This window comes from Mesorhizobium sp. WSM4842, assembly GCF_055901575.1.
The window spans coordinates 5,433,991-6,352,235 of sequence record NZ_CM148372.1 but is presented as its reverse complement, the minus strand read 5'-3'; the positions used below and the strand labels follow the sequence as shown (position 1 = coordinate 6,352,235).

811 protein-coding genes, 2 tRNA genes, 22 pseudogenes and 1 riboswitch (2 of these 836 only partly in view) are annotated in these 918,245 nt (G+C 61.4%); of the genes and pseudogenes, 456 read left to right on the top strand and 379 right to left on the bottom strand.

The features are described from left to right. The 11 genes from AC0NIE_RS30760 to AC0NIE_RS30710 form a co-directional block, all read left to right on the top strand. Positions 1 to 496 carry the 3' portion of a lactonase family protein gene (locus AC0NIE_RS30760; RefSeq protein ID WP_473486121.1) on the top strand. The gene continues 602 nt to the left of window position 1, outside the view, so only the last 496 of its 1,098 coding nucleotides appear in the window; the start codon falls outside the window, past its left edge; the stop codon is at positions 494 to 496. Positions 497 to 596: 100 nt separating this feature from the next. Beyond that, complete coding sequence (locus tag AC0NIE_RS30755; RefSeq protein WP_473486120.1) at positions 597 to 2,114, top strand: S10 family peptidase; 1,518 nt, start codon at positions 597 to 599, stop codon at positions 2,112 to 2,114. Between the two features lie 100 nt (positions 2,115 to 2,214). Beyond that, positions 2,215 to 2,796, top strand: coding sequence for a DUF1349 domain-containing protein (locus AC0NIE_RS30750; protein WP_123146829.1), 582 nt, complete (start codon positions 2,215 to 2,217; stop codon positions 2,794 to 2,796). After that, complete coding sequence (locus AC0NIE_RS30745; RefSeq protein ID WP_473486119.1) at positions 2,789 to 3,085, top strand: TOBE domain-containing protein; 297 nt, start codon at positions 2,789 to 2,791, stop codon at positions 3,083 to 3,085. The genes AC0NIE_RS30750 and AC0NIE_RS30745 overlap by 8 nt, the downstream gene beginning before the upstream one ends. 58 nt (positions 3,086 to 3,143) lie before the next feature. Then, on the top strand, positions 3,144 to 5,825 hold the full coding sequence (locus AC0NIE_RS30740; protein ID WP_473486118.1) for an ATP-binding protein: 2,682 nt from the start codon (positions 3,144 to 3,146) through the stop codon (positions 5,823 to 5,825). Positions 5,826 to 5,973: 148 nt separating this feature from the next. Then, a complete protein-coding gene (locus AC0NIE_RS30735) occupies positions 5,974 to 6,354 on the top strand; it encodes a hypothetical protein (RefSeq protein WP_473486117.1) in 381 nt (126 codons plus the stop codon). 482 nt (positions 6,355 to 6,836) lie between these two features. Beyond that, positions 6,837 to 7,091, top strand: coding sequence for a hypothetical protein (locus tag AC0NIE_RS30730; RefSeq protein ID WP_473486116.1), 255 nt, complete (start codon positions 6,837 to 6,839; stop codon positions 7,089 to 7,091). Positions 7,092 to 7,136: 45 nt separating this feature from the next. Next, positions 7,137 to 7,277, top strand: coding sequence for a GFA family protein (locus AC0NIE_RS30725; protein ID WP_473486115.1), 141 nt, complete (start codon positions 7,137 to 7,139; stop codon positions 7,275 to 7,277). Between the two features lie 158 nt (positions 7,278 to 7,435). Then, entirely contained in the window at positions 7,436 to 8,146 is a 711-nt protein-coding gene (locus tag AC0NIE_RS30720) for an SDR family NAD(P)-dependent oxidoreductase (protein WP_473486114.1), read from the top strand. A 212-nt stretch (positions 8,147 to 8,358) separates the two neighbouring features. Beyond that, positions 8,359 to 9,378, top strand: a complete 1,020-nt coding sequence (locus AC0NIE_RS30715) for an isopenicillin N synthase family dioxygenase (RefSeq protein ID WP_473486113.1) — start codon at positions 8,359 to 8,361, stop codon at positions 9,376 to 9,378. Positions 9,379 to 9,730: 352 nt separating this feature from the next. Beyond that, entirely contained in the window at positions 9,731 to 10,363 is a 633-nt protein-coding gene (locus AC0NIE_RS30710) for a LysE/ArgO family amino acid transporter (protein ID WP_473486112.1), read from the top strand. Positions 10,364 to 10,423: 60 nt separating this feature from the next. On the opposite strand, the gene AC0NIE_RS30705 is transcribed toward AC0NIE_RS30710, so the two are convergent. From AC0NIE_RS30705 to AC0NIE_RS30650, 12 genes are all read right to left on the bottom strand, one after another. Further along, the gene (locus AC0NIE_RS30705; RefSeq protein ID WP_473486111.1) at positions 10,424 to 13,660 is read right to left on the bottom strand and encodes a winged helix-turn-helix domain-containing protein; all 3,237 of its coding nucleotides are present in this window, start codon (positions 13,658 to 13,660) and stop codon (positions 10,424 to 10,426) included. A 168-nt stretch (positions 13,661 to 13,828) separates the two neighbouring features. Next, positions 13,829 to 14,542 carry a phosphoadenylyl-sulfate reductase gene (locus AC0NIE_RS30700; protein WP_473486110.1) on the bottom strand — a complete coding sequence of 238 codons (714 nt, stop codon included), beginning with the start codon at positions 14,540 to 14,542 and terminating at the stop codon, positions 13,829 to 13,831. A 45-nt stretch (positions 14,543 to 14,587) separates the two neighbouring features. Next, positions 14,588 to 16,018, bottom strand: coding sequence for a YeiH family protein (locus AC0NIE_RS30695; RefSeq protein ID WP_473486109.1), 1,431 nt, complete (start codon positions 16,016 to 16,018; stop codon positions 14,588 to 14,590). Continuing rightward, entirely contained in the window at positions 16,015 to 18,099 is a 2,085-nt protein-coding gene (locus AC0NIE_RS30690; protein WP_473486108.1) for a hypothetical protein, read from the bottom strand. The genes AC0NIE_RS30695 and AC0NIE_RS30690 overlap by 4 nt, the downstream gene beginning before the upstream one ends. Positions 18,100 to 18,336: 237 nt before the next feature. Continuing rightward, positions 18,337 to 20,166, bottom strand: coding sequence for an allophanate hydrolase (gene atzF / locus AC0NIE_RS30685; protein WP_473486107.1), 1,830 nt, complete (start codon positions 20,164 to 20,166; stop codon positions 18,337 to 18,339). Continuing rightward, positions 20,163 to 20,513, bottom strand: coding sequence for a cupin domain-containing protein (locus AC0NIE_RS30680; protein WP_473486106.1), 351 nt, complete (start codon positions 20,511 to 20,513; stop codon positions 20,163 to 20,165). The genes atzF and AC0NIE_RS30680 overlap by 4 nt, the downstream gene beginning before the upstream one ends. Further along, positions 20,506 to 21,174 carry a cysteine hydrolase family protein gene (locus AC0NIE_RS30675; protein ID WP_473486105.1) on the bottom strand — a complete coding sequence of 223 codons (669 nt, stop codon included), beginning with the start codon at positions 21,172 to 21,174 and terminating at the stop codon, positions 20,506 to 20,508. The genes AC0NIE_RS30680 and AC0NIE_RS30675 overlap by 8 nt, the downstream gene beginning before the upstream one ends. Beyond that, entirely contained in the window at positions 21,174 to 22,703 is a 1,530-nt protein-coding gene (locus tag AC0NIE_RS30670) for an ABC transporter ATP-binding protein (protein WP_473486205.1), read from the bottom strand. Before AC0NIE_RS30670 ends, AC0NIE_RS30675 begins: the two co-directional genes overlap by 1 nt. 10 nt (positions 22,704 to 22,713) lie before the next feature. Continuing rightward, positions 22,714 to 23,415 (bottom strand): biuret amidohydrolase, encoded by a 702-nt coding sequence (gene biuH, locus AC0NIE_RS30665; RefSeq protein WP_473486104.1) that lies wholly within the window; start codon positions 23,413 to 23,415, stop codon positions 22,714 to 22,716. Between the two features lie 25 nt (positions 23,416 to 23,440). Beyond that, positions 23,441 to 24,367, bottom strand: a complete 927-nt coding sequence (locus tag AC0NIE_RS30660) for an ABC transporter permease (protein WP_077381542.1) — start codon at positions 24,365 to 24,367, stop codon at positions 23,441 to 23,443. Continuing rightward, the gene (locus AC0NIE_RS30655) at positions 24,367 to 25,491 is read right to left on the bottom strand and encodes an ABC transporter permease (RefSeq protein WP_473486204.1); all 1,125 of its coding nucleotides are present in this window, start codon (positions 25,489 to 25,491) and stop codon (positions 24,367 to 24,369) included. Before AC0NIE_RS30655 ends, AC0NIE_RS30660 begins: the two co-directional genes overlap by 1 nt. A gap of 58 nt (positions 25,492 to 25,549) precedes the next feature. Further along, positions 25,550 to 26,677, bottom strand: coding sequence for a BMP family ABC transporter substrate-binding protein (locus AC0NIE_RS30650; protein WP_473486103.1), 1,128 nt, complete (start codon positions 26,675 to 26,677; stop codon positions 25,550 to 25,552). 295 nt (positions 26,678 to 26,972) lie between these two features. Between AC0NIE_RS30650 and AC0NIE_RS30645 the strand changes: the two genes are divergently transcribed. Next, the gene (locus tag AC0NIE_RS30645; RefSeq protein ID WP_473486101.1) at positions 26,973 to 27,659 is read left to right on the top strand and encodes a GntR family transcriptional regulator; all 687 of its coding nucleotides are present in this window, start codon (positions 26,973 to 26,975) and stop codon (positions 27,657 to 27,659) included. A gap of 951 nt (positions 27,660 to 28,610) precedes the next feature. On the opposite strand, the gene AC0NIE_RS30640 is transcribed toward AC0NIE_RS30645, so the two are convergent. The 7 genes from AC0NIE_RS30640 to AC0NIE_RS30610 all read right to left on the bottom strand — a co-directional run bounded on the left by AC0NIE_RS30640 (position 28,611) and on the right by AC0NIE_RS30610 (position 37,053). Then, positions 28,611 to 31,820 carry a thioester reductase domain-containing protein gene (locus AC0NIE_RS30640; RefSeq protein ID WP_473613640.1) on the bottom strand — a complete coding sequence of 1,070 codons (3,210 nt, stop codon included), beginning with the start codon at positions 31,818 to 31,820 and terminating at the stop codon, positions 28,611 to 28,613. 19 nt (positions 31,821 to 31,839) lie between these two features. Further along, positions 31,840 to 32,892, bottom strand: coding sequence for a hypothetical protein (locus AC0NIE_RS30635; protein ID WP_473486099.1), 1,053 nt, complete (start codon positions 32,890 to 32,892; stop codon positions 31,840 to 31,842). A gap of 105 nt (positions 32,893 to 32,997) precedes the next feature. Further along, positions 32,998 to 33,525: a hypothetical protein gene (locus AC0NIE_RS30630; RefSeq protein ID WP_473486098.1), complete on the bottom strand. Its 528-nt coding sequence runs from the start codon at positions 33,523 to 33,525 to the stop codon at positions 32,998 to 33,000. A 2-nt stretch (positions 33,526 to 33,527) separates the two neighbouring features. Further along, entirely contained in the window at positions 33,528 to 34,598 is a 1,071-nt protein-coding gene (locus AC0NIE_RS30625; protein WP_473486097.1) for a hypothetical protein, read from the bottom strand. A 33-nt stretch (positions 34,599 to 34,631) separates the two neighbouring features. After that, entirely contained in the window at positions 34,632 to 35,033 is a 402-nt protein-coding gene (locus AC0NIE_RS30620; RefSeq protein ID WP_473486096.1) for a hypothetical protein, read from the bottom strand. A 379-nt stretch (positions 35,034 to 35,412) separates the two neighbouring features. After that, complete coding sequence (locus AC0NIE_RS30615; protein ID WP_473486095.1) at positions 35,413 to 36,087, bottom strand: class I SAM-dependent methyltransferase; 675 nt, start codon at positions 36,085 to 36,087, stop codon at positions 35,413 to 35,415. Further along, positions 36,088 to 37,053 carry a diacylglycerol/lipid kinase family protein gene (locus AC0NIE_RS30610; protein ID WP_473486094.1) on the bottom strand — a complete coding sequence of 322 codons (966 nt, stop codon included), beginning with the start codon at positions 37,051 to 37,053 and terminating at the stop codon, positions 36,088 to 36,090. Positions 37,054 to 37,313: 260 nt separating this feature from the next. Here AC0NIE_RS30610 and AC0NIE_RS30605 point away from each other — a divergent pair, with 260 nt between their 5' ends. Further along, positions 37,314 to 37,478, top strand: a complete 165-nt coding sequence (locus AC0NIE_RS30605; RefSeq protein WP_473486093.1) for a hypothetical protein — start codon at positions 37,314 to 37,316, stop codon at positions 37,476 to 37,478. Between the two features lie 903 nt (positions 37,479 to 38,381). On the opposite strand, the gene AC0NIE_RS30600 is transcribed toward AC0NIE_RS30605, so the two are convergent. Then, the gene (locus AC0NIE_RS30600) at positions 38,382 to 38,531 is read right to left on the bottom strand and encodes a hypothetical protein (protein WP_473486092.1); all 150 of its coding nucleotides are present in this window, start codon (positions 38,529 to 38,531) and stop codon (positions 38,382 to 38,384) included. 186 nt (positions 38,532 to 38,717) lie between these two features. Here AC0NIE_RS30600 and AC0NIE_RS30595 point away from each other — a divergent pair, with 186 nt between their 5' ends. Beyond that, a complete protein-coding gene (locus AC0NIE_RS30595) occupies positions 38,718 to 39,140 on the top strand; it encodes a VOC family protein (RefSeq protein ID WP_473486091.1) in 423 nt (140 codons plus the stop codon). 232 nt (positions 39,141 to 39,372) lie between these two features. On the opposite strand, the gene AC0NIE_RS30590 is transcribed toward AC0NIE_RS30595, so the two are convergent. Beyond that, complete coding sequence (locus AC0NIE_RS30590; protein WP_473486090.1) at positions 39,373 to 39,810, bottom strand: hypothetical protein; 438 nt, start codon at positions 39,808 to 39,810, stop codon at positions 39,373 to 39,375. A gap of 876 nt (positions 39,811 to 40,686) precedes the next feature. Next, positions 40,687 to 40,801: riboswitch (guanidine-I (ykkC/yxkD leader) on the top strand. A gap of 99 nt (positions 40,802 to 40,900) precedes the next feature. Between AC0NIE_RS30590 and AC0NIE_RS30585 the strand changes: the two genes are divergently transcribed. The 4 genes from AC0NIE_RS30585 (at position 40,901) to AC0NIE_RS30570 (ending at position 44,910) form a co-directional block, all read left to right on the top strand. After that, entirely contained in the window at positions 40,901 to 41,965 is a 1,065-nt protein-coding gene (locus tag AC0NIE_RS30585; protein ID WP_473486089.1) for a putative urea ABC transporter substrate-binding protein, read from the top strand. A 105-nt stretch (positions 41,966 to 42,070) separates the two neighbouring features. Next, the gene (locus AC0NIE_RS30580) at positions 42,071 to 42,883 is read left to right on the top strand and encodes an ABC transporter permease (protein ID WP_473486088.1); all 813 of its coding nucleotides are present in this window, start codon (positions 42,071 to 42,073) and stop codon (positions 42,881 to 42,883) included. Further along, positions 42,880 to 43,689: an ATP-binding cassette domain-containing protein gene (locus AC0NIE_RS30575; protein WP_473486087.1), complete on the top strand. Its 810-nt coding sequence runs from the start codon at positions 42,880 to 42,882 to the stop codon at positions 43,687 to 43,689. The genes AC0NIE_RS30580 and AC0NIE_RS30575 overlap by 4 nt, the downstream gene beginning before the upstream one ends. Before the next feature lie 12 nt (positions 43,690 to 43,701). Beyond that, on the top strand, positions 43,702 to 44,910 hold the full coding sequence (locus tag AC0NIE_RS30570) for an agmatinase family protein (RefSeq protein WP_473486086.1): 1,209 nt from the start codon (positions 43,702 to 43,704) through the stop codon (positions 44,908 to 44,910). Here the strand turns inward: AC0NIE_RS30570 and AC0NIE_RS30565 are convergent. Further along, positions 44,907 to 45,368, bottom strand: a complete 462-nt coding sequence (locus AC0NIE_RS30565) for a hypothetical protein (RefSeq protein WP_473486085.1) — start codon at positions 45,366 to 45,368, stop codon at positions 44,907 to 44,909. The two genes, AC0NIE_RS30570 and AC0NIE_RS30565, sit on opposite strands and share 4 nt — an antisense overlap. Before the next feature lie 115 nt (positions 45,369 to 45,483). Here AC0NIE_RS30565 and AC0NIE_RS30560 point away from each other — a divergent pair, with 115 nt between their 5' ends. Next, positions 45,484 to 46,068: a HupE/UreJ family protein gene (locus AC0NIE_RS30560; protein WP_473486083.1), complete on the top strand. Its 585-nt coding sequence runs from the start codon at positions 45,484 to 45,486 to the stop codon at positions 46,066 to 46,068. Between the two features lie 169 nt (positions 46,069 to 46,237). Here AC0NIE_RS30560 and AC0NIE_RS30555 read toward each other — a convergent pair whose 3' ends face one another. Further along, positions 46,238 to 46,951, bottom strand: a complete 714-nt coding sequence (locus AC0NIE_RS30555; protein ID WP_473486082.1) for a GntR family transcriptional regulator — start codon at positions 46,949 to 46,951, stop codon at positions 46,238 to 46,240. Between the two features lie 262 nt (positions 46,952 to 47,213). Here AC0NIE_RS30555 and AC0NIE_RS30550 point away from each other — a divergent pair, with 262 nt between their 5' ends. The 6 genes from AC0NIE_RS30550 (at position 47,214) to AC0NIE_RS30525 (ending at position 53,205) form a co-directional block, all read left to right on the top strand. Then, the gene (locus tag AC0NIE_RS30550; RefSeq protein ID WP_473486081.1) at positions 47,214 to 48,302 is read left to right on the top strand and encodes an ABC transporter ATP-binding protein; all 1,089 of its coding nucleotides are present in this window, start codon (positions 47,214 to 47,216) and stop codon (positions 48,300 to 48,302) included. Positions 48,303 to 48,332: 30 nt separating this feature from the next. Beyond that, positions 48,333 to 49,622, top strand: a complete 1,290-nt coding sequence (locus AC0NIE_RS30545; protein WP_473486080.1) for an ABC transporter substrate-binding protein — start codon at positions 48,333 to 48,335, stop codon at positions 49,620 to 49,622. Between the two features lie 254 nt (positions 49,623 to 49,876). Then, complete coding sequence (locus AC0NIE_RS30540) at positions 49,877 to 50,785, top strand: ABC transporter permease (RefSeq protein ID WP_473486079.1); 909 nt, start codon at positions 49,877 to 49,879, stop codon at positions 50,783 to 50,785. A 4-nt stretch (positions 50,786 to 50,789) separates the two neighbouring features. Then, positions 50,790 to 51,608: an ABC transporter permease gene (locus AC0NIE_RS30535; protein WP_473486078.1), complete on the top strand. Its 819-nt coding sequence runs from the start codon at positions 50,790 to 50,792 to the stop codon at positions 51,606 to 51,608. An 8-nt stretch (positions 51,609 to 51,616) separates the two neighbouring features. Further along, positions 51,617 to 52,363 (top strand): aspartate/glutamate racemase family protein, encoded by a 747-nt coding sequence (locus AC0NIE_RS30530; RefSeq protein WP_473486077.1) that lies wholly within the window; start codon positions 51,617 to 51,619, stop codon positions 52,361 to 52,363. Between the two features lie 5 nt (positions 52,364 to 52,368). Further along, positions 52,369 to 53,205 carry a GNAT family N-acetyltransferase gene (locus tag AC0NIE_RS30525; RefSeq protein WP_473486076.1) on the top strand — a complete coding sequence of 279 codons (837 nt, stop codon included), beginning with the start codon at positions 52,369 to 52,371 and terminating at the stop codon, positions 53,203 to 53,205. A gap of 15 nt (positions 53,206 to 53,220) precedes the next feature. Here the strand turns inward: AC0NIE_RS30525 and AC0NIE_RS30520 are convergent, their stop codons facing one another. Further along, positions 53,221 to 53,760 carry an Lrp/AsnC family transcriptional regulator gene (locus AC0NIE_RS30520; RefSeq protein WP_123146884.1) on the bottom strand — a complete coding sequence of 180 codons (540 nt, stop codon included), beginning with the start codon at positions 53,758 to 53,760 and terminating at the stop codon, positions 53,221 to 53,223. Between the two features lie 48 nt (positions 53,761 to 53,808). On the opposite strand from AC0NIE_RS30520, the gene AC0NIE_RS30515 reads away from it, so the two are divergent. Continuing rightward, positions 53,809 to 54,987: an MFS transporter gene (locus AC0NIE_RS30515; RefSeq protein WP_473486075.1), complete on the top strand. Its 1,179-nt coding sequence runs from the start codon at positions 53,809 to 53,811 to the stop codon at positions 54,985 to 54,987. A 133-nt stretch (positions 54,988 to 55,120) separates the two neighbouring features. Further along, positions 55,121 to 55,546 carry a GNAT family N-acetyltransferase gene (locus AC0NIE_RS30510; protein WP_473486074.1) on the top strand — a complete coding sequence of 142 codons (426 nt, stop codon included), beginning with the start codon at positions 55,121 to 55,123 and terminating at the stop codon, positions 55,544 to 55,546. Here AC0NIE_RS30510 and AC0NIE_RS30505 read toward each other — a convergent pair whose 3' ends face one another. The 3 genes and pseudogenes from AC0NIE_RS30505 to murQ form a co-directional block, all read right to left on the bottom strand. Beyond that, complete coding sequence (locus tag AC0NIE_RS30505) at positions 55,547 to 56,674, bottom strand: anhydro-N-acetylmuramic acid kinase (RefSeq protein ID WP_473486203.1); 1,128 nt, start codon at positions 56,672 to 56,674, stop codon at positions 55,547 to 55,549. It lies immediately after the preceding gene. A 6-nt stretch (positions 56,675 to 56,680) separates the two neighbouring features. After that, a pseudogene (locus AC0NIE_RS30500) lies at positions 56,681 to 56,798 on the bottom strand (esterase); the annotation flags it as partial. A gap of 37 nt (positions 56,799 to 56,835) precedes the next feature. Beyond that, the gene (gene murQ / locus AC0NIE_RS30495; protein WP_473486073.1) at positions 56,836 to 57,759 is read right to left on the bottom strand and encodes an N-acetylmuramic acid 6-phosphate etherase; all 924 of its coding nucleotides are present in this window, start codon (positions 57,757 to 57,759) and stop codon (positions 56,836 to 56,838) included. A gap of 173 nt (positions 57,760 to 57,932) precedes the next feature. Between murQ and AC0NIE_RS30490 the strand changes: the two genes are divergently transcribed. Further along, positions 57,933 to 59,042: a carbohydrate kinase gene (locus AC0NIE_RS30490; protein WP_473486072.1), complete on the top strand. Its 1,110-nt coding sequence runs from the start codon at positions 57,933 to 57,935 to the stop codon at positions 59,040 to 59,042. A 31-nt stretch (positions 59,043 to 59,073) separates the two neighbouring features. Next, a complete protein-coding gene (locus tag AC0NIE_RS30485; RefSeq protein ID WP_473486071.1) occupies positions 59,074 to 60,003 on the top strand; it encodes a pseudouridine-5'-phosphate glycosidase in 930 nt (309 codons plus the stop codon). A 43-nt stretch (positions 60,004 to 60,046) separates the two neighbouring features. Here the strand turns inward: AC0NIE_RS30485 and AC0NIE_RS30480 are convergent, their stop codons facing one another. From AC0NIE_RS30480 to AC0NIE_RS30425, 12 genes are all read right to left on the bottom strand, one after another. After that, on the bottom strand, positions 60,047 to 61,465 hold the full coding sequence (locus tag AC0NIE_RS30480) for an FAD-binding oxidoreductase (RefSeq protein WP_473486070.1): 1,419 nt from the start codon (positions 61,463 to 61,465) through the stop codon (positions 60,047 to 60,049). 5 nt (positions 61,466 to 61,470) lie between these two features. After that, on the bottom strand, positions 61,471 to 62,712 hold the full coding sequence (locus tag AC0NIE_RS30475; protein WP_473486069.1) for a VWA domain-containing protein: 1,242 nt from the start codon (positions 62,710 to 62,712) through the stop codon (positions 61,471 to 61,473). Further along, positions 62,705 to 64,963, bottom strand: coding sequence for a DUF5682 family protein (locus tag AC0NIE_RS30470; RefSeq protein WP_473486068.1), 2,259 nt, complete (start codon positions 64,961 to 64,963; stop codon positions 62,705 to 62,707). Before AC0NIE_RS30470 ends, AC0NIE_RS30475 begins: the two co-directional genes overlap by 8 nt. A gap of 6 nt (positions 64,964 to 64,969) precedes the next feature. Further along, positions 64,970 to 66,049, bottom strand: a complete 1,080-nt coding sequence (locus AC0NIE_RS30465; protein WP_473486067.1) for an ATP-binding protein — start codon at positions 66,047 to 66,049, stop codon at positions 64,970 to 64,972. Positions 66,050 to 66,067: 18 nt separating this feature from the next. Further along, positions 66,068 to 67,513, bottom strand: coding sequence for a DUF5691 domain-containing protein (locus AC0NIE_RS30460; RefSeq protein WP_473613641.1), 1,446 nt, complete (start codon positions 67,511 to 67,513; stop codon positions 66,068 to 66,070). Then, positions 67,510 to 68,910 (bottom strand): SWIM zinc finger family protein, encoded by a 1,401-nt coding sequence (locus AC0NIE_RS30455; protein ID WP_473486065.1) that lies wholly within the window; start codon positions 68,908 to 68,910, stop codon positions 67,510 to 67,512. The genes AC0NIE_RS30460 and AC0NIE_RS30455 overlap by 4 nt, the downstream gene beginning before the upstream one ends. A gap of 285 nt (positions 68,911 to 69,195) precedes the next feature. Continuing rightward, positions 69,196 to 70,476, bottom strand: a complete 1,281-nt coding sequence (locus AC0NIE_RS30450; RefSeq protein WP_473486064.1) for an amylo-alpha-1,6-glucosidase — start codon at positions 70,474 to 70,476, stop codon at positions 69,196 to 69,198. 60 nt (positions 70,477 to 70,536) lie between these two features. Beyond that, the gene (locus AC0NIE_RS30445; RefSeq protein ID WP_473486063.1) at positions 70,537 to 71,577 is read right to left on the bottom strand and encodes an ABC transporter ATP-binding protein; all 1,041 of its coding nucleotides are present in this window, start codon (positions 71,575 to 71,577) and stop codon (positions 70,537 to 70,539) included. A gap of 21 nt (positions 71,578 to 71,598) precedes the next feature. Beyond that, positions 71,599 to 72,441: a carbohydrate ABC transporter permease gene (locus tag AC0NIE_RS30440; protein WP_473486062.1), complete on the bottom strand. Its 843-nt coding sequence runs from the start codon at positions 72,439 to 72,441 to the stop codon at positions 71,599 to 71,601. Continuing rightward, positions 72,438 to 73,283: a carbohydrate ABC transporter permease gene (locus AC0NIE_RS30435; protein WP_473486061.1), complete on the bottom strand. Its 846-nt coding sequence runs from the start codon at positions 73,281 to 73,283 to the stop codon at positions 72,438 to 72,440. Before AC0NIE_RS30435 ends, AC0NIE_RS30440 begins: the two co-directional genes overlap by 4 nt. 70 nt (positions 73,284 to 73,353) lie before the next feature. Next, positions 73,354 to 74,619 (bottom strand): ABC transporter substrate-binding protein, encoded by a 1,266-nt coding sequence (locus tag AC0NIE_RS30430; protein ID WP_473486060.1) that lies wholly within the window; start codon positions 74,617 to 74,619, stop codon positions 73,354 to 73,356. Between the two features lie 35 nt (positions 74,620 to 74,654). Further along, entirely contained in the window at positions 74,655 to 75,713 is a 1,059-nt protein-coding gene (locus AC0NIE_RS30425) for a substrate-binding domain-containing protein (protein WP_473486059.1), read from the bottom strand. Positions 75,714 to 75,931: 218 nt separating this feature from the next. Here AC0NIE_RS30425 and AC0NIE_RS30420 point away from each other — a divergent pair, with 218 nt between their 5' ends. The 10 genes from AC0NIE_RS30420 to AC0NIE_RS30375 all read left to right on the top strand — a co-directional run bounded on the left by AC0NIE_RS30420 (position 75,932) and on the right by AC0NIE_RS30375 (position 87,750). Further along, complete coding sequence (locus AC0NIE_RS30420; protein ID WP_473486058.1) at positions 75,932 to 76,906, top strand: sugar-binding transcriptional regulator; 975 nt, start codon at positions 75,932 to 75,934, stop codon at positions 76,904 to 76,906. A gap of 44 nt (positions 76,907 to 76,950) precedes the next feature. Then, on the top strand, positions 76,951 to 78,396 hold the full coding sequence (locus AC0NIE_RS30415) for an ABC transporter substrate-binding protein (protein WP_473486057.1): 1,446 nt from the start codon (positions 76,951 to 76,953) through the stop codon (positions 78,394 to 78,396). A gap of 206 nt (positions 78,397 to 78,602) precedes the next feature. After that, entirely contained in the window at positions 78,603 to 79,526 is a 924-nt protein-coding gene (locus tag AC0NIE_RS30410; protein ID WP_077381507.1) for a carbohydrate ABC transporter permease, read from the top strand. A 9-nt stretch (positions 79,527 to 79,535) separates the two neighbouring features. Continuing rightward, positions 79,536 to 80,393 carry a carbohydrate ABC transporter permease gene (locus AC0NIE_RS30405; RefSeq protein WP_095518160.1) on the top strand — a complete coding sequence of 286 codons (858 nt, stop codon included), beginning with the start codon at positions 79,536 to 79,538 and terminating at the stop codon, positions 80,391 to 80,393. 5 nt (positions 80,394 to 80,398) lie between these two features. Beyond that, entirely contained in the window at positions 80,399 to 81,517 is a 1,119-nt protein-coding gene (locus tag AC0NIE_RS30400) for an ABC transporter ATP-binding protein (protein WP_473486056.1), read from the top strand. Next, positions 81,514 to 82,638, top strand: a complete 1,125-nt coding sequence (locus tag AC0NIE_RS30395; protein WP_473486055.1) for an ABC transporter ATP-binding protein — start codon at positions 81,514 to 81,516, stop codon at positions 82,636 to 82,638. Before AC0NIE_RS30400 ends, AC0NIE_RS30395 begins: the two co-directional genes overlap by 4 nt. Next, on the top strand, positions 82,638 to 84,191 hold the full coding sequence (locus tag AC0NIE_RS30390; RefSeq protein WP_473486054.1) for an FGGY family carbohydrate kinase: 1,554 nt from the start codon (positions 82,638 to 82,640) through the stop codon (positions 84,189 to 84,191). Before AC0NIE_RS30395 ends, AC0NIE_RS30390 begins: the two co-directional genes overlap by 1 nt. A gap of 10 nt (positions 84,192 to 84,201) precedes the next feature. Next, the gene (locus tag AC0NIE_RS30385; RefSeq protein ID WP_473486053.1) at positions 84,202 to 85,242 is read left to right on the top strand and encodes a 2-hydroxyacid dehydrogenase; all 1,041 of its coding nucleotides are present in this window, start codon (positions 84,202 to 84,204) and stop codon (positions 85,240 to 85,242) included. A gap of 49 nt (positions 85,243 to 85,291) precedes the next feature. After that, positions 85,292 to 86,809: a glycerol-3-phosphate dehydrogenase gene (locus AC0NIE_RS30380; RefSeq protein ID WP_473486052.1), complete on the top strand. Its 1,518-nt coding sequence runs from the start codon at positions 85,292 to 85,294 to the stop codon at positions 86,807 to 86,809. After that, complete coding sequence (locus AC0NIE_RS30375) at positions 86,809 to 87,750, top strand: sugar phosphate isomerase/epimerase family protein (protein ID WP_473486202.1); 942 nt, start codon at positions 86,809 to 86,811, stop codon at positions 87,748 to 87,750. Before AC0NIE_RS30380 ends, AC0NIE_RS30375 begins: the two co-directional genes overlap by 1 nt. A gap of 180 nt (positions 87,751 to 87,930) precedes the next feature. On the opposite strand, the gene fba is transcribed toward AC0NIE_RS30375, so the two are convergent. Beyond that, complete coding sequence (gene fba / locus AC0NIE_RS30370) at positions 87,931 to 88,995, bottom strand: class II fructose-bisphosphate aldolase (protein WP_473486050.1); 1,065 nt, start codon at positions 88,993 to 88,995, stop codon at positions 87,931 to 87,933. Positions 88,996 to 89,287: 292 nt separating this feature from the next. Between fba and AC0NIE_RS30365 the strand changes: the two genes are divergently transcribed. The 3 genes from AC0NIE_RS30365 (at position 89,288) to derI (ending at position 91,495) form a co-directional block, all read left to right on the top strand. Beyond that, positions 89,288 to 90,055: a DeoR/GlpR family DNA-binding transcription regulator gene (locus AC0NIE_RS30365; protein ID WP_473486049.1), complete on the top strand. Its 768-nt coding sequence runs from the start codon at positions 89,288 to 89,290 to the stop codon at positions 90,053 to 90,055. Between the two features lie 110 nt (positions 90,056 to 90,165). Then, positions 90,166 to 90,924, top strand: a complete 759-nt coding sequence (locus AC0NIE_RS30360; protein WP_473486048.1) for a triose-phosphate isomerase — start codon at positions 90,166 to 90,168, stop codon at positions 90,922 to 90,924. A gap of 127 nt (positions 90,925 to 91,051) precedes the next feature. After that, complete coding sequence (gene derI, locus AC0NIE_RS30355) at positions 91,052 to 91,495, top strand: D-erythrulose-4-phosphate isomerase (protein WP_095483850.1); 444 nt, start codon at positions 91,052 to 91,054, stop codon at positions 91,493 to 91,495. On the opposite strand, the gene dhaL is transcribed toward derI, so the two are convergent. The 8 genes from dhaL to oiaX form a co-directional block, all read right to left on the bottom strand. Next, on the bottom strand, positions 91,492 to 92,130 hold the full coding sequence (gene dhaL, locus AC0NIE_RS30350; protein WP_473486047.1) for a dihydroxyacetone kinase subunit DhaL: 639 nt from the start codon (positions 92,128 to 92,130) through the stop codon (positions 91,492 to 91,494). The two genes, derI and dhaL, sit on opposite strands and share 4 nt — an antisense overlap. 11 nt (positions 92,131 to 92,141) lie before the next feature. After that, positions 92,142 to 93,149 carry a dihydroxyacetone kinase subunit DhaK gene (locus tag AC0NIE_RS30345; protein WP_473486046.1) on the bottom strand — a complete coding sequence of 336 codons (1,008 nt, stop codon included), beginning with the start codon at positions 93,147 to 93,149 and terminating at the stop codon, positions 92,142 to 92,144. A gap of 188 nt (positions 93,150 to 93,337) precedes the next feature. Beyond that, entirely contained in the window at positions 93,338 to 95,620 is a 2,283-nt protein-coding gene (locus AC0NIE_RS30340) for a xanthine dehydrogenase family protein molybdopterin-binding subunit (protein WP_473486201.1), read from the bottom strand. 9 nt (positions 95,621 to 95,629) lie between these two features. Then, entirely contained in the window at positions 95,630 to 96,616 is a 987-nt protein-coding gene (locus tag AC0NIE_RS30335) for an FAD binding domain-containing protein (RefSeq protein WP_473486045.1), read from the bottom strand. Between the two features lie 3 nt (positions 96,617 to 96,619). After that, entirely contained in the window at positions 96,620 to 97,279 is a 660-nt protein-coding gene (locus tag AC0NIE_RS30330; protein WP_473486044.1) for a 2Fe-2S iron-sulfur cluster-binding protein, read from the bottom strand. Positions 97,280 to 97,308: 29 nt separating this feature from the next. Further along, complete coding sequence (locus tag AC0NIE_RS30325) at positions 97,309 to 98,088, bottom strand: helix-turn-helix domain-containing protein (RefSeq protein ID WP_473486043.1); 780 nt, start codon at positions 98,086 to 98,088, stop codon at positions 97,309 to 97,311. A gap of 335 nt (positions 98,089 to 98,423) precedes the next feature. Beyond that, positions 98,424 to 99,758: a four-carbon acid sugar kinase family protein gene (locus AC0NIE_RS30320; protein ID WP_473486042.1), complete on the bottom strand. Its 1,335-nt coding sequence runs from the start codon at positions 99,756 to 99,758 to the stop codon at positions 98,424 to 98,426. Positions 99,759 to 99,762: 4 nt separating this feature from the next. After that, positions 99,763 to 101,013 carry a 3-oxo-isoapionate-4-phosphate decarboxylase OiaX gene (gene oiaX / locus AC0NIE_RS30315; RefSeq protein ID WP_473486041.1) on the bottom strand — a complete coding sequence of 417 codons (1,251 nt, stop codon included), beginning with the start codon at positions 101,011 to 101,013 and terminating at the stop codon, positions 99,763 to 99,765. A gap of 141 nt (positions 101,014 to 101,154) precedes the next feature. On the opposite strand from oiaX, the gene AC0NIE_RS30310 reads away from it, so the two are divergent. After that, positions 101,155 to 101,868 (top strand): transcriptional regulator NanR, encoded by a 714-nt coding sequence (locus AC0NIE_RS30310; protein ID WP_123146913.1) that lies wholly within the window; start codon positions 101,155 to 101,157, stop codon positions 101,866 to 101,868. A 1-nt stretch (position 101,869) separates the two neighbouring features. Here AC0NIE_RS30310 and apnL read toward each other — a convergent pair whose 3' ends face one another. The 6 genes from apnL to AC0NIE_RS30280 form a co-directional block, all read right to left on the bottom strand. Then, positions 101,870 to 103,708 carry a D-apionate lactonase gene (gene apnL / locus AC0NIE_RS30305; RefSeq protein ID WP_473486040.1) on the bottom strand — a complete coding sequence of 613 codons (1,839 nt, stop codon included), beginning with the start codon at positions 103,706 to 103,708 and terminating at the stop codon, positions 101,870 to 101,872. Continuing rightward, a complete protein-coding gene (locus AC0NIE_RS30300) occupies positions 103,705 to 104,739 on the bottom strand; it encodes a Gfo/Idh/MocA family protein (protein ID WP_473486200.1) in 1,035 nt (344 codons plus the stop codon). Before AC0NIE_RS30300 ends, apnL begins: the two co-directional genes overlap by 4 nt. 2 nt (positions 104,740 to 104,741) lie before the next feature. Further along, a complete protein-coding gene (locus AC0NIE_RS30295; protein ID WP_473486039.1) occupies positions 104,742 to 105,806 on the bottom strand; it encodes an ABC transporter permease in 1,065 nt (354 codons plus the stop codon). Next, positions 105,799 to 107,355, bottom strand: coding sequence for a sugar ABC transporter ATP-binding protein (locus AC0NIE_RS30290; RefSeq protein ID WP_473486038.1), 1,557 nt, complete (start codon positions 107,353 to 107,355; stop codon positions 105,799 to 105,801). Before AC0NIE_RS30290 ends, AC0NIE_RS30295 begins: the two co-directional genes overlap by 8 nt. Then, on the bottom strand, positions 107,352 to 108,026 hold the full coding sequence (locus tag AC0NIE_RS30285; RefSeq protein ID WP_473486037.1) for a DUF2291 family protein: 675 nt from the start codon (positions 108,024 to 108,026) through the stop codon (positions 107,352 to 107,354). The genes AC0NIE_RS30290 and AC0NIE_RS30285 overlap by 4 nt, the downstream gene beginning before the upstream one ends. A gap of 94 nt (positions 108,027 to 108,120) precedes the next feature. Beyond that, positions 108,121 to 109,062, bottom strand: a complete 942-nt coding sequence (locus AC0NIE_RS30280; protein WP_095483864.1) for a D-ribose ABC transporter substrate-binding protein — start codon at positions 109,060 to 109,062, stop codon at positions 108,121 to 108,123. A gap of 583 nt (positions 109,063 to 109,645) precedes the next feature. On the opposite strand from AC0NIE_RS30280, the gene AC0NIE_RS30275 reads away from it, so the two are divergent. After that, positions 109,646 to 111,436, top strand: coding sequence for a polysaccharide biosynthesis/export family protein (locus AC0NIE_RS30275; protein ID WP_473486036.1), 1,791 nt, complete (start codon positions 109,646 to 109,648; stop codon positions 111,434 to 111,436). A 64-nt stretch (positions 111,437 to 111,500) separates the two neighbouring features. Beyond that, positions 111,501 to 112,262 carry a hypothetical protein gene (locus tag AC0NIE_RS30270; RefSeq protein WP_473486035.1) on the top strand — a complete coding sequence of 254 codons (762 nt, stop codon included), beginning with the start codon at positions 111,501 to 111,503 and terminating at the stop codon, positions 112,260 to 112,262. Positions 112,263 to 112,436: 174 nt separating this feature from the next. Here the strand turns inward: AC0NIE_RS30270 and AC0NIE_RS30265 are convergent, their stop codons facing one another. From AC0NIE_RS30265 to mtnK, 3 genes are all read right to left on the bottom strand, one after another. Next, positions 112,437 to 113,264, bottom strand: a complete 828-nt coding sequence (locus AC0NIE_RS30265) for a phosphogluconate dehydrogenase C-terminal domain-containing protein (protein WP_473486034.1) — start codon at positions 113,262 to 113,264, stop codon at positions 112,437 to 112,439. 340 nt (positions 113,265 to 113,604) lie between these two features. Further along, positions 113,605 to 114,696: an S-methyl-5-thioribose-1-phosphate isomerase gene (gene mtnA, locus AC0NIE_RS30260; protein ID WP_473486033.1), complete on the bottom strand. Its 1,092-nt coding sequence runs from the start codon at positions 114,694 to 114,696 to the stop codon at positions 113,605 to 113,607. Continuing rightward, positions 114,693 to 115,964 carry an S-methyl-5-thioribose kinase gene (mtnK, locus tag AC0NIE_RS30255; RefSeq protein ID WP_473486032.1) on the bottom strand — a complete coding sequence of 424 codons (1,272 nt, stop codon included), beginning with the start codon at positions 115,962 to 115,964 and terminating at the stop codon, positions 114,693 to 114,695. Before mtnK ends, mtnA begins: the two co-directional genes overlap by 4 nt. A 136-nt stretch (positions 115,965 to 116,100) precedes the next feature. Here mtnK and AC0NIE_RS30250 point away from each other — a divergent pair, with 136 nt between their 5' ends. The 3 genes from AC0NIE_RS30250 (at position 116,101) to AC0NIE_RS30240 (ending at position 119,816) form a co-directional block, all read left to right on the top strand. Continuing rightward, positions 116,101 to 117,642, top strand: coding sequence for a sugar ABC transporter ATP-binding protein (locus AC0NIE_RS30250; RefSeq protein WP_473486031.1), 1,542 nt, complete (start codon positions 116,101 to 116,103; stop codon positions 117,640 to 117,642). A gap of 37 nt (positions 117,643 to 117,679) precedes the next feature. Then, the gene (locus AC0NIE_RS30245; protein ID WP_292186995.1) at positions 117,680 to 118,699 is read left to right on the top strand and encodes an ABC transporter permease; all 1,020 of its coding nucleotides are present in this window, start codon (positions 117,680 to 117,682) and stop codon (positions 118,697 to 118,699) included. Between the two features lie 61 nt (positions 118,700 to 118,760). Next, the gene (locus AC0NIE_RS30240) at positions 118,761 to 119,816 is read left to right on the top strand and encodes a substrate-binding domain-containing protein (protein ID WP_123146924.1); all 1,056 of its coding nucleotides are present in this window, start codon (positions 118,761 to 118,763) and stop codon (positions 119,814 to 119,816) included. A 69-nt stretch (positions 119,817 to 119,885) separates the two neighbouring features. Here AC0NIE_RS30240 and AC0NIE_RS30235 read toward each other — a convergent pair whose 3' ends face one another. Continuing rightward, positions 119,886 to 121,940 (bottom strand): bifunctional aldolase/short-chain dehydrogenase, encoded by a 2,055-nt coding sequence (locus AC0NIE_RS30235; protein WP_473486030.1) that lies wholly within the window; start codon positions 121,938 to 121,940, stop codon positions 119,886 to 119,888. Positions 121,941 to 122,024: 84 nt separating this feature from the next. Beyond that, complete coding sequence (locus AC0NIE_RS30230) at positions 122,025 to 122,990, bottom strand: sugar-binding transcriptional regulator (RefSeq protein WP_473486028.1); 966 nt, start codon at positions 122,988 to 122,990, stop codon at positions 122,025 to 122,027. A 286-nt stretch (positions 122,991 to 123,276) separates the two neighbouring features. Between AC0NIE_RS30230 and AC0NIE_RS30225 the strand changes: the two genes are divergently transcribed. Further along, the gene (locus AC0NIE_RS30225; protein WP_473486027.1) at positions 123,277 to 124,929 is read left to right on the top strand and encodes an acyl-CoA synthetase; all 1,653 of its coding nucleotides are present in this window, start codon (positions 123,277 to 123,279) and stop codon (positions 124,927 to 124,929) included. Between the two features lie 648 nt (positions 124,930 to 125,577). Here AC0NIE_RS30225 and AC0NIE_RS30220 read toward each other — a convergent pair. Beyond that, positions 125,578 to 125,688 (bottom strand): annotated as a pseudogene (locus AC0NIE_RS30220) (IS110 family transposase); the annotation flags it as partial. 243 nt (positions 125,689 to 125,931) lie between these two features. Here AC0NIE_RS30220 and AC0NIE_RS30215 point away from each other — a divergent pair. Both AC0NIE_RS30215 and AC0NIE_RS30210 read left to right on the top strand, forming a co-directional pair. Beyond that, positions 125,932 to 126,342, top strand: a complete 411-nt coding sequence (locus AC0NIE_RS30215) for a YybH family protein (RefSeq protein WP_123146928.1) — start codon at positions 125,932 to 125,934, stop codon at positions 126,340 to 126,342. Positions 126,343 to 126,406: 64 nt separating this feature from the next. After that, positions 126,407 to 126,925, top strand: a complete 519-nt coding sequence (locus AC0NIE_RS30210; RefSeq protein ID WP_473486026.1) for a DUF417 family protein — start codon at positions 126,407 to 126,409, stop codon at positions 126,923 to 126,925. Between the two features lie 132 nt (positions 126,926 to 127,057). On the opposite strand, the gene AC0NIE_RS30205 is transcribed toward AC0NIE_RS30210, so the two are convergent. Together AC0NIE_RS30205 and AC0NIE_RS30200 are read right to left on the bottom strand one after the other, a co-directional pair. Continuing rightward, on the bottom strand, positions 127,058 to 128,041 hold the full coding sequence (locus tag AC0NIE_RS30205; RefSeq protein ID WP_473486025.1) for a PhzF family phenazine biosynthesis protein: 984 nt from the start codon (positions 128,039 to 128,041) through the stop codon (positions 127,058 to 127,060). Between the two features lie 3 nt (positions 128,042 to 128,044). Beyond that, on the bottom strand, positions 128,045 to 128,398 hold the full coding sequence (locus AC0NIE_RS30200; RefSeq protein WP_123146931.1) for a VOC family protein: 354 nt from the start codon (positions 128,396 to 128,398) through the stop codon (positions 128,045 to 128,047). 274 nt (positions 128,399 to 128,672) lie between these two features. Between AC0NIE_RS30200 and AC0NIE_RS30195 the strand changes: the two genes are divergently transcribed. The 4 genes from AC0NIE_RS30195 (at position 128,673) to AC0NIE_RS30180 (ending at position 135,648) form a co-directional block, all read left to right on the top strand. Then, positions 128,673 to 129,290 carry a TetR/AcrR family transcriptional regulator gene (locus AC0NIE_RS30195; protein ID WP_123146932.1) on the top strand — a complete coding sequence of 206 codons (618 nt, stop codon included), beginning with the start codon at positions 128,673 to 128,675 and terminating at the stop codon, positions 129,288 to 129,290. 71 nt (positions 129,291 to 129,361) lie between these two features. Then, positions 129,362 to 130,501, top strand: coding sequence for an efflux RND transporter periplasmic adaptor subunit (locus AC0NIE_RS30190; protein ID WP_473486199.1), 1,140 nt, complete (start codon positions 129,362 to 129,364; stop codon positions 130,499 to 130,501). A gap of 249 nt (positions 130,502 to 130,750) precedes the next feature. Then, positions 130,751 to 133,891: an efflux RND transporter permease subunit gene (locus AC0NIE_RS30185; RefSeq protein WP_473486024.1), complete on the top strand. Its 3,141-nt coding sequence runs from the start codon at positions 130,751 to 130,753 to the stop codon at positions 133,889 to 133,891. 263 nt (positions 133,892 to 134,154) lie between these two features. Beyond that, positions 134,155 to 135,648 (top strand): aldehyde dehydrogenase family protein, encoded by a 1,494-nt coding sequence (locus tag AC0NIE_RS30180; protein WP_473486023.1) that lies wholly within the window; start codon positions 134,155 to 134,157, stop codon positions 135,646 to 135,648. A 105-nt stretch (positions 135,649 to 135,753) separates the two neighbouring features. Here AC0NIE_RS30180 and AC0NIE_RS30175 read toward each other — a convergent pair whose 3' ends face one another. The 13 genes from AC0NIE_RS30175 to AC0NIE_RS30115 form a co-directional block, all read right to left on the bottom strand. After that, a complete protein-coding gene (locus AC0NIE_RS30175) occupies positions 135,754 to 136,068 on the bottom strand; it encodes a putative quinol monooxygenase (protein WP_473486022.1) in 315 nt (104 codons plus the stop codon). Positions 136,069 to 136,151: 83 nt separating this feature from the next. Continuing rightward, on the bottom strand, positions 136,152 to 136,358 hold the full coding sequence (locus AC0NIE_RS30170; protein ID WP_473486021.1) for a GDCCVxC domain-containing (seleno)protein: 207 nt from the start codon (positions 136,356 to 136,358) through the stop codon (positions 136,152 to 136,154). A 191-nt stretch (positions 136,359 to 136,549) separates the two neighbouring features. After that, positions 136,550 to 138,259: an APC family permease gene (locus AC0NIE_RS30165; protein ID WP_473486020.1), complete on the bottom strand. Its 1,710-nt coding sequence runs from the start codon at positions 138,257 to 138,259 to the stop codon at positions 136,550 to 136,552. 389 nt (positions 138,260 to 138,648) lie between these two features. Next, positions 138,649 to 141,018 (bottom strand): DUF1989 domain-containing protein, encoded by a 2,370-nt coding sequence (locus tag AC0NIE_RS30160; RefSeq protein WP_473486019.1) that lies wholly within the window; start codon positions 141,016 to 141,018, stop codon positions 138,649 to 138,651. Positions 141,019 to 141,154: 136 nt separating this feature from the next. Continuing rightward, positions 141,155 to 142,126 carry an IS110 family RNA-guided transposase gene (locus AC0NIE_RS30155; protein ID WP_473490043.1) on the bottom strand — a complete coding sequence of 324 codons (972 nt, stop codon included), beginning with the start codon at positions 142,124 to 142,126 and terminating at the stop codon, positions 141,155 to 141,157. A 284-nt stretch (positions 142,127 to 142,410) separates the two neighbouring features. Further along, the gene (locus AC0NIE_RS30150; RefSeq protein WP_473488303.1) at positions 142,411 to 143,040 is read right to left on the bottom strand and encodes a sarcosine oxidase subunit gamma; all 630 of its coding nucleotides are present in this window, start codon (positions 143,038 to 143,040) and stop codon (positions 142,411 to 142,413) included. Further along, positions 143,033 to 146,011: a sarcosine oxidase subunit alpha gene (locus AC0NIE_RS30145; RefSeq protein WP_473488308.1), complete on the bottom strand. Its 2,979-nt coding sequence runs from the start codon at positions 146,009 to 146,011 to the stop codon at positions 143,033 to 143,035. The genes AC0NIE_RS30150 and AC0NIE_RS30145 overlap by 8 nt, the downstream gene beginning before the upstream one ends. 229 nt (positions 146,012 to 146,240) lie before the next feature. Beyond that, on the bottom strand, positions 146,241 to 146,516 hold the full coding sequence (locus tag AC0NIE_RS30140; RefSeq protein WP_123146941.1) for a sarcosine oxidase subunit delta: 276 nt from the start codon (positions 146,514 to 146,516) through the stop codon (positions 146,241 to 146,243). 16 nt (positions 146,517 to 146,532) lie between these two features. Continuing rightward, positions 146,533 to 147,786: a sarcosine oxidase subunit beta family protein gene (locus tag AC0NIE_RS30135; protein ID WP_473488302.1), complete on the bottom strand. Its 1,254-nt coding sequence runs from the start codon at positions 147,784 to 147,786 to the stop codon at positions 146,533 to 146,535. A 92-nt stretch (positions 147,787 to 147,878) separates the two neighbouring features. Continuing rightward, positions 147,879 to 149,186 (bottom strand): type III glutamate--ammonia ligase, encoded by a 1,308-nt coding sequence (glnT, locus tag AC0NIE_RS30130; protein WP_473488301.1) that lies wholly within the window; start codon positions 149,184 to 149,186, stop codon positions 147,879 to 147,881. 37 nt (positions 149,187 to 149,223) lie between these two features. Next, a complete protein-coding gene (locus AC0NIE_RS30125; protein ID WP_473488300.1) occupies positions 149,224 to 150,552 on the bottom strand; it encodes an FMN-binding glutamate synthase family protein in 1,329 nt (442 codons plus the stop codon). A gap of 6 nt (positions 150,553 to 150,558) precedes the next feature. Beyond that, positions 150,559 to 151,290 (bottom strand): GltB/FmdC/FwdC-like GXGXG domain-containing protein, encoded by a 732-nt coding sequence (locus AC0NIE_RS30120; RefSeq protein WP_473488299.1) that lies wholly within the window; start codon positions 151,288 to 151,290, stop codon positions 150,559 to 150,561. Positions 151,291 to 151,294: 4 nt separating this feature from the next. Further along, positions 151,295 to 152,191, bottom strand: coding sequence for a class II glutamine amidotransferase (locus AC0NIE_RS30115; RefSeq protein WP_473488298.1), 897 nt, complete (start codon positions 152,189 to 152,191; stop codon positions 151,295 to 151,297). 135 nt (positions 152,192 to 152,326) lie between these two features. Here AC0NIE_RS30115 and AC0NIE_RS30110 point away from each other — a divergent pair, with 135 nt between their 5' ends. The 5 genes from AC0NIE_RS30110 (at position 152,327) to AC0NIE_RS30090 (ending at position 156,401) form a co-directional block, all read left to right on the top strand. Beyond that, positions 152,327 to 152,455 carry a hypothetical protein gene (locus AC0NIE_RS30110; protein ID WP_473488297.1) on the top strand — a complete coding sequence of 43 codons (129 nt, stop codon included), beginning with the start codon at positions 152,327 to 152,329 and terminating at the stop codon, positions 152,453 to 152,455. A gap of 188 nt (positions 152,456 to 152,643) precedes the next feature. Next, positions 152,644 to 153,777, top strand: a complete 1,134-nt coding sequence (locus AC0NIE_RS30105; RefSeq protein WP_473488296.1) for an aminomethyl transferase family protein — start codon at positions 152,644 to 152,646, stop codon at positions 153,775 to 153,777. A 14-nt stretch (positions 153,778 to 153,791) separates the two neighbouring features. After that, a complete protein-coding gene (locus AC0NIE_RS30100; protein WP_473488295.1) occupies positions 153,792 to 154,388 on the top strand; it encodes a dimethylamine monooxygenase subunit DmmA family protein in 597 nt (198 codons plus the stop codon). Further along, positions 154,385 to 155,350, top strand: coding sequence for a PDR/VanB family oxidoreductase (locus AC0NIE_RS30095; protein ID WP_473488294.1), 966 nt, complete (start codon positions 154,385 to 154,387; stop codon positions 155,348 to 155,350). The genes AC0NIE_RS30100 and AC0NIE_RS30095 overlap by 4 nt, the downstream gene beginning before the upstream one ends. Before the next feature lie 10 nt (positions 155,351 to 155,360). Beyond that, a complete protein-coding gene (locus AC0NIE_RS30090; RefSeq protein WP_473488293.1) occupies positions 155,361 to 156,401 on the top strand; it encodes a heme-dependent oxidative N-demethylase family protein in 1,041 nt (346 codons plus the stop codon). A gap of 174 nt (positions 156,402 to 156,575) precedes the next feature. Here the strand turns inward: AC0NIE_RS30090 and AC0NIE_RS30085 are convergent, their stop codons facing one another. Further along, positions 156,576 to 157,283, bottom strand: coding sequence for a helix-turn-helix domain-containing protein (locus AC0NIE_RS30085; protein ID WP_473488292.1), 708 nt, complete (start codon positions 157,281 to 157,283; stop codon positions 156,576 to 156,578). Between the two features lie 254 nt (positions 157,284 to 157,537). Here AC0NIE_RS30085 and AC0NIE_RS30080 point away from each other — a divergent pair, with 254 nt between their 5' ends. Then, positions 157,538 to 158,896 carry an NAD(P)-binding domain-containing protein gene (locus tag AC0NIE_RS30080; RefSeq protein ID WP_473488291.1) on the top strand — a complete coding sequence of 453 codons (1,359 nt, stop codon included), beginning with the start codon at positions 157,538 to 157,540 and terminating at the stop codon, positions 158,894 to 158,896. 180 nt (positions 158,897 to 159,076) lie between these two features. On the opposite strand, the pseudogene AC0NIE_RS30075 reads toward AC0NIE_RS30080, so the two are convergent. The 9 genes and pseudogenes from AC0NIE_RS30075 to AC0NIE_RS30035 form a co-directional block, all read right to left on the bottom strand. Next, a pseudogene (locus tag AC0NIE_RS30075) lies at positions 159,077 to 160,104 on the bottom strand (serine hydrolase domain-containing protein). Positions 160,105 to 160,165: 61 nt separating this feature from the next. Continuing rightward, positions 160,166 to 162,148 carry an ABC transporter permease gene (locus tag AC0NIE_RS30070; protein ID WP_473488290.1) on the bottom strand — a complete coding sequence of 661 codons (1,983 nt, stop codon included), beginning with the start codon at positions 162,146 to 162,148 and terminating at the stop codon, positions 160,166 to 160,168. Then, positions 162,145 to 163,218, bottom strand: coding sequence for a quaternary amine ABC transporter ATP-binding protein (locus tag AC0NIE_RS30065; RefSeq protein WP_473488289.1), 1,074 nt, complete (start codon positions 163,216 to 163,218; stop codon positions 162,145 to 162,147). Before AC0NIE_RS30065 ends, AC0NIE_RS30070 begins: the two co-directional genes overlap by 4 nt. 76 nt (positions 163,219 to 163,294) lie before the next feature. Further along, positions 163,295 to 164,269 carry an ABC transporter substrate-binding protein gene (locus AC0NIE_RS30060; protein ID WP_473488288.1) on the bottom strand — a complete coding sequence of 325 codons (975 nt, stop codon included), beginning with the start codon at positions 164,267 to 164,269 and terminating at the stop codon, positions 163,295 to 163,297. Between the two features lie 439 nt (positions 164,270 to 164,708). After that, positions 164,709 to 165,494: an SDR family oxidoreductase gene (locus AC0NIE_RS30055; protein WP_473488287.1), complete on the bottom strand. Its 786-nt coding sequence runs from the start codon at positions 165,492 to 165,494 to the stop codon at positions 164,709 to 164,711. An 8-nt stretch (positions 165,495 to 165,502) separates the two neighbouring features. Continuing rightward, positions 165,503 to 166,267, bottom strand: coding sequence for an SDR family oxidoreductase (locus AC0NIE_RS30050; RefSeq protein ID WP_473488286.1), 765 nt, complete (start codon positions 166,265 to 166,267; stop codon positions 165,503 to 165,505). A gap of 146 nt (positions 166,268 to 166,413) precedes the next feature. Further along, entirely contained in the window at positions 166,414 to 167,922 is a 1,509-nt protein-coding gene (locus AC0NIE_RS30045; protein ID WP_473488285.1) for a sugar ABC transporter ATP-binding protein, read from the bottom strand. Positions 167,923 to 167,988: 66 nt separating this feature from the next. Then, positions 167,989 to 168,927: a sugar ABC transporter substrate-binding protein gene (locus AC0NIE_RS30040; RefSeq protein ID WP_123146961.1), complete on the bottom strand. Its 939-nt coding sequence runs from the start codon at positions 168,925 to 168,927 to the stop codon at positions 167,989 to 167,991. A 131-nt stretch (positions 168,928 to 169,058) separates the two neighbouring features. After that, positions 169,059 to 170,069 carry an ABC transporter permease gene (locus AC0NIE_RS30035; RefSeq protein WP_473488284.1) on the bottom strand — a complete coding sequence of 337 codons (1,011 nt, stop codon included), beginning with the start codon at positions 170,067 to 170,069 and terminating at the stop codon, positions 169,059 to 169,061. 433 nt (positions 170,070 to 170,502) lie between these two features. Between AC0NIE_RS30035 and AC0NIE_RS30030 the strand changes: the two genes are divergently transcribed. Then, positions 170,503 to 171,465, top strand: coding sequence for a sugar-binding transcriptional regulator (locus tag AC0NIE_RS30030; protein WP_473488283.1), 963 nt, complete (start codon positions 170,503 to 170,505; stop codon positions 171,463 to 171,465). 27 nt (positions 171,466 to 171,492) lie between these two features. Here the strand turns inward: AC0NIE_RS30030 and AC0NIE_RS30025 are convergent, their stop codons facing one another. The 6 genes from AC0NIE_RS30025 to AC0NIE_RS30000 form a co-directional block, all read right to left on the bottom strand. After that, positions 171,493 to 171,735 (bottom strand): hypothetical protein, encoded by a 243-nt coding sequence (locus AC0NIE_RS30025; RefSeq protein WP_473488282.1) that lies wholly within the window; start codon positions 171,733 to 171,735, stop codon positions 171,493 to 171,495. A 455-nt stretch (positions 171,736 to 172,190) separates the two neighbouring features. Beyond that, entirely contained in the window at positions 172,191 to 173,684 is a 1,494-nt protein-coding gene (locus AC0NIE_RS30020) for a xylulokinase (RefSeq protein WP_473488281.1), read from the bottom strand. Between the two features lie 20 nt (positions 173,685 to 173,704). After that, the gene (locus AC0NIE_RS30015) at positions 173,705 to 175,027 is read right to left on the bottom strand and encodes an NAD(P)H-dependent oxidoreductase (protein ID WP_473488280.1); all 1,323 of its coding nucleotides are present in this window, start codon (positions 175,025 to 175,027) and stop codon (positions 173,705 to 173,707) included. Positions 175,028 to 175,383: 356 nt separating this feature from the next. Next, positions 175,384 to 176,490 (bottom strand): mandelate racemase/muconate lactonizing enzyme family protein, encoded by a 1,107-nt coding sequence (locus AC0NIE_RS30010; protein WP_473488279.1) that lies wholly within the window; start codon positions 176,488 to 176,490, stop codon positions 175,384 to 175,386. Positions 176,491 to 176,549: 59 nt separating this feature from the next. Further along, complete coding sequence (locus AC0NIE_RS30005) at positions 176,550 to 177,287, bottom strand: GntR family transcriptional regulator (RefSeq protein WP_473488278.1); 738 nt, start codon at positions 177,285 to 177,287, stop codon at positions 176,550 to 176,552. A gap of 108 nt (positions 177,288 to 177,395) precedes the next feature. After that, positions 177,396 to 178,184, bottom strand: a complete 789-nt coding sequence (locus AC0NIE_RS30000; protein ID WP_473488277.1) for a HalD/BesD family halogenase — start codon at positions 178,182 to 178,184, stop codon at positions 177,396 to 177,398. Between the two features lie 102 nt (positions 178,185 to 178,286). On the opposite strand from AC0NIE_RS30000, the gene AC0NIE_RS29995 reads away from it, so the two are divergent. Then, on the top strand, positions 178,287 to 179,222 hold the full coding sequence (locus tag AC0NIE_RS29995) for a LysR substrate-binding domain-containing protein (protein WP_473488276.1): 936 nt from the start codon (positions 178,287 to 178,289) through the stop codon (positions 179,220 to 179,222). Positions 179,223 to 179,232: 10 nt separating this feature from the next. Here AC0NIE_RS29995 and AC0NIE_RS29990 read toward each other — a convergent pair whose 3' ends face one another. Genes AC0NIE_RS29990 through AC0NIE_RS29980 form a run of 3 tightly spaced genes read right to left on the bottom strand, consistent with a single transcriptional unit; the run spans position 179,233 to position 183,834 of the window. Then, a complete protein-coding gene (locus AC0NIE_RS29990; protein ID WP_473488275.1) occupies positions 179,233 to 180,390 on the bottom strand; it encodes an efflux RND transporter periplasmic adaptor subunit in 1,158 nt (385 codons plus the stop codon). Positions 180,391 to 180,406: 16 nt separating this feature from the next. Further along, positions 180,407 to 183,583: an efflux RND transporter permease subunit gene (locus AC0NIE_RS29985; RefSeq protein ID WP_473488274.1), complete on the bottom strand. Its 3,177-nt coding sequence runs from the start codon at positions 183,581 to 183,583 to the stop codon at positions 180,407 to 180,409. Beyond that, positions 183,577 to 183,834 (bottom strand): hypothetical protein, encoded by a 258-nt coding sequence (locus AC0NIE_RS29980; RefSeq protein ID WP_287245229.1) that lies wholly within the window; start codon positions 183,832 to 183,834, stop codon positions 183,577 to 183,579. Before AC0NIE_RS29980 ends, AC0NIE_RS29985 begins: the two co-directional genes overlap by 7 nt. A gap of 259 nt (positions 183,835 to 184,093) precedes the next feature. On the opposite strand from AC0NIE_RS29980, the gene AC0NIE_RS29975 reads away from it, so the two are divergent. Next, on the top strand, positions 184,094 to 184,675 hold the full coding sequence (locus AC0NIE_RS29975; protein ID WP_123146972.1) for a TetR/AcrR family transcriptional regulator: 582 nt from the start codon (positions 184,094 to 184,096) through the stop codon (positions 184,673 to 184,675). A 339-nt stretch (positions 184,676 to 185,014) separates the two neighbouring features. Further along, the gene (locus AC0NIE_RS29970; RefSeq protein WP_473488273.1) at positions 185,015 to 185,230 is read left to right on the top strand and encodes a hypothetical protein; all 216 of its coding nucleotides are present in this window, start codon (positions 185,015 to 185,017) and stop codon (positions 185,228 to 185,230) included. A gap of 266 nt (positions 185,231 to 185,496) precedes the next feature. On the opposite strand, the gene AC0NIE_RS29965 is transcribed toward AC0NIE_RS29970, so the two are convergent. From AC0NIE_RS29965 to AC0NIE_RS29945, 5 genes are all read right to left on the bottom strand, one after another. Then, positions 185,497 to 186,519, bottom strand: a complete 1,023-nt coding sequence (locus AC0NIE_RS29965; RefSeq protein WP_473488272.1) for a LacI family DNA-binding transcriptional regulator — start codon at positions 186,517 to 186,519, stop codon at positions 185,497 to 185,499. Between the two features lie 69 nt (positions 186,520 to 186,588). Further along, positions 186,589 to 187,383 (bottom strand): ATP-binding cassette domain-containing protein, encoded by a 795-nt coding sequence (locus tag AC0NIE_RS29960; RefSeq protein ID WP_473488271.1) that lies wholly within the window; start codon positions 187,381 to 187,383, stop codon positions 186,589 to 186,591. A gap of 3 nt (positions 187,384 to 187,386) precedes the next feature. After that, the gene (locus tag AC0NIE_RS29955) at positions 187,387 to 188,373 is read right to left on the bottom strand and encodes an ABC transporter permease (protein WP_123146974.1); all 987 of its coding nucleotides are present in this window, start codon (positions 188,371 to 188,373) and stop codon (positions 187,387 to 187,389) included. Between the two features lie 119 nt (positions 188,374 to 188,492). Continuing rightward, the gene (locus AC0NIE_RS29950; RefSeq protein WP_473488270.1) at positions 188,493 to 189,425 is read right to left on the bottom strand and encodes a substrate-binding domain-containing protein; all 933 of its coding nucleotides are present in this window, start codon (positions 189,423 to 189,425) and stop codon (positions 188,493 to 188,495) included. Positions 189,426 to 189,701: 276 nt separating this feature from the next. Beyond that, positions 189,702 to 190,859 carry a fumarylacetoacetate hydrolase family protein gene (locus AC0NIE_RS29945; protein ID WP_473488269.1) on the bottom strand — a complete coding sequence of 386 codons (1,158 nt, stop codon included), beginning with the start codon at positions 190,857 to 190,859 and terminating at the stop codon, positions 189,702 to 189,704. Positions 190,860 to 191,124: 265 nt separating this feature from the next. On the opposite strand from AC0NIE_RS29945, the gene AC0NIE_RS29940 reads away from it, so the two are divergent. From AC0NIE_RS29940 to AC0NIE_RS29910, 7 genes are all read left to right on the top strand, one after another. Continuing rightward, a complete protein-coding gene (locus AC0NIE_RS29940; RefSeq protein WP_473488268.1) occupies positions 191,125 to 192,408 on the top strand; it encodes an NAD(P)/FAD-dependent oxidoreductase in 1,284 nt (427 codons plus the stop codon). A gap of 84 nt (positions 192,409 to 192,492) precedes the next feature. Beyond that, on the top strand, positions 192,493 to 193,380 hold the full coding sequence (locus AC0NIE_RS29935; protein WP_473488267.1) for an ABC transporter permease: 888 nt from the start codon (positions 192,493 to 192,495) through the stop codon (positions 193,378 to 193,380). After that, the gene (locus AC0NIE_RS29930) at positions 193,377 to 194,255 is read left to right on the top strand and encodes an ABC transporter permease (RefSeq protein WP_473488266.1); all 879 of its coding nucleotides are present in this window, start codon (positions 193,377 to 193,379) and stop codon (positions 194,253 to 194,255) included. Before AC0NIE_RS29935 ends, AC0NIE_RS29930 begins: the two co-directional genes overlap by 4 nt. Beyond that, positions 194,240 to 195,310, top strand: coding sequence for an ABC transporter substrate-binding protein (locus tag AC0NIE_RS29925; RefSeq protein ID WP_192355892.1), 1,071 nt, complete (start codon positions 194,240 to 194,242; stop codon positions 195,308 to 195,310). The genes AC0NIE_RS29930 and AC0NIE_RS29925 overlap by 16 nt, the downstream gene beginning before the upstream one ends. A 184-nt stretch (positions 195,311 to 195,494) precedes the next feature. Beyond that, positions 195,495 to 196,103 carry a cupin domain-containing protein gene (locus AC0NIE_RS29920; protein WP_473488265.1) on the top strand — a complete coding sequence of 203 codons (609 nt, stop codon included), beginning with the start codon at positions 195,495 to 195,497 and terminating at the stop codon, positions 196,101 to 196,103. Next, positions 196,093 to 197,178: an ABC transporter ATP-binding protein gene (locus tag AC0NIE_RS29915; protein ID WP_473488264.1), complete on the top strand. Its 1,086-nt coding sequence runs from the start codon at positions 196,093 to 196,095 to the stop codon at positions 197,176 to 197,178. Before AC0NIE_RS29920 ends, AC0NIE_RS29915 begins: the two co-directional genes overlap by 11 nt. Before the next feature lie 39 nt (positions 197,179 to 197,217). Next, positions 197,218 to 198,645, top strand: a complete 1,428-nt coding sequence (locus AC0NIE_RS29910; RefSeq protein WP_473488263.1) for an aldehyde dehydrogenase family protein — start codon at positions 197,218 to 197,220, stop codon at positions 198,643 to 198,645. A gap of 65 nt (positions 198,646 to 198,710) precedes the next feature. Here AC0NIE_RS29910 and AC0NIE_RS29905 read toward each other — a convergent pair whose 3' ends face one another. Continuing rightward, positions 198,711 to 199,403: a FadR/GntR family transcriptional regulator gene (locus tag AC0NIE_RS29905; RefSeq protein ID WP_352952949.1), complete on the bottom strand. Its 693-nt coding sequence runs from the start codon at positions 199,401 to 199,403 to the stop codon at positions 198,711 to 198,713. Positions 199,404 to 199,580: 177 nt separating this feature from the next. On the opposite strand from AC0NIE_RS29905, the gene AC0NIE_RS29900 reads away from it, so the two are divergent. From AC0NIE_RS29900 to AC0NIE_RS29870, 7 genes are read left to right on the top strand one after another with little or no spacing between them, the layout of a single operon-like run. Then, a complete protein-coding gene (locus tag AC0NIE_RS29900) occupies positions 199,581 to 200,576 on the top strand; it encodes an ABC transporter substrate-binding protein (RefSeq protein WP_473488262.1) in 996 nt (331 codons plus the stop codon). Between the two features lie 12 nt (positions 200,577 to 200,588). Then, the gene (locus tag AC0NIE_RS29895) at positions 200,589 to 201,416 is read left to right on the top strand and encodes an ABC transporter permease (RefSeq protein ID WP_473488261.1); all 828 of its coding nucleotides are present in this window, start codon (positions 200,589 to 200,591) and stop codon (positions 201,414 to 201,416) included. A gap of 1 nt (position 201,417) precedes the next feature. Next, positions 201,418 to 202,221, top strand: coding sequence for an ABC transporter ATP-binding protein (locus AC0NIE_RS29890; RefSeq protein ID WP_473488260.1), 804 nt, complete (start codon positions 201,418 to 201,420; stop codon positions 202,219 to 202,221). Between the two features lie 6 nt (positions 202,222 to 202,227). Beyond that, a complete protein-coding gene (locus AC0NIE_RS29885; RefSeq protein WP_473488259.1) occupies positions 202,228 to 202,983 on the top strand; it encodes an ABC transporter permease in 756 nt (251 codons plus the stop codon). 2 nt (positions 202,984 to 202,985) lie between these two features. Then, complete coding sequence (locus tag AC0NIE_RS29880) at positions 202,986 to 203,684, top strand: fumarylacetoacetate hydrolase family protein (protein ID WP_473488307.1); 699 nt, start codon at positions 202,986 to 202,988, stop codon at positions 203,682 to 203,684. Then, positions 203,650 to 205,212, top strand: coding sequence for an acyl--CoA ligase (locus tag AC0NIE_RS29875; protein ID WP_473488258.1), 1,563 nt, complete (start codon positions 203,650 to 203,652; stop codon positions 205,210 to 205,212). Before AC0NIE_RS29880 ends, AC0NIE_RS29875 begins: the two co-directional genes overlap by 35 nt. Next, the gene (locus AC0NIE_RS29870) at positions 205,212 to 206,195 is read left to right on the top strand and encodes a 2-dehydropantoate 2-reductase (RefSeq protein ID WP_473488306.1); all 984 of its coding nucleotides are present in this window, start codon (positions 205,212 to 205,214) and stop codon (positions 206,193 to 206,195) included. The genes AC0NIE_RS29875 and AC0NIE_RS29870 overlap by 1 nt, the downstream gene beginning before the upstream one ends. Positions 206,196 to 206,205: 10 nt before the next feature. Here AC0NIE_RS29870 and AC0NIE_RS29865 read toward each other — a convergent pair whose 3' ends face one another. From AC0NIE_RS29865 to AC0NIE_RS29850, 4 genes are all read right to left on the bottom strand, one after another. Beyond that, on the bottom strand, positions 206,206 to 206,613 hold the full coding sequence (locus AC0NIE_RS29865; protein ID WP_473488257.1) for a type II toxin-antitoxin system VapC family toxin: 408 nt from the start codon (positions 206,611 to 206,613) through the stop codon (positions 206,206 to 206,208). Next, a complete protein-coding gene (locus AC0NIE_RS29860) occupies positions 206,610 to 206,876 on the bottom strand; it encodes an AbrB/MazE/SpoVT family DNA-binding domain-containing protein (protein ID WP_473488256.1) in 267 nt (88 codons plus the stop codon). Before AC0NIE_RS29860 ends, AC0NIE_RS29865 begins: the two co-directional genes overlap by 4 nt. A gap of 209 nt (positions 206,877 to 207,085) precedes the next feature. After that, positions 207,086 to 207,571 (bottom strand): SRPBCC family protein, encoded by a 486-nt coding sequence (locus AC0NIE_RS29855; protein ID WP_473488255.1) that lies wholly within the window; start codon positions 207,569 to 207,571, stop codon positions 207,086 to 207,088. Continuing rightward, positions 207,568 to 207,927, bottom strand: a complete 360-nt coding sequence (locus AC0NIE_RS29850; RefSeq protein ID WP_473488254.1) for an ArsR/SmtB family transcription factor — start codon at positions 207,925 to 207,927, stop codon at positions 207,568 to 207,570. The genes AC0NIE_RS29855 and AC0NIE_RS29850 overlap by 4 nt, the downstream gene beginning before the upstream one ends. A 159-nt stretch (positions 207,928 to 208,086) precedes the next feature. On the opposite strand from AC0NIE_RS29850, the gene AC0NIE_RS29845 reads away from it, so the two are divergent. Further along, positions 208,087 to 208,443 carry an ArsC family reductase gene (locus AC0NIE_RS29845; protein ID WP_473488253.1) on the top strand — a complete coding sequence of 119 codons (357 nt, stop codon included), beginning with the start codon at positions 208,087 to 208,089 and terminating at the stop codon, positions 208,441 to 208,443. A gap of 15 nt (positions 208,444 to 208,458) precedes the next feature. Here the strand turns inward: AC0NIE_RS29845 and AC0NIE_RS29840 are convergent, their stop codons facing one another. Both AC0NIE_RS29840 and AC0NIE_RS29835 read right to left on the bottom strand, forming a co-directional pair. After that, the gene (locus AC0NIE_RS29840; RefSeq protein WP_473488252.1) at positions 208,459 to 209,961 is read right to left on the bottom strand and encodes a xylulokinase; all 1,503 of its coding nucleotides are present in this window, start codon (positions 209,959 to 209,961) and stop codon (positions 208,459 to 208,461) included. Between the two features lie 40 nt (positions 209,962 to 210,001). Next, complete coding sequence (locus AC0NIE_RS29835; protein WP_473488251.1) at positions 210,002 to 210,985, bottom strand: sugar-binding transcriptional regulator; 984 nt, start codon at positions 210,983 to 210,985, stop codon at positions 210,002 to 210,004. 121 nt (positions 210,986 to 211,106) lie between these two features. Between AC0NIE_RS29835 and AC0NIE_RS29830 the strand changes: the two genes are divergently transcribed. Together AC0NIE_RS29830 and AC0NIE_RS29825 are read left to right on the top strand one after the other, a co-directional pair. Next, the gene (locus tag AC0NIE_RS29830; RefSeq protein ID WP_473488250.1) at positions 211,107 to 212,435 is read left to right on the top strand and encodes a sn-glycerol-1-phosphate dehydrogenase; all 1,329 of its coding nucleotides are present in this window, start codon (positions 211,107 to 211,109) and stop codon (positions 212,433 to 212,435) included. Positions 212,436 to 212,439: 4 nt separating this feature from the next. After that, complete coding sequence (locus AC0NIE_RS29825) at positions 212,440 to 213,249, top strand: HAD family hydrolase (RefSeq protein WP_473488249.1); 810 nt, start codon at positions 212,440 to 212,442, stop codon at positions 213,247 to 213,249. 173 nt (positions 213,250 to 213,422) lie between these two features. On the opposite strand, the gene AC0NIE_RS29820 is transcribed toward AC0NIE_RS29825, so the two are convergent. Continuing rightward, a complete protein-coding gene (locus AC0NIE_RS29820; protein ID WP_473488248.1) occupies positions 213,423 to 214,343 on the bottom strand; it encodes a sugar-binding transcriptional regulator in 921 nt (306 codons plus the stop codon). Positions 214,344 to 214,498: 155 nt separating this feature from the next. Between AC0NIE_RS29820 and AC0NIE_RS29815 the strand changes: the two genes are divergently transcribed. From AC0NIE_RS29815 to AC0NIE_RS29760, 12 genes are all read left to right on the top strand, one after another. Further along, positions 214,499 to 215,386: a carbohydrate ABC transporter permease gene (locus tag AC0NIE_RS29815; RefSeq protein WP_473488247.1), complete on the top strand. Its 888-nt coding sequence runs from the start codon at positions 214,499 to 214,501 to the stop codon at positions 215,384 to 215,386. A gap of 1 nt (position 215,387) precedes the next feature. After that, the gene (locus AC0NIE_RS29810) at positions 215,388 to 216,260 is read left to right on the top strand and encodes a carbohydrate ABC transporter permease (protein WP_292186594.1); all 873 of its coding nucleotides are present in this window, start codon (positions 215,388 to 215,390) and stop codon (positions 216,258 to 216,260) included. 59 nt (positions 216,261 to 216,319) lie between these two features. Next, positions 216,320 to 217,825 carry an ABC transporter substrate-binding protein gene (locus tag AC0NIE_RS29805; protein ID WP_473488246.1) on the top strand — a complete coding sequence of 502 codons (1,506 nt, stop codon included), beginning with the start codon at positions 216,320 to 216,322 and terminating at the stop codon, positions 217,823 to 217,825. Between the two features lie 65 nt (positions 217,826 to 217,890). Continuing rightward, positions 217,891 to 218,616, top strand: a complete 726-nt coding sequence (locus AC0NIE_RS29800; protein ID WP_473488245.1) for an SDR family oxidoreductase — start codon at positions 217,891 to 217,893, stop codon at positions 218,614 to 218,616. A gap of 31 nt (positions 218,617 to 218,647) precedes the next feature. Continuing rightward, the gene (locus AC0NIE_RS29795) at positions 218,648 to 219,715 is read left to right on the top strand and encodes an ABC transporter ATP-binding protein (RefSeq protein WP_473488244.1); all 1,068 of its coding nucleotides are present in this window, start codon (positions 218,648 to 218,650) and stop codon (positions 219,713 to 219,715) included. Positions 219,716 to 220,048: 333 nt separating this feature from the next. Then, a complete protein-coding gene (locus AC0NIE_RS29790) occupies positions 220,049 to 220,360 on the top strand; it encodes a helix-turn-helix domain-containing protein (protein ID WP_473488243.1) in 312 nt (103 codons plus the stop codon). After that, entirely contained in the window at positions 220,360 to 222,375 is a 2,016-nt protein-coding gene (hyfB, locus tag AC0NIE_RS29785; protein ID WP_473488242.1) for a hydrogenase 4 subunit B, read from the top strand. The genes AC0NIE_RS29790 and hyfB overlap by 1 nt, the downstream gene beginning before the upstream one ends. After that, complete coding sequence (locus tag AC0NIE_RS29780; protein WP_473488241.1) at positions 222,366 to 223,322, top strand: respiratory chain complex I subunit 1 family protein; 957 nt, start codon at positions 222,366 to 222,368, stop codon at positions 223,320 to 223,322. Before hyfB ends, AC0NIE_RS29780 begins: the two co-directional genes overlap by 10 nt. After that, positions 223,322 to 223,984: a hydrogenase-4 component E gene (locus tag AC0NIE_RS29775; RefSeq protein WP_123147006.1), complete on the top strand. Its 663-nt coding sequence runs from the start codon at positions 223,322 to 223,324 to the stop codon at positions 223,982 to 223,984. Before AC0NIE_RS29780 ends, AC0NIE_RS29775 begins: the two co-directional genes overlap by 1 nt. Further along, a complete protein-coding gene (locus AC0NIE_RS29770) occupies positions 223,981 to 225,429 on the top strand; it encodes a hydrogenase 4 subunit F (RefSeq protein ID WP_123147007.1) in 1,449 nt (482 codons plus the stop codon). Before AC0NIE_RS29775 ends, AC0NIE_RS29770 begins: the two co-directional genes overlap by 4 nt. Positions 225,430 to 225,449: 20 nt before the next feature. Beyond that, positions 225,450 to 227,018 (top strand): hydrogenase large subunit, encoded by a 1,569-nt coding sequence (locus AC0NIE_RS29765; RefSeq protein WP_473488305.1) that lies wholly within the window; start codon positions 225,450 to 225,452, stop codon positions 227,016 to 227,018. 11 nt (positions 227,019 to 227,029) lie between these two features. Beyond that, on the top strand, positions 227,030 to 227,569 hold the full coding sequence (locus AC0NIE_RS29760; protein ID WP_473488240.1) for an NADH-quinone oxidoreductase subunit B family protein: 540 nt from the start codon (positions 227,030 to 227,032) through the stop codon (positions 227,567 to 227,569). Between the two features lie 52 nt (positions 227,570 to 227,621). On the opposite strand, the gene AC0NIE_RS29755 is transcribed toward AC0NIE_RS29760, so the two are convergent. The 3 genes from AC0NIE_RS29755 to AC0NIE_RS29745 form a co-directional block, all read right to left on the bottom strand. Further along, entirely contained in the window at positions 227,622 to 227,978 is a 357-nt protein-coding gene (locus tag AC0NIE_RS29755) for a DUF488 domain-containing protein (RefSeq protein ID WP_473488239.1), read from the bottom strand. A 45-nt stretch (positions 227,979 to 228,023) separates the two neighbouring features. Beyond that, positions 228,024 to 229,280 (bottom strand): aminopeptidase, encoded by a 1,257-nt coding sequence (locus AC0NIE_RS29750; RefSeq protein WP_473488238.1) that lies wholly within the window; start codon positions 229,278 to 229,280, stop codon positions 228,024 to 228,026. Between the two features lie 84 nt (positions 229,281 to 229,364). Next, complete coding sequence (locus AC0NIE_RS29745; protein WP_473488237.1) at positions 229,365 to 230,279, bottom strand: LysR substrate-binding domain-containing protein; 915 nt, start codon at positions 230,277 to 230,279, stop codon at positions 229,365 to 229,367. Positions 230,280 to 230,376: 97 nt separating this feature from the next. Here AC0NIE_RS29745 and AC0NIE_RS29740 point away from each other — a divergent pair, with 97 nt between their 5' ends. The 3 genes from AC0NIE_RS29740 to sbmA all read left to right on the top strand — a co-directional run bounded on the left by AC0NIE_RS29740 (position 230,377) and on the right by sbmA (position 233,269). Continuing rightward, a complete protein-coding gene (locus AC0NIE_RS29740) occupies positions 230,377 to 230,589 on the top strand; it encodes a hypothetical protein (RefSeq protein ID WP_473488236.1) in 213 nt (70 codons plus the stop codon). A gap of 164 nt (positions 230,590 to 230,753) precedes the next feature. Continuing rightward, a complete protein-coding gene (locus tag AC0NIE_RS29735; RefSeq protein WP_473488304.1) occupies positions 230,754 to 231,869 on the top strand; it encodes a YbfB/YjiJ family MFS transporter in 1,116 nt (371 codons plus the stop codon). 122 nt (positions 231,870 to 231,991) lie between these two features. Beyond that, on the top strand, positions 231,992 to 233,269 hold the full coding sequence (gene sbmA, locus AC0NIE_RS29730) for a peptide antibiotic transporter SbmA (RefSeq protein WP_473488235.1): 1,278 nt from the start codon (positions 231,992 to 231,994) through the stop codon (positions 233,267 to 233,269). 16 nt (positions 233,270 to 233,285) lie between these two features. Here sbmA and AC0NIE_RS29725 read toward each other — a convergent pair whose 3' ends face one another. Continuing rightward, positions 233,286 to 234,302 (bottom strand): polysaccharide deacetylase family protein, encoded by a 1,017-nt coding sequence (locus AC0NIE_RS29725; RefSeq protein WP_473488234.1) that lies wholly within the window; start codon positions 234,300 to 234,302, stop codon positions 233,286 to 233,288. Positions 234,303 to 234,585: 283 nt separating this feature from the next. On the opposite strand from AC0NIE_RS29725, the gene AC0NIE_RS29720 reads away from it, so the two are divergent. Together AC0NIE_RS29720 and der are read left to right on the top strand one after the other, a co-directional pair. Further along, on the top strand, positions 234,586 to 235,251 hold the full coding sequence (locus tag AC0NIE_RS29720) for a tetratricopeptide repeat protein (RefSeq protein WP_473488233.1): 666 nt from the start codon (positions 234,586 to 234,588) through the stop codon (positions 235,249 to 235,251). 223 nt (positions 235,252 to 235,474) lie between these two features. Next, positions 235,475 to 236,908, top strand: a complete 1,434-nt coding sequence (gene der / locus AC0NIE_RS29715; protein ID WP_473487683.1) for a ribosome biogenesis GTPase Der — start codon at positions 235,475 to 235,477, stop codon at positions 236,906 to 236,908. A gap of 257 nt (positions 236,909 to 237,165) precedes the next feature. On the opposite strand, the gene AC0NIE_RS29710 is transcribed toward der, so the two are convergent. Further along, a complete protein-coding gene (locus tag AC0NIE_RS29710) occupies positions 237,166 to 237,921 on the bottom strand; it encodes an SDR family NAD(P)-dependent oxidoreductase (protein ID WP_473487696.1) in 756 nt (251 codons plus the stop codon). 188 nt (positions 237,922 to 238,109) lie between these two features. Here AC0NIE_RS29710 and AC0NIE_RS29705 point away from each other — a divergent pair, with 188 nt between their 5' ends. The 12 genes from AC0NIE_RS29705 (at position 238,110) to AC0NIE_RS29650 (ending at position 246,593) form a co-directional block, all read left to right on the top strand. After that, on the top strand, positions 238,110 to 238,706 hold the full coding sequence (locus tag AC0NIE_RS29705) for a L,D-transpeptidase (RefSeq protein WP_473487682.1): 597 nt from the start codon (positions 238,110 to 238,112) through the stop codon (positions 238,704 to 238,706). Between the two features lie 198 nt (positions 238,707 to 238,904). Beyond that, positions 238,905 to 239,045, top strand: coding sequence for an ABC transporter (locus tag AC0NIE_RS29700; protein ID WP_082982116.1), 141 nt, complete (start codon positions 238,905 to 238,907; stop codon positions 239,043 to 239,045). Between the two features lie 142 nt (positions 239,046 to 239,187). After that, positions 239,188 to 239,787: a hypothetical protein gene (locus AC0NIE_RS29695; protein WP_473487681.1), complete on the top strand. Its 600-nt coding sequence runs from the start codon at positions 239,188 to 239,190 to the stop codon at positions 239,785 to 239,787. 157 nt (positions 239,788 to 239,944) lie between these two features. Beyond that, positions 239,945 to 240,532, top strand: a complete 588-nt coding sequence (locus AC0NIE_RS29690; protein ID WP_473487695.1) for a protein-S-isoprenylcysteine O-methyltransferase — start codon at positions 239,945 to 239,947, stop codon at positions 240,530 to 240,532. A 10-nt stretch (positions 240,533 to 240,542) separates the two neighbouring features. Then, positions 240,543 to 241,322: a hypothetical protein gene (locus AC0NIE_RS29685; RefSeq protein ID WP_473487680.1), complete on the top strand. Its 780-nt coding sequence runs from the start codon at positions 240,543 to 240,545 to the stop codon at positions 241,320 to 241,322. Next, entirely contained in the window at positions 241,322 to 242,209 is an 888-nt protein-coding gene (locus tag AC0NIE_RS29680) for an SDR family NAD(P)-dependent oxidoreductase (protein ID WP_473487694.1), read from the top strand. Before AC0NIE_RS29685 ends, AC0NIE_RS29680 begins: the two co-directional genes overlap by 1 nt. Positions 242,210 to 242,468: 259 nt before the next feature. Further along, positions 242,469 to 243,653, top strand: a complete 1,185-nt coding sequence (locus AC0NIE_RS29675) for a cell wall hydrolase (protein ID WP_473487679.1) — start codon at positions 242,469 to 242,471, stop codon at positions 243,651 to 243,653. A gap of 242 nt (positions 243,654 to 243,895) precedes the next feature. Continuing rightward, positions 243,896 to 244,294 (top strand): AtpZ/AtpI family protein, encoded by a 399-nt coding sequence (locus tag AC0NIE_RS29670; RefSeq protein ID WP_023799399.1) that lies wholly within the window; start codon positions 243,896 to 243,898, stop codon positions 244,292 to 244,294. Between the two features lie 70 nt (positions 244,295 to 244,364). Then, a complete protein-coding gene (locus AC0NIE_RS29665; protein ID WP_077381387.1) occupies positions 244,365 to 245,123 on the top strand; it encodes a F0F1 ATP synthase subunit A in 759 nt (252 codons plus the stop codon). An 83-nt stretch (positions 245,124 to 245,206) separates the two neighbouring features. Then, a complete protein-coding gene (locus AC0NIE_RS29660) occupies positions 245,207 to 245,431 on the top strand; it encodes a F0F1 ATP synthase subunit C (RefSeq protein WP_023799397.1) in 225 nt (74 codons plus the stop codon). A 60-nt stretch (positions 245,432 to 245,491) separates the two neighbouring features. Then, the gene (locus AC0NIE_RS29655; RefSeq protein WP_473487678.1) at positions 245,492 to 246,091 is read left to right on the top strand and encodes a F0F1 ATP synthase subunit B; all 600 of its coding nucleotides are present in this window, start codon (positions 245,492 to 245,494) and stop codon (positions 246,089 to 246,091) included. Between the two features lie 10 nt (positions 246,092 to 246,101). After that, positions 246,102 to 246,593 (top strand): F0F1 ATP synthase subunit B, encoded by a 492-nt coding sequence (locus AC0NIE_RS29650; protein ID WP_473487677.1) that lies wholly within the window; start codon positions 246,102 to 246,104, stop codon positions 246,591 to 246,593. Between the two features lie 264 nt (positions 246,594 to 246,857). Here the strand turns inward: AC0NIE_RS29650 and AC0NIE_RS29645 are convergent, their stop codons facing one another. Together AC0NIE_RS29645 and AC0NIE_RS29640 are read right to left on the bottom strand one after the other, a co-directional pair. Beyond that, positions 246,858 to 247,553 (bottom strand): ribonuclease HII, encoded by a 696-nt coding sequence (locus tag AC0NIE_RS29645; RefSeq protein ID WP_473487676.1) that lies wholly within the window; start codon positions 247,551 to 247,553, stop codon positions 246,858 to 246,860. A 155-nt stretch (positions 247,554 to 247,708) separates the two neighbouring features. Continuing rightward, entirely contained in the window at positions 247,709 to 248,863 is a 1,155-nt protein-coding gene (locus tag AC0NIE_RS29640; RefSeq protein ID WP_473487675.1) for a PA0069 family radical SAM protein, read from the bottom strand. 151 nt (positions 248,864 to 249,014) lie between these two features. On the opposite strand from AC0NIE_RS29640, the gene AC0NIE_RS29635 reads away from it, so the two are divergent. The 4 genes from AC0NIE_RS29635 to AC0NIE_RS29620 all read left to right on the top strand — a co-directional run bounded on the left by AC0NIE_RS29635 (position 249,015) and on the right by AC0NIE_RS29620 (position 252,843). After that, positions 249,015 to 249,542 (top strand): glycosyltransferase, encoded by a 528-nt coding sequence (locus AC0NIE_RS29635; RefSeq protein ID WP_473487674.1) that lies wholly within the window; start codon positions 249,015 to 249,017, stop codon positions 249,540 to 249,542. Between the two features lie 166 nt (positions 249,543 to 249,708). Beyond that, positions 249,709 to 250,644 carry a cyclase family protein gene (locus AC0NIE_RS29630; protein WP_473487672.1) on the top strand — a complete coding sequence of 312 codons (936 nt, stop codon included), beginning with the start codon at positions 249,709 to 249,711 and terminating at the stop codon, positions 250,642 to 250,644. Positions 250,645 to 250,783: 139 nt separating this feature from the next. Then, the gene (locus AC0NIE_RS29625; protein WP_473487671.1) at positions 250,784 to 251,611 is read left to right on the top strand and encodes an MBL fold metallo-hydrolase; all 828 of its coding nucleotides are present in this window, start codon (positions 250,784 to 250,786) and stop codon (positions 251,609 to 251,611) included. Between the two features lie 257 nt (positions 251,612 to 251,868). Next, on the top strand, positions 251,869 to 252,843 hold the full coding sequence (locus AC0NIE_RS29620; protein ID WP_473487670.1) for a phytanoyl-CoA dioxygenase family protein: 975 nt from the start codon (positions 251,869 to 251,871) through the stop codon (positions 252,841 to 252,843). 34 nt (positions 252,844 to 252,877) lie between these two features. Here AC0NIE_RS29620 and moaB read toward each other — a convergent pair whose 3' ends face one another. The 6 genes from moaB to AC0NIE_RS29590 all read right to left on the bottom strand — a co-directional run bounded on the left by moaB (position 252,878) and on the right by AC0NIE_RS29590 (position 256,591). Next, the gene (gene moaB / locus AC0NIE_RS29615) at positions 252,878 to 253,435 is read right to left on the bottom strand and encodes a molybdenum cofactor biosynthesis protein B (protein ID WP_258119209.1); all 558 of its coding nucleotides are present in this window, start codon (positions 253,433 to 253,435) and stop codon (positions 252,878 to 252,880) included. Next, a complete protein-coding gene (locus AC0NIE_RS29610) occupies positions 253,422 to 254,324 on the bottom strand; it encodes a 4-(cytidine 5'-diphospho)-2-C-methyl-D-erythritol kinase (protein WP_473487693.1) in 903 nt (300 codons plus the stop codon). Before AC0NIE_RS29610 ends, moaB begins: the two co-directional genes overlap by 14 nt. 25 nt (positions 254,325 to 254,349) lie before the next feature. Further along, positions 254,350 to 254,535 carry a hypothetical protein gene (locus tag AC0NIE_RS29605; protein WP_077381693.1) on the bottom strand — a complete coding sequence of 62 codons (186 nt, stop codon included), beginning with the start codon at positions 254,533 to 254,535 and terminating at the stop codon, positions 254,350 to 254,352. 81 nt (positions 254,536 to 254,616) lie between these two features. Next, a complete protein-coding gene (locus AC0NIE_RS29600; protein WP_473487669.1) occupies positions 254,617 to 255,483 on the bottom strand; it encodes a S49 family peptidase in 867 nt (288 codons plus the stop codon). 83 nt (positions 255,484 to 255,566) lie between these two features. Continuing rightward, positions 255,567 to 256,367 (bottom strand): tRNA1(Val) (adenine(37)-N6)-methyltransferase, encoded by an 801-nt coding sequence (locus AC0NIE_RS29595; RefSeq protein ID WP_473487668.1) that lies wholly within the window; start codon positions 256,365 to 256,367, stop codon positions 255,567 to 255,569. Next, positions 256,367 to 256,591, bottom strand: a complete 225-nt coding sequence (locus AC0NIE_RS29590; protein ID WP_023799382.1) for a putative signal transducing protein — start codon at positions 256,589 to 256,591, stop codon at positions 256,367 to 256,369. Before AC0NIE_RS29590 ends, AC0NIE_RS29595 begins: the two co-directional genes overlap by 1 nt. Before the next feature lie 162 nt (positions 256,592 to 256,753). On the opposite strand from AC0NIE_RS29590, the gene AC0NIE_RS29585 reads away from it, so the two are divergent. After that, the gene (locus AC0NIE_RS29585; RefSeq protein WP_473487667.1) at positions 256,754 to 257,770 is read left to right on the top strand and encodes a polyprenyl synthetase family protein; all 1,017 of its coding nucleotides are present in this window, start codon (positions 256,754 to 256,756) and stop codon (positions 257,768 to 257,770) included. Between the two features lie 149 nt (positions 257,771 to 257,919). Here the strand turns inward: AC0NIE_RS29585 and AC0NIE_RS29580 are convergent, their stop codons facing one another. Continuing rightward, positions 257,920 to 259,068 (bottom strand): helix-turn-helix transcriptional regulator, encoded by a 1,149-nt coding sequence (locus AC0NIE_RS29580; RefSeq protein ID WP_473487666.1) that lies wholly within the window; start codon positions 259,066 to 259,068, stop codon positions 257,920 to 257,922. 298 nt (positions 259,069 to 259,366) lie between these two features. On the opposite strand from AC0NIE_RS29580, the gene AC0NIE_RS29575 reads away from it, so the two are divergent. Further along, entirely contained in the window at positions 259,367 to 261,142 is a 1,776-nt protein-coding gene (locus AC0NIE_RS29575; protein WP_473487692.1) for a tetratricopeptide repeat protein, read from the top strand. Between the two features lie 67 nt (positions 261,143 to 261,209). Here AC0NIE_RS29575 and AC0NIE_RS29570 read toward each other — a convergent pair whose 3' ends face one another. The 3 genes from AC0NIE_RS29570 to AC0NIE_RS29560 all read right to left on the bottom strand — a co-directional run bounded on the left by AC0NIE_RS29570 (position 261,210) and on the right by AC0NIE_RS29560 (position 264,118). After that, on the bottom strand, positions 261,210 to 263,117 hold the full coding sequence (locus AC0NIE_RS29570; RefSeq protein ID WP_474045017.1) for a patatin-like phospholipase family protein: 1,908 nt from the start codon (positions 263,115 to 263,117) through the stop codon (positions 261,210 to 261,212). A gap of 168 nt (positions 263,118 to 263,285) precedes the next feature. Further along, a complete protein-coding gene (locus AC0NIE_RS29565; protein WP_473487663.1) occupies positions 263,286 to 263,801 on the bottom strand; it encodes an NmrA family NAD(P)-binding protein in 516 nt (171 codons plus the stop codon). Then, positions 263,789 to 264,118: an NmrA family NAD(P)-binding protein gene (locus AC0NIE_RS29560; protein WP_473487662.1), complete on the bottom strand. Its 330-nt coding sequence runs from the start codon at positions 264,116 to 264,118 to the stop codon at positions 263,789 to 263,791. The genes AC0NIE_RS29565 and AC0NIE_RS29560 overlap by 13 nt, the downstream gene beginning before the upstream one ends. Here AC0NIE_RS29560 and AC0NIE_RS29555 point away from each other — a divergent pair. From AC0NIE_RS29555 to AC0NIE_RS29545, 3 genes are all read left to right on the top strand, one after another. Further along, the gene (locus AC0NIE_RS29555; RefSeq protein WP_473487661.1) at positions 264,095 to 265,162 is read left to right on the top strand and encodes a glycine--tRNA ligase subunit alpha; all 1,068 of its coding nucleotides are present in this window, start codon (positions 264,095 to 264,097) and stop codon (positions 265,160 to 265,162) included. The genes AC0NIE_RS29560 and AC0NIE_RS29555 overlap by 24 nt on opposite strands. 404 nt (positions 265,163 to 265,566) lie before the next feature. Further along, a complete protein-coding gene (gene glyS / locus AC0NIE_RS29550; RefSeq protein ID WP_473487660.1) occupies positions 265,567 to 268,014 on the top strand; it encodes a glycine--tRNA ligase subunit beta in 2,448 nt (815 codons plus the stop codon). Between the two features lie 110 nt (positions 268,015 to 268,124). Then, complete coding sequence (locus AC0NIE_RS29545) at positions 268,125 to 268,382, top strand: ATPase (protein ID WP_473487659.1); 258 nt, start codon at positions 268,125 to 268,127, stop codon at positions 268,380 to 268,382. 132 nt (positions 268,383 to 268,514) lie between these two features. Here AC0NIE_RS29545 and AC0NIE_RS29540 read toward each other — a convergent pair whose 3' ends face one another. Continuing rightward, a complete protein-coding gene (locus AC0NIE_RS29540) occupies positions 268,515 to 268,967 on the bottom strand; it encodes a hypothetical protein (RefSeq protein WP_473487658.1) in 453 nt (150 codons plus the stop codon). A 176-nt stretch (positions 268,968 to 269,143) separates the two neighbouring features. Here AC0NIE_RS29540 and AC0NIE_RS29535 point away from each other — a divergent pair, with 176 nt between their 5' ends. The 3 genes from AC0NIE_RS29535 to AC0NIE_RS29525 all read left to right on the top strand — a co-directional run bounded on the left by AC0NIE_RS29535 (position 269,144) and on the right by AC0NIE_RS29525 (position 272,306). Beyond that, entirely contained in the window at positions 269,144 to 270,115 is a 972-nt protein-coding gene (locus AC0NIE_RS29535) for an L-threonylcarbamoyladenylate synthase (protein ID WP_473487657.1), read from the top strand. Positions 270,116 to 270,124: 9 nt separating this feature from the next. After that, the gene (locus AC0NIE_RS29530) at positions 270,125 to 271,555 is read left to right on the top strand and encodes an FAD-binding oxidoreductase (protein WP_473487656.1); all 1,431 of its coding nucleotides are present in this window, start codon (positions 270,125 to 270,127) and stop codon (positions 271,553 to 271,555) included. A 184-nt stretch (positions 271,556 to 271,739) separates the two neighbouring features. Continuing rightward, positions 271,740 to 272,306, top strand: coding sequence for a DUF6101 family protein (locus AC0NIE_RS29525; protein WP_473487655.1), 567 nt, complete (start codon positions 271,740 to 271,742; stop codon positions 272,304 to 272,306). On the opposite strand, the gene ubiA is transcribed toward AC0NIE_RS29525, so the two are convergent. Continuing rightward, a complete protein-coding gene (ubiA, locus tag AC0NIE_RS29520) occupies positions 272,307 to 273,290 on the bottom strand; it encodes a 4-hydroxybenzoate octaprenyltransferase (protein WP_473487653.1) in 984 nt (327 codons plus the stop codon). 206 nt (positions 273,291 to 273,496) lie between these two features. Between ubiA and purD the strand changes: the two genes are divergently transcribed. Further along, on the top strand, positions 273,497 to 274,774 hold the full coding sequence (gene purD / locus AC0NIE_RS29515; RefSeq protein ID WP_473487652.1) for a phosphoribosylamine--glycine ligase: 1,278 nt from the start codon (positions 273,497 to 273,499) through the stop codon (positions 274,772 to 274,774). Positions 274,775 to 274,794: 20 nt separating this feature from the next. Here the strand turns inward: purD and AC0NIE_RS29510 are convergent, their stop codons facing one another. Together AC0NIE_RS29510 and AC0NIE_RS29505 are read right to left on the bottom strand one after the other, a co-directional pair. After that, positions 274,795 to 275,901, bottom strand: a complete 1,107-nt coding sequence (locus AC0NIE_RS29510; protein WP_473487651.1) for a glycoside hydrolase family 25 protein — start codon at positions 275,899 to 275,901, stop codon at positions 274,795 to 274,797. A gap of 169 nt (positions 275,902 to 276,070) precedes the next feature. Further along, entirely contained in the window at positions 276,071 to 276,301 is a 231-nt protein-coding gene (locus AC0NIE_RS29505; RefSeq protein WP_473487650.1) for a hypothetical protein, read from the bottom strand. Positions 276,302 to 276,512: 211 nt separating this feature from the next. On the opposite strand from AC0NIE_RS29505, the gene AC0NIE_RS29500 reads away from it, so the two are divergent. Beyond that, positions 276,513 to 278,282 (top strand): acyl-CoA dehydrogenase, encoded by a 1,770-nt coding sequence (locus AC0NIE_RS29500; RefSeq protein WP_473487649.1) that lies wholly within the window; start codon positions 276,513 to 276,515, stop codon positions 278,280 to 278,282. A gap of 57 nt (positions 278,283 to 278,339) precedes the next feature. Next, positions 278,340 to 279,098 carry a crotonase/enoyl-CoA hydratase family protein gene (locus AC0NIE_RS29495; RefSeq protein WP_473487648.1) on the top strand — a complete coding sequence of 253 codons (759 nt, stop codon included), beginning with the start codon at positions 278,340 to 278,342 and terminating at the stop codon, positions 279,096 to 279,098. Here AC0NIE_RS29495 and pdxH read toward each other — a convergent pair. Next, entirely contained in the window at positions 279,095 to 279,712 is a 618-nt protein-coding gene (gene pdxH / locus AC0NIE_RS29490) for a pyridoxamine 5'-phosphate oxidase (protein WP_292186738.1), read from the bottom strand. The two genes, AC0NIE_RS29495 and pdxH, sit on opposite strands and share 4 nt — an antisense overlap. Before the next feature lie 40 nt (positions 279,713 to 279,752). On the opposite strand from pdxH, the gene AC0NIE_RS29485 reads away from it, so the two are divergent. From AC0NIE_RS29485 to AC0NIE_RS29470, 4 genes are all read left to right on the top strand, one after another. Further along, complete coding sequence (locus tag AC0NIE_RS29485) at positions 279,753 to 280,229, top strand: RT0821/Lpp0805 family surface protein (protein WP_473487647.1); 477 nt, start codon at positions 279,753 to 279,755, stop codon at positions 280,227 to 280,229. A gap of 99 nt (positions 280,230 to 280,328) precedes the next feature. Beyond that, positions 280,329 to 281,249 carry a DnaJ C-terminal domain-containing protein gene (locus AC0NIE_RS29480; RefSeq protein ID WP_473487646.1) on the top strand — a complete coding sequence of 307 codons (921 nt, stop codon included), beginning with the start codon at positions 280,329 to 280,331 and terminating at the stop codon, positions 281,247 to 281,249. A 139-nt stretch (positions 281,250 to 281,388) separates the two neighbouring features. Next, the gene (gene fabI / locus AC0NIE_RS29475; RefSeq protein WP_473487645.1) at positions 281,389 to 282,207 is read left to right on the top strand and encodes an enoyl-ACP reductase FabI; all 819 of its coding nucleotides are present in this window, start codon (positions 281,389 to 281,391) and stop codon (positions 282,205 to 282,207) included. A 54-nt stretch (positions 282,208 to 282,261) separates the two neighbouring features. Further along, on the top strand, positions 282,262 to 282,849 hold the full coding sequence (locus AC0NIE_RS29470) for a histidine phosphatase family protein (RefSeq protein ID WP_473487644.1): 588 nt from the start codon (positions 282,262 to 282,264) through the stop codon (positions 282,847 to 282,849). 145 nt (positions 282,850 to 282,994) lie between these two features. On the opposite strand, the gene AC0NIE_RS29465 is transcribed toward AC0NIE_RS29470, so the two are convergent. Continuing rightward, positions 282,995 to 283,783: a DUF1194 domain-containing protein gene (locus AC0NIE_RS29465; protein WP_473487642.1), complete on the bottom strand. Its 789-nt coding sequence runs from the start codon at positions 283,781 to 283,783 to the stop codon at positions 282,995 to 282,997. A gap of 475 nt (positions 283,784 to 284,258) precedes the next feature. On the opposite strand from AC0NIE_RS29465, the gene AC0NIE_RS29460 reads away from it, so the two are divergent. Then, positions 284,259 to 284,747, top strand: a complete 489-nt coding sequence (locus AC0NIE_RS29460; protein ID WP_473487641.1) for a hypothetical protein — start codon at positions 284,259 to 284,261, stop codon at positions 284,745 to 284,747. Positions 284,748 to 285,279: 532 nt separating this feature from the next. Here AC0NIE_RS29460 and AC0NIE_RS29455 read toward each other — a convergent pair. After that, on the bottom strand, positions 285,280 to 285,543 hold the full coding sequence (locus tag AC0NIE_RS29455; protein ID WP_128242504.1) for a DUF1344 domain-containing protein: 264 nt from the start codon (positions 285,541 to 285,543) through the stop codon (positions 285,280 to 285,282). A 277-nt stretch (positions 285,544 to 285,820) separates the two neighbouring features. Here AC0NIE_RS29455 and aroC point away from each other — a divergent pair, with 277 nt between their 5' ends. Both aroC and ribB read left to right on the top strand, forming a co-directional pair. Further along, on the top strand, positions 285,821 to 286,930 hold the full coding sequence (gene aroC, locus AC0NIE_RS29450) for a chorismate synthase (RefSeq protein WP_473487640.1): 1,110 nt from the start codon (positions 285,821 to 285,823) through the stop codon (positions 286,928 to 286,930). 92 nt (positions 286,931 to 287,022) lie between these two features. Then, positions 287,023 to 288,123, top strand: a complete 1,101-nt coding sequence (ribB, locus tag AC0NIE_RS29445; RefSeq protein WP_473487639.1) for a 3,4-dihydroxy-2-butanone-4-phosphate synthase — start codon at positions 287,023 to 287,025, stop codon at positions 288,121 to 288,123. A gap of 61 nt (positions 288,124 to 288,184) precedes the next feature. On the opposite strand, the gene AC0NIE_RS29440 is transcribed toward ribB, so the two are convergent. Further along, entirely contained in the window at positions 288,185 to 289,405 is a 1,221-nt protein-coding gene (locus AC0NIE_RS29440) for an MFS transporter (protein ID WP_473487638.1), read from the bottom strand. 119 nt (positions 289,406 to 289,524) lie between these two features. Between AC0NIE_RS29440 and AC0NIE_RS29435 the strand changes: the two genes are divergently transcribed. The 7 genes from AC0NIE_RS29435 to AC0NIE_RS29405 all read left to right on the top strand — a co-directional run bounded on the left by AC0NIE_RS29435 (position 289,525) and on the right by AC0NIE_RS29405 (position 297,123). Beyond that, entirely contained in the window at positions 289,525 to 290,169 is a 645-nt protein-coding gene (locus AC0NIE_RS29435; RefSeq protein ID WP_473487637.1) for a TetR/AcrR family transcriptional regulator, read from the top strand. A 182-nt stretch (positions 290,170 to 290,351) separates the two neighbouring features. Then, positions 290,352 to 291,278, top strand: coding sequence for a histone deacetylase family protein (locus tag AC0NIE_RS29430; RefSeq protein ID WP_473487690.1), 927 nt, complete (start codon positions 290,352 to 290,354; stop codon positions 291,276 to 291,278). 3 nt (positions 291,279 to 291,281) lie between these two features. Next, positions 291,282 to 291,533: an exodeoxyribonuclease VII small subunit gene (locus tag AC0NIE_RS29425; protein WP_258119043.1), complete on the top strand. Its 252-nt coding sequence runs from the start codon at positions 291,282 to 291,284 to the stop codon at positions 291,531 to 291,533. Positions 291,534 to 291,642: 109 nt separating this feature from the next. Then, entirely contained in the window at positions 291,643 to 291,909 is a 267-nt protein-coding gene (locus tag AC0NIE_RS29420; protein WP_123147057.1) for a DUF2277 domain-containing protein, read from the top strand. A gap of 40 nt (positions 291,910 to 291,949) precedes the next feature. After that, entirely contained in the window at positions 291,950 to 292,870 is a 921-nt protein-coding gene (locus AC0NIE_RS29415; RefSeq protein WP_473487636.1) for a pirin family protein, read from the top strand. A gap of 133 nt (positions 292,871 to 293,003) precedes the next feature. Beyond that, entirely contained in the window at positions 293,004 to 294,917 is a 1,914-nt protein-coding gene (gene dxs, locus AC0NIE_RS29410; RefSeq protein WP_473487635.1) for a 1-deoxy-D-xylulose-5-phosphate synthase, read from the top strand. 610 nt (positions 294,918 to 295,527) lie between these two features. After that, positions 295,528 to 297,123: an ABC transporter substrate-binding protein gene (locus tag AC0NIE_RS29405; RefSeq protein WP_473487634.1), complete on the top strand. Its 1,596-nt coding sequence runs from the start codon at positions 295,528 to 295,530 to the stop codon at positions 297,121 to 297,123. A 139-nt stretch (positions 297,124 to 297,262) separates the two neighbouring features. On the opposite strand, the gene AC0NIE_RS29400 is transcribed toward AC0NIE_RS29405, so the two are convergent. Both AC0NIE_RS29400 and AC0NIE_RS29395 read right to left on the bottom strand, forming a co-directional pair. Then, on the bottom strand, positions 297,263 to 299,452 hold the full coding sequence (locus tag AC0NIE_RS29400) for an adenylate/guanylate cyclase domain-containing protein (RefSeq protein WP_473487633.1): 2,190 nt from the start codon (positions 299,450 to 299,452) through the stop codon (positions 297,263 to 297,265). Between the two features lie 347 nt (positions 299,453 to 299,799). Next, on the bottom strand, positions 299,800 to 300,201 hold the full coding sequence (locus AC0NIE_RS29395; RefSeq protein WP_473487632.1) for a GFA family protein: 402 nt from the start codon (positions 300,199 to 300,201) through the stop codon (positions 299,800 to 299,802). A 176-nt stretch (positions 300,202 to 300,377) separates the two neighbouring features. Here AC0NIE_RS29395 and AC0NIE_RS29390 point away from each other — a divergent pair, with 176 nt between their 5' ends. The 4 genes from AC0NIE_RS29390 (at position 300,378) to AC0NIE_RS29375 (ending at position 303,367) form a co-directional block, all read left to right on the top strand. After that, complete coding sequence (locus AC0NIE_RS29390) at positions 300,378 to 301,172, top strand: TlyA family RNA methyltransferase (protein WP_473487631.1); 795 nt, start codon at positions 300,378 to 300,380, stop codon at positions 301,170 to 301,172. After that, positions 301,169 to 302,410, top strand: coding sequence for a class I SAM-dependent RNA methyltransferase (locus AC0NIE_RS29385; protein WP_473487630.1), 1,242 nt, complete (start codon positions 301,169 to 301,171; stop codon positions 302,408 to 302,410). Before AC0NIE_RS29390 ends, AC0NIE_RS29385 begins: the two co-directional genes overlap by 4 nt. 86 nt (positions 302,411 to 302,496) lie before the next feature. Beyond that, positions 302,497 to 302,868 (top strand): antitoxin Xre/MbcA/ParS toxin-binding domain-containing protein, encoded by a 372-nt coding sequence (locus AC0NIE_RS29380; protein WP_095492412.1) that lies wholly within the window; start codon positions 302,497 to 302,499, stop codon positions 302,866 to 302,868. Continuing rightward, positions 302,861 to 303,367, top strand: coding sequence for an RES family NAD+ phosphorylase (locus AC0NIE_RS29375; RefSeq protein ID WP_473487629.1), 507 nt, complete (start codon positions 302,861 to 302,863; stop codon positions 303,365 to 303,367). The genes AC0NIE_RS29380 and AC0NIE_RS29375 overlap by 8 nt, the downstream gene beginning before the upstream one ends. A 124-nt stretch (positions 303,368 to 303,491) precedes the next feature. Here the strand turns inward: AC0NIE_RS29375 and AC0NIE_RS29370 are convergent, their stop codons facing one another. From AC0NIE_RS29370 to AC0NIE_RS29355, 4 genes are all read right to left on the bottom strand, one after another. Then, positions 303,492 to 303,881 carry a type II toxin-antitoxin system VapC family toxin gene (locus AC0NIE_RS29370; protein ID WP_473487628.1) on the bottom strand — a complete coding sequence of 130 codons (390 nt, stop codon included), beginning with the start codon at positions 303,879 to 303,881 and terminating at the stop codon, positions 303,492 to 303,494. Then, positions 303,868 to 304,143: an AbrB/MazE/SpoVT family DNA-binding domain-containing protein gene (locus AC0NIE_RS29365; RefSeq protein WP_123147067.1), complete on the bottom strand. Its 276-nt coding sequence runs from the start codon at positions 304,141 to 304,143 to the stop codon at positions 303,868 to 303,870. Before AC0NIE_RS29365 ends, AC0NIE_RS29370 begins: the two co-directional genes overlap by 14 nt. 146 nt (positions 304,144 to 304,289) lie before the next feature. Then, complete coding sequence (tldD, locus tag AC0NIE_RS29360) at positions 304,290 to 305,702, bottom strand: metalloprotease TldD (protein WP_473487627.1); 1,413 nt, start codon at positions 305,700 to 305,702, stop codon at positions 304,290 to 304,292. Between the two features lie 138 nt (positions 305,703 to 305,840). Next, positions 305,841 to 306,431, bottom strand: coding sequence for an invasion associated locus B family protein (locus AC0NIE_RS29355; protein WP_473487626.1), 591 nt, complete (start codon positions 306,429 to 306,431; stop codon positions 305,841 to 305,843). 374 nt (positions 306,432 to 306,805) lie between these two features. Between AC0NIE_RS29355 and coxB the strand changes: the two genes are divergently transcribed. From coxB to AC0NIE_RS29295, 12 genes are all read left to right on the top strand, one after another. Then, positions 306,806 to 307,690 carry a cytochrome c oxidase subunit II gene (coxB, locus tag AC0NIE_RS29350; RefSeq protein WP_473487625.1) on the top strand — a complete coding sequence of 295 codons (885 nt, stop codon included), beginning with the start codon at positions 306,806 to 306,808 and terminating at the stop codon, positions 307,688 to 307,690. 37 nt (positions 307,691 to 307,727) lie between these two features. Further along, positions 307,728 to 309,377, top strand: a complete 1,650-nt coding sequence (gene ctaD, locus AC0NIE_RS29345; RefSeq protein ID WP_123147071.1) for a cytochrome c oxidase subunit I — start codon at positions 307,728 to 307,730, stop codon at positions 309,375 to 309,377. Between the two features lie 76 nt (positions 309,378 to 309,453). Continuing rightward, entirely contained in the window at positions 309,454 to 310,398 is a 945-nt protein-coding gene (locus tag AC0NIE_RS29340; protein ID WP_473487624.1) for a heme o synthase, read from the top strand. Positions 310,399 to 310,400: 2 nt separating this feature from the next. Then, entirely contained in the window at positions 310,401 to 310,562 is a 162-nt protein-coding gene (locus AC0NIE_RS29335) for a hypothetical protein (protein ID WP_077381685.1), read from the top strand. Positions 310,563 to 310,570: 8 nt separating this feature from the next. Continuing rightward, positions 310,571 to 311,212: a cytochrome c oxidase assembly protein gene (locus tag AC0NIE_RS29330; protein WP_473487623.1), complete on the top strand. Its 642-nt coding sequence runs from the start codon at positions 310,571 to 310,573 to the stop codon at positions 311,210 to 311,212. A 1-nt stretch (position 311,213) separates the two neighbouring features. Then, positions 311,214 to 312,095, top strand: coding sequence for a cytochrome c oxidase subunit 3 (locus tag AC0NIE_RS29325; protein ID WP_473487622.1), 882 nt, complete (start codon positions 311,214 to 311,216; stop codon positions 312,093 to 312,095). A gap of 82 nt (positions 312,096 to 312,177) precedes the next feature. Further along, entirely contained in the window at positions 312,178 to 312,564 is a 387-nt protein-coding gene (locus tag AC0NIE_RS29320; RefSeq protein WP_473487621.1) for a DUF983 domain-containing protein, read from the top strand. Further along, a complete protein-coding gene (locus AC0NIE_RS29315; protein ID WP_473487620.1) occupies positions 312,561 to 313,316 on the top strand; it encodes an SURF1 family protein in 756 nt (251 codons plus the stop codon). The genes AC0NIE_RS29320 and AC0NIE_RS29315 overlap by 4 nt, the downstream gene beginning before the upstream one ends. A gap of 97 nt (positions 313,317 to 313,413) precedes the next feature. After that, the gene (ispH, locus tag AC0NIE_RS29310) at positions 313,414 to 314,424 is read left to right on the top strand and encodes a 4-hydroxy-3-methylbut-2-enyl diphosphate reductase (RefSeq protein ID WP_258119018.1); all 1,011 of its coding nucleotides are present in this window, start codon (positions 313,414 to 313,416) and stop codon (positions 314,422 to 314,424) included. Between the two features lie 7 nt (positions 314,425 to 314,431). Continuing rightward, positions 314,432 to 315,394, top strand: a complete 963-nt coding sequence (locus AC0NIE_RS29305) for a homoserine kinase (RefSeq protein WP_473487619.1) — start codon at positions 314,432 to 314,434, stop codon at positions 315,392 to 315,394. Next, positions 315,391 to 315,918 carry a ribonuclease HI gene (rnhA, locus tag AC0NIE_RS29300; protein WP_258119014.1) on the top strand — a complete coding sequence of 176 codons (528 nt, stop codon included), beginning with the start codon at positions 315,391 to 315,393 and terminating at the stop codon, positions 315,916 to 315,918. Before AC0NIE_RS29305 ends, rnhA begins: the two co-directional genes overlap by 4 nt. 39 nt (positions 315,919 to 315,957) lie before the next feature. Next, positions 315,958 to 316,554 (top strand): histidine phosphatase family protein, encoded by a 597-nt coding sequence (locus AC0NIE_RS29295; RefSeq protein WP_473487689.1) that lies wholly within the window; start codon positions 315,958 to 315,960, stop codon positions 316,552 to 316,554. 5 nt (positions 316,555 to 316,559) lie between these two features. On the opposite strand, the gene AC0NIE_RS29290 is transcribed toward AC0NIE_RS29295, so the two are convergent. The 3 genes from AC0NIE_RS29290 to AC0NIE_RS29280 all read right to left on the bottom strand — a co-directional run bounded on the left by AC0NIE_RS29290 (position 316,560) and on the right by AC0NIE_RS29280 (position 318,573). Further along, positions 316,560 to 317,039, bottom strand: coding sequence for a DUF2938 domain-containing protein (locus AC0NIE_RS29290; protein ID WP_473487688.1), 480 nt, complete (start codon positions 317,037 to 317,039; stop codon positions 316,560 to 316,562). A 121-nt stretch (positions 317,040 to 317,160) separates the two neighbouring features. Next, positions 317,161 to 317,643: a redoxin family protein gene (locus tag AC0NIE_RS29285; RefSeq protein ID WP_473487687.1), complete on the bottom strand. Its 483-nt coding sequence runs from the start codon at positions 317,641 to 317,643 to the stop codon at positions 317,161 to 317,163. Between the two features lie 123 nt (positions 317,644 to 317,766). After that, positions 317,767 to 318,573 carry a protein-disulfide reductase DsbD domain-containing protein gene (locus tag AC0NIE_RS29280; RefSeq protein ID WP_473487617.1) on the bottom strand — a complete coding sequence of 269 codons (807 nt, stop codon included), beginning with the start codon at positions 318,571 to 318,573 and terminating at the stop codon, positions 317,767 to 317,769. A 191-nt stretch (positions 318,574 to 318,764) separates the two neighbouring features. On the opposite strand from AC0NIE_RS29280, the gene AC0NIE_RS29275 reads away from it, so the two are divergent. Beyond that, positions 318,765 to 319,373, top strand: coding sequence for a YqgE/AlgH family protein (locus tag AC0NIE_RS29275; protein WP_473487616.1), 609 nt, complete (start codon positions 318,765 to 318,767; stop codon positions 319,371 to 319,373). Positions 319,374 to 319,501: 128 nt separating this feature from the next. Here the strand turns inward: AC0NIE_RS29275 and AC0NIE_RS29270 are convergent, their stop codons facing one another. Both AC0NIE_RS29270 and AC0NIE_RS29265 read right to left on the bottom strand, forming a co-directional pair. Next, complete coding sequence (locus tag AC0NIE_RS29270) at positions 319,502 to 320,527, bottom strand: transglycosylase SLT domain-containing protein (protein ID WP_473487615.1); 1,026 nt, start codon at positions 320,525 to 320,527, stop codon at positions 319,502 to 319,504. A 436-nt stretch (positions 320,528 to 320,963) separates the two neighbouring features. After that, positions 320,964 to 321,773, bottom strand: coding sequence for a class I SAM-dependent methyltransferase (locus AC0NIE_RS29265; RefSeq protein ID WP_473487614.1), 810 nt, complete (start codon positions 321,771 to 321,773; stop codon positions 320,964 to 320,966). A gap of 204 nt (positions 321,774 to 321,977) precedes the next feature. Between AC0NIE_RS29265 and AC0NIE_RS29260 the strand changes: the two genes are divergently transcribed. Beyond that, a complete protein-coding gene (locus tag AC0NIE_RS29260; protein WP_473487613.1) occupies positions 321,978 to 322,229 on the top strand; it encodes a LysR family transcriptional regulator in 252 nt (83 codons plus the stop codon). Here the strand turns inward: AC0NIE_RS29260 and AC0NIE_RS29255 are convergent. Next, entirely contained in the window at positions 322,226 to 323,104 is an 879-nt protein-coding gene (locus tag AC0NIE_RS29255) for a LysR family transcriptional regulator (RefSeq protein ID WP_167391349.1), read from the bottom strand. The two genes, AC0NIE_RS29260 and AC0NIE_RS29255, sit on opposite strands and share 4 nt — an antisense overlap. 151 nt (positions 323,105 to 323,255) lie before the next feature. On the opposite strand from AC0NIE_RS29255, the gene AC0NIE_RS29250 reads away from it, so the two are divergent. After that, complete coding sequence (locus AC0NIE_RS29250) at positions 323,256 to 323,519, top strand: DUF4242 domain-containing protein (protein ID WP_292180858.1); 264 nt, start codon at positions 323,256 to 323,258, stop codon at positions 323,517 to 323,519. A 160-nt stretch (positions 323,520 to 323,679) separates the two neighbouring features. Next, the gene (locus AC0NIE_RS29245; RefSeq protein ID WP_473487612.1) at positions 323,680 to 324,606 is read left to right on the top strand and encodes an oxygenase MpaB family protein; all 927 of its coding nucleotides are present in this window, start codon (positions 323,680 to 323,682) and stop codon (positions 324,604 to 324,606) included. 163 nt (positions 324,607 to 324,769) lie between these two features. On the opposite strand, the gene AC0NIE_RS29240 is transcribed toward AC0NIE_RS29245, so the two are convergent. The 4 genes from AC0NIE_RS29240 to thrC are packed head-to-tail and all read right to left on the bottom strand — an operon-like array spanning position 324,770 to position 330,978. Then, complete coding sequence (locus AC0NIE_RS29240; RefSeq protein WP_473487611.1) at positions 324,770 to 327,658, bottom strand: EAL domain-containing protein; 2,889 nt, start codon at positions 327,656 to 327,658, stop codon at positions 324,770 to 324,772. Between the two features lie 3 nt (positions 327,659 to 327,661). Then, a complete protein-coding gene (locus AC0NIE_RS29235; protein WP_473487610.1) occupies positions 327,662 to 328,258 on the bottom strand; it encodes a GNAT family N-acetyltransferase in 597 nt (198 codons plus the stop codon). 15 nt (positions 328,259 to 328,273) lie between these two features. After that, positions 328,274 to 329,566 carry a M16 family metallopeptidase gene (locus AC0NIE_RS29230; protein WP_095492384.1) on the bottom strand — a complete coding sequence of 431 codons (1,293 nt, stop codon included), beginning with the start codon at positions 329,564 to 329,566 and terminating at the stop codon, positions 328,274 to 328,276. A 14-nt stretch (positions 329,567 to 329,580) separates the two neighbouring features. Beyond that, positions 329,581 to 330,978: a threonine synthase gene (gene thrC, locus AC0NIE_RS29225; RefSeq protein WP_473487609.1), complete on the bottom strand. Its 1,398-nt coding sequence runs from the start codon at positions 330,976 to 330,978 to the stop codon at positions 329,581 to 329,583. A 126-nt stretch (positions 330,979 to 331,104) separates the two neighbouring features. Between thrC and AC0NIE_RS29220 the strand changes: the two genes are divergently transcribed. Further along, positions 331,105 to 331,779, top strand: coding sequence for a hypothetical protein (locus AC0NIE_RS29220; protein ID WP_473487686.1), 675 nt, complete (start codon positions 331,105 to 331,107; stop codon positions 331,777 to 331,779). 39 nt (positions 331,780 to 331,818) lie between these two features. Here AC0NIE_RS29220 and AC0NIE_RS29215 read toward each other — a convergent pair whose 3' ends face one another. Continuing rightward, the gene (locus AC0NIE_RS29215) at positions 331,819 to 332,508 is read right to left on the bottom strand and encodes an HAD family hydrolase (RefSeq protein ID WP_473487608.1); all 690 of its coding nucleotides are present in this window, start codon (positions 332,506 to 332,508) and stop codon (positions 331,819 to 331,821) included. Between the two features lie 173 nt (positions 332,509 to 332,681). On the opposite strand from AC0NIE_RS29215, the gene AC0NIE_RS29210 reads away from it, so the two are divergent. Then, positions 332,682 to 333,815, top strand: a complete 1,134-nt coding sequence (locus AC0NIE_RS29210) for a DNA methyltransferase (RefSeq protein ID WP_473487607.1) — start codon at positions 332,682 to 332,684, stop codon at positions 333,813 to 333,815. A 277-nt stretch (positions 333,816 to 334,092) separates the two neighbouring features. On the opposite strand, the gene vapC is transcribed toward AC0NIE_RS29210, so the two are convergent. Together vapC and AC0NIE_RS29200 are read right to left on the bottom strand one after the other, a co-directional pair. Next, positions 334,093 to 334,482 (bottom strand): type II toxin-antitoxin system VapC family toxin, encoded by a 390-nt coding sequence (vapC, locus tag AC0NIE_RS29205; RefSeq protein ID WP_473487606.1) that lies wholly within the window; start codon positions 334,480 to 334,482, stop codon positions 334,093 to 334,095. Next, entirely contained in the window at positions 334,479 to 334,691 is a 213-nt protein-coding gene (locus AC0NIE_RS29200) for a type II toxin-antitoxin system VapB family antitoxin (RefSeq protein ID WP_135936002.1), read from the bottom strand. Before AC0NIE_RS29200 ends, vapC begins: the two co-directional genes overlap by 4 nt. Before the next feature lie 183 nt (positions 334,692 to 334,874). Between AC0NIE_RS29200 and AC0NIE_RS29195 the strand changes: the two are divergent. After that, positions 334,875 to 335,664: pseudogene (locus AC0NIE_RS29195) on the top strand (transporter substrate-binding domain-containing protein). A gap of 222 nt (positions 335,665 to 335,886) precedes the next feature. Here the strand turns inward: AC0NIE_RS29195 and AC0NIE_RS29190 are convergent. Further along, on the bottom strand, positions 335,887 to 336,498 hold the full coding sequence (locus tag AC0NIE_RS29190; RefSeq protein WP_192365402.1) for an HAD family hydrolase: 612 nt from the start codon (positions 336,496 to 336,498) through the stop codon (positions 335,887 to 335,889). Between the two features lie 45 nt (positions 336,499 to 336,543). Then, the gene (gene mutY, locus AC0NIE_RS29185; RefSeq protein ID WP_473487605.1) at positions 336,544 to 337,776 is read right to left on the bottom strand and encodes an A/G-specific adenine glycosylase; all 1,233 of its coding nucleotides are present in this window, start codon (positions 337,774 to 337,776) and stop codon (positions 336,544 to 336,546) included. 55 nt (positions 337,777 to 337,831) lie between these two features. Here mutY and AC0NIE_RS29180 point away from each other — a divergent pair, with 55 nt between their 5' ends. From AC0NIE_RS29180 to AC0NIE_RS29165, 4 genes are all read left to right on the top strand, one after another. Then, a complete protein-coding gene (locus AC0NIE_RS29180) occupies positions 337,832 to 338,332 on the top strand; it encodes a DUF721 domain-containing protein (RefSeq protein WP_473487604.1) in 501 nt (166 codons plus the stop codon). A gap of 130 nt (positions 338,333 to 338,462) precedes the next feature. Then, the gene (locus tag AC0NIE_RS29175; RefSeq protein ID WP_473487603.1) at positions 338,463 to 339,191 is read left to right on the top strand and encodes a DsbA family protein; all 729 of its coding nucleotides are present in this window, start codon (positions 338,463 to 338,465) and stop codon (positions 339,189 to 339,191) included. Positions 339,192 to 339,308: 117 nt separating this feature from the next. Then, a complete protein-coding gene (gene smc, locus AC0NIE_RS29170) occupies positions 339,309 to 342,767 on the top strand; it encodes a chromosome segregation protein SMC (protein ID WP_473487602.1) in 3,459 nt (1,152 codons plus the stop codon). 172 nt (positions 342,768 to 342,939) lie between these two features. Beyond that, the gene (locus AC0NIE_RS29165; protein ID WP_473487601.1) at positions 342,940 to 343,926 is read left to right on the top strand and encodes an NAD-dependent epimerase/dehydratase family protein; all 987 of its coding nucleotides are present in this window, start codon (positions 342,940 to 342,942) and stop codon (positions 343,924 to 343,926) included. Positions 343,927 to 344,004: 78 nt separating this feature from the next. Here AC0NIE_RS29165 and AC0NIE_RS29160 read toward each other — a convergent pair whose 3' ends face one another. The 8 genes from AC0NIE_RS29160 to AC0NIE_RS29125 all read right to left on the bottom strand — a co-directional run bounded on the left by AC0NIE_RS29160 (position 344,005) and on the right by AC0NIE_RS29125 (position 351,203). Beyond that, positions 344,005 to 344,835, bottom strand: coding sequence for a BtpA/SgcQ family protein (locus AC0NIE_RS29160; protein WP_473487600.1), 831 nt, complete (start codon positions 344,833 to 344,835; stop codon positions 344,005 to 344,007). Beyond that, a complete protein-coding gene (locus tag AC0NIE_RS29155; RefSeq protein ID WP_473487599.1) occupies positions 344,832 to 345,740 on the bottom strand; it encodes a ribokinase in 909 nt (302 codons plus the stop codon). Before AC0NIE_RS29155 ends, AC0NIE_RS29160 begins: the two co-directional genes overlap by 4 nt. Positions 345,741 to 345,743: 3 nt before the next feature. Further along, complete coding sequence (locus AC0NIE_RS29150) at positions 345,744 to 346,514, bottom strand: glutamine amidotransferase (RefSeq protein ID WP_473487598.1); 771 nt, start codon at positions 346,512 to 346,514, stop codon at positions 345,744 to 345,746. A gap of 40 nt (positions 346,515 to 346,554) precedes the next feature. After that, positions 346,555 to 347,649, bottom strand: a complete 1,095-nt coding sequence (locus AC0NIE_RS29145; RefSeq protein WP_473487597.1) for a phosphotriesterase family protein — start codon at positions 347,647 to 347,649, stop codon at positions 346,555 to 346,557. A 4-nt stretch (positions 347,650 to 347,653) separates the two neighbouring features. Continuing rightward, positions 347,654 to 348,664, bottom strand: coding sequence for an ABC transporter permease (locus tag AC0NIE_RS29140; protein ID WP_123147101.1), 1,011 nt, complete (start codon positions 348,662 to 348,664; stop codon positions 347,654 to 347,656). Further along, on the bottom strand, positions 348,661 to 349,458 hold the full coding sequence (locus tag AC0NIE_RS29135) for an ATP-binding cassette domain-containing protein (protein ID WP_473487596.1): 798 nt from the start codon (positions 349,456 to 349,458) through the stop codon (positions 348,661 to 348,663). Before AC0NIE_RS29135 ends, AC0NIE_RS29140 begins: the two co-directional genes overlap by 4 nt. 74 nt (positions 349,459 to 349,532) lie before the next feature. Beyond that, on the bottom strand, positions 349,533 to 350,471 hold the full coding sequence (locus AC0NIE_RS29130; protein ID WP_473487595.1) for an ABC transporter substrate-binding protein: 939 nt from the start codon (positions 350,469 to 350,471) through the stop codon (positions 349,533 to 349,535). A gap of 120 nt (positions 350,472 to 350,591) precedes the next feature. Next, positions 350,592 to 351,203, bottom strand: coding sequence for a cupin domain-containing protein (locus AC0NIE_RS29125; protein ID WP_123147483.1), 612 nt, complete (start codon positions 351,201 to 351,203; stop codon positions 350,592 to 350,594). Between the two features lie 330 nt (positions 351,204 to 351,533). Here AC0NIE_RS29125 and AC0NIE_RS29120 point away from each other — a divergent pair, with 330 nt between their 5' ends. The 3 genes from AC0NIE_RS29120 (at position 351,534) to AC0NIE_RS29110 (ending at position 354,749) form a co-directional block, all read left to right on the top strand. Beyond that, a complete protein-coding gene (locus AC0NIE_RS29120; RefSeq protein ID WP_473487594.1) occupies positions 351,534 to 352,466 on the top strand; it encodes a complex I NDUFA9 subunit family protein in 933 nt (310 codons plus the stop codon). 111 nt (positions 352,467 to 352,577) lie between these two features. Continuing rightward, a complete protein-coding gene (locus tag AC0NIE_RS29115) occupies positions 352,578 to 352,814 on the top strand; it encodes a hypothetical protein (RefSeq protein WP_077381301.1) in 237 nt (78 codons plus the stop codon). Between the two features lie 162 nt (positions 352,815 to 352,976). Next, the gene (locus tag AC0NIE_RS29110; RefSeq protein WP_474047323.1) at positions 352,977 to 354,749 is read left to right on the top strand and encodes an SLC13 family permease; all 1,773 of its coding nucleotides are present in this window, start codon (positions 352,977 to 352,979) and stop codon (positions 354,747 to 354,749) included. A gap of 504 nt (positions 354,750 to 355,253) precedes the next feature. Here AC0NIE_RS29110 and AC0NIE_RS29105 read toward each other — a convergent pair. Together AC0NIE_RS29105 and AC0NIE_RS29100 are read right to left on the bottom strand one after the other, a co-directional pair. Then, complete coding sequence (locus AC0NIE_RS29105; protein WP_473489954.1) at positions 355,254 to 356,393, bottom strand: helix-turn-helix domain-containing protein; 1,140 nt, start codon at positions 356,391 to 356,393, stop codon at positions 355,254 to 355,256. Between the two features lie 177 nt (positions 356,394 to 356,570). Continuing rightward, the gene (locus tag AC0NIE_RS29100; protein WP_473489953.1) at positions 356,571 to 356,783 is read right to left on the bottom strand and encodes a hypothetical protein; all 213 of its coding nucleotides are present in this window, start codon (positions 356,781 to 356,783) and stop codon (positions 356,571 to 356,573) included. 208 nt (positions 356,784 to 356,991) lie between these two features. Between AC0NIE_RS29100 and AC0NIE_RS29095 the strand changes: the two genes are divergently transcribed. The 14 genes and pseudogenes from AC0NIE_RS29095 to AC0NIE_RS29030 all read left to right on the top strand — a co-directional run bounded on the left by AC0NIE_RS29095 (position 356,992) and on the right by AC0NIE_RS29030 (position 370,779). After that, the gene (locus tag AC0NIE_RS29095) at positions 356,992 to 357,375 is read left to right on the top strand and encodes a hypothetical protein (protein ID WP_473489952.1); all 384 of its coding nucleotides are present in this window, start codon (positions 356,992 to 356,994) and stop codon (positions 357,373 to 357,375) included. Between the two features lie 143 nt (positions 357,376 to 357,518). Further along, entirely contained in the window at positions 357,519 to 358,544 is a 1,026-nt protein-coding gene (locus AC0NIE_RS29090; RefSeq protein WP_473489951.1) for a UDP-glucuronic acid decarboxylase family protein, read from the top strand. Beyond that, positions 358,544 to 359,530: a UDP-glucose 4-epimerase GalE gene (galE, locus tag AC0NIE_RS29085; RefSeq protein WP_095495269.1), complete on the top strand. Its 987-nt coding sequence runs from the start codon at positions 358,544 to 358,546 to the stop codon at positions 359,528 to 359,530. Before AC0NIE_RS29090 ends, galE begins: the two co-directional genes overlap by 1 nt. Then, on the top strand, positions 359,527 to 361,425 hold the full coding sequence (locus AC0NIE_RS29080; protein WP_473489950.1) for a glycosyltransferase family 2 protein: 1,899 nt from the start codon (positions 359,527 to 359,529) through the stop codon (positions 361,423 to 361,425). Before galE ends, AC0NIE_RS29080 begins: the two co-directional genes overlap by 4 nt. Before the next feature lie 34 nt (positions 361,426 to 361,459). Beyond that, positions 361,460 to 361,966 (top strand): DUF995 domain-containing protein, encoded by a 507-nt coding sequence (locus tag AC0NIE_RS29075; protein ID WP_077381293.1) that lies wholly within the window; start codon positions 361,460 to 361,462, stop codon positions 361,964 to 361,966. Positions 361,967 to 361,981: 15 nt separating this feature from the next. Next, positions 361,982 to 362,926 (top strand): glycoside hydrolase family 26 protein, encoded by a 945-nt coding sequence (locus tag AC0NIE_RS29070; RefSeq protein WP_473489949.1) that lies wholly within the window; start codon positions 361,982 to 361,984, stop codon positions 362,924 to 362,926. A gap of 131 nt (positions 362,927 to 363,057) precedes the next feature. Then, positions 363,058 to 363,621, top strand: coding sequence for a DUF995 domain-containing protein (locus AC0NIE_RS29065; RefSeq protein WP_473489948.1), 564 nt, complete (start codon positions 363,058 to 363,060; stop codon positions 363,619 to 363,621). Between the two features lie 806 nt (positions 363,622 to 364,427). Then, positions 364,428 to 365,087, top strand: a pseudogene (locus AC0NIE_RS29060) (SLC13 family permease); the annotation flags it as partial. A 556-nt stretch (positions 365,088 to 365,643) separates the two neighbouring features. Beyond that, a complete protein-coding gene (locus AC0NIE_RS29055) occupies positions 365,644 to 365,925 on the top strand; it encodes a lasso peptide biosynthesis B2 protein (protein WP_473484573.1) in 282 nt (93 codons plus the stop codon). Positions 365,926 to 365,940: 15 nt separating this feature from the next. Next, positions 365,941 to 367,821: an asparagine synthase (glutamine-hydrolyzing) gene (gene asnB, locus AC0NIE_RS29050; RefSeq protein WP_473484575.1), complete on the top strand. Its 1,881-nt coding sequence runs from the start codon at positions 365,941 to 365,943 to the stop codon at positions 367,819 to 367,821. Between the two features lie 264 nt (positions 367,822 to 368,085). Continuing rightward, positions 368,086 to 368,499 carry a tail fiber domain-containing protein gene (locus tag AC0NIE_RS29045; protein WP_473484577.1) on the top strand — a complete coding sequence of 138 codons (414 nt, stop codon included), beginning with the start codon at positions 368,086 to 368,088 and terminating at the stop codon, positions 368,497 to 368,499. Positions 368,500 to 368,523: 24 nt separating this feature from the next. Continuing rightward, complete coding sequence (locus tag AC0NIE_RS29040; protein WP_473484580.1) at positions 368,524 to 369,642, top strand: methyltransferase domain-containing protein; 1,119 nt, start codon at positions 368,524 to 368,526, stop codon at positions 369,640 to 369,642. Then, a complete protein-coding gene (locus AC0NIE_RS29035; protein WP_473484582.1) occupies positions 369,639 to 370,514 on the top strand; it encodes a hypothetical protein in 876 nt (291 codons plus the stop codon). The genes AC0NIE_RS29040 and AC0NIE_RS29035 overlap by 4 nt, the downstream gene beginning before the upstream one ends. Continuing rightward, positions 370,501 to 370,779 (top strand): PqqD family protein, encoded by a 279-nt coding sequence (locus AC0NIE_RS29030; RefSeq protein ID WP_473484584.1) that lies wholly within the window; start codon positions 370,501 to 370,503, stop codon positions 370,777 to 370,779. Before AC0NIE_RS29035 ends, AC0NIE_RS29030 begins: the two co-directional genes overlap by 14 nt. 96 nt (positions 370,780 to 370,875) lie before the next feature. On the opposite strand, the gene AC0NIE_RS29025 is transcribed toward AC0NIE_RS29030, so the two are convergent. The 5 genes and pseudogenes from AC0NIE_RS29025 to AC0NIE_RS29005 all read right to left on the bottom strand — a co-directional run. Further along, positions 370,876 to 372,522 carry an ABC transporter ATP-binding protein gene (locus AC0NIE_RS29025; RefSeq protein WP_473484586.1) on the bottom strand — a complete coding sequence of 549 codons (1,647 nt, stop codon included), beginning with the start codon at positions 372,520 to 372,522 and terminating at the stop codon, positions 370,876 to 370,878. 149 nt (positions 372,523 to 372,671) lie between these two features. Then, positions 372,672 to 373,823 (bottom strand): nucleotidyltransferase family protein, encoded by a 1,152-nt coding sequence (locus AC0NIE_RS29020; RefSeq protein ID WP_473484588.1) that lies wholly within the window; start codon positions 373,821 to 373,823, stop codon positions 372,672 to 372,674. Positions 373,824 to 374,049: 226 nt separating this feature from the next. Continuing rightward, a tRNA-Gln gene (locus AC0NIE_RS29015) sits at positions 374,050 to 374,124 on the bottom strand. A 137-nt stretch (positions 374,125 to 374,261) separates the two neighbouring features. Continuing rightward, a pseudogene (locus AC0NIE_RS29010) lies at positions 374,262 to 374,513 on the bottom strand (VOC family protein); the annotation flags it as partial. 103 nt (positions 374,514 to 374,616) lie between these two features. Continuing rightward, positions 374,617 to 374,709: pseudogene (locus AC0NIE_RS29005) on the bottom strand (VOC family protein); the annotation flags it as partial. A gap of 209 nt (positions 374,710 to 374,918) precedes the next feature. On the opposite strand from AC0NIE_RS29005, the gene ppdK reads away from it, so the two are divergent. Then, positions 374,919 to 377,597: a pyruvate, phosphate dikinase gene (ppdK, locus tag AC0NIE_RS29000; RefSeq protein ID WP_473484591.1), complete on the top strand. Its 2,679-nt coding sequence runs from the start codon at positions 374,919 to 374,921 to the stop codon at positions 377,595 to 377,597. 65 nt (positions 377,598 to 377,662) lie between these two features. Here the strand turns inward: ppdK and AC0NIE_RS28995 are convergent, their stop codons facing one another. Together AC0NIE_RS28995 and AC0NIE_RS28990 are read right to left on the bottom strand one after the other, a co-directional pair. Beyond that, the gene (locus AC0NIE_RS28995; protein WP_473484594.1) at positions 377,663 to 378,052 is read right to left on the bottom strand and encodes a DUF427 domain-containing protein; all 390 of its coding nucleotides are present in this window, start codon (positions 378,050 to 378,052) and stop codon (positions 377,663 to 377,665) included. A gap of 135 nt (positions 378,053 to 378,187) precedes the next feature. Beyond that, a complete protein-coding gene (locus AC0NIE_RS28990) occupies positions 378,188 to 378,544 on the bottom strand; it encodes a hypothetical protein (RefSeq protein WP_473485120.1) in 357 nt (118 codons plus the stop codon). A gap of 180 nt (positions 378,545 to 378,724) precedes the next feature. Between AC0NIE_RS28990 and AC0NIE_RS28985 the strand changes: the two genes are divergently transcribed. Together AC0NIE_RS28985 and AC0NIE_RS28980 are read left to right on the top strand one after the other, a co-directional pair. Further along, positions 378,725 to 380,353, top strand: coding sequence for a fatty-acid--CoA ligase (locus AC0NIE_RS28985; protein WP_473484597.1), 1,629 nt, complete (start codon positions 378,725 to 378,727; stop codon positions 380,351 to 380,353). 76 nt (positions 380,354 to 380,429) lie between these two features. Further along, positions 380,430 to 381,215 (top strand): DUF1499 domain-containing protein, encoded by a 786-nt coding sequence (locus AC0NIE_RS28980; protein WP_473485122.1) that lies wholly within the window; start codon positions 380,430 to 380,432, stop codon positions 381,213 to 381,215. A 247-nt stretch (positions 381,216 to 381,462) separates the two neighbouring features. Here AC0NIE_RS28980 and AC0NIE_RS28975 read toward each other — a convergent pair whose 3' ends face one another. Continuing rightward, positions 381,463 to 382,512 carry a LacI family DNA-binding transcriptional regulator gene (locus AC0NIE_RS28975; RefSeq protein ID WP_473484600.1) on the bottom strand — a complete coding sequence of 350 codons (1,050 nt, stop codon included), beginning with the start codon at positions 382,510 to 382,512 and terminating at the stop codon, positions 381,463 to 381,465. A 147-nt stretch (positions 382,513 to 382,659) separates the two neighbouring features. Between AC0NIE_RS28975 and AC0NIE_RS28970 the strand changes: the two genes are divergently transcribed. From AC0NIE_RS28970 to AC0NIE_RS28950, 5 genes are read left to right on the top strand one after another with little or no spacing between them, the layout of a single operon-like run. After that, entirely contained in the window at positions 382,660 to 383,700 is a 1,041-nt protein-coding gene (locus AC0NIE_RS28970) for an ABC transporter substrate-binding protein (protein ID WP_473484602.1), read from the top strand. Between the two features lie 27 nt (positions 383,701 to 383,727). Then, positions 383,728 to 384,765 (top strand): ABC transporter ATP-binding protein, encoded by a 1,038-nt coding sequence (locus AC0NIE_RS28965; protein ID WP_473485124.1) that lies wholly within the window; start codon positions 383,728 to 383,730, stop codon positions 384,763 to 384,765. Further along, positions 384,762 to 385,649: an ABC transporter permease gene (locus tag AC0NIE_RS28960; RefSeq protein WP_123147135.1), complete on the top strand. Its 888-nt coding sequence runs from the start codon at positions 384,762 to 384,764 to the stop codon at positions 385,647 to 385,649. Before AC0NIE_RS28965 ends, AC0NIE_RS28960 begins: the two co-directional genes overlap by 4 nt. Further along, positions 385,642 to 386,433, top strand: a complete 792-nt coding sequence (locus AC0NIE_RS28955; RefSeq protein WP_473484605.1) for an ABC transporter permease — start codon at positions 385,642 to 385,644, stop codon at positions 386,431 to 386,433. Before AC0NIE_RS28960 ends, AC0NIE_RS28955 begins: the two co-directional genes overlap by 8 nt. Before the next feature lie 14 nt (positions 386,434 to 386,447). Then, a complete protein-coding gene (locus tag AC0NIE_RS28950; RefSeq protein ID WP_473485125.1) occupies positions 386,448 to 387,356 on the top strand; it encodes a phosphorylase family protein in 909 nt (302 codons plus the stop codon). Positions 387,357 to 387,386: 30 nt separating this feature from the next. Here the strand turns inward: AC0NIE_RS28950 and AC0NIE_RS28945 are convergent, their stop codons facing one another. Continuing rightward, positions 387,387 to 388,295 (bottom strand): MBL fold metallo-hydrolase, encoded by a 909-nt coding sequence (locus AC0NIE_RS28945; RefSeq protein WP_473484609.1) that lies wholly within the window; start codon positions 388,293 to 388,295, stop codon positions 387,387 to 387,389. Positions 388,296 to 388,514: 219 nt separating this feature from the next. On the opposite strand from AC0NIE_RS28945, the gene AC0NIE_RS28940 reads away from it, so the two are divergent. From AC0NIE_RS28940 to cysQ, 27 genes are all read left to right on the top strand, one after another. Then, on the top strand, positions 388,515 to 389,099 hold the full coding sequence (locus tag AC0NIE_RS28940) for a biotin transporter BioY (protein WP_473484612.1): 585 nt from the start codon (positions 388,515 to 388,517) through the stop codon (positions 389,097 to 389,099). Between the two features lie 477 nt (positions 389,100 to 389,576). Beyond that, positions 389,577 to 390,140 carry a transcription termination/antitermination protein NusG gene (nusG, locus tag AC0NIE_RS28935; RefSeq protein WP_473484616.1) on the top strand — a complete coding sequence of 188 codons (564 nt, stop codon included), beginning with the start codon at positions 389,577 to 389,579 and terminating at the stop codon, positions 390,138 to 390,140. 266 nt (positions 390,141 to 390,406) lie between these two features. Continuing rightward, positions 390,407 to 391,687, top strand: coding sequence for a sugar transferase (locus tag AC0NIE_RS28930; RefSeq protein WP_473484618.1), 1,281 nt, complete (start codon positions 390,407 to 390,409; stop codon positions 391,685 to 391,687). A 92-nt stretch (positions 391,688 to 391,779) separates the two neighbouring features. Further along, positions 391,780 to 392,874 carry a GDP-mannose 4,6-dehydratase gene (gene gmd, locus AC0NIE_RS28925; protein WP_473484620.1) on the top strand — a complete coding sequence of 365 codons (1,095 nt, stop codon included), beginning with the start codon at positions 391,780 to 391,782 and terminating at the stop codon, positions 392,872 to 392,874. Between the two features lie 21 nt (positions 392,875 to 392,895). Next, positions 392,896 to 393,651: a glycosyltransferase family 2 protein gene (locus AC0NIE_RS28920; RefSeq protein ID WP_473484622.1), complete on the top strand. Its 756-nt coding sequence runs from the start codon at positions 392,896 to 392,898 to the stop codon at positions 393,649 to 393,651. 249 nt (positions 393,652 to 393,900) lie between these two features. Further along, positions 393,901 to 395,220 carry a lipopolysaccharide biosynthesis protein gene (locus tag AC0NIE_RS28915; protein ID WP_473484624.1) on the top strand — a complete coding sequence of 440 codons (1,320 nt, stop codon included), beginning with the start codon at positions 393,901 to 393,903 and terminating at the stop codon, positions 395,218 to 395,220. Then, the gene (locus AC0NIE_RS28910; protein WP_473484627.1) at positions 395,217 to 396,488 is read left to right on the top strand and encodes a glycosyltransferase; all 1,272 of its coding nucleotides are present in this window, start codon (positions 395,217 to 395,219) and stop codon (positions 396,486 to 396,488) included. The genes AC0NIE_RS28915 and AC0NIE_RS28910 overlap by 4 nt, the downstream gene beginning before the upstream one ends. 23 nt (positions 396,489 to 396,511) lie before the next feature. After that, positions 396,512 to 397,726: a hypothetical protein gene (locus tag AC0NIE_RS28905; protein WP_473484630.1), complete on the top strand. Its 1,215-nt coding sequence runs from the start codon at positions 396,512 to 396,514 to the stop codon at positions 397,724 to 397,726. An 85-nt stretch (positions 397,727 to 397,811) separates the two neighbouring features. Further along, a complete protein-coding gene (locus tag AC0NIE_RS28900; protein WP_473484632.1) occupies positions 397,812 to 398,468 on the top strand; it encodes a class I SAM-dependent methyltransferase in 657 nt (218 codons plus the stop codon). A gap of 34 nt (positions 398,469 to 398,502) precedes the next feature. Beyond that, on the top strand, positions 398,503 to 399,786 hold the full coding sequence (locus AC0NIE_RS28895; RefSeq protein ID WP_473484633.1) for a hypothetical protein: 1,284 nt from the start codon (positions 398,503 to 398,505) through the stop codon (positions 399,784 to 399,786). A gap of 142 nt (positions 399,787 to 399,928) precedes the next feature. Beyond that, positions 399,929 to 400,669 carry a methyltransferase domain-containing protein gene (locus AC0NIE_RS28890; RefSeq protein ID WP_473484636.1) on the top strand — a complete coding sequence of 247 codons (741 nt, stop codon included), beginning with the start codon at positions 399,929 to 399,931 and terminating at the stop codon, positions 400,667 to 400,669. A 220-nt stretch (positions 400,670 to 400,889) separates the two neighbouring features. After that, positions 400,890 to 401,555 (top strand): class I SAM-dependent methyltransferase, encoded by a 666-nt coding sequence (locus AC0NIE_RS28885; RefSeq protein WP_473484639.1) that lies wholly within the window; start codon positions 400,890 to 400,892, stop codon positions 401,553 to 401,555. Between the two features lie 22 nt (positions 401,556 to 401,577). Continuing rightward, the gene (locus AC0NIE_RS28880) at positions 401,578 to 402,705 is read left to right on the top strand and encodes a glycosyltransferase family 2 protein (protein ID WP_473484641.1); all 1,128 of its coding nucleotides are present in this window, start codon (positions 401,578 to 401,580) and stop codon (positions 402,703 to 402,705) included. Further along, positions 402,702 to 403,262 carry a CatB-related O-acetyltransferase gene (locus AC0NIE_RS28875; RefSeq protein WP_473613617.1) on the top strand — a complete coding sequence of 187 codons (561 nt, stop codon included), beginning with the start codon at positions 402,702 to 402,704 and terminating at the stop codon, positions 403,260 to 403,262. The genes AC0NIE_RS28880 and AC0NIE_RS28875 overlap by 4 nt, the downstream gene beginning before the upstream one ends. Before the next feature lie 41 nt (positions 403,263 to 403,303). Continuing rightward, complete coding sequence (locus tag AC0NIE_RS28870) at positions 403,304 to 403,777, top strand: hypothetical protein (protein WP_473484643.1); 474 nt, start codon at positions 403,304 to 403,306, stop codon at positions 403,775 to 403,777. Positions 403,778 to 403,873: 96 nt separating this feature from the next. Next, entirely contained in the window at positions 403,874 to 404,869 is a 996-nt protein-coding gene (locus AC0NIE_RS28865; RefSeq protein ID WP_473484645.1) for an acyltransferase family protein, read from the top strand. A 175-nt stretch (positions 404,870 to 405,044) separates the two neighbouring features. Beyond that, complete coding sequence (locus AC0NIE_RS28860) at positions 405,045 to 405,575, top strand: glycosyltransferase (protein ID WP_473485127.1); 531 nt, start codon at positions 405,045 to 405,047, stop codon at positions 405,573 to 405,575. Next, positions 405,572 to 407,812, top strand: a complete 2,241-nt coding sequence (locus AC0NIE_RS28855) for a mannose-1-phosphate guanylyltransferase/mannose-6-phosphate isomerase (RefSeq protein ID WP_473484648.1) — start codon at positions 405,572 to 405,574, stop codon at positions 407,810 to 407,812. Before AC0NIE_RS28860 ends, AC0NIE_RS28855 begins: the two co-directional genes overlap by 4 nt. Positions 407,813 to 408,244: 432 nt before the next feature. Beyond that, entirely contained in the window at positions 408,245 to 408,895 is a 651-nt protein-coding gene (locus AC0NIE_RS28850) for a hypothetical protein (protein ID WP_473484650.1), read from the top strand. Between the two features lie 389 nt (positions 408,896 to 409,284). Then, a complete protein-coding gene (locus AC0NIE_RS28845; RefSeq protein WP_473484652.1) occupies positions 409,285 to 410,094 on the top strand; it encodes a tyrosine-protein phosphatase in 810 nt (269 codons plus the stop codon). Further along, entirely contained in the window at positions 410,094 to 410,882 is a 789-nt protein-coding gene (locus tag AC0NIE_RS28840) for a polysaccharide biosynthesis/export family protein (RefSeq protein WP_473484655.1), read from the top strand. Before AC0NIE_RS28845 ends, AC0NIE_RS28840 begins: the two co-directional genes overlap by 1 nt. Before the next feature lie 52 nt (positions 410,883 to 410,934). Then, positions 410,935 to 413,313: a GumC family protein gene (locus tag AC0NIE_RS28835; RefSeq protein ID WP_473484658.1), complete on the top strand. Its 2,379-nt coding sequence runs from the start codon at positions 410,935 to 410,937 to the stop codon at positions 413,311 to 413,313. Then, positions 413,201 to 414,463, top strand: a complete 1,263-nt coding sequence (locus AC0NIE_RS28830) for a tetratricopeptide repeat protein (RefSeq protein WP_473484661.1) — start codon at positions 413,201 to 413,203, stop codon at positions 414,461 to 414,463. The genes AC0NIE_RS28835 and AC0NIE_RS28830 overlap by 113 nt, the downstream gene beginning before the upstream one ends. Then, on the top strand, positions 414,460 to 415,779 hold the full coding sequence (locus tag AC0NIE_RS28825; protein ID WP_473484664.1) for an O-antigen ligase family protein: 1,320 nt from the start codon (positions 414,460 to 414,462) through the stop codon (positions 415,777 to 415,779). Before AC0NIE_RS28830 ends, AC0NIE_RS28825 begins: the two co-directional genes overlap by 4 nt. A gap of 395 nt (positions 415,780 to 416,174) precedes the next feature. Continuing rightward, a complete protein-coding gene (gene cysD / locus AC0NIE_RS28820) occupies positions 416,175 to 417,080 on the top strand; it encodes a sulfate adenylyltransferase subunit CysD (protein ID WP_123147159.1) in 906 nt (301 codons plus the stop codon). A 2-nt stretch (positions 417,081 to 417,082) separates the two neighbouring features. Then, positions 417,083 to 419,020 (top strand): sulfate adenylyltransferase subunit CysN, encoded by a 1,938-nt coding sequence (cysN, locus tag AC0NIE_RS28815; protein ID WP_473484666.1) that lies wholly within the window; start codon positions 417,083 to 417,085, stop codon positions 419,018 to 419,020. Positions 419,021 to 419,030: 10 nt separating this feature from the next. After that, positions 419,031 to 419,816 carry a 3'(2'),5'-bisphosphate nucleotidase CysQ gene (cysQ, locus tag AC0NIE_RS28810; protein ID WP_473485128.1) on the top strand — a complete coding sequence of 262 codons (786 nt, stop codon included), beginning with the start codon at positions 419,031 to 419,033 and terminating at the stop codon, positions 419,814 to 419,816. 160 nt (positions 419,817 to 419,976) lie between these two features. Here cysQ and AC0NIE_RS28805 read toward each other — a convergent pair whose 3' ends face one another. From AC0NIE_RS28805 to AC0NIE_RS28790, 4 genes are all read right to left on the bottom strand, one after another. Beyond that, on the bottom strand, positions 419,977 to 421,119 hold the full coding sequence (locus tag AC0NIE_RS28805) for a DegT/DnrJ/EryC1/StrS family aminotransferase (protein WP_473484668.1): 1,143 nt from the start codon (positions 421,117 to 421,119) through the stop codon (positions 419,977 to 419,979). A 254-nt stretch (positions 421,120 to 421,373) separates the two neighbouring features. Beyond that, positions 421,374 to 422,297 carry a carbohydrate kinase family protein gene (locus AC0NIE_RS28800; RefSeq protein WP_473484671.1) on the bottom strand — a complete coding sequence of 308 codons (924 nt, stop codon included), beginning with the start codon at positions 422,295 to 422,297 and terminating at the stop codon, positions 421,374 to 421,376. Next, positions 422,294 to 422,740 (bottom strand): RbsD/FucU family protein, encoded by a 447-nt coding sequence (locus AC0NIE_RS28795; protein ID WP_473484673.1) that lies wholly within the window; start codon positions 422,738 to 422,740, stop codon positions 422,294 to 422,296. The genes AC0NIE_RS28800 and AC0NIE_RS28795 overlap by 4 nt, the downstream gene beginning before the upstream one ends. Further along, positions 422,741 to 423,967 (bottom strand): ROK family transcriptional regulator, encoded by a 1,227-nt coding sequence (locus tag AC0NIE_RS28790; protein WP_473484676.1) that lies wholly within the window; start codon positions 423,965 to 423,967, stop codon positions 422,741 to 422,743. A 270-nt stretch (positions 423,968 to 424,237) separates the two neighbouring features. Here AC0NIE_RS28790 and AC0NIE_RS28785 point away from each other — a divergent pair, with 270 nt between their 5' ends. The 10 genes from AC0NIE_RS28785 to bglA all read left to right on the top strand — a co-directional run bounded on the left by AC0NIE_RS28785 (position 424,238) and on the right by bglA (position 440,496). Then, the gene (locus AC0NIE_RS28785) at positions 424,238 to 425,215 is read left to right on the top strand and encodes a substrate-binding domain-containing protein (protein WP_473485129.1); all 978 of its coding nucleotides are present in this window, start codon (positions 424,238 to 424,240) and stop codon (positions 425,213 to 425,215) included. Positions 425,216 to 425,370: 155 nt separating this feature from the next. Then, complete coding sequence (locus AC0NIE_RS28780; RefSeq protein ID WP_473484679.1) at positions 425,371 to 426,435, top strand: ABC transporter permease; 1,065 nt, start codon at positions 425,371 to 425,373, stop codon at positions 426,433 to 426,435. Positions 426,436 to 426,437: 2 nt separating this feature from the next. Beyond that, positions 426,438 to 427,220: an ATP-binding cassette domain-containing protein gene (locus tag AC0NIE_RS28775; protein WP_292187661.1), complete on the top strand. Its 783-nt coding sequence runs from the start codon at positions 426,438 to 426,440 to the stop codon at positions 427,218 to 427,220. 317 nt (positions 427,221 to 427,537) lie between these two features. Next, the gene (locus AC0NIE_RS28770) at positions 427,538 to 430,000 is read left to right on the top strand and encodes a glycogen/starch/alpha-glucan phosphorylase (protein ID WP_473484683.1); all 2,463 of its coding nucleotides are present in this window, start codon (positions 427,538 to 427,540) and stop codon (positions 429,998 to 430,000) included. 57 nt (positions 430,001 to 430,057) lie between these two features. Continuing rightward, a complete protein-coding gene (gene glgB / locus AC0NIE_RS28765; protein WP_473484686.1) occupies positions 430,058 to 432,271 on the top strand; it encodes a 1,4-alpha-glucan branching protein GlgB in 2,214 nt (737 codons plus the stop codon). Positions 432,272 to 432,307: 36 nt separating this feature from the next. Next, the gene (gene glgC, locus AC0NIE_RS28760; RefSeq protein WP_473484689.1) at positions 432,308 to 433,576 is read left to right on the top strand and encodes a glucose-1-phosphate adenylyltransferase; all 1,269 of its coding nucleotides are present in this window, start codon (positions 432,308 to 432,310) and stop codon (positions 433,574 to 433,576) included. Beyond that, a complete protein-coding gene (gene glgA / locus AC0NIE_RS28755) occupies positions 433,577 to 435,022 on the top strand; it encodes a glycogen synthase GlgA (RefSeq protein WP_473484690.1) in 1,446 nt (481 codons plus the stop codon). A 3-nt stretch (positions 435,023 to 435,025) separates the two neighbouring features. Beyond that, a complete protein-coding gene (locus tag AC0NIE_RS28750) occupies positions 435,026 to 436,654 on the top strand; it encodes an alpha-D-glucose phosphate-specific phosphoglucomutase (RefSeq protein WP_473484692.1) in 1,629 nt (542 codons plus the stop codon). Positions 436,655 to 436,868: 214 nt separating this feature from the next. Next, on the top strand, positions 436,869 to 438,881 hold the full coding sequence (gene glgX / locus AC0NIE_RS28745) for a glycogen debranching protein GlgX (protein WP_473484694.1): 2,013 nt from the start codon (positions 436,869 to 436,871) through the stop codon (positions 438,879 to 438,881). Continuing rightward, the gene (bglA, locus tag AC0NIE_RS28740; RefSeq protein WP_473484697.1) at positions 438,871 to 440,496 is read left to right on the top strand and encodes a beta-galactosidase BglA; all 1,626 of its coding nucleotides are present in this window, start codon (positions 438,871 to 438,873) and stop codon (positions 440,494 to 440,496) included. The genes glgX and bglA overlap by 11 nt, the downstream gene beginning before the upstream one ends. 17 nt (positions 440,497 to 440,513) lie before the next feature. On the opposite strand, the gene AC0NIE_RS28735 is transcribed toward bglA, so the two are convergent. The 3 genes from AC0NIE_RS28735 to AC0NIE_RS28725 are packed head-to-tail and all read right to left on the bottom strand — an operon-like array spanning position 440,514 to position 442,725. Then, a complete protein-coding gene (locus AC0NIE_RS28735) occupies positions 440,514 to 441,542 on the bottom strand; it encodes a hypothetical protein (protein ID WP_473484698.1) in 1,029 nt (342 codons plus the stop codon). Then, positions 441,535 to 442,278 carry a pilus assembly protein TadG-related protein gene (locus AC0NIE_RS28730; protein WP_473484700.1) on the bottom strand — a complete coding sequence of 248 codons (744 nt, stop codon included), beginning with the start codon at positions 442,276 to 442,278 and terminating at the stop codon, positions 441,535 to 441,537. Before AC0NIE_RS28730 ends, AC0NIE_RS28735 begins: the two co-directional genes overlap by 8 nt. A gap of 12 nt (positions 442,279 to 442,290) precedes the next feature. Continuing rightward, entirely contained in the window at positions 442,291 to 442,725 is a 435-nt protein-coding gene (locus tag AC0NIE_RS28725) for a TadE/TadG family type IV pilus assembly protein (RefSeq protein WP_473485130.1), read from the bottom strand. A gap of 416 nt (positions 442,726 to 443,141) precedes the next feature. Between AC0NIE_RS28725 and AC0NIE_RS28720 the strand changes: the two genes are divergently transcribed. The 10 genes from AC0NIE_RS28720 (at position 443,142) to AC0NIE_RS28675 (ending at position 456,114) form a co-directional block, all read left to right on the top strand. Next, a complete protein-coding gene (locus tag AC0NIE_RS28720) occupies positions 443,142 to 444,734 on the top strand; it encodes a peptide ABC transporter substrate-binding protein (RefSeq protein WP_473484702.1) in 1,593 nt (530 codons plus the stop codon). A 265-nt stretch (positions 444,735 to 444,999) separates the two neighbouring features. Continuing rightward, positions 445,000 to 445,923 carry an ABC transporter permease subunit gene (locus AC0NIE_RS28715; RefSeq protein WP_473484705.1) on the top strand — a complete coding sequence of 308 codons (924 nt, stop codon included), beginning with the start codon at positions 445,000 to 445,002 and terminating at the stop codon, positions 445,921 to 445,923. After that, positions 445,916 to 447,037, top strand: coding sequence for an ABC transporter permease (locus tag AC0NIE_RS28710; RefSeq protein ID WP_473484708.1), 1,122 nt, complete (start codon positions 445,916 to 445,918; stop codon positions 447,035 to 447,037). The genes AC0NIE_RS28715 and AC0NIE_RS28710 overlap by 8 nt, the downstream gene beginning before the upstream one ends. 1 nt (position 447,038) lies before the next feature. Next, positions 447,039 to 448,658, top strand: coding sequence for an ABC transporter ATP-binding protein (locus AC0NIE_RS28705; protein WP_473484711.1), 1,620 nt, complete (start codon positions 447,039 to 447,041; stop codon positions 448,656 to 448,658). Between the two features lie 282 nt (positions 448,659 to 448,940). Beyond that, on the top strand, positions 448,941 to 450,224 hold the full coding sequence (locus AC0NIE_RS28700; protein ID WP_473484714.1) for a glycosyltransferase: 1,284 nt from the start codon (positions 448,941 to 448,943) through the stop codon (positions 450,222 to 450,224). Positions 450,225 to 450,793: 569 nt separating this feature from the next. Further along, positions 450,794 to 452,233 carry a DUF6600 domain-containing protein gene (locus AC0NIE_RS28695; RefSeq protein WP_473484716.1) on the top strand — a complete coding sequence of 480 codons (1,440 nt, stop codon included), beginning with the start codon at positions 450,794 to 450,796 and terminating at the stop codon, positions 452,231 to 452,233. Positions 452,234 to 452,741: 508 nt separating this feature from the next. After that, positions 452,742 to 453,422: an HAD family acid phosphatase gene (locus tag AC0NIE_RS28690; protein WP_192365727.1), complete on the top strand. Its 681-nt coding sequence runs from the start codon at positions 452,742 to 452,744 to the stop codon at positions 453,420 to 453,422. Positions 453,423 to 453,793: 371 nt separating this feature from the next. Then, entirely contained in the window at positions 453,794 to 453,994 is a 201-nt protein-coding gene (locus tag AC0NIE_RS28685; RefSeq protein ID WP_473484719.1) for a hypothetical protein, read from the top strand. A gap of 185 nt (positions 453,995 to 454,179) precedes the next feature. Beyond that, entirely contained in the window at positions 454,180 to 454,404 is a 225-nt protein-coding gene (locus AC0NIE_RS28680; protein WP_244602675.1) for a YjiS-like domain-containing protein, read from the top strand. A 3-nt stretch (positions 454,405 to 454,407) separates the two neighbouring features. Further along, entirely contained in the window at positions 454,408 to 456,114 is a 1,707-nt protein-coding gene (locus AC0NIE_RS28675; RefSeq protein WP_473484722.1) for a tetratricopeptide repeat protein, read from the top strand. A 258-nt stretch (positions 456,115 to 456,372) separates the two neighbouring features. Here the strand turns inward: AC0NIE_RS28675 and AC0NIE_RS28670 are convergent, their stop codons facing one another. From AC0NIE_RS28670 to AC0NIE_RS28655, 4 genes are all read right to left on the bottom strand, one after another. Beyond that, the gene (locus AC0NIE_RS28670; protein WP_473484724.1) at positions 456,373 to 457,083 is read right to left on the bottom strand and encodes a response regulator; all 711 of its coding nucleotides are present in this window, start codon (positions 457,081 to 457,083) and stop codon (positions 456,373 to 456,375) included. A 68-nt stretch (positions 457,084 to 457,151) separates the two neighbouring features. After that, positions 457,152 to 460,841 (bottom strand): PAS-domain containing protein, encoded by a 3,690-nt coding sequence (locus AC0NIE_RS28665; RefSeq protein WP_473484726.1) that lies wholly within the window; start codon positions 460,839 to 460,841, stop codon positions 457,152 to 457,154. Positions 460,842 to 462,057: 1,216 nt separating this feature from the next. Beyond that, a complete protein-coding gene (locus tag AC0NIE_RS28660) occupies positions 462,058 to 463,185 on the bottom strand; it encodes an NAD(P)/FAD-dependent oxidoreductase (protein ID WP_473484729.1) in 1,128 nt (375 codons plus the stop codon). Positions 463,186 to 463,249: 64 nt separating this feature from the next. Next, positions 463,250 to 464,251, bottom strand: a complete 1,002-nt coding sequence (locus tag AC0NIE_RS28655) for an SIS domain-containing protein (RefSeq protein ID WP_473484732.1) — start codon at positions 464,249 to 464,251, stop codon at positions 463,250 to 463,252. Positions 464,252 to 464,354: 103 nt separating this feature from the next. On the opposite strand from AC0NIE_RS28655, the gene AC0NIE_RS28650 reads away from it, so the two are divergent. The 13 genes from AC0NIE_RS28650 (at position 464,355) to AC0NIE_RS28590 (ending at position 480,817) form a co-directional block, all read left to right on the top strand. Next, the gene (locus AC0NIE_RS28650) at positions 464,355 to 465,221 is read left to right on the top strand and encodes a PfkB family carbohydrate kinase (protein WP_473484735.1); all 867 of its coding nucleotides are present in this window, start codon (positions 464,355 to 464,357) and stop codon (positions 465,219 to 465,221) included. 157 nt (positions 465,222 to 465,378) lie between these two features. Beyond that, positions 465,379 to 466,215 carry an ABC transporter substrate-binding protein gene (locus AC0NIE_RS28645; protein WP_473484738.1) on the top strand — a complete coding sequence of 279 codons (837 nt, stop codon included), beginning with the start codon at positions 465,379 to 465,381 and terminating at the stop codon, positions 466,213 to 466,215. A 76-nt stretch (positions 466,216 to 466,291) separates the two neighbouring features. Further along, positions 466,292 to 467,821: an amino acid ABC transporter permease/ATP-binding protein gene (locus AC0NIE_RS28640; protein ID WP_473484740.1), complete on the top strand. Its 1,530-nt coding sequence runs from the start codon at positions 466,292 to 466,294 to the stop codon at positions 467,819 to 467,821. 109 nt (positions 467,822 to 467,930) lie between these two features. Next, on the top strand, positions 467,931 to 469,025 hold the full coding sequence (locus tag AC0NIE_RS28635; RefSeq protein WP_473484743.1) for a LacI family DNA-binding transcriptional regulator: 1,095 nt from the start codon (positions 467,931 to 467,933) through the stop codon (positions 469,023 to 469,025). Positions 469,026 to 469,390: 365 nt separating this feature from the next. Beyond that, positions 469,391 to 470,422, top strand: a complete 1,032-nt coding sequence (locus AC0NIE_RS28630) for a substrate-binding domain-containing protein (protein ID WP_123147196.1) — start codon at positions 469,391 to 469,393, stop codon at positions 470,420 to 470,422. Positions 470,423 to 470,534: 112 nt separating this feature from the next. Further along, entirely contained in the window at positions 470,535 to 472,076 is a 1,542-nt protein-coding gene (locus AC0NIE_RS28625) for a sugar ABC transporter ATP-binding protein (RefSeq protein WP_473484745.1), read from the top strand. 19 nt (positions 472,077 to 472,095) lie between these two features. Continuing rightward, positions 472,096 to 473,085: an ABC transporter permease gene (locus AC0NIE_RS28620; RefSeq protein WP_123147198.1), complete on the top strand. Its 990-nt coding sequence runs from the start codon at positions 472,096 to 472,098 to the stop codon at positions 473,083 to 473,085. 29 nt (positions 473,086 to 473,114) lie between these two features. After that, positions 473,115 to 474,095: a sugar-binding transcriptional regulator gene (locus AC0NIE_RS28615; RefSeq protein ID WP_123147199.1), complete on the top strand. Its 981-nt coding sequence runs from the start codon at positions 473,115 to 473,117 to the stop codon at positions 474,093 to 474,095. Beyond that, positions 474,092 to 475,087, top strand: a complete 996-nt coding sequence (locus AC0NIE_RS28610) for an aldo/keto reductase (RefSeq protein WP_473484747.1) — start codon at positions 474,092 to 474,094, stop codon at positions 475,085 to 475,087. The genes AC0NIE_RS28615 and AC0NIE_RS28610 overlap by 4 nt, the downstream gene beginning before the upstream one ends. An 18-nt stretch (positions 475,088 to 475,105) precedes the next feature. After that, entirely contained in the window at positions 475,106 to 476,842 is a 1,737-nt protein-coding gene (locus AC0NIE_RS28605) for a glycerol-3-phosphate dehydrogenase/oxidase (protein ID WP_473484749.1), read from the top strand. Next, positions 476,815 to 477,657, top strand: coding sequence for a class I fructose-bisphosphate aldolase (locus AC0NIE_RS28600; RefSeq protein WP_473484751.1), 843 nt, complete (start codon positions 476,815 to 476,817; stop codon positions 477,655 to 477,657). Before AC0NIE_RS28605 ends, AC0NIE_RS28600 begins: the two co-directional genes overlap by 28 nt. A 26-nt stretch (positions 477,658 to 477,683) precedes the next feature. Further along, the gene (locus AC0NIE_RS28595; RefSeq protein ID WP_473484753.1) at positions 477,684 to 479,198 is read left to right on the top strand and encodes an FGGY-family carbohydrate kinase; all 1,515 of its coding nucleotides are present in this window, start codon (positions 477,684 to 477,686) and stop codon (positions 479,196 to 479,198) included. Continuing rightward, complete coding sequence (locus AC0NIE_RS28590) at positions 479,195 to 480,817, top strand: GMC family oxidoreductase (protein WP_473613614.1); 1,623 nt, start codon at positions 479,195 to 479,197, stop codon at positions 480,815 to 480,817. Before AC0NIE_RS28595 ends, AC0NIE_RS28590 begins: the two co-directional genes overlap by 4 nt. A 48-nt stretch (positions 480,818 to 480,865) precedes the next feature. Here AC0NIE_RS28590 and AC0NIE_RS28585 read toward each other — a convergent pair whose 3' ends face one another. Beyond that, complete coding sequence (locus tag AC0NIE_RS28585) at positions 480,866 to 481,654, bottom strand: class I SAM-dependent methyltransferase (RefSeq protein ID WP_473484757.1); 789 nt, start codon at positions 481,652 to 481,654, stop codon at positions 480,866 to 480,868. 115 nt (positions 481,655 to 481,769) lie between these two features. Here AC0NIE_RS28585 and AC0NIE_RS28580 point away from each other — a divergent pair, with 115 nt between their 5' ends. The 4 genes from AC0NIE_RS28580 to AC0NIE_RS28565 all read left to right on the top strand — a co-directional run bounded on the left by AC0NIE_RS28580 (position 481,770) and on the right by AC0NIE_RS28565 (position 485,504). After that, on the top strand, positions 481,770 to 482,900 hold the full coding sequence (locus tag AC0NIE_RS28580) for an ABC transporter substrate-binding protein (protein WP_473484758.1): 1,131 nt from the start codon (positions 481,770 to 481,772) through the stop codon (positions 482,898 to 482,900). Beyond that, complete coding sequence (locus tag AC0NIE_RS28575) at positions 482,890 to 483,957, top strand: FecCD family ABC transporter permease (protein WP_473484760.1); 1,068 nt, start codon at positions 482,890 to 482,892, stop codon at positions 483,955 to 483,957. Before AC0NIE_RS28580 ends, AC0NIE_RS28575 begins: the two co-directional genes overlap by 11 nt. Further along, positions 483,951 to 484,736 (top strand): ABC transporter ATP-binding protein, encoded by a 786-nt coding sequence (locus tag AC0NIE_RS28570; RefSeq protein ID WP_473484762.1) that lies wholly within the window; start codon positions 483,951 to 483,953, stop codon positions 484,734 to 484,736. The genes AC0NIE_RS28575 and AC0NIE_RS28570 overlap by 7 nt, the downstream gene beginning before the upstream one ends. A 513-nt stretch (positions 484,737 to 485,249) precedes the next feature. Continuing rightward, positions 485,250 to 485,504 carry a hypothetical protein gene (locus AC0NIE_RS28565; RefSeq protein ID WP_167391246.1) on the top strand — a complete coding sequence of 85 codons (255 nt, stop codon included), beginning with the start codon at positions 485,250 to 485,252 and terminating at the stop codon, positions 485,502 to 485,504. Positions 485,505 to 485,661: 157 nt separating this feature from the next. Here AC0NIE_RS28565 and AC0NIE_RS28560 read toward each other — a convergent pair whose 3' ends face one another. The 7 genes from AC0NIE_RS28560 to AC0NIE_RS28530 form a co-directional block, all read right to left on the bottom strand. Then, on the bottom strand, positions 485,662 to 487,275 hold the full coding sequence (locus tag AC0NIE_RS28560) for a DUF7055 domain-containing protein (protein WP_473484764.1): 1,614 nt from the start codon (positions 487,273 to 487,275) through the stop codon (positions 485,662 to 485,664). A 57-nt stretch (positions 487,276 to 487,332) separates the two neighbouring features. Beyond that, positions 487,333 to 488,487, bottom strand: coding sequence for a glycosyltransferase family 4 protein (locus tag AC0NIE_RS28555; protein ID WP_473484765.1), 1,155 nt, complete (start codon positions 488,485 to 488,487; stop codon positions 487,333 to 487,335). 12 nt (positions 488,488 to 488,499) lie between these two features. After that, complete coding sequence (locus AC0NIE_RS28550; protein WP_473484767.1) at positions 488,500 to 489,162, bottom strand: class I SAM-dependent methyltransferase; 663 nt, start codon at positions 489,160 to 489,162, stop codon at positions 488,500 to 488,502. Between the two features lie 6 nt (positions 489,163 to 489,168). After that, the gene (locus tag AC0NIE_RS28545) at positions 489,169 to 489,558 is read right to left on the bottom strand and encodes a GtrA family protein (protein ID WP_473484769.1); all 390 of its coding nucleotides are present in this window, start codon (positions 489,556 to 489,558) and stop codon (positions 489,169 to 489,171) included. After that, complete coding sequence (locus tag AC0NIE_RS28540; protein ID WP_473484771.1) at positions 489,555 to 490,244, bottom strand: class I SAM-dependent methyltransferase; 690 nt, start codon at positions 490,242 to 490,244, stop codon at positions 489,555 to 489,557. Before AC0NIE_RS28540 ends, AC0NIE_RS28545 begins: the two co-directional genes overlap by 4 nt. A 72-nt stretch (positions 490,245 to 490,316) precedes the next feature. Beyond that, positions 490,317 to 491,462 (bottom strand): glycosyltransferase family 2 protein, encoded by a 1,146-nt coding sequence (locus AC0NIE_RS28535; RefSeq protein WP_473484773.1) that lies wholly within the window; start codon positions 491,460 to 491,462, stop codon positions 490,317 to 490,319. 526 nt (positions 491,463 to 491,988) lie between these two features. Further along, positions 491,989 to 492,933 (bottom strand): lipid kinase, encoded by a 945-nt coding sequence (locus AC0NIE_RS28530; protein WP_123147209.1) that lies wholly within the window; start codon positions 492,931 to 492,933, stop codon positions 491,989 to 491,991. Between the two features lie 156 nt (positions 492,934 to 493,089). Between AC0NIE_RS28530 and AC0NIE_RS28525 the strand changes: the two genes are divergently transcribed. Then, complete coding sequence (locus AC0NIE_RS28525) at positions 493,090 to 493,323, top strand: AbrB/MazE/SpoVT family DNA-binding domain-containing protein (RefSeq protein ID WP_192355817.1); 234 nt, start codon at positions 493,090 to 493,092, stop codon at positions 493,321 to 493,323. Further along, positions 493,320 to 493,724, top strand: coding sequence for a type II toxin-antitoxin system VapC family toxin (locus AC0NIE_RS28520; protein ID WP_473484775.1), 405 nt, complete (start codon positions 493,320 to 493,322; stop codon positions 493,722 to 493,724). Before AC0NIE_RS28525 ends, AC0NIE_RS28520 begins: the two co-directional genes overlap by 4 nt. A gap of 166 nt (positions 493,725 to 493,890) precedes the next feature. Here the strand turns inward: AC0NIE_RS28520 and AC0NIE_RS28515 are convergent, their stop codons facing one another. The 5 genes from AC0NIE_RS28515 to AC0NIE_RS28495 form a co-directional block, all read right to left on the bottom strand. Further along, complete coding sequence (locus AC0NIE_RS28515; RefSeq protein WP_473485131.1) at positions 493,891 to 494,814, bottom strand: branched-chain amino acid ABC transporter permease; 924 nt, start codon at positions 494,812 to 494,814, stop codon at positions 493,891 to 493,893. 59 nt (positions 494,815 to 494,873) lie between these two features. After that, a complete protein-coding gene (locus AC0NIE_RS28510) occupies positions 494,874 to 495,761 on the bottom strand; it encodes a branched-chain amino acid ABC transporter permease (protein ID WP_473484777.1) in 888 nt (295 codons plus the stop codon). Positions 495,762 to 495,830: 69 nt separating this feature from the next. Next, on the bottom strand, positions 495,831 to 497,027 hold the full coding sequence (locus AC0NIE_RS28505) for an ABC transporter substrate-binding protein (protein ID WP_473484779.1): 1,197 nt from the start codon (positions 497,025 to 497,027) through the stop codon (positions 495,831 to 495,833). 46 nt (positions 497,028 to 497,073) lie between these two features. Then, complete coding sequence (locus tag AC0NIE_RS28500; RefSeq protein WP_473484781.1) at positions 497,074 to 497,820, bottom strand: ABC transporter ATP-binding protein; 747 nt, start codon at positions 497,818 to 497,820, stop codon at positions 497,074 to 497,076. Then, positions 497,813 to 498,568 (bottom strand): ABC transporter ATP-binding protein, encoded by a 756-nt coding sequence (locus AC0NIE_RS28495; RefSeq protein WP_473484783.1) that lies wholly within the window; start codon positions 498,566 to 498,568, stop codon positions 497,813 to 497,815. Before AC0NIE_RS28495 ends, AC0NIE_RS28500 begins: the two co-directional genes overlap by 8 nt. Positions 498,569 to 499,156: 588 nt before the next feature. Between AC0NIE_RS28495 and AC0NIE_RS28490 the strand changes: the two genes are divergently transcribed. The 6 genes and pseudogenes from AC0NIE_RS28490 to AC0NIE_RS28465 all read left to right on the top strand — a co-directional run. Beyond that, a complete protein-coding gene (locus AC0NIE_RS28490; RefSeq protein WP_473484784.1) occupies positions 499,157 to 499,408 on the top strand; it encodes a hypothetical protein in 252 nt (83 codons plus the stop codon). A 90-nt stretch (positions 499,409 to 499,498) separates the two neighbouring features. Next, positions 499,499 to 501,667 (top strand): amylo-alpha-1,6-glucosidase, encoded by a 2,169-nt coding sequence (locus tag AC0NIE_RS28485; RefSeq protein ID WP_473484786.1) that lies wholly within the window; start codon positions 499,499 to 499,501, stop codon positions 501,665 to 501,667. Between the two features lie 449 nt (positions 501,668 to 502,116). Then, the gene (locus tag AC0NIE_RS28480; RefSeq protein ID WP_473484788.1) at positions 502,117 to 502,542 is read left to right on the top strand and encodes a hypothetical protein; all 426 of its coding nucleotides are present in this window, start codon (positions 502,117 to 502,119) and stop codon (positions 502,540 to 502,542) included. A gap of 216 nt (positions 502,543 to 502,758) precedes the next feature. Then, positions 502,759 to 503,325 carry a transglutaminase-like cysteine peptidase gene (locus tag AC0NIE_RS28475; RefSeq protein ID WP_473485132.1) on the top strand — a complete coding sequence of 189 codons (567 nt, stop codon included), beginning with the start codon at positions 502,759 to 502,761 and terminating at the stop codon, positions 503,323 to 503,325. Between the two features lie 27 nt (positions 503,326 to 503,352). Beyond that, positions 503,353 to 503,511: a hypothetical protein gene (locus AC0NIE_RS28470; RefSeq protein WP_473484790.1), complete on the top strand. Its 159-nt coding sequence runs from the start codon at positions 503,353 to 503,355 to the stop codon at positions 503,509 to 503,511. After that, positions 503,486 to 503,665: pseudogene (locus AC0NIE_RS28465) on the top strand (IS110 family transposase); the annotation flags it as partial. The gene AC0NIE_RS28470 and the pseudogene AC0NIE_RS28465, both read left to right, overlap by 26 nt. 139 nt (positions 503,666 to 503,804) lie before the next feature. On the opposite strand, the gene AC0NIE_RS28460 reads toward AC0NIE_RS28465, so the two are convergent. Continuing rightward, positions 503,805 to 504,455, bottom strand: coding sequence for a GntR family transcriptional regulator (locus tag AC0NIE_RS28460; protein ID WP_473485133.1), 651 nt, complete (start codon positions 504,453 to 504,455; stop codon positions 503,805 to 503,807). 188 nt (positions 504,456 to 504,643) lie between these two features. Between AC0NIE_RS28460 and AC0NIE_RS28455 the strand changes: the two genes are divergently transcribed. The 3 genes from AC0NIE_RS28455 (at position 504,644) to AC0NIE_RS28445 (ending at position 509,043) form a co-directional block, all read left to right on the top strand. Beyond that, positions 504,644 to 506,038: a malonyl-CoA decarboxylase gene (locus AC0NIE_RS28455; protein ID WP_473484792.1), complete on the top strand. Its 1,395-nt coding sequence runs from the start codon at positions 504,644 to 504,646 to the stop codon at positions 506,036 to 506,038. Between the two features lie 22 nt (positions 506,039 to 506,060). After that, positions 506,061 to 507,581, top strand: a complete 1,521-nt coding sequence (locus AC0NIE_RS28450) for a malonate--CoA ligase (protein ID WP_473484794.1) — start codon at positions 506,061 to 506,063, stop codon at positions 507,579 to 507,581. 112 nt (positions 507,582 to 507,693) lie between these two features. Next, a complete protein-coding gene (locus AC0NIE_RS28445) occupies positions 507,694 to 509,043 on the top strand; it encodes an SLC13 family permease (protein WP_473484796.1) in 1,350 nt (449 codons plus the stop codon). 195 nt (positions 509,044 to 509,238) lie between these two features. Here AC0NIE_RS28445 and hutC read toward each other — a convergent pair whose 3' ends face one another. From hutC to AC0NIE_RS28405, 8 genes are all read right to left on the bottom strand, one after another. Beyond that, positions 509,239 to 509,970, bottom strand: a complete 732-nt coding sequence (gene hutC / locus AC0NIE_RS28440; protein ID WP_123147222.1) for a histidine utilization repressor — start codon at positions 509,968 to 509,970, stop codon at positions 509,239 to 509,241. Then, positions 509,967 to 510,971, bottom strand: coding sequence for a zinc-dependent alcohol dehydrogenase (locus tag AC0NIE_RS28435; protein WP_473485134.1), 1,005 nt, complete (start codon positions 510,969 to 510,971; stop codon positions 509,967 to 509,969). Before AC0NIE_RS28435 ends, hutC begins: the two co-directional genes overlap by 4 nt. Before the next feature lie 6 nt (positions 510,972 to 510,977). Next, entirely contained in the window at positions 510,978 to 512,300 is a 1,323-nt protein-coding gene (gene hisD, locus AC0NIE_RS28430; RefSeq protein ID WP_473484798.1) for a histidinol dehydrogenase, read from the bottom strand. A gap of 35 nt (positions 512,301 to 512,335) precedes the next feature. Next, the gene (locus AC0NIE_RS28425) at positions 512,336 to 513,136 is read right to left on the bottom strand and encodes an ABC transporter permease (RefSeq protein WP_287217312.1); all 801 of its coding nucleotides are present in this window, start codon (positions 513,134 to 513,136) and stop codon (positions 512,336 to 512,338) included. Then, entirely contained in the window at positions 513,133 to 514,077 is a 945-nt protein-coding gene (locus tag AC0NIE_RS28420) for an ABC transporter permease (protein WP_473484800.1), read from the bottom strand. The genes AC0NIE_RS28425 and AC0NIE_RS28420 overlap by 4 nt, the downstream gene beginning before the upstream one ends. A gap of 66 nt (positions 514,078 to 514,143) precedes the next feature. After that, entirely contained in the window at positions 514,144 to 515,250 is a 1,107-nt protein-coding gene (locus tag AC0NIE_RS28415) for an ABC transporter substrate-binding protein (protein WP_473484802.1), read from the bottom strand. A gap of 35 nt (positions 515,251 to 515,285) precedes the next feature. Continuing rightward, the gene (locus tag AC0NIE_RS28410; protein WP_473484804.1) at positions 515,286 to 516,431 is read right to left on the bottom strand and encodes an ABC transporter ATP-binding protein; all 1,146 of its coding nucleotides are present in this window, start codon (positions 516,429 to 516,431) and stop codon (positions 515,286 to 515,288) included. A gap of 121 nt (positions 516,432 to 516,552) precedes the next feature. Continuing rightward, positions 516,553 to 517,326, bottom strand: coding sequence for an SDR family NAD(P)-dependent oxidoreductase (locus AC0NIE_RS28405; protein ID WP_473484806.1), 774 nt, complete (start codon positions 517,324 to 517,326; stop codon positions 516,553 to 516,555). A 213-nt stretch (positions 517,327 to 517,539) separates the two neighbouring features. Between AC0NIE_RS28405 and AC0NIE_RS28400 the strand changes: the two genes are divergently transcribed. The 4 genes and pseudogenes from AC0NIE_RS28400 (at position 517,540) to AC0NIE_RS28385 (ending at position 520,848) form a co-directional block, all read left to right on the top strand. Continuing rightward, positions 517,540 to 517,788: a plasmid stabilization protein gene (locus AC0NIE_RS28400; RefSeq protein ID WP_473485135.1), complete on the top strand. Its 249-nt coding sequence runs from the start codon at positions 517,540 to 517,542 to the stop codon at positions 517,786 to 517,788. Beyond that, a pseudogene (locus tag AC0NIE_RS28395) lies at positions 517,785 to 518,199 on the top strand (PIN domain-containing protein). The gene AC0NIE_RS28400 and the pseudogene AC0NIE_RS28395 overlap by 4 nt, the downstream one beginning before the upstream one ends. 973 nt (positions 518,200 to 519,172) lie before the next feature. Then, positions 519,173 to 519,799, top strand: coding sequence for a transglutaminase-like cysteine peptidase (locus AC0NIE_RS28390; RefSeq protein ID WP_473526377.1), 627 nt, complete (start codon positions 519,173 to 519,175; stop codon positions 519,797 to 519,799). Positions 519,800 to 520,023: 224 nt separating this feature from the next. Beyond that, complete coding sequence (locus AC0NIE_RS28385; RefSeq protein WP_473484808.1) at positions 520,024 to 520,848, top strand: TylF/MycF/NovP-related O-methyltransferase; 825 nt, start codon at positions 520,024 to 520,026, stop codon at positions 520,846 to 520,848. 100 nt (positions 520,849 to 520,948) lie between these two features. On the opposite strand, the gene AC0NIE_RS28380 is transcribed toward AC0NIE_RS28385, so the two are convergent. The 3 genes and pseudogenes from AC0NIE_RS28380 to AC0NIE_RS28370 all read right to left on the bottom strand — a co-directional run bounded on the left by AC0NIE_RS28380 (position 520,949) and on the right by AC0NIE_RS28370 (position 522,036). Further along, on the bottom strand, positions 520,949 to 521,170 hold the full coding sequence (locus AC0NIE_RS28380; protein ID WP_473485137.1) for a GSCFA domain-containing protein: 222 nt from the start codon (positions 521,168 to 521,170) through the stop codon (positions 520,949 to 520,951). An 86-nt stretch (positions 521,171 to 521,256) separates the two neighbouring features. Then, positions 521,257 to 521,445 (bottom strand): annotated as a pseudogene (locus AC0NIE_RS28375) (GSCFA domain-containing protein); the annotation flags it as partial. A 141-nt stretch (positions 521,446 to 521,586) separates the two neighbouring features. After that, on the bottom strand, positions 521,587 to 522,036 hold the full coding sequence (locus AC0NIE_RS28370; protein ID WP_473484810.1) for a hypothetical protein: 450 nt from the start codon (positions 522,034 to 522,036) through the stop codon (positions 521,587 to 521,589). Between the two features lie 147 nt (positions 522,037 to 522,183). On the opposite strand from AC0NIE_RS28370, the gene AC0NIE_RS28365 reads away from it, so the two are divergent. From AC0NIE_RS28365 to AC0NIE_RS28335, 7 genes are all read left to right on the top strand, one after another. Continuing rightward, a complete protein-coding gene (locus tag AC0NIE_RS28365) occupies positions 522,184 to 523,989 on the top strand; it encodes an ABC transporter ATP-binding protein (RefSeq protein ID WP_473484812.1) in 1,806 nt (601 codons plus the stop codon). Between the two features lie 6 nt (positions 523,990 to 523,995). Next, positions 523,996 to 525,174, top strand: a complete 1,179-nt coding sequence (locus AC0NIE_RS28360; protein WP_473484814.1) for a glycosyltransferase family 9 protein — start codon at positions 523,996 to 523,998, stop codon at positions 525,172 to 525,174. 8 nt (positions 525,175 to 525,182) lie between these two features. Then, positions 525,183 to 526,370: a glycosyltransferase family 9 protein gene (locus tag AC0NIE_RS28355; RefSeq protein WP_473484816.1), complete on the top strand. Its 1,188-nt coding sequence runs from the start codon at positions 525,183 to 525,185 to the stop codon at positions 526,368 to 526,370. After that, a complete protein-coding gene (locus tag AC0NIE_RS28350; RefSeq protein ID WP_473484818.1) occupies positions 526,360 to 527,532 on the top strand; it encodes a glycosyltransferase family 9 protein in 1,173 nt (390 codons plus the stop codon). The genes AC0NIE_RS28355 and AC0NIE_RS28350 overlap by 11 nt, the downstream gene beginning before the upstream one ends. A gap of 190 nt (positions 527,533 to 527,722) precedes the next feature. Next, on the top strand, positions 527,723 to 528,757 hold the full coding sequence (locus tag AC0NIE_RS28345; protein ID WP_473484820.1) for a hypothetical protein: 1,035 nt from the start codon (positions 527,723 to 527,725) through the stop codon (positions 528,755 to 528,757). Between the two features lie 38 nt (positions 528,758 to 528,795). Next, positions 528,796 to 529,560, top strand: coding sequence for a sulfotransferase domain-containing protein (locus AC0NIE_RS28340; RefSeq protein ID WP_473484822.1), 765 nt, complete (start codon positions 528,796 to 528,798; stop codon positions 529,558 to 529,560). Positions 529,561 to 529,667: 107 nt separating this feature from the next. Further along, positions 529,668 to 530,243, top strand: coding sequence for a sulfotransferase family protein (locus AC0NIE_RS28335; protein ID WP_473484824.1), 576 nt, complete (start codon positions 529,668 to 529,670; stop codon positions 530,241 to 530,243). Between the two features lie 18 nt (positions 530,244 to 530,261). On the opposite strand, the gene AC0NIE_RS28330 is transcribed toward AC0NIE_RS28335, so the two are convergent. Next, positions 530,262 to 531,095, bottom strand: coding sequence for a sulfotransferase family 2 domain-containing protein (locus AC0NIE_RS28330; RefSeq protein ID WP_473484826.1), 834 nt, complete (start codon positions 531,093 to 531,095; stop codon positions 530,262 to 530,264). 79 nt (positions 531,096 to 531,174) lie between these two features. Between AC0NIE_RS28330 and AC0NIE_RS28325 the strand changes: the two genes are divergently transcribed. The 5 genes from AC0NIE_RS28325 to AC0NIE_RS28305 all read left to right on the top strand — a co-directional run bounded on the left by AC0NIE_RS28325 (position 531,175) and on the right by AC0NIE_RS28305 (position 535,316). Further along, positions 531,175 to 531,486, top strand: a complete 312-nt coding sequence (locus tag AC0NIE_RS28325; protein WP_473484828.1) for a hypothetical protein — start codon at positions 531,175 to 531,177, stop codon at positions 531,484 to 531,486. Positions 531,487 to 531,675: 189 nt separating this feature from the next. Then, on the top strand, positions 531,676 to 532,287 hold the full coding sequence (locus AC0NIE_RS28320) for a sulfotransferase domain-containing protein (RefSeq protein WP_473484830.1): 612 nt from the start codon (positions 531,676 to 531,678) through the stop codon (positions 532,285 to 532,287). Between the two features lie 120 nt (positions 532,288 to 532,407). After that, positions 532,408 to 533,577: a glycosyltransferase family 4 protein gene (locus tag AC0NIE_RS28315; protein WP_473484832.1), complete on the top strand. Its 1,170-nt coding sequence runs from the start codon at positions 532,408 to 532,410 to the stop codon at positions 533,575 to 533,577. A 109-nt stretch (positions 533,578 to 533,686) separates the two neighbouring features. Next, positions 533,687 to 534,502 carry a glycosyltransferase family 2 protein gene (locus tag AC0NIE_RS28310; RefSeq protein ID WP_473484834.1) on the top strand — a complete coding sequence of 272 codons (816 nt, stop codon included), beginning with the start codon at positions 533,687 to 533,689 and terminating at the stop codon, positions 534,500 to 534,502. Between the two features lie 43 nt (positions 534,503 to 534,545). Then, a complete protein-coding gene (locus AC0NIE_RS28305) occupies positions 534,546 to 535,316 on the top strand; it encodes a glycosyltransferase (RefSeq protein ID WP_425350318.1) in 771 nt (256 codons plus the stop codon). Here AC0NIE_RS28305 and AC0NIE_RS28300 read toward each other — a convergent pair. After that, positions 535,313 to 535,663, bottom strand: coding sequence for a hypothetical protein (locus AC0NIE_RS28300; RefSeq protein WP_473484836.1), 351 nt, complete (start codon positions 535,661 to 535,663; stop codon positions 535,313 to 535,315). The genes AC0NIE_RS28305 and AC0NIE_RS28300 overlap by 4 nt on opposite strands. Before the next feature lie 342 nt (positions 535,664 to 536,005). Between AC0NIE_RS28300 and AC0NIE_RS28295 the strand changes: the two genes are divergently transcribed. Further along, positions 536,006 to 536,461, top strand: a complete 456-nt coding sequence (locus AC0NIE_RS28295; protein ID WP_473484838.1) for an NUDIX hydrolase — start codon at positions 536,006 to 536,008, stop codon at positions 536,459 to 536,461. Positions 536,462 to 536,491: 30 nt separating this feature from the next. Here AC0NIE_RS28295 and AC0NIE_RS28290 read toward each other — a convergent pair whose 3' ends face one another. Continuing rightward, positions 536,492 to 537,601, bottom strand: a complete 1,110-nt coding sequence (locus AC0NIE_RS28290) for a calcium:cation antiporter (protein ID WP_473484839.1) — start codon at positions 537,599 to 537,601, stop codon at positions 536,492 to 536,494. A 394-nt stretch (positions 537,602 to 537,995) separates the two neighbouring features. Between AC0NIE_RS28290 and AC0NIE_RS28285 the strand changes: the two genes are divergently transcribed. Continuing rightward, complete coding sequence (locus tag AC0NIE_RS28285; RefSeq protein ID WP_473484841.1) at positions 537,996 to 538,652, top strand: TerC family protein; 657 nt, start codon at positions 537,996 to 537,998, stop codon at positions 538,650 to 538,652. A gap of 204 nt (positions 538,653 to 538,856) precedes the next feature. Here the strand turns inward: AC0NIE_RS28285 and AC0NIE_RS28280 are convergent, their stop codons facing one another. Then, on the bottom strand, positions 538,857 to 539,993 hold the full coding sequence (locus tag AC0NIE_RS28280) for a site-2 protease family protein (protein WP_473484843.1): 1,137 nt from the start codon (positions 539,991 to 539,993) through the stop codon (positions 538,857 to 538,859). Between the two features lie 157 nt (positions 539,994 to 540,150). On the opposite strand from AC0NIE_RS28280, the gene AC0NIE_RS28275 reads away from it, so the two are divergent. Then, complete coding sequence (locus tag AC0NIE_RS28275) at positions 540,151 to 540,363, top strand: hypothetical protein (protein ID WP_473484845.1); 213 nt, start codon at positions 540,151 to 540,153, stop codon at positions 540,361 to 540,363. Between the two features lie 27 nt (positions 540,364 to 540,390). On the opposite strand, the gene AC0NIE_RS28270 is transcribed toward AC0NIE_RS28275, so the two are convergent. After that, positions 540,391 to 540,828 carry a CBS domain-containing protein gene (locus tag AC0NIE_RS28270; RefSeq protein ID WP_473484847.1) on the bottom strand — a complete coding sequence of 146 codons (438 nt, stop codon included), beginning with the start codon at positions 540,826 to 540,828 and terminating at the stop codon, positions 540,391 to 540,393. A gap of 320 nt (positions 540,829 to 541,148) precedes the next feature. Here AC0NIE_RS28270 and AC0NIE_RS28265 point away from each other — a divergent pair, with 320 nt between their 5' ends. Further along, positions 541,149 to 541,559 (top strand): DUF427 domain-containing protein, encoded by a 411-nt coding sequence (locus AC0NIE_RS28265; protein WP_473484848.1) that lies wholly within the window; start codon positions 541,149 to 541,151, stop codon positions 541,557 to 541,559. 47 nt (positions 541,560 to 541,606) lie between these two features. Here the strand turns inward: AC0NIE_RS28265 and AC0NIE_RS28260 are convergent, their stop codons facing one another. Further along, on the bottom strand, positions 541,607 to 542,023 hold the full coding sequence (locus AC0NIE_RS28260) for an HD domain-containing protein (protein WP_473484850.1): 417 nt from the start codon (positions 542,021 to 542,023) through the stop codon (positions 541,607 to 541,609). 473 nt (positions 542,024 to 542,496) lie between these two features. Between AC0NIE_RS28260 and AC0NIE_RS28255 the strand changes: the two genes are divergently transcribed. From AC0NIE_RS28255 to AC0NIE_RS28235, 5 genes and pseudogenes are all read left to right on the top strand, one after another. Beyond that, positions 542,497 to 543,687, top strand: a complete 1,191-nt coding sequence (locus AC0NIE_RS28255) for an MFS transporter (RefSeq protein ID WP_473484851.1) — start codon at positions 542,497 to 542,499, stop codon at positions 543,685 to 543,687. A 38-nt stretch (positions 543,688 to 543,725) separates the two neighbouring features. After that, positions 543,726 to 543,827 (top strand): annotated as a pseudogene (locus tag AC0NIE_RS28250) ((R)-mandelonitrile lyase); the annotation flags it as partial. Further along, entirely contained in the window at positions 543,827 to 544,579 is a 753-nt protein-coding gene (locus tag AC0NIE_RS28245) for an SDR family oxidoreductase (protein ID WP_473484853.1), read from the top strand. The pseudogene AC0NIE_RS28250 and the gene AC0NIE_RS28245, both read left to right, overlap by 1 nt. A 329-nt stretch (positions 544,580 to 544,908) precedes the next feature. Beyond that, positions 544,909 to 545,301, top strand: a complete 393-nt coding sequence (locus tag AC0NIE_RS28240) for a (R)-mandelonitrile lyase (RefSeq protein WP_473485138.1) — start codon at positions 544,909 to 544,911, stop codon at positions 545,299 to 545,301. 29 nt (positions 545,302 to 545,330) lie between these two features. Beyond that, positions 545,331 to 546,089 (top strand): carboxymuconolactone decarboxylase family protein, encoded by a 759-nt coding sequence (locus AC0NIE_RS28235; RefSeq protein WP_473484855.1) that lies wholly within the window; start codon positions 545,331 to 545,333, stop codon positions 546,087 to 546,089. A 95-nt stretch (positions 546,090 to 546,184) separates the two neighbouring features. Here AC0NIE_RS28235 and AC0NIE_RS28230 read toward each other — a convergent pair whose 3' ends face one another. Continuing rightward, entirely contained in the window at positions 546,185 to 547,081 is an 897-nt protein-coding gene (locus AC0NIE_RS28230; RefSeq protein WP_473484857.1) for a LysR family transcriptional regulator, read from the bottom strand. 159 nt (positions 547,082 to 547,240) lie between these two features. On the opposite strand from AC0NIE_RS28230, the gene AC0NIE_RS28225 reads away from it, so the two are divergent. Genes AC0NIE_RS28225 through AC0NIE_RS28215 form a run of 3 tightly spaced genes read left to right on the top strand, consistent with a single transcriptional unit; the run spans position 547,241 to position 550,306 of the window. After that, positions 547,241 to 547,687, top strand: coding sequence for a (2Fe-2S)-binding protein (locus tag AC0NIE_RS28225; RefSeq protein WP_473484859.1), 447 nt, complete (start codon positions 547,241 to 547,243; stop codon positions 547,685 to 547,687). Between the two features lie 10 nt (positions 547,688 to 547,697). Beyond that, a complete protein-coding gene (locus AC0NIE_RS28220; RefSeq protein WP_473484860.1) occupies positions 547,698 to 549,935 on the top strand; it encodes a xanthine dehydrogenase family protein molybdopterin-binding subunit in 2,238 nt (745 codons plus the stop codon). A gap of 23 nt (positions 549,936 to 549,958) precedes the next feature. Then, positions 549,959 to 550,306 (top strand): c-type cytochrome, encoded by a 348-nt coding sequence (locus AC0NIE_RS28215; protein WP_473485139.1) that lies wholly within the window; start codon positions 549,959 to 549,961, stop codon positions 550,304 to 550,306. Between the two features lie 289 nt (positions 550,307 to 550,595). Here AC0NIE_RS28215 and AC0NIE_RS28210 read toward each other — a convergent pair whose 3' ends face one another. Then, positions 550,596 to 550,832 carry a hypothetical protein gene (locus tag AC0NIE_RS28210; RefSeq protein WP_123147252.1) on the bottom strand — a complete coding sequence of 79 codons (237 nt, stop codon included), beginning with the start codon at positions 550,830 to 550,832 and terminating at the stop codon, positions 550,596 to 550,598. A 251-nt stretch (positions 550,833 to 551,083) separates the two neighbouring features. On the opposite strand from AC0NIE_RS28210, the gene AC0NIE_RS28205 reads away from it, so the two are divergent. Beyond that, entirely contained in the window at positions 551,084 to 551,425 is a 342-nt protein-coding gene (locus AC0NIE_RS28205; protein ID WP_473484862.1) for a hypothetical protein, read from the top strand. A gap of 58 nt (positions 551,426 to 551,483) precedes the next feature. Here the strand turns inward: AC0NIE_RS28205 and AC0NIE_RS28200 are convergent, their stop codons facing one another. From AC0NIE_RS28200 to AC0NIE_RS28185, 4 genes are all read right to left on the bottom strand, one after another. Next, positions 551,484 to 552,890, bottom strand: a complete 1,407-nt coding sequence (locus tag AC0NIE_RS28200; RefSeq protein WP_473484864.1) for a PAS domain S-box protein — start codon at positions 552,888 to 552,890, stop codon at positions 551,484 to 551,486. A gap of 289 nt (positions 552,891 to 553,179) precedes the next feature. Beyond that, positions 553,180 to 553,344, bottom strand: a complete 165-nt coding sequence (locus AC0NIE_RS28195; RefSeq protein WP_077381102.1) for a DUF3309 family protein — start codon at positions 553,342 to 553,344, stop codon at positions 553,180 to 553,182. Positions 553,345 to 553,646: 302 nt separating this feature from the next. Beyond that, positions 553,647 to 553,868, bottom strand: coding sequence for a hypothetical protein (locus AC0NIE_RS28190; protein ID WP_123147253.1), 222 nt, complete (start codon positions 553,866 to 553,868; stop codon positions 553,647 to 553,649). Between the two features lie 8 nt (positions 553,869 to 553,876). Then, a complete protein-coding gene (locus AC0NIE_RS28185) occupies positions 553,877 to 554,059 on the bottom strand; it encodes a hypothetical protein (protein WP_123147254.1) in 183 nt (60 codons plus the stop codon). Positions 554,060 to 554,229: 170 nt separating this feature from the next. Between AC0NIE_RS28185 and AC0NIE_RS28180 the strand changes: the two genes are divergently transcribed. Further along, positions 554,230 to 554,661, top strand: a complete 432-nt coding sequence (locus tag AC0NIE_RS28180) for a hypothetical protein (RefSeq protein ID WP_095491718.1) — start codon at positions 554,230 to 554,232, stop codon at positions 554,659 to 554,661. Positions 554,662 to 554,776: 115 nt separating this feature from the next. Here the strand turns inward: AC0NIE_RS28180 and AC0NIE_RS28175 are convergent. Next, positions 554,777 to 554,885: pseudogene (locus AC0NIE_RS28175) on the bottom strand (DUF4396 domain-containing protein); the annotation flags it as partial. A 92-nt stretch (positions 554,886 to 554,977) separates the two neighbouring features. On the opposite strand from AC0NIE_RS28175, the gene AC0NIE_RS28170 reads away from it, so the two are divergent. Continuing rightward, positions 554,978 to 555,490, top strand: coding sequence for a YbhB/YbcL family Raf kinase inhibitor-like protein (locus AC0NIE_RS28170; protein ID WP_473484866.1), 513 nt, complete (start codon positions 554,978 to 554,980; stop codon positions 555,488 to 555,490). A 158-nt stretch (positions 555,491 to 555,648) separates the two neighbouring features. Here AC0NIE_RS28170 and AC0NIE_RS28165 read toward each other — a convergent pair whose 3' ends face one another. Further along, complete coding sequence (locus tag AC0NIE_RS28165) at positions 555,649 to 556,575, bottom strand: NADP-dependent oxidoreductase (protein ID WP_473484868.1); 927 nt, start codon at positions 556,573 to 556,575, stop codon at positions 555,649 to 555,651. A 346-nt stretch (positions 556,576 to 556,921) separates the two neighbouring features. Between AC0NIE_RS28165 and AC0NIE_RS28160 the strand changes: the two genes are divergently transcribed. The 4 genes from AC0NIE_RS28160 to AC0NIE_RS28145 all read left to right on the top strand — a co-directional run bounded on the left by AC0NIE_RS28160 (position 556,922) and on the right by AC0NIE_RS28145 (position 559,730). After that, positions 556,922 to 557,155, top strand: coding sequence for a sugar phosphorylase (locus AC0NIE_RS28160; protein WP_473484870.1), 234 nt, complete (start codon positions 556,922 to 556,924; stop codon positions 557,153 to 557,155). Positions 557,156 to 557,192: 37 nt separating this feature from the next. Further along, the gene (locus tag AC0NIE_RS28155) at positions 557,193 to 558,599 is read left to right on the top strand and encodes a Do family serine endopeptidase (RefSeq protein WP_473613612.1); all 1,407 of its coding nucleotides are present in this window, start codon (positions 557,193 to 557,195) and stop codon (positions 558,597 to 558,599) included. A gap of 175 nt (positions 558,600 to 558,774) precedes the next feature. Further along, the gene (locus AC0NIE_RS28150; RefSeq protein WP_135936133.1) at positions 558,775 to 559,212 is read left to right on the top strand and encodes a DUF2267 domain-containing protein; all 438 of its coding nucleotides are present in this window, start codon (positions 558,775 to 558,777) and stop codon (positions 559,210 to 559,212) included. Between the two features lie 53 nt (positions 559,213 to 559,265). After that, a complete protein-coding gene (locus AC0NIE_RS28145) occupies positions 559,266 to 559,730 on the top strand; it encodes a YbhB/YbcL family Raf kinase inhibitor-like protein (RefSeq protein ID WP_123147511.1) in 465 nt (154 codons plus the stop codon). A 28-nt stretch (positions 559,731 to 559,758) separates the two neighbouring features. On the opposite strand, the gene AC0NIE_RS28140 is transcribed toward AC0NIE_RS28145, so the two are convergent. After that, positions 559,759 to 561,234, bottom strand: coding sequence for an FAD-dependent oxidoreductase (locus AC0NIE_RS28140; protein WP_473484872.1), 1,476 nt, complete (start codon positions 561,232 to 561,234; stop codon positions 559,759 to 559,761). A gap of 79 nt (positions 561,235 to 561,313) precedes the next feature. Beyond that, positions 561,314 to 562,225: a hypothetical protein gene (locus AC0NIE_RS28135; protein ID WP_473484874.1), complete on the bottom strand. Its 912-nt coding sequence runs from the start codon at positions 562,223 to 562,225 to the stop codon at positions 561,314 to 561,316. 302 nt (positions 562,226 to 562,527) lie between these two features. Between AC0NIE_RS28135 and AC0NIE_RS28130 the strand changes: the two genes are divergently transcribed. Both AC0NIE_RS28130 and AC0NIE_RS28125 read left to right on the top strand, forming a co-directional pair. Beyond that, positions 562,528 to 563,427: a PfkB family carbohydrate kinase gene (locus AC0NIE_RS28130; RefSeq protein ID WP_473484876.1), complete on the top strand. Its 900-nt coding sequence runs from the start codon at positions 562,528 to 562,530 to the stop codon at positions 563,425 to 563,427. Positions 563,428 to 563,696: 269 nt separating this feature from the next. Then, positions 563,697 to 564,341 (top strand): hypothetical protein, encoded by a 645-nt coding sequence (locus AC0NIE_RS28125; RefSeq protein WP_473484878.1) that lies wholly within the window; start codon positions 563,697 to 563,699, stop codon positions 564,339 to 564,341. A 264-nt stretch (positions 564,342 to 564,605) separates the two neighbouring features. Here AC0NIE_RS28125 and AC0NIE_RS28120 read toward each other — a convergent pair whose 3' ends face one another. Continuing rightward, positions 564,606 to 565,664: a LacI family DNA-binding transcriptional regulator gene (locus AC0NIE_RS28120; protein ID WP_473484880.1), complete on the bottom strand. Its 1,059-nt coding sequence runs from the start codon at positions 565,662 to 565,664 to the stop codon at positions 564,606 to 564,608. 211 nt (positions 565,665 to 565,875) lie between these two features. Between AC0NIE_RS28120 and AC0NIE_RS28115 the strand changes: the two genes are divergently transcribed. The 7 genes from AC0NIE_RS28115 (at position 565,876) to AC0NIE_RS28085 (ending at position 573,459) form a co-directional block, all read left to right on the top strand. Then, the gene (locus AC0NIE_RS28115; protein ID WP_077381096.1) at positions 565,876 to 566,865 is read left to right on the top strand and encodes an autoinducer 2 ABC transporter substrate-binding protein; all 990 of its coding nucleotides are present in this window, start codon (positions 565,876 to 565,878) and stop codon (positions 566,863 to 566,865) included. A gap of 85 nt (positions 566,866 to 566,950) precedes the next feature. After that, on the top strand, positions 566,951 to 568,465 hold the full coding sequence (locus tag AC0NIE_RS28110) for a sugar ABC transporter ATP-binding protein (protein WP_473484882.1): 1,515 nt from the start codon (positions 566,951 to 566,953) through the stop codon (positions 568,463 to 568,465). Next, a complete protein-coding gene (locus AC0NIE_RS28105; protein ID WP_473484884.1) occupies positions 568,458 to 569,459 on the top strand; it encodes an ABC transporter permease in 1,002 nt (333 codons plus the stop codon). Before AC0NIE_RS28110 ends, AC0NIE_RS28105 begins: the two co-directional genes overlap by 8 nt. Further along, a complete protein-coding gene (locus tag AC0NIE_RS28100; RefSeq protein ID WP_473484886.1) occupies positions 569,456 to 570,451 on the top strand; it encodes an ABC transporter permease in 996 nt (331 codons plus the stop codon). Before AC0NIE_RS28105 ends, AC0NIE_RS28100 begins: the two co-directional genes overlap by 4 nt. 5 nt (positions 570,452 to 570,456) lie before the next feature. Continuing rightward, positions 570,457 to 571,305 (top strand): sugar phosphate isomerase/epimerase family protein, encoded by an 849-nt coding sequence (locus tag AC0NIE_RS28095; protein ID WP_023799537.1) that lies wholly within the window; start codon positions 570,457 to 570,459, stop codon positions 571,303 to 571,305. 4 nt (positions 571,306 to 571,309) lie between these two features. Continuing rightward, positions 571,310 to 572,770, top strand: coding sequence for an FGGY family carbohydrate kinase (locus AC0NIE_RS28090; RefSeq protein WP_473484888.1), 1,461 nt, complete (start codon positions 571,310 to 571,312; stop codon positions 572,768 to 572,770). Further along, the gene (locus tag AC0NIE_RS28085) at positions 572,767 to 573,459 is read left to right on the top strand and encodes a class II aldolase/adducin family protein (RefSeq protein ID WP_292179337.1); all 693 of its coding nucleotides are present in this window, start codon (positions 572,767 to 572,769) and stop codon (positions 573,457 to 573,459) included. The genes AC0NIE_RS28090 and AC0NIE_RS28085 overlap by 4 nt, the downstream gene beginning before the upstream one ends. A 57-nt stretch (positions 573,460 to 573,516) precedes the next feature. On the opposite strand, the gene AC0NIE_RS28080 is transcribed toward AC0NIE_RS28085, so the two are convergent. Beyond that, a complete protein-coding gene (locus AC0NIE_RS28080; protein ID WP_192356198.1) occupies positions 573,517 to 573,990 on the bottom strand; it encodes a phosphatidylglycerophosphatase A family protein in 474 nt (157 codons plus the stop codon). Positions 573,991 to 574,252: 262 nt separating this feature from the next. Between AC0NIE_RS28080 and AC0NIE_RS28075 the strand changes: the two genes are divergently transcribed. Then, entirely contained in the window at positions 574,253 to 574,879 is a 627-nt protein-coding gene (locus AC0NIE_RS28075; protein ID WP_473484890.1) for a CDP-alcohol phosphatidyltransferase family protein, read from the top strand. 150 nt (positions 574,880 to 575,029) lie between these two features. On the opposite strand, the gene AC0NIE_RS28070 is transcribed toward AC0NIE_RS28075, so the two are convergent. Then, positions 575,030 to 575,704 carry a protein-L-isoaspartate(D-aspartate) O-methyltransferase gene (locus tag AC0NIE_RS28070; protein ID WP_123147269.1) on the bottom strand — a complete coding sequence of 225 codons (675 nt, stop codon included), beginning with the start codon at positions 575,702 to 575,704 and terminating at the stop codon, positions 575,030 to 575,032. A 575-nt stretch (positions 575,705 to 576,279) separates the two neighbouring features. On the opposite strand from AC0NIE_RS28070, the gene AC0NIE_RS28065 reads away from it, so the two are divergent. Continuing rightward, a complete protein-coding gene (locus tag AC0NIE_RS28065) occupies positions 576,280 to 577,272 on the top strand; it encodes a glycosyltransferase family 2 protein (protein ID WP_473484892.1) in 993 nt (330 codons plus the stop codon). Positions 577,273 to 577,465: 193 nt separating this feature from the next. Here the strand turns inward: AC0NIE_RS28065 and AC0NIE_RS28060 are convergent, their stop codons facing one another. After that, positions 577,466 to 578,701 carry a polysaccharide biosynthesis/export family protein gene (locus tag AC0NIE_RS28060; protein WP_473485141.1) on the bottom strand — a complete coding sequence of 412 codons (1,236 nt, stop codon included), beginning with the start codon at positions 578,699 to 578,701 and terminating at the stop codon, positions 577,466 to 577,468. Positions 578,702 to 578,869: 168 nt separating this feature from the next. On the opposite strand from AC0NIE_RS28060, the pseudogene AC0NIE_RS28055 reads away from it, so the two are divergent. From AC0NIE_RS28055 to AC0NIE_RS28035, 5 genes and pseudogenes are all read left to right on the top strand, one after another. Beyond that, positions 578,870 to 579,021: pseudogene (locus tag AC0NIE_RS28055) on the top strand (molybdate ABC transporter permease subunit); the annotation flags it as partial. A 465-nt stretch (positions 579,022 to 579,486) separates the two neighbouring features. Next, the gene (locus tag AC0NIE_RS28050; protein WP_473484894.1) at positions 579,487 to 579,702 is read left to right on the top strand and encodes an exopolysaccharide production repressor protein; all 216 of its coding nucleotides are present in this window, start codon (positions 579,487 to 579,489) and stop codon (positions 579,700 to 579,702) included. Between the two features lie 568 nt (positions 579,703 to 580,270). Continuing rightward, positions 580,271 to 582,139 carry a Wzz/FepE/Etk N-terminal domain-containing protein gene (locus tag AC0NIE_RS28045; RefSeq protein WP_473484896.1) on the top strand — a complete coding sequence of 623 codons (1,869 nt, stop codon included), beginning with the start codon at positions 580,271 to 580,273 and terminating at the stop codon, positions 582,137 to 582,139. Positions 582,140 to 582,219: 80 nt separating this feature from the next. Then, a complete protein-coding gene (locus AC0NIE_RS28040; protein WP_473484898.1) occupies positions 582,220 to 583,356 on the top strand; it encodes a glycosyltransferase family 4 protein in 1,137 nt (378 codons plus the stop codon). A gap of 164 nt (positions 583,357 to 583,520) precedes the next feature. Continuing rightward, a pseudogene (locus AC0NIE_RS28035) lies at positions 583,521 to 583,643 on the top strand (IS66 family transposase); the annotation flags it as partial. A 480-nt stretch (positions 583,644 to 584,123) separates the two neighbouring features. Here the strand turns inward: AC0NIE_RS28035 and AC0NIE_RS28030 are convergent. The 4 genes from AC0NIE_RS28030 to AC0NIE_RS28015 all read right to left on the bottom strand — a co-directional run bounded on the left by AC0NIE_RS28030 (position 584,124) and on the right by AC0NIE_RS28015 (position 589,665). Further along, entirely contained in the window at positions 584,124 to 585,083 is a 960-nt protein-coding gene (locus tag AC0NIE_RS28030) for a class I SAM-dependent methyltransferase (protein WP_473484900.1), read from the bottom strand. Between the two features lie 2 nt (positions 585,084 to 585,085). Further along, entirely contained in the window at positions 585,086 to 586,054 is a 969-nt protein-coding gene (locus AC0NIE_RS28025; protein WP_473484902.1) for a glycosyltransferase family 2 protein, read from the bottom strand. Further along, positions 586,051 to 587,331, bottom strand: a complete 1,281-nt coding sequence (locus tag AC0NIE_RS28020) for an O-antigen ligase family protein (protein WP_473484904.1) — start codon at positions 587,329 to 587,331, stop codon at positions 586,051 to 586,053. Before AC0NIE_RS28020 ends, AC0NIE_RS28025 begins: the two co-directional genes overlap by 4 nt. Before the next feature lie 279 nt (positions 587,332 to 587,610). Next, the gene (locus tag AC0NIE_RS28015) at positions 587,611 to 589,665 is read right to left on the bottom strand and encodes a hypothetical protein (RefSeq protein ID WP_473484906.1); all 2,055 of its coding nucleotides are present in this window, start codon (positions 589,663 to 589,665) and stop codon (positions 587,611 to 587,613) included. Between the two features lie 169 nt (positions 589,666 to 589,834). Between AC0NIE_RS28015 and AC0NIE_RS28010 the strand changes: the two genes are divergently transcribed. Next, positions 589,835 to 590,686, top strand: coding sequence for a sulfotransferase (locus AC0NIE_RS28010; RefSeq protein ID WP_473484908.1), 852 nt, complete (start codon positions 589,835 to 589,837; stop codon positions 590,684 to 590,686). Between the two features lie 98 nt (positions 590,687 to 590,784). Here AC0NIE_RS28010 and AC0NIE_RS28005 read toward each other — a convergent pair whose 3' ends face one another. The 6 genes from AC0NIE_RS28005 to AC0NIE_RS27980 form a co-directional block, all read right to left on the bottom strand. Continuing rightward, positions 590,785 to 591,924 (bottom strand): hypothetical protein, encoded by a 1,140-nt coding sequence (locus AC0NIE_RS28005; protein ID WP_473484910.1) that lies wholly within the window; start codon positions 591,922 to 591,924, stop codon positions 590,785 to 590,787. Between the two features lie 207 nt (positions 591,925 to 592,131). Next, positions 592,132 to 593,613, bottom strand: a complete 1,482-nt coding sequence (locus AC0NIE_RS28000; RefSeq protein ID WP_473484912.1) for a lipopolysaccharide biosynthesis protein — start codon at positions 593,611 to 593,613, stop codon at positions 592,132 to 592,134. A 35-nt stretch (positions 593,614 to 593,648) separates the two neighbouring features. Continuing rightward, positions 593,649 to 593,939: a hypothetical protein gene (locus AC0NIE_RS27995; protein WP_473484914.1), complete on the bottom strand. Its 291-nt coding sequence runs from the start codon at positions 593,937 to 593,939 to the stop codon at positions 593,649 to 593,651. Positions 593,940 to 594,044: 105 nt separating this feature from the next. Further along, on the bottom strand, positions 594,045 to 595,187 hold the full coding sequence (locus AC0NIE_RS27990; RefSeq protein ID WP_473484916.1) for a hypothetical protein: 1,143 nt from the start codon (positions 595,185 to 595,187) through the stop codon (positions 594,045 to 594,047). A gap of 89 nt (positions 595,188 to 595,276) precedes the next feature. Beyond that, the gene (locus tag AC0NIE_RS27985) at positions 595,277 to 596,494 is read right to left on the bottom strand and encodes a glycosyltransferase (RefSeq protein ID WP_473484918.1); all 1,218 of its coding nucleotides are present in this window, start codon (positions 596,492 to 596,494) and stop codon (positions 595,277 to 595,279) included. Positions 596,495 to 596,713: 219 nt separating this feature from the next. Then, entirely contained in the window at positions 596,714 to 597,961 is a 1,248-nt protein-coding gene (locus AC0NIE_RS27980; protein ID WP_473484920.1) for a glycosyltransferase, read from the bottom strand. A gap of 527 nt (positions 597,962 to 598,488) precedes the next feature. Here AC0NIE_RS27980 and AC0NIE_RS27975 point away from each other — a divergent pair. The 5 genes from AC0NIE_RS27975 to AC0NIE_RS27955 all read left to right on the top strand — a co-directional run bounded on the left by AC0NIE_RS27975 (position 598,489) and on the right by AC0NIE_RS27955 (position 605,448). Beyond that, a complete protein-coding gene (locus tag AC0NIE_RS27975) occupies positions 598,489 to 601,065 on the top strand; it encodes an SGNH/GDSL hydrolase family protein (RefSeq protein ID WP_473484922.1) in 2,577 nt (858 codons plus the stop codon). Continuing rightward, positions 601,062 to 601,322, top strand: a complete 261-nt coding sequence (locus tag AC0NIE_RS27970) for an acyl carrier protein (protein WP_029356091.1) — start codon at positions 601,062 to 601,064, stop codon at positions 601,320 to 601,322. Before AC0NIE_RS27975 ends, AC0NIE_RS27970 begins: the two co-directional genes overlap by 4 nt. A gap of 8 nt (positions 601,323 to 601,330) precedes the next feature. Next, a complete protein-coding gene (locus AC0NIE_RS27965; RefSeq protein WP_473484924.1) occupies positions 601,331 to 602,893 on the top strand; it encodes an amino acid adenylation domain-containing protein in 1,563 nt (520 codons plus the stop codon). After that, positions 602,893 to 604,041 carry an acyl-CoA dehydrogenase family protein gene (locus AC0NIE_RS27960; protein WP_473484926.1) on the top strand — a complete coding sequence of 383 codons (1,149 nt, stop codon included), beginning with the start codon at positions 602,893 to 602,895 and terminating at the stop codon, positions 604,039 to 604,041. The genes AC0NIE_RS27965 and AC0NIE_RS27960 overlap by 1 nt, the downstream gene beginning before the upstream one ends. Positions 604,042 to 604,296: 255 nt before the next feature. Continuing rightward, positions 604,297 to 605,448 carry a glycosyltransferase gene (locus AC0NIE_RS27955; RefSeq protein ID WP_473484928.1) on the top strand — a complete coding sequence of 384 codons (1,152 nt, stop codon included), beginning with the start codon at positions 604,297 to 604,299 and terminating at the stop codon, positions 605,446 to 605,448. Positions 605,449 to 605,826: 378 nt separating this feature from the next. Here AC0NIE_RS27955 and AC0NIE_RS27950 read toward each other — a convergent pair whose 3' ends face one another. Next, entirely contained in the window at positions 605,827 to 607,194 is a 1,368-nt protein-coding gene (locus AC0NIE_RS27950) for an exopolysaccharide biosynthesis polyprenyl glycosylphosphotransferase (RefSeq protein WP_473484930.1), read from the bottom strand. Between the two features lie 394 nt (positions 607,195 to 607,588). Between AC0NIE_RS27950 and AC0NIE_RS27945 the strand changes: the two genes are divergently transcribed. From AC0NIE_RS27945 to AC0NIE_RS27935, 3 genes are all read left to right on the top strand, one after another. Then, positions 607,589 to 608,311 carry a Crp/Fnr family transcriptional regulator gene (locus AC0NIE_RS27945; protein WP_473484932.1) on the top strand — a complete coding sequence of 241 codons (723 nt, stop codon included), beginning with the start codon at positions 607,589 to 607,591 and terminating at the stop codon, positions 608,309 to 608,311. 525 nt (positions 608,312 to 608,836) lie between these two features. Further along, positions 608,837 to 609,130 carry a hypothetical protein gene (locus AC0NIE_RS27940; protein ID WP_473484934.1) on the top strand — a complete coding sequence of 98 codons (294 nt, stop codon included), beginning with the start codon at positions 608,837 to 608,839 and terminating at the stop codon, positions 609,128 to 609,130. Positions 609,131 to 609,381: 251 nt separating this feature from the next. Beyond that, positions 609,382 to 610,353: a Vgb family protein gene (locus AC0NIE_RS27935; protein WP_473484936.1), complete on the top strand. Its 972-nt coding sequence runs from the start codon at positions 609,382 to 609,384 to the stop codon at positions 610,351 to 610,353. A 93-nt stretch (positions 610,354 to 610,446) separates the two neighbouring features. On the opposite strand, the gene AC0NIE_RS27930 is transcribed toward AC0NIE_RS27935, so the two are convergent. Together AC0NIE_RS27930 and AC0NIE_RS27925 are read right to left on the bottom strand one after the other, a co-directional pair. Beyond that, complete coding sequence (locus tag AC0NIE_RS27930; RefSeq protein WP_473484938.1) at positions 610,447 to 612,597, bottom strand: GDSL-type esterase/lipase family protein; 2,151 nt, start codon at positions 612,595 to 612,597, stop codon at positions 610,447 to 610,449. 43 nt (positions 612,598 to 612,640) lie between these two features. Continuing rightward, complete coding sequence (locus AC0NIE_RS27925; protein ID WP_473484940.1) at positions 612,641 to 613,021, bottom strand: hypothetical protein; 381 nt, start codon at positions 613,019 to 613,021, stop codon at positions 612,641 to 612,643. A 482-nt stretch (positions 613,022 to 613,503) separates the two neighbouring features. On the opposite strand from AC0NIE_RS27925, the gene AC0NIE_RS27920 reads away from it, so the two are divergent. From AC0NIE_RS27920 to AC0NIE_RS27910, 3 genes are all read left to right on the top strand, one after another. After that, positions 613,504 to 615,225 (top strand): hypothetical protein, encoded by a 1,722-nt coding sequence (locus AC0NIE_RS27920; protein ID WP_473484942.1) that lies wholly within the window; start codon positions 613,504 to 613,506, stop codon positions 615,223 to 615,225. Beyond that, positions 615,212 to 615,490, top strand: a complete 279-nt coding sequence (locus AC0NIE_RS27915; RefSeq protein WP_473484944.1) for a DCC1-like thiol-disulfide oxidoreductase family protein — start codon at positions 615,212 to 615,214, stop codon at positions 615,488 to 615,490. The genes AC0NIE_RS27920 and AC0NIE_RS27915 overlap by 14 nt, the downstream gene beginning before the upstream one ends. Before the next feature lie 148 nt (positions 615,491 to 615,638). Next, positions 615,639 to 616,982, top strand: a complete 1,344-nt coding sequence (locus AC0NIE_RS27910; protein WP_473484946.1) for an SGNH/GDSL hydrolase family protein — start codon at positions 615,639 to 615,641, stop codon at positions 616,980 to 616,982. 59 nt (positions 616,983 to 617,041) lie between these two features. Here the strand turns inward: AC0NIE_RS27910 and AC0NIE_RS27905 are convergent, their stop codons facing one another. After that, on the bottom strand, positions 617,042 to 618,082 hold the full coding sequence (locus AC0NIE_RS27905; RefSeq protein WP_473484948.1) for an EscU/YscU/HrcU family type III secretion system export apparatus switch protein: 1,041 nt from the start codon (positions 618,080 to 618,082) through the stop codon (positions 617,042 to 617,044). A gap of 84 nt (positions 618,083 to 618,166) precedes the next feature. On the opposite strand from AC0NIE_RS27905, the gene AC0NIE_RS27900 reads away from it, so the two are divergent. Beyond that, complete coding sequence (locus AC0NIE_RS27900; protein WP_473484950.1) at positions 618,167 to 618,970, top strand: tetratricopeptide repeat protein; 804 nt, start codon at positions 618,167 to 618,169, stop codon at positions 618,968 to 618,970. Between the two features lie 94 nt (positions 618,971 to 619,064). On the opposite strand, the gene AC0NIE_RS27895 is transcribed toward AC0NIE_RS27900, so the two are convergent. From AC0NIE_RS27895 to AC0NIE_RS27865, 7 genes are all read right to left on the bottom strand, one after another. Next, positions 619,065 to 619,511, bottom strand: a complete 447-nt coding sequence (locus AC0NIE_RS27895; RefSeq protein WP_473484952.1) for a hypothetical protein — start codon at positions 619,509 to 619,511, stop codon at positions 619,065 to 619,067. Between the two features lie 13 nt (positions 619,512 to 619,524). Next, positions 619,525 to 620,874 carry a type II and III secretion system protein family protein gene (locus tag AC0NIE_RS27890; protein WP_473484954.1) on the bottom strand — a complete coding sequence of 450 codons (1,350 nt, stop codon included), beginning with the start codon at positions 620,872 to 620,874 and terminating at the stop codon, positions 619,525 to 619,527. A gap of 57 nt (positions 620,875 to 620,931) precedes the next feature. After that, positions 620,932 to 623,091, bottom strand: coding sequence for a type III secretion system export apparatus subunit SctV (sctV, locus tag AC0NIE_RS27885; RefSeq protein WP_473484956.1), 2,160 nt, complete (start codon positions 623,089 to 623,091; stop codon positions 620,932 to 620,934). Then, entirely contained in the window at positions 623,088 to 623,399 is a 312-nt protein-coding gene (locus AC0NIE_RS27880; protein WP_244602868.1) for a tetratricopeptide repeat protein, read from the bottom strand. The genes sctV and AC0NIE_RS27880 overlap by 4 nt, the downstream gene beginning before the upstream one ends. 17 nt (positions 623,400 to 623,416) lie before the next feature. Further along, a complete protein-coding gene (locus AC0NIE_RS27875; protein WP_473484958.1) occupies positions 623,417 to 623,857 on the bottom strand; it encodes a hypothetical protein in 441 nt (146 codons plus the stop codon). Next, positions 623,854 to 624,855: a SctD/MshK family protein gene (locus tag AC0NIE_RS27870; RefSeq protein ID WP_473484960.1), complete on the bottom strand. Its 1,002-nt coding sequence runs from the start codon at positions 624,853 to 624,855 to the stop codon at positions 623,854 to 623,856. The genes AC0NIE_RS27875 and AC0NIE_RS27870 overlap by 4 nt, the downstream gene beginning before the upstream one ends. Before the next feature lie 118 nt (positions 624,856 to 624,973). Continuing rightward, positions 624,974 to 625,156 carry a hypothetical protein gene (locus tag AC0NIE_RS27865; protein WP_095491776.1) on the bottom strand — a complete coding sequence of 61 codons (183 nt, stop codon included), beginning with the start codon at positions 625,154 to 625,156 and terminating at the stop codon, positions 624,974 to 624,976. Between the two features lie 199 nt (positions 625,157 to 625,355). Between AC0NIE_RS27865 and AC0NIE_RS27860 the strand changes: the two genes are divergently transcribed. Continuing rightward, positions 625,356 to 626,234: a MurR/RpiR family transcriptional regulator gene (locus AC0NIE_RS27860; protein ID WP_473613610.1), complete on the top strand. Its 879-nt coding sequence runs from the start codon at positions 625,356 to 625,358 to the stop codon at positions 626,232 to 626,234. Positions 626,235 to 626,321: 87 nt separating this feature from the next. Further along, on the top strand, positions 626,322 to 637,862 hold the full coding sequence (locus AC0NIE_RS27855) for a LysM peptidoglycan-binding domain-containing protein (RefSeq protein WP_473484964.1): 11,541 nt from the start codon (positions 626,322 to 626,324) through the stop codon (positions 637,860 to 637,862). Here the strand turns inward: AC0NIE_RS27855 and AC0NIE_RS27850 are convergent. After that, entirely contained in the window at positions 637,838 to 638,797 is a 960-nt protein-coding gene (locus tag AC0NIE_RS27850) for a LysR family transcriptional regulator (RefSeq protein ID WP_473484966.1), read from the bottom strand. The genes AC0NIE_RS27855 and AC0NIE_RS27850 overlap by 25 nt on opposite strands. A gap of 48 nt (positions 638,798 to 638,845) precedes the next feature. Continuing rightward, entirely contained in the window at positions 638,846 to 639,586 is a 741-nt protein-coding gene (locus tag AC0NIE_RS27845; protein ID WP_473485142.1) for a L,D-transpeptidase, read from the bottom strand. Positions 639,587 to 639,982: 396 nt separating this feature from the next. On the opposite strand from AC0NIE_RS27845, the gene AC0NIE_RS27840 reads away from it, so the two are divergent. From AC0NIE_RS27840 to AC0NIE_RS27755, 18 genes are all read left to right on the top strand, one after another. Further along, positions 639,983 to 640,459: a type III secretion protein gene (locus tag AC0NIE_RS27840; protein WP_473484968.1), complete on the top strand. Its 477-nt coding sequence runs from the start codon at positions 639,983 to 639,985 to the stop codon at positions 640,457 to 640,459. Positions 640,460 to 640,479: 20 nt separating this feature from the next. After that, a complete protein-coding gene (locus AC0NIE_RS27835; RefSeq protein ID WP_473484970.1) occupies positions 640,480 to 641,127 on the top strand; it encodes a hypothetical protein in 648 nt (215 codons plus the stop codon). 9 nt (positions 641,128 to 641,136) lie between these two features. Beyond that, complete coding sequence (sctJ, locus tag AC0NIE_RS27830) at positions 641,137 to 641,976, top strand: type III secretion system inner membrane ring lipoprotein SctJ (RefSeq protein WP_473613609.1); 840 nt, start codon at positions 641,137 to 641,139, stop codon at positions 641,974 to 641,976. After that, a complete protein-coding gene (locus AC0NIE_RS27825; protein ID WP_473484974.1) occupies positions 641,973 to 642,596 on the top strand; it encodes a SctK family type III secretion system sorting platform protein in 624 nt (207 codons plus the stop codon). The genes sctJ and AC0NIE_RS27825 overlap by 4 nt, the downstream gene beginning before the upstream one ends. 5 nt (positions 642,597 to 642,601) lie before the next feature. Then, entirely contained in the window at positions 642,602 to 643,222 is a 621-nt protein-coding gene (gene sctL / locus AC0NIE_RS27820) for a type III secretion system stator protein SctL (protein WP_473484976.1), read from the top strand. Continuing rightward, positions 643,219 to 644,577 carry a FliI/YscN family ATPase gene (locus AC0NIE_RS27815; RefSeq protein WP_473484978.1) on the top strand — a complete coding sequence of 453 codons (1,359 nt, stop codon included), beginning with the start codon at positions 643,219 to 643,221 and terminating at the stop codon, positions 644,575 to 644,577. The genes sctL and AC0NIE_RS27815 overlap by 4 nt, the downstream gene beginning before the upstream one ends. Before the next feature lie 13 nt (positions 644,578 to 644,590). Then, complete coding sequence (locus tag AC0NIE_RS27810; RefSeq protein WP_473484980.1) at positions 644,591 to 645,052, top strand: hypothetical protein; 462 nt, start codon at positions 644,591 to 644,593, stop codon at positions 645,050 to 645,052. A gap of 151 nt (positions 645,053 to 645,203) precedes the next feature. Then, positions 645,204 to 646,178, top strand: a complete 975-nt coding sequence (sctQ, locus tag AC0NIE_RS27805) for a type III secretion system cytoplasmic ring protein SctQ (protein WP_473484982.1) — start codon at positions 645,204 to 645,206, stop codon at positions 646,176 to 646,178. Beyond that, on the top strand, positions 646,171 to 646,824 hold the full coding sequence (sctR, locus tag AC0NIE_RS27800; protein WP_473484984.1) for a type III secretion system export apparatus subunit SctR: 654 nt from the start codon (positions 646,171 to 646,173) through the stop codon (positions 646,822 to 646,824). Before sctQ ends, sctR begins: the two co-directional genes overlap by 8 nt. An 18-nt stretch (positions 646,825 to 646,842) precedes the next feature. Beyond that, complete coding sequence (locus AC0NIE_RS27795; protein ID WP_473484986.1) at positions 646,843 to 647,112, top strand: EscS/YscS/HrcS family type III secretion system export apparatus protein; 270 nt, start codon at positions 646,843 to 646,845, stop codon at positions 647,110 to 647,112. A 9-nt stretch (positions 647,113 to 647,121) separates the two neighbouring features. Continuing rightward, the gene (sctT, locus tag AC0NIE_RS27790; RefSeq protein ID WP_123148992.1) at positions 647,122 to 647,934 is read left to right on the top strand and encodes a type III secretion system export apparatus subunit SctT; all 813 of its coding nucleotides are present in this window, start codon (positions 647,122 to 647,124) and stop codon (positions 647,932 to 647,934) included. Positions 647,935 to 648,099: 165 nt separating this feature from the next. Beyond that, positions 648,100 to 648,921, top strand: coding sequence for a D-glutamate cyclase family protein (locus tag AC0NIE_RS27785; protein ID WP_473484988.1), 822 nt, complete (start codon positions 648,100 to 648,102; stop codon positions 648,919 to 648,921). 266 nt (positions 648,922 to 649,187) lie between these two features. Then, complete coding sequence (gene eglC, locus AC0NIE_RS27780; protein WP_473484990.1) at positions 649,188 to 650,579, top strand: endo-1,3-1,4-beta-glycanase EglC; 1,392 nt, start codon at positions 649,188 to 649,190, stop codon at positions 650,577 to 650,579. A gap of 91 nt (positions 650,580 to 650,670) precedes the next feature. After that, entirely contained in the window at positions 650,671 to 652,425 is a 1,755-nt protein-coding gene (locus tag AC0NIE_RS27775; RefSeq protein WP_473484992.1) for a type I secretion system permease/ATPase, read from the top strand. Beyond that, positions 652,425 to 653,735: an HlyD family type I secretion periplasmic adaptor subunit gene (locus AC0NIE_RS27770; RefSeq protein WP_473484994.1), complete on the top strand. Its 1,311-nt coding sequence runs from the start codon at positions 652,425 to 652,427 to the stop codon at positions 653,733 to 653,735. Before AC0NIE_RS27775 ends, AC0NIE_RS27770 begins: the two co-directional genes overlap by 1 nt. A 51-nt stretch (positions 653,736 to 653,786) precedes the next feature. Further along, positions 653,787 to 654,116 carry a hypothetical protein gene (locus tag AC0NIE_RS27765; RefSeq protein WP_473484996.1) on the top strand — a complete coding sequence of 110 codons (330 nt, stop codon included), beginning with the start codon at positions 653,787 to 653,789 and terminating at the stop codon, positions 654,114 to 654,116. 327 nt (positions 654,117 to 654,443) lie between these two features. Further along, positions 654,444 to 655,109: a dienelactone hydrolase family protein gene (locus tag AC0NIE_RS27760; RefSeq protein ID WP_473484998.1), complete on the top strand. Its 666-nt coding sequence runs from the start codon at positions 654,444 to 654,446 to the stop codon at positions 655,107 to 655,109. A gap of 128 nt (positions 655,110 to 655,237) precedes the next feature. Continuing rightward, on the top strand, positions 655,238 to 657,781 hold the full coding sequence (locus tag AC0NIE_RS27755) for an NAD-dependent epimerase/dehydratase family protein (RefSeq protein ID WP_473485000.1): 2,544 nt from the start codon (positions 655,238 to 655,240) through the stop codon (positions 657,779 to 657,781). A 111-nt stretch (positions 657,782 to 657,892) separates the two neighbouring features. Here AC0NIE_RS27755 and AC0NIE_RS27750 read toward each other — a convergent pair whose 3' ends face one another. After that, entirely contained in the window at positions 657,893 to 658,147 is a 255-nt protein-coding gene (locus tag AC0NIE_RS27750) for a DUF982 domain-containing protein (RefSeq protein ID WP_473485002.1), read from the bottom strand. Positions 658,148 to 658,381: 234 nt separating this feature from the next. Between AC0NIE_RS27750 and AC0NIE_RS27745 the strand changes: the two genes are divergently transcribed. Then, a complete protein-coding gene (locus tag AC0NIE_RS27745) occupies positions 658,382 to 658,924 on the top strand; it encodes a metallophosphoesterase family protein (RefSeq protein ID WP_473485004.1) in 543 nt (180 codons plus the stop codon). Between the two features lie 27 nt (positions 658,925 to 658,951). Here AC0NIE_RS27745 and AC0NIE_RS27740 read toward each other — a convergent pair whose 3' ends face one another. Next, entirely contained in the window at positions 658,952 to 659,974 is a 1,023-nt protein-coding gene (locus AC0NIE_RS27740) for a ribonuclease Z (protein WP_473485006.1), read from the bottom strand. A 256-nt stretch (positions 659,975 to 660,230) separates the two neighbouring features. Here AC0NIE_RS27740 and AC0NIE_RS27735 point away from each other — a divergent pair, with 256 nt between their 5' ends. The 3 genes from AC0NIE_RS27735 to AC0NIE_RS27725 all read left to right on the top strand — a co-directional run bounded on the left by AC0NIE_RS27735 (position 660,231) and on the right by AC0NIE_RS27725 (position 663,030). Then, the gene (locus AC0NIE_RS27735) at positions 660,231 to 661,385 is read left to right on the top strand and encodes a DUF3182 family protein (protein ID WP_473485008.1); all 1,155 of its coding nucleotides are present in this window, start codon (positions 660,231 to 660,233) and stop codon (positions 661,383 to 661,385) included. Positions 661,386 to 661,951: 566 nt separating this feature from the next. Then, positions 661,952 to 662,170 (top strand): hypothetical protein, encoded by a 219-nt coding sequence (locus tag AC0NIE_RS27730; protein ID WP_473485010.1) that lies wholly within the window; start codon positions 661,952 to 661,954, stop codon positions 662,168 to 662,170. 332 nt (positions 662,171 to 662,502) lie between these two features. Continuing rightward, positions 662,503 to 663,030 (top strand): YciE/YciF ferroxidase family protein, encoded by a 528-nt coding sequence (locus AC0NIE_RS27725; RefSeq protein ID WP_123148981.1) that lies wholly within the window; start codon positions 662,503 to 662,505, stop codon positions 663,028 to 663,030. Positions 663,031 to 663,282: 252 nt separating this feature from the next. Here the strand turns inward: AC0NIE_RS27725 and AC0NIE_RS27720 are convergent, their stop codons facing one another. Next, positions 663,283 to 663,594: a hypothetical protein gene (locus AC0NIE_RS27720; RefSeq protein ID WP_473485012.1), complete on the bottom strand. Its 312-nt coding sequence runs from the start codon at positions 663,592 to 663,594 to the stop codon at positions 663,283 to 663,285. Positions 663,595 to 663,988: 394 nt separating this feature from the next. Between AC0NIE_RS27720 and AC0NIE_RS27715 the strand changes: the two genes are divergently transcribed. From AC0NIE_RS27715 to AC0NIE_RS27705, 3 genes are all read left to right on the top strand, one after another. Next, positions 663,989 to 664,681 carry an ABC transporter ATP-binding protein gene (locus AC0NIE_RS27715; RefSeq protein ID WP_473485014.1) on the top strand — a complete coding sequence of 231 codons (693 nt, stop codon included), beginning with the start codon at positions 663,989 to 663,991 and terminating at the stop codon, positions 664,679 to 664,681. Positions 664,682 to 664,883: 202 nt separating this feature from the next. After that, positions 664,884 to 665,384: a hypothetical protein gene (locus AC0NIE_RS27710; RefSeq protein ID WP_473485016.1), complete on the top strand. Its 501-nt coding sequence runs from the start codon at positions 664,884 to 664,886 to the stop codon at positions 665,382 to 665,384. Positions 665,385 to 665,863: 479 nt separating this feature from the next. Beyond that, entirely contained in the window at positions 665,864 to 666,433 is a 570-nt protein-coding gene (locus AC0NIE_RS27705) for a sigma-70 family RNA polymerase sigma factor (protein ID WP_473485143.1), read from the top strand. Here the strand turns inward: AC0NIE_RS27705 and AC0NIE_RS27700 are convergent. The 6 genes and pseudogenes from AC0NIE_RS27700 to AC0NIE_RS27675 form a co-directional block, all read right to left on the bottom strand. Further along, on the bottom strand, positions 666,430 to 666,606 hold the full coding sequence (locus AC0NIE_RS27700; protein WP_473485018.1) for a hypothetical protein: 177 nt from the start codon (positions 666,604 to 666,606) through the stop codon (positions 666,430 to 666,432). The genes AC0NIE_RS27705 and AC0NIE_RS27700 overlap by 4 nt on opposite strands. Before the next feature lie 259 nt (positions 666,607 to 666,865). Next, positions 666,866 to 666,946 (bottom strand): annotated as a pseudogene (locus AC0NIE_RS27695) (histidine phosphatase family protein); the annotation flags it as partial. Further along, positions 666,943 to 668,046, bottom strand: coding sequence for an inositol-3-phosphate synthase (locus AC0NIE_RS27690; protein ID WP_473485020.1), 1,104 nt, complete (start codon positions 668,044 to 668,046; stop codon positions 666,943 to 666,945). The gene AC0NIE_RS27690 and the pseudogene AC0NIE_RS27695, both read right to left, overlap by 4 nt. Before the next feature lie 173 nt (positions 668,047 to 668,219). Next, positions 668,220 to 668,435, bottom strand: a pseudogene (locus AC0NIE_RS27685) (GDP-mannose 4,6-dehydratase); the annotation flags it as partial. A gap of 63 nt (positions 668,436 to 668,498) precedes the next feature. After that, entirely contained in the window at positions 668,499 to 669,608 is a 1,110-nt protein-coding gene (locus tag AC0NIE_RS27680; protein WP_473485022.1) for a CgeB family protein, read from the bottom strand. Next, entirely contained in the window at positions 669,605 to 669,883 is a 279-nt protein-coding gene (locus AC0NIE_RS27675) for an NAD-dependent epimerase/dehydratase family protein (RefSeq protein ID WP_473485024.1), read from the bottom strand. Before AC0NIE_RS27675 ends, AC0NIE_RS27680 begins: the two co-directional genes overlap by 4 nt. Positions 669,884 to 670,173: 290 nt before the next feature. Between AC0NIE_RS27675 and AC0NIE_RS27670 the strand changes: the two are divergent. Next, positions 670,174 to 670,483: pseudogene (locus tag AC0NIE_RS27670) on the top strand (hypothetical protein). 165 nt (positions 670,484 to 670,648) lie between these two features. Here AC0NIE_RS27670 and AC0NIE_RS27665 read toward each other — a convergent pair. Then, the gene (locus AC0NIE_RS27665) at positions 670,649 to 671,245 is read right to left on the bottom strand and encodes a response regulator (protein ID WP_473485026.1); all 597 of its coding nucleotides are present in this window, start codon (positions 671,243 to 671,245) and stop codon (positions 670,649 to 670,651) included. Position 671,246: 1 nt separating this feature from the next. Further along, entirely contained in the window at positions 671,247 to 671,585 is a 339-nt protein-coding gene (locus AC0NIE_RS27660; RefSeq protein ID WP_473485028.1) for a hypothetical protein, read from the bottom strand. A gap of 26 nt (positions 671,586 to 671,611) precedes the next feature. On the opposite strand from AC0NIE_RS27660, the gene AC0NIE_RS27655 reads away from it, so the two are divergent. The 4 genes from AC0NIE_RS27655 to AC0NIE_RS27640 all read left to right on the top strand — a co-directional run bounded on the left by AC0NIE_RS27655 (position 671,612) and on the right by AC0NIE_RS27640 (position 679,414). After that, the gene (locus tag AC0NIE_RS27655; protein WP_473485029.1) at positions 671,612 to 674,701 is read left to right on the top strand and encodes a CheR family methyltransferase; all 3,090 of its coding nucleotides are present in this window, start codon (positions 671,612 to 671,614) and stop codon (positions 674,699 to 674,701) included. Then, positions 674,698 to 675,057 (top strand): response regulator, encoded by a 360-nt coding sequence (locus AC0NIE_RS27650; protein ID WP_473485031.1) that lies wholly within the window; start codon positions 674,698 to 674,700, stop codon positions 675,055 to 675,057. Before AC0NIE_RS27655 ends, AC0NIE_RS27650 begins: the two co-directional genes overlap by 4 nt. Positions 675,058 to 676,544: 1,487 nt before the next feature. Beyond that, the gene (locus AC0NIE_RS27645) at positions 676,545 to 679,097 is read left to right on the top strand and encodes a caspase family protein (RefSeq protein WP_473613607.1); all 2,553 of its coding nucleotides are present in this window, start codon (positions 676,545 to 676,547) and stop codon (positions 679,095 to 679,097) included. Positions 679,098 to 679,111: 14 nt separating this feature from the next. Continuing rightward, the gene (locus tag AC0NIE_RS27640) at positions 679,112 to 679,414 is read left to right on the top strand and encodes a hypothetical protein (RefSeq protein WP_473485035.1); all 303 of its coding nucleotides are present in this window, start codon (positions 679,112 to 679,114) and stop codon (positions 679,412 to 679,414) included. 61 nt (positions 679,415 to 679,475) lie between these two features. Here AC0NIE_RS27640 and AC0NIE_RS27635 read toward each other — a convergent pair whose 3' ends face one another. After that, positions 679,476 to 680,114: a DUF6931 family protein gene (locus tag AC0NIE_RS27635; RefSeq protein WP_473485037.1), complete on the bottom strand. Its 639-nt coding sequence runs from the start codon at positions 680,112 to 680,114 to the stop codon at positions 679,476 to 679,478. Between the two features lie 132 nt (positions 680,115 to 680,246). Between AC0NIE_RS27635 and AC0NIE_RS27630 the strand changes: the two genes are divergently transcribed. Then, on the top strand, positions 680,247 to 680,777 hold the full coding sequence (locus AC0NIE_RS27630; RefSeq protein ID WP_473485039.1) for an OmpA family protein: 531 nt from the start codon (positions 680,247 to 680,249) through the stop codon (positions 680,775 to 680,777). A gap of 110 nt (positions 680,778 to 680,887) precedes the next feature. On the opposite strand, the gene AC0NIE_RS27625 is transcribed toward AC0NIE_RS27630, so the two are convergent. The 7 genes from AC0NIE_RS27625 to tagH (AC0NIE_RS27595) all read right to left on the bottom strand — a co-directional run bounded on the left by AC0NIE_RS27625 (position 680,888) and on the right by tagH (AC0NIE_RS27595) (position 693,850). Then, positions 680,888 to 683,221, bottom strand: coding sequence for a M23 family metallopeptidase (locus AC0NIE_RS27625; protein ID WP_473485041.1), 2,334 nt, complete (start codon positions 683,219 to 683,221; stop codon positions 680,888 to 680,890). After that, a complete protein-coding gene (locus tag AC0NIE_RS27620; RefSeq protein ID WP_473485043.1) occupies positions 683,218 to 683,724 on the bottom strand; it encodes a DUF1036 domain-containing protein in 507 nt (168 codons plus the stop codon). Before AC0NIE_RS27620 ends, AC0NIE_RS27625 begins: the two co-directional genes overlap by 4 nt. An 11-nt stretch (positions 683,725 to 683,735) precedes the next feature. After that, positions 683,736 to 686,354, bottom strand: coding sequence for a serine/threonine-protein kinase (locus AC0NIE_RS27615; protein WP_473485045.1), 2,619 nt, complete (start codon positions 686,352 to 686,354; stop codon positions 683,736 to 683,738). Positions 686,355 to 686,359: 5 nt separating this feature from the next. Then, positions 686,360 to 687,127: a PP2C family protein-serine/threonine phosphatase gene (locus AC0NIE_RS27610; RefSeq protein ID WP_473485046.1), complete on the bottom strand. Its 768-nt coding sequence runs from the start codon at positions 687,125 to 687,127 to the stop codon at positions 686,360 to 686,362. 159 nt (positions 687,128 to 687,286) lie between these two features. Then, entirely contained in the window at positions 687,287 to 690,850 is a 3,564-nt protein-coding gene (gene tssM / locus AC0NIE_RS27605; protein WP_473485048.1) for a type VI secretion system membrane subunit TssM, read from the bottom strand. Between the two features lie 22 nt (positions 690,851 to 690,872). Further along, on the bottom strand, positions 690,873 to 692,387 hold the full coding sequence (tssL, locus tag AC0NIE_RS27600) for a type VI secretion system protein TssL, long form (RefSeq protein ID WP_473485144.1): 1,515 nt from the start codon (positions 692,385 to 692,387) through the stop codon (positions 690,873 to 690,875). A 404-nt stretch (positions 692,388 to 692,791) separates the two neighbouring features. Then, entirely contained in the window at positions 692,792 to 693,850 is a 1,059-nt protein-coding gene (gene tagH / locus AC0NIE_RS27595) for a type VI secretion system-associated FHA domain protein TagH (RefSeq protein ID WP_473485050.1), read from the bottom strand. A 198-nt stretch (positions 693,851 to 694,048) separates the two neighbouring features. On the opposite strand from tagH (AC0NIE_RS27595), the gene AC0NIE_RS27590 reads away from it, so the two are divergent. Genes AC0NIE_RS27590 through AC0NIE_RS27580 form a run of 3 tightly spaced genes read left to right on the top strand, consistent with a single transcriptional unit; the run spans position 694,049 to position 697,983 of the window. Next, a complete protein-coding gene (locus AC0NIE_RS27590) occupies positions 694,049 to 696,376 on the top strand; it encodes a type VI secretion system Vgr family protein (RefSeq protein ID WP_473485052.1) in 2,328 nt (775 codons plus the stop codon). A 7-nt stretch (positions 696,377 to 696,383) separates the two neighbouring features. Next, positions 696,384 to 696,809, top strand: coding sequence for a DUF6484 domain-containing protein (locus tag AC0NIE_RS27585; protein ID WP_473485145.1), 426 nt, complete (start codon positions 696,384 to 696,386; stop codon positions 696,807 to 696,809). Positions 696,810 to 696,819: 10 nt separating this feature from the next. After that, the gene (locus tag AC0NIE_RS27580) at positions 696,820 to 697,983 is read left to right on the top strand and encodes a hypothetical protein (protein ID WP_473485054.1); all 1,164 of its coding nucleotides are present in this window, start codon (positions 696,820 to 696,822) and stop codon (positions 697,981 to 697,983) included. Between the two features lie 56 nt (positions 697,984 to 698,039). Here the strand turns inward: AC0NIE_RS27580 and AC0NIE_RS27575 are convergent, their stop codons facing one another. From AC0NIE_RS27575 to tssA, 18 genes are read right to left on the bottom strand one after another with little or no spacing between them, the layout of a single operon-like run. After that, positions 698,040 to 699,092: a hypothetical protein gene (locus tag AC0NIE_RS27575; RefSeq protein WP_473485056.1), complete on the bottom strand. Its 1,053-nt coding sequence runs from the start codon at positions 699,090 to 699,092 to the stop codon at positions 698,040 to 698,042. Then, positions 699,080 to 700,168: a DUF2169 family type VI secretion system accessory protein gene (locus AC0NIE_RS27570; RefSeq protein ID WP_473485058.1), complete on the bottom strand. Its 1,089-nt coding sequence runs from the start codon at positions 700,166 to 700,168 to the stop codon at positions 699,080 to 699,082. The genes AC0NIE_RS27575 and AC0NIE_RS27570 overlap by 13 nt, the downstream gene beginning before the upstream one ends. Positions 700,169 to 700,171: 3 nt before the next feature. Further along, positions 700,172 to 700,660, bottom strand: coding sequence for a hypothetical protein (locus tag AC0NIE_RS27565; RefSeq protein WP_473485061.1), 489 nt, complete (start codon positions 700,658 to 700,660; stop codon positions 700,172 to 700,174). Beyond that, positions 700,660 to 701,061, bottom strand: coding sequence for a hypothetical protein (locus AC0NIE_RS27560; protein WP_473485063.1), 402 nt, complete (start codon positions 701,059 to 701,061; stop codon positions 700,660 to 700,662). The genes AC0NIE_RS27565 and AC0NIE_RS27560 overlap by 1 nt, the downstream gene beginning before the upstream one ends. An 11-nt stretch (positions 701,062 to 701,072) precedes the next feature. Then, positions 701,073 to 701,912, bottom strand: a complete 840-nt coding sequence (locus AC0NIE_RS27555) for a PAAR-like domain-containing protein (protein ID WP_473485065.1) — start codon at positions 701,910 to 701,912, stop codon at positions 701,073 to 701,075. A gap of 3 nt (positions 701,913 to 701,915) precedes the next feature. Continuing rightward, positions 701,916 to 702,455, bottom strand: a complete 540-nt coding sequence (gene tagF, locus AC0NIE_RS27550; RefSeq protein WP_473485067.1) for a type VI secretion system-associated protein TagF — start codon at positions 702,453 to 702,455, stop codon at positions 701,916 to 701,918. Continuing rightward, positions 702,437 to 705,973, bottom strand: coding sequence for a type VI secretion system membrane subunit TssM (tssM, locus tag AC0NIE_RS27545; protein WP_473485069.1), 3,537 nt, complete (start codon positions 705,971 to 705,973; stop codon positions 702,437 to 702,439). Before tssM (AC0NIE_RS27545) ends, tagF begins: the two co-directional genes overlap by 19 nt. A gap of 1 nt (position 705,974) precedes the next feature. Continuing rightward, a complete protein-coding gene (gene icmH / locus AC0NIE_RS27540) occupies positions 705,975 to 707,297 on the bottom strand; it encodes a type IVB secretion system protein IcmH/DotU (protein WP_473485146.1) in 1,323 nt (440 codons plus the stop codon). A 4-nt stretch (positions 707,298 to 707,301) separates the two neighbouring features. After that, positions 707,302 to 708,636: a type VI secretion system baseplate subunit TssK gene (gene tssK / locus AC0NIE_RS27535; protein WP_292488280.1), complete on the bottom strand. Its 1,335-nt coding sequence runs from the start codon at positions 708,634 to 708,636 to the stop codon at positions 707,302 to 707,304. A gap of 39 nt (positions 708,637 to 708,675) precedes the next feature. Next, complete coding sequence (tssJ, locus tag AC0NIE_RS27530) at positions 708,676 to 709,128, bottom strand: type VI secretion system lipoprotein TssJ (RefSeq protein ID WP_473485071.1); 453 nt, start codon at positions 709,126 to 709,128, stop codon at positions 708,676 to 708,678. 3 nt (positions 709,129 to 709,131) lie between these two features. Further along, complete coding sequence (gene tagH, locus AC0NIE_RS27525) at positions 709,132 to 710,598, bottom strand: type VI secretion system-associated FHA domain protein TagH (RefSeq protein WP_473485073.1); 1,467 nt, start codon at positions 710,596 to 710,598, stop codon at positions 709,132 to 709,134. Beyond that, a complete protein-coding gene (gene tssG / locus AC0NIE_RS27520; protein ID WP_473485075.1) occupies positions 710,595 to 711,662 on the bottom strand; it encodes a type VI secretion system baseplate subunit TssG in 1,068 nt (355 codons plus the stop codon). Before tssG ends, tagH (AC0NIE_RS27525) begins: the two co-directional genes overlap by 4 nt. Then, positions 711,626 to 713,500: a type VI secretion system baseplate subunit TssF gene (gene tssF, locus AC0NIE_RS27515; protein WP_473485077.1), complete on the bottom strand. Its 1,875-nt coding sequence runs from the start codon at positions 713,498 to 713,500 to the stop codon at positions 711,626 to 711,628. The genes tssG and tssF overlap by 37 nt, the downstream gene beginning before the upstream one ends. Position 713,501: 1 nt before the next feature. After that, positions 713,502 to 714,257, bottom strand: a complete 756-nt coding sequence (gene tssE, locus AC0NIE_RS27510; RefSeq protein ID WP_473485147.1) for a type VI secretion system baseplate subunit TssE — start codon at positions 714,255 to 714,257, stop codon at positions 713,502 to 713,504. Next, the gene (locus tag AC0NIE_RS27505) at positions 714,244 to 714,705 is read right to left on the bottom strand and encodes an Hcp family type VI secretion system effector (protein ID WP_473485079.1); all 462 of its coding nucleotides are present in this window, start codon (positions 714,703 to 714,705) and stop codon (positions 714,244 to 714,246) included. The genes tssE and AC0NIE_RS27505 overlap by 14 nt, the downstream gene beginning before the upstream one ends. A gap of 47 nt (positions 714,706 to 714,752) precedes the next feature. Then, positions 714,753 to 716,258: a type VI secretion system contractile sheath large subunit gene (tssC, locus tag AC0NIE_RS27500; RefSeq protein WP_473485081.1), complete on the bottom strand. Its 1,506-nt coding sequence runs from the start codon at positions 716,256 to 716,258 to the stop codon at positions 714,753 to 714,755. A gap of 3 nt (positions 716,259 to 716,261) precedes the next feature. Beyond that, entirely contained in the window at positions 716,262 to 716,801 is a 540-nt protein-coding gene (tssB, locus tag AC0NIE_RS27495; protein ID WP_123149512.1) for a type VI secretion system contractile sheath small subunit, read from the bottom strand. Between the two features lie 6 nt (positions 716,802 to 716,807). Further along, the gene (tssA, locus tag AC0NIE_RS27490) at positions 716,808 to 717,974 is read right to left on the bottom strand and encodes a type VI secretion system protein TssA (RefSeq protein ID WP_473485083.1); all 1,167 of its coding nucleotides are present in this window, start codon (positions 717,972 to 717,974) and stop codon (positions 716,808 to 716,810) included. Positions 717,975 to 718,308: 334 nt separating this feature from the next. On the opposite strand from tssA, the gene tssH reads away from it, so the two are divergent. Continuing rightward, positions 718,309 to 721,059 (top strand): type VI secretion system ATPase TssH, encoded by a 2,751-nt coding sequence (tssH, locus tag AC0NIE_RS27485; RefSeq protein WP_473485085.1) that lies wholly within the window; start codon positions 718,309 to 718,311, stop codon positions 721,057 to 721,059. A 352-nt stretch (positions 721,060 to 721,411) separates the two neighbouring features. Here the strand turns inward: tssH and AC0NIE_RS27480 are convergent, their stop codons facing one another. Further along, positions 721,412 to 722,857, bottom strand: a complete 1,446-nt coding sequence (locus AC0NIE_RS27480) for a lipopolysaccharide biosynthesis protein (protein WP_123149515.1) — start codon at positions 722,855 to 722,857, stop codon at positions 721,412 to 721,414. 560 nt (positions 722,858 to 723,417) lie between these two features. After that, positions 723,418 to 723,765, bottom strand: a complete 348-nt coding sequence (locus AC0NIE_RS27475; protein ID WP_473485087.1) for a hypothetical protein — start codon at positions 723,763 to 723,765, stop codon at positions 723,418 to 723,420. A 106-nt stretch (positions 723,766 to 723,871) separates the two neighbouring features. Here AC0NIE_RS27475 and AC0NIE_RS27470 point away from each other — a divergent pair, with 106 nt between their 5' ends. Together AC0NIE_RS27470 and AC0NIE_RS27465 are read left to right on the top strand one after the other, a co-directional pair. After that, positions 723,872 to 724,696 (top strand): PIG-L deacetylase family protein, encoded by an 825-nt coding sequence (locus tag AC0NIE_RS27470; RefSeq protein WP_473485088.1) that lies wholly within the window; start codon positions 723,872 to 723,874, stop codon positions 724,694 to 724,696. A gap of 1 nt (position 724,697) precedes the next feature. Next, a complete protein-coding gene (locus AC0NIE_RS27465; RefSeq protein WP_473485089.1) occupies positions 724,698 to 726,980 on the top strand; it encodes an FG-GAP repeat domain-containing protein in 2,283 nt (760 codons plus the stop codon). A 207-nt stretch (positions 726,981 to 727,187) separates the two neighbouring features. Here the strand turns inward: AC0NIE_RS27465 and AC0NIE_RS27460 are convergent, their stop codons facing one another. Continuing rightward, on the bottom strand, positions 727,188 to 728,531 hold the full coding sequence (locus AC0NIE_RS27460; protein ID WP_473485090.1) for a nucleotide sugar dehydrogenase: 1,344 nt from the start codon (positions 728,529 to 728,531) through the stop codon (positions 727,188 to 727,190). 325 nt (positions 728,532 to 728,856) lie between these two features. On the opposite strand from AC0NIE_RS27460, the gene AC0NIE_RS27455 reads away from it, so the two are divergent. Next, positions 728,857 to 729,819, top strand: a complete 963-nt coding sequence (locus AC0NIE_RS27455; protein WP_027153593.1) for an NAD-dependent epimerase/dehydratase family protein — start codon at positions 728,857 to 728,859, stop codon at positions 729,817 to 729,819. Positions 729,820 to 729,842: 23 nt separating this feature from the next. Next, a complete protein-coding gene (locus AC0NIE_RS27450) occupies positions 729,843 to 731,132 on the top strand; it encodes a glycosyltransferase family 4 protein (protein ID WP_473485091.1) in 1,290 nt (429 codons plus the stop codon). 799 nt (positions 731,133 to 731,931) lie between these two features. Here the strand turns inward: AC0NIE_RS27450 and AC0NIE_RS27445 are convergent. Together AC0NIE_RS27445 and AC0NIE_RS27440 are read right to left on the bottom strand one after the other, a co-directional pair. Then, positions 731,932 to 732,987: an acyltransferase family protein gene (locus AC0NIE_RS27445; protein WP_473485092.1), complete on the bottom strand. Its 1,056-nt coding sequence runs from the start codon at positions 732,985 to 732,987 to the stop codon at positions 731,932 to 731,934. 167 nt (positions 732,988 to 733,154) lie between these two features. Next, a pseudogene (locus tag AC0NIE_RS27440) lies at positions 733,155 to 733,580 on the bottom strand (transposase); the annotation flags it as partial. 97 nt (positions 733,581 to 733,677) lie between these two features. Here AC0NIE_RS27440 and AC0NIE_RS27435 point away from each other — a divergent pair. After that, complete coding sequence (locus tag AC0NIE_RS27435) at positions 733,678 to 734,307, top strand: GntR family transcriptional regulator (protein ID WP_473485093.1); 630 nt, start codon at positions 733,678 to 733,680, stop codon at positions 734,305 to 734,307. Beyond that, a complete protein-coding gene (locus AC0NIE_RS27430) occupies positions 734,304 to 734,753 on the top strand; it encodes an OsmC family protein (protein ID WP_473485094.1) in 450 nt (149 codons plus the stop codon). Before AC0NIE_RS27435 ends, AC0NIE_RS27430 begins: the two co-directional genes overlap by 4 nt. 495 nt (positions 734,754 to 735,248) lie before the next feature. Here the strand turns inward: AC0NIE_RS27430 and AC0NIE_RS27425 are convergent, their stop codons facing one another. The 6 genes from AC0NIE_RS27425 to AC0NIE_RS27400 all read right to left on the bottom strand — a co-directional run bounded on the left by AC0NIE_RS27425 (position 735,249) and on the right by AC0NIE_RS27400 (position 744,150). Continuing rightward, positions 735,249 to 737,201: an adenylate/guanylate cyclase domain-containing protein gene (locus tag AC0NIE_RS27425; RefSeq protein ID WP_473485095.1), complete on the bottom strand. Its 1,953-nt coding sequence runs from the start codon at positions 737,199 to 737,201 to the stop codon at positions 735,249 to 735,251. A 1,002-nt stretch (positions 737,202 to 738,203) separates the two neighbouring features. Continuing rightward, on the bottom strand, positions 738,204 to 739,703 hold the full coding sequence (locus tag AC0NIE_RS27420; protein ID WP_473485096.1) for an ABC transporter substrate-binding protein: 1,500 nt from the start codon (positions 739,701 to 739,703) through the stop codon (positions 738,204 to 738,206). Between the two features lie 48 nt (positions 739,704 to 739,751). Further along, entirely contained in the window at positions 739,752 to 741,428 is a 1,677-nt protein-coding gene (locus AC0NIE_RS27415) for a dipeptide ABC transporter ATP-binding protein (protein WP_473485097.1), read from the bottom strand. After that, positions 741,425 to 742,273, bottom strand: coding sequence for an ABC transporter permease (locus AC0NIE_RS27410; RefSeq protein WP_473485098.1), 849 nt, complete (start codon positions 742,271 to 742,273; stop codon positions 741,425 to 741,427). Before AC0NIE_RS27410 ends, AC0NIE_RS27415 begins: the two co-directional genes overlap by 4 nt. Further along, positions 742,270 to 743,208 (bottom strand): ABC transporter permease, encoded by a 939-nt coding sequence (locus AC0NIE_RS27405; RefSeq protein ID WP_473485099.1) that lies wholly within the window; start codon positions 743,206 to 743,208, stop codon positions 742,270 to 742,272. Before AC0NIE_RS27405 ends, AC0NIE_RS27410 begins: the two co-directional genes overlap by 4 nt. A gap of 51 nt (positions 743,209 to 743,259) precedes the next feature. Beyond that, positions 743,260 to 744,150 carry a proline iminopeptidase-family hydrolase gene (locus AC0NIE_RS27400; RefSeq protein ID WP_473485100.1) on the bottom strand — a complete coding sequence of 297 codons (891 nt, stop codon included), beginning with the start codon at positions 744,148 to 744,150 and terminating at the stop codon, positions 743,260 to 743,262. A 112-nt stretch (positions 744,151 to 744,262) separates the two neighbouring features. Between AC0NIE_RS27400 and AC0NIE_RS27395 the strand changes: the two genes are divergently transcribed. The 3 genes from AC0NIE_RS27395 to AC0NIE_RS27385 all read left to right on the top strand — a co-directional run bounded on the left by AC0NIE_RS27395 (position 744,263) and on the right by AC0NIE_RS27385 (position 750,620). Beyond that, complete coding sequence (locus AC0NIE_RS27395; protein ID WP_292213823.1) at positions 744,263 to 745,024, top strand: LuxR family transcriptional regulator; 762 nt, start codon at positions 744,263 to 744,265, stop codon at positions 745,022 to 745,024. A gap of 311 nt (positions 745,025 to 745,335) precedes the next feature. Further along, entirely contained in the window at positions 745,336 to 748,488 is a 3,153-nt protein-coding gene (locus tag AC0NIE_RS27390) for an ATP-binding protein (RefSeq protein ID WP_473485102.1), read from the top strand. Positions 748,489 to 748,775: 287 nt separating this feature from the next. Further along, positions 748,776 to 750,620, top strand: a complete 1,845-nt coding sequence (locus AC0NIE_RS27385) for a peroxidase family protein (RefSeq protein ID WP_473485104.1) — start codon at positions 748,776 to 748,778, stop codon at positions 750,618 to 750,620. Positions 750,621 to 751,035: 415 nt separating this feature from the next. Here AC0NIE_RS27385 and AC0NIE_RS27380 read toward each other — a convergent pair whose 3' ends face one another. Beyond that, positions 751,036 to 751,203 carry a hypothetical protein gene (locus AC0NIE_RS27380; protein ID WP_473485106.1) on the bottom strand — a complete coding sequence of 56 codons (168 nt, stop codon included), beginning with the start codon at positions 751,201 to 751,203 and terminating at the stop codon, positions 751,036 to 751,038. A gap of 899 nt (positions 751,204 to 752,102) precedes the next feature. On the opposite strand from AC0NIE_RS27380, the gene AC0NIE_RS27375 reads away from it, so the two are divergent. Beyond that, entirely contained in the window at positions 752,103 to 752,852 is a 750-nt protein-coding gene (locus tag AC0NIE_RS27375; protein ID WP_473485108.1) for a DUF4336 domain-containing protein, read from the top strand. Between the two features lie 337 nt (positions 752,853 to 753,189). Then, entirely contained in the window at positions 753,190 to 754,908 is a 1,719-nt protein-coding gene (locus tag AC0NIE_RS27370; protein WP_473485110.1) for an adenylate/guanylate cyclase domain-containing protein, read from the top strand. A 244-nt stretch (positions 754,909 to 755,152) separates the two neighbouring features. Here AC0NIE_RS27370 and AC0NIE_RS27365 read toward each other — a convergent pair whose 3' ends face one another. Continuing rightward, the gene (locus tag AC0NIE_RS27365) at positions 755,153 to 755,284 is read right to left on the bottom strand and encodes a hypothetical protein (protein WP_473485112.1); all 132 of its coding nucleotides are present in this window, start codon (positions 755,282 to 755,284) and stop codon (positions 755,153 to 755,155) included. A gap of 50 nt (positions 755,285 to 755,334) precedes the next feature. Then, a complete protein-coding gene (locus AC0NIE_RS27360) occupies positions 755,335 to 755,544 on the bottom strand; it encodes a DUF2934 domain-containing protein (RefSeq protein WP_473485114.1) in 210 nt (69 codons plus the stop codon). 144 nt (positions 755,545 to 755,688) lie between these two features. On the opposite strand from AC0NIE_RS27360, the gene AC0NIE_RS27355 reads away from it, so the two are divergent. The 3 genes from AC0NIE_RS27355 to AC0NIE_RS27345 all read left to right on the top strand — a co-directional run bounded on the left by AC0NIE_RS27355 (position 755,689) and on the right by AC0NIE_RS27345 (position 758,459). Then, on the top strand, positions 755,689 to 756,975 hold the full coding sequence (locus AC0NIE_RS27355; RefSeq protein WP_473485116.1) for an SDR family oxidoreductase: 1,287 nt from the start codon (positions 755,689 to 755,691) through the stop codon (positions 756,973 to 756,975). Next, positions 756,975 to 757,448, top strand: a complete 474-nt coding sequence (locus AC0NIE_RS27350) for a DUF2269 family protein (protein WP_292180975.1) — start codon at positions 756,975 to 756,977, stop codon at positions 757,446 to 757,448. Before AC0NIE_RS27355 ends, AC0NIE_RS27350 begins: the two co-directional genes overlap by 1 nt. An 87-nt stretch (positions 757,449 to 757,535) precedes the next feature. Beyond that, complete coding sequence (locus AC0NIE_RS27345) at positions 757,536 to 758,459, top strand: NAD(P)/FAD-dependent oxidoreductase (protein WP_473485118.1); 924 nt, start codon at positions 757,536 to 757,538, stop codon at positions 758,457 to 758,459. 75 nt (positions 758,460 to 758,534) lie between these two features. Here AC0NIE_RS27345 and AC0NIE_RS27340 read toward each other — a convergent pair whose 3' ends face one another. Next, positions 758,535 to 759,146 carry a TetR/AcrR family transcriptional regulator gene (locus AC0NIE_RS27340; RefSeq protein ID WP_474044625.1) on the bottom strand — a complete coding sequence of 204 codons (612 nt, stop codon included), beginning with the start codon at positions 759,144 to 759,146 and terminating at the stop codon, positions 758,535 to 758,537. 97 nt (positions 759,147 to 759,243) lie between these two features. On the opposite strand from AC0NIE_RS27340, the gene AC0NIE_RS27335 reads away from it, so the two are divergent. The 3 genes from AC0NIE_RS27335 (at position 759,244) to AC0NIE_RS27325 (ending at position 762,422) form a co-directional block, all read left to right on the top strand. After that, the gene (locus tag AC0NIE_RS27335) at positions 759,244 to 760,671 is read left to right on the top strand and encodes a coniferyl aldehyde dehydrogenase (protein WP_474044624.1); all 1,428 of its coding nucleotides are present in this window, start codon (positions 759,244 to 759,246) and stop codon (positions 760,669 to 760,671) included. Positions 760,672 to 760,676: 5 nt separating this feature from the next. Then, positions 760,677 to 761,174 carry a GFA family protein gene (locus tag AC0NIE_RS27330; protein ID WP_474047317.1) on the top strand — a complete coding sequence of 166 codons (498 nt, stop codon included), beginning with the start codon at positions 760,677 to 760,679 and terminating at the stop codon, positions 761,172 to 761,174. A 606-nt stretch (positions 761,175 to 761,780) separates the two neighbouring features. Continuing rightward, complete coding sequence (locus AC0NIE_RS27325) at positions 761,781 to 762,422, top strand: peroxiredoxin-like family protein (RefSeq protein WP_473489123.1); 642 nt, start codon at positions 761,781 to 761,783, stop codon at positions 762,420 to 762,422. A gap of 312 nt (positions 762,423 to 762,734) precedes the next feature. Here AC0NIE_RS27325 and AC0NIE_RS27320 read toward each other — a convergent pair. After that, positions 762,735 to 763,681, bottom strand: a protein-coding gene (locus tag AC0NIE_RS27320; RefSeq protein ID WP_473489122.1) for an IS630 family transposase whose coding sequence is annotated in 2 segments (ribosomal slippage) — positions 762,735 to 763,340 and positions 763,343 to 763,681 — 945 coding nt in all. Because the reading frame shifts where the segments join, the coding sequence is not laid out codon by codon here. Positions 763,682 to 763,772: 91 nt separating this feature from the next. Beyond that, the gene (locus tag AC0NIE_RS27315; RefSeq protein WP_473489127.1) at positions 763,773 to 764,096 is read right to left on the bottom strand and encodes a hypothetical protein; all 324 of its coding nucleotides are present in this window, start codon (positions 764,094 to 764,096) and stop codon (positions 763,773 to 763,775) included. Positions 764,097 to 764,264: 168 nt separating this feature from the next. Here AC0NIE_RS27315 and AC0NIE_RS27310 point away from each other — a divergent pair, with 168 nt between their 5' ends. The 3 genes from AC0NIE_RS27310 (at position 764,265) to AC0NIE_RS27300 (ending at position 765,985) form a co-directional block, all read left to right on the top strand. Then, positions 764,265 to 765,098, top strand: coding sequence for an SIR2 family NAD-dependent protein deacylase (locus AC0NIE_RS27310; protein WP_473489126.1), 834 nt, complete (start codon positions 764,265 to 764,267; stop codon positions 765,096 to 765,098). Between the two features lie 142 nt (positions 765,099 to 765,240). Then, the gene (locus tag AC0NIE_RS27305) at positions 765,241 to 765,489 is read left to right on the top strand and encodes a hypothetical protein (protein ID WP_473489125.1); all 249 of its coding nucleotides are present in this window, start codon (positions 765,241 to 765,243) and stop codon (positions 765,487 to 765,489) included. Between the two features lie 91 nt (positions 765,490 to 765,580). Beyond that, a complete protein-coding gene (locus AC0NIE_RS27300) occupies positions 765,581 to 765,985 on the top strand; it encodes a hypothetical protein (protein WP_473489121.1) in 405 nt (134 codons plus the stop codon). Positions 765,986 to 766,005: 20 nt separating this feature from the next. Here AC0NIE_RS27300 and AC0NIE_RS27295 read toward each other — a convergent pair. Next, positions 766,006 to 767,052: pseudogene (locus AC0NIE_RS27295) on the bottom strand (thiamine pyrophosphate-dependent enzyme); the annotation flags it as partial. Positions 767,053 to 767,828: 776 nt separating this feature from the next. Between AC0NIE_RS27295 and AC0NIE_RS27290 the strand changes: the two are divergent. Together AC0NIE_RS27290 and AC0NIE_RS27285 are read left to right on the top strand one after the other, a co-directional pair. After that, a complete protein-coding gene (locus AC0NIE_RS27290; protein WP_123149534.1) occupies positions 767,829 to 768,074 on the top strand; it encodes a hypothetical protein in 246 nt (81 codons plus the stop codon). 16 nt (positions 768,075 to 768,090) lie between these two features. Further along, a complete protein-coding gene (locus AC0NIE_RS27285; RefSeq protein ID WP_123149535.1) occupies positions 768,091 to 768,306 on the top strand; it encodes a hypothetical protein in 216 nt (71 codons plus the stop codon). An 80-nt stretch (positions 768,307 to 768,386) separates the two neighbouring features. Here AC0NIE_RS27285 and AC0NIE_RS27280 read toward each other — a convergent pair whose 3' ends face one another. From AC0NIE_RS27280 to AC0NIE_RS27265, 4 genes are all read right to left on the bottom strand, one after another. Continuing rightward, a complete protein-coding gene (locus AC0NIE_RS27280) occupies positions 768,387 to 769,151 on the bottom strand; it encodes a hypothetical protein (protein WP_473489120.1) in 765 nt (254 codons plus the stop codon). 29 nt (positions 769,152 to 769,180) lie between these two features. Further along, the gene (locus AC0NIE_RS27275) at positions 769,181 to 769,870 is read right to left on the bottom strand and encodes a phosphoribosyltransferase (RefSeq protein ID WP_123149537.1); all 690 of its coding nucleotides are present in this window, start codon (positions 769,868 to 769,870) and stop codon (positions 769,181 to 769,183) included. Between the two features lie 209 nt (positions 769,871 to 770,079). Next, positions 770,080 to 770,484: a hypothetical protein gene (locus AC0NIE_RS27270; RefSeq protein ID WP_473489119.1), complete on the bottom strand. Its 405-nt coding sequence runs from the start codon at positions 770,482 to 770,484 to the stop codon at positions 770,080 to 770,082. Further along, complete coding sequence (locus AC0NIE_RS27265; RefSeq protein ID WP_473489118.1) at positions 770,471 to 771,178, bottom strand: branched-chain amino acid ABC transporter substrate-binding protein; 708 nt, start codon at positions 771,176 to 771,178, stop codon at positions 770,471 to 770,473. The genes AC0NIE_RS27270 and AC0NIE_RS27265 overlap by 14 nt, the downstream gene beginning before the upstream one ends. A gap of 190 nt (positions 771,179 to 771,368) precedes the next feature. Here AC0NIE_RS27265 and ku (AC0NIE_RS27260) point away from each other — a divergent pair, with 190 nt between their 5' ends. Both ku (AC0NIE_RS27260) and AC0NIE_RS27255 read left to right on the top strand, forming a co-directional pair. Then, positions 771,369 to 772,172, top strand: coding sequence for a non-homologous end joining protein Ku (gene ku, locus AC0NIE_RS27260; protein WP_473489117.1), 804 nt, complete (start codon positions 771,369 to 771,371; stop codon positions 772,170 to 772,172). Positions 772,173 to 772,237: 65 nt separating this feature from the next. Further along, positions 772,238 to 773,236: an ATP-dependent DNA ligase gene (locus tag AC0NIE_RS27255; protein ID WP_473489116.1), complete on the top strand. Its 999-nt coding sequence runs from the start codon at positions 772,238 to 772,240 to the stop codon at positions 773,234 to 773,236. Between the two features lie 33 nt (positions 773,237 to 773,269). On the opposite strand, the gene ligD is transcribed toward AC0NIE_RS27255, so the two are convergent. The 3 genes from ligD to AC0NIE_RS27240 form a co-directional block, all read right to left on the bottom strand. After that, positions 773,270 to 775,816, bottom strand: a complete 2,547-nt coding sequence (gene ligD / locus AC0NIE_RS27250; protein ID WP_473489115.1) for a DNA ligase D — start codon at positions 775,814 to 775,816, stop codon at positions 773,270 to 773,272. Between the two features lie 3 nt (positions 775,817 to 775,819). After that, on the bottom strand, positions 775,820 to 776,689 hold the full coding sequence (ku, locus tag AC0NIE_RS27245) for a non-homologous end joining protein Ku (protein ID WP_473489114.1): 870 nt from the start codon (positions 776,687 to 776,689) through the stop codon (positions 775,820 to 775,822). A gap of 96 nt (positions 776,690 to 776,785) precedes the next feature. Continuing rightward, complete coding sequence (locus tag AC0NIE_RS27240; protein WP_473489113.1) at positions 776,786 to 777,001, bottom strand: KTSC domain-containing protein; 216 nt, start codon at positions 776,999 to 777,001, stop codon at positions 776,786 to 776,788. Between the two features lie 142 nt (positions 777,002 to 777,143). Here AC0NIE_RS27240 and AC0NIE_RS27235 point away from each other — a divergent pair, with 142 nt between their 5' ends. The 4 genes from AC0NIE_RS27235 to AC0NIE_RS27220 all read left to right on the top strand — a co-directional run bounded on the left by AC0NIE_RS27235 (position 777,144) and on the right by AC0NIE_RS27220 (position 780,437). After that, positions 777,144 to 777,776, top strand: coding sequence for an alpha-ketoglutarate-dependent dioxygenase AlkB (locus AC0NIE_RS27235; RefSeq protein ID WP_473489112.1), 633 nt, complete (start codon positions 777,144 to 777,146; stop codon positions 777,774 to 777,776). Between the two features lie 46 nt (positions 777,777 to 777,822). Beyond that, on the top strand, positions 777,823 to 778,209 hold the full coding sequence (locus AC0NIE_RS27230) for a GFA family protein (protein WP_473489111.1): 387 nt from the start codon (positions 777,823 to 777,825) through the stop codon (positions 778,207 to 778,209). A 96-nt stretch (positions 778,210 to 778,305) separates the two neighbouring features. Further along, a complete protein-coding gene (locus tag AC0NIE_RS27225) occupies positions 778,306 to 779,004 on the top strand; it encodes an MgtC/SapB family protein (protein ID WP_473489110.1) in 699 nt (232 codons plus the stop codon). Positions 779,005 to 779,162: 158 nt separating this feature from the next. Beyond that, entirely contained in the window at positions 779,163 to 780,437 is a 1,275-nt protein-coding gene (locus AC0NIE_RS27220) for a DUF763 domain-containing protein (protein WP_473489109.1), read from the top strand. Positions 780,438 to 780,485: 48 nt separating this feature from the next. Here the strand turns inward: AC0NIE_RS27220 and AC0NIE_RS27215 are convergent, their stop codons facing one another. Continuing rightward, complete coding sequence (locus tag AC0NIE_RS27215) at positions 780,486 to 780,929, bottom strand: PPC domain-containing DNA-binding protein (protein WP_123149561.1); 444 nt, start codon at positions 780,927 to 780,929, stop codon at positions 780,486 to 780,488. A gap of 101 nt (positions 780,930 to 781,030) precedes the next feature. Beyond that, positions 781,031 to 782,002 (bottom strand): SDR family oxidoreductase, encoded by a 972-nt coding sequence (locus tag AC0NIE_RS27210; protein ID WP_473489108.1) that lies wholly within the window; start codon positions 782,000 to 782,002, stop codon positions 781,031 to 781,033. 33 nt (positions 782,003 to 782,035) lie between these two features. Here AC0NIE_RS27210 and AC0NIE_RS27205 point away from each other — a divergent pair, with 33 nt between their 5' ends. After that, positions 782,036 to 782,332: a hypothetical protein gene (locus tag AC0NIE_RS27205; RefSeq protein ID WP_473489107.1), complete on the top strand. Its 297-nt coding sequence runs from the start codon at positions 782,036 to 782,038 to the stop codon at positions 782,330 to 782,332. Continuing rightward, complete coding sequence (locus tag AC0NIE_RS27200) at positions 782,325 to 783,857, top strand: FAD-dependent oxidoreductase (RefSeq protein ID WP_473489106.1); 1,533 nt, start codon at positions 782,325 to 782,327, stop codon at positions 783,855 to 783,857. The genes AC0NIE_RS27205 and AC0NIE_RS27200 overlap by 8 nt, the downstream gene beginning before the upstream one ends. Before the next feature lie 37 nt (positions 783,858 to 783,894). Here the strand turns inward: AC0NIE_RS27200 and AC0NIE_RS27195 are convergent, their stop codons facing one another. Both AC0NIE_RS27195 and AC0NIE_RS27190 read right to left on the bottom strand, forming a co-directional pair. Continuing rightward, positions 783,895 to 784,665: a TIGR01458 family HAD-type hydrolase gene (locus tag AC0NIE_RS27195; RefSeq protein WP_473489105.1), complete on the bottom strand. Its 771-nt coding sequence runs from the start codon at positions 784,663 to 784,665 to the stop codon at positions 783,895 to 783,897. 102 nt (positions 784,666 to 784,767) lie between these two features. Continuing rightward, on the bottom strand, positions 784,768 to 785,028 hold the full coding sequence (locus tag AC0NIE_RS27190; RefSeq protein ID WP_473489104.1) for a hypothetical protein: 261 nt from the start codon (positions 785,026 to 785,028) through the stop codon (positions 784,768 to 784,770). Between the two features lie 770 nt (positions 785,029 to 785,798). On the opposite strand from AC0NIE_RS27190, the gene AC0NIE_RS27185 reads away from it, so the two are divergent. The 5 genes from AC0NIE_RS27185 to AC0NIE_RS27165 all read left to right on the top strand — a co-directional run bounded on the left by AC0NIE_RS27185 (position 785,799) and on the right by AC0NIE_RS27165 (position 793,106). Then, positions 785,799 to 787,007: an acyltransferase family protein gene (locus AC0NIE_RS27185; RefSeq protein WP_473489103.1), complete on the top strand. Its 1,209-nt coding sequence runs from the start codon at positions 785,799 to 785,801 to the stop codon at positions 787,005 to 787,007. A gap of 1,030 nt (positions 787,008 to 788,037) precedes the next feature. Next, positions 788,038 to 788,757, top strand: coding sequence for a Crp/Fnr family transcriptional regulator (locus AC0NIE_RS27180; protein WP_473489102.1), 720 nt, complete (start codon positions 788,038 to 788,040; stop codon positions 788,755 to 788,757). Positions 788,758 to 789,168: 411 nt separating this feature from the next. Then, a complete protein-coding gene (locus AC0NIE_RS27175; RefSeq protein WP_473489101.1) occupies positions 789,169 to 789,939 on the top strand; it encodes a response regulator transcription factor in 771 nt (256 codons plus the stop codon). A gap of 118 nt (positions 789,940 to 790,057) precedes the next feature. Further along, positions 790,058 to 791,941, top strand: coding sequence for a GNVR domain-containing protein (locus AC0NIE_RS27170; protein ID WP_473489100.1), 1,884 nt, complete (start codon positions 790,058 to 790,060; stop codon positions 791,939 to 791,941). Positions 791,942 to 792,239: 298 nt separating this feature from the next. Next, complete coding sequence (locus tag AC0NIE_RS27165) at positions 792,240 to 793,106, top strand: sugar transferase (protein ID WP_473489099.1); 867 nt, start codon at positions 792,240 to 792,242, stop codon at positions 793,104 to 793,106. A gap of 72 nt (positions 793,107 to 793,178) precedes the next feature. Here the strand turns inward: AC0NIE_RS27165 and AC0NIE_RS27160 are convergent, their stop codons facing one another. After that, positions 793,179 to 793,421, bottom strand: coding sequence for a hypothetical protein (locus AC0NIE_RS27160; protein WP_473489098.1), 243 nt, complete (start codon positions 793,419 to 793,421; stop codon positions 793,179 to 793,181). 150 nt (positions 793,422 to 793,571) lie between these two features. Between AC0NIE_RS27160 and AC0NIE_RS27155 the strand changes: the two genes are divergently transcribed. After that, positions 793,572 to 795,047 carry a hypothetical protein gene (locus tag AC0NIE_RS27155; protein ID WP_473489097.1) on the top strand — a complete coding sequence of 492 codons (1,476 nt, stop codon included), beginning with the start codon at positions 793,572 to 793,574 and terminating at the stop codon, positions 795,045 to 795,047. A 12-nt stretch (positions 795,048 to 795,059) separates the two neighbouring features. Here the strand turns inward: AC0NIE_RS27155 and AC0NIE_RS27150 are convergent, their stop codons facing one another. From AC0NIE_RS27150 to AC0NIE_RS27140, 3 genes are all read right to left on the bottom strand, one after another. Further along, on the bottom strand, positions 795,060 to 795,833 hold the full coding sequence (locus AC0NIE_RS27150) for a TylF/MycF/NovP-related O-methyltransferase (protein WP_473489096.1): 774 nt from the start codon (positions 795,831 to 795,833) through the stop codon (positions 795,060 to 795,062). A 140-nt stretch (positions 795,834 to 795,973) separates the two neighbouring features. Continuing rightward, the gene (locus AC0NIE_RS27145) at positions 795,974 to 797,284 is read right to left on the bottom strand and encodes a polysaccharide biosynthesis/export family protein (protein WP_473489095.1); all 1,311 of its coding nucleotides are present in this window, start codon (positions 797,282 to 797,284) and stop codon (positions 795,974 to 795,976) included. Between the two features lie 140 nt (positions 797,285 to 797,424). After that, positions 797,425 to 798,291 carry a glycosyltransferase family 2 protein gene (locus tag AC0NIE_RS27140; protein ID WP_473489094.1) on the bottom strand — a complete coding sequence of 289 codons (867 nt, stop codon included), beginning with the start codon at positions 798,289 to 798,291 and terminating at the stop codon, positions 797,425 to 797,427. A gap of 343 nt (positions 798,292 to 798,634) precedes the next feature. On the opposite strand from AC0NIE_RS27140, the gene AC0NIE_RS27135 reads away from it, so the two are divergent. From AC0NIE_RS27135 to AC0NIE_RS27120, 4 genes are all read left to right on the top strand, one after another. Beyond that, positions 798,635 to 799,918 (top strand): glycosyltransferase, encoded by a 1,284-nt coding sequence (locus tag AC0NIE_RS27135; RefSeq protein WP_473489124.1) that lies wholly within the window; start codon positions 798,635 to 798,637, stop codon positions 799,916 to 799,918. A 233-nt stretch (positions 799,919 to 800,151) separates the two neighbouring features. Further along, the gene (locus tag AC0NIE_RS27130) at positions 800,152 to 801,135 is read left to right on the top strand and encodes a class I SAM-dependent methyltransferase (RefSeq protein ID WP_165848640.1); all 984 of its coding nucleotides are present in this window, start codon (positions 800,152 to 800,154) and stop codon (positions 801,133 to 801,135) included. A gap of 30 nt (positions 801,136 to 801,165) precedes the next feature. Then, complete coding sequence (locus AC0NIE_RS27125; protein ID WP_473489093.1) at positions 801,166 to 802,125, top strand: glycosyltransferase family 2 protein; 960 nt, start codon at positions 801,166 to 801,168, stop codon at positions 802,123 to 802,125. Between the two features lie 40 nt (positions 802,126 to 802,165). Continuing rightward, on the top strand, positions 802,166 to 803,221 hold the full coding sequence (locus AC0NIE_RS27120; RefSeq protein WP_473489092.1) for a DUF707 domain-containing protein: 1,056 nt from the start codon (positions 802,166 to 802,168) through the stop codon (positions 803,219 to 803,221). Here AC0NIE_RS27120 and AC0NIE_RS27115 read toward each other — a convergent pair. The 5 genes from AC0NIE_RS27115 to rfbF all read right to left on the bottom strand — a co-directional run bounded on the left by AC0NIE_RS27115 (position 803,208) and on the right by rfbF (position 808,831). Next, on the bottom strand, positions 803,208 to 804,380 hold the full coding sequence (locus AC0NIE_RS27115; protein ID WP_473489091.1) for an acyltransferase family protein: 1,173 nt from the start codon (positions 804,378 to 804,380) through the stop codon (positions 803,208 to 803,210). The genes AC0NIE_RS27120 and AC0NIE_RS27115 overlap by 14 nt on opposite strands. A gap of 145 nt (positions 804,381 to 804,525) precedes the next feature. Then, the gene (locus tag AC0NIE_RS27110; protein WP_473489090.1) at positions 804,526 to 805,698 is read right to left on the bottom strand and encodes a class I SAM-dependent methyltransferase; all 1,173 of its coding nucleotides are present in this window, start codon (positions 805,696 to 805,698) and stop codon (positions 804,526 to 804,528) included. A 41-nt stretch (positions 805,699 to 805,739) separates the two neighbouring features. Continuing rightward, on the bottom strand, positions 805,740 to 806,987 hold the full coding sequence (locus AC0NIE_RS27105; protein WP_474044576.1) for a class I SAM-dependent methyltransferase: 1,248 nt from the start codon (positions 806,985 to 806,987) through the stop codon (positions 805,740 to 805,742). A gap of 25 nt (positions 806,988 to 807,012) precedes the next feature. Beyond that, positions 807,013 to 808,056, bottom strand: coding sequence for an NAD-dependent epimerase/dehydratase family protein (locus AC0NIE_RS27100; RefSeq protein WP_123149260.1), 1,044 nt, complete (start codon positions 808,054 to 808,056; stop codon positions 807,013 to 807,015). Then, a complete protein-coding gene (gene rfbF / locus AC0NIE_RS27095; RefSeq protein WP_077381112.1) occupies positions 807,992 to 808,831 on the bottom strand; it encodes a glucose-1-phosphate cytidylyltransferase in 840 nt (279 codons plus the stop codon). The genes AC0NIE_RS27100 and rfbF overlap by 65 nt, the downstream gene beginning before the upstream one ends. An 89-nt stretch (positions 808,832 to 808,920) precedes the next feature. Here rfbF and AC0NIE_RS27090 point away from each other — a divergent pair, with 89 nt between their 5' ends. The 4 genes from AC0NIE_RS27090 (at position 808,921) to AC0NIE_RS27075 (ending at position 812,743) form a co-directional block, all read left to right on the top strand. Continuing rightward, positions 808,921 to 809,358, top strand: a complete 438-nt coding sequence (locus AC0NIE_RS27090; RefSeq protein WP_473489088.1) for a PIG-L family deacetylase — start codon at positions 808,921 to 808,923, stop codon at positions 809,356 to 809,358. Beyond that, on the top strand, positions 809,265 to 809,588 hold the full coding sequence (locus tag AC0NIE_RS27085) for a hypothetical protein (RefSeq protein ID WP_473489128.1): 324 nt from the start codon (positions 809,265 to 809,267) through the stop codon (positions 809,586 to 809,588). The genes AC0NIE_RS27090 and AC0NIE_RS27085 overlap by 94 nt, the downstream gene beginning before the upstream one ends. 144 nt (positions 809,589 to 809,732) lie before the next feature. Beyond that, positions 809,733 to 810,485 (top strand): FkbM family methyltransferase, encoded by a 753-nt coding sequence (locus AC0NIE_RS27080; RefSeq protein ID WP_473489087.1) that lies wholly within the window; start codon positions 809,733 to 809,735, stop codon positions 810,483 to 810,485. A gap of 173 nt (positions 810,486 to 810,658) precedes the next feature. Then, entirely contained in the window at positions 810,659 to 812,743 is a 2,085-nt protein-coding gene (locus tag AC0NIE_RS27075; RefSeq protein ID WP_473489086.1) for an oxidoreductase, read from the top strand. A gap of 264 nt (positions 812,744 to 813,007) precedes the next feature. On the opposite strand, the gene AC0NIE_RS27070 is transcribed toward AC0NIE_RS27075, so the two are convergent. From AC0NIE_RS27070 to AC0NIE_RS27060, 3 genes are all read right to left on the bottom strand, one after another. Beyond that, positions 813,008 to 814,207, bottom strand: a complete 1,200-nt coding sequence (locus tag AC0NIE_RS27070) for an IS256 family transposase (protein ID WP_474044558.1) — start codon at positions 814,205 to 814,207, stop codon at positions 813,008 to 813,010. A 285-nt stretch (positions 814,208 to 814,492) separates the two neighbouring features. Continuing rightward, positions 814,493 to 814,810 (bottom strand): oligosaccharide flippase family protein, encoded by a 318-nt coding sequence (locus AC0NIE_RS27065; RefSeq protein ID WP_473488762.1) that lies wholly within the window; start codon positions 814,808 to 814,810, stop codon positions 814,493 to 814,495. 139 nt (positions 814,811 to 814,949) lie between these two features. Then, on the bottom strand, positions 814,950 to 816,407 hold the full coding sequence (locus AC0NIE_RS27060; RefSeq protein ID WP_473488814.1) for a DUF4214 domain-containing protein: 1,458 nt from the start codon (positions 816,405 to 816,407) through the stop codon (positions 814,950 to 814,952). A 645-nt stretch (positions 816,408 to 817,052) separates the two neighbouring features. Here AC0NIE_RS27060 and AC0NIE_RS27055 point away from each other — a divergent pair. After that, the gene (locus AC0NIE_RS27055; protein ID WP_473488763.1) at positions 817,053 to 817,970 is read left to right on the top strand and encodes a glycosyltransferase family 4 protein; all 918 of its coding nucleotides are present in this window, start codon (positions 817,053 to 817,055) and stop codon (positions 817,968 to 817,970) included. 8 nt (positions 817,971 to 817,978) lie between these two features. On the opposite strand, the gene AC0NIE_RS27050 is transcribed toward AC0NIE_RS27055, so the two are convergent. The 3 genes from AC0NIE_RS27050 to AC0NIE_RS27040 are packed head-to-tail and all read right to left on the bottom strand — an operon-like array spanning position 817,979 to position 820,885. After that, positions 817,979 to 818,932: a dihydrodipicolinate synthase family protein gene (locus tag AC0NIE_RS27050; RefSeq protein WP_473488764.1), complete on the bottom strand. Its 954-nt coding sequence runs from the start codon at positions 818,930 to 818,932 to the stop codon at positions 817,979 to 817,981. Continuing rightward, positions 818,922 to 819,917: a Gfo/Idh/MocA family protein gene (locus AC0NIE_RS27045; RefSeq protein ID WP_473488765.1), complete on the bottom strand. Its 996-nt coding sequence runs from the start codon at positions 819,915 to 819,917 to the stop codon at positions 818,922 to 818,924. Before AC0NIE_RS27045 ends, AC0NIE_RS27050 begins: the two co-directional genes overlap by 11 nt. Beyond that, positions 819,914 to 820,885 (bottom strand): Gfo/Idh/MocA family protein, encoded by a 972-nt coding sequence (locus tag AC0NIE_RS27040; protein WP_473488766.1) that lies wholly within the window; start codon positions 820,883 to 820,885, stop codon positions 819,914 to 819,916. The genes AC0NIE_RS27045 and AC0NIE_RS27040 overlap by 4 nt, the downstream gene beginning before the upstream one ends. Before the next feature lie 112 nt (positions 820,886 to 820,997). Here AC0NIE_RS27040 and AC0NIE_RS27035 point away from each other — a divergent pair, with 112 nt between their 5' ends. The 7 genes from AC0NIE_RS27035 to AC0NIE_RS27005 all read left to right on the top strand — a co-directional run bounded on the left by AC0NIE_RS27035 (position 820,998) and on the right by AC0NIE_RS27005 (position 828,226). Then, the gene (locus AC0NIE_RS27035; RefSeq protein ID WP_473488767.1) at positions 820,998 to 821,747 is read left to right on the top strand and encodes a FadR/GntR family transcriptional regulator; all 750 of its coding nucleotides are present in this window, start codon (positions 820,998 to 821,000) and stop codon (positions 821,745 to 821,747) included. A 41-nt stretch (positions 821,748 to 821,788) separates the two neighbouring features. Next, positions 821,789 to 823,375 carry an ABC transporter substrate-binding protein gene (locus AC0NIE_RS27030; RefSeq protein WP_473488768.1) on the top strand — a complete coding sequence of 529 codons (1,587 nt, stop codon included), beginning with the start codon at positions 821,789 to 821,791 and terminating at the stop codon, positions 823,373 to 823,375. A gap of 83 nt (positions 823,376 to 823,458) precedes the next feature. After that, the gene (locus tag AC0NIE_RS27025; RefSeq protein ID WP_473488769.1) at positions 823,459 to 824,418 is read left to right on the top strand and encodes an ABC transporter permease; all 960 of its coding nucleotides are present in this window, start codon (positions 823,459 to 823,461) and stop codon (positions 824,416 to 824,418) included. After that, positions 824,418 to 825,308 carry an ABC transporter permease gene (locus AC0NIE_RS27020; RefSeq protein ID WP_473488770.1) on the top strand — a complete coding sequence of 297 codons (891 nt, stop codon included), beginning with the start codon at positions 824,418 to 824,420 and terminating at the stop codon, positions 825,306 to 825,308. The genes AC0NIE_RS27025 and AC0NIE_RS27020 overlap by 1 nt, the downstream gene beginning before the upstream one ends. Positions 825,309 to 825,327: 19 nt before the next feature. Beyond that, positions 825,328 to 826,245, top strand: coding sequence for a dihydrodipicolinate synthase family protein (locus tag AC0NIE_RS27015; protein ID WP_123149250.1), 918 nt, complete (start codon positions 825,328 to 825,330; stop codon positions 826,243 to 826,245). 2 nt (positions 826,246 to 826,247) lie between these two features. Then, positions 826,248 to 827,255: an oligopeptide/dipeptide ABC transporter ATP-binding protein gene (locus tag AC0NIE_RS27010; protein WP_192358944.1), complete on the top strand. Its 1,008-nt coding sequence runs from the start codon at positions 826,248 to 826,250 to the stop codon at positions 827,253 to 827,255. A 2-nt stretch (positions 827,256 to 827,257) separates the two neighbouring features. Next, positions 827,258 to 828,226 carry an ABC transporter ATP-binding protein gene (locus AC0NIE_RS27005; protein ID WP_473488771.1) on the top strand — a complete coding sequence of 323 codons (969 nt, stop codon included), beginning with the start codon at positions 827,258 to 827,260 and terminating at the stop codon, positions 828,224 to 828,226. Between the two features lie 28 nt (positions 828,227 to 828,254). On the opposite strand, the gene AC0NIE_RS27000 is transcribed toward AC0NIE_RS27005, so the two are convergent. From AC0NIE_RS27000 to AC0NIE_RS26960, 9 genes are all read right to left on the bottom strand, one after another. Further along, positions 828,255 to 828,743 carry a nucleoside deaminase gene (locus tag AC0NIE_RS27000; protein ID WP_473488772.1) on the bottom strand — a complete coding sequence of 163 codons (489 nt, stop codon included), beginning with the start codon at positions 828,741 to 828,743 and terminating at the stop codon, positions 828,255 to 828,257. A 268-nt stretch (positions 828,744 to 829,011) separates the two neighbouring features. Next, on the bottom strand, positions 829,012 to 830,655 hold the full coding sequence (locus AC0NIE_RS26995; protein ID WP_473488773.1) for an ABC transporter ATP-binding protein: 1,644 nt from the start codon (positions 830,653 to 830,655) through the stop codon (positions 829,012 to 829,014). Then, positions 830,652 to 831,575 (bottom strand): ABC transporter permease, encoded by a 924-nt coding sequence (locus AC0NIE_RS26990; protein WP_473488774.1) that lies wholly within the window; start codon positions 831,573 to 831,575, stop codon positions 830,652 to 830,654. The genes AC0NIE_RS26995 and AC0NIE_RS26990 overlap by 4 nt, the downstream gene beginning before the upstream one ends. A 3-nt stretch (positions 831,576 to 831,578) precedes the next feature. Next, positions 831,579 to 832,493 carry an ABC transporter permease gene (locus tag AC0NIE_RS26985; protein WP_473488775.1) on the bottom strand — a complete coding sequence of 305 codons (915 nt, stop codon included), beginning with the start codon at positions 832,491 to 832,493 and terminating at the stop codon, positions 831,579 to 831,581. Between the two features lie 82 nt (positions 832,494 to 832,575). Then, positions 832,576 to 834,087 carry an ABC transporter substrate-binding protein gene (locus AC0NIE_RS26980; RefSeq protein ID WP_473488776.1) on the bottom strand — a complete coding sequence of 504 codons (1,512 nt, stop codon included), beginning with the start codon at positions 834,085 to 834,087 and terminating at the stop codon, positions 832,576 to 832,578. Between the two features lie 107 nt (positions 834,088 to 834,194). Continuing rightward, positions 834,195 to 835,100, bottom strand: coding sequence for a 5-dehydro-4-deoxyglucarate dehydratase (gene kdgD / locus AC0NIE_RS26975; RefSeq protein WP_473488777.1), 906 nt, complete (start codon positions 835,098 to 835,100; stop codon positions 834,195 to 834,197). 62 nt (positions 835,101 to 835,162) lie between these two features. Next, on the bottom strand, positions 835,163 to 835,915 hold the full coding sequence (locus tag AC0NIE_RS26970) for a FadR/GntR family transcriptional regulator (protein WP_473488778.1): 753 nt from the start codon (positions 835,913 to 835,915) through the stop codon (positions 835,163 to 835,165). A 159-nt stretch (positions 835,916 to 836,074) separates the two neighbouring features. Then, positions 836,075 to 836,524, bottom strand: coding sequence for a thioredoxin TrxC (gene trxC / locus AC0NIE_RS26965; RefSeq protein WP_473488779.1), 450 nt, complete (start codon positions 836,522 to 836,524; stop codon positions 836,075 to 836,077). 31 nt (positions 836,525 to 836,555) lie between these two features. Continuing rightward, positions 836,556 to 838,118, bottom strand: a complete 1,563-nt coding sequence (locus AC0NIE_RS26960) for a bifunctional aminoglycoside phosphotransferase/ATP-binding protein (RefSeq protein ID WP_473488780.1) — start codon at positions 838,116 to 838,118, stop codon at positions 836,556 to 836,558. A 335-nt stretch (positions 838,119 to 838,453) separates the two neighbouring features. On the opposite strand from AC0NIE_RS26960, the gene AC0NIE_RS26955 reads away from it, so the two are divergent. Then, a complete protein-coding gene (locus AC0NIE_RS26955) occupies positions 838,454 to 839,290 on the top strand; it encodes a universal stress protein (protein WP_473488781.1) in 837 nt (278 codons plus the stop codon). Positions 839,291 to 839,517: 227 nt separating this feature from the next. Here AC0NIE_RS26955 and AC0NIE_RS26950 read toward each other — a convergent pair. Then, positions 839,518 to 839,594, bottom strand: a tRNA-Pro gene (locus AC0NIE_RS26950). Between the two features lie 203 nt (positions 839,595 to 839,797). Between AC0NIE_RS26950 and AC0NIE_RS26945 the strand changes: the two genes are divergently transcribed. After that, positions 839,798 to 841,318, top strand: a complete 1,521-nt coding sequence (locus AC0NIE_RS26945; RefSeq protein WP_473488782.1) for a phosphomannomutase/phosphoglucomutase — start codon at positions 839,798 to 839,800, stop codon at positions 841,316 to 841,318. A gap of 217 nt (positions 841,319 to 841,535) precedes the next feature. Here AC0NIE_RS26945 and AC0NIE_RS26940 read toward each other — a convergent pair whose 3' ends face one another. Continuing rightward, positions 841,536 to 842,426, bottom strand: coding sequence for an NmrA/HSCARG family protein (locus AC0NIE_RS26940; protein WP_473488783.1), 891 nt, complete (start codon positions 842,424 to 842,426; stop codon positions 841,536 to 841,538). 100 nt (positions 842,427 to 842,526) lie between these two features. On the opposite strand from AC0NIE_RS26940, the gene AC0NIE_RS26935 reads away from it, so the two are divergent. After that, on the top strand, positions 842,527 to 843,438 hold the full coding sequence (locus AC0NIE_RS26935; RefSeq protein WP_473488815.1) for a LysR family transcriptional regulator: 912 nt from the start codon (positions 842,527 to 842,529) through the stop codon (positions 843,436 to 843,438). Positions 843,439 to 843,447: 9 nt separating this feature from the next. Here the strand turns inward: AC0NIE_RS26935 and betB are convergent, their stop codons facing one another. The 5 genes from betB to betI all read right to left on the bottom strand — a co-directional run bounded on the left by betB (position 843,448) and on the right by betI (position 849,733). Further along, positions 843,448 to 844,911, bottom strand: a complete 1,464-nt coding sequence (gene betB / locus AC0NIE_RS26930; RefSeq protein WP_473488784.1) for a betaine-aldehyde dehydrogenase — start codon at positions 844,909 to 844,911, stop codon at positions 843,448 to 843,450. Positions 844,912 to 844,973: 62 nt separating this feature from the next. Then, a complete protein-coding gene (betA, locus tag AC0NIE_RS26925) occupies positions 844,974 to 846,626 on the bottom strand; it encodes a choline dehydrogenase (protein ID WP_473488785.1) in 1,653 nt (550 codons plus the stop codon). After that, positions 846,619 to 847,620: a threonine/serine dehydratase gene (locus AC0NIE_RS26920; RefSeq protein ID WP_473488786.1), complete on the bottom strand. Its 1,002-nt coding sequence runs from the start codon at positions 847,618 to 847,620 to the stop codon at positions 846,619 to 846,621. Before AC0NIE_RS26920 ends, betA begins: the two co-directional genes overlap by 8 nt. Beyond that, complete coding sequence (gene betC, locus AC0NIE_RS26915; RefSeq protein ID WP_473488787.1) at positions 847,617 to 849,146, bottom strand: choline-sulfatase; 1,530 nt, start codon at positions 849,144 to 849,146, stop codon at positions 847,617 to 847,619. Before betC ends, AC0NIE_RS26920 begins: the two co-directional genes overlap by 4 nt. Beyond that, on the bottom strand, positions 849,143 to 849,733 hold the full coding sequence (gene betI, locus AC0NIE_RS26910; protein WP_473488788.1) for a choline-binding transcriptional repressor BetI: 591 nt from the start codon (positions 849,731 to 849,733) through the stop codon (positions 849,143 to 849,145). Before betI ends, betC begins: the two co-directional genes overlap by 4 nt. Before the next feature lie 223 nt (positions 849,734 to 849,956). Between betI and AC0NIE_RS26905 the strand changes: the two genes are divergently transcribed. Both AC0NIE_RS26905 and AC0NIE_RS26900 read left to right on the top strand, forming a co-directional pair. Next, positions 849,957 to 851,123 (top strand): acetyl-CoA acetyltransferase, encoded by a 1,167-nt coding sequence (locus tag AC0NIE_RS26905; RefSeq protein ID WP_473488789.1) that lies wholly within the window; start codon positions 849,957 to 849,959, stop codon positions 851,121 to 851,123. Positions 851,124 to 851,229: 106 nt separating this feature from the next. After that, complete coding sequence (locus tag AC0NIE_RS26900) at positions 851,230 to 852,252, top strand: asparaginase (RefSeq protein WP_473488790.1); 1,023 nt, start codon at positions 851,230 to 851,232, stop codon at positions 852,250 to 852,252. Here AC0NIE_RS26900 and AC0NIE_RS26895 read toward each other — a convergent pair. Further along, on the bottom strand, positions 852,240 to 853,616 hold the full coding sequence (locus AC0NIE_RS26895) for a TIGR03808 family TAT-translocated repetitive protein (protein ID WP_473488791.1): 1,377 nt from the start codon (positions 853,614 to 853,616) through the stop codon (positions 852,240 to 852,242). The genes AC0NIE_RS26900 and AC0NIE_RS26895 overlap by 13 nt on opposite strands. 117 nt (positions 853,617 to 853,733) lie before the next feature. Here AC0NIE_RS26895 and greA point away from each other — a divergent pair, with 117 nt between their 5' ends. Continuing rightward, positions 853,734 to 854,207: a transcription elongation factor GreA gene (greA, locus tag AC0NIE_RS26890; RefSeq protein ID WP_473488792.1), complete on the top strand. Its 474-nt coding sequence runs from the start codon at positions 853,734 to 853,736 to the stop codon at positions 854,205 to 854,207. Here the strand turns inward: greA and AC0NIE_RS26885 are convergent. The 4 genes from AC0NIE_RS26885 to AC0NIE_RS26870 form a co-directional block, all read right to left on the bottom strand. Continuing rightward, on the bottom strand, positions 854,204 to 854,593 hold the full coding sequence (locus AC0NIE_RS26885; RefSeq protein ID WP_473488793.1) for a type II toxin-antitoxin system death-on-curing family toxin: 390 nt from the start codon (positions 854,591 to 854,593) through the stop codon (positions 854,204 to 854,206). The two genes, greA and AC0NIE_RS26885, sit on opposite strands and share 4 nt — an antisense overlap. Then, complete coding sequence (locus AC0NIE_RS26880; RefSeq protein ID WP_123149228.1) at positions 854,590 to 854,811, bottom strand: AbrB/MazE/SpoVT family DNA-binding domain-containing protein; 222 nt, start codon at positions 854,809 to 854,811, stop codon at positions 854,590 to 854,592. Before AC0NIE_RS26880 ends, AC0NIE_RS26885 begins: the two co-directional genes overlap by 4 nt. A 70-nt stretch (positions 854,812 to 854,881) precedes the next feature. Beyond that, complete coding sequence (gene scpA, locus AC0NIE_RS26875; protein WP_473488794.1) at positions 854,882 to 857,005, bottom strand: methylmalonyl-CoA mutase; 2,124 nt, start codon at positions 857,003 to 857,005, stop codon at positions 854,882 to 854,884. After that, positions 857,002 to 858,444, bottom strand: a complete 1,443-nt coding sequence (locus AC0NIE_RS26870) for a methylmalonyl-CoA mutase subunit beta (RefSeq protein WP_473488795.1) — start codon at positions 858,442 to 858,444, stop codon at positions 857,002 to 857,004. Before AC0NIE_RS26870 ends, scpA begins: the two co-directional genes overlap by 4 nt. Positions 858,445 to 858,704: 260 nt before the next feature. On the opposite strand from AC0NIE_RS26870, the gene AC0NIE_RS26865 reads away from it, so the two are divergent. Further along, complete coding sequence (locus AC0NIE_RS26865; protein WP_473488796.1) at positions 858,705 to 860,252, top strand: helicase HerA-like C-terminal domain-containing protein; 1,548 nt, start codon at positions 858,705 to 858,707, stop codon at positions 860,250 to 860,252. A gap of 120 nt (positions 860,253 to 860,372) precedes the next feature. Here AC0NIE_RS26865 and AC0NIE_RS26860 read toward each other — a convergent pair whose 3' ends face one another. Beyond that, positions 860,373 to 861,197: a L,D-transpeptidase gene (locus AC0NIE_RS26860; protein WP_473488797.1), complete on the bottom strand. Its 825-nt coding sequence runs from the start codon at positions 861,195 to 861,197 to the stop codon at positions 860,373 to 860,375. A 266-nt stretch (positions 861,198 to 861,463) separates the two neighbouring features. After that, a complete protein-coding gene (locus AC0NIE_RS26855; RefSeq protein ID WP_473488816.1) occupies positions 861,464 to 862,126 on the bottom strand; it encodes a haloacid dehalogenase type II in 663 nt (220 codons plus the stop codon). 154 nt (positions 862,127 to 862,280) lie between these two features. On the opposite strand from AC0NIE_RS26855, the gene AC0NIE_RS26850 reads away from it, so the two are divergent. The 4 genes from AC0NIE_RS26850 to AC0NIE_RS26835 all read left to right on the top strand — a co-directional run bounded on the left by AC0NIE_RS26850 (position 862,281) and on the right by AC0NIE_RS26835 (position 865,467). Beyond that, entirely contained in the window at positions 862,281 to 863,159 is an 879-nt protein-coding gene (locus AC0NIE_RS26850) for a branched-chain amino acid aminotransferase (RefSeq protein ID WP_123149222.1), read from the top strand. Positions 863,160 to 863,264: 105 nt separating this feature from the next. Then, positions 863,265 to 863,861 carry a superoxide dismutase gene (locus tag AC0NIE_RS26845; RefSeq protein ID WP_029354634.1) on the top strand — a complete coding sequence of 199 codons (597 nt, stop codon included), beginning with the start codon at positions 863,265 to 863,267 and terminating at the stop codon, positions 863,859 to 863,861. Between the two features lie 202 nt (positions 863,862 to 864,063). Continuing rightward, positions 864,064 to 864,507 carry a c-type cytochrome gene (locus AC0NIE_RS26840; RefSeq protein ID WP_473488798.1) on the top strand — a complete coding sequence of 148 codons (444 nt, stop codon included), beginning with the start codon at positions 864,064 to 864,066 and terminating at the stop codon, positions 864,505 to 864,507. A 9-nt stretch (positions 864,508 to 864,516) separates the two neighbouring features. Then, positions 864,517 to 865,467: a c-type cytochrome gene (locus AC0NIE_RS26835; protein WP_473488799.1), complete on the top strand. Its 951-nt coding sequence runs from the start codon at positions 864,517 to 864,519 to the stop codon at positions 865,465 to 865,467. A 28-nt stretch (positions 865,468 to 865,495) separates the two neighbouring features. Here AC0NIE_RS26835 and AC0NIE_RS26830 read toward each other — a convergent pair whose 3' ends face one another. Further along, a complete protein-coding gene (locus AC0NIE_RS26830) occupies positions 865,496 to 865,879 on the bottom strand; it encodes an SET domain-containing protein (protein ID WP_123149280.1) in 384 nt (127 codons plus the stop codon). A 161-nt stretch (positions 865,880 to 866,040) separates the two neighbouring features. Beyond that, a complete protein-coding gene (locus AC0NIE_RS26825) occupies positions 866,041 to 868,191 on the bottom strand; it encodes a S9 family peptidase (protein WP_473488800.1) in 2,151 nt (716 codons plus the stop codon). Positions 868,192 to 868,309: 118 nt separating this feature from the next. Between AC0NIE_RS26825 and AC0NIE_RS26820 the strand changes: the two genes are divergently transcribed. Continuing rightward, positions 868,310 to 868,606, top strand: coding sequence for a hypothetical protein (locus AC0NIE_RS26820; protein WP_473488801.1), 297 nt, complete (start codon positions 868,310 to 868,312; stop codon positions 868,604 to 868,606). 556 nt (positions 868,607 to 869,162) lie between these two features. Further along, positions 869,163 to 869,588 (top strand): Ros/MucR family transcriptional regulator, encoded by a 426-nt coding sequence (locus tag AC0NIE_RS26815; protein WP_023800837.1) that lies wholly within the window; start codon positions 869,163 to 869,165, stop codon positions 869,586 to 869,588. Between the two features lie 139 nt (positions 869,589 to 869,727). Here the strand turns inward: AC0NIE_RS26815 and AC0NIE_RS26810 are convergent, their stop codons facing one another. Further along, a complete protein-coding gene (locus tag AC0NIE_RS26810; RefSeq protein WP_123149279.1) occupies positions 869,728 to 870,156 on the bottom strand; it encodes a SufE family protein in 429 nt (142 codons plus the stop codon). A 113-nt stretch (positions 870,157 to 870,269) separates the two neighbouring features. Further along, the gene (locus AC0NIE_RS26805) at positions 870,270 to 870,638 is read right to left on the bottom strand and encodes a DUF5330 domain-containing protein (RefSeq protein WP_473488802.1); all 369 of its coding nucleotides are present in this window, start codon (positions 870,636 to 870,638) and stop codon (positions 870,270 to 870,272) included. A 533-nt stretch (positions 870,639 to 871,171) separates the two neighbouring features. Here AC0NIE_RS26805 and AC0NIE_RS26800 point away from each other — a divergent pair. The 3 genes from AC0NIE_RS26800 (at position 871,172) to AC0NIE_RS26790 (ending at position 874,077) form a co-directional block, all read left to right on the top strand. Next, positions 871,172 to 872,908, top strand: a complete 1,737-nt coding sequence (locus tag AC0NIE_RS26800) for a PAS domain-containing sensor histidine kinase (RefSeq protein ID WP_473488803.1) — start codon at positions 871,172 to 871,174, stop codon at positions 872,906 to 872,908. After that, positions 872,883 to 873,650 carry a peptidoglycan-binding domain-containing protein gene (locus AC0NIE_RS26795; protein WP_473488804.1) on the top strand — a complete coding sequence of 256 codons (768 nt, stop codon included), beginning with the start codon at positions 872,883 to 872,885 and terminating at the stop codon, positions 873,648 to 873,650. Before AC0NIE_RS26800 ends, AC0NIE_RS26795 begins: the two co-directional genes overlap by 26 nt. Before the next feature lie 79 nt (positions 873,651 to 873,729). Beyond that, positions 873,730 to 874,077, top strand: a complete 348-nt coding sequence (locus AC0NIE_RS26790) for a DUF1491 family protein (protein WP_473488805.1) — start codon at positions 873,730 to 873,732, stop codon at positions 874,075 to 874,077. Positions 874,078 to 874,226: 149 nt separating this feature from the next. Here the strand turns inward: AC0NIE_RS26790 and AC0NIE_RS26785 are convergent, their stop codons facing one another. The 5 genes from AC0NIE_RS26785 to AC0NIE_RS26765 form a co-directional block, all read right to left on the bottom strand. After that, on the bottom strand, positions 874,227 to 875,246 hold the full coding sequence (locus tag AC0NIE_RS26785; RefSeq protein WP_473488806.1) for a hypothetical protein: 1,020 nt from the start codon (positions 875,244 to 875,246) through the stop codon (positions 874,227 to 874,229). Between the two features lie 549 nt (positions 875,247 to 875,795). Further along, complete coding sequence (locus AC0NIE_RS26780) at positions 875,796 to 876,344, bottom strand: DUF1254 domain-containing protein (RefSeq protein ID WP_473488807.1); 549 nt, start codon at positions 876,342 to 876,344, stop codon at positions 875,796 to 875,798. Beyond that, complete coding sequence (locus tag AC0NIE_RS26775; protein WP_095496740.1) at positions 876,337 to 876,921, bottom strand: DUF1214 domain-containing protein; 585 nt, start codon at positions 876,919 to 876,921, stop codon at positions 876,337 to 876,339. The genes AC0NIE_RS26780 and AC0NIE_RS26775 overlap by 8 nt, the downstream gene beginning before the upstream one ends. Before the next feature lie 118 nt (positions 876,922 to 877,039). After that, positions 877,040 to 879,199 (bottom strand): transglycosylase domain-containing protein, encoded by a 2,160-nt coding sequence (locus tag AC0NIE_RS26770; protein ID WP_473488808.1) that lies wholly within the window; start codon positions 879,197 to 879,199, stop codon positions 877,040 to 877,042. Positions 879,200 to 879,387: 188 nt separating this feature from the next. Then, positions 879,388 to 880,026 carry a TetR/AcrR family transcriptional regulator gene (locus AC0NIE_RS26765; RefSeq protein ID WP_473488809.1) on the bottom strand — a complete coding sequence of 213 codons (639 nt, stop codon included), beginning with the start codon at positions 880,024 to 880,026 and terminating at the stop codon, positions 879,388 to 879,390. Between the two features lie 187 nt (positions 880,027 to 880,213). On the opposite strand from AC0NIE_RS26765, the gene AC0NIE_RS26760 reads away from it, so the two are divergent. Then, the gene (locus tag AC0NIE_RS26760; RefSeq protein WP_473488810.1) at positions 880,214 to 881,767 is read left to right on the top strand and encodes a trimethylamine methyltransferase family protein; all 1,554 of its coding nucleotides are present in this window, start codon (positions 880,214 to 880,216) and stop codon (positions 881,765 to 881,767) included. Positions 881,768 to 881,787: 20 nt separating this feature from the next. On the opposite strand, the gene AC0NIE_RS26755 is transcribed toward AC0NIE_RS26760, so the two are convergent. The 4 genes and pseudogenes from AC0NIE_RS26755 to AC0NIE_RS26740 form a co-directional block, all read right to left on the bottom strand. Then, complete coding sequence (locus AC0NIE_RS26755; RefSeq protein ID WP_473488811.1) at positions 881,788 to 881,949, bottom strand: hypothetical protein; 162 nt, start codon at positions 881,947 to 881,949, stop codon at positions 881,788 to 881,790. Between the two features lie 106 nt (positions 881,950 to 882,055). After that, positions 882,056 to 882,448, bottom strand: coding sequence for a hypothetical protein (locus AC0NIE_RS26750; RefSeq protein WP_473488812.1), 393 nt, complete (start codon positions 882,446 to 882,448; stop codon positions 882,056 to 882,058). Positions 882,449 to 882,528: 80 nt separating this feature from the next. Beyond that, complete coding sequence (gene groL, locus AC0NIE_RS26745; RefSeq protein WP_474044456.1) at positions 882,529 to 884,148, bottom strand: chaperonin GroEL; 1,620 nt, start codon at positions 884,146 to 884,148, stop codon at positions 882,529 to 882,531. 178 nt (positions 884,149 to 884,326) lie between these two features. Beyond that, a pseudogene (locus tag AC0NIE_RS26740) lies at positions 884,327 to 884,616 on the bottom strand (co-chaperone GroES). A gap of 245 nt (positions 884,617 to 884,861) precedes the next feature. Between AC0NIE_RS26740 and AC0NIE_RS26735 the strand changes: the two are divergent. Then, positions 884,862 to 885,134, top strand: coding sequence for a hypothetical protein (locus tag AC0NIE_RS26735; RefSeq protein WP_473489709.1), 273 nt, complete (start codon positions 884,862 to 884,864; stop codon positions 885,132 to 885,134). Further along, positions 885,131 to 885,397, top strand: coding sequence for a DUF1488 family protein (locus AC0NIE_RS26730; RefSeq protein WP_077381973.1), 267 nt, complete (start codon positions 885,131 to 885,133; stop codon positions 885,395 to 885,397). The genes AC0NIE_RS26735 and AC0NIE_RS26730 overlap by 4 nt, the downstream gene beginning before the upstream one ends. A gap of 73 nt (positions 885,398 to 885,470) precedes the next feature. On the opposite strand, the gene AC0NIE_RS26725 is transcribed toward AC0NIE_RS26730, so the two are convergent. Together AC0NIE_RS26725 and AC0NIE_RS26720 are read right to left on the bottom strand one after the other, a co-directional pair. Then, positions 885,471 to 885,662 (bottom strand): hypothetical protein, encoded by a 192-nt coding sequence (locus tag AC0NIE_RS26725; RefSeq protein WP_473489710.1) that lies wholly within the window; start codon positions 885,660 to 885,662, stop codon positions 885,471 to 885,473. A 48-nt stretch (positions 885,663 to 885,710) separates the two neighbouring features. Beyond that, positions 885,711 to 886,004: a hypothetical protein gene (locus tag AC0NIE_RS26720; protein ID WP_473489711.1), complete on the bottom strand. Its 294-nt coding sequence runs from the start codon at positions 886,002 to 886,004 to the stop codon at positions 885,711 to 885,713. A gap of 155 nt (positions 886,005 to 886,159) precedes the next feature. Between AC0NIE_RS26720 and AC0NIE_RS26715 the strand changes: the two genes are divergently transcribed. The 13 genes from AC0NIE_RS26715 (at position 886,160) to AC0NIE_RS26655 (ending at position 901,266) form a co-directional block, all read left to right on the top strand. Beyond that, complete coding sequence (locus tag AC0NIE_RS26715) at positions 886,160 to 886,570, top strand: DUF3168 domain-containing protein (RefSeq protein ID WP_473489712.1); 411 nt, start codon at positions 886,160 to 886,162, stop codon at positions 886,568 to 886,570. A gap of 177 nt (positions 886,571 to 886,747) precedes the next feature. Next, on the top strand, positions 886,748 to 887,047 hold the full coding sequence (locus AC0NIE_RS26710; protein WP_473489713.1) for a hypothetical protein: 300 nt from the start codon (positions 886,748 to 886,750) through the stop codon (positions 887,045 to 887,047). 120 nt (positions 887,048 to 887,167) lie between these two features. After that, positions 887,168 to 887,833: a response regulator transcription factor gene (locus AC0NIE_RS26705; RefSeq protein ID WP_473489714.1), complete on the top strand. Its 666-nt coding sequence runs from the start codon at positions 887,168 to 887,170 to the stop codon at positions 887,831 to 887,833. Beyond that, positions 887,817 to 889,268, top strand: a complete 1,452-nt coding sequence (locus AC0NIE_RS26700) for an ATP-binding protein (protein ID WP_473489715.1) — start codon at positions 887,817 to 887,819, stop codon at positions 889,266 to 889,268. The genes AC0NIE_RS26705 and AC0NIE_RS26700 overlap by 17 nt, the downstream gene beginning before the upstream one ends. Before the next feature lie 157 nt (positions 889,269 to 889,425). Further along, positions 889,426 to 889,866 (top strand): hypothetical protein, encoded by a 441-nt coding sequence (locus AC0NIE_RS26695; RefSeq protein WP_473489716.1) that lies wholly within the window; start codon positions 889,426 to 889,428, stop codon positions 889,864 to 889,866. A 220-nt stretch (positions 889,867 to 890,086) separates the two neighbouring features. Beyond that, the gene (gene ccmI / locus AC0NIE_RS26690; RefSeq protein ID WP_473489717.1) at positions 890,087 to 891,220 is read left to right on the top strand and encodes a c-type cytochrome biogenesis protein CcmI; all 1,134 of its coding nucleotides are present in this window, start codon (positions 890,087 to 890,089) and stop codon (positions 891,218 to 891,220) included. A gap of 3 nt (positions 891,221 to 891,223) precedes the next feature. Continuing rightward, a complete protein-coding gene (gene ccmE / locus AC0NIE_RS26685; RefSeq protein WP_473489718.1) occupies positions 891,224 to 891,667 on the top strand; it encodes a cytochrome c maturation protein CcmE in 444 nt (147 codons plus the stop codon). A 5-nt stretch (positions 891,668 to 891,672) separates the two neighbouring features. Continuing rightward, positions 891,673 to 893,664, top strand: a complete 1,992-nt coding sequence (locus AC0NIE_RS26680) for a heme lyase CcmF/NrfE family subunit (protein ID WP_473489719.1) — start codon at positions 891,673 to 891,675, stop codon at positions 893,662 to 893,664. Next, the gene (locus tag AC0NIE_RS26675; protein ID WP_473489720.1) at positions 893,661 to 894,128 is read left to right on the top strand and encodes a cytochrome c-type biogenesis protein; all 468 of its coding nucleotides are present in this window, start codon (positions 893,661 to 893,663) and stop codon (positions 894,126 to 894,128) included. Before AC0NIE_RS26680 ends, AC0NIE_RS26675 begins: the two co-directional genes overlap by 4 nt. A gap of 130 nt (positions 894,129 to 894,258) precedes the next feature. After that, entirely contained in the window at positions 894,259 to 895,788 is a 1,530-nt protein-coding gene (locus tag AC0NIE_RS26670; protein ID WP_473489721.1) for a Do family serine endopeptidase, read from the top strand. Positions 895,789 to 896,160: 372 nt separating this feature from the next. After that, positions 896,161 to 896,835, top strand: a complete 675-nt coding sequence (locus AC0NIE_RS26665) for a response regulator transcription factor (RefSeq protein ID WP_123149880.1) — start codon at positions 896,161 to 896,163, stop codon at positions 896,833 to 896,835. Between the two features lies 1 nt (position 896,836). Further along, positions 896,837 to 898,306 (top strand): sensor histidine kinase, encoded by a 1,470-nt coding sequence (locus AC0NIE_RS26660; RefSeq protein ID WP_473489722.1) that lies wholly within the window; start codon positions 896,837 to 896,839, stop codon positions 898,304 to 898,306. After that, a complete protein-coding gene (locus AC0NIE_RS26655) occupies positions 898,306 to 901,266 on the top strand; it encodes a bifunctional [glutamine synthetase] adenylyltransferase/[glutamine synthetase]-adenylyl-L-tyrosine phosphorylase (protein ID WP_473489723.1) in 2,961 nt (986 codons plus the stop codon). The genes AC0NIE_RS26660 and AC0NIE_RS26655 overlap by 1 nt, the downstream gene beginning before the upstream one ends. 91 nt (positions 901,267 to 901,357) lie before the next feature. On the opposite strand, the gene AC0NIE_RS26650 is transcribed toward AC0NIE_RS26655, so the two are convergent. Then, on the bottom strand, positions 901,358 to 903,685 hold the full coding sequence (locus AC0NIE_RS26650) for a PAS domain-containing sensor histidine kinase (protein ID WP_473489724.1): 2,328 nt from the start codon (positions 903,683 to 903,685) through the stop codon (positions 901,358 to 901,360). Positions 903,686 to 903,998: 313 nt separating this feature from the next. Then, entirely contained in the window at positions 903,999 to 906,644 is a 2,646-nt protein-coding gene (gene pepN / locus AC0NIE_RS26645) for an aminopeptidase N (RefSeq protein WP_473489725.1), read from the bottom strand. 156 nt (positions 906,645 to 906,800) lie between these two features. Here pepN and AC0NIE_RS26640 point away from each other — a divergent pair, with 156 nt between their 5' ends. Both AC0NIE_RS26640 and AC0NIE_RS26635 read left to right on the top strand, forming a co-directional pair. Continuing rightward, a complete protein-coding gene (locus tag AC0NIE_RS26640; RefSeq protein ID WP_473489726.1) occupies positions 906,801 to 909,107 on the top strand; it encodes a xanthine dehydrogenase family protein molybdopterin-binding subunit in 2,307 nt (768 codons plus the stop codon). Positions 909,108 to 909,151: 44 nt separating this feature from the next. After that, positions 909,152 to 910,054 (top strand): DMT family transporter, encoded by a 903-nt coding sequence (locus AC0NIE_RS26635; RefSeq protein WP_473489728.1) that lies wholly within the window; start codon positions 909,152 to 909,154, stop codon positions 910,052 to 910,054. Here the strand turns inward: AC0NIE_RS26635 and AC0NIE_RS26630 are convergent. From AC0NIE_RS26630 to AC0NIE_RS26610, 5 genes and pseudogenes are all read right to left on the bottom strand, one after another. Next, positions 910,055 to 910,564 (bottom strand): annotated as a pseudogene (locus AC0NIE_RS26630) (MmyB family transcriptional regulator); the annotation flags it as partial. Between the two features lie 166 nt (positions 910,565 to 910,730). Then, a complete protein-coding gene (locus tag AC0NIE_RS26625; protein WP_474044109.1) occupies positions 910,731 to 911,885 on the bottom strand; it encodes an IS4 family transposase in 1,155 nt (384 codons plus the stop codon). A gap of 46 nt (positions 911,886 to 911,931) precedes the next feature. Next, positions 911,932 to 912,255 (bottom strand): annotated as a pseudogene (locus AC0NIE_RS26620) (helix-turn-helix domain-containing protein); the annotation flags it as partial. A 265-nt stretch (positions 912,256 to 912,520) separates the two neighbouring features. Then, positions 912,521 to 913,408, bottom strand: coding sequence for a uracil-DNA glycosylase (locus tag AC0NIE_RS26615; protein ID WP_473489795.1), 888 nt, complete (start codon positions 913,406 to 913,408; stop codon positions 912,521 to 912,523). A 100-nt stretch (positions 913,409 to 913,508) separates the two neighbouring features. Next, on the bottom strand, positions 913,509 to 914,153 hold the full coding sequence (locus AC0NIE_RS26610; RefSeq protein WP_473489796.1) for a hypothetical protein: 645 nt from the start codon (positions 914,151 to 914,153) through the stop codon (positions 913,509 to 913,511). A 246-nt stretch (positions 914,154 to 914,399) separates the two neighbouring features. Here AC0NIE_RS26610 and AC0NIE_RS26605 point away from each other — a divergent pair, with 246 nt between their 5' ends. Next, positions 914,400 to 916,079: an electron transfer flavoprotein-ubiquinone oxidoreductase gene (locus tag AC0NIE_RS26605; protein ID WP_473489797.1), complete on the top strand. Its 1,680-nt coding sequence runs from the start codon at positions 914,400 to 914,402 to the stop codon at positions 916,077 to 916,079. Positions 916,080 to 916,236: 157 nt separating this feature from the next. Here AC0NIE_RS26605 and AC0NIE_RS26600 read toward each other — a convergent pair whose 3' ends face one another. Both AC0NIE_RS26600 and AC0NIE_RS26595 read right to left on the bottom strand, forming a co-directional pair. Next, on the bottom strand, positions 916,237 to 917,232 hold the full coding sequence (locus AC0NIE_RS26600) for a VOC family protein (RefSeq protein WP_473489798.1): 996 nt from the start codon (positions 917,230 to 917,232) through the stop codon (positions 916,237 to 916,239). Between the two features lie 111 nt (positions 917,233 to 917,343). Continuing rightward, entirely contained in the window at positions 917,344 to 917,673 is a 330-nt protein-coding gene (locus AC0NIE_RS26595) for a MoaF-related domain-containing protein (protein WP_133254826.1), read from the bottom strand. Between the two features lie 191 nt (positions 917,674 to 917,864). Between AC0NIE_RS26595 and AC0NIE_RS26590 the strand changes: the two genes are divergently transcribed. After that, positions 917,865 to 918,245 carry the start of a LacI family DNA-binding transcriptional regulator gene (locus AC0NIE_RS26590; protein WP_473489799.1) on the top strand. The gene runs 666 nt beyond the window's last position, so 381 of the gene's 1,047 nt are visible here — the first part of the coding sequence; the start codon lies at positions 917,865 to 917,867; the stop codon falls past the right edge of the window.

The following is a 918,245-nucleotide window of genomic DNA, read 5'->3' as shown; positions in this document are numbered from 1 at the left end:
GGCGGAGTCGGTGCTTGCGCCCGGCGCCGGCCCACGTCACGTGGCGCTGCACCCAGGCGGGCGCTTCGTATTCGTGATGAACGAACTGGATTCAACGGTGGCGTCGCTTGCGCTCGACGATACGACAGGAAGGCTCTCGGTCATCGACACGATGCCGGCGGTCCCGGAGCAGGCGCGCGGCGGCAATCATTGCGCCGACATCCAGATCTCGCCCGATGGCCGCTTCCTCTACGGTTCCAACCGCGGCCATGACAGCGTTGCGGTGTTTTCTGTCGACCAGCAGACTGGCACGCTCGCGCTCGTCGACTATGCGCCGTGCGGGGGCGCCACGCCGCGCAATCTGGCACTGACGCCCTCGGGCGGCCATCTCTTCTCGGCCAACCAGAACGCCGACCGCATCTCGATTTTCGCGCGCGACGCGGCCACGGGCGGGCTGGCCGACACCGGGCGATCCATCGATGTCGGAACGCCGATGTGCGTGAAGATCGTGCGTTGAAAGCCTCGGTCTCCTTCCAGCAGCGAGGGCGTGCACGGTCCTGTGATTTCGGCTGAGCCATCAGCGTGGTAGCTTCCAGTCGTTCCGCTGCGGAGTCGCCATGCGTACCAAGCTGCTAGAAATCACCCTTGCTATGCTGCTGCTGGCTGGCGGCCTTCCAGCCGGCCATGCGGAAGTGGCCGAGCGGCCGTCGCCTTCGGGCGGCGTTCTGTCGCTGCTTCCGCCGCCCCAGGTCTCTGATCATTCGATCGTCATCGCGGGACGCACGCTCAACTATCAGGCGAGGGCCGGCACGCTGTCGTTGCTATCGGGCAAGGGCGAGGTCACCGCGGAAATCTTTCATGTCGCCTACACGCTGCGTCCCGAGCCAAGCCGGGAACCTGATCCCCAGCGCCCGATCACGTTCGTGTTCAACGGTGGTCCCGGAGCGGCTTCCGCCTATCTGCATCTCGGCGCGCTCGGTCCGCGCGTGATGGCGACGGCGGCTAATGGAAGTTTTCTCCCATCGCCGCAGCGGCTTTTGGACAACCCGAACACCTGGCTCGACGTGACCGACCTGGTCTTTGTCGACCCGGTCGGAACGGGTTACAGCCGCGAAGCACCCGGAACCGAGGCACGCAGCTTCTGGGGCGTCAACCAGGACGCCGCCGCGATGGGCGCCTTCATCCGGCTCTATCTGGCGCAGGCGGGCCGCACGGCGTCGCCAGTGTTTCTGGCCGGCGAAAGCTATGGTGGGTTTCGGGCGGCACTGCTTGCCAAGACGCTTCAGGATGATATCGGCATCAGTCCTCGCGGCATCGTGCTCATCTCGCCGGCGCTCGAATTCACACTCGTGCGGCCCGACGAGTTCCAGCCGCTCCATTGGGCGCTTGAACTGCCGTCGCTAGCGGCGGTGCGCCTGCGCAGCGAAGGCGTCACCGGTTCCGAACTGCAGGAGCGGTTGGCCGATGTCGAACGCTATGCGCTTGGCGACTACCTCGTCGCGCTCGCCAGCGGGCTCGAACAGGGTGGGCGCCTGGCGAGCCCGCGCGTTGCCGAAATCACCGGCCTGCCGCTCGAACTCGTCAAACGAAACTTTGCGCGCATTCCCACCGCCCTCTTCGCCAAGGAGTTTGCGCGGGCAAGGGGCAATGTCCTCAGCGCCTATGACGGCACGATCGAAACCGCAGACATCGCTCCGGAAAGCCCAAGGCCTCGCGGCCCTGATCCGGTGCTCGACCGAAGTGTGCCGGCGCTCACATCCGCCTTTGTCAGCTATATCAGGGAGGAACTGAAATTCCGCACCGATCTAAGCTACCGGCTTCTCAACCGTGAAGTCAGCGGCAATTGGGATTACGGGACGAGCCCGACGCGACAGGGCTATGTCGGCGTGATGGATGACCTTCAGCAGGCTCGCGTGCTAAATCCCGGCCTCGGCATTTTGATCGTCAACGGCTACACCGACCTGGTGACACCCTATCTGGTGTCACGCTACCTGGTCGGCCAGGTTCCTTCGCTTCCCGGCGCCAAGCCCATCCGCGTCGACCTGCTGGAAGGCGGCCACATGATGTATTTCAGGCCAGACAGCCGGCGCGCGCTGAGAGAGGCCGCGTCCGAGCTTTACCAAGCGCCGAAATGAAACGGTTGAAGCCGGGTACAAATGATCTGGATGAGATCGTAGCCGCCTCTTCGCATGAGCGACGGACAAGGCAAGGCGAACTGGAGAGACGAGCAAGTCGATGACATCTCAGAATGCAGAACTGACCTGGCTCAACCCGCCACCGCATCATGCTTTCGGCGACAGCTCCGTGCATGTGCGGACCGGCAAGGAGACCGATTTCTGGCGCGAGACGTTTTATGGCTTCTGGCGCGACAATGGCCACTTCCTCTACCGGCAGGTCGAGGGCGACTTCAGCGCCGAGGTCACCGTCAAGGGGGACTACAAGGTGCTCTATGATCAGGCCGGTTTGATGGTCCGGCTGAGCGAGACGCACTGGGTCAAGGCCGGCATCGAGTTCACCGACGGGCTGGCATATTTTTCCGTCGTCGTCACCAATGATGCTTCCGACTGGTCGTTGGTCAGCATCCCGGCTGGTCCGGACGGCGTCAGGATCCGGCTGACCCGCCATGCCGGGACCATCCGTGTTCAGTATCTTGATGCCTCCGACCATCACTGGAAGCCGGTGCGGCTCGCCTACTTCCCGCCCTCGAAAACAGTCGATATCGGCATGATGTGCTGTTCGCCGCAACGTGAAGGTTTCGAAGTCACATTCAGCGATTTTTCGGTCGGCCCGGCGATCTCGAGGGAACTCCATGACTGATGCGTCGTGGCACCGGATCGGGGCGCCGCTTTCACAGCAGCATCGTTCCGACAGGCGAATAGGCGGCAAGGTGATCGTCTCAATCCGACCGGAATCCTTCCGCTTCAACCGGGACAACGACACCACGCAATCGGCGGTGGGACGGGTCGAGGATGTCATCTTCATCGGCAGCAGGTCTTTCTACACTATCTGCCTAGCCGACGGCGTTCGCGCCGTCGGCAGCCATCCACGATGCGATCGAAGACGAAATAGACGAAAGCCGTCATTCCAATCAATCCGCGTGAAATGACGTTGTTGCACTCGAGGCTTACTGCTGTACCTTCAAGGTTAAGGAGGCGTGAGCTTTTATGCTGCTTGAGCGAGAGGGGCCGCTTGGAACTTTGTTGGCTAGCGCCGAGAGAGCTGCGGCCGGACACGGCGGGACCGTGCTGGTGGACGGCGAAGCGGGCGTCGGCAAGACTTCCCTCCTGCGCGAATTCGCGGAAAACGCGGACAGGAATTACCGGATGCTGTGGGGCTGGTGCGAGGCGCTCTTCACACCGCGCCCGCTCGGTCCTCTTCAGGACATGGCGCACCTGCTAGACCCCCGCGTGGCGGAGCTGCTCGAGGAGACCGCGGCGCCGGAGCGGCTTTTTCCGGCGTTGTTGAATGCGCTTCAGCACACCAAGAGCACGACCGTGCTCGTCTTCGAGGACATGCAATGGGCCGACAATGCGACACTTGACCTGGTAAGATACCTCGGTCGCCGCGTCTCCCTGCTTCGCACGATGCTGGTGCTCAGCATGCGCAGAGACGAGATAAGTGCCGATCATCCTCTGACCCACGTGCTCGGCGACCTTCCGTCCGCCTCGGTGAGCCGCGTGACCCTGGAACCGCTGTCTTCCCAGGCGGTGACGGTGCTGGCCGAGCGGGCCGGCCGCTCCGCCGACGGGCTTTATCGCATTACCGAGGGCAATCCCTTCTTCGTCACCGAACTCCTGTCTAGCAGTGAGATCGAATCGGGGCGCGTGCCCGATTCCATACGCGATGCGGTCTGGTCGCGCTTGTCGCGCCTGACCCCAGGAGAGCGCGAGGTGCTGGAGGTCATGAGCATCATGCCGGGCAGCGTTGAGCCGTGGCTGATCCGGGCACTTCTCGGGGACGAGACCGAAGTTCTCGTGGATCAGTGCGTGGGACGGGGATTGCTGCGGCGGGATGTTCAAGGCGCGCTGACGTTTCGCCACGAGCTTGCCAGGGAAGCGACGCTCGACCGCCTCGCTCCGTCTCTCCAACGGTCGCTGCATGCGAAAGTCGAAGCGGCACTCTCCGAACTTCCGGCGGCGCAGGCAAGCGCTCTACTGTCGCGACGGGTACACCATGCCGGCGGCGCCGACAACGGCGAACGCGTCCTGGAGCTCGCGCCGCAGGCCGCCGAGCAGGCCGCGCGTCTGGGCGCGCATAGAGAGGCGGCTTCACATCTGGCGACCGCACTCCGATACGTTTCAGAGGCTCCGTCGGCGCTGGCTGCCCAGCTTTGTGAAGACTGGGCCTACGAGGCGGGCCTGTCACTGTTCGTCTACGATGAAATCATCGAGGCGCGGCATCGCGCCATTGCGATCTGGCGGGAGCTTGGGCGCATCGACAAGGTCGGGGCCAATCTGCGCTGGCTGTCGCGTCTCCACTGGCGCCGCGGAGAGGGTCAGGAGGCGGAAGACTACGCGGATCAGGCAGTGCGTGAAGTGGAGAACCTGCCGCCTGGGCCGGAACTGGCGATGGCCTACAGCACGCGCTCGCAGCTACACATGCTGCATTATCGCTTCAACGAGGCGATCGAATGGGGCGAGCGCGCGATCAGCCTGGCGGACCGGTTGGGTGAGGTCGAGACACGCGTCCACGCCCTGAACAATGTCGGCACAGCGCTGATGTTCGCCGACCGCCCGGGCGGGCGTGAGCGGTTGGAGGAAAGCCTTTCCCTGGCGCTCGATCACGGGTTTCACGACCATGCGTCGCGAGCCTATACGAACTTCGCCGAATGCGCGGTAGTGGCCAAGGACTTCGCCTTGGCCGAACGGCTGCTCGCGGAAGGGATTGCGTATTGCGCCAGGCACGACCTCGATTCGGCTGCGCAATACCTGCTCGGCCGGCAGGCACAGCTTCGTACCGAGCAGGGCCGCTTTCGCGAGGCCGAGACGATTGCCCAAGGCGTCATGAATCTGGAACGCCTGCCGATGGTGATGCACCTGCCGGCTCTGACAGAACTCGGCAGGGCGCGGATCCGGCTGGGTGAACCCAGTGGCGCGGCCCTGCTGGAGCAGGCGCTCCAGGAGGGTCTGACGACCGGCGAGGCTCAACGCGTCATACCGGTTCGCTTGGCGCTGGCCGAGGCCGCCTGGCTTGCCGAGGAGCCCGGCGCCGGTCACGAGCAGCTGACGGCCCTCACCGAAATGGACCTCGACAATTTCCGTCCCTGGGACGTCGGTGAACTGGCAGTCTGGTGGCAGCGCTGCGGAATGGCGGGATCGCTGCCGGTGCCGGCCGGCCGCATTATTCCTTTGCCGCAAGCATTGGAACTCCGCGGCGACCCGACGGCGGCCTCGGCAGAATGGTCCCGCCTGGGTCTTCCCTATGAGTCAGCGCTCGCCCTCATGCAGGTCCGCGGAACCGATGCCGGCGCGGCGCTGGCTCGCGCCGTGGCTACATTCGAGGGCGTCGAAGCGCGCCCCGCGGCAGCGCTGGCGCGAAAGCTGGCGCAGCGCATCGGAGCTGCCAATCAGCTGCCGAAGCAGCGCCGGGGGCCGTACACCGTGGCTAGGCAGCATCCACTGGGCCTGACGAGGCAAGAACAACAGGTACTCACAATGATCGCTCAAGGTTTGGGCAACAAGGAGGCGGCACGGCGTCTGTCGCGCTCGCCGCGGACAATCGAGCACCAGGTCTCCGCCGTGCTCGGCAAATTCAACGCAGCAAACCGGATGGAAATTCTGCTCCGCCTTCGCGGCGAGCCCTGGCTTTTGCCGTCGGCAGTTGCGCTGCAAGTCCGTGAAAACTAGGCAAGCCCGTGAAAAACTAGGAGATCAGCTGCCGGGAAACTAGGTGACCGTACCGATGTGCGCGAATGCCCCCGCGCATAGGTTGCGCTTGTGAGTTTGGAACAGACTGCGAAGCAGTCCATGAGCTCGCCAATCGGAGAGAATAGCAATGATCAGATATTCTACCGCATTTGCGACGGTCTTGCTCGCCACCACGATCGTGGCCGCGGCTTCGGAACTTGCGCCGGGGAACGGCCACAGCATCCATTTCGGCCACGTCAAAGGCGTCGTCTACTACACGGTCGAGCAGGACGGCTACCGGGTCATTGCGACCCTGGCTTCAGGGGCCGATGCGCAGCCGATGCGGTTCGTCTCCACGCTCGGACCGGGGCAAAACATGGTGATCTCCTTGCCTCAAGCCGTCGGCCAGCCATCTCTCGATTTCGAGATTATGCGAGACGGCGCCACGGTTCTCGTGAGCGAGCCCGCTGCCACTCCGATGGCCGATCCGATGGAACAAGCATCGATCCAGGATGCTCTCGACCGGTGAGCCGGTAATGGGCGGCCGCTCGGTGCGACTGCGGTCTCTTATTGGACCTGGAGCCTTTTCGCCGCATCGCATCTTTCCATTGTCGCCTACACCCTCGTAGCGGTGCGGGACTGGCAGATGGTGACGGCGCTCGCGATCAACGCTGTTTGCTGCATTTCCATCATCCTGCTCGGTTTCGTAAGCGCCGTGGGCATCGGAGCCACCGCGGACTGCATGGCGATACCGCTGCATACAAAAACGCGTCGTTCCCGACGGGCGCCTATCGCCTGGAACCGCACGAAAAGTAGGTAATTCCCGCAAAAGCAAGAACACGCCCGCGAAAACTGGGAAACCGGCCGCCCAAAAATGGGTGATGGCACCGATTTGCGTACCCGCCGGCACGCATAGAGTTGGGCTCGCAGCGTGGAAGACTTTCCCAAGATCATTCACGCCTTCCTGATCCGAAGGAAGAGGGCAGTGGGGTGAGGCACAGGAAGCCGCCGATGGCGTCGAAATCGCGCGCCGTCGGCGGGTGCGCGCACCGATCCTTCAAGTCGGTAGCGCCGCCCCTCTGCGATCCACGCAAGATCAGGAGGGTGCCGTTCGAATTCGCCCTAATCCCGCAGCAGATCGGACATCAGTTTGAAGAAGCGGTCCGCATCGACCTCGTGCGCGATGCGGGCATTGTCCTTTTCGCTACGCAGGGGCCATTCACCACACCAGCGGCTGTGCTGGCGCCGAAACCCTCGATGTCATAACGATCCAACCGCACTACTCGATTGCGGCGGATCACGGAGGACCGGATGGCGACGGGACGTTGTCTCTGCGGCGGCGTGCGCTACGAGATTGCAGGCGAGCTTGCTCAGCCGATCGCCTGGCATTGCTCAATGTGCGCGCACCAGCGGCAACTTTGCCGTAATGGCGGGCTGCAAGTCGACCCTTGATCGGCCGACCGGCCCTCGTCTCGGCGGACATATTTTATGTCGGCTCGAAATCCGTTTTTTACGATCTGGCGACGGTCTACCTCGGAAACACGAGTGGTAGGACCTGAATCGCCGCACTAGAATCCGTACCATACCAGAATCCGTAAAGGAGAAGCTCCATGACATCGGACGTGGCAATTATCGCTGGAGCAGGGCCGGGGCTGAGCGCCTCGCTTGCACGTCTTCTCGCCAAGGAGGGCTTCCGCGTGGTCCTGGCTGCCCGCGACGTCGGCAAGCTGAGCGCGCTGGTCGACGAGACCGGAGCGTTGGCGGTCGAGACGGACGTTGCCGATGTCGCGTCGGTCGAAAACCTGTTTGACGTCGCCGACAAGGCCGGTCCTCTGTCGCTTGTGGTTTTCAACGCCAGCGGCCGCGCCCGCGGACCGATCGCCGACCTCGAACCCGAAGCGGTCAGACAGGCATTGCTGGTCGGCGCCTATGGCGGGTTCCTGGTCGGCCAGCAGGCCGCGCGCCGGTTGCTTTCCCGCGGCTCCGGCTCGATCCTGTTCACCGGCGCCACTGCCAGCATCAAAGGGTTTCCGGGTTCGGCCGGCTTTGCCATGCCAAAGTTCGGCCTGCGCGGACTGGCCCAATCCATGGCCCGCGAACTTGCGCCGAAAAACATCCATGTCGCGCATTTCATCATCGACGGTGTGATCGCGCCGAACGAGCCCCGACAGAATAGGCCCGAACAGGCCAGCGAACCCGACCGGCAGGATCGCCGGCTGTCTCCTGACGCGATCGCCGAAACCTATCTCGCAATCCACCGGCAGCATCGCAGCGCCTGGACTTGGGAGCTCGAACTCAGGCCGTGGGTCGAAAATTTCTGAGTCTCAGCCGGACTGCAATTCGTGCATATGGTTGCCATGATGCCTTCGGGCCATGGAACACCCGTTCGGACGTTATTTGCCTGCCGGCCGCCAAACGCAGCGCTGACTTTCTCCCATTGGCATCGAGATTGGATCGACCGTTGCTTTGATCGCAACGACCTGCGTGTCACCGTAGAGGCCTGATCCAAGCCTGAGGCAGGAGGAGGTTGACCATGGCCAGGATTGTACCCGTGCTCGATCTCAGCCGTCTCGAACAGGGCGCGTCGGAGCGTCGGACCTTTCTGTTCGACCTGCGCACGGCGGCCCGCGATGTCGGCTTCTTCTATCTCAGCGGCCACGGAATTTCGGCTGTGGAGATCGACCAGGTGCTCGACGCCTCGCGCCGGTTCTTTGCCTTGCCGGAAACCGACAAGCTGGCCATCGAAATGGTCAAGTCCCCGCAATTCCGCGGCTACACGCGCACCGGTGGCGAACTGACCAAGGGCAAGGCCGATTGGCGCGAACAGCTCGACATCGGCGTCGAGCGTCGACCCATACCACAGGGGCCGCGCATTCCTGCCTGGACGCGGCTGCAAGGGCCGAACCAGTGGCCTTCGGTCCTGCCGGAACTCAAGCCGGCGCTGCTGGCATGGCAGACCAGGGCGACGGCGGTGGCGATCCGCCTGCTGAAGGCTTTCGCGCTGTCGCTCGACCAAGCCGAGGATGCTTTCGATCCGGTCTATAGCGGTGAGCCCAACCATCGCATGAAGATCGTGCGCTATCCCGGACGCGGCGCAACCGGCGGCGACCAGGGCGTCGGCGCACACAAGGACGGCGGTTTCCTGACGCTCCTGCTTCAGGACGACAACAGGGGGCTGCAGGTCGAATACGACGGAAGCTGGGTGAATGTGGATCCCATCCCCGGAACGCTGGTAGTAAACATCGGCGAGCTCCTCGAACTGGCATCGAACGGTTATCTCAGGGCGACGGTCCACCATGTCGTCACGCCGCCGGCCGGTGTCGAGCGGATTTCCGTTCCGTTCTTCTTCAGCGCCCGGCTCGATGCGACGATCCCCTTGCTCACCCTGCCTGAAGAACTGGCTGCCGAGGCGCGCGGACCGGCGAGCGATCCGGACAATCCGCTGTTTCGCGATGTCGGCACCAACGTGCTGAAAAGTCGCTTGCGCTCGCATCCTGACGTGGCGCGCCGGCACTATGCAGATCTCCTTGAGACGGGGGCGTCGCCCGTCTGAAGACGTCAGAGCAATAGAACAGGAATTTTCGTTATCCCGCCGGCTTTTGGAATTTGGTTCGTCGCCAGCGCGCCCAAACAAGCTCAAACAGGTAAGACCGTTCGACGGTTTCCTCCCATTCCGTTGAACGGCGTTCCCCTCTGAAGGTTGTAACCTTCTTTTGGCCGGGCCGTATTCGAGCCCGGCCATTTTTTTCGTGCGATTTCGGCAAATCAGCTGTGGTCGTCGAACCATGAACTGGGGCTGCCGGCTTTGCCGTAAGCGATCCATATGCGCCTGCCTTCCACACTGCGTCGCGTGGGAGGCGGCAGATGCAGAAGGGTGCGGGACCGAAAAAGCCAGGTGGCGTCACATGACAGCCGACGCCCTGTTGTCGCCGGCAGCGTCCGGCTTCGTGTTCGGCCTCGGGCTTATCTTTTCCCTCGGCCCCCAGAACCTCATGCTGATCCAGGCGGGACTGACGCGCAGCCACCCCCTTGCGGTCGCTTCCACCGGTTACGTCTCGGAAATCGCTTTGGTGACCATGGGAATCGGCGGGCTTGGAACGCTGCTGACGCACCATCCCGCAATCTCCGGTGTCCTGCAGGCGGTATGCGCCGTATTCCTCGCCTGGTGGGGCGCGCGCACCTTGCTCAACATCAGCCGCAAACGCAGGACGGCAGCTGCCACAACAGGTGGCAAGTCCCGATCTCGGGCGATCGGGTCGATGCTTGCCGTCACCTGGCTCAATCCTCTGGTTTGGCTCGAGGCGATGTTTCTCGTCGGCGTTCTCTCGTTCAGCTACGGCAGCGAGGAACAGGCGGGGTTCGCAGCCGGGTTCCTCACGGCTTCCGCAATCAAGTTCTATGGCTGGAGCCTGGCCGGGGTGAGCCTGTCGCGTCGCTTCGACCGCCCGATCTACCGCAGGCGGATGGACGCGATCGCCGGTCTCGTTCTGATCCTGGCAGCCCTTCTCCTGGCCGCAAACATCCTGAACGGAGCTTGAGTGATGACCGCCAGACCCTCGATAGCCCAGGATTTCGTGAGACAGCGCGGCATGTCGACTTCAGCGCGTGTGCCGCACAAGATAGGGGTCGACCAAGGCGCGTATTTCCACAGGCGCCGCTTCTCCGGCAGCACGCAGCGCCCGTTCGTAGCGCGCATAATCGTCGATCGCACATTCGAAATCATGGCGCGACAGCCGCTCCTTGATCAGCGCCTTGCAAACGGGTCCGGCATCCGGATAGAGGTCCAACGTCCTCAGATAAATCGAGCGCGCTTCATGGGCGTTGGTCGCCTCCAGCCGCTGGCCGATCCGCAAGGCGAGATCGATCAGATCGCGACGCACTTTTTCAGCGGCGGCGAGCGACCAGAAGCTGGCTCGCTCGTGCAGAAACAGCGGACCGGGGAATGCAAGGAAGAGCGCTTCCGCTTCCGGGCGCAGTCCCGACGGCCCGCCATTGGTTGTCGTGATGGCTTTGAGCCGTGCATCCCAGTCGGCGAGGTCGACCCAGACCTTGTCCGATGCGAGGCGAAGCTTGCCTTCGCGCTGGACGATGAGGTCGATCCGCCCGAGCAGCTTGCGCAGCCGATGCAGCGCTTGCTCGCAGGCCGCCCGCGCCTGATCGCCGTCGAGGTCGGGCCACAGCCAGTCCTGAAGGGTCTCCAGCGAGCAGGTGTTGTCCTTCGAGATCGCCAGTACCCGCAGTATATCGAGAGCCTTCGTCGGTGGCTTGGCGCCGAGAGGGAGAGGGTTTCCGTCTAGTTCGAGCCGAAAGCCTCCGAGAACGTGGACCTTGAGCGGCCATGGCCAGGCCGCGGGCCGCCGCTGCGGCACGTCCAGCCGGCGTTCCCCGATCAGCGACCGGCAAAGCTTGGGCTCGATGCCGCGCTCAAGCGCATCACCAAGCAGGTCGGCGAGCAACTCCGGAACATTGAGGAGCACCATTGGCCAGCTGATGTCGCGCAGCGCCTCCATGAAGAGCTTCAGCCGATCGCCATAGTGCGGATCGCCGTCCCACAGGCTCTCCAGCGCGGCCGCTGCCAGAATGCATATCTCGGTACGTTTGCGGGCGCCGCCGTCCAGCCGCGGCAGCAAATCGTCAAGAAACGTGGCGGCTTCGCGCGGCTTCCTGTCGGCGAGCAGCACCTGGAACTTCGTGATATAGTGTGCCCAGCGCTCGACCATCGGCTCGTTGGCCGCCTCGCTCGCCGCCATGAAACGCTCGCAATCCTGATAGGCGGCCGCGAAATCGCCTTGCCTGGCATGAAGCGTAGCGAAGCAATTGGCGACGACGGCGACTTGCGTGCTGAAACGGCTGTCAGCGATCTCGGCCAGGCGCTCAACCACCTGCTGGAACTCGGCAAAATCGTTGCGGAACTTCATCTGCATCTGAAGGTGATAGAGGCCACCGAACTCCACGCCCTTGAGCGATTCGCGCTCGCCGATGGCGATCGCCTCCCGCAACGCCGCTTCGGCCGAAGGATAGGGAAAACCCCGTCTCTTGTAGGGAAAATAACGCCCGCTCTTGGCGCCAAACTCGACCAGCCACATGCCGAGGACCCAAGGCAGCATCTCCTTGTCGCTCAAATCGTCAACGACGCTGTCGACGGCCTTCGTGAACAAATCGGCCCGCATGATCGATACCGAATGCTCGATCAGGGATTCGCTGGCAAGCAGCCGCAAGCCGCTCGGATCCTGCTCGGGATTCCGGGTCAACCGCCGCAGGAGTTCGGTTTCCAGCGCTTGTCCGGCCGGGCTGTTGCCATAGTAGTCGTCGCCGAAGTTCAGCGCCCGCACCATACCGATGCGCACCAGCATCGCTTCCTCTGAAGGCAGTTCCGGCAGGCCGCGCTCGATGATTTCGAACGCCCGGCGAGTCCAGACCGAAAGACCCTCGTAGGTGCGCCAACTGTCTGTCTTGACCAGCACCGCGCGCGACACCGTAAGACAAAGCCCGCGCTGATCGTCGGCCTCGCCAAAGGCGTGCCATGCCTTCGACAGCCAGTGCTCTGCCGCCGCGTCGTCCGGCATGTGGGCCACGCCCAGCCAATAGAAATGCCAGCCATTCATGAAAGCTTCCGGCAACCGGCCGACCCATTCGATGAAGGTTGTCCGATGTCCCTGCGCCAGCATGGCCTCCGCCCGGCCCAGCATGAGTCCGCTCGCCCGGTCCCAGTCCTCTGCCTGCAAGGCGAGGTGTATGGCTTCGTCATAACGACCGGCGTCCGCGAGGACCTTTGCCGCCCTTTGTTTGAGCGACTTCTGCTCTTCAATCGGCACACGCTGCGCGAAGCGTCGGTCGAGGAAGTCCCGCAAGAGGTCGTGCAGGTGGAAGACGCCGCGGCTGTTTTCCGTTCGCGTGACCAGCAACTGTCGCTTGTAGAGCCTGTCGAGCAGCTTTCCCGCTTCGCCCGACCCGATCATAACGTCTGCCAGCTCGGCGCTGATTTCGGGCAGCAGATTGAGTTTCAGCAGCATGTCCTGGTCGGCGGCGGGGAGGGAAAGGAAGAAATGACGGCCGAGAACGTCCGACAGCGCATTCTGCCCGCCGGGTGCTGTCCCGTTTGTGTCGTCAGGTCCGACCGCCGAGCCGTGGTCAGCGAGGAGAACCAGCCCGATCGCCCAGCCGCGCGCCGCTTCGACATCGACTGAAACGGCGCCGTTCCTCGAACGCAGCTTGACGAAATCGCGTGCTTCCGATGTCGAGAATTCGAGCGCCCGCCGGTCGACGACGGCCATTTGACCCTTGAGAACGAGGTCGCCCAATTCGTCCTGGGGCAGCGTGCGCGAGACGCAGATGCAGCGAACCGTGTCAGGAAGCTCACGGAACATCACGGAAAGCACCGCCCGGAATTCGGGCGTGTCGGCGTCCTGCAAATCGTCCAGGACCAGAATGGTACCGGGCTTCAACCGCGCGAAATAAGCCCGGAAGAAGCGCCTGGCGAACTCCTTCGGCTGCTCGGCATACTCCACGCCGAACACCGGCATGTCCGTGGCCGAGGCGAGTGACTGCGCCAGATATTGAAAGAAGCGCGCAATATCCTGGTCGCCCTCGTCGATGCGGAACCACACATGCGGTGCCTCGACGCTTTCGAGATAGTCGATGACCGCCGTCGTCTTGCCGTAGCCGGCCGGCGCCGCCACCCAGCATATGGTTGATCGCGATTTCAGGTCGATCGCTTCGAGAACGCGGTTCCGCCTCAATATCCTGGCGCTGCGCGGCGCCGCAAGCTTGGCGATCCGGCCTGTGCCCGAGAGCGGGCGCTTCGCATCGGCTTCAACTGCGTCCAGGGCGGTCATGGGGGCTCCCGCTCGACCAATCATCGAGCGTCGGTCGTGCCGCCATGACCGTCCCGCCGCCCAGATTGACCTTAGGGTAGCGCAATCATGCGACAATTCGTAGTGGGTTCGCAGATGAAGCGGCAATGGCCAATTCTAGGTGTCGACTGGATGCCTGCGATCGCGAAATCAGGAAGCGGAGGAGACCGAATTGTGTGAGGGAGCGCCGGCGGGCGACCGGTGAATCCCGCACTCCATCTTCGACAGTCCGCTCCAGCGGCCCGCGCGCGGATTGTCCGCGCTGCCGCACGCGACCGTGCAGGGTGCGCAGCCGATCGAGAGGTAGCCTTTTTCGAGGAGCGGATGCCGGGGAAGATCATGGCGATCGAGATAGGCCTCGATCTGTTGGCGGGTGAAGCGGGCAAGCGGATCGATCTTCAGACGCCCGTCAGTTTCCTCGAGCGTCGGAACATCCGCGCGAAGCCCGCCATGATATCGCTTGCGACCGGAAATCCAGGCCTTGAAGCCAGTCAGCGCATTTTCGAGCGGCAGAACCTTGCGGATCTGGCAGCACCGGTCCGGATCGCGGCGGTGCAGCGATCCAGCGCCGTCGAGCGCCCGCAAGACATCCGCTTGAGGCGTGACGACGCGCAGATCGGTGAGGCCGAGCAGAGCTGTCAGCCGAGCGCGATAGCCGATCGTTTCCGAAAACAGCTTTCCGGTGTCGAGCGTAATCACGGGGATCGAACGGTCGATCGAGGCCGCCATATGCAGCAGCACCGCGGATTCCGCGCCGAACGAGGACACCAGCGCTATGTTTCCACAAAACAGGTCGGTGACGAGCGGCGCCAGCAAATCGGGTCCGTAGAGATGGTTCAGCTCTGCGATGACGGCTTCATACATGGCGGTTCGGCCGATCAAAAACGGTGGTGGCGTGATGAAGCCGCATCATAGCTTCGCCACGAAATCGAGGATCGCCTGGCGGTCGGTGTCCTCCAGGTCGAAGAAGCGGTCGCGCACGATCTGCGCCGTGCCGCCATGGGCGAAGACGGCATCGCGCAGCGTGGTCGCGCGGCCGTCGTGCAGGTAACGTTGGCGCAGGCGGATGCCGACGAGCGGCGTGGTCCGCCATTCGGCGCCGACGGCGTCGCCCTGGACGATCTTGTCGTCGAGCGCCGGGCCCATGTCGTGCAGCAAAAGGTCGGAGTAGAGCTGGACTTCGCCGTTGATGCCCTCCAGCGCCGGCACATGGCATTTGGCGCAACCGACCGAGGCGAAAAGCCGTCCGCCATGGCTGCCGAGCATCGCACTTTGGCTCGATGAAGGTGATGCGGCCCGGAAGGTCGCCGAGAACGGGATCAATGCGCCATAGGCCAGGGCCGCCGACAGAGCCACCCCGACGAAACCCACGCCGACCAGGCGCCAGGCGCCGCCGGCCTCTCCGAGCCGGCCGACCCGGGTGGTGATGCCGAGCGCGATCATCACCATGAGGAACAGGAATTGGTCGACATCGAGGATGACGCGGCGCAGTTGCGGATTGAGGGTGATCTCCGAATTGAACATCACCACGCCGATGAACGCGACGATGAACCACGGGAACGGGATCGGTGCGGCCTCTTGCGCCTTGTTGCGGCTGCGAAACACCAGGCTGGCGGCCAGCAGAAGCGGGACGAGCATCAGCACTTTGCTGAGCTTGACCAGCGTGGCGGTGTTCAGCGCGCCATCGGAAATGGCGAAGGAGGCGCCGTAGACCTGCGCCAGTTCGAAAATGCTCGCCCCGACGAACACACCATAGAGGCGGTCGTCGAGATGCGGCAGCCAACCGCCCAGGAACATGACCGGATAGGCGAGCAACGCCACCGTGCCGCTCAGCGTGATCAAGGCGATGGCGATGCCGGCGCTCTGGTCGCGTGCACGCACGAGCGCGGCCATGGAGAGGATCGCCGCGGCGCCGCAGACGGCGCTGCCGACCGCGACAAGCAGCGCGATCTCGGCGTCGAGCCTGAACAGCTTGCGCGCGATGGCGTAGAGCAGCGTCAGCACCAGGATCAGTTCGACGGCAGCCACCGCGAGCGGCATGAACCCCAAATCCAGGAACAGCCGCGTCGTAATACGGAAGCCGACCAGCACCACGGCGAGCCGCAACAGATAGCGCTTGGTGAAGTCGAGCCCCGGGCGCAAGGCATCCGGACAGGCGAAGCTGCTGCCGATCAGCAGCCCGAAGAGCATGGCGACGAGGACCGGGTTGCGCGACAGCGGCTCGCCCAGTCCGCCGGCGATCCAGCCGGCCGCAAGGGCGAGTGCGGCAGCAACGATGACGCCAGGCAAGACCGGACGCACTTTTTCCGGCGCATGGGAGAGCGTCAGGGCGAGGCTCATGGCTTTGCCCCATCGGGCAGGCGGAGCGCTCGCAGATAGGAGGCAACCGCGTCGATCTGTGCGGGATCGCCTTCGATCGGCTGCGCGCCCGCCTCGCGGCCGACGCTCGCGCCGGTGACGCCGAGTTCGTTTGCGAAAGCGCTCGCCACCATATCTTCGAGGGTGGCCATGTCAGCCTTCCAGCCGTACCGGCCGACCCGCGATGCGCCTTGGGCGTCGACGACATGATGCGCGCGACCTTTGATGCCGTCGCCCTTGCTGACAGCCTGCGCTTCGATGACGCTGTCGGGTATCTCGTCAATCCCAGCAATCCCGTAGAGGGCGAGCGGCATGCGCAGCGAAATCACGTTGGCCTGGCGCGGCATCGCCGCCGGCACGGTCGCGTTGCCGGCGCCCCCGTCGAGTGTATAGCGCCTGGCGACCGGACTGTTGGGATGGTCGATCGGCACCGTGCGCCCAGACACCGGATCCATGTGGGCTATCCTGCGCGCAAAGAGGCTTTCATCAGTGCTCGCGCCGCCGGGGCCGGGATGGCAGGCCACGCAGGACGTTGCATTGAACAATGGGCCGAGGCCCATGCGCGGCGTGAAATCGGTCTGAAACACCTGTTTTCCGCGCGCCGCAAGATCGGCGTCGGCGGCAGCGCTCTGTGTCTCCTGCGTCGCTGCCGCCGCGCCGTGCTCATCGAAGGCCCCAACCTCGACGAGCGCCCCTTCGTGGCCCGGAAATCCCGGAACCTCGCCGCCAATCGTTATCCAGATATGCTGTGCGTCCGCCGACGTCGCGATCGCGCGTAGGCGATCGGCTCCCAAAGGGCCGAGCCCTGGAACCTCGATCGTCGCCCGGGCGAGAAGCCGGCCGTCCTGGCTCAAGCGCAGCAATGAGCCGTCGCCGCGGTTGGCGACGAACAGATCGGACCCGCCGGCCAGCGTCGTGTGGCTCGAGAACTGCGGATTGGCGATTTCGGGAATTGCGGCGGCTACATCGACCGGGCGGTCGAATTCCGGCAGCGAGATCGTGCGGGCCCTGGCGACCGTGAAATGCCGCCGGTCGTCTTCCAGTTCAAGCAGCACCAGCCGGTCGCGGCCCGGATCGGCGATGTAGAGAGCGCGGTCCGGGTTCCACTTGAAGGCGATGCCGATGACGCCGGGATCGTCGCCGATGCCGTGGCCGGCACTCACCGCGCCCTGGCCGGCGTTTACCGTGCCGGGCCCGGCCAAGCCGTCGACGCCATCCTGGACATGAATTTGAACCACGCCGCCATCGGCGGTGACCGCGGCGAATACGGCAAAGCCGCTGCCGTCCGGTGACGGACCGAGAAACGCCGTTCCGAGCGCGCCCGTCTGCATTCCGCCCGATGTCAGCTGGCCGCTTGCCTGATAGTTCAGCAGCTTGCCAAGCCAGCCGCTGGGCTGTGCTTTCGGCGTCTGTTCGCGATCGGTATGCCGGCCGGCGAACACGCCGCCGGCCTCGCGGCTTGGCGCGTTGGCGAGCGGCGCACCGTCGGGGTCGACGACCGTGACGCTGCCCTCGCCATTAATCCCGCTGGGCGCGTTAGCGATCCAGGGCCTTCCGAACGCGTTGTTGATCGAAATATATCGCGGTCCGGACGCAGCTGCGAGGCGTGCGGTTCGAGCCCCGGCATTGTACCGCTGATTGAGGAACCGTTCACTCTGTGCCGTGTAGAGCTGAACCCTCGCATCTCCATTGTTGAGCTCTTGCGGAACGATAATGGTGCCACCGGACTTGCCCGCGCGCGGATCGATGGACAGGATCGCCCCGACCTCAAATGCTGGATCGCCCGGCGGTGCGCCGAAATTGCTGCCCACGGCGACGAGAACCCTGAGCGGATCGAGCATCCGGCCTTCGCGCGTCGCCATCAGGAATTCCGGATTTCCCGGTATAGGCCCGCCGATATGAAAGCGCCCCACCTCGCGCACGCCGGCCACGTCGGGCAGCCCGACGGCGACGATTCGAGCGTTCAGGCGCCAATCGGGGGTCTGATCTCCAGCGATCACAGAAGCCGGCAGCAGGCTGAGAATTATCACCGCTGTCGTCGACAGCGTCCGGCGCGACGGCACGGACCATCGCCGGGTCTGATGAGTCCTGACGAAATCTGTTGCGGCCACTGCACTGCCTGTTCGCATCGCGAGGTCTCCGGCAGTGGCAAGCGCTTGGTGACGCCTGCCACTCACGGTGCAGCGTTTCGAACATGCTCGCTTACGGATCGCTTACGGCATTCGGCGTGACCGGCTCGCCGAGCATCGCTGCTATGATTTGAGGTCGCGCTGACGTTGCCGGCGCGACCGGCCGGTCGTTCAATCGGCCGGAACGCTTTCCAGTCGCTCTCCGCCGGCCTTTGCGATGAAGCTACGCCAACCGCCATAGGCCGAAATGTCGATAGCTCGTGACAACCCGGCGGTTTCGACCAGGAAGCCTTTGGCCGATGTCCCCTCGTCGAGCTCGATCGTGCCTATGCCGAGCGGCGGCGGGATCGCGGCCACGAAGCGTCCGAACGCGTCTGGCGAAAGCCGCCAAACCTCGACATCGATCGCCGCCCCTTCGCCATCGGCAACACGCACGAGCCCCGGCTTCGGCACAGATTGGCCCGCGAGCGCGTAAAGCTGGTAGGAGGCGACCGTCTTGGCGGCCCTGCTCATTCGGCCTCCCAGCGCGCAGAGCTGGCCGTTGAGCGGCATTCCCGACAAGTGCGCGCCGACGACCACGATCTCGATCATGTCGTCATCGAAGTCGGGGATTTTGGCGGGGGAAGCAGGCATCGCCCAGCCAGTCGCGCCAAGGCCGAGACCGCTGGCTGCATGGAACTCGCTGGCCAGCGACGCCGTCAGGGCGTCCCTGCCGGCGGCGGCAAGCAGGGTGACGCTCATCGGCAAGCCATCGTCGCGCTTGCCCGTCGGTATGGCGATGCCGCACATGTCGAGCAGATTGACGAAATTGGTGTAGGTGCCGAGCCGGCTGTTGGTGACGATCGGATCGGCCAAGACGGCGCCGATAGTGTAATGCGTCGGCGCGGTCGGCACGCAGAAAAGGTCGACCGAGGCGATGACAGGCGCGAGCCTGGCCTTGTAGGCCTGCAGGGCATAGAGGCCTTTGAAAGCATCCGCTGCGGAAAGTTTTCGCGCCGCGCCGATGATCTTGCGCGTCACCGGGTGCATGGCTGCTTCGTTCACGTCCATGAATTCCGCGATCGCCGCATAGCGCTCCGCCACCCAGGCGCCTTCGTAGAGCAGTTTGGCGGTAGCGTAGAAATCGCCGAAGGGAATTTCGATCAGTCGGCAGCCGAGCTGTTCCAGCGTCCGCAGCGCCGTTTCGAATCCCGCCTGCATGGCCGCGTCGCCAAAAAATTCCCGATCCGTCTTTGCCGGAACGCCGACGGTCAGCATAGGCGGGCGTGGCCCGAGTGACGGCGCCGCGGTGAAGCGCGAATAGGGATCGGCGTCATCTTTTGCCGCCGCCGCCCTGAAGACGCTGTAGGCGTCATCGACGGTGAGCGCGAAGACGGAGACGCAGTCGAGCGTGCGGCAGGCCGGCACCACGCCGACGGCCGACAGCGCGCCGACCGTCGGCTTTAGCCCGACGATGTTATTAAGGCCGGCGGGAATGCGGCCGGAGCCCGCAGTATCGGTGCCGAGCGCGAAAGAAACAATGCCGTGCGCCGTCGCCACGGCCGAGCCGGACGAGGAGCCGCCCGGCACCAGTTTCGGATCGACCGCATTTCTCGGGATTGGATAAGGTGTGCGTACGCCGACGAGGCCGGTGGCGAATTGGTCGAGATTGGTTTTTCCGACGACCAGCGCGCCGGCCGCCCTCAGACGCGCGACAACGGTGGCGTCTTTCGCCGGCAAGTAGGCATATTCGGCGCAGGCGGCCGTGGTCGGCATGCCGGCAACATCGATGTTGTCCTTGACCGCGAACGGCACGCCCCAGAGCGGCTTTGCCACGGGATCGAATCCGCCGAGTGCTTCGGCTTCGGCGAGCAGGTCCGCTTTGCTCGCCAGATGGATGAAGATGCCTGGATCGTCCGCTTTCGCTATGCGCTGAAACACGGTTTCAATAATGGTAGCGGCCGACATGCCGGAGGCATAGCTCGCGTGCAGGCTGCCGATATCGAAGCGGATGTCGCTCATTTCGTCTCGTCCAGAATGGCCACCGGCAGATTCCACTGGATCAGCACGACGCAGCCGTCTTTCGTCCACACCGAATGCTCGGTTCCGACCGGGTTCAGGATCACGCTTCCGGGAAGATAGTCGCCATTCTCGTCGCTCTGGGTGCCTTCCAGCACAACGATGGTTTCCAGTGCGACATGGCGATGGCGCGGCACGCCGGCGCCGGGCCGATAGTTCAGGATCGCGACGGAGGGTTCGGCCGGTCCGCCCTTGAGCAGCCAATGCACCGTTATGCCGTCGCGAAAATGCTCGAATGCCAGATCTCGCCAGCCCCCATGGACGAGAGCCGGGTATGCAATGTTAGGCATCGGCAATTCCTTTGAGCACCTGGTCCGTCATCGCCGTCCAGCCGACGATCGCGCCCTGCGCCCTGATCATGGCCAGCGCGGCCGCCTTGAATTCCGGAAAATAGCTTTCCGTCGCATCCTCGGCCAGAAGGCATTCGTAGCCGCGGTCGTTGGCCTCGCGCATCGTCGTCTGCACGCAGACTTCCGTCGTGACCCCGGCAAAGACGAGCTGCTGCACGCCGAGCCGCTCCAGGTCCTCGCCGAAACTGGTAGCGTAGAACGCGCCCTTGCCGGGTTTTTCGATGACGATTTCGCCAGGCAGCGGGGCCACCTCGTCGAGGATCGCCGTTCCCGGCTCGCCGACGATCAGCACACGGCCCATCGGGCCGGCGTCGCCAATCCGGATCGACGGATTGCCGCGATTGCGCTTGGCCGGCGGCAGGTCCGAAAGATCTGATCTGTGGCACTCCATCGTGTGGATCACCGGCAGGCCGGCTGCGCGAAATCCCTCGATCAGCCTTTTTACCGTCGGCACGATCGCCACCACCCGGCTGACGTCATTGCCGAGGCTGGCGCCGAAGCCGCCCGGCTCGGCGAAATCGCGCTGCATGTCGATGACGATCAGCGCCATCGCCTCAGGCTTGAAGGCAAACGGAAACGGCAGCGCGTCGATCTCTGCCATCAGTGATGTCCGGCCATGTGCTCGCCGATCGTCTGGACGCTCGCCTTGGCGATCGGCGTCTCGTAGACCAGCGCGCCGTCGGACATGACGAAGATGCGGTCGGAGAGCTCCAGCAATTCGTCGAGGTCCTCCGACATCAAGAGCACGGCGGCACCAGCGTTGCGTGCCCGCATGATACGGGCGCGGATTTCGGCGACGGCAGAGAAGTCGAGGCCGAAGCAGGGGTTCGACACGATGAGAAGATCGACCTCGCCGGTCAGTTCGCGGGCGAGCACAGCGCGCTGGACGTTGCCGCCGGAGAGCGACGAAATCGGCGAGGCGAGCGAGGCTGTCTTGACCTTGAACTGCTCGACCAGGCGCGTCGCATAGTCCCTGATGGCGCTCATCCGGATCCAGCTTATCGGCTTGCCGGCCTCGTTCAGGTCGAAGGTCCGGAATGCCATGTTTTCCGCCACCGTCATCCTCGGCGCGCAGGCATTGCGCAACGGTTCCTCCGGGATGAAGCGCACATTGAGCGTGCGGGCCTCGGCGCGGCTGGCGCCGTAGGGCGATCCCTTCACCAGGACGTCGCCGGCATCACGCGTACGCTGCCCGGCAAGGACTTCTAGAAATTCCTTCTGGCCGTTGCCGGAAATGCCGGCGACACCGACGATCTCGCCGGACTTCACATCGAGCTCGCCGATATTGATGGTTTTCAGGCCGGTGCGGTCGGGCGCCTTCAGTGCCTTCACCGTCAGAATTTGCCTGGCGCCGACAGGCACTGGAGCGCGGCTGTCGAGCGCGGCGATCGGCTGGTCACCGATCATCATCGCCGCCATCTGCTTGTGAGATAGGTCCGGTACTTTCCCCGTTCCTGTCAGTCTGCCCTTGCGCAACACAGTGATGTCGTCGGCAAACGCCGTCACCTCGTGGAACTTGTGCGAGATCATCAGCACGGTGAGATCGCCCGCCTTGGTCATGCCGCGCACGAGGCCCAGCACTTCCTGCGCCTCGCCGGGGGTTAGCACCGACGTCGGCTCATCCAGCACCAGAAAGCTGCGGCCGAGATAAAGCTGCTTGATGATTTCGAGCTTCTGTTTCTCGCCGGCGGCGAGTTCGGCCACTTTGACGTCGAGAGGCAGCTTGAACGGCATCCGCTCCATGAATAGGGCAAGTGCGGCGCGCTCGTTGCGCCAGTCGATAATCCCCGGCACTTTTTCGCGCGAAATGACCAGGTTCTCTGCACCCGTCAGTGACGGGACAAGCGTAAAATGCTGGTAGACCATGCCGAGGCCGAGCGCCGAGGCATCCTTCGGACTGGCGATCCCGACCTCGCGGCCGTCGATCAGAATGTCGCCGGCGGTCGGGTGATAAAAACCCATGATGCATTTGACCAGCGTCGACTTGCCCGCGCCGTTTTCGCCAAGCAACGCATGAAACGTTCCCGCCGGCACCTTGATCGAGACGTCGTCCAGCGCGGTGAAGGCACCGAAGCGCATGCTCATGCCGATCGTCTCGACGCCGACGGCCTTCATGCCGCTTTCACGCATCACGACACCCTCATGGCAACTGGGCAACAATGGACGCCGAGTTCGACACCGCGCCAAACACGCCGCCTTGCATCTTGATCATCTTGATCGCAGCGAGATGGTTGCCGTAGTCGGTCGCCCCGCAGCAATCCTCCAGCATCACGCATTCGAAGCCACGGTCGTTGGCTTCGCGCATCGTCGTGTGCACGCAGACGTCGGTGGTGATGCCGGTCAGCACGATGTTTTCGATGCCGCGCTGGTTGAGGATCAACTCCAGGTCGGTGGCGCAGAACGAGCCCTTTCCCGGCTTGTCGATGATCGGCTCGCCTTCGGCCGGATATAGATCGGGGATGATGTCCCAGCCCGGCTCGCCGCGCACCAGGATGCGCCCGCAGGGTCCGGGGTCGCCGATGCCGGCATTGATGCGGCGCGAGCGCCAGCGCTTGTTGGCCGGCAGGTCGGCGAGATCGGGCCGGTGGCCCTCTCGCGTATGAATGATGGTGTAGCCCTTCGCCCGCATGGCGGAGAGCACCGACCTGATAGGCTCGATCGGCGCCCGCACCAGCGAAAGGTCGTAGCCCATATGGTCGACATAACCGCCCGGCCCACAGAAATCGGTCTGCATGTCGATGATGATCAGCGCCGTGTTGTCGGGCCGAAGCTCGCCATTGTAGGGCCATGGATAGGGATCGGCATCGATATAGCGCTGCGTGACCTCGGCTCTGGCGTTCATTGAGCAAAACTCCAGTCTGGAAACGTCATTTGGTGATCGACAGTTCGCCCGGTGCGCCAGCCAGCGAACGGCTCGGCGACGAGGTGGCGATCATGATGACGAGGGTGAGAATGTAGGGTGCGGCGTAGAACAGGTAGTAGCCTTGCGTGACGCCGACCGATTGCAGCGCCGGCCCCAGCGCGCCGGCCCCGCCGAACAGCAGCGCGGCGGCAAAGCAGCCGAGCGGGTTCCAGCGCGCGAAGATGACCAGCGCCACCGCCATCAGCCCCTGGCCCGACGAAATGCCTTCGGTCCAGCTGCCGGGATAGTAGAGCGATAGATAAGCGCCGCCGATGCCGGCCAGCGCGCCGCCGATACCGGTGGCGATGAGGCGCACCGTATTCGGGTTGAGGCCCATGGCCCGCGCGGCGTCGGAACTGTCGCCGACCACGCGCAGGATCAGGCCGGCGCGGGTGTTGCGGAAAGCCCACCACAGGAATACGGCAAGTGCTGCGCCGATCAGGAACAGCACATTGACGTTGAGCGCAGCCTGCACCTGCGGAACGTCGGACCAGCCGCCAAACGGGATGGCCGGCAGGTCGGGCGCCGAGGGCTGGATGAACGGTTTGCCGAAGAAGAAGGCGAGACCCGAGCCGAACAGCATCAGCGCAATGCCGATGGCGATGTCGTTAACCCCACGGAATTTGCAGATCCAGCCGTGGAACAGGCCGAAACAAAGACCGGCGGCGGCGGCGGCCAGCAGACCGAGCCATGGCGAGCCGGTCATCACCGCGACGGCATAGGCGGTCATCGCGCCGAACACTAGCGTGCCTTCGAGACCGAGATTGATGCGCCCCGAACGCTCGGTGATGGCTTCGCCCAGCGACACGAAGATGAAGGGCGTCGACACGCGGATGGCGCCGCCGAGCATGGCGAGCGGAACGCCCCAGAGGCCGATCTCGGTTGCGTCCATCAGGCAGTTCCCTTCAGGAGATCGGGCCTCTTCAAGAGATCACCCCTCTGCCAGAGGTCGGGATTGAAGGCCTTGAAGCGGCCGTAGAAGGTTTCGCTGAACAGGATGACGACGAAGAGCATGCCTTGCAGCACCAGCACGGTGGCGTCGGGCAGATCCATGCGGCGCTGGATCAGCCCGCCGGAGGCGTCGATCCCGCCAAGCAGGAAGGCGACCGGGATGATGGCGAGCGGATTGTGGCGGGCGAGGAAGGCGACCAGGATACCAGTATACCCATAGCCGGCGGCGAGCGAGGCGTTTGCGCTGCCTTGCACGGCGGCGACTTCGAGCATGCCGGCAAGGCCGGCGAAGCCGCCGGCCAGCGCGGTGAAACCGACGATCAGCGGCCCGACGGCAAGTCCCTGCACCTGGGCTGCCCTGACATTGCCGCCAGCGATGCGGGCGGCGAACCCCCAGCGGGTCTTTTCGATCAGCAGCCAGGACAGAATGCAGGCGATGACGCCAACGACCAGGCCCCAATGCACGTCCATGCCCGGAATATTGCCGATGCGGTAGGCCTCAGCCAACGGCTCGGTCGACGGTTTGTTGAGCGAGGCGGGATCGCGCAGCGGTCCTTCCACCAGATGGTTCATCAGGGCGATGGCGATATAGGCCATCAAAAGGCTCGATATGGTTTCGTTGACGGCACGGTAGTGGCGTAGCGCGCCGACGGCACCGATCCAGATGCCGCCGGCGGCCAGGCCCGCCACGCCCATGGCTAGAATAACGAAAAAGGCGGGGGCACCGCTGGTGGCCACGCCCATCGCAGCCGCGGCAACGCCGCCCAGCACGATCGCGCCTTCGCCGCCGATGACGACAAGGCCGAGCCGGGCCGGCAGTGCCACACAGAGCGCCGCAAGCAGCAAGGGTGCGGCCCGCGACAGCGAGTTCTGGACCGAGAACCACGAGCCGAAGCCGCCGCGCCACATCGTTTCATAGAGCTGCGCCGGCGATTTGCCGACCAGCGCGATGAACAGGCTGAACAGGGCCATGCCGACGATCAGCGCCGCGAGCGGGATGACGAAGGCCTCCGCCCGCCGGGCGATCCATTCGAGCGCCGCCGGATAGCCTCGGGCGCCGAGCATCACTGGCACGCTCGCACTGCTCACGGTGTCTGCCATGGCCCCCGTCTCCGATCCATGCTCAAGCGGTCGAGCCGACGACACCCTCGACGAGATAGTCCATGCTTTCCAACTCGATCGCGGCTTCGACGAAGGTCTGGCCCTCGGTTGCGACGACGTCGCCCTTGTTGTTCTTCAACGGCCCCTTGATCACCGAAAAGCCGCCCTTCATCATTTCGGCGAGCGTGCCGTCGAACTGGGCGCGCGCCGCCTCGCTGACGGCGGGGCCGAGCGGGCTCATCTTGACGAAGCCGTCGGCCAGTCCGCCGCGCGTGAAATTGGGCAGCGGCTTGCCGGCCATGAGGTCGTCGACGAACATCTTGTAGACCTTCGCCCAGTTCCATTCCGCGCCGGTCAGATATTTTTCCGGCGCCAGCGGGCTCTGATTGGCATGGTAGCCGCAGATGAAGGCGCCGCGTCCCGCCGCCGTTTCGACCACCACTTTCGGGCTGTCGACATGGCAAGTGATGACGTCGGCACCCTGATCGACCAGTGCATTGGTGGCTTCCGCCTCCTTGACCGCCAGCGACCATTCGCCGGTGAAGATCACCTGGCAGGTGATGGTCGGGTCGACCGAGCGTGCGCCGAGCAGGAAGGAGTTGATGTTGAGCAGGACCTGCGGAATGGGCTTTGCGGCGACGAAGCCGATCTTCTTGGTCTTGGTGGCGTGGCCGGCGGCGACGCCGTTGAGATACTGGCCCATGCCGATATAGCCGAAATAGGAACCGGCATTCATCGGATGCTTGTCCTTGTTCCACATGCCGCCGCAATGGCGGAACTGCACGTCGGGGAATTTCGCGCACATGGCCAGCATGTGCGGATCGAAATAGCCGAACGAGGTCGGGAAGATCAGCGAGGCGCCGTCGAGGTTGATCATCGATTCCATCGTCTTCTGGACATCGACCGTCTCGGGGACGTTCTCCTCCTCGACCACGGAGATGCCCTCGATGGCCTTCAATGTGGCGGCACCCTCGGCATGCGCCTGGTTGTAGCCGTAGTCGTCCTTCGGTCCGACATAGATGAAGCCGACGGTGACGGCAGCGGCGAACGCCCTGCTGATCGGAAATGACGCCGCGGCCAGACCGAGCGCCGCTCCGGCGGCGGAGGTCTTGAGCAGCTCGCGGCGGCTAAGCATGAATCTCTCGGTCATGTGAATGCTCCCTGTTGAACCCTTTCCGGGTCGATTAATTCCCTTCTCGTAAAAGTGCATGCAATCGACGTGCCAGTTCAAAAGACGGAATTTATCCAATTAAATCAGTTGGCAGCCGAATTGCTGTGCTCAAGCGAAAGGCAATTGCATACACTTTTTGCCTTTCAATTAGCCAGTTTGACATCTAGATTAAAATAAAGGCATAGAGGGCGCGCCCGAGTCGAAACTTCCGGCGAGCCACTTGCCGCACGCCGGGAAAAAGACTGGAGGAGGAGAATTGTCGGGGAAGCGGAACTTGATCAGGTCGGGCACGACCGTCGATCAGATGGTCAGGGCGATCGGTGACCGGATCGTCACCGGCTTCCTGCGCCCTGGCGAAAAGCTCGACGAGGCCTCGCTCGCTGCCCGTTTCGATGTGTCGCGCACCCCCGTCAGGGAGGCGCTCGGCCGGCTGAGCGCCATGGGGTTGGTCGAAAGGCGGCCCAACCGTGGCGCCACCGTAGCCGTGGTGACGCAGGAGCATCTTGCCTCGATGTTCGAGAGCATGGCCGAGCTTGAAGCGATCTGCGCGCGGTTCTCGGCCGAGCGCATGACCGCCGGCGAACGCCGCGCGCTCGAAATCGAGCACCAGGCCTCGGCGCGCCTCGTGCAATTGGGTGCGGAGGAGGACTACGAGTATTTCAACACCGAGTTCCACACCCGGCTCTATCGCGGCGCGCACAGCAAGCACATCTATGAACTGACCGTCATGACACGCAGCCGGCTGGCGCCGTTCCGGCGCGCGCAATTCATGCTGCCGGGCCGCCTGGCCAAATCCTGGCAGGAGCATGACGTCATCGTTACCGCAATCATGCGCGGGGACGGCGCCGCCGCAGGACAGGCAGCCAAGGATCACGTTTCCATCGTCAGCGAGGCGAGCGCCGTCTTTGCCGCAGTTGACCCGATTAAACCGGCGGCGGATTCGATCGGGATGTCTTCCTAGTGGACAAAACCTGACGCGTGGTACCCGAAACGGAATACCGTTTTGACCCCGAGGCGACCTATGTCTTGCGTGCAGCGAATGGCCGCTTCGCGCCCACTGTCAGCCGTAAAAGATCAGTTTGCGACTTCCTGAAAGCAGACGTTCGGCTGAGGCGGCATGATGTCCGGGTTTGACCCAAAGGCGACTTACCTCTGCTGCAACGTGGACGACTGCGTTGCGCCGCTTCTTAGCCATTCGTCGGCATTTGCAGTATCGCCAAAACCTGCCGTTTCTCGGCTCGCGATGGCGGGCTGTTTCGCGCCCACTTTCGTTATGCGGCGGCTTCCACCAGTTCCTGATCATTGACTTTCGTTCATCTGGTTGGGCGTTCATTGGAGTGGCGCGGCGCCGACATCCGCTGATGCCGGTCACCTATTCGACGGTTCCGGCGAATGACGCTCCTTAAATTTAGTCCCGCGTCGCCAACTGCCCATGATTCAAGCTTTTGGATGGACCGGTTCGTACTGACTGACGCCCAATGGGCGAAGATGGAGCCGCGTTGTCTGGGCAAACCAACGGACCCCGGGCTTAGCGGCATTGTAACCGCCTGTTCATCGAGGCGGGGATCGTGTGCGCTGGCAGCCCGCGGCGTGACTTGCCTGCACATTTTGGGAATTGGAGCGCGGCGTTTCATTGTTTTAGCGACTGGCGCAAGGCCGATGTCTTCGTGAGGCTGTTCGAGGCCTGCTCGGACGAGCCGGACATAGAATACGCCATAGTCGACGCCACCATCCTCAAGGTCCGCCGTCACGGCCAGGGCGCAAGAGGGGGCTAAAAGCTAGGCCATAGGTCACTCCAAAGGCTGCATGACCACCAAGATTCTCGCGCTCACCGATGTGCTGGGCAATCTGGTGCGCTTCAGCTTGCTGCCAGGTCATCGCTTCGACACGGTCGGCGTTGATCCGAGTCTTCTCATCTGATCAGCCCCTCGCTGCGCATGTATTCGACAAGGCCGGCCACCGTCACACCCAGTTCCGGGTCGGGACGTGCGTTGCCCGCCGCTTCTAGGGCTGAGCGATAGCGCGCACTGCAGTAGCGTTTGTCCTGCATCGAAACAAACTTGTTTCGCGCCCGGGTGACGAAATCGATGAGCGGATAGGCGAGGTCGTCCTCAGTGCACAAGGTCCTCATTTCCTGGACGAACTCCTCGATCTCCACGTAGCGGAAGCCGATGCCATAATCGCGCGCGATGACTTCCGTCACGTCCATGAGGTTGTAATAGTCGTCGACAGTCACGTGAAAGGTCGCATTCTCTAAACCGGGATGCGTCACGAGCCGCGCGATGTTGTGGGCCGCGATGTCGACGGGCAGAAAGCTGATCTGGTTGACGGTGCGTGGTGCCAACGCATGGTTGATCATGAATGCCAGAATTCGGATGACGATATCGCCGCGGTCGCCGATGCCCTTGGTCGAGGCCGTCACGAACGACGGGCGATATATCCTGGCGTCGAGACCCTGCCTGCGGGCGTCCAGGACGAGTTGTTCCGCCACCCATTTGCTTTGCGCGTATCCGAAATCCAGTTCGGCCATCCGGTCGTTCGACTCGTTCTCGAGAAGGCGGTCTTTCGCGGACCAACCGAAGATGATGGTGCTGGAGACGTGATGAAATCGCTTTCTCCGGGTCGTGAAGGCAAGGCGGAGCAACTCCCGCGTACCTTCGACATTGACTGCCTTCATCGCGTCGTAGGTCAGTCCGTAGTCGACGAGTGCTCCACTGTGGACGATGCTGTCGACCTGTGCCGACAGGGATGCCCAACAGTCATTGGAGAGGCCCAGATTGGGACGGGAGAGATCGCCGCAGAGAACCTCCACACGCGAACCGATCCACCGGCGGACCTGCGCCTCCGGAAATCCTGCGTCGCGGAGGCCCTGCGCCAAGCGCTCCCGCCCGGCGGCCGGATCGGCGGCCCGGACGACGACGCGGAAGGCGATCTCGCTGTCAGCGAGCAGACTGGCGAGAAGAAATGGCCCTAGGAATCCGGTGCCTCCCGTGAGCAGAACGCTCCGCTGCCGGCCTCGCACGGCCTCCTCGCCGGCAGGGCGGTCCAGCGAAAATCTCGCATCCTCCTGCATGGCGATGCGTTCCCTGGCGACGCGCGCGCTGCCCTGTTCGATGAGCAGGTTCTCAACGTCCTGCACGCGCGCGACGTCGTCCCCGCCCAGGCGTTGGACCAGCCGGGTGAGGTCGGCGACGGCGATGCCCTGAATGAGAGGGCCATCGAGAACCGCCTTCATCGTCGGTGCCCCGGCGCTTTCGGCCGCCTGCTCCAACGCCATGACCAGTTCCACGGTGGAGAGCGAGTCGAGACCGAGTTCTCCGAACGTCTGCGTTTCGCCGCCACTGAGTGAATGAGCTTCAAGGATGCGTCGGTATAGCATCTCCAAAGACCGCCCCTCCGGCACGATCGAAATGCCGGGATCAAAACGAGTTTCGAGCGCCGGAATCTCACCGGACATCCACCTGTCGCGAAGGCGGCTCCGGACAAGCTTCCCGGAACTCGTCCTGGCGATCGCCTTGTGATGCACGAGGACGGCCCGAACTGCGCCGTCGTAGCCGAACGTCCGTAGAGCCCCGACGACGGTTGCGAGGTCAGGCAGGTCGTCGCAGGGAGCGACACCGATGACGACGGCCAGCGCGCCGTCTTGTCCCGTTTCCTGAAATGCGGCGACGCTGTCGGCTCGGATCCCGGGGCAGGCGGCTTTGATCGCACTTTCCAGATCCGTAGCGAAGTAGTTCTTCCCCCGGAGGATGATCACGTCTTTGATGCGGCCACAAACATAGACCTCGCCATCCCTCATGAAGCCGAGATCTCCGGTGCGGAGATAAAGATCTCCGTCCTCGGGATCGTTGGCGACCGTGTTTGCGAACGTGCGCCGCGAGATGTCGGGCTGATCCCAATATCCCTGGCACTTGCTGGTTCCGCTGACCCAGATTTCGCCGACCTGGCCGGCCGGAACCTCGGCCTTGCTCCCGGGGTCGACGATTCGGACCCGCACGCCCGCCACGGGACGTCCGCAGCTCATGACCTCGACCGTCCCGGCTCCGGTCGGGTCGTTTGCGACAGCTATGGTTCCTTGTTGCAGCGCTCGCGCGTCCAATGCGAGCGTCCGTCCTCCTCCGCCGATACTCACGGCGAGCGTGTTCTCCGCGAGCCCGTAGCCCACGGCGTGGGCTGTCGCCTTCAGCCCATAGGGAGCGAATCTTTCGTGAAAGCGGCGATACGTGCAGGGGTCGACCGGCTCGGCCCCGTTCATGAACATGCGAACCGAGCTCAGGTCGAGCCCTTCGAGCATGCTGTCGCGTACCCGCTTTTCGGACACGCAATATTCAAAGCCGAAGTTCGGCGACGAGGTGATCGTTCCGGCATACCTGCTAAGCGTTTCGAGCCAGAGGACCGGGCGCCGCAGGAAGTCGGCCGGAGAGAAGCCGTAGGTCGTGCCGCCGGTCACGATCAGGAAAAGATAGTATCCGATCATGCCCATGTCGTGGAACTGCGGCAGCCACGACACGCCGACCGGCTGATCGTGGGCTGTGGCGTTGCAGTTGTGGACGACGTTCGCGTGCGAGACCACCACGCCCTTCGGATCGCCGGTCGAACCGGACGTGTATTGCAGGAAGAGGATGTCGTTGTGCGCCTCCGGATGGGAGGGGTTGTCGACGCAGTGCAGCCGATCCGTCTCGACTATCGAGCATGCCTTGGGTCGCGCGCCGGGCGCGTCATGGTTCCTACCGTTCAGGAGTGTCTCGATCGGCCCATGTGACTTGCGATCTGTCAGTACGGTTCCGGCATCGCAGTCTTCGAGGATTCGGACCAGCCTCAGGCGGCTTTCTTGTGACTGCGGTTGGGGCGTCACGACCGGAATAACCCCGATCCGGGCACAGGCGACGAAGGCCGCGACCATCTCCAGCCCCGGCGCATAGACCAGAAGGGCCCGGTCGCCGGATGAAAGGCCTGCAACGCGGCTCAGATGTTCCGCGAGTGACCGACTGCGCCTGTCGAACGTCCGGTATGTATATGATTCCTGGATATTTCCGTGAACGTCGAGGAAGCTCGCAAAGCGCTTGTCCGGCTGCAAGCCTACCCACAGGTCCAAATACTCTGGAATGCTGCCAGAATTCATCATTTTTCCGGAACGACACTTATGAATCAAGACGTTCCATCTGAGTTGTGAGGCCGGCTTGCTCGAGCATTTGGGCGGCGTCGGGCCAGGCGGACAGGAGTCGGCTTCCGAGTTCGGCCCGCCGGTCGGGCGCGAAGGCGAGAAAGCCCGCTATGGTCTCGAATTCGGCGGCGAGACCCTTGATGCCGGACGGCCGGGGCAGACGCTCGAGCGGCGCGGTGGCGAGCCAGGCCGCGATCTCGTGCTCGGCGTCGAAGGGCTCCGCGCCTCCGCGCCAGATGCGGATCAGCGGGTCGAGGATTGCCCAGGGGGCGAAACGGAACTCCGCGATGCGCGGCGCGATCTCGATGAGCATCGGCGGCAGGAAGGGCGGCAGGGGCGCGCCGGACCGCAGCGCCTGCAGAAGGCCGACCACCAGGCCGCCATCGACATTGCGCGGGCGCGCCTCGGCCAGCGCCCTGGCGGCCTTGTCCCGCGCAGTCGTGTCGCCTGGGTCGAGCGCAAGGGCGCCGGCAAGCGTGTACCAGGCGAAGAGCGGGCGCACGATATGGCCGAGCACGAGGCCGCGCGCGCCTGCATCGGTTCGCAGCTTCGCCGCGATCGGCGGGCTGAAGCCCTCATACTCGTCATAGATCGCCTCGATCAGCTTCGCGCCGAGCCGTGACCTGGCCCTGACGCGTTCGCGCAGGGCACGCAGCGCCGTCACTTCCGTCGACGTCGCCGATCCCGTCGCCGCCGTCACGATGAAGCAGCCGCCGTCGAACTCCTGGCCACCGGATTCTCCCGGCACGTTCGGGTCGTGCCCGTCAGGGATGGTGGTCGGGTTCTTCAGGCAAACCGTCTGAACGGTGCCGGCATGGACCTCCTTGTCGAAGACGAAGTTGTCCGCGACATAGTCCGTCTTCGATACCTTGAAGATCGGAAGCGTGTTGAAATCGTCGAGTTCGGCGGCGAGCCGACCCGAAGCATCCGTCAGGCCGAGATCGACGATGCCCAGCTGTACCTTCGCACCGGACAGCTTCGTTCCCATTGCGCCGCAATCGACGACTTCCAGTGTGAGGTTCCAGGTCAATTGCTCACCCCCCTGGCCCGTCAGTTCGCCGTGACCAAGCCGGTCAGAATAGCCATCTCGGTCGTCCGATCCGCCGGCAATCGTCCGTCCGCCCGGAGCCCGCGGTCAGCCCACGGGCTTCGGCTCGCGGTTCGGCTTCGGGATCGTCGGGAGCTTCGGCTCCTTCACCGGCTCTGGTATGCCGCAGGATACGTACTTGCAGGGTGGCTCCGGCCTGTCAGGCGGGCAGCACCGTTCGATCTTTGCCTCGAGATCCTTGTGCCGCGCGAATTCCAGCACGGCCGCCGGATTCCCCGATTCAGCGATGTAGCGCATGATCGAGACGTCATCCGCGGTGCGCTTCTGCAACTCGGTCTGAACGCTCAATTCGTTCAGCATGCTGCAGGTGTTCCGCGAGATCTGCTCCAGCATGCAGATCATCGCATCCATCTGCTTGGTCTGGTGGAACAGGAGGTTCACGGCTTCGACATCGATCGCCGCGAGGGTGTCCAGCCGGCCGACCGAGGCAGAAAATCCTGTGTTGATGCTCGTGTTCAGGTTCGCCATGAGCGACGTGTTGACTTCAACCTGGTCGAGCTTGCCGTTGACGAGAACCAGCTGGTTGAAGACGTCGGTGACTGTAGGATCGGCCATATCTAATGCTCCCCAAGACGTTCCATCTGAGTTGTGAGGCCGGCTTGCTCGAGCATTTGGGCGGCGTCGGGCCAGGCGGACAGGAGTCGGCTTCCGAGTTCGGCCCGCCGGTCGGGCGCGAAGGCGAGAAAGCCCGCTATGGTCTCGAATTCGGCGGCGAGACCCTTGATGCCGGACGGCCGGGGCAGACGCTCGAGCGGCGCGGTGGCGAGCCAGGCCGCGATCTCGTGCTCGGCGTCGAAGGGCTCCGCGCCTCCGCGCCAGATGCGGATCAGCGGGTCGAGGATTGCCCAGGGGGCGAAACGGAACTCCGCGATGCGCGGCGCGATCTCGATGAGCATCGGCGGCAGGAAGGGCGGCAGGGGCGCGCCGGACCGCAGCGCCTGCAGAAGGCCGACCACCAGGCCGCCATCGACATTGCGCGGGCGCGCCTCGGCCAGCGCCCTGGCGGCCTTGTCCCGCGCAGTCGTGTCGCCTGGGTCGAGCGCAAGAGCGCCGGCAAGCGTGTACCAGGCGAAGAGCGGGCGCACGATATGGCCGAGCACGAGGCCGCGCGCGCCTGCATCGGTTCGCAGCTTCGCCGCGATCGGCGGGCTGAAGCCCTCATACTCGTCATAGATCGCCTCGATCAGCTTCGCGCCGAGCCGTGACCTGGCCCTGACGCGTTCGCGCAGGGCACGCAGCGCCGTCACTTCCGTCGACGTCGCCGATCCCGTCGCCGCCGTCACGATGAAGCAGCTGACGCCTGTCGATGCGTTCGGGTCCGGTATGGGCGCAGCCTCGAGACACACCGTCTGGATGGTTCCGTCCATATCCATGTGGATGACGAAATTCTTGTTCAGGTAGCCGGGGTGATACCCCGCATCCGACGGGCTGCCGCCCGTCCCCCCTTTGGAGATCGTGAGGTTGACCCATTCCCAGACGTCGTACGCATCATAGATCTGCGCCTCCCCGTTCGCGTCCGTAATCACGTATCCGGGCGAGTTCAGAAGCGGCGAACTGATCTGTGCGCCGGGGAGTTCGGTGGACAGCGCGGCGCAGTCCACGATCTTAAGAGTCACAATCCAAGCCATTGCGAGCCTCCCTCGGCGGCGCTGCGCGACTGACTATTCGGGGTAGTAGGTTCGATAGATCGCCGGCAGCTTGAGGCCTATTCGCGCCTCGACTTGAGTCAGCGTGCCGATGGCTTGTTTGAACAATTGGCTGCGCGAACCGAATGACGGAGACGCTCCCAAGGAAACGGCACGCTCCACGCCTTCGGTTATCTTGCTTCTCAAGTCGTCGGCGGTCGTCACCGGAAAGGAGCCGTGACCCACATGCGGCGCGAGCAGCTTCAGGGGTACCCGAAGCGGTCCGATCGAAATATGATCGATCTTTTTAGTCAGCTCGTCGAAGGACTTGATCGGTAAGTGGGGCTCGATTTGCTTATACAACCCGTCGACGATGTCACCGCGAATATGCCCAGGCTTCTTTTCGCGATCGCTGTTCTTGGCAGATGACTGAGGCATTTTCTACCTCCGGTAAATGATGTCCCCCGCAAAACCCGCCAAAACATACCCTACAGCGGACATGCGACACATTTTTGAAGTTGCACCTGACTTCGGCGGCAGCCAATAAATTCACCCCTGCAGGCGCTGCGTACCGACCCTCGGTCTCATTAGAAATTATAGGCGCAACTTAGACAAAGGGCCACCCAAAATCAGAAATATGAGTTAACAGAGGGTTATACGGTTATATAAATATGCGCCTTTCGCTAGTTCACGCTGGCGGTACGGAGGTTCCCCTTTAAGACTTCGAGGAAGATGTATTCAGTGTACCTCCATATTACCGTGGACTCAGAGTCAAGGTAGGCGGTTCAACCGGCGCGAACCCAAGTAAAGCATCGCGTCATGCTTTTCGAAGGCAAAGTCTCGCATCCATGCCGCGCAGCCTATCCGCCCAACTCTCGGACGCCTCCTGCCGCGCAAGCACCACCGTGAAATCATAGCTCAGATATCCCGTGATCAGCAGCACGGTCCCGGAAAGGGTCCTGCAATGCGCGGCGATCGCTGTCGGATCGTGGCCAACGATCTCTTCCCCGGGGAGTATCCTGGAGGTGTCCAGCATGTTGAAGACGAGCGACTTCCTTGCAGCGCCATAAAGCTGCGTGATGGTCTGCCGATAGCTGTCCATGTCGCGGCGTCGATAGCTCAGCGCTCCGCTCGCGACGACCAGATCGCGCCTCGGAAGCCTTGCCTGGGTGATGTCGCCCTCCAGGAAATCGCAGCGATGGTCGTTCGCATAGATTTCCCGCGCGTGTCGGATGAACTCGCCGTTCAGGTCGATGCCGGTATAGTCAAGGCGGTCACAACCGAGCCGAAGGTGCACGAAGAGATCGCCGGTTCCGCAGCCGACATCGAGAATCGAGTCTCCGCAGTCGTGGAGGCATTCGATCACGGCGAACCGCGCACGTTGCGAGGCGGCGTCCGAATAGCCGACCGTTCTGGGATCGCTCACTCCCCATTTGAGCAGTCGCCTACTGTGAAAAGCGACGATCTTCTCCCGATCCGCAGACGTCACCATCTATCTTGTCGCCCGTTTCACGGGCCGGGAAACAGAATCTGCTCCGGACAAGTCCTGCACCGAAATGTCGAAAAACCGAAGCGCCGGCCCTATGGTCAAGCTGAGGTCGAAATCTTCCGAAAGCGAAAACATCTCTCCGTCTATGACGTAGCCGTCGCGTCCATGTAATCTCGCGGTTCCGGCATTTCCGAGACGGAGGGCGGGGTGGCGGCAGCGGCCCCGGAACATCTTCCAAAGGCGCGGTGGGATCTCCGATGGCCGCATCGACGCGACGGCGATATGAAAAGCATCGTCGTCGTGACCTGTCGGCCCGAAGGGCCTGAACCAGAGGAAGGGCTGCTCCACAGTCCCCGCGACAAAAGTATGGGGTGCCGCCATCGGGCCTTCGGCATCGATCATGATCTCGAGCCCGGTCGGCTCGTAGAAGCATCCGCCGAACAATGCGGCGGAGGCGGCAATCAGTGATACACGGATCGCATCGGATACTCCCGGCTCCGCATGTCTGTAGTAGAGCTTGGCGGCCCTGGCGGGGAGACCAGCCGCGAATGTAAAGCCGAAACGGCGGGTTCCGTGCGCAATATCCTCGATTTCGAGGAGGTGCCGGCTCCGGAACCCGACCTGTCCGTTCTTGAAGGAGGCCATGGCAGTGCGGAGCACGAGGTCCGGGGATCCACCGGTTCCGAATGCACGCGGTAGGCCGTTGAGCGTTCCTCCGGCAAGCGGAAGGATGACCGGCGCGTTGTCCGGATCGAAGTGCCGCAGGACGGAGCCCAACGCGTGGTGCAAGGTTCCGTCGCCCCCAAGACAGCCGACGACCCGGGTTCCTTGCGCCTTGAACGCCGCAATCGCCTCGTCGATCTCCGGCAGGGTGTGCGTGACGAAGACGGCGATTTCCGGCATCTCTCGCTCCCAGAACCTATTGCCGGCGAGATAGCGGCGCCTGACGCGCCGGGCTGCGGCGTTCACGATCAATCCCAGCGGCGACAGTGATCGGGTCATTCCGGGTTGGGGCGCAACTGCTTGGTCCTTGCCTTCCCGTGCGACTGACGGGCTCCTTTCGCGGTGTCTGACGTCCGGCAGGGCTGCATGCAACGACAATTGCCCAACGTGAAGCCGTAGCGACCGAGCTTACCTTGAACCGACAATATGGCATCCGAAATGGTTGGCAAGCCCGCTGAAGAAGGTACTCTACTGGGCGCTCGACGACTTCCGGGTGGGCGAAAGGCATGGTGAACATGGCTACGGAGCTGAAAGCGAAGCTACCGCCGCACAGCGATCTGTTCTGGAAAGATGAGGCCAAGGAGCACCTACATAAGGACGGTTTGACACAGGCGACCATTGTGGAACGTCTTAAAGCAGCGTCCGATACGATGGAATTTGCGGGCAAGTAAGCTGCGCGTCCGTTCTCGCCATAAAGCTACCGGACAGCAAACGGCCCCAAACGCGACATCTGAAGATTAACTCTGAGGAGATTCAGGCGCACAGCGGAAGCCCAAACTACGTTTAGCGCTGTCACAACGGTTTGGATCAGCGGGCTACATCGTAGTTTGGCGTAAAACAGCGTAGATTTGGCGGGCCACGAACATAGGAGATGGGCATTACAGTTTCGTTGTTCCTCTCGACGATGACACATAAGCGCACGAACTACGAAAAACTTCGATTTGCAGGCCTCTGAGTACAAGTGGCATCTCAGTTGCAACACTCGAACGGTTGGGTAGCGTGTACTGGACTTCGTGCCCAATAGGGGATGGTTGGCTCATACGTAACGAATAGCAGCTTCGCGCCGATATTGTTGAAAAAGTCCGCGACCGAGGCCGTGAGCCCGCTCGGATAGAATTCCGTTCCACAAATTGGCCAACTGTGAATCCTGATTCCACCGCCGGGGCAAAAGGATCAAATATGCGAATAGGGCAGCGTTGTTGGTGTCACATCGGAAGACCGCTGTCTTCCTGACTTGCGGCCCAATTGCCGCTGTGACAGCGGCATGAAAATCCCTCGCAAAGTCGATGTTTGACAGCCGGCTTCTGCACTGCAGGGCAACCTCAGCTTCCCAGCCCTTCGAGACGTTCCGGTTCGATTGGGGGAATGTCCCGTTCAGGGCCAGTTTCAGACCTGGGTCCCACCGGGCTGAACGTCCGCTATCGTTATTCGGACGTCAGAAGCCGCCAGTCCGCTTTCGGCCCCGAATGAGACGTTAGCCCCTCGCGGGCTCATGGCGCAAACGAGATAGACACCGGCGAACATATTTCGCTGTTGGCAAAACGGTCATTTTCCGGACAGACACATTGTCGCTTTCAGACCCGCAGCGGTTGACTATGCCACACCTGTTGAACGACCACTTTGCGTCCCATGTCGGACATTGAGATCAGCATTGCCGCTTCCTTGAAAGCCGACATCCCAAGAACCTCGCTGAGGTCGTGGTTGCGCCACTTCCGGTCGTTCATGACGAATCTCCGAACCGGACGTTCGCGCTAGGCCCGGAATCGACCCCATAGCTGCCGTTCCCGCGATACAAAGAGCTGTTGCAAAGTGGCATCAGCTGGAGCCGACGCTGAGCCGTTGCGGAACTCGTCGCGGAACCATAATCTTGGGCACTGATGTGAGCCCGTGATACTGCGCGAGGTCCCGCAATGGCTTACGAGGCCGCCAAAAGACCGTTGTTCCGAAAACTCGACAACTATCTACTGCATGTGAGCGATCTTGACGAAGCCATATCCTTTTATCGGGATCGGCTCGGCCATGCCCTCATCTGGCGGGACGCGGAAGCTGCCGGCTTCGCGTTGCCTGAAGCAGATGCAGAACTAGTAGTTCATCTTCGTATTGGTCCAGAGACTGATATTCTGGTTGATGATGTGGACGCGGCATTTCGAGAATTTTTGGCAGCGGGCGGAACGGCAGTGGAACCGCCGTTCGACATCGCGATCGGACGATGCGCCCGTGTATGTGACCCTTTCGGCAACGTGCTTGTAATATTGGATCAATCGAAGGGAACGTTCACGACGGACGCGGAGCAGAATGTTATCGGCGTAGAGCCCGCGGGTAATCCAACCTGAACGTCGACATTCCACCCGATCGCGACGTAGAACGCTCCGTTGCGGTACAATCCGAGCCGATGCGCCGGCCGGCTCGGTCGCGCCACGAGCGGACGCTTGGCGCGTATTACCCGAGCGTCTCGATTGGGGCCGACAGTGGAATGGCCGCTTCCTAGATGGTAGCGCTGAAAGCCGACCCTTTGTATTCAGCGTAGTGGGCCGACTGCAGGGACGACGAACGGAGCGACGGCCCCTACTTCACCGTGATGGCAATACCGCTGAGATCGGCGTTGACTTGCAGGCCTACCTGCTTGCCTGAGAGTTCGAGTTGGGCGCCCTTGTCATTGGTCATGACGATCACCTGGGCCCCTTTGCCGAACGCGCCGCCACCGCCCGCCGCACCGTAGACCCCCGTCACATCTTGGACGCGGCGAATGTGGCGCACGGTACCATGGAAATAGGTCTTAGAAGCCCCGAAGGCGAGGCCGCCCGAGATGCCGCCGACAGAGATGGGATAGCGGCGACCATGGAAGGTCAGCGTGCCCTCGCCTCCAGAGCCACCCACAAAGAAGGCAGCCTTGTAGACTGAGAAGCGGATCGTACCGCTGTCGGCATGCGCGGAGCCGGCAAAGATTCCTGCTGCAGCGACAACCGCAGCCGCGACTGAACGAAATCTGAACGAAATCTTCATGATGCGAGTCTCCTCAAGATCGAGGCTTACCCAGCCAGGAGGGCACGTCAGCGTCATGCCAAAGTCACAGCTGAACAGTCTCGCCCGTCATTAGTTCCAAGCACGCGGCCTGAATCCGGCTGCGAGAAGGCCGCCACGAAACGAGGCGGATGGCAACATAGTCTCGGTGGCAGGGCCGGTGGCAGTCAACGCTCGGCTGACTCAGGATTGCCTGCACGAGATCTAGAGCCACGAAAGCGAGGTGATGCGCAAAGCTGTAAACATTTAACAACCCACAACCTTTGACCGCGTTGCTGAGATGTGCTCGGAGGCTCGTCGCGACGCCAAGTAAAGCGCGGTCAAAGGAGATGTCTGCTTCCGAGCAACGTCAAGATCGACTTCTACGGCCGACATGCGGCGCAAAGCTGCCGTCCACCTCGCGGTAGACGTCAGTCGTCTTTCGGTCATGAGCGCTGGCTGGACCGAATGTCGGGTTTCTGGAGGGAAAATAGGTCCCGAAAGGTCCGATCAGGGTCAGGCCACGACATCGGGCCTTGCAGGTTGAATGTCCGCTACTATCCCCTGCACCGCAAGCCGACCGACCGCTAACGGCCCACACACGTCGTTCCATAACAGCGGCTTGAAGGGAAGGACCGCTCCTGGCGCACACGCGCCGTCGGAGAGCTGGTGAGTTAGGTCTCCTTCCCACCCTGAGCGGGCTAACGGCCCCGGAAGCAAGCGTCAGATTTTGACCGCTAGCAATCAGGCAAACTGCCCAATCCGTCGGCGATGCGATGATTTTCGCGTCACTCGCGCGAATGCTCGAAGCCGCACAGTCCGCAAATGCCATGCATTTGGCACAATTCGGCTTGGCATGCTCCTTGCTTCGTGAATGGTGTGCAGAGCGTCTAGGGTTCCGGCCGCAACACAGCGGTGCTGGTCCAAGAGATGCGACCGCCAGGGATGCACTGAGGCATCCGGCGGAACACGGCGGGCCAAAATCCCGGGAGAACCCTGCACGGGTTTGCTGGCGCGAACCTCTCCCGGATGCGCGCTCGCAAACCCCAACATCAAGTCCGGTCGCAATCCGGATCGCGAACAGGGGTACGCAATGCTTCGCAAGCTGGCCGCAATCATCCTAGCCGCATCGCTCGGCCTTCCCATAATTTCCGCCGCCGGCGCGGCGCCCAAGAAAGACTTCAAGATATGCTGGTCGATCTATGTCGGCTGGATGCCGTGGGGCTATCTCTCCGACAGCGGCATCATGAAGAAATGGGCTGACAAAAACGGCATCAATGTCGAGATCACCCGCATCAACGACTATGTCGAAAGCATCAACCAGTACACCGCCGGCGGTTTCGACGGCTGCTCGATGACCAACATGGACGCGCTGTCGATCCCCGCCGGCGGCGGCGTCGACACCACCGCCCTCATCATCGGCGACTTCTCCAACGGCAATGATGCGGTGATCCTCAAGGACAAGGCCGCGCTCGCCGACATTGCCGGCCAGAAAGTCAATCTCGTCGAGCTCTCCGTCTCGCATTACCTGCTGGCGCGGGCGCTGGACACGGTCAAGCTCGCCGAGAAGGACATCACCGTCGTCAACACCTCCGACGCCGACATGGTCGCCGCCTATGGCACCAGCGACGTCACCTCGGTCGTTACCTGGAACCCGCTGGTCTCCGAGATCGTCGCCATGCCGGGAGCGCACAAGGTGTTCGATTCCGCGCAGATTCCCGGCGAGATCATCGACTTGATGGTCGTCAACACCGAGACGCTGAAGGACAATCCGGCATTGGGCAAGGCGCTTGTCGGCGCGTGGTACGAAGCGATGGACCTGATGACCTCGGACACGCCGGAAGGCAAGGCAGCCAAGGAGGAGATGGCCAAGGCATCTGGCACCGACCTCGCCGGCTTCGACGCGCAGCTCGCTTCGACGGCAATGTTCTTCGACCCCGCCAAGGCGGTCGAGTTCACCAACGGCACCGAATTGCCGAAGACCATGGATCTGGTCCGCAACTTCCTGTTCAGCCACGGCATTCTCGGCACCAACGCGACGAGTGTCGACATGGTCGGCATGAGCTTTCCCGACGGATCCACGCTGGGCGACGCCAACAATGTCAAGCTGCGTTTCGATCCAGCCTTCATGGCCGAGGCCGCAACCGCAACGCCCTGACCCGACATGCTGGCCAGGGGACCGAGCGAAATGAATATAGTCTCCGAAACGGGCGGGGAGGGCACCACGCGCCCTTCGCGGCCACGGCCGAAGGTGCGCCTTCGCATGATCAATGCGAAGGTCTCGCGCGGCGGCGCCTTGTTCCTCGGCGGCTTGCCGTTCTTGTTCGTGGCGATCGCCTATCTGATCGCGTCGGCGCAACGACTGGCCGTCAATCCCAGCGACAAGCTGCTGCCTTCGCCGGCACAGATGTGGTCGGCCTTTCTTGACCTGGCGACGGTTCCGGACAGGCGCTCGGGCGACCTCATCCTGTGGGTCGACACCTATGCCAGTCTCCTCAGGCTGTTCGCGGGCGTGGGCGTTGCCACCGTCGCCGCGCTTTCGCTTGGCATCGCCATCGGCTTCATCCCGCGGGTGCGGGCGTTCCTGCTGCCGTTCGTCACCGTCGTCTGCGTCATCCCACCGCTGGCGCTGCTGCCGATCCTGTTCATCGCGCTCGGCCTCGGCGAAACGGCCAAGATCACGCTGATCGCTGTCGGCGTCGCGCCGGTGATGGTGCGCGACATCGCCAACCGGGTGCTGGAATTGCCGTCCGAACTGGTGGCCAAGGCGCAAACACTTGGCGGCAACAGCTGGACCACGGTCTTGCGGCTGGTGCTGCCGCAAGTCATGCCGCGCCTTATCACCTGCGTGCGGCTGGCACTCGGGCCGGCCTGGCTTTTCCTGATCGCCGCCGAAGCCATCGCCTCGACCGAAGGGCTGGGCTACCGCATCTTCCTCGTCCGCCGCTATCTCTCGATGGACGTCATCCTGCCCTATGTCGCCTGGATCACGCTGCTTGCCGTCATCACCGATTGGCTGCTGGTGCGGCTTTCCCAAGCGGTGTTTCCTTGGGCGCACCCGGTGGAGGCAAGATGAGCCGCATCGTCGTTCACGGGCTGGAAAAGAGTTATGGCGATGCCCGCGTGCTCGAGCGGGTCAACGTCACCGCCGAGGCCGGCGAATTCCTGTCGCTGGTCGGCGCCAGCGGCTGCGGAAAATCGACATTCCTGCGCATTCTGCTCGGCCAGGAGCAGCAGAGCAGTGGCGTCGTCATCGTCGGCGATGGCCCGATCGTGCCCGAGCCGACGCCGCAGCGCGGCATCGTGTTTCAGCGCTATTCGGTGTTTCCGCATCTGACCGCCATGCAGAACCTGCTGCTGGTCGAAGACTTTCGCTCGGGCGGGCCGTTTGGCCGCGTCTTCGGCGCCAGGCGCAGAAACGCCAGGCAAGAGGCCGAGGCCATGCTGGCGCGGGTTGGCCTTGCCCATGCGCGCGACCTTTATCCGGCATCGCTTTCCGGCGGCATGCAGCAGCGGCTGGCGATCGCGCAGACCTTGCTCGGCCGTCCGCAGATCCTGCTTCTCGACGAGCCGTTCGGTGCGCTCGATCCCGGCATCCGCGTCGAGATGCACGACCTGCTGACCGAGCTCTGGACCGAGCACGGCATGACGGTGGTGATGGTCACCCACGATATCGGCGAGGCCTTCAAGCTCGGCACCCGCGTGCTGGTCTTCGACAAGGTGCGCCACGATCCGCAGTTCCCGTCCGCTTACGGCGCGACGATCACCTACGATCTGAGGCTCGATCGCAAGACCCGGGCTTCCTCTCATCACTTGGCCAAGGTGGCCGCGATGGTCGGGACGACCCGGCCGGATACAGCAATGGCGACGACGGCGTCGTAACGGAGAGTTTGAATGTCCAGAGATATCCCCGAACGCAGCCACCGCCGGGCAGGGCTCGTCGCCCGGGCGGCCCGGGAGCGTTTTCACCACCCGGATTTCGACGCCCGCGGCACGCAGGGCTGGAAATCGATCGAGGCCGAGGGCAAGCTGCCGGAAAGCGGCTGGCGCAAGGAGCAGCAATGGGCGCTCGACATGGGCCTGCCAGGGTCGGAGTCGATCGTCGACAAGTCGATCCCGACATTCGCGCGCGGCGAGCTGCCGCATTTCGCCGGCATCAACACCTTTCTCAAGGCGCCCTATGTCGAGAACGTCCGCGATGTCGGCAAATATGACGCGGCCGTCATCGGCATCCCTTTCGACAGCGGCACCACCTACCGGCCGGGAACCCGCTTCGGGCCGCAAGGCATTCGTCGCATCTCGGCGCTCTACACGCCGTACAATTACGAGCTCGGCGTCGATTTGCGCGAGCAGATGACGCTGTGCGACGCCGGCGACGTCTTCACCATTCCCGCCAATCTCGAAAAGAGCTTCGACCAGATCACCAAGGGCGTCAGCCATGTCGCCTCGTCCGGCGCGCTGCCGATCATGCTGGGCGGCGACCATTCGATCGGTTTCCCTTGCGTGCGCGGCATCGCCGACGTGACCTCGAAACGCATCGGCATCATCCATTTCGATCGCCATATCGACATCCAGGAAAAGGATCTCGACGAGCGCATGCACACCACGCCCTGGTACTGGGCGACCAACCTGCCGAACGTCTCGGCGACCAATCTCGTGCAGCTCGGCATCGGCGGCTGGCAGGTTCCCCGCTACGGCGTCGCCGAGGCGAGAAAACGCGGCACCAACGTGCTGACCATTGCCGACATCGAGCAGATGGGCCTCGAGAAGGCGGCGGAAATCGCGCTCGAACTCGCATGGAAAGACACCGACGCCGTCTACATCTCCTTCGACGTCGACAGCCTCGATTGCGGCTTCGTGCCCGGCACGGGCTGGCCTGAGCCAGGCGGCTTCCTGCCGCGCGAGGCGCTCAAGCTTCTGGGATTGGTGACGGCACCCGGCATTTGCGGACTGGAAGTGGTCGAGGTTTCGCCGCCTTACGACACGTCGGACATCACGGCGCTGTTCGGTGTGCGTGTCGTCGTCGAGGCGCTCGGCTCGATGGTCGCCCACGGTAATCTCGGCAAGCACAAATCCATTATCGACAAACCGGCGAGTTTTTAACCATGCACGATGATCACCACCACAGTCACGATCATGGCGATGGCCATCATCATCACGGGCCGAACGGCCATCACGACCATCGGCACGTCCTCGGCCACAACGGGCCCGCGGGCAAGCCGCTGCAATGGCAGACGCCGCATCTGCCGGACCAGGCTCACGAGCCGCCGGCCGATGCAGCGATGGTCGACCTCGACCTTGTTGAAACCGCCTTCCTCGAAGGCTTTGCGCGGGCGCCGGACCCATCCAGCTTTCTGCGCCTGGCCGGCATACCCTTTGTCGGCGAGACGGCAGACGGCGTGCGGCTTCATCTGCTTCGCGTCGAGACCGAGGATCTGGTCGACGTCGGCGCGGTCATGCCGCTCGTCGGCGGCACCGGCGTCGCCTATCACCCGTTGCCGGCGCGCCTGACATCGCACCGCCGCCGCATCGCTTTCATCTATCACGATGGCAATGAGCAAAAGCCGCTCGGCTTCGCCGCGGCGCGCGCTCTTGCAGACCGTTCCGCCGCTTCGCAATTTGCCGTTCCCGGGCACTGAAACCAGAACCCGTCACTCTCATCGAACAGGTACAACCATGAAAACATTAGCAAGACTTGGCACCCTTTCAGCTCTCGCTGCCCTCACGCCGTCGCTGGCGTTTGCGCATAGCGGCGGCGTTCACGTCCACGGCTTTTTCGCCGGCCTCGAACACCCGCTCTTCGGCATGGATCATCTGCTGGCCATGGTCACGGTCGGCATGATTGGCGCTCGCGCCGGCGGGCGCAGTGTTGTGCTAGTGCCGCTGGTCTTTGTCTCGGCCATGGTCGCCGGAGCCTTGCTCGGCATGGCGGGCATCGGCCTGCCTTCGCTTGAAACGGGCATCGCGCTGTCGCTGGTGGTCTTCGGCGCCATGGTCGGTCTTGCCAGGCCGCTGCCGCTGGCCGCCGCCGCGGCGCTGACCGCCCAGTTCGGCCTCTTTCACGGCAATGCCCACGGCCTCGAGATTCCCGAGAGCGCCGGCGGCATCGCCTACGCCGCTGGTTTCATGCTCGGCTCGTCGATGCTGCATGCGATCGGCATTCTGTCCGCTGTCAAGCTGGCTCGTTGGCCGACGACGATCCGCAACGCGGGGCTCGCCACCTCGCTGGTTGGAATGGCCATGGCGGCACAAAGTTTCTGAGTGAGGCGATCAAGCGCAGGCAGTCGGCAAACAGAACTGGAATGCAGATGAGCCAGAAATTGTCGATGAGGCTGCGGCGCATCCGCGATTTGCTGTACCAGATCCTGAAGATCCGTGCCGAGCGGCTTTGAAGGGCGCGGTTATCGCGTCCCTCCGGTCGAAATGAGCGTCAGAACTCGAGCGCCTGCCTGAGCGCCGGACCGCTCCTGATGCGCAGATCGAGGTCGGCCTCGATATGGTCGATGTGGTGCAGCATCAGTGCGCTGGCGCGTTCGGAATTGCCATTTTCCAGCGCCTCTAGGATATTCATGTGCTCGCTATGGCCGCAGCTCGAGACGCCCGAGCGGCCATAGAGCGCGATCACCAGCGATGAACGCGCGACCAGTTCTTCCATGAAGCGCTGGAGGATGATGTTTCCGGCGACCGACGCCAGCAGCAGGTGAAAATCGCCCGAAGCCTTGATCTCCGATCGTCTTGCATTTGGTCCGCGTTCGGCAATGAAGCGGCCCTCTTCATCGAGCTGCGCCTTGAAGGCGGCGACATGCGCCGGCGTCATCCGCCCGGCTGCGGCAATCGCTATGCCGGGCTCGATCAGCCGGCGCGAAGCGAAGACCTGACGCGCTTCCTCCGGCGACGGGTTGGCGACGAAGGCGCCACGATTGCGCTCGGTCCGCACCAGGCCTTCGAAGGAGAGCATCTGCAGCGCTGCGCGCGCCACGGTGCGGCTGACATCGAATAAAGTGCCGACCTCACCTTCCGACAGCTTGGTTCCGGGCGCCAGCCGGCGATCGACGATCGCGTCTCGCAACTGGTCGCGGATTGCCTGGGCGCGATCCTCGTTGGCACTGTCGACAGCAGGGAAAGTCTGGTCGGCTATATTCATGATGGTAGTCCCTGCACCCCTTCTACCCTGAATCGGGTCGCGTGCACGAGGGCCAAAGTGAATACGATATCAGAAAAGATTGCATACGATTTTTGCGAGAATCGCCCGCTATCGCCTATAATTTGTGCATTGCATAAGCATGCTGTTTCGGCAGGCAGCCCGATGCAATCCCGATTTCCCCAAGGTTTCAATCGCTTGCGGCCGAAGTAGGGCAATTGGCATGCATGATGCTTTGCTTAAGTTGATTTAGAGAGGAAGCCGGATGTCCAAAGCCGCCGAAATCGACATCGTGTCCGTTTCGAAAATCTATGGCGCAACGACTGCCGTCGAAGACATCAGCTTGAAAATCCCCGCGGGAACCTATTGCTGCCTGCTCGGGCCGTCCGGCTGCGGCAAGACCTCGACGCTGCGCATGATTGCCGGGCACGAGAGCATATCGAGCGGCGACGTGCGTCTCGGCAACACAGTGGTCACCGACCTGCCGCCGGCCAGGCGCGGCACCGCCATGATGTTCCAGTCCTACGCGCTGTTTCCGCATCTCGACCTGGTCGACAATGTTGCGTTCAGCCTCAAGATGAAGGGTGTCGGCAAGGAGGAGCGCCGCGCCAAAGCGCTCGATATGCTGAAGCTGATGCAGATGGAGGGCTATGCCAGCCGCCGCCCGGCGCAGCTTTCGGGCGGACAGCAGCAACGCGTCGCTCTGGCCCGCGCGCTGATCACCGACCCCGAAGCGCTGCTGCTCGACGAGCCGCTATCGGCACTCGATCCATTCCTGAAGATCCGCATGCGGGCGGAACTGAAGAAGCTGCAGACCTCGCTCGGCATCACTTTCGTCCACGTCACCCACAGCCAGGAGGAGGCGATGGCGCTCGCCGACCTGATCGTGGTCATGAATGACGGCCGCATCGAGCAGGCGGCGCATCCGCGCATCGTCTTCGAGCGGCCGGCCACCGCGTTCGTCGCCCGTTTCATGGGCGATCACAACGTCGTCTCCGGCCGCGTCAGCGGCAACCGCGACGGCATGGTTGTCTTCGATGTGCCGGGTGGCGCCTCGCTTGCGGCCAGCGGGCAGGGCAGGGCGATCGGCGAGCCGATCGATATCGCCATTCGCACCGATCACGTGCGGATCGGTGATCCGCCGGCCACCGGGCTGGGCTTCACCGGCATCGCCTCCAACGTCGAATACCGAGGCTCGACCGTGAAGCTCTCGGTCAATGGCGCCGGCATCGAGGATTTTACGGTGATCGTCGACGACACCAGCTTCTTCGCCAGGCCGGTCGCCGTCGGCGACGCGGTGCCGATCGCCTGGGACGCCGAGGACGCGATCGTCCTTGGCCGTCTCGATTCCTGAACCAACACCAATCAAAACAGGGGAACTGACATGACCAACACCACCGACAAGAAGACAGGAATTTCCCGCCGCTCGCTGCTCAAGACCGGAGCTGCCGCCGTCGGTCTTGCCGCCGGCTCGGGTGCCATATCAGGGTTCCCGACGATCTGGGCGCAGAACCCGATCACGCTGCGCCAGTTCGGCACCGGGGTGTCGAACCTCAACGCCATTGCCGACAAGTGCAAGGCTGATCTCGGCATCACGCTGGAGATGACGGCGACCGATTCCGACGCCGCCGCCCAGCGTGCTGTAACCCAGCCGGACAGTTATGACATCGCCGACATCGAATACTGGATCGCCAAGAAAGTGTATCCGTCCGGCGTGATGCAGCCGATGGATGTCAAGAAGCTGAAATATTACGACAAGATCGTACCGCTGTTCATCACCGGTAAGCTGACGCCCGACAGCGTCATCGCCCAGGGCACCGCGCCGCATACGGTCGGCTTCGTCGAGGCGCAGGACGCCAAGACCTTCGCCAAGGAGCCGACGCAGTGGATGACCATGGTTCCGACCATCTACAATGCCGATACGCTCGGCATCCGCCCCGACCTTGTCGGGCGCGAGATCACCACCTGGGCCGACATCATGGATCCGGCCTTCAAGGGCAAGGCCGCCATTCTCAACATCCCGTCGATCGGCATCATGGATGCGGCGATGATCATGGAAGCCATGGGCAACATCAAATATGCCGACAAGGGCAACATGACCAAGGAGGAGATCGACAAGACGATCGACTTCCTGATCAAGGCCAAGCAGGACGGCCAGTTCCGGGCGTTCTGGAAATCGTTCGACGAGAGCGTCAATTTGATGGCTTCAGGCGAAGTGGTCATCCAGTCGATGTGGTCTCCGGCGGTCGCGGCGGTGCGCTCCAAGGGCATCGCCTGCAAGTACCAGCCGCTCAAGGAAGGCTATCGCTCGTGGGGCGGCGGCCTTGGCCTGGCGGCGCATCTCAAGGGCGCCCAACTCGATGCCGCCTACGAATACATCAACTGGTACCTGTCCGGCTGGGTCGGCGCCTACCTCAACCGCCAGGGCTATTACTCGGCCGCCATGGACACGGCCAAGCAGTTCATGTCCGAGGACGAATGGGGCTACTGGGTCGACGGCAAGCCGGCCAAGGGCGACGTCATGGCGCCGGACGGCAAGGTCATGGAGAAGGCGGGCGCCGTGCGCGACGGCGGCTCCTTCGTCGAGCGCATGGGCAAGGTCGCCTGCTGGAACTCGGTCATGGACGAGGACCGCTACATGGTGAGGCGCTGGAACGAGTTCATCGCTGCTTGATGCAAGGCAGCAATAGCTGAGATGTTGCATTCCTTCGCGCCCCCCTCTGTCCTGCCGGACATCTCCCCCTCAAGGGGGGAGATTGCGCCGCCATCTCTGCTTTCGCCAATTGCCAATGCTGCTAGGGGAGACCAATCGGCGGAGCTGCCAATCTCCCCCCTTGAGGGGGAGATGTCCGGCAGGACAGAGGGGGGCGCGAAGGATCACAGCTTGCCACATTATCGGCCCTCCGCGACACTTCAGAGCTGTTCCGGATGACCGTGGCTCTCGACCAGCCTCTAGCCGCCGCCAAACCTGCCAGGCGCGGCCGTTTCTCGATCGGCGCGATCGTCCCCTACCTCCAGGCGACACCGCTGGCGCTGATCCTCGGCGCATTCCTTTTGCTGCCGATCCTGATGATCGCCGTGGTCTCCTTCTGGGACTACGACTTCGCGGCGATGTACCCGGATTTCCTGACCACCAACTATTCCGACACGCTCGGCTCCTGGGTCACCTGGAAAACCTATCTGAACACGCTGAAATACGCCGCCATCGTCTGGGCGCTGACGCTGTTCATCGGCTTCTGGGTCGCCTATTTCCTCGCCTTCCATATCAGGACCACAGCCATGCAGATGGTGCTGTTCCTTGTCTGCACCGTGCCGTTCCTGACCTCCAACATCATCCGCATGATTTCGTGGATTCCGGTGCTTGGCCGCAACGGGCTGGTCAACTCGACGCTGGTTGAGATCGGGCTGATCCCGAAGCCGATCGAATGGCTGCTCTATTCCGAATTCGCCGTGGTGCTGGCCATGGTGCATCTCTACACGCTGTTCATGGTGACGCCGATCTTCAACACGCTGATGCGCATCGACAAGTCGCTGATCGAGGCCGCCCGCGATGCCGGCGCGTCCGGCTGGCAGGTCCTGTGGAACGTCGTCATTCCGCTTGCCAAGCCGGGCATGGCGATCGGCACCATCTTCGTCGTGACGCTGGTGATGGCCGACTTTTCGACGGTGCAGGTGATGTCCGGCGGACAGAGCGCCTCCGTCGCGCTGATGATGAAGAACCAGATGTCGCTGCTGCAATATCCGGCGGCCGCCGCCAATGCGGTCGTGCTCCTGGTGCTGGTGCTGCTGATGGTCGCCGGCATCCTGCGCATCGTCGACATTCGCAAGGAGCTGTGAGGCGATGAGCCACGACAAGCGCCCCCTCGAATTCTACGTGCTGGCGGCCTTCTTCGCCCTTTTCGTGCTGTTTCTCTACGGCCCGCTCTCGGCGATCCTGATCCTCTCTTTCCAGGGCGAGAATGGCGGGCTGACATTCCCATTGAACGGCGTTTCGCTGCACTGGTTCGCCAATCTGTTCGAGCGCCAGGCGGTCGGCGATTTCGGCGGCAGCTTCAAACGCTCCTTCATCCTTGGCCTGATGGTGATGATCGTGACCGTCGGCGTGTCGCTGCTTGCCGGTCTTGCCTTCCGGCAAAAATTTCGCGGCGCCACCGCACTATTCTATCTGGCGGTCGCCAGCCTGGTCGTGCCGTCGATCATCATCTCGCTCGGCATCGGCGTCGTCTTCCAGCAGATCGGCTTCCGCCCCGCCTGGTACACGTCTGCCTTCGGCGCGCATCTGACGTGGACCTTGCCTTTCGGCGTGCTGATCATGTTCGCCGTCTTCAACCGGTTTTCGCCGGCCTATGAGGAGGCCGCGCGTGATCTCGGAGCGACCTCCTGGCAGACCTTCGCGCATGTCGTGCTGCCGATGATCGCGCCCAGCCTGATCGGCGTCGGCCTGTTCGGTTTCACCCTGTCCTATGACGAGTTCGCCCGCACGCTGATGACCTCGGGCACGTTCAACACGTTGCCGCTCGAAATTTACGGCATGACGACGAATGTGACGACGCCGGTGCTCTATGCACTGGGCACCGTGACATCAGTATTTTCCTTCCTGGTGATCCTGCTGACGCTTGGCGCAATCGTCTATGTCGGGCGTCGCCGAGCGCGTGCATGAGACCTTCAGTGCAAATCGTCGTTGTCAATCCGAACACCACCGCCAGCATGACCGAAACCATTGCAGCTGCGGCGCGGTTGGTCGCCGGCGCCGGTACGGACATCGTCGCCGTGACCTCGACGATGGGTCCGGTTTCGATCGAAGGCTACTATGACGAGGCGCTTGCCGTGCCGGGCCTGCTGGTCGAGATCGCCGCCGGCGAGCGCTCGGGCGCGCAGGCCGCGATCATCGCTTGTTTCGACGATACCGGCCTCGATGCCGCGCGCGCCATGGCCAACATTCCGGTCATCGGCATCTGCGAGGCAGCGCTCAGCACGGCCTCGTTCATCGCCCAGCGCTTCACCGTCGTCACCACGACCGAGCGCTCGCGCGTACCGGTCGAAGGGCTGGTGCAGCGCTATGGCATGGCGGGGCGGGCACGCGTGCGCGCCGCCGATATCCCGGTCCTTGCTCTCGGAGACCCGGCATCGGACGCGTTCCTGAAATTGCGGGGCGAGATCGCGCGCGCGCTCGACGAGGATCGCGCCGAGGCCATCGTGCTCGGCTGCGCCGGCATGGCCGATCTCGCAGCCAAGCTGCAGCGGGAATTCGGCGTTCCGGTCATCGACGGTGTCGGCGCAGCGGTCAAGCAGGCCGAGGCCTTGATCGCGCTTGGCCTGTCGACCTCCAAGCGTGGCGCCTATGCAAGCCCACTGGCAAAGCCTTATCGTGGCGCCTTGAAATCCTTCGCCCCCGGATCTGTTGCCGCCGAGTGACCGCAATGCGCCGAACGATCAGAACGCTCGCACTTGACGAAGTGGAAACCCTTGTCGACTGGGCGGCAGCGGAAGGCTGGAATCCCGGTGTTGGCGATGCCGTGGCGTTCCAGGCAGCGGATCCCGAGGGCTTCATCGGCGCCTTTGTCGATGGCGAGATGGTGGCCGGTATTTCTGCTGTGGCCTATGGCGACGATTTCGGTTTCATCGGCCTCTACATCTGTCGGCCGGACCGGCGCGGTGAGGGCCATGGCAAGGCAGTCTGGGACACCGGCATGGCGCGGCTCGGCAACCGCACGATCGGCCTCGATGGTGTCGTCGAACAGCAGGCCAACTACCGCAGCATGGGTTTTGCGCCGGTCTACCGAACGATCCGGTTCGTCGGATCGCCGGATGTTCCGGCAACCGCCGACAGTGGTATTCGCGCCATAGACCCGGAACTCATACCCAATGTCCTGGACTACGACAGCCGCTTCTTTCCCGCTCCGAGGCGATCCTTCCTGGAGCACTGGCTGCGCCCGCCGCACATGGCGCTGGCGATCGTTAGGGATGGCGCGATCGAGGGATATGGCGTCGCGCGCCGTTGCCGGGACGGTTGCAAGATCGGGCCGCTTTTTTCCAACAGCCTGGACGCGGCAAGTCGCCTTTTCGCCGCGCTCGCCGGCATCTCCGGACCCGGAAATGTCCATCTCGACGTGCCCGAGACCAGCGGGCAATTTGCAGCTCAGCTGACGTCCGCCGGCCTCGAGCCGGGCTTCGAAACGGCTCGAATGTACAGGGGAAAAGCGCCGCAGTTAGCGCAATCCGGGGTCTTTGCAATAACGACCCTGGAGCTTGGTTGATTGGACGCAGGCCGCCTAATACAGCGGTTTGGCCATGTGCCGGGGCGCCGGCCATTCCGTCGTGATCCCGGGCTGCACCGGCCGCTCCAGATAGGTCGACAGAACCACATAGCTTCGCGTCGAGGTGACGCCGGGCGTTTCGTAGAGACGCGACAGCAGGCCTTCGAGCGCCCGAGTATCCTCGGTGCGGACCTTGATCAGCATGCATGTATCGCCGGCCACCGAATGAATCTCCTCGACTTCGGGGTGCTCGGAGATCGCCATCAGTTCGGGGGTCTTTCCCCAGCCCTTGGTGTCGATGTGCACGAAAGCGAGCAACGGCTTGCGCACCGCCTTGGGATCGATGATTGCCGCGGTGTTGCGAATGGCGCCGCTGCGCCGAAGCCGCTTCACCCGTTCGTGCGCTGCCGGCGGCGACAGGCCGACGCGATCACCGAGCTCGGCATAGCTGACGGTGGCGTCGTCGACCAGAACGCCTAATATCTTTCGGTCGGTTGCGTCGACATCGCGGGCAGCGGGCCTGTTCTGCAGAATGCCATCTGTTTCTTCATCCATGGTGAAATTCCTTATTGATACAGAATTTAATACGGCGATTATCGTCGTATGACGAACAGTGATCAAGTCGCAACATTGATGGCAAGGCCGCCTATCCCGGCGCTCGCCTATCTGCTCACCGGATGCATCGCCGTGATCGGTTCGAACTCGCTGGTCCTCGGTCCGATAGCACCGGCGGTGGCGGCGTCGTTTGCGACAAGCGTGCCGGCCGTCATGATCGCGTCCGCTGCGTTCGGTCTCGGGACATCGGCAAGCGCCTTGTTCCTGGCCCGCTATATCGATCGGCTTGGCGCTCGCCGCATGCTGCAAGGGGCGTTGCTGCTGCTGGCGATAGCGCTCCTCGCCAGCGCCGCCGCGCCGAAGGTAACGGCGCTGGTTGCGGCGCAGCTTGTCGCAGGCATCGCCGCCGGCGTCGCCATGCCGGCAATCTATGCCAGCGCCGCGGCGATCGCGCCGCCTGGCCGCGAAAGCGGGACGATCGGCGTCGTGCTGACCGGATGGACCCTGAGCATGGTCGCCGGCGTCTCACTGTCGGCGGTGCTTGCCGATCTGCTGCACTGGCGCGCTGTTTTCGCGGCGGTTGCAGCGCTTGCGGCGCTCGCGTTGACCGGCCTTACGCTGACATCGCTGAGCGACGTCAGGAAAAGCGGCCCGGCGCCGACGCCGCTCGGCGCCTTGGCCGTTCCCGGCATAGTGCCGCTTCTGGTCGCCTGCGGCGCCTTCATGACCGCCTTCTACGGCGTCTATGGCTATCTTGGCGATCACCTTCACAACGGCCTGGGACGGCCGGTCAGCGCCAACGGCTTGGCCGCGCTCGCCTATGGCGCCGGCTTCGGCATGGCGGCGCTTCTTGACGGCGTGATCGATCGCCTCGGCGCGCGACGCGTCATGCCGTTCGCTTATCTGCTCGTCGCGGTCGTCTATGTCGCGCTCGCCGCGGCAAGCAGTAGTTTCCATCTGACCATCGCGATGGTCGCGGCCTGGGGCCTTGCCAATCATTTCGGCTTGAATGTCCTGGTGATGCGCCTCTCGGCGCTCGATCCGGCGCGGCGCGGCACGATCATGGGCCTGAACAGCGCAGTGACCTATCTCGCGGTGTTTGTCGGCACCACGGCCTTCGGTCCGCTTTATTCCAGCTTTGGTTTTGCGGCATCTGCAATGGTCGCAGCGCTGCTCATGCTGGTTGCCGCTTCGGCGGCGGCGTGGCGTTCGCCGCGGCCCGTGTAGTCGCGGAGCCGCGCGGCGGCAGAGCTTGCGCTCCCCTCCTGTCCTTCGACAAATGCAAATGAAAGTGCGATAGCATCCGGAAGGACGCGGCGCTGTATACCGGTATCCGGCTGTGAGCGTGTCTGGACATGCGATGAACATGACGCTTGAAACCACCGCCGACCCTTCGCCGAAAGAGCTCGCTTTTCTCGGGGAGCGACTCAGCGCGTTCAACGACAGCGATGTCGGTACGGCCAACAGGCAGGCGCTCGCCGTGTTCGTGCGCGATGAGCGCCGTGCGGTTGTCGGCGGCATCTCGGGATATACCGCCTGGGGCTGGCTCTATGTGCAATGGCTCTGGGTCGATGAGCGGCTGCGCGGCCGGCACATGGCCGGCAGGATGCTGGACGCAGCCGAACAGGAAGCCGTTGCACGCGGCTGTCATGGCGCCTTGATCGACACGTTCAATCCCCAGGCGGCCAAGGTCTATGAGCGTCAGGGATATCGGCCGTTCGGCGTGCTTCCCGATTTTCCCGTCGGCCGCGCCCGCGTCTTCCTGCAGAAGAAATTGCTGGCTTGACTAGCCGGCAAGGCGCCCGCCGCGCATCGGCTGTGGCACCCCGGTGGTGGTCGGGAAGCTGATCGGTAGGCCCCTGAGCACGCGAACCGCAAGGAAAGCAAAGCACTCCGCCTCGACCGCGTCACCCTTCCAGCCGAGCGCCTCTGCCGGCACGGCTTCGACGCCGGCGCGGCTGGCAAGCATGGCCATGATCGTCGGGTTGTGGCGGCCGCCGCCGCTGACCACCAGCCGCTTCGGCCGGTGCGGCAGGAGGTCGAGCGCCTTGCCGACGGCTGCGGCGGTGAAGGCCGTCAGCAGTGCGGCGCCATCCTCAGCGTTCATCCCATCCGCCATGGCTGCGCCGAAATCGAACCGGTCAAGCGACTTTGGATAGGGCTTGGCCAGGTAGGGATGCTGCAAGAGCTTGGCCAGCTTGGCTTCGTCGACGGTGCCGGTCCGCGCGAGCGCGCCGTCGCGGTCCATCTCACCCAAACCCTTCGACTTGATGAAATCGTTCAACGGCGCATTGGCCGGTCCGGTGTCGAAAGCGACGACATTGTCCTTGCCGTCCCACCAGGTGATGTTGGCGACGCCGCCGAGATTGAGCACCGCCGTGTCGCCGCTGGTATCGGCATCGCGCAGCAGCGCGGCGTGATAGGCGGCCGACAGCGGCGCGCCTTGCCCGCCGGCGCGCATGTCGGCCGAGCGGAAATCATAGGCGACTTTGGTTTCCAGAATAGAATGCATCAACTCGCCATCGCCGAGCTGGCGGGTCTGGCCGAGCCGGCCGGGTTGCGGGGCGCGATGCAGCACGGTCTGGCCATGGAAGCCGACGACCCCGATATCGGCCATCCTCAGCCCGTAGCTTTCGACCAGGTCCTTGACGGCCGCCGACTGGGCGCGCGTCAGCGCTTCTTCAGCTTCGCGAAAGATTGCCGGCTCCGGCCCGGTGAAACTCCAGGTCCTGGCCTGGCGCAGCGTCTCCTCCAGCAGCGTCTGGATTGATCTGGGGTAGGGCGCCAGCGTGTAGGTGCCGAAATCCGCGATCCGCTCGCCGTCGGTCTTGATCAGCGCAACATCGATATTGCCGTCCAGCACGGTGCCGGTCATCAGGCCGACGGCCCAGATTGGTTCCCCACTTTTCGCAATCACTTGTTAGGCTCCGTTGACGAGATCGCCGACCGATTGGCGAATCTCGATAATCCCGCTGTTGATGTGTCGGATGGATCCGGTTGGTGAGCAAGGTCCATGCCTTGCCTTTGTCGAAGTCGATCCGTCCTGTATACCAGTATCCCGGTATCCAGGCGGCTTCACAGTGTCTTTTCGCCTATCGCCTTTCGCAGAAACCCGCCCGCATTGTCGAGCGCCTTCCGCGCATCTTTGATGCCCATCCCGGTGATTGTCACCAGTATCGCCAGCTTGACGTCCTTGCCGGTCTGGTCGAGCGCCCGTCGTGCCTGCTGCGCTGTGCAGCCGGTGGTCTGCATCACGATCCCAACCGCCCTGGCGACGAGCTTTTTGTTGCTGGGATTAAGGTCGACCATCAGGTTCTGATAGCTCTTGCCGATCCGGATCATGCTGGCTGTCGTCAGCATGTTGAGAACCAGCTTTTGCGCGGTTCCCGACTTCAACCGGGTCGAGCCGGCGAGAACCTCGGGGCCGACAAGCGGCGAGATGGCAATATCGGCAATGCCGGCAATGACTGACCTGGGATTGCAGGAAAGCGCCACGGTCGTTGCTCCCACCTGCCTTGCATAGGTCAATCCGCCGATGACGTAGGGTGTGCGGCCGCTGACCGCGATGCCGACCACCACATCGTCGGCGGTCAACTTGATGTCCTGCAGTGCCTTCATGCCTTGTTGCGGATCATCCTCGGCGCCTTCCACAGCCCGCACCAGCGCTTTGGGGCCGCCCGCGATCAGGCCGAGCACCATGTCCTCGGGCACGCCAAATGTTGGCGGACACTCCGAGGCGTCGAGAACTCCCAACCGGCCGCTCGTGCCGGCGCCCATATAGACAAGCCGCGCGCCTTTTTGAAACGCACTAACGATCCGGTCTACCGCGGCAGCAATTTCCGGAATGACCTTCTCGACGGCGGCCGGAACGCCGCTGTCCTCGTCATTGATCTCGCGCAGGATCTCGATGGTCGGCAGCAGGTCGATATCCATCGTCCTCGGGTTCCGATCCTCAGAAACCAACCGCTCCAGTTCCGACATCAACTCCTGTTCATTCATCCGCTTACTTTCAAACTTCTCGCCATCGGCAACAAGTAATGTGATGCGGCGCCAAGCGTTGACCAGTACCAGCGGCTGGCACTGGCGGACCTCTCTTGGTCCAAACAAATGTTGACAACATCATCTGTTGTTGATCAAAGTCCAGCCATGAATTGCGCGGGCCGGGTGAGGCGATGGACGACCTTGGAGCACAGGAACAGGCAGTGCTGGATCTCATCGCGGCGAACCCTTTCGCCGGCCAGCAGGATATAGCGACCGCGCTCGGCATTGCCCGCTCGACCGTCGCGGCCCACATCGTGCAGCTCGTCAACAAGGGCTACATTCTTGGTCGCGGCTATGTGTTGCCGGCCTCCAAGCGCATGATCTGCATCGGCGGCGCGGTCCTGGACCGCAAGTACCACGCCAAGAAGGATCTGATCTTCGGGACGTCGAACCCGGTCGACGGCTATCGCAGCTTCGGCGGCGTCGCCCGCAACGTCGCCGAGAACCTTGTCCGCCTCGGCGTCGACGTAAGCTTCGTTTCGATTGTCGGCGACGACGAGACCGGCCGCTCGCTGGTGCGGCATCTGCGCGACCTCGGCGCCGACGTCAGCCAGGTGATCACCACCACGGAGCGGCCAACGGCGGAATATGCAGCGATCCTCGACCTCGATAACGATCTCGTGCTCGGCATCGCCGACATGGAGATCTTCGATCTGTTTTCGCCCTCCTATCTCGACCGCTTTTGGCCGCATCTGGCTTCGGCGACTTGGGTGTTCATCGACTGCAACCTGCCGGCCGCGACGATCGCAGCGCTGATGTCACGCAAGCAGGGCGCGCGCTTCAAGCTCACCGTCGACACGGTGTCGTCGCCGAAATCGGCGCGCCTGCCGAAGGACCTGACCGGCATCGACCTTTTGTTCACCAATCGCGACGAGGCCAACACGATGCTTGGCATCACCGATGCCGACAAGCGGCTTAAGCCGAAGGAGGCTGCTGCGGCACTGCGCGCGGCCGGCGCCAGCGAGGTGATCGTGACCATGGGCGCGCATGGATTTGCGGTCGCGACCGAAGGCGGGGTGGCAACGATGCGTTCCGTCCCGGCGCGCGCCGTCGACATCACCGGCGCCGGCGACGCAATGATTGCCGGCACCATGTACAAGGTGCTTTCGGGCGATCCCGTGCTCGACGCGGCGCGCACCGGCGCGCTGCTCGCCACACTGACCACCGAGAGCGAATCCAGCGTTCATCCTGATCTGTCGCCGCGCTTCCTCACCGCCGGCATGCACCGCATTTCCGCCTGAACGCGAGCCGAACCCTGAAAGCGAAATGACGATGAAACCTTCCCTTCTCCACCTGAACGACGAAGTCGCGGCAGCACTTCGTGAAGGCCGCGCGGTGGTGGCGCTGGAATCGACGATCATCACCCATGGCATGCCTTATCCTGCCAATCTGGAGACAGCGCGGGGCGTCGAGACCGTGGTGCGCGAGAACGGTGCGGTGCCCGCCACGATCGCGGTGGTCGCCGGCAAGATCAAAGTCGGGCTCGGAGACCGGGAGCTGGAGCAGCTGGCAGCGGCAAAAGACGTGGTCAAGGCCTCCGGGCGCGACCTCGCCGCCATCATGGTGGGCGGCGGGTCGGCCGGAACCACGGTTTCGGCGACGATGCGGATCGCCGCACTCGCCGGCATCGGCATTTTCGCGACGGGCGGCGTCGGCGGCGTGCATCGTGGCGCCGAGGCCACTTTCGATATCTCGGCCGACCTGACCGAACTCGGCCAGACCGGCACGACCGTCGTCTGCGCCGGCGTGAAATCGATCCTCGATATTGCAAAAACGCTGGAATATCTGGAGACCCAGCGCGTGCCGGTGATTGCCTATCAGAGCGACGATTTTCCGGCCTTCTATACGCGCTCCAGCGGACTGAAAGCTGATCACCGCCTCGATACGCCCGAGGACATTGCGCAGGCCATGCTGCTGCACGAGCAGATCGGCTCGGGCACCGGCATCCTCGTCGCCAATCCAATTCCGGAAGTGGACGCGCTCGATCCGGCCTTTATCGACGGCACGATCACGGCAGCGGTGGCAGAGGCCGGGACACGCGGCATCGGGCGCAAGGAACTGACGCCGTTCCTGCTCGCCCGCGTCAACGAGCTTTCGCAGGGCCGCAGCCTGAAGGCCAATATCGCGCTGGTCCGCAACAACGCCGCGCTCGCTGCCCGCATTGCCGTGGCGCATGCGGGATTGAAGCCCGTGGGCAGATAGACTCAAGCACCCGGCCAGCGCTACCGGCCTTCGATTTCCAGCCTCATTGGGGCGGCACGTCACGTATGCTAGCCGCCTGCGCGAGGTCGAAGACCCGCCCGGCATTGAGGATATTGTTCGGATCGAAAGCCGCTTTCAAGCGCCGCATGGCCGCGATCTCGGCATCGCTGCGCACGAGGTGCAACCATTCCTTCTTGTCGAGGCCGATGCCATGCTCGGCCGAGACGCCGCCGCCGGCCGCAGCCACGCTGCGATAGACGATGTCATACGCCGCCGCCGGATCCACCGTGCGGACCTGATAGTGCAGATTGCCATCGCCGAGATGGCCGAAGACGTAGATGTCGGCGTTGCGGTCAACGGCCTGGACCGCAGCTTCCGTTTCCCGCAGGAAAGTGCCCATCCTCGCCAGCGGGATGCTGATATCGACGCCGACCAGGCCTTTTATCGAAAACAGGAATCGGTTGGCGTCCTCTCGCACCGCCCAGAGCGCGCGGAATTCGCGCGGCGACTGCGAGACCACCACGTCATCGATCACGCCGTCTTCAACCGCCTGCATCAGCACAGCGGCAAAACGTTCACCGTCGCGGTCGGGCTCGCTGCCCTGTATCTCGGCGAGCACATAGACGGGCGAGCCGACGGGCAGCGGCGCCGGCGCATCCATGCCGGCGATCATGGCGCCATAGAGCGGCGCGAAATTCACTTCATAGGCCGAGAGCAAAGGTCCGAGCTTCTGCCTGAGCAGCGCAAGCAGCGCGATCGCCGCGTCGAGCGACGCAAGCGCGCAGAAGGCGTTGACCTCGGTGGCCGGCTTCGGGTGCAGTCGCAGGCAGGCGCGCGTGACGACGCCCAGCGTGCCTTCGCTGCCAATGAATAGCTGGTTGAGATCATAGCCGGAATTGTCCTTGGACAAGCCCTTGAGCGACGTCAGGATGCTGCCATCGGCAAGTACCGCTTCCAGGCCGAGCACCTGCGCGCGGTACATGCCGTAGCGCAGCACCCGGATACCGCCGGCATTGGTGGCGACATTGCCGCCGACCGTGGCCGTGCCGCGCGCGCCGATGTCGACGCCGAACAGCAAGCCGGCCGTATCGGCCGCGTCCTGCACCATCTGCAGTGGTGCGCCGGCCTCGGCAACGATCGTTGCCGCCTCGCGGTCGGGAGTCTCGATCGCCGTCATGCGCTCCAGCGACAGCACCGCTTCGCCGGGCTGGATGCGAGCCGCACCGGCAAGCCCGGTTCGGCCACCCTGGACGACAAGCCTTTGCCCCGCCTCGTTGCACAGGCGCAGTATGTCCGACACCTCGCCGGTCTTGCGCGGACGCAGCACGAACTCCGGCAGTGCGCCGGTCTTGCCGTCGGGATCTTCCCTGTAACGCGGTCCGGCCTCGTCGGCCGAAACGATCGCTGATCTGTCCAGCCGTTTTTCCAGCCGCGACAGGAGCTCGTCAACCTTCTGTGACATGGGGCTCACTCGTTCGCCCTAGGCGCTTCGGCCTCGGCGCGAACCAACTTGATGTCGGCTCCCGCCGCCCAAGCGCCGATATCTTCCCGGCGCAATGCCGCCGCCATCATGTCCGGAAACAAATCCGGCGTGCAGGCGAAGACCGGAATGCCAAGTGCGGCAACCGAACCTGCCATTGCCGGATCGTAGCCGGGCCGGCCTTGGTCGGTCAGTGCCAGAAGCACGACGACATTGACGCCGGATCGAACCAGCGCCGCCAGCCGCCGCAGCAACTCCTGGCCATTGCCGCCCTCGTAGAGGTCGGTGATCAGCACCAGATGCGACCTGGTTGGCCGCTCGATGCGGTCGGCGCAGTAGGCGACGGCCTGGTTGATATCGGTGCCGCCGCCAAGCTGCACGCCGAACAGCACTTCGACGGGATCGCTGAGTTCTTCGCTAAGGTCGACGATGGCCGTATCGAAACAGACGAGCTTGGCGCGCACGACCGGCAGCGAGGCCATTACCGCCGCGAAGATCGAGGCGTAGACGACCGAGCTTGCCATCGAGCCGGACTGGTCGACGCAGAGAACGACTTCGTCAAGATCGACCAGCCGGCGCTGCTTGCGCATGAAACCAACCAGCTTCTCCGGCACGATAGTTTTGTGCTCGGGCTGGTAGTGGCGAAGGTTCGCCGAGATGGTGCGCTGCCAGTCGATATCGCGCGCACGCGGACGGTTGGTGCGCTTCGATCGGTCGAGCGCGCCGCGTATCGCCTCGGCGGTCTTCTGCTCCAGCTTCTGCATCAGCTTGGCGACGATGTCGGCGATGATCGTGCGGGCGATGTCCTTGGACTTGGCCGGCATGACCGAGCGGAGCGAAATCAGGTCGGCGACCAGGTTGACGTCCGCCTCGATCGCCTTGAGGAACTCCGGCTCCATCAGCATCTGCTTCAGGTCCAGCCGTTCGAAAGCGTCCTTCTGGACAATCTGAACGACCTGCGCGGGAAAGAAGGAGCGAATGTCGCCCATCCATTGCGCAACGCGCGGTGCCGAGCGGCCAAGCCCGCCACGCCGCGTGCGCGGGTCACTGGCCGCCGCGCCGGCACCATCGCCGTAGAGAGCATCGAGTGCCGCCGAAAGTCGTTTGTCGTCGCTGGAAAGTGCCGCCGACGCCTCGTCATCGGCGCCGATCGCCAGGCGCCAGCGGCGCTCCCCTCCGGCATCTGCAGTGAGTGGGCCGGGCCCGTTCATTTCGCCCTCGTCATCCATTGCCGTTTCCTCCCATGAGCAATGGTCCAAGCCGTTCCAGGTGTCGGCGCCATGCCTCGCCGCCATCCGGCGTCGGCGTCAGGCCAGCCGGCAAGCGCGCGGCGCGGCCGAGAACCGCTTCGATCAGCCGCCGGCGCTCCATGCTGTCCAGATTGGAAAAGACGCGGCGCAGCAACGGCAGGTGCGCGATGAAAGCATCTTCGTCGAGAGATTTGAGCCAGGAATCGACCGCGCCGCGCAGACCTTCGTCATAGATCAGCCGTTGACCGGCTGTGCTGAAGAAGCCCTCGAAGAACCCCGCCGCCTCGGCGACCGGCGTGCCCGGCGACAGGCGTCGCCCGAGCAGCCCGGCTGCGGCTTCGGCGGACAGGCGGCCGGCCTCGTAGAGCAGGTGCGCGGCGCATCCGGCCAGCAGCGCCGTCGCTCGCGACCCCTCCAGCACGGCAGCCAGCCCGTTGCGCCATCCGTTCAGCACGTCTTCCCCGGGCTCGACCAGCCTGATCGCCTCATCGGCCTTGCGCATCGCGCTAGCTAGCGTCGCGGCGGCCTGCTCATCCAGGTCGCGTGCCGCATAGGGAAGCGCGATCGCAGCTTCGACGATCAGCCGCTCCATCAGGCCGGACAGCCGGTTCGTCTCCGTTTTGCGGGCCTCGCCGTAGCGGATGATGCCGGCGAGCGGCGGCACCGAGGCCAGAATCTCCAGGCATTCGCTGCTGCGCGCCGCGCGCGCCTCCAAGGCCGCGAGACCGGCCGTCGATGCTTCCGACAGGCCAGCCGTGATGGCGCCCTGGACCAGTGCCGCAAGAGTATCGAGGGTTGCTGCGGCTTCGATCATCTGGATCAGGCGGCCGTTGGCAGCCTTTTCGATGGTCGGCCCGTAGATCAGGTTCTCCACCAGGCGAACGGCATATTCCGGCTCCCAGGCCAGGGTCCACCGCTCGCGGAAGGTGCCACGGCTGCGACCGGCGTCCGTCAACTTGCCCCAATGCACACCAAGCACGTTCAGTCGATGCAGCAATGTCGAACGAAACAGCCCGCTGTCGCTTCGCAGGTCGACGGATAGTTCCCGCTCGAGCGCTTCAGGTTTCAGCCGCGCCGCCTTCTGGTTGCGCTGCAGATCCTCGATCAACGGCGCCAACGGCGTGTCGGTTGGAATTTCGCCGACGACCGCACCTAGAAGCAACTCGGCCTCGACCAGGGCCCACAGCAACGCTTCGCCATTGAACAGAGCCGCAATTGCGGCGTCGCGCAATTCCTCAAACCCGGGTTTCGGCCGCTCGCGAATCGCGGCGAGCGTGCGGGCGAGCCGCTCCGCTTCGATCAGCGAAGCGGTCGAGACCAGGTGACCCTTCACCCGCAGCACCGCTGCAATCATTGCAAGCCACAAGGTTGCTGCATCGCGCCGGCCGCGCGTGCGCCAGAGATGCTTGCACCAGCCGGGTGCGACGACGCCCGCACCATAGCCGTAGCCCAGCGCCAGACGCGGTCCCGTCCACGGCGCCCATGTCATCGTGCTCTTGCGCCTTGCAATCCCCTTAAGCAGGGCTTGATCGTTTTTCTGCGGGTGTGTCGCCTGCAGTGCCGGCACATGCCACGCCCCGCAGACGACGGCGATCGGTCCGTCGAATTCCTTGCGCGCCGCAGCGATTTCGAGCCGCATATGTGCTTCGCGCTGGGCCTCGAACTGCGCGATCGAGCCTTCACCATCCCTTAGCGTCGTCATCGCGTCGCAGATGGCGGCGAATATCGGGCCTGGTTCCGGATTCTGCTCGATGATGTCCGACCACCAGCTTTCGCCATCCTCATAGCCGGCGGCGCGGGCCAGCGTGCCTATCGGGTCACGCCGATGTGAAGCCACATCATCATGCTCGCTTGCTTCCTTCGCTTCGCCGGCATCGGCTTCTTCTGTGCTGTCGGCCGTCGCTGCGGTGAAGCGCGCCGACGATGGCAGGTCGATGAAGCGCAACGCCGCCTTGTTGTCCACGGCCCAAAGCACCGCCTGATACTCGGGCGAGAACTCGGCGAAGGGCCAGAAGCTTGTCGAAGCCGGATCCTCCTCCGGATAGCAAAGCAGTGCTACCGGCGGCTGCATCTCCGGGCGGGCCAGCAACGGCAGTAGCGCGGAGGCATCGATCGGCCCCTCGATCAGCACTGCGACCGGCTGCAAATCTTGCAATGCCTGCACAAGGCTGTCGGCGGAACCCGGCCCGTGATGGCGTATGCCGAAATAGGCGACATCGCTGTGCCCCATGACGCGTCAGATCGCTGCGTTCAAGGCCGCATAGTAGCCGGCATAGTCAGGCCGCTTCTTGAGCACTGTTTCCAGATATTCCTCAAGCACTGCCTTGTCCTGTACCGGGTCTTTCACGATCGCGCCGACAAGGCTGGCGGCGAGACCTTCGGCGCCGAGCTTGCCGCTGTCGAACCACGCCGCCTGGCTCAGCCCGCCAACCATCGTCGCGATCGCCTCGGCGGTCGACAGCGAGCCCGAGGGCGTCTTCAGCGTCACCTTGCCGTCGGCGGTCGCACCGGACCGCAATTCACGGAAGATGGTCAATACCCGGGCTATCTCCTCGCCGGCATTTTTCGGCACCGGCAGGTCGAGCCCGCCGGCCATCTCATCGACCCGCTTGGAGACGATCGCCACCTCTTCAGCCATGTCTTCCGGCAATGGCAGCACCACGACATTGAAGCGACGCTTGAGTGCCGAGGAGAGTTCATTCACACCTTTGTCCCGGTTGTTTGCCGTGGCGATGATGTTGAAGCCGCGCTGGGCATAGATCGATGTGTTCAATTCCGGGATCGGCATCATCTTTTCGGAAAGTACGGTGATCAGCGTGTCTTGCACATCCGAGCCCATGCGCGTCAGTTCCTCGAGCCGGCAGAGCTTGCCGGTCTGCATGGCGCGGTAGAGCGGCGTCGGCACCAATGCTTGCTGGCTCGGGCCCTTTGCCAGAAGTTGTGCATAGTTCCAGCCATAGCGGATCTGGTTCTCGTCGGTGCCGGCCGTGCACTGCACGATCAGCGTCGAGTCGCCCATGATGGCGGCGGCCAGATGTTCCGACACCCAGGACTTGGCCGTTCCGGGAACGCCGAGCAGCAACAGTGCGCGGTCGGTGGCGAGCGTTGCCACCGCGGTCTCCATCAGTCGGCGGCGACCGACATATTTTGGCGTTACCGGCGTGCCGTCACCGGCCTTCCCGCCCAGCAGATAAGTCAGCACAGCTTGTGGCGAGAGGCTCCAGCCGGCAGGCTTTTGTCTGTCGTCACTGCGGGCCAGCGCCTGCAATTCAGAGGCATAGGCCTGCTCGACCGGGAGACGGATGGCAGCGTTCATATGAATTCTCCGGATTGATCATGTGTCGGTTCTAGACTGATGTTCGGCCAGCGCCGCGTTGAGACGCAGGACACTGAGTGATGGGGCTGCGGGCGGCATGCCGGCTGCGACGACCTGGTCGATCAATTTTGCTGCTGTGGTCGCCGTGGCAAGGAAGCCGATCGTTTCCAGTATATCGTCGGCGCCCCGGCGCATGGCGTCGTCGTTTCCCGCAACGGCGGAACGCAGCGCCGCAAGAGCCGACCCATTCGAAAGATCGTCCCATTCCAGCCAGCCAGCATCAATGCCTTCCGCCAGATTGATCGCGTTGAGGTAATTCGCTTGCTTGAGGATCAGCCGGACGAGGGCTCGTTTTCTGCGACTGTCCAGGCGCGGCGTGAGGTGCAGTACGAACAGCGCTGGCTTGCCGCCATCGGCGACAAGTGCGTCCGTCATATGCGTCACCGCGGCGTCGCTCCCCGAAGCGGCGACCATTCGTGCGATCAGGATGTCAGCGTTGTTGTCGGCGCCGAATTGCCAGGCTCCTATGAACTCAGGTTCGGTAGCACTGAACCGCGCGGCCAGGTCGACCAGATTGCAGGTCTCGAACAATTCGGCGCGACGCTTTTCCTGCGCCGGCGATTTCAACTTCGCCGGCGTGTAGATGCTGCGGCGGCGGATGAAGCCGGATTTGCCTTCGCTGATGAAAGCGGCGAGTTCAGCTGCGGGATCATCCGGTCCGCCATCGTTTGAACGGCCGTGCTCCCCCAGCCTTGCCAGCAGCCGGCCAGCCAGTTCACGCACCTTGCCGGACCTGTCGGCGGAGAGGCTTTTAAGGAACGGCGCGTCCTCAGGATTCAGGCCGAAGCGCATGAGCTCAATGAGCGCAAGCCTGACCTCGGCGGGCTCGCCCGACGCCTTGACCTCGACCAGCATTCGGGCCGAAGCCGGTTCACTGCGGCGCATGTCTGCCAGCGCGATGCGACGCGCGGCGGGATAGAACTCATCCCAATTTTCCGCCGTCAGTTTCTCTTGCGGGGCATGTTTCTCCCCGTCCAGGCTTGCTTGCCAGTCGATCCAGGGAGCGTAGACGTCCGGACTGTTCTGATCCGACGCGACGGGCATCCAGTCCATCGGATGGAGGACAAAGCCGCGGCTGGCGACAAGCGTCACCACGCGCGTCTTGCGTCTCGCGTCGGCGGCGTGTTTCAGAGCGGCTCTCAACAGCGGCCGCAACCGCTCCGGCAGCATAGGGAGCGCAAGTCTGGGCAGCGGCGGCCGGCGCTTGAGCGTCTTCGGCGCCGCCGGCCGCAGGGCGACGTCGAGCGCCTGTGCTGCGATTGCCAGGAGCCGGCGCTCCTGCTCGTCGGGACTTGTACCGCCGGCGATTGTCTTCCAGGCGGTCGGAGCCAGATCGAAGGTGGCTCCGCCGGTGATCCAGCAATCGCGCATTGTCGCCAGGCCAGTTTGCTCGCTCTCATTCACGACAGGTCAAGCCTCCCGAACCCGCTTTGCGCCGCCAGGAGGTCAAGCCTGGCGCCATCCCAGAGCGCTGCCGTGGCCGCAAGGTCGAGGCCGAGCAATGTTTGATTGACAGCGCCAGCGATCGGCAACGCTATCCCTTGCGGATCATCCGCACCCTGCCACCAGCCTGTGCCGCGGTCATCGACCAGGATCGCACCAGGCGGCAGCAAGAGAGGACAATCGGTAATCCAAGGCGCTGCATCCTGATAGGAAGCATGCCCGGCGAGTGGGTCCTTTGTAGCGCTCAAGCTGAAATCAGGCCATGCGCCGGACATCACTTCACCCATGCGTTCCGCCACCAGTGCGCGCAGCGGTTTGCGGGCTGGATAGAAGACCAGCCGGGCATCGAAACGATCACCCGGAGCAAAAGCGTTGGACCGGCGTCCGGCAGAAGCCGGAAAATAATCGAGCAGCACGGCAAATTGCGGGGTAGTGCTCTTCAGATCGAGCAGCCAGGTCGAATGGCTGACGAGACCGTCACGGCGGCTCTCGATCTTCTCGCCCAGAACCTCCCAGAAGCTTTCGACCTGTCTTGCATCGGGACTGGCCAGAACCTGTTCGCGGGTTTCCGATGTCGATACGAGGCGCTTCAATTCGGGATCATCCGGCGCCGCCCGCCACGCCTTGGCCAGCAGCACAAGCTTGCCGAGCTCGCGGATCGCCGCATCCGGTTTTTCCTCGCCGCGCAGCGCCATCAGCCGCGATGGGATCTCGTCGATGCGACCGGCAAGCGCGGTCGCCTTCATGTCGACCAGCCGCGCGGCAATCCGGCGGCAACGGTCGCTGCTGCCGTCGACAAACCCGGAAAGACCAAGCCGCAACTGATCGGCGATCCATTGATCGAGTTCATCGAGCGCCGCCGACACTGCTTGTCGTGTGTCTTCCGCCCGCTTGCGCTGCGCTGCCTCGCGACGCTCCACCGCCGCAACGTCTTCGACGGCGGCGTTTTCGTCCGTCCGTGCGGCGTCATCGATGCTTTTGGCTGCCGCACCTTGTATCGACTGCGCTGGCGCTGGCGTCGTCTTCCTGCGCCTGCCAAGCCAGTCATTCACCCATTCCGGCGAGGATTCGGCCGCGGCAAAACTGGCTGGTGCGGTGGCGGCAATCCACATCAGGGCCAGCGTGTGCTTGCACGGGAATTTTCGCGACGGGCAGGTGCATTTGTAGCCGTGATCGCCCGTGTCGACCACCACCCGATATGGATTGGAGCCGGAGCCCTGGCATTCACCCCAGATGAGCGCCTGCTGCTCATTCTTTTCGAGCCGCGGCCAGTTCGATCGCTTGGTCAGCTTGGAGGCGGCGCTCAGCGACGCCTGATCGGGAGCAAGCGCCTCAATGGTCTTCAAATCGAATTCCAAGCCGCGCCCCTCGTGACTCGAACCAAACCCCTGTCGCCAGGATAGATAGCCGTTTGTGAAGAATTATTGTAGCTCTCGTGAAGCGAAGATTGATACGTCTCGGCCCCTATTCTCCTAATGTGCCCGAATCCGCCTGATCCGCAAGCGAGGTCCGCCGTCATTCGGCGGGCAGAGCATTTCCAGCAAAACGCTGCGTTTGGCGTCGGAAGCCCAGTTGTGCGCTCAGTGGACGGGGCAGGCCTTGGCGGCCCGTTCAGGTGGGGTCGCCTGAAGCAAAGAGGGGCGTCAGCCTCTGCTCTTCAGGAACTCGATCACCATTGCCGCCGTCCAGGTGAAACGGCCGCCGCCGAGCGGTTCGCCGCTGAGCGGGTCGTAATATTCGGCAAAGCCGCTATCGGCGATGAGGTCGAGGCTGGACTGGGTGATATGCCGGGCGACATCAGCATAGCCGGCAGCGCCAAGGCCGTCGGCGATCATGTAGTTGACCACCAGCCAGACCGGCCCGCGCCAATAGCGCTTGGCGTCGAAGCGCGGATCATCGAGGTCGTGCGACGGGACGATGTAGCCTGCCTTGCCGGCGATACGCTCGATGGTGGCGGCGATTGCAGCGATACGGGGTTTCGGGATGGCCGAGAAGACCGGCAGGATGCCTCCGACGGAGGCGCTGTCGACGAGCTTTCCGGCGACGCGGTCGAGGCAGAGATATTGGCCGTAGGTATCGCTCCACAGCCGCTCCATCGCCGAAAGCCCTTTTTGGGCGCGGCTGCGGTTAGCGTCGGCGATCTCCATTTCGCCAAGCGTCTCGGCGAGATCGGCAAGGTCGGCCGCTGAGCGGATCAGGATGGCGTTGAAGCCGGGATCGACGATCTGGAAGGGTGAGGCATCGTGCAGCTTTGCATTGTCCCAGCCAAGTGCGCGAAAATGCTGCAGCAGCCAGAGGTAGCGGTCATATTGCGCCTTGGTCGGCCGGTGCGCCGGGTCGGCATGCAAGGTGTCGCGGCGCGTATAGGGCTCGACGCCTTCGGTCGGCACGCGCTCGAAGGCATGGTCCCAGTCGATGGAATTGTCGCGGCCGGACTCCCATGGATGGATAATGGCGACCAGTCCTTCGTCTCTTGGATCGCGGTTTTCGTAGAACCAGCGATGCCAGGCGTCGATCTTCGGCAGCAGCGCGCGGGCGCGCTCGGCGGCCAGTTTCTTGTCCCTGGCCCGGTCGAACAGGCGGCGAACGGCAAAGCCCGCCACCGCCGGCTGGGTGATGCCGGAGGTGGCAGTCGGGCGATTGGTCCTCCAGACCTCCGGTCCGGGGAAATAGCTGTCGTTCAGGATATGGAAGACGATATGCGGCACCATGCCGTCCGGCCATTGATGGGCGAACAGCGTCTCGATCTCGGTCCAGGCGCGCGCCTCGTCATAGTGGGCAAGACCGAGCGCGGTCAGGCAGGAATCCCAGTTCCACTGGAACGGATAGAGGCCCTTGGTCGGGATGGTATAGTCGCCGTGGTCGTTTTCCCTGAGCACCTCGACGGCACGGGCGATGGTTTCGTTGACGGCAAGAGAGATCATTGAAGCGTTCGTACTTTCAGGATTGAAGGGCGTTGGCGCGATTGAAGGGCGTTGGCGGGATCAAAGGGCGTTGGTGGTTTCAGGATCGAACCAGCGGATGCGATCGGCTTTGGGCGCAAGTCGCAGGTGGTCGCCGACGGCGATCGGGGCATTCGATTCGAGGATGGCGCGAAACAGCCCACCCTCGACATCGCAGGTGACCAGCGTGTGCGGACCGAGCGGCTCGACGACGCGCACGGTGGCATGCAGCCCCTCGTCACCTGCGTCGACATCTTCGGGGCGAATGGCGAATTCAATTTTGTGCTTGTCCGATTTGGGACCGGGCAGCGTCAGGCCGGCGACGGTCCAACTGCCGTTCGCAGTCTTCGTCGCGGGGATGAAATTCATCGGCGGACTGCCGATGAAGGAACCGACGAAGCGTGCGGCCGGATTGCGATAGACCTCGACCGGCGAGGCGGCTTGGACGATGTGGCCCTGATGCATGACGGCGATGCGGTCGGCGAGGCTCATCGCCTCGACTTGATCGTGAGTGACATAGATGGTGGTGGTCTTGGACGCGGCGAGCACACCCTTGAGTTCGGCGCGCATTTCGAGCCTGAGCAGCGCGTCGAGATTGGACAGCGGCTCGTCCATCAGGATGACGTCGGGCTCCATGGCGAGTGCGCGGGCCACCGCTACGCGCTGGCGCTGGCCGCCGGAAAGCTGGCCCGAATAGCGTTTCAGCAATTGTTCGATATGCATGAGCTCGGCGGTGCGGGTGACGCGGCGTTCGACCTCTTGCTGCGGCAATTTCTTCATGCGCAAGCCGAAAGCGATGTTTTCGAACACTGTCAAATGCGGAAAGACCGCATAATTCTGGAACACCATGGCGATGCCGCGGTCGCGCGGCGGCAGATGATCGACGCGACGGCCGCCGATCCAGACCTCGCCCTGGCTCGGCGTTTCCAATCCGGCGACGATCCTGAGCAATGTCGTCTTGCCGCAGCCCGAGGCGCCGAGCAGCACCATGAACTCCTGGTCGGTGATGGTGAGGTCTATCGAATGCAGCGCGGTGAAGCCGCCGAAGCGTTTGGCCACTTGTTTTATGGCGATCTCAGCCATCGGCTTTCTCCCTATCGCGCGTCATCGGTTGGCGATTCCCCACATGGCGAACAGGTACTTGCGGACGGCGAAAATGAAGATCAGCGCCGGGATGACCAGTGCCGCCCCACCGGCGAATTTGAGGTAGAGCGGCGACTCGCCGAGGCTCTGCAGCAGGAAGGCGGTCAGCGTCCGGTTCTCTATGGTGAGCACGGCGGCGGCAAACACCTCGTTCCAGGAGATGGTGAAGGCAAAGACCGCCGAGGCCGCGATGCCGGGCAGTGCCAGCGGCAGGATGACCTTGCGAAACGCCTGCAAGCGGGTGCAGCCGAGCGTCCACGCCGCTTCCTCGAGCTCCACCGGAATGCCTGAGAACAGCGAGAAGGTGATCAGCACCGCGAAGGGCAGAGCCAGCGTGGTGTGGACCAGCGCCAGCCCGATGGCGGTATCGTCGAGGCCGGTGCGGATGAACATCACCGCAAGCGGCAGCGCCAGCAGCGGCAGCGGAAAGGCGCGGGTCATCAGCACCAGGAAGCGGAACGTGCCCTTGCCCGGAAAATCGAAGCGCGACAGCGCGTAGCCGGCGGGCGCGCCGAAGCCGATCGAGAGGATCATCGTCAGCGTGGCGATGAGGACCGAGTTCCATAGCGCTCGGCCGACGCCGGCGAAATTGATGAAGAAAGACAGGGTGCCGAAATCGAAGGAAGGGAAGAAGCGTTTCGGAAAGGCAGTGACCGCTTCCGGCGACGACAAGGCATTGACTATCAGGAGATAGATCGGCAGCAGCACCCAGACCGATAGCAGGATGACGGTGGCGACCAGCAGCCAGTTGCCGGCCTTGCGGGTCGCGGGCGCGGCGATTGGCATCTCTGCGACGGTGCTCATATGCGCGCTTCCTTCGGCACGCGCAGCACCCGCAGGAAGAACAGCGTGAGGCCGACCGAGATGGCGAGGATGAGCAGGGCGAAGGCGGCGGCAACGTTGCGATCCTGCAGCGAGAACTGCCAGTTGTAGGTCTCACCCATCAATACCGGCAAATTGGTGCCGCCGAGCGCCGCCACCACGGCGAAAACCTCGAAGGCGAGGATGACGCGCAGGATGATCGCCGTCTGCAGGCTGGGGCGCAGCAAGGGCAGCGTGATCTTGACGAAGCGGCTCCACGGGCTCGCGCCAAAGACCTCGGCCGCCTCGTGATATTCCCGGGGGATGAGCCCCATGCCGGCGACCAGGATGACCATCATGATCGCAGTCGCGCGCCAGATCTCGGCCAGTATCACTGCGACGAAGATGGTCAGCTTGCTCTGGTAGCCGAGGAACATGACGGGCCTGTCGACGAGGCCGAGGTTCGACAGCAGAGTGTTGAGGAAGCCGGACTGGTCGAAAATGGCGAGCCAGATCAGCCCAGCGGCGAGATCGGAGATGCCGAGCGGAATGGCGAAGATGTAGAGCGCCGCACCCCGCCCGGTTTCGAGCCTGGACACGACCGTAGCCATCAACAGCGCCATAACCAGCTGGATCGGCACGACGATGGCTGCGAGCAGGATGGTGTTCCAGAAGGCGACCGGGAATTTCCAGTTGCCGGTCATGGTGCGAAAATTGTCCAGCGTGAAGCCGCCGTCACGGGTGAAAGCCTCAAAGGCGACCAGCGCGAACGGGTAGAGGAAGAAGACGCAAAGGAACAGCGTCGCCGGCATCAGCAGCAGATAGGGCAGGGCCTTGCCGTGCATGGCATGTCCTTTGGCGTGGTGCGGCTGGCGCCCGGAACGCGACAGATTCCGGACGCCCCTCGGGAGGATTCTAGTCAACCGGGCAGGCACCTTCGGACGGCTTATCGGGTGCCCAGCACGGTGCCTTGGCCTGGTCGATGAGGGCCTTGAGCGCCGTCGCCTGTTCCTCGATCACGCCACGCACATCCTGGCCACCGAGCACGATACGCTCGAAACTGTCGACATAGACCTGGTTGAACTTGCCGCCGAGATCGCCGAGCCCCATCGGCAGCAATGCCGGCAGCGCATCCGGCGCACCGGTCATGGTGGCGATCACCGGGCCGAAGGCTTTCACCGAGGCCGGCATGTCGTCGGGCAGATTTACGTCGACCACGGGGAAGAAGTTGGTGGCCTTGAGCGTCGCGATCTGCGTTTCCGGCTTCAGCATATAGGCAACCAGCGCCTTGGCCTTGTCCATGTCCGGCGAGGTCTTCGGAATGGCGACGCCGGCGACCACCGGCATGTAGCCGCGACCCGCCGGGCCGGCCGGCGCCGGGAAGGCGGCGAACTCGTCGGGCCTCTGGTTGAACGCATCGGCAAGCCGCGCCACGTGGTCGAACGCCACCCACACTTCGCCGGTCAGCAGCGGCTCCTGCATGAAGGCATAATTGGTCGAATTCGGGTTGGTGTACTGCCACAATTCCTTGAACTTGTTCCATGCGGTCTCGGCCTCCGCCGAGCGGAACTTGGTCACCATCGAGCCGGTGTAGGACGGATAGAGAAAACCCTCGAAGAAACGGTGCTTCAGCCCCTTCGGTCCGGCCGGGAAGCCGAATTTCGGCGAGCCGGTCTTCTCGGCGATGTTCTTCGACCATTCGATCAGCTGGTCGTAAGTGATTTTGTTGAGATCGGCGCCGGCCGGCAGATATTGCAGCGCCTGCTTGTTGGCCGCCATCAGGAAGGTAGCCTGCATCCACGGCAGATATTTCTGTTCGTTTGTGCCGAGCATGCCGAGCTTCTTGTAGGCTTCGTTGAGCTTGACGCCGCCGACGTCGACGCCGGACAGATCGACAAGGTTCGCGCCGACCGTGGAGAAGTCGCCATGCAGGCCGCCGAGCACGCCGATGGTGCCGGAGCCGGCCTGCAGCTCGGCCTGGAGGCGGGTGAGCCAGGGCCCGTCCTCGGCGACTTGGTAGTCGACCTGGCCGTCAAACGACTTCAGCACTTCGCTGCGCATTTTCTGCGTCTCCTCCACAGGCCGCGCCTGCGTCGACCAGAACAGCACCTGGGCCTGCGCGCCGCCGATCGACATCGACAGCGCGAGTGCGGCGCCTGCCAGTGTCTTCAACGCATTCATCGTGGTCTTCCTCCCTGGTTGTGCGCCGCCCGGCTTCAGTTTTGTCCTGTGGGTGCCGGTCCTATGGGTGCCGGGCCATGGCTTGCCCGCGAAACCAATGTCGGCCGGATCAGCCGTGTCAGCGGCGCGGCGGACTTGTCGCCGATGACGGTCAACAGCATCTCGCCGATCTCGCGCGCGCATTGGCGGATCGAGGCATCGAATGTGGTGAGGCCGGGCGGCGCATAGGCCGAGGCCGCGATGTTGTCGAAGCCGATGACGGAGAGGTCGCGAGGGATGACCAGGCCGGAACGGGCAGCCTCTTCCATGACGCTGAGCGCCAACTCGTCGAACAGCGCGACGATAGCCGTCGGCCGCTCGGCGGCATGCAGCAGCCGGTTGATGGCCTGGATGCGGGCGCCGCGATCGAAGCGGGGCGCCGTCACCACATCGAGCCTGACCGACGGATCGCCTCGGCGCGTGATCGCTGCGGCGAGCCCGTCTTGCCGCAGATGGCGAAACGTCATCGGCTCGGCGATCGTCACCAGGCCGAAATGGCGGTGCCCGAGATCGTAGAGCATGTTGAAAGCTTCACCAAAGGCGTGCGCGCCATCGGTGTCGAGCCAGTTGTAGGCGAAGTCGGTGTCGAGCAGCCGGCCATGGGCGACGAATGGGAAATTGCGCTGGCGCAGATAGGCGAGCCGTTCGTCGACCTCGGCGATGCGGGTGACGACGACGCCATCGGCGCGTCCGGATTCGACAACATGGCGAAGCACGGAAAGTTCCGACTGGCCTTGCGCCGCGGCGGCGAGGATCAGATCGGTGCCATGCGAAACCAGCCCTTCGCCGAGCCCGGTGACGAATTCGCCAAGGAAGGAATCGACCAGATTGGGGCCGCGGATCGGCAGCACCATGCCGACAAAGCCGCTGCGGCCGGAGACCAGCGTGCGGGCTGCCGTGTTGGGCACGTAACCGGCCTGGCGCGCGGCTTCAGAGACGCGCTCGCGCGTCTTCAAGGCGATCTGCTGATGACCGGCAAGCGCCCGCGACACCGTGGTGATCGACAGGTCGAGCTGCGCGGCAAGTTCCTTGAGCTTGGTGACGCGAGCCGGCACCGTTCCTCCCAATCGAAGTGTTTGAAGCGTTTGTAATGGGTTCCAGTCACATTGCAAACGTTTTAAATCCTTGGCCGGGGGCAATGAGGTGTTGATCGCGCTACAGCGGGCCGAACCCTGTTTTTGGCCTTAGCGTGATTTGAACCACGCGGCGCTTGACTCCGGCGGCGGCTTGTGAAAAATTTTGCATCAACTGATAAAAATATCTTAGGGCGGAAATGGTTGGTTTTGGAAACGGCCTGCTGCGCGACGATGAAACCAGTATGGCGACGCGTGCCGCCTGGCTTCATTATGCCGGCGGCCTGACCCAGTCGGAGGTCGCCAAGCGGCTTGGCCTGACCAGCCTCAAGGCGCATCGCCTCATCACCAAGGCCAATCAGGAAGGGCTGGTCAAAGTCTATATCGACGGCGAAGTGTCGGAGTGCGTCGCGCTTGAGGACGAATTGTCCAGCCGCTACGGTCTCAACTATTGCGAGGTCGTTCCTGACTTCGATGGCGAAGACCTGCCGCTCAAGGCGCTCGGCATTGCCGGCGCGCAGTTTCTCAAGCGTGAGATCGAACGCGGCGAGGACACGCTGATTGGCGTCGGTCATGGCCGCACGCTAGCCGCCTGCGTCGAATATCTGCCGCGCATATCTGCCGAAAAGACCCGCTTCGTCTCACTGCTTGGCGGCCTGACGCGCAAGTTCTCGGCCAATCCGCACGACGTCATTCACCGCCTGGCCGAACGGACCGGCGCGGAAGCCTATGTGATGCCGGTGCCGATGTTCGCCAACACGGTCGAGGATCGAACCGTGCTGCTCGGGCAGAAGGGCATCAGTGAGGTCTTCGATCTCGGCAAGGCCGCCGACCTGCTCATTGCCGGCATCGGCACCGCCGAGCGCGAGGCGTCGCTGGTCGCCACCGGCATGATCGAAAAGGGCGAAATGGAAGAGATCCGCCGAAAGGGCGGCGTCGGCGAACTGCTCGGCCATTTCTTCGACGATGCTGGAAAGGCGGTCGAGACGACGCTTTCCAACCGGGCGCTGGCGCTGGCGCGCGAAGACATCAGCAATCGCAGGATTGTCGCCGTTGCCGGCGGCAAGGTGAAGGTTCGTGCCATTAAATCGGTGTTGGAGGGCCGCTATCTCAAGGGCTTGGTCACCGATGAGCGGACGGCGCGATCACTCGTGGAGCAGACGCCGGTCGGGTAGCCGGCAGCCATTCGATTGAAACTACCCTGTGGAGGAGAAGACACATGCATGAGAAAGAAAAAGACCTGATCGATGCGTTCCTGCGCGGACAAGTTGATCGTCGTGGGCTGATCAAGGGTCTTGGCGCGATGGGCCTTGCCGCTGGCACGGCCGGCACGCTGCTCAATCTGGGGCAGACCCGTGCGCTGGCGGCGGACTTCGACTGGCAGGCGCACAAGGGCAAGACCATCAAGCTCTTGCTCAACAAGCATCCTTACGCGGATGCGATGATCGCCAACCTTGAAAACTTCAAAAAGTTGACCGGCATGGAAGTCGTCTACGACGTCTTCCCGGAGGATGTCTATTTCGACAAGGTCACCGCTGCGCTGTCGGCCAGCTCGCCTGAATACGATGCCTTCATGACCGGCGCCTACATGACCTGGACCTATGGCCCGGCCGGCTGGATCACCGACCTTAACGAGTGGATCAAGGATCCGACCAAGACCAACGTGAACTATGCCTGGGACGACTTCCTGCCCGGTGTCAGGAAGTCCTGCGCCTGGAACGGTCAGCCTGGCGGCGTGCTCGGTTCCGACGACGCCAAGCAGTGGTGCATTCCGTGGGGCTTCGAACAGAACAACATCACCTACAACAAGGGTATGTTCGACAAGGTCGGCGTCAGCGTTCCCGGCAATATGGACGAGATGGTCGCTACGGCGGCCAAGCTCACCAAGGATGTCGGTGGCGGCGTCTACGGCATCGGCGTGCGCGGCTCGCGCTCCTGGGCGACGATCCATCCCGGCTTCCTGTCGGCTTACGCCAATTTTGACCAGAAGGACCTGAATGTCTCGGCCGACGGCAAATTGTCGGCCGCGATGAACACCGCCGAATCCAAGGCATTCCACAAACAGTGGGTCCAGATGATCCAGGAGAGCGGCCCCAAGGACTGGTCGACCTACACCTGGTATCAGGTCGGCACCGATCTCGGCGCCGGCGCCTCGGCGATGATCTACGACGCCGACATCCTCGGCTACTTCATGAATGGCGGCGACAATAAGATGGCCGGCAAGCTCGCCTTTTCAGCCTTCAAGGCCAATCCCGCCGCCAAGGCGCCGACGCCCAACATCTGGATCTGGTCGCTGTCGATGTCCAATTTCTCGAAGGACAAGGACGCCACCTGGTACTTCATGCAATGGGCATCCGGGCCCGAGCATGCACTGTTCGGTGCGACCAAGATGGACTTCGTCAATCCGGTCCGTCAGTCGGTCTGGAACGACCAGATGTTCCGCGAGAGGCTGAACAAGAGCTATCCGGGCTATGTCGAGATGTTCGACGTTTCGGCGCCCGGCGCCAGCATCAAGTTCACCCCGCAGCCGCTGTTCTTCGATCTCACCACCGAATGGGCGGCGACGCTGCAGAAGATGGTGGCCAAGGAAGTGCCGATCGACGAAGGCCTCGACATGCTGGCCACCAGCGTCGACGGCCAGCTCAAGGAAGCCGGGCTCGGCTGAGTCCTGGCGGCCGGCTGACCCGCTTCTGCGGGCCAGCCGGCCATTCCACTGCGAAGCGGCGCCTGGAGCATCAGACCCAAAAGTGGAGACCGGTTTTGGGAAAATCCGATGCTCAAACACTGGCGGTGCCGCCACTCGCCCAACCGGCCGCCTAGCTCCCTGGGCGGCCGGCAGGGCGAAGCAACAGAGATGACGGGTGAGCAACGATGACTGCGGCGACAATGCAAAGAAACAGGCCTTCCGGCTTCAGGATCAGCAAGAAAGTGCTGCCCTATGTCCTCAGCCTGCCGGCCTTGCTCGTCTGCATCGGCATCCTGATCCCGTTCTTCACATCGGTCGTCTATTCGTTCCAGCGCTACCGGCTGAGCCAGCCCTGGGCGCGGCAGTTCAACTGGGGCGACAACTATATCTCGTTTTTCACGGACCCGAGGTTCTGGAACACGCTGGAGATATCGCTGCTCTATGCCGGCATCACCGTGCTGCTCGAACTGCTTCTCGGTCTCGGCATCGCCATGCTGCTGCAGAAGCGCTCGACGCTAAACAACTTCATCTCGATCATGCTGTTGATGCCGCTGATGACGGCGCCGGCGCTTGCCGCGCTGATGTGGAAGCTGATGACCAATCCCGGCTTTGGCGTGCTGAGCTATCTCGCCAGCCTGATCGGACTGCAGGATTTCCGCTGGGCCTCGTCGCCGTCGACCGCGCTTTTCACGGTGGTCCTTGTTGATATCTGGGTCTACACGCCCTTCATCATGATCCTGCTGCTTGCCGGCCTGCGCAGCCTGCCGACGCAGCCCTTCGAGGCGGCAGCACTTGACGGCGTGCCGCGGAGTTTCGTGTTCTTCCGCATCACCTTGCCGATGCTGACACCCTACATCCTGACGGCGACGCTGTTCCGTCTGCTGGATTCCATCCAGCAGTTCGACATCATCTATGCCATGACCCAGGGCGGTCCGGGCGATACGCTGACTGTCTTCCAGGTCGAGGCCTACCTCAACTTCTTCCAGTCGACCAATGTCGGCCGCTCGGCGGCGCTGATGATCATCCTGTGGGCGATCACCTATTTCCTCTCGAACATCTTCATCAAGAACTGGCTGCGGCTGCGCGAACGCGCTCGCGGCCAGGCATAGGAGGCTGAGATGGAACACACCTCGCTTCTCGAACGCATCCTGCGCGGCATAGCGCTGACGCTGGTCGTGATCTTCTTCATGTTCCCCATCGTCTGGATCCTCATGATGTCCTTCCAGACCAACGAGACCATCCTGCGGATTCCGCCGCAGCTTGTCTTCAAGCCGACGCTGGCCAACTACACCGCACTGATCACCGGAAAGCTGACGACGGCAGCCGGCACGCTCGACATCGCCTTCATGCGCAACCTCTGGAATTCGGTGTTCCTGTCGGTCACCTCGGTCGCCGTCGCGCTGCTGCTCGGCGTTCCCGCCGCTTACGCCTTTGCCCGGCACAAGTTCCGCGGGTCGGAGGACATTGCCTTCACGCTGCTGTCGTTCCGGTTCGCGCCGGCGCTGCTGGTGCTGCTGCCGCTGACCCTCTACTTCCAGAAACTTGGACTGGCCAACACCTATATCGGGCTGATCTGGGTCTATCAGCTGATCTGCCTGCCGCTGATCCTGTGGATCGTGCGCGGCTATTTCGAGGACATCCCGGCCGATATCGAATATGCCTATCGCATTGCCGGCCATTCCTGGTTCGCCACCTTCCGCAAGATCGCGCTACCGCTCGCCGGCCCCGGCATTGCGGCGGCCGGCCTGCTCGCCTTCATCTTCGCCTGGAACAATTTCGTTTTCGCCCTCGTGCTCGCCTCGGCCGACAAGCAGCCGGTGACAGTCGGCGCGCTCGCCTTCATCACCTCCTCCGGCATCCAGTACGGCCAGATCTCGGCAGCGATCGTGCTGTCGATCACCCCGACGCTGGCGCTTGCGCTTTACGCGCAGCGCTATCTCGTCGAAGGCCTGTCGCTCGGCGCGGTGAAAGGATAGCTCCGATGGCCAGCCTTGAATTGCGAAATGTCGTCAAACGCTACAAGAGCCAGACTGTGCTCGACAATCTGTCGCTGAGCGTCGCCGATGGCGAAACCCTGGTCCTGTTCGGACCGTCCGGCGCCGGCAAGACGGTGCTGCTGCGGCTCATAGCCGGCGTCATCGACCCCGATGAAGGAAAGATACTTATCGGCGGCGAGGACATGACCGACCTTGACGCCGAGTTCCGCGGCGTCGGCATGGCGTTCCAGAATTTCGCGCTGTTTCCGCACATGACCGCCTTCGACAACATTGCGACACCGCTTCAGGCCAAGCGATCGTCGCAAAGTGCGATGAAGTCGGGCGTCGAGAGCGTTGCCAAGCTGCTGAAGATCGGCCACGTGCTCAGCCATAAGCCACGGGCGCTGTCCAACGGCCAGAAGCAGCGCACCGCACTCGCCCGCGCTCTGGTCGGCGCGCCGCCGGTGCTCCTGCTCGACGACCCCTTGCGCAACGTCGATGCCAAGCTGCGCTTCGAGATGCGGCTCGAACTACCGAGGCTGCTGGCCGACCGTGGCGCGACCGTCGTCTACGTCACCCAGGACTACAAGGAGGCCATGGCGCTCGGCGACCGCATCGCGGTGATGTCGCAAGGTGTGATCAAGCAGCTCGGCACGCCCGAGCAGATCTATCGCGAGCCGGCCAACATCGAGATCGCGCGGCTGTTCGGCGATCCGACGATCAACCTGCTCGACGTCAAGCCGTTGCGCGATGCCAAGGGCATCTATGTCGGTCTGTCGAATGTCCAGGTCCATCTGACGGGCGCCTATGACGCGACGGTCGGCCGCGATTGCGTGATCGGCTTGCGGCCCGAAGCGCTGCGCTTTGTCGGCGAAGGCACGCCCGCTGCCATTCCGGTGACGGTCGAGGCGGAGACGCCGCTCAACGAAAAGATCGTCACACTGGTGCGCACCGTGCGCGGCCGCGAAATCCTCGTCTCCCGGCCGGCCGGAACACCGGGTCAAACCGAGGACAGGGCCCACATTGCCGTCGACGGCAAAAGTGCGCTGCTGTTCGATCATGCCAGCGGCGACCGCATCGGCGCCAGCAACGTGGTCAATCTGCGCAGCGGAGAAGCGGCATGAGCCAGAGCGCACTCGCCATCTCAGGCGTCGACAAGTTCTACGGCCCGATCGACAGGGGCGTGCACGCCGTCCAGAACCTGACGATCGAAATTGACAAAGGCGAGATCGTCGCATTGCTCGGCTCGTCCGGATGCGGCAAGACCTCGACATTGCGCATGATCGCCGGTTTCGAAGAGGTCTCGCGCGGCGCCATCTCGGTTGCCGGCCGCAAGGTGCACACGCTGCCGCCGGTCAGACGCAATGTGGCGATGGCGTTCGAGGGCTACTCGCTCTATCCGCCGCTGACCGTGCGCGAGAACATGGCGTTTGCGCTGAAGGCGGCCAAGCTGCCGAAAAGCGAGGTCGATGCGAAGGTTGCCAGCATCGCCAAGCTGCTCGAGATCGAGGACATTCTGGAGCGCTATCCGAGCTCCATCTCCGGTGGCCAGCAGCAGCGCGCAAGCCTCGGCCGGGCGCTGATCCGCAAGGCCGATCTGCATCTGCTGGACGAACCGATGGGCCAGCTCGAACCGCAGCTTCGCGCGGTGCTGCGCGGCCGCATCAAGCACTTCATCAAGGAGCGCGGCTTGACCGCGATCCTGGTCACCCACGACCAGACCGAGGCGAACGCGCTTGCCGACCGGATCGCGGTCATGGAAGGCGGCGTGCTGCAGCAGTTCGACACGCCCGACATGCTCAAGCAGCGGCCGGCCAACCTGTTCACCGGCACCTTCGTCGGCGAGCCGCCGATGAATGTCTTCGAGGCCTATGTCGGCACGGCTGCAGACAAGATCAATCTGCGGCTGCCCGACGGGCTTTCGCTCGACTATGACAAGGACGCGTTCAGCGGCTCGGTTCGCGACGAATTGCTCAAACGCGAGCGGGTCGTCATCGGCATAAGGCCCTATGCTGTTCGCCGCTCGAAGGACGGCGTGCCGGCCACGGTTTCGGCCAACCAGTGGCTCGGCGACCAGACGCATATCGCGGCGGATTTCGCAGGCGGCTCGCTGGTCCTGGTCGAACATGACCGGACCCGGTTGGAGCTTGGCGCGCCGATCAATATCAGCATCGATCCGAAAAACCTGCACGTCTTCGATCAGTCCAGCGGCATGGCCATTTCGCACGGCATGGAGCTTGCCTGATGCGGGATGTGTTGATCGGCATCGACGCCGGCACGTCTGTCATCAAGTCCGTCGCCTTCGACACGGCGGGCCGACAGCTCGCGGCCACGGCGTTGCCGAACCGGTATGAGACCTTGCCGGGCGGCGGCGCCGAGCAGGATCTGGCGCGCACCTGGGCCGATACCGCGACCACCCTGCGCCAGCTTGCCGACAAGGTGCCGGACCTCGCCAGCCGCACCATTGCGATCGCCGTGACCGGGCAGGGCGACGGCACCTGGCTGATCGACAAGGAGGGTGAACCGGTCGCCAAAGGCTGGCTGTGGCTCGACGCGCGCTCTGCCGCGATCGTCGAGGAGATCCGCGCGCGGCCCGATGACCGGCTCCGCTTCGAAAAGACCGGCAGCGGGTTGGCCGCCTGCCAGCAGGGACCGCAGCTTGCCTTCATGAAGCGCAACGCGCCTGACATGCTTGCCGATGCCGCGACAGCATTCCATTGCAAGGACTGGCTTTATTTCAACCTGACCGGCGAACCCGCCACCGATCCGTCCGAGGGCACCTTCACCTTCGGCGACTTCCGCACCCGTGGCTATTGCGACGATGTGCTTGAGGTGCTCGGCGTTGCCGATCTCAGGCATCTGCTGCCGCCGATCGTCGACGGCACCAGGCATAGCGCCGGCCTGTCGGCGGCGGCCGCCGAAGCGACCGGGCTGCTTTCCGGTACGCCGGTGGTGCTGGCCTATGTCGACGTGGCCTGCACCGCGCTCGGCGCCGGCCTGCTCGACCGCGAGCGCAAGCCCGGCTGCTCCATCATCGGCTCCACCGGCATGCATATGCGGCTTGCGCAGACGCCTGACGAGGTGCTGCTCAACGAGGCGGCGACCGGCTACACGATGACGATGCCGGCCCCCGGCGTCTTTGCGCAGATGCAGTCGAACATGGCGGCGACACTCAACATCGATTGGGTTCTGGGTCTCGCCTCCGGCATTCTCACCTCGCAAGGCATCACCCGCACCAATGGCGAGATGATCGCGCTGGTCGATGAATGGATAACGTCATCGGAGCCGGCCTCGCTGCTCTATCAGCCCTACGTGTCTGAGGCCGGCGAGCGCGGGCCGTTCGTCGACGCTAATGCCAGGGCCGGTTTCGTCGGCATTTCGTCGCGGCACGGTTATGCCGACATGGTCCGCGCCGTTTTCGAGGGACTGGCATTCGCCTCGCGCGATTGCTACGCCGCCATGGGGCCGCTGCCGAGCGAGATCCGGCTGACCGGCGGTGCGGCCAGAAGCCCGGCTCTGCGCAAGATCCTGGGTGCTGTCGTCGGCGCTGCCATTCGCACCAGCCAACGCGAGGAAGCCGGTGCGGCGGGCGCCGCGATGATCGCCGCAGTCTGCGTCGGCCAATACAAGTCGATGGACGAATGCGTCGGCGAATGGGTCACGCCGCTGCTGGGTGCGGCGGAGCCGAGCGACCCAAAACTTGCCGCGATCTACGAGCGGGCGGTTCCGTCCTACACATTGGCGCATGAGGCGCTGCGGCCGGTCTGGCGGTCGATGGCCGCATCCAGGGCAAACTGAGAAGTCGAGCATGCGTAGGAAGATTGCAATTATCGGCGACCGCTTCATGCTTCCCCAGGTGTTTCGCGAGAAAATCGAGGAGGCCTGCGGCGACAATCTCGACATCCGCACGCTTGAGACCGCATGGCCCGACGAGCCGATGGAATTCGGCAATGCGGCGCTCGGCCTCGACAGGGTCAAGGAGTATTTTGGCGATCCGGACGAGGTGGTCGATTTCATTGGCGACGCCGAGATATTCGTCACCCAGCTTGCGCCGCTCTCCGAGACCATGATGCAGCGTCTGCCTACTCTGAAACTGGTTGCGGTCTCGCGCGGTGGCCCGATCAACATCGACATGGGCGCCGCCAGGGCCCACGGCATCACCGTCGTCAATGTGCCCGGCCGCAATGCAAGTGCTGTGGCCGAGTTCACCATCGGTGCCATCCTTGCCGAGACGCGGCTGATCCGGGTCGGGCACGAAGCCTTGCGCAAGGGGGAATGGCGCGGCGATCTCTACCGCGCCGACCGCACCGGCCGCGAGCTCAACGAAATGACCGTCGGCGTCATCGGCTACGGCAACATCGGCACCAAGGTTGTCCGCCTGCTGCGCGCGTTCGGCTGCCGCATCCTGGTCACCGATCCCTATGTGCAACTGAGCGCCGAAGACCGCAATGACGGCGTCGAACTGGTCGCGCTCGACGATCTCCTGTCCCGCTCCGATGTGGTCACGCTTCATCCCCGGGTGACTGAGGAAACCCGCGGCTTGATCAACAAGGACACCATCGCTCGGATGAAGCCGGGGGTGATCTTCGTCAACACCGCGCGCGGGCCGCTGGTCGACTACGACGCGCTTTACGATGCGCTGGTCTCAGGCCATATCGGCAGCGCCATGCTGGAGACGTTTGCGGTCGAGCCGGTGCCTGCCGACTGGCCGCTGCTGCAGCTGCCGAATGTCACGCTGACGCCGCATATCGCCGGCGCGTCGGTGCGCACGGTGACCTATGCGGCCGAGCAGGCGGCCGAAGAGGTGCGCCGCTTTATCGCCGGGCTCCCACCGGTCAACCGATGCTGAAGGTCGCGGCAGCCATGAAACACAGTCCAGGCATTGAGGATCCGGCGAGATGAGCGGCGCCACTGAAATCGTCGATCTCTTCGTCATCGGCGGCGGCGTCAACGGCGCTGGCATCGCGCGCGACGCAGCTGGCCGCGGGCTTTCCGTCATTCTGTGCGAAAAAGACGATCTGGCCGAAGGCACCAGTTCGCGATCGGGAAAGCTCGTCCATGGCGGCCTGCGCTATCTCGAATATTACGAGTTCCGGCTGGTGCGCGAGGCACTGATCGAGCGCGAAGTGCTGCTTGAATCGGCTCCGCACATCATCTGGCCGATGCGCTTCGTGCTGCCGCACAGCCCGGACGACCGGCCTGCCTGGCTGGTCCGGCTCGGCCTGTTCCTCTACGACCATCTCGGCGGCCGCAAGCGGCTGCCGGCCACCCGCACGCTTAACCTGCGCACCGCGCCCGAAGGCGCCCCGATCAAGGATGCGTTCAAGCGCGGTTTCGAATATTCCGATTGCTGGGTCGACGACGCTCGTCTTGTCGTCATCAATGCGCTCGACGCCGCGGAACGGGGAGCAAGGATCTTCACCCGGACTGCCTGCACTGCCGCCCACCGTGAAAACGACCTGTGGTCGGTCGAGATGCGCGACAGCCGAACCGGCGTCAGGACCACGGTTCGGGCACGGGCACTGATCAACGCTGCCGGTCCCTGGGTCAACGACATCATCAACCGCGTGGCCGGCCAGAACTCCAAGCGGAACGTGCGCCTGGTCAAGGGCAGTCACATCGTCGTGCCGAAATTCTGGGAAGGGCGGCAGGCCTATCTCGTCCAGAACAGCGATAAGCGCGTGATCTTCATCAATCCCTACCAGAACGATCTGGCCCTGATCGGCACCACCGACATTCCCTATGACGGGCGGCCGGAAGATGTGAAGGCTGATACCAGCGAGGTCGACTATCTGATCAGGGTGGTCAACCGCTACTTCAAGCGTGAGCTTGCGCGGAGCGATGTCATCTACTCGTTCTCGGGCGTCAGGCCGCTCTATGACGACAACGCCGACAATCCAAGCGCGGTGACGCGCGACTATATTTTCGAGCTCGACGCGTCGGCCGGGCAGGCGCCGCTGCTCTCCGTCTTCGGCGGCAAGATCACCACCTTCCGCAAACTGGCCGAGCACGCGCTGGACCGGATCGCCCCGTTCTTTCCGAAAATGGGCAAGCCATGGACGTCGAAAGGCTATCTGCCGGGCGGCGATATCGCCAATGCTGACTTTGAGCAGTTTCTCGGCGATCTCGGCCGCGAATATCCCTGGATGCCGGCATCGCTGGTCAAGCACTATGGCCGGCTCTACGGCACCAGGACACGCGTTCTGATTGGTGCGGCTAGGTCGCTCACCGATCTTGGGCGGTGCTTCGGCAAGGATTTTTTCGAACGCGAGGCCAATTATTTGTTCGAGCATGAATGGGCGCTGACCGCTGCCGATATTCTCGAACGGCGCACCAAGCACGGCCTGCATCTGTCCGCCGCAGAAAGAGCCGCCTTCGAGAACTGGTGCGCGAGCCGACTGGTGAAAGCAAGCTGATGGCGTTTACGCTTTCCCTCAACACCAATCCGCTGGTCAACCGTTTCGCCGAACCGGACGATCTGATCGACGCGATCGCCTATGACATCGGCATCAGGGACGTGCAGCTCACGCACGAATTCGTCAATCCCGGCTGGCCGGCGGCGACGATCTCGAAATTCGTCCGCCTGTTCCGCACCGCGCTCGACCGCACCGCTGTGCGCGTAACATCGGGGATGACCGGTCCCTATGGGCGGCTCAACCATTTCGGCCATCCGGACGCCGACGTGCGCCGCTACTACGTTGATTGGTTCAAGACCTTTGCCGACATTTCGGCCGAACTCGGCGCCAGCGGCATGGGCACGCAATTCGCGATCTTCACGCATAGGGATTTCGACGATCCGGACCGTCGCGCGCGGCTTTTCGATATCGCACTGGAATGCTGGCGCGAGGTTGCCGAGCACGCCAAGGCGGCCGGATTGACCTATCTGTTTTGGGAGCCGATGTCGGTCGGCCGCGAATTCGGCCATACGATCGAGAGTTGCTGGGCACTGCACAACCAGATCGAAGCAGCCGGCATGGCCATCCCGATGGAGATGATGGTCGATATTGACCATGGCGACGTGACCTCGAGCAACCCGGCCGACATCGATCCCTATGCCTGGGCCGAAGCCTTTCCCAGGGTATCGCCGATCATCCACATCAAACAGTCGTCGATGAACAAGGGCGGCCATTGGCCGTTCATCGCCGCCTACAACAAGGACGGCCGCATCACGCCGGAAAAGCTTCTGGAGACGGTTCGCCGCGGCGGCGGCGTCGACAACGAGATCTGCCTCGAACTGTCGTTTCGCGAACGCGAGCCGGTCGACCACCAGGTCGTCGCCATGATCCGCGAGTCGGTCGACTACTGGGCGCCGTTTATCGAGACCGGCAGGGCGGCGATTTTGCCGCGAACCGAGTAGAACCGGCGGGGCAATTGGACGAATCCCCCTCACCCGGATTGCCAACCGAATTGCGAAGGGCGATTCGGGGCAATCCGACCTCTCCCCGAGGGGAGAGCAGATCGCCAGCGTTGCCGCCAGCCTCTTCTCCCCAGCGGGGAAAAGGTGGCCGCGAAGCGGCCGGATGAGGGGGAGCCTTACTCAGCCGAATTTCGGGTCGAGACTGCTCGATTTGTAACGCTTGGCCATTTCCGAGACCGGCAGCGGCTTGATCTTGGGGGCGTTGCCGGCGGTGCCGAACTGCTCGAAGCGCTCCTTGCAGAGCTTCCTCATCGCGGCCATTGCCGGCGTCAGATACTTGCGCGGGTCGAACTCGCTGGGGTTTTCGGTCAGCACCTTGCGGATCGCGCCGGTCAGCGCCATGCGGTTATCGGTGTCGATGTTGATCTTGCGCACGCCGTGCTTGATGCCGCGCTGGATCTCCTCGACCGGCACGCCCCATGTCGGCTTCATCTGGCCGCCATATTTGTTGATGATCTCCTGCAGCTCTTCCGGCACCGAGGACGAGCCGTGCATGACGAGGTGCATGTTCGGCAGGCGGCGATGGATCTCCTCGATCACATTCATGGCCAGAACCGCGCCGTCCGGCTTGCGCGAAAACTTGTAGGCGCCGTGGCTGGTGCCCATAGCGACGGCCAGCGCATCGACATGTGTGTCCTTGACGAACTGCACCGCCTGCTCCGGATCGGTCAGCAACTGGTCGTGGCTGACGGCGCCTTCGACGCCGTGGCCGTCTTCCTGTTCGCCGCCGCCCATCTCCAGGGAGCCGAGAACGCCGATCTCGCCTTCCACCGACACGCCGCCCCAATGCGCCATATCGACGACGCGCCGCGTGATACCGGAATTATAATCGTAATCGGCCGGCGTCTTGCCGTCTTCCTTCAGCGATCCGTCCATCATCACCGAGGTGAAGCCATACTGGATCGCGGTCACGCATGTGGCTTCGTTGTTGCCGTGGTCGAGATGCATGCAGACCGGGATATCGGGATGGATTTCGACCAGCGCGTCGATCAGCTTGGCCAGCACGACGTCGTTGGCATAGGCGCGGGCGCCGCGGCTCGCCTGCAGGATAACTGGCGATTTGGTCTCCTCGGCGGCCTCCATGATGGCGAGGCCCTGTTCCATATTGTTCATGTTGAACGCAGGCACGCCATAGCCGTGTTCGGCGGCATGGTCGAGCAATTGTCTCAATGTGATGCGAGCCACCCAATAGTCTCCCGTATTTGGTTTCAAGCCTATGGTTGTGAGCTGTCCGGTCGTCGTTCAGCCCACTGATGCTTCTGGCCGGATTTCCGGAGAACCGCAACCTTTGGCCAAGGCGCCGGGAGCAATTCTTGTTACAAGACAGCAATCAAAAGCAAATAATATCCCAAAGAAATGTAACATCATCACAAAAATTTAGATGCCCATGCGATTTCCTCTGTTATAATAGCTTTGGCTCGCCGTATCCGCCACCGCGGATTCGCAGCGGACCGGAATTCAGGAAACAGGCTGGGCAATGAAGAGCGACGGCCGGCGGCAAGGCATCATGGATTTTCTGATGGACACTGGCACGGCCAGTGTCGATGAGCTTGCCACGCGCTTCGGCGTGTCGAAGATGACCGTGCATCGTGATCTCGACGAGCTTGAGGAAAGCGGCTTCCTGCGCAAGGTGCGCGGCGGTGCTTCGATCCAGCCGAGCGGCCTTTTTGAGAGCGATTTCCGCTACCGTCAGAAGCAGGCCGGTGAGGAGAAGCAGCGTTTGGCCGCTGCTGCCGTGGCGATGATCGAACCGGGCCAGACGGTGATCATCGACGACGGCTCGACGGCCGGCGGCATTGCGCGCCACCTTGCGGATCTCCGCCCGCTGACGGTGATCTCCAACAATCTGGCCGTCATCCAGGATCTGGCAGGCGTTGGCGGGATCACCTTGATCGCGCTCGGCGGCCAGTACAGCAAGAAATTCCACGGTTTCTTCGGCCTGCTTGCCGAGGACACGTTGCGATCGTTGCGCGCCGATGTCGCCTTCCTGTCGTCGTCGGCCATCCACGGCGCTTCCGCCTTTCACCAGGACCAGGAAGTGGTCCATACCAAGCGGCTGATGATGGCTGCGGCCGCCCGCAAATATCTGCTGGTCGATCACGGCAAGTTCGGCCGCACGGCCCTGCATTTCCTGACCGATCTCACGGCGTTCGACGCCGTCTTCACCGGTCGCGAACTGGAAACCCAGATGCGCGAGGCGCTGGATGGCGCCGGTGTTTCGCTAACGCTAGTCGAGAAGGACTAGACCATGATCCCGAAAAGTGGGAACCGGTTTTCGGAAAAGATCATGGTCAAAGAAGGAGATAGAGCCCCATCCCGCTTCGCGGGATGGAACAGGCTCTAGAAGGAGGACGCATGGTTTACTGGGTCGGCACAAGCTGGAAAATGAACAAGACGCTTGCCGAGTCGATTGACTTCGCCGACGCGCTGGCGGGGTTCGTCCCCGGTTTCGACGACCGTATCCAGCCCTTCGTCATCCCGCCCTTCACGGCGGTTCGCGAGGTCAAGAAGGCGTTGGCGATGACGCTGGTCAAGGTCGGTGCCCAGAACATGCATTGGGCCGACGCCGGAGCCTGGACCGGGGAGATCTCGCCGGTGATGCTGACGGATTGCGGGCTCGACCTCGTCGAGCTCGGCCATAGCGAACGGCGCGAGCATTTCGGCGAGACCGACAACGCGGTCGGCCTTAAAACCGCAGCGGCGGTGAAGCACGGGCTTGTGCCGCTCATCTGCGTCGGCGAGACATTGGCGCAACGCAACAGCGGCCAGGCCGATGCGGTGCTGGCCTTGCAGGTGCATGGCGCGCTGCAATATCTCGAAGGCCAGGCAAAGGCGGCGACGATCGTGTTTGCTTATGAGCCGGTCTGGGCGATCGGCGACAAGGGCATTCCGGCAAGTGCCGACTATGCCGACAGGCAGCAGGCGCTGATCAAGAAGATCGCCGGCGATCTTCTGCCGTCCATACCGCCGGTGCTTTATGGCGGCAGCGTCAATCCGCAAAATGCCGCCGAACTGATCGGACAGCCTCATATCGACGGGCTGTTCATCGGCCGCTCCGCCTGGCAGGCAGAAGGCTATATCGACATCCTCCAACGCGCCTCGGCGGCGATCTAGAGCATGATCCCGAAAAGTGGAATCCGGTTTTCGGAAAAGATCATGCTCAAACAAATGATAGAGCCAATCCCGATTCCATCGGGATGGAACAGGCTCTGAAGCAATCGAACAGGAAAGGACAGAAAAAATGAAAATAGCTATTGGAGCCGACAGCGCCGGCAAGCCGCTGCTCGACGTCATCGCCGCGCATCTGGCCACCAAACCCGGCCTCGCCGTCAGCGATCTCAGCCAAGCCGGTTACTATGCCGACCTGTCGCAGAAGCTCGCCCAGACCATCCTCGACGGCGAGAACGATCGCGGCATCCTGTTTTGCGGCACCGGTATCGGCGTTTCCATCTCGGCCAACAAGGTGCCCGGCATTCGCGCAGCACTCACCCACGACACCTATTCGGCGGAGCGCGCGGCCAAATCCAACAATGCCCAGATCATCACAATGGGCGCCCGTGTCATCGGCCCGGAACTGGCCAAGTCGATCGTCGACGCCTGGCTCGCATCGGAGTTCGATGAAAAGGGACCGTCGGCCGGCAATGTCCAGGCGATCGACAGGCTCGACGCGGCGAAGCTGGGCTAAGCCAGGCTTTTCCGGATCGCGCCGATGACAATAACAGCCGACGCGGCGCCGGGGTCCATGTGCCCGAGCGACCGCTCGCCGAGCCGCGATGAGCGACCCTTCGCGGCAATCATGTCCTTGGTCGCCTCGGCGCCCCGTTCGGCTGCTTCAAGGGCGGCTGCGAGGCTTTCGGACACAGTTTTGCCTGAGGCATGCGCGGCGGTGGCGGCTTGTGCAGCCGGCAGCCAGGCGTCGATCATCGTCTTTTCGCCAATCTCGGCCTTGCCGCGATCCTGGATGCCTTGCGCCATCGCCTGGAACAGGGCGACGATGTCGGCGCCCGCCAAAGTCGCCTTGCCCTTGACGGCGGCCGCGCCACGCATGAAGGCCGTTGCGTAAAGCGGGCCTGACGAGGCGCCGACGGCGTTGAGGAACGATTTCGCCGCGGTGTTGAGGAGAGCTGTCGGCTCGGTCGCTGCGAGGTCCAGCGAAGCGAGCGCATCGCGCACCGCGCCGAAGCCGAGCGCCATGGCGATGCCATGATCGGCGTCGCCGATGACGCCGTCGAGTTGGCAGAGCCGGTCCTTGTCGGCTTCGATCGCCGCCGCGATCGCATCGAACATTGTTTTCAAGCCGACTGTGTCGATGGATGTCATGGATGCTGCTTTCAGCCGGCGCGAAACATGGCGCAGTCGCAAGGATGGTCGAGCATCGTCTGCAATTCGCCGTCGAGATGCATCAGCGTCACCGAGGCGCCGGCCATTTCGAGCGAGGTGCAATAATTGCCGACCCAGGTCGCGTGAACTGACATGCCGATGTCATCGAGCCTCTGCTTGACGCGCCGGTTCATGATGTAGAGCTCCATCAGCGGCGTCGAGCCGAGCGAATTGACGAGTACGGCGACCTTGTCGCCACGTGCCGGCGCCATTTCGTCGAGGATCTTGTCCAGCATCTCATCGGTGATCTCGTCGGCGGTTTTCAGTTTTCCGCGCGAAATGCCCGGCTCACCATGAATGCCCATGCCGATCTCCATCTCGTCCGGTCCGATCTCGAAATTCGGCCGGCGGGTCTGCGGCAGCGAACAGGGCGACAGCGCCACGCCCATGGTGAAGGTGTGATCGTTGGCTTTCCGGGCGATACGCTCGCATTCGTCGGATGACAGCATCCGGTCGCACGCCGCACCGGCGGCCTTGAAGATGAAGAAATTGCCGGCAACACCACGCCGCTTTTGCCTCTGGTCAGGCGGCGCCGAGGCGACATCGTCGGTGGTCAGCACGGTGCGCACCTCGATGTCGTCCATCGCCGCCATCTCTGCGGCCATGTCGAAATTCATCACGTCGCCGGCGTAGTTGCCGTACATGAACAGCACGCCGGCGCCGCCGCTGGCCGCCTTGGCGCATTCGAGGATCGGGTCCGGCGGCGGCGAGGCAAAGACATTGCCGATTGCCGCCGCGTCGGCCAGCCCCTTGCCGACGAAACCGAGGAAGGTCGGCTCGTGGCCTGAGCCGCCGCCGATGACGAGACCGACCTTGCCCTGGCGAGGTCCATCGCGGGCAACAATCGAGCGTGGGCTGCCCTCCATGCTTTTGAGATGGCGGGGATGCGCGGCCAGAATGCCCTCCAGCATCTCGTCGACAGTGCGGTTGCCGTCGTTGATGATCTTCTTCGTCTGCACCGGCAGCCTCCCGATTTCGGTATTTTCGCAGATAGTACAGCGTGTTACCGGAATTTCCACCCGGGACGGACATTTCACGCGGCAATATGTTCCCGCGCGGCCAGGATCTGCATGCAGGCGTGGGCTGCCTCTTTTGCCCCTGAAGTGCTCGAAGAAGAAGCGGTGGGAAGAGCTGATAACTTGCCCCGTCAAATGGCGATCACCGGCAAGGCAGGCAGCAGCTTGTCCAAGGTGATGGGAAATTCACGCACCCGCACGCCGGTTGCGTTGTAAATGGCGTTGGCGACTGCAGCCCCTGCACCGCAGACGCCGAGTTCGCCGAGACCCTTCGCGCCAAGTGGATTGGCCTTGTCGTCATGCTCCTCGAGGAAGACGACCTCCATCTCGGGGACGTCGCCGTTGATCGGGACGTGATACTCGGCAAGGTCGTGATTGACGAAGTGGCCATAGCGCGGATCGAGCACCGTCTGTTCCATCAGCGCCGCACCGATCCCCCAGGTCATGCCGCCGATGATTTGCGAGCGCGCAGTCTTGGCGTTGAGGATACGGCCCGCGCCCATCACCGCCAGCATCCGGCGCATGCGGATCTCACCGGTGTCGCAATCGACTGCGATCTCGGCGAAATGCGCGCCATAGGAATGCTGCGAGTAAGCCTTGTATGACTGGGTGGTAGCGCCTGCGGCTATCGAGCCTTCGGCCTCGAACCCGTCGGGAGCGATCCGCCGGATGAGATCGGCCAGACTTGCCGACCTCTGGCCGACCCTCACCTCGCTGTTAGCAAAGCTCGCCTCGGTGGCGTTCGCACCACGCAACGGTGAGGCCTCGCTCGACTGCGCCGCCTTCAGGATCCGTTCCTTGAGGGCGTTGCAGTGCAGCGCCGACCCCGCGCTCGCCGCGCCCCAGGACCCGCCGGAGCCGGCGGTGCGCGGGAAGCGGCTGTCGCCAAGCTCCACTTTGATGGACGAGATCGGCAGACCGAGGCTGTCCGCAGCGATCTGGGTCAGGATCGTATAACTGCCGGTCCCGATATCCGTCATGTCGAGCCGCGCCGTCACCCGGCCGTCCCGGTCGATCGCAACCCGCGCCGTCGCCGCGCCGATGTAGTTGGGACGGATCGCCGCCGCCATGCCGTAGCCGATGAGCTTGCGGCCCTCTCGGGTGCTGCCGGGCGTCGGGTTTCTCCGCTGCCAACCGAAGCGGCGGGCGCCTTCCTCCATGCAGGCGACGAGGTTGCGGGTGGAGAACGGCACGCCGCGCTCGGGATCCTGTGCCGGTTCGTTACGGATCCTGAGTTCGATCGGGTCCAGGCCGAGCCGCTCGGCGAGCTCATCCATGGCGCATTCGAAAGCCAGCATGCCGGGCGCTTCGCCGGGCGAGCGCATCCATTCGCCACGGTTGATATCCAGCGGAACCAGGCGATGGCGGGTGACACGGTTCGGCGCCGCATAAAGCGAGCGGGCAAAAACTGCCGTTTGCTCGCAGTACTCCTCGAAGCTGGACGTTGCCGACCAGACGTCGTGCGCGATCCCGGTGAGCCGCCCGTCGGTGTCCGTACCGAGACGTACCTGTTGGATCATCTCTGCGCGGTGACCGGCATTGGCAAACATCTGTTGTCGCGTCAGCGCGATCTTGACGGGACGCTGCAGGACCTGCGCTGCAAGCGCGGCCAGGATTGTATCGGAATGGGCAATCAGCTTGGAGCCGAAGCCTCCGCCGATGAAGGGGCTGATGATGCGCACACGCTCGGGCGGAATGCGAAGCGTGCTGGCGACCCCCGCCCGGAAATTCGCCAAGGTCTGCGCCGATGTATGGATCGTCAGCTCGTTGCCTGACCAGGCGGCGAGCGTCGCATGGGGTTCCATCGGATTGTGATGTTCGAAGGGCGTCCGGTAAGTAACATCGACCTTGACCGGAGCCGCGGCAAAGGCGCTCTCGAAGTCGCCGACCACGCTGTCGGTCTCGAAGCCGGCATTGGTCCGTTTTGGTGCGTAGGCGTCGGCCATATGTCCCGGAAAATCGTAGAGGCCCGGCTCCTCGTCGTAACGCACTTTGATGAGGCCGGCGGCAGCGCGTGCCGCCTCGAACGTCTCCGCAACGACCAGCGCGACGGGTTCGTCATAATACCGCACCCGCTCGCTGTTGAGCGCGGGCCGGGCGCGCGTGAAGACCTCCGGCACGGTCGGCGTGACCGCTGGGCCGAAATCCGGCTGGGCCGGCGCATTCCGGTGCGTCATGACCAGCAGCACTGCCGGCGCCCGTTCCGCTTCGGCCGTGTCGATCTCGGCGATGCGCCCCTTGGCGACGGCGGCGCCGAGAATATAGCCATAGGCTGTACCATCCAGTGCATTCTCGTAGGCGTAGGTGGCACCGCCTGTCACCTTGAGCGGACCGTCGATGCGGTCGAATGGGCGCCCGATGACGCCGCTGCGTGTTTCGGAAGGACGGTTCTCGCTGGTCTTCGTCTCTGTCATCATGTCACCTCACGCACTTTCGACGGCAGCAGCGAGCGTGTGCCGCATCGTCCGTTTCGCCAGCGGGATCTTGAAATCATTGCCGCCATGTCCGACGGCTCCGGCGAGCGCGGCTTCGGCCGCATCGGTAAAGGCGCCGTCGGACGCCGCGGCTCCTGCGAGCGTGCGCTCCGCCTCCGTTGCGCGCCAGGGCTTCGCTGCCACGCCGCCCATGGCGATCCGAGCGCTTCGGATACGATCGCCGCTTTTCTCGACGATTGCCGCCACCGACAGCAGCGCGAAGGCGTAGGAAGCACGGTCGCGCACCTTGCGGTAAACCTGCCGGCCGGGCGGCGGCGGCGGCAGGGTGACCGCGGCGATCATCTCGCCGTGGCCGAGCGCGGTCTCCACATGCGGCGTCGCCTCGGGCAATCGATGGAGATCGCCGATCGGGATCGTGCGGGTCTCGCCGCCGGGCGATATGGTCTCAATCCTGGCGTCGAGCCCGGCCATGGCGACGGCCATGTCGGAGGGATGGACCGCGATGCAGGCTTCGCTCGCGCCGAGTACGGCGTGCATGCGATTGAAGCCCTGCAGCGCCGCGCAGCCCGAACCTTGCTCGCGCTTGTTGCAAGGCATGTTGCGGTCGTAGAAATAGGGGCAGCGCGTGCGCTGCAGGAGATTGCCGCTGGTCGAGGCCTTGTTGCGTATCTGGCCGGACGCTCCCGCCAGCAGCGCTTGCGTGAGCATCGGATAGCGCGATCTCACCCGCGGATCGGCGGCAAGATCGCTGTTGCGGACCTGGGCGCCGACCCGAAGCCCGCCTGCCGCCGTTTCCTCGATTCGATCGAGCGGCAGCCGGCTGATGTCGACGAGATGCGCTGGGCGCTCGATCTCGAGCTTCATCAGGTCGAGCAGATTGGTGCCGCCGCTGATGAACTTGGCGTCCGGCCGGGCCGCGACCGCGGCAGCTGCCTGCTCAGCACTTGCCGCACGTTCATAAGTGAAGGACTGCATTGCTCACGCCCCCTCTGCCGCGTCGCGGATTGCAGCGACAATGTTCGGATAAGCGGCACAACGGCAGATGTTGCCGCTCATCCGCTCGCGGATCTCGGCATCGGTGAGGGCGACGGAAGTCGCCGCCACGTCGGCGCTCGCATGGCTCGGCCAGCCGGCCCTGGCCTCGCCCAGCATACCGACGGCGGAGCAGATCTGGCCCGGCGTGCAGTAGCCGCACTGGAAACCATCGCGGGTGACGAAGGCGGCCTGCACCGGATGCAGCCGGTCGCCCTCGGCAAGGCCCTCGACCGTGGTGATCTCGTCGCCTTCATGCATTGCGGCAAGCGTCAGGCAGGAATTGATCCGGCGCCCATCAACCAGCACCGTGCATGCGCCGCACTGGCCGTGGTCGCAACCTTTCTTCGAGCCGGTGAGGCCGAGATGGTTGCGCAGCGCGTCGAGCAGCGTCGTCCGCGGGTCGAGCTCGACGGCAAAATCCTTCGCGTTGATCCGCAGGGATATCGGCATCGTCGGCGCCGACGTCGGCGATGCGGCCGCCGCAACGGCGCCGGCCGGTTCCGCGTATACCGGTATACCGGTAGCCAGGAGCACGCCGGTCGCTACGCCGCCCTCCAGCACCGTGCGACGCGTCGGCCCGCTCCTGCTGTCTGTTTTGGCCATGCATGATCTCCCAGTGCCAGTTCTGTCACTCATCGACACTGGAGGTGGGAGTGCGCCCGGCGGCTTTCTTTCAAGAAACCGGCGTCAATGTCAGGATTCCGGAGAAGAATTACCCGATAGGCCCGAGGCGTCATGCCCCTGAGGCGCCGGAACGTCGTGGTGAAGTGGCTCTGGCTTGAAAAGCCGAGCCGAAAGGCAATGCTGCCGATCGACAAACCCGTTTCGCGCAGCAGTATCTCCGCTCGCCGCACGCGTTCCTCGATCACATAGGCATAGGGTGCAAGCCCGGTCGTCGCCTTGAAGCGGCGTGCAAAACTGTCGACGGCCATGTCCGCGACAGCTGCCAGCTCGCTTAGCGAAATGTCGGAATTCATATGGGCATCGATGTAAGCCCGAACTCGACCAAGCGCGCGACGGCTGAGACAGCCGTGACGTACAGACGGCTGTTGCTCCCGGTTCAGGTTGGCCACACGGAGGCTGACGAGGGCGACCAGATGCTCGACATAGGCAGTGTCCGGCTTGTGACCGAGTGCCATCTCGTCGCGAAGCGAACTCAGCAGCGTGGCGATCACCACGTCTTTCCTGTTCACCAGGATCGGCAGCTCTCTCAGGCGCTCGCATCCAGGAAGCCTGATATCGGGATCGATCCACAAGGCTGAGTAGGAGAGGTTTACATCGCGATAGAAGCCCTGCCGCTCCGCGCCTGCGGGGACGAAGGTGAGGGCTCCGGGACGGTCCATGCCGTCGTAGAGGGATCTTGCCTCGTGCCGGATAGATGTATGGGAGGTTCCGCCTTCGTCGGTCAGCACGATCAGATGATGAGGGGCTGTCCAGCGGAGTTCCGCCTCCCGGCACGCCCATCGCCGATTGTCGAAAACGATCGAGGAGCTGCCCCATGACGCGGTTTGCAGTGGCTCCGACTTCTCCTCCTGGCTCCGAACCCGTCCGTCGCCAAGCAACGGTCTGAATGACATCGCGGCATCCCGCTGGTTCACTCGGCGGGGCCGTGGCCAGCCCCGGCCTAAGCGTTCTGCGCCGCCCCGCCGCTACGCATACGGCGGTTTATGTGGGACAGGCATCGTGCGTTGGTAACCGCGCCGTGTTCAAGAAGTCGTGAGATCAGGCAAATCCAGCGCGCCTCCTGTCAGCCGCCGAGCCCATCGCGGATGGCGCAGAAATAGCGATCGGTTCCGACCTGGCCGCCCTTGAGGGCAACCTCCAATCCTTTGATTGCTTTGATGCGCGAGTGGGCGACGCAAAGCGGCGAGCCCGGCGAGGCGGGCAGCGGCATCCGCACCGTCAGCGCATCGACGCCCATCTGGCCGAGCGCATGGCTAGACGTGTCGCCGCCGGCAATGACCACACGCCGCAATTGCTGCTCGATCGTCAGCTTGCGAAGAAGCTCGCCGAGGCAGCGGCCAAGCTTGTGGCGCGCACCTTCCTGCCGGTCGATTTCGGCGCCCTGGTCGGCTGCGGGACCAAGCGCGGTGTAGACGACGACGCTGCGCCCGGCTTCCAGGCTGGCACGACCGCTTGCTGCCGCACGCGCGATCGCTTCATCAGAAAGCTCGGAAACGAGTTCGACAGGGTCCACTTCGATCCCGTCGAAACCGTCCGTCAAAGCATGGCGGATCTGTCGTTCCGTTGTCGGCGAGCAGCTGCCCGAGACCACCGCGATCCGGTCGGCCGCACCCGGCGGCGAAAAGCCGGGCTCGGCACGTACGGTCCCGTTAGACGCCCATTCGGCCAGCAGCGCATATTCGATGCCCGAAGAGCCGACGACGAAAGTGCCACCCGGCCTGTGAACCCGCCATATCTCCTTGCCGGCAAGCGCCTGAGTTTCCAGGCTGGCGATATCCAAAAGCACGATGTTGGTGCCATCGGCCAGCAAGCGATCGAACGCTTCCGATCGGGACGCCGACTGCAGCGTCGCCAGGTCGATCAGCCCCGAGCTGAGGTCTGTCTGCCGCGACAGATGGATCAGCAAATCGGATTCATCCATCGGTGTGGTCGGGTGGCGGCTCATCACGGGATGGCGATCGATGCGGAAATATTTGTCGCGATAGGCCGCGAACAGATGGCCGAAGGCGGTGTAGCGCTTGAGCTGCGGCGCGCCGACCACCAGCGGTACGCTGTCCTGGCTGAAAACCGAGCGGCCGATCTCGATGGCCCGGCCGATGCTGCCGATCGCCGGGCTGGAATCGAAGGTCGAGCAGACCTTGTAGTGACAGATCTCGGCGTTCAGCGTCTTCAGCCAGGCGAAGGCGCCGCGCAGATGCGTGTCCATCCATTGCGGCGTCTCGCTTCGGCTGGTGCCGGCCAGGCCGATGGCACGGCAATGCCTGAACTGCGACAGCAGGGCCTCGTCCGGCTGACGCATGAACAGCACGGTCGGCACGCCGCCGAGCTCGAGCGCCTCCATGACGTCGGTCGAGCCGGTGAGATCGTCGCCATAGTAGCTCAGAAGCAGGCTTTGCATGGCGTCAGGCCGCTTTGCCGCCGCCGAATTTCTCGATCGACCGCGCCAGTTCGGGGTGGCTCAGGGCGAAGTCCGCCAACGGTACGCCATCGACGGCGGCCTGCCAGGCTTGCTGCACGGCGCGCACGCCGGCGCCCGGTCCGTCAGGGTGGCTGACGATGCCGCCGCCGCAGAGATAGAGAAGATCGATCGTTCGGCCGGTTCGCCGGTAGGTTTCGGGGGCTTGTCCACCCCACTGGCCGGAGCCGGCGACCGGCAGCGCGCAATCATCAGGCGAAAAGATCGGCGTGGTCACCGCCTCGAAGGAACTGATGAAGGACCAGTCCGGCTCCCAGTATTTCGAAGCGATGCCGTTGATCTGGAACTGATCGACGCCGAGCAGCCGCCAGAACTGCTGCCAGACCTTGAAATCCATGCCGAGGCCGGGGTGACGGGTGAGAATGTCCCAGCCGTTGCGGTGGGCATGCAGCACCAGGCTGGAGCGCTTTCTCAGGAAGGCCATGCCGCCGAAGCCGATGGAATTGATGTTGACCACGGCGCAATTGCCGCCGGCCTTCGCCACCAGATCATGGTTGCGCATCATCTCGTCCGGATCGGCATGCGAGATGCCAAAGGCATACATCACCTTTTTGCCGGTCTTCTGCTCACGGTCGAGGACGAGCGGCATGATTGCTTTGACCCGTTCCGACAGCGGCGAATAGGCCGGGCTCATCAGCTTCTCGTCGTCCTTGATGAAATCGACGCCGGCGGCGATCAGCTCACCGACAATTGCGGCCGTTTCGTGCGGTCGAAGCCCCAGCGCCGGCTTGACGATCGTTCCGATGATCGGGCGGCCCTCGACGCCGGTCAGCCGGCGGCTGCCGGCGACGCCGAATTGCGGGCCCGGATGGGCTTCCCGGTATTCGTCCGGCAACTTCATATCGACGACGCGGATGCCGGACAGGCCCTTGATCGAAAAGGCGCCGGCGATGGCGATGGTCATCAGCGCCGAAAGGTCGGTGCCGATGGCATCGAGCGGAAACGCGATATCGACATCCGCGCGCTTGAAAGGCCCGACGCCGGCTTCGGGAAGGGACGGGCGATCGGCTTCCGGCAGATGCCTAATCGCCAGGACGCGCGCCGCCACCCGCGCCTTGAGCTCTTCGGTTTCGCCTGCCAGCGCGACGAAGGTTCCGGTCGACTGGTCGCTGGCGATCTTGGCCGCCAGCGCCTCGATGCTGCCTGACGTCTCGATGCGATAGGTGAGGGTGATCATAGTCGAAAAAAGTTCCCTGATCCTCGAAATCTGGTATAATGAGTACATGAGTATTGCAAGCGATATCCTGCTCGGCCGAGCATTCCGGGATTCGTGATGGCAATGCTAAACAGACACCGGTCAAGGGAGTGATTCGCGACGATGAACCGTTCGGAGCCGATCGTCCGGCGCAAACTTTCCGACGAAGTGTTTTTGAGACTGAAGCGCTTGATCACCAGCGGCGAATTGCAGCCGGGCGACGACATGCCGTCGGAGCGCGAGCTGATGGAGCGTTTCGAGGTCGGCAGGCCGGCGATCCGCGAGGCAATGCAGGCGTTGAGCAATATGGGCCTTGTCGCAATCTCGCATGGCGAGCGGGCTAAAGTGCTGCAGCTGACCGCCAAGTCGATCATCAAACAGGTCGACGGCGCGGCCAAGATCATCCTGTCGTCATCGAAGGACACGCTGGAGCACCTCAAGAACGCCCGCATCTTCTTCGAGCGCGGCATGGTCAGGGAGGCCGCCGAAAAGGCCACAGCCGAGGACGTTCAGCGGCTGCGGGCAACCGTTGCCGAACAGCGGAGCTTTCGCGGCGATTCCGAGGCCTTCATATCCGCCGACATGAAGTTTCATACGCAGATCGCGGCGATATCCGGCAACCCGATTTATGTTGCGGTCAGCGAAGCAATGCTTGGCTGGCTGAAGGAATATCACACCGAAATGCTGATCTGGACCGGCAAGGAAAAGTTCACGCTGACCGAGCACGAAGAGATCATCGGGCGCATCGAGCAGAAGGATGCGGACGGCGCCGAAAAGGCGATGATCAAGCACCTCGAGCGCTCACGCGCGCTCTATGTGATGAATTCCGGCAGCTGATTCACCCGATCCGGGTGATCGCGTAAGGCGTCATCACAAGGTGGCGTCGTTCGAACCCGGAAATATCAACCGTCACTTCGCTCGCCGTCAGGTTCGCTAGCCACATGACGTTCTTGCCCGAGGGAGAACGGGCGGCCAGCGTGAGCAGCCGCGTCTCATCGCTCGTCCTCGCCGCCACGTGCCTGAAGCCGGCCAGTTCGCAAAGCCCCTGCACGGCCCGGAAGATCGGCCTGGCGTCACCTTCGCCGACGGGTTCCCCGAATGCCGCCAGCACGCCGAGGGATCCGGTAAAACTGGACAGCGTGAGCATCTCCAGTCCGGCCGGCGCGACGCGCGCGGCGTAGCCGATCGTCCATGCAGCCGCGAACAGGCCGGCATGGCGGGGATCCCGGTCGGCCATGGCAATGCGCTGATTGTGCGGGTTGGCCTTGGTTGCACCGCCATAGGGGTTCTGCCGCATGGCGATGGTCGACGGGCCGATCCGGTAGGGTTTTGGCCCGAAGATCGCCCGCACCGATGCGGTGATGAACGGCAGCGCCTCCAGCGATTGCATGACGCTGAGATCGTCGGCGGCGTGCACGATCGGACAGGTGCAGTGGGTGACGAAATCGAGCAGGTCGGCGGGAACACGCTTGCGGTTGAGTTCGGTGAAATAGCTGAACATGCCGCCGCCGAGGCGGATGTCAGGGAAGGCCCGCCGCGCCGCGGCGTAAACGTCTTCGAGCGGCGGACATTCAGGCCATCCGCTGCCCGGCGGCGTCGATTGCCGGTCGACCGAAGGTGAAATGGCAATGTCTGAGAGCTTCAGCCCGGCCTGTCGCACCGCGTCGGCGACGCCTGAAAGCTCGGCATCGAGGTCACCCTCACAGGAAACGACGCATTCGAGCGTCGTATTGGCCGGGCAGGCTGCGGCGAGCCGGGCATAGGACTGCAAGGCCTCGAGGCCGTGTCCGCGCGTCGGATCATAGTGGAACATCAGCTGTTGCGGGCCGAGCGCCGACAGTTTCCGCAGGTTCGCAAGCGCTGCCTCGACCTCGCCCGGATGGATGATCACGCCGATATCCGGCAGCGCCGGTCCGGCTTCGCCGAGCACGACGCGGACAGGTTCGTCGGTTGCTGCGGCAGCCGGCACTTTCCCGTCGCCGGTCACACGCAGACTGATCGTCTGGCGCACGGTCTCGCCAGCACGCAGTACATAGGGCCATGACAGCGCAAGCGGCCGGACATAGGTCTTGTAGGAGGCATCCGACCAATTGCGCTGGTCCTCCATCTCGAACGCATCGCCTTCCATCCGGCATTCGGCGATGATGCCGGGCCGGACGTCATGGGTGATCGCCCGCAGATCCTTGAAAGGCTGCCAGGGGTCGATCAGGTCGGGAAGCTTTGTTTCCACCACGCTGCCGTCGGTGTGCTCGACCGTGACAGGGCTGCCGGCCAGGCCGGCGATCGGATGCAGGATGCAGAAACCGCAGCGATTGGTTTCGAAATCGCTTTCGGGGAGTGCGCTCACGTCGAAAGCCAGATGGCCGTCGGCGGAAGCCTTGATCGTCGCGCGAAAGTCGAGCCGGCTTCGCTCTGGTCCGGCACAACTTGCCGAATAGCTGACGGAGAAAGTGTCGGCGCCCTGGTCGATGACTAAATCCGTAAGCGCCGGCTCATAGGTGCCCCAGTCGCGATCCCGGACGATGTAGGCGATGGCGCGCAGCACTTCGATGCCGCCATGGCGGATGGTGCGCAGATTGCCGTTGACGAAGTCGGCGGTGAGCGCGCCGGCGCGCAGCCCGACCGGCTCGGCCTCGACCGCATGCGTGCCATAGAGGAGGAAGGCGTCGGCGATCATCTCAGCAAAGCGTCGAGCTGCACCGGTTCCCGGCTCGCAGCACCCGCATAGGCGGCCTCCACCAGCGCCAAAGTCCTAAGATTGTCCGCTCCCGAGGTTGCCGGCTCGGTCCCGTTCGCCAGGCAGTCGACCCAGTGCTTTTGAATGGCGACGACGCTTTCCTGGATGTTGTGCCATGGGCGCGATGCCCAGGGCAGCAGCGGCGGCGAGACGTCGCTGACCATCGTTCCGTTTCTGCCGGTCACGGTAAGCTGGTAATCTTGTGCAAGCCGGATCGTGCCATCGCTGCCGTCGATCTCGACCAGCGTCTGCGGAAACGGCTCAGTAGCGAGCTTGGTCGCATAGCTGCAATCGACCACAGACGTTGCGCCGCTCTTGTGGTCCATCAGCATGGTAGCGACGTCCTCGCCGGCAATGTTGGGATTAATGCGAGCAGTTCGTGTCGTGATCGTCGCCACGTCGCCCAGCAAAAAGCGGGCAATGTCGAGACTATGGATGCCGAGGTCTTCGATAATGAAACGCTTTCCCGTCGCCAGATAGGGCTGGCCGGAAAACACGTCATAGGCCGAGCGGAACGAGACCCGTCCGAAAAAGGGCGTGCCGATGTCGCCGCCGTCGAGCACGGCACGCACCGCCTGGATCGGCGACTGCCAGCGAAAATTCTCATGCACCATCAACGGCACGCCGGCGTCGGTGCAGGCCTTCACCATGGCCTTGGCGTCGGCAAGCGTCGGCGCGAATGGTTTTTGGCAGATCGCCGGAACGCCGCGCCGTGCTGCCATCTCGACGAGCGAACGGTGGCTCGGCGCGGTGGTGACGATATCGACGAAATCCAGGCTTTCGCCGGCAAAAAGTGCTGCCGCGTCGGTGTAGCGTCGCGCGATACCGAACTGGTCACCGACAACCGTGAGCCGTTCCGGGTCACGGTCGCAGACGGCGACGATCGAGACATCGGCGATGTCGCGCCAGGCGTGCATCTGGTTGACGGCAAAGAAGCCGCAGCCGATCAGCGCTCCACGCAGTTCCGCCACCATCAGCCTGCCTTTGCCATCTGCATCAGCGTCACGCGGCTCTGCAGCCGGCGCTGCGCCTGGTCGACGACGACGGCGACGATGATGACGAGGCCCTTGATCACCATCTGCCAGAACGAGCTAACGCCCATCATCACCAGCCCGTCGGAGAGAATGCCGATGACGAAGGCGCCGACGATGGTGCCGCCGATCGTGCCGCGGCCACCCGACATCGAGGTGCCGCCGAGCACCGCCGCTGCGATGGCGTTGAGCTCGAAGCTTTCGCCGGTCGCCGGGTGCGAGGCCATCAGCTCGGACGAGATGATCAGGCCGACGATCGCCGCGCAAAAGCCGGAGAACATGTAGACGAACATCTTCACCATGTTGACCCGGACGCCCGAAATCCGCGCCGCCCGTTCGTTGCCGCCGACGGCGAAGATGTGGCGGCCGAGCGGGGTGTATTTGGCCAGATAAGCCGCCCCAAGTGCTACGACGACCAGGATCCATATCGAGACCGGCAGGCCGAGCAGCCGGCCGGCGCCGAGAAAGCCGAATCCAGTCGTGCCCAGATCGGGCTTGCCGACGAGGTTCGGGAAGGTGCGGCCATCGGACGACAGCAGCGCTAGGCCGCGCGCGACGTAGAGCACGCCGAGCGTGGCGATGAACGGCGCGACATTCAGCCTGGTGATCAGCAATCCATTGACGGCGCCGATCAATATGCCGACCGCAAGTGTGATCAGTGCGATCTCGAAGACGTTGAAATAGATCGTGTAGCCGACCTGCAGGTCGATGCCGTTGAGCACGAGATAGCCGGCGACCATACCGCACAGGCCGACGATCGAACCAACCGACAGGTCGATGCCGCCGGTGATGATGACGAAGGTCATGCCCATGGCCAGGAAGGCGTTCAGCGCCACGTGCTTCGACATCAGGATCAGATTGGCGGCCGACAGGAAATTCGGCGCTGCGATCGAGAAGAAGATCAGGACGGCGATCAGCGCGATGAACGTCCTCAGCTTCATCAGCGTCAGCAGCACGGAGCCGTTCGAGGCGGAGGCAACAGAAGCCTTGGCCGGGATATCAGTCATGGGCGTGGCTCTCCGTGTGCGGGACCGGTCCGTGACCAAGCGCCGATGCGGCGACAAGTGCCGCCTCCGTTGCCTCGGCGCGATCGAACATGCCGGTCAGTTTTCCATTGCTCATCACCGCGATCCGATCCGACAGCGCCATCACCTCGTCGAGATCGGAGGTGGCGAACAGAATGCCCAGTCCGTCGCGGGACAGTTTGCGCATGGTGCGGAAGACGTCGGCCTTGGCGCCGACGTCAATGCCGCGGCTTGGTTCGTCCATCAGCAGCACCTTCGGTCCGGTGAGCAGCGCCTTGCCGATGACCACCTTCTGCTGGTTGCCGCCCGACAGCGACGAGACCTCCTGTGCCGGATTGGCGACCTTGATCGCCAGTTCCCGCACCATCTGCGTCACCGCCTGGTTTTCCTCGGCGGCGCGAATGTGAAACAGGCGGACAAACCGCGACAGGCTGGCCAGCGTCAGATTGCTGGCGACCGAGAGGATCGACACCAGCCCTTCGCGCTGGCGGTCCTCGGGGATCAGCGCCAGCCCGCGCCGGATCCGCCGCGTCGTGTCGCGCTCTCTGACCTTCTTGCCGGCGATGAAGATCGCTCCAGTCGCATGGCCGTGCCGTCCCATGATGCAGTCGAACAACTCGCTGCGTCCGGCGCCCATCAGGCCGTATATGCCGAGGATCTCGCCGGCGCGCAGCGACAGCGAGACATGATCGACCGCAAGCCCGCCGGTTACGCGCGGCAGGCAGATGTCCTCGGCGCGGAAGATCTCTTCGCCCGGAACATGGCCGTCGGCCTTGGCGAAGTCCTTGGCGTCAGAGCCGATCATCTGCCGCACGATCCATTGCGTGTCGACGTTTTTCATCGTCTCCTGGCCGGTGATGCGGCCGTCGCGCAGCACGGTGATGTAGTCGCCGATGCGGATCAGTTCCTCGAGCCGGTGCGAGATGTAGACGATCGCCACGCCGCGCGCCTTGAGGTCGGCAATGACCTTGAACAGGATCTCGACCTCCGCCGCACTCAGCGCCGAGGTCGGTTCGTCCATGATCAGGATGCGCGCGTCGAGCGAAACCGCCTTGGCGATCTCGACCAATTGCTGCTGGCCGATGCGCAGGTCCTCGACCAGCATATCGGGCCGGATGCCGGCTTCCAGGCGCTCGAGAAATTCCGCCGCGCGGCGCTCCTGTTCGCGGCCGTCGATCTTGCGGAACCGGTTGGTGATCTCGCGCGTGGCGAAAATATTCTCGGCGACCGTGAGATTGCCGAACAGGTTCAGCTCCTGGAACACCATGCCGATGCCGCGGCTCACCGCGTCCCCCGACGATGAGAAGGAAACCTCCTCGCCCTCCAGGAGAATGCGGCCGAGCGTCGGCTGTTCGACGCCGGCGATGATCTTCATCAGCGTCGATTTGCCGGCACCGTTCTCGCCGACCAGCACGTTGACCGCGCCCTTGCGCACCTCGAAATTTGCGCGCTTGACCGCGACGGTGCCCGAGTAAACCTTCGAGACGTCTTCCAGTTTCAGGATGACATCGTGATCGATGGCGGCATTCATGGCTTCGGCCCGATCTCTGCCTCCGCCGGCGTCACCAGCGGCAGGTCCTGGCCGCTGCCCATGGCATAGGCACCGACAACCCTAACACTCCGGCCCTCCAGCGCTTCGCGCGGCAGCTTGGAAAGCACTGTCCTGTCGGCATAGATGTTGAACGCCTTGCCGAACTGGGCGAAGTCGATCTGGTTGGTGAAATCGTTGAACTGGATGAAGTCGAGACTGTCGCGCAGCGCGGTGCCACGCATCGCCGGTCCGATCTGCACCCGCGCATCCGCCTTGCCGTCGCCGTCGGCATCGATGTCCATGGTCGCCGCGCGTGACTGTGTATTCGCCGTGACCACCTTGCCTTCGAGGCGAACCGCAAAGGTCCATGGCGAGTTCGCCTGCTTCTTCGGATTGCCATACTTGGCGCCGGCAGCCGCTGCATCGGCTTTCGCCAGGGCATGAACCTCGGGAAACGGTCCGGCCTTCTGCTGGAGATATGGCACCACCTTGGCAGCCCAGATATCGCCGACCATCTTGTCCGCATTGAAGGCCGGCGCTTTGCCGTCGTTTTCTCCGGATGGTGTCGGCAGGATCTTGCAGGCGGTCAGGCTGATGCCGACGGCAACGGCAAGCATCGGCGCGGCGAGGATCGGCCAGGCAACGGTCGGCCAAGGCAGCTTGTTCAACATGTCGGCTTGTTCGGCATGGCGGTCAGGGGCACCCAGCAAATGGAAGCAAGGGACGAGCCGGGAGCTCGTCCCTTGCTATTGATGTCACGCCGGCTCAGTTGGTCAGCGCGAAGGTTTCCAGCTTAGCGGCATTGTCGCCATTGATCAGGACGCAGTCCATCAGCTGCTTTTCCTCGGCCGGAGACTTCTTGTTCTTGATGAAGTCGTTGGCCTGCTCGACCGCCATCTGCGCCTGCGCATAGGCCGGCTGCAGGACTGTGGCCTTGATGCCGCCTGAGGCGATCGAGTCGCGCACGTCGTTCGATCCGTCGAAACCGACGACAATGACGTCCTTGCGTCCGGCGGCGGCAAGGGCGGCATAGGCGCCCATCGCCATCGTATCGTTGCCGGAGATCACGCCCTTGATGTCCGGGTTGGCCTGTAGGATCGATTCCATCTTGGAATAGGCTTCGGTCTGGCTCCAGTTGGCCGATTGCTGCGCCACCATCTTCAGGTCCGGATAGTCGTCGATGACATCGTGGTAACCCTTGGAGCGGATGCCGGCATTGGTGTCGGATTCCTTGCCGACCAGCTCGACGAAATTGCCCTTCTCGCCCATCAGCTTGACGAACTCCTGCGCGCCGAGCTGAGCGCCCTGGTAGTTGTTGGAGACGATCTGCGCGACGGCGACGCCGGTAGCGTTGATCTCGCGATCGATCAGGAACGAGGGAACACCCGCATCCTTGGCTTTCTGCACGGCGGCGACGGTGGCGTCGGCGCCGGCATTGTCGAGGATGATCGCCTTTGCACCGCGGCCGATCGCCGTGTCGATCAGCTCGGACTGCTTGTTGGCGTCGTCGTCATGGACAAGCACCAGTGCTTCGTAGCCGAGTTCCTTAGCCTTGGCTTCCGCGCCGACGGCTTCGGCCTTGAAGAATGGATTGTCGTGCGAAGGCGTAATGATGGCAATGAGATCCGCCGCGTAGGCGGGTGCGGCGGTGCCCAGCGCCAGCATGCCGGCGAAGGCCGCAAGTGTCATTCTGCGAGTGAGTTTCATGATTTCCTCCCATTTGAAAAAGCCTGTGCTTCCGCGGCCCAGGCTGAAATGCATTCCAGTTTGTCAGGCGGATCGCGTCCGGTGTCGCGGATCGGTCATTTGCCGGCTCGCCTGGGCGGATCATCCTGTTCGATTCGGTCCTCAGGCTGTCCCTCCACCTGCCGCCTGCCCAACTTTCAGCCCGGCCACGGCTGGCCAAAGCCATGCCAACAGCTAAGCTAACTGGTATAATGAGTCAACCACAAATTCAGATGACATGTATCTGATGAGCAGCAATCCAGGCGTTGCCGATATCTGCCTCCGGCGTCCATCACAGAGGGTCACCCATCAAGACCGATACTTCGTTCCCCTACCATGAGCCGGCAGCTGGCCAAGCCGGCTAGCCACCATAAGGGGTATTATACGCGGGGTAAGAGCGTAATAATTAGGTAAAGAGGAGACACCCCTAAGCCTTATTCGGTGCTCAGCGGTACGCGCAGGCTTTGCTAGTATCGCGCTTTGGTTGTGGAATTTCTCCGCGGCCCAGCCTGCGCGCGGTTTTTCTTATGAATCCGTTCGCGGGCGTTGCCGGTGAGGTTCAGCTATGAATTTTGTGCAGAGTTCCAGGCCGCCATCCTGCAGCCCGGCGCTAAGCTTTGCTGACCGACGGCATTTGGCTTCATTTCGTGGCATGTGCGGCAGGACCTGCAGCGCCGTTTTGTGCCTCATTTCGTTCTGTATCATCCTGCTGCTGGAATCCGCGGCACACAGTCGGCCGAAGGCTGACGACAGACTTGCCCCGCGAGACACGATCGAACTGCACGTTTGGCGATGGACTGCCTTGCGCGATGGCGTTTTGGAGGCGTTGCAGCTCAACCATACTTTCACCATCGACTCGGCTGGCACGCTTGACCTTCCAGGGATCGGGAACATTGCCGCCGCAGGTCTGCGTGAGGAGGAGTTGGCAGAGCTGATTTCCGATCGCTTGCAAGCCAGGAGCGGCCGTCAAGAACGGGCGGATACAACCGTCAAACTGATACAAAATCTGCCCTCGGACATCACAGGTTCGGTGGAACACCCGGGCAAACGAAAAGCGCCCGAACCGCCGGCAGACGCAGCCGACGACAGCTCTTCGGCCGTGGCTTCGGAACGCGCCAGTGTCGAGAAGGGCAAGGCCGAGGCGCAACCGAGCGTGCGCGGTTCCCACACACCTTGGCAGCCTGCAGCGGAGCAACAGCAAGCTCAGGAAGGGGCATTGGTGAATGAGCTGTCCGCCGCTCGCATGGAAATTGCGGCAGCTCGCAAGGAAGCACTTGCGGCTCGCCAGACTGCTCGCAACGATGCCATACGAGACAATCAGAACCTAGCGACGGCGCGTCAACGGGCTGCCGCCTTGGTGCGGGAACTCGATGCGGTGCGGAGTGACCGCGGCGCACTGGAACAGAAGCTCCTTGCGGCGCTGAGGGAAGTCGACGCGCTCAGGAAGAGCGTGCAGCCGGCTCGCGGTGACCATGAGGGCCGCGAATTGGCGGCGGCGCGAGCGGAACTGGCCGTGATGCAGCGCGGCGCCCGCGACGCCAGCGCGCAGGCGCGTGCGGTAGCCGACACGATGGCTGAACAAGGACAAGCCCTAAAACAGCAGCGGCGAAGAGCCGAAGAGCTCGCGCTCGATCTGGAAGCGGCGCAACGCGAAGTCAAAGGCTTAAAGGCCAAAGCCATTCTCGCCGATCACGAGAAGGCCGCCAGGCTTGAAGCGCGTCACTCTATGGAGGCCTCTGTGGCAGAGGCGCCGCGAGTACTTGATGAGGAGCGGCACAAGGCTGAGCGCTTCGAACGCGAACTCACCGTGGCGCGCCAAACTATCGACGCTCTTAAGACAAGCGCAGATCTGGCTGCGGCCGCGCGGACCAACGCCATCAAGGAACGACAGGTGGCAGAGGCGGCTTTAAAGCGAGCTGGCGATGCACTCGAACTGGAACGCGAACGGGCAGATTCAGCCGCACGTGATCTCGACAGCGCTCGCCGGGAACGCGACGCGGCAAAGCAGGAAGCGAGCCGCGTCTCGATAGAGCTGAGCGTAGCGTTGGAGCAAGAACGCAACAAGGCCATCGGTCTAGCCCGCGACCTCAGCGCCGCGCGTAAGGCAATTGACCTCAGCAAGGCCCAGGGTGAGCGTCGCACTGAGCGTATGAACCGCGCTCCGAAAGCACGTGCCACCGCAACTTCACGTGCAGATGTGTCTGCACGCTCGGGGGCACAACCAGCCCGTCAACCCGGGTTGCGGGAAAACCAGAAAGTGAAGGCCAAAAGACCATCGCGACCTGTCCTGGTGGCGACCATTGCGCTTCCCGACGCATTGCTCCCGACGCGACCGCCGAAGCTCGGCTCTCGCTAGCGAGGGCTGATGGCGGAGGGCATTTCCGTGGGCCGAAATACATGCCGCAGGAAGGAATATGGTAATGAATAAATACGTCGCAGCCGCATTGACAATCGCGATCGCAATTGGCCCTGCCTCGGCTCTTGACGCGGGGCTTGGCGGTAAACTTGGCGGTGTCGGGGTCAGTGCTGGTGTGAGCGTCGGCTCGAAAGGCGCCTCTGTGGCGGGTGGCGCGAGCGTCGACGGAGTAGGGGGAGCAAGCCTTGGCGGATCGGTCAGCGCGGGCAACGGATCACTCGGCGCTGGGCTTGGCGTTGGCGGCAATCTCGGCGGCGCAAGCGGGGGCCTATCTACAGGTGTCGGGGTAGGCGACCCTTCGTCCGGATCGGGCACTGCCCCAGGAGGTAAGCCCGGCAACCCCGCCTTGGGCTCTGGGCAAGTCGCGACCGCCGGCATCACGCCAGCCACCGCCAAGGCCAAGGCCGCGAGACAATTCGTTGTACTGCCACGCGCGCTCAGGCCTTCCGGAACTGGTCGCGACGCGTTGGCGCCGATCACCAATGGCTATCCGTTGGTATTTGTGGCGCCACTGAAAGCGAAACCCGGTATCCCACAAGCTGTGGTGCGCGCCTGCCGCACGGCGATCGCGTCGGCTGCGACGCCCCTTGGCGCCGTACGTGTTGACGCGGTAAGCGCAGGTCCGTTGCGCCAGCAACGTCGGGGCGCACTCACGGCGCGGATCGAGGTGCGCATACACTACGCAAGACAAGGCGGCATCGAGGTTCGGCGGGCGCGAGTCGGCTGTCGCCTCGATGCGGCGGGTAGGGTCACCGCGGTGACATAGGACGCGCATCTTCCTTCTCCCCCTGTGGGAGAAGGTAGCCTCGCGAAGCGAGGTCGGATGAGGGGGTGTTCCAGCTTGCAAAAACCGCACTCCGTCCAGCACCCCTCAACCGTCTCGGCGCTGCGCGCCGATCCACCTTCTCCCACAAGGGGAGAAGGGATGGCGTCGACGCTTTCAAGTGATGCGCTGAATGCTGGCCGCGATCTCTTCAGGCTCGAAGACCCGCTTCCAGTCGTCGCGCATCAGCACCGGCTTGCCGAACTCGATGGCCTTGTTGCAGGCGTCGGAGAACACGCCCTTGGTCTCGCCGAAGATGACGGCGCCGAGCACGTTCATGTGGCCAAGCAGGAAGTCGAGCGCGGCCTGCTGGTCGACGCCGCGGGCGACGACCTCGTCGACCGCTTCCTTCATGACGACGAGCAGGGAGGCGCAGACGGTCTCCGAAAGGCCCGGCTCGAGCAGCGCCATCTGGTCGACGGTGACGCGATGCGACCGCATCACTGGAGCCCATATGATCTTGGCGATCGCTTCGCCCTTGGCGAAATCTTGCTCCGGTCCCTGCATCAGCGCGCTGACCATATGCTGCTTGGCCTTGACGCCGCCGAAATAGTCCTTCTTGGCCGCCATGTCGGTCTCGTCGTTGAAGATCGGCGGATGACAGGGATGGGTGACGAAATAGGTCAGGTCCGGCCGCTTCGGCAAATGGCCGGCGAAAGGTGCTGCGGCGTCGAGCACGACGACCATGGTGCCGGAAGCAAGCTTGCCTTCGATGCTGGCCGCAACCTTGCCGATATGGGTGTCGGGAACCGCGAGGATCACCACCTCGGCACCATTGAGGGCCTCGTCGGCGCTGACCGCGTCGATGCCCAGCCCCGTCTTCAGCCGCTCGCGGCCGGCGGCGCTGACCTCGACATGGCGTATGGTGTAGGGAGAGCCGCGAAAATTGGTCGACAGGCGGTAACCCATTTTGCCGCCGGCACCAAACAGCGCAATCGTTGTCATCTAGCCGTACTCCTGATCTCGAACGATGGCCCTGCCGATCGTCACCTTAGTAACTGGTATAATCACACTACCATTGATTGGCAATCCGATTTGGGACGAACGAGTTCAAGAGAGCCAATTCCATTGGCGCAGTCCCGCGCCGTTGGCTGCGCCACTTGGTGGCGGCCTTCTCGGATCATGAGGTGGATCGACATCGGAATGCCCGAGTCTTGTAGACGCAGATCTTTTGCATTGCCCGCGAGGGCGGGTCTTTTCAGGGTCCGGCGAGACCGGCAGTCTTGACGTTTAGGCGGTGGTCCGCTGCCAACCGTTTTCAGCAGTATTCGTGGGAGCAGGATCATCAGCGTCCGGGAAACATTGCCTTCAAGCCTTCGCGCGACGCCTTGGCGACGCCACGTTCCGTTATCAATCCGGTGACCAGCCGTGCCGGCGTCACGTCGAAGGCCGGGTTCGCCGCGGGGGTCGTCTCCGGCGAGATGCGGACCTTCGCAATCTCGCCATTCGCGGTCTTGCCCCAGACCAGCGAAACCTCGTCGCTGGAGCGCTGTTCGATCGGGATTTCGGCCAGCCCGTCACCCACCGTCCAGTCGATCGTCGGCGACGGCAGCGCGACATAGAACGGCACGTCGTTGTCGGCAGCGGCCAGCGCCTTCAGATAGGTGCCGATCTTGTTGCAGACATCGCCGTCGGCGGTGGTGCGGTCGGTGCCGACGATGACCATGTCGATCTGGCCGCGCTGCATCAGATGGCCGCCGGCATTGTCGACGATCAGCGTATGCGGCACGCCGTGGCCGGCCATCTCCCATGCGGTCAGCTGAGCGCCCTGGTTGCGCGGGCGGGTTTCGTCGACATAGACGTGAACGGGAATGCCGGCTTCCGTTGCCAGATAGATCGGCGCCGTGGCGGTGCCGTAGTCGACGGTGGCCAGCCAGCCGGCGTTGCAGTGGGTCAGGATGTTGACCGGTTCGCCCGGCTGCTTGCGCGCCGCGATTTCCTTGATGATTTCAAGGCCGTTGGCGCCGATGGCGCGGTTGAGGCCGACATCCTCGTCGGCGATTTCGCCGGCGCGCCGGTAGGCAGCCTCGGCGCGTTGTCCAGATGGAAGCGGCCGTAGGAAATTGCGCATCTCATCGAGCGCCCAGCGCAGATTGATCGCTGTCGGGCGCGTTTCGTGCAAGACCTCCCAGACGCCGTCGAGCGCTGCATCGGAAGGATCGTCGGCCATTTGCATTGCGACGCCATAGGCTGATGTGACGCCGATCAGCGGCGCGCCGCGCACCCACATGTCGCGGATCGCCGTGGCGATGCCGGCAACGGTGCCGACTTTTTCCACGCGGAAATCATGCGGCAGCCAGCGCTGGTCGATGATCTCCACCGAACGCCCGTCGTCGCTCAGCCAGATGGTGCGATAGTGGCGGTCGCCGACGTTCAAATTCTGTTCTCCTGCTCGATCAGCGCGGCCAGCGTGTTGACCTCGTCGATGCTGTGAATCTGGCGCCGGTTGACGGCGATGTGGCGGCCGAATTTCAGCGCCTTTGCCTCACATGTGGCGCGCAGATCCTCGTCGGCAATGGTCTCGAAATCGGCGTTGTGCGCGAGGCCCAGAATGCGCCGGTGCACCTCGACGCCGGCAAAGCCCAGCATGTCGGTCCAGACCTGATGCAGCATGTGGTCGAGCGCCTGTTCGGCGCCAAGCCTGTCGCCCTGATCCTCGAACAGGCTCTTCTGGTAGAGCATGCCCGTGCGCTCGGTTCGCCACAGATGCGAGAACTCGGTGCGGAAGACCGACCATGTGTCGACCGCCACATCGAGCAGATAGGCGCGCATGGTGTCGCGCCTTCCATTCTGCTCGTGGCCACGCTGCGAGAAGAACGCCATCCAGAAATTGGCGAGCAGCATGCCGACGTCGAAGGCGATCGGGCCGTAGAAGGCGAATTCGGGATCGATCATCCGCGTTTCCGTCTCGGTGACCATGATCGAGCCGGAATGCAGGTCGCCATGCAGCAGCGTCTCCGCATTGGCCGCAAAAATGTGCTTCAGCCGCTGCGCCTCGACCTTGAGATCGCGGTCCGCGCGCAACTCTGCGACGATGCTGTCGAGCTGCGGGCTCGTATGCCGGTTCATCTTGGCGTCGAAATACGGGTCCGAGAACACCAGGTTCTCGGTGATGTCGCAGAGCTCGGCATTGTCGGCGAACAGCGCCAGATCGGCTTTACGATCCTTGGTCGCCATATGCAGGTCGGAGCCGCGAAACAGGGTGCGAGCCATGAACAGGCCGATGTCTCTGGCGATGTTCGGCAGTTGCCGGCCCTCGATCAGCGCGCGCCGCAGGATGATGTGCGGCGACAGATATTCCATGATGATCAGCGCCTGGCTCTCATCGAAGTGATGGATCGCAGGCACCGAACCTGGCGCTCTCGCCTCCTGCCGCGTCAGCGCGTGATACTCGAAGAAGGAGCGCTTCAACGGCAGCGGCCAGCTGTCGCCGACCAGGCGGACATAGGGCAGGGCCTGCTTGACGACGGCCGCACCCGTGGCGCCCTCGACGATGAAGACCAGGTTCAGATTGCCGTCGCCGACCTCGCGGACCTTCCAGCGGATTGTATCTTTGCCGATACGCGAGCACAGGGCATCGTTGGCGCCGAGACGTGCTGCCAGGGTGTCGACCGACAGTGCTTCGAACGGCAATTTCCCAGTCATCCTCACCCTCCCGCTGATGTGCTCCCATCATAGTGGAGCCAAGGCGGTTGGTCCAAGCTAGGAAGCTCTCTGGCAATTGTCAATCGTGTTGACAATTGCCAGGGCAGCCCCTAGCGTCATGGTCAGGGAGGAACGAATGGGCAATAATGCCGTGTTCCGCGTGCACGGCCTGAGGAAGTCCTTTGGCCATATCGAGGTGCTTGGCGGCGTCTCGCTCGATTTGCATGCTGGTGAAGTGACCGTGCTGATGGGCGCCAACGGCGCCGGCAAATCCACCCTGGTCAAAATCATCAGCGGCGTCTACGAGCGCGGCGGCGGCACGATGAGCCTTGCCGGCCACGACTTCGCGCCCCAAGACTTCGCGCCCCACGATTTCGCGCCGAATACGCCGGCGGAGGCGATACGCGCCGGTGTCGTCACCGTTCATCAAAACATCAATGATGGTGTCGTAGCCGACCTCGACGTCGCCACCAATTTGACGCTCGACAGGCTGAGCGGCAGCGGCGCGCCGACCCTGTTCAATCCGGGCCGGGTGCGTCGCGAGGCAAAGGCGGTTGCCGACCGCATGGGGCTGGCCATCGACCTGAGAGCCCGGATCAGCGATCTCTCGCTGGCCGACCGCCAGATGGTGGCAATAGCCCGCGCCATGGCGCATCAGCCGAAAGTGCTGATCCTCGATGAGCCGACGTCCTCTCTGTCCAGCGCCGAGGCCGACCGGCTTTTCGCGCTGCTCGACAGGCTTCGCGAGCACGGCGTCGCAATCCTCTACATCTCGCACCGCATGTCGGACATCAGGCGGCTTGCCGACCGGATCGTCTCGATGCGCGACGGCGTCATCTCAGGCGTTTTCGACCGAAAGCCGCTCGACTATGAAGGCGCGGTCAACGCCATGCTCGGCCGCAAGATCCACCTCGACCGGATCGTCGCCAGGAATTCGGCCAGGCCTGTCCTGACGATCGACGGGTTGCGCATTGCGCAAGGCGCCAGGCCGATCTCGCTGACGCTCGGCGACGGCGAAGTCGTTGCCATCACCGGCCTCGTCGGCGTCGGCAAGACCGCACTCGCCGAGACGCTGTTTGGCGTGCGCAAGCCGCTGTCCGGCGCCATGATGCTGAACGGCAAACCCTATGCACCGGGTTCGACAGGCGAGGCGATCGCCGCCGGCGTGTTTCTCGTCGCCAAGGACCGGGGCGAAAACGGGATCGTCGGCGACTTCAACATCCAGGAAAATATCAGCCTGCCGTTCCACAGGCGGATGTCGCGTCTGGGCGTTCTCAAGCGTCGCATCGAGCGCGCCACCGCGCGCCGGCAGATCCAGGAGCTGGGCATCGTCTGCCGCTCGGAGAAGGACGAAATGTCTGCCCTTTCCGGCGGCAACCAGCAGAAGGTGATGGTCGCCCGCTGGATTTCGCAGGCCGCAAAACTGTTCATCCTGGACGAGCCGTTTCAGGGCGTCGACATTTCGGCCAGGCGCGATATCGCGGCCAAGCTGCGGGCGAGCGCGAACGGCCGTGCGACGCTGCTGTTCGTCACCGAACTCGACGAAGCGCTGGAGACCGCCGACCGCATCCTGGTGATGTCGGAGCAGACAATCGTTGGCGAACATCGCAATGCCGACATCGACCTCGAGCGCCTGCTGGCCGAAGTGGCGGGCGGGCCGTTGCACAGCGCAGCGTAAAGGGCGGGCAGATCATGGGACCTGGAATGGAGAGGGCATGAGTTCGGGTTGGGTAAGGATGGCAGCGGCGCGCGACCATGCCATCCGCTATGGCTTCATCGTTCTGCTGTTCGGGTTGATCGCCTATTTCGCCGTCGCCGCCGATGGCTTCGTCTCACCGCAGAGCGCCGTCTTCATCTTTCAGTCCGTCGCCATCACCGGCGTGCTGGCGCTCGGCGTCACCGCCACCCTGGTCGTCGGCGGCTTCGACCTGTCGATCGGCTCCGTCGCCACCAGCGCCATGATGGCGGCCGCCTATGTCATGGTGGTGCTGGAGCAGAACGCTGTCGTCGCGGTTGTCGCCTGTCTCGCGATCGGCGTCATCGTCGGGCTCATCAATGGCTGGCTGATCGTCTATATGCGTGTACCGGACCTTCTGGCGACGCTCGGCATGATGTTCCTGCTCGTCGGCTTGCAGCGAATCCCGACCGAGGGCCGCTCGATCGCCACCGGCATGACGATGCCTGATGGCTCGGTCGCCAACGGCACGTTCGGCGCTGGCTTTCTGGCGCTTGGCCGCCACCGCTTCGATTTCTTCATCCCCAACCTCATCCCGGTTTCGGTGGTCGTCCTGCTCGTGCTTGCGGTGCTGATCTGGTTCTTTCTCGAATACACCCGTTTCGGCCGTATGATGTATGCGGTCGGCAGCAACGAACGGGCTGCCGAGCTCGCCGGCGCGCCTGTCAAGGCATACAAAATCTGGGCCTACGTTATTTCAGGGGTTTTTGCCTCGATCGGCGGCATTTTGCTCGCTGCCCGGCTTGGACGCGGTGACATCGCCTCGGGTAATAATCTCCTGCTCGATGCTGTAGCGGCGGCGCTCATCGGCTACGCGGTCCTCGGCGCTGCCAAGCCGAACGCCTTCGGCACGGCCGTCGGTGCGGTGTTTGTCGGCGTGCTGCTGCAGGGCCTGACGATGATGAACGCGCCCTACTACACGCAGGATTTCATCAAGGGCTTGGTTCTCGTGGTTGCCCTTGTCTTCACCTTCGCCCTTTCCGGCAGGGGCAAGAGATAGGATTTCGACAGATAGGATTTCGACCGGCTGAAATTTGAGTTCAACAAGTGGAGGAAACAACATGAAGATCACAAGAAGACTTTTGGGGAAGGCAGCGCTTGGGCTTGCCGGCGCCGCGCTGCTGATGCAGGTCCCGGCGATGGCGCAGGACAAGCCGGCGCCGTTCGACAAACCCGGCGCCGTCAAGATCGCGCTGGTCCGCTATCTCTCGACCGGTGACTTCTTCCAGGCCTACCTTTCCGGCGTCGAAGCGCAGGCCAAGGCGCTTGGCGTTGATCTGCGCGTCCTCGATAGCCGTCAGGACGCCGCCCTTCAGGCAGACATGGTCGACCAGGCCATCGCGCTCGGCGTTCAGGGCATCATCATCCAGCACGGCTTGACGGAATCGATGAAGGAAGCCGCCCAGCGCGCGGTCGACGCCGGCATCAAGGTCGTCGCCTTCGACGTCAATGTCGAAAACCCCAAGATACCGCAGATCGAGCAGTCCGACCGCGACCTCGCGCGCCTCGCGCTCGAACAGGCGGTCAAGGACAATGGCGAGAGCTGGAAGGCCGGCTACGTCTATGTCGCCGGCATCGCGCCGCTCGACCGCCGCAACGAGACCTGGGTCGACTTCAAGAAGAAATATGCGGGCATCAACGAGGCTGCGATGTTCGGCACGCTCGACAATCCGATCGCCAATTCCGTCGCCAACCAGGCCCGCTCGGTGCTGTCGGCCAACCCCGACATCAAGGTGATGTTCGCGCCCTATGATGAATTCGCCAAGGGCGTGAAGATCGCCGTCGACGAGGCCGGTCTGTCCCAGGACATCAAGATCTATTCGGCCGACATCTCGACCTCCGACATCGCCGCAATGCGCGAGCCCGACAGCGCTTGGGCGGCAACCGCCGCCACCAATCCGGCTGTCGTCGGCCAGGTTTCGGTGCGCGCGCTGGCGCAGCTTTTGGCCGGCGAAGACCCCGGCCACAACGTCATCGTACCGCCGACGCTGATCACCCAGAAGGACCTGATCGACAAGGACATCAAGAACATGGAAGACCTCTCGGCCAAGCTGCCGCAGTTCGCCCACGCCGATGTCGCGATGCCGGCCTGGATGCCGAACCCGAACGCGAAATAACTCTTTATCGCAGGCAAAAGAAAAGAGCGGCTTTCGGCCGCTCTTTTTGCGTCTGGACTGTTCTTGAGCCTACCTCAGCGCCGCCGCGATGTTGCCGCCATCTACCGTCGTCACATCCGCGGTGGTCCGCTCGGCCAGCGCCTGATGCAGGAAGGCCTGGGCGACGTCTTCGGCCGTCACTTCCTGGCCGAGCAGGTTGCCCGCCATGTATTCCTTTTCCGACACGCCGCGCGCGCCCGAGCGGCTTGCGATCATGGCGTCGGTCAAAAGCCCGGAACGGATGCGATCGGCGTTGACGGCATTCGAGCGGATGCCGTGGGCGCCATAGTCGAGGGCATACTGCCTGGACAGGAACAGCGTCGCCGCCTTTGGGATGCCATAGGCGCCGAACTTCGGACCGGGATTGATTGCCTGCTTGGAGGTGTTGAAAAGGAGCACGCCGCCGGTGCCCTGTTCGAGCATGATCCGCACCGCGTTCTGCGCCGCCGACTGGTGGGCGAAGAAATTGAGCTCGAAGCTCTTGCGCAAAGTGGCGTCGTCGAGCTCACCGATCCTGCCCTCCCAGGCCGCACCGGCATTCGAGACCAGGATGTCGAGGCCGCCGTAGACGGCGACCGCCTTGTCGAACGCAGCGCGCATCTGCGCCGGATCGGTGATGTCGGCGCCGATGCCGATCGAACTGTTGCCGGCCTTTTTTGCTGCCTCGGCAGCCCTTGCCGCGTCGAGATCGACGACGACCGCATGGGCGCCGTTGTCGGCGAACAGCTTTGCGGTGGCGGCACCGATTGCGCCGGCGCCGCCGGTGACCAGCACAACCTGGCCGGTCAGCGGCTTCGGCTTATTGGAGGCGAGCTTGGCCTGTTCCAGCGACCAGTATTCAAGCGGGAACAGGTCGGCTTTGGACAGTGGACGGAAGTCGCCGACCGCTTCGGCGCCGCGCACCGCCTCGATCCACATTTCGCCGACGTCGGAGGCGATCTTCGCGTCCTTCAGTGTGCGGCCATGGCCGAACATGCCGAGGCCCGGCACCAGCGTCAGCCGCGGCATCTGGTCAAGCATCGTGCGCTCCACATCGTCGAGCGCGTCGTTGGTTTCGAAGTAGGCGCGATAGTTGTTGGCGAATTTTTCGACATGTTGGCGGATGACGGATTTGTAGTCGCCGATCTTGTCCGCGTCGGGCGCCGGCAGCGCCATCGGTCCGGTCTTGATGCGGATCGACAGGTCGGGTGTCGATACGCCGCGACCGGCATAGTCGGCGATCTTTGCCGAATTGATGAAATCGACGATCGCGTCCGACGTGCGGAAATCGCTGATCATGCGATCGAAGCGGCCTTCGCCGCGTGCCACCGCCACGCCGCCGCGCAGCAGCGGCGCGATATCCGCAGGCTTCGCCAGCCTGGCCGGCAAGGCGGCTTTTTCGGTGCGCGGCTTGCCGTGGCTGGCGATGAAATCCTCGGCGACGTTCACATAATGGATCATCCGGTCGTAAGCCTGTTTGGCGTCGTCGCCAAAGGTGAAAATGCCATGCTTGTCGAGAATCAGGCCTTCGACCGTCGGGTCGGCGTCGAAGACATCGGCCGCCGCCTTCGCCAGGTCAAAGCCTGGCATGATGTAAGGCACGAACCCCATCTTGCTGCCGAAGACCTTCTTGCTCAGCGCCTCGCTGTCGTCCTGGTCGACGACGGCCAGAACGGCGGTTGAATGGGTATGGTCGACAAATTTGTGCGGCAGGAAGGCGTGCAGCAGCGTCTCGACCGAAGGGTTCGGCGAAGACGGATCGATGAGGTTCACCCGTTGCAGGGCGACCATATCCTCGTCGGAGAGTTTTTTGAGCGATCGCGCCTTCAGCAGCGCGCCGAGCTTGACCGCCGGCAGGCCCTGCGGCTCGATGACTCCCATGTCCCAGCCGCTGCCCTTGACGCAAAGCACGTCCCATTCGTCGCCGACGAGATCGGTGACCTTTGTCTTGCAGGAGGTGTTGCCGCCGCCATGCAGGACAAGCCGCGGTTCGCCGCCTAGAAGCCTGGTCGTATAGACGCGCAGCGCCAGGTCGCGGGCCACACCCTTTTTTGCATAGTCGGCAACCAGCTTCTCCGCGTCGCCGTCATTCCACAGGTTCTTCATGTTCGCTTCGTCCGATTTGCTCGTTGTGAAACAGGAATGCCGCGACGCCTTGATGACAATGCGTCCGCGGTGGAGTTTGCGTGCCTAGGCGACCTTTTCCGCTGCCGGTCCGGCATGGTCGAGCAGCCGTCGCGCCATCCGAGCGCCGACCACCAGATGCGTGCACAGCCCACCTGCGATCGCCGCCACCAGCGGTCCGAATTTGCTGTCCTCCTGCACCACCACGAGGCGCTTTTCAATCTTGCGCAGCGATGACAGCTCCGCCGAAATGATCCGCCGGTTGTAGCTGCAGTCGAGCGCCTTGCCTTGCGCGTCGATGATCTGCCCGGCGACGACGCCGGCAGCCCCGGCACGGCGCAGCACCTCCATCTCGCTCGCCGTCAGCGCGCCGCATTTGACGACATGGCTGTCGGCGTCGACGGTGCCGACCGAGTAAAGCGCCAGGTTGCACGCACTGATGCCCGACAACTGCTCGCGGATCACCGGCTCGGCGCGCAGGCCGCGCGCCAGTTCTTCCGTCGTCAGCACCAGCGGTGCATAGAAATTGAGCCCCTTGGCGTTGAGCCGGCGTGCGATTTCCATGGTGCATTGGTCGGGCCGGTAGGAATAGGGGGCTCCCAGATTTCCGCAGAGCTGCACCACCGTGACATCCTGCAGATCGGCATAGGACATGATGTCGGCGATCGTATAGATGGTCCGTCCCCAGGCGACGCCGATGCGGTCGCCCTTCTTGATCAGTTCGAGAAAGACGCTGGCCGCCAGCACCGCGATGTCGGTCGACGGATCGGCGACATGGCCGTTTTCCGGCGCGATCCAGACGGCGTCGAGCTTCAACCCGTCTTCGAGTTTGCGCGCCATGACGTCGTCGGTGAAAAGCTGGGTCGAGGTCGAGATGTTGACGATGCCGGTCTCGCGCGCCTTGCGTAGGTACATGGCGACCGAGGCTCGGGAAATCTTGAGCTGGCTGGCCACCTGGTCCTGGCGCAATCCGTGGGCATAGTAGAGCCAGGCGGCCTTGTGAATAAGCTGTTCTGCAGGTCGGATCGCCATGCCATCTCCTTGCTGACATTATTCACGGCTCTCGACAAAAGTCAAACCGAGCGAGGGTAAACGATGCCCTTTCGCTTGCTTTATCTAGATCATCATTGTGCCAAATGCGCCCTATCGTGGCGTTGGTGGTGACGGGCCGGAAGCCTGTGGGGTAGAAGGTCTCGATCAGACATTACAGCGCCGCGCGTCCTTTCGGACGCGCAATGGACGCTGTAACACTTTGATCTTGCGCATGCCCCCGAAAATCGATTCCGATTTTGGGGGGCATGCGCCAGGGGAGGACGGGATGGGCAATCCCTACGAACAGGATCTCGACAGGAATCCAGCCAACCACCAGCCGCTGACGCCGCTCAGTTATCTCGAGCGGGCGGCAAAGACCTTTCCCGATCATGTTGCTATCATCCATGGTCGCCAGCGCACGACCTATCGTGATTTCTGGCGGCAGTCGCTGAAGCTTGCCTCGGCGCTGCAGAGGCGCGGCATCGGCAAGGGCGACACCGTCACCGTCATGCTGTCCAACACGCCGCCGATGCTGGAAGCGCATTTCGGCGTGCCGATGACCAAGGCGGTGGTGCATTCGCTCAACACCCGCCTCGATGCCGCGGTCATCGCCTTCCAGCTCGACCATGCCGAAACCAAGGTGCTGATCGTTGACCGCGAATTCGCGGGCGTCGTCAGCGAGGCGCTGGCGCTGGCTAAGGTAAAACCGCTGGTCATCGACTATGACGATCCCGAATACGCCACTGATGCCCCTTATCCCAAGGGCGAGCGGATCGGCACGCTCGACTACGAGAACTTCGTCGCGGGTGGCGACGAGGATTTCGCCTGGTCGATGCCGGACGACGAATGGAATGCGATCTCGCTCAACTACACGTCCGGCACCACAGGCAATCCGAAGGGCGTCGTCTATCACCATCGCGGTGCGGCACTGATGGCCTACGCCAACACCATCCATGCCGCTATGGGTAAGCATGCGGTGTATCTGTGGACGCTGCCGATGTTCCACTGCAATGGCTGGTGCTTTCCATGGACGCTGGCCGTGCAGGTCGGCACCCATGTCTGCCTGCGCTGGGTGCGGCCGAAGCCGATCTACGACGCCATTGCCGATCATGGCGTCACCCATCTGTGCGGCGCGCCGATCGTGATGTCGGTGCTGATCAATGCCAGGGACGAGGACAAGCGGCAATTTCCGCAGACGGTCACCTTCAGCACGGCCGCGGCACCGCCGCCGGAAGCAGTGCTGTCGGGCATGGCCGATGCAGGCTTTGCGGTCACTCACCTCTATGGCCTTACCGAGACCTATGGCCCGGCCGTCGTCAACGAATGGCATGGCGAGTGGGACGGGCTCGACAAGGGTCTCAGGGCGGCGAGGAAGGCCAGGCAAGGTGTGCGCTATGCCGCGCTCGAGGATCTGACAGTGATGGACCCCGAGACGATGGAGGAGACGCCGGCCGACGGCGAGACGATCGGCGAGGTCATGTTCCGCGGCAACATCGTCATGAAGGGCTATCTGAAGAACCGCAAGGCGAGCGACGAGACCTTCGCCGGCGGCTGGTTCCACTCGGGCGACCTCGGCGTCAGGCATCCCGACGGCTATATCCAGCTCAAGGACCGCTCCAAGGACATCATCATTTCCGGCGGCGAGAACATCTCCTCGATCGAGGTCGAGGAGGCGCTCTACAAGCATCCTGCCGTCGCCTCCTGCGGCGTCGTCGCCAGGCCCGACGACAAATGGGGCGAGGTGCCGGTCGCCTATGTCGAGCTGAAGCCGGGCGGGACGGCGACCGAAGCCGAGATCATCGATCACTGCCGCGCGCTGCTCGCCCGCTTCAAGGTGCCGAAGGCGGTGATCTTCGCCGAAATCCCGAAGACCTCAACCGGCAAGATCCAGAAGTTCAGGCTGAGGGAGATGGCGAAGGCCAGTGCACCACAGCTTTGAGCCAGTCGCCGCTGGCATCCAGCATGAATGAATCTTTCAGTCGTGCCCGACGACATAGCTGTGTTCCGATTACTCCGCAGTCGCGGAGGTAATCCAAAATCGGGGATAGAACACATGAAGAGCTTACTCTTGCTTGCCGGGACAGCCGCCCTCGGCCTTGTTATCGTCTCTGGATCGATTGCACCCGCTGAAGCCGCCGGATGCTATTATCGGTTGTACCATGACGGTCATGGCGTCGTGACCGGAAAACTCGCAATACAGGGATACGCCTCCGCCGCCAAACTGGACAACGCCTGCGATCGCGCGCGTCGCGAATGCAATCGCCGCTTCGAGCGAGCGCGCAAAAAGGGAAATATCCCTCGTAGCGGCCCGCGTGATGTGCGCTGCATTCGCACAGCGGCGGGATAAAACGTGTCGCTCTAATGCATGTCGCGCAAAAGTGTGCAGCGGTTTTGCGATAACGACGTGCATAAAACAATAACCTAAAGCGCGTCGCATGTGCCCGGTCAAACGCGACGCGCTTTAGGGTGCCGGCCGGCCATCGCCAAGACGCGAAGGTCGGCTGTTGCTTTCGAGTGTCGAAGGCGGGCACGGACATTGACCTCGACACGGCTCGGGCGCCAATTAATTGCAACCTCGCAAGCTCACAACCAGGCTCGGTCCCGACGGGCATTTACCGCGCCAGATCCGCATGCGATCGCGCCGCACAGAAAGTGCCGCCTCTTTCAACGGCATGTCGAGCCCGATATACTTGCTCATGGTTGTTCTCCGTTTGATGCTTGGGCCCGGCGTCCAGTCGTGAGCCCGTATCTCCATCTTATCGGGGAACAGCCACCCGCTCTTCAATGCCGTGACCTTCCGGCCTTGGCGGATCGCTCCCGCGATTGCCTCGCAGCGGCTGGATCGGCTGAACGGAGCAAACAAGATCACTCAGTGTCGGATCGAGCGCCTCCCGATCGTCCTCGATACAGAACCAAGAAGATTAGCAGGAGGAGCATTCCAATGGAGAACACGGCGCGCGACGCCGAGGCACACATCCAGGCGCTCATCGAGCGTTGGGCGAATGCCGTGCAGCAGCAAGACCTGGAGACAATCATTGCGGATCACGCGACGGACCTTGTGATGTTCGATGTCCCACCCCCGAACGAACTCAGGGGAATTGAGGCCTATCGCGATAGCTGGGGCCCGTTCTTCGAGCACTTCAAGCAGGGCGGCGTTTTCGCGATCGAGCGGCTGGATGTCACGGCGGGCGACCGGGTTGCTTTTGCTACCGCATTGCTGCGGTGCGGCACCAGGGAAGAGCTTGAAAAGGACCCGGCAACCCGCCTCCGGCTCACCGTCGGATTACGGAAGGAAGGTGACCTTTGGATCATCGCTCACGAGCATCACTCGTATCCTTACAAGCCGGACTGAGCAGCGCATCGGGGTCAAGCGATCGTGACAGCGCGAGTGGTGCAATTGGCGGAGGAGGAAACTCATGCCGGTTCTCAAAACATCAGAGCCTGAAGGTCAAGACGAGATCCTTCCTCGGCCATGGGCGCGAAAAGCCGCCGCGGTCAGGAAAGCCGGGCGGATCGTCGCCCTGACCGGGGTCATACTGCCGCTTCTCATGATCGGCGGGATGAAGTTCACGGCTGTTGAGATCGAGGCGTTGAGGCCGCTGATCGGCGGCACGCCTTGGCTCGCCTGGATGTATCCGGTATTTGGTGAAGCCGGTGCCTCTTATGTGCTTGGCGTCGTCGAGATCGCGACCGCGCTTCTCCTGATTGCCTCTCCCTGGTCGACGCGCGCCGGTGTCGCCGGCGGGGCAGTGGCCGCCCTGATTTTCCTGGTCACCTGTTCGATCATGGTTGCCCTGCCGATCTGGGAGCCTGCGTTGGGCTTTCCCGCGCTCGGTCCCGCCGGTCAGTTCCTGATCAAGGACATTGCGCTGCTCGGCATCGCGCTTGTCATACTGGGCGAAAGCCTGAACAGATTAAACAAATCGGCTACCTAAGCGAATCCAGGCCGAAGGCGAGTGGCAGACCACGCCATCCGCACAGCCGCGCCAAATGGCGGGGCGCCACCTGCTGCGACATTGTGGGACAGGCACAGGCTGCCTGCGCGCCCACCCGGACTACACCTTCGACTAGATCGAAAACGCCCCGCTCGCCACCACGATGCCGCGTCCAGAGACGCTCACTGAGCCGGCATCTACATCTACCTCGATGATGCTGGTACGTCCGAGCGCCGTGCCTTGCTCGATCTTGATTACGCCGGGCTGTGCAAGACCGTGTGCAACGAGATGTGCGGCGAGCGGACCAGCCGCCGTACCGGTTGCCGGATCCTCGGAAATGCCAACAGTCGGGTTGAAAAAGCGTGCATACGCCGTGGTTTCGGGCAGCCGTGGATCGAGTGAGAAGACGTAGCAGCCTTCCCCGCCGATCTGGTTGAGCAGGTCGAAAAGCTGTTTGGCATCCGGCGAAATCCGGTCGACGGCTTCGCGATCGCGGATCGGCACCAGGAGATGGGCAGCACCGGTCGAGACCACCTGGCAAGGCACGACCTCAGCCGCTATTTCTTCAGTATTAAGGCCGAGTGCCGTGGCAAGAGCGCCAAGGTTTGAGAGCTGCCGGCCGGCCGCTGGGGCTTCTTGCTGCATAATGATCTTTTCGAGTTTCCCTTGGCTTTGCCAGATAGCCAATGGATACACCAAGTCGCCGATCTGTTGGTGAAACCATGTTGGCCCATCGCCCAGATCGAGCCGCCCCGCTGCAGCGAGCCACCACCAAGCCCCTAGCGTGTTGTGGCCGCCAGCACCGAAAACCTCTACGCCTTTCGGCGTGAAAGAGCGCAACTTCCAGTCGGCGTCCTCCCGGGTCGCCGGTAGCACAAAGGTTGTCTCGGACTGGTTGAACTCACGTGCAATGTTCTGCATGAGCTCGAGCGCCAACTCGCCACCGCCGTCGACCACCGCAAGTGAATTGCCCGTCAGCGGCTCTACCGCGAAGACATCGACGAAATGAAATGGAATTGTTCTGCTCATGGTTTCCTCCGATGACCGCAATTGGGCCCGTTTCAGTCGTTCGGCTGAATGTTTGGACGGTTGCCAATGTCCTGCATTGCAGAACAATCTCTAGCGAAGATGCGAGAGCACGTTGAGCAGTTTGCCGGTCGGGTCGGCAATGAAGAAACGTCTTACGCCCCACGGTTCGTCGGTCAAATCATAGACCAGTCTGCAACCGATCTCGTTTGCGCGAAGATAAACCGCGTCGACATTGTCGACCTCGATCGACAGATCAGGCACCGGCGCGCCTGAGCCGCCCTCGCTGGCGATGCTGATCTGGGGGATGGTGGTTTCGCTGGACGCCAGCGTGACGAGCCACCCGTGATCCATGACGGCATCGAGCCCGAACAAGTCGGTATAGAACTTCCGAACATCCGGAATGCTGTCTGTGGCGATATTCGAGACGATGCGCAGCACGGTCATCCCAACTCTCCTTTCCGCGGCTTGGATGATAACGCATTGCTGCGCGCCGCGGAGCACGTCTTGAATAAAATAAGGCGCCCGATCACCTGAGCCTGGCGGGTGGCCCGTGCACGGCCCGCAGCAGGCTTCATTAACGCTGTTCACGCCCAAGTTGTGTCAACAGATGTCACCAGTCGCCCAAGACGGATAATGTCGCAGTTGACAGGCGGGCGATTTCGAATTACGAGTGACGAAATTCAAAATTCGTCACTCGTAATTGAGCTAATGAAACACGATGAATGATACCCTTGATACCCTCGATACGGCGGCCGACGTGGTCCGGCAGGAGAATGTCGCGCGCATCCTCGATTGCGCAGAGCGGCTGTTCCGCCACTACGGCTATGGCAAGACCAACGTCGCCGACATAGCTCGTGAACTCGGCATGTCGACGGCCAACATCTACCGTTTCTTCGCCTCCAAGGTCGAAATCCACCAGGCCGTTTGCGGCCGCATGCTCGCTACCTGCTACCAACTGACCTACGACGCCTGCCATGGTCCCGGAACAGCCAGCGAAAAGCTTCGCCGCTACGTTCAAACGCATTATCAGTGGACCCGCGACACCATGCTCGACCAGGAGAAGGTGCACGAAATGGTCGTCGTTGCCATCGAACGCGATTGGCATGTCATCGAGAAGCATATCGACAGGATCCGCGGCTTGGTGGCGGAGGTGATCAGCGACGGTATCGCAACCGGCGAGTTTGCCGATCAGGACCCGGAAGTCGCTTCGCGGTGTTTCAGCGCCGCTATCATCACCCTCTGTCATCCGCAGATGGTCGCCCAGTGCCTTGCCAAAAAGAATCGGGCGATGCCGGACGAGCTTATCGAGTTTGCGATCAGGGCCTTGAAGAAATGACCGGCGTCCGCCGGTCGTCGACAATCCATATCCAGTTCGGGAGTACGCAAGTGCCTTTGTCCAAATCCATCATGAACAGGCTGCCGGCCATTGGTCCGGCTCTGGTCGTCGTCGCGGCGCTTGGGCTCGCCGGCTGCTCGCAAGAAAAAGTGGAAGTCAAGGACATCGTCCGGCCGGTCAAGGTCGTCGAGATCGCCAAGGCGAACGATACCCGAGAGCTTTCCTACTCCGGATCGGTGCGCGCCCGCACCGAGATGAACCTTGGCTTCCGCATCAACGGCAAGATCACCGAGCGCCTGGTCGATATCGGCCAGCGCGTCAAGCCGGGCGACGTTCTGGCCCGCATCGATCCCGCCGACTACGACCTTTCGGTCAACAGCGCCGAGGCCAGCCTCGAGGCGGCCGAGCGGCAGGTCGAGACGACAGGCCTTGCCCGCCGTCGTGCCGAACAGTTGTTTGCCAAGAACTTTGCATCGAAATCGCAGCTCGAACAGGCAACGCTCAGCTATGATCAGGCGGTCGCCACCCGAAATTCCGCCCGCTCAGCGCTGGACCAGGCGAAAAACCAGGTCCTCTACACCGACCTCAAGGCGGACAGGAACGGCATCGTCACATCAGTCGCCGCCGATGTCGGTCAGGTGGTCGGCTCCGGCACGCCGGTTGTGACGGTTGCCGTCGATGGCGAAAAGGAAGTGCTGATCGCCGTTCCGGAAATGGATATCGCCCAGTTCAAGCCGGGCAAGAATGTCAAGGCAAGCTTCTGGTCCGACGACGCGTTGACGCTCGACGGCAAGGTCCGTGAAGTCGCCGGCAGCGCCGATCAGCAGTCGCGTACCTTTGCCGTTCGCGTCAGCCTGCCCAACGATCCTCGCGTGCTTCTCGGCATGACCGCGAACATCGAGGCTTCGGCGGCCAACAGCAGCCCGCAAAGCGTATCGATCCCGTTGAGCGCACTGGCGCAAAAAGATGGCCAGCAGATCGTCTGGACCGTGGACCGCAACGGCGAGACCGTCCATGCGCGTCCGATCAAGGTCGCCGAGTTCACCGCCGACGGCGTGCATGTTGCCGAAGGATTGAAACCCGGCGACGTCGTCGTTGCGGCGGGCACGCAATTCATGGCCGAAAATCTCAAGGTCAAGCTGCCCGGCGATGCGGTGCAACAGTCCGCATCGGCGGACGATGATGGCGACGTCGCCAAGCGCGTGCGCTGACGGCCAAGAATAAAACGGCTTTTCCTCGCATCGGCGCAAGCCGCGAGGTCAAGCGGTTCATGGTTTCCGGGCGGCAGGGTGCCCGATTGTCGAGACGTCAGGTCGATGTAACCCCCCACATCGATCCTTGCGTCCCACCGCGATGAGTGTCTCTCCGCTCGGAAAGCCTCGCCGCCCGGAAGCCAGCATTAGAAGCTCCGTGGGCATGCCGTGTGCGTGCGCTGACGATCAGACAAATGGACTGGCGCTATGACCACCGACACCAATGAAAAGCGGCCCTTCAATCTTTCGCGCTGGGCAATCGGGCACCCGAGCATTGCGCGGTTCCTGTTCGGCTTGATCATCGTTGCCGGTGCGCTCGGCCTGATGCGCATGGGCCAGAAGGAAGACCCGGACTTCACCTTCCGCGTCATGGTCGTCCAGGCTGTCTGGCCGGGGGCCTCGATCCAGGAGATGGAGGACCAGGTCGTCAACAAAATCGAGCGCAAGCTGCAGGAAACCCCGCATCTCGATTTCGTCCGTTCCTACACGCGCGCCGGCAGCGCCATCATCACCTTGCAGGTGGAAGGCGACACCAATCCCACGCAAGTCGCGGATGCCTTTTACCAGGTGCGCAAGAAGGTCGGCGACATCGCCAATGAGCTGCCTCAGGGGCTGCTCGGGCCCTACTTCAACGATGAGTTCGGCGACACTTTCATCACCTTGCATTCGATCAGCGGCGATGGCTACAGCTATCCCGAGCTGAAGAAATTAGCCATCCAGGCGCGTGACATGCTGCTGACGACGCCTGGCGTCGAAAAGGCCGTGATCATCGGCGACCAGCCGGAAAAACTCTACATCGACGTTTCGTCCAAGGTGCTAGCCGAGCGTGGCCTGACGCTCACCGATCTGCAGAACGCGATCAAGGGCCAGAACAATGTCGATCCGGCAGGCTCGGTCGACACCGGCCAGCGTTCGGTGCGCATCTCGGTCGAAGGCAACGTGACGGAGGCGGCCGACATTCGCGAACTTCGCCTGCGCGCCGGCAACCAGGTGACGCGCCTCGGCGACATCGCCACCGTGACCACAGGCCTCGAAGACCCCTATCAGCGCAAATACCGCTTCAACGGCCACGACAGTGTCCAGGTTGGTGTCGTCATGGCCAAGGGCTTCAACGTCACCGATGTCGGCAAGGACGTTGAGGCGACCTATCACCGCTTCGAAGAGGCGTTGCCTTACGGCGTTTCGGTCGATCAGATCGCCGACCAGCCGGAAGTCGTCAGGGAAGCGGTGACCGAGTTCATGGAAGCGCTTGGCGAGGCGCTGTTGATCGTGCTTGTCGTCTCGTTCCTGACGATCGGCTGGCGTTCGGGCCTGGTGATCGCGATCACCATTCCGCTCGTTCTGGCCGCCACCTTCGCCATCATGTACGAGATCGGCATCGATCTGCAGCGCATTTCGCTCGGCGCGCTGATCATCGCGCTCGGCCTGCTCGTCGACGACGCGATGATCGTCGTCGAAATGATGGAGCGCAAGCTCGAGGAAGGACTGGTCAAGGTCGAGGCGGCGAGCTTCGCCTATACCTCGACGGCCTTCCCGATGTTGTCCGGCACGCTGATCACCACGGCCGGCTTCATTCCGGTCGGCTTCGCGGCCTCGACGGCCGGTGAATACGTACGCACGCTGTTCTACGTCGTCGGCATCGCGCTGGTCGTCTCCTGGTTCGTGGCGGTCTACTTCACGCCGTGGCTTGGTCATATGATCCTCAAGCAGCGAAAACACGCCGGCAGCCATCACGATGTTTTTGATACGCCCTTTTACCGCCGGCTTCGCGCCACCGTCGGCTGGTCCGTGCGCCACCGCATCATCGTGCTGGTCATGACACTGGTGACCTTCGCAACCAGCCTGTGGGCGTTCCAGTTCATCCCGCAGAATTTCTTCCCGCAGTCATCGCGTCCGGAAATCCTTGTCGACCTCTGGCTGCCGGAGGGCACCAGCATCAAGGAAGTCGAGACGCAGGCCAAGGCGCTCGAAACCAGGATGATGGACGACAAGGACAAGCGCTTCATCGCCACCTATATCGGTGAGGGCACGCCGCGCTTCTTCCTGCCGCTCGACCAGCAGCTTCGTAATCCGAACTTCGCCCAGCTTCTGGTGATGGCCAATGACGAACCGGCCCGCGAACGGCTGATCGTCAAGCTGCGCACCATTCTGGCCGAGGATTTCCCGTCGGTCCGCGCCAAGGTCGACCGCCTGTTCCTCGGGCCACCCACGGGCTGGCCGGTGCAGATGCGCGTCATGGGCCCGGATCGCCAGGAGGTGCGCCGCATCGCCGACGAAGTGAAGGCGAAGTTCCAGGCAAATCCGCTGCTCGGGGCCGTTCACGACGACTGGCTGGAGCCGGTGCCGGAGATGAAGCTGGTGATCGACCAGGATCGCGCCCGGGCGCTCGGCGTCACCTCGCAGCGCATCCGCCAGGTGCTGCAGGCAAGCATGTCGGGGGCGCCGCTCGATGATTTCCGCGACGGCGAGGAGACCGTTTCGATCGTCGCCCGGGAACCGGCGGCGAGCCGCCACCTGCTGTCGGCGGTCGACTCGGTCTCTGTCCCGACGGATTTCGGTGGCTTCGTGCCGCTGTCGCAGGTCGCCAAGGTCGTCCCGGTGCTGGAGCAAGGCGTCGAATGGCGGCGCGACCGCCTGCCGACCATCAGCGTGCGTGCCACGCTGCCGGATGGCGTGCAGTCGAACGATGTCGTCATGAAGATGTACAGCGAGATGCAAGGCCTGCGCGACGGTCTGGCACCCGGCTACAACATCGAGATCCAGGGCGGCGCCGAGGATTCGGCCGAAAGCCAGGCCTCCATTGCTGCGAAAGCTCCAATCATGCTGGCCGTCATCGTCGTGCTGCTGATGATCCAGCTGCAGCACTTCGGCAAAGCGATGCTGGTGCTGGCGACCGGTCCCCTCGGCATCATCGGCGCGGCGGCGGCACTTTTGATCAGTGGCGCACCGTTCGGCTTCGTCGCCATCCTCGGCGTGATCGCGCTGCTCGGCATCATCATGCGCAACTCGATCATCCTGGTCGACCAGATCGACCAGGATATCGCGGCCGGCATGGAACGCTCGGAGGCCATCATCGGCTCGGCGGTCCGCCGTTTCCGGCCGATCATGCTGACGGCGTTGACGGCGGTCCTGGCGCTGATCCCGATTTCGCGCGGCGTCTTCTGGGGTCCGCTCGCCTATGCCATGATGGGCGGCATCCTCGTCGCCACCGTGCTCACCATCCTCGTCCTTCCGGCAGGCTATGCCTTGTTCTTCGGCAGGGAGCGCAAGAAGGCCGAAGATGCGGAGCAGGCGGCCGAGGCGGCAGAAGCAAGCGAAAGGCCGCAACTGGCCCTGGCAGCCGAATAACGGTCGAGGCAATCGCGCACGTTGGCGCCGCCCCTCATCTGCCTGCCGGCATCTTCTCCCCGTCACTATACGGGGAGAAGTGCCCGGCAGGGCGATGAGGGGCGGCGCAGAGATCGATGATTAATCTCAAGTGATTGTTGCTTGGCGCGACACTGATCTCGCCTCTTGGTCGTCGCACAAATTCGTTACAGATCACCCACGGAGTCGATACAACGATACCGCTAATGTGAACTGAGAGTGACTACCGCGCCGAGGAGGACGTCATGACCGTAGCTCAGACACCGGTAGCGCTGCGCCGGCCGATCGACGGACGCCACCGCCAGATGTTCGTCGATGGCGCCTGGGTCGACGCCCGCTCGGGCCGCACCATGGAAACCCGCAATCCAGCCACCGGCGCGGTCATTGCCACGGTGCCGCGCGGCGACCGCCAGGATGTCGAACTGGCAGTGGCCGCGGCGCGCAAGGCCTTCGACGGGCCGTGGAGCCGGTTCAAGCCCTATGAGCGGCAGGTGCTGCTGCTCAGGATCGCCGACCTCTTCGAAAAGCACTGGGAGGAGATCAGCCGCTCGGACACGACCGACATGGGCATGCCGATCGTGCGCACCCGCGCCAACCGCAACCGTGTCATCGGTATGCTGCGCTACTACGCCGGCATGGCGACGTCCCTGCATGGCGAGACGATCGAGAACTCGCTGCCGGGCGAAATCGTCTCCTTCACGCGCAAGGAGCCGGTCGGCGTCGTCGGCGCCATCATCCCGTGGAACGCACCGACGGCCGCTTCGATCTGGAAGATCGGGCCGGCGCTGGCGACCGGCTGCACGGTGGTGCTGAAACCTTCGGAAGAGGCACCGCTGACGCCGCTTCTGATCGCCGACATCATGAACGAGGCCGGCGTTCCGCCAGGCGTCGTCAACATCGTGACCGGCACTGGCGCCGAGGCAGGTGCCGCACTTGCCGAGCATATGGGCGTCGACAAGATCGTCTTCACCGGCTCGACGGCGACCGGCCAGTCGATCGTCCGCGCCTCGGCCGGCAACCTCAAGCGCGTCTCGCTGGAACTCGGCGGCAAGTCGCCGGTCATCGTCTGCGCCGACGCCGATCTCGACACAGCGGTGCCGGTGGCGGCGATGTCGGTCTTCGCCAATTCCGGCCAGATCTGCATCGCCGGCTCGCGCCTGTTCGTCGAGCGCTCCATCCATGATGAGTTCGTCGCGCGGCTGGCGGCCTACGCCAAGGGCCTCAGGGTCGGCGACGGCATTGACCCGGCAACCGAGATCGGCCCGCTCGTCTCCGAAAAGCAGCTGCAACGGGTCGCCTCGTATCTCGAGGCCGGCACGGCGGAGGGCGCGACCCTCGTCACCGGCGGCACACGCCTTGTGGAGGGTTCGCTGGCCGCCGGCAATTTCGTCGCGCCGACGGTCTTTGCCGGCGTCTCGGACGACATGAGGATCGCGCGCGAAGAAATCTTCGGGCCGGTCATTTCGGCGCTGCCGTTCGATACGCTCGATGAGGCGGTCGAGCGGGCCAACAACACGCCCTACGGTCTTGCTGCCGGGGTCTTCACCCGTAATGTCGCCACCGCGCATCAGCTTTCCAAGAAGATCCGCGCCGGCTCGGTCTGGGTGAACACCTATCACGCCATCGATCCGGCCATGCCGTTTGGTGGCTACAAGATGAGCGGCTACGGCCGCGAGGGCGGTGCCGAGCACCTCGACGAGTATCTCAACACCAAGGGCGTGTTCATCAAGATCGATTGAGCGATCCGCCTGCCAATCCTCCACCGCGGCGCTGACCGCCAAGATGCCGGCAAAGCCTGAAACAAAAAACCCGCCTCGGCGGCGGGTCGTTGCTCGGGTAGTGTCTCAGTTTGAAATCTGATTTTTCGCTTTGAGCGAGATCGGGTCCGTCTCGATTAGCCGAAGCGATCTCACCATGTCGGCAGTTTGAGTTTTGTAATTGAGAAAATGTGGCGTGGTGAGGTGCGCCTCATAGGCCGCTTGATCAGCGTAGCCTTCAATCACCAGCACCTTATCGCGGCTTCCCTTGACCGACAGCGCGTACAGGAAGATGACCCCAGGTTCTAGCCGCACCGAGGCTTCAATCCCTTCTGATAGGAGTGCGCCGTAAGCCTCGATCTGGTCGGGATCGATCTCCAGTTCTGCTATCCTGACAATCATTCGCTATTCCGCTTCTTGTACTGGTCGCAATGCGCATGACGCGGACGGCGTTGCCGATCACGTCGGCGGGGCGCTTCTGGCCTTTAGATCCGGTTGGCATGGCTACTCTCCTGAAGCGGCGGGCATGGCAGATCGGCATATGAGCAGAAAACGCAGCAATCGCCCGCTAAGGGCTTCAGGAGTACCCTGCAGTTTTTGCATTCGTAGAAGTGAACGCAGGCGTCGGTAGGCATCGTTTCCACAGACTGGTGCCCACAGTCCGGGCAAGTGATGGTGCTCTCAAGCTTCATTGCCGCTCCAATGCTTTCCGCTAAGCATATAGGAGTTCGGCCCGGATCGCGACAAGCGCGGCGTCAAATTTCAAACTGAGACACTACCCGACCTCGCGATCGCGAGCTTCCAGTGAGCGAGCTTGCGACGAGCCTCTGGAAGCAAATCGGATCGAGCGCGGCGGTCCGCACTCGATCCTTTCAGGCCGATGTCAGATGACGAACAGCCAGTTGGCTAGCAGCATCACCACGACGCCGGCGATCAACGTCAGGTAGGGCAGGATGCCCGCCTTTCTGACGGCGAGATCGGACGAATTCATGCCGAGATCAGCCAGCATGTGGTCGGGGAATTTGCCCTTGTCCTGGATGTAATGCCGGAAGCAGAACACCGGGATGATCAAGGCAGCTGTGATCAGTCCTGCCCACAGTGCCATCGGGTTCCAGACTTTGGCGCCGGCGCCCATGAAGATCATGTTGACATAGGCAAGAATGGCGCCGATGCCGAGCAGCCAGCTCGGTGCCTTCCACGGCCGCGCGATATGGCCGTTGTCAATGCGATGGATCCAGCCGGCATTGAGGTTGAGGAAGTTGAAGATGATGTATCCGCAATTCGACACGGCGAGGATGAAGAAGAAGCTGGTTGCATCTGCCGAAGCGATGGCCAGCACGGCCAGGTTGAAGATCAGGTCGGTCCACATCGCCCGGGTCGGGGCGCCATGCTCGTTGACGTGGCTGAGATAGCGCGGCAGCCAGCCATCGACGGAACCTTGGTAAAGCGTGCGCGAGGACCCCGCCATCGCCGTCATGATGCACAGCACCAGGGCCAGGATCATCAGCATCACCAGAAGGCTATGGATCAGCTGGCCGCCGCCGACCATGCCGGCCAGTGCGTCGGCAACGCCGGAGCCGTCGACGATCGGGGTCGCCAGCATGCCGTTCAAGCCGAGCACGCCCTGGAAGGTGAACGGCACCAGGATGAACAGCAGCATGCACAGCAGGCCGGAATAGAAGATCGCCTTGAAGGTGTCGGTGCCGGGATTCTTGAACTCGGAGGTGTAACAGACGGCGGTCTCGAAACCGTAGGTCGACCAGGCGGCGATGAACATGCCGCCGAGAACAAGCGTCCAGCCGGCGATGTTCCACGCCCCGGGCTCGGGCGCATAGGCGGCCGCGAGCGGCACCAGCGGCGAAAAATTCGCCCAGTCGATCTGGCCGGTGACGATCGGCACGACGCCGACGATCAGCATCGGAATGATCACGAACAGGCCGATATATTTCTGCACGTTGGCGGTGCCCAGGATGCCGCGATGCTGGATGGAGAAGATGATCAGCATCAGCACCGCACCGATGAAGAAGGTGGCGTTGAAGGTGAAGGAGACCGGGCCCAGCGTGTGACCGTAGAGCGTCCAGTTGCGGATCGCCGGTGTGGCGGCCGCGCTCACCGCCGCAATGGCGTCGGCGGCACTGGTCCCCGTATTAGCCGCGATATAGGCGGCGACTTCCGGCGAGGTGTCGGTAAACAGCGGCACCGGCGCCAGCGCGTTGAGGATGTAGGCGGCGGCGATCGAGCAGCCGAGCGACAGCACCGGCGACCAGGCGAACCAATTGCACCACACCGAAAGCGGTGCGATGAACTTGGAATAACGCAGCCAGGCGGTAGCGCCATAGATCGAGGCGCCGCCGGACTTGTTCGGAAACAGGCCGGCGATTTCGGCATAGGTGAAGGATTGCAGGAAGCCCATGATCATGGACACGGTCCAGATCAGGAAGGCCAGCTTGCCGGTCGTGCCGGCAATGCCGCCGATCGAAAACAGGACAAGGGCGGGAACGCCGCTTGCCACCCAGAAGGCGCCGCGCCAATCGATATTCCGGTGCAGCTTCCCTTCGGCAGCCGGCACCAAGGCAGAGACTATCGTGCTCATTTACGTGAATTCCCCATTTCTGATGTTCCCCATCGGCGACGGCCGACACCTCGCGGTGCGTCACTGACGCATGCGTTGAACGACCTCAGGCATTTTCCGCTCAGTAGTATTTTTTTCTTGCCAGTGAAGATTGATCCGTCACGCTTTCACGTCAAGCGTTTTGTGAAACTGTGCACATCGCAGATGTGGAACATGCTCTTACCTTCTCCCCTTGTGGTGGCCCCGCCCACGGGTCTTGCCTCCGGCAAGCCCGAGGACAGGCTCCGCGAGGTCGGATGAGCGGTGATCCAGCTTGGCACCGACAGCACTCCGTCCAACACCCCTTCCGTCTCGGCGCTGCGCGCCGATCCACCTTCTCCCACAGGGGGAGAAGGCAAGGGATGCTGCCGTCAGGAGCGCGGCTTGGTCTTTTGCGGATCGTAGTGGGCGAAGGCGACGACGCGCGCCGGCAGCCGCTTGCTGTGGCCGTCGAGCTTGCCGATCTCGACCTCGGTGCCGATCGCGGAATGGGTGACGTCGAGCCTGGCCAGCGCGATGGTCTTGTTCAGCAGCGGCGAGCGTATGCTCGAAGTGATCTCGCCGATCTGGGCGCGGCCGACATGGACGCAATCGCCATGGCCGACCGCGACATTGGCGTCGATGTCGAGGCCGACCAGTTTCTTCTGCGGGTTTTCCTTGCGCCGGATCAGCGCCTCGCGGCCGATGAAATCGTCGGTCTTGCTCTTCAGCGGCACGGTGAAGCCGATGCCGGCCTCGAACGGATCAGTCTGGTCGGAAAACTCATAGCCGGCAAAGATCAGTCCGGCCTCAATGCGCACCATGTCGAGCGCCTGCAGCCCCATCGGCTTCAAGCCATGCGGCTGGCCGGCCTCCCAGATGGCGTCGAACACCTTTTCGGCATCGCGCGGATGGCACCAGATCTCGTAGCCGAGCTCGCCGGTATAGCCGGTGCGCGAAACGACGACGGGAATGCCGTTGCCGCCACCGATGCGGGCGACGGCGAAACGGAACCACTCGAGTTCCTCGATCGACGGCTGCAACGGCGAGGTCCAGATGATCTCTTTGAGGATGTCGCGGCTCTTCGGTCCTTGTACGGCGACATTGTGCATCTGGTCGGTCGACGAGCGCACCAGCACGTTGAGGCCGAGTTTCGTCGCGGTGTCGCGCAGCCATTCGCCGGAAAGATCGTCGCCGCCGACCCAGCGGAAATTGTCCTTGCCGAGCCTGAGCAGCGTGCCGTCGTCGATCATGCCGCCATGCTCGTAGCACATGGCGGAATAGACCACCTGGCCGACCCCGAGTTTTTTCACGTCGCGGGTCAGCGTGTATTGCAGCAGTGCTTCCGAATCCGGGCCGGTGACCTCGAACTTGCGCAGCGGCGACAGGTCCATGATCACGGCAGCCCGCCGGCAGGCCCAGTATTCGTCGATCTGGCCTTGCCTGGCGAAGGAATTGGCCAGCCAATAGCCCCTGTACTCGACGAAGTTGCGGGTGTGCTTGGCAAAGCTCGAATGAAAAGCGGTCTCGCGGGTCATTTTCGGTTCCGAATCGGGCGTCATGCGTCTGGCGATCGCTCGCGAGAATTTGTGCTGGCCGGAATAGGTCCGCACATGGATGTCGGTCAGATTCCAGCCATTGGCCGGCGTCGTGTCGTCGGGACAGGCCGACGAAACGCAAACGATGTCGGTCAAGGCGCGCAGCAGCACATAGTCGCCCGGCCGCGACCACGGCTCGTCGGACACCATGACGCCATGCGCGTCGATCGCCGTGTTGAAGAAGAAGTTGATCGCCATCCAGCCGGCGCGCGGGGTGACGCCCTTGTCGGCGAGCGCGCGGTTGAAATTCTCCGAGCAGTTGGGGTGACCGGGATAGCCGATGTCGTCGTAATATTTGGCGGCGCAAGCGAGCGCGAATGCATCGTGCCGGCCGCATGTGTCCTGCACCACCTCGACCAGCGGCTCCATGTCCTGATCGTAGTATTTCGAGTGCAGGCCTGGCATCGGATAGCTCGAGCCCATCAGCGTGCGGGTCGTCGTCACGTCGAGCGGATGATCGCTGCCCTTGTCGAGCTTGCGCGCCGAAAAGCACTGGAAGTCGGTGCATTGGCGCCCGTCGACATCGATGATCTGCAGATAGTCGCCTGCCTTGACGAAGTAGGCTTCCGCGGTCGCCGAATGGACACGCAGGTCGAGCACCGGGTCGGCTAGGGGATCGCCCAATTGCGACTTCGCCACCGGACGGATCGTGGCGCGGCGGACGATGACGTTGAGCGGTGTCGCCGTGTCGTGGCCGTCGACCAGCATCGGCCCGCCCGGGGCAGCGATCAGCATCGACCCATTACGGGCGACGGTAAAACCCTGTTCGGTGCCGGCCGGGGTGGCGCCGCCGAAGACGCGAACCGCCTTTGCCTGATCAAGCTGCACCTGGCGTCGCTCGAGCCCTCGGCGCAAGGAAGCGAGGCTGTCGTCGCCATCGGCCAGCAGCGCCTTGATGCCGGCGGCGTTGCTGTGCGATTTCTCGCCTAAAATGCTGGGGTCGGTAGCGCCGCTCTTGTCCCAAGCCAGCAGTTCGCAAGCCTGGCCGCCCTCTACGTTGCGTACGCTGATGGTATCGCCGGCCTCGACATCGATGAGCACCGCGCCATTGCCGTGAACGAAATAGCGCTCCATGCCAGCCGGCAGCGCCATTTGGCCGGGCCGCAGGATGAGGCTCGGCCGGGGCGGTCCGGCGGCGACGGCGGGGTAGGGCGACTGGCTCATCTCAACCCTATGTCTTGAGAAACAAGTTTGCCTGTACGTGAAATTATTTTAGCAGCAAGAATAGGCTCGGAAGGCTGGACTTGGCAAGGCGAAGGTGGCGAGCGGAGCTCGGTCGGATGAGCATCTGTGTTTGTTGTCAAGGGGCGATTGGGCTCCAGAAGCGGTCTTGGGCGATGAGTGCGTTGGCCATGACGACGAGCTTTCGCATGACGGCGACGAGGATGACCTTTGCGGCCTTTCCGGCGTTGCGCAGGCGTGCGGCGAAGGCGGCAAGGTCCTTGTTGTAGCGGCTTGCCGACAGCGCCGCCATGTAGAGGACGTTTCTGACAGCCTTGCGTCCGCCTTTGATTGCACGGCGGCCCTGACGCGGCCCGCTGTCGTGGGCGACGGGGGCGAGGCCGGTCAGCATGGCCGCCTGTTTGGCGTTGAGCGTGCCCATCTCGGCGAGACCGACCAGCAGCGCGGTGGCCGTGATCGGGCCAATGCCCGGGATCGACACCAAGATGGCGTGGCGGCGGGCAAGGGCGGGGTCGGCCGAGATCAGGCGAGCGGTTTCGGTTTCGAGACGGACGAGGTGGCGTTCGATCATCCGCAGTCTGCGCTTGAGTTCGGCGCGCAGAAAGGGGCTTTGGAGTGTCGCCAAGCGGTTGATGAGCGCGGTGCGTTCGGCACTGGCGGCACCGCGCACGCCGACGATTTCCTGCAATGCTTCCATCGCAAGCGAAGCCGGTACCGTCTCGGCCGGTTCGAGTGCGACCCCCATCAAGGCCAGCAGCCTGGCGTCGATCCTATCGGTCTTGGCGAGCTGGCCGCAGGCTTCGGCAAAGAGCCGAGCGCGCAGCGGGTTGACGACGGCCACGGCCAATCCCGCCTCGTGCAGCGAGCGTTGCGCCGCCCGATGGTATTTGGACGTCGCCTCCAGGACCACCCGCCTCACCGCAAGCTCGCCGAGCAGGCGCTTCAGCCGCCGCAGTCCGCCACTGTCATTGGCGACGCGGAAGCTCTTGCCGGCCGGATGGACGTAGACATCCAGCCACTCTTTACACACGTCGATGCCGGCATAGACTGGCGGCGTCGCATTCGGTTCGGACAATACCTTGCCTTGCATGCGGGACTTGCTCCCCATCATCTGTTCAGGACCAATGTGAGAACGAATGGACCTTGCTCATCCGCGGCTCACACCAAGGGGCGTACGGTCCCATCCGTCCACTCCCCGGCGGACGGCCATCCGTCGGGGAGTACAGCTATCTTGCACAAATAGCCGCAATCCGAACATGCAAGGGGTGTGCTCCAGCTTGGCATCGGCCGCACTCCGTCCAACACCCCTCAACCGTCTTGGCGCTACGCGCCAATCCACCTTCTCCCACAAGGGGAGAAGAGAAGAAGCAAATGCTACCCCAACTCCTCGGAATGCCCGATATCAACGCCGTATTCGGCGGCAGCGTCGAGCATCGTGCGCCACAGGCTTTCGGCGAAGGTGGCAAACACCAGAAGATTGAACACCGCCTGCCCATCCGGCCGGTCATTTCCACGCCAGAGATTGACACTGGTATGATCGATCGATGTCGCGGCAGCGGCGCCGATCGGGAATGACGCCGGGTGCAGGTCGAGCGACGACAGCTTGGCCAGCATGGCGCGCGCCTTCGTTCCCGAGACGCTGATCAGGGCGCGCGCATGCGACTGGTCCGAGAGCGAGGCGGATCGCGAGAACGCCTGGCTCAAAATGTCGATCGCGTGCTTGCCGCCCTTGGACAGGACGAGGAACTGATCCGGTCCCGACCAGGTGAGCATCACGTCCGAAGCGCTGACGGTCTTCGGCACCTCCGGAGCCGCCATGCCGAAACGGGCCTTGGCGGCGTTTGCCAGTTCCGCCCCTTTGCCGCGCCGCGCCATGATCTGGATCAGGTCGAAATTGCGAATCTCGGTGAGCGAAATGCCCGACGCGACGTCGCGCGCGCCATAGGCGCCCACGACAAGTGCGTGCTCCAGCGGACTGCGAGAAATCCACGAAATTTCAGCCACGCTGGCGCCCTCCATCCGGATCGTAGAAGACGGGATTGCACAGCTCGACGTCATAGTCTTCGCCGCGCAGCGGGTCATGCGCATGGACGATCTCGCCGATGCGCTCGCGGCCGCGCTCGACAAGCGCGAGCCCGATCCACTGGTCAAGCGTCGGCGAGAAACAGACCGAGGTGACATAGCCCTGATCGTTGTCCGGACCCGGTTTCTCGGCCTTCGGAATGATATGCGCGCCGGAGCGCAGGCGGCGCGTCTTGTCGGGCGGTTTGATGCCGACCACGACCTGCCGATCCGGTGCGACCAGCGCCTCGCGCCCGGCCATGACGCGGCCAATAAAATCCTTCCTGGTCGACATCATCTTGCCAAGCCCGAGATCGGCGGCGGTCGTCGTGCCGTTCAGTTCCGGCCCGGCGACATGGCCCTTTTCGATGCGCATGACGCCGAGCGCCTCGGTGCCGTAGGGCGTCACGCCGAATTGTTTGCCGGCTAGCGTCAGATTGCGCACCAGCGCGTCGCCGTAGCGGGCCGGAACGGAAATCTCGAACGCCATCTCGCCGGAGAACGAAATGCGGAACAGCCGCGCCCCGATGCCGCCGCGAAGCGCTACTTCCCGCGCTCCCATGAATGGAAACCCCTCGTTCGAGAGGTCCTCGGATTCATCAACGACCTGTTTCAGCAACTCCCGCGTGCTCGGCCCGGCGATCGAGAATTGCGCCCACTGGTCGGAGACTGACGTGAGCTGCACGTCGAGTTCTGGGAACAGCACCTGCCGGCAGAATTCGAGATGCTGCATCACCGGCCCGGCCTTGGCAGTGGTGGTGGTCAGGAAATAATGATCCTCGGCCAGACGCGACGTGGTGCCGTCGTCATAGACCATGCCGTCCTCGCGCAGCATCAGCCCGTAGCGCGCTTTTCCCACAGCAAGATTGGAGAAGGTGTTGATGTAGACGCGATCGAGGAAGGCGCCGGCATCCGGGCCGTGCACGTCGATTTTGCCGAGCGTCGAGACGTCGCAGAAGCCGACGCCGCCGCGCACCGCCTTGACCTCGCGGGTGACCGATTCCAGCCAGTCCTTCTCGCCGGCGCGCGGATACCATTGCGCGCGCTTCCACAGGCCGGTGTCGACGAACACCGCGCCCTGTTCGGCCGCCCAGTGATGCGACGGCGTCAGCCGCGTCGCATGAAAATTCTCGTCGCGATGATGGCCGGCGAAGGCGCCGATGGCGACCGGCACATAGGGCGGGCGATAGATCGTCGTGCCGGTCTCGGGGATGGATTTGCCTGATACCGCCGCCATGATGGCGAGGCCTGCGGCGTTCGAGGTCTTGCCCTGGTCGGTGGCCATGCCGAGCGTCGTGTAGCGTTTCAGATGCTCGACGGATTCAAAACCTTCGCGCTGCGCCAGTTCGATGTCTGCGGCGGTGACGTCGTGCTGGTAGTCGACAAAGGCTTTCCCTTTGCCGGCAACATGCCAGAGCGGGGTCAGCGAAAAAGCCTCGTCGTCGGCGACTGGCGGAGCGCCGGCATTGCCGCTGTGTCCGGCACTCTGCGCTGCCGCCGCACCGGCGGCGAATCCCTGTCGCAGGCAGGCGCCGAGCCCAAAAGCGCCGTTGGCGGCACCGGCGGCCACCATGCCGGGAGGCGCGCCGTCCGGCACGAAGGCTGATATTTCGTCCTGCCATTTCGGCCGGCCGCGATGGCATGAGGCCAGCCCGACCGCCGGGTTCCAGCCGCCGGAAACGGCAAGCCCGTCGGCTTCGACTTCGGCGCGTGCGCCGCCGGTCAGCGATATCGAGATTTTCCTGACACCGTCCTTACCGCCTTCGACACCGACGACGGAGCCGTTCAAAACGGCAAAGCCGGCCTTGGCGGCGAGCGCGCGATGCGTGGCGGACACGTCCGGACGCGCATCGATGACCGTGGCGATCTGCAGTCCGGCGCCAAGCGCGGTTTTGACCGTGCGCCAGCCATCCTCATTGTTGGTGAACAGGGCGATCCGCTTCGCAGGGGTCGCCGCATAGCGCGCGACATAGGTCCGCATTGCCGAAGCCATTATCACGCCGGGCGTGTCGTTGCCGGCAAAGACGATCGGCCGTTCGATAGCGCCGGCGGCAACGACACAGCGTTTGGCGACGATCCGCCACAGCCGCTGGCGCACTTGGTGTTCGGGCGGGGAGGGCAGGTGATCGTTGATCCGTTCGATGGCGCCATAGGTGCCGCCGTCATAGACGCCGAACAGCGTCGTGCGGGTCATGATGCGGACATCGGGCAGCGTAGCGAGTTCGGCCAGCGTGCGGGAAATCCATTCGGCTGCCGGCATGCCGTCGATCGTGCCGCCATCGGCAAGCAGGCGGCCGCCAAGCGCAAAATCTTCCTCGCACAGGATGACGCGGGCGCCGCTGCGCCCCGCGGCGAGCGCTGCCGCCAGCCCGGCCGGGCCGGAGCCGGCGATCAGTACGTCGCAATGCGCCCAGGCCTTGTCGTAATGGTCGGGGTCGGCAACGCCCGCCGCGCGTCCGAGACCGGCGGCGCGGCGGATCGCCGGCTCGTAGATCGCCTCCCAGAATTTTGCCGGCCACATGAAGGTCTTGTAGTAGAAGCCAGCGACGAAGATCGGCGAAAACAGCTGGTTCACCGCCATCAGATCGTGGCGCAGCGACGGCCAGCGGTTCTGGCTGGCGGCTTCCAGCCCGTCATAAAGTTCTGCCGTGGTCGCCTTGGTGTTCGGCTCGCACCGCGCACCAGTGCGCAGCTCGACCAGCGCGTTGGGTTCTTCCGAGCCTGATGTCAGGATGCCGCGCGGCCGATGGTATTTGAACGAGCGGCCGACCAGCCTGACGCCATTGGCAATCAGCGCCGAGGCGAGCGTGTCGCCCTGGAAGCCGGCAAAGGTTTTGCCGTCGAAGCGAAAATTCAGCGGCGCCGAGCGGTCGATGAGACCGCCGGATGGCAGACGATTGGGTTGGCTGGAAATCACGATGCCCGGCCCCCATGCAAGAGCGTCGCGCTGCCCCTCATCGCCCTGCCGGGCACTTCTCCCCGTATAGTGACGGGGAGAAGGACGCCTTCACTGAGGGTTTCGCCAATCTCCAGCGTAGCAGGAAGGGCGCCGAGGTTGCGGCCATCTCCCTTCTCCCCGTCACTATACGGGGAGAAGGTGCCGGCAGGCGGATGAGGGGCGGCGCTGAGTTGGCTAAGAATACTCATTTTGCCACCTGCCTTGCCCCGACTCCCGCCGCCGGCTCGACCGAGGAAATCTCGTGTGTCAGCGTGTTGCGGGCGATCTTCAGCCAGGCCCGGCAGCCGCCGCCATGGTACCAATGTTCGCTGGTCTCGCCGGCAATGTTGTCGCGCAGATAGACGTAGTCGAACACCTCGTCTTCCGAGCCACCGGCTGCCGGCCGCAGCGGCTTGGCGTCGCCCAGATAGGTGAATTCACCGAGTTCGCGTTCGCCGCAGAAGGGACAGACAATACGCATGCTTTTTGGACCGTCCTCAGTGCAGGTTCGGTTGGGCGCCGACGCCCTTTTCATCGATCATCGCGCCCCGCCGGAATCGGTCGAGGCGGAATCTGGCGGCCTCCCTATGCGGTTCGTCGCGGGCCAGAAGATGGGCAAACACAAGGCCCGAGCCGGGCGTTGCCTTGAAGCCGCCATAACACCAGCCGGCATTGAGATAGAGCCCGTCCACCGGGGTCTTGTCGATGATCGGCGAGCCGTCCATCGACATGTCCATGATGCCGCCCCACTGGCGCAAGAGGCGCACGCGACCGATCATCGGCATAAGCGCCATGCCGCCCTCGCAGACGTCTTCCATCACAGGCATGTTGCCGCGCTGGGCATAGGAATTGTAGCCGTCTATGTCGCCGCCGAAGACCAGTCCGCCCTTGTCGGACTGGCTGACGTAGAAATGGCCGGCGCCGAAGGTCATGACGTTGGGGATCAGCGGCTTGATCGCTTCGGAGACGAAGGCCTGCAGCACATGGCTCTCGATCGGCAGCCGCAGTCCCGCCATCGCCGCGACCCGCGACGAACTGCCGGCAACGGCCATGCCGACCTTGCCGGCGCCGATTGTGCCGCGCGATGTCTCGACGCCGGTCACCTTGCCGTTGGCATCGCGCGCAAAACCTGTCACCTCGCAGTTCTGGATGATGTCGACACCGAGCCCGCTCGCCGCATGAGCATAGCCCCAGACCACCGCGTCGTGGCGTGCCGCGCCGCCGCGGCGCTGCAGCAGGCCGCCTTGCACGGGAAAGCGTGCATTGTCGAAGTTCAGGAACGGCATCATCTTCCTGACCGCCGCCAGGTCGAGCAGCTCGGCATCGATGCCGTTGATGCGCATGGTGTTGCCGCGCCGCGCATAGGCGTCGCGCTGCGCGTCGGAATGATAGAGGTTGATGACGCCGCGCTGGCTGACCATCGTGTTGTAGTTGAGGTCCTGCTCCATGCGCTCCCACAGCTTCATAGACAGCTCGTAGAAGCCGGTATTGCCGGGCAGCCCGTAATTGGAGCGGATGATGGTGGTGTTGCGGCCGGCATTGCCGGAGCCGATCCAGCCCTTTTCGAGCACGGCGACATTCCTGATGCCGTACTCACTGGCGAGGAACCATGCCGTCGCCAGGCCGTGACCGCCGCCGCCGATAATCACCACGTCGTAGCGGTCCTTCGGGCTGGCGTCGCGCCAGGTACGCTGCCAGGTCTTGTGGCCGGAAAATGCGGCGCGGGCGAGGGAGAAGATCGAGTATTTCATAAATCTATTCCGAGATCGCTCGCGCCACGCAGGACCTTTCTTGACGCATCGGATTTATCCGAAAACCGCTTCACACTTTTCGGTCCGATGCTTTAGATATCCAGCGTGTGGTCACGCTCCCACTGGGTGAAGTGGGAAGCATAGGAATTCCATTCCTGGTGCTTGAGCTTTAGATAAGCCGACGAGAATTCCTCACCCAGCGCCGCCTTGAGCGATTTATCATTGTCGAACTCGCGCAATGCATCGAGCAGGTTGAGCGGCAGCTTCGGCGCGCCCTCCACCGTATGTCCGAACTGGTACATGTCGATGTCGTAGCGCCTGCCGGGATCGGCCTTCGAGCGGATGCCGTCGAGGCCGGCGGCGATGATGACGGCCTGCAGCAGATAAGGGTTTGCCGCGCCGTCGGGCAGACGCAGCTCGAAACGGCCGGGTCCGGGCACGCGCACCATGTGGGTGCGGTTGTTGCCGGTCCAGGTCACCGAGTTGGGCGCCCAGGTTGCGCCCGAAATGGTGCGCGGCGCATTGATGCGCTTGTAGGAATTGACCGTCGGGTTGGTGATCGCGGCGAGTGCTGAGGCATGCTTCATGATGCCCCCAAGGAAATTCTTGCCCTTCGCCGACAGGCCGAGCTCCATGGCGTTGTCGGCAAAGACATTGGTTGTGCCTGATTTGTCCCACACAGAGATGTGGGCATGACAGCCATTGCCGGTCAGGCCGGGGAATGGCTTCGGCATGAAGGTCGCGCGCAGGCCGTGCTTTTCGGCAACGGACCTCACCATGAACTTGAAGAAGGAATGCTTGTCGGCGGTCGCCAGCGCATCGTCGAAGGCCCAGTTCATCTCGAACTGCCCGTTGGCGTCCTCATGGTCGTTCTGGTAGGCGCCCCAACCGAGCGCCAGCATATGGTCACAGATCTCGGCGATGACATCGTAGCGGCGCATCACCGCTTGCTGGTCGTAGCAGGGCTTTGACGCCGTGTCGTATTCGTCGGAAATGGTCTTGCCGTCAGGCGAGATCAGGAAGAACTCGGCCTCGACGCCGGTCTTGACATGCATGCCGTCGCCGGCCGCCTCAGTGATCAACCGCTTCAGCGTGTTGCGCGGCGCCTGGGCGACCGACTTGTCGTCCATGATGCAGTTGGCGGCGACCCAGGCGACCTCCGGCTTCCACGGCAACTGGATGACCGAATCCGGATCCGGCACCGCCAGCATGTCGGGATGCGCCGGCGTCAGGTCGAGCCATGTGGCAAAGCCGGCAAAGCCGGCACCGTCCTTCTGCATGTCGGCGATAGCCTGCGCCGGCACCAGCTTGGCGCGCTGCCCACCGAACAGGTCGGTGTAGGAAATCATGAAATATTTGACGCCGTTCTCTTTGGCGAAGGCGGCGAGATCGTTCCCCATTATAGTTCCTCGCTTATTGGTATTTGGTAGTTTGGTATCAGAAGCCGTTCTTCCCCGGTATCCAGTTGGTGCCGGCCAGCGGCACGCCGGCCATAGCGGCGGCTTCAATCGTGAGCGCGACGAGATCCTCGGGCTCGAGATTGTGCAGGCTGTTCTTGCCGCAGGCGCGGGCAATGGTCTGCGCCTCCAGCGTCATCACCTTCAGGTAATTCGCCAATCGTCGTCCGGCGGCGATCGGGTCGACCCGCTTCATCAGCTCGGGATCCTGCGTGGTGATGCCGGCCGGGTCGCGTCCCTCATGCCAGTCGTCATAGGCGCCGGCGGTGGTGCCGAGTTCGTTGTATTCCGCCTCCCAGCTCGGATCGTTATCGCCGAGCGCGACAAGTGCTGCCGTGCCGATCGACACCGCGTCGACGCCGAGCGCCAGCGCCTTGGCGACATCGGCGCCGTTGCGGATGCCGCCGGAGACGATCAGCTGCACCTTGCGGTGCATGCCGAGATCCTGCAGCGCCTGCACCGCCGGTCTTATGCAGGCAAGTGTCGGCTGGCCGACATTCTCGATGAACACTTCCTGGGTTGCGGCGGTGCCGCCCTGCATGCCGTCGACCACGACGACATCTGCGCCTGATTTCACCGCAAGTGCTGTGTCGTAATAGGGCCGCGCGCCGCCGACCTTGACGTAGATCGGCTTTTCCCAGTCGGTGATTTCGCGCAGCTCCAGGATCTTGATCTCGAGATCGTCCGGCCCGGTCCAGTCGGGGTGACGCGAGGCCGAACGCTGGTCGATACCCTTGGGCAGCGTGCGCATTTCGGCGACGCGGTCGGAGATCTTCTGGCCAAGCAGCATGCCGCCGCCACCGGGCTTGGCGCCCTGGCCGACGACGATCTCGATCGCATCTGCCCGGCGCAAGTCGCGCGGGTTCATGCCGTAGCGCGACGGCAGGTACTGATAGACCAGCGTCTTGGAATGGCCGCGCTCTTCCTCGGTCATGCCGCCGTCGCCGGTGGTCGTCGAGGTGCCGGACAGCGTCGCACCGCGGCCGAGCGCTTCCTTGGCTGGACCGGACAGCGAGCCAAAACTCATGCCGGCGATGGTGATCGGGATTTTCAGCTCGATCGGCTTTTTCGCATGGCGCGAACCCAGCACCACGCTGGTGTCGCAGCGCTCGCGATAGCCTTCCAGCGGATAGCGCGAGATCGAGGCGCCCAGCACCAGCAGGTCGTCGAAATGCGGCAGCTTGCGCTTGGCGCCGGCGCCGCGAATATCATAGATGCCGGTCGCCGCGGCGCGGCGGATCTCGGAGAGCGTGTAGTCGTCGAAGGTCGCTGATTTGCGCGGCGTCGTCGGCGGGTTGCGATAAGTCATTGAGCCTCAATACGCGTCGGCGTTGTCGATGTTGAAGTTGTAGAGCGTGCGCGCCGAGCCGTAACGCGTGAACTCCGCCGCTTTGACGCCGGTCACCCCGGCGCGGTCGAGCAGGCCTTGCAGGAGTTCCAGATGCTGGGGCCGCATCTCCTTGGCGATGCAGTCGGCGCCGAGGCTGCCGACCTTGCCGCGCACGAACAGCCGCGCCTCGTAGATGGAATCGCCGAGCGCATCGCCGGTGTCGCCCAGCACCACCAGATTGCCGGACTGCGCCATGAAGGCCGACATGTGGCCGATATTGCCATGGACGACGATGTCGATGCCCTTCATCGAAATGCCGCAGCGCGACGACGCGTTACCCTCAATGACCAGTAGCCCGCCCCTGCCGGTGGCGCCGGCATATTGGCTGGCGTCGCCTTTGACCGTTATCGAACCCGACATCATGTTTTCGCCGACGCCGGGTCCGGCCGAGCCATGCACGGTGATGGCGCTGCCGTCGTTCATGCCGCCGCAATAATAGCCGACACTGCCGCGGACATCGATGGTGACCGGCTGGTCGACGCCGACGGCGACCGAATGGCTGCCTTTCGGATTGAGCACTTCCCAGGCGGTCTCGTTCGAACCGAGGGTCAAATTATGAAGCGCCTGGTTGAGCTCGCGCAGCGGCATCTCGGCCAGGTCGAAGACCCGTGACGCATGGCTCTGGTCGAGTGCTTTGGAGACGTTGATTGCCGGCATGAACTCAATGCTCCCAGAAATAGACGGTTGCGGGCTCGGGTTCCCAGACCCTCGCATTGTCTATGCCGGGCAGTTTGGTGAGCGCGCGATATTCCGAGCCGAAGGCGACATACTGGTCGGTCTCGGCCATGACGGCAGGCTTGCAGGCGATCGGATCGCGCACCACGCCGAAGCCGTTCTTGGTGCCGACGACGAAGGTGAAGAAGCCGTCGAGGTCGCTCAGCGTGCCTTCCAGCGCCTCGCCGAGATTCTTGCCATGTGCCATCTGCGAGGAGAGATAGGCGGCCGCGACTTCCGTGTCATTCTCGGTTTCGAATTTCATGCCTTCGCGGATCAGCTCGCGACGGACATTGTTGTGATTGGACAGCGAGCCGTTGTGCACCAGGCACTGGTCGGCGCCGGTCGAGAACGGATGCGCGCCCATCGTCGTCACTGCCGATTCCGTCGCCATGCGGGTATGGCCGATGCCGTGCGTGCCGGTCATGCTGCGCACGTCGAAACGGTCGACGACCGCTTCGGGCAAGCCGACTTCCTTGTAGATTTCGACGACGTCGCCGGCACCCATGATGCGGACGTCTGGGCGCAGCGTCTGGATGGCCTCGCGCACTTCATCGATCTTGTCGGGCGGCGTCCTGACGACCGCATGCGTCGATTTCACCGCGATGTTCACCGGCGTTCCGATCGCCCTGGCGAGTTCGGCATCCAGGTTGCGGAAATCGTGCTCCGGCTTTGCCGACTGGATGGTGATCTTGGCCACGTTGCCGGATGGCGCTCCATAGATGGCGATGCCGGCGCTGTCGGGACCGCGATCGCTGAGCGAGATCAGCATCTCCGAAAGCATCGAGCCAAGCCGGGGCTCGAGCGACTTGTCCTTCAAAAACAGTCCGACGATTCCGCACATGTCAGGCTCCCGAGCTGAGGTATGATTTAGGTGCTACCAGCTTCACCAAGCGAATTCAACTCGTATGAAAGTTTTTTTCATCTTGGACAAGTCGCCTGGCGCAAATGACGCGCCAGGGCGACCGGCGGCGACTTAATGGCGATCGATCGCCTTTCTGGTTTCCTCTCCGGTGCGATCCGCAGCCATATCGGCTTCGATTTCAGCGTTCTCGTGGCGCGTCTGGAGGACGTGCCACCCGATCCAGTAGACGAGGCCGATCGTTAGCGCGTTGAGATTCCCTTCCATTGCATGTCCCCTCCGTTCAGTTGCGTTCCTTGCCTCTCAGTAAAACTTTTTGCATGTTAGTATTGCGCGCTTTTGGAGTTTTGAGTCAATATGGCGCGGACCGCCGCCGGGCCTCAGTGCCCTGAAGCGGCGAAACGTCGGCAATCGTGTTGAGGAGAAACAAGTCCATGACCGCATCCTGGAGATTTTCGACCTTGGCGGATCGCCATCGTGCGCTCGGTTCGAAGCTCGAAGACTGGAGCGGGATGGGCACCGCCTGGACCTACGACAAGGACGCCGACGAGGAATACATCGCCATCCGCACCAAGGCCGGGCTGATGGACGTGTCGGGCCTGAAGAAGGTCCACATCACCGGGCCGCATGCCTCGCATCTGATCGACCTGGCGACGACGCGCGACGTGGAAAAGATCTATCCCGGCAAGTCGGCCTATGCCTGCATGCTCAACGAGGCCGGCAAGTTCACCGACGATTGCATCCTCTACCGCACCGGCCCGAATGCCTGGATGGTCGTGCACGGTTCGGGCACCGGCCATGAGGAGTTGCAGCGCGCCGCCATGGGCCGCGATGTCTCGCTGCGTTTCGACGACAATCTGCACGACCTTTCGCTGCAGGGGCCGACATCAGTCGATTATCTGGCAAAGCATGTGCCGGGCATTCGTGACCTCGCCTATTTCCATCACATGCAGACGCGACTATTCGGTTTTCCGGTGATGATCTCGCGCACCGGCTACACCGGCGAACGCGGCTACGAGATCTTCTGCCGTGGCCAGGATGCCGACACGATCTGGGACACAATCCTCGATGAGGGCAAGAGCGCCGGCATTATCCCGTGCCGGTTCACCACGCTCGATATGCTGCGTGTCGAGAGCTACCTCTTGTTCTACCCCTACGACAATTCGCAGAAATATCCGTTCGAGAACGAAGGCCCCGGCGACACGCTGTGGGAACTCGGCCTCGACTTCACCGTCAGCCCCGGCAAGACAGGCTTTCGCGGTGCCGAGGAGCACTACCGCCTCAAGGGCAAGGAGCGGTTCAAGATCTTCGGCGTGCTGCTTGAAGGCAAGGAGCCGGCCGACGAGGGCGCGCCGATCTATCGCGACGGCAAAAAGGTCGGCGTGGTGACCTGCGCCATGTATTCGCCGCTGGTCCAGAAATCGATGGGCATTGCCCGGCTCGACGTGGACTGTGCCGTCCAGGGCACCAGGCTCGAGATCCGCAACCAGAGCGGCGCCATCAGCGCGACGGCTGAGCCGCTTCCGTTCGATGATCCGAAGAAGACCAAGCGCACGGCGAAAGGCTGAGGCATACTGGGAGAATGGCAGCGAAAAGCATCATCAGCCGGCCGGTCTACGGAACCCTGTCGCCGCAACCCGGCAAGCACCATCTTTTCGTGGCGGATGCTGAGGGAGCGCTGGCGATATCAGACCTGGCCGCCAAGGCGCCCGCCGGCTTCTTTGCCGATGCCCACATCATCTTCATCCCAGGCAATGACGGCCATCACGTCGCCGCGCTCGAAGCGCTGAGGCCGGCGCAGTTCTATCAGGGGCCTTCCTTCGCCAGCGCCTTGCCGCGGCTGAAGCAGACCTTGGCCAACGCGCATATGGGCCTGCGCCTCTATCTCGCCGGCACCGAGGGGCTGATCGGCCAGGCCATGCAGGTGGCGCTCGAAGCCGGCATCGACCACACCTCGATCCAGACCGAGCATCGCGGCTCGCTGGCGCGCCGCATCCAATGCGTCCATTGCAAGGGCATCACCGAGAACGTGACGACGCAGCCGGCGACCTGTTCGCATTGCGGCCTGCTTCTCCTGGTACGCGATCACTATTCCAGGCGCCTCGCGGCGTTCCAGGGCGTCTGCATCAATGCGGAAGACCGCAGCGAAATTCCTCCGACGGAGGAGATCTTTCGATGAGCACCGGCACCACCAAGCTTGACGTCGTGGTGAGCGATGTCGTCCCGGTCAACGAATTGGTCACGCGCTTCCATTTCCGCCGGCGCGAGGGGCAGCTTTTGCCGACATTTTCCGGCGGCGCTCATGTCGTCGTCGAAATGCGCGACGGCGAGCGGACCAGGCTGAATCCCTATTCGCTGATGGGCTCGCCGCTCGATACGCGCGAATACACGATCTCGGTGCGCCGCGACGATGTCGGCCGCGGTGGTTCGCTGTTCATGCACAGCAACGTCAGGCCGGGCATGGAGATGGTGATCAGCTATCCGGTCAATCTGTTCTCGCTCGATTTGCGCGCCAGAAAACACCTGATGCTGGCGGGAGGCATCGGCATCACGCCGTTCATGGCGCAGACCGCGCAGCTGGCGGCGCAAGGCGGCAATTTCGAGCTGCACTACACCTGCCGCACCGCATCGCTCGGCACCTATGCCGATGTGCTGAGAGAGCGCTACGACCGCCGGGTCAGGCTCTATCACGACGATCGCGACGAGCGCATCGAGCTCGACCGGCTGCTGTCGTCGCAGCCGCTCGGCACGCATCTCTATGTCTGCGGCCCGTCCGGCATGATCGGCTGGGTGTGCGATCGTGCCGCTGCGCTGGGCTGGCCGGCGGAAACTGTGCATTTCGAGCATTTCGCCGCACCGCAGCCCGGCGCGCCGTTCGACGTGACGCTGGCGGTCAGCGGCAAGACGATCCGCGTTGGCGAGCAGCAGAGCCTGCTCGAGGCCATCGAGGCCGCCGGCGTCGATCCGCCCTATCTCTGCCGCGGCGGCGTCTGCGGCCAGTGCGAAACAAATGTCATCGCGCATGACGGTAAATTCATCCACAACGACCACTGGCTGAGCGAGGAAGAGCACCGATCCTGCAAGAAGATCATGCCTTGCGTGTCGCGCTTCGAGGGCAGGTCGCTGGTGCTGGAAAGATAGGAGGCGGAGCTTGGGCATCACCTTTCGTAACGAAACGTTCCGTAACGATTTTACCTTCAGGAACAGCCCGGAGCACATCAGGCGGTTTCCGTTCCCGTTCCACGAAGACAGCTACATGTATGCGGTCAACATCGAGCCGCATGTTCTGGGGCCGAAGGGCAGCGTGCTCGAAAACCTGATCGACGTTGACGAGCACTATGTCGCCGAAATGCAGGACCGCGCTTTGGTGCTGGCGGAGGACCCGCTGCGCTGCCAGTCGCTGCCGCACATGACGCTGGCCGGCTGGGACCTGCTCGAACTTCTGATGGAACAGCAGGCGCTGGGCTATCCCGAGCATTTCACGCTGACGCGCGATGGCGACAGATGGCGCTGGATAAACCGGCCGCTCGGCATCGACGACACCTTCACCTTCGGTGACGTGTCGACGCTGCCCTATGGGCCGATGGAATACATCACGCGGCAATCACAAGGCGATTTCTGCATCCTCGACCAGCGCGACGGCAATCTGTGGATGGACGCCGGCATGGTCACCACCCAGGCCGACTGGTCGCTCGATTTCGACATCGGCATGAATTTCTTCGAGTGGCACGCGCCGGTGCCGCTGGCGCATGAGAGGGGCATATTCGTCCGGGCGCTGAAATTCCTCACCAACATCCAGCAAGGCAAGCCGGCGCGGCGGCTGAACTGGACGATGACCATCAATCCGCGCCTCGACACCAGCCCGGAAAACTATCACAAATGGGGTCCGGACCGGGCGACGGTGACGCCCGAAAACGTCGGTGACAAGGTCCATCTGCGCGTCGAATTGCAGAGCTTCTGGCGGCTGCCGCGCTCGAACGGCGTCGTCTTCCCGATCCGCTGCTATCTGATCAAGATGGACGAACTGGTGACGCAGCCGAAATGGGCGCGGCGCCTGCACCGCGTCATCCGTGACCTTCCCGAAGAACTCGCCAATTACAAGGGCTTGACGCGCTATCGGCGGACGCTGGTCGAGTGGCTGTCGAAGCTCGACGACGGCAGCCCGACAAGCCCAGGATTTGGGCCGGACTAAAGCAAGGTCCCCCTCATCCGGCCGCTTCGCGGCCACCTTCTCCCCGCTGGGGAGAAGAGAGGTAGGCGCCGGCGCTGCCGGTCTCCTCTCCCCTCGGGGAGAGGTCGGATTGCCCCGAATTGCCCTTCGCAATTCGGTTGGTAATCCGGGTGAGGGGGTCTGCTTGCGTCCCGCTCACCCCGCACTACTCTGCGGATAGCAGATGATCGAGAGATAGCGCATCGGCAGGGCTGTCAGCACTTCCGGTCCGTGCGGCGCATCGGCGTCGAAGAACAGGCTGTCGCCGGGCTTCATCGGATAGAGGTTGTTGCCGTGGCGGTAGGTAACCTCGCCTTCAAGCATGTAGAGGAACTCTATGCCTTCGTGCTGGAAGGTCGGAAACACATCGGAATCTTCGGTCAGCGTGATCAGATAAGGCTCGACGACGACGCCGCTGGTGTTGGAGCCGATATGGCCTAGCAGATTGTACTGGTGGCCGGCACGCGTGCCGCGCCGCTCGACGTCGAGGCCTTCGCCGGCCTTGACGAAGACGGCGCTGCGCTCTTCCTCGAAGCGGCGGAAGAAGGCGGTGACCGGAACGCCGAGCGCCCGCGACAACGCCTGCAAAGTGGTCAGCGACGGCGAGGTGATGCCGTTTTCGATCTTCGACAGCATGCCAAGCGAAATGTCGGTGGCAGCCGCAAGATCGGCGACGGTGATGCCGAGTTTTTTGCGAAACGCCCGCACCTCGCGGCCGATCGCCACCTCCAGGACTTTTTCGCGAGTGTCGCGAACAGCGTGCGGGTCCTGGGTCAGTGGCGTCCGGATCGTTGCCACGCCCTTCGGCGATGGCTTGGCCTTGGCGGCTGCCCCATTCCTGAAATTGGAAGCTTTTTTCGCCATGTCGCCACCCCGTTCTGCAGATTTATTTCACTCACGGTGAACATATTCAGTGCGGATACAGAGCGCAACTGCGACAGCAAGCCACTTTATGTCGAATGGCGTGCTCTCCGGGTTTCCGCCATCAGCGGTTTTGCTGAAAATCCAATCTGCTGAAACGTGGTTTCAGCAGAAGGCCTGTTGACAGCATCGAATGGGCAATTACTGTCCTGTCAGTGAAATTTGTTTCGTTAGAGAAATGAACCGGGAGGCCCGCAATGAAAAGTCGTGTTGCCGTCATCGGAGCCGGACCTTCCGGCATGGCCCAGCTTCGAGCCTTCAAGTCGGCGGCCGACAAGGGTGCTGACATTCCGGAAATCGTCTGCTTCGAAAAGCAGTCCGACTGGGGCGGCCTGTGGAATTACACCTGGCGCACCGGCCTCGACGAGCATGGCGACCCGGTGCATGGCTCGATGTACCGCTACCTTTGGTCGAACGGACCGAAGGAATGCCTCGAATTCGCCGACTACACGTTTGAGGAGCACTTTGGCCGGCCGATCGGCTCCTACCCGCCGCGCGCGGTGCTGTGGGACTATATCAAGGGCCGCGTCGAAAAATCCGACGTGCGCAAATGGGTGCGCTTCAACAGCCCGGTGCGCATGGTGACCTTCTCCGACGCGACGAAAAAGTTCACCGTCACCGCGCATGACCGCACCAACGACGTCACCTATTCCGAAGAGTTCGACAACGTCGTTGTTGCCTCGGGGCATTTTTCCGTACCCAATGTTCCCTATTTCGAGGGTTTTTCGAGCTTCAATGGCCGCATCCTGCACAGCCATGATTTCCGCGACGCAATGGAATTCAAGGACAAGGACATCCTGATCATCGGCCGCTCCTATTCGGCCGAGGATATCGGCTCGCAATGCTACAAATACGGCGCCAAATCGATCACCTCCAGCTACCGCTCGAAGCCGATGGGCTTCAAATGGCCTGACAACTGGCAGGAAGTGCCGCTGCTGCAGAAGGTCGTCGGCAAGACCGCGCATTTCAAGGACGGCAGCACCAGGGATGTCGACGCCATCATCCTGTGCACGGGCTACCTCCATTCATTCCCGTTCCTCACCGAGGATCTGAAGCTCAAGACCGCCAACCGCATGTGGCCGGACGGGCTCTATGAGGGCGTCGTCTGGGAGAAGAACCCGCAGCTGTCCTATATCGGCATGCAGGACCAATTCTACACCTTCAACATGTTCGACGCGCAGGCCTGGTTCGCGCGCGACGTCATCATGGGCCGCATCGAACTGCCCTCGGCAGAAGTGATGGCGGAACATGGCAGGAGATGGCGGGCGCGCGAGGAAACGCTGGAAGACGCCGAGCAGATGATCTGGTTCCAGGGCGACTACACCAAGGAGTTGATGGAGCAGACCGATTATCCGGGATTCGACGTCGAGGCGACAAATCAGACCTTCATGGAATGGGAGCACCACAAGGCGCACGACATCATGAGCTTCCGCGACCACGCCTACCGCTCGCTGATGACCGGCACGATGGCGCCGTTGCACCACACGGCCTGGCTGCAGGCGATGGACGATTCGATGGAATCCTATCTGGAAGTGAAAGGGGTGGCGGCGGAGTAGCGGCTTCCTCGCCGCACCGGGCTGCATGACAGCCTGCCCAGCTTGCAACCCATCGAACCCGTCAATCCTCTGTGCAGAGGGTCTAAAGCGCGTCGCGTTTGGATGGATTCATGCGACGCGCCTTAAGTTCTTTTTTATGCATGTCATTATCGCAAAACCGCTGCGCTTGCGCGACATGCATTACTTGCTGTGAGCCTCGCGCACGTCTTTCATCGCCTCAATGATCCGCTCGAGCAGGGCATGGAGATCGTCGCGGTGGCCGCTGCGGCCGGCAGGGCCGTTTTCATCGGATGTCATGACCACGGTCAACGCGCGCCCGGGCACAACGTAGACCATCTGCCCGCCATACCCCCACCCGTAGAAGACCGCTTCGCCCGCGATCTGACGCATGAACCAACCATAACCATAACCGTCACCGGTGAAACGGGAGGCGGTGCGTGGCTGCCAGGAGAGCTTGATCCAATCGGCCGGCACGAGCTGCCGTCCTCCGCGGCTCATCCCGCCGCTGCGGTAGAGCTCGCCAAAGGCGAGCAGCGAGCGCGGGCTCATGGCCATCTGGTTGCCGCCGAGATAGATGCCCTGTGGGTCGCGGTCCCAGGCGACGATGGAAAAGCCCTCCTGCGGCCCCAGCCATTCGCGCGCCAGTTCCAGCGTTGAGCGGCCGGTCCGGCGCGTCAGGATCGCCGAAAGGAGATGGGTCGAGCCGGTGGAATAGAGCATGGTACCGCCCGGTTCGTCGTCGAAGGGCAAGGCGAGCGCTGCCCGCACCCAGTTATCGCTTGCCACCCAGCGCGCCCGTAGTTTGGGCCGGAGGTCCGACCCAGCCCTGCCTGCATGGAAAGCAGATGACCGATCGTAACCTGCTGGAGCCGCGGATCCCCGTCGGCGGGCAGGTCGCCCTGAAGAAGCGGAGCGATCTTCTGGTCAGGGCCTTGGAGCACGCCCTTGTCGATGGCGATGCCGACGAGCGCGGAGATGATCGACTTGGAGGCGGATTTTATGTTGGCAGGACGTGCCGGAGAGTAGCCGCGATAGCCACGCTCCGCCACCACCGCGCCCTCATGCGCGATGGCAACCGTGCGCAGCGGCGTCAGGCGCTCGGCCTCATCAAAGAGCTTTTCAAGCCGCTCCTCCAGGCCGTCCGCAGCGTGAGCAGCGACGGAAAGCATGAGGAGAAAGGCTAGAATCACGGTGGGACGCTTCAGCATGAAGCCAGCTTGGGATGCATTTTGGGCAAGACGAAGGTGGGACGCGCGATGTATTTTCCAGCTATCCCAGCCTTGCCCGTGCCTTCGCCGTCCAGGCGTTGAACAGCCGGTCGGCGACGATGCCGATGAAGGCGATGGCCAGGCCGGCGACGATGCCGCGGCCCGAATCGGCCTTGGACAGCGCGATGAACACCTCCTGGCCGAGATCGCGGGTGCCGACCATGGCGCAGATGATGATCATCGCGAGCGCCATCAGGATCGTCTGGTTGACGCCAAGCATGATCTCGGGCAACGCCAGCGGCAGCTGCACGCGCAGGAACGTCTGGCGCTTGGTGCAGCCCGACACCTTTGCCGCCTCGATCAGCGCCGGCGGCACCTGCCTGAGGCCGTGATTGGTGTAGCGGATGGCCGGCACCACGGCGAAGGCGACGGTCGCGATCATCGCCGTCACGTCGCCGACGCGAAACAGCATCACCACCGGGATGATGAAGCAGAACGACGGCAGCACCTGCAGCGTGTCGATGACCGGCGTGACGATCTTCTCGACACGATCGCTGCGCGATGCCATCAGCCCGATCGGGATGCCGATCAGGCAGGCGATGAAGGCCGAGATGCCGCAGAGGTAGACCGTCGCCATGGTCTTTTCCCAGAGACCGGTTACCGCGCAGAAGACGGTCAGCGCGGCGACCAGGGCGGCGAGGCGCAGGCCGCCGAGCTGGTAGCCGGCAAGGCCAAGCAGAAACACCGCGCCCAGCCACGGGAAGCCCTCGCAGAAGGCGCGCACCGGGTTCAGCACATTGAGGATCAGCGCCACGCGGAACGCTTCGATCGTGTCGAAGAAGTTGATCGTGATCCAGCTCACTGCTGTCTTCCACATCGGCGCGGTGGTGAAGGTGATCGCCTTCGGCACTGCGGCGAAGGCCGGCACGAACAGACCTAGCAGTGTCGTGACGGCAAGGATGGCGATGGCCAGCGTCAGGTTGGGGTAGCGCCGCCAGAAGCTCGGACTGACCATTTGATAGACATGACCTTGCGCGTGATTGCGCGCGATCGCCTGGCTCAGCCGGTCGAGCGCGATCGCCAATGCCACGATGGCGAGGCCGGCTTCCATGGCCTCGCCGACCTTTAGCGCGCGCAGCGCCAGCAGCACGTCGTAACCGAGGCCGCCGGCGCCGATCATCGAAGCGATGATCACCATATTGAGCGCCAGCATGATGACCTGGTTGACGCCTACCATCAGCGTTGGACGCGCCGACGGCAACAGCACGCGCCACAGTTTCTGGCGTGCCGTGCAGCCGGCCATCTCGCTGAAATCGTCGATTTCGGACGGCACCCGCGACAGCCCCAGCATCGTCGCGCGCACCATCGGCGGCGTGGCGAAAATGGCCGTCGCGATCATCGCCGAAACCGGGCTGTTGCCGAAGAGCAGAAGCATCGGGATCAGATACGCGAAGGTCGGGATGGTCTGCATCAGATCGAGGGCAGGGGAGATCAAAAGCCTCTCCGCCCATGGCTTGCGCCACGCCCAGATGCCGACGAACAATCCGGTGACGATGCAGAACGGCACGGCAATCGAGATCAGCCCCAGCGTCAGCATGGCGCTGGTCCATTGGCCGAACAGTGCGATGTAGAGAAAACAGCCGCCGACCAGCGCGCCGAGCTTCCAGCCACCGGCGGCGCGTCCGGCCAGGAATGCAGCGATGCAGACGCCGACCCAGGACAGGCGCGGCAGGACGATCAAGTCCGCGCCATGGCCGATCTTGAAATTCTTGGCAAGCAGATTGAGCGCAAAATCGAGCGGCACGCTGAGTGCCACGGTGATCGACCGCGTCAGCCAGGAGAAGTTCGACTTTATCAGGTTCATCAGAGCGCTGACCCAGTCGGCGACGGGAACGATTGCGCCAGCCGGATAGTTGACGGCCCAGAGCAGCCTGTCCTGCAGCAGGAATACGGCAAGCACGGCGGCAAGGGCGCAGGCCCAAGCCACCAGCCAGATCTGAACCGGCCGCGATCTCGCCTCGCTGGTGCTTGCCGTCACCGTCATGCGCCGGCCCCGGGACGTTCGATGCCTGCCAGAAGATCGATCACGGCTTGCGGAGTGACTTCGCCGATCGGCTTGCCGCTGCCGTTGACCACCGCGAACGGCTTGCCGGCCGAGACGATGCTTGCCGAAAAACTTGATATCTTGGCATCCGGCGCGACCATGCCGCCATGTTCGGTGCCGTCGCAGGCGCGCATCAGGCTTCGCGCCGAGATCACCTTGGCGCGGTCGACGTCACGGGTGAATTCAGCGACATAGTCGGTCGCCGGATTGACCACCAGCTCTTCGGGCGTGCCGATCTGGATGACCTCGCCGTCCTTCATGATGGCGATGCGGTCGGCCAGCCGGATGGCCTCGTCGAAATCATGGGTGATGAAGACGATGGTCTTGTGCAGCATGGTCTGCAGCCGCATCAGCTCGTCCTGCATCTCGCGGCGGATCAGCGGATCGAGCGCCGAGAACGGCTCGTCGAGAAACCAGATCTCCGGCTTGGTGGCGAGGCTGCGGGCGATGCCGACACGCTGCTGCTGGCCGCCGGAAAGCTCACGCGGATAGAAATGCTCACGGCCGCGCAGGCCGACGAGCTCGATCACTTCCAGCGCGCGCTTCTCGCGCGTCGGCCGGTCCTGTCCCTGGATGCCCAAGGGAAAGGCGATGTTCTCCAGCACGTTCAGATGCGGCAGCAGGGCGAAATTCTGGAACACCATGCCCATGCGGTGGCGTCGCAGCTCGATCAGCGCGGCATCTGAGATCTTGAGGAGATCCTTGCCCTCGAACTCGACCTTGCCATGGGTCGGCTCGACCAGCCGCGACATGCAGCGCACCAGCGTCGATTTGCCGGAGCCGGACAGGCCCATGATGATGAAGATCTCGCCCTGGCGGATTTCGAGGTCGACGGCGCGCACCGCGCCGACCAGCCCGGCCGCGGCGACGTCCGCCATGCTGGCCTTGCCGTCGCGCTGGCGGATGAAATTGGCCGCGTTCGCGCCGAACAGCTTCCAGACGTTGCGGCAGGCGAGCTTTATCGGGCGGGCATCTGCCGCTTGCGGCACCTGTTCAGTCGTATCGGCCATGCAATTGTCCTTCTGGAATATGGGATAGAGACCCGGCCACAAGGGGCCGGGTCTCGCAGTTTTCCAGTTGGAACGATCACTCGGCCCAGGCTTTCCAGTCGGCTTCGTGGGCGGCGATCCAGGCGGCGGCGACGTCTTCCGGCGTCTTGCCTTCGAGATCGATCTCGCCGCTCATCTTGTTGAGCTCGTCGGTGTCGACCGTGTAATTCTTCGCGACCTTGTAGGCGACCGGCCATTTGTCCTTCATGCCGGCCCAGGAATATTTCCAGATCTCGCCATGCGGCTTGCCGCAGTCATATTTCGCTTCAGGGTTCACACCCCATTTCGGGTCGTTGTAGCACTCCGGCGTGTAATCGGGGAATTCGACCCATTCGCCCTTATATTTGGCCGGCGCCCAATGTGGCGAATAGACCCACAGCATGATCGGCGCCTTGCGCTGATAGGCCGAATCCAGTTCGGCGAACATCGCCGCATCGGTGCCGGCATGGATGACGGTGAAGGGCAGCTTCAGTGCCGTGGCACGCTCGTCGTCAAAACCTTCCCACGTCACGGGGCCGCCGAGATAGCGGCCGTTCGGCGCCGTTTCCGCCGTCGAGAAGGCTTCGGCGCATTTCGGGTCCTTCAGCGCCTCCCAGTTCGGCAGGCCCGGGCATTTCTCCTTCATGTATTCGGGATACCACCATTCTTCCTTGGCCTTGGGCCCGAGCGCACCGAGGCGTTCGGTCTGGCCGGTCGCATCCGAGGCCTTCATGGCTTCGCCGGCCGTCGTGTCCCAGAATTCCAGCGCGACAGTGAGATCGCCATTGGTAAGTCCGGTGGTCAGGCTGGAGAGATAGTCGGCGGTCGGGTACTCGACCGTGTATCCGAGCTTTTCCAGAATGCCGCCGAGGATCTTTGCGTTCAGATTGACGCTGGTCCAGTCGAACAGCGCGATCTTGATCGGGTCGTTGGATTCTGGCGCCGCAGCCTGAGCCGAAGGCGTCAGCACACTTGCCGCGGCAAGCGCAAAAGCTCCCATTGATAATCTGGATATCATACTCCGAAGTGACATGCCTGTTCTCCTGTCAAGCTCTGGTGGAAGTTATTGTTCGTTCCCTTCTTGCGTCTTTTTTGATTGTGTTGGAAAAGCTGATCGTTGCGCAAGGCCATTGGCACCAAATTGCTGTCGGCGCTAAAGTCGCCGCAGACGCAATGATGCCCAATTCGACGAAGTTGTCGTGCGGAACGGGACCGCGTCATGGCTGCCGTGCTGCCGAAGGAGTGATCTGCGGATCGATCGCCGGTCTTGCGGCGCCCTTAAGCTTGCGAGCCATCAAGTTCCCATGATGTCGGCTGCCGGCAGTCGCCGAAGCCATTTTCATGGGATGAAATTATATATACCAACGTTCATGTCGCGCAACGATTAACGCGGCGCGGTTCGCGCAATTCGGCTGCAGTTTCGCCGCCTGCCGATTATATCAGCAGATTGACGCGTGAACCTGCCCCATTGCTCACGACATGATCAGGCCGCCATCGACATTGATGGTCTGACCGGTGATGTAGGCGGCGTCGCTGCTGGCCAGAAAACTGACCAGGCCGGAAACGTCCTCGCCGCTGCCGGCGCGGCCCATCGGGATGTTCTTCACCCATTCGGCCATCAACTCGCCGGGCTTGTAATCGCCCATCAGCTTGCCCCATGCCGCGTCGTTATAGGCCCACATGTCGGTGTCGATGATGCCGGGACAGATCGCGTTGACGGTGATCTTCTCCTTAGCAACCTCCTTGGCGAGGCTCTGAGTGATGCCGACGACGCCGAATTTCGAGGCGGCATAGTGCGGCGTGTAGATGAAGCCCTGTCGCGCCTGGCCGGATGCGGTGTTGATCAGCCTGCCGCCGTCGCCATGTTTGCGGATGCGCGCGATCGCCTCCTGGCAGCACAGGAACACGCCCTTGGTGTTGACCGCCATTACCTTGTCCCATTCGGCCTCGGTCATCGCCTCGATCCTGGCGATGGTGATGACGCCGGCATTCTGTACGGAGATGTCGACGCGGCCGAACTGCTGTTCGGCCAGATCGTATAGGGCGGCGACCTCGTCCTTCTTGGTCACGTCCATGCGCAGCGATGCGACCTTGGCGCCTTCCGCCTTCAGTCCGGCGGCGATCTCGTCGACGCGCGCGTCGATGGCGCTGACGACGACAGCCGCGCCCTCAGCCGCGAAGCGCCTGGCCATGGCCGCGCCAATGCCGCCGCTGGCGCCGGTGATGACCGCCGTCTTTCCCTCGAACCGCTTCTGCATTTTTTCTCCTACCAGCAGACGAAGCCGCCATCGACGATCAGGTCGATGCCGGTGACGAAACTGGAGGCGCGGCTGGCCAGGAACACGGTCGGGCCGACCATCTCTTCCGGCGCCGCCATGCGCCCCATCGGCGTATCGCGCTCGAAGATCCTGACCTGGTCGGCGACCTCCGGCCGCTTGTTCATCGGCGTCAGCGTATAGCCGGGGCTGACGACGTTGACCCGCAAGCCGCGATCGGCCCATTCCATGGCAAGGCTCTTCGACATGTGGATGACGGCGGCCTTGGATGAATTGTAATGCGCCTGGGTCAGGCCGCGATTGACGATCGAGCCCGACATCGAGGCGATGTTGATGATCGAGCCCTTGCGCCGCGTCAGCATCGTGCGCGCTTCGGCCTGGCAGGACAGGAACACGCCGTTGACATTGACGTCGTAAAGCTTCTGCCATTTCTCCAGCGACAATGTCTCGGCCGGCTCGGCCGCGGCAACGCCGGCATTGTTGACGGCGATGGTCAGCGCGCTGAGTTCCTTCTCCGTGCGTTCGATCGCCGCCGCGAGATCGGCCTCTGAAGTCACCGTGCCGGTCAGCACCAGTGCCTTGCGGCCAAGAGCCGAGATCCTGTGCGCGGTTTCGTCCAGCCCGCCTTTCGAGGCATGGCCGAAACAGGCGATGTCGGCGCCGGCCTCGGCCAGGCCGATGGCGATTGCTTGGCCGATGCCGCTGCCGGCGCCGGTAACGAGGGCAACGTCCCCATGAAGATCGAATAGTTTCATCGAAATGTTTCCTGTTGAGCCGCCGGTGCTGCCCTGGGAAGGAAGGGGCGCCAGTCCTAGCTGGCGCCCCGCGCGGTCCGGTGCTTGGGAGGGTATCACCTGCTGCGCTTTATTCCGATTCCCCGGTTTCGCTCCGTTAAGCTGTCCTAGCTTGTGGCGAGTTCCATGACGGCGACGTTGTTCGCTTCCCTGCGGTCGAGAATGCCGCGCTGGCGGCCACGGCTCAGCACCAGCACGCGATGCGACAGGCCGAGCACTTCCTCGAGGTCGGAACTTACCACCACCACCGCCATGCCGGAGCGGGCGAGGTCGGCGATGACATCATAGATCGCGGCACGGGCGCCGACATCGATGCCGCGTGTCGGCTCGTCCAGGATGAACACCTTGGGCGGCCGTGAAATCCATTTGGCGATGATCACCTTCTGCTGATTGCCGCCGGAAAGCTTGCTGATCGCCTGGTCAGGCCGGCCCTTGACGCCAAGCCGGCCAATGCCGGCCTCGGCGAATTTCTGTACCGCCTTCGGAAACACCCAGCCATTCGGCGCGACATGGTCGAAATTGCCGATCGCCAGATTCTCGCCGATCGTCTGGTCGAGCACCACGCCTTGCGCCTTGCGGTCTTCCGGCACCAGCACGACGCCGGCCTTGATCGCCGCCGCTGGGTCATTGAGGTGCACCGGTTTGCCGGCGACACGCACCGAGCCGGACGAAATCGGATCGGCGCCGGCAATCGCCCGCACCAGCTCCGTGCGGCCGGCGCCGATCAGTCCGGCGATGCCGAGGATTTCACCGGCCCGCACCGAAAAGCTGACATTCTGGAAGCTGCGTTCCGGCGAGGACAGGTTCTCGACTTCGAGCAGCGCCTCATCGCCTGGCACCGACAACGGCGGGAACATCCGCTCGACGCTGCGGCCGACCATCTGCTCGACCACGGTGCGCACCGGAATGTCGGCGCGCTCGTGCCGGGCGACGATGCGCCCGTCGCGCATCACCACCACGCGGTCGGCGATCTCAGCGATCTCGTCCAGCCGGTGGCTGATATAGATGAAGGACATGCCTTCCGCCTTGAGCTTGCGGATCTGCTGGAACAACAGTTCCGTTTCCTCGCTGCCAAGCGCTGCTGTCGGTTCGTCGAAGATCAGAAGCTCGGCATTGAGCGTCAGCGCCTTGGCAATCTCGACCTGCTGCTGGGCGGCGATGCGCAGCGTGCGCACCTTGCGTTCCGGCGAGACATCGAGGCCTAGCCGCTTCAACTGCGCCGATGCCCGTGCATTCATTGCCGCGCGATCGATGCGGCCGCCGCGCATCGGCAGGCGTCCGACATAGACGTTCTCGGCGACCGACAGATCCGGCAGCAGCTTCAGTTCCTGATGGATCATTCCGACGCCGGCGTCGATGGCGGCGGCGGGAGAGGCGGGGGAATAGGGCTTCCCCCGCCATGTGATGGTGCCGGCATCGGATTTGGTCGACCCGGCGATGATGTTCGAAACGGTGGACTTGCCTGCGCCATTTTCGCCAAGCAGCGCCACGACCTCGCCCGGCCGCACCTCGAAGCTTGCATCGGCCAGGACCTGGACCGGTCCGTAGCTCTTGCAGAGGCCGTTGACGAAGAGCCCCAGATGCGGTGTCTGCGTGTGGCTGGGATCCAAGGACATCGTTCCGCTCGTTAACCGTCAGAAATGCTTGGGATCAGGGATGCCTGATATTATGGATGCCTGATATTAGGGATGCTTGGCGATGAACTGATCGACATTGTCCTTGGTGGTCAGCGTCGCGTCCTGCAGCTGTTCTGCGGGAACGGTTTCGCCGGCCACCAGCTTGATCGCCGCATCGACGGAAAGCCGGCCCATGCCTTGTGTCTGCTGCGTCGCGGTTACGTCAAAAACGCCGCCCTTCAGAGCCTTGAGCGCCGCCACGTCGCCGTCGAAGCCGGCAACCCAGACCTTGTGGCCGGGATTGGCGACCTTGACCGCCTGCGCAGCACCGAGCGCCAGCGCGTCGGCCTGGCCGATGACGATCGATACGTCGGGATGGGACTGCAGCAGGTCCTGCGTCAGCTTGAAACCTTCGTCCTGATGCCAGCCTTCGCTCCATAGCTCGCCGACCACCTTGATGTCGGGATAGGCGCTCAGCGCTTCGCCGCAGCCCTTCGACCGGTCGACCTCGGGCGTCGTGCCTTTCTGGCCATGGATGATGATCAGCTCGCCCTTGCCGCCGGCCTGCTTGGCGATGTAGTCGCATACCGCCTTGGCCGACGCCACGCTGTTGGTGGCGATGAAGGTGTCGCCGGGTGCGCCTTCAGCGTTGCGGTCGACATTGATGACCGGGATGCCGGCCGCCTTGGCCGTCTTGGTCGGCACGGTGGCGGCGGTGGCGCCGGCCGGGATGTAGATCAGCGCATCGATGTTCTGCGTGATCAGATCCTGCACCTGGCTGACCTGGGTCGCCGAATCGCCCTTGGCGTCGACGGTGACGATTTCGATGCCCTTTTCCTTGCCATAGGCTTCGACGGACTGCTTGATCTGGTTGAAGAAGTCGGCCTGCAGATTGGCGACGGCAAGCCCAAGCTTCTTGGCCTCCTTGGCCGACGCCATGTCGGACAATCCGAGCAGCGGAATGACGGCCGCGGCAGCAAGCAGCAATGAACGTTTGGTCAGCATGTGTTTCCTCCGTTGATGTTCAATCTGTCCCGCCGGCGCATCACGGCGCCCCTTGGCCGAACAACTCCCAGTTTCGGATCACCGATCCGTTTTCGCCCGGACATCCGGGTGAATCTCATTGCGCCCAATCTTCATTGTGCTCTGCGCCGCCATGTATCCGTGGCCACCGCCAGTGCGATCACGACGCCGATCACCACCTGCTGGACGAAGGGCGACACGCCGAGCAGGTTCAGCCCGTTGCGCAGCACGCCGATGATCAGCACGCCGATCGCGGTGCCGCCGATCGAGCCGATGCCGCCTGACAGGCTGGCGCCGCCGATCACCACCGCGGCGATCGTGTCCAGTTCGTAGCCGAAGCCGGAGCTCGGCTGGACGGAATCGAGCCGTGCCGCAAGCACGATGCCGGCGAGCCCGGCCAGCACACCGCAGATCGCGTAGACCCAGTTGGTCAGCGACTTGACCGGTATGCCGGACAGCCGCGCGACTTCGGCGCTGCCGCCGATCGCGTAGAGGCTGCGGCCGGTCGCGCGGTAGTTCAGGAAGATCGCGAAGATGATGGCCAGCACGATCATCAAGCCGACGGTGACCGACAGGAAGCCGAAATGCCGGATAATCGACAGGCTGGTGAACCAGTCGGGAAAGCCGATGATCTGCGAGCCGTCGGTGATCATGTTGGCGAGACCGCGCGCCACCGACATCATGGCCAGCGTGGCGATGAAGGGCGGCAGCTTGGTGACGGTCACGAGCAGGCCTGAAACCAGCCCGCAGAGTCCAGCAACGACAAGCGCTGTGACGATGCCGGCGGGCATGCCGAGATTGAGATGGTCAGGATGGGCGACGAACCCCATCACCATGGCGGCGAGCGCCAGCACGGAGCCGACGGAAAGATCGATGCCGCCGATCAGGATGACCAACGTCATGCCGATCGCCATGATGCCGAGCACGGTGACCTGGTCGAGCACGTTGAGGATGTTGCGGACGGTCAGGAACGTGTCGGTGGTCAGCGACAGCGCAAGGCACAGCAGTACCAGCCCGATCAGCGGTCCCAAGGTTCCGGCGAACAGGGCCGAAAGCTTCGTGCCCGCCGCGGCCTGCGCACTTGGGCCGGCCTTCAACTCGCTTGCACCGTTGCTCAGAGCCATCTTGTCTCCTCCATCAGCGATCCGGCGATGCGTCGTCGGCTCACTCTTGCTCACCAGGCACTTCCCTGTGAACAATTTATCTTTGATATGCAATTTTGTTCAGCTAAACTGTTCGTCGGAAAATTGTCAAGGCCCGCCGCATCATTCCACGCCGGTTTGCGCCGCCAGCCGGTTTGCCTTACGAAAGGGCATGAAATGCCGCGTTTCAGGTCCGCTCTCATCCTGCGACTTCGTTTCGTCTGCTTGAGCAGGCCGGGACGGCCAAGACAAAGTAAATGTTGACCATTTTGGCTTTCATCTCGCGTTGTAGACGATATCCTGTCGATGTCTTAAACCTTGAATCCTGGGCATGCAGATCGATTTCGTGGCGCTTGGTCGGATACGCCATTTGAATGGCATTTAAGGATTCGGACGACCGCGTGAGGGCAAAAAGATGGCGATGATAGAGAATGACAGGGCCTCGCGCTTCCCGGATGCCGAGCTGAAGGCCCGTGCCGCATGGCACTATTATGTCGAGGGGCTGACGCAGGAGAGGATTTCGGAGATCCTCGGCATCGGCCGCATCAAGGTGCATCGCATCCTCTCCGCCGCGCGCGAGGAGGGCGTCGTCCAGTTCCGCATCCGCGACAGCGTCGTCGAATGCTTGGTGCTGGAAGAGGCCTTGAAGCAGCGTTTCGGGCTCAGCCAGGCCATTGTGGTGCCGTCGGCCGCTGACCGAAGCAATGCGCCGCTGATGATCGGCCATGCCGCGGGCGCCTATCTGGCCGACAATGTGAATGCCGGCGATGTCATCGCACTGGGCTGGGGGCGGACGCTGAAATTCGCCATCAATGAATTGCCGCGGCGGCCGATCGCCAGGACCACGGTGGTCTCCATGCTGGGCGGCCTCACCCATGCCCAGCCGCTCAACCCGACCGAGAGCGCCTGGGAATTCGCCGAAAAGATCGGCGCCGAGTGCTTCCTGCTGCCGGTACCGGTCTATGCCGACAGGCCGGAGCAGCGCGAAGCCTTCATGAGCCAACGCAGCGTTCAGGACGTCGTCTTCCGCGCGCGCCGGGCAAACATCGCCGTGCTCAGCGTCGGATCATTTTCCAATGACAGTCCGATCGCCAATTACGGCTTCATCAAGCCCAGCGAACTCGAGGAGCTGCAGACGGCCGGCGCTGTTGGCGATATTTTGTGCCATTTCGTTGACGCCGAGGGCAGGCTCGTCGACCATGAGGTCAATCGTCGGGTCTGCGCCTATCCGCTGCAGGACCTGTCGGACATCCCGGCCATCATCCTGGTTTCGGGAGGGCAGGAAAAAATCGCGATCATGCGGGCGGCGCTCGCCAACACCAAAGTATCGGTTCTGATCACCGACGAGGATGCCGCCAAGGGCCTGCTCAACCGCTGAGTTTTGCGCGCCTAGGACAGAGGCAGCTCAAAATTCACAGGGCTTGGGGCGGCTGTCATATGACCAGTCGGCGAGAGCCACTGGCTTGAATTCTCCTTCGATCGGTCTGCCGTCATCCAGTTCTTGCGAGGCGATGCCTTTGCCGGTGAGATAGTTGATGTCGCAACTGCCCAGCGTTGTTTCCACGTCGCCATCGGACGTCTGGACGTTCCAGTCCCAGTACCGGCTATAGCCGGCGACCAGGAATTTGCCGCCGCGATGGACGACCATGAGGGTCTCCGCCCATGATTTGTTGGCTCCGCAGCCGAAACAGGAGGTGACGCTCAGCGATCCTTTGCGCTTGCTTTCGAGCTCAAGAACTCGGCCCTCCGTAAGCGCCCTCTTGATGAAAGCCGGCTTGCGCGAAGGATCGAGCTTTCATCGCCGGCAGCCAGATAGATGTAAAGGTCCGCTTGCCCACTGTCGGGATCCTGCACCATTACGGCCCGATCCATCTGCCCATCATCATCGATGTCGAGCGCAACCTCGAGCGGCGCCTCGGCCGCGGGCCCGTTCTCCGCGAGCGAGGACATTGGAATTGCCGCAACGGCGACAATCCAAGACAAGGCCGCATGATGAAACGCCGTCTTCATGAGCAATCCAATGCCCCCGGAATCGAGCATTGGAATCTAACATTGGCTGGACAAGACGCAAAATCAAAGACGCCAGACGTCTAGGTCGTGAATTCACGCCGTCGCGTTGCCGAGCCGCACGTGGATAGCGCGCGTCGCCTGATAGAGGTCGCGGTAGATCGCCTTGCGCGTGCGGTAACCGGAGACCAGATCGCCGACGGGGTCGACGTGCCTGGTCGGCGGCACGGCCATAGCCTCGGCCGCCGTTTCGGGCGAGGCAAACCATCCGACGGCCGAAGCCGCCAGCATGGCGGCGCCGAGTGCTGCGGCTTCGTTGACCGGTGAGACGGAGAGCGGCCGCTCGAGCACGCTTGCCATGATCCGCATCAGCAGCACCGAATTGGTGCCGCCGCCGGCGGCGATCATCGCCGCCGGTTTGCCGCCGGCTTGAGTTTCCATTGCCTCGCTGGCGATGGCCTGCTCGAAGGCGATGCCTTCCAGAACCGCTCGAAAAAGGTGCTTCGGCTCATGGTCGAGCGACAGGCCGACAATGGCGCCGCGCGCCGCGCCGTCCCAATAGGGGCTCATGACGCCGGCCCAATACGGCATGACAAGCAGTCCCTCGCTGCCGGCGGCAACGTCCACCGCCGCCTTCTCCAGCGCTGCGGCCGACGGCGAGCCGGTGGTGCGAACGATCCAGTCGACCAGTTGCATGCCGGAGCGCAGTACGGTCTCCAGCATGAACCCCGAGCCGGTGGGCGACACCAGCGTTCGAAACGCGTCCGACGTCGCCATCCCATGGGAATAACAGCCGCTGACGACGCCTGAACCGAGCGAAAGGTAGCTTTTGCCTTCGCCATAGACGCCCATGCCGAGTCCCATCGCCTGGCCGTCGCCGGCGCCGGCGACAACAGGCGTGCCGGGCTTCAGGCCGGTCAGCCTGGCCACGCTTTCACTAAGCCTGCCGCAGATCGCGCCGGGCGCGACCAGTTGCGGCAACTGGTCCGGCCGCAGTCCTGCGGCCTCGACGAGCTCAGGGTGCCAAGTGCCATTCTTGATGTCGAGCAGCCCGAGCGGATCCGCACTTGCCGTGCTGGTGACCAGACTTCCGGTCAGCCGGTGGACGAAGAAGCCGTGCACGTCGACAAGTGCGGCTGCGTCGTCGAGCGCTTGCGGCTGGTGTTCGGCAAGCCAGGCGATCGCATAGAGCGCGGGCGTCGGGTCCGGCGGCTTGCCGCTCCAGTCGCGGATCGCCTCGCGGCCGAGTTCAGCTGAAAGCCTGATGACTTGCGGACGGGCGCGCTCGTCCAGCCACAGGATCGCGGGAATAAGCGGCTTGCCGGCATGATCAATCAGCGTAAAGGTCTCGCGCTGGTGGGCGATGGAGATCGCCGCCACCCGCGCAGCGCCAACCGCCTCAGTGACCTGCTTCAAGGCGCCGAGCAGCGCGGTCCACCAATGTTCGGCATCCTGCTCGAAATGGCCGGGCTTGGGATTTGAAAGCGGATAGGCTTCGCGCGCCTGGAACAGCTCCTTGCCGTCGCGCGTGAAGGCAATCGCTTTCACGGCCGTGGTCGAGGCGTCGATCCCGATTACGACATCGTCCATCAGGCGGAAATCCAGCGGATTTAGGCGGCGTTCGTAACGAACCGTCCGTCCGACTGGTCGAGACGACGGCGGATCTGGGTTATCACCATCGAATCGTCGGGTACACAATTTTCATAGGTGAGGAAATCGCCTGTCTTGACCGGTTTGACCACCTTGGCGCGTTCGGCGAGGCCGAGCGGCAGGGCGCCACGGGCGCGTGCGTCTTCCCAGGTCATGGCGAAGCCGCGATAGTCGTTCTCGCCGATCATGCCCAGCGACTGGCCAAGGCCAAGGTCGCTCTTGGCAACCGCCACCGCCTCGGCGACTGGATGGTCGAGCGGCTCCATGTCGGCGCGCTTGTAGACCACGGCGCGCGCCGCCGACAGCGGCACTTCCAGGCTGGTCAGGTGGTAGGGGCGGAAGATCGTGAAATACGGCCCCTTGCCGACCTTGAGGTCGATCATGCGCTCCAGCACCCGTGGATGCCTGGTCTCGATGATGCAAAACACGCCGGGCGCCACGCCCTTGCCGATCGAATAGTCGACCACGCCCTTGCGGTGCAGCACGCCGCCATCCTCGCGCGGGCAGAGCACGCCGGCGAGCTCCTCCAGAGTCGCGGTCGGGCCGTGCATGCCGGGCACGTCGGGCACCAGGCCGGTGGCGTTGGCGATCGCCACCATCTCGATCGCCGTCTTCGAGCCGTCGACGAATTCGACCAGCATGCGCGCATTCATGTTGCGCTCGGCCGCCTCCTTCTCGTAGTCGGCCGGCATGGCGTCGATCTTCAGCGGATTGTTCTTGCCCTTGCCGGCGGCGATGATGTTGAAGCCGAGGCTCTTGGCAAAGCCGATGATCTCCAGCGTGCAGGCCGGCTCGTCGCCGGCGGCACCCGTATAGACGACGCCGGCCTTGCGCGCCTCTTCCTTGAGGAAGCGGCCGATGGTGATGTCGGCCTCGACATTGAGCATGACGATGTGCTTGCCGTTCTTCATCACTTCGAGTGCAAACAGCGTACCGATATTGGGATTGCCTGTCGCGTCGATGATGACGTCGATGCGGCCGGCGGACGCCAGCGCATGCAGGTCTTCGGTCACCGCGATCTTGCCGGCCTCGATGGCGCGGTCGATCGCCGCTGCATTGCCGGCCTGCACGATATCCGAGCGGTCGTGGCCGGCGAGCAGCGCTGCGTCGATCGCCGCCTGCGGCCTGACCTCGGAAATGGCGCCGATCCGCATGCCCGGCATCAACGCCACCTGGACGACGATGTCGGTGCCCATCTGCCCGGCACCGGCAAGCCCGATGGTGATCGGTCCCTGCTTTTCAGCGCGCTGCAAAAGTTCCGCTGCAAATTGCGGATGGGCCATGTCGCTTCCTCCAGTTCCTGACGCGCCGCAGCGTCGAAGTCATCATTTTGAACATTCCTATTTCCAAATGAAAAATATTTCAACCTGCAATTCGGCAGCCGTCCCCCAACATTCTGTGATTTCAATTTGTGCGCCCTTGGCATGCGACTTGGCTGCGCGGTCAGCTAGGGAGCAGAGAAGAAGGCGTGATCTTTAGTCTAGAATGCAGACGGCGATGACCGAGACATCGCTTCTCGCAAGCGAGCAAGTGCGGCGATAAGTTGTTCCATGGCCGTTCAGCTGCCGCTGCGCCAATCGCTAGCGACGAAGCCGCGCAACAGATAGCGCCAGCGGCATGCTCGGCGCACGCCAGTATCTCAGCTGCCGACCTCGAAGAAGGGCGCGCCAAGCAGGTCGGGAACAACGTCGATGCCGAGGCCCGGCCCGTCCGGAATGCCCATTCGGTTTCCCGAAACCGGCGGCTTGTTCGATGCGGTGCGCACCGTCACCCATTCGTGGAAGGCAATGGCGTGCAGCCGGCGCTCCTCCGGCGTCGACAGTGACAGATGCGCCATGGCTGATGTGTCGATCTCGGCGCCGCCGGTGTCCTCGACGGTGATCATGAAACCAAGATCGACGGCAAGGTCGCGGATCTGCCGCGTCTTGGTCACGCCGCCAAGCCGCGAGATTTTCAGCGTCAGCCCGTCGGCCGCGCCTTTGCGGTGGATGTCGAGCATGTCGTCCAGCGAGGCGACGGATTCGTCGAGCACCATCGGCTTGTCGAGCGAGCGGCGCACTGACATGCATTCGTCGATCGTGGTGCAGGGCTGCTCGAATGTGTAGTCGATGGCGCGCGTCGCGTCAGTGAACTGGCGCGCCTGATAGTGCGTCCAGCCGGCATTGGCGTCGCAGAAGATCACCGTGCCCTTCGGCACCGAAGCGGCGACCGCGGTGACGCGCTCGATATCGTCATGGACGTTGCCGCCGACCTTTACCTGCAGCCGGTGGAACCCGTCATTGACGATGCGCTTGGCCAGTGCGGCCATCGCATCGACCGTGCCATGGGTGACGACCTTGTAGAGCTCCGCCGTCTCGCTCTCGCGCCCGCCGAGCAGCGTGACCAGCGGCACGTCGGCGGCGCGTGCCGCGAGATCCGAGCATGCCATGTCCAGCGCCGACTTGATGTAGGGGTGGCCCTTGAACACCGTGTCCATCAGCCTGCCGATACTGGCCATCGCGCGAGGATCGTGGCCGAGCAGATGCGGTGCAATTTCGATGACGCCGGCGCGAACGCCGGCCGCGAATGCCGGCGAGTAGAAATTGCCGAGCGGCGCCATCTCGCCCCAGCCGGTGAGACCGCTGTCGGAGGTGATGGCGACGATCACCGCGTCGAACGCGTCGGCGACACGCCCTTTCGACATACGGTAGGGCCCGTCCACGAAGGGTTGCACGACATGATAGGCCTTGATGGTTTTGATCTGCACGTTCTCTGTCCGTTGTCTGTGATGTCGCGGCGAACCGCCAATTGGCGGCCTCTGTCGGCTCAGCTGCCGTCTGGTCGGTTGCGCGTCGGGCCAGCGCGATCGGCCTTGGCGCCCTTGGAGTCGCGCTGTTCGAGGCTGCGCGCATAGGCGAGCAGTTCTTCGAAATCGAGGTCGATATGCTCGCGGGCGTGGCGCTGGGCTGCGCCCATGTCGGCGCCCTTCAGCAGTTGCACATAGGTCTCGTGGATGTCTTCGGCAGGCACCGGCTCTTTGCGCGCCCGCTGGTGGAGGGCAAAATACATCTGCAGCCGGCTGGTCAGCCGCTGCCAGGTCTCGAGCAGAACCGAATTGTCGGCCCACTCATGGATCAGCCCATGCAGTTGCAGGGCCGTTTCGATCTGCCTTGTGGTGTCGCGGTCGCGCGTCGCCTGCTTTACCGCCTCGTGGCGCCGGTCGAGCTCGTCGAAGAAGCGCTGGTCGCGCAACGGCCAGGTCAGTTCGATGGCGAACTCATCCAGCACCTTGTTAAGCGAATAGGCGTCATCGATGTCCTTGGCGGTTACGTCGATGACGAAAGTTCCGGCGTAGGGAATGCTGGTCAGGATGCCTTCCTGCACCAATTCGCGCATCGCTTCGCGCAGCGGCGCGCGGCTCACCCGCATCTGCTCAGCAATCCTGAGTTCGTTGAGCTTCTGCCCGGGTTCCAGCTGGCCGGTCAGGATCGCGCGCCGAAGCAGCGCCACGATCTCGGCGCGTCTTGTCGTATCCGCGATTGGGCTGAAATCCTGCTTCCCCATTCGGTCACTCCACAAAGAACCGAAATCAAGACAAGCAGATTGTCGACAATCTAACAAGGCCCTATTTGTGAACTCGCGATTCCAGGCAGAATGTCGGCGCCTTCGGCCTCAGGCGGCCCGGCCGTAGAAGCCGATGCGCTCCTCGTCGCTGAACATCACGCCTGACTTCTCGTAGTAGGAGAACACCGCGATCATGCGGTCGTATTCGCCTTCGACAGTGGTCACGCGATGCGCGGTGTTCTTGCCGCGGAAGACGTTCAGCGTGCCCGGCATCATGCGCAGTATCCTTGCCTCGGGGTCGCGTCCTTCGAGCAGCCTGGCGACGCCGTCGTAGTTGGGATTGTCGTCCGAGCGGAGATCGGTGCGGTATTCGAGATCGCCGCCGCGTTGCGCTGCCTGCAACAACAGGGTCGTGGTGAATTCCGAGCGATCGAAATGCCAGTTCAGCGCCTCGCCGGCGCGATAGGCCATCACATTGGTGCGCGCCAGCGGGTCCTGCATGACATGCAGTCGCGTCTTGCCCATCGCCGCCGCCAGGAAGCGCAGCAGCGGTTCGTATTCGTAAATGGCGAGCACGAGGCTGTCAGGAATTTGGTCGGCGCAGACCGTATGGCTGATGGTCTCGACCTTGCGCAGCGCAGGATGGTCCGGAGCGAGCTCCGGGATATCAGGCTTGAAGTAGATGTTGTGCATCCGCTTGTGCACGTGCGAGCGCGTCGCCATGACGGGCTGGATTTCCTGCACCGCCCGTTCGGCTACGCCGGGCCGCAAAAAACCTTCGAGATTGAACATGCCGTCGGCCTCCAGCGCCGCAATCGAGGTCTTCACGAGGCGCTTCCACTCGGCGCTGCCTTCACGGTCGAGCGGGTACCGGTCCAGATCGAGAATATCTTTCATCGTCTCATGCTCCAAGGTTTGGACACAGAAGACGGCAAAAAAATCTTTCTCTCAATGGCGAAAATTATTAGTCTTCCGCAGGAAAAACTTATGGAAGACTCGATGGAACGGCTCCCCCCGCTGAACGCGATCAAGGCCTTCGGGGTCGCGGCGCGCACCGGCAGCTTCACCTTGGCCGCCACCGAACTCGGCGTCTCCTCGGCGGCGGTCAGCCAGCAGATCCGCAATCTCGAGACCTGGTTCGGCAAGCAGTTGTTCGTGCGCAGCGGCAACCGCATCGCGCTGACCGACGCCGGTCATGCGATCTATCCGCAGACGGCGCGCGCCCTGGGCGACATCGCGGCGATCGGGCGGCGCATGCTGGATGGCAGCCTAAAAACCCGTCTCGCCATCAGCGTGCCGTTCTCGCTGGCCGAATTGTGGCTGGCGCCGAGGCTGGCCGTGCTTCTCGACGCTTTCCCGCAAATGGCGATCGACGTTAGGGTCGAAGACGATCCCGTCGACCTGGTGCGCCAGAACATCGATCTTCGCATCAGCTATGGCGACTATCACTATCCCGGCCTGCGGCTCGTCCGTCTCGTCCATGACGATGTCCTGCCGGTCTGCGCGCCGGACTTTTGGCAGAGATACGGCGACGGTGCCTCCAGCCTGTCGGATGTGCACGAGAGCATGTTCATCCATACCAACTGGGGTCCGAACTATGTCTCGCATCCGACATGGGCGGACTGGTTTTCGGCGTCAGGCGGCAGCCGCTCGCCTGACCCGTCGCATGGGCGGCGCGTCGGACTGTCTAGCCTGGCGATCACCTCGGCCCGGCTGGGTCTCGGAATAGCCCTTGGCCAGAGGATCATGGCCCGCGCCGATCTGGAAGCGGGCCGGCTGATCGCGCTGTCGTCGGTCTCGGTCCGGCTCGGCCATCCCTATTGCGCCTTCATACCGCCGGCCAAGGCCGATCGCGCCGATATCGCCGGCCTTGTCGAACTGCTCAGCAAAACGGCGCCCCCGGCTATGCCGAGGGCGCCGCTGGACCGGGCCTGATGGGGGGGTATCAGGTGGCCGGTTTCTGTGGCAGCGGCGAGACAGGCATTCCCGGGCCGATCTTCTGCAGATTGCCTGTTATCACCTGGTCGCCTTCCGATACGCCGCTCGAGATGGCCACCAGATCGCCATTGGTCGGCCCGAGCGAAACGATGCGCTGGTCGACAGTGTTGTCCTTGCCGACGACGTAGAGGTACTTGCCGAGCTGGCTCGATCCCAACGCCGTCTGCGGCACCATCAGTGCATCGGGCTGCTGCTTGATGTGCAATCTCACACGAACATATTGGCCCGGCAGCAGCGTGAACTTGGCGTTGCCGATCGTCGCCCGTGCAGTGATGGTGCCGGTCGAACGATCGACCGTGTTGTCGATGAAGGTGAGCTGACCTCTCTGGCGCGGCTCGGTATCGCCGGGAAGCAGGACGTCGACATCGATGGGCCCCGCCGCGCGGGCTTCCTCGATCTGCACCAGATCCGTTTCGCTCGGATTGAAGGTGACATAGATCGGGTCGAGCTGCACCAGCGTGTTGAGCACCGTACCGGCGACGCTGACCAACGTTCCGACCGAGGCTTGGTTGCGGCCGACGCGCCCGGCGAACGGCGCCTTGATTTCCGAATAGCTCAGATTGAGCTCGGCGGTCCGCACCGCCGCCTGGTTGACGGCGAGCGAGGCCTGGGCCTCACGCAAGCTGCTGGTGCGCTGGTCGAACGCATCCTTGGCGATGTATCCGCTCTTGGCCAGCTCGGTGCCGCGACCAAGGCTGGAACGGGCATAGTCGAGCGTTGCTTCGTCGCGCTGGACCTGAGCCTTCGCCTGTTCAAGGGCAGCCTGGAAATCCTCTGGAGCGATCTTGTAGAGAAGGTCGCCCTTCTTGACATCGCTGCCGTCGGGCGCGACCTGCTCCTGCAGATACCCCGGCACGCGCGCCTGCAGCGTGATGCTGCGGATCGGCTCGGTGCGGGCGGCATAGTCGAGATAGATCGGGATCGTTTTCCTGACGACGCTCACCACCGGCACCGGCATGACAAACGCCGCCGCGGGTTCAGGTGTTGCCGCCCCTGCCGTACCGGCATTAAGGCCGAAATCGCCCATGTCGAGCAAGTGAACGCTCGCCACCGAGATCGCCCCAACGGCGACGGCTGCTCCCAACGCAATTTTCCATTTACGCATGATCAATTCTCCAATCCTATTCGGCCGCTTCGGCCAATCGCTCGAAAGCGGGTTCGGCAGTCGGTTCAGTCGGTTCGGCAACGGGTTCGCTCTTGCTGCCACGCTCGCGCAGCTGCTCGATAACCGCATAGAAGACCGGCACGAACACCAGCGACAGGATCGTCGCTGCGACCATGCCGCCAAAGACGGTGGTGCCGATCGACTGGCGGCTCGCTGCGCCAGCACCTGTCGAGAACATCAGCGGCAGCACACCGAGGATGAACGCGAAAGCGGTCATCAGAATAGGCCGCAGCCGCAGGCGCGCCGCTTCCATTGCGGCGTCGACGATGCTGAGGCCTTCCTCGCGCCGGCGCCGGGCAAACTCGACGATCAGAATGGCGTTCTTCGCCGCCAGCCCGATCAGCATGACGAAGCCGATCTGCGAATAGACGTCGATCTGCATGCCGCGCATCAACAGGGCGACAAACGCACCGAACAGGGCAAGCGGCACCGCGAGCAGGACCATGAAAGGCATGGCCCAGCTCTCATATTGGGCAGCGAGGATCAGGAAGACGAAGACCATGGCGAGACCGAAGACAATCGAGGCGATCGATCCGGCCTTGAGCTCCTGATAGGTGATCCCTGTCCATTCGTAGCCGAAATCCTTCGGCAGTGCCGTGGCAGCGGCACGTTCCATCGCCGCGACCGCCTGGCCCGAGGAGAAGCCGGGTGCGGCACCGCCGTTGATCAGGGCCGACGCATTGTTGTTGTAATGCGGAACGGTTTCCGGGCCGACGATAGGCACCAGCTTGCCGAGCGTGCTCAACGGCACCATGCCGCCTGAGGCATTGCGCACATAGAGCCGCGAGATGTCGGCGGCACCCGCACGCGCATCCTTGTCGGCCTGGATCGTCACCCTGAAGGTGCGGCCGAACAGGTTGAAGTCGTTCACATAGAGCGAGCCGAGATAGATCTGCAGCGTGTTGAACACGTCAGGCAGGCTGAGGCCGAGCAGCTTCGCCTTATTGCGGTCGAGGTCGTAGTTGAACTGCGGCGTCGAGGTCGAGAACGACGAGAACAGTTGCTGCGGGTTGAGCTCGGGCTGCTTGCGCGCTTCGGCGAGCACCGCTTGCGTCGCGTCGTTGAGCGCAGCGCTGCCGCGACCGGTCAGGTCCTCCACCTGGAACTCAAAACCGCCGGTCGTGCCGATGCCCGGGATCGAAGGCGGATCGAAGCTCAGCGCGAACGCTTCCGGAAGTTCCATGAGCTTCGAGCGCACGTCGGCGACGAGCTTCGAGGCGCTCTGGTCAGGGCCGCGTTCGTCCCATGGTTTCAGGATGGCGAATTCCACCGCCGAGTTCGACTGGGCCGCACTGGTGAGGAAGTTCAAGCCGCTGATCGAGCCGACGATGTCGACACCGGGCGTGTTCTGCAGGATATCGCGCGCCTTCCGCGCCACCGCGTCGGTGCGTTCCAGCGATGCCCCATCCGGCAACTGGATGACCACGAAGAAATAGCCCTGGTCCTCGACCGGAAGGAAGGTCGAGGGCAGGCGCTGCCAGACGAAATAGGTGGCGACAAGCCCGGCCGCGAATATGCCGAGCATGATCCAGCGCAGGCGAATGAGGAAGCGCACACCATGGGCATAGGCATGCGATATCAGGTCGAAGCCCGTGTTGAACCAGCGGAACAGCACGAACTGCGTTGCCGGGCGGTGGCGCAGGAAGGCGGCGCTGAGCGCCGGGGTGAGCGTCAGCGAGACGAAGGCGGAGATGCCGAACGAGATCGCCACCGTCAGCGCAAACTGGTTGTAGAGCCGGCCGGAAACGCCGGGTATGAAGGCGACCGGCACGAACACGGCCATCAGCACGGCGGTCGTGGCGATGATCGGGCCGGTGACCTCGGCCATCGCCGCGCGCGTGGCAGCCAGCGGTTTGAGGCCGGCCTCCAGCTGGCGCTCGACATTCTCGACGACGACGATCGCGTCATCGACGACGAGGCCGATCGCCAGCACCATGCCGAGCAGGCTGAGCATGTTCAGCGAGAAGCCGAACATGTACATGACGACGAGCGTGGCCACCAGCGACACGGGAATCGCAATCGTCGGGATGATCGTGGTGCGCCAGCTCTGCAGGAATATGAACACCACCGCGACGACCAGGACCAGCGCCTCGCCGAGCGTGACCAGCACGTCCTGCATCGACGCCGAAACGAAACGTGTCGTATCGTAGTGCATGGCGTAGCTGACGCCCTTCGGGAAGCGGGCCGACAGTTCCTGCATCTTGTCCTTGACGCGCTGCTGCAGATCGAGCGCGTTCGAGCCCGGCATCTGGTAGACCGCGAGCACCACGGTCGGGTCCTCGCCGAAGAACGCCGACGACGAATATTGCAGGGCGCCGAGTTCGATGCGCGCAACGTCGCGCAACCGCACAAGCGAACCGTTCGCGGCATCGGCGCGCACGATGATGTCGCCGAATTCCTTGGGATCGCTCAGTCGGCCGACGGCGTTGACCTGCATTTCGAAAGCGGTGCCGGCCGGCGCCGGTGACTGTCCGATCTTGCCGGCCGCGACTTGGACATTCTGCTCGGCGATGGCGTTTTGGACATCGACGGCGGTGATGCCGAGATTGGCGAGCTTGTCGGGATCGAGCCATACGCGCATCGAATAGCGCCGCTCGCCGAAGATCTGCACGTCGCCGACGCCGGGCAGGCGCTTCAGCGGGTCGACCACTTGCAGGTAGGCGAGGTTGCTGAGCGCGACCGGATCGACGGAGCCGTCGGGCGAGGTGAGATTGACGATCAGGACGAAGTTCGGGTTCTGCTTCTTGATCGTCACGCCGCCCTGGTTGACGATGGCCGGCAGCGAGGACGCCGCCTGTGAGACGCGATTCTGGACATCGACAGCGGCGGTGCTCAGGGGATAGCCGACCTCGAAGGTAACGGTGATCGTCGACGAGCCGTCATTGGAGCTCGACGACGACATATAGGTCATGCCTTGAACGCCGTTGATCTGCTGTTCAAGCGGCGTCGTGACGGTGTCGGCCACGACTTGCGCACTGGCGCCAGGATAGTTGGCGCTGACCACGACCTGAGGCGGCGTGATATCGGGAAACTGCGAGACAGGCAGCAGGAAATAGCAGATCGCCCCGGCGAGCACCATGATGATGGCGATCGACGATGCGAAGATCGGACGGTGGATGAAGAAATTTACCATGACACGCACGCCTCGCCCGATGCTCTCGCCTGGCCAAAGGCCTTGGCCAGCCTGGACAGCCGCCGGCTGCGGCTTTGCCCGGAATCCTCCAGGAAACGAGGCGGCGCCTTGCGGCTGCGGCCTTGCGCATCCGCAAGGGTACGCAGCATCGTCTCGAAAGAGCGCGGGTCGACACGGTCGGCCTGCATCAGCATCCGGATCATCGGATCCTTCACAACTTCGTCGATCGTCAAATCTTTGCGCTGCGACATCGTAGCGGCTCCTGGCTTGGCGATCTGCGACGTACGCCGCAGATCGGGTGGTCTTCCTGTTCGCGGCCAAAGTCGCCTGGGGCGCAGTTTCATGCCTGGGCCGATTCGGCGGAGGCTGTTCACAGGCGCCTGCGAGATTGACACGAGGCAATGGGGGTGTTACCAGTAAGTAACATCTAGAAGTTACAGACCGGTAACACCCTAGTCAAGAGGTGTACCGAGGGATTTTTCGGAAATCCCGGAAACCAAGGAGGTTTTGATGGAAGACGGCACTGCGGAACGCATCCGCCCCCGGGATCGCATCCTGGAGACGGCACGGGATATGTTCCACAAGCATGGCATCAAGGGCGTCGGCGTCGACGCGATCACTGAGGCCGCAGGTACCAACAAGATGACGCTCTACCGTCATTTCGAGTCCAAAGACGATCTGGTCATCGAGTGCCTGCGGGCGACCGCATGCAGCGCCAACGCGATGTGGCAAAAGTTCGAGGCCGAGCATCCGGGCGACAAGCTTGCGCAACTGCACGCCTGGGTTCGGATGGCGGCCGATTGCCTGATGATGGACGGTCGCGGTTGCGATATGGCGAACGCCGCCATCGAATTGAGCGAAACCGACCATCCGGCGAGGCGTGTGATCAAGGAACTCAAGCAGGCCCAGCGCGACCGTCTGGTCGGCCTGTGCCGGGATGCCGGCATCGGGCAGCCGGAGCTGCTCGCCGATACATTGTCGCTGCTGCTTGAAGGCGCCCGTGTCAGCCTTCAAAGCGTCGGAGCCGAAGGCCCCAGCGCGCAATTTGTCCGCATGGCGGAAGGTTTGATCAGCTCTTTCAGGGCCAGATAGTCTCGCCAGCGGCGAAACGATCGGTAGCGTGTTCATTGCGAGCCGCGCCGCCGAATGCTCTTTTGTCCGTTCGGACGTGCCGTCATCGCGCTTCTCCTTTGCCGGTCTGTCGCCGCACCATTTGCTACCTGTTGCTTGTTGGTGAGGCAGGATAGGACCGACAACGAATTGGTGAGAGTGACAAGTGTGACGGGATTCCGACGGATCCGCTGATCGCGGCTGCAACATGCCCTACCGCTCGCACCTTTGCGGGCGAACATGCTGTCGGGCAATCAACCCTGGTGACAGCTGTCATTCGTGCTCAGACTGCTGAACGGGAGCGCAGATTGAATAAACCGAATGACGAAGAACGCGGCGGTCTGCTGCAGGATCAGCCAGGGTCGGCCGGTAAGTCTTCACTGCATTGATGGCGAAAGTGACGACGATGCCGCCAGCATTCCCGACCCGACCGGGGCTGGCATTCTGGCGGTCCGTTTAGTCAACGGCCCGAACAAGCCGGTGATGATCGCCGCTAAATGGTCATTCGGCGCGCGGACCGACAATCATGTCCGGTGATAGTCATGACCCCAGCCTTTGCCCAACCGGAGCCGGAACAAAAAAAGCCCGCTGCCGGGAGGAGGTGGCAGCGGGCTTGATGTCGAATGCGGCACGGGAGGAGGTGCGCCGCACTCAGCGTCGGCATCACATCTGGGAGGAGTAGATGGCCGACACGCAACATATATGGGTTGCTTAATGATTCGGCAACAACAAAAGTTGCATAGCTGGTGTGCAGACTTGCGGCGTCGTCTCAAAATTCGCGATGTCGGTCTGGAAGCGCGGCGTCACTGGACCGGCACGTTTTCCTTGAAGATAAGGCGTGGCTCGATGAATTTCCGCGTCAGATAGGGCGCCGAGGAAGCGATCGAGCCGAGCAGGCGAATGACCGATTGCTCGGCGATCAGTCGTGCATTCTGGTCGATGACGACATCGAGCAGATCGTCGACGAGATAGCCGCGTGTCGCCCTCGTCAGGTCGTGACAAATGAACACCGGCTTCCTTTGCGGCTTGGCTTCCAGCAGCGCTTTCGCCACACCAGAACGTCCGGCGCCGACGCAATAGATGCCGAGCAGTTCCGGCTCGTTGTGCAGCGCCTTCATCGTTGCCGTATAGCTGATATCAGGCTCGTCGTTGATCTCGACGGCGCTGGTCACGGTCAAATTGGGGAACTCCTCGCTGAGCACGGAACGAAAGCCCATTTCGCGTTCCTCATGTCCGCGATAGGAGCGTGAGCCGACGACCATCGCCAGATGGCCCGTGCGCCCGCCCAGGAAACGTCCCATCAAAAGGGCTGCGGTGCGCCCGGCGACACGGTTGTCGATGCCGACATAGGCCGATCGCGGTGCGCCCGGAACGTCCGACACCAGCGTGACCAGGCGGATGCCGGCCTCGACGATCTCGCGCAGGATGTTGCGCGTTCTCGGATGATCGATCGCGATGACGCCGACGCCGTTTGCCTTGAGCGAGAGGTTTTCGACGGCCGCCTGCAACGCGCTCGGCGAGATCCCGGCGAGCTTGTGGATGCGGCAGGAGGCGACAAGCGGCAGGCGTGCCGCATAATCCTCGATATGATTTGCCAGATCCATCATGAAGGCATTGGAGCCGATCGGCAGGAAGAACTCGAGATGCGCCGGCCGCGAGGGCAACACGACCTGATCCACGACCGGCAAATAGCCAAGCTGCTTGGCCGCCTCCATCACCCGCTGCCGGTTCGCGGCGCTGGCGCCTGGCCGGTTGTTCAACACCCGGTCGACCGTTGCGGTCGACAGCCCGCAGCTTCTGGCGATGTCCGCAACGGTGGCTTTCATTGTCGCAGTCATAGGAGCCGATGTGATCCTGTACCAGAGATACGGCCAACCCGGCTTCCAACTGGCCACTCAGCCCTGCGATTGCTTCCCCTGGACGATGGCGTCGCGGATCTCCTTGTCGGACATGCCGGTGATGATCCGTTCGACCTCGGCGACACTGGTGTTCTTCGGGTCTATATCGTCGGCGACCACCTTGCCGCGGCGCATGACGACGATGCGGTCGACCACCTGGAAGACGTGATGGATGTTGTGGGCAATGAAGATGCAGGAATGGCCGGAATCGCGGGCGCTGCGCACGAAGCTCAGCACACCTTGCGTCTCGGCGACGCCGAGATTGTTGGTCGGCTCGTCGAGGATGATGAGGTCGCTGTCGAAATGCATGGCGCGTGCGATCGCCACCGCCTGCCGCTCGCCGCCTGAGAGCGAGCCGATCGGTGTGGTCGGCGGGATGTTCTTCGAGATGCCGACCTGCTTGAGCAGATCGCGGGCGACCACGTTCATCGCCTCCTGGTCCATACGGTTGAGGAAACGCGGCGGCTTGATCGGCTCGCGCCCGAGGAACAGGTTGCGCGCGATCGACAATTGCGTGACCAGTGCCGAGTCCTGGTAGATCGTCTCGATGCCTTGGGCGATGGCGTCGCTGGTGCTGCGGAAGTCCACCTTCTTGCCGCGGATGAAGATGTCGCCGCTGGTCAGCGGAACCGCACCCGACAGCACCTTGATCAGCGTCGACTTGCCGGCGCCATTGTCGCCGAGCAGGCCGACGATCTCCCTTTCATTGACGTGGAAATTGGCGTCTACCAGCGCTTGCACACGCCCGTAGGACTTGCGGATGTTTTCCATGCGGACAAGCGGTTCGGCCATGGTTCAAGTCCCCGCCTGATGCCGGCGTTCCAGCCATGAGTGGAGCGCCATCATGCCGAGGATGATCGCGCCGATGAAGATGTTGTAGGCAAGCCCTGGCACGCCGATCAGCACGATGCCGTTGCGCATCACGCGCAGGATCAGGATGCCGAGCACGGTTCCGATGATGGTGCCGCGTCCGCCGGTCAGCGCCGTGCCGCCGATCACCACCATGGCGATGACTTCGAGCTCGTAGCCGGTGCCGCTGTTCGGGTTGGCCGCCGAGGTGCGCAGCGAGCTGATGACGCCGGCAAGCGAAGCCATGATCGACGACAGGATGAACAGGCCGATCTTGACGCCGCTGACATTGACGCCGCGCGCCCTTGCCGCATTGGGGTTGCCGCCGGCCGCTTGGATCCAGTTGCCGGTCCGGCTCTGTGTCAGCACGTAACCGAGTGCGATCGCGGCTGCGATGAACCAGAACAGCGACATGTAGATGCGGAACGGCCCGATGAAGAAATCGCCGACCAGCGCCTCGGCGAGCCAGCTGCCTTCGGCGCTCCAGGTGCGTTGCGGAAATCCGCTGGTGACGAACAGAGCGGTGCCGCGCACCACCAGCAGCATGCCGAGCGTCACCAGGAAGGATGGAATCTTGAGTTGCGTCACGAACCAGCCATTGACTAGGCCGATGAAGGCGGCAACCAGCAAGGCCACGATAAAGCCGGCTTCCAGCGAGGTCAGGCCGCTGTTGAAGAGCGTCCACATCAAGACGGGCGAGAAACCGAACAGCGATCCGACCGAGAGGTCGAATTCGCCTGAAGTCATCAACAGCGTCATCGCCAGCGCAATCAGGCCAAGCTCGACCGTGAAGGCGAGTATGTTGCTGATGTTCTGCGGCGACAGGAAGTCGTGGTTGAACCCCCAGAACACCGCGAGCTCGACGACAAGCAGCACGAAGGGCCCGAATTCCGGCCTGGCGATCGAGCGTTGGATGATGGAGCTGTTTTCCACGTTGGACCCGCGACATGGTTGGGACTGGCCAAACCCGGCGCCGCATGAGGCGGTTCGAGGCTCAGCGGGATGATGGGGATGATCGTGGCAGGCGTGCCGCGACCATCCCGATCGCGGTTTTATTTTCCGGACAGGATGTCGTCGTAGACCTGTGCGGTGTCCTTTTCGTAGAGTGCGCCGGTGATCACGTCGAAGCCGGGCGGAATGCCGCTGGCGGCCATGTTGGCGATCGAAAGCGCCACATAGCTGGTCGCCTGCGGATCCTGCCATTGTGCGGCATTGACGTAGCCGGTCAGCACCTCCTGGGTGGTGTCGAGCGAGTTGCCCCAGCCGACGACCGGGATTTCACCGGGCTTGACGCCGGCTTGGTCGAACACCCGCTTGATCGAGCCGGTCACCAGGTCGCCGAGACCGATGATCGCCTTGACCTTGGCCCTGTTGGCAGTGAGGTAGTCGACCATGCGGTTGATCGCTTCGGCCTGATCGAGCGTGGCTTCGGTGATTTCATAAGTGATGCCGAGCGGCTCGAAGACGCTCTTGATGCCTTCTTCTTCCTGGACGCCATAGGTGGCGCCCGGGATTTCGACCGGCATCCAGACGAAATCGCCCTTCTTCACCAGGCCCTTGTCGACCAGATACTGCGCCCAGTTCTTGCCGAAGGTGACGTTGTCGCCGCCGACATAGGCGTTGAAGTCCGCCTTCGGATCGGGCGTGTTGAAGTTGATGATCGGGATGTTTGCCGCCCGGGCTTCCTTAGCGAGCTCGATAAGGCTGCCCGGGTCGGGGCTGGTGGTGGTGATGCCGTCGGCCTTTGCAGCGATGGCCGCGCGAACAGCCTCCTGCTGGGACGACACGTCGCCATTGTGGAACGAGGTGTTGACGGTGTTGCCGGTGTCCGTCGCCCATTGCTTGGCGCCGGCGAGGAAGTAGGTCCAAACCGGATCGGCCGGGCCGCCATGCGAAATCCAGTAGAAGGTCTTGGCCTGTGCCGCCGCTGGGATGGCCAGCGCCACGATCAAGCCGAATACAAATAGTCGTAGCCTTGTCAGCATTTGATTTCCTCCCATTTTGAAAAACTTCCTCCACCTCCGACGACGATCACGGCAAACCCTGATCGTATTTCTTGCCAGCGCCGATCTGGATGCATCAGAGCATCCGCTTTTTCGACATATGGCAAGCCTCCATTTGCCAGTGGTAGTTGGCGCGCGAGAAGGCGCCATCAGAAGTCCCATCAGATTACATCAGTTTGGCTGATATTTTCCAGGCAGGCGGATCCTCAATTCGAGCACCAGGCCGGGACATCTCTCCGTCGCAGTCGAGGCGGGAACCTAGATAAGATCGGCCCTGGCGAGGTCGCGCATCAGATGGCTGGCACCGTAGGTCCAGTGGGGACAGTCGGGTGACAGCCGCACCCGGTTGACCAAGGCGCCGAATTTCTCCGATGAGATGGTGACGATGTCGCCGACCTTGTGCGTGAAGCCCTTGCCCTTTTCGCCGCGATCCTTCGACGGCACGAACATGGTGCCGAGATAGAGCGCCAGCCCGTCCGGATATTGGTGATGCGGACCCATGGCGGCCGCGACCAGCTCTTCCGGCGAGCGGCTGATCTCGGCCATCGAGCTGGCGCCCTCCAGCGAGAAACCGTCCTCGCCCTCGACCTTCAGGCGCACGATGGCCTGCTTCACGTCATCGATGGAAAAGTTATCGTCGAACAGCCGGATGAACGGGCCGAGCGCGGCCGAGGCATTGTTGTCCTTGGCCTTGCCGAGCAACAGCGCCGAGCGCCCTTCGACGTCGCGCAGATTGACGTCGTTGCCGAGCGTCGCGCCGACGATCTTGCCGCTGCTGGCAGCGATCATGGCGATTTCCGGCTCCGGATTGTTCCAGGTGGAAACCGGATGCAGGCCGACATCGGCGCCGAAGCCGACCGATGCCATCGGTTGGCATTTGGTGAAGATCTCGGCATCGGGGCCGATGCCCACTTCCAGATATTGCGACCAGGCGCCGCGCTGGATGAGCTTGGCCTTGATCTCCATCGCCTCCGGCGAGCCGGGCTTGAGCTTCGACAGATCGTGGCCGATCAGCCCGGCAATGTCGGTGCGAATGGCGTCCGCCTTCTCGGCGGAGCCACGCGCCTGCTCCTCGATGACCCGTTCGAGCAGGCTGACGACGAAGGTGACGCCCGACGCCTTGACCGCCTGCAGATCGACCGGAGAAAGCAGGTACGGTTTTTGCGAATCGCGCGCGGCCTGGAAACTGTTGGCGGCGATCGCATCAAGTGATCCGATCGGTTCGCCCCCGGCCGCGTGGACGTACCCTGCTGGGTCTGGCACCTCGCAGACATCGCGCACGGTTGGTGCCATGCTCGACGTGATGTCGAACACCGTGCCGTCGCGCACCGTGACCACCAGCGGATGGGGCGTATCGCTTGTCCGGGCGCGGCCGATGAAGAGGCCCTCGTTGGGTAGGAGAGTGGTGTTCGTCATGGCTGCGGTCCTCTGCTGTCTTGTTCTGCTGCGACGGTCATCGCTGCCGGACCAACGGTTCATAAAAAGCCTGACCAGCGGCGGCGGCACTTTCAACAAATTCCCGCCAAAGGTCTATCCCGTTCCTCGCGGTCGAGCCCTGCGCTGCATTTCGCATCGGCGGACGCCATCCTCTTCACTCCGCTGATGCCGAGATCAAACGCTCTTTCAAAATCATGAAATCGTCACTAGGATTTTCATTTGACGAAGTACATTCAGGTGACCCTTGCCCCTACCGTTTTCCGATCCGATCTGGCAGAAGCCGCCGGCGGCCCCTGCGTTCCGGTCGCTTTTTCCCGGCGGCCAGCGTGCCGATGTCGTCATCGTTGGTGGCGGGATTCTCGGTCTGTCGACAGCCTTGCATGCAGCCCGGTTCGGTCTTGCCGTGCAGGTGCTGGAAGCCGGCGAAATCGGCCAGGGCGCATCGGGCCTGAATGGCGGTCAGGTCATCCCCGGCCTGAAATATGATCCGGAATGGTTGCTGGAGCATTTTGGCCCCGAACGCGGCGAGATCCTCGTCAATTTTGCCGCCTCGACGGCGGACGCCGTCTTCGAATTGATCCGCGACGAGAAACTGGCGGTGCCGTTCGTCCGCAACGGCTGGATCCAGGCAGCGCACACCGAGACGGCGCTGAAGGCGGCGGCGAACAGGGACCGGCAGTGGCGGAACCGTGGCGCCGATGTCCGGCTTCTGAGCCAGATCGAGATCGCCGCGTTGACTGGCGCGCAGGGCTATCTCGGCGGCTGGCTCGACCGCCGCGCCGGCGTGATTGATCCGCTTGCCTATACGTCGGAACTGGCACGGATCGCCTCGGCCACGGGCGTGAAGATCGCCGAACACCAGAAGGTGGTGCGCCTCGATAATAACGCCGGCCTTTGGCGCATCTCGACGGAGGACGGCGCCGAATTGCAGGCGAAGGCGGTCATTCTGGCGACGAACGCCTATACCGGCGACCTGCTCCCCGGTCTCGCCGAGACGATCGTTCCGCTGCACTCCTTCCAGATCGCGACAGCACTGCTGCCGCCCGATCTGGCGGCCGGGATTCTGCCGCAAGGGCAAGCGGTGTCGGATTCGCGCCGCATCCTCGTTTATTACCGCAAGAGTGCCGACGGGCGGCTGGTGCTCGGCGGGCGCGGCCCGATGGCGCTGCCGACCAGCGAAAGTGATTGGGCGCATCTCGAGCGCGCGCTGCTCCGGCTGTATCCGGCGCTATCCGGCGTCGCCATCGAAAAGCGCTGGTTTGGCAGGGTGGCGATGACGCCGGATCACCTCCCGCATATCCACGAGCCCGAGCAGGGCCTGATGGCAGTGGTCGGCTGCCAGGGCCGTGGTGTCGGCCTGATGACCGCGCTTGGCGAGCGCATTGCCGGCTATTTGGCGAGCGGCGACGCCAGGCAATTGCCGTTCCCGGTCTCGCCGATCCGGCCGATCCCATTCCACCTCTTTCGGCAGGTCGGCGTCGCCGCGACGATCGCCTGGTATCGCATGCTGGATGCATTCGAGCGCTGATTTTATGCCGATGCAGAAATCAGCTTGACAGATTCATGATTATGAAAAAATCTTGAGTGATTTCAAATTTCGATGGGCAACCCGATGTCGACCATCGTTGCAAGGCAGCCGCTGCCGGAGTCCAGGTCCTCGACGGGTTTCCGGTTGGCCATGCTGCTGCCGGGCGGGCTGGTCACCTTCTTCCTGATCCTGTTTGCCCTCGGCCTCGTGGTTTTCCTCGCCCTTCGCGGCAATGACGGTTCGCTGCTGGGCGCCGGTTTCACTTTTGCGAATTTCATCACCGTGGCATCCGACTCGCTGTACTGGACGGTAACGCTGCGCTCGCTGGCCATTGCCGGCCTGGTGACGCTGGCCACGGTCGTCACCGCCTATCCCGTCGCCTACTACCTGGCCTTCCATGCCGGACGGCGGCGCGGGCTGCTGTTGTTTCTGGTGACGCTGCCGTTCTGGACCAGCTATCTCTTGCGCGTCTTCGCCTGGAAGATCGTGCTTGCCTATAATGGCGTGCTGAACTCGGCGCTCGTCGAAAGCGGCATCTGGTCCGAACCGACACTGGCGTTTCTCAACACGCCGGCCGCCGTCGTCGTCACGCTGGCTCACGCCTATGCGCCGTTCGCCATCCTGCCCATCTATGTGGCGCTGGACACGATCCCGAAATCGCTGCTCGAAGCTGCTTCCGATCTCGGCGCCAGACCGTTCACCAGCTTCCGCCGCGTCGTGCTGCCGAACTCGATGCCGGGCGTGCTGGCGGCGGCTCTCGTCGTCTTCGTGCCGACGGTCGGCGACTATGTCACCCCCGCGCTGGTCGGCGGCCCTGCCAGCACCATGATCGGCTCGCTGATCCAGGCCCAGTTCGGCAAGGCAAATGACTGGCCGTTCGGCGCAGCACTCGCCGTTGCCGTCATGCTGGTCACCCTTGCCGTGGTGCTGGTCGTGCGTTCCGCCGACCGCAGATTTGGCAGCCGGACATGAGCGCGGCGCGGAAAGACGCTAAGAAAGGTGGGAGTTGGCTCGGCGCCTACGTCCTTGTCTACTTGGTATTCCTGTATTTGCCGGTATTGCTGATCCCGCTTTTCTCCTTCAACGATTCGATCCAGGCGGCGTTTCCGCTGCAAGGCTTCACGTTTGAGTGGTACAAGACGCTGTCCGGCAATTCGGCGCTGTCCGGCGCCCTTGCCAACAGCCTCGTCATCGGTGCAATTGCCGCCACCGGTGCCACGCTCTGCGGCATCACCGTGTCCTACATGGATCTCTTCGGCCGTTCGCCGCTTGCCTTCACGATCAGCGCCATCGCGCGGCTGCCGATCCTGATCCCCGGCGTCATCGTCGGCATCTCGCTGCTGATCCTGGTGAACCTCATTGGCTTCGGACCGTCACGCACGGCCATCGTGCTCGGCCACATATTGGTGGCGCTGCCGACGACGGTGGTGATCATGAAAAGCCGCTTCGCCGCTATCCCCAAGACCATCCACGAGGCGGCACTCGATCTCGGCGCGTCCGACTGGACGACATTCAGGCGGGTCATGCTGCCGCTCAGCCTGCCCGCCATTGTATCAGCGTTCATGCTGGCCTTCCTGACCTCCTTCGACGAGTTCATCGTCGCGTTCTTCCTCGCCGGCACCGAGCCGACCTTGCCGCTCTACATTTGGAGCCAGCTGCGTTTCCCGAAATCGCTGCCCACCGTCATGGCACTGGGCACGGCTATCCTGGCCGTGTCCTTCGTCATCGCGGCAATTGCCGAAATCCTGCGCCATCGCGGGCTCGCCGCCGCTCAGCGGCCGGTACCCGCCAACCTGTCCAAACCAGAAGAAACCGAAAGAGGAGAACTGCAATGGCATTCGACCTGAAATCGATAAATCGCAAGACAGTCCAAGCCGGATTGGCAGCCTTCGCGCTGGCGCTTTCGTCGACCGTCGCGCTTGCGGCCGACAAGTTGCAATATTTCACCTGGTCGGGCTACGAACTTCCCGACTTCAACAAGAGCTTCCTCGCCGCACACCCCGATGGCGTCGAGGCCTCGATGTTCGGCGACGACGATGACGCCTTCACCAAGGTCAAGGCCGGTTTCCGCCCGGATGTCGCGCATCCCTGCTACGACAAGGTGGCGCGCTGGAACAAGGAAGGCCTGCTGCAGCCGATCGACACCAAGCGCATCAAGAACTGGGATTCGATCTTTCCGGTCTTCAAGAACCTGCCCGACCTGCAGGCCGGCGACGGCAAGGTCTGGATGGTTCCGTGGGATTGGGGCAACACCTCGATCCTTTACCGCACCGATCTGGTGAAGAACCCGGAACCGAGCTGGAACCTGCTGTGGGACAAGCAATATGCCGGGCGCATGGCGACGATCGACGCCGTCCACGATACGCCGGTGGTGGCGGCGCTTCTCGCCGGCGTCAATCCATTCGACATGACGCCGGAACAGATGGAAAAGGTGGCTGAAAAACTGCGCGAGCAGCGCCCGCTGCTCTCCAACTACACCACCGACATGACCTCGGTCGAACAGGCGCTGGCGAGTGGCCAGTTGGTCGCCGCCATGACCTGGAACGCGTCGGCCACTTCGCTGAAGAAGCAGGGCGTGCCGGTCGAGTTCATGAAGCCTAGGGAAGGCATGCTGACCTGGGCGTGCGGCTTCGTCATGCTCAAGGACGCCAAGAATGTCGACCTCGCCTATGATTTCATCAACAGCCGGCTGGAGACGGATTCGGGAAAATACCTGATCCAAGCCTATGGTTACGGCAGCTCAAACAGCTCGGCCTTCGCCGCGGTGCCGAAGGAGGAACTGGAAAAGCTGCAACTGCCGTCCGATCCGGAAGTGATGCTGAAGACCACCGTCTTCACCGGGCCGATGAAACAGAATGACGAACTCGCCAAGATGTTCGAGAAGGTCAAGGCAGGCGGCTGAGTTCGCTCTTCCTTCTCCCCTTGTGGGAGAAGGTGGATCGGCGCGTAGCGCTGAGACGGTTGAGGGGTGCTGGACGGAGCGCTGTTGGTGCCAAGCTGGAACACCCCTCATCCGACCGAGCTTCGCTCGGCCACCTTCTCCCACAAGGGGAGAAGGGAAAGCGTTGGCAAACGAGGATGTATGCATGGACATACTGAACGAAACGGCTGAAAGGCCGAAGGACGACGCTGACGTGCGGGTCGGCCGGCGCGTGCGGGCGCTGAGGCTAGAACGCAGTCTTTCGCTGGCCGAGCTTGCCGCAAAGGCCGGCGTTTCGATCGGGGCGCTCAGCCAGATCGAGCGCGGCCTGTCCTCACTTCGCGTCAAGGTGATCTGGCCGCTCGCCGCCGCTCTCGACATCGAGCCGTCGGCGCTGATTGCTGACGGCAACGATGCCGTCAGCGATCTCTATTGCGTGCGCGCCAACAGTCGGCGCCAGATCCCGGTGAAGTCGGAAGGCATTGCCAAGGCGCTGCTGTCGCCGCCGGCCGCTACGCTCAACGGCATGCTGGTGACGGTGGAAGCCGGCGGCGGCACCGTCGAAGCCTACGCCCATCCCGGCCACGAATTCGGTTTTGTCCTGTCGGGCGAAGTCGAACTCGTGATCGATTCAACCACCTATGGGCTGAAGACCGGCGACAGCTTCGCCTTCAAGAGCACCTTGCTGCATGCTTTCCGCAATCCGGGCGCCGAGCGCTGCCAAATCCTCTGGGTCAACACGACCAAGCCGTCCGAGGTTCGCGATGGCGCCTGAACCTCTCGTCCGGCTGGATGCGGTGTCGAAGATTTTTCCTGGCGGCGTCGTCGGGCTGGACGCCGTCGATCTCGACATTTCCCGCGGCGAATTTCTGACCTTGCTCGGTCCGTCCGGCTGCGGCAAGACCACCAGCCTGCGGGTGATCGCCGGGTTCGAAAGCCCGTCAAGCGGACGGGTGCTGCTCGAAGGCCGTGACATCACTTCGCTGCGGCCGTTCGACCGTCCCGTCAACACCGTTTTCCAGGACTATGCGCTGTTTCCGCACATGAACGTCGCCGAAAATGTCGGCTTCGGCCTGTCGCTGCGCAAGCTTTCCGGGGCAGAACAGGCAAAGCGCGTCGGCGAAGCGCTCGACATGGTTGGCCTTGCCGAGAAGCTCGACGCCCGCGTGGCCGAATTGTCGGGCGGCCAGCGCCAGCGCGTGGCGCTTGCCCGTGCGATTGTCTGCGAACCGCGTGCGCTGTTGCTCGACGAGCCGCTGTCGGCGCTCGACGCGCATCTGCGCGAACAGATGCAGGTCGAATTGAAGCGGCTGCAGTCGCGGCTCGGCACGACCTTCGTCCTGGTCACCCACGACCAGACCGAGGCGCTGTCGATCTCCGACCGCATCGTCGTCATGAACAAGGGCCGCATCGAGCAGATCGCACCGCCGGCCACGCTCTACGACCGGCCCGCCACAAAATTCGTCGCCAGTTTTATCGGCACGATGAACCTGCTGCAGTCGCGCTTTGTCGGCCGTGACGGCGATCGATTGCTTTTCAGCGCCGGCGCCCTGCCGCTCGAAGCCACGTCGGAAACCGGCGAAGCGCCGGGAGAAGGCGCGGTGCGAACCATCGGTGTGCGTCCGGAGGATCTTCTGGCAGCGACCGAAGCCGCGACCGGCACCGCACCGGTGCGGGTGAGCAGCATCGTCTTTCACGGCCGCACCTTGCGCCTGCACGCCGAATTCTCGCAGGGGATACCAGTGGTGATCGATGCGCCACGCCGGGCGGAAGGTTTTCAATTCAGCGTCGGCGACGTGGCGCATATCAGCCTGCGCCGCGGCGCTAACTGCCCTATGCTACCCGGCTAATCTGATCCCCGTCCTTTCCAGAAAACCGGAGCATCACCCATGAGCAATCACCTGAACTTCTTCATCGACGGCAAATGGGTCGCGCCCGTGGTGCCGGCAACGCTGGATGTGATCGATCCGTCCACCGAAGAGGCCTATACGAAAATCTCCGTCGGCTCGAAGGCCGATGTGGATCGCGCCGTGGCAGCGGCGAAGGCAGCCTTCCCGGCCTTTTCGCAAACCAGCAAGGCCGAGCGCCTGCAGCTGCTGAAGCGCATCCTCGAAGTCTACAACGCGCGCTACGAGGACATCGCGCAGGCTGTCAGCCAGGAGATGGGCGCGCCGATCAACTGGGCGCGCGAGGCGCAGGCCTGGGCGGGCAGGGCGCATATGGAAGCCACTATTCATGCGCTGGAGGATTATGAGTTCAGCGAGAAGCGCGGCACCACCATGGTGGTCAAGGAGCCGATCGGCGTCTGCGCGCTGATTACGCCGTGGAACTGGCCGCTCAACCAGATTGTCTGCAAGGTGGCGCCGGCGATCGCCGCCGGCTGTACGGTCGTGCTGAAGCCTTCCGAGATCGCGCCGATCAGCGGCATCGTCTTTTCGGAAGTGATGGGAGCGGCCGGCACGCCGAAGGGCGTCTACAACATGGTCAATGGCACCGGTCCCGATGTCGGACAGGTCATGGCCGGCCATCCCGACGTCGACATGGTCTCGTTCACCGGTTCGACCCGGGCGGGCATCATCGTCGCCAAAACAGCGGCCGAGACGGTCAAGCGCGTGGCGCAGGAGCTCGGCGGCAAGTCGGCCAACATCGTGCTGCCCGATGCCGACTTCGAGAAGGCCGTGCGCAAGGGCGTCAACGCCTGTTTCGGCAATAGCGGCCAGTCCTGCGATGCGCCGACGCGCATGCTGGTGCCGGCCGCCCGCCACGATGAGGCGCTGGTGATCGCCAAGAAGGCGGCAGAGGCGCACAAGGTCGGCGATCCCCGCTCGGAAGACACCAAGCTCGGGCCGGTGGTCAGCAACATCCAGTTCGACAAGATCCAGCGGCTGATCGAGGCCGGCATCGCCGAGGGTGCTACGCTGGTCACCGGCGGTCCCGGCCGGCCGGAGCATCTTAATCGCGGTTATTACGTGCGGCCGACCGTCTTCGGCCACGTTAAGCCGGGCATGACCATCGAGAAGGAGGAGATTTTTGGGCCGGTGCTTTCGGTCATCTCCTATGATGACGACGACGACGCGGTGAAAATCGCCAACGACACCGTCTATGGCCTCGCCGCCAATGTGCAGTCCGGAGATATCGAGCACGCGCGAAAGATCGCCGGCCGCCTGCGCGCCGGGCAGGTCTCGATCAACTATCCGGAGTGGGACACCTTCGCGCCCTTCGGCGGCTACAAGCAATCGGGCAACGGCCGCGAATATGCCGACTGGGCAATCCACGATTTCCTCGAGATCAAGGGCATCATCGGCTACGGCGCTTAGGGCTTAACCCGAACAGCGCCGCGCATCCAAGAAGGACGCGCGGCGCTGTAGCGGGTCAATCCGAGCTATTCGGCGGCTTCGCGAACAGGGATCAGGCGCCGCTCGACCTGTTGGAGATGCAGCCGCATCGCTGCCGCCGCGCCGCCGAGGTCACGCTCGGCGATCGCTTCGACGATGCGTTCATGGTCGGCGAAGCTGTGATGGTCCGCCGGAGGGCGGGCGCCTTCTGAACGGAGACGTCCCCACACCACGGTTCGGCGCACGGCGTTCAGGACGTCGAACAGGCCGAGCAGCACATTGTTGCGGCTCGCCTGCGCAATCTGCCGGTGTAGCAGATTGTCGATGTTCTCATATTGCCGCCATGTGACGGCTTCCCGCGTCTGCACCAGCGATTGACGCATGCCTGCGATATCGGAAAGCGTGGCGTGCAGCGCCGCTTCGCGCGCAATCTCGGGTTCGATGATGAGGCGCGCGCGCATCACGTCGGCCGGATTTGTGCGTCCGGCGATTTCCGAAATGCCGATCGTCTCCTCGACCGGTCCACTGCCGACGAAGGTGCCCCTGCCGACGTGACGCCAGATGCGGCCGTCCTTCTCGAGCACTGCCAGCGCCTTGCGCAGATCGCCGCGCGATACGCCGAGGCTCTCGGACAGTTCCCGCTCGGCAGGCAGCCGTGTCTCGCCGGCATGGTCCATCTGGGCAAGATAAGCCTGAAGCTGAACCAGGGCGGCGTGGCCGCCATTGCCGGGATCGTCCATCAATTTAACCAATCCGCGTATGATTCCCTTTGTTGGTGTTAAAACGATTAGCTCAAACCGTCAACTGCCGAGTTTTCTAGGCCCGCCAGTCCGACACGGTGCAGTTTCTCCTTGACCAATCCCCTCCGTAGCCTTAACCAATTAAGGAAATGGTTACAAAAAACGGGAGGAATGACAATGGCCAGCATGACCAGACGTACCATCCTTGCCACCGCTTTTGCCGCGGCCCTGGCATGGGCACTGCCCCTGTCGGCCGCAAATGCGGGCGATATGCGCATCGCATTCGGCGACCTTCCCGGGATCGAATCCATCCAGACGCTCGCCGCGATAGAGCGCGCCAAGGAACGCGGCGTGAATGTCGAGCTCATTGTTCTCAATGACGAGGATCTGGCAGCCCAGGCCATTGTCGGCGGCCAGGCCGATGTCGGCATTGGCGCGCCCTATACTTTGATCCAGAAGGTTGGCGTGCCGATCCGGATTTTCGCGCAGATATCGACGCTGCGCTTCTTTCCTGTCGTCAACAGCGAATTCTACAAGGAATGGAAGGATCTCGACGGGCAGGAAGTCGCCGTTCAGGCGCGCGGCTCCGGCACAGAGGCTGTCATGCTCCTGATGGCGAAAAACCACGGCATCAAGCTCGGCAACATCAGCTATGTCCCGGGTTCCGAGGTTCGCCGCAATGCACTGCTCCAGGGGACCATCAAGGCGTCGATCGTCGATGCCGCCAACCGGCGCGCGCTCGAGGCCGAAGCCCCCGGCAAGTTCATCGTTCTGCCGGTCGAGGATCTCGGCGCCTCGGACGAAGCGCTTTTCGCGACCGCAGACTATCTGAAGAACAACGCCGCCGACGTCGACATCCTGGTCGAGGAACTGATGAAGACCGCGCGGGAAATAACCGCGAACCCGACTGTCGCGGTCGAGCTCCGCAACAAGTACAAACTGCTGCCGGATCTCGGCGCGGAAGCGGACAGCGAAATCACCGAATACTACAAGGAAACCGCGGAAGCCGGCAGCCTTGCGCTGAATGGCGGCGGGGCGGAAGCGGCCAAAGACGACTTTGCCTTCTTCAGCCTTGCCGGCCAGATCGAAGGCGATCCCGCGAGCCTCAAGGTCGAGGACTTCTGGGATGTCTCTGCGATCGACCGCGCCGTCGCCAAGCTCGGCAAGAAATAGGCGGCCTGCCGGATGGCCGTAAGCATCAGAACCGACGGCGAGCCCGCCGGCCTCGCTCCTCTTGCCAATCGCAGTGCGACGGGCGCATCGTGGGACCAGCCGGTCCTGCTCAGGCTTGTGTCGATCGCCCTGTTCGCGGGAATCTGGGAGGTGGCCGGGCGCATTCCCGTCAGCTTCGCCTTTCCGACTTTTTCCGACACCATCGTCGCGTTTGTCGGACTGCTCGCCGACGGCAGCTTGGCAACCGCCTATCTTTCGACACTGCAGCCGCTGGTGCTCGGCGTTGTCCTGTCGGCGTTCCTGGGTGTCGGCCTCGGCACGATCTGTGGCCTGTGGCGCACCGGCGAATGGCTGGTGATTCCCGTGTTCATCGTGCTTCAGGCAGCACCCGTCGCCGCCTTCATTCCGATGGTCACCTTCGTCTACGGAATAGGCATGACCGCCAAGACGCTCGCCGTCATGATCCTGGCGCTGCCGGTCATCGTGCTCAACACCTACAAGGCCGTGCGCAACGTCAACGAGTCGCTGCTGGTTATGTGCCGATCATTCCTGGGCACAAATTGGCAGACCGTCGCCAAGATCATTCTTCCAGACGCCAGCCCGGTGATTTTTGCCGGCTTGCGCCTCGGAGTCGCTGCCGGGTTTGTCGGCGTGGTGCTCGCCGAGCTGCTGATCACCCCGACCGGCATCGGCGACCTCATAACCTTCCACCGCTCGCGCGCAGACTACGCCGAGATGTACGCAACAATTGCCTCGATCATTGCGCTTTCCACTCTCACGCTCGTCTTTCTGCAGTGGGTGGAAGTCCGTGTTTTCAGGCCCGAGAGTAGAGGTGCTTAAGATGGGTGCGACCGCATTGCGAAATGGACCGTCGCCGGTTCCCGCACCGATCGATTCAATCGTGGAAGTGAGGGGAATTTCCAAGACCTACGGCAATGTCGAGGCGCTGCGTGGCATCGACCTCGACTTTCCCAGGGGCAAGCTGACCAGCCTTCTCGGACCCAGCGGTTGCGGAAAGACGACGCTGTTGAAGATTATAGCGGGGCTGACACGGGCCGATGGCGGAACCGTCGCGATCAACGGCAAGCACGTCACGGCACCCGGCCCCGAACGCGCTTTCGTGTTCCAGGATTTTGCGCTGATGCCTTGGGCGACCGTGATGCGCAACGTTGCCTTCGGACTGGAATTGCGCGGCACCAACAAGGCCGAACGCGAGGAGATCGCCCGCCGCTATATCGCCGAGGTGGGTCTCGCCGGCTTCGAGGACAAATATCCCCACGAGTTGTCGGGCGGCATGCGCCAGCGCGTCGGCCTGGCGCGGGCTTTGTCGGTCGATGCCGACGTCCTGCTGCTCGATGAACCGTTTTCGGCGGTCGACGAGCAGAACCGACGGAAGTTCCAGGAAGACCTGATCCGGCTGCGCACCAACCAGAACAAGACCTTCATCTTCGTCACGCACTCGATCGAGGAGGCGGTCTACATCTCCGATCGTATCGTGTTGCTGTCACCGAGACCCGGCCGGGTTTCGCAGATCATCGAACCGGAAATCGATCGCTCCGGCGACCCGGAGCGCATTCATCGCGACAGGCACTACCTCGATACCGTCGAGGAGATCTGGCAGGGGCTGAAGCAATATGTGGAATGACCGGCCATGACCTTGTTTGGCTACCGTGTACCAATGATGGCGTCCCTGCTTGTCTGGTGCGTCGTATGGGAAATCGTCGGACGGCTGGACCTCGTCTTTCTGCTGCCGCCGTTTAGCGACGTGCTGGTTGCAGCCGTCGATCTCGTGCAAACCCCGTCCTGGCAGAGCGCGACGGTTACAACCCTTCGCGCCTTCGCCATGGGCATGGCCCTGTCGATCGTTATCGGCGTGCCGTTGGGCGTCCTGATGGGACGCGTCAAGATCGCCGACGACCTGCTCGGCATGTGGGTCAACATCTTTTCAAGCGCACCGCTCTCGGCGATCGTCCCCGTGCTGATGATCCTGTTCGGCTTCGGCGAGAAGACGATCGTTGCGGCGGTGTTCCTGTTTGCGATCTGGATCATCGTTCTCGACACCCGCGCCGGGGTCCGCCACATCTCGCCGTCGCTGATCGAGATGGCGCGTTCCTATGGCGCCTCGCGCCCGGCACTCTACACCAAGATCATCCTCTGGGGGGCGCTTCCGGAAATCCTTGCCGGCATCCGCCTCGGCCTCATCCGCGGCGTCAAGGGCGTCGTCATCGGCCAGTTGCTCGTCGCCATCGTCGGCTACGGTGCGCTGTTCGAAACCTTCTCGCGAAATTTCCGCATGGCCGAATTCTGGGCCTTGACCATCATCCTTTTTGCCTTCGCCCTGCTGATCGCCGAACTGATCGAAAGGGCCGAAGCCAAAGTCGAATACTACGCAGGAGCAAGACAGTGAACATGCACGGCACGACCTCAAGCTATGTCATCGAACCGACCGCAGTCCCCAGCATTCAGGTGGCGGCAACCGACAAAATGTTTCCGGTGCACCGGGTCTATTGCGTCGGGCGGAACTATGCCGCGCATGCAGTCGAGATGGGACACGACCCCAACAAGGAGCCGCCGTTCTTCTTCCAGAAGAACCCGGATAACCTCGATACGACAGGGGAATTTCCGTATCCTCCGGCCTCCAACGATGTCCATCACGAGATCGAAATGGTCGTGGCGCTGAAAAGCGGCGGTACGGATATCCCGGTCGAAAAGGCTCTGGACTGCGTGTTCGGTTATGGCGTAGGTCTCGACATGACGCGGCGCGACCTGCAAGGTAAGGCGAAGGACATGGGCCGTCCATGGGAGGTCGGCAAGGCCTTCGAGGCATCGGCGCCATGCACGCCATTGGTTCCGGCAAGCTCGATCGGCCATCCAACCCAGGGAGCGATCTGGCTGGACGTCAATGGCCAGCGAAAACAGACCGGCGACCTCAACCAGATGATTTGGAAAGTTCCGGAAATGATCAGCTATCTCTCAGGTCTTTTCACGCTGATGCCGGGAGACATCATTCTTTCCGGCACGCCGGCGGGCGTCGGCGCGGTTGTTCGCGGTGATGTTCTTCGCGGTCATATCGATGGCGTCGGCGACCTCGAGGTTCGCGTTGTCTGAGGCGGCGTCGATCATTGAGCGGCTTGCCGCCGCCGCCGACGATGCGCCGGCGATTTCGGCGCCCGACAGGATCACGCTCAGCCATGGCGGACTGCGCCGCCTGATCTCCGAGACGGCGGCGCAACTGCATGCGCTGGGCCTCGGCCGTGGCGACCGGGTGGCCATCGTGCTGCCGAACGGGCCGGAGATGGCGACGGCCTTTGTCGCGGCGGCGGCGGCGGCGTCGACGGCGCCACTCAATCCGGCCTACCGGGCCGACGAGCTCGATTTTTACCTGACGGACATCGGCGCCAAGGCAATCCTCGTCGCCGAGGACGAAAGCGGCCCGGCGGTCGCGGTTGCCGAGCGCCTGGGCATAGCTGTGCTCAGGCTCATAGCACTCCGTGACGCGCCAGCCGGAAGCTTTGGGATCGAGGGTGAACCGATCGGCCCGCCGGCTGCGCCCGAATTGGCTGAGGACGGCGACATCGCGCTGTTGCTGCACACGTCCGGCACCACGTCACGACCCAAGCTGGTGCCGCTCAGCCATGCCAATCTCGCCGCCTCGGCCGCCCATATCGGCGCGACGCTCGGCCTGACGGCCGGTGATCGCTGCCTCAACGTCATGCCGCTGTTCCACATTCATGGGCTGATCGCGGCGGTGTTGTCCTCGCTCGCGGCCGGCGGCAGCGTCTTCTGCACGCCGGGCTTCAACGCGCTGCGCTTCTTCCATTGGCTTAGCGAGGCGCGGCCGAGCTGGTACACGGCCGTGCCGACCATGCATCAGGCCATCCTGCCGCGGGCGGCGCGCAATGCCGATGCATTGGCCGCCGCGCCTCTTCGCTTCATCCGCTCGTCCTCGGCATCGCTCCCGCCGCAAGTGATGGCGGAGCTTGAGGCGACCTTCGGCTGTCCGGTGATCGAATCCTACGGCATGACCGAGGCCGCGCACCAGATGGCCTCGAACCGGTTGCCGCCGGGCCTGCGCAAGCCGGGCAGCGTCGGCGCCGCCGCCGGACCGGAAGTGGCGGTGATGGCGCTGGACGGGCAATTGCTGCAGCCCGGTGAGACCGGCGAGATCGTCATTCGCGGGCCCAATGTCACCGCCGGCTACGAGAACAATCTGGACGCCAATGCCACCGCCTTCGCGCATGGCTGGTTTCATACCGGCGACCAGGGCATGCTCGACGATGACGGTTATCTGCGCGTCACCGGCCGGCTCAAGGAGATCATCAACCGTGGCGGCGAGAAGATCTCGCCGCTCGAGGTCGACGACGTGCTGATGGATCATCCGGCGGTGGCCCAGGTCGTCACCTTCGCCACGCCACACGACAAGCTCGGCGAGGAGGTCGCGGCTGCGATCGTGCTGCGCGAGGGCATGGCCGCCACCGAAGGCGACATCCGCAGCTTTGCCGCGCTCCGGCTTGCCGACTTCAAGGTGCCGCGCATTGTCCTGATCCTGAACGAAATCCCGAAGGGCGCGACGGGCAAGCTGCAGCGCATCGGTCTCGCGACCAAACTCGGACTTGCGAAACCCGGGCTGGGATGATGCGGATCACCATTTTTGGCGCCGGCGCGATCGGCGGCTATCTCGCGGCCAAACTTGCCATGGCCGGCCGCGTCGATCTGTCGATCGTGGCGCGGGGCGCTCATCTCGAAGCGATCAGGACGGCCGGGCTTTGCCTGATCGAAGACGGTCATGAATCCGTCGCCTCTGTCAGGGCCGCCGCGCAGGCGCAAGAGCTAGGTGTCCAGGACTACGTCGTGCTGGCCCTCAAGGCCCATTCCGTCGCACCAGCGCTCGACCAGATCGCGCCGCTGCTGGGCGAGGGGACGGCTGTCGTCACCATGCAGAATGGCGTGCCGTGGTGGTACTTCCACAAGATCGGCGGTTCGCTCGAAGGCACGCGGTTGCAAGCGGTGGATAACGGTGGAGTGATCTGGGACCGGCTTGGGCCGGATCGCGTCATCGGCTCGGTCGTTTATCCCGCGGCCGAGGTGGATGCGCCCGGCCTGGTCCGCCATATCGAGGGAAAACGCTTCTCGCTTGGTGAGCCCTCGGGCGAGAAGAGCGAACGTGTCACGCGGCTTGCCGAGGAGATGGTTGTGGCGGGGCTGCAGGTGCCGGTTCGCGACGACATCCGAAGCGAAATCTGGGTGAAGCTCTGGGGCAATCTCTCATTCAACCCAATTTCCGCGCTGACCGGCAGCACGCTTGCGGCAATCACTGCCGACGAGGCAACCCGCACGCTTGCCCGCGCCATGATGCTGGAGGCGCAGGCGATCGGCGAAAGCCTCGGCGTCCGTTTCCCGATCACGGTTGACCGCCGCATCAAGGGCGCCGGCGAGGTCGGCGAGCACAAGACGTCGATGCTGCAGGACCTGGAGCGCGGCCGGCCGATGGAGATCGACGCACTGGTGACGGCGGTCCAGGAGCTTGGCCGGCTGACCGGCCAGCCGACGCCCACCATCGACAGCGTTCTGGCGCTGGTGCGCCGCCTCGCCATCGAGCGCGGCTGCTATCTGATATGAGACACGTTGATCAGGCGCTCGCCTTAAGGAGGTGGGTGGAACGCCCTTGTGAAGAAAGAAGCTTCACAGCTTTTTTGTCAAAGGAAACGAAGACTTCCCCGCGCAGCCAACTACCATCATAGGCAATCACACCATCAGCAAAATCACCACCAGCATCAAGGACCGATAGACCAGCTTCAACTGCGGGCCGATTGACCACGACATTCTCCGTATTCAGGAGGGCACGGATCGCAGCGGAAATGTCCTCACAGGCAGTCTTATATTGGCGGGCCAAGACCCACGTGAATTCACAGAGGGATTGTAAGCTTACAGCCACGATATCCGCAGTTGCCAGCAGCTCGACAGCGGCACTCGCCTGCTTGGCATCGTCAGCCACATAGGCGCGGAGCAGAACATTCGTATCAGCCGTGATCTTCATTCGTTGCCGGCCCCGGCGGCCGCACCAGCCTCGGCAATTGCCTCATTCATTTCCTCAATAGTGAGAACTTGGCCATTCGTCTTCCCTTTCAGGAAGCCATGAAGGTCCCGAAACGATCCCTTCGGCTGCGATGCCTTTAGCTCTGCCCGGCCACCCGGTAGCAAATTCAGTTCAATTTTTTCTCCCGGCTTGATGCCGAGGTGTTGGAGCACTTCTTTCCGAAAAGTGACCTGCCCCCGTGCCGTTACGGTCAGTGTCGTCATGGCAGAATCTCCTGATTGGTAACCTGAAATATAATGCAAAAGTGCATTACGTTCAAGCGCCGGCCTTCCCCGGCCATCAGGCGGCAGCCGTTTCGGGCGGAACGCCTACATCTCATCCGGCAGGCCTCTATAAGGAGCTCGGACGCTGGCATCTCAACGGCCACGACGATTTTTTGCCGGCTATGTAAGCGCAAAGCGAGGCCGCAGCCTCAAATCGTCCTGACATACGCCGCAAGCTGGTCGGCCACTGTTCCCCAGCCGTCGAAAAAGCCCATCTCCTCGTGGTTCTTTCGTGTCGCTTCATCCCGGTGGATGGCTGTCGCGGTGTAGCGCGTCGCCTTGCCTTCCGGCTGCAATGATATGACCGCTGTGATGAATGGGTCCCCTGACGGCCGATAGCCGGGCAGCAACGCATCGGTCCACACCAGCCGCTCGTTGGACACGATGTCGAGGTAGCAGCAATGCCGGTCGTTGACCTCCTTGCCATCAGGCGACTGCATGCGGGTCCTGAACAGGCCGCCGGGCCTGAGGTCGATCTCGCAATCGGTGACGATCCACGGCTTCGGTGTGAACCATTGCCGAACATGTTCGGGCGTCGTCCAGGCTGTCCACAAAAGCTCGCGCGGCGCGTCGATGACGCGTTCGAGAACGAGGTTGAGTTTTGGGTCGGGTTTGAGCAGCAGGGTCGAACTCATTTGTCTTTCTCCTTGAGTTTTAGGACGTAGTCGTCGAATTGATCGAGGCGGCGTTCCCACAGCGCGCGTTGCTCGGCCAGCCAGTTTTCCGCGAGCTTCAGCGGCTCAGGCGCGAGTTGGTAGGTCCTGATCCGGCCAGTCTTTTGCGAGTGCACCAGCCCGCAGCCTTCCAAAACCCTGAGATGTTCAATGAAGGAGGGCAGGGCCATGTCGAATGGCTGCGCGAGCTCGCTGACCGAGGCCGGGCTTCTGTTCAGCCGCTCGACAACTCGGCGGCGCGTTGGATCGGCAAGCGCCCGGAAGATGCCGTCAATCGGCGGCTGGCTGGCGGAGTGCAGGCTTGTTGCCACGGTCATGTCGTCCTCGCGTCACTGCACATTGTTACTTAGGTAAAAACCTTAGTAATGGCAAGCGCAAAAATTCTGAGGATGCCTGCGGGGTCGCCGCGGGCAATGTCTGAAGGGTGGTTTACGGTGCGCCAGATTCGATGAGCGATTAGTCCGAGGGCCAAAAATTTGACGATCACGATGTACGGCATCACCAATTGCGACACGATCAAGAAGGCGCGTGTCTGGCTGGAGAGCCATGATGTCGCCTATCGCTTCCACGACTACAGGGTCGAAGGACTGGACGCGGACCGGCTCGATGGCTGGTCCGGCAAGGTCGGCTGGGAAATCCTGCTCAACAAGGCGAGCACGACATTTCGCGAACTGTCGGACAAGGACAAGCTGAGCCTCGACGAGAGGAAAGCCAAGGCGCTGATGCTGGCCAAACCGACGATGATCAAGCGGCCGGTCCTCGATCTTGGTGATCGTATCCTCGTCGGCTTCAAGCCTGATGTCTATCAGCAGGCGGTGGGCGGGTTGAAGTAGCCGGACGGGATGCTTTCACGCTCCAGTTCGCCAGGCGAATTGGGTCGCGGGGAAGACCTTGGCCTGCCTGGCCGAGAGCGCGTCCCATGCTGCGCGGCAGCTGGGGTCCGGTTCGATCGTCTCGGCGATGCTGGTCATGGCATCCGCCGCCTCAGAAAAACTTTCGAACCATCCGACGCCGACCGCAGCGCTGATCGCTGCGCCGAGGGAGGAGGCTTCGGCATTGTGCCCCTTATGGATCGAGATCCCGGTTGCGTCCGCGATCATCTTTGTCCAAAGCTTGCTGTTGGCGCCGCCGCCGATCGCCACCATTTGCGCCGGCGAAAGACCATGGCTGCGCATCTCTTCGAGAGCCCGGGCGGTTTGCAGCGTCATCGCCTCGAGCCCTGCACGATAGAAGTGACCGAGCGTGTGCGAGGGGTGCATGCCGATGAAGCTCGCGCGTGCGCTCGGGTCCCAATGCGGGTCCATGCAACCGACCAGGGTGGTGCCGGCGAGAAGTCCGTCGGAGCCGATCGGGACGGCCGCCGCTTCCCTTTCCAGACGGTCGAAGATCGCCGGATCGGAGCGCCCGCCGGCAAAATTGTCGACGAACCAGTTGACGAAATAGACACCCGCCCGCTGCACTGCCTCGAGGAAATAGCCATCGCCTGTCGGCGAGGTCATGGTGCGCCAGAAGGCGCCGACCACCGGTTCCCGCGACCAGATTCCCGCGATGATCGCAGTCCCGAGATTGAGATAGACGACGCCGTCGCGCATGGCATTAACGCCGAGCCCGGCGCATTGCCCATCGCCGCCGGCGGCAATCACCGGCGTTCCTTCGGAGAGGCCCGTTGCTGCGGCGGCCGCGGCATCAACCGTCCCGACCCGCGTGCCGGACCGCACCGCATTGGGAAGTTGCGACGGCTTGATGCCGAGATGATCGAGGATCGGCTGCGACCATGCCTTACGCGAGATGTCGAAGAGACCGAACGGATCGGCGCTCGTCCAACTCGCACTTGGCGTTCCCGTCAGTTTCAGCGTCAGATAGCCGTGCACGTCGAGGATTTTCTTCGCATGGTCCAACCGTTCCGGCTCGTTCTCGCGCAGCCATTTCAGGCGGTAGACGACCGGCGTCACATCGATCGGCTTGCCGGTGATCGCGTGCAGCCGCTCACGGCCGATCTCCGCCGCGAAACGGTCGACCAGCCCGGCGGCGCGTTCGTCGAGCCAGAGGCTCGCGGGTCCGATCGGCTCGCCGGCGCCGTCGATGAGGGCAACGGTCTCGCGCTGGTTGGAGATCGCGATCCCGGCGATGCGTTTCGGGTCGACCGTGCCGACAAGCTGTCGCAGCGCCGCTGTTGCGGCCCGCCACCAGTCAGTGACCTCCTGCTCGACATAATCCGGCCTCGGCCTCATCAGATCGAGCGGCGCGCGGCCTTCCGCCACGGCTTGTCCGTCCCGGCTCCACGCAATCGCCTTGCAGGATTGCGTGGAACTGTCGAGGCCGACGACAAGAGGTCCGTCGCTGCTGCCCATGATTTGTCCTCCCGAGACGATGAATTCGACCGAGTGCCGGTTATTCCAACAGACTGTTCGCGGTGGCCATGTCGGTGACAAAATGTGTCGCGTATCCGCCGCCGAGCCCGGCCCTGATCGCCCCCATCTTGCGGGCGCCGCCGGCGGCGCAGATGCGGACCGGCACCGCTTTCAGTTCGTCGAGCGTGATGCCGACGGTGCGTCCGTCGAGCGGCGTTGCGAAAGCGGCTCCCTGAGCGTCGATGAACCGCCCGATAATGACCCCGAGCGCGCCCTGCTCGATCATGCCGGCAAGTGCGGCCGCATCCGATATCCCGGCTCGGGCATAGGTGCTCTCCGGCCCGATATCGCCGATCCCGAAGATGACTTTGCCGGCGGCACGGATCATGCGGAACTGGTTGACGAGCATCGGCTCCTGCATGAGTTCGTCGTGCAGTCCCTCGGTGGAGACGATCGCCGGGGCAAGCAGGTTTATGCAGCGGGCGCCGAGCCGATTGGCCATCAGCGAGGTGCAGAATTCCGGCGAGAAATCGCTGGTGCCGATCGAGCTTCCCGAGAGCTGGACGACGGTGAGGTTTCGATCATGCCGTAGTCGTGGGATCGAGCGGGCGGCAGCGAGCACCGTTTTTCCCCAGGCAACGCCGATCGTGTCACCCGGATCGACCATCGACGCCAGCAACCGTCCTGCCGCTTCGCCGATGCGGCGGTCGGCATCGTTTGGATCAAGGTCGGGGATAACCGCCGCGCCGCGAAGCCCGTATTTTTCCATGAGACGCCGCGAGGTCAAGGTGCGGGCAAAAGCGTCGTGGTCGACCTGCACGGCGACAAGTCCGCTTTCTCGCGCCTCCTGCAGATAGTGTACCACGCTCGCCCTGGAGACGTTCATGACCTTGGCCACATCGCTCTGGTTGAGCTGGTCGACATAGTAGAGCCAGGCAGCCCACGCCACCGCGCTGTCGAATTCGGGCGGCAGTGCCGAGAGCCCAGATGGTCGGACCACGTCGATGTCGGCGTTGGCATTCATGTCCCTTTTTCCGCAGGTTTGCGGAACGAAGTCAAGCGTCGCGGGGAAATGCTTGACAAAAGACAGCGATAGGTGACTATTGTTCGATGCGCAGCGCGCCTGCCCCCAGAATGAGGACGTCATGACGAATCCGGCAGCCGGATCCTGGACGGCATTAATCGACGACATTTTGGACGGGCACTGGACCAACCCGGAGACCGGGAACAAGGCCGTCGTGCCATATGAGCGGATCGTCATCGAAGGAAGCCTCGAAGGGCGGGCGGCCGATCTCGTTTCGGAGCTCGACCTGGGTGAGCGGTTCACGGTCGTTGCGGATGCCGCGACCTATGATGCGCTTGGCGAACGCGTTGCGCGCGAACTGAGGACGCTCGGCCCCGTCGATGTCGTGATCTTGGATCACCCGCATGCCGACATGGCCAACGTCGAAAGCCTGGCCGTCAAACTCGCGGATGCGGATGCCGTGATCGCGGTCGGTTCCGGCACGATCAACGATCTCTGCAAGTTCGTCACCGGAAGGAATGGACGGCGCTACTGCGTGTTCGGGACGGCCGGTTCGATGAACGGCTACACATCGACGACCGCATCCATCACACTTGAAAGCGGCCTGAAGGTATCGCTCCCTTCCCACGCGCCATCAGGCTTTTTCGTCGATCTTGGCGTCTCCGCTGCCGCCCCGACCTATCTGTCGGCGGCGGGGTTCGGTGACTGCCTTTGCCGCTCGGTCGCCCAGATCGACTGGTGGATGTCGCACCGTCTGCTTGGCACTGCCTACCATCAGGTTCCGTTTCTGATCCAGGAAAAGGATGAGGCGGCGCTTAACGAGCGTGCGGCAAAGCTTGCCGAACGTGACATCGAGGCCAATGGCTATCTCTACCGCGTGCTGACGCTCTGCGGCCTCGGCATTTCCTTCACCGGCGTCTCCAATCACGGTTCGATGGGCGAGCATCAGATATCGCACTACATCGACTGCTTCGCCGGCGAGCGTCACCCCGGTACGCTCCACGGCACCCAGGTAGGTGTCGCTTCACTCACCATGGCGCGATTGCAGCAAGCATTGCTTGCAAGCGACAAGCCGCCGGTGGTGATGGCGACGAGGATCGATCCTGACGACATGGTCCGCCGCATGGGGCCGGCTGTCGCCGCACAATGTCTCGACGAACTGAAGAAGAAGGCCTTCGACGAGAATGCCGCCGCCGCGTTCAACGAGCGGCTGCAGGAGGTCTGGCCGACACTCAGGCAGGAGCTCAAGCAATTCATGGTGCCTGTCGACGAGATGCAGTGCCTGCTGAAATCTACCGGCGGCCCGATTTCAGCCGCCGAACTGGGCACGCCGGCCGATTTCTATCGCGAGGCCGTCGTTCATTGCCGGGAGATGCGCAATCGCTTCTCCTTCCTCGACATTGCTGCGGATGCAGGAATGCTGGAGGATTTTGCGCGCGGGGAAGCCTGACCGGATGCGCGACCTCGCCGAATTCGCACCCGAAACTGCGTCGCGCATTCGCGGCGTCTTCTGCGATATCGACGACACGTTGACGACCGAGGGTCGTCTTCCGGCTGATGCCTACCATGCGCTCGAACGCCTGCACGAGGCGGGCCTCGTCGTTGCTCCCATTACCGGGAGACCGGCAGGCTGGTGCGACATGATTGCCCGGTTCTGGCCGGTGACCGGCGTGGTCGGCGAAAATGGCGCCTTTTACTTCGCTTATGATCAGGCAACGCGAAAGATGATCCGGGTTTTCGCGGCGAGCGCTGAGGAACGCCGGGAAAACAGGCGCAGGCTCACCGAACTGGAAAAGCGCATTGTCCAGGAAGTGCCGGGGTCGGCAGTATCCGCCGACCAGCGATATCGCGAAGCCGATCTGGCCATCGACTTTTGCGAGGATGTTCCGGCGCTGCCGCTGTCCGATGCCAGGCGCATCAAGCAGCTTTTCGAGCAGGCCGGCGCTGTCGCCAAGATTTCGTCGATCCATGTGAACGGCTGGTTTGGCCGATACGACAAGCTGTCGATGACGCGCCGCTTTGCGAGCGAGAGGCTGGGAACCGATCTCGATGCTGAAAGGCAGGCCTATGCATTCGTCGGAGACAGCCCGAACGACGCCCCGATGTTCGGGTTCTTTCCGAACTCGTTCGGGGTCGCGAATGTGGTGGATTTCCAGGGAAAGATCGACGCCGAACCCGCTTTCGTCGCCAGGTGGCGAGGTGGCCGCGGCTTCGTCGAGATTGCCGATGTGATCCTGGCAAACCGGAGGTCGGGGGTGGTCTGATCAGCCGGCGCGAAATGTGCCGCCCGCAAAGACGCAAAGGATGTTCTGCAGGCGAAACAGAACCAGGGACGGAAGATTCGATGCCAGTCTGCTTTCAGATGAAAGCGAGCGCAACGCTCCAGGCAAAACCGCACAGCACCTTCGGCTGCCAGCGCGATGCCGGCCGGGGGATGTCACAGCGAGCTGCCCGTCTCCTGGTCGGTGATGAGGCCGGTGAAGAACCCTTTTTCCAGGAGCTTGGCCATGATGCCGACCTTGTTCTTTCCGCCGGAAACGAGGATGCGTTTGGGGATGTTCAGCGTGTCGAGAGGATAAACCCCGACAATGCGTTCGTTGACGGGATGGTCGACGAGTTCGGCGTTGCGGTCGAAGAAGTAGCCGAGAAAGTTCCCGATCGGCTTCAGTCTCAGGACGTCGTCGAATTCCTCGTCGGTCATATAACCGACGCTCCGAAGCGTCGAGCTGGTTGTGCCGCCGACGCTCATCAGCGCAAGATCGGCGTTCAGCGCCTTCTGGATAACCTCGCGCGCGCTCGGTTGCTGCAGGATCGTCTCGCGGCTTTCGCGGCTGTCGCAGATGATGGGTCCAGGGAGATAATAGGATTCGGCCTGAGTGCGCTGGGCAAAGACGGCGGCGGCGTCGTATTTGTCGATCGACGACCGGCGCGACAGAGAGCCGAGAAGCGGCACGACGGTAACGTTCCTGAGCGCCACCGGTTCGATGTTGGAGGCGAGCCATCTCATGGTACGGCCCCACGCCATGGCGACCGTCATGTCGTCCCTGAGCAGCGTCTCGACGGTCTGCGCGGCATAGATGCCGATCACTTCGGAGAGCCCGAGCTCCGACCCGGTGTCATCGGGCGTGATGCTGCATATGTCGAGCCGGTACTTCCGCCTGAGCTGTTCTTCCATTTCGAGCGCCTGGGACGTCCCGGCGTTGATGCGGATCGAGACGATGCCGCGCTCCTTCGCCTCGGCCAGCAGCCTGTGGATCTTGGTGCGGTTGATCTGCAGCCGCTCGGCGATGGCCTGCTGCGTTTCGCCCAGCACGAAATATTGATGGGCAACCCGTGCCAGCAGACCGATCGACGTCATGAGGGTCCTCCGCTGCAGGTGGCGCATCCGTCCGAATGCCACTGTCGCCGGCCAACAAGTGCTTGCCACAGACATGGTGACGATATAGCATTTGAACAAATGCACAAGATATGAACATTTGTGCATCGCAAAACGAAGCGGTTCGGGAGGAACGCGTGCGGGTTGCCCAAGCCAGACGTTTCGTCATTTCGGACCACCCGCTGCCCTGGCTGCTGCCGCTGGTGGCGATCCTGCTTGTCTTCACCGTCTATCCCCTGATCTACAACATCTGGCTGAGCTTCCACGAGTTTGTCCCGCGCAGGCGGGCGCTCGAATTCGTCGGAACGGAAAACTGGGTGCAGCTCTGGAACGACACGCGGTTCTGGCAGTCGCTCGTCATCACCTTCACCTATTTCGCCATCGCGCTGGTCTTTGAACTGGTGCTCGGCATGGCGATCGCGCTGCTCCTCGACAGCGACGGCTTCGGTTTCGGATTCCTGCGCGGCGTGCTGACGATGACGCTTGTCATCCCGCCGGCCATTGTCGGCATGATGTATCTGCTGATGGAGGATCCGCAGTTCGGGGTGATCAGCTACGTCCTGCAGTCGATCGGGGTGCTCAATCCGAACAACCCCATCCTCGCCACGGCGTCGACCGCGCTTGCCGGCGTTCTCGTCGCGGAGATCTGGCAGTGGACGCCGTTCATGGTGCTCATCTTCCTTGCCGGTCTCAGGGCGCTGCCGCCGGAGCCTTATGAGGCCGCGATGATCGACGGCGCGTCGTCTTTCCAGATTTTCCGGCGCATCACCTTGCCGATGATGTCGAAGGTGATCGCGATCGCCGTCCTGGTCCGCGGCATCGATCTCTTCCGGGTCTTCGACTACGTCTTCGTCATGACCTCCGGCGGACCGGGAGCGTCGACCTATTCGCTTTCCCTCTATGCATGGCAGCAGACGTTCAGCTTCGTAAAATGGGGCTATGGAGCCACGCTCAGCCTCGTCACCCTGGTGATCATCCTCGTCATTGCCAACCTCTTCATCCGTATCGCGAAGGTGAGATGGTAGAATGAACGGCTCCTTCTCGACGCGCATGCTTCGAACCATCGCCGCCTGGGTCGTGGTCGCAATCTTCTTCTTTCCGATCTACTACTGGACGTCGGTGGCGTTCAAACACGGCAATGACATCTTCAACCGCCCGCCAAAACTGTTCGCCTTCACCCCGACCTTCGACAATTTCCAGAAGGTGTTCGGGATCTCGCTCGGCAGCGGCGGCATCACCGTGACGCCGGGCGGCGGCAATTTCTACATGGCGCCCCGCGTCTGGGATTCGATCGTGATCGCGACGCTGTCGACCGTGCTCGCCGTCGTCATCGCCACGCTTGCTGCCTATGCCCTGTCGCGCATGAACTTCCGCGGCCGGCACAGTTTCGTCGGATGGGTGTTGTCGACGCGCATGATGCCGCCCGTCGCGGTCGCGGTTCCGATGTTCTTCATCTACAAGAATTTCGGGCTCATCGACACCTATACCGGCATGGTGCTGATCCACGCGCTGATGAACCTGCCGCTCGCCGTCCTCCTGATGAAGAGCTTCTTCGACGACATTCCCTCCGAGATCGACGAGAGCGCGATCGTCGATGGCGCCAGCCGCTTCATGATCTTCCGGCGGATCGTGCTGCCGATGGCCAAGGGCGGCATCGCCGCCACGGCGGTGCTCTGCTTCATCTTCAGCTGGACCGAATTCCTCTTTGCGCTGACCCTGACCACGACGTCGCTCAAGACCGTGCCTGTCGTCTCGTCGACCTTCGTCACCTCGATCGGCACCGCCTGGGGCAACATGGCCGCGCTTGGCGCCGCATCCATCATTCCCGCTTTCATCTTCATTCTGTTGGTTCAAAAGCACCTCGTGCGCGGTCTCACGATGGGGTCGTTGAAACAATAGATGGGAGGCTCGAATTCGCAGCCTTGTGAAAATCGCGAATTAAACCGGAGGAGTAGACAATGAAAGACAGCATCAGAAAGGCGCATCTTGCCTCTGTCACCGATCGCTTCGTTCGCGGACAGATGGATCGGCGCTCGTTTCTTCGCGCAGCAAGCATGCTCGGCCTCGGCGCCGGCGCGCTCGGCATGGGCTTGGGACGACGTCCGTTCTACGGCATCAGTCATGCATCGGCTCAGGAACAGGAACTAAAGCCCAGCGCCGAAGTCACCAAATGGCTCTCGGATGTCGGCAAGCCCTTTGCCGGAACGACGCTTCGTCTCGCCACCGAATCGACGCCGCCGTCGAATGCCATCGCCACGCAGCTCAAGCAGTATTTCGAGGAGGCGACCGGCATCAAGGTCGAGATCGAAGTGCTGCCGCTCGAGCAGGTGCTGCAGAAGCTGACGCTCGACGTTGCATCGAGCCTTGGCACTTACGACCTCTACTATATCGACCAGAGCTGGGCGGCGAGCTTCAGCCAGGACGTCTTCGATCCGCGCGAGCAGCTCAAGAACGCCGACCTGGCAATGCCGAACTACAACATCGACGATTTCCTGAAGCCGCTCGTCGACGGTATCGCCATGTACGAGGACCGCATGGTCGGCGTGCCCTACGACATCCCGATCTTCATCATGCAATACCGCAAGGACGTCTGGGACGAGCTCAAGCTGCCGCCTCCGGCGACGCTGGACGATCTGCTGCAGGCGTCCGCGGCGATCACCGACGCCAAGGGCCCGAACATGTACGGCACCAGCGGCCAGATGAAATCGGGCCACTACAGCCTCGAATGCGATTGGACGGCGTGGCTTTGGGGTCATGGCGGTTCGATTTTCGGCCCCGACGGCAAGTTCACCGGCAATGACGAAGCCGGCTTGGCCGCCATGGCCTACTGGGACAAGCTCAAGGCGACGATGCCGCCCGGGGTCGACGGCTGGACATGGGATGGCGAGGGCCAGTCGGTCGGCCAGGGCGTCGCCGCCTCGATGCTGTCCTGGGGCGAATTCTTCCCGTTCTTCGACGATCCCAAGGCCTCCAAGGTCTCCGGTCTGATGGAAGCGATGGTTCCGCCGAAACCTGCCGCCACGCTGCGCACCGTCGAGCAGACCGGATTCGGCGAAATTCCGGGCGTTGGTCACCAGGGCGGTTCTTCGCTCGCGGTGTCGAAATACTCGAAGAGCCCGGACGCCGCCTGGATTTTCATGCAGTGGGCGACCTCAGCCGATACCCAGGCGCTGATAACCGTTCTGGGCGGCGGTACGGGCCCAACGCGCACCAGCGTCTATGACGATCCGCGCGTGCTGGCCAATGCGCGTGTCGGCGCCGGCACGACCCGCCATTTGCCGGTCGTGCGCGACACCATCGCCAACTACATGGGATCCGAGCCCGACTTGCCGGCGTGGGCAGAACTCTCGAGCGATATGATCCCGGTTGCACTGGGCAAATACTTCGCCGGCCAGTCTGGCTCGGCCAAGGAGTCGCTCGACGCCCTGAAAACCCAGGTCGACGATCTCGTCGCCAAGGGCTGAATGTTCCCGGGGTGGCGGCCTTAGGCCGCCACCCCGGGTATCGACAATCCCCAAGAGGAAAAGCAATGGCTGGAAAACAGCTCGTAGCAGTGACAGGAGCGAGTTCTGGTATCGGCGAGGCGGTCGCCAGGGTGTTTTCGCGCGCCGGCCATCCTGTTCTGATGATGGCCCGCCGTCTGGAGCGCATGGAGGCGCTGAACCTCCCCAACAGCATGGCCCGGCAGGTCGACGTCCGCGACCGCGCCGCAATCGCAGCCGCCGTGAAGGAGGCGGAAGCAGAATACGGACCGGTCGACATGCTCTTTGCCAATGCCGGCATCGCGCGTCTTGCCGACATAGGCCGCCAGCCGCCCGAGGAATGGGACGAGATGATCGACATCAACACGAAAGGCGTGCTGAATTCGGTCCACGCCGTGATGTCGGGCATGATGGAGCGCCGTCATGGAACGCTGTTCATGATGAGTTCGATCGCCGGCCGAAAAATCTATCCGGATCATACCGTTTACTGCGGGACGAAATTCTTCGTTCACGCCGTGTCGGAATCGCTGCGCGACTATCTTTCCGACTATGACGTCCGCGTGGTCGTGCTTTCGCCCGGGGTGATCGAAACCGAAGTTCTGAGCGGCGTCCTCGATCCGCAGACGCTCGCCAACTACAAGGCCAATAAGCTCAAGATCGGCGGCGGCATCGGACCGGAGCACGTCGCTGACCTCATGCTGCACACCTACCAGATGCCGCAGAACGCTCTCGTGCAGGAAATCGTCATCACGCCGACCAGGCAGAAATACTGACGACCCGAATCCGGGCTTCTGGAGAGAGAGAATGGCTACCGTAGAATATAAGAACATCGCCAAGAGTTTCGGGCATGTCGAGGTGATGAAGGACATCTCCTTCGGCATTGCCGACCGCGAATTCGTCGTCCTTCTTGGCCCGTCGGGCTGCGGCAAGACCACGCTCCTGCGCATGACAGCAGGGCTTGAGAGCGTGACCAACGGCGACCTGTTGATCGGCGACAGGCGGGTCAATGATGTTCACCCGCGCGATCGCGACATCGCGATGGTGTTCCAGAACTACGCGCTCTATCCGACAATGAAGGTGTTCGACAATATCGGCTTCAGTCTGGAAGTGGCGAACGTGCCAAAGGCGGAGATCAGGAAGAAGGTCGAATGGGCGGCGGAAATCCTGAATCTCACGCCCTACCTCGGCCGCTACCCCAAGGAACTGTCGGGCGGCCAGCGCCAGCGCGTCGCCATGGGCCGCGCCATGGTGCGGAATGCGGCCGTTTTCCTCTTCGACGAGCCGCTCTCCAACCTCGACGCGAAGCTGCGCACACATATGCGCGTGGAAATCCGCCAACTCCACAACCGTCTCGGCACGACCACGATCTACGTCACCCATGACCAGATCGAGGCGATGACGATGGCCGACAAGATCGTGCTGATGCACGCCGGCAGGATCGTGCAGATCGGCACGCCCGACGAGGTCTACGAGCGTCCGAACTCGAAATATGTCGCTGATTTCATCGGCTCGCCTTCGATGAACTTTATCGCCGGCGCTGTCGAGACCGCCGGCGGCAGTCCTCGCTTCGTCGCCGAAGGCGTGTCGATCGGCCTGTCACCGCAGATCAAGGCGAAGCCAGGCCAAAAGGTCATCATGGGCGTGCGGCCACACGATCTCGGCATTTCGGATGCGGGTGAGATCAAGGGCGAGGTCGTGCTGTCCGAAACGACCGGCGCGGATGTTCAGATTCATTTGCGCGTGGCGGGATACGACGCTGTCGCCGTGGTGCCGCGTGACCAGCGCCGCAACGCCGGCGCCGCGATCAACCTTTCGGTACTGCCGGGCAAGGTACATCTCTTCGATGCGGCCACGGAACTGCGTGTCGCCTGAGGGGATTCGCGACCGGATGATCAATGATTAGTGGTCCGACCACGAGGCGGCCGAGGTCGTCAGCCGCTACCATGACCGGTATTACACGAGGATACATTAACTGCACGCGGGAGCAGCCGTTGCGGGTGACTGCACTCTTGCCTAAGGCGATGCTGCAGCCGCGGCATCGTCCATGTCGAGAGAATCTTCGACTGCTTCTGGATTCCGGGCGATGTGGTTCAGGGGTCGCCATCAAAATCGATGCCTCACACATCAGTAATTGACGATAGAACATTTCAATGTATGCTGCAACGCTGAGACATCATATGTCAAAGCTGAGCCGAAGGGTCTCCGGTGATAACTGCACCACAATTGCGCGCCGCCAGGGCGCTGCTCGGTATCGACCAGCGCAGGCTTGCCGAATTGTCCGGCCTTTCGGTCCCGACGATTCAGCGCATGGAAGCCAGCGAGGCGATGATCCGGGGCAATGTCGATTCCCTGATGAAATTGATTGCAGCACTTGAGGCTGCCGGCATCGAGTTGATCGGGGAAGGCGCGACCAGCCAGGCTGGCGGACGGGGCGTGCGGCTGAAGGCGGGCCTCAATCCGGCAAGGATTTCCGGCGTCGGCGAAGCGGAAGCCGAGGTAGGCGGGAGCCTGCCGTGATGTCGATCGTTGCCCTCCTTTTGTGGGGTGTCGCCGCGTTTTTGGGAACCGCCATAGTGGCCGTCGCTGTCAGTCGGCGCGGCTCGGCGACGCATCTGGCCTATGGCGCAATCCTCGGCATCTCGGCCGTCATGTTCGCGATCGCCGCAGCGGGGCTGACAGGCGATCCTGCCGGCGTATCCACTGTTACGCTGCCGCTCGGACTGCCGTGGATCGGCGCTCATTTCCGTCTCGACGCGCTGTCGGCTTTTTTTCTGGTCGTCGTCAATCTGGGCGGCGCGGTAGCTAGCCTCTATGGGCTTGGCTACGGCCATCACGAACCTGCGCCGCACCGGGTGCTGCCGTTTTTCCCGGCCTTTCTTGCCGGCATGAATCTTGTCGTGCTGGCCGACGACGCCTTCACCTTCCTGCTGTCCTGGGAGTTCATGTCGCTCGCCTCGTGGGCGCTCGTCATGGCGCACCATCGCGAACAGGACAATACACGGGCAGGCTACATCTATCTGGTGATGGCGAGCTTCGGCACATTGGCGCTGCTGCTCGCTTTCGGCCTGCTGGCTGGACCGGACGGAACCTACACATTCGACGCGATGCGAGCCGCCGAGCCAAGCCGGTTCGTCGCTGCCGCCACCCTGGTTCTCATACTACTCGGCGCCGGCTCAAAGGCCGGCCTTGTCCCGCTCCACGTCTGGCTGCCGCTTGCTCATCCGGCGGCGCCAAGCCATGTCTCGGCCCTGATGAGCGGTGTCATGACGAAAGTCGCCGTCTATGGCTTCATACGCGTCATTTTCGACCTGCTCGGTGAGCCGGCATGGTGGTCTGGCGTCGTCGTGCTTTTCCTTGGCGGCCTGACGGCGGTGCTCGGGATCCTCTACGCCTTGATGGAGAAGGACCTCAAGCGGCTCCTTGCCTACAGCACCATCGAAAACATCGGCGTCATCTTCGTTAGCCTTGGCCTCGCGCTCGCCTTCAAGGCCAACGCGATGCCGTCGGCCGCAGCATTGGCGCTCACCGCCGCGCTGTTCCACGTTCTCAACCATTCCTTTTTCAAGAGCCTGCTGTTTTTCGGCGCGGGCGCGGTGCTGACGGCGACCGGCGAGCGCAACATGGAGAAGCTGGGCGGTCTTATCCATCGCATGCCGCTAACCAGTTTTGTCTTTCTCGTCGGCTGCGTTTCGATCTCAGCACTGCCGCCCTTCAACGGCTTCGTCTCCGAATGGCTGGCCTTCCAGGCCATATTGCAGAGCCCCGATCTGCCGCAATGGGGCCTGAAGGTGATGGTGCCCGCTGTCGGTGGCCTGCTGGCGCTGTCGGCGGCGCTGGCCGCGGCCTGTTTCGTGAAGGCGTTCGGTATCACATTTCTCGGCCGGCCACGCTCCGCGGCGGTGGAGCAGGCGCAGGAGGTCGACCGCTACTCGCTGGCGGCAATGTTCGTTCTCGCGGCCCTTTGTCTGCTTGCCGGCATTCTGCCGGGCCTGATCATAGACGGTCTGTCACCGGTGACGCTTTCGCTGATCGGCAACCGCATGCCGGTGCAGATGGCGCAGCCCTGGCTGTCGATCGTGCCGATCGCCGAGAGCCGCAGCTCCTACAACGGCCTGCTGGTGTTTGTGTTCATTGCAATCTCCGCATCGCTTGCGGCGTTCGTCATTCACCGCTTCGCCTCGCATGCGCTGCGTCGCGGCCCCGCATGGGGTTGCGGCTTTCCCGACGTCACGCCGGCCGCGCAATATACGGCCGTCAGTTTCGCGCAGCCCATTCGCCGCGTCTTCGGCACATTCGCATTCCGTGCCCGGGAAAAGGTGGAAATGCCACCACCGGGCGCCACCGGGCCGGCACGCCTCACTGTGGAAATCCACGATGTGATCTGGGAGACATTTTACCAGCCGATCGCTGGCGCTGTCGGCTATGCGACCGAGAAGCTGAACCATCTGCAGTTCCTGACCATCCGGCGCTATCTGACCCTGGTCTTCCTCTACCTCGTCACCTTGCTTCTGGTGCTCGCGCTATGGCCCTGATCCTTGAACTGGCCGTCCAGGGCGCGCAGATGGTGCTGGTGCTTTTGCTGGCACCGCTGCTGACCGGCTTCGTGCGCAAGGTGAAGGCGAGACTGCAGCGCCGCCGGGGACCTTCGCTGTTCCAGCCCTACCGCGATCTCCTGCGGCTGATGCGCAAGGAGGTCGTCCTGGCGGACAACGCATCCTGGCTGTTTCGCGTCATACCCTACCTGATCTTTGCCGCCACCTGGGTCGCCGCCGCGCTCATCCCGACATTCGCAACCGGCCTCACCTTCAGTTGGACCGCCGATCTCATCGCCATTGTCGCGCTGCTCGGCAGCGCGCGGTTCTTCCTGGCATTGGCGGGCATGGATGTCGGTACGAGCTTTGGCGGCATCGGCGCGAGCCGCGAGGTGATGATCGCTTCATTGGCCGAGCCCGCCATGCTTTTGATCGTGTTCAGCCTGGCGCTCGTCGCCGGCGCGACGCAACTCTCCACCGTCGCCGCCGTCATGGCTTCGCCGGATGTCGGCCTGCGGGTCTCTCTTGGCATGTCGCTGATCGCTCTCGTCATGGTGGCGCTCGCCGAAAACGCCCGCATACCGGTCGACAATCCATCCACCCACCTGGAACTCACCATGGTTCACGAGGCGATGATCCTGGAATATTCCGGCCGCCATCTGGCGATGATCGAGTTCGCCGCCTTCCTCAAGCTGCTGCTCTATGTGTCGCTGATTTGCTGCGTCTTCATTCCGTGGGGGCTGGTGACCGCTCGGGCCGGACCAGGGTCCTATGCTCTGGGCGTCGTTATCTACATCGGCAAACTTGCCGCCTGCGGCATTCTGCTTGCCGTGTTCGAGACCGCCATCGCCAAGATGCGCGTCTTCCGCGTCCCGGACTTCCTCGGTGCCGCCCTCATGCTGGCGCTGCTCGGCACGCTCTTGCTGTTCGTCTCACGGAGCCTTTGATGAACGGTCTCACCTTCGACATCGCTCATCTGCTCGCCGGTGGGCTGGTGCTGGTCAGTTTCATGATGCTGTATCAGGATCGCCTGTTTGCGCTGATCAACGTCTTTGCGCTTCATGCGATCGTGCTCGCTTCGTCCGTGGCCTGGCAGGCCTACGTCCAGGACGCCCATCACCTTTATGTCACCGCGGCGATCGCCCTCATTTTCAAGGCGATCGTCATTCCCGTCGGGCTTCATCGCATCATCCAGCGGCTCGGCATCCACCGCGACATCGAGACCGCCGTCGGCATCGGTCCGACCATGCTTGCCGGCATCGGTCTGGTGGCTTTGTCGATGGTGCTGATGCTGCGGGTCACACCCGAAGCCGACCCGCTCGCCCGCGAGGATCTCGCATTCGCGCTGTCGATAATATTGCTGGGCCTGCTGGTGATGGTCACCCGCCGCAACGCCGTCAGCCAGGTTGTCGGCTTCATGTCGCTCGAGAACGGCCTGGTGCTGGCCGCCACCGGCGCCAAGGGCATGCCGCTGGTCGTCGAGATCAGCGTCGCCTTCTCGATCCTGATCGCCTTCATCGTCATCGGTGTCTTCCTGTTCCGCATCCGCGAGCGGTTCGACTCGGTGGATGTCGGCGCGCTCGACGACTACAGGGGAGAACGCCGTTGACCGCTCCCTTCGACGCGGTGGCCGCCATCCTGCTGATACCCGTCGGCGCGGCCGCACTTCTGGCGGCGCTGCCGAATTACCGGATGTCGGCAGGCCTGAATGTCGCCGCGAGCTTCCTGACCTTGCTCGCCGCGCTGTCGCTGTTCGTCACCGATCGGCCGCAGCCAGGCCAATACCTGCTCGTCGACGATCTCAACATCGTTTTCATCGTGCTCAACACATTCGTCGGCTTCACCACCAGCGTGTTCAGCGCCTCCTACATTGCGCACGAACTGGAGACCGGCCGGCTGACCGCGCCGAACCTGCGATTTTATCACGCGATGTACCAGGTCATGATGTTCGGCATGAACCTCGCCTTCGTGTCGAACAATATCGGTTTGATGTGGGTGGCGGTGGAGCTTGCGACGCTGACCACCGTGCTCATGGTCGGCATCTATCGCACGCATGAAGCGCTGGAGGCCGCCTGGAAATATTTCATCCTGGGAAGCGTCGGCATCGCACTTGCGCTGTTCGGCACCATCCTCGTCTACATGGCCGCACAGCCGGTCGTCGGCGAGGGCACCAACGCCATGGTCTGGACGGTGCTCATCGAACAGGCGGCGCATTTCGACCCGGCTTTGCTCAACGTCGCCTTCGTCTTTCTGCTGCTCGGCTACGGCACCAAGGTCGGCCTTGCTCCCTTGCATGCCTGGCTGCCCGACGCGCATGCCGAAGGCCCGACGCCGATCTCGGCGGTGCTCTCGGGCTTGCTGCTGAACGTCGCACTCTATGCCGTGCTGCGCTTCAAGCTGTTGCTCGCGGCAAGCCCGGAGGCGATAGCCCCGGGACCATTGATGGTCGCAATGGGGCTCACCTCGCTCATCTTCGCGGCCTTCATGCTTTACCGCCGCCGCGACATCAAACGCCTGTTCGCCTACTCCTCGATCGAGCACATGGGCATCATCGTGTTCGCGTTCGGCATGGGCGGCCCGCTCGCGAACTTCGCCGGCCTGCTGCACATGGTCATGCACAGCCTGACCAAGTCGGCGATCTTCTTCGCGGTCGGGCACATCGCGCAGGTCAAGGGAACACAAAAAATCGCCGACATCAGAGGGCTGACGGAAACGCATCCCGGACTCGGTTGGGGGCTCGTCATCGGCGTCGTTGCCATTGCCGGCCTGCCTCCGCTCGGCATCTTCATGAGCGAATTCCTGGTCGTCAGCTCGACCTTTGCGAGGCAGCCGCTTCTGGCGATCCCACTGGTGTTCGGGCTTCTCATCGCCTTCGGCGCCCTGCTGCTGCGGCTGACTGGCGTCGCCTTCGGCGAGCCGCGCGGCGGCACCGCGCCCGTCGAGGCATCCTACGTGCCGATGTATTCCCACCTGGCCCTGGTGTTTGGCGCCGGCATCTACCTGCCGGCGCCTCTGGTCACCTGGTTCCAGCACGTCGCGACCATCCTGGGATGAAACGGATGAGCAAAAGAAAGATGCCCGCGCTGACCGACCTCATCGAGGCGGGCCGTCCTGTCGAACAGCACGCTCCCTGGCGACGCGCCGTGGTTGCTCCGAAAATCTGGAACCTTGCCGTCGAGCAGCTTGCCGCGGGCCACTGGAGCCTGCTCGGTCTTTGGGCCGAACCGGACACCGTCCACATGGCGCTTCTCGACGCGGTTCGAGACATCGGTGTCATCAGCCTGAAATGCGCCGGCGGCCGCTACCCATCGGTCGGCCAGCGGCATCCGCCGGCACTGCGCCTCGAGCGCGCCGCCGCGGACCTGTTCGGGCTTCTGCCGCAAGGACTTCCGGATACACGACGCTGGCTCGATCACGGCCAATGGGGCGTCAGTCATCCCCTGGCAGCGGGGGCATTGGCGGCGGAAGCATCAGCAGCGCCGGCTCATGCGCCAGCCATGGCCTCTTACCGCTTCCTTCCCGCGGAAGGCGAAAGCCTGCACCAGATCCCGGTCGGGCCCGTGCATGCCGGCATCATCGAGCCGGGGCATTTTCGCTTCACGGCAAGCGGCGAAATAGTTGTCCGGCTGGAAGAGCGTCTCGGCTACGTGCACAAGGGCATAGAAGGCCTGATGGCAGGTTCGCCTGTCGAGCGCGCGGCCAAACTGGCGGGGAGGACGTCCGGCGACAGCACCGTGGCGTATTCGCTGGCCTTTGCTCGCGCGGTCGAAGCGGCGCTCGGCGTCGAAGTGCCCTTGCGTGCCGTCTGGCTGCGGGCGCTGATGGCGGAACTCGAGCGTCTTGCCAACCATCTCGGCGATATCGGCGCCATCTGCAATGACGCCGCCTTCGTGCTCATGCATGCCCATTGCGGCGTGCTGCGCGAACGCGTCTTGCGTGCCAGCGATGCGGCCTTCGGCCATCGCCTGATGCGCGACCGCATCGTGCCTGGCGGGGTGGCAAGCGACCTGAGCGAAGAGGGGACGGCCGCGGTCCGGTCTGTGGTCACGGAGATCAGGCAGCGGTTTCCTCATTTGGTCGAACTCTACGACAACACGGCGTCGCTGCAGGACAGGACCGTCGCGACCGGTCGGCTCAAGCCGGCCCTTGCCCGGCAATACGCAGCGGGCGGTTATGTCGGCCGCGCCTCCGGCCGAGAGTTCGATGCGCGGCGCAGCCCAGGCTTCCCGCCTTATGACGAACTCGCCTTCGACGTCCCTCTCCTCCAGGAGGGCGACGTGAATGCGCGCGTCTGGATCCGCATCCGCGAGGTCGAGCAGAGCTTATCGCTGACCGAGCAGATCCTTCAAAGGCTGCCTGGCGGCCCGATCCGCGTCGATGTCGCCGAGGCGAGCGTTGCCCAGACAGGCGTCACCAAGACAGGCGGGCCGCGTGAAGGCATGGCGCTGGTCGAGGGGTTCCGGGGCGACATTCTGGCCTGGCTGCGCATTGGCGAAGGCGGTATGGTCGAGCGCTGTCACCTGCGTGACCCGTCATGGTTTCAATGGCCGCTGCTTGAAGCGGCCGTTGAGGGCAACATCGTCGCCGACTTTCCGCTCTGCAACAAATCGTTCAACTGTTCCTACTCCGGTCACGATCTCTAAGGCATTCCGCCATGCGCAAGCACCTCTTTGAAGGCCTGACGCGGCCCCCACTCACAGAGCGTCCGCCCAAGGCGAGCCAGACGGCGATCGACGAACTCTCGCGCGCGCTAGACGGCGCTGCCCGCAAGCGACTGGGCCGCAGCCTGTCGATCCGGGCGGTCGACGCTGGTTCCTGTAACGGCTGCGAACTCGAAATGCATGCGCTCAACAACGCCTTCTATGACGTCGAACGCTTCGGAATCCGGTTCGTCGCGTCGCCGCGCCATGCCGATGTGCTGCTTGTCACAGGGCCGGTCACCAAAAACATGCGCGAGGCACTGAAACGGACTTATGACGCAACTCCCAATCCCAAATGGGTGGTCGCGCTTGGCGACTGCGGCATGAACGGTGGCTGTTTCGCCGGGAGTTATGCAGTCGTGGGCGGCGTGTCGGAGGTACTGCCTGTCGATCTGCACATTCCGGGCTGCCCGCCATCGCCAATCGAAATTCTAAAGGGATTACTAGCGTTGCTTGAGAGGGTGAACGCAAAGACTGCTGCCCCCCGAGGTTGATATCGAAAAGGCACCGCTATACCGGCGAACGGCCGGTAGCGTGCGCGCTGCCTCAGCCCCTTAGACGCAGATAGTCAGCCAAAGCCACTGCGTTGTTGTGCAGCTCGTCCTGGGCGCCGTAGAGCAGCGTCACCCGGCCGTTGTCGAGCAGGGCGCGCAACTGGCCGACCGCATCGCTGTTCCTGTCGAGCTCGCCGCGATAGCGCTGCTGGAATTCCATCCAGCGCGTTGGCTCGTGGCCGAACCATTTGCGCAATTCATCGCTTGGCGCGAGGTTCTTCAGCCATAGCGTCAGCGCGGCGTCTTCTTTGCGGACGCCGCGTGGCCATACGCGGTCTATGAGCACCCGCTGCCCATCGCCAGGCGAGGGCGGCTCGTAGATGCGCTTGACCTTGATATCGAGTTTCATCGTCAACTCCGGGGTTGACCGCCAAGACGGCTTGCTGGCGGCTCCTTACGCCCACTCGCCCTTGCGCATGACCGGTACGCGGCTGCCGTCCTTGCCGACGCCGTCGATGTCGATCTTGTCCGAACCGATCATCCAATCGATATGGATAAAGCTCTTGTTGCCGCCACGCGCCGCGATCTCGTCCTGGCTGAGCGAGGCACCGTCGACGAAGCACTTCGAATAGCACTGGCCGAGCGCGATGTGGCAGGCGGCATTCTCGTCGAACAGCGTATTGAAGAACAGCAGGCCGCTCTTCGAGATCGGTGAGGAATGCGGCACCAGCGCGACCTCGCCGAGACGGCGCGAGCCTTCATCGGTGTCGAGCACTCTTTTCAGCACACCCTCGCCGCGGCTGGCCTTGGCCTCGACGATGCCGCCTGCCTCGAAACGCACCGCAATTCCGTCGATCAGCGTGCCTTGGTAGGACAGCGGCTTGGTGCTCGTAACATGGCCTTCGACGCGCCTTGCATGCGGCGTGGTGAAAACCTCCTCGGTCGGGATGTTGGGATTGCAGGTGATGCCGTTCCTGGCGGTCGAGGCGCCGCCCATCCATTCATGGCCGTCGGCCAGACCGACGGTCAGATCGGTGCCGGGTCCGGTGAAATGCAGCGCATGGAAATTATGGCCGTTCAGCCATTCGGTGCGGCTGCGCAGAGCCGCATTGTGCGCCTTCCAGTTGCCGATCGGGTCGTCCACATCAACCCGTGAGGCGGCAAAGATGGCGTCGGCGAGCTTCGCCACGGCGACGTCGTCGGTATCGCCCGGAAACACCTGCCTGGCCCAGGCCAGGTCGGGGTAGGCAACGATGTTCCAGTTGATGTCGAAGCCGGTGATCTTCTCCAGCGCCGGTTGATAGGCGATCGAGTTCGCCTTGTTGGCGCGCGCCACTTTCGCCGGATCCTGTGCCGACAGCAGCGACGGATCCTCGCCGCGCACGGCCAGCCGCGCCGCATTGTTGGCGAAGGCCTTCGCCATGCCCTCATAGAGCCAGCCGGCGGCGTGATCGAAGCCGGCATCGGCGCCATAGCGGAAGCGCGCCAGCGTCATCTCGTCGTCGTTGAAGATCGGCGTCACGAGGCCGGCGCCGGCTCTATAGGCATGCTCGACGATCCGTCGCGTCAAAGGCAGTGCTGCGATCGACGATGTCAGCACCAGGTCCTGCCCTGGCTGCAATTGCAGCCCGACCTTGATGGCGACTTCCGCCAGCCTGTCGAGCTTCACCGGGTCGATCGTTGCGGAAACGCCGCGCGAATGTGTGGTCATGGTCCTGCCTGCCGTGATGTGGGGGTCTGGTTCTTACATAGACCCGCACTGCTCTCCTTTCCACCGCGATTGCACGCGGGGGGGTCAGTTCGCGCTGGCGAGCGACCCGAAACGCGCCATGGTCGCCGCTATCTCTTCGCGGACCCAGACCTTGAAATCCCTGACCTTACGGCTTTCGGTCTTGGTGGCGGAGGTCACCAGCCAATAGCCGAGCCCGCTCTGGGCGCGGACGCCAAAGGGGGCGACAAGGCGGCCGTCGGCCAGCGCGTCGGCAGCCAGCAATTGCCAGCCGAGCATGACGCCGTGGCCGGCGATCGCCGATTCCAGGCACAGCATCGGGTCGGTGAAGCGCGCGCCTTTGAGGAAGGTGATCGGCTTAACCCCAGCGGCCTCGAACCAGCTTTCCCAACTGATCATCGCCCGTTCGTCGGTGATCGAGCAGGTCAGGGCAAGATCTCCGATCGATTTCAGTTTGTCGGCGATCACCGGGGCGCAGACCGGGAAGACCTCCTGTGCTAGCAGCAATTCCGCCCGCGCACCCGGCCACGTCCCGTCGCCAAGCCGGATGGCGATGTCGATGTCCGAGCGGTCGAGATCGGCAATCCGCACCGAGGCGTCGATGCGCAAAAGCACGTTCGGATGCCGGGCGAAGTGACGTGACAGCCTCGGCAGCAGCCACTTCGACGCGAAAGCCGGCGCCACCGAAACCACCAGCGTGCATTCGGAGGCCTCGTCGGCGAGCGCCACGGCTTGGGCGAGCTCGCGGAACCCAGCTCCGAGCCGCGCGGTGAAGACGGTGCCGAATTCGGTCAGCAAGAGACCACTCGTCGTTCGTTCGAACAGCGCCTGGCCGAGTTGCTCTTCCGTTCGCTTGACCTGCTGGCTGACGGCGCTGGCGGACACGTTGAGTTCGCTCGCCGCAGCCGAAAGCGATCCCAGGCGGGCGACGGTTTCCACGGCGCGCAGGCCGTTGAGGTGGACACGATTCAGCATTGCCATACAGTTTTTCTAAACCGGGACGGTTGAAATCTCAATTGAAACATAAGGCGGGACGGCAGATTTTAAGGAAATAAGCAGACCTGTAGAGGAAAATCCGATGAAGATTTTATCACTGCTCAGGGGCTTTTCCGTTGCCGGCACAGAGCAAAGCCGGTCGTACGAAAGCGAGACCACCCGATGGGCGACCGATCCGCTGTCGCATCCTGTGCTCGACACCATGTCGGAGCGTGAACTCGGCGACGTGCCGTTCAGGCTGACGGCCCGGCGCACTGCCTACGAGACGGGCACCGGGCAGATCGGCTGCGGCTGATGAAACAGATTTAGCGGGCCGGCCCTCTGCGGTGGACACTGGCCAACAGCCATTGCGAGCCGTTCTGGCCCAACACAAGCGGATTGTTTGACAGGCTCGTGCACCTATTGTGCACTGCAATGAAAACCGCGTTGCCATCCCCTTTGCGTCTCGCCTTCGCCGGCATGATTGCCCTGGCCGTCGCCATGGGCATCGGCCGCTTCGTCTACACGCCGATCCTGCCCGGCATGATGGAGGAATTAGGTCTGTCGCCGGCGGATGCCGGCTGGATCGCATCCGCCAACTATCTCGGCTATCTCATTGGTGCGCTTGCGGCCGTCGGCGGCTGGGCGCACGGTCGCGAGCGCCTGCTGATGTTGACAGGTCTTGCCGCCACCGCAGTCCTCACCGGGCTGATGGGCCTGGCCGGTACTATGGCAGCCTTTCTAGTCATCCGCTTTCTTGCCGGTGTGGCCAGCGCCTTTGTCTTGGTGTTCATGTCCAGCATCGTTTTCGGCCATCTCGCCGTGGCCGGCCGAAACGACCTGCAGGCGCTGCATTTCGGCGGCGTCGGCCTCGGCATAGCGGCGTCCTCGGCGCTGATGGCAATCCTCGTCACCGAACAGGCTGGCTGGACGGCGGGCTGGTTCTGGTCCGCCGCGATCTCAGCCTGCGCCATTGCCGTCGTGGCGCTGCTGCTCGGCAGCACTGCGACCGCCAACGGCGCCGATGGTCGCGAACCGGCGCTGCCGAAGGACCGCTCGCTGATGAAAATCATCGTCGCTTACGGCCTGTTCGGCTTCGGCTACATTGTGACAGCGACGTTTCTGGTCGCCATCGTCCGGCAAGGCGGCGGCGGCCGCGTCTTCGAAGCCGTGGTCTGGATGGTCACCGGCCTTGCCGGGATTCCCTCGGTCTGGCTTTGGCAGAAGATCGCAGGAAAGATCGGGCTCTACCAGGCTTATTCCTTGGGGTGTCTTGTCGAGGTGGTCGGCGTCACCGCGAGCGTGGCCGTCGGTGGACACATTGGGCCGCTGCTTGGCGGATTTCTGCTTGGCGGGACCTTCATCGCCATCACCGCGCTCGGCCTGCAGACCGGAAGGCAGCTTGCCCCGCAAGCGCCACGCCGGATCCTGGCGTCGATGACGGCCTCGTTCGGCCTCGGTCAGATCATCGGTCCGATCGTCGCCGGGCTGCTTGCCGAAGCCTCGGGCGACTTCTTCCTCGCATCGATTGTGGCCGCCGCCGTCCTGCTTGTCTCCGGCGCAGTCATCTGGTCGGCTGCGCCAAAATCGCCATGATTGTGGTCTTGCTCGGGGCCGGGCATCACGCACCGGCCATTTTCATTCCGATCGATGTGTGACCTTATGCCCGCTGAACAGCAACGCCGCTGATTTGCGCATCGACCGAGGATTTCCCCACAGTGTTTGTATCCTTCTTCCCGCAGCCGAAGCTTTTTTTCATCTCGGCCGCCGTCTGGAGCCTTCTGCTCGTCCTCCTGTGGTTTTTCGGCGGCGAACACCTTGGCACGATGCTTGGGATGCCGCCGGTCGATCCGCGGGCCGCACCCGTCATCAGCCCAATAAGATTCCTGACGCCGGCATTCCTCTGGTTCTACGCATATTTCTTCGCCGGTATGGGCGTATTCTACCTTTTTTGGTCGCTGTATGCCCCACACCGTTGGCAGAACTGGTCGATCCTTGGCTCTGCTTTGATTATTTTCGTCACCAATTTCATCGTGCAGATCAGTGTGGCGCTCAATGACTGGCGCGGCATGTTTTACGACATGGTGCAGAAGGCGCTCACCACGCCCGGGTCCGTTGCGCCTGCCGAGCTTTACTACGGAGTATGGCAGTTTCTGTCTTTGGCCCTGGTCTATATGACCATTGCCGTTCTGAATGTTTTCTTCGTCAGGCACTATGTTTTCCGCTGGCGTACGGCGATGAACGATTATTTTACCGCTTACTGGCCGAGGCTGCGCCATATCGAAGGGGCGTCGCAGCGCGTTCAGGACGACACGATGCGCTTCTCGGGCACAATGCAGGGGCTCGGAGTGAACTTCATCGACTCCATCATGACTCTGATTGCCTTTCTACCCTTGCTGGCATCCCTTTCTCTCCATGTTCCAACTCTCCCCATAATCGGAGCAATCCCTTATCCGTTGGTTGTTGCTGCGATCGCCTGGTCGTTGTTTGGCACCGGCTTGTTGGCAGTCGTCGGCGTCAAGCTACCCGGGCTGGAATTTCGTAATCAGCGTGTTGAAGCCGCTCTGCGCAAGGAACTTGTCCTCGGTGAGGACGACACGGCGCGAGCGCAGCCACCAACGCTGGTCGAGCTTTTCAGAAATGTTCGCAAGAACTATTTCACTCTCTATGCACACTATGTCTATTTCGACATGGTCCGCTATCTATACCTTCAAGTCGACAACGTCTTCGCTACGCTTATTCTCGTTCCAACCTTGGCAATCGGCAAGATAACATTTGGCGTTTTCCAGCAAATTGTCACCGCCTTTTCACAAGTCGCCACTTCGTTCCAATATCTCGTGAATTCCTGGCCGACTATCGTCGAGCTGATATCCATCTACAAGCGCCTGCGCGCCTTCGAGGCGACGCTTGAAGGGGCGCCGCTGCCGGAAATCGACCAGCACTATCTGGAGCGAGAGCGAGCCGGCTTGCGCCCTGAGGATCAGCCGGTGAGCTAACAGTGGCGGGCGGCGGTCACTTCCGGATCCAGCCGCCCACCGACGCCTGCGTTTGGCCGCCATCGCGCCGCGAAACATAGTCGCGATAGCTGATGCACTCGACGTCGGGCCTGGTGCAGACCTCGCCGGCAAAGCGCTCCAGCGCGTGCCAGTAGGCGCCGTCATTCATCAGTGTGAAATGGAAGCCGAGTTCCAGCGGAATGCGTTTGCCCTGGTATTGAGCGTCGAAGGCTGCGCGAAAGGCGTCATAGGTCCGGTTGGCGAATTCGTCCGCCTTGCTTGGCCGCTCGAAGCCGCCGGAATGCCTGACATAGAGATTGTAGTCCATCGCGATCACCCGCCTTGTGTCAGGACCTTCCGGGATCTGCGGCAGCGAAAAGCGTGTGATGCCGTTGCTGGTCGGTGGCCGGGCAGGGCCGCGTGACACACCGCTCGCATCGAACAAATAGCCCGCGTTTGGCAGCGCCTCGTAGAGCGCCTTGTTTGCCGACAGATAGGGCGCGCGAAAGCCGACCGCCTTGCGCGCGATTTCGCGCCAACCCGCGGGTTCAGCGGTAATAGCGTTTATCGAATAGGCGTTCTCGAGAATATGCTTGAACGAACCGAACTCGCTCAGCCAGTCGGCCTTGCTCCAGTCCTTGCCGTCGAAATGGCCGCAAGCGTGGCTGCCGATATCGTGGCCTTCTGAGACGGCAAGGTTTATCTGATCGAGCCGGTCGGCGACGTCCTGTTTCGAGGCGGCAAAGCCGATGTTGGATTTGCCCGATGTCTTGCCGGGCGCCATGTACGCCTTGCGCGTTTCCGGCGAGAGCAGGAAGACGCAGGACACGAAGTAGGTGAAATGGGCGCCGGTGCGCGTGGCCAGCGCCCGGCTGCGCTTCCACTGCGAAATATCGCTTGCGCTGTCGAACGAGATGATGACCGCCTGCTTCGGCCTTGCCGGCGGTGGCGCCGCGGGCGGATCGGCGACAGCGGCGCCCGCTGCAGCGAGCGACGCGATGGAGAATGCAACAACGCGGGACGAACGAGGCATTAGCATCTGATCTGGATTGGAGGAGGGTTCGAGCACCGGCTATCGGCGAAATGTGGCGCGGGTGCGGTTGCCTCGGGCGGCCACGTGTCGGCGATTAGCCGATTTTCCTGTCCAACCCCTTCCATGCCGGCAAAATTTCGCTAAAACGCGGGCTACCGCATCGGCCTGAAAAGCAGAATTGATTTTCAGGAAGCACGATGCGCAAATTCAAAGTGTTAGAGCGTACTTTCCATGGACGCACGTCGCTCTAAACCGCCCTGGGGGCGGGCAGGATGGTTTTGAGATGTCGGACGACAGTTTTATCCGCGAAGTCAACGAAGAGATGCGTCGCGATCAGGCGCATGCGCTATGGGACCGTTTTGGTCCTGCCTTGCTTGCGCTTGCGATACTGGTGGTGGTCGGCACCGCGGCCTTCGTCGGCTATCGCTATTGGGACGAGACTCGCGCCAATCGCTCGGGCGACGCCTTCTCGCAGGCGCTGAAGCTTGCCAATGAGGGCAAGAGCGACGAAGCGCTGACTGCCCTCATTGCGTTGGAAAAGGATGGCTACGGCGCCTATCCGCTGCTCGCCCGCATGCGCGCGGCAACCGTCAAGGCGGATAAGGGCGATGTCGCCGCCGCCGTCAAGGACTTCGACGAGGTCGCCGCCGACACGGACATTCCATCAGGCCTTCGCGACATGGCGCGCATCAGGGCAGCGCTGCTGCTCGTCGACCACGGTTCGTTCGCCGATGTCTCCAGCCGCGTCGAGACGCTCACCGCCGACACCAATCCGCTGCGCCATACCGCGCGCGAGGCGCTCGGCCTTGCCGCCTGGAAGGAAGGCAAGGCGACGGACGCACTGAAACTGTTCGACCAGATCGCCTCGGATGACGGCGCCCCGCGCAACGCGCGCGAGCGGGCGACGTTGATGTCCGAGCTGATCCGTGGGTCGGGCAGCGTGTCGTAATGCATGTCGCCCAAAAGTGTGTAGCGGTTTTGGGACAACGACATGCATGGGAGATGCATGTCGCCCAAAAGTGTGCAGCGGTTTTGGGACAACGACATGCATGGCAGATGCATGTCGCCCAAAAGTGTGCAGCGGTTTTGGGACAACGACATGCATGGCAGATGCATGTCGCCCAAAAGTGTGCAGCGGTTTTGGGACGACGTGCTGGCAGATGTAGGGCCGCATGACGTTCAAAGTCGCCATCATCGGCCGGCCTAACGTCGGCAAATCAACCCTTTTCAATCGTCTGGTGGGAAGGAAGCTGGCGCTTGTCGACGACACGCCGGGCGTCACCCGCGACCGTCGCGTCCATGCCGCCAAGCTCTATGATCTGCATTTTGATGTCATCGACACCGCCGGCTTCGAGGATGCTGCTGCTTCGACGCTGCCGGGTCGCATGCGCGCCCAGACCGAGATCGCCATCCGCGAAGCCGACCTGATCTTTTTCACGATCGACGCCAAGTCCGGGCTGATGCCTGACGACAAGACCTTCGCTGAGATCGTGCGCAAGTCCGGCAAACCGGTTGTCGTCGTCGCCAACAAGGCCGAGGCGCGCGGCGCCCAGGGCGGCATGCTGGAGGCCTGGGAACTCGGCCTTGGCGAGCCGATCCCGGTCTCGGCCGAACACGGCCAGGGCCTGCCCGATCTGCGCGATGCGGTGATATCAGCACTGGGCGAGGCGCGCGCCTTCGGCGAAGAAGAAGAGGATGCCGGCGAAGAGACCGCCGCCAGCGAGGTACTGATCGGCGAGGACATCACCGATCCGGATGCCGAGCCGAGCTATGACGATACCAAACCGATGCGCATCGCCGTCGTCGGTCGCCCAAATGCCGGCAAATCGACCCTGATCAATGCGCTGATCGGCGAGGAGCGGCTCTTGACCGGACCGGAAGCCGGCATCACCCGCGATTCCATATCCGTCGACTGGGACTGGCATGGCCGCCGCCTGAAACTGTTCGACACCGCCGGCATGCGCCGCAAGGCCAGGATCCACGAAAAGCTGGAAGTCATGTCGGTGCAGGATGCCCTGCGCGCCATCCGCTTTGCCGAGATCGTCATCATCGTGCTCGACGCCACCATTCCCTTCGAGAAGCAGGATCTGCAGATCGCCGACCTGATCATCCGCGAGGGCCGCGCGCCGGTGATCGCCTTCAACAAATGGGATATGATCGACCACCCCCAGGAACTCCTGGCGGAACTGCGCGAGAAGACCGAGCGGCTGTTGCCGCAGGCGCGCGGCATGCAGGCGGTGCCGGTCTCGGCCGAGACCGGGCGTGGCCTCGACAAGCTGATGGATGCGGTCATCAGGACGCACAGAGTGTGGAACAGCCGCGTCTCGACCGGCAAGCTCAACCGCTGGCTGGAAGGCATCCTGGCGCATCATCCGCCGCCCGCCGTGGCAGGGCGGCGGCTGAAGATCAAATATGTCACCCAGGCCAAGACGCGCCCGCCGGGCTTCGTCGTGTCCTGCTCACGGCCGGACGCGATGCCGCAATCCTATGTCCGCTATCTCTCGAACAGCCTGCGCGAAGCCTTTGACATGCCCGGCGTGCCGATCCGCATCGCCTTGCGCACCTCGGAAAATCCGTTCGCCGGCAAGGCGAAGAAACGCCGCTGAGCTGCGCGTCTTCTGGGCGCCAGCATCAGGCTGCGCTCCGCAGGCGGCCCGCGGGCAGCGCCTGCACATTTTCGGGCAGGCGATTCCACCGCCACCTGCAGCAGGATGTCGGCAAGTCGCGCCGCCACCGGGGCTGGCTCGGCCTCCCTCGCGACGCGGGAACAGTGCCATCTCAGGCAGTGCAGTGCGGGCAGCTCAGCGATCTGCGGCGTCATCACCCTGACAGCAGCCAGCACGAGTGGGGACAGCCAGTGCACCTAATGGGCGGTGTAGGCTCCGTCCACCAGATGGTAGCTCCCAGTGATAAAGCTGGCCTGATCGGACAACAGGAAGCACACAAGAGCCGCTACCTCTTCCGGTTTGCCGCGTCTGCCCATCGGCTGAAGGGCTGCCATGCGCCGCGTGGCTAATGCCTCCACTTGCTCCGATAGAAGCGGCGTTTCGATCCAGCCGGGGCCGACGACATTGATCCGGATGCCCATCCTCGCATATTCAATCGCCGCAACCTTGGTCAGTCCAACGACCCCGTGTTTCGCTGCCGTGTATGCGGACGCAGTTGGCAAGCCTACGGAACCGAGAATCGAGGACATGTTCACGATGGCGCCTCCGCCTCGATCCAGCATGGCGGCGATTTCGTACTTCATGCTGTAGAAGACGCCATTCAGATTGACGTTTATAAGCTTGTGCCAGTTGTCGAGCGGATAGTCTGCCGTTGCTTTTCGAACGCCGTCGATACCTGCATTGTTTACCGCCATATCCAGTCCGCCGCATTTCTGGACAGTGAACTCGATCAGCTTTTCGACGGCTGCCGCATCCGTGACATCGACCGCAAAGTCGTAGGCCCTGCCTCCTTGCGACCTTATTTCGGCGGCTTTGCAGTGCGCGGCCTCGGCATCAAGGTCGGCAACAACAACCTCGGCTCCTTCTTGCGCGAGTTGCCGTGAAACAGCCGCTCCTATTCCGGAGCCTGCGCCGGTCACAATCGCGACTTTACCATGGAAGTCAGGCTTCATCATCTCTGTCCTATGCCCATTGTGACATAACCGAACAGAGGCAGACGGTTATCGCAAGAAGTTTCGCTCCAATTCGCTTGTCAATCCTGTGAATTCATTTTGCCACCACACAGCGAGACTTGGCCCGCAGGCCCGGGAATGGTAGAGACGAGGGCGGGGTAGATTGACCAGTTTCCTAGCAGGTAGAAATGGAAGAACACCACATTGCGCGCCGGGGGCTCGTGCTGGGTAGTCTGGCTCTGATGCTTTCCGGATGTACGTCGACGCTACGACAGGTGGCGGAGCCGATTTCATCCGCGTTCGGACCAAGGAATGGCCTCAATCCTCGTTTCCGACGGCGGCATGTGCGGTACGACGGAAACGAGCCGCCTGGAACGATCGTCGTCGATACTTCGCAACGTTTTCTCTATGCCGTCGAGACCGACGGGTGGGCGACGCGCTACGGCGTCGGCGTCGGCGAGCAGGGACTTTCGTTCAAGGGTACAGCGACCGTCGCCCGCAAGGCGGACTGGCCGTCGTGGACACCCACCGCCAGCATGATGAGGCGCAAGCCGCGCCTGGTGAAGTATGCAGGGGGGGTCCCTGGCGGACCAAACAACCCGCTTGGTGCGCGTGCCCTTTATCTCTATCGCGACGGGCGCGACACCCACTTCCGGATACATGGTACAAACGAGCCATGGACGATAGGCACAGCGGTATCGAACGGGTGCATCCGTTTGATAAATGACGACATCATTGACCTCTACGAACGTACTCCTTTGGGCACGACGGTGGTGGTTGTTTGATGGTGGGCAGGCCTGATCTCCGTTGGATGTGAGCCCTGCCGGCACGTCACCGCAAAGCTGTTGCCTGCAGCCGGGTGCCAACTGTGTCATTTCTGCACTAGGCGTTGGTGTAGATCGCAGCTAACTTGGTGGGGCTGCATATCGTTTTATTTGTGGCGATTCTATTGGCTGTTCCGCCCCTGGGGAAAGGATTGCTTGATGAGCAGGATGTTGATTGTAATGGTTGCTACCCTCGCCGTTGCCAGCCTGAGCGGCTGCGCGAACGGCTGGATCGGTAAAGGAAAGGGGAAGGCTCCTCCGCCGGAACCCGCTGCCGTAGAAGAGCCCGTGATTAAATAAGCACCGGCTTTCGGAGATTTGGGGAAGGGCCGCCAGGCCCTTCCCCATCGATATGCAGGGGCCAAGGCCGGATTCGCAGCCTACCTGAGGTTGGCGGGCATAGGCTGGCACTAGGTCTGCGGTCCTCGGAGTTCTGGATGAGATGACGCTTGTAAGTGGCCGTTCAACAATTGTGGCCCTGCTCGCGCTTGTCGCGGCGTCATGTCAGTCGCAGGACAAAAAGCCCCAGCCGACTTTCGTGTCCAATGATCGGGCACTGAGATCCGCGGCGATGATGGCGCCCGCGGCGGCATCAACTCAAGCCCAACGGCATTTCATCGAGTTCCGCTCCCGGTACGCCCTTACCTACGGCCATTCCTTCGTGATTTTTGGACGATTGAACCAGGCGGGACGGATGGTCAACCCCGAAGTCGCGGGGCTCGCTCCGAAGTCCAATGATCCCAATGTCTATGTTCTCGGCCATTTGGCGCCCGTGCCAGCCTCGACCGGGTGGACGGACGGCGACCTGGAAGATGCCTACCGGTCGGCAAGCTGGCGTGTTTTGCTTACCGAAGCCGAATATAGGAAAGTCGTCGCGAGCATACGAAGGCTGCAGGCCAACTCTCCGCTTTGGCACGCCTCGCTCTACAACTGCAACGCATTCGTAGCGGACATCGCCAGATCGATGGGGTATAAGACCCCTGGTACCTGGCTCCGGCCGCAACAATTCATAACCAAGCTTCGGGAGATGAACGGCGGTTGAAATGCGATTGGCAAACCCGCTTTCGCCTCATTCGCCCGGTCAACTCCGAAAGGAGCGCGCTCTGAATGTCTTCGGTCGACAGTTCGGACGCTGACATCGTTGCGACGGTTTATCGTGGTCCCAGATCGAGAAAAGGCTCCGGTGACCTGAAGTGACCATTTCTGTAGCTTCACTTGGCGAGATCATTTGGGTGATCGGCATCGTTGCCTGGTATGTGATCCGGTATCCCTTCGAGCGCCGGGCAAGGCGCGTGCGAATTGTAGCTGGCGGGCGCTCAAGTTCCGACACCGTCGGGCTTGCATCGGCTCTCCTTGGCCTGGCGATCCTGCCTGGCTTCTATGTCGCCACCGGCATCCCCGCAGCGGCTGACCATCCGGCCAGCGTGTGGTCGGTGGCGCTCGGAACCATCATCTTCTGCTCCGCGCTGTGGATTTTTCGCATGTCCCACAAGGAACTTGGCCGTAACTGGTCGATCACGCTCGAGATTCGCGAGCGGCATGAACTGGTCAGCGCCGGGCCATACGCCTTGGTCCGTCACCCGATGTACACCTCGTTTCTGCTTATGGGGCTCGGCCAGCTCTTTCTGCTGCCGAACTGGGTTGCGGGCATATCTGGTTTGATCGGATTCGCAGTGCTTTTCCTGCTGAGAGTGGATAAGGAAGAGCGTATGATGCTGGAGAATTTAGGCCCGCAATACCGCGCCTATATGGAAAGGACCAAGCGAATATTCCCTTATCTTTATTAGAGGTCGTTTGATGCGAGGCCGAGCCCTCAAGCTTTCGGCGCCCCGGCGCCTTGTTGGCGATCTGATGAGGTTTTCGATCGGCGTGCCACGCGTCGCGGTGCAGCGTCAGATGAACCTCGGCCCACTCGTAAGGGCTAGAATGGCGCAGCAGACCAGGCCCTCGTGGACTGCGATCTTCCTGAAAGGATATGCGCTTCTCGCCCTGGAGATGCCGGAGCTGCGGCGCGCCTATGTCAAGTTGCCCTGGCCGCAGCTTTACGAGTATCCGGCAAGCGTAGCCTCGATTGCCCACGAGCGCGAATATGACGGCGAGCCGGCCGTTCTGCTGAGCTGCATCAAGTGCCCGGAGCGCTACTCCATCACGGAACTTGAGGGGTCCATCCACGCGGCTCGATCACGGCCGATCCTGGAGGTCCCGGAGTTCCGGCGTGCCTTGCGGATGGCAGGTGCGCCTGCGCCAGTCAGGTGGCTGCTTATGTGGCTAGGGTTGAACATCGGCCGGCAAAGGGCAAATTACTTCGGTACCTTCCAACTGTCCGTCTATTCTGGTCTCGGTGCGGAATCACTCAACCCGCTGACACCACTGACCACGCTTCTAAACTACGGTCCGATCGAAAAAGACGGATCGGTGAATGTCCGCATCCACTACGATCACCGGGTCATGGATGGAGCGAACGTCGCACGAGCACTGGAGCGATTCGAAAAGATCCTGAACGGCACCGTCGCCAATGAAGTGGTGCTGCTCAGGCAAGGTGCTTCCGCTCCTGCAAGACGGAGTAACGCGACGTGATTTCGCACTATGAATTCCGGCCAGCCGTCGTCGTGATTGGCGGCTCGGGTGGAATTGGCCGGGCGATTGCGGGCGTCGCTGCACGGGAGCGCGGTGCGGTTGTGCTGGTTGCCCGCTCGCCCGAGGGTTTGGCCGCCGCGGCGTCTGAGGTTCGGGAGGCGGGCGGCGAGGCATTCACGCTCGAGCTGGATCTCGTGGCAGGCGATGCGCCAACGCGCCTGGAGGGCTTTCTGTCCGCACACGGCCTGGTCTGTGATGTCCTGGTCAACAGCGCCGGCTATGGCCTGCGGGGCGCGGCGACGGCGCTGCCCATTGATGGTCAACTCGGTATCATCGATCTCAACATACATTCCCTCACGGAACTGACCCTCCATTTTCTGCCGGGCATGGTGGCGCGCCGACGGGGCGGGGTGCTCAATCTCAGTTCCGTGGCCGGGTTCCTTCCTGGGCCTTATATGGCTCTGTACTTCGCTAGCAAAGGTTTCGTGCGCGTCTTCTCAGAGGCGCTTCACCAGGAATTGCGCCGAACCGGTGTGACGGTCACATGCGTGGCGCCAGGCCCGGTGTCGACGGAGTTTCTCGCAAGGTCAGGCGCCAATCAGACGGTGCTCTTCAACATCTTGCCCAAGGTGGGTCCGGAGTATGTGGCCGAACGGGCGTGGCGAGGGTTCAAATCCGGTCGTCGCCTCGTCGTGCCGGGAATCTCGGCCAAGTTGGCTGCCCTTGCGGCATCGCTCCTGCCTTCCGCAGCGCTGCTGCCCCTGGTCGGCCGGCTGCAACGCGGCGGCAATGATCAATGTCCTTGCGGTTCAGGTATGAAGTTCAAGAAATGCTGCGGTACCCGCCAGATCCAGCTGCGCCGGGGCCCTCGGGGAATTATCCCCTGACCGACCAGCACGCCACCGAAAAACCTCATTGAAGCAAGAGACCGCTCGCCGATGGCGGGCCGTAAAGCATGTTCGTGGCATAGAGGAGAATCCCTCCATCTCTGAACAGCGCTCTGCGGAGCGGTCATTGGGACCGTTGGAGCCGTTTCCAACAAAGCCTTTGAAATGATTGGCGCTGTCGAACTCCGTTAACGCCCCATCAAGGTTAATGCATCATCGTGCCTCTCCAGTGGGGTCCGTTGCGTTTCTGGAGAGTTCCGTGCATCGACGTGTTTTGAAGCGGCTTGTCGCTTTCGCCGGTGAGAAAAGACGTTCCTTTCTGTCTCCTCTGGTCGTTGGAATTGGCATCTGGGTCGGCTTTCCCAATGCCATTGCCTACCAGGACATGACGAGCCTGGTTTCCGGCCTCAAGGCGCCGAATGCCCGCTGGAACGCCTATGTCGAGAAATCCGTCGCCGGCTCGGTCCATGCCGCCGAAATGCCTTTCCTCGATTCCGACACCACCGGTTCGATCTCGGGTTCCGGCGTCCGGTTGCCCGGCATCGGCGCCGTGTCGTTTCGCGGCAAGGGCAGCGTGGCCAGCACGACGCCCGACGAGGACCGCATCATGCGCGCCGACAAGAAGGGCCGCATCATCATCGTCTCGCCGGTCGCGCCGCCGAAGAACTTCAATGCCGGCTCGGTGTTTGAGCGCTCCTCCTCGCTGCTTCGCCCGAGCATGGACAGTGGCCTGAAAATGGCTTTCGCCAAGCCCGAGATCAAAGGCAAGGAGATCCAGATTGCCGCCGCGTTTCATAGGCGCGTCGACAAGAAGCCGGATCCCGGCGTGCCGGCCATGCTGGCCGCACTGGTCAACAACGATCGCCCCGACGTCCTGGCGACGGCCTACGCAGCGGCCGCGCCCGACTATGCCCAGGCTTCGCCCTTCGAGGCCTTGCTTCAGGACGAGAAGCCGAATGATGGCCGCTTCATTCCGCCGGTGGCCAAGGGCGATCATTCGTGGATGCAAACTCCGCTGCCGGCGAGCGTATTCTCCAAAGCGGAACAGACTTGCCTCGCCAACGGCATCTATTTCGAGGCGCGGGGTGAAACGGTGCGCGGCCAGGCCGCCGTCGCCCAGGTCATCCTCAATCGCGTTCGCAATCCGGCCTATCCGAACTCAATCTGCGGCGTCGTCTATCAGAACGACAAATGGTTCAACCGTTGCCAGTTTTCCTTCGCTTGCGACGGCAGGAAGAAGCGCATCCAGAGTCCCGCCCACTACAAGACCGCGCAGGACATCGCCATGGCGGTCACTGCCGGCAAGATCTTCATCCCGGAAGTCGGATCGTCGACCCATTACTACGCCAACTACGTCAACCCGGGTTGGGCGCGGACGATGAAAAAAATGACCAGGATCGGCCTGCACATCTTCTATCGCACCTATGGCGGCGGCTGGAGCTGAGCGCTCCGGCAAGGCCCCGGGCGCGGCCGATCGAAGACCCGTCGCCGCAGGGATTCGGCCGCGGCACGCCAGCGGCGGTAGCGGGCACGATGTCGCACCCTGGCAAGCCATTGATATGAATGGAGAAAATACTTAAGGCGGAAGTCCCGCCCGTGGCTTGACGGGCGCGGACCCTCTAACTATGTTGCCGGCGACTTAAGAGCGGACGGACGGTGACGATCTGAACGGGCAAGGGGGTTGCGATGGCCGACAAGAATGGGCCAGACGGAACCGGAGAAACCGGCCGCGGCAAACAGCGTCAAGCCGACATCCGTGACGACGATCTTGAGCGCCGCCGGCGCGACCTTGAAGCATCGCTTGCGACAAGGCGGCCGGACCGGCTCGAGGGGAAAGACGACGCGAAAGCGGGCAGTGCGGCCGGATATGGCCAGGCGCTCAAGCTATCCAGCGAGTTCATCGCCGGGATAGTGGTTGGTGCTGGTCTTGGCTGGATCATCGACCGTGTGGCGGGGACATCGCCATGGGGTCTGATCGTTTTTTTGCTGCTCGGTTTTGGCGCCGGCGTGCTCAATGTCCTGCGCTCCGCGGGACTTATGGCGGAATTCGGACAGGGCGACAAAGCCCGCGATCCGAAAGAATGACTTGAGGCGCCGCTTGCCGGCGCAGTGAACAGGACACTAAAGCCGCGCGCGGCTTTGATGGGGATTTAAAGTGGCTGCTGACAAGGTCGATCCGATCCACCAGTTCCATATCAACAAGCTGATTCCGATCGAGATCGGCGGCTACGACCTGTCGTTCACCAACTCTGCACTCTTCATGGTCGCGACCGTCGCCGTTGCCTCGGCGTTTCTCTATCTCAGCACCTCGAGCCGCAGCCTCGTTCCTAGCCGTCTTCAGTCGGTCTCGGAAATGGCCTACGAATTCGTCGGCAACATGCTGAGGGACGCAGCCGGAACCCAAGGCATGAAGTTCTTTCCCTTGGTATTTTCGCTGTTCATGTTCGTGCTCGTTGCCAATCTGCTCGGTCTTTTTCCATATTTCTTCACCGTCACAAGCCATATCATCGTCACCTTCGGCCTTGCCGCGCTGGTGATCGGAACCGTCGTCGTCTACGGCTTCATGAAGCATGGCCTTGGTTTCCTGAAACTGTTCGTGCCGCATGGCGTGCCGGTTTACCTGCTGCCGCTGGTGGTGCTGATCGAGGTGATTTCCTTCGTTTCGCGCCCGGTCAGCCTCTCGGTTCGTCTGTTCGCCAACATGCTGGCCGGCCACATCACGCTGAAGGTGTTCTCGGGCTTCGTGGTGAGCTTGAGCGCGCTTGGCACGCTCGGCATTGCCGGATCGGTCCTGCCGCTGGCGATGGCTGTGGCGCTGACGGCGCTGGAACTGCTGGTCGCCTTCCTGCAGGCCTACGTCTTTGCCGTGCTGACCTGCATGTATCTGAACGACGCCCTGCATCCCGGGCACTGACCCAGGTTGACCCAAGAGTTTCCGGCCTTGCTGCCGGGATAGAAAATCGCAACGGAATTTTTAGATCCAAAGGAGTTGAACACATGGAAGCAGAAGCAGCAAAGTTCATCGGCGCCGGCATCGCATGCCTCGGCATGGGTGGCGCCGGTATTGGCCTTGGCAACATCTTCGGCAGCTATCTGGCGGGCGCATTGCGTAATCCGTCGGCCGCGGATGGCCAGTTCGGCCGCCTGATCTTCGGCTTCGCCGTGACTGAAGCGCTGGGCATCTTCTCCCTGCTCATCGCGCTTCTGGCCCTGTTCGGCTAACATTGGGAATTGGACGGGCCGGCCGCAATCAGCGGCAGGCCTGACATCAGGGGATAGTCCATGTTCGTGACATCTGCCTTTGCGCAAGAGTCCGCGCCCGCTGTCGAAGGCGGCCATACCGGCACGGAAGGCGATACGCATTCCGGCACCGGTGTGCCTGCCGAGGCGCACGGCGTGTTCCCGCCATTCGATCCGGCGACATTCCCGTCGCAGCTTGTGTGGCTGGCGATCACCTTCGGGCTGTTCTACCTGTTCCTGAAGAAGGTGGTGATGCCGCGTGTTGGCGGCATCATCGATGTCCGCAACGACCGCATCACCCAGGATCTCGATCATGCCGCCAGGCTGAAGGGCGAGGCCGATGCCGCCGTTGCCGCCTATGAGCAGGAACTGGCGGAGGCCAAGATCAAGGCCAATGCGATCGGCCAGCAGGCCAACGATGCCGCCAAGGCGGAAGCCGAGGCCGCCCGCAAGAAGGTCGAGGCTGCGCTCGACCAGAAGCTTGGCGAAGCCGAGGCTCGCATTTCGTCCATCAAGGCCAATGCCATGAAGGAAGTCGGCACGATCGCCGAGGACACTGCTTCGGCAATCGTCGAGGCGCTTGTCGGCGGCAAGGCCAACAAGGCCGAGATCGCGGCAGCCGTCAAATCCGTGGCCCGGTGAGGAGCGCATTATGGACGCCACATCACTCGCGACGCTTTGGGCCACTGTTGCCCTCGTCATTTTTCTGGCCATTGCCGTCTACGTCAAGGTGCCTAAGCTGATCGCCAAGGCGCTTGACGCCCGCGCCGACAAGATCAGCAACGAGCTTGAAGAAGCGCGCCGGCTGCGCGAGGAGGCCCAGCAATTGCTCGGCCAATACCAGCGCAAGCGCAAGGAAGCCGAGCAGGAGGCCGCCGCCATCGTCGCCGCCGCCAGGCGCGAGGCCGACATGCTGGCTGCCGAGGCGCACAAGAAGACCGAGGATTATGTCGCCCGGCGCACCGCACTTGCCGAACAGAAGATCGGTCAGGCCGAGCGCGAGGCGATCAGCGAGGTGCGCGCCAGCGCCGTCGATATCGCCGTCGAAGCCGCACGCACGCTGCTCGCCGGCAAGATTGACGCAAAGGCGGGCGCCGACCTGTTCAAGGCCTCGCTTCAGGATGTGAAGTCCAAGCTGAATTAAGCGACTTCATCAGGAAGTCATCGAAGCCGCCCGGGAAACCTGGCGGCTTTTTTTGTTAGGCGAAAGCGCCTGAGCGGTAATCTCCCCCCTTGAGGGGGAGATGTCGCCGAAGGCGACAGAGGGGGTCGCCTCGGCTGGCGCGACGCGATATCGGATAATACGTCGAATGAGAGAGGAGGTTGGCGCTTCACGCGCGGCTACCCCCTCTGGCCTGCCGGCCATCTCCCCCTCAAGGGGGGAGAAAGCGCGACGATGGACCATCGCTTAATCCAGACCCGAAAAACTCTCTTCGTCCTGCACCTCGGTTCCGCCAAGCCGGAACGGTGCGAAGGACGCGCGGTGCAGCCGCGCCACCGGTCCATGCACCTCGATCGCGGCACGGTGGCGGACCGTGGCGTAGCCCATATGGAGTTCGAAACCGTAATGCGCGTGATGGCCGCCGCAGCCGCACATCATGCGGTCGCGCATCACCTTGGCGACGATCGACGCGGCGGCGATCGACTGCGAGCGCTGGTCGCCCTTGATCAGCGCTCTGCCTTCGCATGGCAGTCCGGGCGGCACGTCGCGTCCGTCGACCAGGGCCAGCTTTGGCTGCACCGAGAGCCCGACCAAAGCGCGACGCATCGCCTCGAGGCTTGCCCTGAGAATATTGCTGCCATCGATGCCTTCCGCGCCGACCGAAGCCATCGACACGCCAAGAGCGGAGCCGAGGATTTTCAGGAACAGCGCCTCGCGCTGCAGATGGCTGAGGCGCTTGGAATCGTCGAGGCCGTCGGGAATGTTGGCGGGATCGAGCACCACCGCTGCCGCCACGACCGGCCCGGCGAGCGGGCCACGGCCTGCCTCGTCCATTCCCGCCACCGGCCATAGGCCTTCGGCCATCGCCTTCGCCTCGAAGGAGAAATCGGGTCTCTCAACGATTTCGAAGAGAAGCGGAGAATCAGAACGCGCGCGAGCCATGTTGCGGCGAGGTTCGCATCGGCTCCGATTCTCCGCAAGCCCCTCCGGGTCGGGTGAGGCACCGGACCCGGAGGGCACCGTCTGCAAGCCCGGGGACAAGGACAGGCCGGACGGGATTTTTCATGTGCCGCCGGCAGCGGCGGCACACGATGTCTTCACAGCAGCATCAGTTGCTCGGTTGCCTTGGCCGCCGCAACGAACTGGTCGGTCCTGAGCGACCGCCGCTCGGCGTTAAGGCCAAGCCGTTTGGCGGCGATCTCGAAGCGCCGGCCGATCTGCCAGGCATAGGGGCCGGCGCCTTTCATGCGCTTGCCCCAATCCGAATCGTAATCCTTGCCGTCACGCATCGAGCGGATCAGTGACATGACGTGACGGTAGCGGTCCGGATAATGGCGCAGCAGCCAATCCTTGAAGATCGGCGCGACCTCCAGCGGCAGGCGCAGCACGACATAGCCGGCCTCGCGCGCTCCTGCTGCACGTGCCGAATCGAGAATGCGTTCCATCTCCTGATCGGTCAGGCCGGGGATGATCGGAGCGACCATGACTGAGGCCGGAATGCCGGCGTCCGAAAGCTGCCTGATCGCCTCCAGTCGCTTGGTCGGCGTCGACGCGCGTGGCTCCATCGTTCTGGCCAGCATCCGGTCGAGCGTCGTCACCGACAGCGCCACCTTGGCCAGACCGCGTTCGGCCATGCGCGACAGAATGTCGATGTCGCGCGTCACCAGCGCGGATTTGGTGACGATGCCGACCGGATGGCCGCGCGCCTCCAGCACTTCGAGGATCTCGCGCATGATCCGGTACTGCTTCTCGATCGGCTGATAGGGATCGGTGTTGGTGCCGATGGCGATGATGCGCGGCTGGTAGCCGTCCTTCGACAGTTCCTTGTCGAGTAGCCGCGCCGCATCCGGCTTGGCGAACAGCCTCGATTCGAAATCCAGCCCCGGCGACAGGCCCATGAAGCTGTGCGTCGGCCGCGCGAAGCAATAGACGCAGCCATGCTCACAGCCGCGATAGGGGTTGATCGAGCGGTCGAAGGAAATGTCGGGCGATTCGTTACGGGTGATGATGGTGCGCGGCTTTTCGACCCGCACCTCGGTCTTGAAGGGCGGCAGCTCCTCGAGCGAGTTCCAGCCATCATCGAACACATGCCGGCTGACCGGTTCGAACCGGCCGGACGGGTTGATGCCGGCGGACCGGCCGCGATTGCGGTCCGGACGGATTCGGACGCCACTCTGCTCGAGCATTGCATTGGCCATCTCGGCCCTTCCAGCCCCGAAGGCGGCAATGTCGGCACGTACGATCTGTTCCATTTTTGCCCTCTGCCAGGGACTGTCGGCTGGCTGTCGAATCGCTCTGTTCATGAAAATAATCCTATTTTATCCAACAGAACAAATCAAGAACATTTTTGCGATGCGACGCAAAAACTGGCACTGCGCCCCGCATTCCGCTATTCGGCTAACGATGCTTAGCGTTCTCATCCAGACCCTGAATGACGAAGAGAGACTTGCCCGCACGCTTGCCTCGCTGATCGGCGGCGCGGTCGAGGGCGTGGTGCGCGATGTCATCGTCTGCGACACCGGCTCGACCGACCAGACGCACCGCGTTGCCGAACATGCCGGCTGCCTTTATGTGGCGAGCGGCGGCATTGCTGCCGGCATCAGGCAGGCCAAGGGCGACTGGCTGCTGCTGCTGGAGCCGGGGGCGCGGTTGGCGGAAGGCTGGATCGACGAGGTCGTCGCCCACACGGCCCGGCAAACCATGCCGGCGCGGTTTTCGCGGGCGCGCGGCAGTCGCGTGCCGTTCCTGTCGCGGGTGTTTTCGGGAAACCGGGCACTGGCCGAAGGGCTGGTGATCAGCAAGCGTCAGGCCGCGGCCTTATCGAAAAACGCCCGCAGCGCCGAAGCCATCGCGCGCGGCCTTGCGACCAAGAGGCTCGACGCCGAGATCTGGGTGGCGCCGGCGAAGCGACGGTCGTCACTCTCCCCATAGCGGGCGAGGGAACGTCGCGTCCTTCGCTAGGATGAGGCGGCGCGCAAGCCGTGGGCGGAAAGCGGCATGATGGAATCCGCATTGGCGCGACTCCTGGGAGGAATGCATATGCTTGTCGTCCTGCGGGAAACTCGCGATACTCGGTGACATTTCGGGGAGATCGCAGATGAATGTATCCAAATTCGTTCGTATCGCCATGCTTGGAGCCGCTTGGTCAGTGCCGGCGATCGCCTTGGCGCAGGAATCGTCCCTTTGGTCGATTTATGAGAACACGCTCAAATCGGCCAAGTACATCGATCTGACCCACGCCTTCGAGCCGGTGCAGCCTGTTTGGCCGGGCTTCGCCAATGCCAAGTTCAAACCGGCTGTCGCCGGTCGGGATATCGAGGGCTACGTCAAGGCCGGCGAAGAGTTCACCTACGACAAGCATGGGTTCGTTGCGACCGCCTACGAGTTGACGACGGACCAATATGGCACGCAGCTCGATCCACCCTCCCATTGGAATCCACTCGGTGCAACGATCAGCGACCTGCCGGCCACTTATGCGGTGCGGCCGCTCGTCGTGATCGACATCAGCGGCAAGGTGCAGACTGACGAAGGCTATCACCTCCAGGTCGCCGACATCGAAGAGTGGGAAAAGGAGCACGGCCGCGTACCGGAGGGTTCGGTCGTCTTCGTGCGTTCGGATTGGTACAAGAAATGGTCCGATGCCGCCCGCTTCAACCAGAAGCCGTTTCCAGGCGTCAGTTTGGACGCGCTGAAGTTCCTGCATCTGGAGCGGAAGATTCTGTTTCATGGTCATGAGCCGCTCGACACCGACACCACGCCCAATCTCGAAGGCGAACATTGGCTGCTTCACAACGATTTCACCCAGGCAGAAGGCGTTGCAAACCTCGACAAAGTGCCGGAGGCCGGGGCGTTGGTTACAATCGGCTTTGCCAAGCCGCTCGGCGGGTCGGGCGGATATGCGCGTTACATCGCTATTGCACCCGCCGATTGGACAGAGGGCGTTTCGGTCACCGAAGCGCCTGGTGCCCCGCTTTTCCGGCAAAAGGCGCCGCTCAAGCGCGACGAGAACGGCGTCTTCCGTCCGACGCCCTGATCGCTGGCGGTATCAACCGGGCGCCGGGCAGACGTTCAGCTCCTCCGGCGCTCGCGAAAACGTGACTGTCCCGACGATAGCCATCATAGTTGCTGGCGCTATCGTGGCATGAGCGCCAGTCCTGCCACGGGAGGCAGTCATGCTCCGCCTATCTGCCGCCGTTCTGCTAATACTGGCTTTCTGGCCGCTCGCCGCTTCGGCCCAGGCAGAGCCGCCGCCGTCGAGATGCGTTGCGATCGCCGAAGCGCTGCCGTCGGCCACCTATGCCAGCTTCACAGCGCCAAAGGCGCAGACGCCTCCGCTGGCCGAGGCTTTCGTCGACGGCGACGTTACGATCACCTATGCCGGCCATTCGACCTACATCATCGAGACGCCCGCCGGCGTCAGGATCGCCACCGACTTTTCCGGCGTTTACGGCGCTGACCCGCTGCCGCGCGTGGTGACCATGAACAAGGCGCACCGCACCCATTATTCGGACCATCCGGATCCCGCCATTGAGTATGTGCTGCGCGGCTGGAATCCGGACGGCGGTCCGGCGCGGCACGCCCTTGTCGTGGACGATGTCTACATCCGCAACGTGCCGACGGATATCCGCAATGGCGGCGACCTCGGCAAGGACGGCAATTCCATCTTCATTTTCGAAGTGGCGGGGCTCTGCATCGGCCATCTCGGCCATCTGCACCACCGGCTGGAAGACGCGCATTACGGCGCCATCGGCCGGCTCGACATCCTTATGGTGCCTATCGACGGCGGCATGACGCTGTCGCTCGACCGGATGACCGAAATCACCGCGCGGCTCTATTCCTCGATGATCCTGCCGATGCATCGCCATGCGACTCCGATCAGCGAATTCACAGGTAGGATGGGCGACGATTTCGCAGTGGAATTCCTGTCCGGCCAGTCGCTGACGGTTTCGCTGAAGACCCTGCCAGACCGGCCGACGATCGTCATTCTCGACGGGGTTTGAATCGCTTCGTCGCGATCTTCTCCACGTGCGCAACCTCTTCGTTCCACCTCGCTCGAAACACTCGCTGTCGCGAAATCAACGAGCCTTAATGCTCCGTCAAGCTTGCCGGAAAGTTTGCGACAGCTCCTTTCATTGTGCATTGCACAAAATCTAACCGGGGCTTACCATTCCTTTGATGCGGGCGGATGGGTTTGGGTAACGCCTGAGCGGTGAGCGGCCGACGCTTCGTCGACGCGCCCTTATAGCTGAGGATCCTGATGACCCTTTCAAGTCCTGACCAATCCGGTGCTGCAAGCCTCGAGTCGATCGCCCGAAACGGCAGCCTGCTGCGCCGCATTGCGGTGCGGATTCCGACCTATCTGTCGGACCTTCGCGAAAATCCGGCATGGCTGCCGATGTTTATGCTGGCGCGCACCATGCCGGCGCGGCGGTTGCATTGGCGTGGCGCAAAACCGGTTCGACCCACACAAAAAGACCAGGAGACGATGTTCGCTGGCGTCGATCGTGACGCGGTGGTCGGCGCGCTCCGCTCGGACGGCCTCTTTTCCGGGCTTGCCCTGCCGTCGTCGATCCACGAGGAAATCGCCAGCTTTGCGCAGCGCACGCCTTGCTTCGGCAATTTCGACCGTCGCCTGGAGTTCCTGCCGGCCGAACATGCCGAGGCCGAGAAGCACTTCGGCCGTCCCTTGCTCAGCGGCCATTTTTTCGAGCGGGTTCTCGACTGCAACGCTGCGCTTACGGTACAGCGCGACCCGCTGCTTCTCGACATCGCAGCCCATTATCTCGGCAGCCAGGCGAAGCTGATCACCACGCGCGTCTGGTGGAGCTTTCCGACGAGCTCCGTCTCCGACGCCGAGAAGAACCTGGCGTCGCTTGGCAAATACCACTTCGATCTCGACGATTGGCGGATGCTGAAATTCTTCTTCTATCTCAATCCGGTCGATGCCGAGACCGGTCCGCATGTCTATGTTCGCGGCAGCCATAATCGCCGCATCCTCAAGCATCAGATGACGCTTCTTGTCGGCCACCCCGCGGAAGAGGTTCTGAGTGTCTACGGCGCGCAGAGCCCGATTATGCTGACCGGCGAGGCAGGTTTGGGCTTTGTCGAGGATCCCTTCGGCTTCCACATGGGCACCGTGCCGACGCGCAAACCGCGGCTGATGATGGAAGTCGGCTTCGGCGTTTCGCCGCCCTCGCGTCGGCGGTTCCACGGCGAGCCGGTTATTCGCTGATTTTTGGCCCGAAACAGCCTTTTGGGAACCTGGCCTAACTTGTCTTGGTGCCGCCGCGCCGCAGATGCTCGTCCAGGCGCGGCATGATCTCGACGAAGTTGCAGGGCATGTGCCGGTAGTCGAGCTGCGGCTTCAGAATGCCGTCCCAGGCGTCCTTGCAGGCGCCGGGCGAACCCGGCAGCACGAAAACGAAGGTCGCGTTGACGACGCCGCCGGTCGCCCGGCTCTGGATCGTCGAAGTGCCGATCTTGTCATAGGAAATGCGGTGGAACACTTCGGAAAAGCCGTCCATGCGCTTTTCGAAGATCGGCTCCAGCGCCTCCGGCGTCACATCGCGGCCGGTAAAGCCGGTGCCGCCGGTGGTGATGACGACATCGATCGCGTCGTCCCTCGACCAGCCCAGAACCTTGTCTCGGATTTTTTCGCGGTCGTCGGTGACGATGTCGCGGGCGGCCAGGATATGGCCGGCCTCCACGATGCGGTCGGCCAGCGTTTCGCCGGATTTATCGTCGGCGAGGCTGCGCGTATCGGAAACGGCCAGCACCGCGATGCGCACGGGAATGAAGGAGCGGCTCTCGTCAATCCTGGCCATGCGTGTCAGCCTCCGATGTCATGCTTCGCGTCGCGGCGACGAACCAGTCGGGATGGCGGCTGCGGATATCGACGGCCGCGCGCTTGGCGACATTGCCGGTCTCGAACAGCCCGAAGCAGGTTGCGCCGGAACCGGACATCCGGGCGAACCCCGCTCCGGACTTGTTGAGCACCGACAGCGCCTTGCCGACGGCGGGTTGGATCGCCCGCGCCGCGGGCTCGAGATCGTTGCGGGTGATCTCCAGCCAATTGCGGATGCTGTGGAAGTCGAGGTCGCGCGGCAGCGGCGGCAGTCCCTCATTGTCGCGATCAGAAAGCGCATTGAACACCTCGGCCGTGGAGATGGCAGTGCCGGGATTGACGAGAACCAGCCCGATCGCGGGAAAGCCCGGCACGGCTGACAGTTCGTCACCGACGCCGCGCGCGATCAGCGGCTTTGCCATAAGGCACATGGGAACGTCGGCGCCCAGCGAGAGGCCGACTCGCGCCAGGTCGGCATCGCCGAGGTCCAGCCTCCATATCTCAACCAGCCCGCGCAGCGCCGTTGCGGCGTCGCTCGACCCGCCGCCGACGCCGGATGCGACCGGCAGGTTTTTTTCGAGCCTGATGGCGACCGGCGGTGTGTGCCGCTGACCGGCCTGCTCTCGCAGCGCGTCGCGCGCTTTAACGACCAGATTGCTGTCGTCGAGCGGGACTGCGGAGGCATATCGGCCCGAGACGGAAAACCCGTCGCTGTCGGCAAGCTCGATGTCAACCCGGTCGCCGAAGCGCGTGAACACCGCCAGGCTCTCGATCGTGTGATAGCCGTCGGCGCGCCTGCCGGTGACGTGCAGCGCGAGATTTAATTTGGCATGCGCATGCAATGCCCGGACCCCATTGCCGGAAGCCACTGTCTCAGTCACGAGGGGGATGATGTCAGTCCTTGGCCAGGCGGTATTCGCCGGTCTTCGGGTCTCTGACCAGCGTGCCCATTGTGCCGTTGGTAGCCTGCTTTTCGGTGCGCCGTATCTTGGCCGTCACGCGCTCGGCTTCCCTGACGAAGGAGCGATAGCCGAAATAGGCGAGCAGGCCGACTGCGATAAAGAAAATGATCTGTGGCATGTCAAACTCCTCCCTCGCAAGGCCGACTGCGGCGCCGGTCGGGCCGGTCAAGCTTTTAAGTTAAACGCTTTCGCCGGTTTTTCAAAGCCCGAAGCGCGCCCATAGCGCGCGCTCTTCCGCCGCATCGATCACGCCGCTTGCGGCAGCAGCGGCGATCTCGGGCGCCGAAAAGCCGCCTCTGCTTGAGCCGAACCAGCCGAAGCGGCCGAACAGGCCGCGCGGCGCCGTGATCAGCTTGAGCTGGGTTTTTGGCCCGAAACGGGCCCTCAGCACGCTGCGCATATCGCCAAGCGCATCGACAAGGCCGAGCTCCAGTCCCTTCTTGCCGGTCCAGAACAGGCCGGTGAACAGGTCCGGGTCGTCCTTGAGCTTGGCCCCGCGCCGGTCCTTGACGAGGTCGATGAAGGTCTCGTGGACCTCGAGCTGCAGCGCCTTCAGCCGCTCGATATCTTCCTTCTTCTCTGGCTTGAACGGATCGAGCACCGCCTTGTTCTGGCCGGCCGTGTGGACGCGGCGCTCGACGCCGATCTTCTTCAACAGCTCGGGAAAGCCGAACGAGGCCGACACCACGCCGATCGAGCCGACGATAGACGACGGATCGGCAACGATCTCGTCGCCGGCGACCGCGATCATGTAGCCGCCCGACGCCGCCACGTCCTCGACGAAGACCAGTACCTTTTTGTTCTTCTCGGTCGCCAGGTCGCGGATGCGTCTGAAGATCAGCCGCGACTGCACCGGCGAGCCGCCCGGCGAATTGATCGAGATGGCGACCACGGGCGCATCGAAGGAAAACGCCTTCTCGATAGGGCCGGCAGTGGATGCGAGCGACAGGCTGGGCCGGAACTGGCCGCCGCCGGGCATGATCGTGCCGTGCAGCCGGATGACGGGAATGACGACGATGTCGGAACGCCAGGATTTCGGCAGCAGGCGGTTCAGGAAGCGTTTCACGGGTCTCCGCTCGATTGGCTTGAAGGCATGTAGGGATTCGCCGGCCAACGGCAATGCCGCGCCGCCGGCCGGTAGAAAAAGGCTCAGTCGCCGAACAGCGAAGCCAGCCCGTTGTTGATCATCTCGGTCCGCTCGGTTGGGCCGTCGCCCGATTGTGCATGCAGCATCAGCGGCGGGCGGATCGACAGTTTTCCGCGTGCGCCGAGTATTGCCCTGACGACAATGCGGATCGCCGCTGCCTCGGGGCGAGGGTGGACGGCCAGCATCTCGGCGTCGCCGAAGCGGCCTGATATCGCATCGAGGATGGCGCCGAGCTGATCGGGCCTGGCAATCACGGCAAGACCGCCGCGCGGCCTGACCACAGCAGCCGCGCTTCGGATCCAGCTGTCGAACAGCCCGTCCTCCATCACATGCGCCGCCTTCCTGAGCGGGTCGGGCGTGGCGCGATCCTCGGCCGCGTTGAAGGGCGGGTTCATGATGACGAAATCAAAGGAATTGTCGGCAAGCCCAGTGGCGGTTCGCGCCCGGCCCGACAGCGCGACGTCGGCGGCGAGCACCGAGGCGCGGTCGTTGAGATGCGCATTGCCGGGGTGGGCAAGCGTCGTTGCGGCGAAGGCCGCCATTTCCGGAGACCGTTCGATGAGCACGGCCTCGGCATCAGGACAGCGCGACAGCACGGCCAGGCCTGCGGCGCCAGCACCGGCGCCGAAATCGGCAAGGCGCCCGGCGAAGGAGGACGGCACGGCAGCCGCCAGCATCATGGCGTCCATGCCGGCGCGATGGCCTGCCTGTTTAGGCTGCACCAGCCAGAACCGCCCGCGATGGAAAGCATCGACGGTATGGGCCGGCGTGTCCTGGACAAGGGTGGCGCGCGCCGCGGACATTACTTCTGGCGCATCTCGTTGGCGATGCCGGCATCCGTCAGGATGCGCCGCGCCGCATCGGCCTGGTCGGCTTCGACCATGATGCGCCTGGGCAAGATGCCGATCGAACCGTCGAGCACGCTCATGTTCTGGTCGGCGACGAAACAGCCGATGCCGGCATCGCGCATCAGCGATTCGACAAAGGAGATGATCACGGCGTCGTTGGTGCGGATAAGCTCTATCATAGGAAGAAACTCGCAGGTTGCAGCGTCTATGTAAACGTGGGTGGCTTCCGTCGCCACCTCGACCGCGCCAAATCGCCTCTTGCCGTGCCTGTGGGTAGCGCCCTAGAGTTTGCGGCGGTATCGGGGTGCCGTCGTGCGCGTGACATAAGACGGGAGTTTGTCGTGGGTGTCGTTCTCAACATCGAAAACGGGAAGCGGGAAGCCGCCTCCATTAAGGATCTCATCGACCTGACTTCGGCCGATATGGGGCGTGTCAACAAATTGATCCTGTCGAAGGCCGGTTCCGACGTCGAGATGATCCCGGAGATTGCCAACCACCTGATCTCTTCGGGTGGCAAACGGCTGAGGCCGATGCTGACGCTCGCCTCAGCGCAGATGTTCGGCTATTCCGGCGACGGCCATGTCAAGCTCGCCACATCAGTCGAGTTCATGCACACCGCCACGCTCCTCCACGACGATGTCGTCGACGAGAGCGGCATGCGGCGCGGCAAGAAGACCGCCCGCATGATCTGGGGCAACCAGGCGAGCGTGCTGGTCGGCGATTTCCTGCTCGGCCAGGCTTTCCGCATGATGGTCGATGTCGGTTCGCTGGAAGCGCTCGACATCCTGTCCAGCGCCGCCTCGATCATTGCCGAGGGCGAGGTGATGCAGCTCGCCGCCGCCAAGAACCTCGAAACCACAGAGGATGAGCATTTCGCGGTGATCAAGGCCAAGACCGCGGCCCTGTTCTCGGCCGCCGCCGAGGTCGGTCCGGTTATCGCCCAGGCGACGCGAAACGATCGCGCGGCGCTGCGCTCCTATGGCATGAATCTCGGCCTTGCCTTCCAGCTGATCGACGATGCGCTGGATTATGGCGGCACCAGCAAGGATCTGGGCAAGAATGTCGGCGACGACTTCCGCGAAGGCAAGGTGACGCTGCCGGTGATCCTCGCCTACCGGCGCGGCACCAAGGCCGAGCGCATCTTCTGGAAGCGCGCCATTGAGGACAATGTCACCGACGACGCCGGGCTGGAAAAGGCGATCGGATTGATGACCCGTCACGGCGCGATCGCCGACACGATCGGGCGCGCCGGCCATTTCGGCGAGATCGCCCGCGACGCGCTGGCGCCGCTCGAAGCGACACCGCAGAAATCGGCGCTGATCGACGTCATCGATTTCTGCATCAGCCGGGTGAACTGAAAGACATCGCCGGCGGCCGGCACCGCGCCGGCCCGCGATTTTGGTCTTCCCGGAATTGCGGCGGTGAAATCATGCACGTTCCGCAGCAGCATGGTTAGCAAGTAGGGCAGGGCTCTGTGACGGTCAGCGCGCCCGGCAAACTGTCGAGGTCATGAAAATGACCACGCGCTCTTCAGCAGCGCCACGAGCTCGCTCTGACGGCTGGTTTCGGTTTTCCGAAAAATTCGCTCGAGATAGGTGCAGGCCGATTTGACGGCGATGCCGATTTCCATGGCCGCCTCCTGCACCGAAAGGCCCGAGGCAAGCTCGACGGCGAGCCGGGCTTCTGCCGGCGTCAGGTCGAACAGGCCTGAAAGGATACTGGGCGATGGAACAGTCGCGCCGATGCCGACCACGGTTGCGGCAACGAGAATGTCCGCGCCCGAAAAAATATCATGCGCGGCGCGGCGCAGCGGCAACAGGTGAACGACCAGCGCGGACCGCCCCTTGATGGCAGCGACGGGGATGGACCGCACGACGCGGTTATCCCGGTTCTGCGCGATCGCCTGCTGGAACAGCGCGTTTGCAGTTTGATCGGCAATCGCGATGCCGCCATGGGCTGTGGGAAGGAAGACGTCGGCCATGTCTTCGAAAAGCGGATTGGCCGTCAGCACACGGCCCGATCCACTCATGCCCGATCCATTCATGATTGCGGCCGGCAGCCCGATTTCCCGGAGAATGGATACGGCGGTCCTGGCCCGTTCCAGGCCCAGGCGCCCGGCGACAAGGCTCGCCCGTGCGAGGTGCGGACGCAGTCCGTTCAACAGTCCGATTGCGGCCTGGTCATAACTCCCGTCCTTCAGCCAGCGCTGGAAGACAAAAAGGACAAGCTCGCGGCCAGGCATGGGGATGGCTGTGCACAGATGCGGCCCGATGCCAAACGCGGTGGCACTTTTGCGAACGGGATCGCACTCGATCTCCTCGCAGATGATGAAATTATCGACCCACACAAAGGTTGCCGGCTGCGCGGCGCACATGCGCTTCACTCTCTCGGAGAACCGCCAAGTATCCCCCTTCATGAACGCGTCGAGCAAGGGCTGGACATGCGTTTCGGTGATGGCGCGGACCGGCGAATGATCGCTGACTACAAAGATCGCGCCGTTTGCCGAGCGGGAGATCGCGCTTGCCGCCGCCAATACCTCCGGCCACAGCTCGGCCGCGAACGCCGCTTCGTAGATTCGATCGACAATGGCGAAGGCCTGCTGGTCCTGCGGCATTTCCAGCATCGGCATCTTCCTGGGCGAAGCAACGGCATCCATCTGCACAGTTCCACGCATCATTCCGCTGCGTAAACTTTCGCCGCCCGCCGCTTACGGATCGCTTACGGCATCGCGGCGCCGGTGCTGCAGCAGGACAGGCCGGCGGCGCGTCAGGCCGGCAAAGCGCGGTCGACGGTCGCAGTTGGGCGCATTTTCGCGTGGTTTTTGATAGCATGACCCGATTGTGAATTCGGGCCGGGTTGAAGCGTGACCCCAAAAAGGCCATGCTTTACCTGGAAAAGATCGAGTCTACGGCGATCCCGCTGACGCGGGCATGGCTTTGACTGAAAGGGATACGATGCGGCAAGGATGTGCGCGCTGGCTGACAGGGCTGGCAGTTGTGACGGGCATGGCGATCTCCGGTCTGCCCGCCTATGCCAAAGAGACCACCGAGCCGGTCAATATCACGTCGTTCTCGGGGGCCTATCTTGCCGCGCGGGTCGCCGAAGGCGACAATGATCTCGACAGCGCCATCGCCTACTACAAGCAGGCGCTCGCCTTCGCTCCCGGTGATACCTCGTTGCAGCAAAGCCTGATGCTGTCGCTGATCGCGCAAGGGCGCTTCGAAGAATCCCTGGTCTATGCAGACAAGCTCAAGACGGTTCCCGACGTCGAGCGGTTCTCGCGCCTGGCGCTGGCCGTCGGCTCCTTTCACAAGAAGGACTTTTCCAAGGCCGAATACTGGCTCAAGCTTTCGCTCGAATCCGATCTCGACCGGCTGATCTCCGGCGTCATGACCGGCTGGGCCAAGCAGGGCGCCGGCGACCCCGGCGAGGCCATGGCCTCGATCGACAGACTGCAGGGCCCGGACTGGTTCGGCCTCTTCAAATCCTTCCATCGCGCGCTTATCGCCGATGCCTCGGGCCTGCCCGAAAAGGCGGATGCGATTTACGCCGCGACCTTGCAGGACACCGCGACCGGCGCCGCCGCGCCCGAAACCTGGATGCGCAATGCGCAGGCCTATGCCTCCTTCCTTGCCCGCAAGGGCGACAACGACAAGGCGCTGTCCGTGCTCGATCAGGCCGAGGCATTTGCCCCCGGCAAGGTCGAGATATCAGCGCTTCGCGACAAGATCACCAAGGGCGAGAAGGTCGAACCCTTCGTTGTAGGCCCGTCCGACGGCGCCTCGGAAATTCTGCTCGATCTCGCCACCGCGCTCAATCGCGGTGGCGGCGAGCCGTTCGTTCGCCTCTATCTGCAATATGCCCTGGCACTGCGGGCCGACAGCGACGCGGCCCTTGTCCAACTCGCCGCCGTTTCCGAGCAGTTGAAGGACGGCGAGGGCGCCATCGCCTTCTATCGCCGCATCCCGGCCAGTTCGCCACTGAAGGCGCTTTCGGAACTGCAGCTCGGCCTCAACCTTGCCGATCTCGACCGCTATGACGAGGCCATCGCCCATCTGAAGGCCCTCGTCCAAGCGCATCCCGACGACATGCGTGCCTATCAGGCGCTCGGTGGCGTCTATGCCTCAAAGGAGGATTTCCGCTCCGCGGCTGGTCTCTATGACAATGCGGTAGCGATGCTGAAGTCCCCGACCCGCGCTGACTGGAATATTTTCTACCAGCGCGGCATCGCCTATGAGCGACTGAAGGAGTGGCCCAAGGCCGAGCCGAATTTTCGCAAGGCGCTGGAATTGTTCCCCGACCAGCCGCAGGTTCTGAACTATCTCGGCTATTCCTGGGTGGACATGAACGTCAACCTCGAGGAAGGCCTTCAGATGATCCAGAAGGCCGTCGACCTCAGGCCGAGCGACGGCTACATCGTCGATTCGCTGGGCTGGGCCTATTTCCGCATGGGCAGGTTTGAAGACGCTGTGCGCGAAATGGAGCGCGCCGTGTCGCTGAAGCCGGAAGATCCGGTGCTGAACGATCACCTCGGCGATGCCTATTGGCGCGTCGGCCGCAGGCTGGAAGCCACCTTCCAGTGGAACCAGGCCCGCGACCTGAAGCCGGATCCCGACGTGCTCGCCGCCTTGCAGCAGAAACTGCTAAAGGGCCTGCCGCCGATCGAATCCAACACAGCGCAGGAAACCCCGAAGGTCAAGCCCGAGCCGGCGCCCGCGCCGAAGGGCTGAATACTTCTGAATTCGATTATGCGGGGCTCGTCGCCGCTGTCGCTAAGGGTCTGGACTATAAGCCATGCTAATCGTGCTCGGTGCCGAGCACCGCTCGGAGCCCTGAGTCGTTCTGGCGGAGATGTTCCTCGATCCATCGGGTCGTACGGTCGTAGGCATCCGAAAACAACTCGGAATGCCGACTCCAATCCATGAAGCTGATCGTGTTCGGAACCTCCGGACAGACCAAGATATCCTCTTCGCCGACGGCAATGTCCTGCGGCCGGTGTGCCAGCATGCTCGAGGCAATGACCTGAAGCATGCTGGGAACCCGAGGCAAGCGGGCACGACCGAAAGGGTTCAGCAAGGCCAATGCCAGTTCGGAAGCTCCGGGGATGCGGTCATAGTCTATGTCGTATTTCTGCGGTGCACTCGTCCCGAAGGTAACGATGACATTGGGTCCGGTCTTGAGCTCCGTCATCTGCTCCAGCGGCAAATTGTTCATGATAGCGCCGTCCACCAGCATATCGCCGTCATCTGTAAAGAACGGCGGCAGGACGCCCGGGATGGAGCCCGACGCCCGAACGGCGTGCCAGAGCTTTCCACGACGGTGGACATGGGGCTGACGGCTGCTCAGATTGGTCGAAAGCGCAAAGAACGGAAGCCAAAGATCCTCGATCAGAACGTCGCCGTATTCCAGCCGAAGAGCCCGATCAAACGCTTTGTGATCCAGAAGCGCGAAATGCGGCAAGGTGGGACGGCGAAACGCCCGGCTCTTGATAAATATGTTGTGGGTGCCTCGGTCGATCTGGTCGGCATCCAAGCCTCTTGCGAAGCCGGCCATCATCGCCGCTCCGGAACTTGTCCCGCCGAGATAGTCGAAGCAAGCGCCCGCCTCAACGAAAGCCTTGTAGACGCCTAAATGAGCGCTGCCGAGGGACCCACCCCCTGCCGCCACGAAGCCCAATGCCTTGCCCGAAATAAATCGGACCAGGCGCTGGAAATCAGACCCGTCGTCCAGCGCAACATGATGATGCTGGTCAACATAGGGTCGCTCATCGAGCCATGCAGAGGTACCGGAGACCGCTGCCGAGCGATTGTCGTGAATTAGGACAAGCCGACTGGTCGATGGCGGATGGACCGCTAGCGTCAGTTCCTCAGACGGGTTCAGGCGAGGCGAGCAGGACGCGTTGGCCAGCAACAGGACGGTATCGGCCTGGCGAATGCAGACTTGGGTCCATTCATTAGGTTCCTCATCGGCAACATAGACGATGAATTGGGCTTCCGCCTCCAGTTCGTTCAACCAGTTAAGGATCGGCTGGTCGTCGATCGGAAGACCTGGGAACTTCGCTTGGATCTCAAGCCGGGAAACGAACCGAGCGCGCGTGGCCGCGCCGAACGCTTGCCGCAGGTGCTGGATGAGCACCGGTGAGATGCGACTTCCGCCGGCTGCAATGATCGCAAGCGTTCGGATCTTGGCAGGTTCCTTTAGACGCGACGAACTCGGAGATTGGGTGGCAAACCGGCGCGCCAGAAATACCGTGACCGCCTCTCTCAGGCTCGGCAATGTCTCGGCCGCCTTCTCGAAATGATTGCGACCGATTTCAAGGACAATCGAATCGCGCGCTGCAAGGACAGTGGCCGTGCGGGGTAGTCCTGCGAAGAAACCGATTTCACCGATGAGTTCACCCTGTGCGATCTCGGCGACCGAGCCAGTCGAATCTCCTTTGTGTACCGTAAAGCGTCCAGACAGCACGATGAAAAACCTGTCCGACGCATCGCCTTCGCGAACCAGAACCTCACCGCGTCTCAGGACCCGACGGTCGGATTCGGCAGCTAAAGCCTCGAGCGCCAGCAACGACGCCCGATCGAACATCAATGTCGCCGACAATAAACTCGCTGCAAGAGAATCGACGGAGGACATCTGAGCCATCCCTTGGGAATCCATGACTTTTGTCTCCTCGAGGGTGCTGGACGCCCTGCCGAATGACACCATACCACACATGAGAGCCGCCGAACGGCTGAGGCGCGGGACTGACCGCTGGGCGCTCTCTGGCTCCCAGCAAGGGCCACGATCAGGCCGCCACGCCGCTCTCGGCGTCCGTCTTTTGGGCCGGGAAATTCACTTGAGCCCACATCGCGAACCTGCTCGCTTGCCTGCCTGCTATTTTGTTTGCAAGCGCAATCTCGTCGTGCGGACCCGGGCCAAGGTAAGTGTGAACCTGGAAGTAGCTAAAAGTCCCTGCCACCTCGGCGGCCCAGGAAAAGAGGTAGCAAAAACGTCCGTTGGGACTTGTTTGAATGAAATCTTATGTCCCTGCCGTTTCAGCGTGTCGACGATTTCATTGAAGCTTATGAAATCACCGACCAAAGGCAGATGCTCGCCGTTTCCTGGCTCATCCGGGTGTCCGAATGCGCCGGCCACGATGTCGCCGAGTTCGGTGATGTCGCCCATGTGAATGCAACGTACGTCCGGATCAAGGGGAAGAGCCCAGCCCAGGTTTCCATCTTCCTGCTTTTGCGGAGCAAGTGCGCCCACAAAGTTCTGGTAGAAAAATGGCGCGATAACGAACGTATGATGCGCAAAGCTGGCCTTCTTCACGATCCAATCAATTTTGGCTTTGCCGGTGAAGTGGGGAACGTGGGGCTTGCCGCCGCTGATTGCTTCTACATTGGGCAACGTTGACTAGACAAATGCTGGACGCCGGCCTCTTTGGCGGCGCGCACCGCTGCTGTTGCCTGCTTGAACTCGTCGGTACCTTCTTCCCAAAAATTGGTGACCAGAAAGACGCCGTATGCCCCTTCAAATGCAGCTTTGAGGCTTTCCGGGCGGTCCAGATCTGCTTCGACGACTTCCTCGGCGAGTTCGCGGTTTTTGCTGGGACACGCCTCTGCGGCCGGCCCCTTGCCTTGACGCTTGCCGGTGGGCGCTCTAGGGAGGGCCGCATCCCCGCCTTTCCCGTCGAGGCCGCCGTGACTGTTGATATCCCAGCCCATATGCATCCCAGCCGCTCGTTCCAGGAGCTGATCCTGACCTTGCATAACTACTGGGCTGACTATGGCTGCGTCGTTCTCCAGCCCTACGACATGGAAGTTGGCGCCGGCACGTTCCATCCGGCGACGACGCTGCGCGCGCTCGGGCCAAAGCGCTGGAACGCGGCCTATGTGCAGCCTTCGCGCCGGCCCAAGGACGGGCGCTACGGCGAGAACCCGAACCGGCTTCAGCACTATTACCAGTACCAAGTGATCCTGAAGCCGAACCCGGCTAATCTGCAGGAGCTTTATCTCGGCTCGCTGTCGGCCATTGGCGTCGATCCACTTCTGCATGACATCCGCTTCGTCGAGGACGACTGGGAAAGCCCGACGCTCGGCGCCTGGGGGCTGGGCTGGGAGTGCTGGTGCGACGGCATGGAAGTGTCGCAGTTCACTTATTTCCAGCAGGTCTGCGGCATCGAATGCGCGCCGGTGGCGGGCGAGCTCACCTACGGGCTGGAGCGGCTGGCCATGTATGTGCAGGGCGTCGACAATGTCTACGACCTCAACTTCAACGGCCGCGAGGGCGCCGACAAGGTGACCTATGGCGACGTCTTCCTGCAGGCCGAGCAGGAATATTCGCGCCACAATTTCGAATTCGCCAACACGGCGATGCTGCTTCGGCATTTCGAGGACGCCGAAGCCGAGTGCAAGGCGCTGCTCGATGCCGGCGCGCCCTTCTCCCCCCTCGAGGGGGAGATGCCCGCGAAGCGGGCAGAGGGGGTTGCCTCAGAAGGCACCGCAAGTAGGACGTCGAGCACTGCCCGAGCGACCTCTCCCGGCCAGGCTTCGTCCGGCCACCCTCCCCCCAAAGGGGAGGGGAACCACCGCCTGGTATTCCCCGCCTACGACCAGTGCATCAAGGCCAGCCACGTCTTCAACCTGCTCGACGCGCGCGGCGTGATTTCCGTCACCGAGCGGCAGAGCTACATCTTGCGGGTACGCAATCTGGCGAAAGCCTGCGGCGAGGCGTTTTTGCTGACGCAGGCTGGCGGGCTGGCGGCTTAGCTCCAGAGGCTATTTGCGATTTCGACTGAAGCGCTGATTGGCAATACGCCTTGGCCGCTGGAGCCAGCCATCGTCCGCAGCGCTTGTCTAACGCCAGGCATCGCGAACGTCCCATGAGCCTGCGCTGCGAAACAGGCGCTGAGCGCGAGGATCTGTAGGAATGTCGATGCCGTCTTCATGGTCGTTCAGCCAATAGTTCCCTGCCTGAGCGTTGGTCGCTTCAGCGCTGCGTTCGGTTCATGGAAATCTTTGACCCAAGGACGGATAGCCCCGCTTCGACCCGACAGGCAGCGGAATTTTTTTGGAAATCGTCGGTAGACACGCCGATTGCATGGGGAAGGGTGACAGCGGCCAGCCGAGTTGCTATGCCCCGCCCGGACCATTTTGCCGCGTGAGCACAATCAATGCCCGACCTGCTTTTAGAACTCCGTTCGGAAGAGATTCCCGCGCGCATGCAGCGCAAGGCGGCGGGCGACTTGAAGAAGATGATGACGGACGGTTTGGTTGAGGCCGGGCTGACCTATGAGGCGGCGCGCGAATATTGGACGCCGCGCCGGTTGGCGCTCGACATTCGCGGCGTGACCGCGCGCTCGAAGGACATAAGCGAGGAGATCAAGGGACCCTCGACCAAGGCGCCCGAGCAGGCGGTGCAAGGTTTTCTGCGCAAGGCCGGCCTTTCCTCGGTCGCCGAGGCGCATGTCCATGCCGATCCGAAGAAGGGCGACTTCTATGTCGCCCATATCTCCAAGCCGGGCCGGGCGGCGGAAGAAATCATCGCCGAACTGGTGCCGGGCATCATCCGCGGCTTTCCATGGCCGAAATCGATGCGCTGGGGGCCGGCCTCGGCGAAACCCGGATCGTTGCGCTGGGTACGGCCGCTGCAATCCATCCTTTGCACCTTCGGCCCGGAGACCGAGGAGCCGGTGGTCGTCGACTTCGAGATCGACGGCATCCGCTCGGGCAATGTCACCTACGGCCACCGTTTTCATGCGCCGGGCGCGATCACCGTGCGCCGCTTCGACGACTATGCCGCCAAGCTGGAGGCGGCGAAGGTCGTGCTCGACGCCGACCGGCGCAAGGAGATCATCCTTTCCGACGGCAGGAATCTCGCTTTCGCCAACGGGCTCGATCTGGTCGAGGACGAGGGGCTGCTCGAGGAAGTGTCAGGCCTGGTCGAATGGCCTGTCGTGCTGATGGGCGAGTTCGAGCAGGACTTTCTCGCCATTCCGGCCGAGGTGATCCGGCTGACCATCCGCGCCAACCAGAAGTGCTTCGTTACGCGGCCACCGGGTGTCGGTGAAGCGCTTTCCAACCGCTTCATCCTGACCGCCAACATCGAAGCAAGCGACGGTGGCAAGGAGATCGCCCACGGCAACGGCAAGGTGGTGCGCGCCCGCCTGTCCGACGCGCTCTATTTCTGGAAGACCGACCAGGGCGACCTGCCTGATCTCGACCAGTTGCAGGCATCGGCGGAAAAGTTCGGGCTTGATCTCAAAAAGCCGCTCGACCAGCGCATGGCCCGTCTCGACCATCTCGGCGTCACCTTCCACGCCAAGCTCGGGACGCAGGGTGAGCGGGTTGAGCGCATTGCGCGGCTTGCCGAGGTGTTGGCGCCGATCGTGGCGAAGTCGATCTCCCCCCTTGAGGGGGAGATGGCCGGCAGGCCAGAGGGGGTTGTCTCGCGTGAAACGCCGGCATTCTCTGTCCGCGATAGGGCGTCGCGTCAGGACGTGCCGACCCCCTCTGTCGCCTTCGGCGACATCTCCCCCTCAAGGGGGGAGATTACCGCGCTCGCACGTCGTGCTGCCGTCCTGGCCAAGGCCGACCTCACCACCGAGGTAGTCGGCGAGTTCCCGGAATTGCAGGGCGCCATGGGCTGCAAATATGCGCTGCTGCAGGGAGAGCATCCCTCGGTCGCCGCCGCGATTGAGGAACATTATAAGCCGCAGGGCCCGTCCGACCGTGTTCCGACCGACCCGGTATCGGTGGCCGTAGCGCTCGCCGACAAGCTCGACACGCTGGTCGGCTTCTGGGCGATTGACGAAAAGCCGACGGGGTCAAAGGACCCGTATGCGCTGAGGAGGGCGGCGCTGGGAGTGATCAGGATTTTGGTCGAGAATCGTGTCCGGCTTGCGCTGACATCTCTCTTCGACCGCGTTTACAAGATGGCGAACTATCTCGCGTCCGGACGGCCCTTTAGCGCCGATCTCCTCGCCTTCTTCCACGACCGCCTGAAGGTCTATCTCCGCGACCAGGGCGCGCGGCACGATCTGATTGACGCGGTGTTGTCAAGTGGCGAAGCCCCCTCATCCGGCCCTTCGGGCCACCTTCTCCCCGCTGGGGAGAAGAGGTTGGCACCAGCGTTGGCGACCTCTTCTCCCCTCGGGGAGAAGGTGGCCGCAGAGCGGCCGGATGAGGGGGCTTCGCGGTCCGACGACCTGCTCCAAATCGTCCGCCGCGTCCAAGCACTTGGCACGTTCCTCGACACCGAGGACGGCAAGAACCTGCTTGCCGGCACCAAGCGTGCGGCCAATATCCTGGCTGCCGAGGAGAAGAAGAAAACGACCATCGCCGAACGTGTTGAGCCGGCTCTATTCCGGGAAGATGCCGAGAAAGCGCTGTTTGCCGCGGTGAATCAGGCCGAGAGAGAAGCCGGCCAAGCGATTCACACTGAAGACTTTTCCGCCGCCATGCTGGCGCTTAGCGCGTTGCGTGAACCGGTTGATTCATTCTTTGAACGCGTTCTCGTGAATGATGAGGACCTGGCCGTGCGCGCCAATCGTCTGGCACTGCTGGCACGCATCCGGGCAGCGACCGACAAGGTTGCGGATTTCTCGAAAATCGCCGGCTGAGGCTTGGGAAAATATTTCTTTCCCAATAGCCGGTCGAGCCGGCTTACAGTCATATGACGATCATCTCTGCTGGCACAAGGAACATGTTCGCCAACCCCGCGGAGGCTTTCATGAATTCCGCTCGCGACATCGAAGTGACAGAAGAAACCGCCGCCGAGACGCTTGAGCCCGTTTCCGAAACAACCCTCGACGAGGCCGCTGCCGCGATCGAAGCTGCCGATCTGTCGGAAGACGATGAGGACGGTGACGACGAAAGCGACGCGACGGCCGAGGAAGGCGCTGAAGACGACAAAGCCGCTACCCTCTTGGATGACGACGAGGACGAGGAAGACGGCGTGAAGGCCGAAGCGCCGGACGCTGACGAATAGGAGACACCGACGAAGAGGAAGAGTCGGACGCCACCGACGCGGACGACGAAGTCGCGGCCTGAGGTTTTTCAGGCGACGGAATTTTACTCAATGAACCAGGCGGCGCGCGAGCGTCGTCCTGGCCTCGAACGGCTATCTGGCCTGGTCGATCTCGGGAATGGGCGTCGGTTGCGGCGTTGCGGGCTCAGGCGGGCTGTTCGTTGCACTTATCTTTTTGTCGGATCTGGTGGCCGCCCCAGGTGCTGCGACAGCGGTTGTCGCGGCAGGTGCGACGCTGGGGGCCGGCTTTGCGAAGGCGTCGCCGACGATGCCGCCGCGAATGATCATCGGGCTTTGCATGAAGTCATGCTTGGGCTGGCTCGGGATCGCAGCAACTTTTTCATAGGTGACGTCGGGCACTGGTTCGCCGAGCGACACGATCGATGGCGTCGAGGAGCTCCCAGCCATCTTCACCGCTTCAGGCGCGCCGAGCCTGACGACGGATGGCGTCGAGGATGGTGCACCGAGAACAACGAATGACGAAGCCTGTGCTCCGCCCGCCGCCAGAGTGAGACCGAGCGCTGCCAGGATACGCACCCAGACCATGATAGTTCCCCTTGCCCAACAAGTCGGCACCATATCGTCCGGGAATTGATGCGGGCTTGCGAGGAAAGCTAGCATTTTAGCGATTTGATAATTCGCTAACGTCCGGACTTGCCCCGTAAACGTCACCGTATTACGCACCCACACCTGTGAGGTCCCGCATCTGTAAGGTGATGAGAGTGGCTGAGATACTTGCCGCCGGCGAGGCGATGGAGCGGGCGCTGGCGCTGCTCGACGTCGGCGATGTCGTCGCCATTCCGACGGAAACCGTCTACGGGCTGGCCGCCGACGCCACCAATGGCGTTGGCGTGGCGCGCATCTTCGAGGTCAAGGGCCGGCCGCGCTTCAACCCGCTGATCGCCCATGTCGCCGATCTGGCGATGGCCGAGCGCCTCGCGCTGTTCGATCCGCTGTCGAAAAGACTGGCGCAGTCATTCTGGCCGGGACCGCTGACGCTGGTGCTGCCGCAGCGGCCCGGCAACGGCATTCATCCGCTGGTCACCGCCGGGCTCGATACGATTGCGCTGCGCATGCCGAAGGGCTTTGGCGGCGAACTGATCGCCAGGCTCGGACGCCCGCTTGCCGCGCCCAGCGCCAATTCCTCAGGCAAGATCAGTGCAACGACGGCCGAGGCCGTGGCGGCGGATCTTGGTGCAAAAATCAAGCTGGTGGTCGATGGCGGCGCGACGTCGGTCGGGCTCGAATCGACAATCGTGAAGATCGAGGGGGGAAAGCTGCGGCTGCTGCGACCGGGAGGCATTGCCGCCGGGGAGATCGAAGCGGCCGCCGGCGTGAAGCTGTCGCGCGGTGCGGCGGGCATCGAGGCGCCGGGCATGCTCGCCTCGCATTACGCGCCTGGTGCTGCGGTGCGGGTCAACGCCGCAAAAGTCGCAATGGGCGAAGCCTTGCTGGCGTTCGGGCCCCGCCGTGCCGAAGGCTGGCAAGGCGCTGCCGCCTTGCGCAACCTGTCGGAGACCGGCGATCTGCGCGAGGCCGCGGCCAACCTCTTTGCCCATATGCGGGATCTCGATCGCAGCGGCGCCAAGACAATCGCCGTCGAGCCGATCCCCCTCGACGGGCTGGGCGAGGCGATCAACGACCGGCTTTCGCGCGCCGCCGCCCCTCGTGACAAGATCGACGCAGGGCCATAGTTTCCAGCTATGAACGACATATCCCGGGATATCGACCCCGCCATCATCGACCGCTTTGCGGCCATCGTCGGCGACAAATATGCGCTTCGCGACCGGCAGGACATCGCGCCCTACCTCACCGAAAGGCGCGGCCTGTGGCATGGCCGAACGGCGCTGGTGCTGAGGCCCGGCAGCGTCGACGAGGTCAGCCGCATTATGCGGCTGGCGACCGAGACGGGAACGCCGGTGGTGCCGCAAAGCGGCAACACCGGGCTGGTCGGCGCGCAGGTGCCGGATATGTCCGGCCGCGAGATCGTGCTGTCGCTGTCGCGGCTGAACCGCATCCGCGAGATCGACATCCTGTCCAACACGGTCACCGTCGAGGCCGGCGTCATCCTGCAGACGCTGCAGGAAGCGGCCGATGCCGCCGACCGGCTGTTTCCGCTGTCGCTTGCTGCGCAAGGCTCCTGCCAGATCGGCGGCAATCTCTCTTCCAACGCCGGCGGTACCGGTGTGCTTGCCTATGGCAATGCGCGTGAGCTCTGTCTCGGCGTCGAAGTGGTGCTGCCGACTGGCGAGGTCTTCGATGATCTGCGCAAGCTGAAGAAGGACAACACCGGCTACGATCTGAAGAACCTGTTTGTCGGCGCGGAGGGCACGCTCGGCATCATCACCGCCGCCGTGCTCAAGCTTTTCCCCAAGCCCAAGGGGCGCGAGGTGGCCTTTGCCGGCCTGTCGTCACCTGAGGCGGCACTGTCTCTGTTCAGCCTGGCGATGGATCGCGCCGGTGCCGCGCTCACCGCGTTCGAACTGATCGGCCAGAGGCCCTACGACTTTACGCTTCTGCACGCGCCAGGCGTCGTGCGGCCGCTGTCCGGGGACTGGCCGTGGTATGTGCTGATGCAGATCTCTTCGGGCCGCTCGGCGGAGGATGCGAGGGCCCTGATCGAAGAGGTGCTCTCAGCCGGCCTCGAACAGGAGATCGCCGGTGATGCGGTGATTGCGGCGAGCATCACGCAGGGCGATGCCTTCTGGAATTTCCGCGAGGTGCTGCCCGAGGCGCAGAAGCCCGAAGGCGCCTCGATCAAGCACGACATCTCGGTGCCGGTGGCGGCCATCCCGCAATTCATCGAAAAAGCGGCCGGCGCCGTGCAATCGGTCAGCCCTGGCGCGCGCGAAGTCTGTTTCGGCCACATGGGCGACGGCAATCTCCACTACAATATCTCCCGGCCGGTCGGCGGCGATGACGAAACGTTTCTCGGGCTTTATCACGCCATGAACAAGGCCGTGCATGATGTCGTGCGCAGCTTCCACGGCTCGATTTCGGCCGAGCACGGCATTGGCCAGCTGAAGCGCGATGAATTGATCGCGACGGCGCCGCCGATGGCGATCGAATTGATGCGTAGGGTGAAGACGGCCTTCGACCCGGCCGGCATCATGAATCCCGGTAAGGTTATCTGATCCTTTCGATATCCTGTGAATGGTCGCATTCCGATAACCATCCCCTTGAGATCAGCAAAATTTAACCGACTTTCTTAAGCGCTGCGATAAGAAGCCCGCGCTAACGTTTCCCCATAACGAGGCTGGAAAAACCGGCCCGGAGAACCGGAAGACCGGCTCTCAGGAGAGACAGGAAAGGCACAATATGAACACTGGACTGAAGCCAGTCTGGGCCGGGCGCAACATGCGCCTCGACCCATTCCGCCTGCCGCAGGTGGTGAGCTACGGCACGCGCGACGATTATGGCGACGTTACCTTCACCATCGACCACCGTGGCGCCGTCATTCGCCGCATGCTGGAGATGAGCGGCGTGCCGGCGTTCATCGCTCTGCCTGCCAACGCGTTTCGTGGCGTGGCCGCCCGCGCGATGGAGGATCCGGATGGCAATGTCACGGTGACGCTGGAGCTTCTGCACAATGATCCGATGCTGTCGGTGCCGCTGCTGGTGGCCGACGATCTCGAGGATGTCGCCGCCGACTGGCGCGCCTGGGCTGCTGCCTACCGCCTGCCGATGCTTCTGATCGAATCGGACGGCATCGCCCGCACGCTGGAGGAATCGCTTGGCGCCGCCATCAAGACATTGCCGGCGCAGAACCGCCGCAAGGGTCGGGTTTCGACCACGCGTCGTCCGCGCTTCCTCGCCCGTCGCAGGGCCGGCGATCTCGGCCTCAGGCTGGTGATTGGCGGCCAGGAAATTGTCTCGCGGGAATAACTACACCAGCGGCTTTAGCGCCACCCACAGCCCACCACCGATCAGGCCGAGAAAGATCAGCCAGCCGACCTGGTTGTTCGACCTGAACAAAAGCATGCACTGGTCCGGATCGTCGATGTCCAGCCTTGCTATCTGCTGCGCCATATGGGCGCCGGCGGCGATCAGCCCGGCTAGCGCCGGCACCGGCGCCTGCGCCGACGCAAAGGCGATGGCGAAGCTGACCAGCGCCCCGCCATAAAGCCCAACGAGCCAGGTCTTGGTGTTGTCGCCGAACAGGCGTGCGGTCGAACGCACGCCGACGATGGCGTCGTCCTCCTTGTCCTGATGCGCATAGATCGTGTCGTAACCGATCACCCACAGGATCGAGCCGATATAGAGCATGACGGGCGGGCCATCGAGATCGCCGAATTCGACCGCCCATCCCATCAGCGCACCCCAGGAAAAGGCAAGGCCGAGAACCAGTTGCGGCCAGTTGGTGAATCGCTTCATGAATGGGTAGATGGCGACGACGGCGAGCGAGCAGATGCCGAGTAGGATGGCAAAGCTGTTGAACTGCAGAAGCACAGCGAGTCCAATCAATGCCTGGATAACGAGAAACGCCCAGGCCTGCCGGCGCGTGACCTTTCCCGCCGGCAGCGGCCGCGAGCGCGTGCGTTCCACCTGGTTGTCGATGTCCTGGTCGACCAGATCGTTGTAGGTGCAGCCGGCGCCGCGCATGGCGATGGCGCCGATCAGGAACAGCACGAGATACCATGGCGCCGGCAGCAGCGAGAGCAGTGGATCAGTAGGGCGTGGATAGGCACTCGCGGCAAGGGCTGCCGACCACCAGCACGGCCACAATAGCAACTGCCAACCGATCGGCCGGTCCCACCGGGCAAGCTGCGCATAGGGCCACAGCCAGCGCGGCAGAATGCGGTAGACCCAGTGGCCGCTCGGCGCATCGGCGACGCGGCCCTGGGCAGCTTTCGATTGGATGGGTTCCATCGTGCTGAAGTGGCAGCAGAGGCGAACGCCGTCAAGCATCAAGCCAAATGGTCATGCCGTAAAATATCGTAGGCGGCGAACCAGCCTTTCCCCGTTGATGTCCGACGTTCCCGTGCGCAATTGGTCCCAAATCATCCAAATGTCTTGACCCATCGTCCGGGGCGCAATAGCGCAGTCCTGATCGTGGAATGGCAAGGAATCTGGGCATGCGTGTTTTGTTGATCGGCTCCGGCGGCCGCGAACATGCGCTGGCCTGGAAGATCGCGGCCTCGCCGCTGCTGACGAAGCTTTACGCGGCGCCGGGCAACCCAGGCATCGGCCAAGAAGCCGAACTGGTGACGTTGGACATTGCCGATCATGCGGCGGTGGCCCGGTTCTGCGCGGAGAAAAAGATCGACCTCGTCGTGGTCGGGCCGGAAGGGCCGCTGGTCGCCGGCATTGCAGACGACCTCCGCGCTGAAAACATTCGCGTCTTCGGCCCGTCCAAGGCGGCGGCGCGGCTGGAAGGCTCGAAGGGTTTCACCAAGGATCTTTGCGCGAAATACGACATCCCGACCGCCGCCTATGGCCGTTTCGGCGACCTTGCGTCGGCCAGGGCCTATGTCGAAAAGATGGGCGCGCCGATCGTCATCAAGGCCGACGGCCTCGCCGCCGGCAAGGGCGTCACCGTCGCCATGAATTTGGCCGATGCGCTGGCAGCACTCGATGCCTGTTTCGACGGATCCTTCGGACAGGCCGGCGCCGAGGTCGTGGTCGAGGAGTTTCTCACCGGCGAGGAGGCGAGTTTCTTTTGCCTGTGCGACGGCGCCACCGCGCTGCCGTTCGGCACCGCACAGGACCACAAGCGCGTCGGCGACGGCGACATCGGCCCGAACACCGGCGGCATGGGCGCCTATTCGCCGGCCCCGGTGATGACGCCGGAGATGATCGAGCGCACCATGCGCGAGATCGTCGAGCCGACCATGCGCGGCATGGCCGAACTTGGCGCGCCGTTTTCCGGCGTGCTGTTTGCCGGGCTGATGATATCAGGCGAGGGGCCGAAGCTGATCGAATACAACACCCGTTTCGGCGACCCGGAATGCCAGGTGCTGATGATGCGGCTGAAGGACGACCTCCTGGTCCTGCTCAACGCTTCTGCCGACGGCCAGCTTGCGCATACCTCAGTGCGCTGGCGCGACGAGGCGGCGCTCACCGTGGTGATGGCGGCAAGGGGTTACCCCGGCACGCCGGAAAAGGGCTCGATGATCCGCGGCGTCGAAGAGGCCGCGGGCGATGCTGTCGAGATCTTTCATGCCGGCACCGCCATCAACAGCGGCGCGCTGGTCGCCAATGGCGGCCGTGTGCTCGACGTCACGGCCGTCGGCGGCACAGTCGGCGAGGCGCAGAGACGAGCCTATGCGGCGCTCGACCGGATCGATTGGCCGCAAGGCTTCTGCCGCCGCGACATCGGCTGGCAGGCCGTCGCGCGCGAGCAGGCGCGCTGACGCCGAACGGCTTTCAGCTTTTAGCGCAGGCCACGGTCGAACTCGGTTGATGCGGTGCTGACCGGATCGCTGGCGGCGGGCGCGGCTTCAACGGCTGATGCGGAAGGCTTTTCTTTCCGCGTCCAGGCCACATATTCGGCAATCCCTCGCGGAAGGCGCAGCAACGTCTTCACAGCAGGCATTTGAAAGCTGCTGCGGAACTTGGCCCAGCGGGCGCTGAACATGGCGATCATTTCGGAGAAGGTCGGTGATGCCACCACGGTGGCGTAGGTGATGGCATTGCCCGCAAGGCCGGCCTCGCGCGAGAGAGGCACCGGTATCGAGGCGAGGTAATCCGGCTGCGCATCGATCAGGCCGCCGAAGGGCCATTGCGCGCGCAATGTGGCGGCATCCATCGGTGCGACATTGACGTCGATATCGTTGGGCGTGCCGGCCACCCGGTAAGGACAGCGGAACCGTCCGCAATTGGCTTTTGCCGAAAACTGCCAGAGTGCGTAGCCTTGCCAGTTGCCCATCGGAAAATGCACGCCGATGTCCGGCTTGTAGCGCGCATACCAGAGCGGCAGCCGCGACAGGAGCCGGTATTTGTACTTATTGTCGGCGATGTGCCTGGCGGTCTTGCCGTTGGTGTAGAGCACCGGAAAGCGGCCCAGTCGCCGATGTACATGGCGCACGAACTCCTCTGCATCCTCGAGCGACATCCATTTCGTGGGGTCGTCATCCTCGATGTCGAGGGCAAGCAGGTCATCCGGACCAGGTTTCGCGAAATTGATGAAATTATTGGCCTGTCCCACAGGGTTGCCGGGGCGGGCGAGATGATAGGCGCCCCATTTCAGGCCGAGCGCCTTGGCCACTACCTTGCGCGTCTGGAACAGTTCCTGTGCCACCGCATGGCGCTTCCACAGCGTCTTGCAGAGCCGCGTCTCGGTCTCGTCGCCGAAACAGAAATAGACTGGCGGCATCCCGTCGGACGCCTTGTTGATGAAGCCGACGATCCGCTTGTCGGTCGCAAGTTCAGCCCAATCAATGGGATTGTATTCGTAGGCGTCGATCACCAGCGCCCGGTCGGCATCCTTCCACGGCGCGGAGAAATCCGAGGCTTGTGTCGGCCCCAACACCATTGTCATCGCGGTCGCGACGACGAGGAGTCCTAGGCGGCGAAGAGGGTGCGCCGGCGGCTTCAAACAGCAGATCCTTGCTGGCCAAAACCTGATCCTGAACCGCCATGGTTAAGGAAATACTTTCGGCGGCCCGCGGCGAATGCCGCAATTCTGCCGGTGGTGGCTTTACTGGCCATCAACGGGGGGAGAGCGGCTGGAACGGGTCGGGCGCCGGCGCTTGCGGCAGCGTTCCCTCAGCCTGGCGCTTGCGGTGATGGGCCAGCGAGCATTGCGGCGAACACAGAATGCCGCGATCCGACCAATAGGCGGCGCCGTCCTCGATCTTGCCCCGATGGTGCCAAAAACCTGCCGCTCGATAGGGCAGGCCGCATTCGATGCAGCGAAAGGCGTCAGGTCTGGCGAGCACGGGCGGTCCGATCCAGTATTCTTGAATCTGTCGCCGGTCGACTTGTCCGGCTTTTTGCCGATTTTAGCGTGAACAGCTCCAATTGCAAAATCCGCGTGACAAAATTTGACGTTTACGTAAAAAGAAGGCGGGAGAGGCGACCCAAAAGCGAATGGTTTTGTGTCCGCACGGATATTAAGTTTCCCTGCCGGACAGAGGAGGAGCGAGCGGCATGTATCGGGCACCGGTCGAGGAGATCGCCTTCACGCTGAAGCATGTGGCCGGCCTGAAGCCGGCGCTCGACGCCGGCACCTTTGGCGAGCTTGGCGAAGACCTCGTCGACGCCATTCTGGCGGAAGCCGGCCGCTTCGCCACAGAAGAGGTCGCGCCGCTCTACAAGATCGGCGATGAACAAGGCGCGGTGCTGAGCGGCGCTGCCGTCACCATGCCGCCCGGCTGGAAGGCGCTCTATCGCCGCTGGATCGACGGCGGTTGGAACGCGCTGTCCGCACCGGAGGAATTCGGCGGCCAGGCGCTGCCGACCATGCTGGGCGTCGCCGCGCTCGAAATGTGGAACTCCGCCGCCATGGCCTTTGGCATCGGCCCGACGCTCACCATGGGCGCGGTCGAAGCACTCGACAAGCACGCCTCACAGGCGCTGAAGGCCAAATACTTGGAAAAGCTCGTCTCCGGCGACTGGATGGGCACGATGAACTTGACCGAGCCGCAGGCGGGCTCGGATCTGAACGCTTTGCGCGCCCGCGCCGAGCCGGCCGGCGACGGCACCTACCGCATCTTCGGCCAGAAGATTTTCATCACCTATGGCGAGCACGATTTCACCGACAACATCATCCATCTGGTGCTGGCGCGGCTGCCTGACGCGCCGGCCGGTACGCGTGGCCTTTCGCTGTTCCTGGTGCCGAAATTCCTTGTCGGCGACGACGGCGCGCTGGGCGCACGCAACGACGTCTTCTGCTCAGGGCTGGAGCACAAATTGGGCATCCACGCCTCGCCGACCTGCACCATGATCTATGGCGACGGTTTCGAAGGGACCACCCCCGGCGCGATCGGCTGGCTGATCGGCGAGGAAAACAAGGGCCTCGCCTGCATGTTCACCATGATGAACAATGCGCGGCTCGCCGTCGGCATGCAGGGCGTGGCGGTTGCCGAAACGGCCACGCAGAAGGCGCTCGCCTACGCCAATGACCGCCGGCAAGGCAAGGCTGCAAGCCATGACGGCAATGGCATGGCGCCGATCGTCCATCACCCGGACGTGCAGCGCAATCTCCTGACCATGAAGGCGCTGACCCAGATTGCGCGCGCCATCAGCTATTCCTGTGCGCATGCCATTGACCACGCGCGCGTATCTGTCGGCGATGAAGCCACCCATTGGCAGGAACGTGCCAATCTGTTGACGCCGCTGGCCAAGGCCTTTTCCACCGATGTCGGCGTTGAGGTCGCCTCGCTCGGGTTGCAGGTTCATGGTGGCATGGGTTTCATCGAGGAGACCGGTGCGGCAGCACTTTATCGTGACGCGCGCATCGCGCCGATCTACGAGGGCACCAACGGTATCCAGGCGATCGACCTGGTGGTGCGCAAGCTGCCGCTTGGCGGTGGCGAGCATGTGCATGGTTACATCGCCGAACTGAAAGCGGTCGCCAATCAAGTGCGGACCTCAAATCTTCAGGGTTTTGGCCGCACCGCCGATGGTCTCGACCGGGCGCTCGACGACCTCGGCCAAGCCACACGCTTCCTGCAAGGGCTGCTTGCCGACGGGCGCTCGGACGAGGCGTTGGCTGGTGCGACGCCGTATCTGAGGCTGATCTCGCTTGCGGCGGGCGGCGCCTATCTGGCACGCGGTGCGCTTGCCGACCAATGCCGCGTCGCCCTTTGCCGTTTCTTCGCCGAAAACCTGCTTGGCGAGGCTGGCGCGCTGAGGGAGCGGGTCATCGGCGGCGCCGAAAGCCTTGCCGCTGCCGGCAAGACACTGATTTCTGCCTGACATCCACAAGGTTGACGTTTTCACAAAAGCCCGGCGTCTCACAAAGGACTACCACCCGTGACAGACCATATCCTCGTCGAGCGCCAGGGCGCCATCCAGATCATCCGCATGAACCGTCCGGACAAGAAGAACGCCTTGACGCGCGCCATGTATGCGAAAATGTCCAAAACCCTTGCCGAGGGCGACGCGGATCCGGCGATCCGTGTTCACGTCTTCCTCGGTGTTTCCGGCGCTTTCTCGTCCGGCAACGATCTTGCCGATTTCATGGTCGTCGCCACCGGCGGCGAGGGCGGCGCCGAGGTTTGGGATTTCCTGATGGCGCTGGCCAGGGCGGAAAAGCCCATGGTTTCCGGCGTCGACGGCATCGCGGTCGGCATCGGCACCACGCTCAACCTGCACTGCGACCTGACCTTCGCCACACCGCGCACGATGTTCTGCACGCCTTTCGTCGATCTCGGACTGGTCCCCGAGGCGGGGTCGAGCCTGCTTGCGCCGCAGATTCTCGGCCGGCAAGGCGCCTTCGCGCTGCTTGGCCTCGGCGAAGGCTTTTCGGCCGAGCGGGCGAAAGCGGCCGGACTGATCTACGCGGTGGTCGAGGAGAACGAGCTCGAATCCGCCGTGCTTGCCGCCGCCGGGCAGATCGCGGCCAAGCCGCCCCAAGCGCTGAAGATCGCGCGTGACCTGATGCGCGGCTCGCGTGAAGAGCTCGTTGCCCGCATCGGCCAGGAAAGCGAGCATTTCCGCGAGCGGCTCAAATCCGACGAGGCCCGCGCGGCCTTGATGGCCTTCATGACCAGGAAGAGAGCTGGTAATTAGGGGTAAAGCCTTGTCTTGTCCCAGCCGCCCTTGGCGTTGCGGGAAAAGACGACGCGGTCGTGCAGCCGGAAAGGCCGGTCGTGCCAGAACTCGATCGTCTGCGGCACGATACGAAAGCCCGACCAGTGTTTCGGCCGTGGGATCTCGCCGACCGCGTGGCGCGCCGTGTATTCGGCGACGGCTTTTTCCAGTGCGAAGCGGCTCTCCAGAGGCCGCGATTGTTTCGAGGCCCAAGCGCCGATTCGGCTGCCGCGCGGACGCGTCGCGTAATAGGCGTCTGCTTCCGCCTCGGTAACGATCTCCACCGGCCCGCGCGCGCGCACCTGCCGGCGCAGCGATTTCCAGTGAAAGCACATCGCCGCCTTCATGCTGCCAAGAATCTCGCGGCCTTTGGCGCTCTCGAAATTCGTATAGAACACAAATCCGCTTTCATCGAACCCCTTGAGCAGCACCATGCGCACATTCGGCATGCCCTCGGCATCGACGGTCGCCAGCGCTACGCTGTTGGGATCGTTGATCTCACTCTTCGTCGCGTCGTCGAGCCATGCGGCAAAGAGGCGGAATGGCTCGGCAGCCTCGGTAAAGTCACCGCTTGTTAACTCAGTTTCGCTCATAGTTTTTCCAAATTCTATTGCCGGCCGGGGAGATTGCCGATTGTCGCGCATCGCGCAACCTTTTGACAGCAGGCAATGGAGCCTTATCGCTTCGGCCAGCGCCCAGGCTGCGGTCAAGGCCGCCGCGATCGTGCTGGTCGCCTTGCCGCTTGCCGCCTGCGGTGCCGGCGGCTTCAGTTTGGAGCAGGCGGAGGTCGACCGTTCGATCCTGACCAGCAGCACGCCTGCTGTTGCCTCACCGATCGATCAGGATCGCGCCTCGGACCAGGCGACGATCCGCAACGCGGTGTCTTCCGCCGATATTCAGGAGCTTGGCGGGCAGGTCGTTCCCTGGGCGAATTCCGATACCGGTTCGCGGGGCTCGATCATCGAACTGGCGGAGTCTAGGGACAACGGTCAGCTTTGCCGCCGCTTCACCGCGTCGCGCGAAAGCTTCGACGGCGTCGCCCTGTTCAAGGGCGAGGTGTGCCTGGCCGGCGCCGGCGCGTGGCGGATGCAGGACTTCAAAGCGCTCTGATTTTCCGCCATCATATGACCGCGCGCCACTGGAATTTCTTCCTATGCGAGCGCATATAGGTGGCAATCGTGGACTCACTTCTTCTCCAGGGCAGGAAGCATGCGCGACCCCTATGAGGTGCTGGGCGTTGCCAAGAACGCATCGGCCAAGGATATAAAATCGGCGTATCGCAAACTCGCCAAGGAGTATCATCCGGACCAGAATCCGGATCCCAAGGCGAAGGAGCGGTTTGCCGCAGCCAACCAGGCTTACGAGATCGTCGGCGACGAGAAGAACCGTGCGGCTTTCGATCGCGGCGAGATTGACGCCGAGGGCAAGCCGCGTTTTCAAGGCTTCGAGGGTGCCGCCGGCGGCGCCGATCCGTTCGCCGGCTTTCGTCGGCAGCAAGGACCGGGCGGCTCGCGCTTCGAGTTTCGCTCAGGCCGTCCGGGCGGCGATCCGTTCGACGGCAACAGCGACATCTTCAGCCAGATTTTCGGCGAGACCTTCTCTCGCGGTGCCGGGACGGGCGCCGGCCGGCAGGCGCCGTCCGGCGCCGACCTGAACGTGACGCTCGACGTCACCATCGAGGAAGCGGCGACTGCGGAAAAGGTAACGGCGATGTTCCCCGACGGGCGCAAGGTCGCTGTCAAACTGCCAGCCTATGTCGAGGACGGCCAGACGATCCGGCTGAAAGGCCAGGGCGAGCAAGGGCCGGGGCAGCCGGGCGACGCGCTGGTCAAGATCCGCTTCCGGCGGCACCCGCGCTATCGTGTCGAAGGCCGCGACCTCCACGCCGACCTGCCGGTTGCACTGGCGGATGCGGTGCTGGGTGCTAAGGTGGCAGTCGAAACGCCGACCGGCAGGCTTGCGGTAAATGTTCCCGCCTGGTCGAGCTCGGACAAGGTCCTGCGGCTGAAGGGCAGGGGCCTGCCGGAAAAAGTTGGCGGTCACGGTGATCTCTACGCGCACGTGCGGTTGATGCTGCCTGAAGGTGGCGACAGCGATCTCGAAGCGCTGATGCGCAGCCGAAAGCGCTAGTTTGCGCGTCCAAAAGGACGCGCGGCGCTGTAGAGCGATGCTTTTGTCCCCTGAACTGTCCGTGTTGAGCGCTTGAAGGGGCTCTGTGCCTGTGCGATAGCCACTCCACAAAGCAGAAGATCTTGCGGAGAGCGCTCACATGACGGGTGGACAAGGCATTATGGCCGGCAAGCGCGGGCTTGTCCTGGGCGTCGCGAACAATCGGTCGATCGCCTATGGCATAGCCAAGGCCTGCGTCGACAACGGCGCCGAGATTGCGCTGACCTACCAGGGCGAGGCGTTCAAGAAACGCGTCGAGCCGCTGGCGGCTGAACTCAACGCCCGTGTCGTCGGTCATTGCGATGTGACCGATCCGGCAACGCTCGATGCGGTCTTCGACGACATCGCCAAGCATTGGGGCAAGCTCGATTTCCTCGTCCACGCCATCGCCTTTTCCGACAAGGACGAGCTGACAGGCCGCTATGTCGAGACGACGCGCGACAATTTCCTGCGCACCATGGACATCTCGGTATTTTCCTTCACCACCATCGCCAAGCGCGCCGAGGCGCTGATGACCGATGGCGGTTCGCTGCTGACGCTGACCTATTACGGTGCGGAAAAAGTGATGCCGCATTACAACGTAATGGGTGTCGCCAAGGCGGCGCTTGAAGCCAGCGTGCGCTACCTGGCCGTCGACCTCGGCGCCAAGAAAATTCGCGTCAACGCCATCTCCGCCGGCCCGATCAAGACGCTGGCCGCCTCCGGCATCGGCGATTTTCGCTATATATTGAAGTGGAACGAATACAATTCACCGCTGAAGCAGACGGTAACGCAAGAGGAAGTCGGCGATTCAGCCGTCTATTTCCTGTCCAATCTTTCGCGCGGCGTCACCGGCGAGATCCACCATGTCGATTCCGGTTACCATGTCGTCGGCATGAAGGCGGTCGACGCGCCTGATATTTCGACCGTCAAGGAATAACCCCTCGAACTCTCCCGCCTCCAGCCTGCTCTCGACCGCTCTCCGGATGACCTGATGTATCCGCTCGTCTACATCGCGCGCCATGGCCAGACGGTGTGGAACGCCGAGTCCCGGCTGCAAGGACAGGCCGACACCGATCTCAACCCGCTTGGCTGCGAGCAGGCGACCCGCAACGGCCATCGGCTTGCCGAATTCGTTGATAACCCCGAGGATTTCGACTTTGTCGCCAGTCCGATGCGGCGGACGCGCCAGACCATGGAGCGCATTCGCGCTGCAATGAGGCTCGATCCGCGGGCCTACCGCACCGATCCCCGCCTTGTCGAAATGAGTTTCGGCGATTGGCAGGGTTTCACCTTTCCCGAACTCGAGGCCCGGCATCTGGGCTCGGGCAGGGAGAGGCGCCTCGACAAATGGAATTTCCTGCCGCCCGGCGAGGGCGCCGAAAGCTATCAAATGCTGCTCGAGCGGGTAAAGCCGTGGTTCGACGCGCTGGACCGCCCGACGGTCTGCGTGACCCATGGCGGCGTCGTGCGCGCCCTGTTTCGCATGGTGCTGGGAATGCCCGAGGCAGAAGCCGCAAACCTGGATGTGCCGCAGGATCGCTTGCTCAGGCTGGAGGGACGAACCCTGGAGTGGCTCTGAAGGACGCGAGTTCAGGCCTTCTCAGACATTGATTCAAAAATTGATGCCAAGTCGGGACGACGTAGAGAAGCGGGCGGCGGTTGGCGGCCAGTCCCCGTACGGCCTCTCCCAGGCGGGTGCGGTCCTGCTCTGCTATCTTTTCAAATCAAGGCCGCCAGGCAAGCTCCACTTCCTGCACATGCTCAAGCGGATTGTCGGACAAACCGGCAATCTCCGTGACGATTTTGCGGCGGAGGATAGGAAAATAATCCTCCAATGTACGAGCTGTGGTCGCGAAACTGTTGGGACCGCCGGTAACGTGGCTATAGAGATAGTCGGTTGGGTGCTGCCACACTCCTTCGTATGGGTCGAGGCTGACAGCTAAATCGTCAAGTGGTAGCACCGGCGCGGGGATGGCAAGCGCATTGATGATGTGGCCCATGGCCAAGGCGTGGTCCCGCGCAGTCTCTGGGGCAGGACCATCATTGTTGGGTCCATTCGCTGAGATGTCGATAACCGCGCGGTCGGGTGTGGCGGGGCACTGGGCCAGGCTCTGGGACGCGTAGGAAATGGCCCAGCTGAGGCTAGTGAGGCCGAGGCGGTATTGACCGGTACGGTGGCCCATATCTCGAATAACGTCAGCTGCCTCTCGCGCGCCGCGCGCATTTTCTATAATGCGCCAAGGCAATATGGTGTGGGCGGTATGATGGCTGGACCATTCGACGTAGGTCACGGCGATCCGCCCAGTGCGGGTCAGGGCTATGGCGGACACAACGTCACGGTGGCTCAACGCCTGAGCGTGACCCTCACGCTGCATATGGGCTGTGTCATTGGCGATGCTGGCCGAGATATCTGCGGCCAGGACGAGGCACACGTCAACCGCAGTGTCGGCCTTCTGCGCGCGGACGGATGCAGCTGGAATAAGGCAGCTTGTGCAGATGATGAGGGTAGGCATGAGGGCGCCCCGGTGTTTCGGTGCGACTGCGGGGGTCGCCGTAAGAGCGTGGAGAGTTCCGTTGGTAGGGGCGATGTCGCCATTGATTTGGACGGTGCGTGCGCCGTGCGTTGCAATTTTAGCCACCGATCCCCCCATTCACAAAAGACGCCTACGGCCCGCTTTACGCTCGCGCCGAGACAACTGAACACGCAAGGATGCGTCGTTCGTCTTTTGACCCCGTGACCTCGCCGGTTCCCGAAGGCTGTTTTATAGAAATTCAAATCTTGCGCATGCCCCAACTGGGTCAGACCAAGTGTACTAGCCCTACTCGTCAGGCTCCCTCGTCCGCGGCCGGCTAGAAGTTTCAACTTCGCTAATATAAGCTCGGATTGCTTCTCGGCTGCGGGACGGAGATGGGCACGGCTTTCGATCTGAATGCAGTGGGCAATGCCAACCCGAAGCGGCGGCCGACCCGGCGCTTTGGGATGCTGCAATGGATGTGGCTGCGGACGCCACTGGAAGCTTTGGCGCAATGCTGTTCGACACGAAAGGGCATTTCCCCGGCATACCGAAAAGTCGCCGAATGGGTCCGTCGCTCGAGACATACGTCAAGGATGGCTGGATCGACCGGGACGACCGGTACAACCTGTTGCCTCTGTTGATCCGGAGAGGCGCCGTCAGCGAGCTTGAAGTACTGACGCCCGAGGAAATCGCCAGGCATCCCTACTATCAGGAATTTCTCGCGCCATTCGGCCTGCGGTGGTTTGCGGGTGTGAAGGTTGCGGCAGGCGATGCCTCTGGTGCCTGTCGATCCAGAGGTCGATCCAGCAAGGCACCTTTTTCGCCATCCGAGATTCAGAGCCTTGCCGACTTCTCCAGACAGTTGGGTTCCGCGGTCGCGCTCGCGAGAATGCTGAGCTTCGCGCGTGCCGAAGGAGCGATGGGTGCATTCAGCGCAAGCGGCACGCCTGCAGATGCTTGACCGGAACGCCGCCGTGATCCTGGTGAACGAACCTGCAGAGAGCCTGTTCGGTCGAGACCTTTGGGTGACCGGCCGCCATCTGGCTTGTGCCGACAAGAACGCCACTGATGCCCTTAGGCGCATTTCACGGGCTGCTGCGAAATCCGACCCCGCCAGCAATGGTGGACCCCGTCCCGCTGCCCCGCCTCGGAGGCAGGCCTCTGCTAGCTTATCCCACGCGCCTGCCAAGAATTACCACGAACGTCTTTGCATCCTGTCAGATAGTTGTCTGCTTTATCGATCCGGACATTTATCCTCAGCCGTCGGAGGTTGCCTTGCGGACTTGCTTCGGGCTGACCCCTGCCGAGGCGAGACTGGCTCGCCGGGTTTCATCGGGCGCAGAGTTGAAGGCCGTCGCGGATGAGTTGGGAGTCACTTACGAAACCGCCAGGAATCAGCTGAAAGCCGTCTTCGCCAAAACCGAGACCCACCGCCAGCCGGAACTGGTATCGTTGCTCGCGAGAATAGCCAGCACCGCCCAAACTGAATGACTCTATTCGGTTGAATCGCTGTCCGGCAATTGCATGTCGGTGATGACATTCTCGCCGTTTGTCTCGTCGTAGGCGATCACGATATCCATGCCGGGTTTCAGCGCTTCGAGATCGGTTTCGGCGTTCAGCTTGTAGGATTTGCCGTCGTCGAGTGTCAGCGTCAACGTGTCCTTATCGACCTCTTTGATCAGGCCTTCGGTTTGGCCGGCGAAGGCGGCGGTGGAAATCAGCAAAGTCGCGGCAACGGCGCCGATCAGGATACGCATCATCGTCCTCTTATCATTGCGCCGGCACGGCGGCGGCGGGTGTTCAACAGACGGATCGAGGGAAGCAGAAACCAACCGAATGTGTCAAAACTAAATCCGCCAGATCACAGTTTGACCACTGCGGAAAACGCCAATAGAACGCAGACTGCAGCGGCGCGCGTCCCTGTTGGACGGGCGCAGGACGCTGTAGCACTTTGATTTTGCGCATGACCCCAAAAATCGCTCCGATTTTCGGGTCATGTGCTAAGCCGGCTCCGATGCCGGCAGGGCTGGTTTCATGTCTCACAATACGTTTGGCCACCTTTTCCGCGTCACCACCTGGGGCGAAAGCCATGGCGCAGCGCTCGGCTGCGTGGTCGACGGCTGTCCGCCCGGCATCCGCTTCACGCGCGCTGAGATCCAAGCCGACCTCGACAAGCGCCGCCCGGGTCAATCGCGTTTTGTGACGCAGCGTCGCGAACCCGACGAGGTCAAGATCCTGTCCGGCTTCATTCTGGATGAGGACGGCGAGACGATGATCACCACCGGCACGCCGGTGTCGATGCTGATCGAGAATGTCGACCAGCGCTCCAAGGACTATGGCGAGATCGCCCGCCAGTACCGGCCTGGTCATGCCGATTACACCTACGATGCCAAATACGGCCTGCGCGACTATCGCGGTGGCGGCCGCTCTTCGGCCCGCGAGACGGCGGCGCGGGTGGCGGCCGGAGCCTTGGCCCGCAAGGTCGTGCCCGGCATGATCGTGCGCGGTGCGCTGGTATCGATGGGCGAGAAATCGATCGACCGCGCCAACTGGAACTGGAATTTCGTTGGCGACGCCGAAAATCCGTTCTTCACGCCCGACCCGGCATCGATCGCCGTCTTCACCGCGTATCTTGACGGCATCCGCAAGGCTGGTTCCTCGATCGGCGCGGTGATCGAGATCGTCGCCGACGGCGTTCCGGCAGGCCTCGGCGCGCCGATCTATGCCAAGCTCGACCAGGACATTGCCTCAGGCCTGATGTCGATCAATGCCGTAAAGGGTGTCGAGATCGGTAACGGCTTCGAGGCCGCCCGCATCACCGGCGAAGAGAATGCCGACGAGATGCGCATGGGCCATGACGGCAAGCCGGTCTTCCTCTCCAATAATGCGGGCGGCATCCTCGGCGGCATCTCGACCGGCCAGGCGATCGTCGCGCGCTTCGCTGTCAAGCCGACCTCATCGATCCTGACCCCGCGAAAGTCGATTGACAAGGACGGCAACGACGTCGAGATCATGACCAAGGGCCGGCATGACCCGTGCGTCGGCATCCGCGCCGTGCCGATCGGCGAGGCGATGGTTGCCTGCGCGATCGCCGATCACTATCTACGTCATCGGGGACAGACGGGGAAGGCAGTAGGGCAGTAGGGGAGTAGGGGAGTATGTTACGCGACCTGCCGAGGTGACAAACTTTCTTCTTTCCCCTACTGCCCTACTCCCGCGAGCAAAGCGAGCACCTTATGCCTTACGACCAGAAGAAGATCGTCGAAGCCCTGCGCGCATTCGAACGCGGCGAAATCGTCGTCGTCATGGACGATGACGGGCGCGAGAACGAGGGCGATCTGATCGTCGCCGCCGTCCATTGCACGCCGGAAAAGATGGCGTTCATCGTCCGCAACACCTCCGGCATCGTCTGTACGCCGATGCCGCGCGAGGAAGCCAAGCGGCTGAATCTTTCGCCGATGGTCGCCGACAATGACTCGGCCCACACCACCGCCTTCACCGTCAGCGTCGATTTCAAGCACGGCACGACGACGGGCATCTCGGCCGACGACCGCACATTGACCGTGCGCAACCTTGCCAACGGCAATGTCGGGGCGTCCGATTTCGTCCGCCCCGGCCACATCTTTCCGCTGATTGCGCGCGAAGGCGGCGTGCTGATGCGCTCGGGCCATACCGAAGCCGCAGTCGACCTCTGCAAGCTTGCCGGCCTGCCGCCGGTCGGTGTTATTTCCGAGCTGGTCAATGATGACGGCACTGTGATGCGCGGCCCGCAGGTACAGGCCTTCGCCGAAAAGAACGGTTTGAAGCAGATTTCGGTCGCCGACCTCATCGCCTACCGCCAGCGCAAGGAAACCTTGGTCGAGCGTGTCGCCTGTTCGGACATCGACACGCCTGGCGGCAAGGCGCAGGTCTTCACCTACACGCTGCCCTGGGACTCGATGCACCATGTGGCGATCGTCTTCGGCGACATCCGCGACGGCGAGGAGGTGCCGGTGCGGCTGCATTCAGAGGATGTTGTGACGGACGTCTTCGGCACCAGCCACAGGCTGGACGCCATCATGAAATCGATGGGCGAGCGCCGGCGCGGCGTCATCGTCTATCTGCGCGAAGGCTCCGTCGGCGTCGCCCATCAGGAGCGCAACCGGCCGGCTGCCGGCGATCGCGAGGACCATGAAGAGGCGCGCCGCCGCGAAAGCGAATGGCGCGAGATCGGTCTTGGCGCGCAAATCTTGAAGGATCTTGGCATTTCCTCGATCAACCTGATCGCCTCGCGCGAACGCCACTATGTCGGGTTGGAAGGCTTCGGCATCCATATCGCCAAGACCGAGATTCTCTAGGGCTGGTCTAGCGGATCGCCGGCATGCGTCCGGCCCCGCTTGGGACCGGACGCATAGGAGCCTATTCGGCAGGAACCGCGGCTGCGTCGGATTGCGACACCGTATGCGCCGTGGCAAGGCTGCGCTGGCCGGCGAGCACTATGACCAGCGCGATTGCGCCCGCCGCCACCGACACCAGGAACCCGCTCTGTGCGCCGAAGGCGTCCACCACCCATCCAGCGGCGAAGGAGCCGAGCGCCATGCCGATGCCTATGCCGGTCATGACCCAAGTGACGCCCTCGGTCAGCACGGCCTCCGGCACGCGCCGCTCGATCAGGCCGAATGCCGTGATGAAGGTCGGCGAGATCGCCACGCCGCTGACGAACACGGCCAGTGCCAGAAGAGGTACCGTTTCTGCGACGAGCAGCGGCAGCGTGGTGAGCGCGATGATAGCGACCGCGATGGCAAGCTGAATTTGCAGCGGTGTTTTCAGGTTCAGGGCGCCGATGATGATGCCGACGACGAACGATCCGAGGGCATAGACGCCGATGACGAGGCTGGCGGCGCCCGGCTGGCCGAGCTCCTTGGTGATCGCCACGGTGCTCACCTCCGTGGTTGCGAAGGTCGCGCCGATGAAGATCAGGGCCAAGGTGATGATTTGGACCGGCCGCAGGCGGATTGCCGAGCCGCGCGAACCAATTTCCACCGGTCGCACTCGCGGCTCGGTCGAGCGCTGCAGGATGAAGGCTGTCGAGCCGAACGCGAGGAACAATGTGCTCGCCAACATTCCCGCTTCCGGGAAAAGGGCGACGCTCAGGCCCACCGATAGCGATGCCCCGGCGATGTAGACCAACTCGTCGGCCGCCGACTCGAAAGCGAACGCGGTGTTCATTTCGGGGCGATCCCGGAAGAGCTCTGTCCAGCGCGCGCGCACCATTGCGGGGATGCTGGGCATTGCGGCGGCCAGCAGCGCTGACACGAACAGTGTCCATATCGGCCAGTCCTGATTGGCCGCCGCAATCAGCACTACGAAAGCGAGCGCGGAAATGACGGTGGTGGGCACCACAATCCGCGATTGGCCGAGGCGGTCCACCAGCCGCGATATCTGCGGCGCGACAAAAGCATTGGCCAGCGCATATGTCGCGGAGACGGCGCCGGCCAGCCAGTACTCACCGTGCGTTTGCGACAGCATCGCGACGATCCCGATCGGAGCCATGGCCATCGGCATCCTGGCAACGAAGCCGGCTGCGGCGAAGCCCTTTGCTCCCCTTGCCTTGAAGATTTCGCGATAGGGATTGGGCATGAGAACACTCCTGGATTTTTGAGGCCGAGCCACTTATATACGTGGCGTATGCAAATCAGATAATGACATACGACGCGTATGTCAATTAATATACGAGGCGTATGTGAAGGAATGAGCGAATGGGGCACAAACCACGCAAGGAGATGATCGCGGAGACCCGCGCCAAACTGGTCGCGGCGGCGCGCCATGCCTTTGGCACTGTCGGCTATGCGGAGGCGTCGATGGACGACTTCACCGCATCGGCCGGGCTGACGCGTGGCGCGCTTTATCATCACTTCGGCGATAAGAAGGGCCTTCTCCAGGCGGTCATCGCCGAGATCGACGGGGAAATGTTGGCCCGGCTGAAGATCGTTTCGGCCAGGGCGGACACTCTCTGGCAGGGCTTTGTCGACGAATGTACCGCCTATATCGAGATGGCGCTGGAGCCGGAGATCCAGCGTATCGTCCTTCGCGATGGACCGGCGGTGCTCGGCGATCCTTCGCAATGGCCGAGCCAGAACGAATGCATCCGCTCGATGAGCGAGAACCTTCAAAGGCTGAGGGACGAGGGAACCATCGTTGCCGTTGATCCCGAAGCCGCAGCAAGGTTGGTCAGCGGCGCCTCGCTACATGCCGCGCAGTGGATCGCAAATTCGGAGGATCCCGAAGCGACGTCAAAAAAGGCGGTGAAGGCCTTCAACGTGCTTCTGGAGGGATTGCTCAAGCAAGGCCGCAGGATTGGCGGTCCGCAGGCACCGGCTGAGATTGACAAATCGCTGGCCTGAGTTTGTTCAAGACCATCAAAGGCCAGGTGCCCGACCCCGACTGGGACCGGCGGCTGGCCGAGCATCGGTCGGTAGCTCGCGCCGGACCCAACCAGCATCCAACATCTAAACCCTGTTGAACGTCTGCCTTTGGCCGTGCCAAAAACATGGTCAAAGCCGCCGGGCGCGCCTATATCGGGGGCATGGTAACAAGGCTTTATACCCACCCGATCTTTCTCGAGCACATAACGCCGCCCGGTCATCCGGAGCGGCCGGACCGCCTGCGCGCCATCGAACGCGTGCTCGACGACGAAGCCTTTGCCGCCCTTGATCGTGCCGAGGCGCCGGAAGGCGACGAGGCCACCATCCTCTACGCACATCCGCAGGAATTCGTCGAACGGGTCCGCGCTACGATACCGGACACCGGTATCGCTCGCGTCGACGCCGACACCACCGCCAGCCCGAAAAGCTGGCAGGCGGCCGTGACGGCGATCGGCGCTGCCAACGCCGCCGTCGACGATGTCTTTCGGGGCAACGTCGCCAATGTCTTTGTCGCCGCCCGCCCGCCCGGCCACCACGCCGAAAAGACGACGTCCATGGGCTTCTGTCTGTTCAACACCGCGGCGATCGCGGCGCGCTACGCGCAAAGGCAGCACCAGGCCGAGCGCGTTGCCATCGTCGACTGGGACGTGCATCACGGCAATGGCACGCAGGATATTTTCTGGGACGATCCGTCGGTGCTCTATTGCTCGACGCACCAGATGCCGCTTTATCCCGGAACCGGAGCCGTGAGCGAAACCGGCGCCGGCAATATCGTCAACGCGCCGCTGGCGCCGCAGACCGGCAGCGAGGTTTTCCGCGACGCTTTCCTGTCGCGCATCTTGCCGGCGCTCGACAATTTCGCGCCCGACCTCATCATAATTTCCGCCGGCTTCGACGCGCATCACCGCGATCCGCTGGCCGAGATCAACTTGACCGAGGACGATTTCGACTGGGCAACCGGCCAGCTGATGCAGCGCGCCGGTCGTCACAGCGACAACCGGCTCGTCAGCCTGCTCGAGGGCGGCTACGATCTGCAGGGATTGGCATTTTCGGTCGCCGCCCATGTCGGGCGACTGATGAAAGGATGAACGATGGCTGGTGAGAGCAACGAAGACGTCAAGGCGATGAGCTTCGAGCAGGCGCTCGACGCGCTGGAGAAAATCGTCGATGATCTGGAGCGCGGCGACGTGCCGCTCGATCAGTCGATCCGCATTTATGAGCGCGGTGAGGCACTGAAGGTACATTGCGATCGGCTGCTCAAGGCGGCCGAGGATAAGGTCGAGAAGATCAGGCTTTCGCGCGACGGCAAGCCTGTGGGGACAGAGCCGCTGGACGCGGAGTAATGCATGATCCCGAACCGAAGGTCCGCGTTGGCGCAAAGCGGAAACCGGTTTTCGGACAAGATCATGCTCAAACTAGGATAAAAGCGAGACGCGGAGGTCCAGAAAAGCGATGTGCAGAAACATCAAGACCCTGTTCAATTTTGATCCGCCGGCGACGAACGAGGAAATTCGCGACGCGGCGCTTCAGTTCGTCCGCAAGCTGAGCGGATCGACACGACCCTCGAAGCGAAATCAGGACGCCTTCGATCATGCCGTCGATGCTATCGCTGCGTCGGCTCGCGAGCTTCTCGATTCTCTCGAAACCACGCACCATCCGCGCAGTCGCGAGGAAGTCGCGGCCAAGGCGCGCGCAAAAGCGGCAATCCGTTTCGCCTAATTTGATGGCAACCGTGCATTGCTGCTGACAAGGAGGTTTCGTGAGCTTCTTCCCCGGAAACGACCCCCTGCCCGGTGACGCCTTCGCCAGCGACCAGATCGAACTGATGGTTATTCCGAACGCCAAGGACATTGGCGGCTTTCAGGTTCGCCGTGCCTTGCCGACCGCCAGGCGTCGGCTGGTCGGTCCCTTCATCTTCTTCGATCGCATGGGCCCGGCGATTTTGCGGGCCGGCCAGGCGCTCGACGTCCGTCCGCATCCGCATATCGGCCTGTCGACGGTGACTTACCTGTTCGACGGCAAGATCAGGCATCGCGATTCGCTCGGCACCGAAATGGTAATCCAGCCCGGCGACGTGAATTTGATGACCGCCGGCCGCGGTATCGTCCATTCCGAGCGTACGCCACAGGAGCTGCGCGGCGCGCCGATGTCGGTTTCCGGCCTGCAGACATGGCTGGCGCTGCCCGACGATAAGGAGGAGGTCGACCCGATCTTCGAGAATACGGCGGCCATGCGTCTGCCCGAGATCGACGCCGAAGGCGTCAGCGGGCGCGTTGTCATCGGCGCCTTTTCCGGGCTGCGGTCTCCGGTCGTGACCGCTTCTGAAACGCTCTATGCAGACCTCAGCCTGGCGCCCGGCGCCAGCGTGAAAATCCCTGCCAATGCCGAGGAGCGCGCCATCTATACGTTGGAGGGAGAGGTCTCGATCTCCGGCGACCGCTTTCCGGCAGAGCGGCTGCTGGTGTTTCGGCCCGGCGACGAGATTGTCGTGTCCTCGGAGGGTGGAGCGCATTTCATGCTGTTCGGCGGCGCCTCACTTGGCTCGAAGCGCTACATCTGGTGGAATTTCGTGTCATCGTCGAAGGAACGCATCGAACAGGCCAAAGAAGAGTGGAAGACAGGCCGCTTCGATATCGTTCCTGGGGATGAAGAAGAGTTCATTCCTCTGCCGGACAATTAGAGCGCCGCGTGCGGTTTTGGACACGCAAAGGAAACCTTAACACTTTGAATCTGGCCCGCGTCACTCACACGCATTTACATTCGCCGGCCAGCGGCCTATTTCGCACGTGAATAAAAAGCAGGCCCTACCACCAGTGAACGCAAAGCTCCATACGCCCCTTCTCGACAAGGTCCGCATACCCGCCGACCTCAGGACGCTTGACGAACGTGATCTGCCGCAGTTGGCATTGGAGCTTCGCACCGAGTTGATCGACGCCGTGTCCCACACCGGCGGACATCTCGGTGCTGGCCTTGGCGTGGTCGAACTGACGGTCGCATTGCACTATGTCTTCAACACGCCAGACGACCGGCTGATCTGGGATGTCGGTCACCAGGCCTATCCACACAAGATCCTGACCGGCCGCCGCGACCGTATCCGCTCGCTGCGGCAAGAGGGCGGCCTGTCCGGCTTCACCCAGCGCGCCGAGAGCGAATACGATCCGTTCGGCGCCGCCCACTCGTCGACCTCAATTTCCGCCGGCCTCGGCATGGCAATGGCACGCGATCTCTCCGGTGGCCGCAACAATGTCATTGCCGTTATCGGCGACGGCGCCATGTCGGCCGGCATGGCCTATGAGGCGATGAACAATGCCGGCGCGCTCGATGCCCGTCTGATCGTCATCCTCAACGACAACGACATGTCGATCGCTCCGCCGACCGGCGCAATGAGCGCCTATCTGGCCCGCCTTGCGTCGGGCAAGGCCTATCTGGGCTTGCGCGATTTCGGCAAGAAGCTGACTTCTTATCTGGGCGAGCGCGCCGATCGCGCCATCAAGCGGGCGGTCGAACATGCGCGCGGCTACGTCACTGGCGGCACGCTGTTCGAGGAAATGGGTTTCTATCACATCGGCCCGATCGACGGTCACAATCTCGAGCACCTGATCCCGGTGCTGAAGAACGTCCGCGACAATGCCGACGGCCCGGTGCTGATCCACGTCGTGACCCAGAAGGGCAAGGGCTATGGACCGGCCGAGGCGGCCGCCGACAAATATCACGGCGTCAACAAGTTCGACGTCATCACCGGCGCCCAGGCCAAGGCGCCGGCCAACGCGCCGAGCTACACGAAGGTCTTTGCCGAAAGCCTGGTCCAGGAGGCCCGAGAGGACGACCGCATCGTCGCCATCACCGCCGCCATGCCGAACGGCACCGGCCTCGACCTCTTCGGCGAGGCGTTCCCGTCGAGGACCTTCGACGTCGGTATCGCCGAGCAACATGCGGTGACCTTTGCCGCCGGCCTTGCCACGGAAGGCTTCAAACCTTTCGCTGCGATCTATTCGACCTTCCTGCAGCGCGCCTATGACCAGGTCGTCCATGACGTCGCCATCCAAAAACTGCCGGTCCGCTTTCCGATCGATCGCGCCGGCTTCGTCGGTGCCGACGGGGCGACCCATTGCGGCGCCTTTGACACGACTTTTTTGGCGACGCTGCCCGGTTTCGTCGTCATGGCTGCGGCGGACGAGGCGGAACTGCGCCACATGGTGCGCACGGCGGCAAGCTACGATGAAGGCCCCATCGCCTTCCGCTACCCGCGCGGCAACGGCGTCGGCGTCGACTTGCCAGAGCGTGGCTCGGTTCTCGAAATCGGCAAGGGCCGTATCGTCAAGGAGGGCACCAAGGTTGCGCTCCTTTCCTTCGGCACGCGGCTGCAGGATTGCCTGGCTGCGGCCGAGGAACTCGGCGCGGCAGGGCTTTCCACCACGGTCGCCGATGCTCGTTTCGCCAAGCCGCTCGACGAGGACCTGATCCGGCGGCTGGCGCGCTCGCATGAGGTGCTGGTAACAGTGGAAGAGGGCGCGGTCGGTGGCTTCGCCAGCCATGTGCTGCAATTCCTGGCCCATGAAGGGCTGCTGGAAAACGGCCTGAAGGTACGCCCGCTTGTGTTGCCCGACACTTTTGTCGATCACGCCAAGCCCGAAAAGATGTACGCCGACGCCGGGCTTGATGCCGCCGGTATCGTTCGCACCGTCTTCGTGGCGCTGGGACACACCGCCAGCGCGCAAAGCGCCTGAATCAAAATCTCAACGGCTTGCATCAGTTTGCCGACCGGCGGTCGTAACCGACTGTTTGCGTTGTCATTTGGCATTCGCCTACGGTGTCTCTGGGCACCGGTCTCGCGGCCAATCTTCTAGAAGCAGAGTGAAATCCTGATGCTTGCTACCGCGTGTGAAGAGCAGAACTGGGTGGTTTCGTGCCGTTCGATTGTCGACTGGAAATGAGCGACCAGCCAGAAACGGACATTAGCGAAAGCGATTCCAGGGCAGCTTTGAAAGAGCGGACATTCGACATCCTCATATCAATTCATCAGCTTCGGCTCCGGGAATACCCATTTGCGATCTAAAATTTGCGTGCGCGGGTGATAGAGGCGGACCCAGTAACTCCAGCCTGGTGTAATCGAAATACAGTTGGCAATCTTTCCGTCGCAGCCAACGAACTGAATATCGACCGATCCATCCGCCCCGGGCGAGGCCCAAGTCCGCGCGGGAGCAAGCGAGAGGACACGAGTCCGACCGTGCGCTGCCGGAGGTCCTCGTTAGCTCGGGAATGCCTGTTGTGCTATCGTCCTAAGTCTCTCGCGCCGCCGAGGGTCTCGCATGATCTTCCGTTCGAGGGTGAGCGTCTGTGACGGAATTTGAAACGAAACTGAAGTTGGCCGCCACGCTTGCCGCCAAAGGCAGGGTTTCGCGTCGTGACTTTGTTCAGCTGGCGCTCGCCTCCGGCCTTACCGCCACGGCCGCCAATGCAATGTTCGTCAGGGTCGCGCGCGCCGAGCCCAAGAAGGGCGGCACCTTGAAGATCGGCATCAGCGATGCCGCCGCCACCGATTCACTGGACCCGAGTACCTACGTCAACCGGTTCACCGGCACCGCGCTAGGGGGAACCTTGTCGAACAGCCTGACCGAGATCGATTCCAAGGGCAACGTGGTCCCCGACCTCGCCGAGAGCTTTGAGCCGTCAGACGGCGCCAAGAAGTGGGTGTTCAAACTGAGGAAAGGCGCCACCTTTCACAATGGCAAGACGGTTACCGCTGATGATGTTGTGGCCTCGGTCAGGCATCACACCATGGAGGGCACGAAATCGATGATGAAATCGCTCTTGGCTACGGTCAGGAATGTCGTCGCCGACGGTGCCTTGACGGTGGTGTTCGAACTCGACGGCGGCAATGCCGACTTCCCCTACATCATGTCGGACATCCTGGTCATGCCGGCGAAAGAGGGCGGCGTCGACTGGGAGTCGGGCACCCGCACCGGCCCCTATATGCTCGAAAAGTTCGAGCCGGGCGTCATCGCCACCTTTAATAAGAACCCGAACTACTTCAAATCCGACAAGGGCTGGTTCGACCGTGTCGAATACCTGGCGATCAATGATGTAACGGCGCGCACCAACGCGCTCAACACCGGCGAAGTCCATTACATGGATCGCTGCGATCTGAAAACGCTCGACATTTTGAAGCAGAACCCCGATCTCGTGATCTCAGAGACGACGGGCTACGGCCACTACGTCTATGTCATGAACGTCCAGAAGGCGCCCTTCGACAATCCCGATGTGCGCAATGCGTTGAAGTACTCGCTCAATCGTGACGAGATCGTGCGGAAGGTGTTTCTTGGCCACGGCGCCATCGGCAACGACAATCCGATCGCGCCGACCGTCAAGTTCGCGACTGATCCGCAGCCGAAGCACGTCTACGACCCCGACATGGTCAAGAGCCTGCTCAAGAAGGCGGGGGCCGAGAACACCCAGTTCGACCTGTCGGTCGCGGATGCCGGGTTCACGGGTGCTACCGACTCCGCTTTCCTCTGGCAGGAGCATGCCCGCGCCGCCGGCCTCAACCTGAATGTGATCCGGGAGCCCAACGACGGCTATTGGGACAATGTCTGGCTCCAGAAGCCGTTCTACGCCTCTTACTGGGCCGGCCGGCCGACGTGCGACTGGATGTTCACCACCGGCTATGCGGCGGAAGCGGTGTGGAACGAAACGTTCTGGAAAAATCCGCGCTTTAATGAGCTGCTCGTCGCCGCCCGCTCGGAGACCGACGATACCAAGCGCGCCGGCATGTATGCCGAAATGCAGCAATTGCTGCATGACGACGGCGGGCTCATCAACCTCGTCTTCAACTCCTATGTCGATGCCCACACCAAGGCTCTCGCCCATGGCGAGTTGGCGTCGAACTGGCCGATGGACGGGTCGAAGATCGCCGAACGCTGGTGGTTCGCCTAGGCCGTCTACTCGACAATTGGGATGGCGGACTGGACGCGTTTGATGTCTCCTTGTCCCCCAACAGCGGCTCCGGAGCGGACATCGCAGCAGGTCCGAGTTGGGCCACAAGCGGAAATCCCTGACGCGCGTCCAGGGTCCATCAATTGCCTCTGATTTTGGACAGCGCGTCCTTTGCGTAAATGCCAACCAGAGCTTCATTCTGGAGTGCGACAAGCGCAGGTATCGCAGCTTGTGCCGGAGGTCCGATCTTTCCCAGCGCCTCGATGGCCTCCCGGCGGAGATACTCAACCTTAAGCGCTTCAACCAGAGCCGGAACGGCTTGTAATGCCGCTGGTCCAAACCAGCCCAGTCGTTTTGCTGCATATAGCTGGGAAAAGGGATCGCCGGCGCCAAGCTCTGCTTCCAGGCTCGTAACGGTGACGTCCAGCGGCAGCGCAGCGATACGGACACCATCATTCAGGCGCTCCCCGACATTTGCGTGTTCATAATCCCATTTGAACGAGTGGTGTAAGGTGTCGGGAATGTTTTCGAGGCCTTTCTGGCCTATGCCGGGCCGGAACTTCATCAGCATTTGCCTCGCTTCTTCCCGGCGACCGAGCTGCGCCAGCACGGAACTGAGAGGTAGAAAGAGCGCAGTTGCATCTGGGTTTCGCCTGACGCCTTCTCCGAACACCTCAGCCGCTTGTTTCAGATCGCCCATTGCAAAGAGCGCCAATCCACGAGCGAGAACGTAGTGGCTTGGATAGCTCGGGTTGAGCCGCATGGCGGTCGCGACGAAATTCAGCGCGTCGGCAGGTTCGCCTGAGATCGTCAGCGCCCAAGCCGTTGCGATGTGTGCCTCGGGGTCGTTGGGATCCAATGCAATCGCTCGACCGGCATTCCTGCGTGCATCTTTGGCCAGGCCTTGATAACCGTCCCGCAATGCCTCGACCGTATAAGACAGTGACGTTGGATATTTCTTGGCCAACTCTACGTAATCGTGAGCTCCCCACCAGAAATATGGTTCGTCCCTACCGAGTTCTTTACCCCAGAGTGAGTCAACGACGCGGAAGTAGGCCAGCGCCAGGGCGGCATAAGCTCGCCCATATTCGGGATCAAGTTCGGTTGCTTTTTTCAAGGACGTGATGGCGGCAGCTGTATCCTTTGCGTTGTAACGGAGATAAAGGCTCCAACCCTTTTCGAAAGCTTCCTTGGCTGCAATGTTGTCCGGCTTGGCGCGGGCAATTTCCGTTTTTTCGGTGGTGGTGAGGTTGACCTTCAACGCTTCGACGATCTTTGCGACAAAAACGTCCTGGACCGCAAAAATATCGGCGACGTTTCCATCGAACCTGTCCGCCCACACATGCCCGCCGGTGAGGGCATCGATGAGCTGGGCGTTGACTCGCACCTGCTCGCCGGCTCGCCGTACGCTCCCCTCGAGAACGTAACGCACGCCAAGTTCTTCGGCGACCTGGCTGATTTTTACCGGCTTGCCGCGGTAAACGAATGTCGAGTTTCGCGCGATCACGAAGAGGCCGGAAACCTTGGAAAGGTCGGTGATCAAGTCATCGGTCATGCCGTCGGCGAAGTGCTCCTGGCCGGCGTCGCTCGAGATGTTGGTGAATGGCAATACAGCGACTGACGGCTTATCGGGCAGCGGCAACGCCATTCTTTCCCTGGAGGCCACCTCGACCGGCGGTCCTGAACCGTCCCCGACCACCTTCCAAAGCGCTACACCTCCGGCGATCAGGATCAGCGCCGTCGCCGCGACTGTCAGCCGGCGCCATTCGATATGACGTTTGCGTTTTGCTGGAACTGTTCCGGACGCGGCGCGTGCCCGCGGGCCTACCCGATACAGACGAACAGGTTTTTCGATGTTCTTGAGCTTTTGTTCACCCAAAAATTCGAACTCAAAATCCAGCTTTCTCTCGACCTGATCAAATGCCGTTCCTGAAATCAGGACGCCCCCGGGCTCGGCCAATCCTTCCAGTCTCGCCGCGACATTCACGCCGTCGCCATAGATGTCCTGTCCTTCGACAATCACATCACCAAGGTTTACGCCAATGCGGAATTCGAGCTGTTTTTCCTTCGGCAGTTCGGCGTTGCACTCCGCCATCGTCCGCTGGATTTCGACGGCGCAACCGACCGCGTCGACCACGCTGGAGAATTCTATCAGCGCGCCGTCGCCCATGAGCTTCACGATGCGCCCCTTATGAGCGGCGATCTTCGGATCGATCAGGTTCTCGCGGGTGCTCTTCAGGCGCGCGAGGGTATCCGCCTCATCGGCTTCCATAAGGCGGCTGTAGCCAACGATGTCAGCGGCAAGTATCGCCGCAAGCCTGCGCTCCATGGAGGTTTCCGGCGCTGGGCAACTGTTTCCATGATAATAGAGTATCGCTTCGGAGCCTAGTCCTGCTCTGGTCGGCTTTGGGTCAGGAACGCTGGTTGGGGTGAACGTCGGCCATCGGGCAGCGAAATGGGCTGATGAAGGTCAGCTCAGGGTCATGGGCGTGAATTCGGCCGGTCGCGAACGAACCACCGCCAAGGGGTCATCTTCCGCCCTTCCGCACCGGTACTGAGTGTCAGATTTCCGCTAAAGCGCGTCGCATTTGAACGGATTCATGCGACGCGCTTTAAGTTCTTGTTTTTACGCATGTCGTTGTCGCAAAACCGCTGCGCACTTCTGCGCGACATGCATTAGAACCACATATCGCGCACGCAGCGACCATCGCGCGGCAGGTCCTCGAACTTATGGAGACCATCGAAATGGTCGATTGGCAGGTCGGCGACGGCGTCAGGCGGCGCAAGCCTCACATTGACGGCGATTCGAGTGCGACCGGCGGCACTGGAGCGCAAACCACGCCAGGCCAGAACGCAGGCGCATGTCGGACAGAACAGAATCTCGAGCGACGGGTCATCCTTTCCGGAGCGCGTATAAGCACTTGTCGGTCCCGCAAGACGGATGCGTTCGTCAACATAATCGTAAGCCCACAGCGCGCCATAGCGGCGGCAAAGCGTGCAATTGCAGGCTGTGATCGAGCCGGGATCGCCCTCCAACGTCCAGTGGGCCGCGCCACAATGGCAGGTTCCGGTCAGCATCCGTCCTCCTCACGTTCTGGCAGCAACACGAGCATATCGTTCCCAACATTGTGCCGGACCTGGTGCGATATTCCAACAGATTGTGGCGCGGCCTGATGCGCTCGCCGCTTTCGCAAGATGTTCGTTGTCTTCCCCAATATCCTTGCCTTCGTGACGGGCTTTCGCCATGAAGGCCGATGAACTCCCCTTTGCCAGCCAGCACACGCCAGCGGCTCGACGAACTTCTCGTCGCGCGCGGCCTGTTCCCCAGCCGCTCTCGCGCCCGCGACGCGATCGAGCGCGGTACTGTGACGGTTGACGGCGTCATCGCCCGCAAGCCCGGCCAGACCGTCCTGGCTGATTGCCTCATAGCCGTCGATGATCCGGCGCAGGGTTACGTGTCGCGTGCTGCGCTGAAGCTGATCGTCGGGCTCGATCATTTCGGTCTCGATCCAGCCGGCAGCGAAGCGCTCGACGTCGGCGCCTCGACCGGAGGCTTCACTCAGGTCTTGCTCGAACGCGGCGCGGCACATGTCACGGCGATCGATGTCGGGCATGGCCAGATACATCAGGATATCGCTGGCGATCCGCGTGTGACGGTGATCGAGGGATTGAACGCCCGTGATCTTTCCGCCGCCGATCTTGCCGATCGCATTCCGGATTTTATCGTCTCCGATGTCAGCTTCATCTCGTTGAAGCTGGCGCTGCCGCCGGCGCTCGCCATTGCCAGGAGCGGCGCCAGAGCAATATTTCTGGTCAAGCCGCAATTCGAGGCGGGCCGCGAGGCGATCGGCAAGGGCGGCTTGCTGAAAGACCCATACGATGCCGCGCGGGTTGCCGGCCTGCTGCAGGATTGGCTCGACGGCGTCCCGGGCTGGCGCTCGCTGGGACTGCATCTGTCACCGATCGAAGGCGGCGACGGCAACCGCGAGTTCCTGCTCGCCGGGATCAAAGACGCCGGAGTCGAGAACAGGGGGATCGGAGGCCGATGAACGCGCGCTTCACGATCACAAGGCTGGGCTCCCAGGCCGACGGCGTCGCCGAGACCGAAACCGGCGAGCTTTTCATTCCGTTCACGCTGCCCGGTGAAACCGTCACCGCCGCGCGCGAAAAGGACCGTGCCACGCTGATGTCGGTGCTGGAGGCTTCGCCGCTTCGCATCGACCCTGCCTGTCGGCATTTCACCGAATGCGGCGGCTGTGCCATCCAGCATCTTGAGGCCGAAGCTTATCATCGGTGGAAGCGCGACAAGGTTGCGCATGCGCTCAACAGCAAGGGTGTCACTTGCGACATTGACGCGCTGGTGCCGTGCGCGCCGCAGACGCGTCGGCGCGTCGTGTTCACCGCCCGACGGAGCGAGGCCGGCATGCTGCTCGGATTCGTTCGGGCGCTGTCGTCCGAAATCATTTCCATCGAGGAATGCCCGATCTCGCTGCCCGAAATCGTCGCAAAGCTCGACCGTCTGAAAGCACTCGCCGAGTTGGTTTGCGCAACGACGAAATCGTTCCGCATTACGGTCACAGTGACCGGTTCCGGCCTCGATGTCGCGGTTCACGAGTCCGGCAAGCTTGGCGAAAACCAGCGCCGCGTCGCCTCCAATTTCGTCATCGCTCAGGGGCTGGCAAGGCTTTCGATCGATGGCGAGATCATAATCGAGCCCAAAAAGCCGGTTGTCATGTTCGGCGACATCGCCGTCGCGGTGCCGCCGGGCGCCTTCCTGCAGGCCACCGAAGCCGCCGAGCAGGCGATGGCCGACATCGTCGGCCGGCACTTCGCGCGCGCCAAGAAGGTCGCCGATCTCTTCGCCGGCTGCGGCAGCTTTGCGCTACGTCTCGCCGCCAAGTCGGAAGTCCATGCGGTGGAGGGTGACGCGGCAGCGCTTTCGGCGCTCGACCGGGCGTTCCGTTTCGCCAGCGGTCTGAAGCGCGTGACCAGCGAACGCCGCGACCTGTTTCGGCGGCCGCTCACATTCAAGGAGTTGAATACCTTCGATGGCATTGTGTTCGATCCGCCCCGCGCCGGCGCCGAGGACCAGTCGAAGCAGATTGCCCGTTCCGACGTGCCGCTGGTCGCCGCGGTTTCCTGCAATCCGGTGACGCTGGCGCGCGACCTGGGCAGCCTGATCGACGGCGGCTACGCTCTGAAAAGCGTAACGCCGATCGACCAGTTCCTGTGGTCTCCGCATGTCGAGGCCGTCGCGCTTTTGGAGAAGCCGAGGAGAAGGCGGTAGTAGGCTTTGCAAGCGTTGAGCTTGAATTGCGCCAGAAATGAGCCTATTTTGATCGCGTGTCGTTCAAAATGTGCTAGGAACCTGTTATGAATACCGCAGCCCTCGATATCAGAGCATCGCGCTTTGGCGAGGAACGGACGCCATTTCTTTCGGCAAGACGGGTAGCTGAACTGCTGGGCGTCAATCTGACCGAACTGGCGGGTCTGATCGGCGTCGCGCGCAACACGCTTGCCGCCAAGACCGGCGCGCGCAAGGTCGACGCCGCATTGAGTCCGATTGTCCGTATCCTGGCGATGGCAGGCGAGATGGCCGGCGATGAACAGCGTGCGGCGATCTGGTTCAAGCATCAGCCAATCCCCGGCTGGGCGGGAAAGACCGCCTACGATCTCGTTCGAGAGGGCAAAACGGACAAGGTGCTTGCCTATCTGGAGGCAGTCCGCTCCGGCATTTATGCCTGAAAACAGGCTGAGCCTATGGCGCGCCTTCGCGCCGCGTTGGGCGCATCTGCCGCTTTCCGGCGAAGGAGCGGCCCGCTTTGGCGGTCGCTGGAATCCGGTGGGGACCCCGACGATCTATGCCGCGCGGGAATTGTCCACTGCTTGGGCGGAGTACAATCAGGGCTTTGTCCAGCATCCGGCGCTGATTGCGCAGCTCGAACTTTCAGGCGCGCGGCTGGCCGACCTGACGGACGCTGATGTGCTGATCAAGCTCGGCGTCACGGCAGACATTCACCGATGTGAGTGGCGCGACATCATTGATCAAGGCCTTGTGCCTGAGACGCACACGCTGAGAGATCGCCTGATTGCCGATGGGCAGCATGGCGTGATCTACCCCTCCTTCATGTCGCCCGGCGGCACATGCGTCGCCCTCTGGCGATGGAACGAGAGCAACGCACCCCGTCTGAAGGTCATCGATCCCGACCATCGCCTGCCGAAAACGCCGGCTTCATGGCTTTAATGCATGTCGCGCAAAAGTGTGCAGCGGTTTTGCGATAACGACAAAACAACAACCTAAAGCGCATCGCATGAGCCCGGTCAAATGCGACGCGCTTTAGGGCAGTTCGAACCTGGTCGGGAGACGGCTAGGCTTCTTGCACGCCCTCATATCCGGCCGCCCTTGCGGCCTTGACGAACTTACGGTCAAAAGTCGCGAAGCCGGCGCAGCGAGCGGACTTGCCCAGATGCAACGCATCAGCGAAATCTAATCCCCTTTCCGAGAGGTCGAGCGCGGACGACACGACCGCTCCGTCTTCCACCTCCACCGTGGGGAGCCCACTAAACGCCCGTAGCGTACGGGCGATTTCGAGCGGCGCAAAACCATAGGTGCTGCGCAACACCCACTCGACCTCCAGGATCACTGTAATGGCGACAAAGACCGGCTGGCTATCGATCAGCGCCCCGGCGCGGGGAGACTGTGTCGGGTGATCGCCTGTCAGGTAGCGGACGATAAGATTGGTATCAATCGCGAGCATGGCGCCGCCGCGCTTCGGCCAGCACACCCGCATCCATTTCTTCCAACGTCTTCGGCCTGCCTCTATGGGGCAGGGATCCGAACACGTCTTCTGGCCGTGTCTCGGCGAAGACTGGCGCAGGCTTCAGTAGCACGCCCTCCGGAGTGTCTTCGACCAGAAGACGCGTGCCGGCGTCCCATTCCCTCCGTTTCCGGATTGCGCTGGGCAAAATGACCTGTCCCTTGGTCGAGACGGTGGTTATGAGCTTTTCCGTAGCAGCCACGGCACGTACGCCCCTAGATGTAAGACAAACGTAAGATAATAGGAGGTCGCGCCAAATTCAAGGCGCAAGCTACGCATTTGACGAGATGGAGCAGCAGTGGCGGCCGGGATGGTATTCGTGACCACAAAACCAGCCGGCAGCTTCTATCAAACCCGCGTTCCGCCGACCGTCATCTGGTTCATCCTGAGATGCGGCTGGCCGACGCCGACCGGCACGCCCTGGCCGGCCTTGCCGCACATGCCGATGCCGGTGTCGAGCTTTATGTCGTTGCCGATCATCGAAACGCGGTGCATGGCGTCAGGCCCATTGCCGATCAGCATGGCGCCCTTGATCGGCTGCGTCACCTTGCCGTTCTCGATCATGTAGGCCTCGGTGCAGCCGAACACGAACTTGCCCGAGGTGATGTCGACCTGGCCGCCGCCGAAGGAGACGGCATAGACGCCGTTCTTGACCGACGCGATGATTTCGTCCGGCTCCATGTCGCCCGAGGTCATGTAGGTGTTGGTCATGCGCGGCATCGGCTGGTGTGCATAGCCTTCGCGCCGCCCGTTGCCGGTGGCCTTCATGCCCATCAGCCGGGCGTTCTGGCGATCCTGCATATAGCCGACAAGCTTGCCGTCTTCGATCAGCACGTTGCGGGCCGAAGGTGTTCCTTCATCATCGACGGTCAGCGAGCCGCGCCGCTCGGGCATGGTGCCGTCGTCGACGACGGTGACACCCTTCGCGGCCACCTGCTGGCCCATCAGCCCGGCGAAAGCCGATGTTTTCTTGCGGTTGAAGTCGCCTTCCAGCCCGTGGCCGACCGCCTCGTGCAGCATGACGCCCGGCCAACCGCTGGACAGGACGATGTCGAAGGTGCCGGCGGGCGCGGGGATCGCTTCGAGATTGACCAGCGCTTGCCGCAGCGCCTCCTTGGCCGCGTGCTTCCAGCTCTCCTCGACCAGAAATTCGCCAAACGCCTTGCGCCCGCCCATGCCGTAGGAGCCGCTCTCCTGGCGGTCGCCATTGCCGACCACCACCGACACGTTGATCCTGACCAGCGGGCGGATGTCGCGCACCACCTGGCCGTCGGCGCGCACGATCTCGACATGTTGCCAGGAGGCGGCGAGCGAAGCCGTCACCTGTCGCACGCGCGGATCCTCGGCTCGCAGCCAGGCATCGATTTCCTGAAGGAGCTTGGCCTTGGCCTCGAAGGAGGGCGAGGGGATCGGGTTCTCGTCGCCATAGAGATGGCGGTTGGTGCGGGCAGGAGCCGCGGCAAACGTGCCGGAATAGCCGCTCTTGACCGTCGAGACGGCGTCGGCCGCGCGCAGCAGCGATGCTTCGGAAAGATCGCTGGAATGCGCGTAGCCACTCGCTTCGCCGGCGACGGCGCGCAGGCCAAAGCCTTGGTCTGTGTTGAAATTGGCGGTCTTCAGCCGGCCATTGTCGAACATCAGCGCTTCGCTCTCGCTGTATTCGAGGAACAGCTCGCCGTCGTCGGCGCCGTTGATAGTCTCGGCGACGATCTGCTTGATGCGATCGTCGGAAATGTCGAATTGGCCGATGAGGCTGTTCATGGCAGGTCCGTCCGTGGAAAGAGATTGTCCTCACGATGTAGGCGCGCAGGTGCGTCCAGACAATCGGCAATGACCATTGTCATCGCCAAAGGCCAGTCACAATCTCTTTTCGTTGGTAAGGCCTTTGGGATTTTGGTCTCAAGGCAGGGCGGCGAAACCGTCGGCGAAACCCTTGAGCTCGACTGGAATGCCGATGCCTTCCTCCGGCGTCTGAAAGACGATGAAGGTGGCTGACGTTCCGGTCTTCAGCGTGTCGAGCAGCGGCTTTTCGAGAATGACCTCGGCATAGCAGCCGTCCTGGAAGCAGCGCACGAAATAGGCCCGGCCGATGTCCTTGCCATCGACATTGAGACCGAGTCCGTTGGGCAGCAGCACTCCGAGCGGCGCCAGCACGCGCAGTATTTCGGCCTTGTTGTCGGCGGTGCGCAGCACGACGACGGAAAGCCCCATCTCGGGACGGTCCTCGGCGACGACGTTCTGCATCATCACGCATTGTTCTGATGTGGCTCCGGCCGGCGTGTCGCAGATGACCGACCATGCGCCATGCGTCGACCGCACCTTGCCGCTTGGCTGCGCAGCATTGGCCTGGCCGATGCCAGACAAGCCAACACCAGATAGGCCAACGCCAGACACGGCAGCGAGAAGAATGACCTTCGCCAAGCTTCTCGAAAGCCCCAATCGCGAAACCCGAAGTCTCGAAAGCCCAAGTCTCCAAAGCCAAGAGTTCATGACGGCTCCATTGCGAATCACGGCACTTTAAGCCGCGCCAAGGGCAAGTAAAGGATGAGACCACTGCCGGCCTGCCTCGACCAAGGCAATTGTGCGCTTTTCCGTGTCAAATTCGCCCGAATTGCGACAGCCCGGCGCATTTTGCCAGGACACTCCGCCGCTCGGGCTTCCGCGATCCGCCACCGCCGCGGCCGCCGCCAAAATGCGCAGCCGCGCTTGCGCGCAAAAATGCCGCACGGTTTCCTCCGCTCATTTCTTGCAGAGGCAAATAGAGTATGGTTTGAACCAGCCTCGGGACTGTCCGGGATTCCCGTCCCGGCGTTGTTCGATATTCTTGCGGTCCGATCGCGAGGAACTGGGAGATAATGACGGCAATGAGAAAATTCCTAGCAGGCGCCAAATTCCTGACAAGCGCTTGGGCTGCCGCCACACTGTTCACCGGTGCATCCGCCCATGCCGCCCAGCCTGCGCCGTGGGAGGTGACATTCCAGCCCGCCGCCACCGACATGATGCGGCAGATCGCCCTGTTCGAGCACTATACGCTGTGGTTCATCGTGCCGATCACCCTCTTCGTGCTCTTTCTTCTCGCCTATTGCATCTTGAAGTTCCGCGCGAGCGTCAACCCGATCCCGTCGCGCACCAGCCACAACACGCTGATCGAGGTGATCTGGACGGTTGGGCCGGTCGTCGTCCTGCTCATGCTCGCCATCCCCTCGTTCCAGCTTTTGACCGCGCAATACACACCGCCGGAGGAAGCCAAGTTGACCGTCAAGGCGACGGGAAACCAGTGGAACTGGGACTACGAATACCAGACCGAAAACACGCTTTCCTTCAACTCAGCGATCCTGGCGGATTCTGACCGCGCGGCGGCCGGTAAGGAGGACCGCGGCGCTTATCCGCGCCTGCTCGCCGTCGACAACGAGATGGTGGTGCCGGTCAACACCATGACCCGGGTGCTGGTGACGGCGGCGGACGTGATCCACGCCTTTGCCATGCCGTCCTTCGGCATCAAGACCGACGCGGTTCCGGGCCGCATCAACGAGGTCTGGTTCAAGGCGGAAAAGGAAGGCCTCTATTACGGCCAGTGTTCGGAGCTCTGCGGCAAGGACCACGCCTTCATGCCGATCGCGATCCGAGTCGTCTCCGACGCCCAGTACAAGACCTGGCTGGCGGCAGCCGGCACCGACCTTCCCGGCGCCAACAAGGCGCTGATGGCCGAGGTCGACGGCAAAGACAAGGTAGCGGCCGCCGGCAACTGATGCCGCGACCAGAAAAGATCAGGGAACGGAGCCGAACATGGCAGACGCTGCAGCTCACGACCACGACCACAAGCCGTATCATGGCTGGGTCCGGTGGGTGTATTCGACCAACCACAAGGATATCGGTACGCTCTATCTGATCTTCGCGATCATGGCGGGCTGCGTCGGCGGTGCCCTTTCGGTCGTCATGCGCATGGAACTGCAGGAGCCGGGGATCCAGATTTTCACCGGCCTGGCGCAGATGGTCTACGGCTTGAACGCCGACGCTGCGCTCGACGGCGGCAAGAGCATGTACAACGCCTTCACCACAGCGCATGCGCTGATCATGATCTTCTTCATGGTCATGCCGGCGCTGATCGGCGGCTTCGCCAACTGGATGGTGCCGATCATGATCGGCGCGCCCGACATGGCTTTCCCGCGCATGAACAACGTCTCGTTCTGGTTGCTGCCACCGGCTTTCATCCTGCTGATCATCTCGGCCTTCATGCCGAGCGCGCCTGGCGCCTACGGCGTCGGCGGCGGCTGGACGATCTATCCGCCGCTATCGACATCGGGCCAGCCGGGACCGGCGATGGATCTTGCGATCCTGTCGCTGCACATCGCCGGCGCGTCGTCGATCCTCGGCGCCATCAATTTCATCACCACCATTTTCAACATGCGCGCGCCTGGCATGACGCTGCACAAGATGCCGCTGTTCGCCTGGTCGGTGCTGATCACCGCTTTCCTGCTGCTGTTGTCGCTTCCGGTTCTGGCCGGCGGCATCACTATGCTTTTGACCGATCGCAACTTCGGCACGACCTTCTTCGCGCCGGACGGCGGCGGCGACCCGATCCTGTTCCAGCACCTGTTCTGGTTCTTCGGGCACCCGGAAGTCTACATCCTGATCCTCCCGGGCTTCGGCATCGTCAGCCACATCGTCTCGACCTTCTCTAGGAAGCCCATCTTCGGCTATCTCGGCATGGCCTATGCCATGGTCGCGATCGGTGCGGTCGGCTTCATCGTCTGGGCGCACCACATGTACACGACCGGCCTGTCGCTCGACACGCAGCGCTATTTCGTCTTCGCCACGATGGTTATCGCGGTGCCGACGGGCGTGAAGATATTCTCGTGGATCGCCACCATGTGGGGCGGGTCGATTTCGCTCAAGACCCCGATGCTGTGGGCGATCGGCTTCATCTTCCTGTTCACCGTCGGCGGCGTTACCGGCGTCCAGCTTGCCAATGCCGGTCTCGACCGCCCGCTGCACGACACCTATTACGTGGTCGCGCATTTCCACTATGTGCTGTCGCTGGGCGCGGTCTTTGCCATCTTCGCCGGCTGGTACTACTGGTTCCCGAAGATGACCGGCTACATGTATTCGCCTGTCATCGCCAACACCCACTTCTGGGTCACCTTCGTCGGCGTCAACCTCGTCTTCTTCCCGCAGCATTTCCTCGGTCTCTCCGGCATGCCGCGCCGCTACATCGACTATCCGGATGCGTTTGCCGGCTGGAACATGGTGTCGTCCTACGGCTCGTATATTTCGGCCGTCGGCGTGGTCATCTTCCTCTATGGCGTGTTCGAGGCGTTCCAGAAGAAGCGGGTTGCCGGCGCCAATCCATGGGGCGAGGGCGCGACGACGCTTGAATGGCAGCTGCCTTCGCCGCCGCCCTTCCACCAGTGGGAACAGCTGCCGAAGATCAAATAGGCTTCTGCCTGGGGAAATACGGAACCGCCGGTTCGCCGGCGGTTTTGGCCAACGGAATGATGGACTTTAAGTACGCATGGCCCTTGTCGACGACACCTTGACTGACGAACCGGGCTTTCGCGTGTCGGAAGCGACGGCGGGCGATTTCTTCGCCCTGTTGAAGCCGCGCGTCATGTCGCTGGTGGTGTTCACCGCCTTTGTCGGCCTGGTCGCGGCACCTGTGACCATCAATCCGCTTCTGGCGGTGATCGCTATCCTGGCCATTGCCATTGGTGCAGGGGCCTCCGGCGCGCTCAACATGTGGTATGACGCCGATATCGATGCGGTGATGACCAGGACCGCCGGCCGTCCGGTGCCGGCCGGCCGCATCCGGCCCGGCGAGGCGCTGAGTTTCGGCCTGGTGCTGTCGGTGCTGTCGGTGATGACGCTCGGCGTGCTGGTCAACTGGCTGTCGGCGACGCTGCTGGCCTTCACCATCTTCTTCTATGCGGTCGTCTACACGATGTGGCTGAAGCGCTGGACGCCGCAGAACATTGTCATCGGCGGTGCTGCCGGCGCCATTCCGCCGGTGATCGGCTGGGCCGCGGTGACCGGAACCGTCAGCCTGGAAAGCGTCGTCCTGTTCCTGATCATCTTCCTGTGGACGCCGCCGCATTTCTGGGCGCTCGCCCTCTTCAAGTCCGAGGACTATGCAAGGGCCGGCATCCCGATGATGCCGAATGTCGCCGGCCAGGCTTCGACCCGACGCCAGATCTTTGCCTACGCGCTGATCCTTGCACCGGTTGGCGTGCTGCCATGGACGCTTGGTTTCACCACGCCCGCCTATGGCGTCTTTGCGGTGCTGCTTGGCGCCGGCTTCGTCTGGTACGCGTGGAAGGTGCTGCAGATGGCGAACGACGACCATGTGATGAAGCCGGCCAAGGCATTGTTCGGCTACTCGCTGCTCTACCTCTTTGCCATTTTCGCCGTCTACCTTGCCGACTGCGTTGTCGGGCGCGTGCTAGCCATGGGTGGAGCATGACCATGGCCGACAAGAAGCTTGAACTCGTCACGCTGACGGAGCGCCAGCAGAAGGCCCGGCGCAACCGCTCGGTAGCCATCGGCCTGGCGCTGGCGGTGCTTGTCGTCATCTTCTATATCGCGACCGTCGTGAAATTCGGTCACAACCTCACCGGAACGATGTGAGGCTCAAGATGAACCGCCAAACAGTGACCCATCCTCAAAAGAAGAACACCAACCGCATTGTCGCCGGCGTCTGCATCGCCTTTTTCGGCGGCATGATCGGCATGGCCTATGCCGCGGTGCCGCTCTATGCGATGTTCTGCGAGGCGACCGGTTACGGCGGCACCGTAAAACGCACAACGCAGCAATATGCCGACCGGGTGCTCGACCGCGATATCACCATCCGTTTCGACGCCAACACAGTCGGCGTGCCCTGGCAGTTCCAGCCGGTCACCCGCTCGGTCACCATCAAGATAGGCGAGACGGCGCAGGCGCATTATAGCGCGACGAACAAATTCGTCCGCGACACCACCGGCCGCGCCACCTTCAACGTGCAGCCGGAACTTGCAGGATCCTACTTCAACAAGGTCGAGTGTTTCTGCTTTACCGACACGACGTTGAAGCCTGGAGAGACACTGGACATGCCGGTCGTGTTCTATGTAGATCCCGACATCGTCGATGCGCCGGAACTTAAGGACCTGAAGACGATTACCCTGTCCTACACGATGTTCCCGGTCGAGAAGAACGAGAACAACAAGCCGGTGGCCTCGACAGTGCCGGCCGAAGGCACAAGCAACAAAGTTTCACACACCGAAAGAAGCCTCGGGGGTTGATATGGCAGACGCGCACGCAAAACCACAACATGACTACCATCTCGTCGACCCAAGCCCGTGGCCTTTCCTCGGCTCGGTCGGCGCGTTGGTCACCGCGATCGGCGGCGTCTGTTACATGCAGTATCTCAAAGGCGGCGATTTCCCCATTTTCGGCTTCAACATCGCCAATCCGTGGCTGTTCTTCATCGGCCTTTTGATCGTCCTCTACACCATGTACGCCTGGTGGTCGGATACCATCAAGGAAGCGCATGAAGGCCACCACACGCGGGTCGTGTCGCTGCATCTGCGCTACGGCATGATCATGTTCATCGCTTCCGAGGTGATGTTCTTCGTCGCCTGGTTCTGGGCTTTCTTCGACGCCAGCCTGTTTCCCGGCGAGGCACAGCAATACGCCCGCGCCGCCTTCACCGGCGGCGTCTGGCCGCCGAAGGGCCTCGAAGTCCTCGACCCCTTCCACCTGCCGCTCTACAACACCGTCATCCTGCTTCTGTCGGCCACCACGGTGACCTGGGCGCACCACGCGCTGCTTCATGGCGATCGCAAGGGGCTGATCAACGGCCTGGTGCTGACGGTCGGTCTCGGCATGCTGTTCACCATGGTGCAGGCTTACGAATATATGCACGCGCCGTTCGGCTTCAGGGATTCGATTTACGGCGCCACCTTCTTCATGGCGACCGGCTTCCACGGCTTCCATGTCATCATCGGCACCATCTTCCTGCTGGTCTGCCTGGTCCGCGCGATGAAGGGCGATTTCACGCCCAAGCACCATTTCGGCTTCGAGGCGGCCGCCTGGTACTGGCACTTCGTCGACGTGGTCTGGCTGTTCCTGTTCGCGTCGATCTATGTCTGGGCCTCGAGCGGCGCGGTGATTGAAGGTCACTGAAATCTTTTTTGAGGAATTGCGTGGGCGGCTGCGGCGACGTGGCCGCCTTATCTTTTGGGGCGAAGGGCGCTAAAGTATCGCAATGAGCGACGACAAGGCGATCTGGCCACCAATCGATCCGATCTCGGCCGGCCTGCACGGCCGCTGCCCGCGCTGCGGCGAGGGACGACTGTTTTCCGGCTTCCTCACCGTCGGCAAACGCTGCGCCAGTTGCGGCCTCGACTATTCCTACGCCGATGCCGGCGACGGTCCGGCGGTGTTCGTCATCCTGATCATCGGCTTCATCGTCGTCGGGCTGGCGCTGTGGATGGAGGTGACGCTGAATCCGCCGCTCTGGCTGCATTTCCTGCTGTGGATACCGCTGACGCTGGTGCTTTGCCTGGGCGCGCTCAGGCTGATCAAGGGTGTGCTCCTGACGCTGCAATACCGCAACAAGGCGGCGGAGGGCAGGCTGGACCTCGGCGAATGAGCACAACATCCGCCTCGATCGCAGGCCGTTCGCGGCCGAAGACGGCATTGCTGCTTGGCCTCGGCCTCGTGCTGTTCTTCATCCTGCTGGCGCTCGGCACCTGGCAGGTCCAGCGCCTGTACTGGAAAGAGGGTCTTCTCCAGACCATCGGCCAGCGCACGCATTCCGCACCTGTGCCGTTGGCCGAGGTCGAAAATCGGTTCGCCGCAACCGGCGATGTGGATTACACGCCGGTGACGGCATCAGGCACATTCCTGCATCAAGGCGAGCGACATTTCTTCGCGACCTGGGAGGGCCAGTCCGGTTTCGATATCTTCACGCCCTTGCATCTGGAGGACGGCCGCTTCGTCCTGATCAATCGCGGCTTCGTGCCCTACGATCTCAAGGACGCGGCCAAGCGCCCGCAAAGCCAGGGTGCGGGCCAGGTGACGGTGACGGGGCTCGCCCGCAATCCGCTGCCGGCAAAGCCCTCGATGATGCTTCCCGACAATGATCCGCAAAAGAACATCTTCTACTGGAAGGATCGCGATGCCATGGCGGCCAGCGCCGGTCTGCCGGCCGGCGCGGGGTTGGTGCCATTCTTCCTCGACGCGGACGCCACGCCGAACCCGGGTGGGCTGCCGGTCGGCGGCGTTACAATCATCGACCTGCCGAACAGCCATTTGCAATACGCCGTAACCTGGTACGGCCTTGCCGCTGCCCTTGCCGGCGTCCTCATCTTCACGCTTCGCCGCCCGGCGAAAGAAGAATGATCGGCACCGGCGCCCTTGACAGGGCAGGGGTGCGCACCTCATTTCGCGCCTTGAGTTCAAGACTTGAGCTCACGTTACGACCAACCGGCCGGGAATCATGCTTCACACGACCACAAAGCCACCGCTGACCGTCAGGCTCTGCCAACCGCGGGGCTTCTGCGCCGGCGTCGATCGCGCCATCCAGATCGTCGTGCTGGCGCTGAAGAAATACGGCGCGCCGGTCTATGTCCGCCACGAGATCGTACACAATCGCTACGTCGTCGAGGGGCTGCAAAGCCTCGGTGCGGTGTTCATCGAGGAACTCTCCGAGATACCGGCGGAACATCGCCAGAGCCCGGTCGTCTTTTCGGCGCATGGCGTGCCGAAGTCGGTGCCGGCGGACGCCCAGGCGCGCAATCTCTTCTATCTCGACGCCACCTGCCCGCTGGTTTCGAAGGTCCACAAGCAGGCGATGCGTCATCAGCGGCTCGGCCGCCATGTGCTTCTGATCGGCCATGCCGGCCACCCGGAAGTGATCGGCACGATGGGGCAGTTGCCGGACGGCGCCGTCACCTTGATCGAGACCGAAGCCGACGCGGCGAATCTGGTGCCCGCCGACCCGCAGGCGCTCGGTTTCGTCACCCAGACGACGCTGTCGGTCGAGGACACCGCCGGCATCATCCGGGTGCTTAAGGATCGTTTTCCCGATCTGCATGCGGCGGCCGCGGAATCGATCTGCTACGCCACCACCAACCGTCAGGAAGCGGTCAAGGAGACCGCCGCGGGCTCCGATCTCTTCCTGATTGTCGGCGCCCCCAACTCCTCCAATTCGCGGCGTCTTGTCGAAGTGGCCGAACGCGCCGGCGCCTCGATGTCGCTTCTCGTACAGCGCGCCTCCGAAATTCCGTGGACCGACATTGCCGGAATCTCGACGCTCGGTCTGTCGGCCGGCGCGTCGGCGCCGGAAATCATCGTCGACGAGATCATCGACGCCTTCCGGCAGCGCTTCGACGTGACGATCGAGCTGGCGGTGACGGCGACGGAAACGGAGGATTTTCCGGTGATGCGGGTCCTGCGCGACGTCGAACTGACGGCGGCCGACATGGCCTTCGTCAACGGAGCCGCGTGAAGAGCCCATGGCGGTCTACACCGACGTCAACGAAGGCGAGCTCGGCGCGTTCCTGAAGGCCTATCCGGTTGGCGATCTCCTATCCTACAAGGGCATCGCCGAAGGCACCGAGAACTCGAATTTCCTGCTGCACACGACCAGCGGCTCCTACATCCTGACGCTCTACGAAAAGCGCGTCGACAAGGCCGACCTGCCGTTCTTCCTCGGCCTCATGGGCCATCTCGCCAGGAAGGGCATTTCCTGCCCGCTTCCGGTGACGGCGCATGATGGCGACGTCATCGGAACACTTGCCGGCCGGCCGGCGGTCATCATCACTTTCCTCGAAGGTCTTTCGCTGCGGCGGCCGACATCAGCGCATTGCGGCGAGGTCGGCAAGGCGCTGGCGGCACTGCATCTTGCCGGCGCCGACTTTCCGATGACCCGTCCGAACGCTCTTGCCATCGATGGCTGGCGCAAGCTGTGGAGCGCCGCTCGCCCTCGCGCCGACGAGGTCGAGCCGGGACTGGCGGCCGAGGTCGATGCCGACTTCGTAGATTTCGAGCGGAACTGGCCCAAAGGCCTGCCGGAGGGCATTATCCATGCCGATCTTTTCCCCGACAATGTCTTCTTCCTCGGCGAGAAACTGTCCGGGCTGATCGACTTCTATTTCGCCTGCAACGATCTCTACGCCTATGATGTCGCTACCTGCCTCAACGCCTGGTGCTTCGAGAAGGATTTTTCCTTCAACCTGACCAAGGGCACGGCGCTGCTTGCCGGCTACCAAAGCGTGCGGCCCTTGAGCCGCGAGGAGAAAGCTGCGCTGCCGATACTGGCGCGCGGCTCGGCGTTGCGCTTCATGCTGACCCGGCTTTACGACTGGCTGATCGTTGCCAACGGCGGGCTGGTGATAAAACGCGACCCGACCGAATACATCCGCAGGATGCGTTTCCACCGGGCGATCAAATCTCCTTCCGAGTATGGACTGACATGACAAAGCGCGTTGAAATCTTCACCGATGGTGCCTGTTCGGGCAATCCGGGGCCTGGCGGCTGGGGGGCGGTCCTGCGCTTCAACGGCGTCACGAAAGAACTGTCGGGCGGCGAGGCTGCTACCACCAACAACCGCATGGAACTGTTGGCCGCCATCTCGGCGCTCAATGCGCTGAAAGAACCCTGCGCCGTCGATCTTTATACCGACAGCAACTACGTCAAGGACGGTATTTTCAGCTGGATCGACGGCTGGAAGCGCAACGGCTGGAAGACCGCCGCCAGACAACCGGTGAAGAATGCGGAGCTGTGGCAGGCACTCGACGAGGCGCGCAACCGTCATCAGGTGATCTGGCATTGGGTCAAGGGCCACGCCGGCCATCCGGAGAACGAGCGTGCCGACGAGTTGGCGCGGCTCGGCATGGCGCCGTTCAAGAAAGGCCCCGTCAAGACCGCGGCGCCGAAGCCAGGCCCGCAGTCGAAGCAGCCGGCGGTCGCAAAGCCACGGCGCTCGACCCAGAGTTATTGAATTTCGGCTGCAGGTCCGCTCTCTGGCAGGAAGACCTCTATCACGCCGATCGCATACTACATCACGCATCCCCAGGTTCGGATCGATGCCGATGTTCCAGTGCCAGAGTGGGGGCTATCCGACATCGGGCGAGCGAGAATGTCTGCGATGCTCGATCAGCCGTGGGTTCGGTCGATCCGGCGTATCGTGTCATCGGGTGAACGCAAGGCGATAGAAACCGCCGAGATACTCGGAAGGCATCTCCGCCTTGAGGTCGAGGTGAGGGAACGGATGCATGAGAATGACCGATCGGCAACCGGTTTCCTACCGCCTGCGGAGTTCGAAGCGGTCGCGGACCAATTCTTCGCCAATCCATACAGCAGCATTCGCGGATGGGAGCGGGCTATCGATGCTCAGCATCGTATTCTGAGCGAGGTAGACACTGTGCTCGGCACAGATGACGCCGCCGACGTTGCTTTCGTGGGCCACGGAGGTGTCGGAACGCTTCTGCTGCTTTCTCTCGGCGGGCGGGAGATCAGCCGCGAGGCGGATCAGCCAGCGGGCGGCGGGAACTATTTCGCGTACGATATTCACGCGCGTCGCGTTGTCCACGGATGGCGGCCGATCGACAGGCTGGCGCAGCACCGCGACGATTAATTTGGCTAACGGATCAGCAGCGCCGTGCCGAATAGCCCGAGCGCGAACACCGTATGTGAGACGAGATTGAGGGCGCGGATCTGCATGGGGTTGGGGCGCTTTGATGCGGCCCAGCCGGCACCCATGCCGGGCGCCAGCAGGAACCAGCCGGCGCCCACGGTGACGATGCCGAGGATGAAGGCCGGCAGGAAGGTCGGCGCGGCCAGCCACGTCGCTCCCGCCAAAACGGCCAGAATGATGCCGTAGACGATGCCGACAAAATAGTGGAAGGCCCAGCCCAGCGCCGATTCATGCGCGTAGGGTGCTGCCTCGCCGATGTCGTCGTGGAAGACCTTGCCGCGCCTTAGATGCCAGACCCAGCGACCGACCAGTCCCCAGTTCGGCCGCGGCTGAGCAAACACGGTGTTCAGGAAGATCGCCCAGAGGTCCATGAGCGCCGTGGCGCCGATGCCGATCGCCACAGCGCGCCAGAAGATGTCAAACATCATTGAGATCCCCCAAAGCAAACAATCCCTAATGCATGTTGTTCAAAACTGCGCAACGGTTTTGGGATAACGAAAAACGAAGACTTAAAAGCGCGACGCGCTTTAAGAGCCAAGCCGAAATCTAAAGCTGTCCGAGAATATGAGCCGCCCCGGATTCGTCGACGCCGGGCTTTGTCTCGACATTGAGCGCGGTGACCTTGCCGTCGTCGACGATCATCGAAAACCGCTTCGAGCGCAGCCCCATGCCGCCGTTGGAAAGATCGGCGTCAAGGCCGATCGACTTGACGAAATCGCCATTGCCGTCGGCAAGATAAAGGAGCTTGCCTTCACCGCCGCTGAAGCGGGCCCAGGCGGCCATCACATGAACATCGTTGACGGCGACGACGGCGATGGTGTCGACGCCGCGCGCCAGGATGGCGTCGTAATTATCCAGATAGCCGGGCAGATGATTGTTGGAGCAGGTCGGCGTGAAAGCGCCGGGAACGGCGAACAGCACCACCTTCTTTCCCGAGAAAATCTCGGCCGTCGTGATCGCTTTTGCGCCGTCGGCAGTCATCGTCTTGAAGGTCGCATCGGGCAGGTTATCGCCAATGGCAATCGTCATCATGGTCCTCGCTTGAGAGATGGAATGGAAGTGTTCTTGCGATAGCGAACTCAGCTGTTTCCCGCAACATCGGGGAGCCGGGAACACAAAAGGATGTTCGACCTGAACATCCTTTGCTCGGGATCAAGGGAACGGCAGCAGGCCTTCGACCGCTCCGGCCGCAGTTGTCAGCGTGTAGTAAAGTCCGCCATCCGTCGGCGTCGTCGTCGGCCTGTCGAGGATAGGCACGGTAAACACCAGCTTGCCTTCCTTTTCGCTGCGGGCCGGCACGCCGAACATGTAATCCCGCTCACCGGCGACGAAGAAATCCGCTGCTTCGGGATTGCCCGGAAAGCTCGCCTCGACAATCAGTGTCTCGCGGTCGCCCGGCAGGATATTGATGCCGAAATCGGGTCCTGCGGGAGCAGGCAGGGTTGCAAGGGCCGCCTTCACCAATGCGGCATCTTCGACATTGTCCGGATCGGAGCCCGGATCGATGGTCAGCTTCGTCTGCACCGGGATGCAGATCGTCTCGCAAATGCCGAGAAAGATATCGGCATCGATGACGGCCGGCTCGTTCGGCGCCGACAGCGTGAAGGTCACCGGCAGCGAAACCGGATGGTCATAGCCGGCCCATTTGCCGTAGCCGTCGTCGTGGCGCTGGGGCGGTGGAAACGAAAACGTCGCGTTGACAATGTTGGTGCTGGCCGAGATATCGATTTGCGGCGGCACGCCCGCGTCGCCCGGATCGCGCCAGTAGGTTTTCCAGCCAGGCTTGAGCGCAATATCGAGGACGCCATGGATGCGCCCGGCTTCGTCGGGCTTGCCGCTGGTCACAAGCCGCACTTTGCCGCCTTCGCTATTGTACCAGATCGACGAGGAGGCTGCGGCGGGAAGGCCGGTTCCACATCCGACAGCGGCGCTGAGCAGCAGGACTTTCAAGCTTTGCATGGCGGTGATTTGAGCGTCCTTTCATGGCTGCGCAATGACTTCATGGGGTCGCTGCTATCATATTTGCGTGACCTCGGGCACAGCTTTTGCGTGACCTCGGGCACAGCTTGCGTGACCTTAGATGCACATCTGCGACCAAATCGCGCGCGGCGCATCTTTTCGGCGCTCCAGAAACGCGTTACGCTCCCCTCATGGACTTGTTGCGCCACAAGAAGATGGCTGCGGGACGCGGCTTTCTCGACGACCAGTTCCTGATTGCCATGCCCGGCATGAAGGACGACCGCTTCACGCGCTCCGTCATCTACATTTGCGCGCACAGCGACGAAGGCGCGATGGGCCTGGTCATCAACCAGACGCAGCAGATGCTGTTTCCGGATCTGCTCGTGCAGCTCGGCATCATGAACGAACAGGAGGCGATCCGCTTGCCCGCCCAGGCCCGCGACTTCGTCGTGCGCAACGGCGGACCCGTGGATCGCAGCCGCGGCTTCGTCCTGCATTCGGGCGACTACCGGGTGGAATCGTCGCTGGCCGTCTCCGAAGACATTTGCCTGACCGCGACCGTCGACATATTGCGCGCCATTTCGTCGGGCCGTGGGCCCCGGCATGCGCTGATGGCGCTCGGCTATTCGGGCTGGGGCGCCGGTCAGCTGGAAAGCGAAATCGCCGAGAACGGTTGGTTGACCTGCCCGGCAAATGCGGAGCTTCTGTTCGATACCGACATCGAGCGCAAATACGACCGGATTCTCGCTTCGATCGGCATCGACCTCGCGCATCTCAGCCTGGCGGCCGGGCACGCCTAATGCATGTCGCGCAAAAGTGTGCAGCGGTTTTGCGATAGCGACATGCATAAAACCACAACCTAAAGCGCGTCGCGTGAGGCCGATCAAACGCGACGCGCTTTAGTGGTGAAAACCCGATACCTGGCTGGCTACCGCTGCAGTGTCATCGCCAGCCGTTTGCCCAAATCGTAGACGAGATTCTCGATACCGGCTGTCCAGGACAGGTCAGCCTGTTTCACGCGGGTTTCGACATCGCTGTATTTGCCGATGCGGGCTTCCAGGAAGGAGCGCATGCGCTGGTGAAACTGGCCGACGGTGAGCTGATTTCCCTCGGCCTTGAAGATGGCAGTATTGAAGCGCGCCGCCTTGGGGAAGATTTTGCTGGCCGTGGCATTGGGCTTCTCTTCGGCATTCGACAGGAGTGTTGCTGTCCCGTTTGTGCCAAGGAAATGGGGGAGGTAAAGATCCCTTTCGTCCATAGCCTTCTCGAGACGGGCTTCGATGCGTTCCTTGGCCGCGAGAAGGTTCTTGGCCGCCAGTGCTGCCGACAGATAGGGATCGCGCCTGAATTCAAGGATGCGCTCTTCTTCGGCCTTGTCGTCGACGAAATGGTGTTCGCGCTTGCCCTCGGGGCGGATCCGGATCAGTTCCGCTTCGTCGCCCAGGCCGAACTCTGCACCGTACTTCTTCACCGCCTCGAGCCATGTCTGGTCGAGGAACTGCATAAGACCAAGTGCCGACCCTTTAGGCGGGCGGTTGTTGATGTCGAAGGAGGATTCCTTCTCGGCGATCGCGAAAAGGGTGTCGGCTGGAAATTGGGTGTCCTTGGCGGCACGCAGAATCTCGGTGGCAATGTACTGCGACACCTTGTATTCGCCGAACTCGTGCACCGACATCCCGATGACGATCTGTTCCGCGCCTTCGGAAAGGATGGAGACGGTGCCCTTCAACGCGTCGGCCAGTGTGCCTTCTCCCTTGCGTCGGGAGGTCGATATGGTGCCCGGATCGATGATGTCGAACTCGGACGCGGCCGAGGGGAAACTCAAAGCGGAGTACGGAACAGCAGTGGCAACTGCGGCTTCGGTCACTCCGTTGACCAAAACTCCCGAATAGACCGGCCATGGCATGGCTGCCACTGTCGCCGCCAGGCCAAGCCCCGCGATCCTTTTCGACAAAGGCCGTCCGCCCGAAAGGAGGACGCCTCCGCAAGCAAAGAATTCAATTGTCCTTTGGAGTGACGCCAGGTCCCCCTCCGTTCCTTGTCTAGCCGCCCAGATATTCAGGGGCAGATCTATTTCCAACGTTGAGCCGTCAACGTCGAAAAAGACAAGAAGAACGGTCAGTGCTTCATTTAGCTAGTCATGGATAATGGCGGCACAATGGCCACAGTGCGGCAAAATAATTCGAAATGTAAAGCAAGCTGATTTTAATCGAGGGCTGCGTAGCCGATGCGTTGCTTGTGAAGCATCTCGATTGCGAGCAGAAATTTCCCTGAGGTGGTCTGCCCTCGACCGCAGCGGGGCAATCCTTTCGGTTCTCGAACGGAAGATTGTGCATGAGCAGTCATTCTCGGCACAATACTCGATCGAATGAGTTCTCCGTTGGTGATCATTACCGTTTGGCCGTCGCAAGATTGGTGCTGAGCTCGAAGGCTAGTCCCGACCCATTGCTATACGGCAGCAGCACGGGCGCACTCTCGCTCACGATCTCCCCCAGGACGCGCTTGCGTTCCTGATCGCCCATTTCCTTGGCTAAGGAACTCATCCCGACCAGCGCCATCGTATTCAAATGCAGGAAAGGTGCACCTTCCCCGAGATGGATGGTGCACGAAACAATCCTTGATCGGACCTCGTGGAAGCCGGCGTCTCGCAGCAGCGCCTCAAGTGGAGCCGCTTCCCCAAAGCTGTACCGTTGATCGGCGATGGCGCCCAGATGGCGCTCCGCGACGCGGCGCAGTTCGCGAAAGAAGGGGATTTCGTCGTCCGGGCACCACGTGGCGACCGCCAGCCTGCCACCCTTCGCCAGCGCGCGACGCATCTGCGCCGCCGCCGCGGGTTTGTCAGGAAAGAACTGCAGTCCTTGCTGGCAGACGACCACGTCGAACATCTCACCGTTACGCAGAGGCAGCTCGCTGGCATTGCCCTGACGCCAGTCGATGGCTGGTTCTACAGCCCGCGCCACGGCAAGCATGTCGGGGCTGATGTCGACGCCGACGATGTATCCGGCTTCATCGAGCCGCTCTCTTGCAACGCGCGCCACTATTCCTGTTCCGCAAGCGATATCGAGTACGCGATCGCCCGAAGACAATTCCAGCTCGTCAAGAGCCATCTCGGCCCATGGACGGAAGAGAGTGCCGACGAGCCACCGCTCGTACATCTCCGGGAAACTTGCCTGGTTCATTGCGTAGCTGGGCAAGGTCATGATTGTCCTCCCTCAAATTTCCATCCGGCCATCGCGAGCCTTTCTCCGCGCTCCTTGGGCGAGCGCGATTCCAACGAAGCAAGAAAGTTGCAGTCGTTCCGAAGAAAAAGAAATGCTAATATTTCATCGCGCCGCTGTCATCGGGAAAGGGCGAATCCATGCAGATGCACGAAATCCGCTACTTCCTAGCAGCGTCGCTGCTGCGTGACCCAGCCGGCGCTGACCCGGGCTATCCAGAAGCTTGAGGCAGAGCTTGGAGGGCATCTCTTCCACCGCGAGCATAGCCATGTCCATCTCACCGACTTTGGGCGTCTGATACAGCCACATCTCTCAAAATGCGCAGCGATCGAGTGTCGGCAGGTCCTGAATAGGGTCGGTACCGGCCGGAGGAACACCAGGGCGGCGCAGACGCATCTCAAACCAGCAGTAGCTCAAGCCTCAGCAATAAACGCCTAGCCTGGCCAATCGAACGTCTGGGCAGCTCGGACCATTGCCGCCGTCGCCGGGCTATAGGGCCGGCCCGGAACGCTAGCCAGGGACACCGTGCGTGCCACCGCGGGTTCAATCAGCGGACGCTGCAAAAGTTCAGGCGATGTCACCGAATATTCAGGCATGAAGGCGAAGCCGATCCGCGCCAGCACCATTGATTGGATCCAATCCTCGCGCTCGGAACGAAAGCGGGCATAAAGGCTGACATTTCTTTCCCGGCACACACCCATTACCAGGTCCCGCATTTCGCAGGACAGACGATCGACATAGGGTTCTTGAGAGAGATCGACCAACTTGATTGCATTGAGGCTCGCAAGCCGGTGATCCGGCGCGAATACGACGACGTAACGCTCACTGTAGAGATCATGGACGCGGAACGCCGCTCCCAATCCCTCCAGCGGATTGAGAACGGCAAGATCGAGATCGCCTTGCTCAAGCCTGTTTTTCAGTTCCTGAACGCTCGCCTCGCTAACTTCAAGCTCGACGCCGTGATAGTCGCGCTGGAACTTTGCGAGGAACCGGGCGAGTTTCACATGGCCGATGGTCGACATGACGCCGAGGCGGATCGGCACCTGGTTGAGCAGCCTGAAATTGTCGGCAAGCGTCCTGGTTGCGTGGGCCTCCTGCATGATCTGCTGAAGATGCGGCAGAATGGAGCGCCCGAACTCACTCAGGAGGACGCGCTTTCCCTCGCGGTGGAACAAGGGCGCGCCAAGCTCATCCTCGAGCGTCTTGACCGCTTTGGTGAGCGCCGGCTGAGACACGTTGCAATCGGTGGCGGCCTTGGTGAAGTTCAGCATCTTCGCGGCGGCAAGCACGTAGCGGACCTGAAACATCTCCATGGCGAGCCCTCCCGAGGCGGTTCCACGAAACCACATTGTAATCCTTTCATCGATAACTGTCGGCTATCGATCGATAGAAAAAATGTCGTTCTCTTTCGGCCGCCACTGCATTCAACTCCTGTGGTCACTGTTCACAGGAGGAGATCTGGAAATGACTGTCTACATGGTGGAACGCGACCTCAAGGGCATCAGCATGGAAGCTCTGGGAGGTGCGCAGAAGGCGGCGATCAGCAAAGCCGCCGAGATGACCTCCAACGGCACCGACATCAGCTATCTGCGCTCGACCTTCGCACCGGAGGACGGCCGCTGCATGTGCCTGTTTGACGCTGCCTCCGATACCGACGTGAAGCGTCTAAACGACGATGCGGGGCTGCCCTATCACAGGATCGTACCAGCGCTCGATCTTACCCCATAAGGCCAGCACGACCGGGCTCGTGATCATCCGGGCCCGGTGTTCTTGCGGGTCATGCGCAGCGCGCCAGGCTGATCATTTGGAACGACGGAAAGACCAGGACGTTCTTGCTGTATCCGCTAGGGGTCTAACGCTTGCTGTTCGCAGGAGTCGGAGGCGCACCATGTTTGGCAACTCGGGCATCATTGCTCTGCCTCGCCCGCTTGAGCGCCGCGTGGATACTCTTGCGCAGTCGTACATGCGCCAGCGGCTCGGATCGCAGATGGACTTCTCGACCCCGGAAGGCGAGCCGGCGCTGTTAGCGCCCAACTCGGTATCCTGGCGTATTTTCAAGAACCCTGTTGCGCTGTTCATCGGCGGGGTTACGGCGGTGCTGCTCGAATTGGCAGAGCCGCGAGTTCGCGACGCCATTTGGCAGCACAGCACATTCCGCTCGCAGGCGCTCCGACGATTACAGCGTACCGGCCTCGCTGCCTTGGTTACGGTCTATGGCCCTCGAACCAAGGCTAAGGCCATGATTGAAGGTGTGGTCAGGATGCATGGGCGCGTTTCGGGTCGAACCAGCGAAGGTGAGCCATACCACGCCACCGACCCGGAGTTGCTGGACTGGGTGCAAGCGACGGCCGGGTTTGGTTTCATGGAGGCGTATCACGTCTATGTGCATCGTCTGTATTTTTTCGAACGGGACGCAATGTCTGCTGAGGCTCGCCCCGTCGCGCTTCTCTATGGTGCGGCCGGGGCGCCCACGTCGCAGGCCGAGCTTTACGCGCTGTTCGACGTGATGCGGCAAAGACTCGTCCCGTCGCCGATCGTCTTGGAATTCCTGCAGATCATGGAAGACGTTCCCGCCTTGCCGGGAGTGGCTCGACCGCTTCAGCGGCCATTTCTGAAGGCGGCAGTCGAGATCCTACCCCGCTGGGTGCGCACACGCTTGGCACTCGGCGACCGCTGGACGTTGAAGCCGTGGGAGCGTGCTTTTGTGAAGACGACGGCTGCAATCTGCGAGAGCATCGTCCTCCCTTCATCCCCGGCCGTTCAATCGTGCCGTCGCCTCGGCCTTTCCGAGAACTATCTCTATCGCCGACGTTAATTCAGGCTTTCCAACATTGATGGAGCCGCGCCGCGGGTAGCAAATTAGTTTTCGATACCGCGTGACCAAAAGGGGTTACTCGCAACCTCCGAGCGCCCGGAGGCGGACCCCTGGCATGTCACCCAAAGTGCGCAGCAATTTTGGGACAACGACTTGCACGAAATCAAGCCCGAGTCAGCGGATACTGTTCCTTCAGCGTCTTCAGCACCTGATCGCCGGGCATCGGCGCGCCGAACATGAAGCTCTGCACATACTCGCAGCCCATCTGGCGCAGTTCGAGCGCGTCGCTTTCATCCGAAATGCCCTCCGCCACGACCGAAAGGCCGAGTTCATGCGCCATGTTGACCATGGATTTGAGCAGCACCGCGCGTTTCGGTGTCGCGTCGTCGACGAAGCTCTTGTCGATCTTGATCGTGTCGAAGGGGAAGCGCGTCAGATAGGCCAGCGATGAGTAGCCAGTGCCGAAATCGTCCAGCGACAGGCCGATACCAAGCTTCTTCAGCTTGTTCAGCACATGGGCCGTCTGCTCGGGATTGTCCATCACCAGCGATTCGGTGAGTTCGAGCCGGAAGCAGCGCGGCTTCAGATTGGCCCGCGCGATTACCGAGCGGACGTCGCTGACCAGATCGCGGCGGATGAGCTGGCGGCTGGACAGGTTGACCGAAACCGACAGCGGCGCGTCGCCGATCTGCTTTTGCCATCCGGCCAGATCTTCGGCGGCCTGTTGCATGGCGAACAAGCCAAGCTGCACGATCAGGCCGCAGCTCTCGGCGACCGGGATGAAATCGCCCGGCGGGATCATGCCGCGGCGCGGATGGTCCCAGCGCAAAAGCGCCTCGAAGCCGGCAACGCTGCCGTCTTCGAGCCGCACGATGGGCTGGTAAGCGAGTGTGAATTCGCGCCGATCGATGGCGCGGCGCAGGTCGGACTCGAACTGCAGCCGGTCGGTGCCGACGGTGCGGAAGGCGGGGCGGAACGGCTCGATCCTGTCGCCGCCGAAACGCTTGGCCTGGTGCATGGCAAGCTCGGCATCCTTGACCATGTCCTCGGCCGAACTCTGCGCCGAGGTCCAGGTGACCAGCCCGATCGAGGCGGTCAGCACGATCTCGCGCTTGGCAAAGGTGATCGGATTGTTGATCGCATGCTTGATGGCGTCGGCAACTGCTGCGATGCGGGCCGGGTCCTGTTCGGAAAGCAGCATCAGTGCGAACTGGTCGCCGGCAAAGCGTGACAGCGAATCCTTCGGCTTGAGCAGCCGGTGCAGCCGGCGCGCAATGGTCAGCAGGATGGTATCGCCGGCCGAGATGCCGAGCCCGTCATTAACCTGCTTGAACCGGTCGATGTCGATGACGAAGACGGTCGGACGCACCTTCTCTTCGGTGCGCGCGATCGAGATGATCGCCTCCAGCCGGTTCATCAGCAATTCCCGGTTCGGCAGGCCGGTCAGATTGTCGTGCACGGCATCGTGCAGCAGCCTCTCCTCGGACTTTTTCTGCTCCGTCACGTCGACCATGGTGCCGACGCACCGGATGACCTCGCCGTCCGATCCGATCACCGGCCGGGCGCGCAGCGAAAACCAGTGATAGTGCCCATCGGCACCGCGCAGGCGGAAATTCTGCGACACCCGGCCGCGCCGGTGTTCGAGCACCACGTCGAGCGTTGTGCGGAACGTGTCGCGATCATCGGCATGCAGCACCGGCAGCCAGTTGCGGGCGGCGCCGCCCAGGCTGTCGGGCGCAAGGCCAAGCTGGATGCTGACATCCGGCTTGGTGACGACGCGGTCGCGCATCACGTCCCAGTCCCAAACCGTGTCGCCCGATCCGGCGACGGCCAGCGCCTGTCGTTCGAGATCGGAGAACAGGCCCTGATGCAGCGCGCCGCCGGCAAAGGCGTGCTGCATGACGGTGAAGCCGATCAGTAGGATGATGAGGATCAGCCCGCCGCCCAATGCCGGCTGGGCGATGTCGTTGTCGAGCATGCCGGTGATCGCCATCCACGACCCGCATAGCCACAACAGGACCATGACCCAACTGGGCACCAGCATGATGGCACGGTCGTAGCCGCGTATGCCGAGGAAGATGATCAGGCCGAGGCCGGTCAGCGCGGTGGCGGCGAAGGACAGCCTGGCGATGCCGGCGGCGACCGCCGGATCGACGATTGCAACGCCTGCGATCAGTACCAGCCCCAGAATCCAGACCAGCGCGCCGTAGCTGAAATGGCCGTGCCATCGGTTGAGGTTGAGATAGGCGAACAGGAACACCACGAAGGTCGCCGCAAGCGCCACCTCCGTTCCGGCTCGCCACATCTGCTCGTTGCCGGGCGATATTTCCAAAACCTTGTTGAGAAAGCCGAAATCAATGCAGATATAGGCGAGCACCGCCCAGGCGAGTGCTGCGGTTGCCGGGAACATCGAGGTCCCCTTGACGACGAAAAGGATGGTCAGGAACAGCGCCAGAAGGCCGGCGATGCCGATGACGATACCGCGAAACAGCGTGTAGGAGTTGACCGAGTCCTTGTAGGATTCCGGATCCCATAGATAGACCTGCGGCAGTTTGGGCGAGGCAAGTTCGGCAATGAAGGTGATCACCGTTCCGGGGTTCAGCGTCACCCGAAACACATCGGCGTCGGGGCTGGTCTGGCGGTCGAGCGCGAAGCCCTCGCTGGGTGTGATCGCGGCAATGCGGGTCGAGCCGAGATCCGGCCAGAAGATGCCGGAATTCACCAGCCGGAAATGAGGTGCGACGATCAGCCTGTCGAGCTGCTGATCGGTGGTGTTGGCAAGCGCGAACACTGCCCAGTCACCGGTCGAGCGCGCATCATTGGCCTCGACCTCGATGCGCCGCACGATGCCGTCCGGGCCCGGAGCGGTCGACACCTGAAAGTTCTCGCCCTGGTTGCGGTAGATTTCGACGGCGCCCGAAAGATCGAGCGCCACGTCGTCGCGGGCGATCTTGATCGGCTCGACGGCGAAGGCCGAGGACGCCGCGCAGAGCACGACGATTGCCGTCAGCACAAAGGCGAACAACGACCCGATTCGCAGGAAATTCGTCAAAAATCAGTCCTTCGTTCCCGCGCCCGGCGGATCGTCTTCGATCCGGGCGTAGAGGTAGTGGTCCTGCCAGATGCCATTGATCCTGAGATAGGATCGCAGAAGTCCTTCGCGCCGGAATCCGGCTTTTTCAAGCACGCGGATCGACCGGGCGTTGTCGGGAATACAGGCCGCTTCGATCCGGTGCAACCTCAGCGTATCGAAGGCGAAGCGCGTCACCACCTTGACCGCGTCGGTCATCAGGCCACGGCCGCCGTAGCGCTCGCCGATCCAGTAGCCGATATGACCGCTTTGTGCGACGCCGTGGCGGATGTTGCCGAGGGTGATTCCACCGACAAGCTTGCCGTTGCCTTTCTCGAAGATGAAGAAGGCTATGGCCGTTCCCTGCGCATAGTCTTCGCGATAGCGGCTGAGGCGATGCCGCCAGGCCGTGCGGTCGAGCTCGTCGGGGTTCCACCGCGGCTCCCACGGCTCCAGGAAGGCGCGGCTTTCCCCGCGCAGCACCGACCATTCACGATAGTCATTGGTCAGCGGCACGCGCAGCGTGACCCGGTCACCCTTCAGTGCCGGCAGGTCACGGCGAAAGAAAGGGAGCGCGAACATGACGCTTTGATGGACTTAGCCGGCGAGCTTTCGGGCCGTGGTCTGCGTGCCCGATAGCGATTCGAGGACCGCCTCATAGGGAGCGAGCGTACCCACCGGTCCGACGGCAGTCAGCGTCGGCTTGGTCGAAAACAGCCGTGACGACAGGTCCGTCAGCCGCTCGACCGTCAGCGCCGACAGCCGTTCCATCAGCTCTTCCTTTGCGATCGGCCGGCCGAACAGAAGCATTTGCCGGGCGATCTGCGAGGCACGGCTGGCCGGGCTCTCGGCGGACATGATCAGGCCTGCGCGGTACTGGGCGCGTGCCCGGTCGAGTTCCTCCTGCAGGATGCTCTCGCCGGCCTTCTGCAACTCGTCGATAACCACCGGCACCAGTTCGGCGATGTCGCTCTGCCCGGTCGCGGCATGGACGCCGAATATGCCGGTGTCGGAAAAGCCCCAGTGGAAGGCATAGACCGAATAGCAAAGCCCGCGCTTTTCGCGGACCTCCTGGAAAAGACGCGACGACATGCCGCCGCCAAGGATCATCGACAGGACCTGCGAGGCGTAGAAGTCGCGTACATGATAGGCGCGGCCCTCGAACCCCAGCACGATCTGCGCGTCCATCAGGTCGCGGTCCTCGCGGAAATCGCCGCCGACATATTGCGCAAACTGCGGCATCGTGTTGTCGGACTTGCTGCGGAAACCGCCGAGATGCTTCTCGACCTCGCGCACGAAATTGTCGTGCTTGATGTCGCCGGCGGCGACGACCACCATGCGCTCGGCGCCATATTGCCGTTCGATGAATTTGTGCAATTGCTTCGAGGTGAAGGATTTGACGGTTTCCGGCGTGCCGAGGATGGAGCGGCCGATCGTCTGGTGGCGGAAAGCCGTCTCGGTGAAGCGGTCGAAGACGATATCGTCGGGCGTATCGTGAGCGGCGCCGATCTCCTGCAGGATCACATGCTGCTCGCGCTCCAGCTCCTGCGGGTCGAACTCGGATTCCTGCAGGATGTCGGAGAGGATATCGACGGCCAGGGGCACATCGTCGCTCAGCACCCTGGCATAATAGGAGGTGGTCTCGACACTGGTGGCGGCATTGATCTCGCCGCCGACATCCTCGATTTCCGAGGCGATCTCGAAGGCGCTTCGCCTTCTGGTTCCCTTGAACGCCATATGTTCAAGCAAGTGGGCCATTCCGTGCTCTTCGCTACGCTCGTTGCGGGCCCCTGATTTGACCCAGGCACCAAGAGCGACGGATTCGAGGCTTGGAAGGGTTTCGGTGGCGACTGTCAGGCCGTTCGACAGACGGCTTACCTCAACACCCATAAAGCAAATACTCCCTAACTTGCCGCCCGCGTGTGGCGGCTAACATAATCTTCCACCATTTTCAGGTCGGATGGAAGTACCGTGTATTTTTCCTCTGATGTCATCAACCCGCCTAGCCATGCGGGCAGGGCAGGCGACACGCCGCTGGCGGCTTCGACGGCGGCCGGGAACTTTGCCGGATGGGCGGTGCCCAGCACGACCATCGGGACGGCACTGGTGGCCTTCGCAACCGCAACATGCATGGCCGCGGCCGTGTGCGGGTCGAGCAGATACTCGCTGGCTGCGAGCGTCGAGCGGATCGTAGCGGCGACTTCGTCCATGGTCGAACGACCGGCATCGAATTCGGAGCGGACCCTGGCAATCTCGCCGGCTTCGATGATGAAGGCTCCGGACTGCTTGAGACCGTTCATGTAGCGCCGCACGGTCGAGGCGTCGCGGCCGGCCGCCTCGAACAGCAAGCGCTCGAAATTCGAAGAGACCTGGATGTCCATCGACGGCGACGTGGTCGAAAAGACGCCTTTCGTGCGGTATTCGCCGCTCGACAGCGTGCGCGCCAGAATGTCGTTGTCGTTGGTCGCGATGACCAGCCGCTCGATCGGCAGCCCCATCTTCTTGGCGGCGTAGCCGGCGAAGATGTCGCCGAAATTGCCGGTCGGCACCGTGAAGGAGACCGGCCGGTCGGGCGCGCCGAGCGACAGCGCCGACGAGAAGTAATAGACGATCTGGGCCATGATGCGGGCCCAGTTGATCGAATTGACCCCTGACAGCGACACCCGGTCGCGAAAACCGTGATCGTTGAACATGTCCTTCACCAGGCCCTGGCAGTCATCGAAATTGCCTTCGACCGCCAGTGCATGGACATTTGCGGCGATGGACGTCGTCATTTGCCGCTGCTGCACCGGCGAGACCCGGCCGTGCGGGAAAAGGACGAAGATGTCGGTGCGATTGCGCCCGGCGAAGGCATCGATGGCGGCCCCGCCGGTATCGCCGGACGTGGCGCCGACAATGGTGGCGCGCTGGCCGCGTTCGGCAAGCACATGGTCCATCAGCCGGGCGAGAAGCTGCATGGCCACGTCCTTGAAGGCAAGTGTGGGGCCATGGAAGAGTTCCAGAACGAACATGTTCGAGCCGGTCTGCACCAGCGGGCAGACCGCCTCGTGACGGAACGTCGCATAAGCTTCGCGCAACAGGCGTTCGAACACCGGCATCGCGATCTCGCCGCCGAGAAACGGCGACAGCACGCGGATGGCGAGGTCGGGATAGGCAAGGCCGCGCATGGCGCGGATCTCTGCCGCTGAAAACTGCGGCCAGATATCAGGCACATAAAGACCGCCATCGCGCGCCAAGCCCGCCAGCACCGCGTCGGAAAATCCAAGCACGGGCGCTTCCCCGCGGGTACTCACATATTGCATCGTCATGTTCCATTGCTGCCGGGCGGTCCGTCCGCGGCAAAGTGGTTAATTTCCGTACTTGCTCAGTCGCATTTTTGCCGCGCGGTTGATATACGTCACCCGCTTTGCGAGAGGGAAGTGCAGTTCATGGCGTTTCATTCATCCAACGGTCGTTTCGTCGCGGGTCTGGCGCTCACCGGCTTTATGCTTACCGCCGCCGGCTGCCAATCAGGCGGCAGTAGCATGCTGGGCTTCGGAAAGAAGGACACGACACCGCCACCACCGCCGGACCCCAAGATTCTCGCCAGCCAGTTGCTGGCCTATTGTCCGAAAGTGACGCTGCGCGACGGCACCGCCTTCTTCAATACCTATGCCAAAGGCAACCAAAAGCCTAAGAAAAAAGCCGCCGCTCAGGACGCCGAAGCTGCTGCGCTTGAAGTGAGCAGCGATCAGCAGGACGATTCCGCGAAGATCATCTACCAAGCTTCGATCACCGACGTGACCCGCGACTGCAACCGTGCCAACGGCTCGCTGACGATGAAGATCGCCGTCGCCGGCAAGGTCGTTCCGGGACCGATGTTCAGCCCGGGCACCATCACCATGCCGATCCGTATCGCTGTGATGCACGGCACCGAGGTCCTTTACTCGCAGCTTCACCAACATCAGGTCCAGGTTACCAATCCCTCCAGTGCCACCCAGTTCGTCTTCACCGATTCGAACGTTGTCGTTCCCGAGCCGACCGCGAAGGATTATCAGGCGTTCGCCGGCTATGACGAAGGCCCGCCGAAGAAGACCGACAAGAAGATTGCCGCGGCCGAATAGCCGCGGCTTTGGAGCTGCGCGTCCATTTGGACGCCTGTCTCACGCATCCGCCGACCACTCCGACAGGGCGGCGATCACGCTTTTCAGTTCCGCCCAGCGGCGGATGACCGTTTCGGCGCCGGCCTCGGTCAGCGCGTCGGCATGCCCGGGATAGCTGTGCGCCGCTCCGGTGAAGCCGATCACACGCATGCCGGCTGTCCTGGCGCCGGTCACGCCATGCACGGAATCCTCGATGACGAAGGTGTTCGCCGGATCGGCCTGGAGCTTTGCCGCGGCAAAGAGAAACACGTCTGGGGCCGGCTTGGATTTTCCGCTCGGTGTTTCCAGAGAGGAAAAAATCCGGCCGCTGAAAAACGGCAGCAGATGCACCTTCTCCAGCATGAACTCGATCCGCTCGGTGCGCGAATTCGAGCAGATGCAGCGCGGCGCAGTCACCGCGGCGACCGCTTCGTGCACCCCGTCGACGGCGCGCACGTCGCTGCGCAGCCGGCGGTCGACCAGGTCTTCGGCACGATCGATCAGCGAGGCCTGGAACGGGACGCGGGATTTTTCCTCGACCCGCATCATGATGTCCTTGAAGGTCAGCCCGGCATAGGTTTCGGAAACCTCCTCGGCCGATATCTCGTAACCGGCCGACGTCAAAAGCTCGGCTTCGATGCGCGCGGCGATGATTTCGGAATCGACGAGCACGCCGTCGCAATCGAAGATGACAAGGTCTGGCTGAGGCATGGCGATCCGGAAAGCGGGAGGGAGGAGGCTGGGACGGTTCAGGCGGCGCGGCATACACCAACAGGCCGATCTTCGCAAATTACCTGGGGTCCGAACCAGGCCTTCACCGAATATTTACGCTGATCGGTAACCATAACAGGGAGTAAACAGTAACGCGTGCTTTGGGTGTAACAATGTCTGCCGTGCGTCTTCTCGACGAGCTTTCCCACGCTCCCCAGCAATCTGAATGGCTGGATACGATCCTGAAGGGCGATTGTGTCGCCGCGCTCGACCGGCTGCCGGAAAAATCCATCGACGTGATCTTTGCCGATCCGCCCTACAATCTGCAACTCGACGGCGATCTGCACCGGCCCGACCAGTCCAAGGTCGATGCCGTCGACGACGACTGGGACCAGTTCGCGAGTTTTGAGGTCTACGACGCCTTCACCCGGGCCTGGCTGCTGGCGGCGCGCCGCGTGCTGAAGCCCAACGGCACCATCTGGGTCATCGGCTCCTACCACAACATTTTCAGGGTCGGCGCCAAGATGCAGGATCTGGGGTTCTGGATCCTCAACGATGTCGTCTGGCGCAAGACCAATCCGATGCCGAATTTCCGCGGCCGCCGCTTTCAGAACGCCCATGAGACGATGATCTGGGCCTCGCGCGACCAAAAGGGCAAGGGCTACACCTTCAACTATGAAGCGCTGAAGGCGTCGAATGACGACATCCAGATGCGTTCCGACTGGCTGTTTCCGATCTGCACCGGCGGCGAGCGCCTGAAGAACGAAAATGGCGACAAGCTGCATCCGACGCAGAAGCCCGAAGCGCTGCTCGCCCGCATCATGTTGGCCTCGACGAAGCCCGGAGATATCGTGCTCGATCCCTTCTTCGGTTCCGGCACCACCGGCGCCGTGGCCAAGCGCCTCGGCCGCCATTTCGTCGGCATCGAGCGCGAGCAGGCCTATATCGACGCCGCCAACGAGCGCATCGATGCAGTTCGGCCGCTGGACGGCGCTGCTCTTACCGTGCTTACCGGCAAGCGCGCCGAGCCGCGCGTTGCTTTCGTCAGCCTCATCGACACCGGGCTGATGCTGCCGGGCGCCACGCTCTACGACGCCAAGAAGCGCTGGGCGGCCAGGGTGCGCGCCGACGGCACCGTGGCCGTCGGCGACAGCGCCGGATCGATCCACAAGATCGGCGCGGAAGTGCAGGGGCTGGATGCCTGCAACGGCTGGACCTTCTGGCACTATGAGCGCAGCGGCGGCCTGACCCCGATCGACGAGCTTCGCCGCATCGCCCGTCTCGGCATGGAGCGGGCAGGGGCCTGACGATAACCGCTATAGCGGTCTCGTTGCACATCGTTCCCGAAGGAAGCAGGGTCGCGCTTTCTCGACGAGAAGTGCCGCGACGCGCCCCGCCAATGTCGCCGTCGAGTCTTCGTCCTTCTGCTCGTCGCATCGCCTCGATCGGTTTGGTTTCGTATCGCTGTAAAGATCGATGAACGGGCTGTCAGGCATCTTGGCCTGTCTTTTCGCCGGGTTACACCTTGATGCCGCGCACACGCCTGTGGAGGGAAGACCAGCGTCGCCGGTTGGAATCTCACGATCATGCGAGTCGCAGACCGAGGTAGCGAACCATCGGGTCGAAGTCTCGGTCATCATGCAACAGCGCGTGTCCGCCCAGGATGCAGAATGTGCCGATAATCATATCGATTGTCTTGCGGATGGTGATGCCCTGCTGCCGGAGCATGCGATAGTTTCGGGCAGCTTCGACTGCCGTCGCCGGATCCAGCATCGGCACAATGGCGAATTGTCGGAGGTTCCGCTCAATCAGTTGGGCATGCGGTTCGTTGAGCGCGCCTTGTAGCACTTCCAGCAGGATCAAGTCTCCGATCAGAATCTCCTGAGTGTCATCGAGATGCCTGAGCTTGGCGACCGAGACGCTGTCCGTATTGCGGAGATGGGCGATCCACACGGAACTGTCGACGACGATCATCGATGCCGATCGGGCGAACGGCCTTCCCGCATGGCGTCAAGATCGCCCTCCCAGCCGGCGCCAGCAAGGGCGGCGATAGCCATATCCTGCCTGTGCCGGCGCACCAGAGTGCGCAGCGCCGCCTCAATCGTCGCCTTCTTGGTCTTGAGGCCGGAGGCGGCCATGGCCTCCGCGATCAATTCATCGTCGAGTTCGATGTTGGTTCGCATGGTGATGCTCGATGTGTACAGATTGGACTAAATATACACATTCTGCTGCTGACCCACAAGCCGTCACAACGAAAAGCCGCCCCGTCGGAGGGATCACGGTGAGCGATTCCCCAGGAAGAGTTATTAACCTTTGCCCACCGTTTCTCGAATGCTTGATTCCCTTATCCAACGGAGACGAATTCCATGAAAGCTCTTGCCTCGCCGTTTGTCGCCGCCGCCCTCGTCATGGCGTTGTTGGCCCCTCCGGCGATTGCGCAGAACACCGGCGCAGAAAACCAGCTTGATGCGATTATCGAGGACGGCAAGCTGCGCGTTTGTACGACCGGCGACTACAAGCCCTTCACCTTTCATGACAAGACCGCGAACAATTACCAGGGCATCGATATCGATCTCGCAAAATCTCTGGCAAGTTCACTAGGGGTCGGAATTCGTGGCGACTACCTGGAAAAAATTGCTGGCCGATTTTACAACCGGCAAGTGTGACATCGCGATGGGCGGCATTTCGGTGACCCTGGAACGCCAGAAGCAGGTGTTCTTCAGCGAACCCTATCTCGTCAACGGCAAGGCGCCGATTGCGCGCTGCGAGGACGAGGCGAAATTCCAGTCGATTGCCGACATCGACAAGCCGGATGTGACTGTGATTGTTAATCCCGGCGGGACCAACGAGAAATTCGTGCGTGAAAAACTCAGTGACGCCAAAATCGAGATCTACCCGGACAATGTCACGATCTTCCAGCAAATTCTTGACGGCAAAGCCGATATTATGATCGCCGAATCGGTCGAAACCGAGTTGCAGCAGAAACTCCACCCTGGCCTTTGCGCGATCAATCCCGAGAAGCCGCTCCAATATGGCGAAATGGGTTATATGATTCCTGAGGGTGCCGTCGTCTTCAAGGCCTATGTCGACCAGTGGCTGCATCTTGCCAAGGCGACCGGTGAGTTCGACCGCATCTACGGTTCTCACGTCAAGTAGCGCCCGACGACGCGATCCGATAGCAGCGCCGTGGAGCGCCGTCTCAGCGACTGCACCACCATCACATGCCGTCTTGTCCATCAGCTTGATAGGACAAACACAGATTCAGCCGTTGCGCGCTTTGCCACCTGTTAACTCACCCGATTGTCCTTGGGCCTGACTACGGATCCTTTTGCAATCCGCCGTGTTGAAGCGGGTTATCGGTCAGGCCCGTCGCAGTGATCACACTCTGATCCCCAGGCGATCGAGGTCCGCCTCGAGCGTCTTTGCGTCAGTGAACAGCACCGACTGCCAGCCGGCCGCCTTGGCGCCGTCGACATTCTTCTGGCTGTCGTCGATGAACAGCGTGGCCGCGGGCTCGAGGCCGAACGCGGCGACGTGATGGTCGTAAATGCCGCGATCCGGCTTGATCATGCCGATCTCGCCCGAAATGGTCACACCGCGCGGTCGGTTGAGAAAGTCGAAACGCTGCCGGGCTTCGGCAAGCGTGTCGGCGGCGAAATTGGTCAGCATGGTGACGTCGTGGCCGCTCTCGATCAGCTTGTCCATGATCTGGACGCTGTCGTCATAGGCGTGCGGCACCATCTCGTGCCAGAGGCGGCGGAAGTTGCGGATGTTTTCGGCGTGGTCCGGGTGTTCGGCGATCAGCAGCGCCTCGGCCTCTTCCCAGGTCCGGCCCCGGTCCTGCTCGATGTTCCAGTCATGCGTGCAGACATTGTCAAAGAACCATTTCCGCTCTTCGGCGTCGGGGATCAATCGGCTGAAAGGCAAGTTCGGATCGTAGTGAATCAGCACTCTGCCGATGTCGAAAACGATGTGGCGGATTTCGGTCATTCTTGTCCTCGTCAACGCAATTCAATGTGAGGCGATGTGGGCGATTCAATGTGCGCGCTGCTTCTTCGTCGCGCCCGGTATCGCCGCTTCGATTACCTTTTTCATGACAGTAGGCAGCGCTTCGCCGGAAATTTCATGGGCCAGCGACCAGAAATGCCCCGCAGGGGCGGCGCCATCGGTCATCGTTTTGAAGACGTCGAGTTCGAGCGCGAAATGGGTGAAGACATGGCCAATCCGGCCGGCTGGCCTCCAGTTGCCGGGGAAGGGCGCCGCCGCGTCCGTGGTGGCGCCGTCGATCCGTGCGGTCCAGCCGGTCGTCGGTACTTCGGTCATGCCGCCGAGCAGGCCTTTATCCGCACGTTTGCGCAAAAGAACGGCGCCGTCGTCACGCACGGCAACGAAGGCAGCCCCGCGCCGCAATGGTTTCTCACCCTTCGGCAGGCGGACAGGGAAGCGCTCGGGATCGCTTGAAACAGTGGCGCTGCAATCCTCCCGCAGCGGGCACAGCATGCAACGCGGTCGCCGTGGCGTGCAGATCGTCGCGCCGAGATCCATCATTGCCTGGGCGAAATCGCCAGGTCTGGTTGCTGGAACCATGCGCTCGACATAGGTGCGTATGTCCCCCTTGGCTTCGCTCAGCGGCGTGACGATTGAAAACAGCCGGGAAACGACCCGCTCGACGTTGCCGTCGACGACCGCGGCGGGCTGGTCGAAGGCGATCGCCGCGATCGCTGCCGCCGTGTAGGCGCCGATGCCGGGCAGTTCTCTCAAGCCAGCTTGCGTATCCGGAAACCTGCCACCTTGCCGTGCGACGAGATCGGCGCAGGCCTTGAGATTGCGGGCGCGGGAATAATAGCCGAGCCCGGCCCAGGCCTTCATCACATCTTCGGTCGGTGAGGCAGCCAAAGCCTCGACATCAGGCCATTTCTCGACAAAGGCCCGGAAATAGGATTTTACCGCTTCGACCGTGGTCTGCTGCAGCATGACTTCGGAAAGCCAGACGCGGTAGGGATCGGGCCGTATGCCGCGTGCCGATTCGCGCGGCGCAATGCGCCACGGCAAGTCGCGGTGATGCGCGTCGTACCAGCCAAGCAGGCGGGACGCGATGTAGTCGCTGTCTCCAGATGCGGCTCTGCCGCTATCTCCGGATGCGGCTTTGCTGCTATCTCCAGACGCGGCTCTGCCGCTGTCCCCAGATGCGGCTTTGCCGCTGTCTCCAGATGCGGCTTTGCCGCCAACTCCGGATGCGGTCTTGCGGGTCTGGTCGTGCAGTGCCATTGATCGAGGACTGGCCTAACCGATGCGTGGTGAAGGTCGTGACTGGAGAACGCACATGGCAGGGAAAAGGCCCTTCGGCAATCCCGTTCCGGTGAGTGATCTCGCAACCCAGATTCTCGATCCGGTGTTGCGCAAGCGGGCCGGCATGTCGATCGGGCTCGTCCAGTCATGGGAGGAGATTGCCGGGCCGCGGCTTGCCAGCCGTTCGCGCCCTGAAAAGATCCAGTGGCCGCGCCGCATGCATGAAGATGATCCGTTCGAGCCGGCGGTGCTGGTCATCGCCTGCGAAGGCATGGCCGCCCTCCATCTGCAGCACGAGACCGGCGAGATCATCAACAGGGTCAATGCCTTCCTCGGCTTCAACGCTATCGGCCGGATCAGAATCGTGCAAAAGCCGGTAACAGCGGACAAAGGGCGGCCTAAACCAAGCTCTCGGCCGCTGACCGCGGCCGAGAAGGTGAAGTTGTCGGGCACTGTCGGAATGATCGAGGATGACGGGCTGCGCGCTTCGCTGGAGCGGCTCGGCGCCACCATTCTCGGTCAAAAGAAAGTATAATCTCGCGTTTTCGTGATCGCGTACACAAGATTTGGCGATTGGAATGGGGACGGCGATGCCTTAATTCGCGCCAACTCTCGCCTTTTCTAGCCTTTGCATTGCAAAATCCAACCATTGTCAGGTGATTCGTATGACCCGTCTTTTGTCCCGCAGAAACCTCCTGTCCTCGCTGGCCGCCATTCCGGCGGTGGCTCTGCTCGCCGCCTGCAGCGACTCGGGTGAGAAAGCCGTGGCGGAGGATGTGAAACCTGCGGCCCCCGCCGATCCGATGAAGCCGGCCACTGCGGCCGCGGCCAAGGCGCCTGAGGCCCAGGGCACGGTGGACATGGCGGCCTTGCTGAAACCCGGCGCACTGCCCGACGAACAACTGGGCAAGGACGACGCGAAGGTCACCATCGTCGAATATGCCTCGATGACCTGCCCGCACTGCGCGCATTTCCACGAAACCACCCTCCCGGAGCTGAAGACGAAATATATCGATACCGGCAAGGCCCGCCTTATCCTGCGCGAATTTCCGTTCGACCCGAGTGCCGAGGCTGGTTTCATGCTGGCGCGCTGCTCCAAAGACAATTATTTCCCGATGGTGGACGTTCTGTTCAGGCAGCAGGCGAACTGGGCAGGTGTCGCCAATACCAAGGATGCCCTGCTGCAAATTTCCAAGATGGCCGGTTTTACACAGGAGTCCTTCGAGGCCTGCTTGACGGACCAGAAACTTCTGGACGATGTGAGATCGGTCCAAAAGCGCGGCGCCGATGAATTCAAGGTCGACTCGACGCCGACCTTCTTTATCAACGGAAAGACCTACAAGGGGGCGCTGTCGATTGAGGAAATCTCGGCCATTATCGACCCTCTGCTCTGACGTTTCGGCAGCGCCGAAGCGGCTGCGCTTCGGCGTGCGCGACTTTTTGTTGTGCTGCGGGTTCTGTTCGCAACACCGCGGAACACTTTTGCCGAACCCGCTTACGGGGCGGCGCGAATGAAGTTTTCGCGCCTCCGCCTGCTCGGTTTCAAGTCCTTCGTCGAACCCGGTGAGTTCGTCATCGAACGCGGCCTGACCGGCATCGTCGGGCCGAACGGCTGCGGCAAGTCTAACCTTGTCGAGGCGCTGCGCTGGGTGATGGGCGAAAGCTCGTACAAGAACATGCGCGCGTCCGGCATGGACGACGTCATCTTTTCCGGTTCTGGAACGCGTCCGGCCCGCAACACCGCTGAAGTCACGCTTTTCCTCGACAACAGCGACCGCAGCGCGCCCTCGGCCTTCAACGACGCGGACGAACTGCAGGTTTCGCGCCGCATCGAGCGCGAGGCGGGTTCGCTCTACCGCATCAACGGCAAGGAAGCCCGCGCCAAGGACGTACAGCTGCTTTTCGCAGACCAATCCACCGGCGCGCGCTCGCCCTCGATGGTTGGGCAGGGCCGCATCGGCGAGTTGATCCAGGCCAAGCCGCAGGCGCGCCGCGCCCTGCTGGAAGAGGCGGCCGGAATTTCGGGCCTGCACACACGCCGCCACGAGGCCGAACTGCGGCTGAAGGCGGCCGAACAAAATTTGGAACGGCTGGACGATGTCGTCGGCGAGCTGGAAAGCCAGATCGAAAGCCTGAAGCGCCAGGCCCGCCAGGCCTCCCGCTTCAAGAACCTGTCGGCCGATATCCGCAAGGCTGAAGCGACGCTGCTGCATCTGCGCTGGACGCTGGCCAAGACGCAGGAAGGCGAGGCGCGCTCGGCGCTGGCGATTGCCACGGCACTTGTCGGCGATCGCGCCGCCGCCCAGATGGCTGCCGCCAGGGAGCAAGGGATCGGCGCCCACCGGTTGCCGGAGCTGCGCGACGCGGAAGCCGCCGCCGCTGCCGCCTTCCAGCGCCTGTCGATCGCCAAGACGCAGATCGAGGAAGAAGCGGGCCGCATCCGCGCGCGCCAACTGGAACTCGACCGCCGGCTCCAGCAGCTCGACGGTGACATCGTTCGCGAAGAGCGGATGGTCCGCGACAATGCGGATATTCTTGAACGCCTCGCCGCCGAAGAAGCCGCGCTCAACACCGAGAACGCCGGCGCCGCCGACCGCGAGGCCAGCACCCGCGCGGCGGTCGAACAGGCGGCGTCGACGCTTGCCGCCAGTGAAGCCAAACTCGCCGGGCTGACCGCCGAACGGGCGGAGGCCGCCGCCTCCCGCAACCAGATCGAACGAACGCTGCGCGACACCGCTGAGCGCCGCGACCGTTTCGCGCGCCAGCTCGCCGATGTCGACCGGGAGTTGTCCGACATCGCCTCCAGGGTCGCCGGCCTGCCCGATCCCGCCGAGAAGCAGCTTCTGGTCGAACAGGCGCTGGCGCTGCTCGAGGAGACCGAAGCCGCGGCGATCGCCGCCGAACAGGCTGTCGCCGAGGCGCGCACGGCGGAAAGTGCCGCCCGCCCGCCGGTTCAGGATGCAAAGGCCGAGCTGGCGCGGATCGAAACCGAGGCCCGCACGCTGGCCAAGATCCTGAATGCCGCGAGCGGCGACCTCTTCCCCTCCGTCCTGGAGCAGATCAGCGTCGAACGCGGCTATGAGACGGCGCTGGGAGCAGCCCTTGGCGAGGATCTCGATGTGCCGCTCGACCGCAGCGCGCCGGTGCATTGGGGCCAAAGCGAGGTTCAGCCCGGCGACGCCGCTTTGCCCGAAGGCATCAAGAGCCTTGCCAGTGTGGTCCGCGCGCCGGCGCAACTGGCCCGCCGATTGGCGCAGATCGGCATCGTCGACGCTGCTGACGGAAGACGGCTGCAGTCGCAGCTTTCACCCGGGCAGCGGCTGGTCAGCCGCGAAGGGGCGCTGTGGCGCTGGGACGGGCTCACCGCCAGCGCCGACGCGCCGACCGCGGCGGCGCAGCGGCTGGCGCAGAAAAACAGACTGGCCGAGCTCGATGCCGAGGCGGTCCACGCGACCCGCATCCTACGCGAGGCCGAAGAAGCCCTTGCCCATGCCGAGCAGGCGCTTGCCCAGGCGAGCGAGGCCGAGCGCAACGCTCGTCAAGCCGGGCGTGATGCCCAGCATGGGTTGGACGCCGCCCGCAACGTGCTGGCCGAGGCCGAGAAGGCCGGCGGCGAGCTGTCGAGCCGACGCGCCGCACTTGACGAAGCCCGCGCGCGCATCGTCGACAGCCATGAAGAAACGGCCGCGGCTTTCATCGAGGCGGAGATGCTGCTGCAAAGCGCTCCCGATCTCGGTGATCTGCAGTTGCAGCTCGAACAGTCGGCTGCCAACGTCGCTCGCGACCGCGCCACCCTTGCCGATGCCCGCGCCGTCCATGAAGGCTTGAGGCGGGAAGCCGAGGCGCGAACGCGCCGCCTCGACGCCATCGGCTCGGAACGCCGCAACTGGTTGGAGCGCGCCGAAAACGCCTCGACGCAGATCGCCGCACTCGGCGAACGCAGGGCCGAGGCCGAGGCCGAACGCGAGAGGCTGGCCGACGCACCCGACGAGATCGACGCCAAGCGGCGCGCCTTGCTGTCGCAGCTTGCCGAGGCCGAAAGCCTGCGCCAGGCGGCGGGCGACCGGTTGCAGGAAGCGGAGAACAAGCAGTCCGAACTGGATAAGGCCGCGACATCAGCAATCCAGTCGCTGGCCGAGGCGCGCGAAACCCGCGTCCGCGCCGAAGAGCGGTTGACCGCTGCCGACGAAAGACGGCTGGAGGTCGAGGCGCGCATCCAGGAAACGCTGAACACCCCGCCGCATCTGGTCATCCGCCACACCGGCCTGGAGGCCGACAGCCCGATGCCGGAGATGACTGAGATCGAGCGTCAGCTCGACCGGCTGAAGATCGAGCGCGAGCGGCTGGGCGCCGTCAATCTGCGCGCCGAGGAAGAACAGAAGGAACTGTCGGACCGGCTGGAGACCATCGTTTCCGAACGCGAGGACATCATCGAGGCCATCCGCAAGCTGCGGCAGGCGATCCAGAGCCTGAACCGCGAAGGCCGCGAACGGCTGCTGGCTGCCTTCGACGTGGTCAATGGCCATTTCCAGCGGCTGTTTTCGCATCTGTTCGGCGGCGGCACGGCGGAACTGCAACTGATCGAGTCCGACGACCCGCTCGAGGCCGGCCTCGAAATCCTTGCGCGGCCGCCCGGCAAGAAGCCGCAGACGATGACGCTGCTTTCCGGCGGCGAGCAGGCGTTGACGGCGATGTCGCTGATCTTCGCCGTGTTCCTGACCAATCCCGCGCCGATCTGCGTGCTTGACGAAGTCGACGCACCGCTCGACGATCACAATGTCGAGCGTTTCTGCAATCTGATGGACGAAATGGCCGCCACCACCGAGACGCGCTTCGTCATCATCACGCACAACCCGATCACTATGGCGCGCATGAACCGGCTGTTCGGGGTCACCATGGCCGAGCAGGGCGTGAGCCAGCTCGTGTCGGTCGATCTGCAGGCGGCCGAGGCCCTGCGCGAGGCGAGCTGAAGCGTCGACAGTATGGCTTGTCGGTAGCGCCTGTTGGGGCTTTCGACTATAGCACGAATTGGACTAGGTCGGTTCCATTCATTCGGATGCAGCGTTTGATATTGCGCATGATCCTTTCCGAAATCGATCTCGATTTCGCGGTCATGTGCCAGCATATGCATGGAGAACCTTGTTGCCTGTACTTGTCACCGGAGCCGCGGGGTTCATCGGCAGCCATGTTTGCCATCATCTCCTGAGCAGGGGTGAAGCGGTCGTCGGCGTCGACAATATGAACGACTATTACGACCTGGCGCTTAAAAAGGGGCGTCTCGCCCGCCTTCAACCCCACAAGGACTTTTCATTTCACCAGATCGACATCGCCGAACAGGGCGCTCTTGCCGACGCTTTGGCCGGGCAAGGAATAGTCAGGATTGTCCATCTCGCCGCGCAGGCGGGCGTGCGCCATTCACTCGACAATCCGAGGCTCTATGTCCGTTCCAATGTTGTCGGCCATCTCGAGATGCTCGAATTTTGTCGCGCGCAGCCCGCATTCGAGCATCTGGTCTATGCCTCGTCGAGTTCGGTCTATGGCGGCAACCGCAAGGTTCCGTTCAGCGAGACCGATCAGGTCGACAGGCCCGTCTCTCTCTACGCCGCCACCAAGAAGTCAGATGAATTGATGAGCCATACCTACGCCCATCTCTTCGGGGTGCCGCAGACCGGCTTGCGGTTTTTCACCGTCTACGGCCCCTGGGGCCGGCCTGATATGGCCTATTGGATATTCACCAAGGCGATGCTCGAGGGCAAGCCGATCCGGGTGTTCAACAATGGCGAGATGTGGCGGGACTTCACCTACGTGGACGATGTGGTGAGGGCGGTTGTTGCCGTGCTCGACAAGCCGCCCACGGTCGAGGTCCCGCCCAGCAGGCTTTACAATGTCGGCAACAACCGGCCGGTGCGGCTGGGCGATTTCATCGACACTCTGGAAAGACTGCTCGGTGTAAAGGCGATCCGCCACAGCGAGCCGATGCAGAGCAGCGACGTCGAGCGGACCTATGCCGACATGACCGCGCTGGAGCGTGATTTCGGATTCAGGCCGGGCGTTTCGATCGAAGATGGGCTGAAGAAATTCGTCGACTGGTACCGGTCCGAATGGGCTAAGAGATCGCCGACAACGTGACTGCGGCCTGCGGGTCGTCGCCTGCGGGTCTCCGCGTTTGCGGCCCAAGGCCGCAACTTCGCTCCAGTCGCCGCTCGATCATCGCCTCAGCCCGGCCATGAACGTCTTTACGCGGGCGGGATCGACCTGGTTCCACCAGACGCCGTCGTGCTTCAGTGCGCTGGCGATGATGACGCCATCGACGATGCCGAGAATATCGTTTGCATTATCAGGCGTCACGCCGCTGCCGACCAGCGTCGGTAGGCCGGCAGCCTCTTTGATCATGCTGATATAGCTCAGATCCGCAGCGTGCCCGGTGCGCTGACCGGTCGCAATGATGGCGTCGGCGTCGAAGAAAACCAGATCCTTGACCAGTTCCTCCACGGGGCGGTCGGCGACGATCGCGTGCGCGCCATGCTTGACATGAGCATCGGCGAAAATGCGGATGCCGTTGGCGCGCAGCTTGGCACGATAGCGTGCTGCGCGACCCGACTCCCCCTCGACAAAGCCCTCGTTGGCGACATAGGCATTCGCCCATTGATTGACGCGGATGAAGCCCGCGCCAGCGGCACTGGCGATCGCAAGGGCAGGGATCGCGGCGTTTGCGAGCACATTGATGCCGACCGGCTTGGCGAGTTCGCGGCGAATACGGTCGGAGATAACAGCCATATACGCCGCTGTCTCCGGTCCGATATCGTCAGGCTTGGCAAAGGGGATGTCGCCATGATTCTCGACGATCACGCCGTCGCATCCGCCATCGAGATAGGATCTCGCATCATCCAGACCCCGCTGATAGATCGCCTCGACCGCCTCGCCGTCATAGCGCGGCGCGCCCGGAAGCGGCGCAAGATGAACGACACCGATCACCACCTTGGTGCGGCCGAAAAGTTCTACGAGCGCGTCGCCGCCTGATTGGCCGAGTTGGGTCATGAGAGCTCCGTTTCATCGATGAGCGCCGCCATTTCAGACGCGGAAGGACAGGATATCAATGTGCCCGGGCGAGTCACCGCAATTGCCGCGGCCGCGAGCGCGAATTTCAGCGCTGAGATAACCGACACGCCCTTGGCAAGCCCGCCGGCCAGACAGCCGCAAAAGACATCGCCGGCGCCGCTTGTGTCGAGCGCCTGGACGCGTGGCGCCGGCAAACGAAGCGATCCTCCCTGATCCGGGCCAAGCACGAGACAACCTTCCGCACCAAGGGTGATCACGACTGTCCCGGCGCCTTTGGCCGCCAGCGCGCCGGCTGCGGCTGCCATATCATCCTGGCCGGTCAGCGCCTTCGCCTCGGATTGATTCACCACCAAAACCTCTGCCATACCGAAATCAGGCAGAGCCGCCGCATCGACAGGGCTGACGTTCAGGACGGTGCGCGCGCCATTTTCCTGTGCTGCTCGCAGGCAGGCATCTATCGCGGCGCCCCGCAGGTTTCCTTGGCAGACAAGGATGTCGCCAAACGCAATCCGGCGCGCAAGTGCGGTTTGCGCGATTGGATTGAACGCCTCGCTGCAGGCGACACCGCTGACGATGAAGTTCTCACCGCTGGCCTCAATGACGATGGTCGAGCGGTCGCTTGGCAGGTCGAATTCAATCGCCTCGAGGTCGGACAACTCCCTGTCGAGGCGGCTCCTGATCCATGTGCCTGCGCGGTCCTTGCCGAGCGCCGTCCAAAACGTCACCGAAGCACCCGTGCGCGCGGCAGCAACCGCCTGGTTTGCTCCCTTGCCGCCGAGGCCGTCGGCGTAGCTGCTGGCGTTCAAAGTCTCGCCGGTGGCAGGGAAGCGGCCGACGCGAAACGTCGTGTCGACGCAGGCATTGCCGACGACATGGACATGCATCGCTCAGCTCTCACCGGTCGCCCAGCTCAGCATTTGTTCGAACAGGGTTTTGTAGCCTTTCCAGGCGATGAACTCCGGTGGCAGCCAATGCGGCCCGACATCGGATGTCCAGGCCACGGTGCGGCCCTTGCCATGGTGGCCGGTGACGAGCAGTGGCAGCGATCCATAATCCGACGACACGGTTGCCAGTACTTCCGCCCCGTCTTTCAGCGTCACCTCGTTGAAGCCGAGCAGGACTGGCCAATCCGAACCGAGACCCTTCAGGATCGGATGGTCCGAGGAGCCTTTCAGGACAGGCGAAAACCCTTCCGGCACCTCGACGCGGTCGTCGAACGCGAGGCAGTTCACCGGCAGCACCTCCTCGACCGGCGTCTTCCGATAGCGCGCGCCGCCATTGATGCCCTGGAAGCTATAGTAGCCGCCGAACATCAAAAGCCCGCCGCCGTCGCGCACGTAATCGCGCAGCAGCCGCAGGCGGTTCGGCGTCGGCTTCGAGTGAACCCAGGTGTCGGGATGCAGAAGCAGCGTGTTGGCGCCGATGTCGGAGAGCACCACCGCGTCATAGGCCGAAAGCGCCTCCATTGTTTGCGGAAAGCTGCGCTGTGCCTCATGCGCCGGCATGAAGGTCACGTCGAAGTCGGTCGCTTTCAGGGCCGTCAGTAATTCGTCGGCGCCGGTGTGGTAGGTGACCGTCGGAAACTGGTCGAAGCCCTTGATATGGGTGGCGGTCGACACCCAGGATTCACCGGCAAGCAGGATCTTTTTCTTGGACATTTGAACTCCGTCGTAAGTCTCACACGTAAGTCTGGGCCGCTTAGTTCTGCCGCGCGAACACGGCCTTCGGATTGGCGATCAGCATGCGGTCGATGGCTGGCTGCTCGACGCCATGCCGTTTCAGGCGCGGTATGAAATGCTTGAGGATATAGCCGTAGCCGAAACCGCCGAAGCGGGTCAGCATGATCTTGAGGAACACATCCTGCGACAGCAGCAGGCGGTCGCCGAAGCCGGCCTCGATAAGTGCCGCGATCGCTCGCGCATTCTCCTCGTCGGACGGCGATTGCGCGTCCTGATCGGCATAATAGTAATCCATGCCGATCATGTCGTATTCCAAGAAAGCGCCGCGCCGGGCGAGGCTTGTCTGGAAGTCGAGATCATTGTGGCTGGGGTTCATGTGGCAGAGCACCGTGTGGCGAAGATCGGCGCCCTCGGCCTCCACGACATCGAGCACCTCGTGCGCCAGCCGCTCCCAGCCCGGCAGATGGATCGACAGCGGCACGCCGGTGATGCGCGAGGCCCGCGCCGAAGCTCTCAACGACTTTCGCTCCTCGGCGGTAAAATCCTTGCTGACGCCGACCTCGCCGATCAGTCCGGCCACGATCGGCGGCTGCGTCTCGCCGCCGCCGACGTCGTTGACGATGAACTCGGTCACTGCGTCGACATCCATCGCTTTCAGCCATTCGGGATGGGTGTGTTCCAGATAGAAGCCGGTGCCCATGACGATCTTCAGGCCGGACATGCGGCTGATGCGGGCGAGCTTTTCCGGCTCGCGGCCGATGCCGATATTGGTCGCGTCGACGACGGTGTGGCCGCCCAGCGCGCGATAGCGTTGCAGTTCCGACAGCGCCAGGTCACTGTCGTCGAGCGAAACATTGTCGCGGTTGACGTAAGGGTTCATGCGCAATTCGCCGATGATCTCGATGTTCACCGGCTGCTCGGCGAGCGCCATGTCGTCGGGATGACAGGGACATTTCCAGCTGCGCGCGCCGTCGAGCAAGATGTGCTCGTGCATCAGCGTAATGCCCATTTCTTCGACCGGGACGGGGCCGAGCACGGTCATCACATGGCCGGTATCGACCCCGATCGCCAGCCGCTGCCTGGGAGCTGCGTCATCGAAGAGATCATCACTCATAGGCTCAACGGCTCCGTACGGCACCGCGGAACAGGCGGAAGTTCAGCCAGATGGCGATCAGGATGATCGTTCCGGTGACGATCGGCGTCAGGAAAGGCGACAGATGCGCCAGGATCAGGCCGTTGCCGATGACGGCCACGGTAAGCGCGCCGAGCACCGTGCCGACGATTGTTCCGCGGCCGCCGAACAGACTGGTGCCGCCAAGCACGACGGCAGCGATCACTTCGAGCTCAAACCCTTGCCCGGCATTCGACGATCCGGATCCGAGCCGGGCCGCAATGATGATCCCCGCAAGTGCTGCCGCGGCGGCGGAAATCACGTAGACGAAAAGTGTCGTCAGCCGTGTGTTCACACCGGCGCGTCTAACCGCTTCGGCGTTGGCGCCGATGCCGGTCACGTAGCGGCCGAACGGCGTCTCGTTGAAGGCGATATAGGCGATCGCGAGGATCGCCAGCGCGATCAGCGCCGGCGCCGGCACGCCAAGCAGCCAGGCGCGGCCCAGCACCGTGAAAGGGCTTCCCGGCTCGATGGGGATCGAGTAGCCGCCGGTGATCAGCAGCGCCACGCCACGGATCACCGAAAGCCCGGCAAGCGTGACGATGAAGGCCGGGATGCCCTCATAAGCGACGAAATAGCCCTGAACCGCGCCAAGCAAGGCGCCCAGCGCAAGCATGGCGAGGATGACCACCGGCCATGGCAGGCCCAGCTGCAGCAATGTCGCCGACAAGGTTGCCACCAGTGCCAGCACGGAGCCGACCGAAAGGTCGATGCCGCCGGTGGTGATGACGAACGTCATCGCCGCGGCGACGATCAGCAGCGGTGCCGACTGACGCAGGATGTTCAGCAGGTTGGGCGACGTCAGAAAGGCGTCCGTCGCCACCGAAAAGATGACGCTAACGATAAGAAAGAACAGCGCGATCGACACCACACTGCCATTGGCAAGCACCGCATCTCGCCAGGTGCCCGCGCGGACCCTTTGAGACTGAGCGGAGTGGGTCGAAGTCACGTCGCTCATGCTGGCGCTCCATCGCGATAGGCGCTGGTGGCCGAACGAGCGTTGAACTTGCGGCCCACGATCAGGTTGACGACATCTTCGATATTGGTTTCGCCGATCAGCCGCTCTGCGACGTTGCGCCCCTCGTACATGACCTGGATGCGGTCGCATACGAGGAACAGATCCTGAAGGCGGTGGGTGATCAGAATGACGCTGACGCCGCGCGCGCTCACGGCGCGGATCAGGTCCAGCACAGCCTCGACCTCGGCGACGGCAAGCGCTGCCGTCGGCTCATCCATAATCAGCACGGACGGCTCGAACGAGGCGGCGCGGCCGATCGCGATCGACTGCCGCTGTCCGCCGGACAGATTTTCGACCTTGAGCCGCGTGTCGGCGATAACGATGCCGAGTCGGTCGAGCATCTGACGCGTTTGCTCGTGCATGCGCTTCTTGTCGAGAAAGGAAATGCCGGCGATGCGGCGGCGCGGCTCGCGGCCGAGAAAGAGATTGCCGGCGACATCGACCGTGTCGCAGAGCGAAAGATCCTGATAGACCATTTCGACGCGCGCCGCACGCGCGTCCGCCGGCGAAGTGAAGGTCACCGGCATCCCATCGATCTCGATCGTGCCGGCATCGGGAACCACCGCCCCCGACAGTACCTTGCTCAATGTCGACTTTCCCGCGCCATTGTCGCCGACCAGCCCCAGGACCTCGCCCGGCTTCAGCACCAGCGACACGTCATCAAGCGTCTGAATGGCGTTGTAGCGCTTTGAGATGCCGCTCATCCGCACCCGATAGGTCTCGCTACTGCTCATCTTCGATCCACGGGCTTTGCGAAGCGTCCGCGGCGTAGCCCTTCGCGGCGCCGCGGACCGGTCATCGATGCAGTTTACTGGAACATCGCGCGATATTTGTCGACGTTGTCCTTGGTCACGATCGTCACCGGAATATTGATGATCGGCTCGACCGTTTCGCCCTTCTTGAGCTTGGTCAATGCTTCGACAGCGGCCTTGCCTTCACCGGCCGGATCCTGCTGGACGACCGCAACCACCCAACCATCGTCGATGCCCTGAATGACCTGCTTGGTCAGGTCCCAGCCGAACACCTTGACGTCGCCGGTACGGCCTTGGCTGGTTACGGCCGAAACAGCGCCGAGCAACGCCGGCTCGCCGGTCGCATATAGCGTCGTCATATCCGGATTGGCGGTCATCAAATTCTCCGAAGCGCTCATCGCTGTCTCCTGAACGTTCTGGCCGTCGACCGTGTCGAGGAAGGTGATCGCCAGGCCGCTGTCAGTGACCGCCTTCTTGAAACCGTCGAGCCGCTGGTTCTGGATGAACGAATTGAGCGCGCCGACAATACCGATCTTGGCAGTGCCGCCCATCTCCGACTTCACATAGTCGGCGTAGAATTTGCCGATATCCTCGCCGGCTTTGGCGTTGTCGACGCCGATGAACGCAACGTTGTCACCGTCGGGGATCTGCGCGTCGATGGCGATCACGGGGATGCCGGCCGCCTTCGCGGCGGTGATTGCAGGCTTGACGCCGTTTACGTCGATGGCGACCAGAATGATGCCGTCGACTTTCTGTGTGATGTAGTTCTCGATCGCGTCATTTTGCGCGCTCGGCACATTGTTGGCATTGAAGATGACCAGCTTGGCGCCTGCGGCGTCGGCTGCCTTCTGCGCGCCCTCATTGATCTGGTTGAAGAACAGGGCCTGCTGGTTGATGTTGACGAGAGCGAACGTATCGGCGAACGCCGATCCCATCGCTGTCGAGCAAATGGCGATGAGGGCGGCGCAACGGAAGAGAAGTGTGAACGGACGCATTTACGGTTCCCCTTGCTTGCGGGCCAAACCTGTTCGGCTGGACCCATTGGTGCTACAGGCACGAGGCAAACATTCAAGAGACTTGAATATTTGTCAACGAATTTGATCTCTGAGCGCCCGTCAGAAGGTCGCTGGCGTGTTGACCCAGAAAATGCTGGCTCTCTCCTTGCCGATGTTGCGGTAATGGTGCGGCAGCTCCGACCTGAACACGAACGCATCTCCGGTGGCGAGATCATGGCTCTTGCCATCGACGATCAGCTTGATACGGCCGGCGAGCACATAGCCGACTTCTTCGCCGACATGCTGGATGGGACCTTCGCTCTCGCCGTCCGCCTCGATATGATGGATATTGCACTGCAGCAGGTGACCGGGCGAATACGGAATAATGCGCTCAAGCGAAATGCCTTCGCCGCGCCTCAGCGCGTCGAGCGAGATCAGTGGCCGCGCGCCTGCGCGGAACACGATCGCCTCGTCGTCGTCGACCTGTTCGAACATCCAGCCGATATTGGTCTCCAGAACTTCGACCAGGCGGTGAAGCATGGGCAGGGATGGCGAAGCCTTGCCGTTCTCGATCTTGGACAAAAGGCTTTCAGAGCAGTTCGCAGCTGTCGCCAGCGCCTTCAGCGTCATGCCCCGTGTCTGCCGGGCGAGGCGCAGCCGCGTTCCAAGCCGCGCGGCATTTACGGTGGCGTCCACTTCGGACTCCGGCCGTCGCCGATCGATTTTGTTCATCCGTTCGCCAACCATTCAACAGTCATGGACAACTGTCGCGCGAGCAAAAGACAGCGGCGACCGATTTGCAAGTGATGATTTGTCAATTTCGACGCTGCAGTGCCTCGACCAGCTTTTGACAGCACGAGTAAAGCAACTCAGCGTCAAACACTTTCCCTCTATAGCGACGTCGGCCGTCCCCCGATCAACCCGGCGCAGACTGGAACAAAAAGCGTTCCTGCGTTGTTCTCCAACCGTCCCGATGTTCGAAGGGGCTGGTTCATACGCCGGCCAGGAGCAATCCTCGCGACAGGCGCTCGGCGGGCACTCGAAGAAGGGATGGCGAGGCAGATGGATCCTGACAATCTCAACACAGAACGGATCGTCACTGTGTTCGGCGGAACAGGCTTTCTCGGGCGCCGGATCGTGAAGCGGCTCCTTGAAAAGGGTTTCACGGTCCGCGCCGCATCCCGCCACCCGGCTCGTGTGGGCCCGGTCTTTTCTTCGACTGCAAGGATGCCCGAAGCCGTCGAGGCGGACATATTGGATGAGTCCTCGATCGGCTCGGCCATTGCCGGATCAAAGGCCATCGTGAATGCCGTCAGTCTCTATGTCGAGCAGGGCGCCCAGACGTTTGAGCGCGTGCATGTGGAAGCCGCAGCTGATCTTGCCGCTGCGTCGCGCGCTGGCGAGGTCGACCGGTTCGTCCAGATTTCGGGGATCGGCTCCGATCCTCAATCGGATTCGAATTATATTAGGGCACGTGGGCGCGGAGAAGAGGCGGTGGCGAGCGCATTTCCCGGCGCCATCATTGTGCGTCCCGCCGTCATGACAGGACCTGACGACGTTTTCCTCACGACGGTTGTGAGGCTGATACGCCTCCTGCCGGTCTATCCGCTGTTCGGCGATGGCGCCACACGGCTTCAGCCGGTCTATGTGGAAGACGTCGCAGACGCAGTCAGCCGGCTGATCGACGGGCGAGACCACAAGGGCTCATCCATATTCGAATTCGGTGGCCCGCGCATCTACACCTATAAGGAACTGCTGCGGGAGGTCGCCCGACAACTCGGTACCCACGTCAGGCTGATGCCGGTGCCGTTTGCGGCGTGGGACGCTTTGGCCGGCGTCGCGGAACTCCTTCCGGGAGCGCCCATAACGCGCAACCAGGTCGATCTTATGCGGCACGACAATGTGGCAGCAATCGGCGCGCCGGGCCTGAAGGAACTCGACATCGCGCCGCAGGACATCGAGGAGGTGATCCGCTTGATCGAACGGCGCGCGTGACGCTGCTCGGGCTCGTCACCTGCTTAGCAAGGCTCTACGATCCTGACGGGAACCTATCGCCATGCGGCGGGTTGGTCGAGCTTGAGCCAATGAAGAAGAAGGAAAAGGGCTATGGCCAGATGCGATCAATGCGGGAATGACTACGACAAGGCTTTCGAAGTGAAGCTGGCTGAGGAAACCTATACGTTCGACAGCTTCGAATGCGCGATCCAGAAACTTGCGCCGCTCTGTCCGCATTGCGGATGCCGGATCATCGGACATGGCGTCGAACAAGATGACATCATCTACTGCTGCGCACATTGCGCCGCGGAGGAAGGTGCAAGCGCACTGACCGATCGCGCACCTTGATGCAACGCTACCAGGATCATGGCCCCATGAGCCAGGAACACCGCTCGACACGGGCTTATTGGCAAGATGGAACCGTGCTAGCAAAGTCGTGACCAGCGAAAGCAACAAAAGGTCGGTTTGGCCGTTCTGATCAGCCGCATTTGCGGCGGGGCATTCGAAGACATGACTACGCCGCAAATTTTGTCGTTCGCCGTTATCTTCGTGATGATGGCGGCGCTCGTATGGGGCCGGTATCGATATGATCTGGTCGCAGCAGCGGCACTGTTGCTTTCACTCGCGGTTGGCATCGTGTCTTTTGACGAAGCCTTCAGCGGGTTCAGCGACGACATCGTGATCATTGTCGGCAGTGCCTTGCTGGTGAGCGCAGGCATAGCCCGCTCGGGCATCATGGAAGTTACCATCAAGCGCTTTGTTCCGAACCTATCGGGTGTTCGGTCGCAACTGGCGCTGCTGGTGATCGTGGTTACGATCCTGTCTGCCTTTGTAAAGAATATCGGTGCGCTCGCTATCATGATTCCGATCGCCTTCCAGTTCGCCCGTCGGTCGAGCGTTTCAGCCTCGATATTCCTGATGCCTATGGCGTTCGGGTCACTGCTCGGTGGACTCATGACGCAGGTGGGGACATCTCCCAATATCGTTGTGTCCCGTGTGCGGGAGGAACTGACCGGCACCGCCTTCACAATGTTCGACTTTACACCTGTTGGAGCCGCGCTGGCCGCCGCCGGAACGATCTTCCTGGTGCTTTTCTATTGGCTGTTACCGGTGCGCGAAAAGCTGGGCGGATCGGTGAATGAAGCCATCAACATCAAGAATTACCTGACCGAGGCCCGAATTGTCCGCGATTCGACGGTGCTTGGGAAAACCGTCGCGGACCTCATGAAGCTTTCCGGCGGCGATGCTATCGTGACGTCGATCCTGCGCAACCGGACCATGCGGATGACGCCACTGCCGGACGTTGTCCTCAAAGTGAACGACATTCTGCTGCTCGAGGGCGACCCAGAGGCCCTGGATCGCCTTGTCTCCCAGGGCAAACTCAGCGTTACGGGCAACAGGGCCCGCGGGGACGACACGACCAGCGAGCTGGTCGCTATCGAAGCCGTCATCGGCGAAAGCTCCCCTTTGATCGGCTGGACAGCCCAGCGCCTTGCGCTCTACCACCGCTTCAATGTCAACCTCCTGGCTGTCAGCCGTCACGGCGAGCGCCTCGACCGCAGGCTGGCCGAAGTCCAGCTGAGGCTCGGCGACGTCGTCGTGCTGCAGGGCAATGCAGCGACGATACCCGAGATACTGCGCGAACTCGGCTGCCTGCCGCTGGCAGAAAGGGCTATCCTGCTTGGTAGCGTCCGTAAGGGTATCGTGCCGGTAACCATCCTTGCTCTCGCTATGGTGGCGACTGCGTTTGGGCTGCTACCGGTCTCCGTTGCTTTCTTTGCGGCCGCGGTCGGGATGGTGCTTCTCAAGGTCATCCCGGTCCGGGAGGTCTACCAATCGCTGGATGGTTCAATCCTCGTCATGCTCGCCGTTCTCATCCCAGTGAGCGACTCGCTACGCAGTACAGGGGCGACAGAAGTGCTTGCCGGCGAGCTTGCCAAACTGGGGACCATTCTTCCGGCGCCCGGCGCACTGATGCTCATCCTTGTCGCCGCCATGGCCGTTACGCCATTCCTCAACAATGCCGCCACCGTTCTGGTCATGGCGCCTATCGCCGCCGAGTTTGCTGGCGATCTCGGCTACAGGCCGGAAGCATTTCTGATGGCGGTCGCCATTGGCGCCGGCTGCGATTTTCTCACCCCGATCGGCCACCAGTGCAACACGCTCGTCATGGGGCCGGGCGGCTACCGTTTCAGCGATTATCCACGTCTGGGACTGCCGCTATCGTTCCTCGTCGTCATTGTTGCTGTGCCGATGCTAATGATCGTATGGCCGATGAACTGATATCGATGGACGGATCAATCCGGCTCGAACTTTCGCCGGCCGGCGAAAACTGTCGCATCACTAACGTGCTCAACTGTCGCATTATTAAACGGCTGCTACACATGTGTCCGGAACGGACCCTGTGAGCGATGGCTGGGGTTCCTGGATGCTTTTCGAACTTTTTGTCTCGCACCTCCAGCCGAATTGCGAGCGTTTGTGAAAGAGATCAGGATATCTGAACACGCTATGGGACAAGCTTGATTGACGCATTAGCTCTCTAGATCCCCTCAGCGGTTCACGACAGAGAGGTCCACTTGGGCTGTCGCGTTTGCCAGCTCTCGGGGGTTCGAGCCGGAAGACCGCTACATCGCGAGGCTTACTATGGAAGAGGTGTTCTTCTACTATCGGCGACGTGCGGCTTATTCGAAAATTTTCCAATTATAGGGATAGAAGGTTGGTCGATTGCTTAGATGCCCGAAGTCGTCATCGAACGTGTGTACATCTTATATATGCTCCTCGCCATCCTCAAAAGAGGCCGAGCGTTTGCAGCAGGCTTTCGAATGTGACCTTTGGTTTCTTACCTGTTTGCCTATCCGGGTACATGTAGTCTTCGGACGACTGCTTGCGTATGTTGCTCGGGCTATACCCGAACTGCTGCGTGAAAGCTCGACTGAAATTCGCCGCTGAATCAAAGCCGATTGCTAGACCAACTTCGGCGACCTTTCGGGTGTCGGAAGGATCCGCTAACATTGCATGAGCTGCGGATAGACGTCGTCGACGAATGTAATTCGCAACGCCGCCGGACGTTTCGAAAAGCTCATAGAGCCGTGTCCTCGAGGTCGCCAGTTCCCGGGCGAGAGCATCCGGTGTCAGGTCGGGCGAGGCAAGATTGCTCGAAATGAAGCGTCTCGCCCGCGTCATCAATCCGATTTGTGAGATCTGATCGTTGCCGGCATCACGATCCACCAAAGGTGTAACCGCGTCGAATACCATTTTCCGCAAACGGTCCTTGATTCTAGGAAGGTCGTCTTGCGTGAAGCGATCGAGATTGGCTTCAACGCTTGACATAAGATCGATCAGCAGTTTGGCCCGGTGTCCACCCAAAACGGCGTTGTTGCTCGCCGCCGGCAAGCTACCTCCATCGGCAAACAGATCGACGGGAACGATCAGGCTGATCGACTCCGTTGCCAGCGCCCGCCCGCTAAACGGATGCCCGAGCGAGCGGATTTCAATCATGCCCGGTTCATTTTGCGCGACACGTCCGTCAACTCCAGTCCAGGTGCGACCGGCGCGGAGAACGGTGATCTGCCAATGGTCAATTGGACTGAACCGCACCGCGTCTGGCGAGCGTTCGTAACTGAAGGCCGGAACGGTTTGTTGCAACAAAAGCATGCCGCCCAGATTCCACACCGCCTGCTGGACGACAAATCCATCCTCGGGATCCACATTGTTCGGCAGACGCGAATCCATCAATACCGCCATATGCTCCCGCCAGGCAGCAAACTGCTGGATTGGTGGAAGGATTTCCGTCTCAAAGCGCAACGACGTCAGGACGGCCTTCTCCACCTCATCCTCACCGAGTGGATCCTGCGACATGCGCGGCCAGCGGCGACGTTCGACAGATGTCGGCTCCCTGTCGTTAGGTGGGACCGTCTTATCCGACATCACTGCCTCCAGCCACGACCCGGAAGGCCGCGACGTCGCGCTGCTTCAGGAGATATGCCACCGTCATCGCCATGGAGAGGAACTGACCGACCGCATAGGCAACATTCCGACCCTGCCAGCTTGTATGGAAAAACGACATGAAGGGGAAGCTTGCGATGGAAATGATAAGCGCCGCTCTCAAACCTCCTTCTTGCCGTAAAAATAGCGCGCGCCGATCCAGGTCAGGCAAAAGGAATAGATAATGATGGTATTGCCGATGGCGGCAGGCCAGAAGGCACCTTCATTACCCTGAATGGAAAGAACGATCCCTCCGATAAAGGTCAGAAATACTGAGGTGAGCCGAGCCCGGAAAGGCACGAAATCACGACAGGTCACGGCAACCGCAGCCAAGATTACACAGACAGTCATGGAATTCAGTAATATAACGACGATAACGTCAGAAATCCATCTGCAGCATGCCAACCTCACGTCACCTCCGAAGTGTATTGTTTATAAGATAAACAAAATCATTAGATACATTTAAGGCTCACTGTTTGTAGAGTAGTTAAGTTTATCGCACCAAGTCAACAACCCTTAGCGGCTCGATCCTGAACCGGCCATGAATGGGTTTCTTGGCTCGCTTCGAGATAAAGACCTTTGGCAGCATCGCGGCTTCATCAGAATGATCGATGAAAAGGTTTCGGCCGGCGGCGATGGTGCGGTCGAGCAGATCCGCCGCCTGTTGTCTACCAAGGATAGAGCCGAAACCTGCAAGGATCAGATCCGCGCTTTCCTGGCGTTGAATTTCTACATAGCCGACGCGGATGCTCTGGAGAGCCACACGTCCCTTCTCGACCAAGGCATCGTCGACTCGGCAGGGGTACTCGAGGTTATCGGCTTCATCGAGGAGATCTCGGCACAGTCAATCGAATCGCTTGAAGCCCACCGTCTCCATCAAAAAACAATGTCTGCGGCGGGTCAGCTGCAAAAATGGACGCTTTGAAAAGTTTCCGGATTCCCTGATATCGCAACGTAGGAACCGGGGAGGTATTGGAAATCATCAGATTCACTACAGGAAGAAAACCTGAAGTCGCAGTGCATTTAGACACCTACATGTCTTCCTTTTGGCACTGATGGTTTTTATGAATGAGGGCTCCCGTGAGTATCGCATTTCAGTCTGCAAAGTTGCAATCTGATCTTTACTCGCAACGGAGGGTACTTGTCGCAGGCGGGGCCGGCTTTCTCGGATCACATCTGTGCGAACGTCTTTTGCAAGACGGCCATTCTGTTATCTGCGTAGACAATTTTTCCACGGGGCGGCTAGAGAATTTGCGCCACCTCCTGAACTACGACACGTTCAGCTTTGTGCGCCACGATATCGTGGAACGGCTCGATCTGCCGGTCAACGAGATCTACAATCTCGCCTGCCCGGCTTCACCGCCGCACTATCAGGCCGACCCGGTCCATACGATGAAGACGAGCGTGATCGGGTCGCTCAATCTTCTGGAACTGGCAGCACATTACCAGGCGCGGATTTTCCAGGCTTCCACCTCGGAAGTCTACGGCGATCCCCATGTGCATCCGCAGCCCGAAAGCTATTGGGGCAATGTCAATTCCTTCGGTCCGCGCTCTTGTTATGACGAAGGAAAGCGCTCCGCCGAGACTCTGTTCTACGATTTTCATCAGCAATACGGCGTCGACATCCGTATCGTGCGCATCTTCAACACCTATGGTCCGCGCATGCGCCCGGATGACGGCCGGGTCGTTTCCAACTTCATCGTGCAGGCGCTCAAGGGCGAGGACATCACCGTTTACGGCGACGGGTCGCAGACCCGTTCCTTCTGTTACGTGGACGATCTGATCGAAGGCTTCTACCGGCTCATGTACAGCCCTCAGCCGATCCACACGCCTGTCAACATCGGCAATCCCGGCGAATTTACAGTCGGTGAGTTGGCCGAGCAGATCGTAGGAATGACCGGCTCGAGCTCCAAAGTCGTCTATCACCCGTTGCCCGTGGACGATCCGCGCCAGCGTCGGCCCGACATCGCAGTGGCCCAGAGAGAACTTGGATGGGAGCCGACCGTGGCGTTGGCCGATGGGCTGAAGTCGACGATCGCTTATTTCGAACGGCAGTTGAGGAAGCCCTCCGGAAAGCTGGCGGAGGCCGCCTGATGTCCGGCAAGAACGTACTTGTCGTTGGTGGCGCCGGCTTTATCGGCAGCCATACAGCCAAGCTTTTGGCCAGGCAGAGTTATGATCCGATTGTCTACGACAATCTATCCACGGGTCACCGGTCAGCCGTCCGATGGGGCGCCTTCGTTGAAGGCAACATCCTTGACTCGGAGCGGTTGACCCACGTCATGGATGAGTATCGCCCTATCGGGGTGATCCATTTTGCTGCATCGGCCTATGTCGGCGAATCCGTAGAGAAACCGGCAAAATATTATCAGAACAACGTCAACGGGACCCAATCGCTGCTGGACGCCTGCCAGAGAAGCGGAACGCGCAATATCATCTTCTCGTCAAGCTGCGCCACCTATGGCATTCCGGATCGCTTGCCGATCCGCGAAGGCGAGAGCCAGCGCCCGATCAATCCTTATGGACGCACGAAGCTCATCGCGGAGCAGATGCTTGCCGATTATTCGGCTGCCTATGCGCTGCGCTACGTGGCGCTGCGTTATTTCAATGCGTCCGGCGCGGATATCGACGGGGAAATCGGCGAAACCCACGATCCAGAAACGCATCTCATTCCGCGAGCCATGATGGCCGCTGCAGGCAGGATCGATTTTCTCGAAGTCTATGGCCAGGATTACGATACGCCCGACGGCACCTGCATTCGCGACTATATTCATGTCGCGGATCTGGCGCGCGCGCATGTGCTGGCGCTCGAACATCTGATCAACTGCGGTGGCAATCTGGCCGTCAATCTTGGCAGCGGGCGTGGTACATCCATTAAGGAAATTCTCGAAGCGATCAGCCGGCTGACAGGTCGTAACGTGCCGGTCGAGATGCGCGCTCGTCGTGCGGGCGATCCTCCGGTGCTTTATGCCGATCCGGCGCTCGCTGCCGAAAAACTTGGCTTTCAGGCGCTCTATTCCGATCTCGATACGATAATTCGCACAGCGGCTCCCTTCTTCGGGCTCGAGGTGCGCTCATGAGAACGCCGCGCATCGCGCTGTCTGTTGACAGGGAAGAACCCCTGATGGTGCCGGTCTTCACCGGCCGAAAGCGCGTCGAGTACATTATGGGTGCGGTTTTGTGGGCGATGGCCGTCGCATTCTTCTGGCAATGGTGGGTTTTCGGAGCCACCCACACCAACATGGTCGGCTCAATTCTGGTGACGGCGCTTCTGGCGTGGATAACGCTTTTGCCAGTCTACTTCATCACCATTTTCTTCAATGCACGCCGGCCGCACGGACGGCTGCGTATTTCCGCAGGAAGTCGCGTGGCCATGGTGGTCACCAAGGCTCCATCAGAACCTTTTGAGGTGGTGGCCGAAACCTTGCGGGCCATGTTAGCCCAGAACGTGCCTCACGACACGTGGCTGGCCGATGAGGATCCATCGCCCGCAACGCTCGCATGGTGCCGCGAACATGGCGTATTCGTTTCCACCCGCAAAAGTCGCGCCGATTACCATCGCCAGTCCTGGCCTCGCCGCACACAGTGCAAGGAAGGCAACCTGGCTTTCTTCTACGATCATTATGGCTACGACCGATATGATTTTGTGTCGCAGCTCGATGCCGATCATGTACCAGAACCGGACTACCTATATAACATATTGCGGCCTTTTGCCGATCCGACAATCGGTTATGTGTCCGCGCCCAGCATTTGCGACCGCAATGCACATGAAAGCTGGTCCGCGCGTGGCCGCCTCTACATCGAAGCGAGCATGCATGGGTCACTGCAAGCCGGATACAATAATGGCTTCGCGCCCGTATGCATCGGATCGCACTATGCGGTGCGCACAGCGGCGCTGAAGGAAATCGGTGGGCTCGGGCCAGAACTCGCCGAGGATCATTCCACAACGCTCTTCATGAATGCCCATGGCTGGCGAGGGGCTCACGCGCTTGATGCCATCGCCCATGGCGACGGCCCACGGACGTTTGCCGATCTTGTCACGCAGGAGTTCCAGTGGTCGCGGAGCCTGATGACGATCCTCCTGCAATATTCACCAAAACTGATCGGGAACTTGCCGCTGCGTTTGAAGGTTCAATTCCTGTTTTCGCAGTTCTGGTACCCCCTTTACGCCTTCTTTCTTGCTCTGACATTCCTGTTGCCCGTGATCGTACTGATCCAGGGCGATAATTTCATCAACGTCACTTATCCAGAGTTTCTGCTCCATTTCATGCCGCAGTCGCTTATGATCCTGCTTCTGGCGTTCTGGTGGCGGTCGAGTCGCACATTTCGGCCTATAGACGGCAAGATTTTCAGTTGGGAAGCGATGCTGTTTCTGCTGGCGCGCTGGCCGTGGGTTCTGGCTGGGACCTTTGCCGCGTTCCGTGACTGGATGACCGGATCCTTCGTTGATTTTCGCGTCACGCCAAAAGGCACTTCCGAAGTCGATCCGCTACCGTTCCGCGTGCTGGCACCGTATGCCTTCGTGGCCCTGATCTCCATTCTGCCGGTCGTGTTCGTGCAGGATGCGTATCAAACGCGCGGCTTTTTCGTCTTCGCCATCATCAATGCATGCTTTTACTTGCTGCTGATCTTCATGATCTTGCTGCAGCATGGCCGGGAGAATGACGTACGGATGAAAAGCCGCGCCTATCGCCCCGCGCTGGCAAGCAGCTTCATGGCCCTTTTGATGGTTACCAGCTTCGCCACGGTCGAGCGTGGACGCGACGGCATCGAGGCGCTCGCCTGGGGAACCAAAAGCTTTTCCCTGTTCGACGACAGCTTCTCAATTGCCGGGGCAGGCGTCGGTGGTCGCGCTGTTCACAAAACCATCTTCAATCCACGTTGGCGCACCAATGCGACCGGACACGCCCATCGAGGACAAACGGCGGGCGCCGCTCATCTCGAGATGGCAGGAGGTTCCGGTGGCACTTTCTAAATCTGAAAGGGCTCTATTGCTGTCAGGTTTCCGGATGCTGACAGCAGTCGCTTGGGCAGTGTCCTGCATTGCTGCACCGGCCTTTGCCTCTTCCTCACAGGTTTCCGTTCTGCCGGAAGGGGCACGTCGCATGACAGCAGGCGAAATCTACGATCTCTATAGAGACAAGAGCTGGCAGTGGGACAGCGGAGCCGGACGAATGGTGGGCGCGGACCGGCAATTTTCGGCATGGACCGACGGTGAGACGGGCAAATCCTGGGCGGAAGGCCGCTGGATCATCACCGAGACAGGTTGGATGTGTCTCAACGCGACATGGCATTCCGAACAGGGTGTATTTCCCGCCAAGACCTGCTTTTCGCATCGCATCGATAATGGAACGATCTATCAGAAGCGCGAGCCCGGTGGTGAGTGGTATGCGTTCCGTAACGCTGAGGTCCACCAAGACGACGAGGCCAGCAAGCTGGTGTCCACCGATCTGGTTTCCCGTCAACTCGATGCCATCAAAGCCGCGCTTGGTGCGGCACAGCAATCTGAACAGTAAGAAAGGGAGGGGGCCTTGAAAAGTCTCTTTAAACTATCAGCAGCCTTGCTTTGCGGCGCATGCATTTCCGGTGGTGTCTATGCAGCCAGCGGCGTGTCGGGAGCGAGTGTCGACAGCCGCAATCAGTTTCGGGACAAGCGTCCCATCATCACGGCTGACTCCGTAACCCCCGGCGCCTACGATCCGCACGCGGACTATACCAACGATTCCAACTCGAAAATCGAACACCTTTTTCTTCCCTGGGAAGATGTAGATCTGGCAACGCTCAGCGCCGCAGATGCCTATGCGCGTGAGCGTGGACGTTCCCTGTTGATCACGGTCGAGCCGTGGTCCTGGGCGCGGGACTGGCGTGTAGGTCCTGAGGATTTGCTCGCTGGGATTTTGGGCGGGCGCTACGATGCCAATATGTCAGCGGTCTGCTCTGCGGCGGCGCAGATGAAAAGCCCCGTCACTATCCGCTGGGCGCAGGAAATGGAAGATAATGACGGGCAATTCACTTGGGCTTTCTGGAATGCTGAAGGTTATGTGAACGCCTACAGGCATGTCATCGACATATGCCGCAAGCATCTTCCGTCGGCCCAATACATGTGGTCACCGAAAGGAGAAGAAGGACTGGAAGCCTTCTATCCTGGCGACAAGTATGTCGACATTATCGGTCTGTCCGTCTTTGGCTATCAGCCCTATGACAAGCTGGAGGTCGGTCGTGATACGACTTTTGTGGAGCGCACAAAGCCGGGTTATGACCGTGTGACGGGCTTCGGCAAACCAATCGCCATTGCGGAGCTTGGCTACGAAGGTAACGACGAATATGTTCGTGACTGGGCCGCGGAAGCAAACAAGCCGCATGCCGAGTTCCCGGACATGACAGCCGTTGTCTACTTCAACGATCTTGAAGTCTATCCATGGCCGAGAAATGTCGGCCGGCCCGATTGGCGCGTGGCCAACCATCCGCTGGACTGATCCAAGTCGTTCGACAGAGTGGTTCGGCTTTCACCAGATGGCCGAACCGCTCCATCCTTTATTTCTATGCGGTTCCAACGCAGGACTCTTACGCAGTCTTATTGGAATTGCCTTGGTGGAGAGGAAGTAAAATGTTTTCGATCCGTTCGATTATCTCAAGTGCGGTGCTGTTTGTGTTCTTGCTTGCAGGCAATGCCTACGCCGCTCCCAAACAACCGGCGGGCGACGCTATAGAAAAACGCGCCGCTGCCGCGACGCCGATGAAGGCCTCAGCGGTTGAAAAGCTCTATGCCGGCCGCACCTGGAAATGGCAAAACGGCGGGGGGTTCTATTCTGCGGAGACAACTGCTCGCGGGCTGTTCTCTGCAAATAGGAAGCCGTTCGCCGCTTGGTCGCGCAAACGGGCAGCATGGTCCTATGGGGAGGGAAACTGGTATGCGACCAATGGGGGCAAGCTCTGCATGCGCGCTCTCTGGACCAGCAAAGTAGCGAAAGGGAGTCTGGCAAGAAGCGGTGCAATCACATGTTTCCTGCACCGTGAAAAAGATGGCGTCGTTTATCAGAAGCGTTTGATCGGTGGGAAATGGTATGTCTTTCGTCACAATCCCGCTCGCCGGGACGATGAGGCGCGCAAACTGGTCAAAGGTAATCGGGTAAGCAAAGAAGTTTCGCATCTTAAGGCGAATTCTCGATAACCGCGCAAAAACGGAGCCGCCGCGGCTTCAGGCGCGGCGGCTTCTGTCAAAACCAGGCCAACATTAAACGCCTGGCTGCTTCGAGACCCTCCGAGCGTAGCAACGCGCTTTCTGACCAAAGCCGCTCGGAGTGCAGACATAGGTGTTGCTGTTCAAGTACCGGGACGCTGATATCTTAACGACTTTGCCTACCGGTTTCTTGTTGTAGCGAACATCGTTGTTAGCCCGATATTTGACAAGGTAGACGGACCGTGTCTCTTCCTTTGATTTACGCATTTCGCCTGCTTGCGCGTTTGCGCCGAGAGCCACGGAAACAGCAAGCCCGATCGCTGCAATCGCCACTCTTCTAAAACGGTTCCGATGCGCAGTAGAAAACGTCATGTGCTAGCCTCCAATGTTATTGTTCTGGAGTGCGTTGTACCCACAGGACTTTAGGTTCTGGTTTGAACTATCTTGATAAATTTAGACAAAATGTTGCATTCCTCATGCCTCAAGTGGGGCGATTTGACCAAAATGAGGCCGGCGGCGCGTCCGCCGATGGATGCGAAATTCCACTTCGTCTTCTCGTTGCATCGCGGCGCGGGAGGTCGAAGAACTCTTGGTTTGCGGCAAAGTAAACGGACAGGTTCAAAGCTTGCAACAGACTTGAAGCAGGTTGTGTGCGTCAAGTTCTGCAAAAAGGGGCGGCCATGGCGCTGGTCAAGCGGCTTGGCGTCGAGCGAGCTTGTTGTGCTCGCGCAGCTCGTCCATGTTGATGTCGCGGTTGGCCTCCATCCAGTTTTCGTTGGTCTCGACGGCCAGCGACGATACCCGAGATACTGCGCGAACTCGGCTGCCTGCCGCTGGCAGAAAGGGCTATCCTGCTTGGTAGCGTCCGTAAGGGTATCGTGCCGGTAACCATCCTTGCTCTCGCTATGGTGGCGACTGCGTTTGGGCTGCTACCGGTCTCCGTTGCTTTCTTTGCGGCCGCGGTCGGGATGGTGCTTCTCAAGGTCATCCCGGTCCGGGAGGTCTACCAATCGCTGGATGGTTCAATCCTCGTCATGCTCGCCGTTCTCATCCCAGTGAGCGACTCGCTACGCAGTACAGGGGCGACAGAAGTGCTTGCCGGCGAGCTTGCCAAACTGGGGACCATTCTTCCGGCGCCCGGCGCACTGATGCTCATCCTTGTCGCCGCCATGGCCGTTACGCCATTCCTCAACAATGCCGCCACCGTTCTGGTCATGGCGCCTATCGCCGCCGAGTTTGCTGGCGATCTCGGCTACAGGCCGGAAGCATTTCTGATGGCGGTCGCCATTGGCGCCGGCTGCGATTTTCTCACCCCGATCGGCCACCAGTGCAACACGCTCGTCATGGGGCCGGGCGGCTACCGTTTCAGCGATTATCCACGTCTGGGACTGCCGCTATCGTTCCTCGTCGTCATTGTTGCTGTGCCGATGCTAATGATCGTATGGCCGATGAACTGATATCGATGGACGGATCAATCCGGCTCGAACTTTCGCCGCCGGCGAAAAACAACCCCTCGCTGCCGATTAGAGAAAGCTTGCATATCACACAGCGAACATGGACCTCGCTTACATGATGGCCATGCTTTGATATTCCGATCGCCGGCGACGGATTATTAACCACACCGGAAGCACAACAATGCCAGAGGTGTGCTTGACCGATCAAATGGCGTGATGACCATATCTCGATAAAGGGTAGTCACCCGAGCGCAAGCGGTTACAATTAGCGATTAGATCAGTTATCAACCGAACGCAGGCGCTAGTGAGCAATCGATTAAAAAAATTTCTGGCCCTGACGGCCGCACAACGCAGGACAGTGATCGCTGCAATGTTGCTGTTACCATTCACTGCAATGGTATTGCAGATGTTTGGGTTCCGACGTGCAAGAATTATACTGATCTGGATTTGCGAGCTTCGAAGCGTGAGGTGGGGTGCAAACCAGTCACTGACGTTTTGTAAATCGTCGCCGCCTTCAAACGTTCCGGTTGCGGTTTGCAACCCCGACCGGCTTCACTCAATGGGGGACGAGACCGATTTTTATGGACAGGCACAAGAGACCGCTCGTTTGGTATCCATTGCCGCGTATCGTGGTTCATACTCCGGCAACTGCCTGAAGCGCTCCATGACGCTTTGGTTTTTGCTGCGCCGGCAAGGCATCGAAGGAGAACTGCGCATCGGCACGCGCAAGGCTGATGGCAAATTTGAAGCCCATGCTTGGGTCGAATACCGGGGCAAGGTTCTTAACGATACGGTCGATGTTGGCGAGCGCTATACCGCATTCAAGCGCAATTTTGGTTGATGCCATGGGGATGATATGAGCGGCATCGCCGGGATAATTCATTTTGACGGTAAGCCGGTGGAGCCCGGGTTAGTGGAAAAAATGACCACGGCTATGGCGCACCGGGGCCCGGATGGCATCCGCCACTGGGTGAAGGGCTCCATCGGGCTCGGTCAATGCATGCTTCGCACCACGCCAGAGTCGCTGGAAGAAACCCAGCCGCTGACCAATGAGGATGCAAGCCTTGTCCTGGTCATGGACGGGCGGGTGGACAACTGGGAGGAACTGCGGGGGGAACTGCTGGGGCGCGGCGCCGTACTTCGAGATCGCTCGGATGCTGAACTGGTGCTGAGAGCCTACCAGATTTGGGGGCGGGAATGTTTGCCGCATATCGACGGCGATTTCGCACTGGTAATCTGGGATGCGCGGCGACAAGAGGCCTTTTGCGCCCGCGACCGCATGGGCAACAGGCCTTTCAATTACCATTGGGACGGCAAAACACTGGCCTTCGCCTCAGAGTTGCAAGCGATCCTTGCGCTGCCTTGGGTGAAGCAGGAACCCAATGAAGACATGTTGGCCGAGATGCTGGCGGGGGAATGGTATTCCAGGGATGAGACTCTATGGAACGGTATCCTGCGCTTGATTGCAGCACATCGAATGGTTGCCGGGAACCAAGGGCCGCGACTCGAACAATACTGGCAACCGAATCTTTGGGCGACGTTGCCGTTTCGCAAGGACGAAGAATACATAGAGCATTATCGCGAATTATTGTTCGAGTGCGTCAGGCGTTCATCCCGGTCGCATCGGCCGGTCGCCATTGAGGTGAGCGGCGGGCTCGACTCCTCCGCGGTGTTTTGCGTGGCAGAACACTTGCGCTGCTCGAACAGACTGCTCACGCATGGCATAAATGGCTACACGTTTGGCTTCACTGAGGAGGATGGCGATGCCAGCGAACTCCCCTATGCGCGGGCCGTGGGCGAGTATTTAGGGCTCCGGATTCATGAGACTCCCCCTTCCAGGATGCCTCTTTCATGGTTTGCGGAACGCGCCCGGTCCGGCCGGCAGTTTCCGGGGTTTCCGAACGCGTCTATGTTTGCTGGCCTATGGCAGCAAACCGTTGCGCACGGGAGCCGCGTTACGTTGAACGGTCACGGAGGAGATCACTGGCTGCGAGGCTCCCGTGCGTATTACGCAGAGGCACTGGCGCAAGTGCATTTGCGTACGCTCTATGACTGCCTCAAAACCGACGCGACGGTATTCGGCACGCGGCAGGCGGTGAGTTGGCTTATAAGGCAGGGGTTTTTCCCGCTACTGCCAGTCGCTCTACAGGAGGGTCTCCGCCGCCTGGTTCGCAGGGTGCGCCGGAGCGAGGCCAGCAACGCCTGCTACTGGCTCTCGCCGCGGATGGGGGAAGTGATCCGGCTGCGTCGCGAGCGTTTTCTCCCATCACACCATCGGCGAATGCGCAGCGTCGGCCAAAGGGCGCTACTTGAGACTCTATACGATGCTTGCAATGCCCAGGCGATGGAGGATGGTGAGCGCCTGGGCGCCCATTGCGGGATCGAAATGCGATACCCGCTCCACGACCCCAAACTCGTTCAGTATGCGTTTTCGCTACCGGAAAGGCTGCGGCTGCGTGGGGATAGAACCAAATATATCCATGTCCAGGCTTTGAAGAATCTCCTGCCGAAGACGATCCTCGAACGGAAAAGCAAGGCAGAATTTTCAATAGTGCTCCGTGAGCATCTGGCCCGCATGCAAGCCATATTGACCGAGACGATTCCCCACGAGCGTAGCACCTGGGTTGATCGGGACGGGATGGCCCAGCTATTCCGGGCTTATCGAGACAATCCGCAGGCCGGCTTGCCGATATGGATTTTGTGGGGAATTTATGAATGCCATGTAACGTATCGTTGATGCCATAATGTACTGTTAATGGATGCCATATAAGGTACTGTTAATGGATGCCATGTAACGTACCGTTGAAGACATGTAACGTGCCGTTACGTGTCTTGATCGTCACATCGGTTAGATTTTCGATGAATGCTGCGCGTCAGGGTTGCGCCCGTTTTCGCTTGGTGGCAAGGTGCCAAGCTTGTTCAAAAGTCACCGAGAACGTCCAGATAGTTCATCTGACGGTTTCCTGAGAGATTACCGAGCCAGCGTAAAGGGCCGAGTGAAATGAAAAGCAATCTGAACGACCAGCAGACGCCATCCCACCTCACCGTTGAAAACAAAGCTGCCGAGCCAAACAAGGCGCCCTATTCGACTCCCACACTGCAGATCTACGGTTCCGTAAGCGCGATAACTAGAGGCGGCGGAGGAAGCATGGGAGATGGGCTCGTGATGGATATGGCGTCCGACCGGCGCGCCAAAGAGGACGTCGTCCGCATTGGCACACATTCGCTTGGAATCGGCCTCTATCTGTTCGACTACAAGCCTGAATACCGCGAACAGTGGGGCCTTGGCAGGCAGTTTGGCGTAATGGCCGACGAGGTTGAGACGGTCATGCCGGAAGCCGTAAGCGTTCATCCTGACGGTTACAAGATGGTGAACTACGGCATGCTGAGGATACGGCACCCCTCTATTCACTGAGCCGTGCGGGGAATGTCGAGTTCCGTGCTGAAGGAACACTTGGGGTATGTCGGCGATTCGGTAAGACTTGAGCAGTTCAAGTCCGCCGTCGCCCAAGTCGTCAAACATGGGGATTGCATCACGGATCTCGGTTGTGGCACCGGGATTCTGGGGCTGTTGTGCTTGCAGGCGGGCGCGTCCCGTGTGTACGCCATCGACTCAACCGCCATGATCGAGGTCGCGCGGGAATCTGTCGCTCGCGCGGGATGGGGTGGCCAAGCGATTTTCATGGGGGACTACTCTCGGCGGGCAAACCTGCCCGAACGGGTTGATGTGGTGATCTGCGATCAAGTCGGCTACTTCGGCTTTGATGCCGGCATCACCGAATATTTCGCGGACGCCAGGCGGCGTTTTCTGAAGCCAGGGGGGGCATTGATCCCCGCCAGGCTCAGGCTTCAACTCGCCGCAGTGGAATCGGAAACCAGTTACGGCTTGGCCGACGGGTGGCGGCGAGAGGGCGTACCCAGTGAATTCCATTGGCTGCGCCAATACGCTGTCAACACCAAGCATGCGGTCAATCTTCAGCGGGAAGAATTGCTTGGCGCCCCCGCTGAGTTGGGCAGCATTGATTTTCGTGAAGACAATCCGGACTTTTTCTCCTGGGATGCGGAGTTGCGCATAGAGCGCGATGGCGTCCTGCGCGGACTCGGCGGCTGGTTCGATTGTGAGTTGGCCGAAGGGGTGTGGTTGACGAACTCGCCGCTTGCCGATCGTCCAATCAAGCGCTCTCAGGCTTTCCTGCCCATCGGCGACGCCGTCGAGGTAAAATCCGGCGATCTGGTGAGGGCGAGGGTGATGGCGCGTCCGGCGGATTCGGTTATCGCCTGGGAAGTCGAAATCCCGTCCGGAGGGCGGAAATTCAGTCATTCGACCTGGCAGGGCGAATTGCGGACGCCGGCCGAGATCATGAAACGGAATCCCGCGCATGTGCCCCGACCCAATTGCCGAGGGCAGGCAAGAATGATCGTGCTAGGGCTTTGCGACGGTCAAAGGACCGTCAGGCAGGTTGAAGAAGCCGTGCTGCGCGAACACCCCGGCTTGTTCCCTTCCGTGGAAGAAACAGCGCGATTTGTCGCCCATGTGCTGGGCAAGGACACGGAATGACGGTCGACTTTCAGGTGGCGGACGCACGCCCTCAATTGCCGCTTGACGCCACCTTGTTTCACCAGTGGGTTTTCCCAGACGGGACTTTGTGGACGGACTTCTACCGCATCGGGGGAGGCTACCTGCTGCGTTTTCCCGAACTGGCGGATTTCCAGCTGAGCCAAGATGGCGGACAGATCCAAGCATGGCCGGTGCAGGGAGTCTCCCGCGCGACCATTCAGCATCTTTATCTGAATCAGGTTTTGCCCCTGGCGCTCAGCAAACGGGGGAAGCTGGTTTTGCACGGCAGCGCGGTCGAAATCAGCGGCGAGGGCATCGCATTTATCGGCGAGTCAGGCCGAGGCAAGTCCACGCTGGCGGCAAGCTTTGCAACCGACGGGTTCCGCTTCCTGACGGATGATGGGCTGCTGATAGATCCCTGCGACGGTGGGTTTCAGATTATGCCGAGCCATCCTTCGGTCCGCTTATGGGGAGACAGTGAGGTAGCCTTGGTCGGCAAGGATGGTGCACGAAAAGCGCCCCCGGTGCAGTTCACATCGAAGGCATGTTTTCTTGCGGGCGATGAGATCGTCTTCTGCGGGCAGCCCCGGCGTTTACGCCGGGTGTATTTTCTTGGCGAGGGTGTCCAGCAGGAAGCTGTATTCGAGGGTATGACTGCGCGCGAAGCTCTGATGGAACTAGTGAAGCATTCTTTCTTACTCGAAATTGAGGCACACGAACTGCTTGCAGCCCATTTCGATGAATTATCCTGCCTGGCTGGGCAACCAATTTTTTACCGCCTGGATTATCCCCGACGCTTTGAAGACCTGTCACGGGTCAGGCAGGCCATTGTGAAACACGGGTATGAGGTGAACCAGCATGAATTTGACTGACAGGGTGGCGATTCCGGCGCAAGTGATGGCGCGACAGGTGGGCCAGGAGACGGTGATCCTGGATCTCGCCAGCGGAACGTATTTTGGGCTGGACCAAGTCGGGGCACGTATCTGGATACTGCTGTCCGAAGGAAAAACCGTAGGCGAAATCTGCGGAACTATGCTCGACGAGTACGAGGTCGAGCCTGCGCCCTTGGAGAAAGACGTATTCAGCTTGTTGCAAACGCTCGAAAGCCAGGGGCTGGTCAAGATTGAAGAGGCATGAGTGTATGAATTTGTATTGTCCAGCAGCAGGCGCTCGATAGCCTGATCCGAAGCACCGGGTTCAGTTGAGCCAGCCTGGGTGACGGTGAGGCTGGACTTACTCGGCGCTTGTCATAATGCCCTCGTCCACCTTGAACACCCGATCAGCCAGCGCCAGGCTCGCGGGCCTGTGGGTTATCAAAAGCACCGTCCTCTGGCGCAGCACATCCACGCATGTCTGCAGGAACTCGCGCTCCCCCTCTGGATCGAACATAGCGGTCGCTTCATCGAGTATTAGAATCGGCGGATCTTTCAACAGCGCCCGAGCCAACGCCAACCGCTGCTGTTGCCCTCCGGACAGCCGCACGCCCCGATCGCCGATTGGCGTCTGGTAGCCCTGCGGCAGTTGCATGATGAAATCATGCGCGCGGGCCGACCGTGCTGCTGCCTCGACGCCATCCTGTGTGGGCTCAGGCCGCCCATATGCGATGTTGTCGCGGACGCTGGCGTTGAACAGTAACACGTGCTGAGGCACAACCCCTATCTGGCTGCGCAGGCTATGCAAGGAAATCGTGGCAATATCAACGCCGTCGATGAAGATGCTTCCCTTGGAAGGCTCATGCAATCGCATAAGCAAATGCGCCACCGTGCTCTTTCCTGCGCCGTTGGGACCTATGATTGCTATTGTTTCGCCCGCGGCGACGGATAGATCGAGGCACCTCAGTGCAGGCTCACGCCCCGGGTAGCTGAACGTGACACCGCGGAATTCGATATTGCCGTTTATTTTTCCCATCTGCTTGCCCGCATGCCAACTCGGCTCAGGCTCTTCGGCCAAGGCACTTGCGAGCCGGCTCAGCGCTCCGCGCGCGTGCTGGGTCTGTCCATAGACGTCTGCGAGCCCGGCCATCGGTCGAGCCATTACCTGGGCGTAGAGGAGAAAACTCACCAATTGAGGCACGGTGAGAGCCCCATCGCCAATTTGCCCTTGGGCCAACCAAAGCATAACAACGACCGCAGTCGCCGTAACAAGCTGAACCCCCGGCCCCAATGCGGCATGGATGGCGCGCTCCTTGGCGCTCAGGCTGACGACGCGCTCGATCTGGTTCCGATAACGCTGCGATTCCTGCTGTTCGCGCGTGAAGGTCTTGATGGCGGGAAGCATGCTAAGGTTTTCTTCAGCAATGGCGATGGCAACGGCATGCTCCTCCTGAAGTTGGCGCGCCAATGGCCGCATGCGTCGTCCGAAAATTTTAAGCAGTAAATAGAGCAATGGAATAATGATTGCAGCGAACATGGCGAGAAGAGAATCGATTCGGAACATTAAAGCCAATGCCCCGCTGACGGTGAAGAAGAGCGGCAAGGCAGCAAGTGCGGTGCCGCTGATGTAGTCGCTCACGACATACACATCATGAGTAAGTAACGCGAGCGTATCGCCGTGACGCCGCCGGTGGGAGAAAGCAAGCGGTAAGGCCTGAAGATGATCGTAAACTCTGATTTTCAGGTCTGCCAGTATTCGTGTGGTCGTCCCACCAAGCAGGTATATATTGCTGAATTTTAAAACAGCCTGAACCGCGAACAGCGCCAATGCACCTAGAAAAAGTACCTGGATATTGATCGTGCTGCTGCCTACTCGTTCTTGGAGAAACGTTTCAGCAAGCCTGCCACCAAGCCAAGGCATGACCAACAAAGCAGCGCTTTCGCATAGCATCAATATAAGGCCGACGGCCAACGCCAGGCGATAAGGTGCCGCTAATGTCAGCAGCATGTTTGTCTCGTTAGCTTTCGACAATCTGTTCATAGTTCCACAAGAGATCGATCGACGTGATCTGCTGGAGTGAGCACCAAGCGGCAGGCTGCATCCTCAACTGCGGTAGAATTTCTTACGATTTCGGAATCACGCGCCCGCAGAGAGACTCAACTATCCCGGCTGCGTAAATACTTCAAAGACCCGGCTAGAGCCCGGCGTAGGTAGAGCCAAGGCAGCCACGACAGGCTTGCCTGGCGATATTTTTGCCGCATATGGATTGCCGGCGGGAAGAGGAGTTCGGTCAGAAAACCGGACTTGTTTCGCACGCCTCTCGCGGCCTGGAAGTCCATCCACACTCGGTACGACCTGGATCCGCTGAGATAGCTCGACGCGGTTTCTGTCGGTCCAGGACGGGAAAGCGCGCCGGACACGGCTTCTGGTATAGTGGTATGAAAACGGGCTCGGGTCCCCTCGATGCCGTCCAGGCAGGTCGCCCGCAATCCTTTACGCTCGGCAAGTTCAACAAATTCATTGCGTTGCGACGGCGACAGCATCGAGAACAGAAGCTGAATGTCGTAAAACCAGATCAGTCGATCGCCGCCATAGTGGGCCACGTCATCGACATAATACAAAGCGTGCTTGTGGACCGCTCGATGCATGCAGGCGAGCACGAGCGCGTGCACTGGATCAGCTGCGAGGGCATTCGCGCTTAAGGCCGGCAGTGGCTGGGCCTCGGAGCGCAATTCTTCATACGAGAACAGATCTGACAGAAGCGTGGAATTGGCGATCCGCCAATGCAAATCGAGCGTGTGTTCCTGATTGGAGGCGGGGTCGGTCCAGCTGTAGCTCGTCTGACCGCTAATGACATCCGCTCTTGTTCCCAGTTCACGAAACCCCAGGGTCTCTAAAGCTTTGGCTACCCGATCACGTGTGCCCGCCGGCACAAGCAGGTCCGTGTCACCTCTTGTACGCAGGAAAGGCGCCGGATAGACATCGTAGGCTAGGGCCGTGCCTTTGAACAGAATTGGATGGATGCCAATAGCTACGAGCCGCTCCAGTACTTGATTCAGCAAGTACTTGTGGCGCATCTCCCACAATGCTTGAGCGGTGGCCTGCTGACGACAAGTAGCCAGGATAACGTCCGGCCAACCCAGGTCAACGCGCTCGCGATCTGCAATATAGTGATGAAGTAACGCCTGTACCCCGTGATAAGCACTTCGCTCGATAAAGCGGGCCACGAAATTATCGTCGCCGTATTCCGGCCAAGTCGGATTTTCGCGACGTAGGGTAGCACAAAGCAGCTCGTCAATTCCCTGCATGACTAGACCTCCGTTGCAGAGATCCAACAGCGCCCTTGGGGCCCGGCGCTCTGGCAGATTGTTGTCATTCGTTCGGGCCTGGCCAACTGTTCGCTGCTGCGTTCATCGCAAGCTTTGACATCGTCTGATGGGCATTGGGAACGAGGCTGTCAAGTTGGCAGCGGCGTAGCGTGCCGGCATTACTTAGTGGCTGCTACACATGTGCCCGGAACGGACCTGTGAGCGATGGCTGGGGCGCCAGGATTCGAACCTGGGATTGTCGGTACCAAAAACCGATGCCTTACCACTTGGCTACGCCCCAGCAACGGGAACATGCCCGTTGCGCGCGCGGCCTTATAGGACGAGCCGACGGAAAGCTCAATGCCGAGAATAGCGGCTATGCGCAACTGGCCCGTAGCCAGCGTTTCGGTCCGCAATCATAATCCTGGAGCGCTGTCGCTATTCACCCCAGACGGCCATTTCATTGCCGGCCGGATCGACGAAATGGAACCGCCTGCCGCCGGGAAATGAGAAGATCGGCTTGACGATCGTGCCGCCGGCATTTTCGACGGCGCCCAGGGTTTCTTCCAGGTGCTCGGAATAAAGCACGGGAAGCGGCTTGGCGGGCGCTTCGCCGGCATCAGCCTGGAAGCCTCCGTCAAGACCTTCTGAAAACGCCGAATAGGTCGGCCCGTAGTCGGTGAACGACTAATGCATGTCGCGCAAAAGTGTGCAGCGGTTTTGCGATAACGACATGCATAAAACAACAACGCAAAGCGCGTCGCGTGAGGTCGGTCGAACGCGACGCGCTTTAGGAAAAGGCGGCGCTGTAGAAAGCCTTGAGCCTATCCAGCGTTCCACTAGTTGCCGGCATTTCCAGATAATCGAGTTTTCCGGTCAGTCTCATGGCATTACCCCTGGTTCCTGTTATGTTCTGCTTAAATGGCCATCGAGCCGCAAGTCTCTTCGGCATCGCTTTTTCTTAATCGATTGTAGAAGCCGGCTGGCTTTGCCGACGCTTGCCTTTCGCACTGCAGCATCATATCGCTCGGATAGGGACACGGCGGAACTTCGGCTTCGTCAATCTTTTCAATCTCCTGCAACCGGAGAGCAAGCATGACCAAATGGGTCTACACCTTTGGCGACGGCGCTGCGGAAGGCCGTGCCGGCGATAGAAACCTCCTGGGCGGCAAGGGCGCCAATCTGGCCGAAATGTGCAGCCTCGGCCTGCCCGTGCCTCCAGGGTTCACCATCACCACCGAGGTCTGCAACGCCTACTACGCCAACGGCCGCACCTACCCGGCCTCGCTGGAGGCGGACGTCGCGGTTGCGCTTGACCACATCGGCCGGCTGACCGGGCGCCGTTTCGGCGATCCCTCGAAACTGCTTTTGGTGTCGGTGCGTTCCGGTGGCCGCGCCTCGATGCCCGGCATGATGGACACCGTGCTCAATCTCGGTCTGAACGACGAGACGGTCGAGGCGCTGGCCGCCGATTCAGGCGATGCCCGCTTTGCCTATGACAGCTACCGGCGTTTCATCCAGATGTATTCCGATGTCGTCATGGGCCTCGACCATGAGGTGTTCGAGGAAATCCTCGAGGACCAGAAAGGCGGGCTCGGCCATGAACTCGACACCGAACTGACGGCCATCGAATGGCAGGGCGTGATCGCACTCTACAAGGCCAAGGTCGAGGAGGAACTCGGCAGGCCGTTTCCGCAAGATCCGAACGAGCAGCTCTGGGGCGCGATCGGCGCCGTGTTTTCGAGTTGGATGAACAACCGCGCCATCACCTACCGGCGCCTGCACGACATTCCCGAAAGCTGGGGCACCGCGGTCAACGTTCAGGCCATGGTCTTCGGCAATATGGGTGAGACTTCGGCCACCGGTGTCGCTTTCACCCGCAATCCGTCGACCGGCGAAAAGATGCTCTATGGCGAGTTCCTGGTGAATGCGCAGGGCGAGGATGTCGTTGCCGGCATCCGCACGCCGCAAAACATCACCGAGGCGGCGCGCATTGCCGCCGGCTCCGACAAGCCGTCGCTGCAGAAGCTGATGCCGGATGCCTTCCAGTCTTTCGTCACCATCTCCGACCGTCTGGAAAAGCATTACCGCGATATGCAGGATCTCGAATTCACCATCGAGCGCGGCAAATTGTGGATGCTGCAGACGAGGTCCGGCAAGCGTACCGCCAAGGCGGCGCTCAAAATCGCCGTCGACATGGCGCGGGACAAGCTCATTTCAAAGGAGGAGGCCGTCGCCCGCATCGATCCGGCCTCGCTCGACCAGTTGCTGCATCCGACCATCGATCCGACGGCGGCGCGCGATGTGATCGGCATCGGCCTGCCCGCATCTCCGGGGGCTGCCACCGGCGAGATCGTCTTTTCCTCCAATGACGCCGAGGAGCTCAAGACGCAAGGCCGCAAGGCGATTCTCGTGCGCATCGAGACCAGTCCCGAGGACATCCACGGCATGCATGCGGCGGAAGGCATCCTGACCACGCGTGGCGGCATGACCAGCCACGCGGCGGTGGTGGCGCGCGGCATGGGCAAGCCCTGTGTGTCGGGCGCGGGCTCGCTGCGCGTCGACTACAGAGCCGGCACGCTGATGGCGATGGGATCGACGTTCCGCAAGGGCGACATCATCACCATCGACGGCGGTAACGGCCAGGTGCTGAAAGGCGCCGTTCCGATGCTGCAGCCGGAGCTCTCGGGCGATTTCGCCGCCATCATGGAATGGGCCGATACCGTGCGCCGCATGAAGGTGCGCACCAATGCCGAAACGCCGCTCGACGCGCGCATGGCGCGTTCCTTCGGCGCCGAAGGCATCGGGCTTTGCCGCACCGAGCACATGTTCTTCGAGGGCGACCGTATCGTTGCCATGCGCGAGATGATCCTGGCCGACACCGAAAAGGGCCGGCGAACGGCGCTCGCAAAACTCCTGCCCATGCAGCGCTCGGATTTCCTCGAACTGTTCGAGATCATGGCCGGCCTGCCGGTGACGATCCGCTTGCTCGATCCGCCGCTGCACGAATTCCTGCCCAAGACCGAAGAAGAGGTGGCCGAAGTCGCCGCCGCCATGAACGTGTCGCCCGACAAGCTCAGGCAGCGTACCGAGGCCCTGCACGAGTTCAACCCGATGCTTGGCCATCGCGGCTGCCGGCTTGCGGTTTCCTATCCCGAAATCGCCGAGATGCAGGCGCGAGCCATTTTCGAGGCGGCCGTCGAGGCCGGCAGAAAGGCCGGGGCGCTGGTGGTTCCGGAAATCATGGTGCCGCTGGTCGGTCTGGTGAAGGAACTCGACTATGTCAAGACGCGGATCGACGCCGTCGCCAAGAGCGTGATGGAGGAAACCGGCGTCGAGATCACCTATCTTACCGGCACCATGATCGAACTGCCGCGCGCCGCGATCCGTGCTCATGTCATCGCCGAGGCGGCCGAATTCTTCTCTTTCGGCACCAACGATCTGACCCAGACCACCTTCGGCATCTCACGCGACGATGCGGCCTCGTTCCTGGAGACCTATCGCCAAAAGGGCATCATCGAGCAGGATCCGTTCGTGTCGCTCGACATCGAGGGCGTCGGCGAACTGGTGCGGATGGCGACCGAAAAAGGCAGGGCAACGCGGCCGGAGATCAAGCTCGGCATTTGCGGCGAACATGGCGGCGACCCGGCCTCGATCCATTTCTGCGAGGAGGTCGGCCTCGACTACGTGTCGTGCTCGCCCTACCGCGTGCCGATCGCCAGGCTGGCTGCCGCGCAGGCGGCGGTACAGGCTGCAAAGAATGGCCGCAGGTAAGGGCACGAACCAACCATGACCGCACCACCGACTGATCGGCAGGACAGGTTTCGAGCCGTCCCTGCTCAGGCTGGTTTGGCTTCGATCGTCACCTTGTTGGGATAGAACGCGCCGTGATCGCGGATTTCGATCATCTCGTCGAAAGGCTGCTCATAGGCCCACATCGCATTCTTGCCTGATTCCGCGGCGGGCAGAACGCTCCAATAGCTCGCATCGCCCTTGTAAGGGCAGTGGGTCGACAGTTCCGTCTTGCGTAGCTGGTCGAAATCGATGTCTTCGAATGGAATGTAGAGGACCCGGGGGTAGGGGGATTCGGTCAACACCTTGGCCTTCGTGGACGAGGCAATGACCGCGTCGCCGGCCCGTACGGTCACAGTTCCGATATAGGGCTCGACAGTAATCACTTTACCCCGGTTGCGTTGAAAGCCGGGTGACGGATTGGCGATCTGGTCCATGACGGGTTCTCCTTGCACGACCTAATGTGTGTCGGGCGTGCGCGCCGCGCAAGGCCGCCGTCGAATGCGGGGCTCGAAAACCATCGCCTTTGGCGTTGCCGGGCCTCTCGTCAAATCGGCCCTGCCGATGACCAATCAGGCGGCAGCCTGAAACGCGTCCATCAGCCCGGCATAGGCGGCGGCGATACCGGCGACCGGATTGGTGCTTCTCGACGCGGTTTCGACCTTGAGCGCACCACCGCCGGTCGGCAAGGTAAGAAGCAGGAACTGGCGGTTGCCGCCATCGCCGACGCATGCCGCGGCAACGTGCTGGCCTTCGCCTTCGTTCTGAACGCACATCTTGAACAGCAGCGTGCCGCCGACCGCCTCAAGGGCGCCGCCGACAACTTCGACGAATTCGTCTTCGGAAACGGTTTTGGCGTCCGGCACCAGATCAGCCAGGCTTTCGGCGAGCGTATCTTCGAGAGTCTTGTCGTCGAGCTGCGCTTCCATGCGAACCTCTTTCATTCGCCAATCACACCCCTGCCCATTAATCAAAGTTAGCGCCGACGATGGCCGGATTGTGGCGGTTTTCCCTGTCTTTTCGATCAATGTACTGCTTCTGGCCGGTCATGGCTGGACAATCCGCTTGTTCGTCCCACAATGGAACGAAAAACCAATGGGAGGAAAAGCATGCTCGGACTGATGCAGGAATGGCCGCTGCTTTGCCACAAGCTCATCGACAACGCAGCCAGGCAGCACGGCGAACGCGAGATCGTATCGCGTTCGATCGAGGGTCCGATTTTCCGGACCACTTACGCCGAAATTCATCGCCGCGCCTTGCAGGTCGCCGAGCGGCTCGAGCGTGACGGCTTTGGCCTTGGCGACCGCATCGCCACATTGGCCTGGAATACGGCGCGCCACATCGAAGCCTGGTACGGCATCATGGGTGTCGGCGCGATCTATCACACGCTTAATCCGCGCCTGTTTCCCGAGCAGATCGCCTGGATCATGAACAATGCCGAGGACAAGGCGATCTTCGTCGATCTGACATTCATGCCGCTGCTTGAAAAGATCGCCGGCGCGGTCAAATCGCTGAGAAAGGTGATCGTGCTGACCGACAAGGCGCATATGCCGCAAACGACGCTGCCGAACGTCGTTGCCTATGAGGAGTGGCTTGACGAAGCCGACGGCGCCTTCACCTGGAAGACGTTCGATGAAAATACCGCCGCCGGCATGTGCTACACCTCGGGCACGACAGGCGATCCGAAAGGCGTCCTCTACAGCCATCGCTCGAACGTGCTGCACGCCATGATCGCGGCGATGCCCGACGCGATGGGCCTCTCGTCGCGCGACACCATACTGCCGGTCGTGCCGATGTTCCACGCCAACGCCTGGGGCCTTGGCCAGAGCGCGCCGATGATCGGCGCCAAGCTGGTCATGCCTGGCTGCAAGATGGACGGCGCCTCGATCTACGAGTTGCTCGACAACGAAAAGGTGACGTTCAGCGCCGCCGTGCCGACAGTGTGGCTGATGCTGCTCCAGCATCTGGAGGAGACTGGCAAGGAACTTCCCTATCTGAAGAAGGTCGTCATCGGCGGCTCGTCCTGCCCGCGCGCGATCACGACGAAGTTCCAGGACAATTACGATGTTGAGGTCATCCATGCATGGGGCATGACCGAAATGTCGCCGCTCGGCACCTTGTGCACCATGAAGCCGGGCTATGCCGGGCTTGAAGGCGAAGCCAGGCTCGACGTCCAGGGCAAGCAGGGCTATCCGCCTTTCGGCGTCGAAATGAAGGTGACGGACGATGACAACAAGGAGCAGCCATGGGACGGCAAGACATTCGGACGCTTGAAGGTCCGCGGACCGGCTGTCGCGCGCGCCTATTATGGCGGCATCGGATCCGAACAGTTCGATGAAGAAGGCTGGTTCGATACCGGTGATGTCGCCCATATCGACCCGAGCGGCTATATGCAGATCACCGATCGCGCCAAGGACGTCATCAAGTCGGGCGGCGAATGGATTTCGACCATCGAGCTCGAGAATATCGCGGTCGGTCATCCGGATGTGGCGGAGGCGGCGGCCATCGGCATCCAACATTCGAAATGGGGCGAACGGCCGTTGCTTGTCGTCGTCCGCAAGCCGGGCCGGGAGCCGACCAAGATGGATATCCTCGCTTTCATGGACGGCAAGGTGGCGAAGTGGTGGATGCCGGATGACGTCGCCTTCGTCGGCGAAATCCCCCATACCGCTACCGGCAAGATCCAGAAGACCACCTTGCGCCAGCAGTTCAGGGACTATCGTCTGCCGACGGATTGACGGAAATGACGTCTTTCGCCTTCAAGCCGCCGCTAAACGGCTCAAAGCGCCCGTTCGGGGTGGAGCAGTGCTGAAAATAACGGAAAATCCCGAGCGACAGACGTCGAGGGCGGCCGGCTGGTCGCGGCGGACAGGCGCTTTTTCGGCGGTCCTGCTCCTGACCGTTCTCGTCGGCCACCGATATGAGCTTGTTGAAACGCCGGCCTTCCTTTGGGTGCTCGGCATTGTCGCGCTGCTTGCCGCCTTTGCGCTGCTGTTCGCCGGATTTGCCTTTTCGAGACTGTGGAATTTTGGCGACCGTGGCGGTCGCGATCTCACCGTCGGCACGTTACTGGCACTGCTGGTGCTTGCTCCCTTTGGTATCGCTGCCTACTGGGCAGCGACTTCTCCGCCGCTCAGGGATATCTCGACGGATTTCGACGATCCGCCGATGCTCGACACCAGCACCCGGACCGGGGATATGAACGCGCTTTCGCCACCGACCCCGGGCGAGCAGCGCCTGCAGACCGAGACCTATCCGCTTGTCACCGGACGCAGCTACAATCTGCCTTTCGATCGGGTCCTGGAAGCAGTCGAAACCGTGCTCGATCGTCGGGATTGGCAGCTAACGGCGCCGTTTCCCCGTGCGATCGGGCAAAGCGAGGTGACGATCAATGCCCTGGCCAAGAGCTTCATCCTCAGCCTTCCCGCAGACGTCGCCATCCGTGTGACCGACGATGGCGATGCGGTCATTGTCGACATGCGTTCGGCCACCCGTTATGGCCGCTACGACCTTGGCGACAATGCGGCTCGCATCGTGGATTTCCTCACCGAGCTGGATAAGGAAGTCGCCGGCCAGGTCGGCAAGGCCCCGGTCGAGTGATGTCCAGAGCATTTTGCAGCCAAGCGGTATCGCCCGGCGCCACAGAAATGCGGCTAATACAATCAGGGGTTGTCGGAATCTATTCGACTTGTCTCGCCAGTCGCCTTGCGTCCATAAGCGGGCCTTTCCCTTCGCTCGAAATGTACGTGCTTCGCTCGACGGGACAGTCGCGGGATTGCGGCTATCGGTTGCGCCACGAAGCAGCCGCGCGAGGTTGGGGGTCGGTTGATTGAAGTCTGCGGGCAGACTATTCGCCAGGGTCGAATTCACCCTTTAGCAAGATTGTCTCCACCGGCCCAAGTGGATTGATGATCCGGTTCTCCAGGACTTCGACAAGTTTGCGTCCGACACCCGCCATGTCCACGGAATGAATTCCGATCTTTGCCGGCAGGAAGCGTGCCAGCCGCGTGCTGTCACGAGTGACAATGTGGACGTCGCTGCCCGGCACAAGACCTCTGCTGCCAAGAGCGTGTAACGCCCCTAGAAGGCCCAGTTCGTTGGCGCATGCCAAGCCTGTCGGCGGATCTGAACAAGCCAGCAAGCGATCGAACCAGGCTGCGCTCGACTCCATGGTGAACATGCCATGACCGATCAGCGATTGGTCGATCGGAATACCGGCCTCGGCCATTGCCCTTCCATAGCCGGAAAGACGCATGGCACTTGCCTGATCCTCCGGAACCAGAAGTTGCAGTGCAATGCGTCGACAGCCCTTATCCATGAGCCGTCGGGTTGCCTCGTAGGCAATCTGTTCATTGTCGACATCGACATAGGGATACGCGGTATCCAGGTCGGTTCTTCCAAACGCGACGAATGGCATGCGTTTATCCAGCAGCAGCTTGACGCGCGGATCACCCGACACCAAGCGCGTGATGATCAGTCCGTCGGTGCTGCGCGCCTGAAGCTGCCGCTGAACACTCTCGACGGGATCGTCGTCGGGAGTGGTGGAATAGATGGACAGACTATACCCGGCTTGCCGCGCTGCCAGCGTCATGCCTTCGATCAAAGGAAGCTTCAACAGATCGGACAGATGGTCTCGTGTCTCCATCGGGAGTACTGCCGTCAGCGTCAGCGTTCGACCGGTTTTGAGCGCACGACCATGATGATTTGGTAGATAGCCGACCCGCTTAGCCGCCTCCTTGACGCGGGCTATGGTCGAGGGCTGCACTTCCGGCCCATCCTTCAGAGCGCGGGACACCGTGGTCACCGAGAGGGAAAGTTCCGCCGCGATCTGCTTTAGGTTGGCCATTGTTCGCCCGACTTCATTTGCGAAAGCGCCGGCTGATTTGCTGACCGCCATAACGTTACCGGATTCGACATCCCGGTCAATCCAAACTCCCGTAGGAAGCAGCTTGACTCAAGCTCATTCGAATGCAATCGTAACGTTACGATTACAAATAAATGGCCATTTCGAGCAACATTTGATAAAAGTTGGGGAGGAGAACCTATGTCCTGGCTACGCATTTCCCTTGCAGCATTCGCAATCTCGGCTGCCTTGCCCGTCCATGCGCAAACAGTCACCATAACGACCGCAGGTGGCGATTATGGCAACGCCATGAAAGAGGCCATGTGGGGCCCTGCTGCAAAAGAGCTTGGCTATGATGTCCTCGAGGAGACGCTAAGCGACGGCCTGGCCGCCTTGAAGATGCAGGTCACCTCGGGTGCGGTCACCACCGACGTCATTCACCTGGGCTCACCGGAAGGCGCCCAGGCGGCCGCTCAATCGCTGCTGGAGCCGCTCGACTACAAGATCATCGATCCCAAATCCGTGCCGGAAGGCGCAAAGTCCGACTACTGCTATCCGTTCGATTCCTATGGCACCGTCATGTCGTGGAACACCAAGACCTATGGCGAGAACCCGCCGAAGACCTGGGCGGAATTCTGGGACGTTGCCAAATTCTCGGGTCGCCGCGCGTTGCGCGCCAATGCCCAAGACTCGATCGAGATCGCGCTTCTCTCCGATGGCGTAGCGCCGGCGGACGTCTATTCCGTGCTCAGCACGCCGGAAGGTCTGGAGCGCGCCATCAGGCGGCTTGAAGCGATCAAGCCAAATGTCGCCGTGTGGTGGACCTCGGGAGCTCAGTCCGCGCAGTTGCTGAAGGACGGCGAAGCGGATCTGGTCGTTACCTGGAACGGACGGGCCCAAACCGTGAAAGCAGACGGGGGTGCTGCTGACTACTCGTTCAAGGGTTCGGTTATCGGCACGGACTGCCTTGGGGTGCCGAAGGGAGCGCCGAACAAGGAAGCCGCGATGAAGCTCATCGCAGCGATGACGCAGCCCGCGCGTGTTGCGAAGCTGACCGATTTCATCGCCTATGGCCCGGTCAATCCTGCGGCATATGAGGGTGGCCTGATTCCCGAGGATCGCCTGAAGACGCTTGCGACCGCGCCCGAAAATGCCGGCACTTCGGTGTTTTCGAATTCAGAATGGTGGGTCAAGAACGGCGAGGCTGCCCAAAAAGCCTTCGATGAGATGATGGCCCGCTGAGTCTCAGCTGTAAGGCTGGAGCAGATGATGAAGTCGCTCCCGATCACCATCGACAGCGTCAGCAAGGCTTACGGCACCTACGTCGCACTGGATGATGTTTCGCTCGACATTCAAGCTGGCGAATTCCTCACGCTGCTAGGCCCATCGGGATCGGGCAAGACCACGTTACTCATGGCTCTGGCCGGTTTTGTCCGGCCGGATTCCGGTAAGCTCTTGTTGGCCGATCGGGACATCACTCGCCTGGCGCCCAACAAACGCGACATCGGCATAGTATTCCAGAATTACGCCTTGTTTCCCCACATGAATGTCCTGGCGAATGTCGCGTATCCGCTGGCGCTGCGCAAGACGCCGAGAGCGGAGGCGCGTCAGCGGGCGCTTGCCACCCTGGCCCGCGTGAAGCTGGATGGTCTGGCGGAGCGCAATGTTGCCGCACTGTCCGGCGGCCAGCGCCAACGGGTGGCACTGGCGCGGGCTATCGTCTTCGAACCACGCGTGATGCTGATGGACGAGCCGCTGTCGGCGCTCGACAAGAATCTACGCGAGACCATGCAGTACGAGATCCGGCGTCTGCACGATGATCTGGGGATCACCACAATCTACGTGACCCATGACCAGCGCGAAGCGCTGATTATGTCTGACCGGATTGCGGTGATGAACTCCGGCCGCATCCAGCAGATCGATACGCCGCAGCGGATTTATGATCGTCCATCGACCCGCTTCGTCGCGGAGTTCATGGGCGAGGCTAACATTGTGGCTCCAGGCTCGGTGCGCAGGATCGATGGCGCCGAAGCGTCACGCGAAACTCTGATGATTCGCGCCGAAAGCTTCCATCTTGATGCGAAGCTCGTCGGGGGAGACGGAGTGGCTCTCGAAGGAATACTGCGCGCCAAGGCGTTTCGCGGCGAGAACTGGCTTTTGACGCTGGCGCTTGACGATGAGCAAGAGGTTCTTGTCTGCATTCCGGCAGCGCTGGCCGGCGGCTGCGCCGAGCTTGCCGCCGGTCAGCGGATGACCGCATATGCACCAGCGGCGAAGGTTCACGCGATACCGGGAGCGACAGCGTGACCGTCACTGTGGATCCTGCGCTCGCCGCAGATGCGCGACGCGAGCGGCGATTCTTCCTTTCGCTTTCGCTCCCGGCGCTGTTCATCGTTGGACTGGCGGCGATACTGCCCATCCTTTGGATCATCCGGCAATCTTTCCTGACCACAGGGGGTGAGTACACTGTCGGCAACTACGCGAAAGTGCTTTCGAGCGGACTGACATGGTCGGCGCTCGTCACAACCCTTGAACTGTCCCTCGGCACGCTGGCGATCTGCATTCTTCTAGGCACCCCGCTTGCACTCGCTTTGGCCAGCGCCAGACCAAGGGTGGCCAACGTACTGATGGCCTTCGTCATGCTGCCATTGTGGACCGCTATTCTGGTGCGCACTTATGGTTGGCTAGTGCTCCTGCGGCGTGATGGCCTGATCAACGCGGCTTTGACCGGTTCGGGCCTGACGGCGGAGCCTTTGCCGCTGGTCTATAACTTCACCGGAACGCTGATCGGCATGGTTCACTACATGCTGCCGCTCTTTCTGCTGCCGGTTTATGCCGCGATGCGCGATATCGACCAAAACCTCATTCGCGCGGCTGCGAGCATGGGAGCCACACTCGGGCAGGTGATGCGCACAGTCATAATGCCACTTTCGGCGGGCGGCATCTTCTCGGGTTCGATCATCGTTCTCATCTATTCCATAGGTTTCTTCATCACGCCGGCGGTGCTTGGCGGTGGCAAGGTAAATCCCCTCTCTACCCGGATCGAGCGTACGCTATCGACCTTTCAGGATTGGGGGTCGGCGAGCGTCCTGGGCATTCTGCTCCTCGTTCTGATGGCGCTGATCGGTGTGATGTTGCTGGCGGCACGGCGCCTGCTTGCCCAGAACACAGTTGATGCCTCCCATGCTTGAGGCCTATCCGCACAACAGACTGGCCCGCATTGTCCTCTGGGGCTTTGCTGCTCTTGTGATGGCATTTCTGATGTTGCCGACGCTTGTGGTGGTGCCGCTTTCCTTTTCGGCGTCGAATCTCCTCGAGTTTCCGCCGCACGCCTACTCGTTGCGCTGGTACGAGAACTTCTTCGGCTCGGTGACGTGGATGGCTGCACTCAGGACGAGCCTGATCCTTGGGACATTGACGGCGCTGATCGCGGTGCCTTTTGCGCTGCTCGCCTGCATCTCAATGAATCGGCTGGGCGGGAAGACTGCTGCGGCCATCCAGAGCGTCCTGCTCACCCCCTCGATCACCCCAGGAATCCTGCTTGCGATCGGCCTCTTTTTTGTGCTGGCGGCACAACGTCTGGTCGGAACGTTGTTCGGTGTGCTGGTCGGACATGTGGTGCTGGCCGTTCCGGTGGCGTGCATTGTGTTGCTGCCTGCCCTGGCTCGCTTTGACTGGAACCAGGTTCAGGCGGCGCGTAGCCTCGGTGCGAACTGGGCCAGAGCTATTGGCGGAATAATCGTTCCGCAACTTCAGATCAGTCTGTTGTCTGCGACATTGATGGCCTTCCTGACGTCGCTCGACGAGTCTGTGATTTCGATCTTCGTCGCAAGTGGTCGCAACAGCACGATGCCGAAGCTCATGTTCGTGTCGCTGCGCGATCAGATCGATCCAACCATTGCAGCGATCTCGACATTGTGGACCGTGATCGTCGTGGTCGTCGTTCTGATCGTGGCCCTTCGCCAAAAATCCTGACCGAGACTGAAAGCATGCCTGCCAATCATCACGCAGCCGACGATATGACGGACATACCTCAGGTAGGGTTGGCCATCATCACCGGGTCGGCAAACTGGGGGCTTGCCTTCCCTGAAGATGTCGAATTCGATGGCGTGCGTACGTTGCGGCGCGACATGAGTTTTGAAACGCCTTTCGGTCGCACCGACAACTGGAAGTTGCTCGAGTTCGATGCCTCGATTACAGCCGAAGGGAGAGCGAAGCGCGCGCTGTGCATGTATTCGCACGGCAATCCCCGCGATCATATCGACCATTCCTGCCATCGCCGCGCATTCTGGGTATTGATGCGGGCGGGTGTACGGCAAGTTCTCGCCTGCTCGACCGTTGGCGCCGTCAACAAGGCGATCCAGCCTGGCGACATGGTGGTGACCGCCGATATCATCGAACTGACCCAGACCCCGTTTTCACTGCTTCCTGACCGCCAGAGTTTTGACTGTTCGGGCAAGCAGATCGTATGTCCAAGATGTGCGGCGGTTCTGGTTGAGACGGCCCGCCGTCATTGGCCAGCCGAATGCCGCGTTCATGGCATCGAACAGCAGTTGGTGGCTGCCCACTGTTACGGGCCGCGACTGACAACCCCAGCCGAGGCTTTGGCGTATCGCGGCATGGGGGCGGATGTGCTTAACCATTCCATCGCCCCCGAGGCCACCTTGGCGCGCGAGATCGGCGCTTGCTTCGTGCCCTGTGCGTTCGTCACCGCGGGCTTCAACGACTATATGGACCGCAATCGCCGGAAATTGCTGCAGGAGGACGTGCTGCCCAATCTCTCCATGACAGCCTCGCGGGTTGCGCTGGAGACCGCCGCGCGACTTCCGGCCAATCCGGAATGCTCTTGCCAGGGTCTGAAGTCGCCTCAACCGGCAGAGCGTTCCATCCGGTTCTGAGCTTTCAGGAGCGTTGTTCGTGGCTGGATCTTAGCCAGGCGGCCTGAATATGCCGTCGATCGCCGGGTCGCCGTCGGTGGTGATGAGGCCGCGGGCCACCAGATCCTCCAGATGGGCAAGCACCGACAGCCCGGCCGCGCCGTGCAGGCGCGGGTCGGTATCCCTGTAGATCGCCGCGACCATCTCCTCGATCGTCCGGTCGCCGCTTCTGATCCGCTCCAGGATCGCGCGTTCGCGCATTTGGCGATGCGTCTTCAACTCGCGCATGAAACTGCGCGGCGCGGTCACCGGCCCGCCATGGCCGGGCAGCAGCAGGCGGTCGTCGCGCTCGATCAGCCGATGCAGCGAGGCCATGTAGTCGGCCATGGCGCCGTCCGGCGGCGCAACGATGGAGGTTGACCAAGCCATGACGTGATCGGCCGAGAACAGGACACCGGTTCCTTCCAGCGCAAAGGCTGCATGATTGGCGGTATGGCCCGGCGTCAGCACCGTTCTGATCGCCCAACCGTCGCCGTCGATCACCGTATCGTCGGCAAGCGCGATATGCGGATAAAAGGCGGTATCGGCGCTGGCGTCGAGCGGATTGATTTCACCTATACGCAGTGGCCTCGCCGGCCGATGCGGGCCTTCGGCCAGGACGATTGCGCCGGTGTGCTGCTTCAGCCGCGCTGCCAACGGAGAATGGTCGCGATGCGTGTGGCTGACGAAAATATGGCTGACCGGCCTGTCTCCGATCACCTCGAGCAGCGTCTTGAGATGCGCATCGTCATCCGGTCCCGGATCGATCACCGCCAGCGTCTTGCGTCCGACGATGTAGCTGTTGGTGCCGTAAAAGGTGAACGGGCTGGGGTTTTTCGCGGTAATCCGGAGCACGTCGGGCGCAACGGTCACGCCCTGGCCGTAGGACGGGTCGAAGTCTGTGTCGAATTTCAGCGCCATAGCGAATGTCGTTCAGCTCTGTTCCAATGCATGTCGCGCAAAAGTGTGCAGCGGTTTTGCGATAACGACATGCATAAAACAACAACCTAAAGCGCGTCGCATGAGGCCGGTCAAACGCGACGCGCTTTAGAGACGGCAAAACCGATTGCCGCATAACACGGAAGCCAATATAGGAAAACGCAAGGCCGCGATCTGCGGCAGTCCGCAATGAGGAAGACCATGGCAATTGCAACGACACCGCTTGTTTCTCTCGCTCTGCCCGAAAAGGGCGCGGCCCGCCTGGCGACGCAGCTTCTGCTGGCGATCGTTGGAACGCTGGTGCTGACCTTGTCGGCCAAGACCAGAGTTCTGCTCGGGCCGGTCGACATCTCGATGCAGACCTTAGCCGTCTTTCTGATCGCCGCAGCATTCGGCATGCGCCTCGGCGTCGCCACGCTGCTTCTCTACATGGCGGAGGGCGCCATCGGCTTGCCGGTCTTCCAGGGCACGCCGGAAAAGGGCATCGGCATCGCTTACATGCTCGGCTCGACCGGCGGTTATCTTGCCGGCTTCGTGGTCATGGCGGCGATCGTCGGCTGGGCCGCCGATCGCGGTTGGGATCGCCATCCGGTCAAGCTCTTCAACACGATGCTGGTTGCCGAAATCGTCATGATGGCGATGGGCTTTGCCTGGCTGGCACTGCTCATCGGCCCGGAAAAATCATGGCAGTTCGGCGTCGTGCCCTTCATCGTCGGCGACCTGATCAAGGTCGGCTTGGCGGCGAGCCTTGTGCCAGCCGTCTGGTCGCTGCTCAAACGCTCCTGAACTCTGGTCGACAGATCGGCGGCACTGATCGAGTCCACGCAACCACAGGCGGGTGATTGCGTGGTCTGTTTCAGCGACGGCCTGTCGGACTTTCGTCAACGCACGCCGGCGTGACGACGACGAACAATGAAGGGCTACTGGACAGAAACGCCAATCGGTTCGGCTTCTGCTCCGTAACGCTTTGCTAACGATATCGTCACACTATGTTCAAATCGACCGATTAAGCACCAGAACAGCCGGCGATTCGTCGCGAGCCAGCGTAACCAGGCAGCTACATATCGGAGCAATTGCTCGATACCGCTGCTGGATAGCTAAAAAAGAAAGCGGCGCGATGACTTTTAGGCGCAGCTAAAGTAGTGGACAATTAGCAGGATTCGATCAACCGCATCGATTCTCGCGACATGGTTGCTTGCTGGTATCTTCGCGCTGTCGTAACGCTTGCCCCGACCGTGCCAAAGACCGCCGAGAAGGATACTTGTGATCACCCCGGAAAAAACAACTGTTAAGGCGACTGTATCGCCGCAACGGGCCTCAACCGGCACCGCAGCACGCTGGTATGCCGCCAGCGTATTTCCGGGAAAAGAAGACGTCGCCGAACGGCATCTCCGGATACAGGGGTTTCACTCGTTTGTACCTCGCTGCGAGAAGACCACACGTCATGCCCGGCGCATCGAGACGCGACCGGCGACCTATTTTCCAGGTTACATGTTCATCGCCCTCGATGTCGCGCTGCAGCGGTGGCGCTCGGTCAATGGAACGTTCGGTGTGCGCTCACTCATCATGCAGGGCGAACGGCCATTGCCGGTCCCGTCGGGGTTGGTGGAGCGGTTCATTGCCCTGACTGGCAGGGACGGCCTGCTTGATTTCAGTGGAGGCCTTGCTGCGGGCGCATCGGTTCGGATTCTTTCAGGTCCTTTCGCGGAGATGATCGGTCGCCTTGACCGGCTCGATCCAGCCGGAAGGGCCCGAGTGCTGGTTGCCATCATGAATGGCGAGATCCCCGTTGACATGGATTCAAGGGAACTCGTCGCGATCGCATAATTGACGTTATGCGATGCAAGCTGCTGCAAAGTCGGCTTTCGGGTTTCACCCGGGAGTGCGGTAGCCATTGTTGGAGATTGTGCCTTTTGGAAGCAGGCGAAAACAGATGGGACAGCCGAGGGCTGCTGCACCGGCTCCATCGGTATATCGGTTGACCGGTCGATGAATTTTGATTTGAAATCCTTATTGTCGGATCGAAGAATTATCGAGCCCCGAAAATTGAGAATGGTCGAATTCTTTACCGATATGCCAGTGAGTGCTTGGAATTGAATGCTCCCATCATAAAGCCGCAAAGCCAGCGGCACCTGCTGCACCGGATTAGGTTTCAGCTTCTCGGTGGATTGGCTTTTGCAATTCTAACTCCCGCGCTGGTTAGGATGCTGATCGGTCAAAATGTATTGTATTACTCAAACGTTCAGATTACGATTTTCGCAGGCATCGTCGCCCATACTGCAGGCTTTTTTTTCTTTCGCCGAATAATCAATCTGCCTGGCGTTGCGGCTGCTGGTTATATTATGCCAACATTTGCGCTTTCCTACGGACTTGTATATCTAACAATTTTCCTGTTCCGAATTGACTACAGCGCTTTCCAGGCAGCCGGCAGTTTGACACTGTCAATCTTCTGGTATTTCAGTCTGAGCATCCTGAGCCGGCGCCTGGATCCGTATAGTCTCGCCGTGGTTCCAGGCGGGGCTGTCAGTCGTCTTGAAGAGATTGGCGGCGTGAATTGGCATTGGCTCCGCTCCCCCGAAACGGTCATTGACCGCGTGAGCGGCGTTGTTGCCGACCTTCGTGCCGAGCTATCCGATGATTGGGAGCGCTACATAGCCGACCAGGCTCTCGCAGGCGTTCCTGTCTATCACGTCAAGCAGATCAGTGAATCGCTGACCGGTCGCGTCGAAATCGAGCATTTGTCCGAAAATACGTTGGGTTCGCTTAATCCCAACCAGGCCTATCTCAAGATCAAGCAGGTGATCGACTGGGTCTGCGCCCTGTTGGCCCTGATTATGCTAGCGCCATTCCTGATCCTGGTTGCGATAGTGATCAAGCTGGAATCTCCTGGGCCCGCCATATTTCGCCAGGAGCGCCTCGGTTATGGCGGAAGATCGTTTACGGTGTACAAGTTCCGAACGATGACCGTCAGCGCACCTGAGGCGGCAAGCATTCGCAGTCTTGCCGTGACGAAGCCGGGTGACAGCAGGGTAACCCGGCTCGGTCGCTTCCTTCGAAGAAGCAGAATTGATGAACTGCCGCAGTTGATAAACATCGTGCGTTCGGAGATGAGCTGGATTGGGCCACGGCCCGAGGCAACGGTGTTGTCCTCCCACTATTCCGTAGCGTTGCCGTTCTATCGCTACCGAAACATCGTTCGTCCAGGAATTTCGGGGTGGGCTCAGGTGAATCAGGGATATGTATCGGACGACGATGACGAGATCGAGAAGCTGCATTACGATTTCTACTACATCAAGAATTTCTCGCCATGGCTTGATATCGTTATTGTGCTGAGGACCCTAAAAACGATGCTAAGCGGGTTTGGGTCCCGATAATAGCCAAGTTGAATTGGTCTGCTCCATAGGTCGAACGCCGTCGTTTGACTGGAGAATATGGTTGTGTTTCTAAAGCTGCCGAAGGGAACGAAATGAGCCGAAAAACCGCACTCATCACCGGCATTACCGGCCAAGATGGCGCCTATCTGGCGGAACTTCTCTTGGCAAAGGGCTATGATGTCCATGGCATTAAGCGGCGTTCCTCGTCGTTCAACACCGGTCGAATCGATAATCTCTACCAGGATCCGCATGAGAAGGACGTAAGGCTGTCGCTGCATTATGGCGACATGACCGACGCCACCAACCTCATCCGCATCGTCCAGGAAGTGCAGCCAGACGAGATATACAATCTCGCCGCGCAATCGCATGTCCAGGTGAGCTTCGAGACCGCGGAATATACCGCGAACGCCGACGCGATCGGCACATTGCGGCTCCTCGAAGCCATCCGGCTGCTTGGCCTGACAAAAAGGACGCGTTTTTATCAGGCCTCGACTTCCGAGCTCTACGGCAAGGTGCAGGAGATCCCGCAACGGGAGACGACGCCTTTCTATCCTCGGTCGCCATATGCGGCGGCAAAGATTTATGCCTACTGGATCACCGTGAATTACCGCGAAGCTTACGATATCCATGCGTCCAACGGCATCCTGTTCAATCATGAAAGCCCGATGCGCGGCGAGACGTTCGTCACCCGCAAGATCACGCGCGCGGCGGCTGCAATCAGGCTCGGCCTCCAGGACAAGCTCTACCTCGGCAATCTGTCGGCTGAACGGGATTGGGGGCATGCCCGCGATTACGTCGAAGGCATGTGGAGAATCCTTCAGCATGAAGTGCCGGACGACTACGTCCTTGCAACCGGCGTAAAGAATTCGGTCCGCCGCTTTGTCGAGCTTGCGTTTGGCGAGGTCGGGATCGAGATCGAGTGGGTTGGTTCCGGTATTGACGAAAAAGGCGTCGATGCAAAATCAGGCGCTGTCCTGATCGAGGTGGATCCGCGCTATTTCAGGCCGACCGAGGTTGAGCTGCTGATCGGCGATCCTTCGAAAGCGGAGCGCGTTCTCGGGTGGAAGGCAACAACCTCGCTCGATGCGATGGTCCAGGAAATGGTCCGGTCCGACCTCGAAACGGTAAGACGGGAATCCGAACACCGGCGCCTGGATGAGGATCGCATTCGCGTTGCGGCACAGTAAGCGACGTTGGGCCGGGTCGACATGAAAATCTCGGTCTTGACCGTCTGTTGGAACTCCGCGGCGACAATCAGGCATACGCTTGACAGTTTTTTTGCCCAAGATCATGAGGACAAGGAACTGGTCGTTGTCGATGGAGCCTCGACCGACGAAACGCTCTCGATCGTTCGTTCCTATGCCGACGGGCGGCTGCAGATCGTCAGCGAGCCGGACCGAGGCATGTACGACGCTCTGAACAAGGGCCTCGCACTTTGCACGGGCGAGGCAATGGGGGCTCTTAACGCGGACGACGCGTTCCATGACGCTTCCGCGCTCGGCAAGATCAGCGAGGCGCTTGCCGAAAACGACATTGTCCACGGCCATCTCGACTTTGTGGACAACCACGTCAGCAAGCGGGTGGTTCGCCGCTGGCGGGCGGAGCCAAGGCCTCAAAATGGGTTCAGTACGGGCTGGATGCCTGCTCACCCAACCTTCTATGTCCGGCGCGCCGTTGCGGAAAAGGTCGGGCCGTTCGACCTGACGCTAAAAGTTTCCTCCGACTACGACTGGATGCTGAGGGCCGTCGAACTCCATGGATTCAGGATCGCGACAATCGATCAGGTCTTCGTCGACATGATGGTCGGGGGTGCCAGCACAAGGAGCTTCCGTTCGCATATCGGGCACAACCTCGAAGCGTTGCGTGCCAGGCGCCGTTGGCTCGGATCCGGTCCCGTCGATTTTGCGCTTATCGCGAAACCGGCGCGGAAAATTCGACAGTTCGTTTTCGCACGGCGAGGTTAGGCGAGGATGGTTGCTACTTTCCTGAGCGAGACGTGAGAACGTGAGCGCACGCCGCGATGCGCCGACTAGAAGCATTAGATTTGGGGGTGGCCTTTCGCGCCCGGGCATGTGGAGAAACCATGACGTTTCAGTGCGCTTTAAGTGCGAGACATCACGGCTCGTAGGGTTCAGTTGCTCGGACACGCGACACGGCTTTGTTCCCGCCGGCGCGCAGCCGAGGGATACATTCGGTAGTCGTGTGGTTTCAGCATGAACTCGAACCTGAAGCTGCTTACCAACACGCTGACACTTGGTCTGGGTGCTGCTTCGGCGCAGCTCCTCGGCGTTCTCGCAGTCCCCGTCCTGGCCCGCGTCTTCAACGCTAATGACTTTGGCGTGTTTGCCATGTTCTTTCTCGGCAGCCAATTGCTCGGCACATGCTTTGCGGCGCGCTACGAGCAGGCGATCATGGTCGCCGAGGAGAGACATGTTATCGCGCTTACGGCACTGTGCGTCAGCTTGGCAATTGTTTCGGCCCTGGCGAGCGCACTCGTGCTGACGCTGTTCGCGCGTGATCTGGACCTCATCTTCAATACGTCGCTCGGCTTGGCATGGCCACTGGCGTCCATTGCGGCCTTCTTTGTCTCTATCACCACCACCTTCACCATGGTTGCCTCACGGAGGCAGAGCTACGGGGGGATCTCCGTCAGCCGCTTTTGCAAGGCGATGGTCGCAATTCTGATACAAGCTGCCTTGGGCCTGACTATTTTGCCAAACGCATGGGGCTTGATAATTGGCGAGACCTTTGCGTCAGGCGTCGGCGCTGCCTTGCTCCTGTCCACGCGTAGATGGTCTTGTCTGTCCGATCTTCGACTCAATGTCTTCGAGCCCAGGCAGCGAAGGCCTCTTTTGTTGGTTGCTCTACGACATCAGTCCTTTCCAAAATTTAGTCTGCCGCAATTTTTAATTAATAGCCTAAGTGGCTTTGTCTTGATCGTAATTATTGTTGGCTTCTTTTCCTCGATGGAAGCAGGTCAATACTTCATGATGCAGCGCATCGTGACGATTCCTGCCGGGATTATCAGCATAGCGGTCGCCCAGATTCTTTATGTAGAGGCATACCAGCTAGCGCAAAAGACCGGCAGATTCGATGGCGCTGTCGTTAGGGTGTTGATACTTCAGACATTGCTTGGAGCGATATTGTTTTTCGTATTGCTATTGTTCGGCGTGCAAATGTTTTCGCTTGTGCTTGGATCACAATGGGCCCCGTCAGGTCATTTGGCCGAATTATTTGCGCCCTACGTTGCTGTACACTTCGTTCTATCCTCTCTTGCCCCTGTACCAGTTATCGCGCGCCAGCAGAAAATGGCCTTGATACTTTCTATTGTCCAAAATGCTATTTTTGTGGGCGGTTTTTTCATACCGACTTGGTTCGGTATGTCCCTAGAGAGATCCGTTTCAATATCAGTATACGTTTCTATGCCCTACATGATTTCGCTTATAGTTTTGTTCTTTGTTATCTCGCGAACCCCTCGACCATTTTCTGTGGCCAGGGATCACTTTTCTGGTGCCGAAGGGTCGGGGCGTTGAGAAAGCATCTTCTTCTTTTCACGATCAACTATCCGTATGGCCACTACGAACCTTTTATCGGCCTGGAGATGCCCTTTCTGAGCCAAGGTTTTGAACGCATTTCAATCTTCCCAATGAGCGGCTCCGGGCCAATGCGGGAAGTTCCGGAGAACGTCACCGTGGAACCGCCCATTTGGGACTCCCAGCGGTCGCGTTACAAATTCTACCTTTTGCAACTCGCCAAGTTTCGGACCTGGTCACTCTTTTGGCCGGAGGTGGCGTCCTTGGCCTGGCGCCAAAAGCGGCTTCATATTGGTTTGATCTACCGTGTGATTTTATGGTCCATGTATCGCGCGGCGCTCGAGCGATCTCCTGCGGTAAGAGAAGTTCTTGGTGCGCCGTCCGAGGTGGTGGCCTATAGCTATTGGGGGCACGTTCCCGATCTGGCAATCCCCTTGCTAGCCAAGGCCGATGTGCCTTGCGCGGTGCGCTATCACCGAGTGGATCTCTACGAACATGCCATGGAAAGCGGATCCTATCTATCGCGAAACTCCCAATATTTTCCCTGGCGTGAGGAAATCGCATCGGCCGCTGCCATGAATCTCTTCATTTCAGAGCATGGCCTTGCGTACTTCCAGGAGAAATGGCCTGGCGCGCTGACCTCCAATTTCGCTGTCAACCGTCTGGGCGTGCCGGATAGGGGCCAATCCCCTCCGCGGCTGGCTGGAGACACGTCGCTGACGATAGTCAGTTGCTCCAATGTATTTCCGGTGAAAAGGGTGCATCTGATCGCCGCGCTGGTTCGCTCCCTGGCAAAGCACGCGAAAATTTCGTGGCATCACTTTGGTGGCGGAGATTTTACGGAGGTCAATTCTGTCCTGGAAAAAGAGGTGCCCAACCTCGAGGTCAAGCTTTGGGGGCAGACCGACAACCTTGAGGTGATGAGCTTCTACCGACAAAACCATGTCGACATCTTCGTCAATCTAAGTTTGTCTGAGGGGGTCCCGGTGTCGATCATGGAGGCTATGTCGTTCGGGATACCAGTGATCGCGACGGCCGTCGATGGTACCCCGGAAGCGGTGATCGATGGCGAGACCGGGTTGCTTGTCTCGCTTGACGAGGCGCAGGATTCGGAACGTTTGGCGGAGCGCGTTCTGCAGGCGCTTTCACCTGGAGGTGAGCTGGCGCGCGCCGCGCCCCGCAAGATCTGGCAGGCTCGCTATCATTCAGCATCGAATTCTGGCGAGCTGATCGACATTCTCCAATCGATGCAGGCGCGCTCTTGCTAGCCGCGTCAAAATCATATCCAGCGGTGAGCGGCTACCGTAGGGACGCCAGCTCCAAGGCGATTGGCCTGCTCGATTGGCTCGTCCTCTTCCCGCTTTTCACGGTGATTGCAACGCAGCTTGAGATCAGCGACGATCCGGGTTCGGCTGGCGTTGCATTCTTCATTCGCTCGCTGGCCGCGATTGCGTTCCTTTGCGTGATGGTTATCCGGTTCGGAATTTCTATATTTCATGTTAATATTGCTATAATTTCTGCGTTTTTGCTCTATTTTTTTCTAATTAATACAGGAGAGCTTTCATATTTCTGGATAATGTCAATAGTTTTTATGACCTGGGGCTTGGCATTCGGCGTGGCCTCCCAAATTGCCTGGCGCAAACGGCTTGAAGTCTTGCTTTTGGCCTATCTTGTTTTCAACGTTGCCGGTTTGATCCTGGCTCTGGCTATCTTTATTCTGTTCGGACAGATTGTTGATTTACATGGTATTATATTTCCATTTAGCGCTTCTCGCGCTGGCGTAATGATGAACCAGGTTCGTCTTTCTGGATTTCAGATAGAGCCCGGAAATTACTCAAATACCATCTATATATTTGTCCTGCTAAGGTGTCTGGTTAGGCGACGGATCGTTAATTTTCTGGATCTTTTTGCAATGCTCAGCACAGTAGCGACCTTGGCTGCGTGGGCAATTGTTGGTGCCGCCGTCTATCTCGTCTGTTTTGCAATCGAGTTCACGATACTCAATCGTCACATCCCGAAAATTCTACGTGTGGCGATAGTTCTGTTTTCGGTGTCACTGCTCATCATTTCGATACCCTTGATTGCATCGCAGCTTTTCGGTTCTGAGTATGCCGAATACTTCGCAGATCGCTTCAGCACTGAGGAGGGAAAAGGGTCTGGCTACTATAAAGCCCAGGCATTTCGCGCGTGGCAGGACTCATTGGGGGAGGGGATGCTTTTCGGTTCGCCTCTCCCGAGGACATTTTGTGATTACTGCTTGTCGCCGCAGGACCTCGGTACCGTATTCAATATGTCTTTCTACCTTGGTATAATACCTACCGTGTTGATATTGGCTGCGTTATGTATCCAACTATTTCGGCGCTGGGGTGGGATTTTTGTTGTGCTATTTCTTCCTTTCATCGTATCAAAACTTTTCTTTTTTGATCCAGTGGTTTGGCTAACTTTCGGGATTATAATATTTGAGAATCGCCGGCATCAATATGTTGGAAGGATTAACTATGGATAAATCGGTTTCGAGGCCTAAGAACGCGTGGGTTCCTACGAAATATGAGCTTCACGATGGACGTTGGCGGGGCTCTAGGAATAGCGGCGTGATCTCTCGGCTTATGTGCGACCTTCAGGTCGCTGCGTACGAGCATGCGATTCGGAAATATGCGCGCGGGCGACTTGTCGATTTAGGCTGCGGCAACGCTCCACTAACTGGAATATATCGCGGCGTGGTCGATGAGTACTTGTGGGCAGATTGGGCCAATTCGGCGCATCAAAGATTTGACCTCGATTTTGAAGTTGATCTTAATAAGCCTCTTCCATTTGAGGATCGATCCTTCGATACGATTCTGCTGACCGATGTCCTTGAGCACCTCGCCGAACCTGATCAATTGTTTTCGGAAATCTCCAGGATGCTTAAACCGGGTGGACACATAATTGTCGGCGTTCCATTTTTGTACTATCTTCACGAGGAGCCGCACGACCATTTTCGCTACACAAAGTTCGCTTTGGCGCATTTCGGTCTCAAGCACCGCGTTCCGCCCGTGGAGATTGTCGAGGCGGGCGGTGCCTTCGATGCCTGGAGCGACCTTACGGGCAAGCTTCTGGGAGGCGTCTGGAGACCGTTGGCGCGAATCCCCTACCATGGCTGGACGATTGCAAAATTGCTCCCAATGATAAGGCGCCTTAACGAAAGAGCCGCGTGGCGCTTTCCGCTGGCTTACGTTGCGGTGTATGCGCGCCCTGCCGACCGGGATTGAGTGTGTCGGCGGCACACATGAAGGCTGGTCGCTTATGAGCAAAGTTTCCAAAGTTGGTTTGGGCGTCGCTGCGCTTTCTATATGGCTGACGGCGCTATACGCACCGCAGGCTCTATCGGCGCCACAGTGCCCGACCGCTCCCGGGTGGGACCATGTACGGGCATTTGGACTGGAAGGCGGACTGAAGGCATTCTGGAACGTTTACGACAGCGGTGGCGGTATCCATGCGGCGGCGGCACTCTGCCACGGGTTCCTGCCGGTGACGATCCAAAACACGTTCGCCGATTATCCCGGGAAGCAGCGGGAGAATATCGACACATTTCTGGGGAAACTGAATTCGAACCCCTGGCGAAAGCCTGACTTCTTCGAGCGGATCATCAGGCGAAATATCGATATTTTCCCTCCTCCCCCCGGTGGTATCTACGTTCACGACATAGAATTTGTATTTCAGCGGTCGGCCTTGAAGGCTTGGGTATTCAACGCTATCGACAGGCGTTTTTTTTCATCGTTTGTCGAGTTTGAGGACTCGTATTGGAAGGAATGGGCGACGTGGTTCGTGCTGCCGGTCAAGTGGACCCGCGAACGCTACAAAGACGCAGTCGTTGGCATCTTCGGGCCTGCGCCATTCTTCAAAGAGAGAGACACGATTAAAGATTATACCGCAAAGGATTTTGCCGAAAAGCATAGTTTTGACTTGAAACTATGGGAGAGTATAGATCCGTACGTGGACTTTATAATTACAGAAGCGTATCTCCCGGATCCAAAGCCGGATTCGGTATTTTACATAGCGACACAGATTGAGCAAAATTATTATCGATCGGAGCAAATGAGCGGTAAACCGATTTTTGCCTATCTATGGTTGCGGTACTACGGTCCGGATTGGCGGCAAGCCACGCCCTTGGTGGATCCGTTCCTTGTCGAAGCCATGACACTGGTACCCTATTTCAGCGGGGCTCGCGCCGTTGTGTTGTGGGGCCATGAGCTCACCGTTAAACCGGGCGATCCCTTGCCATATTCCCAACTGCCGTTGTTCACCCATACTCTGTCCCGGCTGTCGACCGTGTCCGGCCTGATCGGCAGAGGGCGCCTCGTGCCGGGGGAGCCTGCTAACGTACTTTGGAGGGAGAGACGGCCGTTGGTGCGTGTGTTCGACGTAGCAAAAGAGGGCTGCGTGGCGCTGGTGATCAACCCCTGGCAGGCAGATAACGACGTTTCCTCGGCAAGGGTCGACTGCCAGGGGCGCACCTATCCGCTGACGATCAATGGTCGCCACGCCACGCTGGCAAAAATTAGCGGCGACGCAATCACTTTGCACTAACGCGCATCGCGTTTAAACGGATTCAGGTGTCGCGCCTTCAGTTTTTGTTTCGATGAATGCATATCCAAACCGTTCGCACCTGTCGAAGCGCGGCGCGGGCCGCTCGAATAAGCAAGAACCTCTGGTACGAAAAAGGAGTGCGGTGATTCTCAAGAAGTTCATTGGCTGGAACAGGAACGCCGCCGCGTGGTTGGAGCGCCATTTTCCCAAGGTTTTCGGTGCCCCGTCCTACAAAGCGGAGCTCGAACGCCGTATCGCCGACGACATTACGCGCCTTAGGCCTTCTGCGATCCTCGAGGTCGGCGGGATCGATCGGCCGCTTCTGCAGCGCGGCCACGGTTTTAGCTATATTGGCCTGGATATCGAGGAGAGGCCTGACTGCTATACCATCTACGATCGATTTATCGTCCAGTCGATCGAGCAGCCGGTCAATGTCGAGGCAGATATGCTCATTTCGATCACATTGATGGAGCATGTACCGGACAACGAGGCGGCGGCGCGTTCGATGTTTTTGGTGCTAAGGCCCGGTGGCGTGACGCACCACTATATGCCCTCGAAGTGGCACCCCTATTCGATAGCGTTGCGGCTCGTCGGACCCGTTATGCAACGATGGTTGATCCCGTACCTCCGGCCCTCCGCGGTCGGCGTTACCGGCTATCCGGCCTTTTTCGATCATTGCGCTCCGTCCGAGATGGCGGAGCTGTTTCGCAGTCACGGGTTCGATCGGGTCGACGTCATGCCATTCTACCGCGCCAGCGACTATTTCGCTTTCTTCATGCCTGCCTATCTTTTCGTCGCTCTGTTCGAGAATCTTTGCGCGGCCCTGAACTGGAGCATCTTCTGTTCAGGTTTCGTCATCAGCGCAACAAGACCTGCAGACTAGATATCAGCAAGACGAGGCATGCGACTTTTTCAAAATTTCTGGGATCATCTCAGCCACCGATCTCTGCTGCAGATATTGCGTGGCGGCTATGAAAATTCCTTCCACGCGGTGAAGTTTTTGGCCGGCTGAACGCTTCCAGGAAGTTTCATTGTCATAGCCGTCCCCGAATTCCTTCGCGAGAAAATGAGCCTTTTGTCAGTTGATTGGTTGGAGAAACAAAATGTACGGAAAGATTGCCGACGAGATTGAGCGGCGCCTCGCGACATTGGGGCTTCGTGTTGCAACCTGGGATGATGCGCGATCATCCGGCAAGCTCTACGCGGGCCGGCTGACACGCAATCTTCCCCAGTTCCACACACATATAGGATTGACGCCCTACAGCCCTTCACCTCGCAATATCGGTCACGATGTAACCCAGCCGATGCCAGTGAAAGAATGTATTGATATCTACCAATCCGAGGACGTTTTTGAACATATATCCTATGAGAAACTGCCACAGATATTAACGTATATCTATGCCGTGCTGAAGCCAGGCGGGTTGCTCCGGATGAGCATGCCTGATTACCGTTTCGATATGTATCAGGATCGCTCGGTCAAGGATGGCGACCGCATCGTATTCGACCCCGGTGGCGGCGGGAAGTTTAAGAATGGTGTTGTCACTGCCGGCGGGCATTTGTGGTTTCCGACTTACGAAAGCGTTGCTGCGCTCGCAATCGGAAGCCCGTTCTCGAACTGGGAGGTGCTTGAAGGCTACAATCCGGACGGGAGCGCGATCGTTAAGCCTGTGGATGAATCATATGGGCGGGTACTGCGGGCATCATATAGAGACCCTCGTGTTGCGGCTCGTCCACGCCCGCTTTCCATTATAGTGGATTTGTGGAAATAGTCGCGCTGCTTGGAAGGAGGCGATGGCATCGACCGTATTTCTTACCAGAAATATAGATCTTGACTGGCAATTGACCGGTGGCCTGCAGCTATGCAACTTCACCCGGCTATCCAGAATCATCACTACGGTCGGGGATCGTTCAAAAACGTGCATTCGCGACGTTGAAGTAAGCCATAAAATAAGGCTGGGGTCTATTTGGGAGGGAGTTCCGATTTTGGCGCAAGTGTTTACTGCCGAATTCGCTGCGATTGTAATTTTTGCTTACAAACGGGTGGATAGACTACGGGCGTTGATTGAGTCGCTCGAGGCGTGCAGCCAGTTTCGGGCCTCTCCCGTGCGGATATATGTGGACGCTCCCAAAACTATAGAAGATGCCGCAAAGGTAGATGGAGTGATAAGATACCTTTCTGAAGTTAAGCATCCAAGCATAACAGTAATAAAGAGGGAGATTAATTATGGGCTTCGCAAATCGATTTATCTTGGTGTCGGACAGATGTTGGATGAATACGACAGGGTAATTGTTTTGGAGGACGATCTGGTCGCGTCAGAAGACATGCTAACATACTTTAACTGTGCTTTAAAGAAGTATGAGTCTTGCTCTAAGGTGTTTAGTATCTGTGCGCATATACCGCTTGCTAAGGGCGTCTCATCTCATGACCGCTCCCTGGTCTTGCCAAGTACGCACCCGTGGGGTTGGGCAACATGGCGACGTGCATGGCTGAAATTCGATATCGATCTGCCTATTCGCCCGCAGGATATTTCGTCGCGATCATTTCGTATGGCGTTTAATCTTTCAGGGTATCGGGATTATACGGCAATGCTCCGCTTTGCCGCTCAGCGGCGTATCGATAGCTGGTTCTTAGTCTGGAACTACTATGTTTTTATGCAAGGTGGTGTTTCGGTTTTCCCGCCAAGACCCTTGGTTGCGAACTCAGGATTTTTCGAAGGTACTCATTCAAGCCGCTGGAACGTATTGAGATATCTATACAAAAAAATCCCACCTGGGCGATTTGACTTCGATTTACCGTCTGATATTCGCGTGGATTATTGGGCAATTGATTGCTTATCGCGCTCGCGCGAAGCTTGGCTGAGCCTGATAACGACGAAGGCCGGAATGCTCAAACGCATAATTCGAGATCGGAGACTATGAATATACTGCTCCGTCGAATTGTTCGGCGACTATACCGCGTACTTGCTTTGAGGCGGAACGTCGAGGTTGGGCCAGGTTTTGCCGTTGGAAGAGGGAGCTATATAACTTCACCAAGGCGGCTCGTCATCGGACAGAACGTTAGCATTGGTTCGTATTGCTGGATCGCATGCGATGGTAAAATTGGGGATGGTGTACTAATCTCGAGCTTTGTTGGGATTGTGGGTCGTAAAGATCATGATATGCGACACCTTGGCAGTTTCATAGTTGATGCGCCGTGGGTGCATGCGAACGGCGGTAAGCTAGCGCGGGCCGAGGATGCGATTCAGGTGGAAGATGACGTTTGGATTGGCTTTGGCGCAACCTTGCTATCAGGCATTCGAATAGGAAGAGGGGCGGTCATCGGTGCCGCTTCGGTGGTTACAAAGGATGTGCCTTCTTACGCAATAGTTGTGGGAAACCCCGCGACCAAAGTGGGATCCAGATTTACGGAGGAGGAGGTCGTCAGACACGAAGCCTTGCTTGTTGCGAAGAGACGCGAAACGCCAGGCCGGTGGTAGGATCAACGCCCAGTTACGGCGGGGAATAGGGAAGTGGGGACTTGTCGGTCAGGACGGTTGTGATACTTGCCTTTCTAGCGCTGGCATTTGCCGTCGGCTTTCTTGTGATCGTCATCACCAAGGGAACAAATGTTCACGCGCCGGCCCCGAACCCGGTTGCGGCCCTCAGCCCGTTTGACGGCAAACTTGCCGTCCGGTCGATTGACGATTTGCGGGTCGCCAATCGCAAGATCGTGCTATGCGGTGTCGCATTTTCGAAACCCCAATTCATGCGCGCCATGGTCATCGAGGCCATGCGCCGAAATTATCAAGGGCTCGCCCTGACGTGCAAGCCCCTCGGCACGGGGACGCCTTGCGACGGCAAAATCGGGCCAAGACTTGGAGACGCCGTCGTTGTGCAGTGCCTCACATCCGATGGCACGGATCTGGCTGCGAAGCTCGCCGAGGATGGCATCCTATGCGGGCAGCCCGCTCAGGCAGGCTCGACCTACAAGACTTGTGCTCCAAGCTCTTAGGTTGACTTCTCCGCCAATAAAGAACTATCGGAACCCCCACGCCCGTGACTTCAACGATATCAGCTAAAGACAGTTCGAAGCCTTTTCGGGGGATGAATGCGGAACCGGACAATTGATGCGCTTCGAGGCATCGCGGCCCTCACGGTGTGCGTGTTCCATATCGTCGTCGCCGCTGGCGTCACCGACGGGAACGACGGGTGGGGTTACGGCCGCTTAGGCGTCCCACTCTTTTTCCTAATTTCCGGGTTTATTGTACCGTACTCAATGGACCGCGCCGGCCATGAACTCAACGGCTATTTTCGCTTTCTTGCCAGACGACTGGTTCGGCTCGAACCGCCCTACTTCGTGACCATTGCTTTCATCATTGCCAGCGGTGTGGCGCTCGCTCATTTCCCTCAACTCAACGCAACGCATGAGCCCTACACAGTCACGAACGTTCTCGTGCATATCGGCTATGTGAACGCCTTCGTCGGTCAGTCGTGGCTCTGTTCGGTGTTCTGGACGCTCGCAATCGAGTTCCAATACTACCTTGTGATCGGGCTGCTCTTTCCGCTCCTGATCAGCAGTCGGAGCACAGGGCTCGCCATGCTTTGCGGGTTCGCTACCCTATCCGTAATCGGTGCAGACTACTCCCAATTCCTGCCGGCGCATCTCAGCGTGTTTGGAGCCGGAATCATCACGTTCCTCCACGCGACGAAGCGGGTCGATCTGAACACGTTCTGCATTGGGTTGCTGGCCCTTTGCGCGGTGATCGGCTGGACGCTGAGCGTCCCAACCGCCGTCGTCTGCCTCTTGGGCGCTGGGGCAATTGCCCTTTCCAAGATTCCCGCTGCGGCTTTCTTCAGCGCGATCGGAACCATCTCCTATTCCCTCTATCTGACCCACATCCCGGTCGGGGTCAGGTTCGTGAAGCTGTCCGATCGGCTGTTCCCCGGTTCTCCATTGCTGGCGATCGCCGTTGGAATGGTGGCGTCCTTCGCTGCCGCTTTTGCCTTGTGGTATTTCGTCGAAAAGCCGGCTCAAAAGGCATCGAGGATGATCGCCTATGGCCGGCGCACGCAAACATCCCTCCACGAAGCTGTCGCCAACTAGTCCTGATAGTAGTTGGGCCGTCGATCAGGATGACACCACAGGTACCTCTGCTGACATCGCGAGATTTCATCCCTGCCCTTAAAACAAAGAAGCCGGTCGTCGTGGCCGGCAACGTCGACGCGCGCCAGGCGCATGGTCTGCCCGTGCGTTTTTTCTTCCTCTCAACCAGTTTTGAATCCATAAGAACCATAGGCTGGTGATAGAGGCGTTGAAACATATAGACCAAATCGGGGCGCTGGGCTCCTTGCCGCCGATAATCCTCACGGGGCGCACCACCGATCCGCGCGACCCGACATTGTTCAAGCGCCTGATGGAGCTTGCGGAAACGCACCGGCTCGGAAGCCATTTTCGACATCTCGGATTGATTCCCTATGACGATGTCGTCGCCCTGATCGGTGCCGCGGACTATCTCCTGAACCCTTCGCACTTCGAGGGGTGGTCAACCACGGTCGAGGAAGCGAAGTCGCTGGGCACGCCGATGCTGCTGTCCGACATTCCACTGCATCGCGAGCAGGCGCCGGAATCGCTCTTCTTCGCACCCGATAGTGCGGAAGCGCTGGCGCAGCGTCTGTTCGAAGCCGGGCAGCGCCCACGCTTGGCCCGCGACAGTGTCGCCGTGCTGCAAAGTCGGCAACAGATGCGCCGCCGGGACTACGCGGCAGCGCTCCTTGCTTTGTTCGAAAATGTCAGAGGTGTCACCCAATGACCGAGCGGATCGTCAGTTTTGTCATGAGCGGCGGCGTTGGCTCACGGCTGTGGCCGCTGTCGCGCGAGGACAATCCCAAGCAGTTTCATGATTTTTCGGGCGATGGTTCGATGCTGGTCAAGACGCTGCGCCGGCTGACGGCGCGGCCGAAGGGCGAAACGCCGGTCTTCCTGATCGCCTCGGAGCGGCACGCCGACCGCGTCCATGCCGACCTCGCCGGCCTCGACCTTTCCGGCGGCGGCCCGTTGTTCGAGCCGACCGGCCGCAACACCGCCGCCGCCGTCGCCTTGGCGACGCTGCGCACCTTGTCCGAATTTGGCGACAGCCTGGTGCTGGTGGTGCCGTCCGATCATGAGATCACGACCTCACGGCAATTCTGGCAGAGCGTGGAAAACGGCACCGGCGCGGCGCGCGCCGGCCGCCTGGTGGTGTTCGGCATCAAGCCTGGCCAGCCGGAGACCGGCTACGGCTATATCGAGGTCGCCGACGAGAAGGATGGCATCTACGATGTCTCGCGTTTCGTCGAGAAACCAGACCTCGCAACTGCGCAGAGCTATTTGGCGGCCGGCAATTTCTACTGGAACACCGGCATCTTCCTGTTTCGCGCCAGCGCCATGCGCGACGCCTTCACGGCTTTCGAGCCCGAGATCTGGAAGGCCACCGAACTTGCCTATCAGGCGGCGACGTCAGATCTTTCCGGTCTCTACATGCCTCTGGAACTCTACGCCGCCATTCCGTCGACGTCGATCGACTATGCGATCATGGAGCGCGCCAGCGACATCGCCATGGTGCCGGCCGGCTTCCGTTGGAACGATCTCGGTTCATGGCAATCACTGCTAGATGTCGGTCCGTCCGACAATGACGGCAACGTCATTGTCGGCGATGTCGTCGCCATCGACTGCGAGAACTCCTACATCCGTAGCGACAGTCGCTTGCTCTCTGCCATCGGCTTGAGGGACGTTGCCATCGTCTCGACCGCCGATGCCACCTTCGTCGCCCCGGTCAGCCGCAGCCAGAACGTCAAGAAGATCGTCGAGCAGCTCGAAAAGAGCGGCCGGCTGGAAACCAGGTTCACGCCCGCCGACGACCGTGTGATCGAAAGCGGCGCCTGGCGGCGCCGTGTTCATCACTGGCTGTTCGAAGAGACGGTGCCGCTGTGGTCCACGGTCGGGGTCGATGAGCGCCATGGCGGCTTCCACGAGGCGCTCGGTTTTGACGCCACACCGCTGAAGAAGCCCAAGCGCATGCGCACCATGGCCAGGCAAGTCTACGCCTTCGCTGTCGCCAAGGCGCGCGGCTGGGACGGGCCTGCCGACCGGTTGATCAGCCACGGCCTCGAATTCATGGCCAGGAACGGCCGCACCGACAATGGCGGCTGGGTGCGCACGCTCAATGTCGACGGCACGGTCGCCGACCCCACCGAGGATGCCTACGATCATTCCTGCGTGCTCCTGGCGCTGGCGCATGCTCATATGGTCGGCAATCCTGATGCATTACGGCTTGCCGAAGAAACGTTTTCGTTTCTCGACGCGCATCTCGAGGATCACCGCATGACCGGCTTTCTCGAAACGTCGAGCGGCGCGGGCGAACGCCGTTCTAACCCGCACATGCATCTGCTCGAGGCTTTTCTGGCCTGGCATCAAGCGACGGGCGAGCTCGCCTATCTTCGCCGCGCTGCGCGCATCGTCGATCTGTTTCGCAGCCATTTCTTCGATCCGGAAAGCTGGACGCTGGGCGAATATTTCGATGCCGAGTGGAGGCCGGCGGAGGGCGAGAAAGGTACATGGACAGAACCCGGCCACCATTTCGAATGGGCCTCGCTGCTGGTCGACTTCACCGGGCGCAGCGGCCAAAGTGACCTGACCGGCTTTGCCAGAAAGCTCTATGCCTCGGCCATCGCCAATGGCCTCAATCGCGCCACCGGCCTTGCCTATGGCGCCGTCTCGCGGCAAGGCCTGCCGCTCGACCTTGTCTCGCGCAGCTGGCCGCAGGCCGAAGCAATCAAGGCGGCGATTGCACTGGACGGTTCAGGTGGCCCCGACCTCAAGCCTGAGATCGAAGCGCGTGTCGGTCGCCTGTTCCGTTGGCACATCAATCCGGCACCACTCGGCCTGTGGATAGACCGGATCGACGAGCGGGGCCGCTCGCTGGCAACCGATGTGCCGGCAAGTATCTTCTACCATCTGGTCTGTGCTCTGACCCAATATCTCGACAGCACCGTCGGCGAGCCTCGGTAGGAGCGCCGAGCGTCCGTTTGGACACGCAAAGACGCTCTAACTTTTTGACTCTGCGCATGACCCTTTCTGGAAAACCGATTCCGATTTCCGGGCGGTAGGGCGGTAAGGCGGAATAGAAAATCGCTTGATTGAAATAGGCCGCTTGTGCGGACAGCCCGCGCAGGCGGGTTCGACCTACAAATCTTGCTTATCGGGTTCGTAGCTCACGGCTTCGCCAACGGCCCTCGCGTCCGTCATTCCCTCGAATCGCGTGTCATAAAACGAAAGGCAGGATGAGCGATAACGTCAAACAGAGCCGACCATAATCCCTGTACGAAGCACGGCGCGATGGCGGCCATCAAAGCCCACGAAATAGACTTGACTTTCCGACAATTTCCAGAGGGGCCGGCAGCGAAAATGCTAAATCCAAAATCTGCCAGTTGAGTGTGTCCAATGAAACACAGCGGAAGCCTAAAAGTCATCTCGCAAATGCGAAGCAGGTTGGAATCAAAGCAAAAAGCTGTTACGCGCTTGGTCAATACCTTGGTGCCTGGGCGGGGCCGAGGTGCGGCGGGGCAAAAAGGATCGAAACGAATGAACGTTATAGTTAAAAGTGCGTTAGCCGGATTTGTCGCCTCGATCGGTTTCGGCCCGGTTTCATCTTTCGCTCAGGCCACGTCATGCACCTGTACGACCCCTTACCAGGGAGCGGCGAATTCGATCGGTTCCATCGGGCGCGCCAATGGCGACGTAATGGTTTCGCAAGCCGCCGGCTATGGCCCGGCCAAGGCGGGAAATGCTCTGGATTTCGGCAGCCGCGTAGTGGTCGGTGCCAGGGGATCGGCTTCCGTCAATGTCGGTGGCTGCAACCTGGATGTGCCGGCGAATTCAAGCCTCGACATTTCGCGTGTCGAGAACAATATCTGCCTGAAGGTCGTGGGCTCCGAGCAGACGGCCGCCGCCGTTAGCTCTGAGCATACGGGGCAGATTGCCCCGGGCGCGGCCGCCAATTCCCGCCTTCCGCTCTTTATTTTTGGGGGCGTGGCCGGCACGGCTGGTGTTCTTTCTGCAACACAGGATGACGGCGACGCTGTCAGCCGTTAGGCGTAGTTAAGAATACGGCAGAGGCCATGTGACTGCCTCTGCCGTATTGTATTGCCGGCGCCTCTGTGCCTTGGCCTTGGCGCGCAGGCTGGAGTCGGGATATTGATGGAATTCGTCAACCATACCGCTCTATTATTTGAGTTGAAGCTGAATGCGCTTCGTCTTGGACGATTCGTCTCGTCCGACTTCGACCAGGTGGCACTGTGACAGGTGGCGCGGCAACGCTGATCATTAGCTTGCAAGATGACGATAGCGCTGTCAGCGAATAGCTTGAGTTCTACCGCACTGCATGGACTTGATGGATGCGTCATTCGCTATCGTGCGGATGGCGCATTTACCTGTTATCCGGGAGAAGTTGCTACGTTGCTTCAATGTGGCCACAAACGCCAATGATCGACCTGCATTCCCACATCTTGCCCGGTCTTGATGATGGCTCGCCCAGTCTTGCGGAATCGCTGGAAATGGCGCGGCTGGCAGTGGCCGATGGAACGACCCACATGGCGTGTACGCCGCATATCGTGCCAGGCATGTACGAAAACGGATCAGCAAATATTGGTCAAGCGGTTCAAGAGTTGGAACAAGCGCTACGTCGCGCCGCAATACCGCTTGTTCTTTACGTTGGCGCCGACGTGCATATAGCGCCGGATCTGCCGGAGCAATTGGCGCTAGGTAGCGTGCCGACCTTGAACAGATCTCGCTATTTTCTATTCGAACCGCCGCATCACGTTCTGCCGCCAAGACTGGAAGATCTTGCTCTGCGCCTCATAAACGCCGGGTTCATTCCGATTCTTACCCATCCTGAGCGGCTGACCTGGATCAAGACGAATTACGATGTTGTCGAGAGGTTGAATGCAATCGGCTGTCTTATTCAGCTTACGGCAGACTCGATTGTTGGTGCTTTTGGACGCACCGCGCTTTACTATTCGGAAAAGCTGATTGACGAAGGTAGGGTAGATATTATCGCATCGGACACCCATGGCACCACCCGCCGGCGTCCTGGGCTTTCGCAGGCAGTCGCCGCTGCCGCGAAGCGATGTGGGGAAGATGAGGCCCGCAACATGGTGTTGAAACGTCCAAGCGAAATATTGGCGAATCGGACTCTCGAGCCGGTCGGTAAGGCAGGCTCGAAGAAGGCAAGCCCCGGCAACGTCGGTCGCTTCGCAGGATTGGGTCGCTTGTTGAAGGGTGGGACCGCGTAATGGGCGTTTTTCATTTCGCAAAAAGCTATACTGGCACGATATGTGTCTTGCTCGCTTCGCTCACGATGTCCGCCTGCACGAGCACCCCGTCAACAACATCCTCTTCGCCGACTTCGGTCGATGCGCTGCAACTGACGTCATCGTCGGCGCCGCTCTCGGGCGGCGGTGCCCTGCATGTCGTAAAGGAACTGCCTGCGCTGCAAAACAGCCAGAACGGCAACGAGCAGCCTTTGTCTCCGAACGATGTGCTCGAGGTGAATGTGTTCCAGGTCGACAATCTGAACAGAACCGTTCAAGTCGACGCCGGCGGGCAAATTTCGCTTCCACTTATCGGGACAGTGACCGCGGCAGGGAAGACCGTCCGTCAGCTGGAGCAGGAAATCGAAACGGCCTACGGCGCAAACTATCTGCAGTCGCCCGATGTATCGGTCTACGTCAAAGAATCGATTGGACAGCGCATTACCGTCGACGGTGAAGTCACCAGAGCCGGTATTTTTCCGGTGTCGAGCAATTCTTCCCTCATCGATGCGATCGCCCTCGCTGGAGGGTTCAATCCCGTTGGCGATGCGGGAAAAGTCTTTGTCTATCGCAATATCGGTCAAAATACTTTGGTCGCAAATTACAATGTGGAGCAGATTCGCGCCGGAAAGAGCCGCAATCCACGCATCTATGGTGGCGACAAGATTGTCGTCTTCGCCTCGAAATCGAAAATTGCTATGAACAACCTCAAGGACGCCCTCGGCGTCGCCTCGAGTGCAGCCCGAATTGCGGTGATCCCGGGAATATAATCATTGCCTGTCAGAATTCAGGATACAGACAAACCTAGGATTGCTACGCACAATGCTCGATCGCAATAGACAGCATCAAATTGCAGGCCCAGGGCATGGCCAGGCCTTGTCTGCCGACCTGTATTATGACGGTGCGCAAAACTATAGCTCGTACGGTCGCGATCACACGGAGCAGGACGAGGGCTTCAATCCACTCAAACTGTTTTTTTACGTTGTCCAGTATCGGTGGCTGATCGTCATGCTGGCGGCTGGCGGGCTTGTCGCTGGCGTCATCGTTACCATGATGCAGACGCCAAAATACCGGGCAACAGCGCAATTGGAAGTGCTGGTTCCTTCGGCCAAGATCTTCCAGGACATTGAGGTGGTCTCTGAAACCAGCGACATGCGGGCCTTTCAAACCGCCCGGGAAAAGCTGAAAAGCCGGGCTTTGGCGCAGCGCGTAGTGTTCCAACTAGGGCTTAGCGAAAAGCCGGATTTCCTGTTTCCGACCCCGAATTTCTCGCCTAGCAATATTTTCTATCGTGCGTTCGGAATTTCCAAATCGCCCTCAATAGAGGAGAAGACCCCAGAGGAACGTGAGGAAATTGCGATCAAGCGCGTCTTAGATGATCTCAAGGTCACTCTGGTTACCAACACAAGCCTGCTGTCGATTACGTTTGCCGACCAGAAACCGAAATATGCAACTGATATAGCCAATCAAGTCGCGCAAAGTTTTATCGATCAGCGCCTCGATCAGACCAGCGAAACCTCGGACCTTGCACGGCAATTCATCCAGGAACAGGTTTTGCAGGTAAAGCAAAAGCTTCAGAAGTCAGAGGAGGAACTCGTCGCCTATGCAAAGGATGTAGGCATCACGATAACCGGCGACGAGAAATCGCTGATAGGGTCGAACATCGAGGCCTTGAACACGGCGCTCGCGACAGCAATCCAGGAACGTCTCGATGCCGGACGAATGGTGGACCAGATAGACAAAGGTCGCGGGTCGAGCCTCGGCCCGGTCTTGGAGAGCGAAGGTCTGCAGAAGATCACCGACAAACTGTCGGATTTAACCAGCCAGTATCAGCAGAAGTTGGGCATATTGAAGCCTGGCTTCCCAGAGATGCAGCAGCTTCAGGCGCAGATCAAGGAGCTGCAGCGGCTTTATAACAATGGCGTTTTGACTATAACTGATTCGCTGAGGCAGAAATACCAGGAGGCTCAGAACAAGGAGGCCGACCTTAAGTCAAAGCTTGCCGAGATGGAGATGCAGCAGGTTATCTTCAACGATAAAAACATCAAATACACGATCTTGAAACGAGAAGTCGATTCGAATCGGTCCCAGTATGACAATCTTATTGCCAAACTGAACGAAGTTGGCGTCAGCTCCGAGCTCAAGACACAAAGTGCCGCGATCGTCGATTTTGCAACACTGCCCAATGCCCCTTATTCTCCACGCTTGACCATCAATCTTGCGATCGCTCTGGTTCTTTTCATGGCTCTGAGCGCGTCAATTATCTATATCATCGAGTTGTTGAACAACACCTTCACCAATCCTGAGCAGGTCGAAAAGGAATTGGGATTGGCTATGCTCGGCATCTTGCCGCTTGTCGATGACCGGGAACTCATAGCCAGCATCGCCGATCAGAAATCAGGACTGTCCGAAGCCTACCGTTCGCTTCGAACGTCATTGCAGTTCTCCGGCGCCGAAGGTGCGCCGCGATCACTGCTGGTCACGAGTTCGGAACCCTCGGAAGGCAAGTCGACCACGTCGTTCAAGCTCGGGCAGGATTTTGCCGCGCTCGGTGCGAGGGTTCTCATTGTCGACGGCGATCTGCGAAAGCCCAATCTTCATCGGCTTTTTGGTCTCGACAACACAATCGGACTGAGCAATCTCCTGACGAACACCGTTCGCAAGGAAGATCTTGCAAGCATCTTCAGGGCGACGAAATACCCAAATGTAACTGTTCTGACCTCCGGAACGATCCCACCGAACCCCGCGGACCTGCTCTCTTCGCCGAAGATGGCGCTGATCATAACCAATCTCGGCAAGCGCTTCGATCTTGTCATAATCGATGCCCCGCCGATCGTTGGTCTTTCAGATGCCCCCATTCTCAGCCGGCTTGCCGAGGGCACATTGATGGTCATCTCTACCAATCAGGTGACACGCAAGTCGGCGAAGACGGCGTTGAAGCGCCTGCGAGCTGCCGGCGCGAATGTGGTCGGAGCTGCGATGTCGAAGTTTGCAGTGAACAAGTTCGATTACAACTATGCCTACAAATACATGAACTATCAGTATTACGACTACGGCACGAGTACCGCAAAAATTGAGGGCAAAGTCGATGATGGAGCAGACCAGCCCGCTTATGCAAAATCTCCGGCGTTCAAGCGTTTGGTTCGTCGCATCCGTTCTAGCGTTGGCGGCTTCGTCGATCGGGCTAAGTCGATTTCTTGAAACCGAAACGCCAACCGTTTCCCTCGCGCTGGACCCGTTGAACGTCAATGCCTTGATAGGCGAGATTACCGACGACCTGAACGATACGAGCAACGCTCCCGATCTCGACGCATTGCTTGCCAAGGCCGAAAGCGCGCTTCGCTTTGACCTTGCGGACGCACGTCTCTACAGCCTGATCGGCGAGATCAAGTTCCGACAGGGTGCAAAAAACCAGGCCTACGAATTTTTCGATCAAGCTCGAAAATTATCCAAGACTGAAATCCACGCGCTCCAGAGGTCGATAGGCCGCTCGATCGAAACAGGCGATCTTTCAAAGGCCGTCGGCGAGATCGACATTTTGCTGCGGCGATGGCCAGATCAATTTCCTGAAATCGCCGAGGGGCTGCCGACAATCCTCTCGAACCCCGATGGATACCAGGCTGTGCTGGCAGCCATCAGGGCCGCGGCGCCCTGGAGAGCCAATCTGTTGGCTTCGCTGGGCAGAACCCCCGCCGGGCTCGATTTCGCAAATCGGTTGCTACTCGATTTGACCGCATCAAGTGCACCACCAAACTCGAGCGAAGTGTCCGCTGTGATCAAAGGGTACATTGGTCAAAAGGAATATGAACGGGCGTATCGGTTGTTCCTTTTCAGTCTGTCAGATCAGGAACGGACGTTGGGCGGGTATATTTTCAACAGTACCTTTGAACCGGCGGTGCGGAGCGGCAAGCCTTTCGATTGGCAAATCCATGATCAGTCGGGCCTGGAAATTGCGTTTTCAACATCGAACGATTCCGTCGAAGGCGAGGGTGGGGCGACTGTCCGGTTCTTGAATACCCCGGTCAAGCATGCAGCTCTTTCGCAGTATATCGAACTGCCTCCTGGTTCGTACAAGATTTCCTTGCTTGCTTCTGCAAGAAACCTGAAGCTTCCGAAGGGATTATTTTGGTCGATCAGGTGTGTGGGGCTGGCCAGCGAAATAGCGCGGTTCAATATTCCGGAGGGTACATACAATCGTCAGGCGCTCAGTCTGGAGTTTTCGGTTGGACCGACTGGGTGCCCCATGCAACTATTGAAGCTGGAAACTGCCGCCATTGCCGAGAGTTGGCGCTTTCGATATGTCGGCACGTTGGTAATGCACAAATTGAGCATCGAGAGACTTTCATCTTGAGCGACCGGCCATCGGAATGGGATAAATATCTCCTCGGATCGGTCCTGTTTATATCGCTGCTGATCGGCGGTGGCACTGCAAGCGGCCTTTACACGGACACGCTGATTGAGGTCGCGGCAGTTGTCTCGGCAGCGGCGGTCTTTTCACAGACCTCTAGCCAAAGAATCCCCCGTTCTGTTCTGTGGCTGCTTGTGTTCGCTGTGGCGCTGGTGATTTTGCAAATTGTTCCGCTGCCTGCGGCGATATTCAGCGGATTGCGACCGGAGCCGTTGCTCGCAGATTCCGGGCTTGTTGGAGAAACCCGATTTCGGTTCGTCAGTGTCGGCGTTGGACGGACGATCGAATGTCTGTTGTATCTGGTGGCGTTGGCGGCGTTTTTTTTGAGCGTATTGCGTTTGCGCGTCGAGCAGGTCCAAGCACTTCTGCCGTTCTTTTTTTTGGGTGTTATCTGCAACGGCTTGGCAGGCGCGATTCAATATTCGCTCTCAGATGACATCGCCATAAAGGGATTGTTGCCTTTCACGATCAATGCTGGGCTTTTTGCCAACCAGAATCATTTTGCGGCATTACTTTTTGTTTCTATCCCCTTCGTCGCTTATTACGGTCTGTTCCGGGGACATCTCTTGTCCGGATCGCTCGGGCTGGTCACGCTTTTGCTGCTCCTTTTGGCCACCGGTTCGCGTGCCGGCGTTCTGATCGGATTGGCGATCACCGTACTGTCCATAGTCTTTCTTTCAGCGCGTTCCAGGGTGAGTCGGGTCAGCATCCTTGCCGTTTTCGTAGGTCTTTCGGTCTATACGATAGGCGCTTGGGCGAAGATCGATGCCGACGCGATTGATCCAGCTTTCGGGCGAGGAGAGTTTGCTCGCACCACCATTGAGGGGATCAAAGAGAATTGGGCAACCGGCGTTGGGTTTGGAAATTTTCAAAAGGCCTACCAGATATACGAAAAGGAAGAGATGATTTTTAAGCAATATGTAAATCATGCTCACAATGAGTATCTTGAAATAGCTTTCGAAGGCGGAGCTCTTGCTGTTCTGTGGATGGCGCTTTATTTCATAATGCTTTTTATGGCGCTTACTAAAGTTCGCCGCGATCCCCTTCAAAAGGCGGCGTTTCTCTCGGTGTCTTTTCTCCTCATCCATTCACTCGTCGATTATCCATTGCGGACCGAGGCGCTTGCAATGACGTTCGCCTTTATGAACGCCATTATCTTCCACAAAGGATTTGCAGGCCGTTCGGCCCAGAAGAACGAATTGATCGAGATCGACCACAACGGTGACAAGTTGTTTGTTCCGATCGGAGCTTCGTCGTAGCGCCTCTCGGCGACGGCTCCGCTCTTCCATCAGCTGCAGGGGGTAGCGTCCTGACCCGGGATATGTCGCGGAAACCAGGAAGATCATCAGGACTGTGTCCAGAAGAGGATTGCGATTGTCCCAGCGCCGCACAGGCTGATCTCGGAATAATTTTCTTGGGCAAGCCCATTAGCCCGTTGAGCAGGAATTTCCGGTTTCTGGTTCTTACGTGGAAAATTCATTCCCGAACCACTCCAGGGCAGGCCTGTCTTGCATTGTTATAAACGATAGCGATCTGCTAGAAGGCCCGCACGAAGACACATTGTCCAGAAGTGAAGCTTGAACCGGGCCGCTGAAAATTGCGCCTGATGCATCGATGCAAGGTCTGGATTGGCACGAGAGAACGCTTACAGTCCATGAACATCGCGCTTACGCACCTTCAGCGGCTTGAGGCTGAATCCATCCATGTCTTTCGCGAGGTAGCGGCGGCCTTCGCCAAGCCGGTTATGCTCTATTCGGTCGGCAAGGATTCCTCCGTGCTGATGCATCTTGCGATGAAGGCGTTTTATCCGGCCAAGCCGCCCTTTCCCTTTCTCCACGTCGACACGACCTGGAAATTCCGCGAAATGATCGCGTTTCGCGATCAGATGGCGCAAAAGCTCGGCTTCGATCTCCTGGTGCATGTCAACGAAGACGGCGTACGCGACAACATCAATCCCTTCGACCATGGCTCGAACACCCATACGCATGTGATGAAGACCGTGGCGCTGCGGCAGGCGCTCGACAAATACGGCTTCGATGCAGCCTTCGGCGGGGCGCGGCGCGACGAGGAGAAATCGCGCGCCAAGGAGCGGATATTCTCCTTCCGCAACGCCCAGCACGTCTGGGATCCGAAGAACCAGCGGCCGGAGATGTGGAAGATATTCAACACCCGCATCGCGACCGGTGAGTCGATCCGGGTGTTTCCGTTATCGAACTGGACCGAACTCGATATCTGGCAGTACATTCTCCAGGAAGACATCCCGATCGTGCCGCTCTATTTCGCCAAGGAGCGACCGGTCGTCGAACGCGACGGCATGCTCATTCTGAAGGATGACGACCGTATGGAACTGCGTCCCGGCGAGACGGTGGAGAACCGGCTGGTGCGGTTTCGCACGCTCGGCTGCTATCCGCTGACCGGCGCGATCGAATCCGACGCCGATACGCTGGAGGCCATTGTCGGCGAAATGCTGACGGCGCGCACCTCCGAACGGCAGGGCCGCCTGATCGACCGTGATGAAGCCGGCTCGATGGAAAAGAAGAAGCGCGAGGGGTATTTCTGAGCATGCGCCACATCACGGCCGAGAGCCTCGCGCCCACCGATGGCATTCGTGACTATCTGGCGGTGCAGGAACAAAAGTCGCTACTGCGCTTCCTGACCTGCGGTTCGGTGGACGACGGCAAGTCGACGCTGATCGGGCGCCTGCTTTCGGATACCAAGCAGATTTTCGAGGACCAGCTTGCCGCGCTCGAGCGTGATTCGCGCAAGCACGGGACGACGGGCGACGATGTCGATTTCGCGCTGCTGGTCGATGGCCTCGAGGCCGAGCGCGAGCAGGGCATCACCATCGATGTCGCCTATCGCTTCTTCGCCACGTCGAAACGCAAATTCATCGTTGCCGACACGCCCGGCCACGAACAATACACGCGCAACATGGCGACGGGCGCATCGACCGCCGATCTTGCCATCGTGCTGATCGACGCCCGGCAGGGCGTGCTGCGCCAGACCAGGCGCCATTCGATCATCGCCTCGCTGCTGGGCATCCGGCACATCGTCCTGGCCGTCAACAAGTTCGATCTCGTCGGCTTCGACAAGGCCGTGTTCGAACGGATCATCGAGGATTTCAGGCAGTTTTCGCACAAGCTCGGCTTCGAGACGATTGTGCCCATCCCGATGTCTGCCCGTTACGGCGACAACGTCACCAGCCGCTCGGACGAGACGACGTGGTATTCCGGCCCGACGCTGATCGAGCATCTGGAAGCCGTGTCGGTCGATGAAGCCGTTGTCGAACTGCCGTTGCGTTTTCCGGTGCAGTATGTGAACCGCCCCAATCTCGATTTTCGCGGTTTTGCCGGCACGATTGCGTCCGGCTCCGTCTCACCAGGCGACGAGGTCGTTGTCGCCAAATCCGGCAAGTCTTCTCATGTCAGGCGCATCGTCTCGCATGGCGGCGATCTGAGCCAAGCGGTGGCCGGCCAGGCCATCACTCTTGTTCTCGACGACGAGGTTGAGGTCTCGCGCGGCAATATGCTGGTGTCGCCGTCGGCGCGGCCGCAGGTCGCCGATCAGTTCGCCGCCAACATCGTCTGGTTCGACGAGCACGCGCTGCTGCCGGGCCGCTCCTATATCCTGCGGACCGAGACCGATCAGACCAGCGCCACCGTCACCGAGCTGAAATACCGCGTCAACGTCAACGACTTTGCTCATGAGGCGGCCAAGTCGCTCGAAATGAACGAGGTCGGCATTTGCAATATCTCGACGCGGGCGCCGATCGCCTTCGATACGTTCGCCGAGAACCGCACGACCGGCGCCTTCATCCTGATCGACCGCATCACCAACGCCACGGTCGGCGCCGGCATGATCCTGCATTCGCTGCGCCGCGCCGAAAACATCCACTGGCAATCGCTCGATGTCGGCAAGCACGGCCGCGCCGATCTGAAGAACCAGCGACCTGCCGTGTTCTGGTTCACCGGGCTCTCGGGCTCGGGCAAGTCGACCATCGCCAACCTTTTCGAGAAGAAGCTGTTCGCCACCGGCCGGCATACCTACATCCTGGATGGCGATAATGTCCGCCATGGCCTCAACCGCGATCTTGGCTTCACCGACGCCGACCGTGTCGAAAACATTCGTCGCGTTGCGGAAGTGGCGCGCCTGATGGCCGATGCCGGGCTGATCGTCATTGTTTCCTTCATTTCGCCCTTCAGCGCCGAGCGGCGCATGGCCAGGGAATTGATGACCAATGGTGAGTTCGTCGAGGTGTTTGTCGACACACCTTTTGAGGAATGCGCCAGACGCGATCCGAAGGGCCTTTATGCGCGGGCGTTGAATGGCGAAATCAAAAATTTCACCGGCGTCGATTCACCGTATGAAGTCCCGGAAAAGCCCGAAATCCATCTCAAGACACTCGGCAAGTCTGCCGAGGAGATGGTAGAGGCCCTGGAACTCTGGCTTAACGAGCGCGACATTGCCGAAAACCAATATGATAGCGGCGGCGGCATCTGACGACGAAGCGATGCTCGGCGTGTTCGAGCGCCTTGCCTTGGCGGCGGGGCGAGAGGTGATGCGCGTCTTCGATGCCGGCTGCGCGGTCGACCAGAAATCAGACGCCTCGCCGGTGACCGAGGCCGATCGCGAGAGCGAAAAGATCATTCTCGACGGGCTGCGCGCGGCGTTCCCCGATATCCCTTGCGTGGCTGAGGAAGAGGCATCGGCCGGCATCGTGCCTCCCGATCTCGACGACGCCTTCTTCCTGGTGGATCCACTCGACGGCACCAAGGAATTCGTCAATCGCAGGACCGACTTCACCGTCAACATCGCGCTCGTTCGCCACGGCGTGCCGGAGATCGGTGTCGTCTTCGCGCCATGCACCGGACGCTTCTTTTCCGGCCGACCGGGCAGCGCGGAAGCAATCGATGTCAATGGTGACTACCAGATCATCGGCCGTCGGCCGATCTCGGTGAGGGCGGGTGTGGCGCCACTGACCGTCGTCGCCAGCCGGTCCCACAATACGCCGGAGACCGAAGCCTATATTCGCACGGTGGGCGCTGCCGAGATCGTCTCGGTCGGCTCGTCGCTGAAATTCTGTCTTGTCGCCGGCGCCGAGGCCGACGTCTATCCGCGCTTCGGCCGCACCATGGAATGGGACACCGCGGCGGGTGACGCGGTGCTGCGCGCTGCAGGCGGGATAACGCGCACGCTGGACGGTGAGCCGCTGGCCTACGGCAAGCGCAACCAGAGCGATGACGTGGACTTCGCCAATCCGCATTTCGTCGCCAGCGGGAAGAGCGCGGGCCAGTAATCTCCCCCCTTGAGGGGGAGATGTCGCCGAAGGCGACAGAGGGGGTCGCCTCAGCAGGTGCGACGCATATGGAAACGAAAGAGGGAAAGTCGGCGCTTCACGCGTGGCGACCCCCTCTGGCCTGCCGGCCATCTCCCCCTCAAGGGGGGAGATTACGCGCTTACGCCGCGGCGATTTGCGCCGAATTCGAGCCGATATAGTTGCGGATCGTCTCGATGATCCGGTCCTGGTCGGCCTCGCTCAGATAGGGGTGCATGGGCAGGCATAGGATACGCTTCGGCAGCCCCTCCGAAACGGCCAGGCCTGTCGGCGTGCGCGGATAGTCGCGGTAGGCGATCTGGCTGTGCAGCGGCTTCACGTAATAGATCACTGACGGGATGCCTTTTTCGCCGAGATGTGCCTTCAGCCCGTCGCGCTTCGGCGTCTCGATGGCATATTGCGCCCAGGCCGAACGGCTGCCTTCCGGGTTGCGCGCCGCGTTGACGATGTCGCCGAGGCCTTCGGCATACCGATTGGCGACCGCTTGCCGGGCAACCATCTCGTCTTCGAGAATGGCCAGCTTCTCGATCAGGATCGCCGCCTGCAGCGTATCGAGCCGCGAATTGATGCCGACGCGGACATTGTCATATTGGGTTTCGCCCTTGCCGTGGAAGGCGAACGAGCGGAGCTGTTCGGCCAGCGCATCGTCATTGGTGAACATCGCGCCGCCGTCGCCATAGCAGCCGAGCGGTTTTGCCGGGTAGAAGCTGGTCGAGCCGACCGCGCCGAACGAACCTAACATCTTGCCGTCGATCGAGCCGCCGATCGCCTGCGCGGCATCTTCGATCACCATCAGCCCTTCGCGGTTGGCGATGGCCATGATCGCCTCGTAATCGGCGGCGAGCCCGAACAGGTCGACGGGAATGATCGCCCTTGGCTTCAGCCGGCCTTCCGCCTTGATCATGGCGATGGCGGCTTCGAGACTGGCGATGTCGATGTTGTAGGTCTGCGGATCGACATCGACGAAAACCGGCTCGGCCTTGGCCAGCGCCACCACTTCCGCCGTGGCGGCGAAGGTGAAGCTCGGCACGAACACCGCGTCACCTGGACCGATGCCGGCCGCAAACAGCGGTAGCAGCAGTGCGTCGGTGCCGTTGGCGCAGGCTACGACATGCTTGGTGCCGATATAGGCGGCGAGCTTGTTTTCGAATTCGGCAACCTGGGGGCCGAGAATGTAACGTCCCTCGTCGACGACGCGGTCGATGGCTGCTTTCAGCCTGTCGCGGATTCGTTCGCGCTGCGCGCCAAGATCGATGAACTGCATGTCGGCCTCAAAACGGTATTAGCTAGAGAATGGCCGCTGGTAGCAGAGTTGCGCCAGCCGAGAAAGCTGCACGAACGAAACCGCGAATTGCTCAAATGTCGCAGCCTGTTACCCCTGATTCCGACAGGTCCCCGTCGGACGCCGGAAATCCGGGGCTTTGTTGCGCACGAGACGGCCCTTGTGTCGCACGCGCTCGGCTCGGCGAAACATAAAGTGATCGATTTCCAGCGCGTCTTCAGCGCATCGCCGTCCAATCAGGCGATTTCATGCCGCCAGGGCGGATTGGCGCCGGCCCGCGACACGGTCACCGCCGCAGCCTTGGCGCCGAGCGCCAGAGCCTTGTGGATGGCGTCTTCCGGCAGATTGGCGATTGCCTCCTTCGACAGCAGGCCTTGCTCGTGCAGCGAGGCCAGGATGCCGGCGTTGAAGGTGTCGCCGGCGCCGACCGTATCGACCACCTCGACCTTGTCCGGCACGACCGTGACCTTGTGATCTCTCGTATAGCCGACGGCGCCTTCGCTGCCATGGGTGACGACGATCAGCGTCGGACCGCGATCCAGCCAGTTGCGCACGACGTCCTCGTGCGAGCCGGCTTCGCCGAACCAGTCGAGGTCCTCATCCGACAGCTTCACGATGTCGGCCATGGCCATCATCGAGCGGATGCGCCTGAGATGCTTGGCTTTGTCCGGGATGAAATTGGGCCGAATGTTGGGGTCGAGCATCATGACGCGGTGGCTGTGCTCGCGCCGCATGAATTCCTCGTAGGCCGATCCGGCCGGCTCCGAGATCAGGCTGATGGCGCCGAACAGCATGGCTTCGATCTCGCTGCCGAGTTTTGGCAGATCGTCGATGGTCAGCATGCGTCCGGCTGTGTTTTCATCGTAGAACGTGTAGGTCGCCTGGCCGTTGTCCAGCCGCACGAAGGCGAGCGTGGTCGGCCGGGGCGACGTGTGCGCATAGTTGGAACTGACCTGGCTTGCCCTCAGCGCGTCCTCGAACTGGCTGCCGAACAGATCCGTCGACAGGCCGGAAAAGAAACCGGCGGGTGCTCCCAGCCGGCCAAGCGCTATTGCCGTGTTGAAGACCGCGCCGCCGACATAGGGGGCAAAGGCCGGCTCGCCCTCTGTCGTGGTGCGTGGCAGCATGTCGATCAGGGCTTCGCCGCAACAGAGGATCATGATTTCCTGTTCTCCGGCGGATAGATCACACCCTTGCGGATGATGATGTTGGCGTAAAGCCGCGGCTCGCTTGTCGCGACGATCGCGTGCGCGGATCTAACCCGTAAATAGAAGTCGGCGCCGGCAAGCGCAACCACCTTGCGGCCCGGAGCACGCGTGGCGCAGATCGCCTCCATTTCGTGATGAACGGGATCGGCAAGCATGGGATCGCCTTTGACCGAGGCGCGAAACAGCGCCTCCGGTACTGCGTCATCGACAGGCAATAGGCTGAGAACAGCGTCGAGCATCGGAACAAGATGATGACCGTCGGCGCGGATGAGCCGGTGTGCCTGTTCCTTCGCCGGGTAGTTTCCGTCAACAAGGGCGATCTCGTCGCCATGGCCCATGGCACGCAGCATCGCCAGCAGCTCCGGGCCGAGCAGGGCCGGGATTCCGATCAGCATTCAGGCACTCCTGGAAATCGTGGTCGAGCCGATGAGGAAGCGCTCGGAAAGCGGCAGGCTGGCCCCGCCCAGGGCACGTGCATGAATGCCGACAGTCCCCTCGCGAACGTCCGGAAGCTTCAGGCCTTCACCGTCGATCTTGCCGATGGCTTCGATAACGGCATCGACGAGCCGGCGCCGCACAGCCTTCGGCATCCATCCGTCGATCACCGCTGCCTCGAAATCGATAACCGAGGACGCCGCCACGATAGCATAGGCGAGCGCCTGCGAGGCGCAGGCGATCCAGTCGTCGAGCTCGACGCCGATCTCGCCCCAATCCTCCGGTGACGTCCACAGATGTGAGGCTTCGACGCCGCGCGCGTTGAGCGCCTTTTCCAGCATGGCGATCGACGCCACGTCGATCAATTGGGTCGGCTTGCCGTCCGGTCCGGGCACCGGCATCGAACCCAGCGCGCCGGCATTGCCGGTCGGTCCGCCGAAAAGGTGACCGTTCAGCACGATGCCGCCGCCGGCGAAGGCGCCGATATAGAAATAGACGAAGTCGCGCGCCGCACCCGCCTTGCCGAACACCAGCTCGGCGCCGCAAGCCGAGGTGGCGTCATTTTGCAGGTAGACCGGGAATTCGCACTGCGCCTGGATGTCGGCGCGGATGTCTCGGTGGCGCCATTCGTCCATGACGTCGCGCGGCGCACCTGCCGTATCGGCCCAGTTCCACAATTCGAACGGCATGGCGATGCCAAGTCCGGCAATGCGCTTGTCCTGCGCCGGGGTGAGTTCGCCGCGCATCGTCTTCATGCCGGAGGTGACGAATTCGACCGTCTCGCCTGGTGCCGGATAGCGGTAGGAATGCTGCAGCATCGAGCGCACATTGCCGAGAAAGTCGATCAGCACGAGTTCGGCGCTGCGACGGCCGATCTTCAGGCCGATGAAAAAGGCGCCATCGGGATTGAGCGCCATCGGAATGGAAGGCTGGCCGATCTTGCCGCGCAGCGGCGCCTGGCGGACAAGGAGGTTGTCCTGCTCGAGCTCGCGCATGATGACGGAAACCGTCTGGGCCGAAAGCCCGGTCATGCGCGCAATGTCGGACTTGGCCAGGCTGCCGTGCTGACGCACCAGCGACAGCACCAGCCGCTCATTGTGATCCCGCATGCCGCTCTGGTTGGTGCCGCGGTGAATGCGGCTCTCGGCTGCCTCGGGCGAACCGTGCCTTGTAATGCCGGTCTCCACCCCTGTTCCTCTCGTCTTTTCCCCTCAATCCTTTTGAGCCAGAATGAGTGAACGATGCAGCGCTGTCAATAATAAATAAGAGTGATTTAATTATTGACAGGAGCCTCGGTCTGGTATTCTGTTGGGGCAGGCGTCCACGCTGGGAAAGTCGTCTGGATGCTTATGCGGACGCCGGGTGGCCGGCATCCGAAATGGTTCCACTGGGAGGAAATCGTGACCAAAACAACACTGCTAAAATCCACCGTGTTTGCCGCGGCCGGACTGGGCCTGATGGCGTTCACCTCGGCTGCGTCCGCCGCCGATGTCGGAGCTTGCCTGATCACCAAGACCGACACCAACCCGTTCTTCGTCAAGATGAAGGAAGGCGCGTCCGCCAAGGCCAAAGAACTCGGCGTCGAGCTCAAAGCCTACGCTGGCAAGATCGACGGCGACAGCGAGAGCCAGGTCGCGGCGATCGAAAGCTGCATCGCCGACGGCGCCAAGGGCATCCTGATCACCGCGTCGGATACCAAGGGCATCGTCCCGGCGGTGAAGAAGGCACGTGACGCCGGTCTGCTCGTGATCGCGCTGGACACGCCGCTTGATCCGCTCGACGCCGCCGATGCGACCTTCGCGACCGACAATCTGGAGGCCGGCAAGCTGATTGGCGCGTGGGCCGCCGCGACGCTCGGCGACAAGGCGAAGGATGCCAGGATCGGCTTCCTCGACCTGACGCCCTCGCAGCCGACGGTCGACGTGCTGCGCGACCAGGGCTTCATGATGGGCTACGGCATCGACGTGAAGGACCCCAACAAGATCGGCGATGAGGACGATCCGCGCATCGTCGGCCACGACGTCACCAACGGCAACGAGGAAGGCGGCCGCAAGGCGATGGAGAACCTTCTCCAGAAGGACCCCGGCATCAACGTCATCCACACCATCAACGAGCCGGCAGCTGTCGGCGCCTACCAGGCGCTCAAGGCCGTGGGTCTCGAAGGCAACGTGCTGATCGTGTCGGTTGACGGCGGCTGCCCCGGCGTGAAGTCGGTCGCCGAGGGCGTGATCGGTGCGACCTCACAGCAATATCCGCTGCAGATGGCGGCACTCGGCATCGAAGCGATCGCCGCTTTCGCCAAGGACGGGACGAAGCCCAAGCCGACCGAAGGCAAGGATTTCTTCGACACGGGCGTCAACCTCGTGACCGACAAGCCCGCAGAGGGCGTGAAGTCCATCGACACCAAGGAAGGCCTCGCCAAGTGCTGGGGCTGATGCCGGTCTGACAGGCAACAGAACCGATCGGCCGGGCTTGATCCCCGGCCGTTTCGGGTGGACGATGCGGTAATCGCAAGCGCGAACAATTCCGGCGGCAGATCGGAAACAGTGGACGGGCGTCGGCGCGTGGCTGAAGCCCCACGGGAGAAAACATGGCTCAGGTTCAGGAATACGAGAAAGCTCTCTCGAACAGCGACGCAAGCGTTGCTGCTTTTGACGAGCACGGCACGTCGATCGTCAAGCGCATCCAGCATTTCCTGCATTCCACTCCGGCTGCGGTGCCGCTGATCGTGCTGGTTCTGTCGATCGCTGTCTTCGGCGTCACGATCGGAGGACGGTTCTTTTCGTCCTACACGCTGACGCTGATCCTGCAGCAGATCGCCATCGTCGGTATTCTAGGCGCCGCACAGACGCTGGTCATCCTTACAGCCGGCATCGACTTGTCAATCGGCGTGATCATGGTGATTTCGGCCGTGATCATGGGCAATTGCGCCGTCACCTATGGCCTGCCGACCTTGCTTGCCGTGGTGATCGGGCTTGCCGCCGGCTCGGCCTGCGGGCTGCTCAATGGCCTGCTCGTCGCCTACATGAAGCTGCCGCCCTTCATCGTCACGCTCGGCACCTGGAACATCGTCATGGCCACCAACTTCATCTATTCGGCCAATGAGACGATCCGCGACGCCGATGTCGACGTCCAGGCGCCGCTGCTGCATCTGTTCGGTCTGAACTTCAAGGTCGGCACGGCGGTGCTGACGTTCGGCGTCATTGCCATGGTCGTGCTGGTGCTGATCCTGTGGTACGTGCTCAATCACACGGCCTGGGGGCGCCATGTCTACGCCGTCGGCGACGATCCGGAGGCGGCCAAACTGTCGGGCATCCAGACCAAGAAGGTGCTGATCTCGGTCTACACCCTTGCCGGGCTGATCGCCGCTTTCGCTGCCTGGGTCTCCATCGGCCGCAACGGCTCGATCTCGCCATCCGCCGCCGTCACCGACTACAATTTGCAGGCGATCACCGCGACGGTGATCGGCGGCATTTCCCTCTTCGGCGGGCGCGGCTCTATCCTGGGCACGCTGTTCGGCGCGATGATCGTCGGCGTCGTTTCGATGGGCCTCAACATGCTGGGCGCCGATCCGCAATGGAAAGTGCTGCTCACCGGTGTGCTGATCATCGGCGCCGTGGCGATCGACCAGTGGATCAGAAAGGTTTCGGTGTAACCATGACCCAGGAGCCCATCCTCACCGCGCGCGGCCTCGTCAAGCGCTACGGCCGCGTTACCGCACTGAACAGCTGCGACTTCGATCTCTATCCGGGAGAAATCCTGGCCGTGATCGGCGACAATGGTGCAGGCAAGTCGACGCTGATCAAGGCGATCTCGGGCGCGGTTGTCCCGGACGAGGGGGTCATCGAGTTGGACGGCAAGCAGGTGCTCTTCAAGTCGCCCATCGAGGCCCGCGAAGCCGGCATCGAGACCGTCTACCAGAACCTGGCGCTGTCGCCGGCGCTGTCGATCGCCGACAATATGTTCCTCGGTCGCGAGATCCGCAAACCGGGTTTTCTCGGCGACTGGCTGCGCATGCTCGACCGGCCGGCAATGGAAAAGCGCGCCCGCGACAAGCTCACCGAACTTGGCCTGATGACCATCCAGAACATCAGCCAGGCCGTGGAAACGCTCTCGGGCGGCCAACGCCAGGGCGTGGCGGTGGCGCGCGCTGCCGCCTTCGGCTCGAAGATGGTCATCATGGATGAGCCGACGGCGGCGTTAGGCGTCAAGGAGAGCCGCCGCGTGCTCGAACTGATCCTCGATGTGAAGAAGCGCGGCCTGCCGATCGTGCTGATCTCGCACAACATGCCGCATGTCTTCGAGGTGGCCGACCGTATTCACATCCATCGGCTGGGCCGTCGCCTCTGTGTCATCGATCCCAAGCAATATACCATGTCCGACGCCGTCGCCTTCATGACCGGGGCGAAGCTTCCGCCGGAGGCGGCACTGGCGGCCTGATGCATGTCGCCCAAAAGTGCGCAGCGGTTTTGGGATGACGACATGCATCAAACAAGAAATGCATGTCGCCCAAAAGCGTGCCTCGGGCGTGAACCGAGGGTGCGCAGTGGTTTTGGGATGACGACATGTACATAAGTAAGAACTTAAGGCGCGTCGCAGAGGCCGCCCAAACGCGATGCGCTTTGAGTTTCTAATTGCCGTTGGGTAAGCTTCCCCGCGGCAATCTAACTCGATTGAACGCTTAACAATATGCGCTAGCATGGGCTGGGAGGAATGGTGAAAGCCGGTATGATCATGGCAACCGCACGAGAGGCAGCATGACGCGCGCGATGACATCCAAAGCTCCCATTCTCGAAAACTCCGATCCCAAGGCGCTTGCCGACGAAGTCTTGAAGGCCCTCAAATACAGGCTCGGCAAGGGGACCAGCGTCGCGACGCAATACGACTGGCTCACGGCCTCGATAAAGGTCGTGCGCGACCATATCGTCGATCATTGGATGCAGGCAACGCAAGAGGCCTACGCCCATCAGGAAAAGCGCGTCTATTACTTGTCACTGGAATTCCTCATCGGCCGCCTGATGCGCGACGCCTTCTCCAATCTCGGCCTGATGGACAATATGCGCGAAGCGCTGCGGTCTCTCGGCGTCGACCTCGACCTCATCGCGGCCCTCGAACCAGATGCAGCGCTTGGCAATGGCGGCCTCGGCCGGCTCGCCGCCTGCTTCATGGAAAGCATGGCAACCGTCGACATTCCCGCGCATGGCTATGGCATTCGCTACGCCAATGGCATGTTCCGGCAGGAAATCCATGGCGGCTGGCAGGTTGAGCTGCCCGAGACCTGGCTCGATCACGGCAACCCGTGGGAGTTCGAGCGGCGCGAACGCTCATTCGAGGTCGGTTTCGGCGGCTCGGTGGAATCGATCACCTCGAAGGACGGCAGGCTTGAGCGCCACGTCTGGAAGCCGATCGAACATGTTCTGGCGGTTGCCTACGATACGCCGGTGGTTGGCTGGCGGGCCAACCGCGTCAACACGCTGCGGCTCTGGTCCGGCATGCCGATCGATCCGATCCTGCTCGACAAGTTCAACGCCGGCGACCACATCGGCGCGCTCGCCGAGAGCAACAAGGCCGATGCCTTGTCGCGCGTCCTTTACCCTGCTGATTCCCACAAGGCCGGTCAGGAGCTGCGGCTCAGGCAAGAGTATTTCTTTTCCACCGCATCGTTGCAGGACATCATTCAGCGTCATCTCAGCCAGTATGGCGACCTGCAGTCGCTGCCCGACAAGGCGGCGATCCATCTGAACGACACCCATCCGGCCATCGCAGTGCCCGAGCTGATGCGCCTGTTGATGGATGTCCACGGCATGGATTTCGACCAGGCCTGGAGCATCACCAAGCGCACTTTCGGCTATACCAACCATACGCTGCTTCCAGAGGCGCTCGAAAGCTGGCCGGTGCCGCTGTTCGAGCGGCTGTTGCCGCGCCATATGCAGATCGTCTACGCCATCAACGCAGAAGTGCTGCTGGAGGCGCGCGCCTCCGACCAGTTTTCTGACGAGCAGATCAGTCAAATCTCGCTGATACAGGAAAACGGCGAGCGCCGCGTGCGCATGGGCAATCTGGCGTTTGTCGGCTCGCACTCGATCAACGGCGTCTCTGCCCTTCACACCGAGCTGATGAAGGAAACGGTGTTTGCCGAGCTCCACCGGCTCTACCCCGACCGCATCAACAACAAGACCAACGGCATCACGCCGAGGCGCTGGCTGATCCAGTGCAATCCCGGTCTCACCGCGCTCACCCGCGAGGCGATCGGCGACCGCTTCCTCGACGATATAGACGCGATCAAAGAGCTCGATGCCTTTGCCGACGACGCCGCCTTCCGCGACAGGTTCGCGGCAGTCAAGCGGGCGAACAAGGCCAAGCTTGCCAACCTCGTGGCCGACCGCCTCGGCATCAAGGTCGATCCCTCGGCGCTGTTCGACATCCAGATCAAGCGCATCCACGAATACAAGCGCCAGCTCCTGAACATCCTCGAAACAGTCGCCCTCTACGACCAGGTCCGCTCCCATCCGGAGCGCAACTGGATGCCTCGCGTCAAGTTCTTCGGCGGCAAGGCGGCGCCCAGCTATCACAACGCCAAGCTGATCATCAAACTCGCCAACGACGTCGCCAAGGTTATCAACCGCGACCCGGCCGTTCGCGGCTTGCTCAAAGTGGTGTTCGTGCCGAACTACAATGTCAGCCTGGCCGAGATTATGATGCCGGCCGCCGATCTTTCAGAGCAGATATCGACTGCCGGCATGGAAGCCTCCGGCACCGGCAACATGAAGTTCGCGCTGAACGGTGCGCTGACCATCGGTACGCTCGACGGCGCCAATGTCGAGATCAAGGAATGTGTCGGCGACGACAACATCTTCATTTTCGGCCTGACCACCGAAGAGGTCGCCGAGCGGCGCAGCAACGGCTACGATCCGCGATCGGTGATCGAAGCCTCTCCCGAACTGGCGCAGGCAGTGGCTGCCGTTTCGTCGGGCGTCTTTTCGCCTGACGATCCGGAACGCTATCGCGACCTGATGAACGGCCTCTATCAGAGCGACTGGTTCATGGTCGCCGCGGATTTCGATGCCTACGCCGCCACCCAGCGCGATGTCGACGCCGTCTGGCGCAACAGCCCGGATTGGTATGCCAAGGCAATCCGCAATGTCGCTCGCGTCGGCTGGTTCTCGTCCGATCGCACGATCCGCCAATATGCGAAAGAAATCTGGAACGTGCCCGTCTGATATGATTGCATGAGGCCACGAACAACGTGGTCCGGGTGCCGGGAGGGTCACTGCCTGATGAGGAAGCCGCGCGCGACCGCTGCGACAAGCGGGCCGGATGGACTGGCGTCAGCCGGTGATATCGCGGCAATTGTCGCCGGCACGCATGGTGATCCTTTCGCTGTCCTCGGTGTGCACGAGGTTGACAAGGGCTTTGTCGCCCGCTGCTTCGTTCCTCATGCCGAGTTCGTCACTGCCTATACGCTGACCGGCAAGAAAGCCGGCGAACTCTCCAGGCGCGACGAAGGCGGCTTCTTCGAGGGCAGCCTGTCGCTCAAAAAGCGTCAGCCGCTGCGCTATCACGCGCGCAATGCCGGCGGTGACTGGTGGCTGACCGATCCCTATTCGTTCGGTCCGGTGCTCGGTCCGCTGGACGACTATTACATCGCCGAAGGTTCGCACCTCAGGCTGTTCGACAAGCTTGGTGCGCATCTCATCGATCACGAGGGTGCGTCCGGCGTGCATTTCGCCGTCTGGGCGCCCAATGCAAGGCGCGTTTCGGTGGTCGGCGACTTCAACGAATGGGACGGCCGCAGGCATACGATGCGCGTCCGCCGCGACACCGGCATCTGGGAGTTGTTCATTCCCGACATCGGCGCCGGCCGGCCTTACAAATACGAGATCATCGGGCCCGATGGCGTGAGGCTGCCGCTGAAGGCCGATCCGTTCGCTTTCAAGTCCGAACTGCGCCCGGCCACCGCTTCGGTGACGGCGCTTCCGCCGGTGCATCAATGGGGTGACGAGGCGCACCGCAATTTCTGGCGCAATGCCGATCCCAGGCGCGAGGCGGTGTCGATCTACGAGGTCCACGCCGGCTCCTGGCAGCTTCACGACGACGGCAGCTTCCTGTCATGGGACGAGCTTGCCGGCCGGCTGATCCCGTACGTCGTCGACACGGGCTTCACCCATATCGAATTCATGCCGATCTCCGAACATCCCTATGACCCGTCCTGGGGTTACCAGACGACGGGCCTCTACGCGCCGTCGGCCCGCTTCGGCGATCCGGACGGTTTTGCCCGGTTCGTCGACGGCGCCCACCGCGCCGGCGTCGGCGTTATCCTCGACTGGGTGCCGGCGCATTTTCCGGTGGATGCGCATGGCCTGGCCAATTTCGACGGCACCGCGCTCTATGAGCATGCCGACCCGCGCAAGGGCTTCCATCCCGACTGGAACACCGCGATCTACAATTTCGGCCGGCGGGAGGTGGTCTCATTCTTGGTCAACAATGCGCTGTTTTGGGCCGAGAAATACCATGTCGACGGTTTGCGCGTCGATGCCGTGGCTTCGATGCTCTACCTCGACTATTCGCGAAAGGCCGGCGAATGGATTCCCAACGAAAAAGGTGGGCGCGAAAACCTTGAGGCGGTCAGCTTCCTCCAGAGGATGAACAAGGAAGTCTACGGCCATCATCCGGGTGTGATGACGATCGCCGAGGAATCGACCTCATGGCCAAAAGTTTCGCAGCCGGTGCATGAGGGCGGGCTGGGTTTCGGCTTCAAGTGGAACATGGGCTTCATGCACGACACGCTGGAGTATTTCTCCAAAGAGCCGATTTTTCGCAAGCATCACCACGGCGACATCACCTTCGGCCTGGTCTACGCCTTCTCAGAGAATTTCGTGCTGCCGCTCTCCCATGACGAGGTCGTGCACGGCAAGGGGACGCTGCTTAGCAAGATGGCCGGCGACGACTGGCAGAAATTCGCAACATTGCGCGCCTACTACGCCTTCATGTGGGGCTACCCCGGCAAGAAGCTGTTGTTCATGGGGCAGGAATTCGCCCAGCGCCGCGAGTGGAGCGAGGCGCGCGCACTCGACTGGAACCTGCTCGATTTCCGGGCCCATCGCGGCGTCTGGCAGACGGTGCGCGATCTCAACTATCTCTACCGCTCACGCCCGGCGTTGCATGCGCGCGATTGCGAGCCGGAGGGCTTTTCCTGGCTGATCGTCGACGATAGCGCGAACTCTGTCTTTGCCTGGCTGCGCAGCGCGCCGGGCGGAAACCCGGTCGCCGTCATCTCCAATTTCACACCGGTGCCGCGTGATGATTATCGCGTGCCGTTGCCGACGGCTGGAAGATGGCGCGAGATCATCAACACGGACGCCACCGACTATGGCGGTTCCGGCAAGGGCAATGGCGGTGCCGTCGAGGCTCGGGCGGAAGGAGGAGGCATCTCGGCGACGATGCTGTTGCCGCCGCTGTCGACGATCATGCTCGAACTTGCTCCGGACTGAGCGATGTCTCGCAGCGCGTAACTTGGGAGGATAAAAATGGCAGAGATAAAACGGACCCAGCCGCTGGCGCGCGATGCCATGGCCTATGTTCTGGCCGGCGGCCGTGGCAGCCGCCTGAGGGAGTTGACCGACCGGCGCGCCAAGCCCGCGGTCTATTTCGGTGGCAAGACGCGCATCATCGATTTTGCGCTCTCCAATGCGCTCAATTCCGGTATTCGCCGCCTCGGCGTCGCCACCCAGTACAAGGCACACTCGCTGATCCGCCACCTGCAGCGCGGCTGGAACTTCCTGCGGCCCGAGCGCAACGAGAGCTTCGACATCCTGCCGGCCAGCCAGCGCGTATCGGAAACGCAATGGTATGAGGGGACGGCCGATGCCGTCTACCAGAACATCGACATCATCGAGGCCTACGACCCCGAATACATGGTCATCCTGGCCGGCGATCACGTCTACAAGATGGATTACGAACTGATGCTTCGCCAGCATGTCGACGCCGGCGCCGACGTCACCGTCGGCTGCCTCGAAGTGCCGCGCATGGAGGCGACCGGCTTCGGCGTCATGCATGTCGACAAGAAGGACACCATCATCTCCTTCATCGAGAAACCCGCCGATCCGCCCGGCATTCCCGACAAGCCGGATTTTGCCCTGGCCTCGATGGGCATCTACGTGTTCAAGACCAAGTTCCTGATGGAGCAACTGCGCCGCGACGCGGCCGAACCGGGCTCAAGCCGTGACTTCGGCAAGGACATCATCCCCTATGTCGTCGAGCACGGGAAGGCGATCGCCCATCGCTTCGCCAAATCCTGTGTGCGCTCGACCGCCGAGAACGAAGCCTACTGGCGCGACGTCGGGACCGTCGACGCCTATTGGGAAGCCAATATCGACCTCACCGACATCACGCCGGAGCTCGACCTCTACGACCGCGACTGGCCGATCTGGACCTATGCCGAGCTGAAGCCGCCGGCAAAGTTCGTGCATGACGAGGATGGCCGCCGTGGCTCGGCGGTATCCTCGCTCGTCTCGGGAGATTGCATTGTCTCAGGCGCTTCGCTGAAGCGAAGCCTGATCTTCACCGGCGCACGCATCAACTCCTATTCGACGCTCGAGGACGTCGTCATGCTGCCTGACTGCCACGTCGGCCGCAGCGCGAGATTGAAGCGCGTGGTGATCGATCATGGTGTCAGGATTCCCGAAGGCCTCGTGGTCGGCGAGGATCCCGTCCTCGACGCCAAGCGCTTCCGCGTTTCCGAAAAGGGCATCTGCCTCGTCACCCAGGCCATGATCGACAAACTGGGATTGTCGTGAATGCAGGTCTTGTCGGTTACGCCCGAAATATTCCCTCTGATCAAGACTGGCGGGCTTGCCGACGTGACCGGCGCGTTACCCATCGCATTGGCGGGTAAGGGCGTGACAATGCGCACGCTTGTTCCCGGCTATCCCCAGGTCATGGAGGCCTTCAAGAAGAAAAAACCCGTACACCACTATCCGCTGCTGCAAGGCGGCAAGGCTTCGGTCCATGCCGTCCAGATCGCCGGGCTCGACCTGTTCGTGCTCGACGCGCCGCATCTGTTCGACCGTCCCGGCGGCCCCTATGGCAATGCGACCGGCGCCGACTGGCCGGACAATTGGCGGCGTTTCGCGGCCTTGAGCCAGGCTGGTGGCGACATCGCCGGCGGCGCCATCTCGGGCTACCAGCCGGATATCGTCCATGCCCATGATTGGCAATCGGCGATGACGCTGGCCTACATGCGCTTCGGCAAGGCGGTCGGCACGCCGTCGATGATCACCGTCCATAACCTCGCTTTCCAAGGTCAGTTTGGCGCCGGCATCTTTGGCGAGCTTGGCTTGCCGGCGGCGGCCATGGCGCTCGACGGTGTCGAATATTACGGCGGCGTCGGTTTTCTCAAGGCTGGCCTGCAGGCTGCCTGGGCCATCACCACAGTCAGCCCGACCTATGCGCAGGAGATCCGCTCGCCGGAATTCGGCATGGGGCTCGATGGCCTCATCAACATGCGGTCCGTCGATCTCTATGGCATCGTCAATGGCATCGACACCGAGATATGGAACCCTGAAACCGACAAGCATCTGGTCTCCAACTACACGGCCAAGACATTGAAGGCGCGGCACCCCAACCGGACCGCCGTCGAGGATCGTTTCAATCTCGACCGCGACGACAGTCCGATCGTCTGCGTCATCAGCCGGCTCACTTGGCAGAAGGGCATGGACATACTGGCAGCGGCCGTCGACGGGATCGTTGCCAGGGGTGCGCGCCTGGCGATCCTGGGGTCGGGCGATGCCGGCCTCGAAGGCGCGCTGCTGGCCGCCGCCGCCCGCCATCGCGGTCGCATCGGCGTCGTCGTCGGTTACGACGAGGCGCTTTCCCACACCATGCAGGGCGGCTCTGACGCCATCGTCATCCCGTCGCGCTTCGAGCCTTGCGGGCTGACGCAGCTCTATGGCCTGCGCTATGGCTGCGTGCCGGTCGTTGCCCGCACCGGCGGTCTTGCCGACACTATCATCGACGCCAATGAAGCGGCCGTTTCGGCAGGTGTGGCGACCGGCTTCCAGTTCGCGCCCGCCGATGCCGGCGCCTTGCTGCACGCCATCCGCCGGCTGGTCGAGGCGCATGCCAACCCCACGATCTGGACGTCGATGCAGCGGCAAGGCATGAAGGCCGATGTGTCGTGGGACAAAAGCGCGGAAAAATACCTCGAACTCTATCGCTTGCTGCTATCGAAAAGGGCTGTCTGACGCATGATACGAACCGTCGCCACCAAACCCTACTTAGACCAGAAGCCCGGCACTTCCGGGCTGCGCAAGAAAGTGCCGGTGTTCCAGCAGGAGCACTATGCCGAGAACTTCATCCAGTCGATCTTCGATGCGTTGGACGGATTTAGGGGCAAGACCCTGGTGATCGGCGGCGACGGCCGCTTCTACAATCGCGAGGTAATCCAGAAGGCCATCGCCATGGCGGCGGCCAATGGCTTCGGCAAGGTGATGGTTGGGCAGGGCGGCATCCTGTCGACGCCGGCCGCTTCCAACATCATTCGCAAATACAAGACCTTCGGCGGCATCATCCTGTCGGCCAGCCACAATCCGGGCGGCCCGCACGAGGATTTTGGCATCAAATACAATGCCGGCAATGGCGGGCCGGCGTCGGAAAAGCTGACCGACGCGATCTTCGCCAAAACCAAGATGATTTCGAGCTTCAAGATCGCCGACATCGGCACGGTCGATCTCGACACGATCGGCACGGTCGAGGCGGGCGGCATGACGGTCGAGGTGGTCGACCCGGTCGCCGATTATGCCGAGCTGATGGAAAGCCTGTTCGATTTCGATGCCTTGCGCGCACTGTTCAAATCGGGTTTCCGCATGCGCTTCGACGCAATGCATGCCGTGACCGGTCCCTACGCCAAGGAGATCCTGGAGAACCGGCTCGGCGCGCCGAACGGCACCGCCCGCAACTTCATTCCCCTGCCGGATTTCGGCGGCCACCATCCAGACCCGAACCTGGTCCACGCAAAGCACCTCTATGACGAGATGATGAGACCGGACGCGCCGGATTTCGGCGCCGCTTCCGATGGCGACGGCGACCGCAACCTGATCATCGGCAAAGGCATTTTCGTCACCCCGTCGGATTCGGTGGCCATGCTCGCCGCGAACGCCCATCTGGCACCGGGCTACAAGGCCGGCCTGAAGGGCATTGCGCGTTCGATGCCGACCAGCGGTGCGGCCGATCGCGTCGCCGAAAAGCTCGGCATCGGCATCTATGAAACGCCGACCGGCTGGAAATTCTTCGGCAATCTGCTCGATGCCGGCATGGCAACGATCTGCGGCGAGGAAAGTGCCGGAACCGGTTCCAACCATGTCCGCGAAAAGGATGGGCTGTGGGCCGTGCTTTTGTGGCTCAATATCCTTGCTGCCCGCGGCGAAAGCGCCAAGCAGATCGTCACCGAGCACTGGGCCGCCTATGGCCGCAATTACTACTCGCGCCATGACTACGAGGAGATCGAGACCGACCGGGCCAATGCGCTGGTCGACGAATTGCGGCCGAAACTCGCTTCCTTGCCCGGCACCAGTGTGCGCGGTATGAAGATCGCCAGCGCCGACGATTTCGCCTACCACGACCCGGTCGACGGCTCGATAGCCAGGAACCAGGGCATCAGGGTGCTATTCGAAGGCGGATCGCGCGTCGTCTTCCGTCTCTCCGGCACCGGTACCTCGGGGGCGACGCTGCGTGTCTATATCGAGCGCTACGAGCCGGACAAGTCCAGGCACGATCTCGACACGCAGGAGGCGCTTGCCGACTTGATTGCGGCAGCCGATGATATCGCCGGGATTCGTAGCCATACCGGCCGCGTCAAGCCGAGCGTGATTACGTGAAGCTGGCGCGGCGCGCCTTTCCTTCTCCCCTTGTGGGAGAAGGTGGATTGGCGCGTAGCGCCGAGACGGTTGAGGGGTGTTGGACGGATCGTCGTAGGTGCCAGGCTGGAGCACCCCTCATCCGTCGCCTTTGGCTCCCCCTTCTCCAAGGGGAGAAGGGGGAGCCAACCTGCCAACCGCTCAAACCGTCTACGATCTGCTGTTGTGAGTGCGCGTGAGCCAGCTCGGCGCAATCATCGCCAAAGAAGGCGTTCGCTTCGCCGCATGGTCCTCGTCGGCTCGGCGCATCTGGGTCTCGATCTTCGACGATGAAGGAACCCGGGAGATCGACCGGCTCGAACTCCAGTCGGAAGGCGAGGGCGTTCACGCGGTTTTCGTTGCCGGCCTCGCCGCCGGCACCCGATACGGATTTCGCGCCGATGGCGAGTATGCGCCCGAGAATGGGCTTTGGTTCGATCCCGACAAGCTGCTGGTCGACCCCTATGCCGTCGAGGTCGACAGGCCCTATGTCTATGACGGCAGGCTCGCCGCGCGCCGGGGCGAGGGCACCGATACCGCGCCGCTGCTGCCGAAGGCGATTGCCGCCACCCTGCCGCAACCGGTGCCTGCCTTGCCGCCGCTATTCCAACCCGGTGGTCTGATCTACGAAGTGCCGGTGCGCGCCTTCACCATGCTGCATCCGGACATCCCGAAGCCCCGGCGCGGGACGATTGCAGCGCTTGCCCATCCGGCTATCGTCGAGCATCTGAAAAAGCTCGGAGTCGGGGCGGTTGAACTGATGCCGGTGACGGCATCGATCGATGAGCGGCATTTGCCGGCGCTCGGGCTGCGTAATGCCTGGGGCTACAATCCCGTGACCTTCATGGCGCTCGATCCGCGCCTCGCGCCCGGCGGTCTCGCGGAATTGCGGCAGACGGCCGCCACACTGCGTGAGGCCGGCATCGGCGTCATCCTCGATCTTGTCTTCAACCACACCGGCGAAAGCGACAGGCTTGGGCTGACGCTGTCGCTGCGCGGACTCGACAGCCGCGCCTACTACCGGCATTGGCCGGACGGCAGCTTGGCTAACGACACCGGCACCGGCAACACCGTCGCTTGCGATCATCCGGTCGTCCAGGAAATGGTCCTCGACACGCTTCGTCACTTTGTCTGCCATGCCGGCGTCGACGGTTTCCGCTTCGATCTGGCGCCCATTCTGGGTCGGGTCGATGGCGTGTTCGACGCTGCGGCACCGTTGCTGAGGGCTATTCGGAACGATCCGGTCCTCGGCGGCCGGGTGCTAATCGCCGAGCCCTGGGATATCGGCCCGGACGGCTATCAGCTTGGCAATTTTCCGCCGCCCTTCCTCGAATGGAACGACAGATATCGCGACGACATCCGCCGCTTCTGGCGCGGCGATAGCGGCATGGTCGGCGCGCTGGCGACCCGGCTTGCCGGCTCGTCCGACGTGTTTGCCAAGCCAGGCCGGCAGACAAGCCGCAGCGTTAATTTCATCGCCGCGCATGACGGCATGACGCTGGCCGACATTGTTGCCTATGAGCACAAGCACAATGAGGCCAATGGCGAGCAGAACCGCGATGGCCACAACGACAACCTGTCCTGGAACAATGGCGTCGAGGGTGAGACCGGCGACCGGGCGATCGTTACGGCCCGTTTCGATGACCAGTGTGCGCTGCTGGCCACGCTGTTTGCCTCGCGCGGCACGATCATGCTGACGGCCGGAGACGAATTCGGCCGCACCCAGAAGGGCAACAACAACGCCTATGCGCAGGACAACGAGAACACCTGGCTCGACTGGGCCGGGCGCGACCAGGCGCTGGAACAATACGCCGTTCTGCTCGCCGCGATGCGTCGTTCCGTGCCGGCGCTTTCCGACACGCGCTTCCTGACCGGAGAGCCGCCGCCGGGATCAGAAAAACCGGACGTCGTCTGGCTCACTGAAACCGGCACGCCGCTCGACGAGGCAGGCTGGCACGATCCGGGGCGGTACCGCCTGGTCATGATGCTCGGCGGCGATGATTGCCGCCTTGCCGTGGTCATCAATGGCGATCGCCGGGCGTGTATGTTCACGCTGCCGGAGCGCGACGGATTTCGCTGGGAGCCAGCCATCGAAACACCGGGCGGCGCAGCAGGAATTTCACGGCCGGTGCCAGGGCGAACGGTGATTTTCATGATCGAACACAAAGCCGCGCAACCTCAGATAAAGGAGAACGGCGGTGGCAAGTGAGAACGGCCAGTGGTGGCGCGGCTGCGTCATCTACCAGATCTACCCGCGCTCCTTCCAGGACACGACAGGGGACGGCAGCGGCGATCTGCGCGGCGTTGCCTCAAGGCTGGCTCATGTTGCATCGCTTGGCGCCGACGCCGTCTGGCTGTCGCCCTTCTTCAAGTCGCCGATGGCCGATATGGGCTACGACGTATCCGACTATACAGCCGTCGATCCGATGTTCGGCACATCAGAGGATTTCGACGCGGTGACCGTCGAGGCCCACCGTCTCGGCCTGAAAGTCATTATCGACCAGGTCCTGTCGCATTCGTCCGACCGGCACGAATGGTTCGTCGAAAGCCGCGCGAGCCGCGATAACCCCAGGGCGGACTGGTATGTCTGGGCCGATCCGAGGCCTGACGGCACCGCGTCCAACAACTGGCTGTCGGTCTTCGGCGGCCCAGCCTGGGAGTGGGACGCGACCCGCAGGCAATATTACATGCACAATTTCCTCGCCTCGCAGCCGGACCTCAATTTCCACAATCCGGAGGTTCAGGACGCCCTGCTGGAAACGGTGCGGTTCTGGCTGGAGCGCGGCGTCGACGGGTTTCGGCTCGACACGGTCAACTACTATGTCCATGACCGCTGGCTGCGCAGCAATCCGCCTTTGGCTTCGAGCGTTGCCGGCACCAACACCGAAACCAATCCCTACCTCTATCAGGAGCATCTGTTCGACAAGACACAGCCCGAAAACCTCGCTTTCCTCCGCCGATTTCGGGCCCTGCTCGACGAATATGAGGGCCGCGCCGCTGTCGGTGAGGTTGGCGACGAAACCCGTTCCTTGCAGACGCTCGCCGCCTATACCAGCGGCGGCGACAAGCTCGACATGTGCTACACATTCGACCTGCTCGGACCGCAATTCTCGGCCGCACACGTGCGCGGATGCGTCGAAGCGTTCGAGAGTGCTGTCTCCGACGGCTGGGTCTGCTGGGCGTTTTCCAACCACGATGTCGTGCGCCACGTGACGCGCTGGACAAGGCCCGGCGGCAATCCGGAGGCGGTGGCGAAATTCTCGATCGCGCTGCTGTCATGCCTGCGTGGATCGATCTGCCTCTATCAGGGCGAGGAGCTCGGGCTGGAGGAAGCCGAATTGGCGTTCGAGGATCTGCGCGATCCATACGGCATCCGCTTCTGGCCGGGGTTCAAGGGCAGGGATGGATGCCGCACGCCGATGGTATGGGAGAAAGGCGCCGAGAACGCCGGGTTTTCAACAGGCAAGCCGTGGCTTCCGATCCCAGAAAGCCATCGCGACCGCGCCGTCGATGTCCAGAACGGCGAGGCAAAGTCGGTTCTAGCCAGCTACCGGGCGATGCTGGCCTTGCGCAGGCAGCATGCCGCGCTGGTACAGGGTTCGATCCGCTTTCTCGATGCCGAGGGCGATGTGCTTGCCTTCATTCGCGAAGGCGGCGGCGAGAAGCTGCTCTGCCTTTTCAATTTCGCCGAGGAGCCGGCCAAATGGCCGTTGCCGCAGGGTATCGATGTCGCAGAGACGATCGATCTTGGCGCCGGTGCCGACTGGCAGGGAAAAATTCTGTCGCTGCCGCCTTTGGGCTGCTTCCTCGGACGAGCCGGCTGATGTCTTCATTTGTCAACTCATTGAACGAGCACGGAGCGCCCGCAAGTCGCGCCCATGACCCGGACATCTGCCTCGCCGACATGCACGCCCAGTGCCGCAAGCACGTTATAAACCAATTCGTCGACCGGCGCCGTCACGGCGTTCACAGCCACAATCACCGCCGGCTTTACCGTTCCAAGCAGGGCGGTTACGTTCAGCAGCCCTAGTCCCAGCGCATTGATCGAGAGCGACAGTTCATCGACAAGCGATGTGGTGAGGGATTGCGTCAGGTTTTTCGTAGAAGCGGTCTTTATCGTCTTGTTGGCGATTTCGGTGCTGTTGAAGGTCAATGTCGTCGGATCGTTGTTGGTGATATCAAGCGCTGCAGACCCGTTCACCGACAGCAATGGAATGAGCAAAAGCCTCACTGCCGCGATCTGTGCATTAGAGAACGACTGTGGATTGCTGAAATCGGCAAAGGCGGTGGGGCTGCTGTCGGCATCGCTGGCGGCAAGATGCAGCGAGGCAACGCCCGGGCGCGCCGCGATGGAAACCTCCAAACTGTCCGGGCGCCCCGTCGGGCAACTAATGTCGGTCAGCTTGGCCTCGGCGTAGGCCACTTCGATATGCAGCGGAAGATTGACGGCCAAGAGAGTGGTGCCGCCTCCGAGATTCGAATTGCCGATGCCGACGGAGGCAACCAGCTTAATTCGTGTCTGCGCCGTGCGCACCACGGCGCCCTTCTCGCCGATTGTCAGCCACGGCGAGAATTGCGCAGGTTCGCCGATGGCGATGGCAAGTGTGGTCGAGGTAAGCCCCGGAATGGTGGCTCCGAGATTGAGCTCGACCTGCTTCGAGCCGTTGGCCAGTGCAGCGGCGGTGGTCAGCATACCCATGACGCTAGCGTCGACCGAAAAACCGGCCGACTTTTGTCCGAGGCCCAGTTGGCCCATTGATCCAAGGTCGACAAGATGATTGAGCGGTATCTTGACCGTGCTGGTGGTCCTTGATGCGATTGTCTGCAAAGCAAGCTTGCTGGTGCTGCCAACGGGTGAAACATCAGCCATGGCGGTGGCTATCTGGCCCGCCGTCGCTTTCGAAGCCAGCACCTCCGAATAGCTGACACCTGTCAGTTTGCAACTGGACGGCAAGTGCGTCGAAGAACGAGAGAAGGTTGACGTCAGCAGCGATCAGCGCGTTGTAGTCTATGACGCTGAGCGAGATGTTGCCGCCCAGTAGCCCGCTGAGAAGCGAGTTGAGGATGCCGCCATTGACGCTGAGCAGCCTGGACCCGACAGAGAACATCGCCTGCGGCGCTACGCTGGCAACGGCTTGGGTGCCGATGACCGGCGTAGGGATAAGCGAACTTGCGAAATAGCGGGCAGGAATCTTTTTCAGCGTGACATGGACGGCGTTGTAGGGCGTCTTGCCGGCCTTGAAGCGCTTGTCGACGCCGAGCGACGACTCTGGTGAATATCGGCCGGCGGTGACCGACACGACGGTTTTTCCGAGGGCAGGGGTGATCGTCTGCCCTGCCTTCTGAACAACGATACCCGGCATTCCGTTGTCGCCGAGCGTGGTCACCACCGCGGCCTCAATGTTGTTGATGTTGGAGGCGGCGGTGATTGCCGCAAGATCGACCAGCGACTGAGCCTCCCGGCGCTCCAAATAGATCGAGCCTTCATCGATGGTGAAGGCGGCCAGCGCCAGCGCGAACGGTGCGCACAGCGCCGTCATGACGGTGAAGTTCGCCTTCAGGTCGCCAAGCATCGAGCGGGCGGCCCGGCCGATCCTCCCCGGCAAAGTTTCCGACTTTCAGATGCCACCGACCCGTATTGTCGACTCGCGTGAGATCGTGGTTCCAGGCATGGGCAGCGCCGGGAACAGATTCCAGACCGGCAAGTTACGGGCATCGTATTGGATGGACACGACGAACTGGTTTCCGTCGGCGGTGCTGTCCTTGGCCTGATAGGTCAGCTTGGTGGAATCGACGAACGGATATCCGCCGGCATTGGTGTTGACGAAACCGGTCACCAGTGCCTGGCGCTCGCCCTCATTCAGCCCGGCTATCGCCGTGCGGGCGGCGTCAGCCGCGATCTGCTGCACCGAGTTGCTTGGATCAAAATAGATTCCGTATGCAACCATTCCGAGCAAAAGTAGGATAAAAATGGGTGAAAGCAGCGCGAACTCGATCGCAGAAGTACCGAACTGATCTCTAAACTGGCGTAATTTGAGTGTTAACGGGTGCATTTCACGCTGTTGTATAGAGATTGTCTTAGTTTCTGTGCTGTTCATGTCCTTCGCCCATCGGGACATACCGAAGCCCGCGCAAGATGTAACCCGTGGTTGCTTAAAGGCGGCTTAAGACATTTCGACAAAGTGGAATCGACGACAGATTTCTTGCCGGAAACGAATGCTTGAGTGGGAGAAACGGAGCCAAGTCAATGGTTTCGACCGCTGTTCTGCCGGTCGCAAAGTGGCTGTCGCTGCGCCTTACTTAGGGTGACCTCACGAGTCTGTTGAAATAAAAAATCGCCACGTTACTGTTTGGCCACCAGCTGCCGGAAAGGGAACCGGCGGCGCGCTCAAAGGAGCCATCTAATCGGTCTCGGGGCGTCAACACTCATGAGGCGTAGCTGAAGGGCCGCCTCGACAGGGAGAACTTCATGCTGAAAAACATGCTGAAGGCGACGGTGTTCGCCACAACCATGGCCTTGGCCGCCGGCACGTTCTACACGCCGGCCTTCGCCGAGGTCGTCTATAACCGCGGCAGCGCCGCCGAATCGGAGTCGCTCGACCCGCACAAGACCTCGACAATCTACGAAGCAAATATTTTGCGTGACCTGTTCCAGGGGCTGACCATGCAGGACGCAAAGGCGAACCTCATCCCGGGCGCCGCCGAAAGCTGGACAGTATCGGACGACGGCACCGTCTACACCTTCAAGCTGCGCAAGGGCGCCGTCTGGTCGGATGGTGCTCCGGTCACAGCAGATGACTTCGTCTACGCTTTCCAACGGCTGGAAGATCCGGCCACCGGCGCCGAATACGCTTCGATGCTCTATCCCGTGAAGAATGCCGAGGAGGTGAACACCAAGAAGGCGAAGCCCGAGGAGATGGGCGTCAAGGCAATCGACGCAAATACACTGGAAGTGACGCTGAAGGCGCCCACGCCCTATTTCCTCGAAATGCTGACCCACCAGGCGGCCTATCCGGTCAGCAAGGCCTCCATGGAAAAGCTCGGCGCCGAGTGGATCAAGCCGGGCAATTTGGTCTCCAACGGCGCCTTTACACTGGTGGAGTGGGTTCCCAACGACCACATCAAACTGGTCAAGAATCCGAAATTCTGGGATGCTGCAAGCGTCAAGCTCGACGTCGTCAACTACATCCCGACCGAAGATCGTTCGTCGGCGATGAAGCGCTTCGAGGCCGGCGAACTCGACAGCTACGACGACCTCCCGACCGAGCAGCTCGCCGACCTCAAGGCCAAGTTTGGCGATCAGATTCGCGTCGGGCCTTACCTCGGCACCTACTATTTTGCGATCAAGACCGACAAGGCCCCGTGGGACAACGTCGAACTGCGCAATGCCATCTCCATGGCAGTCGACCGCGATTTCCTTGCCGAAAAGGTCTGGCAGAACTCAATGCTGCCCGGCTATTCGATGGTGCCTCCAGGCATTGAGGGCTATACGCCGGCAATGGCCAAATACGCGGAGATGTCGCAGATCGACCGCGAGGATGAGGCCAAGAAGGTACTCGAGAAGCTTGGCTATACGCCCGAGAAACCGCTGAAGATGGAAATCCGCTACAACACGTCGGAAAACCACAAGAACACTGCGGTCGCCATCCAGGAGCAGTTGAAGCCGCTCGGCGTCGAAGTCACGCTGCTCAACACCGACACCAAGACCCACTACTCCTTCCTTGAGCAGAAGGGCGACTACGACGTGGCGCGTGCCGGCTGGATTGCGGATTACAAGGATCCGGAAACCTTCCTCGGCATCTCCCGCAAGGCAAGCGGCAACAACTATTCGGGCTACAACAGCCCGGAATTCGAGAAGGCTATGGACGAGGCTGCCGCCGCCGGCGGCAAGCCCGAAGAGCGCATGAAAGAACTCGCCGAGGCCGAGCGCATCCTCGTCGACGAGGTCGGCAACATCCCGCTTCTCTACTATAGCTACAAGGATATCGTTTCTCCGAAGCTTCATGGCTTCGAGGATAACGTTATGGATGTGCATCCGTCCCGCTTCATCTCCAAGGACTGACCTCCTTGGCCGGACTGCCGCTCCTTTACAGCGCCGCGCGTCCTTTGGGACGCGCACAGGGCGCTGTAACGCCTTGATTTTGCGCATGATCCTTTCCGAACCTTCGGTTCGGGTCATGCGTTAGGGGCGGCAGCTCCGGTTTGCCATCGCATCGGCCCGAAAATCGGAATCGATTTTCGGGAAGCACGATGCGAAGATTGAAGCGCTAGAGCGTACTTTGTGCGTCCAAGTGGACGCACGTCGCTCTAGGTCAAGCGGGGAACCGATGCTGCGATACGTATTCCGGCGGCTCCTGACCGCCATCCCGACGCTGTTCGTCATCGTGACCATGGCGTTCTTCCTGATACGTGTCGCGCCTGGCGGCCCGTTCAATCAGGAGCGGGGCCTGAGTCCCGAGATCAAGGCTAATCTTGAAGCGCAGTTCGGCCTTAATGACCCGCTCTGGCTGCAATATGTCCACTATCTCGGCAATCTGCTGCGCGGCAATTTCGGTCCGAGCTACAACATGCCGGATTTCACTGTGGGCGAATTGTTCAGGGAAGGTCTGCCGATCTCGGTCCAGCTCGGCGCTTCGGCGCTCATCCTGGCGCTGTTGCTCGGCAGCGTGCTCGGCACCGTTGCCGCGCTCAACCAGAACAAGCTTGCCGATTACTCGGTGATCGCGCTGGCGACCGCCGGCAGCACCATCCCGACCTTCGTCATCGCGCCGGTGATTCAGCTCTTGTTCGGTCTGACCTGGAAACTGCTGCCGATCGGCGGCTGGGGCGACGGCGCCTTGATCAACAAGATCGGCCCGGTGCTGACGCTCGCCCTGCCGCAGATCGCTATCGTCGCCCGCCTGATGCGCGGCTCGATGATCGAATCGCTGCGTTCGCACCACATCCGCACCGCCCGCGCGCTCGGTCTGTCCGACTGGTCGGTGGTGGTGAAACATGCGCTGCGTGGCGCCATCCTGCCGATCGTCTCCTTCACCGGTCCGGCGGCGGCAGCGCTTCTCACCGGCTCGATCATCGTCGAGACCATCTTCTCCATTCCAGGCATCGGCCGCCATTTTGTCGTTGCTGCGCTCAACCGCGACTACACGTTGGTCATGGGAACGGTGGTGGTCATCGCGCTGTTCACCATCATCTTCAACCTGATCGTCGACGTCATGTATGCCGTCGTCGATCCGAGGGTGCGCTATGACTGACATCGCAGCCACCGCTCCGGCCGTCGTCGGCCGCTCCCTGTGGGGCGATGCCTGGGCGCGCCTCAAGGCCAATCGCGCGGCCATGTTCAGCATCTATTATCTTGCCTTCATCGCCGTCATCAGCGTGTTTGGGCCCTATTTCGTGCCGCACCAATACACCACCATCTATGCCGACTATGTCCGTACGCCGCCGAGCTTTTCCGCCTATCCGAAGGCCGACATGATCGAAGGCGCTCTCGATGAGGCGATCAGGCGTATGCGCGTCGACATCAAGGAGTGGCGGCAGGAGGGCAGCCGTGTGTTCGTTACCGTCAGATCGTCGAAGCCGATCGACGACCGCAACATTCGCTACCTTGATCGTTCCGATACATTTGATGACACAAAGATCGAGAGCAAATCGCCGGACGGTCTCGAAATGGTGATGAGTGCCTCGATCAAGCAGCAATATTTCCTGTTCGGCACCGACAATACGGGCCGCGATCTCCTGTCCCGAACGCTGATGGCAGGGCGCATATCGCTGGCCATCGGCCTGCTTGCCGGCATTGTGGCCGTGGTCATCGGCGTGCTCTACGGCGCCACCGCCGGCCTTGCCGGCGGCAAGATCGACGAGGTGATGATGCGTATCGTCGACGTGCTCTATTCTTTGCCGTTCATCTTCTTCGTCATCATGCTGGTGGTGTTCTTCGGCAGGAATTTCGTGCTGATGTTCCTGGCCGTCGGCGCCGTGCTGTGGCTCGACATGGCGCGCATCGTGCGCGGACAGGCGCTGTCGATCCGCCGGCAGGAATATGTCCAGGCGGCCGAAGCCATGGGCGTCGGCCAGCGCGGCATTCTGCTGCGCCATGTGATCCCCAATTTGCTCGGGCCGGTGGTGATCTACATGACGCTGCTGGTGCCGCAGGTCATCATCCTGGAGAGTTTTTTGTCGTTCCTTGGGCTTGGAGTCCAGGAGCCGATGACCAGCTGGGGCGTGCTGATCTCGGTCGGCGCCCAGAACATCGGCTCGGCCAACTGGCTGCTTTTGTTCCCGGCCTTCTTTCTCGTCTCCACGCTGTTCGCGCTGAATTTCGTCGGCGATGGGCTGCGCGACGCGCTCGACCCCAGGGATCGTTGAGATGGTCGCTTCCGAAACGATCCTCAGCGTCAAGGACCTTCGGGTCCGCTTCCGAACGCTCGACGGCGCGGTCGAAGCCGTCAAAGGCATCAACATCCACGTCAATGCAGGCGAAACCGTTGCCGTGGTCGGCGAATCCGGGTCCGGCAAGAGCCAGACGATGATGGCGGCGATGAGCCTGCTGGCCTCGAACGGCGAGGCGACAGGCGTCGTCGACTATCGCGGCCGCAATCTTTTGACCCTAAGCAAGTCCGAGCTCAATCAGATCCGCGGCCGCAAGATCAGCATGATCTTCCAGGAGCCGATGACCTCGCTCGATCCGCTCTATTCGATCGGCAATCAGCTGATCGAACCGATCCGCCGGCATCGCGGGCTTAGCGCCGCCGAGGCACGCGAAGAGGCGCTAAAGCTCTTGCGGCTGGTCCATATTCCCGATCCGGAGCGGCGGATGAAATCCTATCCGCACGAGTTGTCGGGCGGCCAACGCCAGCGCGTCATGATCGCCATGGCGCTGGCCAACGACCCCGACATACTGATCGCCGACGAGCCGACGACCGCGCTCGACGTGACGATCCAGGCGCAGATCCTCATGCTGCTCGCCGAACTGCAGCGCAAGCTCGGCATGGCGATCGTCTTCATCACCCACGATCTCGGCATCGTCAGGCGCTTTGCCGACCGGGTCTATGTCATGCGCTATGGCGAGGTGGTCGAGGAGGGCGAGGCGGAAGCGATCTTCGCCAACCCGCAGCATGCCTATACCAAGATGCTGTTGGCCGCCGAGCCGACCGGCACCAAGGCGCCGCCGCCTCCGAATGCGCCTGTCCTGCTTGAAGGCAGGAACGTCGAGGTGACCTTCAAGATCGGCGGCGGATTTCTTGGCGGCGAGCCGCTGCTGCTGCGCGCCGTCGATCGCATTTCGATCCGGCTGAAGCGCAACCAGACCATCGGCATCGTCGGCGAATCGGGTTCGGGAAAATCGACGCTCGGCCGGGCCTTGCTGCGGCTGCTGCCAAGCGATGGCCTCATCCGCTTTGGCGATCGCGATATTTCCGCCGCCGACCGTCAGGCCATGCGGCCGCTGCGGCGCGAATTGCAGCTGGTCTTCCAGGACCCGTTCGGTTCGCTGTCGCCGCGCATGACCGTCGGCCAGGTCATTACCGAAGGGCTTCTGGTGCATGAGCCGACCCTGTCGGGCAGGCAACGCGATCTGCGCGCAGTCGAGGCCTTACGCGAGGTCGGGCTCGATCCGAATGCGCGCAATCGCTACCCGCACGAATTCTCCGGCGGTCAGCGCCAGCGCATCGCCATCGCGCGGGCGATGATCCTCAAGCCCAAAGTGGTCGTCCTCGACGAGCCGACGTCGGCGCTCGACCGCTCCGTCCAGAAGCAGATCGTCGAACTGCTGCGCAAGCTGCAGGCAGATAACGAACTGTCCTACCTGTTCATCAGCCACGATCTCGCGGTCGTGCGCGCCATGGCCGACTACATCATCGTCATGAAGCAGGGCAAGATCGTCGAGGAAGGGCCGACCGAGGCGATCTTCAGCAATCCGCAAGCTACCTACACGCAGACGCTGATGGCCGCGGCCATCGACGTCACACGGTTTCGCTTGAGCGCATAGCGCGGCCGGTCAGGACTGCAGCAGGTGGCGGGTGAAAGACACGTCCCTCGGTATCCTGCATCAAGAAACACACCAGGCAGCGCGCTGAAGCGCGAGGCCGAAACGGAAGCTCAGGCTATCCGCGTTAGCGTTCAGGATGATAAGGTGGATCTTGAGGGCAAGGTCGAGGCTTGGCCTGAGTGCTACCGAGCCTGCCGCCTGGTCGTCGCCGGCCCGAGAATCTGGACACGGCGATTTCTTTGAGGCCGCGTCCCTTCGATCGACAGACGCGGCAGGCCTTGCATGAACATCGTGATGTTTACCAACACATTCACCCCGCATGTCGGCGGCGTTGCACACAGCGTTGCGTCGTTGTCGGAGATGCTGCGTGAGTTGGGGCATGCAGTCCTGATCGTCGCGCCGGACTATGCGGAAGCAGCGCGATCAGAAAGCGACATCCTCCGCGTCCCGGCGATCCAGAATTTTAACGGGAGCGATTTTTCAGTGCCGATCCCGTTCACCCGCTCCCTTGAGAAGACACTGAACGCCTTCAAACCGGATATCGTCCATTCGCACCACCCGTTTCTTCTCGGCGACACCGCCCTTCGCATCGCGGCTTCACGAGCGTTGCCGACGATATTTACCTATCACACCCGCTACGAACTCTACGGCCACTACGTTGCGCAGGATGCACCGGTCCTCCAACGCCTCGTGCTCAGCCTCGCGGCTGGCTACTGTGATCTGTGCGAGCATATCATCGCTCCAACTCGCAGCATTGCCGACCTCTTGTGCCACCACGATGTCACCAAACCGATCACCATAATCCCGACCGGGATCGACCTGGCCAGGTTCGCCGAAGGAGATCGGCTGAGATTGCGGAGCCGGTTGGGACTAGCGAAAACCGATTTCATCGTCGGGCACGTAGGCCGGCTGGCGCCGGAGAAGAACCTGACTTACCTCACTGAAGCAGTTTGCCTGTTTCTTTCGCAAAATGAGCGCGCGCATTTTGTTGCCGCCGGCGACGGTGCGTCAGCGTCCGAAATGCGCCGAATGCTGGACGAGGCAGGTCTTCAGGACAGATGCCATCTGCTAGGCGTGGTCGAAGGCGCCGAACTGGCCGACGTCTATGCCGCCATGGACGTCTTCGCCTTCTCGTCGCGCTCCGAAACCCAAGGTCTTGTGCTTGTCGAGGCGATGGCGACCGGCGTTCCCGTGGTCGGGCTCAATGAACCTGGAGTCCGTGAGGTGGTACGCAACGGAAAGAACGGCTATCTCCTGTCAGCCGATGCGTCCCCAGGCCTATTCTCCAAGGCTCTCGCCAGAGTCCGCGCGATCACTGCGCCGGGCCGAGCGGCATTGCAAGAAGAAGCCAGACAGACCGCGGCCTCCTATTCACGATCCTCAACCGCGCAGCAGACCGTCGATCTCTATTCGCAGGCTGTCGCAAGCCATGCCGGTGCCAGAGCTACCCGCACTCGTTCGTTTGAGGCGACGCTCGAAGGTCTCAAGCAGGAATGGAGAATCCTCGCTAACCTTGCCAATGCCGTCAAGGACGCGGTGGCGACGCGCAGTGATTCCGAAAGTTGACGGCTGTGGGACGCCGCGGTTGCGCCCCGTCTTCGCCTGCCCCTATCCGTTCCGCTGAATGAGGAATTTCATCGGCACGATCCGAGCGCGCCTGTTAGTCTCGACGCATCATCGATGCTTTTGGCCGAGACATCAGCTCCGCCCTAGGAGCAGACGCCCCCAAAACGGATCTGAATCTGGTCACCGATGCGATATTTGCTTCGTCAAATGGCTTGGCCGCCTGCGAAACACCTTGTTGAGGTCAGGCATGTCGCGGACAGCGCCGCCAAACTTCGAGGGTGCGGTCACTGAACCCTGTGGCACGGCTCCCGGGCGACCGTGATGGCTTCGACCGACTGGTGCGCAAAGCGCTTTCCGTAGGCATTGCTTCTTCGGTGCGCAGATTTGTGACGGCGGTCGTGATCTGGCTCGCCGAGCCCATAAAGCAACGCTGATGTTGATCCCTGGGATCATCGCCGTGTGATGCCAAGCCGGCGTGTGGCCAGATGCGGCAACATTAGCAAGTGGAACAATCCGACAGCCGGTGAGTTTTCAAGGTGAAGGGCGATCTGTTTCGGAGGAAGACCAGAATGAAACGCGTCCTTGCACAAAATGCGGTACGACTGATGCTGGGCGGCGTGACCGCCTGTCTGCTTATGGTCGTCGAGATTCCCAACCCGGTTGCACCATTGGCGCTTGTGTCCGAGGCAAGGGCAGCCACCGACGTTTCCATTTCGATCAGCACATTCTATGACGACCTGTCTTCCCATGGTGATTGGGTTTCCTACCAGGGAGCGCCCGTTTTCGTCCCGGTTGATGTCCCTGACGATTGGCGTCCGTATACCATTGGACACTGGGTCTATACCGAGCAGTATGGCTGGCTCTGGGTGTCCGACGAGCCGTTCGGCTGGGCGACCTACCATTACGGCCGGTGGGGCTATGCCGACGACATCGGCTGGTACTGGGTTCCCGGCACTCGTTGGGCGCCAGCCTGGGTGAGCTGGCGGCGTGAAAGGGAGCACATCATCTGGGCTCCGCTGCCGCCACGCCGCGATCCCGATTTGATTTCAATCGAGGTGACCTTCGACACCACGCCGGATTTTTACTGGGTCGTGGTCCCCACCCGCGAATTCCTTGCTGAGGACATTTCCGTCGTCGTTATCCGTGATGAGCCGGAGTTTGTGCGCATTGTCGAAGCGGCCGAGCCTGCCGGCGACGTGACGATCCAGAACAACGTGGTGATCAACAACGTCATTGATGTTGATGTGATCGAGAAAGAGACGAGCCAGGAGGTGACCGTCGTCGAGGTCAGCGAGACCGAGACGCCCGAGCAGGCCGGCAAATTGGAAAACAATACGGTCACGGTCTTTGAAGGTGAAGTGAAAGCCGATCCCGATGCCAAACCAGCTGAGCTCAAAGACATCGAGGAGGTGAAGCAGGTTCAGGCAGGCCGGAAATCGAAGCCGACCGAAGGCGCAGCAACGACCGAACAGGCGCCGGCGACCGGCGAAGAGGTTGAGCCGGAAGAGACCGCCAAGCCTGAGAAGCCGACGAGCGAGGAGCAACCGACCATTGAGCAGCAGCAGGCCGAACCGGACCAGGCGGCCAAACCTGAGAAGCCGAAGGCCAAGGAGCAGCCCGCAGCCGAGCAGCAGCAGGCCGAGCCGGAACAGGCGGCCAAGCCTAAGAAGCGGAAGGCCAAGGAGCAGCCCGCCGCCGAGCAGCAGCAGGCCGAGCCAGAACAGGTGGCCAAGCCTAAGAAGCGGAAGGCCAAGGAGCAGCCCGCCGCCGAGCAGCAGCAGGCCGAGCCGGAACAGGCGGCCAAGCCTAAGAAGCGGAAGGCCAAGGAGCAGCCTGCCGCCGAGCAGCAGCAGGCCGAGCCGGAGCAGGCGGCCAAGCCTAAGAAGCGGAAGGCCAAGGAGCAGCCTGCCGCCGAGCAGCAGCAGGCCGAGCCGGAACAGGCGGCCGAGCCCAAGCCACAGAAGCAAGAAAACAAGGCGTGCGACCCGCAGAACGGGGCGAACTGCTAGTGTGCGGGTACAGACTACGGCACCGCGATCGTTCCACCGCGGTGCCCGCTGAACGGCATCGCACGCCAAAGCTGCGAACCCTTGCCATGCGGACGATCGCGTCCTTGACGGCTCGGCGCGCCGGCTGAACGGCAATCGGCGGTAATTGGGCAGTCATTTCGCGGAATATCGCGCCATCCAACGTTCTCCGCCGCGCACGAGCGTGTGGAGTCCAGTCCGGAGCATCCATTGCGAGCACCTCTTCGGAACGGACTTAACCATCTCGCCGTCGGAACCGCGAACCTGTCTTCAGGAGCGTTGGTGGTAGTTCTCGCGAGGTCAACTTCTAGCGTTCACCTCAAGCACCCCGAAAGACCGCTGTTGGGGCACTTGCCGACATCGCTCAGTTTCGAGGACCTGTGCCTTGCCTCGCTTGACAGAGGACTTCTCGCGACCGCAAAGTCTCGTGATGCAGACGATTAGTTGGAATAGAATTGCGCGTGGTGCGGCCGTCGGGGCAATCGTGCTGATGATTGGCACAAATGTGCCTGGGTCGGCGCGTGCCGACGGCTCGCTCCTTCTCACAAGCCCGTCTCAGCCAGCCAATGTCGGCGACGCGATGCTGGCGGCCGCCAGTTATCATGATTCCGGCGCATATGATCGCGACCTTGCCGCCGTGGCGAAGCAGGCCGGCGATTGGGTCGTCAAGCGCGCAATGGAGGTGCCTCGCCCCGCACTGGTGCTCGATATCGACGAGACGGCTTTGGCCAACTGGGAAGTGATCACACGTGACAATTTCGGCCGCCCGATCGGCGGCGCCTGCGACATCGCAATCGACGGTCCCTGTGGCTGGGCCGCCTGGGACCAACTCGCGAAGGATCCGGCCATCGACCCCGTGCTGGAGGTTTTCCGGCAGGCGCGAACGGCGAAAGTCGCAGTATTCTTCATCACCGGACGTCCGGAGGACCAGCGTCAGGCGACCGAACAGAACCTGCAATCGGCCGGCTATGCCGGCTATGAGCAACTTTATATGGTCCAGCCGGGAGCCAAATATGGTTCCGCCGCTGATTTCAAGGCACCCGTAAGAGCCGAAATCGAAAAGGCCGGCTACACGATCATTGCCAATGTCGGTGATCAGCCATCCGACCTGTTCGGGGGACACGCCGAGAAGCTGTTCCTGCTGCCGAATCCGTTCTACAGGGTTCGCTGACGACGTGTACGGCGAAAACCCGAACGCTAGGGCCCCTGCCACACAACGGCAGGCCGTGACCCGTTGTTTAGCTTGAGCAGCAACGAACGACGGCTGTTGGGCGGGCAGACATGCCGATCATATTCATCTCCGGGTACGGCAACGTGGCGATATCAGCCCAGGCGGTCGAAGATTTGACAGCCGCATATCGGCACGACCAAGAGGGGCCCCCTGGTCGGGCCTGACCACAGACGATCGATTGCGGCTAATGTCATGGCCGGAGCAGAAGTTTCGGCTGATTGCCTGGAAAGGCAAATCATCGACCTCAAAGGGCACGGCGCCGGCGATGCCTCCTCCAGCTTCAACCTGCCTTAGACGTTCTGGCTGATGCTATGGCCGATACCGCCATCTACTCGCTTTGTACCATCCCGCACCCGGAAAGCGAGAGCGCGCTAGCTGAGTTCCGCCGCGTCCCGAAGCTCGGCGGGCGGCTGGTGTTCATCTCGCATGGCGGCGGAGAAACTCCGCTCCCCGAGCGCACTGCAAAGGCGTCTTGTCGGATTGTGGGGCTGGCTCCCGGTGCTGCCATCTGACGCGCGGGCCAGCGTGGCTGATCTCGGACGCCGGTTTCACTATCCAGCGCCAGGCAAGAAGGCGGTTTCCCGCGCGACTCCGGCAGCTCGCAGTCCACACCGCGCGGAAAGCGCTCCCCGCCGCTGAAACAAACGAAACACTTCGCGTTCGGCGCGGAAAAACGTCTGAAACAGGGATGGTTTAAATGCAATGGCATCGCTGCACCCGCGGCGCCAATCAATGGAGTGTTGCAATGTCGATAATGCGAGCAGCTTACCGCTCTTTCCGGGACTACCGGGTTCACCGTATGGCGGAACGGACGCTTGCGGCGATGGACGATGCCTTCCTGAGGGACATCGGGATCAGCCGGTCCGAGATTGGTTTGGTGGTCCGCGGCTTGAAGCGCGGCCAAGAAGACAAGGCGGGCTGAACCATGAAGCTTTCATTCAGGCTCCCGCTACTGGCCTGTGCGAGCGCGGCCGCCCTTCTGGCGGCGCCTGCCGCCAATGCCCATGAAACGGGCGTTCCGCACCGCCAGGCCAAGGCGGCGTTTGCAGAGGATTCGACAAGCGTCCCGCTGTTCGAAAACCTCGGCAGTTATTCCTACCCTGTCACCACCGCCAACCCGCTGGCGCAGGCCTATTTCAATCAGGGCCTGCGCTGGGCGTGGGCATTCAACCACGCCGAGGCGCAACGCGCTTTCAGGGCCGCCCAGAAGCTGGACCCGACCTGCGCCATGTGTTTCTGGGGCGAGGCCTACGTGCTCGGCCCCAACATCAACGCCGGCATGGGCCAAGAGGCGGCCGCGAACGCCGCCGAGGCCGTAGCGCAGGCGCGCAAGCTAGCGCACCTCGCCTCCAGCCGGGAAAAGGATCTTATCGCCGCGCTCTCCAGGCGCTACAGCGCCGATACTTCGGCCGATCAGGGCGCCCTGAACCAGGCCTATGCTGCGGCGATGGCGGAACTGGCAGACCGCCATCCGCAGGACGACGAGATCGCCACGCTCTACGCTGACGCCCTTATGAACCTGATGCCCTGGGACTACTGGCTTGACGGCGGAGCAACGCCAAAGCCGGACACGGTCAAGCTTGTGGCCTCGCTGGAGCGGGTGCTGGCGCGCAATCCGGATCATGCCGGTGCGATCCATCTCTATATCCATGCCGTCGAAGCGTCGACGACGCCGGAAAGGGCCGAAGCCCATGCCGACCGGCTTGCCGCCCTCATGCCCGGCGCCGGACACATCGTGCACATGCCAGCGCATATCTATCACCAGGTCGGCAGGTGGATCGACAGCCTGGAGATCAACCGCAAGGCGGTGGCGGCGGACGAGGCCTATTTCGAGCGCGTCGGCATAGCGCCGGAGAGCACGCCCGGTGTCTACACGGACGGCTATTATCCGCACAACCTGCATTTCCTGATGACCTCAGCACAGATGGCGGGCGACATCGAGGCAATCGCCGAGGCGGCCAAAAAGCTCGAATCCCTGGTCTCCAACACCACGGCCAGGAAGGTGGCCGGGCTGCAGCCGATCAAGGCGGCGGCCTATTTTGCGCACGCCCAGTACAGCGGTCCCGAGGTCATACTCGCGCTGCCGCTGCCGGCAAACGCCCTGCCTTATGTCGAGGCAACCTGGCGATATGCGCGGGGCATCGCCTTCGCCGCAAAAGGCGCGAGCGAGGCGGCGCGCGCCGAGACCGCGGCAATCCGCGAGCTCGCCGCCGAGACCGATTTTTCCACGGAAACGGCGGGAGGACTTCCGGCGCCGGATTTGCTGGAATTGAGCGCGCTGATCGTGGAGGCCCGCATTGCCCAGCACCAGGGCAACCTGCGGGAAGCGCGCAATAAGCTTGAGGCGGCGGTCGCGATCGAGGACGGCCTTGCCTATATGGAACCGGCCTACTGGTATTATCCGGTCCGACAGACCCTCGGCGCGGTCTACATGGCCATGGGTGAGCACGAGGCGGCCGCGGCAGCCTTCGAGCACGTGCTGGAGCAGACTCCAAACAACGCCTGGGCGTTGTGGGGCCTGCGCGAGGTTTTCCGCAGGACCGGCAGGACAGCGGACGCCGAAGAGATGGATGCGCGCTTCAAGGCCGCCTGGGTGGGAGCGCCGGATTTTCTCGGCATCGAACGGCTCTGACCCGCGCTTAAAGTGCCGGCGTCCTTGTCGGCTCAGGAAACGTGTCGCAGCCTCGCAACCCCGGCTGCGATAGACAATCCCAGGTTGAAAAAGACATGCTTTGGCCGGTACGCCTGCCTTTCAGTGCCACACGTCATAGTGGAAACGCAACGCAGCTGGATCCCGAAGATCAGAGGTTGAGCGGGGCAATCCCCTGGAGCCACAAAATCGCATAAAGCGCAAGGGACGAGGCGCTGGTCCAACCCAGCGGCGGCGCGCTCAAGCGTAGAGGTAACCCATGCCGCGGATCGTCCTGATCACCTCCGGCTTGGAGGGATCGACCTCGATTTTCTTCCGCAGGCGCGAAACGCGAATGTCGATGCTGCGATCGAAGGGATCCCACCCGCGGTCATGGGCGAGCTCGAGCAGTTGATCGCGGTTGAGTACTCGTCCACGATGTTCGCTGAATACTTTCAGAAGCCGGAACTCCATCGCGGTGATCGCTATTTCGACCCCCTCGGCGTTGTATAATTTGTGTTCGTCCGGGTCGAAGCGGCACTTGCCGAACTGGACCTGGTGAGGACCCGGAGTACTCGCTTTCTCCGCAGCTCGTTCACTCGCCGACGTCCTGCGCAGCACGGCCTTCACCCGCGCCAGCAGCTCCCGCAGGTCGACGGGCTTCGCGACATAGTCGTCGGCGCCAATCTCCAATCCGACAACGCGGTCGACGATTTCCGCCGATCCGGTCAGCATGATAATGGCAACGTCTGAGTGCTCTCGTAGATATCGCGCCAGGGAGAGGCCATCCTCACCTGGCATTCGGATATCCAAGATGACCACATCGACGTGCTGGCTATCAACAAGTTCACGCAGGGCAGGCCCCGCGTTGGCCGGCGTCACGGCATAGCCATGATGCTCCAGATATTCCGCTACCGTGTCGCGGATATCCGGTTCGTCATCGCAGACAACTACGTGTGCGTGCGTCGTCAAAATCGACCACCGAGCAACTAGCTAATGGATAAGCTGCCCCTAAAGTGACGTGCAAATCAACGGATCTGTCAAGTATTGTTGTTGACCAGATTCGAGACAAACGAACGGAGCTCGTTAGGTTTGATCGGTTTCTCAAGATAGGGCCGTTTCGCGGCGCGCAGGAACATCTGCGCGTCCGGGCTGATCGTGTCCCCTGTCAGGAAGGCTAACCTGTCGAGCTCGGCCGGATGGAGCTTGGCAATCTGGTTGAACAATCCCCGTCCATCCATGTTCGGCATTTTCAGATCGCTCAGGATCAGCGCGAAGGTGCGGTTCTGGAGATGCAGCAGCGCTTCTTCGCCGGATCTGGCAATGGTGACCTTGAAACCATCCCGCCTGAGCACCTCAGCGACCAGCTCACCCACTTCCTCTTCGTCGTCCACCACCAGACAAGCAATGCCGGTTGAATTCGGGAGCTCGTCTTCGGCCGTTTCGGCTCGTTCCTCGAGACGGTCCGAAGCAGGCAGCGAAAGTATGAAGGTCGAGCCACCCTCCTCGGGGGATTCGACCTCGATGGTTCCTCCATGGGATTGAACGATCCGATGACAGAAGGACAGCCCGATCCCGGTCCCTGACCCAATCTCTTTGGTCGTGAAGAACGGCTCGAAAATGCGGGGAAGTATCTCTTTGGGAATTCCCGGGCCGGTGTCGGCAACGCTGACGACTATGTTGCCGGTCGTGGGCTGAAGCCGCGTTGAAACCGTGATTGTCCGTCGCCCTTCCCAGCCGTGCAGCGCCTGTTCTGCATTAACCAGCAAATTGATCAGCACCTGGGCAAGCTGATCGGGATCCGCCCAGATCGGAGGAAGGCCAGGTTCAAGATGAACTGAAAGCCCGATGTCCGACGATCGAATCGAATAGCTCGCCACTTCCACCGCTTCGGAAATAATATCATCGATCGCAACGTTTGAGGTTCGCGTCGGCTGCTGTCTGGCCATAGCCAGGAAAGTCTTGACGATCCTGGCGCAGCGTTCGGCTGCCTTGCTCATCTTGTCGGCGCGTTCCACGACCTTGGCGTCGGTAGCAGTCTCCTTCAACAGCGATGACAGGCCAAGCACCACCGAGAGCGGATTGTTGAGCTCATGCGCCACCCCCGCCAGCAATCCACCGAGCGCCGACATTTTTTCGTTCTGGTGCAGTGTCTCGCGCTGCCGCTCCAATTCCTGCTGCATTTCGATACGGTCGGTGAGATCGTAGGCGTGGGAAACGATCACCTTCTCACCATGGTAATCGATCAGTCGAGACGAAATCGAGCACCAGCAGGTTCCACCGTCCTTGCGTTTGAGCTGGGTTTCGAAATCGTCGACCAACCCCGTCGCGAGCAGCCGCTCGACGTATCGGATCCGCTCTGAAGGATCGACATAATAGTCGACGGCGCTGGTGACGTCGCCGAGCAGCTCAACGGTGGCGGGGCTGCGGTAAAGCAGCTTCCCGTCATGGGCGCGGGTCATCTGGATGTTGACGGGGCAGGCTTCGAGGACTTTACGGACCAGTTCATCCGCTTCCTTGGCGGCCTCCTCGGCCCGCTTGCGCTCTGTAATGTCGACACGGGTGACCACGAATCCGCCTTCGCGGGTCGGACAGTTCGAGACGAAAAACCAACGCCCGTCCGTATGACGGAATTCCTGTTGCCGGAATTCGCGGCGGTCCCGTGCCCTCTCGGCAAGCCAGTCGTCGATCTTGTCCCGAGGAACCGGAAACTGGTTGCGCTCTGCGGTCACGCGGAGGAAATCGAACCAGTTCACCCCGGGAACGAGCACATCCGCGCTTATCGCGTGCATCTGGCGGTACCTGCTGTTAGCCAGCACCAGGCAATCATTCCTGTCGTAGAGGGCAAATCCTTCGGCCAGAGATTCGATCGCGTCGATCAGCCGCTCGTTGGCCTTGCGCGTTTCTTGCTGGGCGGCGATCATGTCGGTGATATCAGTCGTGTTCGATACGATCACCTGCCTTCCCTGGAAATCGATCAGGCGAGCGGAAATCGAAGCCCAGAAGGCCTTGTTCTCGGTGTCGTACTGCTGGACCCGAAAATCATCGATCCTGCCCTTTTCGATCAGGGTGCGCTCCAATATTGCGCTATAGTCTGGATCGACATAGTGGTCGGTTATTCGAGGACGGTCGGCGTAGAGATCTCTGGTAGCGGGATTGCGGTAGAGCGTTTCTCCCTCGAACGTGGTCATGCGTATTGGCGAAGGGCAGGCATCGAGCACCTTTTGCAGCAGTGCCGTCGCGTCGCGCTCGGCAGCCTCGGCCTTCTTTCGCCCGCTGATGTCGGCGCGCGTTACGACGAAGCCGCCAAGATCGGTGGGATGTATCGAAACCGAGTGCCATTTGCCGTCGGAGAGGGGTACCTCGAAATGGGAGTGGAACTCGATCCGGCCTTGAATCCGCTCGTCGAGCCACTCATCCTCACGCCCAACCGCATTGCGGTACACGCCGCGCTTGGCGGATTCGCGAAGGAGTTCGCCCCATTCCACACCCGGTTCAACGAGATCCCGCACCGGGTGGTTCAGATCGCGGTAAAGGCTGTTGCACATGACCAGGCGGTGATCTTCGTCGTACAGCGCGAATCCCTCGGAGAGTGATTCAATGGCGTCTGCGAGCATCTCCCGCGCCGCAGCGACTTCGCCGTCACGCTTCTTCTGCTTGGTCACATCGGCGATGCCGGCCAGAACCACTCGCCGGCCCTGGAACGCGACGATCCTGAGATTGCCCGTGGCCCAGAACTCCTGGCCGTCGGGTCTTTTAAGAAGCACCTCGCAATTTTCGACGACGCCCTTTAGCATGAGCTCCCGATTGATTTCCCGGTGTTTCTCGGGGTCGACAAAGTAGTCGCCGAGCCGCACCGTCTCACGTTGCGCCTTTTTGCTCCATCCAAGCAGCCGTTCGGCAGCATTGCTCTGATAGATGAGTTCCCCCGAACTTGCATCGTTCATCCATACCGGCAACGGATGGTGCTTGATCAGGAAACCGAACAGATCCTCGCGCTGCTTCCGTTCCGTGATGTCCAATACCCCGATGATGAGCGAGGGGCGCCCGCCATAAACGCCTCGACGGCAGTTGGTCGAGCACCAGACGGTCGATCCGCTTGTATTTCTGAGCTGGATTTCGTGATCCCGCACGATGTCGCTGTTGCTGGCGAGAGAACTGATTTCATCGAATTCGCCAGTATTCACGAAATGACCCGTCAGGAATTGCGGCTCGTTCGGGGTCCATTTTCGGCCAAGCAGGTTCGACGCATCGAGGCTTTCGTAGAGGATCTGCCCGCTTCCCGCGTCCACCACCCAAACGGGCAGCGGGTGACTGTCCGTGATGCAGCGGAATATCTCCGCGTTTTCCCGGTGCGCGATCTGCGCTCGCTTCATGTCGGTAATGTCGACGCTTACCAGGGCCACGCCGCCATCAGGCCGAGGATGTGCGGTGAGCAACTTCCACCGGCCATCCAATGTCTCAGCTTCAACTGGAGCGTCGTCGATTTGCGTCCATCGCGCCGCGGCGCTTTCAACGAACGCGTTGCCGGGCTCGATGGGGCGGCCGTCGAAACTTTTCAGATATGAGAGGGCTTCGGCGACTGCGGCAATGGCGTCCATCGGCTGCATCCCGCCGCGGTCGAGGCGCTGGCTTCCAAATATCTCCAGATTGCTCCCAACGAGGACATTGTTGGCGTCAAAGAGGGCATAGCCTGTGTGTGTGGATGTGACCGGATTATCAGGCAGCATGGTCGTTCCCCTTTATTCGCGTGATCGCCCGAGGGCGGATACTAGACCCTCTTTGTTTCAGCACACATTCAGACGCTGCGTGATTTGTTTCAACTGTTTCGGCGGGAGTCATCGCCAGCGCTGACGTGAAAACGAAACTCTATCCAATCCTTCGGAAAAAACGGCCGAAACACGAATGGCCTAGGTTGCACGGCCGATATCACGGATCGAGCAAACGACTCGGACCAGTCACAAAACGCCGCCTGTCATCCCGTCGCGCGCGCCGCTGAAACAAACGAAACACTCCCACCGCTCTACAGAAAAACGCCCGAAACGAAAGCGGTGTATGACAATAAGAACCGCAGATGCGGCAGATTCACTGGCGAGACGCAAATATCCAGCGCCCTGGACAAACATCTAGTCTTGTCGAGATGTCGACGCGTCTTGCTCCGAAACCTGAGGTTCAAAATGCATAAACCAGTTACTTCGTACGATTTCCCCGACCGGCTCCGCGCGAGCCTTATTGACCAAAACCATCCGGCCCATGAAGAGGCTCGCCGGCTCTTACAACGCCATGATCGACAAGGGGCAGACGTCAACCCCATCACGCGACGGCTGATCGGGAACAGCCGCCATTCATACAGGCCGCGTTGACGCCGCCGAATGGTGATGATCTCGGCTGCTATCAAGCAGCCCTCCGAACACCGCACGAACCTAACAAGACAACCGTGCGCTGAACAACCTGCCGCCGCAGGACAGGGGAACTGGGGGCGCTGATAACAGCGTTCGGCCGGCACCGTCGAGATTAGACAAGCGGCGACTCGTCCGCCGCTTGGAAAGCGGTGGCGGCGGCTTCGACCGGAGCACCCGATCGGGCATCAGCTTGGTTGGGGTTGCGCAGCCCGATCGGGTGCGTTTCAGTAGAACTCCCCTCGGCTTCAGCTTTGAGAGCTGCGTCGTTAGTCCGTAGCCGCGCCCAGTCGTGAGTAGGCACCGCCAAGCACCACCAGTTCATCATGCGGACCTTGTTCGACGATGCCGGTATCGGCGACCACCACGATGCGATCGGCATTGGCGCCGCGCGTGAAGGGCCAGCCTTGCTGCGGCCGCGGCTAAAACTAAACTACGATTGTCATGTTATCCTAGTCAGGTGCGCGGATCAACCTCCGAAGGCGGTCATCTGGGCAATGCCACCGCGGCTCATCTGGACAGTTCGGCCTCGGCCGCGATTGCCCTTTCAATTGAAACGGTTGGCGCGGAAGGTTGCAAGCATGGGGTGCGGATTGTCGGAGGCGATTTCTTTGGCTAGCAATTCGCCGACGATCAGTCCAAGCGTGGCGCCGCTGTGGCTAAAGGCGACGTGAAGATCGGCGACGGTCTCGACGGAGCCAAGCACCGGCTCGCCATCGCCGGGGATAGGCTTCGGGCCAACGGCGTAGGTTGCGAGTTGGAGCCGCGGATTGCCGTCGAGCACGGCGCTAGCTTCGTCGAGCAGTCCTTTGACGGTTTTGTTGTGCACGGTGTAGGTGTCGTCCGAGTTGACCACGACTTCTTCCTCCGACCATGCCGAATCCAAAACAAGTGCGCCATCCGGCGTCGGGCGCACCGCCACGCGCGGCGTATTTAGCACGGCACGGAGGTCGGCCTTGACGGGCTTGGTCTTCAAGAGAAGTGAAATCGGCGTGGCGTCGGGGACATGGACTCCGATCTCCGCAAGCATGGAAGGCGTCGCTGGCCCAACGGCAAGGACCACTGCATCCGCCTCGACCGCCGCACCGCCAGCAGTGACGACGCCACGCGCGCGACCACCTGTGGCAACTATCCGCACGCGTCCAGCGTCCTGAACAAGCTTGCCGCCGCGCGAGCGGAATTCATTGAGCAGCAGATCGATCAAAGAGGGCAGGTCAACCCATCCTTCGCCAGGATTGAAAATGGCGCCCTGCGGGGTGACTGCACTGGCATTGACCCCGGGCGTCACTGCGCCAACTTCGGCAGGGCCGAGCAGAAGCGCGTCATAACCAATATCCTGCTCCAGCTGCCAGATGGACGCGATCTGGTTCGCCTCATCATCCGCATCCCAGGTCAGGCCGCCGTCAAAGCGAAGCCAGGACGCGGTTTCCGGCCTTGTGGCGGCCAGGGTCCGATAGCGGTCGACGCCTGCAAGCCTCAAGCGGTGATAGGCAGTCTCCGCGCGTCGCGCTGAGTTCAGCCAGGAAAGTGAACGGCCGGATGCACCGTTGGATGGCGCGCCGTCATTGACAATGGTCACATCAAAGCCAAGGCGGGCAAGGTGCAGCGCGGTCGAGGTGCCAAAGATGCCTGCGCCGACAACGACGACATGGCGCGGCTTTGGGGATGCAGTCATAGAGAAATCCTTCTACGCAGAAGATGGGCTGGGAGTTGTGAGGTCGCCACAAAGCGCGGCGGAACTAGTAGTCCGACAGCTTCTTCATGTAGCGCCGGCCCTCGAGCATCGGCCGATCGCGCAGACCTGCCAGCTTGTAGGCAAAACGCCATAGAGTGTCGAAGAAGACCAAAGGCACGAGATAGGGTTTGATGTGTTCGGACATACCGCCGAGGTCGAGTTCCGCTCCATCGAGCACCAGGATGTTTTCCCGGCTGCCGTACTTGATAAGGAAATCACGGGCACGTTCGGAAAGACTCCGCGTTTCGTCCAAACCCAGCAGGACCACGAAGCAAGCATCCCTATCCACCACTTCGAATGGGCCATGAAAGAACTCGTTCGCATGTATTGCCTGCGAGTCGTACCACTGCATTTCCATGAGCACGCAGATGGCGTACGAATAGGCCGCACCGTAGCTGGCACCGCTGGCAAGTGTGTAGATTGCCTCTCGAGGTGCGAAGCGAGCGGCGAAGGTCTCGAACCGGTCAGCATAGGCCCGGTGCGCGCGCTCGATGGCCGGTTGAAGATGGCTCAGGCTGATCAGCAGGTCGTCGGTTAGCCCGCCGTCCTCCCGAGCATCGATCAAACCGGCGAGCAGCATGTAGAGCACGCCGTAATTGCTGTAGGCTGCATTGATTGCTTTGCCCGTCGTATACGAGGCCTGGTAGGCAACCGGGTGGTCGACCGCCCGCGCGAGGGGCGATGTTTGGTCGAGCGTCATGCCGATTGTCGTTGCGCCTCGGTCTTTTGCGTGATTGGCCGCCCGCACGGTCTCCTTGGTGGTTCCTGTCTGCGAGCAAAGGACAACAAGCGTGTCAGGTCCCAACCGCCGCGGATCTCGGCAGACGAACTCATCCGCGTTGTAGATGTCGCAGGCGAATGTGCCATTGTGGCGGTCGAGGAAGTATTTGCCTGCCATCATGATCGAGAGCGAGCCGCCGCACGCCACGAGAAAGAGGTGCGAAAACTGCCTGCCCGCCGCAGCGTTCAGAGCGCGTTCTAGGTCGGCGGGCAGGGCGGAAATCATGAGATTCCTCGTCTCGATTGACAGAGCTTGGGCCGGCGCACAATTGACAGATAGCAGCCATTGTGCGAACGTTATCACATCCTTTTAAGCTGAAAGTCCTGCAATGGTCAAGATTGCCGCGATGGGCGATAACGTGGTCGATTGCTATCTTGCTCGCGGCGAGATGTATCCTGGCGGAAACTGCCTCAATGTCGCGGTCTATGTGAGCCGCTTCGGCGGGCAGTCGGCCTATGTGGGAGCGATCGGCAAAGACCGGGCCGGGGACCTGATCTGCACTGCACTGGCGTCGGAGCGCGTTGACGTCACCAGATTGCGGCGCCTCGAAGGGCCGACCGCTTACTGCCTCATAGGTCACCACAACGCCGATCGGATTTTCCTGGATTTCGATCTCGGCGTTTCGATGTTCACGCCGACGCAAGAAGATCTGGATTTTCTCTCAGGCTTTCAGGCTGTCCACATCGGCCAGTCCAGCGGGTTAGACCCATGGGTTGCCGCAGTTTCGAGTAAATCACTGTTATCTTACGATTTTTCCACGCGGCGGGAACCGGAACACCGGCGCGAGGTTGGACGCTATTGCTATCTGGCTTCCGTTTCAGGGGATGGTCTTGACGACAAGGAATTGGCCGTAATCGCATCCGATCTGCTTGCGTGTGGTCCAAAGTGGGTTTTGGTGACTCGCGGTCGAGCCGGCGCGGTGCTTCACAGCGACACCGTCTCCTACCGTACGCCGGCGCGGCTGGTCGAACCCATCGACACCCTGGGCGCGGGCGACACCTTCATAGCCCGAACGCTACTCGGCCTGCTTACGGATGAGGCGCCTCAGGACATTCTCCGCCATGCCGCACAGGCGGCGGCTGCAACCTGCCAGTACTACGGCGCGATCGGCCATGCGTCAGCAATCGATATAGGCAACATGACGCCCGAGATCCTCCGCGGAGCGGGGCACGTTCAACACGGGAAAACGGTCTAGCTGCGAAATTCCTCGAAACAATTGACGCGAGAAACGGACAATGCTAGGTAAAGTGATAACGTTCTCATCCATCTAATTAAACGCCACGTAAGAGCATTTTGATGGATCAGACGTCGAGTGGGAAGGCCGGGTTCGGCCAATCGTAAGAGGAGAAGACATGCAAACGAATTCGAGCAGGCGCCAACTGGTGAAATGCGGTCTGGCGCTGACTATCGCCCTGGTGACAGGACTTAGCACGTTGGCCGCGTCAACGCAGGTAAAGGCGGCCGACAACCCTTACAACCTCATCGATCCAACAACGATCAGTGTCGGAACGATGGGCGATGCGAAACCCTACGTCTTCACCGACGCCAACGGCAACTTCACCGGCTTCGACGCTGAGCTCTTCCGCGATGTGGCGCACCGGCTCGGGTTCAAGGAGGAGCAGGTCGTCTTCACCGGCCAGGAATTCTCGGCGTTGCTGCCATCCGTCGCCAACGGCCGCTTCGACGTCGCTGTCGCCGCCATTGGCACGACCGCGGAGCGCAAGAAGACCGTGGATTTTGGCGATGGCTATCTCGCGGGTTACCTTTCGATCATTTCCGCCGATCCGGCTCTGACGAGCAATGAGAGCACCTCCGGAAAGCGCATCGGCGTGATCCAGGGGACGCTGCAGGAAATCTATGCCGAGAAGAATCTGAAGGGCGACATCGTCAAGTTCCCCGACAACAACACCGCGGTGGCGGCGCTGAACAACGGGACGATCGACGGCCATTTCACCGACTATGAGTCGGCCAAGCAGTATGTAGAACGCTATAAAAACCTGAAGATAACAATGAACGTGCCGTCCTTCGATGCGCCAGCCGGGTTCGTGGTCAAGAAAGGCAACGATGCCTTCCGCGAGGCACTGAACAAGGCACTGCGCGAGGCCATGGACGATGGCACTTGGAAACGGCTGCACGAAAAATGGTTCGCGGGCACCCCCATGCCAGATCAATATCTGCCCAAGAAGTGAATTCGAGCGACTTCGCTGTGTTTTCCGGCCGGGCCCGTGAGCAACGGTGCCCGGCCGAGTTATAGATGGACTTGATATGAGCTGGTTCGATACCTTCTCCCGCAGCTTCCTTGATTTCCAGGCGATGGCAGAAGTTCTGCCAAACATGGTGATGGTCGGCCTCAAGAACACCCTGATCCTGGCCGTCGCCTCGACGTTTTTCGGGACGCTGATCGGTATCGTTCTCGCCGTGATGGGGATTTCCGAGAACCGGCCGCTGAAGCTCCTCGCGCGGGTCTACACCGATATCTTCCGTGGGCTTCCCGCCATTGTCACTATTCTGATCATTGGCCAAGGCTTCGCACGGTTGGGCCGGGACCTGTTCGGTCCATCGCCTTATCCGCTGGGCATTCTGGCACTCAGCCTTATTGCCGGCGCCTACATCGGAGAAATTTTCCGAGCCGGCATTCAGAGCGTCGAGCGCGGTCAGATCGACGCCACCCGCACTCTCGGAATGACGTATGGCCAAGGCATGCGCCTGGTGGTGATCCCGCAAGGCATCCGCCGCGTCCTGCCGGCACTGGTCAACCAGTTCATCGGCAACGTCAAGGACTCCAGCCTGGTCTATTTCCTTGGCCTGCTCGCCTCCGAACGCGAACTGTTCCGCGTCGGCCAAGATCAGGCCGTGCTGACCGGCAACCTGTCACCGCTCTTGCTGGCCGGCGTCTTCTACCTCGTGATCACGGTGCCGCTAACCCACCTCGTCAACTACATCGACGCGCGCATGCGCGTCGGCAAGCGTATCACCGGGGTGCAGAGCGGCCTCAAGGAAGTCGCCGAGCTTGCGGAAGCCGGTGTGCCGGGCACAGAGAAGTCGGCCGCAGCCGCGCCCGCTCGCTTCAACGGCGGCAGCATCGTGGTCACGAATATCGATATGGCCTACGGCGCCGTCCAGGTGCTCCATGACGTCAGTCTGAAAGTCGAGCCGGGGACCGTCACCTGCCTGATCGGGCCATCCGGCTCGGGCAAGTCGACCTTGCTGCGTTGCCTCAACCGCCTCGTCGAGTGTCGAGCCGGAGACATCCTGCTCGATGGCGAAAGCATCTACAAGCAGACCCCTGACCAGCTCCGGCGGTGTGTCGGCATGGTTTTCCAGCAATTCAACTTGTTCCCCGACCGCAGTGCGCTCGCCAACATCACCCTGGCGCTGCGCAAGGTAAAAGGCATGTCGCGCCAGGAGGCTGAGCGCGCGGCCTTGGCGAGGCTGCATGAAGTCGGACTCTTGGAGCGCAAAGACCATCGGCCGGCAAATCTTTCGGGCGGACAGCAGCAGCGGGTGGCCATCGCGCGCGCCCTGGCCCTCGAGCCCGAAGTCATGCTGTTCGACGAAGTCACCAGTGCTCTCGATCCGGAATTGGTAAAGGGTGTCCTGAACTTGATGGCCGACCTCGGACGGGGCGGGATGACGATGGTGGTCGTTACGCACGAGATGAACTTCGCTCGCAAGGTTGCAAACCAGGTCGTATTCATGGACGAGGGGCGGATTGTCGAGGCAGGGCGACCAGAGGACCTTTTCGACAATCCGCAAAGCCCACGTCTTCGGCGCTTTCTGTCTGAGGTGCTGTGATTGCAATGGTGTGTGCAACGGCGAGTGCTGCGGTGTTCGGACTTGCGGGGTGGGCCTAACTGCCACTAGCTCGTCTTTACGACCACGAATGGGCGGCGGGGCTTGCTGAGTGATTCAAAGATCGTCGAAAAACGCAACCATCATAGAGGTTGCTCGCCGGGCCGGGGTCAGCTCCGCCACGGCGGGGCGTGTGCTTGGCGACTACGGCTACAGCAGCCCCGAGGTTCAGGAGAAAGTGCGCGCCGCCGCAGCTGCGCTGGGCTACCGCCCCAATCGCCTGGCAAAAGGTCTGATCACCGGTAAGACGCAGACTATCGGAGTTGTGGTCGGCGATATCGAAAGCCCATTCTACGCGAGCGTCTTGCGTGGAATAGGGGATGTCGCGCGCCGTGGCGGCTTCGGGGTTATCGTTACGAATAGTGACGAAAATGCCGAACTCGAGCGGGAGGCGGTGCAACTGCTGCTGGAAAAGCAGGTCGACGGTTTGATCGTCTCGTCGACCTTCGTGGACGAGCCGGATCATCTTCGTGAGGCGGTCGCGGGCCGCTGTCCCGTTGTGCAGTTCGACCGCATCGTGGCGGGCTTGGAAACCGATTCCGTGGTGGTCGACAACGTTTCTGCGACGCGCAGCAGCATCGCTGCGATGATTGAGGCCGGACACAGTCGCATCGGCATACTGGCCGAACTGGGTCCGGGCCAGCGCGATGATGTCGGCTCGTTTGTGGCAAACGTCGATCTCTCCAGCGCTGACGTTCGCTACCACCATCCAAGCTGGCAACGGCTGTTGGGTTATCTGGAAGCTCATCGTGCCGCAGGTATCGAGCCGGATCTGCAGTTGGTCCGCCGGGTGGCGGTCTATTCCAGCGAGGCAGCCCGCAAGGAGGCGCTCGATCTGCTGACAATGCGCAATGCACCGTCCGCTCTATTTACCGCCGACGGTGTGATGTCGACAGGCGTTCTGGAGGCGACTTCCGCACTGAAGCTTGCGATTCCAGGAGACGTTTCGCTGCTTTGCTTCGACGATCTCGACTGGATGCAGTTCGTGGCCCAAGGTATCACAGCCATCGCGCAGCCAGCGCACTTGATCGGAGCGGCGGCGGCGGAGCTTCTCTTGAAGAGGCTTGCGGAGGCTACGTTACCTTTCGAGCACCGTGTCCTGGCGGCCCAAATCGTGGAGCGCAATTCGATTGCCGTGCATGTCTAGCTGCAGGCTGGATGTTCTGAGGTCCCTGAGCGGAAGCGGGCGTGTCCCTGACATTCAACCCGTGGCTGCGTTGACCTAAAACGGTCGCAGGTCATGCTGGAAAACATCGGCAGGTCAGTTTGAAACCGCTGACCTGAGCTTGCCCGGCTCGTTCGTTCACCAACACTGGCGGCCCATCGGTGCTCGTCACTGCCAGCCAGTCTGTGAAATATATTTCAGCATGTGAATTTTATTGACACTCGAGCCAACTCCTGCGAATGATCAGCTGCTGGGCCTCGGGAGAAGGTTCGGTCTCATCAACCACAAGCGGCGGCACGTAAGTGTCAGGCCGCCCAATTGACCAGGCTTCGGCCGAGGGAGGACTCTTGCGCAAATTTTTGAGCATGCTCGCCATTTCGGCAGCAGCGACCACAGTGTTGGGGGCAGGCCACGCCGCGGCCCAGGCCGCTAACCCGTTCAAGTGCGAGCCGGGTGAAAAATACGTCATGAACGTCATGGTTTCCGGCGTCGAATACTGGTTCCCGGTCTACGAGATGTTCAAGCAGGCTGGACAGCAGTTCGGTTGCGAGACCGAATACACCGGAACGCCCGAATACGATGTGAACAAGCAGATAGCGACATTCGACCAGGCGCTGGCTCAGAAGCCGGCGGGCATCCTGGTGCATCCGATGAACTCCGATCCGTTCATCGAGCCAATCAACCGGGCCATCGACCAGGGAACGGCAGTAGTCACATTCGCCGCGGATTCGCCCAACTCCAAACGAGTGTCCTACATCACCTCCGACAACGTCGCCGAAGGTACCTATGCAGCCGATGCAGTCGCCAAGGCGATGGACGGCAAGGGCGAATACGCGGTCCTTGAAAACCCCGGACAGGACAATCACGACAAGCGCATCGCCGCCTTCATCGCCCGCATGGAAGCCAAATGGCCGGATATGAAGCTCGTCGGCCGCGCGGCGTCGAATCAGGATGCGACGAAGGCCTATCAGGCCGTGCTCAGCCTTGCCCAGGCGCATCCCGAACTGGGCGCGGTGTTCATGCCGGAAGCCAACTCGGCAATCGGCGCCGCGCAGGCCGCGAAGGAGGGCGGCGGCAAGATCCGGGTTATGCTGGCGGACGTCAACGCCAAGATCCTCGATATGATCAAGGCCGGCGAAATCTTCGGCTCGGTCAACCCGAACCAGGGCATGCAGGGCTATATGGGCTTCATGCTGCTGTGGCTGGCCAAGCATCCTGAGCTGATCGATCCGATGAACGACGCCCGGCGGTCGGGCTTCAACGGCATGGGCGTGCCTTTCGTCGACAACGGCTTTTCCATCGTCACTGCGGAAAACGCCGATGATTTCTATTGGGATGCCTACCTCACGCGGCGCGGCACCAAGGGCATCGAGGAATAAGTCCGACTTTATGCCTTCGGGCTCTTCGGAGATGCTCGAAGCGGGACGGGGCGCGTTCGCGCCCCGTCGACCCGGGCCATTACCGTCAACTTCAACGCTGCAGGGGGACGGAGTGACTGCCGCCGCCATTCTTGAAATCCGCGACATATCGAAATCCTTCGGTGCCATCAAAGCGCTGACCGGGGTCGATTTCACGCTGCAGCGAGGCGAAATTCACGCGCTGTGCGGCGAGAATGGCGCGGGCAAGTCCACGCTGATGAATATCATCGCCGGCATTGTGCAACCCGATGAAGGCACCATTCGTCTCGAAGGCAGGGACGTCACCATCGCATCGCCATCCGCCGCGCAGCGGCTTGGCATAGGCCTCGTCCATCAGGAAATCGCGCTCTGCCAGGATGCCACGGTCGCCGAGAATATTCTCATGGCGGCGATCAACAATCGGCGTGCGCCGCTGATGAATTTTCGCCGGCTCTACGCCGATGCGCAGAAGATAATGGACCTGCTGGCGCCGATCTCGGTCGAGACGCCGGTCGCCGAGCTTTCGATTTCCAACCAGCAGCTTGTGGAAATCGCCAAGGCGCTGACGCTCGAATGCCGGGTGCTGATGCTCGACGAGCCGACGGCCGCCCTGACCGAGACCGAGGCGCGGCGTCTTTTCGCAATCGGCCGCGATCTCAAGGCGCGCGGAATTTCAATCATCTACATCAGCCACCGCATGGCCGAGATCTTCAGCCTGTGCGACCGCGTCACGGTGTTTCGTGACGGCAGATATGTAGCGACCGATCCTATCGCTTCGGTCACTCCCAATGATGTCGTGCGCAAGATGGTCGGGCGCGAAATCACTCAGCTCTATCCGCAAAAGCTCTCGCCTGAGCGGCGTCCCGACCGCCCTGTGCTGTCGGTCGAAAATCTCTCCTATCGACAGGGTTCCACCGGCGTTGGTTTCACGCTTCGTGCAGGCGAACTTCTTGGCATCGGCGGATTGATTGGCGCTGGCCGCAGCGAGATGGTTCAGACCGTTTGCGGCTTGCGCGCGAAGCTGTCGGGATCGGTCGAACTCAATGGCGAGCCGGTCAGCATCAGGACCTACAGCGATGCAGTGCGCGCCGGCCTGGTCTACCTCTCCGAGGACCGCAAGGCGTCTGGCCTGTTCCTCGACCTATCGGTTGCCTCGAACATCTCCGCGCTGGACCTTCGGAAACTGACCACACCACTTGGGCTGCTCGATCGCCGCGCCGAGGCAAAGCAAGCCACCGACCTGGTCGAGCGCCACGGTGTGCGCATGGGCGGCATCGAGACACAGGTGTCGACGCTCAGTGGTGGCAATCAGCAGAAAGTAGCCATCGCCAGGCTTCTTTCGGTTGGCCCCAAGGTGGTCATTCTGGACGAGCCCACACGCGGGGTCGATGTCGGCGCCAAAGTGGAAATTCATCGCCTGCTTCGCGACCTCGCCGACCGGGGCGTCGGCGTCATCGTGATTTCATCCGAGCTTCCGGAATTGATCGGGCTCAGCGACCGGGTGCTTGTCATACGCGAAGGTGCCCTCGTCGGCGAACTGGAGGCGGACGAATTGACCGAAGAAGCGATCATGCTGCTGGCTTCGGGTGTCCGCCAGCAACGATCAAACGCAAGGCAGGTTCAGAATGTCGCTTAGACAGACCGGAGGAACCCTCATGGACGCCGAAATCAAGGCGAGCGCCCCCGGGCTTGGCGGGCGCAACTGGCTGCGTCTGGGGTCAATGCGCGAGGCGGGGCTGATCGCAATCATGCTGGCGCTGTGCCTCGCCATGACATTCGCCTCGCCGCATTTCCTGACTTGGGGGAATTTCCGCGCGATGCTGATGAGCTTCTCCATTGAAGGCATCGTCGTGGTCGGCATGACGATACTCCTCATTGTCGGCGGCATCGACCTTTCCGTCGGGTCGGTGGTCTGCTTCTCCATGGTCGTGTCAGGCGCTCTCTTCCTGATGGGTCTGGACCCGTGGACCGCGAGCCTCATCGGCATAGGCGCCAGCGCGCTGATCGGCGCGGTCATGGGCTTCTTCGTGACCGTCATCGGGCTCAATCACTTCATCACATCGCTGGCGGCGATGGTGATCGTGCGCGGTCTTTGCCTTGTCATCACCAAGGGAACCCCGCTGTCGCTGTTCACCCTGCCGCCCGGGTTCAAGGCGATCGGCCAGGGCAGCTTCGGCAATGTGCCTTACGTCATCGTCATCTTTGTCGTGGTCGTGGCCATCTTCGATTTCCTGCTTCGGCGTGCCACGGCCTTCCGGAAGGTCTTCTATACCGGCAGCAATGAGAAGGCGGCCCAATTTTCGGGCATCAAGACCAAGCAGGTCAAATTCTGGGTAACGGTTCTCTGCTCCACCCTCGCGGGCTTTGCCGGCGTCATCTATATGTCACGCTTTGGCGCTGCGACCCCGACCTTCGGCGCCGGCATGGAGCTCAACATCATCGCCGCGGCGGTGATTGGCGGAGCATCGCTCAATGGCGGCTCGGGCACCATCTTCGGCGCCATACTGGGCATGGCGCTGCTCTCGGTCGTCACAAGTTCGCTGATCCTGCTCGACGTTTCCGTCTATTGGCAGGACATGATCAAGGGATGCATCCTGCTCGCGGCAGTATCGATCGACCACTTCCTGCACCGCAGGAAATCCTGAGCAGCAGCGGCGAGAGTTGAGCATCCATCATGTCACCAACCAATTCGCGGGACGACGTCACGATCGTCCGCCAGATGTATCAGGCGCTTGTGCTTCATTACATGGAAGCCAAGACGCAAGCTGAAATCGCCAAGGAGCTCGGCATCTCGCATGCGACCGTCAACCGCCTGATCAAACGCGGTCATCAACTCGGGCTTGTCGAGATCAAGATCAAGTCGCCGGTCGAGCAACTGGTCGACATCGAGGCGCGACTTGTCGCGATAGGCGGACTCCAAAGGGCCGTCGTCGTTCCTTCCGTTTCGGACAATCCGCAGACTGCCCTCCAGCGCGTCGGCGAGGCAGCGGCGAGGCTGGTGCTCGAGACGATCAAGGACGGCGACACGATTTCCATTACCGGGGGCAAGGGGGTGAGTGCCGTCGTCGCCGGCCTCAAGCCGAACCGAAGCTACGACGTCGAGGTCGTTCCCGCGACCGGCCTGGTCCAGGGCAAGCATTACACCGACGTCAATCATGTCGCGTCTCTGATGGCCGACAAACTCGGCGGGCGCGCCTATCAGGTTCACGCGCCGCTGTTTGCCGACAGCCCGGCCCAACGTGACATGCTGATGGGCGTCCGGGCGGTTTCGGATGTCTTCAGCAAGGCGCGCGAAGCAACGCTTGCGGTCGTCGGCATCGGCTCCATCCTGACCGACGATTCGAGCTACTACGATCTGCACCCGTCATCGAGCGCCGACCGGCTGGCCATCGAACGCTCGGGCGCGGCGGGCGAACTGCTCGCGCATCTCATAGACAGCAACGGCAAGCTCGCCGACTACCGCCTCAACCACTCACTGGTTTCGCTGACGCTCGAGGAATTCGCGACCATTCCGCAGTCGATAGGGGTCGCAAGCGGCGCAAGCAAGGTGGTCCCGATCCTCAGTGCCATGCGCGGCTCTCACCTCGACACTCTCGTCACCGACGAAACCACCGGCTTGAAGATCCTCGAGCTCGCCGAAGGAAATGCAGCATGAATTCTCGACAAATCACCCGCTCAATCGGCAACTCCGGCGTTGTCGCTTCGGCGGTGGGACTCGGCACCTGGGCCATCGGCGGCTGGATGTGGGGTGGCACGGATGAAGCAGAATCGATCGCTGCGATCCAGGCGTCCATCGATGCCGGCGTCTCGCTGATCGACACCGCGCCGGCTTACGGTCTCGGCCGCAGCGAGGAGATCGTCGGCAAGGCCCTCAAGGGCCGGCGCGACCGCGCGGTCATCGCCACCAAATGTGGCCTGAACTGGCATTCGAAAAAGGGCAATCACTTCTTCGATCAGGACGGAGCGCCGGTGAACCGATATCTGGGTGCCGAGGGCATCGCTTATGAAGTGGAACAGAGCCTGAGGCGGCTCGGCACCGATTATATCGATCTCTACATCACCCATTGGCAGGACCCGACGACCCCCATTGCCGAAACAATGCAAGCGCTCGAACGCCTCAAATCAGCTGGCAAGATCCGCGCCATCGGCGCAAGCAATCTCAGCCCCGCCGAGCTGCAGCACTACGTGACCGCTGGCCAGCTCGATGCGATCCAGGAAAGATATTCGATGCTGGATCGCGAGATTGAGCAGACATTGCTGCCGATCGCGCGCCAGCATCAGGTCGCTGCGCTCAGTTATTCGTCGCTTGCGCTCGGCCTGCTTTCGGGCGCGATTGATCCGGCGCGTGAGTTCAGCGGCGACGACCAGCGCAAAGACAACCCGCGCTTCTCTCAGGCCAACCGGCGCAAGGTAGCCGCTTTGAAGCATGCCCTGGCCCCGGTCGCGGAGGTCCTCCAGGCAAGCATGGCGCAGATCGTCATCGCCTGGACGCTGGCGCAGCCCGGCATCACCTTCGCGTTGTGTGGAGCGCGAAACGCGACGCAGGCGCTCGACAACGCCAGGGCAGGGGAGATTTTACTGAGCGCCGCGGAACGGACCGCCATCGATGCGGCGGTGGCCGGGCATCTCGTAGCGATAGATGCGTGATCGAAAGCGCGTCCTGAGATGAATCGCATCCAGACGATCGCCGGCTTGCGCGAGAACCCCGATATTGACGTCCTCGTCATAGGCGGCGGCATTAACGGCATCAGCGTGTTTCGCGAACTCGCTTTGCAGGGCGTCAATGTGCTGCTCGCCGAAAAGGGCGATTACTGTTCCGGCGCCAGCGCAGCCCTCTCGCGCATGGTTCATGGCGGCTTGCGCTATCTTGAAAACGGCGAGTTCAAGCTGGTCCGCGAATCTCTGCTCGAACGCGATCGGCTGTTGAAGAACGCGCCGCACTACGTTGCGCCACTGCCAACCACAGTGCCTATCTTCGACCTGTTCTCAGGCATAGCAAATGGCGCATTCCGCTTCCTTGGGCTAAGCCGTCGTCCGGGCCGGCGTGGCGCCTTGGTCATCAAGACCGGTCTGGCAATGTATGACTTCTTCACCGCCGCGCGCCGTATCGTCCCGCCGCACAAATTCAGGAGTCGCGCTGAAACACTCAAGGTCTGGCCTGCAATCAATCCTGCTATCCGCAATTCGGCGACATACTATGACGCGTGGGTCAGCCACCCCGAGCGGCTGGGTACCGAGATGCTGCGCGACACCATGAAGGAAAAGCCGTCCGCCCGGGCGCTCAACTATGCACGGGTATCGCTCGGTGACGCGAGCCTGGTGCTTAACGACGGACTGTCTGGCGAAACCGTGGCCGTGAAGCCGCGGCTCGTGGTCAATGCCACAGGCGGCTGGGTCGACCTGACCAATTCGGCGATCGGAGCCGTTGCGCCGAAGCTTATGGGCGGCACCAAAGGTTCGCATCTGATCGTCGACAATCGCGAGCTTCATGACGCGCTCGACGGTCACATGATCTACTACGAGAACGAGGACGGCCGGATCTGCATCCTGTTCCCCTATCTCGGCAACGTGCTGGTCGGCTCGACGGATATCCGTGTCGACGATCCCGACCAGGCGCGCTGTGTGGATGACGAGCGGCAATACATTCTGCAGTCCCTGTCCTTCGTGTTTCCCGGGATCGAGATCGCCGATACCGACATCGTCTTTCAGTTTACCGGGGTGAGGCCGCTGCCGATAAGCCAAGACAGTTTTACCGGGCGCATTCCCCGCGATCATTTCTGCGAGCTCATCGAGGGCGCCGGTATAGTGCCGCCGACGCTCTGCATGATCGGCGGGAAATGGACAACCTTCCGGTCGTTCGGCGAACTGGCAGCGGATATGGTGCTCGAGCGATTGTGCCGACAGCGCATCGTCGGCACCCAAAACAAGCCGATCGGCGGCGGCCGGCATTTTCCCATTGCCCCGGCAAAATGGTGCGCAGAACGCGCGGCCGCAAACGGCCTGCCGCTTGACCGCATGCGTAGCCTCTTCGAGCGCTACGGTACCGCAGCGGATGCCGTCGCCGCCCATATGGCAGCGGGACATGACGAGCTCTTGCCCGGCAACGACTACTCGGCCCGGGAGATCCAATATCTCATCGCCAATGAATATGTCGAACAGCTGGAGGACCTGCTGCTTCGCCGCACGACAATCGCCATCACCGGCGCTCTCTCGGCCGATCTTCTCGATGCGGTTCTCGATATTCTGGCTGTCGAAAAGAGCTGGGACGCCGCGCGCAAGGCATTCGAGCGAACCGATTTCCTCGCCCTGTTGCAACGCCGGCACGGCATCGATCTCGACCAGCTATCCCAAGAAGACGAAGGAAGGAGCGCCGAATGCGCATCAACAAGAAAGTCCGCATGAACCGGTTGTTTGGCCGGGCGCGCTGTCTCGACGTCGCAGTCGACCATGGCGTGTGCAACGAGCCGTCGTTTCTGGAAGGGCTCGAGGATATGGCCGGCGTCGTCGCCCAACTGGTTGCCGCGGGACCGGACGCCATTCAGATGAATTATGGCCAGGCCGATCTGCTGCAGTCCTTGTCCGGCAAGGAAAAGCCGGCATTGGTCATGCGCATTGACATCGGCAATCCATATAACAAAACCCGCCATCGCTCGATGTGGGCCATCCTGCAGAACGAAGCCGAACCACTGATCGGCGCGCTGGAGATGGACGCGGCCTGCGTGGTCGTCAATCTATTCATGCTGCCCGATGAGCCGGACCTGTTCCGGCAATGCGTCCACAACATTGCCCGCGTTCGCGCCGACTGCGAAAGATACGGGCTGCCGCTGATGATCGAGCCGCTGGCGATGCTGCCCAACTCGGAGCGCGGAGGCTACATGGTCGACGGCGACCCCGAAAAGATCGTCACCCTGACCCGGCTCGCCAGCGAGATGGGCGCCGACATCATCAAGGCGGACCCGACCACCGATCCGAACGACTTCCACCGGGTGGTGGCGGCGGCGCGCTGTCCTGTCCTTGTGCGCGGTGGGGGCAGGGAGGATTTGCGCGCCGTCTTCGACAAGTCGGAGGCGCTGATGGCACAAGGCGCGGCAGGCATGGTCTATGGCCGCAACATATACCAGCATTCCAACCCTCGCGCCGTCGTGAGAGGATTGATGGCGATCATCCATGAGAATGTGGACGGCGCGGCGGCCTGGGAGCTCTACCAACAAGGATAAATTTTGGCGGCTTGGGAGGAGCTTCAATGCAGCAATACATTCTGGGTCTTGATGCGGGCAATACCGTCATCAAGGCCATCATCTTCGACACCGCGGGTCGCGAACTCGCACTTGCCGCTCGGGACGGCCGTTCCTGCATGCCAGAGCCCGGCCATGTCGAGCGGGACCTCGGCGAATTGTGGCGCGACGCCGTCGAGGTCATCCGCCAGTGCCTCGACCAATCGGGCATCGACGCTGGCGACATTGCGGTGATCGGCTGCGCCGGGCACGGCAACGGGCTCTACGCACTGGACCGCGGCGGCGACCCGCTGCTCGGCATCCAGTCGCTCGACACGCGCGGCGTCGGCATCGTCGGCGAATGGGCGGCCGCGGGCGTTGGCGACCAGACCTATGTCCACTGCCTGCAACGGCCCTGGGCGGCGCAGACGCCGACTCTGCTGGCGTGGCTCAGGCGCCATGACCCGGCGCTTTTTGCCAAAATAGGCACCGTCTTCCTGTGCAAGGATTTTATCGTCAACCGCCTCACCGGCGCGCGCTCGACCGAGACCTCGGATATGTCGGGTTGCGGGCTTTTGCACATGCCCGGCCGACGCTACGAGGGTGAGTTGCTGGCCGCCTATGGTCTCGACGATTGCATGGAACTGCTGCCGGACGTGCTGGAAGCCTCCGACATCGCCGGCCATGTCACACGCGATGTCGCCGATGCCACCGGCCTTCTTGCGGGCACGCCTGTGGTGGCGGGCCTGTTCGACGTCGTCGCCAGCGCAATCGGTTCGGGCGTCACCAGCACCGGCGCCGCCTCGATCATTGCCGGCACCTGGAGCATCAACCAGGTCATCACAGAAGAGCCGATCCGCGATCCGTCGATCTTCATGCTGTCGACGTTCGATCCGGTGCGCTACCTCGCCATCGAATCGAGCGCCACGTCGGCCGCAAATCTCGAATGGATCGTCCGTGAGTTCTTCGCGCACGCCCCGCCGGCAGGCGCATCGCCATTCGAAATCTGCAGCGAGCTTGTTGCTTCCGTCGATCCCGCAGGAGACATGCCGATCTACCACCCATTCCTTTACGGCTCGCAGCAGAATGGCAGGGCGCGTGCAGGTTTCTACGGCATCGCCGGCTGGCATACGCGGGCTCATATGCTGCGCGCACTGTTCGAGGGCGTCGTCTTCGAACACCGGCGGCATATCGAGACGCTGCGCCGAGCGGGAGCGACTGTCAGCCAGGCGGTTCTTTCGGGCGGCGGCTCGCGCAGCGCCATCTGGCCGCAGATATTTGCGGATGTGCTGGACGTGCCGGTGACCGTAGCGCGCGGCCGCGAGACTGGTGCGCTGGGCGCTGCAATCGCGGCTGGGACAGGCGTCGGCCTGTTTGCCGACTTCTCTGCGGGCGCGGCTGCGATGACCGCGCCCGGCCGTTGCTACCGGCCCAATAGCGCGATCGCACCGGTCTACGAGCGGCGCTATCGTCTGTATGGCGAGATCAACCAGGCCATGGGTCCGCTATGGGACAGGATGGCAAGCGAACGGACGTCCAATTGACACAGACCGCTGCCGATTTTGGACAATACGACTTTATCATCGTCGGCGCGGGTTCAGCCGGCTGCGTGCTGGCCAACAGACTGTCGGCCAATCCAGGCACGCGCGTGCTGCTTCTGGAGGCCGGCGGCAGTGACCGCTACCACTGGGTCAACATTCCCATCGGCTATCTCTATTGCATGGGCAACCCGCGCACCGATTGGCTGATGAAGACCGAGCCGGAGCCCGGGCTGAACGGTCGTGCGCTCGACTATCCGCGCGGCAAGCTTCTGGGCGGCTGCTCATCGATCAACGGCATGATCTACATGCGCGGCCAGGCGGCCGACTATGATGGCTGGCGGCAGGCCGGAAATCTCGGTTGGGGCTGGGATGACGTGCTTCCATATTTCCGCAAGTCCGAGGACCATTTTGGTGGCGCCAACGACCTTCATGGCGCCGGTGGCGAATGGCGCGTCGAGCGCCAGCGTCTGTCCTGGCCGATCCTGGATGCGTTCCGCGATGCTGCCGAGGAACTCGGCATCCCCCGGACCGAGGATTTCAACGGCGGGACCAACGAGGGGTCGGGCTATTTCGAGGTCAACCAGAGGAAGGGCTTGCGCTGGAATACCTCGAAGGCGTTCCTGCGGGGCGTGCTCCGGCGGCCGAATTTGCGCGTCGTGACCGGCGCCGAGACCGAGAACCTAAATTTCGACGGAGCTTGCGTCACCGGCGTCGTCTTCCGCATGGGCGGCCAGTTGCATCGTGCGCTGGCGGGCGAGACGATCCTTGCCGCCGGCGCGATCAATTCGCCGAAGCTGCTCGAGCTTTCCGGCGTCGGCCGATCCGACGTGCTTGGCGCAGCAGGAATCCCGGTTCGCCACGCGCTGGAAGGCGTCGGCGAGACGCTGCAGGATCATTTGCAGATCCGCACGGTCTTCAAGGTCGCCAATGCCTCGACGCTAAACCAGCGCTACCACAATCTGTTCAGCCGCGCGGCCATGGGCGTCGAATACGCCATCCGTCGCAGCGGACCGCTATCGATGGCGCCGAGCCAATTGGGTATCTTCGCCAGAAGCGATCCACGACTGGAGACGCCCGATCTCGAATATCATGTCCAGCCGTTGAGCACTGACCGGCTGGGCGAGCCGCTGCATCGCTTCCCCGCGGTCACGGTTTCGGTCTGCAACCTCAGACCGGAAAGCCGCGGCACCGTCCACATAGGGACGCCCGATCCGCAGACGGCCCCGAAGATCCGGCCGAACTATTTGTCTACCGAGGGAGACAGGACCGTGGCTGTAGCATCGCTCCGCCACGTCCGCCGCATGATGAAGGCGCGCGCCGTTGCCCGTTTCGCGCCTGAGGAAATGCTGCCCGGTGCACACTATGAAAGCGACGAAGATCTCGTCCGCAAGGCCGGCGATATCGGCACGACGATTTTCCACCCGGTCGGCACCTGCAAGATGGGCGCAGGCTCGATGGCAGTGGTCGACGGCCGGCTGCGGGTGCACGGCATTTCTGGCCTGCGCGTCGTCGACGCTTCGATTATGCCGACGATCGTTTCCGGCAACACCAACTCTCCAGTGGTCATGATCGCGGAGAAGGCATCGGAAATGATCTTGCAGGACGCCAGCCAGAAAAAATAATCCTCGCTGGCGCGAATGGCTGCCGGTCTGCGTTAACTCAGATGCAGTTTACTGCGGCTTTGTCGCGCAGATCGCGAAGCGATGTTGAGTGGCGCGTTCGAGCGCCTTGGGCCAACTCATCTGTCGAGCCTGAGCGCGATGGATCGCGCCCAGTTTCCAGTCGACGACAGGCTGATCGAACCCGGCTTCGGCCAGCAAGCGAACTATCTCTTCCGCCCGTGCGCCGCCCGAGAAATAGACACGAGCAAGAATGTTCTGGTGGCGTCTGGCCAGGGAGGCGCCGTCATTGTCCGAGATACGGGACTTGCCGGCCGTGAGCTTCTCCCAAACTTCCCGCAAAACCATCGCCCAGTTGCGGCTGACAAAATCGCCGTCGATGATCAGCAGCCTGCCGCCGGGCTTCAGCAGCGAGAACCATTCGGCAAAGGCCGCCTTCGGATCCAGCAGCGTCCAGACCAGGTGACGGGTGACGATGGCATCGTAGCTCGCCTTGCCCTCGAGCGTCCGTTCGGCATCCCTCACGATGAAGCGGATATCGGCGCCGCGGGTTTGTGCCTTGGCGCGTGCCTTGGCGAGCATGGCTTCCGACCAGTCGAGGCCTGTCACCGCAAAGCCTAGATCGTGCATCAGATGCGAAATAACGCCTGTCCCACAGGCGAGATCCAGAGCCGCCCGCCCGGCGCCTGGCCCAAGGTGCCTGCTTATGAGCGCATGCCAGGCAGCGCGCTCCCGCTCGGAAAAAATCTCGTGGCCGACCTGCAGGTCGAATGTCTCGGCGCGGTCGGACCAATAGTCCCGAATTTCGTCGCGAAGCGAATAGTTTGCGTGAGCCGTCATTGCCCGAAACGCTCTCCCCTAAAGCGGTACATTGGAATTGCTCTAAAAGATAATTCTTGATTACACAACTCATGTTTTCTAAAGCCGGGCCGGTAAACTGAATTGCGAGAGCCCAATGATTTTGAAATCGATATTTGCGGCCGCGGTCGCCCTCGCGGCCTTGATGCCGCTAACCCACGGCACGCGCGCCGAAACCGTCACCGACATTAGCGGCCGCAAGGTCGAGGTGAAGACGCCGGTCGAGAAGGTCATCCTTGGCGAAGGCCGGCAAATTTACCTGATCGCCGCGCTCGATACCGACAACCCCTTCAAGCGAATCGTTGGCTGGCGCGAGGATTTCTCCCAGGCTGATCCCGACAATTACGCCGTCTATCTGGGAAAATTCCCCTCGATGGCCACGATCCCGACCTTTGGCGGTTTCAAGGACGGCACCTTCGACATCGAGCAGGCGATCGCGCTTCAGCCGGACGTGATGATCATGAACATCGAGTCCAAGCAGGCAACCGAGGACGCGCAATATATCGAGAAGCTCGCCGCCGTTGGCATCCCGGTGGTCTATGTCGATTTCCGCGAGCATCCCTTCACCAACACCGAGCCGAGCATGCGCCTCATCGGCAAGCTTTTTGGCCAGGAAAAGCGGGCCGAGGCGTTCATCGCCTATCGCGCCGCGCAGATTGCTCGCGTCACCGAAGTGATCGCAGAGAAGGATCCCAAGCGCCCGACCGTGTTTATCGAGCGCGCCGGGGGCTATTCCGACGATTGCTGCATGAGCTTCGGTAATGACAATTTCGGCAAGTTCGTCGAGATGGCCGGCGGCCGCAATATCGCGGCGGATCTGATCCCGGGCACTTTTGGCGCGCTCAATCCCGAACAGATCATCGCAAGCGATCCCGACCAGGTGATTGTCACGGGCGGTAACTGGGAGGCCTACGTGCCGGGCGGCAAATGGGTCGGCGTCGGTCCCGGCGCGGACGAAGCGGCAGCACTGAAGAAACTCAAGGGCCTGACGGAGCGGCCCGCCCTCACCGGCATCAAGGCGGTGGAGAACGGTCGGGTCCACGCCATCTGGCACCAGTTCTACAACAGCCCCTATCAGTTCGTCGCCATCCAGCAGATGGCCAAGTGGCTGCACCCCGACCTGTTCGCCGATCTGGACGCCGAGGCCACCTTCAAGGAGTTGCACGAGAAGTTCCTGCCGGTCGACTACAGGCCTGGCCATTGGGTCTCGCTCTCCAATGAGCAGTGAACCAGCAGCACTATCGGCCAAAGAAGGGCGCGGCCTCTACCGCGCCCTCGTCCTGCGCAAGCAACTCATCCTCGCAGGGCTCGCCCTGGCGCTGCTCCTGAGCCTTTGCATCGACCTCGCGCTCGGCCCGGCCAGCTACAGCCTGGACCAGGTTGTGCTCGCGCTCGTTTCTCCCGGCAGCGTCCCGCTTCAGGTGCGCGTCGTGCTGTGGGAAATCCGGCTCCCCATCGCGTTGATGGCCGTGGTCGTCGGCGCGGCACTGTCGGTCGCCGGTGCACAGATGCAGACTATCCTCAACAATCCGCTCGCCAGCCCGTTCACTCTCGGCATTTCGGCGGCGGCCAGCTTTGGGGCAGCACTCGCGCTCGCCTTCGGCGTCACGCTTATCCCCGCGGCAATCGAATATGTCGTGCCGCTCAACGCCTTCGTGGTGGCGATGCTGACCGCGCTCGTCATCCACCTGCTGAGTCTCAAGCGCGGCGTGACGGTCGAAACCATCGTGCTTCTCGGCATCGCGCTCGTATTCACCTTCAATGCGCTGCTGTCGCTCGTCCAGTATCTTTCCTCAGAGCAAGCGCTCGCCGCGGTCGTGTTCTGGACCATGGGAAGCCTCACAAAGGCCACCTGGCCCAAGCTCATCATCACCAGCCTCATCCTTCTCGCAACGCTTCCGATATTCGCACGCCGCGCCTGGGCGCTGACGGCGCTGCGGCTGGGCGAAGACAAGGCCGCGAGCTTTGGCGTCAAGGTCGCGCGCCTGAGGCTCGAAACCATGATGATGGTGAGCCTGCTCGCCGCCATTCCCGTCGCCTTCGTCGGCACGATCGGCTTCATCGGGCTGGTCGGTCCGCACATCGCCCGCATGCTGATCGGGGAAGATCAACGCTTCTTCCTGCCCGCCTCGGCGCTTTCGGGGGCACTCATCCTGTCGGCGAGTTCGGTTGCCAGCAAGTCGCTCATTCCAGGCACGATCTTCCCGATCGGCATCGTCACCTCGCTTGTCGGCATTCCCTTCTTCATCTCGCTGATCCTCCCGAATGTGAGGCGCTCATGGTAACGATCAGGCTCGATGGTCTCGGAGCCTTCCACGGGACGCGGCTCGCCCTCTCGGACGTTTCAACTCCCATTTTTCGGGGTGGCGAAGTAGTCGCCGTTATCGGGCCCAACGCAGCGGGAAAGTCGACGCTGTTCAAGCGCATCGCTGGACTTCTGAAAGGCCCGGGGCGTGTCTGCCTCGAGGGGGCGGCGAAGGGACCTGAGGGCATCTGCTATATGCCGCAGGATACGGCAGCCAACGCGGTGCTGACCGTCTATGAATCGATCCTGCTCGCCCGTAAGCAGGGCTCGGCCTGGTCGGTCGGCGATGGCGACCTCGCACTCATAGACGGCATCCTGGCCGCGCTCAGCATTTCGGATATTGCCTTTCGCAATGTCGGCGAACTGAGCGGCGGACAAAGGCAGATGGTAAGCATCGCCCAGATCCTCGCCCGTGAACCTGAAATCCTGCTGATGGACGAGCCGACGTCCGCGCTTGACTTGCACCGGCAGGTCGAGGTGCTGAGCTTCGTGCGCGGGCTTGCGCGCAAGCACGGGATCGCTGTGCTGATCGCAATTCACGAGCTCAATCAGGCCCTGCGCTTCGCCGACAAATGCATCGTCCTCGCCGAGGGGCGGATGATCGCCTGCGGCACGCCGGAAGAGGTTGTCACCCCGGCGCTTTTGCGTGATGTATACCGCGTAGAGGCGAGGATCGAGCGCTGCTCGCGGGGCATCGGTCATGTCATGGTGGACGGCGTCGCGGCCGAACCGGCAGCGACTGCATCGATAGCAGCTTAAAGCGTCGGTGGTCGGAAGCCAAGAACCTAGAAAATAGATCGAAAATTCTGTCGTAAATATTTGAATTAAAAACATTTTCCGTCGCCATTGGTGGGCTACTTGGGCGACGAATGGAGGCGTTCGCTCACGACCGCTGCACGTCCTTCGACGAGCCGCTTTTGTACGAGACACCTTGGGTAGACAGAGGTCGTGAAAACGCGCGATAAGGTTAGCCTGCGCTAGATCTAGAGATGGCCGGGGCACCAGAAGATGGCACGCCGAATGTGCAACGCAATGCTTGGCTTCGCGGCGCTTGCCATAACCGCGTGCCAATCGGCTCCTGAAACGCCGCGACCCACCCTCGAACCCGCGTTAGGACCTGGTACCATTCCCGCCCAAACTGCCTCGGATCCTGCCGCTGTTCCCTCCGGCTCAGCAATTATGGATCAATCCGTGGCGGTCACTCCCCCTGACAAGGCCGTTCCGACAAAGTATGCTGTTTTTTCGGGTCTATGGGCCGGACGATTGGATGGGATGTATGACGCCAAACTTGCTGTTCAGACGATTTCTTCCAATGGGAAGGTGACGGTTACCTATGCGTGGGGAACTCTGGGCGACAACCATCCGGGCGAGGCCGCCGGCGCTGGACGAATTGTGGGGACTACGTTGAAGCTTGAGCGCCTACCGAATGGCGCAGACGTCAGTTTTGTCATGCGGCCCGACAGAACCCTGGCCGGAACCGTTAGGCTTGCCGGCCAGACCTACACGGGCGCGTTCCTCAAGCAATGATCAAAGACGCGTCTGAAGGCCATGTAGGGGCCAGGCGACTGCCAGAAGGCGGAAATTGCTGGAAGTGGATGATGACCTGCCAGGTTGGGTCTGTGAAGGGCGATAAAGCTTGGCATGCGTTCTGATACCACCACGCCCCCAGGATGCACCCGAACACTCAGTCGTAGGCATTGGCAAACATGCTCAAATTGTCACCGCCGTGTTTGAAGCGTCCGGCGTACGAACCTTGTGGCAAGAGCAATGCCTCGCCTGAACCCATCCGCAAAGTTACAGCCTTCGGCCCGCTTGAGAGGTGGACTGGCCGATCAAAGACGGTGCCGTCAATGTCAACCGCGCCCCGTAATGGCGTTCCGGTTGTGCTGTACAGGCCGTATACGCCAGGGATTGGGACATCGAAGACCTCCTGCTCACCGAGGTAAAGTCGACGGCCGGCAATCCTCAAGTTTGGCGCGACGGTGACATAGCTGTTCCGGATCAGAGGTGCGATCACTGGATAGATATATTCCGTGCGGTAAGACCACAGGATCATTTTAGGCGGAGACTTACTGAATACTTCATAGGCCTCGGATCTGTCGCCCTGTCGCAAAGTCGCGAGGACATAGTGTCTATCAAGCCATAACGTCGACGGTTCGCTCCTGTTGGGCAGCATCCCGATGCCGTCGAAGTACCGGTCACCCGGAGCGAGCAATGATTCTGCACGCGCGACCAGTTCAAGTTGCGCCGCGTTGTTGAAACGGAGGTAAACAATATTGCTGACGAAACTTAGGACCACGGCGGTCACCAACGCCACCGATGCAATTCGAAAGTGGCGTGTGTTGGCCACGATCCGATCCAATGGTGCCAGTGACCACAATGACATGAACGGCAACGCCATGATGAATACGTAAGGCCAAGGCTGATCGTGAATGAAGACCAGAACGGTGATCACGATCGAGAAGACAAGCGCGATGCGATTTCTTTCCTCAATCTGCCTGAACCGCATCAGTGACAAAGCCATTCCAGAGAAACAGAAGACGTAGAGTACTACGTTCCGCAAAAGCGTCTGCAACACGAGGTGCCTCAGTCCGCCGTACTCAACACCCCCGCGGGTCGCAACTTCAATCGGACCTAATACAAGGCTCTCGGCGATGGGGACCGGGTTGCTGCCGCCGAAAACGAAGCAGTACGCAAGGATCGAAAGAGTCCACCCCAACACCAGGCATGCCCCGCGAGCCAGCCCAGTTGAATAGCGTCTCATGATGGCTGCGTCAGTGACCAAGCCGAGCCCCAGCGCAACATTGAAGTAGACCGATTTTTGAGTGGCCAGGAAAGCCAGTCCGCTTAGGACGCCTGCAGCAAGTATATGCCGTGCACTCAACGCATGTGCACGCACCACGACCAGGAGCGCAGCCACCGCGAAGAATACCGCCAGCGGTTCGGCGATTGTTCGGAAAACACGCTCCATGAAGTTCGAAAAGCACAGTAGGACGAGAACGATGCTTAAGGCGCGCACGCGATCCTCCCCGAGCGCACGGGCGCAGGCGTATACCATGGCAACGATCGCGCAGCCCAGGAGCGCGGTTTGTATGCGCCCGACAAGCAGAATAGACGTGGCATCCCAGCCTACCAGGTGCGCCAGCTTAAAGAACGCTGTCGATCCCGCCGCTTTACTCGGCTGAATTGTATCGAAAAGTTCCCTGAACAGATATTTGGCGTATCCGAGCTGCCCGAACTCGTCCATGACGAAGAGACTATTCCACGCAAGGACGAAAAGCAGGATAATCTTCACCATGATAAGACCGAGGGCGATTGTGCCTATCTGGTATCGGTCTCCACCGTAGGCTCGCATTCAAACATCGCCCTGATTTTCAGGAGAATTGGGCTTCTCTCCTCGTGCCAACGCAAGTAGACGCTCCGCCATAGACCTCCAGTCATAATGTGCTAACGCGTAGCGAGCCATGGCGGCCCGTTCCTTAGATGTGGGTGCAAGGGAATTAATAGCTTGGGCGCAACGTCTGGCCGAGCCTTCCGCGTCGCTGAGATCGATGGTCACGCCACGGAGCCAGTCGGTTGCGTTAGGGTCGGCTCGGTTGCTGGGTTCACCGCAGACGACCGGCAGCCCAGAAGCCATCGCCTCCTGGATTACGAGCGGAAAGCCTTCGCCCACGCTCGGCAACAGCAAGAGGTCAACGCTGCGATAGAGAGCGGCTAGAGCCTGCGGGCTCTGAGTCCCAAGGTCATGGACGTTGGCTAGTCCCCACATGGCGGGGCAGATCGGTCCGCTGCCGACCATCAGAAAGGCCAGGTCTTCCCTGGACGCAGCCAGGGCGCGTAGCACCCTGAGTCCCTTCTTCTCGACATAGCGACCAACGAAGAGAATGCGGCGCGCACCCGGCGCAATTGGCACCCCGGCCAGAGCGTCCGGCTCGGGAGCCAAACCTTCGCCGGGATGAAAAACTGCACTGTCGACACCATTGAACAGTAGAGAACACGGCATGCGGGCTGGCGTACCGACAAGGTCGTGTCGCACGGTATCGCTAATGAAAACGAGTGCGTCGGCTGCCCTCAGCATGGGGCGTGTGACGAGGATGTTGGCCAGTGCAACTGCCGAGCGGAGCACGCGCGATGAAAAAGCAACGCCAGCAATATGCTGGATCAAGACAACGCGCTTGCGGTGCGCTTTCGCCATCAACAATGCGAGTATCGAGGTGACGTACAATGCGTCATGCACCACCACCGCGTCGCAGCGGCGTACTTCGCGAGCCAGGGTTCGGATCGCGCGCGCACCCGGTAGGGGCATCGGCAGGCCAGTGATCTTCTCTATTGGGTTGGCGCAGGCAAGCGGGTGCGCCTCAACTTCGGTATACGGCGCTGGATCGGCATTACTAGCCGCCCAGACTGCCTCAGCACCTAAGCGTGCGAATTGGCGGCACAGTTGTCCGGCGACACGCTCTATGCCGCCGCCATGGGCCTCATAGAAATGGCTGATCGTGAGAATGCGCAACGGGTTATTCAGTCATACTGGCTCGAAGCGCATTGTTACTTCAAGCCGATTGGGAAACAGCAGTGCACCGACGCTTTTTCGATACCGCGCTGGTGTAGCGCGACAAGCGATGCGGTAGCCACTGTTGGCGGCCAGCATCTCCCATTCTGCTCGAGTGAGGTAACGCGCCCAGATCATGCCCCCAAAGGGGATATTCCCTATGGCATCCAAGGCCATGAGCCGCAAGGTGTCCAGCGTGCCGCATCTTTCGTGATCCTTGATATAAAGTGGACCGGTTACTACCCGCCGTATTTCGCGCAAGAGATCCGAACGGGCAGTGACCGGAACGTGGTGCACCACGTTGTTGAGCGTCGCTGCTTCAAAAGTTGCGTCAGCGAAAGGTAGTGTTTTGCCGTCATATTGCCGGGTTGGTACGCTGAGCGAGGAGCAGAAGCGATCGATTAGATCAACTGCCTGGACCTCGTCGACTGGGAAAAGTTCCGCCATGGCCTGGGCAATCACGCCAGTGCCGCCGCCGACGTCGAGCAAATTCCGATGGCGCGCGGCCCATACCTCACGCAAACTATCGAGCATCGTCGCTTGATAAAATGGGACCCTGGTCCGATACACAGCGAGATGACGCGATAGGATGACTTGCAGGAGCCGCGGGTCTATCGGCGACATCGTTGTGTCCATCGTTAATCACCTGAGCGCCGTCCAGCGGGTCGGCGTGACGATGGCCCAGCGACCGAGCAGGAAATTCAGAGCTAGCATGCAGACCGAAGCGATCGGTGCGGCGAATGTCATCGGCAGGTCGACCTGCTCATGCCAGAACCAGGTGGCAACGAAAGCGAACGGTATATTAGCCGACATTGCAATGAAGTAACGAACCAGGCCAATCGGGGCTAGCGGCTGACGAAAAGTGAACAACCCATGCAGAACATACCCGGCGCAAGCAACGATCCCGAAGGACAGCAGCACGGCGAACCACAGCGGCATACCGACACTATCTGCCAAGATGATAACGGCGTTGTGTAGCGCAATGCACAGGCCGGCGACAGCAACGTAAGCGAGAGGGGTCCGCATAGTCATGCAGCAGCCTTGCGAGCTCGTACCAGGAAGACACAAGCGTTGTCATCGCGTATCTGAGCGGGCGTGATCCGGTCTTCCAACTGAGCGCGCAGGTTCATCAACACGGCCAACGAGGACGCCAAAATGCCACCGATGATAGGCACACGCCTGAGGATGAAAGAAAATCCCGTCGATCGGATCAGTGTGGTAGTCGCCAGCGGACCGACGATTGCGTGCACATCCTCCACTTCGAGGCCTCGATTGGCGAGGTCCACGATAAGCCCGGTGCGCGTCCAGCGGCGATGATCTTCGGGGTGAGGATGATAGAGCCAAGTGCCGTGAGTAGATAGCAGCAGCACGCCATCATCGCGCAACAGCCTCCGTATTTCGCCACAATAGGCGTCGAGGTCACGCACGTGCTCAAGTACCTGCACCGAAAGCACTGCACCTGCCGCACCATCGGCCAGCGGCACACGGCCCTGCTCGTCTATTTGCAAGAAACCTTCACCGCCGATGTCTGCACCGCAGTAATCGATATTCATCTGACGCATCATCTCAGCATACGGCATGTCGCCGCAGCCGAGGTCTACCATCAGCGAGCCTTGTCTGACATGCGCACTTGCTTCTTCCCGCAACAGTCGCGCAAGCGCGCGTAGGATCAGCCAGTCCGTATCCCAGACCCGTGGAACAGCCCTGCTTTGTCTCATGCGGTCCAGTCCTCAAGAACACGCACTATCTGCCCCGCGGCACGTAGGTCCGGAATGTCCGAAACCGAATGGTTAGCAGACACGTCGATTGTCCAGGTTATCCAGGAGCAATTTGAGAACAAATCCGGAAAGCACCATGGAAACGCCTGCCACGCAGGCCGTGGTAATCACAAAAGTCAGATGCACGGATTGCTCCATTGAGCCGCCAACGAAGATCCATCGCAGCGCCAGCAATATATCCGCGAGGAAACCAATCGTCGCGAGCACACCTCCGGAGAGGACTAGCCATTCCAGCGGGCGACTGCGCGTCAGCCAGGCGATCATCAGTCCTGCGCGTACAGGGTGATAGATTGCGATCGCTACCTTGGCCAGCGTCCCGAAGAGAATGGCCGAAAGACCGATCAATGTTGCCATCGACGAGAGCGCAACGAAGTGGATCCCGAAATACTGCCCACCTATGGTGACAGGCCCAGCAGCGAGGATGGCAAGCCCGATGACACCGGCGATCATCAGGATTAGTCCGGGTACAAGATACATCGTGTCCGGTGCATGAGCTACGATCAGCCGCAGGTGTCGCCACCCGTCACGGAAAGAGCGCAGGTGAGGAGGGCGGTCACGTTTGTCGGGATAGAGCTTGATCGGCACCTCACGGATGATCAATCCGGCGCGATGCGCGTTGATGACCATTTCGGAAGCGAATTCCATACCGGGCGAGCGTGCGCCCATTCTTTGGAATGCGTCACGAGTGAAACCCCGCATGCCGCAATGAAAATCGCCTATGGGAGAGTGGTGAAGCCAGCGCGCAATCGTCGAAAGCACAGGATTGCCAAGGTATCGGTGCAGAGCAGGCATGGCGCCAGGCTCTATCCCGCCAGCAAAGCGATTGCCCATGACCAACTCCGCGCCATCCTCCAGCGCGTCGATGAAGTCGTCGAGTTTGCTCCAGTCGTAGGAATCGTCTGCATCGGCCATGATCAGGTACTTGCCGTGCGCAGACCCAGCCGCTGCACTAATGGCGGCGCCGTAGCCCTTGACCGGCTGGTGCGCGACGCGCGCACCAAGCGACCGGGCAATCTCCACCGAGCGATCGCTCGATCCATTATCCCCGACCACTACCTCACCTCTGATCCCCCGCTTTGCGAACGCATCAAGCGCCTTTCGAATACAGATGCCGAGCGTGCGCTCTTCGTTCAGGCAAGGTATGATCGCCGATACCAAGGGAGCCTCCAACTCAAGGAAGCCTTGGTCAGTTTGGCCCGTCGCGACGTCAGACCAGCTATTCATCATTCCACCTGATCCAGTCGAATCGTCAGCTGCATCGAGAGTCGGGCACGTGACCAACGTGTTGCTTCTGGCCTTTATCGACCTAGAAAGAACAAGTTGCGTAATTATTCCCAAAGCCTAATTACCGTTGGGCGCGTTAATTTTTTGTGCTTATGCAACCACGACGATTGCAATCAGGAACACGATAGCTCCTGGCCAACACGACGCGCACAGCGCAAACCTAGCGGGAGAATGTCTGGAACTTTGGTGGATAGCTGTCGTTCTCGTCAATCTGCAAGCCTGCAGCCGCTTTGGGAGGCATTCGGTCAGCTCTTAGCTGACATTTAGGCCGGTCATGCCACGGTGTCGCAAATCACCTTCGCCAGGCTCTGACGAGCCGAGGGGAATCAAGCAGGCAGGCACTCCATCCGAAGATGACCGCAGGCGGTTGGGTCTATTCGACGCTCGCTTGGTCGCCGGTCTACCCGCTGTTTGCGCTGACCGCGTCACCAAGCACCTTTGTACGGGGCTGCATGCGCGCGGCGGCAGGAGCGAAGACCGAAATCGCCTTCGGGTGGACCTTGAAATGCGCCGGAGTCGAGGTGACGATCTCACCATCGGTGTTCACCGGCATCGGCCTTTTCGTCTCGATGTCGAACTCGACGCATCTGGCCGTCCGAACCTCGCTCCAGGCGCCGTGTGTGCCTGAGCGGAACGAGCGCAGCAAGAGCGCCATCTTCCAGAGGTTCGTCATTTCCAGGCTGTACAAGTCGAGATGCCCGTCATCGATCTCCGCCGTCTCCTCAACGACGTTGCCGCCGCCATAGTGCCGGCCGTTGCCGACTGCTATCTGGTAGGTTTCGACTTCGGTCGCTACGCCCTTTTCGGTAATCCTTGCTTCGAAGTGGCGGGCCTTGGTCAACACTTTCATGGCCGCCAAGGCATAGCCAAACCGGCCGAAACGTTTCTTCAGTGCCGGGTCGAGACCCTGGGCAAGGTCGGTGCTGAGGCCGATGCTCGCGACATTGAAGAAAGCGTGACCATTGACGGTCCCGACATCGATCAGACGCCTTCCGCCCTGTACGATCACGTCTGCGGCCTTCCGCAGATCCAACGGTATTTCGAGCGTTCGTGCCAGATCGTTCGCCGTCCCCATCGGAATGATGCCCATCGGCAGCCCGCTTTCCATGGCCGCGACCGCCGCCGAGGACACCGATCCATCGCCGCCGCACACGATCACAAGGTCGGCCCTATGGCGAAGGCGCACGATATCGCGTGCTATCTCGGGCAGCGCCTCAAACGTCTCGACGCTGACGCGGAGCCCGCCGGCTTCCAGCCGTTCGACGACCGGTGCGATAGATTCCTGCCCGCGTCGCGCCTTTGGATTGACGAGCAGAAGCGCGCGTCTGGTCGTGATGTCGTTCATGCGGCGTAGATAGGGTGCTTGCCTGCGGATTACGACGTCAAAAGGCGCCTGGGAAGACAAGTCACAAAATGACGGCTCCGGCAGCCGTTTGCGAAGGTTGAAATTCGGCCCACAAGGTAATACCTTATAGAAAATGGGTATTACCAGGATGCGGACATGACCAGCACAGTCACAGCCAAGGGACAGGTGACCATCCCGAAGCCGGTCCGCGACCTGCTCGGAATCGTTCCGGGCAGCAAGGTTGATTTCCGCCGCACCGATGACGGCAATGTGTTGATCGTGCGTAGCGACAAGAAGCAGCCCGCCAGCCGCTTCGCGAAATTGCGCGGCCATGCCGGCAAGGGACTCGACACCGACGCGATCATGGCACTGACGCGTGGCGACGCGTGACGCTGGTCGACACCAACGTTCTGCTCGACCTTGTCACGGACGATGCGAACTGGGCGGATTGGTCGATCGCCCAGCTTGAGACGGCAAGCCTCAATGGGTCGTTGTTGATCAACGATGCAGTCTATGCCGAGCTTGCCGTTCGCTACGACCGCATCGAGGATATCGACGCGTTTCTCGACGAAGCCGGTCTCCAAATGGCTCCGATGCCCCGGGCAGCACTGTTCCTCGCCGGAAAGGTCTTTATGCGGTATCGCAAATCGGGCGGATCGCGCACTGGTGTGCTGCCTGACTTCTTCATCGGCGCCCATGCCGCCGTCGATGGACTGCCGTTGCTCACCCGCGACGTCGGCCGCTACCGCACCTATTTTCCATTGCTGAAACTGATCGCACCGGACTACTGAACAGCCCGCCGGCCCGAGAAGCACGATTTGGCGCCAAGGCAGAGGCCCTTTTGCCTCTTAATCCGGAAGTCTTGGTGAGATGGTTCCGTGCAAGATTGTCGTCTGGCTATAGAACTGAGTGGCTGCATGGCCTAATCGGCGACCGGTCGCTGGTTTCATCACCTGTTCAGAGCGGTTTCCGGATCCATTTTGCCAGGACGCCAACGATGCCCTCCCGGAACAACAGCACCGCGACAACGAAGATGATGCCTTGGCCGATCGTGACCCAGTCGCCAAATGTCGCGAGGTAATTCTGCATCGTGACGATGACTGCCGCGCCGACGATCGGTCCGAACACCGTGCCCATGCCGCCTAAGAGCGTCATCAGCACGACCTCGCCGGACATGGTCCAGTAGACGTCGGTAAGCGACGCCAATTGGAACACGATTGCCTTGGTTGCGCCGGCGACGCCGGCGAGCGTGGCCGACAGCACGAATACGGCGAGCTTGTAGCGGTTGACCCGATAGCCCAGCGAGATCGCGCGAGGCTCGTTCTCGCGGATCGCCTTCAACACCTGTCCAAACGGCGAATGGATGATCCGATAGATCAACAATATGCCGGCGAAGAAGATGGCGAGCACGAAGAAATAGAGCACTTCGCTCGAGCGCAGGTCGATCAGCCCGAACAGATGCCCGCGCGGCACGGCCTGGATGCCGTCCTCGCCACCGGTAAACGCCGCCTGCAGCGAGAAGAAATAGATCATCTGCGCAAAAGCCAGCGTCACCATGGCGAAATAGATGCCGTGGCGGCGAATGGCGAGGGAGCCAATGGCGAGACCGAGCACGGCAGCCACCAGCGCGCCCGCGATGATGGCGAGTTCGGGCGTCAAACCCCACACCTTTGCCGCATGGGCCGAGACGTAGCTCGCCATGCCGAAATAGGCAGCGTGGCCGAACGACAAGAGCCCGCCATAGCCGAGCAACAGGTTGAAGGCGCAGGCAAACAGCGCGAAGCACAGCACCTTCATGACGAAGATCGGATAGAGCAGAAATGGCGCGGCGATGAGGAAGACGAAGAGCGCGGCGAAGATCGCAAAGTGATGACGTGGCATGCCCGCGGCGCCAACCGACGTGATGGCCACCATCGCGATCGGGTTGGTGTCGGTTGTCATCACACACTCCGCCCAAACAGACCCGCGGGCTTGACGAGTAGCACGAGCGCCATGATGACAAAGATCACCACGGCCGAGCCTTCCGGATAGAACACGCGGGTCAGACCCTCGATCAGCCCAAGCCCGAAGCCGGTGAGGATCGAGCCCAGAATCGAGCCCATGCCGCCGATGACGACGACGGCGAAGACGACAATGATCAGGTCTGCCCCCATGTTCGGATTGACTGCGTATATCGGCGCGGCGAGCACGCCGGCGAAACCCGCCAGTGCGACGCCGAAACCATATGTGAGCGTGACCAGCAGCGGCACGTTGATGCCGAACGCGCCGACCATGGTCGGGTTCTCGGTCGCTGCCCTGAGATAGGCGCCAAGGCGGGTCTTTTCGATAATGAACCAGGTCGCGAGACACACGATGAGTGAAGCCACGATCACCCAGGCGCGCGAATTTGGCAGGTACATGAAACCGAGATTATGCCCGCCGGTCAGAAGCGGCGGCGGCGGGTAAGGCAGGCCGGATACGCCGAAAAACTGGCGGAAGAAGCCGACGATGATCAGCGCCAGGCCGAAAGTGAGAAGCAGACCGTAGAGATGGTCGAGGTGATAGAGTCGTCGGATCAGCACGCGCTCGAGCACGATGCCGGTGACGCCGACGATCGGCGGCACGATGAACGCGGCCCACCAGTAGCCGACGCCGAGATAGTTGAGCAGCATCCAGGTGCCGAAGGCGCCCAGCATGTACTGCGCGCCATGCGTGAAATTGATGATGTTCAAGAGACCGAAGATGACCGCCAGCCCGAGGCTCAGAACCGCGTAAAAGGACCCATTGATCAGCCCGAGCAGCAACTGGCCGAACAGGACCTGCGGCGGAATTCCAAGCAGTTCGAACATGGTCGCTCCGGCTGACTTGTCGACGAAAGGACGCGCCGAGCGGCTCGGCGCGTCGTTGGCGAGGCTCGCTTACTTGACGAGCGGACAGCCGCCGTCGGCGAGCGGGCGGAACGCTTTGTCGGCCGGAATGGTGGCCACCGTCTCGAAATAATCCCATGGCCCCTTCGATTGGTCCGGCTTCTTGACGCGGAACAGATACATGTCGTGCAGCTTGCGCCCGTCCGCGCGGATCGTGCCCTTGCCGAACAGCGGATCATCGGTCGGCATTTCCTTCATCTTGGCCATCACCTTGGCCGCTTCCTTGTCGCCGACGGCCTCGACGGCTTTAAGGTAATGCAGGACCGAAGCGTAGACTCCGGCCTCGATCATCGAAGGCTTCTGTCCGGCATTCCGCTCCTGGAAGCGGGCAGAGAATTCCCGCGTTTGATCGTTCTTGTCCCAGTAGAACGCGCCGGTGAGCACGAGGCCCTGCGCCACTTCGAGGCCAAGCGCATGCACGTCATTGATGAACATCAGCAGGGCGGCGAGCGCCTGGCCACCCTGTGTGATGCCGAATTCCGACGCCTGCTTGACCGCGTTAATCGTGTCGCCGCCGGCATTGGCGAGGCCGACGACCTTGGCACCCGACCCTTGCGCCTGCAGCAGGAAGGACGAGAAATCCTGGCCGGGGAAAGGATGACGGACGGCGCCGAGAACCTTGCCGCCCGATGCTTCGACGACCTTCGACGTATCGCGCTCGAGCGCGTGGCCGAAGGCGTAGTCCGCCGTGACGAAGAACCAGCTATCGCCGCCTTGTGCGACCATGGCCGAGCCGGTGCCGTTGGCAAGCGCCCAGGTGTCGTAGGTCCAGTGGACGGTGTTGGGCGAACAGGCTTTGCCGGTGAGGTCCGACGAGGCCGGACCCGAGGCGAGGAAGATCTTGTTCTTCTCCTTGGTAATCTCGTTGACGGCGAGCGCCACCGACGAGGTTGGCACGTCGGCGATCACATCGACATTTTCGGTGTCGTACCACTGGCGGGCGATGTTCGAGCCAACGTCCGGCTTGTTCTGGTGGTCGGCGGAGACGATCGACACATTGATGCCCTTGTCCGCCGCCTTGAAGTCTTCCGCCGCCATCTGGGCGGCGATGACCGAGCCTTCGCCGGCGATGTCTGCATAGATGCCGGAACGGTCATTCAGAACGCCGATCTTGACATCCGTGGCGTAGGCCGCGCCTGCCATCAGCAGGCTCGCCGTTGAAGCCAGAATAAATCCCATTTTTTTCATCGCTACTTCCCTCCGATTGCGGCGCAATGCGCCGTTGATGATTGCCTCAGACACCGAGATAGGCGTGCAGCTTGTCAATGTTGGCGTCGAGTTCGTCGTTGGGGATCGTGTCGATCACGCGCCCCTGTTCCACCACGTAGTGCCGGTCCGCGACCAACGCGGCAAAATGAAAATTCTGTTCGACGAGCACGATCGTGAATCCCTTCTCCTTGAGCCGGGCAATGGTGCGGCCGATCTGCTGCACAATGACGGGTGCAAGCCCTTCGGTCGGCTCGTCGAGCAGCAAGAGCTTCGCGCCGGTCCGCAAAATCCGGCCGATGGCAAGCATCTGCTGTTCGCCGCCCGAAAGCTTGGTGCCTTGGCTCGAAAGCCGCTCCTTCAGGTTCGGGAAAAGCTCGAAAATCTGCTCGACGCTGAGCCCACCGGGGCGCACCTTCGGCGGCAGCATCAAATTCTCCTCGACCGAGAGGCTGGAAAAGATCGCGCGCTCCTCTGGGCAGTAGGCGATGCCCATCTGTGCGATCGACCGCGACGGCAGCTTGATCGTCTCACGGCCGTCATAGGTGACCGAGCCCGAGCGCCTGGAAAGGATGCCCATGACGGCCTTCAGCGTCGTCGTCTTGCCGGCGCCATTGCGGCCGAGCAGCGTCACCACTTCGCCTTCGCCAACCTCGAAGCTCACGCCGTGAAGCACATGGCTCTCGCCGTACCAGCCCTGCAGGCCATCGACGCGGAGGAGGGGTCTCGCCGAGGAGGCAACAGCCGGCCTGCTCGTCAGTTCAGCTTCAACCATGGCCGGCCCCGATATAGGCTTCGATAACGCGCGGATCTTTGGATACCGCAGCATAGTCGCCTTCGGCGAGGACTTTGCCGCGCGCGAGCACGGTGATGCGGTTCGACAGCGAGGCTACGACCGACAGATTGTGCTCAACCATCAAAATGGTGCGGTTCTTGGAGATGCGCCGGATCAGCGCCGAGATGCGCTCAATGTCTTCTTGTGCCATGCCTGCCATAGGCTCATCGAGGAGCAGCATTTCAGGGTTCAGCGCCAGTGTCGTCGCGATTTCAAGCGCGCGCTTGCGGCCGTAGGACAGATCGCTGGCGCGGATGTCCGAAAACTCGGTCAAACCGACATCGGCGAGAAGAGCCGCAGCCTCGCTATTGAAATTGGAGAGCACTTTCTCGGAGCGCCAGAAATCGAAACTGTCGCCGCGCCGGCGCTGCAGCGCGATGCGGACATTCTCGAGTGCGGTCATGTGCGGAAACACCGCCGATATCTGGAAGGAGCGCACAAGGCCCAGCCGCGCGATGTCGGCCGGCTGCATCCTGGTGATGTCCCGGCCCTGGTAGCGGATCGCGCCGCGCGTCGGCTGCAGGAATTTGGTCAGCAAGTTGAAGAGGGTCGTCTTGCCTGCGCCGTTGGGGCCGATCAGCGCGTGGATCGATCCTCGCTCCACCGTCAGGTTGACATTGTTGACAGCGACGAAACCCTTAAATTCCTTAGTCAATCCCGCTGCTTCGAGGATCGCTCCGGAATTCATGCGCGGGAACCTTCGCCCGTCATCGGCGTGAAAACGTGGAACCGCGCTGCGAGGCTGTCCGCCCCCAGGGTGACTTCCATGGTTTCCTCCCGTGGCACTCCTGCCCGCAACAAACGACCTAATGCACATCGCGTCAAGGCCGCAATTTTCAGAAGCCTCGAACTTCACGAAGCGCTGAGTCAACTGCCCTTGGCACAGGCTCGCCTCGAGAAGCTGGCGTGCGGTTGGCATCACATCCGATCGAGCGGCATTTACAGGGATCTGTTGCGGTCTTTGACTGCCGGCGCTGTGGCACGGGGCCTTCGATGAACCCCATCCCTGGCCGAGCAGTGCGAAATCCCTCGCCGCCCGACTAGATGAATGCGAAAAGCTTAGCTGCGTTAGTTCGAGTTGGGGTTGTCCTTGCCGCGGTTTGGATCCTTGCCGGCAGCCTGGCTGCTCTGTTGGGCTTGTCCTTCTTGTCCTGATTGCCGCGGTTGCTCGACGCGGCGATTGTTCCCGCGGGGAACATATCGGCCTTTCGAGAGTTCGCGCTATAGGACCGCAATGAACGCGAGGAAGGGGATTGCCGTCGAAGCTTTTTGAAGGATGACCTTCGCTTTTGAGAAGTTGTCAGGATTGATCGTGGACACACCAGACGAAGCTGTGGACGCGGCACCGCGGATAAGCGGCCTCGATCATGCACGGGTGCGACAAGCTTTTGACGTGCGATTCACGATCGAGCGCGTGTGCAGCGATTACTTGGCGATCTATCGCTCGCTCATGGAGGGCACAACGAATGCACTTGGTTCTCAAAACAAGCGCGCTAAAAATACCGCAATGATGACTATGGCTACCTGACAGAGCAAGGAGAGGGCTCGGCTGCCCGTACGGCCGGCCCGGATCAGCGCCTGAGCCGCCTTGGTCGCTTCTGAACGGGAGGGGTTGACCATGACCACTCAACTCGAAGACCGCAAGATTGATCCAGCCGTAGCGCTCCCGGCAATCGACGAAACGGCACCGCGCGAGCCGCATCGGCAATTTGCGCTGAAACACGAGGATTGCTTCGTCGTCGCAGACAGCTACGGCGACATACGCGGCACCGGCGACGGGCTTTTCCGCGACGACACGCGTGTACTGTCGCGCTTCCGCCTGTTCATCGGCGGCAGGATGCCGTCGCTGCTCGGCGCCTCGCTGTCGCAGGACAACATCCTGTTCACCGCCAATCTCACCAACCTGGCCACTATCGGGCCGAATGGCAGCGAAGCATTGCCGGGCGTCGTCCATATCGACCGGACGCGGTTCATCTGGCAGGACCGCATGTTCGAACGCATCACCTTCACCAACTATTCCGCGCGCGAGGTGGATCTGCCGGTTCGGCTCGACTTCGACGCCGATTTCCGTGACATGTTCGAGGTGCGCGGCACTACGCGTAGCCGCCGCGGCCGCGCGCATGACGCGCTGGTCGGCGAGGCGAGCGTAACGTTCCGATATGAAGGCCTCGACAATGTGGCTCGTCAATCGGTCATCGCATTCTCGATCAAGCCCGATCAGGTGCACCCCAACCACGCCGACTTCCTTATTCTCGTGGCAAGGCGTGACAGCAGAGCATTGTACCTGGAGGTCGGCCACAGCGAAGAGACCCCCTCCAGCGACCGCTTTCGCGCGGCCGCTGCGCGAGCCCGCTTTGCCATGCGCTCAAAGCGCCGGCAGGGCGCCACCGTCTTCAGCTCCGGCCGCGTGTTCAACGACTGGCTGACACGCACGCGCGCCGACATCGCGCTGCTGACGACCGATCTGGAAACCGGGCCATACCCGTATGCCGGCATCCCCTGGTTTTCGACGGCTTTCGGCCGCGATGGCGTCATTTCCGCCTTACAGATGCTCTGGCTCAATCCGGACCTTGCTCGCGGGGTGCTGGCCTTCCTTGCCCACTATCAGTCGACCGAGATCTCTGTGTTCGACGATGCCGAACCTGGCAAAATCATGCATGAAACCCGGAAGGGCGAAATGGCCGTGCTGCGCGAGCTGCCGTTCGGCCGCTACTATGGCGGCGTCGACACCACGCCACTCTATGTCTATCTGGCTTCGTCCTACGCCGATCGCACCGGAGACGAGGCATTCGTCGATCGCATGTGGAACTCGCTGGGCGCTGCCACTGCGTGGATGGAGGAGGTCGGAACCCGCAACGGGGAAGGCTTTGTAACCTACAAAAGGGCGGCCGACACGGGTCTGTTCAACCAAGGCTGGAAGGACAGCGCCGATGCCATCTTCCATGCCGACGGCACGATCCCCAAAGGGCCGATCGCATTGGTCGAGGTGCAAGGTTATGTCTTCGCCGCATATCAAGGTATGGCCGCGCTGGCCGCCAGACGCGGCGACGATGCAAAGGCGGCGCACTGGAGCGCCCTGGCAGAGAGGATCCGTGAGGCGGTGGAAACGCATTTCTGGATGCCGGACCGAGATTTCTATGCTTTGGCAATCGACGGAGAAGGCAAGCAATGCGCGGTTCGCGCGTCCAATGCCGGTCACCTGCTCTATGTCGGGCTGCCTTCAGCGGAACGGGCGCAGGCCCTTGCCACCCAGCTGCTCTCTGGTCATCTCCATAGCGGTTGGGGCGTTCGCACACTGGCCGACGACGAGGTCCCATTTAACCCGATGTCCTATCATAATGGGTCGATCTGGCCGCACGACACTGCACTCTGCGCCTCCGGGCTCGCCCGCTATCACGAGCGCGACAGCGTCGTGAAGCTGATGAGCGGTATGTTCGAGGCGGCGGTCCGTTTCAACATGCGCCTGCCGGAGCTGTTCTGCGGCTTTACGCGCGCGGCCAGCGATTCACCGGTGGCCTACCCGGTCGCATGTCTGCCGCAAGCATGGTCGGCAGGCTCCGCGTTCATGATGCTGCAGGCCTGCCTGGGTATCCGGGTCGACGGCTGGAAGCGCGAGATCACTGTGGAACGCCCGCGGCTGCCGATCGGTATCGACAACATTGTTATCCGCCATCTGGCCATCGGCGAGGCGAAAGTCGATCTCATCTTCGAGCGCATTGGCGACCGCGTTGTGTGCTATCTCGACCATCGCCATGAAGGTCTGGTGCCTCTGGTGGTGCGCTCTTAGCGCAGGCCGGCTCCCCATGTGCTCCGTGACGGACTCTGCCATCAACGACTACGGCCCAACTGATACCTGCGCCGATCGCCAGCGCACCGACTGTACGGTGGTACCTGCCCAAGCCAAACCGGACGACTATCTGCTCGCAGCGTCGCTACAAGATCGCTGAAACGTCGCCCTGGATGCTGACATGCTGGCGCAGGAGCGTGCGCGCCCGCGTCGCCGGCGAGGATTGCTTCCACGATCGCGCACCCACCGTCCTCATTGCCCTCCGCGCATGCGCCGGGCTTTCCTTCTGGCCGAACGTCGCGCCAGCCACAATGAGCCGGCGCGACTTTGGTTCTTCATCTGTCGCCGGGCGTGTCGGGCGCACTGTTATGCTCCCCAGACCTGCCGGGATCCCGATCGCCTAGCTCGCCGGCAGCACCTTCACCGCCATTGCCTGGACCTGAGTTGACGTGGCCGGAGTTGCCGTTTCCGTCGTCATCGCCGTCATCGCCGTCATCGCCGTCATCGCCGTCATCGCCGTCATCGCCGTCATCGCCATCATCGCCATCATCGCCGCCGCCGCCGCCGCCATCGCCGCCATCATCGCCCCCATCGCCATTATCGCCGCCATCGCCACCATCGCCATTGTCGCCACCGCCGCCATTATCGCCGCCGCTGTCGTCGGGAGCCAAGACACTTTGGATTTGCGCAGTGGTCATCGGCGGACATTGGTCGATTTGCGCCGCCGTGAGAATGTCAGTCCGGTTCAGCGCCACGCAGCAAAGCTCATAGTTAGCGTTCGTCAGAGGGTTGCATTGCTGAGCCGTGAGTACGGGCCGCTCGATCTCTTGGACTCGTGCTGGAACGGTCGCTGCCACTCCAAAAAAGGTGGCTGATATCAACACTATACCGGTGCTGTTGAGTAGTGACTCTAGCGTACACATATTAGCTCTCCATTATATTAATTGCTACTAAAACGCGAATACTGTTTCAAATGTTCCCGTCACCGTTACAATTTGTTAACCAAAAACGGGACGCTAAGGCGTCGCGAGGGATTGCTTTAGGTTCAGCGTCGACTATTGCGAGGCGACCACAGAGGCCCCTCGTTTATGATGCGAATTCTGACGCTGCACACATGCGCTGTCCTGCTCTCGGCCTGCACCCAGGCTTCCGGCGCTGGCACTACCATGCAGACGCAGGGCTATGCGTTTGCGCCCCCTGCCTTCAAAACCTTCTGCGCTAAGGAAAAAACGCTTTGCGACACCAGAGGCAAGACCAAAGTTGTGGACTTGACGGGACCTCGCAAGGCGGAGCTCGCAAGAGTCAACGCCGCAGTCAACCACCGCATTGCTGAACGAAGCGATGTCAGCACCACGGGCAAGGCCGACGAGTGGGACTTGCCGAAAGACCAGGGCGATTGCGAGGACTTCGCCATCCTCAAGAAAAGCGAGCTACTCAAGCTCGGCTGGCCGGCTTCTGTCCTGCTGCTGACTGTGGCGCGCAGCGGGAAAGAAGGCCACACCGTTCTGACAGTGCGCACCAGCCAGGGTGATCTGGTGCTCGACAACAAAACGTCGGCGATCAGGGACTGGTCGCGAACGTCCTACCGTTACTTTGCACGCCAGTCACAGTCGAACGGCAAGGTGTGGGAGCGGATAGGCAAGGCCGGACAACCGTAGGCGCGTCTGCGGCTCGCGCAACCGCTTGTGCTGCGGTCCCTCAAGATCGTTCGGGCACGCGTTTTTGGCGAGCGCGAACTCGCAATGCTGAAATGGGATATGCCGTCACCGCCGGAGCGCATCAAGGGCAAGGCCGACTATGACTATGACCTGATGGTCGTGGAGCCGCGAATTGACCGTCCATGATGCCCGCCTGATGCCGCCGAGCTATGTCAAGCCGTACGTGAAGCGCCAGAAGAACGATGCTGCCGATGCCGAGGCGATCACCCGGCCGACGATGCGGTCGTCGAGATCAAGGAGCGATGAGCAGCAGAGCATCATGGTGCTTCACCGGGTCCGGCTGACGTCCACACATGGCGCAACTGAGCCTATCACGAAACGCGAATCCGCAGCATGTGAGGGAAGCCGCTATAGGAATGATCGATGTTTGTTCGCCAAAAGTCGCGTAACATTGTATTCGGGAACCACTGGGCGATCCACTATCTGCTCGCCATCGTCGCTACAAGATCGCTGAAACGCTCGCCCTGGATGCTGACATGCTGGCGCAGGAGCGTGCGCGCCCGCTCCGCGTCGCCGGCTAGGATTGCTTCCACGATCGCGCCATGCTCGGCGAACGAGGTGGCAACGCGGTTGCGCACGCGAAGCTGGAGACGCCTGTAGGGTTGCAGACGGCGATGCAGTGCGACGCACTGCTCGGCCAGGAAACCGCTGTGGCTGGCAGCATAGATAGCCTTGTGAAAACGTTCGTTATCGTAATAGTAGAGGTCGCTGTCGCCGGCCGAGGACGAACGCTCGCAATCTGCATGCGCGGCCAGGATGGTTGTGCGATCGGCATCGGTGAACCGTCGCGCGGCCAGCGAACCGGCCAAACCTTCAAGTTCCGCCATCACCTCGAACATTTCGAAAACGCGGTGCGGTCCCGGATCGATCACCACGGCACCCCGGCGCGGCCGGATCTCCACCAGCCCGATCGCGTTCAACTGCATCAGCGCCTCGCGCACCGGCGTTCTCGACACGCCGAAGCGCGTTGCCAATTGCACCTCGTCTAGTCGTGCACCGGGGGCGAAGTCGTTCGAGATGATGCCGTTTTCGATCTCGTCACGTAGGCGTTGAACAACATTCCCTGACATTTTCGGACTCCAAAATGCATTACGCGCATTCTTGTATGCAAGATAGTTGACTTTGCGCACAATCGCATTTAATAACGATACCACAATAGGCAAGTCGCACACAATTGGCGGATTCAACCGAGCAGTAGCACCGCGAGCGCGCGGAGGGTCTTTTGCGCCGATTTCGACTTTGCCAGGAGGACTCCGACATGGCAGGTATCTCGTTCTTTAGCGATATGGTGCAAAGCATCACCGATCGCGGCCGCAGGCTGCTTGCGGCAGGCGCGCGCAGCGAGCCGATCCAAGCCGAGACGAATATCGACACGCTCTGCGACATGCTTTTGTCGAGCCGGGGCGAAGCCTCGGGCATGGCATTGGCCGCCGAGGTCCTTCAGCGCTGGGCCCAACTGGACGCGGTCGGTCAGCAAGACTTCGTGCGTATGCTGCACGAACAGTTCGGCCCAGACATCGCCAAGCTTGACAAAGCCATCGAGCGCTACCGCAGCGACAGGAGTTCGGACGCCGTCATCGAACTGCACCAGGCCGCCGAGCCGCGTCGCCAGGAACTGGTGCGCAGACTCAACCTGGCCCCCAAAGGCACGGCAAGACTGGTGGAGATGCGCGAGCGCCTATTAGCCATGAAGGACGCGACGGAGCCGTTTCGCGCCGTCGATGCCGACTTCGCCCACCTGTTCGGCTCATGGTTCAACCGCGGTTTTCTGACCCTGCGTCCGATCGACTGGTCGACGCCAGCCGACATCCTGGAGAAGATCATCAGATACGAGGCTGTGCATGAAATCGCCGGCTGGGAGGAACTGCGGCGGAGGCTAGCTCCAGCCGACCGCAGGTGCTTTGCGTTCTTCCACCCGCGTCTCGCAGACGATCCGCTGATCTTCGTTGAGGTTGCGCTGACCAAGGCGATTCCCTCTGCCATCGCTGATGTGCTCGATGTAAACCGTTCGCCGATCACGGCCCAGGACGCCACCACCGCTGTCTTCTATTCGATCTCCAACTGCCAGGACGGACTGCGCGGCATCTCTTTCGGGAACTTTCTGATCAAGCAGGTGGTGGAGGATTTGCGCCGCGACCTGCCGGGCTTGAAGACCTTCGTGACGCTGTCGCCGGTTCCGGGTTTCGCTGGCTGGCTAGCAAGACTGCGCAAGGCGACCGATCCGAGCCTCGATGATCAGGCCCCCAAGACGCTCGAGCTGCTGGACGATCCGAGCTGGGCGGACAATCCGCAGAAGGCACGGGTCGTTGAAGCTGTGCTCCTCCCGCTCGCCGCACGCTATTTCGTCAAGGAACGTGCCACCGGCAGACGGCCGGTCGATCCTGTGGCGCGTTTCCATTTGGGCAACGGCGCTCGCCTTGAACGGCTGAACTTCCTCGCCGATCGCTCCGCCAAGGCGATGCGGCAGTCCCACGGCTTGATGGTCAACTACTTTTACAAGTTGGACGACATCGAGGCGAACCACGAAGCCTTGGCGCAACATGGCGAGATCGCTGCTTCGCCGGAGGTGAGAAAACTGGCGGCAACCGCTTCGACCGACACCAGTATTGGCGCCCCGGTTCGTCGACGCCGCACCGAAATGCAGAAAACCTAATAAGCAAATTGGGAGGAGTTCAATGAGCAATCACCTGTTCGACGCCATGCGAGCATCCGCCAAGTCAGGCGAGTCGATTTTCATCGAGACTATTGATGGTCAGCGTTGGACCTATGCAGATGCGCTGCGGCTCTCCGGACAGATCGCCAGCGCAATTGATGTGCTCGGCGTTCGCCCAGGCGACCGCGTCGCGGTCCAGGTGGACAAGAGCCCGCTGGCTCTGATGCTCTATCTCGCATGCGTGCGCTGCGGGGCGATATATCTGCCGCTGAATACCGCCTATACGCTGGCTGAACTCGACTATTTTATCGGTGACGCCGAACCGCGGCTCGTCATCGTCTCCTCGAAGTCGCGAGCTGATGTCGAAAGGATCGCGCACGGCCACGGCGCGATTGTCGAAACGCTCGATGCGGACGGCGCCGGGTCGCTCATGGAGTTGGCCCGGGACGAGTCTGCCGATTTTCTCGACGCGGCGCGCGCGCCTGACGATCTCGCCGCGATCCTGTACACATCTGGGACCACCGGCCGTTCCAAGGGCGCAATGCTGACGCACGACAACCTTTTGTCCAATGCATTAGCACTGCGCGAATGCTGGCACGTGACCGCAGCCGACCGGCTGATCCACGCGCTGCCGATTTTTCACACGCATGGGCTCTTCGTGGCGACCAATGTCACGCTGGTTTCCGGCGCCTCGATGTTTCTGCTGCCAAAGTTCGAGCCTGGCGAAATCCTTCCTCTGATGTCGCGGGCGACGCTGATGATGGGCGTGCCGACCTTCTATGTCCGGTTGCTTCAGCATGAGGGCCTGAACCGGGAGACGGTCGCCAACATTCGGCTGTTCATCTCCGGCTCGGCGCCGCTGCTCGCTGAAACGCACGCCGCATTCAAGCAGCGCACCGGTCACGCCATTCTCGAACGCTACGGCATGACCGAAACCAACATGAACACCTCAAACCCCTATGACGGCGAGCGAAGGGCAGGGACAGTAGGTTTCCCACTCCCGTGCGTGTCGGTGAGGGTCACCGATCCGGCCACGGGCGAGACGCTCGGACCAGGCGAAACCGGCATGATCGAGATCAAGGGCCCGAACGTTTTCAAAGGTTATTGGCGGATGCCTGAAAAGACTGCGGCGGAGTTCACCAAGGACGGCTATTTCATCAGCGGCGACCTCGGCAAGATCGATGAGGCGGGCTATCTCCACATCGTTGGCCGCGACAAGGACCTGGTGATCTCCGGCGGCTATAATATCTACCCGAAGGAAGTCGAGGGTGAGATCGATCAACTCGTCGGTGTCGCCGAGAGTGCGGTCATCGGCATTGCACATCCGGATTTCGGGGAGGGGGTGACGGCCATCGTGGTGCTCAAGCCCGGTGCCACAATGGACGAAAAGGCCGTGCTCAACGCGCTGCGCGACCGCCTCGCGCGCTACAAGCAGCCGAAACGGGTGATTTTCGCCGAGGACCTTCCGCGCAACACCATGGGAAAGGTGCAGAAGAATCTTCTGCGCGACCGGTTCAGCAACCTTTACATGCCCGCCTCCTAGGAGGCGCTGACTACCCTGCGTTGGTGCTTGGGAGCGAGACCAACGCAGGCTGATCTACTAACCGATGGAAATGAGAACGGGCGCCTAAAGGCGTTTCCCGAGGGAGGAAGCTATGAACATCCAGATTCTGTCGATCGCGCTGCTGGTCGGCATGTTCGTGATCGCCACCATCCAGCCGATCAATATGGGCGCACTCGCCTTCGCATGCGCCTTTCTGGTCGGCTCGCTCATCATGGCCATGAAGCCGGCGGAAATATTTGCTGGCTTCCCGAGCGACCTCTTCCTGACACTGGTCGGCATTACCTACCTGTTCGCCATCGCCCAGATCAACGGTACTATCGATTGGCTGGTCGAGGGCGCGGTCAAACTGGTGCGCGGACATGTGGCGTGGATTCCCTGGGTCATGTTCCTGGTCGCCGCCGTCATCACCGGCTTCGGTGCGCTCGGACCTGCGGCGGTCGCCATCCTGGCCCCGGTGGCGCTGGGTTTTGCGTTCCAGTACCGCATCAATCCGGTCATGATGGGATTGATGGTTATTCACGGTGCACAGGCGGGCGGCTTTTCGCCGATCAGCGTCTATGGCGGCATCACCAACCAGATCGTCGAAAAGGCGGGGTTGCCGTTCGCGCCGACATCACTGTTTCTCTCCAGCTTCTTCTTCAACCTGGCCATCGCCGTCCTCGTATTCTTCCTCTTCGGCGGCTCGAAGGTGCTGCGTAAGTATTCGATGGCGTCGGGACCGCTGCCTGACCTCCACCCCGAGGGCGTGACGCAGTCAATCGTCGGCCACGGCGGCACGCCGGCTACTCCGATCAGCCATCACGTCTTTGAGGAGCAGACAAAAAATGTGTCGGCGCTTTCCGGCCTGACTACGGAAACGTTGACGACATTAATCGGCCTAACCGCGCTCGCGGTCGGCGCACTTGTCTTCAAGTTCAATGTCGGCCTGGTGGCGATCACTGTTGCGGTCGCGCTCGCACTCCTCTCGCCGAAGACCCAAAAGGCAGCGATCGACAAGGTCAGCTGGTCGACGGTGCTCCTGATCGCCGGCATCATCACCTATGTCGGCGTCATGGAGAAGATCGGCACGATCGACTACGTCGCCCACGGCATTTCAAGCCTGGGCATGCCGCTGCTGGTTGCGCTCCTCCTCTGCTTCACCGGCGCCATTGTATCGGCATTCGCCTCGTCCACGGCATTGCTGGGAGCCATCATTCCACTGGCCGTGCCCTTCCTCCTGCAGGGACAGATCAGTGCCATAGGTGTGGTTGCCGCGATCGCGATCTCCACCACCATCGTTGACACCAGTCCGTTTTCGACCAACGGCGCGCTGGTCGTCGCCAATGCCCGGGAAGCAGAGCGCGAGAGCGTGCTGAAGACGTTGCTGATCTACAGCGCGCTTATCGCCATCATCGGCCCTGTCATCGCCTGGCTGGTTTTCGTGGTCCCCGGGTTAGTTTGAGCGGTCGGCCGCTTCCCGGACATTCCCAATCAGTCTGGCCGCTCCGGTGCAATTTGACCGGCGGCCAGGCTTGACCCCGAACCTGATCTGGTCGGCGTCAACAAGAAAAACGCCGGCGCAGGCAGAACTGATTCCCTATCAAAGCAGCCGTTGGGCCGATAGGGTGCCCCGCCCGGTTTGGCTACGTGACCCCGCTCAGGCGGGCGAGGGCGCGTAGCGGCTGCCCAGCGAATAGCGGCTGCCGACATAGGTGAGCTTGTTGACGGTGGCGACCGCCGCGCCTGACCAGGTCCGCCGATGCAGGAGCAGGCAGGGGTCGCCTGGCCGGATCATCAAGCGGCCGGCGGCCACCTCGTCGGCGGCGACGGCCGAGATCACGTGCTCCACTTCCGTCAGCGGCGTCGCCCGCTGCAGATAGTCGTAGGTGGTGGTCGCAACAAAATTTTGCCGGTGGTAGTCCGGTGCGAGCGCCGAATTGACGAAGCGTTCCTCAAGCTGGACGGGCACATCGTCCTCGAAATGCACGATGATCGAATGGGCGACCGGCCTGCGGCGCATGAACTCGAAGGCGACAATGAGGTCCAGCGCCGGGTCGCGGATCTTCTCGAGCACGACGACCTCGGCCCTGTGGCGTCCGCCGCGCGCGGCGATCTCGCCGGCGATGTTCCTGATTTCGATGAGAGCAGATTGCGGTTTCGGCGGCGCCACGAAGGTGCCTACGCCCTGGATGCGCAGGAGGTGGCCTTCCGAGGTCAGTTCCCTCAGCGCCCGGTGCACGGTCATGCGCGAGACGCCGAGCGTGCTGACCAGCTCGTTTTCGGAAGGCAGCCTGCGGTCCTTCGGCCATTTGCCGCTGCCGATGTTGCCAAGCACGTAGTCCTTGACCTTTTCGTAGAGCGGTCCGGCAGTTTCGGGAAGCTTGATCATCGCCCTCTCTCCATTCGGACGATGGTCTTCAGGCCGCCGCTCGCACCTGCGATCAGGCGGTGGTAGGCGGCGGGAATTTCGCCGATCGCGATCTCCTCGGCCACGAAACGCGACAACGCGGGGGCGAGATCGCCAAGCATGGCTACGGCCGGCGCAAGCTCGTCGGCGAAGGCGTGGCAGCCGACAAGCGCGATCTCGCGCTCGACCAGGAAGTTGGGGTCGAGGTCGAGGCGGCCATGCGAAATGCCGACCAGCGCCAGCGTGCCGCCGCCGGCCAAACGATCGAGCAGCCGCGCCATCACCGTCACATTTCCCGTCGCGTCGATGGCATGGCGCAAGTTGGGATCGTGGGACAGGATGTCCAGGTCGACGACGGTCGCGCCGCTCACCTCGGCCACGAGATCCGCACGTGCCGCATTGCGGTCGGCGACGAGGACCGGTCTCTCGCTGCGCCGCGACAGGAGCAGCGCCGCCAGCCCGCCGATCGGGCCGCAACCGGCGATAAGCACTGGCGCCCCGGCCGGCGCCGACAGCCGCCGCACTGCGTGCAGGGTGACCGCCAGCGGCTCCGCCATGGCGGCGATTGCGGGATCGAGCGCGGGGTCATGGCGCAGGAGCAGCCGCGCCGGCAGCTCCGTCTCTTCCGCGAAGCCGCCGTCGCAGACCTCGCCTACAAAGCCCAGTGTGGCACAGACATTATGCAGGCCGGCCCGGCAAGCAGGACATTCGCCGCACCAGAAACGCGAATCGGCGACGACCCGGTCTCCGAGGGCCACCTGGGACACGCCGGCCCCCACGGCAGTCACTTCGCCGGCGAACTCATGTCCAACGACGCTCGGCGCGCGGCTGATCCACTGACCGGTGCGGAAATTGTGGAGGTCGGAGCCGCAGATGCCGGCGGCCGTCACCCTGAGCCGCACCCAGCCAGGCCCTGGTTCGCCGGGAGACGGCACATCCTCGACCCGCAAGTCGCCCGCCGCATGGAGTCTAGCCGCCTTCATCATCCGCTACCGCACCAAATATCGGTCGCGCACATCGGAAACGGCGTGTTCGTGCGAGGAAAAGCCTTCATAGCGGGCAAGCGTGCGGGCATGACGCGCGAATTCCGGATAGGCCGTCGCCGTCACGTAGCCGATGGAAGAGCGCTTGACGAAATCCGTGACCGAGAGCGGTCCACAGGTACGCGCCCAGCGGCTGGTCGGCAGCACGGCGTTGGGGCCTAGCCCGAAATTGCCGATCGAAACCGGCGTGTGCGGCCCCATCAGGATCTCGGCGGCTTCGGTGATGTGGCCAAGGTGCGCAAAGGGATCGGTGGAGAGGATCTCCAGATGCTCAGGTGCGTAGTCATTGATGAAACGGTAGCTCTCCTCGATCGATGCAGTCAGCACGATGCCGCCACAGGCACCGGTCAGCACCGCGGTGGAGAATGCTACCCGCTGATCGGTCATGCGCGCCCAGTGCTCGGGCAGCGCCGCCAGTGCCTCCTCCGCCACGCGGCGGCTGTGGGTCACCAGATAGGCCGACGAGTCCGGCCCGTGCTCCGCCTCGATGAGGAGGTCGAGCGCGGCCAGTCCGCCATGTACGCTGTCGTCGGCGAGGATAATCGCTTCCGACGGACCGGCGGGAAGGCCTGGATCGATGACTCCCGCAAGCAGCCGCTTGGCCGCAACGACCCAAGGGCTGCCTGGACCGACGATCTTGAGCGCGGGCCTGATCGTCTCTGTGCCGTAGGCGACCGCGGCGACCGCCTGCGCGCCGCCGCATTTGTAGACCGTTTCGACGCCGGCGAGGCGCGCCGCAACCAGTGTCGCTGCGTCCACCGAACCATCGGCCGCTGGCGGCGTCATGATAGCAAGCTCCGGGACGCCCGCCACGACGGCGGGCACTGCGGTCATCATTGTCACCGAAGGGAACGCCCCCTTGCCGCGCGGGACATAGAGCGCCACCGAGCGGATCGGCGTGAAGCGGTCCCCGGCATAGGCGCCGGGCCGCATTTCCTTAAGCCACATCGCTTCCGGCTTCTGCTCTTCGTGGAAATGCCGGATGTTGTCGATGCCGAAGCGAATGGCGGCGACCACGTCCTCGTCCACCATGCCGAAGGCGGCATCGAACTCGGCGGGGCTGACCTTCAGCCGCGCCGCATCGAGATCTGCCTTGTCCAAGTCGCGGGCGAAGCGGACGAGCGCGGCGTCGCCTTCTGTTCGGACCGCCTCGATGATCGGTGCGGCCTTCTCCATAAAGCCAGAGAGATCGGTCTCTGAGCGCCGCATCAGTGCCGCTCGACCGGCGGCGTCGAGTTGGCTCAAGTCGTGGAACGATACGTTTGGCATAGGATTTCCTTTTCGGCCCGGCGGGCCGGCATTCCTCATTTCGATTTCAGGAAGATGTCGAGCCCGACCAGCCTGTCGAGCAGGAAGACGGCGACAGCCGAGCAGGCGATGAAGACCACGGAGATCGCGGCAAGATCCGGCGTGATGATCGAGCGGATGGAGTTGTAGATCAGCACCGGCAGCGTCACGATGCGGGCATCGACGAGCAGCAGGCTGACCAGGAACTCGTTGAGCGCAAGGATGAACATCAGCAGCGAGCCGGTGATCACCCCCGGCATAACCGCCGGCAGGGTGACGGAGAAGAACACCTGGAGCGGCGGCGCGCCGCAATTGGCGGCGGCCAGTTCCAGGTCCGGGTCAAGCCCGGTGGCACTCGCCGTCACCGCCCAGATCATGAAGGGAAGGTTGATGACGCAGCAGGCGATGCCGACCGGCCAGAGCTGGCCGAGAATGCCGGCGTTGCCGAAAATCAGCATGAGGCCGATGCCCGATCCGATCAGCGGGATGGTAAAGGGCAGCAGCAGATAGATCTGGATCGTCTTCTCAAAACGCACCGCATATTTCGCCAGCGCGATGCCGGCCAGCGTGCCCACGGGAATCGCAACGATCGTACAGACCGTCGCAACTTGGAGCGTGCGCAGGAAAGCGTTGCGCAGGTCGGAGGCCTGCGAAATGCGCGCATACCACCGCAGCGACAGCCCGTCCGGCGGAAACGTGATGATGTTGCCGCCGGTGAAGGAAGCGCCGAGCACGACGATCGTCGGCGCCGAAAGCGTCACTAGGGCGATCGTAACCAGGGTCCACAAGACAACGGATTTGCTGCGCGAGCCGCTCACGCCCGTGACCTCCCCATCGCAAGCGTTCCGGCTCCGAACAGCGCGAACACCAAGCCGACGAGGATTGACCCGAGCGCGACCAGCATAAGCGCCAGCGTCGCACCAAGGCCCTGGTCGGACGTTCGGAAGAACTGGTCGTAGATGGCGTTGGCGATAAAGTCCTGCGAGCCGCCGCCAAGGATTGCGGGGACTGCGAAATCGGTGAGCGAAAGCGTCAGCACCACCACGCCGGCGCCGATGAAGCCCGGACGAGCGAGTGGCAACACGACATGGATGAACGTGCGAACCCAGTTCGCGCCGAGCGATCCAGCGGCCGCCTCCAGCTCTTCGGGAATGGCGGTGAGTGCCGGCGCCAGCATCAGCACGGCAAACGGCAGCATGTACTGGACGAGGCCGAACAGCACGGCGGGATAGTTGTAGATGAGCCGCATCGGGGCGACCCCGACAAGGCCGAGTGCCTCGTTCACCATGCCCTGGTTGCCTAAGATGATCAGCCAGCCATAGGCACGCACAACCTGGCCGATGAAGAAGGGCAGAAACAGCGCAATCAGCAGGAATTTGCGCAATCCTGGCGAACGCGTGCGCACCATCAGATAGGCGTAGGGAAAGGCGAAGACGAGTGTCACAGTGGTGACGATCAGGGCGGCGATGAGGCTGCGCTGCGCGACAACGAGGAACAGTGGCTCTGTCAGCGCCCGCCGGAAATTGGTGATGGAATAGTCGTCCGAGAATTGGAACGTGGTGGTGTCGAGCGTGCGCAGGCTGGCGTCCGCGATCTGGATGAGTCCGAGCGCGAGCAGTCCGACCAGCAGCACCGCCGGAAGCAGCATCAGATAGGGCGTGGCGCGCCTTAACCGAGCCGGCCAGATGGCGGCGGCAATGCTTTCCAGCGCATCCATGATCCGCCATTTCAGGGGATAGGCTGTCCTGGCTGCCCGCATGAAAAAATCCGTATCCGACGTCGTGAAGGAGCCGGTGCCGCCAGCGCAGCACCGGCCGACCCGGCGTCAGCCCTGCATGATCGCCTTGAACTTGGAAAACCACTCGCTCTCGTTCTCGACCTGGACCTTCGAGGAGATGCGGATGAGGCGCTGGAAATCCGCTTCGGTGGTCGGATAGGACGGATCGCCCACCAGATCCTTCGGCGGTGTGAGGCCCGGCACCACGCCCGGCAAGCCGAGGCCGTCCAGCCAGACCTGCTGGGCTTCCTTGGTCAGCGCATGGTTGATGTACTGCTTGGCCCAGTAGAGTTCGTTTTCCGGCAGGCCCTTGGGAATCCACAAACCGTCCGTGTCGAATTTCGCACCCTCCTCCGGCACGACCCATTCGATTTTCACGCCGTTCTTGCGGGCCTCTCGGGCGTTGGTCGAGATGGTGCAGGCGGCGTCGATCTCGCCGTTCTGGAACCAGGTGGTGAAGTCGGGATCTTCGCCCAGCAGCGGTTGCTGCGCCTTCATCTTGGTAATGAAATCCCAAGCCGGCTGCATGTTGCCGGGTATGTCCTCCAGCTTGCCGCCACCGGCGACCTGGGCTGGGAAATGGAAGCCGATGCCGTCATTGTAGAAGGCAAGCCGCCCCTTGAACTTCGGGTCGAGCAGGTCTTTCCACGACTTCGGCGGTCCGTCCGGGAATGCCGCAGGCCGATAGGCAAGCACATAGACATAGCCGTAGGTGTTGACGATCGGGAAGCCTTCCAGGCCGGCCGGCTTGGCAAGGTCCGTCACATTGGCGAGGTTCGGCAGGTCGGAGAGGTCTTCCGTCACGCCGCGCAGTGCCGATTTCGTAGCATTGGTGGTGGTGTCCCAGTTGATGTGGATCGGCGGGACCCGGTTCTGCGCTACGGCCGCCCAGACCTTGGGCTGGATCTCATTGTCTTCGGTCAGGTCGTGACGGACAGCAATCCCCGTCATTTTGGTGAAGCTGTCGGACACGCCGGCCTTCAAACTATCCACCCAACTGCCGCCCCAGGCGCGCACGATGATCTCCGCCGGCTTTTCCGGCTCCTGCGCATAGGCGCCGCGCAGGCCGAGCGCCGAGGCGCCGCCGAGCGCGGCGGTGGCCTGAAGGAAGGTTCTGCGGGAAAGATGGGATAATGTCGGCTTAAAGCGCTTCATCTGCATTCTCCTCTGGGTTTGACCGGTTTCCGGTTCTATCGAAAAACGAGCATGTCCCTGGTATTCCACCCCAGGAACACGCTTTCGCCTATGTCGAACTGCGTGTGCGCGGCGGGATCATGGTCAAAAACGCGAATGACCTCGTCGCCAATCGCGGCGCAGGCTACCTCGTAGACCATGCGCTCGCCTTCGAAGATGGTGTCGGTGACAGTCCCGGCCAGCATACAATCGAGCTTCGACAGCTGCGAAGCATCGCCGGCGAGGCGGATCTGTTCGGCGCGGATCGCTCCCGATGCCTTGTCGCCCTCCGCAGGTGGATTGACCGGATCGCCGATCTTTCCGGCAAGCATCAGATCACCTCGAAGGATGGAGACGTCGCCTGCTTCCGAGACGGCCCGTACCGTGCCGGCAATGAAGTTGGTGACGCCGATGAAATTGGCGACGAAGGCGTTGCGGGGCTGGCGGTAGGTGTGGATCGGCCGCGCCTTCTGCTGGATCTCGCCCTGATCCATGACGACGATATCGTCGGAAACCACCAGCGCCTCGCGCTGGTCATGGGTAACGTTGATCGTGGTGACGCCGAGTTCGCGCTGGATGCGGCGGAATTCGAGCTGCATTTCCTCGCGCAGCTTTCGGTCGAGCGCAGCGAGCGGCTCGTCGAGAAGTAGCAGGTCGGGCTCGAACACCAGCGCGCGCGCAATCGCGACGCGCTGCTGCTGCCCGCCGGAAAGTTCGTGAATGCGCCTGCCGCCATACCCCTCGAGCCGGACCAGCGCGAGATATCGCTCGACGCGTTCGGGAATGGTGCGTGCATCGCGCCGACGCATCTTCAGCGGGAAGGCGACATTCTCGGCCGCCGTCATATGTGGAAACAACGCAAGCCTCTGAAAGACCATGCCGATCGACCGCTTGTGCGGGGGCACCGCGCTCACCGCTTCGCCGTTGATGAAGATCTCGCCGCTGCTCGGGGTCTGGAACCCGGCGATCATGCGCAGGAGGGTTGTCTTGCCGGACCCAGAAGGCCCGAGAATGGTGAGGAACCGGCCCTTCGGCAGATCGAAGGATGCATTCTTGACGGCATGAACCCCATCGAAGTCCATCCCGACGTTGCGGACCGTGACTGCGATTTCCCTGCCGCCTTCCGCTTCGGGTGAAGCTACGGCCCGGAAAGGCTCCTGCATTGCGGTTCCCCTTGTTTGTCGCCGGTCGCATGCAAGAACGTCCGGCGTTGCGAGGTGGTATATACAACCATATACAAGCCGTCGGGTCTACACGGTTCTTGTTGCACCACACCTCAGTCGCTCAGATTGATGCGAGATAACCGCCGTCGACTGGGAGGCAATGCCCGGTGACATAGGCGGATGCCCCGCTCGCCAGGAACACGACGGCTCCGGCCAGATCCTGCATCGTGCCGAAGCGCCGCTGCGGGATCTTGGCCAGCATCGCCGTCTGCCAGTCGGGATCCTGATAAAAAGCATCCGTCATCGCCGTATGGAAATACCCCGGAGCGATGGCGTTGACGCGGATGCCGAGCGATGCCCATTCCGCGGCGAGCGCGCGCGTCATGCCCAGGAGCCCAGACTTGGATGAACCGTAAGGCACCGCGGTCGGAATGCCGACATAGGAGGTCAGCGAGCAAAGATTGATGATCGCGCCACCGCTGTTGCCGGCAGCCATCCGCCGCGCCGCGGCCTGCGCACAGAAGAAGGCGCCCTTCAGATTGGTCGATACGATGCGGTCCCACACTGCTTCGTCGACGTCGAGCGAGGGCTGGACTTGCTCATAGCCGGCGTTGTTGACCAGGATGTCGAGCCCGCCAAAGGCATCCGCCACCTCATCGACCACCACGCGGATACGATCGGTGTCGAGCACGTCGAGAGACCGGCAAAGCGACCTTCGCCCGTTAGCGCTAATTCGCTCCGCCGTTTCACGAAGGGATGTTTCGTCGCGGGCGGTCACCGCGACGTCCGCACCAGCCGCGGAGAGCGCCTCCGCCATGGCCTGGCCGATGCCGCGGCTGGCGCCGGTCACCAGCGCTTTTTTTCCCGTCAGGTCGAACAAGGGAGCGGCGTCCATCCTGTCACGGCTCCTGTATTTTTCGAAAATTGCATGCGGGAAACGAACACCAGTTGCGGCCGGTTGTCTATACATCCTGCGCTATTGCCGGGGTCGCTTCATGCGCGATCTTCGCTGGCCGACGATCACGGAGCTGTTGGATGGCAAGCCATCATCTGCCATCTTGCTGGCAGTGCGGATGGCTTATATCCACGGCAAAAAGGAGTTTCCATTATAGCCGAACCTCAGCTTTCCGTACGCAGCGCCAAGGCGCGCGATCTTGCCCATCGGCTTGCTCGACGCGAGAACCGCTCGATCGCCGACGTGGTTGAGCGCGCACTGGAACCCTGTGAGGTGCGGCAAGCAGGTCGTGAGCCGGCATTGACGTTCTACACTCGTATTGCTAGCGCTTATGGTGCCGAAATCGACCTTGAAGCAGTGATCCGGGGTAATCGGCAGGTTCATCCTGGACCTGAGCTTTGATCTTCCTTGATACCAACGTCATTTCCGAGACGCTGATGAAGTCGCCCGATCCTGCCGTGATCGCATGGTTGGTCCGCCATGACTCTGAACTTGCGCTTCCAGCCGTGACCATCGCCGAGATCGCCTTCGGCATCCAGAAAATTCGACCCGATCAGCGTGCCGAGCGTTTGGAGCAGGGACTGTCGGGATTGGCGTCGCCGGTTCGCCGATCGGATCTTCGGGCTGACTGAGGAAGCCGCGATGACCTATGGGGAAATCATGGATACTGCCGTGCGGCAGGGCCGCGGGATGTCGGCGCCCGACGGCATGATTGCTGCAATCTCAAGGGTGAATAGCGGCCGCTTGGCGACGCGGAATTTGGGTGTCTTCGGCACGACTGGTCTCAAGTCGTTCTCTCCGTGGGAGCTTTGACCCGTCGGATATGTCTCATTCAGGACTGGAGCATGGCGGCAGGATTTTCTTGCGCCCCTGTCCAACCACCCTCGTTGCATTGCGGGTGATTGGACAGTTTTGCATGGGAAGGCAAGTTCTCCGTATATTAACGGCCCGCCCATGGTGCACGACCCCTAAGAACCTTGCCGGGCTGTGGCTGTCCTTCGTTCGGGGCTACCACGGGTGGAGGCAAGGAAGCCGTGTGACTGGTGTCTAAGGTCATTCCGCTGTTGTCGACGCCAGTAACGAATCCGCGGGTCGGGTCGCGATCCGGGTTTTGATTGGCAGCGAGCGAGACTCCCGTCGACATGGCAAGGAGGGCGATAGCCGTTACAAGCTTGTTCATCGTATTTTCCTTTCTTCGAATGAGCAGACCGGCCAATCGGCGCCTTGCGCGCTATCGACTCCTGCTTGCGAAACCGCTGTCGGCCTTCTGTCTCGTCACCATGACGAGCCTTCCTGCTCACGATTGGAACTTACGCTACGCCTGTCGCAGAGGTTTGCCCGGGTGCCATCGAAATGTATCCGAATGTATGCGAAATCTACGCGAGAGCGCCGTAGCTCTTGGCCTTCGGTCGCTTCGACAAATTTGGCTACAACTTTTTCTCGGCCGTGTGCCCACGTTTGGGCAGCCAAACACGTGTCGGCGTCGTCATCTGGTCCCGTAAGCGGCGCTGCTGAAGAACCTCGGTGACGTACAGGCGCACAATCCCCCATGATTGGGCTCGTCGATAAGCGCAGGTGCGCCGATGCGGTCATGCGAGAACACGCGAGGGTCTTCCAGTGGCCATGGAAATTCCCTGGCGCTGACCGCGCGGCGTCCAGCATTCAGTCGTTGGTGATGGTTCGCGACCGTAGCTGTAAATTGTGTGTCGGATGCGTTGATGTGCCCGTGAAAAGATGGTAACGCGATATTAAATTTTGTTTCGGGTCGTTACCTTGGGCGGGGCGAATGGGATTGGTTATACCGCGGGCATGGCTGTGTGCCGGCCTACTGTTGGGCTTGATGATGTCCGCGACGCCGATGGAGAAAGCTTCGGCCGATGCGGTGTCTGGTGCCATGGCCACCGGGCAGCGGAGTTCCATCCCGGTCGGCCACGTTGAATTCTGCCGAAGGCATGCCTCAGAATGCAGGATACGAACGGGCAGGGTCCCTCCAGTCCTTTTGAGCAGAGGCATGGAAAACAAGCTCGCGTCCGTCACCAAACTCGTGAACAGATCGATCAAGCCCGTGAGCGATTTTGCCGTTCACGGCACAATGGAATTTTGGTCCTATCCTGACAGCGCGATCGGCGACTGCGAGGACTACGTCCTGCTTAAGCGCCGGATGCTCAATTTGGAGGGCATATCGCTCTCGAACCTCCTGATCACCGTCGTCAAAAAGGAGGACGGCGAGGGGCACGCAGTGCTGACGGTCAAGACCGACAAAGGCGACTATGTGCTCGACAACCTCAACGACGAGGTAAAGCTTTGGTCGAAAACTGGATATAGATTTCTAAAAAGGCAATCGTCAACAGATACCGGGCGCTGGGTCGCGATACTTGAATACCGCGACGTCCTGGTCGGTGCGGTCGACTGAACCTCTCGCCGCCGCAAGCGCGATGACGAGCCTCTGCTTTTCGACGCGCACCTGCCGCAGGGCGTTGATCCGGCTGCATGCAAACATGTGATAATGAGACGCCGGTGCCATCAACTGCGCGCGCGGCGCGAGCCTGGCAGTGAGTTAACTCCGACAGCCCGGCAGGGATCGACTATTTCCTGATTAGGCCCAGGCACGTGACCTGTGATCTTGAGTCGCACCCCATGCGAGTTCCAACCTCGACGTTGCCTTATTACGGGCACCGGAAAGTGCTTTCTTGCGGCGCTCGAGAAGCCCATGTCCTTCAGCCGGAACTCGACTTCATTCCGCGTCTGATGCCGGCAGAGCTTTCGATTCCGCCCGTTTTTATGAACATACCGAAAATGCTGGTACCGATGAAATTGAGAGACGCGGCGCTTGCTGTTATTTCGAAAAAACGCAGAGGCGTGGCTTGGTATAAGGTCTCTCAGAAGAAGGCCGACAAATACGGCTTCTATGTTTATTCCAGTCATATGGTCTGGAAGGACCAGCCGTTTTTCCGAAAGGCGCTGCAGCGGGTCAAAAACATCCGCGGGATTCCTGATCCCCGGGCTTTCGTCCTGCAAAGCTGCTTGCGATCGATCGAGCGTATCGATGGCGATGTGGCCGAATGCGGCGTAAGGCAAGGCCGGTCGACGATATTCATGCTGATGAGCGATCTTCGGCCACGGCACTACCACCTTTTCGACTCGTTCGCTGGCCTCTCCGAACCAACCGCAGAGGATCGCAAGCTAAACGGCCGAACGCCATGGAAGTCCGGCAATCTCAGCACCGACGAGAAGGTAGCCAGAGAGAATGTTTCCGACTTCAGCAACACCACTTTTCATGTGGGATGGATACCAGACACTTTTTCCATCGTATCCGACCGGCGTTTCGCCCTGGTCCATATTGACGTCGATCTATACGAGCCGACACGTGACGCGCTTGCCTTCTTCTACGATCGGGTGTGCGCGAATGGCATGATCATTTGTGACGACTACGGCTCTGCGCTCTGTCCTGGAGCCCGATAGGCCTTTGATCAATTCTTCGAAAGCCGCCCTGAAGGCATCATCGAACTCCCAACGGGGCAGGCGATTGTCGTAAAGGCAAGCTAGCGCTGAATGGCTGCGGCTACGGCGACGACGGAGCAAAGTATGCATTGAAGAACTGTTCAACGATCTCGTCGACGACCGATATCTTTACGTGCCGTAAGTCCTCTCTATAGCTACGAGCAAGGCCTCCATAGGTGACAAACTCGAACGAGGGAAGGTAATGGACATTGTCCCGTTCCCGGCAGACTTGACCAAGCACAGCCCGAAGAACGGATTTGCCTTCAGTGCTCGCGGTGACGATATCCGCGTCCTGAACGTCCGAGCCAACGCAACCGGTGAGACTGTAAGAATTATCGGTGCATCGGGTTTGTGTTGACGGACCATGTCCACGGTGGCCATCACGTTGGCGTAGTTTTCCTGAAAGCTGCTGACGTGAAGCGTCGTTTTCTGCATCCCGCCTCCGCCACGATAGAGCGGTTTCTGTGCTGCTATTTTGCCACTGGCCTTGTTGATGAAGACCTCAGTCATTCCGAAAGTGAATATGAATGCCGTGGCTGCATCGAAGCCAACCCGCATCTCTCGGTTCATGCTCTCGATCACCTCTCTGAGAACTTGCGGAGATTTGGCGAAGATGCCGCGGCGGTACGGGTCCTGAAAGCAGATTGGGCCCCAAGGAGCACGTTTCTTGACCTGCCACCATTCGTCATGGGCCTGATCCTACAACCCGAGCATTTGCTCGATCTGAAGCCGAACCGTGAAGGTGTTGTAGAAGTTCATATGCTCCTGCCGAGGCAGCTCATCTACAATGGCCTGTGCCGGGTCGAAGCTGATATTTTTATAAGACGGAACGCATGCGATCTGCCTGCTTGTCAATGCACGTCGAATTTCCTGCGCGAAGCAACTCCCCATCGTGAAGAATATGTCGTCAGAAGTGAATATTGAGGTTTTGCGGATTGTAATGGCGCCCGAACTGACAAAGTCGTCATACTTCGTGGTTGATTTGTTCGATGCCATCAAACGGATAGGTTTAATGTATCCAAGTTGGTGGCGGAGCCGAAGGTACTTTCGTCGAACTCGCTCTGGTAATGTCACAACAGCTCCATGATCTTCATAGCCGGCCGCCGACAGCAATGCCCGACATTTAGTCCGCTTCGTCGCCAGCCGCAATCAGGAGGATTCAAGATTGACTATAACTTCGAACGAAGTCAGACGTCAGGTACCAGTTTGGCGCATGTGTGACAGCGTCGAGAGAATTTCATGGATCGGCAGGAGCGAGGGTCGTCACAAAAACGATACATCGCATCGGGAAACGGAATGAGTGCAAAGAAACGAATTTCAGCGGCCCTGACGTATCCGCCGGTCAAGCGCCTGATCGTCGAAAACCTGCCACCGCATAAGACGCTGTATGTGACAGGTTTGCTGTGTTCGATCGCCGCTGCGGCGGCGACCGGCGCAACGGCTTGGATCATGAGTGTCATGGTCAATACCATTTATGTGGATCGGAACGCTGCCGCCGCATGGGGTATCAGCCTTGTGATTATCGGCATTTTCCTGATCAAAGGGATCGCTGACTACTGCCAGACTATTACGACGGGGAAGATTCGCCGGGCTATCGTTTCGGACCTTCAAAATCGGCAGTTTTCCCGAATGGTGCGTTTCGACATCGGCCGGTTCGCCAACCAGCATCCGGCGAAATTCGTCTCCAAGATCATGTTCAACGCGCGCGCCGGGGCCGCCGTTATTCTCACCCTCACGAGCAGCTCTGTCTCCGATGTGCTCAAGCTGATTGCCCTGGCAAGCGTCATGGTCAAGCAGGATCCGGTGATGTCGCTGATATCCGTGACGGTTCTACCGCTGCTGTTCCTATCGGTGGGCGCCATAACCAGGAAGCTCAAGGCGCTGGCAAGGGGTGAGACGGAGTTGGCTGCACTGGTCCAGTCGATCGGCACGGAAGCCGTCGAAGGCATCCGCACGATCAAGTCCTTCCAACTCGAAGACAAGGCAGCCGCCAGCTTCGCCAAGGCCGTCGGCAAGATGGAAAGGCGCGGCATCCAGATCAACCGGACATCGGCGTTGATGAGTCCATTGATGGAGACCGGCGGCGGTTTCATCATCGGCCTTTTCGTTATGTATGCCAGTTGGCAGACCCTCGGCAACGGCAAGACGCCGGGCGAATTCATGGGCTTCATAACCGCCTTTATGCTTGCCTATGAGCCCGTCAAGCGGCTCGCTCGGGTCAATGTCGACATCCAGAAGCAAATGGTGGCCGTCGAGCAGATGTATGATTTGATCGATACCCCCGAACAGCGACAACTCGCAACCGCGGGCGAGCATCTCACCGATGTCGAGGGCAGCATCCGTTTTGAAGATGTCGGCTTCACCTATGGCGGCAACAGCCCGGCGCTGCACGGTGTTTCCTTCGAGGTGCGACCTCGTGAGAAGCTGGCGATCGTCGGCCGCTCCGGCGCCGGCAAGACAACCATCGTCAATCTGATCCTGCGCCTGATGGAGCCGGACAGGGGCAGGATTCTTCTCGACGGAAAGGATATTTCGAAGATCAGCCTGGCCGACGTTCGCGACAATATCGCACTGGTGTCACAGGACGTCTTCCTGTTCGAAGGCTCGATCCGTGACAACATTCGTGACGGACGCCCGAACGCCAGCGATCGGGAGATCGAGTCCGCGGCGGACCTCGCCCGGGTCACCAGCTTTGCCTCTAACCTGGAAAACGGGCTCGACACGCTCGTCGGGCCGAGCGGTACCAATCTGTCGGGCGGGCAGAAACAACGCGTTGCCATCGCGCGCGCCCTGCTCAAAAATGCTCCGGTGATTGTCTACGATGAAGCAACATCCGCGCTCGACGGCGAAAACGAACGGGCGGTCATGGAGGCTGCGTTCGACGATGCATTTCAGCGCACGGTGATCTGCATTGCGCACAGGCTTTCAACCATCAAGGCGGCCGATCGTATTCTGGTATTTGACGCTGGCATGCTCGCGGAGTCCGGAACTCACGACGAGCTTGCCGAGCGCAGCGAAATCTATCGCTCGATCTTCCATCTGGAAGCGTCCGCTCCGATCGTCGAAGGCGGCAAAACGCTGCGGCAGAGCGTATCGCGCTGAAGGCCGATGACCAGTTTTTACCACGGTTCCTATATCCGGTACGTGATTGGGGGATTGGGCCTGCAGTTGCGCCGATACACAAAGGCCGTGCGCAGGCTGTTTACCGGCTCCAAACCTCGTTCCGTTCTCGAGCAGCAGGCCAAGGTCGACGCGCTGATCGCGCGCCGGGACTGGACAGGGCTTGAAGCAAGGACCAATGAAATGGCCATCATGGCCGATCGTGCCCGTGACCCGGAGCTGATGCAGAAGGCAGGCCAGGCGTTCGAACGGCTGGGCAAGTTCGCGCGGGCGGCCGAGCTTCGGCTTTCCGCTCACCGGCAACGAAAAGGGAAAGGTGCCAATGAGTGGACCGGAGAAGACCTCGGTGCGGATACACTGCTGATCGATCTTGTAGAGGATGATCCTCGCAGTCTTGGCCGGGTTATCCGCCATGCGCGACTGGCCGGCGCCGCCGCTGCATGTGCGCAAAGCGCGACAATTCGGGTCGAGCCGCGCCTCGTATCGCTTGTGCAGCGGACGTTCCCGAATGCGACCGTGGTTCCAGCGCAGCAGAATGTCGTTGGCGACAAATTTGCGACCTTCGAAAATCTCGCCTGGGTTTTCGGCCGCGATGCCGAAAGACTTGCCGCCGATTTCGTGCCGCTGCGGGCAGATCCTGAACTCGTCCAGACATTCCGCAAGCGCTATCGCTCGATGACGGATCTGCCATTGGTGGGTCTGTCCTGGGGCAGCAAATCACACACCAAGGACGTGCCTGATTTCCCCGAATGGGCACGGTTCATCGCCCGGACACACGCGACGTTCGTTTCCCTCCAGTACGGACAGATCAAGCCGGCGCTGCGGCGCCTGCGCAACGGCAATGACGCGCGCCTTATCTATGACGACAGTGTCGACCAGATGCTTGATATGGACCGTTTCGCCGCGCAGATCGCCGCGCTCGATGCCGTCGTAACGATCAGCAATACGGCGGCCCATCTGTCCGGAGCACTCGGCGTGCCGACCATTTTCCTGATCGACGACAATTTCCAGACAGCGTGGCCAGTGATTGGCGATCGAACGCCCTGGTATCCGAAGGGGCTCGTCATTCGCAAGGAAGGACGCCCGTGGCCGGTGGTGCTCGACGACGTCGGCCGGCGGCTCTCGTCAATCCTGACGGTGCGTTCGACGCCGTCTAGCGATAGTTGAGGGTCGCTGTGCCGAGCAGACGATCCATCCTTGAAAAGGCAAAAGCCGCCGACCTGCGCCCGCAAGGTGTTGACGGCAAGCGGCTGCAGAAGGTTCTCGATCGGGCGAAGAAGTTTTTCAGGCGTCCCTCGCGCCATACTGACGAAAGCGTCGAACGGCATATGAGCCAGATGGCGCAGAGTGTCGAGCGGCGTGACTGGCAGGCGGCCCGGGAACATGCGCTGGCACTCGGCCTGCTCGGTGAGCAGCTTGGCGATCCCGGGCTTGTCAAAAAAGCCGGGCGTGGACTGAGACGTCTTGGCGCTGGGAATCGTGCCTGGCAGTTGATCGCGTCGAGCAAGCAAGTGCCCGGCCGGCCCGAATGGGATGGCAGTGATCTTGCGGGTCGCAGGCTTGCCGTCGAGCGGCGCGAAGGCGATCTTGCAATCTTCTTCCAGTTCGCGTCGCTGCTTGGGCCGGTGGTCGCAGCTGCCGACCGATGCACCGTCTTCGTCGAGCCGCGACTCGCGCCACTTTATAGCAGAACATATCCTGGGCTCGATGTCAGGCTAGAAGGAGAAGGGGAGGTGGCGGCGACGGACGCCGACGTCTTCGCCTGCTTCGAGACACTGGCGAAGCACTTCTGGCCGGATGAGCCGACAGCACGCGCGCCCTTCCTCCCGTTGGAGCCGGACCGCCGACTGGTCGCCGAGCTACGCAGCACCTATCTCGCTCGTGGCCCGGGTCCTCTGATCGGCTTCGCCTGGGGAAGCCTGAACAAGGCCAAGGACCTGCCGGCTCTGGACGATTGGCGGGCGCTGCTCGGCGATCTGCCGGGACGCATCATCAGTATGCAGTATGGCGATGTCGGGCCAGCGCTCGCCGAATTCGAACGCTGGGCGCCGGGACGCATCATCCATGACGCTTCCGTCGACCAGTTGTCGGATATGGACCGCTTTGCCGCGCAAATCGCGGCGCTCGATGCGGTGGTGACGATCAGCAACACCGGCGCCAATCTGGCGGGAGCGCTTGGCGTTCCGACTGTCATCATGCTCGACGATGGGTTTCGGCTGTCGTGGCCTGCCTTCGGCGAGACCGTAGCCACATATCCAAGCGTTCGACTGGTTCGAAAGGGCGGCCAGGCATGGGCGTCCGCAATGCAGGAAGCAGGTGGACGGGTTACGCAAATCATCGGTGGAGCTGGTGATGGCCGGTAGCCAACTCCTTCGCCGGTTCCGCCGCGGTGTCGCGCTTGCAGGCTATAAGTACAAGGTCTGGTTCCGTCGCCACCGGCGGCAGCTTTTCCTGCGCTGGCGTGATGGCGACATTGCCGATCAGATGGCGGATTATCGGCGAAGCATCGAGGCGCGCGATTGGTCGGCCGCACTGCCGAAAGCCCTGGCTCTGGGGTCGATTGCGAAGTCGCGGGGCGAGGTTCGCCTGCTCGACGAGCTTAGCAAGGCGCTGATGCGTATGGGCGCCTACGGCCCGGCGGCCGAGCTCAAGATCGCCCGGCGCCACATCGTTGAGGGCGGCGTCAACGGCGAATGGCTCGGCCAGGATATCTCGAACCAGGTCCTGCTCGTCGATCTGATGGAGACCGAAAAGCAGGGTCTGGCCACCGCGATCCATCACGCGAGTTCCGTCGGCCGCGCGCTCGCCCGGGCCGCTCGTTTGATCGTCCTGGTCGAGCACCGGTTGGTTCCGCTCTTTCAGCGGACATTTCCCGCTGCCGATGTGCGAGCTGTCGGTCCAGGGAACAAGGCCGCCTATGGCGAGGCCCAGGCCTTTGCGGGCGTTCAGCATCTGACGGCCATGTTCGAGACAGATGAGACCACGATCCGGGAGCATTTCGTTCCCCTGAAGCCGGATCCGGCGCGGGTCGCTGAACTTCGCGCCCGCTATCGGAAGGATGGCCGGCCGCTGGTCGGCGTCGCATGGGGCAGCTCCAATCCTGGCAAGGACCTGCCGCCACTTACGGCATGGCGCGGGCTTATCAGCCGTCCGGACCTCCGGTTCGTTTCGCTGCAATATGGCCAGGTCGCGTCCGACCTGAAGATCCTGACCGATGGCGAGCCCGCGCGTATTCTCCATGACGGATCAATCGACCAACTTGTCGATATGGATCTTTTCGCGGCGCAGGTTGCCGCGATGGACGCTGTGGTAACCATCAGCAATACCGGGGCGCATCTGGCCGGCGCGCTCGGCATCCCGTCGGTCTTCATTCTTGGCGATGGGTTCAAACGTTCCTGGCCGGTCGAGGGCGATCGCACACCCTACTATCCTTCCGCAGTGCTGGTCTCGAAACGGGAAAGGCCCTGGGCCGCGGTGATGGAAGACGCACAAAACCACATGGGCTCACTCATCAGCGCTGGTTGAATCCATCACGCAAGCCATCGCAAGTGTGCCAGGCAGGTCACAACCGGCGAAGTAGTCAAGCGTCTTTCTTGACGGCGAGAGCATTGTAAACTACCCGGCGGGCGGCCGTTCTGAATTTCACGGATAGAGGCGATGCATATCTTTGGGTAGGTCGAGAACCAAGGCGGCTTCTCCTGTCAGCGAAGGCTTTGTGCAGCGGCTCCTCGCGGCGTACCGGCTTGTGCATCCAGGAAATCTGTTCAAGCGCGGGCGTATCTACGCTCGCGGCAGGGCAGCGACGAGGACTGTCTACTTCGTCCCACACAACCGCAACAATGTTCGGCTGCTGGCTGACGCGGCAGAAATTCTGGGTGACCGCGGCATCCGCTGCGTGTTCGCGCATCTCGATGGATTGAAACGCGGCGGCGTAGCGCAACCTGAACTCAACGCCCGGGGAATATCGCATATCGGCTTTGCCGAGCTCGAGCGGATGATCAGACCCGGCGACATTCTGGTGACTGGAAATGACTATGCGCCGCAATTCTTTAGGCGATTCATCGACTCCATCAACTTCGGCATGGTCCGTGTGGTCGGCCTGATCGGAGGTGCGCGACTGCTGCAGCCGCATCGATTTGTGAGAGCCGACTACATCCTGTCGATGGGACCAGCGGCGCTGCAGCAAAGACGACAGCCGACATACGTTGTCGGCTCCCCGGTCATTGAGCGTGCCGTCGGAAGCGCAGGCGCCAGGCACGATGAAGGGCTTTTTGTGCTGGTCAACTTCAAGGGGGATATCGAAGAGCCCGCAGATCGCCAAGCGATTGAAGCCGTGACAGCCGCATGCGCGAAACTCGGCCTTGCCTATGTCGTTAGCGTCCACCCCACGATGTTCGCAAAAGTCGATATGCCGAACAAATCGACCCTGGATTTCGCACAGTTGCTCCCGGACGCTCTGGCGCTCGTAACGCGCCCAAGCACCACTGTTTACGAAGCAATCGCCTGCGGCATTCCGGTGGTGCTGTTTCCGCTGGTTTCGCCCATGGTCGAGTTCGACAGGCCTATGGGCGCTTTCAAACCAACATTGTCGGAGCATGACCTTGTCGAGGATATCCGCGCTGCGGTCAGGTCAAGGCCGATTTATTTTGAGCAAAGCCGGGACTTCCTCAATGCCAATCTGTCGATTGATCCAAAGGTGCCGGCTTCGCAACGGATCGCCAATGCCTTAATCGATATTTACAATCGCTGATCTGCTCGATCAAAGTGCCCGCAATCGGAGTCCGCAAGTTGAGTTTGTTTTCCAACTTTTTTGCAAGAAAGCCGCCCCTGCTTGTCGTCTCGTTTCCCAAATCCGGGCGGACCTGGCTGCGAGTCATGCTTGACGATCTGGGCGTCGATGCGGCTTATACGCACGACGGTTCCGACCACAAGGATCTGCGTGACATTGCGCAGATCAGCCCCGACAAATCTCGCTACAAACGGCAGCGGCTTCTGTTCCTGACGCGAGACCCCCGCGACACTGCGGTGTCTGGATATTTTCAGGTCAACAAACGCCATGGGCTGGAAGCAGGCCCGATCGGCGATTGTATAAGAAGCCCCCAACACGGTGTCGAGAAGATTGCCCTTTTCAACCTGCAGTGGTTCGCAGCCGCAAGTCACATGCGAAAGATTGCGCTTCTGCGCTATGAAGATGTGCAGCGGGATACAAACGACGCATTGCGCAGCATCGGGAAATTTTTGGAGAAACCTTTTGAGGAGTCCCAGCTTGCCGATGTTGCCGTCAGCAGATCGTTCAAACGCATGCAGCAATCTGAAATCTCAGGAGAACTGGGTGCGCGCTATGGGGGGAGATTGCAACCGCGCAATCCTGACGACCCGGAAAGTTTCAAGGTTCGAAAAGGTAAGGTCGGCGGTTATTTGGACTACCTCAGCGCGGATGATGTAGCCTTTTGTGACAATGTGCTTGCGCGGCTCGATTACTGGAGGCGGCTCGATGAAGCCTTCCAGCGGCATGGCATATCTTATGTCGACGACAGGGCAGGTGTGAATTGATCCGATGCAAAGGCTTTGTCTGCGGATGCGGACATAGCGGCACCACGCTGATAGCGACGATTCTTGCTTCGCATGCCGATGTCTTTTTGCCATTCGAAGAAACCAACGTGTTTTTCAAATGGGCTCCACTTGCGCTGTATCGCTACTCGAAGCTGAAACGGGCGGCCATTGGGGCGGGCAAGTCGGTGCTGCTTGAAAAGACACCGCGTCATATCAGGCGTGTCGACCGGATACGACGCCTGGTGCCGGGCTCGAAGTTCGTGATGCCGGTACGCGATGGGCGCGATACCGTTGCTTCGCTGACCAGGCGGCTTGGCGATGCGACCGAGAGCCTGGATCGCTGGATTTCGGACAACACAATGGTGCTTGCCGAGCGCGGCAGCACGGACGTCCTGATTTACCGCTACGAAGATCTTGTCGATGACCCGGAAGCGACCATCGAAAAGATCTGCACCTTCCTGGGATTGTCGTTCGACCAGAGTTTGCTCGACTATCATCGGAGCCCGCAACGATGGTTCACACTTGACGCGCAACCCCAACATGCCGCGTTGCGCAACCTGCAGGTGAACCAGCCAATTTATGACGGCCGCGGCCGCTGGAAGACCGAACTGGGTCAGCAGGAATTGGTGGAGCTTACCGAGGGGCGTGGGAAACCCCTGATGCAGGCCTTCGGATACATTTAAGACCGCCGCGCGACCGCTTTACTCTGGAAGCGCGCGCGCATAGCCAAACTGATCGAAGTCGCGCTCATACGCACGATAGATGGTGTCCGCCAGTTCTGGCGTGAAATAGTCGGCAAGCCTGCGGCGCGAGGAGGTGTGCAGAGGTGGCATCGCCGCGCGTCGCACCTCGTCGCTCGCACCGACATGATCGAGAACCCGTTCGAAATCCTTTGCAAAAGTCTCGGTCTTGCCGATGAGGTCGAGCGCAACGCCTGGAAGGTCGATGATGTCGCTTTGTCTCTGCCAATGCTTGTCGATGCGCCATGTGGAAGTCGTGCAGGCAAAGGCGACGAAATCTGCAAAGGACAGGCTCTTGTCAGCACCGACAGGCAGCGCCGGATCAGCCCTTTCGCGGTGGGCTAGATAGACCTCCACCCTGCCATAACCAGGCACTAGGGGACGGTCGCGATATTGGTCGGCCCAGCACGACAACAGCCTTGTATAGGGATTGCGAACGAAGGTAAATCGCAAGGCTTCGGGACTTGTGGCCATGCGATAGAACTGCACGACGCCATGGCGAGGCGCCTGCAGGTTCGACGCCTTTCGGTTGTGCACCTTCCAGTTCTGGTCGCTGCGCCACCCCGACACGGTGTCGTTGCCGATCATGGCTGCAAGGTTGCTGCGAATGCGGCTGCTCGCCGCCTTTGGCGTAGCCAGGTACAGGATCTTGAGTTGCGGGACTACGTCGATCAGGTCGTCCGGCAGATATGCGGTTTCCATGGCCCTGCGGTAAAAAGCCAGCGCCTCGGGATTGCACCAGCTCAACACCTGCTCGACAACCCGCCACCGGAGAGACCGCAGTTTGGGCCTCAACTGGCGTTCGATTCTCCTCAATCCATGAGCCTGCTTCGATTTCGGGACGGGAATCTCATATGACAGTTGGGGGGGGCTGGTGTTCATCCGCTGCTTCCTGTTGATTTCTAAATGCCTCACCTCTGGGAAAACCGCAAGCAACAGTGGACAATCGACCCAATCTGCCTTCGCCTCGCGTTGGTACGACTTCCTGATCTACCGCTACGAGGATCTGGTGACGACCCAAAGCCGTCGAGAGATCTGTACATTCCTGGGATTGTCGTTCGATCCAGTGTTGCGGGACCTCATCAGAATTCACAACAAAGATTTACAGTTGACGCGCACCCGCCGCCACGATTGGAAAGCGCTTAGGGACGAGGCGCGACAAAACATGTGGTTGCTCATTGGCTAAGTTTGATCGAGATCACCCGTCATGTCATAAGGCCCGGAAGCCGGGTCCTTAGCAGCCGGCAACTGATAGGGTGTTTGCGAGGTGATCATGAAATTACTGCGGTGGCTCAGGCCGAAGGCACAAGAAAACTCCAGTAATTTGGGCCTTTCCATTTCCTACCCAAAGTCAGGGCGGACGTGGTTAAGAGTCATGCTTGATCAGCTCGATGTCTGCCTAGATTATAGCCACGGCGGCAGCGCGTTCCACAGCAGATCCTTCCGCCCGGCCGAAGCTTTTTTGGGAAAACGGCCCTTGCTTTTTTTGCATCGCAATCCGATCGACACAACGATTTCCGGATATTTTCACGTCACCAAACGCGAAGCATGGCGCGACTTATTCCAAGGCGATTTGTCAAGCTTTGTACGAGACCCACGGTTTGGCATCGAGAGGACCCTCCGCTTCAATGCAATGTGGCTGGCGGCAATAAGCGAAAGGGATGATGTGTTGATCACACGCTACGAAACGCTCCACAGCGATGCCGTCTCCGAGCTTAGACGAATCGCAAAATGGTTGAAAGTAGAACCAGACGAGGAGAAAATTACGAAGGCAATTGACGCCGGTCGATTTGACTCCATGAAAAGCAAAGAGTCCTCGGGGCAATACGACGAGCGCTATGGGCATCGCTTAAGAACAGCAGACACAACCGATTCCGATAGCTTTAAAGTTAGACGAGGCCTGGTTGGCGGGTATAAGGATTACCTTACCGAAGAAGAAATTTTATACTGCCAAAAGATCATGGAAAGTTACGGTGTATCTTCCTAGAAATGAATAGTCTTCACTCCAGCAGCGCGCGCGGATAGCCAAACTGGTCAAAGTCGCGCTCATCTGCGCGACTCATCAAATTCGCCAGTTCCGGAATGCAAAAGGGCGTATCGAGATCGCATGGCTTTGTCACAGCATGATCAACGGGTTCAAGCTGAACCGAAGACGCCTATTGTGTTTGTACGCCAGCGCTACGCGCCCTTTGGCGGAGGCGAGATCATGCTGGAAAACATCATGGCGGCGTTCGCCGCGCGTCAACGACCGGTGGCCGTGCTGTCAGGCGACTGGCCGCGACACGAAGGCATAGAGTTCATCCAGTGCGCCGGCCGCCGCTTTCCCCGCTACCTGCGGGCGACGTCCTTTGCTCGATCCGCCTGCCGCAAGATCGCCGAAATGCCGCCGGCCCTGGTGCAGAGCAACGATCGCCTTCCGTGCTGCGACGTCTTCCGGGCCGGGGAAGGCGTTCATGCCGCCTATCTTGCCGAGCGGCGGCGTTTCGAGACGCGGCTTGGCAGGGCAGCGATGGCGCTGAGTCCCTTTCATCGCCAGACGCTGCGTCTTGAACGCACCACCTATGCCAGCCCACGGCTTAAAGCTGTGATTGCCATTTCGAAAATGGTGGCTGAGGACATTGTCCGTCACTACGACTATCCGGCGGAACGTGTGCACCATGTTCCCAACGGGGTTGACCTGGACCGCTTCAACCTGGAGTTGCGACAACAGCATCGGGCCGCGGTCCGCGCGCAGCTCGATGTTGACGATAAAAGGTCGGTCGTTCTCTTCGTCGGCTCGGGTTTTGCGCGAAAAGGACTTCTTCCATTGATGAAGGCTGTCGCCACGCTGGACGGTGAGCCGGAGGTGTGGGTCATTGGCCACGATTCGCGCGCCAATGCCTTCAAGCAGGCCGGCGACAGACTTGGTCTTGGCGCGAGGCTCAGGATGCTGGGGCCGCAGAAAGACACGTTGCCATGGTACGGCGCGGCCGACATTGCCGTGCTGCCTTCCATTTATGATCCATTCGGCACAGTGGTGATCGAAGCTATGGCCAGCGGCCTGCCCGCCGTGGTAAGCACCGGGTGTGGGGCGCGCGAGCTTGTCGATCGGTTCGAGCCGACGCTTGTTTGCGACGCAGCCAGCGTAAACGACCTCGCCGCCGGGCTTGCCCGCGCGCTGCGGCTGTCGTCACGGCCTGAGACTGCGGCCAGGGTCAGAGCGGCGGCCGAACACTACGATTTCAACGTCATGATCAGGAGAATGATAGCGCTCTACGAAAGTCTCGACCTGAAATAATTTTTCGACATTTTTTTTGAATCCATTAGTATCACTCGGAGTGCCAACAGGCCGGGGGGCAGTTTCATTTGAACAACAGTAGCAGTTTTGATGCCGGAACCGTCTGACCGTGCCGGCGCTCTCAGTCATCATAATCAGCCGCAACGAGGAAGCGTGCATTGCACGTTGCCTTCGCTCGGTACATTTTGCCGACGAAATCGTCGTTCTCGACAATAACAGCACCGATCAAACCAGGGACATCGCCAGTGGACTCGGGGCCAAGGTCCTGATCACCCTCGATTGGCCCGGTTTCGGCGCGCAAAAAAACCGTGCCCTCGCCGCGGCGACAGGGGATTGGGTCCTTTCGCTTGATGCCGACGAATGGGTCGAGCCACCGCTGGCTGCAGAAATCAGAGCCGCTATCGCCAACCCAAAAGGCTATGACGGCTTCGAAATACCAAGAAGATCCCGCTTTTGTGGGCACATTGTCCGCCATGGCGGCTGGTCGCCCGATCTGGTGCTCAGGCTTTTTCGTCGACAGTCCGGGCGCTTCAGCAACGACACGGTGCACGAGAAAGTTGTGGTGAATGGCAAGGTCACGCGATTGTCCCACTCTATGGAGCATGACTCCATCGCCGACCTGGCAGACGCGCATGACAAGATCGGCCGATACGCAGAAGCGTCCGCGGCGCGGTTGCTTGCCGAGGGCAGAAAAAGCTCGATAAGCAAGGCGGTCTTCCGCTCGGCCTGGGCCTATATGAACAGCTATGTTTTCAAGCTGGGGTTTCTGGATGGTTCGACCGGTGCGATGGTCGCTGCTTATTCGGCCAGCTACACCTATCAGAAGTGGGCGCTTGTCGCATTGGGCAACGAGACGAAATCCGCCGAAAAAAGCCGGACCGAGGTGAAAGGCAAAACCGTGAGATTCAGAAATCGCCCCGGCTAATTTCTGCACCATTGTTGCCGAGTTGTTGCCAGACAGCTAGGGTATGACCGTTTTGAAATCAGGAGCCAAGGTACTGAATATGACTGATGCGTTTAGGGTATTCGTTGGATGGGACAGCCGTGAGCCAATCGCCTACGACGTAGCGCGGCACTCTTTGCTTAAAAACGCTTCAGTGCCTGTCTCCGTCATTCCCATCAAACAGGACGAACTGCGTGCCCGTGAGCTGTATTGGAGGGAAAAAGATCCGCTCGCGTCAACAGAGTTCACCTATACGCGGTTTCTCACGCCTTTTCTCGCCGACTACACGGGTTGGGCTTTGTTCTGCGATTGCGACTTCCTGTGGCTCGGTGACGTCGCAGGTTTGCTGGAATACACGAAGTCGAACAAGGCGGTTTATTGCGTCCAGCATGACTATACGCCGAAGGCCACCACGAAGATGGATGGCGTGGTCCAGACATCCTACCCACGAAAAAACTGGTCCTCGCTGATGCTGTTCAATTGCGCGCACCCTTCGGTTAAATCACTTACGCCAGAGGTCGTGAACCGTGAAAGTGGTGCCTACCTCCATCGAATGCAGTGGGTCGCCGATGAGGACCTGGGCTCGCTGCCAGTAGAGTGGAACTGGCTTGAAGGTTGGAACGAAAAGCCGGCGCTTGGCACACCCAAGGCGGTCCACTATACAAGCGGCGGTCCGTGGTTTGCCGAGTGGCAGAATGTCGACTATGCGGATCTGTGGATAGCCGAACGCGACGAATTCCTGGGTAATGCCGATCAGACAGAGGCGTCTCTTCGCGCTCGGCGAGCCGGCAGCTAAGCCAACCGATCGGGACCGACTATATCAGACGTTTCGTCGAGGTCGCCGGCAACGCGCGGTTCGTGCAGATCTGTGAACAGACCGCGCGTGCCTGGTCGAAATCGAACCGAGCGGTTGTCGAAAAGCCACTTTGGCGGCGTGCTTTGCAGCGCGCCAATGAATCGCCTTAGGCCAATCGCACCCGGTTCAATCCGCAGGGCCAGGGCGGCCTGCAAACGCCGATTCCACGGTGTGGAAGAGCCGACCTGGGTCGCCTTTCGCAAGGGGACTTTCTCGAGATGCTTTCTCTGCTCCGGCTGATCAGGGCCATTTAGTGCTTGGCGTTGGCACAGCGTCTGCTGCACCAAGCCAGCAACTGCTTCGTCGTTGTTGCGGCATTTGTTCGCGGATCGCTGGCCACTCCAGATCGAATGAGTTTGCACTCGCTACTGTGATTTTCTGAGGATCACGTCTGGGGCTATTGGCGCCCCGATGCCTGTTGGACCCAATCGGCCCGATGAGACGGGACGGGGCCGCAGCCCCAGACGATATCGAGATCGTCTTTGAAAAGCGGGGTGCTAGATCGTTTCGTGTCGTATTGATGGGGTGTAGCCAGTCGCATCGACATAGGGCAGGGCAGTCTATCGACAAACGGAACATCCCGTTCAGCCTACCTGCGATGATAGGCTGGATTCAGGAGGCTTGAGGCGATGGCGAAAAGAAGTGCGGGCATTCTGCCTTACCGCAGATCGACCAACGAACTGCAGGTGTTGCTTGTCCATCCGGGCGGGCCGTTCTGGCAAAACCGCGATCTTGGCGCATGGTCGATTGCAAAGGGCGAGTATGGTGATGACGAACAGCCGGAAGCTGCGGCGCGTCGCGAATTCGTGGAGGAAACCGGCTGGGAGCTCAAGGCAGCACTGCTTCCGCTGGGAGAACTGCGCCAGCGCGGCGGCAAGCTCATTACGGCGTTCGGCGTCGAAGGCGATTTCGACGCCGGCAGCCTGCGCAGCAACATGTTCGAGATGGAATGGCCGCCGCGCAGCGGCCGCATGCAATTGTTTCCAGAGATCGATCGCGCAGGGTGGTTCGGCCTCGATATGGCCCGGGAAAAGCTACTTGTCGGCCAGCGGCCTTTTCTCGACCGGCTTGTGGTGTCTGTCTAAGGATCGACCCAATGGCCGACCGACATCTTCCTAGGGCACGAAGATAAGGAACAGATAGGCGACAAACACGACGAGATGAACGAGCCCCGTCAGCATCGTTGTTCGGCCCGTCCCAAAGCTCACGATGCTGATGGCAAGCGCGAGGATGAGAAGCACGGTATCCCCCGGGCCCAGACCAAGAGTCAGGCTTCGTCCTGTGAGTAGGCTCGCCGCACCGATCGCCGGGATTGTCAGGCCGATTGTGGCGCAGGCCGAGCCGAGGGCGACATTCAGCCCTCGCTGAAGTTCGTTATTGAGTGCTGCCCGAACCGCCGATACCGCCTCCGGCATAAGCACAAGCGCAGCGACGAAGAAGCCCACGATTGCGTCCGCCTGGGTGACTTGAAGAAACGCGAGCCCATTCTCGATACTGCCGGCCACCTGCTCGGTCAGAAGAACGATCCCTGCCAGTCCGACAAATAAGAGGAGCACATTGGTGGTCACTCTCCCACCCTCAGATACATGCTCCTCATGTTCGGCGCTGGACGTCAGATCCTCGATAAAATCGCCCCGATGGCGCACCATCTGAGCAAAGACGAACGCTCCATAGAGGAGGATTGAAAGAACGCTCACGAAAGCGAGTTGCGATGCGGAGAACGCACCGGGGCTTGTTGCAAGAGTGTAGTTTGGAAGGATCAGCGTAAGAACCGTCAGCGCCATAATGACGGCAAGGGAAGCGCTGGTGCCCTGTCGTTTGATGTCCTGATATCGATGCTTCAGCCCACCCAGGGTGAGGCAGACCCCGACCACACCAGTGCACACGATCATGACCGTCGAAAACACGGACTCGCGTGCCAGCGTCGGGTTGTTCTCGCCATGCAGCATCATCGAAACGATGACCGATGCTTCGATGGCCGTCACCGAAAATGTCAACAGCAGCGTGCCATAAGGTTCACCGAGCCGCCGTGCGACGGCTTCGGCATGATGCAAAACCACAAACACGGTCGCGAAGATGAAGATAGCGACCACGATCAACGCAAGGATCTTGATCGAAAGCAGCGAAGGCTCCATCGACGCGGCGCCGAAATGCATTAGCGCGGCCAGGCCCAAGGAGCCGATTGGGAACAGATATTGGCCGATAGGTCGCCGATGAACAGCCAAGACGGATTTCCTCATCGCCATCGACGGCCGCAGATCGGGTACTCCAGAAACGGACCGAGGCCCACCGTATCAGTGTACTTGCGGCTGCCGGTCCGTTCAATGGCCGCGTGCTCAATCGACTTGGCGTAACGAAACTGCCGAGCTCGATGCCGCATGTGCCGAATCACAATTAAGCCTTGAGTTTTTGCGCTTACGGCAATAGCTAGGTGCTACCAGGCCGGGCCCCTCTGGCAGTCCATCAGGACTGTGATGTCGGACTGGAATTCAATCCGGGTGGCCTGGCTTTGAGATTTCTTCAGTGTAGCAGCATTTCTCTTGTCATACGCGGTGTCCGCGTTGCTCTACGGTTATGCTCGCAAGCCGCGTCACCCCTAGCTGAACGCAAGGGTGCCGTATGACAGAATTTTTTAGTCCTGAAGCAATGACCGCTCTCTTGCAGGTCATCATGATCGACCTGGTGCTGGCCGGTGACAACGCCATCGTTATCGGCCTTGCCGCGGCCGGACTACCCAAAGAGCAGCGCCGAAACGCAATCGTCATTGGTATAATCGCGGCGGCCGTTCTGCGCATCGGCTTTGCGGCCGCGACAACCCAACTCCTGCAGATCGTCGGCCTGTTGTTGGCTGGCGGTATATTGCTGTTGTGGGTGTGCTGGAAGATGTGGCGCGAACTCCGGCAAAACCATGCGCAGGAAACACAGGCGATCGAAGCGCTTTCGGAAAGTGATGTCGACTACGATGGCATCGTAGCTGGCAAAGCTCCACGCAAGACCCTGGCGCAGGCAACCTGGCAGATCATCATCGCCGACGTCTCGATGTCGCTCGACAATGTTCTGGCGGTAGCGGGTGCTGCTCGCGAACATCCAAACGTACTGATCTTCGGCCTTGTCCTCTCCGTCGCGCTGATGGGCATTGCCGCAAACCTCATTGCCAATCTGCTTCAGAAGCACCGTTGGATTGCCTATGTCGGCCTGGTGATCATCCTCTACGTGGCTGCCGACATGATCTATCGCGGTGCGCTTGAACTTCTGCCTCATGTCGCGGGCGCTTGAGACACAGAAATGGGCCGGAACGACCTCGTTCCGGCCGATTTCTGCTTATCGCTCCCCCTACGATTTAATGCATGTCGCGAAAAAGTGTGCAGCGGTTTTGCGATAACGACATGCATAAAACAACAACCTAAAGCGCGTCGCGTGAGGTCGGTCGAACGCGACGCGCTCTAGAGCGCACTCACCCGATCCGGCGGTAGCTCCTGCTCAGATCCGTGTGAGTCGCGGTTTGCTCCCACGCAAACGACCAAATCGGAAGGCATCCGAAACCGCCGAGCGGACCATAAGCATCTCGCCTATGGTTTCGTGTGTCATGAGCCCGACCAGCCGGTCGGAATTGTCCACGACGGCGATAGCTGGCACATCTGCCTGCTGCATGAGCCTCAGGCTTTCCTCGAGACTTTTGCGGTAGTGTATTTTCGGGATATCGTTCCGCATTGCGCTCGCGACCGGTTCAGCGGGCCCCTTTTCCTTCAATGTCCGGATCATGTCGTTGCGTGTCACCAATCCCTCAAGGCGGCTGGCGGAGTCGATGACAGGGAAATCGTGCTGCGTGGTCGCGAGCAGCATCTCGATTGCCTCGTCGAGCGTCGCCGACCGTTCCAGCCGGGCGAACTCGGTGATCATCACGTCACCGACCAGGACACTTGTGGCAACCTCGCGGATCTGTGCGTTCTGCGCTTCTGCTGCCGCGGCGAGATAGACGAAGATGCCGATGAAGATCAGCAGCGGGTTGTAGAACAGCCCAACGAAACCGAAGACGAAGGCCAATCCTTGCCCGATCGTGGCGGCGATCTGGGTCGCGCGCGACCAGGAAAGGCGGGCGGCGAGGGCGGCGCGCAGGATACGGCCGCCATCCATCGGGAAGGCCGGGATCATGTTGAAAAGGACCAGGAAGACATTGACCCCGGCAAGCCTGGCGAGAAAATTCATACGCGGATCCTCGATCCCGGCCATCTGTTCGACACCCGCCGACCCGCCGAGCAAGGCGAAGATCAGCGCGGCGATCGCGACATTGACCAGCGGCCCCGCGACCGCGATCACGAACTCCTGCCCCGGCTCTTCGGGCATGCGTTCCAGCCTGGCGACGCCGCCGATCGGGAAAAGCGTAATATCCGGCGTGCTGATGTCGAAATACCGTGCGGCGGCGATGTGGCCGAATTCATGCAGGACCACGCAGGCAAAGACGGCAATGATGAAGGCTACGCCTTCCCAGGCCGCTGGCGTGCCGCCGATCTGATAGTGCGTCAGCCAAATCCAGACGAGCAGAAGCAGGAAGGTAAAGTGAACGCGCACCGTGGTGCCGGCGATCGTCCCGAGGTTCAGCGACCAACCCAAATCCATCCACTCCGAGAGGCCCCACCTTCGCAAGAGGCTTTGGCAGGACGGTTGCAATCGTTCGAGAACATCAGGCGCTCAAGCTCATCGTCTGCGACTGATACCCCGCCTCGGTGTCGCGCGGTCCCGTCGCAGGAAGAGTTTATCACGACATGACATCCCGGTGAACGTCTTGCGCCGTCGTGATCCGATGCGTCCGAGTCTGCACGGTCATTTCGCCCTGTCGCGCTTTTTCGGCGCTGGCGGACACGGCGCTTCGGATTCGGATCGTCGTCCATGGATTGTTCCTGAACCTTTGCCGAAGAACATCGCAATGCAGAAGGCGCACGGCGGCGCGTCGGCTTTGGCCGACGCACCGCGAAACAAGATACGTTGACCTGGCGCTGACGTGTCGCCGCCTCACTCAGTGAGCAGTCTGCGAATGCTCGCCGCCCGGCTTCGAGATGTCGCTTAAAGCCTCTCCCGCTTCTGCCACTTCGCCACTCGTCGCGAGATCGCCAAGAGAGATGATGCCGACGAGCCGCTTGTCGCGGTTCAGAACCGGAAGCCGACGTACCTGCAGGTCGCCCATGTTTTCAAGCACATGTTCGACGTCTTCGTCATCGAAGCAATATTTGACCTCCGTGCTCATGACATCACGCACCTTCGTGTCAGGTCCCTTACCCAATGCTACGCCGCGGATCGCGATATCACGATCGGTGATCATCCCGACCAGCCGGTCGTGGTCGCCCACGGGCATCACTCCGGCGTCAAGCTTGCCCATGATCTGCGCTACTTCGCGGATGGACTGTTCGGGGTTCGCAACCTGGACATTCCTCGTCATGCAGTTGCCGACTTTCATGGCAATCTCCCTTTAACTTGCGAGGCCCCGCCGCCGGTTTTGGTGTTGACCTAGGAAACGAACTCTTCGGCAGTAACGTTCCCTAGAATCTGAATGCCCCGCAGTAGGTTTTTCACCTGCAGCCGGAAGGCTGAGAAAGCCCGTGTCGCGGGGACCTTGCGGTATGTCTTTGACGCGAAGTCGAACCACAACGGCCGCGCTTCACTACGCTCATCGCCGTAACTGCCGCGGCAGCGACAAACGCCAACGACCGGCCAAACTGGAACCCCGATGGGCGATACGACGTTCCGGGAGACAACTCCAGCCAACGGAGAATTCGAATGCAGCCCTTAGCAGCAAATTCCGCCCGCCATCCCGGCGCGCTTACAATCACCCCGTTCAATGGAACCGTGACGGTCAGGTTCTCCGACGCGATCGTCGCCTCAACCGAGCGGGCAAAAGTGGCTCACGAAGAAGGACATGATCCCGTTTTCTATATCCCTTTCGAGGATATCTATTTCGACCTGCTGGAGAAGACGAACACCACGACGCACTCCCCGCTGAAGGGCACGGCGAGTTACTGGCGGATCCACGCGGTCGGCGGATCGGCTGATGACTTCATGTGGGCCTACGAGACGCCCGACACGCCGGCATTGGCCATCGCCTGCCATGGCGCCTTCGATCCCGACAAAGCGCGGATCGATGCCGATCCTGCCGAGGACAAGCGACATACGCCTGACATCCCCGAATAGAGCGTCGCTTGAAGTTCCCACATCGGCCGATCACACCAATCTCTCCGTCATTCGGAGAATTCTTGGTCGATGATCCGCAGGCCGTCTTCATATTTCGATGTCGAGGTGCCAATCTGCCGTGCCTGCCACAGATTGTCGGCGAGATCTGCGCGCTTGACCGGCAGCGCCAATGGGTTGGCTGCTGCTCTGCGCACGAAAGCGAGGTCGTCCTCGTCCGGCCGGCGTGTCATGGCATCGACTGCCGACACGATGGATGTTCCAAAACCAGCCGCCTCGAGCCGATCGCGGTCCCAATTGTCGCTTTTCTCAAGAACGTCGTGAAGGTAGGCAACGGCCTTTTGGTCGAGGGTTTCGACGGCGTCAACAACCCGGCGGCAATGTTCGATATAGGGCCGTCCGGTCTTGTCCGTCTGCCCGGCATGAGCTTGTTCGGCGATTTTTGCCGCGCGGTAAAGCACGCTCATTGTGTGAATCCTTGCGTGGGCCGATGAAATCCTTTGATTTAATCGTCAATTCGCTGCCGAGTTCCATTCGACGAGACCAGGACTGGGACTCACCATTGCTCCTTTGTCCCACGGTGCGGCAGGCCAATCCCGCAGCACACCCCAGCCAAGCCGCTGCGTTGACCCTATAGTTGTATAGTGGCACCAGGCTGCCAGGCTCATCAAAGCAGCCGACACGCAATGCGATTTCTTGCGGCGAAGCATCGTAGGCAAGGCTGAGTGGAGACCGCCGCCTTGCAGAAGCCTCTGCGGGCGCGCATGACCGTTCTTCACCTATACAGAAGGGGGATGGTTCCAGTGGCCATTCATGGCCCGGATCGATAAGTCCAAGTGGATTGATCGGTCTAATGCGATCGACATAGGGACGCTATTTCCAGGGCGAGCGGTGAACTGGCGGCGTGAACGAGCCGCCTGCGCTTGTCAGGACGCCTATCATGGAAACCACCTACGACACCCGGATTTTAGATGACCGCACGGCGTGGGGCGCGGTGCTGTCGATGGCGCTGTGCGTCTCCGTCCTGATCGCGTCGGAGTTCATGCCGGTCAGCCTGCTCTCTCCGATCGCCGTGGATCTCAGCATCACAGAGGGCCGGACAGGCCAGGCCATCTCGATCTCTGGGGCTTTTGCCGTGGTTACCAGCTTGCTGGTCGCCGGCCTTACGCGCCGGATCGACCGCAAGCTTGTCGTGACCGGCTTCACGGTGCTCCTGATCGTTTCCGGTCTCGCGGTGACCTTTGCGCCTAACTTCGCGTTCCTGATGGTCGGCCGTGCGCTGCTTGGCGTGGCGATCGGTGGCTTCTGGTCGATGTCGACCTCGATCGTCATGCGCCTCGTATCGGAAGACCGCGTCCCGAAGGATCTCGCCATGCTGAACGCCGGGAACGCGATCGCAGCTACGATTGCCGCTCCGCTGGGAAGCTTCCTCGGGGCCCATGTCGGCTGGCGGGGCGCCTTCTTCCTCGTCGTGCCTCTCGGCTTGTTGGCGCTCGTCTGGCAGTGGATCAGCCTGCCGCCGCTGCCCCCGCGCGGAAGGAAGGCATCCGGCAACGCGCTGGCGCTGCTTGGCCGCCGCGCGGTCGCGCTCGGCATGGCCTCGATCCTGTTCCTCTTCATGGGCCAGTTCGCACTCTTCACCTACCTACGCCCCTTCCTTGAGGGCGTCGCTGGACTCGGCATTTCCGCGCTGTCTGCCATGCTCCTCGTCATGGGCCTGGCGGGTGTTGCAGGCACGTGGTGCATCGGACGGCTGTTGCGAACCCGATTGTTCAGCGTCTTGGTCGTCATCCCGCTCGTGATGTCGATACTTGCCATCGCGCTGATTGCCCTCGGATCAATGCCCATCCCCGTTTCGCTGCTTGTCCTCGCCTGGGGCTTCTTCGGCACCGCCGCCCCCGTGGGATGGGGGACCTGGCTGAGCCGTACGCTGCCCGACGACGCGGAGGCGGGACGCGGCCTCCAGGTCGCCACCATTCAGCTCGCCATCACGAGTGGCGCGGCGATCGGAGGAATGCTCTTCGACACGATCGGTTGGTGGGGCGCGTTCGCGTTCGGCGCGACGCTGCTATGCGGTTCCTCACTGCTCGGCCTCGCCGCATGGCGCACAACCCTGAGGTTTTTGCCATGATCAAGCCGTCCACCCTCAGTCGCCGGGCATTGCTCGGCGACGTGGCAATGACCCACATCGCAATCCAGGAAGTCCAGGACGGCAAAGTCGTGGACTGGATGGAGCACGTTACCGACGAACAATACCAAGGAGACCAGTGATGACCGATACGATCAAGAACAAGGTCGTGATTATCACCGGCGCATCATCCGGCATCGGCGAAGCGACGGCGAAGTTGCTCGCGAGCAAGGGTGCCAAGGTCGTGCTCGGCGCGCGGCGAGAGGAAAAACTGAAGCAGATCGCCGACGAGATCGGAAAGGTCGGTGGTCAGGCCGTCTACAGGGAGTTGGACGTAACCAAACCGTCCGACAACGACGCGGTCGTAAAGCTTGCCAAGGATACGTTCGGCCGCGTCGATGTCATCTTCCTGAATGCCGGGCTCATGCCGAACTCGCCGCTCTCCGCGCTGAAGACCGACGACTGGCACCAGATGGTCGACGTGAACATCAAGGGTGTTCTGAACGGCATCGCGGCAGTACTGCCAGCCTTCATCGAACAGAAGTCCGGGCATGTCATCGCGACGTCATCGGTTGCGGGGCTAAAGGCCTATCCAGGCGGTGCTGTGTATGGCGGAACAAAATGGTTCGTCCGCGACTTCATGGAGGTCCTACGCATGGAGTCCGCCATGGAGAGGACGAACATTCGCACTGCGACGATCTATCCGGCCGCGATCAACACCGAGCTGCTGAACACTATTAGCCAGAGGCAAACGCTCGACCAGATGCAGAACACGTATGACAAATACGGGATCTCGCCGGACCGGATTGCCAATGTCGTGGCCTTCGCTATCGGCCAGCCCGAGGACACGACCATCAACGAGTTCACGGTGGGGCCGGCAAACCAGCCCTGGTAAGGCGGGAATGGATCGTGTGGTTACGGGCAAGATCAAGCCAGCGTCTTCGATCCCGAACTGCCGCTAGCCCAGGTTGCGGATGCCTACCGCGCCATGGACGGGCGGCGGGCTGCCAAAATGCTTGCTTCGGGTCTGACTAGCGGCCGACGGGCGACGGTGAACGCGCCTTTATAGCAACCGGTCCGGCGCGACGCAGAGACCAAAGGACTTGCCGTGCGCTGGCCCTTGAACGTCTCATGAAATGGAGAAAAAAGACGATGACGAATGCCCTGTCTTTGATTTCCACGACGCTGGTGCTGCTCACTTCCACTGCCGCCCAGGCTCAGGCAATGCAGGTCTCGCCCAACGGGTCACGCGTTTCCGTTCCGGGTCCTGCGGAAATGTTCACCGGCACCGTCACGGTCACGCCGCTGTTCGCGCCCAACGAGCACAGCAATGCCGGCGGCGGCCTGGTCGAGTTCACACCGGGCGCTTGCTCGTACTGGCACACGCATCCGGCAGGCCAGACGCTGATCGTTACGGCGGGTGCGGGCTGGGTCCAGGAAGAAGGCGGAGAGAAGATCGCCATCAAGCCCGGCGACGTCATTTCGACCCCGCCCGGGGTGAAGCACTGGCACGGCGCAGCCGCCGAAAGCTCCATGAGCCACATCGCGATAACGCCTGCGCGCGACGGCAATGTCGTCGAGTGGTTTGAGCCCGTCACCGACGACCAGTACCGCTGATCCCGAACCCGAGACGTAAGGAGGAGATCATGAAATCCGTTGCGGCTCTTGCGCTGGCCATGACCGTTGCACCTGTCGCCGGCAATGCAGCTTCAGGCGCCAATGACGATGTCTCGTCCGTAGCGCCTGCTCTCGAGCGGTATGAACAGGAAACTCTCGAGAAGGGGCTCTGGGCGCGGCCGGGCCTGTCCGCGCGCGACCGAAGTGTCGTTACGGTCGCGGCCGTCATTACGCGCAACCAGACGGGTCTTATGCCCGAGCAAATCCGCCGCGCGCTCGACAACGGGGTCAAACCCGCCGAACTCTCGGAGATCATCACGCATCTCGCCTTCTACGCAGGCTGGGGCAATGCCATGGCGGCGGTCGATGCGGCCAGGCCCGTCTATGCCGAGCGAGGCATCGGCGCCAACCAGCTTCCGGCAGCCGCCCCGACGCTGCTTCCGCTCGATGAGGCAAAGGAGGCCCAGCGTGCCGCGAGCGTCGAGCAGACCACCGGCCCGGCCTCTCCGGGCCTGGTGCGGGACACCCGCGAGGTGCTGTTCCGCGGCCTGTGGCTGCGCCCGGACCTTGCGCCGCGTGACCGCAGCCTGGTCACGGTCAGCGCGCTGATTTCTGCCGGCCAGGTCGCTCAGGTGCCGTTCCACTTGAACCGCGCCATGGATAACGGACTGACCCGCGAGGAGGCCTCGGAGGTCATCAGCCATCTCGCATACTATGCCGGTTGGCCGAATGCATTTTCGGCAGCGCCGGTCGCGCGGGAGATTTTCGAGAAGCGTACGAACCCTTAAGGGCGGCAAGGCACGAGGTCAGCGGATGATCAGGCCGGCATATCAAATGACTCTTCCGCCATGCTGAGCGACCGCTGGAGGAGATCGCAGCGCTTTCAGGCCCCGCCATAGCGCAGGGCATCGACGATGACCTTGAAGGCCGGCAGGTTCTGCCGTCGGCTCGGGTAATAGACGTAGTAGCCCGGGAATTTCGGGCACCAGTCATCGAGCACCTGCACGAGATCGCCAGATGCGATCTGACGGTCGACGAGGTCCTCCGGCACGAAGGCGATGCCGTAACCCTTCAAAGCCGCATCGACCATGGCGTAGGAGGCGTTGAAGGTGAGTTGCCCATCCACCCGGACGCGAAGCTCATGACCGTCCTTCTCGAATTCCCAGGCATAGAGCCCGCCGCCACGAGTCTGGCGCATGTTCATACAGTTGTGCCCAATCAGCTCCTGCGGGTGGCGAAGCGGAGGATGCTCGGCGAAATAGTCGGGAGACGCGACCGCCACCATGCGCCAGTCCGGACCGATGCGGATCGCAATCATGTCCTTCTCGACGCTTTCACCCAACCGTACCCCCGCGTCGAACCCATCTTCGACGATGTTGCGCAGCCCGTTGTCGATGCTCAGTTCCAGCTTGATGTCGGGATAATCTGCGAGCGCCGGCCTGAGCTTCGGCCAGACGACGCTGTCGAACGCGTGATCCGAAAGGGTCAGCCGGATTGTTCCGGCAGGCTTGTCGCGGAACTCCATCAGCGAGGCGATCTCCGCTTCGATTTCCGCAACACGCGGTGCAAGCGACTGCCGTAGGCGCTCGCCGGCCTCGGTCGTCGCCACGCTGCGGGTCGTGCGCGTGAGCAGCCTAATGCCCATACGCGTTTCCAATCGCTTGATCGTGTGGCTGAGGGTGGACTGCGTGATGCCGAGCTTTGCGGCGGCGCGCGTGAAGCTCTTTTCCTCGGCAACGGCCAGGAACCACAAAAGGTCGTTGAAATCTTCCTTGGCCATACCGTTTCCCAAACTGATCGCTGAAGATTTATGCCTCCCATCGATCAATGCAAGCGAATTAACGCCCCTAATGCTCTTGATCGGGAGCGGCTACCCTGCAGGTCCGACAAGCCAACAGCCAGTCGTGTTGGCTTTCCCGCGAACCAAAAGGTGAAGGCCATGGAACTGACCATTAACGGCTCGACATTTCAGGTCGACGTCGAACCGGATACGCCGCTGCTCTGGGTAGTACGCGACACGCTGGGCATGACCGGCACGAAGTATGGCTGCGGCGTCGCCCAGTGCGGCGCATGCACGGTGCTGATCGACGGACAGGCCACGCGATCCTGCGTGACGACGGTGGACAGCGTCGTCGGGATGGCGATCACGACGATCGAGGCGATCGAGCAGGATACCGAGGGCCGGAAGGTGGTCGAGGCGTGGCTCGCCAATCAGGTGCCGCAATGCGGCTACTGCCAGTCCGGCCAGGTGATGGCTGCCACAGCGCTCCTCAAGCAGACTGCGCAGCCCACCGAGGACGACATCGCCGGCGCGATGGTGAACCTCTGCCGCTGCGGCACCTACAACGCGATCTCGGCTGCCGTCCGGCAGGCCGCCCAGGCGTGAGGAGGAAACCATGAACGACATGACTCCTAGTCGGAACCACTGGTCCACAGGCAGCGAGGACGGTCCGCTCAACATCTCGCGCCGCAGCTTCCTCGGTGGCGCCGCAGCGCTCGTCTTATCCGTCACGGTGCCAGTCGGAAGCGCCCGGGCGCAGGCCGCCGCATCCATCACGCCCGGAACTCGCGTCAGTGCCTTTCTGGAAATCCGCCCTGATAGCACCGTGCTGTTCCGCAGTGCCTTCATCGAGGGCGGACAGGGCATCTTCACCGCCATGGCTCAGATTGTCGGTGAGGAGTTGGATGTCGATCCCGTGAACTTCACGGTCGAGGGAGCGCCTCCCGGTCCCGATTATCTCCTGACCGGCGGCGGCCGCTTCACCGGCGGCAGTATGTCGGTGCGCATGAGCTACGAGACCATGCGCAAGCTCGGCGCCTCGGCACGCCAGATGCTGCTGCAGGCAGCGGCCGCGCGGCTCGGGCTGTCCATCTCGGAGCTATCCACCGAACCGGGCCGCGTGGTCCATGCAGCGTCCGGGCGGGCGATCCCTTACGGCGAGATCGCCGATGCGGCCGCCGATCTGTCGGTACCGACGGATGTCGTGCTGCGATCTCGCGACGATTTCCGCTGGATTGGCAAGCCCGTTCGCCGGCTCGACGGGCGCGAGAAGTCGACGGGACGCGCGCAGTATGCGATCGACCTCAAGGTGGACGGTATGCTTCACGCCGCCGTCCAGCACAGCCCGCGTCTCGGCGGGGAGCCGGGCGCCTTGACGAACGAGGCCGAAGTTCATGCCATGCCCGGCGTGCACTCGATTCACCGCTTGCCTGGGGCCGTGGCGGTCGTCGCCGACAGCTGGTGGCGAGCGCGCCGCGCGGTGGAAACTCTGCAGGTGACCTGGACGGAGCCTGCGGCTGCAACGCCTCGCGCCATGCCGGCTGATTTCTCCTCCGAGACCCACAAGGCAATGTTGAAGTCGACACGCGGAGACGGCGTCGCTTTCGAGCAGAAAGGCGACGCCGCAGGCACCCTTGCCGGCGCAGCGCGGATTGTGGAGGCGATCTATGACGCTCCCTACCTCGTGCACGGGCAGCTCGAGCCGCCCTCGGCGATCGCGCATTGGAATGCGGACGGGACTCTCGAGCTTTGGATCCCAAACCAGGCGCCCGAGATGTTCCAGGCCGAGGCTGCAAAGGTCGCGAGCATCGAGCCGGGCAAGGTGATCATCCACTCCCCTATGCTCGGCGGCTTCTTCGGGCGGCATTTCCTCTATCAGACGGCCAATCCGTTCCCGCAGGCGATCCTGCTAGCGAAGGCGGCAGGTCGTCCCGTCAAGCTCATCTGGAACCGCGAGGAGGAATTCCTGCGCGACACGTTGAGACCAATGGGGGTCGCCCGTTTCCGCGCCGGTCTCGACGGCGACGGTTTGCCGGTCGCTCTGGATGCCGTTGCGGTGGGTGAAGGTCCGACAGGACGTTGGTTCGGCCGCCAGCCGGACAAGGTGGACAGCTCCGCCGTCGAAGGCATCGCGGGTAAAGTCTATGCGATTCCGAACCGGCGCGTCGGCCAGGTTCACGTCGACGACCCGGCGATCATCGGATTCTGGCGGTCGGTTGGTCATTCGATGAACGACTTCTTCTACGAGACGTTCTTCGATGAAATGGCCGACGCAGGTCACCAGGACCCCTACGAACTGCGGCTGCGGCTTCTCGCGGACAGCCCGCGCCACAGCAATCTTCTGCAGGCAGTCGCCGATCTGTCCGGGGGCTGGAAGCGCGGTCCCTTCGCGGCAGAGGACGGCAGCCGCCGCGCGCGCGGCGTCGCGATGGCCTCGCCCTTCGGCAGCGAGGTGGCGACGATCGCCGAAGTCTCGCTGCGCGACGGCGAGGTCGTCGTGCACCAGATCTGGGTGGCCATCGATCCCGGAAGCATCGTCAATCCGGCCATCATCGAGGCGCAGGTGAAGTCGGCGGTCGCACTTGGCCTGTCCTCGGCGCTGCTGGAGGAAGTGGTCTATGTCGACGGCATGCCGCAGGCGCGCAATTTCGACGGCTATCCCATCCTGCCGCCAGACCGCATGCCGCGCGTGCATGTTCGCATCGTCGAGAGCGGAGCGCCGATGGGCGGCATCGGCGAGCCTGGCCTGCCTGGCGTGCCGCCGGCAGTGGTAAATGCCGCCTCGGTGCTCACGGGCCAGCGTATCCGCAGCCTGCCCCTCTCGAAGCTCGACCTGAAAGGCATGGAAGGATGAGGAATCTCGTACTACCTGCCTTGATGATGATTGCAGCAAGCTGGGCAACGGATCTGTCCGTTGCCCAGGAGGCGGATCCCGGTTCAGGAGAGCGCCTGTTCCGGCAGCGCTGCGGGGCCTGCCACCAGATCGCGACCACCCGGAACGGTGCCGGACCTCACCTGCAGGGCGTCGTCGGCCGCGCCGCCGCCAGCGTCGAAGGCTTCAACTACTCGCCCGCCCTGCGCGACTCCGGTATCACCTGGACGTCCGAGACGCTGGAAACCTACCTCGCGAATCCGACTGCCATGGTGGGCGGCACACGAATGGTTCAGCGCTTCAACAATGCCGAGGAGCGGCGCGCCATCATCGAATTCCTGAACAGCCCGTAGCGCGGCGCCAGAGCCTGTTCGGGCAGCGCTTGATTCCCCGGTGTCCCCCGACTTTTCGAGGCTTTAATTGATGGCCAGGCCGCCACCGACCGTGGGTAGCGCCTGTTTGTGCCGGCCAAGCATTTCATCTGCTTGCCGTCGGTTACCTTTAGTCCACTTTGAAGCCGGCCATATCTGGCGAGACGGCCAATGCATGTCGCGCAAAAGTGTGCAGCGCTTTTGCGATAACAACATGCATAAAACGACAACCTAAAGCGCGTCGCGTGAGGCCGGTCGAACGCGACGCGCTTTAGTCGCGAGACGGTCCATCAACGATCCCGGAATTGGGCAGAATTCCAAAATCCTGTGACTTTGCACCTTGTGCCGCGATCAAAAATCCGTCGGCGTGGAGACCTCGCCGCAGCAACTCTCTGACGGCCGCCGATCGGCTTGGCATGCGCCTTTCGAAGCGCCAGTTTTCCAGTGCAGCCAATTCATCAGCAGTCAGCATGATCTGCAGTCGTTCGGGTCTTTCCAGTTCGGCCATTTCTGCCTCCAACCGCTCAAAGTTAGTATTTAGCTAAGAGTTAGGGAAAGGCTGAGTGTGCGTCAAGGTCGGTCAATAAGCCGTTGGCGTGAAAGGCCCGGAATTAATGTGAGGCGTCGATTGCGTATCCTGCGTGATATGCTAACTGTTTGATTTTACAGGCAATTTTATGGATTTCAGCTTGTTATTAGAGCCGATCTGGCGCATGCTGATCCCGAGGGACAAAACCGCTCCTGAAAGGAGGGTTCTCCATGAGAGACGGTTATTCGGTTCGTTTGTGTCACGACGTCGACCGGCAAGTGTGGGCAGCCGCCCGGTGCAAGGGGATAGTCAATGTCACTGGGGTGGCTGAGACCGTTCGGCTGCGAAACCTCGCCGAAAACGTTGCGCTTGAAGACATCGAATGCCTGGTGTTGCAAGCCGCCCAGTTCTACGGGGCAGCCATGGAGTTCGACAGCCTGACCGTCTTCGAATTGGCTAACGTCCATCGGCTCTCAGTTCATCGCGATGCTTTGCCTGGGAGAGGCAACCTCGACGTTGTGGAGGACAGGGCAGTTTCGCTCTATCTTCGCCTGCCGGACCGAATGCAGTAAGTCCGGCTGAGCGTCAGCACAGTCGGTCGGCGGGAAGCGCTCAGCTTCCCGGGCGCTTTCAATCGGCCGCGTTATCCTGCATTGACGCCTGGACGAAATGCAGCGGCGCCTCGAGCCTCCAGGTGACGCCTTGCTCGTGGAACTCCAGCCGCCCGCTGCCGCTGAGAGCTTGTGGCGCCACGCGCTCGAGGACGACCGCTCCGAAACCGCGCCCCCTGACAGCGTCCAGGATCGGCCCGTCCAACTCACGCCAGACCAGTCGAAAGGTGTCGGCGCCGTCGCCGGCAGGGATCACATTCCAATCGATTTCGACGCGTCCGCCGTTGCAGGACAGCGCTCCATGTTTTGCCGAATTGGTAGCGAGTTCGTGAAAGGCTATGCCGAGATACTGCACGGCATTCGGCTGCAGAATCAGCATTGGCCCGGCCATCGATACGCGGGACTGCGCTGCAAAGGCCTTGAGCTGTGCCTGGATGAGTTCGCCGACCGTGGCGCCGCGCCACTCGGCATTGACCAGGAGATCATGGGATTCCGAAAGCGCCGTGATGCGCTCCCGGACCTGCCCGAGGAAAGCCTCAGGTGTGCTCGTCAGCTTGCTGGTCTCGCGGATCATCGAGATGATGACCGAGAACTGGTTCTTCACCCTATGGTTGACTTCGCGCATGAGCAGACGGATGCGCCGTTCGTTCTCCTTGTGGGAACTGATGTCGCGCGCGATCTTGGAGGCGCCGACGACCTTCCCGATGGCGTCGCGGATCGGCGAGACGGTGAGCGAGACGGAAACGAGCGTGCCGTCCTTGCGCAGGCGCATCGTCTCATAGGAGGGGACGCGTTCGCCGGCGCGGATGCGGCTGATGATCGAGACTTCCTCGTCGAGACGATCGGGCGGAATGAGCATCGTCACCGGCCGGCCGATCGCCTCGGCAGGCGTGTAGCCGAACAGGCGTTCTGCAGCGTCGTTCCAGCTGGTGATAATGCCATTCATGTCCTTCGAGACGATGGCGTCCATCGACGACTCGACAATGGCGGCAAGACGCATGCGGGCTTCATCGCCCAGCGTCTGCGTGCGCAGGTCGAGCAGCGTGTTGATCGCACCGACAACATTGCCCGCTTCGTCGCGAAGCAGGCGTGGGTGAGCCCTGAATGGGACGAGTTCGCCATCCGGCCGCTCCGCAATCGCCTGGTCCCAGGAGACATCCCGTCCTTCGCGCAGCGCCACGGCCATCGGACACTCGCCATGCGCCATATCCCGACCGTCCAGATGACGAAGCTTCCACGAGCCGCACCATAGGTCCCGACCGACAACAGGACGATGGCCCCAGAGCTCGGCTGCGGCTTCGTTGAAGAAGGTGATGCGTCCCTGTTCGTCGACGGTGTAAATGGCGACGGGCAGTGCCTGCATCAGATCGGCAGTCGGAATCCCCGGGACTCCGAGGCCGATATCCGCTTGTTCAACGAAGTTCACGTTGGGGCGCCATTCTCGTGGATTTCTGCAGCGGACATAATGTCCTTGAGCGATTTCGGTTCCGTCGGGACAATCACGTGCGCCCCTTTGCCCGCAGCCCGCGGCGACATTCCCGGACGAGGCCTAAAGCGCGTCGCGTTCGACCGACCTCAACCGACCTCACGCGACGGGCTTTAGGTTGTTGTTTTCATGCATGTCGTTATCGCAAAACCGCTGCGCACTTTTGCGCGACATGCATTAGAGCGACACCGGATCAACGCTGAAGTTTGTCCGCCTAATCGTGCGGGCACTAAATGCGTCCGAGAAGGACCAGGATAATCAAGATCAGCAGCACGAGACCGAGGCCGCCACCGCCATAATAGCCAGTGCCGTAGAACGGCCCGCCACCCAGACCGCTGAACCCGCCAAGCAAGATAAGGATCAAAATGATGATGAGTATGGTTCCGAGGCTCATGGTGGTTCTCCCATTCTTGCGCTGCCGCACCATACAAGGGCACGCCCATGCGCCTGTTGATGACGGTATGAACTCCCAGAGGGGCTTCCTGTTCCACCGGAAGTAGCATCGTTGTCGCTCGTCTAGCGGGAAAAGCCGGTAGGCTCACGAGAAAGCCCGCCCGGACGGGAGCCAGCGGGCCCGGACCACTGCGCCAGGCGGTGCTCAGAGTCAGACGGCCTGATGATGTTCGGCGCCTCGGATTTTCATGCGAAAATGCGAGGCGCCACGCCGCAGCCTTCAACGAAGACGTGAATAATCATTCACCTTCCTTGGCGTGCCGGTCGGGTGCCGCCGCCCTTCTTTTCGGGGTCATGAGTATGGTGGCTGTCGCGTTCGCCTCCGCCGCCTGAGATCTTGCTGCGGCTGCGCAGATCGGAATCGGCTGGCGGCTTTTCTATCACCAGCGGCTCCTTGGCATTTTCGTGCGATGCGCCAGGACCGCCATGGCGGATGCTGGCGCGGGTCTTCTTCGACGTGGACATGAAATCACCTAACGGTCCTGCTGGTGGCCCTGATGGGTCGTATTGACTTTCGTGTTGCCCTGCTGGCCCTGTTTGTCGGGATTTGGGGCGGAATGGCTGTGCTGCGTTTGGTCGACAGGAACCGACTTCCTGTCGCCCGGACCCTTAGGACTCTGGTTCTCGGCCGGAACGGGTGGTGGTTTTGTGCTCATGACGTTCTCCTTTCACTAGCAAAAACAAGCAGGCCCCCGAGAAGGTTCCTGAAACGAACCGTGCGAGGGGCAAACTTCTAACATTGCCAATTCCGGCCTTGTCGGCGCGTCGCAGCGCAATAATCTTTTGTTAGGGCGTGGGCACTTCGACCTATCGAAAGGAGCCGACCATGAAACACCAAACACTCGACCAACTGCAGACAATTGCAAAAGTTGAGCCCTCGGCGACATACCCGACCATGTCTCGGACGCAGCGGATCGAGCGTTGGGCAAAGCTTCTCGAACAAAATCCACGGCGTTGCCTTGGAGCGCTTTCAGGCACCGAATATCTCAGTCCTGAAGCCCGTGCTGTAGCGCGTGGCGCTGGCTCGCCGATCACAGTTGCCTATGAGGATCCGGTGCTGCGCGCCATGGGTCTGAAAGATGATACTTACGGTGAGGCAAAGCGCTTCTTCGAACTCAGTGACTGGCAGTTGCACAACATCGTCTGTCACTGTCACGTCGGTGCTACGATGCAAGCGCGATGGGCTGCCGCCAGAGTTCGCCGGACAATTACCGGCAACAGACTTCTGGCTTGGCTGAGGGCAAGGTTTGTGCATTGAGGCCAGCGCAGAACGGTGACGACAAGTCTTGATCGTTCTCGTTCGCGACTGGCCGCCAGGTGCTGGTGGCATTGCCTGCAACGCAGTGGATGGTGGAGCCGATGCCGTGCTTTCAGAGCGGCCGGGTGAAGACCTCATGCTCGCCCGGTCGGGGCTCATTGTCGGCGAGCATGAATTCGAGCGGACCCCATCTAAAGGGTGACCAGGATGAAGCTCGACTTCATGTGAACACGGCCCGCGCTCATACGATCCATACCACCACATATGCATCGCTCTCGGAGGAACAATAGCCGGTTGTGGTTGTTGGGATCGTCTGATGGAAGAAGGCAGCTACGAGAGCGCCCAGCGCCTCTATTTCGACGAGTCTAGCCGAGCAAGGAAGAAAGTGATGGCGTTCACTTTGACCAGTCCCGCCTTTCAGAACGGCCAGCCCATTCCGGATCGTCATGCCCGGCGCGGCGATAATCTCTCTCCGTTTCTGGAATGGAGCGATCCGCCGCCGGGCACTCGGAGCTACGTGCTCGTAATGGAAGATACGGATGCACCGTCACAGGCGTCCCGGCATTGGGTCGTCTACGACATCGGCGGAGACCGGCGTCATTTGGCCGAAGGGCGGAGTTCCAAAGCGCGAACCGAGGACCTGCCTCATGGCTTCAATGATTTCGGTAATCTTCACTACGACCCGACCAGCATCCGGGCGGTAAACCACACACCTACCGCTTCAGGCTCGCGGCCCTTGGCATTGCCAATCTTCCCATCGGCCCGGAACCCGATGCCCTGGTGGTGTGGCAGGCTGCCCGTGAAAACATGTTGGGTGAGGCGGAATTAATCGGCACTTACGGATGAATCAGCGCCAAGCAGCTTCGTTCTTATGCTCGTAATGGCTGAATGCGGTCCGCAGTCAGTCAGTTGCCCGTCGGCACGGCTTGTCCGCAGAATTGGTTCACTTTGAACTTGAACATTCCGGGGAACTTCGAGCATCCGGGCTCAGGCGGCCACCTGAAGCACGATCTTGCCGCGCGTATGCTCTCTCTCCAGCCGTTCCTCGGCCTTAGCGACCTCCTCCAGAGGATAAGTCGCCTGCACGAACGGAGTTACCTTGCCGGCGTCAATGAGGCGGCTGATCCTCGCAAGCTGCGCCGCATTTGGCTCAGCCAGATAAGAAGCGCCACGCGCCTGATGCAGGCGTGCCTGTTCGGCCGAGGGCTCAGAAACGGTGGAAACAAGTATCCCGCCGGGCTTTAGTACACTCCAGGAGCGGTCCTGTGTGTCGCCCGCGACCAGATCAAAAACCATATCGATGTCTTCGACCTCGTCCTCGAAGCGCTGGTTCTTGTAGTCGACGGCCTGGTCGGCGCCAAGCTCGCGGACGAAATCGAAATCTTCGGCAGCAACGGTCGTCACGACAAATGCGCCCGCAGCCTTGGCAAACTGAATCGCCAGATGTCCGACACCGCCGGCGCCGCCATGGATGAGAACCCGCTGCCCGGATTTGAGGTCGCCATGGTCGAAAAGGCCCTGCCATGCTGTAGTCCCCGCAAGCGGCACGGCGGCGGCTTCCACATGGCTTAGACGTTCCGGTTTTGCCGCCGCTTCCGTCGCCTTGACCACGACGTATTCGGCGTTGCCACCACGGTCGTTGCCAAGCATGGCAAACATCGGATCGCCCTTCTTCAACGTATGCGCCCGCGTGCCGCACAGCTCCACCACGCCCGATACGTCGCGGCCGAGCGTAACGGGCAGATCCCCGCCCGCCGAACCCTCGCGGGTCTTGTAGTCGACGGGATTGACGCTTGCTGCGCAGACCTTGAGCGTGACCTCGTCGTCACGGGGCTGAGGCATGGGAACCTCGTCCAGCGACAGAACCTCTGGCCCGCCAAACCTATGAATACGGACTGCTTTTATCGTCGCCATGGAGTTCCTCCTTGTTTCGCGGTCCAGCGCAGGTCTGGAAGCGGGACGAGCATCGGGTGAATGGGATACGCGGCGATCCTGGCGAGCGCGGATTTCACCAAGCACTGGGGCCATCATCTTTCACTCAATCCGCTTCAAAGCCTAACCGGATTGCGGGCTGGAAGTTCCGATGAAATTTCCGGGGTCGGGTCGTGGCATTCAAAGACCGTTCTCTCGGGCTCTACGAGAGACCTTGCGCAGAGTTCATCCCGTGACATTCCCGCAATCTCGTCAGGGAACTTTTCTGGAGGCACATGGTTGGAATGTGCGGCCGAAAGAATTCGGGCCTGTGCCAAGGAGGTTCGCCATGAAGCTTCGCGAGTTGATGGACCAAGTGAAGGATATGCCACCGGATACTCTGGTCTGTGCTGCCGAGATTGACGAGGCCTTTGCGGCCAACATTGCTGGCATAGAAACAGTAGGAAGTGCCCGGATCGAAAGCCGCAAGCCGGACGGCACCGAAGCCGTCGAACTCGCCAACGGGAAACGACAAGGTTGTCGTAATCCGCTGGTGAACCGCTGGCTCATGCTGGAGCCGTAGCATGCTTGATCACTGAGCGCTGGAGGAGTCGCAGACCATGTTTCCGGTATTGAACAAAAGACTTTGCGCCGGCCTGATCGCCGGAACTCTGATGCTCTCGGCCGGCGGGTTTGCTCCGCTCGCAGCCCAGGAAATCCCAAACGACTTCACGGCGATCGTGCGCGAGAAAATTCCAGCCGTGGTCGCAATAACGACCAAACAGATCATCCAGGGCCAGGCGACGCTGGATGAGTTTTTTAGTCCTTTCGGTAGGCCCGGCCTCGGACCGGCGCAACCGCAGGTGCGAGAGGCCCTTGGTTCCGGCTTTGTCATAAGCCCCGAGGGGTACATCGTCACCAACAACCATGTCGTTTCCGATGCAAGCGAAATCCATGTCGTATTCTCCGACAAGCAGACTTTGCCTGCGCGGCTCGTCGGCCGGGATCCGGCCACCGACCTCGCGGTGCTGAAGATCGACCCGCGGTCCAACATGACAACGACCGCCTGGGGTGACTCCGATGCAGTACAACCCGGCGCATGGACGATCGCGATCGGCAGTCCGTTCGGGCTCGGTGGGACCGTCACCGTCGGCGTGCTTTCGGCCCGTTCGCGCGACATCAATGCCGGTCCTTACGACGACTTTCTCCAGACCGACGCCTCAATCAATCGTGGCAATTCCGGCGGTCCCCTGTTCAATGCGCGCGGCGAAGTAATCGGGGTCAATACGGCCATCGTATCTCCCACAGGTGGCAGCATAGGCATTGGCTTTGCGGTACCATCTCGCACCGCCCGGAGCATCGTCGACCAGCTGATCCGCACTGGCCGGATCGAGCGCGGCTTCATCGGAGTGCGTCTCCAGGAGGTCACGCCGTCGATTGCCGAGGCGCTTGGAATACCCGGCAGCAAGGGAGCGCTCGTCGCCTCGGTCGAGCCCGGCAGTCCGGCAGAGCAGGCAGGTATACAGGCGGGAGACGTGATTACGCGCTTTAACGGCAAGGACATCCAGAACGTTCACGATCTGACGCTCGCGGCTGCGAGCCGAAAGCCGGGGACAAAGACGACGCTGACAAGGAATCGCGGGGGCTCTCAGCAGGAAGTAGCTCTGACCATCGGTCAGCGCGACGATGAGGAGGAACAAACCGGTGCCGTTCCGGGACCGGAAGCGCCGGACCAACGGCTCGGACTGTCGCTCAGTCCAATCCCGGATGAGGCGCGCCAGCAGCTCGGACTTCAGCCGGGCACCGCCGGGTTGTTCGTGCAAGAAGTGGCGCCGAACAGCCTCGCCGACCAGAATGGCCTCCGCGCGGGCGATGTGATCGTGTCAGCCAATAACCGGGATGTGGCACAGCCGTCGGATATACAAGAGGAGTGGACGAAATCCCGCCAGCAGAACAAGCCCATATTGTTCCGCATCAACAGGCAAGGGCAATCTCTTTTCGTTGCTGTGGCCACGGCCAAATCTTGACGGACCAGATCTTGACGAGAACGCGTTGAGCATAAGCTTGGCGAGCGTAAGCTTGGCCGAATAGGTCACACGCTTTCGCGAAGGCGGTCTTTACGCTGGCAACGGGAACAACAGCCGACCAAGGCCGTTTCGTCCAATGAGTCATTCGAACAGTTGGCAGAAAAAGGAGGCTTCGATGAGCGCCACCGGACTCGACGTATTCGACAAGACGCTGCAGACCACAAACATCTGGCTCGACGAGATCATGGCCGAGATGGGACCGGATCGGCAGATCGCATGGCATGTTCTTGGAGCGGTGCTCCACGCCCTGCGGGACCGCATGCAACCGGATCTTGCGGCCCACCTCGGCTCGCAGCTGCCGATCCTCGTGCGCGGTGCCTACTACGACCAATATCAGCCTTCCAAGACGCCCGAGAAGTTGCGGTCGCTCGACGAGTTCCTGGCCAAAATCAAGGCGGAGCTGGAATTCACCCGACCGGTCGATTCAAAGGATGCATTCAGGGTCGTATCCAAGGTGCTCGCTCACCATGTGGGAGAGGGGCAGATGATCAAGGTTTGGGAATCCTTGCCAGCAGAAATCAGGCGCGTCGCGGAAGCTCAGCAAGCGGCGTGAACAGCGCCAGATCTCGGCAGTCTCGGCCGTAACGCTTCTTTGAGGAAATGGAAATGCCACTTACCCTTATCAGCCCGGCGTTCCCGGCTGGCGGGAAAATCCCAGAAAGGTATACCCGTGACGGCCAGAACGTCTCGCCACCGCTGAAGTGGTCCGGTGTTCCGGATGATGCGAAGAGTCTCGTTCTTGTCGTGCAGGATCCCGACGCGCCGAGCGGGATCTTCGGGCACTGGGCGGTGTTCAACATCCCGCCCGATGCCAGCGAGCTTGCCGAGGCGCAGGATGGCAAGCCAGGTCCGTCGGCACTTCGCCAAGGCACCAACGATTTCGGCAATGCATATTACGACGGCCCGCAGCCGCCAGTTGGGCATGGCGTCCATCATTATCATTTCCGGCTGGCCGCGCTCGACGTGCCGAGCCTCAGTGTGCCGGGACAGGCGGGCGTGCAGTCTGTCTGGAAGGAAGCCCAGAAGCATGCGCTGGAGCAGACCGAGCTGGTCGGAACCTACGCACGGTAACGCCGGGCCGTGTCAGTCGTCGCCTTTTTTACAGCGCGGCCGGGGCAAGCGGTTCTCGAGCCGGGCCGTGGATGACCGAACCGTCGGCGGCGAAAATCGAGCCATGGCAAGGACAATCCCAGGTGTTGTCCGCGTTGTTCCAGGTCACGGTGCAGCCCTTGTGGGTGCATGTCGCCGAAACGGGGTGGAGTACCCCTTCAGTGTCTCTCCACGCCGCGATCTTTTCGTCACCCCTGACGATCACACCGCCCATGCCGGGAACGATGTCGTCGAGGCTTGAGACAATCGATTGGCTGCGGCCATTCTTATGAAAGTCCTCGGGATAAGACCGCGCCGGGTCATAGAGCCTTTGCCATCGGCTTGACCGAGCGCAGATCAAATCCGCGATCATCGTGCCTGCGGCCGTTCCATTGGTGATGCCCCAGGCGTTGAATCCCGTGGCGATATGAAAACCGGAGGCTTTGTCCGGATCGGGTTCGCCGGCATATGGAACTCTGTCGGCCGTATCATAGTCCTCGTTACACCAGCGCCACGCAACGTCCCCAACTGGAAGGTTCATTCTTGCCCATTGTTCCAGCCCGACGAACCGTTTCGCCACGTCGCCGTCCTGGCCCGTGTCGAACTTGGCGCCGAGCGCGACCAGCAGCGGGCCTTCGGCATCGCGGCCGGTGCGGATGGAATGCGTCGGATCGTCGATGCCGAGGAACATGCCGTCGACAGCAAGACGGTCATCGATCCGAAACGCCATGGCAGTGTGGCAGCGCGGCTGAGTGCGGTTCGCCATTCCGACGGGGCTCTTCACCGTCATGTTGGTGGCGACGACCACATGCTCGGCGTGAACGGTGCCGCTGTCGGTGACGACGCGCCAGCGACTTGCCTCGCCGATCGAGATCGCGCGGCTGTTTTCGAAAATCCGTCCGCCACGGGCCGTCACCGCTTGAGCCAGGCCAACCAGATACATCGCCGGATTGAACTGAGCCTGGTCGGAAAAACGCAGAGCGGCGGCCGTTTCGAAAGGCAGCGGCGCGCGCTCCAGAACATCGGCGTCCAGCCCAACTTGGCGCGCGGCCCCTGCCTCGGCCATGATCTCCGCGCGCCGGCTTGCATCGCAGGTGTAGGTATAGGCGTCCTTGGGCTCGAGATCGCAGGGAATTGCATAGTTGCGAACCCATTGCCGGATCTGGACGGCGCCGGCGGAATTCGCATCGGCATAGGTCTGCGCCAGGTCCCGCCCGAAAGTGTCGATGAGATGGCGATAGATCAGCGCGTGCTGCGTCGTGATCTTGGCCGTCGAGCGGCCGGTCACCTGGCCGCCTGTCCGCAGGCCTTCGATGACGATCACCGACCGACCGGCCTCGCAAAGGCGAAGCGCCGTTGTGAGCCCGACAATCCCGGCGCCCACGACAACGGCCTCGGCATGGATCGAGCCCTCGAGCGGGGGATAGTTCGTAGCGGTGGCTGCCGCCACCCAACAGCTTCCCGGTTTTCCCGAAAGAATGGCCATTTCACCGGCGTCCCATGCGCTTCGATGCATCTCCACCGACAACCCGCGCCGGCGCGAAAACGTTCCGGATTTACCGTCTTCAGTCGTTGTTTGGCCGTCCGGAAGCTACAAACGCACCGGGAAGATGCGAGGTGCAAGCCATCACCCAAGTGATCGCCTCGCGATCGTATTCGTCGCCGAAGCGCCAATTCTCGAAGAAGGTGTTCAACCTCCCGATACGCTCGGGCCAGACGCCGGCGGCCTGCAGTCCCAGCGACACGCCGTAATTGGTGAAGGCGAACTTCGTATCGGGCAGCCACGGCGCGCGGCTGAAATAGCCCGGCGGGTCGACCCACATCGTTTCCAAATTCCGCAGCGAACGTTTCGTCTGCGCTTCGGCCCATGGCTCGGCGGGAAAGAAGTGGGCGAGCCACAGCATCATGCCGAGGCCGAGATCCTGTTCGATGTCGAGGGTGCGCAAGTCGCGCTCCATCAGGTCATGCATCTGCGCGATCTCGGGCGCCAGTGCGTCTTCATCGAGCATCCGGTAGGAGACGTAACCATCGTAGGCATCCATGCTGCCGAGACCGTAACCGGGATAAGGACCGCTCAAATCCTCCTGCATTTTCCAGATCACGCCGCGGCCGGGGATCACGAAGGCCGAATGGATATCGCGCGCCAGCTCAATGCCGCGCGCGCGGTATCGCGGTTTCAGATCGCCGAGCCGCGCCAGGGCGAACAGCCACATCGCCAGGTAGTGGAAATACTGTCCGTCGCGATCTGCCGCTTCGCCGATCCTCAATCCGCGCCGCCGACCGAGCACACGCTCGACCTCCGCCACCAGCCGTTCAGCCTCACCCAGCCAACGTTCCTCGCCGAGCTCCTTGTAAAGCGAGACATAGAGCACGACCCCAAAAGCATCGGTCCAGAGATAGCGCAGGCCGTTGGGCCAGATGCCTTCGGCGCGCATCCAGTCGAGTTTTCGCAGGACATAGTCAACGTCGCGCAGCATAACGCTGGTCTAGAGCCCGAACGGATAGGTATCGGGTGCTCCGGCCCTGGCATGCTTCGGCCCGAGCGGAGTGCCGGCCGGCTATGTGCGCGTCGCAGTTGCGAGCATGCGGCATGTCGAGCATGTCTGCCTCCGTTCCGATTGGTCTGGGTCAGATCGCAAACGATCTGGTCGGCGGCGGGTTCCTTGGCCATCGCAATAAGCACCAGCCCGTTCCGCCGGCCCGACCCCGGAACCCTCCGTCTGTTCACGAGTTCCTTGGTCAGTCGCTCACTCCGCACGAAATGGTTGAGGAGGTTTCATTGCCGCGCCCGATCGTGCTCTCGCTGGGCAGCATCAATGCCGATCTGCAGTTCGACGTTCAGGGCTCCCTTGGCGATGGCGGCACCGTTAGGGCCAGTGGCTTCGCCCAACGCGCCGGCGGCAAAGCCGCCAACGTTGCGTATTTCACCCATCGCCTCGGCGTTCCGACGAGGCTTATCGGGCGCGTCGGCGACGACCGGTTCGCGGAGATCGCAGTCGGTCCGCTGAAGGCGGCGGAGCTCGACCTCGGGTCCGTCGGCGTCGCCCGCGACGTCCCGACTGGCGTTGCCATCGTGGCGGTTCCGAAGGACGGCACGAAAGCCATTCTATCCGCGTCCAATGCCAACATGTCCTGGAATGACGCGGCCGTTGACAACGTCGTGGCAGCCATCAGGAATTCTCCTGATCGATCGATACTCGTTGCTGACTTTGAAATTCCCTTGCCAGTCCTGAATGCCGCCTTCGCGACGGCGCAAGAACGTGGGTTCAGAGTCCTGGTCGACCCGACATTCGCCGACCAAATCGATCGGTCGCAACTCTGTCGCTTCTGCGCGATTACGCCAAACCAGCAGGAGGCTTCGGATCTGCTTGGCCTGCCGATCGCCACCAATGACGATGCGGCCCGAGCGGCGCTCCAACTGAATGCGCTCGGGGTGGAGATAGCATGCGTTAAGCTCGAAGACGGTGGCTGCTTTCTCGCACTGGATCACGACGCAATGCAAATTCTCGCCCTGCCGGTCGATGTGGTCGACAAGACGGGTGCAGGCGACGCGTTTATCGCGGCAATGGCCGTCGCCTTGCTCGACGGCAAGTCCGCCTACGACGCCGCTTGCTGGGGCGTCGCGGCTTCGGCGATTGCTGTCAGGAAAAAGGCGCACAGGAATCCTATCCATCAATGATGGAACTCCAGCAGATGATCGGGTCAGTCGAACGCTGCAACGGGCGTGAATTGGTATAGGCTGATGCCATTACTGTTAGGCCGGCGGCCGAAGACTGCGCCGTTACGGCCTGTGGCGAAGGTCACCTGCGCGCGCCCGCCAAAGCCTAAAGAATGGTTCGAGCCATTAGGATGTACCCGCATCCAGTATTTCGGCGATAAACCAGTTCGTACCTTGTTTTTCCCTGTGCAATTGCCAACCATGGAAATGGATTGATTCGGAGCTTGTCTATGCGTGGACTGCAGGTGGCCCTGGCTGCGGTGATCTTGAGCACTTCAGTCAGTTCTGGACTCGCCGATGACAATTCTCCCTTTATCTATTTTGCGACCCAAGATCCTTTCACAGAAGGTCTGCCGACGAAGAATGATGTCTATGTCTTTGGTGGCGTGTTTGCGAGCGGGGCCTTCGGGGATACGATCAATATTTTTGGTGCCGACTACACGGACAACTATATAATCGGGGCCGCATACGGTCGCGATCTCGTCGATATAGGCGCTGGTTTCGTTCTTGGTGGCGTCACCGGCGCAGCCATAAGATTTGGCGAAGACGATGATACATCGGGCGAACTTTGGGTCGGAGCGCGACTTCGCCACCAGGGCCTTGTCATTGGTGATTTGGCGATTGCGCCCGCACTGACCGCTGGATTCAGTGCCGTTACAGGCCCTACCGAGATCGAGCGCGATCGCGAAATCCGCTACGATGGCGATGCATCATTCCTCGGCTTCGTTGGTGCGGAGCTTTCGTTCAGAGTCAGGCAAGCTCCCAATGTCGAACTTGTCTACCAGCTCCACCATAGATCCGGCGCCGATGGTATAATTGGCGATATGAAAGAGGGTTCTAATGCGAACACTCTTGGAATCCGCTATCGCTTCTAATGCTCGCTGCTGTTGGTCTTTTCCCTGCGCCCACGTGCCCCGTATTGGGCTCACAGTGAAGACGGCGACACTTTCGTGATAGGGAAATGGCGACCGTGGCTCCAATATGGGATCACTGCGAGCGAAGCAGCCAGGAGAAGGCGGCCGGCGGCACTTTCGGAGAAGCGGTTCTGCGGCGGTTCGGCATCGGTCTCAATGCCGATCGGCATGATAAACCATTGAAATCTCGGGCGTGCAGGGTCACCCTGTCGCGCCATTTCGCACTCACGCTCTATCCTTCAAAGTGTCGAGCGGCCCTTTCAGCGCAGACCTGGGCTGGATCAACTCTGGAGCAATCAGGAAGGTCTGTGGCGTCGTCGTCGGTTCATCGATCAAGTCGAACGCCTTCGTAATCATCGCCTCAACATTCTGCCGCACCATGATTACCGGGAAGGGCAGGAAGGAGCCGAACGGATCGTAGTCGTAGCAACCGACGACGAGCTCACTAAACATCTCCGCCGGCCGGCCCGCCATGAAACGCAGCAGACCTTCCATATTGATCGACGAATTGATGAACAGCGCGCGCGGCAGCTTGCCATGGCGTTGGTAGAACGCCTCAAAGGCACGCAAAGTTATATCAGGCGAATACCCGGAGGACTGCACACCGTCTTCAGGGTCGACGCCCAGCAGTGCCTTCTTGGTCGCATGGAAAGCGGCGATGCGTTCGCGGCTGGCATGGTCGTTGCGGCCGCCAAACAGAAACAGCTCGTCCGGCCGCAGGGGATCATCATTGCCGAAGCGGCGGATGATTGCTTCCGTCAGCATCCGTGCGCCCCCATAATTGTCGCTGATCACCGAATGCGCCTTCGCTCCCGGCAGGTCGATGTTGACATGCCTCAGCCCCGCCGGTTCGCAGACCTCGTGCACGCCGTCCGGATCGGTGGCGCCGACGATGAAGAGCTGGTCGATTGAATAGGAGATCAGCGTCTCCGCGGTCCGCCGTTCCTCTTCCGGGTCGCGGCTGGCGCTAACCACGACCGGGCATTGGCCGCGGCTGCGCACATGCCCCTCAAACGTCTGCGCCATGGAGGAGAAGTAGCGATTGTCGTGGACGGGCAGCATCAGGCCGACCAGGCCCGATCGCGAGCGTCGCAAGCCTCGCGCCTGCAGATTGGTGGTGTATTGGTGGAGTTCGGCGAGGTCGAGAATTGTTTGCGCCGTACTTTCCTTGATGCGGCGCTTGCGCCAAGTGCCGTTCAGGACGGCACTCACGGTCGACGGCGAACTGCCCGATAGCACGGATAGGTCATAGATCGTCGCCTTCTTCTTGACCCGCTGATCCATCTGGCGCCTCCGGCGCGTCTATTTAGAGCAATATCCCGCTTGACGAGAGCTTCTCGATGCACAATAGTTTCTGCACCATCGATTGTGCAAGCGAAAACCGGTGGATGGCCGATGGGGAAGTGCCCCGTCTCTTTAGGGGAGGTTTCTAACGGCCGCCGTCGTTCGACGGCTCGAGTGTGTTCCCACTAGGAACGTTATGGGAGGAGTACAGATGAAAAAGCTCATGATCGCGGCGCTTGCCGCGACCCTTATGATTGGCGGGTCATTCGCTGCGATGGCACAGCAGGCCGGCAAGGTCGGCGTCGTCGTCAAGATCGGCGGCATTCCGTGGTTCAACGCAATGGAGGCGGGTATCAAGGAGCGCGGCCAGAAGCTCGGGATCGACGCATTCATGGTCGGCCCGACCAGCGCTGATCCAGCACTGCAAGTTCGCGCCATCGAGGATCTGATCGCGCAGGGCGTCAAGGTCATCGGCGTCGTGCCGAATGATGCGAAAGTGCTTGAACCAGTCCTGCAGAAGGCCAAGGACGCCGGCATCATCGTCATCACGCATGAATCGCCTGGCCAGAAGGGCGCCGACTGGGACTTCGAACTCGCGTCCGCGACCGGCTTCGGCGAGGCTCATGCCAAGCTCCTGGCGGAGAAGATGGGCGGCAAGGGTGAGTACGCAGTGTTCGTCGGCTCGCTGACGGTGCCGCTGCACAATGCCTGGGCCGATGCGGCAATCGAATATCTGAAGAAGAACAACCCGGACATGAAGCTTGTCGGCGAACGTTATGGCGTCGCCGAGGATGTAGACAAGAGCCGCAGCACTGCGCTTGACCTGATTTCCGCAAATCCAGGCTTGAAGGGTTTCCTCGCCTTCGGCAGCCAAGGTCCGATCGGCGCTGGCCGCGCAATCGAAGAGCGCCGGAAGGTGGGCGAAATTTTCGTGCTCGGACCATTCTCGCCAGGCCAGGGCCGGAAGCTCATCAAAAGCGACGCGATCTCCGGCGGCTTCATGTGGAATCCGAAGCAGGCGGGCGAGGTTTTCGTCACGCTGGCTGACCATCTCATGAAGGGCAACGAGATCAAGGACGGCGATACGATCGAAGGGCTAGGGACAGTCAAGCCGGACTTCGAAAACCGTAACATCATCGTCGATCAGCTGGTCCCCATCAACAAGGACACTGTCGACGATCTCGCGGCGATGGGCCTGTAAGGCCTCAAGCTAATGGCAGCCGGGCCGGCGTCGAGCCGGCCTGGCTGCAGGATTGCAAATGCGATTGGATCCAGGTTTCAACTCGATGGCTGATCAGGCACTCGATGGCGCCGCATCACGGCCGCTGCTGTCGCTCCGCAACGTCAATATGACGTTCGGCGGCGTGAAGGCGCTGAAGAATGTCAGCTTTGAGGTGCTGCCGGGCGAGGTGCATTGCCTGGCCGGCGAGAACGGCTCCGGCAAGAGCACGCTGATCAAGGTCATTACGGGCGTGTACAAGCCCGAGGCGGGCGCCGTGATCGTCTATGATGGCCAGAGCTACTCCCATATGTCGCCGGTTACGGCGCAGGCCGGCGGAATTCAGGTCATCTGGCAGGACCTCGCCCTGTTTCCCGAGATGACTGTCGCCGAGAATATCGCGTTCCAGACCGTCATCGGCCGCTGGCCGCGGCTGGTGAACTATGCCGAGATGCGCCGTGTGGCGATCAACGCCTTGCAACGTCTTGGTGTTACCCTCGATGTCGATCTAGCACTCCACCACTTTCCCATCGCACAGCGGCAGATCGTAGCAATCGCGCGCGCCCTCGTCGGCGAGGCGAAGCTCGTCTTCATGGACGAGCCGACGGCGTCGCTCACCCAATCCGAAACCGACTATCTGCTGGACATTGTGCGCAATCTGTCGGCGTCGGGCGTCGCCGTTGTGTTCGTCAGTCATCGCCTGGCCGAGGTTCTTGAAATCTCCAGCCGCGTGACGGTGTTGCGCGACGGCGCTTTGGTCGGCGTCTATCCGACCAAAGGCCTGACCCAATCGCGCATCACTGAGTTGATGACAGGCAAGACCTTCGACTATTCCGTCCTGCACCGCGATTTAACCACGAGCCCGGTCATGCTTGAGGTTAAGGGGCTGTCGCGGCCCGGCGAATTCGAGGACGTGTCCTTGACCGTCCGGCGCGGCGAGACGCTCGGCATCACCGGGTTGCTTGGGGCAGGGCGCACCGAACTGGCGCTGACATTGTTTGGCATGCGCAAGCCGAAATCGGGCTCTGTCGTCCTGGACGGCAAACCCGTTCATTTCGGTTCCAACCGTGACGCGATCGCCGCCGGCGTCGCCTATCTTTCGGAAGACCGGCTGTCGCTCGGTCTCATTCAGCCCCAGGCCATCGCCGACAACATGGTCATCGCCTCGCTGGACAAGATCCTTACGGGCGGTTTCATTTCGAGCGATCGCAAGCAATCTCTGGTCAATCGCTGGATAAGGGATCTTGGCGTCAGGATCGGAAAGCAGGACGACGCGATCTCGACCCTGTCAGGGGGAAATCAGCAACGTGTCGCCATTGCAAAATGGCTGGCGACCGACCCGAAGCTGCTTATCCTCGACGCACCGACGGTCGGCGTCGATGTCGGCGCGCGCGCCGGCATTTTCGACATCGTTTCCAAGCTGGCGGACAGCGGCCTGGCCATTATCCTGATCTCGGACGAGGTGCCTGAAGTCTATTTCAACGCGGACCGTGTGCTGCACATGGCTCAGGGGCGCATTGTCGGCGAATTTACGCCGGGCGCTACGACCCTCCAGGCGATCGAGGAGGCGGTCTATGCGTAGGTTTGTCCGCTCCCACGCAACGGAACTGGCTTTGCTCGCCGTTATCGCCGTCATCTGCGTCTTCCTTTCGTTCGCGACGGACCGGTTCTTCACCCTCGGCAACGCGTTTGACCTTCTGAACACCAGCTCGGTCAACATCATCTTCGCCGTCGGCCTGCTCGTCGTGCTGATTGCCGGCGGCATTGACATCTCCTTCGCGGTTGCCGCCTCCGTTGTGCAATATATGGCGGCGACCGTCCTTGGCTGGATCGGCGGCGGGAACTGGATTATCGGCCTCATCATCGCTGGCGCCTTGGGCGTCGCGTTGGGCTGCATCAACGCCTTCCTGATCCACAGGTTCAGGATCATCTCGATCGTCGCCACGATTTCGACTTTCAACATTTTCTTCGGCTTGCTGATGTTCTTCACAGGCGGCGTGTCGATTTACAATCTGCCGGACTGGCTCACCACCCGCGTCGTGCTGTTCGAGCGAGAGATGGCTGACGGCAGCTGGGCGGAGATCACCCTGCCAGTGCTCATTATGGCCATATGCGTCTTCGCGACCTGGGTGTTGATCACGCGCACCACCACTGGTCGCCAGCTCTACGCATTTGGCGACAACCCGGAGGGCGCGCGCCGCTTCGGCATCAATATCGGCGCCATGCAATTTATCGCCTTCGGCTGGCTTGGCCTGATGGCGGGTATCGCCGGTCTCGTCCAAGCGCATTACGCGCAGGAGGTTGTGCCGAATGCCCTTTATGGGCGCGAACTCGACGTCCTGGCAGCCGTAGTTCTTGGCGGTGCGCGGCTCGGCGGCGGCAAGGGCAGCGTGCTCGGCTGCATTCTGGGCGTTCTGTTGGTCTCGATTACCCAGAACGGACTTAATTTGATGGGTGTGTCGCCTTTCGCGTTCAAGATGATCGTTGGCGCCATCATTCTTGCCGCAATCACCCTGTCGAACACCAGCATCGAACGCCTGCTGCCGTTCCTGAAAAGTCGACGGGTGCCTTCATGACGGTTTTGATTGAACGCGTCCGCAATGCGCTCGGCCCCGAACTTGCAGGTCCGTTTGCCGCGTTCGTGGCGGTCATGGTCGTGTTCGGCTTTGCCGCGCCGAACTTCCTTTCCCGTGCTACCTTTGGATCGGTCGCCTTCCAGCTGCCGGAGCTCGGCCTCCTCACACTCGCCATGCTGCTGCCGATCCTGACCGGCGGCCTGAACCTGGCCATCACCTTCACGGCCAACATGGCCGGCCTGACGCTGGCTTGGGTACTGCAAAGCCAGGGAGGCGTCGACGCTGGCATCGGCGCCTTCGTCCTTGGCTCGGTCCTTGCCATCGCGGTCGGCGCACTGAGCGGGCTGATCATGGGGCTCGTCATCGCCTACACCAAGGCTCACCCGATCCTGGTCTCGCTGTCGATGATGATCTTCCTGCGCGGTCTCGGCGAATTCCTGACGCGCGGCGGCGACGTGTCCGGCATTCCCGGCTTCCTGGCGCCGATCGGCTACGGTTCGATTTTTGGCATCCCGGTGCCGTTGCTCATCTTCATCGCTTGCGTGCTGATCTGGCACGTCTTGCTGACGCGCATGAAGCTAGGCTTCAACACCTACATGATAGGCTCCAATATCGAGGCCACGCGCTATTCCGGTATCAATACGCGCAAGGTGCAGGTTCTCGTCTACACATTGTCCGGCGCCATGTGCGCGGTCGCCGGCATCATCATGCTGGCGCGCTTCAATTCGGTGCGTGTCGGCCACGGCGAGTCTTACCTGCTGATCACCGTGCTTGCCTGCTTCCTTGGCGGGGTCAATCCGTTCGGCGGCTTCGGTCGGGTGATCCCGGTCTTCGTTGCGCTGGTCGTGCTCCAGCTTCTGTCCTCGGGACTCAATCTGATGGGCGCAAACCAGCATCTTGCGACGGCGGTCTGGGGCATCCTGATGATCACGGTGATGATCCTGCGCTGGCTTGCCGGGCACATCAAATTCCTAAACACAAACAGAGGATGAGTTAGATGCATGGTTTTGGGGTCCACACCTCGATGTGGACGATGAACTGGGACCGGGCCGGCGCGGAGAAGGCGATCGCGGCTTCGGTCAAATACGGGATGGACTTTATCGAGATTGCGCTTCTGAACGCGCCGGCGGTCGATGCCGCGCACACGCGCGCCTTGCTCGAAAAGCACAATCTTCCTGCCGTTTGCTCGCTTGGCCTGCCGGAGCGCGCCTGGGCCTCGGTGCGGCCGGATGCTGCCATCGAACATCTCGAAGTGGCGATCGACAAGACAGCCGAGATGGGCGCGCTGGCGCTTTCCGGCGTGATTTTTGGCGGTATCGGCGAACGCACCGGCCTGCCACCCACCGAAAAGGAATACGACAATATCGCCCATGTGCTGACCGTCGCCGCCAAGCACGCCAAGAAGCGCGGCATAGAGCTCGGAATCGAGGCGGTGAACCGCTACGAGAACCATTTGATCAATACCGGCGCGCAGGCCGTCTGGATGGTCGAGAAAGTCGGGGCCGACAACATCTTTGTTCATCTCGACACCTACCATATGAACATCGAGGAGAAGGGGGCCGCCAACGGCATTCTGGCCGCCCGCGATCACCTGAAGTACATCCACTTGTCTGAAAGCGATCGCGGCACACCAGGCACCGGAAACTGCCCCTGGGACGAGATTTACGCGACGCTGGCGGCGATCGGTTTCAAAGGCGGACTTGCCATGGAAAGCTTCATCAACATGCCGCCGGAAGTCTCCTACGGCCTCTCGGTCTGGCGGCCGGTTGCGAAGGACGAGGCCGAAGTGATGGGCAATGGCTTGCCGTTCCTGCGCAACAAGGCTCGCCAATACGGTCTGATCTGACACGATGGATGACGGGCAGAAGGCGGACGGCGCAAGGATCGCCGTCTTCGACGTCGGCAAGACCAACATAAAGCTCTCCGCGATGACGCTCGACGGCGTGCTTGTGGAGAGCCTCTCTATCCACAACGAAGTGCGGCCCGGTCCGCCTTGGCGGCAGCACGATCTCAACGGCATCAGCGACTGGCTGTTCGGCTCGCTCGCCACTTTGTGCCGTCGTCATCCGCTGGAAAAGGTGGCCGGCACCGGACATGGCTCCGCGGGAGTTCTGGTGAACGCAGATCCCGACGAGACGTCCGCCCTGCCGATGATTGACTACGAGCAAGATCTGCCGCCCGCAATTCGCGATGGCTACGCGCCGCTTTCGGGCGATTTCTTCGATCGCGGCAGCTCGATCATGCTGAAGGCCGCCCACCAGGCGCGCCAGCTTTACTGGATGCAGCAGGTTGATCCGGAGCGCGTCGCTCAGGCTCGCTGGTATCTGGGCTTGCCTCAATATTGGGCCTGGCGGCTGTCAGGCGTGCCATCGGCCGAAACGACGATCCTCTCGGCGCAGTCACATCTATGGAACAATGTGCGCAAGCAGTGGGCGCCCATTGTGGCGGGGCAGGGGTGGCAGCGCCTCATGCCACCATTCCATCCGGCCTGGGAGAGGTTGGGGCCAATCCGGCACGATCTGGCGCGCCGCCACGGCATACCGGAAAAGCTGTCAGTCCTGACCGGTGGCCACGACAGCAGCCTGAACCTCTACCGCTACCAGGCGGCAGGCATGCGCGACGCCTGCGTGATCTCTACCGGAACCTGGATTGTCGGAATGTGCGCGGCGACACCTCTCGACCAACTCGATGAAAATCGCGGAATGGTGCTGAACAGCGACGTGACAGGACGCCCGGTCGGCGGCGTTTTGACCATGGGCGGACGTGAGTTCAGTCATGTGGCAGGGCAGGGGCAAGATGGAAATGCAGCCGACGCTGCGCTGGTCAGTTTGCTGATTGAGCGCGGCACCTTCGCATTGCCGTCGTTCGGCGACGATGACGGCCTGTTTCCAGGCAGCGCCGGGCGCGGCCGGTTTGAAGGGCTGCCTGCAGAAACCCCAGCAGAGCGCAAGGCGCTCGCGGTGCTCTATGCCGCGCTGCTGACTGTGGAATGTATCGATGCGCTGAACGAAAACGGGCTGGTTGCATTGGATGGCACGTTCCTGCGAGACCCGCTCTACGCCACACTAGTTGCCGCGCTGCGGCCAAACGCCGAAACGGTCTACAACCTCGACTCCTATGGCACCGCTTCGGGTGCGGCGCTACTTGGCGAACACGAAACTCGTGACACGCCGACTCCGATCGCGCTCAGCCCGCCAGCCGCCTTTGCCGGCGATCATGAGGCGCTCGCAGCCTATGCACAGCGGTGGCGCGAACTGATCAAGCGAAACAACTTGCAACAGGGCAAGACCAGCAAAAGGAACGATCGATGACTGATGACAGCGCTCTGCGCCGCGAAATGGTGGATGTTTGCCGCCGGATGAACTCCAGCGGTATCAACCAGGGCAATGCCGGCAACCTGTCGGTGCGCTCCAGCGACGGTTTCCTGATCACGCCCTCGTCGCTGCCCTACGAAACGATGACGCCCGAAGACATCGTCGAGATGGACTTCGACGGTACCTATGTCGGCCGACGGCCCTCCTCGGAGTGGCGCTTCCACCGTGACATTTTGAGAGAGCGGCAGGAGATCAACGTCGTACTGCATTGTCACTCGCTCTACGCCACGACGCTGGCCTGCCATCATAAGACGATCCCGAGCTTCCATTATATGACAGGCGTGGCGGGCGGTACGACCATCCGCTGCGCGGGCTACGCGACCTTTGGCACGCAGGCCTTGTCCGATAACGCCTTGGTTGCACTCAAGGGTCGCCTCGCCTGCCTGCTCGGCCAGCACGGCCAGATTTCGCTCGGCAAGACCATGGAAGCGGCGTTGTGGCTGGCGAACGAGGTCGAAACCCTGTCGCGCATGTATGTCCAGGCGCTTACCCTTGGCGAGCCGCCGGTCCTTTCCGACGAGGAGATGGCGCGGGTGATCGAGCAGATGAAGAAGATGAGCTATGGCCAAGCGCCGGATCCGGAGGGAACGAACGATTTGGCGCGGCCGCGCGACGCTGCGGTCTAGCGCTGCTGCGGCAGATTTTAGTGGAGAGAGGTCTGTTTTTCCCTCGACTGTGGCAGGTTACGGCAAACGTTGAATCAAATCGTTCAGCAAAAGCAGCAACGCGCCGGCGACCACAGCTGCAGCCGCGTCGTCCAGCATGATGCCGACCCCACCCCTTACTTTCTCATGCACGACGCCGATGGGCCAAGGCTTGACGACGTCGAAAAACCGGAAAGCAAGGAAACCTGCTGCCCACCAGACCGGGTCGAGCGGCAGCATGGAAAGCGTTGCGGCGGTGCCGAAGGTCTCGTCAATGACGACGATCTGCGGATCCTCCGTCCCGGTACGGGAGATGACATGCGACGACGCCCATACTCCCACGGCGAATACGGCCATGTAGGCAAGCACGATCAGCCAAGGCGATGCAGGTATCAGGACCGCGGCAAGAGCCACTCCGACGCCCGCGCCGACCGTGCCCGGCCATACCGGAGATAATCCTGCGCCGGCAGAGGTCGCGAGCAGGTAAGCAAACTTGGGCAGAAATTTACGCATGGAGTTTCGGACGGCTTCCCCGTGAATTGCGAATACGCGTTATAACGAAATTTTCCGTTTCGCCGCCAGCTTGGCAGCCTCTGGCTACCTTAATCCATTGGCCGCATTCGCCAAAGAAACCCTGCTGGCTTGAACTGGGAAAGACGTCTGAGCCGGTCTCGGCCCGCGTTGACCAACTCGAACGGTGCCGATGGGCTGGAACGAACCCGCAATTTGCCGGTTAAGCTCCGCGCAACGACATCATCAGAGGAGCCGAGTAATCATGATCGCCGGTCTCATGAAACGTCGTATCGACCCGCTATGGGAGCATGCCGCTTCTCCGCTGGTCGGGATCGGCATGACCCCGAACCAGGTAACATCAGGCGGGCTAGTGCTCGTCGCCCTGTCGTCGGCCGCCTATGTGTACCACCAGTCAAGCCTTGCCTTTGGCCTTTGCCTCGCGTTTGCCTTCACCTTCGACGCGCTGGACGGCGCGGTTGCCCGTCGTAGACATATGAGCACCAAGGCCGGTGGTTATTTCGACGCCATGGCCGACCGTTATCAGGAACTTGCCGTTTTCGCGGCAATAGGCTGGGTCGCCGATCTGTGGGCGATCGCAATGATCGCATTCGCCGGCGGGATCCTCACCAGCTACGCCAAGGCGCGGACGGCGATCGAAATCCCTATAGAAAACCACGCGTGGCCGGATTTCTTCGAACGGATGGAACGCCTTGTGTTCATTTGCGTGCTGCTAGTCGCCGACGGATTGGCGACCGCCAACGGCGCCGCTTCGCCCTGGATTCTGACGGGCGGGTTCGCGCTTTACGCACTGCTGGCAAACGCCACAGCTGTGCAACGGATCAATCGCGCATTTGCGATGCTCAAAGGAGCGGACGCGAAGCAGCCGTGAGCCCGCGAGAACCCATACTGGCTTTGGGCGGCGGAAAACGCGAGGCGCTGTCGCGGGCACAGTCGGATAAAAACAATCCTCGCGCGGCCTGCGTCATCTCTGGCCATAGCGAAGTTGCTGACCCTGTGGGGCCAGATGTCCGCACCGTCGTTAGACCGTTTCGAGCCGGCTGAACCGAACCGGGATGAGTTTGCGAGTCTTCAGTTGCCCTGCCGAATTCTTGTCGATGACCGTCAGCAACTGCACTTCCTCAGGTCCGACAGGCAGAACCAGGCGTCCCCCCGGCTTGAGCTGATCAAGTAAAGCCGGCGGCGCCCGCCCAGCCGCAACGGTGACCAGGATCTTGTCGAATGGGGCGTGCTCGGGCCAGCCGCGAGACCCGTCCCCGACACGAATGCTGACATTGGATAGACCGAGGCCCTGCAGGAGAGTCTCGGCGTGGCTTGCGAATTCCTCGATGATTTCGACGCTCCAAACGTGCCCGGCGAGTTCCGCGAGGATTGCGGTTTGGTATCCCAGCCCGGTGCCGATCTCGAGCACCGCCTCGTGCGGTTGGGGAGCAAGGAGATCAGTCATGAGAGCGACGATGAACGGCTGCGAGACGGTTTTATCGAAGCCGATCGGCAGCGGCATGTCCTGGTAGGCATAAGGCGCAACCGAGGCTGGCACGAAGAGATGCCGCGGCACTCGCCGCATCGCAGCCATCACGCGCTCATCGAGCGCCGCCTTGCCGAGTTCTTCGCTTGCAAGGTCGGTATGGATTGCAATCATCTCGACCATGTGCCTGCGTAGCACTGCGAGATGCTCTTCGTTCATTGGCTTCATGACCGTCGGGCTTTCTTCAACCAGGCTTGCTGCCAGATAGGCTTATATCCTGTTCGTCACAGCAACGCCCGGCATCGTTTCCAGTTGCGGGTGGCCCACGGCGACCGGAGGTAAATTTGGCGTTGCATCTTGATAGATATCGTCGGCGGCCCCGGAGATCCGGTGCCATGTCGCCATAACGGTATGTCCTGGATCGCGCTGATTGAACGATGAACGGCTGAATCGCGTGCATGCGTGGGCAGCCGGCGATCTCGACCGGGGCGTTGTCGTTGTAGTAGTGGACGCATGTTTCACCGATGCTGCGACTGCTGCATGGCTTCGGCAGCGGAATGCCGCGACGGGCGGTTCGGGAGGTTCCTCACTCACCTACACAATCGGAGTTCCTAAATATCCAGCAAAGTCTGGAGGCCGCTACTTTTATCGCTTCCAGGAGCGCTGAGTGGAACTCGCCGGGGGCCTCTGCCTTGCCGCGCGGCCGCCGTGGTTGAATCCTAATCAGCTAAAGTAGTGAAATCTGATGGAACTACCGGCCCTGATGTGCCATTTTACCACGTCGTGAGAGAAGACGAAGGCAAATGAGCCAGCACAATGCCACTGTGATAGGCGTCGTGGTGCCCATGTTCAATGCCGAGAGAACCATTCTCCCGACGCTGACCAGCATCTGCCAGCAGAGCCACCAGGCGCTGGACATTGTCGTAGTGGATGATGGGTCGACGGACCGGTCCGCGTCAATCGTGGCCGCCTATGCCGAGCAAGATCGGCGTATACGCCTTTTCAGGCAGCCGAACGCGGGTGTTGCGCACGCACGCAACAGCGGCGCCGCTGCCACCGATGCGGAGTTTCTAGCGTTCGTGGATGCGGATGATCTTTGGGCTCCATCCAAAATCGCACTGCAACTGCGCGTCCTGCAGGAAGGAGGCTCGTCAGTTGGCCTGGCATATTGCTGGTTTGCGGAGATCGACGAGGACGGTCGGATATTTTCATTCAAACAGCCCGATGCCGATGGTCGCGTGCTGCAACGCATGTGCAGAAACAACTTTGTCGGTAACGGAAGTTCGATGCTTGTACGTCGCTCCGCATTCGAGCGGGCAGGACAGTTTGATCCTTCCCTGAGGGCGAGGAACGCACAAGGCTGCGAAGATCTCCTAATGTGCCTCAGAATAGCGGAGAATTACGAGTTTCGTGTCGTGCCACAACATCTTGTGGGGTACCGGAGGACGATCGGCAACATGTCGAGCGATGTCATGCAGATGTTTCGTTCGTATGAAATTGTCCTAGCCGAGTTTCGCGAGAAATATCCGCAATTTGGGAGCGATCTCAATGCCCATCTGCTTGACACGATCAATGCGCTTGCCGTGAGGGCTTTGATTCAAGGGCGGCCTTCCGCAGCCTGGTATCTGTCGAAGAAGCTCTTTGTCCTGGAGCCGCGCACGGCTATTTCACGTCTGCCTCACACGGTCGACGTCTGCTGCCGGGGGCTGGTTCCTCGCTGGATCAAAGTTCGAGTGAAACGGATGCGAAACGCCGAGTCTCGGCCTCTTTATGAAAAGATTTATCTGGAGAGGTGAGCGCGTCCCTGTTCGGACGTACCGAGCCGGAGCTGTTGAAGCTAGATGCTTGATGCCAGGCTTTGGCGGCGCACGCGGCAATCACGTCACTGCCCGGACCCTGAGCGGCCACCAGAACGATCTTGGCCGGACCCCCATTTCCCTAGGACACGCGCAACTACGCGCCGCCTCTATACAATATTTATTTAATTGTTTAATTCGCGACCGCCGCTCCTGGTGGGGCCTCCAGCGTAATTGTGATGGTGTCACCCGGAGCAAGCAGAGTATCTTCAGTCGCCTCGGTCGTCGCTGCCTGTCCGTCAGTGGAGCGGGTTACACCGATCGTAATTCGGTCCCCTTCGCCTACAAGGTCGCTACGCATCTGCATCACGTAGGCGATTTGTTTGGTCAATGAATCCATCTCAGCGCGCATTTGCGTCATCGCCGCGCGTTCAGCCTGCAAGTTAGCCAACAGGTCAATTCGACCCTGGTCGATAAGCTTATCAAGACTGCGCTGCAAATCCCCTTGGTCGCGTTCAAGTCGAGCGATCTCAGCGTTGGTTTGCAAAGCGCGGGTCGCTGACAAGAGCACTGCGCGTTGAGCATTGTTGACGCTAGTGATCGGGATCAGACCTTTTTCGAAGAGCTTCTTGAGGCGAACAAGTTCCGTCGCATCTGCGGCTGCGCCCGCTTGATCCGCCTTCTGCTGCTCCTTCAGATAGCCCATTCGTTCCGCCATCTTGGTTGCGGCCAACTTAATTGAAGCGCGCTCTTTCTCCTGATCCGCATAGACAGCTTCAAGATGCTTCCCCTCCTGCTGCAAAGCTTCGTCGCGACGAGGTTGGAGGCTCGGGTCACGTTCTGCGTCCGGAAGCTCAATCACTCTGGCGCCGCTCAGCTGCGCCTCTATGCGAGCAGCCTTGATTTCGCTTTCCTGGTACTTGATGCGCACAATGTGGAGGCGGCCGCCAAGGTCCGCTGCTGTCATTTCAGGGTTTTGAAGTCCACCGCGACCGTAGCCGCCGCCAGTCGCCACAGCTTGTCGGACAGTCATTCCTGGTCTGAAGGTCTGAGTCCCAGGAGAGGCAATGTCCCCGTCAATATAGACGGGTCGGTATTCCTCAATATCAACTACAATCTGATCCGGATAAAAACCAGTCCAAGTCTCAGTGCCGTCGGTGGATCGTTGCGGAAGGGATTTTGGCTTTAAAACCTCAATTACCTCCTTGCGAACATCATCTATTGTCTTCCCGAGAACGTTTAGCGGGCCTAGGACCGGCAACACGATTACACCGCTTTGGTCGATCACAGCTCGCTTTTGCATCTCGGGATAGCCTATGACAGCGAAGCCGATCACGTCGCCAGTCTGCAGACGGTACTCGCCGACATTGTGCTCCTCTGCTAGGGCAAGGCCATTCGACGGAATCGCGTATGCAAACAACAAAAACATGCATGCGAGCGCAGCGCAGCTGCCTGCCCGCATCCAGCGCACCGATCTATTCAGCATTCACTTTCACCCCGCAATGCTTGAGCCTGACATCGACGCAGACCTTTCTCACAACGCCATTCCTTTGAGGCGAATTTACGCTCTGAACAACGGCAACAAGGCAGACGATATTCCGAGATCGCGCCACTCTGATCGTCATCCGGCTGGAAGAATACAACTATCCGGCGGCCACCGCGATCGCGGCGATCATGGTTTTGCTATCGTTCGCCATGCTCCTGGTCGTCAATCTGGTGCAGTCGCGGAGCCGCAAACGCTATGGCTGACGTCATCATCGTATCGCCGATCGGAAGCGACACCGCCGGCCAGCGAGCGGCCGGTCGCGCGCTACCTGCTGATGGCAGTCGCGTTCGTCTTCCTGGTGGCCTGAGCGGCATTGGCCGCCTGAGGCGCGGCCGCCATGCCCGCCGCTCCGCTAAACACGGAAGCTGTGCGGCGGACATACCAACGTCGAAGCCATCCCATTTTGCTCAGCTTGGCGCACACAACTCGACGCAGCCTCTGCCTAATCCAGATCGCATGGCATGGCCGGTCCGTGTGGGCAAACCTCTCTTGGCTGCCGAACGGGAGTTGGTCGCCTGGAAGCAAGCGTCCTGGCACAGGTTGGGGCGTATTTATTCGCACCTGCTAATATATTGGTCGCTCTGACCCGTTCCGGTATGTTATGATGGTTAACGCGCTGAGGACTGGATAGCCGAGGAGCGCATCACGCGGCTGCGAGTGGGACGGCGATGTCCTTTTTGCCTTTTTTGCGAGGCCTTATCACAGTACTGTTGGCATTCGCCATCAGTACATATTTGCTCACCGCCTCCCTCTGGAGCACGTTTGTCCAAACGTTAATTTGTGGGATCTTGATACAGATCGGGTACTTTGTTGTTGTCATGCTGCTAGTGTGGCGCTCGGTCTCCAAAAAATCGGTGACTCCGAAATCACACATCGCGCGATGAGCCGAAAGGGAGCAACTGCCGAGCCACTTAGTAAGTGAGGCGGGCCCCCCTCCGCCTTTATAGGCTTTGGCTGCTAGAGCAGGGCGATCACCAAGATGACACCCCACACTACGAAACAAAATGTGCCTGCAGCCTGTCTCATTCGGGCAGCGGAGAGGCTTTCCGCGAGGCGCCAGATGCGCGCAGGACCCTTGAGGTGATCGTTATCGCGCGTCTGTGATCGACGAGCCATTCCTGTTTCCCGCAGGACAGGCTCAACCGGAGCCCGGAATCTCTTGCTCAGATGTTTTGCCATTTGGCAATACGACTCGATTTCTTCCTTCAGTTGGAGCTTACGACATGCAGCGGTATTGCGGCAGTCGGAGCATGGGCCGCGTGAGGTTTCGTTTATTGCATCGAGATTGGGAGTTGCGCCTTTAGCGAAGAGCGGGCTGATGCCCGCCCCGAGCGGTGCGCCTGCGCTCCGCGGGCGTCGATACTGAATTTGCACATATTTAGTCAGATACTGTAGTATGGTGTTTGTCACTACCAATGCGCTGCCAGTCTCATTCCACGGGTTTGAAGGCTTATGCTCCGCGAAGTTGAAAAGCACCCGGATTCTGCCTTCACATTCGGCGATCCTCAGTGGGGAACGATTGATCTCGAAACACTCGTGGCGGCAGCGCGACGGCAGTTGAGATTCGTCCTTACATGCGCGCTCGCAGGACTTGTGCTGGGGCTGGCGTATGTTTGGGCCGAGGTGCCCTTGTACGAGTCGACGGCCAGAATCCTGATCGATAAGAACCAACCATCCATAGTGACGAAGTTAACAGAGAGCGGAAGCTCCGCACAGCTTGACCCGATGATGCTGAGTCAGGTCGAATTGTTGCTTTCCGACCGCATCGGGCTAAAGGTCGTTGACAGCCTCGGACTTGCTACCGATCGCTCTTTCTTGTCGGCGCCATATTCATTGCTCAACAGTCTCACAGGATCGGTCGCTCGGTGGCCATTCATCGACAGTTCCGAAGCAAGCGGAGCGCCGGTGAAATCGAGTGCCGCGCGAGGACCCGATCCTCGATGGCAGGCATTTGGCATTCTGGCTGAGAATATAACGGTAGCTCGTGTAGGGCTTTCTTACATTCTGGAAGTCCAATTTCGGTCGCCTAGCGCCGAAATGGCGCAAAAAATAGCCAGTAAGTATGCAGAAATCTATATTTCTGACCAAGTCGGAGCCAAAGACGAGTCGATTATCCGAGCTCGCGGCGCACTGGCGGAAGAACTCGAGACGGTGCGGAAGCGATCGGTCGATGCCGAGCTCGCAATCCACAGGTTTCGAACAGACAATACGCTGACCAAGGAAACGCTGGTTACCTTGCGCCAGCTCGAACTTGAGGCGTCCTCTCTCAAGTCGCAATATGAACAGGTCCTGCAGCAGTACCAAGAGAGCCTGCAGAACCTTTCGATGGCGTTGACGGAGGCGCGGACTATCTCGGAGGCACCAACCCCCGGCAGACCGAGTTATCCGAACAGCAGTCTTACGTTGGCGGTCTGCGTCGTGCTCGCCGGCATGGTTGGCGCCGGTGTGGGCGGAATTCGGGAGTACCGGGAGCGCTTTTTCCGCACGTCGGCTCAAGTGCGCGATGAGCTCGGACTTGAGACGCTCGGAATGATCCCTTTGCTGGACGGGAAGCCAATTCGCCGAAACAAGCACGATCGTGCGGCCGGAGAGCCGTCATTCATCGAGGTGGGGAACAGCGCTTTCAACTGGGTAGAGCAACATCCGCGTTCGGAATTCGCTGAAGCGATGCGAACTGTGAAAGTCGCTGTTGACGTCGAGTTACCAAGGAAGAGCACCAAGGCGCTCGGCATCGTTTCTTGCCTCCCGGGAGAAGGGAAGTCTCTGGTCGCTGCTAATTTAGCGATGGTTCTTGCTATGCAGCGTTGTAAGACGTTGTTGATCGATGCCGATATCCACAATCCGGGCTTGTCCCCTATGTTAGCCAACGGCTGGGAACGAGGCCTGGCCGACTTGTTGGCTGGAGAACTCAATCCGAGAGATTTGCTGGCCCATCAGTCATTGCCATTGAGGTTCCTGCCCGGCGTGAACCAGAGCCAACAAAAGCTCGCAAACACCGTGCAGCCTATCGAGAAAATGGGCGACTTTCTGCTCAAGGTAGGCCCCATGTTCAATTACGTCGTCGTTGATTTGCCCCCGTTGGCTCCAGTCGCGGACGTGAGGTCCCTTGTCCAGCACCTCGACGGCCTTGTTCTGGTTGTTGAATGGGGTGTGACCGCTCGGACATTCGTGCGCGAAATTCTCAACAACAACCCGATCCTGGCGGATAAATGCATCGGCGTTCTGCTCAACAAGGTCGATATCAAAAGAATCAAGCGGTACCAAAAGTTCGGCAGCGCCGAATTTTACAGTGAACGTTATCATCAGTATTACCAGGCCTAGTTGTGGAGCAAGCAGCCCGCCTACAGTATCCCCTCATATCGGCTAAAGGCGAGGCGGGCGGCGTTGGGAGTTCTTGACCCATGATATCTCAGCCTCCGCACGGCATCATCCTGATGACGTACGAATATCATCCATTTCCTGGTGGCATCGGAACATACGCCGGACGGTTGGTCGACATCGTTCGTGCTGGTGGCCACGCTGCGACCGTCATAGCGCCTGCCTATCCTGACCTTCCTGCCGTTCCCCAGGGGCCGGATACCCATCGCATTCTGCGGCATCATCAAATTTCTCCATTCGGGGCGCTGCGGGCGCTTTCTATTCTGCGCAACGTTCCTAAGGACCGGTTGTTTTTGGCCGCCGACATACGCAGTGTACTTGTGACATTTGTGCTACGACCGTTCCATCGCAGAGGGTATCGAGCGATGATTCATGGCAGCGAAGTCAGCAAATTCAGGACCGATTCCATCCTTTTTCGGTTTGTACGCCGCGCCTACGAAGGAGCAGAGGTCGTTTTCGCCAACTCACATGCGACGCTGCGGATATTTTCCGAAAGTTTTGGAATGCCCCGGAAGGGTGTCGTCACGTATCTCGGCGTGGATCCCATGTGGTTTCAGCCAATCCATGGGAATTTTGAACACCCGCAACTTGCAGCTGTACCACAAGCTGCAAGCGTCATTTGCGCAGTCGGACGTATCGAGCCTCGGAAGGGCCAGTTGGAAACTGTCCGGGCTATCGCGAGCGCGCGCGATGAATACGGATTAGACAATCCGATCTTTGTGATGGCTGGACGGGCCGAAGATCAGGCCTATGCCTCAAAGATATTGGATGAAGCGGCACGAGCCCGTGTTCCAGTGATCGCTACCGGTAGGCTGTCCGACGACGACTTAAAGCGCTTATACCGCCGTGCGGCGTGCCACACATTGTTCGCACGAGAGCTACAGGGAAAGATCGAGGGCTTCGGCCTAGTGTTGGTTGAGGCCGGTGCGCAAGGATGTCCTTCGATAGCGACGGCCGTCGGCGGCATACCCGAGGTCATGGGCTCCACTGGTGTGCTGGTGCCCCCGGAGGACGTGAACGCGATGGCCCGCGCGATAGCAACCTATGTGGTCAATGCAGAACTGCGTGAGCGCGACGGTGCTCTTGCCAAATCACGGGCACGCACCTTCGACTGGGCAACCTGTGCAGGCGCGACGTTTCCGGAGCTGAAATGGGGCTGAGCCCGAGGCCAAAGTAGCTGCTCAGCTTTTCGGGAGTCGGGAACCAATGAATATCGCCAAATGATGAAAGGATTGTTGAAGCAACCGCGGAAGTCCGCCCGGTATCGTCATCAACCGGAGAGCTCGGGATCCTTGAGCGATTGTTTGGCGAGAGTTTTATCAAGCTCGGCGAGCTGAACCGATACACGTTCGATCTCGTTGACGCCTTTGTTAACAATGCCGCCGAGCGCGCTCTGCGCGGTATCGCTCTGGGGCGAAAGGCATGGCTCTTCGCCGGATCGCAGCGCCCATGCTCGACGCCACCAGGATCGAATCCGTTGATGAAGTAAAGAATTCGCATGTGATAGTGAAGCGCTCCTATTCTCTTGCACCTCGTATGTATTGTCGCAACTAACTGCCCGATCTTGTATGAAATTCTCCTGCGCTTGTGGTGAGACCCAGTGGTGGGGTCTGGAGACCCTTCAAGTTCTTACCCGCGTTAAGAGAGACTTGGCGACCCCTTTAATGCCTCCCACCAGGGGGCCCATGTTTTGACCGGAGACATCGCGAACAAGTGTTCGGGGATCGCGAACAGTTTGCCATTCTATCGAGAGAAGCCATTGAAGTCGATGGTTTCCATTTTTTGATGTCTGAACCAGGCGCCGAAGACGCCGTCTGTTGCAGCCGGGCCAAGGGCGACAGACTTGCCGATGACAGCCTCGCACAGGCGTATGGAACGGCCGAGGACAGAGCTGCTGAACCGGGGGACGAGATCGCTGTTCCCGGTACTAGCGTTGAGCGCCCCGATATTCGTCGACAATGCTGCTTAATGAGATACTGGTTCCGGTGAGCCTTCCCAGGAAATAGGCTCCATTGCTGCCGTCAATCTTGTGATCCTCTCTGATCATGCCGTCCATGAGCGCGGCCAGCGCGAAGGGAAGACTAAAGACGTCACCAAGCCACCGGCTCCGGGTAAGGCCACGTACGAAATATTTCGCCGCCCAGTAGAGTGACAAGCCGGGTCCACCGAGCGCTCCGCGACTGATCGTTTCGAAATTCCGGAACAGCCATCGATGTCCGAGCTCAGTGAAGCGCGTAAAATCATATGCGCCCTCATGCACTTGCTGCATGAACGGTGTCTCGGCGTAGACGAGACCGCCGGGCTTGAGCACGCGAGATATCTCTGAAACGACCTGTTCCGGGTTAGTCACATGCTCGAGGACCGCCTGAATGCAGACGCCGTCCACCGAGCCGCTGGCAAGCGGAATCTGATGAGCGTCCGCGATGAAATGCGTGTATGCGGACGGGTAGATGTCGAATGCAATCTGTCGAACGGCTTCGGATTCATAAAGGCCATCGGTCCCCGCTCCCTTGGTTGCGGCGCCGATCATGAGCACGAGGGGGCGCTCAATCCCATGGGAGAGAACGTGATCGCGAAAGCTGACAACGTTGCGCGCGCTGAGATTCGCAGTTCCGAAGACCCACCCCTTGGTGATCCTCAGCCAGTTCGGCCGCCTCTTTATGGCTGAGATGCCACTTGCCGTCAGCACATCGGCACGCACGAGACTGCAAGAGAAATCGATCAGTGCCGGCTGACCATGCACAACCGGATACTCGGCAGCTCGCGCGCCAGAGAGCTCTGATTTCGCCTCCGTTATGGTCCTGCCGTCGCGGTACAGAATAATCGCTACGGAAGGATTCCCCGGCTGCCGCATGAGATGCTCGACCTCTCCCCATTCCGCCAGCATCTTTAAGAGCCGTCAGCAAAGTCTTTGCGCAAAGCGCGGTAGAACAATAGCTTGGCTGCACGGCGCACCTGCGGATCCATGCCCCTCGGCAGGGCGCAAAGAAAAAAAAAGTAAACGTACACCCGCCATGACAATGGATCGTGCCACATCGCGCGAATGAGTAAGCGCGCTCCGCGTTTCTTTTCGCCTTGACCCACGCAATCATTGCCGGCCTTTGCGTACAGACGCGCGTTGCGCCGACGCGCGAGGGGCGTAAGCTCCGGCCGTCGCATGATCCATTCTCGCGTGAGGCCTTCGGCTACCGGCAGAAGCGTGTCGAGTCTGCGGGTTATGTTCGAGCCATGGCGCCGTTTATAGACGAGTGCTTCGGCCACATGTTGAAATGTCCAACGCTCGGCTGCGCGCAAACAAAACTCTGTATCCTCTCCAGCCCTGAATGCCTCGTTGAATAACCCGATATCTTCGACCATCTCCCGCCGCATAACCATACTGGAAGGAATAATAGGCCCATCAAGCAGAAAATATTTCGGCAGCGTATCGCATTGGTCCGCGCGATAGCGGCGCACGGTGACGTGTAGAGCATCGGACAGATCCGGAGCGGAAAAATCGACAAAATCACCATAGACAAGACCTGCCTTGCAGCCATTGCCCAAGACGGCTAATTGACGCTCAAGCTTGTCCTCGGCCCAGAAGTCATCGCCGTCGAGAATTGCAATACAATCGCCGGCAGCATGTCTGATGGCAAGATTCCTCGCCGATGAAAGCCCGATACCCGCCGTCGTCAGGACATGTAGGCGCGGCTCCCTGCGACCCAGCGATGCAATCACTTCAGACGAGCCGTCCATCGAGCCATCATTGACAATGATGATCTCTTTGATGTGCCTCGACGCGGTCTGATTAATCACGCTTTCCACTGCCTGCACGATGAAGCGTTCTTCATTGTGGCATGTCATGATAACCGAAACACTCATCTCGTGTTCCCTGGCAAGGGGCTCCCGAGAAATCGAGGATGCCTAATGCTCCTGGGGTGGCTCCTCCGCATCCTGTGTAATGATAGGCAAAGCCCGTGCCGCGTCAATTCAGGCAGGAGCGAGACAAGGATTAGCGTGACGAAAGCTCGTGTGCCGGAGGCTTCTGTTCCAACGTAAAAGGCGCAAGGAACAAGGAGCACGAGGGGCAGAAGCCGTGCCTGGGCCGCTCCGATCAATCCGTGAGAAAGGGCCCAGCTTAGAGTACGGCTTAAGCGAAACCATGCAGCAATCCATATGAGAACATAGAGGCTGAGCCCAATGATGCCGTTCTCGGTGAGGATACGTTGAAACTCGCCATGTATCCCCAGCCGCAACTCGTCAGGAAGTCCGCTGAAATCCGTATCGATAATATTCTTGAATTGGTTCGTACCCACGCCCATCAGTGGATGTTCGGAGATGAGTTGTCTGGACAGAGTGAAAGCAAACGCGCGCTGGACATTGCTCGGGGTGTCTCCAGGGGCATATTTCCCCGTCGCGACCAGATATTCGTATTGCCCCATGCTCAGCGGATCGAGAATGGTCTGCATTTGCTTCTCGACATAGGCGTTATCCATCGTGGTCGACAGCACGAAAAGTGCCACGAAGCCGGCGGCGATCGCCGGTACCATCGCAGCGAGCCGTCCGCGCATCAGAAGCGCAGCGGTCAGAAAGAGATAGATCAAAAACGCCTTGCGTTCCCCGGATAGCACGAGCAGGGGAAGTATCCCTGCCCATGCAAACCAAAGGCCGCGCCGCTTGCCCCGTTTGGCGAAGAGGAGGAGCCCCGCGAGCGCAATTGGAAGGAAGGTGAATACGAGCCTTGGGTCGGCCAAGTGCTTCCAGCCGACCGAGTAGCCATGAGCGACATGCCAGGTGATCGTATAGGCGAGAATCAGCACCATGCCGAAAAGCAAGATGTTGACGGCCTTCTGCGTCTCGAGCCATCTAGCCTCCTGTGCGATGGCGAACGCAAAGGCGCCCACAGTGGACATCTGCAACAGCTCGCGCAGGCCGTTCTCTGCGTCCACGCTGAAGGCCGAAACCATGTGCCAGCCCAGGAAGGGCAGGAGCAGTAGAAAACCGGCTGAAAAAGCCAAATTTCGCCAACGCCCCGTCGCCATGCCAATCACGAGCATCAGCAATGCGATCAGCTCGAACGGACGCAGCAATACAAGACCCGTCTCGAGCCTGATTGGCAGGAAGAGGCTCAGTATCGCGAATGTGAGGAGATAACGCATCACAGCCCCCTCGCGGCGCGATATTCTATTAGCATGTTCTCTTTCCCGGAAACAGAACTTATTGGATGTATCAATGCCAGCCCGCGGAGAAACACTTCACCCTGCTCCAGCCGACGACCTCATCGTTCCGCCCGCTGTGGCAATCGCATATCGAAGAGGTTTCCGCCTGTTGGGAAAGCTCACCCTTTTCGCTTGCGGGGAGGACTGCTAGTGGCAGGGCTCGTCAGGCAGTCCGACGGAGAGTGATGACGCATCCTGGCGTCGCGCAGTCGATGCGTTCTAGCCGACGGTCTCGCTCTCCGGGGTCCAGGCTTCTGGCTGGTCGAGCACAGAGACCGCGCGAACATGGCAGCGAATCCTATGCCCGACATCCCGCGAGCTGAGCTCATAGCTTGTGCCGGTTTCGCCCACGATCGGAACGCCGTCACGATACCAGAGACACTCTATTTGCGACGCAATCACGTTCGGTACGACGGTCAGCGCTTGGCCTGGTGAAGCCTGGCCCGAGAAAGCCGGCAATGCGCTGAATCCCGGCGGGACCCTAGCCAGATCCTTTTCCGTCTGCCGGACCCTTATATAGTCAATGACCATGTCATACGTCTGCGACGGGTCCGGTTGAGCACGACCCTTTTTTTCATCGTAAGCGAAATCCACCATGATGTATTTTTTCGCTGCGAGTTCCGGCGTCGTTGGAACGCGCGCCACTTCATAACCGTCGATCACGAAATAAGTATAATCATCCTCGATCTGCGCGTACCACGTATGAAATTCGCCATCGTATATGTCGATCGTCCTTGGAAAGCCATTTGATGGATCGACTTGATAGCCGGCGATTTTCCGGTGCACGCCACGTGGCGCGATATGCGGATCCGCATAGCCGAGTCTGGGTTGGTGCACGTGCTGGCTGATGTTGATATAGGCCCCATTGAGACCGTCATATTCCCAAAAATCCGTCTCAAGACGATTGCGCGTCCGCCAGAATAGATGCTCCCTGCCATACGCCCAAAAAGCAGGAAAAAATCCAGGGCGGGGCGCTGCGATCTTCGGCAGTCTGGCGCGGATCTCAAATATCCCCTTTCCCCAACACCGCCCCTGGCCATTGTTGTTCACGGAAGAGAACGCACCTGTTCTCCAACGGCCCTTGTGCAAGAGCCGGAGCGCCAGCGTGTGGCTGGCGGCGTCGTGCACATATGAGGAGGGCGACGCCGAGATCCGCTGGGCATTAGCATCAACACCGACGCCCACCAGATGGGTCGGCGCATACCAGATGCTGCCTTGCGCGCCTTTGGAATCATCGACAACTGTGTTGGAATCGAAGTCATCAAGAAAGACCGTTGTGTAACCGGGGATCGGGGGCGCCGCCTCACCACGATGCGCGTATCGCTCATTCCCGACGGCGGCCCAGGACGCCCACGAGGCTGAATCGAACACATGACGTGCCGGTTTGTCGTTCGCATCCACGGCTGAAGGAGGGCTCTGGCGATAAGGATGATCGTCGGGCAGGGCGGATTGCCGGCCGAGGCGCCACATGCCCCATCCCATCAGCTTGTCGATCTGCGAGTCGTTAAGTTCGCTTTGTCCGATGATGACGCAGTCGATCGCGACATCGGCTCCCATCGGATTGTTCACATCGCCCATGAAGCTCTGCGATTTCATCCGGTTGGGTCCCAATGCATAAATCGTCTGGCCGGCCGTCTTGACCCCGTTCACCACGGCCTGCATCGCGAATCCGCGGCGGTACCCGACCATGACATTCCAGTCGCCAAAATCCGTCGAGCATTGCCCTTCCTCGCTCTTATTCTTGCCGTCATGGAGCTGCGAAACGAAGGTGCCTGCCGAGGGCTTGAAACAGACCCGCGGCTGGCGATGCACCGAGCCACCCTGCGCCCCATTGACGCAAAGAACGGAAACGTTTTTCGCGTCGGCATTGATCGCCGAATTGCATCGGGCGATCACGAGCCACCAGCGGTGAAGATACGGGGCATCGTTATCGACACGCCAAGTCAACGCATGTTTAATGCCCTTCTTGAAGAAGACGCCGCCGCTATTCGGAAGCTTTGTTGGGCGCAGGGAGGGCTCGGCTTGCACCGCAGCCACCGGCTTCATGCCGCCGGATTGCCACGAGGAGACTTCGCCTTCCGCCAGATCCTCTTGAAACCAGGATTTCACAATCATTTCTGGGAACAGACCAGGATGCCAGGAGTGACCTTTCGGCTGCGAGCCTTGCGCCGGACCGGCGGCGCGAGCATTCCGTGCTGGGCGCCCGGATGCCGCCAGCACAAGGGCGGCGCATGCGGCCCTCGCCAGGTCCCGGCGAGAAAGGCGGTTGGTCATTGTCGCGTGCCAACAATTGCTGGTTTCGGGATGAGACTGCGCATGGACACCCGGTACTTACTATCGCGCTTCCCCTCACAAGCTCCGCAGCATATCATAGGTTTCAGTTTAGCCTTTCAACGACAGCCAGGGAAGTGGGTCGCGCCTGATGCGATAACGGAGAAAGCAGATGCAGACCGCTGTCAGGATCGGTGCTTCGCCTCCCACCAGGCCGGGCAAAGCTCTTCCGCCCAATGCGCTTCTATTGAATTGCTTTGGCCGAGGTGGGTCAAACATTGTCTGGAATATCATCGGCAGCTCGCCGGATGTGTTGATGCCATACCGCGAATGGCATGAGGGAGTGTTCGGACGCTTCTACAAGCTGCGCAAGGCTGCGTGTCATATTGGCGGGGCCGTCAATTGGGCATCTGTTCCCGTCTTTTGGCGTCATATGCGCGCAGCGACTGCCGAGACCGTCCGCCCCGGGGAGCGCAGCGAAAAGTCCCAAGCACGCTTCGTCGTTTTGAAGGTGATGGATTACTACATTGCATTCGACGACGCGATTGCGCGCGGCTTTATGGAAGCGCGGAACCTTGTGCTTACGCGGCATCCATTACCGATGTGCGAAGGGCTGATACGCAGCGGTCTCAGCGAGGCGCGCGCGATCAAATGGTACAACGATGTGACTAGCCTGATGTTCAAAGCCTCGAGGAAGCGTGATGCGCTATCGCTTCGATTCGAGGACTTGGTCCGATCACCGGAGGCCTTTGTCAAAAGCCTTTACGACGCGCTCGGCATAGCAGCAGCGGAGGACGGAAGGATCCGGTTTAAGGTCAAATCATTTGGGACGGAGCGGACGACGAACACAAACGCCGCAACTGGCGAAAAGCTGCGGATAAGGTTGGATGAAGCACCCGATCACATCGCACCAGACGTCAACACCCGAGCGGTTGCCCGCCTCGATCATTCAGCACGACAGCGGATTTGGACAGGCACCCGCGCAACTGCGGAATTGTTCGATTATGGAGGTGACAATTTCTGAGTTTGCGCGGTTAACGGCGTTTGCCGATTGGCCCGGAATAGGCACGGGATAGGCGTAGACAAGTTCACGGTATCCAGTCCTTAGCGCCCGGCAGCCGGTCATTGAAATCGGTTTGTTGCCTCCAACAGCAATCTGCGTATGCCGCTGCCGCGCGCAAAGTCGAATATCAATGAGAGAAAAGGCAATCGCCTGCGAGTGAAGGAGGCCCATCGCCTCAGAATGCGCTCCAGACGGAAGCCCATCCGACCTTGAACAGCGTTGTAGTGGAATTCGATCTCCTTTCTCTTCTCGAGCGCAAGTCCCGGGTAGGGCTGCCACGTGGCCTTGGCCGCATCGAGATCGAGTTGCGGAAAGGGGGGCAGAGAAAACTCCGCCTGTAGCAACTTCACACTTGGTTCCAGCCTTGATAGGAGGTCGGCTCTCTCATCGGGTGAAAGGTATTCGTGATTATTGTCGGGATTCGTCACTCTCCGATCAACCAATGCATAGATCTTGCGTTCCAGCCGCCGCTCAGAAAATAGGATATGCTCGTTTTTGAGGCGCTTATACTCCAAGACATCTCGGCTCAGGCGTTCATTAGCCCGACGATAGGGCCGTACGAATGCGGAGAGATACTCGATACCGACGACATTCTTCATGAAATCATCGATCAGATTCGGCAGCGCCGACTCGTAGACGCGTACCAAACACGCGCTGCTTCCAAAGACTTCGCGCCAGATGGACAGGCAGTGACGATAATCCAAACTATCCTCGATCGTGTTTAGAAAGTCGATGACATCTCCGGTGAACAGAACACCGCGCTTGACGTTCTGATTATACATTGACTCAAGCCAATGATCCGGTCTTCTCACATAACACAGCACACGGCATTCCATCTTCGCCGGAATGGAAGCACGCAACCGTTCGATCAAATTGCGCTCCTGTGATAGGGCGTCGGCGCTGGATTTATTGGCCATGAAACGCGCAAGGTATCTGATCAAATAAAGGTTTTCAGAACTTGCAATGATCGTGTGCGCTCCGTCTCGTTCGGCCGCCCTCAGATGATGCAGGAAGAATGCCTGGAAGTTGTCCGTGCCGGATAGCAAATAGCTGTTGGTAACACTGTTGAAATTGAACTGGTTTGGAGGTACAGCATAGTAAATTCTTCTCTCGCGGAGCTTCCTTGCATTCGAGGAAAGGAAATATTGTAGCGCAGTTGTTCCTGTCTTGCTCGTGCCAATGTGGAGGATAAGCTTCATCTGGCGTTTCCTTGCCTGATAGCCGGCATACATGACACCGGCTTCACAAACGGTCTCGCCCCTGAGCCGGTTACAGTAAGGGGGCGTCGTGACTGAACTCCGTCGACTGTATCGTCAAGCCTCCGTACCTTCATGATGCATTCCATATCCTCTGATGGTCTGTCGCAAGACACGCCGAGAACGCAGGTATTGTGGGGCTATGCAAATCTAATGCATTCGGTTTGTTTGCTTGGATGTTAGCGTTTGCAGAACTTCCGCGCCATATTTCCCGAAGAGGAGCGACGCTCTCAGATAGACAGTGACAACGGACAATGTACCTGTAACGAAAAGCCCGGTCGCGAGCACAAGATAGTCGGGCGATCCGGCAAGCAGCATTTTGACCGCCGAGCCGGTGGCGAACACCGCAGCGGCGAATGCGACAGGCGGCACATGGACGAGCGCGAAATCCAGAGCTGATAATCCTGTCATCCGACAACCGACCGCCGCATAAAGGATGAAACTCGTCGCGATGGCGCCGGACACTGCAAAGGCCACCGCGTTCACGCCGTAGGGCGCTGAGAGCAATGCGAATGAAGCGACAAGTGACATATAAACGAACGCCATGAAGGCTGTTTGGTAACTTTGGCCTGTCGCAAGCATCACGGCTCCGGAAACTCTATAACCTAGGCGGAAATACATTACTACAGAGAACACGGTAATAGGAACGACGGCATCCATCCACTTTTCGCCGAGGACAGTCAACACAACCTCTTTTGCAAAACAGCATAGAAACGCGCTGGTCGGTATAGAGAGGGCAGCAGTCAAAGCATACGCCTTGAGCTGAGCGCTGCGTAGTCGCGCCTTGTCGTGATGAACCTTCGACAGAAGTGGGAAAACGACGCTCTTGTTCAGATTGCCGAACAGATTTGCCGGCATTGCGATCAGATAATATGCTCGCGAGTAAATGCCAAGCTCTGCAGTACCGATCAAGCGCGCGACAATAATATTGTCGATATATTTGGCGGTGAAGGTCGATATACCAGCCAGCGAATAGCCCAGGCTCTGGCTGCGGATATCGCGGTAGGACTGCATGTCGAAACTGGGCCTCACGAGATAGTCCCTGGCAATGAAGAAATAGATGCTGGCCAGGATCAATGCCTCGGCCATATACGCGACCACCAAGGCCCAATAGCTGAATCCTAAATAGGCAAGCGGAATGGCTAGGCCGACATGGGAAGCAATCCATGCGACCAGCCTCGCCATGGAGGATATTTTGAATTTCAGGTGCCGCGACAGAAGGGCCTCGGTGGTCAGATTGAACGCGTTCGCGACCATCATCACCGCAAGGACGCGCGAAATGAGGACCAATTCCGGGACATGAAGAAAATCGGCGATCTGCGGTGCAAAAGTCCATTGAAGCAAGCCGAGAATGGTGGCGATTAGCATGGACAAGGAAATGACGGTTCCGATATGCCGCTCTTCAATGTCCCGTCGCTGGATCACCACTTGCGACATGCCAAGATTGGCGATCGAATTTCCTAGGGCACCGACGATCATGGCAGCGCCGACAACACCATATTCTTGGGGCGAAAGCAGGCGAGCGAGGACAGCCGTGACCAGGACATTCAATAAGATTCGGGCCAGCAGCATGGTGCCCGACCAGGAAAGTCCCCGGGCAGCCTTGTGTGTCAAATTCCGGCTTTCGTTCACGGGCTTCGACTCGTGACTGAGAACAATGCGCTTGACTACTTGAGACGGCTTAATGCAACGAGAAGCATCCCGCGCATCCCAACGGCGCGCACCATAGCAAGCACCAACGACACAAACGGCAATCGCCTGCGCGCCATGGATACTGTCCGTTTGAAAACGCGCTCCAGCAGGAAGGCCATCCGCGCCTGGGCGACTTTATAATGGCATTCGATTTCCTGCCTTCTTTCGAATGAGAGCCCCGGATAGGGCCGCCAGGCCGCCTTGGCGGCTTCATAGTCAAACCGCGGAACGGCTGGCAAAGCAAACTCCGTTCGCAGCCGCTCCATGCTGGGCTCCAACCTGGAAAGGAGTCCGGCCCTTTCGTCAGGAGATAGATGTTCGTGATTGCTACTTGAATTTGCCATTATTCGCGCCTTCACGGCAGCATTGTTTCACTGAAACCGGCTTGTTGCATCCAGCAGCAATCTGCGTATTCCGCTGCCGCGCGCAAAATCGAGAAGCCATGCGAGAAATGGCAGCCGCCTGCGCGTCAGCGATGCCGCCCGAATGAGAAGGCGTTCCAGACGGAAGCCGATCTGGCGTTGAACGGCGTTGTAGTGGTGTTCGATCTCGCGCCTCTTTTCGAGCGAAAGTCCCGGATAAGGCTGCCAGGACGCCCTGGCCGCTTCGAGGTCGAACCGCGGAAAGGGCGGCAGAGTGAATTCCGTTCGTAGCCGCTCCATGGAGGGTTCTAGCCTCGAAAGGAGCGCGGCTCTTTCATCGGGTAAGAGATATTCGTGATTATTGTTGGGGCTTGTTATTCTCTTGTCTACCAATCCATAAATCTTGCGTTCCAGCTGCCGTTCAGAAGAAAGAATGTGCTCGTTCCTGAGGCGCTTATACTCCAAGACATCCCGGCTAAGGCGTTCATTGGCCCGAAGATAGCGCCGGGTAAATGCGGAGGTATCCTCGATCCCAACGACATTGTTCATGAAATCATCGATCACATTCGGCAGGGCCGACTCGTACACCCGTACGGAACACGCGCTGCTCCCAAAGACATCGCACCAGATGGATAAGTAGCGATGATAGTCTAGCATGTCATAAATTGTGTTGAGAAAGTCGACAACTTCGCCGGTAACCAATGAGTCCCGCTTTACATTTTGATTATACAGAGATTCAAGATAATGATCGGGCCTTCGTACGTAGCATAGTATGTGGCATTCTACATGGGCAGGGATTGCGGCGCGCAAGCGCTCGACGAGACTGCGCTCTTTTGCAAGGATCTCCGCGCTCGTTTTCTCCGCGTTGAAGCGCGTCAGATACCGCACCATAGCATAAAGATGCTCCGAGCTTGCGACGATTGTGTGAGCTCTGTTTCGCTCTGCCTTCCTCAAATTCTCGAGAAGGAAATATCGGAATTTATCTTGTCCATCTAGTAAGAATGCATTGACAATGCTGTTGAAATTGAACTTATGGCCTGGCGAGGCGTAGCATATGCCATATTCGCTCAGCCCTTTTCCGTTTGCCGACAGGAATTGCTGTAACGCCGTGCTTCCCGTTTTATGCGTGCCAATATGAAGAATGAGCCTCATGTGATCTTTTTACCCGAAGGTTTGAGCAAAACGAAGCGAGCAATGCCGGCATAAGCCCCGAGACTCCCACATTGTCCCGCAAGCAAGCTTCAGCGCGCGCATGGCAAGGCTTTCTGCATAAGCGTTGCGATGAGACTCATTTGCCGTGTTGCGACGCTTTCCATGCTGAATCGCGCAGCGACAGTTCGTATGGCGCGGCGCGCCATCGCATTGCGCTCGGCGTCCGATAGGCCGAGCGCGCGAAGCAGGAGCCGGCTATACTCCACATGCGAGCGAGCCAAAAAGCCGCTGCGCTCATGCTCCACAATATCGGACGCACCGCTGACATCGGTGACGATCGGCACCACGCCGCAGCTCATGGCCTCGAGCAGGGCGTTTGACATGCCTTCTGACACCGAGGTGGAAAGATAGAAATCTGCGTCCCACAGAAAGGGAAAGACATCTTCGACCGCGCCGGCGAATGTGACCCTGCCGGAAAGGCCCAACCGGGCCGCCTGTTCCTCGAGCGCGGCGCGGCACTGGCCATCGCCCAGGATGGTGAGTTGCGCCTTTGCGTCGGCGGGAAGTGCCGCGAACGCATCGATCATGTGCTCGAGGCATTTTTCCGGATCGAGGCGGCTAAGGCAGATAAAGCGTCGGCTGCCATCGGCGTTCGGCTCGCGACGCGGCTTGCGGGGCAGATCGATCCCATTCGGAATCATATGAATGCGATCCGCGCCGATGCCATGTCTCTTCAGATCACCAGCGATTTGGCGGCTATTGGCGATGAAGGCCGTGACGTGACGTTTAATCAAGGCGGACGCCCAGCGACCGATGATTTTCTTTTCGCGCACAACGTCGAGATCGAAACACCGTCCGCCCCGGGCCAATTTTGCGAGAACCGGTTTGCGCAGGAGGGCTCCTGCCAATGCCGCCGGAACAGCGTGAAGTCGGGCATGGATGATATGTACGACGTCGAATTCGTCGCGACGGCGCAGCATCCAGATCAAAACCTGGACACACCACGACAGGAACGACAGCATATGCCGCCCGCCCAAATACGGAGCCGCGCGCAAACGAAGGCGATGGATAGGCACCCCGTCGATGGCGGACCGTTTCGGGGTCGAGTGCGACAGTCTGGGTGCCAAAATGGTTGCGGAAACGCCGCTTTCAACCAGCGCCCGAGCAAATCGCCGCGCCTGTTGTTCGCCGCCGCCATATGACTCAGGAAAATAGGTTGGGAGCACGAGCAGAACACGTATGCTGGGAAGAGCTTCGGCTCGCGGGGTCTTCATCGGATAAGCGGGGGCAACTTCTGCTGCAATCATATCAATCCGCCGGATAGCGTTCCTGGAGCCAAGGCGGCCACCAAGTTTACTACCCGTCCCATGTGCAAAAAAAGAAGATGCCTCTTTGGCGTCTCACTACCTTTCAGCGCATCGATCCTCTTATCGTCCAGATCGACGCACCCGAAATCGGTAAAGCATGCATCGCTAACCAATCCGACAACCTGCCCGATCACTGTCAAACGCATAGGTCACACCCGTTCATCGCGGAAGCACCACATTTCGGACAGGAGGCCTTGTTGACACTCGCTTGCTTGCCCGATGCTGGTCAAGAGCCTCGCGGTAAATGGCATCGATCCGCTTGCCCATCAGCTTGACGTCCCAGTTCGAAAGATCCGTCGCCGCGGCACCTTGGGCGAGGCAAGCCAGTCTTTCACGATCCTCCAGGACGGCGGCAATGGCGTCGGCCATGGCTGCCAAATCGTCCGCGGGTGTAATCACACCGTTGATACCAGGGCGGAGCACTTCGCGAAGACCTGGCAGATCGCAAACGACGCATGGCTTGCCGCCGGCGAGATATTGCATGACGACGCGGGGCAATCCCTCCCGCATGGAACAGAGCAGGCAGAGATCCGCGAGTGCGATCAGCCGCTCGGGGTCGTCCCGATAACCGGTAAAGACCACTTGGCGCTCGAGCCCAAGCCACTTGGCGCGCGATTCGACGATCGAGTGAAACGGCCCGTCGCCCGCCAGCACAAGCACCGCGTCGGGTAAGCGGACGGCGACTTTCTTGAAAACGTCCAGAAATTCCGCGTGTCGCTTGCGCGGCTCGAATGCCGCGATCATCAAGAGCACGGGCGGGCGCGGCGCGCCCGGCGTCAAGCGCAACAAATCGCGCCAATCGTCGGGCGGACCGGCGTTGCGAAAACGATCGAGATCGAATCCGGAACGGACGACATAATGGTTGTCTGGATGTCCCACGCCTGCGCTCAGGCACAAGTCACGGATGCCCTCGCTCACGCTGATGAACGCACTGGTGACTGGCGCTGCCAGCTTTTCCAAGGCGAGATAAGCAAACCGCTCGGCGACGCCGACATTGATAAAAGGCACGATATGCACGCCATGAACGATCGCTGGAACTCCTGCCGCCCATGCCGCGAAACGCCCGAGAATGCCTGCCTTGCTGGTATGCGTATGTACGATGTCGGCATGCAAGGCGCGGAACGTCCGCGTAAGCGCCAACAATGCCTTCACGTCGGAGACAGGCGAAATGGATCGGGTCAAGCCCGGGACGCCAATGAGTTCCACCCGCGGGTCCACTTTAGCTACAATTTCCGGGTGGACGGCCTCGCCATGCAGCAGGACAACATGATGTCCTCCTTGCGCGGCCCAATTGCAGGAATGGACAGTATTCTCATCAGCACCGCCATTGATGAGACGGGTAATGACATGAGCGATGCGCAGTCGACACCCCAAGTCAATCTTACCTTCCGCATCCTGTACTTTCATATCGCCGCACCGATCGCGCTGAAGTTATCCGTTGGGTGCGTTCCCACGCCCAGCCGCGCTTTTGGTCCATGCGTCCCGATATCGGTGCTACTGCATTGGAGTGACATGCCACGCCTCGGTGGGTGCATGCCGTATGGAGATGAACCCCGAATCCTAAGTGTGCCCCTTCCTTCTTGGGCCATGACACATGCAGTCCGTAAGGAGGGTTATTCCAACGGCTTCCAGTCGATCAGATCTAACTTGTTGGCTTTAAACGTCTCGGAGAACTGCCGCTGTTACCCCGGGCACAGCGGAGTGATTATTTTGCGGTATACTTATGTGCAATATGTCTGCCTTACCGCGTTTGCGCGAAAATCGGACCCGTTGAAAGAAGTAGTCAAGGCAACGCTTTAAGGGACCGGGCAGTTTAACCTATCAGGGGGACAGGAGCCATGGCAGAGGGTCCTTCACCAGCAGCTCGCGGAACTTTCGCGTGCCCCAAAGTCGCTTATTGTCGATGTGCGCCGGCAGCCGGTTGAGGCGCGAGCGTGCATTCGATCAAGACATTGTCCCTTCCCTGGTCGGCGGATCCGACGGAGACTGACTCAAGAAGCATCCTGGCTTGGTTCGCCATAGCCGGCCAGCTAGCCCTCTTCATCGCGCTGGTCTATCTCCTCAGGCTCGAGACTACTGCGCTTGTCCGCGTCCTGCTCGTTGCTCTCGCCGGCTGGTGCGTGCACTACTTCCTGCCACAGCGTTACCGGCTGCCGTTTTTCGTGCTGCTCTCGTTCGCGGCTATCGCCGCAGTCTTCGCGAACCTTGGGCCCGACTGGCACCACTGGAGATTTGAGGGCCTCATCGATGCCGCCTGGATCGCCGCCATTGGGCTCGTATTGATCGGAATTGTCCACCTGCCCATCGCTTTTGGATGGAGAGTGCTGGCGCTGGTTGGCGCCGGCTGCGGGCTCGCCGCCGCACGAATGGACTGGATTGCGACCCCGTGGACGCGCGCCGTCTGGCCCGTGCTCGCTTCCATGTTCATGTTCCGTCTCATTGTCTATGCGTACGAAATGCGGCGTGAACAGAGGATGGCGACGGTTTCGGAACGTCTCGCGTATTTTTTCATGTTGCCGAACGTGTGCTTCCCGCTCTTTCCGGTCGTAGATTTTAGAACTTTCCGCAGCAGCTACTACAATGCTGACCGGCACTACATCTATCAAACGGGCATTCAGTGGATGTTTCGCGGCGCTGTCCATTTGATTTGCTACCGCATCGTATATCAGCGATTTGTTATCGATGCTGCGGATGTACATAATCAGATTGAGCTTTTGCAATTTATCATATGGCCATTTTTACTTTATTTGAAGGTTTCAGGAACTTTTCACATAATCACAGGGATTTTGCATTTATTTGGATTCAACCTTCCAGAAACCCACAATCTGTACTTTCTTTCCTCAAGTTTCACAGATTTCTGGCGTCGAATAAATATATATTGGAAGGACTTCATAATGAAAATTGTGTACTATCCGTTGTATTTCCGTTTTCGACGCTGGGGAGAGAGCGTAGCGCTCGTCAGCGCGACCCTCCTGGCGTTCCTCGCGACCTGGCTGCTGCACAACTATCAGTGGTTCTGGTTACGTGGCACCTGGATATTCACCTGGAACGACTTCCTCTTCTGGATGATCCTCGCCGTGCTTGTGACGATCAACGCCCTCTATGAAATGCGGCACGGTCGCACGCGGCGCCTGCGTGGCGGGGCACTAAGCTGGAACGGTGCGCTGCAAACTGCGGGCCGGACCATTGGCGTATTCGTCGTCATCTCGCTCCTTTGGTCGTTCTGGAGCGCGAGCTCGGTCCCGCAATGGTTGTCGGTCTTCGACACTGTGGGCGTGGAAGGACCTGGCAAAACGACGCCCGCCCTCGTACTGGTCGCGGTGGCAGCTATCATTGGCATTCCTGCCCTTGCGCTCGCGCGCGGCGGCGCCGACCGCCAGTACAGTTTCCAACGGTCGGTTGCGTCGGTCGGTGTCTGCGGGTTGATCGCGGTTTGCATCTCGCTCCCCGTGGTTCACGATCGCCTCGGGGAGACGGTCAGTACCGCAATGGCCGACATTAGAGTGCCGACCCTCAATAGCCGCGACAATGCGAACCTGGAGCGCGGCTACTACGAGAACCTTGTCAATGTCGGCGCATTTAACCCGGAACTGTGGATTGTCTATGGCCAACGACCACCCGACGGATGGGAAGGGTTAAACGAGTCGCCGCTGATCGAGTTCACGGGTGCGCTTCCCACGACCTATCTGCGTCCACTCTCCCAGGCAGACTTTAAGGGAACGCGGGTCCACATCAACCGCTGGGGCATGCGAGATCAGGACTACGAAAAAATTCCTTCTCCCGGCACCCTACGAATCGCAATCGTCGGCGCTTCGCACGTCTTCGGCGCGGGCGTCGCGGATGGGGAGATTTTCGAGGGCTTGTTGGAGCGGCGGCTGAATGCGCAGGCGGCCGACAGCGGGTATCGACACTACGAGGTGCTGAACTTTGCCGTCGGGGGTTATGCTTCTTTGGACATGCTCGCCATAATCGAGGATCGGGTGCTCGCATTCAAACCAAAGTACATCTTTTACTTCGAGCACAGCGCGCTTGTTCCACGAATGCTAGAGAATCTCGTGCAAGCAATCCAGAATGGCTCCGCATATCGCTACGACTTTGTGCGCGACATTGTACGCGAAAGCGGAATAGATACCAGCATCGACCCCGACGTGCTTACAAGAGAGCTCAAGCGCTATGAGGAAAGACTTCTGCGTGTGATCTATTCTCGAATCGTCGAAACCGCGAAGCGAGAAGGTGTTGGGGTCTCTTGGATCTATCTGCCCAGACCCAACGAGAAGATCAGTCCCGAGCTGGAGAGGCGCCTCGCTGCCAAGGCTGGATTCAACGTTCTCGATCTTTCCGGTGTGTATGACGGGTATGATTGGCGGACCCTTCTTGTGGCACCTTGGGACAAACACCCAAACGCCACCGGCCATAGGCTCATCGCGGAAAAGCTTTACGAGGTCCTGCAGCAACACCAGGATCTAATTCCCCTGAACCTGGCGGTTGCTCCGCCAAAGGAGGACCGATGAACGCGATCCAGATCAGGACGATGGCCAAGGATTTCATATTGAAGGAATTTCTGCCCGGTGAAAGGCCGGAGAATCTGACGGATTCAACGGAGCTGATAACTGACGGCATTCTCGACTCGTTGGCGACGCTTAAGCTCGTTGCTTACTTGGAAAAATCCTGCGGTATCGAAATCGCCCCTGACGAACTCGTGCCGGAGAACCTGAACTCCATCGCCCAAATTGCCAATTTCGTCCAGTCGAAGCAGGCGTCCACATAGAGCCCGCCATGACGGTCGCTGCCTTACACGAGTATCTGGAACAGAGCGCGAGGCGGTATCCCCAGACGTGCGCCGCTGTCGAGGCGAGCTCTGGGCGGCAGATCACCTACGGCGAGCTCGACGCGCTGTCGGACCAAGTCCGCGACCATCTGCGTCGGATCGGCGTCCGGCCGGCGGACCGCGTCGGCATTTGCCTTCCAAAATCGATCGCCTCGCTCGCTGTTCTGTTCGGCATCTTGAAGGTGGGCGCAGCCTATGTGCCCGTCGACTCTCTGGCACCGCCTGCGCGTAACGCGTTCATATTTAACGACTGCGGCGTGCGCGCGATTTTCGTGGAGGCGTCCCGAGCCGAAACTTTGCGCTGTGAGTTGGCGCGCTTGGCTGCGGAACCTTGTCTCTTACCGCTCGACTGGTCTGACGGTCCCTCGCCGCTCGCGACGTACCTGGCTCGCGTAGAGGCCGGCGGCTTGGCGGTGGAGGACGAATCGGCGCGGCCGGGGCCGGACAACCTCGCTTACGTGCTTTACACTTCGGGCTCGACCGGCCAGCCGAAGGGCGTGATGCTGACGCATCGTAATGGCTCGAGCTACGTGGACTGGTGCTCCGAGATTCTCGCCCCTGACGAGAACGACCGCTTCTCCTCCCATGCGCCTTTCCACTTCGACTTGTCTATTCTCGACATCTTCGTACCGCTGAAGCACGGCGCGACCGTATTCCTCATCGGTGAGGAGCTCGGCAAGAATCCGACCCGGATGGCGTCGGTGATCGCCGAGCGGCGGTTGACCGTCTGGTATTCCACGCCCTCCGTACTCACGCTTCTGGTCGAGCACGGCAGCCTTGATGCTCGCGACGACCACGCTCTTCGGTTCATTCTATTTGCCGGCGAGGTTTTTCCGGTCAAGCATCTGCGCAGGCTAAAGGCCGTGGTCCCACGCGCACGCTACCTGAATCTCTATGGCCCAACCGAAACCAACGTCTGTACCTACTACGAAATCCCGCAGACGATCGCCGAAGACCGCTCGGCGCCGTTTCCGATCGGGCGCGCCTGCTCGCATGTTAAGGCACGCGTGATCGATGCGAATGGTCGCAACGTGCCGCGAGGCCAGGAAGGCGAGCTCGCAATCAGCGGTGCTCCCGTGATGCTGGGCTATTGGAACATGCCTGAGCGAACAAGCGCCGCTTTTCATGTCGATTCAAGCGGTCGCTGGTACCGTACCGGCGATGTAGTGATCGAAGGCGATGGCGGGGTCTACACCTTCCGCGGTCGACGCGACCGGATGGTGAAGAGACGGGGATATCGGATCGAACTCGGCGAGATCGAGACGGCGCTCTATCGCCATCCAGCGATCTCCGAGGTGGCGGCGATCGCTCGCTCGGAGGAGTCGGGCGTCTCCATAAAGGTGTTCTATGCCTCGCGCGACGGCCATGCGCTGTCGCTCATCGAGCTGAAGCGGTTCTGCGTCCACAACTTGCCGGCCTACATGGTCCCGGACTGGTTCTGCCATCAGCAGTTACTTCCCAAGACATCGACAGATAAAATCGACTACCAGCATCTGATGAGGATGGAGTAGTGGATTTCGCGCTGAACGAGGAGCAGCGTATCCTGCGTGGCCAGATCCTTCGCTTCGCGCAAGATAAGCTCAATAAAGATGTCAGGCAGCGCGACCGAGACCAAGTATTCCAGCGCGAGTTGTGGGGGGCTTGCGCGCAGATGGGCCTGACCGGCCTGCCAGTCCCCCAAGCCTACGGGGGACCCGGTCTCGATTCCCTGTCCACGGCCATTGCAATCGATGCGCTTGGCTACGGCTGCGAGGATTCCGGCTTGGTCTTCTCGATCTGCGCCCACCTTCTGGCCTGCGTGGTGCCGATTTGGAAGTTCGGCACTGAAGAGCAGAAGAATCGATATCTCCCGGGGCTCTGTGATGGCACTTTGATCGCAGCCAATGCGATGAGCGAACCGGAGTCGGGCTCCGATGCATTTGCGATGCAAACCCGGGCGGAGCCTCATGGCGACGGCTTTCTAATCAACGGCACGAAGACCTTCGTGAGCAACGGGCCGGTGGCAGATGTTGCTGTCGTCTTTGCTGTCACTGACCGCGCCAAGGGGTATTTCGGCGGCATCACGAGCTTCCTCGTGGACCGCGGGCTGCCCGGCTATCTGGTCGCGCAAAAGTTCGAAAAAATGGGACTGCGGACGTCTCCGATCGGGGAGCTTGTCTTCGAGGACGTATTTGTTTCGAAGGACGCTGTTCTCGGTGGAGTGGGCGGCGGCTCCAGGCTGTTTGCTCATAGCATGGACTGGGAGCGGGCGTGCCTATTCGCCAGTCATGTAGGCACCATGGAGCGGCTTCTGGAAAAGGCAGTGGCCTATACGCGCACCAGACGTCAGTCCGGCCAGGCCATCTCCAAGCACCAGGCGGTCGCCCATAAGATTGCCGACATGAAGATGCAGGTGGAGGCGGCCCGACTCCTCGTCTACAAGGCGGCGTGGGGCCTTGAGCGCTCCGAGTCCGTATCCCTCGACGCCGCCGTTTCGAAGCTCTTTGTGAGCGAATCGCTAGTCCGCACTACGCTCGATGTCGTCCAGGTCTTCGGCGGCTATGGTTTCTTGAGCGAATTCGACGTCGAACGTGCCGTGCGTGATGCCATCGGCAGCAAACTCTATTCCGGAACTTCGGAGATACAGCGCAACATTATTGCTGGCTGGCTGGGGCTTTGATGACGCCTGTGGTCAGAACCTGTCCGGTGAAGGTCGGCGTGAGCTGTCGCTGGGCCTGCCCCCAGTTCGCGAAAAAGGGCGCTCGATTTTGGTGAGGAAACCGGAGAGTGGTACTATCACAACTCACGGTGCCACCACGGCGGGGCGCTTTTGTCGTTCGACTTGGGTGCGTCTGCCCGGGCCGTGGTCTCCGAATTTGCGGCTCAGAGGCGAAGAACTAGACTAGCCGCGACGCGTGAAAGAAAGGCTTTGTGGATGCGGCTTCTCTACATACATTCTGCGCGCGTCCCGGCGCCGGCCGCCAATGCGGTACAAGTCGCAAAGATGTGCCATGCATTTCGGGTTGCCGGAGCGGAGGTCCTACTAGCGCTTCCACGCGCCTCCATGAATACACGGGATCATTATGAAAAGATCGCGCGCGAATACGGATTCGGTACCGAGTTCCCATTCCGCGTTCTCCCTATACCCTTTTGGCCTGTGCCCGGCCGGGAGCTTTTTTTTGCTGTGTTGGCGCTTCTTGCTGCGGTCTGGCTGCGGCCGCATGTCGTCTTTACACGCTCGGCTACTGTAGCGCTTGTTTCTGCCGGACTTTTCGGGTTCACGACCGTTTTTGAGCTTCACGACCCGATTGGCAGTTTGAGCAGACGTCAGCGTCAGCGCCTTGCCAAACTGATAGGCCTAGATGCATTCCGTATGCTGGTCGTCACGTCGCAACGTCTGCGGGACGACAGCATCCGCCTCTTTCCTCAACATGCGGGAAAATTTCTCATCGCGCCCAATGGCGCGGATCCTGTTCCGCCGAATGTCGAGCCATGCAGCCTCAGCGGCACGTTCAAGGTTGGTTATGTCGGACATCTGTATAAGGGAAAAGGCATGGAGATAATAAGCGCTATTGCGCCTCGATGCGGCTGGGCGACTTTTCACATCGTCGGGGGAACACCAGGCGATATAGAGTATTGGACATCGAAGCTGGCCAAATGCCCGAACACAGTGTTTCACGGCTACGTTCCTCACGCCGCGACATCTGCCTACTTGGCCGAAATGGACGTTGTACTCGCGCCCTATCTTAGAGATGTAGAGGGCCAGGGCGGCGGTCGAAATATCGCTGAGGGAATGTCGCCGCTCAAGCTCTTCGAATATATGGCGCATGGCAAACCCATAGTGTCCTCCGACCTGTCAGTTATACGAGAAGTTTTGAGGGATAGCGTCAACAGCGTTCTGGTGTCGCCAGACAACCCAACCGACTGGGTCAAAGCTCTTCAGCGCCTGCGCGAAAACAAGGCGCTTCGGGATCAGATTGGTCAGCAGGCGAAGGCAGACTTTCTGGCCAGGTACAGCCGCATCGCACGCGCAACCAACATTCTAGCGGAAATCAAGAGCCGGATGCCGTCGAGCGGAAGCTCATAGGACTGCACAATTTCTCTTGTTGAAGGCGGCTGCGCCGCCAAGCAAGCCTGCTTTCCGTTCGCCGCAATGAGCCCGTGGTCCGTCCTGAACCGTTGAATGGCAAGATCCGACTGACTGCCGCCGGCTTTTTGCTGAAGTTCCGTCATGCGTTGCTCCGACCATCTCCCCGCGTCGCGTTGATTTTCGCATTTGTGCTAACTTTAGCCTGCGAGATGCGCCACTGTCCGGCGACTGAGCCGGCGCGAACCCGATTGTGAGGCTCGATGTACTCGCTGGCGGCGGGATCGCCCGAAGCATCAGAATCAAAATTATCCGTTCAATCGGTCGGAAGATGGACTACATATATCCATTTAGCTTCCTGAGAAGCTGCTATATACATCAATAGACATTACGATCCGAAAAGATCAGTAGAGCAGTTTTCCAAATTATCTTAATGTCGAGAAGCATGCTCCAGGATTTGATATACCAGAGGTCGTGCTCAACGCGTTTTTCCATTCTCCAGAGCTCCTTCGTTTCCCCTCGAAAGCCATTGATCTGAGCCCAGCCTGTCAAACCGGGTTTTACATGATGGCGATAAGCATAGCTCGCAATGATCACACTATAGGTATCGTCATGAGCGACGGCGTGAGGTCGGGGCCCAACCAGGGACATCTCCCCCCGAAGCACGTTGAATAATTGCGGCAGCTCGTCGATGTTTGACCGGCGCAATATTCGGCCAAGTCGGGTAACCCGCGCATCATTACGCTGAGCCTGGCGAATTTGTGTACCGTTCTCCTGCACCGTCATCGATCGGAATTTGTAAATATTGAACGGCTTACCACCAAAACCTCGTCGCATCTGCCGGAACAGCACAGGGCGACCGCTCTCGAGCGCTATGGCACATGCGGCCAAGGCCATCAACGGACACAGGAACAGTAGGAGCAGGGATGCAACAGCAATGTCGAACAACCGCTTCAGCAGGCGTTCGGCAGGCCTCAAAGGCACACGCTGGACTTCGAAGGCCCGCTGCCAGCCGGTGTGCAGCGGGCATCCAGCCAGAATTCTATCTATATAGGCGTCGGCGAAAAGATAGATCGGCAGGGGGAGGCGGGACATTTCCTCCAGGATGCGTTCGATCAACTTCCGCTGGTCCCAAGAGCAAAAGAGATAAACTGTCCCATACGAGCCACTACGGAATGCAGCCTGTGCAGCTGCGACGGCGGCATGCACCGATCGTGCTGCGGTCGTGCCATCATCGTTCTCGATATTCGAAACACCACAAACCGCGATGCCCTGTTGCCTGAGCTTGCCGATTATCCCCTGTTCCTTTCCAGGAACGCCAGAGTAAAACAGATAAACTGTGCGCAACACGAGTTTCTCAGCCGCCAGAAGCCGTTTCAGCCCACGCGCTAGAACCGCGTGGCCAGGCAGCAGGATTGGGAATCCGACCGCAAACGCCAGCGTCAAGGAGCCGCGCGAGAACGTCGACGTCGTCTTCGTGAGAAAGGCGAGCCAGAGAATTGAAAAGAAAACAAACAGCCAGCCGCTGAAGAGTGTTTTGATCCTGCAGTGATCGTCCAGGATGCCACTAACCGTGTAGGCGCCCCTGGCGGTCATGAATGCGACCAGCAACAGACCGGCGGTAACACTTAGGCAGATCGAATCCCAGATATCTGGCGGCCTCACGCCGAAGGCCCTATGGTAGAGCTCAATTGACGCAAGAAGTATTGTCTGTCCAAGGAGGAAATCAGCAGTTGCGAGAAACACGCAAACTGCTCCCACGGGAAGCCGTAGCGGCTCTACGCTCCGCTTCCAGAGCGCACGCGACGCCTCGGTTGGTGCATGCCGCATGAAGACGACCCCCCGAATCCTGTTGCATCCCTTCTCCTTCTTGGCTCATGGCACACGCCATCCCATAAGGAGGGGGGTTATCCCAACGGCTTCCAGTCGGTTAGATTTGATTTAAATGTCTCAGAGACATGCCGCTGTTACCCCGGGCACAGACGAGTCGCTATTTTATCGTATCCTAATGTGCTAATATTTTCTGCCTTGACGCGTTTTGCGCGAGAACGGACTGGAGGTCGGACTCGTTCAACGAGGTGGTCAAGGCAATGCTCTTGGGGGCTGGGGCGCTTACCCTATCAGGGAGGGAGAGGGAGCCATGGCAGAAAATGGCGCTGAGGTTCGGGTCAAACAGCTGAACAAAATACGCTTATTTCGGCAATTTGGGCAAGATACTCTTAGTGAAATGGCGAAAGCAGCCATCCTAAGGAGGGTTCCAAAGAATAAAGTCTTAACTCACCTTGGGGACATACCGCGTTATATTTACTACATAATTCACGGAAAAGTTCGTCTTAGTGTTCCCCTCTCAGACGGCCGAGAATTCATCTTTTCTGATCTCGGTCCCGGTGACACTTTCGACTTGACTAGATTGTTCCTCGCGCGACACAGTAACATGAACGCTGCGTCAGTCGTGGACAGCGATTTGCTCCAAATCGAAGCAGCTTTCATGGCTAGTGTCTTCGACAAGCACCCAGATCTCGCACTGAAGGTGATCCCGTACTTATGCCAAGCAACGCACGACGCGCAAGAGCGAGTGATCCACAGTGCGTCCAGTGCCCTATCCATTCGATTGGCGAGCACGCTCTTGCGATTGACTGAGACCCCGCACAGCACGGCTACCGTGAATGGAGCTCTGAGCATCCACATTTCGCAGACCGACCTCGCGGCAATGATCCCGGCGTCTCGAGCGAAAGTGAATCGTTGCCTGAGAGAATGGGAACGGCGGGATCTGACCCAATACGACCACGGCTCGCTGACAATTCTCAATCGCACCGCATTAGAGTCTGTTGCTCTTGGCTACTCGCGTTTGATCGTTCAATGATGCCTTTCCCGTGTGCTCGGGCATCTCCACGCCATCCTCCGGGAAGATAATGAACCGGAAGTGGTGCCGGTCGTGCTCGGATCGCTCGGTAAAGTCCTTTACGTCGGCGTCTTAGGTCGCCGCACCGGACACTGCCGGCGAGATGGCAACGCACTCGCGCAGCCCCGAGCATCCCCAGGACCCTCGGCTCCCGGTGGAGTTGGAGCACCGCCAGACCGGCCGGCGCAACCTCCTGGCCCAGATGCGGCTCGGCAGCTTGCGAAATGAAGCAGCTAAGGGTCGACTGTTTGCCCAAGCGGTCAGCTTGCCGCCGGAACGCGTCGGGAAAGAGTTATGGCCTAGCGTCACGGGCCGCCCAGCCAGCTACCGCGAGCGACCGGTAATCGCCGGCGCTTTTTTGTACCCCCGAGATTGGACGATGGCACGCAGAAAGAGCACCGCCTTCTTGCTGCGCGCGGTGCGACTTTGCTGTTGGGGAATCCGGGATTATTATCGGCCGCCCAATTACCTCACGTCGGGGGAAGAATGGATCTGCAAGCCTTCAGAGATTCGATCGCGAAATCACAGCCGCCCGCCGGCTTGAGTCCAGCCCTGGAGGCGCTTTGGTGGGATGCAAAGGGCGATTGGGATAAGGCGCACGAACGTGCGCAGCTGCGCGACGATACTGCGGGTATGCGCGTGCATGCCTACCTGCATCGCAAGGAAGGCGATCAATCGAATGCGGAATATTGGTATCGTCGCTGCGACGCCGCGCCGTCGACCTTGACGCTTGAACAGGAATGGCAAGAGTTGGCGCGTTCACTTTTGCGGCAAAGCTGACGCCTTCCGCATGCCAGGTCTGGTTTTGGCCGCGATCCGTCGTCGTATCCACGTTTTCCCACGATGCTACCGCCTATCGACGATTCTGGGTTTGCAGGCCTGGGCGAGGGCAGGGGCTACACTAGCTCCTGACTTTGATCAGCAAGCGGCACGGCGAGCTCGGCATCTGCGGCTCGGCCGCCGCAGCGGCGCGAAAAGGATCGTGGATCGCTCGCTGTGCAAATTGAAACTCGCGATGTGAGGAGTTCGCCATGTTTCGTACGATTGCGTCGGCGCTGTTCGCCGCGCTGCTCTGCTCGGTGGCCTCGCGTGCCGCCTCGGAGGAGGTCCGCTACTATCCCGTTCCGGAGGGCGCCGGCCCGCACGATGTCGCTCCGGCGCCGGATGGGTCCGTATGGTACACCGCCCAGGGACAAGGCGCGCTTGGGCGGCTCGATCCTGATACAGGCGCGGTCAAGCACATCGCCCTTGGCGACGGCTCGGCGCCGCACGGCGTGATCGTTGGTCCCGACGGCGCCGCCTGGGTGACCGACAGCGGCCTCAACGCCATCGTGCGCGTCGATCCTGAGACGGAAGCGGTGAAGGCCTTTCCGCTCCCCGAGGGGCACGGCTACGCGAACCTCAATACCGGTTCCTTCGACAAGGACGGGAGGCTCTGGTTCACTGGGCAGGAGGGCATTTACGGCAAGCTCGATCCGGCGAGCGGCATGGTCGAAGTTTGGAACGCGCCCCGTGGTCGCGGCCCCTACGGGATCACGACCACACCGTCCGGTGAGGTCTACTACGCCTCGCTCGCCGGCAACCACATCGCCCGGATCGATCTTTCGACCGGCGAGGCTTCCCCAATCGACCCGCCGACCGCGGATCAGGGCGCCCGCCGCGTCTGGTCGGATTCCAAAGGCCGCATCTGGGTCAGCGAATGGAGAACCGGCCAGGTTAGCGTCTTCGATCCGGCAGCGAATGATTGGCGCAGTTGGAAGCTGCCCGGAGGCGAGCCACAGGCCTATGCCGTCTATGTCGATGAATGCGACAAGGTCTGGCTCACCGATTTCAGCGCTAACGCCATCGTCCGCTTCGACCCGGAAACGCAGACCTTCGCGAGCTTCCCGTCCGACCGCGACAATGCCAACGTGCGTCAGATCAACGGTCGCTCCGGCGAGGTATGGGGCGCGGAGTCTGGTACCGACCGCCTTGTCGTGATCGAGACCGAAACGGGAAGATAAAAGCAAAGAGGTCGAGGCAACGACGAAGGGCAATTGCGCGAAGAGACCGCATGTCAGCGACTGTCTTTTGACATCGCGTAGGGAGATGCCGCTCTACACGAAGAGAAAATCGCTGTTCGAGATGCTTGCAACGAGGACACCGTTTAGTGAAAGCATGTCACTGTCGGAGAAGACGACCAGCGTGTCGCTCCCGACCTGCCGGAGTTCGCTGTAGTTTTGATATCCTGAAATCTCCAGGAGATCATCGCCAGAAAGGTCGAAGTCGGTGATGGTGTCGTGGCCATGGCCGGCGGCGAAGACGAACCTGTCGTTTCCCGTTCCACCGGTGAGGATATAGGTGCCAAGACCACCGACGAGCCGGTCCGACCCGCCTCGGCCGTCCAGCCGATCCGCGCCGCCGAGGCCTTCGAGCGTGTTCGCTGCGCCGTTGCCCACCATGGTGTTGGCGAGCCCGTTGCCTTTTCCCGCCAGATTGGCAGCCGACCTCAGGAAGAGGTTTTCGACGTTGTCGGCCAGGGTCCAATTTGTATAAGCATGCGTCTCGTCGAAGCCGCCATTGGTCTCTTCGATGGTTTTGTCACCGGCATTGTCGACATAGTAGACGTCATCACCCGCGCCGCCGACATGCGTGTCGGCGCCCGCTTTTCCGTTCAAGATGTCGCTGCCGTCCATTCCATAAATGACGTCCGCACCGGAGCCGCCGGTAAGCGTATTGTTGCCGTCGTCCCCTACGATTGACCCCGGCGGCGGCTCATCGAGTGGATCGATCCAGACGAAATCCGAACTGCTCAAGGAGGCGCCGGTTACGCCTTTCAGGAGAACAGTGTCACTGTCGGAGAAGACGACCAGCGTGTCGCTCCCGACCTGCCGGAGCTCGCTGTAGTTTTGGTATCCTGAAATCTCCAGGAGATCATCGCCGGAAAGGTCGAAGTCGGTGACGGTGTCGTGGCCATGGCCGGCGGCGAAGACGAAGCTGTCGTTTCCCGTTCCACCGGTGAGGATATCGGTGCCAAGACCACCGACGAGCCGGTCCGACCCGCCCCGGCCGTCCAGCCGATCTGCGCCGCCGAGGCCTTCGAGCGTGTTCGCTGCGCCGTTGCCCACCATGGTGTTGGCGAGCCCGTTGCCTTTTCCCGCCAGATTGGCAGCCGACCTCAGGAAGAGGTTTTCGATGTTGTCGGCCAGGGTCCAGTTTAGATAGGCGTGCGTCTCGTCAATGCCGCCATTGGTCGCCTCGATGGTTTTGTCACTGGCGTTGTCGACATAGTAGACGTCATCACCCGCGCCGCCGACAAGCGTGTCGGCGCCGACCCCGCCGATGAGCTGGTCGGAGCCGCCGCGGCCCTCCAGCAAATCATCGCCCGCCAGCCCATCCAGCACGTTGGCTCCCTCGTTTCCGCCGAGTTGGTCGGCAAAGGAAGACCCTGTAAGATTTTCAATGCCGGTGAAGGTATCGCGGTCTCTTCCGATGCCGGTCCCGTCCAGCCTGAAGTGTTCCTCCAGGGCATCTATCCAGTGCGCGGCGATTTTCGCATAGCCATCGGCAGTCGGATGCAGTCCGCTGTCAAGCGGCGGTGCTGTGATGTCATCCGGCGTCAGATCACGCATGTCGACAAAGATGACCTTATGCCCTTGGGCGGCCAGTTCAGAGATCAGGCCGGGCATTGCATCGTTATACGCATCGACACGGTCTGCACGCGCTTGTGACTGTTGGCCGACGCGAACGGGAGGCAAGGATCCGACGAAGACGGTTAAAGCGGGATCGCTGGAGGTCAGGCTGAGCAAAAGGGTGCGCAGATCCTGCAGCATCGTTGGCACGCTATCGGTCGAGCTGTCATTTGTTCCGGCGATCAGCAGCACGGCGTCGGGTTTCGTAGCTGCCACAACATCGTTGTCGATGCCGTTCAGTTGATTGAGCGTCCAGTTGCGATGGCCTTCGTGATCCCGATCGCCCATGGTGGCGGGGCCGTTGGACGAGGAACCGACGAAGTCGATCTTCACATTGAGTGCGCCCAACTGTTCCAGCATAAACTTCCGATATCCGCCGCTTTCGGTATCGGAAGAGCTCGCGATCACTCCATATGTAATGGAATCGCCCAGCGGCAGTATCGACAGCAACTTGTAAGCATGACCGGAAGCCAAATCGGCGATGACTCCACGGGACGAAGCGCCGTAAGTGACTGCGTCCGAACCGGCACCGCCGGCGAAAGCGTCTGGACGGCTGCTATCATAGAACACCGTCATAGTGTTTTCTCCACCTGGCAAAGCTTCTCGCGGGCATCACCGCCTAGGCCGCGCAGCAGAAAGGCTCGAGATCGTCACAGCTGATCGGCCAGTCGAGACCGATGCCGCAGAGGCCTTTCAGCCTGAAATCGTTAGTATGGAACGGCGGCATCTGCCCGAACCCGCAGTTGGTTCCGCCTTTCAGGCCGATCGTGTAATTCCACGGTCTGCCGGAGTAGGTGTCCTCGTCTCGGATATTGCTGTTTACGCCGCGTTCGAGCTGACAATCATGCGTGTTGTGGCGCCCCCATTCGAGGACGGGAACGCGAGCTTTCCTCCGTCTGACGAGTTGCTGCAGGAAAAACGCTGAATCGAAGCCAGCGCCGATCACGACGATATCATAGTGCTCGTCGCCGACCTGTTTGCCTCGGATATCGAGTACCATTGTTTATGGCCTCTGCAGCCACTGATACCTGCACCTGACGCCGATGCGATCGGTTTCCTGCAGGTCAGCGAGACAAATTCAATGTTGCATCGCACTCTTAGGCACTGCAACATAATATTTGCCACTACTTTGGGTAGTTATGCAACATTTTTTTGAGCCTCCAATACCCTGGCTCGACACCGGGCATGGTGACGAGGGCTGGGCGATCGCTGTTGCTGTTATTATACTAAATTGCGACAGATCGGCGATTTAACGCGGGCATTTATCGACAATTGGTGCAATTGCGCGCGCGCATTGAGCCAGGCGGCATCTTGAACTTTCGTCGTTGCCTGTGCGTTTAGGTTGTAGTAGCGTCCTGTTGCAGTGCAGCAATATCCCGACCGCAATGTGCGGCCGCGTGAGGGCTCATCCCGTCACCGGAAAGGTGAGCACCGAAACCGAATAGGTGAGGCGAAAATTCCGGAAGACGGGAGAAGCATGGTATGAGCATCGGAGCGGGCAGCGCCCGGCGTTGGCCGTCAGTCGGCATCGAGCGTTCACCCGTTGAGCGTTATGTCCTTGCAGCCTTTCTTTTTTTCCCGTTCCTGTGCGGGCTCGTTCCGATCCTGTTGTACGAGAACGCGGCATCCCGCGTGGCGTGGCACGATCCTGCCCTCGCCACGGCAAGCGCCATCGGGTTGGCTCTACTTTGCTGCCTTTTTGCATTCGTGCGCTATCCCGCCGAGGCGCGGGCTGCGCGAATTATCGTCGTTGGCCTGGCGATAACGCTGGGTCTCTTCAGCTTCGGGCTTGGAGACGAACTCGGCATTGCCGACGCAGCTCGTGCCGACGCGTTGGGCAATGTACTCATCTATTCTCGCCTGATCGCGCTAGCGGCGGCCGTTTTTTCGATCCTGCGGCCATCCTTTGCCATTTTCCCGATGGTCTATTTCGCCTTTCACAAGGATGTCACACGGGCAGTTTCCGGTGCAGCGGAACTGGGCCGCAACGACTATGCGCCCTTGATTGAGGTCGGTCTCTTCCTGGCCTGTGGCCTGTTGGCCCTTGGCCTGCTGCAGAGTTTGAGCCGGCTGAAGCTCTTCACCAGGAACCTGCCCAGCCTTAACGAACTCGGAACCAGGGAGTTCGCGGCCCAAGCTGCCGGCATATTGCTGCTTGCCGGGATCGGCGCCCATTTTGGCAACTACTTCATGTCCGGGATGGCCAAGGTCACGCTTGACGGAGGGCCGATGAGCTGGGTCCTGGAGAACCCGACCAGTTCTATAATGCTGGCCGGGTACGGGTTAGGCGCGGCCCCGTTGGGCTTTTCCGAATCCTTGCTCGCTCATGCTTATGAAGCAGTCAGGGCGGTCCAGATTCCGATGAATGTCGTTATCCTTGCTGCGCAGCTTCTATGCTTTCTCGCGTTTTTGCGCCGGCGATGGCTCATCGGCCTGACCGCGTTCTTCGATCTCATGCATATCGGGATCTTCCTTCTGAGCGGCGCTCTTTTTCTGCACTGGATCATCTTGAACAGTCTGATCGTCGCGGCCCTGACGAGAATGAAGGAAAATTCGTTTTCAACAATTGCCGTCGTAACCGGGATTGTTGTCACGATATTCGGCCACGCGGTCTTTTATAACGCGCGGCTCGGCTGGTACGATTCAAGGCAAATCCGGCAAGCACATTTCGAGGCGCTGACGAAGGAAGGTGACTGGGTGCGGGTCGCACCGAGCTTTTTCCGCGACGCCTCCTATCTGCTCTATGGCCGTCACTTCGGCTATCAGGAATATCGTCGTGAATCCGGCCACGTTCCGACCTCAGCTTGGGGCCAGATCGGGATCAGGCAGGTGCAGCCAAAGTCGTCGGACGTTGCCTCGTCCAACTATGAGGTCATGAAGCTTACCAAAGAGTGTGCCTATCCAGTCGAACTGCCAATCACGCCGCCTGACTACGATGCGACCCGCCCGGCGCCGTTTATTCTTGGGCAGCACAATCGCGCCGCGAACTTGGCGAACTCGACTGTTGCGGTCAGTTACAACTTCTATCCACACCATCATTATTCCATGCCGTTCCTGCACCGCGCTTTTGAGGCGCTGGAGCCTCGCGACATCGTGGCGTATCGATACCTGGTCGAAACCGTCTGCCTGGATGTCGCAGACGGCAAGGTTATGCGGCGGCTCATGACCCAGACACTGGGGCCCAGAATCGATGTCCGCCAGTGAATCCGGAGAGGGCGTCGCGATCGTTTATGACGGCGAATGCCCGTTCTGCAGCCAGTACGTCAAGATGGTCAGGCTTCGTCAGGCCTTCGGACATGTTCGACTGATCGATGCCCGGTCCAGTGATCCAAAGGCTCTGGAGGCGCGCGACCGTTTTGATCTCGACGACGGCATGGCCGAGATGCGTGCAACCTTGCCGTTTGAATCGGTCGGCGGCGACGAGCACAGAGCCAACAGCGGACGTTTAGTGCGCGAGTTCCGACTATAAGGCAGCACCCAGTTTCCACTCTCGCAATCCTTGCTCCTGACGCTGGTCCAAGATCGCAACGGAAGTTCAATTTCTTTCCCTGTACAGCCCGTCATAATAATAAGGGTGGGCGGCGGCATTACCAGCATGTCTCGAGGAGGAGATAAAAATGCGGCTCGATAGGTGTTTTAATTTTGCAGGTAAGGTTTCATCGGCGCTTTCTGCCGCAGCAGGAAGGAAACGGCGTCTGCGTCAGACTATCCTGATATGTGCGGCTGTGGCGGCCGGTTCAGCGATCGCAGGTTTTTCGGCACAAGGCACCGAAACGGGAGCCTGGATCACCACTTGGGCTGCCACACCGGCTCCGCGCTGGTCGGATGATCTTCCTGCGCCTTTCGGAGTGCCGGAGGTATTGGAGAATCAGACCGTCCGCCAAGTTGCCCGCATCAGCGTTGGCGGCAATAGCGTCCGGGTCGTCCTATCGAATGCTTTCGGCGACAAGCCGCTGACTATCGGCGCCGGCAGCGTGGGAATAGCAGGCAAGGACGGCGACGTCGATCAGGCGACGCTGAAGCCCATCACCTGGGGCGGCAAGAGTTCTGTGGTCGTTCCGCCGGGAGCCCCGATCCTCAGCGACCCCGTCGCCCTCCCGGCAGAAGCGCTTTCCGAAATCTCGGTCAGCATCTTCCTGCCGAAGAAGACGGCGCTCTCGTCGGTGCATTGGGACGGTGTGCAAACCGCCTATATCTCCGGCCCGGGCAATTTCACAAACGACGCAGCGTTCAAGGCTGACAGCACGCTCAAATCGCGCCTTTTTCTGAGCGATATATGGGTTGACGCCGCACCGGAATCGCAGGCGATCGTGTTTTTCGGGGATTCCATCACGGATGGAAATTGCTCGACTCCCGACGCCAACAATCGCTGGCCAGACCATATCGCCAGGCGATTGCAGGAGGCCAACCGCAAGGTCGCGGTGGTTAACGAAGCTTTTTCGGGCAATCGGGTGTTGACCGACGGTATGGGTGTCAATGCTCTGGCACGTTTCGATTCTGATATCCTGAGCCATCCCAAAGTCTCGACCGTCGTCGTAATGATGGGCATCAACGATATCGGCTGGCCCGGCGAAAATGCAATTACGCCGGACGACAAGCAACCGACCGCCGAAGAGATTATCACCGGATACAAACAGCTCATCGACCGCGCGCATGCCCATGGCGTACGCATTGTCGGCGCGACGTTGACTCCTTTCGCCGACACCTTCAAAGGGCTTCCTACCGAGGGTTACTACACACCCGAGAAGGAAAAGATACGCGTCGCTGTGAACGAATGGATCCGCACCGGCGGTGGCTTCGATGGCGTGATCGACTTCGACAAGGTGATGGAAGACCCGGCCAAGCCTGGATACCTGCGCGACGGCTACGACTGCGGCGATAACCTCCATCCCAACGACGCTGGATACAAGGCGATGGCGGACGCGGTCGATCTCGACGTCCTTTTGGGTCCAGCCAAATAGGTCGCTGCTGACCTTGCCGCCCTGCTTAGGCATTGCGGCAAGGTCGGTTCGAGCATGCCTCAAGTGAGCCCGAGCCGGACAAGATGGCGTACGACCGGTGAGAACATTTCCTGACCGATGTAAGCTCCGGTGTTCGTATTTTCGAAGAGTGGGCTGGCGACGGCCGCATCCTCGACCACGGGAATACCTGCCTGGCGTGCTTGAGCCATCATCTCGTCGGCCGCTCGGCGCTGGCCCTTGCCGACGACCGTCGGCACCGGCGTTTCACCCTTGACGTAACGCAACGCCACTGCGCGGTCGCCAGCCACGAAGACGATGACCGCGTTTTTCACGCCCAGCTTCGCAGGTTGCATCACGGTCTCACGCCGCTGTCGCTGCTGTTCATGCCGAATCAACGGGTCGCCTTCGAGGTCCTTGTGTTCGCGCTTGTATTCAGTTGTCGTCATGCGCATGTCGCGCAGGAACAGCCAGCGCTGAATGGGAACATCGATCACGCCGATGACGACAAAGGCCAGGGCGGCGGCAATTCCAAGTGGTGTCAGCACCGCCTTGATGATCGGCTCCAGGCATGACGGAGCGCATCCTGGAGCATCGAAGAGCGGCTGCAGCCACGCGATCAAAATGAATGCGAAGAGGCTGGCCAGCAATACCACCTTGGCCAGGCCTTTGGTGAACTCGATGACGTTGCGCAGCGACAGGATCTTCTGAAGGCCCTTGGCCGGGTTTATGTGATCGAATTGCGGCTTGAGCGGCTCAAACGAGAAGACCGGCCCGAACGTCCCCAGCATGCCGAAGGCCACGGCGAGAACGACAACGATTCCGACGAGCGGCAAAGTGGCAAGCATCAGCAATGACAACGAATGGCGGATGGCCCGCTGGCTGATTTCCCCGAACGAATCGCCGGGGGCGGTCACGGTCTGCACGAGTTCCGAAAGGTGCTCGACGAGCGTTGGCCAGGCAAAACAAAGATAGCCAAGTGCTGCGAAAAGCGTGAAGCCGGAGCCCAGGTCGCGGCTTTGCGAAACCTGGCCTTTCCGGCGAGCGTCGCGAAGCTTCTTGTCGGACGCCGGTAGTTTCTTTTCCTCAGCTTCTTCGGCCATGTTGCAATCTTATCGCACTGTTGTGGTTCCAGTCGGCCAAGGCCGTGTGTAAGGTGCGTCGGGCTTGAATACGGAGAGGTGGATATGCGGCTGCACGTCGTGTTCTTGCCCGTCGTCGCCATGCTGGCGGCGGCCGGTTGTCAGACGACCAAAACCGACACCGAGCAGGCAAAGGCGCAAGGCCCGTCGTCGCAATCCGAGCGTCTGATCAAGCTTGCGGACGATATACATGCGCAGGGAGACAGTGGCACCGCAATCGCGCTCTATCAGCGCGCGGCAGCGATGCCTGATGCCAAGCCGAGCGCCTTCGTCAAGGCGGGCGAGGCCTATATGCGAGCCGGCTATCCCGCCGAGGCGGCCAGAGCCTATCAGGCCGCGCTCGCAAAAGCGCCCAATGACGGAGGGGCAATGCTCGGGCTTGGCTCGGCGATGATGGAAACGGGCGATATCGATGCCGGCATGCGCGCGCTCGCGCAGGCCGCGCCGCTGGTCAATACTAGCAGCGCCTACAATCGGTTGGGCGTGGCGCAGACATTCGCCGGTCAGACGGGGGAGGCGCAGACCACTTTTGCTCAGGCGTTGAAACTTGCGCCGGGGGATCTCGACGTCGAGAGCAACATGGCGTTGGCCGCGGCGCTCGAAGGCAATTCCACCACAGCACTCCCGCTGGTCCAGAAGATCTCCGCCGCACCCAATGCGCAGTTGCACCACAAGCGCAACGTCGTGGTGGTCTACGGACTTCTTGGCCAGGCCGATCAGGTCAGGGCCTCGCCGCCGATCGGCCTGGCGACCAAGGAGGTGAATACCTTGCTTGCGCGTGCCAGAACCATCCGGTCGAAGGGCAGCACACAGGCCAGGGCGAAAGCGCTCGGCTCTATCCTCGGCTAGCGCAGCGAACCGGAACGCGCGAAGCCGATTTGGGTCGAGCCCGACGCCAAAACAACCGGATAAAGTAGTGCACCGCGGGCAAGGCCGCATCGGCTCACTCGACCGGGAGCGTTGTTTGCGGCGTCAGCGGCCCGCTATTGGCTCCACCCATGGGAGCCTCTTCGCCTTTGAGGTAGCGCCGGGCGGCATTTGCAGTCGGTGCGGCCGCCGCCGCCCCCATGCGCCGGCCCTCGACGAGGTCACGCTGGCTTTCGGCCATGCGTTGAAGGTTGTAGGCGTTGGCGCAACCGGACGGCAGGTGGGAGCCGACGCCGGAGACGATCGTCAGATCGGTCGCAGCGGCAGAACGGTCGTCATCGGCCGGTTCGTTCAGACATGCATTGGGAGCAAGCACGGAGCCGCTGACGCCCTTCTCTGAGCCGCCGGTGTCGGTCGAAACATAGCTGTAGCCGGGAGAATAGTCCTGCGACTGTTGCGGGTTCGCGCAGCCGACCAGAAGCAGCGCTGGAAGAACAGAGCACAAAGCGATGCGAAATGTCATGTTCCGTTCCCCACTACTTGATGATCAGGCCCATCGCCGATGCGTCATTGGCGCGCTTCCTGTGCCGCTTGGCTGCCGGACGATCGAGCGGCGTGGCGAGACTGTCGCGCACCGGCTCGACCAGATAAGGCGTGATCAGGATCACCAGTTCCGTCTCTTCGCGCTGGAAACGCTGTGACTGGAAAAGCGGGCCAAGGACCGGCACATCGCCGAGAACCGGAAACTTTTCCAGATTACGCGAGGTCCGCTGCTGGAAAAGACCGGCGATCGCAAAGGTCTGGCCGCTCGCCACTTCGACCGTGGTGTCGGCCCTGCGCACGACGAAACTCGGCATGGCGAAGCCATTGGCGCTTACTGAGCCTGCTTCCGACAAGGAACTGACTTCCGGCTGGACATGGAGCGCAATACGATTGCGGCCGATCAGCGTAGGGGTGAACCCGAGGGAAACGCCGAAGGGCTTGTACTCAACGGTAACGACGTCAGTTCCTTGCGGAATCGGAACCGGAATTTCGCCGCCGGCAAGAAAGCTTGCGGTCTGACCGGTCATCGCCGTCAGGTTCGGTTCGGCCAGTATCTTGACGATGCCGTTGCGTTGCAGCGCTTCGATGAGAATGTCGAAGTTGATGCCATGCGTCTGGTCCATGTTCAAACCGAAATTACCGGTGCCGGAGGGCACACCATTGTCCTGGAACATGTTGAATTCGAAACCGCCGCTCCTGTACCCGACAGACCAATCGACGCCGTACGACTGCAGTTCAGTGCGTGAGACTTCGGCGAAGCGGACCCGGATGTTGACCTGCTGCGACCCCTGCACGGTCATGTCGTTCAGCGGCGGCTGATCCGGCGGCGAGAACGTACGGGCGATGTTGTCGACATCCGTTGCCTCTTCGACGCCTCGTGCCTCGCCGGTCGCAACAATGCGGGTTCCGAAAATGGAGAGATTTGTCGCCGAGTTCGGCTGCATTGCGTCTTTCGCTTCGTTGGCAGGCGTGACATCGGGGGTGACGCGGAACTGGGCCGTTGCCTCGACCCGCTCATCGGCTGTGATTGCAATGAGGTTGGTCAGGCCGGGCTTTAGGCCGAAGACATAGACCATTCCCGGCGACACGACCTGAAGGTCCGCGATCGTGGTGTCCGCGATCAGGACGGATTCGACGGGTTCATTGAAGCGCAGCAGGCGTCCTTGCCCGACCGGCAGGTCGACCGTTGGCTTGCTCGGCAATGGCGACATGTCCTGTGCCATCGTGTCGGCAAGTGTGAACAAAAGCGCCAGCAAGACGCCAACCGTCGCGATAGCGAGCCAGCGCATCCGCCCGGCGAAACTGGCGGATCGAACGCCTGCTGCGGTATCGTGGATTGTCATGCCGTTCCCCTCTTGAGCATGTAGTTCCCCCAACTGTCCCTATCCGTCCGGCCGGCGTCATGAGGCTGCCTCTTGTCCGGCTTTCGCCGCAGCCGATGGCAGCGACTGCGAGGCATTGCGTGCCATGCTCGAGCGCCCGGCTATCGTGGCCAATGGCTGGACGTTGAATTCCTGTGCGAGTTCCTGGAAGGACAGAACCGGGAGTTCAATGGCATTGTGCGTGAGCAGGCTTCGCATGTGACGGCGTATATCCATCGCCGCAAGGACGATCGGTGAGACATCGGTGGCGTGCTGCGACAAGGCGCGTTCGATTTCGGTGACCAAAGCCTGCGCAGCGTTATCCGAAAGGTTCAGGAACGTGCCGGTCGATGTGCTTTGCACCGCGTTTCGCAGGATATCCTCGGCCGAGCGCTGCAGAACATAGGCTGCGATGATGTTGCTGCGGCCAGCGAAGCGGAAGCTGATCTGGCGTTTCAAGGACGTGCGGATGCATTCCGTAAGCAGGACGACGTCCTGTTCGCGTTGACCCCATTCGATCAGCGCTTCGAGGATCAGGCGCAGGTTGCGGATCGGCACGTTTTCGCCGACGAGTCGCCGAAGCACCTCAGCGATTTTCTGCAGCGGCACGATCTCCTGCGCCTGTCTGACCAGATCCGCATATTCCGGCTCCATCTCCGACAGGAGCCTGCGGGTCTCCTGGATCCCGACGAAATGGCCAGCATAGAGCCGAAGTGCATTTCCGGTCCATTTGGCCGCTGTATGCGCCGGTGTGGAGAAGACGAAGCCGGCTTCCTTCAATGCCGAAATGTGGCGATCATCGACCCACATGAATTTGCGCTGACCGGCAATCTGAGAACCTTTTTCGTAAGTCACATCGAGCAGATCGAGATTCGTTGGGTCCGCTTCGACAAGAACGCGGTCGGCGGGGATTTCGGCATCCAGGATGGGTGCCCCCTCCAGATCGATGCGCATGCCTCGCGCTGAAAGCATCTCGTCGACCTGCAGGCCGATAGCGGGAACGTCGACACCGAGATCGCCGAAGAGTTCGCGGCGCACGCCGTCGGCGAGCGCGGCGAATTCGGGTTCCGGGATTGAGCGTCCGAGTTCGGTTCCGAAGCGTACGACGATGCGGTACGAAGAAGGCAGTGTTTCGATGGGGTTTGCTGAAAGCGCCGGATTTCCCGGTTGTTCGGCCATGCCTGCCTGGCCGATGTCTTTGATCTCAGACTCCCGGGCGGTGCGGCGATTGATTGCATAGGCGCCCGCGCCGAAGCAGGCGCCAAGGATCAGGAATACAATGGACGGAAACCCCGGCACTATGGCAAGGCCGACCATGATCACTGCCGCGAGCGCGAGAGCGCGGGAGTCCCGCAGCAACTGGCTGGTTATTTGCCTGCCAAGGTCGCTCGTGCCGTCGGCGCTGCCGACGCGCGTCACCATCGTGCCGGCGGCCACGGCGACGAGCAGCGCCGGTATCTGCGCGACCAGCCCGTCACCCACGGTGAGCAGCGAGTAGGTCGCGGCGGCGTCTCCCAGCGACATATCGTGCTGCAGCGTTCCGATCGCGAAACCACCAATCAGGTTGACCAGAATGATGACAATGCCGGCTATGACGTCGCCTTTGACGAATTTCATGGCGCCGTCCATCGCGCCGAACAGCTGGCTCTCGCGCTCAAGCTGCTGGCGCAGACGGCGTGCCTCCGCCTGGTCGATGTCTCCGTTGCGCAACTCCGCATCGATGCTCATCTGCTTGCCCGGAAGCGCATCAAGGGTGAAGCGCGCGGCAACCTCGGCAACGCGTTCCGCACCCCGCGCAACCACGATGAACTGCGCGACGGTGATGATCAGGAAGACGACGAGGCCCACCGCAATACTGCCGCCGACGACGAAAGTACCGAAGGCGGAAACGATCTCGCCTGCTTCGGCCTGAAGCAGGATCAGTCGCGTGGTCGTGATCGTGATCGCCAGCCGGAACAGGGTAGCGATGAGGATGACCGACGGCAGCGACGAGAACTGGAGCGGATGAGAAACGTAAAACGAAGCCAGCAGGATAAGCACGCTGACGGCGATATTGGCAGTGATGAGAATGTCGACGAGGAAGGTCGGCAAGGGGATGAGCATCATCACCACTGCGACGAGCATCAGGACGGCAATGACCAGATCGCTGCGGCGGGACAGCTTGGCAAGGAAGTGCAGAAATCGCTCCGACACCGTCATTCGGCGGCTCGATGCGATAGGAAGCTTCGCAAGGCATTGTGCGCCTCGGCCCTGCGGCCGGCCACAAGCAACGCGCGGCTCTTCAGCAGCGCTAGCGTCGGGTGGTCCATTCCCTCCAGCGTCTCCAGCCTGGCAATTGTTGCAAGCGCTTTGTCCGCTTCGCCATCGAGTATGAGCAGATGCGCCAGTGTCCGCAGGACGCCGGCATTTCCCGGCGACAGCTGTGCGGCGATAAGCAGGTATGCCGCGCCCCGCTTTGCCTGCCCGTGACAGCCGTAGAGATAGCCCAGGACATGCAGCAGATGCACTGTGTCACGCGGATCGGTCAGGTTTCGATTCCTTCCTGTATCCGGGCAAGCAGATCGCGATGACGCTCGATTTCATCCTCCATCAGCGTTCTGGCAAGTGTCTTGAGTTGCTCGCCACCCTCAAGACCGGGAACCAGATGCGTTACAAAATGCTGGAGAATAGGTACGGAGCGACGCAGGATGGCTGGCTCGGGAATACCCGGCATGACGAAATTGATGAGTGCCTCGTCGAGCGATTCGCTATTTGTGCCTCGAGAGGGCTGGAATTCGGCGTTTTGTGGCTTTTCCGTACCAGCGGCCGATGTCGTCCCCTGAGCACGGCTTGCGGCTTTGTCGACGCCATTCATCCGCCGCCGGTTGATCGCCTGACCGCGCACACCTTCCGCCTGCCGCACCTCGCGGCCGGTTGTATCGATCCTTGCCGTATCGAACCGCGGCCCTTCAAGCCGGCGGTTCACGGATATTTCAGCGCGACCGTGGCGCCGCCCTTCGTCAGGAGAAGTTCCGTCTCGCCAATGTACTTGATGGTCCAGCCGTCATTCGTGAATGCACCTTCATGATAGCGTGCGCCGTCGGCGGCGATGACGTAGGGCCGCTCGCCGTACCAGATCGCCTGCAGCCTCAGGCGCGGAGCCTGTTCGGCGTTGCCGATCATAACATTGGAGACGAGGGGAATGTGCGCGCCGAACGTCTGGTCGAACCAGGATTGCGTTTCGGTCCAGGCATCATCCTTGTCATTGGGGATCATACCCGAGACCACGAGCCGTCCAGGTGATCGCTGAACAGCCAATGTGCTGATGCCAGATTGATCGAGGCGCAGCCTGAGTTGGCTTTCCGCCTCAGTGGCACTGGGTATTTGCGTTGGCGATGAATCGTTCAGGACACTTTGCCCGGCCTCGCCAGCAAAGGCCACTCTGATCGGTTCACGGTCTTGAGCGGATATGTTTTTGCCAATGTCGGGCTTGGCGAGAGAGAACCCATTCGCAGCGACGGAGACAGCGAACACGGCAAAGAGAACGCTGCCTGCAACCAGGAGGGGGCGATCAGAAACGGACCAGCGATTCGGCGGGCGTTCTGGGTTGATCAGCCGGATATGGGCATCGCCGATACCTATCGTGAGCGGCAGCTTGCCGCGGCTGCCCTGGCCCTCATGGATGATCTCGCCCGTGGCGAGTGTGACGTCGCCGCCGACGGCTTCGATTTCAATCTGGCTGCCCTTGCGCCGCAACCTTGCGTGGACCGGCGCGATGCCGGCATCCCTGAGGACAATGTCGGACTCCGTGCTGGAGCCGACAGTATACAGAGGCTCGACCAGACTAAGTTGGGCGCCCGCGTGAAATCCATGAGTTACGCTGAGCGCAATGGAATGTCCGGATCCCGGGGCGTGGGCGATAATCGAACGGAGCCGGCGCGCGGGCGCTGCATCCCAATATTTGCCGATAGAATTAGCGGTCATGCCACTTCATCTCCCGCCGATGACAACTCAGACGCAGCCTGACAGCGGCGTCGAAACATTCCTGCCGTGCAAAGTACGCCGCCGGTTGCTTGCGGCGGCGCAGGGTTCGAGAATCCCCTTAGGCCTTTTCAGCCGACTGGCCGAGCGTCCTTGCGGTGCTCATCAGCATGTCATGTTGGGATTTCGCGATCTCTTTTGTGATCTCGAGGCTGAACATGCGTTCCTGATGCTTGATCATCTTGTCCAGGTTCTGTTCCGGCGACCCGGCAGAGCCGGATGTAACGGGAGGGGTAGGCGCCATGATTGTCTCCTTGAGGGACCATTCAAGTTACAAACCCCGGAATCACGACGATGCGATCCGGCAGGTTGCGAAAGCAGCTTAAGGCAGCATGATCGAAAATGAAAGTCCACTTGGAATATATGGACCACTTCAGTTCCAACTGTTGCATTGCCGCCATTCGGGGAGTAATCTGCCATCGGGGTGAATGGGGTATTTTAGAATGGAACAAGGTCCTTTGGCGGAGCTGTTGGTCGAACGCTTCGAGAATATGCCGCCGCAGTTGCGGGTCGCCGCGCGTTTCGTGCTGGATCATCCTAAGGATGTCGCGCTGATGTCGATGCGCGAGCAGGCGCACCAGGCCGGCGTTTCGCACAGCACGATGATGCGCTTGGCGCGATGGCTTGGCCTTGAAGGCTACGAGGATATGCGCAGCCTTTATGCGCGCGCGCTGCGTGAGACAGGCGCCGGTGAGCCGGCGCGACAGGGTATGGGGCAGGACGACGGCGATCCGGGATATTCGACTGCAGGCGTCGTCGCCGACACGCTCGCGGCGCAGATTTCAAGTCTGGGTGAGTACGGCAATGCCTCGCAATTCGCCGCCGCCGCCGAGCTCCTTGCACGATCACGCAATCTGTTCGGTCTCGGCTCGCGATCCGGTTATCCGGTTGCGAACCACTTCGTTCACATCATGTCGTTTCTGGCTGGCGGTGACCGCAAGGTGACGCTTGTCGGCGAGATGGGCGGACATGGTCTGGATGCCTTGCAGGGTGCGGGACGGGACGACGTCCTCCTTGCTGTGGGCATGTCGCCTTATGAACGCACGACGATCGACGTGGCGCGCCAGTCGGCCAGGCAGGGTGTCGGCGTGGTGGCAATCACCGATAGCAGCGTGTCGCCGCTGGCCCGGATCGCGCGGGAGACCATCATCGTTACGGCAAATTCGCAGTCATTCTTCCGCAGCATGGCGCCGGCGTTCGCCGCCGTCGAGATTCTGGCGGCACTGACGGCCGCGCAGTCTGAAGTGAATGCTGCAGAACGAGTAAGACAGTCGGACGAGCAACTCGCTGCTTTCGGCATTTATTGGAAGCCGCTCCGGTAGGCACAGGGCTTCCACTGTCGGGCGCGGGGGCGTTGACGGCAGGCAGACTGCCTGAACCAGGACTGGACCGGCTCCGGAGGTTGTTTGATGATCCGCCCGATTAATACCGTCAAGCCGCCGCCGCCCAGGGTCGATCCAAAGGCCAATGCCGAGCAGACTACGCGGCTGCAGGCGGAAGCCACGAAATTGCAAAATGAAATCCGGCTCGCCAACAAGATGGGTGAGGCCGACGCGGCCGCGGGCGCCCGCCAGCGGCTGACGCAGGTCAATGCGGAACTGACGACGGCACAGCCGACTGCCCCGGCGGCGCAACCAGGACCGGTGCCGCCTGCCGCAGTCACCGCAGCAAACGGCAACGGCGGCGCCACCGCCGCGCCTGCGCTTTTCACGACGCAGAATTTCGGCGGTACGCCAAACCTCCTGCTGACCAGTGGTGAGCCCGACGACGGTGGTGTTTCGCCGGAAGTCACCAAGGCGAAGGACATTCTCAAGGAGATCGAGGGCGGCAAAAGCATCGACAACATCGCCGCCGAGCAGGGACTGGCTCCCGAGGATGTGGTGGCGGCTCTGAATGCCGGCGGCATGACGGCGGTAGCGACCGAGCACGCCAACGGCGACACCCGCACGGTGGTGATTACCGCCGGAGACCGCACGATCACCGAAAACCAGGATTATCACCACGGCGGCTACTACACCGAAGTGACCGGCCCCGACATGCAGGCGACTTCCTCGCCGATCCGGGACGATCTCGGCCGCAAGGAAACCACCAGTGTCGACGCGCAGACCGGCGCGATCACGACCACACTGGTGGACGATCTCGGCGACGGCGCGGTCACCGAACGCACGACCAATCCCCAGACCCGTGAAACCACAACCACCGAAACGAGTGGTGACGGTGCCGTCACCACCACAAGGAACCTGCCGAATGGGTCGACCGTGCAGACGGTGACGCCCGCCGGCGGCCCCGCATTGCCGGTAACCACGGTTACGGCTCCGGGCGGCGAGGTGACCACACTGGCGCAATCGCAAACGGCGGACGGCTCGGGCGTGCCGTTGATCCAGGAACAGCTTGCCGCGGGCAAAAGCATTGACGAGATCGCCGAGGAGAGCAAACTTACGCCGGAGCAGGTGATCGCCGAGCTGAACGCCGCCGGCCTCGAGGTGACGCAGGGCGGTGACCCTGGCGAGACCCTCCAGATCGTCGTCACGGATCCGAATACCGGCAGGACCGTCACCTACAACAATGACTACCATCATGGTTCGCGCTCGGTGACGACCACCGAGGGAAGCACCGAGACGACCGACATGGTCGACGGCAACGGCGTGACCACCCAGATCGAGCGCAACACCGAGACCGGCGAGCAGACCACCACCATCGTCGACCCCAGGAACAACACCGAAACGACGATCGTCTTCGACAAGGACGGCCGACGCACCGAAACAATCGTAGAGACGCTGAACGACGGCGAGCCGATCGATTACGAGGTCCAACCCGGTGACAATCTGAGCGACATCGCCGAGGCGCATGGTGTGACGCTGGACGATCTCGCCGAGAGCAATCCGGAACTGTTCACCTCTCCGCGCGATCCCGACCTTATTCATCCGGGAGAGACCGTGGTGATCGAGGGTGCCACCAGGACCACCGTCAATGTGACGTTTAACGGCTACACTCTGACCACGTCGCCAGACGGCAAGATTACGCTGACCAACGATACCACCGGCGCCGTTACAGATATCGCGGCCGGCACCGCGCAGGAAGCGTTGGCCGAGTTGTTGCTGGACATCAACCCGAACAGCAATGACCCGGAACAGGCCAAGGAAGACCAGATACTCAAGACGACGCTGGACGGCATATTCGGCGGAGCGACGCCAGAGCTGACCACGGAGGCGCTTGAAAAGCAGCAGGCTGTGGTCGCTGCAATGGAATTATATGGTCGGGGACAAGACGCAACCGGCGCGACTCTCGACGGTGGTCCCACGTCGGTTGGTCCCTACGGGAACCCACCATCAGCCACGGCTCCTTCAGGCGGGAAGTGGGTGCCGTTGCTGGTCGACGGGAGCTGGAAATGGTTCGACCCGGAGGTGGCCAAGGCGATCGCAGCCGAGAACGTGGCGATTGCGAACTTCGGTGAGGCAGAAGCAAAGGCTGCGCAGAGCGCAGCACAGCTCGACGTCTATGCACTTGACCCTGAATTCAAGAACGCCATGGAGGGTGCCGAGTCGACGCTCGACGAGGCGTTGGCGCCTTATGGACTGGATTGGAAGCCGCCCGAGCCGAAGGGCACGCTGGCAGATGCGCAAAGTCGGTTGAGCCTCGCCAACAACGCGCTTGAAAGCGCCAGCACCGCCCGGGCCGAATACGAGCAGGGCCAGACGTCACTTCTCGAAGCGATCGACAAACAGGTAGACCTGCCGACGCTCAGCGATCCCAACCAGACGGCTGTCAGCAGCCCGGATGGCCCCAGTGCCGAGGAAACCAGCCAACAAGGAAAGGCCGCGCACGCGGAGGTCGCCGAGCTCTTTACAAACGTTTCGCTACGCACCGCCAACGGCAACAAGGCCACGATCGATCAAATGATCAGCTCGACCGAGCTGGAGCTGAAGCTTACCGATGCCAAGCCTGGAAGCCCAGAATACACGGCCATCGAAGAGCGGCTTGAAGGTCTGCAAACGCTTCAGGGGGCCGCGGCCAATCAGGTGACCCTGGCCGAGGCATATCAGGAGTATGGGGTTGCACAGGCAGAGGCGGCGGATCTTGCCGTAACCATGGAGCCTCTCAAGCAGCAACTGCTTGCGCAGGCGCAGGAAAGAAACCCGCACCATTTCGATTGGGAAGGCTATACCAATGGACATGGTGACTTTACTGGCAAGATAAAATCGCAGGACATAGTCGAGGAGAACGGTCAGCTCTATGTCGTTACCGTCTATGAGAACGCCACTTTCACCGACGAGAACGGTGATGACACCAACGTACATAAATCTGCCCTGACATATGACCTCAACGACGAGGGTATCAGGGAAGATTTCCGCAACGATCCGCTCAACAAGCAGTGGCAGGAGATGCTGGCCTCGACGCAGGACATATCGTCGGCGCCGGTATGCACAGCCAGCGGCACGGGATCGCAATCGGCGCTGGACGCGGCCAAGTCGAAGATTGTCGGCGTGCAGGTCGACCAGCTTGATGCCGGGCTGAGAGATGCGAAGACGGGGCTCGTCGACGCGACAACGGCACGCGACCAGGCGATCACCGACTACGGGCCGGGAACCGTAGAGGCGCCCGCTGGCACGCTCAAGCCGGGCGAGACGGCGGTGAAGATCCCGGTGAACGGCCGCGACCTGTGGGTCGCGCCGGAAGTTGCCGCGGCCTACGAGGAGCAGGGGTCGGGCGCAATCGGCGACAGCGGCAAGTGGGTCCAGATCGAGATGGACGGCCAGAAGCTGTGGGTGCACCCCGAAGTTGCGGCCGCGGAAATCGATCGAGGCCAGGCGGAGACCGAAAAGAACCAATTGGAGGACTGGGAAGAAAACGTGCGGCCGGCGATGGTGGCTGGGCGCGACTGGTACGCTTTTTCCGCAAGCCACCCCAAGCTTCTCGAATACGGTTCCGCCGAGCATGAGGCGAAACTCAAGTACGAGTATTTTGAAGAACACAAGGACCAGGCGCTGGCTGGATATCAGGTCCAGTTCGAGAACCTCTACGAGGCCGGCTTCACCGGCGAATACGAGACATATCCGCCGGACCAACTCAGCACTGCCGTTGGTCAGACCCTCGGGCTCGACGCGCCGAGTGAAGACGTCCAAAAGGTCACCGAAGAAATCACCGACCGCGCCGGCGACGACGCCGAGGTCAAGATCGTGCCGGTTTTCTCCCTCGACGGCGGGAAGGAATCGACGACGGCTTTGTTCGCGATCAAGAGCGGCGGCGACGAAATCGGCTATGTCGACAGCTCGGGCAAATATTACAGCAGCTTTGACGAATTCCAGCACGAGAACCGCATCTTCAGCGAGAAGGGCAATCTGGTCATGGCCAAGGGCGGCGACATGTCGCTCGGCGAGGATGGTTTTTCGCTCGACGAACTGGAAGTGGCCGACGCGCGCAAGGTGGGTTTCTGGGACAAGGCTACCGACATTGGCCTTGGCATCGTCGCCGGTGTCTCCACCATCGTCTCGTTCGTGCCGGGCGGCCAATGGGCGATTCCCATCGCGATCGGCTCCGGATCAATCCTTGGCGGCAAAGCTCTGATCAAAGAGGGTGATCACCTCCTGCAGGGCGGCGACTTCGACAGCCAGTCGGCCTGGAATGTCGCCACCGGCGTAACTGCGTTCCTGCCAGTGGGCGCGGGTGCTCTGCGCACATTCGGCTTGGCCAAGACAAGCCTGTCCAGATCCCAGGCTTTCGCGGGCGGCTTCGGGATGACCCGCATGAAGGATGCCAGCTGGGGCTTCGGCAGATTCCAGGTGAACGTAGAGGAGGCCTCTTATGCTGGTAAGGTCTCGGAGTTTATGCAAAGCGGCAACAAGCTGACCACCGCTGCGTGGAGCCTCGATGCCGGCGCCGTGGTTACCGGTGTTCCGTTGCTCGGCAAATCGGTGGAAGATCTGGCGGCGCATGGCGGCGAGATGTCCCTGCTCGAGCTCGCGAACGCAGTCGTGGGCATAGGCGTCGGCACTGTCGGCACAGGCTTGGGCGGCCGCTCTCTGTTGTCCAACATGCCTGGAACCGGCGGCGCCCGGAATGAAACTCATACGTCGGAGACGGGGCCGCAACCGCGGGCCGTCTACGAAGCCGGCCCCGACGGTGTCTACAGGCCCACCGGCGAGCAGGTCATGCCGGATCCAGATGAGATCATCATCGATGGCGACGCGGCCGGCGAAACATCCGGCCAGCAGGGAGCCGGTTTCGGCGCCCGGAACGGTTTTGACAACACGGGAGGGGCTAACCGTCCAACCGGTCCGAGGGCGCTGCCGGCCGGCGAGTCCGACGGTCCGAACCCACCGCCACCCGCGGGCGGCAAGGGTGATCCATCAGGCGACGGACAATCGTCGCGGCCGATGGTCGTGCATGAGCAAGGCACCGACGGCGTCTATCGCCCGACCGACAAGCTGGTCTTCCACGATCCCAGCCACCCCGTCGTCGAGGGGACGGTTGTCAACGTCCACGATGAAGGGCCGAGCGCCCCGGGCGAGCGCGGCGATCCCGAGAATGCCAGCGACCGAGACGCCGAGGGAGCGCGTGAGCAGAATGTGCGCGTCCCCGCCGACGGCGATCCGATTGTGGTTCCGCCAGTCCGCGGCGATGGAACGACGCGCCCGGCCGAGAGCGGCTTGCGGCTCGTCTGGGACCCGGCGACCAAGACGTTCACCGGCATGCCAGGCCCCAATCCCACGGAATACGTCTACACCAGCGGCAAGGATCCGCAGCAGACGGGCTACCTCGACGGCGCACGCCCTTACGATCCGGCCGTGCTGGCCACCCCGGACGAGGTCCTGCTCCAGTCCGAAACGGAAACACGCGGGGCGGAAGGCACGCGCCCGTTGATGCGCTACACTCTCGGCAACCGCCATACCGGCGAGATGCTTGTCGATTTCAACCTGCCGGAAGGGCAGAGGGTTGTCGCCATACCCGAACCCAAGGCGATCACCGCCGCGCCGGAGCCGGTGCCGGCTCCTGTCGAGCTCGACCCTTCCTTGCCGGTGCTTTATCTCGGCGCCGACGGCCGCTGGACAACCGATCCGAACGCCCGCACGGAGCCACCGGCCGTGACGGACACCGGGCACCCCAGCCGGTTTCGGCCCGACGGCACGCCGATCATCAATCGTTTCTCGTCAAACCCGTACAGCTTCGGCCAGACGTTCAATGCAGTCAAAGCCGGCCTGCGGCGGATCGGCACGCGTTACGCGAATACCGAACCCCGCTATGACTATCCGAAGCTCGGAGAGCTGGTCGACAGCATCTATCACCGGCCGGTTCCGCAGGACGGCGTCACCGCCGGACAGGACATCTATGTCGAGGCCGGCGGCGAATACCTGCCTGCCAAGGTCGTTGTGGCCGGCCCGCAGGCGAGCATGACCCGCGACATCGTCCTGCCGGGCGAGCATGCGACGGATGCCGGCTACCTGGGTTCGGGCAAGACCGTCGAACGCGCCAAGCGCGGGTCGATAACCACGCCGAACGGCCAGATCAGGGTCAACACCCCGGCACGGGAAGTCCATACGTTCGATCCTGCCGACAATCGGGAAGTCAGCCATCGCTCGGCGCTCGGCGAAACCCTGGCCACGATCTTGCCGGCGCTTCCCGACGATGCGGCGACGCCCGCGCCGATGTGGACGCCCGAACAGCTGGAACTGGTCGGCGACTATCTCCACTCCCTCGAACGTTCCAGCGATCCTGTCGTCCGCGATGCGGTGACCATGACCAGAGTGCAGCTCGGCGGCAGGGGCCTGCCTCAGTCCGGCACGGAGATGACGCAGGCCCAGCATCATGCGCTTGGCGAAATGCTCAACGCCGACCGCAACAGCCCGTTCACCGGCTGCAAGCCGGCCGGCCAGCTTTCGATGAACGGCCTGACGACCCTCCAGGTGTTCAGCGCTCAGGGCAAGCTGCCGCATCTCTCGCCGGGAGAAGTGATCGACCAACTCGGCCTGTCGTCCGACGCCAGGCTGCCCCGCGGCGAGCAGTTCCTTACCGCCGGGGCGCTGCCAGGAGAAGCCGGCTGGACCGACGCCGGCCGCGGCATCGTCGGCGATTACCTCAAGGCTGCGTCACGCTCCACCGATCCGAACCTTGCCGCCGCGGGTAATGCCGCCTCGCCGTTTTTCAAGGGGCGCGCCACCAAGCCCGGCAAGGCGGTGACCGCCGCGCAGCAGGATGCGCTCATGCAGGTCCTGCAGGCCGACAGTGGCAGCACGTGGGTCTACGGTCCGAAGCTTCAGCCGGAGACTTCGTTCAAACCCGCCGGCAAGCTTTCGCCGGAAGGCCGCTACAATGAGAAGGTTCTGTCCGGCCACGACACCTGGACGCCGTATCTTTGGCGACAGATGCGCGGTTACGCCGCCAACCAGCAGAAATCCGCGGAACCCGCGGTCCAGTCGCTCGCGCACGCGCTGGAGAACGCGTTGCCTGCAAGCAAGCCCAGGGCCGGGACCGAGATCAACAGCGAGGTGCCCGTCCTGCTGGAGCGGTTGCTGGGTGCCGACAAGGCGAGTTCTTGGCGCGCCCCGACATTCTTCACCGATGCACAAGGGGTCTGGCGGTCCGACCGCGCCACCGTTTCCTGGTTCCTGCAGGAGCACGAAGCCAATGTCCTGGGCGGCCCCGTGCTGAACGACATGGTGACCAACGGCGCCTTGCTGGCTGCCGGGTGGATCCTCGGCCCCGACGGCCGCACCGTCACTCTCGGCGGATCGATGCTCGGCGTCGGCATCAAAGTGCCGCTGCCCAGCCGGCAGGTCTATGGCGAACTCAGCCTGAAGAACAACGGCCCGAACGGCACGGGCTTTCTGCTCCCGGTCCATCCCAACGACGCGAAGGGCCAGAAACTTTTCGTCAATGGATACCGGCCGAATTTCGCTTATGACGAGGCGGCGGCTCCCTCCGCCCGGTGGGTCGCCTCGGCGCCGATGCTGTCGAAGAACACGTTCCAGAGCGAAAGCGCCTTTGGCGCTTCGATATCCCTGGCTGGCTTCTCTCTGAGTGGGGCCTACGTCAATCGCACGCTGCGCTATCTCGGCGGCGAAGGCGGCCGGCCGGGATATACGCACAGGGAGCCTGGCCCGCTCAGCCAACGGGCAGCCTCTTTCTGGGAGGAGGCGACGAGAGGTGGCGCCAGCCACTATAGCTCCGAAGGCAAGGTGCCTGGTTTCGAGGATCGTCTCCTCTACCGCAACTACAACGTCATTGCGCCCGTCGGAGGCGGCAAGCAACCCTGGCGCGGCACCCCCGCCTTCGAGGGCGTTCCGCGCGAGACGGGCGCCGGGCCGCTCAACCGCCTGGACCGCAAGGACCACGGCGCCGGTCTCGCCGTGAACTATAGCCAATGGCCGGTAACGACGGTGGAACTCGGCTCGGTGAGGAAGGACCTTGTCCCGCATGCCCGTACCGCCCGCGCCCACCCCGGATCCTCCGAAGGCGCGCAAAAGGTTTTCTCCGCGCTGGACACTTCGGGAGGGCAACTGACGCCGGACGTTCTGCAGCATCTCGACGCCTATCTCGCCGAAGTTGCGGCATCGCCGCACGGCGATTTAAGGTTTGCTGGTCAGCGCGTGTTGGATGTGTTCCCGGAACTGGGCGTGGCGCCATATCCGGACCAACTCGCCTCCGCCGGCGGACGACCAGACGGCATGAGCAGGCCCGCCTGGAAGGCGTTGCGGCAACAGCTGGACCAGCAGGCCCGCAGCGAACTGACGCCCACGCAGGCCCATTACCTCAACCGGCTGCTCGAGCAGGATGTGCTGCACAATTCGCCGCCGACCCCGCCGGCACTTGGCTCGGGGCCGCCGGATGGCACCCCGCCGGCACTCGGTCCGGGACCGTCGCAAAAAACGCTGCGGATCGTCGACGAGAATGGCGAAACGGCCACCGTGAGGTATCTCGGGACGCCGCCCAAGAGCGCGGAGAACGTATACGTGCCGCCTGCGGATGGCCCGCAACTCCGCAGCGACGACCCGGCCTTGGCTCACAAGTCGCATATTCTGCATCGCGATCCGGAAACCGGGGAGCCGGTCGTGCTGCCCTGGATACGTGGTGCTTCCGATGACCATGTGCCGGGGAGCCTCGGGCATCCCGAGGAAGGCAATCTGCCGGTCGACGGCGCCGGCGACCCTGCAAGACCCTTGCGCGGCAATGTCGGCCCCTATGTTTTCCGCGCCGATACACGTGCGCCGAGCGAGATCAGGGACGCGGGCGGCTTCTCGCCACCGCCGCCGACAGGAATCTGGGTGGACAATCCGCAAGGCATCGTCCTGAGCAACTATGTGCTTGGCAATACCCATGGCCGTTTCGTCGGCACCAGCCAATCGATCTCGGGCGCCAAGACCTTCGTCGCGGAAGAGTCACGGGCCGCGCGGCAGCAAGGCTATACCTATCTCTATACGCTCAGTCCGAGCAGACCGCGCCTCCACGTCCCGACTGAGTTCGAGGCGATGGGCCGGCCCGTCAGCGACAGAATGGCTCGCGTCGACGAGACTGCAATCGACGGTAGCATCCCATGGAACGAGGTCCATGGCTGGCGGATGATGGATCCGGACGGGAACTTCGTCGGTGAGTTCACGCGCAATGACGATGCCGTCGCGCCCGGCGGATCAACACAAAAACGCCCGCAGGTGATCTTGCGGCCGGCCGACGAGTTCTGGGATGCGCCAGCCCAGGCCGAAGCACCGCCGCCGGTGGCCGAGGTGGTCGGCAACGAAACCCCAACCGTGGCTGGCGAAATGCCGCAGGCGGCGAATAGTGCCGCCGAAACGCCGACAGCCGCGACATGGCCGCCGGCCCCTGACCGGGGAAGGGTGGTCTTTGACTCTGCCAGCGGAAGGATCGTCAGCCTTGAGCTTCCGGTGAGTTCCGCAGCGGAGCCGGGATTTGCCGAACCCGTGCGGGCGCCGACCGGGCCGGAGGTCAGAGCGCTTGCAGCCGATCAGATTTCCGAACTCACCGGCACGCAATTGCACGCCATCAAGCCGGCGCACATCGCCAAGCTGGCGCCTCAGCAGGTGGCTGCACTCAGCCCCGAGCAGATCGGGCAACTGACGTTCGATCAACTTGCCGCACTTCGGCCGACGCAGTTGCGGGCTCTGGGTGGCGAACAGCTCCAGGCGATCAGGCCAAGCAGATTGCAGGCTGTTGCCCCTGGCCGGATCACCGGCTTGCGGCCGGATCAGGTCGCGGCCTTCTCACAGGAGCAACTCGCCGCCCTGACCACCGAGCAGGTGCGCAAGCTGACGCCCGACCAGATCGCCAAGCTCAGTGATGAGCAGCGCAATGGCCTTACGCCGGAACAGGTCGCCGCCATGAGACCTGCCCAATTCAGCCATCTCGGTGCGACGCAGATTGCGGCGCTGGACCCAGCTCTCGTCGCGGCACACGATCCCGCGACGATGGCAAAGCTGTCGCCAGGCCACATCGCAGCCCTGACGCGGGAGCAGCTTGGCGCTCTGACCATTCATCAGATCGAGGCGCTGACGAAACAACAGATAGCGGCGCTGACGCCGAAGCAGCTTGGCGAATTGAGCCCCGGCCAGTTGCGCAAGTTCACGCCCAAGCAGTTTGCCTGGATGTCGACCGAGCAAACAAATACGCTTTCGGTGCTGCAGATGACCACCTATCGGGCAACCCACAAGAAGGCCATGACGCCGGATCAAACTGCGGCCGTTGATCAGGCGCTGAGCCACGCCCGCCTCAAGGAGAACGCGCAGTTGGTCGCGACATTCGGTCCGATGGCCGGCTCCTCCTACACGGTATGGCAGATCTTGCCACCGCATTGGGCCGCGACGGCTGCGGGCGTGGCGTTCGGCGTGCGCGGCATCGTCTTCAGCGCGCAATCGGTCTTTCCGAACGCCACGGCAAATCACAAGCCGCTGGGACGCGCCCTCAATGCCGCGAGCGGGGCGTCGTTCATCTTTTCGTCTCCAGGCTCGGCCGCCGGGCTGCTGCGCGGCGACAATGTCGGGGTGAACGGCTCCTTCTCACTGGGCAATGTGGTCTACGGCACGAAATCCGCGCTGCAGTCGATCGCCGGACGCCCGGTGTTGCGGAACGTGGCCGAGCATCTGGCCGGTCCCGGTTATGTCTTTGGTTCCCTTCTCTACACGGCACAGAACCTGCACTCGCCGCTGGCCGCGACGGCGGGCGCCTTGTTCACCGTCGGCAGCGCTGAGTTCTGGGTGTCGGCCGCGCGCACGGATCTGCTCAATCGCCGGGCCGTGCCAAGGACGGACGAGCAGATCGACGCCCGCGCAAAGTCCGACGCGCGCTGGGGGATCGCCGATCGCATCGCGCTAGGCGTGACCTTCGGCGTCGGTATGCTGCTGTTTGCCTGGGATGCGCTGGACGACCAGCCATGGAACAACACCGGCAAGACGCCGGCAACCGACCCGACTGCGCCGGGCAACGACCCTTCCGGCGTCGATGGCGCGCCTCCGGACGAAAGCACAGAGCAGCCTGATCCCGGGACGCAAACCCCGCCGCAGGACTTCCCGCAGCTCGCCGTGCTGGCCGATGACGGCCTGAATTTGCGGGCGCAGCCTGACGGGGATTCGACCGTGGTGACGGTTCTGCAACCCGGCACCTTCGTCGAGCAGACCGCCGGGCCTTCGACAGACCAGTCAGGAGACGCCTGGATACCAGTCGAAGGTTTCGGGCCGGACGGTGACATGCATAGCGGCTGGGTTTCCGGCGATCATGTCGAGGCGCATGCCGACGGCAGCAGCACCCCTGCGGGCCGCACCAATCCAACGCTGGAGAAAGACGGCTATCAGTGGGTCGAGGTCAAGAACGGCGACAGCATTCGCCTGATCGCCAGGACCCATTCTGCGGATGTGGCCGAGACGGTTGTGCTCAACATGGATCATATCCTGAGCCCGGATGTGATCTTCTCAGGCGACCGCATCTACCTGCCGGCCACCTTGGGCTGAGAAACCGCGGGCCTGAGCTCGTCGGTTCTCGCAGCATAGACATGCGCAACGCAGCCGGCCAGCTTTGCCGCCCGCTCCGCTATCGGATTGGAGGGTTCGGAAGAGTAGGAGGCGGTAAACTGCAGGTCTGACGGGTGCCATTCGCATTCGACGATGCGCAGTTTTCCGCTTGCGAGATAGTCCTGGACGACTCCCTCGGGCAGCGAGGCTATGCCGATTCCGTTGAGTGTCATGGTGATGGAAGCGGCCAGCGAATTGGCCGGAAAGATGCGCGGTGTCTCTTCGAATTCGCCGGTGAGCTTGCGGTAGAGTTCGCTATAGGGTCGCGTGGTGCGCGCGTAGCTGATGATGGGAAACTGCATCAGGTCGTTCAGCGTCACCTTGCGCCGGTAGGGCAATTCCAATTGCGGCGAGCAGACCCAGACAAGCGGAAAGGACGGCATCTCGATATTCTCGATGCTGTACTCGAGGACAGGGCCCATCAGCACCGCAAGATCGAGCCGGTGTGACATGAGTTCGTTGCGAAGGGTCGTCGTCGCATCGACGACGATATCGGTATCGACAAGCGGAAAGTTTGCCTTCAGTGCCGTGAGGAAATCCGGCAGCCAGGTGTGCACGATCGTTTCGGCGACCCCAAGCCTCAGCACCCTCGTCGTCTCTGAAGTCTCTGAAAGAGAGCTGGCCATCAGTTGCAGCCGCTCCGCGACGCGCAGAACCCGTTGGGCAGGTGGTAAGAGCCGCTGTCCCTCGGCGGTCAGCCTGACTGTGCTGCTCTGCCGCTCGAACAGCTTGGTGCCAAGCGCTTCCTCCAGCCCGGCAATTCGGGTGGACACCGCCGGCTGCGTGGTGTTCAGGCGTTCAGCCGCCCTGCGAAAGCTTCCGAACGTCGCCACCAGGAGAAAGGTTTCGAGCTGCTTGATGTTGAAAGGTATCACGACGGCAGGTCACTCATTTGCGGGCTTTCGGGGAGGGGGCGTCGACCATCAATGCCGTACAATGATCTGGGCACCGATCTTCACTCGGTTATAAAGATCGATAACATCCTCGTTGGTCATGCGAATGCAACCGGAGGAGTTGGCCTGTCCGACGGTCCATGGCTGGTTGGTGCCGTGGACGCGATAAAGCGTGTTGCCGATATACAATGCGCGCGCCCCCAATGGGTTGTTCGGTCCTCCCTCGACATGCGCGGGCAGGAAGCGGCCTTTTGATGCTTCTCTGGATCGCATTTCGGCCGGCGGCCGCCAATCTGGCCAGTTCTTTTTGCTTGAAATCGTGTCGCGGCCGGACCACTCCAATCCCTCCTTTCCAACGCCTACCGCGTATCGCAGCGCCCTGCCGCCCCCCAAGATGTAGTAAAGCCGCCGCTCCGGGGTGTTGATGACGATCGATCCCTTCGGTTGAGCCTCGCTGAAATGCACGATCTCCCTAGGAATTGCTGACCAGTCGGGCCGGATTTCTTCGTCCGAAGTCTGGTCGGGAGCGGAAGGGGAGACCAGCACATTTCTTGCCGGATCGTAAGTCCAGCTTCGTGGGTCGTAACCGCTATTCGATTGGGCCTGCGCCGGCGCCATGGCGGCAATCGACGTGGCAGCAACCAGAACTGATGCACACAATCTCCGGATAAGGCACGGGCTCTGGATCAGGCGCGGCGTGACCCGTACTTTGCGTCCCGCAACCTTGACGGGAACAGGCAAGTTCGCAAGCAGGATCAAGATTGCCGCCACCAAGAACGATCCTTCTGCATCCAGGCGTTCAGCCGGCGATCACCTGATTCCAGCGCGCACCATATCGCTTTGCTGGCGGTTCGCAACATTTGGCACCAAATGCTAATGCGCAATCCAATTGGACTTCCAATTCTGCGGTGTGCACGATAGAGTGAATCGGCGGGTAAACCATGAAACCAGCGACGCGGGCCATCGCTCGTGCGTCCCTTTTCGATAGGACCGATGTTGACGGGACGCGATAGCTGCCATGCGAATCGGTGCTCGGGAGCCAGGGCTGCTTTCGTCGCCTGCGGTCTTGCGACGATCCTGGCGTTCGGTCTTGCCTCGTCGCGGGCCAACGCCGCCGAACCGCGGTGGCCTGCCGGCCCGTACAGATACATCACCGTCGATCAGTCGGTGGCCGATGCGCTGGTCGAGCTAGGCCGCAACATGCGGGCGCCCATGCGTGTCAGCAAACTCATAAAGGGGCGTTTAAGCGCCGGCATGCCGGTTGGAACCGCCCGCGACTTCCTGCAAGAGATCTGCAATCGATACGGGCTGGTCTGGCATTTCGATGGCATCGTCATGAACGTCGCGACCGAAGCTGAGGTCCGGACGGAAATGATCGCGCTTGATGCCAACACGGCTGCCGGTGCGGAAGATCGGCTTTCGCGGCTGGGGGTCATCGACCCGAAGTTTCCGATCAAGGTGTCCAGGCAAGACGATGTTGTCTCGGTATCGGGGCCACCATCCTATGTTGAACTTGTCAGGAAAACACTGGGGGTTCCTGCGGCGCCGAGCACCAAGCCGGATCCTGGCAAAGTCGTTCCGGTCCGCGTTTTCCGCGGAAGGCAGGCGGAGGCGAAGAATGTCCCCTCCGGCAAATCGAACTAAGCAAGCAGGAGGGCAGGTTCATGCAAATCGCGCCGATTGGAGCCCTGGAAGCTACACTGGCAAACTTGACCACCAGCATAGCTTCGCAGCAGCAAATCACCACCGGCACGGCAACGCAGCCGGGCAACCGGATGGTGGGTGCCAATCAGGAAAAACATGATGCCGCGAAGGTTACTATGCCTGAGCGCGGTGATGTCGCCACGCGGACAGGCCAGCAGGTGGCGCAGGCATCTTCGGGAGCCAATCCGGCAATGGCCGGACAATCCTCCAAACTGGAAAAGACCGCGCCGGTCGCCGAACACAAGCTCTTCGACTATCTGGCCGAGGTGGAGAAGGCTGGGGGCGGGGCGCTCACGGATCCGTCTGCATTGTTCGGTTCTGCGGTTCAGTCGCTGGAAGGGACCATGCAGCAGGTGCAGAAGGCGCTTGGCCAGGCAAATGCCCCCCAGGCAAATGCCTCTGTGAATGCTGAAACAGCCACCATGCAGGATGGCGCCGGCAAGACCGCCCCGTCAGGCAAGGAAGACGAAAACGCTACCGCAAAAAATGCCGAGCAACTGCTCGAACGATCCATTTCGGTGATGTGGGCAGCCGCCAATCTCGAAGTGGTCACGAGCAGCGTAACGGCCGTTACGTCGTCCACCAGCACGCTGATCAAGCAACAGTAAGCCTACGGAGTGTTCGTGCACACGATATCCTTGCCGCGGCGGTCAACGCTATTGAATCGATGCGGCGTCCGGTGCCGCGTCGCGCTCGTCGTGGTGAGCGTGCTTGTGCTCCAGGCGTGCTCGGTTGAGTTGTATTCCAACCTCAACCAGCGGCAGGCCAACGAGATCGTGGCCACGCTGATGCGTCACGGCATCCCGGCCCAGCGCGAGGCGGGCAAGGACGGCAAAATGACGGTTTCCGTACAGAAGGACCGTTTCGCCGAAGCCATGGCGATTCTCGACGAAAGCGGGTTGCCCAAACAGGAATTCCAGACGCTCGGCGACGTGTTCAAGCGAGACGGGCTTGTATCCTCGCCGGTCGAAGAGCGTGCGACGATGATTTATGGCCTGAGCCAGGAGCTGTCGCAGACGATTTCGGACATCGACGGCGTGCTTTCTGCGCGCGTTCATCTCGTCCTGCCCGAAAACGATCCGCTGAGACAGCGGCTGGTCCCATCGTCCGCCTCCGTCTTCATCCGGCACCGCGCATCCGTTCCGATGAATGAGCTGATCCCGCAGGTCAAGATGCTGGTGGCCAAAGGCATCGCCGGGCTGACTTATGACAATGTATCCGTCACGCTCATTCCGGTGACCGCGGCAGTTCCCGAGCACGCAACCGGCGAGTCAGGTTTCACAACGTTCCTCGGCCTCTGGCTGCATCCCGACAGCGTCGTCGCCGCGATGTGGCTGTTTTACAGCATGACGGCGGCACTATTGGCGCTGGCTGCCCGCCTGGCTTACGTCCAGTGGTATCGACGACCCGGCGTTTATGCGCTCGACGCGTCGGCCATGCCGGTGAAGAAGACATGATCCAGACCGGCTCGAAGCAAACTGCCAGCCCGGAATGGCAGGCATTCATGGCCAATCCCGCTGGCTATGCGGATGCGGCCCGGCTGGCGCAATGCTTTGACGGCACGATCGGCGAGGCTGCCTGCGAGCGTATGTTGCGGTCGCAGCGCCTGCAGGAGCGATTGTCGGAGCTTCTGCTCGATCGTTACGGCCTCAGCGGCGCCGTCTCCAACGAACCAGCCGATGAGATAGACCGGGCGATTGCTTTGTCGTCGGGAGAGGAGGTGGAGGACCTTGCGCTTCGCGCCGGCGCGATCTACTGGGCCGGCAGTCTGGCCGCCGTCATCGATGGACGCCAGGCCGCCGCGTTGCAGGCAGCACTCGGTGCGGAAATCTGCGCTTTCGCAGTCGCCAACCGCGATCTGGCCGGTCCTATGCAGCCGTTGGAGCCCCTTGAAGACATTCATAGTCGTGTCCATGCCGACGGCCTGCGTTGCCTTGGCGCCTGGTGTCAGGCGATGCCGGGCGAAACGAGCATGCGGGTCCGCCTCAAGCTGATGCCGCATGCGCTTGTTGACCAGCCGACAGCCGAACCATTTGCCGAAGCTGGTCCGGCGATTGTTCGACGGGCGATGGGTTAGGCGAGATGGTCGAACCGGGCAAAGCGACCACTGCCGTGCCGAGGCGCCCCGTCGCCCGCATCCTGCGCGCTGCCGAGGCACGCGCCTGGCAGGATGGGCACGCTTTTCTCGACGAGGCCAGGCGTGATGCGCAGCAGTTGCGTGACGCCGCTCGGCGAGCCTATGCGGCCGAATATGCGCAGGGCTATGAAGACGGCAAGGCGCAAGGCGACGCGGATGCCGCGCGTTTGGTGAGCGAGACGGCGGTCAAGGTCGATCGCTATCTTGGTGGGCTGGAAGCCGAAATCACTAGCCTGGCGCTCGATGTGGTCAGGCGCGTGCTGGGAGAATTCGACGTCAGCATGCTGGTCGCCAAGGCGGCCGCGCAGGCCGTCACTGAAATTCGCCGCGCCAAATATCTGAAGGTCCGACTTCATCCTGCTTCCGTCAACAGGGTTCGCGACGAACTGAACGCGGCCCTGCGCGAGAGTGACTTGGGCATGACAGTCGAGATCGACGCGGACGATACGCTGGCGACGGGCGCCTGCATCCTCTTGACCGACATTGCCGTCATCGACGCCAGCATCGAGGCACAGCTCGATGCCATTGCCGCTGCGATTTCATCAAAGGCCGAGGCGCCGGCATGACAAGTCCCGCCAGCAAGATCGAGAGCCGCCTCGCATCGATCGTTCCGAACCTGCGTTCCGGCCTGCGTGACGATGCCAGCCGACCCAGGAGAGGGCGTGTACGGCGAGTGACCGGCACGGTCATTCACGCGACGGTGGAGGAGGTTCGGATCGGCGAGATCTGCGAACTCGTCGATCCCAGGAACGGCACGGCGACCAAGGCGGAAGTCGTCGGGCTCATGGACGACATGGCAATCCTTGTTCCGCTTGGCGATCTCACCGGCCTCTCAAGCCTCACGGAGGTCATTGCGACCGGAAAGACCCAAACGGTGCCCGTCGGGCCCGGCCTGCTTGGTCGGGTGATCAGCGCGTTCGGCGAGCCATTGGATGGCAAACCGCTTGCGCCGGATGGCGTTACCGGCAGCTATCCCGTCAACGCCTATCCGCCGTCGCCGCTGGAGCGCAGTTTGATTTCCGAGCCTATCCAGCTCGGTATCCGCGCCCTCGATGGGCTTCTCACCTGCGCGCGTGGGCAGCGCGTCGGTATCTTCGGCGAGCCTGGCGTCGGCAAGTCGATCCTGCTTTCGGATATCGTCAGCGGCACCGACGCAGATGTTGCCGTGGTTGCGCTTGTCGGCGAACGCGGACGTGAGGTGCGCGAATTCATCGAGCATCAGCTTGGGCCGGAAGGGCTGGCGCGCGCAGTCATCGTCGTCGCGACGTCCGACCGGCCGGCGATCGAGCGCGTCAAGGCCGCCTATGTGGCAACCAGCATTGCCGAATATTTTCGCGACCAGGGCAAGCATGTGTTGCTGGCAATGGACAACATCACGCGCTTTGCCCGTGCGCAGCGCGAGATTGGCCTCGCTTCAGGCGAGCCGCCGACGCGTCGCGGTTTTCCGTCTTCGCTTTTTGCAGTTCTGCCCCGATTGCTCGAGCGCTCAGGGCCTGGCCGCGTCGGCTCCATTACAAGCCTCTACAGCGTTCTTCTGGAGGGCGATGGCACGCTGGATCCGGTTGCCGAAGAAATCCAGGCGCTTCTCGACGGCCACGTCTTTCTGTCGAACGAGCTTGCGCAGCGCAATCATTTCCCGGCCATCGACGTGCTGCGCAGCCGCAGTCGCCTCATGGACACGGTGGTGCCGGCTGAGCATCGGTTGGACGCCGGCCGCTTACGGGAGTTGCTCGCCCGCTACGCCGACGTCGAATTGCTGCTGCGCGTCGGCGAATACGAAAAGGGCAGCGATGCGGTGGCGGACGAGGCGGTGGCGAAGATCGACACCATCAACGCCTTCCTGCGACAGCCGTCCGCCACCCACGAAACAATCGAGCAGACACGCGAACGCATGCGGGGGATCGTCAATGAAGGATCGTGACATAATCGCACGATTGCGCGACCTCAGGCGCCACGGTGAACAGCGCGCAAACGAAGCGGTCATCAGGAGATACGCCGCTGCGCAGCGGGCCGCCGGGGAGGTTCGGGAGGCAGCCGCCGCGGTCAGCAAACACCTGCAGCACACAGCCGACGCCGAGGATGCAGCATTCGGTTCGCTTGTTGGACAGCCGGTGAAGGCCGCCAGCCTTCATCGGCTTCAGGCACAGTTCGAGCGCGCCGCCAGGCAAACCGAGCAGCTCCGGGAAAACGAGAAGCTGGCCGGCGTCACCGAACAACGACGCAAAGCCGAGTTATCGGCAGCCCGCAATGATCATCGCGCGAGCATGAAGGCCGTGACGAAGCTGGACGGGCTGTTGCAGCATCTGACCAAACGCACTGCGCGTCGCAGCCTGGCGCTTGCCGAGCTTTCCGAGGAAGACGAGCGCAGTCCACTGCGCTTGCCCACAGAACGATAGTCCAATCCGTGACCGTGAATATGGAAGTGTGATGCCTCAGGCCTTGGCGTCGGCAAAAAAGAGAGCGCGCGCAGAGCCGGTGAGACGCACACGCTCGAGCGTTGGCGAGCCGCTGACTTTGGAATCTGTTGCGGCCGTGGAGGTTGGGGCATTGAACGCCTTCTACCGCCGTCGTGCTCCCGCGCAGATCACGATTGCCGGGAAAACCATGTCGATCGCTGCCGTCTGGCCGGCACCGAACCCTGTGGACCAGCCATTGTGCACGATTTCGTTCACGGTTGGAGACACGGCGGGCAAATTGCGCCTGCCGCTTTCTGTTGTCGAACGGGGCCTTGCCAAGGCTGACGAGTTGGTCGACGTGAAACGACTGGCACCCGCTCACGCCGCACTGCTGTTGGAATCCGTATTCGAAGAAGATCTCGAATGGATCGAGAGCAAGCTGGGCGAGACGATCGCTATTACGTTGGTCGAACAAAAAGACACTGTTTTGGACGAAACCGCGTTGGCTTTCGTCCTGAGCGGCAAGGACGAAACCATAGGTTGCGCCTTGCACACCGACAGCGTCGATCTGGCGGTGCGGGCCGGGGGCTTTCTCGACGCGATCGGCAAAGCGAGACCCCCGCTTCCTGCGGAATTCCCGTTGCCGGTCTGCCTTTGGCGCTACGCACTTACAATCAGCCATGGTGATCTCAAAAGCTTGCAACCTGGCGATGTAGTGCTTTTCGATGACGAAGAGGAAGAGGCGGCATTGGTCATTGCCGAGCGCCTTTATGCCCCGGCCGTGCTGACTGCCAGCGGGCTGCAACTGCTTGCCGCCCCGACTGCAATCGCTGGATCGAAATGGGAGTGGACCATGAATCAGAACCCGCCGCCGCACGCCGACCAGACACTGGAAGAGGCAACTCTGGACCAACTGCCGGTTGCGCTTGCCTTCGAGCTCGGCCGCACGGCAATGCCTCTCGGCGAGGTAAGGCAGCTTGCGCCCGGTGCTATCGTTCCGCTCGCCAATGTGACGAAGGAGACGGTCGACATCATCGCCAATGGTAAACGCGTCGGCCGTGGCGAGATCGTGCGGATTGGGGAGAGCCTGGGCGTGCGGGTCGCCCGCATGTTCGACAATGCTTGACAATTCGCCCAACCTGCTTGGGATCCTGATTGCCGTCGGCTTCGTCGGTTTGCTGCCGCTGGCAGTCGTCACCATGACCGGGTTCCTGAAAATCTCGGTCGTGCTGTTCCTCATCCGCAATGCGCTCGGCGTCCAGCAGATGCCGCCCAATCTGGTCCTCTACGGCATAGCGCTCGTGCTTACGGTCTATGTCACGACGCCGTTGCTGAGCGAGATGACGGGCCGGCTTCAGGAAGGGCAGGTTCAGTTCCAGAGTACGGACGACCTCGCCAGGGCGGCGCAACTGGTCAGGGAACCATTACAGCAGCACCTCATCAAATTCACGCAGCCGGAAGAGCGGCAGTTCTTTCTTGACGGAACGAACCGCCTGTGGCCGGAACAGGCACGTCAAAATCTGAAAGACGACGATCTTTCGATACTAGTCCCTGCCTTTGTCGCGTCCGAGCTTACGCGCGCGTTTGAAATCGGCTTTCTGCTTTATCTTCCCTTCCTCATCATCGACATCGTTGTTGCGAACATCCTGATGACGCTCGGCATGATCATGGTCTCGCCGGTCCTCATTTCGATCCCGCTGAAACTGTTCCTTTTCGTCGCCATAGATGGCTGGTCGCGGCTGATGCACGGCCTCATCCTGAGTTACGTCTGACGCCGCTAGGAGGTTTGCATGAGCAATGACTTCATCCTGGCGAAGGTCCAAAGCGCGCTTCTGACAGTGCTTTTCGCGTCGAGCCCAGCGATCATCGCGGCGATGGCCGTCGGCATCCTTGTCGGGCTTGCCCAGGCGCTGACGCAAATTCAGGACCAGTCCCTGCCGCAGACGATTAAGCTCGTCGTGATCCTGCTGGTCATCATCGTCTTCGGCCCGCTGCTTGGCCAGCAGATCGCCGAGCAGGCCTCAACGGCGCTGGACGAATTCCCCATCGTCACGCGTTGAGGCACGCAGATGCCGGTCGAACCATTCTTCGCGTCGGTCAAAGAGCTTCAGTTCTATCTTTTGGCCGGAGCTTTCGCGCTCGCACGCATGACCGGATTCATGCTCCTGATGCCGCTCTTTTCGCGTGTGCCGCTATCGGGCCTTTTGCGCAACGGCGTTGCTCTGGCGCTGGCGGTTCCGGTCTTTCCGATGATCGTGAACAAGCTGACGAACACTGACATCGCGACGACGATGATCGTCGTGTACATGCTCAAGGAGGTCGTGGTCGGGGTAACGCTCGGGCTGGCGATGGGCATACCGTTCTGGGCGGCCGAGGCTGCCGGCGATATCCTGGACCTGCAGCGGGGCTCCACCATGGGGACTCTGATCGATCCGATGATGACCCATGAGACGAGTGCCACCGGCACCTTGCTCGCCGTCATCATGGTCACGATCTACCTGGCTGCCGGCGGCCTCGAACTTTCCTTGACCAGTCTCTACGACAGCTATGGCCTGTGGCCGATCGACCAACTTCTGCCTGTGTTCAGCAAGGATGCAGCCGGCATCTTTCTCGATCTGCTGAACCGCATTCTGATGATGGCATTGACCCTCGTTTTTCCGCTCATCATCAGCATGCTCTTGTCCGACATTGTGCTGGCCTTCTTGGCGCGCGCCTCACCGCACCTGAATGTTTTTGCGCTTTCGCTGATCGTGAAGACGCTGGTGTTTAGCCTCGTCTTTGTACTCTATGCCGCTTTCCTGCTCTTCTACATGAACCGAGACCTTGGCTTCCTGCACGAGGCAGGCCGACAGATAGAAGCGATCGGCTGCCGCAGCTGTTAATGACACCATGCAGATTTGCGCAGGCGTCGGTCCTAAATGAAGCGATCGTTGGCCGGCCAATAAATACAATTTATCGTTGAGGAAAGATTCTGACGATTTGACAAGCAGCCGAGCCGCCAACGATCTTACGCCTCCCGACTTGTCTCTGAAACGCGCTCGGAAGCAATGGCTCGCCTGACCACTTCACCGATCTTCGAGGACCTGCGACTGGTCGATGCGGACAGGCTGCGCAGGCTTGTCAGAATGGGCGCCTATGAGGGGCACACAGGGGGGCTGGCGCACGGCAAGCTCCAGGCCAATGTTGTGATTGTGCCCCGCAGCTTTGCCGGCGATTTCCACCAGTTCTGCATCCGCAACCCGAAACCCTGTCCATTGGTCGGCGTGAATCGCGCCGGCAGCCCATTGATCCCAGCGCTGGGCGACATCGACATCCGCACCGATGCCCCCCAGTACAACATCTATCATTTCGGCGAGCTGACCCGTTGGAGGACGGACATCATCGACCTGTGGCAGGATGATTTTGCCGCTTTCGCGCTCGGCAGCTCGCTGACCGTCGAAGCTGCACTTGCCGAAAAGAAACTGAGCCGCATCGGCTGCGGCAAGGCCTCACCCAAGTTTCGAACCAGGATCAAGACGTATCGCGTCGGACCATTTGGCGGCGAAATGGTCGTCTCGATGCGTCCGATAAGCCGTTGCGATGTCGACAGGGTTCGCGCCCTTACCGCACGCTTCCCGCATGCCCACGGCTCTCCCATCCATGTCGGAGATCCCACGGTCATCGGAATAGCCGACTTGATGGCTCCCGACTGGGGCGATGCAGTCAAAATCATGGACGGGGAGGTCCCTGTATTCTGGGCCAGCAGCGTAACCGCACAGGATGCACTTGCTCGTGCCGAACTCGCGACCTCGATCACGGTATCGCCGGGGCACATGCTGATCACCGATGTGGATGCACGAGCCGATGCGGGCGCTTTCAAAGTCTACTAGCAGTTCTTCTCACCGGTCAGCGGTAATGCTATTCGAGATGCGAAATGCGGTGAGGGTCGGTCTCGATCTGCCTCACCACATCTTCGATCATGTTGCAGTGGCCCAACCTTATGCACTCGAGGCAGTGAAGCTCCCCGGCAAGTGCTCCCACTACGTGATAACCATTTGGTAACCTTCCGAACTGGAAAGTGAAAAAGTACTGGCTCCTTTTGCCCTTGATTGATGTTAGGGCTGCTATCCAGCGAGACAAAGGAGAAAAGACCGCGATGGCCACGGTTCTGAACGCCAAGGGCGTTCCACTTCCCTACAGCGGCTCCTCCGTAAAGTGGTATTCGGCGACGAGTTCCAGCTCAACACTTTATGGCAGCACATACAACGACTCGATGTATGGGGACGGCAGCGTCACCGTCACAATGCGTGGCGGCAAGGGCGATGACATCTATTATCTGTATTCCTCGAAAAACAAAGCGGTCGAGCTGTCCGGCGAGGGGGTGGATACCATCTCGACTTGGATGAGCTATAAGCTCCCAACGAATTTCGAGAACCTGACGGTCACCGGCGATAAACGCTATGCTTTCGGAAACGAGCTGAACAACATCGTTAGCGGCGGCTCCGGCCAACAGACGCTCGACGGCTTAAAGGGCGATGACGTGCTCAAGGGCGGATCCGGGGCGGACATTTTCGTCGTCAACCCCGGCAACGGCAGTGATCTGATCCTGGACCTTGGCGCGACGGATACCGTTCGCGTCGGGAGCTACGGCTTCACCTCCTTCGAGGAGGTGCGCGCCAACATGGTCCAGTCGGGAGCCAACGTCCGACTTAATCTGTCCGATAGCGAGTTTCTCGTCTTCGCCAACAAGACCATCGGCGATTTCACCGCAAGCCAGTTCAAGCTGGGCGTGGACAGGTCGGCTCTGGAACTCACCTTTTCGGACGAGTTCGACACGCTGGACCTGTGGAACGGCTCGAGCGGCACCTGGGATTCGAACTACTGGTGGGGGGCCGCGAACGGCAGCACGCTCACGACCACAAACGATCTTCAATGGTACATCGATACCGACTACGCCCCGACACGGTCCGTCAATCCGTTCAGCATTGAGGACGGTGTTCTCACGATTACCGCCGCCCGGGCTCCTGAGGCGATCCGGCCCTATATAAATAATTACCAATACACGTCAGGTTTGCTGACGACCTACGAATCCTTCGCGCAGACCTACGGCTATTTTGAGATTCGGGCCGATATGCCCGAAAAACAAGGTGCATGGCCGGCCTTCTGGCTTCTCCCGGAGGACGGCTCCTGGCCACCGGAACTGGACGTCATAGAGATGTTCGGTCAGGATCCAAACAAGCTCATGTTGACAGGCCACTCGAACGCGACGGGAACTCATACAACAGTGGGCTCGACTGCCTATACCTCGGATACCGGAGGGTTCCACACATACGGCGTGCTTTGGACAGAAGACGAACTCGTCTGGTATTTCGACGACGTCGAAGTCGCTCGTGCCGCAACGCCTGCCGACATGCATGACCCGATGTATATGCTGGTGAATATGGGGATTGGTGGCCAAGCGGGAGCGCCCGCCGACGGGCTTGCGACGCCTGCGGAAATGCAGATCGACTACATCCATGCCTATGCGTTGCAAGATTGGATTATCTAACATTTGACAGATGGGCTCGGCACCGCCACGTTCGTCATCAGGCCTGATTTCGGGCGCGGTCATTGCTGCCTGAGACCGAACTGGAACTGATTTGAAGCCGACGTCGCATCCCATTCCACCTGAACCGCCGCGGACGACACTCGCGGCGGTTCTGGCCGCGTTTCGGCGAGCGTTGGCAGGAATTGCATTGATGAGCGGCGTCGTCAATGTTCTGGCGCTGACCGGCTCGTTCTTCATGCTGCAGGTCTACGATCGCGTCATACCCGGCCGCAGCGTGCCGACGCTCGTCGGGCTTGCCGTGTTTGCCGGCACGCTTTTCGTCTTTCAGGGCGTTCTCGAACTCATCCGGTCGCGTTTGCTGGTGCGCATCGGCATGGCGCTGGACGCGCGCTTGAGCGGACAGGTCTATGCCGCCCTCATGCGTTTGCCGCTGCGCACCAAGCTCGCAGGCGACGGCCTTCAATCCTTGCGTGATCTTGACCAGGTGCGATCGTTCATGTCGAGCGCCGGTCCGACCGCGCTTTTCGACCTGCCATGGATGCCGCTCTATCTCGCAATCTGCTTCCTGTTCCATTTCTGGATCGGCATGACGGCGCTGGCCGGCGTGGTCATTCTCTTCAGCCTGGCATTGCTTGCCGAAATTCGCACGAGAGAGCCCGCCAGAAAGGCAAACAGTCAAGCGGCAGCGCGCAATACACTTGCCGAAGCGACGCGCCGCAATGTCGAGGTTCTGCAGGCCATGGGCTTTGGCTCGCGCATCGCCGAGCGCTGGGCAGGGATCAATGCTGACTATCTCGACACCAATGCAACAGCGAGCGACCTTGCCGGGACACTCGGAACGATCTCGAAAATCCTGCGAATGATGCTGCAATCGGGTATCCTGGCGATCGGCGCGTATCTCGTCATCCATCAGCAAGCGACCGGCGGCATCATGATCGCCAGTTCGATCATGATGAGCAGGGCACTCGCACCAATCGAACTGGCTATCGCGCACTGGAGGGGTTTCGTCACCGCCCGCCAGGCCTGGGCCCGCTTGACCCAGCTTTTGGTCCTGCTTCCCGAAACTGCGACAAGTGTCTCGCTGCCTGCGCCGAAATCTGCTCTTTCGGTCGAAAGTATCAGTGTCACGCCGCCGGGGGAGCGTCGTATGGTCGTGCAAGACGCCAGCTTCGCATTGGAAAAGGGCGTCGGCCTCGGCATTGTGGGGCCGAGCGCTTCCGGCAAGTCATCGCTCGTGCGCGCGATTGCCGGCATATGGCTCCCAGTTCGTGGAACGGTCAGGCTGGATGGCGCAACGCTCGACCAGTGGTCGCCGGAAGAGCTGGGCAAGCATGTCGGCTATCTCCCGCAGGATGTGCAATTGTTCGACGGCACCATTGCCGAGAATATCGCGCGCTTCGAACCGCAAGCGCCATCGGACAAGATACTGGCGGCCGCGCGCGCGGCCGGCGTTCATGATCTCGTCATCCATCTGCCGGAAGGCTACGAGACGCGGGTCGGCGAGGCCGGGTCGGCACTTTCGGCCGGCCAGAGGCAGCGGGTTGCACTTGCACGGGCGCTCTATGGCGATCCGTTCCTCGTCATCCTCGACGAGCCCAATTCCAATCTCGATTCGGAGGGTGAGGCTGCACTGACCGTGGCGATCCAGGGCGTGCGCGCGCGAGGCGGTGTTGCCATCGTGGTCGCACACCGGCCGAGTGCGCTGGCGAGCCTGGATCAGATTCTTGTGATGGCGAACGGCCAGGTCCAGGCCTTTGGCCCGAAGAATGAGATCTTGAACAAGATAACTCGCCCAGCAGGCGTTCCCTTGAAGGTCGTCTCTGGCCCTGAAGAACCTGCATCCTGATGGCAGAACGCACTGCATCCGCGATTGACCGGACCATTCGGCGCTATCTGCTTGGTGGGGTCGCAGCTTGCATACTTCTGATTGGTGGGGCCGGAAGCTTGGCTGCCGTCACCGAGATTTCCGGGGCCGTGATTGCTTCGGGAAAGCTGGTCGTCGATTCCAGCGTTAAGAAGGTGCAGCATCCGACGGGTGGCGTTGTCGGTCAAATCTTCGTCCGGGAAGGCGATGCCGTGAAGGCGGGCCAGGTTTTGATCCGCCTCGATGAGACGATCACCCGGGCCAATTTGGCGATCGTCACGAAGAGCCTGGACGAATTCGAGGCGCGCCTGGCTCGCCTCGAGGCCGAGCGCGACGGCAAAGCAAGCATCAGCTTTCCAGCTTCGCTAGTGTCACGCCAGGATGCCCCCGAGATCGGTCGGGCGATGGCCGGCGAGCAATCGCTGTTCGAATTTCGCCGACAGGCACGCGCCGGCCAGAAGGCCCAGTTGGCAGAGCGCATTGCGCAGCTTGCCGAAGAAGTTTCCGGCTTGACCGAGCAAAGAGATGCCAAGAGCCAGGAAATCAAGTTGATCGGCTTTGAGCTCGAAGGCATGCGCAGACTTTGGCAACGCAAGCTGGTTTCAATCGATCGCATAACTGCGCTTGAACGCGATGCCGTGCGGCTCAAAGGTGAGCACGGGCAACTGACCGCGGCCATAGCGCAATCGAAGGGTCGTACATCCGAAATCCGTTTGCAGATCATTCAGATCGACCAGGATTTGCGCAGCGAGGTGGCGACCGAACTGCGTGACGTCCAGGCAAAGATCTCTGAATCCGTCGAGCGCAAGGTCTCGGCCGAAGATCAGCTCAAGCGGATCGATATACGCAGTCCGCAGACCGGCGTCGTTCATCAGCTTGGTGTGCACACGGTCGGTGGCGTTATTTCTCCGGGCGAGCTCATCATGCTGATAGTCCCTGTGACAGACGACCTGACCGTCGAGGCGCGCGTGGCACCCCAAGACATCGATCAATTGACGTTAGGGCAAAGCGCGACGCTGCGGCTGTCGGCATTCAATCAGCAAACAACGCCGGAGCTGAATGGTGCCGTCAGCAAGATTTCCGCCGACCTCAATGTCGATGAGAAAACAGGCGCTGGCTTTTACACCGTGCATGTTGTTTTACCGCGCACAGAGCTTACCAGGCTCAAGGGCCTGGCCCTGGCGCCTGGAATGCCTGTCGAGGTGTTCTTTTCGACCGGCAGCCGCACCATGCTGTCCTATCTCGTGAAACCTTTGGCGAACCAAATCCAACGGGCATTCAGGGAAGAATAGGCCGCGACTCGGGCGAGCCGACGAGCTGAACTCCGGAACAACGACGCGATTTTGCCGTTTCGCCTGAAACTGGAAGTGATCCACATGTCCGGGTTGACGAATGAAGAGATCGAGGGGCGGCTGAACGCCCAGCGAGAGACTCTGGCGCTGGTCGTCGCGCTGCTTGCCGGCCGCGACGCGACTTCCGAGCGAATATGGGCCGAACTGGAGGCCCGTTTTCAATTCCAGAATAATCAGGAAGACCCCGGCGCCGTGCCAAGCAGCGCGTTCGCCATTGAGAGTGCGATGATGCGGGAGTTCAAGCTGATCTTCGAGGAAGCGCGGGCACGCAAGGCGGAATGGAACGACACGGACAAGCCACCCACAAGAGGCGCTACCTGAAAATCGCGAGCCCGGCGAGTGCGACGCTGCACCAAGTTCGCTTCGCTGCGGAGTGGCCAATCGAACGCTGCATCGGGCTTGGCGACAATGGCTCTAGACCAATTGATGCCAAACAAATCTTGAGGCTCGGCCGCAGAGAGCGTTGCGCCGAGGGAGCCCACAATTCCGAATAGACGGACGGAACAGATCCGTCGCTCCCGATGGGATAGCCATATTTTTTCTGGCCTGACTCGGAAACATTTCCGGCATGCCAGTGTTTAACGCCCTGAGTGGGCGCGAGGCGCAGTTCCTCTGCCTGTGAGGCGATCCTCCCTTTGGAGTGTAAAGATGCCGGCATCCGCCATGACAGAGGTCGAGGAAGTCAGGATCGAGCCCGACGGGCTCATTGGGCTGCTGGGCGTGCCGCACGGTGCGCAAGGCATTGTCATCTTCGCTCATGGCAGCGGAAGTGGACGGCTCAGTCCGCGCAACAATCACGTGGCCGCCGCACTTCGGCAGGCTGGACTGGCGACCCTTCTCGTCGACCTTTTGACGTCGATCGAGGAAGGCGACAGGCGAAATGTCTTCGACATTGACCTGCTTGCATCGCGGCTCGCGCTGGCGACGCATTGGGCTTCTGCGGAGGCACGGACCAGAAGGCTTGCCCCACTTTATTTCGGGGCAAGCACTGGCGCGGCAGCCGCGCTGGTGGCCGCCTCACGCCCGGATGCAGGTATCGCGGCTGTCGTCTCGCGCGGCGGCCGGCCCGATCTGGCGATGGACGCGTTGCCGGCCGTGCGTGCCCCGACACTGCTTCTAGTCGGCGGCCTGGACGGGCCGGTGATCGGGATGAACGAGCGTGCCCTTGCCGCGCTGAAAGGCGAGAAACAGTTGATCATTATCGACGGTGCCGGCCACCTCTTCGAGGAGCCGGGCAAAATGGACGAAGTGGTGAGACACGCCACGCGATGGTTCCTCGAGCATCTCGCGCCTCCGGAAGGGCCGAGGCAATGATCCTGGGCAGGCTAAAACTCGATACAGACAAGGAAAACGAATCCAGTTCGAAGGTGCTGAGCGAGCCGAGGAAGGCCGAAGCGCACCACGCCATCGGGCCTCTCTTCCAACGCGAGCGGGCCTGACTTATGGCAAATCACGGCGCGCCCCTTCCGACGGTTCTTATCACCGGCAGCAGCGGCTTCCTGGGGCAGGCGATTGCGCGAGGTTTGATTGACCGCTACCGGGTTATCGGCCTCGATGTTGCAAAACCGAAGCATCCCCCCGCCGGCATGGAGACGATCGAGATCGATCTCACCTCCGATGAGAGCGTGAGTAGGGCTGTGAAAACAGCGCGGGAGCGCGGCGGTCGCATCGCCGCGGTCATCCACCTCGCGGCCTATTACGACACGACCGGCAAGGACAATCCGAAATATGACGCCGTCACCGTGCAGGGCACGCGCCGGCTCCTGCATTCGCTGACGGCGATCAAGACCGAGCAGTTCGTGTTCTCCAGCACGCTTCTCGTCCATGCCCCAAGCCCGGGGAGGGGCACGAAAATCAATGAGGACTCGCCGCTCGACCCGGCCTGGGCCTACCCAAAATCGAAAGCCGAAACCGAGGCGCTGATTTCGAGGGAGCGCGGCGAAATCAAGACGGTGATCCTGCGGCTCGCCGGCGTCTATGACGAAGACTGCCGGGCGGCCTTTATTGCCCAGCAGATCGCTCGCATTTTTGAGCGCTTGCCGACCGCCTATTTGTTCGCCGGCGATATCACCGCCGGCCAGCCCTATCTGCACAAGGACGATCTCGTCGATGCGGTGGTGCGTACCGTCGACCGGCGCGCCGAACTTCCGGCCGAGACTGTGCTTCTGATCGGCGAAGAAGACACACCGTCATACGAGGAGATGCAGAAGCGCATCGGCCGGCTCATCCATGGCGAGGACTGGCGGACCCTGGCGCTGCCGAAGCAGCTGACGAAGCTGGGCGCGTGGGTGCAGACGGAGGTACTCGATCAGGACACCGACATCAAACCGTGGATGATCGAGAATTCGGACGATCATTACGAGATCGACATCTCGCGGGCCAAAGCTCTGTTGGGCTGGGCGCCCAGACACAGACTGCTGGGTACATTGCCGGAGATGATCCGCCGGCTGAAACGGGACCCCACAGACTGGTACGAGGCCAACAAGCTCAATCCGCCCGTTGTCGCGGCTTCGGGTCCCGAGATCGAGCAGGCTGAAAGGCGGCTCAAGGGGCCGCTCGAACGAAGCAAGGAAGACGTCGAAGCGGCGATAACACGGCATCGGGCCAGGACACTTTGGGCGCCGATGACCAACGCTGCGTTCGGACTGTGGCTGGTCACATCACCGATGACGCTTGGCCTGTTCGATCCCGTCGCAGCCGCAATGCCACCCGCTCTGGGGCACGCTGTCGCGGAGCCGCAATTGCGCAACGCAAGCCTCGGCGTCAGCGAGATCGTTTCCGGCCTGCTGGTGACGGTCTTTGCGTTGATGGGCATGTCCCGACGCTGGCGCTGGGTGCAGTGGATCACGGCGTCGCTCGGAGTTTGGGTGATGCTGGCGCCGTTGCTGTTTTGGACGACCAGCGCCGCCGCCTATGCCACCGACACGCTCGTCGGCATGCTGATCGTCGCCTTTGCGGTGATGATCCCGCCGACCCCTGGCATCAGCCGCCGCGCGCTGGCGGCCGACGACGACATTCCGCTGGGCTGGACCTATTCGCCATCGACCTTCACGCAGCGGATTCCGATCGTGGCGCTGGCCTTCGTCGGCCTATTCGTCTCGCGCTATCTCGCCGCCTTCCAGATGGGCCACGCGGATGGGCTGTGGGATCCGTTCTTCGGCCCCGGCGGCGCGCCGGTGCGCAACGGCAGCGAGGCGGTGGTGACGTCATGGGTCTCGAAGGGTTTCCCGATCGCCGATGCCGGGCTCGGCGCGCTTGCCTATTGCCTCGATATCCTCGCCGGCGCGATCGGTGACCGCCGGCGCTGGCGCACCATGCCGTGGATGGTGCTCCTCTTCGGCTTGCTGATCGTTCCGCTTGGCGTGGTCAGCGTCTCCTTCATCATCATCCAGCCACCGCTGATTGGTGCGTTGTGCACGCTCTGCATCCTCCAGGCCGCCGTCACGGTGGTGCTGATCCCTTACTCGGTCGATGAGGTGCTGGCGACCATCCAGTATCTCTGGGGCGCCACGAGGGCGGGCGAGCCGTTCTGGCGTACCTTCTGGATGGGCGGACCGGCGCTGTCGGAGAACCAAACGCCTGGGGCCGACCTCGACCGTCCGGTTTTCGAGGTGCTGAAGGAATTTGTCACCGGCGGCGTGAACTTCCCATGGACGCTGGTAGCGAGCACGCTGCTCGGCGCCTTGCTGATGACGACGCCATTGATCATTGGCACGCAACCACCGCTCTACTTCAGCGATCATGTCGTCGGCTGTCTCATTATCATGGTCGCAGTCATGGCCATGGCCGAGGTTGTCCGGCCGGTGCGCTTCCTCAATGTCGTGCTCGGTGCGTGGATCGCGGTCTCACCTTTTGTGCTCGCCGGCGGTGGGACCACGGCGATCGCGGCGGACGTTACGATCGGTCTGGCGCTGATCGTGCTCAGCCTCCCGCGCGGCACGCGCAGCGACCAACATTATGGCGGTTGGGATCGAGCGATTGTCTGAGCAACTCGACTTCAGCACCTGGCGAGGCGAAGCGCGCGCGTGGCGATCTGCAGGAGCAGGTCAAGGAAGAGATCGAGTTGCCTGGACGGGGCTCTGCCTGACGGCGCCGGTCTAGATTTGTTCGCCGAGCAGGATCCTCGCATCCTTGGCCGCGACGATGAACGCTTGGCGCGCGACCCTTGGCGGCTTTTCGCCGCGGATAACCGCAAGGCAGGCTTCAATTGCGGCGAGTCGCGTCTTGGACGCTGGCGTCGGCCAGTCCCTCAGCACCACCTCAGCCGCGTCGGAGACCGAGACAACAACCCTGTCGCGATCGATCCGGCCAGGTTGAACAACAATCGGCTTTCTGAAACGTTTCGTTCGCACGACACTCTCCAAAGCGGCAATATGTTAGCCGCGTCTGATCTTTGTCGCCACCCCAAATGTTAATTGCCGTCGGACTTGCCACTGCCCTTGATCAAAGCCGCCGGGCTCTCCCAACACAAGCAGAGGTGGCCAGAGCGCGACGGCGCGCTATCTCATCCGGCTCGACAGGCTCGATGACGGCATGCCGAAATTCGGGCTCGTTGGTCGATATCGTCCGCAAGGCTGTGAACGACCATGATTTATTTCACGGCCGACACACATTTCAGCGATCCCCGCATTCTGCGTATCGATCGTCGCCCGTTCGGCTCGCTGGCAGAACACGATCGAACACTGATTTCACTCTGGAACGAAACCGTCAGTCCGGACGACGAGGTCTGGCATCTCGGCGACTTTGCGAAGGGGTCGGCCGAATTCGTTTCATCGCTCCTGTCGTCGCTTCATGGCCGGAAGCATTTGATTATCGGCAACAACGACGGCGCAGCAACCGTCGGCGCCGCTGGTTGGGCCAGCACTCAACATTATAAGGAGCTGACGATAGACGGCAGGTTGCTGATCCTTTGCCACTATCCTTTTCGCACCTGGAATCAGATCGGCAAGAAATCGATCGATCTGCATGGCCATTCCCACGGCAGACTAAGCCCGGTTACGCGCCAGTACGACACGGGCGTCGACAGCTGGGATTTTCGCCCGGTCACCCTTTCCGCCATCCTTGCACGCCGACGTCGACGAACCGCTCCACCGGGATCTTCAACACAAGTGATCGAAAAGCGCGGGTGATCCCGGCTGTTGCCTAGATGTTGGTGTTCATCGTCCCGGTTGAGAAGGGCTTCCGACCCCTAGATGTGCCGCGAACTCTGCACGCAGTTTGCCCTCGTGTCCGAGATAGCGGGGCGAAAAGTGCATCGGCACGGCATGTTCAACACCGGCAAGCCTGGCGATCGTGCCGGCTTCGGCTGCCGTGAGATGGCGCTTCGCGGCGGCCAGCTCGCGATCTTCCTGCAGGAAGCCCGCTTCGATAAACAGCTGGTTAGCGCCGTGCGCAAGCGCAACGACACGCGCAAGATTTGCCTCGTTGAATGCGAGATCGGTCGCATAGACGATCCTCTGTCCGGGGCCGGTTCTCAGGGCTCCGGCACCGAGCAGCTCGCCGACCGAGATATGTCGATCCGCGGTTGGGGCGAGCGTCGTTTCCGGATCAGCTCCGCGCCGGACCGCACGCTTGGCTTCGCTCAACCACGGTCCGACAGGCAAACCCAATGCTTCCAGCTGCGGTTTTTGCACGTTGACCCGGATCTTTTCCTGAAACGCGAATGCAAGGCATGGAACGCCGTGGTCGAGCATTGCTGCTTCGATAAGGAAATCGGGATCGTTGAGCAGGATATTTCCCTCGGCTGGATTTGAGGCCGTATCCTGCCGAGTGAAGCCCGATCGCGCCCGAAAGAGGCGGGAATGACGAAATCCGGCCGGCGTCCAGTCGCAGGCGGCTATCATGAAGTCGTGGGACTGTTCGTCGAGGAGATTCCATGTGTATGCGTTGAGCTTGGCTTGCACGGCCTCGGTCAACCCAGGCGGGCCGAAGAAATGCACTGTTTTATTCCTGTATAGAAATAACCGCAGCAGCCGATCGAAGCCGGCGAAGTGGTCCATGTGCATATGTGATACGAATACGTGGCTGACGCGCAGGATTTCGCGCGGCGAAAGTGGCGACAGATCACCAATGTCGAAGAGCATCGCCCGGTTGCCGAATCGGAAATCCAGAAGAAGCCCCGCATCCGAGAAGGGGTCGTTGACCAGGCGCGGCTGAACCAGCAACGTCACCGGATCCATCCGATACTGTTTTCGAATTTCGCCACTATGCGGTCACCTTCAGACACGAACTGGACCTTACGTCTACCCCTCTAATCGCGCGCTCCGGGTACCGGTTCCCGACGTATATCGTTCGAAAGGACGCAGAAGACGGCGAGCCGGCCAAGCCAGGCTGAACGTTTCTGCCATCTTGCGCGTTCTCTCGGTTCGGAGCGAACCGCCGGCCGAAACATCGGCAGCCCGCGGCCATAACGAGGCAGCACCAAGAACGAGCGACATGACCGAGCACAGAGGCAGTCAGCCGGGCGAAGCAAAAGGGACCGTGATCGCATTCTCCGCGCCGGGCTGCGAGCCTCTCTACGCACACGAACGGGAAGCTATGGCTGCCGTTGCCCGCACGATTGCGAGCCTCAAGGGATTTGCCTTCCAGCAGGGTCTAGTCAACAGCAGCGGCAATGACGAGGGCTTGTATTTCGTGCCGGACGACAGCTTGCTTGCCACTGATGCGGCACGGCTGGGTATCAACGGGCCGCAAGACCTCTTCGGCGGCGTGGTGCCTTGGCGCTTCGCAATGACCAAGGCCATAACCCATGAACTGGTCGACGGCTTGGCCAAGCGACCGAAAGAATGGTCAACCGGCTTCGGCAGAACTGTCAGCGCAGCAGTATTGCCTGGCTACACCGTATTTTCGCGACGCGATGCGCTGCGTGCAGCGGAACGTCTGCTGAGGCTCGGGCTGGCCCGACTTAAGCCACCGCTTTCCTCGCGAGGCCAAGACCAGCACGTCGTTCGCACGGTTGCTGACGTCGAGAGACTGCTCGAGCAATACCGCTCCCCCGACCTGGACGAGTGCGGTCTTGTGCTCGAAGCGGACCTTAGTGACATCGTCACGCTGAGCGTAGGCAGAACGGAGATCGATGAAATCATGATCGCCTACTACGGCACTCAAAGGACGACGACCGATAATGCGGGACAATCCGTTTATGGCGGATCCGATCTCATTGTAATGCGCGGCGGATGGGAAGCTCTCGAAGACCTTCGGCTTCCTCGCGCATTAGCTTTGGCAACGGTGCAGGCGAGGGCCTATGACGCGGCGATGGCTGAGTATCCTGGATTTTTCGCCTCGCGGCGCAATTACGATATCGGCCAGGGCGTCGATTCGTCGGGTATCTGGCGATCCGGTGTGCTCGAAGCCAGCTGGCGCATTGGCGGCAGCAGTACTGCCGAGCTTGCGGCAATAAAAATTATGAAGCAGGACCCCGACATCCAACTCGTCCGTGCGTCCGCAGTTAAGGAGTTCGGCAATACCAGCCGGCTACCGGTGAACGCGGACGTTCACTTTCAAGGAGAAGACCCCGATGAGGGTCCGATTACGCGCTATACCGTCGTCACGCATGCGACCCGGGAGCCGCCAAAGAAAGCGGCCGATTAACCTCTTAGGCTGATGCGATCGTCTTGCACTGTCGGATTTGTCCCGTGCTATCCTGTGCCATTTGCGCCGGCTCATGAGCGTCAAAATTAAGATCGCAAAACGCTTATGACCACGGAACATCCGTGGGCGGCTTTCCGGGCTGGATGAGATCGAAGCCGACGAAGCCATCAGAAAACTCAAGCGGGGAGAGTTGACATCCGACAACATTCCCCCAACGGCTCAGTCTGGTTGGCCTCCGACCAAAGACGGCATATAATGGGTTAAGTTGCCTTGCCCCCTTCGTCTTCGAACCGAGAGCGGACTGGTTCAGTGTTGCAAGATCGGGAACCGCGTAAGCCGTTGTCCAGAACCGCACTGGCAGCAATTGCAATTATCTGCGCGCTAATTCTTGCTGCGTTTTTCATCGGCTTTGAATATTCGGCCCCTGACGAAGGCGCGCTCGTTATTCCCGGATCGCAACAATCGCCGTGATGCCCCCTATCGCTGTACATTTCTGACCGAGCTCGTCAGACCAGCGCGAGCGAGGTTGCAGGGGCCATATTTCCAGTGCATTCTCGCCATCGTCCATGACCAAGCAGTATCTCAACCACCAGTTGGAGTGCCCTTATTGCCTGACAATAAGGCTGAGGATTCCGGCCGACGCCGGTCCTGACGACCGGATCTTTTGCGACGACTGCGGCGAATTCCTGGGTACATGGGACGATCTGCTTACCGATTTTGAGAAGCAGGGCGGGCAGGATGGAGTGTTCCGTCTCGAAAAGGGCCGTATCAGGCGGATCGATTGAGCCGATGGCTGCGACATCCGAAGCGATGCGAACAGTTCCCTCGTCGGTGATTTTGCTTAAGCGCATGGTCTGCCGAAAAGGAGCTCGCGGCTCCTGAGCGCGGGCCGACCGGGGCACGGGCCCGAAAGGCGAGCGAGCGAAGCTCGTGCGATATCGACCATTTCCTCGCGCCTCCGCTCACCAGAGTAAGCCTTGCAGCACCTGTGCGACCCAAAGCTTCGGAAAAATTTCCCAGCGGCCCGGATCGTCAGGGAACTTGTTGCCGACCGGCGGGGTTATCGGACGCCTTCATATTTTAAGGAGGCTAGCTCCAACCCCAGCGGGAGACGACCATGGCAACCACGAAGAAAGCCGCAAAAGCGGCAACCAAGGGTCTCGAGGACCTGTTCCTCGACGGACTCAAAGACCTCTACTACGCCGAAAAGAAGATACTGAGGGCGCTGCCGAAAATGGCCAAAAGCGCGGAGTCGGAAAAAGTGACTGCTGCCTTCGAAAAACATCGTATGGAAACGGAAGGTCACGTCGATCGCCTCGAGGAAGTGTTCGAGAAATTCGGCAAGGCAGCACGGGGCAAGACCTGTCCGGCGATCGACGGCATCATTGAAGAGGGCTCTGAGATACTCGAAGACTATGAAGGTGCTCCTGCGCTCGATGCCGGACTGGTAGCAGCGGCGCAAGCCGTCGAGCATTACGAGATCGCCCGGTACGGAACTCTTATCGCCTGGGCAGAACAGATGGGAAAGGCCGATGTTGCTGCCCTTCTCAAAGAGACGCTCAAGGAAGAGGTCGCGACGGACGAAGCGCTGACGGGTCTAGGCGAGGGTGGTGTCAACCAACGTGCTCTTCAAGCGGCCGCGTAATTCCCTATGCCGCCGGCTTGCGGAGCCCCGGCGAGGGATTGCCAGGGGCTCCGCTCCGAAGTGGGTCGTGAAGCAACCAAAGATGCGGCTCTGGCAGCAGCGCATCGCCGGCTGTTTTATCATTGGTCTGGGCATTCGCATGGCCGTGAGTGGCGGAGCGACCCGTTAAAATAGCCCACCCCCACGCGGCTATCCATCCTCCTGCCTCACAGTCGCTAATCAAAAGGCGGGCCGTTGCCCGCCTTCCATGGTTCAGTTACTACCACCGCCGAGCTTTTTGACACTGCTGCAGAATTCAGGGTGGGTGTTGGCGGCGTTGGCGTTTGCCGCCTCCTCATCGCAGACTTTTGTCATTGCCATGCGGTCCTCGTCCGTCAGCGCTTTCCAAGCTGCCGTGAACTCGTCGTCGGACCGCAGAGTCGTCATGCTGGAGTCCGTGTAGAACGGCTCCATCTTTGCGGGGTCATCCAAGGCAGACGTGCCTGTTTCGGTGCCTGCCGCAAGAGAAACGCCGCTTACCATAGAAAGCGCCATCGCGCCTAAACAGATCATCTTGTAACTCATGACAAGACCCTTCCGTTGTTTACTGGTCGCTAATGGAACGACCTACTGGCAAACGGCGTGTTTCAGAAAAGGTTCCTTTCTCACTTGCTGGCACGGCACTTGACCGGTGCTTTCTACAACCCGGATGCATTGCCAAGAGCGCGCTTACCTCTATCCTGAGCTGGGGCAAAATCTGCTAGCGTTCCTTAATGGCTCATCACCAGCTACCATTGGCGTCGATCGAGCCGACGCCACGCCGCGCTCTTCGGTCGGCGAGGAACATGTAAGAGAAGCAGAGCGGTGTTGTCTTGCAAGACGATGGCGGGCGGGCGACGCCGGTTCTCGGCTTCGATGTCCACATATGGCGGATCGCCCTCGATGCTCCAATTTCACAATTGGACCCGGCGGCGCTTAGATGTCGCAGCGCCGCCTCGCCACGCTGGAGGTCCGCAGCGCCAGCAAAGTCTATGAGAGCGGCGGCTCTCCGGTCACCGCGCTGGCTGAAGGTTCGCTGACCTTGAGCCCCGGCGCCGTCAGCGGCATCGTCGGCCCGAGCGGCTCGGGCAAGACGACACTGCTGATGATCGCCGGTCTGCTGGAGGCTCCGACCACTGGAGAGGTTCTGTTCGACGGCAAGGTAATTTCGCGTCCCGGTGCTAAGCTCAACGAGCTGCGGACCTTCAGGCGGACCCAAATTGGCTTTGTATTCCAGAAGGCGAATTTGATCCCTTTCCTCACGGCGGCCGAGAACGTCGCCATCGCCATGCAGGTCAACGATGTCGGCCGACAGCAGGCGCAGGTGCGAGCCGCGAGGCTGCTCGATGCGTTGGGCATGGGGCATCGCGGCTCCAACTATCCGTCCCGGCTTTCCGGCGGCGAGCAGCAGCGCGTTTCGATCGCGAGGGCCCTGGCTAACGATCCCACTGTCATTCTGGCCGACGAACCCACCGCTGCGCTGGATGGCACGCGGGCGGAGATGGTGATGAAGGTCTTCAGGCATCTGGCGGATAGTCGCAATGTCGCGATCTGCGTTGTGACCCACGATACGCGCTGGATGACCTACTTCGATTCGACGCTCGAACTCGAAGACGGCCGAGCACGAAGGTAGACACCTGCCGCTGCAAATGCGGTCGCACGCCGTTACCGCCGGTTGCCGCGTCTACAGACCAGTCTGCGTTTCAGCGATGTGGATCCATCGGGTGGCTCGGTGATAGGCGGCTCGCTGAACAAGAGCTATGCATCAGTGCCGGATGAATGGAACATCTGCCGATAATTGCCGTTGATATGCTCATCAGGCGAAAGGGCTGCATATGTCAAAACTTCAGGCGGCAACTCCAGAGGATTTGCAACGGCTCAAGCTCGAAGCGTCGGCTTACTTTGGCCCGAAAATGCTCAAAGAAGCATTATTGCGCCTTTGCCAGGCTTGCGGAGCCGATAGCCTTGACCGGTTCGAGAAAACCATGGTCGATCAGATCGAGGCAATGCGTGATGATGATAATAGGGCCAACTTCGAAACACTGAAGGAATTTGCCATCGAACAGCTTTATGCCTGTGTTCGAGAGGTTAGTTCTTCACCTGATATGAAGCAGCCGCTGGAGGAAACTGAAACCCGAAGGACACCTGGTCGGTCGCAAAAGCCGGAAACCTTGGAAGACCAGTTGCAGGCCGGCCTTGAGGATTCCTTCCCCGCAAGCGACCCGCCTGCCGTGGTGTCCACAGCGATCCCCGGCGGGTCGAAAAAGCTGGTCGGGACTGACGAAGTCCTGAAAAAGAAGCGAGAGGACGAGGCTAAGAATAAGAACCGGTCATAAGTAGCCCGTCCGAGCGAAAGGGATGCTTCCGCCCACTTTGTTGCCGCGGCTCCGGTCACCATGCGAACAGATGGCCAGCATGCACCGGCGTCAGAGCTTGACGGCCGCCTCTCGCGCCCACAGCCGCAATTTCCGGCAGGCCAGGACAAATTCCTCAGCCGCTTCTTTTGACTGCAGCCTTATCAGTCCTTCATCCGCATCGGCACCTGCCTTGCCCAGAAGCGACTCGGCTTCCGACGTGAAACCGATGAATAGGGCGGGACATTTCCCTTGGCTGCCCCGATCAAGCGGGCGGGATTCGCCGCAACAGGAGCTCAGCCGCAAAACGCACGGCCCGCGCGTATTTCACCCCATCCGAGATTTTCTAGCGACTTATTTCGATGTCCGGAACGATCCAAACCTTCATGCATTTAGCTAGGTCTGCGTTCATCAACTCTTTCTTGCTGGGAGTTGGACCATTGTCCTCCAGCGGCTACCCCTTGGCCAACCAGGAAACGGATGAAGTTTCCATCGTTGACCTGATACCTGCCTTGCGAGCCTTCGCCCGCACCTTCTGCCGTGTTCCTGACGACGCCGATGACCTGGTCCAGGAGACTTTGACCAAAGGGCTCGCCAACATCGATAAGTTCGAGCCCGGAACGCGTATGAAGTCGTGGCTCTTCACCATCATGCGCAACACCTACTATACCCACATCAAGGCAGCCGACAGGGAAAAACCCGGCCTGCTTGACTGTGCCTCTCTGATCCCGATTTCGGAAGCGACCCAGGAATGGTCCGTTCAGAGCAAGGAAGTCCATAGCGCGGTCCAGAAGCTGCCGGAACATCAGCGCGAGGTCCTGATGCTGATCGGGGTTCTTGGTGTCAGCTACGAAGAAACCGGCGAAATATGCGGTTGCGCGGTGGGAACGGTAAAAAGCCGCCTTAACCGAGCGCGCGCCAGCGTGCTGGAATACCTCGGCGAAAGTTCGTTGCAGACATTGGTGGAAAGACGCAATCATCTGTCCGAAGCACAGGGAAACTTCGCAGTCGACAGGCGTCGATATAGCTAGTCTTCTTTCTTGCACCGACGCTTCTCGACAAGCGCGTTCTGCAATTGAACCGCGAGGTTGGTCAACCGGTTGGGGATCTTTTCCTGCTCGATGGCAGTCAGCAGAGATGCAATCTTCCGGTCTATTGCCAGCCGGAGTTGCGGGCTGATTGTATCGTCGCTTGAGCGAGACATCGTGTTCTCTTAACGAAGTGGTCCCTTCACCAGTGTGGTGACGGCAATCTGAGTTTGCAAGGATTCGTGCGCCGTCCTCACAGCCAGCGCCGTCCCTTGCACAGCCCGTCCCTTGCACAGCATTATGTATCGAAGCTGCTGGTCTCGTCGGGGAAGCCTATGCTTTCCCCTCGGGTCCTCCCGGCACTATTCCCGGGCGCGCTCGACATTTCGACTCTCGCGACCTCGAAGGCTTGTGCCCTGTCGGTTTCGCCGAGGCAACTCCAGCCATGCGTCCGGCAAGATAGTCGCCGACATTGTCGTGCGCAGCATGGCGGATCAAGAGGAAGGTCGTCGTCATTCCGCGGCATCAAGCATCGGCTCGTCCCTCCCGGCGATGAAAGACAGCGTGCGCTGGCGTGCCTCGGCATCGGTGAACTGCTCGGGCGGCGACTTCATGAAATAGCTGCAGGGGCCGGTCAGCGCTCCTGCGATGCCGCGGTCAAGCGCCAGCTTGGCGCAGCGGACAGCGTCGATAACGACTCCGGCCGAGTTGGGCGAATCCCATACTTCCAGTTTGAGTTCTGCATTCAGCGGCACACCGCCAAACGTCGTGCCTTCGACGCGGATGTAGGCCCATTTCCGATCGGTAAGCCAGGGCACATGGTCGCTGGGGCCGACATGGATGTTGCCGGCCTCCAGGGGGACGTCGAACTGGCTGGCTACGGATTGTGTCTTGGAGATTTTCTTCGATTCCAGCCGCTCGCGCTCCAGCATGTTGAGGAAATCGGTGTTGCCGCCGAAATTCAGCTGATAGGTGCGGTCGATGCGAACGCCGCGCTCGCGAAACAGATTGGCGAGCAGCCGGTGTACGATTGTTGCGCCGACCTGGCTTTTGATATCGTCGCCGACCAGCGGCAGACCGCGCTGTTCGAAGCGCCGGCGCCATTCCGGCCGCGACGCGATAAAAACCGGTATGCAGTTGACGAAGGCGCAGCCGGCCTCGAGCGCGCACTCGGCGTAAAAACGCGTGGCTTCTTCCGAGCCGACCGGCAGATATGAGACCAGTACGTCTGCGCCGCTTTCCCGCAGCAGCGCGCTGACATTCGCGACCGGCTCTTCTGCCTCTTCGATCTCATCGCGCAGATATTTGCCGATGCCATCGAGCGTTGGTCCGCGCTCGACGCGAACGCCGGTTGCTGCAACGTCGGCAAAGCGGAAGGTGTTGTTGGGTGCATTGTATATGGCTTCCGCCACATCACGCCCAACTTTGCCCTTGGCGACGTCGAAAGCACAGACCACCTCGATGTCATCGACGTGATAGCCGCCGAGATCGGCATGCATCAGGCCCGGTATCGGCTCATTACCTCTGGCGTCTCGATAATATGAGAGGCCCTGGACAAGGGAAGACGCGCAATTGCCGACGCCGGCTATTCCAATCCGTACCTTTTTCGATCCCACGAAACTGCCGCCATCGCTGTTGAAGGTAAGTTCCTCGCGCCGAACTGCCAGCTGCCGGGAATGTTCCTTGCGACCTGGAAAAATCACGAACCTCTATTCGGATCAAAGCCGCGACCTGTGTTTTGCGTTGCCTGGGCCGATCGACCTCAGCGCCGCAAGCCGGCCATTTCGGTTCTCAAATAGTCGAAGCACAAGGTTTCGGCGGTTCGCTTGCCCTCGTCATAGCAGGCACGAGGACCGGTGCAGTTCACGTGACCGACATAGTCTTCCCTTTGCGGGTGCTGTTCGGGATCGCCATACACTTCGCTTGTTGATGCCTGCAGGAAGCGCGCATTGTTTCGGGCGGCGAGCTCAAGCAGAACCGAGGAAACCCGCGCCGCCGGCGACAAGCGCCGTCTTGGTCCGTTGCGTCCTTGTTGATTGCCGCATCTCTATTTTCTCCTGTCTGCCAGTCATGCTGCACTTTCGATGTCCAGATCGAGAGCTGGACGTGCCGATCTTGGCCGCGCCAGCAGCGAAACGAATTCGCGGGCTCTCGCGGCGCTCGTATGTGCCGCCAGGATCGTTTCGCGCGCTCGCTTGGACATAGCCAGCCTGACGCGGTCGGATTGGCTGGACAGGATATCGATCACGTCTTCGGCTTGGCCGGCCGTGTTGATCGTGGCTGTCGGAAAGAAGCTGTCCAGACCGGTCCAGCGATCGCTGATGATCGCCGTGCCACAGGCGGCCGCCTCGAAGAGGCGTACGCTGGGAGACCATCCAGCCGCTATCATGGAGTTGCGTGTGACGTTCAATGTGTAGCGCTGCCGGCTGTAGAAGGCGGCGTTGTCCGCTGGCGGCAAGTGCTCGATGCGATCGACATTGCCTGGCCAGACGGTCTCAGACGGGAATTGCGAGCCGGTCACGACGAAGCGACGGTCCGGCATGCGTCTTGCCGGTTCGAGCAGGAGAGCATCCAGTGTCGCCTGCCGGTCCGAGCTGTAGGTTCCGAGGTAGCCAAGATCCCAGCAGATCGGATCGGCCGTTCGGCGATGCCGCTCCGGGTCGACGGAACAGTAGAGCGGCTCGGCGCGCCGTGCACCGAAGTCCGCCGCCAAACGGGCGAGCGTCGGCCCGCCGGTGAACGAGAAATAGACGTCGAAATACGGAATCTGTCGTTGGCATATGTAGTCGCAATCATTCGCGGCGAGCTTTGCCAGCGTGACCGGCGTGTCAATGTCGTAGAAGCAGAACTGGCCAGTGCACAGGGACGCGACAATGTCGATGACGGCGCGCCCTTCCGGAACGAAGGACCCAACCACCACGACATCGGCCTGCTGCAGGCAGCCGGCATATGTCCGACGAAGATCGTTCGTCGTTTCGTAGTAGCGCAACGTGCAGAAATCCGGGTCGCGCAGATCGCGATGGTTTGCATACCACGGCACGTCGCGCTCGAGGAAGGTGACGCGATGGCCGAGTTCGTGCAGGCCCTTCAGCAGCCCGCGAAAGGTGGTGGCGTGGCCGTTTCCCCACGAAGAGGACAAAGACAGGCCAAGAAAGACGATATCCAGCCGCTTGGTCATTCCGCTGCCTCCACGGTGGGGCGCTCGAAATGACGCCTGAAGACAGCGTCGGCCACGGCTGCCCGCAATGCATAAGTGTGCTCCGCGAGAACACGCCGAAGCGCAGATGCGCCTTTGATCAGTTCGGCTCCTGCCGGCAGGCCGATCGCCTGGCTGCCGTGCACCTGTTCCAGCAGCGCATCGAGAATGCAGACAGCATAACCGTGTTCAACGAGTTCCTGGACGACGTGGCGGCCGATGAAACCGCACCCTTCTGTAACCAGTATGCGTTTCACGACAACTCCTTACGCAGATGGCCCGGCGCCCCGAACTGTTTGGCAAAAGGTTTGTTCCCTCTGCTTCAACAAAGATGGTTTTGGGGAGGCTGCAACCTGAGGTGAACGCATAGCGAACGAGCCTTGGGCCATGCGCTGGGACATTGCAGCTTCTTTGGGGTTAGGGCGCTCATCCGGCCCGTGGGCGGAAGGAGTGGATGGCAGCTGTGATCGAAGCGGTATCGCGTAGCAAGCCAGACCTGATCATGAGGCTCACACGCCTGCAAAGCCTGGATCAAAAGGAGGTTTCAATGTCTGAATCGAAGACAACCACCAATCATGACGAGATCCGCCAATGGGCCGAAGATCGTGGTGGCCGGCCTGCGGCTGTACGAACCAAGGGCGAGGGCGGCATCTTACGGATCGATTTTGGCGAGCCCGAGGAGAAGCTCGAACCCATTGAATGGGATGAGTTCTTCCGGATTTTCGACGAGAACGATCTGACTTTCCTTTACCAGGACGAAATAGGCGGCGGGGAAAAACAGCCGATTCAACAAAATCATCGACCGCAAACAGAGCGGCTGGAGGGGGGCTATGTCAGCGGTGTCGGCTGGCTCTTAAGGCGCGCCTCGCATTCTGACAGAGAACTTCACTCTAGCTCGCTGTTCTTGCTCGCTTTTTTGGAGGCATGCAATTGGAGATAGACCGGTTTTTCCAAACATTCCAGACTTGATGGAACAAATCGCCGGCTAGACGGCTTCGGCGGGTCGCCGATCGGTCACAGCCTCAGTGTAACAGGCTGGTTCCGCCCGATCTGGCAATGTTTCGCATGATGCCGTTCAGCCAGTCTTCGGTCGATACGCCGGCCCGCCTCCTGTCGATTTCGCTGATGGCTCGCTCCAGCGTTCGCTCGACCAGCCGGTCGGAAGCACCCACGTCGCCCAAAAGCAGACGCGCCGCGAGCCTGAGCTTGGGCAGAAGTGAAAAGACATTGTCGGACAAGTTCACCGCACGGCCACCCGCCAAGGCCGGTCTTTCCGGAGGGAACAAGGCATCGAAGACGGCATAGCTATCCGACGATTTTCGAAGATTGCTGGCGTGGCGCAGACGTTCGGGAACGACGATGTCCTCGTCACCGCTGAAAAAGACGAAGGGCACGCCGCGACGCATCAGTTCGTCTGCGATCGGAAACACCCGCCGACCGTTGAGATTGACGTCGAGGATCGCGGCCTCAGCCGCCGCGGTATGCATAGACGCGTGTTCGACTGTCGCCGCAGGGCCGAGGATCACGGCGCCCATGTTGCCGAAATATCTTGCAAGATCGCCGGCCAATACCCAATCGTCTTCGACGATCAGGATGTGCACCCCTCGGAGATCGCGCACCTCACCGTCCTTCCTTCGAGCGAGATTTCCAATTATCCCGACGGGCTTGTTCAGAATGTTGCTGCAAGGCTGTCTGCAATCGTTTCGCCAAAACGAGCATGCGGGGCGGAATGGATTCGTTTCCCGCTAAACCCACCAAATCCGAAGACTGCAACAACGCTTGTTTTGTCAGCTTCAGGTCAGGTGTGCGTTTTGACATTGGAGTTTCCGCAAGGATTTCAACGTTAACGCTGTCTGCACTGACTTGTTCCGGCCCTCTTGCGCGTTGTATGATGGCGTCGCGTTCAGCCCGGTCGTGGGTTTTGGGTCGATTGGCGGCCTTGTCGTCTAGGCTGTTCAACCGAAGGGCTTGCGGTGACATCCCAGATGAAGAGATTTCCCATTGTGGGTGTGGGCGCGTCCGCAGGCGGCATTCCGGCTATGGAAGGTCTGTTCAAAGGCATCACCGGCCAGCCCGGCATGGCGTTTGTCATCGTCACCCATCTCAGTCCCGGGCGCGAAAGCCTGCTTCACGAGGTTGTCGGACGTTATACGCAGATGCCGGTTGTCGTCGCCCAGGACGGCACCATCGTCCTAGCCGACCACGTCTATGTGATGCCGCAGAACGTCGTTATCACCATTGAGAAAGGGGTGCTGCGCCTGCGGCAATCCAACGTGCTCAGCCGTGAGCGCAAGCCCATCGATATTTTCCTTAGCGCGCTGGCCGAGGATCAGGGCGAATATGCGGTAGGGGTGATTTTGTCGGGCGGCGATTCCGACGGCACGCTGGGCGCAAAGGCAATCAAGGAGCGTGGCGGACTGACGGTCGCCCAGGCCCCCGATGGCTACGGTCCGCGCAATCCGGACATGCCGAAAAGTGCGATCTCCAGCGGGCTGATCGATATTGCGGCTCCGGCGGAGGACATCGGTGCGAAGCTCGAGGGGTTCGCCCGCAGCTTCGGTATGCTGAACGGGGCTGCCGGAGACGGCGAGACGGCAGAGATGGGTCGGCTCCGCGACGAGATCTATGGAATTCTAAAGGGCCAATCCGGCCACGATTTCTCCGGCTACAAGACCAAGACATTCCTGCGTCGCGTAAAGCGGCGCATGCAGATCGCACAGCTCCAGTCGATTGCAGCCTATGTCGAATGGCTGAAGAAAGACCCTCGCGAGGTGATGGACCTCTTCCGCGATCTGCTGATCAACGTCACCGATTTCTTCCGTGATCCCGATGCGTTCAAGGTGCTCGAGGAGAAGATCGTACCGCAGCTGTTCGAGGGCAAGACCGCCAGCGACGCCGTCAGGATCTGGGTCCCTGCCTGCGCCACCGGCGAGGAGGTGTTCTCCATCGGCATGCTGTTGCGCGAACACATGGAGACGCTTTCGGTCATACCACGCGTCCAGATATTTGCGACTGACATCGATGAGCCGGCGCTTGCGGTGGCGCGCGCGGCGCGTTACCCGGCGGCATTGCTGCAGGGGGTTTCGCCCGAACGCAAGCAGCGTTTTTTCAGCAGCGACGGCGAGAGCTACGTGCTCACCAACGAGGTACGGGAGCTGTGCGTCTTTTCTCCTCACAGCGTCGACCGCGACCCGCCCTTTTCGCGCATGGACATGATTTCATGCCGCAACCTGCTGATCTATTTCGGCTCGAACATTCAGAACCGGGTCATTCCGATCTTCCATTATGCGCTGAAGCCGGGCGGTTATCTTTTCCTCGGCACGTCCGAAAGCATCGGCCAGCACGACAACCTCTTCGCCACCGTCGACAAGAAACAGCGCGTTTTTCAGGCGCGGGAACATGCCTCGCCACATATAAGGCTGCCTATGCCGATCGGCGACGGCGGTTCGGGTGCCTCCCTGCCCGAAGGCTCCGGTTCGAAGGGAGCCGCCAGCTACCCGCTTCGGCAGGCGGTCGAGGCACAGGTGCTGGAGCGCTTCGCGCCGCCGCATGTCGTTGTCAACGGCGATGGCGACGTCGTTTACTATTCGGCCCGGACCGGCAGATATCTGGAAGCGCCGCAAGGCATTCCGAGCCGGCAGGTGCTGACCTTGGCCCGCCGCGGGCTGAGGCTCGACCTGCGTGCAGCGTTGCGGGAAGCTGCCGCGACGCGCCGCAGCGTCGTGCGGGAAAATGTCGTTGTCGACGAGGACGACGAACAGGTCCAGCTGATCAAACTCACTGTCGAACCCTTAGCGGAACGCGGCAAGGGCGAACGGCTCTATCTTGTCCTGTTCGAACCATCGGGGCCGGTGCAGGCACGGTCGGATGGGCGTCGCGAAAACCGTGATGGCGAAGGCGCTGCCGACCTCGAACGAGAGCTGCGCGACACCCGCGAGAGGCTGCAATCGACGATTGAGGAGTACGAAACCGCGCTGGAAGAAGTGAAATCGTCAAACGAGGAACTCGTCTCCGTCAATGAGGAGGCGCAGTCGACCAACGAGGAGCTTGAGGCCTCGAAGGAGGAGATGCAGTCGCTCAACGAGGAGCTCAACACCATCAACTCGGAACTAACCAGCAAGATAGAAGAGCTCGATCACGCCAACAGTGATTTGCGCAATCTGTTCGAGAGCACCCAGATCGCTACCATTTTCCTCGACCGCAATCTGGTGGTGCGGACCTTTACCCCGGCGGCCTCGTCTTTCTTCAGCCTGCGTCCGTCTGACGTCGGCCGGCCACTGACCGAGCTTTCGAGCCAACTCGACTATCCCGAGCTGAAACAGCACATCGATGCGGTGTTCGAAACCGGAGAGACCCTGAACCATCATCTGGCGCGCGACGACCAGGGCCGGTTTTATATGGTTCGCATCAATCCGTATCGCGACAAGGACAACAGGATCCAGGGCGTCGTGGTCACACTGGTCGACGTCACCACCTTGGCCGAGGCGGAAGAGCAAAACCAGGTGCTCATTTCGGAACTGAACCACCGCGTCAAGAACATGCTGGCGGTCGTCGCCAGCATCGCCAACCGCACCCGTGAAAGATCGGAATCGAAGGAAGAGTTCGCCGAAGCGCTGATCGGCCGCCTACACGCCATGTCGCGGGCTTACGGTCTGCTGTCGAAGGAACGCTGGAAAGAAGCTTCGATCAACGAACTGCTGCATCAGGAACTCGAACCGTTCAGCATTGACCGGTTCGAACTTGACGGCGCTGAAGTGAAGCTTAACCCGCAACAGGGCCTTTCCCTTAGCATGGCCATTCATGAACTGGCGACCAACGCCGCCAAATATGGCGCGCTGTCGAAGCCGCAAGGCAGGGTGGCGCTGAAGTGGTCGGCAGATGGCGACGTTTTCAGGCTTGCCTGGCGCGAGAGAGGTGGGCCGCCAGTCAGAAAGCCCGAAATCAACGGCTTCGGGCTTTCCCTGTTGCAGGGCGAGATCGGCTACCGGCTTGGTGGAAACGTCGAGACCGCCTTCAATCGTGAAGGTCTTGAGGTCCAGGTCACATTTCCGATGATGCGCAAGGAGACGCCGTGAGCGACCCGCTGCGCGTTCTGGTGGTTGAGGATGAATGGCTCATCGCCGAGGACATCGCTGCTTGTCTGCGCGCTTCGGGACATCAGGTGATCGGCCCCGCCCCTTCGGTGGCGGCGGCCCTTGGCCTTATCGGCGAAAATCATGTCGACGTGGCGCTGCTGGATGTTCAACTGCATGGCGAAACGAGCCTGGCGATCGCAGAGGAATTACACACCCGCCACATTCCTTTTGCGTACCTGACCGGATTTGGGCCGCGCGATGTTCCACCCGCCTTCGCCAATTTCAAATTTGTTCGCAAGCCCGCAGATCAGGCTGCAATTGAGAATGCCTTGGACGAACTGGTCGGGGCGTCCTAGCTCGTTTCATCAGCCTCGTCATGGCGCGGCGCCTCGGCTTGTTCCGTCATTCGCCCAAAAGGCGTGCGGTCCAGGACGATGTGCTACCTCAATCTCGGTGGGACCGTTTCATCGGAAACGAACGCTGGCACTCATTGATCGCCGGCCGACACCTCGCCTGCGGCGGGTATCAAGAAGAATCCCAAAGAGAATACCGAGATGCCGGATCAGCAATACCAGCGATCCTTCGGGCAGAAATACAAACCGGGGAGCGCATCGGCGACGAGTTGGATAGCCTCATCCAACGCCGGGAACCAATCGCTGCTTCGGTTTTGCTGGTGATGTCGGACTTACGTTGGCTGCTGATCCCTGCCTGCCAACGCAGCGGCCTCTTCGTCCGTCACTGAAATCTCCCCTGCGGGTATAAGCCATTTCTGACATTTGCGTATGGAAACCACGCCATGCTCAGGCTCCAGGGAGGATAACCGGCCGATCCAATTGCTCCTCACCGATGCATCTTGATTGGCTCTCGCTGCGAGCCACTCCGCCCGCTCCCGCGGCAAGCCGATAAGGCAAGTGCCAGCGAAGTCCGCAGGCACATCCACGGTGGTATCGAACACGGCCCATGTGTTGGTCGGTTCCTGAACGGGCAAAAACCTCATAACAGCACCTGCTAATATATAGAACGAACTTACGGACGGAGCATTGTTCCGGCATCAACCAAACGAAGGAGATTTTTTCGTTTTGCCACGCTGCGGCGCGCTGAGCATCGCGAATTGATCCAATTTTCTGCATCGCGGCTGCGACGTCGCCGAAATAGGGTGGCAGATCTCGACGAGCGAACGCATCCAGGAGCCCGCCAGGCGGCGGCGCTTTTGCGTGTCAGCTATCCGCCTTCAGTGCTCCCATCTCGCGGACAGTGTGGCCTCAGCGTGTCCCTCGAGGAACTGTCAACCGGCCTTGGGAGCGCTGCTCGGAACAAGGAATCCACCCTTTAGCAACTCCAGGGCGTCGAGTGCCTCGTCATCCAGCAAATTTGTCAGAGCCACCCCGTCTGCGAAGACAACCCTATTGTCGTCTATGTCGTAGACCTCCCAAAACCCTTCCTTGATTCTTCGAATGGCGTGCCGATGCTCCATAAGCAGACGCTAATTGAGTCGCGGAAATGGTGGGTAGAGAAAATCAGGGGTAGACCGATATTAGTAGTGGAAAACCTCAGGCGCCCTGACGCGTGATGCAGGTGCGCAAGTCAAGGGTATGCCGGCCGCGCGTGGCCCGAGGGGACCGTATCGACCGCGGGTCCAAATAGCCAGGTTGAGAACCCTTCGACATCATTGCGGACACTCGGCCTCTGATGTAATTTAGGGTTTGATCAAGTGAGGAATATACCGCTGTCGCGACAGCTTTTCTCTCTTTTCTGTCTCGGCAGATAGCATGCTCTCTAACGGACCTTGATACCGCAGCTGTGTTCTTGTGGTCGCTAGGTAACAGCGGTTAAGGGATTTGCCATGCTCCGACATTGCGGATTCGTTGCAGCTTTGATGCTCGCAAGCTTCACGGCTTTCGATGCTTCTGCAGTCGAACGAAGGGTCGCCTTTGTAATCGGCAACTCCGATTACCGGGAAATCTCGGCCCTGAAAAACCCGGCCAAAGATGTGGTGGACGTGTCCGACACGTTTCGAGCGGCTGGTTTCGATGTTTTTGTCGCCAGCAATCTTACAAAGCTGCAGTTTGAGGACCAGTTCCGCAACTATCTTGCCGCCGTGGACGGCGCGGATGTGGCTGTCGTCTACTATTCCGGTCACGGTTTTCAGATCGGCGGCGAAAATTTCCTGATCCCTGTCGATGCTTCGTTGAAAGATGCGGCGGACGTCGAGGTCCAGGCTATCAAGCTGAACGATGTGCTGCAGCAGATGCGTTCGAAATCGAAGATCCAGGTGATCATCCTCGACGCCTGCCGCAACAATCCATTCCCTCGCAAGGACTATTGGCTCAGGGACCAGCTTCTTACCGCCAGCGGCACCGGGCTTGCGCAAGTAAGAAGCTCGCTGAACACGCTGATTGCTTTCGCCACCGAACCCGGCGCGGTTGCCTATGACGGCGCCGGCGACCTCAGTCCTTTTTCATTGGCGTTTTCTCGTCGCGCGCTCGCCCCGAACCAGGAGATCCGCACGGTCATGTCGGCCGTCCGCCGGGATGTGGTTGAGGCTACCAAGGGCTTGCAAGTTCCCTGGGAGAACTCTTCGCTGATCGACGAAGTCGTTCTGATGCGTCGCAGCAGCCGCCCCTCTCTACCGCCCGTGTTGGAGAAAGTCGTGTTGTCGGGGGTCGGGCCCGTCGACCTGAACCTCCCGGAACCGGTCGAGGTCGACGGCGGGACAATCACCGTCAGCATCGATAGACCGCCCGCCCTGGGGCGCCTGATGCTGGACGGCAAGGTCGTCGAGGCGGGAGAACTGATCCAGGGCAAGGATTTGCCGCGTTTGCAGATGGATGTCCCCAAGGGAGTTGGCGAGCCAGAAGAGATGGATATGCTGGCCTACGCCGCACGCGACAGTTGGGGCGGCGAAGCCAAGGGCATGCTGGTGTTCCGGGTCAAGAGCGGCGAAGGAGCCCAGGGCGAGCAGGTGATGGCCTCACTCGAAGCCGAGCAGAAGCAGCAGGTGCTGCAGCGCGGCATTCATGTCACCGGTGCCGCCGAAGCGATCGAGAGCCGCGAGATCGACGTTCCGGTCGGCATCGGCGCGGTTGCTCTGAACCTGGATCTCCCGACAGACGATTCGGCGGTCAGCCTGAAAGTTGCGAACTATCCGGCAACGGGAACGCTCTCCCTGCCGGATCGAGCCCTGACGCCCGAATCGAGCTTGACGGTCGGTGAAGTCGAGGTGCTGCGCTATGAACCCCAGATCGGAGCCAGCACCCCGGTCGAGGTCGCCTTCGAAATTCGGGCGGACAGCGCAGTATCCAAACCCGCCAAAATGAAACTGTCGCCAAGCGTCGATCCATGCGACTTGGCTGCCGGCGAACCTCTCGACCTTCAAGGCGTCGTCCCCGGCCTGCTGCCAAATGAAATCGGCGCCGACGCGGTGAAGCTCTGCGAGGCTGCGGTGAAGGCGTATCCCGATGTCGCCCGCTTCCGCTATGAACTGGGTCGCGCGTTGCTTGCAGCCGGCAAGGTCGACCAGGCCAGGAAAGCCATCCAGCAGGCCGCCGACAGGGGACACGTGCGCGCTGTGTTCGAACTCGGCTACCTCTACGCGACCGGAACGGGCCTGGCCGTCGACCGCAAGCAGGCCAACACCTTCTACGCGGCGGCGGCCGACAAGGGTGATCCCTACGGGATGACGTCGTGGGGCCGTGCCTTGTTCAATGGCTACGGCGTCGAGCGCGACACCGGCAAAGGACTGGACCTGCTGCTCAAGGCGGCGGCGATGGGGCACACCTATGCCATGAACGATCTCGGCGCGATCTTCACCGAAGGCCGCAACGGCGTGCCCGCCGATCAGGCCCGTGCCGTTGCCTTCCTGGAGGCTGGCGTCCAGCGGCAGGACATGTATTCGATGAACCTGCTTGGCCGGAACTATCTGTCCGGTGCGGGCGTCGAAAAAAATCCGAATACGGCGCTGGCCCTGTTTCAGAAAGCCACCGAACTCGGCCAGCCCTACGCTCCGGGCAACCTTGCGCGCATGTATCGCGACGGCGTGGGGGTGGAGCGCAACCCGGCAGAAGCGCAAAAACTGTTCGAGATGGCTGCCATGCGGGGCGACCCGTCCGGTGCCTTCGATCGCGCGGTTCTGGAAATGGAAAAGGGCGAAAAGGCCGATCAGGCCACGGCTGTCCGTTTTCTGGCATTCGCGGCCGCACTGGACACCCGCAATCAGCTGCCGGAAGCCGAGAAGAACCTCGCGAATTTCGGCACGAAGGTGAAGACGACGGCGTTGAAGCAGCTGCGCCAGGAGCTCAGGTCGAAGGTCCCCGCATCCGGTTCGCTGGACAGTCAACTGGTCGGCGCGGCCAGGCGAGTCTGGGAAGAAGCCAATCCGCGTCGGGACGTGTTTTAATCAATCAGGAGGCAATGGTGCAGAGGACATTCAAGCAGGCAATCGTCGGAACAACCCTCTCCGGCATCCTGGCAGGGCTCACAGGCTGCACGTCCTTGATACCACCCGAACCGACGCCGCTGGTGGAGACGTCGCCGCCGAAGGTCGTTCGCAGGACACCCGTGCAGCAAAAGGTCGTCACGGCCGCTCCCAAACGGGTGGTCACGAAAAAAATCATCAAGCCGGTTGAGGAAGAGCCTGTTGCCGCACCTGTCGTGATCGTTCCTTCTTTAGGTGGGAACGGTGGGAGCGGCGGAGGCGGCGGCTGGGGCGGTTGACCCGGTGAACATTGAGTGGCAGCCGGACAGTAGGGCAAGCAATCAGAATCCAGACCGCAGTCTAGTATGCATCCACTGATTGGCGCAGCGCCTCGATCTCCGCCATCTGAATGCCCATTTCGACAAACGCGGAAAGAACTGAAAAGCGGTCCTCCAGTGCAACGCGTGCCAATCCGGCCAGAACCCCCGCACTCACAGCGCGGGCGGCAGGCACTGGTTGCAAGGCCGATACCGCTGACGCCTCCATAGCCGAACCGTTGCCACGCCATCCTGCAGCCAGGGCAATCCAGGCGGCCGGCGTTGTTGGCGGCATTGCCTCAGCCTTGCTCCCTTCTGGGCCAAAGTGAGGGCTATCCGGTTCGCTGACCCAGTCACGAACAAGCGCAAGCAACTCCTGATCCCTGCGGTCGAGCAGAACGGTGAGGTGGCCCAGGCATTCATGCGCCCACCACACTGCAGCCCGCTCGGGAAGCAGATAGGCACAGAACGTAATCGCCTCCTCGGGCACCCGCCCGGCAAGCAGGGCACGGCAAAATTCGATTGAAGGCTGTTCGGTCGGAAGCGCCACCATGTCCCTGGAAACAGCGGGGCAGGCCATGAAAAGATCCCGTGCCGTTTTGAATCGAAGCTCATTGGCCATGGCCGCCACGCTTTCCCAGGGAACAATCGACACTGAAGCCTTGGACAGGGCGCGGGTCAAGTCTCCAGTCCCTGGCAGATGCAACTGCCCTTCACCACCCGTATGCTTGACGTTTATTGACAGACAATCGATTCGGAATTTGGTATTGTCCGCAGTCGATGAAATCGGATGCTCAAGACAGGAGTAACCGTCATGCAGTTGGGCAGTTTAGCCTTCGTGTTTACGGTCGCGCTTTTTTCGACCCACGCTTTTGCTGATCCGCTTCAGAAATCAGAGGACATCGTGAAGTTTTTTGACGCGGCGAGCGAGTTCGGCCCGTCGCGTGGAATTTGCGTCGGCACCGAGGAAGAGTGCAACAGCAAGAACAAGCAAGCGCCTGCCGAAAAAACCAGCCTCGACATGCTGATCAATTTCGGCCTGGATTCTGCGGAGCTCGATGCGACTGCCCGCGCTGAACTGGACGAGTTCGCCAAGGCACTGAAGGACAGCCGACTGAGCACTCTGAACTTCGTTGTTGAGGGTCACACCGATGCAAGCGGCTCGGCTGATTACAACGAGGGACTGTCGGAACGAAGAGCCAGGTCGGTAACAACTTTCCTGACCTCTAACGGCATCGATCCTGCCCGCATCAAAGCGACAGGTTTGGGCGAAGCGAATCCGCGCAACCCCAATCCGTTCGATCCGGTAAACCGCCGGGTGGAAATGCGGATAAGGACTGAGTAGCTGGAGCGGGTACGCTGGACTAAGACCAGACCCGCGCGTCCTGTTCGACGCGAACCGAAGGTCAGCGCAGCAAACCAAACCGATTACGATTTCCGGGGCCATGCGCTGGCTTAAAGCGCATTCTGAACGGAACTCACCATAGCCGTGATCGCCTGCTTGTATTTTTCGAACTCGGGCGATGTCTGCCGGACTTCCGTCGTTGTCGTTGTCCGCTGGCTCGCTTCAACCATCGCCGGGCTCAGCTTCCGACCCATTTTCCTTTCGGCCCAGCTTACGACATAGCTGGCGGACTTGCCGGTGAGAAACGGGTTGGCTTGAATGACGGCCGACCCGAGCACGGCGCTCAATTGCGCCGAACCCGGCGACGACAACACTTGATGGGCGCCTTCCATTCCCAGGAAATGACAGAGATAAAGCCGGCCGGCTGTGATCTGGTGGCCGCGCGCCCGAAGATAGGCTTCGCCTTCGCGCGCCAGATTGCTGACCATCTCGCGCGAGATGGTGGCGTCATAACGCAGAGCAAGCAGGTCGGCGGTTGACAGCGTCCGCGCAAGTTCGGGGCGGTAGGTGTTCATCATCCTGATCCAGGTCTTCGTTATGAACTGACCGGCGCCGGTCGCCGAAGAAAGCGGATTCTTGGCGCGGGCGCTGCCGCCACTTTCGACTTGAACGATACGGGAGGTCAGCGTTTCGACAGCGGAAGCGTCCGTTGCGATTGCCGTAACCGTACCCAGCGGATCGACCGCCTCGCCATTGCGATAGAGTTCAAAATGCAGGTGCGGCCCAGTCGAAAGACCGGTAGTGCCGATGTAACCAATGATATCGCCTGCCTTCACCTTCGCGCCGACACCGCCGTTGGCCGCGAATTTCTGCATATGCGCATAGCGCGTCTCGCGCCCGTTTCCGTGCGAAATCTTCACCAGATTGCCGTAACCCCCTCCATCGCCTTGAAAAACGACTTCGCCGTCGAAGGCGGCTGCAATCGGGGTACCCAAAGGCGCCGCCCAATCCACGCCCTTGTGAATGCGAACAGTCCCGAGGATTGGGTGCTTGCGTGGGCCGAAGGTGGACGTCATGACCCCGTTGACCGGGGTTATCATGCCGTTGGTGACTGTCAGCGAGCGAACCTGATCGTCGCCGCTAACGCATGCAAACTGGCCGTCGGTCTGCTGGAACACGAAACAGTCGAGGCTTTTTTCGCTACCCTGGACGCCAACATACAGCACCCGTCCGGCCGTCTCTTCGTTGCCGCGTGGCCTTTGCGAATAGATCAGCACCAGACGCTGGTCTTCGCTGGCGAAGGCATCCAGATCCTGTCCCCGCGAAAGATACATGATCGCTTCTCCGATCACGCCGGTCGGGACTTTGTTGCGCGCTGCTGTCGAGTAGATTGCGTCGAGCAGCCGGTATTGCCTTTTGTGCGTGCCTTGCGCCTGTGCACCCGAGTAGTTGAACAGATCTTCGCGGACCCAGGGGTCCACACCAGACACAAACACACCAGCGGCATTGCGCGTCAGCGTGCCGACAAATACGTTCTTGGCATAGATCGATACCTGCATGAGGGACATGGTTGTCGTCTCGCGCGTCGGCCTGAAGCCGCGCATGGCGACGACATAACCCGGCTCAAGGCTTTCCCGATTGAAAAGCGCCTTCAGGGCTTCGCCTGCCAGCTTGGCATCCTCGGCGGAGAAACGCGCATCCAGCACAACGCTGTCCAAGCTGCGGTCGTTGAGAATCTTTACGAACGTGTCCTCGGTAGCCTCGTATCGTTGATATTCGCTGGTGACATTTGCAACGCTGGTGTTGTTTTCGATCTGGGTTTTCCGGAATGCGGGAAGGGCTGCCTCGCCTGCATCGATTGTTTCGCCCCAACCTGCTTCGGCATCATCGGTGTCCACCAGCGGGTCCGAAGCAACCGGAGCCTCGTCTAGAACGGGCGGTGGCTGAACATCGTTTTGCAGATCGTTGGAGGGCGCCGGCGCGGTCTGTCGCTGTGCCTGGAAGAATGCAAAATCTTCCTGCGTGGACGGTATCGTTGTCATGAAGTTTTCGCTGGCGCTAAGCATCACGTCAGACAGAATTTCGATCTGGGGAGAAACTCCAGCCTGATCGAGTTCTGCCGGGCGCGGGATGACTTGGCTTTTTGTTGCGGCGCCGGTGTCGGGCGCAAGGGTGATCCACATCGGGTCGCCTGCGAGATCGATGATGGCAGGCACATAGACCGATGCATCGGCTGGCACATCGTCGGTTCCCTCGACCGCGTGCAACTCCTCATCTTCATCGCCAAACGACCAATAGTCCGCGGTGAGATAGAAGCCGGCAGCGATCGACAACAGGACAACCGCAGCAAGACCGGCAAGGAGTCTGCGCCAAAGCCGGCGTCTGCGCAGGGCGGCGCGCGCCTGCTTTTTCAACCTGAAGCTTGTGTCGATACTGTGCGTCACGGATTGCTTCCTGTCAGGAAAAAGGTCCACCGCGCCTGTTCAAGCGTATCGACTTCGAGAAATCGTGCGGCGATATGGCCGCGCTGCCAGCATTCATCGATGCCGCGTATCGAAAAACGCCGCCGGTCGATGCACATTTCGGTCGACCCGGTCAGGGTTGCATGGCCAAAAACGTCCGTCGCATAGATGTAAATATAGCGGTTGGTGAGTTCCTCGCGGATCACGTTCACGCACTGATTTGCGCCGATGGTCCACCAGCCATCGGTCTGGTCCGCATTGTCGACCTTTTGGCCGACAGCGAGATTGACGACGTCGAGCGTCTGATTGCAGACGGTGAATTCGGCACGCGCTTCGTGGGACGACAGGAGAGCCAGCAACATCGCGCCCGACGTGACCTTAAGTCTGATACGGCCTCTCAGGGTAAGCCGGCCGCGAAGCCGGTCACGCAGATCTCTCGGCGGGACAGTGGTCGGGAAGGAAAAACGCGAGCGGCGGAGGTCCATCGGCGTCCATGCTACCCGCCGAGCCGGAAGTACTTTGCAGTCGCGGAGAATTCAGATCGATGGGTCTCGATCTCTTCGAGAATCTTGGGCAACAGCAGCGCGGCCGGTGTCGGCGCGGAGAACGCCGCAGCCTGAATATCCTGTGGACCCGTGATCACCATTATGATCTGCGGCACGACCTTGCCGGCCGCCTTGTCGGCTGCGCCGAGATCGATCGGAAAGTTGAACGTGGCCTTGTCGGCTTGCGACAAGATACGACCGTCGAGGTTGAATGCCACGCCCCTGTGGTCGATCAGCAGCACGCTGGATATGAGGCCGCCACGCGTCACCAGCGTGCCGGCGATCGGCGAACCGCTCGGCACCGTCGTTCGATCGAGAACAAGCTGCGGCTTGTCAGTCGCCGTCTGGTCCACAAAGCGCAGAAAGTTGGTGACTTCGCATTGAGCCGGTTCAATCAGGCGGACGCTGATGTCCGGTTCGACATGGAATCTTGCCTGGAAATCGGACAACATTCGTTCGAAAGGCTGGACCTCTGTGCCCAATCCTTCGATTGCGACGGCGGTCTCGGTTGCCGACGTCAATGACGCATAGAAACAGTCGCCACCGTTGAACTCGCGCACCCAGGACACCCGTTGCGCAGCCTTGTCGAGGGCAATTGCCGGCGGCAGCTCTAGTTCCGGTTTCGGCACGTTCAAGGTGATGGCGGGTCCGTCCGGCTGTTTGCCTGCCGCCGGTTCGTCCTGTTGCCCCTTTGCGCTCGCGTCATGGCCTGCAGCGGGTTCGGGCACCTGGGTGGCCTGCTGGCTGACCGGCTGCTCGGGCTTCTCCATCACGTCGGGCTGGACCGCTGGGGGCGGCGAGGCTTTGTCGGCCGGCGGCACCGGCGCGGCCTGGACGCGCGGCGGAACAGCTTGCTGGCTGTCGCTGGTCACGCTATCCGGCTGAATTGCCGGCGGTGGTTGTGCCTCGGCTGCCGCTGGCTCCGGGGTTTTTTCGGATGCCGCCGGCTCCGAGGTTTCCTCGGATGCCGCTGGCTCCGGGGTTTCTTCGGATGCCGCCGGCTCCGACGATTCCTCGGTTGGTGAGAGGACTTCGGCGGGCCGTGCCGGCTCCAACTTTTGCGCCTCGGCATCTGCCTGATTTTCAGCTGGCGACAGCGCCTCGGCTGGCGCCGGCTCCGAAGTTTCCTCGGATGCCGCCGGCTCCGAGGTTTCCTCGGATGCCGCCGGCTCCGGGGTTTCCTCGCTTGGTGAGAGGACTTCGGCGGGCCGTGTCGGCTCCAGCTTTTGATCCGCTGCGGCAGCTGCCTGCTTTTCAGCTGAAGGCGCAGCGGCCTCTGTTTGTGGCCGCTCAGGCGGAACTGCTTTTGCCGGCTCATCGCTCGGCGAATTTGCAGCACTGTCCGTCGGGGCCGGCTTTGATGCTTCCGGTGCCGAGAGCTTTGTCTCACTGCCGGTCGGCGTGGAAGGTGTCATCAAGCCGCTCAGATAGATGCCTGCACCGGACGCGACAGCTAATGACGCCAAGGCAGCGATCGCGATCGATCGGGTCTTGGCGGACTTTGCAGGGACCTTTGGCAAAACTGCCCGAGGACCGGCAACTGGCGAAGGCCGTGGTTCGGACAGAAGCGCCGGCCGGACATGCGGAACGAAGCGCTGTTCACCGGGAGCCGCCGGACGTTGACTTGGGAGCTTGGGGCCAGGCGCGGTCCCCCCCGCTCGCGGCGTCCGGTCGCGCGGTGTGATCGACGTTGGCGGCTTTGTCTCCTCATCCGTATCGTCACGTGTCACCTTGGCGATGTCCGCCATGCTGATCGGCCGGTCTTGTGGATCCGGCTGCAGCATGGCTTCAACAATTCCACGAAAATCGCCGTCGATGTCGGACAGGTCCGGAACGGTTCGGCGTTTTTCCACGATCTCGAACTGGGAGCCGCCCATGTCGATCGGTTTCCCGCGCAGAGCAGCGGCCAGCACCAACCCCAGGCTGTAGATGTCGGATTGCTCGCTGACTTCACCGCTGTACAGCCCGAGCTGTTCGGGAGAAACGTAGTTGTACTTTCCCGCGAACTTTCCGCCGATCAGGGTCTCTCCGCCGACGGTCGCCGACCGTGCGATGCCAAAATCGATGATCTTTGCGCGTTCGACCCGGCCTCCTGGCAGGATGATGTTATCCGGGGAGAGGTCGCGATGTATTGCTCCCGCCTGGTGCACGGCGCTCAGGCCGGAAGCCAGGCGATGGCAGAGCTTGCGCACGTCTTCCGTCGGCATCGGGCCACGTCGCATGATATCGAACAGCGACTGGCCGTCGACGAATTCCATGGCAAGATAGGGGCGACCGATGCCGGGGTCGATCGTGAAGACGTGATAACGCACGACGGCGTCGTGCGACAGGTGATTGAGGATCGACGCTTCCTTGCGGAACAGCGACAGGATCGTCTGATCGCGGGCGAACTCGGGCAAGACGATCTTGATCGCGACATGGTCGCCGGTCTGGATGTTGTGGCCCCGGTAGACTTCGCCCATGCCACCGAATGCGATCCGCTCGTCCAGTTCATAGATGCCGCTGAGTTGCGTGCCTACGGCTGTGTTGGCGACGTTAGGCGATATTCGCGTCTTGTCGTCGGCGCTCATCAGCCTCAACCTTCCGCCCGGGAAGGATCAGGACGGGCCCCATTGCGCCCATCTCCGATCTTCACGACCACGATCGTGACATTGTCCGTTCCCCCGCGCGCCAGCACCGTTTGTAGCAGGTTTTCGCATGCTGCCTGAGGCGTCGCCGACACCGCCGCCGCCTCGATCTCGGCGTCTGTGACATGCGCTGTCAGCCCGTCGGTACTCAACACGAATATGTCGCCCGGCATGATCTCGCCTTGCTGGAAGTCAATGACGATCTCGTCGCTGACGCCGACCGCATGCGTGATAACATTACGGCGCGGCCAGGTGAGCGCTTCGGCTGCGCTGATCATGCCCTTGTCGAGAAGTTCCTGAACTTCGGTATGGTCCTTCGAAATCTGGGAGATCGAGTTGTTGCGGATCAGATAGACGCGGCTGTCGCCCGCCCACAGGCAGGCAAACCGCCCATCCATCGCCAGCAGGGCGGCGACAGTGGAGCCGACGGTTATTCCGCGGGATTCCGATATCCTGCGGATTTCCGCATTGGCCCGGCTCAGCCGGTCCTCGAAGCGCGCACGAAGATCCGGTGCAGAGCTTGCAATGCCGATCGTTGCCAGATGATCGACGATGCTGGCCGAAGCGACTTCCCCAGCCTCATGTCCACCCATTCCATCGGCCACCACCCACAGGCCGGTTTCCGGCTCGACCAGATAGCTGTCTTCATTGAGCTCGCGGACACAGCCTCTGTGGCTAACGCCGAAGCTTTCAAAGGGAAGGGCGACATTGTTCACTTTGCCACCAAGCGCTTCTCAAGCGTCCTCTGCGGCGCACTGTCAGACGCTCGCTCGCACCAGTTTGCCACAGGCTCGAATATTAAAGTATCGAAATCAACGTCCGCCCATCTGTTGCCGATGGACAGCCTCACCGTAATGGAAAATTCAAAGGTCATCTCAAAACGCCTTTGGACAGCTGAACCCGGAGAGCGCAGGAAGGAAGAGCGGGTTGGGGTCCGAATTGGTCTGGACCGTATAGGCGACATCGCGTCCGCCTATCACGAAGCGGGCTTGAGTGTTGCCGCCGGTGCTGGTGATATCAGCCTTGTCCAGCAGGCGCTTCAGTGCCCACGGACCGTCGAACTTGAGCGCGGACTCACGGCCCGGCATTTCCGGAATGAGGCTCAGGCTCGCGGATGCGGAAGCCATGCCGCCCGGCCAGGTCACCGTGCTTGGCGCGTTGCCCGCCTGGTTGCTTTGGACAATCTGGCCATCGACGTCGAGTTCCGCCGTATCGGCATCGCCATGCAGTGAAAACGGCGTAAAGGTGACACTGACCGACGGCACCGAACCACCTGAAGGAAAGAAGGCGTTGCGGATTTCCGCGGCCAGCTGGAAGTTTTTCAAAGTCGACTTCGACAGGTCGCGCCCGAAACGCGCATCCTGTTTCCAGTTCCAGTCCTGGCCGGTCATGTCGATCAGCGATGCGAGATTCTGAGCGAAGAACCGGTCCATCAGTCCGCCTGGAGCGAACAGTTTCGCGAAATCCGCCATCGCAATATCCTCCGAGCCATCGCTGGCGAAAGGATAACGGCCGTCGACCACCTCCTCGCAGGCCCGCGTGACCGTCTGGTCGAGCATCTGGTTCAAATTCGCTAGCGAGGTTTCTGCGACGTTGCCGTCAAGCTCGTCGGCGGTCGCGGTGACCATTCGGGCGAGTTGCTTGGGCAGGCGCGAGACATTGGCGCGAAGGGTGGATATCTGCAGCTGCAGGTTCATGTTGACGCGTTCCGTTTGCGAAGGGACATCGGCCGCCAACTGCAGGCTTTGATAGATGTCGCGGAAATTCTGGGTCAACGCATCGATTGGGCGGCGTCCGGCGGGACCGTTCACCAAAGCCTGGAATGATCTGAATTGCGCTTCGACGTTCGCCCCTGGATTCTGGTTTTGCGCGCCAGCGAACCCGGTACCGGCCCGGCTTTGCGATTTGCCGCTGGCGACTTGAAGACCGATGCGGGCCAATCCCCTGGCGACATCTGCAGCGTCCTGCGGCTGGTTTTGAACCCTGTCGGCTTCGGCCTCGGAGCCGGAGCCTTTGCCGGAACCAGCTTCTCGCGTCAGAGCTGTTTCGTCGGCGATCGCCGTAAAAAGCTGGTCGATTGGCGAGGTTGGTGACGCGGCAGCGGACAGCGCGATATAATTCGGCTCGTCCTTCAGCATCGCCTTGAACTTCAGCTTGTCGAGAACGCCGTTCCATGCCGCGGCGAACTCCCTCCCATAGCGCTCGACAAGTTCGGGACCGAGTTTAAGCAGTTCCTGGTCGATGCCACCTTGCTCGCCGCCGCCGCCGAGAACCCACTGGTCATCGACAAGCATCTGCGCAATGCGCGAGAGTTGTCCGAGATAGAAGTTGTTGAAGCCGCTATAGGTGTAGATACCGGGTACGCGAAGGCCTGACAGATCGCCACCATCGACACGCTCGAACAACAGCTGCGCTTCCGGGCCGCCTTTCACGGCGACGGAAAAATCGTCCAGCGCTGCCGCGTATACCGCCGACTTGACCAAGGCGGAGGCACGATCGGCAAGGCTCATTCGTCCGAGCGAGCGTTGAGCGGCTTCGACAAGTGGCTGGTTGAGTTCGAAAACCGGATCGTAGGCGTCGTCCAACGCAAGCATCGCCCGCAGATGTTTTTCGAGTTGCGCCCGTCCCTCGCGGTTGTTTTCGCCCGGATACCGGTTCTGCTCCCAATCCTGCCTCATCCAGGACACGATCAGCTCGTCGTCGACCTTCGGCGCCTTGCCACCAAGCATCAGGTAGATCTTCAGCGGTTCGTAAAGCGCGGCGGGATCAGCCATCTTGGCCTGGATCGTCCGTTCGGCCTGAAGCAGCAGGCGCGAACGGAACAAGCGCTCCAGCGCCTGCCGGTAAGCTGTTTTTGATGCCGAAAGAAGTCTTTCCCGCTGACTGAGCCCGAACGTCGCCTCGATCGGGGTCGGCAAGTCACTGGTGTCGAACCCGGCCGGCAGCTCGCGCAACTGGTCGAGCGGGCCAATGACGTTTTCAAGGTCGACATCGGCGACCGTCGGGGTTTTGAGCAGCGGGTCCGCCGTCTCTCGATAGCGGCTTACAGCTTGCGTCGTAGAAGCGATCAGCGACCTGTTGGCCGTAAAGCTCAGGGCCAAGGTGCCCAGAGCCGCGGCAGCGATCAACGCTATTGCGCCAAGACCGCCATATCTGGCAATCGCTGCACGTCTTTCAGCCGATCTGTCGTATGAAACCCAGCCGGATTCCGCGAAAATGACGCCGGTCAGAAGATCGTGCAAGAAGAAGCTTTTGCCAGTGCCGGAAAGATGGGCGCGAGAAGCGCTGCCGAAACTGCGACCGATTGCGCCCAGCACCTGGTCGATCGGCGTGCCCTCCTGCGTGCCCGATGAAAAATAGAGTCCACGCAGGCTGACGTTCACCTGGCTGCGGGCCGGATCGAATACGCTTGCGATGAAACTGGCAATACGGCCCTTCAGCGCGCCAAACTGGGCTGGAAAGCCAAAGATGGATATACGAGCGACCGGATCGGTCTCTTCCTGCAGGCGGTCGGCCATCTCCTCCGCCAGGCGTTTTTCCAATGCGTCGAATTCGGCCGGTGCCTCACCGACCATGTTCTTGTTGCGATCGGCAGTCTGGAATGTCGCGCCCCATACTTTGCGGCGGCGCTGCTCGTCGAAACCGCCAAAATAATCCATGAAACCGGCGACAAGGTCGGCCTTGGTGAAGAGCAGGTACACCGGGAACTGGATTTTCAGCGTTTCGTGGATTTCGCGCAGACGGCTGCGTATTTCAATGACATGGACGTCAAGCTGCCGATCATCGAGGCTGATGAGATCGGCAAGGCTGATGGCCAGGATAACCCCGTTTATCGGTTGCCTGGTGCGGTATCTCTTAAGCAGCGACAAGAAGGCGAGCCAGCTCTTCTTGTCGCTCTGCGCGTTGGAATCCTGCGTCGTGTAGCGTCCGGCGGTGTCGATCAGCACCGCCTGGTCGGTGAACCACCAGTCGCAGGATCGTGTGCCGCCAATGCCGGCGACCGGCTGGGCGTCGCCCGAACCGGCAAGCGGAAAATTCAGACCGGAATTGACCAACGCCGTTGTCTTGCCGGCACCAGGCGGGCCGATCACGACGTACCAGGGAACTTCGTAGAGGAAATTGCGCCTGCCGCTCGACCGCTTGAGCGCAGCGATGGCTTCGTTCATACGAGCCTCGAGCACCTGCGAGTCGTCATCCCTGTCGTCATTGCGGGCGACTATCGCCTCGAGCGCCTTTTGCGCCTTTCGCTTTTGCCAGAAACGCACTCCATAAAAGAGCGTCGCGATCGCAACGAACACGCCGATGATCGTCACGCGCAGCCAGACGGGTGCCAGCGGACGAGTGTCGGCAAAGCGGATCAATGGTCCGGCAAACCAGACGGCTGCCGCGAAACCGGCCAACGCGATCGCGCTGAATATCCGCGGCAGCCAACGCGTCATAGGCGCTTCCAAATGGCCGTGCTCACAGCGTTTCCTCCTTGGGGATCATCAAGTCGACACGGCGATTTTGGGCGCGGCCTTCCGGCGTCGCATTGTCGGCGATCGGTTCGTCTTCACCCTTGCCGTCGACGGTGATCCGGGAAGGCTTGCTGAACCGTGGCGCCATCATCGCTGCGACGGCCTTAGCCCGGGCGATGGAAAGGTCGAAGTTGGATTTGAACGGGCTCGATTTTCGCGGCTTCACATTGTCTGTGTGGCCGACGATCATGATCGGTCCGGGTTCCGGTTCCAGCGCGGCGGCGATGTCCGCGGCGATCGGTCCAAACTCCGGCTTTATCTCGGCCCTTCCGGACGGGAACAGCAGGATATTGTTGATCTCCACGACGATGAACTTGCCCTGCGTGCCGACGGTCAGTCCGCCGCGCGCGATATTCTCGGCCAGTGCGGCATGGATGCGATCGATCTGAGAGGGGGTAGTGGCGACAGGCGGAGCGACTTTCACCGGCGCAGCCGACGGCACCACGCTGGCGCGTTCGATAGCGATCGGCGTCGATGGATCGAGCGCCAGCAACCTGCCGGCAAGGGCCTCGCCCTCGTTGGTGATGAAGACCCGCAATGCGAAGAATGCCGCCGTCAGCAGCGCCGACGCTGCGGCCGCAACCACCCAGAGCGGCAACCGGGGCGATGACTGTGCGCTTGACACCGCCAGGCTTTGCCAGTGGGGCGAGATGTCTTCGTCGGCGCGCGCCCTGAAGTAGCGAAGCGTCTCGTAGACGTCGCGTCGAACGCGTTCGAGATTGTTGTCCTCGCGCGCAAGGCCTCGATATTGGCCTTCGAACCCCAGCGACAGGCAGGCATGCATCAATTCAAGCAAGTCGTAGTGTGCCTCCGGCGCGGCCAGTATCTTGTTCAGCGCTTCGTAGAAGCCCGAGCCGGTGGGCACGACGTGAAAGAATCGCAACAGTATGCTGTACTGCGCCCAGGCGTCTCTCTTGGGCCAAGGCAGGTTGCCGATGAGGTCGTCAGCGGTTTCGCAGAGGGCAAATTTTGCGATCCGTGCATCTTCTTCGGGAACACCGGCTTTCTCCATTGTCCGGTCGAATTTTTCGATTGCCTCGGCGACATGTTCCGCCAGTTGCTCCGCCTGTCTTTCAACAGGCACAAGTCTGAGCTGGCCAAACAGCATCAGCAAAGGAGCGGCCGCAGCGAGGATCTGATTTGCTGCGGAATATTTGACGCTGTCCGTGGCATTCAGCAGGATTTCCTGCTGAATGCCCGGCGTCGCCGCAAAGGAGCCGGTTGCCGCCGCTTCGCCGGGGTCTGCACCTTGATAAATCACGGTTCCGGATGTCCAGCCCGGCGGTGCATGCCGATCGACACCCGGATCGAAAATCGTTGAATCCTTAACCCGCGAGGGACCGGTCTGTCCGCTGTCGCGAACAGGTCCGTGAGGAGCCGGCGCTGATTTTTCAGCGCGGCGCGGTGCGCGAATGACGGTCTTGCCCGCTGGGCCGAAAGGATCGTCCTTCGAGCTCATCGCCAAACGTCCGTCCATGCCCGGTTGCTGCGTGTGCGCCACAGCGGGGCAAAACGGTCCCTGGCCAGACGCAGGAACTGCAGGCGCTGCTGGCGAGGGCAGTGTCTGGAGGAAGGTCGGCTATATCTTTCTATCCCGCCGTAACATGACATGTGCCGCAGACCCCCAGGTCAATCAGCCTTACCCGCTGGCGAACTGTCGTAAGTGATCGTAAGCTCAGAAACAGTCGATTGGAACCAGATGCAGCGCTGCGAAAGGATTTTTCTTCGCCAACGACAGCGCCGCATCTTTGGGCTCGCAAAGGATGCTCTAATACTTTCCACCTGGTGCGTGATCCGTTCCGAAGGTCAGCGCAGCAAACCGATCCGATTTCCGGGGCATGGGCCAGGTTCAGTCTTCCCCGCCTATTTTTGCTTGTCGGCTTTGGCATAGGCTTCGCTGAAATAGGCCAGGAATATGTCCAGCATTCCGTTTTCGTGTGCTTCCTCCATGGTCCGCCATTTGGCGACAAAGGCGTCCCAAGCCAGGCTCTTCTTCGAAGTGAATGACGTGGGTGGGAGTTTTTTGCCGATCGCCTCGGGCGACAGGTCGTCAAGCAGCCGGGAGAGCGCAGCTTGCATGGCTGCATAGGTGGCAAATTCATGCGTCTTGAGATCGCGGAATGCGTCTTCGACACTGTGCCTGGCATCAAGATAGCCGGCTCTGCGCCGTGCGAACATGATTTCGAGGATGTCATCGGTCCCCGGGACGAACTTCAAGGGATTGTTGTCGGCAGCGCTGATCATCGTCCGGTGTGTGCTCTTGGCCAGTATTTTCGCAGCCGCACGTGCCTTCAGCAGTAGGGCCAGTTCCTCGACAACCGTTCGAAGCACCGCGCCGATTTCGGCAGCAACTTCATGCGGATCACGCGATTGAAGCAATTCCGGCGAGATGCCGGCTCCGATCGCGATTTCCCGCAGCACCTCGTCTCTCGTCGAAGGGAGAGCCGCGGACAGCGAAGACGTCGACACCGGTGCTCGCTGTCCAGACCGTTGCTCCACCGGGTTAAAGAAAGGCTCGCCTCCGAAGTCCAGAGGCCGACCGGTTGCGACAGGCATTTCTCGTTGCGTCGAACCGTGCCTGCTTTGAGGATGACCCATCGTGGCGCGCTCGTCATCAATCGATACCAAGATGACGTAGCGGCCGATCAGCAGCCGGTCTCCATGGTCAAGCCGATGCGGGCCGGCCATGCGATGGGTCGATCCGTTGATGAAGGTCCCATTGCGCGACACGTCGTGCAGCCAGAACGCGCCTGCCTCGTAACGAACTTCGCAGTGTCGGGCGGAGATGAACTTGTCGGGGTCGGGCAAGGTCCAGTCACAGGCCTCGCGGCCGATTTCGAAGCTGCGATCACGAGCGGAGTAACCGGTCGACATACCGGCGGGCAGCGAGACGACATTGTTGATCTGCAGCCTGATGAACATTCAAAATCGCCGTCGATCCTGTCGGGAAACTCACCCAGGACACCCCATTATACCAGCAATTTGTGAGCGGCGGCACAGAAGCGTTCAAGTCGATAATTCCAAAGGCGACCAGGCTGCAGCCGCCAAGCGTCCCCTTTGGTCGCCGGAAGACATGTGCTAGGCTGAACCAGAAACGAGCGGCGGGAGGGGGCACGACCCATGCCGAACGAACGTGCCACGGTTGTGCAGACGCCGGTTGGCGCTGACCTGTTGACTTTCACGCATCTTATCGGGCGCGATGAGATCAGTCGTTGTTTGGCCTATACGGTCGGGTTCGTGAGCAGCAGCCCCGAGATCGATCCGCTGAAGATGCTGGGCGGTGCTGTTTCGATCGAAGGTGAATCCGATCCGAAACGCTGGTTCAGCGGCCTTGTGTCCGAGTTTCGGCTCACTCGGATCGAGGACCGTCTAGCTTACTACGAAGCAGCCATCAGGCCATGGCTCTGGTTTCTCGGAAATACCACCGACTGCCGCATTTTCCAGAACATGAGCGTCATCGAAATCGTCGAAGAAGTTTTCTCGAAATACAGCACGGCGAAGTACGAGAAGCGCTTGCAAGGGTCTTATCCGCCGCGCGAGTACTGCGTCCAGTACGACGAGACCGACCTCGATTTCGTGCAACGGCTGCTCGAGCACGAAGGCATCCTGTATTTCTTCGAACATGACGAGGGCAAGCACACGCTTGTGCTGGCCGATGCCATGAACAAGCTCAAGCCGGCGCCGGGCTATGAAAAGGTGCCCTATCACTTTGAAGGGCAGGGCTCCCGGCGCGATGTCGAATACATCACGGAATGGATTCCGGGCAGCTCCGTGCGGCCAGGTGCCTATGTCCATACCGACTATGATTTCAAGAAGCCGGGCGCTGACCTGATGGCGAAATCCGCCCAGCCGTTCAGTCACAAGCTGGCGGCGGGCGAGAATTACCGTCAGCCTGGCGCGCATCTCGACGTCGGCCGCGGCGATAGCCTTGCCGCGATACGGCGCGAGGAAATCCAGGCGGTGCACCAGCGCATCGCTGCAGTCGGCACCGTGCGTGGCCTCTATTCGGGCTGCACGTTCAAGCTGGACGGCTTCCCAAGAGAAGACCAGAACCAGGAGTATCTGGTGGTCAGCGCCGAATACAGGCTGTTCGATCCAGGCTACAGAGCCCTTGCCGACGTCGAAAGCGAGAACTTCAAGGTGATCCTCGGCGTAGCGCCAACCGCCTTGGCCTATCGCCCGCCGCGGGTCACGACACGGCCGATCATGCGCGGCCCGCAGACGGCGACGGTGGTCGGCCCGTCCGGCGAGGAAATATTCACCGACAAATATGCACGGGTGAAGGTCCAGTTCCACTGGGACCGTCTCGGCAAGAAGGACCAGAACAGCTCCTGCTTCGTGCGGGTTTCGCAGACATGGGCTGGCAGCGGCTGGGGCTTCATCCAGATCCCGCGCATCGGCCAGGAGGTGATCGTCGACTTCATCGAAGGCGACCCGGATCTGCCGATCATCACCGGCCGCGTCTACAACGCCTCGCAGATGCCGCCCTACGGACTGCCGGGCAGCGCCACGCAATCCGGCTGGAAGTCGGATTCCTCCAAAGGCGGCGGCGGTTACAACGAGTTGATGTTCGAGGACAAGGCCGGTTCCGAACTGGTCAATTTCCAGGCACAGAAGGACCACAACCTTCTGATCAAGAACGACCGCACCAAGCTGGTGCAGCACGACCAGTCCGACCGCATCGACCACGACGCCAAGCACTCCGTCGGCCACAACCTCGACGAGGACGTCGGCAACAACAAAACGGTCAAGGTCGGCGTCGACCAGACAACGGATATCGGCTCGAACGATACCGAGACGGTGGGCGTCAATCGCTCCCTGACAGTGGGCGCCGACGAGACGATCGGCATCGGGGCGAATTCGACGGAGACGATCGGGTCCAATCACACGCAGACTGTCGGGTTAGTCCAGACCATCACGGTAGGCGCGGCGCGTGTCGATTCAGTGGGAGCAGCGGAAACCCGAAGCGTTGGCGCCGTCCAGACGAATCAGATCGGCGCATCGCGCTCGATGACGGTGGGGGCCGGACAGACTCACACGATCGGAGCGGCGGACAACTGGACAATCGCCGCCGCCCAGAGCGTGAAGATCGGCGCGGACCAGAGTTTCGCCATCGGCGGAGCGCAGTCGTCGCAGATCGGCAAAGGCAGGTCAGCAAAAATCGGCGCTGACGACGCAACCGATGTCGGAGGGGGGCACGCGCTCAAGGTCGGCAAAGGCAGCGGAATCCAAATCGCGGAGGACAGCTCGATCAAGGTTGGCAAGAACCTGATCATCGACGCGGGCGACTCGATCACGCTCAAATGTGGCTCGGCGTCGATCACCATGAAAAAGGACGGCACCATTGTTGCCGACGGCAAGGACATTACGCTCAAGGGCAGCGGCAAGATCACCGTCAAGGCCGACGGCGACGTGATCGTCAAGGGAAGCACTATCAACAACAATTGAGGGCGTCATCATGGAAGTGCTGGATCGTATCGACGGCGTCGTGATCGGCCTGCTCATCGGTTTCGAAGGCGGAGCGCCGCTGGTTGTCTTCGTCGGCAATCCACGCGAGACGGCGATTGCCGCGCGCAGCCTGACCGAACTGGACGTTTCGGCGATTGGTTCCGAACTGGCCCTTCTGTTCGAAGACGGCGACCCGGCCCGACCATTGGTCGTCGGACGCATCGTGGATCCGGCTCACAAGAACAGGCAACTGCAAGTCGCCCGCGAAGGCGACCGTATCGTCATCACCGGAGAAGAGCGCATAGAACTGCGCTGCGGCCTGGCGTCGATCATTCTAGAGAAGAATGGTCGCGTGACTATTCGCGGCACCCAGTTGACCAGCCAAGCCAGCGGCACCAACCGCATTCGCGGCGGAGCCGTGCACCTCAACTGAGGCGTTGCCGATGCACAGCATCGCGACCATCGCTGCCATCGTGGATCAGCACGCTGAAGACGCGGCTTTCCTCTGGCTTCGCCGCCGCCGGGAGATTGACGGCCCGCTGCTCGACGAGACCGATATCGGTCGCATCGATCAGCGCCTCGACGCGAACATCGAGGGGCTCATGGCCGCAGGCAAGGCCGGCTGGGAAGCAGCCCAAGCACGCTTCGCGGATTACCCCGAACCGGGTGAGCTTTTCGTGCTCGGCGCGCTGGCGCTGCGTTGGGGTGATGCCAAGTTGGTAGCCTCCATAATCGACGCCAGCGCAAGCGTGGGTGAGGCCGGTTTATCGAGCCTGTCCGCCGCAGTCGCGCGCACGCCGCGTGAAAAACTGCGGCCGTTCGTGGCGAAATGGCTGGACACTGGCGATGCAGTCCAGCGTTGCCTCGGGCTCTCGGCGCTCTGGCACCATCGCGTGGATCCGGGGCCGCGCCTTCATGATTTTGCTAGTCATTCCGACACCAGGGTGCGCAGCCGCGCCATCAGGCTCGCCGGCGCGCTCAAGCGGGGCGACCTTCTTCCCGCAGCGCTGGCCGGCCTGGATGGCGAGACGCCCAAGGAGCGTTTGACGGCGGCGCTGGCAGCTTGCCTGCTTGGCGAGACGCTGTCCGCCCACCCTGTGGTCGACAAGATCGTATTGTCGGAGTCAGTGCTTGCGGAGGCGGCGATCGAGATACGCTTGCTGACGACCGCGACCAAGGCCGGCAAGGCTTGGCTGCAGAAGCATCTGGAACGGCCTGCGCTCCGTGGCACGGCGACAGCATCGGTCGGTCTGTTCAGCGATCGTGCGGTGATGCCCTGGCTGATCGAGAAAATGCGTGAGCCGGAACTTGCCGCTGCGGCTGGTTCAGCGCTTCGCGACCTTTTCGAGGTTGATTTCGGCGACACTGATCTTTTTGTCACTGACCTGACTGTACTTGGCAAGGATTTCGCGGATCTGGACGAGAGTTCGCTGCCAGTGGCAGATCGGGTCGAAGCATGGTGGGACGAGGGGCGGGGCGGGCGCAATCACCGTCCTTTCCGATCGATGCGCCGATTGCGGCTCGACGCACTGCGCACGGCACTCGCCACGCCTGACACGCCGCTTGCCGATTGGCGCAGCACGCGCCGCTTTCCGGCCTGGATGTGAATTCTGAAGCATCGGATCCAAAAGCGGGAACCGGTTCAACTTGAGGGCTCGACACCCTATCGCCGGGTCATGCGGGCCATCACAGCAGCCGCGCGCAGGCCGTTTTCGGAGGCGAGTTCACATATGGCGGTCGGGCCAGGTGCATAATCCCTGAGAAAACTGTCGGCTGCCAGCATCAGCGCGAGTGCCCCACCAGCCGCTCCGACATCGCCGATCGTCATGGCGGGATAGGCGGTGGGCAGGATTTCCCGGCGCGTGCGATAGAATCGTGGCCGTGCGATCAGCTGCTCCCAGCCGCTATAGCGCTCGCCATTGCCGTTGCTGACGACGAAATCGATATCGGGTTCGGACGGACCCGATCCGTTCACTGCATCGCGCAGGGCGCCGAGCAGGGCGCGGCCTTGGCTGTAGCGTTCGGAGAGAACACTGTCTTGCTCCTGGGCCAACCCCACGCCATGGATGGCCGCATGGACATGTGCTTTCCCTTCCGGGCTGCGGGTCAGCCGGACAAAGGCTGCCGCCTCGCCTGGAACAAGGCCTTGCGCGTTGTCTGCTCCCTTGAGGCGCCCAGCCTGCCCCAGTCGAGCGAAATCCGTGTCGTTGACGAGACTGTCGACCCCACCGAGCAGAACCTGTTCGACGCCTTGCTGTTCCATCAACTCCAGCGCACGCTCCAGCAGCCCGATGCTTGCGGCAGCACCCCCGTCGACCGCCCGCGAAGCGGCATGGAATTTCTGGCCGGTCGCCCTGATCACCGCCGCGAGGAAGTCCGACGGCGCAATATCGCTGTAGGCCGGATGATTGCGAAAGCTTTCGGGCGGGGTGAGCAGAATTGCGGTCGCATCAGACGCATTGGATCTGGTTTGCGTCGCCTCACCGATAGCGCGGGCCGCCATGTTGACGAGCCATTGGCCTTGCGTGCGGCGCAACTGATAGTGGGTCGGAATGCGCGCGACGACCTGAACCGCGCCGAAAGGCTCTGGCAGGGTCCTTTCTTCAAAAGCCGAAAGGCTCGCTCGGATTGCCGCGATGGTTTGCCGAGCGTTCAGCCCGGCGGAAGTCACCGCTCCGGCGCCGGCTACATAGAGCGGCCGCTTCACGGCTGCCACACCGGCTGGCCGTGCAGAGATCCATCGCCACCGCGCGGAGAAAAATATTCTTTGCGCTTACGCCGTGCCACAAGAAGTGCAGGTGTGACATGGCCGAAAACGATCTCCCGCAACGCGGGGGCATTGCGCCGTGTCACGAAAGAAAGACGGGCTTTCAGAGTAACACGCCAGAGGTCAGGCTCGATGACTATTGTGTCTGGGCGGAAGGTGCGTTCCTCTATCCGGTCATCGAAAATAAGCCTGATGGGCGCGACCACTCTAGGCATGCGGAAATCCCAGCGGCCGTTTGGCGTAAGACCCAGCAACGTTACCTCTTCGCTGCCTGTCAATTGCGGCATTTGCTGGTCTGAAGGCGCACAGAGATGATGGCGCGGATCGAAATCCTTTGGTGGCAGCGGCCACTGCGTGTCGATCCAAGTCTGATCGTAGGTGCCGGCGTAACCGCTGCGTGGTTGCCAGCCACGGGCGATTGCGCCAAAGCCGGCGGGCGTCGGCCGGTCGGAAGGACTCAAGAAAGGCTCGCCGGGATAGGTGATGTTAGGTGCTTGGGTCTTCACCGCAGAATCCGCCGAAGCGGCATGATGAAAGCCGACGCCAACCGGGTTGCGCTGGTCTGTTCTGCCGTCCGGTGCAGTGCCGCCGTATGCGCGCTCATAGACGATCGGCATGGTCCTGAACGGATGCGGCGTGCTGTAGTTGCCTGCGTCATAGATACGATCGCCAGCGACATTGAGCACCTTTCGGACGCTGCCCACTTTGAGCCCAACCTGCATTTCGCGTGTCGGCTTGCCGTTTGGTGCGTAAGCAGTGCCGTTGGCTATTATTTCTGTTGTGGGTTTAATCGGTGCTATATCGGCGTCGTAGCGAATCGACGAGAGTCCTGGCTCGCCGAAGGGCACGTCGCCAAAAATGACCGGCAGTTGCTCTTCAGCTGGCCTTATATTCGGCGTGGCCTGCGGCGCCTCAAAGCTCGCCGAGAACATCACGACCAGAACCTCCTGCCCCTCGGCGTTCGGCTGAACGTGGGTCGCAGTGGCGAAGGGCGTTCGGTTCTCGACCCAGACAGCAAAGACCATTGTTCAGCACCAGTGGCCGTTCTCGTCGATGCCTATCGGCCAGTAAGGCATGCAGGCGATGAGCCGGACGAGTTCGGTCTCGTTGGCGTCGATCAGCCATTGCAGTAAGAATTTGTCAGGAGCGACGCGTTCGCCCGGCTGCAGCGTCTCGTTGATGGTCTCCGAGGAAAGCCAGAATTTTCTTACAACCCAAACGACGTATGGGCTTGACGCGGCGCCGGCAACTCGTCTGTTGAAAGCTTCCTGTATTGCGTCTTCGCGGCTCTCGTCGGGTGCCTGTCGGTTGTTGATAATGGCCTCCCACCAGGGAACGGCAATATCGAAAGCCTGTTGCAGATAGATGCGGTACTGCTTGAACAGTTCGGCATGAGCGGCACCGGATTGATCGAGCCCAATGGGATCGCCATAACGACCGGCAGGATAGTAATTCTTGACCTGCGCCATCAAGCGCCTGACGCCCAGATCCGTGCTGTAGAGCGTTATGAGCGGCATCAGACCACTTCTTCCTCGTCGTTTATGCCGACCGGAATGAAACATAGGCCATCGACGAGATCTTTCAGATCTGGCGCGACGGCGGCAATGTCGAAAATCAGCCAATCCAACGGACGTTCAATGAGCTGGTCCTCCCCGTGATCGTCCGTTCCCCATTGCTCGACCTCTTTCTGGGCGGGTGGGTTTTCTTCAACGGAATTATTGCTGGCTTCAATCTGGAGATAGTATTTCCGGAACACAGCCAGAACGCGCGGGTGACCAGCCGGTCCGGTTGGCCACCGCTTCCAGGCGATCTCCGGGCTAAGCTCCGTCTGCACGCCATCCCACCAGTCTTGCAACCAGGGAAGTATGCTGCGAAGCTCGTTGACATACTGGTCGCGAATTTCCTTGGCTCCGGGCATCTACGACATCCTTAGATCGCACTGGGCACGGTTTGGGTAAAGTTCTTCGCATATTTGGCCGCAGGACTTCCTTGGGACATATAACAACTCTTGCAATGCGGCTTGACTGATTCCGCCGTGCTGAAATGCTCCTTGAAAGCGTCCGGGCTGGGTTGCATATTGCAACCTCCCATTTCCCAAGCAATCGCCAGCGGCGGCTGATGGTCATGCGTCATGTAGTTCTTCAATTCCCAATCACCGTTGGAGTTTATACTCCATTCCTTCTTGATTTTTCCGGGTTTCCACTGAGTGGCCTTTGGCCTACATTGCCAGCATGGCTTTCCATTGACCGCGTCGCGCTGCTCGGCTTTTCGAGAAGGCCGACACGCGTCCGAGTAAGGTTTGTCGCACTTCGTGCCTTTTTCCCAAGCAGACAACTTTTTCAGGAATTTGTTGAACGCGGCCGAGTCAATGCAGTTGAGGGGGTTGCTCGCTTCGTTCTGCCCCATCATGTCGCCGTGACGACCGACACCCTTTCCTTCGACCTTGATGACAAATGACCAGAGCTGGAAGACTCCTTTGCCCTTCGTCTGGTGGGTGATTACCCCACCGCCCTGCGTGCCCGCCTCGTTGCCTGTGCTCGTGGATATCTCGGATGCATCCTCGAGCGCTGTGGGATTGCCGCCGTCGAATTTGACACTTTTGCTGCCTTTTGAGAGGTCGCTTGAAGAAAGCATGTTCACATAAGGGACAGGAACCGGCCCGGTCGGCGGTGGTGGCGGGCTGAGACAAACGTCGCCAGGTGCGATGCCTTTGCCATCACTACCTTTGTGAAAAAAGCCCATTGCCTCGGCGTATACGGTGAGACCCATATCTCAGAGGCCCTCCTTCTCAAGCCGCATGCTTCGCATCGCCGGCAAGCCGTTCGCCGCAAGATCATGGATGTCCGCAAAGCCGAACTCGTTCACCTCCCAATCGTCGCACCAGAAGGCGATGATCTGCGCGTCACATTGCGAGATCGGCGGAGCAAGCACCGCGAGCTTTTCGCTCATTCTTGCCGTCATCCAATATTCCTCGACAGCGCCTTTGATAAAACCAGCAACCGCATCGAACCACGGGTCGCCCGGGTCGGGCGGCGGGCCGAGCCGCACGATGGCGAAAGGATAACGCCGGCCGACGCGGTCCTCGCTCATTCGCCAGACGCCGGCGCAAGGCTGGTCGCCGAAAATGCCAGCCTGGACAATGAAGCGCCAGGCGCGTGGGTCGAGGTCTCCCTCATCCGGCCGCGCGCGCAATTCCATCGACATCCAGCGGTCCCAGCGGTCGATGAAAGTCCGCGGCAGGTTCCAGGCGACAAAGTCGCCCGTCGCAGGGATCTTGCCGAAGAATCCGATGATCATATCTGCGGCGGACATGAGAATTTCTTGAACATCTGCAGGTTGTAGGGATTTTCGACGCTGGCGGCCTTAAGCTCGAAATCGGCGTACATGCCTTGCGTGCCCAGCCGCAGGCTGTAGACGTCGGACAGCGAGGTACCGGTGAAGCGGCCGCTGCGCAGCATTCTCAGCCACGCCCAGCTGCCTGTTTCGTTCAACATGACTTCGGGCGAGCCGTCGATCGGCTGGAAGGCGAGCGAGATGACCCCGGTGCCATCCTTGCCAGGCCAGGTCATAGGCTGCGGCCGCGTCGCGTTGTTGTAATAGACTAGGTTCTGGCCATCGAGATTGAGCGTCACACGCGTGACGTTGGGCGACAGGTCCTTGGGTTGGAGCGTGAAGCTCATCACCGGCCCCGTACCGCCTGGAAAGAGATCGTCCCGAATCCGCCTGGCCTGTTCAAACGCCGCCAGAGCCGCCGGGTCGAGCCCAAAATCGGCGCGCCATTTCCACGGCTGGGTGGCGGTGTCGACATAGCTGATCAGGTGGTCGTTGATGAAGGCGTCGATCATCCCGGCCGGCCCGAACAGGCGGGCGAAATCGCGGACATTGACGTCCACGGCACTTTCGGGGCTGAACGGATAGCGGTCGTTGAGCGCCGCCTGGCAAAACGGCAGGATGTCGGCGCGCCAGATGGCGTTAAGCTCCGAGGTGACCGCCTTCTGGGTCAGGCCGCTGGTGTCGCCGGCGATGCCGCCGAGCCAGTCGTCGACGGGATCGGGCAGGATCTGCGCTTGCCTGGCGACTGCTCCCGTCAGTTCGGCGAGGCCGCCTTGTTTCTTGATGGCGTCCTGGGGGTCGGGATTGGCCGTGACCGTCTGCAGCACGTTCGAAAGTGCCGTCAGCGCCACCACCGCTGCGTCGAGCGCCGGCGGCTGGCCGTCGACCTCGGCGATTGCGCCTTTGAGCGGCTTGAAGTGTTCGGCCACCAGATTGCCGGTAAGGTCCACCTCGTTGGCAGAGCCTGCGCGCGGCAGCAGTTTTGCCCCTGTCTTCACGATCTTTCCCAGCTTCCCCAGCTTGCCGAGCAGTTTCGAGCCGCCCTTGGCTGCTGCCTTGTTATCGGCAGGCGCTTCATCGGATCGGGTAAGCTCGGTCTCCTGAACGACCGCCGTAAGCAGGCGCTTCAGTGCGGAGTCAGCACTCGAAAGGTCCTTGAGGTTCTCGCTGGCGACATTGAGGTCGGCCAATGGCGCGAGCCTGATATCGCGCAGGATGCTGTCCCATTGTGCGATGTAGTCTTCGTAATAGAGTTTTAGAATATCCTCGGACAGCGCCGAGACGGAGGTTTCGGAATTTTCCGAACAGCCTCCGGCGAAGACCGCGCGATCCAGCGCCGCCTGCGCGGCGACATCCTCGATCCGGTCGAGAATGGCATCGTGGAAGCCGGAATAGGTGAACGCGCCTGAAATGCCGACGCGCAGCGTCTTGTCGGAACGCCGTGCAAAAACCTTGGCGCCGTTGGGACCGGCGAAATTCGCCGGGATCCATTCCTTGAGTCCGGCCACCGCCGGGTCGGCCAGCAACTGCCTGTAGGCACGCGCCGGCAGCGAAATCGTGCAAACTGTTTTCAGCGCCTCGGCAACCAGCGCCTGATCCGGGGCGATGTAGCTGTCGTCGACCGCCATGCGGCGGATCGCGGCAAGCTGGTGCTCTTCCGCGTCGGCGGTCGGAAAGGGCGCCGCCGGTGCGAATTCTGGCAAATCACTGACCCACCAGTTCTGGACGAAATCGGCGTCCATCTGCGACAGGCCCGTCATCATGCGATAGGTTTTTAGCGCCCCCAGCATGAAATCCGGATCGCGGATCTGCCGCCACATGGTCGCCTCGAGCAGAGCGACCATGTGTGGCTCGAGGACGTTGCGCAGAGCGTGGTCGTAAGTGTCGGCCTGCGCCCGCAGCAGCTCCGCCGATGCCGACGGCCCCAGCAGGTTCTGGGCACTGCTCGGCGGTGCCGTTCGGGCATTTGCGACCTCGGCCATCGCATTGAGCGCGCCATCGATGGCGGGCTGCTCCACCGATGCCGGGCTCGCGGCTGCCGCGGTCAGCGGCGCCTGCAGCGCTTCGAACTGGCCCGCCTGCGCTGCGATCGCATTGCGGTTGTCATAGTAGGACCAGGTGAACATCGCACCGGCCAACAGGGCTGCGGCGGCACAGGCGGCCGCGGCGCCACGCCAGATCCAGGCGCGGCGGCGCTGCGCCTGCGGATCGAACGTCCCCAGGCCTGCTTCCCTGAAGATGACCTCGGTCAGCAGATTCTTCAGGAAAAAGCTGCGTTTTTCAACGCGCGGCGCCGGCATGGCCCGCCGCGGCGGAAGACCGAAGGATGAAGACAGCGCCGCGGTCAGCCGGTCGATGGGCGCTCCTTCCTGGGTTGCCGACGTCAGATAGAGGCCGCGCAGCCAGGCGGCTCCTTCGTACCGGCTTTCGCCGAACATCGCCTCGACCAGCACCTGGATAGGCTCGGACAGGCTCGTGAGCTGGGCGGGAAATCTGAAAATCTCGGCGCGGGCGGCAAGTTTGTCCTCATCCTCCAGGCGCGGCACCAGCCGCCGCTCGAGTTCCGTCGCAAGGGTGGCGATTTCCCGCTCGATGGTCTTTGCGCCGACACGCGCATCCAGCGCGAAAGTCGTCCCCCATACCTGCTCGCGCGAAGCCGTCGACAGGCCGCCGAAGAAAGCCTCGAAGCCCTTGATCAGATCGGCCTTGGTCAGCATCAGATAGACTGGAAGGCGGATTTCGAGCCGATCGTTGAGCTCGGCCAGGCGCCGACGGATCTTGCGGCCATGCGCCTTGATGGCTTCGTCGCCCTCGGAAAGCACGTCGATCGACAGCGCGACGATCACGCCGTTCAGCGCCCGGCGGCCGCGGTGCTTTTTCAGCAGGTCGAGGAAGCCCAGCCATTCCGCCGCATCGACGTCCGGCTGGCTCTCCTGCTGCACATAGCGGCCCGCCGTGTCGATCAGAACTGCGTTCTCGGAGAAAAACCAGTCGCAGTTGCGCGTGCCGCCAACTCCCTGCAGATCGTCGGTCAGGTCGATCGGAAAGTTCAGGCCGGACTGGCGCAAAGCCGTGGTCTTGCCGGTGGCCGGCGGCCCGACGATCACGTACCAGGGCATCTCGCGCAGGAACTTGCGTCCGCCCAGCTTGCGGCGCTTCAATTCGACCATCACCTCGGCGAACTTGGCGCCGACGGCGGCGACGTTCTCTTCGCCGGGGCTCAGCGGTTTTTCCACCACTGGCGCAGCGATTTCGGCGACGAACATGCGGTTGGCTCGGATCGCCCGGCGCTGCGCGACGATCAGCCAGATCAGCCAGAAGATGACCAGCAGCGCAATGATGACAATGCGGACATTTTCCGAGGCGAAGGGTTCGTAAGCACCGACCCTGACGATCGGCCCGAACACCCAGATAACCAGAGAAAGCAGCGCGATGCCGATCAGCGTCCACAGCCAGCGCGATGTCAGAACCGCCCAGAGGAAGCGCAGGATGAACATCTCACAGCCTCTTTTCGACCAGCACCTCGACGCGGCGGTTCAAGGCCCGTCCCTCGCGGGTGCTGTCGTCGGCCACTGGATCGGTAGCTGCACGTCCTTCGAAGCGAATGCGGTCCTCCGGCACACCGTTCTGGACCAGCATCTCAGAAATGGTTGCTGCGCGCACTTCGGACAACCTCTGGTTGGTGGAAAGCGGATTGGACCGTTGCAAGGGAACACTGTCGGTATGGCCGACCACGGTGATGTTGCCGATCAGTTCCTGATTGGCGAGGATCACTTTGGCGATTGAACCGATCAGCGGTTCGAAGCCTTCCGTCAGTGTCGGCCGCGACGACTGGAACAGTTCGGGGTTGGAGGCCTGAATGATCAGCCTGGCCAGCGACACGCTCTCGGTGCCGCTTAGCGCGGCCCTGAGATTCGCCGGCGCTCCGGCCTGAAACTCCGGCACCAGCGCGAAATCCACTGCCTCCGGCGGCGGCGCGTCGACCTGTGGCGATGTCCGGCTGATATCGCCGCGGGCCGGCGGCGGCAAAGCACGAACCAGCGTCGAAAGCTCGACCGCCTGACTGCTCAGTCCCATCGACAGCCCGAGATAGATTGCAGTGGCGAGAACCGCCGCGCCCAGCCCCATCACCCAGATCGGCACGATGAAACGCTGCGGCTCGTCGGATGCGATCACGCCTTTCCAGTGCGGCGACAGCGGCGCGCCGTCGGCGTCGGCATCGCGCAGAAAGCGCGCCGCAGCAACGCGAACCGCATTGAGCGAGCGGTCGCCCGACCGGCCCGGAACGCGATATTTGCCGCGGAAGCCGAGCGCCAGGCAATGATATTGCAGTTCGAGCAATTCGCGATCCCGGTTCGGATGCCGCTCCAGTTCGTCGAGGCGCGTGAAAAACTGCGTGCCGGCATCGACATCGCCTCGCAGCATCACCACAAGCGGCTGGCGCGGCCATGCGCTGGCGCCGCCCCATGGCGTGTTCAGGGCGAGATCGTCGAGCAATGCCGCCACCACCCAGGCTGCCTGGTCGGCGCGCTCCAGAGAGGACCCCGCCGCCATTGCCGCGTCGCGTGCCCGCACCAGCTCATCGAGCAGCCGGGTGCGCAACGCTTCCGGGTTTTCCGGCGGCAGCGCGCTTTCAAGCTCGGGCGCGAACTCGAGCAGCGGCGCGAATGCGTTGACCAGCGTGTTGGGATGCGTACGCGAGCGTTTGATTGGCACGCCCGACAACAGTGGCGTCATCGGTCGCGGCATCGGCGCGCCGGTCAGTCGTATGCGAGTGCGTTCGCGATCCTCCGACAGTCCGAAAGGATCATCCCGGCTCATCATCTCACCTGTTTACCGAATAGCAGTCGACCTGCGGCTCGCTCGGCAGCACGCCCGACACGCCGATGACGAAGCCGGGGGCATCGAGCAGCGAGGCCCAGTGCTCGCTTTTCTGATCCAGCTCAAGGCACAACCGATCGCCATCGTAGGGGATTTCGCGCGGCTGGGAATGAAGCGGCTTCAGCGGAATGCCGGGTAGACGGGACTTCCACAGGCCCTCGAACTGATCGGCCGAACCGACGGTCGCCTGGTTGACGAAAATCTTGCGCAAGGCATCTTCCGATAGCTCGGAGCCGACCCGGATGACGATCCGGCTGGCCACCAGCAGCTTCGGGTTGTCGATGCGGATTTTCCAGACATTGGTCGAATGCCGCATGACCGGCAGTGCGCGTGATTTAGGCTCGATGTAACGCAGGCTCAGGATGAGCGAGCGCAAGGCGTCGGCCAGCGCCGAATAGGCGGGGCCGGGCGCCATGTGATCGTAGGCCGGCAACTCGCTCAGCCGTCGCGCACTCGAGCCATAGGTCGCCATTGAGCCGGCAAGACCGGCAAGTTCCAGGTAAAGCTCGGCCGGATGGAAAACGTCCTGAGCTAGCATGTGGGCCAGTCGCGGACGCGCCGCATTGGCGAGATTGAGCATCAAAAGGTCTTCGACGCTGCGCCCTGGCCCGCCCATGACCATTTTGCCATGCGCCTCGGCGATCTGGTCGAGGCCGGTGACAACTTCCAAAAGCAGCTGCCGGTACCAGGCTACCGCCCCGGTAACCAGTGTCGGCGGCAGGAACGTGTCGTCCAGCGAGACGCCGCCGTCGGCTCGAACGCCTTTGATGTCGGCTATCGGCAGGGCGGTATAGCCGCCAACCGATTTTCCCGGTGCAATCAGCAGCGCCTGCGGGCGGGCGATTTCGATTTCTTCAGGATCCGAACCGCCCTGGACGGCGTCGCGCACCGAAACGATCCGCCCATGATAGCGTGCGCCTGTCGATGCGGCGTGCGCCGGATCGAAGCCGACACCGCCGGCAGGCTCGAGCGGCAGGGCGACCAGCACCGGTCCGGCGCCGGTATCGGCGGTGACCGGCAGCGGTCGTGGCGCGTCCATCAGGTCCGGAATGGAGAAGGGGGTTCCATCCGGAAAGATGCCCCGTGCCGACAGGATCGAGACCTGGCCGGCATCGAGCATCGCCTGGTCCAGCGTCAGCTGCTGAAAGCCGAACGTATGCAGCTGCCCGGCCTGCAACGCGCCGCGCACGGTCGCCTCGAAAAAGCGATCCTGCTGCTGAAAATGCTGGGTCCGGAGAAACAGGCCTTCGGACCACAGCACCCTGTTTGCATCGCTCATGCCGCTACTTCCTGCATCGAGCACCCCTTGCCCTGGCCGCTAGGCGGAAATGCCGCCGCTGCCAAGCGTGACGTTGACGGTAACTGTTGATCCCGACGACACCGACTTGGTTGTACGCCAGTTCCGGCCGCCGGGCTCGCGAACGAGGGCAACGAAGCCCAGCGCAGCCGCGTCCGGCTCGACCGTGATGGTTTTGGATGCGGTCTTTCCAGGCCCGACGGAGATCTGGTCGGATCCGATGAGATCGCCTCCGAGTGCCGAGCCGGCATCCCCCTGCAGCGCGAAATAATCGGCCGAATTGAATTTGCCGGTGCTGCGCAGCCGCATCACGAGGACCGTCACCGGCCGGTCGCCGCCGCCTGGTCCCGGGTTCATGCCGGCCGCGCCGGTCAGGTTGACGGTCACCGCGGATGGTTTTGGCGGACCGCTCTGGCAAGCAGCAAGCAGCCCGGTTGCGCCCAGGGCAACGACAAATTCGCGGCGATCGATCATGTTTCACTCCTCCTCATATGCATCCCGAAAATCAGCGCCGATTTCGCCGAGGAAGCTCGATTCCGCACTCTGGGCGATTTCACGATGGCGTTTCTGGTAAAGCTCCCACAGCTTGGCGCGGCGCCCGCCCGAAAGCAGGGTGCCGATCGCGGAACTCGATTTGAGCTCTTCCTCGATCGCTGCCGGGTCAAAACGGTCGATCATTCGCCGCAAGGCGGACTGCACGCCTCGCCAGGCGCGCACGTGATGTTGCGCGAGATCGCGGACCGCGTCGGCGATTGCCGCTTCGCCGGCCAGAAATCCGGGGCTGCGCTCCGCGATGAGGGTCACGATGGCGTCGTCGACCGTCGGCAGAAACTTGAGCGGATTGACTTCAGAGGCCCCAACCACCGTCTGGGCGACGCGCGCGTTTCCTTTTTCCTCGGCTCGCTTGCGCAGCAGCTGCATCAGGCCCTCCATCATGAGCCGATACTCGCGACCGAACTTCTCCATTTCCGCGACGCTGTCGCGACCGGGAAACTCGGCTTCCTCGATGCCCATGCCTCGCAGGAACGCGGTGCGAAAGGCCATGTTAGCCGGTTGCGCCGCCGCCGGGGAGGGGGCGGGCTTGGGCGCAACGCCAGCCCGTGGCGGAGCAGGAATATCTGCCGCACGGCCAGGCAAATCCCAGGGATTGGCTGGCTGCGCCTCTCCGGCGCCGTGTTTGCGTTGACTGGCCGAGCCGTTTCTCAAATCGGGCGACGCGGCCGGCCCGAAGCCGAAACCGTCATCGAATTCGGATGACCTTCTTGAAACGGGCTGGGCTGGAACGGGCTCGCTTGCGCCGGAAGGCACCGGATCGAAGCTGAATGGGTCTGCGGCGTCCGGCGCACTACGCGGTTCGGAATAGCCAGGGCCATTCGGCGCCGGCGTCGCTACCGGGTCGAGGCTGAACGGGTCGTCGAAGGCAGGCGAACTCCGCTGGTTGGCGCGCTCGAACGCTCCTGGAACGGGTTGCTCGAACGGGTTCGGCAGATCGGCGGGACGCGGTCGGCGCGGCTCTTCTTCGACCGTGGCTGAAAAGAAGTCATCGCGGCCGATGCTTACCGGCGCGCGCGATGCCGGCGGTGACCGTTCTGCGAACGTTTGGCTGGCCGCTGGTGCGTGAGCGACCGGCGTCTGCAGATCGACGCTTACGATGTAGTCGCCCAGCCTCAGCCGCATGCCGTTCTGAAGACGGACCGACGTGCCGGTGCCGAGCGGGCTGTCGGAATCGTTTATGAACAAACCGCTGCTTGATGTGTCGGTGACGAAATACCCATCCCGCCCGCCGGTGATCCTGCAATGGGCGCGTGAAACGAACATGTCGGGATCGTCGATCTGCCAGTCCGCGTCCGCGCTACGGCCGATCACCAGTTCACCCTCGTCCAGCCGGGTCTGCCGTACCGCCTGGGTGCGTGGCCCGTGCTCCAGCGTCAGCAGCAGACTCATGCCGCGACCTCCGCCATTTCCGGCCGCCATCCGACAATTGTCCGCAGCCGCATGTCGTCAGCATCGCCCCTTTCAGGGGGCCGCGCAAGCCAGGTGGTTCGGCCGAGCTGTACCGCTCCGATACGGGGCGGCGGCACCGCTTCACGCGCGAGCACGATCCGCAGATCGACGTCGAGCGATTCCCCGACCATGTCGCGAACCGCCTGCTTGAACATCTTCAGACGTTGACCGCCCGGCAGGAACGCCTTGAATTCCTCATACCCGAGCGGGCCGACGCGGAGTTCGATCCTGCTTTGGCGGCTGAAAACGCGCGGGCCTATCGTCGCCCCGCGACCCAGCACTGCGTAAGCTTGGGCAAGTCGGGTCTGGAGCGTCGCCGGTATGGTCATCCAGGCGGCAACGAACTCCTTGATCTGTACCGGCACCTTGAACGCTTCCGCCAGGAACAGCGTCAGCCGCTCCGGACCGTCGACCTGGCTGGCGAGCGACGCCGCCTGGCTAAGCTTCACGGCGTCGAGATCGGGATTGTGGGTGCCGGGAAGTCCGATTCCCGCCATGGCTTCAAGCATGGCTCTTACCCGGCCGCCGACCGCACGTTCGACCTGTACCGCCGGATGCGCGTCGGCCCAGGCCCGATAGTACAGGGCGATCATGCGGTGCTGGAGAATATTGACGAAGTCCACGAACGTCGTGTCGCTGGTCTGCCGTGCGTCAGCGCCGGTGAACCAGCGCTGCGACAGACGATCGAGCACCCAACGTGTCAAATGAAGCGGCATCGGGCCTTCCGGTCCCATCAGCCCGAGATTTGCAACGGTAACCCGGGCCGGCGTCTTGTCCTTCGCTTGGCGGAACGCAACCACGTCCTTGGCGGAAAAGCTAAGACGCACATGCTGCCCCAGCCTTGCCGGCTCGCGATCCGCATGGCCGGAATAGCCGAACAGCCCGCCCCTGTGTTCGAGCCGGCGCAACAGTTCGAAAAAGTCGAACGTATCATCCAGCTCTTCGACCCGGTCCAGGTCGAATTTGTCTAGATCAGGTAGCGATTGCCGGGCGTCATCGGCCATGGCACATCCTCCTGCTTCTGCAGCAGCCGCGTGCGGGTCCGCACAAAGCCGTTTATTCCGGCGTGACGGGCAAACAGCCGTGCAAGCAAGGCTGAAAGCAGCAATGTGCTTTGCCCTGCCAGCACCGACTGGTCCACATGCAATGTCACTTCCGTGCCTCGTCCAAAGCACATCGGCCCATCGATCTGCAGCCGTTCGATGACGGACCGCGAGTCGATGCGAACGATCGAGTGCACATTGCGGGCGAGGCTCGGATCTCCCCGGTCGGCATAAAGATCGAGCAGCGCATGCAGCGGATCGATACCGCGGCCTTCCTTGGCGAGGCTGAGAAAGTTGAGCGCCAGCTGCGCCACCAGCCGCCAGGCAAGATTGTCCGCGCGGGATTCGCCCTCGGCGCCCGCCGGCAGCGCGGCCGGGATAGCCGGCTGGGGCGGGCGCAACGCACCGAGAAGCCGGACCGTTTCGACCGGATCGCCTGTCTCCAGCGTCAACGTAGGGTTGTCGTCGAGGATCGGCAGATCGCGGTTGGTGCAAAGCGCCATGATGTCGAGACGCTTCAGCGGCCGGTTCGTCGGGCTTCCGACCGGCCGTGAAACCGATAGGAAAACGTCGTCTCCGGTGTATGAGGTGCGGGTCAACCCATCGCGCCGTTCATCTTCGGTGGCCCGGCGAGGGCGCCGTTCGGTGGAATAGACCCAGCCATTGCTGCGGTTTTGCCCCAGACTGAAGAGCTCCGGAATTTCGGCGTCGGGGCCCTCAGCGTCGGCGTCCTCGACGTGGGTCACCCGATAGATTTCGAAGTCCCGCGCCCGCGTGCGGTCGGCATGCAGCACTTGCCGCGTTCTGCGCGGATCAAGCTCGATGACGTTGCAGTCACGCTCGAAGAGGTTGATGATCGGCGTCGCAAAAAGTTCGAAATCCGCCGGCGTCACATCGGCAAGTTCGGGTACCGGACGCCGGAACATGAAGATGATCTCGACCCCGGCCTCGCATCGGCGCACGACCGATTGCAGTCCTGAAACCCGCACGTAGTGAAAGCGCTCGGGCATCATGAAATATTCGCGCAGCAGACGGTACCCTTCGAATGTCGGACGGGTTCGAGGCATCAACGCCTCGTCGTCGCTGATGCCGACCATTTCGGGGCCTGGCAAAGGCGCTAGCGGATTGGCCTTGCCCTCGGCTCGTGCACCTACGGCCGAGCAGGCGCCGAAAATCGCGTCGAACAGCAATGGCGCTTTGGTGCGCCCGGCAAAATAGAAATCAAGCCGGTCAAGCGCCAATTCGCTAAGCTTGCCTTTTCCGGCCCGACCCAGCGTGATACGCAGCGCCGCCTCGCCGCCAACGCCGCCGATCGGTGTTATGCCGGCCGCTGCCAACCCGCTGCGATCCTGGAAATAGCTGACCGACGTAATGATTATCGGCCACAGCGTCATTTCCTGCGCGGTGGTGAATGTGCAGCGCGTCGACAGGCCGGGTTGCAGACTGGACACCAGCCGCGTGTTCCGCTTGACGACATGGCCGGCAATCATCGACTGGACCTGCTGGCCGGGTTTCAGCACTGCCATCGCCGTTGCCGGCGCCGGCGTAACCAGATCGGGATAGAGGACATCCAGGACGCTGCGTGAAAACCGCGAACGCTCGGCATCGACTTTCAACCGGGTGCGCGCAGCGAGGAAAGCGACGCCGTCAAGCAGCCGCTCGACATACGGATCCGGGCACGGAACCGTATCCAGCGAAAGATTGCGCGCCACCGCCGGATGCATGTCGGCGAATTCCGCCGCGAGTCCGCGGATATGGGTCAGTTCCTCCTCGTAATATTCTACGAAGACCCGATCCATCTCAGCTGTCCCTGAATTCGGTCCGCGCCAGGCCGTTATCGAGATTGATCGTGGTGCGCAGGCGCATGCGTTCCGGCGTCGGCGTCATGATCAGCACAGCGTCTATCTCGATCTTCAGGCCGACACTTTTGTCACCAAGGGTCACCGTTACCTTGGTTGCGCTTTCCTTGAGACGGGGCTCGAACGTGGCAAGGACCGAGCGGATCTCGCGCGCCAGGATCTCGCGATCAAAGTCGCGGGACGAACGGCCCGAAAAGGAAGGCACGCCGTAATTGACCACACTTCGGCGCACCTCCGGAAAATCGGCTAGCGATGGCGGATTGTCTGCAGCCTGTTCGCTTTCGAAATCGGAAAGAAGCGGAACAGCTTCGAAACGCTCGGTGTTGAATAAGGCCTCGATGTCGCGCCGCACTGCCTCCCTGAGGACGCGGGCCGATACGACCACGCCGCGGCTTTCGATCTCCGCCCGGTTTTGGATCTGGAAGGCCAGGCGTTGCAGACGCCGCTTCTGGTCGGATGTCAGCTCGGCGTCGGCATCGATAAGCCGCGTGCTCCCCGCAAGGAGCGTATCCAGCCGGTCCGCGCCAAGTTCGTCCTGTAAGGCCTGGCGCAGCCCGTCGATCTCGGAGGTCACGCCCGGCAGGTCGTTGACGAGGCGGTCCCAAAGAGAGGGCTGGACCGCCTCGCGCTTCGCTCGCGAACTGCCGGCAACCTGTAGCTTGTCGGCGCCGGGCCGCCGGGCCTCACTTGCCGACATAGACATCCATTTCACATTCGTCCTTGCCGTCATAGACGAATTTGATCGTCTTGTAGGCGAAGCTGACCTCTTCCTCGATCAGGTCGGCCTCATCTTCGGCCTGCTGCATGCCGTATTCCATGATCGAGGCATCGGTCAGGGTGACGACCAGGTAATCGCTGGTCTCGCCATCTATGGTCCGGCGTGCGGAGAACACCACTTCGCCCAGAGCCTTGTTGAGGAACAGCGCCTGTTTCAGATAGGGCGAGGATTTGTCATAGTGCTTGGTAAACTTGATCATGCCCAAGGACACACGGCCGCGGCGCGAGATCGAATTCGGATCGTATGGCGAGACTATCTTGTAATCGACCCCGTGGATTTCGATTTCGTCCTCGTGGCCGTCTCGAACGCTTGGACCTGGGATATCCGGAACCTTTAGAAAGCCATCGATCTTCGTTGATGTTTGCATTGTCTTTCTCCACCGCTTTCAAACAAAACAGATGATGTTGCTGCAAATTAAGACTTCACGGACGGTAGTTCCGACACCAGCCGGAGCGAGGCGTTGATGCCCTCCAACTGGTAATGCGGGCGCAGATAGAAGCGGGCATTGTAATAGCCCGGCCGTCCCTCCACGCTGTCGACCTGGACCTCGGCGGCAGCAAGCGGGCGCTTGGCGCGCGCCTTGTCGTCGGCAAAGGCCGGGTTGGCCAGCACGTATCGGTTGATCCACTCGGTCAACCAGATCTGCATGTCGGAGCGTTCCTTGAACGATCCGATCTTGTCGCGCGCAATGGCCTTGAGGTAATGCGCAAAGCGGGAAACCGGGAAAAGATACGGCAGGTTGGCGCTCAGTCGTTCATTTGACTGAGCGTCGGGATCGACCAGCCGCCCGGCGCGCGTCTCGTCGTCCTGCAGCGAATGCGCACCGATAAAGGCTGCGAGATCGGTGTTCTTGCGGTGCAGGATCGGCATCAGGCCGAGCTTGGCCAGTTCCGCCTCGCGCCGGTCGTCGATGGCAACTTCCGTCGGGCATTTCATCGCGATCGATCCGTCGTCGGTGGGGAAGGAGTGCACCGGCAGGTTGATCACTGTGCCGCCGTTCTCGACGCCGCGGATCTGCGTGCCCCAGCCATAGAGCTTGTGGCTGCGGTTTATGTTGACGCCCATCGGGAAGGCGGCGTTCATCCAGACATATTTGTTGTGATCGGCCTGCACTTCTTCCTCGAAAGTGAAGCCCTTCACCGGAACGGTTTCCGAGCCATACGGCAGTCGCGCCAGAACACGTGGCATGGTCAGGCCGATGTAGCGCGCGTCCTCGCTCTCGCGCAGCGATTGCCACGAGGCATAGGCCGGGTTCGAGACGATCATCTGCAGGTCCTGCGGGTTCGGCAGTTCCTGCCAGCTGTCCATGCGGAACAGCCGCGGGTCGGCGGCTGCGATGAACGGCGTATGCGCGGAGGCACAGATGCCCGAGATGTTGCGCAACAGGCCGACGTCACGCGGATGGTTCGAGAATTCGTAGGCGCCGATCAGGCAGCCGATCGGCTCGCCACCCAGCATCGAATACTCGTCCGTATAGACCTTCTTAAAGATCGGGCTTTGATCCCACATCTGGCCTTCGTAGTCTTCAAGCGTGTCGGCAAGCTGAACCTTGGAAATGTTCATCACCCGGATCTTCAGCTTCTGATCCGTCTCGGTGTTGTTGACGAGATACCACAGGCCGCGCCATGTGCCTTCCATTTCGCGCACTTCCGGCGCATGCAGAATCTCGTTCACCTGGGTAGTCAGCATCTTGTCGATGCCTGATATCAGCGACTTGATCGACTTGATCGCGTTGGACGAGATGGTCGTGGTATCGGAGCGGGACTGCGCCGCGAGCGCAAGATTGCGCACGAGTTGCTGCAGCTTCTCGCTGTCGTCCTTCTTGACCTTGAAATCCTTCTCGAGGAGCCCGCTGAATTCTCCGAGGTCGATGGCTTCCGCCTCAGCGGCAACGGCTGCGTTTTTTTGTTGTTCGGCCATGATTTACTCCTGAACCTTGTCGTCGTCGGATAATGCCTGGTTGGCGATCTTGCCGAGAAGCGGCTCGTTGTTCAGAAGTTGCGCTATGCGCTTTTCGGCGTCGACACGGCCGTCCATGAAGCCGAGCAGTTCCTCGAGCTGACGACGCATCTTGAGGATTTCGGCCAATTGTGGAACTTGCTCGGCGATCTTGTCCGGCGCGAAATCACCCATTTTGGTGAAGGTGAGGTCAAGCGCCAGTTCCTCGTCCCGTTCGGCGCCTTCAGCCTGGGGTAGTGTATTCTTCACTCGGGCTTTGACGCGTGGCCCGAGTGCCTCCATGAACTTGGGGAAGCGGTTGGCGTCGGTCTCGACAAAGGCGCGGTCCAGCACCGATTTCGACGCTTCCCTAGTCTGTGAGGCGCCGGAGAGGTCGGCCATCACACCCATGACAAACGGCAGTTCGATCGTCGTCGGGCTGCCGTAGGTCTCCACGTCATAGGCAATCTGCACGCGCGGTGCGCGATTTCGTTCGATGACCTTCGCTTTGCTTTCGGCTGCCATGGCTTGTTACCTTTCATCCTTCTGGGCCGTCTTCTTGGCATCGGGAACGCCGGCAAGAAGCCGGAATTCCTTCAGCCCCGACGGGGCGAGATCTTCCATCAGTTCAACAAAATCCATATGCACCATCCGGCGCACGCGGCGAGCGAGGTGCGGGATCGGGCTCGACGGTTCGGTGCGGTCATAGAAGGCGACGACGAGGTCGAGGCATTTGACGACGTCGTCGCGCGAGGAAATCCGGTCGGGTAGGCTGCTGGCGGGCTCCACGTAGCTTGCCACACTTGCCATAGGATCGGCTCCATGACCGTTTCGAGCAGGCGTTGCCGGTTCCGCAGGCGCCGAAACTGGCTTCGCGGCGCCATTCGCGGTAGCCCCGGCGGCCGAGTTTCGTTCGAGGGTCGTCAGTACACGCTGCAGAAACCGTTTCAATTCCGGAGCGGTGGCGCCACCTTCGACGCGAGCGTTGAGGGCGGCCTCGACCGCATCGAGAGCCGCGATCGCGGCGCGGGCGTCGGCGATGAGCGACGTCATCTCCGCGCCGGCCTGATCGATCTGTGTCGCGCATGCGCTGCGCACCCGGTTCAACAGTTGGCTGTGCGCGCTCGCCAGCGCTGCCTTTTCGGCCGCGTTCAGCCCCGAGGCAGCCTCCGCCAGCATGACGCGCTCTTCAAGGGAGCCCTTCTCCAGGTCCTCGCCGAGGACCGGCCCGATGGCGCGCGGCGCGAAAAACGTCATTTTCCGCAGGTCCTTGAGCAGGCCATCCTGGCTGTTCTGAAGGTCAGTCAGCGCATTGATGCGGCGCAAGGCGGCGTCGCGTGGCGTGGCACCGGACCGCAGGGCCGGATGCATGGTTTCCCAATGCTGATCGAAGGTTTGCACGATGAGGGTCAGGCCGTGAGTCAGCCCGGCAAGCCGATGCTCGTTGGCCAGAGCACGCGTGACGATGACGAGGAGGCGCAGGTCCCGGCCGTGCGTACGCAGCTCTTCGGCCTTGGCGAGCACCGCGGGCCAGTCGATCGGAACATCGACTTCCGACTTGTCGTTGCCTTGATACTCGACCTTTTTTTGCTGTTCCGTGAGACGCTCCAGCTCATGAAAGGCTGGATCGTTGCGCAAGTCTTCCCCTGACGGATTTTCACCGTCCAGCGGATTCAGCCAGAGTGCGAGATCGATCACACCATCCCCCAGCGAGCGGCTCTTGGGCCGTGCGTGACCCAACGTTACCACACCGCGACACTTTACCACAATTTAGTTGTTGCTCAATCTGAATGGAAGCTTGCAAGCCGGTGCCTGAGCTCGAAATCGCTGGCGCGATCGTCGAACCCCGTATGTGAATGCATCGCAAACAGGCGGGGCGTTCCATGGCTGTTGTAGCCGATGTCGCCGGCTTCAGCCGGGACGGAAGAAGTCGATTGAATCGAACACCCGGACGCCCCGCTCATAAACGCTCTTTGTCAAGTCGCTGCTTATGTGGCAGGCTGTTGGCTGGCAGATTGGAGGGGCAAGTTCGATGGAACAGCGCCGGTCGTCGCAGAGCTTTAAACGCAAGGAACTGGTCGCCAAACTTAATCCTGTCTGTTTGCGCGCCTTCAAGGCTGCGGCCGACACCGCCAAACTGCGCGGCAATCCCTATGTCGAGCTCGTCCACTTCGTCGAACAACTGGTGCTTTCCGAGCGCTCGGATGTGCACCAAATACTGGCAGACGCCGGGGTGGATGCGAGCCGGCTCACGGCCGATATGACCCGCGCAGTCGACAAGCTGCCTTACGGCGCCACTTCAATCGAGGAATTTTCCGATCACATCTTTCACGCCATCCAGGAAGCCTGGAGCCTGGCCGGGCTGGAATTCAGCGTCGAGGAAGTCCGCAGTGCGCATATTCTGCTCGCCTGCCTGAAGACGCCGGTGCTGGAAGGGCTGCTGTCAAAGATAAGCGGCGAATTCGACAAGATCGATGCACAGGCCGTCATTGCGCGGTTCGCAGATGTCATGGAGGGGTCACTCGAAGCTGGCGCCTCGACTGCGGTTCCCGCCTCCGAAACACCGCGGCGGGCTGCGGGCGGGGATTCGGCGCTGGCGAAGTATGCAACCGACCTGACCCAGCGCGCCCTCGACGGCAAGATCGATCCGGTCGTCGGGCGCGATCCTGAGATCAGGCAGATCGTCGATATCCTGATGCGGCGCCGGCAAAACAACCCGATCCTGACCGGCGAGGCCGGGGTCGGCAAAACCGCGGTCGTCGAGGGCTTTGCCTTGCGCATTGCCGAGGGCGACGTGCCGCCGACGCTGCAGGGCGTCAGCGTGCGCATGCTCGATGTCGGCCTGATGCAGGCGGGCGCAAGCGTAAAGGGCGAATTCGAAAAACGGCTGAAGGCGGTCATTGACGAGGTGCAATCCTCCGAAACGCCGGTCATCCTCTTCATTGACGAAGCGCACACCTTGATCGGCGCCGGCGGCGCGGCAGGAACCGGTGATGCCGCCAATCTGCTGAAGCCGGCGCTGGCGCGCGGTGAGCTTCGCACGATCGCGGCAACGACCTGGGCCGAATACAAGCAGCACATCGAGAAGGATCCGGCGCTTACCCGTCGCTTCCAGGTCGTCAAGATAGATGAGCCGTCGGAAGCGGTGGCCGTTCTGATGCTGCGCGGTGTCGCCGGTGTCCTCGAGCAGCATCACAAGGTGCAGATACTCGATGAGGCGATCGAGGCGGCGGTCGGCCTGTCCCACCGCTACATCCCGGCGCGGCAACTGCCCGACAAGGCCGTGAGCCTTCTCGACACCGCCTGCGCCCGTGTCGCCATTTCGCAGCATGCCACTCCTGCCGAGGTGGAGGACATTATGCGCCGCCGCCAGGCGCTGGAGGTCGAGCGCGCCATCATCGGCCGCGAGGCAGCGATCGGCATCGGCGTGGCCGACCGGCAGGCTCGGGTCGAAACCGGGCTTGCCGAGACCGAACTCACGCTTGCTGCCGCCCAGCAGCGCTGGGATCGGGAAAAGGCGCTGGTCGGCGAGATACTCGAATTGCGCGCCAGGCTGCGCGGCGAGGGTGTGCCGCTCGATGCCGTGGAGACTCCGGAGGCGGTCGCCGAAACACCAAGTGCGGATGCGCCTGAGATCGAAATGCCTGAAACCGATGCGGATGCAACGGGCACTGCCGGTCCTTCTCCACCCGACCCGGCTGCCGATCTCGCGCGGTTGCGGGAGCTGATGGCCGAACTGGCCGAAGCGCAGGGCGAGACGCCGCTGATCCTGCCGTCTGTCGACCGCAATGCCGTGGCGGCCGTGGTGCAGGACTGGACCGGCATCCCGACTGGCCGGATGCTGTCGAGCCAGACCGAAAAGGCGCTGCGGCTCGCCGCCACTCTGTCCGAGCGCGTGGTCGGTCAGGATCACGCCATGGAAATGATTGCCAAGCGCGTGCAGACCAGCCGGGCCGGGCTCGGCGCGCCCGAAAAACCAGTGGGGGTTTTTCTGCTCTGCGGTCCCTCGGGCGTCGGCAAGACCGAAACCGCGCTCGCCCTGGCCGAGACGCTCTACGGCGGCGAGCAGAACCTCATTTCGATCAATATGTCCGAGTTCCAGGAGGCGCACACGGTCTCTACCTTGAAGGGCGCGCCACCCGGATATGTCGGCTACGGCAAGGGCGGCATCCTCACCGAGGCGGTCCGGCGCAAGCCGTATTCGGTGATCCTGCTTGACGAGGTCGAGAAGGCGCATCCGGACGTTCATGAAATCTTCTTCCAGGTCTTCGACAAGGGAATGATGGATGACAGTGAGGGCCGGCGGATCGATTTCAAGAACACGCTGATCCTGCTCACCTCGAACGTTGGCTCCGAAGTCATCATGGACCGTACCAGCAGCGGCACGGTGCGGGCGGGGCTCGACGATCTCGACACAGCATTGCGCGCCCCGCTGCTGAAGGTTTTCCCAGCGGCCTTCCTCGGCCGGGTGGTGACCATCCCTTACTACCCGCTCTCGGACATGATGATCGAAGCGATCACCCGCCATCAGTTCGCCAAGATCGCCCGCCGGCTGCGCTTAAGCAACGATGCCGAGTTGGTGATCGGTGACGGTGTCATGGATCTGGTCAAGGCCCGCTGCACCGAGATCGAATCCGGCGGCCGAATGATCGACGCCATTTTGACAAACACGCTTCTGCCGGAATTGAGCCGCGGCGTGCTGAACCGGTCGCTCGAGGGCGAAAAGATGACGAAAGTGACTGTCGGAGCCTCCGAAGGAGGATTCACCTATTCCTTCGAATAGCCCAGGAGCAATTCTATAGCTCCAGTGCTTGGCACCGGAGCCGTAGGACCGCCTGGGGTGGAGGGGGCCATTTACTGAGCCGTCTCAAAACGCTGTCGCGAACCTTGTCTCACGCATAGACGCGGTTGCGGTTTGGGAAAGCGGTTCGATCTCGCAAACCCTTGCTGCAGCAGCGTGGGATGCCCAAGGTCTTCTCCCATTTCCCGTTGCCCTTTCCCGGCAAACTAGGCCGCCCAGCGAAGTCGCAGGCATTCCGTGCTCTGGCCAAGCAGGCCCAAGGTGCATCAAAGAGGATGGAGGGCAGTATCGGTACCTCGAAATCCCGCATCTACAGGCCGCGCCCGACACCAAACTAGCCGCGAAGCCTGAGGAACAAGTCTCGCGCATTGAACAGGTCAGAGCGCACCAGCACGAAGAGAGCCGTACCATAGACAGAGGCTCCAAGGACGATTGCGCCAATAAGGAGTGTCTCCTGGGCGGCGTGCTCAGGCGCGCTGCGTAGCCACGCGCTAATGGCGCCGAACATCAGGAGGGCGGCGAGAGCCAGTCGTGGGAAGATCTCAAGGGGTCTCAGCACGTCGATACGCGCGATGCGCTGAGCGTAGAAGAGGAAGATGGGTAGGAGGACCAGGCTGCAGGCTACGAGCGCCACCATTGTCATCTCGAGGCTGATCTGCGCAGTGACGGACAACAGCATCGTTGCGACAACAGAGTAAGCTATGTTCAACTTCAGGATCAACCTGGAGTGACCCATTGCAAGGATCGTAAACGCGCAGAGGCTGTCAATAGTGCGTTGCAGGCCCAGCAGCATGAGAATCTGGACAGCGACGACCCCGCTGGCCCATTGCGGGCCGAAGATAAAGGGAACCGCGATCGGTGCGATCGCGGCAAATCCGACGAATGCAGGAAATCCCGCTATCCCGGCCATGCGGACGGTCGTGTTGAAGAAACGGTCGATCTTTTCGGGTTGATCTTGAATCCGTGCCACGGTGGGCATTGTGACAGCCATCAGCGGACTGAGGAATACTTGCACCAGAAGGTCGAGCGGACGACGGGCGAGAGCATAGACTCCGACCGCATAGGGGCCGAGGAACGTACCGAGTAGGACCTTTGGAATTTCCTCGTTCAAAAAACTCCAAAAAGTCTGGACGATAAGCGGGCCGCCAAATCCTAATAGGTCACGAACCTTTGCATAGGAGAAGGTCAGACCGGGCCGCCAAGAACTGCCAAGGAGAAGGACAGCGGTTTCCACAGCCGCTTTCGCAAGGTGCATCCAAATCATGCTCCATACCCCGAAACCGGCTATTGCCAAGACGATGCCGAGTGTGCCGCCGACGACGGTGCCGGCAAGTGTACGCAACGCGAACAAGCGGAACTCGAGTTGGCGCTTCAACACAGCCGCAGGTACCGACGAGAGAGCCTGAATTACGACGACCACGCTGCTCCAGCGGATGAGATCTTCGAGAATGGGCTGTCCGAACGCTGCAGCAATCAAACCGGCAGACGTCCAGATGAGCCCGCTAATCACCGCGCCGGTCGCGGTGAGAAGCCAGAAGGCCGAGTCAAAGTGTGAGGACTCGATTTTAGGATGCTGGATGAGTGCCTCCGGTATTCCGATCGTGACCGGAACAGCAAGAATGACGGGTACAACCATGGAGAGGGCGGCGAGGCCGAATGCTTCAGGTCCGAGATGCCTGGCCAATACGACAAAAACGGCAAACATGGCTGCTTGCCGACCCCATGTTTCGACTGCTGCCCAGGCTGCGCCGCTGACAATCTTCGCGCCGATCGATGTCATCGCACGTCTCTTTGCCCGTTGGCAGACAGGCCTGCGACTTTCGATCGCGCAGCCAAGGCTTTCCGTCTTCGTCTCACGGCTGCGCCGCTAGCGATCTGGCCTGGTCTACGTGAATAAAAAGGAGAGCCGTCGACCTCTCTCCAGCTATCGTTTGTCGAGCTGGAACCTCGCGAACGCAGAGCCGTCGCGGGACACGGACGGCGTTTAGCGTGCTTGCTCGTCATTCTATTCCACCACCCACAAGCACCCATGGCTGAGGATACTGTGGTTGGAGAGGAAGGGTGGCTGCATCCAGTTCTTATTGGTCATAGGCAGCTCCTCTGGAGATCCTCTTTTTAGCGCAATCAAATTAGGCGGTGTTACGGCTGATATCCTGATGTCATCGCGGCGGGCGCGTTGCTGGGATTGGAATTCGTTCGAGTGCATCGTGCCAAACCTTACGCCGGAGCGTGGGAACGTAAACGTCCCCAAACGGCGTATGTCTGTTTGGTGCACACTGATTACCGATTGACCATCCCGCGTTCCACACGCCCACCCGCGCGGGCGATCAAGAAGCGGGCTTAGCAGCTGTCTCGGTCCGCTCGGCGATGACCTTTCCAGGCTATATCCCTGCTCGACCATCTCTTGCAGCGCACGCCAGTCACGCAGCGTGGCGTTTCACATCCCTGGGTTGCGGCGTGGACCGTCAAGCTGTCGTTCAAGGGAATGTAATCGCTGAACCGGCGCTTGATGTACTCGCCCTTGTATCCAAGCGCGATGGCAAAGTCGCGATGGCCGTAGCGGTGGTAGTGCATCATGATGTGCCACAGGATCGGCATCGGACCGATCTCGACCATCGGCTTGGGCGGCTCTCCTGTTTCCTCGGCCGGCCGTGTCCCCAATCCCCCCGCGGGGATCCCCACGTTCATAAAGCCTTCCCCACCAGCAAACACGGGTCTCGAACGCCCGTGAGTTCTGTTACCATGGGCGATCGGCGTTCAACGACGCGAGCGAACGGATGATGGAAGCGCACCGATGTGGACCTTTAGGCAGACCTTCAGCACCATGCTTGATAGTCAATTGCGACTGCGACTTAGGCCGTTTGAGATAGGCGACTGGTCAGCGTCGGCTGTCATTGTTGCGCCGCATCCGGATGACGAGACGCTGGGTTGCGGTGGCGTTGCGGCCAAAAAGATTGCCTCGGGCGCCCAAGTCCGTTTTGTTTTCGTCACCGATGGCGCCGCGTCTCATCGCCACCTTATGCATCCTGAAACCTTGCGGGCGACACGCGAGGCCGAAGCCATCGAAGCAGTTCATCGTCTGGGCGCATCATCCGAAAGTGTTACATTCTTACGCCTTCCAGACGGGGCGGCCAATCATCACGTTCATGAGATAACAGATGCGGTCGTGTCGATGCTCAACTCATGGCGGCCGCAGAGCGTTTTCGTGAACCATGCAAAGGATCCGACTTCCGATCATGTCGCCGTCAATGCGGCAGTTCGCGCGGCGCTTCGTGCCTATGGTCGCCCTGTCACGGTATTCGAGTATCCAGTCTGGTATTGGTACCATTGGCCATGGACAAGTCTGTGGGGCGATCTGCCGAATATGTGGCGTGTTACTTTGCGGCAGACGATCAAGACGGCGGCAGGGCTGCGGGCGCCGTCCACGCTCAATAGCCTCGCCTATGTTGGCGATGTTATCGGCGTAAAGCGTGAAGCGCTGGCGGCGCATGCGTCGCAGATGCAGCGCCTGGAGAACCTAGATGAATGGCGGACGCTGTCGGACTTGTCGGGGGGAGATTTCGTCGGGCGATTGCTGGCCGACTACGAAATGTTCACACGCTACGAAATCAACATTTAGCATGTTTGGCCGCCTGATCGCGGTCCTTATGATCGGGTACACCCTCGCAAGTTGCGACGCCGCTCAGGGACAGGGACCTCCCGAAGAAATTCTAGAGTCGGGTCTTGTTTTTGAACGCAAAGAGATTGCCCCCTATTCAGGAGACGTAAAGCTTGTTGGCGATATAGACGGCGATAATCGACTAGATTTCGTTCTTGGCGGCTTCCCCGAGGATGCGATGTCTTGGTGGCGGTGGCCCGATCTGGTCCACACCGTAATCGCGAGGCCCCGCGTCGAGTTCACCACCGACGGCGTGCTTGCCGACATCGATGGGGACGGTGATCCCGACATCGTCACGGCCGATGGGTCCGAAGCTGTCAATCTCGTCTGGTTCGAGAACCCGCGGCCGAATGATAACCCGACCCACGGTCCCAGCTGGAAGCGTCGGGAAATCGGTGCAGTCGGCAGCTGGGGCAAAGACATCAAGGCGGCCGATTTCGACGGGGACGGCCTCGTTGATATTGTCGTTCGGGCGCCTGGCGAAGTGATGATTTTCTTCCAAGAAAGCCCCAGCTCCTGGACCCGCGTGGGCTTGTTCTTCTTCAACTTTGGCGAAGAGGGAATGGCAATCGGTGATATTGACGGCGATGCTGATGTCGATCTCGTCCTGCACGGAGTATGGGCGTCGAATCCAGGCGCAGCGGCAGCACGCGATCCAGCATTATGGCGCAGCTACGAGCTTGGTCCGTTCAATCCTGCATTCAAGGCGCTCGTCACCGACCTTGACCAGGACGGCCGCGCCGACATTCTGACTTCGAGTTCCGAGCACACTGACGACGTCGCCTGGTTCCAGCCCCTCGCCGGACCGACGGGCCGCTGGATCCGCCATGTCATTCAGCCTTCTGTCGCGGGCGCCCATACGCTGCAGGCAGCCGACATGGACGGAGACGGGGACAACGATGTGGTGGTCGGGCAGATGCATACGACCGAGGAGCGCAAACTCGCGATCCATTACAATATTGACGGGCGAGGAACGCGCTGGGCCCGTCAAGTGATCGACGATGTGGGTCTCCACAACGGCGTCGTCGCCGATGTCGACAAGGACGGCGATTTTGACATCTATGGGGCGAACTGGGTGGGCAACCCGCCTGTCAGAGTGTGGATCAATCGGCTGGATCCGCCTGCATCGGTCCGCCTCGACCGCTGGACCTATCATCGCATCACGAACGGGCACGTCCGCTCCTTTGGGATCGCTTTTTCCGCCATGGATGGTGATGATCTCACAGACATCATCTCGGGTCCGTTCTGGTACCGTCAACCGTCCGAAGCCTGGAACACAGAATGGGAACGGACCCCGCTTGCCGAGGGTGTGGACGCGGTCGCAGCCCTGGATCTCGATGGTGACGGGCGCGGGGAGGTCATAGCACAGCGCGGCGGAGGCAGGGCGCTGCACCTGGTGTGGCTCCGTGCCGAGGACATTGAAGCGCGCCGCTTTGAAGAGCACGGGATCGGAGAGGTTCCCGCCGCCAGTCATGAGCTCGGCTCTCAGGGCCATGCGCTAGCCCAGGTCGTAAAAGGTGGGAAGCCGGAGCTGGCGGTCTCGAGTGGCGGTGGGGTTTTCTATTTTAAGATTCCTGACGATCCAACAGTCGAGCCATGGCCGCGCACCCGCATCTGCGTCGAAGCGTCTGATGAAGGGATCGCATTCGCCGATATCGATGGCGACGGTCTACTTGACCTTGTCGCCACGACCGGCGATGCAAAGACGGCCGCATGGTGGCGCAATCCAGGTGACGGCTCGCCAGACTGGGAGCTTCGGCATGTTGGAAAAGTTCCTGAAATGGTCTATCCCGACCGCGTCGCGGCCGCCGATCTTGATGGCGATGGACGTGCGGACATCGTCGTGACCGAGGAAAATGGCAAAGCCGACAGCGCTAAGGCGTATTGGTGGCACAACCCCGGCGACAGCTCCTCCGACTGGGAGCAACACGAAATCACCTCGCGCGGTTCCCTTAATAGCCTTTCCGTGTCCGATATGACCGGGGACGGCAGGCCGGATCTTATCATGGGCGAGCATCGCGGCGCACTTCGCCTCTCGAGCTGGCATAATCTGGGTGGGGGACGGTTCATCGAGCAGCTGGTCGGCGAAGGAATGGAAAGCCATCTGGGAGCAAGGACGGTCGACCTCGACGGTGACGGGGATCTCGACATCGTGTCGATCGCATGGGACGCATTCGAAGCGATCCATGTCTGGCGGAATGACGCGGTCGGCAAGGATGCTGATGGCGACCAAAAGGCCCGCTGACGGGGAGGGGTGAGCATCGGCCGGCGCCGCATGGAACCGTAGCGACCTCGTCCGGCACCACCTGTTTACACGCTGCGCGGGCGCTCATGCCTCGACGCTCAAGTCCGGGAAAATGCGATGCGCTGAATGAATTCAACCGCTCGACGTGTTAAACCATTCGACGCTGTCGATAGCGGGTTGACCAAACCAGTGCGCAAGTCGGGCCGCTCATGCCTTTACGACGTTGTCGGTGCGTGACTGACTGCGCGCACAAGCATTTCTGGTATCGAGTACCAGCTTTGCGTGCTTGGTGATGTTCTGCCAATCAATCGCATCATGATCTGTCGAGATGACAACGGCATCATACGATGCCAAACTGCTAGCGCAGATATCCACAGAGGGGCGACCTGCCAGGGTGGCGTACTCTCTTGTTCCGGGTATCTCCGGTACGTAGGGGTCGTGGTAATCAACGACTGCCCCGCGTCGCTCCATGATGTCGATCAGCTTCAACGATGGGCTTTCTCGTGTGTCACCCACGTTTTTCTTGTAGGACATCCCGATCACCAAGATCCGCGAACCGCTCAGGCCGCGGCTGGCTCGCCGGTCCAAGGCCTCCACAAGGCGGTCAACCACATAATGCGGCATGTTCGTGTTGATTTCACCGGCAAGTTCGATGAAGCGCGTTGTTATTTCGTACTCTCTTGCCTTCCAGGTCAGGTAGAATGGATCGATCGGGATGCAGTGCCCGCCGAGGCCTGGGCCTGGATAAAACGCCATATATCCGAACGGCTTGGTCTTGGCGGCTTCGATCACCTCCCAGACGTCGATGCCCATCCTGTCAAAAATCACCTTTAGCTCATTGACCAACGCAATGTTCACAGAGCGAAATATGTTCTCGGTCAGCTTCACAGCCTCTGCCGTTGCGGTGGAGGCCACGGGAACGGTTTGCACGATGATCTGGTCGTACAGTTCCTTGGCAACCTGTAGGGACGATGGGTCGTCGGCGCCTATCACCTTTGGAACTGTGGCGGTGGTGTGTACGTCGTTGCCTGGGTCCACCCGTTCGGGCGAATAGGCGAGAAAAAAGTCCTTTCCTAGAGAAAGATTCGTCGCCTCGAGCAGCAGCGGCTGCACGACCTCTCGCGTCGTTCCTGGCCAGGTCGTCGACTCCAGAACGACAAGTTGACCAGGGCGCAGCCGCTCCGCGATCGCACGTGCGCTGTTTTCGACGAACGACAGGTTCGGCTCCCGGTTTTTGGTAAGCGGCGTTGGCACCGCTATCAAGATCGCGTCGGGTTCGCTTAGGTCGGCGAAATCGCTGGTGGCGCGAAACCGCTTGCTGTCGACAGCCACTTTGATGGCAGCACCAGGCAAATGATCTATGCCTGTTTCTCCGCGGTTAAGAAGTGCAACCCGAGACGCGTCGATGTCGAAACCGATGACTTTGAACCCCGCGTCCAGCGAGATCATGGCGAGCGGCAAACCAACGTAGCCGAGGCCCATGATGCCAATGGTGTAGTCCCGCGTTCGGATGCGGTTAACCAGTTCCTGAAGGTCTGGAGCAGTCTGCATGAGATGCTGGCAACTTTCGCTTCAATGTCGACAATAAAGGATCGCCTCAATTACCGCGGGGAAGCAGTCCACAGCAATCAGCAAAATGTATGCGCTTAGCCAACCCCAGAGCTGAAAATAGCATGGATTGCACCATTGGGAGAACAGCCGAAATGCTTACCCCAAGCCACGTTGTCAAATAAACCTTGCGCTGCCACATTTAACTTTCAAGCGACATCCTAAAGGATCTGGGAGCCACCTTCGCTCGCGAGATCGAAGATGCCGCGTTTGGCGAAGGGACGCACACTGCGTCAGTCGATTAAACTGTTCGGTCGAGGTGGGGAATATGACGCAATCGATCCTGGTAACTGGTGGAGCGGGCAATATCGGCAGTGCCCTCACTCGCGCGTTGGTCAAGCTACCTCAGACCCAGGTGGTCGTCGCTGACAACCTGTCGACCGGAAGTCGAGACAAGGTACAAATAGACGCGGGCAATCTGACCGTTGTAAAGGCGGATGCGAACGATTTCGACGACATCTCATCATTGTTCTACCGCTTCCATTTCACCCACGTCTTCCACTTCGCAGCCGTGGTCGGTGTGCAGCGGACTTTGGCAAATCCGTTGCTCGTGCTGCGCGACATCACCGGTATCGAGAACGTGCTGAGGCTATGCAAGAACACCGGCGCCGAGCGTGTCTACTTCGCTTCGTCATCGGAGGTATATGGCGAGCCTTTCGAGATTCCTCAAAACGAGAGCACCACGCCGCTTAACTCTCGTCTGCCGTATGCAGTGGTGAAGAATCTTGGAGAGGTCTATCTGCGCACTTTTCAGCGTGAGTTTGGACTGCCATTTACCATTTTTCGCTTCTTCAACACCTACGGACCACGTCAGAGCGAGGATTTCGTTCTGCCGCGATTTGTGCGTGCCGCCCAGCGCGGCGAGCCCCTGACGATTTACGGGGACGGTTCGCAGACCCGCACCTTCTGCTATGTCGACGACACGGTTGACGCTTGCATCGCGGTTCATCGAACGCGCGCGCACGAGAACGAAGTGATCAACGTGGGCAGCGACGTGGAAATGAGCATTCGACAGCTGGCCGAGTTTGTCATCGAAGTGCTGGGCTCGTCATCGAAGTTGGAATTCCGACCGCCCCTTGCGGAGGGCGACATGACGCGCCGCTGTCCTGACACGAACAAGATGAAGGCTATATTGAACCGTCCCCTGGTGCCGCTCGAAGAGGGCATTCGCCGCCTCGCCGACCACCTCTCCCGACCGGAAGACCGCCCTGCACTTAGAAGAGTCGCCTGAACGAGCTGACGGTGGGGAGTGACATGAAGCTCGTATACGTCGGTCAGCCGTACGATAGACTTTTTCCGCCTGTTCAAAACTCAATCGGTCTGATCGTCTACAATACGGCGCTTCGGCTCGGCGAAGGCCTGCAGATTACGCTCTATGGCAAGCATTATCGAGACGACACGGTGCCCCCGGACCTGCCGTTCGCGGTGCGGCGGGCTGCGGCGCGGCGTGACCGCGCGCTGCAGCGGATCATCCACCAGTTTCCGCGCCTGGCGCGCTGGCTGCGGCTGGATGGGAAGGCCGATGACCACTCGCAATATCGTAACAAGGTTCGTCGCTACCTCGCCGTCGATCAACCAGATATCGTCCATTTGATGAATTATTGGGCATGGTGCCGGGAACTGAAGGCAGCCAGCTCATCTCATCGGCTCGTGCTTGAGATGCAGTGCGAGTGGCTGTCACAGCGTGACCGCGATCAGGTGGCCCGTCAGCTCAAGGTGGTGGATGCGGTGGTCGCCGTCAGCGACCACATCGCAAGGACCTTTCGTTCTGCATTCCCGGACTATCCTGGCGTCGTTGCCACTGTCGGTAATGGCGTGGACGTTTCTTACTTTCGGCCGAGCGAGCAGCGGGCTTCCGCATCCATCAGAACCCGACGTGTCATCCTGTTCGTTGGGCGGGTGTCGCCAGAGAAGGGGCTTCACACACTGATCGAGGCCTTCAGTGAGGTTGCGGCCAGGTTTGCGGACGTGGAACTTCGGATCGCAGGGCCGCATTCTCCGCTTCCGGTGGACTTCCTGACCAGCCTCTCGTCGGATCCGCGGGTAACCGCGTTGAGCCGTTTCTACGATCGCTGGGGCAATTGCAAATATCGGGAACATTTAGAGGAACTCATCGAGCGCCACGAGTTACGTCATCGAGTTCACTTCGTGGGCAACGTGCCCCACAAGGACCTCGTAGCGACGTACCATCAGGCCGACATTGTTGTGAATCCGTCCCTCAGCGAGAGCTTCGGAATATCGGTCGTGGAGGGCATGGCCTGCGGGATACCGGTGGTGGGAACGCGCGTGGGCGGGATGTGTGAATCCATTCTAGCTGGCAGCACCGGGATGCTGGTCGAAGTCGATGCTCCTGGCGAGCTCGCCCAGGCATTGATCACGATGCTGGAGGATACGGTCCGGGCAAGCGAAATGGGAAGCGAAGGGCGCAAGCGTGCCGTCGAGCTGTATTCGTGGGAGGCGCGCGCAGAACGGCTCAAGTCCGTCTATCAGAAACTGCGCCCAGGCACGCGGGTCCATGTTTCCACAAAGATCGTGAGCCATTGAGCTTTAGCGGTGGGCGGCGATCGCCAAGTGCCTCGCAGCTTGTAGGCCGATGTGATGCGCATGCGGCGACCCTCAGTGTAGCGCTCAACCCGGTGAGCGTATCGGTCTACGGCCAACCCATGTCGGATTGGAATGGGCCCGTCAGGCCCGCCGTTCTCTTCCCGAACGGCCGTCAGGTGCACCCAGCCCAAAGGGCGGAGTGAAGGAGGCCGAGTGAACCTGGCTGTAACGCTCCGCAATCTGTTCTCCAAATCGCAACGCATTGCTGGTGGCGAGGCGGGTGGCCTCAGGATCGTAACGCGAGCGGCGACCCAGATTTTGCGCGGGGCGCCTACGAGCCGCCGGTCCAGCAGCCATTTGCATCGAACCTGAAAGCAGGTGACGTATGTCTACGACATCGATTGCGCCGCGCCGCGTGGGGGCGGCAGGACGCGTCTATGCATTTGAACCGGTGCCGCAAAGCGCTGCCGCGATTGAGCAGAGCGCTCGGCCCAACAGGTCGACACCATCTGTGTGTTCGCCGAAGCGGTCGGTCCTAAGTGCGCACCGCCCACCGGTGATCTATGAACTCGACGACGCCAGGCGCGAGGGCTTCAGCGCAAGGCCCGGGCGATCGCGTCGTTTATGGCATCGATGGACTATGGTAACCATTCTGCCCGCCTCCTACGCCAATGGGAACTGGCACGTCGAGCATGTGCTGGCGGTCCGGCGAGCGAAACCGCGTCTATCCGACGGGCGGAGCCGTCGGCTTCGACCGAGGTCGTCTTCAAACATGGGCACCGGCCCAACGACAGCCGAACTATGCAGTGCGGAGGATCGCCAGCCGCATATGGATCGCGCGTTTCTCAACAAGATGCCAGCTGAGAAAGCCCGCGCAGACTGCTATAGGCAAGGTCAAGATCGTCAGCTGCATAGGCGTGATTGCCGGAACATACATGATCAGTAGCTTCTGAATCGGCCATGCGTAGAGATACACGCCGTACGATATATCATTCCTTCGGTTAATCGAATTTAACACGCTGTTCTCGTTTAGAAACGCCAAATACAGGAGCAGATAACCTCCAAACACGCCCACTGCGAGGGGCGCTAGCCGTTCCGAGCACATCCCGCCTATGAGAAGGATACAGCACAAAAGCGCTACCCGATTGCTCCTCCTCACATACTCCTTGAGCAGCTGAAACAACGCCCCAATGGAAAATATCATCGTAAAACGTACGGCATCGTCCACGTTACCGATGGGCTCAAAGTTTCCAAGATCGTAGCGAAAGTAGACACCTTGCGAAATGGAACTAACGAGGATTATTGCCAGTGACACTGACATGATCGAAAAGACAAGCGTGGCGCGACCGAGACAGAATACCACGATTGCCACAAGCACATAACAGCGAAACTCGTATGCAATAGTCCATAGTGATCCATTAACATCTGGTGCATGGGACCCGGCAAACGCCGATCCTACCTGCGCCGGGTTCAGCAAGAGCGCCATTTTGGAAAGCTTAGCCGCCCACTGGCTCGGAGATAGTTCATCAAAGTCACCACCTCCCAGCCAAAATACCAGGCTAATGCTGATCAAGTATGCCACAACAAATCCCGGAACTATACGAAGTACACGTCTGGACATGAAGGCGTAGATACTGCTTCGCATGGCGCTGTCGAGCACGAGGAAGCCACTGATGAAGAAGAACCCATAAACAGCCACTTGGCCGGAGGTCAACGTACCGAAGATGTTCTTCAGCACCTCACGATTCGAGTTCCCATCTATAAGTTCCGGCGAGTGGGATATAATAACAAGCGACGCAAAGAATAGCCGGAAGAAGCTTAGGGCGTTGGGCCTTCGTAAGTCGAAATCACTCATTTGATAGCCTTCAAGAAGTGACCTCTTGCGTCGGGCATTGCGATCTCAGCAAGGAGACCCGTTTTTGGGCAGAGCGCGTCAAAGTGAGCTTAGAGGCCGCCGATGGGCATTGTAAGTTCGTCCTTTGAGAGCCGAATTCATCCTTTCGAAGGTACGTGCCTCACGACCTAGTGGATTGATTCCAACGTTTGGAACCCGCGGTTTCGGGCGGCGATGATGTCATCGGGGTTGGCTTCCAGATGAATGGTCGCGGGTTCTCGGCATTGTATTCGCGGATGAAGCGGTTGATGGCGGCCTGAAGATCGACAACGGAATGGAAGACGCCGTGCTTGAGCCTGCGCCGGGTGAGTTTGGCGAAGAAGCCCTCGACCGCGTTGAACCAGGAGCAGGATGTTGGGGTGAAATGGAAGGTCCAGCGCCGGTGGCGGTCGAGCCAGGCGCTGACCTTGTCTTTTTTTGCGCGGCGAAATTGTCGAGGATTACATGGATTGCCTGTCTGCCGGCACCTCGCGCTCGATGCGGTTGAGGAAGCTGATGAACTCCTGATGGCAGTGGCACTGCATGTTCTGCGCGATGACCGTGCCGTCCAGCCCTGCGCTTGAGCGGAAAAGCGGGAATGCCACTTTTCAGGAAAACGGTTGAAGCTGATTAGAGCTTGACCAACTCCGAAATATCATACTGTTTGGATCCATGGATCCAAAATCGATTTTTAGCGAGCTGCAAGACGAGATTGAGTCAGGTGAATTGGCACCAGGTTCGGTTCTCAAGCAGGAATCGATCGCCGAGCGTTTCGGAGTGAGCCGCCAGCCAGTCAGACAGGCCCTGGACCGTTTGCTCGGAAGTGGCTTGGTCGTGCGGCGACCCGATCGAAGCCTGGCAGTCGCGATCCTCTCAGAGCGGGAGGCGACCGAACTTTGCGAACTTCGGGCCATTTTGGAGGTCGCTGCCTTGGAGCAGTCGTTGCCGGAGCTTCAGCCTTCCGCCTTGCGTAAGGCTGAGAGGCTCAACGACGAGCTGTTCGCGGAGTACGATCCGTCGCGGATTCTGGAGCTCGACCAGCAATTTCACCTCGCCCTGTACAGCGGTTGCACGAATACTCGATTACTTGAGACCGTCGAAGACCTTCGACGAGAATCCCGGCGGTCAACCCTTCACCAAGGGCGTGGCGCCCAGGAGCGAATTGATTTCTTCGAGGAACACGCGGCGATCGTTGCCGCTTGTGCGAGGCGCGATTTCGACGCTGCGGCGCAGCATCTTCGCTGCCATCTGACCCAGACGACTGCAAGACTTCTTTCCGTTCCGACAAAGGATCAATCATGAAAATGACCGTCGAAGTGCACTGGGAGCGAGAAGGAGCGGTATTCACCGACAAGCGCTACAGCCGCGCGCACATCTGGCGCTTCGACGGAGGCCAAGTGGTGCCGGCATCCGCTTCGCCACATATCGTTCCGCTTCCTTATTCAGTGGAAGCCAACGTCGACCCGGAGGAGGCTTACATCGCGGCGATTTCCAGCTGCCACATGTTGACCTTTCTCTCGATCGCGGCGCCCCAGGGGATCGTCGTGGAGAGCTATACCGACAAGGCGGTCGGGATGATGGAGAAGGTGGACGGACGATTGGTAGTCAGCCGCATTGACCTCAATCCGACCATTGTCTACGCCGGTGAAACGCCAACCGCCGCAACAGAAGCGGAACTTCACCACTCGGCGCATGAACAGTGCTTCATTGCCAATTCCGTGAAGACGGAAATCCAGGTCGTCACTTGACAGGCATTCGACGGCATGGCGACCTGCTCAAAAGCCACTAGTTGGGCGTTCGCTGCTTAAGCACATTGGCTATCCTTAGTTTCGCTTCCCCGGTGTCTGCGAGTTGTGTCCGCATTGGGTCAGCATTGCTGCCGTTCACAATGCGGACAATGAAGGTCACCGATGGGTCATGGGCGTGAGTTCGACTGGGCGGAAGCGAACTTCCGCTTTGGGTCGGCGGACTATCGTCGTGAGTTGACCCGAAGCGGCCCTTCCTGACCGAATTTCCTTCCCGGAAGCCGACGTTCACCAGAACCACCAGTCTTGACCCCAAACGGGCCCTTGCTAGGCCGATTTGGCGGCTCGTAAGCGGACGTTGCCCGGAACAGCGACTTTGCACCGTTCCTGCCGTTCCAATTGAAATCAGCTACGGCGCTAGGTGACCCGGCTCCAGTCATTCCCAAAGCCGTCGGCTTCTTCAAGCCGCCGATCAGCGGCATGGAAGTGGCATGTTACTCAGCCCGCTTGGGCGCGGTGAACGTCCATAGGGGGCGATGCTGACGTCGCGACTTTGCCAAGCTGGAAGACCTCCGTCGCCTCGCCGCGGCCGCGCAGCCGGTGCTTGCCCGCCGGGATCCTTTCGAACCTTTCGTCGAGCCGCGACGCGGTCTCGCCGGAAATGGCGATTGCGGCGGTGGCGCCCGGTTCGAGCTGCTTGCCGAGGTCCTGCAGCCGCTGGCTGACGTTCACGGTGTCGCCGACGATCGTATAGTTGACACGATCGGATGCGCCGATATTGCCGACGATGACGGAGCCCGTGTGGATGCCGATACGGACATGAAGCGGAGGCCGGCCTTCGCCAGCCGCTTCCAGATTGTCCTTGTCCAGCTTCTCGCGGATGGCCGCGGCTGCGCGGACGGCCGCGGCGGCATGGCCCTTCAGACGATCCGGCGCGCCGAAGAACGCCAGCATGCCGTCGCCCAGGAACTTGTCGACCGTGCCGCCATGTGCATCGACCGCGCCGCACAGGATCGCGAAGTGGTGGTTCAGCAGCCTGGCCGCGGCGGCGGCGTCCATCTGCTCCGACAGCGTGGTGAAGCCGGCGATGTCGGTGAACATAACGGTGACGACCGCTTCACGCGGTTCGGCGATGCCGCTCTCTCCGGTGCGCACCAGCTTGGCCACCAGCGAGCGCGGAACATAGGTCGAGAATGCACGCAGACCGATCAGCATGGCATTGAACGCCGAAGCCTGGTTGTCCAACTCCAGTACCCTGCTGCGCGGCAGGGGGGTCACGCCGTCGAGATCGAAATCGGCGACGCGCGTGGCCTGGCCGGCAATCGCCTGGATCGGGCGCGACAGGCGCTTGCCGAGAAGAATCGCGACGATGACCGCCACCGCCATCGCGCCAAGTCCAAGCATGGCCGATCCCATGACGCGCTCGATTTCGTCACCGATCTGACTGGTCTTGAAATACGCGCCGAGCGTCCAGGGCCGGTCGCCATAGCCGGTGATCTCACGGGTAATAGCGACGTAAGTGTTCTCTCCGTCCCATGACGTCGAGCCGTCCTTGTCGTCAACCTGGATTTCGTCAACCCGGATTTCGGCAACCTCGATATCGCGGGTACGCTGCGTGCTGAACTCCGGTTCCGGTTTGCGCGCCTCATATCCGGCGAGAACCGGATCGCCGAAATTGGCGAGCGGCGTCAGCGGCAGGATGCCGTCCTTCAGCGCATCCGGGGAAGCCAGCCGCTGGTCCGCCAGGATGGATCCGTCGCCATCCAGAATGAAGGCATGCGTGCCGAAGCGCGACGACAGTTCCTGCGTGATTTTGGACAAGTTCTGCAGTTCCACCGCGGCGATCACCCAGGCCTTCGTGGCGCCATCGCGTGACAGCGGCGCCGAGACGTTGGCGAACAAGCCATGTTCGTTGGCCACGAAGGCGCCCCACCGGCGTCCGTCGACCTGCTGGCGCTCTTCAAGAACGGCGCGCACTTGCGGCGATTTCTCGGTCTCGGCGGGGAGTTTCCGGATCGTTCCGGCAGGATATTTGGCGTCGTTGTCCCCGGTCACCGCCGCCCCCCTGCAAATCAGGTCGGGTGTGCAGATCAACATTGCGTTCACCCCCGGCGCTGCCGCCAGCGCACTGGCAACTGCCGCCGACATCGCCTCGTCGTCGATCTGGAACTCGCCCTGCTTGTAGAGCTGCGCGACGCCGTCCACGGCGCTCTCGGCGCGCCCCATCTCGGCGCGCAGCGAATCCTCCATCGCATCGATCAGGAGCGTCGACTGGGCGCCGAGCAGGTCGAAAGTGTTGCGAAGGTTGGCGCCGACCGACAATGCGAGCACGCCGCCGACCGACAGGAACACGAGGCTGCCGAAACTCATCGCCATGATGACTGCAATGGGGATGCGACGCCGCTTCTTTTCGGGGCGGACCAGACGCACTGGTTGTGCGGACGTGCTCATGCAGCCAATGTCATAATGCGCCACCGCATTGCAAGCCCGGTGACGGCTTTAAGGAGAGGACGCGCCGAAGCATTCGCACCAATGTGGCGCCGATGTTTCCAGCGCCGATGATTCCGATCCTCATAGGGGTGTTCCTTTCGTAAATATGGAAGAGCGCCCGCCTCAGTCGCGGACGCGGGCGCCTCGAAGATGCGCCCCTTTCTCGCGCAGTGTCGAGAGTGTCAACGCTTACGGATCGGTCGGCTGCAACCGCTTTGTACTCCACCCAGTGACCGTAGGCCTCGATGCCAGTCTTGAATTCCGGGGCATCAAACGCGTGATGAGCGCCCTTGTAGACCTGAAGCTGCACGGAGCTTCCCCTGCCGCTGCGCTGCTTCATCATCTCTCGGCATTTTTTTTGGCGGGGCTCCAATCGTCAAGCTCGCCGATCAGGATCAAGGTCGGGACTGTCGCCACTCGCTACCGAACATATCGGATAGTAGGCAATCGCTGCCTTGAATTTTGCGCTCCATAAGCCGCTCGACTGCACCAAGCCGCTCCACACCCAGCTAACCCCATCAAGTGCCCATGAGCACGTAGAGAACGCAGGCACCCGAAAGCGTCGATAACGCTCACAACCGAGCCGTCGCCCTTGACCCATTAGAGAACACTATCGGTCGACAGCGGCCGAAGGGCGAAGGTCGGGTTTGGAGAAGACCCGGGAGTGGCTACTTCTGGCGCATCCATGACCTCCAGCGTGGTCGCGGGCTATGTCTGCTTTCAGGAAGCGGCAAAGGTGATCTCTCCGGCAGAGATAGAGGCATTGCCGCCCGGCAGTCTTGGTTCACGAGTGCGGACCGTCCGCAATCAGCGCGGAACTGTCAGAAAGCGGAAGTAGCGACAGCAGCAGATCGCTCACCTGTTCCAACAAACGACGCGCGGTAAGACGGGCAGCACGCCAAACGTGCTGTCAGGGCTGGGCGGAACGCCGCAGAGCGGCGTCCCGTGGCTTCGTTCACAAGTCTAGTTCTTGACCACGTCTTCCAGAAAGAACCGGCCCAGCGGATTCTGGTAGAAGTTCTCGATTTTATTACGCGAGACGTTGATGAACGGGCTGTAGTACAGATCGATCCAGTTGACGTCCTCTTTGGCCATCTTCTGCAGATCGGTGTACATTTGCTCGCGCTTGGCCGGATCCATCTCGATGCGCGCCGCCGCGACCAGCTCCTTGACCTTCTCGTTGTTGTAGCGGGTCATGTAATTCATGTTCGCGTCGTGGCCGAGAACGAAGGTGGTCTTCTGGTCTGGGTCGAGGATGTCGTTGGTCCAGTAGTTGACACAGACGTCATAGTCGCCGGCCACCAGCATGTCCCATTCCTGGCTCGGGTCGACCTTCTGGATGTTGACGGTGACTCCGGCTTTGGCGAGCTGCTGCTGCAGCAGCACGGCCGTCTGCTCGACGATCTCGTCGCCGGCCCGCACGACGTAGTTGAGCGTCAGGTCCGAGGCCCCGGCGTCGGCCAGCATCTGCTTGGCCTTTTCCGGATCGTAGGGCCGCTTCAGATTGTCGGCGTAGTAATAGAGTGCGCCCTTCGGGACGTAGGAGTTTGCGACCTCGCCGTAGCCGAACGTCACCGTATCGACCACAGCCTGCTCGTCGATGGCCATGTCGAGGGCCTGCCGCACCTCCTTCTTCGCCAGCGCGCCATGCTCGTGGTTAATCAGCAGGTGATCCTCGCGGGTCGACGGGTCGAGATGAACGGTGAGGTTGGAATCCTTCTGCAGTTCGGCGACGCGTGAGAACGGCACAAAGATCGCGGTGTCGAGCTGGCCGGCCTGCACGTTCAGCATGCGGGTGTTATCGTCCGGCACGGAGATCCACTCGACGCCGTCGAGGCTGACACGCTCGGCCTCCCAGAAATGCGGATTTTTCGCCAGGATGACACGGTCGCCGCGCCTCCATTCCGTGATGGTGAAGGCGCCAGAGCCGATGGGTGTTTCGGCATATTTCTCCGGACCGAGCGTCTCGAAGCCCTTCTTGGAAAGAACCGAGGCGATCGGGAAGGCCAGCGTCGCCAGGAACGGCGCGGTCGCCTGCTTGAGTTTGATCGTGACGGTCTTTGGATCGGTTGCCTCGACCGTATCCATCACCTTGAAAGGATCCGCCCACAGCGAACCCTCGTCATCCCTGATGCGGGTGAGGCTGAACACCACGTCGTCGGCCGTCAGGTCGGAGCCGTCCGAGAACTTCGCGTCGCGCAGCTTTAGTGTATAGGTGAGGCCGTCCGGGCTGACCTCCCAACTCTCGGCGAGACCGGGCTCCAGCTTGGTGCCCGTCTTGTCGACGCGGATCAGCACGTCATAGACGTTGGCGAACACCCACAGGTCGATGTTCTGGGCGGTCTTGATCGGATCGAAGGTGGTCGAGTCTTCGCGCCGGCCAATCGTGAGTACGCCGGCGGCTTCTGCGAGCGTCGCCCCCAGGGACAGGCTGGTCATAACGGTGACCAAGCCGATGCGCATCCATTTGCTTCTTAACATCGTTATTCCCCTTCTGGTTTGCCTTTGGTTTCAGTTTGCGACCCCGTCGGCCTGCGGGGTCGCCATCTTCGAGGGAGCAAGCAGCGGCTTGTCCGGATCGATATGCGGAACGGCGGCAATCAGCGCGGCGGTGTAGGCATGCTTCGGCCGGGAGAACACTTCCTCCGACCGACCTTCCTCGACGATCACGCCGCGGTGCATCACCACAACACGCTGGCAGAGATTGCGAACGATTGCGAGATCGTGGGCGATAAATATCAGCGTGAGCGACATACGTTCCACCAGTTCGCGGAACAACTCCACGATCTGCGCCTGGATGGTGACGTCGAGGGCGGCCACGCACTCGTCCGCAATGATAAGTTTCGGGTCGACGGCGAGCGCGCGAGCTATGCCGGCCCGCTGGCATTGGCCGCCGCTCATCGAGCGCGGCTTGCGGTCGAGGAACGCGCGCCCCAAGCCGACCAGGTCGAGCAGTTCGCCGCAGCGTGCCGGAATTTGCGCGGTCTCGATTTTGCCCTGTACCCGCAGGACCTCCGCCAGCATCTTGCCAACGGTAAGATGAGGATTGAGGGCGTTGTAGGGGTCCTGGAAAACCATGGCGGTTTGACGTCGCAGCATGCCGAGGACTGCGCGACCCGATGCGATATCCGTACCATCGAACCGTATCGTGCCTGACGAGACCGGCGTAAGTCCAAGGACGGCGCGCGCCAGAGTGCTCTTGCCGCTTCCGGATTCGCCGACAATGCCGACCGTTTCGCCCGGCATGACACGGAGTGTGACCCCATTGACGGCATCAACCGCGCCTCGCCGGAACAGGCCGCCCGTGGCGAAGCGCACGTGCAGCTTCTCGATGTCGACCACCGGCACCGCTCCGGGTGCCCGGAGCTTCTCAGCCTTTGCCGGCATGTCCTCCTCCGGCAGCGAGGGATGACTGGCGATCAGCGAACGGGTGTAGGCATGCGCCGGCGCCGCAAGCAGACCGCGCTTCTCTCCAATCTCCACCAGTCGACCTTGCCACATCACCGCGATGCGGTCGCAGACTTGGGCAACGATGCCGAGATCGTGGGTGACCAGGATCACCGAGAGTCCACGCCTGGCGCGGATGTCCCTCAGAAGCCGCAGGATCTGCGCCTGTATCGTCACGTCGAGTGCCGTCGTCGGCTCGTCGGCGATCAGGATCCTGGGATTGCTTGATAGCGCCGCGCCGATCATGGCGCGCTGGCGCATGCCGCCGGAGAATTCGTGCGGGTAGCTATCGTATTGCCGAGCCGGATCCGGAAACCCGACCTGGGCGAGGATATCCACCGCCGCGGCGCGCGCCGCCTTGGCGTCCAGCTGCTGGTGAAAGCGGATGCCCTCGGTGATCTGGTCGCCGATCCTCATGACCGGGTCGAGATGGCTGCTCGGATTCTGAAAGATCATGCCGATTTCACCGCCGCGCACCGCGAGCATCTCGGCTTCCGGCGCGGTCGTCAGCTCACGCCCGGAAAGTGTGATCGAGCCACCGCTGATCCTGAGCCGGCTCGATGGCAGCAGCCTAACGAGTGAGCGGCAGAGCAGGCTCTTGCCCGACCCGCTCTCGCCGACCAGCCCGAGCACTTCTCCCGGGGCGAGATCGAGCGACACGGCATCAAGCAGGGTACGCTCCCCGCCGTCACCGTCATGGACGACCGTCAGGTCGGTGACCTTGAGCAGCGCCGCGATCACTCGTGAACCCCGAACAAATCGGCCAGCCCGTCGCCGATCATGCTGAAGGCGAAGGCGAGCGTCACGATCGCAAGCCCCGGGAACAATGTAATCCACCACGCGGTGGTGACGAAGGCTTGGCCTTCCGCCACCATCACGCCCCACTCCGCGACTGGCGGCTGCACGCCCAGCCCGAGATAGCTAATGGCCGCGCCATTCAGCAGGACGAGGACCGCGTCGGACATCGCGAAGACGACCGAGCCGGCAGCGGCATTGGGCAGGAGGTGACGGAACATGATGCGCATGCGGCTGAAGCCGAGGCTGACCGCCGCAACCGCGTAGTCGTGGTTCTTGAGCACGAGCATCTGGGCGCGGATGAGCCGCGCGTAGGAAACCCAGCCGACGAGGGCCATGGCGATGTAAAAACTGGCCAGGCCAGGCCCCAGGATCGCAATGATCGACAGCATCAATACCAGGAACGGGAAGGCCAGGATGATGTCGACCAGCCGCATGAAGATGGCGTCGACTATCCCGCCGAAGAAGCCGGCTATCGTGCCCAGCGTGGTGCCGATGAGAAAGGGGAAGATAACGCCGATGACGGCGATCTTGAGGTCGATGCGCGTGCCCCAGATGACGCGCGAGAGGATGTCGCGGCCGAAATTGTCGGTCCCGAACGGGTGCGGCCAGGACGGCCCCTGGAGCCGTGCTGTCGCGTCCTGGGCGATCGCATCGTAGGGCGCGATCAGCGGCGCGCCGAGCGCGAGGACGACGAACGCCCCAAGCAGGAAGACGCCGGCCGCCAGCGTACCGCGGCGGCGAAAGCGGCCCTTCCTGCCGAGCGCGGGCGCGGCCAAGGGCTCGCTCACAGCTTCACCCTCGGATCGAGAGCCACCGTGACGATGTCAGCCAGGAAGTTGATCAGCACGGTGGCGCACGCGAAGACCATCGCCACGCCCTGCACGACCATGTAGTCGCGCGAGAAGATGGCGCGCACCAGCAGCTGGCCCATGCCGGGCAGCGCGAAGACGGTCTCCACCACGACGGTGCCGCCTATCAGCCAACCTATGTTTACGGCGAGAAGGTTGACGGTCGGCACCAACGAATTTGGCAGCACGTGGCGCCAGAACACGATGCTCTCCGGCATGCCGCGCGCGCGCGCGGCAGTCGCCACGTCGGACTTCAAGCCTTCGACCATCGCCGCCCGCAAGCTGCGGGCCAGAACGGTCGACAGCGACAGCGAGACAGTGAGGCTCGGCAGCACGAGATGTGCAAGCTTTTCAGAAAGCGTGTTGCCGTAACCGGACACCGGGAGAATGGCGAGTTCGACGCTGAACAGGATGATCAGCATCAGGCCGAGCCAGAAGGGCGGGAAGCCGATGCCGAAGGTGGAAACGATGCGGATAACTTGGTCGGCCAGCCTGCCCTGATTGCGCGCCGCGATCGCCGCCACCGGCACGGCGATCAATACCGACAGCACAACGCTGCAAAGCACCAGCGTCAGAGTGGGCTCGATGCGCGTGGCGATCAGCTTCAGCACATCGATCTTGTAGAGGATCGAGCGCCCCATCTCGCCCTCCGCGAGGTTGCGCAGGAAGTAGAAATACTGGGCGAGCATGGACTCATCGAGGCCGTACTGCGCGCGGATGCGGGCGATCGCTTCGGGGGTGGCGCGGGTGCCGAGCAGAACGCGAGCGGGGTCGCCGGGGATCAGCCGGACAAGGATGAACGTGATCACGCTGATGCCGAACAGCACCGGCAGGAACTGAAGCGGACGGTATAGAACGAACTTATAGCGGTGCATGGCCCTGAGGTGTTTCCCCGTCCGCTCCCTTTCCCCTGCATTCCGCCTGCATCAGCCTGCCTTGTTGCGCGAGAGGAACCCTAAAAGGATCGGATAGTATGCAGCTGGGTTCTCGTAGAAGGGCATGTGACTCGCATTCGGGATGATGTGCAACTCCGACTGCGGCAGGCCAAGCTTCATGCGCAGACCACAGGCTGGTGTCAGTTCGTCGTGCTCACCATGCGTGATCAGCACCGGCACCTTGATCCTGGGCAGGTCGGGCACCCGGTTCCAGTCCTTGAGATTGCCGATGTAGAGAAACTCGTTCGGACCTTGCATGGTCGCGTAGGGTCCCATGCTCCAGTCGTCGAGCGAGCGGCGCACCGGCGCCGGCCATTCGGGCAGGCGGCAGACATGGCGGTAGTTGAGGATCGTCACCGCCGCCATGTATTCCGGATGACCGTAGGTTCCCTGCGCCTCGTGCTTCTGCATCATCGATACGGTCTCGGGTCCCAGCGACGCGCGCAGGCGTTCCAGTTCCAGAACAAGATGCGGCATGTCGGCGACCGTATCCTCGAGGATCAACGTCTGCAGGTTCTCCTGGTAGGCAAGCGCATATTCGATCGCCAGCCAGCCGCCCCAGGAATGACCCAGCATGTGTACATTGCCGAGTCCCAGCGTCCTGCGAACCGTCTCGGTCTCCTCGACGTAGCGCGCGATAGTCCACAACGAGGTGTCCGTGGGCCGGTCGGAGGCGCCGGTGCCAAGCTGGTCGAACGCCACGACCCTGTATCCCTTGTCTATCAGGCAGGAGTGCGATTCGCGAAGGTAGTCGCAGGCCAGGCCAGGCCCGCCGTTGAGGCAGAACACCGTCTCGGTGCTGGAGCCGAAGCTGTAGGCGACGACTTTAAAGCCGTCGACATTTACCTCGATGCGATCGTCGGCCGCCATCTCTCGCCACATGATACGCTCCGAATGCACAGATTTTAGGCATGCTCATATATTAAGCGAAACGTTGGGAGTGCGTCAGCTATAAGAAGTGATAGGGTGGTCCGGGATGTAGGCGGAAGAGCTCATGCTGGACGAAATCACAACGATCAGGCGGCGTTTCACTCGCCATGGCACCTTGGACGAATGCATCGACGAGGCGTTCGCCGCCCTGTCCGGCCTAGGCTACGACGCGCTGGTCTACGACTACACGCCCATCCCGTACGATCTCGACGGCGCTATCATGATCCCGTCGATGCTCAAGCTGCGTAACATCGATGACGACATGCGCGACTATTGGTGCGATCGAGGTTACTTCCGCATCGATCCGGTGCAGATCGTGGCGGCGCGCAGCTCCACCCCCTTCGCCTGGAGCTACAACAAGGAGATCGACACCGAGATAGGCGCGCTCCTCGACGAGACTACGGAACCCGTTGCGCGCTATCTGCGCGAGCGCGACCTCACTAGCGGCGTCACGATCCCTATCCACATGCCGCGCGGCGGCTATGCCACGGTTACCGGCATCCGCCTCGGCGCGGACGAGATGGTAGATCGGGATGCGGGAACCATCGCGCGCTTTAGCTTGCTGGCGCATGTCTTCCACGACACGGCCTACGCCCTCTACGACCGATCGGCTCTCAGTCCGCTCCTGCCGTCCTTGACTGAGCGCGAGCGCGAGTGTCTCCGCCATTCGGCACATGGCCTCTCTGCCAAGGAGATCTCGCGCGTCATCGGGCGCTCGATTCCTACGGTCGTCATGCACCTCACCGCCGCCGCCAGGAAGCTGGGCGCCAGGAACCGCACGCAGGCCGTCGTTCGCGCCGCGCATTTCCGCCTGCTCGACAACTGACGAAAAGGCCCTATCACCCCAGCAGGCCCGGTGCGGGTATCGCTTTCTGCGGACGGACCGCTCGGTTTCTTCCACCTATGAGGGAGAAGCCAACTAAAGCCCCGCAGATAGCCCAAAAGGTATCTTTGGAAGAAGTGCGGGAGTTTTGAGCGGCGAGGAAACCGCTTTGTTCTTGTTGAGAAGCGGCTGTATCGTGAAAGCAGCACCCATGACAATCCGCAACTGGTCAGCGGCGTGGGGAGGCTAAGACACGGAGCCGTGCCATGTCATCGGATAACCATCTCCGGCCGAACCCGAAGCGGAGGCCTAAGGTGGCTTCCTCGGTTCCAGCTAAGCCGGCAGCGCCGGCCGCGCGGGAGCCCGGGCCGGACGCCCGCAAGACGGTCACCATCCTCTTCGCCGACATCGTCGATTCCTCGCGGCTTAGCCTCTCCCTCGATCCCGAAGCGCTCCGGAACCTGCTCTCCCGGTACTTCGGCGAGTTGAGCGCCGTCGTTCAACGGCACGGCGGAATCGTGAACAACTATATCGGGGACGCGATCATGGCTGTGTTCGGCATGCCGTTCGTCCACGAAGACGACGCGCTGCGCGCGGTGCGGGCAGCGGTGGAGATGCGCGAAACACTTGCCATCCTTAACCACGAGCTCGAAGCCGGTTGGGGCGTCCGCCTTATGAACCGAATCGGCATCAACACCGGCGAGGTGATCGCCGGCGACCAAACGCAGGGATACTTGTCAGTCGCCGGAGAGGCCGTCATTGTCGCGAAGCGCCTTGAGGAGGCAGCGACGGCGAATGAGATCCTGATAGGGGAGCCGACGCACAAGCTCGTGCGCGATGCGGTCGTCGTCGAGCCGAGCGGGCCGCGCGCACTCAAGCGCGGCGCGACCATCCGCGCCCTCGCCGTGTTAGAAGTCCTCGCCCACGCCCCCGGCGTTGCGCGCCGCTTCGACTCGCCTTTCGTCGGGCGCGAACGCCAACGAGCCTTGCTTGAGACCGTCTTCCGCAACGCGGTCGGCGATAGGACCTGCCACCTGGTCACCATTCTCGCCGACGCGGGTGTGGGAAAGTCGCGGCTCGTACGGGAGTTCACGAGCGGCCTTGCCGAGGATGTCACAGTCTTGCACGGCCGCTGTCTGCCCTATGGCGAGGGCATCACCTATTGGCCGCTGGCCGAGATCGTCCGGGAGCTTACCCGCGCGGAGGGACCGGACTCCGGCAAGCAACTCGCAGCGGTGGTCGAGGCGCGGCTCGCAGGCGACGAGAAGGCCCGGCTGATTGCCGAGCGTGTGACCGGGGCGCTCGGGCTTGGCGGCGCGGGACAAGGGACGACCGAGGAGACCGCCTGGGCCGTCCGGAGGCTGTTTGAGGCGCTCGCGCGAGCGGGGCCGCTCGTCGTTGTGGTGGACGACGTCCATTGGGCCGAGTCGACATTCCTCGACTTAGTCGAGCACGTCGCCGACTTCTCACGCGATTTCCCGATCCTGCTCATCTGCATCGCGCGGCCGGAGCTCTTCGACTCGCGTCCTGGCTGGGGGGCCGGCAAACGCAACGCGACGTCGATCGTCCTCGAGCGGCTCAGCGACGCGGAATGCCGCGAGCTGATCTCCAACCTGCTTGGCCCCGCGCCGCTGCCGCCCGCTGCCGAGTCGAGGATCGCGAGCGCGGCCGAGGGCAATGCGCTCTTCGCTGAGGAACTCGTGGCGATGCTCGTCGACGACGCGTTGCTCAGGCAGGCGCCCGACAGCTGGGTCGCCGCGTCGGACCTCGTTGAGCTGCCCGTCCCCTCGACTATCAACGCGCTTCTCGCTGCCCGTCTCGAGGGCCTCCCGTCCGTCGAGCGCGCCATCCTGACGGCCGCAGCGGTCGAGGGCTCAGTATTCCATCGGAGCGCCGTCAGCGAGCTCGCCTGCCCGGTGCTCGACACATTCGAGGACGGTTTGCTCGCGCTCGTCCGCCGGGACCTGATCCGCCCGGAGGCGCCGTTGTTCGCCGGCGAGAAGGCCTATCGCTTCCGTCACGTCCTGATCCGCGACGCCGCGTATCGCTCCCTGCCGAAGAATGCGCGCGCCGACCTGCACGAGCGCTTCGCCGCCTGGCTCGAGCTAGCGGCCGCGGACCGGCTACGCGAGTTTGAGGAGATTGTCGGCTATCATCTCGAACAGGCCTTTCAGTACCGTGTCGCGCTCGGTCCGCGCGACGTGCGCGCGGCCTCGCTTGCCGCCCGGGCGTGCGAACGGCTCGAGGCAGCCGGGCGGCGAGCGCTTGTCCGCAGCGACCTGCCGGCGGCGATCAGCCTGCTTGAGAGGGTTTCCCGGCTGCTTCCCACCGATGACACACGGCGGATCGTGCTGCTCGCCGACTTGAGCGGCGCGCTGATCGAAAGCGGCCGGCTGGACGACGCCGGGCGCGCGCTGGACGAGGCGGAGCGCTTGGCCGCTGCCGCTGACGACCAGCGCTTGGCAGCGCATGTGCTCGTTCAGCGGCAGTTCCTCCGGATCTTCCACGGCGAAGAGGGCGGGCTGGAGGAGTCGGCACGCGCGGTAGCTGCGGTGATCCCGGTCTTCGAGCGCCTCGGGGACGACCTCGGCCTCTGCCGCGCACGGCGGCTTGAGGCCTGGCTATCCTTCACCGCGGCTCGCGGCGAGGCCGCCATTGCAGCTTGGGAGCAAGCTGCTGCTCACGCGCGACGTGCGGGGGATTGGCATGAGTACTACGAAATCCTCACGTGGATCGCTTCCTCCTTGTGGTTCGGGCCCACCCCGGCAGCCGAGGGCATCCGCCGTTGCGAGGCGATGCGCGTGCAGGTGGGCGAAAGCCCCGAGTCCGAGGCAGCGATCCTCCGCCAGCTCGCGTGCCTCAACGCGATTGTCGGCCGCTTCGAGATTGCCCGCGATCTGATCGCGACGAGCAACGCCACCTACGCCGACCTCGGCCTTACGCTCTACGTGGCGTCCTCAGAGCATGAGGCCGTCGTCGAGCTGCTCGCCGGGAACCCCGCTGCGGCCGAGACGAGCGCGCGCGCAGCGTATCGTGCGCTTGAGGAGATGGGCGAGCGCGCGTTCCGTTCGACGATGGCCGCGTCCCTCGCCGTGGTGATCCTCGAACAGGGACGCGACGAAGAGGCCGAGGACTTTGCTAAACTCAGCGCCCAGCTGGCTGCGAGCGGAGACCTGGTGACGCAGGTCCGTTGGCGCCGCGTGCGCGCACGCGTGCATGCGCGGCGGGCAGAGCTCCGGGCGGCGGAGGCGCTCGCGCGCGAAGCAGTGACGATCGCCGAAGCGACCGACTTCGTCAACGACCGGGCGGATGCACTGGTCGACCTGTCGCACGTGCTCGAGGCCGCCCGCCGAGGCGACGAGGCGGTCGCCGCTGTGTCCGGAGCGCTGCATCTCTACGAGCTGAAGGGAAACGTGGTCGCCGCGGCCGCGACCCAGCTCCGCCTAGGCAAACTCGTCAAAATGTGACACCGTCGGGAGGCGGCAAGGGGCACCGCCCGCACCTCCTTGTGAACCGCTCTGGATCGGAGGTGATATGATGCCACCGAACTTCGTACGATCTACGAGCATAAATATGCCTCACCGCTGGCCCCCTAGAGCTAGACCGGGCGAGACAGTGCTGAGGCTCGATACTTGGGTCCTCCAGCCGGGTGGCGCCTGCATGGGCCTTTCTGCTTAATCCCAACTTGTTGAAGGCCCCCTTTCCCATTGGGTGAGGGTGCTACTTCCTGAAATCATTTTCGAAGAGGTCAAGCATGGTCACGAAAAAGAAAGCCTCAGCGAAACAGACACCCAAGCGACTCGGTGCGACGAAGCCTACGAAGCGAAAAGCTGAGACAGCGAACCCGGCCGCAACTTCCCAAATTGCCGAGCCAGTCAGCGAATTTCTCAAGAAGACATCGATTCCTAAAGGATTCGTTAACCCAAAGCCGATCGTGCTGTCGGAGTTGCGAAAGCGCGTGACCGAAACGAATCTGAGGCCCACCGTTTCGCTGGAGCAACTGTTGGCCAGCGCGAATCGCATCAAGCCGGCGGACCTTCCCGCGGAGAAGTTACCGGAAGACGTCAAAGAGTCTATCCTCGCACTAAAGCCGGGGATTCGACGTTTTCACGGCGTTAAAATTCCGCTCTACTGGTTCCCGTTTCCCTGGCTGAGTTCTGCCTGTGCAGATCGCTTCGGATACATGTCGTCCGCGGCCACCCGTGCGGCAACGAAGTTGCCATTCAATGTCGCGACGCAAGCACTCCTCGGCCAACTCGGTAACATGATGGGAGACCCCGGCCGCGATCCTAATCCTGCGTCTCACAATCCCGCTAATGCGGGCGTGTCTTCGATACCAGCAGGCTTCACTTATTTTGGTCAGTTTGTCGACCATGACATCACGTTCGACGTCTCGTCGACTCTCGACGCCGCTACCGATGCGAATACAATCAGTAACATGAGGAGCCCGGCGCTCGATCTGGATTCCGTTTACGGCCGCGGGCCTGGCTTAGATCCATTTCTCTACGTATTTCCTACATCTGGTCCAGCTACCGCAATCAAGCTGCATAGGGGCTCGAACACTCCTATTGGCCCGGGCGGCCCCAGCAACAACGGTGACAAATCGGGCATGGTCCAGCAGACGAACTGGGATGTGCCCCGCATGCAGGGTACGAATACTGCTGCGATCGGCGATCCGCGCAACGACGAAAATCTGATCATCGTACAGTTCCAGCACGCTATGCTGCGTTTCCATAACGCCGTCGTTGATCTGCTGGTGGCAGTAGCGTTTGCGGGCGACATCTTCGCAGAGGCCAAACGGATCGTGACCCATCACTACCAATGGGCCGTGGTGCATGACTTTCTGGAAAGAATCTGCGGACTGGCTGCCGTGAACAACGCGATGGCGAGCGTATCTGCTCCCATCGGCAGCTCGTTCCGAATGCCCGTCGAGTTCGCCGTGGCAGCGTACCGGTTCGGCCACAGTATGATCCGTGATACGTACTGGGTGAATTTCAACTTCCCGAAAGCCACACTTGGACAGGTCTTTGAGTTCAATCGCGATCCACGGCTGCCGGTCTTTTCCACCTGGGTCGTTGACTTCAACGCGTTCTTTGACACCGGAGTGCCAGTACCGATTCACAACAAGGCCCGGAAAATCGATAGCTTCATGGCTAACGGATTGGAATCGTTGCCCGGATTCTCTGGAATGATGGCGATTCTGGCAACGCGAAACCTCCGGCGCGCTCTAGCTCTCGGTCTGCCGAGTGGACAGGGCATGGCCAACTCATTCGGCATTGCGCCGATGACCGCGGCGCAGTTGACATCTGGGCTGCCGGCGGCCGAAATGGCTGTGCTGAATTCCAGCGGCGGTTTACTGCTGAACAAGACGCCACTGTGGTATTACGTCCTTCGCGAGGCTGCCGTCCTCGCCGGCGGAAATCAGTTGGGCCCGGTCGGCGGCAGGATCGTGGCGGAGACGTTTGTCAGGATCTTGAAGCGAGATGCGTCATCCTATCTGAACGTCGCCGGTGGGTTCACACCTATCCTTCCTTCGTCCACGCCTGGAAACTTCACGGTGGCCGATCTGGTGGCGTTCGCCGGGGTAACGCAACCATAGAAATCGCGTTGCGAACGCCGATGACGGACCTTCAGCTGCGCTGACTTCAACTTCGATTCGGTCCAGAACCAGTTCACCTGTCCCGTTGGCAAGCCGCTCATGCAAGTATCGTCGCAACTTCACGTTCCCACTCTCCGACAATGTCAACGGCGGAAACCGGAAACAATCGGTCCAGCAAACGAGACTGCCAACATTGTGAACTCAAGTCCGCTGCTGTCCAAAAACGGCGGTGCGCGACGTTCTCCGCAGCGTCCATGAAGACGCGAGGCCGTGCGCATCGAATGGCGGATACGCCCGGTCGAGACGCTGTTCGCACGCCCGAAGACCACGCTCGGCTTTGAACACACGGGATTACGCGGCCCTGAGCGGAGCCAGTGGGGAGTTTCTCATTGCCGCCCGCCCTGAGCCGCCGGACTTATTTCTTTGGCGGGACACCAAAGACGTCGTCCATAGGTTCCCCGTTTTTGATTCGATCTAGCTTTTGCTTGGCGTCTCGGATCCCCTCTTGGACCGCCTTCTCTATGCTCTCAAGGACCAAGATCTGATCCTCGAAATTCTTGATGAAATCTTGGTCGATGGCCATTTCATCTCTCCATCTATGCCTCGCTCGACAGTTACCGAGAGCTGCTATTGCAGACAGATAGCTCCAAACCACCAATTGTATTCAGAAGCCCCGCCATTGCGCGAAGCCAAGAGCGCGATCCCGACTGCCGGCCCGGGCTGGAAGGTTCCGCTTATCCACCCCGGCCAGTCTGCAGTCCAGCGGTTGGGCGGGAAAGCTGACCAACCTGCACCGTGGGCGGTGCTTTGACTGGGGCCCGGAAAGTCCTGCCCTGCGCCCATGCCGCCGCCCTGCACAGCCCAGGCCTCTACCCACCTGGGGGTGTACCCTGGGCTGACTGTCTGATCACCCTTCGGCCACTCGATCCGGCCGGAGTTAAGAGTCTGATAAAAGTCCCAATTGGCTGCCATCTCATATCTCCAATCGCTGCCGGGCGACTCGCCCGGATTCATGAACAAGAGATCATATGCTCCTCAACTATGTCCCATTTCTTCGAAATCGGCTAGGTTATACATTAGGTGTAGATAATGTGCCGTAGGCACTCGCGCACGAACTTCTGGAAGGGGCCGACTGCTACCGTTCATCGGGGATCCCTCGAACTACCGCAGATGGCGCAACCGCGGCCTCCAGAATGGTCGCCAACCATGTCTGCTTTCAGGCAGTGGCAACGGTCACCTCAATGGCCGATATCAGGCGCAAAGCGGTCATTCGCACGTGGAAATCGTATTAACATGTAGTTTGGAATCCATTGGCCGCCGCAGTGTCAGCGCCGAAGGTCGGCTTTGAGCTCATTCACTTTTTTGCAGCGGACAGGTCTGACGGACTTTTCTGAATGGCAAGCGGCCTTTCAGGCCGGACGCATTGTATGACCAACCGGATTATGTTGTCCTTGCGCCGCAGCTGACAAGTTGGAGAGGACCATGGGTGCGTCCCTCTACGACCCCATCAACGTTTACAAATGTCAGGGACCTGATATTGGCGTCGTTGACGGCCCGTTTGAATATCTGACGATAGCCGGAGTAAAGCTTCCGCTGCCATTTACTACTCGGATGACGGTGGTGCGCCTGTCGAACGGTGATCTGTTCCTTCATTCGCCCATCAAGTTCTCTGTGACGCTGGCCGAAGAGTTGCGGAACTTGGGCAGGATCCGCCACCTCGTTTCACCCAACCAGTTTCACTACGCTCATATCGGTGAGTGGTCGAAGGTCTTTCCAGAGGCAATCACCTGGGCATCACCCAGAGTTCGCCAAAGAGCGCTGGCACGGCACGCCGATGTGACGTTCACGCGAGATTTGGAGACCAATCCGCCGGAGGCGTGGCGGCGGGACATGGACCAGACGCTGTTTCCCGGTGGCTACTTCAAAGAGTTCATATTTTTCCACTACGCTTCAAAGACGCTGATCCTCACAGACACGATCATCAATCTCGAACTGGACATGATCGATGAACCCTGGCGCACGGCGATCAAGCTGACTCGGATGGACCATCCCCACGGGCGGACCTTCTTCGGCATGCGGCTGTCAATTCTCCTGCAGCGGCAGAAAGCAAAGGCAGTAATAGGCAAGCTCCGATCGTGGCAACCGCGGCGGGTCATTCTCAGCCACGGCCGCTGCTTTGATGCCAACGAGGACGAGATTGTCCGCAGGATATTCGCAAAGTCGGCTCGGTGAGGCAGTGATTAGAAGGCCAATGCCCGCAATGGGTCAAAGTCGACGTTCGCGAATGCCCGCTTCTGACCTTTTCAGACCTTCAAACGAGCACGGCCCAAGGGAAACGTTTGAGCCAAAGGGGTTCACAGTCCGGTTGCGAGGCAACTGCCGCGAACAAGCGGAGGGATAGGTGGGACTCGCGCGTCAGTGGCGCTGCGGCTGGAGAGCTGGGGCGTCGCGCGAGCAATAGTCTCAAGAGGCGTGATCTGTGGTATCATAGGCCGGTAAGGCCGGAGGCGTCGGTCCTGCCTGCCTCTGACCTGCGGCTTGCGAGTCGTGAATCTTTCTGAGGCTCAACATGGAGCGGAAGCTCGCTGCAATCCTTGCCATCGATGTTGTCGGGTACTCGGCGCTCATGGAGGCGGATGAAGCGGGCACCTTCGACCGGCTGAAACGTGGCCGCAAAGAGCTGTTCGAGCCGGAAATCGCGACGCGACACGGGCGAATCTTCAAGCTGATGGGAGACGGTCTGCTGGCGGAGTTTGGCAGCGTGGTGGATGCGGTCGAATGCGCGGTCACGCTTCAGCGCGGCATGGCGGAGCGTAACGCGAGCGTCGCCGAAGACCAGCGCTTCGAAGTCCGGATCGGAATCAACCTTGGAGAAGTGATCGTCGAAGGGGACGATCGCTATGGCGAGGGCGTGAACGTGGCGTCGCGTCTCCAACAACTCGCCGAGCCCGGTGGCATCTGCGTTTCGGAGAAGGTGTCCAAGGAGGTCAGGCAGAAGCTGGCGTTTGCGTTCGAGCCCATGGGCGAGCAGCGTGTGAAGAATATAGCCGAGCCGATATACTGCTATCGCGTGAACCTGCACGTTCCGAGAGCCGCTCCGGTCGGCCGACTGGAATCGCTCGAATTGCCCGACAAGCCCTCGATCGCGGTCTTGCCCTTCACCAACATGAGCAACGATCCGGAGCAGGAAACCTTTGTCGACGGCTTGACCGAAGACCTGATCACCGACCTGTCTCGCTGCGCCGGCCTCTTCGTCATCGCGCGCAACTCAACCTTTGCTTACAAGGGACGGTCGGTCGATGTGCGTTTGACCGCGCGTGATCTTGGGGTGCGCTATGTGGTTGAAGGCAGCGCCCGGCGTGCCGCGGCGCGCGTGCGCATCAATGCGCAACTGATCGACGCGATCGGCGGCGATCATATCTGGGCCGAGCGCTACGACAGCAGCCTCGAGGACATCTTTGCAGTGCAGGACGAGGTCACGGCCAAGATCGTCGAAGCCCTTGTCGGCCGATTGGCCGGACAGCCGGCGCGCAAACGGCCGACGAGTCTCGAAGCCTATGACCTTTGCGTGCGAGCCCGCGGCGTCAGTTTTCAGACCGGGTTGGGCGCGCGGGAAGCGCGCCTGCTCCTGGAAAAGGCGATTGGACTCGATCCCGACTATGCCGAGGCACATAGCTTGCTGGCCCTCAATCTTTGGCTTGGCTGGCTGTTCTGGAACGAGCCGAAGCAAACCAACCAGCCACGCGCGCTGGCGGAAGCGCAGCGGGCTGTGGCGCTCGACCCTAACGATGCGGGGAACCGCTGGGGGCTGGGCATCATACTTGGTCACGAACGGCGTTACGCGGAATCGGATGCCGAGTTCGAGGCAACCTTCAAGCTCGATCCTAATCATGCCGATGCCTGGGCGATACGCTCGGATCTCATCACCCTGAGGGGCGACGCGGTCAAGGGCGTCGAATTCGTGAAGCGGGCGTTGCGGCTCAATCCGCGCCCACCGGGATGGTACTATTGGATGGCAGGCCAAGCCTATTATGCGCTCGGCGACTATCAATCCGCGGTAGAGGCTTTGCGCAAGCCGGAAACCTACCGCACCACGTCGCGGCGCTTGCTTGCGGCAGCCCTCGCGCAGCTCGGGCGCCTGGATGAAGCCCGTCAGGAGGCGGAATTCTTCATGATGAACGATCCCCATTTCAGCATCCGGCACTGGGCAACATCGCAGCCATTCGACAACGAGGAAGTGCTCCAGCGCTTCGTCGAAGGCTACCGCAAGGCTGGCCTTCCCGACTAAAGAGCGCATGCGCACGGCAACGACCTCATAGATCCTGCTGCGGATCTTCCCGAGAAAGTCGAGGAGCGGATCGAACTCTTGATGCCGTTCGTTCAGCCAGAGGCTCGCGAGTTGGTCCGATCGCAAATCCTTGGCCTCATTCACGAATACAGAAACGAGGATCCCGCGCCCTCGAGTTAGGCGAGGATCGCGTCCACTGTGAAAACTTGCAGGTCCTGCCCGGAATGGAGTTCAACTGCCGTCGTCATCCATCCTGGTCTATTGCATGCGGCGCAGGCTGAGTCCCGTCGCTCGTCTGGCCGGTCTGGTCGATCCAAAGCCAACCGATGAAGACCACCGACAATACGATCGCGATCAAGGCGATCAGACGAGGCATGGCATTTTCCTTTCCGTGCCGAAACCGCCGGTCAAGACGTCGGCTGCCCGTTATCTCGGTGGTTTGGTGCCGCCCGTATTGGGTTCGGAGCCGGCGCCAACGATCGGGTCAGGCACGACCGGGCCACGTTCTGCTTCGGAATCCTCTGCCTCGATCTCTTGCACGGCCTGATCCCAGTGCTCGCGCTCCCGCCCTTCCGGACGGCCTTCACGCTCCCATATTTCATGGGCTCGCCGCCTGATACGCTCTTCCCTGTCCATGATCGGCCTCCTGGTGCTTTCCTAATTCCGCGATCGATGGTTTGTTCCGCGCTGCCAGACAGTTCCCACCCGAAAGGCACATCGAACATTCGCATCCAGGGCGTAGAATGACACTATCCCTCCGGCACCGGAGATCTGGGTCCGATGAGAATTCTCGTTGCTGGCGCCACCGGCCTGATCGGCGCTTCGGTCTGTTCCCGCCTCGTTTCCGAAGGACATGAGGTGGTCGGCATCGTCCGTAGCCCTCGGGCAAGTGGAGCCCGCGATTATCAGTCATTGGTGCTGGACATGGCGACCGCGCTACGCCCTGAAGATTGGCTGCCGCATCTGGCCGGCATCGATGTCGTCGTGAACTGTGCCGGGGTTCTGCAGGACAGCCCTCGCGAAAAGACCGGACAAGTCCATCGCGATGCGGCGTCCGCTCTTTTTCGCGCCTGCGCGCGCGCCGGCGTCGCCAAGGTGATCCACTTCTCGGCAATGGGTGTCGATCGGGCACAGCCTTCGTCGTTCTCGACGACGAAATATGCCGGCGATCAGGCCCTCATGGCGCTTGATCTGGACTGGATAATCCTTCGCCCTTCCGTAGTGCTCGGCCGGCCTGTGTTTGGGGCCAGTGCATTGTTTCGCGGTCTGGCCTCGCTGCCGGTCCTGCCGTCAATGCCAGATACCGGCCGGCTCCAGGTCGTGCAGCTCGAGGATGTGGTCTCGACGGTGCTCTTCTTTCTCAATCGCGGCAGTCCGTCTCGTCTGGCGCTGGAACTTGCAGGTCCCGAACAGCTGACCATGGACGAGATTGTCGGCACTTTCCGCCGCTGGCTCGGCTGGGCTCCCGCAGCCAGGCTGGTCTTGCCGGGATGGGTCGCCCGGCTTCTCTACCGCCTCGGCGATCTTGCCGGGATGCTCGGCTGGCGACCTCCGATGCGCACCAACGCCGCCAGGGAGATCACGCGAGGGGCGCTCGGAGATCCATCGGACTGGATTTCCTTGACCGGCATACGGCCACAAAGCTTGGCGCAGTTCCTCGCGCTCAATCCGGCAACAGTGCAGGAAAAATGGTTTGCCGGGATTTATTTCGCCAAGCCTGCAATCTTCGTCGTCCTGCCGTTGTTCTGGATCATGACAGGGGTTGTGTCGCTGACCACTGGCTACGGCAACGGCATCGGCCTTATGCAAAGCACGGGGGCTGGCATATTGTCGGCGCCCGCCGTGGTCGCCGGCGCTCTTGCCGACGTCGTCGTCGGCGCTCTCATAGCCTGGCGGCCAACGGCGCGAAAAGGCCTCTACGCTGGCATCGCGCTCTCGCTGTTCTATCTGGTCGTGGGCACTTTCCTGCGCCCGGACCTGTGGAACGAACCGCTTGGGCCGTTCCTGAAGGTCTTGCCGATCATCGTCCTTCACTTTGTTGCCTTGGCAATACTGGAGGAGCGCTGATGCTCTATTTCGTGCTGAAGTACCTGCATGTCATCGGTGCCAGCGTGCTGCTTGGCACCGGCGCCGGTATTGCCTTCTTCATGCTTCTCGCCCACAGGACCGGCAATGCGGCAACAATTGCGGCAGTGGCACGCATCGTGGTGGTCGCCGATTTTCTCTTCACGGCAACTGCCGTCGTGGCGCAGCCGATCACCGGCGTCGCGCTCGCCTGGCAGGCGGGTTACCCGCTCTCCGAAGGCTGGATCGTGCTTTCCATCGCGCTTTACATCGTCACCGGCGCATTCTGGCTGCCGGTGGTATGGATGCAGATGGAGATGCGCAATCTGGCGTCCGAAGCCGCCAAAGCAGGGACCCCGCTGCCGGCCCGGTATAGCAGGCTTTTCTGGCTGTGGTTCGCCTTTGGCTTTCCCGCCTTTGCTGCCGTCCTCGGGATTTTCTGGCTGATGATCGCGCGACCGGCGATCGAGTGGTAACGCCTTGCCGCGGACAGATGTCGCGGCTTCGATTTCAGCACGGGAACATCTTTCCCACGAGTGCGTTCGGCGCGGATGGATCAACCCGTGCGCAAACGCCGACATTCAGCCTCATCCGCGACTGAAGCGGATGTTCTCATTGTTGGCGGCGGACCTGCGGGGCTGGCGGCCGCTCTCTATCTCGGCAGGTTCCGTCATCGGGTCGTCGTGGTCGACGCGGGTGAATCGCGGGCGATGCTGATTGCGCAAAGCCGTAACTGCCCGGGATTTCCCGAAGGGATCAGCGGCCCCGATCTTCTGCAACGGCTTCGGTCGCAGGCCGCCAAATTCGGAGCGACACTGGTGCAGGATCAGGCGTCATCGATTGAGCCGACCGTCGGCGGGTTTGGCGCCGAGACAAAAGGGGGGCGGATCGTTGCCCGCAAGATATTCCTGGCGACAGGTATCGTCGACGTTGTGCCTGCAATTCCGCGTTTGCGCGAGGCCATCGCCGGAGGAAGCGTACGCCTTTGCCCGGTTTGTGACGGCTACGAGGTCATAGATCGTCAGGTCGCGGTCATCGGCCACGAGGCGAAGGCACTGCGAGAGGCTTTGTTCCTCAAGCAGTATACGCAGCACGTCACGATGCTCGCACGCTATCTTCCCGATTTTTCCACCAGCACACGGCGCGTGGCCATGGAAGAGAACATTGCTGTTTGCGACGCGTTCAAAAAGTTTGTTCCCGCCGACAGCGGCTACCACGCCGTCCTCAAGGACGGCGAGATGCGCCATTTCGACGTCATCTATCCGGCGATGGGATGCCGGGTGCGTTCCGAACTCGCGCTGGCAATGGGCATCGAATGCTGCGACGAGGGCTATGTCGTCGTCGACAAGCATCAGCGGACCTCGGTCGATGGGGTGTATGCCATAGGCGACCTGGTCAGGACCCTGAACCAGATCGCAGTCGCTTTCGGCCAGGCTGCGATCGCCGCGACCGATGCGCACAATGATTTTGCCTTCGGGTACGAATAAGGCCCCTGAACAATAAAGGGGGCACAGATATACGGTAGGCGGATTATAGGGCGAATGGGATGGCGCCAGCTAGTGTCATGTTGCTGGGTTCCCCAGCCCTTCCACCAGCGTGCTCAAGGCCGCATCCAAGGGCGCCGATCCCACCTTCTCGGGCACCAGGAGCCCATCGATCGCAAGCATGGTCATGCCGTGGACGAGTCCCCAGGCGGCTGCCGCCTGACCTTCTATCGGCCGCTTGCGAATGCTCCCCGCGGCCTGGCCGCGCCGGAGGATTTCGAGGAGAACATCGAATACCGCCAGCGCCCGCTCATTGAGATGCATTCCCACCGCTTTTCCCTCCTCCGCGCTAAACATCAGGCGGTAGAGAGCCGGGTTGTCCGTTCCGAACGCGACGTAGGCACGAGCTATCGGAGTAATTTCGTCGCGCAGAGTTTTCGGCGCTTCAGACTTCGCTGCCGATAGGGACTCGCGCAGCCGGTCGAACCCAATCATAGCGATCTCCGCAAGCAGCGCGGCCTTATCGGGGAAGTGCTTGTAGGGTGCCGCGTGGCTTACGCCAGCCCGGCGGGCGACCTCGCGCAGCGTGAACTGCCAGCCCTTCTCCTCCCGAAGCATATCCAACGCCGTCTCGATAACCGCACGACGGAGATCACCGTGATGATAGGGGCGGTTGGGTGCGTCCTGCATGGTACCTCAAAGTTTCTTGTGAATACATTGTTGACAGTGGCTACTTAAGGGCGTATGTCAAGGGCGTAAGTTTCTCCTGTCTACATCGGAGTGGACCATGAACGCAAGCGCAAAAATCACCGACGCTGATCGGCTGGGCAGTCTTCTCGCCGGCCAGCGTGCTGCCTTCCTGCATGACGGAGCGCCTTCGCTGGCGCAGCGACGCGCTGATCTAGCCAAGTTCAGGGCCATGATCATCGGGCATCGCAAAGCGATCGAAGATGCCATCAATGCCGATTTCGGGCGTCGCTCGAGGTATGAGACGGCGATCATGGAGGTCGGAGGGGTCGCCGAGGGCACGAAGTATCTGATCCGAAACCTTCGCAAATTCATGGCGCCGACCCGCCGCCACGTCGCCCTGCATATGCGAATGGGCAACGCTCGCATCGAATATCAGCCGCTTGGTGTCGTCGGCGTCATGTCGCCGTGGAACTATCCGGTGAACCTCGCGCTGATGCCGGTCGTCACGGCCATCGCCGCTGGAAACCGGGTGATGCTGAAACCCTCGGAGTTCACGCCCGTCACCAATGCGCTGCTCGCAAAAATGTTCGGCGAGATTTTCGCTGAAGATCAGTTCGCGATCGTCACTGGCGATGCGGCCGTGGGGGCGGCCTTCACGGCCTTGCCGTTCGACCACTTGGTCTTCACCGGGAGCACCGCAGTAGGGCGAACGGTGATGAAGGCCGCAAGCGACAACCTCGTTCCGGTTACCCTCGAACTCGGGGGCAAGTCGCCCAGCATCGTCGCCAAGGGCAACGCCCTCGACCAGGCGGCCGCGTCAATTGCCTACGGAAAGCTGCTCAGCGCCGGACAAACCTGCATCGCCCCGGACTATGCACTGGTCCACGAAAGCGAGGTCGACGCATTCGTCAGGGCATATGACCGGAAGGTGACTTCCCTCTATCCTGACGGTCCGACGAGTGAGCATTACACCTCGATCATAAACGAGCGGCACCATGCCCGGCTTCAGAGTCTGATCGACGACGCCCGCTCCAAAGGAGCGCGGATCATCGAGGTCGGCAACCGGCCCAGCGATGCATCCCGTCGCCTCAACACGCTGGCGCCAGCCGTCGTCCTCGGCGCCACCGACGACATGCGCATCGCTCATGAGGAAATCTTCGGCCCGGTCCTGCCGATTTTTCCCTACCGCGACATCGAAGAAGCGATCGCCTACGTGAACGCCCGGCCTCGGCCACTCGCGCTCTACTACTTCGGCGCCGATGACGAGGACCGGCGCAAGGTGCTGAGCCGAACGACCTCCGGCAACGTCACCATCAACGGGACGATCATGCACATCGCCCAGGATGACTTGCCCTTCGGCGGTGTCGGTCCCAGCGGCATGGGGGCGTACCATGGCATCGAAGGCTTCCGTACCCTCAGCCATGCCAAGGGGATCTATGAGCAGGGCCGTTGGAACCTCTCCAACCTTCTGCGTGCCCCCTTCAGACAACCGATCGATACCATCCTCAACATGATGCTCCGGTGACCAGCATGCCGTCATCAAAACAAGCTCAGGAGCATCAGCACATGACCACCCACACATCGTTGCCGCTACGCGGTTCCTGCGAATGCGGCGCCTGCTCGTTCGAGGTACAGACCTCCCCGAAAGCCAGGTTCCGGTGCCACTGCCTGATCTGTCAGGCGTTCAACGGCAAACCGTTCGCGGATGTGGTCGCCGTTCGCGCCAAGGATGTCGTGCTGAAAAACGCCGGCAATATCTCATTCAAGAAATACCGTCCGCCGCCGAACTTCAATCGCGGGGTCTGCCGGACTTGCGGCAAGCCGGTTGTGGAGGTTGCGGGCGTCGGGCCATTCAAGGTGATGTTCATCCCGGCCAGCAATTTGGAGCCCGAGGCCCGTCTGCCGCCGGTTCGCATGGATATATTCTATCACCGTCGTGTGCGGGACATGCCCGATAGCGTGCCCAAATACAGCGGCTATTTGCCGAGCGAGTTGGCGGTCGGGAAACTGATCATGAGTGGTTTGTGAAATGGCGAGTCGATTTATTTGGGTGCCATCCACGTGATGGTCTCGGCGCTGTTCGGCATCTACCCTGCGGCATCATCGGCTGGTTCTTCGGCAAGATCGGCTAGGTTCATCACGGCGCTCACCGAACTGAGCTATGCTTTCGGGCGTGACATGGCAGCTCGGGGATCCGGCCAGATCCTTACGAAAGTTCACGGGGGATGGCTCACGTATATCTGTGCCCGTTTCATGTTCAATAAGCTCTGGAAACCTACTCGCTAGTGGTAGAAACCTGACGCTTGGTACCCGATGCGGATTACCGGTTCCGACCCGTTGACGACCTTGGGCGTTGCAGACTTGAACCTCCAAATCGAGGTCGGGAACCTGACCTTCAGCGCAAGAGCATTCGGGAGTGCGCTCGCGTAGGGTAATTCACCACATTCGGCGGCACTCGCAGATGCTTTTTCGTGTTATGATGGGCTTGCAACGCGCGTAATCTCGACCTCGGCAATATGGCAGAGGTCGAAAGCTATTGCCTTGGCACAGGAAGCTTTCGCCCCAGCACTTGATCGCCTCCGAAACGCTGGGTGTGCTGCTTTCCCTGACTGACCCGGGGCGAGGAGGTTGTCCATGTCCACGAGTAGTGTTGACCGCCCGCTGCAGCCGGGCGACCGGGCACCGAATGTTGTGCTCGATGCGATCTCACGCGAAGGCAAGATCGCGCTCGATGATTTTCGAGGCCGTAGCCCGTTGTTGATCGGTTTGTTCCGAGGCCTGCACTGTCCGTTCTGCCGGCGCCATGTCGCGGCGATGGCGCAACTCAAGCCGGCCCTGCGTGATAAAGGCGTCGAATGCCTGGCGGTGGTCAATACGCCGGTCGAGCGGGCGCGGCTCTATTTCCGTTACCACCCGTCACCCGATCTTCTCGCCGCATCCGACCCGGAGCGGGCCTCGCACCGTGCTTTCGGCTTGCGCGAGGTCGGGATGGACACGGTCATGGCGATACGGATCCATCTCCCGGGCGAGTTGCCCAAGCCTATGGACGTCATGGCAATGGACGAGTTTCTTAATAAGAAGGAAGGATATGAGATTACGGAAGCGGATCAACAGATGATGGCCACCGGCATGGGGCAGCCCGTCGGCCAGTTCCTGCTCGACCGCGACGGTGTCGTTCGCTGGACCTCCACTGAAGTTCTGGAGGATGGCCTCAACACCTTCAGAGCGCTGAATCCCGAGGAATTGATGTCGGCAGCTTCCCAAGTTGCACATTAATAGGCTGCGGAAATGGGCTGCTGAAAACTCGCTCGACGGCCACCGTCCTGTGGTGATTCTTTGGATTTAACAATCATCGAAATGCTCAGCGTAGGAGGCTAAGGTCTGCCCGTGGGCTTCGTAGCGATTTCGATTCAACGGTCTGCGGACCGCCCCGACGCTAGAGTGAGCAAGCCGCATAGGCGGGGCGACGTCCGCTCCTTGCCGCAATCACGTCGTTCCGACAGGCGCGCATACGGCAAGTTTCCACCCTGAGCGGTCCTACGGCTCCGGTACCAAGTGTCAGATTTTGACCACTAGAGCGGGATGAATTTAGGTTGGCGCATAGCCGGCCTCGATGAAGTAATTTCTGCATTCGGTTGACGTGACAGTGCCGAGGATTTGGCCGATGGCGTCACAGACGGTCTCGACCGTTCGCCTGGCAGCCTTGCGCAGCCAATGCTTGAGCTTGGCGAAGAATTTCTCAATAGGGTTGAGGTCGGGGGAGTATTTGGGCAGCAAGAACAGCCTGGCGCCGGCCGAGCGGATGGCACGGCGCACTGCCTTGCCCTTGTGCGAACCGAGATTGTCCACGATGACGATGTCACCGGGCTTGAGGGTTGGGACGAGAACCTTGTCGACATAGAGCTGGAAACGCTCGCCGTTGATCGGTCCGTCGATCAGCCATGGTGCATCGACACGGTCGTGGCGCAGTGCCGCCAAGAAGGTCATGGTCTTCCAATGACCGTGCGGCACCTTGGCCTTGATCCTCTCGCCGCGCGGCGCCCATCCTCTGAGCGGCGCCATATTGGTCTTGGTCCAGGTCTCGTCGATGAACACCAGGCGGGAAGGATCGATGCGGTCCTGATACTTTGCCCACTGGACCCGCCGGCGCGCCACATCGGGGCGATCCTGCTCACTGGCGATCAGCGTCTTTTTTTGTGACTGAGCTTCTCGGCGTGAACGAACTCCCATACCGAGCGGTAATCGACCTTCAGGCCGTGATCGCCAAGCTCGGCCACAAGACCGCGCAGTGTGAACTCCGCCGCCCGGCAGCGTACCAACAGCCACTCCCGATGCTCTCCGGCAATCTTCTTCGGTCTGTGCCCACCCATCTTGCCGGGTGTCAGCTTGTTCGTCTCGCGCAAGCGGCGCACCCATCGGATGACCGTGCTGATTCCAACCCCGTAGCGCTCTGCCGCCTGACGTCGCGACAGGCCCTCCTGCTCAACCGACGCTACCACCCGCGTGCGAAGATCCATCGAGTAAGGCTTGCCCATCCATGCCGGCCTCCTGACCCAGCCAGCAGGTTGAATCAGATTTGCTCGCCTTCGGGAATCCCCTTTCGATTCAGACTCAATTCATCCCGCTCTAGCGCAGCATGGCCGCCATTACGAAGACCGCGGCCGCTATGAGAACGACTGCGGCAATCACCAGCACCGGCCAGTTTTTGCCAGGCTGAAGACCAGGCTTGCTTTCCACCGGCCGCATCGCATTGGCGAAGCTTGCTTCATTGGTGAACTCTGGCTGTCGCCGTGGACGAGCCTCGGCGGCAGGGTTTGGCACATCTGCCGCTTCGGCGTCGGTCTCTCCGGGTGCAGCGGCAGGGTCGAACCCCGGGGTTTTATCCTGCGTCGCCCCGGCCTGAATATCGCCTCTCTTTTTGGCGGGCGTCTGATCTCGTTGTGTGGCCATCATAGTCTCCCTGACAGCCAAACTTCGATCTGCCTCAGCGGTTCCAGCCTGCGCCGCATTTACTGAACACCCCCCGATTTTATGGCCAGACTTGGCGGTGTTCCGGGCCGCTCCGGAACAGAGGACGCCTCTCGCAGTTGTGTTGGATCATTGCCTGGTGAGTTGGCTATGCCGTCTGCACTCGAGCGACTGGCTCAATCGGTGAAAGAGCGACGAGCGATCTTGTTCGTTGGAGCGGGGGTGTCGATGAGCGTCGGCCTGCCGTCCTGGGAGAAGCTCATCGAGCATATGGAGGATGAACTCGGCCTCGACCGCGACATGGTGGATATGCCTGAACCCAGCTACCAGGCTCTTGCCGAATATTACCGGCTGAAGCATGGGAGTATCGGCCCCCTGCGCAGCTGGATGGATCGCGAATGGAGCGTCTCGCGGGAAAAAGTGAAGGGATCGGCGATCCACGAGCTGATCGTGTCACTCGATTTCCCGATCATCTACACCACCAACTACGATCGGAACCTTGAGGTTGCGTTCGAAATCCACGACCGTCCGTTCGTAAAAGTGGCCAATGCGAAAGACATAGCCAAGGCGAGCGACGAGGTAACTCAGATCATCAAATACCACGGCGATTTCGACGACGACGCATCGCTGGTTCTGGCGGAGTCCGACTATTTCGAGCGGCTCTCGTTCGAGTCGCCATTGGACGTGAAGTTTCGTGCCGACGCACTGGGGCGCACCATCCTGTTTATCGGCTACAGCATGTCCGACATGAACATCCGTCTGTTGCTGTATCGGCTTTGGGAAACCTGGCGGCGGTCCGGTTATGAGAAGAATCGTCCGAAATCGTTCGTCTTCATGCCGCAACCGAGCGTCGTCCAGGAAGCGGTCCTCGGACGCTGGGGCATCGACATGCTGACCGAGGAGGCCGATCGGCCGGAGGATGCTCTGGTGGCATTCCTGAGCAAGCTCAAGGACGCGATAGACAACACCGGTGGGCAATCCTGAAAAGCGATGTGATGCGCCGTGCTTGAAACCGAATGGTTGGCCGGCAGGTTCGGAAAACTCGCTCTGTTCGGCCAGGCCGGGAACATTGTCGATAGCTGCGACGTTCATAGCCGGAAAGGGACGCTGTTTGCGGAGGCCTATGATGGGTCACTTCGAAATGATCGATCTCGTTTCCGTCATCGACGCCTGCACGACCGACCGCGCCGTAGGGCGATTGGTGTCGATGGCCAAAGCCGTGGAAGAGTTGCGGGTGCTGACCGGGGATTTCATCTCGCCGGACGAAATCGTGGCCAACGCCCTGTCGCCGGTGGCGCTGGAGCGCGGCTGCGCGGTCCTGTTCGACGAGCAGCCGGGCGCCGATATCATTCGCACGCCATGGCAAGAGGCCTGACTGACGGAGGACGCCTGAGCGTCGCCGAATATCGGCAGCCGCGCCAGCGGCACCGTGCCCGTTTGACGGCACGGCGCTGCATGCGTGGCACATGGCGGCCGTCCGCCGCTCTAGCACAGTTGGAACCGGGACCGTCACAAGACTGTTTAACCGCAATGCAGGAGGCAATCGCAGAAACGCCGTGACTGAAAATGAGACCCGTTACGAACATGGCGCGACCAAGTACCCTGCCAAGAAAGATGCGGACGCGTCGGATCAATTTTCCCAAGAGGCGGCCGGCAACAAGAAGCCTGCCGGCGGGATGGGCCTGACACGGTCGAAGGACGAGGCGGAGGACAAGACCCGTCAGTCTGAAGGGCAGAACCCGCCCCGGCAGTCCACGCCTAGTGCCGCGACCGAAAAGACGTCCGGCGCCGGTCCGTCGATCGCCGAGCGTTCCAAGGATGCCAAAACTCCGAAGAGCGGTCGCCAGCCAGGCGCCCACGTCAAGGACTGACCGGCCAGGGGAACCTGCAGTCAGCCAATCATCGTCTTCAGCGGCTCCCGAGCGAGGTTTGCTTCGATCTCCTTACGGCCTGGCGTTTCCCGCAGCGCTGTTCGCATGTTCTTGCGATATTCGTCCGGCATGCGCGCGGCGGCAGCATAGATTCATACGCGTCGACGACCGCCTCTATGATCACCGGGCCTTCCGCGGCAAAAGCGGCATCAAGGACCCCGTCGACGTCCTCAGGCCGGGTGACGCTGTAGCCGATGCCTCCCATAGCTTCAGCGGCCAAAGCGAAATCGATCGGCTGGAGTTCGCAGGCAAATTGCGGGTTGCCGAGGAACATCACTGCTCCCAGGCGATCTGGTTGAGCATGTTGTTCTTGATCACCAGAAGCTTGAGCGGAATCTTGTAACGCACGGCCGTCGAAAATTCGCCAAGCTGCATTGCCAGCCCGCCATCGTCCACAACCGCCAAAACCGGCCCGGCCCGAAAAGGCGATCCCGCCGGCAATCGCATAGGGCAGCCCGCAGGCCATCAATGCCAGCGAGCCGGAGACGGCGAAATCCTGTCCTGCCTTGATATCGATATGACGGGCGGCAAGTTCAGTGTTCTGACCGGAATCGCTAGCCAGGATCGCATTGGCCGGCATTCGGTCGCCGAACGCCTTGACGACGCGTTGCGGCTTGAGCGGCTAGCTAGCGCTGTAGACTCTGTTGCGCATCTTCGAGAAAGGATCTGTCCTGCTTTGGCTTCAGCCTTTCATTGAGCAATTGCGCGCCGACGAGGCCGGCCTCGACAGGACGGCGCAGGCCGATGCGCTGCGCATTGCGGTCGATCTGCACGCCGCGCGCCTTGCCCGGCTTGGGGTAGTATTCGATGTAGGGGAAGGTCGAGCCGACGATTAGCATTGCCTCGCATTCCTCCATGATCTCCTGCGAGGTCAGCGAGCCCAATATTCCTATTCCGCCCATGACGTGCGGGTGATCGTCCGGCAGGACGGCTTTGCCGAGCAAAGCCTTGGCAACGGGTGCGGCGAGAAGGTCCGCCGTCCTCTCGAGTTCGGCCTGGGCATGCAGCTCTCGCTGCGGCGTGGGGCGTCAGACGTGGACATCGGCGATCAGTCGCCGAACGACGGAGATTCATCGGAACGGCAGCCGTTGCGACCCGGGCAGCGTCGCCTGAGAGGCGGGGCTCGGCCTCTGCTTGGCAAAACGCCGCAAGAGGCCGCGTTTGGAGGTTCAGGCCAGGGCTCGCGGGCTTGCAACTATACCCTCCCTTCGCCATCCCAGGGTCTGTGCTCCGCTTCGCATTCGCTCCGCCCTGGGAATGACGAAGGCTTGGTGGGTCGGCAGCCAAATCGCAGACATTGGCGATTGGCGGCAGAACCCAGGAACGGTTTTTGCGCCTTCTCGGTTGTGAGGGAAAGGAGATGGTCCATGTTTGAGAACAGCATGTGTTGCTCGTCGTTGCAGGCGTCCCCTGATACTGGCAATCCTGATCGCCTACGCACTCCTCACGCGACGCCGTCGTGGTCCCGCAGAACGCAGGGAGAGCGAGCGGGCGACAGAGCGCTTGTATCGCGAGGAGGAGAAAGACTGACGGATGTTGGCAGATGCGGATGAGCACGGCCAATTCGTCTCCCTAGATGAGCGATGGACAGTTTTATTGGACTGCCGCTTCGGAACGATCCCGCCGCCCTGCCATTAACGCCATAAGGACAGGCTCAGATCGTGGCGGCCCACGATTGGTCCGCTTCGGCAAAGGACCGTGGGCCCTGCAATCACCGGGAAGTCGACGATTGCCGCCAGCGATCTGGGCACCAAATCGAATGCAAGACACTTTGGAGGAAACAATGACTGGACGCAGGACCCATGAGCAGCAAATGCGCATCATTGAAAAGCGGGAGAACACCAAGAACGCCGGCAAGGATTTCGACGCAGAGGCGGACCTGAAGAGATCGGCTGCGGAACGTGAAGCGCTGCGCAAAGGATCGGAAATCAGGTCCAAGACTCCCGACCTTGTCGACCCTGACGACCGCAACATCCTTCGCGGAGAAAATCAGGAGAGCGTTCATCACAAGAAACGTCCCGACGATTAAGAATTGGAGCAAGCCTATGGCAAAAGGTAGCAAGAAGCACATCGGAGCGGGTTCACGGGGGAAGGGTTCCGGTACAGGCGCCATGAGCACGACCCCAAAGGACAAGCTCGAAGAAAACCAAGTCCTGTCCAACCGCGACAAGGCCCAGCATACGAAGGAACGCGGTCTGGATTCCAAGCAGGTCGCAACTGAGCAGCGCCAGGATCACGCTGCCAATCGTTTGCGGGACTGACGGCTCACCCGCCGCTGAGGGCGCGGTCGTGCGGCCCTCTTTTCAGGTTGGCTGCAAGCTCAAGGGGAGGGCGGTACGGCTCAGGCCCATTCGCCACTGAAAAGCGGTTCTATCGGATGGCGCGACTTGGCCATTTTGAGTTCGCGCAGCATCTCTGAATGGCGCTCATCCTCCTTCTCGACATCGAGGTCGACATTATAGGCCTTTTCCGGATCGGTTCGCGCGCCGACAAGGATGAATTCAGCGCCCTGCACATCAAGCAGCTTTATGTCCTCGCGAGCGAATCTGCGGCCGCGGAATTCCTGCTGAAGCCTGTCTGGATAATCCGGCTCCTGGGCTTGTCCCAATCCAAGGCCGGGAGGGCTGGGCTTTTCGGGATTCTTCACCGAAAGCGCGAAGCTTGCCTGCGGTGCGATGTTGAAGGCGCGTTGTACCTCGGATGGCCGCTCTGGAAGCTCGAGCGCGTAGCTGAGATGCAATTGTCCATTGAGCAGCGCGACAAGATAACGGCCTTCGCCCGCCGGGCGTGCTGCAGGCAGACGCTGCCGGCCGCGCGTCTTGGTATCATAGATTTCTTCGCGAAGGTCCTTCTCCAGCGCGGCGGCAGAACTCGCGATCGCGCCGACGAAACCCCAGTGACGCTCGTGCTCATGCGCATCCGGCAGCCGCTTGCGCCCGACGACGAGAAGCCGCACCTTCGTCGCGTGCTCCGGCCGCAGCACGACGAAAAAGCGCTGCACGTCGGAAAGACTTTCTGGATCGGTTTCGCCCACCCTGGGCCGGTAGAGAAAGAAAATATCGCCGCGCTCGACGATCTCAATCTGTTTTCGGTCCTTGCTAGCCATGGCGTGCTCCTTCGGCTGTCGGCGATGAGCTAACCGGCAGATCGCATCGATGATTTGCTCTCAAACTGCTCTGCCTGCTGCAGCAACTGGACCACCTCCGCGTCCGTGGTCTGCGCGAAATTCTTATAATACCGGCCCACCGCAACAAACGGCTCGGGCGTGGCGAGACAGACCACTTCGTCCACATCGGCTCTGATCAGGTCCAGCGTGTCCTGGGGGGCTACCGGAACGGCCAAGACAACATGTGCGGCCCGATCCTTTCTTAGCGCCTTGAGCGCCACTCTGACCGTGCCTCCGGTCGCTATGCCGTCATCGACCACGATGACGGTCCGGCCCAGGACCGAAGCCGCAGGCCTGCTGCCGAAATAGAGGTTTCTGCGGCGCTCGATTTCGAGCAGTTGCCGCCGTTTTTCTGCTTCGACGTACTCGTCTGACGGCTGGACCAAAGCCATCGCCTCCTCGTTGAGGACGAGCTGCGGATTTTCCCCGTCGACGACCGCGCCGATGCCATATTCGGAATGGCCCGGCGCGCCGATCTTGCGCACAAGCAGAACGTCGAGCCGGGCACGGAGTGCCTTCGCCACTTCGAAGCCAACCGGCACTCCGCCACGCGGCAACGCCAGCACCAGCGGATCGCTTGCCGCGAACCCGGTCAAAGCGGCGGCAAGCTGGCGCCCCGCATCCGTTCGATCCCTGAATCTCGGCGCGTCAAAAAACATTGTCTTCACCTTTGCAAAGGCGGGACCTGGCATCGGTGCGTAGCTCGTGCCTAGATGTTCGCGGTCTGCAGCGTCTTGTCGAAAACCTCCAGGCCGGCTGCACCCATCATCGCCTCCTCGCCAATTCGTCTTGCTGACGAAACGGCGATCGGAGGCAATTGTTTCATCTCACCCTGGTAAAAATTGCCGCGGCCCTCGTGAGGCCACAGCTATCCGACCCTTTGCATCTGCGGGATTTCCGCAACCTGTCGAAATCGGCCATTTTCCACCACATGGAGCGCCGTGACGGCGGCCAGATTGTCGCCTTTTTCGTCCCACTGCACGGGATCGCGATAGGCAATACCTTTGAAGCGGAGCTTCCGCATCGCAGTCAGAACCTCGCGCCGGCTCCGATTTCCCTTGGATTCAGCGATCGCGCTTTTGATTGCGGCGATTAGCACACGGGCTGAATCGTAGGAGTTCACGGCATAGTTGCCGATCGGTCCAAATAGCGCCGCATAGCGCGCGGCGAAATCGCTTGAACCAGCGACCCTACCCACTTCGGGCGTGGCGGACAGCACAAGAACGCCTTCACCCAATGTTGCGGTTTCTCCCGCAGGCTCAAGGAAATTCACCGCGTCCCAACAGCCGTCGCCGCTGGCGAAAAGCTGGCCGAGACCTGCACGGCGCATCGCGCAGGATGAAAGCACCCTCGAAGCTGCCGCCGTAGAACAACAGATCGAAATCGGCCCGCAGAGATGCGATCAGCGGGTCAAAATCGCGGCTCCCTTCGCGAACTGTGCGCCGCTCCGCGATACGTCCCCCAAGCGACAGAAATGCCCGCGAGAATGCGATGCCCATGCTGTGGCCGTACATGGTTTCGGTTTCGACCAGGACGGCGCGGCGCTTGCCCATGGCGTCGTGGAGATGACGGGCAATGGCTGCCCCGGTCTGGTCGTCGCGGTTGGTGAAGCGAAAGACATTCCGCAGAGAGCGCTCGGTGAGCGCCGTGTCGGAAGCGATCGGCGTGATCATCGGGACGTCGTGGGCGGCATAGATCTCCGCCGCGGCGATGGTGACATTGCTATTGTAGTGGCCAACGACGCCAAGCAGATCCGGCCGGCTGCAAAAATCGTCGGCGACCTGACGTCCGGTCTCGACCTTTCCCCGATCGTCCGCACCCTCAACCATGACGGGAAAGCCTGCAATGCCACCGTCGGCGTTCTGCTCCTCGACCGCGAGCTCGATCGCCTGCTTCATCTCGGCGCCAAGCGCTGCCGCATTTCCCGACAATGGAGCGCCGACTGCGATCCGGATCGCTTCCAACATTGAAATGGTCCTTGCTACCGCCGGGCTGTTTGTTTGTCTCGAACTGCGCTTGCGCTGATCGGTTCCGTCTCGAACCGGAAAAATGATGGATTCTTGGCTGCGGGCCTTGGGCGGCGCGCGAGAAAAATGCTGCTGGAACAATCGATCACCTTGGTGCGTTCGATTGTTTTACTCCTGTCGGGGATCCTCGATGGCGCCACGTCCTTTCTGGAAAGGCTATCTGAAGCTTTCGCTGGTGACCTGTCCGGTCGCAATGACACCCGCTACCACCGAGAGCGAAAAGGTCCGGTTCCACACGCTCAATCGCAAGAGCGGGCATCGGGTCGTCAGCCAATATGTCGATGCCGTCAGCGGCAAGCCCGTTGCTGAAGACGACGAGGTGAAGGGGTATCAGCGCGGCGAGGACGAATACGTCCTGCTCGAGGACGATGAGATCGACGCAGTTGCGCTGGAGAGCACGCGTACCATCGACATCGACATGTTTGTCGATGCCGACAGCATCGGCTGGATCTGGTACGACAAGCCCCATTACCTCACCCCTGACGATCCGGTCGGGGAGGAGGCATTCTCGGTCATTCGCGACGCCATGCAGTCGACGGGGACAGTCGGAATGTCGCGCCTGGTCATGTATCGCCGCGAGCGCGCCGTCATGCTTGAACCACGAGGCAAGGGCATCGTGCTGTGGACACTGCGCTATGGCGACGAGGTTCGCGATCCCGAGGATTATTTCGGCAACATCGAAGACGTCAAACCCGACCCGAAACTGATGGATATGGTCTCGACCCTGATCGATGAGCGAACCAGGCAGTGGGATCCCGCCATGACCGGAGATCCCGTCCAGGCGCGGCTGCTGGAGATCATTGCCTCGAAGAAGAAGGGCAAGAAGGGTCCGACCAAGGCAAAGGCCAAGGCCGAGCAACCGCCCAGCAACGTGATCAACATCATGGATGCGCTGCGCAAGAGCATCGGCTCGGAGGCCGGAAAGCGGAAATAGGTGGGGGACTAAGGCAGTACAATGAAGGTCATTCCCCGCGATCCTGCTTTCGGCAGCACCCGCCGATGACCCGCGATTTCCCCCTGCCACTCGATACGCCGCCGATGGAAGCCAAGGCGGCTGATGCGATTCCCGAAGGAGATGGATGGCAATACGAGCGCAAATGGGATGGTTTTCGCTGCCTGGCATTCCGGCAGGATGACGCGGTGGAGTTGCGCGCAAAGTCGGGCAAGCCGCTCGGACGGTATTTTCCCGAACTCGTCGCGACATTGAAGGAACTGCCGTCGGCCCGTTTTGTCGTCGACGGTGAAATCGTCATCTCGGTCGACGGCAAGCCGTCGTTCGACGCGCTCCAGATGCGGCTTCATCCGGCCGAGAGCAGGATCCGCAAGCTGTCCGCGGAAACCCCGGCGCACATCGTCCTGTTCGACATGCTCTGCGACGAGCACGGAACCGTTCTGTCGGCCCGGACACTGGAAGAACGGCGAGCGATCCTTGAGACTTTCGTTGCTTCGGCAGAGCGCAAGAACATTGTTCTCTCGCACTGCACGCGCGATGTGAAGGAAGCACGCTCCTGGTTAGGGGATGCCGGACATGGCGAGACGGACGGCGTGGTCGCCAAGCGGCTGGACGATCCATACCAGCCGGGCGTGCGCGCTATGGTGAAGGTAAAGCGGCTGCGGTCGGCCGATTGTGTGGTCGGCGGCTTTCGCTATCTCAGCAGCAGCCCGCAGGTCGGTTCATTGCTGCTGGGATTGTACAACGAGGCCGGCAAGCTCGATCACGTCGGCTTCACCTCGACCATTGCCAAGGACGACAGGGCCGAACTTACCCGCAAACTCGAAGCCATGCGCGAACCGCCGGGCTTTACCGGGAAGGCACCGGGCGGGCCGAGCCGCTGGAGCACCGAGCGCAGCGGCGACTGGGAGCCGGTCCGGCCCGAATTGGTAGTCGAAGTACGCTTCGATCACGTCACCGGCGACCGTTTCCGGCATGGCACCAAGTTCCTGCGCTGGCGGCCGGACAAGGCACCGGAGCAATGCACGTTCGAGCAGATCGCCTGATTATTCCGATGCATGCACTTCGTAAGGCCGTCCTCAAGCCGCTTTCTTTCGCCGGTTTGCACGGTCCTCGATCGGCACTGCGGCGGCACGGAAATCCTGCCAGGGATCCGACGATAGCGAGGCAAGCCGGGTCGGCGTGTTCTCGACGGTAAAATAGGCCGGTCCGATGCCGGGGCCGAGCTCGTCCCAGGCAAGCGGCATCGACACCGCCGCACCGGGTCGTGCTCTCGTCGAATAGGGTGCGACTGCGGTCGCACCGCGCTGGTTGCGCAGATAGTCGACGAGGATTTTTCCGCGCCGTTTGGATTTGGTGATGGTCGAGACGTAGCGGCCGGGGCTGTCGGCGGCCATGGAGTCGGCTATCGCCTTGGTAAAGGCTTTCGCCGCCGGCCACTCGGCCTTCGGCTTCAATGGCGCCACGACGTGCAGACCCTTGCCGCCGGATGTCTTGATGAAGGGGACCAGTCCTGCATCCTTCAGCCGGTCGCGGGTCTCGACGGCGGCCGCGATCACCGCCTCCCAGCTCACGTCCTCGCCGGGATCGAGGTCCATGATGATCGTGTCCGGACGCTCCCAATCGCTCACCATCGAACCCCAGGGGTGGATCTCCAGCGCCGCCGACTGGACGAGACCGATCAGCCCATCGAGATCATTGATGCTGATCAGCCGCTCGTCGGGCGGATCCTTGGGGTCGTGGACCAGCACGATGTTGGGGTTGAGGCCCTTCCAGGCATGCTTCTGGAAGAACTGCTCGCCCGAAATACCGCTGGGGCATCGCAGCAACGCCAGCGCGCGGCCAACGAGATAGGGCGACGCATAGCGCCAGACCTCGGTATAATAGTCGGCGAGACCTTCCTTGGTCACGCCCTGGTCCGGCCAGTAGAGGCGATCGGGATGGGTGAGCTTGACGGTCCGGCGCTGAGGTTTCGCTGCTGCCTTGGTCTTCGGTGTTTCGCGCACGATCTCTTCCGCCGGCTTGTCTTCGCGCAACCCGCGAAATGAGGCGTGGCGCAGATTGCCGTCGGCGGTCCAGGCGCGGAACTCGATTTCAGCGACGAGTTCCGGCCTGACATAACGGACTTGCCGAGTCTCCTCTGCGCTCAGCCGCTCGTCGAACGGGCTCGATGGAATGCGTATCCGCTCGAGCTTCTTGAAGAGGCCCTCGGCGACGGCTGCCGTGTAGCCGGTGCCGACGCGCCCGACATGATGAAGCTTGCCGTCGTCATAGACACCCAGGACAAGCGAACCGATCGCATTGCGCGAGGTTGTCGAGGGAACATAGCCGGCCACGACAAATTCCTGCCGCGCCGAGCATTTCGACTTCACCCAGTTCTTGCTGCGGCCGGCGCGGTAAGGCGCATCGCGAAGCTTGGAGACAACGCCTTCCAGGCTCAGCCGGCAGGCATGTCGCAGCACCAGGGGGCCATCCTCCTCAAAATGTCCGCTGTAGCTGATGATGCCGCTGCCACTGCCGATGATCTTTTCCAGCAATTCCTTGCGCTGGATCGACGCAACGTCGCGCAGATCGTATCCATCGAGATGGAGCAGATCGAAAACGTACAGGCGAAAGCGGTCACTGCGGCCCTCGCTGAGATCGGCTTGCAGCTCGGAGAAATCCGACGCGCCGGCGGATGTCTCGACCACGAGTTCACCATCAATCAGCGCCGTCCCGACAGGGAGATCGGCCAGCGCCGAAACGATCGCCTTTCCGAATTTCTTCGTCCAGTCGAGACCGCTCCGCGTCAACAGCTTGACGCGGCCGGCTTCAACCCTGGCCTGCAGCCGGTACCCGTCGAATTTGATCTCGTGCAGCCAGCGTTGGCCGGACGGCGCTGACGAGACCAGGGTCGCCAGCGTCGGCTCGACGAAATCGGGGAGCGCTGCCTTCTTGGCGCCCTTGATCTTTGACGGTTCGGGAACGCTTACGGTGACAGGCTGCTCTTCCGGTGGAGCGGGCCCCGTGCGGCCGCCGCGGCGCTTGCGAATGCGTCCCGTCTTGGACGACCAGCCGGGCTCTTCGCCGGCGACATCCTCGATCTTGCGGCCGGTCGCAATGGATTCCGGCCGCTCGTCCAGAATGTCGGGGTCGTCTTCCGTGCGCGCGGCGTCATCGTCACCCTTGATCAGCAGCCAGTTCTCGCGCTTCTCCCGCGGCTTTCCGGCCATCCTGACAAGGTGCCAGCGGCCACCCAGCTTCTCGCCGTGAAGTTCGAAGTCGAGATGGCCTTTCGCATAGCCGCGACGCGCGTCGCCGATCGGCGTCCAGGTGCCTCTGTCCCACAGGATGACGGTGCCGCCGCCATATTCGCCCTTTGGGATGGTGCCTTCGAAACCGCCATATTCCAAAGGATGGTCCTCGACATGGACGGCAAGGCGCTTCTCGCCGGGGATCAGGCTCGGCCCTTTTGTCACGGCCCAACTCTTCAGGACGCCGTCCATTTCCAAACGAAAATCATAATGAAGCCGCCTCGCATCATGCTTCTGTATGACGAAGCTGTTCCCCGTCTTGGGCGCCCTGCGGCCCTGCGGCTCCGGGGTGACGGAAAAATCGCGCTTCTTGCGGTAGGTCTCGAGCGCCATCGGTCAGCCGGCCTTCCGATGCGGCGCTTTCTCCTTCGGCTTCGCGTGGCGCGCCGGCTTTGATTTTGCCGCGGGCTTTCTTGTCGAGGGCTGCTTTCCGCCAACGCCGGCACTCTGGCGCAGCGCATCCATAAGATCGACGACCTTCTCCCGCTTGGCCGGTTTCGGAATTGCGATCTTCTTGCCTTCGAGCTTTGCCTTCACAAGCTCGGCCAGGGCCGCCTCATAACGGTCGTCGAATTTGGTCGGATCGAATTTGCCCTTCTTGGTCTTGATGATGTGTTCGGCCAGTTCGAGCATCTCGCCCTCGATCTTCACATCGGGGATGTTGTCGAAGGCCTCCTCCGCCGATCGCACCTCGTAATCGAAGTTCAGCGTCGTTGCGACCAGCCCTTCATCATAAGCGCGGATGAGCAGGGTCCGGACGCGCCGGAACAGGACGGTCTGGGCGATCGCCGCGACTTTCTTCCTGCGCATGCCTTCGCGGATCAGCCCAAACGCTTCCTCCGCGTGTTTGTCCGGCGGGGCGAGGTAATATGGCTTGTCGAAATACACATCGTCGACATTGGAACAGCCGATGAAGGCCGAGACCGACAGCGTCTTGTCGCTCTCGGGGACAGCGGCTGCGACCTCATCGGGTTCGAGCACGACGTACTCACCCGAGCTGATCTCATAGCCTTTGACCTGATCGTCCTTCTCGACCGGCTTGCCGCTATCGCTGTCGACGAACGCGCGATGCACCCTATGGCCCGTGGCGCGGTTTACCGTGTGGAAGGCGATCCGCTCCGAGGTCGAGGCGGCCGTATAGAGCGCTACCTGGCAGCTGAGTTCTCCAATTTTCAGGAAGCCCTTCCAATTTGCTCTCGGCGCCAAGACAATAGCCTCACTGTCACAAGCATTTGCACTGGAAATGCAACGTGGCGGCGCGTGGATTTGTTCCTTTGGCGGACGACAGGAGTACCCCGGGTCTCACCCCGACCGGCTCTGCTCGACCAAATGGTACTTATACCGATCTCGAATGAACGCGTTGAAGAACCGGCCTTTTGACGAGGTTTTGCGGAATGCAGCGTAGGTCTGCGGCGGCACGTCGTCGTAATCGTAGCGATTTCCGCTTGGGACAAACCATACGGAGAGGGTCCTCGTCGCCGGATCGTAATTCATGCTTTGAATCGCAGTTGAAGGCATTTCCCAGCACTCGACGCGTCTGGGCAATAACCCACCCCGGCAAGCCAGGTTCCGTCTCGCCCGAGATATGGAGGCGGTGACCCGGCCGGCTCGGCGCCTCCAAGACCTTGCCTCCGCCGGCCGGCTTCACCAATTAGGGTTGATGCCATCGCTCAAAACCAAGCAGCCGGAATTCGCTGGGCAAGGCGACCTGTTTCGTGCGCCCAACGATCTGCCGGAAGGATTTCACTACCAGCCGGAGCTGATCACGGCGGAGGAAGAGGCCGAACTGGTGCGGCAGCTCGAAAGTCTCGCCTTCCAGCCTTTCGACTTTCATGGCCATCTCGCAAACCGGCGCGTCGCCGGTTTTGGCGTGCGCTATGATTTTGACCAACGCAAAGTCGTCGAGGCGCCGGCGATCCCTGCTTTTCTGATGCCGCTCAGAGACAAGGTGGCGGCATTTGCGCGGCTGCCCGCCGATGCTTTCGTGCAGATTTTGATCAACGAGTACCGACCCGGCGCGGGTATCGGCTGGCATCGCGACAAGCCGCATTTCGATGCCGTGGCCGGCGTTTCTCTTCTTGCGCCATGCAGCTTTCGGCTCCGCCGGAAGAACGGCGCTGGATGGGATCGCGAGACCATCATCCTCGAGCCAAGGTCGGCTTACCTGATGACGGGACCGGCGCGCACCGAATGGGAGCACAGCATCCCGCCAGTTGTCGAGCACCGCTATTCGATTACCCTGCGGACCCTGCGGCCGAAACGGCCGCTTCGGTCAGAAGTGGTGGTTCGATGACCAGGATCGAGACCGGCTCCTGTTTTGCGGTTCGATAACGGCTAAGATGGATGGTGACCCGTTCTGGATTTGCTCCGACCATGATGACGATTGCCGCAAGGCCATAGGGAGCCCGCTGGCCGTCTGGGTCGGCTATCGACCGGCCCAATTCAGACTGCTGACCGGCTGGCCAAAGACGTTCTCAAGGACCCGAGGCGTGCTCCGCACCTTCTGCGCCGATTGCGGTACATCCATAGCCTATCTCGACCAAGGGCTTCCGGAAGAACTCTATGTGACGATCGGCTTCTTCGACCACCGCGAACGCTTTGCGCCGCAGGCCCATGCCTATTGGGATATGAAGCTGCCGTGGGTGGAATTTCGTGACGATCTGCCGCGTGTGGGAAGATATTCAAGACGGCGCGATCCGGCAGTCGGAAATCCAGCCGATCGGTGACCGGCAAAACGCCGCCGATGGAACCCGAATGGCCCTAGCCGAATTGAATTGGGATCAGTTCGTAATCCAAACACCAGCGGCGATCAGGGTTGACCGATGTCTCTTATCCCGGCCTACGAAGACATCGCGGCACGCCTGCTTCTGACCGTGCTCGCCGGTTCATTGATTGGCCTCGACCGGGAGGCGCGCGGACAGGCGGCCGGCCTCAGGACAACCATCCTGGTCGGGCTGGCCGCCGCGATCGCAATGACACAGGCCACCATTCTGCTGGAGGTTGGCGGCAAAGCTCCGAATTCCTTCGTCCGTATGGACGTTCTGCGCTTTCCCCTGGGCGTGTTGACAGGCGTCGGCTTCATCGGTGGCGGCGCCATTCTTCGCCGGGGCAGTCTTGTCAGCGGTGTCACCACAGCAGCCACGTTGTGGATGATGACGATGATCGGATTGGCTTTCGGGGGTGGCCAATACGCCTTGGGCGCAGCCGGGACGGCGCTGACGCTAATCATTCTGCTCGTGTTGAAATGGGTCGATCTGGTGATACCGCGCGAACACCACGCCGTGTTGGCGCTCACCTGGAAGGCGGCGGATCATGACGACCTCGACGCGATCATCGGGCCCTCCGGTTATCGGGCGCGCCTGGTTGGAATGGAGCGGCGCCCAGATCGCGACAGCCCCATGGTGTTGTTTGAGATCAGCTGGAGGCGGCCTGAAAGGGGACCGCCGCCGACGGATTTATTGACACTGGTAGGTGAGCATTGCGAAATCGAGAAGTTTAATCTCGTCAGCGAATCTGTGTGATAACCGCTACACTGATTGCCAAGCAGGTCGGGCACTAGGCCGGCAATCGAATTCGGATCGCGCATCGACAGCCTAAAACGGGCATCATCGCTTCTTCACTCCGCTTTCGGTACCTATCGGTTGAGCGCAAGGCATAGATCGGGAACAGGCAGCAAGATTTGGCACAACGATCGGGAAGCGCAGACCTTCCACTTCATGGCGGACGCGTGCCGAAATGGCTTGGCGACCGCATGACGCGCCTTGGCGCGGTCATGTGCGAGGCGATCATTCACCACTACGGTCGCGAGGAGCTGCTGCGCCGGTTGGCGCATCCCTTCTGGTTCCAGTCGTTTGGCGCCGTCATGGGAATGGACTGGCATTCATCCGGCATCACGACCAGCGTCATCGGCGCCCTGAAACGTGGTTTGACTCCGCTCTCCGGCGAACTCGGTATTCACGTGTGCGGCGGCCGCGGCGCGCATTCGCGCAAGACCCCGCACGAGCTTGCCGCCATCGGCGAGCGCGTCGGCTTCGACGGAACAGGCCTGGCAACTGCCAGCCGGCTCGTCGCCAAGGTTGACAGCGCCGCCGTCCAGGACGGCTTCGATCTTTATCTGCATGGCTTCATCGTGACCGATGATGGCGACTGGGTCGTGGTGCAGCAGGGCATGAACGGCGACAACAAGGTGGCGCGCCGTTATCATTGGCTGTCCGAAGGCCTGAAGAGTTTCGTCGACCAGCCGCATGCCGCCATCGAGGGCGCCAACCAGGGCGAGATCGTCAACCTGACCGACCGCCGCGCCGATGCCTCGCGCAAGGGGCAGCTGGAGCTGCTGCAGGACCTCGGACCGGATCGCATCCTGAGGGAATTCGCCGCGCTCGAGCGTGACGTGACTACAGAACCGGAGCCCGAGCAGCCGGTGCTGCCGCACCTGGTCATGCCGGCGCACCACGACGTTCGCGAAAGCGATGTCGTCATGCGCCGTCTTCATGGCAACATGGCTGCGGCTGCCGAGCGTGGCCCCGCCGATTTCTCCGACCTTCTCCTGGTCCCCGGCGTCGGTGCGCGCACGGTGCGGGCGCTGGCGCTGGTGGCCGAGGTTCTGCATGGCGCGCCATGCCGTTTTTCCGATCCCGGCCGCTTCTCGCTGGCGCATGGCGGCAAGGACAGGCATCCATTCCCGGTGCCGCTGAAGGTCTATGACGAGACGATCGGCGTGCTGAAGTCGGCCGTCCACAAAGCAAGGCTCGGACGCGACGAAGAAATCGGCGCCTTGAAGCGGCTCGACGACCAGTCACGGCAGGTCGAACGCTATGTCACAGGTCCCAGCTTGAAAGAAATTGTCGCCGGAGAGTTCGATCAGTCGCATCTGCTCGGCGGTCGCAGCGTGTTCGGCTGGGAGGCCGCATCCGAGGCCCCCGCGGACGTCGAACAAATCAAGCAAAAGGGATAATCGGCCCGGAACGCAATTCAGCGGACCTGTCTCGATCCGCGTTCGGCTTCAGGCATCCAGATCGATCAAGGCGATGCCGAGTTCCGGCCGCTTCCTGCGGCGCAGGTGGCCAGGCGCTTCCACCAATGTGACTTCGAGTGTCGGCCGAACAATGCCTTCGAGCAGATGTCCGCCCCGCGTCGTGCCATCGCGCAACCCGAGCACCGCGTGGATATGAAGGCTGGGCTTGCCGTCGTCGCCGATCGCGACATCGCCGATAGCGCTGAGCACCTCACACTGTTCGCGGACCGGGATTTTGCGAAAGGTCTTTTGCCCAAAGTCGAACCAGCCGACGGTCGCCGTTTCGAAGGCGCCGAGCGCAGTCAGCGAGGCGCCGCCAATGTCCTGCTCGACCGCGAAAGAGGTAAGCGCCGCGAACGCTTCCTCGCCAGGATCAAGCACCACCACAAACGTCCGTTGTCCGGCGCTTTCGGCGACGAGTTGCGATTTCATGATTTCACTCCAGACGCCATCTCGGCTTTTGCGTTGTCGTCTGTTCTGTCGATGGGGTTTGGCGGCGCTAATTGTGTCGCGCCACCAAATCGGAAATGTAACTAGTAGCCGCCGATGATCGGCAATATCTCGCCGGTGATGTAGCTCGAGCAGTGCGGCGAGGCGAGGAACACATAGGCCGGCGCGATCTCCTCCGGTTGTGCGGGCCGTTTCATTGGCGTGTCCGCGCCAAATTTCGAAACGTCACCGGCTTGCTTGTCCGACGGGTTGAGCGGCGTCCACACCGGGCCCGGCGCCACGCAGTTCACCCGAATTCCCTTTTCGATGAGGTTGCCGGAGAGCGCGCGCGTGAAGGCATGAATGCCGCCCTTGGTCATCGAATAATCGACCAGCTGCCTCGAGCCCTCGATGCCGGTTACGGAGCCGCTGTTGATGATCGCCGAACCGGGCTTCATATGCGGCACGGCCTCCTGCGTCATGTGGAAGTAGCCGTAAAGGTTGGTCTTCAGCGTCGTGTCGAAATGCTCTTCGGTCAGCTCGCTGAAGTCGCTGGAATGGACCTGGAAAGCGGCGTTGTTGACCAGCACGTCGATCCGGCCGAATTCCTTCACCACCTCAGCCACAGCCTTGTGGCAGTGGCGGCGTTCACTGACGTCGGCCTTGACCAGCATGCAGCGCCGGCCCTCGGCTTCGACGGCCTTCTTCGTCTCTTCGGCATCCTTGTCCTCGCAAAGATACACGATCGCCACATCCGCGCCTTCGCGCGCATAAAGCACGGCGACGGCTCGGCCGATGCCGGAATCGCCGCCGGTGATGACGGCCACTTTGCCATCGAGTTTTTTCGATCCGATATAGAAGGGCGCGTCATAAAGCGGCGCCGGCTCAATCGCCCATTCGTGCCCCGGCTTCGGCTGATGCTGTTCGGGAAAGGGCGGCTCGGGATATTTGCGTGCTCCGGCCTGCATGGCGCCTTGTTGCTTGCCCTTGCCCTTCGATTTGTCCTTGGCATCGATGCCGCGCTGGATATGGCGTTGCTTGGCGGCCTCGCCGGCGATTTCCGATTTCATCTGCATGGCTGCCTCCTTGGCTTGGAGGAAGGACAACGCATGTCCGGCGAAAAAGTTTACGCGACGGCGTCTTTGCTTCAGTCCCGCGATGCGTTCGACAAGCGACGTTGCAGCCGCGGCAACGCGTCCAAAGCGCCAGGAAATCGACGGCGCGTACTGCCCAACCGGCAACGAATGGCGCGGCCGGACGTTTGGGTACCAGCGGTGTCCGAGAACCTGAAGGCGCGCCAGCCCGGCAGAAGGTATTCCGAGGCTGGTGACCTGAAGATTTCCCGCTTCTCGGCCGTACAGGCGATCTTGTCACTGGATCGCGCCAAGGGAGAGGAAAATGGCTGAAGGTCATACCAAACCAACCGGGCCGGATCTGGTCGAGGGCATCGCGTTATCCGACCTTGCCGATGGCGCAAAGCTCCTCGGCCATTGCGGCGATGAGCAGGTGCTGCTGGTGCGCCGCGGGGCCGAGATCTTCGCCATCGGGGCGACATGCACACATTATGGCGGGCCGCTCGTCGACGGTCTTGTGGTGGGAGACGCCGTCCGGTGTCCCTGGCATCACGCGTGCTTCGATTTGCGTACAGGCGAGGCCTTGCGCGTTCCAGCTTTCAGTCCACTCGCTTGCTGGTCGGTGGAACAACGCGATGATTGGATATTCGTGGGCGAGAAGCGCAAACGGACGGCAGCCAAGCAGCGCGATGGAGGCTCCGGCCAGGTTCCAGAGAAGATCGTCATTGTCGGTGGCGGCGCGGCCGGTTTCGCGGCGGCAGAAACACTGCGGCGCGAACATTATCAAGGCAGCCTTGTCATGCTCAGCGACGACGAAGCGCCGCCCGTTGATCGGCCCAATCTTTCCAAGGACTACCTCGCCGGCAAAGCACCGGAGGATTGGATTCCGCTGCGCCGAGAAAGCTTCTACTCGAAGAACGATATCGATCTGCGCCTCAATGCGAACGTCGCCAGCATTGATGCACGTTCTGGCGAAGTTGTACTCGCGGACGGGGCCCGGACTGCTTACGACAGGCTGCTGCTTGCGACCGGAGCCGAACCGGTTCGCCTGACCATACCCGGCGCCGACCAACCACATGTTCACACACTGCGCTCGTTCGCAGATTGCAAGGCGATCATCGAGCGAGCCACGACTGCGCGCTGCGCCGTCGTGCTTGGCGCCAGTTTCATTGGCCTGGAGGTTGCCGCGGCCCTGCGCTCGCGCGAGATCGAAGTTCATGTCGTGGCGCCGGAAAAACGGCCCATGGAACGGATCCTGGGTCCGCAAATGGGCGACTTCATCCGCGCCCTCCATGAGGAGAATGGTGTCGTATTCCATCTCGAGGACACCGCGAGCAGCATCGACGGCAGCAAGATGAAACTCAGCAGTGGCGATACGTTGGCGGCGGATTTCGTCGTCGTCGGCATCGGCGTGCGACCGCGGACATCGCTTGCCGAAACGGCGGGGCTCATCCTTGACCGCGGTGTCGTAGTAAACGCCTTTTTGGAGACGAGCGTACCAGGCATCTTCGCGGCCGGCGACATTGCGCGGTGGCCAGATCCTCACAGTGGCGAGAACATTCGGGTCGAGCATTGGGTAGTTGCCGAGAGGCAGGGGCGAACCGCGGCCCTCAACATGCTCGGCCATCGCGAGAAATTCGTCGCCGTGCCGTTCTTCTGGAGCCAGCATTACGATGTTCCCATTAACTACGTCGGCCATGCCGTGCAATGGGACGAGATCGCGATCGATGGAGACATCGTTGCCAAGGATTGCCTGCTCCGCTTCAAGCGCGAAGGGCGCACGCTGGCTGTCGCATCGATCTTCCGCGACATCGAAAGTCTAGGGGCCGAGGTGGAAATGGAGCGCCAAATCACCTAGCGAAGCGCCCGCTGTACGGCCGGTTCAGCCCGCGCGATCAGTCTCGGCGCGCAATGATCCAGTCGGTTGCCGCCGCGAGATCGGCGACGGTTGCGGTCGGGCGCGGATCAAACCGTTTCTCATCGCCCTGCCGGTATTTGCCTGTCCGCACCAGCAGCGCGCCCGAAAGTCCGGCGCGCAGGGCGCCAGCTATATCGGCCTCGGCGTCGTCGCCGACCATGATCGCCTGATCTGGCGGACAGTCCATGCTTGCCAGCGCCGACAGAAAGAATTCCGGCGAGGGCTTGCCGAGAACGGTTGCGCGTTTCAGGGAGGCAAATTCCAATGCCGCGACGAATGGCCCTGCATCGAGGCTGAGCTCGCCGTCAGCATCCCGAAACGTCCGGTTAGTGGCAAGGGCCAGCAACTCGGCCCCCGCGCTCAGTTCGCGGAACGCGTCATTCAACGCCGCATATGTGAAGGCCTCTCCGGCATCGCCGACGATGACGGCACGCTTGTCGCGATCCGGCAGGTCGCAAAAATCCGGCGCAAGGCCGGGGTGAACCAACAAGTATGGCGCGCGGCCATTGCGAAGCAGCCATTCGCGTGCAGCGTGCGCCGGCGTGAAAACATCTGCATTGGTAACGGTGAGTCCCATCGCCTCCAGACGTTCGAGAACCCTCTGTTTCGACGAGCGCGTGGTATTGCTTATGAAGCGTATGGCCAAACCGGCCTGACGCAAACGCGCAACGGCGTCGATCCCGCCTGGTATGGCGATCTCGCTATCGTAGATGACGCCTGCGAGGTCCAGCAGTACACCCCTTGTCATTGGTCCAGCATGACCACGAGTCCGCCATGCGTCAAATCCGGAACAAGGCCATTGTTGTTCCTTTTGGATCAGGGCGGGCAGGCGCACTCGATTAACCGACGGTCACTGCCACCATTCGGGGAAGGCCGTGCGGGCGGCTTCGGCCAGCGTCGCGATCTCCCTGTCGGGAACCGTAGGGCCAGAGTCGCGGGCCAAGCGGCGCCCAGCCGCCGCCATCGCTTTGTCGAGGGTGAATTGCACCGCCGCCGGGCGAAGTGCCAACACCCGCATCAGGCTGATGCCGATCTGGAAGGGCAGGCGCGCGGTCGGCCATCGCGGCCACCAAGTCGCTAAGCCGGTCGACTCCGCAAGCGCAGGAGGCACCTCTTCGCGCCGCAATGTGTGTGGACCCGCAGACAACGAGGCCGGACGCGACCCGCAACCGACAACGATCCCTGCCGGGCGGCGGTGAACGGCGACGTTGGGCCCTATCGGAAATCCGCCGGGAGCGATCTTTACAGTTGGCCGCCCAGCCATTCCCGCAAATCGCGGTCTTGCTGACTTTCGGCAATGGGCGGCGAGGGCCGCATCCGGACATACCAGATGGCGGCAAGCACTCCGGCAGCCCACGCGCCGGCGAAAACATTCGCAATGAGGTCGATTGGAACCTCCCAAGCCGGCCAGAACATTAGCACGGCATCATTTAGGGGCGCGACACCAATTAGGAGTAGAGCAGGTGGAGCCGTGGGAGCAGAGGGAGCGTCACCGCAGTCCACCGTCTCAACCAGCTTGCGAGGATGCAGCCAGCCGGCCAAGGCCTGGATGGGCGCTTGTGAATCGGAACAATCGTCGCGGCCAAGATGGCGATGAGCAACAGCCATGCGGCCTTGAAGGCGGCGCGTAGCATTCTCAGGCAATAGCAATGATCGGAGGATCGGTCGCAACGCTCAACGTATTAAGGCGCCGAACAATCCATAAGTTATTAAACCTCACCTGGAGGAGGCCATGCGTAGCAGATCGGTGGATCTGCCGCAGGAAACAGGTCATATCCGACGGTTAATCAATTCGGCTTATGTCCGAATGTAGTAGCAGGTGTACTGACCGTTTCACGATAGTATTCGACCTTGGCCTCTGGCAAGGTTCGGAAACATTATATGGAACGCAATGTCCACTACCTCGTCATGGACTTCTTGCGCATTTTTGCAGCGCTTTTGGTGTTACTGAACCATTTCGCGACATTCGCCTGGAGCAGTGCGTCAGTCGCCGAGGGAAGCGATGTCGCCTTCGGTTTTCTGTCGGCGTTTGCCGGTTTGGGTGCTGTAGGGGTCGAAGTTTTTTTCGTAATTTCCGGGTTTGTCATTGCCATGAGCGCCTCAGGCGAAGGGGGCGCGTCGCACGCGCTGCGTTTCGCGCGCATGCGCGCTACGCGTATATTGCCCGCCTTGTGGCTGTCCGCGCTCGTCAGCCTGGCCGCACGAACTCTTTATGGCGAGGATTTTTCCCGTCTTCTGATGGATTTTTGCAGATCGGTAACGTTGTCTCCTAAGGGCCCTTATATCGACGGGGTCGTATGGTCTCTCGTCGTCGAGGCCGTATTTTACGTCTTGGTGGCCGCGTCAATTTTGTCGAGGTTTCGTTTATCACTCTATGATCTGGCCAAAATAATAGGGTTTTCCAGCTCGGTATACCTTCTTGTTCTCTCCGGGTTGCATTTGCTGCCGTCGTCCTCGTGGTCGGAGGAAGCGATTTTGGTGCTTTCGCGGTTCCCCTTCAAACTGCTTCTGCTGCAGCACGGCGTTTTCTTCGCTACAGGCATGATCTTCTTTCTTGTCAGGAACGGCGGTGATGACCGTAACAAAATGGGGCATGCGGCGAAGACAGTGTTGATATTGTTTTTTGGCAGTATGAGCACGGTGGAGATCTTCATTTCGATTGAACGCGGTTATGAGTACAAGCTCTCAGCAGTGATAATTTGGTTGATATGCATGTACGCAATGGCAGCAGGAATAAAATATGGTGAGTTCTTTAAACATAAACTTTATAGGTACAACGCGCTTGTGAAGTATATTGGAGGAATAAGCTACCCTATATATCTGAATCACTATTCATTTGGCATGATTATGGTATGGTGGTTGTTTTCATTGGGTTTTCCGATGCCCATTGTTTTCGTTCTCTCCATCCTGCTCGTTTTAGGTTTGAGCATGGCCGTTATGTGGTTGGAAAAGAGGATTCAAAACGCCGTCAGGGGACGGTTCCCTAAGCCCGCCGCCAAACGAGATCAAAATGGCGGTTTAGCGTCCCCGATAGGGAATCAGGAAACCCCACGGCTATTGGGTGGTGAGCAGTGGGGACGTAACCGATGAGATGCGGGCCGACTACATCAACAGCCAGGTCCTGCCCGAGTCAGGCGACATTTTCAGCGTGACCTGAACTCAGTCCGCCAAGGGTATACCAATTTGGCGGTGGAGCGTTCACGCTATGGAGCGCAATTAAGGCGGTTGAAGTGCCGCTCGCCCTAAGCGCTGGATTCCATGATGCGCAAAAGCCGATGCGCCCCGGCACTCCAGACATACCCTCTTCCGGGTACGTGGCAGGCGGTCTCTTCGCAGTTGCGAGGTAATCGGGGAGTCATAGCTACCGCGAATGAGGTATACCTTGCCACTGTCGCGGCTGAAACCGGAGACAGTTTGGCTCGAAAGAGGGGCGTCAATCGACCCATTCCGGGTCCTGGAACTGCAGCGAAGGTTACTCATCGAGCCGGAGTAGTTCCGAGCGTCTGAACTAACGCTCTTGTCCGTTGAAACGTCGTCACGGCAAAGAGAAAATCTCGTGCCGGCCCCAGTGGCGAGCCGCTGGTCCTGTGAGGCAGCTGACCTACAGCGGCTTGCAGCGTTGCACTTGAGTGAATCGGGGCTGCTCGAGTTGGAGCATTCCGAGGTGTTACCTGCGAGTGAAATCAGAGGGTTGCATAAAGGAAGTGGCACGTTCCGCCCGATTGAACGACCGGGCGGTTCGCGCCGGACAACGTCAGCGCGACCTCAAGTCAGCAGCGATGCTTGGCTTGCAGTCGGTACGGCGAGCCAGTCACACCGAAGGTCGTAAGCGATCCGTAAGCGTGCGTGTTCGAAAGTTGCACGGTGAGTGGCTGGTGTTACCAAGCGCTTCCGACCGCCGGAGGCCTTGCCATTCGAATGGATGGTGCAGAGAGTCGGTCAAACTTTATGATGAATTTCGGGTCCTACTGAGCTCGATCAGGCGTGATCCTTGCCTTTTTGTGAGAGTGCAGTGCAATATCACCCATTGGTTGTAGCCCGCGCAGGGTACTCAACATGTCAAAGCTGGAGTACGTTTTTGCGTAGGGAGGTTATCTAGGGGCGGATTGGCGGGGTTCGAATGACGTATGCTACAAGCCTTTCATTGAGTGAGAATGAACACCGGCCGACGTCAGTCGCAATCAAAAGCGACGATAAGGCGTATATCAAGGCGCTAGGCTTCGTGCCAAAGCGATATGCGGCGGAAACCGCTATCGTCAATCAGGGCGAGGACGGCGATCGCGTCTTCATAATCGAGTCTGGCTGGGGATGCATTTCCCATGATCTTGCCGGTGGCCAGCGACAGATTTTGGATTTTGCGCTGAAGGGCGACATTGTCCGGCCACAGACGTACTCGGGCACTGCTCTTGAGACATTTGTGGCTCAAACCGACCTTGCGGTGTTAGAAGCCTCGACCAAGACACTTGCTCTTGGCGCAGCGAAGTCGCCCTACATAGCCTCCCTTTTTCTCGAAACTCTCGCGCGCCAGAGAGCGATTGTTGCCCAACACCTAACCAATGTAGGTCGACGCAGCGCCTTGGCGCGTACAGCGCACCTGCTGCTCGAACTGAGAGCGCGATTGGAGCGCGTCGGCGCTGGCAGTCGCACTGCCTATGCTTGCCCTCTCACCCAGTACGACCTCGCGGACGCGCTCGGGCTGACGCCCGTCCATGTCAATCGAAAGCTGCGGGAATTGCGGGAACGCGGGTTTCTGGAGTTCCGCCAAGGTCATGTCCGCGTGCTGGATCGACTGGGCGTAACGAAATTTGCCGAGTTCGATGACAGATATATCGATGGTTGACACTTACATTGGCGCTCGACGCCAAGGCGGCGCGACGCGCGTCAAAGCAACACCGCCATCGGCGAAGCCGGCTGTCCTTTATTTTCGGCGACTACCCGCGCCTGGCAAACAACGCGAGATCCAGATTCCGGTCGGTGTGTTCTCTGATACCCTCCTTCCTAGACCAAATGAATTAGGAAAAGTGAAGGAGTAGAAATTTTTTAGGTTTTGTTAACCTAAATTAGTGAAGGCGCATCTTTTCGGCGATAAACATTATGGACGGGATAGTGCTGGTCCATGGCGGGGCTTGGGAAATCCCACAGTTATAGTGAAGGCGACGCGAACAGAACATCGCTCGTGGGAAATAGTATTTGCCTGAAGTCCATCTCGTACTGGTCTTGAAACGTGGGTAAAAGTTTGGGGAGTAAGTTCATGGTTCCGACAATTCAAATGGATAGCAAATCACCCGGTGCACTGGAATTCGTATCGCGGACGACCGGGAATGGAATACATCTTCATAGACACGGCTTAGCCGAATCCTGCCTGGCTCTGCTGGATGAGCGAGTGCTTGACCGACAATGTCTTGCGCAATGCCTGACCGCCTATGGCATCGGGAAGGAAATCCTGTCGTTCAGTTCGATCGAAGAGTGGCGGCATCAAGAGAATACACTGTCGACGTCGGCTATTCTGCTGAACGTGGGCAGCCGAAAGGTGACAGACGCAAAGACCGGCAGCGAAATCGCCGATCTTGTGAATGAGGCCCACCCGGTTCCAGTGCTGATTTTGGCCGATACCGACGATCTAGAGCAGATTCTGAAGGCGTTGAATTATGGCGCAAAAGCCTATATCCCGTCGTCGATCCGTTTCGAAATCTGTGTTGAAGCCGTAAATCTTGTCCTTGCCGGTGGCACATTTGTCCCTGCAAGCAGTGTGCTTGCCCAGCACAAGGCAATCGACACGGGCGTCGATGTGACAAGGCCCATGGCGAGTGTGTTCACGGAGCGGCAAGAAGAGGTCGTCCAGGCTCTCAGGCGCGGGAAGGCGAACAAGATAATCGCTCACGAGCTCAACCTCCGAGAGAGCACGGTCAAGGTCCATATCCGCAATATCATGAAGAAGCTGAAGGCGACGAACAGGACGGAGGTCGTCTACAAGCTCAATGAGATGTTTCCTGGCGTCCACGTGTTGAGCCGACCGAGCTAAACGGTTTTGTCGTCATGACAGCGGCACGCTGCATGCTCGCAATGGAGTCCATCGGTGGCGATCCTGCTCGACCGTTGCAGTTCGCCGCTCTTTTCGCTGCAAGATATGGATTGAAGCCATGCTAGACCGGCCGTTGGCGGCAATTGCTCACAAGCCATGGCTCGGGGCGGATGCCGCGCAGGACTTTATCAGCCTCGCTGACGTTGTTTCATTTGTTCGGCAGTACCTTTTCTCGATACTGGCGTTCATCGTCGCCGGAATCGTTTGCGCCACGTTTTACTTTGCTACATCGGATCCTATTTATGTCGCGCGAACCCAGATCCTGATCGAACCAAAGATACCCAGAAACCTTCAGCAGCAACCCGCCGAAGTGAATCTGTCGCTCGATACCGCTCAGGTCGAGAGCCAGCTCGCAGTTCTGCGCTCCCAGAAGATCGCGATGATGGTGATCGATGACCTTGGACTCATGGACAATCCAACGTTCAGGGATATGCACGGTCCGAACATCGGCGAGAGGTTTCGCAGGGCTTGGATGAGTGTCGTTGAGGCCGGCGGGCTCAATACCAGCTATGCTGCATTGACCAATTTCTTCCAACGAGTGCTGCCCGGGCCGGATCGAATCCAAACCAATAGTCCGCAGCTGGAATCCGAGCGTCGGCGTAGCGCGGTCGAAATATTCAGCGATGGCCTGGATGTCCAGCGCGTCGGTGTCTCGTATGCAATAGACATTTCGTTCCAGTCTCTGGACCCGGCATTGGCGGCACGCATCGCAAACGCCACAGCGGAGGCGTTCGTGCGTGAGCAAGTGCAAACGACAACAAAAGCGGCCGGCGAAGGCATCGCATGGTTGGAAAGGCGGATGCGGGAGGTCGGCGATCAGATGAACAGGGCGACCAGGGTCGCCCAGGAGTTTCGCGCAAAACACGACTACAGCATAGGTCAGGACGAGACGCCCATCGAGGGACAGGGTCTCGCGCCCAGCGAAGAACAGCCAGCACACCAGACAACGCTAGAGCAGTTGGAAGTTACAGCCGACACCTATCGCAAGATGTATGAAAGCCTGCTCGGGGCGTATACGAACTCGGTCGACCAGCAGCCTTATCTGATCGCCAATGCTCGTGTCATTACATCCGCAACGAGCCCAAAGAAAGCAAGTCAGCCGCGCAAGACGCTGATCCTCGCCTTTGGCGCACTTGCCGGAATGGTGGCTGGCATCGGATTTGCCGTGGCGCGGCGCGGCCTCGATCGGAACGTGAGGACTCCGCATCAGATCCGCCGCGAACTGGGCCTGGCCTGTATCGGAGAATTGCCGGTGGTCAGTTTCAGGCGGGGTGGTTTTGGCCGGCTTGACGAGGTGCTCAAGAATCCGGACTCTTCATTCAGCGGCAGCCTCGGGAGCGTCAAGGCGATCATGGGCTTGGCCGGGGCCACCCCTTCAAGACGTCGCATCGGAATCACATCCGTGTCCCCCGGTGATGGAAAGAGCACCGTTGTAAGCAATCTGGCGGCTCTGTGTGGGGTGTCGGGCACCGCGACCCTCGTGATCAACGCCGACCATAGGTCGGCACTGGCCAACGAACTTCTCTTGTCCTCCGATCTCAACGTGATCGATGGGGATTCCGGGAGCCGCAAAGATATCGGCACGCAAATCCAGTTCATTGAAAAGACATCGTTTTATTACCTGAAGAACGATGTGTCGAGTTCGACGAATTTGCTTGTTCCCGATAATATGGAGAAATTACTGAGCGACGTTGGCGCCTACAGTGTCGTCATTGTTGAGCTCCCACCGTTTAGTTCAGGTGCCGAAGGGCTTGCTGTCTGCCCGCTTCTTGATGGCGTGATTGTGGTGGCGCAGTGGGGCGTGACGCCGCTTGATCAACTGGAAGACCTGACGCAGACACTCAAAAACACCAATTCGTCCGTCCTTGGCGTGTTGATGACACGTGTTCGTTCTGTTTCGGCTCATCGTTACCGGAAGCGCGCAGGCCAAGCACCGCGCTGACATACTGTCTTCCTCGCGGCGGTGTCAGTCGAGCGCGAGCCCAGCGGCAAGTCTCGACACCGCCTGTCAATTCGAACACCTGCCTGTCAAAATGAATCTGCGCCCCTGGCAGGGCGATCGATTCTGATATCGTGCCACATTGGACGGAGCAGCCATTCGTCCGTACCCCAGCCTAGCATCTTAGGGGTAGCCCCCGCTGCCAATCATCCCCAATCTACCACCTTTTCCCTGCTTGCCGGAGATCATCCGTCGTTGACAAAATGCAAACGAAAACAGCTGAAATCGAGCGCAAGCGAAAATGTCCAACGTGATCGAAAGCAACCTGCGGCACTGCGATGACTTGGCTATTGAAGACTGGGCCATTCTGGTCGGAGCCAGGCCTGCGGCGACATTGCTTCTTCGGCGTGAAAGCGACGCGCCCGCCACATCGAACACGCCAGACCCATCGTCGCCTCAACTCAACGCAAGCCAAGACCATGGCACCGTCTCTCTTGAGCCGGATATGCAAACGGCAAGCATTGAAGACGACGCGCGGGGCGACCGGCGACAGCCTCTCGGCGGTTGGGCCAAGAGGCTGCTGGATCTGATGGTAGCCTCGACAGCGCTCATTCTGGCCGGTCCGATCCTGGTTCTGATCCCGCTTCTGATCAAGGCCACCACAGGCGGTCCGGTGCTGTTCGTTCACCGCCGTATTGGATTCAACGGAAAGGTCTTCGACTGCTACAAGTTCCGCACCATGGTACAGAATGCCGAGGAGGTGCTCGAACGGCATCTGAGCTGCAATCCACAAGCCGCCCAGGAATGGGCAGCCAACCAGAAACTGAAGTGCGATCCGCGTATCCTGTTTTTCGGAAACATGCTTCGCAAATCGAGCCTGGATGAGCTGCCGCAGTTGTTCAACATCTTGCGGGGCGACATGAGTTGCGTCGGTCCGCGTCCTGTCGTTGCCGACGAATTGCAACGCTATGGCGCCGCATCGCATGAATATTTGAAGACGCGGCCAGGACTGACCGGCCTCTGGCAGATAAACGGGAGAAACATGATCGAGTATTCGCATCGCGTATTGCTGGATACGCGGTACGTTCGGACATGGTCTCTACGCCTCGATCTTTCGATCCTGATGCGGACGATACCGGCAATGATGAAGTTTGATCAGACCTCCTGAACTTGGCTATGTCAGGGGGTGCGGCAGAAACGGCCTCAAGCGATTGGCGCCCGCAAGGGATTGCCGCCCACTCTATTGTCGTCTTGGGCGGTGCCGCAGCACGGCAATTGCAAGGCCGACCAGATAGGCAATTTGGGTGACGACAACAAGATAAAACGTCGAGCGGATGGTGCTTTGAACAGTCAGGTGAAGAAAACTGCCTACAGCGATGCTGCCGACGATCACCACCAAGGTCGCCACTATCAGCGCCGGCGCGCGCAGCGTAAGCCCTATTGTCAGGGCAACGCCCGCAACGCCGACAATGGCAAGCAACACGGCGACCTCCTTCCAGGGGCAATTTACGCCGCGCAAGACCAACCCTGTCCCAAGGAAATCAGAGTCGCTCGTTATTGTGAAGCCAACCATTTAGCTCAGCGGTTCCGGCGGCGCCGTCAGGGTCTGGATCATTGATGGTCGGAGTGTGAAATGCAGGTTTCCCTCGTTGGGGCACTGATTTGCACGGGACTCCTGGCCCTCGTCGTTTATATGCGCTGGTCGCTGATCACTGCACTGATTGCCTCGCTGGCTTTTGGTGCGACGGCAATCGGGACAATAACCTCGCTTGGCGGTTCATCGCCGCTTATCTTTACCGTCTTTGATATGCTCGTGATAGTAGCCGCGCTGGCTCGACGGGGAATCTGGAGAGAAATAGGCGCGGTCTTCGTTCGTATAGGTGCCGCATGGATCGTCTGCGCGCTGATGATCTATGTCTGCATCGGAGCGCTGTTATTTCCGAGGCTCTTTGCAGGGCAGACAAGCGCCTTCGTCGCTTCCCGCACCGGCAAGGGCGTCTACGAAGCGGCCTTGGCGCCGGTATCGGCCAATATCTCTCAGGCGGGATACTTTGTTCTGGGAGGGCTGACGTTCCTGGCGGCCTGTCTGCTGCTTCAGCGCAGCGGCACGTTGGCCGACATCAGGCGAGGCTTTTTCCTTTGGTTCAGCTTGCACGTGCTGATGGGCATTCTGGATTTGTTGGGCAAGGTGACCGGCGCCGGCGACATCCTCGCCCCGATTCGTACGGCCAACTACGCCATGCTGACGCAAGTTACGGAAGCTGGGTTTTGGCGGATCGCGGGGGCGTTTTCAGAGGCATCGTCGTTCGGTGGGGCATCGCTGGCAGGGCTGGCGTTCACCTACACCTATTGGCGCAAGACCGGATCCAAATTCGCATTGGCGTTAGGAGCGGCCCTGTTTGTTCTTCTGCTGCTGTCGACATCGTCGACCGCCTACGTTGGTCTTGCAATCGTAAGCGTGCCCGTTGTCTTTTCCATCGTGAAGTCGCTCGCTTCAGGTCGGCTGAGGTCGGGGGAGGCACTGCTTATCGCGTTGCTACCGCCCTTGCTCCTCTCCGCGATGGCCGCCAGTCTGTTCTATCCGCATTTCTTCGATCCGGTCTTGCAGCTTGTCGACAACACGGTAATCAACAAAGTCACATCAGCCTCCGGCCAGGAGCGCAGCTACTGGAACTACAAAAGCCTGCAGTCTTTCTTCGATACAGGTGGACTGGGGGTCGGGTTGGGAAGCTCGCGGGCCTCGAGTTGGCCGATCGCGGTGCTTTCCCAGTTGGGGCTGTTCGGCACCGCGATGATGACAGTTCTGTTGGCAATGCTGGTGCGGGGGGTGCGGGGTGGCCGCGGTCGCATCGATCCCGAGATCGACGCGATCGCGTCGAGTGTCCGCGCTTGCGCCTTATCGGCGCTCGTGGCTGGATCCCTGGCAAGCGGCGGCGCCGACCCGGGTATTGTGTTCTTGATTCCTCTCGCTGTCGTTCTTGTCAGCCGGTTCTTGCCTGTTGAAGACGACAGTGTTGCTGAGGCTCCTGTAAGGACGCTCCGGCATTGGCGCGATTCCAGCGAACAGGTGATTCAATCGCAGGTCGGCACTGTCCCCGGCCGCGCCTAAAGCGATATAGGCTCAGAGCTTTCGGAAGTATCCATGAGCTCCGAAACCCATAGTGCTATCGAATCCACCATACAAAAGCGCAACCTTTTCGGGTTTATCGCTAAGGAACTCGTCGCAGGCCTTCTTTACCCCCGGATAGAGATCGACCGAGTCGAACAATCCAGGATCACTGTAGTCGTCTATCAGACATGCAGCACCCTTTGATAGGCGAGGATACACATACTCCAAGCTGACCTTGACTGAGTCGTATAGGTCACCATCCAGATGCGCAAATGCAATTTTGTCCGGCAACTGTGTGGGAAGCGTATCTTCGAACCATCCCTGGTGAAGAATAGGCTGCCGAAGATTCAAACGCTTGAAGTTTGCCATGAGCGCATCCTTCGTAGTGGCCATGTCGCCCTTGTGAGCGTTGGCGTGGCCGTCTTCGGCACTGGCGTTCGGGAGACCTTCGAAGCTGTCATACAAGTGAAGGTTCCTGCTTGGATCGTAGTGCTGAAGTATGCGTTGGAATACCACGGCTGACTTGCCTTCGTGGCATCCCAATTCACAGAAGTCTCCCGGTACGTTGTAGAAAAGCGCTGCGCCTGCCAAGTGATACATGTCCATTCTCTGTTCAACACTGGTCATCCAGCCCGTGCGAACAGGTGGTGCGAGGACGAGATTTATTCCAAGTTTTCGGAGAACCTTGTTGGCAAAGCGAACCGCCTGAGACTTGGATGGCTTCTGTTGAATCCATTCATCGAACGTGTTGGTCAAGAAGACGTTCGGTAGTTCAGTTGCTTGCATAGCGAAGTCTCTTTTCCTATCAAAGAACGCGATGGCAATAGAGCCCATATAGTGCGTGTATTTGTCAAAGGAAGTTACCTGATCTATATCAAGCAGTCGCGCGTTTCTACCTAATCCTTCTTGCAAGACCCGCCGGGAGGCTACGGAATGCCTACAGTATCGCCGACGGTTTCTGCTTTGAGTTCTATTCCTGGCGCCTCATGCCGCTCGGTCGATGTCAAGTCCAGCGCGCCTGTTTCATCCGGAGCCAGTGGTATTTCAATCTTGATCGTGTCTCCGGGCTCCACGACACTCGTCTCGTTAGCTTGGATTTGCACTGTCGTACCATCCGCCGACGGTCGGAAAATCGTGTAGATCGGCGCAGCCAGATCCGCGTCGGCTCGCCGGGCAAGAAGATTCGGGGCAGATATCGCGGAGTCGTACAATAGCCGCCTTGCTGTTTCTGTCTTGCTGTCGAGAGCATCGAGTTCAGCTTGAGTTTGACGCAGGTCGATCGTTATCTCCTTTTTCCGTCCGTCCTCGAGTTCGAGAATTGATATGTCTGTCTTACTGATTTCCTGACGCCCGCGCAGCAGACTGGTTTCCGCCGACAACCTCTCGCTCTGCGCCTGGGCAAGGGCTCGTTCTAGAGAAAATTCACGCGGCGCCGCCGCAAGACCTTTGACCACAAGCGCCGAAACCGCTGTCAACTCTTTCTGGATGGAGCCGATCTGCTTGTCGAGGAAAACGAGTTGCGATCCCAGCGAGGCGAGTTCTTTCTGGAGGAACTCACGCAAACCTTGAAGCGCCTTGATCTGAGTGTCCAACCCTTCGCTGCGCGCTTGGAAGATCAAACGCTCCTGCTTCATGAGCATAGCAAAGACGTCGTCGTGAATGCGCGACGTCAACTGGGCTGGAAACTGAATGTCGCTGGCATGCGAGAGTTCCGCCTCGAGTCGTGCCTTGCGAGCGAGGAGATTGGCCTCGTTCAGTCTAAGCAGGTTCACATCCCCTCGACCTTGGATCACCTCGCGCTCGAACCTGGCGTCCCTGTCCTCTCGAGTCCGCAATCCGCCCGCGATGCTCAATGCCTGCAAGACGGTCAGCCCAGGCCGATATGCGAATTCTCCCGACTGCGTCACCTTGCCGACAACGTAAAACGGTCGGAACTGGACGATCTCCACCGCCGTGTTCGGTTTTCGCATAAGGCCGACACTTTTCATCAGCCTGTCGCCGATGGAGTTCGCAATCTCGCCGGTGGTGAGGCCGGCAGCCTTGATTTCACCGACCAGCGGTAGCGAAACGGAGCCGTTGGGACCGACCGTGTATTCGTCGTTGAGAGCCTCCCAGCCAAATATCGTGTCGCGCGACGCACGCCATTCGTAGACCTTGATGCGGAGCTTATCCTGCGGGCCGAGCACATAATCTTTGGCGTTTGCGGCCGAAACACCCAACATGCAGGCCAAGGACATCACCGCCGACACCACGACGTGGAGCAGGCGCCAAGCCTGGCGCCGATTGGACAGCCTGCCGGAGCACCGGGCTCGGTGATTTGAGCAAGTGCCTCTGTCGATCGAAAAGGACGGGTCATCGAGCATCTTTTACCTCTGCGTTAGATCTCCAGAATATATTCTGGCTGCACCCGGCCTCTTGCGACGTGTGAAAGAGCCAGGAGATTGCCGCGCAGGCGTCCTCTCCGGTCGATATAGGATTCCGGCCAGAGGCTGCGCGCGAGATTGGCAAGCAGATTTTTGCTCATCAATCTAAGTGCGACAGTCGATGGAACGGTCCCTTTGCGGATGAGGTAGATTGGGTTCGCCACCTGAGAATAGCCGAAACGAACGCCGTTTACGCGACCGCTCTTGATGCCGAGATGAACCCCGCGGATCGACTGCAAAAAGACGACCCGCCCTCTGGCTCTCAATTGGCTGGTGAAATCAACGTCTTCCTGCCACCCATAGAGCACGAGCCGCTCATCGAAGCGCAGGCCGCCGATGAATGCCGCCCTGATCGACATGTTGCATCCATAGGCGCTGAGTCGATCCACGGCGCGCGCTTCAGTCGCTGTGCCGGCTTCGCGAAGCGCCTGGATACCCTCGTCCCACGTGAGCCCTGCAGTCGTCGCACCGTCCTTCAGCACGTTTCCAGTCACCACGGCCCAGTCGGGCTGCTGCTTGAACGCCTTCGATACGCCTTCGAGATAGTCGTCTGCAGGAATGAAATCGTCGTCGAAAAAGGTGATTATGTCGAAACAGTCGCCTGCGATATCGAGGGCGATGTTGCGCTGCGCCGGCAAGCCGGTTTTTCCGAATACGCGCGATACAGGAAACCGGCAAACCGTGGTGCTGGGAATATGGTCGGCGTCGGGAGCCGAGAGTATCACCGCGTCAGGGAGCAGGGTCTGTCGCTCAAGCTGTGCGAGAAGCCGAGCCACATGTTCCCTGCGACCGAACGTTGCGACGATCACGACCACTTTCATCGACGATCAACTCTCCTCGCGGCCAATGGATGCAGATACGGCGCGCGACCACTGCTTGCGAAGTGAGCGCGCTATGATCCTAATCCGCCGGTCGCGCCGATACAGCCTGCGCATAAGGTTAGCGTTGAGGCGTGCTTAGGCCCATCGAAGTAGGAGACGTACCTCGTTGGAGTACATCCGGCCTCGGGAGGGTGCGGCGCTTAACCCGATAGGCAGCTTGTTTGGACGGGACGGACGACACACAGTCGCTGAGCATCCGGGCAACAAGAATTCCGGAAAAAGGGTGCCAACATTCCGTGAGGGGCAAAGCATGCGCCATGTGCGACAGCCGAAAGCAACCACTATGGTGGGCCGTGATGCCAAATATTTGCGATCCATCAGCAAGACGCCATTTGCCGCGATAGACCGCAACGCCCGCATCGCCGTCGTGCATGATTGGTGCCCCAACTTTCGGGGAGGGGAGCAGGTCCTTGCTCGGATCTGCAAGACTTTTCCGAGAGCCGAGGTCTTCACCCTCTTTGATTTTCTCCCGAAGGAAATCAAGGAAGAGTATTTTCCAGGCGTAATTTTCCACGTTTCCGGCATGAATCGACTTCCGTTCGTGGAAAAGTACTACAGGTCACTTTTCTTTCTCTGTCCGTTTATGATCGAACAATTTGATGTCACAGGTTATGACGCGGTAATTTCCTCTTCGGCCGCATTCTCTCGAGGCGTTCTGACTCGCCCAGACCAACTACACCTGTGCTATGTGCACAGTCCGGTGCGGTATGCGTGGGACGAACAATTCTCCTATCTGCAGCAAGCCGGCTTGGGATTTGGACCGAAAGGTCTTGCCTTTCGTTACATGCTTCACAGGCTGCGGACCTGGGACACCCGAACGGCACATGGTCCTGACCTGATGCTGGCAAACTCGAATTATGTCCGCTCTCGAATCGAACGGATTTACGGCCGCGACGCGCGGGTAGTCCATCCGCCCGTCGCCATCGAGGATCTTAAACTCGTCGTCAACAAGGATGACTACTATGTCACGGCCGCGTTCCACGCCCCGTATAAGCGTACGGATCTGATAATCGAGGCGTTCAGCAAAACGCCGTCGCGTCGCCTGGTTGTTGTAGGCGACGAAGTACAATCCAAGCATCTGCGATCGCTTGCCGGCTCCAACATAGTCTTCACCGGTTATCTGCCGCGGCATGAATACATCGAAAGAATCGCCAATGCTCGTGCGATGGTGTTCGCTGGATGCGAGGATTTCGGGATAACGCTTGCCGAGGCCCAGGCGTGCGGCACGCCATTGATCGCCTTCGGCCGCGGAGGTGCGCGTGACATTGTCCGGCCGCTTGGCGAGAGCGCCCATCCGACAGGTGTGCTCTTCGACCGTCAGGCCGTCGATTCCGTAGCTGGGGCCATCGATCTATTCGAGAAAAATGCGCTGTCCATTACGCCGCACGCCTGTCGCATGAACGCGACCCGGTTCTCCGAGGAAAGATTCGACCTGGCGATTCTCGACGCCCTCGGCCTGGCCCAGTCTGTCCAACTCGCTCGCGCAACCGAGTACAATGAACTCTTCGGAGCCGAGAGCTCGACGCGCGATATAACCGGTTCACTTATCGAGCCAATTCTACAATGAATTCATTTGACCTTCACATGGCAAGCAACAGCAAAGCGCTTCGGCCGGCCGCGTGTCCGTGCTGCTCGGCGCCCGTCAGCCGGTCAATCTACCGGGTCGAATCCATCCCGGTGCATAGCTGCGTCCTGCTTAATTCGGCCCAAGCAGCCCACGCCTTTCCCCGCCGCGACCTTGACCTCGCATTCTGCGAAGCATGCGGGTTCATATTCAACAAGGCCTTTGACGAAACGGTCATGGGCTATTCGACCAATTTTGAGGAATCCCAGCATTTTTCCAGCACCTTCAACAATTTCGCGAAGGGACTTGCACGCGAGATTGCACAAAAATGTGCGATAGCCGGCAAGCACGTGTTGGAGATCGGCTGCGGCAAGGGTGAATTTCTCCGCGAACTTTGCATATCGGGTGGCGCCACCGGGCTCGGCATCGATCCAGCTTATCGAGCCGACAAAGGCCGTAATGACGAGTACGGCGACGTCAAGATCATCGTCGATTTTTTCGGACCAGACTACCAGCATCTCCAGGCGGATACGGTCCTCTGTCGCCACACGCTCGAACACGTAAGCTCGGTTTCGAGTTTCGTGCGGCTGATCCGCAAGATGATCGGCAAAAGGACCCAGGATTGGGCCGTATTCGAAACGCCCGATGCAAAACGTGTGCTCGTCGAGAGCGCGTTCTGGGACATTTACTACGAGCATTGCTCCTATTTCAGTCCTGGCGCGCACGCGCGCCTGTTTCGCCAGGAAGGTTTCGACGTTACCGATCTGGAACTCGTCTATGACAACCAGTACATCGTTCAGTACGCCCGGCCGTCGGCAGGCCGGACGACACCGAGACTACCGCTCGAGCACGATCTGGAAGTGATGCACCGTTTGGCGGAAACCTTTCCCGCTCGCGTGCGAGCCGTTCAGAATTCCTGGCAGGAGCGCATTCGCGCCGCGCACGCCGCCGGCCGGCGGGTCGTCCTGTGGGGCGGCGGCTCCAAGGCAGTGTCGTTCCTGACGACCTTGCAGCTTGGAGACGAAGTCTGGGCAGCAGTCGACATCAACCCTTACAAGCAAGGCAAGTTTACGCCCGGAACCGGTCACCCGGTCATTGCGCCTAGCGACCTGTTGGACACTCCGCCTGACTTGGTCATCGTCATGAACCCGATATACCTGAATGAAGTGGCGCAATCCTTGAAAGCGCTGGACCTGCGACCCGAAATCGTCGCGGTCTGATCGCACTTTCGTTAAAGAAGAACCCGGAAAATGGAACGTTCCAAGTCGCCGCAAGTGTCCCTTGGTATGCCGGTTTACAACGGCGAGAATTTCGTTGCCGAGGCGATCCAGTCGATCCTTGAGCAGGACTTCGATGATTTCGAACTTGTCATCACCGACAATGCTTCGACAGATAGAACAGCCGATATATGTTTGGAATACGCGCGGCGGGACAAGCGCGTCCGCTATGTCCGAAACGCACGCAATTTAGGGGCCGCGGCCAATTTCAATCGAGCTTTCGAATTGAGCTCGGGCGAATATTTCAAATGGTGCGCGCACGATGACCTCTTGAGCAGTGGTTTCTTGACGGATTGCGTGCGTGCGCTTGACGCGAATGCCCGCCACGTCATTGCCTACCCGCGACTGCTGGGAATCGACGAGACCGGGCAGCTGACTTCCTATGTCGAAAGGGTGCTGCCGGACATGCAAGGATCGTCGCCCGCGTCCCGCTTCCGGTTGATGGTTGCTGCGCACGGATGGGATGCGGCGATGTTCGGCCTTTGGCGTCGGGATTCCTTAGTCAAAACGACATTGCACGAGCCCTACTACGGCTCCGACTGTGCGCTTCTGGCCGAGATGGCTCTTCTCGGGACGTTTGTTCACGCGCCCAACGCGATACTATACAGCCGCGACCATCCGACGCGCTCGGTGCGGTTGCCGAGCTCCGACCGATTGGCTTGGCAAAATCCTGGCGGCTCTAATGCGAATGCGTTTGAATTGTCGAGGCGGCTAAAACACCTCGTCGCGATTGCCTATCGGCACAGGCGCACAGCACCGATGGGTATGACACTGTTTCATCTGGTTGCATGGATCTTGGATCCGCTGCTCATCGCGAGATTTTGCCTGGAACTTGTGGGCGTTGTTTCTCCGAAGCTTCGTACCAAGCTCCGCGGCGCTGGGCTGGGAGCGCTGAAACGCATTCATGCCGTCTCAAACCGATCTCCTGGCTAGAAACGAGTGATCTGGTGCGGCGCCCGCCGGGAGGCTTTGCATGAACCTTCGCCAAGTCACGCCCGCGGCCGCAGCAGTGTCAGCCTTTCGAAAATTGCCGGAGGGCTCGGGCAAGAGAAATCTGGTGATCGTCCGGGCAGGGCGTAGCTCTTTGCATGCCGGCTGGACTGAGGGGACGGGCGAAGCCGACTTCGATCTTCTCGTCGCCGCCTACGAGCCTGGCGTCTCCCATGGACAGAACGATTTCAGCGTATTTCTGCCGGGGCGCAAGATCGCCGGGTATCATGCCTTGTTTCAATGCTACCCTGAAATTGTGACGCGGTATGATCTCATTGCATTGATCGACGATGACATCGAGGCGACAAAGTTCGACCTGAATCGTCTGTTCGCCATCGGCCGCCAATATAAACTTGATCTGTTTCAGCCAGCGCTGTCTTGGGACAGCTATTTCTCCTACGCAGCGACACTTGTCAGCGGCAAGCGATACGTGTTGCGATATACCAACACGGTCGAGATGATGTGTCCGGTGTTCAGCGCCAGGTGCCTGCAAACGGCGTTGAAATTATTCGGGCTTGGCTACGAGACGGGAATAGACCTTCTTTGGACCCGCCTGACTGACATGCCTTGGTTGCGTTACGCCATAGTTGACGATGTCGTTGTAAGACACACGCGGCCAGTCGGGACAACAAAGTCGCTTCAAGGTTTCGCCGCCAACGAGCGTTACGACGTACAGGTTGATGCCGTGCTGAAGAGGTTCGGCGCTGCGTTTCGCGGGTTCGTAACCTATGCAGCGGTTGACCGGCGCGGGCAGCTCATCCGGTCTCGCTTTCTGATCGGCCTTAACTCGCTGTCCCTTTGGCGGGCGCTGTCCAAGACGCCACTTAAATGGGCGCAGTTTATGCGCCGCTCGACCGACTATACGCGACACTGCTGGCTGAGGCCGGTCAACCTGCAACGGATCGACGTCGATGGAGTGGTAAAGTCAGGCCGTCAACCGCAAAAGGTGGGTCGCCGAATGCCACTGCCTGGATCTACCGAGCGTCCGTCCACCCGCTCATCCGGAAAATCGCAAGGTACTGGTTTCACGTCGTCTTAGATTGTGAGTCTGACTCTAAGGCATCTGGCCTTTGGACTTTCCGGGTAGTCCCCATCACAGCTTCCTCGGTAATGGCGCGCGGCTGCATGGGAGGCGGTGCCACAAACAGCCTGGCGAGGCGTTGGTAGATGCCGAGGTCACCAGCGAATGGACGCTCCAGCAGATGATAGGTTGCGAACCCCACGGCTACCGCCGCCGCCATGGTGGCGGGCGCGAGCAGGGCGCGAGCAGCGTCGTTCAACTCCAACCGATTGGCAACGGCGATGACCGCCGCGATAAAGAAATAGTGTGACAGATATATCGAATAACTTGCGTCACCCGCACGTTGCATCAGTGGAGAGCCGATCCTTGTCCCTGATTGCTCCAGCCCGACCACTCCCGCCACAATCAAGCCGGATGCGATGCCGAACCTCAGGAAGGTATCGGTCGGTGGCGAGACGGGGACGTCGCCGAAACCGATGACTTCCCCTCCAAAAGCGAGCCAAGAGACCCCGGCGGCGAGGCATACCCACCACCTCATGGGATTTCTGGCGGTGCGCGCCGAATCGTGGAAGTAGCTCGCCGCCAGCACTCCCAATACGAAATCCATCAGGATTGGCCGCGTATAGAAAAAAGCCGCGACCCCATAATCGGAAAGACCTCCAATGCTGTTTCCGATACCGGCAAGAGAGACGATAACAGCGGTGATCGCCATGAGCCTGGCGCGTTTGGGCAACAACAACGCGACTGCAAAAATGCTGTAAAAAAACATTTCGTAGTTCAAAGTCCAACCAAGGTAGTAAATAGGGTAAAGGCTATCTGGCGTTTTCTCAAACGGAATAAAAACTAGAGATTTTGCGATTTGAGAAACTTCTATTTGAGTGCTGTTTAAAACATCAGGCATGGTCGCGCTCAAAATCACTATAAGAATTGTGAAAAACGCGTACAGCGGGGCCACCCTAAGGATACGCTTCCTGTAGAATTGAATGGGCCGTATATTTTTATTTTGTGTCGTGCGGACCATGATGAATCCACTTATGACGAAAAATAGGTCCACACCTCCGTATCCAAAACTCCTGAGCCAATGCGGAAGGACGTCGGTCACGATCAGTTCCTGGGTATGAACCCAGACCACCAAAGTCGCGGCGATCGCCCGCATGACCTGAACATTGAAAACCATACCGGAAGGATTCCCGACTTCAACGTGGGCTTGGGCTCCGCATTTTCCTCTCGTCGCTGCCTACAAAGCGGGCGCTCCAGTCAACCTCGACCGGATCGACATCGGTGGGATCACAGACGCAAAGCGCAAGCCGCAGATCGCCGAATTATGCCACAATGATCTCCGCTGAGAGACCGAGCTTGCAGGCGGCCTGGGCAACTTCGTCTCGATAGAGCGGATTCATCACGACGATAGACTGCAGGGGCTTGCCGCGCAGGCTCTCGGGAGCAACCACCGGTGTCCCGGTGCCAGGAGCAAAGCGCCCCTGCTTGTGCGGGTTGACGTCGACCAGCGCCCCAATCCGCGCCCCTTCAGGAACGATGTTGACGAATGTAATGCCCTTTGATCCCGCACCCCAGACAACGGTCTGCTCCGGGTCTCGTGTTGCAAGGTAGCTGCGCCACCAGGCGACCTTGTCGCGATAGGTTCGGTCGAATCGGTGGACGAGCGCATCGATCTTGTCAGATTTTGAATACGGGGCCATCATCCGGGGTTCGCTAGGCTTTGCTTCGATGAAGAGGTACTGGTCACCGAACGACGCGCCCTGGTTAAGCACCTCGAATCCTGCTGTCTCCATCGCCACCCGCAGTGAGTGCGGCGTGAAGTAGGATACATGCTCGTAGATCAGATCCCAGATCCCCATGTCGCGCAATGTATAGAGGGCATTAGGCACTTCGATGTAAAATACGGTGCTCGGCTCAACGCCTGGATGGGAGCGAAGCCCATGCAGGAAGGCGATCGGGCTGGCTATGTGCTCCAGGACGTGACGGCAGGAGACGAAGTCAGGCTTGACGTCCGGATAGGCATCGCCGAACCAGTCATTGATGAACTCGACGCCGGCGACGTCGTCGCCCCGATTGTCTTCGAAGCTCCTGTCGAAACCAATGCCTCTGGCGCCGCTGGTTGAGCAAAGCCGTTTGAGGAAATCACCCTTGCCGCAACCGATATCGACGACCAATTTTCCGTCAATCGCGTAGGCTGTGGACAGGCGACCCGCGAGATCCTCGACAAAGGCCACGAAGCGCGGCGAGAAATGCAGGGAGTTCTCGTAATTCTGCGTATAGCCGATCCGACCATCTTCGAACGCCGCGTTGAAGAAATGTTCACAATTGCGGCAAAACGCGAGGACGAATTGGCCAGTCGGCGCAGCAGCGGCCGACTCTGCGTCAGGGTGCAGGGAATTGCACGAAAATGGGATGGCGTCCAATGATACCGAATGCAGCAGATCCTTGCACCGACAGACCGGACAATCGCTGCGAAGACGCATCGAATTCGTCACCGGTTCATGCGCCTCGCAGGCAGCGCTTTGGACTTGCACGGTCACACGATCCGCGGGGTCGGCACGGGGACGATGAATTTTCCGCCCCTGGCTCGATATTCAGCCTGTTGTTCCATGATTTCATCGAGGAAGTTCCAGGCAAGCACCAGAACATAGTCAGGTTGCGCCTCCAACAGAGCTTCCGTAGAACGGATCGGAATTTTCTGACCGGGCATGTGCTTGCCCTGCTTGTGGGTGTTGCGGTCTACGACGAAGTCGACGAGGTCGCGTCCGATGCCGACCGTATTGATCAAGGTAGCGCCTTTGGCTGCTGCTCCATAGGCAGCAATTGAGGCGCCGCTGGCTTTCAGCCGGTGTAGCAATGTGGAGAGCTCGACTTTCAATTTGTCGACCGTCGCGGAAAAATCGAGATAGTAATCAATGGCGTCAATCCCTCGTGCTCTTTCATGAGCGATCTGGTTGGTGACGCTCGCTCCGACATGTTCCCGCATTTCGACATACAGGCGAAGTGAGCCGCCATGAATCGACAAGTGTTTTACCTCGTTGAGATAAAGGCCATGCCGTCGAAACAGCTTGTCCAATGCCGTCACTGAAAAATAGCAGAGGTGCTCGTGGTAGATCGTGTCGAATTCGCAATGGTCGATCATTGGTTCGACATATGGCGCCTCGATCACCGCAACGCCGTCGTCCTTGAGCAACCGCGCAATGCCTGCAACAAAACCATTGGTGTCGGCCACGTGGGCGAGAACGTTGTTTGCGTGAATGACGTCGGCCCGCATCTTCTGTTGGCGAAGCTTCTCCGCCAGTTCACGGGAAAAAAAGGCCAGGCGTGTCGGCACGCCTATTTTCTCCGCAGCGGCGGCAGGTCCTTCGGCGGGGTCGATGCCGAGTACTGGTATGCCCGCCTCGACATAGTTCTTCAGGAGATAGCCGTCGTTACTCGCCAACTCGATCACAAAGCTGTTGGCATCCAAGTTACGACGCTCGATCAAGTCACGCGCATTGTCTCGGGAATGCCTCAGCAGCGCTTGCGAGAACGAGGAGTAATAAGGGTAAGCATCGGCAAACAGAATTCTCGGGTTAACCGTCTCCGTGATCTGTACCAAACTGCAATCACAACAGAAGGCGACGTTGAGTGGGAAGGCCGGCTCTTCCTGGTCATCGTCGACGCTCACGGGAAGCCGATCGGCAAGTGGCGTCGTGCCGAGCTTCAGGAACGTGTCGATATGACTCCCGCCGCAGGAGCGGCAAACCTGCTCGGTTACAGATGCTGCACCAGCAATCATCATGGCCATGGCTCCCGGCTGTGTTTGCTCAAACCGCTACCGCAAACTGCGGCATGCGGCGCAGATCGGTATCCAGTTCGCCATCTTGGATCAGCTTCTGCACATGGGCGATGCGCTTGAATCGCTCGCCCTCGAAATCCCCAAGTGCAAGGCCTGCTGCGCGAAATGTGTAATAGAGCTGTTCGATACCGCGCCGCGCCGTCCATTGCGGCTTAAAACCGTGCAGGCGGCGACCAATATAGGTGCAGTCGACGCGATAGCACCGCTTGTCTGGCCCGGCGTCGGGCGCGAACTTCACGCGGCTGTCGGGAACGATCGTTTGCACCAACTCCGCGATCTCCCGAATCTGATAGTTTTCCGTGGTCAAGCCGACATTGAATGCCTCGTTGTGGACCAGCTCTCGCTCGGCTTCGAGTACGGCAATATAGGCCAGCGAAATGTCCTCAACATGGACGATTGGACGCCATGGCGAGCCGTCGCTCTTGAGATAGACCAGGCCGGTCGTGTAGGCCCAGGCGGTCAGGTTGTTGACGACGAGATCGAAGCGGATGCGAGGCGACAGGCCGTAGGCAGTGGAAGCACGCAGGAATGTCGGGCTGAACGATTGATCCGCCATCGGCGCGACCGCTCGCTCCACATTTGCCTTTGAGGCGCCGTAAGGCGTCACCGGGTTGAAGGGAGCATCTTCAGTTAGAAAGCTGTCGCCGGCCGCGCCGTAATTGCTGCAAGAGGAGGCATATAGGAACCGCTGGACACCGGCGGCCTTGGCGAGCTGCGCAAGCCTGACCGAAGCGCCGCAGTTGATCTCTTCGGTAAGGAGGGGTCGGTAGTCCCCCAACGGATCGTTTGAAAGTCCTGCGAGATGGATGATCGCGTCGAAGCCGGCGACGTCGTCGATTTCGATGTCACGGATGTCTTTCTCGATCGTCGGCACTTCGGCCAACGTCCCTACGAAAGTGCATGACCGGAAGATGTCGCTGTCTAGTCCCGTGACGTGATGGCCGCGTTCAAGCAGCATCGGAGTCAGGACGGAACCGATGTAGCCGAGGTGGCCTGTAACCAGAACTTTCATCGATCAATTCCCATGTTTTCCAGGGCGCCTGCCCGCTGTCCCACAATTTCTGAAGGAGATGCTTTTCGCGGATGGTGTCCATGCATTGCCAGAAGGATTCGTGGCGATATGCCATCAGTTGGCCGTCGGTTGCGAGCCGTTGCATTGGCGCGTGTTCGAACATGACGTCGTCGCCATCGATATAGTCCTTTATGCCCGGCTCGAGCACGAAGAAGGCGCCATTGATCCAACCCTCTGAGGCCTGTGGTTTTTCTGTGAAGTCGACAACGCGATGGCCATCGAATTCGATGTGCCCGTAGCGTGCCGGCGGACGCACCGCCGTCATCGTTGCAAGCTTGCCATGCGATTTGTGGAAGGCGATCAGTTTATCAAGGTTGACATCCGAAACGCCATCGCCCCAGGTGAGCATGAATGTCTCGTCGCCCATCCAGTCGATCAGGCGTTTTATGCGGCCGCCCGTCAGCGTATTCAGCCCCGTCTCCACAAGATCGACGGACCAATCAGGCAGCGAGTTCGAGTGGCGCTTGACGCTTCCCGATGCGGCATTGACAGTCAAGCTGCCATCGAATGCTACATAGTCACTGAACCAGCGTTTGATGTATTCGCCCTTGTATCCCAACGCGACAGCGAACTCGCGGTGGCCGTATGCATAGTAATGCATCATAATATGCCAGAGGATCGGCTTTGCTCCGATCTCGACCATTGGTTTCGGCCGGATTTCGGTTTCTTCCGCCAGCCGTGTTCCCAATCCGCCAGCCAGAATTCCTACCTTCATTGTTTTCTCACCCCAATCGCCTACAGTGTTTTGCTACCATGCGCAGGTCGGGTTGAACCACACCGAAGAAGGGATGATCGGAACCATCGATGCATGACGTCAGGCATACGATTGGCGCTATGCTCGATACAGCGATGCGTAAGCGGTCTCATCCATTCGACGTAGCAGACTGGCAGGCGTCGGCTGTCATCATTGCACCCCATCCCGATGATGAGACGTTGGGATGTGGAGGGGTCGCCAGCAAGAAGTTCAGCTCGGGCGCCGATATCCGGTTTATTTTCGTTACCGATGGTTCGGCATCCCATTCAAATCGGCTTGATATGGAGGCCCAGCGGATCACCGGTGAGGACGAAGCGATCGAGGCGGTTTGCCGGTTGGGCGGATCTGCCGATCGGAGTGGGGAAAAGGGGCAGGCCGACCACGCAAAGGCCTGTTGGTGCGCAATCCCGGCGACTTCAGGTCAAACTGGGAGCAGCAGGAAATCACCTCGCGTGGCTCCCTCAACAGTCTTTCGGTGGCCGATATGAATGACGATGGCCGGCCGGACCTCATCATGGCAATCTGGACGGGCGGTTCGTCGAGCAACTGGTCGGCGAAGGTTTGGAGAACCATCTCGGCGCCCGCGCGGTCGACCCTCGACGACGACGGCGATCGCGAGTTCGTTTCAATTGGGTGGGATCCTCCCAAGGATATCCATGTCTGGCGCAACGATCCCACCGTTCCATTGGACCGAAAGGCCGGCAGATACCCAGAATGAGACAATCGGAGTAGCGATCAGCCGGAGGAAGTAGGAGGCGGCCAACCGTTGTCGGGCTCGATCCCGGGTGCACAATCTGTCACCTTCGCGGCGAGCGGCACGGCTGGCCCGCGTCCCGAGGCGTCGCAGATTGGGGAAGAGCGCGTGAGATTGACGGCAAAGTTCCTCGGCGTGTTCTGCGACGCGCGCGTCATAGCCAAGGGAGAGGCTGCCGGTCTCAAGCTCGTGGCGCAGAGCGCCGACCCGAACTTTGTTCGCGGCACGTACGAGCCGCCCATCCAACAGGCGATCGCGGCAAACCTGGCGCCCGGCGACGCCTTTTTCGACATCGGCGCGAATATAGGTTTCTTCTGTCTCATCGCCGCGCGCCGCGTCGGGCCGCGCGGCCAGGTCTATGCGTTCGAACCTGTCCCCCGCAACGCCGCCGCTGTCGCAGAAAGTGCGCGGCTCAGTGGGTTCGACACGATACGGGTGTTCGCCGAAGCCGCGGGCGCGACAACCGGTCGTGGCCAGCTTCTGCTCGCCCATCACATCGGCGGCGCCACACTTGCCTCGGCGGGAGCACCGCCGGACATGAATGGCCGCCTGGAAGTCAGCATAGTCACTATCGACGATGCCATCGCCCACCGAGGCCTCAGGCCGCCCTCGCTGGTCAAGATCGACGTGGAAGGCGCCGAAATCGACGTCCTGGGCGGTATGACGGAAACGCTGCGGAGGCACCGTCCGAAGGTGATTTATGAGGTCGACGATGCATCACGCGAGGGGCTCGACCGCAAGGCCCGAAAGATCGCGGAACTCCTGACTGCTGCAGGCTACGCATTGAAACCGCTGCCAGCCTCCTATGGCAATGGAGGATGGCGGGTCGAACACGTCCTGGCGCAGCCGGTGGGCGCCTAAGAACTATATTTGCGGCGCTATCGAAGGGAATCTCATGCAAGGACAGCAAGCGTGATCAAACGGGAAAAGCGAGACGGTGCGCGACTTCTGCCCGGGGCTGCGACACGTCATCGATGCCTTGAAGAACCTCGTACGATTCTCGCGCAGTCCATGACGACGTGAGGAGGGTCTAGTTGTTGCACCGTCATGACTGGGCAGAAACTGCTGAAGAGGCTGGGTCCGGCGTTGCCCGGCCGGAGGTTCTTGTCGCAGACAATTTTCAAGACGAACGCGCCCGCGGTGCGGTAATTGGCACCTTGGCAGTTAAGGGAGGTGTCAGGCGAGGACGCGACATCGAACGTCAGATCGCGATCGATCACGGCGCACTTCGTTTCCAGCCGCTCGTCAAGCCAGGCTGGGGCCGGCAAGGGATCTCCTATGGTCCCTTTCAGCGAGAGGCTGGTCTGGTCCTATTGGTCTCGATCACCAACGGCCACAACACATCGCAGGGATCGCCATTGCCTGAAGACCTCGCCAGGCGAGTCTACCGTTGGCTGCGAGGACCCGGCATTGACCCATGGCCCGGCCGTCTGGTTTCCCTGATGCGTGCGCCACGAAAGAGGCTCACCCTTCGCCGTTTTTGGTGGTGGACGCTTAGCACCTCCAGGACCTACCGGGGATCGAACATCGACGAGAACCTGGCTGTCGGTTGGTTCCCCAGTGAGGCGCCGATTAATCCCGTGGAAGAGGGCTGCGGCTTTGTCGTGCATGCCGCCGAAGGCGAAAACGGCGAGTTGTGGGCTCGTGTAGGAAAGCAATGCCTTAGTGCGTTTCGGCGCCTAAAGAACGTTCATGTCTATTACGTCGTGGCGTTGCGAGAGCAGGGCGCTATCTATTATGCGGCCGCCGACCAAAAAGCTCACGGTCTTGCCGCTTTTCCGATGATGCGTCCGATCGCGATCGATCCTTTCAACAAGGACGAAAAGCTGTTTGCGGGTGTTCATCAGTCGGCACTTGGCCAGATCGGGTTTCGGGTCGACACACGCGTCCAAGCGCTTCAAGTCGGGCGGATACCTGAATTTTCGACGCTGTTTGGCACCGCCCACGCTGCCGATGCACTCGTTGAAGGCTGGCCGGGGCAAATCGCTGCGATCGGGGGGCGGTGGCATTTTTCGCAGGACGCTGGCGGTAACCTATCCGTCGTCGATCCTGGTCGCCCTTCAGGATTGATCCACGGACTGCTGGAAATTGGCGCCGTCTCGGATGTGTGTGGTCTCGTCTTTCGGTTTCGGGACAAGGACAATTTCTGGGTGCTGAAACTGTCGACGCTCGGATGGACCTTGGTGCGCAAGCAATCGGGCAAAGAGATTGCGATCGTGACCGGTACGGAACACGCTTTGCGCAAGTGTACTACCCATTCGGTCCAGATTCTTGACTGGAACGGTCAGGTGAGCTGCTTTCTGGACGGGTTTCGCCTTTTCGAAGCGTCTGTCGAGGCCGATTCAGTCGAGAACGCTACCGGAGTAGGTATATGGAAAAGCTTCGACAGCGAGCCGCGCTGGCATAATTTCGAGGCTCATCCTTGCGAAGTTCCCATCCCATTAATGGCGCCTCTGGGGGCACCTTGGAAGCAACTCGGAGCAAGCCTGTCCTACGCCGACGGCTTTACCGGTACTGCCGGCGAACTAGATCGCCGCACGTCGGAGCTGGGCGGCGGGCAATGGGCCAGAACACTGGGCACCGGGGTCATCGACGTCGACGGGCTGGGCAGCGCCCGTGTGCGCGCGAGCGTAGACACGCCGAACCCGGGTCGAACATTCTATTCGCTGCCATGGGACCTACCGGGATTCGCCGATCTCGAGGTCACAATCGAGCCTCCTGGGGAGCGCCGAGGACAAGATCAGCGCGGCCGGGCAGGACTGCTTTTCTGGCAAGACAGCGACAACTACGTTTGTGTCACGACTTGGCTCGACGACGTCTACCACGGTGCTTCGATTTCGGTGTTCATCAAGCGGCTCGGCTTTGAGGAACTTTATGACGCGGTTTGGACCAATGTGGCGGACAAGGTCGTTTGGGGAAAACGTTTTCGCATGCGCGTTGCATTCGACGGAAATCGGTTTGCAATCTTGATCGACGACGAACTGGTGATGCAGCGAAGCCTCACCGACATCTATCCCGATGATGCCGCCCTTCAAATTTTGCGGGTCGGACTCGCCGTCAACTGGGAGTGGGGAGATGACACGGGCTCGGTGTTCACGTCGTTCAAGGCCCGGCGCTGAGCGAAAGAGCGGTTTCCCTTTCCAAGCCGTGAACGGTTGGGCCTTATCGTACAGGTCCCGGGTCGACTGGGCTTTTTTTCCCCCGAATAGAGATCGGCGACCAGCGCGGCTCCCTGGCGTCCCAGTTTTGCCGCCTGCCTGGATCTCCAAGAAAGTTGTGTGCGTCAAGTTCTGCAAAAATGGCGTGGCATTCAGCGGTGACGTTGGCGTGTCCGCCGCGCAGCCCCCGTGTTTAGCGGAGCGGCGGACATGGCGGGCCGCGTCTCAGGCGGCCAATGCCCTCAGGTTCTCCTTCTTGTGCTCGCGCAGATGATCCATGTTGAGGTAGCGGGTCGCCTCGAGCCAGTTCTCGTGGATCTCCACCGCCAATGCCCGAACCAGCCGCAAACAGCTCTGCGGGTTGGGGAAGATGCGAACGACCAGGGTGCGCCGCTTGATCTCCTGGTTCAGCCGCTCCAGCATGTTCGTCGACTTCATGTGCTTGTGATGCGCCAGCGGCAGCCGATAGAAGCTCAGCGTCTCCTCGATGTTGTTCTCCACCCAATCCACCAGCTTCGGGTATTTGGCCTGCCATTTGGCGATCCACTGCGCCAGGTCGCGCTTGACCTCGGCCAGGTCGCGCCGGTCATAGAACCATCTGAGCTCCATCAGGCAGTCGTCATCGACCTTGCGCGGCACATAGTCGAGCGCGTTTCTGAGGAGGTGCACGTAACAGCGCTGCCAGACTGCCTCGGGCAGGACTTCGTGGATCGCTGCCCTGAGCCCCGGATGGTCGTCGGAGACGACGAACTCGACGCCGGCGAGCCCGCGCTGCTTGAGCCCTGCCACGAACGCGCGCCAGCTCGAATGGCTTTCCCGGTTGGCCAGTTCGACACCGAGCACCTGGCGCCGGCCCTCCCAGTCGACGCCGATCGCCACCAAGACCGCCTGGCTGGCGATCACGCCGGCCTCGCGCGCCCGCTCATAGCGCGCATCCAGAATGAGGTACGGGTAAGGTTCGGCAAGCCGCTGCTCATAGAACGCCTTCAGGGCTTCATCCAGCCGCGCCGTCGCCTGGCTCACCGTCGAGGCCGAGAAGGAATGGCCGCACAGCTCCTCGGTGATCGCCTTGACCTTGCGGGTCGACACACCTTGCACGTACATCTCGACCAGCGCCGATACCAGTGCCTTCTCCGAGCGCTGATAACGCTCGAACAACTCCGTCGAGAACCGGCCGGCCCGATCTTGCGGAACCCGAAGCTCCAGCACGCCAACCCGCGTCACAAGCTTGCGTTCGTAATAGCCGGACCGGTAACCAACCCGCTCCGTCGTCCGCTCGCCTCTCTCGGCCCCGATCGCCTCCGTCATCTCGGCTTCCAAAGCCTCCTGCACGACAGTCTGCAAAACTCTGCGAAAGCCGTCCTCATCCGACAACAGCAACGCTTTCAACTCGCCTCTGCTCAGTCTAACGTCTCGCTTGGTCATGGCACTTACCCTTCCACGGGAATCGGTGGTCGCAACGTCACCAGCGTGCCATGGCCGCCCCTCGCCTCAGAGCAAGGGCCGTTCTCTCTCCAGAGCTTTTTGCAGAACCTTCAGGACACTATCCAAGAAAGGCCGATGATTTGGGCTGCAAGCGCTTTCGGGTCATTCTTCTCAACCACAACGCAATGGCGGCTTCGACTGCGGCCTTCGTGAGTTGCATCCACACGAGGCTCCACACGCAAACACACCAGCGATAACCATGCCTACGCCCCAACGCGCCGCCGACTACCGAGCCTGTAAGCGTGCGACGGCAAACAGTCGAAATTCAGTTGCCGCTTTGAGGACTGCCGCCGGTACGACACCAAACGCCTGGATCACAACGATGGCGCTGGTCCATTTTACGGGCGCCTCCAAACACGGTTGGTCGAACGCGGCCGCGACGGCACCGGCGGATATCCAGATAAGTGCAGTGATCGCAACGCCTGTCGCCGCTACGAGGCAGAAAGCCGAACCAAGGTGGATGGGATCGATTTCCTCTCGCTGGATATTGGCGTCAGGTAGACCCCTCGTTACCGGAGCAGCCGGAATATTGGGCACCACCATGGCGAGCGCCGCAAGCCCGAACGCCTCGGGGCCAAGGTGCCGCGCCACACCACAAATACGCCGAACATTGCGATCTGCCGGCCCCAGGTCTTGACAGCAGCCCAAACAGCGCCAGTGACGACCTGTCGGCCGAAAACGTTCATTGAACCCCCTGCTGAGGCTCGTTCTGAAACAGAACCGTGTGTCTCGAGCGAAACTCATACGAATGGATCAATTCCGCCACGATCTGTTCTCCACTTACCTCGCCGCTGTCCAGTTTCGATACGTAAGCAGAAAGCCCCTGGCCGTCTGGCTCCCGTCCCAGCAATGTCCGATAGAGAAGGGCCACAAATTGCGCATTTCCAAGCCCAACTGGCTGATTGTCAGTCCTGAATTCGACCGAAAGCAACATCTTCGTCAGTGTCGGAAAGATAGATGGATCCTTCTTCATCGCGACGACCTCGCGCCACTGCTCGGTCGGAGACGGCATGCGACGCAAGATTAGGCAGTAAGCATATGCAATCTGGTTGGCATGGTTGAAGGCAGACTTGTCGAACGCATCAAGCGAACAGGGGTGAAATGCACCGGCATCGGCAATGGGGGGTACCGACGTCTGGGCCGCAGGCGGCAAGCTCTTCGTCGAGACCGTCGGCGAACTCAAGCCGGCATCGCCGTCCGCAATGACTTTCTTTACGGCATCATATGCCAGCTTTTGCCCGCTCGGCGCCCATAGCCCGTTGTCACGCTTCTTCAGGCGGACGAGGCCCATAAAGGCCTCGTAGCTTGGCGCCCAGTACGTCTCGTCGAGCAGTTCGTAGATATGGGCAGCTTCCAATCCATATAGAGATTGATATCTGCGCAGGAGCGTCATGATCTGGACCAGACCTTCGGCCTGCTGCTTTTCCCCTCGTTGGCTGCCGCCGCTGTAGTTGAACTCTGTCAGCCAGATGGGTTGGCCGAACGTCGCCAGGAATTTGAATGCTTCCTCCGGGTCACCCTCGTAAAGGTGCCAGACCGATATATCCCATTTGATACCGTCCTGCAGCATGCGGATGAACGCTGCGCGGTGACCCCAGCCGGCCGTTCCCATTGCTTTTCTTATGGTCGGATCCACTGCGACGGTTGCATCCGATAGACCGCGCAACACTGCGCTTACTTTCGCCCAGCGCGGACTGAAATAGTCGGACGTCTCGGTGCCCCCGGCAGGGCCCCAGGAGCAGTTGTATTGTATTCCGCTGTCCTGCATCTCGCAGGGCATCAAGATAGCGTAGTTCTCCATCTCGTTGCCAAGCTCCCAAACGCGGATGTCGTCCTTGAAGCGGGATACGAGTGTCGACGCGAGATCGTAGGCCTGCGCATAGAGGTCATCGACGGATTCATTGTCGAGGTCTAGTTCGGGCGTGATTACCGGTAGGATCTGGACTCCGCGCTCCTTGCCCGCTTTGACCAGTTCGGCAAGTTTGGTGGCGCTGTCGGCGCTGGAAATGTTGACGCGATACGACTTCATGCCGAGGTCGCGGATATAGTCGAGTTGCTGTTCGATCGATATCCCAGGATAGGCGTTGAAGGGATGGCCGTTCACCCCCCATAGCAAATCCGCTGCGCACGAAGCCGTCATGCCAAGCAGGCATGCCAGGGTTGTCCAAAGACGTCTGGTCGCGGCGACGGCCCGTCTAATGGAACCTGGTTGCGATGGATTGGTCGGCCGCTGCATCAGCGCGAACATGCTTGTCTTGCGCCAGACATTTTCGGCATCACTCCATTCGCTGAACTCTGCCTGACATCCATCCGAGCACGACGATTGAGACCTGCCGCACTGCCCAACGCAGTCTACCACTGCCGCGCCACGCCGAACCTCAAACATTTGGCGTAAACGCCCATGATTTGCCACGCCATTCGGATGAGAGCTGCCGGGAAGCCTCTCGGGCAAACGACCGGTTACGTCCCAAAGGCCAAGATGACCCTGCCGTCTTGGTCGTCCAAAGTCGCGGAACTGAGACATGGCGCTGGTGACCAAAACCCTGTGATGACACGACATTGGACGATCAACGGCCGTTTTCTCGCGCAGCCGACCACCGGAGTTCAGCGGTACGCACGCGAGATCGTTTCGGCGCTGGATGCCTTGATCGTGGGCCCAGCTCCCTTGGCGCGGGATCTAACGGTCGAGTTGCTGGTCCCACCGGGGACGCTTGACAAATTGTCCTTAGCCGCGATCCGTGTCAGGACTGTCGGCAGCTTCGGGGGGCATGCATGGGAGCAAGCTGTGCTTCCGGCCTATCTTCGCGGCGGCCTGCTCAGCCTCTGCAATACGGGCCCTCTCGCCGTACGCCGGCAGGTGCTGTGCATTCACGACGTCAATACACGGGCATGCCCACAGAGTTATTCATTTCCATTTCGGCTTCTTTACCGCACCTTAATTCCTGCCTTGGGCAGGACCGCGCTTAAGGTCGCGACAGTATCGCAATACTCTGCAGCTGAACTGACGCGCTATGGCGTGTGCCCGGCGGCAAAGGCCGAGGTTGTGGGTAACGGGCATGAACATGCGCTGCGATGGGCTTCTTGTCACTCGGAACAAACCCTGGCAGTTGCCGGCCCTGGTACGATCGTCGTACTCGGCAGTTCTATCCCGCACAAAAATGTCGGCTTGATCATTGGCATGCACGACCGCCTTGCCGCGGCGGGGCTACGGGTTGTTGTTGTGGGCGCGTCAACGCCCCGTGTTTTCGGCAGCATTGGCAACAAGACGTCGACGAACGTCATTTGGCTGGGAAGAAGGTCGGACGCGGAACTCGGCGCACTTCTGCGCGATTCCCTGTGCCTCGCGTTCCCCTCCCTGGTTGAGGGTTTCGGACTGCCGCCCCTCGAAGCCATGACACTTGGATGTCCGGTGGTCATGTCGGACCGTGCCAGTCTGCCCGAAATCGGCGGGGATGCGGTTTTGTACGCATCACCTTGCGATGAGAATGCATGGTTCGATTGTTTCATGCGCCTGGTCCACGAAAAAGGCCTCAGAGCCAAATTAATCGCACGCGGTCGCGCAAGGACGGCCCGATTTCAGTGGGCCGCGTCGGCGCAACGGTATTTGGAACTGATGGCCAGCGTAGATGGATTTCCAGACGTGCCACCACTTAGGGAAGTCGAATGCAGTCCGAATGAGCGACGTGCGGCCGCAGCGCCCTAAACCGACGGTCACTGCCACCATTCGGGGAAGGCCGTGCGTGCGGCTTCGGCCAGCGTCGCGATCTCCTCGTCGGGAACCGAGCTGTAGGGCCAGAGCAGTCGCGGGCCAAGCGGCGCCCAGCCGCCGGCCGCCACCATCGCTTTGTCGAGCGCCGCATCGCTGACAGCGTAGCGAGCGCGAAAAGGCAGAACGTGCGTGGCGAGAAAAGCCTGGATGCGCTTCTCGACCTCGGCAGCGGCTGCGACGTTGGTGCGGATCATCTGCCACCACGTCACCGCGCCCTTCGGGTTGAGGCAGGCAACGTTGGAATAGCTGCCGTGGGCGCCCAGTGCATACCCAGTCGCCAGCGTATGGCCGGGCACGAAGATCGAAAATCCCGGCAGTTCGCGGCGCATGTCGGCGTACCAGCTGGCGTCGCCGCCCGGCAGCTTGGCGCCGACCAGCGACGGCACGGCCGCACGCAGCCCGGCGATGCCTTGGAGCATCAGGCGGCGCTTGGCGTGCGGTGGATTGTATAGCACCAGAGGCATGTCAGGCGCGGTCTCGCAAAGACCGCCGACGAAGCGCATGACCTCGTCATCGCTGGGCGGCCACCAATCGGGCAAGGTGAATTGCACTGCCGCCGGGCGAAGCGCCGATGCCCGCATCAACCGCTCGCGCGCGACGCGCGGATTGGACTGGCTGATGCCGATCTGGAAGGGCAGGCGCGAGCGGCCGGCTATCGCGGCCACCAGGTCGCAAAGACGGTCGAACTCGGGTTCGGTCTGGCAGTGGAATTCGCAGGCCGTGCCGTTGGAATAGATGCCATCGACACCTGATGCACAGAGCCGTGCGACCGTCTCGCCCGTCGCCTCCCAGTCGATCGCTGCACGATCGTCGATGGCCAGCATCACCGCGCCCCAGACGCCGCGCGGCGCGTGTGCGGGCAAGTGGCTCAGGTGGTCGTCCGGTTCAGCGCGCACCGGCGATCTCGTGTTCGCGCCGGGTTTCGTTCGACGCAAAGGCGGCCTCGATGATGCCGATGATCTTGCGACCATAGGCGCCGTCGACCGGCACCGGCTTGTCGTCGGCAATGGCATCGCGCATCGCGCTCCACTCACGCACCAGCGCATTGTGCATCCAGTTCGGCTCGAACGAACCGGGCAGGTCGATCCAGGTGGTATCGCGGCCAAGCATCGTGCCGCGGTCCATGTCGATGCGCAGCGTCCCCTGCTCGCAGACCAGGTCCATAGCGTAGCCGGCCGCGCCATTGCGATAGCCGACGCTCTGCACCTGGCCGAGCCCGCCGCCGGCGAAGCGCAGTCCGAGCAGGGCGGTGTCGTCGGCTTCCTGGTCATGGAACTTGGCGCCGAGCATGGCGCTTACCGACACGACGTCGTCATCCATCAGCCAGACCAGGCGGTCGAGCGCATGAATGCCGGCGGTCAACAGCATGCCGCCGCCGGTCGCCTTGCGCAGATGCCAGTCGCGGCGATTGTGCTCCATCCAGAGTTTGATGATCCAGCTCGATCCGATGAGCGGCCGGCCGAGCGCTCCTTCCTCTAGCGCCTGCCTGGCGGCCATGCAGGGCAGGGCGAGATGCATGAGATGGGCGACCATCAGCTTGACGCCACCGGCGGCCACGGCGGCATTGATCGCATCGCAGGCCGCCGCCGTCGGCGCCATCGGCTTTTCGAGCATGATGTGCTTGCCGGCCCTTGCCGCACCGATCGCCATCTCGGCATGGAGATGGTGAGGGCTGGCGATGAGGACGGCGTCGACATCCCTGTCGTCCAGCAGCTTGCGCCAGTCGGTGTAGCCGCGACCACCGTGTTCGCTGGTGAAGGCGGCCAGGGCATCGTTGTTCCCGCGGCACGATGCGACGAGATGCAGGCCGTGCACTTGCTTGATTGCCCTTGCGTGGGCCGCGCCGAAATCGCCGGCTCCGATAATGCCTATTCCAATCATCGTCCTGCCTTGTCATACGCGGCGTCGATCAGCGACATCGCCGCAACATAGTCATCGATTGAAGTCGCCGGCGGCGCCGTTCGAGCCAGCCGGTCGAGCGTGTCGCTCATGCACAGCCGGTAGCGCGTCGCCGGCAATTCGATCGCCAGGTCGACGATAGCGCCATCGTCGAGCGTCGCACAGATGGCGCGGTCGCCATAGTCGATGAGGGTCGCATTCTCACTGACGATGCGCCATTCGAAGTCGCCGCCGGGGCGCATCGACGCGAAAGTGTATCCGGCCTCGACGATGAACAACGTTCCGGCAGCGTCTTCCAGCATAAGCAGCGCATGATCCTCGACCAAGGCGCGGTGAATGCGGTTCTCGATCGAAACGGCTTTCAGTCCAAGCCCGCCTGTTGCCAGACCGAGCGCGGCGTCGACGCCGTGTATGCCTAGGTTCCTCAGCGCGCCGCCGCCGCCGATCGCCGGATCCACGACCCAGGCAACGCCTTCGGCCGCGTAGCGCTGCGGCGGGCCGTTGACCAGCCGGAACTGGCAATGCGCAACCGCACCGGCGCGGCCTTGGCTGCGCAGCCGTTCAAAGGCAGCGACGGCCGGCCCAAAACGGTTGGGCAGGGGAACGCTGACAAACGCCTTGTGCTGCCTCGCCAAGTCGCGCAGCGCGGCCAACGCTGCGGTGCTGCTCGCCGCCGGCTTTTCCAGGATCAGCGGTATGCCGGCTTCGATGACGGCACGCGCTAGCGCCGGCACCGTCGAAGGATGTCCCATCAACAGGACCACGTCGGGCGGGTTGGAGAGGATTTTCGCAAAATCGGTGATGAACGGCAAATGATGGCGCGCCGCGAAGGCGCGTGCATGCTCCGCGTCCTCATCCCAGATGCCGGCAATCTCGGCGCCACAAGACTTTGCGGCGTCGAGATGCATTTCGGCGTGCCAATGGCTTGAGCCGGCCAGAACTATCTTCATTCAGCGATGTAATCCTCTTGCTTGCAGGATATCCTACAAGTCGCTATGCTACAAGCATCGACCGCTTTTGCGACGCGCCATCGGGCGCATTTGCAGCGGCTCTGGGAGCAAAATGCCGGAACCCAAATCGATCTCGGAGACCAAGTTGATCTCGGAACAAAAATCGATCGAACCGCTGACCCGACCGCCGCTGCTTCACGTCAGCGTGCAGGAGAGCCTCAGGAAATATATCCAGAGCAACAAGCTCAAGGCGGGGGACCCCTTGCCTCCGGAGACCTTCCTGGCGCAGCGGCTCGGCGTCGGCCGCAACTCGGTGCGTGAAGCGATCAAGGCGCTGGAGTCGATCGGCATTCTGGAGACGCGTCGCGGCATCGGTGTGTTCGTCAAGGAATTCTCGTTCAAGCCCTTGCTGGATAATTTGGCATATGGCCTGCAGGACTCGTTGCGCGACGTCGAGGAGCTGCGCGAGATCCGCCGGGTCCTTGAAACCGGCCTGATCGCCAAGACGATCGAGATGATCAGCGCCGAAGACATCGCCGCGCTGCGCCAGCTGACCGAAAGCATGCGGCGGCGCGCCGAGCGCCAGGAGAGCTTTGCCGAAGAGGACCAGCAGTTCCACCAGCTGCTGTTCCGCTGCCAGAACAATCACATGCTGAGCGCGCTGATCGACATCTTCTGGGTGGCGTTCAACAAGGCCTCGAACTTCACCAGCCTCGACAATCCGACACCGCTGGCGACGTGGCGCGACCATCACGAGATCGTCGAGGCCGTCGCCGCCAAGGACGTCGACCGGGCGCGCGAGCGCCTCGACGACCACTACAGGGGTATTCAGCAAGTCATCGCCAAAAACCGGATTACCTGACCCAACGCCGGACTACCTGACAATGCAAAGGGAGGAATACCATGCGCATCAAGACTATCGCTCGTCATCTGGCCGTTACCGGACTGCTGCTCGGCGGCATCGGCCTGGCCACTAGCGTCCAGGCACAGGACGCCAAGACCATCACCGGGGGCTTCGACGTCGGGCCCGGCGGCTTTCCCAAGAACTTCAATCCGCTGGCCGCGACCGGCGGCTTTACCTGGCTCAGCACCTATTTTGAACCGCTGGTCATCTACAACGCCGATCTGACCGAACTCGAAGGCGATCTGGCCAAGGGCTACAAGGTCAGCGACGACAAGCTGACCTATACGTTCAACCTTGCCCAGGAGAGCTGGCATGACGGCAAGCCGTTCACATCCAAGGACGTCAAGTTCACGCTTGAGCTCGCCAGGAACAAAGCCTCCGGCAGTTTGTTTGCCGCGCGCCTCGGCGACATCGCGTCGGTCGACGCGCCGGACGATCGCACCGTGGTCGTCAAATTGTCGAAGCCCAACGGCTCCTTCCTGTCGGTTCTCTCGCAGGTGATGATCCTACCGGAGCATGCCCTGGCCGCGATGCCGCCGGAAACGCTGGCCACAAGCACCTGGTGGTCCACCACTCCGGTCGGCACCGGCCCTTTCAAGTTCAAGCGCTATGTTAGCGATCAATATGTCGAACTGGCCGCGGATGACGACTATCGCGGCGGCAAGCCGAAGGTCGACGTGCTCATCAACAGGTATTTCGAAAGCCCGGCGGCGGCCGTTGCCGCGCTGCGCGCCGGAGAAATCCAGTTCACCTATGTCGAGCCCGACGATGCGGTATCCTTCAAGAGCGACAGCAATTTCAAGGTGATCGAGGGCGCCTCCTATGTGGTCAACTACATCGGCCTCAACCAGAAGGTCGAGCTCTTTAGGGATGTTCGCGTGCGCCAGGCGATCATGTACGCGATCGATCGCAATGCGATCATCGAGAGCCTCTATGGCGGGGCGGCCAAACCGGCCAATTGCGGCTACGTCGCGCCGCACCTGCTTCCCGAAGGCCTCGAACCCTATGCCTATGATCCGGCAAAGGCCAAGGCTCTGCTTGCCGAGGCTGGCTGGGACAAGATCAACGGCGACAAGCCGATCACCTTGCTGACCTATTACGGCTCGCCGCAAGCGGCCAATGTGATGGCTGCCATCCAGTCGATGCTGGCCGAGGTCGGGATCAATGTGGTGCCGCGCGTCGTCGATACGCCGACTTATAACGGCATCGTCTACAAGGAAGGCACGCCGGACTGGAACGCGTTTGCGATGGTCTATGCCGGCCTGCAGAACGGCCCGAATCCGGCTGGCATCAGCCCGGGTCTCAACAAGTCCCAGATCCCGCCGGCAGGCTTCAACACCATGCGCATCGAGTTCGACGATCTCAGCGCTGCATTGGACGCCGCGCTCGGCCAGACCGATCCGGCCAAGATCGATCAATCCTGGCAGCAAGTCTGCAAGGTGATGAACAAGGATCTGCCCTGGGCGACATTATGGGTGGCCAATCGCTATGGCGTCGCCTCCAACAAGCTGCGTGACTTTGTCTGGACGCCGGCGCCGGCCGGCGGTCCTTATGCGGCTCACCCGGAACGCTGGGATATCCAGTAAAAACGGCTGGCGGGCCACGCCGGCGCGCCAATGAAACGGGCCGGCACGATACCGGCCCCGCTCACCATCACCACGGATAGCCAATGCTGAGTTTCATTGCCCGCCGCAGCGCTACAGGACTGTTGATGCTGGTCGCCCTGAGCGTCCTCATCTTCATCCTTCTGCGGCTGGCGCCCGGCGATCCGATCGACGCCTATATCAACCCGTCCAGCCCGATGTCTGCTTCCGACGTTGAAGTCCTGCGCGACCGGCTTGGGCTCGACCAGCCGCTTCCCGTGCAATATCTCGCCTGGCTTCGCGCCGCGCTCGGCGGCGACTTCGGCTATTCGATCCAGCGCGGCGGCGTTGCCGTGCTGCCGCTGGTCATGGAGCGCATCGGCCCAACCGCGCTGTTGATGGGCACCGGCCTGGCCATCGCCATCGTGCTCGGCATTTCCGCCGGCATCTTCAGCGCCGTCCGCCGTAACACGCTGCCCGACATCGCTCTGTCGGTGGTTTCTTTCGTCGGCATCTCCAGCCCGGCTTTTCTGACGGCACTTCTCGGGCTGTACTTTTTCTCGGTGCTGTTGCGCTGGGCGCCATCAGGCGGCATGCAGACCGCCGGCGCACCTTTTTCCGTATCGGACGTGCTCGCGCATCTCGTCCTGCCCGCCTGCCTGCTGTCCATCGGACACGCCGCGCTGATCATGCGCTACATGCGCGCGTCGCTGCTGGAAGTGCTCAACCAGGACTATGTGCGGACCGCGCGCGCCAAGGGAGTGCGCGAATTCTGGGTGATCATCAAGCACGCGACCCGCAATGCGCTTTTACCTGTTATCACCCTGATCGGCTCGACGGTCGGCATCGCGATCGGCGGCGCCATCTTCCTCGAAAGCGTGTTCAACTGGCCGGGCATGGGCCTGCTGCTGGTCAACGCCGTCGGCACAAGGGATTACCCGGTGATCATGGGCGCCACCTTGGTAATCGGCATCTGCGTCATCCTGGTCAATCTCCTGACCGATATTGTCTATGCCGTCGTCGACCCGCGCATTCAGGTGTCGTGATGACAATCACCGCGCCAGACCCGACAGCCGTGCCGAAAACCAAGGGACCGCTCCGCCGCGCGGTCGACCGCTTCTTTGAGAACCGTGCGGCGCGCGCCGGTCTGCTTATCGTCGTCCCCATCCTGCTGGCAGTCTCGACCTATCCTCTATGGTGGCCGTTCAGCCCCAACTCCATCGATCTCAGGGCGATCAACAAGGGACCGTCCGCCATTCATTGGCTAGGCAGCGACGGCGTCGGCCGCGACGTCATGGCCCGGCTGCTGCAAGGCGGGCGGATCTCGCTGCTGGTCGCCGTATGCTCGGTCGCCATATCGATCGTCATCGGCTTCCTGGTCGGCGCCGTCGCCAGCTTCGGCGGGCGCCTTGTCGACGGCACGGTGATGCGCTTCGTCGATCTCGCAATGACGCTGCCGCCGGTGATCTTCCTGCTCGTGCTCGCTTCGATTGCCGGCACCGGCATTGCGCCGACCATCCTGGTGATCTCGCTGCTCTCCTGGCCGGTGCTGTCGCGCATGGTGCGCGCCCGGCTGCTCGAGCTGCGCGAGCGTGACTTCGTCGTCGCCGCCCGTGGCATGGGGGCGGGGCTGCCGCATCTCCTGTTCCGTCACGGCCTGCCGAACTGCATCGACATTCTTGTCGTCTACGCCACGCTGCAGATCGCCAACGCCATTCTACTCGAAGCCGGTCTCTCCTTCCTCGGTCTCGGCATCGCGCCGCCCGAAGCCAGCTGGGGCAACATGCTCAATCTCGCCCGCTCCACCGTGGTGCTCGAGCAATATCCCTGGCAATGGATGTTTCCCGGCGCCGTCCTCGTGCTCACCGTCCTGGCCATCAACTTCATCGGCGATGGCCTGCGCGATGCATTCGACCCCCGTTCCGATCTCAACTGACCTGAAGGTTTTTTCAAAAATGCCGCTGTTTACCGGCGTCGTGCCACCTGTCGTCACCCCGCTCCATTCCGATTTCAGTGTCGACTTGCCGTCGTTCACCCGGACGATCGAAAACCTGCTCGACGGCGGCGTCCACGGGCTCTTCGTGCTCGGCTCGACCAGCGAAGTAGTCTTCCATGACGAGGCCGGCCGCAGGGCCATCATCGAGCACGCGGTCAAGGTCAACAACGGCCGCGTTCCGATCTTCGCCGGGGTCATCGACCCGACAACCGATCGTGTCATCAACCACGCCCGGACAGCCAGATCGGCCGGCGCCGACGCTGTTGTGGTCACAGCGCCCTTCTATACCCGCACCAGCCAGCCCGAGATCGGCGATCATTTCCGCTATATCAAGGACGCGGTTGACATCCCGATCATCGCCTACGACATCCCGGTCTGCGTCCATGTCAAGCTGGAGCGCAGGACCACCGTCGGCCTTGCCAGCGAAGGCGTTATCGCCGGTATCAAGGATTCCAGCGGCGATGACGGCAATCTGCGTTATGTGCTCAAGGACATGGCCAACGATCCGAGTTTCTTCGGCATGACCGGGTCCGAGATCCTGGTCGACAGCGTGCTTGCCATGGGTGCGCATGGTGTCGTGCCGGGCCTCGCCAATGTCGACCCGCACGGCTACGTCAGGCTGTGGAACCTGATGCAGGCGGGTCAGCACGCCGAAGCCCGCCTGGAGCAGGAGCGGCTGTTGAAGCTGTTCGAGATCGTCTGGATCTCGCTCGGCAGGACAAGCGCCGGCTCGGCCGGCGTCGGCGCCTTCAAGAGCGCGATGAAGAGCCTCGGCATCATCGCCTCCAACACCATGGCGCGGCCGCAACGCAGCTTGAACGACGAGGAAACCGCAAAGGTCGAAATCATCCTTCGCGACGTCGGATTGCTCCGCTGACCGTGGACGCTCCGATCCTCTCGATTTCCGGTCTGCGGGCGGTGTTCCGTATCGCCGGACGCGACATCGCCGCCGTGCAGGACGTCGATCTGGTGATAGGTTCGGGCGAGACGGTCGCGCTGGTCGGCGAGTCCGGATCGGGCAAATCCGTCACCAGCCTGTCGATCATCGGCCTGCTGCCGAAGAAGATCGGGCGCATCGCCGAGGGATCGATCGCGCTGCGGCGCAGGGACGGCACTGTCACCGAGCTGACCGGCCTCGATCCTGAGTCGCTGCGCAAGGTGCGCGGCAACGACATCGGCATGGTGTTCCAGGAGCCGATGACCAGCCTCAATCCGGTCTACACCATCGGCGAACAGATCGCCGAGCCGATCCGCATCCATCTCGGCAAGTCGCATCGTGATGCGGCCACTGATGCCGTGCGACTGCTGGCTCAGGTCGGCATTCCCGATCCCGATCGGCGGGCGCGGCAATACCCGCATGAGCTGTCGGGAGGGATGCGCCAGCGCGCCACCATCGCCATGGCATTGTCCTGCGATCCGACCTTGCTGATCGCCGACGAGCCGACCACTGCGCTCGACGTCACCATCCAGGCCCAGATTCTCGACCTGCTGGCCGAGCTGCAGGCGCAACGCGGCATGGGCATTCTGTTCGTCACGCACAATCTCGGCGTCGTTGCCGAGATCGCCGACCGGGTCGCGGTGATGTATGCCGGGCGCATCGTGGAATCGGGTCCGGTGAGCGAGGTGTTCACTCGTCCGCGTCATCCCTACACCGCCGGGCTGATGCGTTCGGTGCCGCGGCTCGGCCAGGCCACCATGCTGAAGGCAGCAGGAACGCCACTTCCGACCATCGCCGGCAATGTTCCGTCGCTGGCCTTGCTGCCCAATGGCTGCTCCTTCGCGCCGCGTTGCGCCCTGGCTGTCGATGCCTGCCGCACTGCTGTACCGCCATTGTTCGCGGCGACACCGACCCAGCAAAGCCGTTGTTTGCGCTGGGAGGATCTCTGATAGTGGACGCCCCCTTCCTTTCGGTCAGGTACCTGACCAAGCATTTTGCGCCGACGGCGTTCTCGCGCGGTCCCGTCGTCAGGGCGCTGGAAGATATTTCCTTCGACATTGCGCGCGGCCAGGTGGTCGGTCTCGTTGGCGAATCCGGATCGGGCAAGACCACGATCGGCCGCTCGGTGCTGCGTCTCATCGAGCCGACGTCCGGCGAAATAAGATTTGACGGCGTCGATATCACCAAGCTGAGCGCCGGCTCGCTGACTCGCCAGCGCCGCAAGATGCAATATATTTTCCAGGATCCGTTCGCCAGTCTGTCGCCGCGCATGACCATCGGGCAGATCCTGACCGAAGGCCTGGATATTCAGGGCATCGGCAACAGGCCCGAGCGGCGGGCGAGGGCGGAGAAGGCACTTGCCGCGGTCGAGTTGCCGGTCGACGCCTATGACCGCTACGCCCACGAATTTTCGGGCGGGCAGCGTCAGCGCATCGGCATCGCCAGGGCGCTTACGCTCGAACCCGAATTCATCGTCGCCGACGAGCCGGTCTCTGCCCTCGATGTCTCGATCCAGGCGCAGATCATCAATCTTTTGCGCGACCTGCAGGTCCGGCTCGGTCTGACCATGCTGTTCATTTCGCATGACCTGGCCGTCGTCGAATATATCTGCGACACGGTGATCGTTCTCTACCTCGGCCGGATCATGGAAGTCGCGCCTGCCGCCGCGCTCTATGCCCGGCCGCAGCATCCCTATACGCGCGCGCTGCTCTCGGCCATTCCCTCGCTCGACCCACTGGCCAAGCAAGGCCGGCAGGTGCTGAAGGGCGACATTCCAAGCCCGGCAAATCCGCCAACCGGGTGTGTTTTCCGAACCCGTTGCCCGGTTGCCCTGGATGCTTGCGCCGGAATCGTCCCGCCACTGCGGGCAACAACGTCCGATGGCCATCTGAAGGCCTGCATTCGCGACGATATCGCCTAGCACTCACTCGTTTTCCGCGCGAATTGAGCTACTTGTCTTCCCAGAAATCGGCGTGGAGTTGCGCCGCTTCATCGGCAAGCAGCGGGCCGACGACTTCAGTCGGACGCTGCCCAGCTTCGAAAACGATCGTGCAGGGGAGGTCGAGTGTGGGATTCTCGACGTGTGCACCCGTCAATGCTTTGACGTCATGCTCGCTCTGCCCAAAGACGACCCTTCCGATGCCCGCCCAATAGATTGTCCCGGAGCACATCGCGCAAGGTTCGGCCGAAGTGTAGAGTGTGAAGGAGGCCAGCTTTTCGAGACTGAAATGCATCCCCGCCCACAAGGCCAGCAGCCTTTCGGCATGAGCGGTGCGGTCGCCTCCTCCGGATTTGTAACCGTTGAGTTGCTCGCGCAACACATTGCCGTCTTTGTCGGCGAGGAGCGAACCAAAGGGATGTTCGCCAGCATCGCGGGCCCTGCGCGCGACTTCGAACGCCTGACGGAGCAGGCGCTCATCATAGGGGCGTTGTGGCATCGGCGGATCCTCCGGCAGCGCCGTTTGATCATAGTGCCGAACAATCCGCCGACTCAAGTGGGTGGATTCAGCTCGGCAATGAGTGGCTGAACAGCGTCGTTGTGTTCTTTGTTCCGTCAGCCATTGTCCCGATCTCGGACGGACCAGACCAGAATGTCCTCATCAATCCTCGTCATCCTGCCGCGGCCCGAATTAAAATCGCACGGATCGATCCGTTCGAGCTTGACGTTCGGCTGTTCAAGGGCTGACTGCGGGAGGATGAGGACTACTAGGCTTGCGTAAGCCATTTGGGCCTGGGCACAGCCTGCAACAGGCTTTGCGTATATTCGTGGCGAGGCGCCCCGAACAGCGCCGCGGTTTGGCCTTCCTCGACAATGCGTCCATCTTTCATGACCATGATCCGGTCCGCGAAATGGCGCACGATCGGCAGGTCGTGTGTGATGAAGATATAGGAGAGGCTGAGCCTCGTCCTAAGGTCGGCCAGAAGGTCGATCACCTGCGTCTGGATAGAGATGTCGAGCGCCGAAACCGCCTCGTCACAGACGATCAGTTCCGGCTCGCTCGCAAGCGCCCGTGCAATGGCGATGCGCTGTCGCTGGCCGCCGGAAAACTGGTGCGGGTAGCGGTCGGCGTGCTCCGGCAACAGCCCCACCAATTCCAGGAGCTCTGCCACTCGAGCCTTCCACCTGTTCTTCGGCAGAATATCGCGGTGGATCACCCAGGGTTCGGAAATGATCGAATAAACGCGCATGCGCGGATTCATCGATCCGTACGGATCCTGGAATACCATCTGGACCTTGCGCCGAAACGCCATAAGCCGCTTCTCGTTCATTTCGAAGATGTTCTCACCGGCAAAGACTGCCTTGCCCGAGCTTGGCGCGTTCAGCCCCAACAGCATGCGTGCGACGCTCGATTTGCCGGAGCCGGACTCGCCGACGATGCCGAGCGTTTCTCCTCTCCTGACCTCGAAGCTTATGTCGTCCACCGCCTTGAACGTCCGCTTGCTGCTGAAGGCTCCGGAAGCAAGCACATAGTGCTTGGTGAGATGTTCCACCTTGAGCAGGGTCTTGTCGGTGATCGTCGTCGAACGCTTGTTCGGCGCCTCCGCTGCGTTGCCGTGGGGCAGGGCGGAGATGAGGCGGCGGGTATAGGCGTGCTGCGGATTGCTGAAGACTTCCTTGGCGATGCCCGTCTCGACGACCTTGCCGCCGTTCATGACGATGATCCGGTCCGCCATGGACGCGGCGACTTCGAGGTCATGGGTGATCATGATCAACGCCATGCCGGTTTCGCGCTGAAGATCGCGCAGCAGATCGAGGATCTGCGCTTGCACGCTGACGTCCAGAGCGGTCGTCGGCTCGTCGGCGATCAGGATGTCCGGTTTCAGCGCGATCGCCATGGCAATCATTACGCGCTGACGTTGTCCGCCCGAGAACTGATGCGGATAGAAGTCGACGCGGTTTTCCGGCTCCGGAATGCCCACGCGCCGAAGCAGTTCTATCGTCTTGGCGCGTGCGTCCTTGCCGGCTCCCGCACCGTGGCTCTCATAAACCTCCTCGATCTGGCGCCCCACCGTATAGACGGGGTTCAGATAGGCGAGCGGATCCTGAAAGATCATCGCAATCCTGCGGCCGTTGATGCTTCGGCGCGCCTCGGCACCGAGGCCCGAGAGTTCGACGCCGTCGAAGAGGCAGGAGCCGGCCACGATATCGCCTGGCGGACAGTCGACGAGATCCATCACCGTGCTGGTGCTGACGCTTTTTCCCGAACCGCTTTCGCCGAGGATCACGAGCGTTTCGCCACGGCTGACGCGGAAAGAGACGTCGTCGACGGCACGTACCGGCTCATCGTCCGAAAGGAAATCGACGATCAGGCCGTCGACTTTGAGAATGGGATTGGTTGCGTTGCTCATCGGGCAGCTTTTCGCAATGTCTGAAGACGCCAGCGTTGCTGCGGATCAGCGACGGTGCGCGCCCAGTTCGAGAGGATGTTGAGCGACAGCGTCGTCAGCATGATCGCAAGACCCGGCCAGAATGCGATCCACCAGGCGGTGGCGAGATAGCCGCGGCCGTTTGCCACCATTGCACCCCAGGTAAAGTCAGGTGGCTGAATGCCGAGGCCAAGGAAACTCAGCGCCGATTCCGATAAAATGACGGTCGCGAAATCAATGGCGGAAATCGTCACCAATGTCGGCAGGACGAGGGGGGCGATATGCCGGATGATGATCCGGGCCGGCTTCGCCCCCATGGCTCGCGCCGCGCTCACGAACATGCGCTCGCGCAACTCCAAAACTTCTGCGCGCGCCGTTCTGAGGTAGATTGGCATGCGCGTGACGGCGAGAACGATCACCAGGTTGGTGATGCTCGGCCCTAGCGTGTAGAGCACGATGAGCGCCAGCAGCAGCGAGGGAAAGCTCATGACGACATCGGCCAGGCGCAGGATGAGATGGCTGTACCAGCGCTCCGAATAGCCCGCTATCAGGCCCAGCGTTCCGCCAACCAGCATCGACGCGAATACCGCAGCCGCGGCAATGCCGAACGTGTTCTGCGCGCCGACAATCAGCCTGGCCAGGATGGGCCGGCCGAGGGTATCGGCGCCGAGGACATAGATCCAGCCGCTGGCCAGCGAGAACGGGGCGAGATTGCGCTGGCGCAGCCCCAGCCGCGAAGCGGCGTCGCCCACCAGCCACGGGCCGAGGACCGCCGCGATGACGACGATCGCCAGGAAAATAGCGGCGGCGAGCGCAAGCCTGTCGCGCTTCAAATAGGAGAGAAGCACGCTGCCGCTGCCTGGAACGGCCGCCGGCTTGATGTCGGGGGTGATGATCGTCATGGCTCAGTACCGGATGCGCGGATCGAGAACCGCATAGAGCAGGTCGATCGCGATGTTCAGGATGAAGATGGCGGTAGCCGTCACCAGAATGGTCGACTGGACGACAGCAAAATCGCGCTGGATGATCGAGTCGATCATCAGCTTGCCGATGCCGGGCCAGCCGAATATCGATTCCACGACGACAGCGCCGTTGACGAGACTGGTCGCCAAGTCGCCGGCGACCGTGACGACGGGCAGCAGCGAATTGCGAAGCGCATGCCCGAAGATGATCTTCTGACGAGGCAGGCCCTTGGCCCTTGCGGTCTTGATGTATGGAGAGGCAAGTGCGGACAGCATCGTTCCGCGCACGACCTGCACCAGGAGACCGAAGGGACGAAGCATCAGCACGAAGCTGGGCATGATCCAATGCGCCCAGCTTCCGGTGCCGGATGTCGGCAAAAGCCCGAGCCCTACGGCGAAGACAAGGATGCCGACGATGGCGACCCAAAAATCCGGCGCGCTTGCGCCGGCCAGGGAGACGAAGCTGGCGACACGGTCGAAGATGCTGCCCGGCCGCGCGGCCGCCAGAGAACCGACAAGGATAGCCAAAGCGGTCGACAGGGTGATCGCGACGGCGGCAAGTTTCAGCGTTTCCGGGAACGCCTCAAGCGCGACCTGCATCGCCGAGCGGTTCTGGCGCAGCGATTCACCGAAATCCAGCTGCAGAAGATCGCGCAAATAATCCAGAAACTGCCAATAGATCGGCTGATCGAGGCCGTTCAACCGCGCGAACGCGGCCCGAGCTTCCGCAGTCGAGTCCAGAGGCAGGTACAAGGCGGAAGGATCGCCGGTAAGCCGTGTCAGGAAAAAGACCAGCGTCAACAGACCTATGACCGACAGGATGCTGTGGAACGCGCGGCGTCCAAGATAGGTAATCATTTGGGATGCCCTTGGACGGATATCGACGGAGGCAACGGGTCAGGGCGCAGGGTCACGATCGGACCCAGCGCCCCCGTATCACTCAGTCTTTTTTGATAGCGATATTGGCCAGCGGTATTTCGCTGTTGGTGGTGATATCGGGCTTCCATTCCAGCCTGGTGCCAACACGGGTATAGCCGATCATATGGAACATCGGGATGTCCGCCACCACTTCGTTGCGGGCCTTGCCGAAGATCGCCTTGAAGCTGTTCGTGCGGGCCTCGCCGGTCGCCGCCAGGGCCGCGTCTATCTCCTTGTCGAATGCCGGATCGGCCAAGGTCGAGTAGCTGCCGCTCGATCGGTAGAAGATCGGAACCGTGAAGGCCGCATCGCCCTTGTTGTTGTCATGCATCATCTGCAGGAGATTGGGGCCGCGCTCCGGCGGGAACGGCTTTTGCAGATAGCGCAGCCAGTCGGCGACATCGAGCATGGTAAGCTTGACGTTGAGGCCGGCGTCCTGCCACATCGTCATCATGGCCTCCATCGCTTCGGCGCCGTTCGGATAGATGCCGTTTCGCCCGATGAGCTTGATCTCGGTGTCGACCGCGACACCCGCCGCGCGCGCTTCTTCGATGAGCTTTTTCGCCTCTTCCGGATCGTACGGCCAAGGCTCGAGCGCATCGTCATGGCCGTTGATCCCGGAAACGACCATTTGCGACGCACGCTTGACGTCGTCGCCGAACAGCTGGGCAAGGCCTTCCCAGTCGATCGCCAGGTTGAGCGCCTTGCGGACGCGCAGGTCATCGAGCGGCGGCTCGGCGGCATCGATGCGGATGGCGGTGGTTTCGGAGTTCAGGTAAGCGAAATCCGTCTCCGGATTGCTGGCGTCCTGGATGGCAATCGACGGCGTCAGGTCGGCTTCCCCGGTTTCGACCATGGCCGCTCGAATCGATGATTCGGGCCGCCAGACATAGGTTGCCTTGGTGATCTCCGGCTTCTTGCCCCAATAGCCATCGAACGCGTCCAGCACCACGGTTTGCGGGGAAAAGGTCGATAGCGTGAACGGGCCGGTCCCGACCGGATCGTTCACCGCCTGGTCGACCGGTGTCTTCGGCGAGACGATCATGACCACGCTCAACAGCGTCGGCATGATGGGTTCGGGCCTGTCCGACTTTATCTCGACGGTCAGATCGTCGACCGGCGTCAGCGTCAGCTTGGCATCGCCGAATTTCGCAATGTTGCTGCAAGTGATCTTGCCGCTGATCATCCTGTTGATGGAGAATGCGACCGCATCCGCGTTGAGTTCCGTTCCGTCCTGGAACTTCACGCCCTCGCGCAGCTTGATCCGCCAAGTCGTCGGGTCCACGCTGGTCCATTCGGTCGCCAGTTTCGGCTGAGGTTGTCCGGTGGTCGGATCGATGACGGTCAACGATTCAACGACGTTTTGGCTGAGTATCTGGCCGACATTGGTGATGATGGTGCCGCAGGGCTCCAGATTGGCCGGCTGCTCCGGCAGGACGATACGGATTTCCTGCGCCGCTTCTTGTGCGACAGCCGATGGCGCGGCAGCGGTCATCAATACGACAGCTGCAATCGTATGAACGCTTCTATTCATGTCTCTCCTCCCTTTGATCTTCCGCTTGGGATCTTCCGTTCTGGCTGTCGTGCGACGGGCGAACCTCCTCGGCGCGTTCGTCCGACAATTTGCCGATCTCCCGGCGACTAGGCGGCGATCTTCTCGATCAATCCGCGCAGCACGTCTTTTTCCTGCGGCTTCAGATCCGTCAGCGGCGGACGAAGCGGGCCGGGTGTCCGTCCTATGAGTTCGACGCCTGCCTTGATGATCGACACCGGATAACCTTGTTCTCGATCGCGTAGAGCCGCGAAGGGGAAGAAGAAGCTGTGCAGGATTTCTTCCATCGCAGCGCGATCGCTTGTCCGCATCGCCCTGTAGAAGCGCTGTGCCAATTCCGGCACAAAATTGAACACCGCAGAGGAATAAGTTGTCACACCGGCGCCGTTGAAGCCCTCGGCAAACAGCTCATGCGTGGGCATGCCACCGATGTAGCAGAGCCGATCGCCGAGCTTTGCGGTGACGTGGCGGACAAGATCGATCTTGCCTGTGCCGTCCTTGAAGCCGATGAGGTTTGGGCACGCATCAGCAAGGCGGGCAACCGTGTCGGCATTGGCGACCGAGTTCGCACGGTTGTAGATGATGACGCCTAGGCCGGTGGATTGGCACACGGCTTTGACATGCCGGAATATCCCCTCTTGCGAGGCCTCCATCAGATAATGCGGCAGAAGCAAGAGACCGTCGGCCCCCGCAGCCTCGGCGCGGCGAGCAATTTCCGTGGCGAGCGCCGTGCCGTAACCACAGCCGGCGATGATAGGCACGTCTCCCGAGGCATCCTTGGCAGCACGGGTAACGTCGGCGACCTCTTCCGGCGACAGGGAGAAGAATTCACCCGTGCCGCCGGCCGCGAACAGGGCAGCGGCACCGAACCCCGACAGCCATTCCACATGCGCGCGATAGCTTTCGAGATTGAGGCTGAAATCCTCGTTGAAATGTGTGACCGGAAACGACAGCAGCCCTGAAGCGACACGCGACTTGATTTCATCTGGCGACAAAGGAACTCATCCCACAATTAATATGATGTCATCCAGATTCATATGATGAGTATGCGGACGAGTCAACTTCTGGTGTTGTCTTGATTTGTCGAGCGCCGGACGGTGAGGGCACGATAGCGCTTTATCCCCGTCACCAGATGGCGGCGCATCGCCTCACGCGCCTTTTCCGGGTCGCGGGCGAGGATCGCATCGGCGATTTCCCTGTGCTCCTCCAGAATTGGATGGTCGCGATTGGGCAAGGGATCGATGCCGCCCATCATCGTCTTGAACTTCACCCGCGGGATCATCCGCCGGCCGATATGTTCGAGGAATGCCTTGAACCTGGCGTTGTTGGTTGCGGTGGCAATCGCCAAGTGGAACTGGAAGTCCGCCTCGTCGGTGGGTTGTCCTTGCGCCATGAGATCGGCGAACCTTTCGACCTGGGCCTCGATTTCGGCCTCCTGCGCCGGCGAACTGCGGGCTGCAGCAAGGCCCGCTGCCTCGACTTCGATGCCGATGCGCAGCTCGAGCTCTTCGATGATGTCCGAGATCTTGTTCGTTTCGTCGGTGAAGAGCTTCAATCCCTCGTCGACGGGTTTCGGGCCGAGAACGAAGACGCCGGCGCCTTGCCGCGATTCCACCAGCCCGTCGGCGCGAAGCGCGGCAATGGCCTCCCGGACGACAGTGCGGCTGAACCCGAACCGGTCAATCAGCGCGGGTTCTGTCGGCAATTTGTCGCCAGGCGCATAAAAGCCGGCTTCGATCTGGCCGCGCAGCGCATCTGCGACCTGAGAAACGAACGACCTGCGGGACGTTCGATGTTCGGCCTGCTGCATGGGTCCTCCAAACTTTGCCGGGTCATGAGAATCCATACTCCCAGTGCGGGTCAAAAGCGAGGTCATCATATGAAATTTGTCACAGCCATCAGGTCATCATGTGGCTTTCTGCGCTCGCTGGCTGATGCGGCCACGGCGATCATCCACACGTGACGGCTTTCAGGCAGCGGCCGTCGGCAGGTGATCGCGGACCCACCTGACGATCTGCCCCGCCGTCATGGCGCCGGATGTGCGCGCAACCTCCTGTCCGCCATGGAAGAGGATCATCGCCGGGATGCTGCGAATGCCGAGCCTGGCTGCAACGGCCTGCTCATTATCGGAGTTGAGCTTGATCAGGCGAACATGCGGCTCCAGTTCGTTTGCTGCTGCTTCATAGGCCGGCGCCATCATCTTGCAGGGGCCGCACCACGGTGCCCAGATGTCGACGACAACGGGGAGGCTGCTTCGTTTGACGTGGCGATCGAAGCTCTGTGCGTCGACGTCCTCGGGATGGCCCGAGAACAGCTTGGAGCCGCACTTTCCGCATTTCGCGTCCCCGGCATCCCGTCCAGGCGGCAGGCGATTGACCCCGCCGCATTTGCCGCAAACCACCAGTTTTTCCTGCGTCATGCCCATTCACCCATCTTTATGCGCGTCGCCGTCACGATGCTGTCTTGAGTGGAGCACCCTGCGCAGCAGCGGCCGCTTCCGAAACGCTTGCCAACTCGGCGGCGATATCGGCGAGCTTTCGATCGGCGTCGACCTTGCGCCAGGTGGACGGGGTGGCCTTTCGTTGCAATTGCCGCGAAAGGATATCGATGGTGGCATCGGAAGGGCCACCCCGGCGCTCGCTTACCCGTCGCCAAAGAACAAGCGGATCCGCCTCCAGCCAGAATCCGGCGAAAGCAACGTCTCTGCCGTTTGCCGCCTTCTCGATGCGGTCGCGATCGGCCGGCCGGTCGAAGACGGCATCGGCGACCACCGAACCGCCTTCGGAAAGGATCAGGTCGGCGCGCCATGCCATTTCGCGGTAGACGCGGTCCGACACATCAGGTCGATAAGCCCTGTCCGGCAGCTTCGTTTCGGCCGGCACCCCATGCATGGCTTTGCGGATGCGGTCGCTCTCGACAATGCGCGCGCCGGGCGGCGCGCCGACATGTGCGGCGAGTGCCTCGGCAACGGCCGTCTTGCCAGAACCACTCAAACCGCCGATGGCGATCAACCGCGGCGGCCTTGGCTGGAGAAGTGTTCGGGCAAGCTCGAAATAGGATCCGGCCTCGGCAATCAGCCCGCCGGAATCGGCACTGCCTTCCTCGATCTGGGTTGCGGTGACATGCGCGCGCACCGCGGCCCGCACTGCCATGAAAAACGGCAAGAGAATGAAGCCGTCCTCGTCGTCTGCTTCGTCGAGGTAGCGGTTCATCACCAGGTTGGCGAGTTCCGGAAAGCCGCGATGCCAAAGGTCCATCAGCAGGAAGGCCAGGTCGTAAAGCACATCGATGCTGGCGATCTGGTCATTGAATTCAATGCAATCGAAGAGGCGGGGCTCTCCGTCGAAGAGACAGATGTTGCGCAGATGCAGGTCGCCGTGGCATCGCCGGATCTTGCCTGCCGCCTCCCGCCGGTCGAGCAACTCGCAATGACGGCCGAGGGCGGTGCGAAAAATCCCGGTGAATGCCTTTATCTCGGCTTGCTCGAAAACATGGCTGGTGGCAAAGCCGGCTTCGTTGATGGCGAGCACGCCTGCCAGGTTCGAGGATCCGCTGCCCTTGTGGACCTCCGGCGCGCCGCGATGATAGCGCACGATCATGCGCGCGACCGCCGTCATCAACGCAGGCGTCAGTTCGCCGCCGACTGCCATTCGATCGAGCAGCTTCGACTGGTCGAAGCGGACCATCTCGATCGCCGCATCGACCAGTTCGCCGCTTCCATCGAAGGCGAGCTTGCCGCCGGCCTCTCGCGTGATGCGCCGCACCCCCAGATAGAGACCGGGCGCGGTCTTGGAGTTGAGCTCGACCTCCTTCTCGCAAGCGGCGAGCCGCAGCGCCGCGGTCGAGAAGTCGACATAGGGCAGCTTGACCGCTCGTTTGATCTTGTAGGCGCGCTGGCCAACCAGGAAGACACGCGAGATATGGGTTTCGATCGCCTCGACCGGCCCGCTCTCGCCATATGCGGCAGGGTCCATCAACATCGCGGCCACGGATTCCTGATCTTCGACGATCATCGGATGCCTCTTTATCGTATCCAACCTTTGGAATCCGACGAGCGTGGTCGCTGAAATTCCGCGCCATCGGGCCCTTACTGCTGCAGCGTCTGGATATAACCAGCCAAGTCACGGATGCGTTCCGTGGTGACGACTTTCTCGGCGGCCGTATTTCTTAGCGTCCTCCGGAAGAACATGGCGACCCCCACCTTCCGGCGCGACGCGCGTGGGCACGTTGATATGGATCAAATGATGCGCTGCGGCGTTCTTTGACTCAGCGCAAGGAGCGCGCCGAGCCGTCTCGTTATATGGTGCAACGATGATTGGACTTTGACGCAAGATCGGGAGCAGCCGCCATGGCCTTCAGGACGATATTTACCGTTATGGGACCGAACAAGGGGGACGACGATCTCAAACTCGCCGCCGACCTGTGCGACGAAATCGGCGCGCATCTTGCTGTTCTCGTGGTTGCCATTGCTGCACCGCCACCAGTCGGAGAGTATGCTGCGGTCGTTTCAGAAGCCTGGCTCAAGGAGCGTCAGGCCGACGAGAATCTGTTGAAGAAGCGAACCGCTGCCGTGTCGGCTCTTCTCGCCGGCAGGGCGCTTTCGGCCGATGTCTCCAGCGAATATCTGGAAGCCGGCTGGGCCGACGAAACCATCGGCCGCCGTGCCCGCTACGCTGACATTACGATTATTGGACCGGAGTTGCTTGCCGGCAAAACGCTGAAAAACAAAGTGATCGATGGCGGATTGTTTTCTTCGGGAAAGCCTTTGCTGCTCATCCCCGAGGGGTCGCGGCCGACACTGAAGCCGAAACGCGTGCTGATTGCCTGGGACGCCCGTCTGGAGGCAACGCGTGCCGTCCGCGAATCCCTAGACATGCTGCCAGACGCCGACGAGGTGCACCTTGTCATGGTTGACCCGGTGGAGGACGAATACCGCCACGGGGCCGAACCCGGAGCCGACGCCGCTGCCTATCTCGCGCGGCATGGCGTGAATGTCACGGTCGACCGGCTGCCCAGCCTGGACCATTCAGTCGTCGACGTGCTTCGCCGGCACGCACTCGACATCGCCGCCGACCTGTTGGTGATGGGCGCCTATGGTCATTCCCGGTTGCGCGAGCGCATCTTCGGCGGCGTCACCATCTCGATGCTTGAAGATCCGTCGATGCCGATCCTTATGGCGCACTAGCAAGACTCACGGCGGTCGTTCAAATACTGAAGCGGTGGGCCGGCGGGACCTCTGCCGGCCCTTGCTTTGGAGAATCCGTCAGGAGTTACAATGGTACGGCTAGGGCTGCCGTTCTTCGCGTGCCAAGCACCGACACGATTGGCCGCGAACTGCCTGTCAGGAGACATCGGTCAGTCCGCCGGCCAGAGGACGGCAGTTTCGGGAAACGCTTAACTATTTGTTTTTTCTGGTCGGAGTGGCAGGATTTGAACCTGCGACCCCATCGTCCCGAACGATGTGCGCTACCAGGCTGCGCTACACTCCGTGACCAGACCGCGGGCTTATAGCCGCCGCACTTCGTTCCTGCAAGCGCCAATGGCAACGCTTCTGTCGCATTTCTTCCGCTTTCGCCTTAACCTCATACGGGTTTCAGTTCCCTGCGGGATAAACACCGCTTAAGGGCTCGTGTTATAGGCATGGCCACCTGCGTTAAAACCACTCTGAATCCAGCCGCTTGGAGTTACTGTCTTGTCCCTGAAGATCGTTAGCGAAGCCCTTCCCAACACCTTCGAGTTTGAAACCTCGGCGCTGATCAAGGCGTCCGGCTTTCGTGAGTATGATGCGCGCTGGTGGTTCGGCCATCCTGGATCTGCGAAGCCGCCTGAGCTCAACCTGATCGGTGTCCAGGCGCTCGGCATGGGGCTCGGCACGCTGATCCGGCGCCTGGGCGCCGGGCCGGATATCGTGACCGGTCATGATTTCCGCTCCTATTCGCTGGCGATCAAGCTGGCGCTGGTTTCCGGGCTGATGGCCGCCGGCGCGCGGGTTAGGGATATCGGGCTGGCGCTGTCACCGATGGCCTATTTCGCCCAGTTCGCGCTCGACACGCCGTCCGTCGCCATGGTCACCGCCTCGCACAACGAAAACGGCTGGAGCGGCGTCAAGATGGGGGCGGCGCGTCCGCTGACCTTCGGCCCGGAGGAAATGAGCGCATTGAAGACGATCGTGCTTGCCGGCGACTTCGATCTTATCGGCGGCGGCTCCTATGACTTCGTTGCGGATTTCCGCAAAACCTATCTCGACGACCTGACCCGGGACAAGCGCATATCGAGAAAGCTCAAGGTGGTCGCCGCCTGCGGCAACGGCACCGCCGGCGCCTTTGCACCTGAAGCGCTGGAGCGGATCGGGTGCGAGGTGATCCCGCTGGACGTCGAGCTCGATCATACGTTTCCGAATTACAATCCCAATCCCGAAGACATGAAGATGCTGCACGCGATCCGCGACAAGGTGCTGGAGACGGGAGCCGACGTCGGGCTCGGCTTCGACGGCGATGGTGACCGCTGCGGCGTGGTCGACAATGAAGGCAACGAGATCTTCGCCGACAAGGTCGGCGTCATGCTTGCGCGCGATATCGCGCGACTGCATCCCGGCTCGACTTTCGTCGTTGACGTCAAGTCGACCGGATTGTTCAACACCGACGCCGCGTTGCGCGCCGATGGCGCCATCACCGACTATTGGAAGACCGGCCATTCCTACATAAAACGGCGCGTGGCCGAGCTTGGCGCCATCGCCGGTTTCGAGAAATCCGGTCACTTCTTCTTCAATCCGCCGATAGGGCGCGGCTATGACGATGGTCTCATCACAGCTATCGCCATCTGTCAGATGCTGGATCGCAGCCCGACCAGCAGCATGGCCGATCTCTATCGCGACCTGCCGCTGACCTTCGGCACGCCGACCATGTCGCCGCACTGCGCCGACGAGCTGAAATACGGCGTGGTCGAGCGGGTCGTTTCCGATTTTCAGGCAATGAAGCAGGACGGCACGGTCTTCGCCGGCCAGAAGATCGCCGATCTGATAACCGTCAATGGCGTGCGCGTCGTGGCCGAGGACGGCACCTGGGGCCTGGTGCGGGCGTCGTCGAACAAGCCGGAGCTTGTCGTCGTGGTGGAGAGCCCGGTGTCATCCGAGCGGCGCCGGCAGATGTTCGAAGCCGTCGATGCGGTGCTGCGCCGCAGCCCTGAAGTCGGCGCCTACAACCAGACGTTCTAATGCATGTCGCGCAAAAGTGTGCAGCGGTTTTGCGATAACGACATGCATAAAACAACAACCTAAAGCGCGTCGCAGAGGCCGGTCAAAACGCGACGCGCTTTAGGTTCTCTCATTTCATCGCGGCGTGAGAAGGCCACGATGGGAAGCGGACCAAATGTTTCCCGTTGCAGCTGGTCCGCTCCCCCAGTTTTCATCGGCCGATGATGTCTACAGGAACTCAGGCAGCGGAATAAGCCCGCTCAAGGGCACGCCAGTCGAACTCCCGCGCCCAGTCGGCAAAACTGTGCCAGCGGACCTCCGGGAAATCCCTGTGCAAGGCAGCGATATCGACGTCATAGCCGACGCGGTCGAACCATTCGAACATCAGCGCAGTATCTTCGCTTTGTTGGCGGGCTACCGCGATTGGAATTGCCTGATAGTTGATCGGGCGGCCGATGGACTGCGAAAGGATCTTGGCCTGGTCTTCGCCGGACAACTCGTCTCCCGCAATATCGAAGCGCTTGCCGAACACGCGCTCGCGTCGCTCGACCAGGGCGGCAACGAAGGCGCCGATGTCGGCAAGTGCGACCAGCTGGAGGACACGTTTGGCGGGCATTGCAAAGGCATGCGTGCCCTGGCTGAGCGCGCCGATCGACCACGGCGCGACGAAATTCTCCATGAAGGCAACCGGGGCGCTGATCGTATAGGGAATGCCGAGCCGTTCGACATGCTGCTCGACGAGATATTTGCTTTCGAAATGCGGGATGCCGGTTTTCTTGTTGGCATCGGCAACGGACGAATAGATCAGATGCCCGACGCCTGCAGCCTTGGCTGCATCGGCGGCTAGAATCCCCTGGCGGGTCTCCTCTTCCATCCCGGCTTCGTAGCTGTTGCCCATCAAGAACATGGTGTCGACGTCTTTGACTGCCTTCACAACGGAGGCCGTGTCGCCGAGATCGCCGGCCACGATCTCGGCGCCTACCGACACCAGCTGCCGTGCGCCATCGCTGTCCGGCTTGCGGGTCAGTGCCTTGACGCGATGTCCACCACTCGACAGCAAAGCACGCGCAACTGCGCCGCCTTGCTGGCCTGTGGCGCCGGTCACCAGAACGTTTCGTTTGGTGGTCATCTTGTTCGCTCCTTTTCCGTTCGCTGGAGCAAAATTAGGACCTATCGCATTGATGCATAACCACCTATAATTGGAAAACTTTGTCCCAACAATGGATACAATGCTCGACCTCAACGACATCGTGGTGTTCGCTCGCGTCGTCGAAGCTGGCAGCTTCACCGCCGCCGCGCGCCTGCTCGCCATGCCCAAGACGACGGTCAGCCGCCGCATTGCCGCGCTCGAGCGCGAGGTCGGGGTCCGCCTGTTGCAGCGCACGACACGCAGCCTCAATATGACGGACGCTGGACGCCTCTATTACGAGCAGAGCAGCCAGGCGCTGCGGACGATCGAGGAAGCAAATTTGCGCCTCGCGGAAGCAAGAGCTGAGCCATCGGGCACGATCCGCGTTTCGGCTCCTGTCGGCTTCGGCGGCTATTTCCTCACCCAGGCGGTGGTCGACTTTCTTGCGATGTATCCAAAAACCAAGGTCGAGCTCCGCCTGACCGACGACAAGCTCAACCTGGTTGAGGATGGTATAGATCTCGCCTTCCGAACCGGCATCCTTCAGGATTCGACGCTGATCGCCCGCAAACTCGGTTCCACGCACAGGCTGCTCTGCGCCAGCCCGGACTATCTCGCAAGGCACGGGATGCCGGAACGCCTGGCGGATCTCGCGCACCACCAGTGCGTCATCGCAGGCCCTTCGACCTCGGGCACCCATTGGGTGCTGGACGGGCCACACGGTCAGGAAACGGTCACGGTGGCCGGGCGCTTCGCCGCGAATGAAATGCAGGCGGTCGTTGCGGCCACGCTCGCAGGCTTCGGCATCGCCCAATTGCCGCACAGCATCGCCGAGCCCCTCATCAATGGGGGGCGGCTGAGCCGCGTTCTCCGGGACTACACGACTCCGGTCGGCGGGCTGCATGTCCTATATCCGAGCAGCCGGCATCTTTCGCCCCTCGTCAAGGAATTCATCGAGCTCGCATCCGACCGGATTTCCAGTCGGGCAAATACAGCGGCTGACCAGCAGTAGCCGCGAGCCTCAATAGGGGCTCGCCACATCCCCGGTCTCGACATAGACCGACTTCAGCTGCGAATAGAGCGCCAGAGCCGCCAGCGAATTTTCGCGGCCGATACCGGACTGCTTGAAGCCGCCGAACGGAATTTCGACCGGCGTCAGATTATAGGCGTTGATCCAGCAGGTGCCGGCCTGCAGCTCGGCGATGACGCGGTGGGCGCGCGGCAGGTCGCGCGTGAACACGCCGGCCGCAAGGCCGAATTCGGTGTCGTTGGCGCGGTCGATCACCTCGTCCTCATCGTCGAATTTCAGCACGCTCATCACCGGTCCGAAAATCTCCTCGCGCGCGATGCGCATCGTGTCGGTGACGCCGGTGAAGACCGTCGGCTCGACGAAGAAGCCGCCTTGGAAACCCTGCAGCGAAGGCACGTTGCCGCCGCAGGCGAGCACGGCGCCATCCTGCTTGCCGGCTTCGATATAGCCGATAACTTTCTCGTGCTGGGCCTTGGAGACAAGCGGCCCCATCTGCGTTTCCTGGTCGAGCGGATCGCCGATACGGATCTTCTTGGTCCGCTCGGTCAGACGTTCGACGAAACGGTCGTGGATGCCCTTCTGCACGAACACCCGTGTGCCGTTGGAGCAGATCTGGCCGGTCGAATAGAAATTGCCGAGCATGGCGCCGCCGATGGCGTTTTCGAGATCGGCATCGTCGAAGACGATCAGCGGCGACTTGCCGCCGAGCTCCATGGTGGCATGCTTCATCTTCGAGCCGGCGAGCGACAGCACCTTGCGGCCGGTCGGCACCGATCCGGTCACCGAGACCTTGGCGACGAGATCGTGGCCGACGAGGCCGGCGCCGACATCGCCATAGCCTTGCACGACGTTGAACAGCCCGTCGGGCAGGCCGGCTTCTGTATAGATTTCGGCCAGCGCCAGAGCCGACAGCGGCGTGTTCTCCGACGGCTTGAACACCATGGCGTTGCCCATGGCGAGCGCCGGTGCCGATTTCCAGCCGGCGATCTGGATCGGATAGTTCCAGGCGCCGATGCCGACGCAGACGCCGAGCGCCTCGCGCCTTGTATAGGCGAAGGGTCCGCCGAGATCGATGGACTCGCCATTATAGGCAGCGACCACGCCGCCGAAATATTCAAGGCAGTCGGCTGCCGATGGCGCGTCCGCCACCAGCGTCTCCTGGATCGCCTTGCCGGTATCCAGCGTCTCGACGCGCGCCAGGTCGGCGTTGCGCGCGCGCAATATGTCGGCGGCGCGGCGCAGGATGCGTCCGCGCTCGACCGGCTTCAGCCGCGCCCAGGCCGGTTGTGCTGCACGCGCTGCTTCGATCGCCAGTTCCAGCACATTCAGCGTCGCCGAACGCAGCATCGCGATGGTCTCGCCGGTTGCCGGATAGATCACCGGCAGCGGCGCACCCTGCTCGTCGTCGATGTAGCGTCCGTTGACATAGTGCGATGCCTTTGGCTGGGCGCGCATGGGAGCTTCTCCAAATTGTCTTTCGCCGGGACCGGCGGGCGGACAGTCCGTCAGATCATGGCTTATCTGTCCGATGCCTGCCAGCGCGGATTGATCCATGGCTCCTGGTTGGACGGCGCCAGCGGCGTGCGGCCGAGAATGTGGTCGGCGGCCTTCTCGCCGGTCATGATCGACGGCGCGTTGAGATTGCCGTTGGTGACGCGCGGGAAGATCGAGGAATCGGCGACCCGCAGCCCTTCGACACCGATGACACGGCATTCCGGATCGACGACGCTCATCGGATCATCGGTACGGCCCATCTTGCAGGTTCCGCAAGGGTGGTAGGCGCTTTCGGCGTGATCGCGAATGAAGGCATCGAGATCGTCGTCCGACTGGACGTGCGAGCCCGGCGAGATCTCCCTGCCGCGATAAGGATCGAATGCCGACTGGCCGAAGATCTCGCGCGTCAGCCGTATGCAGTGGCGGAACTCGGTCCAGTCGTCCGGATGCGACATGTAGTTGAAGCGGATCACCGGCTTCGATCTCGGATCGGGCGAGCGTAGCATGACAGAACCGCGCGACTTCGATCGCATCGGCCCGACATGCGCCTGGAAACCATGCGCTTTCGCCGCCGCCCTGCCGTCATAGCGGACCGCCGCCGGGATGAAATGATACTGGATGTCGGGATAGTCGACGCCGGCGCGCGAGCGCACGAAGGCGGCCGCCTCGAAATGGTTGGTTGCGCCAAGACCCGACTTGAAGAACAGCCATTGCGCGCCGATCAGTGCCTTCGACAACGGGTTCAGCACCGAATTCAGCGTGATCGGCTGGGTGGATTCCTGCTGGATATAGAGCTCCATATGGTCCTGCAGGTTGCGGCCGACGCCGGGCCGGTCGGCGATCACCGGAATGCCGTATTCCCTGAGATGTTGGGCCGGGCCGATGCCGGACAGCATCAGGATCTTGGGCGAATTGATCGAGGACGCGGCAACGATCACTTCACGTCGCGCCTTGATCACCTGAATCCGTCTGCGCACTTCGATCTCGACGCCGGTGGCGCGTTGATTCTCGATGATCACCCGTCGGGCGAAGCCCTTGACCAGGCTTACATTTTTCCGCCTCAGCGCCGGCCTGAGATAGGCGCTCGCCGCCGACCAGCGGCGGCCGCCGCGAATTGTCTGTTCCATCGGCCCAAAACCTTCCTGCTTCGCGCCATTGTAGTCGTCGGTCAACTCGAAGCCGGCCTGACGGCCTGCGTCGACGAAGGCGCCGTAGAGTGGATTGGTCCGCGAGCCGCGCTGCACGGTCAGCGGGCCGCCGTGGCCGCGCCAGCCATTCTCGCCGCCGTTGGCGTCCTCCATGCGCTTGAAGTAGGGGAGCACGTCGGCAAACCCCCAGCCGGCCGCGCCCTGTTCGGCCCAGTGGTCGAAGTCGCGGGCGTGGCCGCGCACATAGACCATGCCGTTGATCGAGGACGAGCCGCCGATGACCTTGCCGCGCGGCGTCGCCAGCACGCGGCCGCCGAGATGCGGTTCCGGCTCGCTGGCAAAGCCCCAGTCGTAGAGGCTCATGTTGAGCGGGATCGACAGCGCCGACGGCATCTGGATCAGCGGCCCGACATCACTGCCGCCAAATTCGATGACGATCACCGAATGCTTGCCGTCCTCCGACAGCCGGTAGGCCATGGCCGAGCCGGCCGAGCCGGCGCCGATGATGACGAAATCCGCCTCAAGCATCGTTCACAAGCACCACGAAATCGGCGAGCGAGACATTGCCGCCGGTTGCCACCACGAGCACGGTCTTCCCGCTCACTTCCACCTTGCCGCCGAGCAGCGCCGCCAGCGATGCAGCGCCCGAAGGTTCCAGCACCAGCTTCATCCGTTCGAAGGCGATGCGCATCGCGCGGCGCACCGATTGATCGTCGACGGTGATGCCCCGAACGCCCGCGGTTCTGACCGCCGCGAATGGCGCGTCGCCAGGCTTGCGTGCCATCAGCCCGTCGCATATCGATTTCGGCCCGATCGGCATGGTTTCGATGACGCCATGCGCCAGCGACGAGCCCATGCCGTTGAAACCTTCCGGCTCGACGCCGATGATCTCGGTCGCCGGCGACAGATAGTGGAAAGCCAGCGAAACGCCGCCGATCAGCCCGCCGCCGCCGACCGAACAGAACAGAAGATCGGCGCTGGCATCCCTGGCATCGAGTTGCTCGAGTGCCTCCAGCCCCACTCCAGCCTGGCCAGCGACGATCTCCGGATCGTCGAACGGATGCAGCAGCGCCAGCCCCTCGGTCTCGGCGATCTCGCGCGCCGTGGCGGCGGCCACCTCCTCACGCGCGCGTTCGCCATGGTCGGTCAGCACCACGCGCGCGCCATAGCCGGTCGTTGCGTCGCGCTTGGCGGCCGGCGCGTCGATCGGCATGACGATGGTCACCGGAATGCCCAGCGCCTGGCCGGCGGCGGCCAGCCCTTGCGCAAAATTGCCGGAGGAATAGGCGACGACGCCCTTGCTGGCCTCATCAGGCAACAGCCGCTTCAGCCGCCAATAGGCGCCGCGTACCTTGAAGGAGCCGGCCCATTGCAGCGATTCCGGCTTGACGAAGACGCGGGCAGCACCGGTCTCGCGGGCAAGGGCCGCCGACTCCAGCAGCGGCGTGATCTGCGTCGCCTTGGCGGTGACCGCATAGGCCTGTTTGAGGTGATCGAGGGAGGGCACAAGGGTTGTCATCATTCGCCTCGCGGATACCTTTTGCTCTCTTCGAGATTGTCGACGTTCATGTGATTGCGCATGTAGCGCTCCGATGCCTTTTGCAGCGGCTGGAAATCCCAGGGGTAGTAGGCGCCATTGCGCAGCGCCGGATAGACGACCCAGCGGCGCGCCTGGCTTTCGCGCACGGCGGCGTCGAAGCCGGCCATGTCCCAGCGCGCCCGAACCTTGTCCATGAACGTCGCCACCAGGTCCGCATTGACCGGGTCGTCGGCCAAATTGTCTCGCTCGAGCGGATCGGCTTCGAGATCGAACAGCTGCGGCGGGTCAAGCTCGCAATGGACGAACTTGTATCTACCGTCGCGGATCGCCACCAAGGGCGCGCAGGAGCCTTCCGCTGCATACTCCAACAACACAGGCGCGGTGCGCTGCCTGCCCTCTGTGAGCGGCAGCAGCGACTGGCCGTCGGTCCATGGCGCGATCGCCCCGATATCGATGCCGGCGAGGTCGCAAAGCGTCGGCGTTACGTCGAGATTGGAGACCGGTGCATCGATCTGCCCGGCTTGTATGCCCTTGCCGGCGATCATCAGCGGCACCCGCACCGAGCCTTCGAAGAAGCTCATCTTGAACCACAGGCCGCGTTCGCCGAGCATGTCGCCGTGGTCCGAGCAGAACAGGATGACGGTATCGTCGAGCATGCGTGTTCGCTTGAGAACGTCCAAAAGCTCGCCGAGCTTGTCGTCGACATAGGAGATGTTGGCGAAATAGCCGCGCCGCGAACGTCGCACCTGCTCAGGGGTGATCTCGAACGAGGGATAGTCGCTTGCGCGGTACAGCCGCTGCGAATGCACATCCTGCTCGTCATGCGCGATGAACCCTGTTTCTGGGTCGAGCGCCTGGCAGTTTTCGTAGAGATCCCAATACTGCTTGCGCGCGACATAGGGATCGTGTGGGTGCGACAGCGAAACGGTGAGGCACCAGGGCCGATGGTTCGCATCATCCTGTTCGCGCGAAAGCTGATAGAGTTTCTGCGTGGCCAGGAACACCACCTCGTCATCATATTCCATCTGGTTGGTGGTCTCGGCGACGCCGGCGCCGGTCACCGAGCCCAGATTGTGATACCACCAGTCGATACGCTCGCCGGGCTTACGGTAATCCGGCGTCCAGCCGAAATCGGCGGGATAGATGTCAGTGGTCAGCCGCTCCTCGAAACCGTGCAACTGGTCCGGCCCGACGAAATGCATCTTGCCGGACAGGCAGGTGTAGTAGCCGGCGGCGCGCAGATGATGGGCGAAGGTCGGGATCGACGAGACGAATTCGGCGGCGTTATCGTAGACCCCGGTGCGCGACGGCAACTGGCCGCTCATGAACGAGGCGCGGCCCGGCGCGCAGAGCGGCGAGGCGGTGTAATTGTTTTTGAAGCGCGCCGAACGAGCGGCCAGCGCCTTCAGATGCGGCGCATGCAGGAAGTCCGCCGGTCCGTCCGGGAACAATGTGCCGTTGAGCTGATCGACCATGAAGATCAGGAAATTGGGTCGCTTGGACGTCACTGCGCGCTCCGCCGGCCGAGTTTCGTTTCGAGATAATCCTCGATCAGCGCGATCGCGGTCGCGGCATTGGGCACGCCGTCCTTCAGCGCGCGCCTGATGTACAGCCCGTCGATCAGCGCCGCTGTCGCCTCGGCAACGCGGTCGGCTTCGCTTCTCGGCAGGATACCGGTCAGCCCGCTCAACAGATTGGAATGCAGGCGCCGCGCATAGACCTTGAGCAGCCGGCGCAGCGCTGACGATTTCTGCGCCTCGACATAGAAGGCGAGCCAGGCGGCGATCGTTTCCGGCTGGAACTGGACGTCGGAGAAATTGACGGCGACGACGGCCGAAACGCGCTGGCGTGCCGTGCTGGCCGATCGTAGCGCGCGCCGCATGTCGGCGGTCAGCTCGGCCAGGATGTGCCGCATCGTCGCCAGCAAAAGCTCGTCCTTGGCGCCGAAATAGTGATGGGCAAGCGCCGAGGACACGCCGGCGCGCCCGGCGATTTCCGACATCGTCACATCAAGCGAACCGCGCTCGCCGATCGCCGAGATCGTCGCGTCGATCAGCGCCCTGCGGCGCAACGGCTCCATTCCGATTTTCGGCATCTTTGCTCCGGCCTGTTGCGGCGAGGTTATTTTTTATTGACGGATCAATCAACAAAAATCCAGCCTGATTTGGTGGCAAAAGTCAGGTGCCGTGACCAGATACTCAAGATCAAGCGATTGTGTGGTTCTGGCCCCTTCACGAAGTCGCTGGAACGGTTCATGCTTGAACAATGCTGAGGCGCTGCGACATCGCGTAGCCCGGCCCGCAGGATGGAGATAAACCATGACAGCATGCATCGTCGGCTGGGCGCATTCGCGTTTCGGCAAGCTCGAAGGCGAGACGCTGGAGGGCCTGATCACCAAGGTGGCTAACGAGGCGCTCGATCATGCCGGCATCGGTCCGGACGAGGTCGACGAGATCGTGCTTGGCCACTTCAATGCCGGCTTTTCCGCACAGGATTTCACCGCAAGCCTGGTCCTGCAGGCCGACGACCGGCTGCGCTTCAAGCCGGCGACCCGCGTCGAGAACGCTTGCGCCACCGGATCGGCGGCGGTCAGGCAAGGCATCCGCGCCATCGACGCCAATGCCGCCCGCATCGTGCTGGTGGTCGGCGCCGAACAGATGACGACGACATCAGGTCCAGAAATCGGCAAGAACCTTCTCAAAGCCTCGTATCTGCCCGAGGAGGGCGACACGCCGGCAGGCTTCGCCGGCGTTTTCGGCAAGATCGCCCAAGCCTATTTCCAGCGCTATGGCGACCAGTCGGACGCGCTGGCGATGATCGCCGCCAAGAACCACAAGAACGGCGTCGACAATCCCTATGCGCAGCTGCGCAAGGATTTCGGCTATGAGTTCTGCCGGCACGAGAGCGAGAAGAACCCCTTCGTCGCTGGTCCTCTGAAACGCACCGACTGCTCATTGGTTTCGGACGGCGCCGCCGCCCTGGTCCTTGCCGACACGGCGACTGCGTTAAAGATGCGCCGCGCCGTCGCCTTCCGCGCCAACGAGCATGTGCAGGATTTCCTGCCGATGTCGAAGCGCGATATCCTGGCGTTCGAAGGCTGCGAACAGGCCTGGAACCAGGCGCTGAAGAGGGCTGGTGTGACGCTCGATGATCTGTCCTTCGTCGAGACGCATGACTGCTTCACCATCGCCGAGCTGATCGAATATGAGGCGATGGGACTGGCGAAACCGGGCGAGGGCGCAAAACTGGCGCTGGACGGCGAGACGGCGAAGGATGGCCGGCTGCCGGTCAATCCGTCCGGCGGGCTGAAGGCCAAGGGGCACCCGATCGGCGCCACCGGCGTCTCGATGCACGTGCTGAGCGCCATGCAACTCGTCGGCGAGGCCGGCGGCATCCAGGTACCGGGAGCAAAGCTCGGCGGCATCTTCAACATGGGCGGCGCTGCGGTCGCCAACTACGTTTCCATTCTCGATCGGATCAGATAAAAGCGGCCCGCATTACAGCGCCGCGCGCCCTTCCGGGCGCGCAAAGGACGCTGTAACACTTTGATTTTACGCATGACTTTCGAGGTCATGCGTAAGCGGGGAAATCATGACGAATCCGGTTCTGGTCGAAGTTTTGCGCGGCGCCGTGGTCGAGAGCGCCCATCGTGGCGCCATTGCGGTCTTCGATGCCGATGGCAAGCCGGTCTGGGAAATCGGCGATACGGCCCGCCCTGTGTTCCCACGCTCGGCGGTCAAGGCGATTCAGGCGCTGCCGCTGGTCGAAAGCGGCGCGGCCGATGCGTATGATTTCGGCGACCGCGAACTAGCGCTAGCCTGCGCTTCGCATTCCGGCGAGCCGGCGCATGTCGAACTGGCGCGGGCGATGCTGGCGAAGGCCGGGCTGGACGAGGCGGCGCTGGAATGCGGCGCACATTGGCCATCCGGCCACGACGCGACGCTTGCGCTAGCCAGCGCCGGCAACTTGCCAAATGCGCTGCACAACAATTGTTCTGGCAAGCATGCGGGCTTTCTCTGCACCTGCGTCCACGCCGGCATCGCCCATCGCGGCTATGTCAAATCAGGCCATGCCTCGCAGGAGATGGTGCGCGATGCGATGCAGGCGGTGACCGGTGCCGCCCATGATTTCGATCATTGCGGTACTGACGGCTGCTCGATCCCGACCTATGCCGTGCCGCTACGCAGCTTCGCGCTCGGCTTTGCCCGCATGGCGACCGGGGTCGGCTTTGAACCCGTGCGCGCCAAAGCCGCAAAGCGGCTGCTTTCCGCCTGCATGGCCGAGCCCTTTCTGGTCGCCGGCACAGGCAGGGCCGATGTTGCGCTGATGGAGGCCGCTCCCGGCCGGATTTTTGTCAAGGGAGGGGCCGAAGGCGTCTATTGCGCAGCCCTTCCGGAGCTTGGCCTTGGCATTGCGCTCAAATGCGATGATGGCGCTGGCCGCGCGGCTGAAGTCATGGTCGCGGCATGCATGGCCAGGCTTTTGCACGCCGACAAGGCACTGGCGAAGAAGCTGATCGAACAGGCAAATCCACCCATCCAAAGCCGGATCGGCGCCAAGGTCGGCGCACTCCGCCCCACTGCTGCACTGAGATCGGGCATTCAGCTCACATGATTGCGCTCGATGGTCAGATGCGCATAGCCGGCATTGCCTGACGAGGCGAGATCGCCGGTCACCGGCTCGGCCCAGCGGTGGCCGACGATAGCCCCGTTCTGGGCGCCGTCGATGACATTGTCGGAGACGACCGCCGTCCCGGCGCCCTCGACCACGGTGACGGCGATGCCGGTTCCGGCCTTGCGGATGATATTCGCGGTGGCGACCACATTGCGCATGAACGGCCCCCAGCCGATGTGCATGCCGTAGAGCGGCGCATTCTCGATCACGTTGCCGAAGGCGGTGGTATCCGCTTCAACGTTGATACCGATGCCGAAACCGGGCGGATCGGCAGGGTAGGGGCCACTGGTCGAGAGGTTGCGGACGATGTTTCCCGAACACACGCCCATGCGGCCGCCTTCGTTGAAATTGACGATAGAGATGCCGTTGGCGGCGCCGTCGACGATGTTGTTGCTGACGATCGCCCCCTCGAAGGAGAATTCGCTATAGAGCGCCGTTTCGCCCGACCGCGAGCAGGTGTTGCCGGTGATACGCAGATTGCTGGCGCTGTTGGCGCGGATCGCCGAAAACGCACAATCTGAGACGATATTGCCCGAGATGACGACGTTGCCGGCGCGAAACGCATTGATGCCGTTGCCGTTCTGGCCGGTTCCGCCGCTCTGCGCCTGAATGCGCTCGACCCGGTTGCCGCTGACGATGGTGCCGTCCTCGGCCGTTTGCCGGCGGTGCACGAGGATACCGCCATTGGCGCAGTCGGAAACGGTGTTGCCTGATATCTCCAGGCCGGCGGCTTCGACCGAATAGATGCCGGCGTCGGCCGCGCCCGATATTTCAGAGCGCTCGATGCGGCCCGAAGCGTGCTCGAGCGCCAGGCCGCTCTTGCCGCTGCCTGATATCTGGCAATTGTCGATGACGAGGTGAGCGACGCGGCGAAGGTCGAGCAGGCCCTGCGCGTAATCGGCCATCCAGCGGTTGGTGCCGTCGAATACCAATCCGGTGAATTCGACATGCTCAGCCTGTTCGGCCATGAGCAGGTGGCCATTGCCGCCATAGACGATCCGCGATGCGCCCGGCACGCCGGAAAGTCTGATACGGCTGGGCAGCGAAAGGTTGGATACGACATAGGTGCCCGGCGGCAGGAACACCGGCATGTCGCGGTCGTTTGCCTCGCGCAGCAGCGTGGCGAAGGCCTCGCTCTGGTCGTCAAGCGCTCCGGGCTGCACGCCGAGGTCGGCAGCGTTGATCCAGCCGCGCATCGAGGCATTGTCGATGCCGGGCAGGCTGCCCGCCGCTGCCTTGCCGAGCGAGAGGCCCAGGACGGCAAAGCCGGCGGTTTGTGCGACAAATTTTCGTCTGTTCAACATCGGCACAGTGTCCCAGCGTTCGGCCGTCGCTCCGCAGGAATCGTGCCAGACCGATCGGCCGATCGGGTTTGCCGGCAATAGCTTGTGGAGTCGCCGCGCGAGGCATAAGCTCGACCAATGAGCAGAGCCTTCACGCGCGAAGAGGATAGCGAAAACGCCATCGCCGGCATCGGCGAGCGGCCGATCAGTCCGCACCGCAATCTGGTGACGCAACGCGGCCTGGCGCTGATCGACGCCGAACTGGCTGCCCTGCGCGATGATCTGGCCCGAGCGGAAAAGAGGGCCGACCGCGAGCGCATCGCGCTCATCTCGCGCGACCTGCGCTACTGGACCGCGCGGCGTGAAAGCGCCGAGCTTTCCGTGCCGGAACCGGGCAGCGACCTGGTTCGCTTCGGCATGGGCGTCACGCTGGAAGGCGATGACGGCAGGAAGGTGCACTGGAAGATCGTCGGCGAGGATGAGGCCGATCCGGCCAAGGGCACGATTTCCCATGTTTCACCGATGGCCCTGGCTTTGTTCGGCAAGAAGGTCGGCGAAATTGCCGTGGTGAACGGCAAGGAGTGGGAAATCGTCAAGCTCTCCGACAATTAGACCTCGATCTTGACGACATGGTCGCGGAAGAATGCCGCCGCCCCAGCCTCGTCGATCTCGCCGGCGGCGACACCCGTGACGAATTCATAGATCGTGCCGTTGTCGGCCGTCAGCGTATAGCCGTTGACAACCAGGAACGCGCCGGCGGCGACGATGGCCGTGCGCTTGTTGCCGTCGACAAAGGCGTGATTTCTGGCGGTGCCGAAGATATAGGCCGCAGCCAGATCCTCGATCGATGGATCACCATAGTTCGCCTTGTTCTCGGCTCGGGCGGGCGCCGATTCAAGAGCATTCTCGTCTCTCAAACCTTGTGCGCCGCCATGCCGGCGCAGCTGCTCCGCGTGCATCGCTTCCACGGCGCGCCGGCTCAGGAATTGCCAGCTCATTCGGCGAGCTTTCGAAGCGCCACTTTGTATTTGTCCATCACCTCGCGGGCAGCTTTCATTTGCCGCTCGAAGCTATCGTCCACCGGCTTCAGCGCAAGGCCATCACCGGTTTCAACGATTTGAAGCTGGTCGCCAGCCTTCAGGTTCAGACGATCGAGAAGCTCCCTCGGCAGGATGACGCCTTCGGAATTGCCGATCTTGCGGATGGTCGTGTTCATGGCGTTGCACCTTGGTTGCAACACTAATTATAACGAAACCCGCCCTCGTTTCAACATATGTTATAACGGCTCATCCAACCCGCAACAGCCGGTCCATCAGTCGGTCTGCGGCCTCGGGGATGACCGTGCCCGGCGGGAAGATCTCCGCGGCCCCCGTCTGCATCACAGCATCGTAATCCTGCGGCGGGATAACGCCGCCGGCGACGATCAATATGCCGTCGCGTCCGAGCTTCTTCAGCGCGTCCTTGAGTTCGGGAATGAGCGTCAAATGTCCCGCCGCCAGCGACGAGGCGCCGATGATATGCACGTCGTGCTCGACCGCGAGCCTGGCGATCTCGTCCGGCGTCTGGAACATCGGTCCGACGGTCACGTCGAAGCCGAGATCGGCAAAGGCCGTGGCGATGACCTTCTGGCCGCGATCGTGGCCGTCCTGCCCCATCTTAGCGACGAGAATGCGCGGCTTGCCGCCGGACTTCTCCTCGAACGCCACGATCTTGTCCTGCAGACGGTCGACCACCGGATTGTCGCCGAGCGCCTTGCGGTAGACGCCGGAGATCGTCTGGACCGAAGCGACATGGCGGCCGAAGACCTTTTCCAGAGCCAGCGAAATCTCGCCGACCGTGGCGTTGGCGCGCGCGGCGCGAATGGCGAACTCCAGCAGATTTTCGCCGCTCTCCGCAGCGCGGCTCAGCGCACTCAGTGCGCTCTCGACAGCAGCGACGTCGCGCGTGCCTTTCAGCCGTTGCAGTTTCGACAATTGACGGGCTCTGACTTCGGCGTTGTCGATCTTCAGCACGTCGACTTTGATGTCCGTCTCCGGACGATAGGCGTTGACGCCGACCAGTATCTGCTCGCCGGAATCGATCCGCGCCTGCGTGCGCGCGGCGGCCTCTTCGATGCGCAGCTTCGGTATGTTTTTTTCGGTTGCGGCGGCCATCCCGCCCAGGCTCTCGACCTCTTCGATATGGGCAAGCGCGCGCGCCGCCAGGTCATGCGTCAGCCGTTCGAGATAGGCGGAGCCTCCCCATGGATCGATGATGCGGGTGGTACCGGATTCCTTTTGCAGGATGAGCTGCGTGTTGCGGGCGATACGAGCCGAATGGTCGGTCGGCAGCGCCATCGCCTCGTCGAAGGAGTTGGTATGCAGCGATTGCGTATGACCCTGCGTCGCCGCCATCGCCTCGATCATGGTGCGGATGATGTTGTTGTAGGGATCCTGCGCCGTCAGCGACCAGCCCGAAGTCTGGCAATGGGTACGCAGCGACAGCGAGCGGTCGTCCTTCGGCAAGAAGTTCTTCAGCATCAGGTTCGACCACAAAAGGCGGGCTGCCCTTAGCTTGGCGACCTCCATGAAGAAGTTCATGCCGATCGCCCAGAAGAAGGAAAGGCGCGGCGCGAAACGGTCGATATCGAGACCCGCCGCGACACCGGCGCGGGCATATTCGATGCCGTCGGCGATCGTGTAGGCGAGCTCGAGGTCGGCGGTCGCACCTGCCTCTTGCATGTGATAGCCGGAGATCGAAATCGAATTGAACTTCGGCATGTGCTGCGACGTGTAGGAGAAGATGTCCGACACAATCCGCATCGAAGGCTTTGGCGGATAGATGTAGGTGTTGCGCACCATGAACTCTTTCAGGATGTCGTTCTGAATGGTTCCGGCGAGGTCCTTCTGCGCAACGCCCTGTTCTTCCGCCGCCACGATGTAGAGCGCCATGATCGGCAGCACCGCGCCATTCATGGTCATCGACACCGTCATCTCGTCAAGTGGTATGCCGTCGAAGAGCTGGCGCATGTCGAGGATGGAATCGATGGCGACGCCGGCCATGCCGACATCGCCGGCGACACGCGGATGATCGCTGTCGTAGCCGCGATGCGTGGCGAGGTCGAAAGCGACCGACAGTCCCTTCTGGCCGGCTGCAAGGTTGCGCCGGTAAAAGGCATTCGACTCTTCCGCCGTCGAGAATCCGGCATATTGCCGGATCGTCCACGGCTGCTGGACGTACATGGTCGGGTAGGGGCCGCGCACGAATGGCGGCAGGCCCGGATAGGTGTCGAGATGCGGTAACCCCTGGAGGTCGCCCTGGTTGTACAGATGCTTGATGGCCAGCCCTTCCGGGGTCATCCGCTGGCCCTTGGCCTCGATCGGCGCCCGGCGCGGCGCCGACCAGCCGATCTGGCTGAAATCCGGGATCATGGCGCTGCTCCGATCGATTGATCGATGCGGATCGGAAACAGCGGCTCGCACACCGCTACGCCCTCGGTGACGGCAGGCCGCCGCTCCGCCGCCAGCGTTTCGACCGGACGTTCGGACTTCGACGGGTGAAGCGTCGTGCCGATGATGGCCCGATCGCCCGCCTGATAGGCAGCATTGCGGCGGGCGGCGGCCGCCTGAACCCGTTTCTGGATGTGTCCTTGCTGCAGGCTGGACAGCACGCTGCCTTCCGCCTCGATCCGCTGGAATTCTTCCCACGCTGCTTCGCAGAGTTCGGCGGTCAGCGCTTCAACCGCGCCCGAACCGCAAGCAGGGTCGGCGACATGGTCGATATGGCTTTCGCTGGCCATGATCAGTTGCGTATTGCGGGCGACACGCCGGGCAAAGCCCGCCGGCAGGCCATGCGCGATCGTATGCGGCAGGATGGAGATCGAATCCGCCCCGCCGGCTGCCGCGGCAAAACCGGCGATCGCAGTACGCAGGATGTTCGTCTCCGGGTCCGCCGAAGTCATCATGCGGAAGGACGTCTCGGCATGAATGTTGGCGGTGGAGGCGGCGATCGAGCATGCCTCCTGAACACGCGCCCACAGCCTGCGCAAAGCCCTGACCTTGGCCATCGACACGAATTGATCCTGGTCGACGCTCAGCGCAAAGCCGATATGGGGCGCCGCATAGACGAGCGGCTGGCGCGCCTCCTCGAACATCCGGAGATAGGAGACCGCCGAAGCCATCATGGCGCCCAGCTCCTGCGCTTCGGTGGCGCCGGCATTGTGGAAGACGCGTCCGTCTGCCTCCAGCAGAACCCCGGGCACGCCCATCGAGAAAAAATGTGCCAGGGACTGCGGCATCGATGCCTGCAGGGCCTCGATCGACATCCGCAAGCGGCCGGTTCCGGCAAAGATCGCCGCCGGATCGATACCGAAGGAAAGGTTGAGTTTTGCCGGGTCCGACCGGCGCTTGCTCAAGAACGAAACCAGCCAGTCGGCCACGGCGCGGCTCCAGGGATGCGCGTCGATGCGGACCTGGATGCGATTGAGCGGCACGCCGTCGAGCACGGTCTCCAGCGCCTCGGCAGTCCTCGGCAGGCCGTAGCCGAACGCATTCGGCGCGCCTTCGAAGACAAGCGACAATCCGGTGGCGCCCTGTGCGACGTCTTCCAGGGCCTGGGCTTTGGCGCGGTCGACATCGGGGTCGTCGATACGCTGGCTGACGATCCACGGCGATCTGGGATTTGCCCGCGCGAGAGGCTCTGCCGTGACCGAACGATCATAGAGTGGCTCGATGCGGATGCCATCGTCCGTATGGGATACGAGCTTTTCCTCGAAGGATCCGCCGGCCAAGGCTTTTTCCGCAAGGGCCAGCCACCGCTGCCGGTCAGGGTTCGGAAGTTTGGCATCGTGGTTCAAGGCACCGGCGCCCATCCGCTCTCCTCGTCTTCTCGGCCGATAGGCCTGGAACGTCAGTCTACGGTTCCCCGTCCCATATCACAATGCAACACGCGTCCTGCGACAGTGAACCGTCAACCGATTGCCAAACATGCGCAAAATCCGCAAGCTCCAAAAAGCCCAATTTCGACCATGGCCATTGTCGCTGCGCAATGGCGTCATTATACCTGCGGCGAGCCCCGCTACTTTCAATAGACCAGGGCGTTCAACACTTCAGGTTTGCGGAGACCGGACACATGGCTGACGACACCAGTATTTTCATAGGAGCCAGCCGAAAGCCTGATGACAGCTACCAGCGCGCCGAAAATCTGCTGCTTCAGTATGGCAATCGTCACGGCCTGGTCACTGGCGCGACCGGCACCGGCAAGACCGTGACCTTGCAGATTCTGGCGGAAGGTTTCTCCAATGCCGGCGTGCCGGTCTTCTGCGCCGACATCAAGGGCGATCTGTCCGGTATCGCCATGATGGGCACGGCACAGGATTTTCTGGTCAAGCGGGCCGAGCAGGTCAAGCTCGATCCTTATGACTTCCAGGAATTTCCGGTCATCTTCTGGGATTTGTTCGGCGAGCAGGGCCATCCGATCCGCGCCACCGTCTCGGAAATGGGGCCGCTGCTTCTGTCGCGCCTGATGAACCTGTCCGAGGCGCAGGAAGGCATCATGAACATCGCCTTCCGCATCGCCGACGAAGAGGGCTTGTTGCTGCTGGATCTGAAGGACCTGCAAGCGCTTCTTGCCAACATCGCCGAACGCGCCGAAGAAATCGGCGCTCGCTACGGCAATGTGACCAAGCCCTCGGTCGGCGCGATCCAGCGCACGCTGCTGGTCCTGGAGCAGCAGGGAGCGACGAATTTCTTCGGCGAGCCGGCGTTGCGCATCGCCGACATCATGCGTACCACCCGCGACGGGCGCGGCGCCATCAGCGTGCTGGCTGCCGACAAGCTGATGATGAATCCCAGGCTCTATGCGACATTCCTGTTGTGGCTGATGTCGGAGTTGTTCGAGGAGCTTCCCGAAGTCGGCGACCCCGACAAGCCAAAGCTGGTCTTCTTCTTCGACGAGGCGCACCTTCTGTTCGATGACGCGCCGAGGGTGCTGATCGACCGGGTCGAACAGGTGGTCCGCCTGATCCGTTCGAAGGGCGTCGGCGTTTACTTCGTCACCCAGAATCCGCTGGATATCCCCGAAACGGTTCTAGCCCAGCTCGGCAACCGCGTGCAGCACGCCCTGCGCGCCTACACGCCACGGGAGCAGAAGGCCGTGAGGACCGCCGCCGAGACGTTCAGGCCCAATCCCGATTTCGACTGTGCAACCGTGATCACGCAGCTCGGCACCGGCGAGGCGCTGGTCTCGACGCTGGAAGCCAAAGGTGTTCCGTCCATGGTCCAGCGGACCCTGGTTCGCCCGCCGTCGTCGCGACTTGGGCCGATCACGCCTGACGAGCGCCGTACGCTGATCACCGAGAGCCCGGTCGCGGGACAGTACGATCAGACCGTCGATCGCGACTCGGCTTTCGAGATGCTGCAGAAAAAGGCCAAGGATGCGCTGGACGCGGAGGCGCAGCAGCAGGAGAGCGGCCGCTCACGCTGGACCATTCCAGGCTTCGGCAATGACGATCCCGCCCACCAGCCCACCGGCGGCAGGCGAGCACCGGCGCCGCGAGCGTCAAATCGCCAGACGGTGGCGGAGGCGGCGATCAAATCGGTCGTTCGTTCGGTCGGGTCATCCGTCGGACGGGCAATCGTGCGCGGCATCCTCGGAAGCCTGGCAAGGGGGCGGCGCTGAAAGCACCGCATCGGACCCAAAGTGGGCACCGGTTTTGCGAGAATCCGACTGCTCAGGGAAAAGCATCGGACCGGAAAGTTGCGGCGCCGAAAGTCCACCGCTCCAGCGCTTTCGACCAGCTCAGAAAATCGAGTCAGAGATCGTTCTTGCCGGGCCGAGCAGGATCGATCCTTCCGGGACGCCCGCATCGATCGGAATGGCTTTGCGGTCTGCCGTGGCAACCAGCTCCTGACCGACACCGGCGGTAACGACCACCGGCGTCTTGTTGGGCACGCGGTCGTAGAGATCGATAATGTCCTGATTTATCAAGCGAACGCAGCCGGATGATACCGATTTGCCTATGGAGAACCACTCCGGCGAACCGTGCAGGCGGTAAAGCGTGTCCTCGTTGCCCTCGAACAGATACAGCGCCCGCGCGCCGAGCGGATTCGTCAGCCCGCCGGGCATGCCGCCATTCTCGGCGCTGTATTTTGCGAGCTCGGGCTGGCGGGCGATCATTTCGGTCGGCGGGGTCCATTTCGGCCACTTCTGCTTCCACTGGACGACGGCATCGCCAGACCATTCGAAACCGGCGCGACCCAGCCCGACGCCGTAACGAATGGCTTTTCCGCCCGAACGCACGAGATAGAGGTGGTGGCCAGCCGTATCGACGACAATGGTGCCGGGCCGTTGGCCGGTCGGATCGGGAACGATCTGACGCAGAAATTGCTCGTCGATTTTCTCGAACGGTATGCCCGGGAGCTCGAACCCACCGTCGCTGACCGGAGCGTACATTGTTGCATAGTCCAGGAGCGGCGGCTCGACGTTGGCTGGCGGCGGCGGCTCGACCGGCTGCCCTCCCACCGTGGTGCAGGCGGAAACCGCAATCGAGGCGGCGCCGAGCGCAGCGGCGTTGAGAAAGCCGCGACGGCTCAGGCGATAGGACTCGATTTCGGTTGTGAACATGGTTGCCTTTAGGTCTCAAATCGAAACAAAACATCAATACGCCGATCAGTACGGCGCCAGCCCTACCAATGCCCGGCGCGATAGGCGGTTCCGATTCTGGCCTGAGGGTGGACAAACAAAGGCAAAGCTGTGACGGTTCCGCCGCTGTTGCGCCGGGGCAACAGGGCGACAGCGCGCGACGTCCATTTGGACGCGTAAGGACGCTGTAGCACTTTTACTTTGCGCATGGTCCCTTCCAGAAATCGATTCCGATTTTGGGTCATGCGTCAGCCTCCAGTCAGCAAGCCTTCGAGCGAGGGCAGGATTAGGGCCGGCGGAAAGTCATGGTATTCTTCGGGCTGGTTGGAGCGGTTGATCCAGACTGTCCGGAAACCAAATTTGGTGGCGCCGGCGACGTCCCAGCGGTTCGATGACTGAAACGACACCGCACCCGGATAGAGGCGCCAGCCTGTCGTGACCATGTCGTAGACCGACGGATCGGCCTTGAAGCGCTTGACGGCGTCGACGGAATAGATGTCGTCCAGAAACTGGTCGAGCGCGGCCGAGTTGACCGCCGCCTCCAGCATTTCAGGCGAGCCGTTCGAGAGTATCGCCAGCTTGGCGCCAGATGCTTTGAGCGCCCTGAGCACGACGGGCACCTCCGGATAGCAGTCCAGCCGCCAATAGGCGTCGAGCAGCTTGGCCCTGAGCCCCTTGTCCGCCGAGGGAACCTTGCGCAGCGCGAAATCGAGCGCCTGCTCGGTGAGTTGCCAGAAATCGGCGTAGGCGCCCATCAGCGTCCTGACCCAGGAATATTCCAGCTGCTTGGCGCGCCATATCTCCGACAGGAGCTGGCCATCCGGCCCGATCTGGTCGGCATGACGGCGCACGGCGGCATGGACATCGAACAGCGTGCCGTAAGCGTCGAAAACGTAAGCCGCGTGGTGCATGGTGACAGTTTTGCGGCGAGGCAAGGCTAGGCGCAAGCACAGATTGCAGTTCACATAGCGCTGGCCTCAACAAATCTCAGCGATGCCCGTTGACGGCAGACGCCAAAGCATCTTCCAATGGCGACACAGGACAGTCTGGAACGGACACCAAGCGATGACACTGGCGACTGCGGCGCAATCCGCGACATGGACCTTTGTGGATGGCGACTGGTACGAAGGCAACGTCGCCATCCTAGGGCCGCGCAGTCATGCCATGTGGCTCGGCACCAGCGTGTTCGACGGTGCCCGCTGGTTCGAGGGCGTCGCCCCCGACCTCGACCGCCACGCCGCGAGGGTAAACGCTTCGGCGATCGCGCTTGGTCTCAAACCATCCATGAGCGCCGAAAAGATCGTCGGGCTGACCTGGGACGGGCTGAAGAAGTTCGACGGCAAGACGGCGGTCTACATAAGGCCGATGTACTGGGCCGAGCATGGTGGCTATATGGGCGTGCCGGCCGATCCGGCCTCGACCCGTTTCTGCCTTTGCCTCTATGAATCGCCGATGATCCCACCGTCGGGCTTTTCGGTCACCGTCTCGCCGTTCCGGCGTCCGACCATCGAAACCATGCCGACCAACGCCAAGGCCGGCTGCCTTTATCCCAACAACGGTCGTGCCATCCTCGAAGCCAAGATGCGCGGCTTCGACAATGCCTTGGTGCTCGACATGCTTGGCAATGTCGCCGAGACCGGAACCTCGAACATTTTCCTGGTCAAAGACGGCCATGTCCTGACGCCGGCGCCGAACGGCACGTTCCTGTCCGGCATAACCCGCTCGCGGACGATGATGCTGCTTGACGAGTATGGGTTCAAGACCACCGAAAAGACGCTGTCGGTGCGCGATTTCCTCGAAGCGGACGAGATATTCTCGACGGGAAACCATTCGAAGGTCGTGCCGGTCACCCGCATCGAGGATCGCAATCTTCAGCCCGGGCCTGTAGCCAAGAAGGCGCGCGAACTCTACTGGGATTGGGCGCATTCGACTTCGACCGGCTGACTGGCGAAAAAGCGAACCGGCACTTCATTCCGGAGTTGCTCCATATCAATCCAGACCTATGTTAGTCCAGTATTGCACCGGATTTTTCCACGAGGAGTACGACCGATGGCTTTTGAACTGCCCGCCTTGCCCTATGACTACGAGGCTTTGCAGCCTTACATGTCGAAGGAGACGCTGGAGTATCACCACGACAAGCACCACAAGGCCTATGTCGACAACGGCAACAAGCTTGCTGCCGAAGCCGGGCTAGGCGATTTGTCGGTCGAAGAGGTTGTGAAACAGTCCTTCGGCAAGAACCCCGGGCTCTTCAACAATGCCGGCCAGCATTACAACCACATCCATTTCTGGAAGTGGATGAAGAAGGGCGGCGGCGGCAACAAATTGCCGGGCGCGCTGCAAAAGGCGTTCGACAGCGACCTCGGCGGCTATGACAAGTTCAAGGCCGACTTCATCGCCGCCGGAACCACTCAGTTCGGTTCGGGCTGGGCCTGGGTTTCGGTCAAGGACGGCAAGCTGGCGATCTCGAAGACGCCGAACGGCGAGAACCCGCTGGTCCATGGCGCGACGCCGATCCTGGGCGTCGATGTCTGGGAGCACTCCTATTACATCGACTATCGCAACGCCCGGCCGAAATATCTCGAAGCCTTCGTCGACAGTCTCATCAACTGGGACCATGTCCTCGAGCTCTACGAAAAGGCATAGGCCTAACTGAGTTGCAGGAAAGCCCCGGCAAAACCGGGGCTTTCTTTTTGGCTCAAGGGATCGGCCGCCCTTTTCCAGCACAGAACGATCGTCGCGAAAATTCACACAAGCGTGAGGCGAATTTCCGGAATTTTTAAGCCAATTTTGCCGTTATCAATCAGTCGGACCTTCACCCGAACATCTTCACCATGGAGCCAATTGAATGAGAAAGCTTATCCTCGCCATCTCGATGCTCGCCTTCGCCGGTTCGGCGGCATTCGCCGATCCGATCCAGGACCGTCAGGCCCTGATGAAGGAACGTGGAAAGATCGCCGGCCAATTGTCGAAAGTGGTCAAGGGCGAGACCCCTTATGACGCTGCGGTCGTGCTGGTGGCGTTGAAGGCGCTGCAGGCGAACGCCGAGAAATTCCATGCAAACGTCGAGACCCTTTTCCCGGCTGGCAGCGAAACCGGCGACACCACCGCTGCCCCCAAGATCTGGGAGGATATGGCCGGCTTCAAGACGGTTGAGGAAAAATATCTCGCCGACGTCAAGGCGGCGGCGGCCGCCGCCCCTGCCGACGTTGATGCCTTGAAGGCGGGGTTCAACACCATAGGCGGCGATTGTGGCACCTGCCACCAGACATACAGGATAAAGAAGGGCTGATAGCGGGCGATGCGCCGGCTGAAAAAACTCGTCGGCGCCCCCCTCGTTCTGGGCGCCGCCGGCGCTGTCGCCGGCTGGTTCCTGTCGGCGCCGGTCAAGCTCGACACTGAGACCCTGGCGCAGCTCGGCCCCGGCGATGCCGCCAGGGGCAAGCGCGTTTTTTATGCCGGAGGCTGCACATCGTGTCATGCGAAGCCAGGCTCACAAGGCGATGCCCGCCTTCAACTGGCAGGCGGTCTCGAACTCAAGACGCCGTTCGGCACCTTCGTGCCACCGAACATCTCGCAGGATGCCAAGGACGGTATCGGCGCCTGGTCGGTCGGAGACCTCGCCAACGCCATGCTGAAGGGTGTGTCACCGAGCGGCGAGCACTTCTATCCGGCGTTTCCCTATGCATCCTACGCGCGCATGAGGCCGGCCGACATTGCCGACCTCCATGCCTTCCTGAAAACGCTTCCAGCGGTCGCCGGCAAGGCGCCGCCCAATTCGCTGGGATTCCCGTTCAACATCCGCCGCGGCATCGGGCTGTGGAAACGTCTCTATTTGAGTGACCAGCCGGTGGTTTCCTTCCCCGATGGCACGCCGGATCCGGTGATGGCCGGCCGCTACCTGGTCGAAGGGCCGGGCCATTGCGGCGAATGCCACACGCCGCGTGATTTTGCCGGCGGCACCAGGAAGAGCGAGTGGCTGGCCGGAGCCACTGCTGCCGAAGGCAGCGGCATCGTGCCGAACATTACTTCGGGCGAAGGCGGGCTCAGTGACTGGTCGGAGGCCGACATAGCCTACTTTCTCGAAACCGGCTTCACGCCGGATTTCGATTCCGTCGGTGGCGCCATGGTCGACGTGCAGAGAAACATGGCCGAACTGACGCCCGAGGACCGGGCGGCAATATCAGCCTATCTGAAGGCCATACCGCCGCATCCCAATGGCTATCCGGCGCGCAAGCAGCCTTCGAGCTGACGCGAAAACCGGACGGGATGGCGGCGCGTCAGCGGTCGCCGAGGAAATCGAAGCCGGCTTCGAAGAAATGATTGTAGTCGCAGGTCATCTCCTCGCCGGGCGCTATGTCACGCAACGCATATGTCTCCTCGGGTGTGGCGACGTCGCAATTCGGGTCATCGGCATGGTTCATGTAGCGCGCGTCGTCGGCTTCGAAAACGATGTAGTTCGGGTCGCGCCGGTCGGGGTAGGAATAGCGATCGAGATAGGCTTTAACCGACCCGGTTTCGCGCTCATAGACCTCGACGGGGATACGCCGGTCGTAATTGGGATCGAGCTTCCAGACCAGTGTGCCGCGTGGGATGTGGTTCTTGGCAAAGACACCGATGCCCTGGATGGGCGATTTGTCGAGATAGACGTCGACGAGCAACATGGCAGACCCTTGACTTGACTGGATGATTTTGGCGGCGCGGCTGCGAAAAGCCGCGCATTGGGTAGCGCGCAGCCATCGCAATTGCGAGCGGAAAATCAGCCAGGCCATGACCCGAAATCGGAATCGATTCCCCGCTGGGGATCGTGCGCAAGATCAAGCTCCTACAGCGCCCTTTGGGCGTCCAAAAGGATTGGCGGCGCTGTGGTGGCAAGGTCGGCCTTGCCTGCCACCTTCAGTGCAAACGCATAGGTGAAGGCGATTTCCTCGAGCCTGGAAAACCGGCCGGATGCGCCGGCATGGCCGGAGTCCATGTTGATCTTGAACAGCACCGGATTGTCGCCGGTCTTGCGGTCGCGCAGCCGCGCTACCCATTTGGCCGGCTCCCAATAGGTGACACGCGGGTCGGTAAGACCGGCAAGCGCCAGGATCGGCGGATAGTCAAGCGCGGCGACATTGTCATAAGGCGAGTAGGCAGCGATCGTCCGGTAGTCTTCCGCCGACGCGATCGGGTTGCCCCATTCAGGCCATTCCGGCGGCGTCAGCGGCAAGGTTGCGTCGAGCATGGTAGTGAGTACGTCGACGAACGGAACCTCGGCGACGATGCCGCCGAAGCATTCCGGCGCTATGTTAGCGATCGCGCCCATCAGCATGCCGCCGGCCGAGCCGCCCTGTGCGACAATGCGGTCATGAGCCGTGTAGCGCTCGGCGACGAGGTGGTGTGCGACCGCGATGAAATCGGTGAACGTGTTTATCTTGTGCGCCCGCTTGCCGTCATCGTACCAGCCATAGCCCTTGTCCTTGCCGCCGCGGACATGGGCAATCGCGTAGACGAATCCGCGGTCGACCAGCGAAAACAAATTGGTGTTGAAGGCGGCCGGGACCGTGATGCCGTAGGAGCCGTAGCCGTAAAGCAGGCAAGGCGCTGATCCGTCGAGCGGCGTGTCGCGATGGTGGATGAGCGAGATCGGCACCAGTTCGCCGTCGGCTGCGGGCGCCATCAGCCGCCGCGTTACGTAATGCTCCGGGTCGTGACCGGACGGAACTTCCTGGATCTTCAGCAGCACGCGCTCGCGGGTGCGCATGTTGTAATCGAAGACCTGCGCCGGCGTTGTCATGGACGAGTAGGAAAAGCGCATGATCTCGGTGTCGTATTCATAGGATCCCGACAGGCCGAGCGAGAAGGCTTCCTCGTCGAAGGAGATGAGGTGTTCCTCGCCGCTCTTGCGGTCACGCACGACGATGCGCGGCAGGCCTTCCTTGCGTTCAAGCCTGACCATATGGTCCTTGAAGCCGATCACCGAAAGGATCAGCCGGCCGGCTTCGTGCGGCACCAACTCCTGCCAGTTGGCGCGCACTGGGTCGCTCGCCGGCGCCGTCATGATCTTGAAATCCTTGGCGCCGTCGGCGTTGGTGAGAATGAAGAAGATATCGCCGCCTTCTTCGAGATCGTATTGCAGGCCGGTCTCGCGCAGCGAAACCAGCTTCGGTTCGGCGAATGGCTCGCTGGCGCTCATGATGCGGTATTCCGAGGTCTCGTGGTCGTTGATGCCGACCATGATCCATTCGTTGGAGCGCGTGCCGCCGACATTCATGAAGAAGCCCGGATCGGTTTCTTCGTAGATCAGCCGGTCGTTCTCAGGACTGTCGCCAAGGGCATGGAACAGCACCTTGGAAGGACGGTGGTTGGGATCGAGGCGGGTGTAGAAAAATCCGTCATTTCCGGCATCCCACACGCCGCCGCCGCCCGTGTCCGGGATCCTGTCCGGCAACTCCTTGCCGCTGGCAAGATCGCGCACACGAAGCGTGAAGAACTCGGAGCCCTTGTCGTCGAATGCCCACAGGAGCTTGCCGTGATCGGCCGAATGGTCGACGCCACCGAGGCGGAAATAGGCCTTGCCCTCGGCCTCGATGTCGCCGTCGAGCAGGATCTGCTGGTCGCCGCCATCGCGCGGCGTGCGGAAATAACGCGGCTGCTCGCCGCCAAGCTTGAAGGATGACCCATAGGCGTACGGCCCATCCTTCATCGGCACGGAAGAATCGTCTTCCTTGATGCGGCCCTTCATCTCTTTGAAAAGCTGCTTCCGCAACTGGGCGGTGTCGGCCATCAACGCCGCCTGATAGGCGTTCTCGGCTTCGAGATGCGCGCGGATCTGGCCGTCGAGCAGCGACGGATCCCTGAACATCTCTTGCCAGTTGTCGGCTCTCAGCCAGGCATAGTCGTCCGTCCGGGATACTCCATGATGCAGATCGAAGACCGGTCGCTTCTCGGGTTGTGGCGGGCTGACAGTTGGAAATGCTGGGGTTTGGGTCATTGCGTCTCGCTGTGGAAGTTACTTGAATGGAGAATGAACACGCCGATCAGCGCGGGTTCAAGAGCCGGAATATATGTTTGCGTCGGGCTCCAGAAGATGAGCCGGAGGAGAGGGAAAAATGAAATTCCGTTTTCACGTTGCTGCGGCTTTCGCCGTCGCTTCGACAGTTTTGGCCTTTACCGGCCAATCTCATGCAACCGTGTTCGCAGCTTGGCAAGTCACCAACGTTCCGTTTGGCGACACGCTCAACGTGCGCAAATATCCGGCGGGGCCATCCCAGAAGCAGGCCGCCTATCCCAACGGTGCCGTTTTGCAGATGACCGGGAAATGCACAGGCGGCATAAACCTGCTCGACATCGCCAAGCAGCCGCACTACAGCGCCGCGCGTCCTCTGGACGCGCAAAGGACGCTGTAGCACCTTTGAATCTGCGCATGGCAGGAACAGAAGATCCGCTATCGCTGGTGCGAAGTCTGGCATGATCCGGCACAGAACGGCTTCGTAACCGGCTGGGTCTACGGAAAATACATCACTCCACATTGATAGATCGCTGCCGGTGCGCGGTGCTGATTTCCGGCTAGCTTGCAAAAAGCAAATCGCAACCTATGGTTTTGTGGACTCTGAAAACAACCAGCTAGCCTGCGCCACAACCAAGCATAGCCAAGCATTGAGATTTTTTTTACTGGCTCTCATGGATGTAACGGCAGCTCGACCGGGCGTCCGCCGCTGCTGGTCTGCCCAGAAAATATCGCAAAGTTACAGAGTGCACGAAAGGTTGAAGCTGATCGTCGAATATTTTTATTGCCATCGATGAATACAGCGCAAGAAGCGAATTGACTTACTTGGTTTAGTGGCTCATTAGGATGCTGCGACGCGAATCGCAGAGGCTCTTTCCTGCAAAAATTTCGCGCGATGCCCGACTTGTCAAAAATAGGGCGCAGATAGAAACAACTCACGTTGGGGCCAGGAAGCCATGGATATTATCGAAACACCTTCCAGAAATAGTGATGCGCTGATCGAATTGACGGCCGACGTCGTAGCCGCCTATGTCAGCAACAATCCGGTGCCGGTCGGCGAACTGCCGAGCCTCATCGCCGATGTCCATGCCGCCCTCGGGCGCGTGGGCGGGGCCAGTGAACAGCCTCCTGCCGACAAGCAGAAGCCGGCAGTAAACCCGAAACGCTCCGTCCATGACGACTACATCGTATGTCTTGAAGACGGCAAGAAGTTCAAGTCGCTGAAGCGTCACTTGATGACCCACTACGGTCTGACGCCGGACGAGTATCGTGAAAAATGGGGCCTGGACGCAAGCTACCCGATGGTTGCTCCCAACTATGCTGCCGCCCGCTCCCAGCTCGCCAAGAAAATGGGTCTCGGCCGCAAGCGCAAGGGGCGCTGATATCGGCTCTTCCCAACGTGGGTTGAACGATCAACGGCGCCTCCGGGCGCCGTTTTGGTTTCGGAGCATTGCTGGAGCAGCCGATATGCGTTGCGTCATGTGCGGGCTCTCCGTCATGCGGGGCAATCGCGCGGCCTAATCAGGCGGTCTGCCTCAACGCCGCCTCGGCGTCGCGTTTGATGCGCTTGACCATGGAACGAAGACCATTGGCGCGTTGCGGCGACAGGTGCTCGTCGAGGCCAAGTGCCCTCAGCGTGGCTTCCGCGTCGGTTTTCTGGATCTCGCTGGCAGGTCGTCTGGAAAACAGCGCCAGCATGATAGCGACAAGGCCACGCACGATATGGGCGTCCGAATCACCGGCGAAGGTGACGACTGGGTCGGGACCCGGTCCATATTCGGTGGTCAGCCAGACCTGGCTGACGCAGCCGGGCACCTTGTTGGCAGGGTTGCGTTCCTCATCAGGAAACGGCGGCAGGGCCTCGCCCAGTTCGATCACATAGCGATAGCGGTCTTCCCACTCGTCAAGCAGGGAGAAGTCGTCGCGGATCGTTTGGATCGTCGTGGTCATCACCCCGGATATAGTCATCCGGCGACGCCGCGTCACGGAAAAAGAGGAAAAACACCATAGGCGTCGACGGGCGGACGGCCTGTGGTGCGGTGATAGATGCACTGAAAAATATCTCAGTTTTTCGCCGGCAGATCGATTTTCGCCGGCAAGTCGATTTTCGCGGGCAAGACGATGCCTTTGGGCAAGCTGCCGGTCATTGTCGCCGTGTCTGGTTCGCCCGTCTTGTCGTCCAACATGGCGGCCGCAAACTTGGCGGTCTCCTTGGCCCGGGCGGTGATCGTGTGCATTGCGGACTTGCCGGTCTCGCAGACATCGGGCCTGCGCTCGCATATGCCGGCAATGTCGCCGACGGCTTCGCGTGCCGCAAACAACGCCTGGATCGGCCCGACGCTTTGGTGGCCTGTCTCGTCGGAGCCGACATTCAGCGGCAGTGCCAGAAGCACCAGCGAAAACCAGAAAGCCATTCTGATCAGAAAGCCCATCTGTATGCCCTCATATGTGACCGGATCATGCATTCGTGCGGCATGACCTCTTTATGGGTACGATAGTGGCATAGCCGCGCAAAGGACGGCTTGCCCGGTCAGCGAAAATTTTCCTCAAATTTTAGGCAAATTCGAAACGAAGCATTTTGCGATGGATTTGTCTCAAATCCAGCCGATTTTCTTCACTTGAGGTTAACCATCCATCTAATTGTTTTCCGTAGTTATTTCCCCGAAACGCGGCGTGCCGGTGGCGCCTGTCGGAGGCGAAAGGGCGGTTCGCCCGGATAACGCTCCATTTACTATGGCTGCAAATGCCAAGGTTTTGCCGCGCCGGCCTTCCAATATTTGTCTCAGGCCGGGCATTGATCGGTCCTGCCTTATCCATTCCTTAAACGCTGGATGCGAGTTTCAGATCAACAAAAGCAATCTGCGAAGCAGGGCTGTTCACGACTAGGTGCGAGTGCGTTGAGTTGACTTCGATAGGGGCCAGATACGTTGAGTTGCCCGGCGCGATGGCAGCCGGTTGCGAACGTATGGTTCATCCGTCGATCCTCGGACAGAACGACCGTCGGTGCCAGCGCCGGTTTATCGGTGTCATGCTGGCCGCTCCGTTCTTTGCGGCAGGCGCAGCAGTCACGCTGGTCACCTCGGGCATGGGCGCGGCCGTGACCATGGCTGCGATCTTTGCGACTTTCGGCCTCTGCTGGTTTGCCGCCTTGCTGGTGGCGGCATCGGGCAAGATGGCGTTCGCCGGTCAGGTCGCCCTGGTGATGGGCAGTCTTGCTCTTGCCGGTGTCATTGCCGCGGCGGGCGGTCTGGCCTCGCCGGTCGCCATGCTTGTCGTGGCGCTGCCGTTCGAAGCCTGGTGGATCGGGGCGTCTCGTCGCGCCGCACTCTGGGGCGCCATAGCTGCATTTGTCGCTATCCTGCTGCAGGCTTTTGCCGGTTCAGTTTTCCCGTTCAGCCCGGCGGAAATCACCGCTTGGCATTGGCTGCTGCCGCTGGGTTGGACGCTCACCGTCGTTCCGCGCGTCGCGAGACTTGGCAATCCGGCCGGCGCGCGGCTTGATCCGGCGACCGACGATCGGCTCGAAAACATCATTGACGCCGTTGTCCTGCGGGCCGGCAGGCATGGCGAGGTTCTGGATGCGTCGGCAAAGGCGCGCACGATCCTGAAGCTGCAGCCGGAACTGCTGTCCGGTAGCGGCCTGTTCGACCGCATCCATCTGTCCGATCGCCTCGCATACCTCAGCGCGCTGGCCGATATGCGCGATGGCGCGTCGGCGCGTCGGCTCGATCTTCGCGTCCGACTGCCGCAAAACGGCAACGGCCCAATGGCGGACAATTACCGGCCGTTTTCCCTTGAGCTGATGCGGGCGGAGCAGGAGGATGTCTTCGCGCTCGTCCTGCGCGAGAACGACGAACTCGCCGGCTTGCGCGAAGAGCTTGCCGCTGCGAAAGAGGCGGCCGCGTCTGCCGAAGTGGCGAAGGGGCGGTTTCTGGCGGTCGTCAGCCACGAGCTTCGCACGCCGTTGAACGCCATCATCGGTTTTTCCGACATGCTGCTGCATGAGATGTTCGGCACCTTCAAGGATCCGCGCCAGAAGGAATATGTCGGCCTGGTCAAGGAGTCCGGCCAGCATTTGCTTGCCGTCGTCACCTCGATACTCGACGTGTCGAGGATCGAAGCCGGCGCCTATGCAACCGAGCCGGAACCGTTCCGTTTCGTGGAAGCGGTCGAAATGTGCCAGTCGATGATGCGCTTGCAGGCCGAGGCAAAGAACATCGATCTGCAGGCTCAGATCGCACCGGATGCCGGCGAGATAAACGCCGATCGTCGTGCCGTGCAGCAGATACTCATCAACCTAGTCTCCAATGCCATCAAGTTCACGCCCGATGGCGGCGATGTCGTCGTCGGCGCCAAGCGGATCGGCTCGCGACTGCATTTCTGGGTCAGGGACACCGGCATCGGCATCGCCGAGGAAGACTTTGCCAATCTCGGCAAGCCGTTCATGCAGATCCAGAACGACTATACGCGCCGCTTCGAGGGAACCGGGCTCGGCCTGTCACTGGTGAAGGGCCTGGTGGCGCTGCACGAGGGCACGATGTCGATCGAAAGCATGCCGGGCGAGGGCACCACGGTCACGATCAGCTTGCCGGTGAACGGACCGAAGGGACGTTCGACGGACAAGCCCGGCGTGCTGCCAATGCCTGCGGCGAAGGCGGAGACGAAAGGGGACAGGCATGGCTCGCTCCGCAAAACAGCCTAAGACGGTCAAGCGCCGCGGCGATGCCTTCCAGGGTGGCGCGGTCGCGGTCGGCAGCCTGATCTCGCGCAATCCGGTTCTGGTCGGCGGTTCGACCGCCTTCCTGGTGACGCTGTTCTACGTCTCGGCGAACGCCCTGTGGTATCAGCCTTTTCCTCATGCCGGCGCGTTTTTCGCGACCAGGAGCATAGAGAGCTTTCCTCAAGCAGGCGCCGACGAGCCCGAAACCACCATCAACATCGTGCGGCCGGGCTTGGCCCCGATCAAGAGCGATCCGGTCGTCGAGCAGATCCAGGGCATATTGAAGGACCTGGATTTCTATTCCGGCACGGTCGACGGCATTTCTGGCCCCAACACGCGTAAGGCCATACAAGCCTATCAGCAGAAGGTCGGGCTCAACGCTTCCGGTGAGATCGACAGCGTTCTGCTCGATCAACTGGGCGCCACGCCAACCGCCTCGACGGTCGTGCCGCATCCGGCACCTCGTCCGGACGACCTGGCCGCGATTCCCGTCTCCGCTTCGGCGCCGGCAGATGCGCCGGCGCAGGCACCCGACGCCCGTATCATCAAGATCCAGGCTGGGTTGAAGGCATTCGGCAATGACGATATGCAACTCGACGGCGTGGTCGGGGCCCGCACCAAGGCAGCGATCAGGGAGTTCCAGTCGCTGTTCGGGCTACCTGAGACCGGCGAGCCCGACGAGGTCGTCTACGTCAAGATGCGCGAGATCGGCCTGACCAACTGATGGGCGGAGGCGCGCGGTTTTGGTTTCACCCAAACGCAAAGCGCTCTAAGTACCGTCCGATGTCGTCCAGAATGCTGCTATGCGCATAACCACCGATCTGTGGGTATCGGCCCTGTTGCGCCGGGTTTTCGGCGCCGGCGGCTTTGCCGCCGTGGTCAAGCGCGGCGCAACCGAGGCCGGCGCCGTCTTCGTGCTGGCGCGAGGCCGCATGGGCGCGATTGCCTTGTTTGGACCGGCGCCGCAGACGAGCTACGATTCAGCCAAACCCGACGACCGATTCTTCAGTTTGCTCGGCGCCGGCGAGGATGCCGCCGTTTTTGACGCACAACTGGAAAGGGAGAAGAAATTCGATCCCGACATCTGGGTCGTCGAGATCGAGGCCGGCGCTGTTCCCGTCGAGGAACTTATTTCCGTCAAGTCGCTCTAACGATATGCATGAAAACAAAGGCTTAAAGCGTTCGCTTGAATCTCTTTCAGACCCGACGCGCCTTAATGCATGTCGCGCAAAAGTGTGCAGCGGTTTTGCGATAACGACGTGCATAAAACAACAACCTGAAGCGCGTCGCATGAGGCCGGTCAAACGCGACGCGCTTTAGTGCTGGCGGCAGCATTGTCGCTGTCCGCTTTGCGGATGTCGGCGCTTGCCGCAACCGGTCCGGCATTGCGAATGGCCTTCGACAGTGTCTCGGCCTTCCAGCCGCGTAGCCTGTCCAGCGCTGCGTCGCGATGCAGCAGTCGGTAGCGGTCGAGGAAGATGCGAATAGCCTGCGGGTGCGGAAACTCTGTGGGATAGACGGCGACGGTGATCAGGAACGCCCTCTCTTCGCCGAGATCAAGCGCGCGCAGGGCGGCTAGAAGCGACGTGTAGTTCTGGTTTGCGGTGAGCGACCGCGCCGTTGAAAAATCGATTTCGAGCGCGTCGGCCAGTGCTGTCTGGAAGAATGCGACATTGCCGGTCAGCGCCGTCTCGCGCAGTTTGACATAGGTTTCAGCGCCGGCGAACGGATTGACGGTCGCGCCGCCGCTCTCATCATCGGCACGCATCATCGACCGCAGCCGGCGCCGTGCATTCTCGGCGGCGGCGCCGGGCACATGCTGGCTGTCGGGGCTGGGCGCGATGACTTCGGCGCTTTTAGGCGCCGTCTTGGCGACCGCCTCCTGCTGCCGCACGCTCACCAGCGTCGGCTTTTCAAGTGCCCTGATCAACTGGGCGATGGTCGGGTTCAGATCCTTGCGGCGCGCGATGGCGCGCGCATGCGGCAGGCCGTGCCGTCCGATCAGCGCGACGAGGTCGATATCACTCAGCGCGCGCGAGCGGATGAGCAACGGCGCGGCAACGTCGACCAGCTCCCCGCAAAGCCGCCGGACCAGCGCAGTGGGTGCGTATTCGCATTCGGAAAGGGCGGCGGCGACATAGCGGCGCGATTCGACCGACACATTGGCGAAAAGCGGAAGCGTCAGATCCTCAAGTTGTGCGATCTCCCGGCGCGAAGGGCGGGTGAGCGAACAGAACGCCGACACCGCCGCGCGGAACAGCCTTTCGGCCTTTCCCGATTCAGCCCGTATAGCGATTTGCCTGAAATCCGAAGCTGACACGAAGGATACGCCTGACACTCGACACGATCTGGACCATGCTCGACCGGGACTGTGTCGGTTTCGCATTTGCCTCGGGTCAGGACTTCCTGACCTCAGAACAAAGATCAAATTAGCGGCGATCCGTTAGCGTTCCGTTAACCTACTGCCGTCCTTAATCAGATTGGAGGCGTTGCGTTGTGCTCCGGGGCAACCGAGAGGAATGCACGAACCATGGGCATGGTACTGTCTTTCGTGCCGCGAACGGCGGCAACCAATCGAGCAGAACGAAACACCGGAACGCCGGCGGCGGTGATCATTTTCCCAGGCGTCCGCTACGAGCCACGGCAGCTGACGGGCGAGACGCGGCCAGGCGCGGGTCCAGATAAGCCGGGCTCGTCAAGGACGATGCCGGGCTCGTCAACGACGATGCCGGGCTCGTCAAGGACGCTGCCTGTTCCGCATCATTAGAGCGCCGCGCGCCCTGTTGGGCGCGCAAAGGACGCTCTAACACTGTAAAAGAGCGCCGCGCACCCTGTTGGGCCGGAAACCGGCGGCATATTTCGGTTGACGTCAGTAGGCCTGCAGTTCGCAGGAACTCTGCTCGAGAAACCGCGACACGACCGGCTTCCAGCTGTCGTCGGGCACAAACGAGCGGATGACGAACATGCCTTCGTCGACGGGCACCTCGACGAAGATTGCCCCTTGCAATTCCTCCGGGAGCTCCTTGCGGATCTCGATCATCTGCGCCGGCGTCAGTACGATACTGTCCAGCACCCTTCCGGTCGCACTATGGTCGTTGAAGGAGTAGATGTTATGGCCGCTGCGGTCATAGACCGATACGGACCAGAACGGGACGTTTCCTGGTGCCTTCACCCGAACCATCCCTTCTGACAGATCGAACCGGCAAGCAGCCGCATAAAACAGCGGATCGACGGATTTTACCACCGGCATACCGCCGGCCTCGGCGTCCAGCCTGGTCATCCTATAGAGGTCCGAGGCCATGGCCAGCCGCGACCACGCATCACGTTCGGAAAATTCCGGGACGAGCAGCAGCACGACGATGTGCACGATGCCGGCGCCCAACAGGCCGAGCAGGATCGCGTGCAGCAGCCTACGCATTGCAGCCGACCTTCAGGATCTGCGGCAGCGTGATGTCCGAAAGACCCGTGCTGCTGGCGATCGGCGTGTCGTAGAATGTCAGCACGAAATACATCCGGCCGAAACCGTCGGAAAGCAGCCAGTTGCCGGGTGCGGGGCGGTTGCTGACGGAAATCACTACCGAATTGTCGGGCTGGCGCAGCACCTGGTATGATTGAAGTGCCGCAAGCCTTGGCTTGCCGGTCTCGACCACCCCGAGCGATTGATCGGCGGCATAGAGGGTCCAGAACCGGGCCGCGGGAAATCCGCCTTCGATTTCATAGGCGCATTGGCGTTTCAATTGTTCGCCACCGGAATCGCGTTCGGCGATAAAGGACAGGCCTTCTGCCTGCCCGAGTGCAAGGATACCCTCGCGCGCCACGCGGGCTTTCGAATAAGGATCCGCCGCCCTCGTGCCGATATCGGGGAACGCTGTCCATGGGCCGATCCTGATCGCGCCGATGCCGTCCTGCGTCTTGAGAGCGTACCAGACGCTGCCGCCGCCGCCGCCGATGGCTATGGCAAGCGCGAGGAGCGTCAGGAATGCGTTCTTGAGCATGAAGAGCCGCGGGAAAAAAGAGGAGTGCCGCCCGGGGATATCGCGGGGCAGGGGGCGATGGCAAGCGGACCTCTGTGGAATTGCCGGCGCGAGCATGGCCTGGCTCGTCGTGCCGGCGTCAAAGCGCCGACAGGGTCTCCGGCGTCGCAGGCGCCTGTAGGACGGGCGCTGACTGGAACAGTCTTGTGATGTCCCTGAGCGCCCGCGTTGTTTGGCTGGACAGCACCGGCGGGCGCTCGGCGGCAGCGTCGGCCGCTGCCTGCTCGGCATTCTTCGTTTCCGCTTCCTCGGCCTTGGCGGCGATTTCTTCGTCTACGAAGGGATGATCGAGACCGGGGATCGGCCTGAGGTCGATATTCTGGTGCGCATAGACCATCAGCCTCTGCCAAACCATCGCCGGCAGCGAGCCGCCGGTCATGTTGTTGGTCGGGGTGAAGTCGTCATTGCCGAGCCACACGGCAGCCGTGTAGTTGCCGGTGAAGCCGACATACCAGGCGTCGCGATAAGACTGCGTGGTGCCGGTCTTGCCGGCCGAAACGATATTGGGAAGAGCAGCGCGCCGCGCCGTACCCATCACCGGCACCGCCGCCAGCATGGTGTTCATATATTTCAGCGCCTGTTCCGAGAGCACACGGTGCGGTGGCGGCGCATCCTTGGCGAAATCGTAAACCACCTCGCCGGTGCGGGTGACGAGCTGGGTGATGCCATGCCGGGAGCCGACAAAGCCGTTCTGGGCGAACACGCTATAGCCTGTCGCCTGGTCCATCACGGTCATGCCTGATGTGCCGAGCACCATCGTCTTGTGCGATTCGAGCGGCGATTCGACGCCCATGGCTTCCGCCATCGCCTTGATCGGCTTGATACCAAGATGATTCTTGGCCAGCCGCACCGGTACTGTGTTGATCGATTTGGCCATCGCCGTGATCAGCGTGACCTTGCCGGCCGATCCGCCATTGTAATTGTGAGGCGACCAGCCGCCCCAGGAGATCGGCCCGCCGGAAACGACAGAGTCCGGCGTGAAGTCGTGCTCCATCGCCGTTGCATAGACATAGGGTTTGAACGATGAGCCGGTCTGGCGCAGCGCCTTGGTGGCGCGGTTGAACTGGCTGGCTCCATAGTCGCGGCCGCCAACGATCGCCCTGACCGCGCCATTGGTCTCGATGACGACCATGGCGCCCTCGGTGACGTTATATTCCTTGCCGAACTGGCGGAGATGGAACTCCATCGACTCTTCCGCCGCCTTCTGGATGTTGGCGTCGAAAGTGGTGTGAGCGACCAGCGAATGCTGGCCGGACTTCGCCGCGATCTTCTTGACCTCTTCGAATGCCCAGTCGAGGTAGTAATCCGGGCTCTTCTGTTCGCCGCGGTCAACGATCTCGGCTGGATGCAGCCGCGCCTGCAGCACCTGACCCTCGCTCATGAAGCCGGCCTCGACGAGATTGGACAGCACTACGTTGGCCCGCGCCCTGGCCGCAGGCAGGTTGATGTGCGGCGCGTATTTGGTCGGTGCCTTGAACAGGCCGGCCAGCATCGCCGCTTCGGCGAGGTTCAGATCCTTGACGCTTTTGCCGAAATAGAAATCGGCGGCCGCTTCGATGCCGAAGGTGCCGCCGCCCATATAGACGCGGTCGAGATAGAGCTGCAGGATCTCCTTCTTCGACAGATTGGCCTCGAGCCACAGCGACAGGAAGGCTTCCTTGACCTTGCGCTCCAACGTCCGTTCATTGGTCAGGAACAGGTTCTTGGCCAGCTGCTGGGTGATGCTCGAGCCGCCCTGAACCACGGAATTCGCCCGCACATTCGCGAAGATCGCGCGTGAAAGGCCGAGCGCATCGATGCCGTAGTGATCGAAGAAACGCCGATCCTCGGTGGCCAGCACCGCCTTGATGACCTGGTCGGGCATCTCGTCGACCGGCACCGAATCACGCTGGATGATGCCGCGCTGGCCGATCTCGTTGCCGTAGCGGTCGAGGAAAGTGACGGCGAAATCGCCCTGGGCACGCCAGTCGCCGGCGGTTTCCTGGAAAGCCGGCAAGGCAAGCGCCAGCATGACGACGATGCCGCCGGCACCGAGCGTGAAGCCCTCGCTCAACAGTTCGATGATGCCGCGGCGCCAGCCGGAGACGCGGAAGCGCCGGAAAAAAATGGTCGCCGCTTCCCAGAACCGGCGCGCCTTGAAGCCGATCTCGTAGAGCGAGGAATCGAACCACGCATCCGCTGCCAGCAGTCTTGCGGCAATCGGACCTCTTCTCTTGCGTGGTTTCAAAGGACTGGCCATTCGAGGATCCGGCTGCGGCTACGCCTCTCACTGAGAAACTGCATGCGGGCAATTTCAGGGCGGCGCGCCAGCCAAGACTATTCGTCCATTTTGGCCCCGCTCACAAGGGCGAGGGGACTTTTGCGGCACAGATTGTCGATGCGAGGGGTAGGGCCTGCAACGTCCACCGCCTCGCATCCGCTTTCAAATTATCGCGCAGCGATAAAGCGCATGAAATGTGCCACGTCGGCGGCGCTTGGCTCCTGGCCGGTGAAACTGCGCAGATAGGCGGCGAGATGACTGACCCTCGCCTCGACCGGTTCCTTGAGGTCGAGCACATAATAACCGATCTGCATGTAATAAAGGACACGGGCGCGGATGGAGGCATCCTCTTCGTCGTAGCCATGCCGGCGATACATGTCGCGGATCGCGCCTAGCCGGTCATTGTCGGCTTGGTCGATGGCCCCGCGCACGTCGTCGGAGCGACGCGCCCATTCCCGGATGGCGAAGTCGAGCCTGGGATTGAACAGGCGCTCGTCCGCCCAGCATTCGAACACGTTCATGACGCCCATGATGATGCTTTCGGCTGGCCGCTGCGCGCGTTCGACGATCGCCCTGGTGTTGGTGTTCCGCCAATGGGCAAGCAACTGGTCGAGCAGATCCTGACGGCTCTCGAAGTACCAGTAAAAGCTTGAGCGCGAAACGCCGAGCTTCTGGCCGAGCGGCAGCACGCGCACGCTTTCGATGCCGTCTGAAATCAATGTCTGGAGTGCAAGATTGATCCAGTCCCAGCGCGTCACCTTGATGTTGCCGGGCGCCGGCTCGTCCTGCGGAGCAATCATGATCATGGCCGCACAATAGGCATGAGGGGGAACTGCATACAACCGTACTAGACACATATGTACAGTGCAAGTATCCTGCCCGCCTCAACGAACTGGGCCGAGCGGCCGGCGCGCATCATAGCGGCTTCTCCCTACGATCCCCAGGGCAAGGCAATACGGCGGCAGGGCAATACGGCAATGAGGAGTATCCGCCATGATCGATGACGCCGCACGTGATCTCAGGCGCGAACGCAGGCGCGGACGAACCGGCGAGGCCGGCAGCGAGACCAGCCGCCGGCCGGACTATCGTTCGCTGAAGAACCCGTTCCTGCCGCAGCCGATCTTTTCGGCCGACCAGGTCGCCGCGATTCACGACACGGCGCTTCGCGTGCTCGAGGAACTCGGCATCAAGGTGCTGCTGCCGGAGGCGCGCACCATTCTTGCTCATGCCGGTGCGCTGATCGACGAAGACAGTCAGATGGTGCGCATCGGCCGCGACATCGTGACAGCTGCGCTGGCTTCGGCGCCGAAATCGATCCGCGTCCACGCTGGTGACCGTGCCCGCGACCTGACGCTCGAGCTTGGCTCGATGACGTTCCTGGCGGGATCCGGGGCGCCGAACGTCACCGATCTAGAGCGCGGCCGGCGGCCGGGAACGCTTGCCGCTTTCAAGGATCTGATCCGCCTGGTGCAGCATTTCGACGTCCTGCATATGCTGGGACCTTGCATCGAGCCGCAGGACATCGACAACCGTTTCCGCCATTATGCCGTCAACCGGGCTCAACTGACGCTCTCCGACAAGTTACCGTTCGTCTTCGCGCGCGGCACGCCGCAGGTCGAGGACGGCTTCGAGATGCTGCGGCTGGCGCGCGGCCTGTCCGAGGCCGAATTCCGTTCGGGCGCTCATTGCTACACCGTCATCAACACCAATTCGCCGCGTCAGCTCGACATTCCGATGGCGCAAGGCATCATCGACTTTGCCAAGGCGGGGCAGGTGTTGATCATCACGCCCTTTTGCCTGGCCGGCGCCATGGCGCCGATCACGGTGGCCGGCGCACTGACGCTGCAGCACGCCGAAGCGCTGGCCGGGCTGACGCTGGCCCAGAATGTGCGACCGGGCGCGCCGGTCGTCTATGGTTCGTTCTCCTCCAATGTCGACATGAAGTCGGGGGCGCCGGCGTTCGGCACGCCGGAGCACGTCAAGGCGACGCTCGGCGCCGGTCAGCTTGCGCGCCTCACCGGCCTTCCCTGGCGGTCCGGCGGCGGCAGCGCCGCCAACATATCGGACGCGCAGGCGGCCCATGAAACGCAGTTCGCTCTGTGGGGCTCGGTGCTTGCGGGTGCAACGGTCTGCATCCATGCCGCGGGCTGGCTCGAAGGCGGCTTGAGCGTTTCGTTCGAGAAGCTGATCACCGATATCGAGGCACTGCAGACGGTCTCCGAACTCTGCGCGGCGACGCCCGGAGACGAGGCCGCGATCGGCTTCGAGGCTATCGCCGAAGTGCAGCCGGGCGGGCATTTCTTTTCGGCCGGGCACACAATGGCGCGCTACCGCACCGCTTTCTACGAGCCGCTGGTCGCCGATTGGTCGAATTTCGGCAACTGGACGCAGGCCGGGTCAAGAACCGCCACGGAGCGCGCCACCGGCATCTGGAAACGGCTGCTGGCCGATTTTCGGCCGCCGGCTTCCGCCGCTGCCACATCAGGTGTTCTCGACGAATTCATAGCGCGGCGCACGGAAGAGGGTGGCGCAGCACCAGTTTCTTGAGGTGGCGCGGCACGCGCGCGTCACATGGGGCGCTCATCGCCGGTCTTTTGCGGGTCGAGGCGTAGCGTGCCGGTATCAGCTTTCCTATGCTTATCGGCAAGTCTGCGAATGCGATCGAAACGGCTTTCCTCGGCCACTTTGGTCTTCGCCACAGCATTTGGCTTCGGGACGAATGCAATCATGGATCGATCTCCTTGCCGGCGGGCCGCGCGCCGGGGAAAATGCCCCGGCGGCTGTCTTTCAGGCTCTCGTGAAGAGCGCATTACTCTCCTCCGAGAGTCGAAGAGTTTAGGCGGCGAGAGCGACCGCACAGCTTTGCGCACCCAGCCTGTCGGGCGAGGTTTTCCCGGGCATGGTCGCCCAGCCGCCCGTCTCGATGAACTGCCGCTTCTTGTAACTGTCGGATATGGCCTTGAACTCGACAAGTTTGGCGGCCGCGTCAGGTGCGGTATTGAAGCGATCGACGCAGACCGCCGAGGCCAGCTCGCCGCGCGCCACGTCGCCGGCGGTTACCGCCAGCGCGCGTGAGGTGCCACCGGTCACCCAGCCGCCCCAGTTGAAACCGATGATCAGCGTGGCGACGACGGTTGCCGCACATGCCCACAAAAGCGTGGATTTGGCCGGCTGGTAATCTTCCCATCGACGCGCGAGAGATGGCTTGCTGCTGCTTTGTGTGGCCACGGAACAGTTCCTTCCTGGTTGATGTTGGATCAGTCGCCCGGCCTTTCCGGCCGGGTGCTGCAGGCTTGTCTAGGCGATGGTCAGTAGCCGCCCATGCCGGCCGCAGGCGCGACATCCTTGGCTGGAATGTCGGTGATCATGGCTTCCGCGGTGATCAGCAATGCTGCGATCGAACCGGCATCCTGCAGCGCGGTCCGCACCACCTTTGCCGGGTCGACGATGCCGACCTTGATCATGTCGACATAGATCTCGTTCTGGGCATCGAAGCCCTGATTGTGATCCTTGCTGTCCGTGAGCCTGCCGACAACGATCGAACCTTCGACGCCGGAGTTCTCGGCGATCTGGCGGATCGGCGCTTCGAGCGCTCTCGACACGATCGAAATGCCCGCCGTCACATCGGCATTGGCTCCGGTCAGCCCGTTCAGTACGGCCTTGGCGCGCAGCAGCGCGACACCGCCGCCGGGAACGATGCCTTCTTCCACTGCCGCGCGCGTGGCGTTCAGCGCATCATCGATGCGGTCCTTCTTTTCCTTGACTTCCGTCTCGGTCGCGCCGCCGACGCGAATGACAGCAACGCCGCCAGCCAGCTTCGCCAGCCGCTCCTGGAGTTTCTCCTTGTCGTAATCCGAGGTCGTTTCCTCGATCTGCAACTTGATCTGCTGGACGCGCGCCTGGATGGTGGCCTTCTCGCCGGCGCCGTCGATGATCGTCGTCGTGTCCTTCTCGATCAGCACGCGCTTGGCGCGGCCTAGCATGTCGATGGTGATGTTTTCGAGTTTGATGCCGAGATCCTCGGAAATCATCTGGCCGGCGGTGAGCACGGCAATGTCTTCCAGCATCGCCTTGCGCCGGTCACCGAAGCCCGGCGCCTTGACGGCCGCAACCTTGAGGCCGCCGCGCAGCTTGTTGACGACCAGCGTCGCCAGCGCTTCGCCTTCGACGTCTTCCGAGATGATCAGCAGCGGCTTACCGCTTTGCACCACAGCTTCGAGGATCGGCAGCAACGCCTGCAAATTGCCGAGCTTCTTCTCATGGATGAGAACGTAAGGGTCCTCCAGCTCCGCGCGCATCTTCTCGGCATTGGTGACGAAATAGGGCGAGAGATAGCCACGGTCGAACTGCATGCCTTCGACGACATCGAGTTCGGTTTCGGCTGTCTTGGCTTCTTCGACGGTGATCACGCCCTCATTGCCGACCTTGTTCATCGCCTTGGCGATCATGGCGCCGACCGACGCGTCGCCATTGGCGGCGATGGTGCCGACCTGGGCGATCTCGTCCGAAGATTTGACTTTCCTGGCCCTGGCTTGAATGTCCTTCACCACAGCAGCCACAGCAAGGTCGATGCCGCGCTTGAGATCCATCGGGTTCATGCCCGCGGCAACGAATTTGGCACCTTCGCGCAGGATGGAAGCGGCCAGCACCGTGGCTGTCGTCGTGCCGTCGCCGGCAAGGTCGTTGGTCTTCGAGGCCACTTCGCGCACCATCTGGGCGCCCATGTTCTCGAACTTGTCGGCAAGCTCGATTTCCTTGGCGACGGCGACACCATCCTTGGTGATGCGCGGCGCGCCATAGGCCTTGTCGATGACGACGTTGCGGCCCTTGGGGCCGAGCGTCACCTTGACGGCGTTGTTGAGGATTTCGACACCGCGCAGCATGCGGTCACGCGCATCGGTGGAGAATTTGATTTCCTTGGCAGACATGATTTTTCATCCCGTTTGTGTGTGGAGTAGGCCCGTTCGCTTTGGAACCAGAAAGACTTCGGCGTTCCGCCTGAAGCATCGGCTCGAAAATCGGAATCGATTTTCGGAAAAGCACGATGCGTAGATTCAAAAACTTGGAGCGTCCTTTGCGCGTCCAAGAGGACGCGCGGCGCTCCAATCAGGCGGCCTTCTTGGCAGCGATGGTCTTCTCGATGATGCCCATGATGTCGGCCTCCTTCATGATCAGAAGGTCCTCGCCATCTATCTTGACCTCGGTTCCCGACCATTTGCCAAACAGGATGAGGTCGCCGGCCTTGACGTCGAGCGCGATCAGCGCGCCGCTTTCGTCACGCGCGCCCGGCCCGACGGCGATCACTTCGCCTTCCTGCGGCTTTTCCTTGGCATTGTCGGGAATGATGATGCCGCCCTTGGATTTGGTGTCGCATCGTGGAGGGGCCGGAATTTCATGGGAACTCTTTCTGGGGCCGGCTTAGGCGGCCGCTCCCTTCTATAGGCCCGTTGGCACTCGATTGATAGGAGTGCCAAAAAATATTCATGCTCTGTCGGAAACTATTGAATAGTATTATTTTGCTGTTTCATTTTCAGAATTTCGACCAATTCAAAATAATCCGGAAGTTGAATTTTTCGTTCCGAGTTCCTATTTTAGATGGGAAATTCACTTTCATAATCTCGGTCAAAAGGAGATTTTATCGATGGCGGAATTTAGCCAGAACATCATGGAAAAAGCTGAAGCGCGCTTCATGGAGAAGCAGAAGAAAACCGCGGAACGCAACCAGGCAACGGCCGAATATGTTTCCGAGGCCAAGGCCAGGACCATTAAGACGGCAAGATTGCGGGCGTTGCGGCTGGCCAAGGAAGAGGCCGACCGCGCCGCGGAGGCCCTCAATCCCGTCGCCCCCAAGAAAAAGCGGGGGTCGCGGGCGGTCAAGAAAGCATACGTTGCATCAACGGAGGTCAAGTCATGAGCCTGACATTTCCCAATCGAAGTCGCAGCTACGACGAGGCGGGCAAACGCATCCGCTTCGTCGGCCATGACGGCATGTTCCAGATTTCCTTCTCTGTCGCGACTGATGCCATCTCGAAGGCACCATCAGAGGCACCAACTGCTGAAGCCACCTATCTGGCGGCGTTCGACACCGCCTCCAGTTCCATCCATGAAATCGCCAGAAATGCCTATGCCCGCACTCGCAAGAGCATATATGTGCTGACCGCGGCCGATTTTCGCTAAATCCCGACCGGCTGCGCGATCGGGGCCAACACGCCAGATTCCAACCTTGGCGCAAATGCCGCCTGAGGCCGGCTCAGGATTTGCCGTCCGCCTTTGCCCGCCGCTTGACGTCTCGGCTGTTCAGCCGATCGACCATCGCGTCCGCATCGCGTGTGTTCATGCCAACCATGACCTGGTGCTTCAGCTCGACGGGCTGGCCGGTGAAGACATCGAAGACGGTCCAGCTGTGCAGATGCTCCATGCGCAGTGCGTAGCGGTTTGCCATCCCGGCATCCTTTTTCGTTTCTGCCCCCGATCGATGGATGTCGATTGGTCAGGCCTGCGTAATGAAGAACACTGCCGCCAGTACAAGGACCGTCCACACAACGACGGACAGCTTCAAGGCCAGGGCCCCGTGTGAAGACAAAAGCTTCCGAATGCGGATCACCATGTTCTTCGACACGGTCGGCGCCGCAGCAATGGCTGCTGGCGGCTTGATCCCAAGCTTTCCAAAGACAGGCAGCAGCGATGGCTCGCGCACGAAAATAACCTCGAATGTCCGGAGAAAACCGAGCACCTTCATAGCACCGTTTTTTAAACGCCTTGCATGCCAAATGAGAGAAGGCACGGTTGGTCACCAACCGTAAAGACATCCCTGACTCGAAAGGCCGCGTCATTGGGGTCCCGTGATCTGGCGCCAGACCGTCAACGCGGCTACGCTGCAAGCGGAAATCGCTGTCGGGGTGAAGGCCTGTTCAGCCGCGACGGGCGAGGGAGAAGACGATGACCGCGCCGGCCGCCGCGCTGCAGAAGGTCTTGTTCGAAGCGTTGAACGGTGATGGTTCCCTGTCAGTGGCATTGGGCGGCGCAAAACTGTTCGATCATGCCCCGGAAAATGTCCCATTCCCCTATGTCACCTACGGCCGGACCAGCGTCTACGACTGGACAACCGGCATGGAGAACGATGCCGAGCAGCTTTTCACGCTGCATTTCTGGTCGAAGTCCGAGGCCAGGAAAGAAATGCTCGATGTTATGGACCTTGTCAGCACCCGCCTCCAGGGTGCGGCGCTCGCGCTCGACAAGCATCATCGCATCAATCTCAGGCTCGAATTCACCGAGGCCCGTTACGACGAGGACCTTTCAGCCTATCACGGGCTGCTGCGCTTTCGCGCCGTGACGGAAGAAAACGCCTGACGCGCTTTCAATCTGGCTGCAACACAGTCTAGACTGGCGCTTGGATGAATTTGCCGGGTTGGGGCGGCCAAAATCATAAGGTTGGTTGTCTCGCGTTTCAGGGGGGTGAGATAGGCATGTGTTGCAGGCGTTCACTGTTCATTTCACGTTCAGCACCGATGCGTTAGGACGCTGATCATGAAAACGCTTCGCTCCCATTTCCGAACCGCGACATTGGCGCTCTGCGCTGCCGGTCTGTTTGCGTCGCAGGCGACGGCGCTGCCGGTCGTCGTGCCCGAGCAGAACCGGCCGATCATCCTGGCTTCCTCCGACTGCTACGCGATCGGTCAGCAGGTTGCCGAGCAGAATGGGGGCACGCTGGCCAAGGCGTCGCAGTCGACGCGCGGTGGCCAGCCGGTCTGCGTCATCGTCGTGCTGGTCCCGGGCAAGGACGGGCAGCGTCCGCGCCGCACCGAGATCGTCGTTCCGCTGAACTAATCCCTCCCGTTTCCCAGGCGCTGGAATCGGCCTATATCTCACGCCCAGCTTCTCAACAGGGCAACTCTTCAACAGGGCAGTTCTTCAACAGGCCAGATCTTCAACAGGTATGATCCCCGCATGCGCGTACTCGTTGTCGAAGATGACAAGGATCTCAACCGGCAGATATCAGACGCGCTGGTCGATGCCGGCTATGTCGTCGACCGGGCTTTCGACGGTGAGGAAGGGCATTTCCTCGGCGATACCGAACCCTATGATGCCGTGGTGCTCGACATTGGCTTGCCGCAGATGGACGGCATCAGCGTGGTCGAGCGCTGGCGGCGCGGCGGCCGCAAGATGCCGGTCCTGATTCTGACGGCGCGCGATCGCTGGAGCGACAAGGTATCCGGCATCGACGCCGGCGCCGACGATTATGTCACCAAGCCGTTCCACATCGAAGAGGTGCTGGCCAGGGTTCGGGCGCTCATCCGGCGCGCGGCCGGCCATGCGTCGTCCGAGCTGACATGCGGGCCGCTGCGGCTCGACACCAAGGCCTCCAAGGCCGATGTCGACGGCGTGCCGCTCAAGTTGACGTCGCACGAACTTCGCCTGCTTGCCTATTTGATGCACCATATGGGCGAGGTCGTGTCCCGGACCGAGTTGGTCGAGCATCTCTACGATCAGGATTTCGACCGCGATTCCAACACAATCGAGGTCTTTGTCGGGCGGCTTCGCAAGAAGATGGGCATCGACATGATAGAAACCGTTCGCGGCATGGGCTATCGAATGCGTGAGCCGGAGGCGTAAGGCGGAACCGCTCAAACAGACTGCAAGAACGCCGCTTTCACTGCGGTTCTGGCCGCGTTCGCTGGCGTTCCGGGTGATCGCCTTTTCCACGGTCTGGGCGATACTCACTCTGATTGTCATCTTCACGCTGATCACGACCCTCTATCGCCAGGCGAGCGAGCGCGGTTTCGACAGCTTGTTGTCGGCGCATCTGTTCAATCTGATCGGCTCGGTCGGCGTGTCCGAAGGCGGTTCGCTGACCGGCGCTCCCGACCTTGGCGATCTTCGGTTCTCGGAGCCCAATTCCGGCTGGTACTGGTCGGTGGAGCCTGCGTCGGAAGGCGTGCGCGGTGAGCTGCACTCCTCCTCGATGACCAAGGCGATCCTGTCGCCAAGCGTCGCCGAGGTTCCTTTCAATGCCAGCTTCCAGCGCAGCTATGCGACAGAAGGCATCGATGGCGAGGAACTGGAAGTGTTCGAGAGCGAATTCGTTCTCGACGCGAAAAATCGCGCAGCGCGCTTCCGTGTCATGGGCAACAAGACCGAGCTCGAGCAGGAGATAGGCGCCTTCCAGCGTCGCCTGCTGACCTATCTTTCCCTGTTCGGCGTCGGCATGATCGCCATCAACGCCATCGCGATCCTGTTGGGCCTGCAGCCATTGCGCCGGGTCAGGAACGCTCTCGCCATGGTGCGCGAAGGAACCGCGCAAAGGCTCGACGGTCGCTTCCCGGCCGAGATCGAGCCGCTCGCCAACGAGACCAACGCGCTGATCGAAAACAACAAGCGTATTGTCGAGCGCTCGCGGACGCAGGTCGGCAACCTCGCCCATTCGCTGAAGACGCCGCTGGCGGTGCTGATCAATGAGGGGCGGGCGCTCGGCGGCGCCAAGGGCCAGCTCATAGCCGAGCAGGCCGCCTCTATGCAGAAGCAGGTTGACCATTATCTGCAGCGCGCCCGCGTTGCGGCACAACGCGACAGCGTCGTCTACCGCACGCCGGTGGCGCCGCTGGTCCAGCGCATGGTGCGCGTGCTGCAAAAACTCAACCCGCAGACCGCTCTCTCGCTTTCGCTGCCGGCAGTCGATATCGTCTTTGCCGGCGAACGCGAGGATTTGGAAGAATTGCTTGGCAATCTGCTCGACAACGCCATGAAATGGGCAAAGAGCGCTGTCGCCGTGTCGGTGGCGCCAATCTCCGGCAAGAAGAGTGGCGTCGGCAAGGAGGGTGCTGTCGATCTGTTCGAGATCAGCATCGAAGATGACGGCCCGGGCATTCCCGAAGACAAGGCGCGCGAGGCGCTGAAGCGCGGACGGCGGCTCGACGAGACAAAGCCGGGGACCGGGCTTGGACTTGCCATTGTCGCCGACCTGGTCAACGAGTATGGAGGCGTTCTGGCTCTGGAACGGTCGAGCATGGGCGGGTTGAAGGCGGTGGTTCGATTGCGGAGCCTTCACTAGACTTATGCTTTTGCTGGGCCAGTCGACATTGATCGACGGTGCGTGATATTGCGGCATGTCGACTGGTCCCGGAGCCGTCGGCCACATCGACACTATGGCCACGCCGACTCCCCCGATGGCGCGGCCCAGCTCTAACTCAAGAAAACCGGTTGCTGGCATGAAGATTCGCGTCGCGCTCGTTTCCGCACTGCTGGCCGTTTCCGGCTGCACGACGCTGGGCAAGAGCTCTGGCCCCACGGTGGCGCCGCAGCCGGCCGCCACGCCGCCAAGTGACGGCAAGATCGCGACGACGATCATTTCCGCCATGGGGGGCGGCCTCGTCAGCGGATCCATCGGTACCGGCTTGAGCGATCCGGAAAAGCGCAAGGCGCTGGAAGCGGAATACAGGGCGCTCGAGTACACGGCGAGCGGCCACAAGGTGACATGGAAGAGCGATCGGTCGGCGCATTACGGCGAAGTCGTGCCCGCCCAGCCCTATCGTGTCGGCTCGCAGGACTGCCGGCAATACACGCATACGGTCTTTACCGGCGCTGCCGGCGCCACCGCGCGCGGAACCGCTTGCCGCAACGCCGATGGCAGCTGGACGCCACTGACGTAACGACCGGCCGGATAATGCATGTCGCGTAAAAGTGTGTAGCGGTTTTGCGATAACGACATGCATGAAAACAACAGCCTGAAGCGCGTCGCATGAGGCCGGTCGAACGCGACGCGCTTTAGGTCCGGTTGACATTAATCAAGGACAAGCGACGCATCTGCCGTCAAAGCGTCGCAGGACGCCTGTGTTGGCAGGGCAGGGCTCTGCCGTTATTGGAAGAAGCATGCTGTTCTGGGTCATAGCTGCCATTCTCACGCTGGGTGCAAGCCTGACGGTTCTGCTGCCGCTGGCCGGCGGCCCGAAGGGTGGCTCGGCTAGCAGCGATCATGACCTTGAAGTCTATCGCGACCAGTTGTCCGAGCTTGACCGGGACGTGGCGCGTGGCCTGATCCAGCCGGCGGAGGCCGAAGAGGCGCGTGCGGAGATCGCCCGCCGCATCCTTCGCCTGGACAATGCCGCCGACAAGGCAGCGGCGCGGCAGCCGTCGATGGCGACCAGATTGGTTGCGACGGCCGCGGTCCTGGCGGTTCCGCTGGTCAGTTGGGGCTTGTACAGCCAGCTCGGCTCGCCCGAGCTGCCGTCGCAGCCGCTCAGCGAGCGACTGGCCAAGAATCCCGCCGACAGTTCGGTGGACGAACTGGTGGCACGCGCCGAGGCCCACCTTGCCGCCAATCCGTCCGACGGCAGGGGTTGGGACGTTCTGGCGCCGGTCTATCTGCGCATGCAGCGGTTTTCCGACGCGGTGACGGCGTACCGCAACGCCATTCGCCTCGACGGCGACAGCGCTGCCCGCCAGGCCGGCCTCGGCGAGGCGATCGCCAGCGCAGCGGGCGGTATTGTCTCGGCCGACGCTCAGGCCGCCTTCGAGGCGGCGCTGAAGCTCGATCCGGCAAATCCGAAGGCCAGCTTTTATCTGGCGATGGGCATGGCGCAGGAAGGCCGCATTGAGGAGGCGACAGCTGGCTGGCAGAAAATGCTCGCGGCCTTGCCGCAGGACTCAGCCTGGCGCGCCGCCGTCGAGCAAGCACTGGCCGAATCCGCCAGACAGAGCGTCGCTTCGGGAGTGCCTGCAAAAGGCCCGGACGCCGGGGATGTCGATGCATCCTCGTCGATGTCGCCGCAGGACAGGGAAGCGATGATCGACACCATGGTCGCGGGACTTGATGAAAGACTGCGGCAAAACCCGCGCGATGCGGAAGGATGGATGCAGCTTATTCGTTCCTATGTCGTGCTGGGCAAGGCCGATCAGGCACGCGATGCGCTCAATCGCGGTATCGCCGTTTTTGGCTCCGATAGTGAGGAAGCGAAGAAATTCACCGCCTTTGCCGTCTCGCTTGGCCTGACGGCGACGGAGTAAAACATGACGCGCAAGCAGAAAAGACTGTCGGTGATCGCCGGAGGGTTGGCATTTCTCGGTGCCGCCACCGGTCTGACCTTCTACGCGCTCGGCCAGAAGGCCTCCTACTTCTACATGCCCGCCGATCTGACCAACGCCAGCCTGCAGCCCGGGCAGCGTATCAGACTCGGCGGCCTCGTCGAAAAAGGTACGATCGAGCGCGGTGAGGGGGCCACCGTCGCCTTTTCGGTGACCGACAACCAGAAGCAGGTCAAGGTCACCTACACCGGCATTCTTCCCGACCTTTTCCGCGAGGAGCAGGGCGTCATCACTGAAGGCACGTTTCGCCCGGACGGCGTCTTCGTCGCCGACAGCGTGCTGGCCAAGCACGACGAGAACTACATGCCCAAGGAGGTGGCCGAGAGCCTCAAGTCCAAGGGCGTGTGGCAGGAGAGCAAGAGTGAGTAACGGCCTTGGTTGAAACCGGACATTTCGCGCTGGTCCTGGCGTTCGCGCTGTCTTTGGTGCAGGCGCTGGTGCCGCTGTTCGGCGCGCGTATCAACAACCAGAAGTTGATGGCCGTCGGCGGTCCGGTCGCAGTGACCGGCTTTGCCTTGACCGCTCTCTCCTTCGCGGCGCTGGCGATAGCCTATGCAACGTCCGACTTTTCGGTGGCCAACGTCTGGGACAACTCGCATTCGCTGCAGCCGCTGATCTACAAGATCACCGGCACTTGGGGCAATCACGAGGGCTCGATGCTGCTCTGGGTGTTGATCCTGACCTTCTTCGGCGCGCTCGTCGCTGCTTTCGGCAGCAATCTTCCCGCGACCCTTCGAGCCAATGTGCTGGCCGTGCAAGGCGCGATCGGCGCCACCTTTTTCCTGTTCATCCTGGCGACGTCCAACCCGTTCGCCAGGCTCAATCCGGCGCCGATCGAGGGCCGCGATCTCAACCCGATCCTGCAGGATCTCGGCCTCGCCATCCATCCGCCGCTGCTCTATCTCGGCTATGTCGGCTTCTCGATCTGCTTTTCCTTCTCGGTCGCCGCCCTCATCGAAGGCCGCATCGACGCGTCCTGGGCGCGCTGGGTGCGGCCATGGACGCTGGTCGCCTGGATGTTCCTGACCGGCGGCATCGCCATGGGTTCCTACTGGGCCTATTACGAGCTTGGCTGGGGCGGTTTCTGGTTCTGGGATCCGGTCGAGAACGCCTCCTTCATGCCTTGGCTGGCCGGCACCGCGCTGCTCCATTCGGCGATCGTCATGGAAAAGCGCTCGGCCTTGAAGATCTGGACGCTGTTGCTGGCGATCCTGACCTTCTCGCTGTCGCTGCTCGGCACCTTCCTGGTGCGCTCCGGCGTGCTCACTTCCGTCCACGCCTTCGCCACAGATCCGACGCGCGGCGTGTTCATTCTCTGTATCTTGACACTGTTCATCGGCGGATCACTGGCGTTGTTCGCCTTTCGCGCCTCGAGGTTGACGGCCGGCGGCCTGTTTCATCCGATCTCGCGCGAGGGGGCGCTGGTCCTCAACAATCTGTTCCTGACCACGGCCACCGCCACCGTGCTGATCGGCACGCTATATCCGCTGGCCGTCGAGGCCGTTTCAGCCGACAAAATTTCGGTCGGCGCGCCGTTCTTTAACATGACGTTCGGCCCGCTGATGGTGCCGCTTCTCGTCGTGGTCCCGTTCGGGCCGCTGCTGGCCTGGAAGCGCGGCGACATTTTCGCTGTCGCCCAGCGGCTGATGGCGGCCTTCGCCGCAGCGCTTCTGGCCGTGCTGGTGACGGCCTTGTTCATCGATGGCGCGTCGGTGTTCGCAGCACTTGGCGTCGGCCTGGCCGTCTGGCTGATCTGCGGCGCGCTCACCGATATTGCCGTCAAGTCCGGCTTTGGCGCTGTGGCGCCCAGCACCATGCTCAGGCGCTTCGCCGGCCTGCCGCGTTCGGTCTTCGGCACCGCGCTCGCCCATCTCGGCCTCGGGCTGACGACGCTGGGCATCGTCGGCACGCTTTGCTTCGGCACCGAGAAGATCTTGTCGATGCGTGCAGGCGAGACCGTGCAACTGTCCGGCCACACGCTGCGTTTCGAAGGGCTCTATCCGGCCCACGGGCCCAACTATAGCGAGGATCGCGGCCGCTTCGCCCTGTTCGGCGCCGATGGACGCACTGCCGCTGCAATCACCTCGTCCAAGCGCTCCTATCCCGTCCGGCAGATGACGACGACCGAGTCCGGTATCAAGACGATCGGGTTCAGCCAGCTCTACCTCTCGCTTGGCGACGTGGCGACCGACGGCTCCGTCGTGGTGCGGCTGTGGTGGAAGCCTCTGGTGACGCTGATCTGGGGCGGCGCCCTTGTCATGATGGCAGGTGCTGCGATGTCGCTCATGGACCGGCGGCTGCGCGTCGGGGCACCGTCGCGCCGCCGCAAGTCGGCAGGCGCCGTGCCTTCCGCGAGCCTGCCATGAGCGCAAGATTTTCGCTGGCCTCGCTGATTCTGCTGCTGACGTTGTTGTTTGCCGGCGCCGCACTTGCGGTGAAGCCCGACGAGGTTCTGGCCGACCCGGCGCTCGAGGCGCGGGCCCGGACGCTTTCGGAGCAGCTGCGCTGCATGGTTTGCCAGAACCAGTCGATCGACGAATCCGATGCCGATCTTGCCCGCGACCTGCGCGTGCTGGTTCGCCAGCGCCTCGTCGCCGGCGACACCGACCGGCAGGTGATCGACTATATCGTTTCCCGCTACGGCGAGTTCGTGCTGTTGAAGCCGCGCTTCAGCCTGCGCAATGCGCTGTTGTGGGGTACGCCGGTGTTTCTGCTGCTTGTCGGTGGGATTTTCATCGTGCTGACTGCCCGGTCGCGCCGTTCGACGGCAACCAATACTTTGACCGCCGAGGAACAGGCAGAGCTGGACACTATTTTGCACCGGGACTGATGGCGGCCGCCGCCCGCAAACATTACAAAAGTTTCATGCACCGGAAATGGCGCCGTAATGTGCGCGCCCCTATTTCTCTTGCCCGAGGATGCCGACCGAAGCGCATCCCTTGAAAGAGGATACGAGACCCATGAATATTGCCCCCAATTCATATCCCCGCACCCGCAAACGCCTGATGGCTGCCGCCGCTTCAGTGGCCATCGCCGGCGCAATCGGCTTCGGCGCGGTTGCCACCGGGACAGCCCCGGTCCTGGCCGAGGCCGTGCGTGTCGAGGCGCCGCAGGTCCCCAGCTTCGCCGATGTGGTCGAGCGCGTTTCGCCGGCGGTCGTCAGTGTCCGTGTCAAAGCCAAGATAGAATCGACCGCCGACGACGGCTCCGACCTGCCGGACGCTTTCGGCAATCTTCCCGATGATCCGCAATTGCGCCGCTTCTTCAGGGAGTTCCGTGGTTTTGGCGATCAGGATGGCCGGGATGGAATGCGGCGTTTCGGACGCCGTGACCGCCAGCCGCGGCCGGTCGCCCAAGGGTCCGGTTTCTTCATCTCCGAGGATGGCTACCTCGTCACCAACAACCATGTCGTCGGAGACGGCTCGTCCTTCACTGTGGTGATGCATGACGGCAAGGAACTCGACGCCAAGCTGGTCGGCACGGATCCGCGCACCGACCTCGCGGTGCTCAAGGTCGAAGGCGACGGCAAGTTCACCTATGTCGACTTCGCCGATGATTCAAAGGTTCGCGTCGGCGACTGGGTCGTGGCCGTCGGCAATCCGTTCGGCCTCGGCGGCACGGTCACCGCCGGTATCGTCTCGGCCCGTGGCCGCGATATCGGCGCCGGTCCCTATGATGACTTCATCCAGATCGATGCCTCGGTGAACCGCGGCAATTCGGGCGGCCCGACCTTCAACCTCAACGGCCAGGTCGTCGGCATCAACACCGCGATCTTCTCGCCGTCCGGCGGCAGCGTCGGCATTGCCTTCGACATTCCCGCCTCGACCGCCAAACAGGTCGTGCAGGATCTGATGAAGGACGGCACCGTCCAGCGCGGCTGGCTTGGCGTCGAGATCCAGCCGGTCACCTCCGAAATCGCCGAATCGCTCGGGCTGAAGTCCGATAAGGGCGCGCTCGTTTCCAGCGCCCAAGACGATGGTCCCGGCAAGAAGGCCGGCATATCAGCTGGTGACGTCATCACTCAGGTGGACGGCAAGGACGTCGCTTCGCCGAAGGAACTCGCTCGTCTGATCGGCGCCTACCAGCCCGGCAAGCCGGTCGACGTCACGCTGTGGCGTGACGGCAAGAGTGAGACCGTCAAGGTTGACCTCGGCACGCTGCCTTTGAGCGACAAGCAGGCTTCGGCCGACCAGCAGCCTTCCGCTCCGCCAAAGGCCGATACGCTGGCCGATCTCGGCCTCACCGTCACCAGGTCCGATGAGGGCAAAGGGCTTGTGGTGACCGATGTCGATCCCGATAGCGATGCCGCCGATCGCGGCATCCAGCCCGGCGACGTCATCACCTCGGTCAATTCGACGGAGGTCAATGGCACCGACGACGTCGCCGAGGCCATGGCCGATGCGGTGAAATCGGGCCGCAAGGCGGTGCTGATGCAGATCACCCGCGACGACAGCAACCGCTTCGTCGCGCTGCCTGTCGCCAAGGGCTGACGTTCCAGACTTTTCCGGTGCGGCGGTTTCAAACACCCCGAGCCGTCGCATGGGGAAAGCACGGGGCTTGAATGCGTTAGTCAGTCATCGTGTTCCGCCCCAGCGGCAGCGGGCTCCCATCGCCCGCTGCCGCTCGAACAGCGCATGACGATATGCTCGAACAACAGAGCATCTCGCCCAGAAGTGTGAAGCGGTTTTGGGATGAGCCTCGGGCTTGATCCGAGGGTGCCGATGGCTCTGGGGCAACGACATTTCAAAACAAAGACTTACTGCGTATCCTTGAATCAAATTTGTTCGCGATACGCCCTGGTGAAGGCCACGATGCATATGCCGGCCACTCAATCTTCCAGCGAAATCGCGTATAACGGTCCCATGAAGATTCTCGTCATAGAAGACGATCGCGAGGCGGCCGATTACCTCCAGAAAGCCTTTACCGAGGCCGGCCACACCGCCCATGTCGCCGGCGACGGCGAAACCGGCTTCGCGCTCGCTGACTCCGGCGACTATGACGTGATGGTCGTCGACCGCATGTTGCCGCGCCGCGACGGCCTGTCGGTCATCGCCGGTCTGAGATCCAGAGGCAATACAACGCCGGTGCTGATCCTGTCGGCGCTCGGCGAAGTCGACGACCGGGTCACCGGCTTGCGCGCCGGCGGCGACGACTATCTGACCAAGCCCTATGCCTTTTCCGAGCTTCTGGCCCGGGTCGAGGTGCTGAACCGCCGCGCCAGCGCCAAGGAAGCCGAAACCGTCTACCGGGTCGGCGATCTCGAACTCGACAGGCTCTCTCATTCGGTGCGGCGCGCGGCGCGCGAGATCACGCTGCAGCCGCGCGAGTTCCGCCTGCTTGAATATCTGATGCGCCATGCAGGCCAGGTGGTGACGCGCACCATGCTGCTGGAAAATGTCTGGGACTACCATTTCGATCCGCAGACCAACGTCATCGACGTTCACGTCTCGCGGCTGCGCGGCAAGATCGAGAAGGGCTTCGACAAGCCGATCCTGCACACGGTTCGTGGCGCCGGCTATATGCTCAAGAGCGGGTAGCATGGCTCTCTCCATGCCGGCCATCATGAAGACGACGGCAGCGCGGCTTTCGGCGCTCTATCTCCTGCTGTTCGCCATCTGTGCGGTGCTGCTCGTCTTCTACATGACCTCGCTGTCGGCACGCATGCTGACCGGCCAGACGCAGGAGACTATCAACGACGAAGTGCTCGGCCTCGCCCGGGCCTACCAGCGCGGCGGCTTGCCGCTGCTGGTCCGCGTGGTCGAGCAGCGCTCCCGCCAGCCCGGCGCCAATCTCTATTTGATCGCCGACACCAACGGCCAGATCCTAACCGGAAACGTGCAGAGCCTGGAGCCCGGCGTTCTCGAGGCCGAGGGCTGGACGACGGCGCCGTTTTCCTACCGACGCTTCGGCGAGGGCGAGCTCGAGCGGCAGCGCAACCCGGTCGCCGACCCGAACGAACCCAGCCAGAGCGAAGTCCAGGTCGAAGGCGAGAAGGGCCACAACGCCATTGCCTTGGTGCTGCGCCTGCCGAACCAGATGATCATGCTCGTCGGCCGCGACCTTGGCGAGCCGGAGCGGTTCCGCGCCGTCATCCGCCGCGCTTTGATGCTGGCGCTCGGCATGATGGCGCTCGGCGGGTTCCTGATCTGGTTCTTCGTCGGCCGCGCGGCGCTGAAGCGCATCGACTCGGTGTCGGAGGCCAGTCGCCGCATCATGGGCGGCGACCTTTCCGGCCGGCTACCGGTCACCGGCGCCGGCGACGAGTTCGATCGGCTTTCCGAAAATCTCAATTCCATGCTGGCCAGGATCGCCACGCTGAATGAAGGGCTAAAGCAGGTCTCCGACAACATCGCCCATGATCTGAAGACACCGCTGACCAGGCTGCGCAACCGTGCCGAAGCGACGCTTTCCGGCAAGCACAGCGCTACCGACTACCGCCAGGCGCTGGAAGCGACGATCGCCGAGTCCGACCAGCTGATAAAGACCTTCAACGCCATCCTGATGATCTCCAGGCTGGAGGCGGGCTATTCCTCAGAAAGCACCAGCCGGGTCGATCTGGCTGCGTCCGTGCGCGATGTCGTCGAGCTCTACGAGCCGGTGGCGGAGGAGGTGGGAGTGACACTCGAGACCTCGGTGCAGGATGCCTTCGCCGTTGAAGGCAATCGCGAGCTGATCGGCCAGGCGCTATCGAACATCGTCGACAACGCGATCAAATATTCGACCGATTCGACATCCAAGCCGATCGTCCGCGTAACGCTCGATCGCGTCGGTAGCGAAATCAGGCTTTCCGTCACAGACAACGGCCAGGGCATTCCCGACGATGCCGATCGCGCCAGGGCGACCGAGCGTTTCGTGCGCCTGGAGAAGAGCCGCTCGCAGCCGGGCTCCGGTCTGGGCCTCAGCCTTGCCAACGCAATCATGACATTCCACAACGGACGGCTTGATCTTCTGCCCGCCGATCCCGGATTGTCCGTCGTCATGAGTTTTCCCGAACGGGAGGATCGCTGATGGCGGTGAGGGCGGCTGCGGAACAGACCAACTGGCTTCTGAATCCGGCGACAAAGCTCATCCCCCTGGATCGGAACCGCGCCAGGCGGGAATTGTCGGAAATCGCTTCCGCTGCGCAGGAAGACGGGCTTGCCCGGCTCGCGAAATTTCTCACCGGCAAGGGCGCCGTCCAGGATTTCCTCGCCGCAGTGTTCGACCTGTCGCCATTTCTCCGCGACACAGTACGCCGCCGCCCGCAGATCGTGGATGCGCTTTTCGATGAGACCGTCGTGGCCCGGCTGGCGTCGATCGGCGCCTCCATCGACAAGGCTGCGCGGGCGGAAGCCATCTCCGAAAACAGCCTGATGATGGAGCTGCGGCAATGGAAAGCGGAAGCGCATGTCCTGATCGCGCTGGCCGACCTTGCAGGCGAGGCTGAAACAGCAGTCACAGTACAGCGGCTGAGCGATCTTGCCGACGCCTGCACCCGCGCTGCCGTCGACTTCCTGCTTCGCGACGCGCACGGACAAGGCAAGCTCAAACTGCCGGACCTCGAGGATCCGGCGCGCCGGTCGGGCTGGATCCTGCTCGGCATGGGCAAGCTGGGCGCCCATGAGCTGAACTTCTCCTCCGACATCGACCTCGTCGTTTTCTTCGACCCGCAGGCGTCTGCCGTCGTCGACCCGCTCGATGCGACGGAGCTGTTTTCGCGCCTGACGCGCCGGCTGGTCCGCATTCTCCAGGATCGCACCGAACACGGCTATGTTTTCCGCACCGACCTCAGGCTTCGTCCCGATCCCGGTTCTACGCCGCTGGCGATCCCGGTCGAGGCGGCACTGCGCTACTACGAGGCGCGCGGCCAGAACTGGGAGCGCGCCGCCATGATCAAGGCGCGTCCGGTGGCCGGCGATCTCGCCGCCGGTGCTGCGTTCCTGAAGGATCTCCAGCCCTACATCTGGCGCAAATACATGGACTATGCGGCGATCGCCGACGTCCATTCGATCAAGCGCCAGATCCACGCCCACAAGGGTCTTGGTGAGATCGCGGTGAAGGGCCACAACGTCAAGCTCGGCCGCGGCGGCATTCGCGAGATCGAATTTTTCGTCCAGACCCAGCAGCTCATCGCCGGCGGCCGCTTCCCCGAGCTGCGCGGCCGCGTGACCGTGCCGATGCTTGGCCAGCTTGCGGCACGCGGCTGGATCACGGCCGATGCGCGCGACGCGCTCGCCCGGCAATACTGGTTCCTGCGCCGCGTCGAGCATGCTCTCCAGATGGTCGCCGATGAGCAGATCCATGTACTGCCGGAGGATGACGAAGAGCTCGAACGCATTGCCCGCATTCTGGGCTTTGCCGATGCGGCGGCCTTTGCCGAGGCGTTCCGCGCCGCACTCCACCAGGTCGAACGCCACTACGCAGCACTCTTCGAAACTGCGCCCGAGCTTTCGGCGGGCATCGGCAATCTGGTCTTTACCGGCGATGTCGATGACCCCGATACGTTGCAGACCCTGCAGAGATTGGGGTTCCAGCGGGCGAGCGACATCTGCCGCGTCATCCGCGGCTGGCACTTCGGCCGCTATCGCGTCACCCAGTCGGCCGAGGCGCGCGAGCGGTTGACCGAACTGACGCCGGCGCTGCTGCAATCCTTCGGTCAGACGCGCCGGGCGGACGAGGCGTTGATACGCTTCGACGAATTCCTTGCCGGCCTGCCCGCCGGCATCCAGCTCTTCTCGCTGCTCCAGTCCAATCCGGCTCTGCTGAAGCTGCTGGCGACGATCATGGGCGCGGCCCCACGGCTGGCCGCTATCATCACGCGCCGGCCGCACGTGTTCGATGGCCTGTTGGATCCGGCCCTTTTGACCGAGCTGCCGGATCGCGCCTATCTGTCCGGCCGTCTCGCCGCCTTCCTCGAGGGCGACAGGGCCTATGAGGACGTGCTCGACCGCTTGCGCATCTTTGCGTCCGAGCAGAAATTCCTGATCGGTGTCAGGCTGCTTGCCGGCTCGATTGACCCGGCCCGCGCCGGCCGTGCCTTTTCCGATCTGGCCGATCTCACCATCGACGCGGCGCTGCGGGCGGTCATCGCCGAGTTCGCGCTGCGTCACGGTCGCATCGCCGGCGGCACCGTTGCGCTGCTCGGCATGGGCAAGCTCGGCAGCCGCGAACTGACGGCCGGCTCAGACGTCGACCTCATCCTGCTTTATGATCACGATGCGGATGCCGAAGAATCCGACGGCGACAAGCCGCTCCCCCCATCCCACTATTACTCCAGGATGACGCAGCGGCTGATATCAGCCGTGTCCGCGCCGACCGCCGAGGGCGTTCTCTACGAGCTCGACCTTCGCTTGCGGCCGTCCGGCAACAAGGGGCCGGTGGCCACCCATGTCGATGCCTTCAAGAAGTATCAGCGCAAGGACGCCTGGACGTGGGAGCATATGGCGCTGTCCAGGGCCCGCGCGATCGGTGGCGATCAGGCGCTGTGCACCGAGGTCGAGGCCGAGGTGGCGGCGGTGCTTGCCCTGCCGCGCGACAGCGCCAAGGTGATGGCCGAGGCGGCCGAGATGCGCGCGATGATCGAGAAGGAGAAGCCGTCGCGCGATCTCTGGGACATCAAGCTGATCCCGGGCGGTCTCATCGACCTCGAATTCATCGCGCAGGTGGCGGTGATCACGGGAAAGCTCGAAGCCGGCCGCCGGGTCACCGGGACAGCGGAAGCCCTGTCGAGGCTGGCGCCGGATTTCGCCGAGGCCCAGGTCAGGCAGGAGCTTTGCGATGCCTATGCGCTTTATCTGGCGCTGACCCAGATGACTCGGCTCTGCCTCACCGGGGTGTTCGAACGCGACGATGTTCCGCCGGGGCTTTTGGATCTGCTTCTGGCGGTCACCGACCTGCCGGATTTCGCTGTGCTGGAAGCGCACCTCAAGGAGACGTCGCAAAAGGTCAGAAAGGATTTCGACCTTTTGCTTCGTGCGAAACGGTCATGACGTCGCAACACCAAACGGCTGCTTTGAATTGCATCGGGGGCGCTGCCCCACGGCGTTTCCGAGAGTTGCAACCGCTTCACGACAACAGAGGTCAGGCGGCGGCCCTGACCGGCTGCGTCGGCTTCTTGATCGGAATGCGCACCGACACGATCGTGCCGGTGCCTTCGGTGGAGCGGATTTTCAAGGCGCCGCCCTGAAGTTCGGCCAACGAGCGTGAGATGGCAAGGCCAAGGCCGGAACCGGCATGGCTCTTGGAAAACTGGTTCTGCACCTGTTCGAACGGCCGCCCGAGCTTGCTCAGCGCCTCCTTCGGGATGCCGCAGCCATTGTCTTCGATCGTCAGGACCAGAGCGCTGGACGTGTTGCGGGCCCTTACCGCGATGCGGCCGCCCTGGCCGGTGAATTTCACCGCGTTCGACAGCAGGTTGATGATGATCTGCTTGATCGCCCGGCGGTCGGCGAACAGCGTCAGCGAATCGGGGATGCGTGTTTCGACGGTGATCGACTTTTCCGCTGCCTGCAGCGAGATGACGCGCACCGTTTCCCGCATCAGCGGGCAGAGGTCGATTTCCTCCTGATCCATCGAGAACTGGCCGGCCTCGATCTTCGACATGTCGAGGATGTCGTTGATGACGCCCAGAAGATATTTGCCGCTGCCGTTGATGTCGGTAGCGTATTCCTCGTAGCGCGGCGAACCCAACGGCCCGAACAGCGCCTGTTCCATCAGCTCCGAGAAGCCGATGATCGCGTTGAGCGGCGTGCGCAATTCATGCGACATGTTGGCCAGGAACTCGGATTTGGCCCGGTTCGCGGCCTCGGCGCGCTCGGTTTCCTTCATGTATTTGTGATTGAGCTCGACCAGTTCGCGCGACCGCTCTTCCTCAGCCCGGCGCGCAAGGCTGAGATCGTGGATCGTCGCCATCAGCCGGCGCTCGCTGTCGACCAGCTTCTCCTGGTGCAGCTTGATCTGGGTGATGTCGGAGCCGACCGAGACGGTGCCGCCGTCCCTGGTCCGCAATTCGTTCACCTGCAGCCAGCGGCCATCGGCAAGCTGCCGCTCGAAGGTTACGCCGCCTTGCTGCCCGTTGGTGTTGGCAAGCCGGCGCTCTGAGGCGAAGGCAAGCATGCGATCTTCCAGAACGGCGCGCGAGGCGCCCGGCATCACGTCGCGGTCCGACAGGCCGTTGTCCTGCTGGTATTTGGAATTGCACATGATCAGGCGCTGGGCGGAATCCCAGAGCACGAAGGATTCGTTGATGTTTTCGATGGCCGTTCGCAGGCGAAGATCCGCGGCCTCGGAGCGTAGCGCCAGGTGCCGCTGCTCGGTGACATCAACGGCGATGCCGATCAGCTGGATCTCCGGCGCTTCCGGGTCGATCACCTGCGCCCTTGCGCGCATCCACACCCATTGTCCATCGGCATGGCGCATCCGGAACACCTGGTCGATGTGATCGATCTCGCGTGCGACGATCCTGTTGGCGAGCTGGAACAGGTCGCCGTCCTCGGGATGGATGATCTCGTCGACCTCGCCGAACGACAGCATTGTGTCGCAGGGCTCATAGCCCAGCATGTCGTACATCGAGCGCGACCAGTACATCTTGCCGCGCACCATGTCCCAGTCCCACAGGCCGCAGCGGCCGCGCACCAGCGCCATATCGATGCGCTGGTGCGCTTCGAGATAAATGCGGTCGGCGGCCTGGGCGCGCGCCGCCTGGCCGAAATAGGCGTAGAGGATGACGATCAGCACGCCGGCTGTCAGCACGAACAGCGTGACGTTGAGCGAAACGGTCTTGCGCCACGTGTCGAAGACCGCTTCCTGCGGTACGAGCGCTGCGGCAGCACCGTTCCTGGCATTTGTCAGGCTCACCGCGGCATACCAGTCCTGGCCGCCGATGCTTACCTCCATCACCCCGGCGCGGTCGCCGAACATGAACAGCGGCTGACCGCCCTGGGCGATGACGTCGAGCGACCGCCCTTCCCAGCCCGTCGATTGCGGTGTCACGGCGACGATCTTGAACGCGCTATCGGTGACCGCAAGCACGTGGCTTCGGCCCATGGCGCCCTGACGGCTGATGCCCTCCAACAGGTCCTGCGTCGCGCCAGGCGTTGAGGCCATCTTCGCATCGGTGCTCATCGAACTGGCGAGCTGGCCCGCCGCGAGCGAAAGGATCGCCTTGGCGTCGCGTTCCACGTCGTCACGTTCGTTCATCAGCGACAGGAACCGCAGCGCCGCGATGACGACCAGGAAAATGATGATGAGGGCCGGTATCGATCGACGCAACAATGGCTCGGCTGCCAGAAGCCGTCGGTAGGCGGGTTCGGCGATGAGCCGCGCGTTGCCGGCGAGACCATCGCTTCTCGTCTCACGCTGCTCAAAACCCGTCCCTCCGGGCGCGCCCCACGCGTCCGCCTTCGCCATAAATGGCTCTCCCCGATTTTAAATCTGCTTGACGATCCGGCGACGCCGCACTTCCGAATCTTCAGCTAAAGAATCAAAGGTGATTCGGCTTGTCCATAGGCGCGGCGAAAAAAGATTAAAAATCGACTAAAATAATGGCTTTTCCGCCCGATGCCGGGCGGCAACCTTCAAAGGTGTGTTGAGATTCAGGTCAGGTCGCGCCGAGAATGGTGGATTCCGAGAACAGGAGCGGAGCGTACTTTTGGGTACGTGAGCACCGGAAGCGCAGAAAACCGCCGTTCGCAGGCCGGCATCACCTGAATATCGACATACCTTACGCCAGCGTGCGCTCGACGATGTCCCGCAAATCGGTCGACAGGTTCTCGGTTTTGGCAATCGAAAGCAGCGCTTCCCTTGCTTTGGCCCGCCGGGCAGGTTCGAGCGAGCGCCATGATCTGAGTGCCGTCGCCAGCCTGGCGGCCAGCTGCGGGTTGCGCTTTTCGACCTGCAGGACCGTTTCGACGAAAAACCGGTAGCCTTCGCCGTCGGCGCGATGGAAGCCGGTCTGGTTGGCGCTGGAAAACGTGCCAACGAGCGAGCGCACCCGGTTCGGATTGGCCATCGAGAAGGCCGGGTGGCCGGTGAGGGCGCGCACCGCATGAATGGTTTGCGGGCCCGGCACGCTGGCCTGGATCTGGAACCATTTGTCCATCACCAGCGGATCGGTGGCATATTTCGCTTCGAAGTCGGCCAGCGCCTTGACCGTCTCGGGCGAACCGCGGTGGCGGAGCGCAAGCACGGTCAGTGCGGCGGCACGGTCCGTCATGTTGGTCGCGGACTGGAAGTGCCGGGCCGCAAGCGCCGCACCTCCCGGCAGCAGCGAGAGATAGTCGAGCAAGGTGTTGCGCAGCGCCCGGCGCCCGGCGCTCGCCGCATCCGGACTGAAACCGTCCTTGTCGGCCAATCGATCGTAGAGGTCGGAGAATATCTCGCGGTTGGCCTCGGCGATCGCGGCCGTCAGCGGCTCGCGGGCCCGGAAAATGGCATCGGGATCGATGTTCTTGCCGATGTCGCGGGCGATATCGGCTTCGCCCGGAAGCGCCAGAGCCAGCGCCCGATAGGCCGGTTCGAGTGTCTCGTCGCCGGCTATTTTGCCGGCAAGCCCGGTCAGCCGTGATGCGAAACCGGGCTGCTTGCCGTCAAGGACCTGGCGGAAGGCTGATATCAGCGCCTCGGTCAAAAGCGTGTTGAACGCCTGCCAGCGCGAGAACGTATCGTTGTCATGGCCGGCAAGGAAGAACTGATCGTCGGCCTTCTGCTCGACGGAAAGCGTCACCGGCGCCGAGAAGCCGCGATTGAGCGACATCGCCGGGCGCTCGCCAACGCCCGAGAAGCGCACCATGTGCCGGCGCTTGCGGATATGGATGACGCCGTCCTCGACGCTGGCGCCCTCGACGCCGCTATAGGCTATCGCTTTGCCGTCGGCGCCGACCAGGCTAAAGGCCAGCGGAATATGCATCAGCCGCTTGCGGCTTTCGGACGGCGTTGGCGGTACCGACTGCTCGATCTCGAGCATGAATTCCTGGGCTGCCGGATTGTACGTCGAACTGATCGTCAGATTGGGGGTGCCCGCCTGATGGTACCAGAGCGAAAATTGCGAGAGGTCGCGGCCGGACACATCCTCGAACACCTTGATGAAGTCCTCAATCGTCGCAGCCTCGCCGTCGTGGCGCTTGAAATAGAGATCCATGCCGGCCCGGAACGTCTCGCTGCCGAGAATGGTGCGGATCATGCGCACAACTTCCGAGCCCTTTTCGTAGACCGTGGCCGTGTAGAAATTGTTGATCTCGCGGTAGCGGCGAGGTCGCACCGGATGCGCCAGCGGTCCCTGGTCTTCGGGAAACTGATGCGCCCGCAGCGTGCGCACTTCGGCAATGCGTTTCACCGCTCGCGAGCGTTGGTCGGCGGAGAATTCGTGATCGCGGAAAACCGTCAGCCCTTCCTTCAGGCAAAGCTGGAACCAGTCGCGGCAAGTGATTCTGTTGCCAGTCCAATTGTGGAAATACTCATGCGCGATGATCGCCTCGATATTGGCGAAATCGGCGTCAGTTGCGGTCTCCTGGTCAGCCAGCACATATTTGTCGTTGAAGATGTTGAGGCCCTTGTTCTCCATCGCGCCCATGTTGAAGTCGGACACGGCGACGATGTTGAAGACATCGAGGTCGTATTCGCGGCCGAACGCCTCCTCGTCCCATTTCATCGACCGTTTCAGGGCGTCCATGGCGTAGCCGGCGAGCCGCTCCTTGCCCGGCTCGACATAGATGCCGAGTTCGACCTTGCGGCCGGACAATGTGACGAAGCTGTCAGCGACCTTGCCGAGAGCGCCCGCCACCAGGGCGAACAGATAGGACGGCTTGGGGAAGGGGTCGTGCCAGACCGCATAGTGCCAGCCGTCGGCAAGTTCGCCGCTGCCCCTCGGGTTGCCGTTGGAAAGAAGCAGTGGCGCCTCGTGCTGCCGCGCCTCGATTCGCACCGTATAGACGGACAGGATATCGGGGCGGTCGAGAAAATAGGTGATGCGCCGAAAGCCCTCGGCCTCGCATTGCGTGCAATAGACGTTGCTGGAGCGATAGAGGCCCATCAGGGCTTCGTTGTGTGCCGGCGCCAGCTCGGTTTCGATCAGGAGCTGGAAACGGGGTGCTGCGGGCGGCGTAGTGATCGTCAGCTGATCGGGCGTGGCAAAAAAATCTGCCGGCGCTAGTGTCCGGCCGTCGATTGCGATGCGGCTGAGCGTCAGGCCATCGCCGTCCAGCACCAGCGGCACTGACGCCGCGATGCCGTCGCGGCGTTCAACCGTCAGCACGGCGACGACGCGCGTGGCTTCTGGCGACAGGCGGAAAGTCAGGCTGGTTTCCGGTATGAGATAGTCGGTGGGGCGATAGTCTTCGAGCCTGAAGACCTGGCCGGTGTCCGTGCGCATTCCGTGGGGTGTCCTGTCGATTCCCGCAGCGGCAGGTGAGTCCGCTGGTCCAAGAAATTTGAAGCCCGCGCTCTTTACACGAAACCGTCACTCGACAAAACTGGCGCAGCGCCTATTTCAGGCACTCGTTTTCCAATCATCATCGCGAGGTATACGTTGACCGTCGTCACACCGAAATTCGGCATGGGCGCCTCTGTGCTGCGTCGCGAGGACCAGGCCTTCATCAAGGGTCTCGGTCGCTACACGGACGACATCCAGCCGGCCGGCCTTCTGCACGGCTACGTTCTGCGCTCACCGGTGGCCAAGGCAAGTTTCACCATCGGTTCGACCGAGGCTGCCAAGGCGGCACCTGGCGTCCATCTGGTGCTGACCGGTGCGGATATTGCTCATCTCGGCAAGCTGAAATCCGGCGTCATGCAGAGGCAGCCGGACGGCACCAAGGCACCGACCCGCGATATTCCGGTCCTTTGCCGCGACCGGGTCAATTATGTCGGCGACGCGGTCGCCTTCGTCGTCGCCGACAGCCGCACACTGGCGCAGGACGCCGCCGAACTGATCGAGGTCGATTACGAGGGCGAGGTTGCCGCGTCCGGCACCGCCACCGCGCTTGACGAAGGCACGCAGCTGGTGTGGCCGGAACTCGGCTCCAACCGTGCCTTCAGCTACCACATCGGCGACAAGGCGAAGACCGCGGTGGCATTCGCCAGGGCGGCGCATGTCACCCGCATCGAATTCATCAACAACCGGCTGGTCTGCAACTACATTGAGCCGCGCTCGGCGATCGGCGAATGGAACACGAAAGACAACCGCTTCGTGCTGACCACGGGCTCGCAGGGTGTGCATTCGATGCAGTACATCCTGGCCGACGTGTTCAAGATCAAAAAGAACCAGCTGCGCGTCATCACGCCGGATGTCGGCGGCGGCTTCGGGCCGAAAAGCTTCGTCTATCGCGAACATCCGCTGGTCCTTGAGGCCGCCAGGCGCCTTGGCCGCCCGGTGAAATGGGCCGGCGACCGCACCGAGCACTTCCTTACCGATGCGCAAGGCCGCGACAATGTCGTGACCGCCGAGATGGCGATGGACAAGGACGGCCGCTTCCTCGGCATGAAGGTCGATCTGCTCGCCAATATCGGCGCCTATGTCTCGCAATACGGCCCATTTATCCCCTATATCGGCGTCACCATGTCGACTGGCGTCTACGACATCCAGGCGCTCGATGTTTCGGTGACCGGCCTCTACACCAACACCTGCCCGGTCGACGCCTATCGCGGCGCCGGCCGCCCGGAAGCGGCATTCCTGCTGGAAAAGCTCGTCGACGCCTGCGCTCACGATCTGGGCCTTCCCGTCGAGGAGATTCGCCGGCGCAATTTCGTCAAGCCTGAGCAGTTCCCTTACCGCACGCAGACCGGCCGTCTCTACGACACCGGCGAATTCGAAGGCCATATGAACCGCGCCATCGAGGAGGCGGAATGGCAGGCGTTCCCGGAGCGGCTGGCGCAGTCGAAGGCTGAAGGAAAGATCCGCGGCATCGGTATGGCGACCTATATCGAGGCCTGTGCCTTTCCGGGCTCTGAGCCGGCCTTTGTCGAGTTGAACGGCGACGGGACCGTGACGCTGAAGATCGGCACCCAGACCAACGGGCAGGGGCATGCGACCGCCTATGCGCAGTTCCTCTCGGAAAAGCTACATCTCGACATCAACAAGATCCATGTCCGCCAGGGCGACACCGACGAGTTGAAGGCCGGCGGCGGCACCGGCGGCTCGCGCTCCATTCCCCTTGGCGGCGTATCAGCTTCTCGCGCGGGCGAGGATCTGGCCAACAAGATCAAGCGCGTCGCCGCGGATGAGCTGGAAGCCTCGGCCGGCGACATCGAACTGTCCAACGGCGTTGCCCGCATCGTCGGCACCGACCGCATGATCGATTTTTCGAGCATCGCCAAGGCCGCCAAGAACCGGGACGATCTCAAGGGCTTTGGCGAATTCGTTCAGGACGAATGCACCTATCCGAACGGCACTCACATCTGCGAGGTCGAGATCGATCCCGACACCGGCATGACGGAGATTGTCCGCTATACGATCGTCGACGATTTCGGCGTCACCGTGAACCCGATCCTGCTGGCCGGCCAGGTGCATGGCGGCGTCGTCCAGGGCATCGGCCAGGCGCTGACCGAGAACACGGTCTATGACGAGGACGGGCAGCTGTTGACGGCAAGCTTCATGGACTACGCCATGCCGCGCGCCGACGATATGCCGTTCTTCCATTTCGAGACCCGCAACGTGCCCTCGACCACCAATGCGCTCGGCATCAAGGGCGCCGGCGAGGCAGGCACGATCGGAGCGACGCCTGCCGCCCTCAATGCGGCGACGGATGCGCTCTATCGCGCCTTCGGCATCAGGCATATCGACATGCCGGCAACGCCGGCGCGCATCTGGGCGGCGATCCAGGAAGCAATTGCTAAGTGAGCCCGACAGATCATCCCGGCGGGCACAACACGCTGACCGGGATCATGCTCAAGATCGTGTCGGTGGCGGTTTTTGTCGGCATGTCGTCCTGCATCAAGGCGGCGGGCACGGTGCCGGCTGGCCAGATCGTGTTCTTCCGCTCCTTCTTCGCCATCTTTCCGATCGTCGTCTTCCTGGCCTTCCAGGGAAAGCTTGGCACGGCGTTTTCGACCAAGCGCCCGCTCAACCACATTGCGCGCGGCGTTGTCGGCGTCTGCGCCATGGGACTCGGCTTCTTTGCGCTGACACGGCTGCCGCTTCCCGAGGCGATCACGCTGAACTACGCACAGCCGCTGCTGGTGGTGGTGTTCAGTTCGATCTTCCTCGGCGAAGCGATTCGCGTCTATCGCTGGAGCGCGGTTGCGGTGGGACTGGTCGGCGTGCTGGTCATCTCGTGGCCGGAACTGACGCTGCTTGGTTCGGGCGCAGCACTCGGCGATCAGGAGGTGCTCGGCGTCATCGCCGCTTTGGTCGCGGCAGCGATCTCGGCCGTCGCCATGCTGCTGGTGCGCAATCTCGTCCAGAGCGAACCGACGGCAACCATCGTGCTGTGGTTTTCGGTGACGGCGAGCGTCCTGGCGTTGCTTTCGCTGCCGTTCGGCTGGCAGGCGCTGACACCGGCGCAGGCGGGTCTTCTCATAGCTGCGGGCTTTTGCGGCGGGCTCGCTCAGATTCTGATGACGGCAGCCTATCGCCATGCCGAGGCCTCGGTCGTGGCGCCCTTCGAATACACGTCGATGCTGCTTGGCATAGCCGTCGGCTATCTCGCCTTCGGCGACGTCCCGACGGTTCACATGCTTGTCGGCGGCACGATCGTCGTTGCCGCGGGCATCTTCATCATCTGGCGCGAGCGCCAGCTTGGCCTCGAACGTGCCCGCACCCGCCAGGCGACGCCGCCGCAAGGATGATCAGGACGGCTCGGCCCGCTCCTTCGCCAATCGCACCAGCACGGTCCTTGTCTGCTCATCGGCGGGGAAAAAGGATTCGATCGCCAGTTCCGACAGCGTCACGTCGAGCGGCGTGCCGAACACGGTGATGGTGCTGATGAACGACAGCACAGCATCGCCATGGGCAAGCCGCAGCGGGTGCACGATCGCGTTCGGCTCGACCGGTACCGGCCGCGTGCCGTTCAGGCCGGACGGATAGGTCCGAAGCTCGCGTTCCAATTCGACCAGAACCGGGTCGCCTGAAGCGTCGTTCTGGTGTTTCAACCGGTCAAGAAGATGCACGCGCCATTCGGCCAGGTTGATGATGCGCGGCGCGACGCCACTTGGGTGTAGGCTGAGTCGCAGCACGTTGACCGGGGGCTTCAGCAAGGAGGGCTCGGCGACGTCGGCAAGGAACGGGCCGATGGCCGCATTCGCCGATACCAGGTTCCAGTGCCGGTCGACAGCGAGCGCCGGGAAGGGTTCGTGCCCCATAGGCGCTAACTTAGGCATGAGCGTTATCCTTGCTGCGGCGGATTGGCTTTTTCGTCGCCTCGGTGGATCGCAGACGTGGCGGATGACTTCGGCAAAGCGCGCCACGATTTTTCCCGGCCGCATCACGATCAGTATGGCGTTGAGGATTGCAGGACGCAGGAGACTATGCAGCCTCCAAAGGGACAGCGATTGCGCTGTGGGTGGTTTCATCTTCACAGGGGGGAGAGTCGAGAACGTCGGTGACGGCCTCGTCGATCATCAGCGCCAGGATCAGATGGGCTGTCAGCCAGCTTCGAGCGAGCCGCTCATCGCGTGCGGGAAGCTTATGGATACCCATTCCACTCTTGAGCCGCTTGAAGGTGAGTTCGACTTGCCAGCGCAGCCGATAGGTTTGCAGAACCTCGTCGGCCGCCAATTCATCGGCTGGGATCGACGTCAGCAGCATGACGAAGCCTGCTGCGGTGAGGGTCATCGGGTGCAGCCTCTTGCTGCCACGTCGCTGATGCCCTCGCCTTGCCGCCTTCTGTGCTTTTTGCGTGGCCTCCTCATCCTTGCGCTTGACGATGAGCCTCGCCGGCAAGAGCGGCTTGCCTCGGCTCTTGCTCGTGCGGCCTGAATGCTCCAGGAGCACGCTCATCTCGCAAACTTCACCGGGCTGCAAGGGCTCAAAGATGGCGTTCCAGTCGACCCGTTGCCCTTCGGGCGTGGTCAGCCGAACACTGTTCCAGCCCGTGCGCACGATGAAGTCGCCGCCCGCCGCCACCACCTTTTCAAGGGACGGGGTACGAGCGTAGGCGCGATCGCCGACAACGATGTCGCCTTGGCAAAGCGGAACACGAAAGAAGCCTTCACCGCCGCGAGCGTCGCTAATCTCCAGATGCGTGAACCGCGCAAGCGCAGGTTCGTAGGTGGCGTGCAGCCGCCAGTCCGTGCCGGCACTGCCGGGGTGCGAGATCGAACTGCCATCGACGACGCGCAGCCGACGCCCCGTCGCCGCGGTACTTTTGACACAAGCGTTTTCCAGCAAGGCGCCTGCGATGCAGCCAAGCCAATCGGCCGCTCCACGCAAGCGCTTCAAAAGAGCAACATCGGAAAGGCTCGCAACGTCGTTCATCCCGGCCCAGGCGGCCGCCGAGCGCAGGCTCATCCCGCCGGGGCCATAGGCCAAGGCCAGACGCAGCAATGTCGCTGCGTCCGCAACATTGCGACGACGTACCAGCGCTCCCGTCGCTCGCGCCGTCGTGTCAAGATCAACACATTGCGACAGTCTCGAGATCAGAGCCTGCCAGTCGCTTTCAATCGAATCATTCCTCTGCATCTGGCCTAGGAATCACATCTCGATTCCACCAGTCTACCCCTAAGTTAGCGCCTATGGGTTCGTGCCCCTTGAGCACGACCTCGACGGCAGCCATCGCCGGCGCCAGTGAAGCATCGGTGGGCGAACGCTCGCTGAAGCTGGGGGCAAAGCCTGCGGCCAGCAGGAGCTGATTGCGTTGCCTCAGTGGGATCGACAGCTGCTCGGCCAGATGCAGCACCATATCGCGCGAGGGTGCCGCGCGGCCGCTTTCCACGAAGCTCAGATGCCGTTGCGAGATTTCGGCTTCCATGGCGAGATCGAGTTGGCTCATGCGCCGGCGCGTGCGCCATTCGCGAATGAGGTTGCCGGCGGAAGTCTGGGTTGCTGTCATGGGATATGACTAGGCCTGCAGCAGATGCATTTCAATTATCGGGGAGGTTATCGGTACAGCATCTACGTCGGAGATTGGCGAAAGCGGTGATGACGGCAATCTCCCCCCTTGTGGGTCCCTTGTGGGGGAGATGCCTGGTAAGGCAGAGGGGGGCGCTGTCCCGCCGACCTATCGGGAGGCCACGAAAGTGGGCCATCCTTCGCGCCCCCCTCTGGCCTGCCGGCCATCTCCCCCACGAGGGGGGAGATTGGCTAATCTCGAACCCTCAACCCAGCGCCCGCAGCTTTGCCTTCACCTCGAGGAAATCCCGCCACGCCAGCTTCTTGTGCGAGGGGGTTCTCAAGAGATAGGCCGGGTGAAGGGTCGGCATGGCGGGAATGGCAATCCCGGCGGCAGTCGTGTGGACGCGCCAATTGCCGCGCAACCGCAGGATGCCCTCGGTGGTGTTGAGCAAGGTCTTTGCCGAGGGGCCGCCCAAATTGACCAGCACCTTCGGTTTGACCAGCTCGATCTGCCGTTCGATGAATGGCCGGCAGATCTCGGTCTCGTGCGGCGTCGGCGTGCGGTTGCCCGGCGGCCGCCAGGGGATGACATTGGCGATATAGGCCGACGTCCGGTCGAGGCCGATCGCGGCCAGCATCCGGTCGAGCAGCCGGCCCGAGCGGCCGACGAACGGCAATCCCTCGAGGTCCTCGTCGCGGCCGGGCGCCTCGCCGACCAGCATCACCGCGGCATTCGGATTGCCGTCGGCGAACACCAGGTTCTTGGCGGTGAATTTGAGATTGCAGCCGTCGAATGCCGCCATGTGCTGGCGAAGCTCGTCCAGGGTCGCCGCGGTCGTTGCCAATTGGCGCGCCAAGGCCGCTTGCTGCTCGTCGGGCACCGTCGCCGTCCCGGACGGCGCGCGCACCGCCGGTGCCGCAGCTTGCCTTTCGCCCATTCCGGCGCGTGACAGGCTTGTCGAGCGTGGCAGTGCGGCGTTTTCACCAGTTGGCGGCGTAACTGTCGCCGGCGCCCGCTCAGGCGGCTTTGACGCAGCCTCGGCAAACCTGTTCAGCGGCTCGTCTTCGAGCGCTTCATCGACGCCGGCGCTGGCGTAGAAGGCCAGCAGGTCGGCGATATCTGGTCGGTCGTCTCGGGAAACGGCAGTCATACTTCCACATTCCGCCGCGCGGCAGCAATTTGCAAATAATGCATGTAACCCAAAAGCGCGCAGCGGTTTTGGGACAACGACATGACGAAAACAAGGATTCTTAGCTCGACGGTATACGCGGATCCTGCACCAGATAGAACGTCCAGCGCGGTGTGTAGTCGGTGATCAGGTAATCGAATTTTGCTGTCTTCAACGGGTCGATCTTGCCGCTCTTGAACAGCAGCCGGTCATAGGGTTCGAAGTCGCGATCGAAATCGGCAAAGCTGCTCGACCAGATGTTGTCAGGCGTTTTGTTGCGCTGGTCGAACGACAGGCCGTCGCCGAACACGCTCGGCCGGTGGAGTATCTCCTGGAGTTCGAACTGGAACTCGACCCAGGCCTGGCCGCTGTTGTTGAGCACGTCGACGCGCATATACATGAGGCCATTGGCAAATTGGCCCGCAGTGCCGAAGGGCTGGATCGGCTTTGTCGTGCGGATCGTCAGTGTCACCGGTGTCGCCGAATTCAGCTCTTCGGTGATGACAAGCGGGTCCTCCTTTGTCCCGATGCCCGAGGCGCTGGTGATGCGGAAGCCGCCCAGCTCGTCGGAAAAGGAGTAGGCTCCGGCCACCCAGACCCTTTGCGGCTCGGCGTGGGCGCCAACGGACGCCAGCGGCAAAAGGGCCAAAACGAGCGCCCGGCAAATCCGTCCGGGCGACGAAAAAAAGCGCGTCGATGAAAAGCCGGATGGCCCAGGAATGCGCATGGTGCGAAGTATGGCCGATAAGCAAGCCGTCGAACAATTAAAAACGTCAGGGCGCCGGCTCTCTTTGGAATGGCTTGGCCCGGATCGATGTTCCGGTGGACCGCAAACCGCGATTTTGTATACGATGCGCGACTTTTTGACGAAATCGGCATTGTCACGTCAGCGCCGGTTTCACGTCGCGAATTGATGCGCTATGCAGCGGATAAGCCAGCAAGATGCGCAAATGCGGTAGCCAGTGAGATGTTGATGAGCGAGATCGAACGCGAAAGCATGGAATTCGACGTGGTCATCGTCGGCGCCGGTCCGGCCGGCCTCGCCGCCGCGATCCGTCTCAAGCAGGTCAATCCCGAGCTTTCCGTCGTAGTCCTTGAAAAGGGCGGCGAAGTCGGCGCCCATATCCTGTCCGGCGCCGTCGTCGATCCGATCGGCATCGACCGGCTGCTGCCGGGCTGGCGTGACGAAGAAGGACATCCCTTCAAGACGCCGGTCACGGCAGACCATTTCCTGGTCCTCGGCCCCGCCGGTTCGTTCCGTCTGCCCAACATCCTGATGCCGCCGCTGATGAACAACCACGGCAACTACATCGTTTCGCTCGGCAATGTCTGCCGCTGGCTGGCGACCAAGGCCGAGGCGCTGGGCGTCGAGATCTATCCGGGCTTTGCCGCCGTGGACCTCATTTACAGTGACGAGGGCGCGGTCACCGGCGTTGTCACCGGCGATATGGGCGTCGAGAAGGACGGCACGCATGGCCCTGGCTTCGCGCCGGGCATGGCACTGATGGGCAAATATGTGCTGATCGGCGAGGGCGCACGCGGCTCGCTGGCCAAGCAGTTGATCGCCAAATACCATCTTTCCGACGGCCGTGAGCCCGGCAAATACGGCATCGGCCTCAAGGAGCTCTGGCAGGTCAAGCCGGAGAACCACCGGCCAGGCCTTGTCCAGCATTCCTTCGGCTGGCCGCTCGACATGAAGACCGGCGGCGGCTCCTTCCTCTACCACCTGGAGGACAACCAGGTGGCGGTCGGGTTCGTCGTCCACCTCAACTACAAGAACCCCTATCTGTCGCCATTCGACGAATTCCAGCGCTTCAAGACCCACCCGGCGATCAAAGGCACATTCGAGGGCGGCAAGCGGCTCGGTTATGGCGCCCGTGCCATCACCGAGGGCGGCTGGCAGTCGGTGCCGAAACTGTCCTTCCCTGGGGGCGCGCTGATTGGGTGTGCTGCCGGCTTCGTCAACGTGCCGCGCATCAAGGGCTCGCACAATGCCGTGCTCTCCGGAATGCTGGCGGCCGAGCATGTCGCCGAGGCGATCGGCGCCGGCCGCGCCAATGACGAACTGGCTTCTTACGAGGCGGCATGGCGGGCAACCGACATCGGCAAGGATTTGAAGAAGGTGCGCAACGTCAAGCCATTGTGGTCGCGCTTCGGCACCGCCATCGGCGTCGGCATTGGCGGCCTCGACATGTGGCTGAACACGCTGTTCGGCTTCTCGCCTTTCGGCACGCTGAAGCACGGCAAGCCCGACTATGCGACGCTGGAGCCGGCCGCCAAGCATAAGAAGATCGCCTATCCGAAGCCGGACGGCGTGCTCACCTTCGACCGCCTGTCCTCGGTGTTTCTCTCCAACACCAACCACGAGGAAAACGAGCCTGTCCACCTGCTGGTCGCGGATATGGATCTGCAGCAGCGTTCCGAGCACGATGTCTATGCCGGGCCTTCGACACGCTACTGCCCGGCCAGTGTCTACGAATGGGTCGACAAGGATGGCAACGCCGCCGCCGATCCCGAGGCGAAGGACGTGCGCTTCGTCATCAACGCGCAGAACTGCGTCCACTGCAAGACTTGCGACATCAAGGACCCGAACCGAAACATAACCTGGGTGCCACCACAAGGTGGCGAAGGCCCAGTTTACCAGAACATGTAGCGTCAGATATTAGCTATTCCTAATTGACAGAACGAGTGGCAAGACTGCTGGCACATCTTGCACTCGACGTGGGATCGCGCGGTGCCGTGCCGAGCAGATCCGGCGAGCGTATTGAATGCCAGAAAATTGCCGTTCTGTCTTCGCGCAAATACCGAATCTACGCCACGGCGGCGATGGTCGTACCCTCCACCGGCCGCGGCACCGGCGTTCCATAGACCCAGAAGGAATCCGGAACCGGAGAGCCGCTCCAGACCACGGCATCGGCGATCTTGGACGCCTCCCACACCACGGTTTTCCAGGCCGGATCGAAAATCATGTAGCCGGGATCGCCCATCACCTCGATGCGATTGCCCCCTGGTTCCAGCATGTACAGGAACGTTGCCCCGCCGATGCCGTGCCGGCCCGGCCCGTGCTCTATCGAAATGCCGGCTTCCCTTGCCAGCTCCGCCAGATCGAAGAGATGCTGCACCGAAATGTAGTGGAAACAGACGTGGTGGAAGCGTCCACGCATCTCCGTCGGCTCCGGGACGATTGCAATATCGTGCGAAAGGTTGGTCACGCTGAGCCAGCTCGCGATCGCCGACCCGTTGTCACCAACGACCCGCTCGCGCTCGCGAAAGCCTAGCACGTCAACCATGAAATCGCGGCAGGCGCCGGTGTTGGCGGCCATCAGGTTCAGGTGGTCGATGCGGCGAACCGGAATGCCGTTGAGCGGGCGTCTCTGCGGGCGATTAAGCAATTTCGTAGCCTGCCCGGGCGGTATGCTGACATAGTCGACGTCCCACAGCAGCTCCATCGAGTGCCCCTCGGGCGTTGCGAATCTGAAGGCGCGGCCATGGCCGGCGTCACCGTCGATCCAGCCTCGCCCGAGGCCGGTCGCCTCTACCGCTGCGACTCGGCGCTCCAGCGCCTGCGGGCTGCGCGTTCGCCAAGCAACGTGCCCCAGTCCGGCGTGCTGTGCCTCGGTCACCTTCAGCGAGTGGTGGTACTGCTCCTCATAGCCGCGCAGATAGACCGACTTGCCGCGCCGCTCGGTCTCTTGCATACCCATGAGGTCCATGAAGAAGCGTAATGTCCCATCGAAATCGGGCGTCAGCAATTCGACATGCGCGAGCTGGGCGACATCGAAGATTGGTTCGGAAAGGGTGTTCATAACGACACTCCTGAAGGTGAACGGGTCTATATTGAGGGAAATGTACTCCTGTATTCGTCAAGTGGCCGCACAACAGTTCGCGTAGTTCGCGCGGCGCGGTGTGATACCCTGTCAGGCCGCCGGTACCGGCTGAATGATCCCCTGCGCACAGAACAATTGCCCGTCGGCCAGCCGCGCATAATTATGAACGACTTTGTTCTCGTGATCCTGAACCTGCACGACGAAGTTACCGCTCTGCTCCGTCCAGCTCATGATGAACAGATCAGGGCGGACGCCTGTCAGATCGCTCTTCACGACCTCGTCGATCTGAGTAGCGCCGAGCGTCGCCCGTACATGCAATTCTGTCGGCGACAGAACCGTCAGCCGCGGCACGAATGGGCCGAATGCACAGTCGAAAGTCTTCCCGACGAGCGATGTCGCCCCACCACTGGTAGCAGCCATCCTATTCCTCCTTTGATGTGATGATTTAGCGCTCACACGCCCAGAGTTGGGCACACGAGCCTTCGCTGGCACAGAATGCTTGCAAATCTGCTATTTCTGCTAATTGGAGCGCTCCAATGCAGGGTCTGCCTTTTATGATGACGAGTCAAGAATAAACTTGGAGCGCTCCAAAAAAGTGTTTAACTGAAGGGGTGAACCATTCCAAAACGCCGACCCTCGCGGATGTCGGGAGAGTTGCCGGGGTCTCCCGCGGCACTGTCTCCAATGTCTTCAATCACCCGGACCTGGTTCGGTCCGACGTGCGCGAGCGCGTCGAAGCTGCGGCGCGCCAGCTTGGTTATGATGGTCCCGACCCTAGGGGGCGGGTACTGCGTAATGGCAAATTCAACGCCATCGGATTTATGCCGCCGGGCGCCTATGCCATTGCCGACGTGATCAGAAGCCCATATGGACGAGAACTTGTGCTTGGCGTTTCGCTTGCGTGCGACGAGGCCGGGGCGACGCTGAGCCTAATCAACGGTACGGAAGAAACGCGCACCTCCACCATCCGGGAGGCGTTGGTTGACGGCTTC

Coding starts and splice junctions, on each gene's coding strand:
- AC0NIE_RS30755 (WP_473486120.1), top strand. CDS start 597: ATGCGTACCAAGCTGCTAGAAATCACCCTTGCTATGCTGCTGCTGGCT.
- AC0NIE_RS30750 (WP_123146829.1), top strand. CDS start 2,215: ATGACATCTCAGAATGCAGAACTGACCTGGCTCAACCCGCCACCGCAT.
- AC0NIE_RS30745 (WP_473486119.1), top strand. CDS start 2,789: ATGACTGATGCGTCGTGGCACCGGATCGGGGCGCCGCTTTCACAGCAG.
- AC0NIE_RS30740 (WP_473486118.1), top strand. CDS start 3,144: ATGCTGCTTGAGCGAGAGGGGCCGCTTGGAACTTTGTTGGCTAGCGCC.
- AC0NIE_RS30735 (WP_473486117.1), top strand. CDS start 5,974: ATGATCAGATATTCTACCGCATTTGCGACGGTCTTGCTCGCCACCACG.
- AC0NIE_RS30730 (WP_473486116.1), top strand. CDS start 6,837: ATGGCGTCGAAATCGCGCGCCGTCGGCGGGTGCGCGCACCGATCCTTC.
- AC0NIE_RS30725 (WP_473486115.1), top strand. CDS start 7,137: ATGGCGACGGGACGTTGTCTCTGCGGCGGCGTGCGCTACGAGATTGCA.
- AC0NIE_RS30720 (WP_473486114.1), top strand. CDS start 7,436: ATGACATCGGACGTGGCAATTATCGCTGGAGCAGGGCCGGGGCTGAGC.
- AC0NIE_RS30715 (WP_473486113.1), top strand. CDS start 8,359: ATGGCCAGGATTGTACCCGTGCTCGATCTCAGCCGTCTCGAACAGGGC.
- AC0NIE_RS30710 (WP_473486112.1), top strand. CDS start 9,731: ATGACAGCCGACGCCCTGTTGTCGCCGGCAGCGTCCGGCTTCGTGTTC.
- AC0NIE_RS30705 (WP_473486111.1), bottom strand. CDS start 13,660: ATGACCGCCCTGGACGCAGTTGAAGCCGATGCGAAGCGCCCGCTCTCG.
- AC0NIE_RS30700 (WP_473486110.1), bottom strand. CDS start 14,542: ATGTATGAAGCCGTCATCGCAGAGCTGAACCATCTCTACGGACCCGAT.
- AC0NIE_RS30695 (WP_473486109.1), bottom strand. CDS start 16,018: ATGAGCCTCGCCCTGACGCTCTCCCATGCGCCGGAAAAAGTGCGTCCG.
- atzF (WP_473486107.1), bottom strand. CDS start 20,166: ATGAGCGACATCCGCTTCGATATCGGCAGCCTGCACGCGAGCTATGCC.
- AC0NIE_RS30680 (WP_473486106.1), bottom strand. CDS start 20,513: ATGCCTAACATTGCATACCCGGCTCTCGTCCATGGGGGCTGGCGAGAT.
- AC0NIE_RS30675 (WP_473486105.1), bottom strand. CDS start 21,174: ATGGCAGAGATCGACGCGCTGCCGTTTCCGTTTGCCTTCAAGCCTGAG.
- AC0NIE_RS30670 (WP_473486205.1), bottom strand. CDS start 22,703: ATGCGTGAAAGCGGCATGAAGGCCGTCGGCGTCGAGACGATCGGCATG.
- biuH (WP_473486104.1), bottom strand. CDS start 23,415: ATGAACGCCAGAGCCGAGGTCACGCAGCGCTATATCGATGCCGATCCC.
- AC0NIE_RS30660 (WP_077381542.1), bottom strand. CDS start 24,367: ATGGACGCAACCGAGATCGGCCTCTGGGGCGTTCCGCTCGCCATGCTC.
- AC0NIE_RS30655 (WP_473486204.1), bottom strand. CDS start 25,491: ATGCTCGGCGCCCGAGGCTATCCGGCGGCGCTCGAATGGATCGCCCGG.
- AC0NIE_RS30650 (WP_473486103.1), bottom strand. CDS start 26,677: ATGACCGAGAGATTCATGCTTAGCCGCCGCGAGCTGCTCAAGACCTCC.
- AC0NIE_RS30640 (WP_473613640.1), bottom strand. CDS start 31,820: ATGAATTCTGGCAGCATTCCAGAGTATTTGGACCTGTGGGTAGGCTTG.
- AC0NIE_RS30630 (WP_473486098.1), bottom strand. CDS start 33,525: ATGGCCGATCCTACAGTCACCGACGTCTTCAACCAGCTGGTTCTCGTC.
- AC0NIE_RS30625 (WP_473486097.1), bottom strand. CDS start 34,598: ATGGCTTGGATTGTGACTCTTAAGATCGTGGACTGCGCCGCGCTGTCC.
- AC0NIE_RS30620 (WP_473486096.1), bottom strand. CDS start 35,033: ATGCCTCAGTCATCTGCCAAGAACAGCGATCGCGAAAAGAAGCCTGGG.
- AC0NIE_RS30615 (WP_473486095.1), bottom strand. CDS start 36,087: ATGGTGACGTCTGCGGATCGGGAGAAGATCGTCGCTTTTCACAGTAGG.
- AC0NIE_RS30605 (WP_473486093.1), top strand. CDS start 37,314: ATGGTGAACATGGCTACGGAGCTGAAAGCGAAGCTACCGCCGCACAGC.
- AC0NIE_RS30600 (WP_473486092.1), bottom strand. CDS start 38,531: ATGAACGACCGGAAGTGGCGCAACCACGACCTCAGCGAGGTTCTTGGG.
- AC0NIE_RS30595 (WP_473486091.1), top strand. CDS start 38,718: ATGGCTTACGAGGCCGCCAAAAGACCGTTGTTCCGAAAACTCGACAAC.
- AC0NIE_RS30590 (WP_473486090.1), bottom strand. CDS start 39,810: ATGAAGATTTCGTTCAGATTTCGTTCAGTCGCGGCTGCGGTTGTCGCT.
- AC0NIE_RS30585 (WP_473486089.1), top strand. CDS start 40,901: ATGCTTCGCAAGCTGGCCGCAATCATCCTAGCCGCATCGCTCGGCCTT.
- AC0NIE_RS30580 (WP_473486088.1), top strand. CDS start 42,071: ATGATCAATGCGAAGGTCTCGCGCGGCGGCGCCTTGTTCCTCGGCGGC.
- AC0NIE_RS30575 (WP_473486087.1), top strand. CDS start 42,880: ATGAGCCGCATCGTCGTTCACGGGCTGGAAAAGAGTTATGGCGATGCC.
- AC0NIE_RS30570 (WP_473486086.1), top strand. CDS start 43,702: ATGTCCAGAGATATCCCCGAACGCAGCCACCGCCGGGCAGGGCTCGTC.
- AC0NIE_RS30560 (WP_473486083.1), top strand. CDS start 45,484: ATGAAAACATTAGCAAGACTTGGCACCCTTTCAGCTCTCGCTGCCCTC.
- AC0NIE_RS30555 (WP_473486082.1), bottom strand. CDS start 46,951: ATGAATATAGCCGACCAGACTTTCCCTGCTGTCGACAGTGCCAACGAG.
- AC0NIE_RS30550 (WP_473486081.1), top strand. CDS start 47,214: ATGTCCAAAGCCGCCGAAATCGACATCGTGTCCGTTTCGAAAATCTAT.
- AC0NIE_RS30545 (WP_473486080.1), top strand. CDS start 48,333: ATGACCAACACCACCGACAAGAAGACAGGAATTTCCCGCCGCTCGCTG.
- AC0NIE_RS30540 (WP_473486079.1), top strand. CDS start 49,877: ATGACCGTGGCTCTCGACCAGCCTCTAGCCGCCGCCAAACCTGCCAGG.
- AC0NIE_RS30535 (WP_473486078.1), top strand. CDS start 50,790: ATGAGCCACGACAAGCGCCCCCTCGAATTCTACGTGCTGGCGGCCTTC.
- AC0NIE_RS30525 (WP_473486076.1), top strand. CDS start 52,369: ATGCGCCGAACGATCAGAACGCTCGCACTTGACGAAGTGGAAACCCTT.
- AC0NIE_RS30520 (WP_123146884.1), bottom strand. CDS start 53,760: ATGGATGAAGAAACAGATGGCATTCTGCAGAACAGGCCCGCTGCCCGC.
- AC0NIE_RS30515 (WP_473486075.1), top strand. CDS start 53,809: ATGACGAACAGTGATCAAGTCGCAACATTGATGGCAAGGCCGCCTATC.
- AC0NIE_RS30510 (WP_473486074.1), top strand. CDS start 55,121: ATGAACATGACGCTTGAAACCACCGCCGACCCTTCGCCGAAAGAGCTC.
- murQ (WP_473486073.1), bottom strand. CDS start 57,759: ATGAATGAACAGGAGTTGATGTCGGAACTGGAGCGGTTGGTTTCTGAG.
- AC0NIE_RS30490 (WP_473486072.1), top strand. CDS start 57,933: ATGGACGACCTTGGAGCACAGGAACAGGCAGTGCTGGATCTCATCGCG.
- AC0NIE_RS30485 (WP_473486071.1), top strand. CDS start 59,074: ATGAAACCTTCCCTTCTCCACCTGAACGACGAAGTCGCGGCAGCACTT.
- AC0NIE_RS30480 (WP_473486070.1), bottom strand. CDS start 61,465: ATGTCACAGAAGGTTGACGAGCTCCTGTCGCGGCTGGAAAAACGGCTG.
- AC0NIE_RS30475 (WP_473486069.1), bottom strand. CDS start 62,712: ATGGATGACGAGGGCGAAATGAACGGGCCCGGCCCACTCACTGCAGAT.
- AC0NIE_RS30470 (WP_473486068.1), bottom strand. CDS start 64,963: ATGGGGCACAGCGATGTCGCCTATTTCGGCATACGCCATCACGGGCCG.
- AC0NIE_RS30465 (WP_473486067.1), bottom strand. CDS start 66,049: ATGAACGCTGCCATCCGTCTCCCGGTCGAGCAGGCCTATGCCTCTGAA.
- AC0NIE_RS30450 (WP_473486064.1), bottom strand. CDS start 70,476: ATGATCTCTCTTGCCGTCAACGAAACCATCGCCCGTGCCGTCGAGGTG.
- AC0NIE_RS30445 (WP_473486063.1), bottom strand. CDS start 71,577: ATGGCTGAGATCGCCATAAAACAAGTGGCCAAACGCTTCGGCGGCTTC.
- AC0NIE_RS30440 (WP_473486062.1), bottom strand. CDS start 72,441: ATGAGCACCGTCGCAGAGATGCCAATCGCCGCGCCCGCGACCCGCAAG.
- AC0NIE_RS30435 (WP_473486061.1), bottom strand. CDS start 73,283: ATGCACGGCAAGGCCCTGCCCTATCTGCTGCTGATGCCGGCGACGCTG.
- AC0NIE_RS30430 (WP_473486060.1), bottom strand. CDS start 74,619: ATGAATGCGTTGAAGACACTGGCAGGCGCCGCACTCGCGCTGTCGATG.
- AC0NIE_RS30420 (WP_473486058.1), top strand. CDS start 75,932: ATGGTTGGTTTTGGAAACGGCCTGCTGCGCGACGATGAAACCAGTATG.
- AC0NIE_RS30415 (WP_473486057.1), top strand. CDS start 76,951: ATGCATGAGAAAGAAAAAGACCTGATCGATGCGTTCCTGCGCGGACAA.
- AC0NIE_RS30410 (WP_077381507.1), top strand. CDS start 78,603: ATGACTGCGGCGACAATGCAAAGAAACAGGCCTTCCGGCTTCAGGATC.
- AC0NIE_RS30405 (WP_095518160.1), top strand. CDS start 79,536: ATGGAACACACCTCGCTTCTCGAACGCATCCTGCGCGGCATAGCGCTG.
- AC0NIE_RS30400 (WP_473486056.1), top strand. CDS start 80,399: ATGGCCAGCCTTGAATTGCGAAATGTCGTCAAACGCTACAAGAGCCAG.
- AC0NIE_RS30395 (WP_473486055.1), top strand. CDS start 81,514: ATGAGCCAGAGCGCACTCGCCATCTCAGGCGTCGACAAGTTCTACGGC.
- AC0NIE_RS30390 (WP_473486054.1), top strand. CDS start 82,638: ATGCGGGATGTGTTGATCGGCATCGACGCCGGCACGTCTGTCATCAAG.
- AC0NIE_RS30385 (WP_473486053.1), top strand. CDS start 84,202: ATGCGTAGGAAGATTGCAATTATCGGCGACCGCTTCATGCTTCCCCAG.
- AC0NIE_RS30380 (WP_473486052.1), top strand. CDS start 85,292: ATGAGCGGCGCCACTGAAATCGTCGATCTCTTCGTCATCGGCGGCGGC.
- AC0NIE_RS30375 (WP_473486202.1), top strand. CDS start 86,809: ATGGCGTTTACGCTTTCCCTCAACACCAATCCGCTGGTCAACCGTTTC.
- AC0NIE_RS30365 (WP_473486049.1), top strand. CDS start 89,288: ATGAAGAGCGACGGCCGGCGGCAAGGCATCATGGATTTTCTGATGGAC.
- AC0NIE_RS30360 (WP_473486048.1), top strand. CDS start 90,166: ATGGTTTACTGGGTCGGCACAAGCTGGAAAATGAACAAGACGCTTGCC.
- derI (WP_095483850.1), top strand. CDS start 91,052: ATGAAAATAGCTATTGGAGCCGACAGCGCCGGCAAGCCGCTGCTCGAC.
- dhaL (WP_473486047.1), bottom strand. CDS start 92,130: ATGACATCCATCGACACAGTCGGCTTGAAAACAATGTTCGATGCGATC.
- AC0NIE_RS30340 (WP_473486201.1), bottom strand. CDS start 95,620: ATGACAGAGACGAAGACCAGCGAGAACCGTCCTTCCGAAACACGCAGC.
- AC0NIE_RS30335 (WP_473486045.1), bottom strand. CDS start 96,616: ATGCAGTCCTTCACTTATGAACGTGCGGCAAGTGCTGAGCAGGCAGCT.
- AC0NIE_RS30330 (WP_473486044.1), bottom strand. CDS start 97,279: ATGGCCAAAACAGACAGCAGGAGCGGGCCGACGCGTCGCACGGTGCTG.
- AC0NIE_RS30320 (WP_473486042.1), bottom strand. CDS start 99,758: ATGCAAAGCCTGCTTCTGAGCTACTATGGCGACGATCTCACCGGCTCG.
- oiaX (WP_473486041.1), bottom strand. CDS start 101,013: ATGATCACCCTCACCTATCGCATCGAGACGTCAGGCAGCATCGAGGCG.
- AC0NIE_RS30310 (WP_123146913.1), top strand. CDS start 101,155: ATGAACCGTTCGGAGCCGATCGTCCGGCGCAAACTTTCCGACGAAGTG.
- apnL (WP_473486040.1), bottom strand. CDS start 103,708: ATGATCGCCGACGCCTTCCTCCTCTATGGCACGCATGCGGTCGAGGCC.
- AC0NIE_RS30295 (WP_473486039.1), bottom strand. CDS start 105,806: ATGACTGATATCCCGGCCAAGGCTTCTGTTGCCTCCGCCTCGAACGGC.
- AC0NIE_RS30290 (WP_473486038.1), bottom strand. CDS start 107,355: ATGAATGCCGCCATCGATCACGATGTCATCCTGAAACTGGAAGACGTC.
- AC0NIE_RS30285 (WP_473486037.1), bottom strand. CDS start 108,026: ATGTTGAACAAGCTGCCTTGGCCGACCGTTGCCTGGCCGATCCTCGCC.
- AC0NIE_RS30280 (WP_095483864.1), bottom strand. CDS start 109,062: ATGAAACTCACTCGCAGAATGACACTTGCGGCCTTCGCCGGCATGCTG.
- AC0NIE_RS30275 (WP_473486036.1), top strand. CDS start 109,646: ATGAATTTTGTGCAGAGTTCCAGGCCGCCATCCTGCAGCCCGGCGCTA.
- AC0NIE_RS30270 (WP_473486035.1), top strand. CDS start 111,501: ATGAATAAATACGTCGCAGCCGCATTGACAATCGCGATCGCAATTGGC.
- AC0NIE_RS30265 (WP_473486034.1), bottom strand. CDS start 113,264: ATGACAACGATTGCGCTGTTTGGTGCCGGCGGCAAAATGGGTTACCGC.
- mtnK (WP_473486032.1), bottom strand. CDS start 115,964: ATGACTGGGAAATTGCCGTTCGAAGCACTGTCGGTCGACACCCTGGCA.
- AC0NIE_RS30250 (WP_473486031.1), top strand. CDS start 116,101: ATGGGCAATAATGCCGTGTTCCGCGTGCACGGCCTGAGGAAGTCCTTT.
- AC0NIE_RS30245 (WP_292186995.1), top strand. CDS start 117,680: ATGAGTTCGGGTTGGGTAAGGATGGCAGCGGCGCGCGACCATGCCATC.
- AC0NIE_RS30240 (WP_123146924.1), top strand. CDS start 118,761: ATGAAGATCACAAGAAGACTTTTGGGGAAGGCAGCGCTTGGGCTTGCC.
- AC0NIE_RS30235 (WP_473486030.1), bottom strand. CDS start 121,940: ATGAAGAACCTGTGGAATGACGGCGACGCGGAGAAGCTGGTTGCCGAC.
- AC0NIE_RS30230 (WP_473486028.1), bottom strand. CDS start 122,990: ATGGCGATCCGACCTGCAGAACAGCTTATTCACAAGGCCGCCTGGCTC.
- AC0NIE_RS30225 (WP_473486027.1), top strand. CDS start 123,277: ATGGGCAATCCCTACGAACAGGATCTCGACAGGAATCCAGCCAACCAC.
- AC0NIE_RS30215 (WP_123146928.1), top strand. CDS start 125,932: ATGGAGAACACGGCGCGCGACGCCGAGGCACACATCCAGGCGCTCATC.
- AC0NIE_RS30210 (WP_473486026.1), top strand. CDS start 126,407: ATGCCGGTTCTCAAAACATCAGAGCCTGAAGGTCAAGACGAGATCCTT.
- AC0NIE_RS30200 (WP_123146931.1), bottom strand. CDS start 128,398: ATGACCGTGCTGCGCATCGTCTCGAATATCGCCACAGACAGCATTCCG.
- AC0NIE_RS30195 (WP_123146932.1), top strand. CDS start 128,673: ATGAATGATACCCTTGATACCCTCGATACGGCGGCCGACGTGGTCCGG.
- AC0NIE_RS30190 (WP_473486199.1), top strand. CDS start 129,362: ATGAACAGGCTGCCGGCCATTGGTCCGGCTCTGGTCGTCGTCGCGGCG.
- AC0NIE_RS30185 (WP_473486024.1), top strand. CDS start 130,751: ATGACCACCGACACCAATGAAAAGCGGCCCTTCAATCTTTCGCGCTGG.
- AC0NIE_RS30180 (WP_473486023.1), top strand. CDS start 134,155: ATGACCGTAGCTCAGACACCGGTAGCGCTGCGCCGGCCGATCGACGGA.
- AC0NIE_RS30175 (WP_473486022.1), bottom strand. CDS start 136,068: ATGATTGTCAGGATAGCAGAACTGGAGATCGATCCCGACCAGATCGAG.
- AC0NIE_RS30170 (WP_473486021.1), bottom strand. CDS start 136,358: ATGAAGCTTGAGAGCACCATCACTTGCCCGGACTGTGGGCACCAGTCT.
- AC0NIE_RS30165 (WP_473486020.1), bottom strand. CDS start 138,259: ATGAGCACGATAGTCTCTGCCTTGGTGCCGGCTGCCGAAGGGAAGCTG.
- AC0NIE_RS30160 (WP_473486019.1), bottom strand. CDS start 141,018: ATGAGCCAGTCGCCCTACCCCGCCGTCGCCGCCGGACCGCCCCGGCCG.
- AC0NIE_RS30155 (WP_473490043.1), bottom strand. CDS start 142,126: ATGCAAGGCAAGGTATTGTCCGAACCGAATGCGACGCCGCCAGTCTAT.
- AC0NIE_RS30140 (WP_123146941.1), bottom strand. CDS start 146,516: ATGCGTATTGTCTGTCCCTTCTGCGGCGAACGCGAACTCGGTGAATTC.
- AC0NIE_RS30135 (WP_473488302.1), bottom strand. CDS start 147,786: ATGAAATACTCGATCTTCTCCCTCGCCCGCGCCGCATTTTCCGGCCAC.
- glnT (WP_473488301.1), bottom strand. CDS start 149,186: ATGGGGAACGATCTCGCCGCCTTCGCCAAAGAGAACGGCGTCAAATAT.
- AC0NIE_RS30125 (WP_473488300.1), bottom strand. CDS start 150,552: ATGACTTATCGCAACCCGCCGACGACGCCGCGCAAATCAGCGACCTTC.
- AC0NIE_RS30120 (WP_473488299.1), bottom strand. CDS start 151,290: ATGCCGGCAATCAACGTCTCCAAAGCACTCGACCAGAGCCATGCGTCA.
- AC0NIE_RS30115 (WP_473488298.1), bottom strand. CDS start 152,191: ATGTGCGGAATCGTCGGACTGTTTTTGAAGGACAAGTCGCTCGAGCCC.
- AC0NIE_RS30110 (WP_473488297.1), top strand. CDS start 152,327: ATGGCGATCGATCGCCTTTCTGGTTTCCTCTCCGGTGCGATCCGCAGC.
- AC0NIE_RS30105 (WP_473488296.1), top strand. CDS start 152,644: ATGACCGCATCCTGGAGATTTTCGACCTTGGCGGATCGCCATCGTGCG.
- AC0NIE_RS30100 (WP_473488295.1), top strand. CDS start 153,792: ATGGCAGCGAAAAGCATCATCAGCCGGCCGGTCTACGGAACCCTGTCG.
- AC0NIE_RS30095 (WP_473488294.1), top strand. CDS start 154,385: ATGAGCACCGGCACCACCAAGCTTGACGTCGTGGTGAGCGATGTCGTC.
- AC0NIE_RS30085 (WP_473488292.1), bottom strand. CDS start 157,283: ATGGCGAAAAAAGCTTCCAATTTCAGGAATGGGGCAGCCGCCAAGGCC.
- AC0NIE_RS30080 (WP_473488291.1), top strand. CDS start 157,538: ATGAAAAGTCGTGTTGCCGTCATCGGAGCCGGACCTTCCGGCATGGCC.
- AC0NIE_RS30070 (WP_473488290.1), bottom strand. CDS start 162,148: ATGACGGTGACGGCAAGCACCAGCGAGGCGAGATCGCGGCCGGTTCAG.
- AC0NIE_RS30065 (WP_473488289.1), bottom strand. CDS start 163,218: ATGGCCGATACGACTGAACAGGTGCCGCAAGCGGCAGATGCCCGCCCG.
- AC0NIE_RS30060 (WP_473488288.1), bottom strand. CDS start 164,269: ATGTCACTTCGGAGTATGATATCCAGATTATCAATGGGAGCTTTTGCG.
- AC0NIE_RS30055 (WP_473488287.1), bottom strand. CDS start 165,494: ATGCAGAAGCGGTTCGAGGGAAAGACGGCGGTCATCACCGGCGCCAGC.
- AC0NIE_RS30050 (WP_473488286.1), bottom strand. CDS start 166,267: ATGAAACTATTCGATCTTCATGGGGACGTTGCCCTCGTTACCGGCGCC.
- AC0NIE_RS30045 (WP_473488285.1), bottom strand. CDS start 167,922: ATGTCCTTGGATCCCAGCCACACGCAGACACCGCATCTGGGGCTCTTC.
- AC0NIE_RS30040 (WP_123146961.1), bottom strand. CDS start 168,927: ATGCTGACCAAACGTTCATTGCTGCTTGCTGCCGCGGCCGTCATTCCG.
- AC0NIE_RS30035 (WP_473488284.1), bottom strand. CDS start 170,069: ATGGCTCTGAGCAACGGTGCAAGCGAGTTGAAGGCCGGCCCAAGTGCG.
- AC0NIE_RS30030 (WP_473488283.1), top strand. CDS start 170,503: ATGGCGATGATAGAGAATGACAGGGCCTCGCGCTTCCCGGATGCCGAG.
- AC0NIE_RS30025 (WP_473488282.1), bottom strand. CDS start 171,735: ATGGTCGTCCATCGCGGCGGCAAATTCCTGGTCGCCGGCTATAGCCGG.
- AC0NIE_RS30020 (WP_473488281.1), bottom strand. CDS start 173,684: ATGGACGATGTCGTAATCGGGATCGACGCCTCGACCACGGCCGTGAAA.
- AC0NIE_RS30015 (WP_473488280.1), bottom strand. CDS start 175,027: ATGGCCCATCCGCAATTTGCAGCGGAACTTTTGCAGCGCGCTGAAAAG.
- AC0NIE_RS30005 (WP_473488278.1), bottom strand. CDS start 177,287: ATGGGGAAGCAGGATTTCAGCCCAATCGCGGATACGACAAGACGCGCC.
- AC0NIE_RS30000 (WP_473488277.1), bottom strand. CDS start 178,184: ATGAAAGATATTCTCGATCTGGACCGGTACCCGCTCGACCGTGAAGGC.
- AC0NIE_RS29995 (WP_473488276.1), top strand. CDS start 178,287: ATGGAACGGCTCCCCCCGCTGAACGCGATCAAGGCCTTCGGGGTCGCG.
- AC0NIE_RS29990 (WP_473488275.1), bottom strand. CDS start 180,390: ATGCGTAAATGGAAAATTGCGTTGGGAGCAGCCGTCGCCGTTGGGGCG.
- AC0NIE_RS29985 (WP_473488274.1), bottom strand. CDS start 183,583: ATGGTAAATTTCTTCATCCACCGTCCGATCTTCGCATCGTCGATCGCC.
- AC0NIE_RS29980 (WP_287245229.1), bottom strand. CDS start 183,834: ATGTCGCAGCGCAAAGATTTGACGATCGACGAAGTTGTGAAGGATCCG.
- AC0NIE_RS29975 (WP_123146972.1), top strand. CDS start 184,094: ATGGAAGACGGCACTGCGGAACGCATCCGCCCCCGGGATCGCATCCTG.
- AC0NIE_RS29970 (WP_473488273.1), top strand. CDS start 185,015: ATGACGAAGAACGCGGCGGTCTGCTGCAGGATCAGCCAGGGTCGGCCG.
- AC0NIE_RS29965 (WP_473488272.1), bottom strand. CDS start 186,519: ATGAAAGCCACCGTTGCGGACATCGCCAGAAGCTGCGGGCTGTCGACC.
- AC0NIE_RS29960 (WP_473488271.1), bottom strand. CDS start 187,383: ATGGCCGAACCGCTTGTCCGCATGGAAAACATCCGCAAGTCCTACGGG.
- AC0NIE_RS29950 (WP_473488270.1), bottom strand. CDS start 189,425: ATGCTGACAAGGCTACGACTATTTGTATTCGGCTTGATCGTGGCGCTG.
- AC0NIE_RS29945 (WP_473488269.1), bottom strand. CDS start 190,859: ATGACGAACACCACTCTCCTACCCAACGAGGGCCTCTTCATCGGCCGC.
- AC0NIE_RS29935 (WP_473488267.1), top strand. CDS start 192,493: ATGTCGACCATCGTTGCAAGGCAGCCGCTGCCGGAGTCCAGGTCCTCG.
- AC0NIE_RS29930 (WP_473488266.1), top strand. CDS start 193,377: ATGAGCGCGGCGCGGAAAGACGCTAAGAAAGGTGGGAGTTGGCTCGGC.
- AC0NIE_RS29925 (WP_192355892.1), top strand. CDS start 194,240: ATGGCATTCGACCTGAAATCGATAAATCGCAAGACAGTCCAAGCCGGA.
- AC0NIE_RS29920 (WP_473488265.1), top strand. CDS start 195,495: ATGGACATACTGAACGAAACGGCTGAAAGGCCGAAGGACGACGCTGAC.
- AC0NIE_RS29915 (WP_473488264.1), top strand. CDS start 196,093: ATGGCGCCTGAACCTCTCGTCCGGCTGGATGCGGTGTCGAAGATTTTT.
- AC0NIE_RS29910 (WP_473488263.1), top strand. CDS start 197,218: ATGAGCAATCACCTGAACTTCTTCATCGACGGCAAATGGGTCGCGCCC.
- AC0NIE_RS29905 (WP_352952949.1), bottom strand. CDS start 199,403: ATGGACGATCCCGGCAATGGCGGCCACGCCGCCCTGGTTCAGCTTCAG.
- AC0NIE_RS29900 (WP_473488262.1), top strand. CDS start 199,581: ATGGCCAGCATGACCAGACGTACCATCCTTGCCACCGCTTTTGCCGCG.
- AC0NIE_RS29895 (WP_473488261.1), top strand. CDS start 200,589: ATGGCCGTAAGCATCAGAACCGACGGCGAGCCCGCCGGCCTCGCTCCT.
- AC0NIE_RS29890 (WP_473488260.1), top strand. CDS start 201,418: ATGGGTGCGACCGCATTGCGAAATGGACCGTCGCCGGTTCCCGCACCG.
- AC0NIE_RS29885 (WP_473488259.1), top strand. CDS start 202,228: ATGACCTTGTTTGGCTACCGTGTACCAATGATGGCGTCCCTGCTTGTC.
- AC0NIE_RS29880 (WP_473488307.1), top strand. CDS start 202,986: ATGCACGGCACGACCTCAAGCTATGTCATCGAACCGACCGCAGTCCCC.
- AC0NIE_RS29875 (WP_473488258.1), top strand. CDS start 203,650: ATGGCGTCGGCGACCTCGAGGTTCGCGTTGTCTGAGGCGGCGTCGATC.
- AC0NIE_RS29870 (WP_473488306.1), top strand. CDS start 205,212: ATGCGGATCACCATTTTTGGCGCCGGCGCGATCGGCGGCTATCTCGCG.
- AC0NIE_RS29865 (WP_473488257.1), bottom strand. CDS start 206,613: ATGAAGATCACGGCTGATACGAATGTTCTGCTCCGCGCCTATGTGGCT.
- AC0NIE_RS29860 (WP_473488256.1), bottom strand. CDS start 206,876: ATGACGACACTGACCGTAACGGCACGGGGGCAGGTCACTTTTCGGAAA.
- AC0NIE_RS29855 (WP_473488255.1), bottom strand. CDS start 207,571: ATGAGTTCGACCCTGCTGCTCAAACCCGACCCAAAACTCAACCTCGTT.
- AC0NIE_RS29850 (WP_473488254.1), bottom strand. CDS start 207,927: ATGACCGTGGCAACAAGCCTGCACTCCGCCAGCCAGCCGCCGATTGAC.
- AC0NIE_RS29840 (WP_473488252.1), bottom strand. CDS start 209,961: ATGGGCAGCAGCGACGGACCTCTTGTCGTCGGCCTCGACAGTTCCACG.
- AC0NIE_RS29835 (WP_473488251.1), bottom strand. CDS start 210,985: ATGAATGCCAACGCCGACATCGACGTGGTCCGACCATCTGGGCTCTCG.
- AC0NIE_RS29830 (WP_473488250.1), top strand. CDS start 211,107: ATGACGAATCCGGCAGCCGGATCCTGGACGGCATTAATCGACGACATT.
- AC0NIE_RS29825 (WP_473488249.1), top strand. CDS start 212,440: ATGCGCGACCTCGCCGAATTCGCACCCGAAACTGCGTCGCGCATTCGC.
- AC0NIE_RS29820 (WP_473488248.1), bottom strand. CDS start 214,343: ATGACGTCGATCGGTCTGCTGGCACGGGTTGCCCATCAATATTTCGTG.
- AC0NIE_RS29810 (WP_292186594.1), top strand. CDS start 215,388: ATGAACGGCTCCTTCTCGACGCGCATGCTTCGAACCATCGCCGCCTGG.
- AC0NIE_RS29805 (WP_473488246.1), top strand. CDS start 216,320: ATGAAAGACAGCATCAGAAAGGCGCATCTTGCCTCTGTCACCGATCGC.
- AC0NIE_RS29800 (WP_473488245.1), top strand. CDS start 217,891: ATGGCTGGAAAACAGCTCGTAGCAGTGACAGGAGCGAGTTCTGGTATC.
- AC0NIE_RS29795 (WP_473488244.1), top strand. CDS start 218,648: ATGGCTACCGTAGAATATAAGAACATCGCCAAGAGTTTCGGGCATGTC.
- hyfB (WP_473488242.1), top strand. CDS start 220,360: ATGTCGATCGTTGCCCTCCTTTTGTGGGGTGTCGCCGCGTTTTTGGGA.
- AC0NIE_RS29780 (WP_473488241.1), top strand. CDS start 222,366: ATGGCCCTGATCCTTGAACTGGCCGTCCAGGGCGCGCAGATGGTGCTG.
- AC0NIE_RS29775 (WP_123147006.1), top strand. CDS start 223,322: ATGAACGGTCTCACCTTCGACATCGCTCATCTGCTCGCCGGTGGGCTG.
- AC0NIE_RS29765 (WP_473488305.1), top strand. CDS start 225,450: ATGCCCGCGCTGACCGACCTCATCGAGGCGGGCCGTCCTGTCGAACAG.
- AC0NIE_RS29760 (WP_473488240.1), top strand. CDS start 227,030: ATGCGCAAGCACCTCTTTGAAGGCCTGACGCGGCCCCCACTCACAGAG.
- AC0NIE_RS29755 (WP_473488239.1), bottom strand. CDS start 227,978: ATGAAACTCGATATCAAGGTCAAGCGCATCTACGAGCCGCCCTCGCCT.
- AC0NIE_RS29750 (WP_473488238.1), bottom strand. CDS start 229,280: ATGACCACACATTCGCGCGGCGTTTCCGCAACGATCGACCCGGTGAAG.
- AC0NIE_RS29745 (WP_473488237.1), bottom strand. CDS start 230,279: ATGGCAATGCTGAATCGTGTCCACCTCAACGGCCTGCGCGCCGTGGAA.
- AC0NIE_RS29740 (WP_473488236.1), top strand. CDS start 230,377: ATGAAGATTTTATCACTGCTCAGGGGCTTTTCCGTTGCCGGCACAGAG.
- AC0NIE_RS29735 (WP_473488304.1), top strand. CDS start 230,754: ATGATTGCCCTGGCCGTCGCCATGGGCATCGGCCGCTTCGTCTACACG.
- AC0NIE_RS29725 (WP_473488234.1), bottom strand. CDS start 234,302: ATGCCTCGTTCGTCCCGCGTTGTTGCATTCTCCATCGCGTCGCTCGCT.
- AC0NIE_RS29720 (WP_473488233.1), top strand. CDS start 234,586: ATGTCGGACGACAGTTTTATCCGCGAAGTCAACGAAGAGATGCGTCGC.
- der (WP_473487683.1), top strand. CDS start 235,475: ATGACGTTCAAAGTCGCCATCATCGGCCGGCCTAACGTCGGCAAATCA.
- AC0NIE_RS29710 (WP_473487696.1), bottom strand. CDS start 237,921: ATGAAGCCTGACTTCCATGGTAAAGTCGCGATTGTGACCGGCGCAGGC.
- AC0NIE_RS29705 (WP_473487682.1), top strand. CDS start 238,110: ATGGAAGAACACCACATTGCGCGCCGGGGGCTCGTGCTGGGTAGTCTG.
- AC0NIE_RS29700 (WP_082982116.1), top strand. CDS start 238,905: ATGAGCAGGATGTTGATTGTAATGGTTGCTACCCTCGCCGTTGCCAGC.
- AC0NIE_RS29695 (WP_473487681.1), top strand. CDS start 239,188: ATGACGCTTGTAAGTGGCCGTTCAACAATTGTGGCCCTGCTCGCGCTT.
- AC0NIE_RS29685 (WP_473487680.1), top strand. CDS start 240,543: ATGCGAGGCCGAGCCCTCAAGCTTTCGGCGCCCCGGCGCCTTGTTGGC.
- AC0NIE_RS29670 (WP_023799399.1), top strand. CDS start 243,896: ATGGCCGACAAGAATGGGCCAGACGGAACCGGAGAAACCGGCCGCGGC.
- AC0NIE_RS29660 (WP_023799397.1), top strand. CDS start 245,207: ATGGAAGCAGAAGCAGCAAAGTTCATCGGCGCCGGCATCGCATGCCTC.
- AC0NIE_RS29655 (WP_473487678.1), top strand. CDS start 245,492: ATGTTCGTGACATCTGCCTTTGCGCAAGAGTCCGCGCCCGCTGTCGAA.
- AC0NIE_RS29650 (WP_473487677.1), top strand. CDS start 246,102: ATGGACGCCACATCACTCGCGACGCTTTGGGCCACTGTTGCCCTCGTC.
- AC0NIE_RS29645 (WP_473487676.1), bottom strand. CDS start 247,553: ATGGCTCGCGCGCGTTCTGATTCTCCGCTTCTCTTCGAAATCGTTGAG.
- AC0NIE_RS29640 (WP_473487675.1), bottom strand. CDS start 248,863: ATGGAACAGATCGTACGTGCCGACATTGCCGCCTTCGGGGCTGGAAGG.
- AC0NIE_RS29635 (WP_473487674.1), top strand. CDS start 249,015: ATGCTTAGCGTTCTCATCCAGACCCTGAATGACGAAGAGAGACTTGCC.
- AC0NIE_RS29630 (WP_473487672.1), top strand. CDS start 249,709: ATGAATGTATCCAAATTCGTTCGTATCGCCATGCTTGGAGCCGCTTGG.
- AC0NIE_RS29625 (WP_473487671.1), top strand. CDS start 250,784: ATGCTCCGCCTATCTGCCGCCGTTCTGCTAATACTGGCTTTCTGGCCG.
- AC0NIE_RS29620 (WP_473487670.1), top strand. CDS start 251,869: ATGACCCTTTCAAGTCCTGACCAATCCGGTGCTGCAAGCCTCGAGTCG.
- moaB (WP_258119209.1), bottom strand. CDS start 253,435: ATGGCCAGGATTGACGAGAGCCGCTCCTTCATTCCCGTGCGCATCGCG.
- AC0NIE_RS29605 (WP_077381693.1), bottom strand. CDS start 254,535: ATGCCACAGATCATTTTCTTTATCGCAGTCGGCCTGCTCGCCTATTTC.
- AC0NIE_RS29595 (WP_473487668.1), bottom strand. CDS start 256,367: ATGTCCGCGGCGCGCGCCACCCTTGTCCAGGACACGCCGGCCCATACC.
- AC0NIE_RS29590 (WP_023799382.1), bottom strand. CDS start 256,591: ATGATAGAGCTTATCCGCACCAACGACGCCGTGATCATCTCCTTTGTC.
- AC0NIE_RS29580 (WP_473487666.1), bottom strand. CDS start 259,068: ATGGATGCCGTTGCTTCGCCCAGGAAGATGCCGATGCTGGAAATGCCG.
- AC0NIE_RS29575 (WP_473487692.1), top strand. CDS start 259,367: ATGCGGCAAGGATGTGCGCGCTGGCTGACAGGGCTGGCAGTTGTGACG.
- AC0NIE_RS29570 (WP_474045017.1), bottom strand. CDS start 263,117: ATGGTGTCATTCGGCAGGGCGTCCAGCACCCTCGAGGAGACAAAAGTC.
- AC0NIE_RS29560 (WP_473487662.1), bottom strand. CDS start 264,118: ATGGGCTGGGATATCAACAGTCACGGCGGCCTCGACGGGAAAGGCGGG.
- glyS (WP_473487660.1), top strand. CDS start 265,567: ATGCCCGACCTGCTTTTAGAACTCCGTTCGGAAGAGATTCCCGCGCGC.
- AC0NIE_RS29545 (WP_473487659.1), top strand. CDS start 268,125: ATGAATTCCGCTCGCGACATCGAAGTGACAGAAGAAACCGCCGCCGAG.
- AC0NIE_RS29540 (WP_473487658.1), bottom strand. CDS start 268,967: ATGGTCTGGGTGCGTATCCTGGCAGCGCTCGGTCTCACTCTGGCGGCG.
- AC0NIE_RS29530 (WP_473487656.1), top strand. CDS start 270,125: ATGAACGACATATCCCGGGATATCGACCCCGCCATCATCGACCGCTTT.
- AC0NIE_RS29525 (WP_473487655.1), top strand. CDS start 271,740: ATGAACACTGGACTGAAGCCAGTCTGGGCCGGGCGCAACATGCGCCTC.
- ubiA (WP_473487653.1), bottom strand. CDS start 273,290: ATGGAACCCATCCAATCGAAAGCTGCCCAGGGCCGCGTCGCCGATGCG.
- purD (WP_473487652.1), top strand. CDS start 273,497: ATGCGTGTTTTGTTGATCGGCTCCGGCGGCCGCGAACATGCGCTGGCC.
- AC0NIE_RS29510 (WP_473487651.1), bottom strand. CDS start 275,901: ATGACAATGGTGTTGGGGCCGACACAAGCCTCGGATTTCTCCGCGCCG.
- AC0NIE_RS29500 (WP_473487649.1), top strand. CDS start 276,513: ATGTATCGGGCACCGGTCGAGGAGATCGCCTTCACGCTGAAGCATGTG.
- pdxH (WP_292186738.1), bottom strand. CDS start 279,712: ATGAGCGAAACTGAGTTAACAAGCGGTGACTTTACCGAGGCTGCCGAG.
- AC0NIE_RS29480 (WP_473487646.1), top strand. CDS start 280,329: ATGCGCGACCCCTATGAGGTGCTGGGCGTTGCCAAGAACGCATCGGCC.
- fabI (WP_473487645.1), top strand. CDS start 281,389: ATGACGGGTGGACAAGGCATTATGGCCGGCAAGCGCGGGCTTGTCCTG.
- AC0NIE_RS29470 (WP_473487644.1), top strand. CDS start 282,262: ATGTATCCGCTCGTCTACATCGCGCGCCATGGCCAGACGGTGTGGAAC.
- AC0NIE_RS29465 (WP_473487642.1), bottom strand. CDS start 283,783: ATGCCTACCCTCATCATCTGCACAAGCTGCCTTATTCCAGCTGCATCC.
- AC0NIE_RS29460 (WP_473487641.1), top strand. CDS start 284,259: ATGGATGTGGCTGCGGACGCCACTGGAAGCTTTGGCGCAATGCTGTTC.
- AC0NIE_RS29455 (WP_128242504.1), bottom strand. CDS start 285,543: ATGCGTATCCTGATCGGCGCCGTTGCCGCGACTTTGCTGATTTCCACC.
- aroC (WP_473487640.1), top strand. CDS start 285,821: ATGTCTCACAATACGTTTGGCCACCTTTTCCGCGTCACCACCTGGGGC.
- ribB (WP_473487639.1), top strand. CDS start 287,023: ATGCCTTACGACCAGAAGAAGATCGTCGAAGCCCTGCGCGCATTCGAA.
- AC0NIE_RS29440 (WP_473487638.1), bottom strand. CDS start 289,405: ATGCCCAATCCCTATCGCGAAATCTTCAAGGCAAGGGGAGCAAAGGGC.
- AC0NIE_RS29435 (WP_473487637.1), top strand. CDS start 289,525: ATGGGGCACAAACCACGCAAGGAGATGATCGCGGAGACCCGCGCCAAA.
- AC0NIE_RS29430 (WP_473487690.1), top strand. CDS start 290,352: ATGGTAACAAGGCTTTATACCCACCCGATCTTTCTCGAGCACATAACG.
- AC0NIE_RS29425 (WP_258119043.1), top strand. CDS start 291,282: ATGGCTGGTGAGAGCAACGAAGACGTCAAGGCGATGAGCTTCGAGCAG.
- AC0NIE_RS29420 (WP_123147057.1), top strand. CDS start 291,643: ATGTGCAGAAACATCAAGACCCTGTTCAATTTTGATCCGCCGGCGACG.
- AC0NIE_RS29400 (WP_473487633.1), bottom strand. CDS start 299,452: ATGGAGCGCAGGCTTGCGGCGATACTTGCCGCTGACATCGTTGGCTAC.
- AC0NIE_RS29395 (WP_473487632.1), bottom strand. CDS start 300,201: ATGCTGACCGGAACCTGCCATTGTGGCGCGGCCCACTGGACGTTGGAG.
- AC0NIE_RS29390 (WP_473487631.1), top strand. CDS start 300,378: ATGAACTCCCCTTTGCCAGCCAGCACACGCCAGCGGCTCGACGAACTT.
- AC0NIE_RS29385 (WP_473487630.1), top strand. CDS start 301,169: ATGAACGCGCGCTTCACGATCACAAGGCTGGGCTCCCAGGCCGACGGC.
- AC0NIE_RS29380 (WP_095492412.1), top strand. CDS start 302,497: ATGAATACCGCAGCCCTCGATATCAGAGCATCGCGCTTTGGCGAGGAA.
- AC0NIE_RS29375 (WP_473487629.1), top strand. CDS start 302,861: ATGCCTGAAAACAGGCTGAGCCTATGGCGCGCCTTCGCGCCGCGTTGG.
- AC0NIE_RS29370 (WP_473487628.1), bottom strand. CDS start 303,881: ATGCTCGCGATTGATACCAATCTTATCGTCCGCTACCTGACAGGCGAT.
- tldD (WP_473487627.1), bottom strand. CDS start 305,702: ATGAACAGCCTCATCGGCCAATTCGACATTTCCGACGATCGCATCAAG.
- AC0NIE_RS29355 (WP_473487626.1), bottom strand. CDS start 306,431: ATGAACTCTTGGCTTTGGAGACTTGGGCTTTCGAGACTTCGGGTTTCG.
- coxB (WP_473487625.1), top strand. CDS start 306,806: ATGAGAAAATTCCTAGCAGGCGCCAAATTCCTGACAAGCGCTTGGGCT.
- ctaD (WP_123147071.1), top strand. CDS start 307,728: ATGGCAGACGCTGCAGCTCACGACCACGACCACAAGCCGTATCATGGC.
- AC0NIE_RS29340 (WP_473487624.1), top strand. CDS start 309,454: ATGGCCCTTGTCGACGACACCTTGACTGACGAACCGGGCTTTCGCGTG.
- AC0NIE_RS29335 (WP_077381685.1), top strand. CDS start 310,401: ATGGCCGACAAGAAGCTTGAACTCGTCACGCTGACGGAGCGCCAGCAG.
- AC0NIE_RS29330 (WP_473487623.1), top strand. CDS start 310,571: ATGAACCGCCAAACAGTGACCCATCCTCAAAAGAAGAACACCAACCGC.
- AC0NIE_RS29325 (WP_473487622.1), top strand. CDS start 311,214: ATGGCAGACGCGCACGCAAAACCACAACATGACTACCATCTCGTCGAC.
- AC0NIE_RS29320 (WP_473487621.1), top strand. CDS start 312,178: ATGAGCGACGACAAGGCGATCTGGCCACCAATCGATCCGATCTCGGCC.
- AC0NIE_RS29315 (WP_473487620.1), top strand. CDS start 312,561: ATGAGCACAACATCCGCCTCGATCGCAGGCCGTTCGCGGCCGAAGACG.
- ispH (WP_258119018.1), top strand. CDS start 313,414: ATGCTTCACACGACCACAAAGCCACCGCTGACCGTCAGGCTCTGCCAA.
- AC0NIE_RS29305 (WP_473487619.1), top strand. CDS start 314,432: ATGGCGGTCTACACCGACGTCAACGAAGGCGAGCTCGGCGCGTTCCTG.
- rnhA (WP_258119014.1), top strand. CDS start 315,391: ATGACAAAGCGCGTTGAAATCTTCACCGATGGTGCCTGTTCGGGCAAT.
- AC0NIE_RS29290 (WP_473487688.1), bottom strand. CDS start 317,039: ATGTTTGACATCTTCTGGCGCGCTGTGGCGATCGGCATCGGCGCCACG.
- AC0NIE_RS29285 (WP_473487687.1), bottom strand. CDS start 317,643: ATGACGATTGCCATTGGCGATAACCTGCCCGATGCGACCTTCAAGACG.
- AC0NIE_RS29280 (WP_473487617.1), bottom strand. CDS start 318,573: ATGCAAAGCTTGAAAGTCCTGCTGCTCAGCGCCGCTGTCGGATGTGGA.
- AC0NIE_RS29275 (WP_473487616.1), top strand. CDS start 318,765: ATGGACTTGTTGCGCCACAAGAAGATGGCTGCGGGACGCGGCTTTCTC.
- AC0NIE_RS29265 (WP_473487614.1), bottom strand. CDS start 321,773: ATGACCTTGCCCAGCTACGCAATGAACCAGGCAAGTTTCCCGGAGATG.
- AC0NIE_RS29255 (WP_167391349.1), bottom strand. CDS start 323,104: ATGGAGATGTTTCAGGTCCGCTACGTGCTTGCCGCCGCGAAGATGCTG.
- AC0NIE_RS29250 (WP_292180858.1), top strand. CDS start 323,256: ATGACTGTCTACATGGTGGAACGCGACCTCAAGGGCATCAGCATGGAA.
- AC0NIE_RS29245 (WP_473487612.1), top strand. CDS start 323,680: ATGTTTGGCAACTCGGGCATCATTGCTCTGCCTCGCCCGCTTGAGCGC.
- AC0NIE_RS29235 (WP_473487610.1), bottom strand. CDS start 328,258: ATGTTCGCGCTCCCTTTCTTTCGCCGTGACCTGCCGGCACTGAAGGGT.
- AC0NIE_RS29230 (WP_095492384.1), bottom strand. CDS start 329,566: ATGGGTGTTGAGGTAAGCCGTCTGTCGAACGGCCTGACAGTCGCCACC.
- thrC (WP_473487609.1), bottom strand. CDS start 330,978: ATGCAATATGTGAGTACCCGCGGGGAAGCGCCCGTGCTTGGATTTTCC.
- AC0NIE_RS29220 (WP_473487686.1), top strand. CDS start 331,105: ATGGCGTTTCATTCATCCAACGGTCGTTTCGTCGCGGGTCTGGCGCTC.
- AC0NIE_RS29215 (WP_473487608.1), bottom strand. CDS start 332,508: ATGCCTCAGCCAGACCTTGTCATCTTCGATTGCGACGGCGTGCTCGTC.
- AC0NIE_RS29210 (WP_473487607.1), top strand. CDS start 332,682: ATGTCTGCCGTGCGTCTTCTCGACGAGCTTTCCCACGCTCCCCAGCAA.
- vapC (WP_473487606.1), bottom strand. CDS start 334,482: ATGATCGTCGTCGACAGTTCCGTGTGGATCGCCCATCTCCGCAATACG.
- AC0NIE_RS29200 (WP_135936002.1), bottom strand. CDS start 334,691: ATGCGAACCAACATCGAACTCGACGATGAATTGATCGCGGAGGCCATG.
- AC0NIE_RS29190 (WP_192365402.1), bottom strand. CDS start 336,498: ATGACCGAAATCCGCCACATCGTTTTCGACATCGGCAGAGTGCTGATT.
- mutY (WP_473487605.1), bottom strand. CDS start 337,776: ATGGCACTGCACGACCAGACCCGCAAGACCGCATCCGGAGTTGGCGGC.
- AC0NIE_RS29180 (WP_473487604.1), top strand. CDS start 337,832: ATGGCAGGGAAAAGGCCCTTCGGCAATCCCGTTCCGGTGAGTGATCTC.
- AC0NIE_RS29175 (WP_473487603.1), top strand. CDS start 338,463: ATGACCCGTCTTTTGTCCCGCAGAAACCTCCTGTCCTCGCTGGCCGCC.
- smc (WP_473487602.1), top strand. CDS start 339,309: ATGAAGTTTTCGCGCCTCCGCCTGCTCGGTTTCAAGTCCTTCGTCGAA.
- AC0NIE_RS29160 (WP_473487600.1), bottom strand. CDS start 344,835: ATGACCCAACTCGGCCAATCAGGCGGCGACGCGCTCGTAGAACTTTTC.
- AC0NIE_RS29155 (WP_473487599.1), bottom strand. CDS start 345,740: ATGCATGTCCATGTCGTCGGCAATGCCTGCGTCGACACGACGTTTCGC.
- AC0NIE_RS29150 (WP_473487598.1), bottom strand. CDS start 346,514: ATGTCCAAGAAAAAGATCCTGCTTGCCGGTGAATCCTGGGTGTCGACC.
- AC0NIE_RS29145 (WP_473487597.1), bottom strand. CDS start 347,649: ATGAGTGATGATCTCTTCGATGACGCAGCTCCCAGGCAGCGGCTGGCG.
- AC0NIE_RS29140 (WP_123147101.1), bottom strand. CDS start 348,664: ATGAGCGACGTGACTTCGACCCACTCCGCTCAGTCTCAAAGGGTCCGC.
- AC0NIE_RS29135 (WP_473487596.1), bottom strand. CDS start 349,458: ATGAGCAGTAGCGAGACCTATCGGGTGCGGATGAGCGGCATCTCAAAG.
- AC0NIE_RS29130 (WP_473487595.1), bottom strand. CDS start 350,471: ATGCGTCCGTTCACACTTCTCTTCCGTTGCGCCGCCCTCATCGCCATT.
- AC0NIE_RS29125 (WP_123147483.1), bottom strand. CDS start 351,203: ATGAACAAAATCGATCGGCGACGGCCGGAGTCCGAAGTGGACGCCACC.
- AC0NIE_RS29120 (WP_473487594.1), top strand. CDS start 351,534: ATGGATCCTGACAATCTCAACACAGAACGGATCGTCACTGTGTTCGGC.
- AC0NIE_RS29115 (WP_077381301.1), top strand. CDS start 352,578: ATGGCCAGATGCGATCAATGCGGGAATGACTACGACAAGGCTTTCGAA.
- AC0NIE_RS29110 (WP_474047323.1), top strand. CDS start 352,977: ATGACTACGCCGCAAATTTTGTCGTTCGCCGTTATCTTCGTGATGATG.
- AC0NIE_RS29105 (WP_473489954.1), bottom strand. CDS start 356,393: ATGTCGGATAAGACGGTCCCACCTAACGACAGGGAGCCGACATCTGTC.
- AC0NIE_RS29095 (WP_473489952.1), top strand. CDS start 356,992: ATGAATGGGTTTCTTGGCTCGCTTCGAGATAAAGACCTTTGGCAGCAT.
- AC0NIE_RS29090 (WP_473489951.1), top strand. CDS start 357,519: ATGAGGGCTCCCGTGAGTATCGCATTTCAGTCTGCAAAGTTGCAATCT.
- galE (WP_095495269.1), top strand. CDS start 358,544: ATGTCCGGCAAGAACGTACTTGTCGTTGGTGGCGCCGGCTTTATCGGC.
- AC0NIE_RS29080 (WP_473489950.1), top strand. CDS start 359,527: ATGAGAACGCCGCGCATCGCGCTGTCTGTTGACAGGGAAGAACCCCTG.
- AC0NIE_RS29075 (WP_077381293.1), top strand. CDS start 361,460: ATGCTGACAGCAGTCGCTTGGGCAGTGTCCTGCATTGCTGCACCGGCC.
- AC0NIE_RS29065 (WP_473489948.1), top strand. CDS start 363,058: ATGTTTTCGATCCGTTCGATTATCTCAAGTGCGGTGCTGTTTGTGTTC.
- AC0NIE_RS29055 (WP_473484573.1), top strand. CDS start 365,644: ATGGGGGACGAGACCGATTTTTATGGACAGGCACAAGAGACCGCTCGT.
- asnB (WP_473484575.1), top strand. CDS start 365,941: ATGAGCGGCATCGCCGGGATAATTCATTTTGACGGTAAGCCGGTGGAG.
- AC0NIE_RS29045 (WP_473484577.1), top strand. CDS start 368,086: ATGAAAAGCAATCTGAACGACCAGCAGACGCCATCCCACCTCACCGTT.
- AC0NIE_RS29035 (WP_473484582.1), top strand. CDS start 369,639: ATGACGGTCGACTTTCAGGTGGCGGACGCACGCCCTCAATTGCCGCTT.
- AC0NIE_RS29030 (WP_473484584.1), top strand. CDS start 370,501: ATGAATTTGACTGACAGGGTGGCGATTCCGGCGCAAGTGATGGCGCGA.
- AC0NIE_RS29025 (WP_473484586.1), bottom strand. CDS start 372,522: ATGCTGCTGACATTAGCGGCACCTTATCGCCTGGCGTTGGCCGTCGGC.
- AC0NIE_RS29020 (WP_473484588.1), bottom strand. CDS start 373,823: ATGCAGGGAATTGACGAGCTGCTTTGTGCTACCCTACGTCGCGAAAAT.
- ppdK (WP_473484591.1), top strand. CDS start 374,919: ATGACCAAATGGGTCTACACCTTTGGCGACGGCGCTGCGGAAGGCCGT.
- AC0NIE_RS28995 (WP_473484594.1), bottom strand. CDS start 378,052: ATGGACCAGATCGCCAATCCGTCACCCGGCTTTCAACGCAACCGGGGT.
- AC0NIE_RS28990 (WP_473485120.1), bottom strand. CDS start 378,544: ATGGAAGCGCAGCTCGACGACAAGACTCTCGAAGATACGCTCGCCGAA.
- AC0NIE_RS28985 (WP_473484597.1), top strand. CDS start 378,725: ATGCTCGGACTGATGCAGGAATGGCCGCTGCTTTGCCACAAGCTCATC.
- AC0NIE_RS28975 (WP_473484600.1), bottom strand. CDS start 382,512: ATGGCGGTCAGCAAATCAGCCGGCGCTTTCGCAAATGAAGTCGGGCGA.
- AC0NIE_RS28970 (WP_473484602.1), top strand. CDS start 382,660: ATGTCCTGGCTACGCATTTCCCTTGCAGCATTCGCAATCTCGGCTGCC.
- AC0NIE_RS28965 (WP_473485124.1), top strand. CDS start 383,728: ATGAAGTCGCTCCCGATCACCATCGACAGCGTCAGCAAGGCTTACGGC.
- AC0NIE_RS28955 (WP_473484605.1), top strand. CDS start 385,642: ATGCTTGAGGCCTATCCGCACAACAGACTGGCCCGCATTGTCCTCTGG.
- AC0NIE_RS28950 (WP_473485125.1), top strand. CDS start 386,448: ATGCCTGCCAATCATCACGCAGCCGACGATATGACGGACATACCTCAG.
- AC0NIE_RS28945 (WP_473484609.1), bottom strand. CDS start 388,295: ATGGCGCTGAAATTCGACACAGACTTCGACCCGTCCTACGGCCAGGGC.
- AC0NIE_RS28940 (WP_473484612.1), top strand. CDS start 388,515: ATGGCAATTGCAACGACACCGCTTGTTTCTCTCGCTCTGCCCGAAAAG.
- gmd (WP_473484620.1), top strand. CDS start 391,780: ATGAGCCGAAAAACCGCACTCATCACCGGCATTACCGGCCAAGATGGC.
- AC0NIE_RS28920 (WP_473484622.1), top strand. CDS start 392,896: ATGAAAATCTCGGTCTTGACCGTCTGTTGGAACTCCGCGGCGACAATC.
- AC0NIE_RS28915 (WP_473484624.1), top strand. CDS start 393,901: ATGAACTCGAACCTGAAGCTGCTTACCAACACGCTGACACTTGGTCTG.
- AC0NIE_RS28895 (WP_473484633.1), top strand. CDS start 398,503: ATGAGCAAAGTTTCCAAAGTTGGTTTGGGCGTCGCTGCGCTTTCTATA.
- AC0NIE_RS28885 (WP_473484639.1), top strand. CDS start 400,890: ATGTACGGAAAGATTGCCGACGAGATTGAGCGGCGCCTCGCGACATTG.
- AC0NIE_RS28880 (WP_473484641.1), top strand. CDS start 401,578: ATGGCATCGACCGTATTTCTTACCAGAAATATAGATCTTGACTGGCAA.
- AC0NIE_RS28875 (WP_473613617.1), top strand. CDS start 402,702: ATGAATATACTGCTCCGTCGAATTGTTCGGCGACTATACCGCGTACTT.
- AC0NIE_RS28865 (WP_473484645.1), top strand. CDS start 403,874: ATGCGGAACCGGACAATTGATGCGCTTCGAGGCATCGCGGCCCTCACG.
- AC0NIE_RS28855 (WP_473484648.1), top strand. CDS start 405,572: ATGACCGAGCGGATCGTCAGTTTTGTCATGAGCGGCGGCGTTGGCTCA.
- AC0NIE_RS28850 (WP_473484650.1), top strand. CDS start 408,245: ATGAAACACAGCGGAAGCCTAAAAGTCATCTCGCAAATGCGAAGCAGG.
- AC0NIE_RS28845 (WP_473484652.1), top strand. CDS start 409,285: ATGATCGACCTGCATTCCCACATCTTGCCCGGTCTTGATGATGGCTCG.
- AC0NIE_RS28840 (WP_473484655.1), top strand. CDS start 410,094: ATGGGCGTTTTTCATTTCGCAAAAAGCTATACTGGCACGATATGTGTC.
- AC0NIE_RS28835 (WP_473484658.1), top strand. CDS start 410,935: ATGCTCGATCGCAATAGACAGCATCAAATTGCAGGCCCAGGGCATGGC.
- AC0NIE_RS28830 (WP_473484661.1), top strand. CDS start 413,201: ATGATGGAGCAGACCAGCCCGCTTATGCAAAATCTCCGGCGTTCAAGC.
- cysD (WP_123147159.1), top strand. CDS start 416,175: ATGAACATCGCGCTTACGCACCTTCAGCGGCTTGAGGCTGAATCCATC.
- cysN (WP_473484666.1), top strand. CDS start 417,083: ATGCGCCACATCACGGCCGAGAGCCTCGCGCCCACCGATGGCATTCGT.
- cysQ (WP_473485128.1), top strand. CDS start 419,031: ATGCTCGGCGTGTTCGAGCGCCTTGCCTTGGCGGCGGGGCGAGAGGTG.
- AC0NIE_RS28805 (WP_473484668.1), bottom strand. CDS start 421,119: ATGCAGTTCATCGATCTTGGCGCGCAGCGCGAACGAATCCGCGACAGG.
- AC0NIE_RS28800 (WP_473484671.1), bottom strand. CDS start 422,297: ATGATCCTCTGTTGCGGCGAAGCCCTGATCGACATGCTGCCACGCACC.
- AC0NIE_RS28795 (WP_473484673.1), bottom strand. CDS start 422,740: ATGCTGATCGGAATCCCGGCCCTGCTCGGCCCGGAGCTGCTGGCGATG.
- AC0NIE_RS28785 (WP_473485129.1), top strand. CDS start 424,238: ATGGCGTTCACCTCGGCTGCGTCCGCCGCCGATGTCGGAGCTTGCCTG.
- AC0NIE_RS28780 (WP_473484679.1), top strand. CDS start 425,371: ATGGCTCAGGTTCAGGAATACGAGAAAGCTCTCTCGAACAGCGACGCA.
- AC0NIE_RS28775 (WP_292187661.1), top strand. CDS start 426,438: ATGACCCAGGAGCCCATCCTCACCGCGCGCGGCCTCGTCAAGCGCTAC.
- AC0NIE_RS28770 (WP_473484683.1), top strand. CDS start 427,538: ATGACGCGCGCGATGACATCCAAAGCTCCCATTCTCGAAAACTCCGAT.
- glgB (WP_473484686.1), top strand. CDS start 430,058: ATGAGGAAGCCGCGCGCGACCGCTGCGACAAGCGGGCCGGATGGACTG.
- glgC (WP_473484689.1), top strand. CDS start 432,308: ATGGCAGAGATAAAACGGACCCAGCCGCTGGCGCGCGATGCCATGGCC.
- glgA (WP_473484690.1), top strand. CDS start 433,577: ATGCAGGTCTTGTCGGTTACGCCCGAAATATTCCCTCTGATCAAGACT.
- AC0NIE_RS28750 (WP_473484692.1), top strand. CDS start 435,026: ATGATACGAACCGTCGCCACCAAACCCTACTTAGACCAGAAGCCCGGC.
- AC0NIE_RS28735 (WP_473484698.1), bottom strand. CDS start 441,542: ATGGCTGATGTTTCACCCGTTGGCAGCACCAGCAAGCTTGCTTTGCAG.
- AC0NIE_RS28725 (WP_473485130.1), bottom strand. CDS start 442,725: ATGCACCCGTTAACACTCAAATTACGCCAGTTTAGAGATCAGTTCGGT.
- AC0NIE_RS28720 (WP_473484702.1), top strand. CDS start 443,142: ATGCTGAAAAACATGCTGAAGGCGACGGTGTTCGCCACAACCATGGCC.
- AC0NIE_RS28715 (WP_473484705.1), top strand. CDS start 445,000: ATGCTGCGATACGTATTCCGGCGGCTCCTGACCGCCATCCCGACGCTG.
- AC0NIE_RS28710 (WP_473484708.1), top strand. CDS start 445,916: ATGACTGACATCGCAGCCACCGCTCCGGCCGTCGTCGGCCGCTCCCTG.
- AC0NIE_RS28705 (WP_473484711.1), top strand. CDS start 447,039: ATGGTCGCTTCCGAAACGATCCTCAGCGTCAAGGACCTTCGGGTCCGC.
- AC0NIE_RS28700 (WP_473484714.1), top strand. CDS start 448,941: ATGAACATCGTGATGTTTACCAACACATTCACCCCGCATGTCGGCGGC.
- AC0NIE_RS28695 (WP_473484716.1), top strand. CDS start 450,794: ATGAAACGCGTCCTTGCACAAAATGCGGTACGACTGATGCTGGGCGGC.
- AC0NIE_RS28690 (WP_192365727.1), top strand. CDS start 452,742: ATGATTGGCACAAATGTGCCTGGGTCGGCGCGTGCCGACGGCTCGCTC.
- AC0NIE_RS28685 (WP_473484719.1), top strand. CDS start 453,794: ATGGCCGATACCGCCATCTACTCGCTTTGTACCATCCCGCACCCGGAA.
- AC0NIE_RS28680 (WP_244602675.1), top strand. CDS start 454,180: ATGCAATGGCATCGCTGCACCCGCGGCGCCAATCAATGGAGTGTTGCA.
- AC0NIE_RS28675 (WP_473484722.1), top strand. CDS start 454,408: ATGAAGCTTTCATTCAGGCTCCCGCTACTGGCCTGTGCGAGCGCGGCC.
- AC0NIE_RS28665 (WP_473484726.1), bottom strand. CDS start 460,841: ATGCTGCCTGATAATCCGGTCACATCCACACACACAGGCTATGCCCTC.
- AC0NIE_RS28660 (WP_473484729.1), bottom strand. CDS start 463,185: ATGACTGCATCCCCAAAGCCGCGCCATGTCGTCGTTGTCGGCGCAGGC.
- AC0NIE_RS28655 (WP_473484732.1), bottom strand. CDS start 464,251: ATGATTTCCGCCCTGCCCGCCGACCTAGAACGCGCTCTGAACGCTGCG.
- AC0NIE_RS28650 (WP_473484735.1), top strand. CDS start 464,355: ATGGTCAAGATTGCCGCGATGGGCGATAACGTGGTCGATTGCTATCTT.
- AC0NIE_RS28645 (WP_473484738.1), top strand. CDS start 465,379: ATGCAAACGAATTCGAGCAGGCGCCAACTGGTGAAATGCGGTCTGGCG.
- AC0NIE_RS28640 (WP_473484740.1), top strand. CDS start 466,292: ATGAGCTGGTTCGATACCTTCTCCCGCAGCTTCCTTGATTTCCAGGCG.
- AC0NIE_RS28620 (WP_123147198.1), top strand. CDS start 472,096: ATGGACGCCGAAATCAAGGCGAGCGCCCCCGGGCTTGGCGGGCGCAAC.
- AC0NIE_RS28615 (WP_123147199.1), top strand. CDS start 473,115: ATGTCACCAACCAATTCGCGGGACGACGTCACGATCGTCCGCCAGATG.
- AC0NIE_RS28610 (WP_473484747.1), top strand. CDS start 474,092: ATGAATTCTCGACAAATCACCCGCTCAATCGGCAACTCCGGCGTTGTC.
- AC0NIE_RS28605 (WP_473484749.1), top strand. CDS start 475,106: ATGAATCGCATCCAGACGATCGCCGGCTTGCGCGAGAACCCCGATATT.
- AC0NIE_RS28600 (WP_473484751.1), top strand. CDS start 476,815: ATGCGCATCAACAAGAAAGTCCGCATGAACCGGTTGTTTGGCCGGGCG.
- AC0NIE_RS28595 (WP_473484753.1), top strand. CDS start 477,684: ATGCAGCAATACATTCTGGGTCTTGATGCGGGCAATACCGTCATCAAG.
- AC0NIE_RS28585 (WP_473484757.1), bottom strand. CDS start 481,654: ATGACGGCTCACGCAAACTATTCGCTTCGCGACGAAATTCGGGACTAT.
- AC0NIE_RS28580 (WP_473484758.1), top strand. CDS start 481,770: ATGATTTTGAAATCGATATTTGCGGCCGCGGTCGCCCTCGCGGCCTTG.
- AC0NIE_RS28575 (WP_473484760.1), top strand. CDS start 482,890: ATGAGCAGTGAACCAGCAGCACTATCGGCCAAAGAAGGGCGCGGCCTC.
- AC0NIE_RS28570 (WP_473484762.1), top strand. CDS start 483,951: ATGGTAACGATCAGGCTCGATGGTCTCGGAGCCTTCCACGGGACGCGG.
- AC0NIE_RS28565 (WP_167391246.1), top strand. CDS start 485,250: ATGTATGACGCCAAACTTGCTGTTCAGACGATTTCTTCCAATGGGAAG.
- AC0NIE_RS28560 (WP_473484764.1), bottom strand. CDS start 487,275: ATGGTGAAGATTATCCTGCTTTTCGTCCTTGCGTGGAATAGTCTCTTC.
- AC0NIE_RS28550 (WP_473484767.1), bottom strand. CDS start 489,162: ATGGACACAACGATGTCGCCGATAGACCCGCGGCTCCTGCAAGTCATC.
- AC0NIE_RS28545 (WP_473484769.1), bottom strand. CDS start 489,558: ATGACTATGCGGACCCCTCTCGCTTACGTTGCTGTCGCCGGCCTGTGC.
- AC0NIE_RS28540 (WP_473484771.1), bottom strand. CDS start 490,244: ATGAGACAAAGCAGGGCTGTTCCACGGGTCTGGGATACGGACTGGCTG.
- AC0NIE_RS28530 (WP_123147209.1), bottom strand. CDS start 492,933: ATGAACGACATCACGACCAGACGCGCGCTTCTGCTCGTCAATCCAAAG.
- AC0NIE_RS28525 (WP_192355817.1), top strand. CDS start 493,090: ATGACCAGCACAGTCACAGCCAAGGGACAGGTGACCATCCCGAAGCCG.
- AC0NIE_RS28515 (WP_473485131.1), bottom strand. CDS start 494,814: ATGCCACGTCATCACTTTGCGATCTTCGCCGCGCTCTTCGTCTTCCTC.
- AC0NIE_RS28510 (WP_473484777.1), bottom strand. CDS start 495,761: ATGTTCGAACTGCTTGGAATTCCGCCGCAGGTCCTGTTCGGCCAGTTG.
- AC0NIE_RS28505 (WP_473484779.1), bottom strand. CDS start 497,027: ATGAAAAAAATGGGATTTATTCTGGCTTCAACGGCGAGCCTGCTGATG.
- AC0NIE_RS28500 (WP_473484781.1), bottom strand. CDS start 497,820: ATGGTTGAAGCTGAACTGACGAGCAGGCCGGCTGTTGCCTCCTCGGCG.
- AC0NIE_RS28495 (WP_473484783.1), bottom strand. CDS start 498,568: ATGAATTCCGGAGCGATCCTCGAAGCAGCGGGATTGACTAAGGAATTT.
- AC0NIE_RS28490 (WP_473484784.1), top strand. CDS start 499,157: ATGACCTTCGCTTTTGAGAAGTTGTCAGGATTGATCGTGGACACACCA.
- AC0NIE_RS28485 (WP_473484786.1), top strand. CDS start 499,499: ATGACCACTCAACTCGAAGACCGCAAGATTGATCCAGCCGTAGCGCTC.
- AC0NIE_RS28475 (WP_473485132.1), top strand. CDS start 502,759: ATGCGAATTCTGACGCTGCACACATGCGCTGTCCTGCTCTCGGCCTGC.
- AC0NIE_RS28460 (WP_473485133.1), bottom strand. CDS start 504,455: ATGTCAGGGAATGTTGTTCAACGCCTACGTGACGAGATCGAAAACGGC.
- AC0NIE_RS28455 (WP_473484792.1), top strand. CDS start 504,644: ATGGCAGGTATCTCGTTCTTTAGCGATATGGTGCAAAGCATCACCGAT.
- AC0NIE_RS28450 (WP_473484794.1), top strand. CDS start 506,061: ATGAGCAATCACCTGTTCGACGCCATGCGAGCATCCGCCAAGTCAGGC.
- AC0NIE_RS28445 (WP_473484796.1), top strand. CDS start 507,694: ATGAACATCCAGATTCTGTCGATCGCGCTGCTGGTCGGCATGTTCGTG.
- hutC (WP_123147222.1), bottom strand. CDS start 509,970: ATGATCAAGCTTCCCGAAACTGCCGGACCGCTCTACGAAAAGGTCAAG.
- AC0NIE_RS28435 (WP_473485134.1), bottom strand. CDS start 510,971: ATGAAGGCGGCTAGACTCCATGCGGCGGGCGACTTGCGGGTCGAGGAT.
- hisD (WP_473484798.1), bottom strand. CDS start 512,300: ATGCCAAACGTATCGTTCCACGACTTGAGCCAACTCGACGCCGCCGGT.
- AC0NIE_RS28420 (WP_473484800.1), bottom strand. CDS start 514,077: ATGCGGGCAGCCAGGACAGCCTATCCCCTGAAATGGCGGATCATGGAT.
- AC0NIE_RS28415 (WP_473484802.1), bottom strand. CDS start 515,250: ATGAAGCGCTTTAAGCCGACATTATCCCATCTTTCCCGCAGAACCTTC.
- AC0NIE_RS28410 (WP_473484804.1), bottom strand. CDS start 516,431: ATGCAGGAGCCTTTCCGGGCCGTAGCTTCACCCGAAGCGGAAGGCGGC.
- AC0NIE_RS28405 (WP_473484806.1), bottom strand. CDS start 517,326: ATGGACGCCGCTCCCTTGTTCGACCTGACGGGAAAAAAAGCGCTGGTG.
- AC0NIE_RS28390 (WP_473526377.1), top strand. CDS start 519,173: ATGGGATTGGTTATACCGCGGGCATGGCTGTGTGCCGGCCTACTGTTG.
- AC0NIE_RS28385 (WP_473484808.1), top strand. CDS start 520,024: ATGCGAGTTCCAACCTCGACGTTGCCTTATTACGGGCACCGGAAAGTG.
- AC0NIE_RS28365 (WP_473484812.1), top strand. CDS start 522,184: ATGAGTGCAAAGAAACGAATTTCAGCGGCCCTGACGTATCCGCCGGTC.
- AC0NIE_RS28360 (WP_473484814.1), top strand. CDS start 523,996: ATGACCAGTTTTTACCACGGTTCCTATATCCGGTACGTGATTGGGGGA.
- AC0NIE_RS28350 (WP_473484818.1), top strand. CDS start 526,360: ATGGCCGGTAGCCAACTCCTTCGCCGGTTCCGCCGCGGTGTCGCGCTT.
- AC0NIE_RS28320 (WP_473484830.1), top strand. CDS start 531,676: ATGCTTGATCAGCTCGATGTCTGCCTAGATTATAGCCACGGCGGCAGC.
- AC0NIE_RS28315 (WP_473484832.1), top strand. CDS start 532,408: ATGGCTTTGTCACAGCATGATCAACGGGTTCAAGCTGAACCGAAGACG.
- AC0NIE_RS28305 (WP_425350318.1), top strand. CDS start 534,546: ATGACCGTTTTGAAATCAGGAGCCAAGGTACTGAATATGACTGATGCG.
- AC0NIE_RS28295 (WP_473484838.1), top strand. CDS start 536,006: ATGGCGAAAAGAAGTGCGGGCATTCTGCCTTACCGCAGATCGACCAAC.
- AC0NIE_RS28285 (WP_473484841.1), top strand. CDS start 537,996: ATGACAGAATTTTTTAGTCCTGAAGCAATGACCGCTCTCTTGCAGGTC.
- AC0NIE_RS28280 (WP_473484843.1), bottom strand. CDS start 539,993: ATGGATTTGGGTTGGTCGCTGAACCTCGGGACGATCGCCGGCACCACG.
- AC0NIE_RS28270 (WP_473484847.1), bottom strand. CDS start 540,828: ATGAAAGTCGGCAACTGCATGACGAGGAATGTCCAGGTTGCGAACCCC.
- AC0NIE_RS28265 (WP_473484848.1), top strand. CDS start 541,149: ATGCAGCCCTTAGCAGCAAATTCCGCCCGCCATCCCGGCGCGCTTACA.
- AC0NIE_RS28260 (WP_473484850.1), bottom strand. CDS start 542,023: ATGAGCGTGCTTTACCGCGCGGCAAAAATCGCCGAACAAGCTCATGCC.
- AC0NIE_RS28255 (WP_473484851.1), top strand. CDS start 542,497: ATGGAAACCACCTACGACACCCGGATTTTAGATGACCGCACGGCGTGG.
- AC0NIE_RS28245 (WP_473484853.1), top strand. CDS start 543,827: ATGACCGATACGATCAAGAACAAGGTCGTGATTATCACCGGCGCATCA.
- AC0NIE_RS28240 (WP_473485138.1), top strand. CDS start 544,909: ATGCAGGTCTCGCCCAACGGGTCACGCGTTTCCGTTCCGGGTCCTGCG.
- AC0NIE_RS28235 (WP_473484855.1), top strand. CDS start 545,331: ATGAAATCCGTTGCGGCTCTTGCGCTGGCCATGACCGTTGCACCTGTC.
- AC0NIE_RS28230 (WP_473484857.1), bottom strand. CDS start 547,081: ATGGCCAAGGAAGATTTCAACGACCTTTTGTGGTTCCTGGCCGTTGCC.
- AC0NIE_RS28225 (WP_473484859.1), top strand. CDS start 547,241: ATGGAACTGACCATTAACGGCTCGACATTTCAGGTCGACGTCGAACCG.
- AC0NIE_RS28220 (WP_473484860.1), top strand. CDS start 547,698: ATGAACGACATGACTCCTAGTCGGAACCACTGGTCCACAGGCAGCGAG.
- AC0NIE_RS28215 (WP_473485139.1), top strand. CDS start 549,959: ATGATGATTGCAGCAAGCTGGGCAACGGATCTGTCCGTTGCCCAGGAG.
- AC0NIE_RS28210 (WP_123147252.1), bottom strand. CDS start 550,832: ATGGCCGAACTGGAAAGACCCGAACGACTGCAGATCATGCTGACTGCT.
- AC0NIE_RS28205 (WP_473484862.1), top strand. CDS start 551,084: ATGAGAGACGGTTATTCGGTTCGTTTGTGTCACGACGTCGACCGGCAA.
- AC0NIE_RS28195 (WP_077381102.1), bottom strand. CDS start 553,344: ATGAGCCTCGGAACCATACTCATCATCATTTTGATCCTTATCTTGCTT.
- AC0NIE_RS28190 (WP_123147253.1), bottom strand. CDS start 553,868: ATGTCCACGTCGAAGAAGACCCGCGCCAGCATCCGCCATGGCGGTCCT.
- AC0NIE_RS28185 (WP_123147254.1), bottom strand. CDS start 554,059: ATGAGCACAAAACCACCACCCGTTCCGGCCGAGAACCAGAGTCCTAAG.
- AC0NIE_RS28180 (WP_095491718.1), top strand. CDS start 554,230: ATGAAACACCAAACACTCGACCAACTGCAGACAATTGCAAAAGTTGAG.
- AC0NIE_RS28170 (WP_473484866.1), top strand. CDS start 554,978: ATGGAAGAAGGCAGCTACGAGAGCGCCCAGCGCCTCTATTTCGACGAG.
- AC0NIE_RS28165 (WP_473484868.1), bottom strand. CDS start 556,575: ATGGCGACGATAAAAGCAGTCCGTATTCATAGGTTTGGCGGGCCAGAG.
- AC0NIE_RS28160 (WP_473484870.1), top strand. CDS start 556,922: ATGAAGCTTCGCGAGTTGATGGACCAAGTGAAGGATATGCCACCGGAT.
- AC0NIE_RS28155 (WP_473613612.1), top strand. CDS start 557,193: ATGTTTCCGGTATTGAACAAAAGACTTTGCGCCGGCCTGATCGCCGGA.
- AC0NIE_RS28150 (WP_135936133.1), top strand. CDS start 558,775: ATGAGCGCCACCGGACTCGACGTATTCGACAAGACGCTGCAGACCACA.
- AC0NIE_RS28145 (WP_123147511.1), top strand. CDS start 559,266: ATGCCACTTACCCTTATCAGCCCGGCGTTCCCGGCTGGCGGGAAAATC.
- AC0NIE_RS28140 (WP_473484872.1), bottom strand. CDS start 561,234: ATGGCCATTCTTTCGGGAAAACCGGGAAGCTGTTGGGTGGCGGCAGCC.
- AC0NIE_RS28135 (WP_473484874.1), bottom strand. CDS start 562,225: ATGCTGCGCGACGTTGACTATGTCCTGCGAAAACTCGACTGGATGCGC.
- AC0NIE_RS28125 (WP_473484878.1), top strand. CDS start 563,697: ATGCGTGGACTGCAGGTGGCCCTGGCTGCGGTGATCTTGAGCACTTCA.
- AC0NIE_RS28120 (WP_473484880.1), bottom strand. CDS start 565,664: ATGGATCAGCGGGTCAAGAAGAAGGCGACGATCTATGACCTATCCGTG.
- AC0NIE_RS28115 (WP_077381096.1), top strand. CDS start 565,876: ATGAAAAAGCTCATGATCGCGGCGCTTGCCGCGACCCTTATGATTGGC.
- AC0NIE_RS28110 (WP_473484882.1), top strand. CDS start 566,951: ATGGCTGATCAGGCACTCGATGGCGCCGCATCACGGCCGCTGCTGTCG.
- AC0NIE_RS28105 (WP_473484884.1), top strand. CDS start 568,458: ATGCGTAGGTTTGTCCGCTCCCACGCAACGGAACTGGCTTTGCTCGCC.
- AC0NIE_RS28100 (WP_473484886.1), top strand. CDS start 569,456: ATGACGGTTTTGATTGAACGCGTCCGCAATGCGCTCGGCCCCGAACTT.
- AC0NIE_RS28095 (WP_023799537.1), top strand. CDS start 570,457: ATGCATGGTTTTGGGGTCCACACCTCGATGTGGACGATGAACTGGGAC.
- AC0NIE_RS28090 (WP_473484888.1), top strand. CDS start 571,310: ATGGATGACGGGCAGAAGGCGGACGGCGCAAGGATCGCCGTCTTCGAC.
- AC0NIE_RS28085 (WP_292179337.1), top strand. CDS start 572,767: ATGACTGATGACAGCGCTCTGCGCCGCGAAATGGTGGATGTTTGCCGC.
- AC0NIE_RS28080 (WP_192356198.1), bottom strand. CDS start 573,990: ATGCGTAAATTTCTGCCCAAGTTTGCTTACCTGCTCGCGACCTCTGCC.
- AC0NIE_RS28075 (WP_473484890.1), top strand. CDS start 574,253: ATGATCGCCGGTCTCATGAAACGTCGTATCGACCCGCTATGGGAGCAT.
- AC0NIE_RS28070 (WP_123147269.1), bottom strand. CDS start 575,704: ATGAAGCCAATGAACGAAGAGCATCTCGCAGTGCTACGCAGGCACATG.
- AC0NIE_RS28065 (WP_473484892.1), top strand. CDS start 576,280: ATGAGCCAGCACAATGCCACTGTGATAGGCGTCGTGGTGCCCATGTTC.
- AC0NIE_RS28060 (WP_473485141.1), bottom strand. CDS start 578,701: ATGTTTTTGTTGTTTGCATACGCGATTCCGTCGAATGGCCTTGCCCTA.
- AC0NIE_RS28050 (WP_473484894.1), top strand. CDS start 579,487: ATGTCCTTTTTGCCTTTTTTGCGAGGCCTTATCACAGTACTGTTGGCA.
- AC0NIE_RS28045 (WP_473484896.1), top strand. CDS start 580,271: ATGCTCCGCGAAGTTGAAAAGCACCCGGATTCTGCCTTCACATTCGGC.
- AC0NIE_RS28040 (WP_473484898.1), top strand. CDS start 582,220: ATGATATCTCAGCCTCCGCACGGCATCATCCTGATGACGTACGAATAT.
- AC0NIE_RS28030 (WP_473484900.1), bottom strand. CDS start 585,083: ATGCTGGCGGAATGGGGAGAGGTCGAGCATCTCATGCGGCAGCCGGGG.
- AC0NIE_RS28025 (WP_473484902.1), bottom strand. CDS start 586,054: ATGAGTGTTTCGGTTATCATGACATGCCACAATGAAGAACGCTTCATC.
- AC0NIE_RS28020 (WP_473484904.1), bottom strand. CDS start 587,331: ATGCGTTATCTCCTCACATTCGCGATACTGAGCCTCTTCCTGCCAATC.
- AC0NIE_RS28015 (WP_473484906.1), bottom strand. CDS start 589,665: ATGACCAACCGCCTTTCTCGCCGGGACCTGGCGAGGGCCGCATGCGCC.
- AC0NIE_RS28010 (WP_473484908.1), top strand. CDS start 589,835: ATGCAGACCGCTGTCAGGATCGGTGCTTCGCCTCCCACCAGGCCGGGC.
- AC0NIE_RS28005 (WP_473484910.1), bottom strand. CDS start 591,924: ATGAAGCTTATCCTCCACATTGGCACGAGCAAGACAGGAACAACTGCG.
- AC0NIE_RS27995 (WP_473484914.1), bottom strand. CDS start 593,939: ATGGAGCGGCTGCGAACGGAGTTTGCTTTGCCAGCCGTTCCGCGGTTT.
- AC0NIE_RS27990 (WP_473484916.1), bottom strand. CDS start 595,187: ATGAGGCTCATTCTTCATATTGGCACGCATAAAACGGGAAGCACGGCG.
- AC0NIE_RS27985 (WP_473484918.1), bottom strand. CDS start 596,494: ATGATTGCAGCAGAAGTTGCCCCCGCTTATCCGATGAAGACCCCGCGA.
- AC0NIE_RS27980 (WP_473484920.1), bottom strand. CDS start 597,961: ATGAAAGTACAGGATGCGGAAGGTAAGATTGACTTGGGGTGTCGACTG.
- AC0NIE_RS27970 (WP_029356091.1), top strand. CDS start 601,062: ATGAACGCGATCCAGATCAGGACGATGGCCAAGGATTTCATATTGAAG.
- AC0NIE_RS27965 (WP_473484924.1), top strand. CDS start 601,331: ATGACGGTCGCTGCCTTACACGAGTATCTGGAACAGAGCGCGAGGCGG.
- AC0NIE_RS27955 (WP_473484928.1), top strand. CDS start 604,297: ATGCGGCTTCTCTACATACATTCTGCGCGCGTCCCGGCGCCGGCCGCC.
- AC0NIE_RS27945 (WP_473484932.1), top strand. CDS start 607,589: ATGGCAGAAAATGGCGCTGAGGTTCGGGTCAAACAGCTGAACAAAATA.
- AC0NIE_RS27940 (WP_473484934.1), top strand. CDS start 608,837: ATGGATCTGCAAGCCTTCAGAGATTCGATCGCGAAATCACAGCCGCCC.
- AC0NIE_RS27935 (WP_473484936.1), top strand. CDS start 609,382: ATGTTTCGTACGATTGCGTCGGCGCTGTTCGCCGCGCTGCTCTGCTCG.
- AC0NIE_RS27930 (WP_473484938.1), bottom strand. CDS start 612,597: ATGACGGTGTTCTATGATAGCAGCCGTCCAGACGCTTTCGCCGGCGGT.
- AC0NIE_RS27925 (WP_473484940.1), bottom strand. CDS start 613,021: ATGGTACTCGATATCCGAGGCAAACAGGTCGGCGACGAGCACTATGAT.
- AC0NIE_RS27920 (WP_473484942.1), top strand. CDS start 613,504: ATGAGCATCGGAGCGGGCAGCGCCCGGCGTTGGCCGTCAGTCGGCATC.
- AC0NIE_RS27915 (WP_473484944.1), top strand. CDS start 615,212: ATGTCCGCCAGTGAATCCGGAGAGGGCGTCGCGATCGTTTATGACGGC.
- AC0NIE_RS27910 (WP_473484946.1), top strand. CDS start 615,639: ATGCGGCTCGATAGGTGTTTTAATTTTGCAGGTAAGGTTTCATCGGCG.
- AC0NIE_RS27905 (WP_473484948.1), bottom strand. CDS start 618,082: ATGGCCGAAGAAGCTGAGGAAAAGAAACTACCGGCGTCCGACAAGAAG.
- AC0NIE_RS27900 (WP_473484950.1), top strand. CDS start 618,167: ATGCGGCTGCACGTCGTGTTCTTGCCCGTCGTCGCCATGCTGGCGGCG.
- AC0NIE_RS27895 (WP_473484952.1), bottom strand. CDS start 619,511: ATGACATTTCGCATCGCTTTGTGCTCTGTTCTTCCAGCGCTGCTTCTG.
- AC0NIE_RS27890 (WP_473484954.1), bottom strand. CDS start 620,874: ATGACAATCCACGATACCGCAGCAGGCGTTCGATCCGCCAGTTTCGCC.
- sctV (WP_473484956.1), bottom strand. CDS start 623,091: ATGACGGTGTCGGAGCGATTTCTGCACTTCCTTGCCAAGCTGTCCCGC.
- AC0NIE_RS27870 (WP_473484960.1), bottom strand. CDS start 624,855: ATGACCGCTAATTCTATCGGCAAATATTGGGATGCAGCGCCCGCGCGC.
- AC0NIE_RS27865 (WP_095491776.1), bottom strand. CDS start 625,156: ATGGCGCCTACCCCTCCCGTTACATCCGGCTCTGCCGGGTCGCCGGAA.
- AC0NIE_RS27860 (WP_473613610.1), top strand. CDS start 625,356: ATGGAACAAGGTCCTTTGGCGGAGCTGTTGGTCGAACGCTTCGAGAAT.
- AC0NIE_RS27855 (WP_473484964.1), top strand. CDS start 626,322: ATGATCCGCCCGATTAATACCGTCAAGCCGCCGCCGCCCAGGGTCGAT.
- AC0NIE_RS27835 (WP_473484970.1), top strand. CDS start 640,480: ATGCAAATCGCGCCGATTGGAGCCCTGGAAGCTACACTGGCAAACTTG.
- AC0NIE_RS27825 (WP_473484974.1), top strand. CDS start 641,973: ATGATCCAGACCGGCTCGAAGCAAACTGCCAGCCCGGAATGGCAGGCA.
- sctL (WP_473484976.1), top strand. CDS start 642,602: ATGGTCGAACCGGGCAAAGCGACCACTGCCGTGCCGAGGCGCCCCGTC.
- AC0NIE_RS27815 (WP_473484978.1), top strand. CDS start 643,219: ATGACAAGTCCCGCCAGCAAGATCGAGAGCCGCCTCGCATCGATCGTT.
- sctR (WP_473484984.1), top strand. CDS start 646,171: ATGCTTGACAATTCGCCCAACCTGCTTGGGATCCTGATTGCCGTCGGC.
- AC0NIE_RS27795 (WP_473484986.1), top strand. CDS start 646,843: ATGAGCAATGACTTCATCCTGGCGAAGGTCCAAAGCGCGCTTCTGACA.
- sctT (WP_123148992.1), top strand. CDS start 647,122: ATGCCGGTCGAACCATTCTTCGCGTCGGTCAAAGAGCTTCAGTTCTAT.
- AC0NIE_RS27785 (WP_473484988.1), top strand. CDS start 648,100: ATGGCTCGCCTGACCACTTCACCGATCTTCGAGGACCTGCGACTGGTC.
- eglC (WP_473484990.1), top strand. CDS start 649,188: ATGGCCACGGTTCTGAACGCCAAGGGCGTTCCACTTCCCTACAGCGGC.
- AC0NIE_RS27770 (WP_473484994.1), top strand. CDS start 652,425: ATGGCAGAACGCACTGCATCCGCGATTGACCGGACCATTCGGCGCTAT.
- AC0NIE_RS27760 (WP_473484998.1), top strand. CDS start 654,444: ATGCCGGCATCCGCCATGACAGAGGTCGAGGAAGTCAGGATCGAGCCC.
- AC0NIE_RS27755 (WP_473485000.1), top strand. CDS start 655,238: ATGGCAAATCACGGCGCGCCCCTTCCGACGGTTCTTATCACCGGCAGC.
- AC0NIE_RS27745 (WP_473485004.1), top strand. CDS start 658,382: ATGATTTATTTCACGGCCGACACACATTTCAGCGATCCCCGCATTCTG.
- AC0NIE_RS27740 (WP_473485006.1), bottom strand. CDS start 659,974: ATGGATCCGGTGACGTTGCTGGTTCAGCCGCGCCTGGTCAACGACCCC.
- AC0NIE_RS27735 (WP_473485008.1), top strand. CDS start 660,231: ATGACCGAGCACAGAGGCAGTCAGCCGGGCGAAGCAAAAGGGACCGTG.
- AC0NIE_RS27730 (WP_473485010.1), top strand. CDS start 661,952: ATGACCAAGCAGTATCTCAACCACCAGTTGGAGTGCCCTTATTGCCTG.
- AC0NIE_RS27725 (WP_123148981.1), top strand. CDS start 662,503: ATGGCAACCACGAAGAAAGCCGCAAAAGCGGCAACCAAGGGTCTCGAG.
- AC0NIE_RS27720 (WP_473485012.1), bottom strand. CDS start 663,594: ATGAGTTACAAGATGATCTGTTTAGGCGCGATGGCGCTTTCTATGGTA.
- AC0NIE_RS27715 (WP_473485014.1), top strand. CDS start 663,989: ATGTCGCAGCGCCGCCTCGCCACGCTGGAGGTCCGCAGCGCCAGCAAA.
- AC0NIE_RS27710 (WP_473485016.1), top strand. CDS start 664,884: ATGTCAAAACTTCAGGCGGCAACTCCAGAGGATTTGCAACGGCTCAAG.
- AC0NIE_RS27700 (WP_473485018.1), bottom strand. CDS start 666,606: ATGTCTCGCTCAAGCGACGATACAATCAGCCCGCAACTCCGGCTGGCA.
- AC0NIE_RS27680 (WP_473485022.1), bottom strand. CDS start 669,608: ATGACCAAGCGGCTGGATATCGTCTTTCTTGGCCTGTCTTTGTCCTCT.
- AC0NIE_RS27655 (WP_473485029.1), top strand. CDS start 671,612: ATGAAGAGATTTCCCATTGTGGGTGTGGGCGCGTCCGCAGGCGGCATT.
- AC0NIE_RS27645 (WP_473613607.1), top strand. CDS start 676,545: ATGCTCCGACATTGCGGATTCGTTGCAGCTTTGATGCTCGCAAGCTTC.
- AC0NIE_RS27640 (WP_473485035.1), top strand. CDS start 679,112: ATGGTGCAGAGGACATTCAAGCAGGCAATCGTCGGAACAACCCTCTCC.
- AC0NIE_RS27630 (WP_473485039.1), top strand. CDS start 680,247: ATGCAGTTGGGCAGTTTAGCCTTCGTGTTTACGGTCGCGCTTTTTTCG.
- AC0NIE_RS27620 (WP_473485043.1), bottom strand. CDS start 683,724: ATGGACCTCCGCCGCTCGCGTTTTTCCTTCCCGACCACTGTCCCGCCG.
- AC0NIE_RS27615 (WP_473485045.1), bottom strand. CDS start 686,354: ATGAGCGCCGACGACAAGACGCGAATATCGCCTAACGTCGCCAACACA.
- tssM (WP_473485048.1), bottom strand. CDS start 690,850: ATGACGCGTTGGCTGCCGCGGATATTCAGCGCGATCGCGTTGGCCGGT.
- tssL (WP_473485144.1), bottom strand. CDS start 692,387: ATGAGCTCGAAGGACGATCCTTTCGGCCCAGCGGGCAAGACCGTCATT.
- tagH (WP_473485050.1), bottom strand. CDS start 693,850: ATGTTCATCAGGCTGCAGATCAACAATGTCGTCTCGCTGCCCGCCGGT.
- AC0NIE_RS27590 (WP_473485052.1), top strand. CDS start 694,049: ATGCCGAACGAACGTGCCACGGTTGTGCAGACGCCGGTTGGCGCTGAC.
- AC0NIE_RS27580 (WP_473485054.1), top strand. CDS start 696,820: ATGCACAGCATCGCGACCATCGCTGCCATCGTGGATCAGCACGCTGAA.
- AC0NIE_RS27570 (WP_473485058.1), bottom strand. CDS start 700,168: ATGGTCTTTGCTGTCTGGGTCGAGAACCGAACGCCCTTCGCCACTGCG.
- AC0NIE_RS27565 (WP_473485061.1), bottom strand. CDS start 700,660: ATGCCGCTCATAACGCTCTACAGCACGGATCTGGGCGTCAGGCGCTTG.
- AC0NIE_RS27560 (WP_473485063.1), bottom strand. CDS start 701,061: ATGCCCGGAGCCAAGGAAATTCGCGACCAGTATGTCAACGAGCTTCGC.
- AC0NIE_RS27555 (WP_473485065.1), bottom strand. CDS start 701,912: ATGGGTCTCACCGTATACGCCGAGGCAATGGGCTTTTTTCACAAAGGT.
- tagF (WP_473485067.1), bottom strand. CDS start 702,455: ATGTCCGCCGCAGATATGATCATCGGATTCTTCGGCAAGATCCCTGCG.
- tssM (WP_473485069.1), bottom strand. CDS start 705,973: ATGTTCATCCTGCGCTTCCTCTGGGCGGTTCTGACATCGCGCTGGCTG.
- icmH (WP_473485146.1), bottom strand. CDS start 707,297: ATGAGCCGGGATGATCCTTTCGGACTGTCGGAGGATCGCGAACGCACT.
- tssK (WP_292488280.1), bottom strand. CDS start 708,636: ATGAGCGATGCAAACAGGGTGCTGTGGTCCGAAGGCCTGTTTCTCCGG.
- tssJ (WP_473485071.1), bottom strand. CDS start 709,128: ATGATCGATCGCCGCGAATTTGTCGTTGCCCTGGGCGCAACCGGGCTG.
- tagH (WP_473485073.1), bottom strand. CDS start 710,598: ATGAGTCTGCTGCTGACGCTGGAGCACGGGCCACGCACCCAGGCGGTA.
- tssG (WP_473485075.1), bottom strand. CDS start 711,662: ATGGCCGATGACGCCCGGCAATCGCTACCTGATCTAGACAAATTCGAC.
- tssF (WP_473485077.1), bottom strand. CDS start 713,500: ATGGATCGGGTCTTCGTAGAATATTACGAGGAGGAACTGACCCATATC.
- tssE (WP_473485147.1), bottom strand. CDS start 714,257: ATGTCGGCAAGTGAGGCCCGGCGGCCCGGCGCCGACAAGCTACAGGTT.
- AC0NIE_RS27505 (WP_473485079.1), bottom strand. CDS start 714,705: ATGCAAACATCAACGAAGATCGATGGCTTTCTAAAGGTTCCGGATATC.
- tssC (WP_473485081.1), bottom strand. CDS start 716,258: ATGGCCGAACAACAAAAAAACGCAGCCGTTGCCGCTGAGGCGGAAGCC.
- tssB (WP_123149512.1), bottom strand. CDS start 716,801: ATGGCAGCCGAAAGCAAAGCGAAGGTCATCGAACGAAATCGCGCACCG.
- tssH (WP_473485085.1), top strand. CDS start 718,309: ATGGAACAGCGCCGGTCGTCGCAGAGCTTTAAACGCAAGGAACTGGTC.
- AC0NIE_RS27480 (WP_123149515.1), bottom strand. CDS start 722,857: ATGACATCGATCGGCGCGAAGATTGTCAGCGGCGCAGCCTGGGCAGCA.
- AC0NIE_RS27475 (WP_473485087.1), bottom strand. CDS start 723,765: ATGAACGTGGGGATCCCCGCGGGGGGATTGGGGACACGGCCGGCCGAG.
- AC0NIE_RS27470 (WP_473485088.1), top strand. CDS start 723,872: ATGTGGACCTTTAGGCAGACCTTCAGCACCATGCTTGATAGTCAATTG.
- AC0NIE_RS27465 (WP_473485089.1), top strand. CDS start 724,698: ATGTTTGGCCGCCTGATCGCGGTCCTTATGATCGGGTACACCCTCGCA.
- AC0NIE_RS27460 (WP_473485090.1), bottom strand. CDS start 728,531: ATGCAGACTGCTCCAGACCTTCAGGAACTGGTTAACCGCATCCGAACG.
- AC0NIE_RS27455 (WP_027153593.1), top strand. CDS start 728,857: ATGACGCAATCGATCCTGGTAACTGGTGGAGCGGGCAATATCGGCAGT.
- AC0NIE_RS27450 (WP_473485091.1), top strand. CDS start 729,843: ATGAAGCTCGTATACGTCGGTCAGCCGTACGATAGACTTTTTCCGCCT.
- AC0NIE_RS27445 (WP_473485092.1), bottom strand. CDS start 732,987: ATGAGTGATTTCGACTTACGAAGGCCCAACGCCCTAAGCTTCTTCCGG.
- AC0NIE_RS27435 (WP_473485093.1), top strand. CDS start 733,678: ATGGATCCAAAATCGATTTTTAGCGAGCTGCAAGACGAGATTGAGTCA.
- AC0NIE_RS27430 (WP_473485094.1), top strand. CDS start 734,304: ATGAAAATGACCGTCGAAGTGCACTGGGAGCGAGAAGGAGCGGTATTC.
- AC0NIE_RS27425 (WP_473485095.1), bottom strand. CDS start 737,201: ATGAGCACGTCCGCACAACCAGTGCGTCTGGTCCGCCCCGAAAAGAAG.
- AC0NIE_RS27420 (WP_473485096.1), bottom strand. CDS start 739,703: ATGCGCATCGGCTTGGTCACCGTTATGACCAGCCTGTCCCTGGGGGCG.
- AC0NIE_RS27405 (WP_473485099.1), bottom strand. CDS start 743,208: ATGCACCGCTATAAGTTCGTTCTATACCGTCCGCTTCAGTTCCTGCCG.
- AC0NIE_RS27400 (WP_473485100.1), bottom strand. CDS start 744,150: ATGTGGCGAGAGATGGCGGCCGACGATCGCATCGAGGTAAATGTCGAC.
- AC0NIE_RS27395 (WP_292213823.1), top strand. CDS start 744,263: ATGCTGGACGAAATCACAACGATCAGGCGGCGTTTCACTCGCCATGGC.
- AC0NIE_RS27385 (WP_473485104.1), top strand. CDS start 748,776: ATGGTCACGAAAAAGAAAGCCTCAGCGAAACAGACACCCAAGCGACTC.
- AC0NIE_RS27380 (WP_473485106.1), bottom strand. CDS start 751,203: ATGGCCATCGACCAAGATTTCATCAAGAATTTCGAGGATCAGATCTTG.
- AC0NIE_RS27375 (WP_473485108.1), top strand. CDS start 752,103: ATGGGTGCGTCCCTCTACGACCCCATCAACGTTTACAAATGTCAGGGA.
- AC0NIE_RS27370 (WP_473485110.1), top strand. CDS start 753,190: ATGGAGCGGAAGCTCGCTGCAATCCTTGCCATCGATGTTGTCGGGTAC.
- AC0NIE_RS27365 (WP_473485112.1), bottom strand. CDS start 755,284: ATGCCTCGTCTGATCGCCTTGATCGCGATCGTATTGTCGGTGGTCTTC.
- AC0NIE_RS27360 (WP_473485114.1), bottom strand. CDS start 755,544: ATGGACAGGGAAGAGCGTATCAGGCGGCGAGCCCATGAAATATGGGAG.
- AC0NIE_RS27355 (WP_473485116.1), top strand. CDS start 755,689: ATGAGAATTCTCGTTGCTGGCGCCACCGGCCTGATCGGCGCTTCGGTC.
- AC0NIE_RS27350 (WP_292180975.1), top strand. CDS start 756,975: ATGCTCTATTTCGTGCTGAAGTACCTGCATGTCATCGGTGCCAGCGTG.
- AC0NIE_RS27340 (WP_474044625.1), bottom strand. CDS start 759,146: ATGCAGGACGCACCCAACCGCCCCTATCATCACGGTGATCTCCGTCGT.
- AC0NIE_RS27335 (WP_474044624.1), top strand. CDS start 759,244: ATGAACGCAAGCGCAAAAATCACCGACGCTGATCGGCTGGGCAGTCTT.
- AC0NIE_RS27330 (WP_474047317.1), top strand. CDS start 760,677: ATGCCGTCATCAAAACAAGCTCAGGAGCATCAGCACATGACCACCCAC.
- AC0NIE_RS27325 (WP_473489123.1), top strand. CDS start 761,781: ATGTCCACGAGTAGTGTTGACCGCCCGCTGCAGCCGGGCGACCGGGCA.
- AC0NIE_RS27315 (WP_473489127.1), bottom strand. CDS start 764,096: ATGGCCACACAACGAGATCAGACGCCCGCCAAAAAGAGAGGCGATATT.
- AC0NIE_RS27310 (WP_473489126.1), top strand. CDS start 764,265: ATGCCGTCTGCACTCGAGCGACTGGCTCAATCGGTGAAAGAGCGACGA.
- AC0NIE_RS27305 (WP_473489125.1), top strand. CDS start 765,241: ATGGGTCACTTCGAAATGATCGATCTCGTTTCCGTCATCGACGCCTGC.
- AC0NIE_RS27300 (WP_473489121.1), top strand. CDS start 765,581: ATGGCGGCCGTCCGCCGCTCTAGCACAGTTGGAACCGGGACCGTCACA.
- AC0NIE_RS27290 (WP_123149534.1), top strand. CDS start 767,829: ATGACTGGACGCAGGACCCATGAGCAGCAAATGCGCATCATTGAAAAG.
- AC0NIE_RS27285 (WP_123149535.1), top strand. CDS start 768,091: ATGGCAAAAGGTAGCAAGAAGCACATCGGAGCGGGTTCACGGGGGAAG.
- AC0NIE_RS27280 (WP_473489120.1), bottom strand. CDS start 769,151: ATGGCTAGCAAGGACCGAAAACAGATTGAGATCGTCGAGCGCGGCGAT.
- AC0NIE_RS27275 (WP_123149537.1), bottom strand. CDS start 769,870: ATGTTTTTTGACGCGCCGAGATTCAGGGATCGAACGGATGCGGGGCGC.
- AC0NIE_RS27265 (WP_473489118.1), bottom strand. CDS start 771,178: ATGTTGGAAGCGATCCGGATCGCAGTCGGCGCTCCATTGTCGGGAAAT.
- ku (WP_473489117.1), top strand. CDS start 771,369: ATGGCGCCACGTCCTTTCTGGAAAGGCTATCTGAAGCTTTCGCTGGTG.
- AC0NIE_RS27255 (WP_473489116.1), top strand. CDS start 772,238: ATGACCCGCGATTTCCCCCTGCCACTCGATACGCCGCCGATGGAAGCC.
- ligD (WP_473489115.1), bottom strand. CDS start 775,816: ATGGCGCTCGAGACCTACCGCAAGAAGCGCGATTTTTCCGTCACCCCG.
- AC0NIE_RS27240 (WP_473489113.1), bottom strand. CDS start 777,001: ATGCCTTCAACTGCGATTCAAAGCATGAATTACGATCCGGCGACGAGG.
- AC0NIE_RS27235 (WP_473489112.1), top strand. CDS start 777,144: ATGCCATCGCTCAAAACCAAGCAGCCGGAATTCGCTGGGCAAGGCGAC.
- AC0NIE_RS27230 (WP_473489111.1), top strand. CDS start 777,823: ATGGATGGTGACCCGTTCTGGATTTGCTCCGACCATGATGACGATTGC.
- AC0NIE_RS27225 (WP_473489110.1), top strand. CDS start 778,306: ATGTCTCTTATCCCGGCCTACGAAGACATCGCGGCACGCCTGCTTCTG.
- AC0NIE_RS27215 (WP_123149561.1), bottom strand. CDS start 780,929: ATGAAATCGCAACTCGTCGCCGAAAGCGCCGGACAACGGACGTTTGTG.
- AC0NIE_RS27210 (WP_473489108.1), bottom strand. CDS start 782,002: ATGCAGATGAAATCGGAAATCGCCGGCGAGGCCGCCAAGCAACGCCAT.
- AC0NIE_RS27205 (WP_473489107.1), top strand. CDS start 782,036: ATGTCCGGCGAAAAAGTTTACGCGACGGCGTCTTTGCTTCAGTCCCGC.
- AC0NIE_RS27200 (WP_473489106.1), top strand. CDS start 782,325: ATGGCTGAAGGTCATACCAAACCAACCGGGCCGGATCTGGTCGAGGGC.
- AC0NIE_RS27195 (WP_473489105.1), bottom strand. CDS start 784,665: ATGACAAGGGGTGTACTGCTGGACCTCGCAGGCGTCATCTACGATAGC.
- AC0NIE_RS27185 (WP_473489103.1), top strand. CDS start 785,799: ATGGAACGCAATGTCCACTACCTCGTCATGGACTTCTTGCGCATTTTT.
- AC0NIE_RS27180 (WP_473489102.1), top strand. CDS start 788,038: ATGACGTATGCTACAAGCCTTTCATTGAGTGAGAATGAACACCGGCCG.
- AC0NIE_RS27175 (WP_473489101.1), top strand. CDS start 789,169: ATGGTTCCGACAATTCAAATGGATAGCAAATCACCCGGTGCACTGGAA.
- AC0NIE_RS27170 (WP_473489100.1), top strand. CDS start 790,058: ATGCTAGACCGGCCGTTGGCGGCAATTGCTCACAAGCCATGGCTCGGG.
- AC0NIE_RS27165 (WP_473489099.1), top strand. CDS start 792,240: ATGTCCAACGTGATCGAAAGCAACCTGCGGCACTGCGATGACTTGGCT.
- AC0NIE_RS27155 (WP_473489097.1), top strand. CDS start 793,572: ATGCAGGTTTCCCTCGTTGGGGCACTGATTTGCACGGGACTCCTGGCC.
- AC0NIE_RS27150 (WP_473489096.1), bottom strand. CDS start 795,833: ATGCAAGCAACTGAACTACCGAACGTCTTCTTGACCAACACGTTCGAT.
- AC0NIE_RS27145 (WP_473489095.1), bottom strand. CDS start 797,284: ATGTCCTTGGCCTGCATGTTGGGTGTTTCGGCCGCAAACGCCAAAGAT.
- AC0NIE_RS27140 (WP_473489094.1), bottom strand. CDS start 798,291: ATGAAAGTGGTCGTGATCGTCGCAACGTTCGGTCGCAGGGAACATGTG.
- AC0NIE_RS27135 (WP_473489124.1), top strand. CDS start 798,635: ATGGTGGGCCGTGATGCCAAATATTTGCGATCCATCAGCAAGACGCCA.
- AC0NIE_RS27130 (WP_165848640.1), top strand. CDS start 800,152: ATGGGCTATTCGACCAATTTTGAGGAATCCCAGCATTTTTCCAGCACC.
- AC0NIE_RS27125 (WP_473489093.1), top strand. CDS start 801,166: ATGGAACGTTCCAAGTCGCCGCAAGTGTCCCTTGGTATGCCGGTTTAC.
- AC0NIE_RS27120 (WP_473489092.1), top strand. CDS start 802,166: ATGAACCTTCGCCAAGTCACGCCCGCGGCCGCAGCAGTGTCAGCCTTT.
- AC0NIE_RS27115 (WP_473489091.1), bottom strand. CDS start 804,380: ATGGTTTTCAATGTTCAGGTCATGCGGGCGATCGCCGCGACTTTGGTG.
- AC0NIE_RS27105 (WP_474044576.1), bottom strand. CDS start 806,987: ATGATGATTGCTGGTGCAGCATCTGTAACCGAGCAGGTTTGCCGCTCC.
- AC0NIE_RS27100 (WP_123149260.1), bottom strand. CDS start 808,056: ATGAAAGTTCTGGTTACAGGCCACCTCGGCTACATCGGTTCCGTCCTG.
- rfbF (WP_077381112.1), bottom strand. CDS start 808,831: ATGAAGGTAGGAATTCTGGCTGGCGGATTGGGAACACGGCTGGCGGAA.
- AC0NIE_RS27090 (WP_473489088.1), top strand. CDS start 808,921: ATGCATGACGTCAGGCATACGATTGGCGCTATGCTCGATACAGCGATG.
- AC0NIE_RS27070 (WP_474044558.1), bottom strand. CDS start 814,207: ATGACCAAGCGAGACGTTAGACTGAGCAGAGGCGAGTTGAAAGCGTTG.
- AC0NIE_RS27065 (WP_473488762.1), bottom strand. CDS start 814,810: ATGGTGGTGCCCAATATTCCGGCTGCTCCGGTAACGAGGGGTCTACCT.
- AC0NIE_RS27060 (WP_473488814.1), bottom strand. CDS start 816,407: ATGACGGCTTCGTGCGCAGCGGATTTGCTATGGGGGGTGAACGGCCAT.
- AC0NIE_RS27045 (WP_473488765.1), bottom strand. CDS start 819,917: ATGATTGGAATAGGCATTATCGGAGCCGGCGATTTCGGCGCGGCCCAC.
- AC0NIE_RS27040 (WP_473488766.1), bottom strand. CDS start 820,885: ATGAAGATAGTTCTGGCCGGCTCAAGCCATTGGCACGCCGAAATGCAT.
- AC0NIE_RS27035 (WP_473488767.1), top strand. CDS start 820,998: ATGCCGGAACCCAAATCGATCTCGGAGACCAAGTTGATCTCGGAACAA.
- AC0NIE_RS27030 (WP_473488768.1), top strand. CDS start 821,789: ATGCGCATCAAGACTATCGCTCGTCATCTGGCCGTTACCGGACTGCTG.
- AC0NIE_RS27025 (WP_473488769.1), top strand. CDS start 823,459: ATGCTGAGTTTCATTGCCCGCCGCAGCGCTACAGGACTGTTGATGCTG.
- AC0NIE_RS27020 (WP_473488770.1), top strand. CDS start 824,418: ATGACAATCACCGCGCCAGACCCGACAGCCGTGCCGAAAACCAAGGGA.
- AC0NIE_RS27015 (WP_123149250.1), top strand. CDS start 825,328: ATGCCGCTGTTTACCGGCGTCGTGCCACCTGTCGTCACCCCGCTCCAT.
- AC0NIE_RS27000 (WP_473488772.1), bottom strand. CDS start 828,743: ATGCCACAACGCCCCTATGATGAGCGCCTGCTCCGTCAGGCGTTCGAA.
- AC0NIE_RS26995 (WP_473488773.1), bottom strand. CDS start 830,655: ATGAGCAACGCAACCAATCCCATTCTCAAAGTCGACGGCCTGATCGTC.
- AC0NIE_RS26990 (WP_473488774.1), bottom strand. CDS start 831,575: ATGACGATCATCACCCCCGACATCAAGCCGGCGGCCGTTCCAGGCAGC.
- AC0NIE_RS26985 (WP_473488775.1), bottom strand. CDS start 832,493: ATGATTACCTATCTTGGACGCCGCGCGTTCCACAGCATCCTGTCGGTC.
- AC0NIE_RS26980 (WP_473488776.1), bottom strand. CDS start 834,087: ATGAATAGAAGCGTTCATACGATTGCAGCTGTCGTATTGATGACCGCT.
- AC0NIE_RS26970 (WP_473488778.1), bottom strand. CDS start 835,915: ATGCAGCAGGCCGAACATCGAACGTCCCGCAGGTCGTTCGTTTCTCAG.
- trxC (WP_473488779.1), bottom strand. CDS start 836,524: ATGACGCAGGAAAAACTGGTGGTTTGCGGCAAATGCGGCGGGGTCAAT.
- AC0NIE_RS26960 (WP_473488780.1), bottom strand. CDS start 838,118: ATGATCGTCGAAGATCAGGAATCCGTGGCCGCGATGTTGATGGACCCT.
- AC0NIE_RS26955 (WP_473488781.1), top strand. CDS start 838,454: ATGGCCTTCAGGACGATATTTACCGTTATGGGACCGAACAAGGGGGAC.
- AC0NIE_RS26940 (WP_473488783.1), bottom strand. CDS start 842,426: ATGACCACCAAACGAAACGTTCTGGTGACCGGCGCCACAGGCCAGCAA.
- AC0NIE_RS26935 (WP_473488815.1), top strand. CDS start 842,527: ATGCTCGACCTCAACGACATCGTGGTGTTCGCTCGCGTCGTCGAAGCT.
- betB (WP_473488784.1), bottom strand. CDS start 844,911: ATGCGCGCCCAGCCAAAGGCATCGCACTATGTCAACGGACGCTACATC.
- betA (WP_473488785.1), bottom strand. CDS start 846,626: ATGCTTGAGGCGGATTTCGTCATCATCGGCGCCGGCTCGGCCGGCTCG.
- AC0NIE_RS26920 (WP_473488786.1), bottom strand. CDS start 847,620: ATGATGACAACCCTTGTGCCCTCCCTCGATCACCTCAAACAGGCCTAT.
- betI (WP_473488788.1), bottom strand. CDS start 849,733: ATGCCGAAAATCGGAATGGAGCCGTTGCGCCGCAGGGCGCTGATCGAC.
- AC0NIE_RS26905 (WP_473488789.1), top strand. CDS start 849,957: ATGACAGCATGCATCGTCGGCTGGGCGCATTCGCGTTTCGGCAAGCTC.
- AC0NIE_RS26900 (WP_473488790.1), top strand. CDS start 851,230: ATGACGAATCCGGTTCTGGTCGAAGTTTTGCGCGGCGCCGTGGTCGAG.
- AC0NIE_RS26895 (WP_473488791.1), bottom strand. CDS start 853,616: ATGTTGAACAGACGAAAATTTGTCGCACAAACCGCCGGCTTTGCCGTC.
- greA (WP_473488792.1), top strand. CDS start 853,734: ATGAGCAGAGCCTTCACGCGCGAAGAGGATAGCGAAAACGCCATCGCC.
- AC0NIE_RS26885 (WP_473488793.1), bottom strand. CDS start 854,593: ATGAGCTGGCAATTCCTGAGCCGGCGCGCCGTGGAAGCGATGCACGCG.
- AC0NIE_RS26880 (WP_123149228.1), bottom strand. CDS start 854,811: ATGAACACGACCATCCGCAAGATCGGCAATTCCGAAGGCGTCATCCTG.
- scpA (WP_473488794.1), bottom strand. CDS start 857,005: ATGATCCCGGATTTCAGCCAGATCGGCTGGTCGGCGCCGCGCCGGGCG.
- AC0NIE_RS26870 (WP_473488795.1), bottom strand. CDS start 858,444: ATGGGCGCCGGTGCCTTGAACCACGATGCCAAACTTCCGAACCCTGAC.
- AC0NIE_RS26865 (WP_473488796.1), top strand. CDS start 858,705: ATGGCTGACGACACCAGTATTTTCATAGGAGCCAGCCGAAAGCCTGAT.
- AC0NIE_RS26860 (WP_473488797.1), bottom strand. CDS start 861,197: ATGTTCACAACCGAAATCGAGTCCTATCGCCTGAGCCGTCGCGGCTTT.
- AC0NIE_RS26855 (WP_473488816.1), bottom strand. CDS start 862,126: ATGCACCACGCGGCTTACGTTTTCGACGCTTACGGCACGCTGTTCGAT.
- AC0NIE_RS26850 (WP_123149222.1), top strand. CDS start 862,281: ATGACACTGGCGACTGCGGCGCAATCCGCGACATGGACCTTTGTGGAT.
- AC0NIE_RS26845 (WP_029354634.1), top strand. CDS start 863,265: ATGGCTTTTGAACTGCCCGCCTTGCCCTATGACTACGAGGCTTTGCAG.
- AC0NIE_RS26840 (WP_473488798.1), top strand. CDS start 864,064: ATGAGAAAGCTTATCCTCGCCATCTCGATGCTCGCCTTCGCCGGTTCG.
- AC0NIE_RS26835 (WP_473488799.1), top strand. CDS start 864,517: ATGCGCCGGCTGAAAAAACTCGTCGGCGCCCCCCTCGTTCTGGGCGCC.
- AC0NIE_RS26830 (WP_123149280.1), bottom strand. CDS start 865,879: ATGTTGCTCGTCGACGTCTATCTCGACAAATCGCCCATCCAGGGCATC.
- AC0NIE_RS26825 (WP_473488800.1), bottom strand. CDS start 868,191: ATGACCCAAACCCCAGCATTTCCAACTGTCAGCCCGCCACAACCCGAG.
- AC0NIE_RS26820 (WP_473488801.1), top strand. CDS start 868,310: ATGAAATTCCGTTTTCACGTTGCTGCGGCTTTCGCCGTCGCTTCGACA.
- AC0NIE_RS26815 (WP_023800837.1), top strand. CDS start 869,163: ATGGATATTATCGAAACACCTTCCAGAAATAGTGATGCGCTGATCGAA.
- AC0NIE_RS26810 (WP_123149279.1), bottom strand. CDS start 870,156: ATGACCACGACGATCCAAACGATCCGCGACGACTTCTCCCTGCTTGAC.
- AC0NIE_RS26805 (WP_473488802.1), bottom strand. CDS start 870,638: ATGGGCTTTCTGATCAGAATGGCTTTCTGGTTTTCGCTGGTGCTTCTG.
- AC0NIE_RS26800 (WP_473488803.1), top strand. CDS start 871,172: ATGGTTCATCCGTCGATCCTCGGACAGAACGACCGTCGGTGCCAGCGC.
- AC0NIE_RS26795 (WP_473488804.1), top strand. CDS start 872,883: ATGGCTCGCTCCGCAAAACAGCCTAAGACGGTCAAGCGCCGCGGCGAT.
- AC0NIE_RS26790 (WP_473488805.1), top strand. CDS start 873,730: ATGCGCATAACCACCGATCTGTGGGTATCGGCCCTGTTGCGCCGGGTT.
- AC0NIE_RS26780 (WP_473488807.1), bottom strand. CDS start 876,344: ATGCGTAGGCTGCTGCACGCGATCCTGCTCGGCCTGTTGGGCGCCGGC.
- AC0NIE_RS26775 (WP_095496740.1), bottom strand. CDS start 876,921: ATGCTCAAGAACGCATTCCTGACGCTCCTCGCGCTTGCCATAGCCATC.
- AC0NIE_RS26770 (WP_473488808.1), bottom strand. CDS start 879,199: ATGGCCAGTCCTTTGAAACCACGCAAGAGAAGAGGTCCGATTGCCGCA.
- AC0NIE_RS26765 (WP_473488809.1), bottom strand. CDS start 880,026: ATGATCATGATTGCTCCGCAGGACGAGCCGGCGCCCGGCAACATCAAG.
- AC0NIE_RS26760 (WP_473488810.1), top strand. CDS start 880,214: ATGATCGATGACGCCGCACGTGATCTCAGGCGCGAACGCAGGCGCGGA.
- AC0NIE_RS26755 (WP_473488811.1), bottom strand. CDS start 881,949: ATGATTGCATTCGTCCCGAAGCCAAATGCTGTGGCGAAGACCAAAGTG.
- groL (WP_474044456.1), bottom strand. CDS start 884,148: ATGTCTGCCAAGGAAATCAAATTCTCCACCGATGCGCGTGACCGCATG.
- AC0NIE_RS26735 (WP_473489709.1), top strand. CDS start 884,862: ATGGCGGAATTTAGCCAGAACATCATGGAAAAAGCTGAAGCGCGCTTC.
- AC0NIE_RS26730 (WP_077381973.1), top strand. CDS start 885,131: ATGAGCCTGACATTTCCCAATCGAAGTCGCAGCTACGACGAGGCGGGC.
- AC0NIE_RS26725 (WP_473489710.1), bottom strand. CDS start 885,662: ATGGCAAACCGCTACGCACTGCGCATGGAGCATCTGCACAGCTGGACC.
- AC0NIE_RS26715 (WP_473489712.1), top strand. CDS start 886,160: ATGACCGCGCCGGCCGCCGCGCTGCAGAAGGTCTTGTTCGAAGCGTTG.
- AC0NIE_RS26710 (WP_473489713.1), top strand. CDS start 886,748: ATGAAAACGCTTCGCTCCCATTTCCGAACCGCGACATTGGCGCTCTGC.
- AC0NIE_RS26705 (WP_473489714.1), top strand. CDS start 887,168: ATGCGCGTACTCGTTGTCGAAGATGACAAGGATCTCAACCGGCAGATA.
- AC0NIE_RS26695 (WP_473489716.1), top strand. CDS start 889,426: ATGAAGATTCGCGTCGCGCTCGTTTCCGCACTGCTGGCCGTTTCCGGC.
- ccmI (WP_473489717.1), top strand. CDS start 890,087: ATGCTGTTCTGGGTCATAGCTGCCATTCTCACGCTGGGTGCAAGCCTG.
- ccmE (WP_473489718.1), top strand. CDS start 891,224: ATGACGCGCAAGCAGAAAAGACTGTCGGTGATCGCCGGAGGGTTGGCA.
- AC0NIE_RS26675 (WP_473489720.1), top strand. CDS start 893,661: ATGAGCGCAAGATTTTCGCTGGCCTCGCTGATTCTGCTGCTGACGTTG.
- AC0NIE_RS26670 (WP_473489721.1), top strand. CDS start 894,259: ATGAATATTGCCCCCAATTCATATCCCCGCACCCGCAAACGCCTGATG.
- AC0NIE_RS26665 (WP_123149880.1), top strand. CDS start 896,161: ATGAAGATTCTCGTCATAGAAGACGATCGCGAGGCGGCCGATTACCTC.
- AC0NIE_RS26660 (WP_473489722.1), top strand. CDS start 896,837: ATGGCTCTCTCCATGCCGGCCATCATGAAGACGACGGCAGCGCGGCTT.
- AC0NIE_RS26655 (WP_473489723.1), top strand. CDS start 898,306: ATGGCGGTGAGGGCGGCTGCGGAACAGACCAACTGGCTTCTGAATCCG.
- AC0NIE_RS26650 (WP_473489724.1), bottom strand. CDS start 903,685: ATGGCGAAGGCGGACGCGTGGGGCGCGCCCGGAGGGACGGGTTTTGAG.
- pepN (WP_473489725.1), bottom strand. CDS start 906,644: ATGCGCACGGACACCGGCCAGGTCTTCAGGCTCGAAGACTATCGCCCC.
- AC0NIE_RS26635 (WP_473489728.1), top strand. CDS start 909,152: ATGCTCAAGATCGTGTCGGTGGCGGTTTTTGTCGGCATGTCGTCCTGC.
- AC0NIE_RS26625 (WP_474044109.1), bottom strand. CDS start 911,885: ATGCAGAGGAATGATTCGATTGAAAGCGACTGGCAGGCTCTGATCTCG.
- AC0NIE_RS26615 (WP_473489795.1), bottom strand. CDS start 913,408: ATGACTGCCGTTTCCCGAGACGACCGACCAGATATCGCCGACCTGCTG.
- AC0NIE_RS26610 (WP_473489796.1), bottom strand. CDS start 914,153: ATGCGCATTCCTGGGCCATCCGGCTTTTCATCGACGCGCTTTTTTTCG.
- AC0NIE_RS26605 (WP_473489797.1), top strand. CDS start 914,400: ATGAGCGAGATCGAACGCGAAAGCATGGAATTCGACGTGGTCATCGTC.
- AC0NIE_RS26600 (WP_473489798.1), bottom strand. CDS start 917,232: ATGAACACCCTTTCCGAACCAATCTTCGATGTCGCCCAGCTCGCGCAT.
- AC0NIE_RS26595 (WP_133254826.1), bottom strand. CDS start 917,673: ATGGCTGCTACCAGTGGTGGGGCGACATCGCTCGTCGGGAAGACTTTC.